Below are 922746 nucleotides of genomic sequence, written 5' to 3' on the forward strand. Positions count from 1 at the left end.
CCCCGAGACGATCACCGCGACGCAGGTCTTCGACGGCGGACGGTGGTTCGCGCACTCGTCGGAGCTCGTCGGCTACGGCATGATCCCGCTGCTGCTGGGCGTCGGAACGGCGGCCTGGGGCGGCTACCGGGTGCGCGAGGCGGGCCGGTGGCGGGCCTGGAGCCGACCGTAGGCGCGCTGAGGCCCACCGTAGGTGCCCTTTGAAGCCCACCTGAGGCGCGCTGAGCCCACGGGAGGTGCGCCTGAGGAGGCGGCGCGGCTGTTCGGCATGGCCGAATGCTTACTTGTAGCGCCCAACGCCGTACGACAACACGGGCGGGCCCGGTTCCGTCGATCCCGGTGGCTCGCGGGTCGTCCATGGTGCGGTCGGGGGCGGGGCCTGTGGACGGCGCGGCCCCGGCTGGTTCTTCCGACGCACCCGGCGCTGCCCGCTCTCCGGGCAGCTCACTGCCCGATGCGGCCCCCGCGTACAGCCATTGGTCCAGTCCACTCGGCCGGCAGGGGGCCGTCGATGTGCGACTGCACATGCCGACCGGTCGGTGCCCCGTGCCGTGGTGGGGCGTCCGGGGCCAGGTCTTCGCCGCTCGCGCTATCCAGCCAACTTCGTGCCGTAAGTCGGAATCATGCGTACCGGTTCGGCAGCGGGACATGATGGCTCTGGTGTTCACGTGGTGAACACCAGTCGCATGAACAACTTCAGTTATGCGGACCCAAGTTGGGCATAACGGTCGTCAATCACGCAGAAGGGAAGGTCTCATGAAGCAGCAGAAGAAGGCTTACGTGAAGCCGTCGATGTTCAAGCAGGGCGACTTCTCGAAGAAGACCGCCGGCTACTTCGTCGGCTCGTACAAGGAGTACTGGACCCGGCGCATCGTCTGATCCGCCGGTCCCCTACCCCCGCACTGTGTGAGAACTTCCGGAAGGTGAAGATGCCCGGCCAGCTGCGTGACTACTTCGTCGTCCTGCCGGACAGCGTGGCGGGAGCGGCGGCGGCCGGGCGGCTTCCCGCACCGGGAGTGACCGGAGCGGCCCCGCCGGTGGGCGACGCCCTGACCGTCGCCCACCCCTCGGGCCGGCCCTGGGTCGTCGCCCGCCCGCTGGTCCGCAAGCTCAGCCACCTCGCCCGGGGCGGGGACGCCCTCGTCCTCATCGGCCCGGACCGCGTCCCCGACGCCGTGCTCGCCGGGCTCCTGGACGGCGCCCGGAGCCGGACAGCCCTGGAGGCCCGCCTCACCCGGCTGCCCGGCCTCTACCACGTGGTCGCCCGGCTCTCCGGGGAGACCTGGGTCCGGGGAACCGCCACCGGACTGCGCCGGATCTACCACGCCCGGCACCCGGACGCCGGAACCATCGCGTCCGACCGCCCCGCCGTCCTGGCCCGCCTGATCGACGCGCCCCTGGACGACGGCGCGCTCGCGCTGCGGCTGCTGGACTTCGTGCCGCACCCCCTGAGCCGGCGCGTCGTGTGGCGGGGCGTCCACGAGACCGGTGCCGGGTACGGCCTGGCCCTGCCCGTCGCAGCACCGGGCACGGCCGCCGTCCCCGGCCCCGCGGAGCACCGCTGGTGGGAGCCGCCGCCGGGCGAACTCTCCCTGGCGGAGGGGGCCCGAAGACTCGGTGACGCGGTCGCCGCCTCCGTACGGGCCCATGTCGGCGGCCTGGACCGGATCAGCTGCGAGCTCTCCGGCGGCATGGACTCCACGGCCCTCACCTTCGTCGCCCGGGAGACCGGCCCGGCGAGCCTGTCCCTGCTGACGGTGGCCGCCCGGGACCGCTACAGCGAGGACGAGACTTGGGCGCGGAGGGCGGTGGAGGCGGCGCGGGGAGCCGAGGCGGCGCAGAAGGGCGTGGCGGGACGGGGAGCCGAGGCGGCGCGGCGAACAGCGGATGCCTCCGCCCTGGACCACCACCTCATCCCCGCCGACGACGCCCCCTACTTCTACGCCGACCTCGCCGCCACCTCCGCCGAGCTCAACGACGAACCGCTCCCCGTCGCCCCCGGCCGGGCCCGCGCGCACCTGCTCCTGAGCCGCGCCCGCGCCACCGGCTCCCGCTACCACCTCACCGGCTACGGCGGCGACGAACTCTTCCTCGGCCTGCCCCACGCCTACCAGGACCTCTTCCACGGCAACCCCCTCACCGCCTGGAACCACCTCAGCGGCCTGCGCCACCAGCTCGGCTGGCCCCTCCTGCCCACGCTGAAGGCCCTGTTGGGCCGCTCCACGTTCCCCCGCTGGATCGCGGGCGCGGTCAGCGACGAAACCCAGCCCGTAGCCAGGACCCCGCTGCTCTCCTGGGGCGTACGGCAGTCCCTGCGCCCGTGGTTCACGGACCACGGATGCGCCCTGATCACGGAGGAGTTCCGGGCCGCCGCCGAGCACGCCGAGCCGATCGACCCGTGGCGCGGGCGGCATGTGGACATCGACGCCGTACGGATGGGGGCCCGGCACTTCCAGGCGATGGAGGACGTCGGCATGACGATCGGGCTGCCGGTCGCCGCGCCCTTCTACGACGACCGGGTCCTGGAGGCGACCCTCGCCGTCCGGCTGCCGGAGCGGATCAGCCCCTGGCGCTACAAGCCGCTCCTCGCCGAGGCGATGCGCGGGGTGGTGCCGGATGCGCTGCTGGCCCGGACGACGAAGGACCACATGTCCTCCGACGAACACCAGGGCCTGAGTGAACACGGGCCGGAACTCGCGGAGTTGTGGGCGGACTCCCGGCTCGCCGCGCATGGCCTGGTCGACTCCCGCCGTCTGCTCCGGCTCGCCGCCGAGCCCTTCTCGCCGGTCCTGGTCGAGCACTCCATCAGCCCGACCGTGGCCGGGGAGACCTGGCTGCGCACGGCGCAGAACGCCTGGCCCGCACTCCGTTCCACCACCCCCTCCAGCGAGGCGACCCTGTGAAGCTCAGAAAAGGCATAGCCGTCACGACGACCGAGTACGGCGGCGTCCTCCTTGACGAGAAGGACGGCAGCTACTGGCAGTTGAACGACACCAGCGTCATCGTCGTCGAGACCCTGGCGGCGGGACACGCCCCCGAGGCCGCCGTCGAACGGATCGTCGCCGAGTTCGATGTCGAGCGCGCCGAGGCGGAGTCGGACGTGGCGGAGCTGACCCGGCAGCTCGTCGACGCGAAGATCCTGCGCCCGTGACCACCGAGATGACCATGCCCCGCCGGGGCGCGGCAGCGGGCGGCCCGCGCCTGCGCGCGGCGATCGCCGCCGCGTTCGTCCTGGCCCGGTTCAAGCCCGGCCGCCTGCGCCGGGTGCTGACCCGGTGCAGCAGGGGCGCGCGCCCGGCCTCGTATGCGGAGACGCTGGAGGTGTACGAGGCGGTCGTCGCCACCAGTCGCCGCTGCGCGGGCCGTTACGGCTGTCTGCCGCGCTCGGTCGCCATCGCCCTGGCGTGCAGGATGTCCGGCTTCTGGCCCGACTGGTGCGCGGGGGTCCGGACGGCACCGCCGTTCTCACCGCATGCTTGGGTGCAGGCGGGGGGCCGTACGGTCGGGGAGCAGGCAGAACCGGCGGATCTGCGTCCCTTGATGGTGGTGACGACGGTACGCGAGGGGGTTCCGGGTGAGCGCGGTGGCGGGGGCGACGGGAGCGACGGGAGCGGGCGGGCTGCCTGAGCGCGCGGCGGAACCTGCGACGAAACGTCCCCCCGAGGAGGCCTCTGGGGCAGAGGAGGCCCCTGGGGTGGAGAGGGACCCTGCGGCCGAGAAGGCCTCCGGCACCGAGAAGGCCTCCGGCACCGAGAAGGCCCCCGGCACCGAGAAGGCCCCCGGCACCGAGAAGGCCCCCGGGGCCGTGCCGGGCCGCTCCCCCCTCCGCCTCCTCCTCGCCCGGGCGCGCCCCCACCGGGGCGTCCTGCTGGGGGCGGGGCTGCTGTCGCTCGCCGGGTCCGGGGCGGGGCTCGCGATGCCGCTGATGGCGAAGCACGCGGTGGACACGTTCGCCGACGGCCGCTCGCCCGCCGGGCCGCTCGTCCTGCTGACCGCACTCGTCCTCGCCGGGGCCTACCTTTCCGCGTACGGGAGCTATCTCATGGCCCGTACGGGGGAGGGCGTCGTGCTCCAGGCGCGCGGCCGACTCGTGGGCCGGATCATGCGGTTGAAGGTCCCGGCGGTGGACCGGCTGACTCCCGGGGACCTCCAGGCGCGGGTCACGAGCGACACGACGCTGCTGAGCACGGTGCTGTCCAGCGGTCTCGTCGAGTCGTTCAACAGCGTTCTGATGCTGCTGGGCACGGTCGCGCTGATGGCGTACATGGACCTGGCGCTGCTCGGCGTGACCCTCGTCGTGATCGTCGCCATCGGGGCCGTAACAGCCTTGCTGATGCCGCGCATCCAGCGGGCGCAGCTCCGCGCGCAGGAGTCCGTGGGCGCGATGGGCGCGGCCCTGGACCGGGTGCTCCAGGCGTTCCGTACGGTCAAGGCGAGCGGGGCGGAGGAGCGGGAGACGGCGGCGGTCGCGGAGGCGGCGCGGCACGCGTACGACCAGGGGGTGTCGGTCGCGAAGTGGTCCTCGGTCTCCGATGTCACGATGACGATGTCGATCCAGCTGGCGTTCCTGGCGGTGCTGGGCGTCGGCGGCGCGCGGGTCGCGTCGGGCTCGCTGGAGATCTCGTCGCTGATCGCGTTCCTGCTCTACCTCTTCTACCTGATGGGCCCGATCGGGGGCCTGGTCGAGGGCTGGACGGGCTTGCAGAGCGGCCTCGCCGCCGTACGGAGGATCGACGAGGTGGAGTCGCTGCCGGGCGAACCGACCACGGGCTCCGGGGGCGTACCGGGGGAGGGCACCCCGCTGGGCGTCACCTTCCAGGACGTGACCTTCGGGTACGGGGACGAGCGCGCCCCGGCCCACAAGGGCGTCACGTTCGACGTGCCGACGGGCGGTCTGGTGGCGCTGGTGGGACCGTCGGGGGCGGGCAAGTCGACGGTGTTCAGCCTGCTGGAGCGGTTCTACGACCACGACGGCGGCACGATCACCGTGGACGGCCGGGACATCCGCGACTGGCCGCTGGCGGAGCTGCGAGCCTCCCTCGCGTACGTGGAACAGGACGCGCCCGTCCTGGCCGGGACGCTGCGGGAGAACCTGCTCTTCGCCGCCCCGGACGCGCGGGAGGAGGCGCTGGCCGAGGCCGTGACCCGTACCCGGCTGGACACCCTGGTCGCCCGGCTGCCCGACGGCCTGGACACGGCCGTGGGCCACCGGGGCGTCACCCTCTCCGGCGGCGAACGCCAGCGCATCGCCATCGCCCGCGCCCTGCTGCGCCGCCCGCGCCTGCTGTTGCTGGACGAGGTCACCTCGCAGCTGGACGCGGTCAACGAGCAGGCGCTGCGCGATGTCATCCTCGAACTGGCCGCACAGAGCACGGTGCTGGTCATCGCCCACCGCCTGTCGACCGTCCGCCACGCGGACCGCATCGTGGTCCTGGAGGAGGGCCGGGTCCGCACGGCGGGCACGCATGAGGAGCTGATCGCCTCGGACGACCTCTACCGCGAGCTGGCGACGACGCAGCTGGCGGCGGAGGTGCGCTGAGGGTCAGCGGGCGTAGTCCTTGAGTTCCTCGGTGTCCAGGGTGATGGAGACGGGGCGGGGGAGGACGGCGGCGTCACCGTAGTCGTAGGAGTGCTGCTGCCGGTAGCGGCCCTTGTCGGGTTCGCTGTGGACGAGGAGGGTCCCGGACTCGCGGTCGATCAGGAGGTAGACCGGGATGCCCGCTGCGGCGTATCCGTGAGGCTTCTCGTTCCGGTCGCGACGGTCGGTGTCGTGGTCGTGGGAGGTCACTTCCACGGTCATCAGGACGCCCTCGGCAGGTGCCCATTCCCCTTGTCCGGCGAAGTGCCGACGAGGGGCGAGGACACCGTCCGGGCGGGCGCGGCCCTGCCGGCACGCCTCCACCATCAGTCCCTGCTCCGGATGCAGGTCGAGGTCGGGGCGATGCTGCATGCACTGACGCAGCAGCCACATGAAGATGGTTCCGTGGTCGCCGTCGGGCACGGGCTTGACCTCTAGCTTTCCGTTGATGAGCTCAAGCGTCACGGTCTCGGGGGCCGTCCGGGCGAGCTGCTCGAACTCCTCGACGGACATCTGGGCGTGCGGTGCGTGATCGGCGGGGCTGGGGGTCATGGCGTCGCCTCCTCCCCTCCATCGTGCCCCGTCGGATCTGCGGTCGAGCTGCACGGTCATCGGTATGTCCTCTCGGACCGGGGGACCAGGCCCGCCCGGACCGCGTTCATCCGCTCCCGCACGCCGGGCGGCTGCACGGCCCCGGGCGGCCCGGCAGGCGGCTTGGGGGACGGCCCCCGGCAGGGCCGGCAGAGGCCGCCGAGCAGTGCTTCGGGCGGTCCGGGGACTTGGCACTCGCCGCATTCCAGGGTGCGCAGGACGGTCCGGGGGCCCGGCAGGATCCGCTCGGGCGGCAGCTTGTCGCGCAGACGGCGTTCGACGAGGCGGGCGGGGTGATGCACGGGTACGGGCAGTCCGTCGGTGAGGGCGTGCAGCAGCTCGGCCTCCGTCGCGCCCCGGGCGAACCACTCGCCGACCTGGGGTTCCAGGTGCAGGCAGTCGGCGGCGGACAGCGTCAGCGTCGGGGCCGTACGCCCCAGGGCGGCCAGCAGGATGAACGCCCGGGAGCGGGTGGGCCGTCGGGGTTCGTCCGGCGGGACGTCGCCCCGGATGAAGGCGCTCCACCACGCGTCCTCGCGGGCGGTACGGGAGAAGAAGGTCCGGGTGACCCAGAAACATCTGCCTGTCGGTGATCACGCACTCGCTGCCGCGCCGCAGATGCCCGGCGGCCTGGAGCCGGTTGAGGGTGGTGCCCAGGGCGCACTGCCCGTACGGGAGGTGCTTGGCCAGCGTCTTCACGGAGATGTCGGAGCCGTCGGGCAGCCGGTCGATGTACGCGGCGACGGCGGCGTCGCGGGGGAGGAGGTGGGCGAAGTCGCCTTCGGTGCGCGGTCGTTCGCCGGGGGCGCAGCGCTTGCCGTAGCCGGGGTTGGCCATGGGGTGCGGGGGTGAGTGCGGCGTGGTAGGGGCAGCACTAAGGTAGTTGTCAGCCACGGAGGTCTTTTCTGTGATGTGGTCTTCGTTGGTCAGACCCCTGTTCGGTGTTCTCAGCACCGGCGGGGGTCGTCTTTTCTTGTGTCTGGTCCTTCCGCACGCTAGAGCCTGGCGACCGTGCGTCGCAAGTCGGTCACAAACGGTCAACTTCGCTGCCAGGGTGGGTGGGTGGGAGAACTGACCCATCCACCCAATCCTTGTTAAGAGCGCTCGGATCTCACGGCTTGAGCTTCGGGCGGTCCGGTCCGCCGACCGGTGGCCTCGCGGCGTACGGCAGCATCTCCGTATGACGAACACCAGCTTGATACCCGCAACCCTGTCGTTCCGCCGGGCGCAGGAGACCGAGAGTGACCTGACCGAGCTCGTACGCCTCCGGGATGCCGCCGCGCGCTGGCAGATCGCGCACGGGATCGAGCAGTGGAAGCCCGGCGATCTGGGTGCCGATCACTTCAGGGCGAGGCTGCGGGCGGGCGAGGTGTGGATCGCCACCCTCGGGCCGGACGGGCCGAGCGCCGGGGCCTGGGAGCTGTGGTGGGACGACGAGCCCGCCTGGGGCGTGCAGCCGCCGGTCGCGGGCTACGTCCACCGTCTGATGACCGACCGCCGGACCGCCCCGCCCGGCGCGGGCCGCGCGCTGTTGGCCGAGGCCGAGCGCCGGATCGCCGCGTACGGGCGGGAGCTGTGCCGGCTCGACTGCCTGACGTCCAACGACCGGCTCCGCCGCTACTACGAGGACGCGGGGTACGTGGTGGTCGGCGAGCAGGCGGGGAAGAACGGCGACGGGGGGCGGACGTACGGGGTGACGTTGTTGGAGAAGAGGTTGGGGGAGTGAGGGGCGCCCGTGCCGGGGCGGCTCTCAACAGACGGCGACCGCACGGGCGCTATCGCAAGCGGCTGACATAGGCGGGTGCGAGGGTGCGAATGCGCTGCTCCGGTACGTCTCCGCTCAAGGCGCGGACAGCCATGTCGACGCCGGGGGTGGCGGCGGCGCCGAAGAGGGCGTGAAGCTTTTCGAGGCCCTCTGTCGCCGTGTTGCCGATCCGGGCGTCTTTCTGGAGTTCGACGAACCGGGAGGCGATGTGACGGGGTGAGGCGGTCATCATGATGCGCAGCACGTCACCGGCGTCTTTGTCGGTCAGCCGGTCGGGGCGTTTGTCCGCCTCGCTCAGACGATCGCTGATCTTGAAGGCTTTGGCGACCAGGAGCGCTGTGGGGCCTGCGACGTTCACGACGATGCTGCGGGGGTCCTCTGTGTCGAGGCTGGCGACTAGCAGGGGAGAGCGGTCCACCGCGGCGACCTCCAGGCCGTCGATCCACCGTGCGGACATGGTGCCGTGCGGAGGGACCTTGGCGCTGCGTTTTCCGTTCTTCGGAGAGAGCTGCCGAGGGACGAGCAGGTCCAGTTCGACGGGGACCACCTTGTCTCCGATGGTTTCGGGGCGCTCCCAGAGTCCGGGCTGATGGTCGTTCTTCAAGCCGAACCCGGCTGCCCGGAGGGATGCGTCCAGGTGCGGGCGGTCGCCCAACAGCATCGGGTCGATGCTGAGGTCCCCGTCCGAGGTGAAGGGGGCGTTGCTGATCGCCGCGTCGGGAGAGCGGAGGTGGACGGCTTGGGCGCCGACGACGGTCAGTGCTGGAAGGTGGTCCCGCAGTGCGCTGAGTCCGTCCAGGAGGACACGCCGGGCCACGACCGTGAGCTGACGGGGGTCGACGTCGTCAGGGAACTTGGCCACCGTGCCTCATGCTCTCCGTGAAAGTGCCAGTGGCGCAATCCTAGAGCTGAGGCGTTGTCAGCAGGTCGTGAATGCCGGAAATCCGCCAGAGGTCCTGGTGGCCCTTCATGTACTCGATGACGGCCTCCCCTTCGGCAGGCATGCGGCCCGGCCCGGCCAGGCAGTCCAGGGCGACCTGGCTCAGTGCCACGTGCGGAATGCCCTCCACGGTCTCGGTGCGTTCGAAGACGGACCGGTCGCGTGCCTGAAGCAGCAGGACGTCCGCGTTCTCGTCGACCGGGAGGAGGCCGAGTTCGTCGCCGAGGTCGTCTTCGTCCAGGAGGGGGGAGACGTACACCATGAGCTGCCCGCCCGCGGAGAGCGGGGCCACGGTGTGAGCGGCATGGGTGCCGGTGACCGCGATCTTGTCGAGCCCCGAAGGCGGGAGGCGCCGGATGCGTTCGACCACGGAGGGGATGCCGTTCGGCGCCAGCAGGCCGACGTACGAGCCCTTACGGAGAAGCGTCTCTCGCTCGGCGCGGCTCCGCAGCAGGTTCGGCCAGTCGACGAACGTGATGACTCGCCCGTCCCGGCGGATGAGGAGCTGATCCTCCAGCGCGTCCAGGAGCCGCGAGACGTAGCCGAGACTCAGCCCCGAGGCTTGGGCGAGCTCGCCCGCGCGGTACGGGGGGTACACGTCCGTGAGGAGTCGTACCAGCCTGCCCGCTTTCGGTCCGGCCAGTGTGGTCCTGCCCGGCTCCTTGGCCAGCGCCTGTGGGGCCCGGGTGGCCCCTTCGGTGTAGATGACGACGGCAGGCCGGGGGATGCGTAGGGACACGTTGCCCATCAGGTCCAGGTAGCTGATGTCGTGTCTGCGCAGAAGCTTCTGGGTCTGGCGCGAGAGCCAGGGAGCCATGACCAGCAAGGTCGTGTAGTGGTTGAGCTGTTGCAGCAGATCCAGCTTGGTCAGGAGGACCTCTTCCACCATGCGAGGTGACACGCCGGTGAGCTTCACATCGACCAGAAGCTGCCCGTAGGAACTCTCGCCCTCACCTTGCACGGTCATGATGATGTCGCTGCCACTGCGGTGCGTCTCTTTGCCGTCCGGGCGGCGGTCGATCCGCCATGAGGGGCCGAGAAGCTCGGCCAGCCGGGCCACACCCTGTTCAAAGAGGGCATCTTGGGTCAGCTCGTCGACCGTCATGCACTTATAGTCGCATGGCCGCATGTGCTGCCCCAGGAAAACTTGCCTTGATGGCTAAGTTTTCTGTTCGAGGAAAGTTAGTCATCAAGGCAAGTTTTCTCGCACTCCCGGCTTCTGTGCCTCAGGAAAGTGGGGTGTACGGGCAACTGATCCCTCTCGATCCCGGCTCGTGGGCGTGCATGCGGGTTCCGTGACGCCGATCACTCTCGAATCTTCGTGGGCGGTGTCGACCGGATGACCTGCGACGGGCGTATACCCGGTGAAGCGAAAGACCCGGGAGCGACATTTGACCGTCGAGGAGTTCGAAGAGTTCTACGCCCAGGCGGTCGCGCGTCTCACGGGCCAGCTGTACGTGATGACCGGCGACCTCCAGGAGGCGCAGGACGTCGTGCAGGAAGCGTTCGTCAAGGCGTGGGTCCGGCGCGGGCGGCTGGAGCGTGACGGGCAGCCCGAGGCGTGGATCCGTACGGTCGCGTGGCGTCTGGCGGTGAGCCGTTGGCGTTTCCGGCGGCGGTCGGCGGACGCCTGGGGCCGGGGGAGCGGTGTGCCGGAGCACGTGGCGCCGCCGGACCCGGAGCATGTGGTGCTGGTCGACGCCCTCCGTGAGCTGCCCGCGCAGCAGCGGCGCACGCTGACCCTGCACTACCTGTGCGACCTCACGGTCGAGCAGATCGCCAGGGAGACCGGGCTTTCCGGCAGCACGATCAAGACGCATCTGGTTCGCGGACGGGCGGCGCTCGCCGTCCGTTTGCAGGACCCCCGCCTGGAGGAGGCTCCTGATGTCTGAACCACGGGACCCCGTGGGGGCCGAGGGGTCCGAAGACCCGTTGCGATCGCTGTTCCGGCAGGCGGGGGACTTCGGGCGGGCTCGCTCCGACGCGGCCCCGGCGTCCGGTATCACCGAGCGCGGCATGCGGGCGCAGCGACGCCGGATGGCCGCGCTGGCGGTCGGGGTGTGCCTGGTCGTCGGCGGGGGCGGCGCGGCCGCCGCGGGCCTGCTGCCGACGCGGCCCGCCCCGGTCGCCCCCGCCACGAGCCCGTCGCCCAGCTACCCGTCACCCGTACCGTCCGACCGTCAACCGACCGAGCCGCCACCACCGGTGCCCAGCAATACGGTGCCGGGGGCGACGACGGGTTCGGAGGGTGGGCCCGCGACGCAGGGGGGCGTGCCGACGACGCGGCCACCTGCGTCGGCTTCGTCGACGTCCACGCCGACGTCGACGGGGGAGGCGGCGACGGGGGAGGCAGCGACGCTTCCTCCGTGACCCCTGTGACCTTCGGGGCCCCGGCGCCCCGTGACCTCTTCCCGTAAGCGCTGACCTTCTTCCTTCCTGTGCCCCGGCGGACTCACCGGGCGATCCTGCACGCCGAGGTGCGTCCGAAAGGTGCTCGATGTCCATCCTCTCGCCGGGCCTGCGACCTTCCCCTTCCCCTCCCTCTTCCCCTCGCCCTCCCCGTGCGTCCGTTGTGCCGAGCCGACCCCCCTGGACCGACCGATTCCGCAGGCTGTCCGCCCGCCTGAGCCCGTCCGACCGCAGGGTGCTGTGGTTCTACCTCCTGACCCGAATATCCCTGGGGATCACGGCCCACTTCGCCCGCTGGCTGTTCCCCGCCCGCCCGGGCGACCGGGAGGCGGCCCCGGTCCTCGCCCCCTTCCAGCAGTGGGACGCGAACCACTACCTCCACATAGCGCGCGACGGCTACTTCCCCTCCGGCGCGGGCCCCTGGGTGAGCGGCTGGGACAACCGGGAGGCGTTCTTCCCCGGGTACCCGCTGCTCCTGCGTGCCGTGCACACCGTGGTCCCCGACTGGACGGCGGCCGGGCTGCTGATCTCGTTCGTCGCGGGGGCGGTGGCCGTGCTGGCCCTGGCCCGTATCGCGCGGGCGTACCTGCCGGAGGGCGGGGCCGACCACCGTACGGTCGTCCTCTTCCTGCTCTCTCCCTGCGCGGTGTTCCTGGCCGCCGGGTACACGGAGGCGCTGTTCCTCGCCTTCGCCCTGCCCGCCTGGCTCGCCGCGCTGCGGCACCGGTGGGCTCTCGCGGCCGTTCTGGTGGCGCTGGCGACGACCGTGCGCGTCAGCGGCCTGTTCCTCGCCGCCGCCGTCGCCTTGCTCTTCGTGCTGTCCGCCCGGACTCGCCGGGACTGGCGGGCGGCGGGCTGGACGCTGCTTCCGGCGCTGCCCCCGGCCGCGTACAGCTGGTACCTGTACGCGCACACGGGCGACTGGATGGCGTGGAAACACGCCCAGGAACGCGGCTGGTACCGGACCTTCCACGCCCCTTGGGAGGCGTGGGCGAACACGTGGCACGCGGCGTTCGACGGCGTACACACGACCGGCTACGCGGCGATGTTCCAGGCGGAGTTGGCGGCGATGCTGGTGGGTCTGGCCCTGGTCGCGTTGCTCGTACGGTATCGCCGCTGGCCGGAGGCGGTGTACGTCGCGCTGAGCCTGTGGGCGCTGGGAACGTCGTACTGGTACACGTCCATCCCCCGCGCGACCCTGCTGTGGTGGCCGTTGTGGATCGGCCTGGCGTCCCTGAGCCTGCGCCGCCCCTGGTTCAGGACGGCGTACCTGTGCGTGGCCGCCCCGCTGACCACACTGGTCGCGCTGACGTTCCTCACGGGGCGGTGGGCGGGGTGAGCCACCGGGTGTTCGTTTCGAGCCCTCATCGCGCAGCGGACCGCATCGTGCAGCGGACCGCATCGTGTAGCGGCCCGCTGAACGCGGACCGTCGGCGCCTATGCCCGGGCCCGGCCCGGCCAGGCGCACGCGGTCGCCGCGCGACCGACTGACCGTCGACGGCAGGCGCGCCTTGTAGCGGTCCTGTGCGACTCCGCGTGGTCCTGCGCGGCCCTACGGTGCCCGGTCCATCGGGTCGTCGGCCGCCTCGCCATCGCGCAACGCCTTGTCGGCTGCCCGCCATCCCGCGCGTACATGGGCCCAGGGCAGGGAGTCGACTTCGTGCAGTCGCGAGTGCCGAAGAACCGCGCGGAGGGCGATCAGCCCGGGGCCGGCATCGGCGCGGACGGGAACTCCGGCGTTGAGCTCCTCCGTAGAAGGGAGGGGCGGTCGGTCGAAGACGACTTCGTTCCGGGCCGCTCCGATCAGCCACAGAAGAATCCCGTCGCTCACCGCCTGCGCGCACTCCGCGTCGATGTCCTCGGGCCCGAGCGGATTGACGAACGCGAATCCGAGGCGCCCGTCCGGCAGGGGCTCGAAGTCGACGGTGAACCAGGCGAACCCGCCCATGCAGCTCGGCCGGGTGTAGCGGACATGGACGTCGCGGCGGGCTTCGGCGGGGAATCTCATGCCACTCAGCCTTCCACCAGCCCCCGCCCGGCAGTTACCCCCGTTCCAGCCCGCCCCGCGCGATCACCTCCGCGTACCATCGCGCGCTGTCCTTCGCCGTGCGGCGCTGGGAGGCGAAGTCGACGTGGACGATGCCGAAGCGCTTGCTGTAGCCATACGCCCACTCGAAGTTGTCCAGCAGCGACCAGAGGAAGTACCCGCGTACGTCCACCCCGTCCGCGATCGCCCGGTGCACCGCCGTCAGATGCGCCTCCAGATACGCCACCCGCTCCGGGTCGTGGACCCGGCCTTCCGGGTCGGCGTAGTCGTCGTACGCGGCGCCGTTCTCCGTCACCAGGAGCGGCAGGTCCGGGAGTTCGTCGCGGAGGCGGGTCAGGAGCTCGTGCAGGCCGTTCGCGTCCACCGGCCAGTCCATCGCGGTGCGGGGGCCGGGGGCCGGGGTGAACGCCACATGTTCCTCCGCGCCCGCCCAGGGAGAGGGAGACTCCGACCGCCCCGCCGAAACCACGCTCGGGGAGTAGTAGTTGATGCCCAGCGAGTCGACCGGGGTCGACGTGACCTCCAGGTCCCCGTCCCGTACGAACGACCAGTCCGTCACCGCCGCCGTGTCCTCCACCAGGTCCTGCGGCAGCCGCCCGTGGAACACCGGCTCCAGGAAGATCCGGTTCGCCACCGCGTCGATCCGGCGCACCGCGTCCCGGTCCGCCTCCGTGTCCGTCAGCGGACGCAGGGCGTGGAGGTTCAGGGTCAACGAGATCTCGGCCGTCGCCGGGAGGCGGTCGCGCAGGACCCTCGCGCCCGCGCCGTGCGCCAGGTTCAGGTGATGGGCGGCGCGCAGGGCCGCGAGGTCGCTGGTCCGGCCGGGGGCGTGGACCCCGTTCCCGTACCCGAGAAACGCCGCGCACCAGGGCTCGTTGAGCGTCGTCCAGGTCGTCACCCGGTCGCCCAGCGCCCCCGCCACCAGACCCGCGTACTCCGCGAACCGGTGCGCCGTGTCCCGCTCCGGCCAGCCGCCCGCGTCCTCCAGCTCCTGCGGCAGGTCCCAGTGGTAGAGCGTGGCCACCGGTCTGATCCCGGCCGCCAGCAGCTCGTCCACCAGGCGGCGGTAGAAGTCCAGGCCGCGTTCCACCGCCGGGCCCCGGCCGGTCGGCTGGACGCGGGGCCAGGAGACGGAGAACCGGTAGTCCGTGACGCCGAGTTCCTTCATCAGCCGTACGTCGTCCGGCATCCGGTGCAGATGGTCGGCGGCCGTGTCGCCGGTGTCGCCGTTGCGCACCTTGCCGGGCGTCCGGCTGAACGTGTCCCAGATGGACGGCGTACGGCCGCCCTCCGTGGCACCGCCCTCGATCTGGTAGGCGGCGGTGGCCGTCCCCCAGCGGAATGCGGTGGGGAAGCGGAGTCCCGCGGCGTCATGCGTGGCGGTCGCCGGGCGGGCATCGACAGCGGTCATGAGACTGACACTCCAGAGGTGAGGGGGGAGGGAGGTGAGGAAGTGGAGATGGGGACAGAGGGGAGGGAGGGGAAGGGGAGGTGGGGGCGGGGACGGGGCGGCGCGTCCTGCCTGCGGACTTGGGCGGGCGCCGCCCCCGTCAGCCCTTCACCGCGCCCTGCATGATCCCGCCCACGATCTGTCGGCCCAGCAGGCCGAACACCAGCAGCACCGGCAGCGTGCCCAGCAGCGTGCCTGCCATGATCACCGACTGGTCGTTGACGTAACCGCCGCCGAGCTGCCGCAGCGCGACCTGCACCGTCGGCTCCTGTGAGGACAGCGCGATGATCGGCCAGAAGAAGTCGTTCCACGCCGTCATGAACGTGAGCATCCCGAGCACCGCCATCCCCGGCCGCGCGATCGGGATCACGATCGACCAGAAGATCCGGGCCGTCGAGGCTCCGTCCACCCGCGCTGCCTCGATCAGCTCGTCCGGCAGCGACTGCACCAGGTACTGGCGCATGAAGAAGACCCCGAACGCCGAGACCAGGCCCGGCAGGATCACCGCCTGGAGCTGGTTCACCCACTCCAGCTTCGCGATCAGCATGAAGAGGGGGATCACGCCCAGCTGCGGCGGGATCATCATCGTCCCGATCGTCAGCGTCAGCAGCGCGCCCCGGCCCTTGAACTTCAGCTTGGCGAAGGCGAATCCGGCCAGTGTGCAGCACAGCACCGTGCCGATGGTGATCGAACTCGACACGATCAGCGAGTTCAGCAGCGCCTTGCCGATGTCCGCCTCTTCGAGGACCTGCTCGAAGTTCCTGATCAGGTTCGGGCCGGGCAGCAGGCTCGGCGGCACCTTCGCCATGTCGGCGTTGGAGCGGCTGGCCGTGACGATCGTCCAGTAGAAGGGGAACGCCGAGATCAGGAGGGCGAAGCCGAGGATGAGGTAGGAGAGCCAGCCGCCCTTCATCGTGCGGCCCGCGCCTCCCTTACGTCCCCGCCTGCGTCCCCGCCCACCGGGCGGCGGGTCCTGCGGCGGGCGGCCCGCTTCCGGGGCGGTCGGCGGTGCGGCGAGCGCGGTCATCGGCCGGCCTCCTTGCGTGCGCGGCGGCGCGCGATCAGGGCGTTGGCCCCGACGAGCACCACGATCAGGACGAACATCACCCAGGCGATGGCCGCGGCCCGGCCCAGGTGGAAGAAGCCCCAGCCCTGTTCGTACATGTACAGGCCGAGCGTCTGGTACTGGTGGGAGATCCCGCCCGAGATCGACCCCTCGAACAGCAGCGGCTCACCGAAGAGCTGAGTGGCCCCGATCGTGGAGATGATCACGGTGAAGATGATCGTGGGGCGGAGGCCGGGAAGCGTTACGTGGATGAACTGGCGCCAGCGCGAGGCCCCGTCCATCTCCGCCGCCTCGTACAGCTCGTGCGGGATCGACTGCATGCCCGCCAGGTAGATCAGCGCGTTGTACCCCGTCCACCGCCAGACCACGATGCTGGACACCGCGATCTGCGAGGCGACCGTGCCCGTCTGCCAGTCCACCGGGTCGAGGCCGACCAGCCCGATCGCGTAGTTGATCAGCCCGAAGTCCCTGCCGAAGAGCTGCGCGAAGACGAGTGTGGCGGCGGCGACGGACGTCGCGTACGGGAGCAGGATCGCGGTCCTGATGAACGTCCGGCCGCGGAGTTTGTAGTTGAGCAGGTGGGCCAGACCCAGCGCCATCGCCAGCTGCGGGACCGTCGACAGCACGCCGATGGTGAATGTGTTGCGCAGCGAGATCCAGAAGTACTCGTCGGTGAACAGCGCCGTGTAGTTGGCGATCCCCCGCCACTCCATCTCGCCGCTCGTCTGGAGCTCGACCCGGTAGAGGGAGACGAACGCGGTGTAGAGGAGGGGGAAGAGCCCGAAAGCGAGGAACAGGGTGAAGAAGGGGGCGATGTAGGCGTACGGGGATGCCTTGCGCCAGGTACGCCGGAGCGTGGCGGCCCGTCCGTCGTCGGGACCGGGCCCGGTTCCGGCGGGGCTGGGGGGCCCGGCCTTCGCGGTGGCGGTGAGGGACACGGTGCGGCCCTTCGGGGTCGGGAGGGGAGGAAGAGGAAGGGTGAGGGGGAGGGGGAGGGGCGACGAGTTACGGGGGTGGGGCCGGGCCACCGTGGTGCGCACCGGGTGGACCGGCCCCAGGGAGGAGGGAAGAGGAGGGGCAGCGCGTCTCGGCGTCAGCCGATCACGTTGTCCACACCCTTCCTCGCCGTCTGCCACGCCTTGTCCGACGAGACTCCCTTGCGCTCGACCTCGCTCAGCGCGTTCGTGATCTGCTGCATCACGTTCTGGTCGTGCACACCCAGCACCTGTACCGGGGACTCCTTCGCCGCGTCACCGAAGATCCGGCCGATCGGAGCGCCCGAGAAGTACTCGTCCTTCGCGTCCGCGATCGTCTCGATGGCGCCCGTCGAGGACGGGAAGTTGCCCTGCTTCTGGAAGACCTTCGCCTGCTGCTCGGGGGCGGTCAGCCACTTGATGAGCGCGTACGCCTCCTTCTTGTGCTTGGCCGCACGCGGGATCGACAGGTACGAGCCGCCCCAGTTGCCCGCGCCGCCGGGCAGCTTGGCGATGTCCCACTTGCCCTTGCCGCCGTCACCGGCCTGGCCCTTGACGTAGCCGAGCATCCAGGCAGGGCAGGGGATCGTGGCGAACGAACCGGCCGAGAACGCCTGGTTCCACTGCGGGGACCACTGGTCGAGCTTGGCGCTCAGGCCCGCCTCGGCCGCCTCCACCGAGGTGTCCCAGGCCTCCTTGACCGCCGGGTTCCTGTCGTAGATCAGCTCGCCGGAAGCGTCGTAGTACCGCTCCTCCTCCTGGCCGATCATGATTCCGTAGAGCGAGCCGACACTGTCCAGCCAGGCGCTCTTGGCGGGGGCCTTCTTCTTGTACTCCTTGCCCAGCTCCAGGTAGCCGTCCCAGGTGGCCCACCTCTTCGCGAGCTCCTCGCGGTCCGTGGGCAGCCCGGCCTGCTCGAAGAGGTCGGTGCGGTAGCACATCGCCTCGGGGCCGACGTCCGTGCCGAGGCCGAGGATCTTGCCGTCCTTCGTGGTCGCCGCCGACCACTTGGCCTCGGCGAACTCGCCCTTGAGCCGGTCGGCCCCGAACTCCTTCAGGTCCTGGAACTTGTCGGACTGCTGCTGGGTGACGGAGGCGATCCGGCCCACCTCGACGCCCTGCACGTCCGCGAGACCGCCGCCGCCCGCGAGGCGGGTCTGGAGCGACTTCCAGTAGTCCGCCTCGTCCTGGGTGTCGCTCTGCTTGATCTTCACGCCCGGGTTGAGCTTCTCGTACTCCTCGTACAGCCCGGCCTCCTTGAAGCCGAACGATCCGAAGAGGTCGACGGTGAGCGTGACCTTTCCGCCCGCGCCGTCGGCGGAGTCCGGCGAGTCGCTGGACCCGCAGGCGGCGAGGAGCGCCCCGGCGAGGACGACCGCGCCGAGGCGGGCAGTGGCTCTCTTGGCGGCTCGGGCGATGGGCATGGGAAGCCTCCCTTGGCTTCGGGATGAACCGAGCGCCTTGAGAGCGCTCTCAAAACCTGATCTGGAGCGTCCCCCACCGCCCTCGCTCCGTCAAGACTCGAACACATAACGGCTTGGCGTCCCGCCCAATCGACGCCCAACTGCCAAGCGTGTGCGTTCTCTTGACACTCACGTTTCAGGAGTTTTACGTTCCTTGGCACTTGAGAGCGCTCTCGAAGGCGCTCTTCGCCCCCCCATGATCGAGGTGCTGCTCGTGCGAACCTCCCTCTCCGGACTCGCCTCCAGAGGCGCTCCCAGAATCACCACCAGACCCGCTGCGGCGGCACTCCTCGCCGTCGCCGTGGCCGCCGTGGGCCTGGGCCCCGCCGCCTCCCCCGCGGCGGCCGCCACCATCCCCGCCGGTTCCGGCAGCTACACCGACTCCCGCCCCGCCGGCACCTCGGGCCCGACGACCAACACCGGGGCGCCCGTCACCCCCAAGGTCACCGCGGCCGCGAAGGACAAGCCGGTCCCGACCAACGACTGGTGGTCCTCGCTCGCCTTCCAGCGCTACGGCGACAACCCGTACTCCACCCCCATGTACGGCCACCCGCTCACCTACCAGGCGACCTCCGGCGGACTGGAGGTCGGCTACCCGACCACCCCCGCGATCGTCGGCGACGGCAGGCAGTACGAGTACGCCCACAAAGCCGACCTCACCGTCGGCCTGAGCGGCCTGAACTCGCCCGACACCAAGGCCGACGACTGGTCCGACTGGACGGTGACGCCCTACTGGGCGGACGGCTCCCGCACCTTCCGGGCCACCATCGGGCACGGCATGCCCTTCGTATACGCCAAGGGCTCCGGCGGCGACGCCCGCGTCACGACCGCCTCCGCGCCCACGGTCTTCTCCGACCAGGGCAACGTCCTCGGCATCACGGTCGCCGGTCACCACTACGCCCTCTTCGCCCCGACCGGCAGCGACTGGAACATCTCCGGCTCCACGATCACCGCGGGTCTCGGCGGGAAGGACTACTTCTCGCTCGCGGTCCTGCCCTCCACCGACGCGCTCGCCACCTACCGGAAGTACGCGTTCAGTTTCGTCACCGGCTCCCGGGTGGCGTGGCAGTCCACCGGCGGCGACGTGCGGGCGACCTACACGCTCACCACCGAGGCCGAGGAGGGCACCGAGCGCGGCACGCTCCAGGCCCTCTACCGCCACCAGTGGCTGCACACCACCGACGCGCTGACCCCGTACACGTACGTGTCGCCGCGCGGCACGATGAAGGTGCGCGAGTCCGCCTCCTTCACCACCAGCCAGCGCAGCAGCGGCGTGGTGCCCGCGCTGCCCGCGACCAGCGGTGTCGACACGGCGCGGCTGACCGGGTACCTCAACGAGGTCGCGAACGCGTCCGACCCGTTCTCGGGGGCCACGGACACCTACTGGACCGGCAAGGCGCTCGGCCGTCTCGCCCAGCTGGTGCCCGTCGCCGACCAGATCGGCGAGACCGCCACCCGCGACAAGCTCCTCGGCCTGATGAAGGGCCGACTCCAGGAGTGGTTCACGGCGGGCGGGGCCAGCGAGTTCAGCTACGACAAGGACTGGAAGACCCTCACCGGCTACCCGGCCTCGTACGGCAGCGACACCGAGCTCAACGACCACCACTTCCACTACAGCTACTACGTCTACGCGGCGGCGATCATCGCCCAGTACGACCAGGCCTGGGTCGCCGACTCGGCCTGGGGCACGATGATCAAGCACCTGATCCGCGACACCGCCAACCCCAGCCGCACCGACGCCGCCTACCCCTTCCTGCGCGGCTTCGACGTGTACGCGGGCCACAGCTGGGCCTCCGGCCACCAGGGCTTCGCGGCGGGCAACAACCAGGAGTCCTCGTCGGAGTCCATCAACCTCAGCGCGGGACTCGTCCTCTGGGGCGCGGCGACCGGCGACACCGCCCTGCGCGACCTCGGCAGCTACCTGCTGACGACGGAGTCGGAGGCGATCACCCAGTACTGGTTCGACGCCTCGCAGGAGGTCTTCCCCGCCTCCTTCGGCCACGACACCGTCGGCATGGTCTGGGGCAGCGGCGGCGCTTACGCCACCTGGTGGACCGCGAACCCGGAGGAGATCCACGGCATCAACGTCCTTCCGGTCACCGGTGGTTCACTGCACCTGGCCCGCGAGAAGGCGGCGATCAAGCGGAACATCGCCGAGATGGAACGGAACAACGGCGGCCCGGCCCAGGAGTGGCGTGACCTGCTCTGGGAGTTCGAGGCACTGTCCGACCCGGCCGCGGCGAAGGCCAAGTGGGACGCCGCGAACGGGAACTACGCACCGGAGGCGGGTGAGTCCAAGGCGCACACCTACCACTGGATCAACACCCTGAACACGGTCGGCGCCCCGGACATGACCGTCAGCGGCGACCTGCCCACCTCCGCCGTCTTCTCGAAGGACGGCACCCGCACCTACACCGCGCACAACCACAGCTCCTCCGCACGTACGGTGACCTTCTCCGACGGCAAGACCCTGTCCGTACCGGCCCGCTCCACGGCCACGAGCACGGGCCCCGGCGGCGGAGACCCGGACCCGGGGGAGCCCGGCCCGTCCACCGGCAACACCTTCCGGCTCAAGACCGGCGGCATCCTCACCACCGCCACCACCGACCCGGCGGGCGCGGACACCCTGGCCTCGGCCGGCGGCGTCAACCGGGACGGCACGCCGTACCGCCCCACGGCCTACGAGATCAAGAACGTCGACGGCGAACTCGCCGGCGGGGCCGCCACGTCCTTCCGCCTCCGGGTCGACGCGGGCACGACGGTCGGGCTCGCCCCGCAGGTCCGGGTCAGCTACGACCTGACCGGCGACGGCACGTTCGACCGGGTGGAGACCTTCCGCTACTTCGCGACCGACCCGGTCGCGGGCTGGGAGGAGTACACCCAGGCGGTCGGCACCCAGGCCGTCACGGGCAGCCTGGGCGACCTCAGGGGCGGCACGGTCCGCCTGGAGATCTGGAACGCGCTCGGCAACGACACGTCGCAGGTTCAGACGGGGACGGAAGCGGCGGTGCTGAGGATTCCGTACGAGTAAGCGGTACGGGCAACCCGTAGGGCCCTTGGCCCGTACGGAACGGAAGCAGGTGCGGCGGGTCTCCGGCTCCTCAGGCGGAGGCCCGTCGCACGAGCGTGGTCGGTGTGATCACCGACTCGGGGACATCGCCGCTGCCCGTACGGTCCCGGTCCAGCGCGCGCAGCAGCAGCCGGGCCATCAGCCGCCCCTGCGCCTCGATCTCCTGGCTGACGGTGGTCAGCGGTGGATCGGTCTGCTCGGCAACCGATTCCATGTCGTCGAACCCCACCAGCGCCACCTGCTCCGGCACCGAGATCCCGCGCTCGCGCAGCACCCGCAACGCGCCGGAGGCCATCAGGTCGTTGGCGACGAACACCGCGTCCAGGTCGGGCCGCCTCTCCAGCAGCTCGGCCATCGCCCGCGCCCCGCTCTCCACGGTGAACGCCCCCTCGGCGACGAGCGTCGGGTCCACGTCCAGCAGCACGTCCCGATAACCGTCCAGCCGGTCCATCGCCGAGGTCTGGTCGGCGGGCCCGCCGATGTGCGCGATGCGCTCCCGCCCGAGGTCCTTCAGATACCGCACGGCCAGCCGCGCCCCGCCCCGGTTGTCCGCGTCGACATACGGGACGGCCTGGTCACCCGGGTCGGCGGTCCAGCCGGGTCGCCCGCCGTACACCGCCGGGATGCCGGCCCGCCGGGTGATCGCGGGCACCGGGTCGTCGGTGTGCAGCGAGAACGCGAGCGCCCCGTCCACGTGCCCGCCGGACAGATACCGGGCGATCCGGTCGAAGTCCCCGGGCCCCTCCACCAGCAGCAGGACGAGCTGGGTGTCGTGGGCGGTGAGCTCCTTGCTGATGCCCCTGATCTGCTGCGAGAAGAAGGGGTCCGAGAAGAACCGCGTCTCCGGCTCCGCGATGACGACCGCCACGGCCCCGGTCCGACGCGTGACGAGGGTCCGCGCGGCGTGGTTCGGGATGTACCCGAGCTCCTCGACCGCCCGGAGCACCTTGTCCACCAGGGGCTTGCGGACGCCGTCGCCCCCGTTGACGACCCGCGAGGCGGTGGCCCGGGAAACCCCCGCACGCGCCGCGACGGCTTCCAGGGTGGGCCGGGACCCGGGAGACTGCTCGGGCAAGGCGGTCGCTCCTCGTCGACGGGGCAGCGGCGACACGCGGTCGCCGTCTCGCCTACAGCCTAGCGCCGGGCACCCACAGGGCTGAGAGCGCTCCCAGGGGAGGCCCCGCGTCCGCTTGGGCCCGCTTCAGCCCTGCTTGAGGTCCGCGATGAAGGAGCTCCAGGCGGCGGTACGGAAGAGGAGGGCGGGGCCGTCGGTGACCTTGGAGTCGCGGACGGGGACGAGGTCGGGGACGCCGTCGAGGACTTCGAGGCAGTCACCGCCGTCGCCGCCGCTGTGGGTGGACTTGCGCCAGGTGCCGACTTCGAGGCAGTTGCCCCCGCTGCCTCCGCTGTAGGACGACTTGTGCCAGGTGGCGACCTCTACACAGTTGCCGCCGTCGCCGCCGCTGTACGACGACTTCTGCCAGGTCGCCGTCGACAGGTCGTAGTCAGAGCTGCTGAGCTTCATCGTCGTATTCCTTTGCCGCCGACTCGATCCAGTCCAGAGATGCGGCCGGTGAGAGTGCGCTGGCCACGAGGAGATCGTAGGTCAGTTCGTACTGGCGAACAGTGGCCGGATCGTCCTTCAACTGCCCGACGCCCAGGCCGTCGACGTAGGCCAGGGGCGGTTCGTCGGCGAAGGCCATGAGCTTGAGCGGGCCGGTCAGGGCAGCATGCGCCCCGGCCGAGAACGGCAGCACCTGCACGATGACCCGCCGCTGCCTGATCAGTGTCGCGAGGTGCCGAAGAGCTTCCGCCATCACGGCGGGGCCGCCCACCGTGCGCCGCAGCGTTGCCTCGTCGAGGACGGCCCACAACAAGGGCTTCGTTGGATGGGCCAGCAGCTGCGTCCGCTCCAGCCGACCGACGACCAAGTCGTGGATGACGCTGTCGACGGCGGTCGGCTGGTAGGCGTGGAACACCGCCCGCGCGTACGCCTCGGTCTGAAGCAGCCCCGGGATCAGCTGAGGGGAGTACTGCTTGATGACCTCCGCCCGGGCCTCCGCCTCCGCCGCCTCCGCGAAGTGGTCCGGGTACTTCGACTTCTTCAGGGCCGCGCAGTTGCGGGTGAAGAAGCCGCCCGTGTCGAGGATCTCGTCCAGCTTCACGGCCTGGTCCATCTGCATGCGGCGGACGCCGGACTCCAGCTGACCGATGAACGAGCCGCTGACGAAGAGCGGGGCCCCCAGCTCGGTCTGGGAGAGACCGGCCGCCTCTCTCCGGTGGCGTAACTCCGCCCCCAGCAGAGCCCTCGGTGACGAAGAAGGGTCGAGTTCTTTCGGACCAGGCAAGGCAACTCCCGATGGCACTCGTGCGGTTGTTGGAACCGCGCCTCTTCCAGGCTAGCGGCGCGTTGGACACGCTGGGTATGCATTCCCATTACTCAGAGTGGAAGGTGTGCACCATGGAAGCGACGGAGCGGCGCAGGGCGGCGGCGGACAGAGTGCGGACGGCGGAGGACGCGGTGGCGCAGCTGAAGGAAGGGCTCGCGGAGTTCGGACTGAAGCTGCCGTCGCTGCGGATCGATCCCGTCTCGTGCGCGGGCAACGAGCCGACGCCGTTGGTGGACCTGGGCCGCTGCAACATCGACACCGCGTTGCGGCTGTGCGAGGTGCTGGCGGAGAAGGAGAGCGGTCATGACGGGTGAGGGACTTGAGTCGTGTACGCCCGAGCCGGGGTCGTTCGCGGTGGACGAGCGGGACGGGCGGGTCGGCAGGGTGATGGGCCGGGTCGGGCCGTACGTACAGCTGAGGCCGCCGGGCGGCGGGCCCGAGTGGGACTGTCCGCCGGAGGTGGTGCGGCCCGCGCCACCGGGGGTGGTGCTGCGGGCCCGGGTGACCGAGATCAACCGGGAGGGGCAGCTGCCACGCTGAGGCGCGGTGGGCCGGTGGGCCGGTGGGCCGGTGGGCCGGTGGGCCGGTCGCGGTCGGGCCCACCGCCGCTCGGAGGCGTGTGCGGGGGCGCAGGCTGCGGAACGCCATGTGGTGCGCGGAAAGTTGCTCGTGGCGCGCCGGGCTCTCGGCCTGTCGATGGCGCTCCGGGGAGTCCTCGACCTGCGGAACGGCCGCGTCTGTTGAGGGCTGCGTGCCCGGGCCACCCGTACGTGGGACGCTGGTGAGAAGCGGCGTACAGCCGCGAAAGCCCCGATCTAGCCTTCTCGGCAAGGCCACGGAAGAAGGGACCCGCGATGACCGCAGCGTTCGTCGAGGACGGCCAGGCATCGGATGGGCACGCGTGGGACTACCTGCTGCAGACATGGCGTGAACTGGACGTGCCCGAAGGGTGGCGCGCCGAGATCGACGAGGGGCAGATCGTCTTGGTACCACCGCCGCACGCGCACCACAATGGCATTGCCGCCAAAGTGCGGCGCAGGCTCTACGCGACGTTGCCCGAGGACCTGGAGATCTACCAGACCCTCGGCATCCATGTAGCCCCGCTCGGCAAGCTGTACGTCCCCGACCTGGTGGTGATGCCAGGGGAGCTGATCGCCGCCGCCGATCCCGAGACCAGTGATCCGATGGACGCCTCGGAGGCGTTGCTCGTCGTCGAGATCACGTCGAAGGGCAACGCGCGGGAGGACCGCACCAAGAAGTACCGCGCGTATGCCCGTGCGGGTGTTCCGATGTACCTGCTGATCGACCGGTTCGACACCCGGGGCCCGATGGCCACGCTGTTCACGGAGCCGAGCGAGGACGGTACGTACAAGCACACGGACGCGGTGCCGTTCGGTAAGCCGCTGGTCGTGCCGCCGCCGTTCGACGTCTCGCTCCGGACGGGCGAGTTCCCGGGGCCCGCCGCACCGTAGGCTCATCGGCCGCCCCACCCGGGGCGTCGCCCCGGGTGGGGCGGCCCGCCTCAGCCGAGCCAGCCGCGCCGTACCGCTTCGGCGCCCGCCTCGAAGCGGGAGTGGGCGCCCAGGCGGGTCATGAGTTCGGCCATCATGCGGCGGGTGGTGCGCACCCCCAGGCCGAGTCGCCGTGCGACGACGGTGTCGGTGTGGCCCTGGGCGAGCAGGCGCAGCAACTGCCTTTCCTGGCCGGTCAGCCCGTTGTCGTCGTGTTCGCGGTCGGTGGCGGTGCCGAAGTCGTCCGCCTGGTCCCAGATGGCTTCGAAGAGCGCGGCGAGGGCGGTGAGGATGCCCGGCCCCTGGAGCTGGAGGGCGCCGCGGGTGGTGTCCTCGGGGTCGATGGGCAGCAGGGCGGCGCGCCCGGTGAACAGGACCATGCGCAGGGGCAGTACCGCGGCGGTCCGTACGTGTGCTCCCTGGGAGGTGAGCCACCGGGCGTAGCCCAGGGTCGTGGGGTCGTTGCGCACGGAGGCTTGGTAGAGGGTGCGCATGGGGATGCCGCGCTCCAGCAGGGCGGCGTCCAGGGGGCGGGAGGCGTCGAGGGTGGCTTGGGTCTGCGCGCCGCCGGGCATGAAGGACATCAGGGGTGCCGTGGCCTCGCGGGCCAGTTGTTCCAGGCGGATGCGGATCTCCTCGACGCCGGTGAGGACTTCGACGTGGGTGCGGCTCGCCTCGGCTTCGGCGTGCTGGCGCAGCAGGGTCAGGGCGGCGACCTGGGCGTCCGCGAACTCCTGCTGGGAGCGCCGCAGTTCTCCCTCGCGCATGGACAGAAGCAGCTGGATGCCGACCGACGGGGGGACCGGGCGGAGCGTGCCTTCCGCGTGCGGCGAAGTGTGCAGCAGGCTCAGTTCGGCGAGCTGGTCGAGCGCGGCGCGTATGCCGCTGTCGGGCAGGGCCAGGGCCGCGGAGAGCTCGGCGACGCCGTACTCCGGCTCTTCCAGCATGAGCCGGTAAACCGCTTCGGCGGTGTGGTCGATTCCGAGCGCGTGCAGCTGCGACATGGAGTTCCCCCAGTTCGTTCCTTATCGCGCCGATGGCGACGATAGCCGCGGCCGGGCAGCTTGCTGCCCGCAAACCTCCTGCCTGGGCGAAACCCTGGGCAATGTCCGTCTCGCATTTCAAGATCAGCGCATGCTTATGGTGACCGTGGCCCTCAGGGGTCCGCAAAGTGCTGCCCTGCCTGCCGATGTGCTGGACATCCTGTGGTTCGTCGCCTCTTTCGAACGCGGCGTCGAGCATCTGCACGCCGATTCCCCCGAGGTCGGAGGCATCGGCCATCTGACGTTCTTCGTCAAAGGGTCGACGCGGGAGAAGGCCGTGGCGCTGGCGCGCGGGATCACCCGCCGGGCGCTGGTGGACTCACCGGCGCTGACCGGCTGGCACGTGGTGCCGATGCCGGGGCAGCCATGAGGCAGGAGGCTGCCAGGCCACCCCCTGCCACATTGATCTTCTTCCTTTCGGGCTGCCGGGCGAGCAGTGTTGATTCCACGCCGAGCGGGACGCCCCGGAGCTTCCGAGGTTCCCAGAGTTTCCGAGGTTTCCGACGCTTCCCGAGTTCCCGAGTTCCCGGAGTTCCCGGAGTTCCCGCCCGAGCCTTCCGTTCAATTCGCCCGTCCCGTCTGAAGGAGCACCATGTCTGCCGCCCGTCGACTGCTCAGCGCCACTGCCGTCGCTCTCGCCCTCGTCGCGTCCCTGGCCGCCGGAATCGCACTGGACGAGCTCGCCGAGCCCGGAGCGGAGATTCGCAGCCAGGGCGCGCAGGACTCCGCCGGATGGGGATAGAGGCCGCTCCCACCCCGACCACCACTACCGCATGACGATGCAGCTGAGGACCTACGTTGACCCCGACCACCTCTTCCACGGCCGCCACGCCGTCCGTGACCACCGCGCCGCCCGCACCCGCCACCTCCCCCGTCTCGCGCCTCGGGCTGTGGCTCGGCCCCCTCCTGGCGCTCGGCGCGACCGCCATCTGGTCCGGGAACTTCGTCGTCGCCCGCCATCTGGGCGATGTCATACCCCCCGTCCAGACCTCCTTCTGGCGGTGGGTGATCGCCCTCGTCGCCGTCGCCCCCTTCGCCACGCGAGGGCTCCTGCGCGACTGGCCCGCGGTGCGCCGGCACGCCGGTCTGATCGTGGTCGCGGCCCTGCTGGGGGTGACCCTGTTCAACACCCTGATCTACATCGCCGGGCAGTCGACGTCCGCCACGAACCTGGCTCTGATCGCGGCCGCCTCCCCCGCGGTGATCGCGGCGTTCGCCTTCCTGGACGGGGAGCGGATGACCGCCGTCCGCGCCACCGGCATGGTCATCGCGTTCGTCGGCGTGGTCACCCTGATCTCCAAGGGGAGCGTCACCGCCCTGCTCTCGATGGACTTCCGGGCCGGAGACCTGTGGATGCTCGCCGCGATGGCGACGTTCGCCGCCTACTCGGCGCTCCTCAAGCGCAAGCCGTCCACCATCTCCGGCCCCAGCTTCCTGCTGGCCACCTTCGCCGCGGGCACCGTGATGCTCGCCCCCGTGTACGCCGTGTCCGTCGCCCTCCAAGGGGCCTTCACACCCAGCGGCGCCACCGTCGGACCGCTGCTCTACATCGGCATCGCCTCGTCCGCGATCGCCTTCTACACCTGGAACAAGGCCGTCGCCCTCATCGGCGCCACCCGCGCCGGGATCGTCTACTACCTCCAGCCCGTGTTCGTCGCCTGTGTCGCCTACCTCGCGATCGGCGAGCACATCACGCTCATCCAGATTCTCTGCATGGGCGCGATCATCACCGGCGTCGCCGTCGGCGCCAAGCGCTGAAACCGCCCGACCCGATACGTGCTGAAACCGCCCGACCCGATACGTAAGGAAGAACTCATGTCGCTTCACGTCAACGCCGACCGTCTGCTCTCCGACCTCACCCACCTGTCCCAGATCGGGGCCGGGCAGGACGGCGCCCTGTGGCGCATCGCCGGTACGAAGGCCGACTGGGCCGGGCGGGACTGGCTGGACAAGACCATGCGCGTGGAGGGCCTGCACACCTACTACGACGAGACGGGCAACGTCTTCTCCCGCCGCAGGAACACCTCCGGGCCCTGGCTGCTCCTCGGATCGCACGCCGACACGGTGCCCGCCGGTGGCCACCTGGACGGCGCCTACGGAGTCATCGCCGCCATGGAGGTGCTGCGCACCCTGCACGAGGAGGGGCACCCGCTGGCCGATCACGTGGAGAGCGTGGCCTGGTTCGACGAGGAAGGCGTACGCCCGGAGTCCGCCGGCGGGCTGGTGGGCTCCACCGCCCTCGCGGGCTCCGCTCACGCCGCGGACCTCGTGGGCTATCTGGAGATCCACATCGAACAGGGCCGCCGTATGGAGAAGGCCGGGCTGAACCTGGCACCCGTCACCGGCATCGTGGGCGTACGCCGCTACCAGGTGTCCGTGTCCGGGCAGGAGAACCACGCGGGCACCACGATGTGGGTGGACCGCCAGGACGCGGGGCGGGTGGCCGCCCGCATGGTCGCCGAACTGAAGGACATCATCCTGGCCGTCGATCCGAAGGGGATCGGCAACGCCGGTGTCATCAGCTTCGGCCCCGGAGCGGCCAACGTCGTGCCGGGCACCGCCAGTGCCGAACTGGAGGTCCGGGCCTCCTCGGAAACGGCCCTGGACCGCATCGAAACCGACCTGGACGAGACCCTTTCCCGTATCGCGGCGGAGGAGAACTGCGCTGCCGAGCTGGTCCGTGTCTCCGCCAAGCCCGCCGCGCACTTCGACAAGCGTGTCCTGAACGCCGTCCATGAGACCTGTCTGGAGAAGGGCCGCACGGATCAGCTGCTCTCCTACGCGGGGCACGACGCGTCAGTGATCTCCACGCGCCTTCCCACCGCGATGATGTTCGTGCCCTCGACCGGCGGGTTCTCCCACTCCAACAAGGAGCACACGCCCGATGAGCAGCTGGTCCTGGGGGCGCAGGCCCTGCTCGACGCGGTCCTGAAGGTGGCGCCGATGCTGCTGGAGCAGGTGAGTTCCCCTGTGGCACTGGCGGCGTGAGAGCCGCCCCCGGCCCCAGCTCCCCCGGCCCGCCCGGCTCCGCCGTCTCGTGGGGCCGGGCGGAGCCGCATCCACCGAAGCGGGGGAGCGACGATCCACAGGTTTGCGATGATCGACCTCACTGAACAGCACGAGTGATCACGACACCACCGGAGGATTCATGGACGCACTCAGCAGCGAGGGAATGTGTGAGCTCGATCCGGTCACCTGGGACGCGCTGATCGACGCGCTGAAGGCCAACGGCGTGTCCGACGAAGTGCTCAGCAAGGTCTGCCGGGAAGCCCTCGAAAAGATCAACACCACGCCGGCTACGGTCCGGGAGGAATGGCTGGCCACCGGCTTCAAGCCCTACTGAACGACTGGTAGCCCGGCCGAGGGCGCGGGCCACATTTCCGGTGCCGAGCGGCCCTATACGCATGAGGACGACGCAAGCCGGTGGGGGCGGGTGGGGTGGATCGGGCCGGAGGCGGGGGCGGGCCGAGGCCGGGGGCACAGTCCCCCGGTCGGACGGACTCCGGAACCGGCCGCGTTCATCTCGGCAATTCCTACCGGCGCCTTGGATAGTTGTTCTACCTTAGAACCTCCGCAGTCCGTCGGGGGGACCGTCGCATGGCCAAGGACCAGATCGAGCACATCCGTACCGAGCGACCGTCCGCGCCTGCCACCGCACTCGCCGCCCAGCACGGCCTGGGCGACTGGGTCGACACCTTCGCGACGAAGCAGGGCTTCGGGTGGAAGAAGTGGCGGGACTGGAGGCTCTACTTCTTCACGGGCGGCATGGCCGTGACGGCGCCGACCGGCTTCACGGCCGCGTACGACTGGGGCACCGTGCGCGTCCTCCAGTACCGCACCACCGTCAACGGCGCTGCTTCGGAGGCCTGTTCCACTCTGATCGACCCGGCGGGGAGGGCCCTGACCATAGGGTTCGGCAGGCCTCCGCTCTTCAAGTCCGACAAGACGGTTCTCGGTGTCACCTCGTGGGAGTGCGGCGCCGGGTTCCTCTACCCGCACCTCTGGGGCGACCACATCCAGGGGCGTGTCACCCAGGCCCAGTTGGGCGGGGCGATCGCACGCGTCCAGCAGGGTGAATCGGTCAACTTCGGCCCCTACACGGTCAACCGGGACGGTGTCTCGGACAAGAAGTACTCGGCGGCCTGGCCGGAGATCATCGAAATCGGCTTCGGCGCCGGCGCCTTCATGTTCAACGGCCACCAGAGGAGGTCGACGGTACCCGAGGGCGCGGAAGTGTTCCGGATTCCCAACCTCGACCTCTTCGTGAAGCTGTGCCGCCATCTCAGCCCCAACCTGAAGGACTGACCCCGCCACCGTGGAACAGCTGACGGGGCAGGACCCCACCCACATCGGCCCCTACCGTCTGATCGCCCGGCTCGGCGAGGGCGGAATGGGCCTGGTCTACCTCGGCCGCTCCGACCTCGGCCGCACGGTCGCGGTGAAGGTCGTGCAGGCCGAGCACGCCCAGCATCCCGAATTCCGCAGGCGTTTCGCCCGCGAGGTCGCCGCCGCCCGACGGGTGGGCGGCGACTGGACGGCAGCCGTGCTCGACGCCGACACCGACGCTGCGACGCCCTGGGTGGCGACGCAGTACATCCCGGGCCCGGACCTGACCACCGTGGTCGGCAAGGACTTCGGTCCGCTCCCCGAGCGCTCCGTCCACACCCTGGCCAACCGCCTCGCCCTCGCCCTCCAGGCCGTGCACGAAGCGGGCCTCGTCCACCGCGACCTCAAGCCGTCGAACGTTCTGGTGACGGTCGACGGACCTCGCGTCATCGACTTCGGCATCGCGCGGGCGCTGGACAGCGTCGGCGGCGACAGCCTTCTGACCCGCACCGGAATGCTGATCGGTTCCCCCGGATTCATGTCGCCGGAACAGGTGCGGGGCCATGAACTCACCCCCGCCAGCGACCTGTTCTGCCTCGGCGCGGTCCTCGTCTACGCCGCCACCGGGCGCCTCCTCTTCGGGGCCACGGACACCGGGCTCAACGCGCACCTGTTCCGGATCGCCGAGGAAGAGCCCGACCTGACCGGCGTACCGGACTCCCTGCTGGATCTCGTACGCGCCTGCCTGCACAAGGACCCGGCCCAGCGGCCCACCACGGCTCAGGTGATCGAGCGTACGGCGACGGACGGGCCCGGGGAGTGGCTGCCCGGCTCGGTGCTGGCCCAGCTCGGGCGCAAGGCGGCGGAACTGCTGGACTTCGCCCCGGAGGTGCGAGGTGCCCGGCCCGACCCCCGCGTGCCCGGTTCGCGGTCCGCCCCGCGCGCGGGGGCCGCTCACCCGGATGCCCGGCCCGAGCCGACCTCGTACCCTCTGCCACCCGCCACGCCACCGCCCCCGCACGCCCCGAACCCGTACGCCGCCCCGAACCCGTACGCGCCGACGGCCGCCCCGGAGGGCGACGGCGTGGCGCTGAACCCCTGGCGCTGGCGAGGCCTGGCGCTGGCCACCTTCGCGCAACTGGTCGTGCTGGTCGACGCGGCGAGCACGCCCGCGCTGCTGTACTGGGCCGTCAAGGACCTGGCCTTCGCCACCTATGACCTGCACCAGATCCAGGCCGGCTATGTCCTGGCCTTCTGTTCGCTGCTGTTCGTCGGTGGGCACATCGCGGATCTCGTCGGCCGCAGGACGACGCTGCTCATCGGCCTGACCGGGTTCGCGTTGGCCGCCGTGGTCGGCGCCACGGCCGCCGGGCCCGAGGCACTCGTGGTGAGCCTCGTCCTGCGGGGTGTCTTCGCCGCCCTGATCACCCCGGCGGCGTTCGGCCTGGTCGCCGCCCAGTTCACCGAGCCGGGGGAACGCAGGAAGGCCTTCGGGGTCTACTCCGTGACCGGCCTCGGCGGTGTCGCACTGGCCCTGTTCATCGCCGTGCCGCTCACCGAGTCGACGACCTGGCGCCTTGCCCTGTACGCCGTCGCCGGGCTCTCCCTCGTCGCACTCATCGGCACCGCCACCCTGGTCCGCGACTGGGTCCGCCGCGCTCCGGCCCGCTTCGACGGTCCCGGTGCGCTGCTGAGCACCCTCGGGATCGCGGCCGTCGTCTTCGGCCTGGCTCAGGTGCTGGGCGGATGGGGTGGCTGGGGTGAGCCGCTGATGGTTCCCGCCCTCGTCCTCGGCGTCGTCCTGCTGGCCGCCTTCGCCTGGCAGCAGTCGAGGGCGGGGACCAGCCCGATCCTGCCGGCGTACGCGACCGGGACCCGCGACCGCCTCGGTGCCTCGCTCGTCCTGTTCCTGATCGGGCTTGCCCTGGCGCCCGTGGCGTCACTCCTGGGAGCGTTTCTGATCTCCCTCGGCCCGTTGGCGTCCCTTCCCGCCTTCCTGGTGATGGCGGGTGCGTTTCTCATCGGTTCCCTGGCCGTCGCCGCCCGGCTGCTGCCGCGCATCGGGCCCCGCGCCCTGCTGGTGCCGGGGCTGCTGCTCGCGGCGGTCGGGGTGATGCTCATCGAGCTGGCCCAGGACTCCGTTTCCAGCACCGTCCCCAGCATGATCTGTGTCAGTGTCGGCCTGGGCATGGTCGGCACGGTGCTCTACTCGACCATCACCGACGGCATCGCCGCGCACGACTCCGGCGGCCGGGGCGGTCTCGTCATGGCGAACCAGCACTTGGGCGGTGAACTCGCCTTCGCGCTGCTCGGCGGGACGCTGTTCCAGCTGTCCAGCGTCGACCCCGTACTCGTCTACGGGGCGGCCGGGGTCCTGGCCGTCGCCGCCCTGCTCGGCGGGCTGCTGATCAAGGGCCCGGCGAGGACCGTCGCCCCCGCCGAGCCCTGGTCCGCCCCGACCCTGCCGGGTTAGGGAACCTTCCTACGAGGCCCGGCGGGAGGTCAGACCCCCGCCGGGGCCTTGGCCGGGTCGGTGCCGGGGTCCGGGCCGCCGGTGCCCCCGGGCCCGCCCGTCGCTCCCGCCTCCGGTGCCGGGTGCGTGCCGCCCGTGGCGGCGACCGTGGACGAGACCGGCTCCTGGGAGACGTTGAACTCGGTCAGCAGGTCCTTGCCGAAGCCGAAGAAATACGTGGCGACGAACCCGGCGACATACCCGACGAGCAGGCCGCCCGCGTAGATCGCGATCGTCGAGCCCAGCCCGTGGTTGCCGTCCAGGAGCGGGAACAGGGCCCAGCCGGACGGGCCGATGGCCGTCGAGCCGACCGTGTCGCCGAGCTGGTTGAACAGGCCGACGAAGCCGCCGCCGAACGCGCCGCCCACGCACGCCGTGATGAACGGGCGGCCCAGCGGCAGCGAGACGCCGTAGATCAGGGGCTCGCCGACGCCCAGCAGGCCCGCCGGAAGCGCGGACTTGATGGTGCGGCGGATCGACTCGTTACGGGGGAGGCGGCAGTAGACCGCCATCGCCGCGCCCACCTGGCCCGCGCCCGCCATGGCCAGGATCGGCAGCAGGACCGTGTAGTTCTGCTGTTCGATCAGCGTGGTGTGGATCGGGATCAGCGCCTGGTGCAGGCCCAGCATGACCAGGGGCAGGAACAGGCCGCCGAGCACGAAGCCCGCGCCCGCGCCGCCGTTGGCCAGCAGCCAGTCCGCGAACGTACCGATCGCGGAGGACACCTCGCCCGCCACGAACATCAGGCCGAAGATGGTCACCAGGCCGGAGATCAGCACCGTCAGGGTCGGGGTGACCAGGACGTCCAGTGCCTCCGGCACCCACCTGCGGCACCACTTCTCCACGTACACCGCGAGCACCGCCGCGCCCAGCGCGCCGAGCACACCGCCCTGGCCGGGGGAGAGGCTCTGGCCGAACGCGTCGACGTCTCCGACGCCCGGGAAGACGATGATCGCCGCGACCGCACCGCCCAGGACCGGCGTACCGCCGAACTCCTTGGCCGTGTTGTAGCCCACGAACACCGCGATCAGCGCCATGAAGCCGGACGCCATCGCCGCCAGCGCGGGCGTGACGGAGGGCAGCCACTCCAGGTTGATCAGCAGGCCGCCCAGGCCCGCGATGATCCCGCAGCCGATGAGGGCCGGGATCAGCGGCACGAAGATGTTGGCGATGCGGCGCAGGAACAGCTTGAACGGGGTCGCGTTCCTCGCCTTCCGCCGTGCCTTGATCGCCGCGCCCTGCGCCGCCAGCTCCTCGGCCGACACGGCAGCGGGGGCCGGGGCCGGTTCCGGTGCTGCCGCGCGGGCCTCCTCCACCAGCCGCTCGAACTCCGGCGTGACCCGGGCGACCGTGCCCGGACCCAGCACGATCTGGTACGAGTCGTCCTCGACGACGCCCATCACGGCGGGCAGGGCCCTCAGCGCCTCGTCGTCGACGAAGGACCGGTCGTGCAGACCGAGTCGGAGCCGGGTCATGCAGTGGGCGATGGAGCTGACGTTCGCGGCGCCACCGACGAGCGGAAGGATCGCGGCGGCGGTGGCGCGGTTCTTGTCTTCTGTGGCCATGGTGCTCGGAGCCTTGCTGTGCGGGGGGTGTGGTGCCTGTGGCGCCCAGGAGGGTGGGTCAGGTGGTGCGTGCAGCCGTGAGGGCGGCGCGGAGGTGGCCGCCGGACTCGGTCAGGAGACGGGTGGCGGTGGGGCCGTCGACCCCGCCGAGGATGGCGAGGATCGCGTGCTTCACCTCGCCGTCGGTGGCGGCGAGCGCGGCCTCGATCTCGGCGTCGGAGGCGCCGGTGGCCAGGGAGACGATGTGCCGGGAGCGGGCCCGCAGTTTCTCGTTGGACGCGCGGACGTCGACCATGAGATTCCCGTACGTCTTGCCGAGCCGGATCATCGTGATCGTCGAGATCATGTTGAGGACGAGCTTCTGTGCCGTGCCCGCCTTCAGCCGGGTCGAGCCGGTGAGCAGCTCGGGGCCGGTGACGACCTCCAGGGGGTGTTCGGCGGCGGCGCCGAGCGCGGAGTCCGCGTTGCAGGACAGCCCGATGGTCAGGGCGCCCTGGGCGCGGGCGTGCTCGACCGCGCCGATCGCGTACGGCGTGCGGCCGGAGGCGGAGATGCCCACCACCGTGTCGTCGGCGCTCAGCTTCAGCGCGTCCAGGTCGGCGGCGGCCAGCTCCTTGCTGTCCTCCGCGCCCTCGACGGCGGTGACCATGGCGGAGGGGCCGCCCGCGATCAGACCGATGACCTCGGACGGGTCGGTGTTGAACGTGGGCGGGCACTCGCTGGCGTCCAGCACTCCGAGGCGGCCCGCGGTGCCCGCGCCCGCGTAGATCAGCCGGCCGCCGCGCGCCATCCGCTCGGCGGTGGCGTCGATCGCCGCGGCGATCCGCGGCAGCCGCTCGGCGACGGCGGCGGGGACGGTGGCGTCCTCGCCGTTCATGATGCGGGCGATCTCCTCGGTGGGCAGCCGGTCGATCTCGGCCAGCTCGGGGCGGAACGCCTCGGTGGTGAGGGTCGCCAGCTGGGCGCGGAGCTCGCCGTAGCCGCCGGAGGTGCTGGAGGTCTCGGCGTTCGTGCCGGTGGTGGAGGTCATGGAGGGCTGCTCTGCTTTCTCGGTCTCGTACGCGTACGGGCGGTGCGCGGCCCGCTCCCGGGGCCAGGGGGTGCCGGGGGCCAGGAGGGTCAGCGGGTCCGGGGGGTGTGGCGGTGGGCGAGGGCCTCGTACGACGCGGAGAGCGCGGGCGCAGCGGTCTCGTACGTCCGCTGCGCGACGCCTATGAACAGGCAGTCCACGACGAGCAGCTGGCTCGTGCGGCTCGACATGGCGGCGGGGCGCAGCTCGCTCTCGCGGGCGGTGGACGTGGTCAGCACATGGTCCGCGTACTGCGACACGGGTCCGTCGGGCCGCCCGGTGATCGCGACCGTCGTGGCCCCGCGTTCGAACGCGACCCGCAGCGGCTCGATGACGTCGCCGGTCGAGCCGGAGTGGGTGATCGCTATGGCCACGTCACCGCTGCGCAGCTGGACGGCGTTGGTCACCGCGAGGTGCGGGTCCGTGTGGGCGTGGGCTATCAGGCCGATCCGGAGCAGCTTCTGCGCCAGGTCCTGACCGACGAGCGAGGAGGCCCCCACGCCGTAGATGTCGATGCGGCGGGCGGTCGAGGCGGCGGCCACCGCGGCCCCCAGCTGCACGGTGTCGAGCCCGGCGGCGGTGTCCGCGAGGGTCTGCTGCTCGTCGTGGGCGAGCTTGGCGACCACGTCGGCGATCGGGTCGTCCACCGCGATGTCGGCGGTCACGGCGGGCGACCGCCCGGACTCCTGGTGTGCGGCGAGCCCGGCCAGCGCGAGGCGCAGGTCCCGGTAGCCCGGGTAGCCCAGGAGGCGCGCGGTGCGGACGACGGTGGCCTCGCTGGTGCCGGTCAGCTCGGCGAGACCGGTGACGGTGAGTGCGGAGCATCCGGCAGGGTCGCCCGCGACGGCTTCGGCGACCAGCTGCATGGAGCGGGTCATGGAGGGCGCGAGCGTCCGGACCTTGGCGGCGAGGGCCGCGGGGGCGGGCGGGGACTCGCCGCTGAAACTTTCCTTCACGTCAATGGTCACATCTGAAAGATATTTTCAACCCGGGCCCCCGTCAACCCCCGTTCCTTCTCCGGTCCCTGCCCCTGGCCGTTGGTCCCTGCCTCCGGCGCGGGCGCACAATGGTGGGCATGGAGCTGAACCCCCTGGAGCAGGCACTGCACACCGCCCGCGCACTCGTCATGGCCGACCTCGCCGCGGGCGACGTCGCCGAGGCGGACATCGTCTCGCTGGTCGAGGACGCCGTGACGCACCGGCGCTGGTGGGTGGAGCAGTGGCCTGAGGGCACGGAGTTCGTGGCCGGGCTGGTCGCCCAGGACGTACAGGACGCCCTGCTGGAGCGGTACGGGCGGTGGCCGCTGTGCCCCGCGTGCGACGGGGACGAACCGCACGCCCTGGACGTGGAGCCGGAGCTCGGCCCCGATCCGCACTGGGTGTGCACCAAGGCGGCCGTGGCCGTCGCACCGGTGGGGGCGCTGGGCGAGGCACTGCGGCGGTGACCCTCTACATCGACCCGCCCACCTGGCCCGGACACGGCCGCCTCTGGTCGCACCTGGTCAGCGACACGTCGTTCGAGGAGCTCCACGCCTTCGCCGCCGCCATCGGCTGCCCGCCCCGGGCCTTCGAGCGCGACCACTACGACGTACCGGAGGCGCACTACGCGGACGCGGTGCGGGCCGGGGCGCGGGAGGTCGGGTCGAAGGAGCTGGTGCGGCGGCTCACGGCCGCGGGGCTCCGGAGGCCGAAGGGGCGGCCGAGACCCTAGGGTCGGCCGAGGCCCCAGGGGCCGCCGCGCTCCTAGCGATCAGCCGCGAGCGCGAGCCGCTGCCGCCCCGGCCGTCACCGCCGGCCTGGAGGCGCAGCGACACCGCCACCGCCGCCAGGGCCAGGACCGTCATCGCCGCGCCCGCCCAGGCCGTGGACGCGAAGCCGAAGTCCAGGTCGATCACCGTGCCGCCGAGCCACGGGCCGCTCGTGTTGCCCAGGTTGAACGCGGCCGTCGTCGTGGCCCCGGCCAGCGTCGGGGCGGCCCCGGCCACGTTGAACATCCGGGCGTTCAGCGCGGGGGCGGTGAAGAAGGCGGAGAGGCCCAGCAGGAACGCCAGCGCGATCACGGCGACCTGGCTGGAGGCGAACAGGGCCAGCGCCGCCAGGAACACCGTGGACGCCGTGATGCCGCTCAGCAGCACCCCGAAGAGGTGCGCGTCCGCGACCCGGCCGCCGATCGTCGTACCGATCAGCGCACCGACCCCGAAGAGACCCAGAATCCACGGCACCCGGCCCGAGTCCAGGCCCGCCACGTCCGTGAGCAGCGGAGCCAGATAGCTGAACGCGCAGAACACGCCGCCCGCGGCGAGCGCGGTGATCACGATCGCCAGCCAGACCTGCCGGTCCCGGTAGATCGCCAGCTCCCGCTTCAGCTCGGGCTTCTTCTCCGGCAGCGGGATGTGCGGGATGCGCGTGATCACGCCGAGCAGGGCCACCGCGGAGGCCGCGCCCACCGCCCAGAACGCCGAGCGCCAGCCCAGGTGCTCGCCGAGGAAGGCCCCCATCGGCACGCCCAGCACGTTGGCGATCGACAGCCCGCCGATCATCACGGCCATCGCCCGCGCCCGCGAGTTGACCGGCACCATGGCGATGGCCACGGCCGCCCCGACCGCCCAGAAGCCCGCACAGGCGAGCGCGCTCACCACGCGGGAGGCGAAGAGGACCTCGTACGTCGGGGCCAGTGCACCGGCGATCTGGCCGAGGCCGAACACCGAGATCAGCGCGATGAGCGTCGTGCGGCGGGGCAGGCGGAGTGTGGCGACGGCGAGCAGCGGGGCGCCGACCACCATGCCGATCGCGAACGCGGATATGAGGAGCCCGGCCTGTGGGATCGACACGTTCATGTCGTCCGCGATCGGCGGCAGCAGGCCCGACAGCATGAACTCGCTGGTGCCGAGGGCGAAGACCGAAAGACCGAGAACGTATACGGCCAGGGGCATGGGAGCGCGGCGCTGGGGTGAGTCGGGCATGACTCGTCCCAACGCCGCGGGACGCCCTCGCATTCCCGGTTTTCTCAGCGGGTGGACCGTGTGCGCGCGTTACGCGGGCAGCGCGTGCAGCTTCTTGCCGTGCAGCGCGAAGACGTGCTTGCCGTCGGTGGCCACCAGCCAGGCGTGGTGGTCGCCGGACCCGTCGTTGAACGTCCAGCGCAGGGCGCCGGTCTTCGCGTCGAAGGCGTGGATGCCGCCCTGCTTGTCGAGGTCGGTGGCCCCGTAGAGGGTGCCGCCCGCCCTGACGAACTGCCGGGGGATGGGGGTACCGGTGCCCGCGAGGTCCTTGGACTGCCAGAGCTTCTTGCCGGTACGCGGCTCGACGGCCCAAAGCGTCCGCCCGCTGTCCGCGATGTGGAGGACGTCGTCCAGCACGGCCGGTTCGCTGAAGGCCGCGAACCGTTCGGCCTGGAGGGACCACTTCTGGGACCCGTCGGACAGGGCGAAGGCCTGGAGCCGTTCCCCCTGCGGGACGATCACCAGGTCCTGATGGACGGTGAAGGGCCCGTAGCTCGTCTTCGTCGTCTTCTGCGTCCACACCTGCTTGCCGGTGGCGGTGTCGCGCACCGTGAGGTTCTTCTTGAAGTCGGTGTAGACGAGGTAGCGGCCCTGTACGGCGGCGTGCACGCCGTTCTGCTGGGTGCCGAGGTCGCGCTGCTCCTTCCAGGCGAGCTTGCCCGTGGCACTGTTCAGCGCGGCGATCACGTTGGTGCGGGACGATCCGTCGGCCTCAAGGATTTCGGCGATGACGTACACCTGCTCGCCGTCCACGGCGACGGGCCTCGGCTGCCGGTACTCCTTGCCCAGGTGGCTGCGCCAGGTCTCCTTGCCGGAGGCCGGGTCGTACCCGACGACGCTGCCGTCGTACGCGCCGCTGGCCAGATACAGCGTGCCGCTGCCGTCACCGCCGAGGAGCAGCGGCGCACCGGGGATCGCGCCGCCCTCCAGCGACCACCGCTCCGCGCCGGTCGCCCCGTCGAGGGCGGCCAGCGGGGCACCGCTCGCGATCACCACGCCGCCCACGGCGACCAGCTCGTCGTTGTCCCCGTAGGTCTTGGCTGACGTCGTCCTCGTCCACAGCGGCTTGGGGGCCTGCCCGTCGTCGGGGGCCTTGCCGTCCTCGGGAGAAGCGCCGCGCGGCGGGGCGCTGCTCTCGCCGTCCGTCGTCGGCTCGTCCTCGCAACCGGTCAGTCCGGCTCCGAGAACCGCCATCGTGAGACCGCCCCCGGCCAGTCGCAGTATTCGCCGCCGGGAGGATCTGCCGAACGTCGTGCCGTATCCCTTGGACATGTCGCTGTACCCCCGTGGAGTTCTTATGGGTGGAAACGTGTGCGTGCTGCTTTGCAGAGTGTGTGCATCTGCGATGCGAGACGTTAGCCGTCGTCCGGTGCCACTGGCCGGTCCCGGGCCCGACCGGGACGACACCGTGAACGAACCGGAACATTCGCGGGCCGCCGGGGGCCGGTCACTCGGGGCCGGAGGACTCCAGCAGCTCCAGCTCCGTCGCCAGGTTGTGCCGCGCCCGCGCCTCCCACTCGGCCGCCCCGTACGGCGTACGGAACAGCCGGGGCAGGTCCAGGAGCTGGCGCAGCACCGCCGCCCGGCCCTCTCGGAACGCCTCGTCCGGGACGAAGCCGTACTCCTCGCGGACCCGGGCCGCGTACGCGCCGTACTCCTGCGGGCCGCCCGCCAGGATCGCGAGGTCGGCGTCGCACAGCACTTCGCCGTTGCGGTCGCCGTCCGCCGGGTCGTGCGTGACGGTGAGGCGGACCAGCCGGGCGACCTCCGCCGTCACCGCGTCCGGCACCCCCGCCTCGGGCAGCGCGCGCTCGGCGAGGGCGGCGCTGCGCTCCTCGTTCTCCGTGCGGTCGGGCCGGTAGACCGCGTCGTGGAACCAGGCGGCGAGGCGTACCGCGTGCACGTCGTCGGAGTGGCCGGCCAGGGTGTCGATCCGGTCCAGGACCGTCATCAGGTGGTCGGTCGTGTGGTAGCGGCGCTGCGGTTCGGCCCAGCGGGCGAGGAGATCGTCGGCGTACGGCAGCGGATCGGGGCCGTCCGCGCCGGACCGCGCGGCGAGGAGCGTGTCGCGCCAGCGGTCGCGGAGGGCGGCGGTGTCGGGCGGGCGTGGGTGGTCCGTCATGGGACGACCTTAGGACCAACGGGTCCGTTGGCTCCGGTGGGCCTTCCACCTTCCGGACCGGCTCTTGTCGCCCCGTCCCACGGTCATTACCGTGCGCCCGTGATGATGATGGATCTCAACGCGGACCTCGGCGAGGGTTTCGGCAACTGGACCCTCACCGACGACGACGCGCTCCTCGCCTGCGTCACGAGCGCCAACGTCGCCTGCGGCTTCCACGCGGGCGACGCCTCCGTCATGCGGCGGGTCTGCGACGCGGCGGCGGCGAACGGTGTACGGATCGGGGCGCAGGTCTCCTACCGGGACCTGGCCGGGTTCGGCCGCCGCTCGATGGACGTGCCGTCGGCCGAGCTGACCGCGGAGATCGCTTACCAGATAGGCGCGTTGCGGGTCTTCGCCGAGGCCGCGGGCTCCACCGTCTCGTACGTCAAACCGCACGGCGCCCTCTACAACCGGGTCGTCCGGGACGAGGACCAGGCCGCCGCCGTCGTCGCGGGCATCCGGCTGGCGGGCGGGACCCCGGCCGTCCTCGGGCTGCCCGGCTCCCGCCTCCTCGCCCACGCGGCGGCCGCCGGACTCCCCGCCGTCGAGGAGGCGTTCGCCGACCGCGCGTACACCCCGCGGGGCACCCTGGTCCCGCGCGGCGAACCGGGCGCGGTGGTGCACGACGCGGACGCCGTCGTACGCCGGAGCGTCGGCATGGCCGTCGACCGGGCGGTGACCGGGGTGGACGGCAGCCGGATACCGGTCGCGGCCCGTTCGATCTGCGTCCACGGGGACACCCCGGGCGCGGCCGTCCTCGCCCGCCGGGTGCGGTCCGCACTGGAGGAAGCGGGCGTCGTGGTGCGGGCGTTCGTGTGAGGGGCCGCGGCGGCGGCGCCGGTGCCGAGGACGTGCCTGTGCCGCTGGACGCGGTGCGTGAGGGGGCGCCGGTGTTGCCGGAAGCCGCACCCGAGGGCGTGCGTGTGCCGCCCGGCGCCGCTTCCGAGGGCGTGCGCGTGTCCGGTTCCGTGCCTGCGAGCGTGCGGGTGCCGCCCGGTGCCGCGCCGGTCCACGTTCTGCCCGCCGGGCCGTACGCGCTGCTCGTCGAACTGGCCGACGGCGAGCACGCCGAGGCCTTCCACGCCGAGCTGCTCCGCCGCCGTGAGCGCGGTGCGCTTCCCGCCGTACGCGAGATCGTCCCGGCCGCCCGTACGGTCCTGCTCGACGGGATCGCGGACCGTGCGCCGGGGGCCCGGGACCGGTTCGCCCGGGAGCTCGCCTCCTGGCGGGTGCCGCCGCTGCTCCGTGAGGCGCGGGACCCGGTGGAGATCCCCGTGGTCTACGACGGCCCCGATCTCGACGAGGTTGCCGCGCTCTGGGGCGTCGGGGCCGACGAGGTGGCCGCCCGCCACTCCCGTACCGCGTTCAGGGTGGCGTTCTGCGGGTTCGCGCCGGGGTTCGGCTACCTCACCGGGCTGCCCGAGCACCTGCACGTACCCCGGCGCATGAGCCCGCGCACCCGGGTCCCGGCCGGAGCGGTGGCCCTCGCCGGGCCCTACACCGGGGTGTACCCGCGTCCGTCGCCCGGCGGCTGGCAGCTCATCGGGCGGATGCCGGACCCGGGCGTCCTGTGGGACCCGGCCCGGGAACCGGCGGCCCTGCTGGAACCGGGGACGCCGGTGCGGTTCGTGGCCGTGGCGGCGGGGGTGGACGGCGGGGCCTTTGCCGCGCTCCCCCCGCCCCGGCCGGGCGCGGCCGGGGAGCACGCGTGAGCCCCGCCCCCCGCCTCCACGTCGTCCGGGCCGGAGCGCTCACCACCGTGCAGGACGCGGGCCGTCCCGGCTACGCCCACCTCGGGGTCGGGCAGGCCGGAGCACTGGACGGGCCCGCCGCCCGGCTGGCCAACCGGCTGGTGGGCAACCCACCGGGCGCCGCCGTCCTGGAGACCACACTCACCGGCTGCGCGGTCCGCCCGGAGGCGCCCGTGGTGGCCGTCGTCGGCGGTGCGGGCTGCCGGGTGACGGTCGACGGGCGGCCGGTGGCGTGGGGCGCTCCGGTGCGCGTACCGGCGGGAGCGGTGCTGGACGCGGGCCCCGCTGCCTGCGGACTCCGCGGCTATCTGGCGTTCGCGGGGGGCCTGGAGCCGGAAGCGGTGCTGGGCAGCCGCTCGGCGGACCTCCTCTCGGGGCTCGGGCCGCCTCCCCTGCGCGAGGGCGACGCGCTGCCGCTGGGCGATCCGGCGGAGTGCGGTCCGCCGCCGGCCGGTCCCGTCCCCTGGCCGGGCGCGCCCGCCGAGCTCGTGCTGCCGGTCCACCCCGGACCCCGCCACGCCTGGTTCACCGAAGCCGCGCTCCGTACCCTCCTCACCGCCGCCTACCGGGTCTCGCCCCACAGCAACCGCATCGGGCTGCGCACGGAGGGGCCCGCGCTGGAGCGGTCCCGTACGGGTGCGGCGGGCGAACTGCCCAGCGAGGGCATGGTCCTGGGCGCCATCCAGGTGCCGCCGGACGGCAGGCCCGTCGTCTTCCTCAACGACCACCCGACGACCGGCGGTTACCCGGTCCTCGGAGTCGTCCCCGAAGCGGCCCTCGCAGCGGCGGCCCAGGCGGTGCCGGGGACCGGGCTGCGTTTCGTACGCGCCTGAGCGGCGGGCCCGGGAGGATTCCCGGGCCCGCCGCGTGGGCAACGGGCCTCACCCCGCCTTGAAGGTGCGCAGCCGCAGGGAGTTGCCGACCACGAAGACGGACGAGAAGGCCATCGCGGCTCCGGCGATCATCGGGTTGAGGAGCCCGGCGGCGGCCAGCGGAAGGGCCGCCACGTTGTAGGCGAAGGCCCAGAACAGGTTGGTGCGGATGGTGGAGAGGGTGCGGCGGGAGAGGCGGATGGCGTCGGCGGCGGCGTTGAGGTCGCCGCGGACGAGGGTGAGGTCCCCCGCCTCGATGGCGGCATCGGTGCCGGTGCCCATGGCGAGGCCGAGGTCGGCCTGGGCGAGGGCGGCCGCGTCGTTGACACCGTCCCCGACCATCGCCACCGAACGGCCCTCGGACTGAAGGCGCTTGACCACGTCGACCTTGTCCTGCGGCATGACCTCCGCGTACACCTCCTCGATGCCGACCTCGGCCGCGACCGTCTCCGCCACGGCCCGGTTGTCACCGGTCAGGAGGATCGGGGTCAGGCCGAGCGCGCGGAGGCGGCGGACGGCCTCGGCGCTGGTGTCCTTCACCGCGTCGGCCACCTCCAGCACCGCTCGTGCCTCGCCGTCCCAGGCGACGGCGATCGCGGTGCGCCCGGCGGCCTCGGCGGTCCTCTTCGCCTCGGCCAGGTGGGCGGGGAGACGGATCTCCCACTCGGTCAGGAGTTGTTCGCGTCCGACGAGGAGGGCGTGGCCTTCGACGATGCCCTGGACGCCGAGGCCGGGGATGTTGGTGAAGTCGTCGGGGGTGGGGAGGGGGCCGGTGGTGTCGGTGGCGGCGGTGGCGACGGCTTGGGCGATGGGGTGTTCGGAGGCGTTCTCCAGTGCTCCGGCGAGTCGGAGGACTTCGTGTTCGGTGGTGGTTTTGGTGGTGTGGGTGGTGTGGAGGGTCATGCGGCCGGTGGTGACGGTGCCGGTTTTGTCGAGGACGATGGTGTCGGCGCGGCGGGTGGTTTCGAGGACTTCGGGGCCTTTGATGAGGATGCCGAGTTGGGCGCCGCGGCCGGTGCCGACCATGAGGGCGGTGGGGGTGGCGAGGCCGAGGGCGCAGGGGCAGGCGATGATGAGGACGGCGACGGCCGCGGTGAAGGCGGCGGTGAGTCCTGCGTCGTTGCCGAGCCAGAAGCCGAGGGTGCCCAGGGCGAGGGCGATGACGATGGGGACGAAGACGGCGGAGATGCGGTCGGCGAGGCGTTGGGCGGCTGCTTTGCCGTTCTGGGCGTCCTCCACCAGTTTGGCCATTCGGGCGAGCTGGGTGTCGGCTCCGACGCGGGTGGCCTCGACGACGAGCCGCCCGCCCGCGTTCAGCGTCGCACCGGTGACGGTGTCACCGACGCCCGCCTCCACGGGCACCGACTCGCCCGTCAGCATCGACGCGTCCACCGCCGAGGAGCCCTCGACGACGGTTCCGTCGGTGGCGATCTTCTCCCCGGGGCGGACCAGGAAGCGGTCCCCTACCTGCAACTCACCTGTCGGTACGGTCACTTCGGCGCCGTCGCGCAGGACGGTGACCTCCTTCGCCCCCAGCTCCAGCAGTGCCCGCAGCGCCGCCCCGGCCTTCCTCTTCGAGCGGGCCTCGAAGTAGCGCCCGGCGAGGATGAACGCGGTCACCCCGGCGGCGGCCTCCAGATAGATGTTCCCGGCGCCGTCGGAGCGGGCGATCGTCAGCTCGAAGGGGTGGGTCATCCCGACCATGCCCGCCGTGCCGAAGAACAGCGCCCACAACGACCACAGGAACGCCGCCGACGTACCGACCGAGACCAGGGTGTCCATGGTCGCCGCGCCGTGCTTGGCGTTGGTCCAGGCGGCCCGGTGGAAGGGCCAGGCGGCGTAGACGATGACGGGGGCGGTCAGGGTGAGGCTCAGCCACTGCCAGTAGTCGAACTGGAGCGCCGGGACCATCGCCATCGCGATCACCGGGACCGCGAGGACGACGGCGGTGGTCAGGCGCTGGCGCAGCGAGGTGAGGCCGTCGTCCGCCTCCGCCTCCTCCCCGCTGCCCTCCGGCCCTCCGGTCGCCGGTGGCGTGGCGGAGGGCGGAGCGGGTTCCCTGGCGGTGTAGCCGGTGGCCTCGACCGTCGAGATCAGGTCCTGCACGGACACATCGGCGCCCTGGTAGGTGACCTTGGCCTTCTCGGTGGCGTAGTTGACGGTGGCCTCGACACCGTCCATCCGGTTCAGCTTCCTCTCGATACGGGCCGCGCACGAGGCGCAGGTCATCCCGCCGATCGCGAGCTCGACCGCGTCGGTCCCGGTGGCGGTCCCGGGAGCGGTGGTGGCGGTGGTGGCGGTGGTGGCGGAGTGCGCGGACACGGGGTCCTCCCTGCTGCCGACTTGATACCCCTAGGGGGTATCTCCTTCTCGCTTCATGTATACCCCCCTCCCCTATGAAGTGCAAGGTGTGATCGTGATCGTGGCCGCGGGGCGGGGTGTCCGGTCTGTGGTGACATGTACACGCGGCGCGTCACTCGCCTGCGGGGGCGAGTTCGCGCCAAAGCGCGATCATGCGTTCAGATGGAGGGCTGCGCCGCGCGGTGGCCGACCCGTAGTCTGGTCATTGGACTAGACCTATAGCTGAGTAGCTCTGTAGCTGTGTATCGGAGGAATGGGGACCCATGAGCAACCGTGCAGTCCTGGAGGTGATCGCTCTCGACGCGGAGGACGCGGTCGCCGCTCAGGCCGGTGGTGCAGACCGCCTCGAACTGGTCACCGACATGGCCGCGGACGGTCTGACGCCGTCCCGGGAGACCTTCGAGGCGATCCGGTCCGCCGTGGACATCCCGCTGCGCGTGATGCTCAGGGTGGCGGACGGCTTCGCCGCCGGTGACATCGACGTGCTGGTCGGCAAGGCCCGCGAGATGCGCGCGGCGGGTGCGGACGAGTTCGTGTTCGGCTTCCTCGACGAGGACGGCCACCCCGACCTCGTGGCCGTCGAGCGGATCGTCGCCGAGCTGGACGGCTGCCGGTGGACGTTCCACCGCGCGATCGACCGGGCCGCCGACCGCGACACCCTCCGCAAGCAGCTCGCGGACCTGCCCGGCCTCGACACGTACCTCACGGCGGGTTCGCCGGCCGGAGTGGAGGCCGGTATCCCGACGCTCGTGGCCGAGGCGGCCCGTACCCGGGAGCCGGGTTACGAGGCGCAGATGCTGGTCGGCGGCGGCCTCCACCTGCACCACGTGCCCCGGCTGCGAGCGGCGGGGATCGGTGCCTTCCACATCGGCGGGGCGGCGAGGCCCGAGGGCTGGTCGGCCCCGGTGGACACGGCGGCCGTACGGGAGTGGCGCGAGGCGCTGGACGCGTGAGGCCGGCGGGGGCGGGGAAGGCCCAGCCCCCCACCGGCGGTTCTACGCCAAGGCCCCCGGCAGCGGCGCCGCGTGGAGCACCGTGAGCCCGGAGACCGCACGGGTCAGGGCCACGTACAGCCGCCGCAGCCCGGTCCGCTCGTCCGGCTCGCCGTCGACCACGGCGGCGGGTTCGTCGAGCACCACGTAGTCGTACTCCAGGCCCTTGGCGAGCGACGCGGGCACCAGCGTCAGCCGGGAGGCGGCGGTGGTCTCCTCGCCCGGGGACAGGTACGTGTGGCCCGCCGCCGTCAGGGCCGCGCCCAGGACCGGAATCCGGGCGTCGGCGGCGATGAGCCCGATGGACCCCTCGTGGCGCAACGACTCCTCGCAGGCGGCGACGACAGCGGCGGCCACCTCATCCGCACCGCCCGCCACCTCCGCACCGCCCGCCACCTCCGCACCGCCCGCCACCTCCCGGACGACCAGCGACCCCGGCGACTCCCGCACCGACTCCACCGCCGCCAGCCCCGGCGAGATCGCGGGCAGCAGCCGGGAGGCGTACGCGATGACCTCGCGCGGCACGCGGAAACCGGCCGTCAGCTCCTCGACCACGGCATCCGCCTTGCCCAGGTGGAACAGCGCCTCGCCCCAGCTCTCCGTGGACCACGGGGTCGTCCCCTGCGCGAGGTCGCCGAGCACGGTGGCCGAACCGGTCGAGCACCGCCGCCCCACCGCCCGGTACTGCATGGGGGACAGGTCCTGCGCCTCGTCGAGCACGACATGGCCGAGCGAGTGCGTCCGGGAGATCAGATCCCCGGCCTCGTCGATCAGCACGGCGTCGGCCGCCGACCACCTGGCGGACCTCACACTCCTCGCGGGCTTCGCCCACAGGATGACCTTCTGCTCGTCCTCGCTGAGCAGCCCCTCGGCGTGCGCGGCCAGGAACTCTGCGTCCGAGAGCAGCCGCAGCACGACCTTCGCCGGGTCGACGGCGGGCCAGACCGCCTTGACGGCCGCCTTGACCGCCGGGTTCCGGGCGACCGCGTTCTGCACCCGGTCGTCGGGGGCCTCACCGGCCTCCTCCATCCGTACGAGGACGGCGTGCGCGATCCGCTGCGGCAGCGCCTCGTGCGCGGCCCCGTACCGCATGTCCCGGGCCAGCAGCTCGTCGACCATCTCCTGGACCTCGTACACGGGCACCCGCCAGCGCCGGGACCCGCGCACCACGACGACGGGCTCGGTGGGGGCGCTCACGTGCGAGCGGATGGCCCGCCGCAGCACCTCGGCCATGCGGGCGTCGCCCTTGACGACGGCGGCGGCCGCTTCGTCCGTGCCGCGCACCTCCACGCCCGCCGTCACCAGGTCGTCGACGGTGGCCTGCCTGACCTCCAGCTCACCGAGGGCGGGCAGGACCTGCTCGATGTAGTGCAGGAAGGAACGGTTCGGCCCGACGACCAGAGTCCCGGTGCGGGCGAGCCGCTCGCGGTGCGCGTAGAGCAGGTACGCCACGCGGTGCAGGCCGACGGCGGTCTTCCCGGTACCGGGCCCGCCCTGCACACAGACGGTCCCGCCGAGCCCGCTCCGTACGATCTCGTCCTGCTCGGGCTGGATGGTGGCGACGATGTCGCGCATCGGCCCGACGCGGGGCCGCTCGATCTCCGCCTGGAGGAGCTTGCTGGTGTGCTCGGCCTCGGCCGGATCGGTGAGGTGCTCGTCCTCGTACGCGGTCAGCTCGCCGCCGGTGTAACCGAAGCGGCGGCGCAGCCCCACGTTCTGGGGGTTCTTCCGGGACGCCTGGTAGTACGGCTGGGAGACCGGTGCACGCCAGTCGATGACCATCGGGTCCCCGGCGGCATCGTGGACATGCCGGCGCCCGATGTAGAACCGCTCGCCCTCCGCGCCCTCGGCCAGCTCGCCGCCGACGGCGTGCAGATAGTCGAGGCGGCCGAAGAACAGCGGGGTGTGGGAGAGGTCGGCGAGCGCCTTGATGCGGTCGTCGATCTGGGACTGGAGCACCTCGGCGTTCACCCAGTTCGCGGTGACATCGGCGATGTCGAGGGCCTGGACGTCCTCGCGCATCCCCCGCAGGGCGGCCCGGGACGCGGCGAGGTGGGCGCGCTCGTGCGCCAGGGGGGCGGGCGTGGAATCGCTGTCTGCTGCTTCTGCTACGTGCGCGGGCACGATGTTGCCTCCGGCTCTTCAAGGGCTCTTCGACGGCGCTTCGACGCAGGACGGCGGACCGCGCGGAGACCGGCCGGGGCCGGAACAGGGCGGTTCGCTCGGAAGGTCCGATCGCGTGGGTGTCGGCCGGTTTCCGTCCGGTCGGCGGCGCTCCCGGGGCCGTTGAACCGGCACGGGAGGCGGGCAGACCGGCGATTGTAGCCACAGGTCCGGTCCCGGGCGAAACGGAATACGGGCTCCGCCCGGGACCGGGACCACGGACCAGAGGTAGGGGTCCCCGTAGGGGATGCGTGCGCACCGAGCGGTACCGGAGGGCTACGAGCCGGGCGTACGGGTTCGGTCTGCGGACCGACGCGTCCGAACGGGTGACGGGAGCACCATGGATGCATGAGCACAGCCACCCTGAACCCACGAAGGACCGGCCCCGCGCACGGCGCGACCGCGGTCACCGGTCACCACCGTCCCCACCGCGTCGGAGACGCGCTGCGCGCCGTGAAGGTGTTCGTGACGACGGCGTTCGGCGTGGTCGTCCTGGGGGAGTACGCGGAGGAGGCGGGGTGCGGCGGGCCCGCTGAGGAGCCCGCCGCACCGCTTCCGCTTCCCCGGTCTTCGGCTTCCTCAGCTCCCGGCGAGCAGCTCGTCCGCGTCCACGATGCGGTACGCGTACCCCTGCTCGGCCAGGAACCGCTGGCGGTGCGCCGCGAAGTCCTGGTCGATGGTGTCGCGGGCGACGACCGAGTAGAAGCGGGCCTCGTGCCCGTCGGCCTTGGGCCGCAGGACGCGCCCCAGCCGCTGCGCCTCCTCCTGGCGCGACCCGAAGGTCCCGGAGACCTGGATGGCGACGGTGGCCTCGGGCAGGTCGATGGAGAAGTTGGCGACCTTGGAGACGACGAGGACGCTGATCTCGCCCTGGCGGAACGCGTCGAAGAGCTTCTCGCGCTGGGCGTTGCTGGTCTCGCCCTTGATGACGGGGGCGTCCAGGTGCTCGCCGAGCTCGTCGAGCTGGTCGATGTACTGGCCGATGACGAGGGTCTGCTCACCCTGGTGCTTGCGTACGAGGGCCTCGGTCACCTTCCGCTTGGTGGCGGTGGTGGCGCAGAACCGGTACTTCTCCTCCGTCTCGGCGGTGGCGTAGGCGAGCCGCTCGGAGTCGGTGAGGTTGACCCGTACCTCGACGCAGTCGGCGGGCGCGATGTAGCCCTGCGCCTCGATCTCCTTCCACGGGGCGTCGAACCTCTTGGGCCCGATGAGCGAGAACACGTCCGACTCCCGCCCGTCCTCGCGCACGAGCGTCGCGGTGAGCCCGAGCCGCCGCCGGGCCTGGAGGTCGGCGGTGAACTTGAAGACGGGGGCGGGCAGCAGGTGGACCTCGTCGTAGACGACGAGACCCCAGTCGCGGGAGTCGAAGAGCTCCAGATGCGGGTAGACGCCCTTACGCCGGGTGGTCAGCACCTGGTAGGTGGCGATGGTGACCGGCCGGATCTCCTTCTTCGTACCGCTGTACTCGCCGATCTCGTCCTCGGTGAGCGAGGTCCGCTTCACCAGCTCGTGCTTCCACTGCCGGGCGGAGACGGTGTTGGTGACGAGGATGAGGGTGGTGGCCTTGGCCTCGGCCATGGCACCGGCCCCGACGAGCGTCTTGCCCGCCCCGCAGGGGAGCACCACCACCCCCGACCCGCCGTGCCAGAACCCTTCGACGGCCTGCTTCTGGTACGGCCGCAGCGCCCAGCCGTCCTCGGCCAGCTCGATCGGATGGGCCTCGCCGTCGACGTACCCCGCGAGGTCTTCGGCGGGCCACCCCAGCTTGAGCAGGGTCTGCTTGATCTGCCCGCGCTCGGAGGGGTGCACGGCCACGGTGTCCGGGTCGATCCGGGCCCCGACCAGCGGCTGGACCTTCTTCGACCGGAGGATCTCCTCCAGCACGGGCCGGTCGGTGCTGGTGAGCACGAGCCCGTGCACGGGGTGCTTGGACAGGGTGAGCCGTCCGTACCGCGCCATCGTCTCGGCGATGTCGACCAGGAGCGCGTGCGGCACGGGGTAGCGGGAGTACTCGACGAGCGCGTCGACGACCTGCTCGGCGTCGTGCCCGGCGGCCCGGGCGTTCCACAGCCCGAGCGGGGTGACGCGGTACGTATGGATGTGCTCGGGCGCACGCTCCAGCTCCGCGAACGGTGCGATGGCACGACGGCAGGCGTCGGCCAGGTCGTGGTCGACCTCAAGGAGCAGAGTCTTGTCGCTCTGGACGATCAGGCAGGACAACACATACCTCCGGAAGTTGGATCGTCCCGTGACGGACAGCACACCCGCCATGGCTCGGGCTCTGCCCCGTGCCCGACGCCTTCAGGGCGCCTCGGCCGGTGCGCCGGGATGCGCGCTGCCGACTACGTCAGACGTTCACGCGAACAGACGATTCTACCTGGGCCCGGGCTGATCCGGCCGATCACGCCGATTTCGGCTCGGACCGGCGATCGGGCCGGTGATCGGACCGCTGATCGGACTCGGGATCGGATTCGGGCCCGGATGCGTCGAAGGCGGCCAGCAGCTTGCGCAGGACCGCGTCAAAGGTGTGCGCCTCGTCCTCGGTGAGCAGCCCGAGCAGGCGGTTCTCGTTCGCGGCGTGCTCGGTGACGGCGGCGTCGACGAGGGCGAACCCCTCGGGCGTGAGGCCGATCCGGAGGCTGCGGCGGTCCTCCGGGTCGGCCCGCCGGGCGACGAGACCGCGCGCCTCCAGGCGGTCGACGCGCTTGGTCATCCCGGCGCGCGTGATGAGGAGGATCTCCGCGAGCCGCGAGGGCGGCATCTCGTGCGGGGCCCCCGTGCGGCGGAGGCTGGCCAGGACGTCGAACTCCCCGCGATCCAGACCGTGGGCGGCGAAGACCGCCTCCACGCGGCGGCTGCCCGCGATGTGCAGACGGGCGAAGCGCGCCAGCGTGCCCATGGCGGTGAAGTCGAGATCCGGCCGTTCGCGCTGCCAGTGGGCGACGGCGATGTCGGCGAAGTCGGGGGGCGTCTCGGAGCTTTCGGCCATACGGCGATGGTATCGCAACCGCTAACCGGTATATGGTCAACTGGTTAATCAAATCGCTCAGGTGCTCGGAAAGGCGTTCTGATGAAGCCCATAGCTGTGCGCTCCTCGGCCGTTGTGCAGGCTCCCGCGGGGTTCGTGTGGGAATTCCTCCACGTCTACGCCAACGACCTGGACTGGCGTTCCGGCCTGGAGAGGATGGCCCAGACCCCGCCGGGCCCGGTGCGGGACGGCGCCCGGGTGGCGGAGACCCTGCGCGTGCTGGGCAGGGTCGTGGAGAGCGTGGTCGAGGTCTCGGACGTCCGCGAGGGCCGCTCCTTCACCTGGCGCGTCGTCGAGGGCGCGACGGCCGACGGCAGCCGCTCGGTGACCGCGACGGGCGAGGCGTCCTGCCGGGTGGACATCGTCAAGCGGGTGACGCTGGGCGGGAGCGATCGCCTGCTGCGTCCGGTGATCGCCGCGGTGATCACGCGTAGCGAGCGTGGTGATCTCCGACGGGTGAAGCGGCTGCTGGAACGTTCGTGGCAGAGCCGCTGAGGGCTGCTGAGAGCGGCGAGGCGGCGCTGTAGGAAGAAGACGGCGCTCATCGCGGCATCCCCGGTGCCGACCGCCCCCCCCCGGGACCTTCAGGGCCGTCCTTCCCTCAGGGCCTTCAGGGCCGCCCCCCCTCAGGGCCGTTCAGGGCCGGGGCGCGCCTGGCGGCCGAAGCGCACGGGAACGCCGGGGGAGTACAGCACGCTCACCGGATTCCCGGCCGGGGCGGGCAGCCCGCCGGCCGCCACCAGGTCCTCGTCGCACTCCACGAGCTCCGCCCGGTGCAGGGGCCACCGGGGATGGACGTTGGGCAGATGGACGGTCCGCCCGAAGAACGAACTGTGCAGGGCCCAACGGGCGGTCAGGAAGTGCTCAAGGGGAGAGGGTTCCCCGATCGGCTCCCCCGTCCGCACCACGATCCTGCTCCGCGCCCCGCGGGGGCCGGGCCAGCGTCGGCTGCTCGTGTACGTGAGGGTGTCGCCGGAGCGTTCGACGTCCATCCGGGACCACACGTACGGCAACCGGAAGGCGGCCCGCGCCACGAGGACCGGGATCAGCCGCGAGGCGTCGAGGGACCGGAAGACCACCGCGCGCCGCCCGCGCCCGTCCACGGAGTACAGCCGGACGTTGGTCTCCGGGAATGTGCCCAGGTACGGAATCCCCGGCAGCCCGAGCCCGCTGACCCGGTGCATGCGGAACGCCACCAGACCCACGTACGTCGTCGTACCGTCGAACGTGTCCGGCACGGTCCCCGACGGCAACAGCGGTGCCACGTCAGCCGGGTCGACCGCCCAGTGGAGAAACGCCAGGTCCAGCCAGGACTGTGTGAGCAGCGGCCGCATCGGCGCGGCGGGCGGGTCGGGCGACACGGGCTCGGGGACGCGGACGGCGAAGGGCATGCCCGCAGCATCGCAGACGGGTGCGGGGCCGGAACCCGGATCGGCCGACGCCGATCCGGGTAACCTGTGCGCCAAGTCGGGAGAAGAGCCCCGGCCAACGGAGGGAAGAACGTGGAGCAGAGCAGGCGGAACGGCGTCTCGCGTCGCGGGCTGATCCGAGGCGGGCTGCTGGCGGTGGCGGCATCCGGCGTGGCGGTGGTCGGTCTCGCAGGGCCGGCGAACGCGGCCGTGGTCAACCTCGGCCTCGACAAGCAGGGTGCCAAGCGGATCCAGCGGTGGATCCTCACCATGTACGGCTACAAGGGCGCGATCGACGGGGTGCTCGGGACCAACAGCTGGAAGGCGATCCAGCGCTGGCTGGCCAAGTGGCCCAGCCAGCCCCGTCCCTACAAGGGCGCCATCGACGGGATCGTGGGACCCAAGACGATCGCGTCGCTCCAGGCCAACCTGAAGAAGTTCGAAGGCTACAAGGGTGCCATCGACGGCATCGCCGGACCGGGGACCAAGGCCGCGTTCTGGCGCAAGGCCTACTCCAACCCCCCGGTCTGACCGGCTGAGCATCGCGAGCGGCCGGCTTTCAGGGGCCGGTCGGCAGGGCGTCCGGGGCGTTGGTCGCACAACGGCCCCGGGCGCCCTTTCCGCGTGCCCGAACACATCGTCAGCACGCGGAGTCGGCACGCGCCCGCCAGGGGCTGCGGGACAGCCCTCAGGGCTGCCCGTCCTCCGCCAGCTCCGCCACCCCCGTGATCCGGTGCAGCGGGTAGGTGCGGACCTCGTCGGCCGTGTGGTCGTAGGCCGTGACGAAGCCGCCCTCCACGCGGACCGGGGCGATCACGCGCTGGCTGGCCGCGCCGTCCGCGTTGACGTAGCCGATCCAGACCGCGGAGCCCGTCATCGCGGCGGCCTGGACCGTGGCCAGGGTCTCGGCGGGGGTGGTGCGGGGGAGGGCACCGGAGGCGGGAGATCCCGCAGAGCCCTCGGCGGGCTCCTTGCGGGCGACCGTGGCGGCCGTGTCGCCCGCGCGGATCGCCCGTACCGCGGCGCCCAGCAGCGTGGCGTCCGGGGGCGGGGGGCCTTCGGGAACCGGGGCCGGAGGGGTGCGGGGCGGAGTGCGGCGGGCGCCCGCGCGGGTGATCAGGACATCGCCCTCGGCGGATTCGGCGGCGGGGGCGTAGCCCATGTCGCGCAGTGCTTCGAGGAGGGAGCCGGGGTCGGCCTGGGAGGCCAGGACCGTGGGGGCGAGGCGGCGGAGGCGCAGGCCCGTGGAGCGGCGGTCGGCCAGGATCTCGTTGAGGACCGCCTCGTCGTCGCAGCGTACGTACGCGGACGCCGCCCCGATCCGCAGGTGGCCGTGGCGGCGGGCCACGTCGTCGATCAGGTAGCTCAGCGGCTGCGGCACCGGCGTACGGCTGTGCGCGGCCAGGAACGCGTGCAGGTCGGCGGCCGCCTGCCCGGCGTCCAACGCGCGGCGCACCGAGCCGGGCGTGAAGCGGTAGACCGTCGCACCGCCCTTCGACTCGACGTCCGCCAGGACCGACAGCGTCTGCGCCAACGGGCGCTCCAGCGGGCCCGGCGCCACCGCCGTCAGGTCCGCCTGGAGCAGGACGTGGTCCAGGGGCTCGGGGAGGAGAGGGGCCAGGAGCGCGGCGGAAGCGTCCGCGCCCTCCGCCAGCAGTGCGCGGGCCTGTGCGGACAGCGCGCCCCGGCCCGTGATGCCCAGCAGCTCCGCCTCGTTGAGCGTCCAGAGCGCCAGGCGGGAGCGGAGGTCGCCCCCCTCCCCGGGGGGTGTCGTGCCGGAGGCTGCGGTCGGTCCGCCGCGCAACGGGCGTTCCCAGCGCAGCCGTTGCAGCAGGGTCTCCGGGTCCGGCGCGGTGCCCGGGGGGAGTTCGGCGAACAGGGCCAGGACCCGGCGGCGTACGTCGGGGGCCGCGGAGCGGTCGAGGTCGGGGCCGAGCGCGGACAGGGCCCGGCCCTTCGCGTCCTGGCCGCCCACCAGGCCGGGGACCCGGGTGGCCGGGAGCCAGGCGGTGGCGAGGTGCGTCCAGCGGTCCTCGGCGGACAGGTCGAGCCACTCGTCGTACGCGGGCGTCGGCGCGTACCGCTCGTCCGTCTCCCCGTCGGAGGCCAACAGGCCCGCAGCATAGGCCAGTTCGACCCAGAAGACGGCGATCTGCTCCGGTACGTCCAGCGCCGTGGCCGCCCGCTTCAGCTCCCGTACGCTCAGGCCGCCCGCGCGCAGGATCGGCGGGCCGCCGCCGTTCCAGAGGCTCAGCAACTCCTCGACCGTGGACAGCGCCGTGAACGCCTGGCCGGCCGCCGCCCTGTCCACAGCCTGTGGATCGCGCTCGGCGGCCGCGGCGACGGTCGGGGGGGTCGGTTCCGGTACGCGGTGGGCACGTCCGGCGCGCAGGTGCAGCGCCGCCTCGCGCGGCAGGACCACCGTGCGCGTCGACACCGGCAGCAGCAGGCCCCGGTCGCGCAGCCACTTCACCGGCGGGGTCGGGTTCGGGGTGACCTCCCCGTACGGCGGGCCCCACACCAGCCGGTCCAGCACCGAAAGCGCCTCCACCGGGGCCGTGTCCAGCAGCTCCGCCATCCTCGTCCGGTCCGTGAACAGAGAGGACAGCGCCGCCACCGCCGAGACCGGGTCGTGCGTGGCCGGGAGGCCGGTCGCCGCCAGGATCTCCTGGAGACGGCCCGGTGACATCCCGGCCGTCGCCTCGGAGACCGTCGGGCCGAGGCCGGTGGGGGAGGGGTGCTGCGGGGACGGGGCCAGCAGCTCCCGGGCCGTACGCACCAGCCGCAGCCGGTCGTCCTCGCCCCAGACCAGGGCCTGTTCGCGCAGGGTCGCCAGCGCGCCCGGCAGCGCGGCGGTGATCGCCGCTCCCGCGTCGTCGTGCTGCTCGCCGTCGTCGAGACCGTCGCCGGTGAGGAGCGAGAGCAGCGTGGCGTACGGAGCCGGGTCCGGGGCCACCGCCAGCGCCTCGGCGGTCTGGAGCGCGAACCGGTCCAGGTGTTCCAGTGCGCGCACCACCGAGGCCCGGGTGCCGGCCCTCGTGGCGAGCTGGGTGATGTCGTTCGGCACCGGATTCAGGAGGTCGGGGCGGGCACGCAGCAGCCCCGCCAGCGATTCGTCGCCCCGGGCGCGCAGGGCTTCGGCGAGCGTGCGCGGTGGTGTGGTCGTCCCCATCCGTCCCACGGTAGCCGCTGTAACGCTACCGTCGGGGCAGGGCCGGTAGAGGGGATGCACCGCGTGGGGATCGAGAGCGACCAGCTCGTCTACGACTACCTGAGCCGGGTCGGGGACCTGGCCCAGCGACGACAGCTGTCGTCGGGCGCCCGGATGCGACTCGTTTCGACGCTCCGGGGAGAGATCGACCGGCAGCGCGGCGCGGGGGGCGCGGACTCCCCGGCGGCCGTCCGGCGCATCATCGGCAGGCTCGGCAGCCCGGACGCGCTGGTCGCCGCTGCGGCGGAGTCGGGCGACGGGACGGTCCCGCCGCCGTCGGCGCGGCCGGGCGGCGGTGCGGGCGCTGCTCGGCGGGAGAAGGGGCGCGGCACGGTCCCCCGGCCCCGGAGCGGTCTGCTCCGCAAGAGCCCGAAGGACCCGGGCCCCGCCCCGGGCGCGACACCCGTCTCAGCCCCTGCCTCAGCCCCCGGTTCGGCCCCTGATCCCGCCCCGAAAGACGGTTCCGGGCGGGGCGCGTCGCGGCGGGGTGGCGGGAGCGGGGCGGACGGTGGCGCGGATGCCGGTTCAGGGGCCCGGCCCCGGCCCCGTACGGACACCGACGAGGCGACGGCCCCCGAGGACGCCCTCACCCGTGACTGGCCCGACCCCTCCGCCCCGCACATGCTCGGCGACGGCCAGCAGGCCACCGGGGAGCCCGACTGGTGGCGCCTGGAACCGGGGCCCTTCGACCAGGGGACCGCCATCCCCGGGTTCTTCGGCGGCATCGAGGCCCCGGAGCTGCTCGGGAGGCCGCCGAAGGCCGACTCCCCGGGGAAGGAGGCGGAGGACGAGGAGGACGACGAGCCCGGCATCGCGGACAGCGCCGCCGAGGACGACACCGCCGAGGACGGCGATGGCGAAGACGGCGGCGGTGAAGAGGCCGTTGGGACCGACCGGCGCCGCCGCGCCCCGCGCCTCCTCAAGCTCCGCCGCCGCAAGGCCCCCGCCCCCGCCGTGGCCGAGCCCGCGGCCGCCGCCCCGGCCCCCCGCCGCGGCTTCGCCCACCCCCTGCTGCTCCTGGCCGCCCTCCTGCTCCTCGCCGGAGTGGTCACCGGCTCCTGGCTGCCGCTGGCGGGCGGCTGGCTCATCGCGTACAGCTCGCGCACCCTCTCCCGTACGGAGGCGAAGTGGGCGGCGCTCGGTCTGCCGGCCGTGGTGGCGGCCGGGGCGCTCGTGTGGGTGTGGGGGCGGCTGGACGGGCGCTGGGGCGAGCCCATCCGCGAAGGCGCGATGCGCGACGTCCTGCTCGACGCCTGGCCGGTCGTCGTCCGCGTCGCCGCCGTCGCCTCCGCGCTCTACCTGGTGTGGCGGGCGCGGGGGCGTACGGGGTGAGGTCCCGGCCAGGCCGCGTCAGGAGGGTCGGGGTGAAGGTCCTCCGGCAGGAGATGGCGGGCGTCCCTCAGGAGCCGTTCGACCCGGGCGGGCTCGTCGACGTCGTCCAGCAGCCAGTAGGCGAACATGGCGGTGCCGATCGCCCGCCCCGAGAACACCTCTTCGTACAAGGTCCCGAGGCCGGTGCGCACGACGTCCTTGCAGGCCTCCGCGATCTCTTCGTCGTCGGCGACGACGAACGACCAGAGCAGGTCGAGGAAGGCGTGCCGGGCCGCGGGTGACAGGGTCCGCCTCGTCAGACCGGCCATCAGGACGCGTGCCACCGGGACCGCGGTCCACGTCGCCCAGGTCTCCTGGAACACGTGGTACTCGATACCGGTCGGCTTCGCCGCGTCGGTTGTCCGGGCCAGGGCCAGCCGTCGCAGCTCGTCGGGGACGTGCGCCGCGTTCCAGCAGCTGCGGCAGGGGAGGGCGGCCCAGTCGTGCAGACCGAGCTCCCATTCCATCGCGTCCAGGGAGCGCGCCGCCTGCCGCTTCGTCCGGCCGGTCACTTCGTGAGGTTCGCCTTCAGCTCTTCGAGGATCTCGTCGGCCGCCGTGTAGCCGATGCCCTGGATCCACAGCTGGTCGTCGACCGCGAAGACCTTGCCGTTCTTCACCGCGTCCATGTTCTTCCACAGGCCGCTGCCGGTGGTCTGCGTCTCCTTGGACTTCTTCGCGTCGCCGTACGTCGAGTGGAAGACCGCGTCCGCGTCCGCGAGGTCGATCCTCTCGGGGCTGACGTCGTAGGAGAAGCCGTCCGCCGCCTTGTCCGTGATGGCGGGTCGGCCGAGGCCCACGTCGGCGAGGATCGTGGCGATGTAGTTCTTCTTGCCGTAGATGCGGATGTCCGCGCCCTCGACGAACCGGACCATGTTGACCTCGGTCGCGGCCGCCTTCTCCTTGCCGCCGAGCGCCTTCGTCACACCGGCCACGTGCTCGGCGTAGTCGTCGGTGACCGCCTTCGCCTCGGCCGTCTTGTCGAGGGCCTCCGCGTGGACCTGGAAGTTCTCCTTCCAGGGGTAGCCGGTGTTCTCCGTCATCACGGTCGGCGCGATCTTGGACAGCTCCGCGTACTTGTCGCCGTGCCGGATCTTGCTGGTGAGGATCAGGTCGGGCTTCAGACCTGCGATGGCCTCCAGGTTCGGGGTCATCATCTGGCCGACGTCCGTGATGCCCGCGACCTGGTCCTTCGGGAGGTAGTTCAGGAAGCCCGACTCCACGTCCGCGTGGGTCGCGCCGACCGGCTTCACGCCGAGGGTGAGGACCGAGTCGAGCTCGGCGGTGTCCAGGACGACGACCCGCTGCGGGGCGGCCGGGACCTTCACGTCGCCCATCGCCGTCTTCACCGTACGGGTGCCTTCGGAGGACCCGTCCGAGCCGGAGCCGGACGCGCTGGAGGACTCGGACGAGAAGCCGCAGGCGGACAGGGCCAGGGCGGCGGCCACGGTGAGGGACGCGGCGGCGAGCAGGCGGGAGCGGTGCTGGAGGGTCATGGTTCAGAGGGCCTTTCCGGGAGTCGGGGCGGGGGCGGGGAAAGAGGCTGTGGCCGGGGTCCAGGGTGCGCCCGGGACGACGAGCGGCGAACCCGTCACCGGGTCGGGCACGATCACCGCCTCCAGGCCGAAGACCTCACGGACGAGCTCGACGGTGACGACGTCCCCGGGCCGCCCCTCCGCGACGATCCGCCCCGCCTTCATGGCGACCAGGTGATCCGCGTACCGGGCGGCCTGGTTGAGGTCGTGCAGCACGGTGACGACGGTACGGCCCCGGGTGCCGTCCGCGTCAGGGGACGCCAACTGGCGTACCAGGTCCAGGACCTCCACCTGGTGCGCGATATCGAGGTACGTCGTCGGCTCGTCGAGCAGCAGCAGGTCCGTCTCCTGCGCGAGTGCCATCGCGATCCACACCCGCTGGCGCTGGCCGCCCGACAACTCGTCCACCGACCGCTCGGCCAGCGCCGTCACATCCGTACGGGCCATGGCGTCGGTCACCGCCCGCTCGTCCTCGTCCGACCACTGCTGCCACCAGCTCTGGTGCGGCTGGCGGCCCCGGGCCACCAGGTCGGAGACGGTGATCGCCTCGGGCGCCACCGGGGTCTGCGGGAGCAGCCCGATCGACTGGGCGATCCTCTTCGTCGGTATCCGCGCCAGCTCCGTCCCGTCCAGCAGGACCGCCCCGCCGCGGGGCTTCAGCAGCCGGCCGAGCGCCCGCAGGGTGGTGGACTTGCCGCAGGCGTTCGGGCCGACGATGACGGTGACCTGCCCGTCGGGCACGGCGAGGTCCAGCTCGTGGACGACGGTGCGGTCCTCGTAGGCGAGGGTCAGGGCGCGGGCGGCCAGCCTGCTGCCCGTCTGCTGCGCTGCGTCGGTCGTCGGACTCATGCGGTGCCTCCACTGCGGCCGCGGTGACCGCGGATGATCAGCCAGATCAGGTACGGGGCGCCGATCGCCGCCGTGAGGACGCCCACCGGCAGTTCGGTGGGCGAGAACAGCCTGCGGGCGAGCAGGTCGCCCAGGACGACGATCACCGCGCCCAGCAGCGCCGAGGACAGCAGCGGGATCTGCGCGGTCCGGGTCATCCGGCGGGCGATCTGCGGGGCGAGCAGCGCCACGAAGTCCACCGGGCCCGCCGTGCCCGTCGCCACGGAGGCCAGGACCACGCCGAGCGCGACGAGTCCGAGCCGTACGCGCCCCAGGCGTACGCCCAGCGCGGTCGCGGTGTCGTCGTCCATCGTGACGGTGCGCTGCACGCGGGCGGCCCACAGCACGGCGGGCAGCAGGATCAGCAGCGTCCAGCCGATCGGGCCCGCCTCCGTCCAGCCGCGCCCGTTCAGCGAACCGGTCATCCAGATCTGCGCCTGCTGGGCGACCAGGTAGTCGCCCTTGGTCAGGAACAGCGTGGTCACCGACCGCAGGGCGATGGCGAAGCCGATGCCGATGAGCACGAAGCGGGTGGCGTGCAGGCCGCCGCGCCACGCGAACACGTACACGAGCGCGGCCGCCGCCGTGCCGCCGATCACGGAGAGGTAGGGCAGGACGGTGTACGAGGTGATGCCGAAGGTCATCGCGCCGACCGTGAGGGCGCTCGCGCCCTGGCTGATGCCGATGATGTCGGGGCTGGCCAGCGGGTTGCGGGCCACCGTCTGGATCAGCGCCCCCGCGATTCCGAAGGCCACGCCCACCAGCAGCCCGACGGTCATCCGGGGCAGCCGAAGCGTACCCACGACCAGTTCGGCCGGGGACGGCTGCCCGAGGAAGATCACCTTCACGACCTCGCCGGGCGCGACGAAGCTCTCGCCGACGCAGAGGTAGGCGATGCAGACGGCGGCCAGGAGGCCGACCAGGGCCGCAGCGACGACGGACGCACGCCGGTGCAGCAGGAACCGGCCGCGCGGCCCGGCCTTCAGGACGGAGTACCCGGCGGGCCGGACCCGTACGGCCGTTGACGACTCGCTCATGCCGGCACCGCCTTCCGGCGTACGAGGGCGACCAGGAACGGCACCCCGATCAGGGCCGTCATCACGCCCGCCGGGACCTCGCTCGGCGGGAACACGATCCGGCCGACGACGTCCGAGACCAGCAGCATCACCGGCCCGATCAGCGCGGCCATCGGCAGCACCCAGCGGTGGTCGTTGCCGACGACCGCGCGGGCCAGGTGGGGGACGGCGAGCCCGATGAACGCGATCGGCCCGGCGGCGGCGACCCCGACCCCGGTCAGCACGGTCGCCCCGATGCCGCCGACGATCCGGACCGCCGCGACGTTCTGCCCGAGCCCCTTCGCCACGTCCTCACCGAGCGCGAGCGCGTCCAGGCCGCGGGCGACCGAGAGCACGAGCACCGCGCCCAGCAGCAGGAACGGCCAGATCTGCTGGACGACGTCCGCCTCCCGCCCCGCGATCGAGCCGACCTGCCAGAAGCGGAACTCGTCCAGCGCGGACGCCTTCGTCGTGAGGATTCCCATCGTCACGGATACCAGCAGCGCGTTGATCGCCGCACCGCCGAGCGCGAGCTTCACCGGGGTCGCGCCGCCGCGCCCGCCGGCAGCGATGGCGTACACGGCGACCGAGGCGACGGCAGCGCCCGCGAAGGCGAACCAGACGTACCCGGTGAGCGTGTGCACCCCCGCGAACGCGATCGCCATCACCACCGCGACCGACGCGCCCTGGCTGATGCCGAGGATGCCGGGGTCGGCGATGGGGTTACGGGTGATCCCCTGGAGCACCGTGCCCGCGAGCGCCAGCGCCGCGCCGACCATCAGCCCGATGAGCGTGCGCGGCACCCGCATCGTACGGATGACCTCGGCGGCGTCGGAGTGCCCGCCGTGCAGCAGGGCGTCGAGGACCTCGCCCGGCGGGATGGAACGCGCGCCGACGGCGAGGCTCAGCAGGACGGCCAGGAGCAGCGCCGCGACGGCTGCGGCCGTCGCGGTCGCGCGTCTGGAGAGGCGGGGTGCGCGGGGCGCGGTGACCGGCGCTGACGCTGACATCTGACCCAATCGAGACGGACACGGTACGTGCGGGACGTACGGGCATGCGGGAGGTGCGGGTGTGAGGGGTACGGGTCCGGGCTCGGCCCCGAACACGCTGCGGGCCGTGCGCTCGGGGCCGCGCCGGGTCGGTAAGGCTTGGCTAAGTGCGAGCTCAGTCTAGGCGGCGCGATTTCGCCGCCGACGGCGGCCGGTCGGCACAATGGGCGCCATGTCCTCTCTGGCTCCGCACCCCTTGACGGTCGGCTTCGACCTCGATATGACGCTCATCGACTCCCGCCCCGGCATCGCCGCCACCTACCGCGCGCTGTCCGCCGAGACGGGCGTGGCCATCGACGTGGACCTGGTCGTCAGCCGGATCGGCCCGCCGCTGGAGACGGAGCTGGCGTACTGGTTCCCGGCCGATGAGGTGCCCGCCGCGGCGGACCGCTACCGCGCTCTGTATCCCGGCCATGCGATAGCCCCGACCGCGGAGCTGGCCGGGGCGCGGGAGGCGGTGGCAGCGGTGAGGGCGCTCGGCGGGCGGGCGCTCGTCGTCACCGCCAAGCACGAGCCGAGCGCGAAGCTGCACCTGTCCCACCTCGGGATCGAGCCGGACACGGTGATCGGATGGCTGTGGGCGGAGGCCAAGGGCGAGGCCCTGCGCGAGCACGGCGCGCAGGTGTACGTCGGCGACCACACCGGGGACGTGCGCGGCGCGCGGGCGGCCGGGGCGCTGTCGGTCGCGGTGACGACGGGCCCGTGCGCCGCGGCGGAGCTGCGGACCGCGGGCGCGGACGTGGTGCTGGCGGACCTGACCGGCTTCCCGGCCTGGCTGACCGCCTTCGAGGCGGACCGGGTCGCGCGGACGAGCTGACCGCTAGAGGCGGTTCGCGGCCCGCCTGGGGGAGTTGCTCCAGGCCGAACGCACGACGCCCGCCCCGGCGATCAGGAACCCGACGCCCATCAGCATGCTGACCGCGTACGCGACCGACGGGAACGGGTCCGTACCGAGAAACAGCGGGGCGACCGTGACCAGTGTGGCCAGTGCGCCGATGAAAAAGACGATCGCGCCGACCTGAACGAGCCGGTCGCCCGGGCCTGAAGGAGTAGTACTCACGCCACCAGGGTAGTTCCCAGCCCGGAGGAACTCTCCGGCGACGTCTTGTCACCGGCCGTAGGGCCATTAGCCTGGGACCGAGCGGGTCACGGTGACCCGCTGTACTGCTATCCGGAGCCGTATCCCGGCTCTCCCGCACACCGACGAGGACGAGGACAGACGTGCCCACCGGCAAGGTCAAGTGGTTCAACAGTGAGAAGGGCTTCGGCTTTCTCTCCCGCGACGACGGCGGCGACGTCTTCGTCCACTCGTCGGTACTCCCTGCCGGAGTCGACGCACTCAAGCCCGGCCAGCGCGTGGAATTCGGAGTGGTGGCAGGCCAGCGCGGTGACCAGGCGCTGTCCGTGGAGGTCCTCGACCCCACCCCGTCCGTGGCGGCGGCGCAGCGCCGCAAGCCGGACGAGCTGGCGTCGATCGTGCAGGACCTGACGACGGTCCTGGAGAACATCACGCCGCAGCTGGAGCGCGGCCGCTACCCCGACAAGGCCGCCGGCGCCAAGATCGCGGGCCTGCTGAGGGCGGTCGCCGACCAGCTGGACGTCTGAGCCGGGAGGTCCGCGGAGGACTCAGGGAAACGCCAGCGCGTCCGGGCCGAGGGGTGGTACGAGCCCCTCGGCCGCCGCGCGGGTCAGCAGGCCGCGGACCGCCGCGTAGCCGTCCTCGCCGAGGTCGGCGGTGAACTCGTTCACGTACAGGCCGATGTGCTGGTCCGCGACGGCCGGGTCCATCTCCTGGGCGTGCTCCAGGACGTACGGCCGGGAGACCTCCGGGCGGTCCCAGGCCAGGCGGACCGAGCTGCGGGCGGCGTCGGCCAGGCGGTGCAGGGTCTCCGTCCCGAGGGACCGCTTGGCGATGATCGCGCCGAGCGGGATCGGGAGGCCGGTGGTGTCCTCCCAGTGGCGGCCCATGTCGGCCAGGTTGTGGAGCCCGAAGGTCCGGTACGTGAAGCGGGCCTCGTGGATGACCAGACCGGCGTCCACCTTGCCGTCCCGTACGGCGGGCATGATCTCGTCGAACGGCATCACGACGACCTCGCCGACGCCGCCCGGCACCATCTCCGCCGCCCACAGCCGGAACAGCAGGTACGCCGTCGAGCGCTCGCTCGGTACGGCGACGGTCCGGCCGGTCAGGTCGAGGCCCAGCTCCTTGGTGAGGACCAGCGGGCCGCAGCCCCGGCCCAGCGCCCCGCCGCACGGCAGCAGCGCGTACTCCTCCAGGACCCACGGCAGGACCGCGTACGACACCTTCAGCACGTCCAGCTCGCCGCGTTCGGCCATGCCGTTGGTGATGTCGATGTCGGCGAAGGTCACATCCAGCGCGGGCGCGCCGGGGACCCTGCCGTGCGCCCAGGCGTCGAAGACGAACGTGTCGTTCGGGCAGGGGGAGAAGGCGATCCTGATCGGTGCCGGGTTCGCGTCGAACGGTGCCGGGTTCGCGTCAGTGGTCATGCAGGTTCCAACCTTCCAGTACGGGGGCGCTCTTCCCGAACGCGTCCGTCAGCGCCGCCAGCGCGTCCCCGATGCGCCAGGCGTCCCGGTCGCGGGGGCCGACGGCGTTCGACACGGCCCGCAGCTCCAGTACGGGCACCCCGGCCCGCTCGGCGGCCTCCGCGACCCCGAAGCCCTCCATCGCCTCGGCCAGCGCCCCCGGGTGCGCGGCGAGCAGGGCGGCGGCGCGTTCGGCGGTTCCGGTCACCGTGGAGACGGTCAGGACGGCGCCCGAGGCCGCGCCGGTGGCGGCCGTGACCTCCCGTACGAGCGCGGGCGGAGGCGCGAAGCGGTCCCGGCCGAAGCCGAGCGCGGTGACGGGCAGGAAGCCCTCGGCGGTCTCCGCACCCAGGTCGGCCGCCACGATGTCGCTCGCCACGATCAGCGACCCGAGCGGGGTCACGGGTGTGAAGGCCCCGCCGATCCCGGCCGAGACGACCAGACCGTACGGCTCGGAGCCCAGCGCGAACGCGGTGGCCGCGGCCGCCGCGGCCGGGCCCGCGCCGCCCGCCAGGACGTCGAACGCCCCGCAGCGGTGCACGGCGGCCCCCGGCAGCTCCACGGTCTGCGCAACGCCCCCGAACGCACGCGTGACCGCGTCCCGTTCCACCGGGACAGCGGTCACGACGAGCACACGCACGGATTCAGCCTCGGGTCGAGGACGAGGGAAGGGCGGGGAGAGGCGGGCGGGTCAGTCCTTCTTGAACTCGAACTGCCAGATGCCCGTGAGCTTCTTGCCCTTGGTCTCCACGATGGAGATGTTCGTCTTCTCGGCGGGCTGGCCCGTCTGGCTGGCGAAGAAGGCGCTGCCGGGGATCGTCCGGTAGGTCTTCTTGAACGGCTCCTGCTCGGCCTGCTGGCCGTTGATGAAGAGCGTCCAGCCGTTCTCGGCGATCTCGGGGTCGACGCCGAAGCGGACCTTGTCGTCCATGGAGACCTTGATGGTCTTCTCGGCCTTCTTGTTCAGGCAGCCCTGGATGAGGGATTCCTTGATCGCTTCGCCGTCGTTGTAGCAGGCGGCCTCGGTGTTCACCGAGTTGCTGCCGACCGTCACGGTGGCGAGCGGCGTCGGCTTGTCGCAGGCGGACAGGACAAGGAGTCCCGCGGACACGGCACCAAGAGCGACGCCGATTCGACGGCCCTTACCGGAGAAGAACGCAACGGTCATGGGCCGAAGGCTATCGGTCGTCTCCGCTCACGCCACGCGGGGGTGCGGCGTGCCGCGTCGCGCGGCCCCCAGGAGGCCCCGTACGGACGCGGCGGCGCCGAGCGCGAGAATCCCCGCGGCGACCGACATACCGAGCACCGCGTTGAGCGGCAGGGCGATGCCGATGCCGCCGCCGACCACCCACGCCATCTGGAGCAACGTCTCGGACCGGGCGAACGCGGAGGTGCGGACCTCCTCGGGGACGTCCCGCTGGATCATCGCGTCCAGCGACAGTTTCGACAGGGCCTGGGTGAAGCCGGCGACCGCGCCGAGCGCGGCGACGAGCAGGGTGGAGAAGAACACGGCGGCGAGGATCGCGGTGCTCAGGGCGAGCCCCAGCACCGTCGCGATGATCACCTCGGGCCCGCGCGCCCGGAGCCAGGCGCCCACCGCCGTACCGCAGGCGTTGCCCGCACCCGCCGCCACGCCGACGATGGCGAGTGAGACCGCCGCGCTCTGCCCGGCCATCGGGTGCTCGCGCAGCAGGAACGCCAGGAAGAAGATCAGGAAGCCGGAGAGGGCCCGGTGCGCCGCGTTGGCCTGGAGGCCGTGGAGCACCGATCCGCCGACGGACCGCAGCCCGGGCGGGCGCTCCTTGGCGGCCCTCTCCCCGCTGCCGGTCCTGCCGCCCTTCCGGTCGCCGCCCCTCCAGAGGCCTGCCCGTGTGCTGCCGCCGGACCCCGCGCCGGTCCTCCCCGGGGCGGGCCGTACCGCCTCGTCCTCGCCGTGCGGGTCGATCAGCCGCGCCCGGCGCTCGCCCTTCGCGGAGTCGACCTTGTGCGGCAGCGTGAAGGCGAGGAAGGTGCCCGCGATGAAGATCGCGCACGCGCCGTAGAGCGGCCAGGCGGAGCCGATGGTCTGGAGTCCGGCCCCGATCGGGGCCGCCACCCCCGTCGCCAGCAGCCCCGCGAGGGTGACCCGGGAATTGGCCTTCACCAGCGAGAACCGTGGTGGCAGCAGGCGTGGCACGACCGCGCTGCGCACCACTCCGTACGCCTTCGACGAGACCAGGACGCCCAGCGCGGCCGGATACAGCTCAAGGCCGCCCGTGGCGACCGCGCCCGACATGGTCAGCGCCAGCAGCGCGCGGGCCAGCATCGCGCCCGCCATCGCGGCCCGGCGGCCGTGCGGCAGGCGGTCCAGCAGCGGACCGATCACCGGGGCCAGCAGGGTGAAGGGGGCCATGGTGATGGCGAGGTAGAGCGCGACGCGCCCGCGCGCCTCGTCCGTCGGTACGGAGAAGAAGACCGTGGAGGCGAGGGCGACCGTGATCATGACGTCGCCCGCGCCGTTCACCGCGTGCAGCTCGATCAGTTTGCCGAGGCCGGATTCCCCCGCGCCGTGGGCGTGCGTCGCCTTGCGGATGCCCCTGGCCGTGCCGGTGAACGGGGCGTGCAGGGCACGGCCCGTCGCCCGTCCCACCCTGCGGAGCGGGCCGGGACGGTCGTGCGACCTGGCGGCAGTCACCCCGTCATAGTGCCCCAACCCCGGCCGGGATGAACGGCGATCGGCCGTGGACGCGCGCGTGAGGCCCTGTCGGACCAGCTGCGGCACGCGGAACGGTTACGGCACGCTGAACGGCTGACGGACACGGCACGGTGAACGGATACGGCACGTTTGGGACGGGCAGGTGGGCGCAGAGCGGCGGAGAGGGTAGCGTGCGTAACGCGCCACCGGCGGTTGTTCTTGGCCGCGCGCCTCTCGGCGATCCCGCAGAATGGGTGGCAGAAGGCGCGCCCGAGGCAGGCACAACGGGTGTGGACGTCGACGCGGCCCTCAGGTCCGCTCCGCCCCCACCTGTCTGGCCGAAACGGCAATCGTGCAGCAGCTGGCGCGCTCGTGAGACTGGCGTATGGAGAGAAGCGAAGACCTGTGAGTGCTGCGACGACGCGAAGCCGTACGGCCCGTACCCCCGTTCCCGACCGTCTGTGCGCGGAGGCGGTGGACCTCGCGCGCGCGGCCGCGGAGGAGGCCGCCGCGCCCGGGGTGGTCGGTGAGCATGTCGGCGTGGTCTCCGAAGGGGACCGGGTCGTCACGCATTACTTCGAGTCCAAGGAGCCCGGCTACCGCGGCTGGCGCTGGGCGGTGACGGTGGCGCGGGCCTCCCGCGCCAAGAACGTCACCCTGGACGAGACGGTGCTGTTGCCGGGGGCCGACGCGCTCCTGGCGCCGGAGTGGGTTCCGTGGAGCGAGCGGCTGCGCCCCGGCGACCTGGGCCCGGGCGACCTGCTGCCCACCGAGGCGGAGGACCTGCGTCTGGAGCCCGGCTGGACCGGCGAGGACGAGCCGCCGCCGAACTCCGTGGTCTCCGAGGAACTGGCCGAGCTGGTCGAATCGGAGGACGCCGAGCTGACCGACCGGCCGGTGGCCGCCACCAGCCGCGGTTCCATCGCCTCCGTGGCCGAGGAGCTGGGTACGCGGCGGGCGAGGGTGCTGTCGCGGTACGGGCTGTACGAGGCGGCCGACCGCTGGGACGAGGCGTTCGGCCCGAAGACGCCGATGGCCCAGGCGGCCCCGGCGACGTGTGTCAGCTGCGCGTTCCTGATCCCGATGGCGGGCTCCCTGAAGCAGGCCTTCGGGGTGTGCGCGAACGAGTTCGGTCCGGCGGACGGTCATGTGGTGTCGCTGGCGTACGGGTGCGGCGGGCACTCGGAGGCCGCGGTGATGCCGAAGCCGCCGCAGCCCGCGCCGCATGCGCTGGACACGATGCGGGTGGACGAGTACGCGCTCCGGCCCGAGCGCGACGGGGGCTCGGTCCCGTCGGAGCCGGACGGGGCGTCGGAGGACCTGGGCCACTCGTAGGGCGGGCTGGAAGTGCGGGCCCCGGCCGGGTTGGGGGACGCGGTACCTTCGGGCGCACACTGGGCGGCAGGCGCAGGCACAGGCACTGCGTCCCACCACACTGCGGACGGAGTCGAGAGCGTGAGCATGAAGTCGACCGAGGGGGCCGATCCGTTCGGTACGGCACGGCTGCGGCGCGGCGTGCTCGACGCCTGGGGCGCGGGCCCCGCCCGCTTCCGGGAGGACGCCAACGCCGAGGAGGACCTCGCGCTCGGCGGCTACCGCGACCGCCTCGTCGTCGAGCTCGCCCAGAACGCCGCGGACGCCGCGGCCCGCGCCCGCGTCCCCGGCCGGCTCCGCCTCACCCTGCACCCCGCCGCCCCCGGCGACCCGGACGGCCGTTGCGTGCTGGCCGCCGCGAACACCGGCGCGCCGCTCGACGCCACCGGCGTCGAGTCCCTGAGCACCCTGCGCGCCTCCGCCAAGCGCGAGGGCCACGAGTCCTCGGTGGGCCGGTTCGGCGTCGGGTTCGCCGCCGTGCTCGCGGTCAGCGACGAGCCCGCGGTGCTGGGGCGCCACGGCGGAGTCCGCTGGTCGCTGGCCGAGGCGCGCGAGATGGCCCGGGACGCGGCCGTCGGCTCCCCCGGCCTCGGGGACGAGCTGCGCCGCCGCGACGGACACGTACCGCTGCTGCGCCTCCCGCTGCCGGCCGAGGGCACCGCGCCCGCCGGGTACGACACCGTCGTCGTGCTGCCCCTGCGCGACGGCACCGCCGAGGACCTGGTGGCCCGGCTGCTGGCCGCCGTGGACGACGCGCTGCTGCTCACGCTGCCCGGCCTGGACGAGGTCGTCATCGAGACCCCGGACGGGACGCGGACCCTGAGCCGTTCGGTCCACGGCCCGTACACGCACATCGACGACTCCGCCCGCGGCCTGGGCCGCTGGCGCACCGTCCTCCACCACGGGCCCATCGAGCCCGCCCTGCTCGCCGACCGTCCGGTCGAGGAGCGGCTGCGCCCGCACTGGTCGGTGACCTGGGCGGTCCCGGTCGACGCGTCCGGGGCGCCCCTCCACCCCCGTACGGCACCCGTCGTGCACGCCCCGACGCCCACCGACGAACCGCTCGGCATCCCCGCCCTGCTCATCGCCTCCCTCCCGCTGGACACCGCCCGCAGGCACCCCGCGCCGGGGCCGCTCACCGACTTCCTCGTGGAGCGGGCCGCCGACGCGTACGCGGAGCTGCTGGGCGCCTGGCGGCCGGTGTCGACCGGGACCATCGACCTGGTGCCGGGCCAGCTCGGCAAGGGCGCGCTCGACGGGGCCCTGCGCGGCGCGATCCTCGCCAGGCTGCCCCGCGTCGCGTTCCTGGAGCCCGCCGCGCCCCCGGACGCGAACGGCGAGGCCGACGTCCGCTGGGACGACGACTGGGACCGTACGGAGGACATCACCGCCACCGTGGACACGGCCGGTGCCCTGCGGCCCGTCGAGGCGGAGGTCGTCGAGGGCGTCGGGGCGGAGACCGTACGGGTCCTCGCCGAGGTGCTGCCCTGTCTGCTGCCCGCCGGTCTTGAACGCCGCCCCGAGCTCCGCGCCCTCGGCGTCGCCCGCGTCCCCCTGACCGAGGCCATCGACCGCCTCGCGGGTCTGGAGCGCGACCCCGCCTGGTGGCACCGGCTCTACGACAGCCTCGCGGGCACCGACCCCGACCGGCTCACCGGCCTCCCCGTCCCGCTCGCCGGAGCCCCCGACGACGAGCAGACGGGCCGCCCGCCGCGCACCACCATCGGACCGCGCCAGATCCTGCTGCCGCTCCCGGACGCGTTCACCGGTACCGTCCTGGCCCGCCTCTCCCGGCTCGGGCTGAAGGTCGCCCACCCGGACGCCGCCCACCCGCTGCTGGAGAAGCTAGGCGCCCTGCCCGCCACCCCGCGCGCCGTGCTGACGACACCTCAGGTGCGGGCGGCCGTCGCCGGATCGCTGGACGCGGGGGAGATCTGGGACGAGGACGCGCTCGACGCCGACGAGCTGGCCGAGACCGTCCTCACCCTCGTGCGCGATGCCGAACTGGCCCCCGGCGACGAGCCCTGGCTCGGTGCCCTCGCCCTTCCCGACGAGGACGGCGAACCGGCCCCCGCCGGTGAGCTGGTCCTCCCCGGAAGCCCGTTCGCGCAGATCATGCGCGAGGGGGAACTCGCCCTCGCCGACCAGGAGTTGTCCGAACGCTGGGGTGAGGCGCCCCTCACCGCCTGCGGGGTGCTCGCCACCTTCGCCCTCGTCCGGGCCACCGACGTCGTCCTGGACCCGGACGAACTGGAGCCCCGCGACAGTGACTTCGCCGAACCCGACGACGCCGGGCTGCTGGACGCCGTCGACGTGTGGTGCGAGGACCTCCTCGACCAGCTGCCCGAGACCCCGGTGCCGCCCGTCGCCACCGAGATCGTCGCCGTACGGGATCTGGACCTGGTCGACGACGAAGCCTGGCCGCAGGCGCTCGCCATGCTGGCCCAGCCGCCGTTGCGCGACGCGCTGACGCAGCCGGTGCGGGTACTGCTCCCGGACGGGACGACGCAGTCCGTGCGCCCGTACACCGCGTGGTGGCTGCGCGACCACCCCGTGCTGGGCGGCCGGCGCCCCGCCGGACTGCGCGCGGCGGGCGGCGACCCGCGTCTGGCCGGGCTGTACGAGGCGGTGGACGCCACCGGCTTCGACGACGCCCAGGTGCTGCGGGCCCTGGGGGTGCGCACCTCGGTCGCCGCGCTCCTGGACGAGCCGGGCGGCGCGGCCGAACTGCTGGGGCGCCTCGCCGACGAGGACCGGCCCGTCACCCCTGTGCAACTCCACTCCCTGTACACGGCCCTCGCCGAACTCGACCCGGACCAGGTGACGTTGCCGGACGAGCTGCGGGCGGTGGTGGACGGGGGCGTGGCGGTGGTCGACGCCGCGGACGCCGTGATCGCGGATGCCCCGGACGTGCTGCCGCTGACGGAGGGCCTGCCCCTGCTCCCCGTGGCCCCTGCGCGCGCGGCGGAGCTGGCCGACCTCCTCCAGGTGCGGCGCCTCGGCGAGACGGTCGAGGCGGGCGTCACCAGCGAGGGGGAGGAGCACCGCGTACCGGAGCCGGTCCGTGTCCTGCTCGGACCCGGGACCCCGGACACGTACATCGAGCACCCCGAGCTCCGTGCGGGCGGCGTCGAACTGGACTGGCGCCGAACCCCGGACGGGGTCGTCCACGCCGCCACCCTGGAGGGCGTCGCGGCCGGTCTGGCCTGGGCGGCGGGCCAGTGGCCGCGGCGCTTCGAGGTCGCGGCCCTGCTGGAGGACCCGTCGCGTACGGAGGAGCTGGCGCGGGACCGCTGGTTCGACTGAGGGCCCGGGGCGTCTCGGCCGCCGGTGACTTCGTCGACGCGAAGGAGTACCGGGCACGCGGAAGCCCCCGGGAGGATCACCGTCCTCCCGGGGGCTTCCCCGTGCCTACCGCACCGGGGGGGGGCTTCCCCGTGCGTACCGCCTACGCGCGGAAGCGCCGTCCCACCCAGCGCCAGACGAACTCCAGCGCGACGGCCGACGCCACCGCGATGCCGACCGCTGCCCACGGCATGGTCGTACCGACCAGCTTCAGCGCGAAGAAGTCCTGGAGCCACGGCACGACGAGCACGATCAGGAAGCCGAGCCCCATCGCCGCCACCAGGCCGATGCGCCACCAGGTGTAGGGGCGGGCGATGATCGCGAGGACCCACATGGCGACCAGGAACAGCGTCAGCGTCGCCGCGCTCGTCTCGGCCTCCAGCGCGCCGGGACCGGAGTAGTGGTGGCGGGCGATCAGGTAGGTGGTGAAGGTGGCCGCCGCCGCGATGACGCCCGAGGGGATCGCGTACCGCATGACACGGCGTACGAAGTTGGGCTGGGCGCGTTCCTTGTTCGGCGCGAGGGCCAGGAAGAACGCGGGGACGCCGATGGTCAGCGTGGCCAGCAGCGTCAGGTGACGCGGCAGGAACGGGTACTCGACCTGTGAGCAGACCACCAGGATCGCCAGCAGCACCGAGTAGACCGTCTTGGTGAGGAAGAGCGTGGCGACGCGGGTGATGTTGCCGATCACCCGGCGGCCCTCGGCGACCACCGACGGCAGCGTCGCGAAGCTGTTGTTCAGCAGCACGATCTGCGCCACCGCGCGCGTCGCCTCGGAGCCGGAGCCCATCGAGACGCCGATGTCGGCGTCCTTGAGGGCCAGCACGTCGTTCACGCCGTCGCCCGTCATCGCGACCGTGTGGCCGCGCGACTGGAGGGCGGCGACCATGTCCCGCTTCTGCTGCGGGGTGACCCGGCCGAAGACCGCGTTCTGCTCCATGGCCGTGGCCATCTCGTCCGGGTCGGTGGGCATCCGGCGCGCGTCGAGGGTGTTCTCGGCACCCGCGAGGCCGAGCTTTCCGGCGACCGCGCCGACCGAGACGGCGTTGTCACCGGAGATGACCTTGGTGGCCACGTTCTGGTCGGCGAAGTACTTGAGGGTCTCCGCCGCGTCCGGCCGCAGCCGCTGCTCCAGGACGACGAGGGCGGTGGGCGCGGCTCCGGCGGCGACGTCGGGCGCGTCCAGCTCGCCCCGTGCGCGGGCCAGCAGCAGCACCCGCAGGCCCTGCTCGTTGAGGTGCTCGATCTCGGTGAGGGTGGGGTCGCCCTCTGGGAGCAGGACGTCGGGGGCGCCGAGGAGCCAGGCGGAGGCCGTCCCGTCGGCCTCCGTGAACGCCGCGCCGCTGTACTTGCGGGCGGAGGAGAACGGCATCGCGTCGGTGACGGCCCAGGCGGCCCCGTCGCCCGCCGGGTAGGTGTCGATGATGGCCTGGAGGCTGGCGTTGGGGCGGGGGTCCGAGGAGCCGAGCGTCCGCAGCACCTGCTGGACGTGAGCCTCGTCGCTCCCGTTCAGCGGCCGGACCTCGGTGACGTCCATGCCGCCCTCGGTGAGGGTGCCGGTCTTGTCCAGGCAGACCACGTCGACCCGGGCGAGCCCCTCGATGGCGGGCAGCTCCTGCACCAGGCACTGCTTGCGCCCAAGGCGTACGACGCCGATGGCGAAGGCCACCGAGGTCAGCAGGACCAGCCCCTCGGGGATCATCGGGACGATGCCGCCGACGGTCCGGGCGACGGAGTCCTTGAAGTTGTTGTCCTTCACGACCAGCTGGCTGATGATCAGCCCGATCGCCGTCGGCACCATCATCCAGGTGACGTACTTCAGGATCGTGCTGATGCCGCTGCGCAGCTCGGAGTGGACGAGCGTGAAGCGCGACGCCTCCTCGGCCAGCTGCGCGGCGTACGCCTCGCGCCCCACCTTCGTGGCGGTGAACGCCCCGCCGCCGGCGACGACGAAGCTGCCGGACATCACCGGGTCGCCGGGCCGCTTGAGCACCGGGTCGGCCTCGCCGGTCAGCAGCGACTCGTCGACCTCCAGGCTGTCGGCCTCGGCGACCGTGCCGTCCACGACGACCTTGTCGCCCGGGCCGAGCTCGACCACGTCCCCGAGGACGATCTCGTGGGTGGAGATCTCGGCGGCGACCCCGTCGCGCCGCACGGTCGGCTTCGCCTCGCCGATCACCGCGAGGCTGTCCAGGGTCTTCTTGGCCCGCCACTCCTGGATGATGCCGATGCCGGTGTTGGCGACGATCACGAAGCCGAAGAGGCTGTCCTGGATCGGCGCCACGAACAGCATGATCACCCAGAGCACGCCGATGATCAGGTTGAACCGGGTGAAGACGTTGGCCCGCACGATCTCGGTGAGGGAGCGCGAGGAGCGTACGGGTACGTCGTTGACCTCGCCGCGCGCGACCCGTTCGGCGACCTCGGCCGTGGTGAGACCGCCGGGGCGGTGGGTGGGAGGTGGTGGCTCCATGGGATGCACGGGATCGAGTTCCGCCCCCGCGTCGATCATGCCCGGCCGGGAGGGTCCGGGGGTCTGCTCCCCGGAGGAGTCGAGTGCCCGCTGCGTCATGGGTGAGACGTTACGGGCGCGCGCGGTGAATCTCCCGCGCGGGGGGCGAAGATCCGACCAGGGGAGGACCAAGTCGGTCCCGTGGTTGTACGGAGCCTGTGGTTGCGCGGAGCCCGTGGCCGTACGAGGCATGTGGCCGTACGGAGGCCGTGGCCGTACGGATTCGGGGTCGGGGCGGTCGCGCGGAGTCAGCGGCCCGTCAGCGGCCCCCCAGTGCCCCCGTCACTGACCCCGTCAGCGGCCCAGCGCGTTGTCCGCCGCCTCGGCGCCCGCGGCCTCCTTGGCCTTCGCCTGGGCCGCGTGCCGCTTGAGGGCGGCGTCGCGCCCGCGGACGTACCAGATGCCGATCAGTCCGAGTCCGGCACCGGCCAGCGGGGTCCACACCCACCAGGTGTGCCCGTGGTCCGCGAACCAGCCGTAGAAGGGGAGCTGTGCGAGGAAGAGGACGAACCAGAGGATCGTGCCGCCGACGACGGTGGAGACGACGGGGCCCTCCAGGGGCTCGGGCGCCTCGTGCTTCGGTGTCCACTTCTCCATACGTTCAGTGTATGGGGCCACCTGATCGGCGGGACGCGGACCGGTCGCCCGGGGAGTACACGGGTCTACGCGCGGAGATAGCGATCTTCGCTTGATGTATTCATACTGAATCTGCTTTGGGCTGGCTCGAATTGTTCGTGCGAACATCCAATTTCGATCACCTTCCGCCCGGATCGCCACCTCCTGCCTTACCCCTACGTACGACTGAGGTCACCCATGCCCCCCTCGGCCACCGTTCCGGTCGACTCCCCGCGGCCCGCGGCTCCCCAGCCCAGGGGCCGTCTGGACCGGTTCTTCAAGATCTCCGAGCGGGGGTCGACCGTCGCGCGCGAGTTCCGCGGCGGGTTCGCCACGTTCTTCGCGATGGCGTACATCATCGTGCTCAACCCGATCATCCTGGGCAGCGCGAAGGACATGTACGGCCACCAGCTCGACAACGGTCAGCTGGTCACCGCCACGGTGCTCTCCGCCGCCTTCTCCACGCTCCTGATGGGCGTCATCGGCAACGTGCCGATCGCGCTCGCCGCCGGGCTCGGCGTCAACACCGTCGTCGCGCTCCAGCTCGCCCCCCGGATGAGCTGGCCGGACGCAATGGGCATGGTCGTCCTCGCGGGTGTCGTGGTGATGCTGCTGGTCGCCACGGGGCTGCGGGAGAGGGTGATGAACGCCGTACCGAAGTCGCTGCGCAAGGGCATCGCGATCGGTATCGGCCTGTTCATCATGCTGATCGGCCTCGTCGACGCGGGCTTCGTCTCGCGCGTGCCGGACGCCGCCCACACCACCGTGCCGCTCCAGCTCGGCGGCGACGGCCACCTGGGCGGCTGGCCGGTTCTCGTCTTCGTACTCGGCGCTCTGCTCACGCTCGCGCTGATCGTGCGCAAGGTGCCCGGCGCGATCCTGATCTCGATCATCGCCATGACGGCCCTGGCCCTGGTCATCGACGCGGTGGCCGGTCTGCCCGACGGGGCCTGGGGGCTGACGACGCCGTCGTGGCCGGGCACCCCGGTCTCCGCGCCGGACTTCGGGCTGCTCGGCGAGGTCAGCCTGTTCGGCGGCTTCGGGAAGGTCGGCTATCTGACCGGTGTGCTGTTCGTCTTCACGGTGCTGCTGTCCTGCTTCTTCGACGCGATGGGCACCATCCTCGGCGTCGGCGACGAGGCGAAGCTGATGGACGAGAAGGGCAAGTTCCCCGGCATCAACAAGGTCCTGTTCGTGGACGGCATCGCGGTCGCCTCGGGCGGGGCGACCTCCGCCTCCGCCACCACGTGCTTCGTGGAGTCCACCGCGGGCGTCGGCGAGGGCGCCCGCACCGGACTGGCGAGCGTGGTGACCGGTCTGCTCTTCTCGGTGGCGCTGTTCCTCACGCCGCTGGCGACCATGGTCCCGTCGCAGGCGGCCACGCCCGCCCTGCTGGCGGTCGGCTTCCTGATCATCGCGGGCTCGGTGCGGGACATCGACTGGAGCGACTACACGCTCGCGGTCCCCGCGTTCCTCGCGATGATGATGATGCCGTTCACGTACTCGATCACCAACGGCATCGGTATCGGCTTCGTCGCCTTCTCCGTGCTCCGACTGGCGGCGGGCCGCGGCCGTGAGGTCCCGATCGCGATGTACGTGGTCTCGGCGGTGTTCGTCTTCTACTACGCGATGCCGGCGCTCGGCCTCACGTGACCGGTGGCGTCACGCCCCTTCGGGAGTCAACCCTTCTGGAGTCGCTCTCCCGGGCGTCGCCGTAGAACTTCTCCGTCTCCTCGACGGCCGCCTTGAAGCGTTCGTCGAAGTCGTCGCGAATGAGCGTCCGGGCCACATAGTCCTGGACGCTCATTCCGCGTTTCGCGGCGTGCTGCCGGAGCCGGTCGAGCAGCTCACCGTCTATCCGCAGGCTGAGCACTGTCGATCCCATGTCCAGCAGGGTCGCCGCCCCGGAGCGCTCCGCGCGTCACTTTCCGCTTCCAACTCACTCGTTCGGGTGATCGGAATCTGCCGGGCCCGCAATCGGGTGGTATTTAGATAGGGTAATGAGTTACGCTAACAAACATGCCTGACCTGATCCACGACGGCGACAGTGCCGCCGCCGTGAGCTCCCTTCGCTCCGCCGTGATGCTGCTGGGCCGGCGCCTGAAGCACCAGCGTGTCGACGAGTCGCTGAGCCCCACCGAGATGTCGGTGCTCGCCACCCTCGCCCGCTGCGGATCGGCCACCCCCGGTGAGCTGGCCCGCAAGGAGCATGTACAGCCTCCGTCGATGACCCGCATCGTCGCGCTGCTGGAGGCGAAGGGGCTGGTCAGGCTGGAACCGCACCCCGATGACCGTCGGCAGAAGATGGTCAGCCAGACCGAGCAGGCCGAGGCCATGCTCGTGGAGAGCCGCACCAAGCGGAACGCCTGGCTGGCCCATCTCGCCGAGGGCCTGGACGAGGACGAGTGGGAGACGCTTCGGGCCGCCGCGCCCGTGTTGGAGAAGCTCGCCCACCTGTGATCCCACGGGCGCGAAGGCGGACCCCCGCCGGACCGGACGTCTCGTCCCGCCCGGCCGGCCGGCTGCCGGAGCGCCCGTTGTCACGTCCTCGTCGGACCGCACGCCGCAGACGCACGAGGAGATGAACCCTTTTGAGTACGGGACCCGGAGCAGACTCCGCCCCCGCACCGACTTCCACCCACGAGAGCACGACCGGCGGGACCTTCTCGTCGCTGAAGATCCGTAACTACCGCCTGTTCGCCACGGGCGCCGTGATCTCCAACACCGGTACCTGGATGTCCCGCATCACGCAGGACTGGCTCGTCCTGAGCCTGACGGGTTCCGCGACCGCCGTAGGTATCACCACGGCCCTCCAGTTCCTGCCCATGCTGCTCTTCGGCCTGTACGGCGGTGTCATCGCCGACCGCCTCCCGAAGCGGCAGATCCTGCTCGTCAGCCAGGCCATGCTCGGCCTGTGCGGCATCGCCCTGGCCGTCCTGACCCTGACCGGGGTCGTCGAGGTCTGGCACGTCTACCTGATCGCGTTCCTGCTCGGCATGGTGACGGTCGTCGACAACCCGGCCCGCCAGTCGTTCGTCTCCGAGATGGTCGGCCCCGCGCAGCTGCGCAACGCGGTCAGCCTGAACTCGGCGAACTTCCAGTCCGCCCGCCTCATCGGCCCCGCCGTCGCGGGCGTCCTGATCACCACGGTCGGCAGCGGCTGGGCGTTCCTGCTCAACGGCCTCTCGTTCCTGGCCCCGCTCGTCGGCCTGCTGATGATGCGTACGAGCGAACTGCACGCGTCGGTGCGGGTGCCCCGCGCCAAGGGGCAGCTGCGGGAAGGCCTGCGGTACGTCCGCGGCCGCCCCGAGCTGGTCTGGCCGATCGTCCTGGTCGGCTTCGTCGGCACCTTCGGCTTCAACTTCCCGATCTGGCTGACCGCCTTCGCCGACGGGGTCTTCGACGGCGGCGCCGGGATGTACTCGTTCTTCAACATCCTGATGGCGGCCGGTTCGCTGGCAGGTGCCCTGCTCTCGGCCCGCCGCCGCTCCTCGCGGCTGCGGATGCTGGTGGCGGCGGGCACGGCGTTCGGCCTGCTGGAGATCGCCGCGTCGCTGTCCCCGTACGTCTGGCTGTTCTCGCTCCTGCTGGTCCCCATCGGCATGCTGGGTCTGACGACGAACATCACCGCGAACACGAGCGTCCAGATGGCCGCCGACCCGGAGATGCGGGGCCGGGTGATGAGCCTGTACATGATGGTCTTCGCCGGGGGTACGCCGGTGGGCGCCCCGATCGTCGGCTGGATCAGCGACACGTACGGCGCCCGCATCGGGTTCGCGGCGGGCGGCGCGATCTCGGTGATCGCCGCCCTGGGCGTCGGCTTCGCCCTCGCCCGCGTGGGCGGCCTCCGCCTGAAGGTCGACCTCCGCCCGGGCCGCCCGCACGTCCGCTTCGTCCCGCGCGAGCAGCTGACGACAGCGGCGTAGCGCGCTGGATACGGCTGCTGGATGCGGCTGCTGGATAAGGATGGCTGTACGGGCAGAACGCCCTCCTCCGGAGCGACCGGGAGGAGGGCGTTCTTCGCGCGGCGGGTCAGTCGCGGGGGAAGGCGTCGGTGGTCAGGGTGAGACCGACGACGGTCGACGTCAGGTCGACCGGGGTCCCGAAGTCCAGGCTCAGGACGCTGCGGTACTCGTCGTCCTTGGGCAGCGTGTGCAGGTGCCATGTGCCGGTGTACGGATCGACGATGAGGTGGACGGGGACACCGGCGAGGGCATAGGCGGCCTTCTTGGAGCCGTAGTCGTTGGCGGCCGTGCTCCTGGAGATCACCTCGGCGACGAACTCGATGTCCTGGCAGCGCCAGCGGCCGTCCTCGCCTTTGGCGGCGTCCGCGGAGAGGGCTGCGACAGCGGAGGCGAAGCCGTTGAGGAGGCCGGGGAAGTCGATGCGTACGTCGGTTTTCAGCTGCCGGCGTTCGTAGGTGGTGCGCAGCTGCTCCAGGATGTCGAAGGTGATTTCCCAGTGCGTGTCCCGCTGCGGCGACATGTAGACGTTCCCCTCGGCGATCTCGACCTTGAATCCCTCGGGGACGGGCTCAAGCCACTCGAACATCATGTCCAGGGTGCGCTCGTCGCTGGTGTCGGCCATGTCGATCCTGTCGGTGTCTACGACGGTCATCGTGCCGCTCCTCCCCGCTGCCGCACGGGCGTGCGGGCAGCCGCGTGGTGCAACGATAGGCCCGGCGCCCCGGACACGCCCGGACCTGCCAGACTCGCGCGCATGAGCAGCCACAGCTCCGGCCGTCCGCCCACCCAGCGGCTCTTCGCCGCCGTCCTCCCGCCCGCCGAAGCGGTCGCCGAACTCCGTACGGCACTCGCCCCGCTCCACGCATTGCCGGGCTCGCAAGGCCTGCGCTGGACGCGACCCGCCGACTGGCACTTCACGCTGGCGTTCTACGGCGAGGTGCCGGAGGACGTCCTGCCGGAACTGTCGGTACGCCTCGAACGGGCCGCACACCGCACCGAGACCCTCCCCCTCCGCATCCACGGCGCCGGTCACTTCGGCGGGCGCGCGCTGTGGGCCGGGGCGGCGGGCGGGCTCGACATGCTGCGGCTGCTGGCCGAGCGCGCCGACGCAGCCGCCCGGCGGGCCGGGCTGCCGATGGAGGAGCACCGCCGCTACTCCCCGCACCTCACGCTGGCCCGGAGCCGCCGGGCTGAGGTGGACCTGCGGCCGTTCACCGAGGCGCTGGCGGGGTTCGAGGGGCAGCGCTGGGAGGTCGAGGAACTCACTCTCGTACGGAGCAGCCTCCCGGACTCGGGGGTTCCGGGGGAGCGGCCGCGCTACGAGGAGGTGCGGGCCTGGCCGCTGGGCCGGTGAGCGGTGCCGTTACGCTCGAAGGGTGGACCCGAAGACCAGAAACCGCATCATGGCGGCCGTGCTCGTGCTGATGTTCCTCGTCGTCGCCGTGGGGGCCGCCCTCGGCGGATGAGGTGGCTGAGCCCGGTGGGCGTGCGGCTTCGGACGGCGTGCCGCGCTGTGCCAGGACCACCGCCCCGACGACCCCGGCCGCGCCGAGCAGCTGGAGCGGCCCGAGCGTCTGCCCCATGAAGAGGTAGCCGAGGACCGTCGCGCACAGGGGCGAGGCGAACGACAGGAACGAGGCGGCGAGCGCGGGCAGCCGCGCCAGCCCGTTGAACCAGACCGCGTACGCGAGCAGCGCCCCGACGATGCTCAGATAGCCGAAGCCGCCGACGTTGCCCCAGGTCAGGCGGTCCGGCAGTGATTCGCCGAGCAGGGTCACGGGCAGCAGGAACAGCCCGCCGGCAGTCAGCTGCCACCCCGTGAACGCGAACAGCGATACCCCCTCGGGCCGCCCCCAGCGCTTGGTCAGTACGATCCCGCCCGCCATGGACACGGCTCCGAGCAGCCCGGCGATCACGCCGACGAGGTCCAGCCCGGCCCCCGGCTGGAGAACCAGCAGCGCCACGCCCCCGGCCGCGATCACGCAGGCGGCGAGGTGCGCGGGCCGTATCCGGGCGTCGAGCAGGAGAGGCCCGAGCAGCAGCACGATCATCGGCTGGACGGTCATCACGAGGGCCGCCACGCCGCCGGGCAGGTGGTAGGCGGCGAGGAAGAGGAAGTAGAAGAAGGCGCCGATGTTCAGGATGCCGAGGACGGCGGCCCGCACCCACCAGATGCCCCGGGGCAGGACCCGGGTGACCGCGAGCAGGACGAGGCCGGCGGGCAGCGCCCGTACGGTCGAGGCCAGCAGGGGCCGGTCGGGTGGCAGGAACTCGGTGGTGATCAGGTAGGTGGAGCCCCATACGGCGGGGGCGAGGGCGGTGACGGCGGCGGTCGTCACGGGACGCTGGTCGGGCATGGGGACTCCGGGGGGTCGGTCGACGGCGGACGCGAAAGCTCCGGCTGGAGCCCCGGTTCGGCTGGAGCCCCGGTTCCGGCCGGAGCTCGGGCCGTCCGCTCGACGTAAAACATTTCGACATCGAACGAACTCGCGCCAAGGGAAACCGTAGGTCGCGGAGTAGACTCACGTCAAACAGTTCGACGTCGAATTAATCAGGCTGACGAGAGGCGAGGTGGGCGCTCATGCGCGACGCGGTCGACGACTTCCTGGACCAGTGGGCCGCCCTGCGTTCCGATCTGGACCTGGAGGCCATGGGTGCGGTGGGACGGCTGCTGCGGCTGACCCGGCTCGTGGACAAGGAGGTCGGCCGCTACTTCGCCGAACACGGCATGGAGCGCTGGGAGTTCGACGTCCTGGCCACGCTCCGCCGCAGCGCACGTCCCCTCACGCCCAAGGAGCTCGCCGCCGGCGTCATGGTCAGCTCCGCCGCGCTGACGAACCGCATCGACCGGCTGGACGCCCGCGGCCTGGTCACCCGGGAGGCCGTCCCCGGCGACCGCCGCAGCCTGCACATCACGCTCACCGAGGCCGGGCGCGACCTCGTCGACGACACGGTGGAGGGGCATGTGCGCAACGAACGCAGGATGCTGGCGGACCTGGACGCGGCGGACTGCGAGGAGCTGAACCGGCTGCTGCGCGCGGTGCTGATCACGCTGGAGGACGCCCGCTGAGCGTGGGCCCGCGGCCGCACGATTCCGGGTGCTTGCCTGGAGTGGACTCGAAGGAGTTGGCTTGGGGCTCATGAAGTACACACAGCTCGGACGTACGGGACTCAAGGTCAGCAGGCTCGTTCTCGGGACGATGAACTTCGGCCCGCAGACCAATGAGTCGGACAGTCACGCGATCATGGACGCCGCGCTCGGCGCGGGCCTGAACTTCTTCGACACGGCCAACGTCTACGGCTGGGGCGAGAACAAGGGGCGCACCGAGGAGATCCTCGGAACCTGGTTCGCCCAGGGCGGCGGCCGCCGCGACCAGGTGGTCCTGGCCACCAAGGTGTACGGGAACATGGCCGCCGGCGGCGAGTCCTGGCCCAACCACGACAAGCTCTCCGCCGTCAACATCCGGCGCGCGGTCGAGGCCTCGCTCAAGCGGCTCCAGACGGACCACATCGACCTCTACCAGTTCCACCACGTCGACCGGAACACGCCGTTCGACGAGATCTGGCAGGCGATCGACGTCCTGGTCCAGCAGGGCAAGATCCTGTACGCCGGGTCCTCCAACTTCCCCGGCTACAAGATCGCCCAGGCCAACGAGCAGGCCGCCAGGCGCGGTTCGCTCGGCCTGGTCAGCGAGCAGTGCATCTACAACCTCGCCGAACGCCGCGCCGAGATGGAGGTCATCCCGGCCGCCCAGGACTACGGCCTCGGCGTCATCCCCTGGTCGCCGCTGCACGGCGGCCTGCTGGGCGGCGTCATCAAGAAGACGACCGAGGGCGGCCGCCGAGCCTCGGGCCGCGCGGCCGACGCCCTGGCCGACACCAAGGTCCGCGCACAGATCCAGTCCTACGAGGACCTGCTCGACAAGCACGGCCTGGAGCCCGGCGAAACGGCCCTGGCCTGGCTCCTGACCCGCCCCGGCATCACGGGCCCGATCGTCGGCCCCCGCACGGCCGACCAACTGGCCGGCGCCCTGCGCGCACTTGACCTGGACCTCCCGGAGGCCGTCCTCACGGGCCTGGACGAGATCTTCCCGGGCCCGGGGCCTTCGCCGGAGGCTTTTGCCTGGTAGCGGGCGGGTGTTGTGCCTGCGCAAGTGAAAGAGGGGCCTCCCGTCGCGGTGACGGGAGGCCCCCCCTGTGTTACTGCGCGATTACCTCAGCTGAGGGCTTGGAAGTCCAGCCACCCGCTGTTTCCGACGGCGACTCCGCGGCTGGAGAGGTTGGAGTGGGCGTAGAGCTTGTCGTCGCTGCCGGTGGCGAAGATATCCGCCCGGCCGTCCGAGCCCGCGTCGGGGAATGCGTTCGCGAGGCCCGCGAGCACGGTGTCATCACCGCTCTCGCAGGGGTCGGCATCGTCTGCTGGGCCGACAAGGGATACCAAGGAGCCGGGGGGTACGGTCAGTGTTCCCTACCGCGGCCGGTGGGAGACGCTTTCCGCAGGCCAGCAGGCCAGCAGGCCAGCAGGCCAGCAGGCCAGCAGGCCAGCAGGCCGTCAACCGGTCCCACGCGAAGATCCGGGGCCTGGTCGCGCAAGCCGTCGCCACCCTCAAATCCTGGCGTCTCCTCCGCAAGCTTCGCTGCTCGACCACTCCCATCACGAGCCTTGTCCAGGCTGTCCTCACCCTGCGTCTGGCCAGCTCTGAGTGAAGATGGAAAAGGGTCACTAGAACTCGCGCGCAGAGCAGGTCTATTCTGTCGAAATGAGTCTCGTTGGAGGTCAAGGGATTGAATTCAGTGGCGGAAAAACTATACGTAGAGCGGTGAGTTCGGCTGCTGAAGGTGAAGATGAGAGGAATTGTGCCGTATGCTGGCAATAGCGGTCGGGGTGTTGATCTTTTCGGCCGGCGTTCGCCTAGTGGGAAATTTCTGGGGCCTGGCGAGTTGGATGCTCGACCACGCGTCATCCTTGGTTAATGTCGGGGGGCGATGGTAAATGCTTTTCGACTGGTAGGAGTTGTCGCGATGGTAGTCGGGCTCTTCTGGGTCGCTACTGCGCTCCCGGAGATTCTCTGAGCCTTACCGCTTGACGTCGCGAAGCCGTCTAGCGCCCTCAGTACCGCCCGCCGGGTCTCCGCGACGCCCAGGCGGCCCGCGTTGTCGATGATCGTCAGTTCGGCGTCCGGCCAGGCGCGGTTGAGTTCCCAGGCGCCAGGCGGGGGGTCAGGGCGCTCGCCAGGTCGAAGCGGCCCTGGACCGGGGAGCCTGGGATGCCGGTCAGGCGGGGCGCAAGCGGCCCAACATGACAGGATTAACACGGGCGTGGGTACAGTCACCTCTGTTGCCTATGGGTACTGGGCATGGAGGGCGAATTGCGGTCCAATGCCTAGCAGGTATTGAGGGGGTCTGTGATGGGTAGAATTGGAGTGTTTGTTCTAGCGTTGGGTGGGGTCGGCCTATTGGTCTCGACTAAAGGTGATCGAGGCTATTACAATTGGGTGCGGAATCAGAAAATATGGGCGGGGGTCAGTGCTGGTTTCATGCTCGTAGGGATGATCCTCATGGATTTTGATTCGTGATTCCTCCAGGAGGGCGCCACTTCGGGTGTGCTCACCTGGAGGTGCGGCTATGGGGCAGTTGAGTCGGTAGGAGCGAATTGGGCTTAGGTGATAGCGGAGTCGCAGTCTAATCGAGTTGATTACAGAGGCGATGTCGACGGAGCCCTTGGGGTTTCAGGGCACTTCTCCGAAGATCGAGAAAGTGGGGAAGGTGGGGTTGCTGTTTTGCTGTGCGATGCGTGATTGATTTCGTAGCGTGAGAGCAAATGGCCAATCGTTCCCATTGGTGATTTCCGCGCACCTCGCCTGGAGGAGAGTATGTACGAAGTATTCCTTGCGGCTCGAACTTCTCATTCCGTAAATTACGGTGAACTTGCCGTTGGGTCCCTGATTGCCGTCATTGGTTCCCTGTTGGCTTTGAATGTGAGGGGTTGTGCTGAGTTTGCTGCTGATTTCCTGGGGGCTAAAGTATTTTCTGCCTTCTACCGCAATGATCTCATCCTGAGGATTCCGGCTGGATTTTTCGCGATGGCCGGACTCGGTTTCTCCTTGATTAATCTCAAGATCCTCTTCTTTGGTTTCTAGCATCGAAGTGAGACGGGCTTTCGGGGTTCTCCGGCGGTATGTTTCGGTTCGCTGGGGTGTTAGCGGAGCCCTTTCCGGCTCATGCTGATGCGTGAGAGTGGGCGCGGCGTGGACGATCGTGGGAATTATCGAAATATAGGAGCGAGGTCGCAATGAAGTCGATCGTGCTGCGGCGGAGTTCCTGGGTGATGATCTCCTGGGCGGTCATCATCGGCCTCGGTATCGGCATGCTTGTCGCAGCGCTCAGGGTAACTTCGGTGAATGGATTCCGAACCGGCTGGCAAGGGATCCCCGCCTTTCTGGCGCTTGTCGTGGTTGTCGGTAGAGTTGCGAATTGCAAGATTGTCCTGCGGAGAGATGTGCTCGTAGTGGTGAACCTGCTGCGTACCTACACTCTCCCGGCGGCAGCGATTCGTGAAGTATCGGTAGGCGGCGACGGAACTCTTGAGGTGCATCTCGACAAACATCGAGTCGTCTCGGCCTTCGCCTTCGGCGGGTCTCTGATCGATCATTTCAAGGGTTCGAGCAGCGAGGCTGCGCGCAAGGTCAACGCATGGCTCGATACTGCCCTCACGCAGAGCGAGCGAGACGACTTCACTCCGCAGGTGCGCTGGACACGATGCCTTCTTGCAGATGCAGCTCTCGGCCTGTGCGTTGCACTCACCGGCGTGGGCATGGTGTGGATGGCCATTACCGGCCGCTGATGGCGCCTGCGGCGCAGTTCGCACTCGATGGCTCCGGCCGCCGGTTCCCCGCGATGAACCGGCGGCCGGACTCGTTCAGCGGCGCCTTTCCGCGAACCCGTCCAGCGCCCCCAGCACCGCCCGCCGCGTCGCCGCCCCGCCCATGTGGCCCGCGTTGTCGATGATCGTCAGTTCGGCGTCCGGCCAGGCGCGGTTGAGTTCCCAGGCGGTGATCAGGGGGCTCGCCAGGTCGAAGCGGCCGTGGATCAGGGCGCCTGGGATGCCGGTCAGGTGGTGCGCCCGGTCGAGCAGTCGGCCTTCCTCCAGCCAGGCGCCGTGGGCGAAGTAGTGGGCGCAGATCCGGACGAGCGCCTGCTGGTCGCGGTCCGGGCGGCTGCTGTACGGGGGCGGGCCCGCGATCGCCTCCATCGAGATGACCGCGTCCTCCCAGGCGCACCAGTCGGCCGTGGCCTTCTCCCGTACGGCGGCGTCCTCGCTCTCCATGCGGCGGGCGTACGCCGCGACCAGGTCCGTGGGGCCCGTCGCCTCCGGGACGCCCGCGCGGAAGGCGTCCCAGGCCTCGGGGAAGAGCTGGCCGACGCCCCGGTAGAGCCAGTCGATCTCGCTGCGGCGGGTCGTCGTCACCGACGGGATGACCGCCTCCGTGACCCGCTCCGGGTGCTCCTCCGCGTACGCCAGAATCAGGGTGGAGCCCCAGGAGCCCCCGTACAGCAGCCAGTTGTCGATGCTCAGGTGTTCCCGAAGGCGCTCCATGTCGGCGATCAGGTGGGCTGTCGTGTTGTACGCCATGTCCGTCGCCGGGTCGCTCGCGTGCGGTGTCGAGCGGCCGCAGCCCCGCTGGTCGAAGAGGACCACCCGGTAGCGGTCCGGGTCGAAGTACTGGCGGGCGCGGGGGGTGCAGCCCGAGCCGGGGCCGCCGTGGACGACGAGGGCCGGCTTGCCGTCCGGGTTGCCGCAGGCCTCCCAGTACACGTGGTTGCCGTCGCCCACGTCCAGCATGCCGCTCTCGTACGGTTCGATCGGCGGATACAGCTCGTCCGGTTCCCGGTCCATGCTTCGTGCCTCCCTCAGTGAGCCGGACAGCCTACGGTGCCTGCCGTGCGACGTAACCTGGGTGGCGTGAACGCTGCTCCCCGGGTCCTCGCGATCATCGATGAACTCCTAACCTCCACCAAACCCAATGCACGGGGTGCGCTGTGGCATCTCGGCGAGGTTGGGCGGGAGTTGGACGCCAATCTCGTGCGGCTTCCGGCCGGAGCCGAGGTCGGCGAGCATCAGGAGGACGTGCTCGATGTCCTTCTCCTCGTGGTGGCTGGTGGCGGGAGCCTGCGGTCCGGAGACGGCCAGGCCCTGGAGTTGGGGACGAGCACCCTCCTCTGGCTGCCCCGCGGCTCACGCCGCTCCCTCGCCGCCGGGCCGGACGGGCTCGCCTACGTCACCGTCCACCGCCGCCGTCCCGGACTCGCGATCAAGGCGACCGGCAGCGGGGCGTACGAGAGTGGGGAGGGGCATGCAGGTGGCGAGGGCCCCTGCATGCTGGACCGGGTCTGCCCGGGCTGCGGGCGGTTGTCCGACGACCCCGCGCCCCTCTTCTGCAGCCGGTGCGGGGAGCCGTTTCCGGAGCGGTGAGCCGCCCCCTGGCAGTGCCTCAGTACCCCTCGCACTCCGTCAGGTCCGGGCGACCCGGCGGGTTCTTGTCGCCCACCAGGCCCGAGAGGTTCTCCGTGTACATGTCTTCCCAGGTCTTGCTGCCCAGGATGGTGCGGAGCGCCGCGCACACCTCGCCCTTCAGGGTCGGCGTTCCCGGCCGCATCGCCACGCCGTAGCCCTCCGCGCCCTGGATGTTCTCCAGCCGCCGCACCTTGCCCGGGTTGGCCTTGAGGTACCCGGCGAGAATGATGTCGTCCGAGGCCACCGCGTACACGTCGGACATCGGGTCCAGCAGTCGGTCCAGGCAGTCCTGGTACGTGTTGGGCTGCGACTCGGCCATCGTGAAACCCTGCTCGGGCAGGGCCTTCTCGTACGTCGACGCCCGTGCCGTGCACACCTCGACGCCGAGGTCCCGCAGGTCGCTGGAGTCGTTGATGGTGTACCTGCTCGACTTCTCACGGACCAGGAAGCCCCGGCTCGCCTCGTAGTACGGGCCCGCGAAGTCGACGCTGTACCCGCCCGGTGAGGCGGTCTTGCGGTCGTCCGTGATGCTGTACGAGGCGATGACCAGGTCCACCTGTTTGGTCTTGAGGGCGGTGCTGCGGTAGTCCGTGGCGACCGTGGTGAAGGCGACCTCGCCCCGGTCGTAGCCCATGCTCTCGGCGATCGCGTAGGCCAGGTCGATGTCGTAACCCTTGTACGTACGGGTCTTCTCGTCGAACATGCTCAGGCCCGGCTGGTCGTCCTTGACGCCGATCTCCAGCGTGGGGTGGGTGTCCTTCCACCGTTCCTCGGTGCCGCCTCCCTTGCCCGAGCCCGAGCCCGAGCCCTGGCTCTGGCCCTGGGCCGAACCGGCTTCGTCCCCGCCGTCGCCCTGTGCGACGAGCCAGCCCGCGCCCGCCAGCAGCGCGACGGACACGACCGCCGCCGCCACCTTCCAGCCGCCGTACCGGCCGCGCCGTACGCTCGCCGAGGGAGCGACGGGAGGGGGAGGGACGGAAGGATTGGCGCGCGAGGCGGAGGGAGGAACGGCGTTGCCCCGCAGGGGTGTTGACGGGTTGGGTGTGGACACGGCCGTCGGCGGGTGCGTGTTGGCGGCACCCGGGGAGGTGGCGGGGCGCGGTGCGGCCGGGTCGTCGAGGACCTCCCGGAGCATCGCCTCCGCCGTCGCCGCGTCCAGGCGCTCGCGCGGATCCGTGATCAGAAGGCCCTGGATCACCGGGGCGAGCGGTCCGGCGTACCGGAGAGGCGGCTCCGGCGACTGGCGGATGTTCTCCTGGACCTCCCACACCTCGCGCCCGCCGAACGGGACCCGGCCCTCGGCCATTTCGTACAGCGTGATCCCCAGCGCCCAGAGGTCCGATGCGGGCGTCGGCCCCGGCGATGCGGGGGCGAACAGCTCGGGGGCCAGGTACGGGGGTGTGCCGATCACGCTGCCGGAGCGGGTCACCCGGTCCGCGCCCTCGAACGTGGCGATGCCGAAGTCGACGAGGATCGCGAGCCCGTCGTCCCGTACGAGGACGTTGCCGGGCTTCACGTCGCGGTGGACGACGGAGGCGCCGTGCACCGCCCGCAGGCCCTGGAGGATCTGGAGGCCGATGTCCGCCGCCCTCGGCACGGCGAGGACCCGCTCGCCGCGCAACAGGTCGGCCAGGGACCGCGCTTCGAGGAGTTTCATCACGATCCAGACCTGGTTGTCGGTCTCGACCTGGTCGTGGACCGTCACCACGTTCTGATGCTCGATCTTGGCGATCGCCTCCGCCTCGCGCCGGGCCCGCTGCATCGCCGCCGTCTGCGTGCCCGCCGTCATGGCGTTGCGGTCGAGCAGGCCCTTCACGGCGACGAACCGGCGCAGCCGCCGGTCGTGGGCCTTCCAGACCTCACCCATGCCGCCGCTGCCGATCGGCTCCAGTAGTTCGTAGCGTCCGTCGATCACGAGGAGGGGCGCACCGCCCGCAGGTTCGCCCTGGGGCGTGCTCCCCGGGGCACCCTGGGGTGTGTTCGCCCTGTCTTCGCTGTGCATACGCCCCCGACCCCCTGTGAACTCCATGGCCCAGGCCAGATTAGACGCTCCGTCATGTTCCGACCGGACTCATGACGGGTCTCATGGCAGGTCTCGCGGCACGTCTCGTGGCACGTCTCGTGGTGGGTCCCCCGGTGGGCCCCCGGGAGGTGTCCCCGGGGAGGTCCCACGAGAGGCCCCCGGGAGGCCCCCGGGAGGCCACGAGAGGCGTCCGGTCAGGCCCTTTCAGGAGGCCGTTCCGCCGTTGCTCTTCAGCAACTGGCCGTTGACCCACTGGCCTTCGGGTGAGCAGAGGAAGGACACCAGGTGTGCGGTGTCGCGCGGGGTGCCGATGCGGCCGAGCGGGGTGCCCCGGATCAGGGATTCCCGCAGCTCGTCGTTCATCCAACCAGTGTCCACGGGGCCGGGGTTGACGACGTTCGCCGTCACCCCGAGGTGGGCCAGCTCGTGCGCGGCGGCCAGTGTGATGCGGTCCAGGGCGCCCTTGCTCGCGCCGTAGGGCAGGTTGCCCACCGTGTGGTCGCTCGTGAGCGCGACGATCCGGCCCGACACCGCTTCGGGCGCGCCGCGGAAGCGCAGGCCGTACTCCCGCACGAGCAGCCAACTGGCCCGGGTGTTCACGGCGAAGTGCCGGTCGAACGCCTCCACCGTGGTGTCCAGCAGTCCCGAGTCCACCGACTCCGCGTGCGACAGGACGAGCGCGGTCACCGGCCCGCCGAGCTGCTGCTCCGCCTCGTCGAAGATCCGGGCCGGGGCGTCGGGGTCGGACAGGTCCGCCTCGATCGTCGCCGTCCGGGCCCCGGCCTCCTCCAGCTCCTTGGCGATGGACGCGCCGGCCCCGTCCTCGGCGCCCCAGGCCATGCGCCGGTCGTAGGGCGTCCAGTAGGTGAAGGCGACGTCCCAGCCGGTGGCGGCGAGCTGACGGGCGATGCCCGCGCCGATTCCGATGCTGCGTCCGACACCGGTGATCAGGGCGATGGGGCGGGCCGTTTCCGGGGCCGCCGACGGCTGTCCGTTGATCGTCACAGGGTGATCCTTCGTGACCCGTACGCGTACGTCAATGGCCTTTCCGGACACCGGGCCGAGGCCTCCGCACCCCCTGTGAGCTGCGACGACTCATCTTCCTGGTGGCTCGACACGATCTTTGTGTTTCCCCTGGGCGGACGTGCGCTCCTAGCGTGGACAGCGGAAAGTGTGATGAACGCCGCATATCGGAATGTGGCCGGAGAAGCGGAGAGAAGGACCCCATCATGAGTGAGCAGAAGTTGCTGAACGGCAGGACCGCCGTGGTCGCCGGAGGCGCGAAGAACCTGGGTGGTCTGATCAGCCGAACGCTCGGCGAGGCCGGTGCGAACGTGGTCGTCCACTACCACAGCGAGAACACCGCCACCGATGCCGAGAAGACCGCGGAGGCCGTACGGGGCACGGGCGCCCAGGCCGTCGTCGTACGTGAGGACCTGACCCGCGTCGAGGGGGTGCGCAGCCTCTTCGACCAGGCGCTGGACGCCTTCGGTGGGGTGGACGTCGCCGTGAACACCACTGGCATGGTGCTCCGCAAGCCGATCGGCGAGACGTCCGAGGAGGAGTACGACCGGATGTTCGCGATCAACTCCAAGGCGGCGTACTTCTTCCTCCAGGAGGCGGGTGCGCGACTGAACGACGGTGGTCGGATCGTCAGCCTGGTGACGTCGCTGCTCGCCGCGTTCACGGACGGGTACGCCACGTACGCGGGCGCGAAGGCCCCGCTGGAGCACTTCACCCGGGCGGCGGCCAAGGAGTTCGCGCCGCGCGGTATCGCGGTGAACAATGTGGCCCCGGGGCCGATGGACACCCCGTTCTTCTACCCGCAGGAGACGCCGGAGCGCGTGGAGTTCCACAAGTCCCAGGCGATGGGCGGGCGGCTGACGGAGATCGAGGACATCGCGCCGCTGGTGAAGTTCCTGGTCACCGAGGGCGGCTGGATCACCGGCCAGACGATCTTCGCCAACGGCGGCTACACGGTCCGCTGACCGCCCTGCACGGATACCGAGGGCCTGGGGAGGACCGCGTGAGTCTGGACCTGCGGAAGCTGGAGCATCTCGTCGCCGTCGCCGAGGAGGGCGGGTTCACCCGGGCGGCCGAACGGCTGCACCTCAGCCAGCAGGCGCTGAGCACCTCCATCCGCACTCTGGAACGGTACGTCGGCGTCCAGCTTCTGGACCGGGGCCACCAGCACGTCTCCCCGACCCCGGCCGGGCAGGCCCTCATCGACGACGCCCGCGCCCTCAGCGCCCAGGCGCTCGCCGCCCTGGACCGCGCCCGCCGCATCGGGCGCGGCGAGGCGGGGCATCTGCGCATCGGTCACACCCCGGCGGTCACCGCCGAGGAGGTGGTGGAGCTGCTGACCCGGGCCGGTACGGAGGAGCAGGGCGTACGGGCCCACGTGCGCCAGCTCTTTCCCGACGAACTGCGCGAGCAGCTCCTGACGGGCGCGTGCGACCTGGGCCTGACCCGTTCCATGCCGGCGGACACCGGCCTGACCCGGGCCCGGATCGCCGAACACCGCCTCAGGGTCGCCGTCCCCGCCGGTCACCCCCTCGCCGCCCGGACCGCGGTGGCCCTGGCCGACCTGGGCGGGGAACCGCTCACGGTGTGGGGCGAGCCGGGCTCGTCCGCGTACACGGATCTCCTGATCGGCCTGTGCCGCCAGGCGGGCGTCGAACCGGACACCCGCCGCAACCCGGTCCAGGGCACCCCGCCCATCACGGCGGTCACCGCGACGGGCCGCCTCGCCTTCGTCACGTCGCCCCCGGGCCCGACGGCGGGCGGCGCGGCCCACGTCATCGACCTGGACCCGCCGGTGCACGTACCGGTCCACGCGCTGTGGCCCGCGCACACGACGTGCCCGGGGAGGGACGTGTTCCTGAGCCGGACCGGGGAGGGTTCAGTGAGCTGGGAGGGTGGGTGACTGGGCGCGTGACTACGTATGTATCCACGTCCGCAACTACGTCCGTGGTTACGTTCATGACCAGGTTCGTTATGTGAGGCGCCCGCAGATCAGCTCGTGGGCCAGCCGGGCCGTGGCGAGCAGGTCCTCGCGCCCCGCGCCGAGATTGGCGCGCGCCGACAGCCCGTGCCAGACGGACTGGATGAGCCCGGTGAGCGCTCCCGCGTCGGTGTCGTCGCTCAACTCACCTCCCTTCACCGCACGCTCGATACGTACGAGGAGGGCCTGCTCGTTGGCGTTCTGGAGTTCGGCGAAGTAGGCGCTGGTGTCGAGGGTGCTGGTGCTGTCGGCCATGGCGGCGCTGCTGAGCAGACAGCCGGGGTGTTCGTCGGCGGGCCGGGTGAATTCGTGTACGGAGTCGATGAGGATGCGCTCGACAACGGTCCCGAAGTCCGGTTCGGCGACGGCGTGTTGGTGGATCTCGCGGTACCGCTCGGCGTAGGTGCGTACCGCTTCTTCGAACAGCTCGGCCTTGGACCCGAAGGTGCCGTAGAGGCTGGAGGTGGAGAGGTCGAGGGCGGTGGTGAGGTCGCGGGTGGACGTCCCCGAGTAACCGCGCCGCCAGAAGAGGCGGGCGGCTTCGAGGAGGGCCCGGTCCCGGTCGAAGGAGCGCGGACGTCCGCGGGCTGGCTGGGGCACCCTTGCATTATAGAGCGGACGCTCCATAATCGAATTATGGAGCGAACGATCCAGAAGAGGTTGTCGGTAGGCGGAGGCGGCGGTGAGGGAGGAGGTGACGGAGCGAGCTGGGTCACGGTCGACGTGTACGGGGACCCGGACGCGCCCGGTCTCGTCATAGTCCCGGGAGCGATGGCCGACGCACGGGCGTGGCGGGATGTCGCGACGGCGATCGAGGCCTGGGACTCGGTGGCGGTGGTCAACCGCCGGGGCCGGGCGCCCTCGGGCCCGCTGACGGATGCGTACTCCCTGCGGACGGAGGTGGCGGACCTGGGCGTGGTGCTCGACGAGTTCAGCGGTACGGAGGCGCTCTTCGGCTGGAGCTACGGCGGTCTGATCGCTCTGCTGGCCGCCGACGAACGGCCACTGCGCCAGGTCGTCGCCTACGAGCCGGTGATACGCCCGTTCGGCCTCGACGTACTCCCGGACCTGAAGGCGGCGGAGGCGGCGGAGGACTGGGACGCGGTGGTCGGGATCGTGCACCGCAGGATCGCGGGCGTCGACGCGGCGGTCGTCGAGAGCCTGCGCGCCGACCGCGAGACGTGGGACGCCCTGTGCCGCCTGGCCAGGCCGGCGTACGCGGAGCTCGCCGCGCTGTACGGGCCGCCGCTCCCCGATGAGCCGGCCCGGCGGGCGGACCGGGTCGACCTGATCGTCGGCGGGAGCAACCAGGGAAGGGCCCCCTACGGAACGTCGTTCGACGACGTCGCGAGGCGTGTCCCCCGAGCCGGGGTCCACGTACTGCCCGGCCAGGGCCACATGGCGCACCTTGAGGGGCCGGGGGAGCTGGGCCGTCTGATCAGCGCCTTGGCGGCGGCCGACCGCTGAGCGACCTCACCGCGCGAGACGCACGCGAGGTCCGGCCCCGTCGCCCGACGTGCGGTGACGGGGCCGCCGACAGAGACTCGGTAGGGATCTCCGGGACGCGCGATCCCGGACGCGCAGAGAAGGAGGAACATCATGACCACATCGATCAGCGACCCGGTGGTGGAGAAGTTCGTCGCCGCCGTGAACGCGGGCGACAAGGAGGCTTTCTTCTCGGGGGTGCTCACCGAGGACGCCACGATGTCCGACGACGGGAGCGAACGGGACCTGGCGGCCTGGACGGAGAAGGAGATCTTCTCGCCGAAGGCGAACGGCCGCATGAAGATCGTGGACGCCTCCGGCGACGGCCGCACCCTCGTCGTCGACTACACGAATGACACCTGGGGCACGATGCGGACGCGCTGGGTCTTCACGGTCACCGGCGACCGCATCAGCCGCTTCGAGACGGGCCAGGCGCCGGCCTGACCGGCCTGCTGTTCAACGCCGCGGCGTCGCGTCCGGTGCCCGCGCCCACGTCCAGAATGCAAGGCCTTCGCGCGCTCCGTCGCGTGCCCTGACAAGAGGGTCACCCTGGAGGTGGGCGGCAAGGGCGCGAACATCGTGTTCGACGACGCCCCCTCCAGCAGGATCGTGCGCCTACTCGGGCCGCCAACTTCCCCCGCCTCACAATGAGATGACGAGGCAGAGAGCGCCGTGTGCAAGCTGTTGAAGATGCTGTACCGTCTGATTTCCGCTTGATCATTTGCGTACGTACCGTCCACCGGGGGGGGAGAGACGGCCGAGCTGCCTCATCGCCCTGTGAACTGAAAGGGCTGAGGATGAGGATGGGCAAGACGGCCATGCTGGTGACAGGCGCACTGATCGGCGCACTGTCGGCGTGCTCGTCCGGCAGTGACGGCGCCGATGCTGCACGAGGAGGCGGAGCCGCCGGCGGGGGAACCGACAGCACGGCCGGTGTCGCCCTCACCAGCAAGATCACGGCTCCTGACGCCTTCGACAGCGGCAAGGGTTGGGAGGTCAAGGCCGACTGGCTGCCTCAGGGGCAGCCCTTCCCCTTCGCGGTTTCGGCGAAGAGCGGCACGGTCGCCTATCTGGACAAGACGAAACAGGGCTACGTACTGAGCGTCCGCGAGGCCGCGTCCGGCAAGCTGCTGTCGACTGGCAAGCCCTGGCAGGCCCCGAAGCTCACCGAGGAGCAGAGTGCGGACGACACCTCGGCACTGGCAGTCCCCCGTATCTCCCTGATCACGGGAGGCGAACGCGAGTTCTTCGCCGTGTGGGCACACGGCGAGAAGCGAAAGGACGAACTCCACGACTTCCAGCAGGCCATTTCCGTGGCCTTCTACCCGGCCGACGCATCCGGTAAGGGCCTCGCGCCCGCCGGCTCCGGGGACGTCCAAGCGCCGGATGGCGAGTTTGACAACCAGGTCAGCGTGTTTCCCGGTGCGGGGGGTCTACTTGTCAGGTCCTACTTCGACAACTTCCTGATCTCACCCGACGGGAAGGTCACCGACAACGGCGACGCCAAGGTCCGGATCGGCGGGCAGTCAGTGGACGGCGACTACGACATGGCGTTCCCCGGCCGGGACGGGCTGGTGACCAACAACAAGCACGAAGGGACCGGAGAAGGCGGATTCGGCGTCGACGGCGGCTGGGACAGCGCGAAGGCGATTCCGCCAGGCGCCGAGGCGGTCGTCGAATTCGACCCGGTCGTGAACTCCGTGGAGCAGGTTCCCAACGGCCATATCGTCGGTGCCGCCGGTGACCTCCTGATCGCAGGGTGGGGCAAGGGGAGGAAGGAGAGCTCAGCTGTCACGGTGAGTGAGGACATCTCCGCCGTACACGACATGGCGACCGGCAAGGTCCGAGCCACTGCCCCGTGCAAAACCGCAAGCACCTCCTACGCCGTCGGCATTCCCAAGGTGACGTACCGGGAAGACGTTCCGCCGGCGGTCTCCCCCAACGGGCGCTATCTGGTCAAGGGCGGCAACCTCTTCGACCTGCGGACGGGCAAGGGCACGTGCGCCGACAAGGGTGAGGACGCCAAGGAGATCATCCTCTCCTCCGTCGGCGACGACGGCACCGCATACGGCACCGCCGGGGAAGACGCCCCGCGGATCCCGGTCTCCGTCTCAGCAGCCACCGGCGCCGCCAAGCCCCTGCCGGAGACGGCCACGACGCCGACCGCCATGGCCAAGGGTGCGGGCGTGTTCATCACGCACACCGGGCAGGACACGATGCGCATGATCGTCCTCGGCCTGCGGCGCTGACCCTCACCGTGCGGCGCCCGCTCCCGCTCGGCGGGGTGGGGCGGGGCGCCGCGGGCGCACCATCCGCGGCATGCGATGCGAAAGACCGCACTCGCCGTGAGGGCCTGAGGGTCACTCAGTGAAGCCGAAAACCGGTGAATCGCTGCCTGGCTCCTCGTGCTCTGTACCGCCTGCGGGGACACGGCGAAGCTCACGGTCCTGGAGCGGGTGAACGTACGCTCCGTACGGCCCGAACTGCTGGACCGGCTGCACGCCAATGACCCGGGACTGACTGCGGAGTTGCTTCAGGACCCGGCTCTGCGGCGCCGTAACCGCATCGCCCTCGACTGGGCGGGCGCCTGGTGCCTGGACACCGGCGGTTCGGACCACCTGGACCGCGAGGTGATCGATGTCTCGGTCCGCTTCGCGGCGCGGATTCCCGTCCGGCCGGTGCGACTGATCGCTGACGGCTGCGGTCTCTCGCGGGCCGAGGTCGAGCGCCTGATCACGGAGGGGAAGCTCGTTTCGGCAGTCCGGCTGACCGGCAAGGTCTCCGACGCTTTCACCTTCACGCTCAAGCGCTGAGTGCTGCCCGGGGACCTGGTATCGGGCCAGATCCCCGGGGGCAGGCCCCCTGGGATCTGGCGGGGCCTGCCGACCGTGTTGCCTGCCGGGCTGGGTCCGCCTCCCCCGTTGCGCACGAATGAATGACCGACGGGATCAGGCCCGGCGGCGTCGGTAGTACGCGTAGGTGAGAGCCAGAAGCAGTGGGCCCCACAGGTTCATCAGCCCGCTCATCGTCATCGCGAGGACGTCCCAGCCCTCGTCGTACGGCCAGGCCGCCCTGCCGACGGTGGCGGCCTCGTACAGCCAGTGGACGCCGAGCGCGGTGATGAGGAGACCGCCCAAGGCGGCGGGGACGATCGCGGCGGCGGGCGGGACGCGTCGGCCGCCCAGCCTCGGCACCCAGTGCGGAACGACCTCACCCCAGCGGCGTACCAACCCGAAGCTGAGCAGCGCGAGGATCTCGGTGAGGACCGTCAGCCCGATGACGTAGGGCGCGTTGAACCAGGCAGGGGACATGGGCTCCCCGCCCATGCCGTACCCGAAGCCGATCGGCAGTCGCCAGATGCCGACCGGCAGCACGACCAGCGGGATGGCGTGCGCGACGCGCTCCGCCCAGGTCGGCACGCTGCGCTGTGTGAGGTCCTTCCCCGCCGAGTGCACTCCGAAGTCCGTAGGGGAGGACTGCCTTGTCGTCGTCATGTCTTCAGCCTGGCGGGATGGGGGACGACGCGGATCCTCTCGAAGGTCCGACCTTGTTAAGCCCTGCGGGGGACCAGGGTCAGCCTTCGGGCTGACCGGCCCGAGTCAGCAGGCGTTCCCGCACCGCCGGGCGGTAGCTGTAGCGGTAGGTGAACATCGCCTTGCCCGTGAACCCGCCCTTGTACATGCCCTGCGGGCCGTACGCGCCAGGGATGGCCGGAGGCTGGGAGAAGACGAAGGCGCCGCCGGGGGCAAGGCGTTGGCGTACGAGGGGGGGAAAGCGCGTCGCTGTGTTCCCGGTTGCGTGCCGGTTTGGATGAGGTGCGAACCGTAGCCGCGAGATCCCACGGCCGACCCCATGAGCCTATGCGGCCTTTTCGCTGAAGGCACCTGACGGGAATCTGACCGGAATCTGACGAGAACTTGGCGGGAAAGTCGGCACGGGCGTGGCTGGATGTGGATCCAAACTCTGCTCAAAATTACTGCAACCCTCACGGTCGTGACAGAACTCACGTCCGTTAAAGGGGGTTCAGGGTGGATCATCCGCATGTTTCGCGTGGTGCAATCTCGATGTCGCTGTTTTCATTCGGTGACCGCAACGCCGGACCAGGGGGTGGCTATCTCTCGGCGGACTCACGTCGACGCGTCGATTCGCATCAGGTGTAGGTGCAGGTACGCAGGGCGATTCCGCCCCCAACTCCGTCATCCTCGACCTACAGCAAGGACGATCGCCACAGTGTCCCGTAGACGCACCCGCCTCGCCATACTCGGAACGGTCCTGGCCGCCACCGCCGGCTCTGCCGCCGTGACCGGCGCGCCCGCGACAGCCGCCACCGGCTCCGCTGCCGATGCCGCCACCCAGGCTTCCGTCGCGCGCCTCCACATCGGTGAAGGCGATTCCACCCGTTCCTGTACCGGAGCCCTGGTCGACCGCCAGTGGGTGCTGACCGCGGCCGCCTGCTTCGCCACAGACCTCAGCAACCCCACCCAGATCGCCGCGGGCAAGCCTGCCCTGAAGACCACGGCGACCATAGGCCGCAGTTCTCTGACCGGGACCGGCGGACACGTCGCCGAAGTCGTCGAGCTCGTCCCGTCCACCGGCCGTGACCTGGTCATGGCTCGGATCGCCACGCCCACCTCCGGCATCACGCCCTTCACCGTAGGTGCCTCTTCCGCTGATGAGGGCGACACCTTGCAGGCGGTCGGCTTCGGCCGTACCAAGACGGAATGGGTGCCGGACGCGGCCCACACGGCATCGATGAAGGTCGGCTCGGTCTCCGGCACCGAGCTCACCGTGAGCGGTGCCACCGCCAACGACGCCCTGTGCAAGGGCGACACCGGGGCCCCGATGCTCCGCGACACCGAGGGAGGCGTCGAGCTCGTCGGCGTCGCCACCCGTTCCTGGCAGGGCGGCTGCCTGGGCGTGACCGAGACCCGTACCGGCGCCGTCGCCACGCGCACCGACGATGTGGCCGACTGGATCGCGACCACCGTGAAGCGGTCGTGGGCGCTGCGGATGACGGTCACCGACTTCAACGGCGACGGCAAGGGCGACCTGCTCGCCGTCGACGCGGCCGACGAGTTCCTCTACCTCCACCCCAGCGACGGCAAGGGCGGGTTCGGCACCCGCGTCAAGGTCAGCCCGGGCCGGTGGAGCGGAATGCGTCTGCTGAGCACCACCGACTTCACCGGTGACGGCAAGCCCGACATCCTCGGCACCCACGACAACGGCAGCCTCTACCTCTACCCGGGCAACGGCCAGGGTGGTGTCACCGGTTCCTCGATCGTCGGCACCGGGTGGGGCAACATGCGCCTGCTCGCCGCCGGTGACTTCAACGGCGACAAGAAGGGCGACCTGATGGCCGTCCACACCAATGGCACCCTCTACTTCTACGCGGGTAAGGGCAAGGGCTTCGCCCCCGGTGTCCAGGCCGGTACCGGATGGGACGGCATGCGCATGGTGGTCGGCGGTGAATTCACCGGCGACGGCAGGATCGACCTCTACGGCGTCCACGAGAACGGCAGCCTGAACCTCTACGCCGGCAAGGGCAACGGCACCTTCCACGGCGGTGTCAAGACCGGCTCCGGCTGGCAGAACATTCGCCTTGTCGACTCCGCCGACTTCAACGCCGACAAGAAGCACGACCTCGTCGCCCTGCACGTGAACGGCAACATCCTCGCCTACCCGGGCAAGGGCAACGGCAGCTTCGGCACCCCCTTCGTCTCCCCGCCCCCGGCCAACTAGACGTAGACGAGCCTGCTCCGTACCGAAATCACCTCCGCCACCAGCCTCGAACGGCTGGTGGCGGAGGCGTCCCGGCTGAGCCCGGAGGTCCCATGAAGAACGCGCGGCGTCGGAAGTCCTTCGTTCCGGTCGTTCCGGTGGCGGTGAACCTGCTGCTCGGGGTTCCGGCCATCGTGCCGACCTTCCTGACTTGGTACTTCCTGTCCAACGGGCCCCTGGCCGAGCTGGGATGGACCCAACGGGACCCGAACGAGGACGACGGGATGCTGTTGTGGCTGGTCATCGTCGTGCCGGTGGTGGCCTGCTTCGGCGGGATCTGGACCCTGATCAACCTGTGGATACGGCGCAGGCTGTTCACCGATGCGCAGCCGTACCCGCGTCCGTGCCCTTACCCGTACTGGCCGGTGTCGGCGGGGCTGACCCTTGCCCCGTTCCTCCTGGGTGCCGGATTCGGCTGAGCGACCGGGGCTTCAGGAGGCGGCGAACTCCACGAACGACGTCCAAGAGGTGGGGGAGACGGCGAGTGCGGGGGCGGTGAGGTCCTTGGAGTCGCGGATGTGGACGGTGTGGGGGCAGGCGGCCACCTCGACGCAGTCGCCGCCCTCGCTGCCGCTGTAGGTGGACTTGGACCAGGCGAGCGCGACCTCGACGCAGTTGCCGCCCTCGCTGCCGCTGTAGCTGGACTTGAACCAGTGGAGACCGGTGCTCATAGTTCCTCTGCCATCTTCTCGATTGTTTCCAGCGTCCTCTCCGGAGTGTATGCCTGGGCCCGCGTGACGCCATACTTCCCGAACAGGTTGCCCAGCTGCGGATGTTCGGTGACGAAGAAGCTGCCGCCTTGCCCCTCGATATAAGCGAGCTGCTGGCGCTTGTCGGTCTCCAGCAGCACGAAGGGTCCGTCCAGCGCCGCGTGATCCTCGCGGTACGGGTCCATCAACTGGATGCGTACGTGCCGGAGCCGCGCCACCTCGGCGAGGTGGTGTAGCTGGGCCTTCATCACCCGGCGGCCGCCGATCGGCCGGGTCAGCACGACCATCTCCAGGACGAAGCTGATGTCGGGCAGCGGCCTGCGGGACAGCAGTTTCTGCCGTTCAAGTCGTGCGGCGACCTTTGCCTCGATCTCGTCGTCGTCATAGTTCGGGTACCGGCTCGTGAAGACCGCCCGTGCGTACGACTCCGTCTGGAGCAGGCCGGGCATGACGTGGTTCTCGTAGGTGTGCAGGGCCCACGCCTTCTCCTCCTCTTCCACGAACGGCGTGAACCAGTCCGGCAGCGGACTGCGCTGCTTCGTCTGCTTCGGCGGCTTCGGTGCGGCGACGATCAGTGCACCTTGTGCACCCAGCACCTCGTCCGCCCGCTGCACGAAGACGCCCTTCGGTGGTCGCGCGCCCCGTTCCACCATCGCCACTTGGGACTTGGAGTATCCGATGCGCTTGCCCAACTGCTCCTGGGACAGTCCGGCCCGCTCGCGGAAGTGTCTGAGCAGCAGGCCGAACATCTCGGCGGCGGTTTCGGCCTGATCACTGGAGTGCACGGGTTCACCTCGGCTGTACACCACTGTTCACAACCTGCTTGTGACCCTGGTCACGGTACGTGTGCGCCGCAACGCTTAGCGCATGGAACTCCGAAATTCACTGGATCCGGTTCCCTCCTGGATTCCCGCCTCCGGCCACGCCCTCCGGCACGTGGGCATCCACTTCGACGCCGTACGGGCCATCGGTATGCTCGGTGAGGAAATCGCTTACGAGGTCATGCAGTTCACCGACTTCCAGGCCGGGCCCATCGTCCGTTCCGGCATTGGCGAGCGCAGCATGTACTTCCTGCTGGCGCCCGGTACCGCCGCCGCGTTCCGGTGGCCTCCCGGGGTGGAGGCGATGAGCAGGAGTGCGCGCGGGGACGCGTTTGTGGGGGTGCCCGCGCTGGACGGGGCTACCTGGCCGCTGGACTGGCGGTCGCGGCCGACGGCCCACGAGCCGTTCGTGGAAGGCGGGTTGCTGCACGAGGTGGCGTGGCTGCGGGCGGGGTGTGCCGTGAAGGAGTGATCCGGCGTGGCCTGGTCCCCGGCTGCGGTGCCGTGGTCGCGACATCACGCTCTGTGCGCGTACGTACGTGTTACGTGTGTGGGGCGGCCCCCGGCGAGGATCACGTGTTCCGGCCCGCCGTCCCGTGGGCCACCACCTGCGGGCCCTGCCATCGGGCGGAGCGGCGCGCCTACTGGGCCGAGGCGCACGCCCACGCCGAGACCGCACCCGAGCCTCATCGTGGCGCGAGCGCTTCGCCGCCGTCGGTGGGGGCGTCGACGGGGGCGGGGCGCAGGACTGCGGTGGGCGGGCCGCCGCCAGGTAGCGGCATGAGTGGGGGGAGGGAACGGCATGGCGGGTTCCCTCCGCTGCACGGTCACGGCCGGCTCCTGGCCGCACTGTCGCCGTAGCCGTGAGCTGGTTCACTCTGCCCCGAATCGCTTTGACCCGAGTGCTGGGCGCTCGCAGGATCGGCGATGATCTGTATTGCCTGTTCTTGACCGGAGCAGGCGCGGGAAGCATGCAAGGGGGAACACGTGGACGAGCAACACACTGCGGGAGCGGGCGAGCCGACTCGTACGGCCGAGCAGGGCCCTACGGCCTGGGCGGCCCCTGCGACCGGGCCAGTCCCTACGGCCTGGGCGGCGCCCGTGAACGAGTCGCCGGCGCCCGTCCCCGCCCCCGCCTGGCAGGGATGGGACCGGCCCCCCGAGTGGGCCCGCATCCCGTCCGGGCCTGCCCCGGCGCCCTCCGGGTCCCGCTATGACGAGCAGGGGCGCAATGGGCGGGGCGGCGGCAGGCTCGCGTGGGTGGGGGAGCTGGTCGTTGTCCTGGGGATGCTCATCGGCGGGCTGTTGACCGTTTTCGGTGTCGCTTCCATCGTCGCGGCGGTGTTCGATCTGGCGCCCGCCTCGGCGGACAGTGAAGTGGTCTTCACCGATCCGGTCGCCGAGCTCGCCATGTCGCTCGTCAGCCTGGCGATCGGTATACCCGTGGTCCTGTTCGGCGCTCGCCAGGTGGGTAAGCGTCCTGCCGGGACGGTGTCCTCCGTCGTCGGGCGGCTTCGCTGGGGGTGGCTCGGGCGCTGTGCTGTCGTGGGCGTCCCGCTGATGGTCCTGCAGTTGGGGCTGATGATCGCGTGGACCTGGGACGACGAGCCGGTCGGGGACGTGGGCGGGGGCTTCCCGGGCTGGTCCGCCTTCGCCGTGAGCCTTGCCGTCGTGCTGGCGCTCGTCCCGTTCCAGGCCGCCGCCGAGGAGTACGTCTTCCGGGGCTGGCTGGTCCAGGTGATCGGGCGGGCCGTCCGGTCGCCCTGGCCCGCCGTCGTACTCGCGTCGCTCCTGTTCGCTCTGGCTCACGGGTTCGGCGAACTCTCCGGGTTCGTCCTGCTGTTCTACTCGGCGCTGTGGTGGGGATGGCTGGTCATCCGTACCGGCGGCCTCGAAGCGGTGATCGTCATGCACGTCGCCAACAACGTGATCGCGTTCGGGCTCGCGGCGGGCTTCGGCGCGCTCGACGACACCAGCACCGCGGCCGACGCCCCTTGGCAGGCCATGGTCGTCGAGCTCGTCTTCGCCCCGCTGTACTGCCTGGTCATCGCGCGGATCGCGGACCGGCGCGGGATCGCGCGGGTGAGTCCCTGAAGCCCCGGCCAAGGCAGTGCGCCAGGCGCGGGTCCGTCAGAACCGTACGGTCAACTGGGCCTGTACGTGGGCCCGCAGGACGCCCGCCATGTCCGTCGCGCAGTCGCTGATCAGCCACTGGATCTGGAGGCCGTCCATCAGGGCGATCAGCTGCTGGGCGGCGGCCGCCGGGTCGACGTCGTCGCGCAGCTCGCCCGCCTCCCGGGCCTGGAGGTAAGCCAGTTCGGTGTTGGCGACCGAGGAGCGGTAGCGGTCCTCGAAGTACGCGCGCGCCGGGTGGTCGGGTGAGGTGGCCTCCGCCGCGACGACCGAGAACAGCTCGACGATGCCGCGCCGCTCGGCGTTCAGCTCGGCCAGGTCCGTCAGTCGGCGCAGATGGTCGACGCCCCGGGTGGCGCCCAGGGCCAGCCACTCGTCGTCCACGTCGTCGCGGCGCTGGAGCACCGCGAGGAGGAGGGCATCCTTCGTCGGGAAGTGGTGCAGGAGGCCCGGGTGGGAGATGCCGCAGCGGGTGGCGATGACGCGCAGGGACGAGCCCCGGTAGCCCGCCTCGCCGAACAGGGCCATCGCCTGGTCGAGGATCTCGATCCGCTTGGCCCGGCCCTTGGCGTAGCCGCCCCGCGTTCCCGAGGTCACGTGCCTTCACCCGCTGTCATCGGACGCCCTTCTCGTTCCGCCCCAGACTCTCACAGGGGTGATTACGCACCACTCCAATACTTACCGAGCGGTCGGGATTCAGCGTACGGTGCTGCGGAGTGCCGTCGCGAAAGGAACTCCTGTGGGTCTCTTGCCGCCGTACCTCGACCCCGCGCTGCCCGTCGCGGAGCGGGTCGCCGACCTCCTGGGGCGGATGACGCCGGCCGAGAAGGTGGGCCAGATGCTCCAGCTCAACGCCAAGGAGGGCGTGCGGCACCTCGTCGAGGACCTGCACGCGGGCTCGATCCTGCACGCCTCGCCGGAGCGGGTGCGGGAGGCCGCCGAGCTCACCGCGCGGACCCGGCTGCGCATTCCGCTGCTCGTCGCGGAGGACTGCATCCACGGGCACTCGTTCTGGGAGGGCGCCACGATCTACCCGACGCAGCTCGGGATGGCCGCCACCTGGGACCCGGAGCTGGTGGAGCGGATCGCGCGGGCGACGGCGGTGGAGGTCGCGGCGACCGGGGTGCACTGGACCTTCTCGCCGGTGCTCTGCATCGCCCGGGATCTGCGCTGGGGCCGGGTGGGCGAGACGTTCGGCGAGGACCCCTATCTGATCGGAGAGTTGGCGTCGGCGATGGTACGCGGCTACCAGGGCGACGGGCTGGACGACCCGACGGCGATCCTGGCCTGCGCCAAGCACTTCGCCGGGTATTCGGAGACCCAGGGCGGCCGGGACGCCAGCGAGGCGGACATCTCCCGGCGCAAGCTGCGCTCGTGGTTCCTGCCGCCGTTCGAGCGGGTCGCCAAGGAGGGCTGCCGGACGTTCATGCTCGGGTACCAGTCGATGGACGGCGTGCCGATCACCGTGAACCACTGGCTGCTCGACGAGGTGCTGCGTGGTGAGTGGGGGTACACCGGGACCCTGGTCACCGACTGGGACAACGTCGGCCGCATGGTGTGGGAGCAGAAGGTCTACGGCGACTACGCGCAGGCTTCGGCGGCGGCGGTGCGCGCGGGCAATGACATGGTGATGACCACGTCGAACTTCTTCGAGGGGGCCCAGGAGGCGCTGGCCCAGGGGCTGCTGGCGGAGTCCGAGGTCGACCGGGCCGTACGCCGCATCCTCGCGCTCAAGTTCGAGCTGGGCCTCTTCGAGAACCCGCGCCACCCCGACGCGGCCCGTCAGGCGGAGGTCATCGGCAGTGCCGCGCATGCCGCGTTGAACCTGGAGGCGGCCCGGCGCTCGCTGGTCCTGCTGGCCAACGACGGCACGCTGCCGCTGGCGGGCGGGCTGGAGGCGGACGAGGGCGGCCGGGGCCGCCCCATGGTCCCCGGCCCCCGTGCGGTTGCTGTCATCGGCCCCAACGCCGATGACCCGCAGACCCAGTTGGGCGACTGGGCGGGCTCCTCGGGGCAGGCTGACTGGCTTCCGGGCGGCCAGCCGCGTGCCATGATCCGTACCGTCCTCGACGGCTTCCGCGACCACGTGCCCGCCGACTGGACGGTCTCGTACGCGCCCGGCGCCCGCATCCTGTCCGTCGGGACCGACCCGGAGGGGGAGTTCTTCCCGGACGGGCAGCCGAGGCCGGAGGTCGTGGTCCCGGCCACCCCCGACCCGGCGCTCATCGCCGAGGCCGTCGCGGCGGCCGAGGCGGCTGACCATGTGGTGGCCGTCGTCGGCGACCGGATCGAGCTGATCGGCGAGGGCCGGTCGACGGCGACCCTCGAACTCGTGGGCGATCAGGTCGCGTTGCTGGACGCGCTGGCGGCGACGGGAAGGCCGCTGGTCGTCGTGGTCATCAGCTCCAAGCCGCTGGTGCTGCCGCCGTCCGCGCTCGACGCGGCGGCGATCGTGTACGCGGCCAACCCGGGCATGCTCGGCGGCCGCGCGGTCGCGGAACTGCTGCTCGGCCTGATCGAGCCGACCGGCCGGCTGCCCCTCTGCTTCGCCCGGCACGCGGGGCAGCAGCCGACGTACTACAACCAGGTGCGCGGCCAGCACGGCTCGCGCTACGCGGACCTGACGCAGCGCCCGGCGTTCGTGTTCGGGGAGGGGCTGAGCTACACGACGGTCGACTACACGGGCCTGGAGGTGCTGACGGCCGTCGTCGACGCGTCGGAGACCGTACGGGCGCGGGTCACGGTCGCCAACACGGGGAAGCGGCCCGTGCTGGAGACGGTGCAGGTGTACGTGAGCGACACGGTGACGTCGGTGACGTGGGCGGAGAAGGAGCTGAAGGCCTACCGGCAGGTGGAGCTGGCCCCGGGGGAGTCGCGGGAGATCCTCCTTGAGCTCCCGGCCGCCGACTGCACGCTGGTGGACGTGAGGGAACGGCGGGTGGTGGAGCCGGGCCGCTTCGAGCTGCTGGTGGGGCCGTCGTCACGGGACGAGGATCTGTTGCGGGGGGAGTTCGCGGTGAAGGCGTGAGCGTGAGCGGGGGGCGTGGGCAGGGGCCGTGGGCGGCCGTGCCGACGATGGGCCCCACCCGCCGTGTAGCTGCTGGGGCCCATCGTCAGACGCTGAGGTGGCTGAAGCCGCTGAGGCCGCTGAGGCGGCTGAGGAGGCGGCTCAGGAGCCGGTGGCTCAACGGACCTCGAAGAAGTTCACGTTGTGCCGGTTGACCTTGATGCCGAGCTTGACGAAGCCGCCGTCGCGGTCGTCGCCCGCGTACTTGCCCCAGTACTGGCAGTGCAGACCGGTCTCGGTCTCCTCGTCGACGGCCTTGGCCACGGGCAGCTCCTCGCAGGAGAGCTTCTCGGCGTCGGACCGGCCCTTGTAGGACTCCCAGAGCCGGTTGTAGGCGGCCTTGGCGACCAGAAGGCTCTTCTTCGGGGTGCTGTTGTAGAAGGTCATGAGGCTGCCCGGCTTGTACTTGTCGCTGATCTTGACCTCGTACGGGATGACCGCGCCCTCGTAGGTGACGTTGCAGACGCTGACCGCGCCGGCCTCCTGGGTGACGCCGTCGGGGCAGTTCGCGCTCGTCTTGCCGGGGACCTTGACCCGGCTGAGCAGGTTCTCCTGGAGCTTGTGCTCCACCTTCTCGGTGAACGAGGCGCCGTTGTCGGGCTTCGGGAGGACCTTGAGCTTCGGGTCGGAGCTGGAGACGAGGACGTCCGGCTGCGGACCGGTGACGGGGACCGCCAGGTCCGCCCCGGGCTCGGGGGCCTTGTCCTCCTTCTCGGGCGCCCGGTCGGCGGACCCGGTCGAGCCGGCCGAAGCGCTGGACTTGCCGGAGTCGTCGTCCGACGAGGGACCGCAGCCGGTGACCAGGATGCCGACGGCGGCGAGTCCGATGAGGTTCTTCCCAATGAGGTTCTTCGAGATACGCATAAGCGGAGCCTAAGTTGCGCCTGTGACGTCCCTGTGTGACGAGTCAGGGCTTCGTGGGCCCTAGGAGGGCTGGGCAAAAGGTATGAGAAGCGCAAAGATTGGGGTATTCCGATTTGCGATCTGTACGTTCCGTGACCCTGATGGTGACTCAGCCGAGAAGGACTCGTGGCGCGAATGTGACGGTGGGTTCTGCTCGCGGCGTCATGTGCCGGGGGCTTTCGTCAGCTCGTGCAGGTCGGGGGCGTCCGGGTCGCCGACGTACTGGTAGAGGGTGAGCCGGTCCGCTGTGCCGCCGACGCTCCAGGGGGCGACCCCGCACGTCCCGACCGTGATCTCCACCCTTTGGGCCGTGGTGTCCGGCCCGGGCTCGAAGCTCCAGGTCCCCGGCCCCGTACAGCTGTTGTCGTCGTCGCGGGAGAGGTGATCGCCGCTCGGGGCGTTCTTGCCGAGGCCGGTGGAGCCGTAGCCGAGGTCGGCGTGGAGACCGGAGCCGGTGACCCGGCTGTCCGGCGTGAGGGTCAGCGTCCCGCCGTTGCCGTCCGACCAGCTTCCGACGAGGTCCGCCGAGGTGACCGCAGGCGGACGGTACTCCTTCAGGAGCCCCGTAGACAGGGCGGCTGCGCCGAGCGCGGCCGTGACGACCACGGTGAGCACGCCCCACAGCAGGACCGGGCCGAAGATCCGCTTCCGGCGCGACCGGCAGAGCACGGCCGGAACGGCGATGGTGACCGTGGTCAGCGACCACCCCAGGGCGATGGCGCCGGGCTTCCCGCCGCCGGCCAGGGCGACGGCCGTACCGACGGGCGCGAGGGCGAGGGCCCCCGCCACCGGCGGAACGCACCACCACGCCTCACGACCGGCGAACCGGCGCCCCAACGCGTCGCTCAGCCAGGCCGTGGGGAGGACGAGGGTCAAGGAGATCGCGGCCGTGAAGGTGGCTCCGATCACGGCGAGCACGGGCAGGAACAGGACGAACAGGGGCGAGCCGCCGGTGCCTTCGGGGGTCGGTGCCGCCTGGGTCTCTTCGTACACGATGGACACGACGAGGGCGAGCGCCGCCTCCAGGAACAGGACCATCATCGAGAGCAGCAGGTTCAGTCCGTAGAGCCGCTTCTTGTTCTCCACCGTTCAGGGCCCCCCTTGCGCACGGCGGTAGGTGCGGTTCGCCCGGTGTGGCGGCCGCTGTGCTGATCGTGCCAGACCTGTTTGAACGCGTTCAACGCGGGTCCCGTGGTGCGTCGCCGCAGGACCGGGTGGGTGGGGGAAGGCGCTGAAGAAGCGTTTCCGCGTGCGGGTATTCGCCCGTACGGGTGTGGCGCTACGGCCCGTACGGCGGTGGGCGAGCACAATGGGGCGGCGGTTCGTGCAGAGGAGCTGAGGCCCCTCTCCCGCACCTTGCGCTCAAGGAGGACCGGTGGCGGAGAGCTGGACGGTTCAGCGGACCGGGCCCGGGGACGTCGCCCGCATGCAGGCGCGCGAACAACTTCTCGAAGCAGCGAGGGAGTTGTACGGGATCAACGGCTACCGCGAGACCGCCGAGCGGGACGTGTGCGAGGCGGCGGGGGTGCCGGTGGAGGTGCTGCGCCAGGAGTACGGCTCCCGGGAGGGCCTGCTCATCGCCCTCCACAACCGGGTCACGACAGCCGGCCTGCGGGCCGCGGAGGCCGCCCTGCTCTCCGAGGGCATCGACGACTGCTCGATCGCGGAGCGGGTCCGCCGGCTCTTCGACGCGTACGTGGAGGCCGTCACCCTGGACCCGCGCGAGGCCCGCGTGACGTTCGTCGAGGTGCTGGGCGTGAGCGCCGTGGTGGACGAGCACTGCAAGCTCTGGCGTGCGCTGTGGACGGAGTTCCTGACCGGCGAGACCGAGCGGGCGGTGGAGCGGGGCGAGGCGGAGGACCGGGACTACCGGGTCGACGTGATGGTCATGGTCGGCACGGTCCACGAACTGATGGCCCACCACGCCCGCCGCTGCCGCCGGGCCCGCCCCGAGGAGGTCTCGGGGGAACTGACCCAGCTGGCGCTGTCGATGCTGGGGTCGCGGTCGGTGGGGTGAGGGCGGGCGCGTGAGCCCTGCCGGTCAGGCCGGCAAGGGCTGCTCCAGCGCCTGACGCTCGGCGTACGGGCCGCCCAGCGCCCACGCCTGGTGCATCGCGTCGGCGAAGGCGGCGGCCAGTTTGTGTTCGCCGCTCGGGCCGGGGTGGGTGCCGTCGTAGGTGTCGGTGTGGATGTCGTACGCCGTGGGGCGCGAGGCCAGGAGGAGGGGGGAGGCGGGGTCGTCCAGGTCGGCCACCGCCTTGGCCAGGAGTTCGTTGAAGCGTGCGCAGGAGGCGGCGAAGGGGGCGTCCGTCTCGGCCCGGACGTTCGGTATCACCGGGAGCAGCACCATGCGCATGCGAGGGTTCGCCGTGCGGGCAGCCGTGATGAACGCGCGGGCGTTGTCCGCCGTCTGCTCGGCGTCCGTGTAGAACCCGAGGTCTATCAGCCCCAGCGAGACCAGCAGGACGTCCGCCTCCGCCTCGCGCGCCGCGTCCGCGATCACCGGGGCCATGTGCAGCCAGCCCTCGCCCCAGCCGGACAGATGGCGGCGGGCGAGCGCCGGGAAGGACGGGTCCGCGTACGTCTCGGAGAGCGGGGCGTTCGCCTCGGCGTCGTACAGCGTCGAGCGCGGGCCGACGATCTCGTACGGGAGGGCGGGGAACGACTCCAGGTGCTGCCACATCCGGTAGCGCCAGGTGAAGTCGCCGGCGCGCCCGATGGTCATGGAATCGCCGACGAAGAGGAAACGCATGGCGTCATCATGGCCGATCATGCCTCCGGCCTGCGACGTGACGATGGACACTTGGGCCATGCGTTCGTATCTGACCGGCCCGGCGGGCACCCGTGCTGCCGCCCTCGCCGCTGCTCTTCTGCTGCTCGCGGGGGGTGGCCCGGCCGTGGCCGACGACGGCCGGGCCGATCGTGACTTCACGATCGAGGACCCCCGCATCACCGAGTCCAGCGGCCTCGCCGCCAGCCGCGCGCACCCCGGCATCTACTGGACGCACAACGACAGCGACGACGGCCCCTACGTCTTCGCCGTCGACTCCCGCACCGGGAAGACGGTCGCGACGATCACCATGCGGGGGGTGGGCGAGCCGCGGGACGTGGAAGGCATCTCGATCGGGCCCGACGGCGACATCTACGTCGGTGACATCGGGGACAACCTGGACGGCTCGTGGAGTCATGTCTGGATCTACCGTTTTCCCGAGCCGAAGGAGCTGCGCGACGCCACCGTCACCGCCGTCCAGTACGACGTGAAGTACGCCGACGGGCCCCGCAACGCCGAGGCGCTGATGGTCCACCCGAAGACCGGCCGCGTCTACATCGCCTCCAAGAACGGGGACGGCGGCGGCCTCTACGAAGGGCCCGCGAAGCTCACCACCGGGGCCGTGAACACGTTCCGGCGGGTCGACGAAGTGCCGTGGGTGACGGACGGTGCCTTCTCACCCGACGGGGGCTCGCTGGTGCTGCGGTCGTACTTCAGCGCCCGCGTGTACGACTTCGAGGACGGCCGGCTCGGGGAGAGCGAGGCGGTCGCCGCGCCGTTCCAGCGGCAGGCGGAGTCGGTGACGTACACGGCGGACGGGTCGGCCCTGATGTTCGGGTCGGAGGGCCTGCGCAGCGGTGTGGTGCGCGTGGAGGTCGCCGGTCGTGAGGGCGGAAGGGACGGTGCGCCGTCCAAGGGCGGTGACGAGGCCGGTGACCAGGGCGGTGACCGGGAGCGGGGGAGTGGCAGCGGGAGCGCCGCCGCGGATGGCTCCGGGGACGGCAACGTGGCTCTGGGGGCGGCCGTCCTCGTCGGGATCGCGGTCCTGTGGCTCGGGCTGAGGCGGCGGCGGGGGTAGGCGGCGGGCTCAGTCGTCGTCCGTGATCGGCCACACCTCGTAGTGCAGCGTCCGGTCCCTCTTCAGCCGGTGCGCGAGCGGCACCAGTACGCCGTGCACGATCGGGTACTTGCGCGACAGCATCCGCGCCGCGTGCGTGTTCTCCTTCGTGCCTGCCGGCAGCAGCCGGGCATGGGCCCTGATCTGCGGTCCGGTGGGCCGGCCCCGGAGCGTGCAGGGGGCGATCTCCACCCGCGGGTGGTTGCGCATGCGCTCGACCTTCCAGGCCGAGGAGAACGTCCGGATGAACGCGTGATCGCCCTCGACGGCGATGTTGACCGGTGTGCCGACGGGCGTCCCGTCCTGGCGGTGGGTGCTCAGCAGGACGGCGTACTGCTTGACGAAAGGAGCGAGCTCCCGGCTGGCGTCCATATATCCATTGGGACACGGGCCGGGCCCGCTGTCACTTCTGCGCCGCCCTCCGTTCCCGGACCAGGGCCTCGAAACCGGCGATCAGCCGCTGGAGGCCGAACTCGAAGTGATCGAACTCGGCGCTGAAGGTGTCCTCCGCCATCGCCGCCATCACCGGGTACTCCCCGCTGAGCATGGCCCGCTCCAGGTAGGGGCGCTGGTTGTCCCAGAACTCCTCGTCGCTCAGCCCGGTCTGCGCCACCGCCTCCGCCGCATCGCCCTGGGTCCGGGCGAGGCCCTCCACGAAGCTGTTGACCGTGATGATCACGCCGATCAGCTCGGGGTCCCGCAGGCCCATGCCGCGCAGACCGGTGAGCGCGAGCTCAAGTCCGCGCAGGGCGCTGGGGCCGAGCACCGTACGGGCCTGGTTGATCTTGAGCAGCCAGGGGTGGCGGCGCAGGTTGTCCAGGTGCCCGCGGGCCATCCGGTCGACGGCCGCCCGCCAGTCGTCGGACAGTCCGCCGGAGTCCTCGGCCAGATGGCCGGATTCCCCGGCCCGGTCGCCGGGACCTTCGGCCAGGTGGCCGGAGTCCTTGGCCCGGTCGCCGGAACCTTCGGCCCCGTCGTCGGAGGGCGCCCCCGCCGACGACCGGGCCGAGGCGGCGGATCGCTCCCCGGTGGGGCCGGTCGGCAGCGGTTCGCCGAGGACGCGGTCGAGCATCAGGTCCAGCAGTTCCGCCTTGCCGGGGACGTACCGGTAGAGCGACATCGTGCCCGTGCCCAGCTCGGTGGAGAGCCGGCGCATGGAGACGGCGGACAGTCCTTCCGCGTCCGCCACGGCAATGGCGGCCGTGACGATCCGGTCCAGGGTGAGGCCCGGCTTGGGGCCGCGGCTGGGGCGTTCGCCGGTACCCCACAGGAGTTCCAGGCTGCGGGCGATGTCGCCGCTCCCGGTCGCCGTGCCGTCCGGCGTCGCCGCTGTCGCTGTCGCTGCCGTTGTCGATCCGTCTTTCGCCATGGCGTCAGCGTAATGCGCCGGAGAAGATTTGGGTACGCCGTACTCGCATTGGAGTACACCGTACCCGTCATCGGGTACGGTGTACTCAATTCGCTTTCTGGTCGACCGGAGAAGCAGGGGGTTGTGCCATGTCCATGCCTGAAGCAGGGGTGAGGTCCACGTCCGGGTACGCGGTGCTCGCCGAGGGGGTCGTCAAGCGGTACCGGGCGCGGGGGAAGGGCGGGGCGGAGAGTCGGGCGCTGGACGGATTCGACCTCGCCGTGCGCCCGGGCACCGTCCATGGCCTCCTCGGCCCGAACGGGGCAGGAAAGACCACCGCCGTACGGGTCCTCGCGACCCTCCTGCGGTTCGACGGGGGCCGGGCGGGGGTCGCCGGGCTCGACGTGCGGCGCGAACCCCGTCGCGTACGGAGCAGGATCGGGCTCGCCGGTCAGTACGCCGCCGTCGACGAGGGCCTCACCGGGCGGCAGAACCTGGAGATGTTCGGGCGCCTCTTCCACCTGGGCAACCGCGGGGCCCGGCAGCGTGCCGGGGAGCTGCTGGACCGGTTCGACCTGGTCGAGGCGGCCGACCGGAGCGCCAAGGAGTACAGCGGCGGCATGCGGCGCCGGCTCGACCTCGCCTCCTCGATGATCCTCTCGCCCGACGTGCTCTTCCTGGACGAGCCGACGACCGGGCTCGACCCGCGTGGCCGGGGCGAGGTCTGGGACGCGGTCCGGGCCCTGGTGGCAGGCGGTACGACGGTCCTGCTCACCACGCAGTACCTGGACGAGGCGGACCGGCTCGCCTCGCACATCACCGTCATCGACGGGGGGCGGGCCATCGCCGACGACACCCCGGACGCGCTGAAGAACCGCGTCGGCGGCGACCGGATCGAGGTCGTCGCCGCGGACGAGCGCGACCTGGCCGCGGTGGCGAAGGCCGTCGACCGGGTGGCCGGCGGCGGGCTCGTCGTCACCGACGGCACCGCCCGTCGGGTGCACGCCCAGGTCGCGGACCGGGTGGCCGCCCTGACCGAGGTGGCCCGGAGCCTTCAGGACGACGGGATCGCGGTGGAGGACATCGGACTGCGCCGGCCGAGCCTGGACGATGTGTTCCTGCGGCTGACGGGGCAGGGCACGGACCACGGCACGGGCGAGGGCCACGACATCGCTATCCCCGACGTGCGAGAGGTGGCGGCGGCATGACCACGCTAGAACAGAACCCCGTTGCGCCGCCCCGCGTCGGCCGGGACCACGGACTCGCCTACTGGGCGGTCTCCGACTGCTGGAACATCACCCGCCGCACCCTCACCCACTACCAGCGCCACCCCTCCGCCGTCCTCTGGCAGCTCGGCTTCCCGATCCTCTCCGTCCTGCTGTACGGGTACATCTTCGGCAGCGCCATGAAGGTGCCCGGGGGCGGCGACTACCGGGAGTTCCTGATGCCCGGCATGTTCGCCATGACCATGGCCATGGGCTTCATGAACACCGCCGTTGCCGTCGTCACCGACACCGGCAGGGGGGTCGTCGACCGCTTCCGGTCCATGCCGATGGCCCCCTCCGCCTTCGCCTCCGGACGCGGGGTGGCCGACCTGGTGGTCGCCGCCGCCGAGCTGACCATCCTGGCCGCCACCGCGCTGCTGATCGGCTGGCGCGCGGGTGGCGGGGCGGTGGCCGCATTCGGGGCGTTCGGGCTGCTTCTGCTGCTGCGGTTCAGCCTGATCTGGGTGGGCGTCTGGCTGGGCCTGCTGGTCCCCACCCCGGAGGCGGCGGGCGGGCTGTACGCGGTCGCCTTCCCCCTCACGATGATCTCCAGCACCTTCGTCGCCCCCTCCCTGATGCCGGGCTGGCTGGGCGCGGTCGCCGCCTGGAACCCGATCTCGTCGACCGCGACCACCACCCGCGAACTGTTCGGCAATCCGGTGGCGGGCGGCGGCACGTGGGTGGAGGAACACGCTCTGCTGATGGCCGTGGTGTGGCCGACCGTGATCACGTTGGTGTTCCTGCCGCTGGCGGTACGGCGGTTCAGGCTGCTGAGCAGGTGAGCTGCCGAGCGAGTGAGCGGCTGAGTAACTGAGGGGCGGGCGCGGGTAGGCCGCGCGTAGGGTCGGGGACCGTGTCGACGACCACCGGACCCCGGCCCTTCACCACACCCCGCCTCGACGCGCTCCCCCTCGATCCGGGGTACGCCGACGAGATGGCCGCCGTCCTCGCCGACCCTGCCCTGTACGTGTTCACCGGGGGCGGCCCGCCGGACCCGGCCGCGCTGCGGGCCCGGTACGAGCGGCAGTGCGCCGGTTCGCCGGACCCCGGGGAGCTGTGGTGGAACTGGGTGCTCCGGGTCCGCGCGGAGGGCTGCCTCGCCGGGTACGTCCAGGCGACCGTACGAGGGCCCCGCGTGGAGATCGCCTGGGTGATCGGGACTCCGTGGCAGGGCCGGGGTTACGCGAGCGAGGCGGCGCAGGGCCTCGCTGCGCACCTGGTCGCGGCCGGAGACGTCCGGGAGCTCGTCGCCCACATCCACCCCGACCACGCCGTGTCGTCGGCGGTGGCTGCGGCGGCGGGTCTCCGGCCGACCGGGGAGTGGGAGGACGGCGAGCAGCGGTGGGCTGCCGACACGCCTGTGCCGGGGGCCCGTGAGGGCCTGCTCCGGGTCGGCCCTTCCGACGCCACGGGCCGACCCAGGACAGGCCCTGACACGGGTTACGCCCTGGCCGGCCGGATGACCTCGCGCGGGTCCCACAGCCACACCTGCTGCCCCCGGTCGGTGACGGTCAGCCCGAACTGCTCCGCGCCGGGCCGCCCCGCCGACTCGTACTCCCACCAGGCCCGCTCGATCTCCTCCCACAGGAACCCGGGCCCGTACTGCCACACCTCCTGCCCGGTGACGGCGGTCGCTCCGCTTCCGTCCTCCCGGGTCACCCACACCTGAACACCCTCATCGGTGTCCTTGTGGACGAGGCGTACGCCGGGCAGGCGCGCCCTCGCGAACAGCGCGAACCCGAGGTCGAGAAGCCGCGCGGGGTCCAGGCCCGACGCTCGGGCCCGCCCCCTGCCCCGTACCTCGTGGAGATCGGGTACGCGATGGGCTCGCATCGGCATGTACGTGGCCCCGCCGCGGAACGGCCCCGCCGCCGTACCGTCATCCTGAACACGGAGCTGGGCCAGAGCACCCGACCAGAACTCCCGGGCGAGCGGAGCCACGACGACCCCGCCGGGCCGGACCTGCCGGAGCAGCCCGTAGGGGACGTACCGCAACGCGCACGTGGAGATCAGCCGGTCCACCGGTCCCAGGCCGGGCCAGGGCTGTTCACCGTCCCCGACCCGCAGATGCGGCCGGTACCCGGTCCGCGCGAGGGCGTCGGCCGCCTGCCGGGCCACGACCGGGTCCAGCTCCACACTGTGGACCAGATCGTCACCGAGCCGCTCGCAGAGCAGCGCGGCAACGTACCCGGTGCCGGTGCCGACCTCCAGCACCCGCATCCCGTCCCCGACATCGAGCAGCCCGAGCATCCGGGCCACCATCGAGGGCATCGAGTTCGACGACGTCGCGACACCGGGTCCGCCCACCGCTCCGTCGTCGAGCTGCGTGACGACCGGCTCGTCGCTGTTGACCAGCGCCAGCCAGGCGTCCGTCCCCACGACCGGCTCACACCGGTCGGGCAACTGCCGCCAGACGTCCGCCGGAACGAACCGGCTGCGCGGCACGGCCTCGAAGACCTGCCGCCAACGGCCGTTGAGCAACCCGCGATCGGCGAGAGCCCGGACCAGATCCGGGTAGGTCGGTACCTGGTGCGGTGTGCTCATGGCTGCGGGACGTACGTGGGGCGGCTGCCGTCCGGAGACGGCTTCGGCTCCGACGGCGGTGTCCACGGCTTGTCCGACGGAGGCCCGCCGTGCTTGCCGCCCTCAGCCCGTACGGGGGTGGTGGTCATCGGCCATCTCCTCTGCTCGGTGGAACGGTTCGATCGGCGGGGCGGCGGCGCAGCCGGTAGCTCCCGTACGGAGGGAAGAGGCCGACGCGGCACGGACGACCACTCTCGGCACACGTCCGGCAGAGAAGGTCCCGGCCGTCGGTGCTGTGCCGTACGGCGGTGACCGGAGCGCGCCAACACGCCTCACAGGTGCGGACATCCGCAACCGACAGGCTGACGCTCATCCGGCATCCCGGAGAGCAGTGGCCGACGCGTGGCACGGACAGACGCAGTCCGGCCGCCGGCACAGGACATGCGCAGCAGGCAGACCCGACACCGAAGCGCTGCGACAGACGACGCCGTACGGACCGTCCGCCCCGGCCGACAGCCCGCCCAGGCGGGCGCCCGTCTCCTCGGCCACATCGGCGGCGGTGATCGGACCACCACGCCACAACAACGTCACCCCATGCTCCGGACAATAGGCACCCGACCCGTCCTCGATCGGAAACTCGTGCACGCCGCCCTCCGCGTAACACCTCATCCGCGCCGGGCCTCCCGCCACGCCCGGCCAAGACGCACAGCCGTTGAGCAAGGGACTCCGGCACGGCAGGCGGCGCAGGTCGTGGTGTGGTCAAGAAGTACCCGGTATGCAGCTTCGGGCCTCGGTGAGGGGATGGTCAGCGTGCTCATGGCTTTTCCTTAGGGCTGGTGTGGGCTGGAGCCACACGCATCCGCGTGGCCATGAGCAGCACGTTAGAGAGCTGAGCACGAGGTGCGCTGGGCGGTTGCGTCAGGTTGCGAATCCCGCTGTACGCATTGGGCACGGTTGCCTAATCGAGCTCCAACGACGCCCGTGCACGACCGATCAAACGTCGTGCCTGCGGCCCCCGGACCGAGGCTTCGGCCATCAGATCCCACGCCCGCTCATACAGAACGACGTTCTCCTCGTCGTCGAGCCACATCTCGGTGTTGATCGTCTCGACGATCACGCGACGCCGGTCATAGATCCAAAAACCGTGGCCCGGCGCACGCCTCAGCTGCGCACCGAGGGGAAGCACGCAGATCTCGACAGTGTCCAGGCCGATCAGCCCGGCAAGCCGGTCCAGCTGTGCGGCCATCACCTCGCGGGGGCACGTCAGTACGTACAGGGCCGCTTCCCACACTACGAACCGAAAGAGTTTGCCGGCCTCGTACAACACCTCTTGGCGGCGCATGCGCGCCCGGACTGCTGCCTCGACGTCCCTGGGGATTCCGCGGAACTCGGCGTTCGCCTCGAACGTGTGCCGGGCGTAGTCCGCGGTCTGGAACAGTCCCGGAATGCGGGACACCTCCACTCCTCGGATGAGCTGCGTAGCCATCGTCTCGGTGACGGCCAGCTCCTGGCGTGCCCGATGCCCACCCGCGAGTTGCCGTCGCCACGACCGGTACTGCGACTCCAGTCCGACGAGCCGCCCCCGTAACTCGGTCGCAACACCAGGCTGCCCCACCGCCTGGGCCCACTCCATCAGGTCGCTCACGGTGGGGGTCTGCTTTCCTGTTTCCAGGCGGGACACCTTCGAGCGTTGCCAGCCGAGCACTTCGGCCACGCCCTTGCCGTTGAGCCCCGCCTCGCTGCGTAGCTCGCGGAGCCGTGCTCCGAGGGCGACCCGCGCGGTTTGGAAGTCGGTGCTCACCCGGTCGAAGTTGCTTCCTTCGCGAAGTCCGCGGTGCGTGTCGCGTGGTGCCAGGCAGCGTCTCGCGCCTGGCAAGCGAGAGCGACTTCGGCTGGGTCTTCGCTGAGGACGACGCCGAGGGTCGTGTCGTCCTGAGCGAAGACGAACCTGGCGATCAGCCGAGAGTCGAACAGCCAGAAGTCGTGGCCGGGCAGGCCGAGTCGGACTGCCTGGGAGCGTGGCAGGTTGCGGATGTCCTCACCGGCCGCCACGTTGCCCTGGCCGCTGGCCAGAAGAAAACGTTGCCCCTCGGTCAGAGGCTCGTCGACGAGCCGGACCCGCTCGAACCGCTTTCCCTGAGCCGTCTGCGCCCGGACATTCTCGCGCCACGCGTTGTCCGGCTCGGCCGAGATGTCCGCGCCGCTCTTCCACCGGCCCCACTTCGGACTGTTGCGGTCGGAGGCGTATCCGTGCCGGGTTTCCAGCCGGAACGCGGTGTGCCTGAACTCGCTGAACAGCGGGGCGATCTCGGAGAAAGGCACCATCTCAGGAACGGTAGTGCGTGGTGCGAAGCGGACCAGGAGATCGCGTGGCACCAGTACGAATGTCTCGCTGTCTTTCACATCGCGGAGCTGCGCCAGGTGCTCGGGGTCGGTAACGCGGTCGCCCTGGACAAGGATGTCGGTGGTGCCCTCGACCTCGTAAAGAGTGGGGCAGTCTCCGTCGTCGCTGGTGGTGCCGAGAAACCTGAGGAGCGTCATAGTGCCCTCCGTCTACGCTGAGTGGGAATCCAGGATGCGGCGGATGGCGCGAGACCGAGGGCAGGTTGCGCGGAATTGCAGATCCTCATCGAGGCAGAGCCGTTGCGCGCAACTGGCGTTAGGCGAGCACTTGATGAGCGTCTTGGGGGGGCTCACGTACATCGCGGTCCAGATCCGACTCGTCGAAGCGCGGGGGCTGCCTGGCGGTGATCGGGCGAGCGCGCCCCTGGGCCCGGGGCTCGGAACCCGAGTCCCGGGCTTCGGTACGGCCTGGCTCACTCTTCCGGGTGTACGCGGGCAGTGCCCCGGCCCGAAGCTCGGGTCCCGGGATTCGGGCGTCGGGATGCGGGACCCGGGGTTCGAGCGCCTTCTTTAACCGGTAGGTAGGTGAAGGGGTTTGGGAAAACCCCCTACCTCCCTGCCCTCGCCACGGCCGGGAAATATGACTAATCGTGACAGCTTGCGGCGCAGAGTCACGACTGCTTACGGTGCGAGAACCAAACGACCCCGACGCGGTGTTGCCACACCAGGCCGGGGTCTCACCGCAAGATCGCTCCCGTGGAAGGCGACCCCGTGGCTACACAGCACCCTAGCTCCGCCCTGCATACCCCCGCACGCTCCGCCGCGTACCCGATGGCCAAGCCCGGCTACGGGAAACGCACAGCACCGGACCAACTTCCCCGTGCGCGTGATGATTTCGCTTTGCTGCCGACGCGTGAGCGGTACGTCGCCGGGTTCGTCGACCACCTCCCCGAGGGCGCGGCGATGAGCGTGAAGCAGCTCGCCAAGCAGCTCCCGCTCTACGGGCAGCAGGCCATCTCCACCGCCCTGACAGCCCTGTCCGTCGCCGGGCACCTGCGACGCGTACGGTGCTCCGTCGGCGGCGCGGGCGACGAGACCCGCTGGGTCTACCGCACCTTCTGGTCCCGCACCGCCCGCGACAACGAGTGGTGGAGCACCTACCTTGCCACCGAGAAGGCCGCCCTGACCGCAGCCCCCGTACCCGTGGCTTCCGCCTTCGACGCGGCACCGCCGCCACTGTGGGCCCCGGCCGAGGCGCCGCCGTCCGACCCGGAGGGCCCCGACACGGAACAGGGCCCCGAACCCGCCGCCGTGCCGCACCAGCGCACCCCTGTCCAGGCACCGGACACCGAGCCCCCCGCGACAGCCCAGGCCTCCGAAGCAGGCCGGTCTCCCGCCTACCTCGCCCTGGCCCGCCTCGGCCGCGACGACCACCGCCTCGCCCTCTCCGCCGACGACTGCGCCGCCCTGGAAGGACTGGCGGCGCAATGGCTCGCCCGGGGCGTCACCATCGACTACCTGACCAGCGCCCTCACCGCAGGGCTGCCAGCCAGGGTCGACAGCCCTCTCGGCTTCGTCCGCCGCCGCCTCACCGACAAGATCCCACCCCGACTTCCCACCGAGGACGCCCGACCCGCCGCCCTCGCCCCGCCTCGCCGCCTCCTCATGGAATGCACCGACTGCGGACGTCCCGGTCGGCCGGAGGTCCTTCCCGACGGTCTCTGCCGCGCCTGCCGCGAGACCCACTCCCGCGGCGAAGGGAACTCGCCCCGCCCCGCCGAGACCGTCGACGTCAAGGCGCACATGAGCAACCTCCGCGACCTGCTCAAACCCGTCTGACCTCGCCTCGACGAGCCGATTCGTCATGCAGGTCCGCGAAGTCGATCGTGCCGGGGCTCGATGCCTGGGCGCAGTACCTCGCGGCGCTGCCCGGAGCCGGTCAGTCGGGCTGCTTCTCCATGTGCGTGAGGACGCGGTTCGCGATGTGGGAGAGGGTGTCCAGCTCCTCCTGGGTGAGGGCGTCGATGAACAGCCGGCGGACATGCTCGACGTGCAGGGGGGCGGCGTCCTCGATCGCCTTCCGGCCGGCCGGAGTGGCGATGATGAACGCTCCGCGTCCGTCGTCGGGGCAGTCCTCCTTGGTCACCAGTCCGCGCTTCGCCATCCGCCCCACCTGGTGGGACATGCGGCTCTTCTCCCACTCCACCAGCTTGGTCAGGTCCATGAAGCGCATCCGTCCGCCGGCCTCGGTGAGTTTGGCCAACACGATGTAGTCGGAGGGGGACATGCGGGAGTCGGCCTGTACCTGGCGTGAGAGTCGCCCGATGAGCTTCTCCTGCATGCGGATGAAGCTGTCCCAGGCGGCCTGCTGCTCCGGGGTCAGCCAGTGTGGCGGTGCGTCCATGCGTGGAGCGTAGCGAGGCGGTCGGCGGCTCGGCCATCGCCTGGGCGGGGCCGGCTCCCGCATCGGGCGATCGGGCCTCCGTGCGCCTCGGCAAATCGACTGTCTCAATGGGTAGTTGACGCATCAATCATTGGTCCCTAGTGTGGATGACACGTCAACTAAACCGTTGCGGCGGGTACACGTGAAGCTCCAGAAGGGGAATCCCATGAGCACCCAGAACAAGTCCGGACTCGACGCGCTGCTGACGCCGGAGGAGAGCGTCCTGGTACTGATCGACCATCAGCCGTTCCAGTTCGCCAATCTGAACAGCCATGAGCCGACGATGATCGTCAACAATGTCGTCGGGCTCGCCAAGGCTGCCAAGGTCTACGACGTGCCGACGATCCTGACGACCGTACTGGAGGAGCGCGGCGGTCTGATCATCCAGGGCATCCAGGACGTGTTCCCGGAACAGAGGCCGATCGACCGGACCTTCATCAACACCTGGCAGGACGAGCGCGTCGTCGACGCCGTCAAGGCGACCGGGCGGAAGAAGCTGATCCTGGCCGGGCTCTGGACGGAGATCTGCCTGGCGATGCCGGCCATCCAGGCGGCGGGCGAGGGATTCGAGGTCTACGCCGTCACCGACGCGTCGGGGGGTGTCTCGGCCGAGGCCCATGACATGGCGGTGCGCCGCATGGTCCAGGCGGGCGTCGTGCCGATCACGTGGCTGGCCGTGATGGGCGAGTGGCAGCGCGACTGGGCCCGCGAGGAGACCATCCCGGGGGCCGCCGAGGTCCAGGCCCAGCACGGGGGCGCCACGGGTGTGGCCTTCGCCTGGGAGACGCAGCTCCTCGCCGGGCGTGCCCGGAGCGGTGTCTGACGTCGAGGCGGAACCGAGGACGAGCACCGTCCTGGCCAGGGCCGTGCGGACGGAAGACGGGTCGGAAGGCCCCGGACCGGGTTCGGCCCCGGACCGGTCCGGGGTTCGGTCCCGGGTCGGCCCCGGCCCCGGTCCGGTTCGGTCCCGGTCCGGTTCGGTCCCGGTCCCGGCGGGGCGCCGCCTAGGGTGGTGGCCATGACCGCTCCCGACCCCTCGCCCGACTTCCTGCACGCCACCCGGGCCTCGTACGACACCATGGCGCCCGCCTATGTCGATTTCACCCGAGGTGAGTTGGTGGCCAAGCCCCTTGAGCGCGGGCTGCTGACCGCCTTCGCCGAGCTGGTGGCGAGGGACGGCGGCGGGCTCCCGCTGGCCGACGTCGGCTGCGGCACGGGCCGGGTGACCGGGTATCTGCACGGACTCGGGCTGGGGCTCGACGTGTTCGGGATCGACCTCGCCCCACAGATGCTGGCCGAGGCGCGGAAGGACCACCCCGGGCTGCGCTTCGAGGAGGGGTCCATGCTGGGCCTCGCGCTGCCGGACGCGTCATTGGGCGGGCTGCTCGCCTGGTACTCGACGATCCACGTCCCGGACGAGGAACTGCCGCGCGCCTTCGCGGAGTTCCACCGGGTGCTGGCCCCCGGCGGCTACGTACAGCTCGGCTTCCAGGTCGGGGACGATCCGCTGCGGCTGACGGAGGCGTGGGGCATGGAGATCTCGCTCGTCTTCCACCGGCGGCGGCCGGAGCGGGTGGCCGAACTGCTGCGGGACGCGGGCCTGGAGGTGGTGTCCCGGGTGTGGCGGGAGCGGGAGACGGACGGGCCGTTCCCGGAGCGGGCACCGCAGGGGTTCGTCCTCGCGCGCAGGCCGATTGTCAGTGGCGGCTGTGAGTATGGGAACACCAGCACAGCGGATTGAGGGGGACCCCATGGGCGCTTGGGACATCGGCCACTTCGACAACGACACCGCCGCCGACTTCGGCGGACGGGTCGACGACGCGGAGCCCGGGAAGAAGGCGGACGTGCTCCGGGACGTCCTGACCGCCGTGGCGGACACCGGGCCGGAGGACTATGTGGACGGCGGGGAGGAGGCGGTGGCCGCCGCCGCGCTGATCGCCGCCCAGTGCCCCGGCGGCGAGCCCGTCACCACGCCGTACGGCCCCAAGGCCTCCCTGCCCCCGCTCCCCGCCGACCTGCGCCCCCTGGCCGTCCGCGCCCTGGACCGCCTCACCGCGAAGAACGCCGAGCCACTGGACCTGTGGGCGGACGCCGGGGCGGACGAGCAGTGGCTGGCGGGGATAGCCGAGCTGCGGGCAGTGCTGGTGGCGGCGTCGGGGGAGTAGCGCCGCGTCCTCAGCGTTTCGGGCTGCCCGCGCGCACGATCTCATCGACGTCCAGGGAGACTTCGGCGCCGATCGACGCGGGCAGAGGGGCCTCCTGGCTTTCCAGCTCATCGTCACAGGGGTGCTCGACTGCTGCTGCAGACATTGCGGGCCTCCTGGAATGGGCTGGTGTCGAGGCCGTCATCGTAGGGCGGGGCAGCCCGACACCGCGCTTCTGGCATATGCCACCCGGTCGAGGGAAGCAGAAACGGCCCGGCACACCACGCGGGTGCCGGGCCGTCTCCGTACAGTCGGGAACCGGGAAGCTACAGCTTCTCGATCACGTAGTCGATGCACGCCGTCAGCGCCTGCACGTCCGCCGGGTCGATCGCCGGGAACATCGCCACGCGCAGCTGGTTGCGGCCCAGCTTGCGGTACGGCTCGGTGTCCACGATGCCGTTGGCGCGCAGCACCTTGGCGACGGCCGCCGCGTCGATCTCGTCCGCGAAGTCGATCGTGCCGATGACCTGCGAGCGCTTCGCCGGGTCCGTGACGAACGGGGTGGCGTACTTCGCCTCGTCGGCCCAGCCGTAGAGGTGGCCGGAGGACGCGGCCGTGCGGCCCGTCGTGAAGTCCAGGCCGCCCTGGGTGTTCATCCACTTCAGCTGCTCGTTCAGCAGGAAGAGGGTGGACAGCGCCGGGGTGTTGTACGTCTGGTTCTTGAGGGAGTTGTCGATCGCCGTGGGCAGCGAGAAGAACTCCGGGATGTGCCGGCCCGAGGCGTGGACGCGGGCCGCACGCTCCAGGGCGGCCGGGGAGAACACGCCGATCCACAGGCCGCCGTCGGAGGCGAAGGACTTCTGCGGGGCGAAGTAGTAGACGTCGCTCTCGGTGATGTCGACCGGCAGCCCGCCCGCCCCCGAGGTGGCGTCCACCAGGACGAGTGCGCCCTCGTCGGCGCCCGCGACGCGCTTGACCGGGGCCGCGACACCCGTCGACGTCTCGTTGTGCGTGAAGGCGTAGACGTCCACGCCCGCCTCGGCCCGCGGGTCCGGGTGGGTGCCCGGGTCGGAGGCGATGACGGTCGGGTCGGACAGCCAGGGCGCGAGCTTCGCGGCCTTGGCGAACTTGGAGGAGAACTCACCGAAGTTCAGGTGCTGGGACTTCGACTCGATCAGACCGTGCGTCGCGATGTCCCAGAAGGCGGTGGAGCCGCCGTTGCCGAGGATGACCTCGTAACCCTCGGGGAGGGAGAAGAGCGCGCGCACGCCGTCGCGTACCTCGCCGACCAGGTTCTTGACCGGGGCCTGGCGGTGGGACGTGCCGAGGAGTGAGGTGCCGGTGGCGGCCAGCGCGTCGAGCGCCTCCGTCCGCACCTTGGAAGGACCGGCGCCGAAGCGTCCGTCGGCGGGCTTGATGTCAGCGGGAATCTGGATGTCGGCCACGAGTCGGAGCGTAGTCCCTCGACGGCACGGCCCAGCAACCGTGTCCGTCCGATGAGACGTGCGCTCCGGCCCGTGGGCATAAGCCGGAGACGTGCGCTCCGGCCCGTGGACGTCAAGGCAGCGCGCGGAACTACGCCTCGTGGCCGAACGGGCAGCCCAACTCCACCGGCAGCTCGTACAGGTCGTTCTGCGTCACGATCGGCTTGTTGCGCAGCTCGGTGGCCGGGACCGCCAGTTCCAGTTCCGGGAACCGCTCGTAGAGGGCGGGGAGCGCGATTCCGGCCTCCAGGCGGGACAGCGCCGCGCCCGGGCAGACGTGCGGGCCGTGGCCGAAGGCGATGTGGCGGTTCGGGGTGCGGGTGGCGTCGAACTCGCCCGCCGTCGGGCCGTACTGCTCCTCGTCGCGGCCCAGCGCGCCGAACGAGATGATCAGGCCCTCGCCCTTCGGGAGGATACGGTCGCCCACCTCGATGTCCTCCGTCGCGAAGCGGATCAGGACGTGCGAGGTCGGGGTGTTCCAGCGCAGCGTCTCCTCGATCACGCCCTCCCACCCGATCTCCCCGTCCAGCACCTTCTTGCGCTGCTCGGGGTGGGTCTGGAGCGCCTCGACCACGTTGACGATCAGACTGATCGTGGTCTCATGTCCGGCGGCGATGATCAGTTGCAGCGTGTTGACGATCTCCTCGTCGGTGAGGTGGTCGCCGTTCTCGGAGGCCGCGATCAGGGCGCTGGTCAGGTCGTCGCCCGGGTTCGCCCGCTTGTCGTCGACGATCTTCGTGAAGAGGGCCCCGAGGTCCGCCATCATCTGCGGGACCTCCTCCGGCGGGGTCTGCGTCGAGAAGAACTTCTCGAACAGCTCCTTGAGGCGCGGGTGGTCCGCCCCGTCCACGCCCATCAGCTCGCTGATCACGTTCATGGGCAGGGGGTAGGCGAACTCGGCCTTCAGGTCCACCGGCTGCCCGGCCGGCAGTGCCGCCAGCTTCTCCAGGCTCGCGTTCGTCAGCGCCTCGATCCCGGACCGCAGCCGCTCCACCCTCTTCACCGTGAGCGCCTGTGCCACCAGCGTACGGAGACGACGGTGGTCCGAGCCGTCGACCGTCAGCATCGAGCGGCCCGGGTTGGCCAGGCCGATCAGCGGCCAGTCCATCGGTATCTCGCCGCGCTGCCAGGCGTTCCAGACGTTGATGTCCTTGACCACCCGGCTGTCGGTGAGCAGCGCGCGGGCCTCCGCGTGGCGGGTGACCGCGTAGACGTGCACCCCGCCCGGCAGCTCCACCTCCGCGAGCGGACCGGCGGCCCGCAGCGCGGCGCTCTCGCCGTCGAGGTCGGTGACGAACGGGTCGAGCGCGATGCGGGTCATGCGGGGCCTCCGAAACTTCCGGGTCTGCCGAGGGCGGGCGTGGGCGTGAAGGTCACCGGCAGGTCCGTCAGACCGCGCAGCCACGGTGACGGGCGGCGCGTGAGCTGCTCGGCGGGGACGGCGAGGTCCACGTCCGGCAGCCGGTCGAGCAGGACCTCGATGCCGGTACGGGCGATGACCTCGGCGGTCTCCTGGGCCGGGAACGGGCAGCGGTGCTCGCCGTGGCCGAAGGAGAGGAAGGCGTTGTTGCCGCCGGTCAGCGTCGAGCCGTCGGTCCGCACCTGGGGGTCCCCGTTGGCGGCGGCGAGGCCGAGGAGCAGCAGGTCACCGGCGCGGATGTGGCGGCCGCCGAGATGGGTGTCGCGGGAGGCCCAGCGGCCCGCCACGTTCTGGGTCGGGGTGTCCTCCCAGAGGACTTCGTTCATCGCCTCGGCGACGCTGTGCCGCCCGCCGGAGAGCGAGGCGGCGAACCGGTCGTCGGTGAGCATCAGGCGCAGCGAGTTCCCCATCCAGTCGGCGGTCGGCTGGTGCCCGGCCGCCATCATCACCATGAGGTCCTGGGCGACCTCCTCGTCGGTGAAGCCGCCGCGGTCGGCGATCATCCGGCTCGCCACGTCGTCGCCGGGCTCGGCGTGCTTGTCGGCCAGCAGCCGGAACATCGAGGTGGCCAGGTGCTGCTGCCCGGCGAGCGCCCGCTCGCGGCCGTCGATCATGTCGTTGATCGCGCCGACCAGGGGGTGCGCCTCCGCGTCGGAGAAGCCGTAGATCCTGGCCAGCACGAGGGCGGGGAGCAGCTTGGCGTACTCCGCGATGATGTCCACCGAGCCCTTGGTGCAGAACCGGTCGATCAGCTCGTCCGCGAACTCCTCCGCGTAGCGCTTCAGGGAGAACGGGTCGACGCCCTCCAGCGCGTTGCTGATCATCATCGCCCGGACGCTGTGGCGCTCGCCGACCGTGTAGAGGATCGAGGGCTGCTTGCGCCCGATCATCGGCAGCAGCGGCCAGTCGTCGGGGATGCGGTCCCACTGGTTCCACAGGTCGGAGTCCCGGCTGAAGAGGACCGGGTCGCCGGTGACCTGGTGCAGTTCGCGGTAGCCGAGGATCAGCCAGGCGGGCACGTCCCCGTCGAGCACGACCGGGGCGACGGCGCCGTGGTCGCGCCGCATGTCCCGGTAGAGCTGGACGGGGTCGCTCTGGAAGCGGGGCCCGGACAGGGGTACGGACCCGTGGGTGACGGGGCAGCCGGAGGTGGCGGTGCCGGTGGTGCCGGAGGTGGTCGTCACGGGGCGGGCTCCGGGGTCGGTCCGGCAGCCGCCAGGGCCGCGTCGGCCAGGGCCCCTGCGGGGACGGCCGCCTCGGGGGCGCGCAGGCGGGCGGCGGACAGCGCGGCCAGGTGCTCGACGAGCGTGATGAGCACGTACTTGCTGGAGGACCGGTCGCGTGCGTCGCACTCCACCAGCGGTACGTCCTCCGAGAGGTCCAGGGCCTCGCGGATCTGCTGCTCGCTGTGGAGCGGGCCGCCGAAGTCGTTGCACGCCACGATGAACGGCGTGCCGTGGTGCTCCAGGCGGTCGATGGCATACCAGGAGTCGGCGAGCCGACGGGTGTCGACGAGGACGACCGCGCCGAGCGTGCCGGAGAACAGCCGGTCCCACAGGAACCAGAACCGCTCCTGTCCGGGCGCGCCGAAGAGGTACAGCACGGACCGTTCGTCGAGCGTGATGCGGCCGAAGTCGAACGCCACGGTGGTGGACGTCTTGGCCTGCACGCCGTCGAGGTGGTCGACGGCCTCGCCCGCGCGGGTCATCGTCTCCTCCGTGTTGAGCGGACGGATCTCGCTCACGGATCGGACCATGGTGGTCTTGCCGACGCCGAAGCCGCCGACGACAACGATCTTGAGTCCGTTGTCGGCCGTCGAGCTCAGGGCGGCGCGGTCAGAGGTTGCGGAGTCCAACGAGCACCTGTTCCAGGATGTCGGGGTCGGGGAGCCGGTCCGCGACACGGGCGGTACGGGGGTGGCGGGCGCTGACCCGGCCGGTGTCGAGCAGGTCGCACAGCATGATGCGAACGATGCTGACGGGCAGGTTCAGGCTCGCGGCGATCTCGACGACGGCGGTCGGGCCCTGGCACATCCGCAGGATCGCGACGTGCTCCGACTGCATGCCGGGGGCCGGGTCGCACTCGGCGACGACGAGCGTCACCAGGTCGAAGGCGGCCGAATCGGAACGGCTGCGGCCCCCGGTGAGGGTGTACAGCCGGTCCGGATCGTCGTCGCGGCCCGGGCGCGGGCGGGGCGCCGTCGTCATACGGCCGTGCCCTCCGCCACGGGTGCGCGCGGCGGGGCGACCAGGTGCTCGCCGAGCTGTTCGACGAGCTCGCTCATGTTGTGGCCGACGAGGCCCACGTCGGAGTCCTCGTCGGCGACGACGGCGAGGTGGGCACCGGCGCCCGCCTCGACGATGAACAGCACGCCGCCGTAGAACTCGGTCATCGCGGACCGTACGCCGCCGGTGCCGTCACCGAACTCGATGGACGCGCCGTGCGAGAGGCTCTGGATTCCGGCGGAGATCGCGGCCAGCTGGTCGGCCTGGTCGACGGAGAGCTCGGGGGTGCGGCACAGCTTGAGGCCGTCGCGGGACAGGACGAGGGCGTGGCGGGTGCCGGGGGTGCGGTCGAGCAGCCCCTCCAGCAGCCAGTTGAGCTTCTCGTCGGTGGTCGCGGTCATCGGGTGTTGCCTTCCGGGTGCGGGGAGTTGGCTCGTACCGCCCTGCTGAAGGTGCTGAAGCGTGCTGCCTGGACCTTCGGGTCGGTGGTGGTACGGGCCCGGGGGGTGTCGGCTTCGCCGGGGGCGGCGTTGCCGGTACGGGCTTCGGCGGCGGCCAGGGTGCGGCCGCGGCGGCGCTTGGGCAGACCGCTCTCGCCGAACGTGGGCACGCTGCCGGTGGATTCGGACGCGGACTCCGGGGAGCGTGCGGGCTCCGCCGCCGGGGGCAGGGGCGTGGAGGCGGTGTCATCGGAGGCGCCGTCCGGGGCGTTGCGGGCCGCGGGGGCGGAGTCGGCGGCGCCCGCGCCCTCGGCCGACGCGTGGGACGGCTCCGGCTCGGCGGGTGCGGTGGTGGCCGGGGCGGCCGGGAGCGTGGCAGCCGGCGTCCGTACGGCCGGTGCGGGGGCGCGGGAGATGAGGTCCTGAGGGAGCATCATCAGCGCGCCGGTGCCGCCGCGCGCGGACGGCCGGAACGAGACCGTCAGCCCGTGCTTACGGGCCAGCCGACCGACGACGGCGAGGCCGAGGCGGGTGCCGGACAGGTTGGTGAGGTCCTGGTTCTCGGCGGAGACGGCCCGCTCGGCGCGGCGCAGCTGCACCTCGCTCATGACGAGCCCGCTGTCCTCGACGGTGATGACGATGCCCGCCGGGACCTCCTCCACGTAGACGTGGACCTCGGCGGTGGGCGGCGAGAAGTTGGCCGCGTTGTCGAGGAGTTCGGCGAGCGCGTGCATGACGCCCTCGGCCGCGTGACCGGCGATCGCGACATCGCTGGTGGAGTGGAGGCGGACGCGCTGGTAGCTGCCGATCCGGCCCATCGCGCCGCGCAGGATCGACTCCATCACGATCGGCTTGGCCCAGCGGCGGCCGGAACGCGCCCCGGTCAGTACGGCGATGGAGTCGGCGAGCCGGCCCGCCTGGGCGGTGCGGTGGTCCAGGTACAGCAGGTCCCCGAGCACGGACTCGTCGGCGTGCCGGTGCTCCATCTCCCGCAGGTCGGCCAGCATGCTGGTGGCCAGGGCCTGCATCCGTCCGGCCGCGTTGGCGCAGGCGGCGACGGCCGCGGAGCGCTCGGTCTCGGCGCGGGTGGCACGGGCGGTCAGCCGCTCGACGGTGGTGGTGAGGCGGTCCCGTTCGGCGGCGGCCTCGGCGCGGATGCGCTCGTTCTCGGCGCGGGCGTCGGCGGCGACCCGGGCGGTCTCGGCGGAGGCGACGGCCTTGATCCGGGCACTCTCGGCGGTGTAGCGCTGGGCTTCGGCCGCGGAGGCCGAGACCAGGCGTGAGGTCTCGGTGGTGAACCGCTGGGCGTCGGCGGCCCGCAGGGATCGCAGCGTCCGCGCGGTCCCCAGGGTGTGGACGGTGACGGCCGCGGCGACGCTCAGCAGTACGGCGGCGGCGCCCGCTCCCCATGCCAGCGGGGTCCGTACCGTGTCGGGGGCCGCGGCGACGGCCCACAGGGTCAGCGTGCCGGTTGCGACGGCCGAGATCAGCAGGGCGAGTGCGGTGGGCCGGTGTGAGGGGCGCAATCGGAGTCCTCGGTGGCGGACGTGCGGGGCGGGGCGGGGCGGTACGGGGTGGGCAAGGCGAAACCGTACCGGTCAAATCCGGACAGTTCGCCACGGGTGTGGGCGATCATGCACAACTGGAGCTGACAATTCCTGCTCAAGTCTTGGTCACTATAGGAGACTTGACGGTCTGTTTGGGAAGATCTTGTGGGCTTTTTTGTGAGGCTTGCCCGCCTTTACCCGACCGCATCCCAAGAGTTCATCTGTACCGACGGCATGCTGAAGCCATGGCCGAACAGCATCGACCGCATACCGGACCCTCCGGACCCTCCGGACCCTCCGGACCCTCCGGACCCTCCGGACCATCCCGTGCCTTTGTCGGGGCGCTCCGCGCCTCCGTGCGCGGCGAGAGCGACTTCGGGCCCGCCGCGCGGGCCCTGACGACGATGGACGCCTCCAACTACCGCCGCGTCCCGCTCGGGGTTCTCGCCCCGCGCGACGCCGACGACATCGCGGCCGCGCTGACGGTCTGCCAGGAGTATCGGGTTCCGGTGGTGGCGCGCGGTGGCGGCACGTCCATCGCCGGGCAGGCCACCGGCACCGGCCTCGTGCTCGACCTCACCCGCCATCTGCGGACGATCCTCGACCTGGACCCGGTCGCCCGCACCGCCGTCGTCCAGCCCGGCGTCGTCCTGGACGACCTGCGGGCCGCCGCCGCCCCGCACGGGCTGACGTTCGGCCCCGACCCGTCCACGCACAGCCGCTGCACCATCGGCGGGATGATCGGCAACAACTCCTGCGGGGCGCACTCGGTGGCCTGGGGCACGACGGCCGACAACGTACGGGGACTGTCGGTCGTCCGGTACGGGGGCCAGGCGCTGCGCCTGGAACAGGGGAGCGGTCAGGGGCCGGAGGGCGTCGGCCCCCACGGTGTGCGTGAACTGATCGCCGCCCACCTCGCCCCCCTCCGCACCCGCTACCCCGACCTCCCGCGCCGCATCTCCGGCTACGCGCTCGACGCCCTGCTCCCCGAGTACCCCGGCGGCCCCGACCCGGTCCGGGCGTTCTGCGGCAGCGAGGGCACCCTCGCCGTGGTCACCGAGGCGACCGTGCGCCTGGTCGAGCCCCCGCGCGCCCGCGCCCTGGCCGTCCTCGGGTACGCCGACGAGTCCGCCGCCGCCGAGGCCGCCCCGGGCCTCCTGCCGTACGGCCCGCTCACCGTCGAGGGCATGGCAGCCGACCTCGTACGCGAGTCCGCCGGGCTGCCGCGCGGGGCCGCCTGGCTGTTCGTCGAGACGGGCGGGGCGACCGGGTCCGATGCCCGCGCGCACGCCGAACGCATCCTGCGGGCGGCCGACGCCGTCGACGGGACGGTCGTCACCGACCCGGCCGGGCAGCGGGCCCTGTGGCGCATCCGGGAGGACGCCGCCGGGACCGCGACCCGGATGCCCGACGGCAGCGAGGCCTGGCCCGGCTGGGAGGACTGCGCGGTGCCGCCCGCCCGGCTCGGTGCGTACCTGCGCGACTTCCGGGCGCTGCTCACCGAACACGGCCTGCGCGGAACCCCGTACGGCCACTTCGGCGACGGCTGCATCCACGTGCGCATCGACTTCGACCTCCTCACCCCGGCCGGAACCGCCCGCTTCCGCCGCTTCTCCGAGGAGACGGCCGACCTGGTCGTCGCGCACGGCGGCTCCCTCAGCGGCGAACACGGCGACGGCCAGGCGCGCGCCGAGCTGCTGCCACGGATGTACGGGGACGAACTCGTCGGCCTCTTCGGCCGGTTCAAGGACCTGTGGGACCCGGACGGCGGCCTGAACCCCGGGATGCTCGTCCGCCCGGACCGCCTCGACGAGAACCTCCGCTTCGAGGTTCTGCCGAAACGCCCGGTCGACGTGGAATTCGGCTACCCGCAGGACGGCGGGGACTTCGCGGGAGCGGTGCGCAGGTGTGTCGGCGTCGCCAAGTGCCGTACGACGGAGGCGCCGGGTGCGGGCGTCATGTGCCCGTCCTTCCGCGCGACCGGCGAGGAGGCCCACTCCACGCGCGGGCGGGCCCGGCTGCTGCACGAGATGCTGGCGGGCGAGGTGATCACCGACGGCTGGCGGAGCACGGAGGTACGGGACGCGCTCGACCTCTGCCTCTCCTGCAAGGGGTGCCGCAGCGACTGCCCGGTGGGCGTCGACATGGCCACGTACAAGGCGGAGTTCCTGCACCACCACTACCGGGGCCGCCTCCGCCCCGCCGCCCACTACGCCCTGGGCCGCCTCCCGCGGTGGCTGCGCCTGGCCGCGCCACTGGCCCGCCCGTTGAACGCCCTGGCCCGGCTGCGCCCGCTCGCCGCACTCGCGAAGCGGCTGGCGGGGATCGCGCCCGAGCGGACGATTCCGGTGCTGGCGACGGAGACGTACAGCCGGTGGCTGCGCCGGAGGCAGGGCGAGGGGACGCGCGTCCTCGCGTCGGACCGGGTGGTGGCCCTGTGGGCGGACACCTTCACCGAGTACCTGTCCCCGCAGGTGGGCCGGGCGGCGGTCCGGGTGCTGGAGGAGGCGACGGGGCGCACGGTGCTCCCGGCCCCGCGCGGAGTGTGCTGCGGTCTCACCTACGTGTCGACGGGCCAGCTGGACGCGGCCCGCCGCGTGATGCGCCGCACCCTGGACCGGGTCGGCCTGCTCCCCGGCCACCCGCTCGTCGTCCTCGAACCGAGTTGCGCCGCCACCCTCCGCACGGACCTGCCCGAACTTCTCCCCGACGACCCGCGCGCCGCCGAACTGGCCGAGAGCGTGAGGACCTTGGCCCAGTACCTGGAGGAGTACGCCCCCGACTGGACCCCGCCCCGCCTGGACCGCCCGGTCACCGGCCAGACCCACTGCCACCAGCACGCGGTCCTCGGCGACGCGGCGGAGCGGCGCCTGCGGGAACGGATGGGGCTGACGGGTGAACTGAGCGGGGGGTGCTGCGGTCTGGCCGGGAACTTCGGTTTCGAGAAGGGGCACTGGGAGGTGTCCGTGGCCTGCGCGGAGGAGCAGCTGCTCCCCTCCGTACGGGAGTCGGGACCGGAGAGCGAACTCCTCGCGGACGGGTTCTCCTGCCGTACGCAACTGGACCAGCTGGCCGGACGCCGGGCCCGGCACCTGGCGGAGGTGATCGCGGACGGGCTGGAGGGCGGCGGGAGGTGACCCCGTAGCATCGACGGGTTTGCGGCGGTCGTCGCGCGGTCGCGTAGGTGCAGGGGGAAGCGTTGTGAAGAGCGGTGGCAGGTGGTGGCGGAAGCGTACGGTCCTCGCCTCCGCGCTGGCGGCAGTGGTGCTCGTATCCGGTGGGGGGCTCTGGGCGAAGGACAGCGGGCTCTTCCGGGACCGCTACTGCTGGGACGCCTGGCAGCAGGACAGCGGGGCCCGGTTCCTCGGCGACGAGGCCCTGGGCAAGTCCGGCTCCGAGCGCGCGGCCGTCGAGTCCGGTACGCCGGGCGGCGACGGGAGGACGGCGACCTGCACCCTCACGGTGACCTCGTCCGTACCCGACGACGACTCCACCGAGCCGATCCGCTTCGAGGACCGGGTGACGCTGAGCTACGGTCCGGTGCCCGAGGCCCCGGACGAGCGGTACGCCTGGATCGAGCGGTACTTCAGCGGCACCGCCTCCGCGCTCCCCGACGGCCTCGACGGCCTCGTCGCCGGGGACCGGGCGATGCTCGTGCTGCCCGAGTCGTGCGATGTGGAGGGCAGGCCGTCCGCGGTGACCCTGTGGGCCGAGAGCTGGGGCGACGGCCACCTGGGCAAGCGGCAGACCCCGCTGACCATCGGCACCCTGCCCGACGTGGGCCGCATGCTGCTGGGCGCCGCCGAGGCGGGGATGCGGAAGGCGGGGTGCGCGCCGGAGGAGCCGCTGCGGATGACGTCGCCTATGACCCGGGTCGCCGAGCGTTCGGGCAGTGCCAGGAATCCGGTCTGCCGGATCCCCGGGGTGACGCTCGACCTGGGGAGCACCTCCCGGTACGAGCAGCAGGTGGGCGTCGTCGACGACCGGCTCCAGACCTGCTCGGTCGTGTGGCCCCAGAGGGGCGGGCCGGCCGAACCGGCGGCCCAGTTCGTGATGGCCGCCACGCCCCGGACGGCGGCGGTGTTCGCCGGTCTCCCCGAGGGCGAGGAGCACGGTCTCCTGCGCGCCTCCTGCGACGACCGGGACGTGGTGTTCTACGGGCGGATCGAGTCGGGGGTGTCCAGCTCGGAGAAGGCCGACCGGAGGGTGGTGGCCCGGTTCGCCGAATCGGCGGGCCGGCGCATCGGCTGCGCACCCACGACGTGGAACCGCAGCGGGAGCCAGAGCCAGGGGGCGGCACGATGACGGAGGGGGCGAGGGGCGCGGGCGCGGACGCACTTCCGGCCACGGCTGACGGTGTCACGGGTGGCGGCGTCACGCCTGGCGGGGTCACGGGTGATGGCGCTCCGGGGGACGGTGTCACGCCGGAGGGTCCTCCGGTCGACGGCGCTCCGGTCGACGGCGCTCAGGCCGACGGTGACACCCCCGACGGTGCCCCGGCCGGGCGGCCCCCGTTGCTGCGGCGGCTCCTCCGTAGCCGGACGGTCCTCGCCGCCACCGCTGCCGGGCTCGTCGGTGCGCTGTTCGGCGCGGGGGCGGTCGCCTGGCGGACGGACACGCTGCCGCTGCTCTCCCACGCCCCCTGCTGGGGCGCGTTCGACGACGACCTGGCCACGCGCGTGTTCGGCGACCTGGAGGTCTCGGCCGAGACCCAGCGACTACAGAGGGACCCGCGCACCCGTGTCGCCTCGTACGGGCAGTGCCGCATCACGAGCCACGGCGAGAAGGTCCCCGTGGTGAGCCAACTGACCGTGCGCGTCCGTGAACTGGACGGAACCCACCAGAGGGAGGCGCGGTCCTGGACGAGTGAGTTCCTCCAGGCCGACATGGCACCGATGGGGAACGGGCTGCCCGGTATGGCGTCCGCGTCCCGGGCCTGGCTGGCGCTGCCGCAGAGCTGCGTCGGGGCTCCGGACCAGCTGGCCACGCCGACCGTCGTCGACCTCGCGATGGGCGAAACGGGCGGCCGCGGCTTGCCGGAGCACGACCTGAAGGAGCGCGGGGCCCTGTCCGCGGCGGCGGTGGCGGTGGCCAACGGCGTCCTGCGTGAACTGGGCTGCTCCGGTACGTACGGTTCCGCGGAGCCCACCGGTTCGTACGTCGCCTGGGAGGACACCACCCCGGACGCGCTCTGCGGCATCAAGGGGCTTCGGCTGCCCGCCGGTTACCGGGAGTCGCTGCCGCGGACCCGCGTGGGGCAGGAGGGCGGCGCGGCCCGCTCCTGCGAAGTGGGCTCCTCCTACCCGCCGGGCGAACTGCATCTGACGACCGTCGTGGACCCGCAGCTGGCCCATGTGTTCGCCCTGGAGGCGCTCCACGGCGGTACCCGCCTGCGCGAGGCGAAGGGCCGGGGCCCCGGTGGGTTCGGTTCGCTGGACGTCACCAGGGGGGTGTACGTGGCCCACTGCCAGACCGGTGATGTGGTCTTCCTGGTGGAGCGGCTGAAGTCCGTCGGTGACGGTGAGGCCAGGCGTACGAACCTCGTCCGCGCCCTGCTGCCCCGCTATGTGGAGGCGGAGGCCGAGCGCATCGGCTGCGGCCCGGTCCGGCTGACGCTGCCGGAGCTGAGGTAGCGGGCCGGGTTTGCCCGGACGGACAGGCCCGGCCCGGCTCCTCAGCGCATCGGGGCCGCCGCCCGGCTTACCGCCTCCGCCAGGCGGGCGTTCTCGGGGGCCGCGCCGCCCTGGGAGGCCCAGGTGCGCCGCGTGTACCCGTACGCCACCCCGTTCACCGGGTCCGCGAAGGCCTGTGAGCCCGCGGCGCCGGAGTGGCCGATCGTGCCCTCGCCCAGGAACGGGTAGGTGCCGCGCAGCGCCTCGAAGCCGAGGGCGAAGCCGTCGACCGTGCCGGTGACCACGTCGGTGCCGTGCCAGTGGACCCGGCCGAACTCGGCGAGGGTGTCCGGCTTGAGCAGGGGGTCCCGGCCGTCGAGCCCCGCCGCGGCGGCCGCGTACATCCCGGCGAGGCCGCGCGCGGAGGCGACACCGCCCACCGACGTGGGGCCCAGGGCCCGGGTCGTACGGGAGTTGACGAGGGCCACCATGTCGATCGCGGTCCGGGAGCCCGCACTGAAGGCGATGCCGGTCGGGCTCACCGGGTCGACCGGGTTCGCCAGCATCTCCGCGGTCTGCTCGGGCGTGGGCACCAGCGGCCGGATCGGCACGTACCGGTCCTCCAGCGCCTCGGGCAGCCCGAGGTGGAAGTCGAGTCCGTACGGGGCGCGGACCCGCTCCTCGAAGTGCTCCTGGACCGAACGGCCCGTCACCCGGCGCACCACCTCACCGGTCAGCGCCCCGATGGTCAGCGCGTGGTAGCCGAGGGCCGTACCGGGCTGCCAATAGGGGGCCTGCCCCGCGAGCCGGGCGGCGATCAGGCGGTCGTCGGCGAGCTCGTCGGGGGTGAAGCCGCCGTCGGCGCCGATCAGCCCGGCGCGGTGCCCGAGCACCTCGCGCAGGGTCAGCCGCTCCTTGCCGCCGCCGGTGAACTCCGGCCAGTACGCGGTGATGTGCCGGTCCAGGTCGAGGATTCCCTCCTGCACGAGCAGGGCGACCACCAAGTGGGCCGCGCCCTTGGTCGAGGAGTAGACGGCGGGCAGCGCGTCGCCGGTGATGCCGTCCCCGGCCCAGAGGTCCACGACCGGCCGGCCGTCCAGGTACGCGGCGAGCTGTGCGCCGGGCTCGGCGGTCTCCTCGGCGAGGACGGCGGCGAACTCCTCCCGTACGCCCTCGAATCCCTCGGCGACCGTTCCCCTGACGGTGATGTCGTACGCCATGATTTCTCCCCCTGGTGCGTCCGGTGGTTGCTGTTCTGCCCCAACAGGCCGCGACGGCGGGAAAATTCCTGGAGCATATCCACCTCACGGGCCGCGCGCGATGATCTCGCGGGCCAGGGCCGCCAGATCGGGCAGGGCCGGGTGGCCGGGTGCGTCGCGGCGGGCGAGGAGGACCGGGACGCCGGGGGCGTCGTCGAGCGGGACGTAGACGACCCCCGCGTGCGGGTGCATGTCGGCGGTCGAGGCGGTGGACACCCCGTTGCCGCGTCCGGCGGCGATGGCGGTGAGCCAGTCGTCGGTGTTGCCGACGGTGAGGGTGGCGGCGGGCCGGGCGTGGGGAGGCCACAGGCCGATCGTGGTGGTGCCGGAGACGGTGTTGAGGACGACGGGGCCGTCCGCGAGATCGGCGAGGGCGAGCGAGGTGCGCCCGGCCAGCGGCCCGTCCGCGGTGACCGCCGCCACCCGCACCTCGGTGAACAGCACCTCGGCGACGAGCCCCGGCGCGTCCACGGGCCCCCGCAGCAGGGCGGCGTCGACCTCGCCCCGGGTGAGCCCGGCGGTGCGGTCGTCGATCCGGAGCAGTTCCAGCGGGGTCCGGGGGTGCCGCTCATGCCAGGCCCGCAGCAGCGGGGTGGTGTACGGCCCGAACGCGGACCAGGCGTGCCCGAGCCGCAGGGGCCACTGGCGCAGCCGCCCGGAGTCGAGCGCCTCGTCGAAGGCGGCGACCGCGGCGGCGGCCTTGTCGCGGAAGGCGACGCCCTCGGGGGTGAGGGCGAGGTGGTGCGTGGAGCGGTCGACGAGCCGGACGCCCAGGTGCATCTCCAGCGCGGCGAGGGTGCGGGAGACGGCGGGCTGGGTCAGGCGGAGGCGGGCGGCGGCACGGGTGACGTTGAGCTCGTCGGCGATGGCGAGGAAGGCGCGCAGATGCCGGAGTTCGACAGGGCGGCCGGTGGAGCGTCCCGGGTTCATGCGTGGGGAGCATAACGGGAGCTTGATCGGCATTTCACGGAACGCGCGGGGGTCCTTACGGTGAGGGAAAGGCCTTGGCGGGCGAGTGCGAGATGCCGTACTGTCCGGTGCATTGCACTGCACTGACCTCGCTTTTCTCCCCCGTGTTCGCCCCCTCCTCCTCCGGAAGGTCCCCGTGAACGACCAGCGCAGCGCCGCCGCCGCAGAACCGGCCGCCGCGGCCGTCGCCGTACCGGAAGCGGTGACGGCACTGGAAGGCACCGGCCCGGGCCCGGGCGGCCGGGGGAGTGACGTCCGGGGGAAGGCGGGTGCCGGGCGGGCCGGTTCCGACCGCAGGGCGGCGCTGGTCCCGGTGGTGCTGGTGATCGCGGGCGGTCTGTCCGTCCAGTTCGGCTCGGCGATCGCGGCGCTGCTGATGCCGAAGGCGGGGGCGCTGGGCGTCGTCACGCTGCGGCTGGCGGCCGCCGCGCTGATCCTGCTGGTGGTCTGCCGCCCGAAGCTGCGGGGCCACTCGCGCGCCGACTGGGGGACGGTGGTCGCCTTCGGCGTCGCCATGGGCGGCATGAACACGCTGTTCTACCAGGCGCTGGACCGTATCCCGCTGGGCATCGCCGTGACCCTGGAGGTGCTCGGCCCGCTGGCGCTCTCCGTCTTCGCCTCGCGCCGCCTGATCAACGTCGTGTGGGCCGGGCTCGCCCTCGTCGGCGTGGTTCTTCTCGGTGGCGGCGGCTTCGACCGCCTGGACCCGGTGGGCGCGGCGTACGCGCTGGGGGCCGGGGCGATGTGGGCGGCGTACATCGTCTTCAGCGCCCGCACCGGCCGCCGCTTCCCCCAGGCGGACGGACTGGCCCTGGCGATGGTCGTCGCCGCACTCCTCTCGCTGCCCCTGGGCATCATGGAGTCGGGGGCGAAGCTGGCGGTCCCCTCCGTCATGGCGCTCGGCGCGGCGGTGGCGATCCTGAGCTCGGTCCTCCCGTACACCCTGGAACTCATGGCCCTGCGCCGCCTGCCCGCCTCCACGTTCGCCGTGATGATGAGCCTGGAACCGGCGATCGCGGCGACCGCGGGCTTCCTCATCCTGAACCAGGCCCTGTCCACCACGGACGCCCTCGCCATCGCCCTGGTCATCGGGGCGAGCATGGGCGCGGTACGCAGTCAGGCGGGGGCGCGGAAGAAGGCGTGAGCCGGGGGTGGTGTCCGCCTCAGCTGTCGGCGGGCAGGATGCGGAAGGCGTCCAGCCCGGGCGTCAGGGGTGCCATGGCCCGGAAGTCGCGCTGGTCCAGGGTGAAGACGCGGTTGGTCCGGTAGCGGTCGGCGAGGGCCACCCCGACCGCGTCGGCCAGGTCCAGTCGCAGGCCTTCGTACTTCTGGCGGACCTCATGGGCGGTACGCAGATCCGCGAGCCTGAGCTCGGCGAGGCGGTACTGCCCGTCTTCCATGCGGGAGTTCAGAGCCTCCATCACCTGCATCGCGGCCGGGAACCCCAGGTCGCGATGGACCAGGCGGTCCAGCTCGGTGACGACCAACGGTGAGATGGCCAGCCGCTCGTGCTCCATGACCCGGGCCGCATCGGAATGCTCAGGCTGCGCGGCGTCGAAAGCGGCGTAGAGGGCCGAAGTGTCGGCGACGATGATCAACGGCGTGCGGCCCGTTCCTTGATGTGCTCGTACACCGACTCGTCCATCTCGTCGGGCGTGCGGGGGCGCCCGCTGTCGAAGACCGGCAGTTCCCGGCTGCGCTTCGGGCGCTCCGCGTGTTCCAGCAGCAGCGCGATGCCGCGCCGGATGAGCTCGGCCTTGCTGACGCCGGTGGCGGCCGATTCGGCGTCCAGCCGCACTTCCAGCGCCTCCGGAAGATACACGGTCGTCTTTATCATGCCGCCCAGATTACCGCCCTGCCCTACGTAGGGCAGGGTGGTAAATGTGCTGCGCGCCGGTCACCAGGTGCAGGGCGCCTGAGGGTCGCTGATGGAGTCGGAGAGCTCGGGCGCACGGTAGCGGGGTGTCCGGGGCCGAAAATCATGCAAGCGTGCTTGATTGTTTCCTGGGGCGCTGCCATGCTCCTGGGCACCACACCCGGTCCCGAGGGGAGCGCACGTGTCCGCTGTCGTAGCCGTGATCGATGATCTGCGCGAGGAGGGCGACGAACTCGACGCGCTGGTAGCGGTGTTGGACGATGTGGCCTGGCGCGGGCCGACGCCCGCCGCGGGGTGGACCGTCGCCCACCAGATCGCCCACCTCGCCTGGACCGACGCCGTCGCGCTGCTGGCGACCACCGAGCCGGAGCGGTTCGGCGACGAGGTGGCCAGGGCGCTCGCCGCCCCCGAGACCTTCGTCGACGAGGCCGCCGAGGCCCTGGTCGCCGACCACGCGCCGCACGCCCTCCTCGCACGGTGGCGGGGCGGGCGGCAGCGGCTCGACAAGGCGTTGCGGGACGCCCCGGCGGGGACCCGCATCCCCTGGTACGGCCCGCCGATGAGCGTCGCGTCCCTGGCGACCGCCCGGCTCATGGAGACCTGGGCCCACGGCCAGGACATCGCCGACGCCCTCGGCGTCACCCGCACCCCCACCGCCCGGCTGCGGCACGTCGCACGGATCGGCGTACGGGCCCGGAACTACGCCTACGCGGTGCGCGGCACCACCCCGCCCGAGGAGGAGTTCCGCGTCGAACTCCGCTCCCCTGGCGGTGAGGTGATCGCGTACGGGCCAGAAGGCGCCGCCCAGCGCGTCACCGGGCCGCTCCTCGACTTCTGCCTCCTGGTCACCCGGCGCGCCCACCGCGCCGACCTCGCCGTCACCGCCGAGGGGCGTGAGGCCGACCAGTGGCTCTCCATCGCCCAGGCGTTCGCCGGACCCCCGGGGCCGGGCCGCCCGCCCCGCGCGGAACAGGACGGCCAACGGTGAGCGCCCCCGCCCCCCTCCGCATCGGCAACGCCTCCGGCTTCTACGGCGACCGCTTCGACGCCCTGCGCGAGATGCTCACCGGCGGCCCCCTGGACGTCCTCACCGGCGACTACCTCGCCGAGCTGACGATGCTCATCCTCGGTCGCAGCCGCCTCAAGGACCCCGAGAAGGGGTACGCCACCACCTTCCTGCGTCAGCTGGAGGAGGGGCTCGGCCTCGCCCACGACCGCGGGGTGAAGATCGTCGCCAACGCGGGCGGCCTCAACCCGGCCGGACTCGCCGACGCTGTACGGAAGTTGGCGGCCAAGGTCGGCGTCCCCGCCCGCGTCGCCCACGTCGAGGGCGACGGCCTGCCCGTCCCGGACGGGTTCCTCACCGCCAACGCCTACCTCGGCGGCGCCGGGATCGCCGCCTGTCTGCGCGCCGGGGCCGATGTCGTCGTCACCGGCCGGGTCACCGACGCGGCCCTGGTCACCGGGCCCGCCGCCGCCCACTTCGGCTGGGGCCCGGACGATCTGGACGCCCTCGCGGGGGCCGTGGTCGCCGGGCACGTCCTGGAGTGCGGCACGCAGGCGACCGGCGGGAACTACGCCTTCTTCGGCGAGCACGACGCGCGCAGCCTGCACCGCCCCGGCTTCCCGCTCGCCGAGATCCACGCCGACGGGTCCTCCGTCATCACCAAGCACGACGGTACGGGCGGGGTCGTCGACCTCGGTACCGTCACCGCCCAACTCCTGTACGAGACCGGGGGAGCCCGGTACGCGGGCCCCGACGTCACCGCCCGCCTCGACACCGTGGTGCTGACCCAGGACGCCCCGGACCGGGTCCGCATCCAGGGCGTACGCGGCGAGGCCCCGCCGCCCACCCTCAAGGCCGGTCTCACCCGGCTCGGCGGCTGGCGCAACGAGGTCGTCCTCGTCGTCACCGGACTCGACATCGAGGCCAAGGCCCGTCTCGCGCGGGCCCAGTTCGCCGACGCCCTGGCGCGGAGCGAGGCCCGCCCGCCCGCCGAGGTCCGCTGGGAGCTGGCCCGTACGGACCACCCCGACGCCGACACCGAGGAGCGGGCCAGTGCCCTCCTCCGGCTCGTCGTCCGCGACCAGGACGCCGACGCGGTCGGCCGGGCCGTCTCGGGGGCCGCCGTCGAGCTCGCCCTCGGTAGCTACCCGGGCTTCCACGTCACCGCCCCGCCCGGAAAGGGCGCCCCCTACGGAGTGTTCGAGGCGATCCACGTACCGGCGGGGGAGGTCGAGCACACGGCAGTGCTGCCCGACGGGGCGCGGGAGGTCGTCGAACCGCCAGCCCGTACAAGGGAGCTGTCCGAGGTCCACGCATCGCCGCTCCCCGCCCCGTACCCCACCGGACCCACCCGACGCGCCCCCCTCGGCCTCGTCGCGGGCGCCCGCAGCGGCGACAAGGGCGGTGACGCCAACGTGGGCGTGTGGGTGCGCGACGACGACGCCTGGCGGTGGCTGGCGCACGAGCTGACCGTCGAGCGGTTCCGGGAGCTGCTGCCGGAGACCGCCGAACTCACCGTCGTACGCCATGTCCTGCCCAACCTGCGCGCCCTGAACTTCGTCGTCCACGGCCTCCTGGGCGAGGGCGTCGCCGCGCAGGCGCGGTTCGACCCGCAGGCCAAGGCGGTCGGGGAGTGGCTGCGGTCGCGGTGGCTGCCCGTCCCCGTGGCACTGCTCGAAGACGCCCACGCCCCGGAGGTGACCGCATGACCGTCCTGCCCACCGGGCTCGACACCAACAGCCCCGAATACGCGGCGAATCGGGCCGCCATGGCAGAGAAGCTCGCCGCACTGGAGGCCGAGCACGCCAAGGCGCTCGCGGGCGGCGGCGAGAAGTACGTGGCCCGGCACCGAGGGCGCGGCAAGCTCCCCGCACGGGAGCGGATCGAGCTGCTGGTCGACCCCGACACCCCGTTCCTGGAGCTGTCGCCGCTGGCCGCCTGGGGCAGCGCCTCCCCCGAGTACACGGTGGGCGCCTCGCTCGTCACCGGGATCGGGGTGGTGGAGGGCGTCGAGTGCCTGATCACCGCCAACGACCCGACCGTACGCGGCGGGGCATCGAACCCCTGGACGCTGAAGAAGGCCCTGCGCGCCAACGAGATCGCCTTCGCCAACCGGCTGCCGTGTATCAGCCTCGTCGAGTCGGGCGGCGCCGACCTGCCGTCCCAGAAGGAGATCTTCATCCCGGGCGGTGCCCTGTTCCGGGACATCACCAGGCTCTCGGCCGCCGGAATCCCCACCGTGGCCGTCGTGTTCGGCAACTCCACCGCCGGAGGCGCGTACGTCCCCGGGATGTCCGACCACACCGTGATGATCAAGGAGCGGTCCAAGGTCTTCCTCGGCGGACCGCCCCTGGTGAAGATGGCGACCGGCGAGGAGAGCGACGACGAGTCCCTCGGCGGGGCCGAGATGCACGCCCGTACGTCGGGTCTCGCCGACCACTTCGCCGTCGACGAGCACGACGCGCTCCGGCAGGCCCGGCGTATCGTCGCCCGGCTCAACTGGCGCAAGGCGCACCCCGATCCGGGGCCCGCCGAGCCGCCGAAGTACGACGAGGACGAGCTGCTCGGCATGGTGCCGGGCGACCTGAAGGCGCCCTTCGACCCGCGCGAGGTCATCGCCCGGCTGGTCGACGGCTCGGACTTCGACGCGTTCAAGCCGCTGTACGGGACGAGCCTGGTCACGGGGTGGGCCCGGCTGCACGGGTATCCCGTCGGGATTCTCGCCAACGCGCAGGGCGTGCTGTTCAGCGAGGAGTCGCAGAAGGCGGCCCAGTTCATCCAGCTCGCCAACCAGCGTGACATTCCGCTGCTCTTCCTCCACAACACCACTGGCTACATGGTCGGCAAGGAGTACGAGCAGGGCGGCATCATCAAGCACGGCGCGATGATGATCAACGCGGTCGCCAACTCCGGAGTCCCGCATCTGTCGGTCCTGATGGGCGCCTCGTACGGGGCCGGGCACTACGGCATGTGCGGCCGCGCCTACGACCCGCGCTTCCTCTTCGCCTGGCCGAGCAGCAAGTCCGCAGTCATGGGCCCGCAGCAGCTCGCGGGTGTGCTCTCCATCGTCGCCCGCGCGTCGGCCGCCGCGAAGGGGCAGCCGTACGACGACGAGGCGGACGCGGGGCTGCGCGCGATGGTGGAGCAGCAGATCGAGGCGGAGTCGCTGCCGATGTTCCTGTCCGGGCGGCTGTACGACGACGGGGTCATCGACCCGCGCGACACCCGGACCGTCCTCGGGATGTGCCTGTCCGCGATCCACACCGCACCGGTCGAGGGCGCCCGCGGCGGCTTCGGCGTCTTCCGGATGTGACCCGCGCATGAGGAGAGACGTGATCGACACGCTGCTCGTCGCCAACCGGGGCGAGATCGCCTGCCGGATCTTCCGCACCTGCCGGGAGGTGGGCATCGCCACCGTCGCCGTGTACTCCGACGCGGACGCCGACGCCCTCCACGTACGGGAGGCGGACCTCGCCGTACGCCTGCCGGGCTCGGCCCCCGCCGACACCTATCTGCGCGGCGACCTCGTCGTGGCCGCCGCGCTGGCCGCGGGGGCGGATGCCGTGCACCCCGGCTACGGCTTCCTCTCCGAGAACGCCGCCTTCGCCGCCGCCGTACAGGACGCGGGCCTGGCGTGGGTCGGCCCGCCGGTGAAGGCCATCGAGCTGATGGCTTCCAAGACCCGCGCCAAGGAGCTGATGGCCGGGGCGGGGGTACCGCTGCTGGCCCCCGTCGACCCGGCGGCGGCGGGCGAGGGCGACCTGCCGCTGCTGCTGAAGGCGGCCTCCGGCGGGGGTGGCCGCGGAATGCGGATCGTGCGCGAACTCCAGGCGCTTCCACATGAGTTGAGAGAGGCTGCCGCCGAGGCCGCGTCCGCCTTCGGGGACGGGGAGGTCTTCGCGGAGCCGTACGTGGAGCGCGGCCGGCACGTCGAGGTCCAGGTCATGGCGGACCGGTACGGCACCGTGTGGGCGCTCGGGACCCGGGACTGCTCGCTCCAGCGCCGCCACCAGAAGGTCATCGAGGAGGCCCCGGCGCCCGGCCTGGACGCGGCCCTGCGCACCCGGCTCCACGAGGCTGCGGTGGCGGCGGCGCGGGCGGTGGGCTACCGGGGCGCGGGGACCGTGGAGTTCCTGGTCTCCGCCGAGGGGCGGCCGTACTTCCTGGAGATGAACACCCGCCTCCAGGTCGAACACCCGGTGACGGAAGCCGTGTTCGGCGTGGACCTGGTCGCGCTCCAACTGCGCGTGGCGGAGGGGGAGCCGCTGCCCGCGCCGGGACCCCCGCAGGCGGTCGGCCACGCGGTCGAGGCCCGGCTCTATGCCGAGGACCCCGCGCGCGACTGGCAGCCGCAGACCGGGGCACTGCTCGCGCTGGAGGTGCCGGAGGCGCCCGGCCTGCGCCTGGACACGGGGTACGTGGGCGGCGACACCATCGGTGTGCACTACGACCCGATGCTCGCGAAGGTCATCGCCCACGCCCCGACCCGCCCCGAAGCGGTCCGGCTGCTGGCCCGTGCCCTGGAGCGCGCCCGCATCCACGGCCCGGTCACCAACCGCGAACTGCTCGTACGTTCGTTGCGCCACCCGGACTTCGCGGCGGGCCGGCTCGACACGGGCTTCTACGACCGGCACCTGGCGGACCTGACCGCCCCGGGAGCCGGCGACCCCGGCGTCGCCGCCCTCGCCGCCGCCCTCGCGGAAGCCGCACGCGCCACGAGATCCCCGGGCCCCGCCCCCGCCCGCTTCGGCGCCTGGCGCAACGTCCCCTCGCAGCCCCAGGTCAAGCGCTACCGCAGCGAGCCGGCCGGCGTCGAGTACGAGATCGCCTACCGCACCCCGCGCACCGGCACCCCGGAGCCGCACGAGGCACCCGGCGTCCGGGTCCTCGCCGCGACCCCCGACCGGGTCACCCTCGAACTGGACGGCGTGACCAGGCACTTCAGCATCACCACCGACCGTGACCGCGACCGCCGCCGACTCCACGTGGACACCGCCCACGCCTCGTACACCTTCACCGCCCTGCCCCGCTTCACCGACCCCGCCACGCACGCCGACCCCGGCTCCCTCCTCGCCCCCATGCCCGGCACCGTCGTCCGCCTCGCGGAGGGCCTCGCCGCCGGGGCGGCCGTGGCAGCCGGGCAGCCGCTGATCTGGCTGGAGGCGATGAAGATGGAGCACCGCATCCTCGCCCCCGCCTCCGGCACCCTCACCGCCCTGCACGCCGCCCCCGGCCACCAGGTCGAGGTGGGCGCGCTGCTCGCCGTGGTCCAGGAGGACCTGGGCCCCGCCCCCGCAACGGAGGAGAACGCATGAGCACCGTCCTCGAAACCGAAGAGCACCAGGCGCTGCGCGCCGCCGTCGCCGCCCTCGGAAAGCGGTACGGGCGCGACTACATGACCACCGTCGTCCGCGAGGGCTCCCACACCCACGAGCTGTGGGCCGAGGCCGCCAAACTCGGCTACCTCGGGGTGAACCTTCCCGAGGAGTACGGCGGCGGAGGCGGCGGCATGGCGGAACTCTCCATCGTCCTGGAGGAGTTGGGGGCGGCAGGCTCGCCGCTCCTGATGATGATCGTGTCGCCCGCGATCTGCGGCACGGTCATCGCCCGCTTCGGCACGGACGAACAGAAGCGGAAGTGGCTGCCGGGCCTGGCGGACGGGAGCCTCACCATGGCCTTCGGTATCACCGAGCCGGACGCCGGGTCCAACTCCCACCGGATCACCACGACCGCCCGCCGCGAGGGCGCGGACTGGGTACTCACCGGCCGCAAGGTCTTCGTCTCCGGTGTCGATATGGCCGATGCCACCCTGATCGTGGGCCGCACGGCAGACGCCCGCTCGGGCAAGCTGAAGCCCTGCCTCTTCATCGTCCCGCGTAACGCCCCCGGCTTCGGACGCAACCGGATCGAGATGGAACTCCACGCCCCCGAGAAGCAGTTCGAACTCGTGCTGGACGACGTACGGCTCCCCGCCGACGCCCTGGTCGGCGACGAGGACGCGGGCCTCCTCCAGCTCTTCGCCGGGCTGAACCCCGAGCGGATCATGACGGCCGCCTTCGCCATCGGGATGGGCCGCTTCGCGCTCGGCAGGGCCGTGGAGTACGCCCGTACGCGCCAGGTCTGGAAGGACCCCATCGGCGCTCACCAGGCCATCGCGCACCCGCTCGCCACCGCGCACATCGACCTCGAACTGTCGCGCCTGATGATGCAGAAGGCCGCCCGGCTGTACGACGACGGCGACGACGCCGGGGCGGGCGAGGCGGCGAACATGGCGAAGTACGCGGCGGGCGAGGCGTGCGTGAAGGCGGTCGACCAGGCGGTCCACACGCTCGGCGGCAACGGCCTGACCCGCGAGTACGGACTCGCGTCCCTGATCACCGCGTCCCGGGTGGCCCGGATCGCCCCGGTCAGCCGGGAGATGATCCTCAACTACGTCTCGCACCAGTCGCTGGGCCTGCCGAAGTCGTACTGACCGAACACGTACCGCCGAAGCCGTACCAGGCGAAGCCGCGCGAGCCGAGTCGCACCAGAGGGCGGCCCGGAGTGAAGAAGCCCGTCCGACCTCTCCCCCTACCGCCCCCGCAGGGGTGATTCTGTCCCTCCACACCCGCACGGCGTCCCTGGCGCTCCGGAGCCCCCGGAGCGCCGGGGCCCGCGACGACAGGGGTCCGCCATGGTGTTCCGCAGTGAGTACGCAGACGTACCGGCCCTCGACCTGCCCATCCACGAAGCGGTCCTCGGCGGGGCCGCTCAGCTCGGTGACACCGTCGCCCTGATCGACGGTACGAACGGCAACTCCCTCACGTACGCGCAGCTCGACGCCTTCCACCGGCGCATCGCCGCCGCGCTCGCCGACGCGGGGCTGAACCAGGGCGACGTGCTCGCCCTCCACAGCCCGAACACCATCGCGTACCCGGCGGTCTTCTACGGCGCCACACGCGCCGGGGCGTCCGTCACGACGGTCCACCCGCTCGCGACGGCCGAGGAGTTCGCCAAACAGATCGGCGACAGCGGGGCGCGCTGGATCGTGACGGTCTCCCCGCTCCTGGAGACGGCCCGGCGGGCGGCCGAACTGGCGGGTGGCGTCAGCGAGATCTACGTCTGCGACCGGGCGGAGGGCCACACCTCCATCCTGGACATGCTGTCCTCCACCGCTCCCGAGCCGCAGATCACCATCGACCCCGGCCAGGACGTGGCGGCACTCCCGTACAGCTCCGGCACGACCGGCACGCCCAAGGGCGTGATGCTCACGCACCGGTCGATCGGCACGAACCTGGAGCAGCTGCGCCCGGTCATGCCCATGACCGAGGGAGAGCGCATCCTCGCGGTCCTGCCGTTCTTCCACATCTACGGCCTGACGGCGCTCATGAACGCCCCGCTGCGCTGCGGCTCGACGGTCGTCGTCCTGCCCCGCTTCGACCTGACGCAGTTCCTGGAGACCATCCAGACCCACCGGATCACGGCCCTGTACGTGGCTCCGCCGATCGTGCTGGCGCTGGCGAAGCACCCGCTGGTAGGTGAGTACGACCTGTCCTCGCTCCAGTACATCGTCAGCGCCGCGGCCCCGCTGGACGCCGAGCTGGCGGCCGCGTGCTCGGCCCGGCTGGGAGTGCCGCCGGTGCGGCAGGCGTACGGGATGACGGAGCTGTCGCCCGGTACGCACGTGGTGCCGCTCTCCGCCGAGCGGCCGCCGCCGGGCACGGTCGGCAAGCTGCTGCCGGGTACGCAGATGCGGATCGTGTCCCTGGAGGACCCGGCGAAGGACGCCGCGCCGGGCACGGACGGCGAGATCCTCATCCGCGGCCCCCAGGTGATGAAGGGCTACCTGGGCCGCCCGGACGCCACCGCCGCGATGATCGACGGGGACGGCTGGGTGCACACCGGGGACGTCGGCCGTATCGACGAGGACGGCTGGCTGTACGTCGTCGACCGCGTGAAGGAGCTGATCAAGTACAAGGGCTACCAGGTCGCCCCCGCCGAGCTGGAGGCCCTGCTGCTGACCCACGGGCAGGTGGCGGACGCGGCGGTGATCGGGGTGTACGACGCCGAGGGCAACGAGGTCCCGAAGGCGTTCCTGGTCAGGAGCGCGGGGGCGGACGACCTGACGGCGGAGGACGTCATGGCGTACGTCGCCGAACGCGTCGCCCCCTACAAGAAGGTGAGGCAGGCCGAGTTCATCGAGGCGGTGCCGCGTGCCGCCTCGGGCAAGATCCTCCGGCGCGAGCTGCGCGACCGGGAGAAGACGGAGGAGAAGTGACCTTGATTGCCAAGTCCTGGAACCGGGGCGTGGCGACGCTGACCCTGGACTCCCCGGTGAACCGGAACGCGCTGTCGGCGGCGCTGGTGGGAGAAGCGCGGGAGGCGCTGGAAGCCTGCGCCGCCGACGACACCGTACGGGCGATCGTCCTGACCCACACCGGGACGACGTTCTGTGCCGGGGCGGACCTGACGGCGCCGCCCGACCCGGAGGCGTTCGTGGGCCTGATGCGGGCGATCGTGGAGCTGCCGAAGCCGGTGGTGTCCCGGGTGGAGGGCCACGTCCGGGCGGGCGGCCTGGGCCTGCTGGCGGCGTGCGACATCGCGGTGGCGGGCCGGGCGTCGTCCTTCGCCCTGACCGAGTCCCGCCTGGGCCTGGCCCCGGCGGTGATCTCCCTGACGCTCCTGCCGCGCCTGGACCGTACGGCGGCGAACCGCTACTACCTCACCGGGGAGCGGTTCGGCGCGGCGGAGGCGGCGAGGATCGGCCTGGTCACGCAGGCCGCCGGGGACCCGGAGGACGTGGACCGGGCGCTGGCCCCGGTCCTGGACGGGCTGCGCAGGGCGTCACCGCAGGGGCTGGCCGCATCGAAGGAGCTGGTCACGGCTACGGTTCTGAAGAGATTCGACCAGTACGCCGAAGACCTCATCGCCCGCTCCGCCGCGTTGTTCGCCTCCGAGGAGGCCAGGGAGGGGATGACGGCCTTCCTTGAACGACGGGACCCGGCATGGGTGCGGTGACCTCTTCGTCCGCTTCTTCCACTCCCAAAGCCGCTCACGCGCCCAAGCAGGACCGCAGCCGGGCGACGCGACAGCGGCTCCTGGAGGCGGCGGTGGCCTGCCTGGCCGAACACGGCTGGGCGGGCTCCACCGTCTCCGCCGTCGCCGAGCGCGCCGGGGTCTCGCGGGGTGCGGCCCAGCACCACTTCCCGACCCGCGAGGACCTGTTCACGGGGGCGGTGGAGTACGTGGCGGAGGAACGCTCGGCCGCCCTGCGCGCACTCCCCGTGCAGGGCCGCGCGGACGTGGTGGCGGCCCTCGTCGACCTCTACACGGGCCCCTTGTTCCGGGCCGCCCTCCACCTGTGGGTCGCCGCCTCCAACGAGGACCAACTGCGCCCGCGCGTCACGGAACTGGAGGCGCGGGTGGGCCGCGAGACCCACCGCATCGCCGTCGAACTCCTGGGCGCGGACGAGTCGCGCCCGGGCGCCCGCGAAACGGTCCAGGGGCTGCTGGACATGGCCCGCGGCCTGGGCCTCGCCAACCTCCTCACCGACGACACCGCCCGGCGGGCGCGGGTGGTGGCGCAGTGGGGGGCGCTGGTGGAGGAGGGGCTGGGCTGAGCCCCGGCCGAGCCCGTACGGCGGTGTGCGGACAGTGGCGTACAGGGGGTCAGCCCTGGGAGGCGCTGCCGTCGTAGACGTTGTCAGGCGTGGCGATCCGGGTGACCGCGCGGGCGAGCAGGGTGGACGGCTCCTGGGTCCCGCTGAGGGAGTCCGTATTGATCGTGATGACCATGGTGGCCTTCTGCGCGGGCAGGTAGACGGTCACGGTCTCGTACCCCGGCAGGGAACCGTTGTGCCCGATCCACCCGTCGGCGTCGAAGATGCCCAGGCCGTAGCTGAGGCCCGGGAACCCGGTCGGCAGGGTTTTGAGCCGCTGCGCCTGGGTTTCGGGGCTGAGCAGTTCCCCGGTGGCGACGACCTTGGCCCAGCGGCGCAGGTCGTGCAGATCGGAGATCATCGCGCCGGCGGCCCACGCCCAGCTGGGGTTCCAGTCCGTGGCGTCCTCGGTCTCACCGCTCAGCGTCTGGTCGGTGTAGCCGTGCGCGTGCGGCTCGGGGAACTCGGCCCCGGTCGGGAAGAGCGTGTTGTGCAGGCGGGCCGGGCGGAGCACCCGCTCGTGGATGACGCGGTCGAGCCTCTGCCCGGTGACCTTCTCGATCACCAGGCCGAGCAGGACGAGGTTGGAGTTGGAGTACTGGAACTGCGCGCCCGGCTTGAAGGTGTTCTTGTGCTTCATGCCGTACGCGAGCACACCGCGCGGGGTGAACGAGCGGTACGGATCGCTCAGCAGGTCGTGCACGAAGTCCGGGTCGGCGGTGTACGGGAACAGTCCGCTGCGCATCCCGGCGAGCTGGCGGAGCGTGATCCGGTCGCCGTTGCGCACGCCGGGGACGTAGGCGGAGATCGGGTCGTCCAGCTTGACGAGCTTGTCGTCGACGAGTTGGAGCAGCGCGGTGACCGTGAAGGTCTTGGTCTCACTGCCGATCCGGATACGGGTGTCGGCCGACATCGGCTCGCGGGTGACCGTGTTGGCGACGCCGTCGGCGTGGACGTAACTCCCCTTCCCCGGCATCCACAGCCCGACGACGGCGCCGGGAATGCCGGCCTGCTCGCGGACGTCCTCGATGGCCCTGTCCAGCCTGGCGGTCAGCTCGGGGCCGAGACCGCCGGGAGGACAGTCGTCCTCGCCGTGCGGGGTGTGCCGGTCGTGCTGATCGTTCCCGTGCTGCCGGTCGTGCCGATCGAGGCCCGCGGCGTGGACCGCCGGGGCGGGAGCCACGGCCATCGGGGCCAGGACGGCGGCCGCGAGCAGCATCGCGGCGAACAGACGTCGAGTGGGGGAGCGTCGCATGTGGGGGTGCCTCTTCCGGACGGGGGAGGGGGACGGAGCGGACGCAACGACACCATCCGGCCCCGGCCTCCGCACCGCACCCCGGCCGCGCCCTGCCAAGTCCACTCGATCGGAGCCGCGCGGTAGGGGCCGTCTGCTGTGGTGGCGTCAGGAGGACTGGGCCCGGGGGCGGTCGCGGGAGTCCTCGCCGGCCGGGACGGGTGTCGCCTGGTGGTAGTACATGCGCCAGGCCGTCCCCGTGCCGTCGGGCTGCCTGCGCCACAGCGAACTGCGGCGGGCCCGCCTGCCGTCGATGAGGCTCTCGTACGTGAGGTGCACGATCCCGGGTGCCAGGACGACCCCGGTCATGCCGGACGGCTCGTGGCGCGGTCCGCCCGCGTCGCCGCCGTCCAGATCGGGGAGGGCATCGAGCATCTCCGCGTACGTCCACCGCCGCCCCGAAGACCCGACTTCGACGAACTCAGGGTCGAGGAGCTGCTGGGCGAGCGATGGGGAGGAGCGGACGGCGGGGTCCATCAGTCGCAGCTCGGCGGCGATGGCGGCGTCGACGTCGGTTGTCTCTTGGCTCATCCCGTCATTCTCCGTCGCGGAGATCGGTCACCGTGCAGCGGAGGCCGGGGGCCGCCGCGAGCTTTCGGTTCGCCGTCACGAGCTCGGCGTTCAGCATCTCTGCCAGGGCGACGTAAGAGGCGTCGTAGGGCCACATGTTGTGCCGGAGCTCCCAGATACGGGGCAGCAGGGGAGCGTGGTCGTATCGGTGCAGCTGCATGCGCCCCAGCAGGTCGAGCGCTCGGACGGCCTCGCTCTCGGGCAGCTTGTTGCCGCGGACCAGGCCGCGCAGGACCGACGCGCACTCCAGATCTACCGCGTGCGGCGCGGCGAGCCGACTGCCTGCTGTACGTGTCCGGACGCGTTCGGCGAGGGCGTCCGACCCCACGAGGAACTCCACGAGTGCGGAGGTGTCGAGAACCTGCACATTCACGAACGAGCCTCGCGCATCTCGGCCAGGGCGTCGGACACGTCGTCGGCGGTGACCTGCCCGCGTGCGGCGATGCCGCGTGCCTGCTCGGCGGCTTCCTCAGGGGTCAGCAAGGCCGCCTCGCCCGTCAGGAGCTGAAGGAGGTAGGCCTGAAGGGACTGCCCGGACCGGGCGGCTCGGACCTTCAAGGTCGTCACTGTCTCGTCCGGGACTTCGCGAAGGTGGATGGTAGCCATGAAAGCATTCTAGATTCATTGAAAGCATTCTGCTAGCAATGTGTGGGCGGGGCGGGGCGGGGCGGAGGGGCACGGGCAGGTCCGCCGGACTTCCGGCCTCATCGGACCCTGAGCAGCTCACGGAGACCGGCGACGTGCGCGCCGACGTCGGGGCCGTCCGGGGCGTCAGGGATCGCTGGGGGCTCGGTGCGGTGATCGGGACGGCAGTGGCGGCAGAGGCCGTCGGGGAGGGCCTCGGGGCGGCCGGGAGTGCCGCAGTCGGTGCACTCCACCAGGAGGTGGCGTGGGGAGTCGGGGGCCGGGCCGTGGGGTGAGGCACCTTCGAGTGAGGCGCCTTCGGCGGGCAGCAGGGGCGGCATCTTGTCGATGAGGCGGGAGCGGAGGAAGCCGAGGGGGTGGTCGACGTGGGGCGGCAGCCCTGCGGTGAGGGCCATGGTCAGGCAGTCGACGGTCACGCCCCGGGCCAGCCACTTCGCCGCCAGCGCTTCCAGGCCGGCGCAATCGCCGGCGGAGAGCGTCAACCGCTCGTCCTTGCGCCCGAGGTGAGCGAGGGCGAGGTAGGCGGGGGAGGGCGGCGCCCCGGTCCGGGCTGGGGCTTCGCCCGCGCCGCCGGTCGCGCTCTTGCTTCCGGTCGCGCCTTCGGTCTCGCTCCCGGTCGCGAGGCGTTGGTGCGGTACGGGGGTGGGGGCCAGGACCGCCGCAGGTTGAGGGGCCCCGTCTGACTGCGGGGCCTCGGCAGCCTGCGGGGCCTCGGGGCCCTCAGCCGCTGCGGATGGCGGTTCCTCGGCCGGGACCCAGGGCGGGGGCGGCGGGGCAGCGGTGTCGGGAGTGCCGGGCGTCGGCGCCGCCGGTGCCGGGGTGGCGGGCCGGTGGGCGTTCTCGGCGGTCAGGTAGGCGTTCCACCACTCGTTGTCGCGGGCGGTGCGCGACCAGTAGGTCCGGAAGACCCAGCGCGTCTCGTCCCCCACGCCGACCTCGCACCGGGCGCGCCGGAGGTGCCCGGCGACGGAGAGCGTCTTCAGCGCGGTGCCGATGGCCTGTTGCCCGTAGAGCGGGAGCTGCTTGGCCAGGGACTTCACGCTCATCAGAGCACCTTCGGGGAGGCGGTCGTTGAACCCGGCGACATAGCGCTCACGGAGGGGGAGGAAGGCGAAGTCGCCGGAGGTGGGCGGGAGTTGCTGCGGCGCTGATTGCTTGCCGTAGCCGGGCTTCGCCATCGGGTGTGCGCGTGAGGATGCAGGGGTGAGCGGGGCAGAGCTAGGGTGCGTGGTAGCCACGGGATCGACTTTCTAGGGTAGCGATCTTGCGGTGAGACCCCGGCCTGGTGCTTGCTACACCGCGTCGGGGTCGTTTGGTTCTCGAACCGTAAGCAGTCGCGACGGCGCGCCGCAAGCCACCGCGAATAGTCATACTTGCAGGCCGTGACGGGTCGGGTAGGTAGGGAGGGTTTCCCCAACCCCCTTCTCCTACCCACCTGTTAAAGAAGGCGCTCGAATCCCGGGTCTCGCATCCCGACGCTCGAACCCCGGGCCCCGAGCTTCGGGCCGGGACCTCGTTCACGTACACCCGGAAGAGTGAAGAGGACCTCTCGAAGCCAGGAACCCGAGCGTCGGGACTCGGGACCCGGGGACCGGAACTCCAGGCCGCGATTCGGGACCCGGGAACGATCACTTCCAGACGGCGACCGTCTCGTTCTTGGCGCCCTCGACCCACGTCACCTCGGACGGTGCCGAAGTGTCACCCTCGGCGCTGAGGTAGATGCTGCATGCCTCGTACGTCTCCCCCTGGGGGGCCTTGTTGAAGTCCGAGGAGGACTGGTCATCGGTGCACTTCTCGAACTTCGGCGCCGGGGAGTAGCTCAGCTCACCGTCGTCGCCGACGGTGGGGGTGGGGAAGCTGGGCAGGATGCTCAGACGGGTGAGCCGGTTCTTGTCGTTGGCGACGTCGAAGGAGGGGCCCTTGACGTCGCCGTCCTTGGTCTTGGTGACGCGGTAGTGCAGGTAGTACGGCGTCCGCCCGTCGTACTTCGCGGCGTCCTTCAACGAGGTAAGATCCCCGGCGCTTCCCGCCTCGACCCGAACCACCGTCACATCGACGCCGTCACCGGTGGCCTCCTCCCCGTACCCGAGCTCCTGCCCGGACCCGGAACAGGCGGTGAGGGCGGCGGCGGACACGGCGAGCAGGACGACGAACGGTGGGCGGATCTTCACGGTGGTCCTCCAGGACGACGGTTGGTCTACGGCCGAGTCTGTGGCAACCAACGGGCCGATAGCGGGGATTGGGTGTAATCGCCACCTGACCATTCCCACGCCGTTCCTGTCTCTTCGGTTCCTGTTCATTCCGCGCCCACGGGCTGTTGGGCGGATCAGCGAGCGTTTTCACCGCTGCCTCTCCAGGGTGGGGGCGGCCTTGGCGATTGACGTCATTCGATTCGGGCTGCACCGCGATCCGCGATAAATGCGCCAGGACTTGAGTTGTGCCTTCCACGTTCGACGGGCGATCGGGGCATGGCCCGTGCCTGGCGATCACCGAGCTTGCCTCGCCCCGGGCGAACCTCAGGGCAAGGACTACCGCGAGGAGCCGGAGGGCGGCGGCACCAGCCTCGGGCGCGCGAAATCCGTGTTGTCGATGAGCGCGTCCATCCCCGGCAGCGGGTCCACCTCGTCGAGATAGATGCGCTCGGCCGCCAGATACCGGTCGCGGTGGATCGCCTCCGCGTCCGAGCCCGCCCAGTCCTGGTCGCGCTCCGCGCCCCGGCGTACGGAGAGTTCGGCGTCCACGTCCATCCAGATGCGGAAGTCCCAGTACGCGTCGATCTCGGGCAGGAACGCGAAGACGCCGTCCACGATCAGCACCGAGTCCGGGGTGAGCGGGGTCCTGTCGGCCGCGTGGCCCTTCTGTGTGAGCGGGTCGATCGAGCAGAGGGCGCAGGAAGCCGCCTCGGGGGAGCGGCAGGGGTCCAGGAGGAGGCGCTTGGCCGTGGCGTAGTCGTACGCGTTGCGGTAGTAGCCCTCGCCGGACTCCCGGTCGTACAGGTGGCGGTCCTTCCACGGGTTCTTGAAGTCGTCGAGCGTGGCCCGCAGCACGGGGCGGCCCGACTTGGCTATCTCCGCGCCCAGTTCGTGGCCGAAGCTCGTCTTTCCCGCTGCCGTGAAGCCGTCGATTCCTACGAGCAGGCGGCCCGTTCCGCCCGTCAGGACCCGGTCCGCGAGCGACGAGACCAGGAGGCTCCGTTCGGGCGAGGCCGGAGGGGGACAGGGCTGTTGCCAGGACGAGGTCGAAGTGTGCACGGTCGAAGCGTGCACGCCTGCGGCTGTAGTTGCTTCTTGCGGTCCCATGCGGGGGAATCTATGCCGCATCGACACGCGAGAGAATCCATGCCGCATCAAGCGGTGTCCGTTCCGTTCGCGACGGCTCGCGGCCTGCGGTTCCGGGCACGGCCCTCTCGCCGGACGGCGCGCGGGGGATCGGCCTGCCCCGTTCCTGAGCACCGCCCGGCGACCGCCCGCAGGCCGGGTTCAGGCCGGGTTCAGGCCGGTTCAGCCCGGGTTCAGGCGGGGTTGAGTTCGGCGGCCCCGAAGGAGACGCTGAAGCGGGCGCACCAGATGCTTACGCTCGTGAACCGGTCGAGGTCGATGTCGGTCGGCAGGGCGTAGTTCTGGTCGCCCTTGTTGCCCTTGAGTTTGCCGAGGTTCTCGTACGCGCCATCGTCGAACACGCGCCAGCCGGCCGTGCCCTCCTTGACCGGGGCGTCGGTGATCCACACCTGAAGGTCGGGGCCGTTGCTGGTGTCCAGGCCCTCCAGGCGCAGCGTCCGTGAGCCGTCGGGCAGGAGCACCACCTTGACCGTGCCGGTCGTGCGGTGCTCGTGGCTGATCAGTTCGCCGGTCGCCAGTGTCGTCGGTCCCGGCGGGGCCGTGGGCGCGGAGGCGCCTGGGGCAGGGGGAGCCGTCTGCGGCGGGGCGGTGGGCACGACCAGCTCCTCGCGTACGGTCTCGTCCTGCCACAGCTTCCAGGGCTGGAACCAGTACAGCCCCGCGGTCGCAACCAGTGCGAAGGCGATCAGCGCGCCGACGATCACCGGCCGACTCCAGGGCCGTCGCTTCGGGGTGTCTCGGGGCGTCGGGTCGGGCATGGTCACGGTTCCTGTTCTTCTTCGACCTGCCGGGCGGGTGCCGCCGCGGACGAGTCACTGCTCCGGAGAGGGCGGGAGGCGTGGGATTCACCCTACGAAAGATGAATGGACATAAAGGGCTTCAAGTTCTTACGAAACCGGGACGTCCGCGGCCGGGCTGGGGCCTGCCCACCCGGTCGGCCCGGGCCGGTGCGAGGCTGAAGGTATGCAGACATCACCGCTGGACGCCGGGCTGCGTGTGCTCGTCGTGGACGACGACCTGACCGTGGCCGAGGTCGTCGCGGGGTACCTGAGCCGCGCCGGGTACGAGGTCATCCGCGCCGATGACGGGCCGGCGGCCCTGGAGTGCGCCGCGCTGCACCGGCCCGACCTGGTGGTCCTGGATCTGATGCTGCCCGGTATGGACGGTCTGGAGGTCTGCCGCCGACTGCGTGCCGAGGGCCCGGTGCCGGTCATCATGCTCACGGCACGCGGCGACGAGGAAGACCGCATCCTCGGCCTGGAAGTGGGTGCCGACGACTACGTCACGAAGCCGTTCAGTCCCCGCGAGCTCGTTCTGCGCGTCGAGTCGGTACTGCGCCGCAGCCGCACCGGTCCGGCCTCCGATCCCGGGGCACCGCTGCTGGCGGACGGCCTCCGGGTGGACCCGGTGGCACGCCACGTGTCGAAGGGGGAGGCCGAGCTGACTCTGACCATCCGGGAGTTCGACCTGCTGGTCTACCTGCTGCGCAACCCCGGGCGGGTGCTCGGCCGCGAGGAGCTGATGCGTGAGGTGTGGGGCTGGGAGTTCGGCGACCTGTCGACCGTCACGGTCCACATCCGCAGGCTGCGCGGGAAGGTCGAGGACGACCCGGCCAGGCCGCGGCTGATCCAGACGGTGTGGGGCATGGGCTACCGCCTCGACGTGGCGGACGAGGCGGCCGATGGCCCCTCCGCGCGGCCCGGCCGACCTGAACGCTCGGGCCGTCCCGTGCCGCCCGATGGACCTGAACGCTCGGGCAGCCCCGTGCCGCCCGATGAACCTGGACGCCCAGACCGCCCCGTGCGGCCCGGCCGACCCGGACGCTTCACGACGACCGAAGGCTGACCCTCATGCTGGACATCCTCATCATCGCCCTCCTGGCCTTCCTGGGGGCCGCGGTGGCCGGCCTCCTCGGTGCCTTGGCCCTGCGGCTGCTGAGGCGCCGATCCCTCGTGGTCGTTCTCGCCGTCGTCGCGGCCGTCGCGGTCCTCGCGATGCTGCTGGGAACGCTGGCCGTGGCCTGGGAGATGTTCCTGTCGCCGCACGACCTGAACGTCATCGTGATCGTCGTGGCGATGGCCGCCGTGGTCTCGCTGGCCACCGCGCTGCTGCTCGGCCGCTGGGTGGTCGCCCGCAGTGTGGCCCTGACCGAGGCGGCCCGCTCGTTCGGTGACGGCGGAAGCTTCTCCGCGCCCGTGCACGCGGCGACCGCGGAGCTGACGGCGCTGAGCGCGGAGCTGGCGTCCAGCAGTGCCAAGCTGGCGGAGTCGAGGGACCGTGAACGCGCCCTGGAGGCCTCACGGCGCGAGCTGGTGGCCTGGATCTCGCACGACCTGCGTACCCCGCTCGCCGGTCTGCGCGCCATGTCCGAGGCCCTTGAGGACGGTGTGGCGGCCGACCCCGATCGCTATCTGCGCCAGATCCGCACCGAGGTCGAACGCCTCGACACACTGGTCGGCGACCTCTTCGAGCTGTCCCGCATTCACGCGGGCGCGCTCGCCCTGAGTCTCGCCCGGATCTCGGTCTACGACCTGGTCGCCGATGCCATGGCCGGGGTCGACCCGCTCGCCGAGGAGCACGGCGTACGACTGGTGGGCGAGGCCGTCGACCGGGTGCCGGTGGAGGTCGACAGCAAGGAGATGAGCCGTGTTCTGGGCAACCTCCTCGTGAACGCGATCCGTCGCACCCCAGCCGACGGCACCGTCGCGGTGGCCGCTCAGCGCACCGAGGACGGTGTCGTCCTGTCGGTCACCGACGGCTGCGGCGGCATTCCCGAGGAGGACCTGCCGCGCGTCTTCGACACCGGCTGGCGCAGTAACCACGCCCGTACGCCGCCGGCCGGAGCGGGGCTCGGCCTGGCCATCGTGGCGGGCATCGTCGAGGCCCACCAGGGGCGGGCCGCCGTACGCAACGTGGCGGGCGGCTGCTGCTTCGAAGTCACCCTTCCCACGGCGGGCGCCCAGGTGGGGTGACGGCCACGGCCGTTGTCGCCGCGCGGGGTCCGGCCGGGGCAACCACCCCGCCGGGCGCCCCGCCACGACACCTGTACCGGCTCGTTCGACGGCCCCGCCCCACCCCGTCAGCGCGCGATGTCGGCGTATCCCTCGATCTCGCGCGGGTCCCGCGTCCCCGGGCCGACGTACGTCGCCGACGGGCGGACCAGGCGGCCCGTGCGCTTCTGCTCCAGGATGTGCGCCGACCAGCCCGCCGTACGGGCACACGTGAACATCGACGTGAACATGTGCGCCGGGACCTCCGCGAAGTCCAGCACGATCGCCGCCCAGAACTCGACGTTCGTCGCCAGGACGCGGTCCGGGCGCCGCGCGTGCAGCTCCTCCAGCGCCGCCTTCTCCAGCGCCTCCGCCACCTCGAAGCGCGGCGCCGCCAGTTCGCGGGCCGTGCGGCGCAGCACGCGGGCGCGCGGGTCCTCGGCGCGGTAGACGCGGTGGCCGAAGCCCATCAGGCGCTCGCCCCGGTCCAGGGCCTGCTTCACGTACGCGGTCGCGTCGCCCGTGCGCTCGATCTCCTCGATCATGCCGAGGACGCGGGACGGGGCGCCGCCGTGCAGCGGGCCCGACATCGCGCCCACCGCGCCGGACAGCGCGGCCGCGACGTCCGCGCCCGTCGACGCGATGACCCGGGCCGTGAACGTGGAGGCGTTCATTCCGTGCTCGGCCGCCGAGGTCCAGTACGCGTCGACCGCCTTGACGTGCTTGGGGTCCGGCTCACCGCGCCAGCGGATCATGAAGCGCTCCACCACGGACTCCGCCTTGTCGATCTCGCTCTGCGGCACCATAGGCAGCCCCTGGCCGCGTGCCGACTGGGCGACGTACGACAGGGCCATCACCGCCGCTCGCGCCAGATCGTCGCGGGCCGTCGTCTCGTCGATGTCCAGCAGCGGCCTCAGACCCCAGACGGGCGCCAGCATCGCCAGCGCGGACTGGACATCGACCCGGATGTCACCCGAGTGCACCGGGATCGGGAACGGCTCGGCGGGCGGCAGGCCGGGGTTGAACGCCCCGTCCACCAGCAGGCCCCACACGTTCCCGAAGGAGACATGGCCGACGAGGTCCTCGATGTCGACCCCGCGATAGCGGAGCGAACCGCCTTCCTTGTCCGGTTCGGCGATCTCCGTTTCGAACGCGACGACTCCCTCAAGACCGGGTACGAAGTCGGACATCAGGCGGCTCCCTCAGTTCGGCGGGCGGTGGGCGACAGGCGATGAGCGGCAGGCTGCGCAGCGCTGCGTCGGGCTGTGCTGTGCGAAGGCCACAGAGGCCTGCCCCAAGATATTGGCGGGTTCCTCCGATGCGGGGAAGCGTGACATCCGGCACAGGGCTCCATTTCGCCGCCGTGTGGTTACGTCCCCTCGGAGCGGGGCAGACTCGGCCGCTGCGGCAGGATGGGGCCGTGCCCACATCAGATCACTCCGTGCCGCATCCGGATCACGCTGTGCCCGCACCGGATGACGCGGCGACTCGCCCGGCCGGCTCCGATGAGGGGTCCCGCAACGACCTCGTCATCGATCCGGCCGTCATGCGCGAGCAGTACCGCTCCGAGGACTTCACCGAGCGCGACCTCAGCCCCGACCCGATGGACCAGTTCGCCCGCTGGTTCCGCCAGGTCGCCGCCGGCGGGGTGCTGTACGAGCCCAACGCGATGATCGTCTCCACCGCCACCCCGGACGGACGGCCGTCCTCGCGCACCGTGCTGCTGAAGCAGTACGACTCCCGGGGCTTCGTCTTCTTCACGAACTACGACTCCCGCAAGGGCCGAGAGCTGGCCGCCAACCCGTACGTCTCGCTGCTCTTCCCCTGGCACCCGATGGCCCGCCAGGTCATCGTCACCGGCACCGCCGACCGGGTCTCCCGCGAGGAGACCGTCGGCTACTTCCGCACCCGCCCGCACGGTTCCCAGCTCGGCGCGTGGGCCAGTGCCCAGTCCACCGTGGCCGGCTCCCGCGAGGAGCTGCTCACCCGGTACGAGGAGCTGGCCGCCCGCTACCCCGAGGGCGAGAAGGTCCCGGCCCCGCCGCACTGGGGCGGCTTCCGGGTCGTCCCGGAGACGATCGAGTTCTGGCAGGGGCACGAGAACCGGCTGCACGACCGGCTGCGGTACGTACGGGAGGGCGGGGCGGCCTCCGGTGCCGCCTGGCGGGTCGAGCGGCTCTGCCCGTAATCCACCCACCATCACCCGCGCAACCGGCTCGACCCGCTTGAACGCAGAAACCCGCAGGCTCTGGTTCCTCCGTGCACAGAGGAGCCGGCCGGACTTACCGGCGAGCCTGCGGGTCGGTGACTGCTTGGGATTGGCCGACGTCCGGCCTGCACTGCAGAAAGAGCGCGACGACGGGCGTCAGCCCGCAGCCACCTCACGAGTCCGAAGAGAAATCACTTCCGGAACACCTCCTTTCCTGTGTGCCGTCAGAGTAGGAGCGGCCCGGATCGGGGTTCAACCGATTTATTCGGCGGCGCGGGGCAGGCCCAGCGCGCCCCGGACCTTCCGCAGATCGACGAACTTGAAGCCGGTGGCCTCCCGTCCGTCCTGCGCCGGGGTGGCCCGGCCGTCCTGGACGACGAGCAGACCGCCCGGGTACCGGCGGCCGAGCGGCTGGTTCACCGCCGCTGCGCCGTCGCACTCCTCGGACCCGTCCAGCGTCGCCGAGGCGGCGGTCACGCGGAAGCCGCCCGCGTACCCCGCACCCTTGCCGCGGCCGGTCCGGAGGCCGTACACGGCGAACGAGTCGTCGCCCTGGCTGGAGGCCAGCAGGTACCGGTCGCCGTTCCGCTCGGTGAACAGGGTCAGTCCCTCCACGTCGGCCGAGATACGCGTGCCGCCGAAGCCAGGGTCCCTCCCGGGTGCGCACTCCTCGCTCTCCTCGTCGTACGTCCCCGGCACGCCGTACTCGCGGACCTTGTCGACCAGCACCGGCTTCCCCCGCAGGTCGGCGGGCATCCGCCAGATACCCACGTCCTCCTGGCCCGCGTAGAGCGTGCCGTCGGCCGGGTCGACCACCATCCCCTCCACCTGGGGCAGCTCGCCCGGCTCCCCGCAGGGCGACCAGCGCGTGCCGTCCGGCAGCCGGAACGCGGAGGGCAGATCGAGGCTGCGGACCTTCCGGTACGTCACGGTGCCCGAGCGGGTCGGCAGCAGCTCCAGCAGGGCGATCGACGTCCGGTCGCTCCTGCTGGCCAGGGCGTACGAACGGCCGCTGCGGCGGTCCGTCCAGGTGGCCAGGCCGTAAGCCGTCGACTGCTCGTTGACCTCGTCCTGGTCCGCGGAGAACACCCGGGGCGCGGCCGGGTCGGTGACGTCGGTCAGCGGGGCGCCGGGCCGGGACGGGTCGATGCGGTGGACCCGCAGCCGGTCGTGGCCCCGGTCGGTGGTGACCGCGAGGTCCGCCGTCCGGCCCCAGGACAGCCGTACCCCGTGCACCAGGTCGACGTTGTTGAAGCGGCCCGGGGCGTCGTCGGGGCCGGGCGCGGCGGGTGCGGGCAGCGACTGCACCAGGCGGGCGTCCAGACCGTAGACCCGCAGCCCGCCCTCCTTGGCGGTGGCGATCACCAGGCTGCGGTCCGGGGCGGCGGGGTTGCGCCAGATCGCGGGGTCGTCCGCGTTGGCGTTGCCGCCCTTCTCGTCGTCGTACAGCGTGGCGGTCTCGGCGCGCGGGGTGATCCCGGGAAGGGGCCGGGGGCCGTGCTGCGGGGTGGCGGCGGGTACGGGTGCCGCGGCGGCGAGCGTCGCGAACGCGGCGACGCAGACGGCGAGAGCGGTCGCCGATGTCGGACGCGCGGGGCGGAAACGTGCGGGGCGGAAGGGCGTCACGGACGGGCTCCTTGCGGTCGAGGTGGGTCGAGGTCGGAGGAGCGGGGGCGGCGCTGCACAACAGTCGGGGCCTGGGCGACTCAGGGCGCCCCAAGGGTGGGTGTGCCCGGTGGACTTCGTGTGTCGTCCCCGCCACGCATCGTGGTGTCGCCGGTGAACTCCGGCCCCGGCGTCCCCGTTGTGTCCCGTACATGTCCCCGCGTGGCGTGAATCCATCGGAAAACGTCGATCCCGGGAAATGATTTCGGTGAAGTTGGTGTGTGCTGGGTCACGTTCGAGTTGAATGGGCTGACGTGCAGCAATACGCGCGGCGACGCGTGGGAGAACAGCCGACACGTTCTGCGGGGGGTACGGAGTGGGTGCTTCCAGGAGCAGTGGGACCACGGACGAGCTCGGTCCGGACGAGGATTCCGGCAGCGGGCCCCCGGGCGGCCCGGTGCGTCCGGATGTTCCGGTCTCCGGTGAGGGGTTCCCGGGCTCCGGGCCCGACGGGTCCGAGCTGCTGGCCGCCCTGCTCGACGGCATGGACGCCGCGCTCTGCGCGTTCGACGCGGGCGGCAGGGTCACCCACTGGAACCGCGAGGCCGAACGCATCCTCGGCTGGTCGGCGCAGGAGGCCGTGGGGCGTAAGGGCTTCGCGGGCTGGGCGGCGCGCCGGGCCGACGCGGACGAGGTGCAGACGCGGCTGATGTCGGCCATGGGGGCGCCCGGGCGGCAGGTGCACGAGTTCGCGCTGCTGCGCAAGGACGGCGGGCGGGTGCTGGTGCGGACCCAGTCCGCCGGGGTGCGCGGCGCCGACGGGCAACCGGCAGGGGTGTACTGCGCGTTCAGCGAGGTGCACGCCCAGATCGACCTGGAGCGGGCCATCGCGCTGAGCGAGGCGCTGCTGGAGGACGTGTCCTGGGGTGTGGTGCTCGTCGATGTCGACCTGCGCCCGACGGTGGTCAACGCGTATGCCTCCCGCGCGCTCGGCGGAGGCCGCACCACCCTGCTCGGACGTCCGCTCGGCGAGCTGGTGGTCCAGGGCGTCGAGGAGCTGGAGGCGGCCCTGCACCATGTGCTCGCCGAGGGTGCGCCGAGCGCCCCGGCCGAGTTGTGGGTGACGCTGCGGACGGCGGAGGGCGAGCGCCGCCGGTGCTGGCGCAGCGGGTTCCTGCGGCTGGCCTCGCCGCTGACGGAGGAGCCGGTCCCGCTGGGGGTGGGGTGGCTCTTCCGGGACGTCACCGCCGCCAAGCTCGCGGAACAGGAGGCCGACCGGCTGCGGTTCCGGACGAGCCAGCTCCACCGGGCCGCCCGTACGGCATCCGAGTGCGAGGACCCGATGGAGGCGGCGACCTCCCTGCTCGACTTCGCGCTGGCCGGGTTCGCCGACCACGTCCTGGTCGACCTCATGGCGGGCGAGCGCCTGGTGCGCACGGCCGCCACGCCCTCGGACGCGCCCGGCCCGTGTCTGCTGGTCGCGGGGGGCTCCATCCCGGCCCGTTACGCCCCCGGCCACCCCGCCCTCCAGTCCGTCGAACGCACCGGCACCGTCCGTACGAGCGCTGCCGCCGGGGGCTCCGGCCCGGCCTGGGCCGCCGAGCGCCGCTGGCCCCGGGACGCGGCGCACGCCCTCTGCGCGGTGCTCCGGAGCCGGGGCCGGACGCTCGGCGTCCTGACGTTCCTGCGCGCGGCGAACCGGGCCGCGTTCGAACGCCAGGACACGGCGTACGCGGAGACGGTGGCGGCCCGGGTCGCGGGGGCGGTCGACCTGGCGTTGGTGACCAAGGGGGCGTGAACCCGACCCGTTGGTCACCGGGGGAGGAGGAACCCCCTGGCGGGCGGGGGCAGGGGGAACCCCTCATGCCGCGTGCAGCGCCAGTGTCGGGGACAGGCGGGACGCCCGGACCGCCGGGTAGAGGCCCGCCACCGTGCCGATCACCAGCGTCGCGCCGAAGCCCCCGCCGACCGCCCACAGCGGGACCACCCAGGGCAGTCCGCCGGACGACGCGTAGACCCCCGTCGCCGCCGCGCCCAGGGCCACGCCCGCCAGGCCGCCCAGGCCGGACAGCATCAGCGACTCCGTGACGAACTGGATGCGGATCTGGCCCCGGGTCGCGCCCAGGGAGCGGCGCAGGCCGATCTCGTACCGGCGCTCCAGGACCGAAATGATCATGGTGTTGGCCACTCCGACGCCCCCGACCAGCAGCGCGATGCCGCCCAGGCCCAGCAGCAGGCTGCTGAACGCCCCCTCGGTCGCCGCCTTCGCGCGGAGCGCCGACGACGGGTCGGTCACCTTCACGTTCTGCGGGTTCCGCGGGTCGACCGTCGCCGCCATCGCCTTGCGCACGTCGTTGACCGCCGCGTCCGTCGAGCGCTCGTACACCGACGTCGGGTGGCCGTCGAAGGACAGCAGGCGTTTCGCGCCCTCCCAGCCGATCAGGGCGGAGCGCTCGATCTCCGGGGCGAGCGGGAGCGGGGCCAGGATGCCGACGACCGTGAAGTACCGGTCGCCCAGCCACACCTGCTGGCCCGGCTTCGTGACGCCGAGGCGTTCGGCGGAGACATGGCCGAGTACGACGGAGGGGTAGCGGCCGGTCGCCGCGTTGAGCCAGCTGCCGCTGCTGACCTCGCCCCGCAGGACGCGGAGCAGATCGGCTGTCGTCGCCTTGACGGAGATCCCGCCCGTGTCGCCCTCGTCGATCTTCTCGTTGCGGCGCACGGTCGTGTCCAGGTCGGCTGTCGCGCCGACCTCCTGCACGCCCTTGATCCGGCCCACCATTCCGACCGATTCCTCGGGCAGTTTGACGTCCTCACCGGCGAACATCGATTCGCCCGGCGAGGCCACGAGGAGGTTCGTGCCCAACTTGTCCAGTTCGCGGAGCAGTTGGGCCTGGCTGGAGGCGGAGATGCCGACCACCGAGATCATCGTGGCGATACCGATGGCGATGCCCAGGGCCGAGAGCACCACCCGCATCGGGCGGCTGCGCAGGCCCGCCGAGCCCACGTGCAGTACGTCCCGGGGGCCCAGTCGGGCTGCCTTCAGCCGGCCCCGGCCTGTGGGGCTCACCGGCCCGCCCCCGTCACCATGGACGGTACGGAGGAAGGATTCCGTACGTCCGCCACCACCTGGCCGTCCCGGATGCGCACCTCGCGAGGCAGCTTCCGCGCGATCTCCGTGTCGTGCGTGATGACCGCGATCGTGGCCCCCTCCCGGTTGAGGTCGCGCAGCAGCTGCATCACCGCTTCCCCGGACGCCGAGTCCAGCGCCCCGGTCGGTTCGTCGGCCAGCAGCAGCGCGGGTTCGCCGACCACCGCCCGGGCGATGGCCACCCGCTGCTTCTGGCCGCCCGAGAGCTGGTGCGGCTTGTGGTCCACGCGGTCCGCGAGGCCCACCCGCTCCAGCGCCTCGGCGGCCTTGCGGCGGCGTACGGAGCGGGAGAGGCCGGAGTAGAGGAGGCCCTCGGCCACGTTGTCGCGGGCGCTGACGCCGGGGACCAGGTGGAACGCCTGGAAGACGAAGCCCACGTGCTGGGCCCGCAGCGCGGAGAGGCGGCGGTCGGAGAGGGCCGCCACGTCGTGGCCGGCGATGTGGACGGACCCGGCGGTGGGGCGGTCCAGGGTGCCGATGATGTGCAGCAGTGTGGACTTGCCGGAGCCGGAGGGGCCGACGATGCCGAGGAGTTCGCCCTCCTCGACGGTGAGGTCGACCCCGCGCAGCGCGGCGACCGGGCCCGGGTACTCCTTGGTGACGCCGTTGAGGGCGACGACCGTGCGGGTGCGGGGGGCCGTGCCCGTGCCTGTACCGGCGTGCGCGTCCGTGCCCGTACCGGCGTACGCGCTTGTGCCGGGAGCCGCGCTTGTACTGGGGGCCGCGCTCGTGTCGGGGGCCGTGCCCGTATCCGCGTGCCTGCCCGTATCCGCGTGCCTGCTCATATCTTCGGCACCCCGACCTTCGTACCCTCACGCAGCCCGCCGCCCGAGACCTCCACCCGGCCCTCGGCGAACATGCCGAGCTCGACCTTCACCTCGCGGACCGTGCCGCCCCGGACGACCTGGAGACCGAAGCCGCCGCCGGGCAGGGCCAGCAGCGCGTTCACCGGGACCGTCAGGACGTCCTTGCGGGTCTCGCCGGTCAGGCTGACCGTCACCGGGGACTGGTCGAACCCGCCGACGTCGTCCGGCTTGTCGAACGAGACGGTCAGCGTGACCTTGGGGCTGTCGTCCTGCGGGTCGTCGCCCGGCTCCGCCGTCCGGCCGACCGCGGAGACCTTCCCGGGCGCGGTGGTGCCGTCCGGCAGATCCACCGTGACCTTCGTGCCCGCCTTGGCCAACTGGCTCTCGGCCACGTCCAGCCGGAAGGTCACGACGCGCTCGGAGCCGGTCGTGACGAGGACCGGGGCGCCCGGCTGGGCCTGCTCGCCGGCCCCTGCCTCGACGCTCTTGATCCGGACCTTCCCCGCCGCGAACGCGATGTCCTGCGGCCCCACCTTCCCGGTCCGCTTCGCGTCGTGGGACTTCTGCCAGCGCTTGACGGCCGCCGCCGTCAGCTCGGTGTACTCGTCGTCCGGAGTGAAGCCCGTGTAGCCGAGCTCCGCGAGATTGCGCTCCAACTGCTCCACGTCCCGGCCCTTGTCGCCCGGCTTCAGCGTCCGGTACATGGGCCCGGAGCCGTACATCAGGCGGACCGGACGGCCGTCGACCTCGTACAGCCGCTCGTTCCGCCGCACGGTCGAGCCGGTGCGCGGCGTCCAGGTCATGGTTCCCGCCGCGCCCGCGTTGACCTTGCGCTCCCTGTCGTAGCCGAGCATGCCGTCCGCCTGCGCGCTGTCGCGCAGATCGCCGCGCTCGACCGGTGCCGTGGCCGGGGGCAGCCCGGTGTTCCTCGCCCCTCCGTCGCCCTCCTCGCCGGAGCCGAGCCGGGTGAGCGCGAGCGAACCCGCCGCCACGGCGAGCACCACCACCGCTGCCGCCGCGGCCCGTCCCCGCCTCATCGGCCGACGCTTTCGCACGCCTTGTTGGCCTTCTCGAACTTCTTCATGTCCTTCGGCTTCATCGCGGGCGCCGCCTGCATCGCCCCGCCGTCGAACTTCGGGTCGGGCATGTCGAAGCCGTTCTTGCGCATGCACCGGGCGAAGGCGACCATCTTGTCCTTCTCCGCCTGGGTCAGCTCCTTGGGACCGCCGCCGACCGCCTTGTCCTGGCAGGCCTTGAACGCCTTCTCCATCTCCTTCTTGCTCAGGGAACCGCCGTCGATGGTGATGCCCATGCCGTCCTGGCCCGGCTTCGGCTCGGGAATGTCCAGGCCCTGGTCACGCAGGCACTTGCGGTGCTCCAGCGCCTGGTCCTCCTTCGTCTTCTTCGAGGAGGAAACCGATCCACCGTCCTTGGTGCCGCCGCCGTCCGAGCAGCCGGCCGCCGTCAGGGCGACGGCCGCGGCGGCCAGAGCGGCGGCGGTCCGGTGGAGAAGGGTGCGGGGAATGGGGCGGGAATGGGGCGTGGTGATCGTCATCGCTGCGGGGCTCCTCGTCCGTTGCTGACAGGCCGGGTACGAACAGCCCGAGCGTGCGCGAGGACGCGGTTTCGTTTCTCTCAGCGCCGATGCTTACACCGGCGAAACATCGCTTTCGGGTACACAGGGCCCATGCGTGTGCTGGTGGTGGAGGACGAGGAGTTCCTGGCGGAGATGATCGCCGAGGGGCTGCGCCGTGACGCCGTCGCCGTGGACGTGGCCCCCGACGGCCGGGCGGCACTGGACCGGCTGCGGTTCGGCGCGTACGACGTGATGATCCTCGACCGCGATCTGCCCGGGCTGCACGGCGACGAGGTGTGCCGGAAGGTCGTCGCGATGCGGCTGCTCACCCGGATTCTGATGCTCACCGCATCGGGGACCGTACGGGACCGGGTGGCCGGGCTCGGGATCGGCGCCGACGACTACCTGACCAAGCCGTTCGCGTACGACGAACTCCTCGCCCGGGTCCTCGCGCTCGGCCGCCGCGCCCGCCCCGCGCTCCCGCCCGTCCTGGAACGGGCGGGGCTGACCCTGGACACCGCCCGCCGCCAGGTCTGCCGCGACGGCCGTTACCTGTCCCTCTCCCGCAAGGAGTTCGCCGTGCTGGAAACCCTGCTGCGGGCCGAGGGCGCGGTCGTCAGCGGCGACGACCTGATCGAGGAGGTGTGGGAGGAGGACACCAGCTACCGCACCAACGCCGTCCGCGTCACCCTCTCCAAGCTCCGCGCCAAGCTCGGCGCGCCCCCGGTGATCGAGACGGTCCCGGGCGCCGGTTACCGCATCGGCGACGGGCCGCGGGCGGGTGGCGCCCGGTGAACAGCGAGCGCACCCGGCTCACCGCCCTGTACGGCGGGCTCCTGATGCTGGCCGGGGTCCTGCTGATGGGGCTCGTCTACCTGCTGGTCAGCGAGGGCCTGTACGCCAGCATCGTCACCGCCGTCGCCCCCGCCGTACCCGCGTCCCAGCTGGACGCGGCCTCCGCCGCCACTCCCACGCTGCCCTCGGGGGACTGGGCGCGGACCACCAGGCTCGAACCCGGCCAGATCGCCGTCGCGCAGAAGCTCAGCACCGCAGCCGGGGACGCCGCGCTCAACCAGCTCCTCACCGTCTCCGCGGTTTCCCTCGCCGGCTACTCGGCGCTCTCCGTCGCGCTCGCCTGGTGGATGGCGGGCCGGGTGCTGCGGCCGGTCGGCGTCATCACCGCCCGCGCCCGCCGGCTGTCCGGCAGCAACCTGCACGAGCGCATCGCGCTGAAGGCCCCGCGCGGTGAGCTGAAGGAGCTGGCCGACACCTTCGACGGGATGCTCGACCGGATCGAGGAGCTGGTCGCCGCCCGGCAGCGGTTCGCCGCCAACGCCGCCCACGAGCTGCGCACCCCGCTCGCCGTGCAGCGGGCCGCCGCCGAGATCGGCCTGGCCGACGACCCGCCGCCCGAGAAGGTCGCCTGGATTCGCGACAAGCTCATCGACACCGCCGACGACAGCGAGCAGCTCATCGAGGGCCTGCTGCTCCTCGCGGTCTCCGACGAGGGCCTGCGGCGGCGCGAACGGGTCGACCTGGGCACGGCCACGTCGACGGTCACCGAGGCGCTGGCGGCCGAGGCGAAGGAACGGTCCGTCACCGTCGAGGTGGAGGCCCGGCCGGTGAGTGTCGAGGGCGATCCGGTGCTGCTGGACCACCTCGTGCACAACCTGGTCGCCAACGCGCTGCGCCACAACCACCCCGGCGGGAGCGTACGGGTCCGGGTCGGGCCGGGCGGCCTGGAGGTCGCCAACACCGGCCCGGCCGTCGACCCGGCGACCGTGCCGCTGCTGTTCGAGCCGTTCCGTCGTGCGCGGGCCCGCCGCCATGCCCCCGGCGAGGGCGCGGGCCTCGGACTCTCCATCGTGGCATCGGTCGCCCGCGCGCACGGCGGCGCGGTGAGCGCCACGGCGAACCCGGGCGGGGGGCTCACGGCCCGGGTCACGTTCCCGACGGCGCACCGGTAGGCGGTGTACGGGACCTGAGGGGGGCGGTGTACCGGGCCTCAGCGGGCCGCGTACCGGACCTGAGCGGGAGGTGTACGGGGCCTCAGCGGGCCGTGTACCGGACCTCAGTGCCGGTAGAAGATCCGGTCCCGGTACTCCGTCATCACCCGGCCGTTCCACTCGTGGCCGCCGTCGACGTTCCCCGAGCGCAGGAGCGGCGGCTCGATGCCCCGGGACACCAGCCGCTCGGCGGCGGACGCCAGCATCGCCTGCATGATCGCGCTGGTCACCACCGTCGAGGCCGGGGCGAAGGGGGCCTCGATGCCGGGGGCCGTCAGCTCCGCGTCGCCGATCGCGATCTTGCTGTCCAGGACGATGTCGCAGTGGTCCCGCAGGAAGCCGCCCGAGGCGTGCCGGGAGCGGGTGCTCTCGGCGTACGCGACCGAGGTGACGCCGATGACCTTCAGCCCGAGGGCGCGGGCGTTCTGCGCCATCTCCACGGGCAGCGCGTTGCGCCCGGACAGCGAGATGATCACGAGGACGTCCCCGGCGGTGGCGGGGCTGGTGTCCAGGACGGCCGAGGCGAGCCCGTCCACCCGCTCCAGGGCCGAGCCCAGGGTGGCGGGCATGACGTCCACGCCGACGACGCCGGGGACGGTGAGCAGGTTCATCAGGGCCAGGCCGCCCGCCCGGTAGACGACGTCCTGGGCGGCGAGCGAGGAGTGCCCCGCGCCGAACGCGAACAGCCGGCCGCCGGCCTCCACGGTGTCGGCGATGGCCGTGCCCGCGGCGTCGATCGAGGCCGCCTCCTCGTCGCGCACCCGCTGGAGCAGGCCGATCGCCGCGTCGAAGAACTGACCGGCCAGCTTGCTGTCGCTCATCGGGGAGAGCCCTTTCGGCGGGGGACGACGGGGTGGATCGACGGGGTGGGAATGCCCGTGCCGCCGATCACGTTGCGGTCTGGACCAGTGGCCTGTCAATAGCGCCCGGCGGCCTCGTCCGCACGCTCTTCCACCGGTCTCGCGCCGGGGCGGCACGGTTGTCGCCGCTATACGTCAGAATTGGTACAGGGCCATCGCACGACGTTTTCTAGTCACAGCATCGAGGGGCACGTATGTCCGGACTGATCGACACCACGGAGATGTATCTCCGCACCATCCTCGAACTGGAAGAGGAAGGCGTCGTGCCCATGCGCGCCCGTATCGCCGAACGGCTGGACCAGAGCGGTCCGACCGTCAGCCAGACGGTGGCCCGTATGGAGCGCGACGGTCTGGTCCAGGTCGCGGGGGACCGCCACCTGGAGCTGACCGAGGAGGGCCGCCGCCTCGCCACCCGTGTGATGCGCAAGCACCGGCTCGCCGAGTGTCTTCTCGTCGACGTGATCGGCCTGGAGTGGGAGCAGGTCCACGCCGAGGCCTGTCGCTGGGAGCACGTGATGAGCGAGGCGGTGGAGCGGCGCGTGCTGGAGCTGCTGCGTCACCCGACCGAGTCGCCGTACGGGAATCCCATCCCGGGCCTGGAGGAGCTGGGCGAGAAGGCCGAGGCCGACCCGTTCCTGGACGCCTCCATGGTGAGCCTGGCCGAGCTCGACCCGGGCACCGAGGGCAAGACCGTGGTGGTGCGGCGGATCGGCGAGCCGATCCAGACCGACGCCCAGCTGATGTACACGCTGCGCCGGGCCGGGGTGCAGCCCGGGTCCGTGGTCAGCGTGACCGAGTCGCCCGGCGGAGTGCTGGTCGGCTCCAGCGGGGAGGCGGCCGAGCTGGACGCCGAGATCGCATCGCACGTCTTCGTCGCCAAGCGCTGACGCGTTCGTTGCCCGGGGCCGAGGCGGCCGGGCGCTGGTTTCCCTCCGGAATCGCAGCGCCGGGGGCGCATCGCGTGCCAGGCTGAGCCCAGGCAGGGGAGGGAGCAGGGAATGCGCCCGTCATACCGGCACGCGCACCGGACGGTGCCCACCGAGCCCTGTGGGGCCCTTGTCGCCTTCGTTGCCATCGTTGTCGTCGCGCGGCGGAGCCGGCCCCGGGTGCGGTCTCGGGACCGGTTTTGGGAGCGGTCTCAGGGCCCCTTCCGGGGGTGCCCCCGGACAGGGGTCGGCCCCGGCGTCCGAAGACGCCGGGGCCTGTCCTCCCCTGTGCTGACCCGGAGCCCCGAGCTCTCAAGGCCAGTCCCCGCGGCCCGTTGTCCCCGAGCGGTCCGCCTCCTGGTGAAGATCTCCCCACGGCGGTCGGCGCCAATCCTGGACGGGTGTCACTCGAACGTGGGGTGTTGGGTGGCACACCTCCGTTTTCGAATACGGGTTCGATAGCCTGGCGGGGCGGAACCACACGGTGATCGAGGACCAGAAGGGGGTGCCAGGACTATGGTGCGGCGCATCGATGTGACCGGAACCGACGGCGTACGCCTCGCGGCATGGGAGTTCGCCGACCCGCCCAAGGGGCGTGCGGAGAGCGACCGCGCCCCCGGCGTCTTATTGCTTCACGGGCTCATGGGCCGGGCCTCCCACTGGGCCCCCACCGCCCGCTGGCTGGCCGAGCGGTATCGCGCGGTCGGCCTCGACCAGCGGGGCCACGGCCGCAGCGAGAAGCCGGCCGAGGGTCCGTACACCCGCGAGGCCTACGTCTCCGACGCCGAGGCCGCGATCGAACAGCTCGGGCTCGGTCCCGTCACCGTCGTCGGCCACGCCATGGGAGCGCTCACCGGCTGGCAGCTCGCCGCCAAGCGCCCCGACCTCGTCCGCGCCGTCGTCATCTGCGACATGCGCGCCTCCGCCCTCGGCGCCGCCTCCCAGCGCGAGTGGAGCGACTGGTTCGACTCCTGGCCGCTGCCTTTCGCCACCCTCGCCGACGTTCGGAAGTGGTTCGGTGAGGACGACCCCTGGGTGGAGCGGCCGAGCCCCGCTCGCGGCGAGTTCTACGCCGAGGTGATGGCCGAGTGCGAGGACGGCTGGCGTCCCGTCTTCTCCCGCCGCCAGATGCTCCGCTCCCGCGCCACCTGGGTCTTCGACGCCCACTGGGAGGAGCTGGCCCAGGTGCGGTGCCCGGCGCTGGTGCTGCGCGGCCTCGACGGGGAGCTGGGCCGCGCCGAGGCCCAGGAGATGGTCCGCGTCCTGCCCCGCGGTCAGTACGCGGAGGTGGCGGACGCGGGCCACCTCATCCACTACGACCAGCCGGAGGGCTGGCGGGCGGCGGTGGAGCCGTTCCTGGAACAGCTCCACGAGGACAGCCGGGGCGACCGGGAGCCGGTCGCCCCGTAGGGCCTGTCAGACAACCCCTGGAGCCCTAGGCAGGGGGTCACCCCTTGCTGACCGCCGTCAGGATCTCCGGCAGCCGGTTCGCCGTGCGCGTCGCGGCGAGCTTCAGCCCGGCCCACCCGATGAACGCCCCGTACGCGACGCCTCCCGGCACCATGAGCCACAGCGCGCCATGGTGGTCCGCGAGGTGCAGCCAGATCGTCATCGCGATCACCGGCGCGGCCAGCAGCGAGGTGGCCACCATGCCACCGAGGATCGATATCCAGGCCAGTCCGCCCTGTCCCGGAGCCACGTTCTTGAACGCGCCCTCCTGCGGGATCGAGTACGCGAACAGCGCCGAGGCCACCGCCCCTGTCGACACCATCGCGCCCAGCAGCGCGAAGGACAGGCCCAGCGCCCCGGGCAGGGTCTCCCAGTCGCCGATCACCGCCGCCGTCACCACGCAGACCACCAGCGTGTACGGGAGCGTGATCAGCAACAGAGCCAGCGCGCGGGCCCGCAGCTCGACGTACGCGTCCCGGGGCGAGGAGATCGTCAGCGCCACCATCCAGAACGCCGAGGTGTCCTGCCCGAACTGGTTGTACATCTGCATACCGAGCATGCCCGCGGCGAAGCACGCGAAGTACACCGAGCCGGTGCCCTGGAACGCGTTGAGCAGCGGCACGATCGCGCCGATCGCCAGCGCCGTCACCCAGCCCGCCTTCGTCTTCGGGTCCCGCGCCACATACCGCAGGCTCCGCTGTACGACGGTCCCCGTGCGGCCCTCCGGCAGCAGCCCCGCCAGACCGCCGCGGCCGGCGGACGACTCCTTGCGGGACGGTTCGGCGGCCGCCAGCGTCGAGCCGTCCGGCGCGGTCATCAGCTTCACCAGGCTCCGCTGCCACGTCCACAGCAGCGCGGCCAGGGCGGCCACCGTGATCAGCAGCTGGAGGACCGCGATGCCCGGCGAACCGTCCGACGCCGAGTCCACCGCCCCTATCGCGGAGGCGCCGGGCAGCCAGCGGACCACGCCCGCAGCCGGTTCGAGCGCGGAGAGCCCGCCGGACTGCCCGAGCCGCTGCGCGCCGAAGTTGACGAACTGGATGCCCACCGCGATCACCAGCCCGCTGAGCACCGCGAGGTCGCGGCCCTTGCGGGAGTTCAGCAGCCGTACGTTGGCGGTGGCCACCGCCCGCGACAGCGCCACGCAGAGCAGCATCGTCAGCGGGACGGCGAGGACCGCGAACACCACCCCGACCGCCCCCCGCGCCAGCGCGAGGACCGAGCCGGTCACCAGGCACAGCGTGAACAGCGGGCCGACGCCGATCATCGACGACACCAGCAGGGCCCGCACCAGCGGCTGCGGCCGCAGCGGCAGCATCGCCAGCCGGGTCGGGTCGAGGGTGTCGTCACCACTGGGGAAGAACAGCGGCAGCACCGCCCAGCCGAGCGCCACGACGCCGGTGAGCAGCACCACGACCGTGCCCGCGTGCTCGTCGCCGCGCAGCAGGACTAGGCCCAGGACCTGCCCCGCGGCGACCAGCAGGGTGAGGACGAGGGAGACGATGAACGCGGCCCTGCGCCCGGCGGACTGCCGCAGACCGTTCCGCAGGAGCGACAGTTTCAGCCGTACGAAGACCGGGGTCAGGCCCGACGTCGGCGCGGCCGGGGCGACGGCGGTGACCGGAGTGTCCAGCACGCTCATCGGGAGCCGCCCAGCCAGTCGAGGGCGTCACCGGTGTCCCGGCCGCTCGCGCCGACCAGTTCGAGGAAGGCCGTCTGCAACGAGGGGGCGTCGCCGCGTACCTCGGCCAGTGTGCCGCGCGCCTTGATCCGGCCCGCCGCCATCACCGCCACCCAGTCGCACAGCGACTCGACCAGCTCCATGACATGGCTGGAGAAGACCACCGTCGCCCCGGACCGCGTGTAGCGCTCCAGCACCCCGCGGATCGTCTGGGCGGAGACCGGGTCGACGCCCTCGAAGGGCTCGTCCAGGAACAGCACTTCGGGGTTGTGGAGGAGTGCGGCCGCGAGGCCGATCTTCTTCCGCATACCGGTCGAGTAGTCGACGACCAGCTTGTGCTGCGCACCCGCCAGGTCCAGCACGTCGAGAAGCTGGGTGGCCCGCTTGTCGACCTCGTCACCGGGGAGCCCGCGCAACCGCCCGTTGTACGCGAGAAGTTCGCGTCCCGACAGCCGCTCGAAGAGCCGCAGCCCCTCCGGCAGCACGCCGATCCGGGACTTCACCTCGACCGGGTCCGTCCACACGTTGTGGCCCGCGACCTCGATCGTCCCCATGTCGGGCCGGAGGAGCCCGGTGATCATCGAGAGCGTGGTCGTCTTACCGGCCCCGTTGGGCCCCACCAGCCCGATGAACTTGCCCGCGGGCAGCTCCAGATCGATCCCCGAGACGGCGACCTGCTCCCCGAACCGCTTCCACAGCCCCTGTACGCGGACAGCGGGGGGCGCCGTCGGCGCACCGCCCGCTGTCGCGTCTGCTTCTGTACCCGCGCCTCTGTCGATGCGCGTGTCTGTTTCCGTACGTGCATCTGCCTGGTCCGGCATGGCACAGCCTTTCGATATCCCCACGTGGTGGGGACCACCCTACGAAAGGCTTCCGAAGCCCTACGAGGTCCGGGTGCGGGCGTCGGCCGCCTCGCGTGCGCAGGCGTACGCCAGGGGGCTGATCAGCTCGTCCACATCGGGCAGCCAGCGGTTGACGTGGGTGGGCTTGCGGGCCCACTGCACCGCCCCGCGCCCGCCGACCCGGGTCGGCGGAGCGGCGATGTAGTGGCCCTCGCCCCGGCCGGTCAGATCGATCGCCTCGGCGTTCCAGCCGAGCGCGCGCACCAGCTCGGGGGCCTTGGCCGCGGCCCCGGGCAGCACGAAGAACATCATCCGGCGGTCGGGCGTGCAGGTGACCGGGCCGAGGGTCAGGTCCATCCGCTCCATCCGCGCCAGCGCCAGGAAGCCCGCGGCCTCCGGGACCTCCAGCGCGTCGAAGGTGCGCCCGGTCGGCAGCAGCACCGAGGCGCGCGGCTGCCGGGACCACATACGCCGGGCGGCGGCCCCGCTGCCGGTCGCCTGGCCCGCCCAGTCGGGCCGGTCCGCGTGGGCCCCGGGCAGGGCGCAGGCCGGCTCGCCGCAGGAGCAGCGCTCCCTGCCCTCCACCGCCTCCAGCCAGGTGCCGGGGAACACGTCCCAGTGACGCTCTTCCGCATACCGCACCGCGGCGTCGAGCAGGTGATCCCCCCGCTGCTGAGGTACTTGTGCGGCTTCCGTGACTCCGATGGGCTCTTCCACGACCAGCACAACTCCCGGCGTCACCGGGGGTTACGGCCTCCCCATGACCGGGTCACGGTGCATCGATCCTGCACGCGGGGCGCATCGGAGCATGGACGGGGGCGCGCGTGAGGCGTCGTACCGAAGGGCGGGTAACCACCTTCAGGACCGCCGACCGTACCGAATGCCGATGGAATATGCGCATTTCTTGTGTATGTGCCGGGCAGTGATCCCTTCCACCGATCGCTGCACATAACCGATGCTTCAGGGGGACATATGGCTGCAAGGCCTCTCGTAGCCCGCCAGCCCAACGAACGGCTCCAGACGCTCATCCAGGAAGCCGCCTGTTCCAACGCGGGCCTCGCGCGCCGCGTGAACATGGTCGGGGCCGAGCGAGGGCTCGACCTGCGCTACGACAAGACCTCCGTGGCGCGCTGGCTGCGCGGACAGCAACCCCGGGGCCGGGCCCCGGGGATCATCGCCGAGGCGCTCGGCCGCAAGCTCGGCCGTACGGTCACCATCGACGAGATCGGCATGGCCAACGGCAAGAACCTGGCCTCCGGCGTCGGCCTCCAGTACGCGCCGACCGTGGCCGGGGCCGTCGAGCAGGTCTGCGAGCTGTGGCGCAGCGACGTGGGCCGCCGCGATCTGCTCACGGGTTCGGCCATCGCCGCCTCCGCACTGGTCGAGCCCAGCCGGGACTGGCTGATCTCCGGCACCGACCCGCAGGTCGAGCGGACGGCCGGGGCCCGGGTCGGGATGTCCGACGTGGAGGCGGTGCGGGCGATGACCACCGCCCTGACCGACCTCGACCACCGCTTCGGCAGCGGCCATGTCCGCCCGGTGCTCGTGCACTACCTCAACAGCGTGGTCTCCGGGCTGCTTTCGGGGGCGTACCGCGAACAGGTGGGGCGTGAGCTGTTCGGCGCGGTGGCCCGGCTCACCGAACTCGGCGGGTACATGGCGGTCGATACCGGTCAGCCCGGCCTCGCCCAGCGGTACTACATCCAGGCCCTGCGGCTCGCACAGGCGGCGGGCGACCGGGCCTACGGCGGCTATGTGCTGGCCGCCTCCATGAGCCACCTCGCCGCCCAGCTCGGCAACCCGCGCGAGATCGCCCAACTGGCCCGCGCCGCACAGGAAGGAGCCCGGGGGCAGGTCACCCCCCGCGCCCAGGCGATGTTCTACGCGGCCGAGGCCCGGGGGCACGCGCTGCTCGGGGACGCCAGGACCTGCCACGCGGTGGCGGGGCGGGCGGTCGCCGCGCTGGAGCAGGCCGACCCGGACACGGGCGACGACCCGGTCTGGATCGCGCACTTCGACGCGGGCTACCTCGCGGACGAACTGGCCCACTGCCACCGGGACCTGGGGCAGGCGCAGGAGGCCGCCCGGCGGGCCAGGGAGGCGCTGGCCGCGCTGCCGGAGACCCGGGCGCGGCGCCGGGGCATCGGGCTGGTGCTCCTCGCCTCGGCCCAGGTCCAGCAGCGCGAGGTGGAGCGGGCCTGCCACACGGGGACGCGGGCGATGGAGCTCCTGGGGACGGTGCGTTCCACCCGGGGCGCCGAATACCTCGACGACCTCCAGCAGCGGCTCACGCCCTACGCCGAGGAGCCCGCGGTACGGGAGTTCGGCGAGCGGCTGGAGCTCCAGGCGGCGTGAGCCCGCGGCTGCGGGCCCGGTCGCGCGGGTCCGCCCGATAACAGCGTCGTGGGGCGGCCGGATGTTACCCCCGCTGTGAAGGGGTCGTGAGGGGCCCTACGCGCTTGGCGGAGGCGGGTGACCACCCGATAGCGTGAGCCGACGATTCCGTAGGTTCACACGTAGGAGTCCCGGTGACGCAGAGCGGACAGGGCGGACAGGGCGGCGAGCAACAGCTCCCCGCCGCACGACCCGCGCACGAGGGTGTCGTCCTGCCCGCCGACGGCGGTGCCCCCTGGACCCCGGGGGGACCCGCGGCCGGAGGGCAGGGCACGCACGGCGGACACGGCGAGCAGGCGGCCCCCGCGGGCGGACAGCCGTGGGGGCAGCCGTGGGGGCCGCAGTCCGACGCGCCGCCGCAGCCGGACCCGCAGGCGTCGGGACACTACGGCTACCCGCAGCCCCAGACGCAGGCACAACCCCTTCCGCCCGCGCAGACGCCGGGCGCCGGGGCGTACCAGCAGCCGGACGCGCATCAGCAACCGGACGCGTATCAGCAGCCCGGGGCGTATCAGCAACCCCAGCAGCAGGGCTCGTACCAGCAGCAGGCCCAGCAGCACGGCTCGTACCAGCAGCCCCGGTCGCAGCAGCAGTCCCAGCCCCTGCCGTACGCGCAGCCGCTGCCGCCGGAGGCCGTGCCGGGCACGCGGGGAGGCCCCGGGGCTCCCGGTGTTCCCGGCGGTGACGCGGACGCCACGCAGTACATCGCGCCCGTCCCGGGAGGCTCCGGACCCGTCGGGATGCCCCAGCACGGCGGCGACGCGGACGCCACGCAGTACATACCTCCGGTGCCCGGCGGCGCCCCGTACGGGGTCAGGCCGGGCGCGCCGGGGGACCGGCAGCCGCCCGCGGAGTTCGACAACCTGTTCCGCGCGGAGGGGCCGGCGGGCGGCACGCAGCAGATGCCGCAGCTCGACACGGGGCAGCAGGCCCCGCCCCCGTACCAGCAGCCTCCGCAGCAGGGCTACCAGCCCCAGCAGCCGCACCGGGGCGAGCAGTTGCCGCCCCACGCTCCCCAGCCCCACCAGGCCTCCCCGGGCTACCAGTCCGGCCTCCAGGGGCTCCAGGGCCGTGCGGAGCAGGACGGGCCGCCCCCGCACCAGGACGGCGAGCCGCCGCGCCGGCGCTCCGCGCACGTCCCGCTGATCGCCGCCGTCGTCGTCGGCTGCGCGGTCCTCGGGCTCGGCGCGGGCGCCCTGATGAGCGGCGGCGGCGACTCCCCCGAGGACGACAAGCAGACGGTGGCGGCGCAGAGTTCACCCCCGGCCGATGAGCCCACCCCCAAGGAGGCGCCCGACCCCGCGAAGCCGCAGGCCGAGGCGCTGGACAAGCTGCTGGCCGACAGCAACAACAGCCGCGCCGCGGTGATCAGCGCGGTCGAGAAGATCAAGTCCTGCAAGGACCTGGACCGGGCGAACACCGATCTCAAGGGCGCCGCCCAGCAGCGCCGCGACCTGCTGACCCGGCTCGACGGCCTGACCCTGGACGAGCTGCCGCGCCACGCCGAGCTGACGTCCTCGCTCACCCGGGCGTGGAAGGCCTCCGCCGCGGCCGACGAGCACTACGCCACCTGGGCCCGGCAGGCCAAGAAGAACAAGAACGTCTGCAAGGGCGGCCAGGCCCGGACGACGAAGGAGACGGCCAGCGGCAACGAGCAGAGCGGGGTGGCCACCCAGGCCAAGCGCGAGGCGTCGCGGCTCTGGAACGTGATCGCCGCGAAGTACGGCCTCACCAAGCACGCGTACACCGAGCTCTGAGCGACCGGCTTACGAGCCCTCCGAGCCCTCCTGGGCCTCCGAGCCCGCTGAGCGGAAGACCGGGGTCCGGCGCCGACCGGGCCCCGGCCGTCAGATGTGCGGGGCGTCCGTCAGGGCCTCCGCGACGTCCACGAAGCCCTCCCTCTCGGCGGTGAGACGGCCCTCGCGGACCACCTGGAACGTCACCTTCGTGTTGACGATGCGCGGGTAGGCCGACGCGCCGACCAGGTCCCGGAAGCGCCAGCGGAGCGTCGGGGTCAGGCCGCCGGTGTCGACCTCGGTGCCCCGGTTGAGGGTGGCGGCGATCCGGCCCGAGGTGACCTTGTCGTCGTCGATCGCCGCGACGGCCGCCCGCAGCGCCGTGTACGCGATCCACGTCGTCTGGACGGCGGTGTCGTCCGGGTCGATGCGGTTGTCCCCGAAGGCGTAACGCTTGACCACCGAGCGCATCTCCTTCCACCGGGCGTCGCCCGATTCCGGGTACCAGCCGGTGACGTGGGCCCCCTCGAACGGGCTGTTCCGGCCGCCCGTGCGGGTGATGAGCGGCTGGCTGACGCTGCCGAGGACGGAGGAGACCGTGACCCGCTCGCCTTCCGCCTCCAGTCGGCGGAAGGAGTCGAAGAACGTCTCCGTGCGGGAACCGAGCACCGCCGTCACACAGCTGCCGCCGGACCGCTCCAGCGCCTTCGCGGCCTGCTTGTCGTAGGAGGTGGCGTCCTCGGGGGCCAGGATGTCGGTGGACTTCGGCCGGTCGGCGGCCAACAGCCCGTTGTTGAGGAGCTGCGGCATGCCGTCGCCGCCGATCGTGTCGGGCCGGACCAGCGAGACCCGCGCGCAGGAACGCGCCAGCTGCTGGCCGTGACCGGCCAGCAGCGCGGACTGGCCGCCGTTGACCGGGTAGGAGAGGTAGCTGCTGAACTCCTCGGTGGAGGCGCCGTAGCCGCCGATGTACGGGACGCCGCCCGCCTCCAGCGCGGGCATGAAGCTCTGCCCGTGCCGGCTGTACGAGCCGACGACGGCGGCCACCTCCTTCTTGACGGCCTCCCGCGCGCACCGCTCGGCGCCGAGCGCGGTGTCGCCCTCGTCGCAGACGATCACCCGCAGCTCGCGCCCCCCGATACCGCCGGTGTCGTTGACCCAGCGGGCGTACGCCCGGGCCATCACGGGCACTCCGGCCTTCTGCACCGCGCTGACGTCGTCCGAGCGGTCGGGCGCCCACGTCATCACGGTGACGGGCTCCCTGGATCCCCCCGAGGTTCCAGGGAGCACACCGCAGCCGGTCAGCAGCAACGCACCTGCGGCCGCCGCGGTGATGACGTGCTGGAAGGGGCGGGGGAACAGGGCGCGTCGCCGTCCGGTCATGGCACCGAACCCTTCCGCGCCCGGGGTAACGGCGCGGTGTGTGATTCTCAACGCTCGGTGATGTCCCGGTGAATTACGGGGGGCCGTGCGGGGGTGCGGCCGAGGAACGTACGATCGACGACCGTGCAGCAAGGTTCGGAGAACTCTTCCCGTCGCGGCCGTCGCTCCTCCACCATGGGCGGCATGCCGCTCACTGACATGCCGTGGTGGCGCTGGCGCACCAACGTGCGCTCGGCGCTGCACATGCTCTCCGACCCCGACTTCCACCACGAGTGCTGGCTCGCCGGCCGGGAGGGATACGGGGACGTCACCGACGCCGTTTACCGACTGGTCGAGGACACCTGGCTCGACAACTGGTCCGCCGAGAAGTACGTCGGCACCATATTCAGGGACGCCGCCGAGGCGGCCGCCGTGGACACGGCCGCCCTGCGCGTCCTGCGGATCATGCACCAGGTCGGCGCGGACGCCCCCGTCTCCGCCTATCTGGACCATCAGGGCTGGCCGGAGGCGGTCCGGGCGGCGCGCGAAGCGCACGTGCTGCTCGCCGTCAACGACTCCGAGGACCCGGACACGCCCCCGCGCTCCCTGGACGTCATCCGCATCATGACCAGGACCGCCTAGCACCCGGCGGCTGTGGCACCCTACGAGGATGACCGCACCGCAGCCCACCGCCCTGCCCCAGCAGTACGTCCTCACGCTCTCCTGCCCCGACAAACAGGGCATCGTGCACGCCGTGTCGAGCTACCTCTTCATGACCGGCTGCAACATCGAGGACAGTCAGCAGTTCGGGGACCACGACACGGGTCTGTTCTTCATGCGCGTCCACTTCTCCTCGGACGCCACCGTGACGGTGGACAAGCTGCGGGCCAGCTTCGCCGCGATCGGGGAGGCCTTCCGGATGGAGTGGCAGATCCACCGGCCCGAGGAGAAGATGCGGGTCGTGCTGATGGTCAGCAAGTTCGGCCACTGCCTCAACGACCTGCTGTTCCGTTCCCGTACGGGCGCGCTGCCCGTCGAGATCGCGGCCGTCGTCTCCAACCACACGGACTTCGCCGAGCTGGTCGCCTCGTACGGCATTCCCTTCCGGCACCTCCCGGTGACGAAGGAGAACAAGCCGGAGGCCGAGGCGCAGCTGTTGGAGCTGGTCCGCGAGGAGGACGTCGAGCTCGTCGTCCTGGCCCGCTACATGCAGGTCCTCTCCGACGACCTGTGCAAGCAGCTGAGCGGCCGGATCATCAACATCCACCACTCGTTCCTGCCGAGCTTCAAGGGGGCCAAGCCCTACCATCAGGCGCACGCGCGCGGGGTGAAGCTGATCGGCGCCACCGCGCACTACGTCACCGCCGACCTCGACGAGGGCCCGATCATCGAGCAGGAGGTCGAGCGGGTGGGGCACGACGTCACCCCGGACCAGCTGGTCGCGATCGGGCGGGACGTGGAGTGCCAGGCGCTGGCGCGCGCGGTGAAGTGGCACGCGGAGCGGCGCATCCTGCTCAACGGCCGCCGTACGGTGATCTTCGCGTAGCCCTCGGGCGTCGCGTCACAACCGGCTGAGCGAGGCCGCCGCGAACAGCACGTCGCGGATGGCCTCGCGGTCGCCCTCCTGGCCCGCCGCCGCTTCCACCGGCGGGATGTGGCCCGCGACGAGCCGGCAGAACTCCACCCCGTCCAGTGCCACGGTCGCCACCGCTCGCTCGGGCGAGCCGACGGCGGCCGGTGAGTCCAGCGCGATGTACCAGTCGCCACCGCCGTGCCCCTCGATCTCCAGATGGAGCGAGCGGCCCGGCGCCCCGGCCGCGACCAGTTCCCTGACCGGTCCGGCCAGTCCGGCGCCGCGGCGGCCCGCGAGGGCGGCCGGGATCAGCCGGGCCGCGAGGTCGATCATCCGGTGCAGATGGGCGGCGGACGGGGCCTCGTACGGGTAGTCCACGGCGTCGGCGATGTCCCCGCCGTGCACCCAGCACTCGAAGGCCCGCTCCAGCAGCGCGTCCTGGAGCGGCAGGGCGAAGGCGCCGTAGGAGACGGAGGTCTCGGCGACGTTCCGCCCGGCGAGGGACGCCGTACGGATCAGCTCGTGGCTCTGGTCCCGCCAGGGCTCGCGGACGGCCCGGGTGGCCGGCGGCCGCGTCGCCGACCAGTACGCCTCGGTGCGCTCGGTGGGGTCGAGCGGTACGTCGCCGCCGCCGAGCGGGTCGTCGAGGCCGAGCGCGGCGGACAGCAGCCCGTCGACCGCCCTCAGATGGCCGATCACCCCGGCGACCGTCGCCCGGCGGCTGACCGGGCGCTCCTCCTCGAACCACTGGAGCCGCACCGGCGCATGCCATTCGGCGTCACCGATGTCGCGGAGCAGAGCATCCAGCCGGGCGGTCTCGGCGTCGTACGGCGCGGCCCACTCGGGAACGGGAATCCGGGCCGGGCGACGGCCCAGGCAGCCGTCCATCACCCGGGTCCGCAACGTCGGATCGAGGTCCAGCGAACCGCCGGTGTGCAGCAGCCCCACGGCGTCCCGCAGCCGCAGCGCCTCGTCCGCGCACGGGGCGCACCCGGTGAGGTGGTCCTCCACGGCGGCGGTCTCCTCCGCCGAACAGGCGGACAGCGCCCAGGCACCGAGGAGCGCTTTGAGGACCCGGTGCGAGAGGACCGGCGCGGGTGTCGGCCGGGGCGGTCCCGGCCACTCGTCCGGCTCGGTTCCGGAGGGCATGGGGGCCTCCCGCAGGCCGTCCTCGTACACGTCGTCGCCGGGCGCGATCCGTTCGGCCACGCGCGCAGCCGGCCCGGCGTCCTCCGGCGCGGCCTGTTCCGGTACGACCTCGTCGGGCGCGGCCGCGTCGCCGGGCGGCGGCAGCACGGGCGGCGGCATCGACTCCAGGTCGAGGTCGTCCGCCGCCCAGCGCGGGCCCGGTATCCGGCGCGCGCCCCGCACCTCCTCGTCACGGCCGTCGCTCTCCCGGCCGTCGCCGCTCACCGGGCTCGTCCGTAACCGGGTGGCGCGGTCCCTTCGAGCGGGCGGGCGTTGGCGGTGGAGAGCAGCTGGAGGCCCAGCCGGAGGCGGCGACGGGCCTCGTCCTCGGTGACCCCGAGGTCCGCAGCGGTCTGGCGGTAGTCGCGGCGCTGGATGTAGGCCAGCTCCAGTGCCTGCCGCAGCGGGGCGGGCATCGAGGAGACGATGTAGTCGGCGCGGGCGGCCGCCGTGGCGCTGCGCACCCGCCGCTCCAGCTCCTCCGGGTCGGGCACGGCGCCCTCGCCGTGCTCCGCCTCGTACGACGTGGCCGCCGCCCGGCGCAGCCGCCGCACCGACTGGAGGTGGGTGAGCCGGGCCACCCAGGAACGCATCGAGCCCTGCTTCGGGTCGTACGCCTCGGGGTTCTCCCAGACCTGGGCGAAGACCTCGCGGGTCACCAGGTCCGCGGCGTCCTCGTCGTCCAGCATCCGGTGGGCCTGGCTGTGAACGAGGGAGGCGAACCGGTCGTACAGCTCCCCGAGCGCCGCCGCCTCGCCGCGGGCCAGCCTCTGCTGCATCCTGCGGTCCCAGCGCGGCGGTGTGTCCTTCGCCATGAAACCCCCAGCCCCGCCCTCTGCCCAGCCCGGTAGATCCACCCTCTGCCCTCGCTGACCGAATGTAGTCCGCCGGGCGGGCGGCGTACGCGCCTTTGCGGCAACTGCGTTGCCGCGCGGTGTGGCCGCCGACGGTAGTGCATTTCGGCCACAGGCGCTTCCTCGCCATCTCTGAACAGCGAAAACGGGCCGAAGTGAGCATTTCCGCCGGAAACCGCCTGGGCTCCGGCGGGCACGTCGGTGTTTCATGGAGGCGCGGTGGGGCAGCCGCGAGGAGGAACGGAAACTTCCGGGTTGCCGGGAGCCCCCGGAACGAGAGGTCCAGTCGCGTGACGCTGAAGGTGGACGAGACCGAGCAGGGTGACTGGACCGTGCTCCGGATACGGGGCGAACTCGATCTGGTGACCTCACCCGTCGTGCGTCAGTCCGTCCACGAGGCGGTCGCCGAGGGGCGGCGCGATGTGGTGCTCGACCTGTCCGACGTCTTCTTCTGCGACTCCAGTGGTGTGGGCGTACTGATCGCGTCGCGGCGGCTGATGAAGTCCTGCGGCGGCAGGCTGCGGCTGATCCTTCCGGCCCGGGGCGCGGAGGACGGTTCGCACGTCAACAAGGTGCTGGGGGCGCTCGGGGTGCGCCGCCTCTTCGACGTCTACCCCGACGCGCGGTCGGCGGCCGACGAGGAGTGCAGTCCGCTGAGCGCCTGAGCCCACTGGTGCTGCCGGCCCCGGCGCACGTCCTGGGCGATTCACTGAGCCCATTCCATCTTGATCGGGTGGCGAGTCCGAGTTCGATGACGGCACGGACGACGGTGGTGATCCGGGGGTGCTGCGGCGGAGCTTCCACAGGAGCCGCCAGCATGTGAGGGCGGCCATGACGAGTCAGCGAACGGAGAAGTCCGGTTTCCGTCGCCATTACGCGACGGTCCGGGACTCGTCCTGGTTAGCGGCGACGGCCCGCAGTGCGTCAGCCAGGGCCGTCGGTCCGAGGATCATCAGAGCCCGGAGCGCGCTGAACGCACGGCCGGAGTCCCACCCGCCTGTCGTCGGAGTGCGGAACGGCGTGATGGTGATGCCGCAGGAGGTGAAGAGGCTGGTCTCCAGGTATGTCATGCCGCCCGTTCCGCACAGATATGACCTTGCTCCGGTGACTGCGGCCAGGTCGGCGAGCCGCTGTGTCCGCCCCGGCCGGGCCGCCAGCTGGCTGCTGCGGAGGACCTGGCCCTTCCAGCCGAGGAGGTCCAGCAGGATGTGCGTGGACGCCTCGGTGACATCGGCGGTCTTGTCGGTGGTGGTGAACAGATCGAGCACCGGGGCCAATGCCTGGTCGAGGGCGGGCCAGTGCGGGCTGGACCCGAAGTACTGCCGCAGCATCTGCATGGTCCGCCGCCGGGACCGCATCGGATCGACGATCTGAGCGTTCCTGATGGCAGTCCAGCGGCCACCGGGAAGGTGAGTGGGGATGGAAAGCCACTGTCGTTGGAGCGGGGCGCCGATGCCTGCCAGGCGGGCCCGGTGCTGGTAGTCGCGGCGGGTGAACTGAACGTCGTCCAGGACGATCCAGTAGTCCGCCGCTAACAGCTTGGCCAGGGTGGTCAGCCGGGGAAGAGGTTGGGCTGGTGGATCGCGCACAGGCCGCCCGGCGGCGGCAGCTCAAGTCGTGAGGAGACGGCTGTCGAAGCCGCCGGCGAGGAGAGATTCGTAGGCGGCATACACGTCCTCCGGGACGTCCTGGGCGATGGCGAAGTCGAGCTTCGGATACTCGATCACCCGCTGGAGGTCGCCGACGAGCATGTCCAGGACGAGTTTCTCGTCGCCGATGCTCTTGAGGTAGTCGTCGAACTCCAGTGGCTCCGAGGCACAGACGATCTCGACCTCGGGCCACAGTTTGCGGGCGGTGGCGAAGGAGCGTCGCTCCATATAGGGCTTGGAGACCAGAAGCACCGTCTTCGGCGTGATCCCGGCGGTGGCGAGCACGGCGCGGGAGAGGGTGATGTTCTGGCCGGTGTTCCCGGCGTTCGGCTCCAGCAGGATCGCCGAGGCGGGGACGCCGAGTTCGATGGCGTGCTCGCGGAAGTGCATGGCCTCCCCTCGCGGGAACACCTTGGCGGTGGTGGGGCTGTTCCCGCCAGTGAAGACCAGGTGTGGGAAGAGCCCGGCGCGATACAGTTTGGCGGAGAACGCGGCCACGCCCAGGTCGTGGCTGCCCAGGCCGATCGCCGCGTCGACGGGCCGGGTCTCGTGGTGCATCTGGTGGTAGTCCCAGATCAACTTGGCCTGCTGCCGCTGGTCCTCGGTGAGGGCCTGCTGGTTGTCGCTCACGCCTGTCTCTCCCTGGTCACCTTCGCCGGGGCCCGGTCGGCCCCTCGCTCATGGCCTTGATGCCCTCGATACTGCGCAGTTGGTGCACGAGTCCGTACTGCGAGGCCACCTTGGAGGCCTGGTCGAGGACGAGAAGTCCATCATTGCGGGTGTCCCGGTCGGAAAGCAGGATGTGACCGTGGGCGGTGTCCAGTCGCACGCGTTGCATCGGTGAGTCCGTCGCCTGACTGCTGCGGGCGATGTCGATGAAGTGCAGGGCGCCAGTGAGATCGCCGGCACCGCGGTGGGCGAGGGCGAGTTTCTGGTGGGCCACCGACCAGTCGTCGGGCTCGGCCAGATCCTCGAACTCGCGGGTCGCCGCCTGCATGACGCGGGCCGCATAGTCGTGGTTGCCGTCCTTGCTCAGCGCGGTCCCCACCCACAGCCGGGCACGGGCCCGGTCCCGGCGCGAGAGCCGGTCGTCGACGGCCAGGGTCTCGTAGTGGCGGGCGGCGATCTCCAGCTTCCCGGACATCTCCGTGACCACCGCCAGCGACAGGTCGAGCTGGGCGACGCGGCGGGGGATGTCGAGCTGCGTGAAGACCGAGCGGGCCCCGGCATAGGAGTGCTGGGCCGACAGCGGCCCGAGCACGGCACCCTGGTCGCGCTGGAGGTCGCCGAGCAGGGCGGTGGAGCGGGCGAACAGATACAGGCCCTTGTCGTCCAGCTCCGGCGGTCTCCACCGGTTGATCCACCGGGTCAGCAGGCTGGCGGCGAAGGTGAAGTTCTGGCGGGAGAGCGCGACCACGGTCCGGTCCAGGTCGTCGGTCCACGATTCGTAGTCCCACATCCGGGTCCGCCGGTGGTGACCCGCTGCCCCGGGCCTGCGGCGGTGGTCCGGCCGCTTTCGGACAGCAGTGTTTCGAACCGCAGGTGGACGGCGGCGTCCGCGCGGGCGAGTGCGGTGTCGAGGATGGCCTGGGTGTCCGGGCGCGGTTCGGTGGCGGCGGTGAGCTTGTCCCACTTGGAAACCGTGCGGACGGCGACGCCGAGGTGTTCGGCGAACGCACGAACGCTCATCCGCAGCGCGAGCCGCAGAGCGTGGGCCTCCAGGCCGCTCCAGTGGTGCACGGTCGCCACGCGTCGCTCCTTTCCGAGAAGTCATCGAAGCACGGAGCACGCACGGCGGGGGACACAAGTGCAACGGAAGTGCAACACCCGGTCATTTCCCGTCCGTTGGATTGCCGCCACGCTCAAGTGAAGGGGGCGAAGCCGCAGGCCACGGCCCCCGCCCGCTCTCTGTCGACTTACCTCTGGACGGTTGGAAGCATGGAACCCCTCACGGAGCGTCGCCGCGTCAGCGGCCCGCTCGTCTATGGCTTCCTGCGGCTGGTGAACGTCTCCGGCGCCCGGGAGGTCGCCCTGACCGCATCGCTTGCCGAGTACTGCCGGCAGCACGAGCTGACGCTGTCGGGGGTGTTCACCGACCGCACGGCCATGGCCGGGCCCGTCTCGGGGGCGTTCACCGGGCTGCTGGACGTGCTCGCGCTGCCAGACACCTACGGCGTCGTGCTGCCCGCTGCCTCCCACCTGGGCCCCAAGACGACAGCGGCCGAGCGGAAGAGGCGGATCGAGACGGCCGGGGCCCGCCTGCTGCTGGTCCGCGGTACCCGCTGGTCCAGCCCTGCCGACCACGGCCACTCCGTCCCTCCCGGCAGCCCCGCCCGCCGCCAGATCCCAGGACACGCCCCGCCCGCGGCGGACGCTGTTGGTTAATTCGGGGCTCGGCGTGACGTCGGCCTTCAAGACCTGGTTGTGGTCTTGGAGGCCGACGTTGTCGTATGGGGTGGGTGCCGATGTCGATACAGCCGACGGAGCCGGGAGACGTTCCCGCTCCCTGCGGGTGGCGCGGGCTGCCTTCCCGAAGAGGAGTCTGGCAACCCGGATCCGGGACGAGCTGGGGATGCTGTTCCGCGATAAGGAGTTCGCAGACCTGTTCCCCGCGCGCGGTAGGCCTGCGTGGTCGCCGGGTCGGCTCGCCATGGCGTTGGTTTTGCAGTTCGTGGAAGGCCTGACTGACCGGCAGGCCGCGGAGGCAGTGCGGGCGAGAATCGACTTCAAATACGCGCTCGGACTGGATCTGACCGATCCTGGCTTCGACTTCTCGGTGCTGTCGGAGTTCAGGGACCGTCTGGTCGGGGTGGATGCGGGACGTCGGCTACTGGACGGCATCCTGACCGCGGCCCGGGAGAAGGGCTTGCTAGCCAGTGGTGGGAAGGCACGGACCGACTCCAGTCATGTTCTGTCCGCGGCCCGGGAGCTGAGTTGGCTGGAGATGGTTGCGGAGACGTTACGCTCCGCGTTGAACGAGCTGGCCCTGGTCGCCCCCGAGTGGCTGACCGGGGTCGCCGACCCGGACTGGTTCCGGCACTACGCAACCAGGGCCGAGGATTCGAGGTTTCCCAAGGCCCGCTCCAAGCAGGACGAAATCGGCCGACGGATCGGCGCCGACGGCATGCGGCTGCTCCAGGTTGTGACCGCACCGGATGCGCCCGGCTTGCTGAGGTCCTTGCCGCAGGTGGAGATCCTGCGGAAGATTTGGATCCAGCAATTTCACCTGGTCGAGGGCGAAGTGCATCGCAGGGACCCAAAAGACCGCCCACCGGGCACGAAAGGCCTGGTCACCCCGTATGACTCCGAGACTCGCACCGGCTCCAAACGAGACCTGGACTGGGACGGTTACAAGGTCCATCTGACCGAGACGTGCGGCCCTGGGGACCTGCATCTGATCACGAACGTGGCCACCACCGCCGCTGCGATCAATGACGACCGCATGGCTGCGGTGGTCCCTGCCAGTCTGTCCCAGCGGGAGCTTCTACCTGAGGAGCACTGGGTCGACACTGGCTACGCCAACAGTCCTGCCATGGTTGCCGCCCGACGCGACTACGGGGTTGAGCTGCACGGCCCTCTCCAGGCGGTCAACAGCGTGCAGTCCTCGCGGTGATGGTGCTTACGGCCAGGATGCCTTCACCATCGACTGGGACAACGAGCGCGTGACCTGCCCGAATGGTCGCACCAGTAGATCGTGGGCCGTTCACAGCTCACAGCGGCGGATGCCTGTGCTCCGGGTCGGCTTCTCGGTCCTGGACTGCCGCCCCTGCCCGCACAGGCGTGACTGCCTGAGCACACCAACGACGCAGCGACGACAGATCACGCTCCGGCCACGCGCAGAGTACGACACCCTCCGGCAGACTCGTGTTCTCCAGCAGACCGACGAGTGGAAAGAGCGCTACAAGATCCGTGCCGGCGTCGAGGGCACCATTGCTCAAGGCGTCCAACGTTGCGATGTGCGCAGGTCCCGCTATCGCGGCCTGACCAAGACCAGCCTCCAGCACCAACTCACGGGCGCCGCCATCAACCTCGCCCGCATCGACGCCTGGCTCTCCGGTACCAGCCATGCCCGCACGCGCGTCTCACACTTTGCGGCTCTTCAGCAGAGTGAGGGCTGAGCAGTGCTCACGGATTGATGGCCCCAGGACCGCTTACAGCTTTGCCGATGTCGGATGGCCAATTGGGCCTGTATCGGGCAACGAAGTCGGCGAAGTCCTCGCACAGGTACCGCGGGTCAGAGGGCTTCAGCCGTATCTGCTGGTGACCGCTGTGCACCCACCAGACCTCGAACTCGGTCACTGTTCCCTCGACAGGCCAGTCTTCGTTTCGCCGACGAGGCAAGAGCACGACGTCGACGAACCCTCCGACACTGAGACCAATGTCCACGAAGACACCAATCGCCCCCGGCCTGGGCACCCGGACGACAGTGCCCGTGAAGACCTGACCGAAGCGCAGCTCACCTTGAACTCGCTCCCACTCTGCTTCCGTCACCACTTACGCATCCTCGCACCTCAGCACTGGCCTGGACAGGAGAGCCCGGTGCGAGCTTCAACTCACACCGGGCTCAACTTCTGAATTCACCAACAGCTTCCCTGGACGCCGGGACATGAGGCTCACCATGCCCGACCCCACGCAGCAGTACTTCACCGCGAAGCCCGAATCGGTGGGCCAGGCCCGCGACTTCGCCCTGACCACCCTGAACTCCTGGGGGCTGTCCGCCCGCGCCGAGGACATCCGCCTCTGTGTCTCGGAGCTGGCCTCCAACGCCGTCGTCCACGGATCAGCTCCCGGTCACGGCTTCCTGGTCAGGCTCGAACCCGGCGACGACTTCGTACGCCTGGAAGTGCACGACAGCCGCAGCCACCGCCCCGCAGTCCGGCAACCCTCCGGCACTGCCCCGTCGGGCCGGGGCCTGCTGATCGTCGAGGAGTTCTCCGACGGCTGGGGGGTCGAGGACCGTCTGCCGCTCGGCAAGATCGTCTGGTCGCACTTCAAGGCCGGGGAGATGCCGTGCTGACCCGCCCCGCAGCGCCGGCCGCCGCCGCTTCCGGCCCCGGTCCCGGGCTGCTGGTCTCGCTGGGGGCCTGGACCTGGCCGGGCACCGATCCGGCCGGGCAGAGCATCGCGCACATCCTGCTCGCTCATCCGCCCGGCCGCACCAGCCACGACAACGCCGAGGCGACCCAAGTCCCGGATGCGCCACATCGCCGAATCGCTCGGCGGTCTGACCACAGTCGCGAGAGCATCCCGAACCTCCATGGGCGCCTGAAGGTCATCGGAGACCGGGTGCTGCTGAGGTTTCACGGCTCCCGCTATGGCCTGCGGCTGCCGCACCCCCGACCTGGACCGATCTCCTCACCTGCACCGGCCGGGCAGTCGTCCTGATCGGCCTGGACCCGCTGCCGCTGCCGCTGCCGCTGCCGCTGCCGCAGTCCGCCGACGCCGCCCGCGTCGACGCCTACCTGGACGCCACCCCTCGCCGGCGACCGACTTCTGTTCGGCCTCACCCACACCACCTGAACCACCAGCCTCCCCATGCACGGCCCACACTCTCACCGAGAGGGAACTGCCATGGAATCCTTCGAACGCGCCCGGGTGGAGGCCTACTTCGCCAAGATCGCCGCCCAGTTCGCCCCGCCGAGCAGGCCGCGTCGTTCCTGGTCACCCACCTGCTGCCCGAGCGGCCCGGCTTCGTCCGCGCGGTCGCCTCCCTCTCCAGGCTGCGGGCGGTGCTGCCCAAGCCGAAGTCCATCAGCCCGGCCGCCCAGCGCGAGGTCGAGCAGACCTTCCCGGTCGACACCCTCACCCGCGAACTGTTCGCCGAGACCGACACCGCCCTGGACTACTTCGAGTCCCGGGCCGCCGGCGAGCCGGTCGCACTGCTGGACGTCGGCGGCTACTTCGCCCCGACCCTCACCGACCTCCACGGACGCTTCTCCGGCCAGATCGCCGGGGTGATCGAGGACACCGAGAACGGCCACCGCCGTTACGAGGGCCTCGACAAGCTGCCCTGCCCGGTCATCTCGGTCGCCCGCTCGCCGCTGAAGGGCCCCGAGGACTTCCTCGTCGGCCAGTCCGTGGTCTTCTCCACCGAGGCCGTCATGCGCGGACGCGGCGACATCCTGCACGGACGGCCCGCCCTGGTCATCGGCTTCGGCAAACTCGGCTCCAGCATCGCCCGGCTACTGCACGCCAAGGGGGTCCAGGTCACCGTCTTCGACATCGACCCCGTCCGCCGCACCCAGGCCCTCTCCCAGGGCTTCGCCGTCGCCCGCGACCGTGAGAGCGCACTGACCGGGGCCGGGCTGGTGCTCTGCGCGACCGGCGCGGTCTCCCTCCAAGGTGAGGACTTCCCGCACCTTCGCAACGGCGCCTACATCGCCACCGTCACCAGCAGTGAGGACGAACTCGACCTTGCCGGACTGCCGAACGTCTACACGCGCACGATGGTCGGCGACCACGTCACCGGCTACCAGACCACCGGCCATTACTTCTATCTGGCGAACGGCGGCAACGCCGTGAACTTCCTGCACGGCGCCAGCGTTGGGCCGTTCATCTTCCTGGTCCAGGCCGAGATCCTCGCCGGGATCAGGATGCTCACCCGCGGAGACCTCGACCCCGGCATGCACGAGGTCTCCGCGGCCGACCGAGCCGCGATCGCGGCGACCTGGCTCTCCTACTTCAATAGGTGATCGACTTGCCCATCCCTGAATCCCACCTCCGCGCCACCCTGACCGACTACCTCGACGAACACCCCGAGGAGAAGCCCGGCCTCGCACCGGTCCTGGACCTCCTGGACTCCGGCGCCGACCTCACCGTCCGCAGCGAGTTCCGCGGCCACGCGACCGCCGGCGCGATCCTCTCCGGACCGAACGGGCGCATCCTTCACATCCACCACCTCGCCCTGGACAAGTGGCTCCTGCCCGGCGGCCACCTGGAAAGCGTGGACGACACACTGCTGGAGGCGGCCCTGCGGGAGCTCACCGAGGAGACGGGCATTCCCGCCGACGCCGTCACCACGGTGACGCACCAGCCCGACTGGGGAAGAGACAGTGTTCCAACCCTGCGCTATTCGGCAGCCAGCACAGCGGTCTGGAAGGAGCGACGTAGAAGTACTCCCAGTCGGCGGCGGGATAGAGTTCGGGGGGAGGTGCGGGGGATGAGTTTTCGGCTGGCGGCATATGCCGTGTGTATCGAGGGCGGGCGAGTCCTGCTCGCCCGCCACGTGCCGCCGGAGGGCGAGAGTAACTGGACGCTTCCGGGGGGCAGGGTCGAGCACGCGGAGGATCCGTTCGACGCGGTGATCCGGGAGGTCGCTGAGGAGACCGGCTGCGACGCGGTGGTCGAACGCCTGCTGGGCGTTGACTCCAGGGTGATCCCTGCAGCCGAACGTGCCATTCCCGGTGGATCAGAGCATCAGAACGTCGGCATCTTTTATCAGGTTCGCATCACGGGCGGCCAACTCCGGCCGGAACCGAACGGCGAAATCGCCGAGTCAGTCTGGACTCCAGTCCCCCACGTCCCCAGACTGCGCCGGTCATCTCTGGTCGACATCGGCCTCGCACTGGCACACACGCTTCCGGCGAGCGGCCACGTCGCTCCTGTTTCGGTCGGCGGCCTGATCCAGCACTGAGCTTCTTCAGCGTTGCCGCTCCAGAGTGAGGACGGCTTTGGCGATTGACGTCATGCGGTTCGGACTGCATCTGGATCTGCGGAAGATCCGCCAGGACTTCAAGCGGGCGACGCCGCGTTCGACTGGTGCCCGTGCCGCGGCCAGGGCCCGGTTGAGGGTCTTCTCGGTCGGGGTGAGTTCCTGCAGGGGCCTGCGTTTGATGCCCATGGTCAGCCAAGGGCCGCCGCCCTGGTAGGCGAGATCGGCCAGGATGGGGACGCCCTGGCGCTCGCAGATGCGGATGATGCGGTGGAGACGGCGGTGAGGTCATGGGTTCGGCCCGGCAGGGCGGGTGAGAGCCACAGCAGCCCGACCGTCCGGATCGGTGACCACCTGCACGTTCACTCCGTGCCGGCGATGCTTGTGGGAGTAGTCGGCCCGGCCGTCGCCGACCCGGTCGCACTCGGCCAGGGTGCCGTCCAGCAGAACGAAGTCGGGGTCGGCCTCGCGAAGGACTTTCAGCAGGCCGGGCGCTCGTTCGGCGAGCAGGTGGATGACCGCGCTGGTGTAGGCGTGGGCGGTGGACTCGCTGATTCCGAACGCGGCAGCGATCTTCGCCAGGGTGGTGTGTTCGCGCAGGTACACCAGTGCCACTATCGCGCGCTGGGACGGGCGGAGCTTGCAGCGCCGGTCGCCCTCACGGGTGACGATGAGCATGGTGACCCACTCCACGAGTGCGTGAGGCAGGTCGAGTGCGGCAGGATAGATGACCAACGAGGCCCCTGAGCAGCGTGGTTGAGACGTCAGACATCTCGATCAACAGCCCGGGGGCCTCGTCCGTTGCGCTTCACGGCCCGTCACCCGATCGGTGGCCAACTCGAAGTAGCTCACTGGTCCGGCTCGGTGTCCGTGCGGCGTGCTGGTCCGTCGGCGAGATCGGAACCCCGACCGGTGCCCCCGGTCGGGTGTCCATCAGATGCCCGGCCGACTACCCTGCGCCGACGGGGCGGCTTTGACGTACGTTCTGCGGATCGGAGTCACCATACCTTCGAGGTAGTCGACGCGTATCCTCGCCACCCCTGGAGTGTCGGTCTCGTCGTACCGGTGGAACAGCTCGGCCAGTTCGTGCCGGACCTGTCTGCCGGTGTCCGCGTCCACGGCGGCCAGCGTCTGGCGGGCGGGGCCGAAGTTCAGGCAGATGTTCTCGGCCCAGTGCTTCGCGCTGACGGCTTCCACATGGATGTGCCTGGGGCGGGTATAGATCGTCGCGTTGGCCCCGAACAGTTCCGAGAGCCCGTCGGCGGTACCCCACCGCGAAGCCACGTCGGTCCCGTCGTCGACATCCGGGCAGTACGCGTTCAGAAGAGCGAACATGCCCGTGATCACCGAATCGGGATCCCAGTGCGCGAGCACGATCCTGCCGTTGGGCCGGCAGACACGCAGCAGCTCGGCCACCGTCGCGCGCGCGTCCTCCGCGAACATTGCCGCGTAGGCGGAGAGGACCGCGTCGAAGCTCTCGTCGGAGAACGGCAGTCTCTGCATGTCGGCCCGGCGGAAGGTGACGGCCAGCATCTCCGTCTCGGCCCGGCGTGCGGCGACGGCGAGCATTCCGGGGTCCAGATCGATCCCCGTCGTCTTGCACTGGCGGCGCGCCGCGGTCAGGGAGGCGTTCCCCGTGGAGCAACCCACGTCCAGGACCAGCTCATTGGCGCGCAGCTTGGCGAGGTCGCACATGGCTGTGCTGATCGGCATCAGCCGGTTGGCGATGTGCTGGTAGCGGTCGGCCGCCCAGTAGGAGGAGTCCGGAGCCGGAGTCCCACCCGCTATTTCGCTCATGACATCCTCCAGGGGAGTTCGGCCTGGATGCCCCGGTGGAAGCGCAGCCAGTTCGTGTCGGGCGGGTCGCACAGCACCTCTGCCATTGACCGGGCGTGTGTGGCGACCGCACCGGCCTCCGTCAGCTCCTTCTCCCACTCGGCGGCTGGCTTCGAGGCGAGGACCTGGGTGAAGGCCAGGCGGTCGGACGACTCGCTCATGTCCAGGAGTGCGCGCAGCTGCGGGCTGTCGTCCACCGCCAGGTAGCCGTCCTTGGTCGGCAGCGGGTGAAAGAGCGGGCCGCCCCTGACGTACGGGAAGCTCATGAGCAACCGTGCCGCGTGCCGCAGCGATGTTTCGACCAGCCCGCCCTGGCCGCTGTCCTCCCGGTGCAGCAGCGCTGCCAGGACCCCTTCGGCACAGAGCATCCCGCCGAGCGGGTCCAGGAGTGTCATCTGGGAGACCGCCGGGTCCTCTTCCTCCGGCCGCAACGCGCGCGCCATACCCGAAGCGGCCTGGATGGACCAGTCGGTGGCAGTGTGGGGCCACCCCTCCGTGTCGGGCATCCCACCGGATGCCTGTCCGTAGACGAGCGAGGGGTTGACGTGGTGCAGGGTTGTGTAGTCGAGGTGCGTACGCCCGAGCAACCCTGGCGACCAGTTCGTCACGAAGACGTCCGCGTCCGCGATCAGCTCGTGGACTAGGTGGCGGTCGTGAGTGTTCGTCAGGTCGACGTTGAGAGTCGCCTTGCCGCGGTGCAGGGCCCGGAAGGAGACCGAGCACCCGTTGACGACTGGTTCGATCCCGCGGGCCGGATCCCCTGCCGGAGGTTCCAGGCGGATGACCTGTGCCCCCAGCAGGGCGAGGACACGGCCGGCGTACGGGCCCTGGAGGAAGTGAGACGCCTCCACCACTGTCATTCCGTAGAGTGGAAGCCACTTCGGGGAGATCCGCGACTCTCTGTGCGGCATTGCCCGGCGGCGCGTCGGGGACGGGGCATTTACCCAGGGCTCGGTCAGCTGGTCCGCGATGCCGCCGTCCAACTGCATGATGCAGACGCCTTCACGCTCCGCCACGGCCTGGATGTAGGCGAGTGGACGGAGGGCCGCCCGGTGGAGGGACTCCGGTGCCCGGAAACACGCTGTCCACTGCCGGGCCTCGTGGGCCCGCCACGCCCGGCCGACGTCCCTTCGGTCCGCACCGAGGCGCCGCCAGAACGCGTCCCAACGCTCGGGCTTCAGCGTCTCGATCTCGATGAGGTGGCCGTCCTGGGTACGGAACGGTGGTGGCTCACCAGTGCCGTAGGCTTCGACGTCCGTTCCCTCCTCTGCGAGTTCGACGTGGTGGGACTGGCCGAGGAGGACCCCGGCGCCGGGGTTCATCGTCAGCGTGGAGCCACGGGTGGAACCCCTTGCCTGGCCGATGAGGGAGGCATAGATGCCCTGCGCGGCCATGACGGCCGTGTTCACCGAGGCGTAGGGCAGGCCCAGTCGGCGTGGCCCGGCGCCTTCACGCAGGCCGTACATGTGCATCAGCCCGGTGGCCGCCTGGACTGCCGACTCCTGGTCCATACGGAGAGGCGAGCTCCCTGCGATGCGCAGGCGCACGGGCTCCTTGCCGCCGGTGGAGACCAGGGCCTGCCCGGCCACCGCCGGGTCCGCCTGGACGGTCAGGCCGATGTCGGCCAGGTGCTGTTCCCAGCAGTTCTCTATCGCCGTGATCTTCACAGAACTCTCCTTCAGTTCGGGCTGGATGGGGGGTTCGAGGGCGACCTGCGGATGTGGTCGCTGGTTGTCGAGGTGGCGGGGAACGCCTCACGCATGTGGTCTTCGTCGCCCGACTGCGGGTGAGTACCCGCATCGTGAGGGCCCATGGGGCCGGCTATATAGGCCAGGGCCAGCGCGGAGACGATGAAAGCGAGATGGATGATCGTCCCCCACATGAGGTCCTTCGAGGGGGTCTCCCGCATGTTGACGAATTCCTGCAGGAGATGAATGGAGGAGATGCCCACGATCGCGATCGCCAACTTGACCTTCAGGATGTTCGAGTTGACGTGGGACATCCATTCCGGACGGTCCCGGTGGTCATGCAGGATGATGCGTGAGACGAACGTCTCGTACCCGCCGACAATCACCATGATCAGCAGGTTTGCGATCATGACGACGTCGATCAGTTTGAGCACAGACAGCATGATGTAGCTGTCCTCCACGTGCCCTGAGGCGACTCTTTCGATGAGTGTGAGCAGTTCTTGGAAGAACTGATACACATATACGCCTTGGGCGATCACGAGCCCAAGGTAGAGTGGCGCCTGAAGCCAGCGTGTGGCGAACAGGGCGTAACCGAGGGAGTCGCCCGTCATGTAGGTGGCCATCCTCGCTTTACGCATGACGGAACGTCCGCTTGACCGGCGGATCATCTGACTTCTTCCTTTACTCAAAGGGCAGCACGTCGAAGGCGGCCGAGGAGGTGCGGAAGGCATCGAAGGGGCACGCTGCTTGCGCGCTGCACCGTCGGTCGTGCGAAATGTCCCCGGCCCTCTTCCCGTTCTGCGGGGTAGGCCATCGGATGGGACTGGCCCCGTGGCGGGAGTGGGCGCACCAGAGACACGGAGTCCCGAACGCCCTAGAGACCTTCGGACTCGATCAATTAAGACCCCCCACGGCCCGCTTAGTCAATGGCGCGAATTTACCTAACCGAGCTGCAAAGTGCGCTCTCGCTCACTACCATTCACTACGACTTGCTTCTGCACGCTGTATCGGAACGCACCACCGGTCTGTATCCAGGGATGGTATGAACTCTCCACTCTGATGCCGGCCCCTTCTCGCTGGGTGCCTGCCTCCCCGCCAGCAGTTCGGGGAAGGGCCGACCCATGGGCACCTACAGCTACCTCACCGCCGCAGAGCTCCGCCGTCTGAATGCTTCCGTGCACGCCATTCCTGGTACACAGCTCAGACTGAAGGCTGCCGCCGTGCTGCTGTTGGCCGGGATGACCGCGATGGACCTCTGCGCTGCCCAGCGATCCTGGTGTCTGAAGGGCTGCGCCGACTATCCCTCCCAGATTGGGCGCCCGGGCAGCGAGAGCGCGGAGGTCGTGATCCTTACGGACGAGGCCGCCCGGGTCGTCGGCATGTATATGGCCACGCATTCATCGCCGTTCGTCCTGCCGGGCATGGCCCCCCGTACGTTGAAGGCGCTCCTGGCCTCCTGTCAGGCTGCCGCCGCGGTCCGCCACCCCGTCGACCTCGCGACGTTACGCAAATCGGTGCGCCGAGCACTTCGACCTGACCTCACGGTGGGTGGGTGAAGTATCTGGTTTGGGGGTCTCTATGGGGACTGTAAAACGTTCGGTGTAACTCCCGATCATGGAAGATGCATCGATGACCAGCAACAACGTGACCAAGGCCGAGCCCGTCGAGCCGTCTGAGACGTTGCCGTCGAAGTCTGTGGACGACCGGCTGATCGACGAGTTGGTGGGCCGGGCTCAGGCGGAGGGCCTGCAGCTGACCGGCGAGGGCGGGCTGCTCCAGCAGCTGACCAAACGGCTCCTGGAGTCGGCCCTGGAGGGCGAGATCACCGATCACGTCGGCTATGACAAGCACGATCCGGTGGGGAAGAACGGCGGCAACTCCCGCAACGGCACCCGCGCCAAGACCGTTCTGACCGACGTGGGCCTGGTGGAGATAGCCGTGCCCCGCGACCGCGAGGGCTCCTTCGAACCGAAGATCGTCAAGAAGCGCCAGAAGCGTTTGTCCGGCGTCGACGAGATGGTCATCTCACTCGCGGCGAAGGGCCTGACCACCGGCGAGGTCCAGGCCCACCTGGCCGAGGTCTATGGCGCCGACGTGTCGCGCCAGACGATCTCCACGATCACCGGCAAGGTCCTCGAAGGCATGGCCGAATGGCAGAACCGGCCCCTGGACGCCGTCTACCCGGTGGTCTTCATCGACGCCATCCACGTAAAGATCCGCGACGGCGCGGTCGCCAACCGGCCCATCTACGTGGCCCTGGCCGTCACCGTCGAGGGCCGGCGGGACATTCTCGGGCTGTGGGCCGGCGACGGCGGCGAGGGCGCCAAGCACGGGACGCACATCCTCACCGAGATCAAGAACCGCGGTGTGAACGACGTCCTCATGCTCGTCCGCGACGGGCTGAAAGGGCTTCCTGACGCGGTCGAGACCGTCCTTAAGTGCGTCTACATGGCAATCATGTCGCTCGACCCGACCGGCAAGGGCCAGGCCCGGTGGACCATGCGCTGGAGAACCGCTCTGAACGCCTTCGACATCACCTTCGACGGCCGACTCTCCGCAGCACGCCAGTAACCCTCAACAACCCGAGATACACCGCTCGTTTGACAGTCCCCCGCCTGGCGCGACGCCGACACCATCGGCGACCGGACCCTCCGACAGCGCGTCGCCCAAGCCCTGCGCTGACACCCGATCCGGCCGCCCCTGCGCTGCACCCCAAGGCGCGCACAGGGGCGGCCTTCATCGGCCGGCATCGCCTCGGACAAGCGCGCGAAGCCTCCTGGCGGACGGGTGATCCTGGTCGTGGGCCTGTCTGCCAGGGGGCTTCTTCATGCCCACTGCCGGGGTCGTCCGTCCAACCACCCGTCAGGTCGGAGACGGCTCAGTGGCCGCTCAACTGATCAAGCAAGCTCAAGTTGTGCACTTCAACTAACAGGAACAGTGGGTAAGTGGGCGATCACCTGTCGTGGACCAGGCACGGTCTCATCAGCGTCTCCGCCGGTGTCCTGCAAGCCCGGCCACTGGCCGATGCGAGGTTGTCACACAGGAACAGCTTCTCGGTGACACGTGAAGGCCCCGGGCGTCGTACGCTCCCCGCATGGACAGCGCAGAGTACGAGCGAAAGATCGCGCACCGCTTCGCCGCCTTCGACCAGGACGGCAACGGCTACATCGATCGCGCCGATTTCAACGCCGCAGCCGCCCGTCTGCTCACCGAGTTCGGTACGACGGCCCGCTGCGACAAGGGCCAGGCGCTCTACACCGGTGCCGAGGCCTTCTGGCAGGGCATGGCGGGGATCGCCGATGTGGACGGGGACCAGCGGGTCACCCGTGAGGAGTTCGTGGGCGGGGCGGTGAAGCGGCTCCGGGACAATCCGGAAAGGTTCGCGGAGATCGCCCGGCCCTTCCTGCGGGCGGCCATCGCCGTCGCGGACAGCGACAACGGCGGCAGAGCGTCGGTGGCGGCGGTGGAGCGGGCGCTCCGGGTGCTCGGGGCGGGCGACGAGATCGCGGGCATCGCGGCCCAGAGCCTGGACACGGACCGGGACGGGCAGATCGCGGAAAGTGACGTGATGGCGGCGTTCGCCGCGTACTTCACGGTGATCGAGCCGGACGCGTAGGCGTTCCGGGCGTGACGGGGGCGGTGCGCCGCCCCGTCACGCCTCTCCTCACCCGCCGAACCGTTCCCGCAGCCGGTATTTGAGCACCTTGCGCAGCGTCTCGTTGCGGGGCAGCGCGTCGAGCACCTCCAGCTGCTCGGGCAGCTTGTGGACGGAGAGCCCCGCGCCCCGCAGATGGGCGGAGAGTTCGGCGAGCGTCAGGGGCGGGGCGCCGGGCGGCTGTTCGACCACCGCGCAGACCCGTTCGCCGCGCTCCGCGTCCGGGAGCCCGATGACCGCCGCGTCGGCCACGCCCGGGTGGATGTGCAGCAGGTCCTCGATCTCCTTGGCGGAGATGTTCTCGCCCTTGCGGATGATGATGTCCTTGAGCCGCCCGGTGAGCGTGAGGTGCCCGCTCTCCTGGAGCCGCCCCAGGTCCCCGGTGATCAGGAACCCCTCGGCGTCGAAGGCCGCGGCGGAGGCGGCGGCGTCGAGATATCCCCGGCAGACCGCCTCCCCACGCAGCCGCACCTCGCCCTCGCTTCCGTACGGGAGCGGCTTGCCGTGCTCGTCGGCGATCCGGATCTCCATCCCCTCCGGCGGCCGCCCCTCGGTCAGGGCCAGGTTCTCCGGGGTGTCGTCCGGCGCTCCCATGGTGATCATCGGGACCTCGGTCATGCCGTACCCGTGGGTGAGCTGGACGCCCATCTCCCGTACCACCGCGTGGTACACCTCCGGCGGCTTCGGCGCCCCGCCGCCCGCGAGCAGCCGCAGCGACGGGATGAGCGGCCGGTCCGGCGCCTTGCGCTGCTCGGCCAGGAACATCGCGTAGAACGCGGTCGACCCGCCCGCCACGGTCACCCCGTGGCGCCGGTACTCCGCCAGCGCGTCCGGCAGCGCGAACTGCTCGAACATCACCGCCGGGAACCCGTACAGCAGCAGCATCACCGTGTAGTCGGGCCCGGCGACATGCGCGTACGGGAACGCCATCGAGCCCACGTCGTCCGCCGACAGCCTCAGGGCGTGGGCGAGGCAGGAGCCGCCCGCGATCAGGGAACGGTCGGTGTGCAGGACGCCCTTGGGGTCGGAGGTGGTGCCCGAGGTCCAGTAGATCCAGCGGATCTCCTCGCCCGTCTCCGGTCCGGGCGGGGGCGGCAGCACGGCCGGATCGCCGTCGGGGAGGGTGTCGTACGCCTCGAAGACGCGCGGCGGGTCGGCCAGTTCCCCGGCGATCCGCTCGGCCATCGCGGTGTGGTCGAAGCCGCGCCGGACGCCCGGCACGGCGAAGAACGCTGCCCCCGACTCCCTGAGGGCGAACCGCACTTCGCGGTCCCGGTAGAACGGGATGACCGGGGTCTGTACGGCCCCGAGCCGGGTCAGGGCGAAGGAGAGCAGGGCCGTCTCCAGCCGGGTCGGCAGCTGCCAGGCGACCACGCTGCCCGCCCGCACGCCCATCCCGTACAGTCCGGCGGCCACGCGCTCGGCGCGGTCCCGCAGCCCGCCGAAGGTCAGGGACCGGTCCTCCTGGAGCAGGACCGGGCGGTCGGGGGTGAGGGCGGCGCGCGCCTCGATCAGCTCCCAGAAGGTGCGGGACGCGCCCAGCGCGTGGGCGGTCGCGGTCACGTCGTTCACGGCGGTCACAGGGATCCCTCCGGGCTGACGGATAGTCAGATAATGCGGAGAGCGTAGGGCTCCGTGCCTTGTCGGTCCAGGGGTGCGGGGCTAGCCTGATGGCCGCAATCGAATCTGACGGACCATCAGAAATGGCGCCCGCTCCCGGGAACCCGACGGGTGCGCCGGGTGCGCGGAGGGGACGGCACACCATGACGGACACGGAACTGCCTCGGATCGTCAGCGTCGACGACCATGTGATCGAGCCCGCGCACCTCTTCGCCGCCTGGCTCCCCGCGAAGTACCGCGAGCGGGGGCCGCAGCCGCTGACGGCGGGCATCGGGGAGCTGGCGTACACGGGCGGGAAGTACGTCATCACGATGGACCCGGACGGGCCGCCGGCCGACTGGTGGATCTACGAGGACCTGAAGTTCCCGTACAAGCGGAACATCGCCGCCGTCGGCTTCGACCGCGACGACATGACCCTGGAGGGAATCACCCGGGCCGAGATGCGCCCCGGCTGCTGGGACCCGGCCGAACGGCTCAAGGACATGGACCTCAACCACGTCGAGGCCTCCCTCTGCTTCCCGACCTTCCCGCGCTTCTGCGGGCAGACCTTCGCCGAGGCGCACGACAAGGAGGTCGCCCTCGCCTGCGTACGCGCCTACAACGACTGGATGGTCGAGGAGTGGTGCGGCGACAGCGGCGGACGCCTCATCCCGCTCTGCATCATCCCGCTCTGGGACATCGGCCTCGCGGTGGCGGAGATCAAGCGGAACGCGGCGCGGGGCGTACGGGCGGTCACCTTCTCCGAGATCCCCACCCACCTGGGGCTCCCGTCCATCCACACCGGCTACTGGGACCCGTTCTTCGCGGTCTGCCAGGAGACCGGCACGGTCGTCAACATGCACATCGGGTCCAGCTCCCAGATGCCCGCGGCCTCCCCGGACGCGCCCCCGGCCGTGCAGGCCTCGCTCTCCTTCAACAACGCGATGGCCTCGATGATGGACTTCCTCTTCAGCGGGGTGCTGGTGAAGTTCCCGACGCTGAAACTGGCTTACAGCGAGGGCCAGATGGGGTGGATACCGTACGCCCTGGAGCGCGCCGACGACGTGTGGGAGGAGCACCGGGCCTGGGGCGGGGTGCGCGATCTGATCCCCGAGCCGCCGTCCACGTACTACTACCGGCAGATGTTCTGCTGCTTCTTCCGCGACAAGCACGGCATCTCCGCGCTCGACGTCGTCGGGCGGGACAACGCCACCTTCGAGACCGATTACCCGCACGTGGACTCGACCTTCCCGCACACCAAGGAGGTCGCGCTCGACCACGTCAAGGGACTGGACGAGGAGACCGTCTACAAACTGATGCGCGGAAACGCCATCCGGATGCTCGGCCTGGACCTGGACAAGTAGGCGGCGGAACCGTGGATCTCGCGTACACGAAGGCCGAGGAGGAGTTCCGGGGGCGGCTGCGGGAGTGGCTGGCGGCCGTGCTCCCCGGCCTGCCCGCCAAGCCCTCGCCCGACGACTGGCCCGCGCGCCGGGCGTACGACACGACCTGGCAGCGGATGCTGTACGACGCCGGGTACGCGGGCCTGCACTGGCCGGTCGACGCGGGCGGGCGGGGTGCGACCCCGACCCAGCACCTGATCTTCCTGGAGGAGACGGAGAAGGCCGGAGCGCCCTATGTCGGGGCGAACTTCGTCGGGCTGCTGCACGCCGGGCCAACCGTCGCCGCCGAGGGCACGGCCGAGCAGCGGGCCCGCTGGCTGCCCCCGGTGCTGCGCGGCGACGAGGTCTGGTGCCAGGGGTTCAGCGAGCCGGACGCGGGGTCCGACCTGGCCGCACTGCGGACGCGGGCGGTGCGCGACGGCGACGACTACGTGATCAGCGGCAGCAAGATCTGGACCTCGCACGCGGAGGTCGCCGACTGGTGCGAACTGCTCGTGCGTACGGACCCGAAGGCGCCGAAGCACCGGGGGATCAGCTGGCTCGCGATGCCGATGGACGCGCCCGGCATCACGGTCCGCCCGCTGCGGACCCTGGCGGGGTCCACGGAGTTCGCGGAGATGTTCCTCGACGAGGTCAGGGTGCCGGTACGCAACCGGGTCGGGGCCGAGAACGACGGCTGGCGGGTCACCATGGTCACCCTCTCCTTCGAACGCGGTACGGCCTTCGTCGGCGAGGTCGTGGCCTGCCGCCGCACCCTGGACGTGCTCGCCGACGAGGCCCGGTCCAACGGGCGCTGGGACGACCCGGTGCTGCGGCGGAGGCTGGGCCGGTTGAACGCCGAGCTGCGGTCCCTGTGGCGGCTCACCGAGTGGAACGTCAGCGAGTCCCAGCGCACGGGCGGGGTCCCGGGTATCGGCGGCTCGGTCTTCAAGCTGCGCTACTCCGGGGTCCGCCAGGAGCTGTACGAGGCGGCGGCGGAGGTGCTGGGCGCTGACGCGTTCGACATGGACCGGGAATGGGTCCTGGACCGGCTCTCCTCCCTCTCGTACACGATCGCGGCGGGCACCTCGCAGATCCAGCGGAACATCGTCGCCGAGCGCATCCTCGGCCTGCCGAAGGGGCGCTGACCACCGTGGACTTCCAGCTCTCGGACGACCAGCGGGCCCTGCGGTCCGGGATGCGCGACCTGCTCGGGGCGGTGTTCGACCGGGACCGGCTGCGGGCGGCGGTGGAGCGGGGCGGGGCGGTGGACCGGGGCCTGTGGCGGGAGCTGGGCGCGGCCGGGTTCTTCGCGCTGCGGCTCCCGGAGGCGGAGGGCGGGGTGGGGCTCGGACTCCCGGAAGCCGTGCTGCTCTTCGAGGAGGCGGGCCGGGCACTGCTGCCGGGCCCGCTGGTCGCCACCCACCTCGCGGCGGGCCTGGTGAAGGGGGCCGCGGAGGGCGAGGCGGTGGTGACGGCGGCGGACGGGCGGCTGCCGGTGGCGCACCTGGGGGAGGCGGACGCGGTGCTGGCGGGCGCGGGGGCGCTCGCCGGGGAGGCGCTGCGCGCCTGTGCGGCCGCCGCCCGGCCCGTACGGTCGATGGACCCGCTCACGCCGCTGCACCGGATGCCGTCGGCGGAGCGCACCACGGCGCACTCGGAGCGGTTCCGGTGCGAGGCCGCGCTGCTGACCGCCGCCGAACAGCTCGGCAGCGCCGCCCGGACCACCGAGGCGGCCGTTCAACACGCCGGGGAGCGCGAGCAGTTCGGATCGCCCATCGGATCGTTCCAGGCGGTCAAACATCTCTGCGCCGACATGCTCGCCCGCACCGAACCGGCCCGCGCCGCCGTGTACGCGGCAGCGGTCACCGGCGATCCGGTGGAGATCGCGGCGGCCAAGCTGCTCGCCGACGAGGCGGCCGTCCGCAACGCCCGCGACTGCCTCCAGATCCATGGCGGAATGGGCTTCACCTGGGAGGCAGATGTTCACCTCCACCTCAAACGGGCCTGGCTGCGGTCCGCGTGCTGGCTCGGCGGGGCGGCGGCCGAGGAGCTGCTCGCCGCCGATCTGGGGGCCGCAGGGCCGCTTCCCGGCAGCTCGGCGGCGTACGGTCGCGCAGGCGTGGAAGCCGGGGGTGGAGGGTGACTCAGTGCAGCCGGTCGGCGTCGATACCGGCTTGTGTCCTTTGCGTGATTCGTCACCGGGTGGAGTCGGGGTCCGGCTCGGGTACGCTCCGTGGGATGCGAGTGGTTCTGGAACCGGGCGATCCGGGGGCGGCCTGTGCGGCGGCTCCGGTCCGGGGCGAGGGCTCTTGCCGGAGATGCGCCGGGCCTGCCCGGGAAGCGATTCTCGCGGTCTCTGCGCGCTCCTGTTCGACTCCCCGCAGCGTGCGTCGCACAGTATGCACCACGCGTACTCCTTCGCGCTGGAATATGCCCGAAGCGCTTGTTGCGGTGACTGTACGTCAACCATGCTGTCGCGTAAGGGAATCACGTTCCGTGACCCTGAGAAGGCGCGAGGCGATGTGTCCGCCGGTTCGGATGGTGTGAGCGGTGCAGGTGCTTCAGGTTCAGCTGGAGGTCGGTCCGGATCCCGCAGAGGTGGGGCGGGCCCGTAAGTGGGCGCGGTCGCGCCTGGTCGGTTCCGGGATAGGCGATGACGAGCCGCTCGCCGAAACGCTCATCCTGCTGATCTCGGAGCTGGTCACCAACGCGGTCGTCCACACGGGCTGCCCGGCTGTGCTGCGGATGCTGTTCGGCGGGACCGAAGCCTCCGGGGCGGGCGGCACGGTCCGGGTGGAGGTCGCGGACGCCAGCGACCGCCCGCCGCTCCAGCGTCACGCGGAGGGCGACGACACCAACGGCCGGGGCCTGGAGCTGGTGGACGGCCTCGCGGACCGCTGGGGCTGGCAGCCGGAGGGCGCCGGGAAGCAGATCTGGTGCGAGGTCGACCGGAGCGCGCCGGTGCGACCCCAGGAGACGCCCACGGTGGTCATCCAGGGCGGCGAGACGTGCGAGCCGCCCACGTGCGTCTTCACCAACCTGGCCTGAGGACCGCGGCTTTCCCGTCGGGACCGCTCACCACCGGCCTGGCCTGAGGCCTGAAGGCTGAGGTCAGCGGCCTGTCCGCCGGGGCCCGTTCCGCGTCGAGGGCCGCTCACAGGACCGCGACCGGGGCGACCGGAGAGCCGGTGGCCCCGGTGAACGGCTCCGGCGTGGCCGTGAGCAGGAACGCGCACCGTCCCTCCTCCGCACAGGCGGTGGACAGCGCCTCCAGGTTCCAGTTCTGGCCCTGGAGCATGCCCATCTCCACCAGGTGCAGGGCGTGCACCGGCATCCACAGGTCCTCGATCTCCGGCGGAAAGATCTCGAAGGTCAGGGTGTCGTTGGCGACGGCGGCCACATCCCGCGCGTGGAACCACTCGGGCGTGTGCACGGAGAGCCCCGGTGACGGATAGCCGTACGCGTGCCGGTCCCCGGCCAGCGCCACCTGCACCTGCCCGGTCCGTACGAGCACGACGTCCCCGGCCCGTACCCGTGCGCCTCCGAACTCCTCCGCCGCCGACAGGTCCTCCGGCGTGACGGCGTGATCGCCCGGCAGCCGGTCCACGCCCCGGGCGCGCGCGACATCAAGAAGTACGCCGCGCGAGACGAGGTGGCCCACGGCGGCGATTGACGAGAACCGCGCTCCGGCGTGCGCCGTGATCGTGTCCGCCGGGCGGCCGTTGTAGATCTTCCCGCTGTGCGAGGCGTGGGTGAGGGCGTCCCAGTGGGTCGCGGCCTGGAGCCCCATCGTGACGGCGTCGTCGCTGGTGGCGACCGTGCCGGGGCCGAAGATCTCCTGGTTGATCTGGACCATCGTGTGCAGCGGATTGACCCGGCCCGGGATCAGCCCGCTCTGCACCCCGTCCTGCTGGAGCGGCAGGGCGAGCGGTATCCGGCGGCCGGTGCGGACGGTGGCTGCGGCCTCCCGTACGACGGCGTCGGTGATCAGGTTGAGCGTCCCGCGCTCGTCCTCCTCCCCCCAGCGGCCCCAGTTGTTCACGCGCTCGGCGATCTCGTGGAACGCGGCGGGCAGGGACATGGGGGCCTCCTGGGGCTTGTGCCGGAGTATCCGACTGCCCATAAAATCTAACGGTCCGTCAGAAACCGCGGGAAGGGGCCGGGCATGGGGAACTTCTTGGCAGGCAGGGTGGTCGCCGTGACGGGGGCCGGCCGGGGCATCGGGCGGGCGGTCGCGCTCGCCGCGGCGGCGGAGGGGGCGCGGGTCGTCGTCAACGACTACGGCGTCTCCGTCGAGGGCTCCGAGCCGACCAGCGAGATAGCCCGGTCCGTCGTCAAGGAGATCGAGGCGGCGGGCGGCGAGGCGGTCGCGGTGGCCGACGACATCTCCACGATGGCGGGCGGACAGCGGATCGTGGACACCGCGCTGGCGGAGTACGGCCGGCTCGACGGGGTGGTCTGCGTGGCCGGGATTCTGCGCGAGCGGATGCTGTTCAACATGTCCGAGGAGGAGTGGGACCCGGTCCTGGCCACCCACCTCAAGGGCACGTTCACGGTCTTCCGGGCGGCCTCGGCGGTGATGCGCAAGCAGGAGGGCGGCGGCACGCTGATCGGCTTCACCAGCGGCAACCACCAGGGCAGCGTCTCCCAGGCCAACTACAGCGCGGCCAAGGGCGGCGTCATCTCGCTGGTCCGCAGTGCGGCGCTCGGCCTGCACAAGTACGGCGTGACGGCGAACGCGGTCGCCCCGGTCGCCCGGACCCGGATGTCCGCCGGGGTCCCGATGGAGCTGAAGGAGATCGGCGAGCCGGAGGACGTGGCGGCGCTGGTGGTCTACCTGCTCAGCGACCGGGCGCGGGAGGAGAGGATCACCGGCCAGGTGTACACGATCGCGGGCCCCAAGATCGCGGTCTGGGCCCAGCCGAGGGAGCTGCGGGCCGGTTACGCGGAGGGCCCCTGGACCCCGGAGCGGATCGCGGACTTCCTCCCGGGGACGGTGGGCACCGACCCGATGCCGATGCTGGCGCGGCTGGAGGAGATGGCGGCGGCGGCGAGGTCGGGGTCCCGGCCGAACCAATGACCGCCCTCGTGGCTCCGCCCGACGGAGGAGCGGGCCGGAACGAGCGGCCTCTCCGGCGATGGAGGAGCGGGGCCGGAACCAGCGGCCTCTCCGGCGACGGAGCAGCGGGGGTCCGGGCACGGAGCTCTCAGGGACGAGCAGGAGGAACGCATGGACTTTCGCTTCACGTCCGAGGACGACGATTTCCGCACCGAAGCCCGCGCCTGGCTGGAATCCCATCTCGCCCACACCCCCGCCCCCGCCCCCCGCGCGTGGGAACGCGAGCTGGGCCGGGCGGGCTGGATCGGGCTCGGCTGGCCCGGCGAGGACGGCGAGGGCTACGGCAACCGCCGCGCCACCCTCACCCAACAGGTCGTCTGGGCCGAGGAGTACGCCCGCTCCACCGCCCCCGCCCGCATGGGCCACATCGGGGAGAACCTCCTCGCCCCGACCCTCATCGCGTACGGCACCGAGGAGCAGAAGCACCGCCATCTGCCCCCCGTCGCCCGGGGCGAGACCCTGTGGTGCCAGGGGTACAGCGAACCGGGCGCCGGGTCCGACCTCGCGGGTGTGCGGACCGTCGCCGCCCCGGACGGGACCGGCGGGTACGCCGTGACCGGGCAGAAGATCTGGACCTCGCTCGCCCAGGACGCCGACTGGTGCTTCGTCCTCGCCCGCACCGAACCCGGTTCCACCCGTCGCCACGGCCTCTCCTTCCTCCTGGTCGACATGGACCAGCCGGGCAGGATCGACGTACGGCCGATCCGGCAGATGACCGGGACCAGCGAGTTCAACGAGGTGTTCTTCGACGGGGCCCGGGCCGCCGAGGCGGTCGGCGGGGAGGGCAACGGCTGGCAGGTCGCCATGGGCCTCCTCGCCCTGGAGCGGGGGGTCTCCACCCTGGCCCAGCAGATCGGGTTCGCCGCCGAGCTGGAGGGCGTCGTGCGCGCCGCCGAGGCGAGCGGGGCCTCCGAGGACCCGGTCATCAGAGCCCGGCTCGTACGCCAGTGGGCCGAGCTGGTCACCATGCGCCGGCACGCCCTGCGCACCCTGGGCGCCACCGGCGACCCGGGCGCGCCCAGTGTGTCGAAGCTGCTGTGGGGCGGCTGGCACCAGCGGCTCGGCGAGCTGGCGGTGGAGGTGAGCGGCGAGGCGGGGGCCGTCGGGCAGCGACCCTGGTTACCGGCGCGCCCCTACGAACTCACCGGCGCACAGCACCTGTTCCTCTTCACCCGGGCCGACACCATCTACGGCGGCTCCGACGAGATCCAGCGGAACATCATCGCCGAGCGGGTGCTCGGCCTACCGAGGGAGCCGAGATGAGAGGCGTCGTCTTCGACGGCACACGGACCGAGGTCGTGGACGACCTGGAGATACGCGAACCGGGCCCGGGGGAGGTCCTGGTGGCGGTGGCCGCCGCCGGTCTCTGCCACAGCGACCTGTCGGTGATCGACGGCACGATCCCCTTTCCGGTCCCCGTCGTGCTCGGCCACGAGGGCGCGGGCGTGGTGGAGGCGGTGGGCCCCGGCGTCAGCCACGTACGGCCCGGTGATCACGTCGCGCTGTCCACCCTCGCCAACTGCGGGGCCTGCGCCCAGTGCGACCGGGGCAGGCCGACGATGTGCAGGAGAGCGATCGGCCGCCCGGGAAGACCGTTCTCGCGCGCCGGCGAGGAACTCTTCCAGTTCGCCTCCAACTCGGCTTTCGCGGAACGTACGTTGGTGCGTGCCGTGCAGGCCGTGAAGATCCCGGCCGACCTGCCCCTCACCTCCGCCGCCCTGATCGGCTGCGGGGTCCTCACCGGTGTCGGGGCCGTACTCAACCGGGCGAAGGTCGACCGGGGTGACAGCGTCGTGGTCATCGGCACCGGCGGTATCGGCCTCAACGTGCTCCAGGGGGCCCGGCTGGCGGGTGCGCTCACCGTCGTCGCCGTCGACAGCAACCCGGCGAAGGAGGCGGTGGCCCGGCAGTTCGGCGCCACACACTTCCTGACGAGCGCCGACGGCGTACGCGACATCCTCCCCGCCGGCGCCGACCACGCCTTCGAGTGCGTCGGCCGCACCGAGCTGATCCGGCAGGCGATCGACCTGCTCGACCGGCACGGACAGGCGGTGCTGTTGGGCGTACCGGCGGCGAGTGCCGAGGCGTCGTTCGTCGTCTCCTCGATGTACCTGGACAAGTCGATCCTCGGCTGCCGTTACGGCTCCTCGCGGCCGCAGCGCGACATCGCCCTGTACGCGGACCTGTACCGGGAGGGCCGGCTGCTGCTGGACGAGCTGGTGACGGAGACGTACCCGGTGGAGGACTTCGCCAAGGCGGCTGACGACGCGCATCACGGGAGGGTGGCGCGGGGGGTCCTGGTCTTCTGATCCGCCGGCTCGGTCCGGGGCGGTGACCGGACACCGCCTGGCCGGAGGCGCCGCGCCGCGAGGAGGTCGTCACCCAGCTGACCTCCGTGGCGGACGGACCGCACGAGGTTGAGCGCACCATCGACCAGCTGGTCCACCGCGGCTGGCTGTGGATCGGTACCGGGCAGTGCCTGCACCTCACCGATGCCGGGGAGGCCGCCAGAGTGGGACTGCGCGAGCCGGCGACCGAGCTGCGTGCCGTGGTCCACGAAGGCATCAGCGATGAGGAGTACGTGGCCGCGCTCAAGGTCCTGCGCAGGATGGTCGCCAACGTCGAGGGCGGCAGGGGCAGCCCTTAGGTGTTCGCCGAGGCCCGGAACGTACGCCGGTAGACCGTCGGCGGCACGCCCAGGGCCGCCTGGAGGTGCTGGCGCAGGGAGGTCGCCGTGCCGAAGCCCGCGTCCCGGGCGACCTGGTCGATCGACAGGTCCGTCGACTCCAGCAGGTGGCGGGCCCGCTCAACGCGCTGCTGCGTGAGCCACTGGCCGGGGCTGATCCCGACCTCCTCGCGGAAGCGGCGGGTGAACGTCCGTACGCTCATCGCCTCCTGCTCCGCCATGTCCCGCAGCAGGATCGGCCGCTCCAGCCGGGCGAGCGCCCAGGCCCGGGCGGCGGTGGTGGTCGCGAACTGCGGTTCGGGGAGGGGCCGGTGGATGTACTGGGCCTGGCCGCCGTCCCGGTGCGGGGGGACCACCGTGCGGCGGGCGACCTCGTTCGCGACGGCCGCGCCGTGGTCGCGGCGCACGAGGTGCAGGCACAGGTCGATACCGGCGGCGACCCCGGCGGAGGTGAGAACGTCCCCGTCGTCGATGAACAGGACGCCCGGGTCGACGCGGACCTGCGGGAACGTCCGCTGGAAATGGTCGGCGGAGGCCCAGTGCGTGGTGGCGGGTCGGCCGTCGAGATACCCGGCTGCGGCCAGGACGTAGCTGCCGGTGCAGATGGACACCATCCGGGTGCCGGGCCGGACCCGGGCGAGCGCGGCCGCCAGGTCCTCGGTGAGCCTGCCCTCCTCGAATACCGGGCCCAGCTCGTAGGAGGCGGGGACGACGACCGTGTCGGCGGTGGCCAGCAGCTCCGGGCCGTGCTCCACGAGGACGGAGAAGTCCGCGTCCGTACGGACCGGCCCCGGCGGGCGGACCGAGCAGGTCACGACGTTGTACAGAGGCTTGCTCGGTCCGCCCGGCTCCATGCTGACGGAGCGGCCGAAGATCCGCTGCGGAATACCCAGTTCGAAGGGGAGCAGTCCGTCGAGGGCCAGGACGACGACGCGGTGCGGCATGAAGGCCTCCTCGGCGACCACGGGGGACCCGGTGGCTGGTATAGACCATGAGCTGATACAGATTACTGACGTGATGGAGAAGCCGACAGGGACCGCGTCCATTCCCGAGGCGGCACACGTCCGTCGCCGCCCGCCCTCCGCGCTCCGGGCCCGCGCGGTGGCGGCGGCCGCGGCCGTCCTCACCGTGGCCGCGGGCCTCGCCGTACGCGCCGGGGCCGACGGCGCCTTCGCCAAGTACGCGGGGAGCGCGCTCTACACGGTGCTGCTCTGCGCGCTGGCCGCCCTGTGCGCGCCCCGCGCGCGGCCGGTCGCGGTGGCGGGCGCCGCACTCGCCCTGAGCTGGGCGGTCGAGTTCCTCCAGCTCACCGGGGTGCCCGCCGACCTCTCGGCGCGGAGCACGGCCGCCCGGCTGGTCCTCGGCTCGACGTTCAACGCCCCGGACCTGTTCTGGTACGCGGCGGGCGCGGCGGCGGCCTGGGCCGTCCACACGGGGGCCCGGAGGCGCTGAGAGCGTAACCGGAGGTCCTGGGCGAGCCGCTTCTCCCGAACTTCTTCCAGCGCCCCGGGCCACGGCATGGCCCGATTCCTGCGAACCGTGTCCTCCCGGCCACTCGTACGGAAAGGTGCAGGCCAGGAAGCTGGTCCGCGTGACCCAGACAACCGTGAGCGCTGCCCGAGACGACGGGCGACGGCCGCCCCGTGAGACGCGCCGCCGCCCCCGCGTCCACCGGGCGTGGATCGTGGCCGCCGTCACCTTCGTGACGATCATCGGCGGCGCGGCCTTCAACTCCCTGCCCGGCCTGCTGATCGACCCGCTCCACACGGAGTTCGGCTGGTCGCGGGGCGAGATCGGGCTCGCGGTCTCCATCGACATGGCGCTGTACGGGCTGACGGCCCCGTTCGCCGCCGCGCTGATGGACCGGTTCGGCATCCGGCGGGTCGTGGCGACCGCGCTGACCATGGTGGCGGCCGGGGCGCTGGCGAGCGTCTGGATGACGGCCTCCTGGCAGTTGATGATCTATTGGGGGCTGCTCGTCGGCCTCGGCACCGGGTCCATGGCGATGGCGTTCGCCGCGACCGTCACCAACCGCTGGTTCGTGGCCCGCCGGGGCCTGGTCACCGGCATCCTCACCGCGGCGGGCGCCTCCGGACAGCTGGTCTTCCTCCCGCTCTGCGCCTGGATCGTCGTCGAGCACGGCTGGCGGCCCGCCTCGGTCACCGTCGCCCTCGCGGCCCTGGTCGTCGTCCCGTTCGTCTGGCTCCTGATGCGCGACCACCCGGCCGACACGGGCCTCGCCCCGTACGGCGGGGAGTACGTGGACAAGCCCGCGCCCGCCCGGGGCGTCGCGCGCCGCACGGTGAAGGTGCTGTTCGACGCGGCGCGCACCGGACCGTTCTGGCTGCTGGCCGGAACGTTCGCGATCTGCGGGGCCACCACCAACGGACTGGTCCGCACCCACTTCGTCCCGTCCGCCCACGACCACGGCATGCCGGTCACGGCGGCCGCCTCGCTGCTCGCGGTGATCGGGGTCTTCGACGTCATCGGCACCATCTTCTCGGGCTGGCTGACCGACCGCTTCGACGCGCGCAGGCTGCTGGCCGTCTACTACGCGCTGCGCGGGATCTCTCTGCTGTTCCTGCCGATGCTGATGGCGCCCGAGGTGCGGCCGTCGATGGTCTTCTTCATCGTGTTCTACGGTCTTGACTGGGTGGCCACCGTCCCGCCGACGCTGGCGCTGTGCCGGGAGCAGTACGGCGACGACAGCGCGATCGTCTTCGGCTGGGTGCTGGCCTCGCACCAGGTGGGCGCGGCAGTGGTGGCGTTCCTCGGCGGGGTGGCCCGGGACGTGTTCGGCAGCTACGACGTGGTCTGGTACGCGTCGGGGGCGCTGTGTGCGACGGCGGCCCTGATGGCGCTGGTGATCCGCCGGGGCCCGCGGTCGGGTGCCGGGGCCGGGGTCAGTCCCTGAGGCGCCCGAACGCCCCCTGGTATGGGGCCGGGCCGGGGTCAGCGGCTGAGGCGGCCGAACGCCCCCTGGTGGAACAGCAGGGGGTCCCCCTCGGCCGTGGCCCCCAGCGCCTCCACCCTGCCCACCACGATGAGGTGGTCGCCGCCGGTGTGGACGGCATGGATGCGGCAGTCGACCCAGGCGGGCACGGAGTCCAGCAGCGGCGCACCGGTCGCCGGGGCGTCCCCGTACGTCACCCCCGCGAACTTGTCCGCCCCGCTCACCGCGAACCCCCGGCACAGCGCGTCCTGCCCGGCCCCCAGGATGTTGACGCAGAACACCCCCGCGCGGGCGATGCGCGGCCAGGTCGTCGACGTACGGGCGACCATGAAGGCGACCAGCGGCGGGTCGAGCGAGAGCGAGGCGAAGGACTGGCAGGCGAAGCCCGTCGGCCCGTCCGCGTCGCGCGCGGTGACCACAGTGACGCCACTGGCGAAGTGGCCCAGTACGCGCCGGAATTCGGCCGGGTCGACGGGGAGTCGTTCGTCGTCCCGGACGGCTCTCAGGTCGGGCCGGGGCAGCGCCTCCAGGGGAGGGCGCGGCGGTCCTGCTGTCGTGGCGGCGCCGACGGACCTGAGGTACCGGACGGCGGTGGCGGCCATGCCTGCGTGTCCCATCACACCGCCCATTAGAACTGACGGATCGTCAGATGTGAACCCGTGTGAACGCGCGTGAAGCCGCGTGAAGCCGTCTCGACCCGGGCGGGCATGGGTGACGGGCTCGTCGGTTCACGCCCTGCCGGGCTTCACGGCGGCCCGCCCTCAGTACCCCCGGTACTCCGGCGCCCGCCGCTCGACGAAGGAGGCCACGCCCTCGTTGGCGTCGCGCGTGGTCATGTTGATCTCCTGGGCCGCGGCCTCGGCCGCGAACGCGGTGGCCCGATCGCTGTCCAGGGAGGCGTTCACCAGCTGCTTGGCCAGGGCCAGGGCCCGGGTGGGCCCCTCGGCCAGCCGCCCCGCCCATTCCTCGGCCAGGGCCTCCAGCTCCCCTGCCGGTACGGTCCGGTTGACCAGCCCCATCCGCTCGGCGTCCGCCGCGCCGAGCGCGTCCCCGAAGAACATCAGCTCCTTCGCCCGCTGCGGCCCCACCAGCCGGGGCAGCAGATACGCGCCGCCGCCGTCCGGGACGAGCCCCCGGCGTACGAAGACCTCGATGAACCTCGCCGTGTCGGCCGCCAGGACCAGATCACAGGCGAACGCCAGATGCGCGCCGATCCCGGCCGCCGTCCCGTTGACCGCGGCGATCACCGGCTTCTCGCAGTCCAGTACGGCGGCGATGAGCCGCTGCGCGCCGAGCCGGATGGTCCGGGCGACGTCGCCCGGGACGCGCTCCCGGCCGGCGGCCGGCGCGCCCCGCAGATCGGCGCCCGCGCAGAAGCCGCGCCCGGTGCCGGTGAGTACGACGGCCCGCACGGCGGGGTCGGCGGAGGCGTCGGCGAGCAGGGCGATGACGCGTTCGCGCTGATCCCAGGTGACGGCGTTCATGGCCTCGGGCCGGTTGAGCGTGATCCAGGAGACGCCGCCGTCGAGGGCGTGGAGGACGGTCGGGTCCGCCTCCGTGCCCCCGCTCACCGGCACACCGCCAGCGCGTCCAGGGCCACCGCGCCCTGCCCGCGGCCCAACACCACCAGCGGGTTGATGTCCAGCTCGGTCAGGTCGTCGCCCAGCTCCAGGGCCATCCGCTGGACCCGCAGCACCACCTCGACGAGCGCGTCCACGTCCACCGGGGCCCCGCCGCGCACCCCCTCCAGGAGCGCCCGGCCGCGCAGCTCGCCCAGCATGTCCCGGGCGTCCCGCTCGCCGAACGGCGGCACCCGGACCGCCGCGTCGTGAAGCACCTCCACCAGGACCCCGCCGAGCCCCACGGTGACCGTCGGGCCGAAGAGGGCGTCGTGCGTGACACCGACCATCATCTCGACGCCCCGGTCGATCATCTGGCAGACCAGGATGCCGTCCAGGTCCACCGACTCGTACCGGGCGATGTCGGTCAACTCCCGGTAGGCGTCCCGGACCTGGCTGGCGGAGGTGAGGCCGACCTTCACCAGGCCCAGCTCCGTCTTGTGGGCGAGCCGGGGCCCGGAGGCCTTCATCACCACCGGGTAGCCGACCGGCCCGGCGGCCCGTACGGCGGCCGCGGCGCTGGTCACCAGCTGCTCGCGCGGCACGCGGATCCCGTACGCGCGCAGCAGCTGCTTCGCCGCGTGCTCGCTGAGCTGCTGCCCCGGGCGCATCAGGCCCTGCGCCTTGCGGAAGGAGGGCGACGGGGTGCGCGGGGCGTCCTCGAAGGGGGAGTCGTAGCGGGCGGCGAAGCGGTGGTGGTCGAGGTAGGCCTTCACGGCGGTCACGCAGTTGCGAGACGTACGGAAGGTGGCGAGCCGGGAGGAGCCCAGCAGCGTGGTGCGGTAGGCGTCCTCGGTGCCGACGGGCGAGCCCCAGATCACGCAGATCAGCTTGTCGGTGGCCTCCGCCGCGTCCGCCAGGTCCTGGGCGAGCCGGTCGCTCATCGGGGGGAAGGGGCCGGTGATCGGACAGATCAGCACCCCGACGGACGGTTCGGCGAGGATCGCGTCGATGATCTTCCGGCCGCGCCAGTCGCCGACCGGGTGGCCGCCGTTGTCGATGGGGTTGGCGACGTTCAGGTAGCCCGGTATCCAGGTGTGCAGCTCGTCCTGCTTGGCCCGGGAGAGGGCGGGCAGCGAGAGCCCCGCCGCCGTCGCCAGGTCCGCGAAGTGAGCGCCGGTGCCGCCGGAGATCGAGTACACCGCGACACCCTCGGCTCGCGGCGGCCGGGCGCGGGCCAGCAGGGCCGCGGTGTCCTGGAGCTCGTCGAGCCCGTCCACCCGGATCACCCCGAACTGCCGCATCGCCGCGTCCACCACCTGGTCCGCCCCGGTCAGCTTCCCGGTGTGCGAGGCGGCGGCCTCGGCCCCGGTCTCCGTACGGCCCACCTTCACCGCGACGACCGGGACCTTGGCGCGGGCGGCCCGGTCGGCGGCGAGCAGGAAGGACCGGCCGTCCTTGAGCCCCTCGACGTAGCAGGCGATGGCCCCCACCTCGGGGAGCTGGGCGAAGTACGCGAGGAAGTCGGCGGTCTCCAGATCGGCCTCGTTGCCCGTCGGGGCCCAGTGCGAGAGCCGGACGCCCAGCTCCTGGAGGGCGTACAGCGGGCGGCCCTGGTGTCCGGACTGGGTGATCAGGGCGATGGCCGGGCCCTCCAGGTCGTCCCGGAACCTCTCGAAGGCGTTGAGGTTGGTGTTCGGCCCGAGCAGCCGCAGCCCGGACCGCTCCACGGCCGCTGCCAGCCGGGCCTGGGCCACCGCGCCCGCCTCCCCGGTCTCCGCGAACCCGGAGGCGAAGGCGACCGCGAAGGGCACCTTGGCCTCGGCCAGCTCGTCGATCACCGGGAGCGGGTCCGCGATCAGCAGGACCGCCAGGTCGACGGGTTCGGGCAGCTCGGCGACGGAGGGGAAGCAGGCGGTGCCGAAGACGGCTTCCCGGGCCGGGTGCACCGGGTGCAGCCGCGCCCCGACCCGTTCCGCCCAGGCGATGAGCTGCCGGGTGATGCCGGTGTTGGGGCGCCCTTCGGCGTCCGAGGCCCCGACGACGGCCACCGAGCGGGGCCGGAAGAAGCGGTCCAGGTCGGGTACGGCCAGGTGCAGCGGCCGCCCGCTGACATCGAGCCCGCCCTGCCGTGTGGCCGTCGGCAGACTGACGACCGAGGCGTGCGGCTCCTCGCCGCAGGCCACCACCCGGGCGCGGAAGTCGGTGGTGAGGGTGCCGTGAGTCGATCCAAGCATCGTTCCGCCCACTCCTGCTCGATGGCCCGCCGGGGAAGGGGCGAGGCCGGCCGGTTGGCTGACACTCAGTCAGATTACTGAACTGACGCTGCGTCAGGAATGGGTGTGCAGGCAAAGGCTCGCATGGTCTGTGCGGACAATGGGTCGCATGGTCTGTGCAGGCGATGGCTCACGTGGTCTGTGCGGGTAGTGGCTCACGTGCCTCCGTGCAGGCAATGGCTCACGTGGTCTGCGTGGGTAAAAAGCTCACGTGGTTCGTGCAGGCGAAGACCCGTGGTCACGGAGGGGTAATCCGTGGCGTAAGGTGGTGTTCACCGACGCGGGGTGGAGCAGCTCGGTAGCTCGCTGGGCTCATAACCCAGAGGTCGCAGGTTCAAATCCTGTCCCCGCTACTGATGAAGACGACCGAGGCCCGGATCCCCAGGATCCGGGCCTCGGTCGTGCCCGCTCCCTTCCCGGTGTCCCCGGCCCTGCCGGACGCTCGGACATCCTTCGCGGACGCTGGCCCATGGGCGCCCGGCCGCGCCCGGCGCACGCTTGATCCATGACATCCCAGACGCCCCAGGCACCTGAAACATCCGAGACGCAGGGCCCCGTGCTCGTGGTCGGCGGTACCGGCAAGACCGGCCGCAGGGTCGTGGCCCGCCTCCGCGAGCGGGGGGTGGAGACCCGGGCGGCCTCGCGGTCCGGCGACACCCCCTTCGACTGGCAGGACCGCGCCACCTGGCAGGCGGCCCTGGCCGGGGCCGCAGCCGTCTACATCGTCCCGCAGGACGCCTCCCCCTCCCCGACACCGGCCTTCGTCGAACAGGCCGTCGCGAGCGGGGTGCGGCGCATCGTCCTGCTCTCGGCACGGGGCACCGGCACGCCCGGCTACTTCGGCCCCGGTCACGACGACGGCGGCCCGCACGGTGAGGGCGAGCGGGCGGTCCGGGCCTCCGGAGTGCCCTGGACGATCCTGCGGCCGGGCTGGTTCGCCCAGAACTTCAACGAGGGCGCCTTCCTCGGCGGCGTACGCGGCGGAACGCTGGCCCTGCCCACCGGGGACGGCCGGGCGGCGTTCGTCGACGCGGACGACATCGCGGACGTGGCCGTGGCCGCGCTCACCGAGGACGGCCACACGGGCGAGGTGTACGAACTGTCCGGCCGACGGGCGCTCAGCATCGCTGAGGCCCTGGACGAGATCGCCAAGGAGACCGGGGTGCGCGCCACCCACGTCACCATCGACGAGTCCACCTTCCGGGACGGGCTGCTGTCCCAGGGCGTCCCGGAGGCCGAGGCCGAGCTCTGGACCGTCGTGCTGAGGCCGATCGCCGCGAGCCGGGAGGCCCCGGTACTGGACGGCGTACGACGGGCGCTGGGCCGGGAGCCGCGCGACTTCACCGACTTCGTCCGTGACGCGGCGGCGAAGGGGTCGTGGGCCTGAGGCCTGGGACGGCCTGACGTCGGGGCGGCCCGGGGGCTTGGGCGGGCCTGACACGAGGCCCGCCCAGGCCCGCCCCGCCCAGGCCCGCCCCGTCTGGGCGTGGGCGCCCGGTCTCACTCCCCCCGTCTGGGCGCGGGGCGTCCGGCCTCACCCCGCCCCACCCGGGCGCGGGACCCCCGGTCTCACCCCACCGCCTCGGACGCCACCGCCTCCCGCCGGTACGCGCTCGGGCTCTCGCCGCGCAGCCGTTTGAACGCCGCGCTGAAGCCGAAGGCGTCCGCGTAGCCGACCCGCCGGGCGACCGCCGCGACGGTCAGCTCGGGCCGGGTCAGCAGGTCGGCGGCGAGGGTCATCCGCCACTCGGTCAGATACGCCACCGGCCCGTCCCCCACGAGTTCCGTGAACCGCTTGGCCAGGGTCGTCCGCGAGACCCCCGCCCGGCTCGCCAGCTCCGCCGTCGTCCAGGGGTACGCCGGGTCCTCGTGCATCGCCCGCAGGGCCGGGCCCGCCACCTCGTCGCCGAGTGCGCCGTACCAGCCCGGCGGGTCGGCCTCGGGCCGGTCGAACCAGTCCCGCAGCGTACACACGAGCATCCAGTCCAGGAGCCGGTCGAGGACGATCTGATCCCCCGGCCGCCTGCCGCCCATCCGCGCCTCCAGGTAGTCGCGCAGGGGTGAGCAGTCCTCGTCGTCGGAGACGACGAGGGCGGGCGGGAGCGCTCGCAGGAGCCGCTGCGGGACTTCCGTCCGTACGTCGTAGGTGGCGACCAGCAGGACGGTGGGGGAGTCGAGTTCGGGGTCACCGCCCGGAGCGTCGGCCATGTCCTGCCCCCGCCTCCAGCGCACCTCCCGCACGCGGTCGCCCGATCCGGAATCGGGCCCGGAACCGCCCCCCGACCCCGTGCCGTTCGCCGGCTCATCGGTGAAGACGAACGGCGCCGGTCCCCGTACGATCGCGGCGTCACCGGCCTCCACCCGCAGCGGCTCGCCGCCCTCGGGCACGATCCACCCCGCACCCCGCAGCGGCATGCACATGGTCAGATAGGCCCCGTCGGTGAACCGCAGCGACCACGGCGGCCACAGCATCGACCGGCCGAACACCGCCCCCTTGCCCCGCACACCCTGCAACAGCTCGTCGAACACGTCCATGGCGCTCACGATAGGCAGAACACCGGCGAAGGCCGGGCGCTTCCCGCTCCCGTACGGGATGTCCCCGCCCAGTACGTGGATTCCCGCCGCGTCGGAGCGATGCGAGTGCCCGCTCCGTCAGCTCCCGCGCCGCACGCTCGGCAACGTGTTCAGCGAGTCAGCGGAGCGGTACGCCGACCTCCACCACCTCGTCCGAATGGACCTCGGCCCGGGAGGTCGGCGACCAAGCCCCGCCGGGTGGGCGTCACGGCTGACCAGCACCGCGCAGTTCGGCGAGTTGATGATCCGGCAACTCGTCGCGCGGGTCGATGGTCACGGTCACTTCTCGGACATCGCTCACGCGGCGCACCCTGCTCGCAGGCTCCGGCAAGTCCACTCGTTCCTCAGCGCGACGCCCGCGCCACCCTTTTGGCGATTCTCTCGGCGTCCAGGGCCAGTTCGCGGAGCATCCCGCTGATCGGGTTGGTGAAGCCGGTGAAGTAGAGGCCCGGCGTCTGCTTCGGGGAGCGGGCGCCGTGGGTGAGCGGGCGGCCCCGGGCGTCCAGGACGTCCAGGTGGCCGAGCAGGGGCTCCAGGGCGCGGTCGTAACCGGTCGCGGTGATGACGGCGTCCGGGGTGAGGCGGGTGCCGTCGGCCAGGATCACCGCGTCCTTGTCGAACGAGGCGACCGTGGCGACGGGCGCCACCGCGCCGGTCCTCACCGCGTCGATCAGGCCCACGTCCTGGACCGGGATCGCGCCTTGCCGGGCCCGGGAGTACAGGCCCGTTTCCGGGCGCGGGAGGCCATGGGCGGTCAGGTCGGGCACGGTGATCCGGGCCAGTGCGGCCCCCGCCCGGTCGACGAGCCACACCGGCAGCCGGCGGACCAGGACGCCGGTGGCCTGGGCGGGCCAGCCCGCGGTGGAGCGGCGCACGATGTGCGGGGGCGTGCGGACCGCGATGCGCACCCGGGACGCGCCGCCCTCCGCCAGGTCCGCCGCTATCTCCGCGCCCGTGTTGCCGATGCCGACGACCAGGACGTCCCGGTCCGCGTACGGGGCGGGGTTCCGGTACCGCGCCGCGTGCAGCAGCTCGCCCGTGAACGTGTCGCGGCCCGGCCAGTCGGGGATGCGCGGGGTGTGGTTGTAGCCGGTGGCCACGACGACCGCGCGGCCCCGCAGGACCCGGCCGCCGGTCGCGGTGAGCTGCCAGTCGCCGGAGCCGTCGGGGGCCCGGTCGACACGGGTCACCTCGACGCCCGTCACCACCTCCAGCTCGTGGTGTTCGGCGTACTTCTCCAGGTACCGCACCAGGTCGTCCCGGCCGACCCATCGCCCGAACCTGCGCGGTATCCGCAGCCCCGGCAGCGCCGACCAGCGGCGGGTGGTGTGCAGGTGCAGCCGGTCGTAGTGGCCCCGCCAGGACGCGCCGACCCGGTCCGATTTCTCCAGGATCACCGCCCGTACGCCCCGTGCGCGGAGCGCCGCGGCGACGGCGAGGCCTCCGGGGCCGCCGCCGATGACATAGACGGGCCGGTCGTCCGTACGGTCGGTGAGGGCGACGGCGTCGTGGCTGCCTGCGGTGGACGGGCTGTTGGGCATGGTTCGGAGCGTAATCGCCCGCTCTGTTGATGGGTCTCGGTCAAGAGGGAAATCGATTGCGAATTGATCACGGGGCGTCGCGGGGCGTTGCGGGGCCGCCCGCGCCGAGGTGCGTGCGCACCTCTTGCGTCGGGCGCCCCGCATCCGCTGAACTGACGTACCGTCAGAAACTAGCGATCGGAGGCCCGATGCGGACGATCTGGCTCAGCGGTGCGGAATGGTTCGCCGTTCTGCGCATAGGCCTCGGCCTGTGGTGGCTGGAGAGCTGGCGGCACAAGGACAAGAAGGGCTGGTTCGAACGCGGTACGGGCATCGCCTGGGCGGCGGACGTCGCGGGCAAGCACCGCTGGGGCGTCGTGCGCACGGGCTTCCGGCGGATCGTCGCGCCGCACCCGAAGCTCATGGCGTACGTCGTCGTCTACGCCGAACTGGCAATCGGGCTGGGCCTGGTGACCGGGTTCCTGACCCCGGTCGCCCTGATCGCCGCGCTCCTCCTCAACCTCCTCTACCTGGTCCTGATGATCCACGACTGGGCCGAGCAGGGGCAGAACGCGATGATGGCGCTGATCTCGCTGGTGGCCCTGTTCGCGATGGCCTGGCAGACGTGGTCGCTGGACGCGGCGTTCGGGCTGTTCCTGTGAGCCCGGGGACGCCTCCGGACCGCGCGGCGGTCCCGCGCTTCGACCTCCCGGAGCCGGACGCCTTCACCCGCCCGTACTGGGACGCGGCGGGGGAGGGGCGGCTGCTGATCCGCCGCTGCGCCGCCTGCGGCCGGGCGCACCACTACCCGCGCGAGTTCTGCCCGTACTGCTGGAGCGAGGACGTGGAGTGGGAGCCCGCGAGCGGAGACGCCACCCTCTACACCTGGTCCGTCGTCCACCGCAACGACCTGCCGCCCTTCGGCTCCCGCGTCCCGTACGTCGCCGCCGTCGTCGACCTCGCGGAGGGGCCCCGGATGATGACGGAGGTCGTGGAGTGCGAGCCCGCCGCGCTCCGCGTCGGGATGGGGCTGACGGTCACGTTCCGGGGCGCGGAGGAGGTGGAGGGCGTGGAGGCCGTACCGGTCTTCAGGCCCCTGCGGCTGACGGGCTCCGAGACGCCGGGTGGGGCCGGGAAGAGCCCGGGGGCCGGATTCCGTCCGGGAAACGGCCTGTCCGCGTTCGCCGCCTGTGGGAGGGTGGCGCCGGGGCCATGATCGGCGGGTGCGAGGGGGCGGCGTGCGGCGCTCGGGGGATGTCACGGGCTGGGCGTTCCTGGCGGAAGTGGACGGAGTCCGGCACGCCGGGCTGGCGGTGGGGCAGGCAGGGCTCAGTCCGTTCACCGGGGCCGGTGCCGGCGGAAGCCTGTTCACCAGGGCGTACGCGCGGGGGCTGGCCGCGCTCACCTCGCTGGACGGACTGCCGTTCGCGGACCCCGTCGACGCGCGGTGGTGCGTCCACCGGGACGCGGCGGGCATCGTCGTCGTCTTCGGACCGGGCGGCCTGGAGCTGGCGTACGACCTCGATCTGGACCTGCCGCCCGGCTGGCTGGAGACGGCTGCCGGTGCCGGATCGCTCGTCCTGGTGGTGTCCCACGTGCTGCCGGCCGCGGGCGACATGGCCGAAGTGCTGACCGACGAGACACAGCGGGGGATGGTCTGCGCAGGCCGGGTGCGGTTCGGCCCGCCCGGCCACGCGGCGGCCGGTCCGCCCACGGTCACCTACGTCCTCGACCCGGTGTCCGTCCTGCTGGAGCTGGTGCTCCATGTGGGGGACCGGGTGCTGTCGCTCGACACGGCCAAGCTGCGGGCCCGTGAGCTGGAGCGGGCGCGGCGCGGACTGGGGCCGGAGCTGGAGGAAGCGCACGGGCTGTCCGCCGAAGAGATGCTGGACGCGCTGACCGGCGAGGCGGCCCGGAGTCAGGGAGCGTCGGCCGAGGTCCTCCACCTCTACTGGCGGTTGGCGGCCGAGGTCGCCGACGAGTGCGGGGCGGAGTCCACCTGGCGGGAGGCGGCGCTGCGTACGGTCGAGAGTGCGGCACCGGTTCTCGCGCAGCGGTGCGACCGCTCGGTGTTCGAGGAAGCCGACGCGGTGGCGGGCCGCCTGATCGCGGAACTGGAGGGTTCCCCGGGCCTGGCCGCGGCCCTCCTGGCCGCAGCCAGGCTGCGGCTGGCGGTACTGGGGCCGGAGGACCGGGGCGGCGACGTGTACGCCGGTGAGGAGCGGACCGTACGGGCCGCTCAGCTCGCCGCGGACCTGTACCGACCTGAGCCGCACCGGCCGCGGTCCAGCGGGCCGTGGCCGTTGCGGTTCGACTCGCGGCTGCGCGTGGAGGCACGTCAACTGCTGCTACGGGCGGCCGAGTCGGACGACCGGGCGAGCGGGCCTGGCAGCACACTGCGCCCGATGATCCTGGCCGCGCTGGCCCAGGTGCTCGCGGAGGACGGAGGCGTGGACCAGGAGACCGCGCGGGCCGCGTTCGCCGCGCTGTACGAGACGTCCGGAGCGTCCGGGGCCGCTCCGCCGGATCTGCTGCTCTTCCTGCTTCGGTGGGTGGCGGGTACGCCCGCCGCGCCCGACGCGCTCGTCGACGCCGTGCGCGAGAACTTGTTCGGCTCGGACACAGACGCCTTCCTCGCCGCGTACGGCGGTGCGGTCGCCGCTCGTACCGTGGACCAGGGCGTCAACCTCGCCCGGGAGCGAGCCGACCGGCGGTTGCTCCGTGCGGCACTTGACTGGGCCGACAGGTCCTCCTTCGTCAGGGGCCCGGCGCACCGCCGGCAGCTGACGGAGGCCCGGCTGCACGCACTGCCCGACGACCCCACCGACTGCCCCGGCCCCGGCCCGCTCCCGGAGTCCTTTCCGGCGGCCTGGTCCCCGGCGCAGCGCTCGGCCGCCCTGCTGCACACCGCCGCCCACGCCCGCGACCGGCAGCAGCCCGCGCTGGGTGTCGCCCTCCTGCGGCAGGCGGGCCCGAGCGGCGGCGCGGGGGTGCGACTGCTTACGGCGGACCTGTACCGGCTGGCCGTGGAGCGGGGCGAGCCGGTGGCAGGCGAGGTTCCGTTCCCGTGGGGTCACTCCACGTACGCCGCTCTCTCCTACGCCTCGCTGAACCAGCAGGACCTTGCCCTGGCGTGCCTGCTGCCCGTCCTCCACGACCTGCCGCGACTCCACGGCGACGACCTCAAGAAGGCCGTGTACGCGATCATCGTGGACGTTCCGAACTTCGACACCAGCGGCGCTCCCGCGCTCGGCGAGGTGCTGCGCGACCTCGTCCACGCCGCCGTATGGCAACTCACCGTCGAGACCGAGTCCATGCCGGTGGCGTTGATGCTCGGCCTCCACCAGGCCGGGAAGGGGCCGGAAGCGGGCGCGTGGCGCCGGATCGAAGGCCCGGTCACCCGGCCCGCGCACATCGAGAACTACGTCGCGAAACTCCGCGCCCTGCAGAGCCCCACGGCCGTCGGCGGTGCGACGGCGAACCTGCTCAACGTGCTGGACGCGGACCACCGCCCCGGCGACGAGGACAACGAGGACAACGAAGGCGGCGAGGGCGGCGAAGGCCGTGACGATCGGGAGGAGTTCGCCCGCCACCTGCGGCGGCGCATCTCCTCGTTCATCGACGACGAACTGCGCAGCCGCTCGGCGGCGTTCGTGGACGACGAGCACCTGTGGGCGCGGACCGGGGAACTGCTCGACGACCGCACCGTGCTGCTCACCTGGTTCCTGCCCACCGCGACGAACGGCGCGGCCGTCCTGCTCGCCGTCACCCGCGAGGGCAGCGCGATGGTCGTGCAGCTCGGCGAGGCGGCCGACAGCGGACCACGGGACGCCGAAGCGTACGCCGACCGGCACCCCGCCGCTGACCGGCATCCCGTCCCCGACCGGCATCCCGTCGCCGACCTGGTGGAGGCGGTCCGGACGGAGGTCGAACGCGACCCGCTCGTCGGCGACGTGACCCCGGAGGGGCGCCGGTTGCTCACCGGGTACGAACTTCCGCTCGCCACCGACGACCAGTGGGCCGCATGGCGCGCCCAGGGCAAGAACCGCCTCCTGCTCTGGCCGCACGGCGCACTGCACTACCTGCCGGTCGCACTCTGCTCCGGCGACGGCCGCGTGATCGCCGACGACTGGACCGTCACCACCATCGCGGGCCTCGAAGCCCTCGTCCCCGCGGACGTCCCCGTACGCCCCCGCCGTACCGCGGTGCTCGCTTCGGCCGCCGGTGGCGTCCCCTACGGTCTGCCCGCCGAACCCGCTCTGGAGGAGCACGCCCGTGCGGTCGCCGCCGCGGTCAGGGCGACCGCGCTGACGGGCCCGGCCGCCACCCGTGCCGGGCTGCTGGCCGAACTCGCCACGGCGGACGTGGTCCATCTCGCCGTCCACGGCACCATGGACCAGGACGCGCCCTGGTTGCACTGCCTCTACTTCACGCCGGACGATGACGACGACGGCCGGGTCCTCGCCCACGACTTCCTCGAACTCGACCTGAGCGGCGTCCGCCTGGTCACGCTCGCCGCGTGCGAGTCGGCGCTGGGCCGCTTCGACCGGGCGGACAACGTCCGAGGCGTCCCGGCGGCGCTGATCACCGCCGGTGTGCAGGCCGTCGTGGGCTGCCTGTGGGCCGTCCGCCCCGAACCGGCCACGTTCTTCTTCCACCACCTGCACCTGCGGGCCGGACTCGTCGACGACCCTGAACAGGCGTTCCGCGCAGCACAGCTGGCCACCCGGGCCCGGTATCCCCAATACCGTGACTGGGGAGCGTTCACGTATCTACTGGGCCGGAGCAAGGGGGCCGACGTATGACCGAGGTACACCTGCACGATGTGGCCCTCGTGCCGGAGCGCACTCTCGGCTCTCCGGGCGACGAAGCACCGCTGCGCGGCCGGCTCACCTTCGGCTGGGACCTGCTGCCCGCCGACCACGCGAGCGCCTCCGCCGACTGGCTCACCCACGTCCGGACCACGCCCGGCCGGGAGTACCGCCACCTGCTGCTGGTGTGCTCCTTCCGCCCCGAGACCCCGCAGGCGCCGGGCGCGTTCCGGCACGCCTCCCTGGCGGTCGCCCTCAGCACCCCCGACCCGGCGGTGCGGCCTGTCGCCCGGTTCATCGACCCGGGCGTACGCAACCGCCCGGCGGTGGCGGCCGGTCCCGGCACCGGACTCAGCTTCACGGTCACCACCGGCATCGTGGACGTGGGCGTCGAGCGGCAGCCGGAGGCGGGTCGCCGCCCCGGCCGGGAGGAGTGGATCGTGCGCGGTCACGGGGCGTCCCAGCCGGACCCGCAGTGGGAGTTCCGCCGTCTGCGCCGCCTGCCGCTGGTCGGGGATCATCCGGTGGCCGCCCTGGTGGAGCTTGTTCCCGGCCTGGTGAACACGGCGGATGTGCTGGTCGCCGCCGAACTGGAGCACCGCAGCTGGGGCATCCGCCGCTACCGCGCGCGCCTGGGCCCCGCGAGCCAGGGCATCACGCTCAGCCCGTGAGCCATCCTGGCCTGTGAGCCAGCTCCGCCCGTGAACCACCCTGGTCTGTGAACCATCTCCGCCCGGCCGCCGTCACCCGCCCGCGCTCACCCGCTCTCCTCCCCCGCCGCCGGGGCCAGTTGCGCCAGCACCAGCCCGTGCAGCAGCTCCGGGTCCACGAACTCGTCCTCCTCCGGCGCCCCGCACCGCCAGCTCAGCGGGTACGTGTTGCCGTCCGGGGCGGGGATGCCCACCCACTCGTCGCGGGTGGCAGGCCCGAAGCACTTCACGCCCGGCGGCCAGTCGTACCCCTCGCTCGCACCCGGCGGAATCAGGAAGTACGTCCACCGCGCCCCCGCCACCTCCCGCACCACCGGACCGGGCTCGCCCTCCGTCAGTGTCGCCAGGTGCTGGAGGACCGCCTCGCCCCGGATGCCCCGGAGCCGGATGGCGTCGAAGTGGATACCGGTGAGGTGGAGTTGGTGCCCGGCGGTGGGTACCCATTCGGGGAGTTTCTTGCTCGTCATGGCTACGAGCATTCCCTCGGCTGCGTAGCGTGACCAGCAGAACGCGGTCCACATCGACGTGATGTGGGGAGGGTGGTGACGGCTGTGGGGACGAGTGGTGAGCTGACGCACGGACGGCGGCTGGTGGGAGAGCTGGTCCGTATCCACCGGGTGCGGGCCGGACATACGCAGAAGACGGCGGCGGATGTGCTGCTGATCTCGGAATCCCTGATGGGAGCGGTCGAGCGGGCGGAACGCATTCCCTCGCGCGACCTGTTGATGGACGCCGAGCGGGTGTTCGGGGCGGACGGGGCGCTGGAGGCGTGCTGCGAGCTGGTGGACGAGGAGAAGTACCCCCCGAAGATCCTGGACTGGGTACGGCTGGAACGTCTGGCGCGCGTCATCAGTGCGTACGAGACGATGGTGATCCCGGGATTGCTCCAGACCGAGGGATATGCGCGGGCACTGTACGAGGCGAGAGTTCCGGCGTACACGGACCAGGAGATCGTGCGGCACGTCGAAGCCCGGATGGAACGCGGCGCGGTGCTGATCCGGAAGACGCCGCCACGCGTGGGGTACGTCATCGAGGAAGCGATCCTGGATCGCCCCCTCGGTGGCGGTGGGGTGCTCAAGGAGCAACTTCGACACCTGCTGGAGTGCATGCGCACGATGAATCACCTGACTCTGCAAGTGATGCCGACCCGCCGCCACACCCATGCCGGTCTGAACGGGCCGATGAAGCTGATGGCCACAGAGGAAGGCCGTCACCTCGTGTATCAGGAAGGGCAAGGTGGCGCTACGTTGATCTCCAAGCCCGAACGGGTCAGCGACCTATTCGACCTTTTCGGCACCCTGCGGGCGCAGGCGCTCAACCCCTGGGAGTCTGCCGAGTTCATCGAGAAGAAGGTGGCAGAACTGTGAAGACAGGGCCCGAACTGTTCTGGTTCAAGTCCAGTTACAGCAACAACGAGGGCGGCGAGTGCATCGAAGTCGCCTACGACTGGCGCAAGTCCAGCTACAGCAACAACGAGGGCGCTGCCTGCGTGGAGGTCGCCGCCTGCCCCCACACCGTCCACATCCGCGACTCCAAGGTCACCGACGGCCCCGCCTTCGCCGTCGCCCCGGCCGCCTGGACCGCGTTCCTGGACCACGCGGTCCTCAACGGCTGAGGCCGGGGCCTCAGCGGGGCCGCAGTCCCAGGGTGAGGCCGGCCGGGAGCAGCGTCGTCCGTACATCCGGGAGGGGGTCCATGCGCTCCACGGTGAAGCGGAACCGGGCCACGAGGGTGGACAGGACGGTCGCCAGCTCCAGGTCCGCCAGCGCCTTGCCGACGCACCAGCGGCTGCCGATCCCGTACGGGAGGTACTCCCCGGCAGTCGGCTGGAGCGACGCCCAGCGGTGCGGGCGGAACGCCGAGGGGTCGGTGAAGACCGGTGCGGTGCGGTGCATGACGTACGGCGAGATCATGACCGCCGCGCCGGCCGGAATGCTCCAGTCGCCGCAGGTCTGCAGGCCGTTGGCCGTGCGCAGGATCAGCCAGTTGGGCGGCCACAGGCGCAGCGACTCGGCGATCGTCCAGCGCAGGATGTCCGGGGTGGTGGCGCCGCCGCCCGGGTCCACGGCGGCCGCGCACTCCTCGGCCACGTCCGGCTCGCGGGCCAGCGCCACCAGGGCCCAGGTGACGGCGGCCGCCGGGACCCGGTAGGAGGCGAGGCCGTTGGAGACGAGCATGCGGACCGTCGCCTCGCCGTCCAGGCCGGCGGCGGCCAGCGACGCGACGAGTCCGCCCTCGCCCGGCCCGTCGAGCGCCCGGCGCAGTTCCTCCTCAAGCTTCTTCTGCGCGCTGACCGACCGGCGGTAGCGGGGCAGGAAGCGGCGTACGGCGGGCGGGAAGTGGAAGGGGCTGCTGATCAGCGGTGTGAGCGAGTTCAGCAGGTCGCCGGTGCGTGCGGCGGCGGCCCCGGCGTCGCGGGTGCCGAAGCAGAACCGGGCGAAGGAGCGGGCGGACAGCTGCTCCAGCTCCGCGACGGGGTCGGTGACCGAGGAGCGGGCCTGCCAACGGTCGCACAGTCGGCCGGTCTCTTCCGCCAGCCAGACCCGGTGGGCCTCCAGCGCCGGGGGAGACATGCCCTTCTGGGTGGCGCGCCGACCCCGCATCCACGCTTCGGTGGCCGGGTCGCCGCGCACACCGCTGACCTCGTCGCGCCGGATGTTGCCGGTGACGAGGAAGTCGGTGTTCGTGCGCCGGAGTACGTCGTGGACGGCGGCCGGGTCGTTGACGAGGACGGTGCCCTCGGTCAGTTCCACCACCGGGCCGTGCCGCTCGACCGAGGCCAGGAGATGGCCGAGGCGGTCCTTCTCGTACTGCTCCATCAGCCCGGCCTGCGTCGTGCCCGTGCGGACCGGGGGGCGGGGCATGGTCTGTTCGGTCAACGGGACACCCTTGGGTCGGTGAACGGCCCGGCCCCGACAGGCGGGGCCGGGCCGTCATCGGGACTGACGTACTACGGGACCCAGGGGTAGGCCCCGGCGGCTCCCTTGGTCGTGAAGCCGAACTTGCTCGCAGCCTTGTAAAGAATGCGCTTAGCCATCAGACACCTCCTCATACATGGGGAACATCGACGGTGTGACCACCGTCGTCAGCGTAGGAAACATGGCCCAATGTGGCGTCGTATAAACAGAGTTACAGGAAAAATTTCGGCAACTCACTGTTACGGCAGGAAGTTCGGCGGGCTAGTGTGGCCGGACGAACCGCTGGGGCTCACGGGCCGCACCACCACCACGCCTCACACGACTCAACGACTCACACGACTCATCAGGGGAGCTGTTGTGACGGACCCGGCCGCAGTCGATCTCCTCGACATCGATCCCGCCTTCGGGTCCGATCCCTACCCCGCCTACGCCGTGCTGCGGGCCCGCGGGCCCGTCCACGAGATCCGCGGGGGCGGCGAGGAGCGGTTCTGGCTCGTCGTCGGCCATGACGCCTGCCGGGAAGCGCTCACCGACCCCCGGCTCAGCCGGGACTGGCGGCGCAACGGCCATCTGGCCACCGGTGTCGACGCACCGCCCGCCACGGACGGCCCCGGCAACGCCCACATGCTGCTGAGCGACCCGCCGGACCACACCCGGCTGCGGCGGCTGGCCGCCCGCGCGTTCACCCCGCGCCGCGTCGCCGCTCTCGCCCCGCGCATCCAGGAAGTCACCGACGGGCTGGTGAGGGACATGCTCGCCGCCGAGGACCGCCGGGCCGATCTGGTGGATGCGCTCGCCTACCCGCTCCGGATCACCGTCATCTGTGAACTGCTCGGCATTCCGGACCTGGACCGGGATGCCTTCCGGCAGTGGTCCGACGAGATCACCGCGCCCACCGGTGCGGAGGCGTCGCGGGCCGCGCAGGCGGCGGCGGTGCCGTATCTCGACGGGCTGATCGCCGCCAAGCGCGAGGCGCCGGGGGACGACCTGCTCAGCGACCTGATCCACACGGTCGACGAGGGCGGGGAGCGGATGAGCGAGGACGAACTGCTCTCGATGGCTCTCCTGCTGCTCCTGGCGGGGCACGAGTCCACGGTGAACTTCATCTGCAAGGGCGTCCGCGCGCTCTTCGCCCACCCCGAGCAGTTCGCCCTGCTCCGCGGCGACCTGGACGGCCTCGTGGCGGGGGCGGTGGAGGAGATGCTGCGCTACGACGCCCCGGTGGAGACCGCACCGCCCCGGGTGGCCGTCGAGCCGGTGGAGATCGGCGGCCGGGTCGTCCCCGCGGGCGCCGTGGTCCTGATCGCCCTGGCCGACGCGGGCCGGGACCCGGCCCGCGTCGCCTCCCCGGACCGCTTCGACATCCGCCGTACGGCAGCCGGGGACCGGGGGCATCTGGCGTTCGGTCACGGCGTCCACCACTGCCTGGGCGCACCGCTGGCCCGCCTCGAAGGGCGCATCGTCTTCCGCACCCTGCTCGACCGCTGCCCGACGCTCGCCCCGGACGGGGCTCCGGGGGACCGGATGTCGGGGCTGCTCGTTCGCGGAGAACGGAAGGTTCCGGTCCGGTGGTGAGGCGCCGGAGTGCCGACGCGGGCCTCATGGACCCGGCGCGGGCTTCACAGCTGCGGCGCGGGCTTCACAGCCCCGGCGCACCCCACACCGGGAACCACCGCGACAGGTCCTTCTCCACCCGGAGGTCGTCGCCGAGGGCTCCCCGCACCTGGAGCTCCAGCTGGTTGTCCCGCTTCTCGGCCCCGCCGGGCAGCGGGGCGAACGGGTAGAACGTGCCGCGCTTGTACAGGTACACGAGCGCCAGCGACCGGCCCCCGGCGCCCTCCCCGTCCCGGAAGCCGATCAGCGAGCACAGCAGGTGCGGGCCGAAGCCGCCGTCCTGGAGCAGGGTGTTCACCGCGTGCAGGTCGTTGACCAGGCCCGCCGTGTCGTCGGCCGGGTGGCTGGCCAGCAGCCAGGTGTAGCCGTACGCGTCCCGGCTGAACTCCACCGGGATGCCCCCGCGCTCCGTATCCGCGTCGAGCAGCTCCCGTACGTCCTCCTGGAGGCGCGCGAAACCGCCGCCCTCCACGCCCGCGAAGCAGACGGAGCCCAGGCCGGTCGGCGTGAAGCCGGTCGCGGCCTGGAGGGTCAGGGCGGCCGAGGGGACGGCGAAGAGCTGGTCGAGGTCGGGGCGGACCGGTTTGCTCCGGCCGAGGATCGCGTCGAGCAGGCCCACGGGCGTAACTCCTCACTACGTTGAAGCGCTCAGCGGGACAGGTCGGTGGAGATGCGGGACAGCTGGTCCAGGCGCTGTTCCAGGGTCGGGTGGGAGGAGAACAGCCGGCCCAGGCTCTCCTTCGCGGAGAACGCCGGGACGAAGTAGAACGCGTTGTACGGCTCCGCCTTCCGCAGGTCCTCGGTCGGGATGCGGGCCATCTGCCCGCTGACCTTCGTCAGGGCGGAGGCGAGGGCGGAGGGGCGGCCGGTGAGGAGGGCGGCGGCGCGGTCGGCGGACAGTTCCCGGTAGCGGGAGAGCAGCCTGGTCAGCAGGAAGCTGATCGCGTACACGACGGCGCTGATCAGTGGGATGAGCAGGAGGAGGATGCCCGCCGGGTCGTTGCCCGGACGACTGCGCGCGAAACCGCCCCACAGGGCGATGCGGGTGATGATGCCCGCCAGTACGCCGAGGAACGAGGCGATCGTCATGACGGCGACGTCCCGGTGCGCGACGTGCGACATCTCGTGGGCGAGGACGCCCTCCAGCTCCTCCGGTTCCAGGCGGCGCAGCAGGCCCGTCGTCGCGCAGACCAGGGCCGTCTTCTCGCTGCGGCCGGTGGCGAACGCGTTCGGTACGTCGCTCTCGGCGATGGCCACCTTGGGCTTCGGCATGTCCGCCAGCGCGCAGATCCGGTCGATGGTGCCGTGCAGCTCGGGGGCCTGCTCGGGGGTGACCTCGCGGGCGCCCATGCCGTACGCGGCGATGCGGTCGCTGAACCAGAACTGGGCGATGAACAGGCCGCCCGTGATGATCAGGATGATCGGCCAGGAGCCGCGCAGGGCCGCGAGGAGCACGCCCACGAAGACCACGTACAGCAGGCCGATCAGGAACATGGTGGTGACCATGCGGCCGGTCAGACCCCGGTCCGGGGCGTAACGGGAACGGGCTCGTGGCATCGGTGCCTCCCAACAGCTCACCTCTCACCTGTCTCCATAGTGCCCCTTTCCTGTTGAAACCGGGTTAAGTCCGCCGTGCGGGCCTCAGGGCCAGAGCAGCTCGCGCGTCCATGCGGCGCCCTCTGAACGGCGGTAGCGGAGCCGGACGTGCCGCCGCCGGGCGTCGCCCTGGAAGAACTCGACCTCGGCCGGCTCGACCACGTACCGCGTCCAGGTGGGGGCCTCGGCGTCCGGTTCCTCCCGCGCCCGCTCCCAGGCCGTGTCCGCTGCCCGGTGGAGGGCGGCCACCGACTCCACGACCTCGCTCTGCGACCCAGTCAGGGCGGCGGCCAGCGCCCCGGTGGACCGGGCGTGCAGGTCGGCGTGGCTCTCGGCCGGGGTGCAGCGGTGGACCGGGCCCCGGACCCGTACCTGCCGTCCCTGTGCGGGCCAGTAGAAGCCGAGCGCGGCGTACGGGCGGGCGGCGAGCTGGTGGCCCTTGGTGCTGGTGGCGTGCGTGGCGAAGTGCCAGCCCCGCTCGTCGGCGTCGTGCAGCATCAGCGTCCGCACGTCGGGCAGCCCCTCGGCGTCGGCGGTCGCGAGGCTCATGGTGTGCGGCTCCGGCTGCCCGGCCGCCACGGCCTCGGCGAACCAGTGGTGGAAGAGGGGGAGCGGGGCGGGCGGGGCGGTCGCCGGGTCGAAGGACGGCAGCTCGGTGTCCCAGACGCGCTGGGCGTGCAGGAGCTCGCGGAAGGCGGGGGAGGGGTGCGGGGTAGCGGTGTTGTTGGTCATGGGGCTATTGGACCGTACGGCTGTGAGGAGGCCCCCGCCCCCGCATTTCCGCCCCCTCACCCCCGTCCCAGCACCACCGTCCCCGACGAGCAGAACCAGCCGCCCGTGCCCGAGGCCACCGCCAGCTCCGGCAGCTCCCCGCCCGGGCGGCGGACCTGGCGCTTCCCGGCCTCGCCGCGCAGTTGCCTCACCGCCTCCACCAGGAGGAACAGTCCGCGCATCCCGGGATGGCAGGCGGAGAGGCCGCCGCCGTCCGTGTTGACCGGGAGCTCTCCGCGCAGGCCCGTGCGGCCCTTCTCGACGAACGCGCCGCCCTCGCCCTTCGCGCAGAAACCCAGGTCCTCCAGCGTCACCAGCGTCATGTACGTGAACGCGTCGTAGATCTCGGCCAGGTCGATGTCCGCGGGCGTCACCCCGGCCCGTTCGAAGGCGAGGCGGCCCGATACGGCGGCGGGGGAGACCGTGAAGTCCTCCCACTCGGACATCGTGGAGTGCGAGACGTGCTCACCGGTCCCCAGTATCCAGACGGGGGCCTTCGCCGTGTCGGCGACGTACTCCTCGGCGGCCAGCAGCACCGCGCAGCCCCCGTCGCTGCGGATGCAGCAGTGCAGCTTGGTGAAGGGGTCCGCGATCATCGGGCCCGACAGGACGTCGTCCACGGTGATCGGGTCCCGGAACATCGCCTCCGGGTTCGCCGCCGCGTTCGCCCGTGCCGTCACCGCCACCTCGGCGAGCTGCTCCAGCGTCGTGCCGTACTCGTGCATATGGCGGCGGGCGGCCATCGCGTACTTGGCGATCAGGCTGTGCCCGTACGGCACCTCGAACTGCAACGGCCCCCGCGCCCCGAACGACAGGTTCGACGTGCGGCGGCCCGCCCTGATGTCCGCGCGGGCCGTCGACCCGTAGACGAGGAGCACGGCCCGGGCCCGGCCCGCCGCGATGGCGTCCGCCGCGTGGGCGGCCATCACCTCCCAGGTCGCGCCGCCCACCGCCGTGGAGTCGACCCAGGTCGGCCGCAGCCCCAGGTACTCGGCGACCTCCACCGGGGCGAGGGTCCCGAGCCCGGCGGAGGCGAAGCCGTCGACGACCGAGCGGTCCAGGCCCGAGTCGGCCAGGGCGCGGCGGGCGGCCTGGGCGTGCAGGGCGTACGGGGTGGCGCCGTCGACGCGCCCGCAGTCCGCGAGCGAAATACCGACGACGGCGACCTTGCGGGGGCGGCGGAGGGGTGAAGTCGGGGCGACAGGCATGAATCTGACGGTACATCAGGCGCGGCCACCTGTAACCGCACCCGCAGCCGCGCCCGTGCGGTCGCGTGCGCGGGGCGGCTTCCCTCGGTCCGGCGCGTGCGGGACTCTGGGATTCCCCGCCCCTCACCCCTAATATGACGCACCGTCAGTTTGCGTATCGCCAGTTGAGGGGCCGCCGGTCCCTGAGGGGAAGGAGCCCGCAGATGGACGCCGCCTTCACCGCGGAGCAGGACGAGATCCGCCGCACCCTGCGCGACCTGCTCGCCCAGCACGCGGGGCCGGACGCGAACCGGGCCGCCGTGCGCACCGCCGAGGGCTACGACCCGGTTCTGTGGCGCAGGCTCTCCCGGGACCTCGGGCTGCCGGGGCTCGCGCTCCCGGAGGAGTACGGCGGGGCGGGCTGCACGGTCACCGAGCTGGCCCTCGCCTGCGAGGAGACGGGCCGCGCGCTGCTGCCCTCCCCGCTGCTCGCCACCGCCGCGCTCGCCGCCCCCCTGATCGCCGCCCTCGGCACCCCCGACCAGCGCGCCGCGCTGCTGCCCCGGATCGCGGACGGGACCCTGACCGCCGCGCTCGCCGTCCCCGGCGGCTCCCTCGCCACCGGCCTCGCTCTCACCGGCGACAACCGCGACGGGTCCTGGGCGGGCGGCGGCCGCGCGGGCGGCGTCCAGGCCCGCGGGGAGCGGGAGGGCGACGGCTGGCGGCTCTACGGCGAGGCCGACCGGGTCCTGGACGGGCACAGTGCCGGACTGCTCCTGGTCGCGGCCCACACGGGCGGCTACCCCCGCAGCCGTACGCTCCTGTTCCTGGTGCGCCCGGAGGAGGCGGCCGGGCTGGCGCGAACCAGGCTCACCGCCGTGGACGAGACCCGCCCCCTCGCCCGCGTCGAGCTGCGCGACACCCGGGCCGAGCTGCTCGGCGCGGCCGAATCCGCCGACGCGGCCGGCGCGCTGGCCGCCGCCGGGCGCACGGTCGCCGCGGTCCTGGCCGCCGAGGCGGTCGGCACGGCGGCGGGCGCACTGGAGCGGACGGTGGACTACGTGAAGGCACGCGAACAGTTCGGCCGGGCCGTCGGCTCGTTCCAGGCGGTCAAACACCGCCTCGCCGACCTGTACGTACGGGTCGAGGCCGCCCGCTCCGCCGCCCTCTACGCGGCCTGGGACCCGGACGCCGGGCCCCTCGCGCTCGCCCAGGCCCTGGAGGCGGCGCGGATCACCGCCGGGGAGGCCGTCCAGCTGCACGGCGGCATCGGCTTCACCTGGGAGCACGAAGCGCATCTGTATCTCAAGCGGGCGGCGGGCGACGAGCTGCTCTTCGGTCCGGTCCACCGGCTGCGCGACCACGCGGCTCAGTGCGCCGGACTCTTCGGGTCCGGCCGGCCGGCCGCCACCGCTCCGCACAGGGCGGGCGTCTGATGGCCCGCGGCGTACGCCTCGTTCAGAAGGTCTCCGCCACCCGCGCCTTCGCGCGGGTCGCCCCGCACGTGGTGCCCGCCCTCGACCGGACCGTGCACCGGCTCACCCGGGGCAAGGTGCTGCTCAGCGCCCGGATGCTGCCGGGGCTCGTCCTCAGGGTGCCGGGAGCGCGCACGGGCCGGCCGAGGACCACCCCGCTGGCCTGCATGCCGGAGGACGAGGCGGAGGGCCGCTGGATTCTGGTCGGCAGCAACTTCGGCCGTACGGGGCATCCGGCCTGGACCGCGAACCTGCTGGCCCGCCCGGACGAGGCCGTCATCAACTGGCGCGGCCGGGACATCCCGGTACGCGCGGCCCTGCTGGAGGGTGAGGAGCGGGCCCGGGTGTGGGAGGCCGCACTCGCCTTCTGGCCGCCCTACGCGGCGTATCAGAAGCGCGTGGAGCGGGAGATCCGGCTGTTCCGGCTGGAGAGGCGGTAGGGCGGTAGGGGGGACAGGGGTGCGCCCTGGGGAAACGTCCGGGAACGCCGACGGCGGACCACAGGCGAAGGTGCGTGGTGGTCCGCCGTCGGTGAGACAGGACGTGCGGCTGGGGGTTTCGGGTCTACTTCGTGGGCTTCTTGCCTGTGATGCCCAGGTGGACCAACAGCGCGAGGTTCGGGCGAAGTTCGGCCTGCTTCACGCCCCAGGTGGTGAACCCCTTCTGGTGCGAGGCGACCGCGGCCAGCATCGCGACCAGGGAGCCCGCCATCGCCGCCGGGCTGACGTCCTTGTCGACCTTGCCCTTGGACTGGAGCTCCTTCACCGAATCGGTGAGGGAGTTGGTGACCGAGTTCAGGATCTTCATGCGGATCTTGTAGAACCGTTTGTCCCCCTCGGCCGCGCCGAGGTCGATCACCCGGAGGATCGCGTCGTTGTGCCGCCAGAAGTCGAGGAATCCCTCGACGAGTTGCTCGGAGGTCTGCCAGCCGGCCTTGCCGACCCAGGGGCGCCCGGCGACCAGTTCGGTCAGCCCGGCACCCTCCTTGGCGACTTCCTCGGCGATTTCGAGGACGGCGCCCTCCACATCGGGGAAGTACTGGTAGAAAGTCGCGGGTGAAGTCCCGGCCTTCCGGGCGACGTCGATGACTTTGACGTCCCGGTACGGCGAGGAGCTGAGCATCTCGCTGAGGCAGTCGAGCAGCTTCTGCCGCGTCGCCTGACCGCGTCGACCGGCCACGCGGCCGTCGACGGTGCGTACTTGTCCTGTCATGCCGTCAGCTTACCGAGGGGCGATGGGAGCGCGATTCGGCCGACTGCAAATGGGGAACGCCGCAGGACTCGCAGGGTGTGCGGCGGCGGGGGGCGATGCTTTTCGGCCGCGGTGCGCAAGGGTGCCGGAAGTCCGGGGCGGCACCGGTGGCGGCGTGCGGCGTAAGTGTTATCAACAGCCTGTGGACAACTTCGGTGGACAACTTTCGTCCACATGGTGAGCCGCCCTTCACTGTTCGGGCAAATGTTCCCCGGATGTTCCCTTTGGGTCTGTCCGGCATGCGTACGGCCAGGCGCAGGCAGGCATACGCGTGCGTCGGGGCGCGCCGGACCGGACCCGACGTTACGTTGACTGTGACGTGCGTCACTGCTACGGAAGGATCCGGGCCCATGGCCGCATTCGCGCATTCCGCGCCGTGCTGGGCGGACGTGCAGCTACCCGACCTCGAAGCGGGCAAGCGCTTCTACGGCGGCCTCTTCGGCTGGACCTTCCGGGCGGGCGACGGCATGCCCTTCGCGGACGCGCTGAGCGACGGCCGCCTGGTCGCCGCGCTGGCCGCCAAGAAGGACGGCCGGATGCCCACCGCGTGGGGCGTCTACTTCGCCACCGACGACATCCGGGCCACCGTCGCCGCGATCCGCGAGCACGGCGGCCAGATCATCACCGACCCCGTACGGGCCGGGCAGGCCGGAATCCTCGCGCAGGCGGCCGACCCGGGGGGAGCGGTCTTCGGCCTCTGGCAGCCCGGGGAGCGCGAGGGCTTCGAGAAGCAGAACGACCCCGGCTCCTTCTGCTGGACCGAGGTCTACACCCGGCAGCCGGAGCGCGTGGACCCGTTCTACGAGCAGGTCTTCGGCTTCCGCGCCACCGATCCGGACGAGGCGGGCCACGACGTCTCCGGCGACACGGAGGCGCTCGTCGACTTCCGGATGTGGTCCCCCGAGGGCGCCGAACCGGGCCCGGGCACCGCCGTCGGCGGCCGCAGCGTCATCACGGACGCGTTCCCGGCCGAGATGCCGAGCTACTTCCTCATCTACTTCGCCGTCGCCGACTGCGACGCGGCCGCCGAACTGGCCGTACGGCTCGGCGGCCGCGTCGCCCAGCCGCCCTTCGACATCCCCTACGGCCGGATGGCGGTCCTGCACGACGACCAGGGCGCCGCCTTCGCCGTACTGCAGCCCGGAGAACTGCTTCCATAACCCGTTGCGGACCCGTTGTGGGCGGATAGCGGCCGAAGTGACATGAGACACCCACATCCGCCCCCGGGTTCGCAACCGACGCCCGAGCCAGCAACAATCGGGGTGCGCGCAGGGCGGGATACGACCGGGCGGTAATTCGCGGACTTCGTCGCCGAGGTCCGTACGGGGAGGTGGCAGGCAAGTGGTGGAGCAGCTGACGCAGCACGACCCGAGACGGATCGGCCCGTTCGAGGTGCTGGGACGGCTCGGGGCCGGCGGCATGGGGCTGGTCTATCTCGCCCGCTCGGCGTCCGGCCGGCGAGTGGCGATCAAGACGGTACGGACCGAGCTCGCCGAGGACCAGCTGTTCCGGGTCCGCTTCACGCGCGAGGTCGAGGCGGCCCGTGCCGTCAGCGGCTTCTACACCGCCGCCGTGGTCGACGCCGATCCGCGTGCCGCCGTGCCCTGGCTGGCCACCGCCTACGTCCCCGCGCCCTCGCTCGAAGAGATAGTGAACGAGTGCGGCCCCATGCCGACCCAGGCCGTGCGCTGGCTGGCCGCGGGCATCGCCGAGGCCCTCCAGTCCATCCACGGCGCGGGCCTCGTCCACCGTGACCTGAAGCCGTCCAACGTCCTCGTCGTCGAGGACGGTCCCCGGGTGATCGACTTCGGTATCGCGTCCGGCGTCTCCAACACCCGGCTGACCATGACGAACGTCGCCGTCGGCACGCCCGCGTACATGTCGCCGGAGCAGGCCCGGGACTCCCGCAGCGTCACCGGGGCCAGCGACGTCTTCTCGCTGGGCTCCACCCTCGTCTTCGCCGCCACCGGCCACGCCCCCTTCCACGGGGCCAACCCGGTCGAGACGGTGTTCATGCTGCTGCGCGAGGGGCCGGACCTGGAGGGGCTGCCGGACGACCTGCGGCCGCTGATCGAGTCGTGCATGCAGATGGACGCCACCCGGCGCCCCAGCCCCGCCGACCTCCAGGCCCAGCTCGCCCCGCACCTCTTCGCCTCCGGCAGCGATGACAGCGGCACGGCCTCCGCCTGGCTGCCGTCCCGGGCCACGGCGATGATCGAGCAGCGCAGGGGCGGCGGCCGTGCGACGCCGCCCGCGCCGGTCGTGCCGCCGCCCCCGCAGCAGCCGCCCCGGCCGCCGCATGACCGGGGCAGGGACCAGGACACCGCCTGGCGCAGCGGGGCCGATCTGCGCTCGCCCTCCCCGCTGGCATCCCCGCTCGCCCCGTCCTCGCCGATGCCGAGCGGTTCCGCTCCGGCCTCGTCGCCCCCGGGTGCTTCCGCCGCTCCCGACAGCGGTCCCGTCCAGCTGGCCGGTGCCAAGGTGCCGATCGGCCCCGGTCTGCGGGCAGGGGAGGTACGCGGCGCGGCCGCCGCGCATCCGGCCGCCGCGACGGGCTGGGTCCGGCCGCCCGCCGGGCTGAGCGCCTCGGGCCCGGCGCCCACGGCCCCCACCGCCCCCGTACCGTCTCCTGGGCCCGCCCCGGACACCTCACCCGCGGCGCCCGACCGCTGGCGGCCCTGGCGCTTCCGCATGTCCAACGACGTGTGGGGTACGCCGGTCGTCTCCGGTGACCTGCTGTACGTGACGTCCTTCGAGGTCCACGCGCTGGACGTGGGCAACGGGCGACGCCAGTTCAAGACCCGGGACGTGGCCTGGGCGATGGCCGTCGAGGGGGGCCGTATCCACGCCTCGGACGGCCCGTCCCTGTACGCGCTGGACGCCACGTCCGGCGCCGAGCAGTGGCGGCTCCGGACGGACGCCTGGGTGTACGCCCTCAAGGCCGACCGGGGCACGGTCCTGACCGCGACCCGGGGCGGCGGTGTCCAGGGCTGGGAGGCGTCCAACGGCGAGAAGCTGTGGGAGATCACCGGCGCCCAGACCGACTTCGAGACGGCGGAGGCCGGTCCGGTCATCCACGACGGCACGGCGTACGTCTGGCAGGACGCCAGGCTCCGCGCGCTGGACGCACGTACGGGCATCGAGCGCTGGTCGTACCCCATCGGCGACGCGGCCTCCTGCGGCGGCGTCCCGGTCCGGGTCACCCCCGCCCCCGACGGCTACGTCTACATCGCGGCGGGCACCCGGGTGCTGGCGGTGGAGACCAACTCCGGCCGGGTGCGCTGGCACTTCGAGGCCCCGGCGGTCTTCCTCTCGCCGCCCGCGTTCGCCCCGGGCCCGGCGGTGACCGGCGGCGGGGTGTACCTCGCGGACTACCTCGGCACGGTGTACGCACTGGACGCGACGACCGGCAAGGACCGCTGGCGGATCGCCACGGAGGCCCGGTCCTCGATCGAGCCGGTGCTGGTCGCGGTGGGCAACGTGCACGTCGGCAGCGGCAGTGCGCTGTACACCCTGGACGCGGTCACCGGCACCCCGAAGTGGCGCTTCGCGGCGGGTGGCGACGTGGTGGGCTCCCCGGTGGTCGCGGACGGCCGGGTCCACTTCGGCTCGGCCGACCACGTCCTCTACACCCTGGACGCGGCAGGCGGCCAGCTGCGCTGGAAGCTGGCGACGGGCGGCGAGATCACGGGCTCACCGGTGGCGCGAGCGGGCGTGGTCTACGCGTGCAGCAAGGACCGGTGCGTGTACGCGCTGGACGCGCTGAAGGGCACGGGCACGGGGAACAGGGCGAGGGCCTGACGTTCGAGGGCGGAACCCTCGGCGGGGGCGGCCGTCACTCCCGCGGGGGCGCGGGCGGCGGGGTCCCGTGCGGCGGGTGTACGGGATCGCGAGGGTCGGCCTCCGCCTGCGGATACGACCGCGTACGGGGGTCGCGGGGATCGGGCCCCGTGTACGGGTCCACCTCCGGCTCCGGCCACGGCGAGGTCTGTACGGACATCCCCGGCTCCTGCGTGGGCGGCCAGGTGTCCACCTGATCCGCCGCCGGCGCGGCGTACGGCTCCACAGGCTCCCGCTCCCGACGCCCCTCCCGCCGACTCCGCCGGCCCCTCATCAGCAACGCCCCGATCAGCATCAGCGCCCCGCCCGCCAGCGCGTTGGCCACGCCCACTTGCAACCCCGCCCCGTCCCCGCCCACCACCAGCGAGCCCGCCGCCTGCCCCTGGCGCACCATCCACAGGATGGTGAAGCCGAGCACCACCAGCCCCGCGAGGGCGACCACGATCCGCGAGCGGAGCACCACGCCCGCGAGCACCAGCAGGGCCGCGAACAGGAACGGCAGCAGGATCGAGACCAGCACGCCCGACTCCGTACCGGTGATCCCCTCGAAGAGGTCCCGCACCCGGTACTCACGCCCCAGCCGCCCGTCGTACCACTCGCGGAACGGGCTCAGCACGGCGGAGGCCGCCCCGGCGAGCGCGACGAGGGAGCCGAGGATGTTGCGGATCATCGTCAGCCTCCGGCGGCGTCGTCCAGCGTGTTGCCCAGCGCGCGTACGCGGACATCCCCACCCGTCCCCGACGCTACGCCCGGCCGACCACCCCTGCCACGCGGACCATGACCGTACCGTGACAGGGTCATGACCTGCGCAGGGAGCTCCGCACGGCATGCTGAGGGCGACAGCGCAACGACACTCAAGGGGGGCTGTATCGATGATGCGGCGACAGATGAAGCTCGCGGCGGTCCTGGTCGTGGTGGTGCTCGCGCTCACCGGATTCTCGACGTCCACCAGCGGAGGCAAGAGCGGCAAGAGCAGGAGCGGCAAGAGCAGCAGCTCCGGTGGCGGCTGCTCCAGCTCGAAGAAGAGCAACAACGGCTACTCGTCGTCCTCGGGCTCGCGTAACCGGCCCCCGGCCCGCACCGCCTCCAAGGTCCCGACCGTCTCGGTGGTCCGCTGCGCCCAGCCGGGTGAGGGCGCCCGCAAGGCGGACACCTCGTCGCTGGTCGAGGTGCGGGCGAAGGAGCAGGGCCTGCGGGAGTACAAGGTCAGCGTGCGGTTCCTCGACGCCCTGGGCAAGATCGTGGACACGGCCGAGACCACCACGTTCGTAGAGGGCGGCAAGTCCCGCAGGCTGACCTTGCCGATGGGCGACGTCGGCAAGGTGTCCCAGGTCGAGCGCTGCGAGGCGACGGTCCGCCGCACCTGACACGGCACCCCGGGCCCCCGGGACCCGAGCCACCCCAGGGCCGGCTCACCGCACCCGAGGCGCCCCGCCCGCGCCTCCGTTCCCGCCCCCGCTCGTCCGCCCCTCGAACAGCTCCGCCTGACGCTCCGGTGACAGGTTGCCCAGCGCGATCAGCGCGGGCGCCTGGGCCATCGCCTGGGTCCGGGCCGCCTCCTTCGCGGACCAGACCGCCCTGACCGTGCCCTGTACCGCCTCCGTCGGGTACGCGGCGACCACCGCCGCCGACCGCAGCGCCGCCGCCACCGCGCCGCCGGGCTCCGTCACCTCGCTGACGAGCCCGACCGCGTACGCCCGCTCCGCGCTCACCCGTTCCGCGGTGCCCATCAGGGACATCCGGGCGACCTCCCCGAACGGCATGCGCTGGGCCATCGCGATGGCCTCGTACGCCGAGACCATCCCGTACGTCGTGTGCGGGTCGAAGAACGTCGCCTCCCGGGACGCGACGACGAACTCCGCCTCGCCCAGCAGATAGAACGCCCCGCCGCAGGCCATTCCCTCCACCGCGGCGATCACCGGCTTCCACAGGTCGTTCGCCTTGGGGCCGATCCGCAGGAGCGGGTCGTCGACGGCGTACGGGGACGGGGGCTGCGGGACGGTCACCCCCCGGTCGATGCCGGTGCAGAAGGCGCGAGTGCCGGCCCCGGTGAGGACGGCGGCCCGCACGTTCTCGTCGAATCGCAACTCCCGCCAGAGTGAGCTGAGTTCTTCAGCCGTCTCCAGGTCGATCGCGTTGAGCTTCTCCGGCCGGTCCAGGGTGACGAGGGCGACCCCGGCGGCCGCCTCCCGTTCGATGCGCAGGGCCATGGCTCACCGCTCCAGCAGCCAACGCACAAGCGTGACGGAGCCACTTGGCCCCATCGGACAGAAGAGCGCCCGCACCGGCGCCCCGATCCGCAGCCGGGCCGGGTCGACGGAGTTCAGCGGGGCGTCGGGGGAGGCGACGACGTTCCCGGCCAGCCGGATGTGCGGGGCGTCCGCCAGCTCCACCACTACCGCGTTGTACGGGGCCTGTTCGGCGTACGCGGGGAGCAGCGGCGGGTGCGGGATCACGTACGACCAGAGGCGGCCGCGCCCGCTCATCTCCCGCCACTCGCTCTCGAACGACCCGCAGTGCGGGCAGCAGGGCCGGGGCGGGAAGCGGAGTTCGCCGCAGGCGGGGGCTGCGCAGGCCTGGACGCGGAGTTCGCCACGGGCGGCGTACTCCCAGTAGGGCGCGCCGTCCTCGTCGGGGACGGGCGGCAGCAGTGCATCGGGCATGGCGGTCTCCTCGACTCCTCAGTTCCGCAACAGGACGGCGGAGGTCGGCACGCCCTCACCGGCCGTGACCAGGCAGGTGGCGGCGTCGGGCACCTGGGCGGTGGAGGTGCCGCGCAGTTGCTTGACGCCCTCGGTGATGAGGTTGAAGCCGTGGACGTACGCCTCGCTCAGCCCGCCGCCCCCGGTGTTGACCGGCAGCCGCCCGCCGCTCTCCAGCGCCCCGCCCTCGGTGAACGCGCCGCCCTCGCCGCGCCCGCAGAAGCCGTACCCCTCCAGGGAGAGCGGGACGAGCGGGGTGAACGCGTCGTAGATCTGGGCCACATCGACATCGTCGGGCCCGAAGTCGGCCTGTTTCCACAGCTGTCGGGCGGCCGTCCAGGCGGGTCCGGTGAGCGGGTCGTCGTTCCAGTAGTTGACCATCCCGTGGTGCTGGGCGGGCAGCCCCTGGGCGACGGAATGGAGGTAGACCGGCTTCCGGCGGCAGTCGCGGGCGCGCTCGGCGGAGACGATGACGCAGGCCAACGCCCCGTCCGTCTCCAGGCAGTTGTCGAAGAGGCAGAGGGGTTCGCTGATCCAGCGGGCGGTCATGTACATCTCGCGGGTCAGCGGGCGGTCGTACATGATCGCGTCCGGGTTCTGGTTGGCCCGGTTGCGGCAGGCGAGGGCGACGTTGAAGAGGTGGTCGCGGGTGGCTCCGTACTCGTGCATGTAGCGCCGGGCCAGCATGCCGATCTCGTCGGCGGGCCGCAGCAGCCCGTAGGGCCGGGTCCACTGGGCGGGCGTGGGGAGTTGGGCGGCGGTGTTCTTCCACGGCCGGGGCCCGGACCCACGTTTGCGCGAGCGCCAGGCGACGCCGACGCTCGCCTGCCCGGTGGCGATGGCGGCGGCGAGATGGGCGAGGGTGGCGCAGGACCCCCCGCCCCCGTACCCCACCTTGCTGAAGAAGGTGACGTCCCCGGCCCCGATCGCCTTGGCGACCTCGACCTCGTCGGTCTCCTCCATGGTGTACGAGGCGAACCCGTCGACCTCCGAGGGGGCGATGCCCGCGTCGTCGAGGGCGGCCAGGACCGCCCGGCAGGCGAGCGTCTTCTCGGACTCCGGGAGCCGTTTCGCGAACGCCGTCTGCCCGATTCCGGCTATCGCTGTCGCGTCCTTGAGCGTCGCCATCCGCTGACCTCCCGCACTGTCGCGCCTGCTGACAGCGGCAGAGGCTACCGCTAATCTGACGGATAGTCAGCTAGTGCGGCGGCGGCAGGAGGGCGGGCGCGTGATGCGGGGCGACCAGGAGTGGGGCAGCATCCCGGGGCTGGTACGGGCGGCGGCGGAGCGGTACGGCCCGGCCGAGGCGGTGGCCGACGGCCGCACCCGCCTCTCGTACGCCGAACTCGGCGACCGCGTGGACCGCGCCGCCGCCGCGTGCATCGCCGCCGGGGTCGAGCCGGGGGACCGGGTCGCGATCTGGGCCCCGAACACGCTGGACTGGATCGTCTCCGCGCTGGGGGCGGTGACGGCGGGCGCGGTGCTGGTCCCGCTGAACACCCGCTTCAAGGGGACGGAGGCGGCGTACATCCTGCGGCGCAGCCGGGCGAGGCTGCTGTTCGTCACGGGGACGTTCCTGGGGACGTCGTACGTGGCGTCACTGCGGCGGGCGGAGGTGAAGCTGCCGGACCTGGAGCGGGTGGTGGTGCTGGCGGACACGGCCCCCGAGGACTACACGAGCTGGCCGGAGTTCCTGGCGGCGGGCGAAGGGGTGCCGTCCTCGTCCGTACGGGACCGGGCGGCGGCCATCGCCCCCTCGGCCCCCTCCGACCTGACCTACACCTCCGGCACGACGGGCGCGCCCAAGGGTGCGGTGATCACCCATGCCCAGACGCTGCGCGCGTACGGGATCTGGAGCGAACTGGCGGGCCTGCGCGAGGGCGACCGCTACCTGATCGTGAACCCCTTCTTCCACACCTTCGGGTACAAGGCGGGGATCATCGCCTGTCTGATGCGGGGGGCCACGATGGTGCCGCAGCCGGTGTTCAACGTGGACACGGTGCTGGCGAACATCGCGGCGGAACGGATCTCGGTCCTGCCCGGCCCGCCCACCCTCCACCAGTCCCTCCTGGACCACCCGGCACGCGCGGCCCACGACCTCTCGGCCCTCCGCCTGGTCGTCACCGGCGCGGCGGTGGTCCCCCTCCACCTGGTGGAGCGCCTGCGCAACGAGCTCCACATCGCCACGGTCCTCACGGCGTACGGCCTCTCCGAGGCGAGCGGCATCGTCACCATGTGCCGCCGCGGCGACGCACCGGAGGCCGTGGCCACGACCTCGGGCCGCGCGATCCCCGGCACAGAGGTACGCGTCCTGGCGGCCCCGGGCACCCCGGGCGAGGTCCAGGTCCGCGGCTTCAACGTGATGAGCGGCTACTTCGAGGACCCGGACACCACGGCCCGGGCGTTCACCCCGGACGGCTGGCTCCGCACCGGCGACGTGGGCGTCCTGGACGAGGCGGGCCGCCTGCGGATCACGGACCGGATCAAGGACATGTTCATCGTGGGCGGCTTCAACGCCTACCCGGCCGAGATCGAACAGCTCCTCGGCCTCCACCCGGACATCGCCGACGTGGCGGTCATCGGCGTCCCGGACCCCCGCCTCGGCGAGGTCGGCAAGGCCTACGCGGTCCGCCGCCGGGGCGCGACGCTCACCGCGGACGACCTGATCGCCTGGTCCCGCCGCGAGATGGCGAACTTCAAGGTCCCGAGGACGGTGGAGTTCGTTCCGGAGCTCCCGCGCAACGCGAGCGGCAAGGTGGTGAAGGGGGAGCTGCGGGGGCGGGGGTAGGGGCTCCTTCGGCCGGGTTCGCCCGATGGCCTCAGCCCGACGGCCAAGGCGTGAGCAGGTCGTGCCTGGACATGCCGCGGCCGCGGTGGCTCCCCCTCGGTGCCACCGCGGCCGCTCCCCCGTATCCCCGTCGGGAAGGTCTAGGCGGGCTCGCCCGTCGCGTGGTTGTCGAGCGGCTTGACCGTGCCGCCGGTGGCGTGGTTGTCCAGCGGCTTCAGCACGCCACCCGTCGCGTGATTGTCCTGCGTCGTGGCTTCCCCGCCGGTGGCGTGGTTGTCGAGCGGCTTCACGACCGGCTTCTTCTGCGCATCGCTCATGGTGTTCTCCAGCTCCCTGAATGGCTGTGCTCGGACTCGACGAGCCTGCCCGGCAACTCCCCCGTCGGGTTGCCGGGCAGGTGTCGTTCGGCCGCTCAACCTACCTCTGCGGCCGAGGCCGGCCCGTCTGCCCCCCGACGCGACGGAACGACTGGAACCACCATGTCGGGGCGCGATAAACGAATGATGAACGCCTCGCGGGTTCACGCGGGCAGCGTCGGCGCCAGCAACTTCCGTACGGCTTCGACCTCCGCCGAGCCGAGCGTCTCGTAGATGTCCAGCGCCTCACGCCAGCACACCTGGGCCCGACCCGGCTGGCCGATGTCGTTCAGTGCCTGGCCCAGGACGGTGAGGACATTGCCGCGCCGCCACTGCCCGCCGATGCCGCGCAGTACCGCGAGTGCCTGCTCGGCCTTCGTGGCAGCCTGTGCCGGGAGCCCGGCGGCCAGATCCACCTCTGCCAGACGGAAGGTCGCCATCCCCTCCCAGAGGCGCTGCCGGCTGTCCCGGAACACGGCCAGCGCCTCGTGGAGCTGCTCCGTCGCTTCGGCGAGCCGCCCGCTCTGGGTGAGGGCGAGGCCCAGGGCGTACCGGCCGTTCGCGCCGCGCAGCGCGTGGCCCAGTTCGTCGTATATGTCTATGCCCTGCTGGGCCAGGGCCACCGCGCTCGTCGTGTTCCCCATCGCGAGGTGGATGCGGGAGAGGTTGCACAGGGCGCTCGCCTCGCCCGGACGGTTGCCGTCGGCCCGGAAGTTGGCGATGGCCTGTTCGAGGTAGGCCTCGCCCTCCGCGTGGCGGTTCTGGTAGAGCGCGATGATGCCGAGGTCGTTGGGGGCCCAGCAGCTCGGCAGGGGATCACCCACCGCGCGGGCGAGCCTCATGGCGCGCTGCGCGTCCCGCTCCGCCTGGTCGAACCGGCCCGCGACCAGACGGGCGTTGGTGAGGGTGATCAGCGCCCGCCCCTCGGCCCGCGCGTCGTCAGCGGACCGGGCCAGATCGCGCATGGTGATGGCCGCCGCCTCGTACTGTTTGGAGTTCGCGCCCGACTCCGCGAGGTCCTTGGTGGCCCAGAGCAGGTCGACCGCTCGGCGCACCCCTCCGGCTTCCGACGCCTGACGCACGCACGCGAGCAGGGAGTTGGCCTCCGTGTAGAGCCAGTCCTGCGCGGTGTGCCGGTCGGCGAATGTCAGCCCGCTGTACTGGGTGGGCTCCCGGTGATCGGCCAGCCGGTCCCCCGGCCGCTCCAGCGCGTAGACCCCCGCAGCCGTGGCCAGATAGAAGTCCAGCAGCCGCGACAGCGCCAGCTTCCGTTCCACCGGCGGCTGTTCGTCCCGCTCCGCGCACGCACGCGCGTAGAGGCGCACCAGGTCGTGGTACCGGTAGCGGCCCGGGGCGGCGGACTCCACCAGGCTCGTGTCGACCAGGGCCTCCAGGAGGTCCTCCGCCGCGTGCGGGTCCAGGTCCAGCAGGGCGGCGGCCGCGGCGAGGGAGATGTCCGGGCCGTCCGCGAGGCCCAGGAGGCGGAAGGCGCGGGCCTGCGCCGGTTCCAGCTGGCCGTAGCCGAGTTCGAACGTGGCCTTCACCGCGAGGTCGCCCGCCTGGAGCTCGTCCAGGCGGCGGCGCTCGTCGGCCAGTTTCGCGGCGAGGACCGACACCGTCCAGGTACGGCGGGCGGCCAGCCGGGACGCGGCGATGCGGATGGCGAGGGGGAGGAAGCCGCACGCGGCCACCACGTCGAGCGCCGCCTCGCGTTCCGCCCCGACCCGCTCCGCGCCGACGATCCGGGTGAAGAGCCGCAACGCCTCCTCGGGCGACATCACGTCCAGGTCCACCAGATGCGCCCCGGCCAGGTCCACCATCCGCACCCGGCTCGTCACCAGCGCCGCGCACCCCGGCGTGCCGGGCAGCAGCGGGCGGATCTGGGCGGCGTCGTGGGCGTTGTCCAGGAGGATCAGGACGCGGCGGCCGTCCAGCGTCGAGCGGTACAGCGCGGCCCGCTCGTCCAGCGTGTCCGGGATCGCCGAGTCCGCCGTGCCGAGCGCGCGCAGGAACGAGCCGAGGACCGTCTCCGGTTCGGCGGCCCTGGCCCCCGCGCCCTGGAGGTCGACGTAGAGCTGGCCGTCCGGGAAGTGCCGGCGGGCCCGGTGGGCGACGTGCACGGCCAGCGTCGTCTTGCCGACGCCACCGATCCCCGCCACCGCGGAGACCGCCATCACCGAACTCTCCGCCGTGGCCAGTCGGCTGCCCAGCTCGGCCACGAACGCGGACCGGCCGGTGAAGTCCGGCACCGACGCCGGAAGTTGCGCGGGCCGCAGCGGCGCGGGCGCGGGCGCCGGTTCGTCCGCCGGGCGGGCCAGCTCCTCGTCGGCCCGCAGGATCCGCTGCTGGAGCTGGGCCAGTTCGGGGCGCGGATCGACGCCCAGCTCCTCCGCGAGGAGCCGCCGTGTGTCCGCGTACACCGCCAGCGCCTCGGCCTGCCGGCCGCTCCGGTACAGCGCCACCATCAGCAGCTCGCGCAGCCGCTCGCGCAGCGGGTGCGCCGCGGTGAGCGCGGTCAGTTCGGAGATCGCCTCCGCGTGGCAGCCGACCTCCAGGTCCAGGTCGAGCCGGGTCTCGGTGAGCTGGAGCCGCCACTCCTCCAGCCGGGTGCGCTGGTTCTCCGCGTAGGGCCCCGGCACCGAGGCCAGCGCCTCGCCGTCCCACAGGCCCAGCACCTTGTTGATCAGGGTGCGCGCCTGGCAGCGGTCACCGGCCGCGCGCGCCTTCTCCGCCTCGGCCGCCAGGTCCTGCGCCAGGGTCAGGTCGAGCGCACTCCGGTCGATCCGTATCGCGTACCCGCCCGACTCGCTCACCAGCGTGTCCTGGCCCAGGATCTTGCGGAGCCGGGAGGCGTACGTCCGGATCGTGGCCAGGGCCTGTGAGGGCGGGTCCTCGCCCCAGAACGCGTCGATCAGCTCGCCCGCCGTGGCCGTCCTGCCCCCGCGCAGCAGCAACGCGGCCAGCAGGGCGCGCTGCTGGGGAGAGCCGGAGGAGAGGAGGTCCGAGCCCCGCCAGGCCCGTACGGGGCCGAGCACGGTGAACCTGAGGGCGTCTGCCGTACCCGGTTTCTCCGGAGCGCGCTGCTCCGGTACGCGCACGCGTGGCCCGCTGTCACGGTCCATTGATGCCCCCTGTCCTGCTCGCCTGCCGGCCCCGCTCGTCTGCGGGACATGCCGGGTGGTGCCGCCTGCGCCCGAATGCTCGCCCCTGTCCGCTCGTGTACGCCCGTGCCTGCCCGTGCGTCGCAAGTGCGGGATGCATCCGGATTGCTCGGTACCGCTGGTATCGCGCTCAACAGTCTGCCTTGTCGCGGGCGAACTCGTCAGCAGTGGGTGACGCTCTGCACAAGCCCTCGACAACGATTCGGGTGCCGCTCCCCGCGCCGCTCCCGTCGCCGATGCGCGCACGCCAGCTGACGGTTCGTCAGATCGGCGCTACCGTGGAACGCATGGAGACCTTCCCGAAGATCATCTCGGTGGACGACCACACGGTGGAGCCCGCTCATGTCTGGCGGGACCGGCTCCCGTCCCGGTACGCGGACTCCGGACCCCGCATCGTCCGCGCGCCGCTGAAGGAAATGACCTTCATGGGCGGAAAGTTCGCGCCCGTGATGGGTGCGAAGGGCGACGAAGGGCCGGTCGGCGACTGGTGGGTGTACGAGGACCTGCACCGCCCCCTCACCCGCCTGGACACCGCCGTCGGCTACGACAGGGACGAGATCAAGCTGGAGATCATCACCTACGAGCAGATGCGGCCGGGCTCCTTCTCGGTCCCGGACCGGCTCGCCGACATGGACGTCAACCACGTCCAGTCCGCGCTCTGCTTCCCCACCTTCCCGCGCTTCTGCGGGCAGACGTTCACCGAAGCGAAGGACCGCGAGCTGGGGCTGCTCGGGGTGCGCGCGTACAACGACTGGATGGTGGAGGAGTGGTGCGGTCCCGAGGCGCGGGGCCGCCTCATCCCGCTCACCCTCGTCCCCCTGTGGGACGCCGAACTGGCCGCCGCCGAGGTCCGGCGCAACGCGGCGCGGGGGGTGCGCGCGGTAGCGTTCTCCGAGATACCTCCCCACCTCGGACTTCCGTCGATCCATACGGACGACTGGGATCCGTTCCTCGCGGCCTGTGACGAGACCGGCACCGTCATCGCCATGCACATCGGCTCTTCGTCCAGGATGCCGTCCACCTCCGCCGACGCCCCGCCCGCCGTCGGCTCCACCATCACCTTCGCCAACTGCTGCTTCTCGATGGTCGACTGGCTGATGAGCGGCAAGTTCGAACGCTTCCCGGGCCTGAGGATCATGTACGCGGAGGGCCAGATCGGCTGGATTCCGTACGTTCTGGAGCGCGCCGACGTGGTGTGGGAGGAGAACCGGGCCTGGGGCGGCGTCGCTGACAAGGTCCACCGCCCGCCGTCCGAGCTGTTCGCGGACCACGTCTACGGCTGCTTCTTCGACGACGCCTTCGGGCTGAGGAACCTCGACGCGATCGGCGTCGGAAACGTCCTGTACGAGACGGACTACCCGCACTCCGACTCCACCTGGCCCCGCTCCCGCGAGGTCGGCGAGGAGCAGATGGGCCACCTGGCCCCGGACGTCGTCGACCGGATCGTCCGCGGAAACGCGATCGACCTGCTGGGGCTCACGGAGGACGGGCTCTGGGCGGGGGCGTAGAAGTACCCGCGTACGGGGAGGGGGCCGCCGCCCCTCGCCGTACGCGGGCCGGGTCAGGCCTTGCTCACCGGCTCCACCGGCTCCTGGAGCTCCGTGACCCACAGGTTCCGGTCCGGCGGGCACTCCAGGCTGACCTCACGGGAGTAGCCGACGGAGCGGTAGCCGTTGGCGTCCAGCCAGCGGGCCAGGGTCTGGACCGTCGGCATCACGTCGTCCATCGCGCCCCGGTGCACGATCGTCGCCGCCTCGAACGGCGGCAGCTCCACCACACGCACCCCGGTGCCGCCGACCGGGCCCACCGGGGCCGACACCGTCACGCCCGCGTGCACCACCATCGCGCCGCCGCCCTCGGGGGCGTCCTCGTAGCGGGCGACCCCGGGGCCGGTGGGCCGGACTCCGGCGCCCTCCAGGAGCGGGAAGAGCTCCTCGTACAGCGGGCCGATCACCGGTCCGATGTCCTGCGGCTGATAGCTCGCGGCCGTGCCGGTCAGCTCGGCCACCCGGACCCCGGGAACGGTCTTGATCACAACGTCGTCGGCAGGCATGCGCCCCTCGCTCTCGATCGACCGGAGCCTCGCCTCGACCCGGGCCAGCCGCTCCGACGCGGCCGTCACGGCCTCCGCCAGCTCGGCCCGGCGCAGCCGCAGCATCCCGCGCAGCTCCTCCGGGCCGAGCTGCTCGTCCAGGACGGCCCGCACCTGCTGGAGCGTGAAGCCCAGGTCCTTGAGCGCGATGATCCGGTTGAGCCGGGCGAGCTGTGCCGCGCCGTAGTGGCGGTAGCCCGTGGCGGGGTCGGTGCGGTCCGGGCGCAGCAGCCCGATGGCGTCGTAGTGGCGCAGCATCCGGGCCGACACCCGCCCGTACCTGGCGAAGTCTCCGATGGTGAACATGATGGCTCCCACTGCACGGCTTCACACGGTGTGAAGGTCAAGCGCCGCCGGGTCCTCGTGATGGCTCGCGCACGGGACCGTACACAGGCAGGAGCCCCGTTCCTCCGCCGAAGCGGGGGAGCGGGGCTCCTTGGGTACTGCTATGTGCGGCCGCGATCGGCCGACCCGGGCAACTAGGCCGGGGTGACGTTCTCAGCCTGCGGACCCTTGGGCCCCTGAGTGACGTCGAAGTTCACGACCTGGTTCTCCTCAAGGGAGCGGAACCCGGACGCGTTGATCGCGGAGTAGTGAACGAAGACATCCGGGCCGCCGCCGTCCTGGGCGATGAAGCCGAAGCCCTTTTCAGCGTTGAACCACTTGACGGTTCCGGTAGCCATAAGCCCTCCTTGGGCCAAAGGGTTGCCCTGCTCCAGAACCTGCAAACAAGTCTGAAAACTACAAAAGCCTGCGGGTTACATGCTCCGCAGGCTCTGTACTGCAAGGGAAACCAAACTGCAACTTGCGGGCGAGCCTAGCACGCAGTCTCAGGAGAGCGGTAGAGGGAAAGATCACCCCACTCGAAAGTTTGATCGCCTCCCTCCGGTGTTCGCCGAACCGTCGACCTGGCGTTCGCGGATTCGTCGCCCGGACGTTCGCCGAGTCGTCACCCGGACGTTCGCCGGGCCCCGGTGATGCCGGGGGCCCGGCGCGGGTCTAGCCTCGCGATGTGGACAATTCAACTGTCTCCCCCCGCCAAGGCGACGACGACCGCCGCACCCGGCCCCGCGTCGGCCACATCCAGTTCCTGAACTGCCTCCCGCTCTACTGGGGCCTTGCGCGGACGGGGACACTGCTCGACCTGGAGCTCTCCAAGGACACCCCGGAGCGGCTCAGCGAGCAGCTGGTCCGGGGGGACCTGGACATCGGCCCGGTCACCCTCGTGGAGTACCTGCGCAACGCCGACGACCTGGTCGCCTTCCCCGACATCGCGGTCGGCTGCGACGGTCCCGTCATGTCCTGCGTGATCGTCTCGCAGCTCCCGCTGGAGCAGCTCGACCGGGCCCGGGTGGCGCTCGGCTCGACCTCCCGCACATCCGTGCGCCTGGCCCAGCTGCTGCTGGCCGAGCGTTACGGGGTCCGGCCCGACTACTACACCTGCCCGCCCGACCTGGGGCTGATGATGCAGGAGGCCGACGCCGCGGTGCTGATCGGCGACGCCGCGCTCCGCGCCAACCTGCACGACGCCCCCCGGCTCGGGCTCCAGGTCCACGACCTGGGCCAGATGTGGAAGGAGTGGACGGGGCTGCCGTTCGTCTTCGCCGTCTGGGCGGCCCGCAAGGACTTCCTGGCCGCGCGGCCCGAGCAGACGGCCCAGGTCCACGAGGCGTTCCTCGCCTCCCGGGACCTCTCCCTGGAAGAGGTCGCCAAGGTCGCGGAGCAGGCCGCCCGCTGGGAGGCCTTCGACGCGAAGGTGCTGGAGCAGTACTTCACGACGCTCGACTTCCGCTTCGGCCCGGACCAGCTGGCCGGCGTCCGCGAGTTCGCCCGCCGCACGGGCCGGGACACCGGCTACCCGGCGGATGTCCAGGTGGAACTGCTCGGCGACTGACGCGCGAATTCCCTTTCCCTCTTACGGAATTCTGCTGAACTCCAGGGCGGAACAACACAGCGGAACAACGCGGCGGAACAACACAATCGCGCCTTTCCCCGTGGCGAAAACATCCCCTCCTGCCCCGAGAAGGGGGAATGGTCCGACCGTTTCCCGGTGACCGCGCCGGTGGCGCCCCCTAGGCTTCGGTCCGAGTCCGGACCGAACACAGGGTTCAGCCGTCCACAGGGTTCACAGGGGAGTCCATATGCAGCCGCTGGAAGCGGGCGAACCGCACACCATCGGTGCCTACCGGCTGCTCGGCAGGCTCGGCGCGGGCGGTATGGGCCGGGTGTATCTCGGACGCAGCGCCGGAGGCCGTACGGTCGCGGTCAAGGTCGTCCACCCCCACTTCGCCCTCGACGAGCAGTTCCGCGCCCGGTTCCGGCGCGAGGTGGAGTCCGCCCGTCGCATCGGTGCCCAGTGGACGGCCCCGGTCCTGGACGCCGACCCGGACGCGCCGGTGCCGTGGGTGGCGACCGGCTACGTGGCCGGGCCGCCCCTCTCCCAGGCGATCACCGAGCACGGCCCGCTGCCCGAGCACGCGGTACGCACCCTGGGGGCGGGTCTCGCCGAGGCGCTCGCGGCCGTCCACGGGCAGGGCATCGTCCACCGCGACGTGAAGCCGTCCAACGTGCTTCTGGCCCTCGACGGCCCCCGCCTCATCGACTTCGGCATCGCCCGGGCGCTCGGCGCGACCGTCTCGCTCACCTCCACCGGGGTCTCCGTCGGCTCGCCCGGCTACATGGCACCCGAGCAGATCCGGGGCCGGGACGTCTCGGGCGCCGCGGACGTCTTCTCGCTGGGCGCGGTCCTCGTGTACGCGGCGACGGGCGAGGCCCCCTTCCCGGGCGACTCCTCCGCCGTACTCCTCTACAAGGTGGTCCACGAGGAACCCGAGCTGGGCGACCTGGAGGGAGAACTGCGCGAGGTGGTCGCGGGCTGTCTGGCCAAGGACCCGGACGCCCGTCCCGCCCCGGCCGACCTCGCCCGGACGCTCGCTCCCGGCGGTGCGGCTGCGATGGTCGCGGGCGGCTGGCTCCCGGGCCGGCTGGTGCGCGAGGTCAGCCGGTCCGCGGTGGCGCTGCTCGACCTGGAACCGCAGGACGCGCCCGTGCAGTCGGGCCCGGTGCCGTTCAGCAGCGCATCGCTGGGAGCGGGAGCCGGAGGGGGAGAAAGAGCGGGCGCAGGGGCGGCGGCAGGGGTGCCCGCCCCGGACCGGGGCGGCCTGGACGGCGCGGACGGCGGGGACAGCAACGGGGGTCGTCCCGGCGGCCTCGGGGCATTCGGGCCGCCCGGCCCGCCCCCGCAGGACGCCCCCTTCGGCACACCGCCCGGCACGGGCGGGCCGGACCGGGCGACCGCACCAGGCCGTGACCCCGGCCGCAACGCCTCCGGTACCCCCGGCCCGGGCGCCCCAGGCACGGGTCCGCTTCCCGGGCAGCGCAACGGAGACCCCCGCTTCTCCATGAGCGTCAGCGCCGAGAACCGGCGGACTCCGGGCGAGCGCCGCAGCCGCCGGGTGAGCTGCACGGTCGCCCTGGCCGTGGCGGGCGCGCTCGCCGTCGTCACCCTCGGCACGGGCCTGCTCGACGGCCTCTTCCCGGGTGGCGGCGCCGACCGGGGCGAGGGCAACGACGCCGCGGCCACCCCGCCGTCCGCCACCGCCTCCGGCTCGCCCTCCGCGCCCGCGTCGGCGGAACCGTCCCCCTCCGGGTCGGGCGACCCCACCGACGCGGGCGACGCCCCGGTGAGCGCGTTGCCGAAGGCGTACATCGGCACCTGGGAGGGTCCGCTCACCGAGAAGACGAGCGGACAGCCCCACGGCACCCTCACCGCGGTCTTCACCGAGGGCAAGAAGGGCGCCCAGGTCGTGCGGATGTCCAACACCGTCTCCCAGCTCGGCATCACGGTCACCTGCAACAGCGTCGGCACCCTCACCTCCGGCACCGCCGATGAGCTGAACGTCCGCGAACGCACCGACCCGGACCGCCCCAGCACCCCGGGACTCTGCACCACCACCGAGGCGGACCTGGTCTTCCGCCTCACCGACGACGACACGCTGGAGTACCGCTCGAAGGAACGCGCCGCGGGTCTTCCGTACGGGAAGCTCACCCGGTCCGGCGGCTGACGGCGCAAGGGGCTGGCGTACGCTGGATCGGTCCGTGGATCCTCAAAAAACCGCCGAAAGGTGACAGCCCGGTGACCGAGAAGGCCGACCTTCAGCCCGTCCTCGACCGAGCCGCCGAGGGCGGTCGGATCACCCCGGAGGAGGCGCTCGACCTCTACCGGTCCGCGCCGCTGCACGCGCTGGGTGCTGCCGCCGACGCCGTACGCCGCCGCCGCTACGCCGGTACGGAACACATCGCGACGTACATCATCGAGCGCAACATCAACTACACCAACGTGTGCGTGACGGCCTGCAAGTTCTGCGCCTTCTACGCCCCGCCCAAGGCCACCGACAAGGGCTGGACCCGCGATCTCGACGACATCCTGCGCCGCTGCGCGGAGACCGTGGAGCTGGGCGGCACCCAGATCATGTTCCAGGGCGGCCACCACCCGGACTACGGCGTCGAGTACTACGAGGAGCACTTCTCCGCGATCAAGAAGGCGTTCCCGCAGCTGGTCATCCACTCCCTCGGCGCCTCCGAGATCGAGCACATGGCACGGATCTCCAAGGTCTCCGCCGAGGAGGCCATCAGCCGTATCCACGCCGCCGGGCTCGACTCCTTCGCCGGTGCGGGCGCGGAGCTGCTGCCCGCCCGGCCGCGTACCGCCATCGCCCCCCTCAAGGAGTCCGGCGAGCGGTGGCTGGAGATCATGGAGATCGCGCACGGCCTGGGTGTGGAGTCCACCTCCACCATGCTGATGGGCACCGGCGAGACCAACGCCGAGCGCATCGAGCACCTGCGGATGATCCGGGACGTGCAGGACCGTACGGGCGGCTTCCGCGCCTTCATCCCGTACACCTACCAGCCGGAGAACAACAAGCTGAAGGGACAGACGCAGGCCACGCTCTTCGAGTACCTGCGGATGATCGCCATCGCCCGGCTCTTCCTCGACAACGTCGCCCACATCCAGGGCTCCTGGCTGACCACCGGCAAGGAGGCCGGCCAGCTGTCGCTGCACTACGGCGCGGACGACCTCGGTTCGATCATGCTGGAGGAGAACGTCGTCTCCTCGGCCGGGGCCAAGCACCGCTCCAACCGGCTGGAGATCATCGACCTGATCCGCAAAGCGGACCGGGTCCCGGCCCAGCGCGCCACGACGTACGAGCACCTCGTCGTGCACGACGACCCGGCGATGGACCCGGTCGACGAGCGCGTGGTCTCGCACATCTCGTCCACCGCGATCGAGGGCGGCACGGCCCACCCGGAGCTGAAGCTCCTCAACGCCAACTGACGCCCCTGTGCTGACGATTCACGCCGCGCAGCTGGTCCTGCCGGTCGGCGCGGTGCCAGTTGGGGACGGTGCCGGTGGCGCCGTGGCGGTGGACGGCGACCGGATCGCCGCCGTCGGTCCGTACGAGGAGGTCTCCGCCGCGTACCCGGCGGCCAGGGTCCGCCGCTGGCCCGGCCTCCTCACGCCCGGCCTCCGCCAGGACCACGCCCGGGAGCTGCTCACCCGCTGCTACCACCCGGACCCGCGCGAGGCCGACGAGCTGGGTGAACTTCCGCTGTGGGGCGAGGAGTTCGAGCGGATCGCGGCGGCGATGGACGCACCCCGGCGGGCGGGCAGCGTCCGGCGCGGGCTCCAGCGGATGCTGCGGCACGGGACCACCCATGTGGTGGGCCCGTTCGGCGCGGACGAGCCCGCGCTGCGGACGGCCGTCTCCCGGGCGGGGCTGATCCAGGTGAGTCCCCCGTACCCGCCGGAGGCCCCGGGCCCCGCGGACCTGGACCCCTTCGCGGCGGGCGGCGACCTCGCCTCCACCGTGCACGGCCCGCTGACCGTCGGCGGCCGCGCGGACCTCGCCGTGTTCGACGTGCCCGACGAGGCGGCGCTGCGCGCGGGCGGGGCCGGGCGCTGCGTGGCGACGGTGCTCGCGGGCCGGCTGGTGCACCGCGCCCGCTGAGGCCGGCTCCGCATCCTCCGTGGAGGAGGTCAGGGCACCTTCGGGCCTCCCAGATAGCGCCCCTTCGCGTCGTACGGCCAGGCGTTGGCGACGCAGCCCTTCAGCCCCTTGATCTGCTGCATCATCGCGGGCGCGGGGCGGCCCTTGCCGGGACAGGTCTCGTGGCCGCGCCCCAGCCAGTGGCCCACTTCGTGGTTGATGATCAGTGCCCGGTACTCGGAGACGGGCCCGTCGAACTGCGGTGAACCGAGCAGCCAGCGCTTCAGGTTGACCATCACCTTCTCGCCGCCCCGGCAGTTGACCTCGCCACGGGTGTCCAGGCCGAACTGGCCGCACAGCCGGTCCGTGGTCGCCGGAGTCGCGATCCGGATCACCAGCCCCGCCGACCCGTCGGCGACCTGGCGGAACGAGCGCTCGCCGCCCTGGTTCCAGCCGCGCGGGTCGGCCAGGACGGCGGCGACGTCCTCGGCTGCCCGGTCGGGGTCGACGCCGATGCCGTCCTCCACCTCAACCCGGTACGCGCTGCCCTTGCCGGACGCCGTGACCCCCGCGCGGGCGACGGTGAACGTGCCGGGCCCCGAGGCGGGGACGTCCCCTGGCGCCGGCCCGTCGGCCGCGGGTTCATCCGCTGCGGGTTCATCGTCCGCGGGCTCCTCCGCGGTGGGCGAGGGCGACGGGGGCGTGGGCTTCGGCCGTACGGGCTCCGCCGTGTCGTCCGGTCCGCCGGGCGCAGCCGTAGGGGTCCCGGCGGGGCCCGCCGCCTCCGCCGGGTCGCCCGCGCCCTGCCAGGGGCGGCCGACGAGGAGCGCCGCGCCCGCCACGACCGCGAGCGCCAGCACGGCGAGACCGGTCACCCGGCGCCGGTTCCGCCGCCTGCGCCGGACCAGCGACCGGGAGCGTGACCGGGACGGAGACCGTTCCTGTGACCGTTTCTGCGACCGCGCCTGCGATCGGGACTGTGATCGGGAACGCGACCGGGACCGCGACCGTGACCGGGACCCTTCCTGTGACCGTTCCTGCGATCGGGCGTGGCCCGTCGGCCGCGTGCGGCCGTGCGCGGGTCCGGGAGCCGGGTCCGGCGGCACGAGGAAGGTGTCCGCTTCGCGGCCCCCGTACGCGGGCGGCAGGGTGCCCGTGGTGCGGCGGCGCGTCACGAGGCGCCCCCGCTCCGCGGCACCGGGTCGGTGTCGGCGTACGCGACCAGCTCCCGGAACCGCGGGCTCTCCGCCACCCGGATCAGGTCCCCGGTGGTGAGGGGCGTGCCACTCGACCCGGACGGCGCGGGGGAGACGGACAGTGCCACCGTGCTGCGGCCGACCTGGTAGCGGAGGGAGACCACCGTTCCCGTCCGCCCCTCGGCGGGCTGCCGGAACACCTGGGCGGGCGTGCCGTCGGCCAGGATGACCTTGCCGCAGGTCAGCCCCTTGTCCGGGAGGTCCCGGCAGGTCGGCGCCGCGCTCCCCGCAACCGGGTGCACCGACAGGCGGACGGAGTGCACGACGCCGCCGCGCCGCCCCTGGTAGTTCTGCGCGCCGTCGCCGACGGGGCGGACGGTCCCGATCGACGAGGGCAGCAGGGCGTCCAGCGCCCCGGCCGCACGCCGCCGGAACTCCTCCAGGCGCTGGGCCTCCTCGGGGGTGAGGGGCGGCGGGGCGGCGCGGGACGGGGTCGCGGCGGACGGAGTCGTCGGCCCGTCCGCGGAGTGCGTCGGCACAGGGGTGGACGTGGGGGGCGTCATGTCGGGGCGGGGCTCCGTCTGTTGGGGTGAGGGGCTGGGCGCGGGCAGGGAGAGGGACGGTCCGGCGGGAGTGGCGGGTACGGTGTCCGGCCGCGACAGCAGCCAGGGGCCCAGCACGGAGAGGCCCAGCGTCAGGGCGGTGACCGCGACGAACGTGCCCGCGACCGCGGCCGCCCGGTTCCTGGCCCGCCGCCGGTGGCCCTCCCGTACGGCCTCGGGGACCAGGTCGGGCAGGGGGGACAGGGTGTCGGCGGTGCGGTGCAGGGCGTCCCGGAGGAGCTGTTCGTCGTGCGCGGAGGACGGCGGGCGCTGCTCGTACGGTTCGGGTTTCACGACCGGCCCTCAGCTTCCTGTGGTGTAGAGCTGGACGTCGCCCATCCGGGCGCGCAGTCGGACGAGCGAACGCGAGCACTGGCTCTTCACCGTGGACTCACTGCACCGCAGCAGCGTGGCGACGGTCTCCACGCTCAGGTCGTCCCAGTACCGCAGGACGACCATCGCCCGTGCGCGGGGCGGGAGTTCGGCGAGCAGGGCGAGCAGCGTCACCCGGAGGTCCGCGCCCGGAGCCGGGTTGGGCTGCGGGCGGGGCGCGTTGCGGTTGTGGGCGAGGAGATCCCGTACGGAGCGGCGTCGTTCGGCCACGAAGGTGCGGACGAGGACGGTCTTGGCGTAGGCGTCGAGGTTGTCCGCCCGGCTCGCCCGGCGCCAGTGCTGGAAGAGCTTGGCGAGCGTGGTCTGCGTCAGGTCCTGGGCGCCCTCGACATCCCCGCACAGCAGGTAGGCCGTCCGGTACAGCCGTCGTTGCCCGTTCCGTGCGTACGCCTCGAACGCGGCACTGTCGCCGTCCGCCACGGCGGGCTCCGACCCTGCCGGCATCCGCCCTCCCCTCTCCTTCTCCTGCGTTTCCGCTCTCCCACCCCTTACAGAGCGGGCATGTGCCGAAAAGGTTGAAGAGTAGTGAAGATCAGTTCGAGAGATGTGCGGACCGGCTCAGCGCACCGGTCACGCGCCGGTCACGCATCGATCACGCACCGGTCATGCACCGGTTCGCCGCAGCACTCGGAGCCCTGCTGGTGGCGACGGCCTGCGGTGGGGGCGTACGGCCTGCGGTGCGGGCGCGCTGAACACCCCGTACGACGTCACCGAGACCGCTCCCACTGATCCGTACGGCGGGGCTGCTTGAATGGAAGGGTGACCCGAGCCTCCCTGGAAAAGCAGCCGCACGAAGTCGCCTCGATGTTCGACGGTGTGGCGGCCAACTACGACCTGACCAACGACGTGATCTCGCTCGGCCAGGCCCGGCTGTGGCGCAAGGCGGTCGCGGCGGCGGTCGACGCCCGCCCCGCGCAGAAGATCCTCGACCTGGCGGCCGGTACGGCGACCTCCTCGCAGCCCTTCGTGAAGGCGGGCGCCTACGTCGTACCGTGCGACTTCTCGCTCGGCATGCTCAAGGTCGGCAAGGAACGCCACCCGTGGATGCCGTTCACCGCGGGCGACGGTATGAAGCTGCCGTTCAAGGACGAGACGTTCGACACCGTCACGATCTCCTTCGGGCTGCGGAACATCCAGGACACCGATGTCGCGCTGCGTGAGCTGTACCGGGTGACGAAGCCCGGCGGGCGGGTCGTGATCTGCGAGTTCTCGCAGCCGACCTGGACGCCGTTCCGCACGGTCTACACGGAGTACCTGATGCGCGCGATCCCGCCGGCCGCACGCGCGGTGTCCTCCAACCCGGACGCGTACGTCTATCTCGCCGAGTCGATCCGCGACTGGCCCGACCAGCCCGCTCTCGCCGCACTTCTTCAGAAGGCGGGCTGGTCCAAGGTCGCCTGGCGCAATCTGACCGGCGGCGTGGTGGCCCTGCACCGGGCCACCCGCGCCTGACGTTCCCGTAACCGCCCGGGCTCAGAGCTCCAGCCGGAAGCAGTGGGCCTCCTGGCCGCGCGGGGTGGCGTACGACTCGGCCCGCCGCATCCCGAGCCGTTCCGCCACCGCCGTCGACCGGGCGTTACGGGAGTGGATCATCGCGACCACCTCGCTCACCCCGGCCGCGCGGACCCGCTCCAGCGTGGCGCGGGCGGCGACGGTGGCGTACCCGCGCCCCCACGCCGCGCGCCCCAGCCGCCAGCCGATCTCGGTCGCGCCGACCGGCCCGTAGTGGGTGTGCGGCCACGGCTGCGCCCCGGTGAAGCCGAGCACGGTGTCGTCCTCGTCGGTGAGGGTCCACAGGCAGTAGCCGAGCTCCGCGTCGTGGCGGCGCTGGCGGGCGGTGAGTTCCTCGTACACGGAGAAGTCCGCTCTGCGCCCCCCGAAGTACTCCATGACCTCGGGGTCGTCGAATATCCGGTACCAGCTCAGGGCGTCTTCGTCGGTGGGAACACGGAGGCGTACGACGGGGGCCGAAGCAGGGGGCGAAGCAGGCGCGATCGACATGGGGGAGCCCTTCGGAGGGTGGATCTGCAGGCCCCCATAGACTGCACGGGACATGTGCCGCGCGGCACGCGAATTCGAGTCTTCGGGAGATCCGACCGTGACCGAGCCCCTCTCCGAGCACAGCGCGGACGTGATCGTCGTCGGAGCGGGCCCAGCCGGCTCCACGACCGCGTACTACCTCGCCAAGGCCGGACTCGACGTCCTGCTCCTGGAAAAGACCGCCTTCCCCCGGGAGAAGGTCTGCGGCGACGGGCTGACGCCCCGCGCCACGAAACAGCTCGTCTCCATGGGGATCGACATCTCCGAGGAGGCGGGCTGGCTGCGCAACAAGGGCCTGCGCATCATCGGCGGCGGCGTCCGGCTCCAGCTGGACTGGCCGGAACTCGCCTCCTACCCGGACTACGGACTGGTCCGCAAGCGCGACGACTTCGACGAACAGCTGGCCCAGCAGGCGCAGAAGGCGGGCGCCCGGCTGTACGAGCGCTGCAACGTGGGCGCGCCCATCCGCGACGAGCGCACCGGCCGCATCACCGGCGTCGAGGCGAAGCTCGGCGAGGAGAAGACCCCGGTCACCTTCCACGCCCCGCTCGTCGTCGCCGCCGACGGCAACTCCACCCGGCTCTCCCTCGCGATGGGCCTGCACCGCCGCGACGACCGCCCCATGGGCGTCGCCGTCCGTACGTACTTCACCTCCCCCCGCCACGACGACGACTACCTGGAGTCCTGGCTGGAGCTGTGGGACCGGCGCGGCGCCGAGGACCGGCTGCTGCCCGGCTACGGCTGGATCTTCGGCATGGGCGACGGCACCTCCAACGTCGGCCTCGGCATCCTCAACTCCTCCTCCGCGTTCAAGGAGCTGGACTGGCGAGAGGTTCTCAAGGCCTGGTGCGCCTCGATGCCGGAGGACTGGGGCTACACCCCGGAGAACATGACGATGCCGATCCGGGGCGCGGCCCTCCCGATGGCCTTCAACCGCCAGCCGCACTACACCAAGGGCCTCCTGCTCGTCGGCGACGCGGGCGGCATGGTCAACCCGTTCAACGGCGAGGGCATCGCCTACGCCATGGAGTCCGGCCAGATCGCGGCCGACGTCATCGTCCAGGCCCACGCCCGCGCCACCCCCGCCCAGCGCGAACTGGCCCTGAACAACTACCCGAAGGTCCTCAAGGAGACCTACGGCGGCTACTACACGATGGGTCGTGCCTTCGTGAAGCTGATCGGCAATCCGAAGGTCATGAAGGTCGCCACCCAACGCGGCCTGACCCACCCGCTCCTGATGAAGTTCACCCTCAAGATGCTCGCCAACCTGACCGACCCCCAGGGCGGCGACGCCATGGACCGCATCATCAACGGCCTCTCGAAGGTGGCCCCGAAGGCGTAAGGCCCGCGGCTGTCCGCCGCCCCGACGGGAGCATCGCCGGGGCGGTCGCCTGCGTACGGAGTGCGAAGACGGAGTGTGGGGCGGAGCACACGAGGGGACGCAGGGCCCTCTCGCCGTGCTCCGTCGGCGCGGTCCCGGCGGGCTCGGTGACACGCGAGCTGGTCCTCCACGCGGCCGACGACCGCCCCTCGGGCGGAGAGCGGGACCGTACGGCGGCCGACCGTCTCTACGAGCCGGCCGGGTTCGTGGAGGCCGACCGGCTGTGGTCCGACGCACTGCGGCCGGGACCGGCCTCCGCCCGGGCTCGCCTTCCACGTCCTGGGCGAGGACCGGCGCCTGACCACCCCGCTTCCGCGTCGTACTCTGACTCCCTCCAGCCACCCCGCCACGCATATTCCGCAGCTTCCCGGGTGATCCTGTGCGATGATTTGCGCGCCTCCCCCGGTCGTCGGGCAGCCCCCGGGCCGGTCGGCGCCCGCCCCGCCCGTAGCGGCGCGCGCGGTGCGTACGACGCTTCATGACGCACGCTCACATCGATCGCAGGCCAGCGGGGTACGGAACAAGCCGATACAGCGCTGCTCGACCCCAAGGACAGACAGCCATGACCACCACATCCCTGCCCCGGAACTCCGCACGCCCGGAACCGGCCGCCACGGACACCGCCGTACCCCAGCACCACGGCCTCTTCCTGGAGCCCCACTTCGCCGTCGACCCGACCGCGACGGACGACGACGAGGACCTGGACTCCCCGTACGACGCCCTGCCCGCCCCCACCACGTCGGCGCGGGAGCCCGAGCGGACGAACCGCCGCCCCCGCCGCCGCTGACCACCCGGCACGCGCCCTCCGGCGAGGACAGCCGCGTGGCGCCTTCCGCCGGGGCAGCCGCTGGTCGAGCCTTCGGCCGGGGCAACTGCTGATTCGTGTGCCTCAGGCCTGGTCAGCTCCGGAAGCCCGGCGGAAGCCCGCCGGAAGCCGCCGGAAATCCGCTGGATGCCCCGCCGCCCCGCGCGTACCCTTGCCCCATGACCAGCCCCGAGTCCGACAGACTCCGGCCACCGGTGCGCCGGTGGCCGTGTTCGTGCTGAGCGTCGCCGACTGACCCCTCGGGGCCCATCGGCCCCTTCTCGTACGGTTCCACGCCCGCCGGATCACCGCGGGCACGGGCCGTTCCCACCCGCGTACGCGCTGAGGTACCGACGCAAAGTACCGCCGTACGCAGGGTTCGTGACCCGGTCGATCCCGGCCGGGCACTCCTCGGCGCCGCACCTCGCCTCCTTCCGGGCGGTGCGTCCGCGCGGTCCGCATCCCCGCACCCGGTCTGTCTGTCGACCGACGGTTCCGTCCAAGGGGCTTTCCACTCATGCCATTCGCTGTCTACGTCCTCGGGCTCGCGGTCTTCGCCCAGGGCACCTCCGAGTTCATGCTGTCCGGGCTCGTCTCGGGCATCGCCGCCGACCTGAACGTCTCCCTGTCCGCCGCCGGGCTCCTCACCTCCTCCTTCGCCGTCGGGATGGTCGTCGGCGCCCCCCTGATGGCCCTGTCCAGCCGCACCTGGCCCCGCCGCCGCGCGTTGCTGTTCTTCCTCGCGGTGTTCGTCGCCGTCCATGTCGCCGGTGCGCTCACCCCGAGCTACGGGGTACTCCTCGCGACCCGCTTTGTCGGGGCCCTGGCCAACGCGGGCTTCTGGGCGGTGGCTCTGACGACCGCGGTCGCGCTGGTCCCCGACGGGCTGAAGGGCCGGGCCACTGCCGTGGTCGTCGGCGGGGTCACGGTCGCCTGCGTGGTGGGCGTACCGGCGGGCGCGGTGCTGGGGGAGTGGTGGGGGTGGCGGTCGGCGTTCTGGGCGGTCGCCCTCGTCTCCCTGCCCGCCGTCCTCGCGATCCTGCGCTCGGTCCCGGGCGGCCGGGGTACGGACACGGGCGGCGAGGGCACGATCCCGGTCGGCCGGGGCACGGACACGGGCGCGGCTTCTGCATCCGTCGCATCCGTACGTACGGACAAGGGCACCGATTCCGTATCCGTACGGGACGAACTGCGCGCGCTCGCCGGGCCCCGGCTGCGGCCGACGCTGGTCACGATGGCCCTGGTGCAGGGGGCGACCTTCTGCACCTTCTCCTATCTGGAGCCGCTCCTCACCCGGGAGGCGGGCCTGGGCGCGGTCTGGGTGCCGGTGTCCCTGGCGTTGTTCGGGGCGGGGGCGTTCGCCGGGGTCACGGTGGCGGGCCGGTTCGCCGACGCGCGCCCGGTCGCCGTCATCGCCACCGGCATGGTCGCCCTCGCCCTCGGCTGGGCCGCGCTCGCCCTGACGGCGGGCAGCCCTGTCCTCGCCCTGGCCCTGATCCCGCTCCTGGGGATGCTCGCCTTCGGTACCGGCACCGCGCTGATCACCCAGGTCCTGAGCCTCGCCCCCGGCGCCCCGACGCTCGCCGGGGCGTTCTCCACGACCGCGTTCAACCTGGGGGCGACGGTGGGGCCATGGGCGGGCGGCCTGGCCCTGGACGCCGGGTCCGGCTACCGGGCGCCCGCCTGGGTGAGTGCCCTGCTGATGGGCGCGGCGCTGCTCGTCGCCGCGACAACGGCCGGGAGCCGCCGCTCCCGAGCGGGGGAGCGGCGGCTCTCAGCCGTGCAACGGAGCGCCCGAGGGCGCTTGTGAATCAGAGAACGCGGACCGCGCCGGTCGGCCGGTCGTAGTCCATGGAACGCTGCACGGTGCCGGTGCTGGAGTTCTGCGCACCGACGAACTGGCCGCCGCCCACGTAGATCGCGACGTGGTAGGCGCTGCCGGCGCTGCCCCAGTACAGGATGTCGCCGGGCTGGAGGTTGTTCAGGGAGACCTGGGTGCCGACGGTCGACTGGGCCTGCGAGACGCGCGGGAGGTCGATGCCCGCCGTGCGGTACGCGGCCTGGACCAGGCCGGAGCAGTCCCAGGCGTTGGGGCCGGTGCCGCCGGACACGTACGCGTCGCCGACCTGGGCCTTGGCGAACGCCACGATGGACGCGGCGGAGCCGCTGACGTTCGACGAGGAGGACGAGGAGGACGAGGGGGCGGAGGCGGACGCGGAGCTGTCCGAGGAGCCCGTGGAGCCGGAGGAGGCGCTGAGCGTCGTGCGCTCGGCGGTGCGGGAGGCGCGCTCGGCCCGCTCCTTGGCCTCCGCCTCGGCCTTGGCGGCCGCTTCGGCCTTCTTCTTGGCCTCGGCCTTGCGGACGGCCTCGGCGTGCGCCTTCTTGGCCTTCTTCGCGGCGCTCTCGGCCGCGGCAGCCTCGTCGGCCTGCGTCTCCAGGTCGAGGGCGACCTGCTGGGTGGCCTGGGCGGAGGCGGCGACCACGGTGGAGAGCCCGGAGGTGATGGTGGGCATCTCGATCGTCTGGGTCACCGGTTCGGCCTGGGCCGGACCCGCGGCACCCGCGACCGCGATGGTGCTGAGGACGCCACCGGCAACTCCGGCCCGCAGTGCCGACTTCGAGGCGCGCTGGCGGGGCTTCCGGTGGCTGGGTATGTGAGCGGTGTGGGACATGGGTACTAGCGCTATCAGGGCTGTAGGGGTCCCATCAAGAAACGTGTGTTGCGACACAGTTACGTTCGGAATCTGTGAATCCGCTTTCTGAGGGCCTTTATTGACGCCGTAACGGGCAAAACGGTCAGGCGGGATCAGGCCCGTGATCACTGGCTTTCGGTAATACGCCCGAATTGCCCGTCGCTTACCATCCGTTCACACCGATGGCCAAGCCCGGTTTTCCCGCGGCGCGGGCCGAGTGACGCAGGTCACGGCATGAGTATCCGGCGGCAGGCAACCCTCGCGCCCGCGACCGCGGTCCGCCCCTGTTCGGTGGCGGGCGCCCCGTCGTCTCTTCCGGAAGTTCGTGAATGCGTGCACATGTCCCCTTCGGTCCTCGCCGCCCCTCGTCCGGGTGAGGGATGGTGAGGACGCGGGTGCTCTTATCACCCCGCCGCAGTCCATCGCCAATTTGCCTGTAGTGGCTGTCCATTGATAGCGCGACACTTCTTTGACCAGCGGTAACGCCGCCGAATGTCACGTCTCGTGATCACTCGGCCGCTTCGCGTACGAAGATCACCGCTCATACGACTTCATGATCCTTCGTCAGGTGGTGGAGATCACAAAGACGTTGTCGCACCCCGTGTCGCAGATCACAGGGGGACGGGCATAGGATGCGGGGCAGTCGGGCTTGTGAACTGCCTCACATGTGCACGATCTTGGTGAGGTGGCGAGCCGGTCGCCCGATGCGGTCCAACGGTCAAGGACGACTGGAAGGAGCGAGGAGCGTGAATGCCTACGCGCCCATCCTCGTGCTCGGCGCCCTCGGGGCAGGGTTTGCGATCTTCTCCGTGGTCATGGCCACGCTTATCGGCCCCAGGCGATACAACCGGGCAAAGCTCGAAGCGTACGAGTGCGGCATCGAACCCACGCCGACGCCGGCCGGAGGCGGCCGCTTTCCCATCAAGTACTACCTGACGGCGATGCTTTTCATCGTCTTCGACATCGAGATCGTCTTCCTCTATCCCTGGGCGGTCTCCTTCGACGCCCTGGGGATCTTCGGGCTCGTGGAGATGCTGCTCTTCGTGCTCACCGTCTTCGTCGCCTATGTGTATGTCTGGCGTCGCGGCGGCCTGGAATGGGACTGAGGGGCTGAGGGGCACACCATGGGACTCGAAGAGAAACTGCCGAGCGGCTTCGTTCTGACCACGGTCGAGCAGGCCGCGGGCTGGGTGCGGAAGGCCTCCGTCTTCCCGGCCACGTTCGGACTCGCCTGCTGCGCCATCGAGATGATGACGACTGGCGCGGGCCGCTACGACCTGGCCCGGTTCGGTATGGAGGTCTTCCGCGGATCGCCGCGCCAGGCCGACCTGATGATCGTCGCGGGACGGGTGAGCCAGAAGATGGCCCCCGTCCTGCGGCAGGTCTATGACCAGATGCCCAACCCCAAGTGGGTCATTTCCATGGGGGTTTGTGCTTCATCGGGTGGAATGTTCAACAATTACGCCATTGTGCAAGGTGTTGATCACATTGTCCCGGTCGATATCTATTTGCCGGGTTGTCCGCCACGTCCCGAGATGCTGCTGGACGCCATCCTCAAGCTCCACCAGAAGATCCAGGGCGGCAAACTCGGGGTCAACGCCGAGGAGGCCGCACGCGAGGCGGAGGAGGCGGCCCTCAACGCGCTGCCCCTGATCGAGATGAAGGGGCTGCTGCGGTGAGCGAGCACACCCACGGCGACGAGCAGAACGGCAACGGCGTACCCGCCCCGCGCGACACCGGTGGCGAGGTCATCCGCGTCCGCAAGGGCATGTTCGGAGCGAACAACGGCGGCGATACCTCCGGCTACGGCGGTCTCGTCCGGACGGTCACCCTGCCGGGAGCCTCCTCCCGGCCCTACGGCGGCTGGTTCGACGAGGTGGCCGACGAGCTCGAAGGGGCCCTGGAGGAACAGGACCTGCTTCCCGAGAACGCCATCGAGAAGACGGTCGTCGACCGCGACGAGCTGACCTTCCACATCGCCCGCGAACACCTGGTCCAGGTCGCCCGCACCCTGCGCGACGACCCCGCCCTGCGCTTCGAGCTCTGCACGGGCGTCAGCGGCGTCCACTTCCTCGGCGACAAGGGCCGCGAGCTGCACGCTGTCTACCACCTGCGGTCCCTCACCCACGGCCGGCTCATCCGGCTGGAGGTCTCCGCCCCGGACAGCGACCCGCACGTCCCCTCGCTCGTCGAGGTCTATCCGACCAACGACTGGCACGAGCGCGAGACGTACGACTTCTTCGGGCTCGTCTTCGACGGGCACCCGGCCCTGACCCGGATCATGATGCCGGACGACTGGCAGGGCTTCCCGCAGCGCAAGGACTACCCGCTCGGCGGCATCGCCGTCGAGTACAAGGGCGCCCAGATCCCGGCTCCGGACCAGCGGAGGTCGTACTCCTGATGACCACACCCCACGCAACACCCCGTGCCACGACCGAGGGGACTGTATATACAGTCACCGGCGGCGACTGGGACGAGGTCGTCGAATCCGCCGCCAAGTCCGACGACGAACGCATCATCGTCAACATGGGCCCCCAGCACCCGTCCACGCACGGCGTGCTGCGGCTGATCCTGGAGATCGACGGCGAGACCGTCACCGAGGCCCGCTGCGGCATCGGCTACCTCCACACCGGCATCGAGAAGAACCTCGAATTCCGCAACTGGACCCAGGGCACCACCTTCGTCACGCGGATGGACTACCTGACGCCGTTCTTCAACGAGACGGCGTATTGCCTGGGCGTCGAGAAGCTCCTCGGCATCGAGGACCAGATCCCCGACCGGGCCACCGTCCTGCGCGTGCTCCTGATGGAGCTCAACCGGCTCGCCTCGCACCTCGTGTGCATCGCCACCGGCGGCATGGAGCTCGGCGCGACCACGATCATGATCTACGGCTTCCGCGATCGTGAACTCGTTCTCGACCTCTTCGAGCTGATCACCGGCCTGCGGATGAACCACGCGTTCGTCCGCCCCGGCGGCCTCGCCCAGGACCTGCCCCCGGGCACGGTCGACCAGCTGCGCGAGTTCATCAAGACCATGAAGAAGAACCTGCCGGAATACGACAAGCTCGCCACCGGCAACCCCATCTTCAAGGCCCGCATGCAGGACATCGGCTACCTCGACCTCACCGGCTGCATGGCGCTCGGCGCCACCGGCCCGGTGCTGCGCTCCGCCGGACTCCCGCACGACCTGCGCAAGAGCGACCCGTACTGCGGCTACGAGACCTACGACTTCGAGGTCCCCACCGCTGACACCTGCGACTCCTACGGCCGCTTCCTCATCCGGCTGGAGGAGATGCGCCAGTCGCTGCGCATCATCGAGCAGTGCATCGACCGCCTGGAGCCGGGTCCGGTCATGGTCGCCGACAAGAAGATCGCCTGGCCCGCCCAGCTCGCCCTGGGCGCCGACGGCCTCGGCAACTCGCTCGACCACATCAGGAACATCATGGGCACCTCCATGGAGGCCCTGATCCACCACTTCAAGCTGGTGACCGAGGGCTTCCGGGTCCCGGTCGGGCAGGTGTACACCGCCGTCGAGTCCCCCAAGGGCGAACTCGGCGTGCACGTCGTCTCCGACGGCGGAACCCGCCCCTACCGGGTCCACTTCCGCGACCCGTCCTTCACCAACCTGCAGGCCATGGCGGCGATGTGCGAAGGCGGCCAGGTCGCCGACGTCATCGTCGCCGTCGCGTCCATCGACCCCGTGATGGGAGGCGTCGACCGGTGACCGCATCACGCCAAGACGTCAGTCTGGGGATGCCGCAGCTCCCCGCCACCCCCTACCCGGCCGAGGTACGCGCCCGGCTCGACGCGGACGCGAAGGAGGTGGTCGCCCGCTACCCCAGCAGCCGCTCCGCCCTCCTGCCGCTGCTGCACCTCGTGCAGTCAGAGGAGGGATACGTCTCCCGTACGGGCATCGCCTTCTGCGCCGAGACGCTCGACCTCACCACCGCCGAGGTCACCGCCGTCGCGACCTTCTACTCCATGTACCGGCGCAGGGCGGGCGGTGACTACCAGGTCGGCGTCTGCACCAACACCCTGTGCGCGGTCATGGGCGGCGACGCCATCTTCGACACGCTCAAGGAGCACCTCGGGGTCGGCAACAACGAGACCACCGACGACGGCAAGGTCACCCTCGAACACATCGAGTGCAACGCCGCCTGCGACTTCGCGCCCGTCGTGATGGTCAACTGGGAGTTCTTCGACAACCAGACGCCCGAGAGCGCCACGCAGCTCGTCGACGACCTGATCGCGGGCCGGACCGTCGAGCCCACCCGGGGCGCCCCGCTCTGCTCGTACAAGGAGACCGCCCGCATCCTGGCCGGGTTCCCCGACGGGCGCCCCGGTGCCGTCGAGGCCACCGGCGGGGCGGGCCCCGCCTCCCTCGTCGGGCTGAAGCTGGCCAAGGGCGAGGCGCTGCCTCAGGCACGCGTCGTCTCCCCGCGCGGTGAGCGCCCGCACGGCGCGCAGCCGCACGACCCTTCGCCGTCCGAGCACCTCAGCTCGCACGACGCACCGCAGCAGACCTCGGCCTCCGACCCGGAGCACCCGGCCGGGCCCGCAGCCGAGGAGGGGGAGTGATGACCTTGGCCGCCGAGATCGACCGCAACGGGACGAGCCCCGAGAAGCTGCTCGCGCCCGTGCTCTCCTCCTTCTGGGACCAGCCCGATTCCTGGACCCTGGACACCTACCGCCGCCACGAGGGCTACGAGGGCCTGCGCAAGGCGCTCGCCATGTCGCCCGACGACCTCATCGCGTACGTCAAGGACTCCGGTCTGCGCGGACGCGGCGGCGCGGGCTTCCCCACCGGGATGAAGTGGCAGTTCATCCCGCAGGGGGACGGCAAACCGCACTATCTAGTTGTCAACGCCGACGAGTCGGAGCCGGGGACCTGCAAGGACATCCCGCTCCTCTTCGCGAACCCGCATAGCCTCATCGAGGGCATCGTGATCGCCTGTTACGCGATCCGTTCGTCGCACGCGTTCATCTATCTGCGCGGTGAGGTCGTCCCCGTGCTGCGACGACTGCACGAGGCCGTACGAGAGGCGTACGAGGCGGGATATCTGGGGACGAACATCCTGGGTTCAGGACTCGATCTGGAACTCACGGTGCACGCGGGTGCGGGTGCGTACATCTGTGGTGAGGAAACCGCGCTGCTCGACTCTCTCGAAGGACGGCGTGGCCAGCCCCGGCTGCGACCCCCCTTCCCTGCGGTCGCCGGTCTGTACGCCTGCCCCACTGTGGTGAACAACGTCGAGTCCATCGCCTCGGTTCCCGCGATCCTGAACAAGGGCAAAGACTGGTTCAAGTCGATGGGCAGCGAGAAGTCCCCTGGCTTCACGCTCTACTCGCTCAGTGGCCATGTCACCAGCCCCGGCCAGTACGAGGCCCCGCTCGGCATCACGCTGCGTCAGCTCCTCGACATGAGCGGCGGCATGCGGGCCGGTCACCGGCTGAAGTTCTGGACCCCGGGCGGCTCCTCCACCCCGATGTTCACCGACGAACACCTCGACGTCCCCCTCGACTACGAGGGCGTCGGCGCCGCCGGGTCCATGCTCGGCACCAAGGCGCTCCAGTGCTTCGACGAGACGACCTGCGTCGTGCGGGCGGTCACCCGCTGGACCGAGTTCTACGCCCACGAGTCCTGCGGCAAGTGCACGCCCTGCCGCGAAGGGACGTACTGGCTGGTCCAGTTGCTCCGCGACATCGAGGCAGGCAAGGGCCAGATGTCCGACCTCGACAAGCTGAACGACATCGCCGACAACATCAACGGCAAGTCGTTCTGCGCGCTGGGCGACGGCGCGGCCTCGCCGATCTTCTCCTCCCTCAAGTACTTCCGCGAGGAGTACGAGCAGCACATCACGGGCAAGGGCTGCCCCTTCGATCCCGCCCGGTCCACGGCATGGGCCGACGACAAGAACGCCGAAGGCAAGAACGCTCACCGGGGGGTGAACGCATGACAGTCACCACGAGTGCGCCCTCCGGGGGCGGCGAGGCGGCCGTACCGCCCGAGGATCTGGTCACGCTGACCATCGACGGCATCGAGATCAGCGTCCCCAAGGGGACCTTGGTCATCCGGGCCGCGGAACTCCTCGGCATCGAGATCCCGCGGTTCTGCGACCACCCGCTCCTCGACCCGGCAGGCGCCTGCCGCCAGTGCATCGTCGAGGTCGAGGGCCAGCGCAAGCCGATGGCCTCCTGCACCATCACCTGCACCGACGGCATGGTCGTCAAATCGCAGATCACCTCTCCTGTCGCCGAGAAGGCGCAGAAGGGCGTGATGGAGCTGCTGCTGATCAACCATCCGCTGGACTGCCCGGTCTGCGACAAGGGCGGCGAGTGCCCGCTGCAGAACCAGGCGATGTCGCACGGCGGAGCCGACTCCCGCTTCGAGGGTAAGAAGCGGACCTTCGAGAAGCCCGTCCCGATCTCCACCCAGGTGCTACTGGACCGCGAGCGGTGCGTGCTCTGCGCGCGTTGCACCCGGTTCTCCAACCAGGTCGCGGGCGACCCGATGATCGAGCTGATCGAGCGCGGCGCCCTCCAGCAGGTCGGCACCGGCGAGGGCGACCCCTTCGAGTCGTACTTCTCCGGCAACACCATCCAGATCTGCCCGGTCGGCGCGCTGACCTCGGCGGCGTACCGATTCCGCTCCCGCCCCTTCGACCTGGTCTCCACCCCCTCGGTGTGCGAGCAGTGCTCCGGCGGCTGCTCCACGCGGACCGACCACCGGCGCGGCAAGGTCATGCGGCGTCTCGCGGCCAACGAGCCCGAGGTCAACGAGGAGTGGATCTGCGACAAGGGGAGGTTCGGGTTCCGTTACGCCCAGCAGCGTGACCGGCTCACCACCCCGCTGGTCCGCAACGCCGAAGGCGTCCTGGAACCGGCGAGCTGGCCCGAGGCGCTGGAGGCCGCGGCCACCGGTCTGCTAGCCGCCCGCGGCCGTACCGGCGTACTGACCGGCGGCAGGCTGACCGTGGAGGACTCCTACGCGTACAGCAAGTTCGCCCGGGTCGCCCTCGACACCAACGACATCGACTTCCGCTCCCGGGTCCACAGCAGCGAGGAGGCCGACTTCCTGGCCGCCCGGGTCGCCGGACGCGGCCGGGACCTGGACGGCGAGGGGGTCACGTACACCGCACTGGAGAAGGCCCCCGCGGTCCTGCTCGCCGGGTTCGAGTCCGAGGAGGAGGCCCCCGGCGTCTTCCTGCGGCTGCGCAAGGCCCACCGCAAGAGCGGCCAGCAGACCTTCGCGCTCGCCTCGCACGCCACGCGAGGCCTGGTGAAGGCGGGCGGCACGCTGCTGCCCGCCGCCCCCGGCACCGAGACCGAGTGGCTGGACGCGCTCGCGGGCGGCGTCGGCCTGGAGGGCGAAGGGGCCGCGGCCGCCGAGGCGTTGCGCGGGGAGAACTCCCTGATCATCGTCGGCGAGCGGCTCGCCGGGGTACCCGGCGCACTGTCCGCCGCCGTACGCATCGCAACGGCCACCGGCGCACGCCTGGTGTGGATTCCGCGCCGGGCGGGCGACCGGGGCGCGGTCGAGGCGGGCGCACTCCCCTCGCTGCTGCCCGGCGGCCGCCCGGCCACCGACCCGCGGGCCCGGGACGAGGTGGCGTCCCTGTGGCGCGTCGCCGAACTGCCCTCCCGCTACGGGCGCGACACCGGCCAGATCGTCGAGGCCGCGGCCACCGGCGAACTGGGCGCGCTCCTCGTCGCCGGGGTCGGCGTCGAGGACCTGCCCGACCCGGCCCGCGCGATCGAGGCACTGGACGGGGTCGGCTTCCTGGTCTCCCTGGAGCTGCGGCCGAGCCCGGTCACCGACCGGGCCGACGTGGTCTTCCCGGTCGCCGCCGTCGCGGAGAAGTCCGGCACCTTCCTCAACTGGGAGGGCCGGGTCCGGATGTTCCAGGCCGCACTGAAGCCCGAGCAGATGTCCCGGACGCTCTCGCCGACCGACTCGCGCGTGCTGCACATGCTGGCCGACGCCATGGACGTGCACTTCGCGCTGCCGGACCTGGCCGCCGCCCGCCGTGAGCTCGACCGGCTCGGCGGCTGGGAGGGCGGCCACGCGGACGACCCGCACGAGTCGACGCAGCCGCTGCCCCGGCCCGGCGACGGCGAGGCGGTCCTCGCGGGCCACCGGATGCTGCTCGACCTCGGCCGGCTCCAGGAGGGCGACACCGCGCTCGCCGGGACCCGGCACGCGGCCGTCGCCCGCCTCTCGGCCACCACCGCGGCCGAGACCGGCGTCAAGGACGGCGACCTGCTCGCCGTCACCGGACCCGCCGGCACCGTCGAACTGCCCCTGGCCGTCACCGACATGCCGGACCGGGTGGTCTGGGTGCCGCTGAACTCGGTGGGAGGCGGCATCCCCGCCGACACCGGTGCGAACCCCGGCGGCCTGGTGCGGATCGGCCCCGCCGCCGCACCGGGTGCTCCCGTCGAACCATCGGAGGTACGAGCGTGACTGGCCTCACCGCACTCACGACGGCGCCCGAGCGTGCCGTCCTCGCCGCCGAGGATCTCTCGATGTTCGGCACCGACCCCTGGTGGCTGGTGCTCCTCAAAGCGGTCTTCTGCTTCGCGTTCCTGATGCTGGTCGTGCTCTTCTCGATCGTGTGGGAGCGCAAGGTCGTGGCCTGGATGCAACTGCGCATCGGCCCGAACCGGCACGGTCCCTGGGGGCTGCTCCAGTCCCTCGCCGACGGCGTCAAGCTGATGCTGAAGGAGGACGTGGTCGTCAAGGGCGCGGACAAGGCGGTCTACGTCCTCGCGCCGATCCTCGCGGCGATCCCCGCCTTCATGGCGATCGCGGTGATCCCCTTCGGCCCGGCGGGCAACGAGGTCTCGATCTTCGGCACGCGCACCACGATGCAGCTGACCGACCTGCCGATCGCCGCCCTGTACATCCTCGCGGTCGGCGCGGTCGGCGTGTACGGATTCGTCCTCGGCGGCTGGTCGTCGGGCTCGACGTACCCGCTGCTCGGCGGGATCCGCAGCTGTGCCCAGATGATCAGCTACGAGATCGCGATGGGCGCCGCCTTCGCCTCGGTCTTCCTCTACTCCGGGTCGATGTCGACCTCGACGATCGTGGAGGCGCAGGCGGACCGCTGGTACATCGTCCTGCTCCCGGTCTCCTTCCTCATCTACATGGTGACCATGGTCGGTGAGGCCAGTCGGGCGCCGTTCGACATGCCGGAGTCCGAGGGCGACCTCGTCGGCGGCTTCAACACCGAGTACAGCTCCATCAAGTTCGCGATGTTCATGCTCGCCGAGTACATCCACATGGTGACCGTGTCGATGATCGCGGTGACGCTGTTCCTCGGCGGCTGGCGGGCCCCGTACCCCGTGTCCGCGTTCTGGGAGGGGGCGAACCAGGGCTGGTGGCCGATGCTCTGGTTCTTCCTCAAGCTCCAGGCGCTGATCTTCTTCTTCATCTGGCTGCGCGGCACCCTGCCACGGGTCCGCTACGACCAGCTGATGAAGCTCGGCTGGAAGGTCCTCATCCCGGTCTCGGTGGTCTGGCTGATGCTCGTGGCCACCGTCCGCGCGCTGCGCAACGAGGGCTATGACTTCTCCCGGATCGTCCTGTACGTCGCCGCGGCCGTGATCGCGATCCTGCTGATCTCCTTCGTCGTCGACATGTTCCGCGACCGCAGGTCCAGGGCCGAGGCGGAAGCGCCCGGTCCGGAGCCCGCATTCGACCCGATGGCGGGCGGGTATCCGGTGCCGCCGCTGCCCGGGCAGACCCTGCCACCGGTGCCCAGGCGCAGGCCACGGCGGGAGCGGGAGCTCGTTGTCAGTGGTGGGCCCGATACTCAGAGTGACGGAAACGCGAGTGATGGAAAGGAGGCCGGCGGTGTCTGAGAAACCAGAGCTCACGGGCTCATCGGGATCCGCTGGGTCCTCGGGCGAACAGGGAGCGGGGAAGAAGTTCCAGAACCCCGTGGCCGGCTTCGGCGTGACCTTCAAGGCCATGTTCAAGAAGCGGCTGACCGAGCAGTATCCGGAGACGCCGAAGGTCACGGCGCCCCGCTTCCACGGCCGCCACCAGCTCAACCGCCACCCGGACGGCCTGGAGAAGTGCGTCGGCTGCGAGCTGTGCGCCTGGGCGTGTCCGGCGGACGCCATCTACGTGGAGGGCGCGGACAACACCGAGGAGGAGCGCTACTCCCCGGGAGAGCGCTACGGCCGCGTCTACCAGATCAACTACGCGCGCTGCATCCTCTGCGGACTCTGCATCGAGGCCTGCCCTACCCGGGCGCTGACGATGACGAACGAGTTCGAGCTCGCCAACACCACCCGCGAAAGCCTCATCTACACCAAGGACGAGCTGCTCGCGGGCCTGGACGAAGGCATGGTCGACAGTCCGCACGCGATCTTCCCCGGCATGGACGAGCAGGACTACTACCGGGGCCTGGTCACCGAGGCCGCGCCCGGCACGGTCCGGCAGACAGCCGTGTCCAAGGGCGAGAACGACAAGCCGGACGAGGACCCGATCGAGTCGACCCGGGCCGCCGACGCCCGGCAGGACAAGGGGGTGGACGCGTGAACGCGCTGGCCGCAGCCGCCACCACCTCCACCGGCGAGGCCGTCCAGTTCTGGATCCTGGGCACCGTCGCCGTGATCGGCGCGCTCGCCACGGTCCTGATGAAGAAGGCCGTGCACAGTGCCCTGTCGCTCGCCGGGACGATGGTCATCCTGGCCGTGTTCTACCTCGCCAACGGGGCGTATTTCCTCGGCATCGTCCAGGTCGTCGTCTACACCGGCGCGATCATGATGCTGTTCCTCTTCGTCGTCATGCTCGTCGGTGTCACCGCGGCGGACTCCCTGAAGGAGACCCTCAAGGGCCAGCGCTGGCTGGCGCTGGGCTGTGCCCTCGGCTTCGCCATCCTGCTGATCGCGGGCATCGGGAACGCGTCGCTGAGCACGTTCAACGGGCTCGGCGACGCGAACGCCCGGTACGGCGGCAACGTCGAGGGGCTCGCCAATCTCATCTTCACCAAGTACGTCTTCGCCTTCGAGATCACCGGCGCCCTGCTGATCACCGCGTCCGTCGGAGCGATGTTGCTCACGCACCGCGAGCGCACCGAACGGGCCAAGACCCAGCGGGAGATGTCCGAGGAGCGCGTACGCGGCAAGCACCTGCCGCCGCTGCCCGCCCCCGGTGTCTACGCCCGGCACAACGCGGTGGACATCGCCGGTCTGCTCCCCGACGGCACGCCGTCCGAGCTCACCGTCATGCAGACCCTGCGCCGACGCGGCCAGATCCGTGACGTCTCGCAGGAGTCCCTCGCCGACCTCAAGGCTCTGGAGCAGCGCTCCGGCGAGCGGCTCGGACGTGACGACGCGGACGCCACGGCGCGCGGGGCCGGTCCCGCTTCCGCGGCGGAGAATTCGGAGGCCGCCAAGTGAACCCGGTCAACTACCTCTACCTCGCGGCCCTGCTGTTCGCGATCGGCGCCTCCGGGGTGCTGATCCGGCGGAACGCGATCGTGGTGTTCATGTGCGTCGAGCTGATGCTCAACGCGTGCAACCTGACGCTCGTCGCGTTCTCCCGGATGCACGGCAACCTCGACGGGCAGATCGTCGCCTTCTTCACGATGGTCGTCGCCGCCGCGGAAGTCGTCGTCGGGCTCGCGATCATCGTGTCGTTGTTCCGCTCCCGCCACTCGGCCTCGGTCGACGACGCCAGCCTGATGAAGCTGTAAGGGGTCCGGAAACGTGGAGAACCTGATCGCGCTGCTCGTCGCGGCGCCCCTGCTCGGAGCGGCGGTCCTGCTCTGCGGCGGACGCCGACTGGACCGCGCCGGCCATTGGCTCGGTACGGTGCTCGCCGCCGCCTCGTTCGTCATCGGCCTCGTGCTGTTCACCGACATGCTGGGGAAGGGCGCCGAGGACCGGGCCCTGCACCAGCACCTGTTCAGCTGGATTCCGGTGGAAGGCTTCCAGGCCGACATCGCCTTCCAGCTCGACCAGCTGTCGATGACGTTCGTCCTGCTCATCACCGGTGTGGGCACGCTGATCCACATCTACTCCATCGGCTACATGGAGCACGACGAGCGCAGGCGCCGCTTCTTCGGCTATCTCAACCTGTTCCTCGCGGCGATGCTGATCCTGGTCATCGCCGACAACTACCTTCTGCTGTATGTCGGGTGGGAGGGCGTCGGTCTGGCGTCGTTCCTGCTCATCGGCTTCTGGCAGCACAAGCCCACCGCGGCCACCGCCGCGAAGAAGGCCTTCCTGGTCAACCGGGTCGGCGACATGGGCCTGTCGATCGCCATCATGCTGATGTTCACCACCTTCGGCACCTTCGCCTTCGGGCCGGTGCTGGAGTCGGCCGGCGAGACGAGTCAGGGCAAGCTGACCGCCATCGGCCTGATGCTGCTGCTGGCCGCCTGCGGCAAGTCGGCCCAGGTGCCGTTGCAGTCCTGGCTGGGTGACGCGATGGAGGGCCCGACCCCGGTCTCGGCCCTCATCCACGCCGCGACCATGGTTACGGCCGGTGTCTATCTGATCGTCCGCTCCGGCGCGATCTTCAACGCCGCCCCGGACGCCCAGCTGGTCGTGGTCATCGTCGGCGCGGTCACGCTGATCTTCGGTGCGATCGTCGGTTGCGCGAAGGACGACATCAAGAAGGCCCTGGCGGGGTCCACGATGTCGCAGATCGGGTACATGATCCTGGCCGCGGGCCTCGGCCCCATCGGCTACATCTTCGCGATCATGCACCTGGTGACGCACGGCTTCTTCAAGGCCGGGCTGTTCCTCGGCGCGGGTTCCGTCATGCACGGCATGAACGACGAGGTCGACATGCGCAAGTACGGCGGCCTGCGGAAGTACATGCCGGTCACCTTCGTCACCTTCGGCCTCGGCTATCTCGCCATCATCGGCTTCCCGGGCCTGTCCGGCTTCTTCTCCAAGGACAAGATCATCGAGGCGGCCTTCGCCAAGGGCGGTACCGAGGGCTGGATCCTCGGCTCGGTGGCTCTCCTGGGCGCCGCGATCACCGCGTTCTACATGACGCGCGTGATGCTGATGACGTTCTTCGGCGAGAAGCGCTGGCAGCCCGACGCGGAGGGCCGCGAGCCGCATCCGCACGAGTCCCCGAAGTCGATGACGATCCCGATGATCGTGCTGGCCTTCGGCTCGGTGTTCGCCGGTGGGTTCTTCGCCGTCGGTGACCGGTTCGTCAACTGGCTGGAGCCGGTGACCGGGTACGACCACGGGCACTCCCCGCTCAGCGCGGCCACGGTCACCGGAGCCACCGTGGTGGCCCTCGTCGTCGGTGTCGCCATCGCCTGGACGATGTACGGGCGCAAGCCGGTCCCGGTGGTCGCTCCGCGCGGCTCGGTCCTCACCCGGGCCGCCCGGCGCGATCTGCTCCAGGACGACTTCAACCACGTGGTCCTGGTCCGCGGCGGCGAGCACCTCACCCGCTCGCTGGTCTACGTGGACCACTCCCTGGTCGACGGCGTCGTCAACGGCACGGCCGCATCGGTCGGCGGGCTCTCCGGACGGCTGCGCAAGCTCCAGAACGGCTACGCCCGCACCTACGCGGTCTCGATGTTCGGCGGTGCGGCGGTCGTCATCGCCGCGACCCTGCTGATGAGGGCGGTCTGATCACATGTCCTTTCCCCTCCTGACCGCGACGGCGGCGCTCCCGGCGATCGGCGCGATCGCCACCGCCGCCGTCCCCGCCGCGCGGCGCACCGTGGCCAAATGGCTCGCGCTGCTCTTCTCGCTCGGCACGCTCGTCCTGGCGGGCATCGTCTTCGCCCGCTTCGAACCGGGCGGCGACCGCTACCAACTGACCGAATCCCGGTCCTGGATCGCCGACTTCGGCGTCCGCTACGAACTGGGCGTCGACGGCATCGGGGTGGCCCTCCTCGGTCTCACCGCACTGCTGATCCCGTTCGTCATCGCCGCGGGCTGGCACGACGCCGACCCCCTGGAGACGAAGTCCTCGCGCTGGCGTCCGACGCAGGGCTTCTTCGCCCTGATCCTCATGGTCGAGGCCATGGTGATCCTGTCGTTCCTCGCCACCGACGTCTTCCTCTTCTACATCCTGTTCGAAGCCATGCTCATCCCGATGTACTTCCTCATCGGCGGCTTCGGCGACCGGGCCCACGCGGGCACCGACGAGAACGCCGCGGCGCAGCGCTCGTACGCGGCGGTGAAGTTCCTCCTCTACAACCTGGCCGGCGGTCTGATCATGCTGGCCGCGGTCATCGGCCTGTATGTGGTCGCGGGCAGCTTCTCGCTCTCCGAGATCGCCGAGGCCCGCGCCAACGGCTCCCTGGAGATGGCGACCAGCACCGAGCGGTGGCTGTTCCTCGGGTTCTTCTTCGCGTTCGCGGTGAAGGCCCCGCTGTGGCCGTTGCACACCTGGCTGCCCAACGCGATGGGCGAGGCCACCGCCCCGGTCGCCGTGCTGATCACCGCGATCGTCGACAAGGTCGGCACCTTCGCGATGCTCCGCTTCTGCCTCGGGCTCTTCCCGGAGGCCAGCAAGTGGGCGACGCCGGTGATCATCGCCCTGGCGCTGGTCTCCATCGTGTACGGAGCGCTGCTCGCGGTCGGTCAGCGCGACATCAAGCGGCTCATCGCCTACGCCTCGATCTCGCACTTCGGCTTCATCATCATGGGCATCTTCGCGATGACCAGCCAGGGCCAGTCGGGCGCCACCCTCTACATGGTCAACCACGGGATCTCGACGGCCGCCCTGCTGCTGGTCGCCGGATTCCTCATCACCCGGCGCGGATCGCGGCTCATCGCGGACTACGGCGGAGTGCAGAAGGTCGCCCCCGTGCTGGCCGGGACGTTCCTCATCGGCGGGCTCGCCACCCTGTCACTGCCCGGACTCGCCCCGTTCGTCAGTGAGTTCCTGGTCCTGGTCGGCACGTTCAGCGTGTATCCGGTGGCCGGCATCATCGCCACCTCCGGCATCGTGCTCGCCGCGCTCTACGTCCTGGTCCTCTACCAGCGCACGATGACCGGGCCGGTGAAGGAATCGGTCCGGGGCATGCCGGACCTCAAGGCCCGGGAGCTGGTGGTGGCGGTTCCGCTGATCGCCGTGCTGATCTTCCTGGGCGTCTTCCCGAAACCGCTCACCGAGGTCGTCAATCCGGCGGTGGAGCACACCATGTCCGACGTACAGAAGAAGGACCCCCAGCCCGAGGTGGAGGCCGCCAAGTGAGCGCAACAGCTGTCCACAGTCTGTGGACGACGGCGAGCGGGGTGACCTCGGTGGCGCCCGGCGACTCGTTCACGGCGCCGAAGATCGAGTACACCCAGCTGATGCCCGTCCTGATCATCGTGGGCGTCGCCGTCGTGGGCATCCTGGTGGAGGCCTTCGTGCCGCGCCGGGCCCGCTACCACACCCAGCTCTTCCTGACGGTGACGGCGATCGCCGCCTCGTTCGCCGCGATCGTCGGCCTCGCGGCCGGGGGCTACGGCACCACGAAGGCCCAGATCTCGGCCATGGGCGCCATCGCGATCGACGGACCCACCCTGTTCCTCCAGGGCACCATTCTCCTGGTCGCCATGGTGGCGGTCTTCACCTTCGCCGAACGGCGGCTCGACCCCACCACCCACGGCAACCGGGTGGACTCCTTCGCTGCCCAGCCCGGAACCGTGCCGGGCAGCGACAGCGAGAAGGCCGCCGTACGGGCCGGGTTCGCCACCACCGAGGTCTTCCCGCTCCTCCTCTTCTCGGTGGCGGGTCTGCTGGTCTTCCCGGCCGCCAACGACCTGCTGACGCTGTTCATCGCGCTCGAAGTCTTCTCGCTCCCGCTCTACCTCCTGTGCGCCGTCGCCCGCCGCAAGCGGCTGATGTCGCAGGAGGCGGCCGTGAAGTACTTCCTGCTCGGCGCGTTCTCCTCGGCGTTCCTGCTGTTCGGGATCGCCCTCCTCTACGGCTACGCGGGCTCCCTCTCGTACGCCACCATCGCCAACGTCGTCGACGGCTCGGTCCTGGAGATCGACCCGGCCCTCGCCGACACCATGGGCAACGACGCGCTGCTGCTCATCGGCGGCGCGATGATCCTGACCGGCCTGCTCTTCAAGGTCGGCGCGGTCCCGTTCCACATGTGGACCCCGGACGTCTACCAGGGCGCCCCGACCCCGGTCACCGGGTTCATGGCCGCCGCCACGAAGGTCGCCGCGTTCGGCGCCCTGCTGCGCCTGCTGTACGTGGCGCTGCCGGGCCTCACCTGGGACCTGCGTCCCGTCCTGTGGGCGGTGGCGATCGTCACGATGCTGGGCGGCGCGATCGTCGCGATCACCCAGACCGACATCAAGCGGCTGCTGGCCTACTCCTCGATCGCGCACGCGGGATTCATCCTCGCGGGTGTCATCGCGGCCAGCCCGGAGGGCATCTCCTCGGTCCTCTTCTATCTCGCGGCCTACTCCTTCGTGACGGTGGGCGCGTTCGCCGTGGTCACGCTGGTCCGGGACGCGGGCGGAGAGGCCACGCACCTGTCGAAGTGGGCCGGGCTCGGCCGCCGCTCGCCGCTGGTCGCGGCGGTCTTCGCGGTGTTCCTCCTGGCCTTCGCCGGGATTCCGCTGACCTCCGGGTTCTCGGGGAAGTTCGCGGTGTTCAAGGCGGCCGCCGAGGGTGGTGCGGGCGGACTGGTCGTCGTCGGTGTGCTCTCGTCGGCGGTCGCGGCGTTCTTCTACATCCGCGTGATCGTCCTGATGTTCTTCAGCGAGCCGAAGGCGGACGGCCCCACGGTCGCCGTCCCGTCGCCGCTGACCATGACGACGATCGCGGTCGGTGTCGCCGTCACCCTGGTGCTGGGCCTGGCCCCGCAGTATTTCCTGGACCTGGCGAGCCAGGCGGGGGTCTTCGTGCGGTAGCCCGCGCACGGCATGCGCAGCAGGTACGACGACAACGCCGGACGGTCCGTTTTCCACAGACCGTCCGGCGTTGTCGTAGGAGCCGCCTATCGTGGACGGGGACGAGAGCAGGACGGGCGGGGCCGGATGTGCGGCTCCCCGGGGGGACAGAGCATTGGGCGTGAGCATGGATGTGACCGGGACGGTGACCGAGACCCCTGCGGGCGACGAGAGCGAGGCACTGCGGACACTGCACCGCGTCTTCGGGTACGAGTCGTTCCGCGGCGAGCAGGGTGCGGTCATCGAGCATGTGGTGGCGGGCGGCGACGCCGTCGTGCTCATGCCGACCGGTGGCGGAAAGTCGCTCTGCTACCAGATCCCGTCCCTGGTCCGCCGCGGCACGGGCGTCGTGGTCTCCCCGCTGATCGCGCTCATGCAGGACCAGGTCGACGCCCTGAGGGCGCTCGGCGTCCGGGCCGGGTTCATGAACTCCACGCAGGACTTCGACGAGCGCCGCTCGATGGAGGCCCAGTTCCTCGCGGGCGAGCTGGACGTGCTCTACCTGGCGCCCGAGCGGCTGCGTCTGGACGCCACCCTCTCCCTGCTGGCCCGGGGCGAGATCTCCGTCTTCGCGATCGACGAGGCGCACTGCGTCGCCCAGTGGGGTCACGACTTCCGCCCCGACTACCTGGCCCTGTCCGTGCTCGGCGAGCGCTGGCCGGACGTTCCGCGCATCGCCCTGACGGCGACCGCGACCAACGCCACGCACGAGGAGATCACCCGCCGCCTCGGCATGCCGGACGCGAAGCACTTCGTCGCCAGCTTCGACCGGCCCAACATCCAGTACCGGATCGTGCCGAAGTCCGACCCGAAGAAGCAGCTGCTCACCTTCCTCAAGGAGGAGCACACCGGGGACGCGGGCATCGTCTACTGTCTCTCGCGCAACTCCACCGAGAAGATCGCGGAGTATCTCTGCCGCAACGGCATCCAGGCCGTGCCGTATCACGCGGGCCTGGACGCCGGGACGCGCGCGACCCACCAGGCGCGGTTCCTCCGGGAGGAGGGCCTCGTCGTCGTCGCGACGATCGCCTTCGGCATGGGGATCGACAAGCCGGACGTCCGCTTCGTCGCCCACCTCGACCTCCCCAAGTCCGTCGAGGGCTATTACCAGGAGACCGGCCGCGCGGGCCGCGACGGGGAGCCGTCGACGGCCTGGATGGCGTACGGACTCCAGGACGTCGTCCAGCAGCGCAAGCTGATCCAGGGCGGTGAGGGCGACGAGGCGTTCCGCCGCCGGGCGTCCTCGCACCTGGACTCGATGCTGGCCCTGTGCGAGACGGTCCAGTGCCGCCGGGCCCAGCTGCTCACCTACTTCGGCCAGGAGCCCACGGCCGCCGCCTGCGGCAACTGCGACACCTGCCTCACCCCGCCGGAGACCTGGGACGGCACGGTCGTCTCCCAGAAGCTGCTCTCCACGGTGGTCCGGCTGAAGCGCGAACGGAACCAGAAGTTCGGCGCGGGCCAGATCATCGACATCCTGCTGGGCCGCAAGACCGCCAAGGTCATCCAGTTCGACCACGACCAGCTCTCCGTCTTCGGCATCGGCGAGGAGCTGGCCGAGGCGGAGTGGCGCGGTGTGGTCCGCCAGCTGCTGGCACAGGGGCTGCTCGCGGTCGAGGGGGAGTACGGCACGCTGGTCCTCACCGAGGACAGCGCGAGCGTCCTGGGCCGGGAGCGGGAAGTGCTGCTCCGCAAGGAGCCGAAGAAGCCGACGTCCCGTTCGTCGTCCTCGGCCGGTGGGGCCAAGGGCTCCAAGGGCAAGGCGGCCGCCGCCGACCTCCCGCCGTCCGCCGTCCCGGTCTTCGAGGCGCTGCGCGCCTGGCGCGGGGCGACGGCGAAGGAGCAGGGCGTCCCGGCGTACGTGATCTTCCACGACGCGACGCTGCGGGAGATCGCGACCGTCCACCCCACGACGATCGGGGAGCTGGGGGGCATCAGCGGCCTGGGAGAGAAGAAGCTCGCGACGTACGGGGAGGGAGTGCTGGAGGTCCTGGCGGAGACGTCTCCGGGGCCGGTCGCGGAGGCTACGGCAGCCGCCGACGCTCCCGCAGCCCGTCTGTCGGCGACCCCTGCTCCCGCACCACGACCGGCGACGCCCCCCGCTCCCGCAGCCCGCCCGGCGGCGACCCCGGCGACCCCGGTCCGCGCGACGGCGCCCGCGGCCCCGCAGTACAGCGACCCCGAGTTCGGCTGGGACGAGGAACCGCCCGAGTACGAGTGAGTCGCGCACCGGGCGGCGGGGGTGGCAGGGTGGTGGGGCCTACTCCGGGTTCGCCGACCGGCGGCGGGCCGTGATGGCGGTCAGGTCAAGGTCCACGGGGAACGGCACCGACACCTTCATCCGGTCGTGGAAGATCCCCGTCGAGGTGTACGCACCGGTGGCGGGCTCCCGCTCGAAGACGTACACCACGGCACGCCCGTCGTGGTTCTCCACCCGCCAGTAGTGGGGGATCGTCGCGCGGGCGTACTTCAGGGGTTTGGTCTCCCGGTCGCGGGACCGGGACTCCGGGGAGACGACCTCGATGGCCAGTCGGACCGCCTCGGCGGGGAACCGGGTCTGGTTCGGGTCCTCGATGACATCGCCGTCGATGACGATCACGTCGGGCTCGGGCCGGTTGTACCGGTCGATGTCGACGGTGAACTCGCGCACCACTTCCAGCTCGGGCGGGGCCACGCGACTCAGCTGCCAGGTGAAGAAGTCGACCGCCCGTGAACGAAACAAGGTCTGCGGACTCACGAAGACGAGGCTCCCGTCGATCAGCTCCGTATGCGGAGGGAGATTCGGGAGTGTGTCCAGGTCATCGGCGGTCCAGCCGCCCTCGGGCGGGACCGCCCACCGCGGCTCGGAGGCCTCGGGCTCGATGCTCATCATTGCTCCCATGGGGAGGAGTCTCGCGGGCCTGACCAGGGTATCCGGCGGGAACTGGATACCGATGCCCCGAACGTGCGAACGGGCCTCGCGCGGGTGACGGGCTGGTCAGGGGCGGGGCCCCGGCGGCCTCAGCCCTGAGCGGGGCCCAGCCGACGGGTGTTGCCGCGGCCGCAGGCCAGGCACACCAGCCAGTCCAGCCGTTCGCCGTCCCGTTCGAACGGTTCGCCCACCACGTTGGCCTCCTCCTCGCCGCAGAACATGCAGTCCGCCCAGCCGTCCCGGAGCCGCCGCATGGTCCGCAGCGGTCCGCCGTCGGCGCTCCGCACCCCCACCCAGGGACAGGCGGCGCACTCCCACCACAGCTCGTACCGGCGGCGACGGTTCGCGGGCCGGGCGTGCGCCGGGCGGTTGCCGCAGGCCGGGCAGGCCAGGCGGGCAGAGTCGGTCGGTGTGGGGTCGGGCATGGTCCCCTCAGTCCCCACCCCCGCCCCCGCCACACCCACCGCCACCCCCGCCGTCGCTCCAGCCCCCGCCGTCACCGCTTCCGCTGTTGGAGCGGTCCTGCTTGACGTTGCGGTAGACCGCCAGGGCGGTCCACTGGGCGCGGAGCAGGAGCTTCATCGCGGGCCGGCTTCCGCGGCCCTGGGCGCTCAGGGTGGTGGCGAGGCCGGTCGCGGCGGCCAGGGCTGCCAGGATGCGGCTGCGCTGGTCGGGGAAGCCGTGGGCCTCGGCGTGCTGGAAGCGCCGGAGGGCCGCCGCGCACAGGTCCGGGTGGACCGGGAAATGGCGCTGGTAGGGGAACAGGCCGAGGAAGCGGCGGGTCTCCCGGCTCAGGAGGCCGCGCTGGACCAGGGCGTCCAGGTGGTTCTCCTCCGCGTACTGCGCGTGCTGCCGTACCCACCTCTTGGCGTTGGTCCCGGAGCGGAAGCGGCTCTTGCTCGGCGGGTCCAGCGTGCGCAGCAGGGAGGCGAGCAGCGGGTCGGCCGGGTCCAGGGGTTGACCACCTGGACCCGGCCGCGCTCCTCGCGTATCCGCCCCTGGAGCTCCAGCTCGGCCAGGACCGCGCCGGCCGTGGCGTAACGGAGGTAGTCGCGGGCACAGTGCGGCTTGCCGCGCTGGGGGTCCAGCGCGAGCAGCAGCATCTCCTCGGGCAGTGTCAGGGCGGGTGAGGATGCGGGTGAGCTCATGGTGCGGTGACGATCCTTCCGGTCACGTCGCCGAGGCCCACGCGGGTGCCGTGCGGGCCGGGGGCCCAGGCGGTCAGGGTGACCGTGTCGCCGTCCTCCAGGAACGTCCGCTTGCCCTCGGGGAGTTCCAGGGCGTCGCGGCCGTTCCAGGTGAGCTCCAGCAGCGAGCCGCGCTGGGTGGGCTCGGGACCGCTGACCGTGCCGGAGCCGTACAGGTCGCCGGTGCGCAGCGACGCGCCGTTGACCGTCATATGGGCGAGCTGCTGGGCGGCCGTCCAGTACATCGAGGCGAACGGCGGCTCGGCGACGACCTGGCCGTTGATCTCCACGGAGATCCGGATGTCGAAGCCGCCCGGCTCCTCGTCCGCGGAGTCGTCGAGGTAGGGGAGGAGGGGGAAGTCCCGGGCCGGGGGCGCGGTGCGGGCCGCGTCCAGGGCCTCCAGCGGGGTGACCCAGGCGGAGACGGAGGTGGCGAAGGACTTGCCGAGGAACGGGCCGAGCGGCACGTACTCCCAGGCCTGGAGGTCGCGCGCGGACCAGTCGTTGAGGAGGAAGAGCCCGAAGACGTGCTCGCGGAAGTCGGCGAGCGGGACGGGAGTGCCGTGGGCGGAGGGGACGCCGACGACGAAGCCGACCTCGGCCTCGATGTCCAGCTTCACCGAGGGCCCGAAGACGGGTGCCGGGTCGGTGGGGGCCTTGCGCTGGCCGCTGGGGCGCGCCACGTCCGTGCCGGAGACCACGACGGTGCCGGAGCGGCCGTGGTAACCGATCGGCAGGTGCTTCCAGTTGGGGGTGAGCGCGTCGCCGTCCGGCCGGAAGATCTTTCCGACGTTGGTGGCGTGGTGCTCGCTGGCGTAGAAGTCGACGTAGTCCGCGACCTCGTACGGCAGGTGCAGGGTCACCGTGTCCACCGGGTGCAGCAGCGGTTCGATGTCCGCGCGGTGGGCGGGGACCGTCAGCCAGGCGGTGAGCGCGCGGCGTACGTCCCGCCAGGCGGTGCGGCCCGCCGCGAGCAGCGGCGTCAGGCTCGGCTGGGCGAGCAGCCCCGCGTACGGGGAGCCCAGCGCGTGGGCGGCGGCCCCGGCGTCCAGGACGTGGTTGCCGATGCGGACGCCGACCCGGCGGTCCTCGGGGTGGCCGGGGGTGGAGAACACACCGTACGGAAGGTTGTGCGGGCCGAAGGGGTCGCCCTCGGCCAGATCGAGCGGGCTGCTCTGCTCGGGCATGTGGTGCTGCCTCGCTTTCCAGGTCGCGTTGAGGACACGTTACGTCGGTGCTCCTACCCAGCGGCAGTGCCCTGACTATCCCCAACTGCGTACATTGCCCGGAAAGTTCGTAAGGTTCCCGGGGTTTCCTGGCCGGGTCCCCCGGAAATCCGGGGGACCCGGGAACGAAACATGGCTCCGCTCAGCCCGCCGTGCGGCGAAACGCGACCCCGCTCGGCCCGCCGCGCGACGAGGCGCGCCCCGCTCAGCCCGCCGTGCGCGGAATCCGCTTCTCCCAGGTGCGGTGGAAGACGATCTCGTCGCCGTCCTTGCAGATCACCTCGTCGGAGGTGATGAAGTCGTGGTCGTCGGCGGTGATCTCCGAGCGCGTCTCGATCTTCACGTCCCAGGCCATCTCCGGCCGGTGCAGCCGGATCGTCCAGTCGGACCGGGTCCGAGGGGAGAGCGGGTCGTCCTGCTGGACTGCGTACACCTCCAGAGCGTCCTCGGTGAATTCGAGGCCGTCGGGGTAGACCCGCGTACCGCCGTAGCGGGGGTCGACCTCCAGCCGCCATTCGCCCTTGGCGACATCGCGGACGACGAGGCGTTCGGGGCGCGGCTCCTCCAGGGTGACGGGGTGGACCACGCCGAGCGGTTCGGACTGTTCCGGTTCGCCGAAGCTGATGGCCGGGTCCTCGGTGTGACGGCGCACCGGCAGTTCGACGAAGCTGCCGTCCGCGTCGAGGGTGAACCCCGCCGAGCCGGCCTGCGGCCAGATCCAGGGCCAGTACGAGGAGGAGATCGCGAGCCGGATGCGGTGGCCGGGCGGGAAGGTGTGCCCGATGCCGTTGAGGTCGAAAACCACGTCCTCGGTCTCGCCCGGCGGCCAGTTGTCGGTGCGGTCGCGGCCGTGCCGGGCGGCGAGGTTGAGGGCGCCCCGGGTGACGAGTGTGGAGGAGCCGTCGGGGGCGACGTCGCAGAGGCGGGCGATGGCCTGGCCGCGCGGCACGTCCATCCGGATGCGGAGCTTCACCCGGGGGCGGCCGAGGATCTCGATCGGCGCGCCGGCGACCGGGAACTCGAACGACACCGACTTCGCGTCCTCGTCGCGCTGGTCCGGCGGCAGGTCCGCGTCGTTGCCGAACGGGAAGAAGCGGCCCGCGTCAAGGCCGGTCTGCTGCGGCGAGGCGACGATCCGCTCGCCGCCCTGGAGGGCGTACGCCACCGGGGTCACGTTCTCCGAGGGCCAGGAGGCGTCCCCGACCCAGCGGCCCGGCAGTGACTCGTACACGGTGGCGGGCGGGTGCGAGCCGCTGATCCAGGAGCGCAGCAGAGGCTCCGCCATCACCCCGGTCTCCTTGCCCTTGAGGTGCTGGTCCCACCAGCGCAGGGTCTCCTGGAGAAAGCCGATCCCCGGTCCCGGCGGCAGCCCCCGGTCGGGGTACTGGTGCGACCACGGGCCGATGATTCCGCGCACCCGCTCCGGGGCGAGGTGCTGGACGAGGCGTAGGACGGTGTCGCGGTACGGGTCGTGCCAGCCGCCGACCGCGAGGACGTTCGCCTTGATCGCCCCGTAGTCCTCGCAGACGCTGCCGTGCTTCCAGTAGTCGTCGCGGCTCTGGTGGGCCAGCCAGGTGTGGATGAAGGGGCCGACGGCCTCCAGCCGCTTCAGCCACATCTCCTTCCAGGCGTCGCCGACCTGTGCCGGGTCCGGCGGGCGGCAGACGAAGGCGAGCATGGTCGCGGCCCAGGCGTGCATGTCCACGGCGAGGACTGAGCCGCCCATGTAGTGGACGTCGTTGTCGTAGCGGTCGTCGGCCGAGCAGACGGTGACGATCGCCTTCAGCGGCTCCGGGGCGAGGGCCGCGATCTGGAGCGAGTTGAAGCCGCCCCAGGAGATCCCGAACATCCCGACCCGGCCGGAGCACCACTCCTGCTGGGCCAGCCAGTGGACGACGGCGACTCCGTCCTCCAGCTCCTGCGCGTCGTACTCGTCGCCCGGCAGCCCCTCGCTGTTGCCGTGACCGCGTACGTCGACCCGTACGGAGGCGTAGCCGTGGCCCGCGTACCAGGGGTGACGCTGCCAGTCGCGCGGGGCGGTCCAGTCGCTGAGCCGGTAGGGCAGGTACTCCAGCAGGGCGGGGACCGGCTCGTCGGTCAGCGGGCGCCAGATCCGGGCGTAGAGCCGGGTGCCGTCGGACAGCGGGATGTACACGTCCTCGTGGGTCGTCTCGTACGGGAACTCGGTCGTGATGTTCATGGGTCACCTCGATGTACGACGACGCGGGGCGGAGGAGTGGCCGAGGGGCGGTCGGTGGGCGGGTCGGTGGGCGGGGCGTTCGGATGGTGTACGGGTTGGTGGGCGGGGTGTTCGGATGGTGTACGGGTTGGAGGGTGGGCGCTCGGACGGTGTACGGGTCGGTGGCCGGGATGCTCGGATGGCGTACGGGTCAGTGGACGGGGTGCATCGTGCGCTTCAGCCAGGGTGCGGCGACGATCATCGCGACCCCGGCCGCCACCGCGATCGCCCCGTTGACGCCGAAGTACGCGGGGTTGGAGACCTGGCCGTACAGCTTCACGATCTGGGCCTGGATGCCGTTGGCCAGGGCGAGGGAGAGGAACCACAGCGCCATCGTCTGGCTGGCGAACGCCTTCGGGGCGAGCTTGGTGGTGGCGGACATGCCGGAGGTCTCCAGCAGGATGTCGCCGAGGCCGAGCAGCAGATACGAGCCGACGATCCACCAGGCCGCCATCCGGTACACGTCGTCCGCGTGGCCGGAGGTGGGCAGGACCATCAGCAGGAAGGAGAGCCCGCCGAGGATCACGCCGAACGCGATCTTGTTGGAGGCGTGCGGCTGGCGGGGGCCCATCCTGACCCAGACGGCGGCTACCACCGGGGCCAGCGCCACCTCGAAGGCGCCGAGCGCGGAGGCGTACCAGCTGGCGGGGAAGTGGAAGCCGAGGATCTCGGTCCGGGCGTTGGCGGACGCGAGCAGCATCATCGTCGAGTACGCCTGGAAGAGGATGAAGTTGAAGACGACGGACCCGAGGAAGAGGACGACGTACGGGCGGAGCCTGCCGCGCTCCTCGGCGGTGACCCGGGGGGAGCGGAACATCACCACGAAGTAGACGACCGGCGCGATCACCGAGACGGCGGTGAGGACGTCGACGAACCGGTCCATCGTGAGCCAGCCGGCCAGGGCCAGCGCGGTGGCCAGGACGGCGGCCACCACGGCCCCGCCGATGATCATCCGCACCGCGCGGCGCATCGCGTCGGGGGCCAGCGCGAATTCGGCGGCGTGCCTACGCCCGGCCAGGTGACGGCGGCCCGCGACGTACTGGATCAGGCCGAAGGTCATCCCGATCGCGGCGGCCGAGAAGCCCCAGTGCCAGCTCCAGTTCTCGCCGAGCCAGCCGGTGATCAGCGGTCCGGCGAAGGCGCCGATGTTGATGCCCATGTAGTAGAGGGCGAAGCCGGCGTCGCGCCGCTCGTCCTCGGTGCGGTAGAGCTTGCCGACCATGGAGGCGACGTTGGGCTTGAGCAGGCCCGTTCCGGCGCTGATCAGGCCGAGGCCCACCCAGGTCATCGCGTCGGTGGGCACGGCCATCGAGTAGTGGCCGCAGGCGATGAGGACGCCGCCGTACAGGACGGCCCGGTACGAGCCGAGGATCCGGTCGGCCAGCCAGCCGCCCGCGACCGAGACCAGATAGACCAGGGTCCCGTACGCGGCCGACACGGAGGCGGCGGTGCCGGGGTTCATGCCCATGCCGCCGTTCGCCACCGAGTCGGCGAAGAACAGCACCAGGATCGCCTGCATGCCGAGGAACGAGAACCGCTCCCAGACCTCCAGACCGGACAGCGTCGTCAGGCCCCGCGGATGCCCGAAGAAGGCATGATCGTCTTCGGGTGGCGGCTCGGCCTGCTCGGTGTCGGCGGCGGTGTGGGACAAGGCGGACACTCCCGATCGTATGAGCTGATCACGAACATACCGGCGGTCGCGGGAAGCCGCCCACGGTGATCCAAAGGGGACCGGATACGCTGAGTTGAATGAAGACAGCGACACATCGACATTGCGTGTGATCGTCAGCAGACAGGAGATGCCCTCGTGACCGTCGTCGGGCCGTTCGGACTGCACGTGCGGGACCAGGCTCTTGAGGCCGATGTCCAGTCGGGCCTGGCCGCTGTCGAGGCGGGGCTGCTCGAAGCCACCAAGAGTGATGTGCCCTTCATTACGGAGGCCGCCCAGCACCTGGTGCGGGCGGGGGGCAAGCGCTTCCGCCCGTTGCTGGTCATGCTCGCGTCACAGTTCGGTGATCCGGACGCCCCGGGCGTCGTGCCCTCGGCCGTCGTCGTCGAGCTGACGCACCTGGCCACGCTGTACCACGACGACGTGATGGACGAGGCGGACGTGCGGCGCGGGGTGACCAGCGCCAACACCCGCTGGGGCAACTCGGTGGCCGTCCTCACCGGCGACTTCCTGTTCGCCCGCGCCTCCCACATCCTGGCCGACCTCGGCCCCGAGGCGGTCCGCATCCAGGCGGAGGCCTTCGAGCGGCTCGTCACCGGCCAGATCCTGGAGACCGCGGGCCCGCGCGACGGCCGCGACCCGGTCGACCACTACCTGGACGTCCTCAGCGGCAAGACCGGCTCGCTGGTCGCCGTCTCCGGCCGGCTCGGCGCGATGATGTCCGGGGCGGACGAGCGGACCGTGGACATCCTCACGCAGTACGGGGAGCGGCTCGGCATCGCCTTCCAGCTCGCCGACGACGTCCTCGACATCGCCTCGGACTCCCACGAGTCCGGCAAGACCCCCGGCACCGATCTGCGCGAGGGCATCCCGACCCTCCCGGTCCTGCGGCTGCGCGCCCAGGCCGCCGAGGACGGCAAGCCCGACGACCTGGAGCTCGTCGAACTGCTCGACGGCGACCTGAGCGACGACGCCGTCCTCGCAGAGGCGCTGCGCCGACTGCGCGCCCACCCGGCGCTGGAGCAGGCCCGCAAGGACACCGTGCGTTACGCCCAGGAGGCGCGCGCCACGCTGGCGCCGCTGCCCGAGGGGTACGCGAAGTCCGCGCTGGAGGAGCTGTGCGACGCGGTGGTCCACCGGGCGGGCTGAGTCCGGCGCTGTCAACCCCGGCGCGGGCTGAGTCCGCGTTGTGCACCCTCGATGCGGGCTGAGTCCGGCGCGCTGTGTGCCACCGACGCAGGTTGACGTGGTGTCACCCGGCGGCCTACCCCTACTGGATGGCCCAGGTGCCCCGTCCGGTTGTCATACCGGAGCAGTAGGCGGAGTTGATCCCGCGGGCTGACGCTTCGGCCCGTCCGTTTTGGTCAGATGGATACCAACGGAAGCCGCCGACCACGGAGGTAGGGCACACATGGCACCGAACGACAGCGCAGAGACCACCGGCGCAGAGACCACCGGCGGGGCCACGGGCACTGTCGTGGGCCGCCGGAAGGCGGCGCGCTACATCGTCCCCGTCGCGGTCGCGGGGGTGGCGGCCGCGACCATCGGACTCGTCCCGGCACTCGCGAACTCCGGCGACCCCGATCTGCCGAAGATCACCGCGCAGGAGCTCATCGAGAAGATCGCCGCTTCCGACGAGGAGCAGCTCTCCGGCACGTTCAAGATCAGCACCGACCTGGGCCTGCCCCTCGACGGCCTCGCGGGCTCGCTCGTACCGGGCGGGGCCGACGGCTCAGGCGAGGGCAAGGACGGCGGGGCCGACGGCTCAGGCGAGGGCAAGGACGGCGGGGCTGCCGCGCCGCAGGACAAGCTCATGGAGCTGACGTCCGGCACGCACACGCTGCGGGTGGCCGCCGACGGCCCGGAGAAGCAGAAGCTGTCCATCCTCGGAAACGCGTCCGAGTACAGCGTCATCCACAACCAGGGTGAGGTCTGGGCGTACGACAGCAAGTCCGACGAGGTCTACCACGCCGAGGCCCCCGAGGGCCGGGGCGGCGACAAGGAGGCCCCTGAGGCTCCCAAGGGCGCACCGGCCACCCCGAAGGACTTCGCCGAGCAGGCGCTCAAGGCGGCCGGGGACACCACCTCGGTCACCGTCGACGGCACGGCGCAGGTCGCCGGGCGGGACGCGTACCAGCTGCTGATCAAGCCCAAGCAGTCCGGTTCGACGATCGGCTCGGTCCGCATCGCCGTGGACGCCGAGAACGGCGTACCGCTGAAGTTCACCCTGTCCGCGGCGAGCGGCGGCAAGGCCGTGGTCGACGCCGGGTTCACCAAGGTCGACTTCTCCAGGCCCGCCGCGTCCACGTTCGACTTCACCCCGCCGAAGGGCGCCAAGGTCACCGAGGCCGACGAACTGGAGACCGGCAAGGACGAGCGGGGCCTGGCGCAGAAGCCGCTCCCCGGACAGCTCGCCGAACTGGACGGCTTCGAGGGCGTCAACGTCATCGGCAAGGGCTGGACCTCGATCGCCGAGATCAAGGCCCCCGGCGGCAAGGGCCTCCCCGCAGCGGGCTCGGGCGACGTCCCGGCCGAGGCGCAGGGCTTCCTCGACGCGCTCGGCGACAAGGTCACCGGAAAGTTCGGTTCGGGCACGGTCTTCAAGACGCGCCTCGTCAACGCCCTGCTGACGGATGACGGCAGGGTATATGTCGGAGCGGTGACGAAGGACGCGCTGGTGCGCGCCGCCGACGCCGCAAAGTAAGGCCGCCGCCGGGAAGTAGGAACGCCGGGAGGACCGGAGGGTCTGAGGATCGGAGGGTCTGAGGACCGGAGGGTCTGAGGACCGGAGGGTCTGAGGTCCTGCTGGCCTGCCGACCTTCCGGGTCCTGACGGCCACGACGGCTCTGACGGCTCTGACGGCCTCGACCGCCCCGCCGCGCACCCGTGCGGCGGGGCGGTCGTGGAGCAGGGCCTCGGAGGCGCCGCGTATGGAGAGCGGGAGACGGGAGAGGTGTGACCGCATGACGTCGACAGGGACAGCCGCCTCGCGAGACGCGGCCCCGAACGGCAGCACCGCCCCCTTCCCCGCTCCCGACCCGGTCATCCGGACCAGGGGCCTGACCAAGCGCTATCACGGCGGTCAGCCGGCCGTGGACGGCCTCGACCTCACCGTGCCCGGCGGCAGCGTCTTCGGCTTCCTCGGCCCCAACGGCTCCGGGAAGACCACGACGATCCGGATGCTGATGGGCCTCATCGACCCGACGTCCGGCACCGCCGAGGTGCTCGGCAGCCCCATGCCGAGGGCCACCCGTACGGTGTTGCCGCAGGTCGGCGCGTTGATCGAGGGGCCCGCGCTGTACGGGTTCCTGAGCGGCCGGGACAACCTCCTGCGGTACGACCGGGCCGACCCCACCGCCGACCCGCGCACCCGCCGGGTCCGCGTCGACCACGCCCTGGAACGGGTCGGGCTCGCCGCCGCCTCCGGCAAGAAGGCCAAGGCGTACTCCCTCGGCATGAAGCAGCGCCTCGGGCTGGCCGCGGCCCTGCTCCGGCCGCGCAGGCTGCTCGTCCTGGACGAACCGACCAACGGCCTAGACCCGCAGGGCATGCGCGAGATTCGTTCCCTTGTGCGGGAGCTGGCGGCCGATGGCACCACGGTCTTCCTCTCCTCCCACCTGCTGGACGAGATCGAGCAGGTCTGCACGCATGCCGCGGTGATGGCCCGGGGCCGGTTGATCGTCCAGGGCCCGGTCGCCGACCTTGCCGCGACAGCCCGGGGCCGGCTCACCGTCGTGACCCCGGACCTGGCCGCCGCCGCCCGCATCCTGAAGGCGCACGGACTCACGGGCCTGAGCGCCGACGGCGACGCCCTGAGCGCCCCAAGCGCCGACCGCGATGGCTCAAGCGCCTCAAGCGCCTCAAGCGCCCCAAGGGCCCCCAGCGCCGACGGCGACCGACTGACCGCCGACGCGCCGTCCGCTGCCGTGGACCTCGCCGACCTCAACGCGGCGCTGGTGGGCGGCGGGGTGCGGGTGCGGTTCTTCGGCGTCGAGCGGGGCTCGCTGGAAGATGCCTTCGTCGCGCTCACGGGAGAGGGATTCGATGTCGCAGGCTGAGCAGGTCACGGCTACGGGGAGCGCGGATGGACCGGAGGCCCCGCCCCGCCCCCGTAGCCTGCTGTGGACCCCGCCCCGGCCCCGTAACCCGCTGTGGACCCTGGGCCTCCTCCGGTCCGAGCTCACCACCCTGCTCCGCCGCCACCGGACGTTCGCCCTGCTGGGTGTTCTCGCCGCCGTCCCCGTCCTCATCGGGATCGCGGTCCGTATCGAGACGGGCGGCGGCGGTGGAGGGGCGGGCGGAACGGACGGAGGGGCGGGCCCGGCGTTCCTCGCCCAGGTCACGAACAACGGCCTCTTCCTGGTCTTCGCCTCCCTCGCCGCGACCCTGCCGGTGTTCCTCCCGATGGCCGTCGGCGTCGTGGCGGGTGACGCGATCGCGGGCGAGGCGAGCAGCGGCACCCTGCGCTATCTGCTGGTAGCCCCGGCGGGCCGGACCCGGCTGCTCCTCGCCAAGTACGCCTCCGTCCTGACGTTCTGCCTGGTGGCGACCCTGGTCGTGGCCGCCTCGGCGCTGGCGGTGGGGGCGCTGTTGTTCCCGGTGGGGGAGGTGACCACGATCTCCGGGACGAGAATCAGCTTCGGCGAGGGACTGGTGCGGGCCGGGCTGACAGCGGCCGTCGTCGCGCTCTCGCTGACCGGGTTCGCAGCGCTCGGGCTGTTCGTCTCGACGCTGACGGGCAGCGGGATCGGGGCGATGGCGGCCACGGTGGGGCTGCTGATCACGGTGCAGATCCTGGACAGCATCCCGCAGCTGAGCGGGGTCCACGCCTATCTGTTCCCGCACTACTGGATGTCCTTCGCCGACGTCCTGCGCGAACCGGTCCACTGGGACGACCTGGTCAAGAACTTCCAGTTGCAGGGGCTGTACGTGGCGGTGTTCGGTTCGGCCGCCTGGGCACGCTTCACGGCCAAGGACATCACGGCCTGAACGGTAGGGCTTGAGCGGGGTTCCCTGGCCGGATCGGATCGGTGGCGAGTCGTCCGTGCCGTCGGCCGGGCGAGCCGTCCCCCGATCGGCTCGTCGCGGCACGAACGGCACGAACGGTGCGAAGAAAGGGAACAACACGACACGGCACGTTCCGTTTCCGCATGGGTTATGTTCGGTCCTTGGCGACGAGCTGTCAACAAGAGATTGGCTGAATCCCCCCTATGCTCACCGAATGATCACATCGCCGAGCAGTGTGCGCCGCAGCGAACGGTCACGTCGCGCGATCCTGCGAGCCGCCCTCGACCTCTGTACCGAGCGGGGGTACGGGCACGTCACGATAGAGGCCATCGCGGCCCGCGCCGGGGTCAGCAAGAAGACGATCTACCGCTGGTGGCCGTCGAAGGGAGCCGTCCTGCTGGAGGCGTTCACCGACGCCCTGGTCGACGCCACGCCGTTCGTGGACACCGGCGACATCGGAGCCGATCTGCGTACGCATGTGGCGGGTGCGGTGAACCTGCTCTCCGTCCCGCCGTTCGGCCCCGCCTACGCGGGCATCCTCTCGGAGCTGCACCACGACGACGTCCTCGCGCAGACCCTGCGGGAGCAGCTGGTCGACCCGCGCGTCGAGGAGGCGGTGGGCCGGCTGCGCAGCGCCCAGCAGGCGGGCCAGATCCCGCCCGGCGCGGACCTGCCGCTGGCCGTGGAGATGCTGTACGGCCCCCTCTACTACCGCCATGTGCTGCGCAAGCCGGTCCAGGACGAGGAGACGATCGCCGCTCTCGTGGCCCACGTGCTGCGGGCGCTGGGGGCGCCGGGGTACTGAGACCGGCCCCGGCCCCGGAGCGGGGCGGGGAGGAGCGGGCCCCTCGGGCCCTACAGAAAGCACTCCAGGATCAGCGGCAGGTCCGCAAGCCACTCCTGGAGCCGGGCCCGTCGGCGGGCCGCGAGCAGGCACGAGTGGGCGGTGCCGTTGCGCAGGTGCACGGTGACCCCGAGGTGCTTGGGGCCCTGGGCCGCGTAGGTGACCGTGCTGATCTCGGCCCAGCCGTACTGCGTCTCCACGCCTGTCGGACCGAGTGTGACGCCCGCGGCGTCGACGAGGAGCGAGCTGTCCCGACCGACGGCGATGAAGGCGAGGTCCGCTTCGGCCGACGCGTCGTCCACGTGGAGGGCGTTTTCGGTCGGCGCCTGGTGGAGTGGTGGCAGGTAGGCGTTGGATGGGGCGCCGAAGGGGGAGTGGGAGGGCGGCGGGGGTACGGCCGCGACGGGTGTAACGGGTGTAACGGGTGCGGCGGGTGTAACGGGTGCGACGGGTGCAGCGGGTATGACGGGTGAGGGCGACGTGGGGGAGTACGGCGCGTTGTCCGGGGCGAACAGGTCCAACAGCCGCTCCGGGGTCGGGCGTTGGTCCGGCTCCTTGGCCAGGCACGACTCCGCGACCGGCCGCAGCCCGTCCGGTACGGCGGTCAGGTCCGGCGGCTCGTGCACCGACCGGTACATCATCCCCATGGGCGTGCCCGCCCCGAACGCGCTGCCGCCCGCCGCCGCGACGAGCACGGCGCCCAGTGCGAACACGTCGGCGGCGGCGCCGACTTCGAGCCCCTGGGCCTGTTCCGGCGCCAGGAAGCCCGGTGTCCCGAAGGCCATGCCGGTGGCCGTCAGCCGGGTCGACTCCAGCGCCCGTGCGATACCGAAGTCCAGGACGCGCGGCCCGTCCGGGGCCATGATGATGTTGCCGGGCTTCAGGTCGCGGTGGACGAGGCCGCAGCCGTGGATCGCCGCCAGCGCCTCGGCGAGCGCCGCGCCCAGTTGCCGCAGCCGCTCCTCGCCCATGGGCCCCTCGGCCTCCAGCAGCGCGGTGAGCGTGGGCCCGGGAACGTAGGCCGTGGCCAGCCAGGGCACGGCTGCCGTCGGATCGGCGTCGACCACCGGGGCGGTGTGGAAGCCGCCCACGCTGCGCGCGGCGTCGACCTCGGCACGGAACCGCTCCCGGAAGTGCGGGTCGCTCGCGAGCTCCTGACGCGCCACCTTCACGGCCACCGCACGCCCACCGCGCGAACGCGCCAGATAGACGGTGCCCATCCCGCCGGATCCCAACTCCCGCTCCACGACGTAGCTGCCGATACGCGGGGGCGGGCTTCCGCCTATGTGGTGGGACAGCAGGCTGCCACCGGCCTGTTCCGCCAGACTCGCGTTGCCCTGTTCCGGCAGGCCTTGGCGGCCGTCCGTCTCGTGCCCCATGTGCCGCACGCCTCCCCCTGTGCTCCGGGGCTCAGTATGACGCAGGCCCAGGGGGCCACCGGGTCGTCTCCGCCGCCCCCGGTGGCCTCGGCGGCCTCGGTGGAAGATTTTGCCGAACGGTCGACCACGCGCCTCCCCACCCCGGATAGCGTCCTCACATCCCTTCGATTCCGATCGATTCCGATCGATTCCGAGGCAAGAGAGGTGGGTGCGTTGAGCGTGGTCAAGGTGTCGTCGGTCAAAGTGGCGGAAGAGGCGGCCGCCCTGCCCCGGGCGTGGAGTTCGGCGGCGCTCGCCCGGGTGGGAACGGCCTCGGTGAAGGTCCTGCGTATGGACGGGCTGCCGGTCGAGGAGGAGCGGCACACCGAACCGGAGGTGCTGCTGGTACTCGACGGCCGCCTCGAACTGACCGTGGACGGGGGCGCGGTGACGGTGGGACCGGGCGAGATGTACGTGGTGGGCGCGGGTGTCGCCCACGCGGTACGGCCCGGCAGCCGGGGCACGCTGGTCATCGTGGAGCGCAGCTGTGGCACGCTCGACGAATGAAGATCGCCGCAGCTCAGCTCACGTGTGTTCCGGCGGACATCCCCGCCAACGTCCGCCGGCTCGCCGCCCTCGCCGGACAGGCCCGTGAGCAGGGGGCCGAGCTGCTGGTGCTCCCGGAGCTGGCTCTCACCGGCTACGAGCTCGGGGCGCTGTCCGAGGACCCCGGCCTCCTGGTGGACGCGAACGACCAGCGGCTGGACGCCCTCCGGTCGAGCGGGATCGCGATCGTCGTCAACGCCGCAGTGGCCAACGGAGTCCCGGGGGCCCGCCCCGCCATCGGCACCTTCGTGTACGGCCCCGACGGCGAGCTGATCACGCGCTACCTCAAGCAGCACCTCTACGAGCAGGAGCGCTCCCTGTTCGCGCCCGGTGACCGGGACGGCCGGTTCGAGCTCGGGGGTGTCCGCTTCGCCCTGGCCATCTGTTACGACAGCCACTTCGCCGACCTGTCCGCGCGGGCGGCGGCGGACGGCTGCCAGGTCTATCTGGCCTCCGCGCTGTACGGGACGGGGGACGGCGTCGAGCAGCGGGCGACCGTCTACCCCCGCATGGCCGAGGACACCGGCCTCTTCGTCGCCCTCGCCAACCACGTGGGCCCTTCCGGCCCGTGGACCGGTTGTGGCCGGGCCGCGATCTGGGCCCCGGGCGGCGAACTCCTAGCCGAGGCGGACGACCGTACGCCGATGCTGGTCACGGCCGAGGTCGGTCGGTCCGGGGTGTCGACACGCTGATACCCGGGCTTCCGCTGCGGCCCGAGGTCAGCCCCGTCGTCGCGTCCGAGTGTGAGCCGGCCGGGATCGACGTCAAAGCCCACCGCGTCGCGCCGGTCGAATCGAGCTGATGCGCACACCTACTTATCGAGCTGATGCGCACACCTGCTCGGGGAGCGGAACACCCTCGCCCCCGGTGGCCGCCTCCCGGTGGCCGCTCCCGGTGCGGCGGGTGATGCTGGTCCCGCGCGTACCGGCTTCGGTGCACCGGTGCGCCGGAGCCTGAGGGTGGGTGAGCCGTGTCGGATGCCGAGAGCCCGGACGGGCCCGGAAGGGCCGGGTCCGGAACCCCTCCCGCCACCCCGGCCGGAGCCGGGTACCGAACCCCTCCCGCCACCCCGGACGGAGGCCCGGCCGGAGCGCCGGACGACGCCCTGCTGGACGCCCTCTTCACGCAGTCCGCCGTCGGCCTCGTCGTCCTGGACCCGCAGCTCAGGCTCGTACGCGCCAACTCCCTCGTCGAAGGCGTCGAGATCCGCGCATACACCGGGCGCAGGTTCCGCGAGGTCTTCCGACTCGACGACCCCGACGCCTCCGAGCAGCTCCTCAAGCGGGTGCTCGCCGGCGAGGGGCCCGTGCGCGACCATCTCGTACGGGGCCGACTGCGCCGCGTCCCCGGCGACCGGGACTTCCTGGTCTCCGCCTACCGGCTGGACGGCCCGGGCGGCGCGCCCCTCGGGCTGCTGGCCGCCGTAGTCGACGTCACCGAGCGGGAACGGGCCCGCGGCAGGGAGGCCACGCTCGCCGCCGTGCGCGACGCGGTGGGCGGCTCGCTGGACGTTGCCACGACGTGCCGCGCGTTCGTCGACGCGCTCGTGCCGGGCTTCGCCGATCTCGCCGTCATCGAGGTGGTGGACGAGGTCCTGCGCGGGGCCGACCCGCCCGTGCGGCCCCTGCCGCCCGACACCCCGCTGCGACGTGCGGCGAGCGGCCGGTGCGACACCGTCCGGGCCGAGGAGCAGGAGCAGGGCGGGGACCGGGGAGGCCCGGTCGGCGGGACCCGCCGTCTCCCTCCCCGTACGCCGTACGCGCTCGCCGTCGGGGACCTGAGGCCCCGGCTCGTCCCGCTCACCCCCGAAACCCCGTGGCTCGACGCCGACCCGGGCGGGGCGCGCGTCATCGCGGAGAGCGGCGCGCACTCCCTGATCGTCGTCCCCCTCACCCTGCGGGGTGCCGTCCTCGGGCTGGTCAGCCTCTACCGCTGCGGGGCGGCCGAGGCCTTCGACGAGGACGACGTCTCCCTGGCCGACTCGGCGGCCACCCGTGCCGCCCTCGCCATCGACAACGCCCGCCGCTTCGAGCGCGAGCATGTGATCGCCTCGACCGTGCAGCGGCGCCTGCTCCCGCAGACCGATCGCGCGCAGGCCGCCGTCGAGACCGCCCACGTCCTGCTGCCCGGCCGGGACAGCGGCTGCTGGTTCGACACGATCGCCCTGTCCGGCGCGCGGACGGCCCTGGTGGTCGGCGGCGTCGCGGGCCAGGGCCTCCAGACGGCCATCGCGATGGGCCAGCTCCGTACGGTCATCCAGGCACTGGCAGCCCTCGACCTGGAGCCGGAGGAGGTTTTCGCCCGGCTCAGGGCCACCGCCGCCCGACTCGCCGAGGAACGCGCCGCCCTCCCCGTCGGCGACGCCCTCCAGAGCGAGCCCCTGACCGCCAGCTGCGTGTACGGGGTCTACGACCCGTTCTCGCGCACCTGCACCGTCGCCCGGGCCGGGCACCCCGCGCCCTTGGTCGTCGGTCCCGACGGAACGGCGCTCCCCCTCGACGTACCGGAAGGGCCGAGCCTCTTCTCCGACGACACCGCCCCCTTCGCCCCCGGCACCGTCACCCTCGACGAAGGCAGCATCCTGGCGTTCTGCACCGCCGAACTGCTGCCCGACGAGCCCGCCGGGCGCCGCATCACGCACCTCCTGGCCGAGCAGCCCGGCCGGGACCTCCAGCACCTGAGCGACGAGATCGTCTACGGGCTCCCGGACCACGTCCGCTCCGCCGGCGCGGCGCTGCTCCTGGCCCGGACGGGTACGGTCTCCGAGCACCTCGTCGCCACCTGGGACCTGGCCCAGGACCCGACCACCCCCGCCACCGCCCGCGTCCTCGCACGCGACCGCCTCCACGGCTGGGGCCTCGACGAGGACACCGTCGACGCGACGGAACTCATCGTCAGCGAGCTGGTCACCAACGCCGTCCGCTACGGCACCCCGCCCCTGCGGCTGCGCCTGCTGCTGGACCGGGACGCCACCCTCACCTGCGAGGTCCACGACGGCTCCACGGCCTCCCCGCACCTGCGCCACGCCCGTACGGTCGACGAGGGCGGCCGGGGCCTGTTCATCGTCTCGATGCTCGCAGCCCACTGGGGGACCCGGCACGGTCCGGGCGGCAAGGTGCTCTGGACCGAACAGGAACTGGCGGATGGCGAGACGCGCGGTTGAGCGGTCGAGCCCACCGCCGAACGCGGGGGCGCGGCGGTGGGCTCAGCCGAACAGCCGCTCCAGGACCACAGCAACGCCGTCCTCCGCGTTGGACAGCGTGACCTCGTCGGCCGCCGCGCGCAGTTGCGGGTGGGCGTTGCCCATCGCCACCCGGAGGCCCGAGCCGCCGAACATCGGGAGGTCGTTGGGCATGTCCCCGAACGCGACCGTGCCCATGGCCCCGACCCCCAGCAGCTCGGCGGCCAGCGCGAGCCCCGTGCCCTTGTCCACACCGCGCGGCGCCAGCTCCACCGTGCCGGGCCCCGCCATGGTGACCGTCGCCAGCTCGCCCACGGCCCCGCGCGCGGCGGCCGCCAGCGCGTCGTCGCCGAGCTCCGGGTGGCGGACGAGCACCTTGATGACCGGCCGCTCCCACAGGGCGTCTCGGGAGTCGACGCGTACGGCGGGAAGCGTCGGGTTCGGCATCCGGTACCCGGCCTCGACCAGGGTCACACCGTCCACCCCGTCCTGGTCCACGGCGGCGAACACCGCCCCGACCTCCGCCTCGATCTTGCCCAGCGCGGTGTCGGCGGACTCGCGGTCCAGGGTGACGGACCGCAGCAGGCGTGCGCTGTCGGCGTCGTACAGCTGGGTGCCCTGCCCGCAGACGACGGGCCCGGTGTACGCCAGGTCCGCGAGCAGCGCCCGTATGCCGGGAACGGGCCGCCCGGTGACGATCAGATGCCGGGCGCCTGCGGCGGCGGCAAGGCCGAGCGCGGCGCGGGAGCGGGCGCTCACGGTGTTGTCCGGACGCAGCAGGGTGCCGTCCAGGTCGGTGGCGACGAGGGCGTAGGCGGGGGGCGTGGGCATGGGCCCCAGCCTAGAAGGACCCGAACGGCCGCTTGCGCGCCAGGGGGCGGGCCGGGTAAGCGGCCCGCTGTCATGAGGGGGCCTGCCGGGTGGGGCAGGGCAGGTCGGGGGCGGCGCGGTTCGGGGAACAGGTCACCAGGGCGAGGGAGTGGAAGACGGTGCCCTTCAGGTAGTGCCCGAACGGCACGTCCCCGCCCTCCGCGAGCCGCTCGACCGCCGCCCTGACGAGCAGCGCCAGCCTCGCCCCGTCCCGATCCTGCGCGGAGGCGAACCGGGCCGCGAACGCCGCGAGTTGCCGATCCAGTCAGACGCCCGCTTCCTTGGGCTCGTCCCATGTCCCCCGGATCGTCGAGGGCGGCTTGATGAGCGAATGGGCTGTCTGGATGGGCGGTACGTCGGAAGCCGGAACGACGTCCTGGCCGTCCTCGCCCCGACCTTGACCGAGGCGAGGAAGACCATCCGGACCAAGGAGCTGGCCCGAAAATTCTCAGTGACAGGTCGGCGGGACGGCCGAGAGACGTCAGCGGAGCGTCAGTGGAACGTTAGCGGCGAACCGGACACTGGGGCCGGTATCGGCGGCACCCCCGCCCGATTCCGTACATGAAACCCCTCACCCTCCTCGGGAGCATTCCTTGTTCAGAGCGAAAAGACTGCAGGCCGCCCTCGTCGCGGTTGCCGCCGTGGCCGGCCTTGCGGTGTCGGCCGCGCCGGCCCAGGCCTCGACGTGTTACGGGAACGGAGGTGCGTACATCTGTGAGTACGGCGTCTCGCGGACGGTACTTTTCGACGGGACGGTGCAGGAGTTCATGGTCGGTACCGACCACGCGGTGTGGACGAACTGGAAACGCCCCAACGGCTCCTGGAACGGCTGGGTGTCCCTGGGCGGATGGGTCCAGAGCCGCATCACCGTCGAGCCCAGGCAGGAGAGCAGCACCGCACCCATCTCCATTGCTGCCATCGGCGCGGACGGCAAGTCCTGGTTTCGTGTGCGGTGGTCCGACGGCACATGGACCCACTGGAATATGAACTGCTTCGACAACCCCAACGGCAAGTTGTGCCCGTGAACGTCGTAGGTGCACAGTCCCGGCCCTGAAATGACGCGGAAACGACGTTGACGAAAGTCACCGTCAGCTTCCTGTCTTCTTCCTCGGCGGGCCAGATCGGCGCGTGCGAGCGGGTGACGGTGGAATTGCGGCACCGGCATGCCGAAGCCCCACCGCGCTGGCACGGTGGGGCGGTTGCCGGGGTGGCTCAGACGGTGCCGAAGTCTCCGGCCCGGACGCCTGTCACGAAGGTGGTGAACGCGGTGGCGGGGACGTTGAGGACCGGGCCGCTCGTGTTCTTGGAGTCGCGGACGGGGACGATGCCGTGCGGGGCGGCGAGGTTGGTGGCGACCTCGACGCACTGGCCGCCGTTGTTGCTATACGAGGACGTGAACCAACGGGGGGTCTCGGTTGTCACGGGGTGCCCTTTCGCAACTGCCTGAACATGTCTACGGACGCGGCCTGGGAGGGCGCTACCGCCTGCATCTGATGGTAGGCCGTCAGATGCGGCACCACCGAGCCACTTTCGCGTTCCAGGTAGCCCTGTTGCGCGGACTCGGCGTACGACATGAGTGAGCGGTCGGGCATGGTCAGGATGGTGACCGGCAGGTCGAACGGGCGGTGCTCACCCATGGTGAACGGCGCCACCTGCAACACCGTGTTGGGCTGCTCGGCGAACTCGATCAGGCGGTCCATCTGCGCCTTCATGACCTCCGGTCCGCCGACCGGCCTGCGGATGCAGCTCTCGTCCAGCAATGCGAAGACCAGCGGCGGCTTCTCCCGGACCAGGGCCGCCTGACGCTCCTCGACCAGTGCGACGCGCTCCTGTGCCTGGTCGGCGGTGATCGCCTGCCGCCTGACCGCGCTGTCCGCCAGGACCGTGGCGTACTCCGGGGTCTGGAGCAGGCCCGGGATGACGCCGACCTCGTACAGCCGGATCTCCGCCGCCCGGCGCTCGTAGCCGAGGAACTCCGGGAAGCCCTCCAGCAGGCTGCCGTGCTTGATCTGGCCCAGCTCGCGCTCGAACGACGACTCGGTCCCGGTCAGCCCCAGCGCCCGGTCCGTACTACGCGAAAAGCGCAAGGTCGCGAGTTTGCGACCAGTTTCCACCGAGGAGATGTGTGTGCTGGAGTAGCCGTTCCGGTCCCCCAGCTCCTCCTGTGTCCAGCTCCGCTGCTCCCGCAGGCCGCGCAGACGTGCGCCGTAGGCCGCCTGCGCGGAGCTCTCAGGGTTTAACTCCTTGACGTTCAAGGGCCTCGAACCCAATCTTCCGTGCCGAATAGGCAAGTTGAATGGCTTTCCACGGTAGGTCACGCTGAATCGCCCCGGTAGTCATACGGCTACAGAGAGGAGCGATAGGTGTACGGCGAGAACGCTTGCCCGAATGCACAGGAACCTCCTGGCCCCCCGGCCCCCGGCGCGCTCGTGGTCGACACCGGTCGGGGCGACCGCGTGGGGGAGTTCCGAGAGGTCGCCGGCCCCTACTGGTCGCTCCGGCCCGTCGGTGGCGGCACTGAGTGGGAGGCGGAGCCGCACCGGGTCCGCCTCGCGCTCCCCATGGAGCAGCTGCGCGCGAGGACCGCGTGGCTCAACGCTCGCAGCCGGGGTGAGGTGCTGTGAACGTGACGCGAGGGCACGCCGATTGGTATGTGGCCGAGAGCCACGGGGGTGACGCGGCGCGGTCCTTCCGGCTCGGCGGCATCGTCGCGCCGACGCGGCGGCTGGCCCTCCGCTGGCTGCGGCGGCAGGCCAGGCGCCTCGCGGACGCGCTCGACCCGGACCCGTACGCCCCCTGGGTTCCGGCCCGCGCACTGTACCCGGTCTCCGGGGCCAGGCCTGATGTACCGGCCGAACTCCGTTCCTGGGCAAGCAGTTTCCGGGAGCATGACTACGCGCTGCTGCGGCTCGCGGACGGACTGCCGTACGAGTTCGTGGCCCGGGACGACACGTCCTGGTACGGGCTCGTCATGCGCCCCATGGCTCCCGCCCGTACCCCGCTTCCCTCCCCCTGCCCATAAGGATGAGCGACATGTTGCAGTGCACCGCTGTCACCGAACTCCCGGAGATGGGCGCGCGGGTCGCGCTCATGGCTCTGGAGGGCGGACCCGGTCAGGAGGCGGGCGCGAAGCCTGTCCCCGTCCTGGACGACTTCCTGCTCTGTGAACTCGGCGAGCACGACGAGGAGACCGAGCACGCGGCCCAGCTCTGGTCGGCCGACAGGCCTGCCGCACGGGACTTATGGATGTTCTGGACGGACACCGGTACGCGCCGGAAGTTCCGGTTCGCCGAACTGCTGCCGTGCCCGGCCGTGATCCGTCGGCTGTCCGTCACGGAGGGGGACGCGTGCGTGCTGTTCGACCGGCATCCCGCCGCGCACTCCTGGGATGTGACGGACCCGCTCGCGGACCTGATGGCGGAGCGGGTCCGGCAGGAGGTGCTGCGCGAGCGGGACGGACGGGACCAGGAATGAAGGGAGGGGCAGGGTGGGGCGGGGGCCGGCGACGGCATCTGCGTCGCACGGCCGCCACCTGCGCGGAACACCCGTAGAGGGCTCCCGTACGGATTCAGGCCCTGGGCTCCCGTGCACGTCCAGCCCTCCCCGTCAGTGCAGGCAGAACTCGTTTCCCTCCGGATCTGCCAGTACGAGCCAGCTCCCGCCCTGCTCGTCGACCGCGCGCAGCACCCGCGCGCCCAGCCCCACCAGCCGCGCGGCCTCCGCATCGCGCTGTCCCGGCTCGGAGTGGACGTCGATGTGGAGGCGGTTCTTCACCGTCTTCGGCTCCGGTACCCGCTGGAAGAGCAGCCGCCGCCCCAGCCCCGTACCGCTGTTCTCCTCGTACGGGTCGTCCGGGTGCCGGGCCGCCGCGAGGTCGAGCCAGGCGCGGCGGCCGTGGGCGTGGGTGGTGATGGCCTCGGGTACCGCTCCGGCCGCGAGCAGCTGCTCGACCAGGGGGCTGTTGTCCTCGACGAGGTAGCCCAGGGCCGCGGCCCAGAAGTCGGCCTGGGCGTGCGGGTCGGCGCTGTCGATCACGAGCTTCCAGGACAGGGTCTTTGTCATGGAAACCGTTTATAGTGGTTACATGAGTGGCAGGGCAAAAGACGCGCCGGAACCGAGGAAGGCGCCGTCGGAGCGAGCCGAGCTGGTGGCGCAACAGGGGCCTGCTGGGCCTGGCGGGTCTCCCGGGCCTGGCGTGCTTGGCGGTACTTCCGGGGCTGGCGTGCCCGCCGGTCCTCCCGGTCCTCCCGGTCCTCCCGGGGCTGTCGGGCTGCTTCTGCGGCACCCGGACGGCAGCTCATTCCGGTTCGATCCGGGCGCGCTGTGTCTGGAGTTGCTGACGACCGGCGGCCCCGGCCCCCTCGCGTACTTCGAGATGCTGCACGCGCCCGCCGACCTGGTGCGCTGGGCAGCGGAATGCCGACTTCCAGACGGGCTGGGCCTCGCCGTCGGTGAGGACGAGGTGGCGGCCGCTCGGGTGCTGCGCGACGCGCTCTGGCGGCTGGCGGAGGGGCATGTGCACGCGCTGCCGCCCGGGCCGGAGGATCTCGCCGTCGTCAACGAGGCGGCGGCGCACCTCCCCCTGACGGCCCGGCTGAACGGGACCGGTGGCCGGGAGTGGGTGACGGGGAGCACCGGCACCGGGCTGCTGTCCACCGTCGCCCGTGACGCGATCGACCTGTTCACCGGGGCGTACGCCCACCGGGTCCGCACCTGCGCCGCGCACGACTGCCGCCTGCTGTTCGTCGACACCTCCCGCCCCGGCAAGCGCCGCTGGTGCTCGATGGAGCGCTGCGGCAACCGGCACAAGGTCCGGGCCCACCGCGCCCGGCTCACCACTACGGACGAGTAACCACTGACCAATGACCACTGACCACCGACCAGTAACCACTGACCACCGACCGCTGGCCAGTGGCCGCCGGCCAGTGACCACCGACGAGTGAAGGGACTTCCATCATGCCGACCGGACTCACTCAGGACGCGGGATGGGAGATCGGCGTCTCCCGGACCATCCGCCGACCGCTGACCGCCGTATGGGAGTTCATCGTCGGACCCGAGGGCATCGCGCTCTGGCTGGGCATCGACGGCCCCTTGCCCACCGAGAAGGGCGCTCCGTACCGTACGGCCGACGGGCTCGGCGGGGAGCTCCGCAGTTACCGCCCCGGCGACCGGGTGCGCCTCACGTACGGCACCTCCACCGTCCAGGTCGCCGTGACGCCCGGCAGCTCCGCCGACCGGACCGTGCTGAGCTTCCACCAGGAGCGTTTGGCGAGTGCCGAGGAGCGCGAGGAGCGGCGTACGTACTGGAAGAACGCGATGGACCGGGCGGAGGCCGAGCTGACCTGACCTGACCGCCCAGGACCCGGGACGCGCCCAAGACCGAGGCCGCGCCCGGTACTCAGGCCTCGCGCGGGGGGCACGCGGGGCAGGTGTGCCCGTCGATCGAGGCCAGCAGCCGTTCGGCGGCGGCCCGTACCGACCGTGTCGGCTGTGTCTCCTCGGGTGCGGCGGCCAGTCGGGCGGCCGTGGCGCGACCCGCCACCACCGCATCGTGGGCGGCGCGGGTCCACGTGGGGTGCTCCGCGTTCCCGGCAGCCAGAATGGTGGCGAGCAGGTCCAGCGCGCCCGCCCGGTTCCTGACCGTGTCCGTCGCCGCCAGCTCCCACAGGAACGGCACCGTCGCCACGGTCGAGTCGAAGACGGTCGGGGCGCCGATCCACCGTTCCAGATCGCCCAGGGCCTCGTCCGAGTCCGGCGCGTCTCCCCAGGCTATCCGCGACAGCACACCGGGAATCTGGGACGCGGAGCCGTACGCATGCTGTAGCTCGTGCCACCGCACGTTCCTCATGGTCCCCAGCACAGTCCCCATCCGGGCACTCAATCAGCCTTTACCGCACGGCGTCCACCATGCTGGTGCGCCGCCCACCCGCTTCGTGCAGCCGACGCAGGTACTCCCGTACGGAACGGGCGTCGTCCGCCGAGGCGAACACGCCCACGTGGTGGTCGGGCCGGATGACGACGACGGTCCCCGCGTCCGTACCGCCGGAGGACTCCATTCCGTACGCCGCTCCGTACCCCGCGTACGCCGTTCCGTAAGCCGTTCCGTACGCAGCCGTCGCGTGGCCCTCCTCGTCGATCACCGCTCCCGGCTCCGCCCCGGCATGGTCCTCGTGCGCCGCGTACACCCGGCAAGTCCGCACCCCGGCGTCCCCGTACGCGGCGGCCGCCTCGCGCAGTACGCCCGCGCTCCCGGGGCCGAAGCCGAGGACCGTGGTGCTGGGGCCCGCGAAGACGCGGTGCAGTCGCGTGCGGGATCCGGTCGCGGCGTCCCGGCAGGGCGCGTCCGGCGCCCGGTCCCCGGGGCGCGGGGCGGCGGACGTGCGGTACCCATCGGGGGCGCCCGCTGCCAGGGAGCTCCACCGGTAGCCGATGCCCAGGCCGGTGGTGTCGGCGGTGATCGCCGTGTCCAGGCCGCCGCCGGGCGTGCGGATCGCCTCAAGGGTGGCGCGCAGTCGCTCGGAGGCGAGGTCCAGGGTGCGAGCGGCCACCGGAAGCCGCTCCTCCTCGTAGGTGTCCAGCAACTCCGCGCCCGCGTGGCCGCTGAGCACCAGCCCGAGCTTCCACCCCAGGTTGAACGCGTCCTGGATACCGGTGTTCATCCCGAGGCCGCCCGCGATGGGGTGCACATGCGCCGCGTCGCCCGCGAGGAAGACCCGCCCCTCGCGGAAGCGGTCCGCCAGCCGCACATTGACCCGGTACGTCGACAGCAGATCGGCCCGTGTGAGGCGGTGGCCGGGGAGCCCGGTGTGGCGGGTGAGCAGTCGCCGGAACCCGTCGGCGGAGGGCGCGAGCGGCTGACCCCGCCCGTCCCGTTCCGGACCGGCCTGGAACCACCAGCCCGTGCGCGTACCGGGGATCGGGCAGAGCATGACCGCGCCGTCCTCGTCGAACCACTGGTGCCAGCGGCCGCGGTCCGGGGCACCCTCAGCCAGGTCCCCCAGGTCCCCCAGGTCCCCCAGGTCCCCCAGGTCCCCCAGGTCCCCCAGGTCCCCCAGGCCGTCCAAGTCGACATCGCCGCAGACCATCACCTGGTCCTCGGCGGTCGTTCCCTCGAAGCCGATCCCGAGCATCTTCCGTACGGAGCTGTGGGCGCCGTCGCAGCCGACGACGTACCGCGCGCGTTCGACCGTTCGCTCGGTCGTTCGCTCGGTTCCGTCCATGAGCGTGACGGTGACGTGGTCCCCGACCGTGTCACCGCCCCCGAGTGACACCGAGCCCCCGTCCCCCTCTGCCGTCGTGCCTCCGCTGTCCTGTGCCAGCCCCACCACCTCGCGGCCCAGCTCGACCTGAACGCCGTACCCGGCCAGCCGTTCGCGCAGGATCTCCTCCAGGCGCCACTGGGCGATCAGCCACCCCCGGTCGTAGGGCGCGTCCGGCGTCGGCGTCGAGTCCGCCCACGGATCGGTCTCCGTGACCGGCAGGCGGTCGCGGTATTTGAGCATCGGCAATGGCGCTGAACCGGCCGCGAGCACCGCGTCGACCACTCCGAGGTCGTCCAGGACCTCCAGTGACCGAGGGTTGGGACCCTTCGCGCGCGAGGTGCGGGGCGGGGTGGGTGACCGGTCCACGATCCGCACGGCCGCGCCGCGCCGGGCCAGATCGCAGGCCAGAACCAGCCCGGTGGGTCCCGCGCCCACGATGAGTACGTCGGTCATGCCCATGCCTCTCCTTCGGTCGCGCTTCTGTCCATCCGGGGGCCAGGAAATCGCAACCGAGTAAGAAAAGCAACTAGGTAATCTTTTGTGGTGTGGGGCCCGGGCTCACGGCTGCCGGAGCGCTGCCCGGGGTCGTGAGCCCGGCCGCGGGTGCGGCGGCCGTCGTGGCCAGCAGCTTCGCCGCCCGCGCCCGATTGCGCCGCGCCGTGCGCAACGCGTCCCAGGTCAGAAGTGACAGCGCCAGCCAGACGAGGGCGAACCCGGCCCACCGCTCGGGAGGCATCGCCTCGTGGAAGTAGAGGACGCCCAGCGTGAACTGGAAGACCGGGGCCAGATACTGGAGCAGCCCCAGCGTGGACAGCGGCACCCGGACCGCCGACGCGCCGAAGCAGATCAGCGGCACCGCGGTGACGATGCCCGTTGCCACGAGCAGCGCCCCGTGCCCCGCGCCCCCGGCCGTGAACGTCGACGCGCCGGTGGCGGTGAGCCAGAGCAGGAAGCCGAGCGCGGGCAGGAACAGCACGGCGGTCTCGGCGGCCAGGGACTCCAGGCCGCCCATGTTCACCTTCTTCTTGATCAGTCCGTACGTGGCGAAGGAGAACGCCAGCACCAGCGAGATCCATGGCGGCCGCCCGTACCCGATCGCCAGCACGAGCACGGCGACCAGGCCGGTGGCCACCGCGATCCACTGGACCGGCCGCAGCCGTTCACCCAGCAGTAGAACGCCCATGGCGATGGTGACCAGCGGATTGATGAAGTAGCCGAGCGAGGCCTCGACGACCTGGCCGTTGTTCACGGCCCAGATGTAGAGGCCCCAGTTGACGGTGATGGTCGCCGCCGCGAGCGATATCAGCCCGAGCTTGCGCCGGTCGCGGGCCAACTCGCCGATCCAGGCCCAGCGGTGCATCGCGAGCAGGGCGATCCCGACGAGACCCAGGGACCAGACCATCCGGTGGGCGAGGATCTCGATCGCCCCGGACGGCTTCAGCAGCGGCCAGAACAGGGGGACCAAGCCCCACATCCCGTACGCACCGAATCCGTACAGCAGACCTGCCCGCTGCTCGTTCTTCCCCTCCACGGGCCCTCCTGGCCAAACCGGTCCACCTGTACGTCGACGGATTGGCCGACTGGACGAAGGTAGCGCCGGAAGGGCCTCGTGTCATAGCCGTCTCGCGGAAACACTCATGACATCCCTGCGCGTGCGGTGGGGCGCGGCGGGGTGCGGTGGAGCGCGGCGGGGTGCGGTGCGCCCGGTCCGGCCGCGCCCCCGGCGTATGGCAGCCCTGGTCACGCCCGGCCTCGGTGATGATCGGGCCTCGGCGGTCATCGGCCCGGGTGGCCGGGCCCCGTGGTGATCGGGCCGGGTGGTGATCAGGCCCGGGTGGTGGTCAGGCCTCGTGGTGATCAGGGCCCGTGATGATCAGGGCCGGGTGCCGATCAGGCCCCGGCCAGGGCCGTACGTACGGTCTCGGCGAGCGGCGTCGTCGGGCGCCCGATGAGCCGGGCGAGGTCGCCGCTCGTCCCGGCGAGCAGTCCGCGCCCGATCGCCTTGTCCACGTCGACGAGGATCGCGGCGAAGCCCTCGGGAAGCCCCGCGCCGACCAGGATCTCGTGGTGCGCGGCCGCCGGGACGTCGTTGTACGCGATGTCCTTGCCGGTCACCTCGGACAGCACCGCGGCGTACTCGGCGAACGACCAGGCGGTGTCGCCGCTCAGCTCGTAGACCGTGTTCAGGTGACCCTCGCCGGTCAGGACGGCGGCCGCGGCGGCGGCGTAGTCGGCCCGGGGCGCGGAGGCGACGCGGCCCGAGCCCGCGTTGGCGACGACCGCGCCGTGCTCCAGGACCGGGGCCAGGTTGGCGGTGTAGTTCTCGGTGTACCAGCCGTTGCGCAGCAGGGTGTACGGCAGCCCGGAGTCCAGGATCAGCTGCTCGGTGGCCTTGTGCTCGTCGGCCAGTGTGAAGTCCGCGTCCGGTCCGCCGAGGATGCCGGTGTACGCGAGCTGCGAGACGCCCGCCGCCTTCGCCGCGTCGATGACCGCGGTGTGCTGCGGCACCCTCCTGCCCACCTCGCTGCCGGAGATCAGCAGCACCCGGTCGCCGGACCGGAACGCTCCGGTCAGAGTCTCGGGCCGGTCGTAGTCCGCGATGCGCAGCTCGACGCCCCGGGCGGCGAGCCCGGCGGCCTTCGCCTTGTCGCGTACGACGGCGGCGATCTCGCCGGCCGGGACCGTGGTCAGCAGGGAGTCGATGACGAGGTGGCCGAGCTCTCCGGTGGCTCCGGTGACAACGATGCTCATGGGGGGCGCTCCGATTTCGGTGGTTCGATCCGCTTCTGTACTTCTGCGCTTCCGCACTTCTGTTGCGCTTCTGCACTTCGGCGCTTCTGGAACGAGCCTACGGATAGCGCTAACTATAAGAAAGTACCAACTTTGAAGTAAGGTACTGGCATGGACGTAAGGGCAACGGGTGTCAGGCCGCCCCATCACGAGCTGCCGAGCCATGAGGCGCGGAACCGCAAGTCGCCGAACCACAGGACGCCCGACGTCAATCAGCCGATGTGCCCCTCCCGGCTGGTGCTGGAGCATGTGACGAGCCGCTGGGGCGTCCTCGTCCTGGCGGCGCTGCTGGAACGTTCGTACCGCTTCAGCGAGCTGCGTCGCACGGTCGGCGGCGTCAGCGAGAAGATGCTCGCCCAGACGCTCCAGACGCTGGAGCGCGACGGCTTCGTCCACCGGGACGCGAAACCGGTGATCCCGCCCCGGGTGGACTACTCACTCACCCCGATCGGCATCGAGGCCGCCGAACAGGTGTGGGCGCTCGCCCGCTGGACCGAACGCCAGGTGGACGCGGTGCAGACGGCGCGCGAGGCATACGACAGGGCCCGGACCTGACCCTCGCCGCCCGTGGTGGTGCGCGGCGAGGGTCAGGTCCGGGCCCCGGGTGCCCGTGGCGACGGCAGCGGTCAGCCGATGACCGTCCAGGTGTCGTTCCCGGCGAGCAGCGCGCCGAGGTCGCCCTTGCCGTCGCGGTCCACCGCGCTGTCGAGCTGGTCGGACATCAGGGTGTCGTAGACGGGCCGCTGGACACTGCGGAGCACCCCGATGGGGGTGTGGTGCAGGGTGTCGGCGTCGGCGAGCCGCGACAGCGCGAACGCCGTGGTGGGGGAGTCGGCGTGGGCGTCGTGGACGAGGACCTGCGAACGGTTCTCGTCGGTGACCGCGACGACCTCCAGGTCACCGGTGGCCTGGTTGCGGACGACGCCCTTGGCACCCTCGGCGCCGAACAGGATCGGCTCCCCGTGCTCAAGCCGGATGACCGCCTCGGTCGCCTGCTCCTTGTCCTTGAGCACCTCGAACGCACCGTCGTTGAAGATGTTGCAGTTCTGGTAGATCTCCACCAGCGCTGTGCCGGGGTGTTCGGCCGCCGCGCGCAGCACGCTCGTGAGGTGCTTGCGGTCGGAGTCGACCGTCCGTGCCACGAAGGTCGCCTCCGCCCCGATGGCGAGGGAGACCGGGTTGAACGGCGCGTCGAGCGAACCCATCGGTGTCGACTTGGTGATCTTGCCGATCTCCGAGGTGGGGCTGTACTGGCCCTTCGTCAGGCCGTAGATCCGGTTGTTGAACAGCAGGATCTTCAGGTTGACGTTGCGGCGCAGGGCGTGGATGAGGTGGTTGCCGCCGATGGAGAGCGCGTCGCCGTCACCGGTGACCACCCATACCGACAGGTCCCGGCGCGAGGTGGCGAGTCCGGTGGCGATGGAGGGGGCGCGGCCGTGGATGGAGTGCATCCCGTAGGTGTTCATGTAGTACGGGAAGCGGGAGGAGCAGCCGATGCCGGAGACGAAGGCGATGTTCTCCTTGGCCAGGCCCAGCTCGGGCATGAACCCCTGCACTGCGGCGAGAACGGCGTAGTCGCCGCAGCCGGGGCACCAGCGCACTTCCTGGTCGGACTTGAAGTCCTTCATGGACTGCTTCGCCTCGGCCTTGGGCACCAGCTGCAGCAGTTCGTTGTGCTGCAGTTCCTCGGTGTCAGGCATCGATGGCCTCCTTGAGAGCTGTGGCGAGCTGCTCGGCCTTGAACGGCATTCCGTTGACCTGGTTGTAGCTGTGGGCGTCCACCAGATACTTCGCCCGCAGCAGCATCGCGAGCTGACCGAGGTTCATCTCCGGCACGACGACCTTGTCGTAACGCTTCAGCACCTCGCCGAGATTCCTCGGGAAGGGGTTGAGGTGGCGCAGATGGGCCTGGGCGATGGGCTGCCCGGCGGCGCGGAGCCGACGTACGGCGGCGGTGATCGGCCCGTACGTCGAGCCCCAGCCGAGCACCAGGGTGCCGGCCCCGGCCGGGTCGTCGACGGTGAGGTCGGGGACCTCGATGCCGTCGATCTTCGCCTGGCGCGTACGGACCATGAGGTCGTGGTTGGCCGGGTCGTAGGAGATGTTGCCGGTGCCGTCCTGCTTCTCGATCCCGCCGATCCGGTGCTCAAGGCCGGGGGTCCCGGGGATCGCCCAGGGGCGAGCCAGGGTGTGCGGGTCGCGCTTGTAGGGCCAGAACACCTCGGTGCCGTCGGCCAGGCTGTGGTTCGGGCCGGTGGCGAAGGAGGTGGTGAGGTCCGGCAGGCTGTCGGTCTCTGGGATGCGCCACGGCTCGGAACCGTTGGCCAGATAGCCGTCGGAGAGCAGGAAGACCGGGGTGCGGTAGGTCAGGGCGATGCGGGCCGCGTCGATCGCGGCGTCGAAGCAGTCGGCCGGGGTCTGCGGGGCCACGATCGGGACCGGGGCCTCGCCGTTTCTGCCGTACATCGCCTGGAGCAGGTCTGCCTGCTCGGTCTTGGTCGGCAGCCCGGTGGAAGGGCCGCCGCGCTGGATGTCGATGATCAGCAGCGGCAGCTCCAGGGAGACCGCGAGCCCGATCGTCTCCGACTTCAGCGCCACACCCGGCCCCGACGTCGTGGTCACGCCCAGCGCCCCACCGAACGCGGCCCCCAGCGCCGCCCCGATCCCGGCGATCTCGTCCTCGGCCTGGAAGGTCCGCACACCGAAGTTCTTGTGCCGCGACAGCTCGTGCAGGATGTCGGAGGCCGGGGTGATCGGATACGAGCCCAGGTAGAGCGGCAGGTCAGCGAGCTGCCCGGCGGCGATCAGGCCGTAGGACAGAGCCAGGTTCCCCGAGATGTTGCGGTAGGTGCCGGTGGGGAACGCCTGGGAGGCCGGGGCGACCTCGTAGGAGACCGCGAAGTCCTCCGTGGTCTCGCCGAAATTCCACCCGGCCCGGAAAGCCGCCACGTTCGCCTCGGCGATCTGCGGCTTCTTCGCGAACTTCTGCCGCAGGAACGCCTCCGTCCCCTCGGTCGGCCGGTGGTACATCCATGACAGCAGCCCGAGCGCGAACATGTTCTTGCTGCGCTCGGCCTCCCTGCGGGGAAGCCCGAACTCCTTCAGCGCCTCGATCGTGAGCGTCGTCAGCGGTACCGGGTGGACGTTGTACGCCTCCAGCGACCCGTCCTCCAGCGGACTGGTCGCATACCCCACCTTCGCCATCGGCCGCTTCGTGAACTCGTCCGTGTTCACGATGATCTCCGCGCCGCGCGGCACGTCGCCGATGTTCGCCTTCAGTGCGGCGGGGTTCATCGCCACCAGGACGTTCGGAGCGTCGCCCGGGGTGAGGATGTCGTGATCGGCGAAGTGGAGCTGGAAGGAGGAGACTCCTGGCAGGGTGCCTGCGGGGGCGCGGATCTCCGCCGGGAAGTTCGGCAGGGTGGACAGATCGTTGCCGAAGGATGCCGTCTCCGAGGTGAACCGGTCGCCCGTGAGCTGCATCCCGTCACCCGAGTCGCCCGCGAAACGGATGATCACCCGGTCCAGGCGGCGGACCTCTTTCCCGTCGCCGCCCGGCGTTCCCGTCGTACCTGACAGGGGGGCGCGCTGGCCCCCGAGGACGGCGTCGTTGGCCTCATCGGCCTTCTCTGCCGCGCTACTGACCTGGCTCGTCACTGAACTGGACCTCCCTTGGGGCGGCGGTTCGGAACCGTCCGGCCAGCCGGCGATCCCAGGGGCCACCCTACGTCCGCGCGGGCCGCCCTCCGGAGACCGATCATATGGTGGACACTGTTTTGAGACACCCTTTTAGCCTGGTTTGACATCTTGTGCAAGCCCCCCGATCGTGGGACGGAATCGTTCCGCTTTGGGTCTTTGGTCCTAGGTCCCTCGATTTCTCGTGTGCGGAACTGCCCGGTTTTCGTGTGCAGAGCCGCCCGGCCCGCGCCCGCCGGACACCCGTGGGCCTCCGGAGTGCTCCCGCAGTGCCCCGCGGCGCTTCCATAGCGCTCCCGCAGTACTTCCGGGGGTTTGTGTGCGCTCTCCACCCCTGGCTATCTGACAGTCTGTCAGATAGCCAGGGGGTGCAGGTGGTTCTAGGAGTTCAGGTAGGTGAGCACGGCGAGGACACGCCGGTGGTCCCCGTCGCTCGGCGAAAGCCCCAGCTTCTGGAAGATGTTGCTGACGTGCTTCTCCACCGCGCCGTCGCTCACCACGAGCTGCTTGGCGATGGCGGAGTTGGTCCGGCCCTCGGCCATCAGACCGAGAACCTCACGCTCGCGCGGTGTGAGCCCCGCCAACACGTCCTGCTTACGGCTGCGGCCCAGCAGCTGCGCCACCACTTCCGGGTCCAGCGCCGTGCCGCCCTGAGCCACCCGAACGACCGCGTCCACGAACTCGCGGACCTCGGCCACCCGGTCCTTCAGCAGATACCCCACCCCCCGGCTGCTGCCCGCCAGCAACTCGGTGGCGTACTGCTCCTCGACATACTGCGAAAGGACCAGGACCCCGATGCCCGGATAGTCCTTCCGCAGCCGCACCGCCGCCCGCACGCCCTCGTCCGTGTGTGTCGGCGGCATCCGTACATCGGCCACCACCACATCGGGCAGCTCCTCGCGGGCATCGAGATCCGCCACGGTCTTGAGCAGTGCCTCGGCGTCCCCGACCCCCGCGACCACGTCGTGCCCGAGATCGGTGAGCAGGCGGGTCAGCCCTTCCCTCAGCAGGACCGAGTCCTCGGCGATGACTACACGCACCCTGTTCTCCACGTTCTCCACGACGTCGTTCCCCCACTGTTCTGGCGATTCTCGCGCCACTGCACGCGCCGCGCCCGCCCACTGCGCCTCGCGTCCCGACCGTCCCAGCATCCCAGGACCCGGACGCCGATGGGGGCCCTGTGGATAACCCTGCCTGACCGGCAGGTACGCACCCGGAAACGCGCTGCTGCCGGGCACGGGGCCCGGCAGCAGGACGCGGGTGGGGGAAGGCGCGCGGCGGCGGACCGGCCAGGGTGGACCGGCCCTGGCGGCGGGGCTGAGTCGCCAGGGCCTGCCCTGTCCGGCTGGGGTGGCCTGGCTTGGGGTGGTCTGGGCCCGGATGGCCCGGCCCGGCTTGGACGGCTCAGCTCTGCCTGGACGGCTCGTGGACCAGTCTTGCCAGCGCAGCTCGTGCGGGTCAGCTTGCGCGGTCAGCCGCGCCAGGGCAGCTCCGCCGTGACCGTCGTCGGACCCCCGGCCGGGGAGTCGACCACGAGGACCCCGTCCACCGCGTCCAGCCGTTCCGTCAGCCCTGCCAGGCCGCTGCCCGAGGACGCCGAGGCCCCGCCCCGGCCGTTGTCCGTGATCTGGAGCATCAGCCGGTCGCCCGCCCGCCACACATCGATCGTGGCCCGGGTCGCCCGCGAGTGCTTGCTGATGTTTTGGAGCAGCTCCGAGACCGTGAAGTACGCGATCCCCTCGATGGCCTGCGCCGGCCGCGACTCCAGGTCCACTTCGACCGTCACGGGAACGGTGCAGCGGGAGGCTATGGCGGAGAGTGCGGCGTCGAGGCCGCGGTCGGTGAGGACGGCGGGGTGGATGCCCCGTGCCAGGTCGCGCAGCTCCTGGAGAGCCACCTTCACCTCGCCGTGCGCCTCGTCGACCATCCGCGCGGCGGCCTCCGGGTCGTCGGCGAGCTTCTCCTTCGCCAGCCCCAGATCCATGGCGAGGGCGACCAGCCGGGCCTGGGCGCCGTCGTGGAGGTCGCGTTCGATGCGGCGCAGGTCGGCGGCGGCGGTGTCCACGACCACCCCCCGGTCCGACTCCAGCTCGGAGACCCGGGTGGCCAGCTGGGACGGGCCCAGCAGACCGGTCACCATCAGCCGGTCCACCGTCAGCAGCCCCCGCACGATCCACGGCGCCACCAGCACCAGCACCAGCCCCAGCGCTCCGGTCAGGGCCAGCTCGGCGGGGGAGTCCAGATACTCCTGGTGTGTGGCGTCCCCGTACAGCTGGAGGCCGTCGATTCCCACGAACACCGGGAAGATCCAGTGCCACAGCGGATAGGTCAGCGCCATCAGGCCGTACGTCCAGAACGCCACCGCGACCGTGAACGTGAACACCGCCCACGGGAAGTGCAGCAGGGTGTACAGCAGGTGCCGCCAGGACACCCCGCTCTTGAGGACCGCGCCCATCCACGACATCGGGCCGCCGGTCTTACCCCGCACCCGCTCCGGATCAGCGACCTCCACCCCCAGCAGCCCGCGCGCCCGGTGCCGCTCCAGCGCGCCGAACCCCCGGCAGACGGCGAGACCGGCCGCGAGGACCGGAATTCCTATGAAGGTGATCAGCAGGCCCGCGCTCAGCGACGTCATGGTGACCGCGAAGACGAACATCACCGTGCTGAGCGGGAAACTCAGCAGCACATAAAGGAGCTCGCGCCAGGCACGGGCCTCCAGCGGTGCGCGCAGCGGCACCGGGAGGAAGTGCTTGGCCGGGGACTTCGCCCCGAAGCCGGGGCCGGAACCGTGGTGGTCCCGGTCCCGCGTGTCCGGTCCGTATGCCGTGGCCATGAGTGCCGTCCGTTCCGTCTCAGTCTCAGTCTCTCAGCGGGCTGTACGTGGGGCTTGGTGCGGTGCCGAAGAGGTCCGTCATTCACCGCGGACCGTTCTCCCTCAAGAGTGCTGGCCGGGTGGATTCCGCACCATGAGGCCCTTCTCCGTATCCAACCGGGGGTTTTCCCCACCCTTTGCGGGTGGGAGGCCGGGGCGTCCCCCGGCAGGTGGCTCAGGTGGCAGGTCGCTCAGGCGGCCCGGTCGCGCCAGGGCAGCTCCGCGGTGACGGTGGTCGGACCGCCCTCGGGCGACTCCAGGACGAACACCCCGTCTACCGCGTCCAGCCGTTCGGCGAGCCCCGCCATGCCCGTACCGCCCTCCATCCGGGCCCCGCCCGTCCCGTCGTCCGTGACCTGGATCAGCAAACGGTCCGCCGTACGCCACACCTCGACGGAGGCCGACCGCGCGCCACTGTGCTTGCTGACGTTCTGGAGGAGCTCCGAGACGGTGAAGTACGCGATGCCCTCGATCGCCTCCGCGGGCCGCCCGGGAAGCTCCACCGACACCTGGACCGGGACCGTACAGCGGGAGGCGATCGCGGAGAGGGCGGCGTCGAGGCCGCGGTCGGTGAGGACGGCGGGGTGGATGCCCCGTGCCAGGTCGCGCAGCTCCTGGAGAGCCACCTTCACCTCGCCGTGCGCCTCGTCGACCATCCTGGCAGCCGCCTCGGGATCGTCCGTCAGCTTCTCCTTCGCCAGCCCGAGGCCCATGGCGAGGGCGACCAGCCGGGCCTGGGCGCCGTCGTGGAGGTCGCGTTCGATGCGGCGCAGGTCGGCGGCGGCGGTGTCCACGACCACGCCCCGGTCCGACTCCAGCTCCGCGATCCGCCGCTCCAGCTCGTCCGAGGGCGACAGCAGCCCGCGCACCATGGCCCGGTCCACCGTCGTCAGCCCTCGTGTGATGAAGGGGAGCACTGGCCACAGCACGAACAGGCTCACCAGCGTCAGCGCGAACGTCAGCACGCCCCACGGCAGCCGGATGAACCCGTACAACAACGACCGCCAGCCCACCGGGTCCTTCAGACCCGACCACAACCGGCTGAAGACGCCCTCTCCCCGGGGGGCGTGTGCCAACGGGCTCGGCTCATCGACCCGTACGCCCAGCATCGACCGGGCCCGCCGACGCTCCAACCGCCCCAGCAGCCGGGCGGCCTGGAGCCCGCCGACGAGCAGCGGCAGGCCGACCACCGTGACGGACAGGCCCGCACCGAAAGCGATCACGAGGACCGTGCAGACGAACCCGACGACGGCCAGCGGCAGATTGGCGAGCAGATAGCCGACCTCCCGCCAGGTCCACCGGTCGAGGGCGAATCGGGCGGGTGGCAGCGGTGAGGGGCCCGGCACGGAAGGGGTCATGGTCATACCGACAGCCTGCCGGGCCGTCTCGGCGCACGCCATGGGGCTCATGGGTGGGGTGAAGTAGGGATAACCCCACCTGATGCCCGACGCGGCTGCTTACGCTCCGTTTAGCAGGCCCTAGACTCCCGTGCGTACAGATATGGGACAGGCGCGGGCGACGAGGGAGCGAGGGGCGGACGTGGCCGACGTGGCGGACATGACCGGCGTGGCGGTCGACGGATCCACCGCTCTCGCATCGGATTACTTCCAGAGCTACTCGGTGATCGGCCTGCTCGCGCTGGTCGGCGTCCTGTTCGTCGCCGTGGCCTTCGGAGCCGGTCGCCTCCTGCGGCCCGTCGTCCCCACGCCGGAGAAGCTCCTCACGTACGAATGCGGCGTCGACCCGGTCGGCGAGGGCTGGGCGCACACTCAGGTCCGCTACTACGTCTACGCGTTCCTGTATGTGATCTTCGCTGTCGACTCCATCTTCCTGTTCCCGTGGGCCACGGTGTTCGCGGCTCCCGGATACGGCGCGACGACGCTGATCGAAATGTTCATCTTCCTCGGCTTCCTGGCCGTGGGACTGCTCTACGCATGGAAGAAGGGCGTCCTCGCATGGGCCTGACGAGTCGGCCGACCTCCGCATCGCAGCAGCCCGCGTCGCCGTCGGACCCGGTGCTCCTCCCCGAGCCGAAGCGCCTCGGGGTGCTCTCCCGGCTCGCGCCCGAACCGATGAAGGTCGTCCTCAACTGGGGCCGCCGCTACAGCCTCTGGGTCTTCAACTTCGGACTCGCCTGCTGCGCCATCGAGTTCATCGCCGCCTCCATGGCGCGCCACGACTTCATCCGGCTCGGCGTGATCCCTTTCGCTCCCGGCCCCCGTCAGGCCGACCTCATGATCGTCTCCGGCACGGTGACGGACAAGATGGCCCCGGCCGTGAAGCGCCTGTACGAGCAGATGCCCGAACCGAAGTACGTCATCTCCTTCGGCGCCTGCTCCAACTGCGGCGGCCCCTACTGGGACTCGTACTCCGTCACCAAGGGCGTCGACCAGATCATCCCCGTCGATGTGTACGTACCCGGCTGCCCGCCCCGGCCCGAGGCACTGCTCCAGGGCATCCTCAAGCTCCAGGAGAAGATCGCCCGCGAGTCCCTGGCGGAGCGGTACGCACCGGAGGCCGCCGGGACCGCCGCTGTCGCCGGTAACTCCGGCGGCGGAACGTCCACCGCGGCCCTGCGCAGCGGCCTGGTCGCCGCGCCGACGCCGCCGGGCGGGACGCCAGGCACGACGCCGGGTCCGTCAGCGGGGGAGGGGCAGCCATGACCGACCACGACCAGCGTCAGCAGCACGCACCGTCCGCCGCCGAGGCCTACGACCGGCTGCCGGACGCCGTGACGGAGCTGTTCGGCGGGGAGGCCACAGCGGAGGCGGCCTACGACCTGCTCACCGTCGACGTCCCCGCCTCCGCCTGGATCACCGCCCTGCGGACCGCCCGCGACGAGCTTGGCTGCAGCTACTTCGACTGGCTCAGCGCCGTGGACGAACCCGGCGTCGGCTTCCGCGTCTGCGCCCATGTCGCGGCCCTGGGCACGGGGACGGTCCGGCGGCTGATGGTACGGACGACCGTGCCGCACGACGCGGCCGTCCTGCCCACCGCCATCGACGTCTACGCGGGCGCGGCGTGGCACGAGCGCGAGACGCACGAGATGTTCGGCGTCTCCTTCGAGGGCCACCCCCATCTCGTCCCGCTGCTGCTGCCGGAGGGCTTCGAGGGCCACCCGCTGCGCAAGGACTTCGTCCTGGCGGCCCGGGTCGCCAAGGCCTGGCCCGGGGCGAAGGAACCGGGGGAGCCGGCGGAGGGCCACAGCGGCCCCAAGCGCCGCGCGATGCTCCCGCCCGGCGTCCCCGACCCGAACGAGTGGGGACCCCTGAAGGGCCAGCTCCCCCCTGCCGCCGCCCGCCCGGCCCGAGGGGCCCGCGCCACAACCGACCGCCCGCCCCGCCGCACCCGCAGCGCGAGTGAGGGCTCCGCCGCCCAACGCCCCATGCCGACCAAGGACCCCAGCTCTCCGGGAGCCCCCGCACCTACGGAGGCCTCGGCCCCGGAGCCCTCGCCCCCACCCCCGGCGACCCGCCCGCGCCGCTCCCGTTCGGCGTCGGAGGGTTCGGCGAGTCAGCGGCCGGAGCCGGGAGCGTCGGCGGATGCCTCGGCCGCTCAGGGGCCGGTGCCGGATGTGCCCGCGACGCCTTCGGCGCCCCCGGCGCGCCCGGCCCGCCGTTCCCGTTCCGCGTCGGAGGGTTCGGCCAGCCAGCGGCCTGCCCCGGACGCTTCCGGCGCCGCACCTGCGCCTCCGCCCCGGGTGCGCAGCACAGACGCCCCTTGGCATGACGCCCAACCGGCGTTCGAGGACCCCGTGCCCCTTGACCCCGACAACACCAGCCCCAGCGCCAGCCCCGACCCAGACCACCCCGCCGGAGGTGATACCGAGTGAACGACGTTCTCGACGTCGCCCTCCGCCTGGCCGTCGTCTTCGGCGTGTTCCTGGTCGCCCCCCTCCTCGTGGGCCAGACCGAGCACAAGGTGATGGCCCATATGCAGGGCCGCCTGGGCCCCATGTACGCGGGCGGCTTCCACGGCTGGGCCCAGCTCGTCGCGGACGGCGTGAAGTTCGCGCAGAAGGAGGACGTGGTCCCGGCCGCCGCCGACCGCCGCGTCTTCCAGCTCGCCCCCGCCGTCGCCCTCCTCCCGTACCTCCTGGTCCTCGCGGTCATCCCCGTCGGCCCCGGCGAGGGCGCGGTCGTCCAGGCCATCGACGCGGGCATCTTCTTCGTGCTCGCCGTCATGGGCATCGGCGTCCTCGGCTCGCTCATGGCGGGCTGGGCGTCGGCCAACAAGTTCTCCCTCCTCGGGGGCCTCCGGACCGCCGCGCAACTGCTCTCCTACGAGCTGCCGATGCTCCTCGCCGCCGCCTCCGTCGCCATGGCGGCCGGTACGGTCTCGCTCACCGGCATCCTCGACGCGTTCGAGTGGTGGTGGCTGCCCTGGCAGATCGCCGGAGCCCTGGTCTTCTTCGTCGCGGGTCTCGCCGAGCTCCAGCGCCCCCCGTTCGACATGCCCGTCGCCGACTCCGAGATCATCTTCGGCGCGTACACCGAGTACACGGGGCTGCGGTTCGCCCTGTTCCTCCTCGCCGAGTACGCGGGCATCGTCATCCTGTGCGCCCTGACCACCGTCCTTTTCCTCGGCGGCTGGCACGGCCCGTTCGGTGCCGACGGACTCGGCTGGCTCTGGACCCTCCTCAAGACCGCCCTTCTCGCGTTCGTCGTCATCTGGCTGCGCGTCAGCTATCCGCGTCTGCGTGAGGACCAGTTGCAGAAGCTCGCCTGGACCACCCTCGTTCCCCTCGCCCTCGCGCAGATCGCGCTCACCGGCATCGTGAAGGTGGCGATCAACCAGTGACCCCGATCCCCGGATCCGGCCTGGCCAAGGGCCTCGCCGTCACCCTGCGCACGATGACGAAGAAGTCCGTCACCGCGCAGTACCCCGAGACACAGCCCGAACTCCCGCCCCGCTCCCGTGGCGTCATCGGGCTGTTCGAGGAGAACTGCACGGTCTGCATGCTCTGCGCCCGTGAGTGCCCCGACTGGTGCATCTACATCGACTCCCACAAGGAGACGGTGCCGCCCGCCGCCCCCGGCGGCCGCGAGCGCAGCCGGAACGTCCTCGACCGCTTCGCCATCGACTTCTCCCTCTGCATGTACTGCGGTATCTGTATCGAGGTCTGCCCCTTCGACGCGTTGTTCTGGTCGCCCGAGTTCGAGTACGCGGAGACGGACATCCACGAACTCACCCACGAGCGCGACAAGCTCCGCGAGTGGATGTGGACCGTGCCGGAACCGCCCGCCCTCGACCCCGGGGCCGAGGAACCGAAGGAGGTCGCCGCCGCCCGCAAGGCCGCGGACAAGATCGCCGCCCAACGCGCGCAGGAACAGTCCGAGGAGAAGTCCGCGGAGAGGCCCGAGGAGAAGGGCGGAACCTCATGACGTTCACAGCGGCGAGCGCGCCCCTGAGCACGGTGTCCACCGCCGTGACGAACACCCTGGCCGCCGGTGACCACCCCGGTTTCCTCTCCCCGTCCGGCGTCGAGATCGCCTTCGTCCTCGTCGGCCTCGCCACCCTCGGCGCCGCCGTCATCACCGTCACGACCAAGCAGCTCGTGCACGCCGCCCTCTGGCTCGTCGTCGCTCTCGGCGGACTGGCCGTCGAGTACCTCCTGCTCACGGCGGAGTTCATCGCCTGGGTGCAGGTCCTGATCTACGTCGGTTCCATCGTCGTCCTCCTGCTGTTCGGGCTGATGCTCACCCGGGCCCCCATCGGCCGTTCCCCGGACGCCGATTCGGGCAACCGATGGGTCGCTCTCGGCGTAGCCCTCGCCGCGGCGGCCGCTCTCGTCTGGGTCGTGGTCGATGCCTTCCGCACCACCTGGATCGACCTCGAAGGACCGGCCCAGGGCTCCACGAAGGTCACCGGCGCCTTTCTGTTCCGGAACTGGGTCCTGCCCTTCGAAGCGCTCTCCGTGCTGCTGCTCGCGGCCCTCGTCGGCGCCATCGTCCTGTCCCGCAAACGCGACGCCGACGCCACCGTCCGGTCCGCCCCTGACAAGCCGGCCCCGGACAAGCCCGCCCCGGACCGGGGGACTCCGCCCGGGCAGGAGGAGCAGAGCTGATGCACCTCGTCTATCCCGCCGTGCTCGCCGCCCTCCTCTTCTGTACCGGCCTCTACGGCGTCCTCGTCCGCCGCAACGCGATCCTCGTCCTGATGTCCGTCGAGCTGATGCTCAACGCCGTCAACCTCAACCTCGTCGCCTTCGACGTGTGGCTCCGCGACACCCTCCACTCCGGTCAGGCCCTCACGCTCTTCACCATCGCCATCGCCGCCGCCGAGATCGGCATCGGCCTGGCAATCGTCCTGGCCGTCTACCGCAACCGGGGCACCTCCGACATCGACCGCCTCCGCGACACGGCCGAGAGCCACGACACCGCCGGGGCCGGTGACGCCGAAACGGCAGGGAACTCCACGAACGCAGAGGCCACCGCGTGACCACCACGACCCTCGCCGCCCTCGTCCCGCTCCTCCCCTTCCTCGGAGCCGTCGCCGGACTCGCCGTAGGCCGCAGCGCCCCCGGCTTCGTCCGGCCCCTGGCGATCCTCCCGACGCTGACCGCAGCCGTCATCGCGGTGATCGTCGCCGTCCGCCAGGGCGGCGGCCGCGCCATCGACGCCGCGACGCAGCTCACCCCCACCGGCTCCGTCCCCATCGACCTGGCCCTCCACCTGGACGGCTTCGCGGTCCTGGTCGCCGTCCTCGTCGGGCTCGTCGCCACCTGCGTACAGCTCTACTCCACGGCCTACCTCCGCGACGACGCCCGCTACCCCTCCTACGCCTCCCTCGTCTCCCTCTTCACTGCCGCGATGCTCCTGGTCGTCTACTCCGGCGACCTGATGGTGCTCCTGGTCGGCTGGGAGATCATGGGCATCTGCTCGTACTTCCTCGTCGGCCACTACTGGGAGACGCCCGAAGCCCGCGCCGCCTCCCTCAAGGCCTTTCTGGTCACCAAACTCGGTGACGTCCCCTTCCTGATCGGTCTGTTCGCCCTCGCCGCCGACACCGGCAGCTTCCGCATCACCAAGATCCTCGCCGCCGTCACCACCGGCGGACTCGACCACCCCACCCTCATCGCGCTGCTGCTCCTCGCGGGCGTCGCGGGCAAGTCCGCGCAGTTCCCCCTGCACACCTGGCTGCCTGACGCGATGGCCGGCCCCACCCCCGTCTCCGCGCTCATCCACGCCGCGACGATGGTCGCCGCCGGCATCTACTTCGTGGCCCGCCTGCTGCCCGTCTTCGCCGCCTCCGGCGCCGCGCTCGTCGCCCTCGCCGTGATGGCGGCCGTCACGATGATCGGGTCCGGGCTCGCCGCCCTCGCCCAGGACGACATCAAGCGGGTCCTCGCCTACTCGACGATCGGGCAGCTCGGCTACATGTCGGGCGCCCTGGCCGTCGGTGACCGCGGGGCCGCCGTCTTCCACCTCATCTCGCACGGTGCTTTCAAAGCCGTCCTCTTCCTCGCCGCCGGTGTCGTCATCCACGCCGCGGGCACCAACTCACTCGCCGCCATGTCCCGCATGAGCGGCCTCGCCCGCCGTATCCCGGACGCCTACTGGACGATGACGGTCGCCCTCCTCGCGCTGGCCGCCATCCCGCCGTTCGCCGGCTTTTTCTCCAAGGAAGCCGTTCTCGTCGCCGCCGAGCACACCGCCCTCGGGGACCGGACCGTCGCCCCGGCCGCCGCGGGCTGGACGATCCTGGTCGGCGGACTCCTCGCCGCCGTCCTCACCGCCGCCTACGCCGTACGCCTCTGGCTCCTCGCCTTCCGCGGCCGGGGGGCCGAAGTGCCCGACCACGGCAGGCAGCCCGCCGCCATGACCTCCGTCCTGTGGATCCTGGCCGTCCCCACCATCGCCTTCGGGCTCACGGTGGGCACGATCGGCGACTGGTTCGACGGACACGCCCTCACACCGACCCTCACCACCGCCGTCCTGTCCACCGGCGTCACCCTCGTCGGCGGCCTCGTCACCTACGGCGCGTGGCGGCACACCACCGCGCTGGCCGCCCGCACCCCGATCGGCGCCGTCGCCGCCCACCCCGGCGCCGAACCCGCCCTCGTCGAAGCCGAGGCCATGACGTCCCACACCGCCGCCTACGGCACCATCGCGGACGCCGCCGACCCGGCCGACCCCGGCAGGCTGCTCCTCGGCCCGCTCCACCGCCACGCCGTCACCGGCTTCCATCTGGACGCCCTGTACACGGCGCTGTTCGTCCGGCCCGTCCAGGCCGCCGCCCGCCTCGTCCGCTTCCTGGACCGCACGGTCGTCGACACCTATGTCAACGGATCGGGCACCGCCACCCGCCTCCTCGGCACCGCCGTCCGGCGGGCCCAGACCGGCAACGTGCAGACCTACGTCGGCGCCCTGCTCGCCGGGTCCCTCGTCCTGGCGATCGCCGCCGTCGTCTTCGCCAACGTCAACGCGGGGTCGTGACCGTGATCGATATCAGCCCGTCCGTGATGCAGTTCCTTCTCGCGTTCATCGTCGTCGCCCCGCTCCTCGGCGCCGTCGCGGCCCTGCTCCCCGCCCCGCCCGGTCTCAAGGGCAAGAACCCCGACCAGGCCGTGCTCCGCCATGGCGTGACCGTCACCGGCGCCGTGCTCATCGCCGCGATCGCCCTGGCCGTCGGCTTCGACCACGACCATCCCGCCACGATGCAGGCGACCACCGACATCAGCTGGATCCCGGCGCTCGACGTCCGCATCCACCTCGGCATCGACGGCATCTCGCTCCCCCTCCTGCTCCTGACCGCGCTGCTGACCTTCCTGTGCGCGCTGTACAGCTACTTCAAGCCGCCCGCGGGCCCCTCGCCGAAGGCCTTCGTCGCCCTCGTCCTCGTCCTGGAATCCGGCACCCTCGCCACCTTCGCCGTCCTCGACCTGCTGCTCTTCTTCCTCGCCTTCGAGATGGTCCTCATCCCGATGTACTTCCTCATCGCCCGTTGGGGCGGTGACCAGCGGCAGGCCGCCGCCTGGAAGTTCATCCTCTACACGCTGCTCGGCTCGGTCGTCATGCTGCTGGGCCTCCTCCTCATCGGGCTGAAGAGCGGCACCTTCGACATGGTGGCACTCGCCACTGACAACGGTCGTGGCCTCACCACATCCGTGCAGGTCATCGCCGTTCTCGCGATCGGCATCGGCCTCGCCGTGAAGACCCCGATGTGGCCCCTGCACAGCTGGCTCCCCGACGCCCACACCGCCGCCCCCACCGTCGGGTCCGTGCTCCTCGCGGGCGTCCTGCTGAAGATGGGAACGTACGGATTCGTCCGGATCCTGCTCCCCATTGCCCCCGACGGCATGCGCACCTTCGCGCCCTACCTCGCTGCGTTCGCTGTTGTTGGCATCGTCTACGGATCCCTCGCCTGCCTGGCCCTGGCCCGTACCGGGGCGAAGGGCGACCTCAAGCGGCTCATCGCGTACTCCTCCGTCGGCCACATGGGCTTCGTGCTGCTCGGCATCGCCACCATGACCCCCACCGGAGTCAACGGCGCGCTCTTCTCCAACATCGCCCACGGCCTCATCACCGGCCTGCTGTTCTTCCTGGTCGGCGCCGTCAAGGACCGCTACGGAACCGCCGACCTCGACACCCTCGCCGGCGCCACCGGGGCCGCCCTCTACGGCCGCGCCCCCCGCCTCGGCGCGCTGCTCGCGTTCGCCGCCGTCGCCTCGCTCGGCCTGCCCGGACTCGCCGGATTCTGGGGCGAGATGCTGACGCTGTTCGGCGCTTACAGCCCCGCCGAAGGCCTCAGCCGTCCCGCGTTCCGCACCTTCATGGCCATCGGGGCGTTCGGCACCCTGCTCACCGCCGCGTACATGCTCATCGTCGTCCGCCGCGTCTGCATGGGCGAGCACACGCCCCACTCCCAGCTCTCGCCCAGTGCCCCGTCCCCGCAGACGGCCGACGCGGCCCGGCCGACCGGAGCCGCCGGGGTCCGGCCGACCGCCACCCCGCAGCTTGCCGACATCCAGAGCTACGAAGCCGCCGCCTGGACCCCGCTCGCCGCCCTCACCGTCCTCGCCGGGCTCTGGCCCGCCGTCCTCCTCGGCCTCACCGACCCGGCCGTGCAGAAGCTCCTCGCAGGAGGCAAGTCGTGACCGCGGACCTCAGCACCGCCCCGGGCGTCCTCGCCGCGGCGGCCGACACCGCCCCCAGCGTCGTCCAGACCATCGACTGGCTCGCCATCGCGCCCCCCACCCTCACCGCGCTGGCCGCCCTGCTCGTCCTCGTCACCGACCTGTTCCTGCCCGCGCACCGCAAACGGCTTCTCGGCTACGGCACCCTCACCGCGCTGGCCGGCGCCCTCGTACTCCTGATCCCCCTGCGCGCCGGTGACCGTTCCACCTTCTGCGTCACCACCGGTACCCAGGCATGCAGCTACACCGCCGACCACTTCACCCTCGTCATCCAGGCCCTCGTCCTCGGCGGCGCGTTCCTCACCGTCCTGCTCTCCCTCGACGACACGCGCGGACTCCCCGTAGGGGAGTACTGGTTCCTGCTCCTGGCCTCCGCGGCGGGCGCCGCACTCCTGCCCGCCTCCCGCGACCTCGCCACCCTCGTCGTCGCCCTCGAAGTCGCCTCACTGCCCGCCTTCGCCCTCGTCGGCATCAAGCGCGGTGACCGCCGCTCCTCCGAAGCGGCGCTGAAGTTCTTCCTCTCGTCCGTCGTCGCCACCGCCGTCATGCTGCTCGGCGTCAGCTTCGTTTACGCGACCACCGGCACCCTGCACCTCACCGAGATCGCCGACCGCCTCGCCGACGTGCCCCCGGTGCTCGACACCCTCGCCAAGGCCGGCGTCGCCCTCACGCTCGTCGGCTTCGCCTTCAAGACCGCCGCCGCGCCCTTCCACTTCTGGGTCCCCGACACCTACATCGGCGCGCCCCTCCCGATCGCCGCCTACCTCTCCGTCGTCGGCAAGGCCGTCGGCTTCTCGGGGATCATCCTGGTCACGGTCATCGCGTTCCCTTCCTACGCCGACGTCTGGGGCCCCGCCCTCGCGGTTCTCGCCGCGCTCACCATGACCGTCGGGAACGTCGCCGCCCTCCGCCAGGACGGCACCCGCGCCCGCAGTGCCGTCCGGCTCCTCGCCTGGTCCTCCGTCGCCCAGGCCGGCTACCTGCTCGTCCCGATCGCGGCCGCCGCGTACTCCAGCGACGAGCAGATCGGCTCCACCGTCGCGTACGCCCTGATGTACGCCGTCGTGAACCTGGGCGCGTTCACCGTCGCCGCCCTCGTGGCCCGCGCGCATCCCGGCAACCGCATCGCCGACTACCGGGGCCTCTGCACGACCCGGCCCCTCGCCGCCCTCGCCCTCGGCTTCTTCCTGCTCTGCCTGGCCGGACTGCCGCCCGGCATCATCGGCCTCTTCGCGAAGGTCGCGGTCTTCTCGGCGGCCGTCGACGCGGGGCTCGGCTGGCTCGCCGTCGTGATGGCCGTCAACGTGGTGATCGCGCTCTATTACTACCTTCGGTGGACCGCGATCCTGTTCCGCACGCCGGAAACCACGGTGGAATCGGCCCGGGCCCGCACTCCGCGGACCACCGGAACTCCGGCCTCCGGGGCCCGCGGATTCCACGCTCCATCCCCGCTCACCACTGCGCTCGTCCTCACCGCGGCCGTCGGAGTCCTCCTCTCCGGAGCACCGCAGCTGGTCCTGCGTTTCGCCGCCGTCAACCTCTTCTGAGGCCCGCACAACGCCCGCAAGATCGGTTTGCCCGTGCCCGCCCGCGCAGGGCAAGGTCTTGGCTGCGTACGTCACGTACACGGCGAAGACGTACCAGGACACGAGGAGAGAGAGCAGTGCTGAACGGGTTCAAGGACTTCATCCTGCGCGGAAACGTCATCTCGATGGCGATCGGGCTCGCGGTCGGCGCGGCGTTCACCGCCGTCGTCACGGGCTTCAGCACCGCCTTCATCACCCCGCTGATCGGCCTCGCCACCGGCTCGGTCGGCGACTTCAGCACGGCGGAGTTCACCGTCGAGGGAGCGATCTTCCCGTACGGAAAGTTCCTCGCCGCCGCCATCGCCTTCCTCATCACCGCCGCGGTCCTCTACTTCTGTGTCGTGGTCCCCATGACCAAGGTGCAGAACCGCTTCGCCAAGGAAGAGGCCGTCGACATCAAGGCTGCCCTGCGCGACTGCCCCCGTTGCTTCAGCGAGATCCCCGCCATCGCCTCCCGCTGCGGCCACTGCACCAGTGAGGTCGAGCCCGAATCCGAGGCGCTCTCCCTCGCCAAGCTCCCCGTCCAGCAGCACTGACCCCACCGCACCACAAGCAGGACGCCCCGCCACCCGTACGGCCCAGTGCCATCCCGTACGGGCCCGGGGGCCGGACCGGCCTGAACACGCCGCCCAGCCCCGCCCTCCGGCCGCACGCACAAGGGAACTAGCTCCTGTCGCCTGGCGTTGACCAGTACGGGAGGCTCCACTGGGGAGTGGAGCACCACCATGCAAAGGGTTCCCCTGCTGCACCACTTGGAGGGCGTACCGTGCACCGCCGGCACAACGGGCTGAAGACCGCCGTACTCCTCGGGGGACTGTCCGCACTCATCATCGTCATCGGCAGCTTCTTCGGACGCGCCGGCCTGTTCGTCGCGCTTCTGGTGGCCCTGGGCACCAACGCGTACGCGTACTGGAACAGCGACAAGCTGGCCCTGCGGGCCATGCGGGCCCGCCCCGTCAGCGAATTCGAGGCCCCGCAGCTCTACCGCATCGTCCGCGAGCTCTCCACGGCGGCCCGACAGCCCATGCCGCGCCTCTACATCTCCCCGACGCAGGCGCCCAACGCGTTCGCCACCGGCCGCAATCCGCGCAACGCCGCCGTCTGCTGCACCGAGGGCATCCTCCAGATCCTCGACGAACGCGAGCTGCGCGGTGTCCTCGGCCATGAGCTGAGCCACGTCTACAACCGGGACATCCTCATCTCGTCCGTGGCCGGAGCCCTCGCCTCCGTCGTGATGTTCCTGGTCAATTTCGCCTGGCTCATCCCGGTGGGCCGCTCCAACGACGACGAGGGCCCCGGCCTGCTCGGCATGCTCCTGATCATGATTCTGGGGCCGCTCGCCGCCTCGGTCATCCAGCTCGCCGTCAGCCGCTCGCGTGAGTACGAGGCCGACGCCTCCGGGGCCCAGCTCACCGGGGACCCGCTCGCCCTCGCCAGCGCCCTGCGTAAGCTGGACGCCGGGACGAAGCAGCTGCCGCTGCCGCCCGAGCCGAAGATCGAGACCGCGAGCCACATGATGATCGCGAACCCCTTCCGGCCCGGTCAGGGGATGGCGAGAATGTTCTCGACACACCCGCCGATGGCGGAGCGCATCGCCCGACTAGAACAGATGGCAGGTCGTCGCCCGTGAAAACCATCCTGAATGTCATCTGGCTCATCCTCTGCGGCTTCTGGATGTTCCTCGGCTATCTGCTCGCAGGCGTCCTGCTCTGCATCACGATCATCGGCATCCCCTTCGGCGTGGCCGCCTTCCGGATCGGCGTCTACGCCCTCTGGCCGTTCGGCTACACCGTCGTCGACCGCCGGGACGCCGGGTCGCCGTCCTGCGCGGGGAACGTCCTCTGGCTGATCCTCGCCGGATGGTGGCTCGCCCTCGGCCACATCACCACCGGCATCGCCCTGTGCATCACGATCATCGGTATCCCGCTGGGCATCGCCAACTTCAAGCTGATCCCGGTCTCCCTCATGCCCTTCGGCAAGGAGATCGTTCCGACGGACCAGCCCTTCGCCACCCGCTAGTCCGGCACGGCCGCCTGCCACAGGCTGAGGCGGAGCCGAAGAATCCGGCTGACGATCCCCGCACGACCGCATAACGTCGACCGCCGTCGACAGAGAACGCACGGCCCGTCAGCTCCGGCTGATCGCCGAGAAGAACGCCGACGACATCCGCGTACTGGAGGCCGTCGTGAGGGATGCCGCCTGCGGAAGACCGCCCTGGGGGATGCCGCCCTGCGGAAGGCAGCCCTGCCGAGCCGCTGTGCAACCGAACACCTGCCCGCCGCGTCTTGGGTTTCAGGACGAAGCAAGGGGTAGGTGCAGCGACATGGGCATCATCAGTTGGATCATTCTCGGGCTGGTCGCCGGAGTCATAGCGAAAATCCTCCTCCCGGGACGCGACCCGGGCGGCATCATCGGCACCACCCTCATCGGCATCGCCGGGGCCTTCGTCGGAGGCTGGCTCTCCAGCCACTTCCTCGACCGCCCCATCAGTAACGACTTCTACGACACGGCGACCTGGCTCGCGGCCATCGCCGGTTCGCTGGTCCTGCTCATCGCCTACCGGCTGCTGTTCGGCAACTCCCGCGAACGCCGCTGACGCACGCCGTCAGCTCAATGCCGTACGCCGGTCAGCGCAGTCCGGTCTCCCGCAACGTGAGGTTCAATCGGCCGACCCGCATTCCCGCCGCAGGGTCGGCCGATCCCGCGTACACCTTCGGCACCCCGTGGAACGCGAAACGCGACGGCCCGCCGAAGACGAAGAGATCGCCGGACACCAACTCCACGTCCGTGTAGGGCCGTCCACGCCCCTCCGTGTTCCCGAAGCGGAACACGCACGTCGCCCCGATGCTCAACGACACCACAGGAGCACCTGACCGCTCCTCCTTGTCCTGGTGCATCCCCATCCGCGCGGCGTCGTCGTAGAAATTGATCAACGCGGTATCCGGAGCGAACGCCTCCGCCGCACGGTCGTCCTGGTACGCCTCGGCCACCGCCGCCCGCCCCAGATCGGCCAGCCAGTCCGGGAACGCTGCCACCCGGGCGCCGTTCACGTCGTCCGCCGTACGCGCGTACCGGTACGGCTGCCAGTGCCACCCCAGGCACACCGTCCGCACCGACATCACCCCGCCGCCCGGCAGCGCCGTGTGCCGCAGCGGAACCGGACCCCGCGCCCACTCCCGGCACGCCGACACCAGCTCGGCCCGCCGCTCCACCGGCAGCCACTCCGGCACATGCACGGCACCCGGCGCGACAGCCCTCCGCGGCCGTCGGAAGAGCCCGTCCGACGCCTGCGGAACCTCACGGGACACGGCTCAGCCCACCGCGCCCTCAAGCCCCAGCAGCAACTTCTTCCGCTCCAGCCCGCCCGCGTACCCCCGCAGGGCCCCGTCCGCCCCGATCACCCGGTGGCACGGGCGGACGACCAGCAACGGATTGCGCCCGATCGCCGTGCCCACCGCACGCACCCCGGCGCCCGACGCCCCGACCTGCGCGGCGACCTCCCCGTACGACACCGTCCTGCCGTACGGGATCGACTCCAGCGCCTCCCAGACCCGGCGCTGGAATTCCGTACCCACGCCCTGGGCGAACGCCACGTCGAAGCGTGTCGAGCGCCCCGTGAAGTACGCCTCCAGCTGCCCGGTGATCTCCGTGAACGCCTCGGGGGCGTGCTGCCATCCGTCCTGGACGACCGCCCCGCCCTTCTGCCCGGGCACCGACAGCGACCGCAATCGGACCCCCGCGCCCCCGGCCGCACCGGAGCCGCCCGGCACCTCGCCGACCAGCAGCAACTCGCCCAGCGGGCTGTCCACCCGCGCGTAGATCGTCGTCATGCCGTCGTCCCGCCTCGCTGTTCGTCCCCGATCCGTACGGCCAGTCTGCGCCTCCCCGCCGTCCGGCCACTGGCGGTATTCGGACATCACGCCCAGGTCCGGAAACGGAGCGGGCACCCCGTCGAGGCCGATCTCGACGGGGTGCCCCCACGGCGCGGTCGACTACCGGTAGTTCACGAACTGGATCGCGAAGTCGAAGTCCTTGCCCTTCAAGAGCGCCTGAACGGCCTGGAGGTCGTCCCGGCTCTTCGAGCTGACGCGCAGCTCGTCTCCCTGGACCTGCGCCTTGACGCCCTTCGGGCCCTCGTCGCGGATCACCTTCGCCACCTTCTTGGCGTTCTCCTGGGAGATGCCTTCCTCGATCGAGGCGAAGATCTTGTACTCCTTGCCGGACAGCTGAGGCTCGCCGGCGTCCAGCGACTTCAGCGAGATGCCGCGCTTGATCAGCTTGGACTGGAAGATGTCGAGGATGGCCTTGACGCGCTCCTCGCCGTTCGCCTCCATCAGGATCTTCTCGCCCGACCACGTGATCGAGGCGCCCGTGCCCTTGAAGTCGTAGCGCTGGGAGATCTCCTTGGCGGCCTGGTTGAGGGCGTTGTCGACCTCCTGCCGCTCGACCTTCGAGACGATGTCGAAACTGGAGTCGGCCATGACGTGTGGCTCCTTGCGTCGAATGCTGGGGGTTACAGCGCAAAGCCTAGGCCCTCGCGTTCGGGCCATACCGGGCTCCGCCGGGGCCGGGATCCGGTCCGACCCGAACGGGAGGGCCCAAGGGCTGTCCCCTCCGGCTGCGGAACAATCGGGTGGCGGAGCACCCCTGGCCATCAGGTATTGTTTACGTCGTCGCCAAGGAGATCAGCACGAGATCCGACGCGTCGTTCGAGGCGGTGTGCCCGAGTGGCCAAAGGGAGCAGACTGTAAATCTGCCGGCTCAGCCTACCCAGGTTCGAACCCTGGCGCCGCCACGCGAACGAAGCCCCCGACCAGTCCTTCTGGTCGGGGGCTTCCTCGTTGCCGGGGGCCTTCCCGGGATCCGGCAGGGGGCCTTGCGGGCCTTTCCGGACCCCGGCCCGGACGCCGGTCAGTTGCCCGCGACGTCCTTCACGGCCACCGCGATCGGCACGTTCCCCGAGATCGCCTCCAGAGTGAGGCCCGCCGTCGCCGGGGTGTCCAGCAGCTCCAGCAGCGTGGCCGCCACGTCGTCGCGGGGGATGGGGCCGCGGCCGGTCGACGCGGCGAGGAGGACCCGTCCGGTGCCCGCGTCGCTGGTGAGCATGCCGGGGCGCAGGATCGTCCAGTCCAGTGCGGTACGGGAGCGTACGTCGGCGTCGGCGGCGCCCTTGGCCCGCAGGTAGACGTCGAAGACCTCGTCGCCGGGGTGATCGGGGTCGGCGCCCATGGAGGAGACGACGACGTAGCGGCGGACGCCCGCCGCCTCGGCCGCGTCGGCGAACAGCACGGCCGCGGCGCGGTCGACGGTGTCCTTGCGGGCGGTGCCGCTGTTGGGGCCCGCGCCCGCCGCGAAGACGGCCGCGTCGGCGCCGCGCAGGACCTCCGCGGCCTGTTCGACGGTGGCCGATTCGAGGTCCAGCACGGCGGGTTGGGCACCGGCTTCGATGAGGTCCTGGCTCTGCTGGGGGTTGCGGATGATCCCTACGGCTTCATCCCCGCGTGCGGCGAGCAGCCGCTCCAGCCGCAGTGCGATCTGTCCGTGTCCACCTGCGATGACAATGCGCATACCTCCGACCGTACGCCCGGAGGCAGCCTCCCGCTCAGTTCCTGGGCCCCGTACCGGAGTCGGGTCGCCCCTGGCGCGGGAGGCCGGGGCCCGTGGCGGCGTCGGAGTCCGGGTCGGAGTCGCAGTACTCGCGTACGGCGCTGGTGCGGGCGACGACGCGGCCGCGGTGGATGACGATGCGGCTGTAGGCGAGGGAGAGCGCGGCGGAGAGCCGTTCGCCCCGTACGGCGAGGAGTTCGGCCGGGAAGCCCGCCTCGACGCGCACGCTGGGCAGGCAGAGGGCGGCGCGGGCGGTGGCGGAGACCATCGCGTACGCCTGTTCGGCGCGCAGTCCGATCTGCGAGGCGAGGAGGTACGCCGCTTCGAGGGGGTCGCCGCGGCCGACCGGGTTCGCGGTGTCGCGCAGCGCCCCGCTGCCCGCCGTGAGGCGTACGCCGGCGGAGCGCAGGAGGCGTACGGGGGCGGTCGTACGGCGTTCCGCGCCGGTGCAGCCGCCCTGGGGCAGGCAGACGACGGTGATCCCCGCGGCGGCGAGCTGGTCGGCGGCGCGGGCGGCGATGTCCCGGGGCAGATGGGCCAGTCCCGAACAGGGGCCGAGCGTGACGCCGGGGCGCAGTCCGGCGGCCATGGCGGCGAGCCGGCCCAGCCGGGCGGGGTCGTCGGCGTCGGTGTGCAGGTCCACCGGGCAGCCGTGTTCGGCGGCGACCTCCAGGACGGCCTCGGTGTAGCCGATGGGGTCCGGGTCGAGGTCGGGGCGGCCGCCGACGACCGCAGCACCCATCTTCACCGCGTCGCGGAGCATCGCGAGGCCGTCCGCCCCGGCGACGCCGGTGAGGAGGCGGGGGACCGCGACGGGTGTGAGGTCGGTGAGGCCGCGCAGGGAGCGCCGGGCCTGTAGGACGGCTTCGAGCGGGGCGAGGCCTTGGACGTCGCCGATGCGGACGTGGGTGCGCAGGGCGGTCGCGCCGTGGCCGAGCTGGAGGAGCGCCGCCTCGGTGGCGCGGCGCTGGATGTCCTCGGTGCGGTGGGAGGCGGGGCCCGGGCTGTCGGGGGCCGCGCTGTCCGCGGTGAGCGCGGTGTCGCTGTGGGCGTGGGGTTCGGCGGGGGCGGGGAGCAGGAGATAGCCCCGGAGGTCGATGCGGGAGCCCCGGGCGGTGAGGCTCCCCGCGGTCCCGACGGCCTCGATGCGGCTGCCGCTGAGGCGTACGTCGACGGTGCGGCCGTCGATGAGCCGGGCGCCGCTGAGGACGAGGGCGGGGGTGTCGGCGGTGGTGGCCGCGTCGGCGCTGTCCGGCGCGTTGTCGTCGGGCCGCCGCGGCTGGCTGTCGGGCATCGCGCTCCTGGAAGGGGTGCAAGGGGGCGGGGGGCAAGATCACGCGGAGTAGTGGGCCGGGCCTTGAGGGGGTGTCTTGTCGCAGGGGGCGTCCTGCCGGTCGTGCCGGCTCGCCGGCGGGACGCCTTCAGGGGTCCCGCCGATCATGGCCGGGTCCGCGACGCCTGGCACGGCGGCTTCCGGGAAGAGCGCAATAGTCGTACCGGTGGGCCTTTTCCGGCCCCGGGCGACGTCCGGTCCGGAAGGCGATGCGGGCTGGATCAAGGCCTGATCAGGGGGTGTGGGCGGGGCCGGAGAGGGCCCCGGGGGACGCTACCGAAACGGATTTGGGCAACCGGCCCAGGACCGTGTAATGTCTTCATCGCTCGCCCCAATAGCTCAGTCGGTAGAGCGTCTCCATGGTAAGGAGAAGGTCTGCGGTTCGATTCCGCATTGGGGCTCTGGTGATCGGGAAACCCCGCTTCGGCGGGGTGACTCATCATCAAAGCGGTGTAGCTCAGTCGGTAGAGCAAGCGGCTCATAATCGCTGTGTCACCGGTTCAAGTCCGGTCACCGCTACTAACGGTAGCCGATTGTTGGGTCGGTCCTTCGATCGGCTACTCTTTCATGCGTTCATCCGTCCATCCGTCCAAGGAGCACTCACGTGGCTGCCACCGACGTCCGCCCGAAGATCACGCTGGCCTGCGTGGAGTGCAAGGAGCGGAACTACATCACCAAGAAGAACCGGCGTAACAACCCGGACCGTCTTGAGATGAAGAAGCACTGCCCGCGCTGCAACTCGCACACCGCGCACCGCGAAACGCGCTGAATCAGGCTCGTACACGAGGCCGTCCCCTCTGGGGGCGGCCTCGTGTCGTTGTACGGGGTCGTTCCCCGCACGGGGCCGCCCCCGCTTCGTCTTTCCACGTCTTTCCATCAGGAGGTAGCGAGCTCATGGCGCTCGACCAGTCCTTCGTGGGGCGGACCTATCCGCCCACCCCGGCGTACGAGGTCGGCCGGGAGAAGATCCGAGAGTTCGCCGAGGCGGTGGGCGATGCCCATCCGGCGTACGTCGATGTGGAGGCCGCCCGCGCACTGGGCCATCCCGACGTGATCGCGCCGCCCACCTTCGTCTTCTCGATCACCCACCGGGCCGCCGGGGAAGTGGTGCAGGACCCGCAGCTGGGCCTGGACTACAGCCGGGTGGTGCACGGTGACCAGAAGTTCTCGTACGTGCGCCCGGTGCGGGCGGGGGACCGGCTGACGGTCACGTCGACGATCGAGAGCATCAAGTCCCTGGCGGGCAACGATGTTCTGGACATCCGCGGGGATGTGCGCGACGAGGCCGGTGAGCTGGTCGTGACGGCGTTGACGAAGCTGGTGGCGCGCGCCGCCGAGGAGGCGTGATGACGGCGAAGGTCTCTTACGAGTCGGTCGAGGTCGGTACGGAACTGCCCGCGCAGTCGTTCCCGGTGACGCGGGCGACGCTCGTGCAGTACGCGGGCGCGTCGGGCGACTTCAATCCGATCCACTGGAACGAGAAGTTCGCGCGCGAGGTCGGGCTGCCGGACGTGATCGCGCACGGCATGTTCACGATGGCCGAGGCGATCCGCGTGGTCACGGACTGGGCCGGCGATCCGGGCGCGGTCGTCGACTACGGGGTGCGGTTCACCAAGCCGGTCGTCGTGCCCAACGACGACAAGGGCGCGCTGATCGAGGTCAGCGCCAAGGTCGGGGCCAAGCTGGAGGACAACCTGGTCCGCGTGGACCTGGTCGCGATGTGCGACGGGAAGAAGGTGCTGGGGCTGTCCCGCGCCGTCGTGCGGCTCGCCTGAGGCGTACGCCGGTTGTGCGCCCGGGAGCGTCCCGGGCCGGTAGGGGGTGCCCTCTGTGGGGGGCGCCCCTTGCTTCCGTCCCGGCCCCTCCGGCCCCTTGACCAAGTTAGTGATTGGGCAATAACTTAGCTTCATGGTCAGGATGAGTGCGGAGGAGCGGCGGGAGAGCGTCGTCCGGGCGGCGATCACTGAGTTCGCCCGCGGCGGCTACAACGGCACGTCCACCGAGGTGATCGCCCGGCGGGTCGGTGTCTCCCAGCCGTATCTCTTCCGGCTCTTCCCCAACAAGCAGGCCATATTCCTCGCCGCCGCCGAACGCTGCCTGGAGGACACCCGCCAGGTGTTCGCGGCGGCATCGAAGGGGCTGGAGGGGGAGGAGGCGCTGCACGCCATGGCCGCGGCGTACCAGCAGCTGATCGTCGACGACGGCGAGAAGCTGATGATGCAGATGCAGATGTACGCGGCCGTCGCCGCGGCGGAGGCCGCCGGGGACCATGCGTTCGGCGAGTCCCTGCGGGCGGCCTGGGTGCGGATGTGGGACGACGTCCACATCACGCTCGGAGCCGACGAGAGTGAGACGACGACGTTCCTGGCGTACGGGATGCTCGTCAACACGCTCGCCTCGCTCGGCTTTCCGGGCGACCACCGCGTCTGGTCGGGGTTCTACGTCTCGGGCAGGCCCACCGAGTGAACAGCGCGCTCCGGGTCCGCCCGGATTTCTGTCCGTAGAAGTTAGTGATCAATAACTAATTACCAGTTCTGATCGGCGGGAACTGATCAGCAGGGGGAGAAATGAACGAGCAGCACGGCAAGGCGGACCGCGGAAGAGCGGTCTGGACCCTCGTCATCACCAGCGTCGCCGGATTCATGGCGGCCCTGGACAACCTCGTCGTCACCACCGCCCTTCCCTCCATCCGCGAGAGCCTCGGCGGCGGGCTGGAGGAGCTGGAGTGGACGGTGAACGCGTACACCCTGACCTTCGCCGTGCTGCTGATGCTCGGTGCGGCGCTCGGGGACCGCTTCGGCAGGCGGCGGCTGTTCCTGGTCGGCCTCGGCGTCTTCACGGCCGCCTCCGCCGCGGCCGCCCTGTCACCGGGCATCGGGGAGCTCATCGCGTTCCGGGCGGTCCAGGGCGTCGGCGCGGCGATCATGATGCCGCTGACGCTCACCCTGATCGGTGCCGCCGTTCCGCCCGAGCGGCGGGGCGCGGCGCTGGGCCTCTTCGGCGCGGTGAACGGTGTGGCCGTGGCCAGCGGGCCGCTGATCGGCGGTGCGCTGACCGAGCACATCTCCTGGCAGTGGATCTTCTGGCTGAACGTGCCGCTCGGCCTGCTGCTGCTGCCGCTGGCCCGGCTGCGGCTCACCGAGTCGTACGCCCCCAGGGCGCCGCTGGACATCCGCGGCACGGTCCTGGTCAGCGCGGGCCTCTTCGGCATCGTCTACGCCCTGGTCAACACCGCGAGCCATGGGTGGACCAGCCCTCTCGTCCTGACCGGGCTGATCGCGGGCACGGCCCTGCTCGGCCTGTTCGTGCACCACGGCAACCGGGCGGAGAACCCGATGCTGCCGATGCGGCTCTTCCGGGGCCGGGCCTTCCTCGGGATCAACGTGGCGAGCCTGCTGATGTTCTTCGGGATGTTCGGGTCGATCTTCCTGCTCAGCCAGTTCCTCCAGAACGGGCTGGGGCACTCGCCCACCGAGGCCGGTCTGCGCATGCTGCCCTGGACCGGGATGCCGATCCTCGTCGCCCCGCTCGCCGGGTATCTCTCCGACCGCTTCGGGGGGCGGCCGGTCGTGGTGGCCGGGCTGGCGCTCCAGGCCCTCGGGCTGACCCTGTTCGCCGTGGTCGTCGAACCGGACGTGAGTTACGCCGCCCAGTTGCCCGCCCTGGTCATCGGCGGGGTCGGCATGGCGATGTACTTCGCGCCGGCCGCGAGCCTCGTGCTGTCCAGCGTCCGCGCCGGGGAACAGGGCATCGCCTCCGGGGCCAACAACGCGCTCCGGGAGGTCGGCGGTGCGCTCGGAGTCGCGGTCCTCGCCTCGGTCTTCGCCGCGCGGGGCGGCTACGGCTCGCCGCGGCTGTTCGCGGACGGGACCGTCCCCGCCCTCTGGATCGGGGCCGGAGCGGTGGCCCTGGGCGCGCTCGTCGCGCTCCTGATCCCGGGCCGCCGCAGTGGGGCCGGGCCCGCCCGGGGCCCGGAGACGCGGGACGCCGCGGAACGGGACGCGGTGGCCGCCTGAGCCGGTGGGGGAGGCTCACGGTCCGTGGCCCGCACGGGGGGCGGAGCCACGGACCGTACTCTTGTCCCCGTGCAGGAACTCCACGACGCCCCCCTCGCCCCCCTGACCACCTTCCGGCTCGGCGGCCCCGCCGCCCGGCTGTTGACGGCCACGACCGACGCCGAGGTGGTCGCCGCCGTGCGCGAGGCCGACGACAGCGGTACCTCGCTGCTGGTGATCGGCGGCGGCTCGAACCTGGTCATCGGGGACAAGGGCTTCGACGGGACCGCGGTGCGCATCGCCACCAAGGGGTTCACGCTCTCCGGAGCGTCGTTGGAGCTGGCCGCCGGTGAGGTGTGGACCGACGCCGTCGCCCGGACCGTCGAGGCGGGCCTCGCGGGCATCGAGTGCCTGGCGGGTATCCCCGGCTCCGCCGGCGCGACGCCGATCCAGAACGTCGGGGCGTACGGGCAGGAGGTGTCCTCCACGATCACGGAAGTCGTCGCCTACGACCGGCGCACCCGGGAGACCGTGACGATTCCGAACGCGGAGTGCGCCTTCTCGTACCGCCACAGTCGCTTCAAGGCGGAACCCGACCGCTTCGTGGTGCTCCGTGTCCGATTCGAGCTGGAAGAGGCCGCCGGGCTTTCCGCGCCCCTGAGGTACCCCGAAACGGCCAGGGCGATGGGCGTCGAACAGGGCGAGCGCGTTCCCGCGTCGGCGGCCCGGGAAACCGTGCTGAAGCTCCGCGCCGGCAAGGGCATGGTGCTCGACCCGGAGGACCACGACACCTGGTCGGCAGGGTCCTTCTTCACCAACCCGATCCTCGAACCGGCCGCGTACGAGGACTTCCTCACCCGGGTCCGCGACCGCCTCGGCCCGGACGTGACGCCTCCGGCGTTCCCCGCCGGGGACGGCCGCACCAAGACGTCGGCGGCCTGGCTGATCGACCGGGCCGGATTCACCAAGGGCTACGGCGACGGCCCCGCCCGGATCTCCACCAAGCACACCCTCGCCCTCACCAACCGGGGCACGGCCACCACCGAAGACCTTCTGGCCCTGGCCCGCGAAGTCGTCGCCGGGGTCCACGACGCCTTCGGCGTCACCCTCGTCAACGAGCCGGTGACGGTCGGCGTCAGCCTGTGAGCCGTACGGGCGCGGCAGCCGCTCAGTAGGCGATGCCCACGCCCTGTTCCACGGTCCCCGGGTCGTCGAGCATCGCGAGCATCGCGTGCGCCACATCGGCCCGGGAGATCGACCGGCCGCTGCGCGGCGTACCGCCCACCACCCGCCGGTAGACCCCGGTGCGCGGACCGTTCGTCAGCTTCGGGGGCCGTACCGACGTCCAGTCCGCCGCACTGTGGGCCAGCACCGCCTCCATCCGGGCGAGATCCGCGTACAGATCCGACAGAATCGCCCCGATCACCCTGCGCGTCAGCCGGTCCATCAGCGGATCTCCCACCGCCTCGGGCCCGACCGGCGCCGCGCTCACCACCACCAGCCGCCGTACGTCCTCGGCCTCCATCGCCGTCAGGATCCGCCCGGTCAGCCGCTCGGCGATCCCGTTCGCCTTCCGGCCGCGCGAACCCAGCCCGGACAGCACCGCGTCCCGCCCGGCCACCGCCCCCCGCACCGCCGCCGCATCGTCCAGCGGGACGGCCGCGTGCAGCGCGGCGCCCGCCAGGGACTCCGGGAGCCCCGCGGGATCGCGGACCACGACCGTCACCTCGTGGCCCGCCGCCAGTGCCTGCCCCACGATCTCCCGGCCGACACCGCCGGTCGCTCCGAACACGGTGAGTCTCATGGTGCGCCCCTCGGTGGGTGAGTGTTCACTAACCTCTAGGGTGGACGAACCCCGTGTGATCGTCAACACTTCCCGGGCCCACGCCCGCTTGGAGCACTCATGGACCAGAAGCCCGCCCGCGCGCGGATCGTCGACGCGGCCCACGACCTGATGCTCTCCATCGGCCTCGCCCGGACCACCACCAAGGAGATCGCCCGGGCGGCCGACTGCTCCGAGGCGGCGCTCTACAAGCACTTCAGCAGCAAGGAGGAGCTGTTCGTCACCGTCCTCGCCGAACGGCTGCCCAAGCTCGGAAACCTGCTGAGCGGCCTGGCCGCCGGAGAGGGCGGCATCGAGGACCACCTCACCGACATCGCCCGGCAGGCCGCCCTGTTCTACGAGCAGACCTTCCCGATGGCCGCCTCCCTGTACGCCGAACCCCAGCTCAAGCACCGCCACGAGCAGGGCATGCGCGACCTGGGGACCGGCCCCCACCGCCCGATCCAGCAGCTCGACGCCTACCTGCGCGCCGAACAGGACGCAGGTCGGATCCGGGCGGACGCCGACACCTACGCCGCCGCCTCCCTGCTCCTCGGCGCCTGCGCCCAGCGGGCCTTCGCCTACTCCACGCTCCCCGGCGGCACGCCCCCGCAGCCCCTGGACGAGTTCGCCACCGCGATCGCCCGCACCCTGCTGGCCGGGATCAGCTAGCCAGCCAGTCGTCGATCCCCGACAGCAGCTTCTCCCGTACGTCGACGGGCGCCGCCGACCCCCGTACCGACTGGCGTGCCAGCTCGGCCAGCTCCTCGTCGGTGAAGCCGTGGTGACGGCGCACCAGCTCGTACTGGGCGGCCAGCCGCGAACCGAACAGCAGCGGGTCGTCCGCCCCCAGCGCCAGCGGCACGCCCGCGTCGAACAGGGTGCGCAGAGGGACGTCGGCGGGCTTCTCGTAGACGCCGAGCGCCACATTGGACGACGGGCAGACCTCGCAGGTCACCCCCCGCTCAGCGAGCTTGCGCAGCAGCCGGGGGTCCTCGGCGGCCCGGACGCCGTGGCCGATGCGCGAGGCGTCCAGGTCGTCGAGGCAGTCGCGCACACTGGACGGCCCGGCCAGCTCGCCGCCGTGCGGAGCCGCCAGCAGGCCGCCGTCCCGCGCGATGGCGAAGGCCCGGTCGAAGTCGCGGGCCATCCCCCGCCGCTCGTCGTTGGAGAGCCCGAAGCCCACGACGCCCCGGTCGGCGTACCGCACGGCCAGCCGCGCCAGGGTCCGGGCGTCCAGCGGGTGCTTCATCCGGTTGGCGGCGATCACCACGCGCATGCCCAGGCCGGTGTCCCGGGAGGCGCTGTCCACGGCGTCGAGGATGATCTCGATGGCCGGGATCAGCCCGCCGAGCAGCGGGGCGTACGAGGTGGGGTCGACCTGGATCTCCAGCCAGCCCGAGCCGTCCGCGACGTCCTCCTGGGCGCTCTCGCGGACCAGACGGTGGATGTCCTCGGGGGACCGCAGGCAGGACCGGGCGATGTCGTAGAGCCGCTGGAAACGGAACCAGCCGCGCTCGTCGGTGGCCCGCAGCTTGGGCGGCTCGCCGCCGGTCAGGGCGTCCGGGAGGTGGACCCCGTACTTGTCGGCCAGTTCGAGCAGGGTGGTGGGCCGCATCGACCCGGTGAAGTGCAGGTGCAGGTGGGCCTTGGGCAACAGACGTACATCACGCTCCATCGGAAGATCCTGCCGCACGGTGGGCCGGAGCGGTAGCCGCTTTCCCGTTTGGGGTGCCGGTCGAACAAAAAGTGCCCCCGCCGCCGGGTGGATTCCGGCGGCGGGGGCACTCCCGGTGGGCAGTGGGGCTTGTCAGGCCTTGGCCTCGCCCAGCAGCTTCTGGATCCGCGAGACGCCCTCGACGAGGTCGTCGTCGCCCAGGGCGTAGGACAGGCGCAGATAGCCCGGGGTGCCGAAGGCCTCGCCCGGCACGACGGCGACCTCGGCCTCGTCCAGGATCAGCGCGGCCAGCTCGACCGAGTCGGCCGGGCGCCTGCCGCGGATCTCCTTGCCGAGCAGCCCCTTCACCGACGGGTAGGCGTAGAACGCGCCCTCGGGCTCCGGGCAGAGCACGCCGTCGATCTCGTTGAGCATCCGCACGATCAGCTTGCGGCGGCGGTCGAAGGCGGCACGCATCTCGGCGACGGCGTCCAGCGGGCCCGAGACGGCGGCGAGCGCGGCGACCTGGGCGACGTTGGAGACGTTCGAGGTGGCGTGCGACTGGAGGTTGGTCGCGGCCTTCACCACGTCCTTCGGGCCGATGATCCAGCCCACCCGCCAGCCGGTCATCGCGTACGTCTTGGCGACACCGTTGACGACGATGCACTTGTCGCGCAGCTCCGGGACGAGCGCCGGGAGCGAGGTGAAGGTCGCGTCGCCGTAGACGAGGTGCTCGTAGATCTCGTCGGTGAGCACCCACAGGCCGTGCTCGGCGGCCCAGCGGCCGATCGCCTCGCTGTCGGCCTCGCTGTAGACGGCACCGGTCGGGTTGGACGGCGAGACGAACAGGACGACCTTCGTCCGCTCCGTGCGCGCGGCCTCCAGCTGCTCGACGGACACCCGGTAGCCGGTGGTCTCGTCGGCGACGACCTCGACCGGGACACCGCCCGCGAGCCGGATCGACTCGGGGTAGGTGGTCCAGTACGGGGCGGGGACGATGACCTCGTCGCCCGGGTCCAGGATCGCGGCGAAGGCCTCGTAGATGGCCTGCTTGCCGCCGTTGGTCACCAGGATCTGGCCGGCCTTGACCTCGTAGCCGGAGTCGCGCAGCGTCTTCGCCGCGATGGCGGCCTTGAGCTCGGGGAGCCCACCGGCCGGGGTGTAGCGGTGGTACTTCGGGGTGCGGCAGGCCTCGACCGCGGCGTCGACGATGTAGTCGGGGGTCGGGAAGTCGGGCTCGCCCGCCCCGAAGCCGATCACCGGCCGCCCGGCGGCCTTGAGGGCCTTGGCCTTGGCGTCGACGGCGAGGGTCGCGGACTCGGAGATCGCACCGATGCGGGCGGAGACCCGGCGCTCGGACGGGGAAGTTGCAGCGCTCATGGGGCCATGCTCGCAGACCGGAAAAGCCCTTGGCGCACGCGTTTCAGGGACCGGACCGCACTCGGACAGGAACCGGACAGGACCGGTCGGTAGTTGTCTGTTCGACGCAGCGGCCCCGAGCACGTACACTCACCTGTCGTTGGCCTTCACCAACCGCACCGTTCCTGCACCCGGTCACCGGGAAAGATGCGGTAGGTTGGTGGAAACCACAAAGGGTCGTAGCTCAATTGGTAGAGCACTGGTCTCCAAAACCAGCGGTTGGGGGTTCAAGTCCCTCCGGCCCTGCTACACACTCCTTCGCCAGGATGTGTGCGCATGTACGTACTTCATTGCACAGCCGTGCGGCTCCACCGGGCGCGGCACGGCCACGACCCGGAATCAGGTGAGTAGCGTGACGGACGCCGTGGGCTCCATCGACATGCCTGATGCCGATGATGAAGCTCCCGAGTCGAAGAAGAAGACTCGGAAGGGCGGCAAGCGCGGCAAGAAGGGCCCTCTGGGCCGTCTCGCGCTGTTCTACCGCCAGATCGTCGCCGAACTCCGTAAGGTTGTCTGGCCGACCCGTAGCCAGCTGACGACGTACACCACCGTGGTGATCGTCTTCGTCGTCGTCATGATCGGTATCGTTACCGTTCTCGACATGGGATTCGCGCGGGTCGTCAAATACATCTTCGGCTGATCCCGCGAAGGGCGTCCGACCGGCGCCCCTTTCGCACGTTCCACCCCTTTGTATCCAGGAAGAAGCAGCCATCGTGTCTGACCCGAACCTGAACGACGCCGTCGAGCCCGAGGCTGGCTCCTCCGAGTCCGCCAAGGACGAGCTCGACGTCGTTGAGGCTGCTGACTCCGCGGACCAGGCCGAGACCGCCAAGGCCGCTGCCGAAGCAGCCGAGGAAGAGGCTGTCGAGGCCGTCGAGGACGAGGCCGCCGAGGCGGTCGAGGTCGAGGACGAGAGCGCCGACGAGGAAGCCGCTGAGCCGGCCGCCCCCGTCGACCCCGTCGCCGCCCTGCGTGACGAGCTCCGCGGTCTCCCCGGCGAGTGGTACGTCATCCACACGTACGCCGGTTACGAGAAGCGCGTGAAGGCCAACCTGGAGCAGCGCGCCGTCTCGCTCAACGTCGAGGACTTCATCTACCAGGCCGAAGTGCCCGAGGAAGAGATCGTCCAGATCAAGAACGGCGAGCGCAAGAACGTCCGGCAGAACAAGCTCCCCGGCTATGTCCTGGTGCGCATGGACCTGACGAACGAGTCCTGGGGCGTCGTGCGCAACACGCCCGGCGTCACCGGCTTCGTGGGCAACGCCTACGACCCGTACCCGCTGACCCTGGACGAGATCGTCAAGATGCTCGCCCCGGAGGCCGAGGAGAAGGCCGCCCGCGAGGCCGCCGAGGCCGAGGGCAAGCCCGCTCCGTCCCGCAAGGTCGAGGTCCAGGTGCTGGACTTCGAGGTGGGCGACTCGGTCACCGTCACCGACGGTCCGTTCGCGACGCTCCAGGCCACGATCAACGAGATCAACGCCGACTCGAAGAAGGTCAAGGGCCTCGTCGAGATCTTCGGCCGCGAGACCCCGGTCGAGCTCAGCTTCGACCAGATCCAGAAGAACTAGCGGCTCCGCCGCTTTCTGGACACACGCCTACCCAGCAGGTCAGAGGGGCTTCGCAGCCCCTCTGACCTGCTGGGTTTTTGGTCGCACAGCTATACCCGTTATCGTTGTGCGGTATGCCTCCATCCGGATGACCGGAATTGGCGGCGAAACACTCTCACTAGGACCCGGAGAGAGCAATGCCTCCCAAGAAGAAGAAGGTCACGGGGCTTATCAAGCTCCAGATCAACGCCGGTGCGGCGAACCCGGCCCCGCCGGTCGGCCCCGCGCTCGGTCAGCACGGCGTCAACATCATGGAGTTCTGCAAGGCCTACAACGCCGCGACCGAGTCGCAGCGTGGCATGGTCGTGCCGGTGGAGATCACGGTCTACGAGGACCGTTCCTTCACCTTCGTCACGAAGACTCCGCCGGCCGCCAAGCTGATCCTCAAGGCCGCGGGTGTGGACAAGGGCTCCGGCGAGCCGCACAAGACCAAGGTTGCCAAGCTGACGGCCGCCCAGGTCCGCGAGATCGCCACGACGAAGCTCCCCGACCTGAACGCCAATGACCTCGACGCCGCGTCGAAGATCATTGCCGGCACCGCCCGTTCCATGGGCATCACGGTCGAAGGCTGATTCAGCCCCGTAGCCCTCAGTGGTAGGACCAAGCGCTGGTCCGCACCACGACTCCACACTCTGAAACCACAGGAGTAGAAGTGAAGCGCAGCAAGAACCTCCGCGCTGCGGACGCCAAGATCGACCGGGAGCGCAACTACGCCCCGCTTGAGGCCGTCCGTATCGCCAAGGACACCGCCTCCACGAAGTTCGACGGCACCGTCGAAGTCGCCTTCTGCCTGGGTGTCGACCCGCGCAAGGCCGACCAGATGGTCCGCGGCACCGTGAACCTCCCGCACGGCACCGGCAAGACCGCCCGGGTCCTGGTCTTCGCGACCGGTGACCGTGCTGCGGCCGCGGAAGCCGCCGGAGCCGACATCGTCGGCGCCGACGAGCTCATCGACGAGGTGGCGAAGGGCCGTCTGGACTTCGACGCCGTCGTCGCCACCCCGGACCTCATGGGCAAGGTCGGCCGCCTGGGCCGCGTGCTCGGTCCGCGTGGTCTGATGCCGAACCCGAAGACCGGCACCGTCACCCCCGACGTCGTGAAGGCTGTCAACGACATCAAGGGCGGCAAGATCGAGTTCCGCGTCGACAAGCACTCGAACCTGCACTTCATCATCGGCAAGGTCTCCTTCGACGAGACCAAGCTGGTGGAGAACTACGCAGCGGCGCTGGAGGAGATCCTCCGTCTGAAGCCGTCCGCCGCCAAGGGCCGCTACATCAAGAAGGCCACGCTGGCCACCACGATGGGCCCCGGCATCCCGCTGGACGCCAACCGCACCCGCAACCTCCTCGTCGAGGAGGACCCGGCCGCCGTCTGAGCCACCGCGCTCACCGGGTAAGCCGCGTCACACGCGTGCACTGTGTGTACGGGCCCCGCAACCTTTCGAGGTGCGGGGCCCGTCCTCGTATCCGTAAGGACCTATGCCTGTCAGTGCCCTGTGCGACTGTTGTGCGGGGGACGAACAGACGATACGAGGGGTGGACCGATTCCATGAGGACGAGCACGGCACGACGCGTGGGTACGGCGCTGGCCGCAGCCGCGGCGCTGACGTCGATAGCGGCCTGCAGTGGCTCCGACGGCTCGGGGGGCTCCAGCGGCTCCGGCAAGGACAAGGCGGGCGCCGTCGCCAAGGCGAGCCCGGTCGCCGCGCTGAAGCAGGTGCAGAAGAAGACGGGCGGCGCCCAGTCGGCCAAGGTCGACGGCACCATGGACATGGGCGACACCATGTCGATGAAGCAGTCCGGGACCATCGGCTGGGCCGACGGCCTCTCCGGCGAGATGACCATCACCTACACCGGCGGCACCATGGGCGACGCCCTGAAGCAGGCCGGCGGCGACGGACCGGTCCGGGCGCGCTATTTCAAGGACGAGTACTACGCCAACATGGGCGACGCCTTCGCGGCCAAGGCCGGGGGCAAGCACTGGGTCCGGTATTCCTACAAGGACCTGGCCGCCCTGGGCGGGGCCGCCGGCGACGTCATGCAGGACCAGATCCAGAACAGCACGCCCGAGCAGGGCGTGAAGGCGCTCCTGGCCTCCGGTGACGTGAAGAAGGTCGGCCAGGAGGACGTCCGCGGGGTCTCCACGACGCACTACTCCGGCACGGTCGACGTCGCCGAGCTGACCGCGAAGAACAGCAACCTGGACGCCGAGCAGCTGGCCGACTTCAAGGAGCAGATGGCGCTGGCCGGGGTCACCACCCAGACCGTCGACATCTGGGTCGACAAGGACGACCTGCTGGTGAAGAAGACCGAGCGTGGCGAGATGAAGACCGGCGCGTTCAATTCGACGCTCTTCTACAGCGACTACGGCACGGACGTACCCCAGGAGAAGCCGTCGGCCTCGGACACGGTGGACTTCACAGAGATGCTGAAGCAGCCGGGCGGTGCCGGCGTCGGCGCCTCCTGAGCCTTCCCGAAGGCCTCCCGTAAGGGACGAGCGGGGACGGATTTGCCCGTCCCGCATCCGGTCGCGTACTCTCATCAGGAAGCCAAAGACCGCTGGTCGTCGCTGTGCTCTCGCAAGGGGGACGGCGACCGAAGGTTCCGATTGGATCGGACGACCCGCGCAGGTGACTGTGGAACGCTCCCGGACTCTGTTCGGTCGAGCCGCGCCCTGGCACTTGTGCTGGGGCGTTTCGTCTTTCCCGGCCCCTTCTGAGCGGTCCTCATCACCCGGAAGGAGGCCGACGCTCATGGCAAGGCCCGACAAGGCTGCCGCGGTAGCCGAGCTGACGGACCAGTTCCGCAGCTCGAACGCCGCTGTGCTGACCGAGTACCGGGGTCTCACCGTGGCACAGCTCAAGGAGCTGCGCCGTTCGCTCGGTGAGAACGCCCAGTACGCCGTGGTGAAGAACACGCTGACCAAGATTGCGGCCAACGAGGCCGGGATCGACACGCTGGACGACCTGTTCTCGGGTCCGACGGCGGTTGCCTTCGTCACCGGTGACCCGGTGGAGTCGGCGAAGGGTCTTCGTGACTTCGCCAAGGACAACCCGAACCTCATCATCAAGGGCGGTGTCCTTGACGGTAAGGCGCTGTCCGCCGATGAGATCAAGAAGCTCGCGGACCTTGAGTCCCGCGAGGTTCTGCTCTCCAAGCTGGCAGGTGCCATGAAGGGCAAGCAGTCTCAGGCTGCCGCGCTCTTCCAGGCTCTCCCGTCGAAGTTCGTCCGCACCGCGGAAGCGCTTCGTGCCAAGAAGGAAGAGCAGGGCGGTGCCGGTACGCCGGCTCCCGCCGAGGCCGCCGAGTAATCACGCTCAGCGGTCCAGCGGGCTCCACGTACGCCCGCCGACATATACATCCGGCACCTGCCGAATAGTGGAAGGACGCCTATCATGGCGAAGCTGTCCCAGGACGACCTGCTCGCGCAGTTCGAAGAGATGACCCTCATCGAGCTCTCCGAGTTCGTGAAGGCCTTCGAGGAGAAGTTCGACGTCACCGCCGCCGCCCCGGCCGCCGCCGTCATCGCGGGCCCGGGTGCCCCGGCCGCCGAGGCCGCTGCCGAGCAGGACGAGTTCGACGTCATCCTCACCGGCGCGGGCGAGAAGAAGATCCAGGTCATCAAGGTCGTGCGTGAGCTGACCTCGCTGGGTCTGAAGGAGGCCAAGGACCTCGTCGACGGCACCCCGAAGCCGGTCCTCGAGAAGGTCGCCAAGGAGGCCGCCGAGAAGGCTGCCGAGTCCCTCAAGGCCGCCGGCGCCTCCGTCGAGGTCAAGTAACACCCCGGGAGTCCACGGACTCCCCGGTCGCGTCACGCGGCCGAAGCCAAGGGCGATCACCCATCCGGGTGGTCGCCCTTCGGCGTACCCGTGGCGGCTGCCTTGCTCTTCCGCCGACGGCGAGTAGGGTGATCTTCGCCGTACGCCTCTCGCGGGCCCCTCAGGGGCGTTCCGGGGGCTTTCCGGCGGTGGCCGGTGAAGGCTCCTGGAGGTCCGTACGGACCGGTGGGCCTTGACGAACCGGACGCGGCGCGCAATTCTCAGGACGCGTCATCACTTCGATCCGTATCCGAGGCATGGATCGAGAGTGAAGAGGGCAGTAAGGAAGTGCGCACCCCGCGCGAGGGCTAGCCATAGGTGTTGAGAACAGCTGTTGAGAGCAACGTGGGTCTCTGAGAACCCCGACTGGACATCAGTGTGCCGCTTGGCTACACTGACCCTTTGCGCTGCCTGTTAGCTGCCTCCTGCCCGTCACCAGGGGCATGCCCACGCTGAAGCACCGATGGCCGACCCCCTCCGACCTGGTCGTTTGCGACCGATTCGGAACGGTCTGTCTATGTGTCCAGAGTGGGACCGGTACGCGCGTAGTGAGTCCGAGCCCTCGGAAGGACCCCCTCTTGGCCGCCTCGCGCAACGCCTCGACCGCGAATACGAACAACGGTGCCAGCACCGCCCCGCTGCGCATCTCTTTTGCAAAGATCAAGGAGCCCCTCGAGGTTCCGAACCTCCTCGCGCTGCAGACCGAGAGCTTTGACTGGCTCCTCGGCAACGCCGCCTGGAAGGCTCGCGTCGAGGCTGCTCTGGACAGTGGACAAGACGTCCCCACCAAGTCCGGCCTGGAGGAGATCTTCGAGGAGATCTCACCGATCGAGGACTTCTCCGGGTCGATGTCGCTTACGTTCCGCGACCACCGCTTCGAGCCCCCGAAGAACTCGATCGACGAGTGCAAGGAGCGCGACTTCACGTTCGCCGCGCCGCTCTTCGTCACGGCCGAGTTCACCAACAACGAGACCGGCGAGATCAAGTCCCAGACGGTCTTCATGGGCGACTTCCCGCTCATGACCAACAAGGGCACCTTCGTCATCAACGGCACCGAGCGTGTCGTCGTGTCGCAGCTGGTCCGCTCGCCGGGTGTCTACTTCGACTCCTCCATCGACAAGACGTCCGACAAGGACATCTTCTCCGCCAAGATCATCCCCTCCCGGGGTGCCTGGCTGGAGATGGAGATCGACAAGCGCGACATGGTCGGTGTCCGCATCGACCGCAAGCGCAAGCAGTCGGTCACCGTCCTCCTCAAGGCGCTCGGCTGGAGCACCGAGCAGATCCTGGAGGAGTTCGGCGAGTACGAGTCGATGCGCGCCACCCTGGAGAAGGACCACACCCAGGGCCAGGACGACGCGCTGCTCGACATCTACCGCAAGCTGCGTCCGGGCGAGCCGCCGACGCGCGAGGCCGCTCAGACGCTGCTTGAGAACCTCTACTTCAACCCGAAGCGCTACGACCTCGCGAAGGTCGGCCGCTACAAGGTGAACAAGAAGCTCGGCGCCGATGAGCCGCTGGACGCCGGGGTGCTCACCACCGACGACGTCATCGCGACCATCAAGTACCTGGTCAAGCTGCACGCCGGTGAGACCGAGACGACCGGTGAGTCCGGCCGGGAGATCGTCGTCGAGACCGACGACATCGACCACTTCGGCAACCGTCGTCTGCGCAACGTCGGCGAGCTCATCCAGAACCAGGTCCGTACGGGCCTGGCGCGGATGGAGCGCGTCGTGCGCGAGCGCATGACCACCCAGGACGTCGAGGCGATCACGCCCCAGACCCTGATCAACATCCGGCCGGTCGTCGCCTCCATCAAGGAGTTCTTCGGCACCAGCCAGCTGTCGCAGTTCATGGACCAGAACAACCCGCTGTCGGGTCTCACCCACAAGCGCCGTCTGTCGGCTCTTGGCCCGGGTGGTCTCTCCCGTGAGCGGGCCGGCTTCGAGGTCCGAGACGTGCACCCGTCCCACTACGGACGCATGTGCCCGATCGAGACTCCCGAAGGCCCGAACATCGGTCTGATCGGTTCGCTCGCCTCGTACGGCCGCGTCAACGCGTTCGGCTTCATCGAGACGCCGTACCGCAAGGTCGTCGACGGCCAGGTCACCGACGACGTCGACTACATCACGGCCGACGAGGAGGACCGCTTCGTCATCGCCCAGGCGAACGCGACCCTCTCCGACGAGCTGCGCTTCACCGAGCCCCGCGTCCTGGTCCGCCGCCGCGGCGGAGAGGTCGACTACGTGCCCGGCACGGACGTCGACTACATGGACGTCTCGCCGCGCCAGATGGTGTCCGTCGCCACCGCGATGATCCCCTTCCTGGAGCACGACGACGCCAACCGTGCCCTCATGGGCGCGAACATGATGCGTCAGGCGGTGCCGCTGATTAAGTCGGAGGCCCCGCTCGTCGGCACCGGCATGGAGTACCGCTGCGCCACCGACGCCGGTGACGTGCTCAAGGCCGAGAAGGACGGTGTGGTCCAGGAGGTCTCCGCGGACTACATCACCGTCACGAACGACGACGGCACGTACACCACGTACCGCATCGCCAAGTTCATGCGCTCCAACCAGGGCACCTCGGTCAACCAGAAGGTCGTCGTCGCCGAGGGCGACCGGATCGTCGCCGACCAGGTGCTCGCCGACGGACCGGCCACCGAGAACGGTGAGATGGCCCTCGGCAAGAACCTGCTCGTGGCGTTCATGCCGTGGGAGGGTCACAACTACGAGGACGCGATCATCCTGTCGCAGCGCCTCGTGCAGGACGACGTCCTCTCCTCGATCCACATCGAGGAGCACGAGGTCGACGCCCGTGACACCAAGCTCGGCCCGGAGGAGATCACCCGGGACATCCCGAACGTCTCCGAAGAGGTCCTCGCGGACCTCGACGAGCGCGGCATCATCCGGATCGGTGCCGAGGTCGTCGCCGGTGACATCCTCGTCGGCAAGGTCACGCCCAAGGGTGAGACCGAGCTGACCCCCGAGGAGCGCCTGCTCCGCGCGATCTTCGGTGAGAAGGCACGCGAGGTGCGCGACACCTCGCTGAAGGTGCCGCACGGTGAGATCGGCAAGGTCATCGGCGTCCGCGTCTTCGACCGCGAAGAGGGCGACGAGCTGCCGCCGGGCGTGAACCAGCTGGTCCGGGTCTACGTCGCGCAGAAGCGCAAGATCACCGACGGTGACAAGCTCGCCGGCCGTCACGGCAACAAGGGCGTCATCTCGAAGATCCTGCCGATCGAGGACATGCCGTTCCTGGAGGACGGCACCCCGGTCGACATCATCCTCAACCCGCTGGGTGTCCCGTCCCGAATGAACCCGGGACAGGTCCTGGAGATCCACCTCGGCTGGCTCGCCAGCCGCGGTTGGGACGTCTCCGGCCTCGGTGACGAGTGGGCCAAGCGCCTGCAGGCCATCGGCGCCGACCAGGTCGCCCCCGGCACCAACGTCGCCACGCCCGTCTTCGACGGTGCGCGCGAGGACGAGATCTCCGGTCTCTTCGAGGCCACGATCCCCAACCGCGACGGCGACCGCCTGGTCCAGCCCTCCGGCAAGGCCAAGCTGTTCGACGGCCGCTCCGGCGAGCCGTTCCCGGACCCGGTCTCGGTCGGGTACATGTACATCCTCAAGCTGCACCACCTGGTCGACGACAAGCTCCACGCCCGTTCGACCGGTCCGTACTCCATGATCACGCAGCAGCCGCTGGGTGGTAAGGCTCAGTTCGGTGGACAGCGCTTCGGTGAGATGGAGGTGTGGGCCCTTGAGGCATACGGTGCCGCATACGCCCTCCAGGAGCTCCTGACGATCAAGTCCGACGACGTGACCGGCCGCGTGAAGGTCTACGAGGCCATCGTCAAGGGCGAGAACATCCCCGAGCCCGGCATTCCCGAGTCCTTCAAGGTGCTCATCAAGGAAATGCAGTCGCTCTGCCTCAACGTGGAAGTGCTGTCCTCGGACGGCATGTCCATCGAGATGCGCGACACGGACGAGGACGTCTTCCGCGCGGCGGAGGAGCTCGGTATCGACCTGTCCCGGCGCGAGCCGAGCAGCGTCGAAGAGGTCTGACGGGCCGGCCGGCCGCCTCTCCCGGAGGCGGCCGGCCCTCCCCGGACCCGTTCAGACCATTGATTGAGACGAGACCCCGAAAGAGGGATTGACGACAAGTGCTCGACGTCAACTTCTTCGACGAGCTGCGGATCGGCCTTGCCACCGCGGACGACATCCGGACCTGGTCGCACGGCGAAGTGAAGAAGCCGGAGACCATCAACTACCGCACGCTCAAGCCCGAAAAGGACGGACTCTTCTGCGAGAAGATCTTCGGTCCGACCCGGGACTGGGAGTGCTACTGCGGCAAGTACAAGCGTGTCCGCTTCAAGGGCATCATCTGTGAGCGCTGCGGCGTCGAGGTCACTCGCGCCAAGGTGCGTCGTGAGCGGATGGGCCACATCGAGCTTGCCGCTCCCGTCACTCACATCTGGTACTTCAAGGGCGTCCCCTCGCGCCTCGGATACCTGCTGGACCTGGCGCCGAAGGACCTGGAAAAGGTCATCTACTTCGCCGCTTACATGATCACGTTCGTGGACGAGGAGCGTCGTACCCGCGACCTGCCGTCCCTGGAGGCACACGTCTCCGTCGAGCGCCAGCAGACCGAGAACCGCCGTGACTCCGACCTGGAGGCCCGCGCCAAGAAGCTTGAGACCGACCTGGCCGAGCTGGAGGCCGAGGGCGCCAAGGCGGACGTGCGCCGCAAGGTGCGCGAAGGCGCCGAGCGTGAGATGAAGCAGCTGCGCGACCGTGCGCAGCGCGAGATCGACCGCCTCGACGAGGTGTGGAGCCGCTTCAAGAACCTCAAGGTCCAGGACCTGGAGGGCGACGAGCTGCTCTACCGCGAGCTGCGTGACCGCTTCGGCACGTACTTCGACGGCTGCATGGGCGCCGCGGCGCTCCAGAAGCGCCTGGAGTCCTTCGACCTCGACGAGGAGGCCGAGCGCCTCCGCGAGATCATCCGCACCGGCAAGGGCCAGAAGAAGACCCGTGCGCTCAAGCGCCTCAAGGTCGTCTCGGCGTTCCTCCAGACCAGCAACAAGCCCAAGGGCATGGTGCTGGACTGCGTCCCGGTCATCCCGCCGGACCTGCGTCCGATGGTGCAGCTGGACGGTGGCCGCTTCGCGACCTCCGACCTGAACGACCTGTACCGCCGTGTGATCAACCGCAACAACCGCCTGAAGCGCCTTCTCGACCTCGGTGCCCCCGAGATCATCGTGAACAACGAGAAGCGCATGCTCCAGGAGGCCGTCGACGCGCTGTTCGACAACGGCCGCCGCGGTCGCCCGGTCACCGGTCCCGGCAACCGCCCGCTGAAGTCCCTGAGCGACATGCTCAAGGGCAAGCAGGGTCGTTTCCGTCAGAACCTCCTCGGTAAGCGTGTGGACTACTCCGCGCGTTCTGTGATCGTCGTCGGTCCGCAGCTCAAGCTGCACCAGTGCGGTCTGCCGAAGGCGATGGCGCTGGAGCTCTTCAAGCCGTTCGTGATGAAGCGCCTGGTGGACCTGAACCACGCGCAGAACATCAAGTCGGCCAAGCGCATGGTCGAGCGTGGCCGCACCGTCGTGTACGACGTCCTCGAAGAGGTCATCGCCGAGCACCCGGTGCTGCTGAACCGTGCGCCCACCCTGCACCGCCTCGGCATCCAGGCCTTCGAGCCGCAGCTGGTCGAGGGCAAGGCCATCCAGATCCACCCGCTCGTCTGCACCGCGTTCAACGCGGACTTCGACGGTGACCAGATGGCCGTGCACCTGCCGCTCTCCGCGGAGGCGCAGGCCGAGGCCCGCATCCTGATGCTGTCCTCGAACAACATCCTGAAGCCGGCCGACGGTCGTCCCGTCACCATGCCGACCCAGGACATGGTGCTGGGCCTCTTCTTCCTCACCACGGACGAGACCGAGCGCGAGGTCAAGGGCCAGGGCCGGTCCTTCGGCTCCACGGCCGAGGCGATCATGGCCTTCGACGCCCGCGAGCTCTCGCTCCAGGCGAAGGTCGACATCCGCTTCCCGGTCGGCACCATGCCGCCGCGTGGCTGGGTGCCGCCGGTCGCCGAGGAGGGCGAGCCCGAGTACCAGCCGGGTGACACCTTCCGGCTGCGGACCAGCCTGGGCCGCGCGCTCTTCAACGAGCTGCTGCCCGAGGACTACCCGTTCGTCGACTACTCGGTGGGCAAGAAGCAGCTCTCCGAGATCGTCAACGACCTGGCCGAGCGCTACCCCAAGGTCATCGTGGCGGCGACGCTCGACAACCTGAAGGCGGCGGGCTTCCACTGGGCGACCCGCTCGGGCGTCACCGTGGCCATCTCCGACGTCGTCGTGCCCGAGGCCAAGAAGGCCATCGTCAAGGGCTACGAGGAGCAGGACGAGAAGGTCCAGAAGCAGTACGAGCGCGGTCTGATCACCAAGGACGAGCGCACGCAGGAGCTCATCGCGATCTGGACCAAGGCGACCAACGAGGTTGCCGAGGCGATGAACGCGAACTTCCCGAAGACGAACCCCATCTTCATGATGGTTGACTCGGGTGCCCGAGGAAACATGATGCAGATGCGTCAGATCGCGGGTATGCGTGGTCTGGTGTCGAACGCGAAGAACGAGACCATCCCGCGTCCGATCAAGGCGTCCTTCCGTGAGGGCCTCACCGTTCTGGAGTACTTCATCTCCACGCACGGTGCCCGTAAGGGTCTGGCGGACACCGCCCTGCGTACCGCCGACTCGGGTTACCTGACCCGTCGTCTGGTGGACGTCTCGCAGGACGTGATCATCCGCGAGGAGGACTGCGGTACCGACCGCGGCCTGAAGCTGAAGATCGCGGTCAAGGGCGCCGACGGCGTGCTCCGCAAGACGGACGACGTCGAGACCTCGGTCTACGCCCGCATGCTCGCCGAGGACGTCGTGGTGGACGGCAAGGTCATCGCGCCTGCCAACGTCGACCTCGGTGACGTCCTGATCGATGCCCTGGTGGGCGCCGGCGTCGAGGAGGTCAAGACCCGTTCGGTCCTGACCTGTGAGTCCGCGGTCGGCACCTGTGCCTTCTGCTACGGACGCTCGCTCGCCACCGGCAAGCTGGTCGACATCGGCGAGGCGGTCGGCATCATCGCCGCCCAGTCCATCGGTGAGCCCGGTACCCAGCTGACGATGCGTACCTTCCACACCGGTGGTGTGGCCGGTGACGACATCACCCAGGGTCTGCCCCGAGTCGTCGAGCTCTTCGAAGCCCGTACGCCGAAGGGTGTCGCCCCGATCTCCGAGGCCAAGGGCCGCGTGCGGATCGAGGAGACCGAGAAGACCAAGAAGCTCGTCGTCACCCCGGACGACGGCAGCGACGAGACGGCGTTCCCGATCTCGAAGCGCGCCCGTCTGCTCGTGGGCGAGGGCGACGCGGTCGAGGTGGGCCAGAAGCTCACCGTGGGTGCCACCAACCCGCACGACGTGCTGCGCATCCTCGGCCAGCGTGCGGTCCAGGTCCACCTGGTCGGCGAAGTCCAGAAGGTCTACAACTCGCAGGGCGTGTCGATCCACGACAAGCACATCGAGATCATCATCCGGCAGATGCTCCGCCGTGTGACGATCATCGAGTCCGGCGACGCGGAGCTGCTTCCGGGCGAGCTGGTCGAGCGGTCGAAGTTCGAGACCGAGAACCGTCGTGTGGTTACCGAGGGCGGTCACCCCGCCTCCGGACGTCCGCAGCTGATGGGTATCACCAAGGCCTCGCTCGCGACGGAGTCCTGGCTGTCGGCCGCCTCCTTCCAGGAGACGACCCGAGTTCTGACGGACGCGGCGATCAACGCCAAGTCCGACAGCCTCATCGGCCTCAAGGAGAACGTCATCATCGGTAAGCTCATCCCGGCCGGTACGGGCCTGTCCCGCTACCGCAACATCCGGGTCGAGCCGACCGAGGAGGCCAAGGCCGCGATGTACTCGGCCGTCGGCTACGACGACATCGACTACTCGCCGTTCGGCACCGGCTCCGGCCAGGCCGTTCCGCTGGAGGACTACGACTACGGTCCGTACAACCAGTAAGCGAGCGACTGTCGCTTGAAGGCCTGAGGGAGGCCACTCCGGAACGTTCCGGAGTGGCCTCCCTCAGGCGTTGTGCCGTCCTGGGGCTCCGGGACGGCCTGGCTCAGCCGAGCAGCGCGTGGTGGACCCGGAGCAGGGCGCGGGTGCCCACGGCCAGCAGAGGGGGCACGTCGGGCAGCGGCACCTTGCGGGCCAGGGCCAGGACGTCGATGACGATCGCGTAGTCGTCGACGACGGACCGCGGCAGTCCGGGGGTGGTCATGGCCGGGGCGTAGGCGGAAGCGGCGTCACCGTATTCGATGACGGCCAGACTGACGTCGGTGTCGAGCGCGCTCGGTGCCTGGAATACGGGCTCACGGTGGTCGGCTGTCATGTGGGACCTCCTTGGGCCGGGCTGGTCCGGGGTCCGGTCGGGCCGGTCCGGGGGCAGTCGGTCTGGTTGGCTGACCGCATTGTCCGGCATGGTGAGATGCTGCGGCAGGCCGTAATGACGCTGTTTCCGTACCCTGTGATTGCCGGGATCCGGCAATGGCGCAAGCCGCCGCCCGGCAGCCGGGGAAGGCCGTCACAGGTGGTCGGCGGCCCGGGAGTGTCGGCGTGGACAGCATTTGTTTTGACCCAAGTGCGTGAGGTAGGTACGCTCAAGCCTTGTGCCTGGGGTGTGCCTGGGCTCGGGTGCGTGTCCTCAACCGCACGGCGAGTCCGTCAGTAGCCACCGCAATCTGCGCCTCTTCCGCCTCATGGGGCGGGGGTCTGCAGTATTCGACACACCCGACCGCGTGGGTCGGCGATGTTCCAGGTTAGTTTCACGAACGGCACACAGAAACCGGAGAAGTAGTGCCTACGATCCAGCAGCTGGTCCGGAAGGGCCGGCAGGACAAGGTCGAGAAGAACAAGACGCCCGCGCTTGAGGGTTCGCCCCAGCGCCGCGGCGTCTGCACGCGTGTGTTCACGACCACCCCGAAGAAGCCGAACTCGGCCCTCCGTAAGGTCGCGCGTGTGCGTCTGACCTCCGGTATCGAGGTCACGGCCTACATCCCGGGTGAGGGACACAACCTGCAGGAGCACTCCATCGTGCTCGTGCGTGGTGGCCGTGTGAAGGACCTGCCGGGTGTTCGTTACAAGATCATCCGCGGCTCCCTTGACACCCAGGGTGTCAAGAACCGCAAGCAGGCCCGCAGCCGCTACGGCGCCAAGAAGGAGAAGTAAGAATGCCTCGTAAGGGCCCCGCCCCGAAGCGCCCGGTCATCATCGACCCGGTCTACAGCTCTCCTCTTGTCACCTCGCTGATCAACAAGATCCTCCTCGACGGCAAGCGTTCCACCGCCGAGCGGATCGTGTACGGCGCCATGGAAGGCCTCCGCGAGAAGACCGGCAACGACCCGGTCATCACGCTGAAGCGCGCGCTTGAGAACGTCAAGCCCTCGCTTGAGGTCAAGTCCCGCCGTGTCGGTGGCGCCACCTACCAGGTGCCGATCGAGGTCAAGCCCGGTCGCGCCTCCACCCTCGCTCTGCGCTGGCTCGTCGGCTACTCCCGCGCCCGCCGCGAGAAGACCATGACCGAGCGCCTCATGAACGAACTGCTCGACGCCTCCAACGGCCTCGGCGCTTCGGTCAAGAAGCGCGAGGACACCCACAAGATGGCCGAGTCCAACAAGGCCTTCGCGCACTACCGCTGGTAGTCGCTACCCCCATCGAGACCGAGAGAAGATTGAGCCTTATGGCCACCACTTCGCTTGACCTGGCCAAGGTCCGCAACATTGGGATCATGGCCCACATCGACGCGGGCAAGACGACCACCACTGAGCGGATCCTCTTCTACACCGGTGTGAGCTACAAGATCGGTGAAGTCCACGACGGCGCTGCCACGATGGACTGGATGGAGCAGGAGCAGGAGCGCGGCATCACGATCACGTCCGCCGCGACGACCTGTCACTGGCCGCTCAACGATGTTGACCACACGATCAACATCATCGACACCCCGGGTCACGTCGACTTCACCGTCGAGGTGGAGCGTTCGCTCCGCGTCCTCGACGGCGCTGTCACCGTGTTCGACGGCGTCGCGGGCGTCGAGCCGCAGTCCGAGACCGTGTGGCGCCAGGCGGACCGTTACGGCGTTCCGCGTATCTGCTTCGTCAACAAGCTCGACCGCACCGGTGCCGAGTTCCACCGCTGTGTCGACATGATCATCGACCGCCTCGGTGCGGTTCCGCTGGTCATGCAGCTCCCCATCGGCGCTGAGGCCGACTTCAAGGGCGTCGTCGACCTCGTGTCGATGAAGGCCTTCGTGTGGTCGGACGAGGCTGCCAAGGGCGAGATGTACGACACCGTCGAGATCCCGGACACGCACAAGGAGGCCGCCGAGGAATGGCGCGGCAAGCTCCTTGAGGCCGTGGCCGAGAACGACGACCAGATGATGGAGCTGTACCTGGAGGGCAACGAGCCCACCGAGGAGCAGCTGCACGACGCGATCCGCCGGATCACCCTGGCCTCGAAGGGCGGCGCGGACTCCGTCACCGTCACCCCGGTGTTCTGTGGCACGGCGTTCAAGAACAAGGGCGTTCAGCCCCTGCTCGACGCGGTCGTCCGCTACCTGCCTTCCCCCCTGGACGTCGAGGCCATCGAGGGCCACGACGTCAAGGACCCCGAGGTCGTCGTCAAGCGCAAGCCCTCGGACGACGAGCCGTTCTCCGGCCTCGCGTTCAAGATCGCGAGCGACCCGCACCTCGGTAAGCTCACCTTCGTCCGGATCTACTCCGGTCGCCTGGAGGCCGGCACCGCGGTGCTGAACTCCGTCAAGGGCAAGAAGGAGCGCATCGGCAAGATCTACCGCATGCACGCGAACAAGCGTGAGGAGATCGCATCGGTGGGCGCCGGCGACATCATCGCCGTCATGGGTCTCAAGCAGACCACCACCGGTGAGACGCTGTGCGACGACAAGAACCCGGTCATCCTGGAGTCCATGGACTTCCCGGCGCCGGTCATTCAGGTCGCCATCGAGCCGAAGTCCAAGGGTGACCAGGAGAAGCTGGGTGTCGCCATCCAGCGCCTCTCGGAGGAGGACCCCTCCTTCCAGGTGCACTCCGACGAGGAGACCGGCCAGACCATCATCGGTGGTATGGGCGAGCTTCACCTTGAGGTGCTCGTCGACCGCATGAAGCGCGAGTTCCGCGTCGAGGCGAACGTCGGCAAGCCCCAGGTCGCGTACCGCGAGACGATCCGCAAGGCCGTCGAGCGCATCGACTACACGCACAAGAAGCAGACTGGTGGTACCGGCCAGTTCGCGAAGGTGCAGATCGCCCTTGAGCCCATCGAGGGTGGCGACGCCTCCTACGAGTTCGTCAACAAGGTCACCGGTGGCCGCATCCCCCGTGAGTACATTCCCTCGGTGGACGCGGGTGCTCAGGAAGCCATGCAGTTCGGCATCCTGGCCGGTTACGAGATGGTCGGCGTTCGCGTCACCCTGATCGACGGTGGTTACCACGAGGTCGACTCCTCGGAGCTCGCCTTCAAGATCGCCGGTTCGCAGGCGTTCAAGGAGGGTGCCCGCAAGGCCTCTCCCGTGCTCCTGGAGCCGATGATGGCCGTCGAGGTCACCACGCCCGAGGACTACATGGGCGATGTCATCGGCGACCTCAACTCCCGCCGTGGCCAGATCCAGGCCATGGAGGAGCGCAGCGGCGCTCGCGTCGTGAAGGGCCTCGTGCCCCTCTCGGAGATGTTCGGCTACGTCGGAGACCTCCGCAGCAAGACCTCGGGTCGCGCAAGCTACTCGATGCAGTTCGACTCCTACGCCGAGGTTCCGCGGAACGTCGCCGAGGAGATCATCGCGAAGGCCAAGGGCGAGTAACTCTCCCGAGCTCACGCTTTAGGCTTGTCACCGGAGCCCGGTAGGGCATTCTTCGCAGAGCGAGAGCAATGCGGCGAATGCCCCCGGCACCGGCATCCCAGCAAAGATCACCTGGCGCCGATGAAGCAAGGCGTACAGAACCACTCCACAGGAGGACCCAGTGGCGAAGGCGAAGTTCGAGCGGACTAAGCCGCACGTCAACATCGGCACCATCGGTCACATCGACCACGGTAAGACGACCCTCACGGCCGCCATTACCAAGGTGCTGCACGACGCGTACCCCGACCTGAACGAGGCCTCGGCCTTCGACCAGATCGACAAGGCTCCCGAGGAGCGCCAGCGCGGTATCACCATCTCCATCGCGCACGTCGAGTACCAGACGGAGTCGCGTCACTACGCGCACGTCGACTGCCCGGGTCACGCGGACTACATCAAGAACATGATCACGGGTGCCGCGCAGATGGACGGCGCCATCCTCGTGGTCGCCGCCACCGACGGCCCGATGCCGCAGACCAAGGAGCACGTGCTCCTGGCCCGCCAGGTCGGCGTTCCGTACATCGTCGTCGCGCTGAACAAGGCCGACATGGTGGACGACGAGGAGATCCTGGAGCTCGTCGAGCTCGAGGTCCGTGAGCTCCTCTCCGAGTACGAGTTCCCGGGCGACGACGTTCCGGTCGTCAAGGTCTCGGCGCTCAAGGCGCTTGAGGGCGACAAGGAGTGGGGTGAGTCCGTCCTCAACCTGATGAAGGCTGTCGACGAGTCCATCCCGCAGCCCGAGCGTGACGTCGAGAAGCCGTTCCTCATGCCGATCGAGGACGTCTTCACGATCACCGGTCGCGGTACGGTCGTCACCGGCCGTATCGAGCGCGGTGTCCTGAAGGTCAACGAGACCGTCGACATCGTCGGTATCAAGACCGAGAAGACCACCACCACGGTCACCGGCATCGAGATGTTCCGCAAGCTGCTCGACGAGGGCCAGGCCGGTGAGAACGTCGGTCTGCTCCTCCGTGGCATCAAGCGCGAGGACGTCGAGCGCGGCCAGGTCATCATCAAGCCCGGTTCGGTCACGCCGCACACCGAGTTCCAGGCCCAGGCCTACATCCTGTCGAAGGACGAGGGTGGCCGTCACACCCCCTTCTTCAACAACTACCGCCCGCAGTTCTACTTCCGTACCACGGACGTGACGGGCGTTGTGACCCTTCCCGAGGGCACCGAGATGGTCATGCCGGGTGACAACACCCTCATGGACGTCGCGCTGATCCAGCCGGTCGCCATGGAAGAGGGCCTGAAGTTCGCCATCCGTGAGGGTGGCCGGACCGTGGGCGCCGGCCAGGTCACCAAGATCATCAAGTAGTTTCTGCTTGGTCCTTGGACCTGGTGGCTCGCTGAGTCGCACGAAGGGCCCCCGTCTCTCGGAAGAGAGGCGGGGGCCCTTCGCCATGTGCGGGCGGCCCTTGAACGGTGGCCTCAACGGGCGGGCAGCACGGCGGTGACGGTGAACGAGGGGCCCTCGGGGGCGGCGTGGAACGTTCCTCCGAGGGCGAGGGTCCGGCTCCGCATCCCGGTCAGGCCCTTGCCGCGCCGGGGCGCCGGGTCGGTGCGGAAGTCCGTTGTCACGGCCACGCCGTCGTTCCGTACGGTCAGGCGCACGTCGGACCCGTCCGCCCGCAGCTCTATCTCGCACCGGGACGCCCGGCTGTGCTGGAGGACGTTGCCCACGGCTTCGCGCAGGACCGCCCGCAGGCACTCGGCGGTGGCCGGGCCGGTCTCGACCCGGGGCGGCAGTGCGGTACGTACGGCTGTCCCGGACGCGGTCAGGACCCGCTGGGCGCGAGCCAGCTCGTCGGCGAGCGAGAAGTCTCCGGGGCCGGGGCTGCTGATCGCCCGTACATCGTCCTGGAGGCGTCGGGCCAGCCCCAGCATGTCGACGAGCGCGGCACGGGTCCCCTCACCCCCGGCCCCCTCGTGACCGGTCCCCTCACGGCCGGGGCCCTTCTCGCGCAGCGCCGTCTCCCCCTGAACGACGATCGCGGCGAGCGAGGAGCCGACCAGGTCGTGCAGGTCCTGGCGCATCCGGGCCCGTTCCCGCTGTTCCGCGAGGTGCGCCGCGTGCTCCCTGCTGCTGTGCAGCCGGGCCGAGAGCAGGGCCAGATGGGCGACGGCGAAGACCGTGCTCGCCGTGACCGCCGTACCGAGCAGGACGTTGACCGGGCTCCGGTTCGTGACGATCAGACCGGTGGCGGCCAGTACCGGCCCGCTCGCCCCCACCGCCAGAGCGATCGGCACCGAGGCGTTCGGCGGCAGGGTGAGCAGCACGGCCCCGGCGAGGAAGCCCAGCAGACCCAGCCACCGGTAGTGGAAGAGCAGCAGCGGCAGATAGGTGAGGACCGCCTGCACCAGCAGTAGCCCCCACCGCCAGCGGTAGGGCAGCCGGTACGGCGGCGGTGCGTACTGGCCCAGCATGACCGCGGGCATCAGCACCAGCACGGTCAGACCGGCGACCACCGTCCGCTTGTTGAGCGGCGAGGCCGCCACGTCCAGGGCGACCAGGGCGAGCGACCCGAGCACCAGCACGACCAGGGCCCCGACGGCCACGCCCGCGCCCTGTGGCGCGCCCGTTCCCCGGCGTGCTTTCCGCCGCATGTGTCCCCCCGACGTCGCGTTCCACGCCTCGTTCGCTGTACGGGCCATTCTTCCTCAGCCGGGGAGGAGCTCGGAGCCGTCCGGGGCGCGGGGACGCGCCGACCGGCCCGGAAACTCCGCGTACTTCGTGAAGCCTTCACTTCTCCGGCCCTGGCCCGCTTGCTTGGATCGCCTCTGTTCTGTGCCCGCTACAACAGAGAGTTGCTGACAGTGTCGGAGCGCATACCTCCCGCCGACGCGTGGGAGGGCTCATCGCTGGCCCTGCACCGGCGAAGACGGCTTCTGCCGCGGATCGCCCTCGGCGCCGCCATGGTCCTCGCGGTCGAGACCGCCCTGATGACCGAGAGCGGCCAGGCCGTGGCCCATACCCGGCAGGCGCCGACGGCCCCGGCCGCCGCGAAGCAGGCGCCCGAGGGGCCGGGCGAGGCCGCGGACATCCTCTCGGCCAAGGTCGCCGCGAAGCTCTACGGCAAGCGGGTCGAGGCGCTGTCCGAGCGCACCGAGACCTCCACGACGTGGGTGAACAAGGACGGCTCGCTCACCACCGAGCTGTCGGCCGGTCCGGTCCGCTTCGAGGAGGGCGGTGCCTGGACCGACATCGACGTCGAACTCCGCGAGACCGCCGACGGTGTCGAGGCCAAGGCCCACCCGAACGGTCTGAGCATGGCGGGCAAGGGCGGTGCGCTGCCGCGCTCGGTGCGCGAGGCGGACCGGGCCCCCGCACGCGACCTGGTGACCCTCGGCGAGGGCGACGAGCGGATCACGCTCCAGTGGAAGGGGGGACTGCCCGCTCCCGAGCTGGACGGGACGCGTGCCACCTACCCCGAGGCGCTGCCGGGCGCGGACGTCGTCGTCGAGGCGACCCGTACGGGCTTCGAGCAGTACGTCGAGATCAAGAAGCGCCCGGCCGCCGGATACACGTACACCCTGCCGCTCAAGGCCAAGGGCCTGAAGGCGAAGGAGCAGCCCGACGGCAGCGTGCTGTTCACCGACCGGAAGAACGGCAAACGGGCCGTGATGCCCGCGCCGGTGATGTGGGACGCCACCGTCGACAAGGTCTCCGGCGAGCACACCCGCCGGGTGCCGGTGGCGATGAAGGTGGTGAAGCGGAAGGGGGCCGTCGATCTGGTCGTCACCCCGGACGCGGAGTTCCTCGCCGACCCGGAGACGAAGTACCCGGTGACGGTCGACCCGTCGACCTCGTCGCTGTCGAACGTCTTCGACACGTACGTCCAGCAGGGCGAGACCCGCGACTGGTCCACCGATGTGGAGCTGGATTTCGGCAACCCCGGTACGACGAATGCGAACGGCACACCCCGTACCGCCCAGTCCTTCATCACCTGGAACACCGCGCCGATCGCCGACGCCCTGGTCTCCAGCGCCAAGCTGAGCCTGTGGAACTTCCACTCGGCGAACACCACCTGCGCCGCCCAGCCGTGGCAGGTCTGGTCCTCGCCCGCCGCGTCCACGGCCAGCCGGTGGACCAACCGGCCGACGATGACCGCGCTGAAGGCCGAATCCACCGAGACGCGGGGCAACACCGCCTGCACGTCCCAGCCGGACGGCTGGATCAACGCGAACGTGACCACGCTGGCCCAGGAGTGGGCCGGTGCCAAGGCCTCCCGCGGCCACCTCGGCATCCGGGCCAAGAGCGAGACCACGGTCGCCCAGTGGAAGCGGGTGAACTCCGCCAACGCCGCGAAGAACCCGCCGAAGCTTTCGGTCACGTACAACTTCCGGCCGCGTACGGGCACCAAGCAGGAGGCGGGGCCGCCGTTCTTTTCCTACTCCGGCGTCTACATGGTCAACACCCTGACGCCGACCCTGCGTGACACCTTCGTCGATGCGGACGGGGACAAGGTCAACGGCACCTTCCAGATCTTCGACAGCGCCACCGACAAGCAGGTCGGCAGCCCGATCGTGTCGAAGTTCGTGCCCTCCGGGCAGCCCGCCTCGGTGACCGTGCCGTCCGGGGTGCTGGCCGAGGGGAAGACGTACAAGTTCCGTACGAGCCCCTATGACGGTACGCACTACAACACCGGCTGGTCGGCCTGGAAGACCTTCACGGTCGACACCAAGGCGCCGTCCGCCCCGACGAAGATCGCCTCCACGGACTATCCGCCCGGCCAGTGGGTCAAGGGCGAGGGGCAGCCGGGCGTCTTCACGGTCACCCCGCCGAGCGGGTCCGACCACAACTGGCTGGAATGGTCTTTGGACGGGGTGACCTGGACCAAGGTCGCCACCGGTGGCGCCGCGGCGAACAAGGCGATCACCGTCACCCCGCCGAAGAATGGGAGCCATACCCTCTCGGTGCGGTCCGTCGACAAGGCGGACAACAAGTCCGAGGTGGTGGACTACCTCTTCCACGCCGGTTCGGGCGGCTTCGTCCAGCCCTCGGAGGGTGAGCGGACCGCGCGCCGGCTGCCGCTGGTCGCCGAGGCGGAGGCCGGGAAGTACACCGCCGTCTCCTTCTCCTGGCGGCGCTCCGAGGCCGACCCCTGGGTGCGGATCCCCGTCGGAGACGTCACCTCCGGCGGCAGCGCGCTCACAGCCTGGCCGGTCCCGCTGACGAACGGTCGGAACGCCCCGCTGGTGTGGAACGCCACCAGCACCGTCGACCCCGACGGCACCGTCCAGCTCAAGGCCGACTTCACCGGCCCGAACTCCGCCACCAGCAGCACCGTGCCGCTGACCGCGGTCGTCGACCGCAACGCGGACGGCGCGGCCACCACCGAGGTGGGCCCGGGCTCGGTCAATCTGCTCACCGGCAACTACACGCTCTCCGAGACCGACGTGTCGCTCTTCGACCTGTCGGTGTCGCGTACGGCCGCCTCGCGCACCCCGAACCGGGGCGCCGACCAGGAGGGCCAGGCCGCGATCTTCGGCAAGGAGTGGGTCTCCGGCACCGCCGCAGAGGCCACCGAGTCCGACTACAGCCACGTCCGGCGCGTCGCCGACACCGCGGTCGACGTGGTGCTGGAGGAGGGCGACTCGATCCACTTCACCGCGAACGCGGCGAGGAACGGGTGGGTCCCGGAGCCCGGCTCCGAGGACCTGACCCTCAAGGGCAGCGTGAGCGGCACGTTCACACTCTCCGACACCGAAGGGACGGTCACGACCTTCACCAAGGCGGACGCGGCGGCGACCACCTGGCAGGTCAGCACCACCCTCTTCGACGGCCTCGCCAACTCCACCACCAAGGTGATCTCCGAGACCGTCACGGTCGGCGGCAAGAAGCTGGCTCGCCCCAAGCGGATCATCGCCCCGACCTCGGCCGCCACTACGGCCGCATGCGAGACGTCACCGGCCACCAAGGGCTGCAAGGTCCTGGAGTTCGTCTACGCGACCACCACCACGGCCACCGGCACGGAGACGAACGCCCAGTTCGGCGACTTCACCGGCCAGGTCCGTGAGATCCGCGCCTGGACCACCAGCCCCGGCGCCTCCGCCGCCACGGCCACCGCGGTCGCCACCTACCGCTACGACTCCAACGGCAGCCTCCGCCAGCAGTGGGACCCCCGTCTCAGCCAGGCCTCCCAGACGCAGTACGCCTACTACGGGGGCCGGGTCACCTGGCTCCAGCAGCAGAGCCAGCTCCCGTACACCTTCACCTACGGCAACGCCGGAGCCGGTACGGCACCCAGCGACGGCATGCTGCTCAAGTCTTCACGCCAGGCCCTCAAGCAGGGCACCGCCGACACGGTCGAGGGCAACGCGGTGACGAGCGTCGTCTACGGGGTCCCGCTCACCGGGGCCAAGGCTCCGTACGCCATGGGCGCGACCTCCGTGGCGGCCTGGGGCCAGCTCGACCACCCCACGGACGCCACCGCGGTCTTCCCCGCCGACGCCGTCCCGGCCTCGCACGACGGCGCCGACCTGGCCTCCGGCGGATACCGCCGGGCCGCGGTGACCTATCTCAACGCCTCCGGCCGTACGGTCAACTCGGCCACGCCCGGCGGCCACATCTCGGCCACCGAGTACGACCGCTTCGGCAACACCGTCCGTGAGCTCACCGCGGGCAACCGGGCACTGGCGCTCGGCACCACGGCGGACGACCGCCACAGCCTCACCGACCTCGGCATCATCGGGCGCGCCTCGGCCGAGCGGGCGCACCTGCTCTCCACGACGTCCGTCTACGACGAGCGCGGGGCGCGGGAGCTGGAGGAGTTCGGCCCGATCAGGCGGGTGGACCTGACCGAGGACCTCAAGGAAGGGAGCACCGTCCTGGTCGAGGCCGGTACCTCGGTTCCGGCCCGGTCGTGGACGGTGAAGGAGTACGACGAGGGCCGCCCGACCGACGGCACGGCCACGGTCCGGGACCAGGTCACCCTGAGCGTCACCGGCGCGCGGGTCCGCGACTACTACTCCGCGATGGGGGAGAAGCGGGTCGAGTCCGTCCAGTACGACTGGGCCAAGGGTCTGCCCACGCTCACCACCAAGGACGCCGGCGGTCTCGACCTGACCACGACTACCGGGTACGACGCCCAGGGCCGGGTCACCTCCCAGGTGCTGCCCGGGGGTACGGGCGGCGACGCCGCCACCCGGATCACCGAGTACTGGTCGGCCACCGGCACCGGCTGGTGCAAGGGCCGCCCGGAGTGGGCGGACCGGGTGTGCTGGACAGGACCGGCGGGTGACATCACCGGCGGTGGCTCCCAGCCGAACAAGCTGGTGAACACGACCGTGGAGTACGACCGCTGGGGCAACCCGGCCACCGTCACCGACGAGGTCGGCGGGGTGCACCGGACGACCACGACGACGTACGACGGTGCCGGCCGGCCGGTCTTCTCGAAGATCGCGGGCGGCCTCGGTCAGGCGGTCCCGGAGACCACCACCGAGTACGACGCGGCCACCGGACAGGTCACCAAGGTCATCTCGCCCACCGGCGGAACGGTCACCAAGGCGTACGACCAGCTCGGCCGGCTGATCTCCTACACCGACGCCGACGGCGGTGTCACGAAGACCGAGTACGACCTGCTCGACCGCCAGGTCAAGGTCGCCGACTCGGTCCCGTCCACCGTGACGTACACCTACGACCACACCGCCGAGCCGCGCGGTCTGCCCACGCGTACCACGGACTCGGTCGCCGGGTCCTTCTCCGCGACGTACGACGCCGACGGGTCGGTCGCCACCGAGAAGCTGCCCGGCGGCTACACGCTGAGCGTCACCGAGGACACCACCGGTTCCACCGCCTCGCGCGTCTACACCCGGGACAGCGACGGCATGACCGTCTTCAGCGACCGGGTCGGCGAGTCCGTCCACGGTCAGGTCACCGGCCACCAGGGCTGGTCCAGCCAGACCTACCGCTACGACCGGACCGGGCGGCTGACCAGTGTCGACGACACGGCGGGTGAAGTCTGCACCCGCCGTGCCTACACCTTCGACAAGCGCACCAACCGCACGTCCCTGACTACGTCGGCCGCCGCCTCCGGCGCCGACTGCACCTCCACAGGAGCCACCACCACGACCTACACCTACGACAGCGCCGACCGTCTTGTCGGCCCCGGCCACACCTACGACGCCTTCGGCCGCACCACCGTGCTGCCGGGCACCACCATCGGCTACTACGCCAATGACCTGGTCCACCGGCAGACGGCCGGCGACCAGCGCCAGACCTGGCAGCTCGACGCCGGACTGCGCTTCCGCTCCTGGACGGTGGAGACGGGTTCCGGCTCCACCTGGACCCGCACCGGGGCGAAGCTCAACCACTACGACAGCGACAGCGACAACCCGCGCTGGATCGTGGAGGACACCGGGACCGGTGCGCTGAGCCGCAATGTCGAGGCCGCGTCGGGCGACCTCGCGGCCACCACGTCCAAGACCGGTGACACGGTGCTCCAGCTCTCCACCGTCCACGGTGACGTGGCCCTCCAGCTCCCGCTGGACGCGGGCCGGGCTCCCGTCGCCCTGGACAGCGACGAGTACGGCAACCCCCGCGAGGGCCAGGAAGCCACCCGCTACACCTGGCTCGGCGCCAAGCAGCGCTCGACGGAGACGCTGACCGGCCTCACGCTCATGGGCGCGCGCCTCTACAACCCGGCCACCGGCCGGTTCCTCTCGGTGGACCCGGTGTACGGGGGCAACCTGAACGCCTACGAGTACGCGCACGCGGATCCGCTCAACCGGTTCGACCTGGATGGCAGGTGGAGCTGGCGCAAGGCCCGCGGGTGGGTGAAGAGGAAAGTGGGATGTACCGCGACCAAGTGTCTCTTCTTCAACAAGAGGAACCGGCATTTCGTCATGCGGGACGGCCGCCCCGGTATCCACCTCAGGAACCACCGGATTCGCGGGGAGTGGGATCGCCATAATGGCTGGCATGTAAACGTCGGGAAGAAGCACTACCGCGCCCGCGATGCCAGGAGAGCCGTCACCCGGTGGGGCGGCAGGGCAGTGCGGGGCCTCGGGAGGGCCAGCCGTCGGTGGGGTCCGCCGATCTGGATCCCCGACGAGTTCCACCGCTATCGGAACCCCTGCTACAAGCGGTCCTGCGTCGCGTAGCCCTTCGTAGTCGAACGTCTGTCGGCCCACTCGGCCCGCCCCGGCCGGGTGGGCCGACAGACCCACGAGAGAAGCGAACAGATGCACTACTTCGAAGCGGCGTCCGCCCGCGACATGGAGCTCTTCCTCCAGCAGCTGGCGCCCGAACTGGACGCGGCCGGGGCGAGGACTCTTCTCGACCTCTACACCGACGAGCCGATGGACGCCCCGCGTGCGCAGGACGCACTCCAGGCGATGAGCGCCATCGCCGAGCAGGCGTCCTCCTCCACACGCCGGCGCGGATCCTCGCGGTCCCGCGACCCCCTGATGGGGGTGGAGGTCGACCTCCACGACCCGGTGCAGGCCGGCCACTTCGCCCTGCTGGCCCACCGCGTCATCAACGCGGAAGCCTGGTGCGGGGAGGGCCGCCAGGTCTTCGGGACCGTCGAGTCACCGACCCGTGTCTGGGTCGAACTGCCCCGGGAGGTCGTCGAGAAGCTGCTCGACGACGGGCGGCGGGCCGGAGCCTCGCTCACCGTCCGGCCCGCGGGGTGAGGCTGGAGGATTCGACGGCAGAGGTCGGCCGCCCGGGAAGTCAGGCCGACTCGATCCGTGCGGGCAGACACGTGAACATCTCACTCCCCCCCGCCCGCCTCTCTGTGGTCCGATCGACATCGACCTGCGCCATCCGCCCACCAGGCACCGGTGGCGCGCCATGCAGCGGGGGAGCACCGGACGTGACAGGGCTGACTAAACGCGAGAGAACCGAGATCGCCGCCGTCCGGGCGGTGGCGGTCCTGGTGTACGCCCTGGCGCTCCTGTGCGCGATGCTCGAAGGCCCGCGTCTGCTCCTCTACTTCCTGCCCGCCCTGCTCGGCTCCCTGATCGCGGTGTGGTGCGTACGGCAGGGAGTGCTGGCCGCCGTGAGAGGCCGAGCCGTCGGCGATAATCGGCCGAGTGATTACGGTGCTGGTGGTCGACGACCATGACGTGGTGCGGTCCGGCCTGACGGCACTCCTGTCGGCGGAGCTCGGCATCCAGGTGGTCGGCCAGGCGGCGGACGGCCCTGCCGCGCTCGCCGAGGCGGAGCGGCTGCGCCCGGATGTGGCGCTGCTCGACATCGACCTGCCCGGGGTGGACGGGATAGCCGTCGCCACCCGGCTGGCGCAGACCCTGCCCGGCTGCCGCACGCTGATGCTGACCGCGCTCGACCGCCCCGGCCATCTGCGGCGGGCGCTGGCCGCCGGGGCCGCCGGATATCTGCTCAAGAGCGCCACCCCGGCGCAGACCGCCGACGCCATCCGGCGGATCGTCGCGGGCGGCCGGGTCATCGACCCCCGGATGCACGGGGAGGCGGACGGGCCCAGTCCGCTCACCGACAAGGAGACGGAAGCCCTGCGGCTGGCCGCCGGGGGAGCGCACGCCCGGGAGATCGCCGCCGACCTGTTCCTCAGCGTGGGGACCGTACGCAACCGGCTCTCGTCGGCGGTCGGGAAGCTCCACGCCCGTACCCTCGTCGACGCGCTGCGCATCGCCGGGCACAACGGGTGGCTGTAGCCACCCGCACGCGCAGGGCCCCCGTACCTCAGGGTGGCGAGGTGCAGGGGCCCTACGGCTCAAGGGGCGCGGTCAGACGCCCGCGATGGACTGGATCCAGGAGCGGTACGCGGTGACGTTCGTGTACGCGGTCGTGGTCTGCCGGTCGCTGGTGGAGGCCACGCCGACCTGGATGCCGTTCAACGTCATCGGGCCGCCCGAGTCGCCGCCGGCGGTGATGCCGTTGCCGCGGCGGGCGCAGATCGCCGAGCCGCCGTACGCGTCACCGCAGCCGTGGGTCACCGTCACATTGGCGACCTTCAGGTAGCGGGACTGGCAGTTGGCCTCGGAGCCGCACCGGGAGGTGGCGCCCCAGCCCCAGACCTGCACGTTCTGTCCGACGCGGACCGTACCCGGCTGGCCGAGGCGGGAGTAGGTGGTCTGCACCGAACGGTCCAGCCGGACGAGGGCCAGGTCCGAGCCGTGGGTGTAGGTCTGGACACCGTTCGCGACCACGCCGCCGCTGTGCTGGTCGAGGCTGCCGATGCGGAACGACAGACCGCCGCCGGTGACGCAGTGCCTGGCGGTGAGAATCCAGGTCGGCGCGATGATCGTCGCCGAACAGGTCTCGCGGCCGTTGGAGAACAGACGCGCGGCCCAGGGAGCGTTCTGGGCGTAGCCGCCGCCGATGATCTGGGCGGTCGGGGGCGGGGTGTCCTGGAGCGGCGGCGCGGGTGCGGCCGCCGCGGTAGGTGCGAAGAGGGCGAGAACACAGGCCGCTGCTGCGGCGAGCGCGGGCACTAACCTGGCTATGCGCATGGTTGCCTCGTTTCGCGCGACACGCTGGGTGGGCGTGTCCGTGGGGGATGGTGGGCAACAGGGTGCCGGAGCACGATGGGCCGGGGTACTAACGTTTGGCCATAACACCGCGCTATGGAACGGATATTGACGGTGCGTCATGCTGTCGGGCCGTGCTCCAGGGGCGCCATACCCAGGGCGCCGCGTCCGGCCCGAAACCGACGGAGGCCGGGCGGCCGTTCGGCGCGCCGAGGTGGAGGGCGGCGCCGTCCAGGGCGACGGGCCCCCGGGACCGTACGGCGGTGCCTTCGGCGGTACGCAGCTGGATGCGGCCCTCCGCGGACCGGCCCAGCAGGACCGGGCCGCCGGGGGAGGGGGCGGCGGCCACCGGCCCGTAGCCGGCGAAGCGGGGTGTGTTCTCGCTGTTCACCGCGGTGAGACCGGCCTTCGCGGCGGCCCGGTAGTACAGCTCCACGGACCCGTCCGGCGCGGGGAGGGCGGCGGGTGCGTGGGAGGGGGCGGGGGAGCCGGTGAGCGGGGCGCGGGCGGTGAGCCCGTCGCCGGGGGAGTCCTGGGTCCAGTGGTGCACCGCCTCGCGTCCGGCCGCGTACACGTGGACGCGGCCGGCCCGGTCCACCGTCGCGGTCAGCCCGTCCTGCACCTCGCCGCCGCCCAGGTCGTGCCAGGGGCTCCAGCCGCCGGTGACCGCGTCGCGCACCCGGGTGCTGATCCCCTTCTCCGCGTCGCGTACGAAGAGGTGGACCCGGCCGTCCGGGGCGGCCACGGCGACCGGTATGCCGATGCGGCGGCCGTGGTCGCGGCCGGGCGACGGGTTGCCGAGCCCCCGCCAGGCGCGGAAGGGGCCCTCCGGTGACGCCTGCTCCAGAAGCACGATCTCGCGCTCGTTGCCCGAGCCGTGGCCGCCGAGCGCCGCGAACCGCAGCCCGAACAGCAGCTGCCGCCCGTCCGCCGTGCTCGCCCCGCCCAGCACCGGGGCGAGCGGCCCGCCGCCGAGGTCCCGAGGCCCCTCCAGGACCCCGCTGCCGGGGGCACTCTCGCTCCACCGCACGGCCCGCAGCCCCAGCACCCCGTACACGGCGAGCCGCCCGTCCGGTTCCGCGGCGACAACGGCCCGGGGGCCCGGATAGCGGTGATGAGTGGAGCGGACCCAGCCCTTCCTGTTGGTCAGGGGGCGGTCGCCGCCGACGTTGTAGTCCCCGCAGCCCGACGGATTGCCGCACTCCCAGTCGTGCGCCCCGCCGTACGGCACCAGGTGCGCGGCCTTCCGCTCCAGCACCGCGGGCGGCAGGTTCTTGGGCCAGTGCCGGTTGTAGTACCCCCGGAACGAGGCCACGACGAACCCGGGCACCGGCTCCCCGCGCCCTGTCACCCTCGCCACCCAGCGGATCAGGGCCGCCCAGGCGAAACACCCGGCGGCGGTGTGGTCCGCGTGGTCGGAGTACCCGCGCTGCTCGCTGTCCCGGCGGCGCTCGTACTCGCTGCTGAACTGGAGGTCGGGATCGGGGTCGAGCGTGTGCACGAGGGTGGGCCGGTACCGCTCCAGCAGCCCGACCAGGACGTCGATCAGACCCTCGTACGTGTACGAACCGGCCCGCTCCAGCGGCGAGTCCTCGGCGACGACGGTCCGCAGCTCCAGCAGGCGGTCCTGCCAGAGGCTGGGCAGCCCGAGGCGGCCGCGCCCGGTGTGCATCGCGGTGTTCAGGAAGACCAGCTCGACCCGGCGCGCCCCGTCGGTCAGGACGTTCACCTCGGCCCGGTGGCCGCCGTGCAGGGACAGCACGGATTTCCGCCAGGGTGTGAACCGGTCGAGCCCGAGCAGCTCGGCGTACGCCTGCCGCAGGCCCTGGTGCCGGGCGGAGGAGTACGCGGCCCGGTCGGGGGCCGGGCGCGGGGCCCCGGGAATCTTGTTGAGGCCGTCGGCCTCGCCCGCCGTGAGGTACACGCAGACCACCGGGGTCCCGGCGTCGAGGGCCTCACGGGTGTCCGGGTTCATGAAGTAGAGGTCGTCGTCGGGGTGGGCGAGGAGCTGCATGACCAGGGCCCGCCGGGCACTCGCTATGGCCAGGCCGGGCGCCGGGTCGGGTGCGGGGTTCCGGCGGCGGGGAGCCGGCAGGGAACACCCGGCGAGCGCGGCGGTCGCGGTCGCGGTGAGGAGGAGCGTGCGCCGGGCGACCGGTATTCGGGGCAGGGCAGGTCGATCCGTCACGCGCGTACTCCGTCCGCTTCCCCCGCAGCGGGCGGGATGACTGCCCTGTCCTGCGTCTGTCGTCTGTGCGAGGGGTCAGACGGAGATCGGCGCGGCGGGGTTGTGCGCGGGCGCGCGGGAGTGACGCGGATCGCCCTGCTGCCGGACGCCGCCCTCCCGCAGCCGCCGTCAGGCGGTGGGCGCGGTCGACCGCGTACCCGTGCTGCCCCGCAGCAGGGCGGCGCCGAGCGGGGTGAGGGTGTGCAGGACGGAGGAGGCGTGGCGGTGGCTGACGATCAGGCCGTTGTCCCGGAGCGTGGTGGCGTGCTGGCTGGCGGACGACGCGGAGACGCCGGCGAAGCGGGCCAGCTCGCCGGTGGTGGCGCCGTTGGCGGCGGCGCGCAGGACGGCGGGCCCGGGTGCGCCCGAGCAACGTCGCCAGGGACGCGCCGGAGCCGAGGTCCCCGGGGAGCGTGGAGTGGTGGGGCTCGTGGCTGAGCGAGTAGAACAGCACCGGTTCGAGCGTCGGCTCGGCGAGGCTCACCGGGTTGCCCCAGGAGAAGTACGACGGGACGAGGAGGAGACCGCGGCCGTCCAGACGCAGGTCGCGGTCCTCGGGGTAGGTGGCGTGCAGGACGGGGCGCTGCCAGCGCAGGCAGGGCCCCAGCCCCCGGAGCGCCCCCTCGGTCCCGTGGTCGAGCACGGCGCGGGCGCGGGCGGACCGCTCCGCCTCGACCCGTGCCAGGGCGTGCTCGCCGTGCGGCGCGATGACGGTGTCGTAGTAGGTCCGCATCGCCCCGGTTCCGGTGCGGCCGGGCTCGTGTTCCCGGGCCGCCTCGGTCCTGAGCATCGCGAAGCCGGGGAGGCACCGGCCAGGGTTTTCGGTACCGTCCGAAAAGCCCAGGACACCAGGGGGGAGGCTTATGTTCCGCATAGTGGCCGGGGCGGGGGACCCGCCGGATGCGCGCCCGCGTTTGAGTACGCGCTCGCTCGGGGTAGGATTCCCGACTCGATTGGCCAGGCCCGCGCCCCGTATGGCACACTGACCAGGTTGCTCGGTTGAGTGTCAATGCTGCGCGCCTCCCGCCGGGAGGACCGGAAGCGAGTCCCACAGTACTCGTCGGCCCTGTATGGGCCGGACGTACGGGAATCTTCCGGGAAGCAAAGCAGGGCGCCGGCCAGGCACCCGGTGGGTGTTCCGCCCCCGGTTCCGCGGTCTCAGGGCCCGCACCCCCTTGGTTGGGATCTCCTTCGGGAGATTTTCGTAGAGGGGATGCGACACGCCCGACCGCGTGGGTCGGAGGAGGAGTCCAGAGAACCCCTGGGTTCCAGAGCGTTACGAGAGACAGGACTACTAGTAGCCATGGCGGGACAGAAGATCCGCATCCGGCTCAAGGCCTACGACCACGAGGTCATCGACTCCTCGGCGAAGAAGATCGTCGAGACGGTGACCCGCACTGGTGCGTCGGTCGCGGGCCCGGTGCCGCTGCCCACTGAGAAGAACGTGTACTGCGTCATCAAGTCGCCGCACAAGTACAAGGACTCGCGCGAGCACTTCGAGATGCGCACGCACAAGCGCCTCATCGACATCCTCGACCCCACGCCGAAGACGGTTGACTCGCTGATGCGTCTCGACCTGCCGGCGGGCGTCGACATCGAGATCAAGCTCTGAGGTGACGCGCGAGATGGCTAAGAACATTAAGGGCGTCCTGGGCGAGAAGCTCGGCATGACCCAGGTCTGGGACGAGAACAACCGGGTTGTCCCGGTGACCGTCGTCAAGGCCGGGCCCTGCGTCGTCACCCAGGTCCGCACCAACGACAACGACGGCTACGAAGCGGTCCAGATCGCCTTCGGCGAGATCGACCCGCGCAAGGTGAACAAGCCCCTCAAGGGTCACTTCGCCAAGGCCGACGTCACCCCGCGCCGCCACCTGGTGGAGCTCCGCACCCCTGACGCCAGCGAGTACACGCTGGGCCAGGAGGTCACTGCCGAGGTGTTCGAGTCCGGCGTCAAGGTTGACGTCACGGGCAAGAGCAAGGGCAAGGGCTTCGCCGGTGTCATGAAGCGTCACAACTTCAAGGGCCTCGGCGCCGGGCACGGCACCCAGCGCAAGCACCGTTCCCCCGGTTCCATCGGTGGCTGCGCCACCCCTGGGCGTGTCTTCAAGGGCATGCGCATGGCGGGCCGCATGGGTAACGAGCGCGTCACCACCCAGAACCTGACCATCCACGCGGTTGACGCGGAGAAGGGTCTGCTCCTCATCAAGGGCGCGGTCCCCGGTCCGAACGGCGGCCTCGTCCTGGTCCGTACCGCGGCCAAGGGGGCTTGAGGTAATGAGCACCATTGACATCCTTTCGCCGGCAGGCGACAAGGCCGGTACCGTCGACCTCCCCGCGGAGATCTTCGACGCGAAGACCAGCGTTCCGCTGATCCACCAGGTCGTTGTCGCTCAGCTGGCGGCTGCCCGTCAGGGCACGCACAAGACCAAGCGCCGCGGCGAAGTCCGCGGTGGTGGCAAGAAGCCTTACCGCCAGAAGGGCACCGGCCGCGCCCGTCAGGGTTCGACCCGCGCCCCGCAGTTCGCCGGTGGTGGCGTCGTCCACGGCCCGCAGCCGCGTGACTACTCGCAGCGGACCCCGAAGAAGATGAAGGCCGCCGCCCTGCGCGGTGCCCTCTCCGACCGGGCCCGTCACTCCCGTATCCACGTCGTCACCGGCGTGGTCGAGGGTGCCGCCTCCACGAAGGCCGCCAAGACGCTGTTCGGCAAGATCTCGGAGCGCCAGAACCTGCTCCTGGTCGTCGACCGCGCCGACGAGGCCGCGTGGCTGTCCGCGCGCAACCTGCCCCAGGTGCACATCCTGGAGCCGGGCCAGCTCAACACGTACGACGTGATCGTCTCTGACGACGTGGTCTTCACCCAGGCCGCCTTCGAGTCCTTCGTGTCTGGCCCCCAGACCGCTGAGACCGAAGGGAGCGACGCCTGATGAGCGAGGCGACCGTTACCAGCAAGACGTACTCGGACCCGCGTGACGTTCTCGTCAAGCCCGTGGTCTCCGAGAAGAGCTACGCGCTGCTCGACGAGAACAAGTACACGTTCATCGTCGCGCCCGGCTCCAACAAGACCCAGATCAAGCAGGCCGTGGAAGCGGTCTTCTCGGTCAAGGTCACCGGGGTCAACACGATCAACCGGCAGGGTAAGCGCAAGCGCACCAAGACCGGCTTCGGCAAGCGCGCCGACACGAAGCGCGCCATCGTGACCCTCGCCGAGGGCGACCGTATCGACATCTTCGGCGGCCCGACCTCCTAGTGAGGTCGAGTCGTCCGGAATCGGACGAGGACTGAGAAATGGGTATCCGCAAGTACAAGCCGACGACCCCGGGCCGTCGTGGCTCCAGCGTCGCCGACTTTGTCGAGATCACGCGGTCCACGCCGGAGAAGTCGCTGGTCCGCCCCCTGCACAGCAAGGGCGGCCGTAACAACGCCGGTCGTGTGACCGTTCGCCACCAGGGTGGTGGCCACAAGCGCGCCTACCGAGTGATCGACTTCCGTCGTCACGACAAGGACGGCGTGCCGGCCAAGGTCGCGCACATCGAGTACGACCCGAACCGCACCGCGCGTATCGCGCTGCTGCACTACGCGGACGGCGAGAAGCGTTACATCGTCGCTCCCCGTGGCCTGTCGCAGGGTGACCGTGTCGAGAACGGTCCGACCGCCGACATCAAGCCCGGCAACAACCTGGCGCTGCGCAACATCCCGGTCGGTACGACCATCCACGCCATCGAGCTGCGGCCCGGCGGCGGCGCGAAGTTCGCCCGTTCCGCGGGTGCCTCCGTGCAGCTGCTGGCGAAGGAGGGCACCATGGCCCACCTTCGTATGCCGTCGGGTGAGATCCGCCTGGTCGACGCGCGCTGCCGCGCGACGATCGGCGAGGTCGGCAACGCCGAGCAGTCGAACATCAACTGGGGCAAGGCCGGCCGCATGCGCTGGAAGGGCGTTCGCCCGACCGTCCGCGGTGTCGCGATGAACCCGGTTGACCACCCGCACGGTGGTGGTGAAGGCAAGACCTCCGGTGGTCGCCACCCGGTCTCGCCGTGGGGTCAGAAGGAGGGTCGTACTCGTTCTCCCAAGAAGGCGAGCAACAAGTACATCGTCCGCCGCCGCAAGACGAACAAGAAGCGCTAGGAGCGGGTTTAGATGCCGCGCAGTCTCAAGAAGGGGCCCTTCGTCGACGGCCACCTCATCAAGAAGGTGGACGTACAGAACGAGGCAGGCACCAAGAACGTCATCAAGACCTGGTCCCGTCGCTCGATGATCGTCCCGGCCATGCTGGGTCACACCATCGCGGTGCACAACGGCAAGATCCACGTCCCGGTGTTCGTCACCGAGTCGATGGTCGGCCACAAGCTCGGCGAGTTCTCGCCGACTCGCACCTTCCGCGGCCACGTCAAGGACGACCGGAAGTCGAAGCGCCGCTAGCGCGGGGTGGAAACGACTATGACTTACACCGAAGGGACAACCATGGAAGCCAGGGCCCAGGCGCGGTACATCCGCGTCACGCCCATGAAGGCCCGCCGCGTGGTGGACCTCATCCGTGGCATGGATGCCACGGAGGCTCAGGCGGTCCTGCGTTTCGCCCCGCAGGCCGCGAGCGTGCCGGTTGGCAAGGTGCTGGACAGCGCCATTGCCAACGCTGCACACAACTACGACCACACCGACGCCTCTTCGCTGGTCATCAGCGAGGCGTACGTGGACGAGGGTCCGACCCTGAAGCGGTTCCGTCCGCGTGCTCAGGGCCGGGCCTACCGGATCCGTAAGCGGACCAGCCACATCACCGTGGTCGTCAGCAGCAAGGAAGGAACCCGGTAATGGGCCAGAAGGTAAACCCGCACGGGTTCCGGCTCGGCATCACCACGGACTTCAAGTCCCGCTGGTACGCCGACAAGCTGTACAAGGACTACGTCAAGGAAGACGTCGCCATTCGTCGCATGATGACGAAGGGCATGGAGCGGGCCGGCATCTCGAAGGTCGAGATCGAGCGCACCCGCGACCGCGTCCGCGTTGACATCCACACCGCCCGCCCGGGCATCGTCATCGGTCGCCGTGGCGCCGAGGCCGATCGCATCCGCGGCGAGCTGGAGAAGCTGACCGGCAAGCAGGTCCAGCTGAACATCCTTGAGGTCAAGAACCCCGAGGTGGACGCTCAGCTGGTGGCCCAGGCCGTCGCCGAGCAGCTCTCCTCCCGCGTCTCCTTCCGTCGTGCCATGCGTAAGAGCATGCAGAGCTCGATGAAGGCCGGCGCCAAGGGCATCAAGATCCAGTGCGGCGGTCGCCTCGGCGGCGCCGAGATGTCCCGCTCGGAGTTCTACCGCGAGGGCCGTGTGCCCCTGCACACGCTCCGCGCGAACGTCGACTACGGCTTCTTCGAGGCCAAGACGACCTTCGGCCGCATCGGCGTGAAGGTCTGGATCTACAAGGGCGACGTCAAGAACATCGCCGAGGTTCGCGCCGAGAACGCCGCGGCCCGCGCCGGCAACCGTCCGGCTCGTGGCGGCGCTGACCGCCCGGCCGGCCGCGGTGGCCGTGGTGGCGAGCGTGGCGGTCGCGGCCGTAAGCCGCAGCAGTCGGCTCCGGCAGCCGAGGCCCCCAAGGCCGACGCTACCGCCGCTGCTCCGGCTGCTGAGAGCACCGGAACGGAGGCCTGACCGAAATGCTGATCCCCCGTAGGGTCAAGCACCGCAAGCAGCACCACCCGAAGCGCAGCGGTATGTCCAAGGGTGGCACGCAGGTTGCGTTCGGCGAGTACGGCATCCAGGCGCTGACCCCGGCGTACGTGACGAACCGTCAGATCGAGTCCGCTCGTATCGCGATGACCCGTCACATCAAGCGTGGCGGCAAGGTCTGGATCAACATCTACCCGGACCGTCCCCTGACGAAGAAGCCTGCCGAGACCCGCATGGGTTCCGGTAAGGGTTCTCCCGAGTGGTGGATCGCGAACGTCAAGCCGGGTCGGGTGATGTTCGAGCTGTCCTACCCGAACGAGAAGATTGCTCGTGAGGCGCTTACCCGCGCTGCTCACAAGCTTCCGATGAAGTGCCGGATCGTTCGGCGCGAGGCAGGTGAGTCGTGATGTCGGCCGGTACCAAGGCGTCCGAGCTGCGCGAGCTGGGCGACGAGGAGCTCCTCAACAAGCTCCGCGAAGCCAAGGAAGAGCTGTTCAACCTCCGCTTCCAGGCGGCGACGGGCCAGCTCGAGAACCACGGCCGGCTCAAGTCCGTCCGTAAGGACATCGCCCGGATCTACACCCTGATGCGCGAGCGCGAGCTGGGCATCGAGACGGTGGAGAGCGCCTGATGAGCGAGAAGACTGTGACTGAGACCAGCAAGATCGACCGCGGTTTCCGCAAGACCCGTGAGGGTCTGGTCGTCAGCGACAAGATGGACAAGACCGTCGTCGTCGCCGTCGAGGACCGTGTGAAGCACGCGCTGTACGGCAAGGTCATCCGCCGTACGAACAAGCTCAAGGCCCACGACGAGCAGAACTCCGCCGGCGTCGGCGACCGTGTCCTCATCATGGAGACGCGTCCGCTGTCCGCCTCGAAGCGCTGGCGCATCGTCGAGATCCTCGAGAAGGCCAAGTAATTCCTGAGGGGTTTCCCTCAGGTCAGTTCCGCCAGGCTCGGTGAGGTGCCTCTCCGGTAACGGAGAGGCACCCGCCGGGAACCGGCAGACGATCAGGAGATAGACGTGATCCAGCAGGAGTCGCGACTGCGCGTCGCCGACAACACGGGTGCGAAGGAAATTCTCACCATTCGTGTTCTCGGTGGCTCGGGTCGCCGCTACGCGGGTATCGGTGACGTCATCGTTGCCACCGTCAAGGACGCGATCCCCGGTGGCAACGTGAAGAAGGGTGACGTCGTCAAGGCCGTCATCGTTCGCACCGTCAAGGAGCGTCGTCGTCAGGATGGCTCGTACATCCGCTTCGACGAGAACGCCGCCGTCATTCTGAAGAACGACGGCGACCCCCGCGGCACCCGCATCTTCGGCCCCGTGGGCCGAGAGCTGCGCGAGAAGAAGTTCATGAAGATCATCTCGCTCGCGCCGGAGGTGCTGTAAGCATGAAGATCAAGAAGGGCGACCTGGTTCAGGTCATCACCGGTAAGGACAAGGGCAAGCAGGGCAAGGTCATCGTGGCCTACCCCGCTCAGGACCGCGTCCTCGTCGAGGGTGTCAACCGGGTCAAGAAGCACACCAAGGCCGGTCAGACGGCTCGCGGCTCGCAGACGGGTGGCATCGTCACCACCGAGGCCCCCATTCACGTCAGCAACGTGCAGCTGGTCGTGGAGAAGGACGGCAACAAGGTTGTCACCCGCGTCGGCTACCGCTTTGACGACGAGGGCAACAAGATCCGCGTTGCCAAGCGGACCGGTGAGGACATCTGATGACTGCCACCACTGCGCCGCGTCTCAAGACGCGCTACCGCGAGGAAATCGCCGGCAAGCTGCGTGAGGAGTTCTCGTACGAGAACGTCATGCAGGTTCCCGGTCTGGTCAAGATCGTGGTCAACATGGGTGTGGGCGACGCCGCCCGCGACTCCAAGCTGATCGACGGGGCCGTCCGCGACCTCACCACGATCACCGGTCAGAAGCCGGCCGTCACCAAGGCCCGCAAGTCCATCGCGCAGTTCAAGCTGCGCGAGGGCCAGCCGATCGGCTGCCACGTCACCCTCCGCGGTGACCGGATGTGGGAGTTCCTGGACCGTACGCTGTCGCTCGCGCTGCCGCGTATCCGTGACTTCCGTGGTCTGTCGCCGAAGCAGTTCGACGGCCGTGGCAACTACACCTTCGGTCTCACGGAGCAGGTCATGTTCCACGAGATCGACCAGGACAAGATCGACCGGGTCCGGGGCATGGACATCACCGTGGTCACCACGGCGACCAACGACGACGAGGGTCGTGCCCTCCTTCGTCACCTCGGCTTCCCGTTCAAGGAGAACTGACCGTGGCGAAGAAGGCTCTGATCGCTAAGGCCGCCCGTAAGCCGAAGTTCGGCGTTCGCGGGTACACCCGCTGCCAGCGCTGCGGCCGGCCCCACTCCGTCTACCGCAAGTTCGGCCTCTGCCGCGTGTGCCTTCGTGAGATGGCTCACCGTGGCGAGCTGCCGGGCGTGACCAAGAGCTCCTGGTAACTCTCCTTCGCCCCCTGGGCGTTGGAAGTACCCGGAGACTCTCGGTAAGCATCTGGTCGGCAGGAGCCCCGCCTTTCATGCCGTAGGCTTGAAGGGTTGGGCGCCTGCCGCCCAAGACCGACTTACTACGCCGTAGGTCCCCGCACCGCACCCGTCCCGCCACTGAGTGGGGAGAGGGATGGTGCATACAGGAAACCCCGGCGAGAGAGGCCGAAGGCCAATTCATGACCATGACTGATCCCATCGCAGACATGCTCACGCGTCTGCGTAACGCGAACTCGGCGTACCACGACTCCGTCGTGATGCCGCACAGCAAGATCAAGTCGCACATCGCGGAGATCCTCCAGCAGGAGGGCTTCATCACCGGCTGGAAGGTCGAGGACGCCGAGGTCGGCAAGAACCTCGTCCTTGAGCTGAAGTTCGGCCCGAACCGCGAGCGCTCGATCGCCGGCATCAAGCGGATCTCGAAGCCGGGTCTGCGTGTTTACGCGAAGTCCACCAACCTGCCGAAGGTCCTCGGCGGCCTGGGCGTGGCGATCATCTCCACGTCCCACGGTCTCCTGACCGGCCAGCAGGCAGGCAAGAAGGGCGTAGGTGGGGAAGTCCTCGCCTACGTCTGGTAGTCGGGAAAGGAAGGAAAGCTCATGTCGCGAATCGGCAAGCTCCCCATCCAGGTTCCCGCCGGTGTGGACGTCACCATCGATGGCCGTACGGTCGCGGTGAAGGGCCCCAAGGGTTCCCTCACGCACACCGTCGCCGCGCCGATCGAGGTCTCCAAGGGCGAGGACGGCGTTCTCAACGTCACCCGCCCGAACGACGAGCGTCAGAACAAGGCCCTCCACGGCCTGTCCCGCACGCTGGTGGCGAACATGATCACCGGCGTGACCGCGGGTTACTCCAAGGCGCTTGAGATCAGCGGTGTCGGTTACCGCGTCCAGGCAAAGGGCTCCAACCTGGAGTTCGCCCTGGGCTACAGCCACCCGATCCTCATCGAGGCTCCGGAAGGCATCACCTTCAAGGTCGAGTCGCCCACGAAGCTCAGCGTCGAGGGCATCGACAAGCAGAAGGTCGGCGAGGTAGCCGCCAACATCCGCAAGCTGCGGAAGCCCGACCCGTACAAGGCCAAGGGCGTCAAGTACGCGGGCGAGGTCATCCGCCGCAAGGTCGGAAAGGCTGGTAAGTAGCCATGGCATACGGTGTGAAGATCGCCAAGGGCGACGCTTACAAGCGTGCCGCTCTCAAGCGGCGGCACATCCGCGTCCGCAAGCACATCTCCGGTTCGCCGGAGCGTCCCCGCTTGGTCGTGACGCGTTCCAACCGCCACATCGTGGCCCAGGTCATCGACGACATCGCGGGCCACACGCTCGCGTCGGCGTCGACCCTGGACACCTCGATCCGTGGTGGCGAGGGCGACAAGAGCGCCCAGGCCAAGCAGGTCGGCGCCCTGGTCGCCGAGCGTGCCAAGGCTGCAGGCGTCGAGGCCGTCGTGTTTGACCGCGGTGGTAACCAGTACGCCGGGCGGATTGCCGCTCTGGCTGACGCCGCCCGTGAAGCCGGGCTGAAGTTCTAAGCCCCGGTTCCTACGCACAGCGGACGTAACAGAGAGAGGTAAATCCAATGGCTGGACCCCAGCGCCGCGGAAGCGGTGCCGGTGGCGGCGAGCGGCGGGACCGGAAGGGCCGTGACGGTGGCGCCAGCGCCGCCGAGAAGACCGCGTACGTCGAGCGCGTCGTCGCGATCAACCGCGTCGCCAAGGTTGTGAAGGGTGGTCGTCGCTTCAGCTTCACCGCGCTGGTCGTGGTGGGCGATGGTGACGGCACCGTCGGTGTCGGATACGGCAAGGCCAAGGAAGTTCCCGCGGCCATCGCCAAGGGTGTCGAAGAGGCCAAGAAGAACTTCTTCAAGGTCCCCCGCATCCAGGGCACCATCCCTCACCCGATCCAGGGCGAGAAGGCTGCGGGCGTCGTCCTGCTGAAGCCTGCTTCCCCCGGTACCGGTGTTATCGCCGGTGGCCCGGTGCGCGCCGTTCTGGAGTGCGCCGGCGTTCACGACATCCTGTCGAAGTCGCTCGGCTCCGACAACGCGATCAACATCGTGCACGCGACCGTGGCGGCCCTCAAGGGCCTGCAGCGTCCCGAGGAGATCGCGGCTCGCCGTGGTCTGCCCCTTGAGGACGTCGCCCCCGCGGCTCTGCTGCGTGCACGTGCGGGAGCGGGTGCGTAATGGCTCGCCTCAAGATCACGCAGACGAAGTCGTACATCGGCAGCAAGCAGAACCACCGCGACACCCTGCGTTCGCTCGGGCTCAAGCGCCTGAACGACTCGGTTGTCAAGGAGGACCGCCCCGAGTTCCGCGGAATGGTGCACACCGTCCGCCACCTCGTGACGGTTGAGGAGGTTGACTGACATGGCGGAGAACAGCCCGCTGAAGGCCCACAACCTCCGGCCTGCCCCGGGCGCCAAGACCGCCAAGACCCGTGTGGGTCGTGGTGAGGCGTCCAAGGGTAAGACCGCAGGCCGTGGTACCAAGGGTACGAAGGCCCGTTACCAGGTTCCGGAGCGCTTCGAGGGTGGCCAGATGCCCCTCCACATGCGTCTCCCGAAGCTCAAGGGCTTCAAGAACCCGTTCCGCACGGAGTACCAGGTCGTGAACCTGGACAAGCTCGCGACGCTCTACCCCGAGGGTGGAGAGGTCACGGTGGCCGACCTGGTCGCCAAGGGCGCTGTGCGCAACAACCACCTCGTCAAGGTCCTCGGACAGGGCGAGATCTCCGTGGCACTGCAGGTTTCGGTTGACGCCGTCTCCGGCTCCGCCAAGGAGAAGATCACCGCCGCCGGCGGTACGGTCACCGAGCTCGTCTGAGCCGCGGGACAGAACTGAGCCTGGTCGGCTGCCTCTTCGGAGGCGGTCGGCCAGGCTTTTCCGCGTGCCCGGGCCTTTCGTGCCGCTGTACGGGAACCGTAAAGCCTCGGGAAAGGTTGAACGGGTGTTGCCTGTACCGGTGATGGGGGAGCCCGATGACGCTGACGTCCCAATTGATATGGCTTCGCCGCTCTTTCCCGGCGTGGCGCGGGTGATGGGCGCTGCACCGGGAGGCAGCGCGTGTTTCCTGCTCAGCGCTGGGCCGGGTAGGGTGGCGCCGTTAATCTTTTGTGGCCTCCTTACGATGTAGGGCTGCCTTGTATCCGATCCCGTCCAGTCCCATCCAGACCCGTCGCCTCTGACGCATAGCGCGGGGGTCGCAGGAGGCACCGTGTTCACCGCGTTCGCCCGAGCGTTCAAGACGCCCGACCTGCGCAAGAAGCTGCTCTTCACGCTCGGCATCATCGTGATCTACCGGCTCGGGGCACACATCCCGTCTCCCGGGGTCGACTACGCGAAGGTGCAGCAATGCATCGACCAGGCCGACTCGGGTGGCCTCCTCGGTCTGATGCAGATGTTCAGCGGTGGCGCCCTGTTGCAGATCACCATCTTCGCGCTCGGCATCATGCCGTACATCACGGCCAGCATCATTCTCCAGCTGCTGACCGTCGTGATCCCGCGCCTGGAAGCCCTCAAGAAGGAGGGGCAGTCCGGCACGGCCAAGATCACGCAGTACACGCGTTATCTGACGGTGGCTCTGGCCATCCTCCAGGGCACTGGCCTCGTCGCCACCGCCCGGAGCGGGGCGCTGTTCCAGAACTGCTCCGTGGCCAACCAGATCGTCGCGGACAAGTCGGTCTTCACCACGATCATCATGGTCCTGACGATGACCGCCGGAACGGCCGCCGTGATGTGGCTCGGCGAGCTCATCACCGACCGCGGCATCGGCAACGGCATGTCGATCCTGATGTTCATCTCGATCGCCGCCACGTTCCCCGGCGCCCTGTGGGCCATCAAGGAGAGCGGCAAGCTGGCCGACGGCTGGATCGAGTTCGGCACCGTCATCCTCATCGGCTTCGTGATGGTCGGCCTCGTCGTCTTCGTCGAGCAGGCCCAGCGCCGCATCCCGGTGCAGTACGCGAAGCGCATGATCGGACGCCGGTCCTACGGCGGTACGTCCACGTACATCCCGCTGAAGGTGAACCAGGCGGGTGTGATTCCCGTCATCTTCGCCTCGTCGCTGCTCTACATCCCGGCGCTGATCGTCCAGTTCTCCAACTCCCAGGCGGGCTGGGCGACCTGGATCCAGGACAACTTCGTGACGGGTGACCACCCGTATTACATCGCGACGTACTTCGTACTCATCGTGTTCTTCGCCTTCTTCTACGTGGCCATCTCGTTCAACCCCGACGAGGTCGCCGACAACATGAAGAAGTATGGTGGCTTCATCCCGGGTATCCGGGCAGGTCGACCTACTGCCGAGTATCTGAGCTACGTGCTCAACAGGATCACTTGGCCGGGCTCGCTGTACCTGGGCCTGATCGCTCTGGTGCCGACGATGGCGTTGGCAGGCTTCGGCGGTGCGAACCAGAACTTCCCGTTCGGCGGGACGAGCATCCTCATCATCGTGGGTGTGGGTCTGGAAACCGTGAAGCAGATCGAGAGTCAGCTCCAGCAGCGCAATTACGAAGGGTTCCTCCGCTGATGCGAATCGTCCTCGTCGGGCCTCCGGGTGCCGGCAAGGGAACGCAGGCTGCGTACCTTGCCGAGAACCTGTCGATTCCGCACATCTCCACGGGCGACCTCTTCCGCGCCAACATCAGCCAGGGCACCGACCTTGGCAAGCAGGCCCGTGCCTACATGGACGCGGGTCAGCTGGTGCCGGACGAGGTCACCATCGGGATGGCCAAGGACCGCATGTCCCAGCCGGACGCCGTGAACGGCTTCCTGCTGGACGGCTTCCCGCGGAACGTGGGTCAGGCCGAAGCCCTTGACGTGATGCTCAAGGACGAGGGCGTGAAGCTCGACGCGGTCCTCGACCTGGAGGTCCCCGAGGATGAGGTCGTGAAGCGGATCGCGGGCCGCCGCATCTGCCGCAACGACAGCGCGCACGTCTTCCACGCGACGTACAACAAGCCGAAGACCGAAGGTGTCTGTGACACCTGCGGCGGCGAGCTGTACCAGCGGGACGACGACAGCGAGGAGACGGTCCGGACCCGGCTGGAGGTCTACCACTCGCAGACCGAGCCGATCATCGACTACTACCGGGCCCAGGGTCTGGTGGTGACCATCTCCGCGCTCGGCAAGGTCACCGAGGTGACCGCCCGCGCGATGGAGGCGCTGAACAAGCCCTCCGAGGGCTGAGCGCCCCCGTACCACCCGCTGTGCAAGCCGGCCGCGGCGCCTCAGGGCGCCGCGGCCGACTGCTTGCGCCCGTATCGTTGAATACGCCGCAGCCCCAGCCGTACCCGTCACCGTCGATGCAGAGAGGCGCCGAGCAATGGTGCAGATCAAGACCCCCGAGCAGATCGCGAAGATGCGCGAGGCGGGCCTGGTGGTCGCTGCCATTCACGCCGCCACCCGTGAGGCGGCCGTTCCCGGGGCCACCACCAAGGACCTGGACCAGGTGGCCCGCAAGGTGATCGCCGACCACGGAGCGAAGTCGAACTTCCTCGGGTACGGCGGGTTCCCCGCGACCATCTGCACCTCGGTCAACGAGGTCGTCGTCCACGGCATCCCGGACGAGAAGACGGTCCTCAAGGACGGCGACATCATCTCGATCGACGCCGGGGCCATCGTGGACGGCTGGCACGGCGATGCCGCGTACACCGCCTTCGTGGGCATCGGTCACGCTCCGGAGCTGGTCGAGCTCTCCCGGGTGACCGAGGAGTCGATGTGGGCCGGGATCGCCGCGATGAAGGCGAACAACCGCCTCGTCGACATCTCCAGGGCGATCGAGACCTACATCCGCCGCCAGCCCCGCCCGGCGACCGGGAAGTACGGGATCATCGAGGACTTCGGCGGCCACGGCATCGGCACCGAGATGCACATGGACCCGCACCTGCTGAACTACGTCTCCCGCAAGCGCGGCAAGGGCATCAAGCTGGTCCCGGGCGTCTGCCTGGCGATCGAGCCCATGGTCTCGCTCGGCACGGCGCAGACGGAGACCCTGGGCGACGACTGGACGGTCATCACGACGGACGGCACCTGGTCCTCGCACTGGGAGCACTCCATCGCGCTGACCGAGCAGGGGCCGCTGGTCCTGACCGCCCCGGACTGCGGCAGGGCGAAGCTCGCGGAGTACGGAATCGAGGCGGCTCCGGACCCCCTGGGCTGATGTGACCCCTGCGGGAGGTCTAAGGATCATTCCAGCTGGGCAAACTTGACGGATTCGTCTTTTGGAGTCCGCTGACGTAGACTGACTCGTCGGCTCTGGTGCATCCGTGTGTCCGCAGGTAGGACAAGGGATCGCGAGAGTCGATCAAGGTAGCCGATTCGAAAGGCGAAGCGTGGCCAAGAAGCAAGGTGCCATCGAGATTGAGGGCACCGTGATCGAGTCCCTCCCGAACGCAATGTTCAAGGTGGAGCTCCAGAACGGTCACAAGGTCCTGGCGCACATCAGCGGCAAGATGCGGATGCACTACATCCGTATTCTCCCGGATGACCGGGTCGTGGTGGAGCTCTCTCCGTACGACCTGACGCGTGGCCGGATCGTCTACCGCTACAAGTAGATCTTGCCGGCACCCCGTTTCGGCGGGTGATGGCACTGACCCGGAGAACCTGACATCCCATGAAGGTCAAGCCGAGCGTCAAGAAGATCTGCGACAAGTGCAAGGTGATCCGCCGTCACGGTCGGGTCATGGTCATCTGCGACAACCTGCGCCACAAGCAGCGCCAGGGCTGACGCACGACCGCCTGCATCTCGCAGTTCTTCGCGCGACGCACGTAATTCGTACATACGCAGAGCCCGTCCAAGCCACGGCTGACGACACCTCCGGCGGGGGCCGGGGACCCGGACGTACCACTGCTCCACGGGAGCGGTCGGCGGTCGGGAGTGGCACTGCGGAAGACCCCCGATCTAACAACTGGAGCCATTGAATGGCACGCGTTTCAGGTGTTGACATCCCGCGCGAAAAGCGCGTGGAGGTTGCCCTCACCTACGTCTTCGGTATCGGGCGCACCCGGTCCAAGGAGATCCTCGCCAGCACAGGCGTGAACCCGGACGCCCGCGTCCGCGACCTTGCCGAGGAAGACCTCGTCAAGATCCGCGAGTACGTGGACGCCAACCTCCGCACCGAGGGTGACCTCCGCCGCGAGGTCCAGGGCGACATCCGCCGCAAGATCGAGATCGGCTGCTACCAGGGCATTCGTCACCGCCGTGGTCTGCCGGTCCACGGTCAGCGCACCAGCACGAACGCGCGTACCCGCAAGGGCCCGCGTCGCGCCATCGCCGGTAAGAAGAAGCCGGGCAAGAAGTAGTCCTCAGCGGACGCACTGCGTAATCCGGTTCGCCGGACCACCGCAGCAACCAGCGGTCTTCGCTGTAGGACCGATCACCTCCCCTCTCCATCTGGAGTCAAGACATGCCCCCCAAGGGTCGTCAGGGCGCAGCCAAGAAGGTGCGTCGCAAGGAAAAGAAGAACGTCGCTCACGGCCACGCGCACATCAAGAGCACGTTCAACAACACCATCGTCTCGATCACGGACCCCTCGGGCAACGTGATCTCCTGGGCCTCCGCCGGCCACGTCGGCTTCAAGGGCTCGCGCAAGTCCACCCCCTTCGCCGCGCAGATGGCCGCCGAGTCGGCCGCCCGCCGCGCGCAGGAGCACGGCATGCGCAAGGTCGACGTCTTCGTCAAGGGTCCCGGCTCCGGCCGTGAGACCGCGATCCGCTCGCTCCAGGCCACCGGCCTGGAGGTCGGTTCGATCCAGGACGTCACCCCGACGCCGCACAACGGCTGCCGTCCGCCGAAGCGTCGCCGCGTCTGATCCGCGACGGCCGGTGACGGCCGTGCGTCAGTAGCGCCGGGTCCGGGCGGTGCGCCTCATATGGGGCGCACCGCCCGTACCCTTGTTACATCTGTCGGGCATCAAATAGTGGGTGCCCACGACTGAAGGATCACCACATGCTTATCGCTCAGCGTCCGTCGCTGACCGAAGAGGTCGTCGACGAGTTCCGCTCCCGGTTCGTGATCGAGCCGCTGGAGCCGGGCTTCGGTTACACCCTCGGCAACTCCCTCCGCCGTACGCTCCTCTCCTCGATCCCCGGTGCCGCTGTCACCAGCATCCGGATCGACGGTGTCCTGCACGAGTTCACCACCGTGCCGGGCGTCAAGGAGGACGTCACCGACCTCATCCTCAACATCAAGCAGCTCGTCGTCTCCTCGGAGCACGACGAGCCGGTCGTGATGTACCTGCGCAAGCAGGGCCCGGGTCTGGTCACCGCCGCCGACATCGCGCCCCCGGCCGGTGTCGAGGTGCACAACCCCGACCTCGTTCTCGCCACGCTCAACGGCAAGGGCAAGCTGGAGATGGAGCTGACCGTCGAGCGCGGTCGCGGCTACGTCTCCGCCGTCCAGAACAAGCAGGTCGGCCAGGAGATCGGCCGGATTCCGGTCGACTCCATCTACTCGCCGGTGCTCAAGGTCACGTACAAGGTCGAGGCGACCCGTGTCGAGCAGCGCACCGACTTCGACAAGCTGATCGTCGACGTCGAGACCAAGCAGGCCATGCGTCCCCGTGACGCCATGGCGTCGGCCGGTAAGACCCTGGTCGAGCTGTTCGGTCTGGCGCGCGAGCTCAACATCGACGCCGAGGGCATCGACATGGGCCCGTCCCCGACGGACGCCGCGCTCGCCGCCGATCTGGCTCTGCCGATCGAGGAGCTGGAGCTCACGGTCCGTTCGTACAACTGCCTCAAGCGCGAGGGCATCCACTCCGTGGGTGAGCTCGTGGCCCGTTCCGAGGCGGACCTGCTCGACATCCGCAACTTCGGTGCGAAGTCGATCGACGAGGTCAAGGCGAAGCTGGCCGGTATGGGCCTCGCGCTGAAGGACTCGCCTCCCGGCTTCGACCCGACCGCCGCCGCCGACGCCTTCGGCGCCGACGACGACGCGGACGCCGGTTTCGTGGAGACCGAGCAGTACTGATCGCCTCCCGGCTGGAGGTGCCCGGTTCTGAGGGTGCCTCCGGGCCGGGGCTGAGGCTTTGTCCTCAATCGCCGGACGGGCTCGGTTTCGGCTGATGTCCGGCGAAAGCCGGGTGGGCTTGAGACATCGAGCCCGGTCGGCGCGTACGACTTCCGGGAGGCGTCCGCCTCACGGGAACTGACACCGGTACCTGATACGGCCGGTGCAGCACACAAGGAGAATCACCATGCCGCGTCCCGCAAAGGGTGCCCGTCTGGGCGGCAGCGCCGCGCACGAGCGTCTGCTCCTCGCCAACCTGGCGAAGTCGCTGTTCGAGCACGGCCGCATCACGACGACCGAGGCCAAGGCCCGCCGCCTGCGTCCGGTCGCCGAGCGCCTCGTCACCAAGGCGAAGAAGGGCGACATCCACAACCGTCGCCTGGTGCTCCAGACGATCACGGACAAGAGCGTCGTCCACACGCTCTTCACCGAGATCGCTCCCCGGTACGAGAACCGCCCCGGTGGTTACACCCGTATCACCAAGATCGGCAACCGTCGTGGCGACAACGCCCCGATGGCGGTCATCGAGCTGGTCGAGGCGCTGACCGTGGCCCAGCAGGCCACCGGTGAGGCCGAGGCCGCCACGAAGCGCGCGGTCAAGGAAGACGCCCTCAAGAAGGACGAGGCCCCCGCGGCCGACGCCGAGGCCGTCGAGAAGGCCGACGACGCGGAGTCGAAGGACGCCTGAGCGTCTTAGCGACCACTGGACGGGCCCGCATCACCCTTCGGGGCGGTGCGGGCCCGTTCTGCTGACCAGGGGAGTTGAGAGGATGACGCGGTGAGTGACGAGGCGGAGCCCGGTTTCGTACGGGTGCGGCTGGACCTGTCCTACGACGGCAAGGACTTCTCCGGCTGGGCGAAGCAGACCGGTCGGCGCACGGTGCAGGGGGAGATCGAGGACGCGCTGCGGACCGTGACCCGGTCGGCCGTGACGTACGACCTGACGGTGGCGGGCCGCACCGACGCCGGGGTGCACGCGCGCGGCCAGGTGGCCCACGTGGACCTGCCGGAGGAGGTGTGGGCCGAGCACGAGGAGAAGCTGCTGCGACGGCTGGCGGGGCGGCTGCCCCGGGATGTACGGATCTGGCGGGCGGCCCCGGCCCCTGCGGGGTTCAACGCCCGCTTCTCCGCGCTCTGGCGGCGTTACGCCTACCGGGTCGGCGACCGGCCCGGCGGGGTCGATCCGCTGGTCCGGGGCCATGTGCTGTGGCACGAGCGGCCGTTGGACGTGGACGCGATGAACGAGGCGGCCACGCCGATGGTCGGGGAGCACGACTTCGCGGCGTACTGCAAGAAGCGCGAGGGTGCGACCACCATCCGTACGCTCCAGAAGTTCAGCTGGGTACGGGAGGAGGCTTCCGGGGTCCTGACCGCGACCGTGCAGGCGGACGCGTTCTGCCACAACATGGTGCGGGCGCTGATCGGGGCGGCGCTGTTCGTGGGCGACGGGCGGCGTCCGGCCGACTGGCCCGCCGAGGTGCTCGCGGCGAAGGTGCGCGACCCCGGGGTGCACGTGGTGCGGCCGCACGGGCTGACGCTGGAGGAAGTGGCTTACCCGGCGGACGATTTGCTGGCGGCCCGGGCCGAAGAGGCGCGGAACGTGCGGACGTTGCCGGGGGCGGGGTGCTGCTGAGCGGTGAACTCCCGGGCCCGCGCCCGGGAGTCGGCGTTCTTCCGCGGGCGGTCAGCCGTTGGGGTCCGCGGCAGCCTGGGAGGCCTGGAGCTGGCCGCGGCGGTGGATCTGGCGGAAGGTGAAGTCCGTGAGGTCGTCGCCGACCGAGAACACGTTCTTGTCCGCGGTGGTGACCCGCTTGCCGTCGAGGAAGCCGCCGACGGTGAAGTAGGCGTACCGGCCGTAGGAGTTGGTGGTGCGCCGGCAGACCGTGCCGCCGCGGCAGAAGGTGTCGACGCCTCCGCCGCTGAGCGAGGCGAGGCCGCCCTCGGCCTGGTCGACGGTCTTCTTCGCGCGGGACTCCGTGTCGAAGACGGCGATGCCGACGGTGACGGCCACCCCGTCCTTGCGGTAGGTGGCGCGGATGAGCTGCCGGCAGCCGTTGTTCGCGAGGATCGCGCCGAGGGCGCCCTGGGTGCCCGACGCGCAGTTCGTGGTGCGGTTCGTCGCGCCCTTGAGGTGGACGCGGTCGCCCATGGTGAGCTTCTTGCCGGGGAAGAAGCCGTCGACGGTGATCGGCGCCTTGTCCTTGGCGGCGCTGGATATGTAGTCCTTGGGGTCCGGCGGGGGCGGCGGCGCGACCGAGGAGAAGGAGGGCGCGGGCGCCGAGGTGTCCTCGGGCAGGTCGGCGGGGGCGGGCAGTCGGCTCGCGCTCTTGTCGGAGTCGCCCTTGCCGCCGCCGTTCGTGGTGACGACGGCCGTCGTCACGATCGCGCCGATCGCCACGGTGGCGACCACGCCGCCGCCGATCATCATCAGTTTCCTGCGGCGGGAGCGCGCCGCGGACTCCTCCGCCAGCGCCGCCCAGTCCGGAGTTCCGCCGCCCCCGGGCCCCCAGGAGGCCCCCCCTTGCCCAAAGCTCATGCGCGCAGTTTAGGGCTTTGATAATCCGGTTGGGCCAGGGCTTCGCCGACCGTGACAATGCTCGGTATGGGACATCTCGAAGCGGGCCACCTGGAGTACTACCTACCGGACGGGCGGGTGCTGCTCGGCGACGCCTCGTTCCGGGTGGCCGACGGAGCCGTCGTCGCCCTCGTCGGGGCGAACGGGGCGGGGAAGACGACGCTGCTGCGGCTGCTGGCGGGGGAGCTCCAGCCGCACGGCGGCTCGGTCTCGGTGAGCGGCGGGCTGGGGGTGATGCCGCAGTTCGTGGGCTCGGTGCGGGACGAGCGGACCGTACGGGACCTCCTGGTCTCCGTCTCCCAGCCGCGCGTCCGGGAGGCGGCGAAGGCGGTCGACGCGGCCGAGGAGAAGATCCTCACCGTCGACGACGAGGCCGCGCAGATGGCGTACGCGCAGGCGCTGAGCGACTGGGCCGAGGCGCGCGGCTACGAGGCCGAGACGGTCTGGGACATGTGCACGACGGCCGCGCTGGGCGTCCCGTACGAGAAGGCGCAGTGGCGCGAGGTGCGCACGCTCAGCGGCGGTGAGCAGAAGCGGCTGGTGCTGGAGGCGCTGCTGCGCGGGCCCGACGAGGTGCTGCTGCTCGACGAGCCGGACAACTATCTGGACGTGCCGGGCAAGCGGTGGCTGGAGGAGAAGCTGAAGGAGACCCGTAAGACGGTCCTCTTCGTCTCCCACGACCGGGAGCTGCTCTCCCGGGCCGCCGAGAAGATCGTCAGCGTCGAGCCGAGCGCGGCGGGCAGCGACGTATGGGTGCACGGTGGCGGCTTCGCCACGTACCACCAGGCGCGCAAGGAGCGGTTCGCGCGGTTCGAGGAGCTGCTGCGGCGCTGGCAGGAGGAGCACGCCCGGCTGAAGGCGCTCGTCCTGCGGATGCGGCAGCAGGCGGCGAACAGCCCCGACATGGCCAACCGCTACCACGCGATGCAGACCCGCTTCAAGAAGTTCGAGGAGGCGGGCCCGCCGCCGGAGCCGCCGCGCGAGCAGGACATCAGGATGCGGCTGCGCGGCGGGCGGACCGGGGTGCGGGCGGTGACCTGCAAGGGCCTGGAGCTGACCGGCCTGATGAAGCCGTTCGACCTGGAGATCTACTACGGGGAGCGGGTCGCGGTCCTCGGCTCCAACGGGTCGGGCAAGTCGCACTTCCTGCGGCTGCTGGCGGGGGAGCCGGTGGCGCACACGGGGGAGTGGAAGCTCGGGGCGCGGGTCGTGCCGGGCCACTTCGCCCAGACGCACGCGCACCCGGAGCTGCTGGGCAGGACGCTGGTGGAGATCCTCTGGTCGGAGCATGCCAAGGACCGGGGCGGGGCGATGGGGGTGCTGCGCCGGTACGAGCTGGAGCGGCAGGGTGACCAGGCCTTCGAGCGGCTGTCCGGCGGGCAGCAGGCACGGTTCCAGATCCTGCTCCTGGAGCTGGCGGGCACCACCGCGCTGCTCCTGGACGAGCCGACGGACAACCTGGACCTGGAGTCGGCGGAGGCGTTGCAGGACGGCCTGGAGGTGTACGACGGCACGGTGATGGCCGTCACGCACGACCGGTGGTTCGCGAAGTCCTTCGACCGGTATCTGGTCTTCGGCTCGGACGGGGTGGTCCGGGAGACGGTGGAGCCGGTGTGGGACGAGCGGAGGGTGCAGCGGGCGCGGTGACCTCGGAGGTCGGCGCGTTTTGACCCATCCGGGGCGGGGCGGGTAGTGTCGACGATTGTTATACGTATTGGCTGCGTCGTTCTCATGCGAAGGCCATTGCGTAGGTTCTCTGGAGCAGTTACCAGTGGCTCGCATACGGGCGGTGTTCCCGGCATTGTGTGCCCCAGCTGCATGATCGCTTCAGAGGTGTCGTGTGTATGGACCCCATCCACTGAAGAAGCGAAGGCTACGAAGTGCGTACGTACAGCCCCAAGCCCGGCGATGTCACTCGCCAGTGGCACATCATTGACGCTCAGGACATCGTCCTGGGCCGTCTGGCCACCACGGCCGCGAACCTCCTCCGAGGCAAGCACAAGGCGATCTACGCCCCCCACATGGACATGGGCGACTTCGTCATCATCATCAACGCCGAGAAGGTTCACCTCTCCGGCAACAAGAAGACCCAGAAGATGGCGTACCGCCACTCGGGCTTCCCGGGCGGTCTCCGTTCGGTGCGCTACGACGAGCTCCTCTCGAAGAACCCCGAGAAGGCCGTCGAGAAGGCCATCAAGGGCATGATCCCCAAGAACAGCCTGGGCCGTCAGATGCTCTCGAAGCTCAAGGTCTACGCGGGCGACCAGCACCCGCACGCTGCTCAGCAGCCGGTCCCGTTCGAGATCACCCAGGTCGCGCAGTAGTTCCGGCCACCCCCAAAGACATACAGAAAGATCTGAGGAGAATCGTGGCCGAGACCACTGTTGAGACGACCACCGGCGACACGGTGGGCACCGAGGGCGAAGAGACCTTCGCCGAGGTGACCACCTTCGAGTCGGAGGTGCCCGTCGAGGGCGAGTACACCAGCGAGTCCCTCGCGGGCCGCTTCGGTGACCCGCAGCCCGCGGCCGGCCTGGGCCGTCGCAAGAACGCCATCGCCCGCGTCCGGATCGTTCCGGGCACCGGCAAGTGGAAGATCAACGGTCGCACCCTTGAGGACTACTTCCCCAACAAGGTGCACCAGCAGGAAGTCAACGAGCCCTTCAAGGTGCTTGAGCTCGACGGCCGCTACGACGTCATCGCCCGCATCTCGGGTGGCGGCGTCTCCGGTCAGGCCGGTGCCCTGCGCCTCGGCGTGGCCCGCGCGCTGAACGAGGCGGACGTGGACAACAACCGCGCCACGCTGAAGAAGGCCGGCTTCCTCTCCCGCGACGACCGTGCGGTCGAGCGCAAGAAGGCCGGTCTCAAGAAGGCCCGTAAGGCCCCGCAGTACAGCAAGCGCTAAATATCGCGCCTGCTCGACTGTCACGTTCGCCCCGGCGGCACACTCCGTGCTGCTGGGGCGTTCGTTTATCGGCCCTCGCGGGCGTATAACGGCATGAGACGTTCATCGGCCCGCACGGGACGGCAGGCCGGTGAGCGCCGCCGCGCACCTCTCTCAGGTCGGTCGTGTCACGCCATCCGACCTGCCTTTTTGCATTCTTCGTGGCACTCATTTGCTTTGCTTTGCTGTGGTTTGTGGTTTCGGAGCACTCTCGGAGGACACCAGTGGGACGACTCTTCGGTACGGACGGAGTACGCGGTGTGGCCAACGCCGATCTGACGGCTGAGCTCGCGCTCGGACTGTCGGTCGCCGCGGCGCACGTACTCGCCGAGGCGGGAACCTTCGCGGGCCATCGCCCGACCGCCGTGGTCGGACGGGATCCGCGGGCATCCGGGGAGTTTCTGGAGGCCGCCGTCGTGGCGGGCCTGGCCAGCGCCGGGGTGGACGTGCTGCGCGTGGGCGTGCTGCCGACGCCCGCCGTGGCGCATCTCACCGGCGCGCTCGGCGCGGACATCGGCGTCATGCTCTCCGCCAGCCACAACGCCATGCCGGACAACGGCATCAAGTTCTTCGCGCGCGGCGGCCACAAGCTGGCCGACGAGCTGGAGGACCGGATCGAGACGGTCTACGAGCAGCACCGCACCGGTGAGCCGTGGAGCCGTCCGACCGGCGCGGGCGTGGGTCGGGTCACCGACTACATGGAAGGCTTCGACCGGTACGTCGCCCACCTCATCGGCGTCCTGCCCAACCGGCTCGACGGGCTGAAGGTCGTCCTGGACGAGGCGCACGGCGCCGCCGCCCGGGTCTCGCCCGAGGCGTTCGCGCGAGCCGGTGCCGAGGTCGTCACCATCGGGGCCGACCCGGACGGCCTGAACATCAACGACGGCTGCGGCTCGACCCACCTGGACCTCCTGCGCGCGGCCGTCGTCGAGCACGGTGCCGACCTCGGCATCGCGCACGACGGCGACGCCGACCGCTGCCTCGCCGTGGACGCCACCGGCGAGGAGGTCGACGGCGACCAGATCCTCGCTGTTCTGGCCCTCGCGATGCGGGAGGCCGGGCAGCTGCGCAAGGACACCGTTGTCGGCACCGTGATGTCGAACCTCGGCTTCAAGATCGCCATGGAGCGCGAGGGCATCCGGCTCGTCCAGACGGCGGTCGGGGACCGGTACGTCCTGGAGTCCATGAAGGCCGAGGGCTTCGCGCTGGGCGGCGAGCAGTCCGGCCACGTCATCGTCCTGGACCACGCCACGACCGGCGACGGCACCCTGACCGGCCTGATGCTGGCGGCCCGGGTCGCCGCCACCGGCCGCAGCCTCGCCGAACTGGCCGGGGTCATGCAGCGCCTCCCGCAGGTGCTCATCAACGTCCCGGACGTCGACAAGTCCCGGGTGACCACCTCGCCCGAGCTGGCCGCGGCGGTCGCCGAGGCGGAGCGCGAGCTGGGCTCCTCCGGGCGCGTACTGCTGCGCCAGTCGGGTACGGAGCCGCTGGTACGGGTCATGGTCGAGGCCGCCGACATCGAGCAGGCGCGCGCGGTGGCGGGCCGGCTGGCCGATGTGGTGAAGTCGGCGCTCGGCTGAGCCCGCGAGCCGGCGCCCACCGGCCGGCGCGGGACGGGTCGGCCGAGAGGGCGGGCACACGTGGCCGACGGTTGCCCCGTGTGGGGCCGCCCGCGTGCGGATGAACGGGGCGCCCGCGTGGGGTCGCCCCGTTCCGTGTAGGGCGCTGGCCCGCACGCGGGCAGCCGCGGGGCGGATCGGTACGGCAGAGCGTTGACGCCACCGGACGGAGCCGCGGGAACCGCGTTCCGCCCTCAACGCGTGCTTCTCAGTGGGACGATGGCGAGGCGGGGAGAGCGTCTGCCTCAGTTGCGCATCGGGAGGAGCGACGGTGGCTCGTCGACGGGGGGCCCGCTGCGCCGGTGCAGCCGTGGCCGTGATCACGCTGGTGGTGGGGTGCTCGTCCGGTGGGGCGGACAGGCCGGGTGACGGGGGAGCGGCGGCACCTTCCGCCGGGGCGGGGGGTGACTCGGGGACGTCTGTGCCGTTACCCGGGAGCAAGAATCCGCAACCGTCGGGGTCGGCGGAGCCGCCCGCCCCTGAAAGCCTGCCGGGCACGTTCGAGGAGGCCCTGGCGCTCGCTCGTGCCGTCGCCGCCGAACCCGACGTGCTCGGTGCCGACTTCGTCCGGCAGAGCCCCTACGAGAGCGCACCGCGGACCGTGCCGGTGCTGGACCGGTCCTGCCGCTGGCAGCGCGAGGCCCTGCCGCACGAGGTACTGGCCGGGCTGTCGCGGTCGAGCGAGGCGCCCGGTGACGGTTCCGGCAGGGGGCCGCTGCGGGTGACCGCTCATGTCACCGTCTACCGGACCACCGCGCACGCCGACGCGGCGATGGCGACGTTCCTGGAGGACGCCCTGCGCTGCCCCGACCAGCGGCCCCGGCGTGGCGAACGCGTCACCTCACTCGCATCACTGGGGGAGAAGCCGGTCTTCCTCGACGCCGAGGACCACATCTTGGAGGTCGGCCGGTACACGGATGACGTGCACGGCGGCCCACACCCCTACCTCTGGGCGGCGAACCGCGTCGGCTCCGTGGTGTTCGCGGTGTCGGTCAAGGGCGCCGACGGCTACGACGCGAAGACCGTCAGCGCCACGGGCTCCGGGGCGCTGGGCAGCATGCTCACCGACGTCCGGAGGGAGCTGCGATGACCGCGCGGGCGACAACGGCCTTACGGGCGGGGGCGGTCCGGCCGGGCGCCATGCCCGCGCAGGTGGACGCGTCGGCAGCCGTAGGGGCAGGCGGGGCCGGGACAGCCGGGACGATGACGACGGGGAGTCTCTGATGGAGCCGTTGGGTGTGGGTGATCCGGCGTGGGTGGGGGGTTATCGGTTGTTGGGGCGGTTGGGTGCGGGTGGGATGGGGGTGGTGTATTTGGGGCGTTCTGTTGGTGGTGGTTTGGTTGCGTTGAAGCTTGTGCAGGCGGAGTTTGCGGGTGATGTGGGGTTTCGTGAGCGTTTTGTGCGGGAGGTGGGGGCGGCTCGTCGGGTGGTGAGTCGGTGGGCTGTGGCGGTGACGGATGCGGATGTGGGGGCGGTGCGGCCGTGGTTGGTGACGCCGTTTGTGGCGGGTCCGTCGTTGCAGGAGGCGGTGGTGGGGTGTGGGGTGTTGCCGGTGGGTGCGGTGTCGGCGTTGGGGGGGATGGTCGCGGAGGCGTTGGTGGCGGTGCATGGTGCGGGGTTGGTGCATCGTGATGTGAAGCCGGCGAACATTTTGTTGGCGTTGGACGGGCCGCGGTTGATCGATTTCGGTATCGCCCGTGCGCTCGACGACACCGCGCTCACCTCGACCGATGTGGTGGTCGGGTCGCCTGGCTTTCTCTCCCCCGAGCAGGCGCGGGCGGACGCCGACGTGATCGGCCCGCCCAGTGACGTCTTCTCGCTGGGCTGCGTCCTGGCCTACGCGGCGACCGGACGACCCCCGTTCGGCAGCGGAGCTCCCGAGGCCATGCTGTACCGCACGGTGCACGACGCGCCGGACCTCGACGGGGTGCCGCAGGAGCTGCGCCCCCTGCTGGAACGGTGCCTGGCCAAGGACCCGAAGGCCCGGCCCGGCCCGGCGGACATCGTCACCGAGTGGGCGCAGGACACGCCACAGGGCGAGGTGGCGGCCTGGCTGCCGGAGCAGGTGACCCAACTGGTCGCGGAGCGGGCCGCCGCCATGCTCGCCCTGCCCGACGTCGAGCGCACCACCGTCGACCCGGCGGCGCCCGTCGACGGTGGCGCGGTGCCCGTCGACGGTGGCGCGGTGTCCGGAGGGAGTGAGCGGGCCACGGCCGAACGGGCGGCGCAGGCGGCCGAGATCACCAGGGGCGTGGACGGCCCGACCCCCGCCGGGCCCAGCCGTCGCCGCTTTCTGACCGTTGTCTCGGGTGGCGTGGTGCTGGCCGCCGGGGGCGGGCTGGGCGCGTGGACGCTGCTGCGGTCGCCCGGCGCCACCACGGGCGCGGACAGCGGTGCCCCACGCACGTACACGATCGGGGTGCAGGCCGCCCTGACCGGCGAGCACCGCCGGGCAGGGCGCGCACAGCAGCGCGGCGTGGAGCTGGCCGTAGCCGAGTTCAACGCCCGTGAGGGTCAGCCGTTCCGGCTGAAGGTCAGGGCTCTCGACGACGCCGACGGCCCGGAGCGAGCGGTGCGCGTGGCGGAGGAGTTCGCCGCCGACCGTTCTGTGCTCGCCGTGATCGGGCCGACCACGGACGAGGCCGTCAGCGCGGTCGTCGGGGTGTACGACGAGGCGCTGCTGCCGTTGCTCTCGGTCTCCGCCCAGGTGAACTTCTCCAGCGTCACCCCGCACGCGACCTATCTGCACACCCGCCCCACCACCGGCGGTCAGGGGTGGGCGATCGGTCTCTACGGCGAGGCGGCGTCCGACATCGGCCGAACCGGTGTGATCACCGACCGGACCGTCGACCTCTACAGCCAGCAGATCACCCAGATCGCGCTCACCGCCCTGCGGAAGAAGCAGGAAGTGGTTCCGCGGGTGGTGCCCGCCGGTACCGAGGACTTCGCTCCCGTGGTCGCTCACATGCTGGCGGAGAAGGTGGACTCGGTGGTGTTCACCGGGTCCTGGGCCGCGGCCGCGAGTGTGGCGAAGGAGCTGCGCAGGCGGCGATTCACCGGCCCGCGCATCGCGACCGAACTCGCCCTCGACCCACGCTTCCTGGAGCGGGCGGGCGACGCGGCCGAGGGGTGGCTGATCACCTCCGCCACCATTGACGCGACAGCGAAGGGCGAGGCGGCGACGTTCGCCGCAGCCCACCGCCGGCGCTTCGGCGCGCCGCCCGCCCCGTACGCGGCGGAGGCCTACGACGTCGTCGGCCTGGTGGCCGACAGCCTGCGCGACATCGCCGGTGGCGGCGGCTCCCCGGCCGCTTCGTCCAGCGGCAGGCCCTCCCCGCGCGCTTCGTCCGGTGACACCGCCATCGACCGGGAACGCCTGCTGGAGCGGCTGCGCAGGGCCGACCGCCCCGGTATCACCAAGCGTTTGGAGATCGACGGGAAGACCGGACGGTTCCACATCACCAGGGAGAACAGCGGGATGTTCCTCCACCGCGTCGAGGGCGGCGGGTTCAGGTTCCTCGGTGACGTGGTCGGCGTGATCGGGCAGCTGTGAAGCCCCTGGGTGTGGGTGATCCCGTGTGGGTGGGGGGTTATCGGTTGTTGGGGCGGTTGGGTGCGGGTGGGATGGGGGTGGTGTATTTGGGGCGTTCTGTTGGTGGTGGTTTGGTTGCGTTGAAGCTTGTGCAGGCGGAGTTTGCGGGTGATGTGGGGTTTCGTGAGCGTTTTGTGCGGGAGGTGGGGGCGGCTCGTCGGGTGGTGAGTCGGTGGGCTGTGGCGGTGACGGATGCGGATGTGGGGGCGGTGCGGCCGTGGTTGGTGACGCCGTTCGTGGCGGGTCCGTCGTTGCAGGAGGCGGTGGTGGGGTGTGGGGTGTTGCCGGTGGGTGCGGTGTCGGCGTTGGGGGGGATGGTCGCGGAGGCGTTGGTGGCGGTGCATGGTGCGGGGTTGGTGCATCGTGATGTGAAGCCGGCGAACATTTTGTTGGCGTTGGACGGGCCGCGGTTGATCGATTTCGGTATCGCCCGTGCGCTCGACGACACCGCGCTCACCTCGACCGATGTGGTGGTCGGGTCGCCTGGCTTTCTCTCCCCCGAGCAGGCGCGGGCGGACGCCGACGTGATCGGCCCGCCCAGTGACGTCTTCTCGCTGGGCTGTGTCCTGGCCTACGCGGCGACCGGACGGCGGCCCTTCGGCTCGGGCCCCCCGGCAGTGCTGCTGTACCGCACGGTGCACGACGCGCCGGACCTCGACGGGGTGCCGCAGGAACTGCGCCCCCTACTGGAGGAGTGCCTGGCCAAGGACCCCGAACAGCGCCCCGACGCCGCCGGGCTGCGGAGCCGTCTCCTCCCGGGCGAGTTGTCGGCTCCGGGCCCCGGATGGCTCCCGGAGCCGGTTCTCCGGCTGGTCACCGCCCGTGCGGCGGCGATGCTCGACCTTCCGGGAATCCCGCCGACGGAGATCTCCCGGCCGAAGAAGGACGACCCCACTGCCACCGGGACGCCGCAGCCGGGAGACCCCCCATCCGGCCCGGCCGCCACCCCCGAACACCCCGCCCCCGAACACTCCGCCCCGCCGGAGCGGCCCGACCCCGCCACCCCGACCCGCCGACGCTTCCTGACCGTCGCCTCGGCGGGCGGCGCGGTGCTGGCGGCCGGGGGATTCGCCCTCTGGCGCGGCCTCGTGGACCAGCGTGACACCGGCCGTGGGCCGTCGCGGGTCCCCCCGCGCCGCACGATCGCCGTGCACGCCGACCTCTCCGGGCCGGACGCCGCCACCGGCAAGGCTCAGGAACGGGGCGCCCGGCTCGCCGTCGAACAGTTCAACGCGGGCCCCGACCGCCCCTTCACTCTGGCGCTGACCGTCCGTGACGATGCCGGAGACCCCGCGCGGGCCGTGGAGGTGGCCGAGGAGCTGACCGCCGCCCGCTCGGTCCTCGCCGTGGTCGGACCGACCACCGGCACCACCTGCAAAGCGGCCGTCGGCACCTACAGCGCCGCCCAGCTCCCCCTGGTATCCGTCTCGGTGGGCACCACAGAGGTGTCGTCCACCGAGCACACTGCGTATCTGCGGACCCGCGCCACGGACGCGGAGGCGGCACTGGTGCTGATCGCCCACCTGGTCGGCGAGGTCGGCGCCCGGCGGACCGCACTGGTTCACGACGAGGCCGCAGGTGACGACTCCTGGGATGTCCTCCAGGGCATCCACCGCGGTATGGAGTCCGGCGGACACGGACTGGTACGGCACACCGCCGAGACGAGCACCGAGGACTTCGGCCCCCTGGTCGGAAAGCTCCTCGACGACGGGGTCGACGCGCTGGTGTTCGGTGGCCGTCGTGCCAGGGGCGCCCGGTTCGCCCGCGCGCTGCGGCAGCGGGGATTCACCGGGGCCAGGCTCGGCACACAGGCGCTGCTCGACCCCGGGTTCCCCGAGCAGGCCGGAGCGGCCGCCGAGGGATGGGTACTGGGCTCGGCCGTCGTCGACGCGACCGGCAAGCCCGAGGCCAGGGACTTCACCGCGGCTCACCAGGAGCGTTACGGTGACCCGCCTGCCCTCTACGCCGCCGAGGCGTTCGACACGGTCCACCTGATCGCTCAGGCCGTGCGCGCGCTCGGCGAGGAGAGCGTCGAGCGCCGCGCCCTGGCCCGCAGGCTGCCCCGGACCTCCCACCGTGGCGTGTCGAAGACGTTCACCTTCCGGGAAGGCTCCGCGGCGCCGGTGCAGGAGGACAACGCGTTCCTCATCCGCGTGGAGGAGGGCCGCTTCCGCTACCTCGGAGGACTCGGGGACAGCTGACCACGTCCGGTGCTCCGCTGCGGCGCGTCCGGCCGTGCCCCGGTCGGCGTACGCGACCCGGTCGGTGTACGAGAGCGGGTCAGAGCTTGCGCAGGGAGAGCCTCTGGACCTTGTGGTCCGGTCCCTTGCGGAGGACCAGGGTGGCACGGCCGCGCGTCGGAGCCACGTTCTCCAGCAGGTTCGGCTTGTTGATGGTCCGCCACATGGTGCGCGCGTACTCCAGCGCCTCCTCCTCGGAGACCTGGGTGTACTTGCGGAAGTACGAGGACGGGTCCTGGAACGCCGTGGCGCGCAGCTTGCGGAAGCGGCTGAGGTACCAGTTCTCGATGTCGTCGGCGCGCGCGTCCACGTACACGCTGAAGTCGAAGTAGTCCGCCAGCCCGACCCTGGTGCGCCCGTCCCGGCCCGGCAGGGCTGGCTGGAGGACGTTGAGCCCCTCCACGATGAGGATGTCCGGGCGGCGGACGGTGAGCCGCTCGCCGGGAACGATGTCGTAGATCAGGTGCGAGTAGACGGGCGCGGTCACCTCGTCCTTGCCCGCCTTGATGTCCGCGACGAACCGGGTCAGCGCCCGCCGGTCGTACGACTCCGGGAACCCCTTGCGCGAGGTCAGCCCGCGCGCCCGCAGCTCCTTCATCGGCAGCAGGAACCCGTCCGTGGTCACCAGCTCCACGCGAGGGTGCTCCGGCCAGCGGGCCAGCAGCGCCTGGAGGATACGGGCGCTGGTGGACTTGCCCACGGCGACACTGCCCGCGACCCCTATGACGAACGGGGTGCCGCGCTGCTCCCCGTGCCCGTTCCCGGCGTCCCCGAGGAAGGTGTTCAGCGCGCCGCGCAGCCCGGAGGTGGCCTGGACGTACAGGTTGAGGAGCCGGGAGAGCGGCAAATAGACGTCCCGCACCTCGTCCAGGTCGATGACGTCACCGAGACCCCGCAGCCGCTCCACCTCGTCGGCGGTCAGCGGCAGCGGGGTCTTGTCCCGCAGGGCGCTCCACTCGTCGCGCGAGAGGTCGACGTAGGGGGTCGGCGCATGCTCGGTGCGACGCTGCGGGCTCCGTGCGGGCGAAGTGATCACACGTTCATTGTTGCGGGAGTTTGAACGGAGCGGGGGGTGGGGTCGGTCACGTGGGTGTCGGGGCGGTGCCCCTGGCAGCGGACGTCCACGGCCAGGGGCCTCGCCGGAGGCCCACGGTCGCGGGCCCGGTGTCCGCTCCCTGTGCCGGACACCGGGCCCGCGACCGGGTGTGTGCGAGCCGTACGGTCAGGGCTTCTGGCCCTTGGCGTCGACGACGGCCGCTCTGGTCCTCGCGACGTTGATCAGGATGTCGCCGCGTTCGTGGACCGTGGGCTCGATGCCGTCGGGTCGGGAGACCTCGTGTGTCCTGGTGACGACGTCGCGTTCTCCCGCGTAGCTGTAGTCCACCGGGTCGATGAGGATCTCGCGCCGGGTGTCCCCCTGGTCGTAGTCGCGGGTCACGGCGATGACCTGGCGGCCGGAGGCGTCCCTGATCAGGTGGTCGGTCACCTCTACGCCGCCGACCGTGGCCATCGCCCGGTAGATCCTGGCCATCGCGTCGGGCGGGAGCGGGTACGACCCCAGCAGGACCGACAGGGCGCGGAAGCTGTGCTCGTCCTTGGCCTCGGGCGGGCCGTCGGGGCCGCTGCCGGTGGGGAACACCTTCCGCAGTTTCGCGAGCAGCGCCTCGGGGTCCTCCGGCAGGTCAGCGGCGATGCGGTAGGACTCGCGGGCGGTCCGGTAGTCGGTGTCGGACTCGTCGTTCTCCGCGGCTTTGTCGTCGTACGGGACCCAGGAGTCCGGGCTGTAGGACCACTGCATGTCCTCCCGGATCTCGGCGGGCAGCTCCGCCCACTGCTCCGCCTGCTCGGGATTCTCCTCCCGGAGGTAGATCCACTGGTCCGACCGGGGCTCCGGAGGCACCTCCTGCCGGTCCAGGAAGTCCGCAGCCCGGCCCAGGGCGGCGGACGGGCTGGACAGGTCGAGGTCGCCCGTCACGGTCGCCGGTCCCGACTGCCGGGGGTCCGAGGTGTCGACGACCTGGGTGACGAAGAGCGCCGCCGCGGTGATCGCCACCACCGCGCCGAGCGAGGCGATCCGCCAGTCGGCCCGCGCCCGGAAGGTGCGGCGGCCCCTGCCCGCGATGGTGCCGGTGAGCCGCTCGCGGCCCGGGGCGAGGGCTGCACGGTCGGGTACGGGGGCATCGGCGCGCAGCTCCCGCAGCTGGGTCATTTCGTCCATGATGGGGTCAGCTCCTGTTCGGCCGAGACGAACGTGGGATCGGTGCTCAGAGCCTCGCGCACCTTGCGGCGGGCCCGGTTCAGTCGGGATCTGACCGTGCCCAGCGGTATCCGCAGTGCGTCGGCCACCTCCTGGTAGCCGAGGTCCGCCCAGGCGACGAGCAGCAGGACGTGCCGGTCGCCGGGCGAGAGCGTGGCCAGCGCGCCCGCGAGGGGGGCCTGGACGGCGATCCGGTCGTCGGAGCGGTCGCTCCAGGACGCGGCCACCGGGTCGTGGCCCGTCCGGGCCAGCGCCTTCAGCGCGCGGACCTCGCTGCGGCGGTGCTTGCCGATCAGGTTGGCCGCGATGCCGTACAGCCAGGGCCTGGCCAGCCGGTGGGACGTGTCGTAGCGGTCCCGGGTGCGGAACGCGATCAGGAACGTCTCCGCCGTGATGTCGTCCGCTGCGCCCTCTCCGAGGCGGCGGGCGGCGTAGCGGTGGATGTCCGGGGCGTGCCGGTCGTACAGCCCGGCGAACAGCTCGGGTTCGTCGAGAGACTGCGTGATGACGACGGCGTCGTCGCGTTCGGTGCCTGGGCGGGCCGGAGGTGGTCCGGTCACTGCGCCTCCAGGGGTGTGTCGGTCGGTGTGGCTGTCATCCCTGTTGTCCGCAGTGGCCGGAAAGGTTCACGGGCGGAACGGTTCACGGGCGGTGGGGCGTCCCGCGAGACGTTCCACCGCCCGTCCGCCCGTTCCGCGCGCGGGCCCGCCCGCCCTACGCGTCCTGCGGATACCAGCGCAGTTCGACCGTGTTGCCGTCCGGGTCGAGCACGTAGACCGAGGTGGCCGAGCCCCGGGCCCCGAAGCGGGGGACCGGGCCCTCCTTCACCGTGAACACCCCGGAGTCGATGACCTCCTGCCAGTCGAGCGGGTCGACGACGAGGCAGATGTGGTCCACGTTCGACTCGCCGCGCGGACGGTCGATCAGGTCGATGATCGTGGTCGGGCTGACCCGGACCGAGGGGAACGGCACCTTGCCCGCCCGCCACTCATCGACCCGTACGGGCTCCAGGCCGAGCGGTCCGCAGTAGAACGCGATGGCCCGCTCCACGTCCCCGACATTGAGGACGAGGTGGTCGAAGTCCTTGACGTGTACGGGCATGGTCAGGACTCCGACGCGTAGGCGATGAAGTCGTTCCAGGCGGCCGGTCCGAAGCCGAGGTGGGGTCCGTCGGTGGGGAGCTGCTTGGAGTCGCGTACGTGGATGGTGGTGGGGGCGGTGGCGACCTCGACGCAGGAGGGGCCGTCGTTGGTGCTGTAGCTGCTCTTGAACCAGTTCAGCTCGGTGGCTCTCATGTCTCTCCCAGCAGTTTCTCGATGAATTCCCGCGACAGCCGGGGCGTGAGGGCCTGCGACCGGATCAGGTTGTAGCGCATCTCCAGGATCTGCACCTGCCTCGGATCGGAGATCAGCCCGCTGATGAGCTGAACCTCGTTGAGCCCGACGGTCTTTCCGTCCTTCAGCTTAAGGATGCGGTGCGAGCCGCCGAGACCCGCGTGCTCCTCCGCCTCCATAGGCATGACTTGGATCTCGACATGCCGCAACTGGCTCAGGTCAAGCAGGCGTTCGAGCTGGCGTCGCAGGACCGTTCTGCCCCCGGTCTGCCTCCGGAGCGTCGACTCCTCCTGGACGAAGGTGAGCAGCGGCGCGGGCCTACGTTCGAAGACCACCTGCCGGGCCATGCGCGCGGCCACCAGGCGCTCGATGTCGTCCTCGCTGTACGCGGGCCGCCGCTGCCTGTACAGCGCACGTGCGTACTCCTCGGTCTGAAGCAGCCCGTCGATCACGCCGTTCGCGTACGAGCCGAGCTCGACCGCCTCCGCCTCCAGCTTCGTCAGGTCGCGGACCTTCCTCGGATACCGGGCCTCCTCCACGTCCTTCTTCATCGCCGCGATCTTGCCGCCCGCGCCCACGACGTCGTCCGTCCGGTCCAGGAACTCCGGCTTCGGGATGCGCCGCCCGCCCTCGACCTTGAAGACGAGGTTCTCGCTGTACCCGATGGCCGTGCCCAGTTCGGCGGCGCGCAGGCCGGCGGCCTCGCGCCAGAGCTTGACCTGCCGGCCGACCGCCGCGATGACCGCGCCCGAGTCGTCCTCCAGGCCGAACTCCTGGTCCTCTTCGTTTCCGTCAGCCATCTGCCGACCCGCTTCCAGCCGTGTGCCCGTGCGCGGACACCGTACGAACGGGACAGGGCTGTACACCCCAGGGACAGTGACAGTCCGTACCCGTGCCAATACTTCTCAGGGTAGATACGCGCCGACACGCTGAGTGACATGAACCAAGAAATCACCCAACCGAGGGCGCGCACCGGACAGTTCGCCGTCCAGCTCTCCGCCACCCGCCGGGGCGCCCGGCTCGCCCGTCTGCTGGCGACCGAGCAACTGCGGTCCTGGGGGCTGCCGCTGGAGGACGCGAGCCTCGTCATCGGGGAGCTGGCGACCAACGCGGCGCTGCACGGGTACGTCCCCGGGCGGGACTTCCGCATCCTGCTGAGCGTGTACGACGACGTGCTGCGGATCGAGGTCGCCGACACCCGGGGTGACCGGGACCCGGTGAAGCGGGAGCCCCCCGGCGATTCCGAGGGCGGGCGCGGGCTGTTGCTCGTGGAGGCGCTGTCGGTGCGGTGGGGCACTGAGCACGGGCCGTTTCCGCGCAAGACGGTCTGGGCGGAGGTGGCGCTCACCGGATCGTGACAGCCGCGACCCGGTGGGGCGGGGTGGGGGGAGCCGGGGCGGGAGTGACCGGGTCGCGGTGGACCGCGTCCCGGTGGCCCGCGACGTAAAAGCTTTTAATTACCCGTCTTTGAATACGGGAGAAATAACCCGACCCAACCCTGTGCGGGCCCGCGTCAGTACGTGCGAGGCGTCTCACTCACACGGGTGAAGTGTGCCAACCGGGCTGGATTTTCGCCCTGTTGGCGGGCATATGCTCACGCTGACCACCACCAGACATGAGACGGCCCCCGGCCGGGACTGGCATCCCGACCGAAGGCCTGACCACCGAGGAAGCAGGATCTTCCCGATGGGTACCCAGCAGATTAGCGCGCCCTCGCGCGCCCCGTACTTCGGCGTCGTCCACTTCAACATCCGCCTGACCGACGGTTACACGATCGTCTCCAACCGGCTCTCCCAGCACCGGGGCCTGTCCCTGCTGGCGATCGGCCTCGGCACGCACATCCAGTCGCTGCCGGACGGGTGGCGGGTCGGCATCAAAGCGCTCGCCGCGGACTTCCCGGAGAGCGAGACCCGCATCGCCGCCGCGCTGCGCGAGCTGGAGCAGCACGGATTCCTCAGCCGCGTCCTGGAACGCGTCAAGGGCGGCAAGCTGGCCACGCGCACGGTGTTCTACAACCACCCGGACGCGGCGGGCCGGGCAGCGGGGACCCCGCCCCCGCCCCCGCCCGCGCCGGCGCGGGAGCCGGAGCCCGAAGCCGTACCGGCGCGTGAGCCGGTGCCCACGCCCGTGCGTGAGCCGGTGCCTACGCCCGTGCGTGAGTCGGTGCCCACGCCCGTGCGTGAGTCGGTGCCCGAAACCGTACGTGCGCTGGAGCCCGCGCCCGTACCGGAGGAACGCGTTCCCGCTCCCGTGCCCCGGCTCGTGCCCCCGCCCACCGCGCCCCGGCAGCAGCGGCCGCCGCTGCCCGGTCCGTGCCGCCCCACCGAGGCCTTGAACGCGGCGGCGGCCGACCTGCTCGCCGGGCTCCGGCGTACCGCGCCGCTGTTCGTCCTCTCCGAGGAGGACGTCCGGCGGCTCGTTCCCGGGGTCGCGGCCTGGCTGGAGCGGGGGATGCGGCCCGACGCGGTACGGGAGGCGCTCACCGACGATCCGCCCGTACCGCTCAGGTACCCGGCGAAGCTGCTGCGCCACCGGCTGACCGCGCTCCTCCCGCCGCCCCTGCCCGTTGCCGCGCCGATCGTGCCCCTGGTGAACTGCGACGGCTGCGACCGGGGTTTCCGGTCACCGGTGCCGGGCCTGTGCCGGGAGTGCGCCGAGGCCCGTGGGGGCGCGGACGAGCCGTGGGGCCTGAGCGCATGAAAGGGGGGCGGAGGGTGATCATGTCCGCACCGGCGAACCGGGTGGGCGCCCAGCAGTAGAAGGACCGCCGGAATTCTTTCCGGCGGCCTGTCGATCGGGGCCCGGTCCGTTCGTCGTCAAGGTGTAAGCAGCCCCGCAGGGGGCTCGGAACACCCATACGACAGGAGTCGGACCATGAAGTACATGCTGCTGATCCACAGCGGGGCCGTCGACGAGCAGGGCGGGGCGCCGCAGTGCACCGTCGAGGACTGGATGGCCTACGACAAGGACGTACGCGACGCGGGGATTCTCGTCTCCGGGGAGTCGCTGGCCGACCTCGTGACCGCGACCACCGTGCGGGTCTCGCCGACCGGGGAGCGGACGGTGACGGACGGGCCGTTCGCGGAGACGCGGGAGCTGCTGGGCGGGTTCCTGGTCATCGATGTGCCGGACCTCGATGCCGCCCTCGACTGGGCCGCCCGCTGCCCCGGTGCGCGGGACGGCGGCTCGGTCGTCGTCCGGCCGGTCGCGGACTTCGGGGGCTGAGAACGGTGGCGGGCGAGGACGCGTTCCCGGGGGAGGGCCGGACGGCTGGGGATGCCCGGGATACCCAAGGTGCTCGGGATACCCAGGATTCCCGGGGTTCCCGGGGTTCCCGGGGTTCCCGGGGTTCCCGGGGTTCCCGGGGTTCCCGGGGTTCCCGGGAGGAGGCTGAGGCCGTTGAGGCCAGGGTTGCCGTCGAGGCGGTCTTCCGGGAGGAGCGTGGGCTGTTGCTCGCCTCCCTCGTGCGCCGGTTCGGGGATCTTGATCTGGCCGAGGAGGTGACGTCCGAGGCGATCGAGGCGGCCCTCCTCCACTGGCCCGCCGAGGGCGTCCCCGCCCGCCCCGGGGCCTGGCTGCTGACGACCGCGCGGCGCAGGGCCGTGGACCGGTTGCGGCGCGACCGGGCGTACGCCGCCCGGCTCGCTGTCCTCCAGGCCGACGCGGACCGGGCGGAGGCCGTCGCAGCCCCGACCGGTCTCGGTGAACTGCCGGACGAACGGCTCCAGTTGTTCTTCACCTGCGCCCACCCCGCCCTCGCCGCCGAGGACCGTACCGCCCTCACCCTGCGCTGCCTGGCCGGGCTCACCACCCCCGAGGTGGCACGGGCCTTCCTCGTGCCGACCGCGACCATGGCCCAGCGGATCGTGCGGGCGAAGAAGAAGATCCGCGAGGCCCGGATTCCGTTCCGGGTGCCGGGCCCCGACGAACTTCCGGACCGGCTGCCCGGGGTGCTCCAGGTCGTCTACTCGGTCTTCACGGAGGGGTACGCGGCCAGCGCCGGCCCCCGGCTCCAGCGGCTGGACCTGGCCGAGGAGGCGATCCGGCTGGCCCGGATACTGCGCCGCCTGCTCCCCGCCGAACGGGAGAGCGCCGGACTCCTGGCGCTGCTGCTCCTCGTCCATGCCCGGCGCGGGGCGCGGACCGGCCCGGAGGGGGAGCCGGTGCTCCTGGAGGACCAGGACCGGGGGCTCTGGGACCGGGCGATGATCGAGGAGGGGCGAGGTCTGGTGGTGCAGGCGCTGACCGGGGGGCCGGCCGGGCCGTACGGGGTGCAGGCCGCGATCGCCGCCCTGCACGACGAGGCGGCGGACGTGGAGTCCACGGACTGGGCGCAGATCGTGGCCCTGTACGACGTCCTGCTCACCCTCACCCCGTCTCCCGTGGTGGCGGTGAACCGCGCCGTCGCGGTGGCGATGCGCGACGGGCCGGGGGCCGGTTTCGCTCTGCTGGACGCGCTGGCGGGGGAGCCCCGGTTGCGGGCGTACCCGCCGTATGTGGTGGCGCGGGGTGATCTGCTGAGCCGCCTGGGGCGGGGTGGAGAGGCGGCTGTGGCGTACCGGGAGGCGCTGGAGCTGGCGGGCACCGAGCCCGAGCGGGCGGCGCTGAGGCGGAAGCTGGGGGAGGGGCGGGGCGGGCCTGCGCCTGCCTGAACGGGTAGGCCCGCGCCCGCCTTGGTCGGCGGGCCCGCGCTCGTCGCCGTAACCCCAACCGCGTACCGCGCGGCTCAGCCCTCGACCGTGAAGTCCGCCGCCTTCGGGGCGAACGCCCTGCCGCCGTCCTTGGCGGAGGCCAGGACCGCCACGTTCCAGGCGCCCTTCGGGGACTCGGCAGCGTCGGCGGCGGTGACCTTCACGGTGTACGTGCAGCGTGCGGTCTCGGCGCCGGCCGGTTCGCAGGCGGCCGGCTCCGCGTGGGCCATCTCCTCGGCGTTCGGGGCGGGCGCCATGCTCGTGGGCCAGGCCAGCACCTTCAGGCCCCGGACGCCGGAGTCGTCGGCCACCTCGGCGGTGAAGGTGAGCGAGCCGTCCTGGCCCGCGCCGGGCGCGACGTACGCGACGGAGGCATGCGTCACCTCGGGGCCGGTGCTCCTCGCCTCGCCGGCGAAGGCGTAGGCGCCCGCCCCCGCGAGCAGGGCGACACCGGCGAGGGCGGAGATGGTGACGGCACGCTTCGGCATGGGGCTCCTTCGATGGTGGTCCGGTCGGCGCCGTGGTCGGTGGCGCTGAACCCATGGTGGTGCGGCAGGGGCCCCGGGGGCGTGAGTGCACGTACTCATTCGTCGTACTCAGCGGCTCGTACGACCGTATGACGGTGTGTCCGGTGAGGTCGGAGAAATCATGGCCGGAATGCGAGACTTGACCCGTCCATGACATGACCTTCATCCTGTGCCCGTCGCACAGCTCCACCCCCCACCCGACGGACTCAGGAGACTGCCGCATGCGACTTGTCACCGCACGGGCATCCCGGCCGAGAACCCGGCCGACGAAAACCCGGCGCAACGCCGCCCTCGCCGTCCTGCTCGCCCTCGCCCTCGCCGCCCCGGCGACCGCTGTCGCCACCGCCGAGACCCCCGCACCGAACGCCGCCGTCGCCGCCGACGAGCGGACGCTCCAGTACGAGATCACCGGGCGCATCACCCCCGCCGCCCGTACCGGGATCGCCCGCGTGGGCGTCTCCATCGACGAGGTGCACGACCACGGCATCGTCATCACCGCGGACACCACCCAGGCCGGGAAGCTCCGGGCGCTCGGTCACGTACTGGAGGCCCTGCCCGCCCCGGGCGCCGAGTCGCACGCGGCGGACGGCGTCGGGGTCCGGGACTTCCCGCCCGCCGACTCCCGCTACCACAACTACGCCGAGATGACCGCGGCGATCGACGCGCGCATCGCCGCCAACCCCTCGATCATGAGCAAGCGCGTCATCGGGAAGACCTACCAGGGCCGGGACATCGTCGCGATCAAGATCAGCGACAACGTCGGCACCGACGAGGCCGAGCCCGAGGTGCTGTTCACCGCCCACCAGCACGCCCGCGAGCACCTGACCGTCGAGATGGCGCTCTACCTGCTCCGCGAGTTCGCCGAGGGCTACGGCTCCGACTCCCGGATCACCCGGGCCGTCGACGGGCGCGAGCTGTGGATCATCCCGGACATGAACCCGGACGGCGGCGAGTACGACATCGCCACCGGCTCGTACCGCAGCTGGCGCAAGAACCGGCAGCCCAACTCCGGCTCCAGCGCGGTCGGCACCGACCTCAACCGCAACTGGGCCTACAAGTGGGGCTGCTGCGGCGGGTCCTCCTCCAGCCCCTCCTCGGCGACGTACCGGGGTACGGGCCCCGAGTCCGCGCCGGAGACGAGGGTCGTGTCGGACTTCGTACGCAGTCGCGTGGTCGGCGGCAAGCAGCAGATCACGGCGGCCATCGACTTCCACACGTACAGCGAGCTGGTGCTCTGGCCGTACGGCTACACCTACGCCGACACGGCGCCCGGCATGACCGCCGACGACCGCAACGCGTTCGCCGCGGTGGGCCGCAAGATGGCGGCGAGCAACGGGTACACCGCCGAGCAGTCCAGCGACCTCTACATCACCGACGGTTCGATCGACGACTGGCTGTGGGGCTCGCAGAGGATCTTCGGCTACACCTTCGAGATGTACCCGCGCTCGTCGTGGAGCGGCGGCTTCTATCCGCCCGACGAGGTCATCGAGCGCGAGACCTCCCGCAACCGGGACGCGGTGCTGCAACTGATCGAGAACGCCGACTGCATGTACCGGTCGATCGGCAAGGAGGCGCAGTACTGCACGTGACGGGCCGAAGCCGACCCTGCTCCGGTGCGGGCCCCGGCACGGGCCCGCACCGGAGTCTCAGGCCACGTCGTGAACGCTGTGCTCGCCGAGGTCCGGGGCGTGCCGGGCGACCGTGCGGTAGTCGAGGTCGTCATGGAGGACCGTCAGGCCGTGATGGGCCGCCGTGGCCGCGATGACGAGGTCCACGGCGGAGGCGCTGCGGTGCTGCCCGGCGCGTGCCATGCGGTGCTGGACCGAGGCGATCCAGCGCCCTGCGCTCTTCGGCACCGCGACGTCCGGGTAGAGGTCGGTGAACATCTCCACGATCTCGTCGTACTCGCGTGCGTTCCGGGCGCCGTACAGGAACTCCGCCCGCTGCGGGTAGCAGGAGGCGACCGTTCCGGCCTCGATCGCATCGGACCACACCGACTGCAGAGCGGTGTCGGAGAGCAGCCGCACGAGGCCCGACGTGTCGAGCAGGTAGATCACTGACCGCCCTTCTCCGCCCGGTGCCGCCGCTCGGCGTCCTCGACCGCGCCCCAGTCGCGTGCGCGCTCGAAGTGGCGGCTGATCCGTGCCGCACGCTCCTGCTGTTCCGCGTAGAAGCGCAGGGCGATGTTGACGGTCTCCTTCTTCGTCCGCGCCTTGGACAGGGTCATCGCCCGCTCCAGCGCTTCATCGTCTATGTCGATCTGCGTCACCGACATGTCCGGCCTCCCGCTGTGTGGCGATGTTGGTGATGTACAAAGAACTATATGGCACCAACATCTCTCCCGCGAGCCGCTTCCGGCCTTATGGTGCCGCTATGTGCGGAATCGTGGGATATGTCGGTGGGCAGTCGGCGCAGGACGTCGTCGTCGCGGGACTCAAGCGCCTCGAATACCGGGGCTACGACTCGGCGGGTGTCGCCGTTCTCGCGGACGGCGGGCTCGCCGCCGCGAAGAAGGCGGGCAAGCTCGTCAATCTGGAGAAGGAGCTGGGGGACCGGCCGCTGCCGGCCGGGCGGACCGGGATCGGGCACACGCGGTGGGCGACGCACGGGGCGCCCAACGACGCCAACGCCCACCCCCACCTGGACAACGCGGGGCGCGTCGCCGTCGTCCACAACGGGATCATCGAGAACTTCGCGGCCCTGCGGCGCGAGCTGACCGGGCGCGGGCACGCCCTGGAGTCGGACACGGACACCGAGGTCGTCGCGCACCTGCTGGCCGAGGCGTACTCGGCGGGCCCGGACCTCGCGGACGCGATGCGGCAGGTGTGCCGGCGGCTGGAAGGGGCGTTCACCCTCGTCGCCGTGCACGCGGACCAGCCGGACGTGGTGGTCGGCGCCCGGCGCAACTCACCGCTCGTCGTGGGCGTCGGGCAGGACGAGTGGTTCCTCGCCTCCGACGTCGCCGCGTTCATCGCCCACACCCGTACCGCCATCGAGCTGGGCCAGGACCAGGTCGTCGAGCTGAGCCGCGAGGGCGTCACCGTCACCGGGTTCGACGGGGACCTCGCCGAGGTGCGCGAGTACCACGTCGACTGGGACGCCTCCGCCGCCGAGAAGGGCGGGTACGCCTCCTTCATGCTCAAGGAGATCGCCGACCAGCCCCAGGCCGTCGCCGACACCCTCCTCGGCCGGATCGACGGCGAGGGCTCGCTCCACCTCGACGAGGTACGCATCCCGGACGCCGAACTCCGCGAGATCGACAAGGTCGTCATCGTCGCCTGCGGGACCGCCTTCCACGCCGGAATGATCGCCAAGTACGCCATCGAGCACTGGACCCGGCTGCCCTGCGAGACCGAGCTGGCCAGCGAGTTCCGCTACCGCGACCCGATCCTCGACCAGCGCACCCTCGTCGTCGCCATCTCCCAGTCCGGCGAGACCATGGACACCCTGATGGCGCTGCGCCACGCCCGCGAACAGGGCGCCAAGGTGCTCGCCATCTGCAATACGAACGGCTCGACCATTCCCCGGGAATCCGACGCCGTCCTCTACACCCACGCCGGGCCCGAGGTCGCCGTCGCCTCCACCAAGGCCTTCCTCACCCAGCTCGTCGCCTGCTACCTCGTCGCCCTCTACCTGGGCCAGCTCCACGGCACCAAGTGGGCCGACGAGATCCGGACCGTCGTACGCCAGCTCGCCGCGATCTCCGCCGAGGTCGGACGCGTCCTGACGACCATGGAGCCCGTCCGCGAGCTGGCCCGCTCCCTCGCCCACCACGACACCGTCCTCTTCCTCGGGCGCCACGTCGGCTACCCGGTCGCCCTCGAAGGCGCGCTCAAGCTCAAGGAACTCGCCTACATGCACGCCGAAGGCTTCGCGGCCGGGGAGCTCAAGCACGGGCCGATCGCGCTCATCGAGGAAGGCCTTCCGGTCGTCGTCATCGTGCCGTCGCCACGCGGGCGTTCGGTGCTCCACGACAAGATCGTCTCCAACATCCAGGAGATCCGGGCCCGGGGCGCGCTCACCGTCGTCGTCGCCGAGGAGGGCGACCGGGCCGTCGTCCCGTACGCCGACCACCTCATCACCGTCCCCGCAACGCCTACGCTGCTTCAGCCGCTGGTCGCCACCGTGCCGCTCCAGGTCTTCGCCTGCGAGCTGGCGACGGCCCGCGGCAACGAAGTGGACCAGCCGCGCAATCTGGCGAAGTCCGTGACCGTGGAGTGAGTGGAGCGACCCGGGGTGTCCCCGGGTCGCGAGAACGACAGGGATGGCGAGGGTGGGGTCGTGATCATTGGGGTCGGCATCGACGTGGCCGAGATCGAGCGCTTCGGCGCGGCGCTGGAGCGTACGCCCCAGCTGGCGGACCGGCTCTTCGTCGAGGGCGAGCTGACACTGCCCAGCGGCGAGCGGCGCGGAATCGCCTCGCTCGCCGCCCGGTTCGCCGCGAAGGAGGCCCTGGCCAAGGCGCTCGGCGCGCCCGGCGGGCTGCTCTGGAGCGACGCGGAGGTCTGGGTCGAGGAGAGCGGGCAGCCCCGGCTGCGGGTGAGCGGCACGGTCGCCGCCCGCGCCGCCGAACTGGGCGTGCGCGGCTGGCACGTCTCGCTCAGCCATGACGCGGGAGTCGCATCAGCGGTGGTGATCGCGGAAGGGTGAGCCGGGGCGGGTATCCGCCGTCGTGACCGCGGAAGGGGGCGCCCATGCCGCGCCGCCGTGATCGCGGCGGGGTGAGCACGCGGCTCCACGCGTGCGGTGCCCGCTGTCCCGGTCGTCCCGGGCCGCCACGCCCCGCGGGGCTGGCGTCCGCCGTCGTGATCGCCCAGGGTTGGACCCATGCGACGTGCCTACAGCGTGGAGACCGTACGGGCCGCCGAGGCCGCCCTCATGCAGCGACTGCCCGAGGGTGCCCTGATGCAGCGCGCCGCCGCCGGACTCGCCGTGGCCTGCGGCGATCTGCTGCGCCGCGGCGGCCGGGTGTACGGGGCCCGGGTCCTGCTCCTCGTCGGCAGCGGGGACAACGGCGGCGACGCCCTGTACGCGGGCGCCCGGCTCGCCCGTCGGGGGGCGGGTGTCCGGGCCCTGCTGCTCGCCCCCGACCGGGCCCACCCGGGTGGCCTCGCCGCGTTCCTCGCCGCCGGGGGGCAGGTCGTCGACGGGCCGGACGGGCTGGGCGTGCTCGACCTCATCGTGGACGGCATCACCGGCATCGGCGGGCGCGGCGGACTGCGCGCGGACGCCACCGAGCTGCTGGACGCGGTGACCCGGGACCGTACCCCGGTCATCGCCGTCGACCTGCCGAGCGGGGTGGAGGCGGACACCGGCGAGGTCCACGGCGATGCCGTGCGGGCGGACGCGACGGTCACCTTCGGCACGTACAAGCCGGGCCTCCTCATCGACCCGGCCGCCGAACACGCGGGCGCCCTGCGGCTGGTGGACATCGGGCTCGGCCCGGACCTGCCCGAGCCGCCGGACCTGGAGGCGCTCCAGTACGCGGACGTCGCGGCCCTGCTGCCGGTGCCGGGCGGCGAGAGCGACAAGTACCGGCGCGGGGTCGTCGGCGTCGTCGCCGGGTCCGAGCGCTACCCGGGCGCCGCCGTCCTCGCGGTCGCGGGCGCGCTGCGCGGCGGGGCCGGGGCCGTGCGGTACGTCGGACCGGGCGCGGACGCGGTGATCGGCCGCTACCCCGAGGCGCTGGTGCACGCGGGGCCGCCGTCGAAGGCCGGGCGGGTGCAGGCCTGGGTGGTCGGGCCGGGGCTCGGGGACGGGCGGGAGGCGGAGGCGGCCGTTGCCGACGTGCTGGCCGCCGACGTCCCGGTGCTGGTCGACGCGGACGGGCTGCGGCTGCTGGACGCCGAGACCGTGCGGACCCGGACCGCCCCGACCGTACTGACCCCGCACGCGGGGGAGGCCGCCGCCCTGCTCTCCACGGCTCGGGAGGACGTCGAGGCCGGGCGGCTCGCCGCCGTCCGCGAACTGGCCGCCCGCTACCGCGCCACCGTGCTCCTCAAGGGCTCCACGACCCTGGTCGCGGAGGCCCGGGACACCCCCGTACGGGTCAACCCGACCGGCACGGCCTGGCTCGCCACGGCGGGCAGCGGCGATGTGCTCTCCGGGCTGACGGGGTCCCTCCTCGCGGCCGGGCTCGCCCCGCGCGACGCCGCGTCCGTGGGCGCGTATCTCCACGGACTCGCCGCCCGGCACGGCTCCGACGGGGCCCCGCTCTCCGCGCAGGACGTCGCCGACGGCATCCCGGCCGCCTGGCGCGACGTGCGGGCGGGCTGAGGCGGGGCGAGGGTGGGAGGCCCGGCAGGAGGGTGGTCCGGACAGTGAGCGGCAGCGCATCGGTACGTGTACGCAGGGTCTACGACCCGCCCGAGGACGGCGACGGCACCCGGGTCCTCGTCGACCGGCTCTGGCCCCGGGGCGTTGCCAAGGAGCGGGCCGCGATCGACGTATGGCTGAAGGACGTCATGCCCTCGGACGAACTGCGCTCCTGGTACCACCAGGACCGCTCCGGCGCGCGTTACGACACCTTCGTCGAGCGCTACCGCACCGAGCTGGACGACCCGGCGCACACGGAGGCCGTCGAGCGGCTCGTCGGGCTGGTGCGCGGGGGCGGGCACGTCACGCTGGTCACCGCCGTCAAGGACGTGGCCGGCAGCCACGTCCCGGTCCTGGTCGACCACCTCCGGCATGTGATGAAACGTACATAGGCCTGGATACCGGCGTGCGCTGCCCGGGTGGCGGCAGGCGCCTCTGAGACACTGGGCGCGATGAACGAGACTGCGTCCCTGAGAGCCCGTGCCGAGATCGACCTCGCCGCGCTGCGCGCCAACGTGCGCGTTCTGCGTGGGCGGGCGGCCGGTGCGCAGCTCATGGCCGTGGTGAAGTCCGACGGGTACGGGCACGGGGCCGTGCCGTGCGCGCGGGCCGCCCGCGAGGCCGGGGCGGCCTGGCTCGGCACCGCGACCCCGCACGAGGCCCTCGCCCTGCGGGCGGCCGGACTCGACGGCCGGATCATGTGCTGGCTGTGGACGCCCGGCGGCCCCTGGCGCGAGGCGATCGAGGCCGACATCGACGTGTCGGTCAGCGGTATGTGGGCCCTGCGCGAGGTCATCGCCGCCGCCGCGGCCGCCGGGCGCCCGGCCAGGATCCAGCTCAAGGCCGACACCGGCCTCGGCCGCAGCGGCTGCCAGCCCGCCGACTGGCCCGAACTCGTCGCCGGGGCCCGTGACGCCGAGCGGACCGGACGCGTCAAGGTCACCGGCCTGTGGTCGCACTTCGCCTGCGCCGACGAGCCTGGCCACCCCTCGATCGCCGCGCAGCTCGGCGTGTTCCGGGACCTGGTCGCGTACGCCGAGAAGGAGGGCGTGGACCCCGAGGTGCGGCACCTGGCCAACTCCCCGGCCACGCTGACGATCCCCGAGGCGCACTTCGACCTCGTACGGACCGGGATCGCGATGTACGGCATCTCGCCGAGCCCCGAGCTGGGCACGCCCGCCGACTTCGGGCTGCGCCCGGTGATGACGCTCGCGGCCTCCCTCGCCCTGGTCAAGGACGCCCCGGCCGGACACGGCGTCAGCTACGGCCACCACTACGTGACCCCCGCCGAGACGACCCTCGGCCTGATCCCCGTCGGCTACGCGGACGGCATCCCGCGCCACGCGTCGGGCCGGGGCCCCGTCCTGGTCGGCGGGCGGACGCGTACGGCGGCGGGCCGCATCGCCATGGACCAGTTCGTCGTCGACCTCGGCGGCGACCGGCCCGAACCGGGCGCTGAGGCGGTGCTGTTCGGCCCGGGCGACCGGGGCGAGCCGAGCGTCGAGGACTGGGCGGTGGCCGCCGACACCATCGGGTACGAGATCGTCACCCGGATCGGGACCCGGGTGCCGAGGGTGTACGTGAACGGGACGGATGACCCGAACGAGGCGACCGGGGGCGTACCGCAGTGAGCGACAGCAGCGCGCGGGACGTGGTGGCGACCGCCGCCACGGCGGCCGGAGGGTGGCGCCGGGCGGGGATCGCCGGGGCCGCGATAGGAGTGCTCGCCGCGGGTGCGGCGGCCGGGGTCGCGGTCGAGCGGCTCACCGTGGGGCGCGGCATGCGCAAGAAGGCCCGCCTCGCGCTGGACGCGACGGGCCCCTACGGCTCGCTGCGCGGCACCCCGGGCCGGGCCGTCGCCGAGGACGGCACGGAGCTGTACTACGAGGTCGACGAGGTGGAGGCGGGTCCGGGGGGTTCGGCGGGCGACGAGGCGCCCGGCACCCGGCGGCGCCGCCTCTTCGGCCGCAAGGCCCCCACCCCCGTCACCGTCGTCTTCAGCCACGGCTACTGCCTCGGCCAGGACTCCTGGCACTTCCAGCGGGCCGCCCTGCGCGGCCTCGTACGCGCCGTCTACTGGGACCAGCGCAGCCACGGCCGCTCCGAGCGCGGCCGGGACCAGGCGAACGGGGTGCCGGGCGGCATCGACCAGCTGGGCCGCGACCTGAAGGCGGTCATCGACACGGCGGCCCCCGAGGGTCCGCTCGTCCTGGTCGGGCACTCGATGGGCGGCATGACGATGATGGCGCTGGCCGACCAGTACCCGGCCCTGATCCGGGACCGGGTCGCCGCCGTCGCGCTGATCGGCACCTCCAGCGGCAGGCTCACCGAGGTGAGCTTCGGGCTGCCGGTGGCGGGCGTGAACGCGGCGCGGCGGGTGCTGCCCGGGGTGCTGAAGGCGCTCGGTTCGCAGGCGGAGCTGGTGGAGAAGGGGCGGCGGGCCACGGCGGACCTGTTCGCCGGGATCGTCAAGCGGTACTCGTTCGGTTCGCGGGACGTGGACCCGGCGGTCGCCCGGTTCGCGGAGCGGCTGATCGAGTCGACCCCGATCGACGTGGTCGCCGAGTTCTACCCGGCCTTCACCGAGCACGACAAGAGCGCGGCGCTGCCCGCGTTCCGGGACGTGCCCGTCCTGATCCTGGCCGGGGAGAAGGAGCTGGTCACCCCCAGCTCGCACAGCGAGGCCATCGCGGACGTGCTGCCCGACGCCGAACTGGTCATCGTGCCGGACGCCGGGCACATGGTGATGCTGGAGCACCCGGAGACGGTCACCGACCGCCTGGCCGACCTGCTCGTACGCAGTGGCACCGTGGCTGCCGCTAACGTTGACGAGCATGGAAGCACCGCACAACAGCCCGGCCGCTGAGACCGTCACGGAAGCGACCGCCGACAGTCCCGTCGGGACCGTGCCCGCGGCCGTCACCGTGACGATCACCGTCACGTCCCCCGAGCAGATGCAGGACCTCGGCCGCCGCCTCGCCCGCGTGCTGGCCCCCGGAGACCTGGTCATGCTCACCGGGGAGCTGGGCGCCGGGAAGACCACTCTGACCCGGGGCCTCGGCGAGGGCCTCGGTGTGCGCGGCGCGGTCACCTCGCCCACCTTCGTGATCGCCCGTGTGCACCCCCCGCTCGGCGCCGGTCCAGCCCTCGTCCACGTCGACGCGTACCGCCTGGGCGGCGGGCTCGACGAGATGGAGGACCTGGACCTCGATGTGTCGCTGCCGGAGTCGGTGGTGGTCGTGGAGTGGGGTGACGGCAAGGTCGAGGAGCTGTCGGACGACCGGCTCCGGGTACTCATCGACCGCGCCACCGGCGACACGGACGACGAGCGGCGCGAGGTGACGCTGGTCGGCATCGGCCCGCGCTGGGCGGGGCTGCGGGAGGACGTCGCGTAACGCGAGGGGGCCCTTGGGCGACGCCGGGGTGGACCTTTCCGACAGGGCGTCGGTAAATTGTTGCGTCAGGGACCGTGGTCGTGGTCACATGGGTACGAGACCTGGTTAGGTATACCTAACCACGACCTCCACCGGAGCCCCCAGGAGGCATCCATGCCGACGCCCGAGCGCGCGGAACGGCAGCCCAGGCAGCAGCCGACGGCGCCCGTCCCCTCCGCCCTGTCGATGAAGGACCTGCTGGCCTCGTGCGCGGCGGCCACGGCGGTCTCCACCCCGCCGAGCGAGCCGGAAGCGGCGGAGGACGACGTGGCCGTGAACGGGGAGCACGCGCCGGACCGCGCCGTACGACGGCACGCCGCGTAGACACGTCCCGCGCGGGCCCTACGGGATTCAGACAGGTCCTACGGGATGACGACGACCTTCGCGCCGACCGTCGCGAACGTCCACATCGCGTTGCCGTCCGCGCGCTTCATCCGCACGCCACCGGTCTTCGACGTCGGGTCCGGGGAGGCCATCGAGCCGTCCTGCGCCGCGCTGAAGCCGACCGTCACCTCGTCGACGCTCGCGAAGCGGACCACGTGCTCGATCGGCACGCCGTCCGAGCCCTGGACCGTGCCCGAGCGCGAGGTGACGTGGTAGACGCCGGGCGGCGGGCTGACCGGGCTCGGCATGACGGTGAAGGCGCGGGTCGCCTTGTTGTCCTCGCCGACGAGCCACACCCGGCGGTCCTCCAGCGCGTAGACGACACGCTCACCGGTGCCGGACGCGGCCGGGACGGCCAGCGGATCGACCGGGGCCTTCGGCTTGGCGGAGGCCTGGGCGGACGCCGATGCGGAGGTCTTCGGGCTCGGCGTCGTGGAGGCCACCGAGTCGGGGGCGTTCGCCGAGGCCTGGTAAGCGAGGAAGGCGACCGCGGCGACCGCCGCCGCAGTGAGCCCGGCCACGATTCCCGAGCTGCTCCTTGCCACCGTGAACTCCCCTTTCGGCGGCCGTCCGCCGCATGTCGTACAAGCGTTTACGTCGTACCCGCGGATACCCGGTGACGGTAGCAGCCGGGAGGGCGCCGTCCGGGACGCCGTACGGACGCCGTAACGCCGTCGGCGGAGCCGTAGGCTGTTTGCGTGCTCTTGCTCGCCATGGATACCGCCACGCCCGCCGTCACCGTCGCCCTCCACGACGGTACGTCCGTCCTCGCCGCCTCCGGGCAGGTCGACGCCCGCCGGCACGGGGAGCTGCTGCTGCCCGCCGTCGACCGGGTCCTGGCCGAGGCCGGGACGAAACTCGACGCCGTGACGGACATCGTCGTCGGCATCGGCCCCGGCCCGTACACCGGGCTGCGGGTCGGCCTGGTCACCGCCGCGACCTTCGGCTCCGCCCTCTCCGTACCGGTCCACGGGCTGTGCACCCTGGACGGCCTCGCGTACGCCGCCGGTCTTGAGGGGCTGGAGGGGCCCTTCGCCGTGGCGACGGACGCGCGCCGCAAGGAGGTCTACTGGGCGCGGTACGAGGACGCCCGCACCCGTACGGGCGAACCTTCCGTCGACCGGCCCGCCGACATCGCCGCCGAGCTGGCGGGGCTGCCCGTGGTCGGGGCGGGTGCGGTGCTGTATCCGGACGCCTTCCCGGACGCCCGCGGCCCCGAGCACGTCGCCGCCGGGGCGCTCGCCGCGCTCGCCGCCGAACGGCTGGCCGCCGGGCAGAAGCTGCCGGAGCCCCAGCCGCTGTACCTGCGCAGGCCCGACGCCCAGGTGCCGAAGAACTACAAGGTGGTCACGCCGAAGTGAGCGCCGCGACCTCCAAGGCCACCGCCGCTGTGCTGCGCGAGATGCGCTGGTGGGACATCGCACCGGTGCTGGAGCTGGAGCACGCCCTGTTCCCGGACGACGCCTGGTCGCCCGGAATGTTCTGGTCCGAGCTGGCCCACGCGCGCGGCCCCGGCGCCACCCGCCGCTATGTCGTCGCCGAGGACCCGGCCACCGGCCGGATCGCCGGCTACGCAGGGCTCGCCGCCCTCGGCGACCTCGCCGACGTCCAGACGATCGCGGTCAGCCGCGAGGCGTGGGGCACCGGCCTCGGCTCGGAACTCCTCACCGACCTGCTGAAGCACGCCACGGCCTTCGAGTGCGCCACGGTGCTCCTGGAGGTCAGGGTCGACAACACCCGGGCGCAGAAGCTGTACGAGCGGTTCGGCTTCGAACCGATCGGCTTCCGCCGCGGCTACTACCAGCCGGGGAACGTGGACGCCCTGGTCATGCGCCTCACCATGCAAGACGTATCGGAAAACGGGACTGAATGATGGCTGCCGACGAACCCCTCGTACTCGGCATCGAGACCTCCTGCGACGAGACCGGTGTCGGCGTCGTCCGCGGGACGACCCTGCTCGCGGACGCCGTCGCCTCCAGCGTCGACACCCACGCCCGCTTCGGCGGCGTCGTCCCGGAGATCGCCTCCCGGGCCCACCTGGAGGCGATGGTCCCGACCATCGAGCGGGCCCTGAAACAAGCCGGGGTCAGCGCCCGAGACCTCGACGGGATCGCCGTCACCTCGGGCCCCGGGCTCGCGGGCGCGCTGCTCGTCGGCGTCTCGGCCGCGAAGGCGTACGCGTACGCGCTCGGCAAGCCGCTCTACGGGGTCAACCACCTCGCCTCGCACATCTGCGTCGACCAGCTGGAGCACGGCCCGCTGCCGGAGCCGACGATGGCGCTGCTGGTCAGCGGCGGCCACTCGTCGCTCCTGCTGGCCCCCGACATCACCAGCGACGTACGGCCCCTCGGCGCGACCATCGACGACGCGGCGGGCGAGGCGTTCGACAAGATCGCCCGTGTCCTGGACCTCGGCTTCCCCGGGGGGCCCGTCATCGACCGCCTGGCGAGGGAGGGCGACCCGAAGTCGATCGCCTTCCCGCGCGGCCTGACCGGCCCGCGCGACGCCCCCTACGACTTCTCCTTCTCCGGTCTGAAGACCTCCGTCGCCCGCTGGATCGAGGCGAAGCGCGCGGCGGGCGAGGAGGTGCCCGTACGGGACGTGGCGGCGTCCTTCCAGGAGGCCGTGGTGGACGTGCTGACCCGCAAGGCGGTCCGGGCCTGCAAGGACGAGGGCGTCGACCACCTGATGATCGGCGGCGGGGTGGCGGCCAACTCCCGCCTCCGAGCCCTGGCCGAGGAGCGCTGCGAGCGCGCGGGCATCCGGCTGCGGGTGCCGCGCCCGGGCCTGTGCACGGACAACGGCGCGATGGTCGCGGCGCTCGGCGCGGAGATGGTCGCCCGCAACCGGTGCCCCTCCGACCTGGAGCTGTCGGCGGACTCGTCGCTGCCGGTGACGGAGACGCACGTACCGGGGTCCGCACACGGCCCCGGGCACTCCCACTCCCATTCCCACGATCACGTGCACGAGATCAGCAAGGACAACCTCTACTCATGAGCGCCGCGACCGTCGTCCTGATGTGGGAGGCCCGCGCCGTGGAGGGCCGCGGCGGGGAACTCCTGGAGTGGGCGCGAGCCCGGGCCGCCGAGCTGTCCCGTGAACCGGCCCGCCGCGAACTGCTCCGCGCCCCGCAGGACCGGGTGCTGGTCATGACGTGGTGGGAGGAAGTGTCGTACGCCGACGACCTCCCCGAACTCCCCGAGCCCGACGTCGCCCTGATCACCCGGCCGGTGCACCGGTGGCGGTTCGAGGCGGTGGGCTGACCCTCCGCATGCGCGGGGTGAGCGTCAGCGGCTCGTTCCTGTCCTGGGGGCGCCGCCCAGGGTCCGTGGCGGACCCGTGGTGTGTCCCCGGCGGGTCCGATGAGTTCCCGCGCCGGTCGCGGTCTACCTTCCACAACGACCGGACCGGCGGAAAGCTAGGAGAACGTCATGCAGAAGATCACCCCCTGCCTCTGGTACGACGGCCAGGCGAAGGAGGCGGCCGAGCACTACGTCGCGATCTTCGGCGGTGACTCCCGCATCCTGGACATCACCTACTACGGCGAGGAGGCCCCGGGCGAGACGGGCTCGGTGCTCACCGTCGAGTTCCGCCTCGCGGGCCAGGACTACATCGGGCTCAACGGCGGACCGCAGTTCCCGTTCACCGAGGCGATCTCGCTCTCCGTCGACTGTGCCGACCAGGCCGAGGTGGACCGGTTCTGGGCGGCGCTCTCCGAGGGCGGCGAGGAGAGCCAGTGCGGCTGGCTCAAGGACAAGTTCGGCCTCTCCTGGCAGATCGTCCCCAACGAGCTGCCGAGGCTGCTGGCCGACCCGGACCCCGCGAAGGCGGAACGGACCATGAAGGCCATGCTCGGTATGGGCAAGCTGGACATCCAGGCGCTGCGGGACGCGTGAGCGGACGGCGTCGGTAGTGTTTTGCGCATGTCACGACGTGCCCCGCTGCCGCCGCCTCCTCCGCCCGTCGAGATCCGGTCCTGGCCGGGCCGCGAGGCGATGCTCGCCGACCGGGCGGTGGTCCTGGGCGAGCTGGTGAAGATGCACGTGGGGCCGGGACGGCTCGGGCTGCTGTGGATGTGGGCCGGGCTCGCCGCGCTCGGCTGGAGCTTTCTGGGCACCGGCATCCTGATGTTCCAGGAGGCCGCCGACGTCGCCGACATCGGCGCCTTCTTCGGCGGACTCGTCGCCCTCGTCCTCGGTCTGGGACTGCTGATCCCGGCGGTCGTCTTCGTCTGCCTCGGCATCTCCCGGGACCGCGAGGTCCGCTCGCTGCTCGTCGCCTGGGGTGCGCTGGACCGCGACCCGGAGCGCGACCGGCACCTGCGCAGGCCCGGCGCGAGCCTCGCCTGGCTGCTGCTGTCGTTCGTACTGGGCGCGGCCGGGCTGGCCCTCTGCGTGATCGCCCCCGCGAGCGCCGAACCGGGGCGGCACACGTACGGGCTGGTCGCCCTGGTGATGGGCGTCGGCATGGTCGCCTGGCTGACCGCGCTGATCGGCGCGGTCACGGCCCTGGCCCACCGCCGCTGGGTGGTGGGCGTTCTGACGGGGACCGGGACGGGGGGCGGTGGCGTGGCCGCGGGTGTACGGCCGCCCGCGGCACGAAAGCCCGAGCCGGAGCGGCCGCCCTTCGCCCGGGCCGGCGGCCCCGGCCACCGCTGAGGCCTGCGGGGGTCCGGCCGACTGGGGGCGCAGGGGTCCGGTCCGGCGGCGCGCCGGTATGTCAGCCCCGTGCGCGGCCCGGTGTCTCAACTCGGCCCAGCGGATGGCCGATCAGCATCGTCGGAGCCCCCGCCACCCGGGTCAGGAACACCGTCGCCGCGTTCGGGCCCCTCAGCTTCATCCGGCGGCGCAGTTCCTCCGGCTCGACCGCCGAGCCGCGCTTCTTGACGGTCAGTACGCCCACCTCGCGCTCCCGCAGCAGCGCCTTCAGCTTCTTCATGTTGAACGGCAGCTGATCGGTGATCTCGTACCCGGAGGTGTACGGGGACGAGTACGGACCATCGCTCGTGACGTACGCGATCGTCTCGTCCACCAGCCGCCCGTCGCACCGCTCCACGATGTCGGCGACCAGATGGGCCCGGATCACCGCCCCGTCCGGCTCGTACAGATAACGCCCGACCGGGCCCACCGGCGGGGCGGGCAGCGGGGCCGGGGCGGTCAGGGTGGCGCCCGACGGCAGCAGCGTGGCCCGGAACGAACCGGGCGCGAAGCCCTCCCCGTACCAGAGCACCGCCTCCTTCACATCGCCGGCGTCCGAGATCCACTCGGCCTCCGCCTCCGGGCCGATCGCCTCGTGCGGGATGCCCGGGGCGATCTTCAGCGCCGCTCTGGGGGCCTTCAGCGCGGCGGCCGTCGCCCAGGAGAGCGGCGGCGAGTACGCCTCCGGATCGAAGATGCGCCCGCCCGTCGCCCGGCCACCGCCCCTGCCCGACGCGCCGCGCGCGGCCCCTCCCCTCGCGCCCCGCCGCGCCGGGTCCACGAAGACCGCGTCGTACGGGGAGGTGTCGATCTCCGTGACGTCGGCGCACCGCACCTCGATCAGTGCGGCGAGACCGAGCGCGTCCGCGTTGGCCCGGGCCACCTCGGCGGTCAGCGGGTCGCGGTCCACGGCCAGGACGCTGATCCCGGCGCGGGCCAGTGCGATGGCGTCGCCGCCGATGCCGCAGCACAGGTCCGCCACGCCGCGCACGCCGAGCGCGGCGAACCGGGCGGCGCGGTACTCGGCGACCGAGGTGCGGGTGGCCTGCTCGACCCCGTTGGGCGTGAAGTACATCCGGTACGCGTCGGCCGCCCCGAACTTCGCGACCGCCCGCTGCCGCAGCCGGGCCTGCCCCAGGGCCGCCGAGACCAGCTCCGCCGGGTGCGTGCGGCGCAGCCGGGTCGCGGTGGCCAGCTCGTCGGCGGGGTCGTGGTCGCGCAGCTCGGCCAGCAGCTGCTCGCCCTCGGGGGTGCGCAGCGCGGCGAAGGCGGCGCCGGCGGGGTCGTCGGACGGGGCGGCGGGGGTCGTTGCGTTCACCCGGTCCATTGTGGGCCAGGCGCGCCGGTCGGGGCCCCTGTGGGCCGCCCGGGGGACGGGGCGGATCGGCTCGCGGTGTCGGGGCGGGGTGCGGGCGGGCGGCTGGCAGGATGCGGCGCCATGCAGCTAGTACGACAAAAAGAAAAATCAGGCATGGAGTGGCACAGATCGGGCGTGATGGTGCTGGCGGCCCTGCTGGCCGCCGCCGTCGCCTCCGGATGCGCGGCGGAGGGGGGCGGCGCAGGGGCCCCAGGCAGTCCGGCGAAGCCCGCCGCCGGGGGGCGGCCCGGCGAGGCCGCACCGCAGGCCGGGCCCGCCCGTGCCCTGGACTCGTACGCCGAGGAACTCAAGCGGAAACAGGCCGCACGCGCCGTCGCCGCGAAGAAGTGGGGGCTGGCCAAGACCCCGCTCGCGGCCCCCGAACCGCCGAAGGTGAAGCCGCGCATCACCACCCGCAAGGGGTTCGAGGTCCGGAACGACGCCGGGCTGCCACCCGTCTTCACCACGGTCCCGACCAAGGAGAAGATCGTCTTCCTGACGATGGACGACGGCGCGGAGAAGGACCCCGCCCTGCTGCGGATGATGACCGAACTGGACATCCCGTACAGCGCGTTCATCAGTGACTACGTCACCAACGACGACTACGGCTACTTCAAGAAGATGCAGAAGCGCGGAGTGGTCATCAGCAACCACACGCTCAACCACCGCTATCTGCCCGGACTGTCGTACGCCGAGCAGAAGAAGGAGATCTGCGGCCAGCAGGAGAAGATCCTCAAGCACTACGGGAAGCGGCCGACCCTCTTCCGCCCGCCCTACGGCAACTACAACCGCGACACCCTCGTCGTCGCCAAGTCCTGCGGCATCACCGCCGTACCCCTGTGGACCGCCGAGGCCTTCCCCGACCACATGGAATGGCGCGAGTGGGACCGGGACCTGCACCCGGGCGACATCGTCCTCACGCACTTCCGGGGCAAGGGCGACTGGAAGGGCTCGATGCCCGACATGGTCCGCCGGGTCATGAAGACCATCACGGACAAGGGGTACGCGGTGGCGAAGCTGGAGGACTACGTCTGACCCGTCCTCCTCGCCGACGTACGGATCGGAAGGTGTGCGGCCCCGAATGCGCGCTCAGCAACCGCTGAGCGCGCATTCGTCGTCGTACGGAACGCAAAGCCCCGCCCCCGCGTTGCCCGGACAGGGGCCGGGGCCGGTGACCCGGATCGGTGACCGGGCAGAGCTCCGGCCGAGACTCGCGAGGGTGGTGAATTGGCACTCCGCTTGACCGAGTGCTAATCGCGGTCATAGTCTCAGGTCTGGCACTCCCCCCGGGAGAGTGCCAGCACCACACTGTGCGACAGGGCAGGTCCGGCACCCGCGACGACGGATCGGTCTGGTCGCCACCCACAGACTGTTAAACCCCGTGAGATCTCCGAAGGGGGAGACCGGATCGTGTCGACCACCAGCTCCAAGGTTGCGATCAAGCCGCTTGAGGACCGCATTGTGGTCCAGCCGCTCGACGCCGAGCAGACCACGGCTTCCGGCCTGGTCATTCCGGACACCGCGAAGGAGAAGCCCCAGGAGGGCGTCGTCCTCGCCGTGGGCCCGGGCCGCTTCGAGAACGGCGAGCGTCTTCCGCTCGACGTCAAGACCGGCGACGTCGTCCTGTACAGCAAGTACGGCGGCACCGAGGTGAAGTACAACGGCGAGGAGTACCTCGTCCTCTCGGCCCGCGACGTTCTCGCGATCGTCGAGAAGTAATTCACCCACGTTTGCTTGTGTTCTGCGCCCCTGGCCCCCTGCGAAATAACTAGCCGGGTGGCGAGGGGCGCAGTTCGTTCGAGAGGGAAGTACAGCCCATGGCGAAGATTCTGAAGTTCGACGAGGACGCCCGTCGCGCCCTTGAGCGCGGCGTCAACAAGCTTGCCGACACGGTCAAGGTGACGATCGGCCCCAAGGGCCGCAACGTCGTCATCGACAAGAAGTTCGGCGCTCCCACCATCACCAACGACGGTGTCACCATCGCGCGCGAGGTCGAGCTCGACGACCCGTACGAGAACCTCGGTGCCCAGCTCGTCAAGGAGGTGGCGACCAAGACCAACGACGTAGCGGGTGACGGCACCACCACCGCGACCGTCCTGGCCCAGGCGCTCGTCCGCGAGGGTCTGCGCAACGTCGCCGCGGGCGCCTCCCCGGCCGCCCTGAAGAAGGGCATCGACGCCGCCGTCAAGGCCGTGTCCGAGGAGCTCCTCGCGACCGCCCGCCCGATCGACGACAAGTCCGACATCGCCGCCGTGGCCGCGCTCTCCGCGCAGGACACCCAGGTCGGCGAGCTCATCGCGGACGCGATGGACAAGGTCGGCAAGGACGGTGTCATCACCGTCGAGGAGTCCAACACCTTCGGTCTGGACCTGGAGTTCACCGAGGGCATGGCCTTCGACAAGGGCTACCTCTCCCCGTACATGGTGACCGACCAGGAGCGTATGGAGGCCGTCCTCGACGACCCGTACATCCTGATCCACCAGGGCAAGATCGGCTCCATCCAGGAGCTGCTGCCGCTCCTGGAGAAGGTCATCCAGGCCGGTGGCTCCAAGCCGCTCCTGATCATCGCCGAGGACGTCGAGGGCGAGGCGCTCTCCACCCTCGTCGTCAACAAGATCCGCGGCACCTTCAACGCCGTCGCGGTGAAGGCCCCGGGCTTCGGCGACCGCCGCAAGGCCATGCTCGGCGACATCGCCACCCTCACCGGTGCGACCGTCATCGCCGAGGAGGTCGGCCTCAAGCTCGACCAGGCCGGTCTGGACGTGCTCGGCACGGCCCGCCGCGTCACGGTCTCCAAGGACGACACGACCATCGTCGACGGCGGCGGCGACGCCGGTGACGTCAAGGGCCGCGTCAACCAGATCAAGGCCGAGATCGAGACCACCGACTCCGACTGGGACCGCGAGAAGCTCCAGGAGCGCCTCGCGAAGCTGGCCGGCGGCGTGTGCGTCATCCGCGTCGGTGCCGCCACCGAGGTGGAGCTCAAGGAGAAGAAGCACCGCCTTGAGGACGCCATCTCCGCCACCCGCGCCGCGGTCGAGGAGGGCATCGTCTCCGGCGGTGGCTCCTCCCTCGTCCACGCAGTGAAGGTCCTGGAGGGCAACCTCGGCAAGACCGGCGACGAGGCCACCGGTGTCGCGGTCGTCCGCCGCGCCGCCGTCGAGCCGCTGCGCTGGATCGCCGAGAACGCCGGCCTGGAGGGTTACGTCATCACCTCCAAGGTCGCCGAGCTCGACAAGGGCCAGGGCTTCAACGCCGCCACCGGCGAGTACGGCGACCTGGTCAAGGCCGGCGTCATCGACCCGGTCAAGGTCACCCGCTCCGCCCTGGAGAACGCCGCGTCCATCGCGTCGCTGCTGCTCACGACCGAGACCCTCGTCGTCGAGAAGCCGGCCGAGGAAGAGGCCGACGCCGGTCACGGCGGCCACGGCCACTCCCACTAGTACCTCTCCGGTACGCGCGGCAGCCCGCTACGCGTCCGAGGCCCGGTACCCCCGTCGCGGGGGCACCGGGCCTCGGTGCGTTCCCGACCGGAACTACCGCGGGCCGTACTTGCGGCCCGTCCGCGACGTCACCCCGCCCAGCAGACCGCGCGGCGCCACCTTCACCAGCCCCATCAGCGCCTTGTAGCGCGGGTCCGGGACCGACACCGACTTGCCCCGCGCCAGATCCGCCAGCGCCGCCGCCACCAGCTTGTCCGCGTCCAGCCACATCCAGCCCGGGATGTTGTCCGTGCCCATCCCGGCCCGCTCGTGGAACTCCGTCCGGACGAACCCGGGGCACAGCGCCATCAGCCGCACCCCCGACCCGCCCAGGTCCCGCGCCGCGCCCTGGGTGAACTGCACGACCCAGGCCTTGGACGCCCCGTACGTACCGCGCGGCACGAACGCCGCGACGGACGCCACGTTGATCACGCCGCCCCGGCCGCGCTCCTTCATGCCCACGACGGCGGCCGAGGTGAGCCGCAGCACCGCCTCGCAGTGGACCTTCAGCATCGTCAGCTCATCGGCCATGGACACCTCCAGGAAGCGCCCCTTGTTGCCGAACCCGGCGTTGTTGACCAGCAGGTCGACCGGGTGCCTGCGGTCCGCGAGCCGCTTCTCGACCGTCTCGATCCCGCCGTCCGTGGACAGGTCGGCGGCCAGCACCTCGGCCTCGATGCCGTGCCGGTCGTGCAGTTCGGTGGCCTGCTCGCGCAGCCGTGCGGTGTCCCGCGCCACCAGCACCAGGTTGTGCCCCTGGGCCGCGAGCCGCCGCGCGAACGCAGCCCCGATACCCGCCGTCGCGCCCGTGATCAGTGCAGTCGTCATACGCGGCACGTTAGTGCCCCGAGCGTTCCGGCGGCTCACCCGCCCGCTGCGGCAGCGTCCCGGGCGATCGCCCGCCCGGCATGGGGCAGATCCCTGAACCGCCCCCGACCTGGCCACTACGGCCCGGCGGGGGCGGCTCTCATGACCCGTCAGGGCCCCTCCGGTCCCGGTCAGGACGGCGCGGGGGCGAACGACAGCATGCGGGCCTCGGGCCGGGCGTCGTTCCCGGTCACGACCACATGGGTGACGACGAGTCGGCCGTCGACGTAGGCCAGTCGCCCGCCGAACATCTCGAACTCGAACGGGGCGGCGGCCGCCGGGTGTTGCAGGACCGTCTTCTCCGTGCCCGCACCGCCCGGGCCCAGCAGGAAGGTCCGGCCCGGGAGGGTCGATGTGGCGGACTCGTAGACGAGGATCTCCTTGTCGCTCTCCGCGCGCAGCGGGTACAGCTTGCGGACCTGCTCGGACTTGACCCCCCAGAGGAACTTCCCGGTGTCCAGGTCGTACGTACCGACCCGGTCGGTACCGCCCAGCATGACGAGGCCCTTGCCGACCGTGCTGCCGCGGCAGGGCTGGATGTCGCCACCGGAACCGTCTCCGGCGCACTGCTCGAAGCCCTTCTCCCGCGGATCGATGGTGGTACGGAGCTTCCCCTTGGATCCCAGGACCAGGACCCGCCAGTCCTTGATGATGTCCTCGGCGTTCTCGGTGGTGAAGACGACCGGGTCGACGGAGATCAGGCTGCCGAACTTCCAGCCGGCCTTGGTCCGGTGGCGCCACAGGACCTTGCCGGAGCGCGGGTCGATCTCGCGGAGCTGGCTGTAGCTCTTGCTCCGCCCGGCGGAGAGCGCGCAGAGGGAACTCACCAGGAGCCGCGTTCCGCCCGCCACGTCGTCGGGGTAGCACTGCCCCGGGTTCTCCCGGGGGATGTCGTAGAGCTTGGTCCCGTCGTCGACCCGGAAGGCGGCTGCCCGTATGCCCCAGGCGATCGCGAGGGTGTCACCGCTGATGGCGCTGTGCACGATCAATGTGGAGCCTTGGTCACCGGCATCGCCGAGCACCTTGTGCCAGCCCTGCTTGCCGGTCTTCAGGTCGAGCGACAGCATCTGATTGCACCGGTTCGACCGCGCGGCCTGGGCGCTCTCGCGGTAGAACAGCACGACCCTGCCGTCGGGCGTGGGGTTGGCCGGGGTCTCGCAGACGGCCGCGGGCAACGGCAGGCTCCAGACCTCGGCACCGTCCGAGAGCCGGTAGGCCGCGACCTTGCGGTGCAGGGCCTGGACGACGGTGTCGCCGACGACCCACAGGTCGTGGAGCCGGTGGATCCCGTTGGGCAGGTCGGTCTTGTCGTCGACGATCCACGCCGTCGCGTCCGCCGGCTTCCGCGAGGCGTTGATCTCCTCCGTCGTCGGGATCCGCCGCGGCTCCGGGGCACGGGCCGCGGGCGTACGGGACGGGGACGCCTCCCCGGAGGGCCGGGGGGACTCCTTCGCCACGGGCTTCGCGGGCGCGTCCCGTCCCCAGTCGGTGACGGCGTACACCCCTCCCGCCACGACCACGAGCACCAGTGCGACGACCGCGGCGACGACCGGCGCCCGGCCGAAGCGCCCCCGGCGCGGCGGCGGCCCCGGCGGCGGCCCGTAACCAGGTCCGGGCGGCGGCCCGTACCCCTGAGGCTCGCCGCCCTCCGCGGCGTACGGGTTGCCTGGAACGGGCTGCTGCGGCTGGCCCGGGGTGTACCAGGGCTGCGGCGGGTTGGGCATGGGTCTCCCCCTGAGACGTGCCACTCGGCTGGAACTGCTTCTCGACGCAGGTCACTGGTGGTGGACGCACGCCGCACCGATCCAGTTCCCCCCTCAACAGCTCAGGACCCTACGGTGAATGACATCCCGTCACCGTCCCGGGGGGTGGCGGCACGCCCCGCCGCTCAGCCCTGGCGCGCGGTGTACTCCCGGGCCTGGCGCAGCGCCTCGGGATGCAGCGCCTCCCCGGCGGCCAGCAGTGCGGGCAGCAGGGTGCGTTCGGTCGTCACGGCCCGGAACTGGAGGGCCGCCGTGACCTCGTGGTCCGGCCGGTGCACGATCTCGATGGCGTCCCCGGACCGGACCGCGCCCGGCTCGATGACCCGCAGATACGCACCGGTGGCGGCCTGCTGGGTGAACCGCCGCACCCACCCCTTCTCCCCGAGGTGATCGGCGAACGTCCGGCACGGGATGCGCCCCGAGGTGACCTCCAGCACCAGGTCCGCGCCCACCCGCCAGCGCTCGCCGATCCGTGCGGCGCTGACGTCGAGGCCCCGCGTGGTGAAGTTCTCGCCGAACGCCCCGTTGGGCAGGGACCGGCCGCCCAGCTCGCGCTCCCAGGCGTCCAGCTCCTCCCGGGCGAAGGCGTAGACCGCCTGGTCGCTGCCGCCGTGGTGGCGCAGGTCGCACACCGTGTCCCCGGCGACCCCGCTGCCGCCCGTGCCCTTGGGGCCGGGGTCGTGGACCTCGACGGGACCCTCCGCCGGCCGTTTGTCGATCCCGGTGAGTCCGCCGGGGCCGTCGGTCTGTGCGGAGGGACGGGGGCGCCCGATGTTCACGGTCAGCAGCTTCATACCGTCACGCTAGCCGCCCATGCCTCAAAGGGGTAGGTCATTAATTCGCCTCGCATCCAAGAATCTCTTATGGTGGTGGGGTGATCGAAGCCCGCCACCTCCGTGTCCTGCGCGCCGTCGCCGCCACCGGCTCGTTCTCCGCCGCCGCCCGCGAACTGGGCTGCACCCAGCCCGCGGTCAGCCAGCAGATGAAGGCCCTGGAGTCCTCCGCGGGCACCACGCTGCTGATCCGCACCGGGCGCGAGATGCGACTGACCCAGGCGGGCGAGGCGCTGGTACGGCACGCCTCCGGCATCCTCGCGGGGCTGACCGCCGCCGAGGAGGAGGTCGCCGCCATCGCCGGGCTGCGGGCCGGGCGGGTCCGCCTCGTCTCCTTCCCGAGCGGCAGCTCCACCCTCGTCCCCGGAGCCCTGGCCGCCCTGCGCGCCGAACACCCCGGCACCCGCGTCTCGCTGGTCGAGGCCGAGCCGCCGCGCTCGGTGGACCTGTTGCGCGAGGGCGACTGCGATATCGCGCTGGCGTTCCGTTACGGGACCACCGGCGGCGAATGGGACGACCTGGTGGTCCGGCCGCTGCTCACCGACCGGCTGGTCGGCCTGGTCCCCGACGGGCACCGGCTGGCGGAGGCGCCGAGCGTGTCCATCGGGGAGCTGGCCGAGGAGTCGTGGATCGCGGGCTGCCCGCGCTGCCGCCGTCAGCTGGTCGAGGTCTGCGAGGAGTCCGGCTTCACCCCGCGCATCGACTTCGCCACCGACGACTACCCGGCCGTGATGGGCCTGGTGGGGGCCGGGCTCGGAGTGGCGGTGCTGCCGGAGCTGGCCGTCGAGTCGGTACGCCCCAAGGGGGCCAGGACCGTGCCGGTGGAGCCCGCGATCGAGCGGGAGATCGTGGCCCTCACCCTGCCCGACCTGGCCCGGGTCCCGGCGGTGGCGGCCACCCTGGACCAGCTGGCCCGGACGGCCGCCCGCTGAGCGCCCGGGCCCCGGGGCGCGGCTGAGGGCACACGTGTCCCCCGGCGGCCGGTCCGCCCGCGGCCGGACGGCTGAAGTCCTCGAAGAAACGTTTCTGCGTTCAGTTGTGCCGTACGGGTGTCAGGTGCGTCCGGGGCCGGTGGCGGTCCCCGACGGTGTCGCGGTGATCAGCCGGGCCCTGGCCCGGCCCATCAGTTCCTCGCGCTCGTCCTCCGTCAGGCCGCCCCACACTCCGTACGGCTCCCTCACGGCCAGGGCGTGCGCCGCGCATTCGGCCCGTACCGGGCACCGCATGCACACCTCCTTCGCCGAGGTCTCGCGGGCGCTCCGGGCCGCGCCGCGCTCTCCCTCGGGGTGGAAGAACAGGGAGCTGTCCACGCCTCGGCAGGCGGCGAGCAGCTGCCAGTCCCACAGGTCTGCGTTGGGTCCGGGAAGGCGGGAGAAATCTGCCATTGCTTGTCCCCTCGGAGCTGTGCTGCGTCGGAAGCGGCATCCTCGACCGTCTGTGATCGACGGCCCTCTTCGATCGACCGTCGTGGTCGGTGTGACCGGAGTCTCGACCGTACATCTACGGTGCTAGTAGATGTAAATATGACTGATTGCGAATCTAGCCACAGACACCCTCAAAAAGGAAGAAATAGTGCCGAATAGGGCACGCCAACGAGTGAAGATCCAGTTGACGGGTGAATCACCCGCGCCGTTCTCCTCCGTGTGCGGTCCTTCACGTAGAGTGCCGAACCCGACGGTCCGACCCGTAACTCTTTCGAGTGACCATCGTTAAGAGAGCGGATGCGGTTGACGGAGAACGAGCTCGGGCACATGTCCGAGGGGGTCAACCGCACAGGTGACGACTTGTATCAGCCTGGAGGCTCAAGGTGACGCGCATCAGCTGCGGAGGACGGTCATGACATCCGTCCTCGTCTGCGACGACTCCCCGCTTGCCCGAGAAGCGCTCCGTCGCGCGGTGGCCACCGTGCCCGGCGTCGAGCGTGTGACGACCGCGGCCAACGGCGAGGAAGTCCTCCGCCGCTGGGGCGCCGATCGCTCGGATCTGATTCTGATGGACGTACGCATGCCCGGTCTCGGGGGTGTGGAGACCGTCCGGCGGCTGCTCTCCGCCGACCCCGGGGCCCGGATCATCATGCTGACCGTCGCCGAGGACCTGGACGGCGTCGCGCTCGCGGTCGCCGCGGGCGCCCGCGGGTATCTGCACAAGGACGCCTCGCGCGCCGAACTGCGGGCCACCGTCACCCAGGCGCTGGCCGACCCGACGTGGCGGCTCGCCCCGCGTCGGCTGCGGTCCGCCGAGATGGGCGCGGCCCCCACGCTCACCGCGCGGGAGATCCAGGTGCTCGAAGGCATGAGTCACGGCCGCTCCAACGCGGAGATCGGCCGGGAGCTGTTCCTCTCCGAGGACACGGTCAAGACCCACGCCCGGCGGCTGTTCAAGAAGCTCGGGGCCTCGGACCGCGCCCATGCGGTGGCCCTCGGATTCCGCTGGGGCCTGGTCCGCTGACGACCGGCCCGACCGGCCCGGGCCCGCCCCCGTCCGCAGTCCGGCGGACGGGGTCACGGAGCCGGGCCACCGGCTCCACAGCCCGTATCCGGGCGCCTGCCCGGCGGCGCCATGTGACGCTTCCCGGCCGATGACGCATCCTTGAGTCGTGGAGTTCCTCGGGAACGATTCGGTCGAGCGGAAGGGGAGGGCGCAGGAGATGACATCCGGCGCACCCGCTCATAACGCTTCGGTGCACAACTCCGGACGCGGTGAAGCGGACCGTATGGCAGCAGGGCACCATGGTTCGATGCGCGACGACGAAACCACGGTGATCGGTGCCCTCGTGCACCGAGCCGTCGACGGCGACGCGCAGGCCACCCACGATCTGCTGGCCCATGTCCACCCCCTCGCCCTGCGCTACTGCCGCTCCCGGCTGAACCGCCTGCCCGGTGATGCTCGCCACTTCGTGGAGGACCTCGCGCAGGAGGTCTGCGTCGCCGTGCTGATGGCGCTGCCGCGCTACAAGGACACCGGTCGGCCCTTCGAAGCCTTCGTCTTCGCCATTGCCGGACACAAGGTCGCCGACCTCCAGCGCGCCGCGATGCGCCATCCGGGGTCGACCGCGGTGCCCTCCGACGAGATGCCGGAGCGGCCCGACGACTCGCTCGGCCCGGAGGAACGCGCCCTGCTCAGCAGCGATGCCGCCTGGGCGAAGAAGCTCCTCGCCAACCTCCCGGAGAGCCAGCGCGAGCTGCTGGTCCTGCGGGTCGCGGTCGGGCTTACCGCGGAGGAGACCGGCCGGATGCTCGGGATGTCCCCGGGTGCGGTGCGGGTCGCCCAGCACCGCGCGCTCAGCAGGCTGCGGGCGCTCGCGGAGCAGTAGCGAAGCCCGCGCCCACGTCCGTACGAGGCGCTGTAGGAAGCTACAGAACGGCCAAGTGATCTTGATCGTGGAATGAGACACCCGTGGAGCCCGTTAGCATGGACATCCGCACCGATCAAGGCCATTTGGGGAAGGTGTCATGACTGCAAACGTCGACGGAGTGCCCGAGAAGTTCGCGACGCTCGGGCTGACCTACGACGACGTGCTGCTGTTGCCCGGCGCGTCCGAGGTCCTGCCCAACGCGGTCGACACCTCGTCGCTCATTTCGCGCAACGTACGGGTGAACATCCCCCTGCTGTCCGCCGCCATGGACAAGGTGACCGAGGCCCGGATGGCCATCGCCATGGCCCGTCAGGGCGGCGTCGGCGTGCTGCACCGCAACCTCTCGGTCGAGGACCAGGTCAACCAGGTCGACCTGGTCAAGCGCTCCGAGTCCGGCATGGTCACCGACCCGATCACCGTGCACCCCGACGCCACACTCGGCGAGGCGGACGCGCTCTGCGCGAAGTTCCGCATCAGCGGCGTGCCGGTCACCGACCCCGCGGGCAAGCTTCTGGGCATCGTCACCAACCGCGACATGGCCTTCGAGTCGGACCGCACGCGCCAGGTGCGCGAGGTCATGACGCCGATGCCGCTCGTCACCGGCCGGGTCGGGATCTCCGGCGTCGAGGCCATGGAGCTGCTGCGCCGCCACAAGATCGAGAAGCTGCCGCTGGTCGACGAGGCGGGCATCCTCAAGGGCCTCATCACGGTCAAGGACTTCAAGAAGGCCGAGCAGTACCCGAACGCCGCCAAGGACGCCGAAGGCCGTCTGCTGGTCGGGGCGGCCGTCGGCGCCAGCCCCGAGGCGCTGGAGCGCGCACAGGCGCTCGCGTCCGCCGGGGTCGACTTCCTGATCGTCGACACCTCGCACGGACACAACCGCAACGCCCTCGACTGGATGGCGAAGATCAAGTCGAGCGTCGGCGTCGACGTCATCGGCGGCAACGTCGCCACCCGCGACGGCGCCCAGGCCCTCATCGACGCCGGTGTCGACGGCGTGAAGGTCGGCGTCGGCCCCGGCTCGATCTGCACCACCCGTGTGGTCGCCGGTATCGGCGTCCCGCAGGTCACCGCGATCTACGAGGCCGCGCTCGCCGCCCGCGCCGCAGGCGTCCCGGTGATCGGCGACGGAGGCCTCCAGTACAGCGGCGACATCGGCAAGGCGCTGGCCGCCGGTGCCGACAGCGTGATGCTGGGCAGCCTCCTCGCGGGCTGCGAGGAGTCCCCGGGCGAGCTGATGTTCATCAACGGCAAGCAGTTCAAGTCGTACCGCGGCATGGGCTCGCTGGGTGCCATGCAGTCCCGCGGCCAGGGCCGTTCGTACTCCAAGGACCGCTACTTCCAGGCCGAGGTGGCCTCGGACGACAAGCTCGTCCCCGAAGGCATCGAGGGCCAGGTGCCCTACCGGGGCCCGCTGGCCAACGTCCTCCACCAGCTGGTCGGCGGGCTGCGCCAGACCATGGGCTACGTCGGTGCCGCGACCGTCGACGAGATGGAGAGCAAGGGCCGCTTCGTCCGGATCACCTCGGCGGGCCTCAAGGAGAGCCACCCGCACGACATCCAGATGACGGTCGAAGCGCCGAACTACAGCAAGAAGTAGTAAGAAGTAACGCATCAGCGCAGGTGAGGGGCGGACCGGAGTTCCCGGTACCGCCCCTTCGCCACGTGTCGGGGATACTGGTCAGCGCAGACGTAGAGGGAAAGGCCACACATCGTGACTGAGATCGAGATCGGGCGCGGCAAGCGCGGCCGCCGGGCTTACGCATTCGACGACATCGCTGTCGTTCCGAGCCGCCGCACCCGGGACCCGAAGGAGGTCTCGATCGCCTGGCAGATCGACGCCTACCGCTTCGAGCTGCCGTTCCTGGCCGCTCCCATGGACTCCGTGGTCTCCCCGCAGCACGCCATCCGCATCGGTGAGCTGGGCGGCCTTGGCGTCCTCAACCTGGAAGGGCTGTGGACCCGGCACGCCGACCCGCAGCCGCTGCTGGACGAGATCGCCGAGATGCCGGCCGAGACCGCGACCCGCCGGCTCCAGGAGATCTACTCCGCCCCCATCCAGGAGGAGCTGATCGGGCAGCGCATCAAGGAGGTGCGCGACTCCGGTGTCGTCACCGCCGCCGCGCTCTCCCCGCAGCGCACCGCCCAGTTCTCCAAGGCCGTCGTCGACGCCGGGGTGGACATCTTCGTCATCCGCGGTACGACGGTCTCCGCCGAGCACGTCTCGGGCGCGGCCGAGCCGCTGAACCTGAAGCAGTTCATCTACGAGCTGGACGTCCCGGTCATCGTCGGCGGCTGCGCCACGTACACCGCCGCCCTGCACCTGATGCGGACCGGCGCGGCCGGTGTCCTCGTCGGCTTCGGCGGCGGCGCCGCGCACACCACGCGCAACGTGTTCGGCATCCAGGTCCCGATGGCCACCGCCGTCGCGGACGTGGCCGGGGCCCGCCGCGACTACATGGACGAGTCCGGCGGCCGGTACGTGCACGTCATCGCGGACGGCGGCGTCGGCTGGTCCGGCGACCTGCCGAAGGCCATCGCCTGCGGTGCGGACGCCGTGATGATGGGCTCCCCGCTGGCCCGCGCGACGGACGCGCCCGGCCGCGGCCGCCACTGGGGCATGGAGGCCGTCCACGAGGACGTGCCGCGCGGCAAGCTGGTCGACCTCGGCACGGTCGGGACGACGGAGGAGGTCCTCACCGGTCCTTCGCACACCCCGGACGGCTCGATGAACATCTTCGGCGCCCTGCGCCGCGCGATGGCCACCACGGGCTACAGCGACCTGAAGGAGTTCCAGCGCGTCGAGGTGACGGTGGCGGACTCCCAGCACCGCCGCTGACCCGTCCCGCAGCACATGCGGAAGGGCCCGGACCGTCACGGTCCGGGCCCTTCCGCATGGTCGTACGGGGCGTCAGCCCGCCTTCTTGGCACCACCGATGGCGGCGATCGGGCCGAGGGCGAGGAAGAGGTACGTCATGAAGTCGGACTCTTCCTTCCAGATCTTCGTCACGGTGTCGAAGTGGTCGACGAAGACCTCGGAGAAGGGGATGTTGGCCACGTCCGCCATCACCATCGACATGCCGACGAGCTGGCCGAGGTAGACCGCGCCGAGCGAGAAGAGCGCCGCGGCCGCGACGATCGCGGGGTTCCGGCCGCCGACCTTGCTCGCCGCGAAGCCGGTCAGGAAGCCGACGCCGATCGCCGCGTAACCGACCTCGCGCTCGATGGAGCCCGCGATCACGCCGTACAGGATGCCTGCGACGATCGCCGCGCCCAGGGCGACCAGCACGCCGAGCGCGATGTTGTTGCGGGCCGGGGCGGGCGGGGGAGCCGGGGCGAAGGGCGCCCCGCCGTACGGGCCGGGCTGGCCGGGCTGCTGGGCCGCGAAGGGGTTGCCGGTCGGGGCCGGGGGCTGCTGGCCGTACGGGTTGCCGGCCGGGGCGGTGGGCTGGCCCGGCTGGCTCGCGTACGGGTTGCCTTCCGCGGGCTGGCCGCCGTACGGCTGCGGCTGGCCGCCGTACGGCTGCTGGGGCTGGTTCGGCGGCGGCACGGGCTGGCTCACGGTGGGACTCCCCCTGGGGCAGATGCGTATGTGTGCGCGAGATGCGCACGTCCGTGCGCTCTGTGACGCCGCACAGTAGCAGTACGTCCCGGAAACGGTCACCGGTGAATTCCGCGGCGGCCCGCCCCGCCTCAGAGCCGGTGCGCGGCCCCCGCCGGGGTGGCTCCGCGGGTGTCCAGGAGCAACTGGGCCTTGACCGCGAGGCCCTGGAGGTCGTAGGTGCGGTGCTGCTGGAGCAGTACGGTCAGGTCGGCCGCGGCGGCCGCCTCGTACAGCGAGTCCGCGCGCGGGACGGGGAGTTCGCGTACCCGCCAGTCCAGGACGTGCGGGTCGTGGTAGCCGATCTGGGCGCCCATGTCCATCAGCCGGGTGGCGATCTCCCGGGCGGGGGCGGCCTCCTGGTCGGCGCTGTCCGGTTTGTAGGTGACGCCGAGCAGCAGGACGCGCGCACCTCGGACGGACTTGCCGTGCTCGTTGAGGAGGGTGGCGCAGCGCTGGATGACGTAACTGGGCATACGGTCGTTGATCTCCTGCGCCAGCGAGACCATGCGCAACGGGTGCCCGGGGGTGCGGGTGCTGTAGGGCAGGCAGCCGGGGTCCACCGGGACGCCGTGGCCGCCGACACCGGGCCCCGGGCGGAAGGGCTGGAAGCCGAAGGGCTTGGTCTCGGCGCACCTGATGACGTCCCAGAGGTCGACGCCGAGGTCGTGGCAGGCCACTGCCATCTCGTTGACCAGCGCGATGTTGACGTGCCGGAAGTTGGTCTCCAGCACCTTCGTCATCTCCGCCTCGCGCGGGCCCCGGGCCCGTACGACCTTGTCGGTGAGGCGTCCGTAGAACGCGGCGGCCGACTCGGTGCAGGCGGGGGTGAGGCCGCCGATGACCTTGGGGGTGTTGGCCAGGGTGTGGGTGCGGTTGCCGGGGTCCAGCCGGCTGGGGGAGCAGGCGAGGTGGAAGTCGCGTCCGGCGAGGAGCCCCGAGCCCTCTTCGAGCAGGGGGCGCAGGAAGTTCTCGGTGGTGCCGGGCGGTACGGCGGACTCCAGCAGCACGGTGGTGTGCGGGCGCAGCCGGGCGGCCAGGGCGCGGGCGGCGTCGCCGAGGGCGGTGAGGTCGACGGTGCGGTCGGCGCCGAGGGGGGCGGGGGAGCAGATCACGGCGGTACGGACCCGGCCCAGTTCGGCGGCGCTCGTGGTGGGCCGGAAGCCGCCGGAGAGCATGCGGCGGACCTCGGAGGCGGTGAGGGTGCCTTCGACGGGGCTGCGGCCCGCTCTGAGCTCCGCGTAGGGGCGTGGGTCGGGGTCGTAGCCGACGGTGTCGATTCCGGCGGTCACGGCGGCCTGGGCGAGGGGCAGTCCGAGGTGGCCGAGTCCGATGACGGCGAGGTCTGCGGGCATGTCGAAACCGTCCTTCCCTAAGACCGGAGGGTGAAGATCGCAACTGCTGTGGACAGCGCAATGTCAGACTAGGCGTAAATATGACCTATATGTCGCATTGTGTGATTCCGGATGCCCGGGTGTTGTCCACAGGCGGTGGCTGAAGTCGGGGAGCACGGACAGAATCGAGGGGTGGACACGGGCGGCCGGCCCCTCGGCCGGGTGGCACTCCCGTGTCCGACCACCCCGATCCACCGGGAGGCAGCAGTGAGGACAGCGACACTGGGACCCGCCGAGCGCACCGCCGCGCTCGCCGCCATGGCCGAGCGCGAACTGGACGTGCTGGTCGTGGGAGCGGGCGTGGTCGGAGCGGGCACGGCGCTGGACGCCGCCACCAGAGGACTCTCGACCGGCCTGGTCGAGGCCCGCGACTGGGCGTCCGGCACGTCGAGCAGGTCGAGCAAGCTGATCCACGGGGGGCTGCGCTATCTGGAGATGCTCGACTTCGCCCTGGTCCGCGAGGCGCTCAAGGAGCGCGGCCTGCTCCTGGAACGGCTCGCCCCGCACCTGGTGAAGCCGGTGCCTTTCCTCTACCCCTTGCAGCACAAGGGCTGGGAGCGGTTCTACGCAGGCTCCGGCGTGGCGCTGTACGACGCCATGTCGGTCTCCTCGGGCCACGGCCGGGGCCTGCCCGTGCACCGCCACCTCTCCCGCCGCCACGCCCTGCGCGTCGCCCCCGCGCTGAAGAAGGACGCCCTGGTCGGCGCGTTGCAGTACTACGACGCCCAGATGGACGACGCCCGCTTCGTCACCGCGCTGGTGCGCACCGCCGCCTCCTACGGGGCCCAGGTGGCCAACCGGGCCCGGGTGATCGGCTTCCTCCGCGAGGGCGAGCGGGTCGTCGGCGCGCGGGTGCAGGACGTCGAGGGCGGCAAGGAGTACGAGGTCAGGGCCAAGCAGGTGGTCAACGCGACCGGCGTCTGGACCGACGACACCCAGGGCCTCATCGGCGAGCGCGGACAGTTCCACGTCCGGGCCTCCAAGGGCATCCATCTCGTCGTCCCCAAGGACCGCATCCACTCCTCCACCGGTCTCATCCTGCGCACCGAGAAGTCCGTCCTCTTCGTCATCCCCTGGGGGAGGCACTGGATCATCGGCACCACGGACACCGACTGGGATCTGGACAAGGCCCACCCGGCCGCCTCCAGCGCCGATATCGACTATCTCCTCCAGCACGTCAACTCCGTCCTCAACACCCCGCTGACCAGGGACGACGTCCAAGGCGTCTATGCCGGCCTGCGGCCGTTGCTGGCCGGTGAGTCGGACGCCACCAGCAAGCTGTCGCGCGAGCACACCGTCGCCCACCCCGCCCCCGGGCTGGTCGTCGTGGCGGGCGGCAAGTACACGACGTACCGGGTCATGGCCAAGGACGCGGTGGACGAGGCGGTGCACGGGCTCGACCAGCGGGTCGCCGCCTGCGTCACCGAGGACATCCCCCTGCTGGGAGCCGAGGGATACAAGGCCCTGTGGAACGCCCGCGCGCGGATCGCGGCCCGCACCGGGCTCCATGTCGCCCGGGTGGAGCATCTGCTCAACCGGTACGGCTCAATGACGGAAGAAATTCTGGAACTGATCCTGGCCGACCCCTCCCTGGGTGAACCGCTGCCCGCCGCCGACGACTATCTGCGCGCCGAGATCGTCTACGCCGCCTCGCACGAGGGCGCCCGGCATCTGGACGACGTGCTGACCCGACGCACCCGGATCTCCATCGAGACCTTCGACCGGGGCACCCGCAGCGCCCGCCTCTGCGCGGAGCTGATGGCGCCGGTGCTCGGCTGGGACGAGGGGCAGATCGACCGGGAGGTCCGGCACTACGAGAAGCGGGTGGAGGCCGAGCGCGAATCGCAGCGTCAGCCCGACGACCTGACGGCGGACGCGGCCCGGCTCGGTGCTCCGGACATCGTTCCGATCTGATCCGGACATCGCGTCCATCCCGGGTGGTACGCAGTGTCGTCGGCCATCGGCCTCGCGGCGCCCGGCAGTTGAGGAGCTGAGGCCCGGGGCCGTGCGCGGGCCCGGGCGGGCGGCCCTGGACGGAGAGGCGGGGTTGGTAGGAGGCTGTGGGGGTGGGGTGTGGTTCGCCGGGCGGACGCACGGCTGCAAGGGGCGGGCTGCGGACACGCCGAGAACTTCGGGGAACGGCAGACGGTCTCCCGGGCGTCGGTAGGGCGAAGGGTTGTCCACCGGCCGGACCGCATCGCGGTGGACCCCGGACCCGGGACCAGGGCCGGTCCCGGGGTGAGGGACAATGAACGCTCTGCCAGGGCGGGTTGATCGCAGAGGGGACGCATGTCGGAGGCGGAGCAGGCACGGGAGCCCCAACGGGACAAGGAAGGTCGTCTCCTGGCGGGGCGCTACCGGCTCGGTGAGGTGCTCGGCCGGGGCGGCATGGGTACGGTCTGGCGCGCCGACGACGAGACGCTCGGCCGCGCGGTGGCGGTCAAGGAACTGCGGTTCCCGTCGTCCATCGACGAGGACGAGAAGCGCCGGCTGATCACGCGCACCCTGCGTGAGGCGAAGGCGATCGCACGGATCCGCAACAACAGCGCGGTCACCGTGTACGACGTGGTCGACGAGGACGACCGCCCGTGGATCGTCATGGAGCTCATCGAGGGCAAGTCACTGGCCGAAGCGATCCGCGAGGACGGCACGCTGACGCCGAAGCGGGCCGCCGAGGTCGGGCTCGCCATCCTCGACGTGCTGCGCTCGGCGCACCGCGAGGGCATCCTCCACCGGGATGTGAAGCCGTCCAACGTACTGATCGCCGAGGACGGGCGCGTCGTCCTCACCGACTTCGGTATCGCCCAGGTGGAGGGCGACCCCTCGGTCACCTCCACCGGCATGCTCGTCGGCGCCCCCTCGTACATCTCGCCGGAGCGGGCCCGTGGCCACAAGCCGGGGCCGCCCGCCGACCTGTGGTCCCTCGGCGGACTGCTGTACGCGAGCGTCGAGGGCTGCCCGCCGTACGACAAGGGCTCGGCCATCGCCACCCTCACGGCCGTGATGACCGAACCGCTCGACCCGCCGAAGAACGCCGGTCCGCTCACCGAGGTCATCTACGGGCTGCTCGCCCGGGACCCCGATCAGCGCCTCGACGACGCCGGTGCGCGGGCGCTGCTCAACGACGTGATCAATGCCCCCGACGTCCCCGTGCCGGCCCCCGCCGACTCCACCCAGGTCATGGCCCTGCCATCGGCGCCCGCTGCCGTCCCCCTCGTCAAGAAGACGGCCGTCAAGAAGGCGGTCAAGCCGGCCAGGGCCCCCAGGCCGCCGAAGCAGGCCACGGGATCGGGCGAGTCCGGCGAGGGCACGCGCGACCGGCTGCGCGGAGCCCTGCGCTCCGTGCGCAACTCGAAGGCCGTGCAGGGCGCGGCCGCGGGTGCGGCGGTGGCCGGAGCGGCGGCCTCCCCGGCCGCAGCGGACACCGGTTCTCCCGCTGTCCCGCCGAAGCCCGCCACGCCGCCCGGGACTTCCGCCCGGGGGTCCCGAAACGCTTCCGGCACTCCCGGTGCTCCCGGCACTCCCGGTGCTCCCGGCGCTTCCGGTGGGAAGGCGGGGGTGGCCGGTGAGGGTGCCAAGGCGTCCGCCGCCGCCTCGAAGGCTCCCGGGGGCGCCCCCCGGACGGCGATGGCTTCGAGCGCCTCCGTACCCGGGCAGCGGCCGCCGTCCTCGCCCGCCTCCACGCGCGCCTCGATCACCGACGTGGTGCCCCGCCGCACCCTCGCGATCATCGCGGCCGTCGTCGTCCTGGCCGTCCTCGGCACGATTCTCGCGATCGCCCTCAGCGGTGACGACGGGGACAAGGGCGGCAAGGGCGACACCGCGGCCTCGGCCGGAGCCGCGAGCGGCGGCGCCGACGACGACAAGGGCGACGACAAGGGCAGCGGTCCGGGCGGCGAGAAGGACGACGGCCAGAAGGAGGGCCAGGGTTCGGACGACGGCCGGGCCTCCGAGGACCCGCCCGGCGAGGACTCCGGCGATCCGTCGAAGGAGTCGAAGGACCCCGGGGCGGACGAGCCGGGCGGCGACGCGCTGCCCGCTGGGTACGAAACGGTCACCGACAGCCGCTTCCGCTTCACCATGGCGATGCCGGGGGACTTCAAGCGCACCGCCATAGCGGGGGCCAACTCCGGCGGCATCTACAACGCCGAGCGGGGCGGCTTCCCCCGGGTCCAGGTCGACTTCAACAGCTCGCCCAAGGACGACGCGGCCGCCGCCTGGCGCGGGGCGGTCGCGAGTGCCAAGGTCCTCAGCGACAACTACAAGCACGGCAGCATAAAGAAGGTCGAGTACAACGGCTATCCGACCGTCGCCGACTGGACTTTCGAGCGCAGCCACGACGGCGTCCGGGTCCGGGTGCTGAACCGCGGCTTCAAGGTCGACGCCAAGCGCGGCTACTCGATCATGATCAGCTGCAAGGTGGACGAGTGGGACGGCGACGAGTGCCGGACGCTGCGCGAGACCGCGTTCGCGACCTTCAAGCCCACGGGCTGAACGGCCAGCAGCCGCGAAACGTTTGCGCGGGCCGGGTTGGTGCGACCCGGCCCGTCGGCGCGCGTTGCCACGTATCGTAAGACGCCGGAGACCGTACGCAGCCGGAACAGTAGGTCAATTGCCCGCCAAATGACCGTAACTGACGGATTCGTGCGGTCCTGGTGGCCGGGGGACAGCGCGCTCTGGGGAGGCGTCGTGGACGACTACGCGGGTCGGGTGCTTGCCGACCGCTACCGCCTTCCGCTGCCTCCGTCCGACGGGTACGAACTGGTCGAAACCCGGGCGTTCGACACTTACAGCGGTCAGGAAGTCCTGGTCCGCCAGGTGCTGTTGCCGGAGATCGTGGACGCGGAGGTGCTCGACGGCGGCGGACTGCCCTCGGCGTCGGGGCGCGCCACCGGACGGGCCGTGCGCCGCAGCACGGACCCCGCGGTCCGGAGGGCGATCGAGGCCGCGCAGGCGGCGGCCCAGGTGCCGGACCACCCTCGGCTCGACCAGGTCTTCGACGTGTTCGCCGAGGCGGGTTCGCTGTGGATAGTCAGCGAGCTGGTCGCGGCCCGTCCGCTGGCTGCTCTCCTCGCCGAACGCCCCCTCAACCCCTACCGGGCCGCTGAGATCGGTTCCGACGTGCTGACCGCACTGCGGGTGCTGCACGCCCACGGCTGGACCCACCGCAACATCACCGTCCGCACGGTCCTGGTCTGCGACGACGGGCGCGTCATGCTGACCGGCCTCGCGGCGGGCGCGGCCGAGGAGGCGCTCTGCGGCTACGCCCCCGCACCGCAGCCCGACGCCGAACCGGTGACCGGCGGCCCCACGACCCAGGGCATCCCGGTGGTCGGGGCGGCCCCTTCGACGGACCCCGGTGGCGCGTATTCGCTCCCGCCGGGCCCGGAGAGCGGCGACGGGCGGGAAGGCCGGGGAGACCGGGAGCTGTTCGTTCCGCCGCTGCCACAGGGGTACGCGCCGCAGCGGGCCGGCGAGTCCCCGGAGCCGTACGAGCCGTACGGCACTGCCGGAGGGGCCGAGGCCCAATCCCAGCACCAGCCTGCGCCCGAGCCCCGGGAACCGCAGCCTTGGGAGCCCCAGCCCCAGCCCCAGCCCCAGCCCCTGGAGCCCCAGTCCCGGGAGCCCCAGTCCCGGGAGCCCCAGCCCCAGCCCCTGGAGCCCCAGGCGCCGCAGGCCGGGCAGACGATTGTTCCGCGTGCTGCCGCCCCCGCCGTCCCGTACGCCCCCGTGCCGTCGCCCGCCGAGCCGGGTGCCGCGAGCGCGGCTCAGCTGCGGGCCGCCCGCGCGGGGGCCATCGCCGCCTACCGGGCGGGGGCGCGCGCCGCCGCCCGGGTTACCGAGGATCAGCAGCAGGCAGGCCCCGCGTCGACCGGCCCCGCGTCGACCGGACAGGTTTCGGCCGACCTCACGAAGGCGCCGCCCGCCTCCCGGGCGGAGGCCGACGGCGACAGCGCGGACGTCGGCGCAGCAGGCGCTGGCGTACCCCCCGGAACCGGCCCCCACCTCACCCGCCCCTGGAGCAGCTCCGCCGAGGAGCCCTACCCCGAAGGCGACCACCCCTACGACGACGAGGACGACGAGGACGACGAGGGGCCGCGCCCGCCCGGGCGCCGCGTCCACCTCACCGGGACCTGGGACGACGGGCCGGGCTCCGGGCGGCCCGTCTCCGCGGGCGGCTCCGGCGAGGACGCGTTGCGCGCCGATTCCCGGCGGCCCGGTCCGCCTGTCCCGGTCTCGAAGCCGCTCGCCCGGGCCGCGGCGCTCCCGGCGGCCCGGACCGCACCCCGGGCCTGGGAGGACGCCGTCGCGGGCGGCGGCGAGCCCGCCGTCTACCGCGGCCCCGCCACCCCGCTCGCCGCCGAACGCGCCCGCCAGGCCCGGATCGCCGTCGTCGGGGCCGTCACCGAACGCTGGGCTCCCGAACAGGCCGGTCCGGTCCATGAGAACTGGCAGCTCGCGCCCCCGATCGGCCCCTCCACCGACCTGTGGGCGCTCGGCGCGCTGCTCTTCCGCGCCGTCCAGGGCCACGCCCCCTACCCCGAGGAGAACGCGGCCGAGCTGGTCCAGATGGTGTGCGGCGAGCCGCCCGCCTTCGCGGAGGAGTGCGGTCCGCTGCGGCCCGTCGTCGAGTCTCTGCTGCGCCAGGACCCCACGGAGCGGCCGGACTTCGAGGAGCTGCGCGGCTGGCTGCGCTCGCTGGTACGGTCCGCGCCGGAGCCGGAGGCGGGTACGGACGTCGTCCCGCTGCCCGCGGCCGACGCCACCCGGCTCCCCGTCGTGCGCCGCCGGGGCGAGCTGGTCCGCAGGCGCCGGGGCCGCTTCGGCGGGGGCGCGGCGCACGGCAGGCACCGCCAGGGCAAGCGGCAGCGGCCGCCGAAGCGGCGCGGGGGCGTGGAGCCGGACCGGCACCTGTCGCCGCTGCCGCCCGAACGGACCGCGCGCAGGCCCGTCGAGTCCTGGGAGGAGGACCGCCCCGCCCGCGTGCCGCGTGCGCCCAAGGGCCCCCGGGTGCTGCGCGAACCGCCGCGCAGGGACGAGGACGCGTCCCCCCGCAGGCTGGGCCGCCTGCTGCTCGTCCTGATCCTGCTGCTGATGGCCGCCGCCGTCGCGTACGCGGTGGTGTTCATGCCGAAGCAGGAGCCCGGAACGGACAGCGGTGCGCCGGGTTCGGCTACCGGTTCCGCCGCCTCCCGGGGGCCTCAGCCGTCCGAGTCGGCGGGCGAGAGCGGCGGCACGGAGGGAACCGGCGGAACCGGTGACACCGGATCCCAGCAGCCGCAGACCAGCCGCTCCGCCGTGGCGCTCGCCCCCGGTTACGTGCTCCGCAAGGACGCGGAGGGCTTCGAGGTCGGCGTACCGGAGGACTGGCAGCGCAGCCCCGCCAACGCGGACCGTCAGATCCGCTACGGCAGTGACGGGTTCACCCTGCTCGTGGTGCCCGGCCGGGACACGGTGAAGGCGGGCGGCGGCGACCCGCTCGCCTACCAGCGGGACAAGGAGCCCGAGCTCCAGCCGTTCCGGGACTCCAGCTGGTCCTCGTCCTCCGGTGTGCGCCGCGTCGACGTCGGCCGACAGGCCATGGCCGAGGGGCAGTTCACCTGGCAGGAGAGCGGCGGGCGCGAGGTGTACGTCCGCAACCTCGCCATGATCGTCGACGGCCGCTACCACGTCATCCAGGCCATCGGCCCCGAGAGCGAACGCGACCGGGTCACCGAGATCTACGAGCAGGCCATCGCCTCGTACCGAGTGAACGCCTGACCACCGGTCATCGGCGGCCCGTCGCAACGGCCGTTGTTGTGCGGTGCCGACAACCATCACAGTGCGGTCTCGTGGCCGATCCCCCGTTACGCCGCCTCGCCTCCGCTCCGTAATCTGGCAAGCCGAGGAAAACGGGGCGGGGACATCACGTGGATCGATCACAGGGCACGGCTGCGGGACTGGTGCTGGCGGGGCGGTACCGGCTGGGCGAGGTCCTCGGCCGCGGCGGCATGGGCAAGGTCTGGCGTGCTCACGATGAGGTGCTGCACCGTACGGTCGCCGTCAAGGAGTTGACCGCCGGGCTGTACGTCGCCGAGGCCGACCGGCTCGTCCTGCACGCCCGGACGCAGAAGGAGGCCCGGGCCGCCGCCCGCATCACGCACCCGGGTGTCGTCACCGTCCACGACGTGATCGAGTACGACAACCGCCCCTGGATCGTCATGCAGTACGTCGACGGGCCCTCGCTCGCCGACGCCGCCAAGGAGAGCGGGGAGATCGCACCGCGCGAGGCGGCACGGGTCGGGCTGCACGTGCTCAGTGCCCTGCGCGCCGCGCACGGGGCCGGGGTGCTGCACCGCGACGTCAAGCCCGGCAACGTCCTGCTGGCGCGCGACGGGCAGGTGCTTCTGACCGACTTCGGGATCGCCGCGATCGAGGGCGACTCCACGATCACCCGGACCGGTGAACTGGTCGGCTCCATCGACTATCTGGCCCCCGAACGGGTACGCGGCGGCGATCCGGGACCCGCCTCCGACCTGTGGTCGCTCGGAGTGACGCTGTACGCGGCGGTCGAGGGGGCCAGCCCGTTCCGCCGTACGTCCCCGATCTCCACCATGCAGGCCGTCGTCACCGAGGAGCCGCCCGCCCCGGTCAACGCCGGTCCGCTCGGGGCCGTCATCACCGCGCTGCTCCGCAAGGACCCGGCCGACCGGCCCTCGGCCGCCGAGACCGAACAGATGCTGCTGGACGCGATGGAGGGCCGGGAGCCCCGGGCCGCGCAGGCGCACGTGCCCACACAGCGCCTGCCCAAGGACGCCCGGTACGCCTTCCCGGACCCGAACGTTCTCGACGCCCCCGTGCCTGACTCCGCCCTCGGTGATCCTCACGGCCCCACCGCCCGGCTCCCCGGAACGGCCCCCTCGCCTTCTCCGGCAGGGCCCGTCTCCACCCCGGTGACCCGGCGAGCCCGCTCCCGGTGGCGCACGGTCCTCGTCGTGGTCGTCGCCGCCGCGGTCCTCGGCGGCGCGGCCGGGCTCCTCGCGATGAGGTACGGGGAGGAGCCCGGCGGTTCGGGGGGCACCGGTGGCCGGGCGGCCGCCGGTGCCACGCCCTCCGCGCCGGGGAGCGCCCCGCCCGCCACCGCCCCCGCCCAGGGGATACCGGAGATACCCGACGGCTGGCACCGGGTCGAGGACCCGGCGGGCTTCAGCCTGGTCGTACCGAAGGACTGGGTGCGCCGGGTGCAGGACGGGCAGATCGACTACACACCGGACGGCGGGGCGCACCGGATCCGGATCAGCGTCGACCCGGACCCGGACTTCGACCATCCGTATCTGCATATGCGGAACATGGAGGAGCAGCTGTCCGAACGGCTGCCCGGCTACCGGCGGACAGCGCTGGAGAAGAACACCTTCCGTGACCGGCCTGGCGCGCTCTGGGAGTTCACCTGGAACGAGACCAAGGATCACGCGGGTCCCCGGCACGGGATCGACCAGATGTACTACGGCGCGGCGGGCGGCCCCGAGTACGCGCTGTACCTGACGGCTCCGCAGGAGGGCTGGAAGACCAGCCGAGAGCTGTTCGACGTCATGCTGCGCAGCTGGCGCGCGCCGAAGACCCAGGACTGAGCTTCGCAGGCCGAGGGCCGAGCGCGGCGGGCCCACCACCGGTGTGCGGTCCGCCGCATAGCCACTGATCAGCGGTTATGTCGCCAGCGATCACTGGCTCGTTCGTGAGGGCGGTCCGGGGATGCGGGCGGGTCCTGTGAAAAACTGTTACCGACGGGTACCCAAAGGGTGCGGCTGGACATACTCTCGGCCTCATGACGGACTCGCAGGCCCCTGACGCCCCTCTCGGTACGAACCCCGTGGCGGTCGCCCCCGCCGGCGTGCGCACCGCCGCCGATGTGGTCACCCCCGAGGTGATCGCCCAGCTGATCCGCGGTGTCGTCGGATCGGGGCGTACGGCCAACCACTCGCCCTTCACCGGGGAGAAGCTGGCCGACCTGCCCGAGTCCACCCCCGAGGACGTCGCAGGCGCCTTCGACCGGGCGCGCGCCGCCCAGCCCGCCTGGGCCGCCGTCCCCGTACGGCAGCGGGCCGCCGTCCTCCTGCGCTTCCACGACCTCGTCCTCAGCCGCCAGTCCGAGGTCCTCGACCTCATCCAGCTGGAGACCGGCAAGGCCCGGCTGCACGCCCACGAGGAGGTGCAGGCGGTCACCGTCGCCGCCCGCCACTACGGGCGCAGGGCGGCCGCGTACCTCAAGCCCCGCCGCCACACGGGTGTCGTCCCGACCCTCACCAAGGTCACCGAGCTGCGCCAGCCGCGCGGGGTCGTCGGCCAGATCGCCCCCTGGAACTACCCCTTCGAGCTGTCCGTGGGCGACGCGCTGCCCGCGTTCGTCTCCGGCAACGCCGTCGTGATGAAGCCCGACACGGAGACCGCGCTCACCGCGCTGTGGGCCCGCGACCTGCTCATCGAGGCCGGACTGCCCGCCGAGGTCTTCCAGGTCGTCCTGGGCGAGGGACCCGTCGTCGGCCCCGAGGTCGTCAGCCGCGCCGACTACGTCTCCTTCACCGGCTCCACCCGCACCGGCCGCGAGGTCGCCGTCGGCGCGGCCTCCCGGCTGGTCGGCGTCTCGCTGGAGCTCGGTGGCAAGAACGCCATGCTCGTCCTCAAGGACGCCGACGTGGAGAAGGCCGCCGCCGGCGCCGTCCGCGCCTGCTTCTCCTCCGCCGGGCAGCTGTGCATCTCCATCGAGCGGCTGTACGTCCACGAGTCGATCGCCGACGACTTCGTCCAGCGCTTCGCCACCCGCACGAAGGCCATGCGGCTCGGCAACGCCCTCGCGTACGGCGCCGACATGGGCTCCCTCGTCGGGCAGCGCCAGCTGGAGACGGTCACCCGGCATGTCGCCGAGGCCGTCGAGAAGGGCGCGAAGCTGGTCGCGGGCGGTGTCGCCCGCCCCGACATCGGCCCGCTGTTCTACGAGCCGACCATCCTCGACGGGGTGGAGGAGCCGATGGCCGTCTGCACCGAGGAGACCTTCGGACCGGTCGTCTCGATCTACCGCTTCAGCGACGAGGACGAGGTGATCGCGCTGGCCAACGCCACCCCGTACGGCCTCAACTCCAGCGTCTGGACCACCGACTCCCGGCGCGGCCACCAGGTCGCCGCCCGGCTGCGGACCGGCACCGTCAACATCAACGAGGGGTACGCCCCCGCCTACGGCAGCGTCCAGTCCCCGATGGGCGGCATGAAGGAGTCCGGTCTCGGCCGACGGCACGGCTCCGAGGGCATCCTCAAGTACACGGAGGCCCAGACCGTCGCCCAGCAGCGGCTGATCCCGCTCGCGCCGTCCTTCGGCATGGACGACGAGAAGTACGCCGCGTTCATGACCCGCAGCCTGAAGGCGATGAAGGCGTTCCGGCTGCGCTGAGCCTCCCGGAGGCCACAGCACCCTCCGCCCCTTTTCGTTCCGATTCCGTACTGAGGAGCGCCATGCCCCAGGACAGCCCTGCCCGCGAACAGTCCGTGAGCCATGTCCCGGCCGAGGACGATGCCGCCTACGACTACGACGTCCTCGTCGTCGGCTCGGGCTTCGGGGGCGCGGTGTCGGCGCTCCGGCTGTCGGAGAAGGGGTACCGCGTCGGCGTCCTGGAGGCGGGCCGCCGCTTCACCCCCGGCACACTCCCCAAGACCTCCTGGGACCTGAAGAACTACCTCTGGGCCCCCGCGCTGGGCCTCTTCGGCATCCAGCGCGTCCACCTCCTCGGCAATGTGATGGTGCTCGCCGGGGCGGGCGTCGGCGGCGGTTCGCTCAACTACGCCAACACGCTGTACGTGCCGCCCGCCCCGTTCTTCGAGGACCGCCAGTGGGCCTCCATCACCGACTGGCAGGACGAGCTCAAGCCGTACTACGACCAGGCCCGCCGGATGCTCGGGGTCCGCCTCAACCCGACCATGACCCCCTCCGACATCCACCTCAAGGCCGCCGCCGAGGCGATGGGTGTCGGCGACACCTTCCATCCGGCCCCGGTCGGCGTCTTCTTCGGAGACGGCGAGGACGCCGACGGCACCGCGAAGGCCAAGCCCGGCGGTACGGTCCCCGACCCGTACTTCGGCGGTGCCGGACCCGCCCGCAAGGCCTGCACCGAGTGCGGCGAGTGCATGACGGGCTGCCGTCACGGGGCGAAGAACACCCTCAACGAGAACTACCTCCACCTCGCCGAGAAGGCCGGAGCGGTCATCCACCCGATGACGTCCGTCGTCGCGGTCACCGACGATCCGGAGGGCGGCTACCGCGTCCTCACCGTCCCCACCGACCGCCGCCGCAAGGCGAAGCCCACGAGACTGCGTGCCCGCCACGTCGTCGTCGCGGCGGGCACGTACGGCACCCAGACCCTGCTGCACACCATGAAGGACCGCGGTCTGCTGCCCCGGCTCTCCGGGAAGCTCGGGGAGCTGACCCGCACCAACTCCGAGGCACTGGTGGGCTCCCAGACCAGCGACCGCCGCTACCGCAAGAAGCACGGCATCGCGAAGGCCGACTTCTCGCAGGGCGTCGCGATCACGTCCTCGATCCACCCGGACGACAACACCCACATCGAGCCCGTCCGTTACGGCAAGGGCTCCAACGCCATGGGTTCGATGTCGATCCTCCAGGTGCCCTACGGAGCCCACCGGGTACGCGGCTGGCTCGCCAACATGATCAAGCACCCCACCCTCGCCGCCCGTTCGCTCTCCAACCGCCGCTGGTCCGAGCGCACCATCATCGGTCTCGTCATGCAGTCCCTGGACAACTCCCTGACGACGTACCGCAAACCGGGCGGCATCGGCAAGGGCCTGCTCACCGCCCGTCAGGGCCATGGCGCGCCCAACCCGACCCAGATCGAGGAGGCGACCCGCAGCGCGTCCCTGCTCGCCGAGGAGATCAACGGCTTCGCCGGTTCCAACATCGGGGAGCTGATGGGCACCCCGCTCACCGCCCACTTCCTCGGCGGCTGCCCGATCGGCGCGAGCGCGGAGGAGGGCGTCATCGACCCGTACCACCGCCTCTACGGCCACCCCGGCATCAGCGTCGTCGACGGCTCCGCGGTCTCCGCCAACCTCGGCGTCAACCCTTCGCTGACCATCACCGCCCAGGCCGAGCGCGCGATGTCCTTCTGGCCCAACAAGGGCGAGGCCGACCCGCGCCCGGAGCAGGGCGGGGCCTACGAGCGGCTCAGCCCCGTCGAACCGCTCGCGCCCGCCGTGCCGAAGGAGGCGTTCGGCGCGCTGAAGCTGCCGTTCCTGGGTATGCCGGTGGTGCCGCCGAGGCGGACGGCGGAGGCCGCAGCGGACGTACCCGAGCGGACGTGAAGGAGGCGGGCGACGCTCCTGTGCCCAATCCGTGATCTTCGTCAGGGCAACTGTTCGGAGGGCTGCGCGGTCGAACCCCGTACCGCGTCAACTGTCACAGCAGTCACACAGCTTCCGCTGAGCAACAGCTCCCTGCCGAGTACCAGAGGTCCCGATGACACGCTTGTCCCCGAGAACCGCGCTGCGCCGCGCGGCGGGTTCGTTCGCCGCCGCCGGTCTGCTCGCCGCGGCCTCGCTCGCCGGGGCCGCCCCGGCCCAGGCCGCCGACACTCCGGTGTTCACCCTGGGCGGCCCCGCCGAGACGGCCCTGCACCCGTACCCCGAGAGCGGCGAGCCGCAGCAGTCCACGCTCGGCATCACCGTCCACAACCCGAGCGAGGACGAGGAGAACGGCGGCTACGAGGGAGAGTTCACCGTCACCCTCGACCTCAGCGGCATCGCGGGCGTCGCCGACGCGGCGGTCGAGGACGGCTCGGACTGCAAGGTGACCGGCACGAAGGCGGTCTGCGAGGAGTACGGCATCTGGCCCGGCCTCCGGGGTGTCGACGACATCCTGCTCACCGCCGCCAAGGGCAGCAAGAACGGCGCCACCGGCACGATCGAGGTGACCGGACAGGCGAAGGGCGCGACCTTCACCCCGTTCACCACCCGGGTCACGGTCGGCGGCCCCGACCTGGTGATGGAGGAGCTGCCGTTCCGGACGGAACTGAACCCGGGCGACAAGCAGCAGGCCCCGATCACCTTCACCAACCGGGGCACCCGGGCCGCCGACGGCGTCCTGCTGGGCCTGCTGTACTCCCGCGGCCTCGACATCCCGCAGCGCTACTCCAACTGCGAGTACACCGAGGACGACCCGGGCCTGCCCGGCGTCGGCTGGACCACCGCGCTCTGCTCCGTCGAGGGTTCCTTCGAGGTGGGCGAGACCTACACCCTGGCGACCCCGCTGACCGTCGAGGCCACCTCCCGCGCCTTCTACGACACCTTCATCTACCGCATCCACGAGGACAGCGCCGCCCAGCGCACCGCCCAGCGCGCGGGCGCCTCCTTCGAGCGGGGCACCGGCGGCGCACTCAAGGCGGTCCCGGTGAAGGGCACGGCGAAGTCCCCGGCGAAGGGCGCGACCGCCCGGGGCGCGGACCTCGACCCGTGGAACAACCAGCACGAGGCCGACTTCCGTACGAAGAACACGGCCGACTTCGTGGCGTACGGCGCAGAGGTGGCCGGAGCCGAGGGCTCCACGGTGAAGGCCGACATCGGCTTCCGCAACGAGGGCCCGGCCTGGATCGGCTACATCCGTTCCGGCGAGCCCGTCGCCACCGTCGACTTCACCGTCCCCCAGGGCACGACCGTCACCTCGAAGCCGGACCGCTGCCTCGCGGTGACCGCCGGCGGCGGCTACCGCGAGGACCAGAAGAGCCCCGCGCCGCGCTACGTCTGCGACACCTCCATGGCCGTGCTGGACGGCGGCGGCCTCGACCTGCCGTTCGAGCTGCGGATCGACGAGGGCCTGGTCGGCGCGTCCGGCAAGGTCACCGTCCGCAGCCCCTGGCTCATGGACCCGAAGCTGCCGTTCGACCCGAAGCCCGGCAACAACACCGCGTGGACGATCGTGAACGGTGAGGGCAGCGGCGGCGACTCCGGCTCCACGACGGACGGGGCCGACGGCGGCTCCGGCGAACCGTCCACCCCGCCGACCACGGCCCCGTCGGCGACCCCGTCCGGCACCTCCGGCACCTCGGCGTCCACCACGTCCGGCGGCAGCTCGGCGGGCACGGCCGGGGGCTCCGGCGGCGGGGGCAGCCTCGCCTCGACGGGGTCGATCGCCCTGATCGCCTCGGGCACGGCGGCCGCGGCGCTGGCGGCGGGCCTGGTGCTCTTCGTGGCGTCCCGGCGACGGGCAGCGCGACAGGCGGCCTGACCAGGGGCTGTCGCAGAGGTGGGCGGAGGAGGGAACAGGCCTCCGCCCGATACGTTCCGATGCGGCCGACCCGGGCGTCCCCGGGGTCGGCCGCACATGGGGTGACCGGGCTGCTGTCCCCTGCGGACCGGTCACATGAGCCGGGATGCGGTCCCACGGCGCACCTCGCGGTACGCCACACGTCCCGGCGGAGCCACGCGTGGTTTTCCTACCGATGCCGCCCCTGGTTGGCACGGACACCGGGACCAACGAAGACACCGCCGCCCCGGTCACGCGCCGTACGGGTGAGACGGGGTCCGAACGCAGATACGGGCCATGTCCGGCGGGCGGAGAACCGTTCCCTCCCCGAGGGCCTGTCGTCAGACTCCCGCCTGCCGGGCGGCGTCTGGCCCCGGGGGTGTCCGGCGGCCCGTACGGGCTCACACCCGGCCGCGGCACAGCTCCAGGAGCGTCATCGCGAGCGCGGTGCCCGGCTTGCCCAGCGCGTCCCTGTAGTGGCCGAGCACGGCGGTCTCGCGGGAGAGGTTGACCCGGCGGCCGCCCGAGGTGATCCGGGCCTCCTGGATCACCGCCGAGACGGCCATCCGTTCCTGGACGAGCCCGATGATCCGGTCGTCGAGGGTGTCGATGCGTTCCCGGGCGCCGCCGATCAGGGTGGCGGCCTCGTCGGTGCGGGCCCCGGTGCGCTCGGCGGCGGTGGCGGCGGTGCTGGTGCTGCTCATGGTGGTGACTCCCGGTGGGTGGCGACCCCCCGGGGCGCGAGGACCCGGACACGCAGAACGCCCCGGGCCTGTCGGCCCGGGGCGCCTGGAACGTTGCTTGTCAGTAGCTCAAGCAGCACGACCATGGCAGCCGGCGGGCCGGATGCCATAGGTAAAGACGAAGGTCGTGTGCTGACGCATGGGGGACAGTATGGCCCCGCCCCCGAGGACCCGCCAAAGCGGGGCCCGCATCGTGAGACGCCCGGCTCGGCGGAGGGTCCGCGCGCGGCCGGTAGAATCGGGAGAACCGACCCCCTCATCACCGCCGGAAGGCCGCCCCGTGCCAGCAGCACCCCCCGCCGCCCCCGACACCACGGCCGACGTGGTCCTGGTTGTCGACTTCGGCGCGCAGTACGCCCAGCTCATCGCCCGCCGTGTCCGTGAGGCCCGGGTCTACAGCGAGATCGTCCCGTCCACCATGCCGGTGGCCGAGATGCTGGCCAAGAACCCCCGCGCGATCATCCTCTCCGGCGGCCCCTCGTCGGTGTACGCGGAGGGCGCGCCGTCCCTGGACCGCTCGCTCTTCGAGGCCGGGGTCCCCGTCTTCGGCATGTGCTACGGCTTCCAGCTGATGGCCACCACGCTCGGCGGCACGGTCGACGACAACGGCGCGCGCGAGTACGGCCGCACCCCGCTGCACGTCACGAAGGCGGGCTCGACGCTCTTCGAGGGCACGCCCACCGAGCAGCCGGTGTGGATGTCGCACGGCGACGCCTGCTCGGCGGCCCCCGAGGGCTTCACCGTCACCGCCTCCACGGACGTGGTCCCGGTCGCGGCCTTCGAGAACGACGAGAAGAAGCTCTACGGCGTCCAGTACCACCCCGAGGTCCTGCACTCCACGCACGGCCAGCAGGTCCTGGAGCACTTCCTCTACCGCGGCGCGGGCATCGAGCCGAACTGGACCACCACCAACGTGGTCGAGGAGCAGGTCGCCCTCATCCGCGAGCAGGTCGGCACCAAGCGCGCCATCTGCGGCCTCTCCGGAGGCGTCGACTCCGCGGTCGCCGCCGCCCTCGTGCAGAAGGCCATCGGCTCCCAGCTCACCTGCGTGTACGTCGACCACGGGCTGATGCGCAAGGGCGAGACCGAGCAGGTCGAGAAGGACTTCGTGGCCGCGACCGGTGCGAAGCTGAAGGTGGTCGACGCGGAGAAGCGCTTCCTCGACGCCCTGGCCGGGGTCTCCGACCCGGAGCAGAAGCGGAAGATCATCGGCCGCGAGTTCATCCGCGTCTTCGAGCAGGCCCAGCTGGAGATCCTCCAGGAGGACGGGCCCGAGGTCGCCTTCCTGGTCCAGGGCACGCTCTACCCGGACGTCGTCGAGTCCGGCGGCGGCACCGGCACCGCCAACATCAAGTCCCACCACAACGTCGGCGGCCTCCCCGACGACATCGAGTTCCAGCTCGTCGAGCCGCTGCGCCAGCTGTTCAAGGACGAGGTCCGGATGGTCGGCCAGGAGCTGGGCCTCCCCGAGGAGATCGTCCAGCGCCAGCCGTTCCCCGGCCCCGGCCTCGGCATCCGCATCGTCGGCGAGGTCACCAAGGACCGCCTGGACCTGCTCCGTGAGGCCGACGCCATCGCCCGCGAGGAGCTGACGGCGGCCGGCCTGGACCGTGACATCTGGCAGTGCCCGGTGGTCCTCCTCGCCGACGTCCGCTCGGTCGGCGTCCAGGGCGACGGCCGCACCTACGGCCACCCGATCGTCCTGCGCCCGGTCTCCTCCGAGGACGCCATGACGGCCGACTGGTCGCGCCTGCCGTACGAGACGCTGGCGAAGATCTCCACCCGCATCACCAACGAGGTCGCCGACGTCAACCGCGTCGTCCTCGACGTGACGAGCAAGCCGCCGGGGACGATCGAATGGGAGTGACCTCCCCGCCCCCGGTGAGCCCGTAGGGCTTTCCCGGGTCAACGTCCATGCCGTCGCTCATTCGTTTGGGCGGCGGCATTGTCGTATCTGCTGGGTACGCTGAGTGAAGAGACGAGACTTCGGCGTATGGGAGTAATCATGAGCGCCGCACCCAAGCCCGGGCTTGAGCAGCAGGAGCCGTACCGGTGGCCCGTTCCGCCGGAGGGCGGCTGGACGGCGGACGACCTCGACCGGATTCCGGGCCTCCCGCCCCACACCGAGCTGATCGACGGGAGTCTCGTCTTCATGAGTCCGCAGACCGCCTTCCACGGGCGTGCCATGCGTTTGTTCGAGAATGCCCTGCTGGACCAGGCGCCGGCACATCTGGATGTCCTGCGCGAGATGACGATCAAACTGGACGAGAAGAACAGGCCGGAGCCGGACGTGCTGGTCTTCCCCGTCGAGGCGAACACAGGCCACCGCCAGACCTGGTTCCGCCCCGAGGACGTCGTGCTCGCCATTGAGGTGGTCTCGGACGATTCTGTGGAGCGTGATCGCGACGTCAAGCCCCGGAAGTACGCAGCCGCCGGAGTGCGGCACTTCTGGCGGGTGGAGGCGGACGACGAAGGACTGCCGATCGTCTATGTCTACGAACGCGACCCCGCGCTGGAGGTCTACGTGCCCACAGGCATCCACCGTGACAAGCTCACCCTGACGGTTCCGTTCCCGCTGGACATCGACCTCACGGCGATCAACCGGCGTCGGCCCTAGAAACCACTGGCACCGCCTCCACTCCCCGTGCCAGGCTCCCCACCGTGTCCGCCGAAGAAGTCCGCGCCATCCTGTCCGCCGCCGGGAACCACCGCCTCACCTGGAACACCCCGCTCTCCGAAGGACACGCGGCCCGGCTCGTAGCCGCCTGCGCCCCCGCTCCCGGGGCACGGATCGTCGATCTCGGCTCCGGCTGGGGCGAGTTGCTGATGCGGCTCGTCGAAGCCGCGCCGGGGGCCGCCGGGGACGGCGTCGAGACCGACCCCGCCGCCGTGGCGCGCGGACGGAAGCTCGCCGAGGAGCGAGGGCTCGGTGACCGGGTGCGGTTCCACGAGGTGCCCGCCGCCGAGTGGGCCGAGGGCGGATACGACCTCGCCGTCTCCATCGGGTCCTCGCACGCCTGGCCCGGTACGACCAGGGAGGCCCTGACCGCCCTGCGCGCCGCCGTACGGCCCGGAGGCCGGGTGCTCCTCGGCGAGGGGGTCTGGCTGAAGGCCCCGACGTCCGCCGCGCTGGAAGGGCTCGGGGCCGAGCCCGGGGACTTCGGGTCGCTGCTGGAGCTGATCCGGCTGGCGGAGTCCGTCGGACTGCACGCGCTCCAGGTCACCGTCGCCGACCAGCACGAATGGGACCTCTTCGAGTCGGAGGGTCCGATCGGGCGCGGGCAGCGCTGGGCGCTGGAGAACCCGGGCCATCCGCTGTACGGCGAGGTGATGGCCGAGGTCGACGCCCGCCGCACCGGCTACTACGCCGGCTACCGCTCGTATCTGGGCCTCGCCTACCTGGTGCTCAGCACCTGACCTGCGCCCCACCCCTTTTCACCACCCCCACCCGGCGGTAACTTCCGGTCCCGTACGCCCTGGGAACCCGAGGAGCCGCCATGTCAGAGCCGGTCGCCGTGCCCGCCGCCCCCGCCCCGATCCCCGTCGAACAGCTTCAGTTCGCGATGCCGCCCGTCCACGCGTCGCCGGGGGAGGAACGCGCGTACCGCAGGGAGCGGCTCGCGGGGGCACTGCGGTTGTTCGGGCAGCTCGGGTACGAGGACGGGGTCTCCGGGCACATCACCGTGCGCGACCCGGAGCTGGAGGACTGCTTCTGGGTCAACCCGTTCGGCGCGCCCTTCGCCGACATCACCCCACAGGACCTGATCCTCGTCAACGGCGACGGGCAGGTCGTCCGGGGCCGCTTCCACGTCAACCAGGCCGCGTTCGCCGTGCACGCGGCGGTGCACCGGGCCCGGCCCGGCGCCGTGGCCGTCGCGCACACCCACTCCGTGCACGGGCGGGCCCTCGCCGCGCTCGGGGAGCCGGTCGAGCCGATCACCCAGGAATCCTGCGCCTTCTACGAGGACCACGCGCTGTACGACGCGTACACGGGCGTTGTCGTGGACGAGGAGGAAGGGCGGCGCATCGCCGACACGCTCGGGCCGCACAAGGCGGTCATCCTGCGCAACCACGGGCTGCTGACCGTCGGCGACTCCGTGGACGCGGCGGCCTGGTGGTTCCTGACCCTGGAGCGCGCCTGCCAGGTGCAGCTGCTGGCGCGGGCCGCCGGGAAGCCCGTGCTCATCGCGCACCAGGACGCCGTCACCACCCGCGAACACCTCGGCAGCGACCTGGTGGCCTGGATCAACTACCAGCCCCTGTGGCAGCGGGTCAGTCGAACATTCTGACGGTCCGGGCCCGCCGGTCGCCCCGATGCGGGAACTCCTCGCCCGGTGCGGCACAATTCGCTGATATCGCAAGTGAGTTGGCTGTACCGGGGCGGGAAAGGGCGTAATCCTCCGTGGCGTTGGACGAGGCAAGGACGAGCGGCACCCACGGCGGCGGCTGCACCTGCGGCGACTGCCCGCACGGCGCGCGCGAAGGGCACCGGCGCGCCGTCGCGGCCTTCCTCGCCAAGCGCGACGAACTGGCCGCGGGCAACGGCCTGCCCGCCGGGGTCGCCCAGTCCGCCTCCGCGTCCCGGCAGTGGGTCTCCGACGAGCTGACCGGCTCCGCCCGGACCGTCGCCGAACGGGCCCGGGAGGCCGGGGACGCCTGGCTCCACCAGGTGTGGCGGGGCACACTGTTCGCCGTGTGGGGTGCGGCCGGGGCCCTCCTCGTCGGCGCCTGCGTCACCGCGATCGGGGCCGGCTGGTCCACCGCCCGCACCGCCGGTCTGCTCGCTGCCCTCGTCACCGCCGGTCTGCTCACCGCCGCCGCCCGCTTCCACCGCGCGCGCGGGGGCCTCCTCGCCCCGTTGATCGGCGAGGACAACCGGCTCTCCACCTCCCGGGCGGTTGCCGCCGCCTGGGTGCTGCTCGCCGTCTTCGCGGTTCTTGTTCTCGCACTCCAGCTGGCCGGGGCCGCCGACCCCTCCGACCGGGACGCGCTGATCGAGGGGCTCGACCTCGTACGGTCCGCCGGGGTGGTGACCGTGCTGGCGCTGGTGTGCGCGGTCGCCGTCCTCGTACGCCGCGTGGTGACCGTACGGGTGCTGGGCCAGCGCCTCCAGAAGCTGCGCGCGGACCGGCCGCGCGCAGCCGATCTGCTCACCGACGACTCGGGGCGCGGCTCCTTCACCGATGTGCAGTACGTGCTGGTCAGCGCCGTCGCCGTGCTGTTCGCCGCGGTCCGCCTGGCCCGCCGCCCCGAGCAGCTGCCCGATCTGCCGTGGGGGCTCGCGCTGCTGGTGGCCGTCTCGGCGGCGACCTACTTCGCCGGGAAGTACACGGAGGGCGGGCGTCCGGTCGTGCTGTCCGTCGTCCGGGCCCGGGAGGCCGGGGACCTGGACGCGCCGATCCGGACCGGCGACGACATCGAGATCCGGGGTGCGGGCTTCGTGCCGCCCGGCGCGGGCAGCCCCGACCGGCTGGCCCGGCTCGTCGTCCGCATCGGCACGGTCCACGTCCATGTCCCCCTCATCCCGGTCGCCGGAGGCTTCGCCAACCCGGCCGACACCGTCCTGACCGTGCCCGTCCCGGTCGAGGTGGAGCCGGGCACTGTGGACGTCCAGGTCGTCACCGCCGCCGGGGTGGAGACCAACCGCTGCCCGATCGACGTCACGGACTGACCACCGCTTTCTCCCACCTCCTTCCGCTGAATGCCCCGCAACCCTGGTGAGCAGCGCGCCGAAGGCGTACGTATGGTCAAGCGACGGAACACCGGGAAGCGGGGCAGTGGTCATGCACAGCTACGACGGCAGCGGTTCGTACGGACTGGGCGAGCGCAGGACGCTGAGGGAGCAGGCGCGTACATACGCCCTGCTGCCGCTGCGGATCTTCCTCGGCGTCACCTTCGTCTACGCGGGCCTCGACAAGCTCACGGACAGCGCCTTCCTGTCCGCCGACGGCGCCGGGTCCATCGGCGAGATGATGCGCGGGGTGCGTGACTCCTCCGCGATCCCCGCCCTCGTCGACCTGGCCCTCAAGAACCCGGAGGGCTTCGGCTACGCCATCGCGACCGGCGAACTCCTCGTCGGCCTCGGCACCCTCGTCGGCCTCTGGGCCAGGCTCGCGGCGCTCGGCGGCGCGCTGATCTCGCTGAGCCTCTGGCTCACCGTGAGCTGGCAGGCCACCCCGTACTACTACGGCAACGATCTGCCCTATCTGATGGCGTGGCTGCCGCTGCTGCTCGCCGGGGCCCCGATGTTCTCCGCCGACGCCTTCCTCGCCTCACGCCGGCGCCGGACCATGTAGGCGACCCAGGTCACCGTAGCGGCCAGCCACAGACCGCCGAAGAGCAGCGGGAAGAAGAACGTCCAGGGGACCTCCCACGCCCCGGCGGCGTCGGCCGCGTACCCGCCCGCCAGAGCCAGCATGGCCAGACCCGCCACCGCGCGTCCCGGCCGGAATTCATGACGCAGCACGGGTGACCTCCACCTGTCCGATGCCGACTTCCAGTTCCAGTTCGATCGTTCCGGCGGGCTTCGTGCCGGCCGGCGGCGGCAGGGTCCGCTGCCTCGCCTCGTCGCTGTTGATCCGGACCTGGACCCGCTGGCCCTCCTCCAGCCGGATCTCTCCGAGATCCACCTCGGCACGCACCTTCACCGTCACGTCCTCCGGGACGACGACGGCCGCCCGCCCCGCTGCCACGTCGAGTTCCGTACGCACGGTCTCGCCCTCCGGCACCTTCAGGCCGGACAGGTCCAGCCGGGCGTCGCCGGTGCCCAGCTCGTAGTGCGGCTGGAGGGCTGCCACCGAGGCGGGCCGCCACTCCTGGCGCACCCAGGTCGTGTCGATGTCCTCCGGCACCGCCGCGGCACCGGCCAGCAGGCCCGCCGTGACCATCGCCATCAGCACCGTGCCGAAACCCGTCCGGCCCAGCACCGAGGCGACCAGCAGCCCGAGGCCGAAGACCGCGAGGGCGGCGACGAGCCCGATCTGGAGGGCCGTACCCAGCGGCTGGTGCTCCCAGCTCAGCCCCGTACCGAGACCACCCGCCACCAGGGCCGCCAGGAAGACCGGGCCCCCGATCGAGCGCGGGCCGCGCGGCTCGGGCAGCGGGTGCGGCGGCCGGAACGGGGCCTCCTTGCTGGGCCCGGCCTGGGCCGCCGCCTGGTCCGTGTCCGCCGGGCCCCACAGATAGCCGGAGGCCACCGGCCCGGTCGTCCCGTCCTTGACGATCGGGTCGCGCCACCACGACGGGCCGCCCGGCGTCGGCGGGGCCTTCACCTCCGGAGGGGGCGTGCCGAGCCCGCCGGTGTGGGTGGGGCCGGGCGGGGCGGCCGGTGTGCCGGGCGGGGCCGCCGGGTCCTCGGGGGCCGCCGTCCTATGGGACTGCGTCCACACGGAGAATCCGACGACGGCCAGCGTCAGCAGGGCGGCGAACGACAGCATGCCCCGGTTGTGCAGCATCGACAGGAACAGCCCGCAGCCGATCAGCGCCAGCAGCAGCGCCACCAGCGACGCCCCGTCGACCCGCCCCGACAGCAGCTTGCGCGCCTCGTTCTCCTCGTCGCCCTCTGCGGGCAGCAGCAGCCAGGCGAAGCCGTAGAAGATCAGGCCGATGCCCCCGGTGACCGACAGGACACCGAGCACGATCCGGAAGATCACCGGGTCCACGTCGCAGTACCGGCCCAGCCCGCCGCACACCCCGGCGACGACCTTCTGCCGCGGGGTGCGCCGCAGCTGCGGCTTCGGCGCGTCGGGGGGCGCGACGCCGGGAGGGGCGTCCGAGGGAGCGGTCATGCCTCCATGGTGACGGTCCGGACCGCCCGCCGGGACCCGCCCCGACCCTGGACGGTCCCTGATATTGCCCGCGTGCGTCCCTGAAGGGCCGGGGCGCGGCAGGCTGGTCCGCCCGTCGCGCCCCGGCGCCCGGGCCGGGCTGCCGATCACCCCGGGGAGGGCTCCCTGGAGGAGAACACGGCCGGCGGCCGCGCCGAGCGCTCGTGTACGACGCGCGCGTCGTGCCACCTGCGGGCGAACGAGGCCAGGTAGCAGCCGACGCTGAACAGGAGGATCAGCAGGCTGACACCGAGGAAGACCAGACCGAGCGGGCCCAGCTCGGAAAGGGTGTGTGTCACGCCCATGTGGCCGCTCCGGAGGTGTAGGAGCGCCACAGGGAGGCGCCCATCCAGTAGGTACGGATGAACTGGAAGACCAGCTCCGGTAGGAGCAGAGCGCACACCAGCATCGCCTTCCAGCCCAGCGGGATGACCCGGACCGCCGAGAAGACCGACCAGGCGAGCAGGAGGAGCAGCCAGAGCGGGTCTCCGGCGGGCTGCCCCTGCGCGATGGACTGGGCGGCCCACACGGCGACCCAGCCGAGGCTGTAGGCGAAGCCGAGGAGGCCGAGTACGTACTGGACGATCGAGAGCCGTGTGTGCCGGGTCCAGCCGCGCTGCCGCATGATGTCCAGTGTTCCGCGTACCCAGCGCTCCCGTTGGCGCACCAGGTCGCCGAGAACCGGCATCAGGTCGGTGTAGGCGACGCAGTACTGGTTGGCGGTCACCCGCCAGCCCGCCTCCTTCAACGACAGCGTTGTCTCGTAGTCCTCGACCAGGTTGCCGCTGTGCTGCCAGAAGACTTCGCCGCGGGCGTCGATGAGGTGCTGAAGGGCGGCCGTGCTGTAGAAGGAACCGGCACCGGCCATGGTGTGCAGGTCGGTCCGTGAGCGTGTGTGGGCGTACCTCCCGTACTCGATGATCTGCATGCCGGCGAGGTAGCGCTGCCATGTGTTCCGCCACAGACCGCTGCGGCCGTAGCAGGTGGCGCTCACCCCGCCCAGAGTCGGATCGGATTCCATGACCATCCGTGCCCGCTGGACGAATCGCGGATGCAGGGAGGTGTCTGCGTCCATGACGAGGACGTAGCGTGCCGCGCCGGTGAGGTCTCCGCACTGTTCGGCGAGACCGGCGAGGGCATGGTTGAGAGCCCCGGCCTTCTTGTGGGGATTGTCGGGCAGGCACAGCACCCGGGTCTGCGGAACGCCGGGCCGGCCGGCGAACTCGCGGGTGATCCGCTCCGTGCCGTCCGTCGAGTTGTTCACCACGACGAGGATCAGGTCGGGGCGGTGGGTCTGGGCGGCCAGGGACTCCAGGGAGCTGAGAACTTCGGCTTCCTCGTTCCGGGCCGGGATCACGACGACGGTGTCGTGTGCTGGTTCGCGATGCGCTTTCGGTAACACCTCGGCCACTGCTGGGGGCGGCGCCGGCCTGACGGCTTCGGCGCCTAGGGGAAGTGCTTCCTCGGAATCGAGCAGGGCTGGCCCTGTCAATGCCATAAGGGTTCTCCAGTCGAGCGCGGATCGATGTGTGCAGCACACAGCACTGTGTACCTGGTTCACCTGGCAGCGGTCATGATCACACACCTCTCGTCATTGGTCTGGACCTGTCTCGGTGTACGGATCGCGAAGAGATGGCGAACTCTGGCCCGGCCTTTCCCTTTGATTGCGTTGGCAACGCGCGAGGTGCATATTCCGGCCACTTCGCCGGCCACGCTTATGGGAGAAACCGCCTGATCTCGACTGAGGCTGCCTTATGCGTATTTGATGAGGCGCCAGAGAGGTGACGGGTGTTCGGTGAGCGAGCTCACATGCGCCCCTCCGGGGCTCCGTCGTACAAGAAGGGGGCGTCCCAGAGGTGCCGGCGCGCGTCGGGCCGCATCGAGAGGGGCGCCACCACCATGCGTGCGCCGGGGACAGCATCAGGGTCACTTCGGGGGGTGACCCTGATGCCGCCCCGCGCCCGCGCGTGTGACGATCGGGGTATGCCAGCCGCCACCGCCCGAGCCGCCAGCTCCCTCACCGCCGACCCGGAGGAGCCGCCGCAGCGCAAGCTGTACCGCAGCGCCGACGGACGGATGCTCGGCGGCGTGGCGCGCGGGCTCGCCGGACACCTCGGGCTGCCGGTCGCCTGGGTGCGGTTCGTGTTCCTCGGGCTGTTCTTCACCGACGGCCTGGGCGCCCTGCTGTACGCGGTGTTCTGGATCGTCGTCCCGCTCGGCGTCGGCGGCGTCGAGGCCCCGCGCTCGGTGTTCGAGACCGCCGCGGACGGCCGCCGCAAGCTCCGTAAACCGGACCGGGGCCAGGTCTTCGCGCTGGTCGCCCTCACCTTCGGGGCCGTCGCGTTCGTCGCCAACGTCGACATGGGCAGCGAGGCCGACCGCTACATCTGGCCCACCCTCCTGATCGGCGCGGGTTCCGTCCTGGTCTGGCGGCAGGCGGACAACGCCCGCCGCGCCCGCTGGATGGAGGTCGGCCGCAACCGCAAGCTGCTCCACCTGGCGCGCGGCTTCGCCGGAGTGGCCCTGGTCGGCCTCGGCCTAGCCGTGTTCCTCGTCGTACGCGGCTCGGCGGCCCAGCTGGGCAACGTGCTCACCGCCGCCATCGCCGTGCTGACCGGCATCTTCCTGCTCGCGGGCCCCTACCTGGTGCGGATGACCCAGGACCTCTCCGAGGAGCGCCTGATGCGCATCCGCGCCCAGGAGCGGGCCGAGGTCGCCGCCCATGTTCACGACTCGGTGCTGCACACCCTCACCCTGATCCAGCGCAACGCGGACGACGGCGGCGAGGTCAGACGCCTCGCCCGCGCCCAGGAGCGCGAGCTGCGCAACTGGCTCTACAACCCCGAGGGCACCGGCAAGGACGAGGACGACGAACCGGAGACCCTGGCCGAGGCGGTCAAGCGGGCCGCCGCCGAGGTCGAGGACAAACACGGCGTGCCCCTGGAAGTCGTCGTGGTCGGCGACTGCCCGCTCGACGAGAAGCTGAGCGCGCAGATGCAGGCCGCGCGCGAGGCGATGGTGAATGCCGCCAAGTACGGTGGCGAGGGCGGCGCCGTGCAGGTCTTCGCGGAGGTCGAGGGCCGTACGGTCTTCGTGTCCGTACGGGACCGGGGTCCGGGCTTCGACCTGGACGAGGTTCCCGGGGACCGCATGGGCGTACGAGAATCAATCATCGGCCGGATGCAGCGCAACGGCGGCAGCGCCCGGCTGCGTTCGGTGCCCGGCGGGGGCACCGAGGTCGAGCTGGAGATGGAGAGGGCGAGCGAATGACCGAGAACACCGAAGCCACCGGGGGCCCGGAGCGGCGGGTACGGGTCGTGCTCGTCGACGACCACCGGATGTTCCGCACCGGGGTGCAGGCCGAGATCGGCCGCACCGAGGAGACCGGCGTCGAGGTGGTCGGTGAGGCCGCCGACGTCGACCAGGCGGTCACCGTCATCACCGCGACCCGCCCCGAGGTCGTCCTCCTCGACGTCCACCTCCCGGGCGGCGGCGGCGTCGAGGTGCTGCGTCGCTGCGCCCCCCTGATGAGCGCCGCCGAGGACCCGGTCCGCTTCCTCGCCCTGTCCGTCTCGGACGCCGCGGAGGACGTCATCGGGGTCATCCGGGGCGGGGCGCGGGGCTACGTCACCAAGACGATCACCGGCACCGACCTGGTCGACTCCGTCTTCCGGGTCCAGGAGGGCGACGCGGTCTTCTCGCCCCGCCTGGCCGGTTTCGTCCTGGACGCCTTCGCCTCCACGGACGCCCCGCCGGTCGACGAGGACCTGGACCGCCTCACCCAGCGCGAGCGCGAGGTGCTGCGGCTGATCGCGCGCGGCTACGCGTACAAGGAGATCGCCAAGCAGCTGTTCATCTCGGTGAAGACGGTCGAGTCGCATGTCTCGGCGGTGCTCCGCAAGCTCCAGCTCTCCAACCGGCACGAGCTGACGAGGTGGGCGACGGCGCGACGCCTGGTCTGAGGCGCCGCTGCCTGTTACGGGCTTACGCCACCCGGGTCGCGCCCGCGAACGGCATCTGGTCGATGGGCGCGATGCGGACCGGGGCGCCGGGGCGCGGGGCGTGGATCATGCGGCCGCCGCCGATGTAGAGGCCGACATGGCTGATCCCGGAGTAGAAGAAGACCAGGTCGCCGGGGGCCAGCTGGGAGCGGGGCACTCGCTGTCCGGCGTTGATCTGGGTGTAGGTGGTCCGCGGCAGGCTGACGCCCGCCGCCTTCCACGCCGCCTGGGTCAGGCCCGAGCAGTCGAAGGCGTTCGGGCCGGTCGCGCCCCAGACGTACGGCTTGCCGATCGCGCCGTGGGCGAAGGCGATGGCCCGGGCGGCACGGGAGTTGGGTGCGGCGACGGAGGTGCGGGCGGTGGAGCGGTCGGCGTGGGCGGGGACGCCGCCGTGCCGGGCGTCGGCGGAACGTTCGTACGCGGCGCGCTCGTCCGCGGTCAGGGTGTCCAGGAGCCTGCGGGCGTCGGCCAGTTTGGTGCGGATCGCGGTGCGGTGTTCGTGCAGTTCGGCGCGGCGGGCGGCGAGCCGCTCGGCCTCCCGGTCGGCGCGGGCCTTCACCTGGGAGATCTGGGAGATCTGCCGCCGGATGCCGTTGAGCACACCCCGCCGGCGGTCGCCCGCCCGGTCGAGGAAGGCCGCACGCTCCAGGTAGGCGTCGGGGTCGGAGGAGAGCGCCAGCTGTACGGCCGGGTCGAGCGTTCCGCTGCGGTACTGGGCGGTCGCCAGCGAACCGAGCGCGTTGCGGGCGGTGTTGAGGCGGCCGGTGCGGCGGGCCGCCTCGTCGGTGAGGGCGTCCAGGCTGCGGGTGGCGGCAGCCGCCTTCTCCTTCGCCCCGTTGTACTTCTCGGTGGCGACCTCGGCGTCGTGGTACAGCCGGTCGACCTTGGCCCGGACCTGGGTGGCGGTGGGGGCCGCCGGTTCGGCGGGGGCGGCCCCGGCCCCGGTGACCGATCCGGCGGTTGCGGCCCCGGCGAGCGCCAGGGTGGCCGCGGTGCGGGCAGCAGGGCCGGTGAGCGGGCGCTGCTTGGGTTTTCGGTGAGCTGACCTGCGGTGCGCTGCCACGGGGGCGGCATCCTTCCTGTCGGCTGCCCGCCGGGGGATGCCGACGGGGTCCGGGATGGACGCTAATCCGGGCGCGGAGAAAAGAGTCGGCATGACAGCTATTGCCCTGATGTGACGTTTCTTCGTTCACGGATGATCAGGGCCATTCAAGATGATCAGGTTCAGTCCATCGGGATCACTCATGGGGAAGTACGCAAGGAAGGTTCGCCTCACTGAAAGGTGAAACCTTCGCCATGGCTAGGCTCCGGAGCCATGGACGTACTCATCAAGGTCTTCGTCGCCCTGCACATCATCGGCATCGCCTCCCTGCTGGGCGGTTTCCTGACGCAGATGAAGGCCATGGGGGCGGGCGCCGCCCGCTTCACCCCCGCCATGCTGCACGGCGCGCTGACCATGCTTGTCACCGGCATGGTTCTGGTCGGCCTCAACCAGGCAGACGACCAGGCCGTGAACAACGTCAAGATCGGCATCAAGCTCGCCCTGCTGGTCGTGATCCTCGCCCTGGTCTACGTCAAGCGGGACGACGAGACGGTCGACAAGGGCGCGTTCGCGGCGGTCGGCGGGCTGACTGCCGCCAACGTCTTCATCGCCACGATCTGGACCTGAGCCTGAGCATCCCCGCTCGAAACGAGCGCGCCCCTGGGCGGGATGCTGTGTCCATGCCCATACACATTCCCTTCAGACGTTCCGCCGCCGCCGCTGTCCTCGTCGCCGCCACACTGACGGCGTGCGGGACCCAACAGGGCGGCGAGGTGCGATCGGCCGCATCGGCCGCCGCGTCCTCCGCGAGCCCCCAGCCCTCCTTCAGCCCCCGGCCGCTGTGCGCGCGGTCGGACCGGACGCCCGAGGAGATTCCCGCCTCCTCCGCTCCCGCCCCGGACGAGGGCGGCGACCGCCAGGAGGCGGGTCAGGGCCACCCGGACATGCCCCCCAACTACGCCGACAACCACGCGTACCGCATGGCGGGGAAGCTGACCGAGGAGGCCCGCGCCCGGGGAGAGGCCTCGGCCGAGCTCATCCGGGGCGAGCTGGAACAGGCCATGCGGGAGGGCGACCTCAGCGACGAGCGGCTCAAAAAGGCGCTGAAGAACCTCGGCTGCGGCGAGGAGCACGGCGTCTACGTCGGCCACGGGTTCTACAGCGTCCACACGGGGAACGCCTGCGTCTCCGGAAACGCGTCGCAGGACGGGATCACGAGCAACGTGCACGGGGCCTACATCGAACCCCAGCCCGGAACGGGGCCCTGCGTCAGGAACCAGGGCGGTCACTGACCGGGCCGTCGGGACCGACAGGGGAGCCCGGGTGGTGGCGGCAGCTCCCGGCGCCCTGGCACCCCGGCTCCCGCACCCCGGCACCCCGGGCACCCGGCACCCCGCTTCCCCCTGCTACGCCGGGCGCACGCTCCCGTAGATCGGCATGTAGTAGATCGACTCCTCGCGCACGTTCGCACCCGGCTTCGGGGCGTGGATCATCATCCCGTCGCCCTTGTAGATGCCGACGTGGCTGATGTCGTCGTAGAAGAAGACCAGGTCACCGGGCTGGAGGTCGGAGGTGGCGACCCGGGTGCCGACCTTCACCTGGTCCCAGGTCGTCCGGGGCAGGTCCACGCCCGCCTCGCGCCACGCCGACTGCGTCAGCCCCGAGCAGTCGTACGAGGACGGGCCCGAGGCCCCCCACACGTACGGCTTCCCGATCTGGGCGCGCGCGAAGGCCAGCACCTTCTCCGCCTTGGCGGCGTAACCGCTGCCCGCGCCGGTGCCGGAGTCCGTACCCGTACCCGTACCGGAGCCCGCCCCCGTACCGCCGCCCGACTCCTTCGCGGCCTCCTCGCGGGCCTTCTCCTCGGCCTCGGCCCGCTGCTTCGCCTCGGCGGCCTGCTTGCGGGCCAGCTTCTCCGCCTTCTCCTTGGCCTCGGCCTCCTTCTTGCGCTCCAGCTCAGCCAGCCGCGCCTTCTCCTCGGCGGTCAGCCGGGAGAGCAGGGACCGGGCCTCGGTGAGCTTGGTCTGCACGTCCTTCTTGCTGGCGGCGAGCGTGGCCTGCGTCTCGGTAAGGGTCTCCAGGCTCTTCACCGCCTCCGCGCGCTTCTTCGCCGCCGAGGCCTGCTGCGTACGGAAGTCGACGACGGCCTTCTGCTGGCGTTCCGTCACCCGGCTCATCAGCTGGTTCTGGTCGAAGTACCCCTGCGGGTCGTCCGCCAGGAAGAACGTGGCCGTGGGCGCGATGCCGCCGCTGCGGTACTGCGCCGCCGCATACGCCCCCAGCGCCCGGCGCGCCTCGTTGATCTTCTCGGCCCGCTTCGCCACGTCGGAGAGCAGAGTGTCGACCTTCGTCTGCTGGGCCGCGGAGGCGGCCTTGGCCCGGTTGTACTCCTGGGTCGCGGAGCCCGCCTGCCGGTAGAGGGCGTCGACCTTCTTCTGGACTTCCTCGACGGCGGGCTTGGGCTCGGCGGGCGCGGCCGTCGCGCTCTGCGTGGAGAGCAGGGTGACGGAGGCCAGCGCGGCCGTCGTCAGCCCGACGGCGGGTGTGGCGGTGCGCACTTTCGCGCGCGGCTTGCGATGCGATGCCAAGACCGGCATCTCCTTCCGTGGACCGCCTACCGGGTTAGCTGTCGGGTTCGGACGGGAACGGAAGGCTGTCCTACGGTCCGGACGGGAGAGGTACGGACCGATTCACCCCGGTTCTGCGTGTGGGTCCCCGGTTCCGAACTGCCGCGAGGGCAGGCCGGATTCGGCGGAGGTGTCCGTCAGGCGCGGTTCGCCTCAGGGAGGTACGGATCACCTGACCGAGCACGCTAGCCAACCGGCCCCGCCGCTGGGAAGGACGATGAGCGATATGCCCGATACATTTTCGTGACCTTCGCGGATCAGGCGCCCCGCACCCCCTCCGACCGGGCACTCCTTCACGGAACGTGGACGTCCGCTGTCCGTGTGTGCCGGTGTGAACGGCCCCTTCCGGACTTCGGCGGAAGGTTGTCAGTACGGCCGCCTAGACTCGGGAGGCGATGAGCAGCCTCTTTGACGACAGCTTCCTGACCGGCCTCCAGCCCGCGGAGGACGGCCCTCCGCCGCCCCCCGAGGACCACGCACCCGAAGCGGTGCCGGAGGGACTCTTCGAGGGCGTCTTCGACGCGCCCCCGCCGCCCCGGGACGGGTATTACCGCGACGGTCACCCGCGCCCGGTGATCGACTCCGCCGCGCTGCTCGACGGGCTCAACACCGAACAGCGCGCCGCCGTCGTGCACGCCGGGTCCCCGCTGCTCATCGTCGCCGGGGCCGGCTCCGGCAAGACCCGGGTGCTCACCCACCGCATCGCCCATCTGCTGGCCGAGCGCGGGGTCCACCCCGGGCAGATCCTCGCGATCACTTTCACCAACAAGGCCGCGGGCGAGATGAAGGAGCGCGTCGAGCAGCTCGTCGGCCCGCGCGCCAACGCCATGTGGGTCATGACCTTCCACAGCGCGTGCGTCCGCATCCTGCGCCGCGAGTCCAAGAAGCTCGGCTTCACCTCGTCGTTCTCGATCTACGACGCCGCCGACTCCAAGCGCCTGATGGCCCTGGTCTGCCGCGACCTCGACCTGGACCCCAAGCGCTATCCGCCGAAGTCCTTCACCGCCAAGGTCTCCAACCTCAAGAACGAGCTCATCGACGAGGAGACCTTCGCCGGGCAGGCTGCCGATGGCTTCGAGAAGACCCTCGCCCAGGCGTACACGCTCTACCAGGCCCGTCTGCGCGAGGCCAACGCCCTGGACTTCGACGACATCATCATGACGACGGTCCACCTCCTCCAGGCCTTCCCGGATGTCGCCGAGCACTACCGCCGCCGCTTCCGTCACGTCCTGGTCGACGAGTACCAGGACACCAACCACGCCCAGTACACGCTGGTACGGGAGCTGGTCGGCCCGGCCGGGGAGCACGACGCCCCCGCAGAGCTGTGCGTGGTGGGCGACGCGGACCAGTCGATCTACGCCTTCCGGGGTGCGACCATCCGCAACATCCTCCAGTTCGAGGAGGACTACCCGGACGCGACGACGATCCTCCTGGAGCAGAACTACCGCTCCACGCAGACGATCCTCTCCGCCGCCAACGCGGTCATCGAGCGCAACGAGAGCCGCCGCCCCAAGAACCTCTGGACCAACGCCGGCAGCGGCGCCCGCATCACCGGCTATGTCGCGGACACCGAGCACGACGAGGCCCAGTTCGTCGCCGAGGAGATCGACCGCCTCACCGACAAGGGCGATGCCAAGGCGGGCGACGTCGCCGTGTTCTACCGGACCAACGCCCAGTCCCGTGTCTTCGAAGAGATCTTCATCCGCGTCGGCCTGCCCTACAAGGTCGTCGGCGGTGTGCGCTTCTACGAGCGCAAGGAGGTCCGGGACGTCCTGGCCTACCTCCGTGTCCTCGCCAACCCCGAGGACACCGTCCCGCTGCGCCGCATCCTCAACGTGCCCAAGCGCGGCATCGGCGACCGCGCCGAAGCGATGATCGACGCCCTCTCGCTGCGCGAGAAGATCTCCTTCCCGCAGGCGCTGCGCCGCGTCGACGAGGCCTACGGCATGGCCGCCCGCTCGGCCAACGCCGTCAAGCGGTTCAACACGCTGATGGAGGAGCTGCGCACGATCGTCGAGTCCGGCGCCGGCCCAGCCGTCGTGCTGGAAGCGGTCCTGGAGCGCACGGGCTATCTCGCCGAACTCCAGGCATCCACCGACCCGCAGGACGAGACCCGCATCGAGAACCTCCAGGAACTCGCCGCCGTCGCCCTCGAATTCGAGCAGGAGCGAGGCGAGACGGAGGGCGCGGGCACCCTCGCGGAGTTCCTGGAGAAGGTCGCGCTCGTCGCCGACTCCGACCAGATCCCCGACGAGGACGGGGACGGCTCCGGCGTCATCACGCTGATGACCCTGCACACGGCGAAGGGCCTGGAGTTCCCGGTCGTCTTCCTCACCGGCATGGAGGACGGCGTCTTCCCGCACATGCGGGCCCTCGGCCAGACCAAGGAGCTGGAGGAGGAGCGCCGCCTCGCCTACGTCGGCATCACCCGCGCCCGCGAACGCCTCTACCTCACCCGCGCCGCCATGCGCAGTGCCTGGGGCCAGCCGTCGTACAACCCGCCCTCGCGGTTCCTGGAGGAGATCCCGGACGAGCACCTGGACTGGAAGCGCAAGGGCCCGATGGCCGCCCCGGCCGGACCCACCTCGGGCATCACGTCCTCGCTCTCCTCCTCCCGCTCCCGCTCCGGCCCCTCGGGTTTCGCGACCCGGCGCGGTACGGAGAAGCCGGTCGTCACCCTGGTGGTGGGGGACCGGGTCACCCACGACCAGTTCGGCCTCGGCACGGTGACGGCCGTCGAAGGCGTGGGCGACCAGGCCAAGGCGACGGTCGACTTCGGGGACGAACGCCCGAAGAAGCTGCTGCTGCGGTACGCGCCGGTCGAGAAGCTGTAGCGGCGGAGAACATGGTGAAGGGGGCCCCACGCCCGGGGCCCCCTTCACCATGTGCGCGTGTCAGGTCGGGTCGACGCCCTTGCTGCGCAGCCACGCCAGCGGGTCGACCGCCGCGCCGCCGCCCGGCCGGACCTCGAAGTGCAGGTGCGGGCCGGTGGAGTTGCCCGAATTCCCGGAGTACGCGATGACGTCACCGGCCTTGACCGGGCCCGAGCGGATCTTGGTGCTGCTGAGGTGGCAGTACCAGGTCTCCGTGCCGTCGGCCGCGGTCACGATCGCCATGACCCCGTACGCGCTGTTCAGCTGTGTGCGCACGGTGCCGTCGGTCGCGGCCATCACCGGAGTGCCGTACGAGACGGGGAAGTCGATGCCCGTGTGCACGGACATCCAGTTGATGCCCGCCTGGCCGTAGTAGGCGCTCAGCCCGTGCTGCTTCACGGGCAGGACGAACTTGGGGCGCAGCGCCTCGCGGCGTGCGGCCTCCTCCTCGCGCTTCTTCTTCTCCGCCGCCTGCCGCTCCCGCAGGTCGATGCGTTCCTGGGTGCGGCTCGCGCGCTCGCGGAAGTCGGCGCTGCCCTCGGAGAGCTGTTCCAGCTGGTTGTCGAGCTTGTTGTTGGCGGCGACCGTCTTGACCGTGCTGGGGTCGGCGATCGCCATGGAGGCGGTCGCCTCCTCCGGCTTCTCCTCGCCGCCGGACATCCCGCTGACCGAGGCGGCGGCGATGCCCGCGACGCTCATCACGCAGGCGGAGGGCACCGCGACGGTCAGGAGCGCGGAGCGCTTGGCGGGGCTGCGGCGCCGGGCCCGGTTGCGGGCGGCGGGTGGGCGGACGACGGCGCGGTTCACGGGGTGCGGGGCGGGCGCGTGGTTCGCGTAGTCCTCGGCGTCCGGCTCCGGAGCGTCGTCGGTGGCGGGGGCTGCCTCGGTGGCGAGCTCGGCGGTGGAGGACGGGGCTGTGTCCGTGCCCGCTTCCACGCCCCCTTCGTGAGTCTGCTGTTCGTACAGCGGATACGACGTCTGTTCGGGTCCGTACGCGGACTCCTCGGGCGTGGCGCCGGAGTTCCAGGCGGTCGCGTCGTAGGCACCCGTGTCGTACGTGCCGGTGCCGTACGCGCTCGTGCCGTACGCACCGGTTTCGTACCCGTCGGCCGTGTAGGTGCCGGTGGCGAAGGCGGTGGTGTCGTGGGCCCCGGTGTCGTACGCGTCGGTCCCGTAGCCGCCGTCGGCCCTGTAGCCGCCGTCGGTCCCGTAGGCGGTGCCGACCGGATACGCCCCGGTGTCGTAGGCGTCCGTGCCGTACGGGGCGGAACTGAACGCGGTGGTGGGGAAGGCGCCGGTCTCGGTGGCCGTCCACTGGCCGGTCGCGTCCTGGTCGACGGTCTGCTGCCAGGCGCCGGTGGCGTCCCACTGCTGCCCGGTCGTGTCCCACTGCTGGTGGACCTGCGAATGATCCGTGTAGCCGTCGTACGTGGCGGCCGCGGCGGCCGTGGCCGTCTGCTGGGCGCCCGTGTCCCAGGCGGTGGAGTCGTACGCGCCGCTGTAGCCGCCGTAGGACTCACCGCCGTAGGTGCCGTCGTACCCGGTGGTGGCGGTCGCGGTGGCCTGATGGGCCGAGTCGTAGCCGGCTGCTTGGCCGGATTCGTGCGCACCCGGAAGGGAGCCGAAGAGCGGGTCGGTGGCGAAGCTGCCGGTCGACTGACTGTCGTACCCGACGGGCCCGGCGTGGGGGTGCTGGTCGTTCACCAACTTCTCTCTCGCCTCGGCAGCAGGACTGTTCTGGGTCCCGGTCAGCGGGTCCCCAGGGGGAAGCAGTGGCCGCGACTGTACCCGGCAGTATGTGAGGACGACAATCTTCGACAGGTTTTACGGCCGCAGGAAACGGGCAATCGGCCGTCTTTCGGTGGACGACTGGCACAGCCTTGGCCCTACGTTCGATAGATGTTCTATTTCAGGCCGCGGAAGCTGTCGTTCCGTCGGAGGCGGATGTGTCCTCCCGCGCCTCGCACGCATCGAGCGCCTCACGGACGGCGGCGGCCACCGCCGGATGTACGGGCAGCGCGAGGTGCCCGATGCCGGTGACGCGTACGTTCACGGCGTCGAGGTCGGAGTGGTCGACGCACGCTGTCTCGACCGGGACCATCACCTGGTCCAGCTCGCTCCAGAAACTGACGAACCGCGTCCGGCAACCGGGTGCGGGGCTGCGCAGCTCCTCGATCACGGAGGACCCGCCGCGCATCTGCCGCACGATGGGGTGAATACCCGCCCCCGGTGCGACGGCGGTGCCGCTGTGCGGCGTGCCGAGCGTGACCAGGGTGCGGACCCGGTGGTCACCGCCGAGCCGCTGCACGTAGTACCGGGCGATCAGTCCGCCGAGGCTGTGCCCGACGATGTCGACCCGGCGGTGCCCGGTACGCGCGCAGATCTCCTCCACATGTCGGCCGAGCAGTTCGGCGGCTGTACGGATGTCGCGTGTCAGCGGGGAGTAGTTGAGGGACTCCAGGTGCCGGCGGCCGTGCCGGGACAGCGTCCGGCGCAGGAGGAGGAAGACGGAGCGGTTGTCGATGAACCCGTGCAGCAGGACGACGGGCGGCGGGGCGGAGGCCGGGGCGAGGTGCGGGGCGGGCGACGGGTCGGGCGAGGGAACCGGCCGGCGGCGCTCCGGGGTGAGGCCGAAGGGGTAGACAGCCAGGTGCCCGGCGAGGACGACCAGCTCCAGTGCGGTGGCGCCGAGCAGCGCGGAGGAGAGGCGGGGGCCCGGGCGCCCGGGGCGGGCGAGCGGTCCGGCGAGGTGCGGCATTCCGGCGCGGTGCAGCAGTCCGGGGAGACGTAGCAGCCCGGGGCGGTTCAGCGGTAGGGGGCGGTTCAGCAGTAGGGAGAGGAAAGGGAGGACCTTCACGGGCCGACCTCCTGCACTGGTGCACGGGGGAGGCGGCTCCCGTCCCCGTGGACCCTCATGGGGTGTCGGCACGAGGTCGCGACCGGGTCGGCCAGCCGGTCGGTCAGCCGGTCGGTCGGGCGAAGATGGCCGTACCACCGTGCCGTGCGGCTGGCGGCGCGGTGGTACGGCGACCTCGTAGCGGCTCCCCTTGCGCCGGGTCCCCGCGCGGCCGGAACACCGCGTGGACGGGGGACGACGCCTGGCGAACATGTCCCACGTGTGATTTCCCCCTCCCCGCCTGCCGCGAAACGGCGGCGTGCGGGATGCTGTGGATAACGTTCGTTCACATCCCCGGCCCTTCAGGCGCGGGAGACCATGTGGAGGCAGTGATGGGTGTGACCGGTCCGATCCGTGTGGTGGTGGCCAAGCCGGGACTCGACGGCCATGACCGCGGGGCCAAGGTGATCGCACGGGCGTTGCGTGATGCCGGTATGGAGGTGATCTATACGGGGCTCCACCAGACCCCCGAGCAGATCGTCGACACGGCGATCCAGGAGGACGCCGACGCCATCGGCCTCTCGATCCTGTCCGGAGCGCACAACACGCTCTTCGCGAAGGTGATCGAGCTGCTGAAGGAGCGGGAGGCGGAGGACATCAAGGTGTTCGGCGGCGGGATCATCCCGGAGGCGGACATCCCTCCGCTGAAGAAGCTGGGCGTGGCCGAGCTCTTCACGCCGGGGGCGACGACGACCGAGATCGTCGACTGGGTCAACGCCAACGTCCGCCAGCCCGCGCAGACCTGAGCCCGGACGTGGGTGCGGGCCTGGGCGTTGGCTCGGGCCTGGGCCTGGGCCTGGGCCTGGACTTGGGTGCCGGTGCCGGTGCCGGTGTGGGTGCGGGCCTGGGTGCTTCAGGTGCGAGGAGGCGGGAGCGGGGCCGTCAGGTTGTCAGCTCCGCCTCCATCGCGGCGCGCAGCCGCAGAGTGGAGACCAGGCGCTGGAAGGCCTCCGACCAGTACCCTCCGGCTCCGGGCGACGCGCCCTCCTGTTCGTCCTGCGCGGCCGTGAGGACTTCCAGTCGATCGGCCTCGGCCGGGTCCAGGCAGCGTTCCGCGAGGCCCATCACCCCGCTGAAGCTCCACGGATAACTCCCGCCGTCCCGAGCGATGTCGAGCGCGTCCACCACCGCGCGCCCGAGCGGCCCGGTCCAAGGGACCGCGCAGACCCCGAGCAGTTGGAACGCCTCCGACAGGCCGTGTGCCGCGACGAACTCGGCTATCCAGGAGGCGCGTTCGGTCTGGGGAAGGGTCGCAAGCAGCTTCGAACGCTCGGCGATCGAGGCGGTCCCCGGGCCGCTCGCCGGAGGCGCCGAAGGGGCCCCGAGCAGGGCTCGTGCCCACTGCGGATTGCGCTGGCGCACCGCCGCCCGGCACCACGCGGTGTGCAGTTCGACGGCCCACTCGTCGGCGACGGGCAGGGCCACGATGTCCTCGGCCGGGCGCCCGCCGAACCGTTCCTCCCAGATGCCGAGCGGCGTGGCCTCCACCAACTGCCCCAGCCACCAGGACCGTTCGCCCCGGCCCGTGGGCGGGACAGCGGCGACACCGTCGCGCTGCATGCCCGCGTCGCACTCGTGCGGCGCCTCCACGGCGATGGACGCACCGCCTCCCGAACGGTCCGGGTTCACACAGGACGTCGCGCGGGCCGCCATCCGCCCGGCGAGTGCAGACCCGGGCAGGGCGGACAGCAGCTCGGCGGCAGTGGCGCGGACATTGCGGCTGCGGTCCGACAGGGCCTGCTCCAGGAAGGGCTCGTCGTCACCGCTGAGCCCGGTCCGCAGCGAGTCCAGGAACATCAGCCGGTCCTCGGCCCGTTCAGTGGACCAGGTCGTGGCGAGGAGGGCCAGTGCGGCCGGCGGATCCTGGGCCCGTACGGCGTCGAGCAGCGCGATCCGCTCCGCGAACAGCCCCTCCTCCCACAGGCTGCGCACCGCCTCCGGGTCGGTGATGTCGGGTTGGACCGATCCGTTCGCGGAACCGCGCAGGGCGAACTTCCACTCGGTGTTCAGCCCGGCCAGCCACAGCCCCCGCGGCCCCGCGAACGCGAGCGCCTGCGGCCGCAGATCGGTGCGGGCACGAGCGGCGTCCAGCAGCGCGGGCACCAAGGCGGCCGGGGCCCGGAAGCCCTTCCGGTTGGCGGTGGCCAGCCACTGGGGAATCAGTTCGGTGAGGTCGGGCGCCGATCCGCGCCGCCCGCCGCCCGAGGGCCCGGCCCGGTCGGCGAGCAGGTGGGCGAGCCGCTGCCGGGCGGCCTCGGGGAGCGGCGGGCGCGGATCGGGGGCGGTGAGCTCCGGACGGGCCTCGGGTGCGGCGGGCAGCAGTCCCGCCCGCTGCCGCACGGTGTGCAGCGCGGCCGCGTCCAGCAGCGCGGCGGGGCCGTCGGCCGGTGCGGGGGCGCCCTGCGGCACCGGCGGTCGGCGGTCGGTGCCGAGCAGCGCCGAGGTGACCAGCTCCTCCCAGGGGAGCGCGTCGACGGCCCAGGTCGAGGCAGGGGCGGGGGCGGCGGGGGTGGGGGTGGTTGCGTCAAGGGCCCTGTTCCGGTGCGGGTCCGTGGTTGCGTTTCCGGCCGGGCGGTCGGCGGTCGTACGAGGCATCGTTCCCCTCCAGTTCCGGTGGCGGTGGCGGTGGCGGTGGCGGTGATTGCGTGGTGGCTGTGCGTGGGTGTCGGACGCGGGCGGCGGGTGGTACGGCTACCAGGTCGTCGTCGCTGTCGCCGGGGCGTGGCGGAGCCCGGCGTCAACGGCACCCGGCCTCAAGGGCACCAAGTGCCAACGACGCCCGGCGTCAACGGCACCGGGCCTGAACGGCTCCCGGGATCAGACCAGTTGCACCAGGGCCCCTCCCGTAGCGGCACCGGACTCCGCCCCGCCCTCCGGGTCCCAGGCCGCGAACGGGTCGAAGCCGCGGTGGCCGATTTCGCCGAACACGGTGACCGGGCCGCCGCCGGACAGTGCGACGAGCTTCCACAAACCGGGCCGGTGCAGCGCGGCCGGATTGATCGGCAGGGCGGAATCCGCCTGGGAGTCCGCCAGCTGCCAGCCGTTCTTGGACGGTACGGGTATGACCTCGCGCAGGGTGACCGGACAGGCGTCCAGCCAGGGGTCGTCCCGCAGCGCCTCCCCGTAGACGGCGGGCGCGGCGGCCGCGGTGATCCCGGGCGGGGGTGTGGCCGGGGCGGTGCCCGGCAGGGGTGCGGCCGGGGCGGTGTTTGACAGGGTCGTGGCCGGGGTGAGGGTTCCGAACTGCTGCCCCAGCTCGGCCCGGAGCCGCCCGCCGCCCGGATATGGGGTCAGCTCGGCGTCGATCGTCGCGCCCACCGGCAGCGCCTGCGCGGGGGAGCGGCCCGCCGCACCGAAGGAGAGCAGCAGCGCCGTACGGCCCGACCCCTGCCCGTACAGCCAGATCCGGCGGGCGACGATCCTGCCATCGGGGGTGTCGTACTGCGCGAGGACCAGCCAGTGGTCGCGGACCGGGGGGCCTTCGGCGGAGGACGGCAGGCCCACCCTCGTCCGTACCGTCGCGGCCAGGGCGTCCGGCAGCCGCTCCCGGCCGAGCCAGGCCGTGGCCAGCAGGTGGAGCAGGCCGCACTCCTCCAGCAACCGCACCGGCCAGCCCGGCCCGGACCCGGCGATCGCACCCAGCTCCCGTACCCGGGCAGCCAGGCCGGGGGCCTGGGCGTCGACCATGCGGGCCGCGGTCTCCTCCCACAGGGCGTAGCCCGAGCGGTCGGCCGCCGCGAGGCCGCCCCGCAGCAGGTCGGCGAGGCGCTGTTCCAGTTCCTGGGCCCCGTCGGTGATCCGGGCGGCCCGGCGCTCCGCCCGCTTCCGGGCGGCGGGCTCGGCGGGTCCCGAGTCGGCGGCCCCCGGTGCGGCTTCGTCGTTCCCGGCGGCCCGGCCCTTCGCGGCCGCGCGTATCCGGCGGCCCTCGATCCACGGGGCGGCCCAGTCGGCGGGCTCGCCCCGCTGGAACACCCCGTCGTCGGCCGCCCGGAGCAGCAGCAGCCCGAGCGCGTGCTTGCACGGGAACTTCCGACTCGGGCAACTGCACTTGTACGCAGGTCCGGTGGTGTCGACAATCGTCCGATACGGCGTGCTCCCGCTTCCCTTGCACAGCCCCCACGCCGCGCCCGCGCCGTCGAACCCCGTGCCGGACCACGGTCCGGCTGTTCCGAGCTTGGCGCCCGCCTTGCGTGAGGCGTCGTCAGGGGCCAGTGCCAGCACCTGTTCCACCGTCGGGCGCGCCACCGGTCCGTCGGTGGGTGAGGGTTCTCCCCCGTGAGATAGCAGCATGGGAACGACGGTAGGCGGCACCACTGACAGTCCCCTCCCGCCTGTTCTCCCGCCCGCACTCCGACCTGCCCTTCGCGCTGCCGCTGCGCGGGACATGACCGCAGGTCAGGGCTGGCTGTCAGTGGCATGGTGCACGGTGGGAACCACATCAGGTCGACCGATCTGGAGGGGGAACCATGACCATGCCCACAACCACTGCGTCCGTCGCGCCGGAGGCCGGCGGCGAGGCCCTGCGTCCGCACGCCGAGGACGCCTTCGCCGGCGAGCTGAAGGCGCTGGCCGCCGCAGACGACCGTCCCAGGCCCGCCCGCTGGAAGCTCTCACCCTGGGCCGTCGCCACCTATCTGCAGGGCGGGACGCTCCCCGACGGGACGGTGATCACGCCGAAGTACGTGGGGCCCCGGCGGCTCGTCGAGGTCGCCGTGACCACGCTCGCCACGGACCGCGCACTGCTGCTGCTCGGAGTTCCGGGGACGGCCAAGACCTGGGTGTCCGAGCATCTGGCCGCCGCCGTCAGCGGTGACTCGACGCTCCTGGTGCAGGGCACCGCGGGGACCCCCGAGGAAGCCGTCCGCTACGGGTGGAACTACGCCCAGTTGCTCGCCCACGGCCCCAGCCGCGACGCGCTGGTGCCGAGCCCGCTTATGCGGGCCATGTCCGAGGGCATGACCGCCCGGGTCGAGGAGCTGACCCGCATCCCCGCCGACGTACAGGACTCGCTGATCACGATCCTGTCGGAGAAGACCCTGCCCGTCCCCGAGCTGGGACAGGAGATCCAGGCCGTCCGCGGATTCAACCTCATCGCCACTGCCAACGACCGGGACCGCGGCGTCAACGAGCTGTCCAGCGCGCTGCGCCGCCGGTTCAACACCGTCGTCCTGCCGCTGCCCGCCACCCCGGATGCCGAGGTCGACATCGTGTCCCGGCGCGTCGACCAGATCGGCCGCTCGCTCGACCTGCCCGCGGCGCCGGAGGGACTGGCCGAGATCCGGCGTGTGGTCACGGTCTTCCGTGAGCTGCGCGACGGGGTGACCACCGACGGGCGTACCAAACTGAAGTCCCCCTCCGGCACGCTTTCCACGGCCGAGGCGATCTCTGTCGTCACGAACGGCCTCGCCCTCGCCGCCCACTTCGGCGACGGCATCCTGCGTCCCGGCGATGTCGCGGCGGGCATCCTCGGCGCCGTCGTCCGGGACCCGGCGGCGGACCGCGTGGTCTGGCAGGAGTATCTGGAGACCGTGGTCCGCGAGCGGGACGGCTGGAAGGACTTCTACCGCGCCTGCCGCGAGGTATCCGCATGACGAGCGCGGTGGGGAGAGGGGCGCTCGCGGGGGCCGGGCCGTGGGTGCTCGGGGTGCGGCATCACGGTCCCGGGTCGGCCCGTGCTGTTCTCGCGGCGCTCGCGGCGGCCCGTCCGTCCGCGGTCCTTATCGAGGGGCCGCCCGAGGGCGACGCGCTGCTGCCGCTCGCCGCCGATCCGCAGATGCGTCCGCCCGTCGCGCTGCTCGCGCACGCGGTGGACGATCCGGGGCGGGCCTCCTTCTGGCCGATGGCCGCGTTCTCACCCGAATGGGTGGCGATCCGCTGGGCCCTCGACCACGACGTCCCGGTGCGCTTCATCGACCTTGCGGCCGCCCACTCCCTGGCGCTGAAGGCGGCCACGCCGGAGGCGGAAGAGGTCACGCCGGTCATCGACCCGATCCGCGTGCTCGCCGAGACTGCCGGATACGACGACCCCGAGCGCTGGTGGGAGGACGTCGTCGAGCACCGCTCACCGGGCCCGAGCACCGACTCCAGCACGAGCACCAGCAGTGGCGCCAGCAAGGGCAGCGACGCGGATGACGCGCTCGCTCCGTTCGTCGCGCTGGCGGAGGCCATGACGGCACTGCGCGAGGCGTACGGGGACGGCGGGCAGCCCCGGGACGCCGTGCGCGAGGCGTACATGCGTATCCAACTGCGAGTTGCACGTAAGGAGTTCGGGGACGCCGTCGCGGTCGTCTGTGGTGCCTGGCATGTTCCCGCGCTCGCTGCGCGGACCACCCTCGCCGCAGACCGCGCCCTGCTCAAAGGGCTTCCGAAGGTCAAGACCGAGCTGACCTGGGTCCCCTGGACTCACCGCAGGCTCGCCCGGCACAGCGGATACGGGGCAGGGATCGACGCACCCGGCTGGTACGGCCACCTCTTCGACGCGGCCGACCGCCCGGTCGAACGGTGGATGACCAAGGCCGCCCGACTGCTGCGCGCGGAGGACCGGCCCGTCTCCACCGCCCATGTCATCGAGGCCGTCCGGCTCGCCGAGACCCTCGCCGCCCTGCGCGGCCGCCCGCTGGCCGGACTGGGCGAGACGACCGACGCGGTACGGGCTGTGATGTGCGAGGGCTCCGACATCCCGCTCGCACTCGTCCAGGACCGGCTGATCGTCGGCGAGACCCTCGGCGAGGTGCCCGACACCGCCCCGGCCGTCCCGCTGCAACGGGACCTGACCCGCAGCCAGCGCACCCTGCGGCTCAAGCCCGAACCGCAGGAGCGCGAACTGGACCTCGACCTGCGCAAGGAGACCGATGCCGCCCGCAGCCGGCTCCTGCACCGGCTGCGCCTTCTCGACGTCGGCTGGGGCGACCCGGTCGTGGGGCGGGGGAGCACCGGCACCTTCCGGGAGAGCTGGCGGCTCCGATGGGAACCGGAGCTCCACATCCGGGTCGCGGAGGCCGGGGTGTGGGGCACCACCGTTCGCACCGCCGCGACCGCGAAGGCCGAGTGGCAGGCCGTCGAGGCGACCGCCCTGGCCGACGTCACCGCCCTTGCCGAGCACTGCCTCCTGGCCGAACTGCCCGACGCGCTGCCCGTCGTGATGAAGGCTCTCGCCGACCGCGCCGCACTCGACGCGGATGTCGGCCACCTCGCGGACGCGCTGCCCGCCCTGGCCCGCTCCCTGCGGTACGGGGACGTGCGCGCCACGGACACGGCGGCGCTCGCCGAGGTCGCCGCCGGTCTCGCCGAGCGCGTCTGCGTCGGGCTGCCGCCCGCCTGCACCGGCCTCGACGCGGACGGGGCGGAGGCGCTGTGCCGCCAGGTGGAGGCCGTGCACGGCGCGATCGGGCTGCTGCTCGCAGGGGCGGCGCCCGCCCCGGGACTGCGGGAGCGCTGGGACGCAGTGCTGCACAAGCTGGCGGGCCGCGACACGGTCGCCGGGGTCATCCGGGGCCGGTCCGCCCGGCTGCTCCTGGACGAGGGGCGGCTCGCGGAGGACGAGGCGGCACGGCTGATGGGCCTGGCGCTCTCGCCCGGCACCCCGCCCGCCGACGCCGCTGCCTGGATCGAGGGGTTCGTCGGCGGCGCGTCGGGCGGCGGCATGCTGCTGGTCCACGACGAGCGGCTGCTCGGCCTCATGGACACCTGGCTGACCCGTGTGCCCGCCGACATGTTCACCGATGTGCTGCCGCTGCTGCGTCGTACGTTCTCCGCCTATGAACCGGGCGTACGCCGCACCCTGGGCGAGCTGGTCCGGCGCGGGCCCGTCCCCGGGAGCGCCCACCGGGACGGCGTCGACCGGGCGCCCGCAGGGTTCGGCCCCGGGATCGACCGGGCCAGGGCCGATGCGGTGGAGCCGGTGCTGAGTCTGCTGCTGGGCCGGCACTCCGAGCCGACGGGAGCGGCCGGATGACGACAACCACCAGGGTAGGGGCGAGCGCGGCGATCGGGACGAGCACGGGGGTCAGGACGAACGCGGAGATCGGGACGAACGCGGAGATCGGGACCAGCACGGGGGTCGGGACGGACGCGGCCATCGGGACGACCACGACCACCAAGGTGAAGGAACGGGCGGAGGAGACGGTGGACAGGACGACTCCGGGCGCACGGCACCCGGACGACGGCGAACGGCTGCGGCGCTGGCGGTTGGTGCTCGGGGCGGACAGTACCGACAGCACCGGCCGCGCCCTCAGCGGCCAGGACGCCGCGATGGACAGTGCGTTGAACGCGCTCTACGGCGAGGGCGCCGGGAAGAAGCAGGGAGGCCGGGGCGGCGGCCGTTCGGCGGGGCTCGGCGCGTCGGCCCCCTCCGTCGCCCGCTGGCTCGGCGACATCCGGACGTACTTCCCCAGCTCCGTGGTCCAGGTCATGCAGCGCGACGCGATCGACCGGCTCGGCCTGGCGGCGCTGCTGCTGGAGCCGGAGATGCTGGAGGCGGTCGAGGCGGACGTCCATCTCGTCGGCACCCTGCTCTCCCTCAACAAGGCCATGCCCGAGACGACGAAGGAGACCGCACGGGCCGTCGTCCGCAAGGTCGTCGAGGACCTGGAGAAGCGCCTGGAACACCGCACCCGGGCCGCCCTGACCGGGGCCTTGGACCGCTCGGCGCGGATCAGCCGGCCGCGCCACCGCGACATCGACTGGGACCGTACGATCCGGGCCAACCTGAAGAACTATCTGACGATCCCGGGACCGGACGGCACGGCGGCGACGGGCACGGTCGTGCCGGAGCGCCTCATCGGCTACGGACGTGCCTCCAGGGCCGTCAAGAAGGACATCGTCCTGTGCATCGACCAGTCGGGCTCGATGGCCGCCTCCGTCGTCTACGCCTCCGTGTTCGGCGCGGTGCTCGCCTCCATGCGCAGCCTCGCCACCCGGCTCGTCGTCTTCGACACGGCGGTCGTCGACCTCACGGACCAGCTCGACGACCCGGTGGACGTCCTCTTCGGTACCCAGCTCGGCGGTGGCACCGACATCAACCGGGCGCTCGCCTACTGCCAGTCGAAGATCACCCGCCCCGCGGACACCGTCGTCGTCCTCATCAGCGACCTCTACGAAGGCGGTATCCGCGACGAGATGCTCAAGCGGGTCGCGGCGATGAAGGCCTCCGGCGTGCAGTTCGTGACGCTGCTCGCGCTCTCCGACGAGGGGGCGCCCGCGTACGACCACGAGCACGCGGCGGCGCTCGGGGTGCTGGGCGCACCCGCGTTCGCCTGTACGCCGGATCTCTTCCCGGACGTCATGGCGGCGGCGATCGAGAAGAGGCCCCTGCCCATACCGGACAAGGAGACCCAAGAGTAACCAGGGGCTTGCGTGCCCCCACGGGCTCCTGCAAGCGTCGATCCGTCGCCACGGAGGGCGGCATTCCGCTGCTCCGGGGCCCGCTGCCCTCGACCACCGTTCTTTGCCCCACTGTCCTTTGTCTCACCGTCCATCGTCGAAGGATCTGGCATGCCCATGCTCAAGAATGCGCCGCACCACCGATCCACTCGACTCGCCTGCCCCTCCTCGCCCCTCCCGCCCCTCGCGGGTCTTCCGGCTCCCGGCGTCACCACCCGGGAGCCGGAAGGCTCAGGCAGATCCCATGCGGGGCATCACGCGAGGTCCCGGGCGAGATCCCGGGCAAGGTCTCCGGCAGGGTTCCGGACAGGGGCCGGATGACAGCCCTGGCCGGAACCCGAGCAGCCCGGCGGTGTCACGCGCCCCGGCACCCTCTGTGACCGTTATCACCGCTCAGGTGTGATCTGCGATTTAGGGTCACGCCGAGCGCGGGGATAACCTGCCGGATGGACATGCCGCGTACTCGGACACCGTGTGCGCCTCCCTAGTGACAGAGCAGTCACGTTGCCCTTCGCGGCACGCCCACGCAGAAGAACGAACCGCGATACCACTAAAAGGGACGGACGCGCGTGGACCTGTTCGAGTACCAGGCGAGGGACCTCTTCGCCAAGCACGGTGTACCGGTGCTGGCCGGTGAAGTCATCGACACGCCTGAGGCAGCCCGCGAGGCGACCGAGAAGCTGGGCGGCAAGTCTGTCGTCAAGGCGCAGGTGAAGGTCGGCGGCCGCGGCAAGGCCGGCGGTGTCAAGCTGGCCGCCGACGCCGACGAGGCGGTCGCCCGGGCGACCGACATTCTCGGCATGGACATCAAGGGCCACACGGTCCACAAGGTGATGATCGCCGAGCTGTCCCCGGAGATCGAGGCGGAGTACTACGTCTCGTACCTCCTCGACCGCACCAACCGCACCTTCCTGGCCATGGCCTCGGTGCAGGGCGGCATGGACATCGAGGAGGTCGCGGAGAAGACCCCCGAGGCCCTCGCGAAGGTCCCGGTCGACTCCAACTCCGGCGTCGACATCGTCAAGGCCCGCGAGATCGTGGCCCAGGCGAAGTTCCCGGCCGACGTGGCCGAGGGTGTCGCCGAGGCCATGGTGACCCTGTGGGAGACCTTCGTCGCCGAGGACGCCCTCCTCGTCGAGGTCAATCCGCTGGTGAAGACCAAGGACGGCCGCATCCTGGCGCTGGACGGCAAGGTCTCGCTCGACGAGAACGCCGACTTCCGCCAGCCGGGCCACGAGGCTCTTGAGGACAAGGACGCAGCCAACCCGCTTGAGGCTGCCGCCAAGGCCAAGAACCTCAACTACGTCAAGCTCGACGGCGAGGTCGGCATCATCGGTAACGGTGCCGGTCTGGTCATGTCGACCCTGGACGTCGTCGCGTACGCCGGCGAGAACCACGGCAACGTGAAGCCCGCCAACTTCCTCGACATCGGTGGCGGCGCCTCCGCCGAGGTCATGGCGAACGGCCTGGAGATCATCCTCGGCGACTCGGACGTCAAGTCCGTCTTCGTCAACGTCTTCGGTGGCATCACCGCCTGCGACGAGGTCGCCAACGGCATCGTGCAGGCGCTCGCGCTGCTTGAGTCCAAGGGCGAGAAGGTCGAGAAGCCGCTGGTCGTGCGTCTCGACGGCAACAACGCGGAGCTGGGTCGCAAGATCCTTTCCGACGCCAACCACCCGCTCGTGCAGCGCGTGGACACCATGGACGGCGCGGCCGACAAGGCCGCCGAGCTCGCCGCGGCTGCGAAGTAAGGAAGAGGGACTCAGACCACCATGGCTATCTTCCTCACCAAGGACAGCAAGGTCATCGTCCAGGGGATGACCGGCGCCACCGGCATGAAGCACACCAAGCTCATGCTGGCCGACGGCACCAACATCGTCGGCGGCGTGAACCCGCGCAAGGCCGGCACCTCCGTCGACTTCGACGGCACCGAGGTCCCGGTCTTCGGTTCCGTCAAGGAAGCGATGGAGAAGACGGGCGCGAACGTGTCCGTCCTCTTCGTGCCGCCGGCGTTCTCCAAGGCCGCCGTCGTCGAGGCGATCGACGCCGAGATCCCGCTCGCGGTCGTCATCACCGAGGGCATCGCCGTTCACGACTCCGCCGCCTTCTGGGCGTACGCGGGCGAGAAGGGCAACAAGACCCGGATCATCGGCCCGAACTGCCCGGGTCTCATCACCCCCGGCCAGTCCAACGCCGGCATCATCCCGGGCGACATCACCAAGCCCGGCCGCATCGGTCTCGTGTCCAAGTCCGGCACGCTGACCTACCAGATGATGTACGAGCTCCGTGACATCGGCTTCTCCTCCGCCGTCGGCATCGGTGGCGACCCGATCATCGGTACGACGCACATCGACGCCCTCGCGGCGTTCGAGGCGGACCCGGAGACCGACCTCATCGTGATGATCGGCGAGATCGGCGGCGACGCCGAGGAGCGTGCCGCCGACTTCATCGCGAAGAACGTCACGAAGCCGGTCGTCGGCTACGTCGCGGGCTTCACCGCCCCGGAGGGCAAGACCATGGGCCACGCGGGCGCCATCGTCTCCGGCTCCTCGGGCACCGCGCAGGCGAAGAAGGAGGCCCTTGAGGCCGCCGGCGTCAAGGTCGGCAAGACGCCGACCGAGACCGCCAAGCTGGCGCGCGAGATCCTCGGCGCCTGACTCAGGCGGCTGAGGCATCACAGCCACGCGTGAACGGCGCGGGCCCGCACCCCCTTTTCTCCACCAGGGGTGCGGGCCCGCGCCGTTCGCGTACACAGCTGTCGCACGGCTCACTTGGGCTGCGGGACCAGCCGTTCCGGACCGTGGGCCAGCTGCTCGCTCAGTGACTTCTGGAGCTTCAGGTCCTGTGCGGTGAGCTTCTGCGGACCACCGCGCGGTGGTACGCCCCCGACGCGTTCGGCGGGGGAGATCGGCTGCTCGTAGTGGGTCGGCGCGGTGTGCAGGGTCAGCCCTGTCACGCTGATGAGGAGGACGGCGCCCGCGATGGCGGCCTTCGTCCACAGCTTGGCCTTGTTCTCGCTGCCGGTGCGCACGGCACGGGCGGGCGGTGGTACGGGGACGTGCTCGGCGCGGGCGAGCCCGCCGAGCCGGTCGTGCAGCAGGGCGGACTGCTCGGCGGGCGATGCGGCCTCCGCCAGCTCGGGCAGCCGTTCCGCGACGGCGGCGCGGGCGGTCATCAGGCGGCCCGCCGCAGCCGGGGTGCTGGCCTCCGTCTCGGCCGCGGTCTCCGGGAGGTCCAGGCCGACCCCGTCGTACAGGAGCAGCGTGCGCCGATAGGCCGGGGGCAGGTCGAGCAGCGCGTCGAACAGCGCCCGCTTGCCCGGCTCGGTGGGCGGGGCGTCGGGGTGCCGGTGGACGCGGCGCAGCCGGTGCCAGGGGGACATCGCGTACTCGTATGCCGCCGCGCGCACCCACCCGACCGGATCGCGGTCGACGGCCACCTCGGGCCAGCGGTGCCAGGCTAGTTGGAAGGCGCGCTCCACGGACTCGCGGGCCAGGCTGCGGCGCCCGGTCAGGAGAAAGGTCTGCCGGACGAGGGCGGGCGCGGCGCCGGCGTACAGCTCGTCGAACGCTTCGGCGGGGGAGAGAGCGGGGGAGCGGGCGGGCGCGGGTTCGGGAACCGCGGGGTCGGGCTGCTCCTCGGGCGTGACCGCTCCAAGGGGCGTTTCCGCTGCTTCTGCCGTTTCCGTTTCCGCTGCTTCTGCTTCTGCTTCTGCTGTCGCTGTCGCTGTCGCTGTCGCTGCCGTTTCCGCTACCGCTGCCGCCTTCACTTCGGCTTCCGGCTCGGTTGGCGGTTTCGGCTGTGCCGTCGCCGGTGCCGCCTCGGGCGGTGACGGAGTTTCCGGGGCGATCAGCTTGGCGTACAGCGCGCGCTTGCGTCCGCGCGGGCTCGTGCGCCCCGTCTCCCAGGAGCGCACGGTGGCGCGCGTGACGCCGACCGCCGCCGCCACCTGATCCTCGCTCAACGACTTCGACTCACGCAGTCTGCGGCGCTCCTTGGGGGAGGGCAGCGGCGGCGCAGCGGCCTCATCGGTGGTGCTCCGGGTCATGGGTGCCCCCCGGCACCACCACACTGGGAGAAAAAGTACATAAACGTATATTGAGCGACACAACGGCTGTTCGCGCGTTACGCGAAATAAGCGCGTGTCGTTGGCAGCATGGGCCGCGTGACCCAAATGACGCAACGCAGTCCGAAGGCCCCGGCCGAGCGGAACCGCACCCTCGCCCTGGCTTCCGCCCTGGTGCGGGGCGCCGTCGCCGCGGGCCTCGGCCTCGGGTCGCTGACCGTGCTCGTCATGGTGATGTGGATCAGTTCCCCGTACCCGGACAGCGGACCCGGCGGGGCGCTGCGCGCCGGGGCCGGGGTCTGGTTGCTCGCGCACGGCGCCGGGCTCGTGCGGCCCGACACCCTGAACGGCGTGCCCGCCCCCGTCGGCGTGGTGCCGCTGCTGCTCGTGGCGGGCCCGGTCTGGCTGGCGCACCGGGCGGCGCGGGACGCGGCGGAGCCGGAGGAGGGGCGGGCGCGGCCCTCGCGGGCGGGGGCGTTCTGCGCGGTGACGGCGGGTTACCTCCTGGTCGTGGCGGGGGCGGCGGCCTATGCGCGGGCCGGTTCGCTGCGCGTCGAACCGGACACGCTGGCGTTCCCGGTGGCGTTCGTGGTGGCCGGTTCGGCGGTGGCCGGGGTGTGGACGGCGGCCGGGCGGCCGCTGGGTCCGCTGCCGTCCTGGTCGCCCCTGGTGCTTCAGGAGGCCGTCGCGCGGACGCTCTTCCGCAACCGGGCCGAGGCGGCGTGCCGGTCGGCCGCTGCGGGGGTGATGGTGCTGCTCGGCGGCGGGGCGCTGCTGGTCGCGGTGGCCCTCGGCCGGAACGCGATGGCGGCACAGGACGCGTTCCTGGCGCTCGCGGGCGACCGGCCGGGGCGGTTCGCCGTGTTCCTGCTGGCCGCCGCGCTCGTGCCGAACGCCGCGCTGTGGGGAGCGGCGTACGGGCTCGGGCCCGGCTTCTCGCTCGGTACGGGAGCCACCGCCACCCCGCTGGGCCTCGACGGCACCCCGGCGGTGCCCGGCTTCCCGCTGCTGGCGGCGGTGCCGGAACAGGGCCCGGGCTCCCTGCTGAGCGGGGCGGCCCTGGCGGTCCCGGTGGCGGCCGCGCTGGCCGTCGCCTGGTTCACCGTACGCGGGGCGGCCCCCGCCGAAGCCCCGCGCGACCGGGCCTGGACCCCGCGCGAGACGGTGCTGGTGACCCTGCTCGGCGCGCTGGGGTGCGGTGCCGGTACGGCGTTGCTCACAGCGGTCGCGGGCGGACCGCTCGGCACGGGGGTGCTCAGCGCGTTCGGGCCCGTGTGGTGGCTGACCGGTCCGGCGGCGCTGGTGTGGACGGCGGCCATCGGAGTACCGGCGGCCCTCCTGCTGCGGGCGTGGCGGCTGCGCACACCCGGGTGGGCCTGGCGCCGGGACGTACCGGAAGGGGACGCGGGGCGGGACCCGGAAGCGGATGCTCCGCCCACTCCCTCCGCTCCACCTGCGGCTGCGCTAGCCGCAGAGCAAGGTGCCGGGAAGAGGGCCGGGAAGAGCGGTCCCGGGGCGGAGGAAGGCGACGACGAGGAGGCCGTCGTCGTCATCGGCCGACCGCGCCGCTGGTGGGCGTCCTGGCGCAGGGGCAAAGGGACGGGGGACGAGGCCGTTCCGGCAGCTTCCTCCGTACAGGCCCCTGTACAGGCCCCTGTGCCGGCCCCCGGCGCGGCTCCCGGCGAGGCCCCCGAAGCGGCCTCCCGGGCGTCGGCGGCGTTCCAGCCCTACGACTTCCTGCCGACCGACCCCTGGCACGGGAACGAAGCCCGGCAGGCCCGGTGGGCCTCCCTCAAGCGGGACTCCGGCGGGCTGATGGCCGACTTCCCCGCGGGGGAGGCGGTGCGGAAGCCGACCACGACGGAGCCCGCCGGTCCGGCCAGTCCGGGCGGTCCGGAAGACCCGGCCGGTCCGGAAGACCCGGACTGGCCGGAAGGCCCGGGCGGCGCGGAAGGCCCGGAAGGAGCTACTCCTTGACGCCGAAGAACGGCTCCAGCGGCTTCGGCAGCTGATCGTTGCAGGACAGTGCGCCGGTCTTGGTCAGGGCGTCGTTCACGCACGTGTAGTAGTCGCGGTAGACGAGCTGCACGGTGAACGTCGTCAGCACGATGAGCAGGGCGAGCAGGGCCGTCACCAGTCCGCTGATCGCCGCCGTGGTCTGCTGCTTGCCGCTGACGCCCTGCGCGACCGTGGGCGCGGTCCCCGTGCCGCCCCCGGGAGCGGCCCCGGTCGTTCCCGTACCGCTGACGACGGCCGCGCGGTCCGCCGCGGAGGCGTCCTTCTTCGGCGGTGTGCGCAGCGCGCTGATCGCCCAGTAGACGGAGAGCGAGCCCAGAAGCAGGGCGATCTCCGGGAGGTCGAAGAGGGCGAAGAAGACGGCCCACATGCCGCCGAGCAGCGCGTAGCGGGCGCGCCGCTGCGCGGGGTCGGTGGGGTCCCAGCGCATTCCGCCGGGACCGCCGTCGGGTCCGCCCCTGCCCCCGGGGCCGCCGGAGCCGTTCCCGCCGGGGCGGCCGCCCCAGCCGCCGCTGCCCCGGCCGGGCTGCTTGCTGCTCCACTGGCTGCCCCACGCCGGCCGGTCGCCGGAGGAGCCGTCGCCGGAGCCGTCCCCTGATCCGTCGCCGGAGCCCTCGCCGCCGTTCCCGTTGCCCGGCCCGGAGGGGTGGCGCGGCTGCCAGGGCTGGTCCGGCCGGTCCGCGGGCGGCGCGGCGAACGGATTGTCGCGCTCCGGCTCGTCGGCCTCCGGCGAGGAGGACTGGCGTTCCCGCATCAGAAGGGCGGCCCGCTCGGGCAGCGGGAGGCGGAAGGCGGTGCGGCGGCGTCGGTCCGGCATGTGGTGAACGTCTTCCCCATCTCGTCATGTCCGCCCGGAGGACGGTTCGTCCGCCCGGAGGACCCGGTGGACGGTGAGCTGTCCCCTGACGCTACCTCCCGGTCACGCCCCCGTCCCGTGGGGGCCGTCGGGTGTGCCGGTATCGTTGCTGACGGTCGGCCCGTTCGTAGGGTTCCCCGTATCGGGCGAAGCGATTCTCTCGTACGACCCTACAAAGAGCATCCCCCGGTGCCGCCGCGCCTGTGTCACCACGTGGTCATCACGCGAGAAAGGGCCCCGACGTGGCCTCCCCGCCCCCCTCCTCCGTTCCCGCCCGGCTGGTCGTGCTGGTCTCCGGATCCGGTACGAATCTCCAGGCCCTGCTCGACGCCATCGGCGACGACCCGGCGGCGTACGGAGCGCAGATCGTCGCCGTCGGCGCGGACCGTGACGGGACCGGGGGGCTTGAGCGTGCCGCGCGGGCCGGCATCCCCACGTTCGTGTGCAAGCTCAAGGACCACGCGACCCGTGCCGAGTGGGACGAGGCGCTCGCCGCGCAGGTCGCCGCTCACCGCCCGGACCTCGTGGTCTCCGCGGGTTTCATGAAGATCGTCGGCCCGGCGTTCCTCGCCGCCTTCGGCGGCCGGACCGTCAACACCCACCCCGCCCTGCTGCCCAGCTTTCCCGGCGCGCACGGAGTGCGTGACGCACTCGCGTACGGCGTGAAGGTCACCGGCTGCACCGTCCACTTCGTCGACGACGGTGTCGACACCGGCCCGATCATCGCCCAGGGCGTGGTCGAGGTGACCGAAGAGGACACCCCGGAGGGCGAAGCCGCCCTCCACGAACGCATCAAGGAAGTCGAGCGCACGCTGCTCGTCGAGGCCGTGGGGCGGATCGCCCGTGACGGTCATCGCATTGAGGGACGAAAGGTTCATCTCGGTCATGTCGGTGAATAAGCCCATCCGCCGCGCCCTGGTCAGTGTCTACGACAAGACGGGGCTCGAAGACCTCGCCCGCGGTCTGCACGAGGCGGGCGTCGAGCTCGTCTCCACCGGCTCCACCGCCGGGAGGATCGCCGCCGCCGGGGTTCCGGTCACCAAGGTCGAGGAGCTCACCGGCTTCCCGGAGTGCCTGGACGGCCGCGTCAAGACGCTCCACCCCCGCGTCCACGCGGGCATCCTCGCGGACCTCCGCCTGGACGCCCACCGCGAGCAGCTCGCCGAGCTGGGAGTCGAGCCCTTCGACCTGGTGGTCGTGAACCTCTACCCGTTCAAGGCGACCGTCGCCTCGGGCGCCTCCGACGACGAGTGCGTCGAGCAGATCGACATCGGCGGCCCCTCCATGGTCCGCGCCGCCGCCAAGAACCACCCCTCGGTGGCCGTCGTCACCAGCCCGGAGCGGTACGCGGACGTCCTCGCGGCCGTCAAGGCGGGCGGCTTCGACCTGACCGCCCGCAAGCGGCTGGCCGCCGAGGCGTTCCAGCACACCGCCTCCTACGACGTGGCCGTCGCCTCCTGGTTCGCGGACGACTACGCGGCCGTCGGCGACTCGGGCCTCCCCGAGTTCCTCGGCGACACCTTCGCCCGCAAGAACGTCCTGCGCTACGGCGAGAACCCGCACCAGCCCGCCGCGCTCTACACCTCCGGCGAGGGCGGTCTCGCCGAGGCCGAGCAGCTGCACGGCAAGGAGATGTCCTACAACAACTACACGGACACCGACGCCGCCCGCCGCGCCGCCTACGACCACGCCGAGCCGTGCGTCGCGATCATCAAGCACGCCAACCCGTGCGGCATCGCCATCGCCGACGACATCGCCGAGGCGCACCGCAAGGCCCACGCCTGCGACCCGCTCTCCGCGTTCGGTGGCGTCATCGCCGTCAACCGGCCGGTGACCGTCGAGCTGGCCGAGCAGGTCGCGGAGATCTTCACCGAGGTCATCGTCGCCCCGGCGTACGAGGACGGCGCCGTCGAGGTGCTGGCCCGCAAGAAGAACATCCGGGTGCTGCGCGCCCCCGAGGCCCCGGCCGCCGCGTTCGAGGTCAAGCCGATCGACGGCGGCGCGCTGCTCCAGGTGACCGACCGCCTCCAGGCCGAGGGCGACGACCCGGCCAACTGGACGCTGGCCACCGGCGAGGCGCTCTCCGAGGCGGAGCTGAAGGAGCTGGCCTTCGCCTGGAAGGCGTGCCGCGCGGTCAAGTCCAACGCCATCCTCCTCGCCAGGGACGGCGCCTCGGTCGGCGTCGGCATGGGCCAGGTCAACCGCGTCGACTCCGCGAAGCTCGCCGTCGAGCGGGCGGGCGAGGAGCGGGCGGCCGGTGCCTACGCCGCCTCCGACGCGTTCTTCCCGTTCCCCGACGGCCTGGAGATCCTCACCGCCGCCGGTATCAAGGCCGTCGTCCAGCCCGGCGGCTCCGTCCGCGACGAGCTGGTGATCGAGGCCGCGCAGAAGGCGGGCGTCACCATGTACTTCACCGGGACGCGCCACTTCTTCCACTGACCGGCAGCTGTACGTTCCTGACCGGCACCTGTACGTTCCGTGGCCGCACCCGTCCGAAAGGGTGCGGCCACGGCCGTGTCCGACGTCCGGAATCCGCTCGCCGCTCTGTTCTAATGAACGGCCGTATCAAAGAACGGCCGTAGAAATCCCTAGCGGGGGCAGTCACCGTGCTTGAGCTGAACAAGAGTGGAACGGACCGGTCGGAGCCGGGCCGCCTGCCCGCGCAGGGCACCGGGCCGGACGCTCGCCCGGCGGACGGTTCCCCGGGCGCGGCCACCGGCGACGAACGCGTCCCGCTGCGCCCGTACCTGATCGCCGCCGCGATCCTGTGCGCGCTCTACTTCCTCTACTCGTACTTCCAGTACGCCCGCTTCGGCTCGCCCTCCTGGGACCTCGGGATCTTCGAGCAGGAGGTCAGGGCGTACGCGGCGTTCGAGGCCCCGGTCGTCGACATCAAGGGCCCCGGCTATCTGATCCTCGGAGACCACTTCTCCCCGATCGTGGCGCTGCTCGCCCCGCTCTACTGGATCTGGCCGTCGGCGACGGCCCTGCTCTTCGCCCAGGCCGCGCTGTTCGCGCTGGGGGCGGTCGTGGTCGGCCGCACCACCCAGCAGCTCCTCGGCGGCCGCTCCGGGCTGTGCGTCACCGTCGCGTACGGGCTGTCCTGGGGCATTCAGGAAGCGGTGAAGTCCGACTTCCACGAGATCACCTTCGCCGTGCCGCTGCTGGCCCTGGTCTGCCGGGCGCTGCTCCTGAAGCGGTGGACGGCCGCCCTGCTCTGGTCGCTGCCGCTCGTCCTGGTCAAGGAGGACCTCGGCGCGACCGTCGCGGTCGTCGGCTTCCTGCTCTTCGTGTACGGCCGCCGCCTCCAGGGTGCGCTGCTCGCCGCCTACGGCGTCGCGGCCTTCGTCGTCACCCTCGTCGTCCTCATCCCGGCGGCCAGCAGCGCGGGCACGTACGACTACTGGCAGAAGATCGACAAGAACGGGGAGCAGGACGTCTCGATGCTGGACTCCGTCCTCGGCGTCCTCAACTCCTCCGTCAAGATCGAGATGCTGGTCTTCCTGATCGGGATCACCGCGTTCATGGCGCTGCGCTCGCCGCTGACGCTGCTGATCATCCCCACGCTCGGCTGGCGGCTGCTCTCGCAGGACAGCAACCACTGGGGCATGGTCTGGCACTACAGCGCGATTCTCATGCCGGTGCTGTTCCTCGCGATGGCCGACGGCGTCCGCCGCAGCCGCGACTCGCACCGCCCCTGGCTCGCCTCGTACGCGAGGGTCGCCGTCCCCGTCGCCACCGCGATCGCCATCGCGATGACCCAGCACCTGCCGCTGCGCGACCTGCTGCGCCCGGAGACCTACCGCACCGACGACGCCCGCGCCCAGGCGGCCCGGGCGGCGCTGGACGCCATCCCGGCCGGCTCACGCGTCGAGACGGACATCACGCTGATGGCCCACCTCACCTCCGACCGCACCGTCTACTGGGTCGGCGGAGCCCCGGGCACCGCGCCCGACATCGTCGCCATCAACCTCGACTTCGGCTGGTCCCGGCCGATCCAGGACCCCGTGGCGTACGCCGAGCAGCTGCACCCCGAGGCGCGCTACCGCCTCAAGCACCGGGGCGGCAGCTTCGTGGTGATGGAGCGTACGACGCCGGAGCCGGCGGAGATCCCGGGCGTGCGCGGGGGCCGCTGAGCCCTCCGCGTACGCGCGAAGGCCGCCCCGATGTGCCGGGGCGGCCTTCGCGCGCACAGGGTGTGCGGGTGGGTCACTTGGACTTGACGACCACCGACGAGCAGACCTTGTCCGCGAACGTCTGCTTCTTCTCGTCCCACAGCGGCCACAGCCAGCCGATGTAGCAGGCGAGGCTGTCGAGGAAGTGGGCCAGGCGGCGCACGAAGGCCATGCCGAAGCCCAGCGGGCGGCCGTCGGCCTCGCGCAGCAGGCGGATGCCCACGGCCTTCTTGCCGACCGTCTGGCCGGTGGTGCCCTCCTGGTACAGCTGCCAGATGGCGACGCCGATGAGGCCGAGGAAGCCCACGATGGCGAGGATCGCGCCGAACGCATCGCCGACCGCACCGCCGATGACGACGAAGATGTACGGGACCATCAGGACGAGCCCGTCGATGATCAGCCCGCCGAACCGCAGACCCCAGTGGGCCAGCTCCGGCATGCCGCCGCCGTACCCGGGCTGCTGGCCGTAGGCCGGCGGCTGCTGCGGGTAGGCCCCGTACGGCTGGCCGGGCTGCTGCGGGTAACCGGGCTGCTGGGGGTAGCCGTAGCCCTGCGGCGGGACACCCTGGGGAGCCTGCTGCGGGTAGCCGTACCCGGGCTGGCCCTGCGGCGGCCCCTGGGGCGGCTGACCGGGCTGCTGCCCGTACGGGTTGTTCGGGTCGCCGAAGCTCATATGGGGTGTTTCCTTCAACAGACGTGTGGGGACGAGATGGCCACACGGAGGAAGGACGACGTTCAGCGGCCCGCCCCCCGTACAACCGCGGCCTTCATCGTTATAAGGGGGGCCCGCGTTTGTCCAGTCCGGAGCCCCAGACGTTGTGCAAGTGCAATCTCGTGTACGGGGGAGGCGCCGGCAATTGGTATGCGGGCGGGGTCATCCGCGAGGATGGGCCCATGACTGCCCAGATTCTCGACGGCAAGGCCACCGCTGCCGCGATCAAATCCGATCTGACCGTCCGTGTGGCGGCCCTCAAGGCGCAGGGCATCACCCCCGGCCTGGGAACCCTGCTCGTCGGGGACGACCCGGGCAGCCGGTGGTACGTCAACGGCAAGCACCGTGACTGCGCACAGGTCGGCATCGGCTCCATCCAGCGCGAACTCCCCGACACCGCCACCCAGGAGGAGATCGAGGACGTCGTACGGGAGCTCAACGCCAACCCCGAGTGCACCGGTTACATCGTCCAGCTGCCGCTGCCCAAGGGCATCGACACCAACCGGGTCCTGGAGCTGATGGACCCGGAGAAGGACGCCGACGGGCTGCACCCGATGAGCCTCGGCCGTCTCGTCCTCAACGAGACCGGCCCGCTGCCCTGCACCCCGCAGGGCGTCGTCCAGCTGCTGCGCGCCCACGGCGTGGAGATCAACGGGGCGCATGTCGTGGTCGTCGGACGCGGTGTCACCATCGGCCGGTCGATCCCACTGCTGCTGACCCGTAAGTCGGAGAACGCCACGGTGACCCAGTGCCACACCGGCACCCGGGACCTCTCCTCCCACCTGCGTCAGGCAGACATCATCGTCGCCGCCGCGGGCGTCCAGCACCTGATCAAGCCCGAGGACGTGAAGCCGGGGGCCGCGGTCCTCGACGTCGGCGTCAGCCGGGACGCGGACGGCAAGATCGTCGGCGATGTGCACCCGGGGGTCCGCGAGGTGGCCGCCTGGGTCGCCCCGAACCCCGGCGGTGTCGGCCCGATGACCCGCGCGCAGCTGCTGGTCAACGTGGTCGAGGCGGCCGAGCGGCTCGCCGCCGAGGCCGCCGACGCCGCCGCCGCGGGCTGACGGCCGGACGGCGGAGGGAACCCCATGGGTGCTGGTACGAGTCCGGCCGAGCCGGACGGGTCGAGCGAGTCGGGCGGTGAGGGCGCGGTGGCCGGGGCCGGGGCCGGTGCTGTGGCCGGGCCCGGGACCGGGAGCGCCCCCCGGCGCCGGTCGCGGCGGTTCCCGAAGTTCACCCGGGACACCGCGCGCCCCGAGGGCGGCGGCCGGGCGGCGTCCGGCGACGCGCCCGCACCGGCCCGGCAGTGGCCGCTGCTCACCGTGCTCTGCGCGGCGGGCGCGGGGCTGCTGATCGTGGCCCTGGACCCGTTCGACCAGGCGTTCCGCATCGGCACCATCCTGATCGGCGGTGCGCTGATCGCCGGTGCCGTGCTGCGCTGGGTGGTGCCGTCGGTCGGCATGCTGGCGGTACGTTCCCGGTTCACCGACCTGGTGACCTACGGGCTGATGGGCACCCTGATCGTGCTGCTCGCGCTGGTCGCGCAGCCGAAACCGTGGCTGGACGTGCCGATCCTGGAGGACGCCGTCCGCTTCACGGTCCGCTGAGGGCTGCCCCGCGATCCCGCCCGTGGTGACCGTCCCTTCCCCCGTAGAAGGGACGGGCACCCCGGATCGGAGTGACCAGGGCAACAAGCCCTGGTATGGGGCGGAATGAGCATCCTTGCCCCGTCCTGCTCCAAGCGTCATGGACACGAAGAGCCGCTTCAAGGGTTCCCTGGGGCCTGTGGCACGGAAGTGACCATTCCGGCACGGTGTGATCGTCGCGCAACGATGGCAGACTGGCCCGGCGCACAGAGCAGCACGGAGCAGACAGAGCAGTGATCGGGGCAGTGATCGGGGCGCGCGAAGATGCGTACCCCGTCCCGAATGCTCCCGTGCGCCCCCTCGTCAGGAACTGACACCCTGGCTTCGCGCATCCTCGTGGGTAGTTCGGCGGGGTTGCGTGGGTCGGGGGGACCGGCCGCAGCGGGGCACAGCAAGCACGTCCGGGGGACATGAGGGGGGAAAGCGATGCCTCGTTGGAAGGCACTGCCCGAAGAGCTCGATCCGCAGATCAGGGAGTTCGCCAGCCAACTGCGCAGGCTCGTCGACCGCAGCGGGCTCAACATCAACGCGGTGGCCGACCGCACGGGCTACAGCAAGACGTCCTGGGAGCGGTACCTCAACGGGCGGCTCCTCGCCCCGCGCGGGGCCGTCGTCGCTCTCGCCGAGGTGACGGGCACCCCGCAGCACCACCTCACGACCATGTGGGAGCTGGCCGAGCGCGCGTGGAGCCGGGCCGAGATGCGCCACGACATGACGATGGAGGCCATCCGGATCACCCAGGCCCGTGCGGCGCTCGGTGAGTTGGGCGCGACCGGCCCCGACGCTCCGGCGGGCGGCCGGTCCGGCCGTTCCGCCTCGGGCGGCCGTCACAGCGCGGCCGGCTCCGGCGGCGCCCGGGTCCCGGCCGCGGCGGGCGCGGACGCCCCGCCGCGCGACGCCTACGACAGCGAAGCCCACAGGGGCGATCCCCACGGCCGCGACGCCTACGGGACCGGCCGCGACAGCACGCGCCCGCCCTCCGTGCCCGCCCAGCGCGGTGCCGCACCGCACGTCCCCCAGCAGCACCAGGGCGGGCAGCGACCGGAGCGGTACGCCGGAGAGGGCGCCGGACGGAGCGTCGGCAAGGGCTCCGGAACGAGCGCCGGCGGGAAGGCGCCCGGCGGCCGCCGCAAGGGGGCCATGCTCGCCGTCGGGGCCGTCGGCGCCCTGATCGTCGCGGTCGGCGCGGTGCTGCTCGCGCCGGGCGGCGACGACCCGGCCAAGGCCACCCCGCCCCCGTCGGCCGCCCCCACCACGGCCGCCCCCGAACTGCCCGTAGGCGTCGAGTGCAGCGGCACCGACTGCGCCGGGCAGGACCCGGAGGAGATGGGCTGCGGCGGCGATTTCGCCCGTACGGTGTCGAGCGCCGTGGTCGGCGGCAGCAAGGTCGAGGTCCGCTACAGCGAGGTCTGCTCCGCCGCCTGGGCCCGGCTCTCCGAGGCGGCGATCGGCGACACCGTACGGATCACCGCGGGCAAGGGCGCGCAGGACGGCGAGGTCATGGGGGACACGAAGGCGTACACCCCGATGGTCGCGGTGAAGAAGGCGAGCGACGCGAACGCCTGCGCGACGCTCACCTCCGGCACGAAGGGCTGCACCGACCCGGACGAGTGACGCCGGGGCCGGGGGCACGGCAGGTGACCGGTTGTGCGCGGTGCAACAGGGGGCCGGGCGGTCCCCCCTGCCCGGGTCCGATAGCCTGACCGCTGGATATCTCTTCACGTCAAGATTGGTCGGCGCGCGGAGACGTCCAGCACCAGGGTCCGGCACCAGGGGCCGGGACCCCCACCGCCAGCTGTCTAACGGAGACCGCCATGACCCGCACTCCCGTGAATGTCACCGTGACCGGCGCAGCCGGCCAGATCGGCTACGCGCTGCTCTTCCGCATCGCCTCCGGCCACCTGCTCGGCCCGGACGTGCCGGTCAACCTGCGCCTCCTGGAGATCCCGCAGGGCCTCAAGGCCGCCGAGGGCACCGCGATGGAGCTCGACGACTGCGCCTTCCCGCTGCTGCGCGGCATCGAGATCACCGACGACCCGAACGTCGGCTTCGCCGGTGCGAACGTCGCCCTGCTCGTCGGCGCCCGCCCGCGCACCAAGGGCATGGAGCGCGGTGACCTGCTCGCCGCCAACGGCGGCATCTTCAAGCCGCAGGGCAAGGCCATCAACGACAACGCCGCGGACGACATCAAGGTCCTCGTCGTCGGCAACCCGGCCAACACCAACGCGCTCATCGCGCAGGCCGCCGCCCCGGACGTACCGGCGGAGCGCTTCACCGCGATGACCCGTCTGGACCACAACCGCGCGATCTCGCAGCTGGCCGCCAGGACCGGTGCCGCCGTCTCCGACATCAAGAAGCTGACGATCTGGGGCAACCACTCGGCCACCCAGTACCCGGACATCTTCCACGCGGAGATCGCGGGCAAGAACGCCGCCGAGGTCGTCAACGACGAGGCGTGGCTGGCCGACACCTTCATCCCGACCGTCGCCAAGCGCGGCGCCGCGATCATCGAGGCCCGTGGCGCGTCCTCCGCCGCCTCCGCCGCCAACGCCGCCATCGACCACGTGCACACCTGGGTCAACGGCACCGCCGAGGGCGACTGGACCTCGATGGGCATCCCGTCGGACGGCTCCTACGGCGTCCCCGAGGGCATCATCTCCTCCTTCCCGGTCACCACGAAGGACGGGAAGTACGAGATCGTCCAGGGCCTGGACATCAACGAGTTCTCCCGTGCGCGCATCGACGCGTCGGTCAAGGAGCTCACCGAGGAGCGCGACGCGGTCCGCGAGCTCGGCCTGATCTGAGGTCCCTGCCCGCACCACGCCGGCGGCCCCCGGCAGCGCACCCGCTGCCGGGGGCCGTCGGCGTCCTCACCGCAGCCGCTGTGCCGCCTCGCGTACCGCTGCCGCCGCGAGCCGCTGGAGGGCGGGGCCGAACGTGACCCGGGACGCGCCGAGTTCGCCCAGCCGGCGCACAGCGGCCGGGGAGTCCGGCGTGCCGATGGCGTTCAGCGGTACGGGGACGGCGGCGGCCAGCCGGGGCAGGTCATCGGGCGGGGCGGCGATCGGGTAGACGCAGTCGGCGCCCGCCGCCGCGTACCGCAGGGCCCGGCCGGTCGCGGCCGACGCCCGGTCCGTACCGGAAGGCGCCGCGTGGAGGTGGACGTCCACGCGGGCGTTCAGGAAGAGCCGGTCGCCCGCCGCCGCGCGGAAGCGGGCCAGCCGGTCGGCCTGGCGGTCCGGGTCCAGCAGGACGCCGTCCACGGAGTCCTCCAGGTTGCAGCCGACGGCCCCCGCCGCCAGCAGCCGGTCCACCAGCTCCTCCGGCTCCAGCCCGTAACCGGCCTCGATGTCCGCCGAGACGGGGACGGAGACCGCGCGGACGATCCGGGTCACGGCGGCGAACATCTCGTCCGCCGGGGTCCGCCCGTCCTCGTGGCCCAGCGAGGCGGCGACGCCCGCGCTCGGGATCGCCAGCGCCGGGAACCCGGCCTCTTCCAGGGCCCGCGCGCTCGCCGCGTCCCACGGTCCCGGCAGGACCAGCGGATCGTCGGGGGCGCGGCCGTGGTGCAGCGCGCGGAACACGGCGGCCGGGTCGGCCATGGGGGTCTCCTCCTGGCTGTGGGCCTGGCTATGGGCGTGGGGCCGTCAGTGCTTGAAGTCGCCCGGCGTGTAGTGGCCCGGTGCGAGCCGTCCGGTGACGCCGAAGCGGTTCCAGGCGTTGATCACCGTGATGGCCGCGACCAGCTGGGCCAGTTCCGTCTCCTCGAAGTGCTCGGCCGCCTCCGCGTACACCTCGTCCGGGACGAAGCCGTCGGTGAGGATGGTGACCGCCTCGGTCAGGGCGAGCGCCGCCAGCTCCTTCCCGGTGTAGAAGTGCCGCGACTCCTGCCAGGCGCTGAGCTGGACGATCCGCTCGACCGACTCGCCCGCGGCGAGCGCGTCCTTCGTGTGCATGTCCAGGCAGAACGCGCACCGGTTGAGCTGCGAGGCCCGGATCTTCACCAGCTCGACCAGGACGGGGTCCAGACCCTTCCGGGCCGCGATGTCGAGCCGGACCATCGCCTTGTAGACATCGGGGAGCAGCTCGGAGACGGAGAGGCGCGCCGGGTGCTCGGCCGCCCGGTCGGCGGGGGCGGCGGCGGGGGCGGGGTGGTGTGCGTGCGGTGTGGTGGTCATGGGGACGACGCTACGGGTCCGATGGCTCGGCGGTATGGTCCATTCCCATGACCGATTCCTGGGCCAGTTTCGGTGCAGACCTGCATCTGGAGCCGGTCGGCACGGGTTTGCGCAGCGGGCTGATGGAGGCGCTGCGGGAAGCGGTGCGCAGCGGGCGGCTGGCCCCCGGAACCCGGCTGCCGTCCTCCCGGGCGCTCGCCGCCGACCTGGGCATCGCCCGTAACACGGTCGCCGACGCCTACGGCGAACTGGTCGCCGAGGGCTGGCTCACCGCCCGCCAGGGCTCCGGCACCCGGGTCGCCCAGCGGTCCGCCCCGCGCCGGACGCGGCCCCCGGCGGCCCCCGCCCGGCCGGTGCGGTCCGGGCCCGCGTACACCCTGAAGCCAGGCTTTCCCGACGTGTCCGCCTTCCCGCGCACCGCCTGGCTCCGGGCCGCCCGCAAGGCGCTCACCGCCGCACCCGACGAGGCCTTCGGCTACGGCGATCCACGCGGGCGAGTCGAACTGCGCACGGCCCTGGCGGAGTACCTGGCGCGGGCGCGCGGGGTGCACGCCGACCCGGAGCGCATCGTGATCTGTTCCGGTTTCGTGCACGGGCTGGCGCTCCTGGGCCGGGTGCTGCGGCAGCGCCGGGTCCGGGAGGTCGCCGTCGAGTCCTACGGCCTCGGCTTCCATACGAACCTCCTCACCGATGCCGGGCTGCGCACCCCGTGCCTGCCGCTGGACGAACGCGGCTCCCGGACCGAGGAGCTGGCCGCGATGCGGGCCACGGGGGCGGTGCTCCTGACCCCGGCGCACCAGTTCCCCACCGGCGTACCCCTGCATCCGGACCGGCGGGCCGCAGCCGTCGACTGGGCCCGGGCCACCGGCGGGCTGATCCTGGAGGACGACTACGACGGGGAGTTCAGGTACGACCGGCAGCCGGTGGGCGCCCTCCAGGGCCTCGATCCGGAGCGGGTCGTCCATCTCGGCACCGCCAGCAAGTCGCTGGCCCCGGGGCTGCGCCTGGGCTGGATGGTGCTGCCCCGGAGCCTGGTGGGGGAGGTGGTGGCGGCGAAGGGTGTGTCCGAGTGGATGTCCGGCTCGCCCGACCAGCTGACGCTCGCGGAGTTCATCGCCTCGGGGGCGTACGACCGGCATGTGCGTTCCATGCGGCTGCGCTACCGCCGCCGTCGCGACCAGCTCGTCGCGGCGCTCGCGGAGCGCGCGCCGGGCATCGAGGTCAGCGGGATCGCGGCCGGACTGCACGCGGTCCTCGAACTCCCGGCGGGCGCCGAGCGTTCGGTGATCCAGGCGGCAGCCTTCCAGGGCCTGGCGCTGGAGGGCCTCGCGCGCTACCGCCACCCGGACGCCCCGGCCACCCGCGACGCCCTGGTGATCGGCTACGGCTCGCCGTCGGAGAGCGCCTGGGCGGGCACCCTGGACGCGCTGTGCCGGGTGCTGCCCTGAGGGCTGTCGTCCCGTCATCCCTGGCGGGTGCACGACGACAGGCACGGCACCTCGCCGCATTGCCGGAACGCCGGAATGCGTCCCGTACGCGGGCGCTCCTCCGCCGTGCGATGCGCCGCATCCGACGCCGCCCGCTGATCCACCAGGGATGACGGGACAGCCCTCAGCGGCCGCTGCCCGGCGGCGGTACGGTCGCGGGCGCGGTGACCGCGAGCGAGGCGGGACGGGCGGCTGCCCGCGCGGCGACCTCCTGGAGGACGGACGCCGTCCCGAAACAGACCGCCGCCCCGAGCGCACAGATCACCCCGAAGGGCGCAAAGGGAATCTACCGGGCGGAGGTTGACGCTCCGGCGCCTCCTTGTTCCGAACCGGCCACCTGTCGAACTAGTCTGACAAGAGATCCGGCGCCCGGAAGGAAGCAGAAGGAAGCAGAGGGAAGAGGAAGGGCCGGATTCGATCACGTACCACGGGGGAGAACAGAACATGTCCAAGCGGAGGTTGAGGTCGAGTACGGTCGTGCTCGGCGGAATGGGGCTGCTCGCCCTGACGATCTCGTCCTGCGGATCGGAGCCGGACCGGCGGTGCGCCGACCGGATGACCCGTGAAACCCTGCCCAGCTACGAGTGCCGTGGCAGCGGCGGCGGTTCGGGAGGCAGCGGCGGTTCCGGTGGCGGCACCGGCCGCGGCTCGTACTACTACGGCGGCGACAGCTCGGACGGCAAAGTACAGGGCGGCAGTTTCGACAAGTCCGCGGTCGACCGCGGCGGCTTCGGCTGCGCCCGGTCCGGCGGAGGCTGACCGCCATGGAACGCCGCACCACGCAGCCGCGCCCCGGCTGGCAGGAGACCGTCGAGTCCCAGGGCGTCGTCTATCCGCTGACCCGCTACCCGGACGACTCGCTGCGCCCCTACTGGGACGAGAGCGCCTACTACGTCTTCTCGCTGCCCGAGGTCGAGGCCCTGGAGGAGACCGTCGAGGAGCTGCACGCGATGTGCCTGGCCGCCGCCGCGCACATCGTCGAGCAAGGCCGCTTCGCCGACCTCGGCATCACCGACCCGCGCCTCGCCTCCCTGGTCGCCGAGTCCTGGCGCCGCCGCGCCGAACTGCCCTCGGTCTACGGGCGGTTCGACCTGCGCTACGACGGGAGCGGCCCGGCGAAGATGCTGGAGTACAACGCCGACACCCCGACCTCGCTGGTGGAGGCGGCGAGCGCGCAGTGGTTCTGGATGGAGGACCGCTTCCCCGGTGCCGACCAGTGGAACTCCCTGCACGAGCGGCTGGTCGACGCCTGGAAGCGGCAGGCGCCCCTGCTGCCGCCGGGTCCGCTGCACTTCGCGCACTCGGACGGCGACGAGGCGGGCGAGGACCTGATGACGGTCGCGTATCTGCGCGAGACCGCCCAGCAGGCCGGGATCGACACCGAGGCGCTGTCCGTCGAGGAGATCGGCTGGGACCGGCTGTCGGGCCGGTTCGTCGACGACCGGCTGCGCTTCATCCGCAGCTGCTTCAAGCTCTACCCGTGGGAGTGGCTGGCCACGGACCGCTTCGGGCCGCAGGTGCTGGACACCCTCGACAACGGCGGCGGCAGCGGTACCACCTGCTGGATCGAGCCCGCCTGGAAGATGCTGCTCTCCAACAAGGCGCTGCTGGCGATCCTGTGGGAGCTCTACCCCGGCCATCCCAACCTGCTGCCCGCCTATCTCGACGGACCCCGCGAGCTGGCCGGGCCCGGCGGGGCCGGATACGTCTCCAAACCGCTGCTCGGCCGGGAGGGCGCAGGCGTCGACCTGCACGGCCCCGGCTCGCCGCCCGTCCCGCGCGACGAGCCGTGCTGCTACCAGGAGCTGGCCCCGCTGCCCGACATCGACGGCAATCGGGTGGTGCTCGGCGCGTGGATCGTCGAGGACGAGGCGGCGGGGCTAGGCATCCGGGAGTCGTCGGGGCCGGTCACGGACGAGTACGCCCGCTTCCTGCCCCACGTCCTACTCTGAGGTCCTGAAGCTCCGCGACGCACGAGGGACCGGCTCAGGCGCTCAGCACCGTACGCAGCTTGTCCAGGCCCCAGTCCAGATCCTCCTTGCTGATCACCAGCGGCGGGGCGATCCGGACCGTGGAGCCGTGGGTGTCCTTCACCAGCACCCCCTGCTCCATCAGCCTCTCGGAGATCTCCCGGCCGGTGCCCAGCGCGGGCGCGATGTCGACGCCCGCCCACAGGCCCCGGCCGCGCACCGCCTCCACCGCGCCGCCGCCGACGAGCAGCCCCAACTCGCGGTGGAGGTGGTCGCCCAGCTCGGCGGCCCGCTGCTGGTACTCACCGGTCCGCAGCATCGCGATCACCTCCAGCGCCACCGCGCACGCCAGCGGGTTCCCGCCGAACGTGGAGCCGTGCTCGCCGGGCCTGAAGACCCCGAGCACATCCGCCGAGGAGACGACCGCGGAGACCGGCACCACTCCGCCTCCCAGCGCCTTTCCCAGCACGTACATGTCCGGCACCACGCCCTCGTGCTCCAGCGCGAACGTCTTCCCGGTCCGGCCCAGGCCCGACTGGATCTCGTCCGCGACGAACAGCACGTTCCGCTCGCGGGTCAGCTCCCGCACTCCGGGCAGATAGCCGGCCGGCGGCACCAGCACCCCCGCCTCGCCCTGGATCGGCTCGATCAGCACCGCCACGGTGTTCTCCGTCATCGCCTCCCGCATCGCGGTGAGATCCCCGTACGGAACGATCTCGAACCCCGGTGTGTACGGGCCGAAGTCGGCCCGGGCCGCCGGGTCCGTGGAGAAGCTGACGATCGTCGTCGTGCGGCCGTGGAAGTTGTCCGAGGCCACGATGACCTTCGCCATCCCGTCCGGCACGCCCTTGACCCGGTAGCCCCACTTGCGGGCGGTCTTGACCGCCGTCTCCACGGCCTCCGCCCCGGTGTTCATCGGCAGCACCATCTCCATCCCGCACAGCTCGGCCAGCCGCGTGCAGAACTCGGCGAACCGGTCGTGGTGGAACGCCCGGGAGGTCAGCGTCACCCGGTCCAGCTGGGCTTTGGCCGCGTCGATGAGCCGACGGTTGCCATGGCCGAAATTGAGCGCCGAATACCCGGCCAGGAGGTCCAGATACCGGCGGCCCTCGACATCGGTCATCCACGCACCGTCCGCCGAGGCGACGACGACCGGCAACGGGTGGTAGTTGTGCGCGCTGTGCGCCTCGGCGGAGGCGATGGCGGTTTCCGTGGTCGACACGGGATCTCCGTTCGTCGTGCGGCGTGGGCGCAGGGTGGTGCCCACTTTGTATCGTCGGTCGGATCCCGCGCCGGGAAACCTTCGCCGCCCGGCGCGCCCGCCGTCGCGCGCCCGGCGGCCGGAATGTGCCGTTCGTCTCAGCTGTGCGCTCCTGTGCCCCGGGATCGTGCGGGGACGCGCCCGGTATGCCCCGCACCGGCTGCCGGAGATGGCCCGGGCACCTGAGACAATGGGGCCATGGCCTCTGATCGCCCCTCGCTCCCCGCCGACCAGCCGCAGACGGGCCGCACCGGTGCGGCCGCCCGTCCGCGCGTGCTCTCCGGGATCCAGCCCACCGCAGGCTCGTTCCACCTCGGCAACTACCTGGGCGCGGTGCGCCAGTGGGTGGCGTTGCAGGAGTCCCACGACGCGTTCTACATGGTCGTGGACCTGCACGCGATCACAGTGCCGCAGGACCCCGCCGAGCTGCGGGCCAACACCCGCCTCGCCGTGGCGCAGCTGCTCGCCGCAGGACTGGACCCGGAGCGCTGCACGCTCTTCGTCCAGAGCCATGTACCCGAGCACGCCCAGCTCGGCTGGGTGATGAACTGCCTCACCGGCTTCGGCGAGGCCTCCCGGATGACGCAGTTCAAGGACAAGTCCGCCAAGCAGGGCGCCGACCGCGCGACCGTCGGCCTGTTCACCTACCCGGTGCTCCAGGTCGCGGACATCCTGCTCTACCAGGCGAACCAGGTCCCGGTGGGCGAGGACCAGCGCCAGCACATCGAGCTGACCCGCGACCTCGCGGAGCGGTTCAACGGCCGGTTCGGGCAGACGTTCACCATCCCGGCGCCGTACATCCTCAAGGAGACGGCGAAGATCTTCGACCTCCAGGACCCGGCGGTCAAGATGAGCAAGTCGGCCTCCACGCCGAAGGGCCTCATCAACCTCCTCGACGACCCGAAGGCCACGGCCAAGAAGGTCAAGAGCGCCGTCACCGACACCGACACGGTGATCCGCTTCGACGCCGAGAAGAAACCGGGTGTCAGCAACCTCCTCACGATCCTCTCCACCCTCTCCGGCAGCCCCGTCGAGGATCTGGAACGGGCGTACGAGGGCAAGGGCTACGGCGCGCTGAAGACCGACCTGGCCGAGGCCATGGTGGAATTCGTCACCCCCTTCCGGGCCCGCACCCAGGAATATCTGGACGACCCGGAGACGCTGGACTCCATCCTGGCCAAGGGAGCGGAGAAGGCCAGGGCCGTCGCCGCCGAGACCCTGGCGCAGACGTACGACCGGATGGGCTTCCTGCCCGCGAAGCACTGAGCCCAAGGGCCCTGGCGAGATCACGGCCGCAGGGGTCACACTTGCGGCGACAGGACGCGCGGGGCGGACACCCGGCCCGCGCGGCATGACCGAGAATCGACCATCGACGGTGGAGGAGAACGACGTGGGGACCGTAACGCTCGGCGTTTCGATCGCGGTCCCGGAGCCCTACGGCAGCCTGCTCCAGGAGCGCCGCGCGAGCTTCGGGGACCCTGCCGCCTTCGGCATTCCCACCCACGTCACCCTGCTCCCGCCGACCGAGGCACAGGCCGCGGACCTCCCGGCGATCGAGGCCCACCTCGACCGGATCGCCACGGCCGGCCGCCCGTTCCCGATGCGGCTCTCCGGCACCGGCACCTTCCGCCCGCTGTCGCCGGTCGTCTTCGTCCAGGTCGTCGAGGGCGCCTCGGCCTGCTCCTGGCTCCAGAAGCGGGTCCGGGACGCCTCCGGGCCACTGGTGCGCGAGCTCCAGTTCCCGTACCACCCGCATGTCACCGTCGCCCACGGCATCGCCGAGGAGGCGATGGACCGGGCCTACGAGGAGCTCGCCGCCTACGAGGCGTCCTGGACCTGCGGCTCCTTCGCGCTGTACGAGCAGGGCCAGGACGCCGTGTGGCGCAAGATCAGGGACTTCCCGTTCGGCGCCGGGGGCGGCACGCCCGCCGTCCCCGCCCAGGGCGGCTATGTGGTCGACACGCCGTCCGCCGCGTCCCTGCGCCCCTGACCGACTCAGCCGTACGGCCCCGGGTCAGACCGGCAGCCGCCGGAACAGCGGCCGCGGGACGTGCCGCAGCGCTGTCATCACCACCCGGAGCGACCCGGGCACCCAGACCGTCTCCGAACGCCTCCGCAGCCCCGTGACGATCGCCCGCGCCACCTCCTCCGGGCCGGTGGCGAGCGGCTGCTCGGGCCGCCCCGCCGTGGCCCGCGTCCGGACGAAGCCGGGGCGGACCACCATCACATGCACCCCGGTGCCCTGGAGCGCGTCGCCCAGCCCCTGCGCGAACGCGTCCAGGCCCGCCTTGCTCGACCCGTAGATGAAGTCCGCGCGCCGGGCACGCTCTCCGGCCACCGACGACAGCACCACCAGCGAACCGTGGCCCTGCGCCTGGAGTGCGCCGGCGCACACCAGTCCGGCGGAGACCGCCCCCGTGTAGTTGGTCTGGGCGACCCGGACCGCCGCCATCGGCCGCTCCTCGTCGCGCGCCTGGTCGCCGAGGACCCCGAACGCCATCAGCACCACGTCGATGTCCCCCTCCGCGAACACCTTGCCGAGGACCACCTCGTGCGAGGCGGGGTCCAGTGCGTCGAAGCCGACGGTACGGACGTCCGCCCCGCGTCCGCGCAGTTCGGCGGCGGCCGCGTCCAGTGCGGGGGAGGGGCGCCCGGCCAGCCACACCCGCCGGGTCCGCAGGGCGATCAGGCGGCGGGCGGTGGCCAGGGCGATCTCGGAGGTGCCGCCGAGGACGAGCAGGGACTGCGGGGCACCGAAGGCATCCTTCACGGAACACTCCTGTTCAAGAGGGGCGGGGGCAGGGTGCAGAGAGCGAGGGGTGGTCGTCCCAAGAGCGGGCAGGGAGCAGAGGACCAGGGGCGGACGTCGAGCGGTCGGCGGTCACAGCCCGAGTCGGCGCGACAGGTCGGAGCGGAACGCCCCCGTCGGGTCCAGCGCCTCCCGCAGCTCCCGGAACTCCGCCAGCCGCGGGTACATCGCGGCCGCGGTCTCCGGCCGCACCCGGGAATCGGCCGCCAGGCAGACCCGGCCCCCGGCGGCCGCCACCTCCTCGTCGAGCCCGTCCAGGAGGCGGGCGAGCGAGGGCAGGGCGGCGGGCAGATCGAGGGCGAGCGTCCAGCCGGGCGCGGGGAACGACAACAGGCCCGGGTCCGCCGGCCCGAACCGCTGGAGCACCGCCCGCAGCGCGGGGGCCCGGTGCGCCGCAATCCGGCGCACCACCCGGTGCAGGGTCTCCTCCTGCCCATACCCGACCACGAACCGGTAGCGCACCAGGCCGCCCCGGGCGTGCAGCCGGTTGACGCCCGGGAGTGCGTCCAGGGCGTGGAAGAAGGCCGGGACCGGCCGCGGCTCCCCGGTCCGCGCGCGGGGCGCACTTCGGTAGCGGACCTCGTTGTAGAGGGCGGCGGAGGCGCGGCCGAGCGGTCCGTCGGGCAGCGACAGCAGACCGGCGGCGGCCGGGAGCCCTCGGCCCCCTGCCGTGCCCGTGCGCGGGGCACGCAGAATGCGCCGGTCGTGCGCCGGGCGCACATGCTGGGGTGCGTGCTCCCCTCGGGTGATGATTCCGCGCCCCGTCGCCCGGCCCCGGGCCAGCAGATCGACCCAGGCGGAGGCGTACGGCAGCCGGTCGCCGCCCGCCGTGAAGCGGGCCAGCAGGTCGTCCAGGTCGTCGGCGCGCTCGGTGGAGACGGACATCAGCGAAGAGGCGACACGCCGGAGGCGGAGCGTGGCCGAGAGGATCACCCCGGTCAGCCCGAGGCCCCCGGCGGTCGCGTCGAAGAGGGCGGTGCCCGGCAGCACCGTACGCACCTCGCCGTCGGCGGTGAGCAGCTCCAGGGCACTGACGTGCCGGGCGAAGGAACCGGCCTCCCGGTGGTTGCGGCCGTGCACGTCGGAGCCGAACGCCCCGCCCACCGTGACCCTGCCGGTCTCCGGCAGCACCGGCGGGAACCAGCCGAGCGGCAGCAGCACCCGCAGCAGCCGGTCCAGGCGCACCCCCGCCTCGCAGCGCACGGTCCCGGCGACCGGGTCGACCGCGCCGATCCGGGCCAGGCCCGTCATGTCGAGCACCGAACCGCCCGCGTTCTGCGCCGCGTCGCCGGGCGCCCGGCCGAGCCCGCGCGCGATGGCGCCCCGGGGGCCCCGGCCGCGGACGACGGTCGCCGCCTCCTCGTAGGTACGCGGGCGGAACCGCACGGCGGTCGTCGGGGCGGTGCGGCCCCAGCCGGTCAAGGACACCGTGTCGACGGACATGGGGGTGACCGTATCGTCCGGTAAACCCCATTCGAGGCATTGGTGAATTCGCTCACCGGAACGGGTGATGCTCACCGGAACGGGTGATGGAGGGAGTGTCACCCCCACGTGCCGGGGAACTCCCCCACCCGTCGGGAAGAGTCCGGGGCGGGCCGCTGGTGTTCCGGGCCCAGGAGGGTACGCGGTAGGTCATGGACTGGCTCAAGAAACTCCCGGTCATCGGGCCCCTGGTCACCCGGCTGATGGAGACGCACGCGTGGCGTTCCTACGAGACGCTGGACCGGGTCCACTGGGCCAGGCTGGCGGCGGCGATCACCTTCATCAGCTTTCTGGCCCTCTTCCCGCTGATCGCGGTCGGCGCGGCGATCGCCGCCGCGCTGCTGAGCGACAAGCAGCTCGCCACCATCAAGGACAAGCTCGCCGAGCAGGTGCCCGGCATCTCCGACCAGCTGGGCATCGACGGTCTGGTCGCCAACGCGGGCACGGTCGGTCTGGTGGCCGGTGCGCTGCTGCTGTTCACCGGTGTCGGCTGGGTCGGCTCGATGCGGGAGTGCCTGCGTGCGGTCTGGGAGCTGGACGACGTCCAGGAGGCCAACCCGGTCGTCGCCAAGCTGAAGGACACGGTGCTGCTGGTCGGCCTCGGCGGCGCGGCGCTCGCCACCCTGGCGGTCTCCACGGTCGGCTCGACGGCCGTCGGCTGGACCGCCGACCAGCTCGGCATCTCCGGGGGAGGGGCGGGCGGCGTGCTGCTCCGGGTGGCGGCCCTGGCGGTCGCGGTCGTCGCCGACTTCCTGCTGATGCTCTACCTGCTGACGCTGCTGCCCGGGGTCCAGCCGCCCCGGCGGCGGCTGGTGGTCGCGGCGCTGCTCGGCGCGGTCGGCTTCGAACTGCTCAAGCTGTTGCTCGGCAGCTATATGAAGGGCGTCGCGGGCAAGAGCATGTACGGCGCGTTCGGCGTCCCGATCGCGCTGCTCCTGTGGATCAGCTTCACCGCCAAGCTGCTGCTGTTCTGTGCCGCCTGGACGGCGACCGGCAGCAAGGGCGGGGGCGAGGGGGAGGGCGAGAGGGAGGGCGAGACCGAGGGCGAGAGAGAGGGCGAGACCGAGGCCGAGGGCCATCGCGAGGAGCCGGAGCCCGGAGGCTCGACCCGGGCGGCCTGAGGGACGGCCCGGCCGGGCCGTCCCACACGGGGCGGCCCGGCCCGGGCGTCAGCGGCGGGGCAGCCGCAGCGGCCAGCGCCGGTTGACCAGGAACACCCCGCCCGCCAGGACCACCAGCACTCCGCCGACGACCGCCAGGGCGATCCCGACGCCGCTGGAGCCGCCGGCCGCCGACGCGTGCGCGGCCTCCGCCTGGCCCCCGGAGCCCTGGTCCGCCCCGGCGGCGGGCTGCGCGCCCTTGCCGCCGGTCGTGGTCCCGCTCCCGGTGTCGATGGACTTCGGGGGCACGAGCTCGCCGACCGGGGTCACCTTGCCGCTCGCGGCGAAGCCCCAGTCGAGCAGCTTCGCGGCCTCCTTGTAGACGGCGTGGCTCTCCTCCTGCGACGGGTTCATGACCGTCACCAGGAGCACCCTGCCATTGCGCTCGGCGATGCCGGTGAAGGTGTTGCCCGCGTGGGTGGTGTAGCCGTTCTTGACGCCCGCGATGCCCTTGTACGGGTCCACGCCGATGCCCCCGGTGATCAGCCGGTTGGTGTTCTGGATCTCGAAGGTCTCGCGCTTCTTCCCCTTCTTCTTCTCGCCGGGGAAGTCGGCCGACGCCGTCGCCGCGTACTCGCGGAAGTCCTTCTTCTGCATCCCGCTGCGGGCGATCAGGGTCAGGTCGTAGGCGCTGGAGACCTGGCCGGGCGCGTCGTACCCGTCCGGTGAGACCACCTTGGTGTCCAGCGCCTGGAGCTCCTCGGCGTGCTTCTGCATGGCGGACACCGCCTGGGGCATGCCGCCGTACATCTGCGCCAGCACGTGCACGGCGTCGTTGCCCGAGCGCAGGAAGACACCCAGCCACAGGTCGTGGACCGTGTAGGTGTGGTCCTCCTTGATCCCGACGAGGCTGCTGCCCTCACCCACCGCCGCCAGGTCACTGTCCGTCACCTTGTGGGTCAGGGTGGTGGGCTGGAGCGCCGGAAGGAGCGTGTCGGCGAACAGCATCTTCATCGTGGAGGCGGGCGGCAGCCGCCAGTGGGCGTTGTGCGCCGCCAGCACATCCCCCTTCTCCGCGTCCGCCACGATCCACGACCGGCCGGTCAGCCCCTTGGGCAGCACCGGCGCACCCGGGCCCAGGGCGACCTGGGTACCGGGCTTGCCGAGCCGCTCGCCGCCGAGGCTCGACATCGTGGCCGGCGGCTTGGGCTGCTTGTCGTCACTCTTGTCCTTGTCGGCCGCCGAGGCGGGACTGAGGACCAAACCGGACAGCAAAATGGCGGAGGTGACCGTCAGGGCGATCTTTTTCAGAGCAGGCACGGTCGGAAACGTACAGGGCGAAGATGTGGATGCGGACCCGGAGCGGCTGACCCGCCGCAGGGACCGCCGGGACGGCCGTGTCCGGACACCACCCCGGGCGAGGGTGCCGGAGGGCGGCGGCGATACTGGACCCATGAAGCTCAGCCGCCCCGTCTCCTGGTTCCTGCTCGTGTTCGGGGTGTGGAGCTGGTTCATCTGGATCACTTTCGTCAAGAACCTGTGGCAGGACGGCAGCGGGCTCGCCTTCGACGACGCGGGCGAACCGACCGGGTACTTCTGGGTGCACCTGCTGCTCGCCATCACGTCCTTTCTTCTGGGGACGGTGGTCGGCGCGATCGGGTTGCGTGGTGTCCGGGCATTGCGCGACGAGCGCGCTGACGAGGACGAGAAGGCGTAGGTAGGCACGGATGGCAGCAGTGGTGTTCGCGCTCGTGGCGCTCGTGGTGCTGGCGCTGCTCGCCGCCGTGCACCGCTATGTGTGGCGCCGCTTCGTCGGCGACACGACCGTCCCCGGCAGCACGATGCGCAAGGCGGGCACGGCCGCCGCGTTCGTGCTGCCGCTGCTGAGTGTCGGAGCCATGACCTCCGGCCGGATCGGCGCGCCCTTCTGGCTCCAGCAGGTGCTGGCCTGGCCGGGCTTCCTGTGGCTGGCCTGCCTGCTGTACCTGACGCTGGCGCTGTTCGTGGGCGAGCTCGTGCGTCCGGTGCTCCTGAGGGTCCTCGCGCGGCGCGACAAGGCGGCGGCGCAGCCGGTCACCGAGCGTCCGGCACCCGAAATCGGAACATCTTCCGGAACCACTGCCGAGGTCCCGGGTGAGACCCGCCCCCGTACGGAAGAGCTCGTTCCGGTCGCCTCCGCCGGCGCCCCCACCTCGTCGGAAGCCTCCGTACGTACGACCCCGGAGGCCGCACCGGAACCGGAGACCACACCGGAACCGGAAGCCAAACCGGAATCGGGACCGGAGCGCCCGGCGGCCCCCGCCCCGGCCCCCGGCCCCTCCCGCCGTCTCTTCGTCTCGCGGGTCGTCGGCGGCGCGGCGGCCGCCGCCGGGCTCGCCACCGTCGGGTACGGGACCCACAACGTGCTGCGCGGGCCGAGCGTCAAGCGGGTCTCCGTGCCGCTGGCCAAACTGCCCCGCGCCGCCCACGGCTTCCGCATCGCCGTGGTCAGCGACATCCACATCGGCCCGATCCTCGGCCGCGCCCACACCCGTCGCATCGTCGACACGATCAACGCGACCTCGCCCGATCTGGTCGCCGTCGTCGGGGACCTCGTCGACGGGTCCGTGGCGGACCTGGGCTCCGCCGCCGAACCGCTGTCCGCCCTGCGGGCCCGGCACGGCAGCTACTTCGTCACCGGCAACCACGAGTACTTCTCCGGCGCCGAGCAGTGGGTCGACCACGTCCGCGAACTGGGGCTGATCCCGCTGGAGAACGCCCGCGTCGAGATCGACGGCTTCGATCTCGCCGGGGTCAACGACGTGGCGGGCGAGACCGAGGGCCAGGGCCCCGACTTCGTCCGTGCGCTGGGCGACCGGGACCGCGCCCGGGCCGCCGTCCTCCTCGCCCACCAGCCGGTCGTCATCCACGACGCCGTCGAGCACGGCGTCGACCTCCAGCTCTCCGGCCACACCCACGGCGGCCAGCTCTGGCCCGGCAGCTACCTCGCCGAGCTGGCCAACCCCACCGTCGCCGGGCTCGAACGCTACGGGGACACCCAGCTCTTCGTCTCGCGCGGCGCGGGCGCCTGGGGGCCGCCGGTCCGGGTCGGCGCCCCGGCCGACATCACCGTCGTGGAGCTCGCTTCCCGCCAGGCGTAGACCGGACGCGCTCAGACACGTTGCGGGTGCGATCTCCCGTTCGACGTCCGGATGTCCGACGTCATGAAATCCGCACCGCAGCGTCACCGTCAGCGACGAAGAACCGCAGGTGGGAGGCGGGAAACGGCCTTTTCGGACAGGGTGCGTCGCAGGTGTCCAACAAAAGGCTGTGAGAGCCCTATTTACTCTTCCAGATGTGAAAATCGTGTGATTGGGTAAGCGCGAGTGTGCGGCGGTGTGCGTGTCTTGGCGCAACTGCCGAGGTGGGGCTGGTAAGGGAGAGCACGGCAATGCGGTCGGTCCGGGTACGGATTCTCGCGATTTTCGCGGTTTTGGTCATCGCAGGCGTCGGCGCCTGGCAACTCCTCCCCTCCGGGGGGGCGAAGTCCGACGCGGTGACGATCGGTACATCGGACGAGGTGACATCACTTGACCCGGCCGGCGCCTACGACGCGGGTTCCTGGGCGATCTACAGCAACCTCTACCAGTCGCTGATGACCTTCAAGGCCGGGGCGGTCACGCCGGAGCCGGACGCCGCCGAGAGCTGCGGCTTCATCGGGCAGAAGCTCCAGACGTACCAGTGCAAGCTCCGCGACGACCTGACGTTCTCCAACGGCAGGAAGGTCACCGCCGAGGACGTCACGTTCTCCTTCGAGCGGCTGCTGCGGATCAACTCCGACGTCGGCCCGGCAGGGCTGTTCCCGACCCTCGACACCGTGGTCGCCGAGGGGCGCACGATCACCTTCAACCTGTCCGGGAGGGACGCGACCTTCCCGCAGAAGCTCGCGACCGGCGCCGGGGCGATCGTCGATTCGACGAAGTACCCCGAGGACAAGCTCCGTACGGGCAACGAGGTCGACGGCTCGGGCCCGTACGCCCTGAAGTCGTACGAGTCGGGCTCGCGCGCCGAGCTGGTGCCCAACCTGAAGTACAAGGGCGCGCTGAAGAAGACCGGCGAGGCCGTCACCATCCGCTACTACAAGAGCTCCGACGAGCTCCTGTCCGCGTGGAACAGCGGCGAGATCGACGTCACCCACCGCCAGCTTCCGCCGGCCCGCCTCTCCGCGCTGAACCCCAACGACCCGGACCTGCGGGTGACCGAGGCGGACAGCGCCGAGATCCGCAACATCATCTTCAACGTCCGCGACGACTCGCCGTTCTCGGACAAGCGGGTCCGCCAGGCCGTCGCCGCGATCATCGACCGCGGGCCGCTGGTCCGGGAGGTCTACCAGAGCACCGTCGAGCCGCTGTACTCGCTGATCCCGCAGGGCTTCATCGGGCACAGCACCCCCTTCTTCGACGCCTACCCGTCGTCCGACCCCCAGCGTGCGAAGGAGCTGCTCCAGCAGGCCGGTGTCGAGACGCCGGTGTCGATCAACTTCGCCTACCGGGCGGACGACGCGTACACGAAGGAGACCGCCGAACTGCGGCGGCAGCTGGAGAAGGACGGGCTGTTCAAGGTCTCGGTCAAGGCCGTCGAGTGGACGAAGTACCAGAAGGGGTACGCGGCCGGTGAGTACGACATGTACACCGTCGGCTGGCTCCCCGACTTCCCGGACCCCGACACCTTCAGCCAGCCGCTCGTCGGCACCGGCAACGTCCTGCACAGCGGCTACTCCAGCAAGCGCATGGACAAACTGATCGCCGCCACGCAGCAGTTCAGCGATCGCAGCCGGACCGCGAACGACTTCAAGGACATGCAGTCCCTGGTCGGCGAGGAGGTCCCGCTGCTGCCGCTGTGGCAGAAGAAGGACTACGTCGTCGCGAAGTCCGACGTCGCGGGCTCGCAGTACCTCTCCGACGGCACCGGCGTCTGGCGGCTGTGGGAGCTGGGCCGGATCTGATCCGACCTGATCTGGCCTGATCCGTCCGATAGGGTCAGTCCTCCGACGGCCGGGGCTTCGCCCCGGCCGTCGCCGCGTCCGGCAGGAACTCCACCAGCAGCCCGTGGACCTGCCGCACGAGCGGGCGCAGCACCCGGAACCGGGAGAGCGCGATCGCCCGTGCGGCGATCGGCGCGGTGCGCTCGACGAGCCGGCGGCTGCGCTCGGCGCCCTCCGAGCGGTCGTACACCCAGAAAAGCACCAGTCCCATCTGCATCAGCCACATCAACTGCGGCAGCAGCGGGGCGAGTTCCGGGTCGCTCTTGACGTCCGCCCCGGCGATGCAGCGCTCGTGGATGGAGATCGCCGCGTCGCGGGCGGCCGCCGAGTCCTCGGAGAACGGGGAGAGCGGGCTGTCCGGGTCGGCCGCGTTCTTGAAGAACTGGGCGGCGAACCGGTGGTACGGCTCCGCCACGTCCAGCCAGCCGAGTAGCACCCCCCGGATGCGTACGGTCAGATCCTTGTCGCCCTCCAGCACGGGCCCGATCGCCGCGGCGTGTTCGGCGGCGATCCGGTCGTAGAAGCCCTGGACCAGGTGCTCCTTGGAGGAGAAGTAGTAGTACGCGTTCCCGACCGAGACGCCCGCCTCCTGGGCGATGGCCCGCATGGTGGTCCGGTCGTAGCCGCGCTCGGCGAAGAGCCGGAGCGCCGTCTCAAGAATCAGCGTGCGGGTCTGCTCGCTCTTCGCGGCCTTGGCCGGCCTGTTCTCCTGCACGTTCTTCTCTTCCTTCACCACGGGCACCAGGTTAACGGTGGGCCCCCTGTCGCCCGGTCGGCACGGTGCACCCCGCACCCTGGGGCGCGCAGCGCGGGGCCGCCATCGAACGGTAGCGGGCGGCGGCCAGCACGGTGCCCCGGGCGAACGGCCGCCCCGCCGGGGTGGTCAGCCAGTGGGCCCTGGAGCGGTACTTGGCGAGCGCCCAGAGGCAGACGATCCAGGCGGAGGTCTCCCGGTAGACCTGGCCCAGATCGCCGACCACGGTGATCTCGGCGAGCGTCGCCGTGTGGTCCAGCTCCGGGAACCGCCGCCGGGCCTCGGCCGATCCGGCCGGTACGAGATCCAGCGGGACGAGCTGCCGCTGCCGCTGGAGCCAGTGGCGCAGGTGGACGCAGAGCGGGCACTGCGCGTCGTAGAGCACGGTGAGCCGGCGGACCGGGGCGGAGGGCCCGGTGGCGGTCACCGGACTCACTGCCCGGGTGCGGGCGTGGGCGCGGTCCAGGGGCCCTGGGGGCCCGGGGGCGTCCAGCCCTGCGGCGGTACGGGCGGGGTCTGCTCGCGCTCCAGGGCGCTGCGGCGGCGGATGCGGCTGAGCGCGTACACATTGCCCAGGTGCATCACGCCGAGCACCAGCAGGACCACGCCGACCTTCACCGAGAGCGCCTCGAACAGCTCGCGGGCGTCCCGGACGCCGTCGGCGTTCTTCAGGTAGAGCGCGACGAACCCCAGGTTGACCAGGTAGAAGCCGACCACCAGCAGGTGGTTGACGGCGTCGGCGAGCTTCTCGTTCCCGTGCAGCACGTCGGCGAGGAAGATCCGGCCGTTGCGACTGAGGGTGCGGGCGACCCAGACGGTGAGCGCCACGCTGATGGCCAGGTAGATGACGTACGCGACAACAGTGAGGTCCATGCCCCACCCTCCTTTGAACACGTTCAAAAGTGCTTGCGGGCATGACTGTAGACCCCTTCTTGAACATGTTCAAGAAGGGGTCGGTGAAGGATCAGAGAGCCTTGGGCTCCGCCGGCTCGCCCGGCTCGGTCAGCGCGTCGGCGATCTCCGCGCGCAACGCCTCACCGTGCAGCGGTGTCAGCTCGGCGAACGTGGTGTTCCACTCCCGCGCCGCACTCTCCACCGCCTCCCGGAACCCCCGCTCCACCGGCTTCCGGGCGAAGAACAGGATGACCGCGCCGACCGGCCGCAGGAGCCACCGCCCCCGCGCGCTCAGCGCGACCGTCACCTGCCAGGAACCGTCCCCGTCCGGGCGCGGGGTCACCGTCAGCCGGGCCTTGCCGAGCAGGTGGACCGCCTTGCCCGAGACCGGGGGCCGGGCCGCCGGGGGCGCCGGGGGGAGCCGGTCCACCGCCGCCCACCAGGCGCCCAGATCGGCCTTGGCGCGGCCCGAGAAGCGGTACAGCGAACCGCCCTTCGGCTGGTGCCCGGCGAGCGACACCTCGACCGCCCGGGGCCGCAGGGGCTCGCGCACCCGTACGCCCAGCCGGACGGACATGTCCTCCTCCGCCATCAGGCTCTCCACCTCGACGGAACGGGAGGGCCGCCACTCCCGCAGGACGGTGGCCGCCCGCGCCGCGGGCGCCTCCGCCGCTTCGGGCTCCGCCACGGCCTCCCCGTACCGGGCCCCCGGTCGCAGGTGACGGCCCTTCAGCAGCCGGAGGCCGTCCACCGGGCGCCCGTCCGGCAGCAGGATCGCCCCGCCCGGGCCCTCCCGGGAGGCGTCGAGCAGGCCCACCAGTGCACCGGCGGCCTCCTCGAACCAGCCCCGGCCCAGGGCGGCGACGGTGACCGTGTGCGAGAAACGCGCCATGACCGGGCCCCGGGGCTCAGACGCTCATGGACCGGGCCGTGTTGAGCTGGCCCATGACCGCCGGGAAGGTGTGCGGTCCCATGGCCGGGATCATCGTGGAGTGGTGACGGCCGCCGCTGGTCACCGTGACCTGGACGAAGCCGGTCGTCCGCTTCTCCTTCATCAGCAGGAACAGCAGACCGATCAGGCAGAACAACGCGAAGATGATCGCCAGCACGATCGCGTGCGGCGGGATCTTCTCCTCCGTACGCGACATGTCCGTCGCCGTCCAGATCGCACCCCTCAGGGGCATCGGCCCGGACGGGGTGACGATCGAGTCGCTCATGACGGTGATGTCGCCGATCGACAGCACCGGGACCGGGGCACCGCCCTGCGGTGCGGGGAGGTACTGCCCGGGCAGGGTCGGCTGGGCGGGGTTCGGGTAGCCGTAACCGGGGCCGGGCTGTACCGCGGACTCGGGCAGCGGCTGCGGATAGCCGTACGCGGGAGCACCGCCCGGGGCCGGGTAGCCGTAGCCCTGGCCGTCCGCGACGGTCGGCGGGTGAGCCGGCTGCTGGGGCGGGCCCCACTTGTACGCGTCGCCCGCGGACGGATTCGGCTCGCTCACGAGGATCCCCGTTCTCTTGCTTCGGTCTTGAGCTCCGCTGACCGTACCGTCCGCACCGGCCCCGCGCAGCAACAGGCCCCGTCCCCGGCAGCGGTTGTGCTGCGGGGCGGGGCCTGTCGACGTAACGGGCGTTACGGGAGGGTCAGAAGCGACGCGTGATGAGCGCGCGCTTCACCTCCTGGATCGCCTTGGTGACCTCGATGCCACGGGGGCAGGCGTCCGTGCAGTTGAACGTGGTGCGGCAACGCCACACGCCGTCACGGTCGTTGAGGATCTCAAGCCGCTGCTCCCCGGCCTCGTCGCGCGAGTCGAAGATGAAGCGGTGCGCGTTGACGATCGCCGCCGGGCCGAAGTACTGGCCGTCGTTCCAGAACACCGGGCACGAGGACGTGCACGCGGCGCACAGGATGCACTTGGTGGTGTCGTCGAAGCGCTCGCGGTCCTCGGGGGACTGCAGGCGCTCGCGGGTCGGCTCGTTCCCCTTGGTGATGAGGAAGGGCATGACATCGTGGTACGCCTGGAAGAACGGGTCCATGTCGACCACGAGGTCCTTGAGGACCGTGAGGCCCTTGATGGCCTCCACCATGATCGGCTTCTCCGGGTTGATGTCCTTGATCAGCGTCTTGCAGGCGAGCCTGTTCTTGCCGTTGATCCGCATCGCGTCGGAACCGCAGATGCCGTGCGCGCAGGACCGGCGGAACGTCAGGGTCCCGTCGAGCTCCCACTTGATCTTGTGAAGGGCGTCGAGGACACGCTCCTTCGGGTCGATCTCGATCTGGAAGTCCTGCCACTGGACCTCGTCCGACACCTCGGGGTTGAAGCGGCGGATGCGGAACGTGGCCGTGATGAACGGGGAGTCGGCGAAGCCGGCCTCGGCGTTGCCGGTCTTGTCCAGGGTCGGGGTAGCCATCAGTACTTACGCTCCATCGGCTGGTAGCGGGTCGTCACGACCGGCTTGTAGTCGAGCCGGATCGACTCGGCGCCGTCGGCGGCCACCTCGCGGTACGCCATGGTGTGGCGCATGAAGTTGACGTCGTCGCGGTTCGGGAAGTCCTCGCGGTAGTGACCACCGCGGGACTCCTTGCGGGCGAGCGCGGAGACCGCCATGACCTCGGCCAGGTCGAGCAGGTTGCCCAGCTCGATGGCCTCCAGCAGGTCGGTGTTGAACCGCTTGCCCTTGTCCTGGATGGACACGTTGAGGTACCGCTCGCGAAGCTCGGCGATCTTGGCGACCGCCGTCTTGATGGTCTGCTCGGTACGGAACACCATCACGTTGGCGTCCATGCACTCCTGCAGCTCCGTGCGCAGTTCGGCGACCCGCTCGGTGCCCGTCGAGTTGCGCAGCCGCTCCACCTGGTCGGCGACGAGCTGGGCCGGGTTCTCGGGCAGCTCGACGAAGTCGCTCTTCGCCGCGTACTCGGCGGCCGCGATGCCCGAGCGCTTACCGAAGACGTTGATGTCCAGCAGCGAGTTGGTGCCCAGACGGTTGGCGCCGTGCACGGAGACACAGGCGACCTCGCCGGCGGCGTACAGGCCCGGGACGACGGTGGTGTTGTCGGCCAGCACCTCGCCCTCGACGTTGGTCGGGATGCCGCCCATGGCGTAGTGCGCGGTCGGCTGGATCGGGATCGGGTCCGTGTAGGGCTCGATGCCGAGGTACGTACGGGCGAACTCGGTGATGTCCGGGAGCTTGGCGTCCAGTTGCTCCGGCGGCAGGTGGGTGAGGTCCAGGTAGACGTGGTCACCGGCCGGACCGCAGCCGCGGCCCTCACGGATCTCCGTGTAGATGGAGCGCGAGACGACGTCACGGGACGCGAGGTCCTTCATGACCGGCGCGTACTTCTCCATGAAGCGCTCGCCGTCCTTGTTGCGGAGGATGCCGCCCTCACCGCGGGCGCCCTCCGTCAGCAGGATGCCCATGCGCCAGATGCCCGTCGGGTGGAACTGGAAGAACTCCATGTCCTCCAGCGGCAGACCGCGCCGGTAGCAGGCGGCCTGGCCGTCACCGGTCAGGGTGTGCGCGTTGGACGTCACCTTGAAGAACTTGCCGGTGCCACCGGAGGCGTAGATGACCGACTTCGCCTGGAAGACGTGGATCTCGCCGGTCGCCAGCTCGAACGCGACGACGCCGGCGGACTTCTTGACCCCGTCGACCTCGGTGATCAGCTGGTCCAGGACGTAGAACTCGTTGAAGAACTCCACGCCCTCCTTGACGCAGTTCTGGTACAGCGTCTGGAGGATCATGTGGCCGGTGCGGTCGCCCGAGTAGCAGGCACGACGGACCGGGGCCTCACCATGGCTGCGGGTGTGACCGCCGAAGCGGCGCTGGTCGATCTTGCCCTCGGGCGTGCGGCCGAACGGCAGGCCCATCTTCTCCAGGTCGAGGACGGCGTCGATGGCCTCCTTCGCGAGGATCTCGGCGGCGTCCTGGTCGACCAGGTAGTCGCCGCCCTTGATCGTGTCGAAGGTGTGCCACTCCCAGTTGTCCTCCTCCACGTTGGCGAGCGCGGCGGCCATACCGCCCTGCGCGGCGCCCGTGTGGGAGCGGGTGGGGTAGAGCTTCGTCAGCACGGCGGTACGGCTGCGCTTGGTCGACTCGATGGCCGCGCGCATGCCGGCGCCGCCGGCGCCGACGATGACGGTGTCGTACTTGTGGATCTGCATGGTTTTCCTCTGGTCCCTCTGTCCCGGCGCCTAGCGGATGTTCGGGTCGAAGGTGAAGATCACCAGCGTGCCCAGCAGGACGGTGAACACCGTGGCGGTGTACAGGAGCATCTTCAGCCAGAAGCGGGTGTTGTCCCGTTCGGCGTAGTCGTTGATGACCGTACGGAGGCCGTTGGCGCCGTGGAGCATGGCGAGCCACAGCATCGTCAGGTCCCAGACCTGCCAGAACGGCGAGGCCCAGCGGCCCGCCACGAAGGCGAAGCCGATCTTGGAGACACCGCCGTCGAGCACCAGCTGGATCAGCAGGTGGCCGATGACGAGGACGACCAGGACGATGCCCGACAGGCGCATGAAGAGCCAGGCGTACATCTCGAAGTTGGTGCGCGAGGCCTTGGGTGTCTTGCCCGTGCGCTTGCGCGGGGGCTCGATCACCGGGGCCGGGTGGTCGACGTCGTACAGGGCAACGCCCTCGACATCGCCGATCGCGGCTGCGGAAGAAGTCTCGCTGGACATGGGCCTCAGCTCCCGAAGATCTCGCGTACGGCGTGCCCGAGGATCGGGTACAGGGCCCCGACCATCAGCACGATCCAGATGCCCACCACGGTCCAGAGCATCTGCTTCTGAAGGCGAGGGCCCTTGGCCCAGAAGTCCACGGCGATGATCCGCAGACCGTTCAGCGCGTGGAAGAGAATCGCGGCCACGAGGCCGTATTCGAGGAACGCCACGGGCCACGTCTTGTACGTGGCCACGACGTCGTCGTAGGCCTCGGGGGAAACGCGGACGAGAGCAGTGTCCAGGACATGTACGAACAGGAAGAAGAAAATGAGGACACCGGTGACTCGATGAGCCACCCAGGACCACATGCCTTCCCGGCCGCGGTACAGCGTTCCAGCCGGCACGGAAGAACCCTCCGGGAGCGGGGATTGGGGTCGGCCGGCTTGACTGTCGGTCTGACCCGGCCGGGTACGGTCCACCGGCCCCGGCCATCGTAGCGACGCATTGTCGGTTCGTTCGCGCCGGGGCCTCTGGTGTGATCAAAGTGGCAATCAAACAGGCACGTACGGGCTAGAGCGGCGCTTCTCGACCCGCCGCGGCCCGCGGGGGCTCAGTCGCCCGAGAGCAGCTCCAGAATCCGGCTCCGGGCGACCCGCCGCAGCTCCTCCGCCGTCACCGCCCGCTCCTCGTCCGGGTCGTGCGCCAGCCGGGCCCGGATGCCCGCCAGCACCTGGTCCACCTGCTGGGCGGGCTGGAAGGCGTCCAGGCAGATCACGAACGCGTGGCCGAACCTGCTCTCGTACGCGGCATGGGCGGCCCGCAGCGCCAGATGGGCGGCGCGGGGCGCGTCGTGGTGCAGGCAGGGGGCGGACTCCGCGGCCAGGGCCTCCGCGATGTCCCGGGGCGCCAGGTCGTAGCCCGCCTCGTCGGAGGCGGCCAGTAGGGCGCCCAGATCCGGGTAGGGGCGGTGGACGGCCATCCGGTGGGCCCAGCGGAGACTGCCGCAGCACTCCAGGAAGGCGGCCTCGGCGGCGGCGAACGGGAGGCTGTTGAGATGGGCCAGCCCGGCCGCGTGGATACCGGTCGGTACGCCGGTGAGCGGGCCTTCCGGACCGGCGGCCGGGGACGGGGCGGGGGCCGGCCGACGCAGCTGTACGGGTATGGCCGACCGCCCGGCCGGGGGCGCGGATCGCTTCGGCAGGCCGGCGGGGGACTCGCTGGACCTGGACAGCGTGGACTCCTCGCATGAATGACGACTGTGACCCTGAAGAGGGGCCGGAGCGCAACGAGGTTGCACGGAAAGGGGTGAAGGGAGGGACGAATGTGCCCCAACGCTAGCGAGACCCGTCGGCGGCCGTCCGACGGACCGCGGAAAAATCACCCGAACGGGAGAGTTTCGGAACGCGTGGTGGACGTCTGACCTGCGCGGGCTGGGGTGCCGCCCTCTCCGTCGTCGCCCTCAATGGCGGAGAACCGCCAAAAATGTCAGCCTTTCACCCTATTCACTCGTTTCACTCGCACTTGGCCCCTGGACGGAGGAATCTGACTGATGTCGCCCACACGTGGTGCCCTCGTCACCGGCGCGGCGGTCACCGCCGCGGCCGCCGTCGCCCTCACCGTCGTCGTCTGGCCGGAGGGTTCCGGCAGCAGGCCCTCCCGCGACGCGGCATCCCCCTCCGGCACCTCCGCCGAGGCCGCCGCCCCCTCGCCCTCCACCAGCTACCCGATGTCCTCCGCCCCGAGCGCGATCCCGGCGGTGCGCGAGCACACCGCCGCCCGGGGGCCGGGCTGGCAGCCGGGCAGCGACAGCACGGTCGTCATCGCCGAGGGCAGCCAGGTGCTCGCCGACGAGGCGAAGCTCCTCGCCAAGGAGCTGAAGATCAGTTACCGGGGCGCCGAAGCGGCCCGTACCGGAGACGTGGAGCTGGCTCTCGGCGCCAAGGAGGCGGGCCCCGCCGAGTCGTACACGCTCACCGTGCGCGACCGCAAGGTCAAGATCACCGGCCCCGACGAGTCGGGCGTGTTCTACGGCACCCGCACCCTCAAGCAGTCCCTCAAGGCCGACGGGACGGTCCCCGAGGGCGTCGTCAACGACCGGCCCGACCGCCCGCAGCGGGGCCTGAACCTCGACATCGCGCGCAAGCACTACACCGCGGAGTGGATACAGGACCGCATACGCGAGATGGGCGACCTCAAGCTCAACCAGCTCGGCCTGCACTTCTCCGACGACCAGGCCTTCCGGATCGAGTCGAAGACCCACCCCGAGGTGGTCTCGGACGAGGCGCTCACTCAGGACGAGGTCCGCCGTATCGTCGGCCTCGCCAACAGCCTGCACATCGAGGTCGTCCCCGAGATCGACTCGCCCGGACACCTCGGCGCGGTGCTGGCCGCCCACCCCGACCTCCAGCTCCGCAACACCCAGGGCGTGGCGTCGCGCGGCTCCATCGACATCTCGAACCCGGGGGCGGCCCAGCTCATCGACGAACTCCTCGACGAGTACACCGAGCTGTTCCCGGGAAGGTTCTGGCACCTCGGCGCGGACGAGTACCAGGCCCTGACCGTACGGGACCCCGCCGCATCCTTCCCCCAGCTCCAGCGGGCCGCCGAGCAGCGGCACGGCTCCGGCGCCACGATCGAGGACCTGGCGACCGGCTGGCTGAACGACCGCGCCGCCGTCGTCGTCCCGAAGGGCCGGACCGCCAAGGCCTGGAACGACGGGCTCTTCAGGGACACGAAGGTCAAGGCCGACGAGAACATCGAGATCGAGTACTGGACCGGCAAGGAGATCGGTGCCCGCCCGCCGCAGGAGTACCTCGCCGCGGGCTACCGGATGCTCAACCTCAACGACGAGTTCCTGTACTACGTGCTCGGCGAGCCGAACGAGTTCGTCTACCCGACCGGCGAGCGGATCTACGAGCAGTGGACCCCGCTGGTCCTGCGCGGCACCGAACCCGTGGCGGAGCGCTACTCCCCCCAGATCCTCGGCGGCCGGTTCGCCGTCTGGGGCGACCTGCCGAACGCGCAGACCACGCAGCAGGTGGCGGAGGGCATCCGGATGCCGCTGGTGGCGACATCGCAGAAGCTGTGGGACCCGAGGAAGCCCGCGCTGAGCTGGGCGCAGTTCCAGGAACTGGCGGAGCGGACGGGCAGCGCGGGCTGACGGCTTCCCCCCTCCCTCACTGGGTGGCTTCCCCCTCCCTCACGGGGGCAGATCTGTCCCTCCCGCACGGGGCGGGTCCCCCCTCACGGGGCAGCTCCCCCCTCCTCACCTGGGAGAATGAGGGCGGACAGCCCGGCGGTCGCCGGCCTGCGCACGTATCGTCGGCCGCGCGTTCCCGGGGAGGGACGCGCGGCCGTGCACCGACACCGCGTCCCGGGGGGACTCTCATGCTCTGCACCCGTTGCCGTATCAGAACGGCCGTCACCGACGACGGCCTGTGCACCTTCTGCTCCGGCACCCGGCCCCCGCTGCCCGAAGGCCTGATGCCCCCGGTCTCCGGCCCCGGCGGGTGGGGGGCCGGGACCTGGCCGCGCTCGCCCGTCGTCCTGTCCCGGGCGGTGGTCGCCCTGCTGGGGGCCGTCATCGCGGCCGACCTGTTCGCCATCGTCGCCGGACTGCGTGTGCGTGACCTCTGGGACCGGCTGGCCACGGGCGGGGCGCCGGCCGTCCACGGCGAGGACGGCGAGCTGGCCGAGCGCCTGTCCGCGGGGGCGGCCGCGGCCCAGACTGCGACGTACCTGGCCACCGCGGTCGTGTTCATCATCTGGTTCCACCGGACCCGGCGGAACGCCGAGATCTTCGACCCGGGTGCGCAGCGGATGGGACCGGGCTGGGCGGTGGGCGGCTGGTTCGTCCCGATCGCCAACTTCTGGTTCCCGTACCGGGTCGCGGCGGGCGTCTGGGAGGCCAGTGCGCGGCCCCGTCCCGCCGGAGGCTGGCGCCCGGTTTCCCGGACGCCGCTGAACCTCTGGTGGGCGGCGTGGGTGGGGACCCTGCTGCTCTCCCGCGCATCCGGCCGGATGTGGGACCAGGCCGAGGCGCCGGAGGAGATCGTGCGGGCCGCGGGCCTGGTCGCGGCCTCCGACGCGCTGGACGTCCTCGCCGCGGTCCTCGCCATCATCTTCGTCCGCACGGTGACCCGGATGCAGGTTGAACGCGCCGCTCTCCGGGAGGCGCCGCCCGCCCCGGAGCCCGCCACTCCGTAGTGACGATTTTCAGCCATTCGGCGCAGTATCCGGTAGACCGAGGGAGACGTCGATGAGTCTGCTGGAACTGATCGAGCGAGCCGATGAGCGTGCTCTGGCCGCCAGTGCGCTGGCCTGCCTGGACCGGTGCCTGCCGCTGCTCGCGGGCCCGGACGGGCCGGAGCCCCTGCGGCCGCTCTGGGCGAGCTGTGAGAACGGACAGGAATGGGCCACCCGGCTCACCACCGTCCGAACGGCGATGGAGCGCGCGTCCGTCCCCGACGGTCCGGCCGCGCTCGTCCGGGCCATGCTCGGCGCCGCCCCCTCCGACTTCGCCGCCGAACCGCTGCGGGAGTGGGCCGACGCCTGCTCGCTGGTGGCGCTCCGGATTCACGGCCGCTTCGACGCCCCGCCCGGGGACACGCCGCGCGACGAGGAGCGGCTGCTGAAGCTGGCCCGCGGCGGCGAACCGGCCACCGTCGGGCCGCTGGTCGCCGGAGACCTGGAGCGGCAGGTCCGCATCCTGGAGATCCTCGCGGAGACCGGCGGCACGGGGGGCAGCGGCGCAGGCCTGCGCAAGGCGCTGGACCTGTCCACGGAGGGCCGCCGGGTGCTGCGCGCGGTGATGTCGCGGAGGGCGCGGGGGCGGGGCTGAGCCCTTGGCCGGTGGGCAGAGGCGAGTCACCGAATGGGGCGAGGTCCTACGTCGTCCCGGGCGCCCGGGACGACGTAGGACCTCGGGGCAGGCCCCTCCCACCCATTACTTGCAGGTTTGCCAAGTGAGTGCGAGTATGGCAACTGAAAGATCCGCACGACCTGGGGGGACTTCCGTAATGGACCCACAGACCGCAGCCGACCAGCTCGCCACCGCCGAGGGGGCCCCCGCCCTCAACCGGCCCGCCGCGGCAGGTGAACGTGCGGGGGGAGTGGTGTCAGCGATCGCCGTGTTCGGCGCCCTGTGGGGTGCCGCCGAACAGAGGGTGCCGCTCGTGCTCGGCATCCCGGTGTGCCTGGCGGCGCTGGCCGTGGTGGTCGGCTGGAACTACTACCACCGCGAACGCGCCCTGCGCCGTCCGCACACCCGGCTGGAGAGCGGCGCCGGGATCGCCGCCGGATTCCTGCTGGGCCTTCCGGCGGGCAATGTTCTGTGGGACACCCCGGACTCCACCATCGGCATCGTGGTCCCGGCCGCGGCTTCCGCACTGGTCCTACTGGCCTACCTGGTGTCGCGGTGGAGGGCTTGATGAGTGAGGACGGGCAGCACCGGCAGGCCCTGACCACCCTGATGCACTCTCCGGTCCGCCTGGCCGTGCTGGGCACCCTGCGGCGCGTGCACAACGCGTCCTTCGCCGATCTGTGCGAGGCCCTCGACCTGGATTCGCCGGAGCTCTCACGACAGCTGCGGGTCCTGGAGGAAGCGGGTGTGGTGGAGCTGGCCAAGCTGCGCGGCGAAGGACGCCGCGTCCGTACCTTCGTGCGCCTGTCCGACGAGGGGCGCGAACGCTTCGAGGAGTACCTCGCGCACTTGAGGGCCCTGGTCGGCGAAAGCTGACGGGCCCACGGGCGGACGTGGTCCCACGCGGTAGAGGGCGGACGCGCGGCAGAAAGCAGGAAGGGGACGCGGCCGGGTGACGGCCGCGTCCCCTTCCGCCGATGCCGGACCGGGCGCTGACTCAGCCGGCTCGGCCGGCCGGGCCGGCCGAGTCAGCCGGCCCGGCGTGCGCCGGTCAGGCCCACGGGGTGGCGCACCACACGGCGTAGGTGCCCAGCGAGGCGGCCAGCCCGGCGACGCCGCCCTTGACGCCCACCTTGATGCCGCGCTTGGCGGCCTCCTTGATGATCAGCTTGGCCGCGTCCGTGAAGTGCTTCTTCTTCAGCTTGGCGGTGATGGCCGCGGTGGCGCCGCCCAGGCCGCCGAGACCGACGCCCTTGAGCAGGCACGAGGTGTAGCTGCCGTAGGCGCCGACGGGGATGTCGCCGTTGAGCTTGGCCTGGATCGCGTCGGCGAACTCGGCACCGAACTCGGCGCGGGTCTTGTCGTAGTCGAACACGCCCTTGGAATCCAGGACATCGCCGTTGTCGAGGGCCTGGAGATAGCGGGCCAGCTCGTCGACCTGCTCGGCGGTGGGCTCGTTGTCGATGGCGGTGTTCTGGGCCTCGGTGCCGGTGTTCTGGGCCCCGAGCGCCTCGGCCGCATTCGCGGTGCCGATGCCGGTGAAGGTGACGGCACCGGCCACCACGGTGGAAATCACAGTCGTGCGAAAGCGCATTGCGCTGCGGTTCACGTACAGTCCTTAGTGCGTTGTATGCGCACGAGGTGAGGCCCGGTGATGCTGTCGTGGCCTGCGAAACCTGATGGCATCGCCGGCCTCCCCCCGTGCAGCGTCAATATTTCCGAATTGGCCTGGACCAGTCCGGATGGGCGTGAAAGACGTTAACGCCCTTCTGGTGACACTTCAATTCTCCGTAAAGTGAGGCCCCTCACGGCTCGGCTGTGGAACGCCTGGGGCTTTGAGCCCGTCGCCCGGACTCCTCGTTTTAACCGGGCTGCTTTCCGGTCAAGCAATTGGCTTCAGCCCGTGGGGTGTTGTTCCCGCGCAACCTAAACGGCTGCCAAAGGCGCCGAGCGGACAGGGCCCAGGGGTTCGTCGGCGGCTCCGGTCCGACGAACGGGGTGAGGGCGATACCGGGCGGCGAGGGCCGCAGGCAGTTCCGCGGCGCGGGCGGGCAGTGCCTCTTGGTGGGCCGGGCCGCACTGGTGGACCACGTTGGCGCGCTCCAGCAGCCACGGCAGTTCGCCGCCGACTGCGTCGTTGATCTGCTGCGAGCCCTGTGCGCCTCCGGTGACGTACACCGTCGACAGGAAGCCGCCGGTCGAAGCCGTGGAGGCCGAGCGCGGTCACGGCCTTGTCCGGGTGTCCGGTCAGGACCTCCGGTCGTACGGGGTTGCCGGTGACCACGGCCGCCGACCGCACGCTCTCGGGCAGGAGCGGCAGGGTGGACTCCGAGGAGACCGCGATACGGGCGGCGGAACCGGCGAGCTTACGGTTGGCGAGGCCGAGGCGGACGGTCTGTTCGTGCAGGACCAGCGGGACTCGGCACATCCGCGCGGCGAGCCCGGCCGGTACGGCTACGTAACCGCCCGTGGCGAGGACGACGTCCGGCCGGAAGGCGGAGACTGCGCTGCGCGCCTGGGCCACCCCGAGCGGCACACGTGCCATGTCCCGGACGTTGGCGGGCGACACCATCTTCAGCGGGTTCGCATGACGCCGGACCTTATCTGCGTCGGCGGCCTCTGGTGCCGAACGGAAGTGCCAGGAGCTTGTCCTGAGGCCATGCGGTGACTGAGCGCAGACAGGTCAGGTGAGCACCGGAAAGCGCTGGTCACTGGGGTATCCAGCGTTCTAGAACGCGTACACCCGGAGGAATTCCCTGACGCGTTGGTCACGCCGTTGGTCATGGACAGGCTGGCTGATCCACAAAGCGCCTGGTCAAGCGACCACGTGCTGGAGCGACGACCGGGGCCGCCACCCCCCACAGGAGAGGCCCCGGCCGTCTTCCACGGGGCCGCAGCACGACCCCGTACTCATCTCTGCGCCAGGACTGCGTTTTCTGTCACACCGCACGGCCGGAAAGCGAATTGTTGCGAGTTGTACAAGTCATGGACGTGGCCCCTGCCGAGCACGTAGCGTGCTGAGTCGCGCAGTGGCGCAGCAGCGGTGACCAGCTGCGATGAGCAGACAGCAGGACGGGTTGGGGAGTGCTGGGGGACGACGCGGAGCTGACCGCCGCGGTGCTCGCGGCACAGGACGGGGACGAGGACGCCTTCCGTGCTGTGTACCGCGCGGTACAGCCACGGCTGTTGGGCTACATACGGACGCTGGTCGGGGAGCCGGACGCCGAGGACGTGGCGTCCGAGGCGTGGCTGCAGATAGCCCGTGACCTCGACCGCTTCAGCGGCGACGCCGACCGCTTCCGGGGCTGGGCGGCCCGGATCGCGCGCAACCGCTCCCTGGACCACCTGCGGATGCGCAGCCGCCGCCCCGCGATCGGCGGCGATGAGACCGAGCTGACCGGCCGGGCCGCCGAGTGCGACACCGCGGGCGACGCCATCGAGGCGCTGGACACCGACCGCACCATGGCCCTCATCGCCCAGCTCCCGCAGGACCAGGCCGAGGCCGTCGTCCTGCGCGTGGTCGTCGGGCTCGACGCGAAGAGCGCGGCGCAGACCCTGGGCAAGCGCCCCGGCGCCGTACGCACCGCCGCCCACCGCGGCCTCAAGCGACTGGCCGAACTCCTCGGCGCGGAGGACTCCCAGGCGGTCGCGGCCGACGGTTCGCCCTTGCCCGGTGGCACTCTCCCCGCGGGCGGTGCGCTGTCGCCGGGCGGCACGTTTCCCGCGGGCGGTGCGCTCTCCGCGGACGGTGCCTCCGGCGGTACCCCGGCGCCCGCTCCGGCAGCGGTCGCGGACCCGGGCCCGAACCCGGGCCCGGCCTCGGACGCCTCCCCGGCCCTGGCCCTGGAAGGCATCCCGGAGGGTATCCCCGCCGCCCTGGCCTCGGGCCCCGGTTCAGCCCCCGCGCAAGGCGCCGGAAGCGACGCGGGTCCGGAGGCTGCCGACAGTGCGGGGCTCGGTGCCGTACCCGCGCAGCGCCCCGGCCGGGGCGGTCCGGCGGCGGCCGCCGGGATCACTCCCGGTGTGACGCATTCGCGGCCGTGGACGCAGAAGGACATGTGATGGCCGACGAGTACTACGAGTGGCTTGACAAGGACGCGGCGGAGAAACTGCTCCGCGGCGAACCTGTCGTCCCCGTCGGCGACCGGGCCCGTGACGACGCCCTCCGGCTCGCCGAGGCACTCGGCGCGGCCCGTGACGGCCGACGCGCCTCCGGTGGTGCGCTCCCCGGCGAGGACGCGGTGCTCGCCGCGTTCCGGCAGGCCGCGCACGGCGACGGTGCCGACCGCCTGGCCGGTCGCAGCGCCGGTTCCGCCGTCCCCGGACGGCCCGGAATGCTGCACTCCGTCCACATCGGCCCGGCCCCCGCACCCCCGGCCCGCCGCCCGCGCTGGAGCCGGCCGGTGCGGTTCGGCCTGGCCGTCTCGCTCGCGGGATTCACGCTCGGCGGGGTGGCGGTCGCCGCCGGTACGGGCGTGCTCGCCGGTTCCTTCGGCGGGCAGGGCTCGCCCGCGCCCGCCACCTCCGTATCGGCTGCCGCGACCCCCGAGCCGCTGACGTCCGACCGGCCCGCCGAGGACCCGTCGTCCCCGGCCGACCCGCCCCCGCCCGACGCCCCGGAGACGTCCTCGTCGCCCGCGACCCGGCAGTCCGCCGGGTCCGAGAAGGAGCCAGGCGGCCCCAGCGGCGGCACCGGACCGGAGCGCGGCGGCGACCGTACGGGCGGCCGGGAACGGCCGGACAACCCCGGCCGCGAGGAGGGCTCCGGGGGTACCCCCGGCGGCGACGGCCGCCCGGACCGCCCGGACGACGCGTCGGGGAACTGGTACCGGAAGTCCGTCAAAGCATGCAAGGCCTTCCACGAAGGCGCCCTGGACGACCGGACCCGTCGTCAGCTGATCGAGCTGGCGAAGGGCGAGCGGAATCTGGAGCGCTTCTGCGACCGTCTGCTCGGCGGGAGCGGCGGGAGCGGCGGAAACGGTGGAGGCGGCGGGTCGGGCGGCTCCGGCGGTGACGGCGACCAGGACGGGCCGGGCCCCGGGAAGGGCGACGGGGACGGCGATTCGCTGCCGCCCGTCTCCTTCCACCCCGTGCCGCGCTCCGTCACCGCCCCCGGGCCCGGGGACCGGATCGGCGCGAACGAATTGGTTCCGCTGGTGCCCCCGACTCCGCCGAGCTCCGCCGCGACGGCCGCACCAACCCGCTGACCTGGCCTTTTCCCTCCGCGTAGAGGTTCGTCGCGACCAGGTGTGACGTTTTTCGGCTGCCGTGCGCAGTACAGAGTGAGCCGACTGGTCATCGGCAGCGCGACGAGCCGGGGTTCCCCCCGTACCTTCGGCTCAGCGCATCGGCGCGGGCGGGACTCGTTCCCCCGGTCCCGCCCGCGCCCTCTCCCTCTCCTCCTCTTGCCGTCACCAGTAGACGACGACCTTGTCGCCGTTCTTCACCTGGTCGAAGAGGGCCGCGACCTTCTGCTTGTCCCGGACGTTCACACAGCCGTGCGAGGCGCCGCCGTAGCCGTTGGCCGCGAAGTCGGCGGAGTAGTGCACGGCCTGACCGCCGCTGAAGAACAGGGCGTACGGCATGGGCGTGTCGTAGAGAGTCGACACATGGTCCCGGGACTTCCAGAACACCGAGAACGTGCCCTCACGGGTGGGCGTGTACTGCGAGCCGAAGCGGACGTCCATCGCGGAGACGACCTTGCCGTCGATCATCCACGCCAGGGTCCGGCTCGTCTTGCTGATGCACAGGACCCGCCCCTTCAGACACCGTTCGTCCGGCGCGGCCACCGGCCGTTCGGTCGGCGGGTTCAGCTCGGCGGCCGTCGGCACCCGGCTCACGGCCAGCAGCCGCTGCCAGGTGACCACGTCGGCGCTGCCGGTGGTCGGCAGCCTCCGCTTCTCCTGGAAGGACCGTACGGCGTCGGCGGTGACGGTGCCGTAGTAGCCGGTGGGGTTACGCCCGAAGTGGCCGATCTCGCGCAGCCGCGCCTGGAGTTCCCGCACCTGTCCGCCCTCGGACCCGATGCGCATCAGGACGCGCGGCGGCGGGGCGGTGCTCGGCTCCGGGGCGGGCCGGGCGGTCACCGGGGCCGGTGCTGTGGAGGACGCCGACGGGCTTCGGGGCGGTGCGGTGCGCGGCTTGGCGTCGTCGGAGGCGGTGGGGGAGGCCGTGGGCGGGTTCGTGGGCGAGTTCGTGGGCGAGGGAGGCGCGGCGGCCTGCGTGGCCCGTACCGGCGGCGGAGCATCCGACGCCCCGGCCGCGGCGCCGGGTCCGCAGCCGGTCGCGACGGTGGCCAGCACGAGGGCGGAGGCGGCGGCGAGGCGCGCCCGGGGTATCGCACCTCGGCGCACGTCACCGCTCGCGCCCATGTATCTGCCCGTCATCCCGGTCATCCCCATCCCCCCTGCCATCCCCGCCACCCCGGCCCTCCGACCCCTGGCTCACGCGATCGTCCGGAGCCTTACTGGACGGATGCCCGCCCGACCCCGTGGTCGAATCCTGCGCATGACGGGGGCGTCGCGTCCAGCCCCTCGGGGGCGTCACCCCGCCGGGGCGATCTCTCGCTGGCTGTCCGACGCCCTGGAGAAACTCGTGGTGAGTTGTCTCCGAAAGGAGGATGCCGGCTCACTGTGACACCACTGCCGGACGTCTCGCACGCGCGTACAAGAACAAGACGCCCCACAAGCGCGGCACCTCATTCACGGTGCCGGACGTGGTCGGCATCGAGATGAAGCTCTCCGTGGACCGTCTGCTGGACGGCGACGAGGACTGACGGACGGCGACGAGGACGGACGGCGACGACGGCCGACGCCGACGAGGACTGACGGCGGCGAGGACAGACGAACCACCGCCCGCCCGCCACCGGGCGGCGGATATCGCTCGGTGAAACTGCTGGACGGAGTCGCGCGGGAACGTGCGAGACTCCGTCCATGCTGGGTGTCACCGATCTTCCGACCTATCTCGCCGGCCTGGCGCTGATCGTCCTCCTGCCGGGGCCGAACTCGCTCTACGTGCTCTCCGTCGCCGCCCGGCGCGGCATACGCACCGGCTACCGAGCCGCCGCGGGCGTCTGGACCGGGGACACCGTCCTGATGACGCTCTCCGCGCTGGGAGCCGCGTCCCTGCTCCAGACCACGCCCCTGCTCTTCGCGATCGTCAAGTACGCGGGCGCGGGCTATCTGACCTGGATGGCGATCGGGATGCTGAGGGCGGCGGTGTCCCTGTGGCGCGAGCGGCACCGGCGCACCGCCGAGCTGATGGAGACGGCCGAGGCGTCCGCTCCGGAGGCCTCGGTGGAGAACCCCTACCGCCGGGCGCTGTTGGTCAGCCTGATCAACCCGAAGGCGATCCTGTTCCTGATCTCGTTCTTCGTACAGTTCGTCGACCCCGGCTACGCCTACCCTGCCCTGTCGTTCCTGGTGCTGGGGACGCTGCTCCAGCTGGCCAGCTTCCTGTACCTCTCGGTGCTGATCTTCGGCGGCACCCGCCTCGCCGCCGTCTTCCGCCGCCGCAAGCGTCTGTCGGCGGGAGCCACATCGGTGGCCGGAGTGCTCTTCCTCGGGTTCGCGGCGAAACTCTCGCTCAGCAGCGTCTGAGCGTCCGGGGGCCGGGCGGGGCTCAGTGGTGCCAGGCCTTCCCGCCCACGTTGTGGATCATCCGCTGGAGCACCTTGAGGGCGGCGACGAACTCCCCCTCGGGGATGCCCTCGTGGATCTCCGTACTGGCCCGCGAGACCCGGGCGAACGCCTTGTCCCGCAACGCCCGCCCCTCGGCGGTCATCCGCAGCCGCGTCCCGGAGTCCTCGGTCACCAGCCCCTGTCGGAGGAGGCCCTCGACGGCCTCCTCCATGCCGTCGGCCCCGGTTTCGAGATAGCCGCTGAGCATGGTGACCAGTTCGCCCCGCTCCCGCCCCTCCTCGCCCGCGTCGTTCAGCTGATTGAGCACCCACCAAGGGGGCTGGGTGAGACCGTGCTCCGCCAGCGCGGCCCGGATGTGCGTCACTGTCGCCATATGCGCGGCCCAGCTCCAGTAACCGATCGGCTGGCGGGCGAGCCCTGCGTCGTCGTGTGAGTAGTCCATGGCTCCGAACGTAGGATCTCAAGTCGACTTGAGGTCAAGAGGCGGAGGTCGGGCGGCGGGTTCTTCCGGTGCCGCCCGCCGTCAGCGCGTCCCTCAGCAGCGGGGTGAACCGCCGCTCCACGAACCGGTGCAGCAGCCACGCCAGCCCCAGCATCGCCGCCAGGGTCAGGACGAACGTCGCCCACGACGGCACGCCGAGACCGCGGTGGAGCGCGCCCACCACCACCCAGCCCAGGTGCTCGTGGACGAGGTAGAACGGGTAGGTGAGCGCCCCCGCGACCGTGAGCCACGGCCAGTCGATCCGGTTCAGGGCGCCCAGCGCCACGGCCGCGACCGCGGCGAAACCGGCCGTGACGATCAGGATGATCACGGCTGACGAACGGTGGGAGAACGCGTCCGGGCTGTCCGGACGCCACAGCTCCGCCACCGCGTAGTGCTGGCCCAGCAGCCAGCTCACCCCGACGATTCCCCAGGCCAGGGCGTCGCGACGGTTCCGGTGTACGAGGTAGATGCCGATGCCGCCGATGAAGTACGGGGCGTACTGAGGCATCAGCAGTACGTCGAGCAACGGCTCGCCCGAAGCCTGCGCGAGCGCCGCGGCCAGCGTCCAGACCGCGCAGAACAGCACCACCCGGCGCCTGTTCACCCCCGGCAGCACCACGCACAGCGCGAACAGCGCGTAGAAGCGGACCTCCGCCCACAGCGTCCAGCACACGCCCAGGACCCGGTCGGCGCCCAACGGTTGTTGCAGGAGCGTCAGGTTGAGCAGCGCGTCGCTGGGGGAGACCGCCTCGTACGCGACCATCGGCAGCGCGAAGACCAGGGTCACCAGCACCACCGCCGCCCAGTAAGCGGGCATCAGGCGCGAGGCGCGCGAGGCGAAGAACGCGAGCGGTGTACGCCCCCAGCCACTGAGGCAGATCACGAACCCGCTGATCACGAAGAAGACCTGGACGCCGAGGCAGCCGTACGCCAACCAGGTGTGGGCCGTGGGGAATTGCGCGGCGGGCGAGCTGCCCCAGGCCTCGGTGATCTCGCCGCCGCGGCCCCCGTAGTGATACCCCGCCACCATCAGTGCGGCGAGCAGCCGCAGTCCGTCGAGGGCGCGCAGCCGTGTTCTCGGCCGGGCCGCGGTGGTACGCGGCTGCGCCGGGACATCCGTGCCGCCCCGTCCGCGAGCGGGCGCGGCGGCGACGGCCGATGTCCCTTTGGCCTGCGATGTGGTGGTCAAGAGCTGCTCCGTTTCAGCCGTGATGCCGCGCCAGCGTAGGGCTGCCGAAGGGGGCAGAACGCCCGGGAGGCCCGCAGTTTCCCGGGCCGTCGAAGGGAGTTCATCCGGCGGCCGTCCAGGTTTCCTACGGTGACGCCGAACCGACCATCACTCTGCGGAAACTTTCCGCCCCCGTTCACCCCGGGCGGAGCCCACACCACCCCGCACGAGTCCGACGCCCTTCCCCCACGGGTATCAGACGCTTGGAGCGCCATGACGAAAGCCCGCACCCGCTGGCCACGGCAACGCGAGGCGGAGGGCCCGACACCTCCTCGGGGGACGGCCCCCACCGCCGGGGTCGACGCCACCGACCTGGAGGCCTGCCTGAGCGCCTGTGCCGCGCACAGTGCCAAGCTTGTCGCGAGCCTGGACCGGCGGCGCACCGCACTCGCCGAGGCGCTCCGTCATCTCCTCGCCACCCACGCGGCGACGGTCCCGGCGGCCTCCGCCGGCAGCCCGCCGTCCCTGCTGCGACGCCCGGCCAAGACGTCGTCCGGCGCCGCGCTCGTTCTCGGCGACGCCCTCATGGACCCGCTGCTCGCGGTCGGCAACAAGGCCCTGGAGTGCGGTTACGAGGACGAGATGAAGCTCGCCCTGATGATCGCGGACACGATCCTCACGCAGCGCAAGCGCTCCCGGGCCGGCTGGCGGTTGCGGGCCCGGGTGCTGGAGGCGATGGGCGCCGAGACCGCCGCGGTCACCGCCTACGAGCGCTACCTCGAACTCACCGAGGACGACGGCTTCGGCGTCGGCGCCAAGGTGGCCGGGCTGCGCGAGGGAGCCCGGCTCCAGGCGGAGCTGGTGCGGCGGCTAGCCGCCAGCTGCCCCCGAGCCCGGGACTTCGCCGACCGGTCCGTCACCGACTCCTGGGCGCAGGGCCTGGAGCTGCACGCCCGGGGCGAGTGGGACGAGGCCCGGCCGCGGCTGATCGGAGCACTGCTCGCCCAGATCGCGACCGACGCCCCGGTCAGCGAGATCCGGCAGACGGTCTCCCACTACCTCGGCCTCCTCCGCGAGGACACGGGCGTCGCGGGCGGCGGCGGGAGCGCGCCCACGGCCCGCCGCACGAACGCGGCCCGCCCCGCCGCCGCAACTCCCGGGGACCCGCCAGGTCTCTCCGGCCTCCCCGAGCTCACCGCCCTCACCGAGCTCTACGCCGAGCAGCGCAGGATCCGGATGCGCGGACCGGTCGACGACCCCACCTTTGGCGGCGTGCGCTGGCTCACCCTGGGTGAATTCCGTAACCGGATCGCCGGGAAGTCCATCTGTCTGATCGCCAACTCCCAGCGTGTAGGCACGAGTTCGCTCGGCCCCGAGATCGACGCCTACGACCTGGTCGTCCGCTTCAACTCGTACCGGATCGACCCGGCGGCCACCGGACGCCGCACCGACATCCACGTCAGCATCCACAAGCACGGTTTCAACTGGGACCAGTACGTGGACACCCGGCTGATCTTCGGTGGAATCTCCGGCGACTGGAAGTACTCGCTGCGCAACCGGCTCGTGCCGGGCGCACAGACGTACCTGGGCGACGAGTCGCTGCGCTGGCCGTTGCGCGACATCGGCCGCATCGGCAGGGACGCCTGGCCGGCGATCCCCACCAGCGGTTTCAACATGCTCTGGCTGCTGGACTTCCTGGACGTGAGTCCTCGACTCGACCTGATCGGCTTCGACTTCTACGAGAGCGGGGCCTACCGGCTGCCCGCGGCGATGCGGATGCCCATCACGTCCGTGCACGAGTACACCAGTGAGAAGGCGTGGGTCATGGAACGGGCCCAGAGCGTCACCGACACAAGGATCCGACTGCGATGACGACGCCGACCGCTCCCACCGGCACCACCGTGCCCCCCGTGCCGACCGCGAACGCGCTCACCGGCAAGCGCCGCATCGCCTTCGCCAGCTTCGTGGACGAGAACTATCTGCCGGGCTTCCTCACCCTGCTGCGCAGCCTCGCCCTGTCCAACCCGAACGTCTGCGAGGACTTCCTCGTCCTGCACGACGGGCTGCGTCCCGACTCCGTCGCGAAGATCCGATCCCTGCACCCGCGCACCGACTTCCGCAGGGTGAACGCCGAGCACTACGACACGTACGCCAAGGGCGACCAGGACAACTACCTGGTGCGCAAGGCCTACTTCATCCTCGACGTGTTCCGGGTCCGCGACTACGACACCGTGATCACTCTGGACACCGACATGGTGGTCCTGGACGATCTGGGGGAGCTGCTGCGGCTGCGCGAGGGCCTGGCCGCCGTCCCGCAGTTCTTCTACGGGCAGCACAAGCTCAACAGCGGGCTGCTGGTCATCCAGCGCGAGTACCTGAGCGACGCGTTCTGTGCCGAGCTGGACGAGGTCGGCCGGGCCGGCACGTACGAACTGGACAAGCACGACCAGGGCATCCTGAACGCCGTGCTGGACGGTGACTTCGTCCACCTGGACGCCCGCTACAACTTCGTCAAGCGGCGCCTCTCGGGAGACCTCCCGGTCCCCGAGGGCACGGCGATCCTGCACTTCACGGGGCGGCACAAGCCCTGGCAGGGCGGCGAGGCCGGGTACGCCGAGGCCGAGGCCCGCTGGCACGAGCACGACCTGTCCGACGCCGAGTTCCACGCCGCCTACCTCGCGGCGGGCGGTGCCAAGCACCACGACCTGCTGGTCCACTACGGCACCCCGCACGTCCTGCGCACCTCCGATGTGGAGAGCGCCCGCAAAGTGGCCGCCGCCCACATCGCGGCCGGGGAGTACCAGGAGGCCGTCGACCTGCTGAGCCCGCTCCGCATCCCGGTCGACGAGGCCTGGCCGCACGAGGTGCTCGGCCACGCCCTGATGAGCGTGTCCCGGTACGAGGAGGCCCGGGCCCAGTTGCTGCTGGCCGCCGCCGCGCCCAACCGGGCCGCGACAGCGTACGGGCGGCTCGCCCAGATCGCCTGGATCCACGGTGACGACGAGGGCGCCGCGCGCCACGCCCTCCAGGGGCTCGGCGTCGACCCCACGCACCGGGCGAACCGGCTGATGCACCTGCGTACCACGGGCCTCACCCCGCCGGCCGAGGGCCCCGCGTCCGGTCAGCTCGCCCATGTCGCCTTCTACATGGAACGTCAGGGCAACGCGGGCGACAAGCTGCTGCCGGAGAGCGTACGGCTGGCCTTCGGCCCGGACACCGGGCCCAGCCGCTGGCACTCGGTCCACGCGCACCGGCTCTTCGACGAAGCGGCCCTGGAACGGGTCAACGCCCGCCGGGGCCTCGTCATCGGCGGCGGCGGACTCTTCATCCCCGACACCGCGCCGAACGGCAACAGCGGCTGGCAGTGGAACGTGCCCGACGACGTGCTGGAACGGATCGACGTTCCCGTCCTCGTGTACGCGGTCGGCTTCAACGCCTTCGACGGGCAGGCCTACGGGCACGGACGCAAGCGGTTCCTGTCCAGCCTGCGCAAACTGGTCGAGCGCTCCGCCTTCTTCGGCCTGCGCAACCACGGCTCGATCGAGAAGGTGCGCGATCTGCTCCCGCCGGAGCTCCAGGACAAGGTCCGCTTCCAGCCCTGTCCGACCACGGTCACCCGCCAGCTGGTCCAGGGCTGGCGCGACCCGGCCGACCGCGAGAACACCATCCTCGTCAACGCCGCCTACGACCGTGCGGGCCTGCGCTTCGGCCACGACTACGGGCACTTTCTCGGCGAGATGGCCACCGCGATCACCGCGCTCGGCGAGCAGGCCGAGGTGAAGTGCGTGGCGCACTCGCTGGACGACGAGCGGATCGCGTTCGACCTGCGGCGCGAGCACGGCATCTCGCTGCCGGTCATCCCGATGTACGACTTCGACAACGACGCGATCCGGGACACCTACGCCCGGACGAAGCTGGTCATCGGCATGCGCGGGCACGCGGGCATGATCCCGTTCGGCTGCGGTACGCCGGTCGTCAGCCTGATCTCGCACCCCAAGATGGCGTACTTCCTGGCTGACATCGAGCGGCCCGAGTGGGGCATCTCCGTCCACGACCGTCACCTCGGAGCCCGTCTCACCGAACGGGTGACCGAGCTGCTGGCCGACCACGCGGCGACCGTCGCGGACGTGCACGGCCGCCAGCAGGAGCTGTGGAAGGTCACGGAGGCCAACGCCGCGGACCTCCGGGTGATCGTGGGCCGGTAGGAGGCGTCCGTACGACGAACAGGTGGGGCGGGTCCGCGATCGGACCCGCCCCACCGCCTTGTCACACGGGCAGGACTACCGCTGGACCATCCGCCGCAGCGACCGCGCCCGCCGGACCGCCCTGCGCACCGCCGCACTGCGCGGCAGGAACGAGAGCTGGTCCGGTACCCCGCCCGGCAGCCCCAGCGAGGTCAGCCGGCGCCGCTTGAAGTACCGCCAGGTCACCGGTGTCAGCCGCTCGGAGAGATACCGCTCCGCCTCCGGCCGCAGCCCCGGGTGGATCCGCGGCTGCATCGCGAACCCCACCGCCGCCACCAGAGCGGCGACCTCCCGCTCGGCGTCGTCCGCGGGCCGCCGCTCCTCGACCGCCGCCTGGTCGCCCAGTTCCGGCAGCAGCGCGTCCACCAGGGTGACCGGCACCCGGTTGCTGTTCTCGTACGGGGAGAGCCGGTCCAGCAGCAGCTCCGTGCCGACCCGGGCGACCGGCAGCGCGTAGAACGCCGACGCGGTGAGCAGCGCCGTCGAGAAGCAGCCCACCACCAGGGCGGGCCGCATCCGTTCGTAGAGCACCTCGGCGAGCACCGGTGACCGCAGTATCCCGGAGTCCAGGACGGTGAGTTCCGCGCCGAGCCGTTCCGCCTCCTCCTCCATCGACCGCGACCACTGGGCCGGAGCCGTCGGGTGCGGCTTGAACACCAGACGGGTGTGGCCGAGGGAGACCGCACCCCGCATCATCCGCAGGTGGAGCTCTTCCTCCTCCTTCGCGGAGATCAGACCCAGCGCCGACAGGTACTGCCCGAGCAGCAGGGCCGGGGCCTCGACGGAGGGCAGCTCGGCGGGGACCTCGGCCAGTTCGCCGAGCACCTTCAGGAAGCTCTCGGTCTCCACGACCAGCGGCTCCACACCGAACTCGGTCAGCAGCAGGGGCTTCAGACCGGGCACCAGATCCAGGTGCAGCAGCCGTCGTACCCGCGTTCCGACCAGCGGATCGATCTTGTTGCGGGTGGGGCCGTAGCTCATCAGCCCGTCGGCGTACACATCGATCGGGGCGCCGGTGAAGATCTGGGTGATCGCCATGGCCGGGTTGACCTGGATCGACTCGACGGTCAGTTCGACATTGTCGTCGCCCAGCTCCCAGGCCAGCCGGAGATGCCGCTCCCACAGAGGAACGTCGTCCGGCCGCGGGGACCAACTGCTCGGGTGGAAGGGGGCGATGGTCTCGTTCCAGGAGACCACGTCGTCGAACCGGCCGCGCAGCCGCTCGAACCCGGGCATCGCGTCCAGGCCCGGGGAGGTCTCCGGGATGGCGGCGTTGTTGCAGACCACGAGGACCCGGCGGTCGGCCGGGCCGAAGCAGCCGGTGTCCAGCGCGGCGGCCAGGGTGGCCGCACCGTAGAGGGTGGATGCGGCGAAGAGCTGCGTGGTGCGGCGGGAGGCGATGGCGCTCATGCCGTCGTCACCTCCTTCGCGGCGGCGGGCCGCCGCCGCAGCCGGCGCAGGAGCGTGGCGCGCTGCACGTCCATCGAGTCGAGCGCGTCGTCCAGCACGGCCTGCGGCATACGGCCGAGCGCCTGGGAACTCTGCGACTTCAGCATGCGGGCCACCGTCGGTTCGAACTTCTCGATCGAGCTCATGTGATGGGAAATGATGGCGCAGTACGTGCGTACCGCTTTGGGCAGCAGTTCATCGGCGTCAGGGTCCTCGGCCGTCTCCCGGACGACCTGGTCGAACGAGCGGATGAAGTCGAGCTGGCGGGCATCACCGATCTGCGTCAGTGAGGAGGCCACGCCGCGCCGGTAGAAGATGCCCAGTGTGCCGAGCACGGCGAAGGACTCCGCACGGCGGTGCAGCCGCCAGATCCACGGCCGGTCCTCCGCTGTGCGCAGCCCGTCGGTGAAGTGCAGCAGCCCGCGGTCCAGCAGGCGGCGGTGGTAGAGCCCGGCCCAGGCGTAGGGGTAGTCGACCGAAGTGGTGCGGTCGGCGGGCAGGATGGCCGTGCGCGGGTCCGTCACCGCGTCGCGCCGGCCGTGCGGGACCCGGTGCACGGTGCGGTTGGTGCGCTCGACCTGGACATGATCGGTGCGGACGAATTCGCAGCCCAGTGCCTCGGTACGGGAGAGCAGCTCGTCGAAGTAGCCGGGGGCGACCCAGTCGTCCCCGTCGAGGAAGGCGAGGTACTCGCCCCGTGCCAGGTCGAGCCCCGTGTTGCGGGCCGTGGCCAGCCCCCCGTTCCGCTCGTGTCTGTGCACGACCGCCCCAGGGATGTCGTCCTGGGCGCGGCGCAGAACATCCGCCGTCCCGTCGGTCGAGCAGTCGTCGACAAGGATGAACTCGAAGTCGTCGCGGGCATTGGCCCGAAGACTTCTGAGGGTGTCTGGCGCGTATGTCTGCACGTTGTAGAACGGCACGATGACGGAGAGCTTAACCACACGCATGACGTTAGGGCGGGCCGCGGCACGGGCCTTGTCCCTGGTGCGGATGTCAGGTGAACGAAGACCGTCGAAGCGGTGAACCGGCGCGCGGCGGGTGCGGCCGACGCCGTGGGGGAGAAGGCCGGGGCCGACGCGCTGACCAGGGCTGTCGCCGCCGCTTCGGATGTCGCTCCGCCCCTGTGGAACAGGATGATTTCTCTCCGCTCCTCATGGAGGGGGCCAATTCTGTCCCCGACCCCCAGTGCGCCGAGGGGCATCGCAGCACGGCCCCACTCGGATGATCAGTTAATCGGCGGTTGATGGTGATCCGGACATCGGTGAATGGAAAAGGCGGGTGAATCCGCGGCGCATTCCCGGTGAACGCGACTCCCGCAGGAGGAAGAGGGAGGCGAGGACCGTCAAGCGGCGCTGAGGTGGGGGAAGTGAGGGGCCGTGGGTGCGGGGAGGTCGAACAGTGCTCCCACCAGCGGTAATCCTGTCTCAGGGTGCTTTCTTGACGCCCGGGCAGGGGAGCGGTGACTGGCGTACGCACGGGGCGTCGCACGGGATGGGCCCGCCACTTCCACCTTGTCGCGCATTCAGGGTTAACTGTGAATGGAGAACAGGTGAACCAAGCCTCGTACGGCGTTATTTGACGCTTCGGCACCGCTGAATCCCCAATAGTCGGCTCGCTGTTAACCATCTGTTGCCATCACGTTGGGCCGCGCATCGGAATGCCTTCCTAACTTCTAGGACGTGCCCCCACGTACCAGCCATGAGGCCGACCCGGCCGAAGCCCCCGCCGCTCCCCGACCGGCGCTGCGGATCGCCGTTCTCGCCGACTCCGACACCCGGTGGAAATGGGGCGCGCTCACCGCGCGCCGCCTGACCGCCGGGACGGGCGGGAGCGGCGCGCGACCCGTCGAGGTCAGCGGGCTGCTGCTGCGCGGCCGGGCCACCCCGACGCCCCGTCAGCTCGCGGAGGTCGGCGAGGTCGGGATCGACGCGGAGCGGGTCCGTGAGGTCACCGCGGTGGAGTTCCTGCACGCGGTGCGCGACGAGGGGTTCGACCTCGTCGTCCTCGCCCTCGTCGGCGGCGGCGTCCAGGCGATGCTGCACGGACTGGCGGCGCTGAACCTCGCACGCCGCCCCGCCATCGTCACCGGATATGTGGGCGTCGTCTACGAGAAGCTCACCGACGGCCTCCTGCTCCGCCACGGCGCCGACGTCGTCCTCGCCAACTCCCGCCACGACGCGGAGCGTTTCCGCGCGGTGTACGAAGGAGTCGGCGCCGACGCCTCGGCCGTCACGGAGGCGGCGCTCCCCTTCCTCGGCGGAGCCCCGTACCGCCCCGAAGAGGGCCGCGACACCGTGGTGTTCGCCGCCCAGCCCTCCGTACCGGCCTCCCGCGCCGACCGTACGTATCTGCTCCGCCGGCTCGTCGAGCACGCCCGGCTGCACCCCCGCCGCGAGGTGCTGCTCAAGCTCCGCTCCAAGCCCGGCGAGCACACCACGCACATCGAGGAGCTGCCCTACCAGCGCCTCGCGCAGCGGCTGCCCGGCGGTCTGCCGCCCAACTTCCGCCTGGTGTACGGGCACATGGGCGAGGTCCTGGACCGTACCGACCTCCTGGTCACCGTGTCCTCCACCGCCGCCCTGGAGTCCCTGCACCGCCGCATCCCGACCGCGATCCTCACCGACCTCGGCGTACGCGAACCCCTCGGCAACCACCACTTCGTCGGCTCCGGGCTCCTCACCTCCTGGGACCGGCTCGACGGCGGGTTCCGCCCGCGCCCCGACGGCCAGTGGCTGGCCGGCCAGGGCGTCGCCGCCGACGGCTCGTACGGCACGGCCTACGACAGCGCCCGCGCCAAGGTCACCGCCCTGCTGGGCGAGGGGCAACTCCCGCCCCTGGCCCCCTATTACACCCCCGCCACCGCCCCCGGCTATCTCCCCGGCATCCTCGCCCGCCACCACCTGGCTCCCGACGGCATGCCCCTGCCCGGCGCGGCCGCACCGCGGGAGAGCGGCCGGGTGCGGGGCGCGGTGCGCGAGACCGTACGCAACGCGGCGCGGGGGGCGTACCGCCACGGCGTGCAGCGCGTCGCGCCGGTGATCCGGCGGATGGGGGACCTGTGACCGCGCCGACCGGAGGCCCCGCCTCCGCACCCGTGAACCGACCCGCCGGGCGAACCGTGACCACCTCATCAGGAGCCGCCATGCCCCCGACCGTCCTCGCCGTGATCCCCGCCCGAGGCGGATCCAAGGGCGTCCCCGCCAAGAACCTCGCCGAGGTCGGCGGCGTCCCCCTGGTCGCCCGCGCCGTACGCGCCGCGCTCGGCGCGCCCGAGGTCACCGACGTCGTCGTCACCACCGACGACGGGGCCATCGCCGAGGCCGCCCGAAGTGCCGCCGCCCACCTCGGCGCGGCCCACCGGCTGCACTGCGTGGAGCGCCCCGCGGCGATCGCGGGCGACACCGCCACCAGCGAGGCGGCCGTGCTGCACGCGCTGGACGTGTACGAGGCCGAGCGGGCCCGCACCGTCGACGTGGTCCTGCTCGTCCAGTGCACCAGCCCCTTCGTCTCCCGCGAGGACATCGACGGGGTGGCCAGGGCCGTCGTCCACGAGGGGGCGGACACAGCGGTCACCGTCGCCACGTTCCACGGGTTCGTCTGGCGCGACGGGCACGCGGTCGAGGAGGGCACCTACGGCGTCAACCACGACAAGTCCGTACGCCCCCGGCGCCAGGACCGCCCCCAGGACTACCTGGAGACCGGCGCGGCCTACGCCATGGACGCGGCGGGCTTCCGCACCCACCGCCACCGCTTCTTCGGCCACACCGCCCTGGTCCCCACCGACCCGGCCCGGGTGCTGGAGATCGACGACCCGCACGACCTGGCCCGCGCCCGCGCGCTCGCCCCGCTCCTGGACCCCGCGCCGCTGCCCACCCGGGCGGACGTGGACGCGGTCGTCCTGGACTTCGACGGCACCCAGACCGACGACCGGGTCATGGTCGACTCCGAGGGCCGCGAGACCGTCGCCGTGCACCGGGGCGACGGACTGGGAATCGCCGCCCTGCGCAAGGCGGGGGTCCCCCTCCTGATCCTCTCCACCGAACAGAACCCGGTCGTCGCCGCCCGCGCCCGCAAGCTCCAGGTCCCCGTCCTGCACGGCATCGACCGCAAGGACGAGGCGCTGAAGCGGTGGTGCGACGAGCACGCCATCGCCCCCGACCGGGTCCTCTACGTCGGCAACGACGTCAACGACCTGGGCTGCTTCTCGCTCGCCGGCTGGCCCGTCGCCGTCGCGAGCGCCCACGACTCGGTACGCGCCGCCGCGCGTGCCGTCACGACCACCCCCGGCGGCTACGGCGCCATCCGCGAGATCGCGGCCTGGCTCCTGGGTCCCACCCTCACCACGACTACACACCCCGACACCCCTGCCGTCCCCACCAAGTAAGGAAGCACCACCATGAGCACCTCCCGCCTGCGCACGTTCGGCACCCGCACCGCCGGCCCCGGCAACCCCGTCTACATCACGGGCGAGATCGGCATCAACCACAACGGCGACCTCGACAACGCCATCGCGCTGATCGACGCGGCCGCCGAGGCGGGCTGCGACGCCGTCAAGTTCCAGAAGCGCACCCCGGAGATCTGCACCCCGCGCGACCAGTGGGACATCGAGCGCGACACCCCCTGGGGCCGGATGACGTACATCGACTACCGCCACCGCGTGGAGTTCGGCGAGGACGAGTACCGCGCCATCTCCGAGCACTGCGCGAAGCGCGGCATCGACTGGTTCGCCTCCCCGTGGGACACCGAGGCCGTCGCGTTCCTGGAGAAGTTCGACGTCCCCGCCCACAAGGTGGCCTCCGCCTCCCTCACCGACGACGAGCTGCTGCGCGCCCTGCGCGCCACCGGCCGTACGGTGATCCTCTCCACCGGCATGTCGACGCCGAAGCAGATCCGGCACGCGGTCGAGGTCCTGGGCAGCGACAACATCCTGCTCTGCCACGCCACTTCGACGTACCCCGCGAAGGCCGAGGAGCTGAACCTCCGCGTCATCAACACCCTCCAGCAGGAGTACCCCAACGTCCCGATCGGCTACAGCGGCCACGAGACGGGCCTCCAGACCACGCTGGCCGCCGTCGCGCTCGGCGCCACGTTCGTCGAGCGCCACATCACCCTGGACCGCGCCATGTGGGGCTCCGACCAGGCCGCCTCCGTCGAGCCGCAGGGCCTGACCCGCCTGGTCCGCGACATCCGCACCATCGAGGCCTCCCTCGGTGACGGCGTCAAGAAGGTGTACGAGTCCGAGCTCGGCCCGATGAAGAAGCTCCGCCGCGTCGCGGGCGTCGTCGCCGAGGCCGAGAACGCGTCGGCCCCCGAGCCGGTCGCGGTCTGAGCGCCGACCGGTGAACCTCGCCTTCGTCGAGAGCCCGGTCCAGCTCCTGAACGTCCTGGAGTGGGTTCACACCCAGGGGGGAGACGACCCGACCGCCACCACGGTCGTCGTCCTCCCCCCGGTCGACCCGATGTCGCGCGGTCAGCTGCGCCGGATGGCGGAGCTGGCCCGCGACGAGGGCATCACGGTCCGCTGGCAGGAGGCGCGCGGCGAGTCCGGCGCCCCCCTGAAGGCCCTGCGCGCCCTGACCGGCCTGGTCAGACGCGCGGACCACATCGTCATCGGCGACCCGTTCTCCCGCTACGTCCAGCTCCTGCTGACCCTGGTCCGGGCCGACCGCCTCACGGTGGTCGACGACGGCACGGCGACCATGGAGTTCGTCGCCCAACTGGCCCGCGGCGAGCGCCTGACCCGCTGGCACCGCCGCGGCCGCACGGGCCCCCGCGAACTGCTCCTGGCCCCGGTCACCGCCACCGCCCGCCGCCGCTTCACCCCGTCGGCGAACCACACGGTCGAGGTGTTCACCGCGATGCCGGTCGAGGCTCCGCCCGGCATCGCGGTCACCGCCAACACCTTCGCCTGGACCCGCGCCCGCTTCGGCCCGCCCAGCATCGGTAAGGGCGCGGACCTGGTCGGCACCTCCCTGGTCGAAACGGGCGTCGTCGACCCCGTCCCGTACCAGGAAGCGGTCACGGCCCTGGCTCGCACCCACGGCGCGACCCGCTACTTCGCCCACCGCCGCGAGTCCGCCGAAAAGCTCCACGCCCTGGAGGCGGCCACCGGCCTGGAGATAGTCCGCCCGGACCTCCCCCTGGAACTCATCGCCCGCCGAGGCCCCATCGGCCGCACGATCGTCAGCTTCCCCTCCACGGTCGTCCACACCCTCCCCCTGGCCCTGACCGGCACCGGCGTCCGGGTGGCGGTCTGCGACATCGCCCCGGAATGGCTCCGCGCCACGGCCTCACCCCGCGCCCAGGGGTTCCTGAGCGGGGTCACGGAGACGGCTCGGGGGGTGCAGCGGCTGCCGTCGGTGGTGATGTGAGGGGGCGTCGGTGAGGTGACTCACGGGCCTCGACCCCGGATCTTGAACATTCGAGGCACTTGGATCTTGAGTCCAGGAGAACCGATGTCCCGTGGCCATGAAGCACTGTCCGCCGGAGTTCAAGGCAGACGCGGTCGCGTTGTACGAGTCGCGGCCCGGAGCGACGATCAGGTCGGTCGCCGCTGATCTGGGGGGCGCCGGGCGGTCGAGCCGCCCACACCGCTGGAGGCGGAGAACGTCGCTCTGCGAAAGCAGGTCAGCGAGCTGGAGGAGGAACGCGAGATCTTGCGGAAGCATGCAGGCCCCCCTCCGTGCTCGCCCGTGAGCTCGGGCAACTCGTCCACGACCGGCGCATCGAGCTCGGGCTGTCCCAGACCGAGCTGGTCGAACGGTGCGGGGTGAAGCAGCCACGGATCTCCCGCTTCGAAGGCGGCGGGACCGTGCCCACGCTTTCCCTCCTGCGCCGCCTGGCTCAGGCTTTCGGCGCCGACCTGACCATCAGCCTCACCCCGCACGACAAAGTCGCTCGACAGTCATTCGGAATTCCTGGAACTCCCCAGGCGGTGTAGGCCACCGACGGCTGAAGGGGCGGGCGCATCGACCCCGAGCCGGGCGGGAGCCTCTGCGGGTTCGGCCGGGTGGGTTCGGGCAGGGCGCGGGGCGCGGGCGAGGCGTATCCACGCCACCCGGGTGGATACGCCCCGCTGCTGCGGTTCAAGCCCGTCGTAGAAACTACCCGGTATACCCGAATCCACCCAGCGTCACACGTCCTCCCCCGAACTTTGTTCGCCTGTGCGGCTGAAGTTTTGTTGATCTGTGGCCAGTTGAAGGGGCAAGGGGCCTACGCTTCATAAGGTGAACCAGTTGAAGTCCCGCGCCTCCCGCCTCCACGACCTGCCCGACGCCGAGCAGCCGGGGGGAGGCGGCCTGCCTGGGCGGCTCCCGGACGAGCTTCGGGCCGAGCTGATCGCCTTCCGCCGGGATCTGCACATGCACCCCGAGCTCGGCAACCAGGAGTTCCGTACCACCGCGGCCATCAAGGACCGGCTGGAGAAGGCCGGGCTGAGGCCGCGGGTGCTCGCCGTGGGTACCGGGCTCATGTGTGACGTGGGGGAGTGGGACGGGGTGACGCCCATGCTGGCGTTGCGGGCCGACATCGACGCGTTGCCGATCCCGGACACCAAGGCGGGCGTCCCCTACCGGTCCACCGTGCCGGACCGGGCGCACGCCTGCGGGCACGACGTCCACACCACCGCCGTGCTCGGGGCGGGGCTCGTGCTCGCCGGGCTCGACCGGCAGGGGCTGCTGCCCAGCGCCGTGCGGCTGATCTTCCAGCCGGCCGAGGAGGTCCTGCCCGGCGGTGCGGTCGACGCGATCGAGTCCGGGGTGCTGGAGGGCGTCGGGCGGATCATCGGGGTGCACTGCGACCCGAAGGTCGACGTCGGGCGGATCGGGCTGCGGATCGGGGCCATCACCTCCGCCTGCGACCGGCTGGAGATCGCGCTCGACGGGCCTGGCGGGCACACCGCCCGGCCGCATCTGACCACCGACCTGGTCACCGCCGCCGCCCGGATCGCCGTCGACGTGCCCGCGCTGCTCGCCCGCCGGGTCGACGCCCGCGCCGGGCTCGCGCTGACCTGGGGGCGGCTGGAGACCGGGCACGCGCCCAATGTCATCCCGCAGCACGCCGAGCTGTCCGGCACCGTCCGCTGCCTGAATCTGGACGCCTGGCGCGAGGCCCCCGACCTGGTGCACGCCGCCATCGACGAGGTGGCCGGAATGCATCGGGCCAAGACCGTGATCAATTACGTGCGCGGGGTGCCGCCCGTGGTGAACGACGCCGAGAGCATCGGCCTGCTCGACGCCGCGATGACCGAGCGCCGCGGATCGTATGCGATCGAGGACACCGAGCAGAGCCTCGGCGGCGAGGACTTCTCCTGGTATCTGGAGCGGGTGCCCGGCGCGATGGCCCGCCTCGGCGTCCGCACCCCGGGCGACACGCGCGGGCTCGACCTGCACCGCGGCAACTTCGACGTGGACGAAGAGGCCATCACCGTGGGCGTCGAGCTGTTCACGGCCGCCGCACTGCTCGACAGCAACCGATAGAAGCCGTTGGCGCAGCGTTGACACAGTCTTCGTGGTCCGTTCGTGGACTCCGGGGACAGCTTGTGGGCGCCTTCTGTTCGCGACGATCCGATAACGGCTTCCGTACGTGCTCTTATCTGACATCTACGCGCGTTACGATCGCGGCGAAACCAGCGCCGGAAGAGGCGCTTCGGTCAGGTTTGAAGGAGCCTTCCCTTGCGCCGGATCACCAGGATTGCCACCGCGGGCGTTGCGTCCGCGGCGCTCGCCCTCAGCGTCACCGCGTGTGGCGGAAGTTCGTCGGACGCCGGTTCCGACTCCGACGGCGACAAGGCCGCCATCGCGTACGACATCGGTGGCCGTGGCGACCAGTCGTTCAACGACGCCGCCTACGCCGGACTCGAAAAGGCGGAGAAGGACCTCGACGTCCAGGGCAGCGAGGCCGAGCCTTCCGACGGCGAGGGAGACGCGGACAAGGTCCAGCGCCTCACCGAGCTGGCCCGCTCCGGCAACAACCCCGTGATCGGCGTCGGCTTCGCCTACGCGCCCGCCATCAAGAAGGTCGCGCCGAAGTTCCCGAAGACCACCTTCGGCATCATCGACGACGCCTCGGTCACCGGCGACAACATCGCCAACATCGTCTTCAACGAGGAGCAGGGCTCCTACCTCGCCGGCGTCGCCGCCGCCAAGGTCACCGAGTCGAAGACGGTCGGCTTCATCGGCGGTGTCGAGACCCCGCTGATCAAGAAGTTCGAGGCGGGCTTCGTCCAGGGCGTCAAGGACACCGACGCCTCGGTCAACGTGCTTCCGCAGTACCTGACGCAGCCGCCGGACTTCGGTGGCTTCTCCAAGCCCGACCTCGGCAAGGCCGCCGCACAGGGCCAGCTCGACAAGAAGGCCGACGTGATCTACTCGGCCGCCGGTCTGGCCGGTTCCGGTGCCATCGAGGCCGTCTCCAAGGCGGGCAAGTGGAACATCGGCGTCGACTCCGACCAGTACCAGCAGAAGGGCCTCGCGGCCTACAAGGAGTCCATCCTGACCTCGGTCACGAAGGACATCGAGGACGCGGTCTTCAACCTGATCAAGTCGGTCCAGGACGGCGAGCCGCAGACGGGTGAGATCCGCTACGGCCTGGACAAGAACGGCGTCGCCCTGTCGATGTCCAACCCGGCCTTCGTCGAGATGAAGGACGTCATCGCCGCCGTGGACAAGGCCAAGCAGGACATCATCGACGGCAAGATCACCGTCAAGTCCGCTCCGTAAGGCGCCAGGGGGTGCCCGGCACCCCCTGAGCCCGACGGCCCAGCCAGGGCCTCGGGTCCCGACGGCCCCCGCGCCGTCACCCCGGCCGGTTTCCCAGGCCCTGCCCGTACGCCGCTCGGCTTCCGCCGCCGCGGCGCACGGGCAGGGCCGCGGACCGGCCCCGCCTCCGCATCCGCCGTCCGGGGGTTTCACCGAAACCTCCGCGGCGACCCGCGCGGAACCCGACACCCGAAGAAGATCCGCCTCTCGCAGTGCTCTCCCACCCGGCCCGAACCCGCGTCCGGGCCGCGATGTGCACCCGTGTTTCACGATTCGGCAGCGCTACGCGTGTAGACAGCTCTCCGGCGCGATAACTTCACCCCCGCCCCCAGGGGGCCTCCGACAGCCCCTCAGCCCCCTCAGCCCCTCCGCCCCCGCTCCTGTCCGGCCAAGGAGAGTGCGTCATCAACGCGTCCAGCAGCCCCCCTGCCGTAGAACTGCACGGCATCACCAAGCGCTTCCCCGGCGTCGTCGCCAACCACGACATCGACATCACCATCGGCAAGGGCACCGTCCACGCCCTCGTCGGTGAGAACGGTGCCGGCAAGTCCACCCTGATGAAGATCCTCTACGGCATGCAGAAGCCGGACGAGGGCACCATCGCGATCGACGGCGAGCAGGTCTCGTTCTCCAATCCGGGCGACGCCATCGAGCGCGGCATCGGCATGGTGCACCAGCACTTCATGCTCGCCGACAACTTCACCGTGCTGGAGAACGTCGTCCTCGGCGGCGAGCAGCTGTACGGCATCGGCGCCGGCGCCCGTAAGAAGATCAAGGAGATCTCCGACGCGTACGGGCTCGGCATCCGGCCCGACGCGCTCGTGGAGGACCTCGGGGTCGCCGACCGGCAGCGCGTGGAGATCCTCAAGGTCCTCTACCGCGGCGCCCGCATCCTGATCCTGGACGAGCCGACCGCGGTCCTCGTGCCGCAGGAGGTCGACGCGCTCTTCGCCAACCTGCGCGAGCTCAAGGCCGAGGGCCTGACCGTCATCTTCATCTCGCACAAGCTGGGCGAGGTGCTCTCGGTCGCCGACGAGATCACGGTGATCCGCCGCGGTACGACGGTGGGCACCGCCGACCCGGCCACCACCACGACCAAGCAGCTCGCCGAGCTGATGGTCGGCAGCGAGCTGCCCTCGCCGGAGACCCGCGAGTCCACCGTCACCGACGTACCGATGCTGCGCGTGCAGGACCTCGCACTCACCGTCACCGACCCCGACGGCACCGTCCGCGACGTGCTCGCGGGCATCGACTTCACCATCCACCAGGGCGAGGTCCTCGGGATCGCCGGAGTCGAGGGCAACGGCCAGACCGAGCTCATCGAGGCCCTGATCGGCATGCGCGACCCGGACGCCGGGGTGATCACCCTCGACACGGACGACATCTCGCACGCCCCCACCCGCAAGCGGCGCGAGTCCGGTATCGGGTACATCCCCGAGGACCGCCACCGCCACGGCGTCCTGCTGAACGCCCCGCTGTGGGAGAACCGCATCCTCGGCCACGTCACCGAGAAGCCCAACAGCCGCGGCTGGCTGCTGGACAACAAGGCCGCCCGCACCGACACCGAGCGCATCGTGCGCGAGTACGACGTGCGCACCCCCGGCATCGACGTCACCGCGGCCTCGCTCTCCGGCGGCAACCAGCAGAAGCTGATCGTCGGCCGCGAGATGAGCCACGCCCCCAAGTTCCTGATCGCCGCCCACCCCACCCGCGGTGTGGACGTCGGCGCGCAGGCCCAGATCTGGGACCAGATCCGCGAGGCGCGCCGCGAAGGACTCGCCGTCCTGCTGATCTCGGCCGACCTGGACGAGCTGATCGGGCTCTCCGACACCCTGCGCGTCATGTACCGCGGCCGACTGGTCGCCGACGCCGACCCGGCCACCATCACCCCGGAGGAACTGGGCACGGCCATGACCGGCGCCGCCACCGGTCACCTCGAAAGCCCGGAGGACGAGGCCCGATGAAGAAATTCGACAAGGACCGGCTGATCCTGGGCTTCGCCGGCCCGGTGCTCGCCCTGGTCGTCGCCCTCGTGCTGACGACCGTGGTGCTGCTCGCGTCCGGGCAGAACCCCTTCGAGCCGTACCGGATCATGTTCGAGTCGGCCAGTTACGCCGACGTACAGGTCCTGATCGTCAACCAGGCCGGTACGTACTACCTCGCCGCACTCGCGGTGGCCGTCGGCTTCCGGATGAACCTGTTCAACATCGGCGTCGACGGGCAGTACCGCCTCGCCGCCATGGTGGCCGCGCTGGTCGGCGCGAGCGTCACCCTGCCGGGGCCGCTGCACATCGCGCTGATCGTGATCGTCGCGATGCTCGTGGGCGCGTTCTGGGCCGGCATCGCGGGCTTCCTCAAGACCACCCGCGGGGTGAGCGAGGTCGTCTCGACGATCATGCTCAACTCGATCGCCACCGCGCTGGTCGCCTGGCTGATCCTGCCGAAGAACTTCGGCGAGCAGCCGCCCGGCTCCAACAACCTCACCACCGGTGAGATCGCGGAGTCCGGCTGGTTCCCGGGGCTGCCGATGGGCGACCTGGCCGGAGAGATCTACGGCTTCACCTTCGTCGCCGCCGGCTGCGGCGTCCTGTACTGGTTCGTGCTGAACCACACCCGGTTCGGCTTCGACCTGCGTGCCACCGGCGCCAGTGAGAGCGCCGCCCAGGCATCCGGTGTGGACGCCAAGAAGATGATCCTCACCTCGATGCTGATCTCCGGCGCGGTCGCGGGCCTGGCGGGGATGCCGACGCTGCTCGGCGACACCCACACCTACAGCCTCGACTTCCCCACGGGCATCGGCTTCACCGGCATCACCATCGCGCTGCTGGGCCGGAACAACCCGCTCGGCATCGCCCTCAGCGCCCTGCTGATCGCGTTCCTGGACAAGTCCTCGGCCTCGCTCGACCAGTACGGGTACGAGAAGGAGATCGCGACGATCATGCAGGGCCTGATCGTGATCTCGGTCGTCGTCTCCTACGAGCTGGTCCGCCGTTACGGCATCCGCCGCCAGCAGCAGAAGGTCGGCGAGGAGCTCGCCGCCGGACACGCCCTCACGACCGAGAAGGAGGCGGCCCTGTGAGCACCAGCAAAACCATCGCCGCACGCCCCGCCCCTCTGAAGGGCGGCCGCCGCAAGCTCTCCCTGCCCGTCGTCCTGCTGATCATCGCGGGCGCGCTCGCCCTGGTCTCGCTGGTCCGCCTCATCAGCGGCGCCAACGACATCACCTCGGTCGGCCAGGTCCGCGGCGCCCTGGCACTCGCCGTCCCGATCGGCCTCGCCGGACTCGGCGGCCTGTGGGCCGAGCGCGCGGGCGTCATCAACATCGGCCTCGAAGGCATGATGATCCTCGGCACCTGGTTCGGGGCCTGGGCCGGGTTCCAGTGGGGCCCGTGGGTGGGTGTCCTCTTCGGCATCCTCGGCGGCTGCCTCGGCGGCCTGCTGCACGCGGTCATCACCGTCACCTTCGGCGTGAACCACATCGTCTCCGGTGTGGCCATCAACATCCTCGCCGTCGGAGTCACCCGCTACCTCTCCAACTTCGCCTTCGACGGCGTCCAGGGCGGCTCCTCCAAGCAGTCCCCGCGCATCGACCCGATCGACAGGATCACCGTTCCGGGGCTGTCGGACTGGATGCAGGACCTGCAACAACAGCACTGGTTCCTGATCTCCGACCTCGCGGGCATCATCGGCGGGCTCGTCACCGGCCTGTCCCTGCTCACCGTCGTCGCCCTGCTGCTGATCCCCGCCACCTGGTGGATTCTGTGGCGCACCCCGTTCGGGCTGCGGCTGCGCTCCTGCGGCGAGAGCCCCACGGCCGCCGAGACCCTCGGCGTCAACGTGTACAAGTACAAGTACATCGCCGTCACCGTCTCCGGCGGTCTGGCGGGCCTCGGCGGCGCGTTCCTCGCGATCGTCGCCACCGGCATCTACCAGGAGGGCCAGACCGGCGGCCGCGGCTACATCGGCCTCGCCGCGATGATCTTCGGTAACTGGATGCCGGGCGGCATGGCGCTGGGAGCCGGGCTCTTCGGCTTCACCGACAGCCTCAAGCTGCGCGGCGGCGCGGAGAACGTCCACGCGATGCTGCTCCTGCTGGCGATCCTGCTGGTCATCGCGGTGCTCTGGCAGCTGTACAAGAAGAAGTACGTCTCCGCGGCGATCGCGGCGGTCGTCTCGGCGCTGCTGTTCACCTGGTACTTCCTGACCGACCAGGTGCCGAGCCAGTTCGTCGACGCCGCTCCGTACGTCACCACGCTGCTGGTCCTCTCGCTATCCGCGCAGCGGCTGCGGATGCCGAAGGCCAACGGCATGCCGTACCGCAAGGGCGAGGGCAAGTGACCTCGTTCGGCGAGTCCGACTGGGAGGCTCTGCGGGAGGCCGCACGGGACGCCATGTCCCGTGCGTACGCCCCCTACTCGGGCTTCCCGGTCGGTGTGGCCGCCCGGGTCGACGACGGCCGCACGGTCACCGGCTGCAACGTGGAGAACGCGTCGTACGGTCTCTCGCTCTGCGCCGAGTGCGGTCTGGTCTCCCAGCTCCAGGCCACCGGCGGCGGCCGACTGACCCACTTCACCTGCGTGGACGGCACCGGGGCGATCCTGGTGCCGTGCGGCCGGTGCAGGCAGCTGCTGTACGAGTTCGGCGGACCGGAGCTGCTGCTGGAGACGCCGGACGGCCGACGCACGCTGGATGCCATGCTGCCGCAGTCGTTCGGCCCGCAGCACCTCGGCTGAACCGCAACCCCCGGCGGTGGCTCTTCCCCTCGTGGAAGGGCCACCGCCTTTCCCCTCTCCCCCTCTCTATGCGCGTAGAGTCGGCAGGACCCTGCGTACGCACCGGCCGGAAGGATTCCCATGGACGCCATCTCCGTCATCCGCACCAAGCGGGACCGAGGCGAGCTGACCCCCGAGCAGATCGACTGGGTCATCGACGCGTACACCCGCGGCGAGGTCGCCGACGAGCAGATGTCCGCCCTCGCCATGGCGATCCTGCTCAACGGCATGAACCGCACCGAGATCGCCCGCTGGACCGCCGCGATGATCGCCTCCGGCGAGCGGATGAACTTCGACGCGCTCTCCCGCCCCACCACCGACAAGCACTCCACCGGCGGCGTCGGCGACAAGATCACCCTGCCGCTGGCCCCGCTCGTCGCCGCCTGCGGCGCGGCCGTGCCGCAGCTCAGCGGCCGGGGCCTCGGCCACACCGGCGGCACCCTGGACAAGCTGGAGTCCATCCCCGGCTGGCGCGCCCACCTCTCGAACGAGGAGATGCTGAACGTCCTGGACACCACCGGCGCGGTCATCTGCGCCGCCGGTGACGGGCTGGCCCCGGCCGACAAGAAGCTGTACGCGCTGCGCGACGTCACCGGCACCGTGGAGGCCATCCCGCTGATCGCCAGCTCGATCATGTCCAAGAAGATCGCCGAGGGCACCGGGGCGCTCGTCCTGGACGTCAAGGTCGGTTCCGGCGCCTTCATGAAGACCATCGAGGACGCCCGCGAACTGGCCTCCACCATGGTCGCGCTCGGCACCGACAGCGGCGTACGGACGGTGGCCCTGCTCACCGACATGTCGACCCCGCTCGGCCTCACCGCGGGCAACGCCCTGGAGGTACGTGAGTCGGTCGAGGTGCTGGCGGGCGGCGGCCCCAGGGACGTCATCGACCTCACCCTCGCGCTCGCCCGCGAGATGCTGGACGCCGCCGGACTCAAGGACGCCGACCCCGAGAAGGCGCTTGCCGACGGCTCCGCGATGGACGTCTGGCGCCGGATGATCTCCGCCCAGGGCGGCGACCCGGACGCCACCCTCCCGGTCGCCCGTGAGCAGCACGTGGTGACCGCGCGCTCCTCCGGCGTCCTCACCCGCCTGGACGCCTACGACGTCGGCGTCGCCGCCTGGCGCCTGGGCGCGGGCCGGGCCCGCAAGGAGGACCCGGTGCAGGCGGGCGCGGGCGTCGAACTCCACGCCAAGCCCGGCGACACCGTCACCGAGGGCCAGCCCCTGATGACGCTGCACACGGACACCCCGGAGAAGTTCGACTACGCCCTGAAGGCCCTCCCGGACGCGTACGACATCGCCCCGGCGGGCACATCGTTCGCGCCGCTCCCGGTGGTGCGGGAGCGTATCGCCTGACCTGCGGATTCCTCGTACGGGTGAACGGGACCGGTGGACTGCCACCGGTCCCGTTCGGCATGCTGGACTCGGGCCTTGCGTCCGGATCAGGGTGGATCAGGGAGCGGGGTCCGGTGCGTGCAGCTGCAAGGCGGAGGATTGAGGCATGGCGGAGCCATGGTGATTGACGACAACGCCGCAGATGCGCGCACCGGGGCCCGCGAGCCCGCCGTGATCCGGACGCAAGGCCCCAGGTGACGTACCGATAGAGGAGACCGCCATGAGCGCACTCACCGTCGACCCCGTGCCGGGCCACGGCCAGGACTGGGACGACCTCGTCCGGATCTGGGAGGAGACGGACGCACCCGAGGGCTGCAAGGTGGAGATCATCGAGGAGATCGTCACCGTGTCGCCACCGCCCTCCAAAGACCACAACACCACCGCTGAGCTGCTCCAGCGCAGGCTCTACACCGTCATCCCGGAGGACTGGGGGATCTACCAGACCCTCGGCCTCGCCCTGCCGGGGCGGGGCGGGATCTACATCCCCGACCTTGTGGTCGTGGACCGCGCCACGGCCTCCGGCCCGGGGCACACCGTCCCCGCCGAGGAAGCCCGCCTCGTCGTGGAGATCACCTCCCGCGCCAACGCCAACCACGACCGGGTCAGCAAGGTGAACGGCTATGCCAAGGCCGGGGTGGAGCTGTTCCTGCTCCTTGACCCCTGGCACTCCGGCCGCCCGACCGCGACGCTCTACGGAGAGCCGGAGGGCGGCACGTACCGGGTCCTGGAAACGGTCGAGTACGGACGGAAGCTGACGCTCCCCGCGCCGTTCGAGCTGGTTGTGGACACCGGCGTCCTCCCGGTCAGCTGACGCACGAACGGCCCGCCGCGCGGAAGGGGTTCCGTGCGGCGGGCCGCAGTCGTGCAGGGCACCCTGAGGGTGAACTACCCGAACTGCACGTGAGTGCCTGTCACTTGCCCAGGTACGCGCTGTAGATCTTCACCGACGAGATGTTGCCCTTCTTGTCGGTGACTGTGGCGGAGAAGGAGATCGCCTTGCCCTTCGCCGGGTTCTTGACGGTGATCCTCCCCTTCTTGACCGTGACCTTCTTCCAGGTCTTGCCGCCGTTGTAACTGACGTACGTCTTCAGCGACTTCAGGTTCTTGCCCGCGGCCGCGCCGTGCACCTTGACCGGGACGGAGACGGTCTTGCCCGCCTTTGCCCGACCGTCGACGCCCACGGCCGGGGTGAACCGGACCGTGGAGACCGGCAGCATGGTGAAGCCGGTCTTCTTGGAGCGGAACGTCCAGGACGCGTCCACCCGGGTGGAGAGCGGGCTGATCTTCGCGCTGTGCCTGACCGAGGTCGACAGCTTGTACTTCGCTGCGCCGGCCGGCACCTTGAAGGGCTCCCAGCCGGTGAGCGGGTCGTTGTTCTGACCGAACTTCTTGCCGTTGCGGTACAGGACGGTCTTGACCGACGAGAGCGCCTGCGAGCCCGGGTTGCCCCGGCCGTCGGCCAGCAGCGGGAGCGATCCGCCGAGCAGGTCGCCCTCACGGGTGATGCCGAACCGCTTGTTCACCAGCGGCCCGAACACCGGGGTGTTCACGGTCCTGGAGTACGTCCTGCCCGCCTTGTACGCGGCCATTTCGCCGATCACGTAGTCGGCCTCGTAGGTCGAGAAGCCGTCCGCGTCGGCGGGGCCCAGCTGGCTGAAGTCGAGCGTCCACCGCACCTTGTCGGCAGTGGTGACGTACAGCGTGCGGGTGCCCGGCAGCTTCTGCTCGACCGCGGTGATCCAGCCGCCGCCCGACGTGGGCAGGACCCCCCAGGCACCGATCGCGCCCTTCTTCTTCGGCGCGCTCGCCCCCATGGCGACCTTCACCTTGGCCAGGCTGCCCGCGGTGAACTTCCGCTGGTAGCCGGTCGCCAGCTGCTTGACCTTGCCGCCGACCGCGACGTCGTACTGCGTGGACGCGTTCGTGGTCCAGGTGCCCGTCCAGTGCTGGGCGAGCGAACCGTCGGTGATCTTCGGGCCCGCGTGCAGCGTGCGGAAGTGCGCCGGGGAGTCCATCAGCCAGCCGAAGGAGACCTGGTCGTTCTTCGACTGGACGGAGTAGTCGGGCGTGAACGTCCACGCCTTCGCCTTCTTGGCCGGGAACCTGAAGGACACCGGCTTCGCCTTGCGGGCGTCGAACGTCAGCGAGGTGTTCTTGGCGACCGTGATCTTCGGCTGGGCGATCCAGTCGACGCCCTTGGTGAAGTCCTCCGGGTGGCCGTAGACCGTGGAGTTGACCACGTACGTGCCCTTGGGCACCCGGATCTTCGCCGTGCCGTCGACGACCCGCGGACTCAGGAACGAGCCGCCGGCCTTGTCGTCGAAGCCGTAGAGCATGCTCTCCGCGTAGGGCGCCGGACGGCCGTCGCGCCCGAGGTGCTTGACGGTGAGGTCGTAGCTCTCGACCTCACGCTCGACGGCGGCCGCCGTGCGCACGGTCTGCCCGCCGCCGGTCGCCACCACGTACGCGGAGTAGATGCCGTCCGCCGTGCCGCCGATGCGGGTGTCGGCGGTCAGCGTCGCCTCGGCGGTGCCGCCCGCGGGCACGGTGACCTTGTCCGTGCCGAGGGTGAAGAAGCCTGCCGGGGCGGGCTTGCCCGTCGGACCCGTGCCCGTCACCTTCAGATCGAGGGTGACGTCGCTCGTACCGAGATTGCGGTACGTCACCTTCTCGGTGACCGGGACGTCGTCGGTGTGCGGCCACTGCTGCACACCGAAGCTCACCGAGACCGGCTCGGCCACGACGCTCTGGGCGATCGCACGGTCCACCGCGATCCGGCCGGAACCCTGCTGGAACGGGTGGTACGCACCGGCCTTGGTGGACGCGGTCAGCGCGCCCTTCAGCTCCGTGTACGACCAGTCCGGGTGCTGCTGCTTGAGCAGGGCGGCCGCGCCCGCGACATGCGGGGTGGCCATCGACGTACCCGAGATGGTGGCGTAACCGGCGGGCTTCTCGCCCACCTCCCGGGCGATCGCCGAACCGGGCGGAACGGCCGCCGTGGTGTCCACGCCGGGGGCCGTCACATCCGGCTTGATCGCACCGTCACCGATCCGCGGACCACGGCTGGAGAACTCCGCCAGCCGGTCCTTGTCGTCGACCGCGCCCACGGTCAGCGCGGCGTCCGCGCTGCCCGGCGAGCCGACCGTGCCCGCGCCGTCGCCCTCGTTGCCCGCGGCGATCGCGAACAGGACGCCCTTCTCGGCCGACAGCTTGTCGACCGCCGCCTCCAGCGGGTCCACCTCCGGGGTGTCGGGGCCGCCGAGGCTCAGGTTGACGATGTCGGCGCCCTGGGCGACCGCCCACTCCATTCCGGCCAGGATGCCGGAGTCCTCGCCGTAGCCCTCGTCGTCCAGCACCTTGCCCGAGAGCAGCTTGGCGTCCGGTGCCACGCCCTTGAACCTGCCGCCCGACTTGGCGCCGGTGCCCGCCGCGATCGAGGCGACGTGCGTGCCGTGGCCGACCCGGTCCTTGAGGTCCTCGGACGCGCTGAAGTTCTTCGACGCCAGGATCTGACCCTTGAGGTCGGGGTGGGTGGTGTCCGTCCCGGTGTCCAGGACCGCGATCTTGACGCCCTTGCCGGTGAACCCGGCCTGCCAGGCCTTCGGGGCGCCGATCTGCCCCACACTCCGGTCCAGGCTCGCCCGGCGCACGCCGTCCAGCCAGACCCGGTCGACGCCTGCGGCGGTGGTCACCCGCTCGCCCCCGGAGCGACGCTCGGTGAGCGCCTTCCAGATGTCCGGCGCGTCGGCGGTCGGCGTGGTCACCGACTCGGCGTTCAGCGACTTCAGGCTCCGGCCGACCTCGGTGCCGCCCGCGTCGCGGACCTGCGCCTTCGCCGCGGAGGTCTGCTTGCCCCGGTAGCCGACGATCAGCTTCAGACCGTCCCGCTGGGCCCGCAGGTTCTCCGGCCGGCTCAGCTCGGTGACGTCGAAGAGCCGCCGGTCGAGCTTGCCGGAGACGATCAGCCGGTGGGCGTCGGCCGGGATGACGAGGGTGTGTCCCTCGTTGCTCATCCGCTGGACCGGGATGTGCTCCCGGCCCTTCGCCGGCCGGAAGGAGACCGGCCGGCCCTTGGCGTCCACGCTGACCCGGTCACCGGTGATGAGGGTCAGATGGTGCAGCTCCCGGTCCTGGGCCTGCGCACGGATGCCGGTCGTCCCCCTCGGGTCCGGCTGGGCGACGGCAGGGCTGACCATGCCGGCCGCCAGTGCCACGGCGGCCGCTGTGGCGACCGCGGGTATGCACGCGTTTCTCACGTGTCTGCGCAACTCTCCCCCTGGAGAACTCGATGGTTCTTCGTGCCGTCGGTCCGCAGGCCCACAGGAGTAGCGACGGGTGCGGCCGCCGGTTCACCGAACTAGAGGGAAAGCCGGGTGCGTTGGTTCGCGGAATCTGCACGGAAGCTCCGAGATGACGCAAAAGTGCCCCTGCCCGGGGGCCGAGCGAAGGGGGCCGTGCGGAAGGGCCGATGAATTTCGCCCGCGCGGGCGGTCTCCCTGGTGTGGACGCCGAAAATCCGATCACCCTGACCGTGACCGGCCGGGTCAGCCGTGCTGTCGTACCCGACCTCTGTGCCGAGCTGGAGCGTGCCCTCGCCGGGCCGCGGGGCGCCGCCCTCGCCCCCGGCGCGGCGGTGGACTGCGATGTGGGCGGCGTGGTCCGGCCGGATCTGACCGCCGTCGAGGCGGTGGCCCGGCTGGCACTCGTCGCCCGCCGGGCCGGACACACCCTGCGGCTGCGCCGGGCGGAACCCGAATTCCGGGCGCTGCTGGACCTGGTGGGGCTGGCCGAGGTGGTGGCCCTGGAGGAGGGCCCGGAGGAACGGGTGCCGGAAGCGCACTGACGTACGGAGAACGGCCGACGGGCAGTCGGCCGTTCTCCGTACGCAGGGACCTCAGGACGTGCTTACTGCCTCAGGACGTGCTCACGGTCTCAGACGCCCGCGGGGGCCTCAGCACACGCGTACGGTGTCAGACGCGCGCACCGCCTCAGGACGCGTCGGCCGGCAGTCGCTCCGGCAGCCCGAACAGCGGGAACCAGCGCGGGACGTCGAGGAAGCAGTGCATCCCGGTGATCGCCCCGTCCCGCACGTCGATGATCTGCACCGCCCACGGCACGAAGCCGTCCCCCTCCGCATCGGGCTTGTAGTGCGCGAAGGCCGGGGAGCCGTTGGCCGAGACGGGCACCAGCCGGGAGCCCGCGCAGGCCGCGCCGATGGAGGTCATGAAGCCCGTGATGTCCCCGGTGCCCCGGAGCCACAGGTCGAACGGCGGCATCGTCATCACCGCGTCCTCGTGGAGCAGCGCGGTCAGGGCGGCCATGTCATACCCCTCGAACGCCTTCACATAGCGCTCCAGGAGCTTCTGCTGCTCCTCGTCGAGCGGGTCCGCCGCGTCCCCGGCCCGCCCCTCCGTCTCCGTCAGCGTGGCGCGGGCCCGCTGGAGGGCGCTGTTGACCGAGGCCACGGAGGTCTCCAGCAGCTCGGCCACCTCCGCGGCCTTCCAGGCGAGGACCTCGCGCAGGATCAGCACGGCCCGCTGCTTGGGCGGCAGGTGCTGGAGCGCGGCGACGAACGCGAGGCGCACCGACTCACGCGCCACCGCCGCCTCCGCCGGGTCCTGGACCGACGGCAGGATGCGGCCGTCGGGCATCGGCTCCAGCCAGACGTTCTCCGGGCGGGGGCTCAGCGCGGCCTGGGCGAGCGGGGTCGGGCCGGTCAGATCCACCGGGCGGGCGCGCTTGTTGCCCGCGTTCAGCATGTCCAGGCAGACGTTGGTGGCGATCCGGTAGAGCCAGGAACGCAGCGAGGAACGGCCCTCGAACTTGTCGAAGTTGCGCCAGGCGCGCACCAGGGTGTCCTGCACCGCGTCCTCGGCCTCGAAGGCCGAGCCCAGCATCCGGTAGCAGTAACCGGTCAGCTCGATCCGGTGCCCTTCCAGACGGCTGTCGATCCCGGCGCCATCGGCCGTGCCGGGCTTCCCGGCGCCCGCCGCTCCCGAGGCAGTCGTCGTGGTCAGATCGCTCATCGCTCCACCCCTGTCGCGCAGCCGCGCTGTGGCATCCGTCACCCGGTACATCGGAAGCTACCGCAGGCCACTGACAGCCGGGGCGGAATCCGGTCGGGAAAGCGGACAGGGGTGCCGGACGCCGTGGCTCCGGCCACGGTGTCCGGCACCCTCGGGTGCGCCCAGCGCCTCGCTCAGGTCCCGGGCTTGCGCCCGTACACGTACACGTCGTCGCCGTTCTTCAGCAGTTTCCAGTATGCCTTCGCGTCGGCGGGGCGCATGTTGACGCAGCCGCCCGAGCCCGGCGGGTTGTACATGGACTTGGTCACCGAGTGGAACGCCTGGCCGCCGTCGAAGAACTGGGAGTGGGGCATCCAGACCTTGTAGATGGTCGACCAGTGCTTGATGTTGCGCCAGTAGATCTTCTTGGACCCGGTCCGGGTCTCGACGCCGTTGCGGCCGGTCCGCACCGGCACCGGCCCGTACTTCAGCTTCTTGCCGTCCTGGATCCAGCTCAGCTGCCGCGTCAGGTCGACGCAGGCGATGCGCCCCTTGTTGGTGGGGCACTTCCTGGCCTTGTTGGGGTTCTTCCCGGCCGCCTTCTGGGCGAGCATCGTGTTCATCGTGCGCCAGGTCAGCGGGCCGGCGTAGCCCATGGTGGGGGTGATCCCGTGCTTCTTCTGGAACTTCTGGATCGCCTTGCAGTCGGCGGTGGACTGCTTGCCGTCCACGGGCCGCTTCAGGAACTTCTCGACCTGCTTCTGGTACGGCCCCGCCGACTTGGTGCAGGACGCCGCGTGGGCGGAGGTGCCGGTGCCCAGGACCAGGGCGGGTGCGGCCACCAGCCCGGCCACGGAGAGCGCCACCCCACGCTTCAGCCGTCTTCCGGATATTCTCGCCGTGACTCCCATGCGCGCCAACTCCCCTTCGCCCCCAGTGCGTTGTTGATTACGCCTGGTAGACGTGCGAAGGGGAGCGGTGGTTGCGCGCAGGTATGTGTCAGTTGCGTCCCGGTTGTGCGCGGGTGGAGCCGCTCACCGGGTGACGGGGACGAGCGCCCGTCGTTCCGCCCGCGCCACCCGGGTCCCGTACAGCGTGATCGAGACGACGCCGAGGACGGCGAGCAGCCCCAGCGCCACCGTCGCCGCCCAGCCCCCGGTGTGGAAGGCGATCGCGCCGAGCGTGCCGCCCGCGCTGGAGCCCAGGTAGTACGCCGACTGGTAGAGCGCCGATGCCTGCGCCCGGCCCGTCGTCGCGGTCCGGCTCACCGAGGACGAGGCGACCGCGTGCCCGGCGAAGAACCCGGCCGTGATCAGCACCAGGCCCAGCAGCACGGCGGCCAGCCGGTCGGCCAGCGAGAGCAGCAGCCCGGCCGCCGTGGTCGAGACCGCCAGATACAGCGCGCCCCGGCGGCCGAGGCGGGCCACCAGCCGTCCGGCCGCGGCGGAGGAGACCGTACCGACCAGGTAGACCAGGAAGATCGAACCGATGACGCCCTGCGGCAGGCTGAACGGCTCCTCGATCAGCCGGTAGCCGATCACCGTGTAGACCGCGCCGAACACCGTCATGAACAGCGCGCCGATCGCGTACAGCCGGACCAGCAGCGGGTTGCCCAGGTGGGTCGCGACGGTCTTCGCCAGCGTCTTCGGGTTCAGTGAACCGGGCCGGAAGTTGCGGGCCTTGGGGATCAGGAAGTGGAAGGCGACGGCGCACGCCAGCGCGAGCAGCCCGACCGCCGCGAGCGCGGCGCGCCAGCCCCAGGCCTGGGCGACCCAGCCGGTGAGGATGCGGCCGCTCATACCGCCGATGCTGTTGCCCGCGACGAACAGCCCGATCGCGGCGATCAGCGCCTTGGGCCGTACCTCCTCCGCGAGATACGCCATCGCGGAGGCCGGAAGCCCGGCGAGCGCCGCGCCCTGGACGGCCCGCAGGGCGATCAGCCAGCCGACCGAGGGGGCGAACGGCACCAGCAGCCCGACCAGCACCGCGACCGCCAGTGACGCCGTCATCATCTGCCGCCGCCCGAACCGCTCCGAGAGCGCGCTCAGCGGCAGCACGCACAGCGCCAGCGCCCCGGTCGCCGCCGAGACCGTCCAGCTCGCCTGCCCGGCACTCGCGCCGTACGCGGCGGAGATCGCGGGCAGCAGCGCCTGGGTGGAGTAGAGGAGGGCGAAGGCCGCGACACCCGCGGCGAAGAGCGCGAAGCTCATCCGGCGATATCCGGGGCGGCCGGGCTCCAGGCGCTCGTCGGCGGCGGGAGCGGCAGTGGTGGTGACGGGGGACGACGGGTCGGAGGCACCCACCACGACGGTGGATGCCCCGGTATCAGCGGGAGGCATACGTCGAAAGTAGACGGACCGGTTTCATGCGTCCAATGCACGAAACCGTCATAATCAATCCCATGGCGCATGAACGCAGCTCAGGACCTCGGCTGTCACCAAGTAGTTACGAAGAAGACATCCGGGCAGTCCTCGCCCCCCGCCTCGCGTACTTCGAGGCGGTCGCCCGCCACGAGCACGTCACCCGCGCCGCGCACGAGCTCGGCGTCCCGCAGTCCACGCTCTCGCGGGCCATGGTCCGGCTCGAAGCGGACCTGGGCGTCGCCCTGTTCGCCCGCAAGGGCCGTACCGTCTCGCTCACTCCGGCGGGCCGCACCTTCCTCGGCTCGGCGGAACGGGCCCTGGCCGAGGTGGAGAAGGCCGCCGACTCGGTCCGCGCGGACGCCGACCCGACGGCGGGCCGGGTCTCCTTCGGCTTTCTGCACACCATGGGCTCCGAGACCGTGCCCGCCCTGATCCGCGCCTTCCGGGTCGACCACCCGAGGGTCCGCTTCCAGCTCGTGCAGAACTACGGCGAGGCGATGATCGAACGGCTGCGCGCGGGCGGTCTCGACCTCTGCCTCACCTCGCCCGTGCCCGACGCCCCCGACCTGGTCACCCGCCGCCTCGACGAACAGCGGCTGCGCCTGGTGGTCCCGGACGACCACCGCCTCGCCTCGCGCCGCCGCATCCGCCTCGCGGAGGCCGCCGACGAGACGTTCGTGACCCTGGAGCCCGGTTACGGGCTGCGCCGCATCACCGACGACCTCTGTGCCCAGGCGGGCTTCACCCCGCGCGTCGCCTTCGAGGGCGAGGAGGCGGAGACCCTGCGCGGACTGGTCGCCGCCGGGCTCGGTGTGGCCCTGCTGCCGCCGCCCGCGGTGGCCCGGCCGGGCGTCGTCGAGCTGACGGTGACGGCCCCGCGCGCGGCCCGCGAGATCGGGGTCGCCTGGCTGGACGGGCACCCCGACACCCCGCCGGTCGCGGCTTTCAAGCGGTTCCTGCTCTCGCGCCGGGGGAACCTGCTGCCGGACTGAGGGGGAGGCCCGGGCGCGGTTCGCCCCTCTATCCGAAATGGAATGAATGTTCCGTTGGCTCATACTTCATCCACCGCCCCGCTCACCCGGCAGGTCGTGCGGGCCACCGTGGTCGGAGAGGTGCCCTGCAGCGTCGTGGGGTACGACTGCCCGGCACCCGCCTCAGTGCCGCAGCGACCGCCCGAACCCCGCCGCCAGCGGCATCCGCAGCCCCAGCGGCGGCGGTGCGGCCAGCGCGTCCGCGACCGGGCGGGCGTAGGACCGGGCGAACAGCGAGCCGCGCACGAAGTCGGCGGCCAGCGCCACCACTTCGGACCGGTGCTGGCGCAGTGCGTGCCCGTCGGAGTGGACCTCGAAGCGGCAGGTGTCCCGGTTGGACTTCTTCGCCCGCTCGGCCAGCCGGTACGACAGCTCCGGGTCGGTGTGCTCGTCGTTGGTGCCGTGCACGATCAACACCCTGCGCCCCGTCAGCTGTTTCACCGGCTCCGGGGCGGCCGCGGAGTGCTCCGGCAGCCACGGGGCCATCGCCAGGACGGAGTTGACCGCCCCGTGCCCGGCGGCCCGCAGCGCGGCCCGGCCGCCCATCCCGTGGCCGACCAGGCACACCGGTACGTCCCCGTAGCGCCGCTGGACCTCGTCGGCGGCCCACACGGCGTCCCGGACCGGGTGCTCGTCGTCCGCGTTCCAGCCCCGGCAGCGGTAGCGCAGCACGTGTACCGCGAGCCCGTCACCCTCCCCGGCCCGGGCCAGGGCGCGGGCGAACGGCAGTTGTGCCGCGTACGACAGGGTGGAGGGGCGGCGCCGTGAGTCGGCCTCCCCGTCCGGGAGCAGCAGAACCACGCCGCTGACCTCGTACGGTGCTCCGGTCGTCTGTACGGCCCGCCCCAGCCTGGGGGGTGTCAGGGGGAGTGCACGCTGTCCCATGACAGAACAGTCTCAGAAGAGCGGGTGTACTCCACCCGACTTCCCGGTCACTGTTACGCATCGACAGAAGGCGTCGACGGGTGCTCTACGCGCGTAGGCGCTAGAGTGCCCAGATGACGAGCCAGACCCCGAATGTCCCTGATTCCGACCAGATCCGGCGCGCCCCCAAGGTGCTGCTCCACGACCATCTCGACGGCGGCCTTCGGCCGGGCACGATCATCGAGCTGGCCCGCGCGCAGGGTTACGACTCCCTCCCCGAGACCGAGACCGACAAGCTCGGCATCTGGTTCCGCGAGGCCGCCGACTCCGGTTCGCTGCCGCGGTATCTGGAGACCTTCGCCCACACCTGTGCCGTCATGCAGACCCGTGACGCGCTGTTCCGGGTGGCTGCCGAGTGCGCCGAGGACCTCGCCGAGGACGGTGTCGTCTACGCCGAGATCCGCTACGCCCCCGAGCAGCACCTGGAGGGCGGCCTGACCCTCGAACAGGTCGTCGAGGCGGTCAACGCGGGCTTCCGCGAGGGCGAGCGCATCGCCCGCGCCAACGGCCACCGCATCCGCGTCGGCGCCCTGCTCACCGCGATGCGGCACGCGGCCCGCGCGCTGGAGATCGCCGAGCTGGCCAACAGCTACCGCGACCAGGGCGTCGTCGGCTTCGACATCGCGGGCGCCGAGGCCGGCTTCCCGCCCACCCGCCACCTCGACGCGTTCGAGTACCTCAAGCGGGAGAACAACCACTTCACCATCCACGCGGGCGAGGCCTTCGGGCTGCCGTCGATCTGGCAGGCCCTCCAGTGGTGCGGCGCCGACCGGCTCGGTCACGGGGTCCGGATCATCGACGACATCGAGGTCGCCGAGGACGGCTCGGTCACCCTCGGCCGCCTCGCCTCCTATGTGCGGGACAAGCGCATCCCGCTGGAGATGTGCCCGACCTCCAACCTCCAGACCGGGGCCGCGACCTCCTACGCCGAGCACCCGATCGGGCTGCTGCGCAAGCTGCACTTCCGCATCACGGTGAACACGGACAACCGGCTGATGAGCGGCACGACCATGAGCCAGGAATTCGAGCGGCTGACCGAGGTCTTCGGATACACGCTCGACGACATGCAGTGGTTCACAGTCAATGCGATGAAATCAGCTTTCATTCCTTTCGACGAACGTCTCGCGATGATCAATGACGTCGTCAAGCCCGGTTACGCGGAGCTGAAGTCCGAGTGGCTTTTCCGCCAGACCGCTGTGACCAGCGGATCTTCGGTGTCCGCCGGTTGATCCTCCCCATGCGGGAAGCGGTCGGGAGGCATATTCCCGGCCGCTTTCCGCGTGTCGGGATGTTTGCGGAGCGGGCGGCGGGATGGCTAGCTTGCAGAGCCGCTCACATCCCCTTCCCCAAGGACGAATTCTCCATGAAGAAGTCTGCTGCCAAGACTCTCGGTGTCGCCGCTCTCGGTGCCGCTTTCGCCGCTGCCGCCGCCGGCAGCGCCTCCGCGGCTCCCTCCCTGCCGCTCGACACCGCGGCCGGCGCCCTCCCCGTCTCGACGATGGCGCTGGACACCGTCGCGCAGTCCGTCCAGCACGCCCCGGTCCAGGACACCGTCGACAAGGTCCTCGGCGGCGACGCCACCGACGCGGCCGCCCCGGTCACCGGTCTCCTCGGCGGACTGCCCACCCAGGGCCTCTCCGCCAACGGAATCCCGCTCGGCGGCTGATCCGCACCCGCGCATGCCGGTGGGGCGCACACCCTGACCCAGGGTGTGCGCCCCACCGCGCGTTTCCGCTCCCCGTCGCGCGGCGCGTCACCAGGCCGAAGCGGACGAGGCGGACTTCTCCGAGGGCAGCAGCGCCCAGAGCGCCAGGTAGATGAGGAACTGAGGGCCGGGCAGCAGGCAGGAGACGACGAAGATGACGCGCATCGTGCCGGCCGACGTGCCGAAGCGCCGGGCGAGTCCCGCGCACACGCCGCCGATCATGCGGCCTTCAGTGGGGCGGACCAGTGCGGCCATGGTGGGCTCCTTCGCGAAGCGTTGCCGAGGGAGCAGCCTGTTGTGCTCCCGATGTATCCATGGTGCCGCGGCGAAGGGGGACAAAGCATCGCTCTACGGGGCGATACCGACCCCGGTAATCGTCGGGGTCGACCCCTGAGGGGCCTCGTCCCTGAGGCGGGTCTCCTGGTGGTACCGGGGGAGGTCCCGTACCCCCGGCAGCCCCCGGCGGCGCAGCCGCGCCCGGCAGACCGGTACGACCAGGAGATGCGCCAGCGCGATCCCGGTGGTGTTCAGCAGCACCGAGTCGACGTCGACGATCTGACCGGGCACCCCGGTCTGGCCCAGCTCGATCGCCAGCGAGATCAGGGCCCCCGCGGTGACCGTGCGCAGCAGCGAGACCCAGGGGGAGACGAAGATCCGCCCGCCGGCCATCGGCAGCAGCACACCGAGCGGGGCCAGCAGGAGCAGCGCACCGCCGATCCGGCGGGCGGCCTCGGCCCGGCCGAGCGCGAGGTCCGCTCTGATCCCGGCGAACGGCTCGAAATTCGCGGCCGCGATCCAGGGCACGTCCAGCGGGCGCATCGTCAGCCACCCGACGAGCAGCAGATGCGCGAGGAGGAGCGTGACCCCCGCCGCGCGGAAGTGGATGACGGTCTGACCGTCCGAACCTTGACGCACGCCCACCAAGACGTTCCGACCGGCAGGATCGGTTCCGTGACTTTCCCGGCCGCCCGGTGCGGCTGCGTGGTGCGGCTGCCCGGACGGACCCGGACCGGACATCCGCCCGTCAGCCCGGGGTGCCGGTTCAGTCCAGTCGGAGCGCGTCCGGAGTGGTCGGGTCCTGCGGCCGGGCCTTCGTCTGCGAGGTGCAGAGGTAGGCGCGCGGCGGGTAGGCCCCGGGGCCGCCCAGGACCACCGAGCCATCCGTCTGAAGCGTCTCGCTCTCCGCGTACGTGCACACCAGCTGGGCCAGCGCCTCCGCCGACAGATCCTCCGGCTGGCTGCTCAGCCGCAGGGTGCCCGCCGGGTCGTTCGCCCGCGCCGGATCGACCCGCAGGCCCGCCGGGACCGCCGTGGAGAACCCGGCCCGCCGCTCGCTCTCGGGCGGCGCCTGCTGGACCTCCTTCAGCAGCGCCCGAGCGGCCTTGAGGCGGTCGGAGCCGACCGTGCCCTGTGCCACCTCACGGTCCACGGTCACCAGCTGCGAGGCACACACCAGATACACCTCGGCCGTCACACTGTCCGGAGACCGGGCCGTGACGTCCGACGCGGTCAGCCGGCACGGCACCCGCGAGGGCGCGGCCCCCGCGTCCACCGGCACCGTCGTCGTACGGATTCCGCAGCCGGAGACCAGCGCCGCGGCGGCCAGCAGAGCGGCCAGCGCGGCCGCCGTACGCCGCGGACCACGCGGGCCGCACCGAAGCGGACCGTGCGGGCAGGTGCCATCGCCGAGCTTCACGTCGCCCCGCCCCCGTCCACGTCATCGTCCCGGCCCTCCGCGTCGCCGTCGTCCGGCCGCGTCAGCTTCCCCGCGTCGCGCGGCAGCCGCAGCTCGAAGACGGCCCCGCCGTCCGGGGAGTTCGCCGCCGTGATGTCACCGCCGTGGATGTGCGCGTTCTCCATGGCGATGGAGAGCCCGAGACCGCTGCCCTCCGACCGCGGCCGGGAGGCACTGGCCTTGTAGAACCGGTCGAACACGTGCGGCAGGACCTCCTCCGGGATGCCCGGACCGTGATCCCGTACCTCGATGACCAGCTCATCGCCGTCGGTGCGCACCCGGACCCCCACCGGCGAACCCCCGTGCTTGAGGGCGTTGCCGATCAGATTGGCCAGGATCACATCGAGCCGGCGCGGGTCGAGCCTGGCCATCGTGCCCCGCTCCGCGTCCAGGTCCACCGCGTCCAGCCAGGCCCGGGCGTCGATGCACGCCGTGACCTGGTCGGCGACGTCGACGTCGTCCAGCACCAGATGGGCCGTGCCCGCGTCGAAGCGGGTCACCTCCATCAGGTTCTCCACCAGGTCGTTCAGCCGCCGGGTCTCGCTGACCACCAGATGCACGGCGGGCGCGATCATCGGGTCGAGGCTGTCCGCCTCGTCCTCCAGCACCTCGGCCACCGCGGTGATCGCGGTCAGCGGGGTGCGCAGCTCGTGCGACATGTCGGCGACGAACCGGCGGCTCGACTCCTCCCGGGCGCTCATGTCCGCGACCTTCTTCTCCAGCGAGCTCGCGGTCTTGTTGAACGTACGGGAGAGATCTGCCAGTTCGTCCGTGCCGGAGACCACGAGCCGGGTGTCGAGCTTGCCCTCACCGAGCTTGCGGGCCGCGTCGCCCAGCCGCTGCACGGGCCGCAGCACCGTCGTCGCGGCGGCCTGCGCCAGCAGCGCCGAGCCGACCAGCGCGAGGGCCGTCGCGATCCCCAGCGACCAGGCCAGCGAGTTGAGGTCCTGCCGCTCCTGGTCGAGGGACTTGAGCATGTACCCGGTCGGGCCGCCGCCGATGATCCGCGTACCCGCGACCAGATACGGCGTGCCGGCGATGCTCGTACGCTGCCAGAACAGGTGGTACTCGTGCTCGTTGCTCGCCGTCAGCGGCTGCTTGCGGGCCACCTGCCCGCGCAGTGAGTCCGGCACGTCGGCCAGGGTGAACGTGTCGAGGTCGGAGTAGCCGACGATCGGCTTGCCGCGCTCGCGCTCGTCCTCCAGCAGCACGCTGTAGCCGGGACTGTCGCTGGCCATCTGCGCCGCCGCCCGCTGGAGGTCGTCCTTGGTGGGCCGCTCCGGCAGCGTCGCCGCAGTGTCCTGCATCTGCCGCCGGAAGTCGTCGAGCGCGGTGCCCTGCGTACGGGTCAGCACGGCCTCACGGTTGAGCCAGTACGCGATGCCCGACGCGGACACCGCGGCGGTCAGCGCCACCAGCGCGAACACCACGACCAGACGCAGCCGCAGACTGGTCCAGCGCAGCCCCGCACGCAGGGACCGCTTGGCGGTTTCGGTCACTGAGGCGAGTCCAGCCGATAGCCCACGCCCCGCACCGTACGGATCAGGGTCGGCGAGGACGGCACGTCCTCCACCTTCGCGCGCAGCCGCTGCACGCAGGCGTCCACCAGCCGGGAGTCGCCCAGGTAGTCGTGCTCCCAGACCAGGCGCAGCAGCTGCTGCCGGGACAGGGCCTGGCCCGGCCGGCGGCTCAGCTCCAGCAGGAGCCGCAGCTCGGTCGGCGTGAGCTGGAGGTCCTCCCCGTCCTTGGTCACGGTCATGGCGGAGCGGTCGATGACCACGTTCCCGAAGGTCGCGGAGTCGGTCGACTCGCGCTCCCCGCGGCGCAGCACGGCCCGGATCCGGGCGTCCAGCACCCGGCCCTGGACGGGTTTGACCACATAGTCGTCCGCGCCGGACTCCAGTCCCACGACGACGTCGATGTCGTCGCTGCGCGCGGTCAGCAGAATGATCGGCAGCTGGTCGGTGCGCCGGATACGCCGGCACACCTCGAAACCGTCGATCCCGGGCAGCATGACGTCCAGCACGACCAGGTCGGGCCGCTGCTCACGCAGCAGCTCAAGGCCGTCCTCTCCCGTCGCCGCGGTGGCCACACGGTGGCCCTGGCGTGACAGCGAGAGTTCGAGGGCCGTGCGGATGGCGTCGTCGTCCTCGATCAGCAACAGGAAAGGCACGGACGTCATTCTGGCCCATGGTGGCGCTTCAGTTCGACCTGTGGCCCGGTCCCCTTCCCGGGGCACGGTCACAACCGCCCCTGTGACAGGCCTGTGACAGTCGGAGGACAGTGCCATGAAACTGCCCCGGCAAGCTCTTTGGCACAGGGAACGAACGGACTCCACCGATAGGGGGCGCGAGATGAACGCACTGCACAGCACCAGCTCAAGCGCAGTTGTCACGCGTCTCCACGACTTCGGCCGGAGCACCGAGAAGTCCGGTGCCACGAACGTGCGGGGGTGCGTTCGGGGCGTCGGGCGTCAGCATCCGTCGACTGCGGAGCAGATGCGCAAGTCGTACATGACGGTGGTTGACGCACCCACGGGGGAGAACACGGGGGGTAACGGGGGAAGCGCGTACGGGGAGGTCACGGGGGATCGCGGAGCCCGGACGGAGGACGCGGACGCCGAAGCGGTGTTCACGGCCTACGTCCAGGAGCGGCGGGCCTCCCTGTACGCAACCGCCTACCACCTGACCGGCGACCGGTTCGAGGCCGAGGACCTGCTCCAGAGCGCCCTCTTCTCGACGTACCGGGCGTGGGACCGGATCAGCGACAAGGCGGCGGTCGGCGGCTATCTGCGCCGCACCATGACCAATCTGCACATCAGCGCCTGGCGCAGGCGCAAGCTGAACGAATACCCGACCGAGGAGCTGCCGGAGACGGTGGGCGACACGGACGCGATGCGTGGCACGGAGCTGCGGGCGGTGCTGTGGCAGGCGCTCGCCCGGCTGCCCGAACTTCAGCGCACGATGCTGGTCCTGCGGTACTACGAGGGCCGCACCGACCCGGAGATCGCGTCGATCCTCGACATCAGTGTCGGCACGGTGAAGTCGAGCATCTGGCGCTCCCTGCGCCGGCTGCGCGAGGACGAGGTCCTCAGCTTCGGACGTGACGAGCAGGAGTCCTTCGGCGAGCTGGTGGCCTGAGGCAGAGGCCCTCCGCTTCGGGGGAGGCGGGGGCCGGGGGAAGCACGGGGGAGCGGAAAGCGGGGACCGAGGGGACCCAAGGGGAACACGGGGGACACGGGAAACGGCCGTCGCTTCGGGGGAGACGGGGGCCACGGGGGAACGGAAAACACAGCGGGGTCGTACGGGCCGGGGGGCCTGTACGACCCCGCTGTCCGTGTGGCCGACGCTGCACCTGGCGCGGGCTGTGTGGCATCTCGGTCGGGCCGCCACCGGAACGCAGGGCTGGTCGCCGTGAGTGTCCGAACCGGCGGACGGTGGGGCTCAGCGCCCCCGACGGCGACGGCGGTAGTAGGCCGCCGTGACTACAGCGAGCAGCGGGCCCCAGGCCAGCAGGGGGAGATAGCAGGCGGTCATCAGCCAGTAGAGGCCGCCCTCCGGGGAACCAGGGGCACGCATGTTCTCCACACTGTTCCAGGAGAACGCACCGGACACCGTGATGAGGGTGACGAGCGCCGCGCCGAGCGAAGCGGGGATCACCGCCGCCATGACGGGGATTCTCCGGCCGCCCAGGGCTGGTACCCAGTGCGGCAGTTCCTCGCCCCATCTGTGGATCAGACCCAGGGTGAGCAGTCCGAACGCCTCGGCCAGCAGGCTGAGGCCGATGAGGTAGAAGGACGCGGCGCCGGGGAAGTTCTCCGGGTGGAGGAACTCGTCCCTGAATCCGGAGTCCCAGCCCAGGGCGATGGCGATGCGCCACAGCCCGGAAGGCACGAGGGTCAGCGCGGCGGCGTGCGCCGCCAGGCGGATGGCACGGGGGACTCGGGGTGCGGCCGTGACGGGCGTCCCGGCGACCAGGGTGTCAGCCACGGCGGGTCGCCGCCTCGGGCCGCGCGGGTGACTTGGTGATCTCGGCGTGGACCACCTTGAACCCGCCCTTGATGACGGTCGTGAACGGTGCGGGGGCCATGCACGTGCCGGTCCGCGGCCGTACAAGCCCGCCGTTCTCGTCCACGTTCCCCGGGTCGACGTTCACCACCCCCCAGGAGAAGCCGAGCCGGTCCGGCTCACCCTTGCCGCCCTGCTGGACGCTGATGCCCAGCCGGGCACCGGCCTTCTCGACGTTCGACTTCGTCACGACCGCGGTCAGGGTCGCCGTTCGGCCGCTGGTGACCAGGCAGTCCACCTGGGCCACCGCCCATCCCCTGGCCCCGCTCGGGGTGGTGTGGGAGAACTTCAGCGTGCCCCGGGCGTCTGTGGCCAGTCCCCGGGGGGCGTCGGGAGGTATCGGCCGGGTGAAGGGCGCCTGCCGGGCATGGATGGTGAAGCGGATGTCGTCGTCGGGAGATTCGATGTAGGAGATGCGAGCCGTCCCATGGACGCTCGCCGTCTTCGCCGGTTTCCATTCGGCGGACGCGGCCGGGGCTGCGGGAGCGGGCCCGGCCGCGACCAGCCCGGCGAGGACGGCGATGGCTGCTGTGGCACCGATTGCGGTCTTGCGCATGAGGAACTCCCGCTTTCTGGAGGGGGTTTGTGGTTCGTGGTCGGTTGAACGGCTCAAGCTTCACCCCCCGGCACCCCTTGATCCCATCCGCCGATCGGCACAAAGGTCGTGCCGTGTCCTGGCCCTCCTCTGCCGTTCGGCAGAGGGCGTCGCCACCTCGCACACCCGTACGCTGATCACCATGTGGGAATCAACCGGCTCCGCCGTCAGGGTGCTTGGCGCTCTGCCGTCGCTCGCGGCCGCGGGCACGCTGGTGTGGGCCGTCGCTCGCCCCCGTGCCACGGTTCGTCAGCGCCTCGGCCGCCTCGCCCGTCCGGTCGCGGTCTGCGCCGCCCTCTCCCTGATCACCAGCTTCGCCCTGCCGAAGGGTGGTCCGGGCTCCGGCTGGAAGCTGGCGGAGGCCGCCTTCCTGCTGGTCCTCCTGGCCGTGGTCACCCGCTGGTCACCCCTGCGCGAACTCAAAGCGGTCCTCCCGCTGACCGCCCTCGCGGTGACCCTCTGGCCGTTGACGCTGGTCGCCGGTGAGTCCTTCCTGGAATCCGTCGGAATCGCCACCTTCTGGCTGCTTCCCGTGGCCGCCGCGGTGGCGGCCGGCGCCTACCCCCGCCGCCAGGAAGCGCGTCGCCGGAGCGCGGTGGCCGAGGCCCGCAGCGCCCAGCGTCTTCAGCTCTCCCGTGACCTGCACGACTTCGTCGCCCATGACATCAGCGGGATCGTCGTCCAGGCCCAGGCGGCCCGCTTCGTCGCCGCCACCGACGTCGCCCAGGCGATGCTCGCCCTGGAGCGCATCGAGAAGGCGGGCCTGAGCGCCCTGGCCGCGATGGACCGGACGGTGCAGATGCTGCACGGTCCGGAGACTCCCACCACCGAGCCGCTCCCCGACGTATCCCAACTGCCTTCGCTGATAGAGAACTTCACCTCGGCAGGGGCCACCGAGGCGCATCTGGACCTGCCTGCGGGGGTTGTGGAGATGCTTTCCCGCGAGGCGGGATCCGCCGCGTATCGCATCGTCGTCGAAGCGCTGACCAACATTCGCCGGCACGCCCCCGGCGCATCTCGCGCCACGGTCGTGTTCATGCCCACGGCCACCACTGTGGAGATCCGGGTCACCAACGACCGCGGTGCCCGCCCCGCCCCGGCTCGCCGCCGCGCCTCCCGGGGAGGCCTGGGCCTCCCCGCTCTCACCGAGCACGCACAGGCCCTCGGCGGCACCCTCTCGGCGGGGCCGCACGGCGACGGCGGCTGGCAGCTCGCCGCCGTCCTTCCCGCCACTCTCCCGAAAGGGGCCCCACGATGACGCCCAACGGCCCGACCCGCATCCTGATCGCCGACGACCAGGAGGACGTACGCAGCGGCTTCCGCCTGATTCTGGGTTCGCAGCCCGACATGACCGTGGTCGGTGAGGCGGCGGACGGCCTCACCGCCGTCGACCTCGCCCGCACCCTGCGGCCCGACCTGATCCTCGCCGACATCCGGATGCCCGGGCTGGACGGCCTCGAACTCACCCGGCACCTCGCAGGCCCCGGCGTACCCGACCCGATGCGCGTCCTCGTCGTCACCACCTTCGACCACGACGACTACGTACGCACGGCACTGGCCGACGGCGCCTGCGGGTTCCTGCTCAAGCGCTCGGGCCCCGGGCTGCTGATCGAGGGGGTCAGGGCGGCGATGGCCGGGGACGTCCTCATCAGTCCTCAGATCACGGTCCGGCTGCTCCGGACCCTCGCCCCCGCTCCCGCGCCTGCCCCCACCTCCGCCCCGGCGGCGCCCACGGCCCCGTCGCCTCTCACCGCCCGGGAGGCCGAGATCGCCCGGCTGGTCGCCGAGGGCCTCACCAACGCCGAGATCGGCGAGAAGCTCTTCATCTCGGCGGGCACCGCCAAGACCCACATCGCCAACGTCCAGGCCAAGCTGAAGGCCCGTAACCGCGTGGGCATCGCCGCCTGGACCTGGGAGAACGGACTGGCCGGTCCAGTCCCGGGGGAGTAGGGCGAAGACACGGGGCGATGCACAGAGGCCGACCGGGCGAACTCCCGTTCCCGGGAGGGATGTGCGGTAGGTGCTGGATACGGGGCGGGACAGCGGCGGTCTCCCCGAGAAGCCCGGAACGCTCCTGCCGCCCCGATCCGGGGCGCCCCCTACTCCGGGGCGGGCGCCTCCACCGGCGTACGGCGGCGCTGCCCCACCCTCGCGGCGGCCAGGCGTCCCAGTGCCTCGTCCTTGCCGCAGGGGTGCGCCCCCAGGGCCGTCTGGCGGGCCACGATGTGCCGCTCGGCCCGCATCAGCCGCCAGCCGCGCCGCAGCAGGAACGGCACCGACTTGCGGCCCTCGCGCAGATCGCGCGCCAGTCGGCGCCGGAACGTCGTGGACGGGCGGCCGCGCAGGCACAGCGCGTCCGCCAGCAGGCCCAGGTCCCGGCAGCGTTCGACGATGTCCGCCGCGAAGATGCCCTCGGCCACGAAGAGCGGCGAGTGCTCGATGCGGAAGGTCTCGTGATCCGTGCGGGAGCTGGAGGCGATGTCGTAGACGGGAACGTCCGTACGTCCGGTCCGGCACAGCTCCGCGATGGCCGCCACCGCCGCGTCCGCGTCCCAGGACCCCGCCGCGTCCCAGTCGATGTCCATGGAGCCGGGGACCCGGGGCAGTGTCGGGTCGTCGTGCTCCTTGTAGAAGTCGTCCAGGCGCAGCACCGGCAGACCGGTGCGGGCGGCGAGGGAGGACTTGCCGGAGCCGGAGGGGCCCGCGAGCAGCACGACGCGGGTCGGGATCGGTTGGGAACTCACAGAACAGAAGTGTGAGGCATTGACCCGCGCAGGGGATCCCTCGGGTCCTTCGTTGGTATCGAGCATCACACCTCAACTACTCTGCGCGTACGGACGACTACCCGACCAGGCTCGATCAGGTGGAAAACATGGCACTTCATGCACGTAAGCCCCAACGTCGCGTCCTGCTGCGCGCCGGTCTCACCGTCTCCGCGCTGGGGGCGGCCTTGGGGGCCGGTGCGGGCTCCGCGCAGGCCGTCCAGCTGCCCGCGGCCGCCGAGGCCCCGGAGCAGGGCGTCTCCGCCCTCCAGGCGGTCTCCGAGACGGCCGCGCCGGCCGTGACGAGCGCGCTCGGGACCTCGCTGGCCAGCGGCATCGCCCCGGTCACCGACCTCCAGCTGGACCCGCTCGCGGGGACCGGGGTCGACCCGCTGGACAACGCCGTGGGGACGCAGATCGCCGACTTCAAGCCGGTGACCACGGCCGTCGTGACCGACCCGATCACCAGCGGCGGGGCGCTGAGCGACCTGCCGGTGGTGGGGTCGGTGACCCGCCTGGTCACGGGCTGAAACACCGGGCGACGAGCAAAACGGGGCCGCTCCCTCCGGATCGCCCGAGGGAGCGGCCCCGCTCGGGGACCAGGTGATGTACGTCAGCGCGTGACCTACGTCAGTACGAGGAGCCCGCCGCGCCCAGCGCGCCCGTCGGGTGCCACACCGTCTTGGTCTCCAGGAACGCCGTCAGGCGCTGCGTGCCGGGGGAGGCAAGCCAGTCCGTGGCGGCCGACGCGTCGTCCGCGTCCACAGGCTGTGGACGCAGTACGCGCTTGAGGTTGTCCGCCGCCGCGATCTCCAGCTCCTTCGCGAGCGCGGCGTCCGCGCCGGTCAGGTCGATCGCGTTGACGTCCTGGTGGGCGGCGAGCGGAGCGGCGAGCTCCGCCGTGGCGCCGGACAGGATGTTGACCACGCCGCCGGGCACGTCCGAGGTGGCCAGCACCTCGCCCAGCGAGAGCGCGGGCAGCGGCGCGTCGGCCGAGGCGATGACGACTGCGGTGTTGCCGGTGGCGATGACCGGGGCGATCACCGAGACCAGGCCGAGGAACGACGACTCCTGCGGTGCGAGGACCGCGACGACGCCCGTCGGCTCGGGGGTGGAGAGGTTGAAGAAGGGGCCCGCGACCGGGTTGGCCCCGCCCGCGACCTGGCCGATCTTGTCGGTCCAGCCCGCGTACCAGACCCAGCGGTCGATCGCCGCGTCGACGACGGCAGCCGCCTTGGACTTCGACAGCCCCTCGGATGCGGCGACCTCGCGGACGAACTGCTCCTTGCGGCCCTCCAGCATCTCCGCGACGCGGTAGAGGACCTGGCCGCGGTTGTACGCGGTCGCCCCCGACCAGCCGCCGAACGCCTTGCGCGCGGCCACGACCGCGTCGCGCGCGTCCTTGCGGGAGGACTTCGGCGCGTTGGCGAGCCACTGGCCCTTGGAGTCGGTCACCTCGTACACCCGGCCGCTCTCGGAGCGGGGGAACTTGCCCCCGACGTACAGCTTGTAGGTCTTGAAGACGCCAAGTCGGTTCTGGTCAGACATCGAGGTACGCCTCCAGGCCGTGGCGGCCGCCCTCGCGGCCGAAGCCCGACTCCTTGTATCCGCCGAACGGCGACGTCGGGTCGAACTTGTTGAACGTGTTGGCCCAGACGACGCCCGCGCGGAGCTTGTTCGCCACCGCGAGGATGCGGGAGCCCTTCTCCGTCCAGATGCCCGCCGAGAGGCCGTACTGACTGTTGTTGGCCTTGGCGACCGCCTCGTCCGGGGTGCGGAACGAGAGCACGGAGAGGACCGGGCCGAAGATCTCGTCACGGGCGACCGTGTGGGCCTGGGTGACGTTGGTGAAGAGGGTCGGCGCGAACCAGTAACCCGACGACGGCAGTTCGCAGGGGGCGCTCCAGCGCTCCGCGCCCTCCGCCTCGCCGGTCTCGACGAGCGCGGTGATCCGGGCCAGCTGCTCGGCGGAGTTGATCGCGCCGATGTCGGTGTTCTTGTCCAGCGGGTCGCCCAGGCGCAGCGTGGCCAGCCTCCGCTTGAGCGCGTCCAGCACCTCGTCCTGAACGGACTCCTGGACCAGCAGCCGGGAGCCCGCGCAGCAGACCTGGCCCTGGTTGAAGAAGATGCCCGTGACGATGCCCTCGACGGCCTGGTCGATCGGGGCGTCGTCGAACACGATGTTCGCGCCCTTGCCGCCCAGCTCCAGGGTGACCTTCTTGTCCGTGCCCGCGACGGAGCGCGCGATGGCCTTGCCGACGGCGGTCGAGCCGGTGAAGGCGACCTTGTTGACGTCGGGGTGGGAGACGAGCACCTCGCCCGCGTCCCCGTACCCCGTGAGGATGTTGACGACGCCCTTCGGCAGACCCGCCTGACGGCAGATGTCCGCGAAGAACAGGGCGCTCAGCGGGGTCGTCTCGGCGGGCTTGAGGACCACCGTGTTGCCCGTGGCCAGCGCCGGGGCGATCTTCCACGCGAGCATCAGCAGCGGGAAGTTCCACGGGATGACCTGACCGGCCACACCCAGCGGCCGGGGGTTCGCCCCGTACCCCGCGTGGTCCAGCTTGTCGGCCCAGCCCGCGTAGTAGAAGAAGTGCGCGGCGACCAGCGGGAGGTCCGCGTCGCGCGTCTCCTTGATCGGCTTGCCGTTGTCGAGCGTCTCCAGGACGGCCAGCTCGCGGCTGCGCTCCTGGATGATCCGCGCGATCCGGAACAGGTACTTGGCGCGCTCGGAGCCGGGCAGCGCCGACCACTTCTCGAACGCCTTCCGTGCCGCCTTCACGGCCCGGTCCACGTCCGCCGCGCCTGCCTGCGCGACCTCGGAGAGGACCTCCTCGCTGCTCGGCGAGACGGTCTTGAAGACCTTGCCGTCGGCTGCCTCGGCGAACTCGCCGTCGATGAACAGCCCGTAGGAGGGGGCGATGTCGACGACGGAGCGGGACTCCGGCGCCGGTGCGTACTCGAATGCGGATGCCATGGCTATCAGTCCACCGTCACGTAATCGGGGCCGGAGTAACGGCCGGTGCTGAGCTTCTGGCGCTGCATCAGCAGGTCGTTGAGCAGGCTGGACGCGCCGAACCGGAACCAGTGCGGGTCCAGCCAGTCCTCGCCCGCCGTCTCGTTCACCAGGACCAGGAACTTGACCGCGTCCTTGGTGGTGCGGATGCCGCCGGCCGGCTTCACGCCGATCTGTACGCCGGTCTGCGCCCGGAAGTCGCGGACGGCCTCCAGCATGAGGAGCGTGTTGGCGGGGGTGGCGTTGGTGGCCACCTTGCCGGTCGAGGTCTTGATGAAGTCCGCGCCCGCCAGCATCCCGATCCAGGAGGCCCGGCGGATGTTGTCGTACGTGGACAGCTCACCGGTCTCGAAGATCACCTTGAGGCGGGCGGTGCCGCACTCCGCCTTCACGGCGAGGATCTCCTCGTACACCTTCAGGAACCGGCCGGAGAGGAAGGCCCCCCGGTCGATCACCATGTCGATCTCGTCGGCCCCGGCCGCCACGGCGTCGCGGACGTCCGCGAGCTTGATGTCCAGTGGCGCGCGGCCCGCGGGGAAGGCGGTCGCCACGGACGCCACTTTCACGCCGGAACCGGCGAGCGCGGCGGCCGCGGTGGCCGCCATGTCGGGGTAGACGCAGACCGCCGCGGTGCGCGGGGTCGTGCGGTCGGTCGGGTCGGGGTTGACGGCCTTGGCGGCGAGAGCCCGGACCTTGCCCGGGGTGTCCGCGCCTTCCAGCGTCGTCAGGTCGATCATCGAGATGGCGAGATCGATGGCGTACGCCTTGGCCGTCGTCTTGATCGAGCGGGTACCGAGAGAGGCGGCGCGCGCTTCGAGGCCGACGGCGTCGACGCCCGGCAGCCCGAACAGGAAGCGGCGCAGCGCACTGTCGGACGCGGTCGCGTCGGAGAATGCGGGAGCAGTGGTGGGCATGGTCACCAGAGGAGCATATCTACGCGCGTAGCGACCTGTACAGGGGGCCGGACGATCCGTGCGTCCCGCACCCCGCCCCTCCGGTCCCGCGCCCCGGGGCGCGGCGGCACGGCGGCCGCTCCGCCGTCTTCCGCGCCGGTCAGGCACAATCGGCCCCATGACGAGCCCCACACCTCCCGCAGAGCCGCCCCACGCCGACCGGACCTACCGTTCCGTGGCCGCGCTGGTCTGCGGGGCGCTGCTGATCCTGCTGATCGCCTGGATGGCCGGGGACGCCATGATCCGGGGCGAGGGCCGGGTCCCGTGGCTGGCGTCGGCCGCGCTGCTCCTCGTGGTCCCGCTGGTCGTGGCGTTCACCCTGCGGCCCGCCGTGTTCGCGAACGACGAGCGCATCCGGATCCGCAACCCGTTCCGGACGATCCAGCTTCCCTGGACCGAGGTCGCCGACGTCAGGGCCTCGTACTCCTCCGAGCTGCTCGCCCAGGACGGCACGAAGTACCAGCTGTGGGCCATCCCCGTCTCCCTGCGCGCCCGCAAGCGCGCCGCCCGCACGGCGGCCCGCGCGGCCCACGACGACCCCTACGGCCGCACGTCGGTCAGCGCCGACGTCCGCGACGCCGCCCAGCGCACCGCCTCCGCCGACCAGACCGTCCGCGATCTGCGGGACCTGGCCGAGGGCGCGGGCGGGACGACGCCGGAGGGCACGGCCGGGGTCTCGGTGCGCTGGGCGTACGAGGTGATCGCCCCGGCCGCAGTCGGGGCGGTGCTGCTCGCGGTGCTGTGGGCGGCGGGCTGAGGCGCGGCGCTCCTGGAGCGCGGAAGGGCCGGTACCCCTGGGGTGGGGTACCGGCCCTTCCGGCGTCGGGCGGGCGGTCAGATTCCGGCAGCCGCCGCCAGGTCCCGCTTGATCCCGGCCAGCAGCTCGGCACCCCGCTCCCGCGCGGCGGGCAGCGACGCGGCGTCCGCGACCGGAACGACGACCTCCAGGTAGCACTTCAGCTTCGGCTCGGTGCCGCTCGGGCGGACGATCACCCGGGCACCCTCCAGCTGGTAGCGCAGCCCGTCGGTGGGCGGCAGCTTGTCCGTCCCCCGCGACAGGTCCTCGGCCGAGGTGACCGAGAGGCCCGCCAGTGCGGTCGGCGGCTGCTCCCGGAGCCGGGCCATGGCGTCGGCGATGACCGTCAGGTCCTCCACCCGCACCGACAGCTGGTCGGTGGCGTGCAGCCCGTGGGTCAGCGCCAGATCGTCCAGCAGGTCCAGCAGCGTACGGCCCTGCTCCTTGAGTACGGAGGCGAGCTCGGCGACGAGCAGGGCGGCGGTGATGCCGTCCTTGTCGCGGACGCCCTCGGGGTCGACGCAGTAGCCGAGCGCCTCCTCGTACCCGTACCGCAGACCGTCCACCCGGGCGATCCACTTGAAGCCGGTCAGCGTCTCCTCGTACCCGAGGTCCGCCTTCTCCGCGATCCGGCCGAGCAGTGACGACGACACGATCGACTCCGCGAACACGCCGGTGACGCCCCGCTCCACCAGGTGCGCGGCGAGCAGCGCGCCCACCTCGTCGCCGCGCAGCATCCGCCAGCCGCCGTCCGTTGCGGTGTCGGGCACGGCGACCGCGCAGCGGTCCGCGTCCGGGTCGTTGGCGATGATCAGGTCCGGCGCGGCCCGGCGGGCGGTGGCGAAGGCGAGATCCATCGCGCCGGGCTCCTCCGGGTTGGGGAAGGCCACGGTGGGGAACGCGGGGTCCGGCTCGGCCTGCTCGGCCACGAGCACCGGCGCGGGGAACCCGGCCCGGGCGAACGCGGCGGTCAGCACCGAGGTGCCGACGCCGTGCATCGCGGTGTAGACCGTGCGTGCCGTACGGGGGCTGCCGGCGGCCAGGACCGCGTCCGTACGGGTGAGGTAGGCGTCCAGGACCTCGTCGCCCAGGGTCTGCCAGCCGTCCTCCGGGCGGGCCACGCCTTCCAGCGGGCCGACCGCGGCGATGGCGGCCGCGATCTCGCCGTCGGCCGGGGGCACGATCTGCGAGCCGTCGCCGAGGTAGACCTTGTAGCCGTTGTCGCGCGGCGGGTTGTGGCTGGCGGTGACCTCGACGCCGGCCACGGCGCCCTGGTGCCTTATGGCATACGCCAGTACGGGGGTGGGGAGCGGGCGGGGCAGCACGGCGGCGCGCAGTCCGGCGCCGGTCATCACGGCCGCGGTGTCGCGCGCGAAGTCGGCGGACTTGTAGCGGGCGTCGTACCCGATGACGACGAGGCCGCCCTCGTGGCCCTGCGCCTTGAGGTAGGCGGCCAGGCCCGCCGCCGCCCGGATCACCACGGACCGGTTCATCCGCATCGGCCCGGCTCCGAGCTCCCCGCGCAGTCCGGCGGTGCCGAACTGGAGCGTGCCCGCGAAACGGGCGGCGAGCTCCTGGGTGTCACCCGCCTCGATGAGCGCGGCCAGCTCGTCGCGGGTCTCGGGGTCGGGGTCCTCGGCCAGCCAGGTTCTGGCCTGCGCGATGAGGTCGTGCACGGGGGCCGCCTTTCGGGGGTGCGGAGGTTCTGGGACGCGGGGTGCGGGTGCGTGGTGCGCGGGGGTGGGCGTGGGGCGGGTGGTGCTGTGGGGGCCGGGGCGGGGCGGGGGCGCCGCGCGGGCCGTTCCCCTGCCCGCCCCTTCCCGAAACCGGGGCTCCGCCCCGGACCCCGGTCCCCGAACGCCCGACGGGCTGGAGAAGGAGCCGACGGGCTGGGGGCAGGGCGGGCGGAGGCGGCCCCGGGTCGGGTCAGATCCGCTCCAGCACCCTCGCCAGCAGCGCGCCCATCCGGGTCGCCGAGTCGCGGCCCGCCTGGAGGACCTCCTCGTGGTTGAGGGGTTCTCCGGAGAGGCCCGCCGCCAGGTTGGTGACCAGGGAGAGGCCCAGCACCTCGGCGCCCGCCTCGCGGGCCGCGATGGCCTCCAGGACCGTAGACATGCCCACCAGGTCGCCGCCGAGCACCCGGACCATGTTGATCTCGGCCGGGGTCTCGTAGTGCGGGCCGGGGAACTGGACGTACACGCCCTCTTCGAGGGTGTCGTCGATCTCCTTGCACAGTGCGCGCAGCCGCGGGGAGTACAGGTCGGTCAGGTCGACGAAGTTGGCGCCGATGATCGGGGAGGCGGCCGTCAGGTTGATGTGGTCGCTGATCAGCACCGGCTGGCCCGGGCGCATGCCCTCGCGCAGACCGCCGCAGCCGTTCGTCAGGACGACGGTCTTGCAGCCCGCCGCCACCGCCGTACGGACGCCGTGGGCGACGGCGGCGACGCCCCGGCCCTCGTAGAAGTGCGTGCGGCCGAGGAAGACCAGCGCGCGCTTCTCGCCGATCCGGTACGAGCGGACCTTGCCGCCGTGGCCCTCGACGGCGGGGGCCGGGAAGCCGGGCAGGTCGGTGACGGGGAACTCGGCCTCCGGGGCGCCGAGTGCTTCGCCCGCGGGAGCCCAGCCGGAGCCCATGACCAGGGCGACGTCATGGGTCTCGGCGCCGGTCAGCTCGCGCAGGCGGGCGGCGGCCCCGGCAGCAGCTGCCTGCGGGTCGCCCTGGATGTTGTCCGGAATAACAGATGCGTTCACGCGGACGAGCGTAACCGCTGAATCCCTACGCGCGTAGATGACCAGGCTCAAAGGCCTCGGGGAAGTGTTCGTGCTTTCGTACGAAGAGAGAGTGAGGAGAGGGCGGACAGAGTCCGGCGGGGGCCGGGTCCGCACTGGTCAGCAGGGGCGCTTGCGCAGTTCCATCACATAGTCGTGGGGTGCGCCGGCGGATTCCGCGGCGTCCGCGATCTCACCCAGATAGCGCGCCGAGGGCAGCCCGCCCTCGTACCCGTTCAGCACGTACATCCAGGCCGGCTCCTCGCCGTCCAGGGTGTGCACACGTACGCGCATGCGCCGGTAGATGTCGAGCCCGACGCCCTCCCAGCGGTCCATGGAGTCCTCGTCCATCGGCGCCAGGTCGTACAGCGCGACGAAGACCTGGGAACGCGGCGCCTCCACCACGGTGGCCAGCGCCCCCTCCCAGCCCATCTGCTCCCCGCCGAAGGTCAGCCGCCAGCCGTTGAGCCAGCCGGTGCTGCGCATCGGGGAATGCGGAGCGCGGCGGGTCATCAGCCGCGCGTCGAGGTTGCCGGCGTACGCGGCGTAGAGCGACATGGGTCCGAGGGTACGGGAGGTGGTCGCGGGAGTGCCGGTTCCTGTGACGAAGCCCCCGGTCGGGGGAGGACGGGAGGAGGAGCCGGGGGAGGGTCCGGGGAGCACCCGTACCGGCCCGGCGGGGGGCCGGGAACGCCCCCGTCCCCGTATGGAGGGCCCCGGGGCGAAGCTCCTTGGCGGGTGCGGGACAATGGAGTACGTACTGCATTCCCCCGGGGCGATCCCCCGGACCCCCGGCCGGGGCGGCAGACGGCCGTGGGGATGACACCCACGCGAGGCGGACTTTTCGTGACCCGGATCGTGATCATCGGCGGCGGCCCCGGCGGCTACGAGGCGGCCCTGGTGGGCGCCCAGCTCGGCGCGGAGGTGACCGTCGTCGACTGCGACGGTCTCGGCGGGGCCTCGGTCCTCACCGACTGCGTGCCATCGAAGACCCTGATCGCGACGGCCGAGGTGATGACCACCTTCGACTCCTCCTACGAGGAGCTGGGCATCATCGTCGCCGACGACACCCCGCACGTGGAGCAGGCCGCCCGGGTCGTCGGTGTGGACCTCGGCAAGGTCAATCGCCGGGTCAAGCGCCTCGCGCTCGCCCAGTCCCACGACATCACCGCCTCCGTCACGCGGGCCGGCGCCCGCGTGATGCGCGGCCGGGGCCGGCTCGACGGGCTCCAGGCGGCCGACGGGTCCCGCCAGGTCGTCGTCACCGCCGCCGACGGCACCGAGGAGCGGCTGACCGCCGACGCCGTGCTGATAGCGACCGGCGGCCACCCCCGGGAGATCCCGGACGCGCAGCCCGACGGTGAGCGCATCCTGAACTGGACCCAGGTCTACGACCTCGACGAGCTGCCCGAGGAGCTCATCGTGGTCGGATCGGGTGTCACCGGCGCCGAGTTCGCCGGGGCCTACCAGGCGCTCGGCTCGCGCGTCACCCTCGTCTCCTCCCGCGACCGCGTGCTGCCGGGCGAGGACCCGGACGCGGCGGCCGTACTGGAGGACGTCTTCCGCCGCCGCGGGATGAACGTCATGGCCCGCTCCCGGGCCCAGTCCGCCAAGCGGGTGGGCGACCGGGTCGAGGTGACCCTCGCCGACGGCCGGGTCATCACCGGCTCGCACTGTCTGATGGCGGTCGGCGCGATCCCCAACACCGCGGGCATGGGCCTGGAGGAGGCCGGTGTCCGGCTCAAGGACTCCGGGCACATCCTCACCGACCGGGTCTCGCGCACCAGCGCACCCGGTGTCTACGCCGCCGGTGACGTCACCGGGATCTTCGCGCTGGCCTCGGTCGCCGCGATGCAGGGCCGGATCGCGATGTACCACTTCCTCGGCGACGCGGTCGCCCCGCTGAACCTCAAGGCCGTCTCGGCCAACGTCTTCACCGACCCGGAGATCGCCACCGTCGGCTACAGCCAGGCCGACGTCGACGCGGGCAAGATCGAGGCCCGGGTCGTGAAGCTGCCGCTGCTGCGCAACCCGCGCGCCAAGATGCAGGGCATCCGCGACGGCTTCGTCAAGATCTTCTGCCGCCCCGGTACGGGCATCGTGGTCGGCGGCTGCGTGGTCGCGCCGCGCGCCAGCGAGCTGATCCACCCGATCTCGATCGCGGTCGACAACAATCTGACGGTGGAACAGATCGCAAACGCTTTCACCGTGTACCCGTCCCTGTCCGGATCGATCGCCGAAGTGGCCCGGCAGTTGCACACCCGCAAGCTCACGGGCGAGAGCTGAGCCTCCGGGAAACCAGACAATCCCCGGCAACCCCCGGCAGTCCGGGCGGGGCTGTGATCGCTTGACGATCACCCCTGAACAACAAAGGGGCCTCCTATACCACTTGGAGGCCCCTTTGAAGTACAACTTCTGTTATTCGGCGCAAACTGCTGAAAACTCACCGGCGGCCAGGTTACTGTCAGTTCCGTGTTCGCTGCAGAACGTCGTCAGTTGATCCTCGAAATGGTGCGTGCCAACGGGGCGGTATCGCTCCGTGAGCTCGCCCGCGTCGTCCAGACCTCCGAAGTGACCGTACGGCGGGACGTGCGGGCACTGGAGGCAGAAGGACTCCTCGACCGCCGGCACGGCGGTGCGGTCTTGCCGGGCGGTTTTACGCGGGAGTCCGGCTTTCCGCAGAAATCCCATCTCTCCACCGCGGAGAAGACGGCCATCGCCGACCTGGCCGCAGGGCTCGTCGGCGAGGGCGAGGCCATCGTGGTCGGCGCCGGTACGACCACCCAGGAGCTGGCCCGCCGGCTCGCACGGGTCCCCGGCCTGACCGTCGTCACCAACTCCCTGCTGGTCGCCCAGGCGTTGGCCCATGCCAACCGGGTCGAAGTCGTCATGACCGGCGGCACCCTGCGCGGCAGCAACTACGCGCTGGTGGGCAGCGGGGCCGAGCAGTCCCTCCAGGGGCTGCGGGTCTCCCGGGCCTTCCTGTCCGGGAGCGGCCTCACGGCGGAGCGTGGCCTGTCCACGTCCAACATGCTCTCGGCCAGCGTCGACCGGGCCCTGGTGCAGGCCGCCGCGGAGGTGGTCGTCCTGGCCGACCATACGAAGCTCGGCTCGGACACCATGTTCCAGACCGTGCCGACGGAACTCATCACGCGTCTGGTGACCGACGAGCCGCCGCTCCACGACGAGCGCGCTGCCGCCGAGCTACAGGCCCTGGCGGACCAGGGCGTGGAGATCACGGTGGCCGGTCCGGAGGCGGACGCGTCCGGCGGGGACGGCGCGCCGCCGGGCCGTCAGCCCCGCCGTGACATGCCGCTGCCCGGCCAGCGCCGTACGCAGAACGGCGGCCTCGGGCCGCAGCTGCGCAGCGCCTCCGCGCTGGCGGACGTGCCGGGCGAGCAGCGGGCCCGGGTGGCGGACCTGCGGAGGCGGTAGGCCGGTCGGGGGCGGACGCCCCCTGCTCCGTACGAGCTTGGAGTTGTACGCGCTCCTGGCCGGACGCCTTCCGCTTGAGTGCCGACAGTTCAACGTCCCTGATACACAATGGGCTTGGACATGTTGCTCGGCCTGTAGGGGGCTGCCATGGCAGGGGTGTCGGGTGCCGGTCGCACGGCGGTGTGGGCCGTCGCGGTCCTGGCGGGCGCGGCGACGGCAGGGCTGATCGCGGTCGCCGTCCTGGTGGACATGGACACCGCGGACCGGGCCGCCAGTCTGGCGGGCGCCGTCGCGGGGCTGATCGCCCTGGTGGTGGCGGTGGTGACGCTGGTACGTCCCGGCGGGCCCGGCGGTCCCGGAGAGCACAGGCGCCGCCTGAGGGCCGGACGCGGCGGCATCGTCGCGGGCGGGGACGTCAGCGACAACGCCATCGGCCGGGGTTCTCGGGTGACGTCCTCCCGCCCCCGACGTGGACCGGCATCTGCGCAGCCGGGCAGCACGGACCTGCGGGTCGGGCGCGACGGCATCGGCGCGGCGGGCGACGTCCGCGGCAACGCGATCGGGGACGAGAGCGAGCGGCGGTGACGCTTCGGTGGCCCCGGAGGCGACGCGGTACGGCCGATGGCACTGGCGTACCCGGCGGTGAGGAGCACTTCCTGTCCGCCGCTTCGGTGCGCGTGCGGGCCGGTGACGGCGGGGTCGGCGCGGGGCGCGACGTCAGCAACAACGCGTTCGGCCCGGGCAGCCAGGTCTTCGACCAGCGGCAGTACCACCTGCACCCGTCCGGCGAGAGCCCGCCGGTGCGGTGGCCGTTGCGGATCGGCCGCATTCCCGCACTGGCCTCCGCGTTCCAGCCACGGGCCGCGCTGCGGGAGCGGATCGACGCCACGGTCTCCTCCGAGTCCGCGGCGGCCCTGGTGCTGTCCGGCGGCGGTGGTGTGGGCAAGTCCCAACTCGCCGCCTTCTACGCGGCTGAGGCCGTGCGCGGGGGTACGGACCTGGTGCTGTGGGCCCCGGCGAGCGACGTGCACCAGGTCATCGCCGCGTACGCCCACGCCGCCGCCCTCGTCGGCGCGCCGGGCCTGCGGGGCGTCCGCCCGGAGGAGGACGCGGAAGCGTTCCTCTCCTGGCTGGTGACGACCTCCCGCACCTGGTTCATCGTCCTCGACGACGTCACCGACCCGGCGGGCATGGAGGAGTGGTGGCCCGAGAGCCGGGCCGGCGGCGTCGGGCGGCCCCTGGCCACCACCCGGCTGAACGACGCCCGTCTCACCGGCGCCGGGCGGAGGCGGGTCGACGTCGACGTCTACACCCGGGAGGAGGCGCGCGACTATCTGAGCGGCCGCCTGCACGGCGACGGCTGCGACCACCTCCTGGACGAGGCTGCCGACGGCCTGGCCCAGGAGCTGGGCTGCCTCCCGCTGGCCCTCGGCCATGCCGCCGCGTACCTGATCAACCAGGGCACACCCTGCGCGGTCTACCTGGACCGCTTCCGGGACAGCGGCCGACGGCTCGACCAGCTCCTGCCGCCGGAGGGCGACACCGAGGGGTACGGCCGCAGGGTGGCCACGGGCCTGCTGCTCTCCCTCGACGCCGCACAGTGCTCGGAGCCCCAGGGCCTGGCTGAGCCCGCCCTCGCCCTCGTCGCTCTTCTCGATCCGGCGGGCCACCCGCACGCACTGTGGGACACCGAGGCGGTGCTCTCGTATCTGACTCACTTCAGAGAAGGCGCGTACGTGAAGAGGCGGTGGTGGCGGCGGGCGACCCCTCCGGTGCCGGTCACGGCCGAGGAGGCGCACGCTGTCCTGCGGACCCTGCACCGGTACGGGCTCATCACCAGCGACCCCCGCGACGAACTGCGCGCGGTGCGCTGCCATGCGCTCACCGGGCGTGCTGTCCGTGAGACGGTGGTCGAGGAGTACGGCATCTCGGTGAGCATCTCGGCGGCCCGGGGGCTTCTCGCCGCCTGGCCCGACTCCGACGACGTGTCTCCGGATCTCGGAGTGGTCCTACGCGCCAATACTGGGGCTCTGGCCCGGCACGCGGGTGCTGACCTGTGGCATCCGCTCAGCCTCCCCGTCCTCAATCGGGCCGGGCGAAGCCTCGCGGGCTACCACCATGCGACGGAATCGATCGCCTACAACGAGTGGCTGATCGAGCAGAACGAACGCCATCTCGACGCGAACCACGACAGTACCCGGTTGGCCCGCGACCGTCTTGCTTTCTCCTACCGGGAGATGAGCCGTCATCAGGACGCGATTCCGCTCATGGAGCGCAATCTTTCCTACGCTGAGCGCGAGCTGGGGTGGCGCCATCCCGAGACTCTCGCGGCAGCGGGCTTTCTGGCCTTCTCTTACCGCATGAGCAGGCTGCACGAGGAAGCCGATCCGCTGGAGGAGCGGGTTCTTGCTGGGATCGAGGGCCTGAGCGGAACGTCGCACCCCAGTATCCGTCTGGCTCGTGTTGTGATGGCCAACTGCCTTAATCTCGCCGGCCGTCCGGAGGAGAGCGTCGCCATGGGGGAAGAGCTGCTGGCGGAATCTGAGCGGACCTTGGGCGAGGACGACAGCGAAACCGTTCTGATGAGGGCGATACTCGCCCGCTACTACGGCAGCGCCGAACGCCCAGACGACGCCGTCGCCATGCAGCAGCAGGTCGTCGCGTTCCACCAACGGACCGACGGCCCAGAACACCCCGCCTCTGTGAAGGCGGTGGCACGGTTGGCCTACTGGTACATGAGAGCGGGGCGCACGGATGAAGCCCTGTCCCTTCAGGAGGAGATTCTCGCTAGCCGGGGAGTCACCTTCGGCCCGGAACATCCCTTCACCTTGGAAGCCCGCTTCGCCTACGCCCAATCCCTGGGGCAGTTGGGCCGGATGGGCGATGCGGCCGCCTTGTTGGCGGACGTCCTCGCTGTACAGGAACGCGTACTGGGCCCCGAGCATTTGCAGACCATGAACACCCGCCTCGTGGCCCATGACTTCCGGCTGAAGGCAGCCGACGCCCTCGGCCAGGACCTCACCAACGAGCTCACGACACCCCCGGACGACTGAGCGGCAGCTACTTCAGCCCCCGCAGCGTCAGCCGCAGCAGCCGGTCCGCCAGCTCCGGATCGTCCGGCGACTCCTCCGCCGCCAGCGCGATCGCGTTCGTCAGCTGGAGCAGGTCGTCGATGGAGACGTCCGCCCGTACGGACCCGCTCTCCTGGGCCCGGCTCAGCAGCCCCGCGCCCGCCTCCCGGAGCGGCAGATGGCACTGGACGAGGGCCGAGGTCCCGTCGCGGGACGCGGACATCAGGGCGTGTGCCAGGCCGCGGTACTCACCCGCATGAGTGACGATCGCGCCCAGCCACTCCACCAGCGCCCGGCACGGTGCCTCCGCCGCCGCCAGCTCCCGGGAGCGGTCAAGGAGGGAGCGGAGAGCGTCCTGGAAGACCGCGTTCATCAGGGCGTCCCGGTTGGGGAAGTGCCGGTAGAGGGTGCCGATGCCGACGCCCGCGCGCCGGGCGATGTCCTCCAGCGAGGCATCGGTGCCGTGCTCGGCGAAGGACCTGCGGGCCTCGCCCACCAGCCGGTCGTGGTTGCGCCGTGCGTCCGCGCGCATCGGCCGGACGGGCGGCCGGTCCGTGCTCGTGTCCGCAGCCGTGTGCCTGTCCGTCGGGATCGCCCCTGCCATGGCTTCCTGCCCCTCCCTCGGTCCTGGTCCTCGGCCCCTCGTCGGTTCCAGGATGCCACTGACGGCGAGGGGCCCGGTCCGCGTCCTACGACGCGGACCGGGCCCCAGGCCGGTGCACTGTGCGGTCAGTCCTTGATCTCGCAGATGAGGGCGCCGGAGGAGACGGAGGCGCCGACTTCGGCGGTGAGGCCCTTGACCGTGCCGGAGCGGTGCGCGTTGAGCGGCTGCTCCATCTTCATGGCCTCCAGGACGACGACGAGGTCGCCCTCCTTGACCTCCTGGCCCTCCTCGACCGCGATCTTCACGATCGTGCCCTGCATGGGCGAGGCGAGGCTGTCGCCCGAGGCGGCGGAACCGGCCTTCTTCGCCGCGCGGCGCTTCGGCTTGGCTCCGGCCGCGAGGCCCGTACGGGCCAGGCTCATGCCCAGCGAGGACGGCAGCGAGACCTCCAGGCGCTTGCCGCCGACCTCGACGACGACGGTCTCCCGCCCGGCCTCGTCCTCCGCGTCCGCCTCGGCGGGCGCGGCGAAGGGCTTGATGTCGTTGACGAACTCGGTCTCGATCCACCGGGTGTGCACGGTGAACGGGTCCGCGGTGAAGGCGGGGTCGGCGACGACGGCCCGGTGGAACGGGATCGCCGTGGCCATGCCCTCGACCTGGAACTCCGCGAGCGCGCGGGCGGCACGCTGGAGGGCCTGCTCGCGGGTCGCGCCGGTCACGATGAGCTTGGCGAGGAGGGAGTCCCACGCCGGGCCGATGACCGAGCCGGACTCGACGCCCGCGTCCAGGCGGACACCGGGGCCGGTCGGCGGGGCGAACGTGGTGACGGTGCCGGGGGCGGGCAGGAAGCCGCGGCCCGGGTCCTCGCCGTTGATCCGGAACTCGAAGGAGTGACCGCGCACCGCCGGGTCGCCGTACCCCAGTTCCTCGCCGTCCGCGATGCGGAACATCTCGCGTACGAGGTCGATGCCGGTGACCTCTTCGGTGACCGGGTGCTCGACCTGGAGGCGGGTGTTGACCTCCAGGAACGAGATCGTGCCGTCCAGGCCGACCAGGAACTCGACCGTGCCCGCGCCGACGTAGCCGGCTTCCTTCAGGATCGCCTTGGAGGCCGCGTACAGCTCCTCGTTCTGCGCCTGCGACAGGAAGGGGGCCGGGGCCTCCTCGACGAGCTTCTGGTGGCGGCGCTGGAGCGAGCAGTCCCGGGTGGAGACGACGACCACGTTGCCGTGGGAGTCGGCCAGGCACTGGGTCTCCACGTGGCGCGGCTTGTCGAGGTAGCGCTCGACGAAACACTCGCCCCGGCCGAACGCGGCGACCGCCTCGCGGACCGCGGAGTCGTACAGCTCCGGGATCTCCTCCAGGGTGCGGGCCACCTTCAGACCGCGGCCGCCACCGCCGAAGGCCGCCTTGATCGCGATCGGCAGCCCGTGCTGCTCGGCGAACGCGACGACCTCCCCGGAGCCGGAGACCGGGTCCGGGGTGCCCGCGACGAGCGGGGCGCCCGCGCGCTGGGCGATGTGCCGGGCCGCGACCTTGTCGCCGAGATCGCGGATGGCCTGCGGCGGCGGGCCGATCCAGGTGAGCCCGGCGTCCAGGACGGCCTGGGCGAACTCCGCGTTCTCCGACAGGAATCCGTAACCCGGGTGGATCGCGTCCGCCCCCGAGTCGGCGGCGGCCTGGAGCACCTTGGCCATGTCCAGATAGCTGGCGGCCGGGGTGTCACCGCCCAGGGCGAACGCCTCGTCAGCGGCCCGGACATGCAGCGCGTCCCGGTCCGGCTCGGCGTAGACCGCGACACTCGCGATCCCCGCGTCCCGGCACGCCCGAGCAACGCGGACAGCGATTTCGCCACGGTTGGCGATGAGCACCTTGCGCACGATGACTCCCTCCTCGAAACAAGCTGAGTTTAGGGACTACCGACACGGCCGTACGACCCGTCCCCAATGGTGAGCTTGCCCACACGGAGTGTGATCCGAGGCTTGCCCCAGTAGTGAAATCCCTTGTGGCACCACGGTACGCCGGGATCCTCAACGGCACAGTAACCATCCGGTGTGGTGCAGGTCTCTGTCCTGAAGGTCAACGCCTCACGGCGTTTCTTTGTGGACTCCCTACGAACGCCCGGTGGATTCTTTGCGCGGCGCACGGGGACGTCCGATCCCTTGTCCGAAGGGATACCGGTGAGTAGGGTCCGCGCTACGCACGTACCAGAGGTAACAGGGGTGGGACGCTGATGCGCAGGCCGGTCGCGATCGTGACGGCGCTCGTGCTGTTCGGGGAGGCGGTGGGCATCGTGCTCATCAACGCCGTCCTGGCCACGGTCACCGAGAACCAGAACATGTCGCTCGCCGGCATGGACCCCAAGGTCATGTCCGCCGGGACCTGGGTGATGGGCGGGGTCTGCGGGCTGCTGCTCGTCCTGTGCGGGCTGGTCGCCCTGCTGGCCGGGGTCCGTGACCGGTCGCCGGGGCGCGCCGGGCGGATCGCCCTGATCGGCTGCGCGGTCGTGCACGGGGTCCTCGGCGCGGTCACCGTCGGCCTGGTGGGCTGGGGCGCCTTCGCGTTCATGATGGCCGTGCTGGCCCTGCTGGTGCTCACCCTGCTGTCGTACGGGCCCGAGCCCGGCGCCGAGGAGCCCGTGAGCGACACAGCGGCCCCGGCGGCCGCCTGAGCGGCAGCGGGGCCACGGTCGCCTCAGGCCCACAAATCCGTTACGGAGAGGTCCAGTTCGCCGAGCAGGCGGCGCAGCAGCGGCAGCGACAGGCCGATCACGTTGCCGTGGTCGCCCTCGATGGAGTCGATGAACGGCGCCGAGCGGCCGTCCAGGGTGAACGCCCCCGCCACGTGCAGCGGTTCGCCCGAGGCGACGTACGCGGCGACCTCGTCGTCGCTCGGCTCGCCGAACCGTACGACGGTGGACGCGGTCGCCGACGCCGTGCGGCCGGCGGCGGTGTCGATCACGCTGTGCCCGGTCCGCAGGATGCCGGACCGGCCGCGCATGGACTTCCATCGGGCGGTGGCCTCCTCGGCGTCGGCGGGCTTGCCCAGCGCCTCGCCGTCCAGCTCCAGCACCGAGTCGCAGCCGATGACCAGCGCGCCCGCCGCCTCGGGACGCTCCGCGACCACCGCCGCCTTCGCCCGCGCCAGGACGAGAGCCAGCTCACCGGGGGTCGGCGCGCTCAGCGCGTCCTCGTCCACCCCGCTGACGATCACCTCGGGGGCGAAACCGGCCTGGCGCAGCAGACCGAGGCGGGCGGGGGAGGCGGAGGCGAGCACGAGACGGCGCTGGGGCTGATCAGTCATACGGGCCATCGTAGAAGGGCCCGGAGATCCGGAGGTCCGGAGATCCGGCAGCCGTCAGTGGATGCCGAGCACGAACATCGCCACCAGCATCGCCAGCGCCAGCAGAACGCCCGCTCTGCGCATCATGGCCTGGACGTCGCGCAGTTCCTTCGGCGGCTTGTTCTCGGGGTCGGACCACAGCATGGTTCCGATCCTGCTGCGCAGCCCGCCGCGGCGCCTGAGTACCCGTACTCAAGCCGCCCCCGGTGGCGGGGGCGGCTCCTGACGGCTCAGGCCGGCCAGTACGTCCGCGCCCAGGCCCGCGGGCCCGGCTGCGGGCGGCCGGTACGCGCGATGCGCCCCGGGTCGGACCACTGTTCGGGCGGCAGCGGCGCGCCGGACGACACGGCGGACGCCGCCGCGGCGCGCGCCCGGACCACCGCCAGTGCGGCGGCCAGCTCCTCCGGGGTGGGGTTGCCCCGTACGACCTTGATCATGGGCAGACCTCTCTGTGAAAGGGCGAGCGGGCGAGCGGCTAGAGCGGGATGTTGCCGTGCTTCTTCGGAGGCAGGGATTCCCGCTTCGTCCGCAGCTGACGCAGCCCCTTGACGATGTGCGCCCGGGTGTCGGACGGCATGATCACCGCGTCGACGTACCCGCGCTCGGCCGCCACGTACGGGTTGAGCAGCGTGTCCTCGTAGTCAGCCATCAGCTCGGCCCGGGTGGCGTCCGGGTCCTCGGCGGCCGCGATGGTGCGCCGGTGCAGGATGTTCACCGCGCCCTGCGCGCCCATGACTGCGACCTGCGCGGTCGGCCAGGCGAGGTTGAGGTCGGCGCCCAGGTGCTTGGAGCCCATGACGTCGTACGCGCCGCCGAAGGCCTTGCGGGTGATGACGGTGATCAGCGGGACCGTGGCCTCCGCGTAGGCGTAGATCAGCTTCGCGCCGCGCCGGATGATGCCGCCGTACTCCTGGTCCACGCCCGGCAGGAAGCCCGGCACGTCCACGAAGGTGATGACGGGGACGTTGAACGCGTCGCAGGTGCGGACGAAGCGGGCCGCCTTCTCGCTCGCGTTGATGTCCAGGCAGCCTGCGAACTGCATCGGCTGGTTGGCGACGATCCCCACCGGGTGGCCCTCGACCCGGCCGAAGCCGGTGACGATGTTCGGCGCGAACAGGGCCTGGGTCTCCAGGAACTCACCGTCGTCCAGCACATGCTCGATCGCCGTGTGCATGTCGTACGGCTGGTTCGCCGAGTCCGGGATGAGCGTGTCCAGCTCGCGGTCCTCGTCGGTGGTGGTGAGGTCCGCCTCCTCCGGGAACGCCGGGGCCTCGGAGAGGTTGTTCGAAGGGAGGTAGGAGAGCAGGGACTTGACGTACTCGATGGCGTCCTTCTCGTCGCCCGCCATGTGGTGCGCCACCCCGGAGGTGGTGTTGTGCGTACGGGCGCCGCCCAGCTCCTCGAAGCCGACGTCCTCGCCGGTGACCGTCTTGATGACGTCGGGTCCGGTGATGAACATGTGCGAGGTCTGGTCGACCATCACCGTGAAGTCCGTGATCGCGGGGGAGTAGACCGCACCGCCCGCGCACGGGCCGACGATCAGCGAGATCTGCGGGATCACCCCGGAGGCGTGCACGTTGCGGCGGAAGATCTCGGCGAACAGGCCGAGCGCCACCACGCCTTCCTGGATGCGCGCGCCGCCGCCGTCGTTGATGCCGATGACCGGGCAGCCGGTCTTCAGTGCGAAGTCCATGACCTTGACGATCTTCTCGCCGTAGACCTCGCCGAGCGAGCCGCCGAAGATCGTGAAGTCCTGCGAGTACACGCAGACCGGGCGGCCGTCGACCGTGCCGTACCCGGTGACGACACCGTCGCCGTACGGGCGGTTCTTCTCGATGCCGAAGTTGGTGGAGCGGTGCCGGGCGAACTCGTCGAGCTCCACGAAGGAGCCCTCGTCCAGCAGCAGCTCGACCCTTTCACGGGCCGTCAGCTTGCCCTTGGCGTGCTGCTTCTCGACCGCGCGTGCCGACCCGGCGTGCGTCGCCTCGTCGATGCGGCGCGTCAGGTCCGCGAGCTTGCCCGCGGTGGTGTGGATGTCGGTCTGCGGCTCGGACATCGGGGGGCGGCTCCCTGCCTGGTCACGGGGACGGGGTCCGGCAACGGTCACGGGGGGACGGGCCGGTCGTCCGTTCGGCTCTGGCTACTGACTCGTAGCGTATCGGCGCGCCTACGGTTCGGCAGTGCGTCCTTTCCCACACCTAGGGTGGCTTGCATGACACCACCGGATGCGCCACACAACCGCTGGTCGGACCTCGACCGGCCGCCCCTGAACGTGACCGCGCTGCGCCGCGGACTGCTGCGACCGGACGCGCTGTGGCGCTCGCTGGAGGTGGTGGAGTCCACCGGGTCCACCAACACCGACCTCGCAGGGCGGGCCCGCGCGGGGGAGGCGGACGAGGGCACGGTGCTGGTCGCCGAGGAGCAGACCGCCGGGCGCGGGCGCCTTGAGCGGACCTGGACCGCCCCGCCCCGCTCCGGGCTGTTCTTCTCCGTGTACCTGGAGCCGGGCGACATCCCGGTGGAGCGGTGGGGGTGGGTGCCGCTGCTGGCCGGGGTCGCCGCCGCGACCGGGCTCGCGAAGTCCGCGGGCGTCGACATGGCGCTGAAGTGGCCCAACGACCTGCTGGTCACGATCCCCAAGGGCTCCGACGGGCGCCGTCCGGGGGAGACCTCCCCGGGGGAGGAACGCAAGGCCGGGGGCATCCTCGGGGAGTTCGCCGGGGACGGCATCGTCGTCGGCCTGGGCATCAACGTGTCGCTGCGCGCGGACGAGCTGCCCGCCCCCACCGCCGGATCGCTGGTGCTCGCCGGAGCGGTCTCCACCGACCGGGAGACCCTGCTGCGGGCCGTCCTGCGCTCGCTGGAGCACTGGTACGGGGAGTGGAAGGCGGCCGGCGGGGACGCGGCCGCGTGCGGGCTCCAGGCCGCGTACGCCGCGGGCTGCGCGACCCTCGACCGGACCGTACGGGCGGAGCTGCCGGGCGGGACGTCCCTGGTCGGCGAGGCCGTCGCCATCGACGGGGACGGGCGGCTGGTGCTCTCCACCGAGGACGGGCTCCGGCAGCCGGTGTCGGCGGGCGACATCGTGCATCTGCGCGGGGCGGCCGGCGGGCTGACCTGAGAAGGCGTACGGAAGCGGGGGCGGAGTGCGCCCGCGCGCCCGATGTCACGCGCGACGCACCCGTATCGGTCAACCAAGGACGTGAGCTAGGGCACACCTGCCGTATCGTTGAGGCGATCGAGCGACAGATCGGCAGAGCAGTGCGCAGGGAACGGGCAGGAGGCGGCTGGTGACCGTCGGCGACACGACGTCCGGTGCGGGTGAGGAGCCCGGGCCGGACTCCTCGGTCCACGCCACACCCCACCACGAGGTCGACCACACGGCCGAACCGACCGACGACCCCCTCGCGATCCGGCTCGAACAGCTGATCCTCGGGGCCGACCGCCGCTACACGCCCTTCCAGGCGGCCCGTACCGCCGGGGTCTCCATGGATCTGGCCTCCCGGTTCTGGCGGGCGATGGGCTTCGCCGACATCGGCCAGGCCCGGGCGCTCACCGAGGCCGACGTCCTCGCCCTGCGCCGGCTCGCCGGTCTCGTCGAGGCGGGGCTGCTCAGCGAGCCGATGGCGATCCAGGTGGCCCGCTCCACCGGGCAGACCACCGCCCGGCTGGCCGAGTGGCAGATCGACTCGTTCCTGGAGGGCCTGACCGAGCCGCCCGAGCCCGGCATGACCCGTACCGAGGTCACGTATCCGCTGGTCGAGCTGTTGCTGCCGGAGCTTCAGGAGTTCCTCGTCTACGTGTGGCGGCGCCAGCTGGCCGCCGCCACCGGGCGGGTCGTGCAGGCCGCGGACGACGAGGAGATGGTCGACCGGCGGCTCGCCGTCGGCTTCGCGGACCTGGTCGGCTTCACCCGGCTGACCCGGCGTCTTGAGGAGGAGGAGCTCGGCGAGCTGGTCGAGTCCTTCGAGACGACCGCCGCCGACCTGGTCGCCGCGCATGGCGGGCGGCTCATCAAGACCCTCGGCGACGAGGTGCTCTTCGCCGCCGACGACTCCGGCACCGCCGCCGAGATAGCGCTCCGGCTGATCGAGGCGATGTCCCAGGACGAGACGATGCCCGCGCTGCGTGTGGGCATCGCCTTCGGCACGGTCACCACCCGGATGGGCGATGTCTTCGGCACCACGGTGAACCTCGCCAGCCGGCTCACCTCGATAGCCCCGAAGGACGCCGTCCTGGTCGACGGGGCGTTCGCCAAGGAGCTGATCCGCCACGGTCAGGCCCCGGAGTCCGAGGCTCAGGCCGCCGAGGATGCCGCGGCCGCCGCCGAGCGGGTCCGGCTCGCCGAGAAGGAGGGCCGCGAGCCGGACGACGAGCCGCCGCTGCCCACGTACCGCTTCGGGCTCCAGCCGATGTGGCAGCGGCCGGTGCGCGGGCTCGGCGTGGTCGAGCCGTGGCTGCTGGCCCGGCGCGGGACGAGCGGTTCCTGAGCCCTCGCACCTCCACCCCGGCCCGCTCTGTCGGTGGGACCGCCGCCCTGTCTAGGATCCCTGTCGATAACGCTCGTTAACAGGCGTCGTCGAGCGGACGTCGTCAACCGGCAGTCGTCAACCGACAGGGGTGCAGCCATGACCGTCACGTCCGAGCAGCGGTTCGGGGAGTTCGTCGTCGTACGGCGGCACGAGGGGCAGCGGCACGTCGCCGAGCTGGTCCTCGACCGGCCGAAGGCCATGAACGCCGTCTCCACCGACATGGCCCGCTCCATCGCCGCCGCCTGCGAGGCGCTCGGCGCCGACCGGGACGTCCGCGCCACCGTCCTCACCTCCAGCCATGAGCGGGCCTTCTGCGTCGGCGCGGACCTCAAGGAGCGCAACTCCTTCACCGACGCCGACCTCGTGCGCCAGCGGCCGACCGCCCGCGCCGCCTACACCGGCGTCCTGGAGCTGCCGATGCCGGTGATCGCCGCCGTGCACGGCTTCGCTCTCGGCGGCGGCTTCGAACTCGCCCTCGCCTGCGATGTGATCGTCGCCGACACCACCACCGTGGTCGGGCTGCCCGAGGTGTCGGTGGGCGTCATCCCGGGCGGCGGCGGTACGCAGCTGCTGCCGCGCCGGGTCGGGGCGGCGCGCGCCGCCGAGCTGGTCTTCAGCGCCCGCCGGGTCGAGGCCGCCGAAGCCCGCGAGCTGGGGCTCGTCGACGAGCTGGTCGAGGCGGGCCGGGACCGCGAGGAGGCCCTCGCGCTGGGCGGCCGGATCGCGGCCAACTCCCCCGTGGGGCTGCGCGCGGCCAAGAAGGCGCTGCGGCTGGGGCACGGGCTCGATCTGCGGGCGGGCCTGGAGGTCGAGGACGCGGCCTGGCGGTCGGTGGCCTTCTCCGGGGACCGGGCGGAGGGGGTGGCCGCGTTCAACGAGAAGCGCCGCCCCGACTGGCCCGGGGAATGAGCGGGCGACGTGTTGCGGAGAGTGAGTGATCTGTTCAGAAAAGGGCGAAATTAGTTAGGCATCAAACTGATCAAAAGTGAACAAATCTACATAAGCTGTACGAATGGGTGGTGACGATGAGCGGCTGCGGGCCGTGGTTTCGCTGGCGCAGACCATGGCCGCGGCGTACACGCCGCGCGACTCGTGGCGGGCGGCGGCGCTGGGTGCCTGCGAGGCGCTGAACGGCAGTTTCGCCGCGCTCTCCGTGTGGGAGCGCGACCGGGGCAGGCTGCGGGTGCTGGTCAACGCGGGGCAGCGGGCCGAGGGGGAGGAGGAGTTCCCCGAGGAGGAGGCCTACCCGGTCCACGAGTTCCCGGAGATCACCGAGTTCCTGCACGAGCGCTGGGCCGGCGGCGGCGAGCCCGACGCCTGGGTGGAGACCGCCGACGGCCAGCCCGGCGCGGGCGGCCCGGCACGCGGCGCCCGCCCGTACTGCCACCAGCGGGTCGCGGCGCTCCGGCGGCGCGGCCGGGGCTGCTGTGTGGTCGCGCCGATCGTGCTGCACGGCCGGGCCTGGGGCGAGCTGTACGTGGCGCGGCCCGCCGGGCAGCCCGTCTTCGGCCGGGCCGACGCGGACTTCGCGACCGTCCTCGCCGCCGTCGTGGCCTCCGGGATCGCCCAGACCGAGCGGCTTGAGGAGGTCCGCAAGCTGGCCTTCACCGACCCGCTGACGGGGCTCGCCAACCGCCGGGCCGTCGACATCCGGCTCGACGAGGCCATCGAGCGGCACCGCGCCGACGACACGGTGGTCAGCCTGGTCGTCTGCGATCTGAACGGCCTCAAAGCGGTGAACGACACCCACGGCCACGCCGTCGGCGACCGCCTGCTGGAACGTTTCGGCTCGGTGCTCTCGCTGTGCGGGGCGATGCTGCCCGAGGCGCTGGCGGCCCGGCTCGGCGGTGACGAGTTCTGCCTGCTCGCGGCGGGTCCCCCGGCCGAGGACGTGGTGGAGGTGGCCACCGAGCTGTGCGACCGGTCGGCGGTGATCGAGCTGGGCGACGGGGTGGCCTGCGGGGTCGCGTCGACGGGCGACCCGATCGGCCCGGTGCGATCGGCCCGTCGGCTCTTCCGGCTCGCGGACGCGGCCCAGTACCGGGCCAAGGCCGCGCGCTCGCTCAGGCCGGTGGTGGCCGGGCGGGACGGCGAGGTCATCCGGCTCGCGGACTCCCCGCCCAAGTCCGCGCACGACCGCCGCAGGCTGCGCGGCAACCGGCCGTGAGCGGTTGCCCGGAGGTAAGGAGCCCAGTGCCGAACCACTAGTGACATAGCGGTGTTCAGTCCGTACGCTGCTGAATATGGATATGCACACTGTTGTGGTGGGGACGTCCGGAACCACCGCCGATGACGTTGTCGCCGTAGCCCGCCACGGCGCCCGGGTCGAGCTCTCCGCCGCCGCCGTGGAAGCCCTGGCCGCCGCCCGCCTCATCGTGGACGCGCTCGCCGCCAAGCCCGAGCCGGTCTACGGCGTCTCCACCGGCTTCGGTGCGCTCGCCAGCCGCCACATCAGCCACGAGCTGCGCGCCCAGCTCCAGCGCAACATCGTCCGCTCGCACGCGGCGGGCATGGGCCCCCGCGTCGAGCGCGAGGTCGTCCGCGCGCTGATGTTCCTCCGGCTGAAGACGGTCGCCTCCGGGCACACCGGCGTACGCCCCGAGGTCGCGCAGACCATGGCCGACCTGCTCAACGCCGGCATCACGCCCGTCGTCCACGAGTACGGCTCGCTCGGCTGCTCCGGCGACCTCGCACCCCTCTCGCACTGCGCGCTCACCCTGATGGGCGAGGGCGACGCGGAAGGCCCCGACGGCACGGTCCGGCCGGCGGGCGAGCTGCTGGCCGCGCACGGCATCGCCCCCGTCGAGCTGCGCGAGAAGGAGGGCCTGGCCCTCCTCAACGGCACCGACGGGATGCTCGGCATGCTGGTCATGGCCCTCGCCGACCTGCGGAGCCTCTACACCTCGGCCGACATCACCGCCGCCCTCTCCCTGGAGGCGCTGCTCGGCACGGACAAGGTCCTCGCCCCCGAGCTGCACGCCATCCGCCCGCACCCCGGCCAGGGGGTCAGCGCGGACAACATGCTGCGGGTGCTGGCCGGTTCCGGGCTGACGGGCCATCACCAGGACGACGCGCCCCGGGTCCAGGACGCCTACTCGGTGCGCTGCGCCCCCCAGGTCAACGGCGCCGGCCGCGACACCCTCGACTACGCGGCCGTGGTCGCGGGCCGCGAACTGGCCTCCTCCGTCGACAACCCGGTGGTCCTTTCCGACGGGCGGGTCGAGTCCAACGGGAACTTCCACGGGGCGCCCGTCGCGTACGTCCTGGACTTCCTCGCGATCGTCGCCGCCGACCTCGGCTCGATCTGCGAGCGCCGAACCGACCGGCTGCTCGACAAGAACCGCTCGCACGGCCTGCCGCCGTTCCTCGCGGACGACGCCGGAGTCGACTCCGGGCTGATGATCGCCCAGTACACCCAGGCCGCCCTGGTCAGCGAGATGAAGCGGCTCGCCGTCCCCGCCTCGGCCGACTCCATCCCGTCCTCCGCCATGCAGGAGGACCACGTCTCCATGGGCTGGTCGGCCGCGCGCAAGCTGCGTACGGCCGTGGACAACCTGACCCGGATCGTCGCCGTCGAGCTGTACGCCGCGACCCGCGCGGTCGAGCTGCGCGCCGCCGAGGGCCTCACCCCCGCCCCCGCCTCGCAGGCCGCCGTGGCCGCGCTGCGGGCCGCTGGGGCGCAGGGACCGGGCCCGGACCGCTACCTCGCCCCGGACCTGGCCGCCGCCGACGCGTTCGTACGGGAAGGACGCCTGGTCGCGGCCGTGGAGCCGGTCACCGGGACGCTGGCCTGAGCCGCGCCCCGTAACGGGCCCTGAAGGGGCTTACGCGGAAGGGCTGCCGCACCGGGGGGAGCGGCAGCCCTTCTCGTACGTACGGATCAGAGCGCCGGGCGCGTCCCGGAACGGCGTACGGAGTAGGTCACGAAGCCCGCGCCGATGCCCAACAGGGCTGTGCCGCCGATGAGATACGGGGTGGTGTCCAGGCCCGGACCGGTGTCGGCGAGGCGCGCCCCGGAGGCGTCGTCGGGGCCACCGGCGGGCTGCTCGGCGGCCCGGCCCGGCGTGGCGGGCGAAGCGCCGCTCGGGGGGTTCTCGACGGTCGCGTTGGCCGACGGGACGAACCAGAGAGCGGCCAGCAGTGTGCCCGCGGCGGTGGCGGTCAGCAGTGTTCGACGAGCGACGGACACAGATTCGATCCCCTTGCGACAACCGTGAGTTAGCCCCGTGGGTCGATGCTAAGCAAAGCAGCGGGTCGGAGGAAAGTCGTGGCCTCGACGAGCCTTACGCTCCGGCCTATGACCACTGAAGAGACATCCAGGTTTGTTCGACTTCGCGTGGAGATGGTGCTGGAGGTCACCGACCTCGACGCCCTGACCGGTACCGCTCTCGAATCCATCGCCGCCGAGTACGGGGAGCCGCTTGCGGAGGTCGCCGTGAGCGATGCCGATGAGCGGGGCGAGGAGGAGCGCATGCATGCCGAGGCCGCTGTCCGGGCGGACGGCGCTGAGGCCCTCGCCTCACTGGTCGACCCCTTCGACCTGGTCGGCGAGGTGCCCGGGGTGGAGCTGGCCCAGGCGTCCTGGAGCAGCGAGAGCATCGACTTCGACCCCGACGCGGAGGGCTGGGACGAGGACGCGGACGACGAGGAGGACGCCCTGTTCCTGCCGCTGGACGAGGGCGACGAGGAGGGGCCCGGTTCCACGGTCACGCACAATGGGAAGAACGACCGCGAGGACGGTGACCCCGCACAACGGGTCTGACGTGTGAGAACACCGGCCCCGGGCCCGCCCGACCGCGGACCGGGGCCGCACTGTGCGGCGGCGCGGACCGGTTCCCGGCCACGGGAACCACCGCTGCCGCGGGCGCGTCGATGAGTGGTGTTCCCCACATCTTCCGTGGATGCGGAACGGAGCACCCGTTCCGGGTGTTCTTGGAACATTGACGGGGAAAGTGGCCTGGCGGTCCCGTCCGGGGATTTTTGGGGAATCGGCAACGATGGAGAAGCGTGTGATGACGGACAGCAAGCGGCGCAGGGGTCTCGTGGCCATGTCCGCACTGCTCGGCGGCGTGCTGGTGCTTTCGGCCTGTACCGACGACGGCGACAAGGGCGGAAAGACGGGCGCCGGGAGTTCGGAGTCCTCACAGGCGCAGGAAGTCGACAAGGCGGCGGCCGAGAAGGCCTCCGAAGCGCAGATATCGATTGCGCCGAAGAACGGCGCGACCAACGCCAGCATCAACAACGCCGCGCAGGTCTCCGTCAAGAAGGGCAAGCTGACCAAGGTCGTCATGACCACGGCGGACGGCACCCCGGTCGAGGGCACCCTGGAGGCCGACGGGTCCAGCTGGAAGCCCTCGGGCCAGCTGGCGCGGTCCACCACGTACAAGATCTCCGCCACGGCGGCCGACTCGAAGGGCCGCGAGGCCCACGAGAACAGCTCCTTCACCACCGTCTCGCCCGACAACAGCTTCATCGGGAACTTCACCCCCGAGGACGGCTCCACGGTCGGCGTCGGGATGCCCGTCTCGATCAACTTCAACAAGCCGATCACGGACAAGAAGGCCGTCCAGAGCGGTATCACCGTGACCTCCAGCAGTGGCCAGGAGGTCGTCGGCCACTGGTTCAACTCCCAGCGCCTGGATCTGCGCCCGGAGGACTACTGGCAGGGCGGTTCCACCGTCACGCTGAAGCTGGAGCTCGACGGCGTCGAGGGCGCCGACGGCGTCTACGGCGTGCAGCAGAAGACCGTGACCTTCAAGGTCGGCCGCAACCAGGTGTCCACCGTCGACGCGAAGACCAAGATGATGACGGTCACGCGCGACGGCAAGACCATCAAGACCATCCCGATCTCCGCCGGCTCGCCCGAGACCCCCACGTACAACGGACAGATGGTGATCTCCGAGAAGTACAAGGAGACCCGGATGAACGGTGCCACCGTCGGCTTCACCGATGACGACGGCAAGGGCGAGTACGACATCAAGGACGTGCCGCACGCGATGCGTCTGTCCACCTCGGGCACCTTCATCCACGGCAACTACTGGGGCAAGGGCATCTTCGGCTCCGCCAACACCAGCCACGGCTGCGTGGGTCTCGCCGACGTGAAGGGCGCGAACGACCCCAACGCGCCCGGCGCCTGGTTCTACGACAACTCGCTCGTCGGCGACGTGGTCATCGTCAAGAACTCCCCGGACAAGACCATCAAGCCGGACAACGGCCTCAACGGCTGGAACATGGACTGGGCCCAGTGGAAGGCCGGCTCCCAGGTCTGATCCGCCGGTCCGATCGCTTCTGCTTCACCCCCGTCCCCGCCCGAAGGCGGCGGCCCCGGAGCCTTCCGGGGCCGCCGCCTTCGGCGTGTCCGGTGCCTCTCCGACACCCACCCATCGGCTAAGGGGTCCGGTCATCCGGGGCAGGCGGGTGGGCGCGGTACTCGACAGGCCAGCGCCAGAGAGTCAGTACGAACGATATGACCGCGGCCATTCCCAGTGCCCAGGCCCAGACAAGGGCGGTCGCGGTCCTGTTGTCCGGGTCCGGTTCGCTGTTCGCCGCGACGATCAGCGCGATGATCGAGCCGGTGAACGTGGCGAGTCCGAGCCACAGCTGGCCGATGACCTCGTCACGGGCCCGGGTCCACGTGCACCGGTAGCGGGTGTAGGCCACGGGGCCGGACTGTTCACCGCGACGAGGGGAGATGAACTCCTCGTTGGTCTTCTCGTGTTCTGGCTTGGTGGTCATGAGGGATCACGGTACCGGGGTCCTCAACTCACCGTTCCTAAGCAGTGTCCAGGAGTGACATCTGATGCCAGCTCCTGGAACTGCGCGCATCCCGAACGGTGTTGGATGCGCTGGTCTCCCGCGTTCGCTGTTCCCCGATCCGGCGACGTGCATCGTGTGCACGTTCCGTGACGGGTGGGCGGGTTTCCTCACGCCCTCGTGCGCCTGGTCCGGTCTGGACGGTCCGATGCCCCGCAGCATCGCTCTGGTGCTGCGGGGGCGGTGCCGTCCGTCGCCGGATCGGGTGTCCGAGGGCGCGTCGCCCGATCGCGACGCCAGCAGCGTCGTGACGGGACATCTTTCGTTTCTTCGAGGTGAGGGGCTTCTTCCAGTGCTGGTCGCCCCACATCGACGTGTACGCCGGGTCAACGGCCACGATGGCGAGGTCCGTCTCGGCGGCCATGGACACGAGGCGGGCTTTGAGCTTGCCGGTCGGGATACCGGAGATAACCCGCCGGAACCGCTTGCGGCGGCCGTGTTTCTCGCGGGTCTTCTCGGCGGCGAAGTCCAGATTCTCGATACCGATCGCGGCCACGCCGCATTGCTTGGCCCAGTGCAGGACTCGGGTGACGGCGTGCCGGATCTGGGCGTCGCGGTGGTCTGCCGAGCCGGTGAGGTCGTAGAAGAACAAAAGACACTCATAGACACTTATTCGGAAGCAGTTGCCACCCCCTGGAGATCAGCCACTTCACCTCTGACGGGTGAGGTGCGATACGCCTGGTCCAGGATGCCCGTTGTCTGCCGACCCACCTGCCGGCGCGACCGAGAGGCCACCTGCACGGCAAGGGCGGGCCCGGCTCTGCCGGCCGGACCCGCCCCCGCCCGGCTACCGCCCGCTGAGCTGCGGCACCCCCCTGCATGCGGTCGTGCAGGGGCTGTTGACGCCGGGAGACGAGTCCTTGGGGCTCAGATCCTGTACCTCGGCGCTCACGCCCTGTGTAGAGGGTACGAGGGCGAACGATACGAACCGGGGCTTGTAGATACTGGGGTCCCTGTAGTGGGCCCCGTCCTCCCCCACGGTGGCATCAAAGCTGTTGACGTTGTAGGAGAGGGTCCACCGGCTACCGGATGACAGGTCTCTGTGCACATGGGCGTTGTAGGCGAATATGTTCCCGTCGCCATAGCTTCCCCACAGACCGACCTCGGGCATCATGTAGACAACGTCCCGGCCGGGGTTGTTCCTGAACCCGGTATAGGGGTTGCAGGATGCCCACAGGCGAACTCTCTGGCTGAAGGCCTCTGTGCTGTCCTGGCTGACGAGCACGAACGAGTTCCCCCACTTGGTGACACTGAACTCATTGGCCACACCCGTCAGGTTGGTCGTGCCCAGCGACTCCTTGCCCAGCCACGCCTTCCTGCCGTCGTTCAGGAACTCCCACTTGTAATCCTTGTTGAGGTCGGTCCCCTTGATGCGCGCTACCCTCATGCGCTTGTTGGTCGGGGCGTCCTCGATCCCGTAGACGTAGGTGTACCCGTCTCCGCTCTCACTTGCGGGAACAATGGCCGCCCCCCACTGCGTGGGACTCAGTCTCGGTACGACAGGGGAGGACGGGATGTCCTTCACCTGGGCCGGCCTGGTGAGGTCGTTGAGATCGAAGGTGGCCACGATCGTCTTCTCCAGCCTGAACCCCCAGAGGTCGTCAGGGTCATACCGGTGCCACTGGTGGAAGATGATCTGTAGGCGCTTTGTCGGGCGCAGCTCCCCCTCAAGCTGTACATCCGAGATCATCCCGTCACCGAGCCAATACCACCTGGTGGGATCGTTGTCCAGGTCGGTCATGAGGGAGCGCGGATTCTCCTTTGTCCCGCCGGTGACGGTCTTCAGGCTGTCTCCGTCCTGAATGACAAAGGAGTTGTTCACGAACGGGGCGTTCACCGGTCTGGTGCCGTCCTTGTTGAGCGGCCCCAGGAACGTGTCGGAGAATATGTACAGCAGTCGCCCGTCCGGAAGGCGTACCGAGTAGGTGGAGTCGCCGCCGGTCCACCCGTCAGGGGTCTTCTTCGCGTATTCGTTGAGCTGCTGCTCCGGTGGGGCCTTCGGCTCGACCTGCTTGGCCTCCGGTATCTCCACGTCGAGGCACGTTCCGGAGGGGGCGACCTTGGCGTACTGCGCGATCTTGCTGGCGAATCCCGGCTTCTCGTCCATGCCGCAGAGCCTGTCGACGTCTTTGGTCATGTTGTAGGTGATCTTGGACGAGGTGGACCATTCCCGTGACACGCCGAGTTCTATGCCGATCTCCAGCTGATTCTTCGCACCAGCCGTGAGCTTGCCTTCCCAGCCGAGGCTTTCGGAGCCGCCGGCCGAGTTGTCCCGGTTCCACGCGTCGACGGTCGACTTCGTGCAGTGGTCTTGCTCATTCATTCCTACCCAGTCCGGCCGCTGAACCCGGTCCTTGTAGTCGTCGTATTCGTCGCCGCCCACGTGGTCGGAGCCGCCGGTATGCCCGCTGGGTTCCCATACCGTCCAGACGGCGGCCTGGTCCTTGCTCTGGTACACGCACTGGTACTTCTTGTACCGGATCTCCACCAGGTACTTCCGTGGCCAGCCGACGGGTTCCCATACCCCTTCGATGCCGCTCTTGATCTCGACCGCCTTGGACGCCGACCAGCCTCCGAAGCTGACCGCACCCTCGTACTTGGCGCTTGCCTCCGAGGTGAACGTCATGCCGCCCTTGCCGTCACCTACCGGGTAGGTCTCACCGATGTTCGACCACACATCGGCGCTCCTTATGAAGGTCTTCGTCGAGCAGTGCGGAGGGGTTTCAGCAGCGGCACTCGCAACTCTGGGCGATGACGTACGGGATTTCAGGTTCTTTGGTGAGGGCGTCTGTAGGGTGACCTCGATGAACTCGGGGCGGGCCTCGTCGCCTGGTTGTATCCTTTCTCCGCCATGTCCTGGTGTCGTCCGTGTATCCGCCCACGGGATCACGCCGGGATTGGAGCCCGTGTACTCCACGGATGCCCCGGTGTAGGCGAATTTATCGGCGCCGTTCTTGCCCGGAATCCTGATGGTCAATGACAGTGTCACGATATTTCTGTCATTGATGTAGTCCGGGTCGGTTATGTCGTCGATGTCGAGTTTTACCGCGAACTCGTTCTTGTGGGTTTCGAACTCGGCATCGGGGAAGGGCAGCTGGCTTACCGTGTCTCCTGGCTTGAGTTGCCCGACCGTTTCGGGGTCGGGGTCGGCGGAGAGCTGGAACTCGGCGCCCTTGAGTGTCTCCTCACCGATGACCCGCCCCGTGAGGGCGACCGGCCCGTCAGGCTTGAAGGAGATCGCGTCCGGTTCGTCCCTGCCGGTCTTCCCCGCCGCATCCGTCTTCCGTGATGCCGGGGACAAGTCCGAGATCTGTACGGCCCCTGCGTTCTGTGTTCCCGTTCCGCAGGCGGTAAGGGAGAGTGCGGCGGCGATGCCCAGAGTTATGGGCATGCGGAGCCGGCGCATGAGTGATTTCACGTTCGCCCCGTCTAGTGCTGTTCGGTACCCGTGTGACCCGTGTGACCCGTGTGACCTGTGTGACCCGGGTGCATTACGGGGGCAATCGAACGCTCGACGGGTGGTGAGCGTAATGATCAAACAAGCCAACGTCTGGCCTGTATCCCGGTGTTGGCGCAGCTGGTAGACCCTGCGAACGCCGGTGGAGCCCAGCGTGATCGACACCGCGAGGTCGACCGTGCGCTACCCCCCGGTCGCGGGGGCTTCGGGCTGAATCCGCCTGCGCGGCGAACTCAACCAGGGCTGGATGAAGGCCAGTTCGGACCCTGGCGCCGTCTTCGGGGGGACCACGCACCGAACCACTGCTCGGCGCCGAACTCCTCGAACCGCTCCACCTCGGTGAAGCCCAGCTTCTCCGCGAGGCGTATCGAGCGGGCGTTGGCGGTCTGGGTGCAGAGCACCACCGGTTCGCCGGGCAGCGCGTCGGCGAACCAGCCGAGCGCCGCCGCGCACGCCTCGGCGGCGTACCCGTGGCCCCAGGCGCGGGGCAGGAGAAGGTAGCCGATCTCGGCCTCTTCGCCATCGGGGCGCAGCCGGCCCGGGCGGTTCGCGTCGCGCCGGTCGAGGGTGACCGTGCCGATCATCGTCCCGTCGAGATCGATCACGAAGAGGCCTGGGCGCTGTCCGGGCACCTCGGGCATCACGCGGTCGAGCTCGGCGCGGGGGCGGGCGCCGCCGAGGTAGGTGTACACCTCCGGCGAGGAGAACAACTCGACGAACGTCGTACGGTCCCGGGACTCGGCGGTGCGGAGCACGAGGCGTCCTGTCGGTATCGGGGCGGGCGGCCAGGCGATGGGTCCGAGGGCGGTCATGGCCGTCAACCTACCGAAGGAGGGCCTCAGTCCGTCCGGCCCGCCACCGCTGCCCGGTAGAGCCGCAGATCGCTGCGGCGGACCTGGCGCACCCCCGCCAGGTCCTCGTGCGGCTCGGCGTGGCAGCACGGGGGCCGCTCCGGTGTGCGGGCGGTCGGTTCGGGGCACCGGAGCCGGTACCAGGGCTGGAGCGGCAGCCAGAGGAGCCCGTACAGCCAGCGCAGCACCAGGCGGCGGAAGCCTGGGCGGCCCGCGTCGGGCAGCCGGATCACCCGGACCCCCATGATCAGCTTTCCGGCGCTCGCCCGGACGACCATGGTCAGCAGCACCTGGTTGGCGAACGACAGCACGATCAGCTGGGCGACCAGCAGGGCGACCGCCCGCCCCGTCCCGCCGGAGTCCAGACAGGACCGCACCAGCAGCCCGACGGCCAGCAGACACAGATAGCAGTCGAGCCCGACCGCGAGATAGCGCCGCATGTCACCCGTGCCCCTGGGTATGCGGGGCTGCCCGTGGAGCCCGGGAGCGGGGCGTGCCGGGGGGTGCGGATACCCGGGATATTCCGGGCGCCACGGCTTCGTCATGGGGGCATCATGACTGATCGTCAGGCGAAGTGTCCCTGTTCCTGACGGGTAACTCCCGTGCCCCCACGTTGTTTTACAGCACTCTTACGTTCTGCTTGCTTTCGGGAGACATGGCGCCCGCGCCGCCCGGGGCGCTGCGTGGACAGCCCTCGAAGATCATCGGTTGATGCGGGACAATCGGGGCCCACGAGCCGCCCACGGAAGGTCTTGATCAGATGCCGGTCATTCCCGACCCCGCCCGTATGCCCGAAGCTTCCCATCGGGTCATCGAGCCGCTCTACGCCGAGATCCTGCGGCGGAACCAGGGCGAGCAGGAGTTCCACCAGGCGGTCCGCGAGGTCCTGGAGACGCTCGGCCCCGTACTGACGCGGCGTCCCGAGTTCGTGGATGCCCGCATCATCGAGCGGATATGCGAACCCGAGCGCCAGCTGATCTTCCGGGTGCCGTGGTCGGACGACTCCGGCGACATCCACGTCAACCGCGGCTTCCGGGTCGAGTTCTCCAGCTCGCTCGGTCCGTACAAGGGCGGGCTGCGCTTCCACCCCTCGGTCAACCTCGGCATCGTGAAGTTCCTCGGCTTCGAGCAGATCTTCAAGAACGCCCTCACCGGCATGCCGATCGGCGGCGGCAAGGGAGGGGCGGACTTCGACCCCAAGGGCCGCTCCGACGCCGAGATCATGCGGTTCTGCCAGTCCTTCATGACCGAACTCCACCGCCACCTGGGTGAGTACACCGACGTCCCCGCCGGTGACATCGGCGTGGGCGGCCGCGAGATCGGCTACCTCTTCGGCCAGTACAAGCGGATCACCAACCGTTACGAGTCCGGCGTCCTCACCGGCAAGGGCCTCGGCTGGGGCGGAGCACAGGCCCGTACGGAGGCCACCGGCTACGGCACGGTCCTGTTCACCGCCGAGATGCTGCGCAGCCGGGGCGAGTCGCTGGAGGGCCAGACCGTCGCGGTCTCCGGCTCCGGCAACGTGGCCGTCTACGCCATCGAGAAGGCCCAGCAGCTCGGCGCGACCGTCATCACCTGCTCGGACTCCGGCGGTTACGTCGTCGACGAGAAGGGCATCGACCTCGCCCTCCTCAAGGAGATCAAGGAGGCCGGTCGCGGCCGGGTCTCGGAGTACGCCGAACGGCGCGGCACACACGCCCGGTTCGTCCCCGGTACGGGGGTGTGGTCGGTTCCCGTGGACGTGGCCCTGCCCTGCGCCACGCAGAACGAACTGCACGAGGCCGACGCGCTCGACCTCGTACGCAACGGGGTCAAGGCGGTCGCGGAGGGCGCCAACATGCCCACCACCCCGGAGGCGGTCCGGGTCTTCCAGGAGGCGGGCGTCGCCTTCGCGCCCGGCAAGGCGGCCAACGCGGGCGGGGTGGCGACCAGCGCGCTGGAGATGCAGCAGAACGCGTCCCGGGACTCGTGGAGCTTCGCCCACACCGAGGAGCGGCTGGCCGAGATCATGCGGCACATCCACGACTCCTGCCACACGACCGCCGAGCGTTACGGGAGCCCCGGCAACTACGTGGTGGGCGCGAACATCGCGGGCTTCGAGCTGGTCGCGGACGCGATGCTGGCGCAGGGGCTGATCTGACCGGACGCGAACGCGGCGGAGTGAACTCGCCGTCGCCGTGACGGCAGCGGCCCCAGGGGCTGTCGCCGAGCTGCCGACCGCCCTCGCCGCGGCGCGGCCACCGCCCTCCCGAACCTCCGTATCGGCCGGGCCGATGCGGAGGTTCGGGAGCTTCCATGGGCGATGTGTTGTGGCGGGGGGCGGGGCGGCCCAGGCTGGGCGGTGCAAGCCGAGCAGAATCCGTGGAGGTGCGTCGTGGTCCAGGACGACCGAGAGGGCCGTTTCGCCGTGGTCATCAACGATGAGGAGCAGTACTCGATCTGGCCGGAGGGGCGCGAAGTACCGGCGGGCTGGCGAGGTACGGGCGTCAGCGGGTCCCGGGAGGAGTGCCTGGCCCACGTGGACGAGGTCTGGGTCGACCAGCGGCCGCTGAGCGTCCGTCGGGCCGGTTAGCCGGTTGGCCGGCCGAGCGGCCGGGGAAGTCGGGGAAATCGGGGCCGGGCGGTCCGTGGCCGGTGCGACCGTGCGCCGGTGGTGGTCAGTGCTCCTGGGGCAGCCAGCCCCGCTGGGTCGCACGGACGCCCGCCTCGAATCTGCTGCGGGCCCCCAACCGGTCCATGAGACCCGTCGCGATGCGCCGGGCGGTGCGGTGCGAGACGCCGAGGCGCTTGGCTATGCCCTCGTCCGTGTGCCCCTCGGCGAGCAGTCGCAGGGCCGCGGCCTCCTGCCGGTCGAGTTCGCTCTCCTGGCGGCGGGGCTCCTCGCCCAGGGGGCGCGAAGCCTCCCAGACGGTTTCGAACAGGGTGCAGAGCGCGGTGAGCATGCCCGTACCCGTTCCCGTACCCGTGACGACCATCGCGCCCTTGCTGCTGTCCCCGCTGTCGAGCGGGATCACAGCTGTCGACCGGTCGAGGATGGTCATACGGAGCGGGAGCTCGCCCACCGTGCGGACCTGACCGCCCATGGCGGTCAGCCAGTTGGCGTGGGCCATGCTGGCCGCGCAGTTGCGGAAGCTCTCCAGATAGATCGTCCGCAGCGTCACACCGCGGCCCAGCAGCTTCTCGTTGAGCGGCCGAGCGGACGCCCTGTTCTCCTTGGTCTGCGCCCCTCCCGGGGCGAAGGCCATCACCTCCCGCCGCACACCCTCCGTCAGGAGGGCCAGCCGGGTCCGGATCTGCGTCACATCGTCCAGGTGCTCCACGCTGACCGGGCCGCCGGCCGGACGGCGGTCGGCGTACTCGGATATCAGCTGGGAGGCCGCGGTCCTGGCGGCGGTGATGCGCTGCCGCTGGACGGCGAACTCGGCCTGCCTGCGGGCCAGCAGGTAATCGAGCCCGAGCTCGGGGCTGACGGCCCGCGGCGGTTGCGCGGAGCCGGTGGAAGGCTGGAGCAGTGACAGTTCGGCCAGTCTGTCCCAGGCCGCGCGGACGGCGTCCTCGGAGAGATCAAGATGACGCGCGAGCGCGGTGACGCCGTCCTGAGGGTGCTCCAGCATGGCCCGGTACACCGCTTCCGTGTGCGTATCCAGCCCCAGCAGTTCCAGCATCGCTCAGTTCCCCGTTCCAGCGGTATCGCTCCGTCGTCCTTCTGCTACGGCACGGGGGCGGCCCGCTGACAGGCCGTTCAGTGACTCGGTGGCCGCTTTGGGTCATGACCCAAAGCGGCCCGCCGATTCCCTTCCCCCCAAGGTTCACCAGCGGCGATGCTACTTCGAGGCGGACGGGTCCGCCAGGAAACACCTCTCAGTCGCAACCGTTCTCCGTGGATTCACCTGCCGAAAGGACGCCGATCATGCTCCATGCCCGTATCGCCAAGGCTGCTGCTCTCACCGTGCTCGCCGCCACGGCGCTGCTCGCACCCGCCGGCGTGATCACCGCCACCGACACCGCCGAAGCGGCCGTCTCCGCGTCCGCCGTCAAGGCGGAGGGGACCGCGTCCGCCGATGTGCCCCGGGCGGACATGGGCTGGCAGTGATACCGGTGGATCTGAGACAGCTCACCACCTTTCACCGTGTCGCGACGCTGCTGAGCTTCACCCGGGCCGCAGCCGAGCTGAAATACGCACAGTCCAGCGTCACCGCCCAGGTCAAGGGGCTGGAAGTGGCCTTGGGCGTCGAGCTCTTCGAAAGGCTGCGGGGCGGCATCCGGCTCACCCCCGCCGGGGAGCGGCTCGTTCCGTACGCGGAGCGGATCCTGTCTCTCGTCGACGAGGCCCGGGACAGCACCACCGGCTGGGCGGAGCCCTCCGGGGTGCTCACCGTCGGGACGACCGAGAGCCTCACCTCGTACCGCATGCCGCCGGTGCTGGAGTTCTTCCACCACCGCTACCCACTGCTCCAGCTCGCGTTGCGGCCCAGCCAGTGCGCTCAGACCTGTGAGGCGCTGCGGCAGGGCGCCTTCGACATGGGGTTCCTCATGGAGGCGGACACGGAGCACCCGGGTGTGCAGACCCAGGTGCTGGGGCGGGAACCGCTGGTCGCGGTCGCCGCGCCCGGCCACCCCCTCGCGTCGGTGCGCCGGGTGAGCACGGGGGAGCTGCGCGGTGCGCGGGTCCTGGCGCCCGAGGCGGGGTGCGCGTACCGGGGAATGCTGGAGGCCGAGCTCAACTCCGGCGCCGCACGGTCCGTACAGCTGCTGGAGTTCGGGAACATCGAGTCGGTCAAGCGCGGACTCGCGGCCGGTCTCGGGGTCAGCGTGCTGCCCGAGATGACGGTGTCCGACGCGGTCGCCGCCGGAACCCTGGCGGTCCTCGACTGGGAGCCGCCGTTCGAGGTGTACACGCAGATCGCGTGGCGCCGGGGCCGTCGGCTCACCCGGGAGATGCGGGTGTTCCTCGACCGTACGGTCCAGTTCATGGCACAGGACCGGCCCCAGCTGCAACTGGTGGGCTGAGCGGGCGCCTTGCAGCGGCTGCCGTGATTCTCAGGACCGGCCACCGGCACGCCTTCGGCGTGCCGGTGGCCTTTCGCGTTCACAGGTGCCCCTTGGCGACCAGTGTCTCCATGATCTGGAGGGCGTTGAGCGCGGCACCCACCCGGAGGTTGTCGGTGACCAGCCAGAGCAGGAAGCTGTTCGGGTTGGTGGGCGAGATCCTGATCCGGCCCAGATGCAGATGGTTCGGGTCGCCGAGGGTGGCAGGGGTGAGGATGTCGCCGTGCATCCCGTCGCCGTGGACGGTCACATCAGGCAGCCCGCCCAGCAACAGGCACAGTTCCGCACGGTCCACCGGCTTCAGGCACTCGACCCACATCGCCGCGGAATGGCCGTTGACCACCGGGACCCGGACACAGGTCGCCGTGATGTCGAGGCCGGGCAGGCCCAGGATCTTGCGGGACTCCTGGAGCAGCTTGCGTTCCTGGAGGGTGAAGCCGTCGTCCAGCACCCGGCCGATCTGCGGCACCACGTTGAAGGCCAGCCCGGGCGAGAACTCCTCGGCGGGCATCGTCGCCTGGGGGTCCTGGAGGGCGAGCCGGGACGCCTCCTGAAGCTCCTCGATGCCGGAGTGACCGCTGCCGGACGCCGCCTGGTACGTACTCACGGAGATCTGCCGCACGCCCCAGCGGCGCTCCACGTCCCGGACGACACGGACCAGCGGGATCGTGACGGAGTTCGGGTTGGCGATCACCCCGGCCGCCGGGCGGCGGTCCAGCTCCGCGGAGTTGACCTGCGGGACGACCAGCGGGACGTCAGCGCTCATCCGGAAGGCGAAGGTGTTGTCGATCACCAGGGTGCCGTGGGCGACCGCGACCGGCACCCAGGCCCTGCTGACGGCGTGCCCGGCGGAGAAGAACACCACGTCCGCGTCGCCGAAGTGGAAGCCGGTCAGCTCGCCCACCAGGTACTCCCGGTCCCCGACCCGGATCTCCCGCCCGGCCGAGCGCGCGGAGGCCAGGAGGTGCAGTGCCCGGTAGCGCAGCCCCCGGTCCTCGATGACGTCGAGCAGGGTGCCGCCCACCGCGCCGGTCGCGCCGACGACGGCGATGCGCGGGGCAAGGGGGTCGTCGACCAGAGGCATGGGCATCGCCGATCGAGTAGGGCGGTGGACGGGGTCCGGGGCAGTGGCCTTCCGGACGGTCGGGCTGAGCCGAGTGGGGGAATCCGGGGGGAGCGAGGGGCTGATCATCCCCCCGCGCGGGTCCGGCCGGCAATCGGCGGCACATGCGGATCGCCGATGGCTTCCATTGGTGCCGCCGATCGGGGGCGCAGCTGATCGGAATCACCGAAGCCGACGATCGGATCTGCCCGTCGGGCCGACGTTGACCCCGCCGTTTCGTGTGGCGAAGGGTGGAGGACGGAACGGTCCCGGGCGACCGGGAGTTCGCCGATCGAATGGGTGGGTTGATGCAGCAGGCCGTCAAGGTCGTCGGAATCGGAGGGTCCTCCCGGCCGGGTTCCACGGCGGAGCGGGGACTCCGTGTCGTGCTGGCCGAAGCGGCCCGGCTGGGTGCGGACGTCAGCCTGATCGCCGGCGCCGACCTGGTGATGCCCCTCTACGATCCGCGCGCCGCGTCCCCGGAACCCCGGGCACGGCGCATGCTGGCCGCGATCGCCGGGGCCGACGGGGTCGTCCTCGCCAGCCCGGCGTACCACGGGACGGTGCCGGGGCTGCTGAAGAACGCCCTGGACCACATCGAACAGCTGCGGGACGACGAGCGGCCGTATCTGACGGGGCGCGCCGTCGGCTGCCTGGCCGTGGGGCAGGGCTGGCAGGGCGCGGTGACCACCCTGGCCACCCTGCGGGACGTGGTGCACGCGCTCCGGGGCTGGCCGACACCGCTGGGTGTGGCGCTGAACAGCGCGACGGCGGGGTTCACCGCGAGCGGCGAGTGCGACGACCCGCACATCCAGCGGCAGTTGAACGAGGTCGCCGCCCAGGTCGTCGAGTTCGGCGAGGCGCACCGGGCGCTGCGGGCCGCGGCACCCACCGCGCGGGCCGCCGTACCCACATCACTCACAGCACTCCAGGCGCGGTGACCATGGACACCGAGGCGAGCTGGATCCGGTGCTTCCACCCGAAGCCACAGGCCGCGCACACCCTGGTCTGCTTTCCGCACGCGGGTGGTTCGGCCAGCTACTACCACGGCCTCTCGGAGGTCCTGGACCCGGACATCGAGATGCTGGTGATCCAGTACCCGGGCCGGGAGAACCGGTTGTTCGAGGAGCCCGTCAGCTCCCTCCACGCACTGGCCGACTCCGTGGCCGAGGTACTGCCCACCCGTCTCGGAGGCGCCCGGCGACCGGTCCTGTTCGGCCACAGCATGGGGGCGATCGTCGCCTTCGAGGCCGCGAGGCGGCTGGAGGGGGCGGGTGCCGTGATTCCCGAAGCGCTTGTCGCGTCGGCGTGTTCGGCCCCCTCGGGGCACCGCCCGGAGCGGGCGCTGCGGGCGGACGAGCAGCCCGACAGCGAGGTACTCGCCCGGATCATGGGACTGGGCGGCACCGCCCGGGGCGTCGCCGAGCACGCCGAGCTGATCGAGCTGGTTCTCCCGGCGATCCGGGCCGACCTGGCCGCCCTCGGTTCCTACCGGGCGGCCGACGGCACGACGGTGGGCTGCCCGGTCACCGTGTTCGTCGCGGACGGCGACCACGAAGTGCGGCCCGCGGACGCCCGGTTGTGGGGAAGGCACACCACCGCCGGCGAACCCGGGGTGCACGTCTTCGAAGGGGATCACTTCTATCTGAGCAAGCGGCCCGAAGGCTTTGTCGATCTGCTCCAGGAAACTGTGCGCACCTCTCGCCCGGAGAACTCACTCGGATGACAGCCACCATGGGATTCGTGGAAGAGGAGCTCGCCCAGATGTGGGCCGAGCTGCTGGAGGTCACCGGCGCCCCGGTGGACCTGGACTCGGAGTTCGCCGGTCTCGGCGGCGGGCCGGAGCAGGCACGGCTCCTCGCCGCCCGTATCGACGAGGACCTCGGCGTGGACGTCCCCGCCGCCGAACTGCTCGGCGCGGGCACGCTGGCGGAGATGGCCCGCCTGGTGCGTGCCGCCATGGGCCGGGGCGCGGCGGGCCCGTCCCAGGGAGGTCCCGGGGCCGCCGGGCCCACCGGCCCCCGCCCCGGGGCCCGGCAGGAACGGCCCCAGCTGTCGTTCGCGCAGCAGCGGCTGTGGTTCATGCAGCAGATCGACCCCGACACCACTCTCTACAACGTGCCGACCGTGCTGCGTCTGCGCGGAGCCCTGGACCGGGCCGCGCTCGGCCGGGCCCTCGACGCCCTGGTCGCCCGCCACGAGGTGCTGCGCACGACGTACGCGGCGCCGTCCGGGCTCCCGTACCAGGTCATCGCGGACCCGGTGCCGCTTGAGCTGCCGTACACCGACCTGACGGGCGCCGCCGACCCGGTGGCCGAGGCGGAGCGCGTCGCGGCCGAGGAGGGCGCGGGCGTCTTCGACCTGGCCGCCGGGCCGCCGCTGCGGGTCCGGTTGGTGCGGGTCGGCGCGGACGAGCACCGGCTGATCGTGACGTTCCACCATGTCGCCGTCGACGGCTGGTCGGTGGAGATCCTCTTCCGCGAACTGGGGCAGCTGTACGGCGACGGCGAACCGCCCGCCGAGGTGCCGCTGCACTACGCCGACTACGCCTCCTGGCAGCGCGACCGGCTCCGGGGCGAGACCCTGGACGCCCTCGTGGACCACTGGCGCGAGGCACTGGGCGACGACCCGAAGGCGCTCGCCGTGCCGACCGACAAGCCGCGGGGCACCGCACGCAGCTTCCGGGGGGCCGTCACTTCACGCGAGCTCCGGTCGGAACTCGTGTCCGCCGTGCGTGAGTTCAGTCGCGGCGAGCGCGTCACTCCGTACATGACCCTGCTCGCCACTCTGCACACCCTGCTCGCCGGGTGGTCGGGCGCGGAGGACATCACGGTCGGCACCCCCGTCGCGGGACGGGACCGGCCCGAGCTCCAGGATCTGGTCGGCTGCCTGATCAACATGGTTCCGGTCCGGGTGCGGCTGGACGGCGGCCCCGGCTTCCGCGAGCTGCTGGCCCGGGTCCGTACGGCGGTGCTGGACGCCTCCGCCCACCAGGAGCTGCCCTTCGACAAGCTGGTCGAGGCGCTGGTCTCCCGGCGCAGCCGCGACTTCATGCCGGTCTTCCGGGTGATGTTCAGCTTCCTCAAGGAGCAGCCCGAGCCGGTGTTCGCCGGGCTCGACGGGTGCTCGCTGGACCTCACGGGCCCGCAGGACACCGCGAAGTACGACCTCAGCCTGTACGCGCAGGAGCGCGGCGACGGCCTGGCGCTGACCCTCGAATACGACACCGATCTGTTCGGCCCCGACACCCCGGCCGCGCTGCTGGCCGCCTACGAACGGACGCTGGCCGAAGCCATTTCCCGGCCCGGGACACCGGTGACGGAGCTGGCGGCGGCGCGGTTCGCCGCCGGTACCGCGTCCGGACCGCAGAGCCCGCAGCCCCGCACCGAGTCCGGCACCGAGAGGAACACCCACCGTGACCGTTGACCAGATGGCCACACCCGCCCAGGCCCCGGGGACCATCGACGCGTGGTTCGCACGGCAGGCGGCCGCCCGCGGTGACGCCGTCGCCGTGACCGGCGCCGACGGCCGGCTGACCTACGCCGAGCTGGAGCGCGACGCCAACCGCCTGGCGCACCGCCTGCGCGTCCTGGGCGTCGGCCCCGAGATACCCGTCGCCGTCTGCGTGGAGCGCACCACGTCCCTGGTGACGGCGCTGCTCGCGGTCCTGAAGGCGGGCGGGGCGTACGTACCGCTCGACCCCTCCGCCCCCGTCGAGCGGCTGCGCTTCACGCTCGCCGACGCCAACGCCGCCGTCCTGCTCACCGACCGCGCGGAGCGTGGCCTGCGCGCCCCGCACACCGTGCTGACCGGGCGCGACGGCGAGGACCTCACCGGCTACCCGGAGACCGCGCCCCCGGCCCCCGGCACCGGGCCGTCGAGTCTCGCGTACGTCATCTACACCAGTGGTTCGACCGGTGTCCCCAAGGGCGTCATGATCGAGCACCGCAATGTGACGGGCCTGCTCACCGGCGTCCGCGACCGCTTCGGGTTCGGGCCCGACGACGTGTGGTCGTTGTGCGCCTCCGCCGCGTTCGACGTCTCCGTGTGGGAGATGTGGGGCGCCCTGTTGCACGGCGGCCGACTCGTCGTCGTACCGGACGAGGTGCGGCGAGCCCCGCAGGAGCTGCACGCGCTGCTGCACCGTGAGGGCGTCACCGTCCTCAACCAGACGCCCGCCGCCTTCCGCCAGCTCGTCCGGTACGAGGAGGAGCACCCCGGCCCCGGCGCCCCGGCGGAACTCGCCCTGCGGCTGGTCGTCTTCGCCGGGGAGGCGCTGCCGCCCGAGATGCTGCGGCCGTGGATCGCCCGCCACGGTGACGCGGCGCCCGCCCTGGTGAACATGTACGGCATCACCGAGACCACCGTGCACTCCACCTACCGCCGCATCACCTCGGCCGACCTCGACGGCGGAGCGGGCAGCATGATCGGCGGCCCCCTCGACGGCTGGACGATGGACGTCCTCGGCGCCGACGGCGAACCGGTGGCCGAAGGGGCGGCCGGAGAGCTGTACGTCGGCGGCGCGGGCGTGGCACGCGGCTACCTGGGCCGCCCCGCCCTCACCGCCGAGCGCTTCCTGCCCGACCCGGACGCCGCCGTGCCCGGAGCCCGCCGGTACCGCTCGGGCGACAGCGCCCGGCGTGCGGCCGACGGGGACCACGAGTACCTGGGCCGACTGGACCACCAGGTCAAGATCCGCGGCTACCGCATCGAGCTGGGCGAGATCGAGAACGCGCTCACCCGCCACCCGGCCGTCCGGGACACGGTGGTGGCCGTCGACCGGGACGCGGCGGGGGACCCCCGCCTGGTCGCGTACTGGGTGGGCTCCGCCGGGACCCCGGCCGGGCCCTCCGAACTGCGCGAACACCTCGGCCTGACGCTGCCCGACTACATGCTGCCGAACGTGTACGTGGCCCTGGACCGGCTGCCGCTGACCCGCAACGGCAAAGTCGACCGGCGCGCGCTGCCCGCCCCGGAGGCCGTACGCCCCGAGCTCGACGCGGAGTTCGCCGCGCCCGCCACCCCCGTCGAGAAGGTGATCGCCGACATCTGGGCCGAGATGCTCTCGGTCGACCGGGTGGGACGCGACGACGACTTCTTCGAACTGGGCGGCCACTCCATGCTCGCCACCCAGGCCGTCGCCCTCACCAGGGATCAGCTCGGCGTCGCCGCGACGCTGCGGCTGTTCTTCGACCGGCCGACGGTACGGGAACTCGCGAGCGCCCTGGACGAGCTGCTCGCCGCACAGCACGACACCGGTGCCGGGCACCGGCCCGCATCCCACCCGCACCACCCGCACGGGGAGAACGCATGACGTACGAGACGGATCTGCCACTGCCCGAGCAGGCCGTGGCCATCATCGGAATGAGCGGCCGCTTCCCGGGTGCCGCGGACGTGGACGAACTGTGGCGGCTGGTGGCGGCGGGCGAGGAGGGGCGCAGTACCTACACCGACGAGGAGCTGGCCGCGGCCGGAGTCCCCGAGCAGCTGCGGGACGACCCGGCGTACGTGAAGTCCGGTTTCCCCCTGGACGGGTTCGACCGCTTCGACGCCGACTTCTTCGGTGTCACCCGGTCCGAGGCCGAACTCATGGACCCCCAGCACCGGTTGCTGCTTGAGACGGCCTGGCAGGCGCTGGAGCGGGCCGGTTACCCGGCGAAGACGTTCGAGGGGCGGACCGGGGTGTTCGCCGGTACGTCGGGCAGCGGCTACCTCCAGGAGCGCATCGCCCCGCGCGGCGCCTTTGACGGCCTGGTCTCCGACGAGATCCAGGTGGCGATCGGCAACGACCCCGGGATGCTCGCGCTGCGCCTCTCGTACAAGCTCGGTCTGACCGGCCCCAGCTTCACCGTGCAGAGCGCCTGTTCGTCGTCGCTGGTGAGCGTCCACCTCGCCGTCCAGTCCCTGCTCAGCCGCGAGGCCGACCTCGCGCTGGCGGGCGGGGTCGCGGTGCGGGAGTTCGAGCCGCGCGGATACCGGTACGAGGAGGGCGCGATCCTCTCCACGGACGGTCACTGCCGCCCGTTCGACGCCGACGCCTCCGGCACCGTCTCCGGTGACGGGGTGGCCCTGGTCGTCCTCAAGCGGCTGGAGGACGCCGTCGCCGACGGCGACCACATCCACGCGGTGATCCGCGGCAGCGCGGTCAACAACGACGGCTCCGCGAAGATCGGCTTCACCGCGCCTTCCCCGCACGGCCAGGCCGAGGTGATCGCCGAGGCGCTGGCGGTCGCCGGGGTCGAGCCCCGTACGGTCCAGTACGTCGAGGCGCACGGCACCGCCACCCCGCTCGGCGACCCGATCGAGGTCCAGGCGCTCACCGAGGCGTTCCAGCCCGACGCCCCCGCCGGATCGGTCCACCTGGGCTCGGTCAAGTCCAACGTCGGCCACCTGGACGCGGCGGCCGGGGTCACCGGCCTCATCAAGGCGGCCCTGGCGCTGGAGCACCGCTTCATCCCGCCGACGGCCCACTTCCGCGTCCCCAACCCCGCACTCGGCCTCGACAAGGGCCCCTTCCGGGTCGACGCCGAAGGCGTGCCGTGGCCCGCGACGGAGCTGCCGCCGCGCGCCGGGGTGAGCGCCTTCGGAATCGGCGGCACCAACGCGCACGTCGTCCTCGAAGCAGCGCCCGCCCGCAGCACGGAGGCCCCCGACGGCGACTGGCAGGTGCTGCCGCTGTCCGCCCGTACGCCCGAAGCCCTCGACACCGCCGCCGCGCGCCTCGCGACGGCGCTCACGGCCGACGACGGGACGCGGCAGGACCCCGCCGGGTTCGCCGACGCCGCCTACACCCTCCAGATCGGGCGCGCCGCCCTCCCGTACCGCCGCACGGTCGTCGCGGACAGCCGCGCCGCCGCGGCCGCCGCCCTGGAGCGGCCCGCGCCCGCCGCGTCCGCCGTGCCGGACGAGGCGCCCGGTGTGGTGTTCGTCTTCCCGGGCCAGGGCGCCCAGTACGCCGGTATGGGCGCGGAGCTGTACCGCACCGAGCCGGTGTTCCGCGAGGCGCTCGACCGGTGCGCCGAGATCCTGCTGCCCCACCTGGGCTGGGACGTACGGGAGGTGGCCTTCGCCACCGGCGGGGACGAGGCCCAGGAGCGGCTGCGCCGTACCCTGTACACCCAGCCGACCGTCTTCAGCCTCGACTACGCCGTCGCCCAGCTGCTGATGTCGTGGGGCGTGCGCCCCGACGCGATGACCGGGCACAGCCTCGGCGAACTCGTATCGGCCTGCCTGGCCGGGGTGTTCAGCCTGGAGGACGCGCTGCGCGTGGTAGCCCGGCGCGCCGCGCTCATGCAGGACCTGCCGCCCGGCCGGATGCTGTCCGTCCTGCTGGACGAGGCGGCCCTGACCGAGGCGCTGGACGGCCGCGCGACGATCGCCGCCGTCAACGCACCCGCCTCCTGCGTCGTCGCGGGCACCCCCGAGGAGGTCGCCGAGGCCCGCCGGCTGCTGGAGGAGCGGGGCGTGTCCGTACGGGAGCTGGAGACCTCGCACGCCTTCCACACCGCCCTCGTCGAACCGGCGCTGCCCGGCCTCGCGGAGGTGCTGCGCTCGGTGCGGCTCAACACCCCGAAGATTCCCTTCCTGTCCAATGTGACGGGCACCTGGATCACCGACGAGCAGGCCACCGACCCCGACTACTGGGTCTCCCACACCCGTGCCCCGGTCCGCTTCTCCGACGGGATCACCGCCCTCGCCGAGCGCGGCGACGCCGTGGTCCTGGTCGAGGCCGGTCCGGGCAGCCAGCTCAGCGGACTGGTCCGGACCCACCCGGAGCCCTCGCCCGTCGTCACCCTGCTGCGCAAGCCGCGCGGCGAGGAGCGCACCGCCGAGGCCCGCACCGTCCGCGAAGGCCTTGCCGAGCTGTGGCGGCACGGAGTGGCCGCCGACTGGGCCGCCCTGCACGACGACCGGGCCCGCGGCCGGGTCCCGCTGCCCGCCTACCCCTTCCAGGGCCGCGGCCACCTGCTTCCGAAGCCGGAGGCGGCGGCCGCCGGGAACGTACGCACCGACCCCGAGCGGTGGACGTACGCACCGGTCTGGCACCCCGCACCGCTCCCCGGGGCGGCCCCGGAGGACGCCCCCCTCAGCTGGCTGGTGCTCCAGGACGACACCGGTCTCACCGACGCTCCGACCGCCGCCCTGCGCTCCCGGGGCCACACCGTCACCACCGTGCGGAAGGCGACCGCCTACGCCCGCACCTCCGAGCACGGCTTCGACGCGGACCCCGCCGACGCCGACCACCTCGGCCGGGTCGTCGAGGAGCTGCGGCGCACGGGAGCGGCCCCCGACCGCGTGCTGCACGCCTGGGCCGTCACGGGCCCCGGGGACAACGCCGGTGACGCGGCGGGCCGTTACGCCACCGGCCTGGACACCGGGTTCCACAGCCTCGTCGCCCTCGCCCAGGCGCTCGGCGGCAGCGGGGAGGACCGCCCGGTGCGGATCGACGTCCTCACCGACAGCCTCCAGGACGCGTACGGGACGGCCGTGATCCGGCCCGAGCGGGCCACCCTGTACGGCGCGGTGACCGTGCTGCCGCAGGAGTACGCGTGGCTGACCTGCCGCAGCGTCGACGTCACCCTCCCCGCCACCGACGCCGACCGCGCACGCGTCGCCGCACAGCTGGACGCCGAACTCGCGGGGGAGGGGCGGGAGAGCCTCGTCGCCTACCGGGGCGCCCAGCGCCTCCTGCGCGCCTTCGCACCGGTCGGGCTGGAGCCCGTACCCACCGGGCGGGCCTGGCGTGCGGGCGCCGGGTACCTCGTCACCGGGGCGTCCGGCGAAACCGGACTGGCCTTCGCCGAGCAGATCGCCGCGAGCGGGGCGCGCGCCGTGCTCATCGGCGACCCGGACTTCCCGGCCGAGAGCGAGTGGGACGCCTGGCGCGGCGGCATGGCGGGCGACGACGACCGGGTACGCGCCCGGGTCGCCCGGCTCGCCGCACTGCGCGCCGCCCACCCCGAGGCCGTCGTCTACCGCACCGCCGACCTGGCCGACCCCGGCCAGGCCCGTACCGCCGTCGAGGCGGCGCGGACCGTGCTGGGCGCGGTCGACGGCGTCCTGCACCTCGCCGACGCCCGGGGCTCCGGCCTGACCGCGCTCAAGACGCGGCCGGACTTCGACGCCGTCCTCGCGGCCCGGGTGAGGTCGACCCTGCTGCTCGACGAACTGCTGGCGGACGATCCGCTCGACTTCTTCCTCACCGCGTCGGCCACCACCGGCATCGTCGGCGGCTTCGGGCAGGCCGAGAACTGCGCCGCCGCCGCCTTCCTCGACACCTTCGCCCAGGCCGCCACCGCCGCCGGCCGGCCCACCCTCGCCCTCGACTGGTCGCAGTGGGACTGGGACGACTGGTTCGAGCAGCAGATGGCGGGTCTGCCCGAGGTGCGGGAGCTGTACGAGCGGCTGCGCCTCGCCCAGGGCATCCCGGCCGCCGACGGCCTGGCGCTCGCCCGCGCCGCGCTCTTCGGCGCCCTGCCCCAGGTCGTCGTCTCCAGGGCCGACTTCCAGGACGTCCTGGCCGACCAGTCCGGGCTGACCGCGACCTCGTTCACCGACTCGCTGGGCGGTGGCCGGGGCCGCGGAGACGACGACTGGGACCCGGCCACGGTCTGGCCGGACGACGAACTCGCCCAGGCCGTGGCCCGGGTGTGGCACGAGATGCTCGGCGTCTCCCCGATCGGGCCCGACGACGACTTCTACGATCTGGGCGGCAACTCGCTGTTCGCCATCCAGATCGTCGGGCGGCTGCGGCAGGCCCACGGCGACTTCCCGATGAGCGCCGTCTTCGAGGCGCCGACCGTACCGGGGCTCGCCGCCGCGATCCGCTCCCACCAGGCCGAATCGATCGGCCTGGACGAGTTCGAGGCACTGCTGCGCGAGGTCGAGAGCCTCTCCGCGGGCGAGGCCGAGGCAAAGCTGAAGGGTGACGACCATGTCTGACGAGTCCGAGGCCGCACGCAGGCTCAAGGAGCGGATGTCCTCGCTCTCGCCCGAGCAGCGCGCCGTCCTGGAGCGGTCCCTGCGCGAGCGCAACGTCAAGGCTCCCTCGGCCGTGGACCCCGGCCCCGGTACGAACACGGCCGCCAGATCCGCCGCGCCGCGCCGCGGGCGGCGGCCCGGCAGCACCATGGACTTCAGCCTGTTCTTCTTCTCGGGAGACGGCACGGCCAAGGGCCCGGGCAAATACCAGCTGCTGCTGGACAGCGCCCGGCACGCCGACGCCAACGGCTTCGACGGCATCTGGGTCCCCGAGCGCCACTTCGTGGACTTCGGCGGCCTCTACCCGAACCCGTCGCTGCTGGCCTCCGCCATCGCCGTACTCACCGAGAACATCCAGATCCGCGCGGGCAGTTGCGTCCTGCCCCTGCACCACCCGGTGCGGGTGGCCGAGGAGTGGGCGGTCGTCGACAACCTGTCCGGCGGCCGGGCCGCGATCTCGGCGGCCTCCGGCTGGCACCCGGACGACTTCCTCCTGGCCCCGGGCGACGGGCAGCAGCGCTACCCGCGCCGCAAGGACGAGATGTTCGAGTCGATCGACACCGTCCAGCGGCTGTGGGCGGGCGAGAGCGTCGAACTCCCGCGCGCCGACGGATCGTCGCAGACCGTACGCACCCTGCCGCGCCCCCTCCAGCCCAGGCTCCCGGTGTGGGTGTCGGCGCAGGGCAGCATCGAGACGTTCGTCCGGGCCGGGGAGATCGGCGCGTACGTCCTGACCGGGCTGGTCGCCCAGCGCCCCGCCGACCTGAAGGACAAGACGGCGGCCTACCGCGAGGCGCTCGCGGGGGCCGGGTACGACCCGGCGGAGGGCCGGGTCACCGCGATGGTCCACACCTACGTGGGCTCCGACGACGACGAGGCCAGGGAGACCGTACGGGGGCCGCTGACGGCGTACCTCAAGACCTTCCTGGAACAGCAGGACAGCTTCGGCAGCGAGTTCTCCAAGCTCAACGACGCCGAGCGCGACGTCATGCTCAACGCCACCTTCGAGCGCTACTTCGACCAGCTGGCCCTGCTCGGAACGCCCGACAAGTGCGAGTCCCTGATCGAGGACCTGGTCGACATCGGCGTCGACGAGGTCGCCTGCCTGGTCGACTTCGGACTCGACCCCGGCCAGGTGCTCAAGGGCCTGGACCACCTCACCGAACTCAAGGACCGCTACCGCCATCGGGGCGAGACCGAAGGAGAGAAGTCGTGACCGGACTCGCGGACCGGCTGGCCGGTCTCACCCCCGCCCAGCGCGCCCTGCTCGACCGGCGGATGCGCGAGCGTACCGCCGGCACCGTCACCAACGCGCCCGTACCCCGCCGCAAGCGGGAGAACCGCGTACCGCTCACCGTGGACCAGGAACGCATCTGGCTCATCCATCAGTTCGACCCCGAAGACCCCGTCTACAACGTGTACTTCGCCTCACGGCTCCACGGCGAGCTGGACACGGACGCCCTCCAGCGTGCCGTGGACGCCTTCGTACAGCGGCACGAGGCGATGCGCACCACCTTCGAGCAGGACGGTCACGCCCCCGTCCAGGTGATCCACCCGTCCATGGCGGTGCCGCTGCGCCACCAGGACCTGCGGTCCGTGCCCGAGGAGCGGCGCGAGGCGGAGATGACGCTGCTGGCGACCGCGGAGCTGCGCACCCCGTTCGACCTGGTGAAGGGGCCGCTCCTGCGGATCGCCCTGCTGCGCCTCGGCGACCGGGAGCACGTCCTCGTCGGCACGGTCGACCACCTGGTGTGGGACCGCGGCTCGATGGGCATCTTCAACGCCGAGATCGCCGAGTTCTACTCGGCGTTCGCCACCGGCCGCGAACCCCGGCTCGCACCGATCGAGGTGCACTACCCGGACTACTCCGAGTGGCAGCCGCAGTGGCTGCGCGAGGAGGTCCGGCACAAGCACCTGCCGTACTGGAAGAAGCAGCTCGAAGGCGCCGACCTGGTCCTGGAGCTGCCGACGGACCGCCCCCGCCCCCCGCTCCAGACGGCGAACGGCGCCCGCTACCAGTTCCCGCTGACCCCCGAGCTGACCCAGGCCGTCCGCGACCTCGCCAAGCGCGAGGACGTCACGGTCAACATCGCGCTGCTCGCCGCCTGGCAGCTGATCCTGCACCGGCTCACCGGACAGCAGGACATCGTGGTCGGAACCACGTCCTCGACCCGCAGCAGGCCCGAGACCGAGCCGATGATCGGCTACTTCCTGACCATGCTGCCGCTGCGCACCACGGTCCGGCCGGAGATGACCGTACGGGAACTGCTCCAGGCGACCCGCACCACGATGATGGGCGCCTTCGACCACCACGACATCCCCTTCGGGACGCTGCTGGACGAGCTCGACCTCGACCGCGACCCCAGCCGCACGCCGATCTACCAGACGTCGTTCATCCTCGTGGACTTCCTCCACGAGGAGGAGACCCCGATGGCCGGGCTGCGGGTCGAGGAGCTCATGCTCGACAACGCCACCGCCAAGGACGACGTGCTGCTCGGCTTCTTCGACGACCCGGCACTGGCGGACGACCACTTCCACGGGATGCTGGAGTACAACACCGACCTGTTCGACGAGAGCACGATGGCCAGGACGGCCCGGCAGATCGTGCGCGTCCTGGAGCAGATGTCGAAGAACGCCGGACGCAGCGTGCGCGATCTGTCGCTGCTCGGCCCCGACGAGGCACAGACGCTGCTGGTGGAGTGGAACCGGACCGGGACGCCCCGCGAGGAAGGCGTCGCGCTGGACACCCTGGTACGCCGTCAGGCCCTGGCCACCCCCGGGGCGGTCGCCGTCTCCTGCGGCGACGAACGGCTCACCTACGCCGAACTGCTGGAGCGGGCAGGTCGGCTGGCATCCCACCTCCAGGAGCGTGGCGTGCGGCCCGAGACCGTCGTCGGGGTGTGCCTGGAGCGCTCCGTCGACCTGGTCGTCGCCCTGCTCGGCGTGGTCATGTCCGGCGGCGCCTACCTGCCGCTGGACGCGGGCTACCCGGCGCAGCGCCTGGCCACCATGACCGGCGACGCCGGGGCGGCCTTCCTGCTGACCCGCTCCGAGCTGCTGGAGAGCCTGGCCGACTGCCCCGGCGAGCGGATCTGCCTGGACACGGACGCGGAGACCGTCGCCGCCGCCCCGGCCGTCCCGGCGGAGCCGGCGGCGGGCGAGGACCGGCTCGCCTACGTCATCTACACCTCCGGGTCCACCGGCCGCCCCAAGGGTGTCGAGGTCACCCACCGCAACCTGGCCAACCTGCTGCTGGCGATGGCCGCCGAGACCGGCCTCGGCCCCGGCGACACGCTCACCGCCGTCACCCCGGTCACCTTCGACATCGCGGGCCTGGAGCTGTACGCCCCGCTCATCAGCGGCGCCCGCGTCCACGTCGTACGCAAGGAGGAGGCCGTCGACGGCCGCCGCCTCGCCGCCCTCCTCGACGAGACCGGCGCCACCGTCATGCAGGCCACCCCCGCGACCTGGCAGCTCCTCGTGGAGGCCGGGTGGCGGAGCGAGGGCTCCCTGCGGGTCCTGGTCGGCGGCGAGGCGCTCCCCCCGGCCCTGGCCGAGCGGCTCGTCGCCGGGCCCGGCCGCACCTGGAACGTCTACGGCCCGACCGAGACGACCATCTGGTCCACCGCACACCGCCTGGACAGCGGCACCGAGCAGGTCTCCATCGGCCGCCCCCTCGACAACACCCGCGTGTACGTCCTCGACGAGCGCCTGGAGCCCGTCCCGGTGGGCATCCCCGGCGATCTGTACCTGGGCGGCACCGGAGTCGCGCGCGGCTACCGCGGTCGCCCCGCGCTCACCGCCGAGCGGTTCATACCCGACCCCTTCGGCACCACGCCCGGCGCCCGGCTGTACGCCACCGGCGACAAGGCCCGGCTCCGCGAGGACGGCACGCTCGTCTTCCTCGGCCGCGACGACGGCCAGGTCAAACTGCGCGGCTTCCGCATCGAACTGGGCGAGATCGAGGCCCGGTTGGCGGAACACCCGGCGGTGCGCCGCGCGGTCGCCCTCGTCCGCGAGGACCGGCCCGGCGACAAGCGGCTGACCGGATACGTCGTGGCGGCGGACGGCGACGGCGGGGCCCCGGGGGCCGAGGAGCTGCGCGAGCACCTGCGCCGCTTCCTGCCCGACTACATGGTCCCGTCCGCGATCGTCACCCTGGACGCCTTCCCGCTGAACACCAGCGGGAAGATCGACCGCAGGGCCCTGCCCGAGCCGGTGATCGAGCGGGACGCGGCGAGCTACGTACCGCCGCGAGACGCGATCGAGCTGGAGGTCGCGCACATCTGGGAGGACGTGCTCGGGGTCCGGCCGATCGGACTGCACGACCGGTTCTTCGACCTGGGCGGCCACTCCCTGCTCGTACTGCGGCTGATGGCCGAGATCGAGAAGAGGTTCGGGCAGCAGCTGCCGATGGCCGCGATCTTCCGGGGCGCCACCGTCGAACGGTTCGCCCGGATGCTGCGCGAGGGCTACCAGGACGAGGCGGACGTCCACCTCGTGGAGATCGGCTCCGGCACCACCGGTACCCCCGTCTTCTTCGCCCACCCGGCGGGCAGCGAGGTGGTCTGCTACATGCCCTTCGCCGGTCTCATGGCGGGCGGCGACCGCCCGCTGTACGCGCTGGCCTCCCCGCCGCCCGCCGACGGCGTGCTGCCGTACGCCGACTTCGGGGCGCGGGCGGCGGCCTACGCGGACCTCATCCGCGAAGTGCAGCCCGAGGGCCCGTACACGGTGGCCGGCTGGTGCTACGGCGGCACCAACGCCTTCGCCGTCGCCGGGGAGCTGGAGCGGACGGGGGCGGAGGTGTCCGTCGTGATGATGGACTCGCACCCGCCCGCCGAGGTCGCCGAGGGCTCCGAGCCCGACCCCGCCGACATCGTCGAGGCCGTCGCGGCCAACCTCCAGTGGGACTACGGCGACGCGCTGAAGTCCGTGGAGGAGCTGCGGGGGATGACCCCCGACGAGCACCTCGACTACCTCCTCGCCATCGCCCGCGCCTCCGACTACCTGCCGCCGGACGCCGGACGCGAGCAGGTCCGCGACATCCTCGACCTCTGGGTCGCCAACCTGCGGCTCGTCTGGAACTTCCGGCCCCTGCACGTCAGGGGCCGGGTGACGCTGATCCGCGCGGCCGAGGAGACGTACGACTCGACCGAGGCGTGGCGCGAGCTGACCACCGGCGGCGACCTCGATGTCCGGGTGGTCGAGGGCAACCACTACACCATGATGCGCCACCCGTACATCGAGGGCGTCGCCACGATTCTGAACGAGGTGGTCGAGAGTGCTTGAGCTGCTCAAGGACCGGACGTACATCCGCTACTGGCTGGCCGTCGTCGCGTCCTTCCTCGGTGACGCCATCACCAAGATCACCCTGATCTACGTGGCGGCCACCGAGACCTCGGACCCGGTGCTGTACGTGTCCCTCGTGGTCATCGCCCAGTTGCTGCCCTCCGGGATTCTGGGGGCGTTCGTCGGCCCGCTGGCCGACCGCTTCCCGGCGCGCCTCCTCATGGTCGGCTCCGACATCGTCCGGGTGGGGCTGGTCCTGGCGATGATCCCGGCCCGCGACTCACCGACGCTGCTGCTCGTCCTGATCCTGCTCACCGGCATCGCCAAGGCGTTCTTCGAGACGGCCCGCATCACCGCGATCCCGCTGATCGTCCGGGGGCACAACATCCCGACGGCGGTCGCGCTGTTCCAGTCCACCAACCACACCCTGAACCTGGTCGGCCCCGCCCTCGGCGGGCTGCTCCTCGCGTTCGCCAGCGTCTCGGTCGTCTTCGTCATCGACGCGGTGACGTTCGTGATCTCCGCGATCCTGCTGGCCAGCATGGCCGTGCTGCGCGAGGTCCCGGTGCCCGGCAAGGACAGCGGCCGCGAGTCCTACTGGAAGTCGCTGGCCACCGGTGTCTCCGGGGTGCTCGCCGTGCCGTCGCTGCGCTTCCTCGCGGTCATCCTGGTGCCGGTGATGCTCGTCCTCGGGCTCTTCACCACCAACCTCAACTCCCAGCTCCTCAACGTCTTCGACCTGTCCGCCTTCAACTTCGGCCTGGCGCAGGCGGCGTTCGGGGCGGGCTGTGTGATCGGGGCGCTGACCGGCCCGCCGCTGGTGCGCCGGTACTCCGACCGGGGGCTGCTCATCGGCTCCATCGTGCTGTTCGGCGTCTCCCTGCTGCTCCTCGCGCCGACCGGCTGGCTGCGGGACTCGCTGGGCCTGGGCGTCGTCCTGGCCTGGTGCGTGGTGGCGGGGATCGGCTCCGGCCTCTTCCAGGTTCCGGTGGCCAACACCCTGATCAGCGACCTGCCCGAGGAGATGCGCGGACGGGGCGTCGGGCTGCTCAACGCCCTGATGATCAACTTCACCATCCTCGGCGTGGTCCTGGGCGGCCTGGCCGCGGACCTGATGGGCATCGCCCTGTCGATCATAGTGGCCGGCGGACTGCTGCTGCCCGCCGCGGCCCTGCTCGCCGTCGCGTCGGCGCGCGGCAGGCGCGGCGGGGGCGACAAGGACAGCCGGACCAGCGGCGACGCCGCCGAGACGGAGGCGGTCTCATGACGGCCGCCGAGCAGCACCTTCCGCTCAGCCCCGCCCAGCGGCGGCTGTGGGCGCTGGCCCAGGTACGGCCGGACGACCCCTTCTTCAGCATCCCGTTCGCCGTCGGCATCGACGGGCCGCTCGACACGAAGGCCCTCGGACGCGCTCTCGACGAGCTGGTGCGCCGTCACCCCGCCCTGCGGACCCGGATCGTGCGCGGCGCCGACGGCGAGCCCGTCGCCCGCGTCGGGGCGCCCGCGCCGGTGGAGCTGCCCGTCGTGGACGCGGCGGACACCTCGGCCGCCCTGTCCGAGGCGTTCGCCCGCGAGCCGTTCACGGTGGACGGCGGCCCCCTGCTGCGGGCCCGGCTGCTGCGGCTGGACGACACCACCCACCGGCTGCTCGTCGGCGTCCACCACATCGTCTTCGACGGGGCGTCGCTGGACGTCTTCACCGGCGAACTGACCGCCCTGTACGACGCGTTCGCCCAGGGCAGGCCGTCGCCGTTGCCGGAGCCCGCCGTGGACTACGGCGCGTTCCTGGCCCGGCGTGCGGAGCAGGACGAACGGGCCGCCGCCGCGAACCTGGCGTACTGGACCCGGCGGCTGGCCGACGCCCCCGAGGTGCTGGAACTGCCCCTCGCCCGGCCCCGCCCGGCACGCGCGGGACACGCGGGGGAGCGTCGTACGGCCGTGGTCCCGCAGGAGGTGGTGGAGCCGCTGCGACGGCTCGCCCGGGCCGAGCGGTGCAGCCTGTTCATGGTCCTCAAAGCCGCGTGCGACGTGGTCCTCAGCCAGTACGGCGGCACCGACGTGCTCACCGGCATGGCCCTCTCGGGCCGGGACACCACCGAGAGCGCCGGGCTCGTCGGCTACCTCACCCGGCCCGTGGTGCTGCGCGGCGACCTGTCCGGCGACCCGGAGTTCCGCGAGCTGCTGCACGGGGTGCGCGGTGACCTGCTGGACGCGCTGGACCACACCGACCTGCCGGTCGACGAGGTCATGGACCGGCTCGGCATCACCCGTGACCCGAGCTACCACCCGCTCTACCAGGTCATGTACACGCACCAGCCCGCGGCGCCCGTACGGCGGGCGGCGGACGCGGTGTTCACGGTGGGGGAGCTGCGGCTTCCGACCATGAAGACGGACCTGGCCATCGACACCGTCGAGACGGACGAGGGTCTGCTCGCCCTGGTCGACTACCGCACCGCCCTCTTCGAGGACGCGACGGCCGAAGCGCTGCTGGTCCGGCTGCGCACGGTGCTGGAACGCGCGGGCGCCGACCCGTCCGCAAGGGTGTCAGCACTGCTGCGGCCCACGGCCGCCGAGCGGCGGCTGCTGACCGAGGAGTGGAACCCGGCGGGCGGGGCGGACGGCTCCGGTGCCGCCGAAGGTGCCGGTGAAGGTGCCGGTGCCGGTGAAGGCGCCGCCGGGAGCGCCGGAGATGTCCTGCACACCCTGGTGGCGGATCAGATCGCCCGTACCCCGGACGCGGTCGCCGTGGCGGACGGCGCGCGCACCTGGACCTACCGCGAACTCGACGACGCGGCGGGCCGGGTGGCGGCCCGGCTGCTGGCCGGTGGCCTCGCGCCGGAGGACCCGGTGGGCGTCTGCGCCCCCAAGTCCTTCGCCCTGGCCGCCGCCCAGCTGGGCGTGCTCAGGGCGGGCGGGGTGTGCGTACCGCTGGACCCCGAGCTGCCCGCCTTCCTGCTGCGGCTGGCCGTGGCGGACGCGGGTCTGCCGACCGTTCTCGCGGACGCGTACTCCTCCTCGCTCTTTGACCACACACAGGTGCGGCTGACCGAACTGGACGAGAGCGCGGGGGAGCCGGGTGCCACCGACCCGACCGCGCCCCTGCCCGCCGTCGCGCCCGCCGACGCGGCCTGGGTGCTGCGCACCTCCGGCGTCACGGGTGAGCCGAAGGCCGTACTCGCCGAACACCGCAACCTCGTCTCCCGGCTGCGCTGGGCCCACCGGGAACTGCCCGCCGGGGCTCTGGAGGCGGTGGCTCAGCTCAGCCCGCCGGACTCGCCGGGCGCGGTCTTCGAGCTCTTCGCCCCGCTCACCCGGGGCGGCCGGGCGGTCGTGCCGCACGGCACGCGCCACACGGACAGCGGGCCTGCGGACACGGTGTACGCCGCACCCTCCGCCCTCGCCGGTCTCCTCGGCGAGGGCCGGGGCACCGCACCGGCCACGGTCCTCGCCGGGGGCGAGCTCCTCGCCCCCGCCACCCTGCGCGCGGCGTATGCCGCCGGGGCCGGCCGGGTCCACCACCTCTACACCACGGCCGAGACCGCGGGCCCCGCCATCGGCGGGCCCGCCGCCCCGGCCCCCGGGGACGGCACACCCGTCCCGCTCGGGCTCCCGGCGGACTGCACGGCGTACGTCCTCGGCCCGCGCGGGGAGCTGGTCGCGCCGGGCGTCGTCGGGGAACTCCACATCGGCGGCGCGGCCGTCACCCGGGGCTACCTGAACGACGCACGCCGTACGGCGGAGCGCTTCCTGCCCGACCCGTACGGGAAGCCGGGCGGGCGCCTCTTCGCCACCGGCGACCTCGTGCGGCACACACCCGACGGGCGGCTGGTGTTCGCCGGGCGGGCCGGGGAGCAGACCCGGGCGCGCGGGGTGCGGGTGGCCGCCGCCGACATCGAGGCGGCGCTGCTGGCCCACCCCGGCGTCGTACGCGCCCACGTCACCACGCGGGCGGCCGAGGGCATTGACGCGGCGGTCACCGTCCGGCCCGGGACGGGCCCGGCCGCCGTCGAACTCCACGGGCATCTGCGCGAACTGCTGCCCGGCTACATGCTGCCCGCCCGCATCGGCGTCCTGGACCGGCTGCCGCTGCTGCCCGGCGGCCGCCCGGACGGCCCCGCCGTCGCCCGGGCGCTGGAGCAGGCGCTCGCCGAGGAGGCGAAGGCGGCACGGCAGGAGGCCCGGCCGCCGGTGAGCGAGACCGAACAGCGCGTCGCCGCCGCATGGCGGGAGGTCCTCGGCCGCACGGTCGGCCACGACGAGAGCTTCTTCGACGCGGGCGGCAACTCGCTGCTGCTGATCCGGCTGCGCGACCGGCTGCGGACCGCGCTGGAGTGCCAGGTCGACGTGGTCGACCTCTTCCGGCACTCCACGGTGCGGGCCATGGCCGCCTACCTGGGCCGCCAGGACCGCGGCAGCGCGAACCCGCCCGAAGCCGCCGGGGCACAGGAGCGCGGCCAGGCCCGGCTGCGGGCCATGCGCGCCCGGAACCGGGAGCGCACGCCGGGACGGCCGCGATGACGACAGCGGCAGGACGAACGGCGGAACCGGTACGGACCACGGAACCGGCACGGACCACGACGGGGGACAGCGCGCACATGACGACGAGCACATCGCCCGGGCCCGCGCCCGGCCTGGGCCGGGGGTACGCCGACGACCGTGCCGCCACCGTCGGCTTCCTCGTCCGGAGCGAGGAAGCGCTGCGCGCCGCAGGCCCGGACCGGGCGACGGCCGCCCCGCTGCACTCGGCCGCCCGCCGCGCCCGGCGGCGGTTCATGGAACGCCACGCGGCCGCCCTCTACGCCGAACTGACCGATGAGCGGCGTGAGTTCCTCAGGCTGGACGACCTCACCGCCCGGGCGGACACCCTGGTGCCCGGACTCGTACCGACGAAGAGCCAGGCCGAGGAGGAGCGGCGCAGGCCGCAGCGCGACAAGGAGGGCCGGGAGACCGACCACGGGATCTTCTTCTGGGGCCTCCTGCGGGACGCCACGGCCGGGCCGCACCTCCTGGAGGCGATGCGCAGGCCGACCCCGAAGGCGCTGGCCGCACTGCCCGGCTTCCGGGCCACCGGCCACGCCGACCTCGGCCTCGTCTCCGTGACGCGCCGGGGCGGCACGGGCGAGGTCACCGTGCACAACACACGGTTCCTCAACGCCGAGGACGACCTGCTGGTCGCCGCACTGGAGGCGGCCGTCGACCTGGTGCTGCTGGACGACTCGATCCGGGTGGGCGTGATGCGCGGCGCGTCGATGACCCACCCGCGCTACGCCGGGCGCCGGGTGTTCAGCGCGGGCATCAACCTCACCCGCCTCTACGAGGGCGAGATCTCGCTCATCGACTTCTTCCTGGGGCGCGAACTCGGCTACATCAACAAGATCTTCCGGGGGCTCAGCGTCCCGGACGACGGCACCGGCTGGCTTCCGGAATCCGTCGAGAAGCCCTGGATCGCCGCCGTGGACACCTTCGCGATCGGCGGCGGGGCACAGATCCTGCTCGTCTTCGACCGGGTGATCGCCGCCGACGACGCCTACTTCACCCTCCCGGCCCTGCGCGAGGGGATCATCCCGGGCGCCGCCAACCTGCGGCTGCCCCGGGTCGCGGGCAGCCGGCTGGCCCGGCAGGCGATCTTCGCCGACCGGCGGATCGACGCCGCATCGCCCGAGGGGCGGCTGCTGTGCGACGAGGCGGTCCCCGCGGACCGGCTGGACGCGGCGGTGGAGGCCGCGGCGGCCGAGCTGGCCAACCCGGCCGTCGTCAACAACCGCCGTGTCCTGCACGCCCACGAGGAGCCCGAGGACGAGTTCCGGCACTACATGGCGACATACGCCGTGGAGCAGTGCAGACGTCTGACCAGCAGCGACCTGGTGGAGAACCTGGAACGCACATGGATATCGAGGAACCGATGACCACCACCGACAGCCTCCCCGGCACCCTGCCCCACCGCACGATGTACCAGTGGTTCGAGGAATCCGCCCTGCGGCTGCCCGGCCACCCCGCGCTGGAGATCGGCGACGAGGTCCTCACCTACGCCGAACTGCGCCGCCTCGCCCTCACCCTGGCCGCCCGCATCGTGCACAAGCACGGCGGGCTGCCCGACCGGGTCGCGCTCGCCGCCACCCGCTCGGTGGGCGCGTACGCCGGATATCTGGCGATCCAGCGGCTCGGCGCGGCCGTGGTGCCGCTGAACCCGGACTACCCGCAGCAGCGCAACCTCGACATCGCCCAGCGCGCCGGGGTCACCGTCGCTCTCGTCGACGACCGGGCCGCGGGCCTCTTCGGGCTGCTTCCCGAGCGGCACCGGCCGACCGTGCTGGAGCTGGCCGAGGACGAGCGCGCCGACCCGGACCTGCTGGAGGGGGCGCTCCAGGAGACGCTGCCGCCGGTCCCCGCCGACCTCGGACGCGAGGCCTACCTCCTGTTCACCTCGGGGTCCACCGGCCAGCCCAAGGGCGTGCCGATCCTGCACCGCCAGTTCTCCCCGTACCTCGAACACAACATCCCGCGCTACGAGATCGGCCCGGGCAGCCGCCTCACCCAGGTCTTCGGCCTGACCTTCGACGCGCACGCCTTCGACCTCTTCGCGACCTGGGGCGGCGGCGGCACCCTGGTCGTCCCGACGGCGGCCGACCTCTACTCGCCGGTCGACTTCATCGTGGAGCGGGAGCTGACCCACTGGTTCTCCGTGCCGTCGGTGGTGCGCGAGGCCCAGCGGCTCGGCAACCTCCCGCTGGGGCGCTGCGTCACCCTCAAGCACAGCCTGTTCGGCGCCGAGCCGGTCACCGTCCAGCACGTCGCGCTGTGGCGGGAGGTGGCCCCGAACTCGGCGATCCACAACATGTACGGCCCGACCGAGGTGACCATCTGCTGCTCCAACCACCTCCTGACCGGGCCCAGTTCGAGCTGGGCCGAGTTCAGCGGCGGCACGGTGCCGATCGGCACGATGTACCCGGGCATGGAAGGCGTCCTGCTGGACGAGGACGGGCGGGAGACGGACGAGGGCGAGCTGTGCGTACGCGGCCCGCAGCGCTTCGACGGCTATCTCGACCCGCGCGAGAACACCGGCCGCTTCCTCCGGTACGAGGAGGGCGGCCGGGCCACCGTGTACGACGGCTCCGGCCCGCTCACCGACCGCCACTGGTACCGCACCGGTGACCGGGTCCGCCGCGAGGGCGGGGTCATGGTGCACTGCGGCCGGCTCGACCAGCAGGTCAAGATCCGCGGCCACCGGGTGGAGATCGGCGAGGTGGAGGCGGTCGTCCGCCGCCACCCGGCGATCGTCGACGTCGCCGTGATCGCGCTCCCGACGGCGGAGGGGGAGACCGAGCTGGTCGCCGCCTACGCGGGCCGGGAGACGGACCCGGCGCGGTTCGACGCCTGGCTGCGCGAGCAGGTCCCGCTGCACATGGTGCCCGCGCGGATCACCCGGCTGGACGGCCTGCCGCTCAACGACAACGGAAAGACGGACCGCAACGCACTGGCGCGGATCCTCGGCACCCCGGAGGGGTCATGACTGATACGGCCGAAGCGACGGACCCGGCCGCCCGCCTGGAGTGGTGGCGCACCGAACTGGCGGGCCTCGACCCCCTGGAGCTGCCCGCCGACCGCCCGCGCCCCTCGGTGCGCGAGCCCGGTACGGCCCGCCGCACGCACACCGTCCCGGCCGCCACGGCGGACGCCCTGCGCAAGGCCGCGGCCGGATACGGCGCGCCGCTGCCGGTGGTGCTGCTCGCGGCGTACCAGCTGCTGCTGGGGCGCTGGAGCCGTCGGCAGGACGTGGCCGTCGGCACGCCCGTGGCGGAGGAACTCGCCGTCATACGCACCGATCTGGCGGCGGCGACCTTCGGGGACCTGGTGGACCGGGTCGGTGCGGCGCTGCGCGGGGCCCAGGACCGGGGCGTCCCGTTCCAGCAGCTCGTCACCGCCCTCGTACCGGAACCGGACAGCGGCCACCACCCGCTGGTCCAGGCTCTGTTCACCGGACCGGAGGGCGGTGGAGCCCCCCTCGCCGGCACCTGCCCGCCCGACCTCCAGCTGACCCACGAGGACGACGGGACCGGGCTTCGGCTCCACCTCGACCACAGCACCGCGCTCTTCGACGCGGCGACCGCCGAGCGGTTCGCCGGGAACCTCCTCACCCTGCTCACCGCCGTTGCCGGGCACCCCGGCAGCGCGCTGGGCGACCTCGACCTGCTCGACGGGGCCGAGCGGCGCCTGCTGCTCACCGAGTGGAGCGCCGGCCCCGCCGCCCGCCCGGCCGACCGCCAGGTCGCCGAGCTGGTGGCCGAGCAGGCCGGGCGGACCCCCGAAGCGGTCGCCGTGGTCTTCGGCGACGAGGAGGTCACGTACGGCGGTCTCAACGCCCGCGCCAACCGGCTGGCCCACCACCTGAGGTCGCTCGGGGTCGCGCCGGACGTTCCCGTCGGCGTCTGCCTGGAGCGCGGCCCCGAGCTGATCGTCGCGCTGCTCGCGGTCCTGAAAGCGGGCGGGGCATACGTACCGCTCGACCCCGAACACCCCGTGGACCGGCTCGGCTTCGTCCTGCGCGACACCGCCGCACCCGTCGTCGTCACCCAGGAGACCCTGCGCGGACGGCTCGCCGCCGAGGGCCGCGCCCTCGTCACCGTCGACACCGACCGCGAGGCGATCGCCACCGCCGACGCGGCGGACCCCGCCTCCACCACCGGGCCGGACGACCTCGCCTACGTCCTCTACACCTCCGGGTCGACCGGCACCCCCAAGGGCGTCGCCATCACGCTCGGTTCACTGACCGGCCTGCTCCTGGGGATGCGGGAGGTCTTCCCGGCGCCCGCGAGCGACCGGGTCCTGTTCACCACCTCGGCCACCTTCGACATCGCGAACGTCGAGGTGTTCCTGCCGTTGGTCACCGGGGGCCGGATCATCGGCGCCGACCGCGAACAGGTCCACACCCCCGGCGCTCTCGCCGCCCTCGTCGACCGGCACGACGTCACCCTCGTCCAGGCCACCCCGTCGGCGTGGCGGCCGCTCCTGGACGCCCTCGGCGACCGGCCAGGACCGCGCGACCTGACCGTCTTCACCGCCGGGGAGGCGCTCCCCGCCGACCTGGCCGCGAAGATGCTGCGCGCGGGCCGCCGGGTCGTCAACGGATACGGCCCGACCGAGACCACGGTCTACGCGACGGTCGCCGAGATCCGCGACGCGGCGGGCCCCGTACCGATCGGCCGCCCCACCCCGGGCACCGAGGCGTACGTCGTGGACGAGGCCGACCGGCCGGTGCCCGTCGGCGTACCCGGTGAACTCCTCATCGGCGGCCGGGGCGTGGCACGCGGCTACCTGGGCCGCCCGGAGCTGACCGGGGAGCGGTTCACCGCGCACCCCTTCCCCGGGCACGCGGCCGACGGGGCGTCCGCCCGGGTGTACCGCACCGGGGACCTGGTGCGGTGGCTGCCCGACGGGAACCTGGAGTTTCTCGGGCGCCTGGACCACCAGGTGAAGGTGCGCGGCTTCCGCATCGAGCTGGGCGAGATCGAGTCCGCGCTCCTGGCCCACGCCGATGTGGACGCCTGCGTGGTGACCGTCCGCGAGGACGTTCCCGGCGGCGTCCCCGGCGAGAAGGCGCTCGTCGCGTACTGCGTACCGGCAAAGGGCCGCACCCCGGGCGTGGGCGCCCTGCGCGACTGGTGCGGGCGCGGGCTGCCCGGCTACATGGTGCCCGGCGCGTTCGTCTTCCTCGACCGGCTGCCGCTGACCACCAGCGGCAAGACCGACCGCACCGCGCTGCCCGCCCCGGACGGCGAACGGACCGGCCTGGAAGCCGAGTTCGTGGCACCCCGCACCCCCGCGGAGCGCGCCGTCGCCCGCGTGTGGGCGGACGCGCTGTGGGCGGACGAGGTCGGCGCCCACGACGACTTCTTCGAACTCGGCGGCGACTCGCTGACCGCGACCCGGACGGCGCTGCGGCTCCAGGAGGAATTCGGCCTGGAGATCCCGGTGCGGGTGCTGTTCACCTGCTCGACGGTCGAGACGCTGGCGAAGGCCCTGACCACGGCGCGCCGCGCGGGCGGATTCCCGGCGGCCTGACCGGAGGGCAGCGCACGCCCCGCGGACTGTCACGACGACAGTCCGCAGACCCGCCACACCCTTCTCCCACCCGACTTACCACCACATTCCCCGACATCACCCGTACTTACCTACGTCCATGCGCCTCGGCGCAGGCCCCTGCCCCGCACGGGGCCCGGAACACAGAGGTTGCCCCATGAGTGACAAGCCGGTGCTTCTCGTCGTCTACGACACGGGGAGCCTCGCACCGACCAGGCTGGCCGAAGCCGCCCGGGACAACGGCTGCTCGCTGGTCTTCGTGACGGCCGGAACCGACCACGCGCGGGAGATGATCCCCACGCTGGAGACGGTCGGTTCCGTCGTGGACGCGGAGGGCCGCACCGAGGCGGAGCTCGTGGCGGAACTGCGCGCGCTCGGCCCGGCGGGCATCATCACCTTCAGCGAGTTCCAGATCGCCCCGACCGTACGGCTCGCCGACGCACTCGGGCTGCGCTACCACCGGCCCGCCGACGTCGACGCGATCACCCACAAGGACCTCCAGCGGCAGCGCTTCGCCGAGGCGGGCGTCGACAGCGTCCGCTTCCGTACGATCACCGGCACCGAACAGGCCGACGAGGCACTCGCGTACGTCGGACTGCCCGCCATCATCAAGCCGGTGATCGGCGCCTCCAGCCGCAACACCCAGGCCGTGGCGACGGCCGAGGAGTGCCACGCGGCCCTGGCCCAGATGTTCTCCGGCGACGACGGCCCCGCCGAGACCGCGGTGATGCTGGAGGAGCTGCTCGTCGGCCGGGAGACCCCGGCCCCCTGGGGCGACTACATCGCGGTGGACTGCGTCGCCGACGGCGACGACGTCCGGCCGGTCTTCGTGACCAGCAAGTTCGCACTGGCCGAGCCCTTCCGCGAGCGCGGCGGCTACGGCGGCTTCTCCGTCGTGCCGCAGGACGAGGAACTGGCCGTACGGGACCTGGCGTGCCGCGCGGTACGCGCCCTGAACATCCACGGCGTCGCCGACGTCGAGATCAAGCTGACCGCCGAAGGCCCCCGGGTCATCGAGGTCAACGGCCGCCTCGGCGCCTGGGTCGACGACCTCGCGATCCGCTCGGGCACCTCCGACCCCGCCCGGGTGGCGGTCGCCGCCGCGCTCGGCCTGCCGTACGAGACACCCGAGGTCAAACAGGACGGCCCGATCGCCTTCCACTACCTGATCGTGCCGCCGGTCGGGGCCCGCAAGGTGGCCTCGATCCGCAACGTCTCCGCCCTGCGCCGACTGCCCGACGTGGACCGCGTCACCGTGCTGGCCGAACCGGGCGCCGCCGCCGACTGGCGCATCGGCGCACGCGGCAACACGGCGGCCGTCATCGGCTCCGCCGCGAACCACCGGCAACTGGCCGCGACCGTCGCCGCCATCGAGAACGTGGACTGGATCACCTATGAGTGAGTTCGTCATCTTCGACCTGGACGGCGTCCTGGTCGACACCCAGGACGCCGAGAACGGCGGGCTCGCGTACATCGGCGAGCTGATGGGTCTTCCCCTCGGCAAGGACCAGCGGGACGAGCTGTTCTCCGGAAAGAAGATGCAGGAGTGCCTCGACCTCATGGAGGAGATCACCGGCACCCCGCCGCCCGCCGGAGCCATGGCGCTCGCCCGCGCCAAGTGCGACGAGCTGATCGGCTCCTGGCTGGAGCCCATCGAGGGGGTCGCCCACGCCCTGGAGCAGCTGAGCGCGACCCCCAACACCGGCATGTGCGTCGCCTCCAACAGCCCGCCGGACATCATGGCGGACCGCCTCGGCAAGGCGGGCATCCTGCACCACTTCGAGGGCCGGCTCTTCTCCGCGTACGACATCAACGCCTGGAAGCCCGACCCGAAGCTGTTCCTGTGGGCGGCCGCCGAGTGCGCCGCCGACGTGGACGACTGCGTCGTCGTCGAGGACAGCCCGGTCGGTGTGGACGCCGCACTCGGCGCCGGGATGCGGGTCCTCCAGTACACCGCCGACCCCGCCGTCGGCCCGCACCGCGACGGCGTCCGCACCTTCCCCTCCCTGCGCGAACTGCCCGGCCTGGTCCGCGAAGCGCACCGGCTCGCGCCCCCCACCTCGCTCGCCACCGCACCCCTCGGAGGTACGTCATGAACCAGCCCCGCAAGATCATGGTCCTGGGCGCCGGAGACCTCGGCCGCCGCGTCTTCCACGAACTCGCCCACAGCACCGGCGAGCGGCACGTCCAACTGGTCGGCCGGGATGAGGAAGTGGCGCTGCGAGCCACGAACCTGACCCGCTTCTGCGCCGTACAGCGCGGCTACGCGCCCACCGTCAGCCACGCCCTGACGGACCTGACCGACGTGGCGCGCACCGCCGAACGCATCGCGGCCTTCGCACCGGACGTCATCTTCCTCGCCGCCAGCTACCAGTCGTGGTGGGTCATCTCCACCCTGGAGGCCTCCGCCTTCCAGCGCGTGTACGCCGCCAACTACGGCCCCTGGCTGCCGATGCACCTGGTCCCGGTGATGAAGGCCATGGAAGCCGTCAAGCTCTCCGGGACCGAGGCCGTCGTCGTCAACGCGGCCTACCCCGACGCCGTGCACCCGGCGCTCACCGCGATCGGCCTCTCGCCCCACATCGGCATCGGCAACGTCGCCAACAACGTGCCCGGCATCACCGCGGCCGCCGCCGACGAGCTCGGCCGCTCCACCGCCGACGTCGAGGTGCGGCTCGTCGCCCACCACTACGTCTCGCACCGCCTGTCGCGCCACGGCAACAGCGGCCCGGCCGCGATGGGCCTCGGCATCCGTGTCGACGGCCGCGACGTGACGGCCGAGCTCGACACCGCCGCCCTCCTCCGCAGGCTGCCCGCCCAGTACCGCCGAACCGGCGGTCTGGCCGGCCAGACCATGACGGCGGCCTCGGCGCTGAGCGTCCTGGAGCCGCTGGCCGACGGGCGGGACGCGGTCGTCCACGCGCCCGGCACGGACGGCGCGCTGGGCGGCTTCCCCGTGGCGATCGAGTCCGGAAAGTTCCGGCCGCTGCTGCCGGACGGCATGACCGACGAGGAGGCCCACGCGATCAACGTGTCGGGCCAGGCGCAGGACGGCATCCGCGAGATACGCGCGGACGGCACCGTCGTCTTCGAGCCCGCGTCGATGGCCGTCATGACCGAAGAACTGGGCTACGACTGCGCCGAGATGAAGCTGTCGGAGGCGGAGGGCCGGGCGCGGGAGATCAGCGAGCGGTTCGCGGCGTACCGGGCCAGGACGACGGGCTGACGGTACGGACATCGCGCACCCACCCCACTGTCACCACCACAGGGAAGGCACAGGCACACAGTGAAACTGCTGCTGCTCGGCGGTACGGGCTTCGGGGGCCGCGCGGTCGCCGAGGCCGCACGCGACCGGGGCTGGGACGTCACCGTCCTCCACCGGGGCGAGCACCCGGCCCCACCCGGCGTACGGGTCCTGACCGGCGACCGTACACAATCCGACGGCCTCACCGCCCTCACCACCGGCGAGTGGGACGCGGTCGTCGACACCTGGTCGTCCGCCCCCACGGTCGTACGGGACGCGGCCCGGCTGCTCGCCGACCGGGCGGCCCGCTACGCGTTCGTCTCCAGCCGCTCGGTGTACGCCTGGCCCGCCCCGGCGGGCCTGGACGAGTTCGGCCCCCTGGCCGAGGGGGACCCCGACGCCGGGGCGACGGACTTCCCGGCCGACAAACGCGGTGCGGAGCTGGCCGTGCTCAGGGAGTTCGGCGAGGAGCGAACCCTGATCGTCAGGCCCGGCCTGATCCTCGGCCCGCACGAGACGCCCGGACGCCTGACCTGGTGGCTGGACCGGGTGGCCCGGGGCGGCCCGGTCCTCGCCCCCGGCCCGAGGGACACCCCGCTCCAGTACGTCGACGCCCGCGACCTCGCGACCTGGCTGCTCGACGCCCTGACCGCCGGACTGCACGGCCCCTACAACCTGGTGGGCCCCCGCGACCACAGCACGATGGGCGACCTGCTGGACGCCTGCGTACGGGCCACGGGATCCACCGCCGAACTGCGCTGGGCCACCCCGGAGGCCATCGAGGCAGCGGGTGTCGGAGGCTGGAGCGACCTCCCCATCTGGGCCCCACCGGGCAGCGACCTCCACGCGGCGATTCACGCGGGAGACGTGACCAGGGCACTGGCCACGGGCCTGCGCTGCCGCCCCCTCCAGGACACGGTCCACGACACCTGGACCTGGCGCCGCGCCCTGCCCGAGGACACGGCACCACCCCTCGCGGACGGCCTGTCCCCGGAACGGGAGAAGGAGGTGCTGGCAGGGCTCGGGTGAGGGCAACCGCCGACGGTCAGGTGCCGGTCGGGGCGACGCCGACCGGGCAGGACACCCCCGTACCGCCGATCCCGCAGTAGCCGCCCGGGTTCTTGTCCAGATACTGCTGGTGATACGCCTCCGCAGGCCAGAACGGGCGGCCCTCGGCAGGCAGGATCTCCGTGGTGATCTCCTTGTGCCCCGAGGCAGTCAGGACCTTCTGGTACGCCTCACGGGAAGCCTCGGCGGCCGCCGCCTGCGCGGGGGAGTGGGTGTAGAGCGCCGAGCGGTACTGGGTGCCCACGTCGTTGCCCTGGCGGAAGCCCTGCGTCGGGTTGTGCGACTCCCAGAACAGCTTCAGCAGCTCCTCGTACGTGACGACCGCCGGGTCGAAGACCACGCGGACCGCCTCCGTGTGCCCGGTCAGCCCCGAGCAGGCCTCCTCGTACGTGGGGTTCTCCGTGTAGCCGCCCTGGTAGCCGACGAGCGTCGTCCAGACGCCCTCCGTCTGCCAGAACTTCCGCTCCGCACCCCAGAAACAGCCCAGCGCGAAGTCCGCGACCTCCAGGCCCTCCGGATACGGCCCCACCAAGGGGTTGCCGAGGACCGTGTGGCGGGAGGGGACGGTGAATTCGGGCACGGGGCGGCCGCGCAGGGCCTGCTCGGGGGTGGGGAGCTCGGGGGTACGGCGGTTCAGGAACATGCGGATGGCTCCTCCGGGGTCGGGTTCGCTACGTACAACGCGGGAACGGCCGCCGGGATTCCGGGGCGGACGGACGCCGCCTCCGCCGCCAGGGTCCGCGCGAAGGCCCGGGTCCGTGCCGTCTCCCGGTCGCGGTGCCGCGCCAGCCCTCAGTGCGGCAGCGTCGCCGGGCTGCCGCCGTTCGCCTCGTAGCCCGCGACCGCCAGCGCCCGGTAGACCGTGTACTGCGCGGCCGGGTCCGGGCCCGCCGTCCACGGCAGGGCGCCCACATGGCCGTCGATGCGGACCAGCTGGTGCATCGCCTCCGACCAGCGCTCCATGTGGACCAGGAACAGCACCAGCAGGTGGCGGACGTGGGCGAGCATCGGGTCGTCCGGGCGGGCCGCGTGGACCGCGAACATCGCGCCCTCCACCGCCTTGGTCACCACCTGGCTGCGGTAGAAGCCCTGTACGAGGTTGACCTCCGGCAGGTGCTCGTACACCGCGAACAACGGCAGCGCGGCCAGCAGCGAGCCCTGCGGGGCGCGGGCGGCGGCGGCCGTGGCGAAGGCGTCGGCGTCCTCGCGGGAGCCGTGCCACTTCTCGCAGTGGAAGTGCAGGGCCGCGAGGTGCGCGCCGAAGTGCGCCGGAGCCCGGTCGATGATCTTCGCCCAGAGCTGGTCGAACTGCTCGGGGGCGTAGCCCAGGCCCCGGGCCACCGCCAGTTCCACGATGTAGGGGACGGGGTCGCCGGGGGCGAGGAGGGCCGCCTCGCCGCAGACCGTACGGGCCTCCTCCAGGATGATCCGGAAGTCGTCGCTCCCGGCCGACGAGGAGCGCCACGCCTGCTGTACCAGGAACTCCGCGTGCACCGCCGCGCCGCCCGCGTCCTTCGGGGACTCCGCACGCCAGGCGCGCAGCCACGCCCCGCCCTTCCCCGGCTGCTGCGCCAGCTCCAGCGAGGCCGCACCCGCGAAGGCCTGGACGCGCTGCCAGCGGACCTCGCCCTCCTTCGGCGTACCGGCGAGCAGCTGGGAGGCGGCCCGCCAGTCCTGGGTGGCCTGGACGACGTCGAGGACGTCCAGGAGGTCCTGATCGGGGCCGGGCATCCGGACGTCCAGCTCCTCCTGGCGGGCGAAGCCGTACGTGTCGGGGTCGGCGGCGTCCGGCGAACCCGGGGCGACCTGGCGGATACCGCCCCGGCGGCGCATGACCCAGGGGCCGATCACGGCGGCCAGCATGCACATCGCGAGCAGGAACAACAGAATCTCCATGGCCCCCATTGTCCCCGGAGCGGCGAGTGGGCGGTAAGGGCCCTCGTGACGAACTACGCTCGGGGCCATGAGCGACCAGCACAGCTTCGAGACCCTCGCCATCCACGCGGGGAACACCGCCGACCCCCTCACCGGCGCCGTGGTTCCGCCCATCTACCAGGTGTCCACGTACAAGCAGGACGGCGTGGGCGGACTGCGCGGCGGCTACGAGTACAGCCGCAGCGCCAACCCGACCCGCACCGCCCTGGAGGAGAACCTGGCGGCCCTGGAAGGCGGCCGCCGCGGTCTCGCCTTCGCCTCCGGTCTCGCCGCCGAGGACTGCCTCCTGCGTACGCTGCTGACCCCCGGCGACCACGTGGTCATCCCCAACGACGCCTACGGCGGCACGTTCCGGCTGTTCGCGAAGGTCGCCGCGCGGTGGGGTGTGGAGTTCTCGGTGGCCGACACCTCGGACGTGGCGGCCGTCCGGGCCGCGCTCACCCCGCGCACCAGGGCCGTCTGGGTCGAGACCCCCTCCAACCCGCTGCTCGGCATCACCGACATCGCCGCCGTCGCCCAGGTCGCCCGGGAGGCCGGGGCCCGCCTCGTCGTCGACAACACCTTCGCCTCCCCCTACCTCCAGCAGCCGCTGTCCCTCGGCGCGGATGTCGTCGTGCACTCCACCACCAAGTACATGGGCGGCCACTCCGACGTCGTCGGCGGCGCGCTCGTCGTCAGCGACCCGGAGCTGGCCGAGGAGCTGGCGTTCCACCAGAACGCCATGGGCGCGGTCGCCGGTCCCTTCGACGCCTGGCTCGTACTGCGCGGCATCAAGACGCTCGCCGTCCGCATGGACCGGCACACCGAGAACGCCACCAAGGTCGCCGACCTGCTGACCCGCCACCCCAAGGTCACCCAGGTCCTCTACCCGGGCCTGTCCGAGCACCCCGGCCACGAGGTCGCCGCCAAGCAGATGAAGGCGTTCGGCGGAATGGTCTCCTTCCGCGTCGCGGGCGGCGAGGAGGCGGCGGTCGAGGTCTGCAACCGGGCCAAGCTGTTCACGCTCGGTGAGTCCCTCGGTGGTGTGGAGTCGCTGGTCGAGCATCCGGGCCGGATGACGCACGCCTCCGTCGCGGGCTCCCTGCTGGAGGTCCCGGCCGACCTGGTCCGGCTCTCCGTCGGCATCGAGAACGGCGACGACCTGCTCGCCGACCTCACGCAGGCGCTGGGCTGATCACGCAGCACTGCGACGCACCGGGCGCCCGCCCGAACCGGCGGGCGCCCGCACGCTCAGACGCTGACCTTCTCGTCCTCCAGCATTTCCCGTATCTGACCGCGCAGTTCAGGGCTGTCCTCGTGTCCGTGGACGGACACGGCGTGTTCGCTCGCGGCCCGTACGACCTCGTCCTCCTCGCCGGAAATGGTGAGTGAGCAGTTCATCTCGCTCGGGTACTTACGGCAGTCGGCGATCTTTCTGGTCATCACGGCCTCCCAGGCTCGTACGACGACCGACTCCTCCAGGGTAGGCCGGTCGCGGTCGGTACCCCAACGGCTCGGCACCCCGACGGCTTCACCAGCCCTCCAGCGGCGGCGTGACCCGCGCCGGCTCCCGCTCCCACGGCTGCTCGATCCCGGCCCACACCAGGAACACCGCGAGCGCCGCGCCCAGCAGCCACCCCGCCGTCCGGTGCACCGCCCGCCGCAGCCGCAGCCGCCGCCCGCCCCGCCGTACCGCCCGCGCCGCCAGGTCCGGCGGCAGCACCGGATACGGGCCGTCCAGCATCCGGCGGACCTGCTCGGCCCGTGAGTCCCCCCGCGGCTCCCGGCCGGCGTTCACGGCGTCCCCCGGGGCACCGGAGCCGGCCGCGCGCTCCCGCCCCGCGAACCCGGTGAGCGCAGCGCCGCCACCGCACGGGCGCAGACCGCGCGGACCCGGTCGGCCGGGAGTCCGAGCAGCGCCGCCGTCCGCTCCTCGTCGACCTCCTCGTACATCCGCAGCACGAGCACGAGCCGTTCGACGGGGGTGAGCCGCCCCAGCACCCCGCCGCGCGGCCGCCGGTGCCGCCGGGCCTCCCGGGCGAAGCGGAGGGCCAGCTCCCGGCGGGCCAGGTCGTAGGGGTCGCCGCCGTGCGAACGGTCCCAGTCGGCGTACGTACGGGCCAGCGCCGCGGACAGCAGCCGCCGGGCCCGTACGTTCGCGCCCGGCGGTTCGGGAGGCTCGGCGGTGAGCAGCGTCGCGGTGTGCAGCAGTCGTCCGCCCGCGCCCGCCACGAAGGCCTCGAACTCCTGGGCGCGGAGCCGGTCCCGGTGTTCGGCCCGCTCGCTCATGACCTCATCCGAGCCCCGGCACACCGCCCCGGTCAAGAGCCAGGATGCCGCGGGTGCCCGGACCGGCGCCGGGCGTCAGTCGGACTGTGTCGACTGGTACGCGGCCTGCCGGGCCGCGAGCGAGGCGTTGAACCGGGTGAGCAGGGCGCAGAACGTGTCCCGCTCCTCGTCCGACCACCCGTCCGTGACCTGCGACATCAGCTCACGCCGGGAGGCGCGTACCTCGTTGAGGCGGGCCTGACCGCGCGGCGAGAGCTGGAGCACGACGGCCCGGCCGTCCTCCGGGTGCGAGGTGCGCTTGACCAGTCCGGTGTCGACGAGCGGCGCGACCTGCCGCGTCACCGTCGAGGAGTCGATGCCCATCCCGGCCGCCAGGGCTTTGACGCCCATCGGGCCTTCCCGGTCCAGCCGGTTCAGTAGCAGGTAGGCCGCCCGGTCCATCGAGTTGCGGACCTGGCCGACACCGCCGAGGCGGGTCTGTTCGGCGCGGCGGGCGAAGACCGCCACCTGGTGCTGGAGCGAGTCCAGCAGGTGTTCGGGGCCCGGGTGTTCGGGGACGGCGCCCCCGGAAGGAGACGCAGCAGTCGTCATGTCCTGAGGGGGCATGGCCGGGGGCTCTCTTCATGCGGTGTCGGATGGAGTGGGGGACAGAGTACGCGGCCCCGGGGCAACGCGTACCAGTGCCGCACAAACCTGCGGACAACACCGCAGGCCGCCATGAGACAAGTCTGCCGCGCACGGTCGGAGCTGCAAGACTTGCGGGCATGAGCTTCCGCGCGACCGCCCCCCACCCGCCCCTGATCCTCGACGATGTCCGTGGCGCGCAGAAAATGCTGTCCGGGGTGGCCCGGGTGACCGCTCTGGAGGGCAGCCGGCATCTGAGCGAGCTGGTCGGCGCCCCCGTCCACCTCAAGTGCGAGAACCTCCAGCGCACCGGCTCCTTCAAACTGCGCGGTGCCTACGTCCGGATCTCCGGGCTCACCCCGGTGGAGCGGGCGGCCGGGGTGGTCGCCGCCAGCGCCGGGAACCACGCCCAGGGCGTCGCGCTCGCCTCCTCCCTGCTCGGCGTGCGTTCCACCGTCTTCATGCCCGTCGGGGCGCCCCTGCCGAAGGTCGCGGCGACCCAGGAGTACGGGGCCGAGGTGCGGCTGCACGGCCAGGTCGTCGACGAGACGCTGGCCGCCGCCCAGGAGTACGCGGAGCGGACCGGCGCGGTCTTCATCCACCCCTTCGACCACCCGGACATCATCGCGGGCCAGGGCACCGTCGGCCTGGAGATCCTGGAGCAGTGCCCGGAGGTCCGCACCATCGTCGTCGGGCTCGGCGGCGGCGGTCTCGCCGCGGGCATCGCCGTCGCGGTGAAGGCGCTGCGCCCCGACGTCCGGATCGTCGGTGTCCAGGCCGAGGGGGCCGCCGCCTACCCGCCCTCGCTGGCCGCCGGGCACCCCGTCTCCCTCGACGACCCGGTCACCATGGCCGACGGCATCAAGGTGGGCCGCCCCGGCGACGTACCGTTCGCGCTGATCCGGGAGCTGGTCGACGAGGTCCGCACCGTCACCGAGGACGAGCTGTCCAGCGCCCTGCTGCTCTGCCTGGAGCGGGCCAAGCTGGTCGTCGAGCCGGCCGGGGCCAGTCCGGTGGCGGCGCTGCTCAGCGACCCGAAGGCCTTCCGGGGCCCGGTGGTGGCCCTGCTGTCGGGCGGCAACGTGGACCCGCTGCTGATGCAGCGCATCCTGCGGCACGGGATGTCCGCGGCGGGCCGCTACCTGAGCCTGCGGCTGCGGCTCACCGACCGCCCGGGGGCGCTGGCCGCCCTGCTGGCCGCGCTGACGGTGGCCGACGCGAACGTGCTCGACATCGGTCACGTGCGCACCGACCCGCGTCTCGGCCTGACCGAGGTGGAGGTCGACCTCCACCTGGAGACCAAGGGGCCCCGCCACTGCGAGGAGGTCGAGGCGGCGCTGCGCGCGGAGGGGTACCGGGTCATCGGCTGACCGTCCGGTTCCCGCCGGTTGGCCCGATCTCGTTGTTCACCGCGCGGTGAAGCCCCGCCGATCCTAGGATCGGCGGGGAAACCACGTACGGGTGCGGTCAGCCGCGAGTGACGGGGGAGCCTTTTTATGCCAGGTGCCATCCATGCCGAAGGTCTGGTGAAGACCTTCGGCGACGTACGAGCCCTGGACGGCGTCGACTTCGACGTTCCCGAGGGCACCGTCCTCGGCCTCCTCGGCCCCAACGGCGCGGGCAAGACGACCGCCGTCCGGGTCCTGACCACCCTCCTGCGCCCCGACAGCGGCAGCGCCTTCGTGGCCGGGATCGACGTGCTGAGGAAGCCCAACGAGGTACGCCGCTCGATCGGGCTCTCCGGGCAGTTCGCCGCGGTCGACGAGTATCTGACCGGCCGGGAGAACCTCCAGATGGTCGGGCAGCTCTACCAGATGAGCGGCCGGGCCGCGAAGGCCCGCGCGGGCGAGCTGCTGGAGCGGTTCAACCTCGCCGACGCCGCCGACCGCACCGCCAAGACGTACTCCGGCGGTATGCGCCGCCGTCTCGACCTCGCGGCCGCGCTCGTCGTCTCGCCGCCCGTGATGTTCATGGACGAGCCGACGACCGGCCTCGACCCGCGCAACCGGCAGCAGCTGTGGGACGTCATCGAGGACCTGGTGGCGGGCGGTACGACCCTGCTGCTGACCACGCAGTATCTGGAGGAGGCCGACCGCCTCGCCCACGACATCTGCGTCATCGACCACGGCAAGGTCATCGCCCGCGGCACCTCCGACCAGCTCAAGGCCCGCACCGGCGGCGAGCGCGTCGAGGTCGTCGTGCACCGCCCCGACGAGATCGAGCCCGCCCGGTCCGTCCTGACCGCGCTCGGCAAGGGCGAGGTCACCGTCGTCCGGCTCTCCCGCAAGCTGACCGTCCCGGTGACCGGCGGGGCGAAGCTGCTGGCCGAGATCATCCGCGACCTGGACGGCCACGGGGTGGAGATCGACGACATCGCCCTGCGCCGCCCGACCCTGGACGACGTGTTCCTCTCCCTCACCGGCCACGCGGCCGAGGTGCAGGAGCAGGAGCAGGAGCAGGAGAACGAGGACCCCGAGGACCCCGAGGACAAGGAGGACGCCCGGTGAGCGTCACCACCAAGGCCGCCCCCGTCCTGGCGCCCCGCCTCTCCGGCGGGGTCGTCCAGTCCGTCAGGGACTCCCTCGTCGTAGCCAAGCGGAACCTGATCCGCATGTCCCGCATTCCGGAGATGCTTCTTTTCGGGGTCATCCAGCCGGTGATGTTCGTCGTGCTGTTCACGTACGTCTTCGGCGGCTCGATGAGCATCGGCGGCACGACCGATCCGAACGTCTACAAGAACTTCCTGATGGCGGGCATCTTCGCGCAGACCGTCACCTTCGCCACGGCGGGTTCGGCGGCGGGCATCGCCGACGACATGCAGAAGGGCCTCATCGACCGCTTCCGGTCCCTGCCGATGGCGCGCGGCGCGGTCCTCACCGGCCGCACGGTCGCCGACCTCGCCCAGACGTGCATCACCCTCCTCGTCCTGGCGGTCGTCGCGCTGATCGTCGGCTGGCGCACCGGCTCGGCCGAGCCGACCAACGCCGGACGGGTCCTGGCGGCCTTCGGTCTGCTGCTCCTCCTGGGGTACGCCTTCACCTGGATCGGCGCCCTGATCGGGCTGTCGGTCCGCACCCCGGAGGCCGCGACCTCGGGCGGGATCATCTGGCTGTTCCCGGTGACGTTCATCTCGAACGCGTTCGTCGACTCCAGCCAGATGACGCCCTGGCTGCGGCATGTCGCCGACTGGAACCCCTTCAGCGCCACCGTCCAGGCCTGCCGCGAGCTGTTCGGCAACCCGGGAGTCGTGGACTCCAGCGCCTGGCCCATGCAGCACCCCGTCTGGGCGTCGCTGCTCTGGTCCGTGCTGATCGTCGTGGTCTTCCGCACTCTCGCGGTCCGCAAGTACCGGCGGTCCAGCCGCTGACGCGAGCCGCGCACACGGCGACGCGGGTGTGCCGACCCCTCGGAAGGGACTGCACACCCGCGTCGCCGTGTCGTGTCGTGGTGGGGGCGTCTCTCAGCCCGTGTACGGCTTCGCCGCCAGGATCTTCACCGTGGCGGTCTTGCCGTTCGGCAGCTCGTACTCCGCGTCCTCACCCGTGCGCTTGCCGTTCACGCCGATACCGAGCGGGGACTGCGGGGAGTACGTCTCGATCTCCGTGCTGGCGTACTCACGGGAGGCGAGCAGGAAGGTCATCGTGTCGTCCTCGTCGCCGTCGAAGGCGATCGTGACGACCATGCCGGGCTCGACCACGCCGTCGTCGGCCGGCGCCTCGCCGACCTTCGCGTGCTCCAGGAGCTGGGTGAGCTGGCGCACCCGCAGCTCCATCTTGCCCTGCTCCTCCTTGGCCGCGTGGTACCCGCCGTTCTCCCGGAGGTCACCCTCCTCACGGGCCGCCGCGATCTTGACGGCGATCTCCGTGCGCGCGGGACCAGACAGGTACTCCAGCTCGGCCTTGAGCTGGTTGTACGCCTCCTGCGTGAGCCAGGTGACGTTTTCGCTGGTCTGAGTCACAGGTGCTCCTCGTCGGTGCTGGGAATACAAAGCATCGCCCTACCCAGAAGCATGTGCCTCCACGGGTGGGCGAAACCACGAGCCTAACAATTCCGTAGGAAAAGGGGGAGAAGGTAAACGTCACACGCCCGACTCGGCCGCAGTTTCGTGTGCGTCGCCGCAGGTCAGCGGGGGTGTGGCCGGATCAGCCGGTCGGGCCGTCGTCGGCGGTGCAGCCCATCGGCTCGACCGCGGTCGCCCGGGAACGCGTCACGACGGTCACCAGCTCGTCGATCCGCTTCTCGGCCCCGTCGAAGCGGACCTCCTTGCGGCCCACCTCGGAACCGTCCTCGCTCAGCGCCCGCACCACGCAGTAGCCGTGGCCGTCGCGGTCCTTGCGGACCTCCAGGTGGACGTCGGCCCGGGTGTCGGAGACGACCTCGAACTTGATCATCTCGCCGCTGATGCCCTGACCGCCCACATAGTGGAAGCCCATCCAGCCGACCATGCCGAGCAGGGCCACGCCCAGGACCGAGCCGACGATCTTCAGCTTGCGGTCCGCGCGCTGGTCCTCGGTGCGGCCGTACCGCCCCTCGGGCGTGGTCCCGCGAACCGCCGTCATGATCGTTCCCTCCGGGTCGGGCATCGAGGAATTTTCCGGCCCCTCGGTCAGTCACTATAGAAGTCGCCCGCGCGTCACCCGACCGCGCCCCACACCGACGTCACGCGGGCCCGCACCTCTTTGGCAGAGACCGGATCGACCAGAGCGACCGAATGACTGAGGATCGAGCTTTGACTGAGCAGCTGCGACTGATGGCCGTTCACGCCCACCCCGACGACGAGTCGAGCAAGGGCGCGGCCACCATGGCCAAGTACGTGTCCGAGGGGGTGGACGTGCTGGTCGTGACCTGCACGGGAGGCGAGCGCGGCTCCATCCTCAACCCGAAGCTCCAGGGTGACGCGTACATCGAGAAGAACATCCACGAGGTCCGCAAGAAGGAGATGGACGAGGCCCGCGAGATCCTGGGCGTCCAGCAGGAGTGGCTCGGTTTCGTCGACTCGGGGCTGCCCGAGGGCGACCCGCTGCCGCCGCTGCCCGAGGGCTGCTTCGCCCTGGAGGACCCCGAGTCGGCGGCGGGACGCCTGGTGGCGAAGATCCGCGCGTTCCGGCCGCAGGTCATCACCACGTACGACGAGAACGGCGGCTACCCGCACCCCGACCACATCATGACGCACAAGATCACGATGATCGCGTTCGACGGTGCGGCCGACAAGGAGAAGTTCCCCGAGGACGAGTTCGGCCCGGTCTACGAGCCGCAGAAGCTCTACTACAACCAGGGCTTCAACCGGCCGCGCACCGTCGCCCTGCACGAGGCGCTCCTCGCCCGCGGCCTGGAGTCCCCCTACGGCGAGTGGCTGGAGCGCTGGAAGGAGTTCGAGCGCGTCGAACGCACCCTGACCACGCACGTTCCCTGCGACGAGTTCTTCGAGATCCGCGACAAGGCGCTGATCGCGCACGCCACGCAGATCGACCCCGAGGGCGGCTGGTTCCGGGTCCCGATGGACATCCAGCGCGAGGTCTGGCCGACCGAGGAGTACGAGCTGGCGAAGTCTCTGGTCGATACCTCCCTCCCCGAGAGCGACCTCTTCGCGGGCATCCGCGACAATGCCTGATATGTACGCGACCCAGGCACTGACGCACCTCGTCCCGCTCGCCGCCGAGCTCGACAAGAACAAGGTCACCCCCGGCGTCCTCGGCTTCCTCGTCTTCGCGGCGCTCGCCGTCGGCGTGTGGGCGCTGATGAAGTCGATGAACCGCCACATGGGCAGGGTGAACTTCGAGGAGGCCCCCGACCCGGAGGCGGCCACGGCCGCGCCCGCGGGGAACGGGGCGGCCTCGCCCGGGAAGTAGCGCGCGGCACAGGCCCCGCGCGTACGGGAAGGGCGTCCGGCCCCGCGGCCGGACGCCCTCACCTCGTACGCTCATGGCCCGGCCCGCGCCCGTACGGTCACGGCCGCGACGGCACCGCGGCCCGTACGGTCAGTGCGTCGACGGCACCCTCGGGACGCCCATGATCTGGCCCGCGCGCCGGGTCGGGGTCAGGCCCAGCCGCCAGGCCTGCCAGCCGTCCTCCAGGTCCACGCCCCGCTCCAGCGCCACCGCGAACGCCGCGGCGGACCGCTCCAGCCTGCCGTCCCGCGCCGGGTGCCGGGCCTCGATCAGCTCGGCCAGCTCCTGCTGGGCGACCACCGTGCCGACCTCGCTGCCCCCGGGCGAGGCGTACGGCAGCAGAGTGCAGCGCAGGAACCGGGCCCAGTCGCCGCCCCGCGCGTCCCCGTACGAGGCGAACAGCTCCGCCGCCTCACCGCACAGCTCCAGCGCCTGCGGCGCCCGCCCGTTGCCCGCGTCGATCAACGCCAGCTCCACGCACGCCCACGCCTGACCGTACGGCACCTTGATCCGCCGGAAATCGGCCCGCGCGTCCATCAGCAGCTGCCGGGCGAACCCCGAATTGCGCAGGTTGCCCGTCTGCGCGGCCCGCTGGTCCCGCGTCACCCGGCCCGAATGGTGCCGGGCGCACGCCAGCCCGTACACGTCCCGCATCCGGGAGAACATCGTCCGGGCCCGCTCCAGCTCCCGCACCGCCTGATCGGTGTCCCCGTCCTCCTCCAACGCCTGACCCAGGTAGTACAGGGTCCACGCCTCACCGCGCGCGTCCTCGTTGTCCCGGTGCCGGGCCAGGGCGTCGCGCAGCTGCTCCAGGGCGGCCGCCGGGTCGTCGTCCAGCAGCCGGGCCCGGGCCAGCTGGGTGATCGCCCAGGCCTCACCGCGCCCGTCGCGGGTGCGCCCGTACAGCTCCAGGGCCGTACTCAGCGCCTCCTCGGCCGCCGCCACCTCGCCCGTGCGCAGCCGCACCTGCCCCAGCTGGAACTGCGTCCAGGCCTCACCGTGCAGCGAATCGCCCTCCCGGTGCAGCAGCAGCGCGTCGTCCAGCAGCGTGAGCGCCTTCGCCAGATCGCCCCGGTCGCGCTCCACGGCGGCCAGCGCGTGCAGGGTCCAGGCCCGGTCCTCGGCCTGCGCCTGCGAGGACTGGAGGGCCAGCGCCTCGCCGAGCCGGGCCGCCGCCTCGGTCAGGTTGCCCTGGTGGTGCAGGGTGATGCCGAGCGAGCAGAGGGCCAGCGCCTCGCCCGCGTCGTTCCGCGCCTCGTGGTAGAGGCCCACGACGGAGGACAGAGTGGTGCGGGCCTTGTCCAGCTCGCCGAGCTGCCGGGCCGCGATGCCGGTACGCCACTGCACCGAGCGCTCCAGCAGGCCCTGGTCCACGGACTGGGTCAGCTCGCTGATCTCGCCCAGGCGGTAGAGGTCGCCGCGCAGCAGGCAGTAGTCGCACAGGGCGCCCAGCAGATGCAGCACCGTGCCCTGGTCGACGCCCTCCGCGTGCCGCAGCGCCGCCGTGATGAAGCTCGACTCGTCGTCCAGCCAGCGCAGCGCCGAGTCCAGCGAACCGAAGCCGTGCGAGCCGAACCGGCCCGCCCGGGTCGACATCTTCCCGTCGACCATCCGGATCACCGCGTCGGCCAGCTCCGCGTAGTTCGTCAGCAGCCGTTCCTGCGCGGCCGTCCGCTCGGCGGGCGGCTCCTCGTCCAGCAGCCGGGCCAGCGCGAAGGCCCGTACGAGATCGTGCAGCCGGTAGCGCGAGCCCCGTACGCGGGTGAGCAGCCCGGCCCGCGCCAGCACCGTCAGCAGCCGCTCCGCCTCCTGCTCGTCCGCCGCGAGCAGGGCCGCTGCCGCTGCCGCCCCCAGGCTCGCCCGGCCCGCCAGCGCGAGCCGCCGCAGCAGCCGCCGGGCCTGATCCCCCTGGTCCGTGTAGCGCAGCCACAAGGCCCGCTCCACGGGGGCCACCGGCCCGGACGCCCCTGGGGGCGACCCTGCCGCCAGGTCCTTTGCCAGGGTGTGGCGGCTACGGGCCCCGAGCGCGGAACCGGCCACCCGCAGGGCCAGCGGCAGCCCGCCGCACAGCTCCACGACGGCGTCCGTCGACGGGTAGTCGTACGGCCCCGTCTCCTCCTCCCCGGCGACCTCGCGCAGCAGCTCCTCCGCCCCTGCCGCGTCCAGCGGGCCGACCGGCAGCTGGTGCACCCGGGCAGGCAGGTCCCCGGGCAGCTCCAGCGGCTCCCTGGCGGTGACGATCACCAGGCTGTCCGAGCGCTCCGGCACCAGGGTGCGCACCTGCCCGGCGTCCGTCGCGTCGTCCAGCACGATCGTGACCGGGGTCCCCGTGAGGTGCTGGTGGTACAGCTCGGCGAGCCGCCGCACCTGCTGCTCGGCCGACGCGCCCTCCCGGAACAGCAGCTGCTCGCGCGGCGCGCCCAGCCGGTTCAGCAGATGCAGCAGGGCGTCCCGGGTCGGCAGCGGGCTCTCCCCGGCCACCTGGCCGCGCAGATCGACCACGCACGCGCCCCGGAACTGGTCCCTGAGCGTGTGCGCCGCCCGCACCGCGAGCGTGGTGCGCCCCGACCCCGGCTCCCCGTGCAGCACCACGACGGTCGGGCGGGTCCGTGTGGAGGCGCGGGCCGCGTGCACCCACCGGGCGATCTGCGCCAGCTCCGCCCGCCGCCCCGCGAACGGCCCCTCGGCCTGCGGGAGATGGCCGAAGGTCTGCTCCAGCACCACCCGGGTGCGGGCCGCCGCACTGCGGTCCACGCCGCGCAACTGCCGTACGGCGGGGGAGGCCGGCTTCTTCGGGGAGCGGGCGGCCGGGGCCAGCATCCGCTGCTGGTCCAGATACGGGCGGATGCCCCGCACATCCAGGGCGCTCAGCCACTGGAGCCGCAACTGCTCGGCCCCGCCCGGCTGTCCGGCCGCCCCGGCCCGGCGGTGCGCGGCGGGCCAGTGCGAGGCGGTCACCTTCGCCACGGTCGTCGCCGCACCGGCCACCGCGACGGCCGCGCCCGCACCGAGCGCCAGCGCGGTCTCCGTGCCGAGCGCGACATCGGCGGTGAACGCGGCGGCGGCGGCGACTCCGGTGACCAGCAGGGGAGTTCCCAGCGACGCCCGGCTGAAGCGCTCCGACAGCGGCCGCGCTCCCGCCGCCGCCGAGTCCAGCGCCCGGGTGTACGCGGCGTACTCCTCGGCCGCGCCCGCGGCGATGGTGTCGAGCGCCGCCCGGGCCCGCGCCATCAGCGCACCGGCGTCCGTCCGGCCACCGGTGCGCCGCGCCTCCTCCTCCACGGCGCGCACCAACAGCCTTTCGGCTTCCGCGCGATGGCTGTCCCGCATAAGGGTCCCCCTCCGAGAGCTGTGTTCCGAAGCGTCGGCTTCCGAAGCGTCAAGTGCCTGCGGTCAGGGTCAAGTGTCATGCGTGGCGCGCTCCGGCGCGAGGGGCCCTGAGCAGGGGGAGGGTCAAGAAAGAGGCGGGGACAGGGAAGAGCCGGGAAAGAAGGGCGGGCTGGTCACCCGGCGAGATCGCCCCCGCCCGGCAGCCGCAGCCCGAGCGCGTCGCGTACGGCGCGCTCCTCGCGGGACCCGTCGTCCTCGCCGATGCTGTTCGTGAGCTTCTCGAACTCCTGCGGCGTACGCGCCTTCGCCGCGGCGCTCATGACGCCCGACAGCTGTTCGAGGCGGTCCGCGAACGCGGTCACCGGGTCCTCGGCCTCGGCCGGGAGGCCGCCCGTGACCCGCAGTATCCGTGCCGACTCGTCCGTCCCGGCCGCCATCCGCCCCGCCCAGGCGGTCGCCCCGGCGAGGTCGTCGTCCGCCGCCGTGGCGGGCCTGCTGACCCGGGCCTCGCTGGCGGGACGCAGCGCCATCAGATAGGCGAACTGGGCCTCGTCCCAGTCCTCCAGATCCTGCCGCAGCGACTCCTCCAGCGGACCGGCGGTGGAGCCCAGCCAGCACAGCACCGTGCGGTTGCCGCTCGCCCAGCCGGCGGAGTCCGGGTGGTAGTAGAACATCTGGGACCGGGGCAGGGCCGTGGTGTCCAGCGCGAAGTCGTGCAACAGGGGAGCACATCCCTTGTTCGCCGCATCGGCGACGGCGGCGGCCCCGGGGAACGCCTTGCCCGTCAGCTCGAACGACCCGTAGACCTGCCCCTGGTGGGGCTCGTCGCACGGGACGATCTCCGCCGACATGGTCTTCAGCCGGTCCCCGCCGGGGGTGGGCAGTCCGGAGGCCGGGGTGAAGCAGTCCTCCTCGGCCAGGTCGTAGAGCGACGTCGCCGTCCGGTCCCCGGGAGTGAAGGGGCTCGGCCCCTCACCCGTCCAGGCGGTGAACCGGACCCCGCCGACCACCAGCAGCAGCGCGGACAGGGCCACCACCGCGCCGCCCACGGCGGTCCCGGCGACCGCGAGCCCCTTGCCGCGCCTGCCGGTGCGCGGGAGCCGCACCAGCGCGACGATCCCGAGGACCAGCCCCACCGGCGCGAGGCAGACCAGCAGCGACAGCACGAGCGAGGCGACCGCGAGCCCGCTGAGCGGCTGCCGGGGCACCGGCTGCCAGGGGCCGTGGGGGCCCGCCGCCGGAGGCGCGGGAGGTACGGGGGAATGCGGGGGCGGCGGCACGGTCATGGTCCTGTGCCCTTTCGTGTCGGTGAGCAGGGCAGGGGTCCGTGTGGGGCCGGGGTGCCCGCACGTTAGCACCGCCCTCCCTCGTACTCCTGTCCGACCCCGCCCCCTTTCACCTGCCCGTTCACGGCAGCGCCGGGCCACCGACGTCGGCGCCTGCCGGTCGTCGTCCCGGCTGTTGTCGACGAGGAACAGCGTGCGTGGTGCACGAGGGTCGTGCCGATCACGTCGCCGCCGCCCGCGGCGGCAGGAAGCCGGGTCATGGAGCTCTCCCGGGTCGCACCCCGGTACGGCCGCCGGAACTGCTTCGGCGGCCGCACCGGGGCGAGCCGTGCAGGCGTGTGGTGCAGGCAAGTAGTGCCGAGGGACCGCGATCAGGACCGGGAGGTCTTCAGGCCCGAAATGCTGAGCGGTTCGCTGCCCATGTGCTTCTGGGCGCGCTTGTTCTCGCTGTGCAGGCCGGCGTAGTACTCGCGGTCCAGGTCGATGACGTTCTTGGAGAAGAGCATCCAGGACAGGGTGTCGCGGTGCTTGAAGCCCAGCCGCGTCAGCTGGATGCGGTTGGTGGGCAGGCGGCGCAGCAGGCCGATGTCCTCGGCCGCCGTGAGCACCGGCTCGAAGAGGTGCGCCATCTCCTGGTAGCCGAAGCGGTTCAGCTCGTTGAGGTCCAGGTCGAAGGAGTCCAGGACCAGCCGCTTCCGGATGATCTCCTCGTCGTTGAGGACGAATCCGGTGAGCGGGGTCAGTTCGTGGTTCCTGGCCTTGGTGATGTAGTCCGCGACCTCGGTGAGGCTCGGCTTCACGTTCCCGACCATGTAGTCGACCGAGCTGGTGTAGCTGCGCGCCCCGGCGCCCAGGCCCAGCAGCGGAACGCCGTGGAAGGTGAGGACCTTCTGCTGGTAGCCGCCGCGCCCCAGCCTCTTGTAGCGGACGTTCGACTCCTGTACGTATCCGGCCCCGCGGAACGTGGCGTTCGCGTACTCGTACCGCTCGTACAGGTCGGGGCTCATCATGTACTGGTACGCGCCGGTCTTGGAGAACCACGCGTCGGGCCGGACGGTCAGGAAGTAGGTGCTGATCGTCTCGGGGGCGAGTGCCGCCAGTTCGTCGACCGAGTGCCGCCAGCTCTCCGGGGTCTGCCCGGCGAAGCCCATGATCAGGTCGGTGCTCAGGTTGGGCAGCCGCTTCTCGCGGGTGATCTCGATGGCCCGGCGGATGACGCCCTCGCCCGCCTGTCCCCGGCCCGCCTCCCGGATCTCCGAGGGGACGAGCGACTGGATGCCGATGTTGGCCCGGGTGAGACCCAGGGCGATCAGGCCCTCCAGGGTGCCGGGCTCCTTGACGATGGAGTCCGGAGTGGCCTCGATGGCGACCTCCTCCACCGTGCTTCGCCAGTTGGGATACACCTCGTCCAGCGTGCCGAAGAGCTGCTCGAAGTGGCGCAGGCTCAGCAGGCTCGGAGTTCCGCCGCCGATGTAGATCGTGCGCAGCCGACGGCTCTGGATGATCTCCGTGTGGTCACGGATCTGGGTACAGAGGGCGTCCATGTACGCGTCGTACACGTCCATGTCCTCGGAGATGACGGTGTAGAGGTTGCAGAACCCGCACTTGTACCGGCAGAACGGCACGTGCAGATACAGGTTCAGTTCGGGAACGGGGTGTCGCTGGAGGTCCTCGGCCCAGATTTCCCGGATGGTCCGGGTCCCGTTCAGGGGGCGGTAGGCGGAGCGGGAAGGGTACGCGTAGTTGAAGGGCGGAATGACGCCCTGCTCGATGTGCCGGGCGAGCTCGTCGCGAATAGCGCTCATCGTTCCTGATCCTTGCCTGTGGAGGTTCGACTTCGAACTGGCCTGCCAACGGGGAGCGGTGCCGCAGCTCCGTACGGCACGGAAAGAGACAGGGAGTGAGAGAGGCGCGGGCCGAAGCCGCGCGTCAGGGCGGGCGGGGCGGTGCCCCCTTCCCACAAGCCTCCCCCGGAGGCTGTGCTTCCGCCCAACTGCTTTACGCCATAGGTCTGTTGATCGATGCGTGGGTCAGTGGCGGAAGTGGTGCCAGTAGACAGGCGGCCGCGATGCGGGCGACAGGAACAGAACCTACGACGATTGCCGGGCGGGGTTCGTCACCTCCTCCCAAATTGTCCACACTGTGGGATCCCGAATTTCGCGGAGGGTCCCCGGAGTGTGGCGCGGCTACGGTCGCCGGGATGAATTACGCACAGAACAAGTGAGTTGAGTTTCGCGATGTGAAACCTAGCTGCATACAAGGCGAGTTGAGTGCATTCGCATCCCCAAGCGTTCCGCGGAGGCCTGGTCGGAGGTGTCTCCACCGGGAGTCACCCGATCGGACTGGAGTCATCCTTGACCGTCGGACATCAAGCGCATTCGCGTATATCCGGTCCATCCCGATCCCCCGGGCCGGCCCCTACATTCCGGAGCTGGCACGGGCCGTGACCGGCGCCGGTCACGAAGCCTGAGCCTGGGCGACTCCGCGCTGGGCGACCGGACGCGCGACGGCGACGCCCCGAAGCAGCCCCTGACCGACGCGGTGGACCACCACTGGGCAGTCAACACCGCTCCAGAAAATCGGACATGACGAACTGGCGGCGATTGCGGGCCTGCGGATCGTCACACGGATCGCAGGTCCCGCGCCGCCCGGGATCTCCTTCGCGGCACGCCTGCCCGCGGCGATCTGCCCCATCGCCACCCTCCTGGTGCTGACGGAACTCAACAGCATCGGCACGGCGGGAATCGCCGCGATCGGGTTCGGCGTGGCGCCGCATCTCATGGCGGTGTTCAGCCTCGCGGAGCACGTCGCGCCGCTGGAGCGGATGGGCGAGGCGATGACGCTCCTGGGTAGCGGTCTCATCGTCGGCCAGGGCATCGCCGCACTCGCGGCGGGCCAACCCGCCCGGAACCCCGGGCACTCCAGCGCCTTCGTGCTGACCTGGGCATCGGGGGCCGCGGCGGTCCTGGCCGCCCTCGTCCTCGTACGGTGGGCCCTGGAAGGCGCCTGAGACGGAAACAGAGCTGGAATAGCGGCACTTGTCGGAACAATCCGTGCAGGTGCGCACCATCGGCGCGATATGTCTCGGATATTGAGATGATGCTCTGCGGCTCTTGCTCCCCGCAAGATGGCTCATTCATGCTGTTCCCGCGGTGAGTTCACCGAGACTCAAAAAGAATCCCCGGGTTCACACAACGGGGCAGCGGGGGGAATCCAAGAACCATGACACTTTCCTGCTGCGCGTGACGTCACGCGGGCCTCATCGGTGTGCCGGAAATGCCTGGTGCACCGCCATGACTCCGATGCCCGCCACTCCATACAGCTGAGAGAGATCCGTAGGTATGAGCAAGCCACGCAAAATTGTCCTGGCGTTCTCGGGGGGACTCGACACCTCGGTCATTCTGAAGTGGCTGCAGATCGAGTACGGGGCCGAAATCGTCACGTTCACCGCTGACCTCGGCCAGGGCGAGGAGCTGGAAATCGCCAGGGAAAGGGCCCTGGCTCTCGGCGTCAAGCCCGAGAACATCTACATCGACGACCTCCGCGACGAGCTGGTCCGCGATTACGCCTTTCCGATGTACCGCGGAAACGCCGCGTACGAGTGGAACTACCTCATGGGCACGCCGATCGCCCGGCCGCTGGTCGCGAAGCGCCAGATAGAGATCGCGCGCGAGGTGGGCGCCGACGCGGTCGCCCACGGCGCGACCGGCAAGGGCAACGACCAGCTGCGCTTCGAGCTCGCCTACTACGCCCTCGCGCCCGACATCCAGGTGATCGCACCCTGGCGTGAATGGGACATGGGCGGCCGTGCCCAACTGATCGCGTTCGCCGACCGGCACGACATCCCCGTGGCCAAGGACAAGCGCGGCGAGGCGCCCTACTCGGCGGACGCCAACCTCCTGCACATCTCCTGCGAGGGCAAGACGCTCGAAGACCCCTGGCTCACGCCCGAGGACGACGCCTGGGTACGCACCAAGTCCCCCGAAGAGGCCCCCGACCGGCCCACCACGATCGAGGTGGACTTCGTGAAGGGCGACCCCGTCGCGATCGACGGCGAGCGACTGGACCCGGTGTCCCTGCTCACCCGGCTGAACGAACTCGGAGCGGAGAACGGGATCGGCCGGATCGACATCGTCGACACCCGGTACGTCGGCATGAAGTGCCGCGGCCTGTTCGAGACCCCCGGCGGAACCGTCTGGCTGCACGCGCACCGCGCGATCGAGTCGATCACGCTCGACCGGGGAGAGGCTCACCTCAAGGACGAGCTGATGCCGCGCTACGCCGAACTCATCTACAACGGCTACTGGTTCTCCCCGGAGCGCGAGATGCTCCAGGCGCTCATCGACAAGAGCCAGGAGCGCGTCACCGGAACCGTGCGCCTCAAGCTCTACAAGGGCAACGTGATCGTCGAAGGCCGCAGGAGCCCCAACTCCCTCTACAGTCAGGACCTGGTCACCTTCGAGGAGGGCGGCCCCTACCGGCAGGACGACGCCACCGGCTTCATCCGCCTCAACGCGCTGCGGCTGCGCCAGCTGGGGACCCTGGTCCAGGGAGGCGTCGCGTGACCCGCAAACAGCTTCTGACGATCGACGACCTCACCGCCTCCGATGTCCTCGACGTGATCGCCGTTGCCGACGCGCTGGAGGAGCACAAGCAGCGTTTCGGCCATCTCCCCGCCCTGCTGCGCGGGAAGTGCCTGGGCATGATCTTCGACGAGACGTCGCTGCGGACGCGGACCGCGTTCGAACGCGCCATCGGTGATCTCGGCGGCCAGGCCATCCACTACAACGGCGCCGAGGCCCGTGTCGGACGCCATGCCGCGAAGACCGAGCACCTGCCCGACTTCGTGAACGTGGCGGGCCGGTTCAACGACGTACTCCTGAGCCGGATCTACGACTTCGCCGCCCAGGAAGCGATCTGCGCGCTGTCGCCCGCCCCCTTCATCAACGGCATGTGCGACGAGCACCATCCGACGCAGGCCCTCTGCGACTTCCTCACCGTCAAGCGGCAGTTCGGCACGGTGGAGGGCATCCGCATCGCCTTCGTCGGGGACGGTACGAACATCGCCCTGTCGCTGGCTCAGACAGCCGCCAAGGTCGGCGCCCGGTTCACCTGCGCGACGCCCGCCGCCATGGCGCTGCCCGCCGACCGGACCGAGCACCTGCTCGGCTTCACGGCCACCACCGACCCGCAGCTCGCCGTCAAGGACGCGCAGGTCGTGGTTGCCGACGCGTGGATTCCGATGAACAAGGCCGACGAGGCCGAGGCGCGCCGCGCGCAGCTGGCGCCCTACCGCGTCACGCCCGAACTCATGGCCCACGCCCGCCCGGACGCGATCTTCCTCCACAACCTGCCCGCGTACCGGGGCGACGAGGTCGTGCCCGAGGTCATCGACGGCCCGCAGTCGATGATCTACCCGGAGGCCGTCGCACGTCTGCACATCGCCAGGGCGCTGCTGCTGTTCTGCCTCCGCCCGGACTGGGCGGACCTCGCGGCGGCCGCCGCACCGGGCACGCCCGGGGCCTTCGCCGGGCGGCTGGCCGAGGCGGCGGAGCGCCCGACCGGAGGAGCCCCCTCGTGACCCTCGACGAACGGTCCGCGGCCGCCGCCCGCATGGCGGCGATCGGCACGACCGCGCACTTCGACCGCAGGCTCGCCCTCTACGACGTCGCGGCTTCCCACGCGCACGTCACGATGCTGCTGAAGCAGCGGATCGTGCCGCCGGACGCCGCGGCCGGGCTGCACCGCGGCCTTGACGAGCTCGCCGGGCTGATCCGGTCGGGAGCCGACCCGCTCGACCCGGACGCCGAGGACGTGCACACGGCCGTCGAGGAGTATCTGGAGCAGCGCATCGGGGCCGACGCCGGATGGCTGGGCACCGCGCGGGCCCGTAACGATCTCGCCGTGACCGCGCTCCGGCTGTGGCTCCGCGACCAGGTGACCGCCCTGCGCGCCCGGGTGCTGGACCTGACCGAGGCGCTGCTCGTCCAGGGCGAGCGGCACGCCGCGACCGTCATGCCGGGGTTCTCGCACCTCCAGGTCGCGCAGCCGATCAGTTTCGGCCATGTCTGTCTCGCCTACGCGGAGACGTTCCTGCGCGACGCGGAGCGGCTGAGCCTGGTGCACGCCCTCCAGGACGAGAGCCCGATGGGGTCCGGTGCCCTGGCCGGCACCGGGTTCCCCGTCGACCGGGACAGCGTGGCGCGGACCCTCGGCTTCGGCAGGCCGACGGCGAACTCCCTGGAGAGCGTGGGGGACCGCGGCTTCGCCCTCGACTTCCTGAGTGCCGGTGCGTCGGTCGCCCTGAACCTCTCGCGCTTCGGTGCGGAGATCGTCTACTGGTCGTCGCAGCCCGTCGGGCTGATCTCGCTCCCCGACGAGCTGGTCAGCTCCTCCTCGGCCCTGCCCCACAAGCGCAACCCGGACGCGGCCGAGCTGATGCGCGCCAAGAGCGGCAGGGTCCTGGGCAATCTGCACGCGCTGCAAACCGTGGTCAAGGGGCTTCCGCTGAGCTACTTCAGGGATCTCCAGGAGGACAAGGAGCCCCTGTTCGACACGGCGGACACCCTGGCGCTGTCCCTGGACGCCGCGGTCTCGCTGGCCACCCTGATGCGTCCGGACGTGGACGCGATGCGCCGTGCGGCCGACATCGGCTTCGTCACCTCCGGCGACCTGGCGGACTGGCTGACGCGCGAGCGGCAGATCCCCTTCCGGGAGGCCCACCACCTGGTGGCGAAGCTGGTCCGCCGCTGCGGGGAGCGGGGCTGCTCGCTGGCCGAACTGCCGCTGGAGGCACGGCGCGGCATCGACCCGCGCCTCGCCTTCGCCGAGTGGCCGGACATCGGCGTCGAGGAGTCGGTCGCCTCCCGCGACAGCCAGGGAGGGACGGCACCGGGCCGGGTGCGCGAGGCCGCGGCCGAACTGCGCGGGCGGCTGGCGGAGTTCAGGGCTCGTCCGGCGTACCGGGGAATCACGGCGAACGAAGCGGGGGAGACGCGATGATTGCCGCTGTCGATCTGGCGGAGAAGACGAAGCAGTACTGGCAGGACGGCTACACCGTGCTGCCCGGCCTGTTCGGGAGCGAGGAGGTCGACGCGTTCCGCGCGGAGTGCGAGCGCCTGTGGAACGTGGAGGGGCTGGACGACGATCTCAATCTGCGTACCGAGTTCCGGCGTGGACCGGACGGTGGGTACGCCTTCGACCGCCTCGACCCGGTCCTCGACATCTCGCCGACGCTGAACGGGGCAGCCACCGGCACCAAGCTGATGGGCGCGCTGGAGGCGGTACTCGGCGGCTCCGCCGAGATCCTCAAGTGCAAGCTGATCCGCAAGGAACCGGGCGTCAAGGGCTACGCCACGCACCAGGACTTCCTCTACTGGAAGTGGCTCGACACCGCCCCGGACCTACTGTGCACGGTGGTCATCAACCTCTACCCGAGCGACGAGCGCTCCGGCGGCATCGCGTTCTACCGGGGCAGCCACCAGGAGCTGGTGCCCGGCCCGCCGGGGAACCCCGAGGGCGACTGCGATCCGGACCGGCTGGACCCCTCCCGTATCCACGTCCCCGCCCTGGCCGCCGGTGACGTCCTGGTGTTCCACTCGCTGACCCCGCACTTCAGCGGACCGAACGACAGCGAACACCCGAGGACCGTGCTGCTGCCCTCGTACTGCGTCACCGACGACACCAAGCTCTACCAGAAGTACTACCAGCAGGAAATCATCCGGCGCTGCAAGGAAATGGTCGGGTTCGAGCGGTACTTCGCCCGCAACGAAAGCCTGTGAGGGACGTACGTGAACAAGTGTGAGGGACGTACGTGAACAAGCATGTTCTGTTGCTGCACCCGGTCGCGCAGTGGTCGCTGGGCCGGATCGCCGCGATCTGTGAGCGCGAGGGCTGGCGGCTGACCATCGTGACGATCGAGAACTCGACCGTCGGCGACCGGGTCACGACGCTGCACGAGTGGATCAGGGTGCCCGCCCTGTCCGACTCGCCCGGGGAACTGCTGTCGCAGATCGGGGCACGGCGGTTCGACGCGGTCGTCGCGGGCAACGAGTTCGCGGTGATCGCGGCCGATGTGCTGGCCCGGGAACTGGGCCTGCACCACAACGACGTCGCCCGGATCCGGGCCTCCCGGAACAAGGCCCTCATGCGGCGGATGTTCCAGGAGTACGGCATCCCCCAGCCCCGGACGATCGCCGAACTGTCCTCCGTCGAGGAGAGCAGGTCGTTCGACTGGACGGGCGTCGCCTTCCCCGTGATCGTCAAGCCGGTCGACATGGCGATGAGCCTCTTCGTGCGCAAGTGCGACTCCAGGGAGGAGGTGGAGGCAGCGCTGACGAGGATGTCGGCCTTCCGGACCTCGCGGCTGACCAACTACGAGTTCAGCACCGACGCCCTGGTCGAGGAGTACGTGGGCGGGCCCGAGTTCAGCCTCGAATGCGTCGTGCAGGACGGCAGGGTCCTCGCCCACTCGGTGACCCGGAAGTTCGTGTCGCCGCTGCCCGCCTGCTACGAGATCGGCCACATCTCCGGCGTGGACCTGCCGGAGGCCCGACTGCGGGAACTGCTCACCGTGACCGAGCGCATCGCGTCCAGCTGGGCCATGGAACAGGGCGTGATGCACGTGGAGTTCAAGATGACTCCCGAGCGGATCAGCGTCATCGAGGCCGCCGCACGGCCGGCGGGCGACCACGTACCGGAGCTCGTCGAGCTCCAGCAGGGGCTGTCCCTGGAGGACGCCTACCTGCACGCGCGGGTCGGCCTCCCCTGGAAGCCCGCCGCGCGGGAACAGGGCGACACCTGGCACGCGATCCGCTTCCACTACGACGAGCGCTCCGAGGTGCCGCGTCCGGCGAGCGTCGACGTGCTGCGGTCCCACGACGAACCGGAAGGCGTCGTGCCGGGTGCGGAGCCCTTCTCGGTGAACAGCCGTACCGGCTACTCGATGCTGCGCAGCCGTTCGCAGGCCGACCTGGACGGCTACATCCGGGCCACGTGAGTTCCGGCGGGACACACGGACAGGGGCACGCGGGCAAGGGCACGCGGGCCGGGCACGCTGCGAGGCGCTGAGAGGGCTTGACCATGGAGAATCCGAAGCAGGTCGTCGTTGTCGGCGGCGGTCCCGGTCTGTGCGACCGGATCCGCCAGCTCGGTGCGGAGATCACGCTGGTCGACACACCGGCGGGGTACGACGCCGACCTGGTGCGGGTCGCGCGGCGCACCGTACTGACCGAGTACGACGACCCCTCGCTGATCCCGCTGCTGCGGGAGATCCACCGCGGGACGCCGTTCACCGCGGTGCTCTCCCTCACGGAGCACGGCCTGCTGCCCGCGGCCCGGATCGCGGAGGAACTCGGTGTCCCCGGCCTCTCCGCGGAGGTGGTCGGGCGCACCCGGGACAAGTTGGCCATGCGCGCCCGGCTGCGGGAGGAGGGCTTCTCCACCGTGCCGTCCTCGGTCGTGCGCGACGCCGACGGCATCCGGGCGTTCGCGGCCGAGCACGGCTACCCGGTGATCGTGAAGCCCCGGCACGGCCTGGGCAGCGAGCACGTGGTGTGCCTGCGCCGGGCCGACGAGGTGGTGATGCCGCCCGCGACCACAGACACGTACATCGCGGAGCCGTTCCTCGACGGTCCGGAGTTCTCGGTCGAGGCGGTCAGCTGCGCCGGTGACCACCATGTGCTGGCGATCACCGGCAAGTTCACCCAGGACTCGGACCCGGAGAACCCCTTCGTCGAGGTCGGCCACGTCGTACCGGCGCCACTCCCCCCGGAGGTCGCGACGGCCATCGGCGGTTACGTCTCCGCGTTCCTCGACGTCATGGGAATCACCGACGGCTGCACCCACACCGAGGTGCGACTGACGCCCGGCGGCCCGGAAGTCATCGAGACGCACACCCGGGTCGGCGGGGACCAGATTCCGACCCTCGTGCGCCAGGCGACCGGACACGACCTGATCGACCTCCTGGTCCAGTGGTCCCTGGACCGGACCACGCCCCCGCCGCCCGCGCCCACGGTCGCGGGCGCCGCCGCGATCCGCTTCTTCGCGCCGCCGCCGGGCACGGTCGTCGGTGTCAGCGGGGCGCAGCGGTGGCCGGGGCTGCCCGGTGTGGTCAAGTTCCACCTTCCGCTGAAGACCGGGGACACGATTTCCCCGATTCGGAACTCCCACACACGGGTCGGCTACGTCCTGGCCACAGCTTCGACCGCCGCACAGGCGATCGATATATGCGGAGAGGTCGTCGCCGGGGTGCGTATTGACGTCAGGTAGTGTGCCGCAGGTTTTTCCGGCACGGTTTTCTCTCTTCTTCGAAAGGCGGCGCAGAAAGTGCACAACGACGCGAGCAAGGGCAGTGGGCTGATCCGGGGGCGCTTCGGTGAGGGCATGTCCGAAGTGATGGAACAGATCAACGCCTCCATCGGATTCGACCGGCGTATGGCCATGCAGGACATCGACGGCTCGGTCGCCCATGTCACGATGCTCTGCGAGCAGGACATCATCTCCCAGGCGGACGCGACGGCGATCAAGGACGGCCTGGAGGTGATCCGGGGCGAGATCACCTCCGGGACCTTCACCTTCTCGGTGGAACTCGAAGACATCCACATGAACATCGAGTCCCGGCTGCGCGATCTGATCGGCCCCGCGGCCGGGCGGCTGCACACCGCCCGCAGCAGGAACGACCAGGTCGCCACCAGCTTCCGCCTCTGGGTGCGGGACGCGAACGACCGCGCGCTCGCCCTGGTCCACCAGCTCATCGAGGTCCTGGTCGAGCAGGCCGCGCAGAACACGGCGACGATCATGCCGGGTTACACGCACCTCCAGAGCGCGCAGCCGGTGTCCTTCGGCCACCACCTGATGGCGTACGTCGAGATGTTCGGGCGCGACCACGGCAGGCTGCTCGACGCCCGCGCGCGCATGAACGAGTCCCCCCTCGGGGCCGCCGCGCTCGCCGGGACGTCGTTCGCGATCGACCGTGACCGTACGGCCGAACTCCTCGGCTACGCACGGCCGATGCGCAACTCCCTGGACGCCGTCTCGGACCGCGACTTCGCCCTTGAGTACCTCTCCGCGGCCTCCCTGTGCATGACGCACCTGTCCCGCCTGGCCGACGAGATCGTGCTGTGGATGTCGCCGCAGTTCAGCTTCATCGAGCTCTCGGACGCCTGGACGACCGGTTCCTCGATCATGCCGCAGAAGCGCAACCCCGACGCCGCCGAACTGGTCCGCGGGAAGGTCGGCCGGGTGCACGGCTCGCTGTTCGGGCTGCTGACGGTCATGAAGGCCCTGCCGCTGACGTTCTCCAAGGACATGCAGGAGGACAAGGAGCGGACCTTCGACGGCGCGGACACCTTCGAGCTCTGCCTGAAGGCCATGATCGGCATGGTCGGCGACATGAAGGCGCGCGCCACCGAGATGCGCGCCGCGGCGGGCGCCGCCCACGCGACGGCGACCGACCTGGCCGACTGGCTGACGCGTGAGCTGGGCATGCCGTTCCGGGAGGCCCACCACATCACCGGCCGGCTCGTGCGCCTGGCGGACGAACACGGGTGCAGCCTCGATGAGTTGTCGCTGGAGGACATGCGGCAGGTCGACGCCCGCATCACCGAGGACGTCTTCGCGGTGCTCGGTGTGGAGGACTCGGTGACCTCGCGCCGCAGCCTCGGCGGAACCTCGCCGGAGCGCGTGGCGGAGCAGGTCGAGGAGTGGCGGGCACGCCTCCAGCAGGCGCCCACCACCGACTGACCCCGACGCGATGGCGCCCGCACAGGGCGCCATCGCGTCTGAAATCGCCAGCAGAATCACTGAATAACGGGGGGTATGTTTCTGATGTCCAAAAACGCGCTTTCTCCGCAATTTCTGTTCCAGCGTGCAGCTGTTCGCGGCAGAGACGAAGCGGTCTTCATCGGCAAACTGTGCGCGCTTGCCGTCATGGTCGGGGCCGGGGTGTTTCTCGCTATTCAGGCCTCCTATGCGGCGGTCGCCGCCGGTATTGTGATCCTTGCCGCCGCCTACACCCACGCGGTGGAATTGCAGCACCAATGTCTGCACCATTCCGCTTTCCGCAGCTCGCGCTGGCACCGAATAATCGGCGTGCCCCTCGGCACGCCGATGCTGGTCTCGTACAGCCACTACCGGGTACGTCACCTCCAGCACCACCGCTACCTGGGCACGCCCCAGGACACGGAGTTCTTCGGCTTCGACACCCGTAGGCCGCTGACGCTCGGAGCCCTGGCCAAGGGGCTGTTCGACGGGTCGCGCGTCCTGGCCGTCGTACGCGACACCGCCCGCTGCGTCCCCGGCACCTGGCAGTACGACATGGGGCAGATCGCGCCCAGGAGCCGGAAGGCGATCATCAGCGAATACCGCTGGTTCGCCGCCTTCTTCGCACTGCTCGCCGCCGCCTGCCTCCTGGGCGAAGGCCCGCTCGTCCTGCGACTGTGGCTGCTGCCCTTCATCGTGGCCATGCCGATGCACTTTCTGGTCGAACTGCCCGAGCACGTCCTGTGCGACACCGCCAGCGCCGATGTGCTGCGCAATACGCGTTCCATAACGGGAAGCCGGCTCACCACCTGGTTCACCAACGGCAACAACCTGCACATCGAGCACCACGCCGCGATGAACGTCCCGATCAACCGACTGCGTGAACGGCACGGCGACGTCCAGGAGTTCGGACTGCACGTGCAGCGCACGTATGCCGAGTTCTTCGCCATCGTGATGCGGGAGGCATGGAAGAACAGGGGCACGGCCCGGGCGCCCCGGCCGGCCCCCGCACAGGGCCCGAACCGATAGGAGAGGTCAGATGACGACCGACACCCGCGCCCCCGCCGAGGGCGTCACGCATGTCCTGGTCGGCTACGGCGCCTTCCTCATGGCCGAACTCGACCGGCTGCTCCCCGAGGCCAGCCTGCTCATCCTGGAGGAGCCGCACATCATCGAGGCGCGGAACATCCGTGAGGCGGCCTCCCGGTACCGCTGCGTCGCCGAGGTGCGCGCCGCCGCCACCCAGGACGAGGGGGGCGCCGGAGACCTCGCGCACACCGTGGCCCGCCCGCCGCGGGTCCGAGCCGTGTTCCCCGGCGTCGAGTACGGGGTCGTCGCCGCCGCCGTACTCGCGGACGCCTGGGGCCTGCCCGGCGGCGGTGTCCGCGCGGCCAGGACCCTGCGTGACAAGGAGGAGCTGCGGCGGGCCGCCGCCGCCCACGCCCTCGCACAGCCCGCGTTCGCCGAGGCCACCGGCCCCGCCGACGTCGAGGAGCTGCGCGCCCGGCACGGCGGGGAGTGCGTCCTGAAACCGGCCAACCGCCAGGCCAGCCTCGGTGTGGTGCTGCTCGGCCCCGACGACGACGCCGAGTCCGCCTGGCGGCACACCGTCGGCGCGGACGAGCCCCGGCTGCGCGTGAACTACCCGGACAGCGCCCGCTACCTGGTCGAGGAACGCCTGCACGGGCCGGAGTTCAGCGTGGAGGCGCTCGTCCACGACGGCACCGTCGGCTTCCTCAACGTCACCGCCAAGGACGTCCTGCCCGGCCGCCACCCGGTCGAACTCGGCCACACCGTGCCCGCGCCCCCGGGCGCGGCCGACGAGGACGCGCTGCGCGCCGCCATGGCCGGTCTGGTCGGCGCCATCGGCTTCGGCACCGGCGTCCTGCACGCCGAGTGGGTGCTGACCGGCGGGCGGCCCCACCTGATCGAGTGCGCGGGCCGTCTTCCCGGGGACCGTATCCACTCCCTCATCGACCTCGCGTACGGCGGCGACGGCATCCTCGCGGACCTCCTCGGACTGCTGGCGGGCGAGGGCCCCGTACCGGCGCGCCCCGCCCGGCGCGCCGCCGCCATCACCTTCCTGCCCGCCCCGGCCGCACAGACACCCGACGCGGTCGTCCTCGCCGTCACCGGCGCGGACAAGGCCGAGGCGCTGGACGGCGTCGAGGAGGTGGCGGTGTCCGCCGCGCCCGGCCAGCAGGTCGTGGTGACCACCAGCTCCTGGCAGCGCGCCGGCTACGTCATAGCCACCGGGGCCGGTCCGAAGGAGGCCGCCGCGACGGCCCGCACGGCCGCCTCGCACATCACCGTCACCGTGGGCGCCCCATGACCGGGCCCCGCACCGGCCCGGCGCCCAAACGCCTCGGCCTCCCGCCCCTGAGCGAGTACCTGCCCGGCAGCCCCGCCGGCCGCCTCTTCGCGCTCGCCACCCTGACCAGCTCCTTCGGCACCGGCCTCTTCCTGGCGGGTGCCACGGTCTTCTTCACCACGGCGGCCGGACTCACCCACGTCCAACTGGGCGCGGGCCTCGGCATAGCGGCGTTCGTCGGGCTGGTCGCCACCATCCCGCTCGGCGGCCTCGCCGACCGGGCCGGTGCCCGCAACGTCCTCATCGGCGCCATGCTGTGGCGCGCCCTGTGCTTCACGGCGCTCGCGTTCGTCCAGGGCCCTGTGGCCTTCACCGTCGCCGCGTCCTGCCAGGCAGTCGCCCAGAATGCGACCGGCCCCCTCACCCAGGCGCTCGTCGGGGGCATCGCCGGGGACGGCGACCGGGTCCGGTTGATGGCCGTCGTCCGCACCGTGCGGAACATCGGCTTCTCCCTCGGCGCGCTCGCCGCCACCCCGATGCTGCTGATCGACGACATCTGGATCAACCGCGGCGTCCTCATCGGCAACGCGGCCGCCTTCGCCGTTTCCGCCCTGCTGATGCTGCGGCTGCGCGCCCCGGGCCCGGTCAAGGCCCCCGCGTTCCGCAACCCGTTCGCCGCCTTCAGAGCCGTCAGGGACGGCCGCTACCTGACGCTGGCCGGACTCAACTCCGTCCTCACCCTGCACATGACCCTGCTGGCCGTGGGCCTGCCCCTGTGGGTGACCAGCCACGACAGCGCCCCCGACGCACTCGTCCCGATCCTGGTCCTCGTCAACACCGTGCTGGCCGTGGTGCTCCAGGTGCCCTTCGCCAAGGGGGTCACCGACCCCCGAACCGGTGTCCGGGCCCTGCGCCGCGCCGGACTGGCCCTGGCAGGCTGCGCCGCCGTACTGGCCGTCCCCGTGGACACGAAGGCTTCCCTGGCGATCGCGGCAGCGCTGGCCGCCTGCGTACTACTGACCGCGGGGGAGCTGTGGCAGGCGGCCGGAGCCTGGGAACTCTCCTACACCTACGCCCCCGAGGACCGCAGGAACGTCTACCTCTCGGTCTTCAGCCTGGGCTTCGCGGTCCAGGACATGGCGGGCCCCCTCCTGATCACCGCCGTGGTCCTCGTCCAGGGCCCCCCGGGATGGCTGGGCCTGGCAGCCCTGTTCGCCGTCGCATCCCTGCTCCCGGGCCTGGTCGTCCGCCGTCTGAAGCCCCCGGCGGCCGAGCCGGTGTCCCCGGCGGCGGTCACGGGGGCCTGACGCACGGCCTCCGGGCGCTCGACGGCTTCGGTGCCGGAACGGACCTCTGCTGGTCAAGCCCGCGTTTCCGCAAGGGGGGCCATGTGCCTCCGCGTGCCTACGGGCCGTACGCCCGCAGCCCGTGGGCACGCCTCCACTCCGGCTAGGCGGCCCGGCCCTCGCTCATGTCCCCATGCCGGGCGGCGACACGGGCGAAGACGAGCGCCGCCAGCGTCAGGGCACCCAGTGCGGCGGCCGTTCCCGGATAGCCGCCGAGTGCCAGTCCCACACCGCCGAGACCGGCTCCGACGAACACGCCGAGGCTCATGCCGGCGGAGTTGATGCTCAGCGCGGTGCCGCGCAGCGAGCCGCAGCGGCGTACGAGGAGCGTGGTGACGCAGGCGGCGACCGTGGCGTGACCGGCGCCGACGAGGGCGGTCAGCGGGAGGGCGAGGAACAGGGAGTGGGTGAAGAACACGCCCACGAGTGCTGCCAGTGCCACCAGCAGGGCCAGGGCCATCAGCCGCTCGGTGGGGACCTTCGGCCGGTCGGCGCTCAGCAGACGCCCGGCGACGAGGTTCCCGAGGAAGAACGCGGTACCGCTCAACGTCCAGACGATGGCGAACGGCCCGGGGGACAGCGCGAAGCGCTCGTCGTAGAAGGCCGCCAGATAGGCGAGGTACCCCATGAACGCCGCCGTCCGCAGCATGGCGACGAACAGGAGCGGCACCACGCCCGGAAGCGCGCCCAGCAGTCTGAACGACGCCAGGTAGCCCGGCCGGTCCGCCTTGTTCGCCCTGGCCGCGCTGTCCTGCCCCGCCGGGTGAGGGCGGCGGCCCCGGAGGAAGAAGTACGCGGCGAGTACGGCCGCGACGGCGGCGATCGCCCACAGGTCGCCCTGCCAGCCCCAGAGCACGGCGGGCAGGGCGACCAGGGGCGCGGCGAGCAGCGCTGTGAGGGACTGGGTGGCGGTGATGAGGGTCGCCGCCCGGCCGGAGGCCGCGTCGCTGTCGAATCGGTCGGCCGCCGCCGCGGTGAGCGCCGGGTTCAGTACCGCCGTACCTGCGCCGACGAGCAGGCAGAACGCCGCCAGCAACAGGAAATCGCCGGTCGCGCCGAGGGCCGCCGAGAGGGCGAGCACGGCCAGCCCGCCCGCGGCCGCCCATTCCTTGCGTACGCGGTCGATCAGGGGGGCGAGGGCGGTTCCCACCGCGAGCGCGGCCAGGCCGCCCAGACCGCGCAGCTGGCCGAGCGCGGCGACACCGCTGTCCGCCGTGTCGGCGATGGGGACGAGGAACGTGCTGTAGATCGTGAAGGGCACCAGCCCGATGGCTGAGGCGAGCATGAGCGGCCACAGCAGGCGGGTCATCTTCCAGTCGCCCGGTACGGCCGCCACGCTCGCGGCCGGCTCCGCCGCGGTCCCGTCGGCCGCCTTGTCCGTGTCCACCGGGCCCGGGTCCTTGGTCTCGCTGCTCATGTGCCCGCCGCCCGGTACCGGTACAGCGCCGTCTCGTCGGCGCTGAACTGTGAGAACGGGAAGGGCTCGGCGGAGAGCGCGGTGACGCCCGCGCCGAGGAAGGCACGCGCGACGGCGCTGCCGGTCTGCGCGTACACCACCAGCGGAATCTCCTGCTTGCGGCAGTGCTCCAGGATGACGTCGAAGCTGCCGTTGCTGAGGGTCATGCCGGTGGCGACCACGGCGTCCGCCTCGGCGAGGACCTGGTTCATGTCGTCGGTGACGGGGTCGCCCCAGTTGGTGGCGCGCAGGTTGAAGTCGCAGGGCAGCGGGGTGCCGCCCTGCTCGCGTATCGCGGCGACGAGCGGGTTGACGACGCCGATGAGCGCGACCTTGGCACCGGTGGCGATGTCCAGCAGTCCCGCGACGGCCGCGTCCCTGGCCTCGGCCCGCGTCTCGGGTGTGCCGGTCGGCAGGACGACGGGTTCGGCGGCGGGCGCGCTGCGATGCGGCTGAACGCGACCGAGGTAGGCGTCGAGGGCGGCGACGCGCACGGGCGCCGAATCATGCCGGATGAGGGTGTCGAGGGTGTGGCCCGAGGCGTCCGCGCAGAACTCGGGGGCGAGGGCTCCGGCCTCGAAGGAAGAGGCCCCGAAGGCGTCCCCGGACCTCAGTAGCAGGTAGTGGTTGCGGTAGGTGACCTGGCTGCCGGCGAGCCGGGTGGTGTGGTGGAGCCAGAAAGCGCTGGTGACGGCGAGCTCCTGGGGCAGCGGCCCGTAGGCGCCTTCGAGAACCGCTTGCCGGAGGTCTGCCACGGAGTGCGGCTGCGAGGGAGACATGTCGAGTCCTTTCGTCCGGGGGGTGATGGATTCGCAGGGAGGGCTGTGACCAAGGGGAGGAGGGCGGCTAGACCGCGCCGGGTACCAGCAGCGGTTCGCCGCGCACCAGCGCGCTGTCGTTCGGCGGCCAGTCCATCGCGGACCAGGGGTGCCGCAGCCCGTCCCGCGTCATGACCTCGTGGGGCCGCATGGAGCCCAGACCGATGGCCTTGGGGTGGTTGGCGTAGGCGCTGTCGACGTAGCGGTGCCCGGTGTCGGCGGCGAGGAAGACGTACGTCCGGGAGTCGTCGCGCTCGCGCTCCCAGAGCGTGGCCAGGTAGGCGGCGCCGGCGGACAGTCCGGCGAAGATACCGCTGGCGCGCAGGAGTTCGACGGCACCGGACATGGCGTAGTCGAAGTTGACCCAGTGGATACGGTCGTACAGGTCGTGCCGGACGTTCCGGAAGGGGATGGAACTGCCGATCCCCGCGATGATCATGTCGGGGTCCAAGACGTGCTCGGCACCGAAGGTGACGCTGCCGAAGGGCTGCACGCCGACGAGGGTGACCTCCCGGCCCGCCTCGCGCAGATACGTGGCGATGGCGCCGGTGGACGCTCCGGTGCCGACCCCTCCGACGATGGACAGAGGTCCGTCCGGGACCTCCTTGCCGATCAGGTCGGCGACGTCGCGGTAGCCGAGGTAGTGGATCGAGTCGTGGTACTGCCGCATCCAGTGGTAGCCGGGGTTCTCGCGCAGCAGTTCGCCGATGCGCTCCACGCGCAGGTTCTGGTCCAGGCGCAGGTTCTTGGACGGCCGGACCTGTTCGAGCGTGGCGCCCAGGATCTCCAGCTGGACGCGGAGTGTACGGTCCACCGTCGTCGACCCGACGACGTGGCAGTTCAGGCCGTAGCGGTGGCAGGCGAGGGCCAGTGCGTGGGCGTAGATGCCGCTGGAGCTGTCGACGAGCGTGTCACCGGGCTCGACCTGCCCGGTCTCCAGCAGGTGGCGTACGGCGCCGAGCGCCGAGTAGAGCTTCATGGTCTCGAAGCGCAGACAGACCGCTCCCGGAGGGACGGCCACCACGTCGGGCTCCTTGACGGCCTCCGCTATGTGCTCATGCATGTCTCTCTCCTCCTGGTCAGGCGGCAGGCCGACGGTTCAGCTTGAAGAAGTACGCCTGGCAGTTGTCGCCCTCCCAGGTCTGGCGGTGCAGGACCTCCGGCTGGAACCCGGCGTCGACGGCGTACGCGACGATGCGCTTGAGCTCCGAGGTGTTGGCCACGACCAGGTAGATCTCGCCGTCGGGCGCGAGCAGGTCCCGGTCGACGATCTGGTCGAAGAAGCGGACGACGATCTCGGCGCCCACGCAGACGTTGCGGACCACCGTCGGGTCGTCGCTGGTCCGCACGCTCACCGCGGGCGGGTTGAAGGTGATGACGTCGAGGCGGGCGGAGGAGGGGAACTCCTCGAAGAGGTTGGAGACCAGCGGACGGAAGGCGGTGCCGGGGCGGTCCCCGACGACGCGCTCGTAGTGGGCGGCGGCGGTGGCGACGCTGTCCGGGTGGACGTCGGCGGCGTAGATCTCGCGGGCGCCGGCCGTGCCGGCGATCACGGCCTCGACGCCGAGGCCGGCACCGATGGCCGCGTAGGCGCGGCCCTTGAGCGGGATGGTGCCGTCCAGCAGCCGGTCGTGGACGATACGGCTGGTGTCGCCTGGCTTGAAGACGCCGGGCGGCAGGTCGAACGTCCAGCCGTTGTACGCGTATGTGCGGTGCGTGTGGATGTCGGACTTGGAGCTGTTGATGGCGAGGATCTCGTCCCGCGGCAGCGTGTCGGGCAGCGCGTCGAGCAGTGCCCGGGCGTCGCCCCGCGCAGCCGGGTCGCCGGCTGCGGTCAGGTCGGTCATGTGTCCTCCGTGGTCGGGGGTGTGGTGGGTCGTGAGTTCTTCAGGCGCCGGAGACGGACGGGGCGGCCTGATCGGTGGCCTTGAGTGCCCTGCCGAGATCCATGGCGTGGACGAGCTGCCGGGTGAGGGCGGCCCGGGGGGCCCGCAGCACCTGCTGCGGCGTGCCGGTCTCGACGACGTGCCCGCTGTCGATGACGACGATGCGGTGGGCGACGGCGGCGAGGAGTTCCAGGTCGTGGCTGACCCAGAGCAGCGCGGTGCCGTGCCGTTCACGCAGGGCGGCGAGCTCGGCGAGGACGGCGTCGGTCGCGTCGGCGTCCAGGGCGGTGGTGATCTCGTCGCAGACGAGCACGTCGGGTTCGGCGAGTACGGCGCGGGCGAGCGCGGCGCGTTGCAGCTCGCCCCCCGACAGGCGACCCGGTCGGCGTGCGACGGTGTCGGCGGCGAGCCCGAGACGGTCCAGCATCCGAAGGGCCGTGTGCCTGGCCTCGTCGGGTGTGAGTCCCCGCAGCCGTACGGCGGTCCGGGCGACCTGCTCGGCGACCGGGCGCCGTTCGTCGAAGGAGGAGCGCACTTCCTGCCAGACGTACTGCACCCGCCGCTTCTGCTCGGCGGTGCGGCGGCGCAGTACCGGCAGCCGGTCGCCGTCCAGCAGCACGTCGCCGCGGTGGCGTTCGTGGAGTCCGGCGACGCAGCGGGCCAGCGTGGTCTTGCCGCTGCCGGACAGCCCGGCCACGCCGACGCAGGCCCCGGCGGGCAGTTGGAGGCCGACCCCGTGCAGCACGGGGCCCCGGCGGCGGCTGTGGAGGTGGGCGGAGAGGTTCCTCACGTCGAGGACCGGGGGGCCGTCGCCGTCGCCGTCGCGGGGGGCGTGTCGCGTGGTGGCCACCCCGCGCCGGGCGGGCAGGGCGTCGGCGGGGCCCCCCGACGCGGTCACCCGCCCCCGGTGCAGGACGACCACGTGGTCGGCCAGGGCCCGGACGAGGTCGTGGTCGTGGCTGAGGAGCAGGATCGCCAGGCCGGTGCGCGCGAGCTCCGCCAGCTCCCCGGCCAGCCTCATCCGGGTCACCGTGTCCAGGCCGGTGCTCGGCTCGTCGAGGACGAGCACCCGGGGGCGGCACACCAGCGTCTGGGCGAGTGCCACACGCTGGCGCTGCCCGCCCGAGAACTGGTGCGGGAAGCGCCGCTCGGTGTCCCGTCCCGGCGGCAACTGGGCCGCGTCCAGCGCTTCGGCGACGGCCGCCGTAACGGTGGAGGCGGAGTGGTGCAGACGGGCGAGCTCGGCGAGGACGGCTCCGGTGCGGCGGGCCGGGTTCAGGGCGCCGCCCGGGTGCTGGGGCATGTAAGCGACCACCCGCCCGCGCAGCCCGGCGGCGGCCTTCGTGATGCCGTCCTCAGCCACGACGGTCACGCCGTCGGCCGTCACCCCGCCGGTCAGGCGTACCCCCGGGCCCGCCTCACCGAGCAGGGCGAGCGCGGCCGTTGTCTTGCCGCTGCCGGACGGGCCGACGAGCGCGGTGACCCGGCCCTCGTACAGGTCGAGGTCGACCGCGTCGAGGAGCACGCTGTCCCCGGCGCGCGCGGTCAGTGACCGCACGGAGACGATCGGGGTCATCGGACGGCCTCCTGCGTACGGCGGGAGCGGGCAAGCCGGCCATCGGCGAGCAGGTTGAGCCCCACGGTGAACATGACGAGCATCAGGGCGGGCGCCAGTACGGCCCACGGCTGGAGGAGCAGGCCCTCGCGGCTGCGAGAGATGCTCACCGCCCAGTCGGGAGCCGTCGGGTCAAGGCCCAGGCCGAGGAAGTTGGCCGAGCCCACGAGAAACACGGCGAGGGTGATGCGGGTGCCGATGTCGGCGGCGACCGGAGCGAGCACCGAGCGTGCCACGTAGTCCAGTTGGATACGGAGCCGGGACTCGCCCTGCACCCGCAGTGCCTCGGCCACGGGACTGCTCGCCGCGTCCAGGGCCGCGGCCCGCACCAGCCGTGCCACCGGCGGGACGTTGACAGCCGCGATCGCGAGAGTGATGGCGGCGGGCGAGCCACGCCAGCCCACCGCGACCACACTGATCACGAGCAGCGTGGGCAGCGGCAGCAGCACATCGAGGGGACGGATCAGCAGCTCGTCGGCCCAGCGGCGGCGGGCCGTCGCGGCCAGCAGACCGATGAGTCCGCCGGCCAGGCAGGCGACGGCGACCGCGCCGAGCGCCATGCCGAGCGCGCTGCGCCCGCCGTGCAGGAGCAGGGCCAGCACGTCACGCCCCAACCCGTCCGTCCCCAGCGGGCTTTCGCCCCCGCCCGGGGCGTACGGGGCATACGCGCCCGGCACGGCGGGATCGGCGACGAGCGGTCCGAAGAGGGCGGCACCCAGCGGCAGCGCCAGCAGCAGCCCGCCGACCGGCACCATGGGCATGGCCGTGGCCTTCACCGAAGGACCTCCGTTCGCGGGACGAGTCGATGGCAGACCAGATCCGCCACCAGGCTGAACAGCAGGGCCGCCACCGCCACCACCAGGGCCAAGCCCTGCACGGTGGGCACATCGCGGGCTTCCACGGCACGGACGAGGGCGGTCGCCACACCGGGGATCGCGAACACCGCCTCGACGACCAGCACCCCGCCCACCAGGTTGTCGCCCACCCGGGCCAGCTCCTGGACCCCGGGCACAGCGGCGTTGGGCAGGACATGGCGCAGCAGCAGCGTCCGGCGCGGCACGCCGAGGCGCCGCGCCTGGACGACGTAGTCCGCCTTGAGGACCGTCACCATGCCCGCCCGCACCTGCCGCGACAGCAGGCAGACCATGCGGGCCGCCACCACCGTGACCGGCATGACCAGCAGAGCGGGCTCGACGAGGAGGTCCGCCGCGCCCACGCCGACCCAGGTGGCGGGCAGCCAGCCCAGCCTCAGCGACAGGCCGGCCACGAGCAGCAGCGCCAGCAGGAAGTCCGGTACGGCGTTGAGCGCGAGCGTCACGGACGTGACCGCCCGGTCGAGGCGCCCGCCCTCGCGCAGCCCGGAGGCGATGCCGAGCAGCACCGCGAGCGGCACGACGACAACGAGGGTCACCGCGGCCAGCACCAGCGTGGGGCCGGCCGAGTCGGCCAGGACGTCCAGCACCGGGCCGCCGCTCACCAGCGAGGTGCCCAGGTCGCCGGTGAGCAGGCCCTGGGCCCAGTCGGTGAAGCGTTCCAGGGCCGGCCGGTCCAGCCCGAGCTGCTCGCGCAGCGCCGCCACCCGCTCGGGCGTGGCGTCCTCGTTGTTGCGGACATCGGCCGCGTCACCGGGCAGCAGCGACGTCAACGCGAACACCAGCACCGCGAGCAGGGCCAGCTGGACGGCTCCGACGGCGAGTCGTTGCAGGGCGTACCCGCGCATCCTCAGGCCAGCCACACCTTGTCGAAGCGGGCGGAGTCCAGGGTGTTGGGAGGGGCGTCCTTGACGCCCCGCACCCGGGAGGAGACGGCGTTCAGCCAGTCCGGGTGACCCCAGACCAGCAGACCGCCCTCGTCGTGGACGGTCCGCTGGAGCTTTCCGTACAGCTCTGTTCGCTCGGCCTCGTCCGTCGTGGACCGGGCCTTGGCGAAGGTCGCGTCGAAGTCCTTGCGGCGCCAGCCGGAGGCGTTGAAGGCGGACTTCGTCAGCAGGCGGTCGTTGATGTAGGTGGGGACGGTCATGGCGCCCGAGCGGTGGCTGCCCATCACGCCCTTGGTGAGCTGGTCCCTGAAGTACGTCTCCGACGAACCGCGCGTGACCTTCACCCGCAGTCCGGCGTCGGCGGCCTGCTCGGCGAAGAGGGTCGCCGCCTCCACGAAACCGCTGGCGACGGAGGAGGTGTAGATGGACAGCGGCTTGTTGAGCACGCCGGCCTTCTTCAGCAGCGCGCGGGCTTCCTCGACATCGCGCTTCCGCTGCGGAACGTCCTGCGGGTAGTACTGGTAGCCCTTGCCGAACATGTCGTTGCCGACCACGCCCTGGCCCGCCAGGACGACTTCGACCAGCTTCTCCCGGTCGGCGAGCAGCTTGAAGGCCAGCGTCACGTCCGGGTCGGTGAACGGTTCCTGGTCGCACTTCATGACGATGGCATGGGCGGTACTGCCCTTGGCGGCGACGATCCGGACCGACTTGTCGGCCTGTGCGGTACGGGCGAAGGTCGGCGTCATCTCGTAGCCGTACTCCGCCTCGCCGGCGCGCAGGGCGTTGCCGCGCGCGTCGGCCTCGGCGGACAGAATCCGCAGCTCGTCCACGTAGGCCCCGCCGTCCCAGTGGTCGTCGAAGCGCTCGGCGACGAAGGAGCGGCCGGCCTCGAAGGACTTCAGGCGGAAGGCGCCGGTGCCGACCGGCTCGGCGGGGTCGGAGTAACGGGTGCTGACGATCGACGTGCCCAACGTGGCCAGCATGGAAGGCAGTTCGGCGTTCGGCCGGACCAGCTGGAGTTCGACGGTGTTCCTGCCGACACCCCGGCTCTTCTTCAGGTCGATGACCGACAGCAGGCCCTGCGCGAAGTGGTTGGTCGCCTTGGGGTCGAGGATGCGGCCGAAGCTGAACAGGACGTCCTCGGGAGTGAGCTTCTTCCCGTCGTGGAACGTGGCGTCCCGCAGGGTGAAGCGCCACACCGTCGCGTCGGCGTCGGCCTCCCACTTCTCGGCCAGCCTCGGCACCGGCGCCATGTTCCCGTCCAGCTCCACGAGCCGGTCGAACAGCGCCTTCGTGCGCGCCATGTCGATGGCCAGGGCCTCGGCGTGCGGGTCGATCGTCTCCTGTTCACCGCCTCCGGTGACCAGTGCCCGGAGCTGCCCGCCGCGCCTGGGCTCCGCCTTGCCGTCCACCGAGCCGCCACCGGAGCCGGAGCCGGCCCCGCAGCCGGTGAGGGCCAGGGCCCCGGCTGTACCGGCCGCGCCGGCCAGGGCGAGGAATTCTCGGCGGTTACGGAATGTCGACATGCTGCTCCCAGGAATCACGTGGCGTGGGCCCCGGGTTCCGGCCGCAGGACGGGGCGGCGGGTGCGGGGCTTCGCCAGCATCCTGTAAATGAAAATGATTGTCAACGTCGTATCGTGGGGCCTCACGTCAGTGATCGGGCGCGGGTGGGGGAGTGCTCTGTCAACATCCGCTGGGTTCAGGGGCTCGGCTCATACGATGGCGGTATCTCGGGATGGGCAGGGGGCGCGATGACCGCGATGTATCCGGAGTATGCGCAGTGGCTGCGCCAGGTGCGCAGCTCGATGAAGTTGCCCAAGGCCGTCAAGCTGCTGTTCGACCAGGGGCGCCTGTACGTGTCGCTGTGATGGAGGCGCACAGCGAGGCGGATGATTCGGTCCGGTTGCAGCTGGCGGAGCAACTGGGAGGGGAGTCCTGTCTGCGCGTCACGCGGGACAAGGGTGTACTCCCGGAGAGGGACGGTTACGCGCCCGAGCCTGATGTACTGGTGGCAGACGAGGGTGCGCTCGGTCCGGGTGATGCCTTCGTCGACCAGGGGCATGTTCACTTCGTAGCCGAGAGCGTGTCCCACTCGACGGTCGGGCAGGGTTACGGGCGCAAGCTCAACCAGTACGCGGCGCGCGGGATCCCGACGTATCTGATCGTCGACGTGCTGACCGGGGAGTGTGTGCTCTACCAGGCACCGAAGGGCGACGAGTACACCTCGGCGGTGCCCTACCGGTTCGGTGAGGAGATCGGGTTTTCCCTCGCGGGGGTCGCGGTGACGGTGCGCACCGATTTCAAGAAGATCCGCTGAGGCCGTCTCTTTCCGGCCTTCACGCGGTGCCGCGGCGCGGTGCCGGTGTCGACGGCCCCGGCCGGCACGCGTGCTGCGTGCAGCGATCTACTCCCGGGCCGCAGCCTCGCAAAGTGGGCTGAACGGCCCACCCATGCGGCGATGCCGGTATGAATCGACTGGCTGGCTCTCAGTCGCCCTGCCTGCTCCAGCGCGCCTCCAGCCCGGTTGACTGGTGGCCGGGGGGGAGGAGGCGTTCGCGGAGGCGAAGCGGCGCGGTGTACCCGTAATGCTGTCGGTCGGTTACTCCTCGTGCCGCTGGTGCCAGTGAACTCACAGACCCAGTAGTCGACGGTGTTTACACGTCTCTGATGATCACGTGCTTCCCGCAGAGCTTCGACCAGTCGTCACGGTCGGAGGTCAAAACGATCACGGGGGTCGGGGCGCGGAGCGCGAGCGCGGCGACGAGGGCATCGATCGCGTACTTGTGCCCGTGTAGCCCGCCTGCGTCCTGAAGCAGCTCCACGGCAGTCAGGGAGTCCTCCTGGCTGACCGGTTCCACTCGCAGTCGGGAGAGCACCCACTTCAAGCGCGCCAGATCGGTCTTCCCGTGTACGGCTTCAACAATGGTCAGCGCGGACACGAGGACGGGAACCCCAGCCTGCCGGGATGCCTCGATGCGAGCCGCCATACCGCGGTCGTTGCGCAGGAGCAGGGAGAGCGCCTCGGAGTCGAGCACCAGCGAGCGGGCTGGCTGCTCCTTCATGCGGCGCCCCGCTCGACACCCTCGGCGTTCACGTCTCCGAACAGCTCGCGACGAGCGGCTTCGATCTCATGCTCCGTGAGCGCGCCGTGCTCCTCCTCGTGGGACGCCACAATCTCGGCGAGTCCGTCCATGGCGAGCTGGTGCCTGACGGCTTCGGTGACGTAGTTGGACAGCCCGCGGCGGCCGGTTCGGGAGCGGAGCTCGCTGACCAGCTCGGCGGGCATGGACACGGAGATGTTCTCAGTGGTCCCGGCTCGAGTCTGCTTCACACCTGAAGTGTAAGACGACATCTATTACAACGGGAAGTCTTGAGGTATCGGCGCTGACGAGGAGGTGAGGGCGGAGGCGCGCGGCGGACCGAGGGCGCCCGCGCGCCTCGCCTCAGGTTCCGTATCGGCGCAGCAGCTCGATCATGTTGCGGAGCTTCGGTATCGCGTCATCGCCGGCCTTGTCCTTGTCGTTGAAGTGCATCAACTCGTTACGGACCTCGCGCAGCTCGTCGAGGCGGGCCACGAAGGACTTGCGGTCCAGCGGCCACCCCAACAGCCGCCTCCGGTTCGGCCGTTTCCTCGTCCATGTTCTCGGTATCCAATGACGGCCCGGTCAAGGTGACCCGGTCGTCGATGCCTACGGCTGCGAAGTCCGGAACGGTGGACAGGCCGTGGTTGGTCAGCTCACTGGCTGTCTGCTCGCTGATCAGGTAGCCGCGTCGGGAAGCCCCCCACCAGCCCAGCAGATCCCGGACGGTGAAGGTGATCGGAGTATCTGCATCCGCTTGCCTCCGGGCGTCTTTCAACCGGGCGTGCCGCGCGGCGGAGACGTCTGCTGCCGAGCCGCCGGACGAGGGCTGCTCCGCCACCGTGTCCAGGAGGCTCTGTCTCAGGACGTCCAGCAGGGTGCCGTCGTCAAGTGCCCAGGCGGTCCATCCGTCGTAAGGGCCCCGACCCGTGGCCGCAGCGGCTGCCGCGGAGGGGGACTTGAACCGCTGGCCGTCGCTCAGCTCGATCCTGCTGTCCCCGGTCACCTTCGCGAGGTGTGCCTCTCCGGACTGCTTACGCCGGAAGGTGAGCTGCGTCCCGGGAACGATGGTCCGGTTGCTACCGGTCAGACGTCGAAACCGGGGAGGCTTCTCCACTCTTACATGACCCCAAGGTCGACCGTGACAGGGAATGGCGCGGTGGCCTTCACCGTGCCGGTGAACACCTCGCCGTCCCGGTAGGCCCTGTTGGCTGGGTCGAGGACGTAGGTGTAGACAATCGGAACGCCGGTGGCGGACTGCTCGATGCGCCAGTAGAAGGGGATGCCGGCCTTGGCGTACTGGTCCACCTTCACGATCCGGTCGGTGGTCTCCGACCCCGGGGACACGACCTCGACGACCAGGAGCACGTGCTCGGGGCGGGTGGGCGTGAGGTCGATGGTCTCCGCCCGGTACACGGTGACGTCCGGACGGCGGTTGGTGAGCGGCACGTCCTGCAGGCGGACGTCGAAATCCGTGTCGGCGTTCCAGTCCGGGCCCGCAGCGGCGTCCAGGGCGTTGGCCAGGATCCGTGCCAGCCGGTTGTACCGCTTCGAGGCGCTCGGGCTCACGACGACCATCCCGTCCACGATCTCGATGCCGGCGCACTGCTCCTCGGACCAGGAGTCGTACTGCTCCGCGCTGATCTGCACATGCATCCACGCGGGCGCCACCATCTGTACCTCCTTCGAGGAGCCGCGGCAGGTCCAGCGCCACTGCGCCCAGCCTACTGTTCCGAGGTGCCGGGCCGCCCGACCCGGAGGGGGGAGAGTCGCCACCACGTGATGGCGCACAAGTGCAATTCGGCCGAGCGAGGCGGGCTCGTCAGCGATTCACCGGTCGCGGCAGGCGCTGTGAGAGGCTGGGTCGTATGAACCGGTTGGCTGGTGTGACCTCGCCTTATCTGCTTCAGCACGCTGATAACCCGGTCGACTGGTGGCCGTGGGGACCCGAGGCGTTCGAGGAAGCGAAACGGCGCGATGTACCCGTGCTGTTGTCGGTCGGTTACTCTGCGTGTCACTGGTGCCACGTCATGGCCCACGAATCGTTCGAGGACGACACCGTGGCCGCCTACCTCAACGCGCACTTCGTCCCGGTCAAGGTCGACCGCGAGGAGCGCCCCGACGTCGACGCCGTCTACATGGAAGCCGTTCAGGCGGCCACCGGGCACGGTGGGTGGCCGATGACCGTTTTCCTCACGCCCGACGCCGAACCCTTCTACTTCGGGACCTACTTCCCGCCCGAGCCCCGGCACGGGTCGCCCTCCTTCCAGCAGGTCCTCGAAGGCGTGGTGGCCGCGTGGAGCGACCGGCGTGAGGAGGTTGCCGAGGTCGCCGGGCGGATCGTCGCCGATCTGGCGGGGCGGTCGCTGGTGCGCGGCGGGGACGGGGTGCCCGGGGAGCAGGAGACCGCGCAGGCGTTGCTCGGGCTGACCCGGGAGTACGACGAGCAGCACGGCGGGTTCGGGGGTGCGCCCAAGTTCCCGCCGTCCATGGCCGTCGAGTTCCTGCTGCGGCACTACGCCCGTACCGGGGCCGAGGGGGCCCTCCAGATGGCCGCCGACACCTGCTCGGCGATGGCCCGGGGCGGGATCTACGACCAGCTCGGCGGGGGCTTCGCACGGTACTCCGTGGACCGGGAATGGGTCATTCCGCACTTCGAGAAGATGCTGTACGACAACGCGCTGCTCTGCCGCGTGTACGCCCATCTCTGGCGCACCACCGGGTCGGACGAGGCCCGGCGGATCGCCCTGGAGACCGCCGACTTCATGGTGCGGGAGCTGCGGACGGCCGAAGGGGGCTTCGCCTCCGCGCTCGACGCCGACAGCGAGGGCGCGGATGGCAGGCACGTCGAGGGCGCGTTCTACGTGTGGACGCCGGACCAGTTGCGCGAGGTGCTCGGCGAGGAGGATGCCGCCTTCGCCGCCGCCTGCTTCGGGGTGACGGAGAAGGGGACCTTCGAGGAGGGGGCCTCCGTCCTGCGGCTGCCGGAGGACTCGGGGCCCGTGGACGCCGTTCGGGTCGCGGACGTACGGGCCCGGCTGCTGGCCGCCCGTGAGCAGCGCCCGCGCCCGGGGCGGGACGACAAGGTGGTCGCCGCCTGGAACGGGCTCGCCATCGCCGCGCTCGCCGAGACCGGGGCGTACTTCGACCGGCCCGACCTCGTCGAGCGGGCCACCGAGGCCGCCGATCTGCTGGTCCGGGTCCACCTCGGCGAGGTGGCCCGGCTGACGCGTACCTCCAAGGACGGGCGCGCGGGCGACAATGCCGGGGTGCTGGAGGACTACGGCGATGTGGCCGAGGGCTTCCTCGCGCTGGCGGCGGTGACGGGCGAGGGCGTCTGGCTGGAGTTCGCCGGGTTCCTGCTGGACATCGTGCTGGAGCAGTTCACCGGCGAGGGCGGGCAGCTCTACGACACCGCCCACGATGCCGAGCGGCTCATCCGCCGGCCCCAGGACCCCACCGACAGCGCCACCCCGGCCGGGTGGACGGCGGCAGCGGGGGCGCTCCTCGGCTACGCCGCGTACACCGGGTCCGATGCCCACCGCACCGCCGCCGAGGGCGCGCTCGGGGTGGTGAAGGCGCTCGGCCCGCGTGCGCCCCGCTTCATCGGCTGGGGCCTCGCGGTCGCCGAAGCGCTGCTCGACGGGCCTCGCGAGGTGGCCGTCGCCGGGCCGGTCGGCGGTGAGCTGCACCGTACGGCGCTGCTGGGCCGGGCCCCGGGTGCGGTCGTGGCGGCGGGGGAGGGGCCGGGAGCGGGGGCCGAGTTCCCCCTGCTCGTGGACCGGCCGCTGGTGGACGGGAAGCCGGCCGCGTACGTCTGCCGGCACTTCGTGTGCGACGCGCCGACGACGGACGCGGGGGAGCTGGCGGCGAAGCTGGGCGGGTGAGGGCCGCCCGCAGACAGCGGTGAGGGGCCGGTCGCCGCGTGCGACCGGCCCCTCGTCCGTAGTCGCCGTGCCTATCCGTGCTGGTACGCCACCAGCGAGATGCCCACGTAGTGCGTGACGAACGCCGCCAGCGTCAGCGAGTGGAACACCTCGTGGAAGCCGAACCAGCGCGGCGACGGGTTCGGCTTCTTGATCCCGTAGATCACGCCGCCCGCGCTGTAGAGCAGCCCGCCGACGATGACGAGGACCAGCACCGCGATGCCGCCCGTCCGCATGAAGTCGGGCAGGAAGAAGACCGCCGCCCAGCCCATCGCGATGTAGCACGGGGTGTAGAGCCAGCGCGGCGCGCCGACCCAGAGGACCCGGAAGGCGATGCCCGCCGCCGCGGCCACCCAGACCGCCCACAGCAGGGGCCGGGCGGTCGACCCGGGGAGCAGGAGCAGGGTCAGCGGGGTGTAGGTGCCCGCGATGATCAGGAAGATGTTCGCGTGGTCCAGACGGCGCAGCACCGCCTCGCCGCGCGGTCCCCAGGTGCCGCGGTGGTAGACCGCGCTGACCCCGAACAGCAGACACGCGCTGAGGACGTAGACCGTGCAGGCGATCCGGCCCGTCGTGCTGTCGGTCAGGGCGATCAGGGTGATTCCGGAGATCAGCACCGCGGGGAACATTCCCGCGTGCAGCCAGCCGCGCATTCTTGGCTTGACGGGGGCGGCGGCGGGGTCGAGTGCGGCGGGGCCCGGGGTCGCGGCGCTAGCGGCGGCGTCAGTCATGTCGGCATGCTACCTACGCAACCGTAGGTAACGGATATGGGGATCTGGTGAGTGGTGATGCTCACGTGTGAGGCCCCCTGGACATATGGGCGGAACGGTCGGATGATCAAATGAGTGCAGTCGGCACCGGATGAGCGCCAGGGGAATTCGAAGGGTACGAAGCATCCGGGTCGCAGCCCCCACGGGGCCTCAACCCAACTGACACCCTCATCTAGGAGCGATCGTGGCGCGCGACATCGCGGCTCCCCTCACTGTCCCCACCCACCACCAGGAGCTGGTCTCCTGGGTCGACGAGATCGCAGCCATCACCCAGCCGGACCGGGTGGTCTGGTGCGACGGCTCCGAGGCCGAGTACGAGCGCCTGTGCGGGGAGCTCGTCGCCAAGGGCACGTTCACCAAGCTGGACGAGGCCAAGCGGCCGAACTCGTACTACGCCGCCTCCGACCCCACCGACGTCGCCCGCGTCGAGGACCGTACGTTCATCTGCTCCAAGGAGGAGAAGGACGCGGGGCCGACCAACCACTGGAAGGACCCCGCCGAGATGCGGGAGATCTTCACCGGCCGGGACGGTGTCTTCCGCGGGTCCATGCGCGGGCGCACCATGTACGTCGTGCCCTTCTGCATGGGGCCCGTCGGCTCTCCGCTCTCCGCGATCGGCGTCGAGATCACCGACTCCGCGTACGTCGCCGTCTCCATGCGCACCATGACCCGCATGGGCCAGGCCGTCCTGGACGAGCTCGGCACCGACGGCTTCTTCGTCAAGGCCGTCCACACGCTCGGCGCCCCCCTGGCCGTGGGCGAGGAGGACGTCCCCTGGCCCTGCAACTCGACCAAGTACATCTCGCACTTCCCCGAGGACCGCGAGATCTGGTCGTACGGCTCCGGCTACGGCGGCAACGCCCTGCTCGGCAAGAAGTGCTACGCGCTGCGCATCGCGTCCGTCATGGCCCGCGACGAGGGCTGGCTCGCCGAGCACATGCTCATCCTGAAGCTCACGCCGCCGAGCGGTGAGGCCGAGGCACCCAAGTACATCGCGGCCGCCTTCCCGTCCGCCTGCGGCAAGACCAACCTCGCCATGCTGGAGCCGACCATCCCCGGCTGGACCGTGGAGACCATCGGCGACGACATCGCCTGGATGCGGTTCGGCGAGGACGGCCGCCTCTACGCGATCAACCCCGAGGCAGGCTTCTTCGGCGTCGCGCCCGGTACCGGCGAGCACACCAACGCCAACGCCATGAAGACCATGTGGGGCAACTCCGTCTTCACCAACGTCGCGCTCACCGACGACGGCGACGTGTGGTGGGAGGGCATGACCGAGGAGGCGCCCGCGCACCTCACGGACTGGAAGGGCAACGACTGGACCCCCCAGTCCGGCACGCCCGCCGCCCACCCCAACGCCCGCTTCACCGTCCCCGCCGGACAGTGCCCGATCATCGCGCCCGAGTGGGAGGACCCCAAGGGCGTGCCGATCTCCGCGATCCTCTTCGGCGGCCGCCGGGCCTCCGCCGTACCGCTGGTCACCGAGTCCTTCGACTGGCAGCACGGCGTCTTCCTCGGCGCCAACGTCGCCTCCGAGAAGACCGCCGCCGCCGAGGGCAAGGTCGGCGAGCTGCGCCGCGACCCGTTCGCCATGCTGCCGTTCTGCGGCTACAACATGGGCGACTACATGAACCACTGGGTGAAGGTCGGCGCCGACAAGCCGGACCAGTCGAAGCTGCCGAAGATCTACTACGTGAACTGGTTCCGCAAGAACGAGGCGGGCAAGTTCGTCTGGCCCGGCTTCGGCGAGAACAGCCGCGTGCTCAAGTGGATCGTGCAGCGCCTGGACGGCAAGGCCGAGGGTGTCGAGACCCCGATCGGCATCCTGCCCGCCAAGGGCGCGCTGGACACCGAGGGCCTGGACCTCTCCGAGGCGGACCTCGACTTCCTGCTCACGGTCGACAAGAAGGTCTGGCGCGAGGAGGCCGCCCTGGTGCCCGAGCACCTCAACACCTTCGGCGACCACACGCCCAAGGAGCTGTGGGACGAGTACCACGCGCTCGTCGAGCGCCTGGGCTGATCCCGGTACTCCTCCAGAACCCCGCGGCCGGGTCCATCGGACATCCGCCCTGACCTGTGGGGCCGACTCGGCCCGCCGCGGTATCGGGGCCTGTCGTCGCCGACAGCCCCCGGAGGCGTTGTCCCCGACCGAGGACACCCTCCCGGCCCCCGGAACCCCCTCACGGTTCCGGGGGCCGCCCGACCGGCGGAACGCCCCCGCCCCGGTCCTCCAGATACTTCGTGTGGGACCGCTGGCGCAGCTCCTCCGTCTCACGCAGCCCGTCCACCAGCGCCTGCGCCTCCGCGTGCAGCAGCGCCACCTGCCGCTCCAGCTCCTCCTCGGGAGCCCGCGCGCCCGGCGTGAGCCGCGTCCACCACCGGGTCCGTACGAACGCGTCCACCGACTCCGGTACGTCCCGGCGCACCGCCCGCGCCAGTACGTGCACGCCCTCCGGGTCCTCCGCCAGCGCGTCGGAGACCCAGCCGGGGGCCAGCAGCCCGTCCAGCAGGCCGGTCAGCCCGGCCAGCCGGTCCCGTGCGGCGGGCGGCAGGTCCACCCGGTCCAGATAGGCCCGCAGGGTCGCGAGGTCGGCCCGCAGCTCGTCCAGCCGGGACGACGGCTCCTCGAACTCCGGGGCGGGCGGCCGGGACGGCGGGGCGAGCAGCGCGCCCGCCCCGTACAGCCCGCCGACCACGACCGGCCAGTAGGGGCCCGCGACCCCGGTGAAGGTGAGGGCCAGCCCGACGAGGGCGGCGGCGCTGCCGGTGAGGTTCCGGGTCGATTCCAGATACGCGAGGGCCCGGCCCGCCGCTGTCGTTCTACTGGTAGCCACGGATCTCCTCGAACGCCCCGTCCAGAGACCCCGGACCCCGCTCCTTCGTCCCGTCGAACAGCCGTCCGCCGGTCAGTGCGGCGATCGCGTCCAGCTCGGAGCGGTCGGAGTCGCCGAACACCACCGGGAAGACGGGGCTGGCCTGCCGGGCCTCGGGCAGGGCCCGGTAGAACGCGGTGAAGTCGGCCGCCGACCGGCCCGCCGTGTTCTCGCCGTCCGTCATCAGCACGATCGAGGTGAACGCGGACTCGGTGTCCGGGCCCAGGTGGTCGTAGGCGGCGGCCAGCGACGAATAGATCGCCGTGTTCCCCTCGGCGGTCAGCGCGGCGGTGTCCGCCCGGATCGCCGCCGGGCCCGCCTTCGGGTCTGCCGGGTCCACGGTGTGCGTGCGGACCCGCTTGACCGTGGAGCCGAACGGCAGCAGCGTGACCTCCTCCCGCTGACGGAAATCCCCGGTCAGCCCGGTCAGCGCGGACTTGAGCCGGGCCAGCCGCTCGCCCTTCATCGACCCGGAGGTGTCCAGGACGTACACGGTCCGGGAGGGGCGCCGCAGCCGGTGCTCGTACGCCGACAGCAGCCCGTCCGCGACCGACCGCGAACCGGGGAAGGGCAGCTCGCGGCGCTGCTCGTGCGAGAGCGGGTCGGCGGGGCGGGCGGCGGCGACGACCGGGCGACGCAGCGTCCGCTCGGTGATCTCCCGCTGTACGGGGGTGGATCTGAGGTGCTCGGTCAGGGTCCGTACGGCGTCCCGCGCGGCGGGCGCGGCCCCGCTGAGCGTGCTGAGCGGATAGTCGGCGGTCACCACGCCGTCCCGGGGGCGGATCACCGTCAGCCCGGCGCCGCTGTCCCGGTTCAGCGAGAGCAGCACCGACTCGTAGTTGATCAGCGCGTCCACGGTGGAGCGCCGGGCGTACGCGGAGGCCAGCCACCCCGAGGAGCCGGAGGTGAGGCGCTGCCCCGCGAAGAACTCCTTCAGCTTCGGCCCCGCGCGCCGGACATCGGCGTCGGTGAGCGCCGCCTGTGCGCCGGAGAGCGCGGACGTCACCGATATCAGTGCGGAGAAACCGGAGTTGGAACGCTTGGGGTCGGTCATCCCGTACGTCAGGTCCCCGGCGGCGGCCGCCCGGTGGACCTGCGCCCAGCTGACCCGCTCCGGGTCCCAGCCGAGCCGTCGCACCGCCGCGGGCCGCACCCCGAGGGCCACCGGGGAGGTCATCAGCGGGGTCTCGGAGGCGACCGCCCGGGCGGCCTCCGGGCGTAGCCGCAGATAGTCGTTGGACGACAGCCACACCGCGTCGAAGTCCCTGTCCGCCGAGCCGGCCGCCAGCCGCTCGACCGCCTCCAGCGTGCCGGTCCAGGTGGGCCGCACGGTGATCCCGGTCGCCTTGCGGGCCTCCTCCAACAGGGGCTTCATATCGCTGAGTTCGCTGGACGCCAGCACCCGGATCGTGCCCGCGGCCGGGCCCGTTCCCCCGGTGCCCGGCCGCCCGTCGCCGTCGGCGCCCCGGCCGCTCCCCGCGCCGCCGTCCGTGCAGGCGGCGAGCGGGACGAGCAGGAGGGCGGCCAGCAGCGGGGCGAGGGAGCGCGGGGCCCGCCCGGGCCGTGGGACGCGCTTCGGGAGGCGCCTCACGAGCGGCCCCCTTCCAGCGTCGCGTCCGTGGTCCGGCTGCGGTCCAACCGTGCCCCCGCCTCCTGGAGTTCGGAGGTGAGCGCCTCCACGGTGGCGGCCATCGCCCCGGTCGCCCGCGCCCTGTACGTGTCGATGGCGTCCAGCGTCGAGTAGATCTGCCCGAACGCCGTACGCAGCGTCTCGACGCCGACCGCCGGATCGGCCGCGAGGCGCTGGATCTCCCCGCTCTGCGTGGCCAGCATCTCCGCGTTGCCCCGGATCAGCTCCTCCGTGGTCGAGCGCAGCACCCGCACCTGCTCGGTCACCCGGCGCTGGTTCTCCAGGGCGGAGGAGAGCATCACGGCGATCCGCAGCGCGGACAGGGTCGTGGTGGCCGCCCGGTCGACGCCCTTGATCAGCTCGTCGTTGTTGCGCCGTACGACGTCCATCGCCAGGTAGCCCTGCGCGCAGACCGCGATCTGGGTCAGCAGGTCCTGGTGCTTCTGCCGTACGGGGAAGAGGACGTCGGCCCGCAGCGCGTCGGCCCGTACCGGCTCGCCCGCCGCCTCGGCCTCCGCGACGCGCCGTTCCACGACGCCGTCCAGGGCCTCGGTGAGGACCGCGTACTCCTGGAGCTTGCCCATGGTGTCCCAGAGCCGGGTGCGCTCGGTGTGCAACGCGGCGTTGTCGCGCCGCAGTTCGTCCTGGCCGCTGCGGAGGGAGCCGACGATCCGGTCGAGGGTCCCGCGGGCGGAGGCGTACTTCGCCACGTGGTCGCGCAGCCGGTTCCCGCCGGGCAGCCGGGACAGCAGCCGGCGGGGCCCGCGCCCGGGTGCGTCGCGCGGATCGAGGTCCTCCACCGTGCGGCGCAGCTCCACCAGCGAGGCGCCGACGCGGGCGGGGGCGTCGCCCTCGCCGGAGGCGAGCGAACGCACGGTACGGTCGAGCATCCGGTTGGACTGCTGGGCGGCGCCCCGGATGTCGCCCTGCCCGAGCGCCGCGATCTCGCCCACCCGGGCGGTGAACTCCGGTGACCGGCTGTCCAGTCCGGTGAGGGAGCCCACGTACTCCTCGGCCCGCCGGACCATCTCCTCGCGCACCGCCTCGTCGACCGGGACGAGCCCGGCGGCCTGCTCGGGCCGGACGGCGGCGACGGGCTCGGGCGGGGTGAGCACGAGCGGGGTGGTCGGCGGATCGTACGGCAGTCGGGGGTCCGGGGGTCCGGCGTCCTGGGGCATGGCAGGGGCCTCCTGGGCTGAGGGTTCCGGTGCGGGGCCGGATCGGTTGACGGGGGCGGGCCCAGGTGCGGGCGGGCGGCTCATCGGCCGCGGGCCCGGTGGGCCATCCGGCGCAGCACCTCCGCGGTGGGCACGGGCGCCTGCCGTACGCCGGTCAGCCGCTGGTCGATGTACGCGGTGTGGTCCGCGGTGGCGGCGATGAACTCGGCCGCCGCGCCCTGAGGCCGGAAGCCGTGCCGTACCGCGAGCTTCCGCAGTGCCGGGTCGGTGGCCAGCAGCTCGCCGAGCTCCCGCCCCTGGGCGGTCAGCGGGACGAGGGTGTGGTCACTGGAGACCGTGGTGTCCGGGTAGAGGACGACGAGGTCGCCGACCTCCTGAGGCTGACTGTGCATCAGGAGTGAGGCCACTTGAGACTCGTAGACCAGGGCGAGCGGGTTGCCGACCCCGCTGATGAAGTCCCGGAAGGGTGCGTCGCTGCCGGTCTGCTGGGCGCCCTGCACCTGGACGAGCTTGCGCATCAGTGGTGCCGTACGGTCGACGGCCCGGGCGTCCGCCGCCACCCGGCCGCCGTCGGCGACGTAGGAGGCGGCGGCGAGGTAGAGGGCGCCGGAGTTGGAGGCCACCGGGTCGGTGCTCGTGATGAACACCGTGCCGCTCAACTCGGCATGTCCGGCAGCCCCCTTGAGCTGCTGCCAGGTCCGGTCGTCCTCGGCCGCCGCCAGATAGGGGCTCATGAGCAGCGTGCCCCGTGTGGTGAACTTCGAGCCGCCGTCGGCCCGCAGCCGTGCCAGGCCGTTGTCCGCGAGGACCTCGGCCGCGTTGCGGTGGGCGACGACGACGAGCGGTGAGTAGAACGGCCGCAGCGGGCCGCCCCGGTTCCCGGATCCGCGGAGCAGCTCATCGGCCGGGGCCTTGGAGCCGGGGAAGGCGAAGTCGTACCCCTTGAGGGGGAGCCGGTCCATGGCCCAGGACCCGGAGGTCTCGGCCCGGACGGTGTATCCCTTGGCCGCGAGGGCCTTCACGGTGTCGGGGTCGGCGAAGAACTCGGCCTTCTCCGACCCGATCACTCCTCGCACGGTCGTCGTCGCCGTGCCGCTGTCCCCGTTGTTTCGGCCCGCTGCGACGGCGGCTGCCACGCCGACCGTCAACAGGACCGCCAGAACGATTCCCACGATGCGTCTCACCCGCGCAGCGTGCTCGCGGAAACCCACATTCCGGGCTGTGCCGGGTGTACGGCAGATGAAGGGGGCATCCCAGTACGCAACGGCCGGGATCGGGGGTCACCGCGGCGGCGCCCGGCACGGGCCCTGCGGTGACCGGTGTGGCACCCGGTCCGCGCGCCTTCGCGGCACGCGGACCGGGGCCGTCAGTGGGCGCCGACCAGCTGCCCCGAGGGGGCGGGCCCGGCGGTGGCGGCGAGAGCCGCGGTGTGGGCGTCCATCCGCTCGGCGGCGAGGATGGCGGCGGTCGTGTCCGCGCGCGACGCGGCCACGACCAGCGCGCGGCCCGCGAGGGCGTGGGCGCGGCGGTGGAGGTCGGCGGGGGCGGCGTCGGTCAGCCCGGCGTGCCGGGCCGGCGGGGCGCCGCGCAGCCGGGCCACCTGCTCGGCGATGCGGTCGCCCGCCTCGGCGAGCCCCAGCTCGTCCGTGACCGCGAGGAGCGCGGCGAGATGTCCGGCGAGCTGGATGTCCAGCTCCTCCTCGCGGCTGCGGTGCGGAAAGTCCGCGCCGTCGGTCGGCGTGTGGACCGAAGGGCTGCGGATCGGCTCGTACATGAGATGGCCTCCCGGTGGTGCGTAGGGACCATCCTACCTTGGAATGAGTCTAAAGTTGTGTGCGGTCCGGGAGAGTGATCGCGCTACGGCTGTCCGTAACCGTCCAGGAAGGTGCCGATCCTGGTCACGGCGTCGGTCAGGTCCTCGGCCGTCGGCAGCGTGACGATCCGGAAGTGATCGGGCTCGGGCCAGTTGAAGCCGGTGCCCTGTACGACCATGATCTTCTCGGCCCGCAGCAGGTCCAGGACCATCTGCCGGTCGTCCTTGATCTTGTAGACCCTGGGGTCGAGCCGGGGGAAGAGGTACAGCGCCCCCTTCGGCTTCACGCAGGTCACGCCGGGGATCGAGGTCAGCAGGTCGTACGCCACGTCCCGCTGCTCCAGGATCCGGCCGCCCGGCAGCACCAGGTCCTCGATGGACTGGCGCCCGCCGAGAGCGGTGGCCACGGCGTGCTGCGAGGGCATGTTGGCGCAGAGCCGCATGTTGGCGAGGATCGTCAGCCCCTCGATGTACGAGGTGGCGTGCGCCTTCGGGCCGCAGACGGCCAGCCACCCGGAGCGGTAGCCCGCCACCCGGTAGTTCTTCGAAAGACCGTTGAAGGTCAGCACCATCAGGTCCGGGGCCAGCGTCGCCGTCGGGGTGTGCGTCGCGCCGTCGTAGAGGATGCGGTCGTAGATCTCGTCGGAGCACACGATGAGGTTGTGCCGCCGGGCGATCTCGGTGAGACCGCGCAGCATCTCGTCGTCGTACACCGCGCCGGTGGGGTTGTTCGGGTTGATGATCACCAGGGCCTTGGTGCGGTCGGTGATCTTCCGCTCGATGTCGGCCAGGTCCGGCATCCAGTCGGCCTGCTCGTCGCACCGGTAGTGCACGGCCGTCCCGCCCGCCAGGGAGACCGAGGCGGTCCACAGGGGATAGTCGGGGGCCGGTACGAGCACCTCGTCGCCGTCGTCGAGCAGCGCCTGCATCGACATCTGAATCAGCTCGGAGACGCCGTTGCCGAGGTAGATGTCCTCGACATCGAGGTCGATGCCCTTGGTCTGGTAGTGCTGCATCACCGCGCGGCGCGCGGACAGCAGGCCCTTCGCGTCGCCGTAGCCGTGCGCGCCCGCGAGGTTGCGCAGGATGTCTTCCAGGATCTCCGGCGGGCACTCGAACCCGAACGCGGCGGGGTTGCCCGTGTTGAGCTTGAGGATGCGGTGACCGGCCGCTTCCAGCCGCATCGCCTCCTCCAGCACGGGGCCCCGGATCTCATAACAGACATTGGCGAGCTTCGTGGACTGGATGACCTGCATGTCCGCGAGCTTACGGCCGCGTTTCGCGCGGTGCGCGGGGATTGCTCCGGCTGTACGTCCTCCGGGGCGCCGCGCGGCCCCGGTCCGTCTTCCATCGCTATGCCCGCCACCGCTCCGGGCCGTGGGATCGCCCGGTCGCGGCGGGGTCGCGGCTTGGAATGGGGCGTGGGCGGCCGGGGCGGGTGAGATGCGCCACGCGGGTCCGGCGGCCCCGGGGCGGGCGGGCCCCGGCCGGGCGGCCGGAGGGGGTCACTCCGGCAGCCGGGTCCCCTCCGGGAGCCGTACGCCGAAGTCGTCCGCCAGGACGCGCAGCGCCTCGGCCCCGTCCTTCAGCTGCCGCTCCCCGACCGTGCCGTCGTCGGCCGTCTCCACCAGGGCGAGCCCCGACAGCGCCAGGTGCGAGCCGGGCCGGGTGCGGTTCGCGTACACCGCCTGGCGGAACGGTGAGCGCGGGTGCGTCGCGATGTGCCAGTTGATCACCTCGTAGTCCGGCGCCTCGAACGGCTCCAGGGTGAACGCGTACTGCGCCTCCCAGAAGCCGTCCTTCTCCGCCTGGAGCTCCCACATGGGCAGCGGGCCGTCGTGCGGGGCGTGGACCAGCCGGTGGTGGCGCGGGGCGACGGACAGCTCGGCGCCCTCCACCAGCTCGATCGGCTCCAGCAGGGCCCCGACCACGCCGAAGCCGACGTCCGCCAGATACGGCCGCGGCGCACCGGGCACGTCCACCCGCATCAGCATGTGGGTGCGGGGCCGGATGTCGCCCGGCGCGGCGCCCAGCAGCACCCGGGCGGTCAGCGGCGTCACGCCGAAGCCGATCCGCTTCAGTACGGCGGAGAAGAGGGTGTTGTGCTCGTAGCAGTACCCGCCGCGCTCGCTGCGGACCAGCTTCGCCTCCAGGTCGTCGAGCGCCAGCGAGGGCGCTGAGCCGAGCACGGGCTCCAGGTTCTCGAACGGGATGCCCAGCAGATGGGCGTGGTGCAGGGACCGCAGTACTTCCGGAGTGGGACGGAGATCCCCGGGCTCACCGGTCCAGCCGATGCGGGCGAGGTAGGCGTCGAGGTCGAGTGTCATGGGTCGACCGTACGCAGCCGGGGCGGTGTGGCACCTCGGCCTGCGGACCGACACACGCCCGGCCGCGGGGACCGGGACCTCGGGCCGAGAGGCTGGGCCAGGACGTTGGGCCGGGATGCTGGGCCGGCCCCGGGCGCCGGGAGCCCCGGCGGTTCCGTCGCCCGGCGGGCGGCGTTCCGGGGCCTGTCGCGCGGCGGGCTCAGATCTTGCTCAACTCCGGTGCGGACCGGACCCGCCCGGGGAACGGTGGTTCCATGAGCCTGTTCCGCAAGCCCCAGCCCCTCGCCGTACACGTCCTCCGCGACGCCCCCGATGTCGTCACCGCGCTCCGCCGTGCGCTGGAGACCGCGACGGAGGCCGAGCGGCCCGGCCTGGAACGCGCCCTCGCCCTGGCCGAGGACGCGGCCGAGCGTCCGGACGAGGAGCTGCGCGGCCGCTGGGTGCGACGGCGGCTGACCGAGGCCGGGCACGAGGGGCCTGCCGACTCCGTCGAGGCCATCAAGATCCTGCGCCGGGCCGAACCGGGGCTGACCCTGCTCCAGGCCGTGACGTACGCGAAGGAGGCCGCGGCGGCGAAGGCCTGACCCGGCGGCCGTCAGACCCCGTTCACCGCGCCGGCCGCCGCGATCAGCAACGCCGTGTCCACGCCCTGCTCCCGGGCCGTACGCAGCAGCGCCGCGTCGCCCGCCGCCACCACGGCCGGGCTGGTCGCGTCCTCGGGCGGCACGTCCTCGCCGAACAGCGCGGTGTGCGGGGCCATCGCCGTGAGCCAGCCCGCCAGCAGCGCGCCGAACTCCTTCCGGTCGATCCCCGCGTTCTCCACCAGCGCGAACGCGTGCCGGGCCCCGGCGAACATCGCGGTCATCGCGCTGAGCAGGGCCACGTCGTGCAGTGCGGCGGCCCCGGGTTCGCCGCCGACGAACCGGGCGTCCGTCGGTACGGTCAGCGTCTCGCGATGGGCGTCGAAGACCTCCTGCGAACCGCTGTAGAAGACATAGGCGCCGGACTCCGGCACGCCGACCATCGGGGGCACGGCCATGATCCCGCCGTCCAGGAAGCGTGCGCCGCGCCCCTCGGCCCAGGTCGCACGGGCGCGCGACTCGCCCGGGGTGGAGGTGGTGAGGTCGACCAGGTCCTTGCCCGTGAGGTCCGCGTCGGCCAGCGCCTCACGGACCGAGGCGTCGTCCATGAGGCAGGCGACGACGAGCGGGCTCGCGGCCACCGCCTCGGCCGCCGTGGCGGCCACCCGCGCGCCCGCGGCGGCGAGTTCGGCGGTCCGGCCGGGGCTGCGGTTCCAGACGGTCAGGGGGTGGCCGGCGGCGAGCCAGGTACGGGCGAACGCGGCGCCCATCGAGCCGAGGCCGAGCAGCGTGAGAGGGGCGGGAGAGGTGGAAGCAGTGGTGTTGTCAGGCATGCCGACTAGGCTGGCCGAAGGCGCCGGGGGCAACAAGTACGCACTTCCGAGTGGGTGGTTACCTCGCGGTGAGCGACCAGGTGGCGGAGGGGTGGAGGATGCGGATCGTACGGAGGCCGGGGGCTTTCGTCTGCGGGATCGACGCGGCGATGGACGTGATCGGCGGCAAGTGGAAGGTGCTCATCCTGTGGGCGCTGAACGAGAAGACGTGCCGCTTCGGCGAGTTGCGCCGGGCCGTGCCCGGGGTGACCGAGAAGGTGCTCAGCTCCCAGCTCAGGGAGCTGGAGGACGACGGCATCGTGCACCGAGAGGTGTTCGCGGAAGTGCCCCCGCGCGTGGAGTATTCGCTCACGCCGCTGGGCTTCTCGCTGAACGCGGCGCTGGAACCGCTGGGTGAGTGGGGGCGCGACCACATCCACCGCGGAGGGGGCGAGGGCACGGACACGGCCGCAGCCGCAGCAACGGTCACGGCCACAGCGGCAGCCACGGTCACGGCCGCTGCCTCGGCCTAGGCTTCGGCCGGAATCGCCCCCTTGTGATGCCCCGACATCTGCGCCAGCATGCGCATGTCAAAAGCCGGAAGATCTCCGGCCCTTGGCATCACTGGAGGGGACCCCCACATGAACAAGCCTCTCGTCGGTGCGTTTCTCGCTGCCCTGCTCCTGGGGGCGGGTGTCGCGCCCGCCGTCGCGGCCGAACCCGCACCGCGGACACAGGTCCGGGAAGACGCGCCCCAGGCAGGCCCCGGCCCGAAGGCCGTGACCTTCGCCGGGACCGTCGCGCTCAGCAACTGTTCCGGCTCCGTGGTCCGTTCGCCGGACTCCGCCCCCACGGACCCCGCCCTCGTGCTCTCCAACGGGCACTGCATGGAGTCCGGCTTCCCGGGCCCCGGCGAGGTCGTCGTCGACCAGCCGTCCTCCCGGACGTTCACCCTGCTCAACGCCTCGGGCAGAGGTGTCGGCACTCTGAAGGCGAGCAAGATCGCGTACGGCACCATGACCGACACCGATCTCTCGCTCTACGAACTCACCAGCACCTACCGGCAGATCGCGGATCGCTACGGCATCCGGGCGCTGGAGCTGGAGACCGCCCACCCGGTGGCGGGCACCGCCATCACGGTCGCCTCCGGCTACTGGAAGCGCACCTACAGCTGCGACATCGACGGCTTCGTCCACCGGCTCAAGGAGGGCCGGTGGACCTGGAAGGACTCGGTCCGCTACACCCCGGAGTGCCGGACGATCGGCGGTACGTCCGGCTCGCCGGTGATAGACGACGCCACCGGCAAGGTGGTCGCCGTCAACAACACCGGTAACGAGAGCGGCCGGGAGTGCACGGTCAACAACCCGTGCGAGGTCGACGAGCACGGCGAGGTGACCGTCCGCGAGGGCATCAACTACGCGCAGCAGACGTACAACATGGTCCCGTGCATCGGCACCGGCAACAAGATCGACCTGGACCGCGCGGGCTGTGCGCTGCCCAAGCCGTAGCCGTAGCCGTAGCCGTAGTCCTGGTCGTACGTGCGTGATCCCGGGCGCGCGCCGGGCGGGCCCGGCCACCCTCAGGGTCGCCGGGCGCGCGCCGCCTCGATCCCGTCCAGCAGCACCCCGAGCCCCGCCCGGAACGTCTCCCGAGCCTCCCGCTCCGGATACGGCACCGCCTCCGCGCCCTCCTCCAGGCCCGGGTCCGGATACGGCTCCACCGCCCCCTCCGCCTCCAGGCGGCTCACGGCGGGAAAGCGCTCCGCGAAGTCGGGGACCAGCTCCGTCAGCGCCGCCGAGCGCGCCGCCCACCACTCCGCGTCGGAGCTCCCGGTCGCCGCCGCGGCCAGCCGGGCATCGGCCACCGTCTGCGCCGAGCCCCGGACGAACGGGAACAGGGTCCCCACCAGCCGCCGTACCGCCCCGGCCGTCAGCCCCGTCGCCCGCAACAGGGTGATCAGCGTGTCCAGGCCCGCGTACTCGTGCGGCCCCAGCACCGGCCGCGCCTGCGAGACCTGGAGCACCCAGGGATGGCGGACGTAGAACTCCAGGAGGTCTCCCGCCCAGACGGTCAGCCCCGCCCGCCAGCCGTCGTCCGACTCCTCCGGCTCCGGGTAGTGGGACGGGAGTTCGGCGTGCACCGAGTCGTACATCAGGTCCACCAGCTCGCTCTTGCCGGGGACGTACGTGTAGAGCGCCATCGCCGTGCGCCCGAGGCGGTCGCCGACCGCGCGCATCGACAGGGCCCCCATCCCCTCCTCGTCCGCGAGCGCGACGGCGGCCGCCACGATCGCGTCCACGCTCAGCCTCGGCTTCGGCCCCGGGCCGCCGCGCGTCGGCCGCGGGGCGTCCGCGCGCCACAGGAGGGAGAGGGAACTGCGGGGGTCGCCCTGCCCCGCGAAGACCACCACGTGCGACTCCTTACGTCGTGAAGCAACACCCGACGGATAACTCATTACGTCGTAAGGTATCAGTGGGGAGGGGCGCGCCGTCCTGGGCCGGGAGCTGCCGCCCGCCGCCGACTCCGGGTGAGGGGGCGCGGTCAGGTCGCTGTCGCCCCCGCGCCCCGGACCGCCCGCCCCGCCAGCACCGACGTCCGCTTGCCGTCCTCGATGACGAACCGGCCGTCGACCAGTACGTGCGGGATGCCCACCGGCAGCGTGCGCGGCTCCTCGAAGGTCGAGCCCGCCGCCACGGTCTCCGGGTCGAAGAGCACCAGGTCCGCGCGGTAGCCCTCGCGCACCAGGCCCCGGTCCGCGAGCCGCAGGCGGGCGGCCGGGCGCGAGGTCAGATGGGCGACGCACTCCTCCAGTGAGAGGATGCCCAACTCCCGCGCGTACCGACCCAGATACTGCGGGAACGTGCCGTACGCGCGCGGGTGCGGCTTGTCGCCCTGGAGGATGCCGTCGCTGCCGCCGGTGTGCACCGGGTGGCCCATGATCTGCCGGACGTTCTCCTCATGGCCCACGTGCTGGAGGATCGTCGTCCCGAGCCGGTCCTCGGTGAGCAGCCGCCGCGCGGTCACCCAGGGCTCCTCGCCCCGCAGCGCCGCCGACTCCGCGACCGTACGGCCCACGTACTCGCCGAGATGCGGGGCGCCGACGCCGGAGATCTCGATGGTGTCCCACTCGATCGGCACACCGTGGCAGCCGTCCGAGCCCAGTACTTCGAGGTGGTGGCGGATCCTCTCCGCGCTCTCCGCGTCCGCGAGCCGCGTCAGGACCGACTCCGGGCCGCCCTCGCTCGCCCAGCTCGGCAGCATCGCCACGAGCGTGGTGCAGCCCGGGGTGTACGGGTAGGTGTCGAGCGAGATGTCGGCCCCGGCGGCGAGCGCGCCGTCGAGCAGGGCGAGGAGGTCGGGAGCCTTGCCCTTGTTGACGCCGAAGTTCATGGTGGCGTGGGCGAGATGGAGCGCGCAGCCCGCGTCGTGCGCCAGCCGCACCATCTCCTCGTACGCCTCCAGCGCGCCCGCCCCATAGCTGCGGTGGTGCGGGCAGTAGTAGCCGCCGTGGCGTGCCACCACCCGGCACAGCTCGGTGAGTTCGGCGTCGTCCGCGTACATCCCCGGCGTGTAGGTCAGACCGGAGGACATGCCGACCGCGCCCTCGCGCATGCCCTGGTCCACCAGCTCCCGCATCCGGGTCAGTTCGGCGCCGGTGGCCGGGCGGTCGTCCCAGCCGACCGCGTACATCCGGACCGTGCCCTGCGGGATGAGGTAGGCGGCGTTCACCGCGATGCCCTGCCCGCCGAAGTTGCGGTCCAGGCGGTCCAGATAGCCGCCGACCGTACGCCAGTCGAAGTCGATGCCGGAGCCGTCGCCGTTCCAGCCGGTGATGGAGCGGCGGACCTCGGCGAGCGTACGGTCGTCGACGGGGGCGTACGACAGGCCGTCCTGGCCCAGCACTTCGAGGGTGACGCCCTGTGCCGCCTTCGCGCTGTGGTCCGGGTCGCGCAGCAGTGCCAGGTCGCTGTGGGCGTGCATGTCGATGAAGCCGGGGGCGAGGGCGAGCCCGTCCGCGTCGAGTACCCGGGTGGCGGTGGGGCGGGGGCCGGGGGAGCCCTCGCGGTGGATCTCGGCTATCCGGCCGCCGTCGAGGGCCACATCGGCACGGTACGAGGGGGCGCCGGTGCCGTCGACGACGAGCGCGTCACGCAGGACCAGGTCCATGGGTCACCTTTCGGGTGCGTTGTCTCTTCGCGTACGGCTCAGAAGCGCTTACGGCTCAGAAGAACGTGCGGATGTAGTCGGCGACCGTGCCGTCCGCCTCCACCAGCGGGATCAGCTGCCACTTGTCGAAGCTGGTGCAGGGGTGCGAGAGGCCCATGCCGACCCAGTCGCCCACCTCCAGCTCGGCCCCCTCCTCCGTGCGCACCCAGGCGTGCTGGTCGGAGAGTCCGGTGACCGTGATCCCGGTGGCGGGCCGGACCGAACCGTCCCGGCCGGAGCGGACCACCTGCGCCTCGGGCAGATCCAGGTCGTACGCCGCGTCCCGCTTGCCCGCGTTCAGGAACGCCTGCTCACCGGTCGGGCGGGAGACGACCTGCGCCCAGAGGCGGAAGGCGGGCTCCAGCGCGCCCTCCTCGGGCACCCGGTTGAACGGGGTGAGGTGCTTGTAGTGCCCGTCGTCGTGTGAGACGTACGCACCGGAGCGGAGCAACTTGAGTACGGGCAGGCTGAGTTCGGGGACGTCTGCGAAGACCTCCGCGACCGCGTCGAACCAGGCGCTGCCGCCCGCGCTGATGACGATCCCGTCGGCTCCGGCGAACCGCTTCTCGCCGTCGAAGGCGGCCGCCAGCGCGACGAGCCGCCGCAGCCACGCCCCCACCCGCTCGGGGTCCGCTTCCGGCACCTCGCCCTCGTACCCGGCGACCCCCACCAGGCGCAGCGATCCGGCCGCCGCCACCGCGTCGGCCACCGCCGTGCAGTCGGCCTCCGTACGGGCCCCGGTGCGCGCGCCCTCGCCCGCGCCCAGTTCCACGACCACGTCGACCGGGCGGGTGGCGCCCGCCGCGCTCAGGGCCGCCTCCATCAGTTCGACGCCGCGCACGGAGTCGACGTAGCAGATGAAGCGGAACTCCGGGTCGGCCGTCATCTCGGCGGCCAGCCAGCGCAGGGCCACGGCGTCGACCAGCTCGTTCGCGAGGAAGATCCGCCCGATACCGTACGCCCGGTAGACCCGCGCCTGGTGCGGCACGGCGGCCGTGATGCCCCACGCGCCACGCTTCAGCTGGTCCGCGAAGAGCTGCGGCGACATGGACGTCTTGCCGTGCGGGGCGAACGCGAGGCCGTGCCGCTCGGCGTACGTCTCCAGGAGCGCGAGGTTGTGCTCGACCGACTCGGCGGACAGGGCGAGTACGGGGGTGGTGAACCCGCCGGTGAAGAGGTTGCGGCGCTCGGCGGCCAGGGCCCCGACGGTGAGGCCGTCCGCGTCCGGCGGCAGGGCCTTGAAGCGGTGGTCGACGCGCTCGTCGGCGAGGCCGGCGGCGAGATCGCCGGGACGGGGTGCGGTGGGGCGTTCGGCTGTCAAGGGAAGCTCCTCGAAGTTCGTTGCAACATATGCAACACCCATTGCGTATATCGCTTAACGCTGTCTAACATCCGAGCCGACGCCGGGTCAATGGTGACCAGATGCCCGGTCGATGGTGTCCACCGGCCCGCACGCCGATCAGCGAGGAGCCTTCCGTGTCCGGACCCGCAGCAGGGACGGCCAGCGCCGCCACGACCACCGATGCCGTCTGTCTCGGTGAGTCCATGGTGACGTTCCTGCCCTCGCGGCCCGGCCGCCTCGCCGACGTGCCCTCCTTCGGACGCGGGATCGGGGGTGCCGAGTCCAACGTGGCCTGCGCGCTCGCCGCCGCCGGGCACCGGGCGGCCTGGGTCGGCCGGGTAGGGGCGGACGGCTTCGGCGACCATCTGGTCGAGACGATCGCGGGGTACGGGGTCGACACCTCGGCCGTCCGCCGGGACCCGGTCCGCCCGACGGGCATCTACTTCCGTACGGCCACGGACCGGGGGACCGACGCGCACGAGGTCGCCTACTACCGGGCGGGATCGGCGGCATCGGCGATGTCGCCGGACAACGTGCCGTACGAGGACCTGTTCGCGGGCCGCATCCTGCACCTGTCCGGGATCACGGCCGCGCTGTCCGCCGACTGCCTGGCGCTGCTGCGGGACCTGACGGCACCCCGGGCGGACCGCCCGCTCGTCTCCTTCGACGTGAACCACCGGCCGCATCTGTGGCGGGGCGGGACCGCTGACGCCTCGGTCCTCCTGGAGCTGGCCCGCCGGGCCGACCTGGTGTTCGTGGGCGAGGACGAGGCGGAGGAGGCGTGGGGGATCGTCGGCGCTGGGGCGATCCGGGCGGCGCTGCCGGAGCCGTCCGTGGTGGTGGTGAAGCGCGGGAGTGCGGGCGCGACGGTGTTCTCGGGGCACCGCCCCGGACCCCGCGCCTCGAACGCCGGAGGGGCTGAGAATTCCGGAGGGGCCGAAAGCGCCGTCGGGGAGGGCGGGGACACCGTCACCGTCGTGCCCGCCCTCCGCGTCGACGTCGTCGCCGCCGTCGGGGCCGGGGACGCGTTCGCCGCCGGGTTCCTCTCCGCCACCCTGCGCGGGCTGCCCGTACGCGACCGGGTCCGGCACGGGCACCTGATGGCCGCCGCCGTTCTCACCGTCCCCGGCGACCTCACCGACCCGCCCGCCCGCGACCACGCCGACCGCCTCGCCGCCCTCGACGACGAGGCCTGGGGGAGACTTCGTCTCGGCCCCGGCTGGACCGCAGCCGACCGGGCACCCGAGGAGGTACGCACCCCATGAGTCAGACCGTCGACCGGGCACTGAGCATCCTGCCCCTGCTCGCCCAGGGACCCGCCGACCTCGGCCAGGTCGCCGAGCGGCTCGGCGTCCACAAGTCCACGGCGCTGCGCCTGCTGCGTACGCTCCACGAGCACGGCCTCGTCTACCGCCAGCAGGACCAGCGCTACCGCCTCGGCGCCCGGCTCTTCGCGCTCGCGCAGGAGGCCGTGGAGAACCTCGACGTACGCGAGATCGCCCACTCCCACCTGGTCGCGCTGAACGACCGGTGCGGGCACACCGTGCACCTCGCCGTGTACGAGGAGCAGGAAGTCCTCTACATCGACAAGGTCGAGAGCCGCTACCCGGTCCGGATGTACTCGCGGATCGGCAAGCCCGTCGCGATCACCGTCGCGGCCGTCGCCAAGCTGCTGCTGGCCGACCTCGCCGAGCCCGAGCGGCGCGTCATCGCCGAGAAGCTCGACTACCCCATGTACACGTCCCGTTCGACGCCCAACGCGGCCGCCTTCCTCAAGGAGCTGGCCGTCGTCCGCGAACAGGGCTGGGCCACCGACCTCGGTGGCCACGAGGAGTCCATCAACTGCGTCGGCGCCCCCATCCGCGGCGCGGACGGACGGGTCGTCGCGGCCATGTCGGTGTCCGCACCCAACGTGGTCGTCACGGCCGAGGAACTCCTCACCCTGCTCCCGCTGGTCCGGCGCACCGCCGAGACGATCAGCCGGGAGTACTCCGGCACCACCCAACCCAAGAAAGCCTGATCAGCCATGACCGAGAAGACCGCGCTCACCCCCTCCACCCACACCACGCCGCCCGCGAAGTTCTCGCACGGCGTGAAGAAGGGGAACATCCTCCAGGTCGCCGGCCAGGTCGGCTTCCTCCCGGCCGTGGAGGGCCAGGCCCCGACCCCGGCCGGTCCGACCCTGCGCGAGCAGACCCTCCAGACCTTCGCCAACGTCAAGGCGATCCTGGAGGAGGGCGGCGCGAGCTGGGACGACGTGATGATGATGCGCGTCTACCTCACGGACGTGGACCACTTCGCGGAGATGAACGAGATCTACAACGCGTACTTCGCCGAGCAGAACCTCAAGGAGGCTCCCTCGGCCCGTACGACGGTCTACGTCGGCCTGCCGAAGGGCCTGCTCATCGAGATCGACGCCCTCGCGGTGCTCAGCTGACCGTTCCGCCCCTACCGAACGCCTGATCCTCTTGCCTCACCCGCACCACCCCTCCAGCACGCCGCACGGCACGGCGCCCCGTCCCCCGGGGGCGCCGTGCCGCGCTCCCCCCTGCCCTCCAGCACCATCGGAGTCCCCATGTCGCTCGCCGCCGCCGGCCCCTCGCCGGCCGAGACGCCACCGCACACCGGTGGTCTGCTCCTCCTGATCGACGGCACCGCGGGTCTGCTGACCGTCGCCGCCCTCGGTATCGCCCTCCTCCTCTTCCTGATCATCAAGGTCAGGCTCCAGCCGTTCGTCGCCCTGCTCGCGGTCTCCATAGCCGTCGGCCTCGGGGCCGGGCTCTCGGTCACCGAACTCTTCGGAACCGTGCAGAAATCCGCCGCCGTCTCGGTCATCGAGTCCGGCATGGGCGGCATCCTGGGCCATGTCGCGATCATCATCGGGCTCGGCACCATGCTCGGCGCGATCCTCGAAGTGTCCGGCGGCGCCGAGGTGTTGAGCGCCCGCCTGCTGAACCTCTTCGGTGAGAAGCGGGCCCCGCTCGCGATGGGCCTGACCGGCACCATCTTCGGTATCCCGGTCTTCTTCGACGTCGGCATCTTCGTCCTCGCGCCGATCGTGTACGCCGCCGCCAAGCGCTCCGGAAAATCGATCCTGCTCTACGCGATGCCGCTGCTGGCGGGCCTGTCGATGACCCACGCGTTCCTGCCGCCGCACCCCGGCCCGGTAGCCGCCGCCGGACTCTTCAACGTCTCGCTCGGCTGGGTCATCCTGATGGGGGTCGTGGTCGGCGTCCCGTCCGTCCTCGCCGCCTGGGCGTACGCCGCCTGGATCGGGAAGCGGATCTTCGTCGAGGTCCCGCAGGACATGGTGGACGCCGCCGCCGAGGCCAAGGCGGCGGTCGCCGCCGAACAGCGGGCCGCCGGCGGCACCCCGCACGAGAAGCCGGTCCCGCTCGCCACGGTCCTCGCGATCATCGGCACCCCGCTGGTCCTGATCCTCGCCGCGACGTTCTCCTCCATCGCGCTGGACCCCTCCACAATCCGCTCGGTCGTCGAGTTCTTCGGCAACCCGTTCGTGGCCCTGACGATCGCGCTGTTCCTGGCGTACTACCTGCTGGGCATCCGCCGCGGCTGGTCCCGCAAGTCCCTGGAATCGGTCTCCACGTCCTCGCTGAAGCCCGTCGGCAACATCCTGCTGGTGGTCGGCGCGGGCGGCATCTTCGGCGCGGTCCTCAAGGGCAGCGGAATCGCGGACGCGCTGGCCGACACCTTCAACGACGTGGGCCTCCCCGTCATCCTCCTCGCCTGGCTGATCTCGGTCGTGCTGCGCGTCGCCCAGGGCTCGGCCACCGTCGCGATCGTCACGACCGCCGGGATCGTGGTCCCGTTGGTCGACGGTCAGGACCTGTCCCAGGCCCACCTCGCGCTGATCATCATGGCGATCTCGGCGGGCTCGATCTTCGCCTCGCACGTCAACGACGGCGGCTTCTGGATGGTGTCGAAGTACTTCGGCATCAGCGAGCGGGACACCCTGAAGTCCTGGACGGTGCTGGAGACGGTGCTGTCGGTGGCGGGCTTCGTGGTCGCGGCGCTGCTTACTCTGGTGATCTAGATCCAGGCCAAACCCAGGCCAGGCCAAACCCACGCCAGGCCCACGACAGATCCGCGGTCGGGGCCGGCCCGCGACCTCACCCCTCCCGGGTCAGGCCTCAACTCCCCTTGCGTGCCACGTAGTAGACGTTGAGGACATCGTCCTCCACCTCGCGTACCTCGACATCGCCGAAGCCCGCCTCCGCCAGCATCTTCAGCGCGGTCTCCCTGCCCCATACGGTCCCCAGGCCGGCGCCGCCCTCGCCCAGCGAGACGGTCATGCAGTAGAAGACCGAGAAGGTGTAGAGGGTGGGGCCCAAGGGGTGGTCGAGGTTCTCCTCCAGCCTGCTGGAGGCGGCGATGTCCCCCATCAGGAACACCCCGTCATCCCGCAGCGCACCGGCGACGGCCGCCAGCGCCTCGGCCGGACGGGCCAGGTCGTGGATCACGTCGAAGGCGGTGATCAGGTCGTACGGGCCGGTCACCGTCGCCGCGTCCGCCAGGTCGAACCGTGAGTTCCGCAGTCCCAGCCGCTCCGCCTCGGCCCGGGCCGCCGCGATACCGCCCTCCGACATGTCCACCCCGCGGAACCTGCTGGCCGGGAACGCCCGCGCCAGGAGATTGACGGCGTGCCCCTGGCCCGTACCGATGTCGAGCACGTCCAGACCGTCGCCCGAGCCCAGCCGCTCCGGCAGCCCGGGCACCAGCGGAATGATCGTGTCGACCAGGGCGGCGTCGTACACCCGTGCCGTCTCCTCGGCCTGGAGCTCCTGGAACCTCGGATACGAGGAGTACGGCACCCCGCCCCCCTTCCGGAACGCCGTGACCACCTCGTCCTCGACGAGCCCGATCAGCGCGAGATCCTGGAGGAAGGACGCCAGATTGTCGGGCCCGGCGGCCCGGCACAGGGAAGCGGCGTGCTCGGGCGGCAGCCGGTACGTACGGTCCGCCGGGTCGTACACGACGATCCCGCCCACGGTCACCCCGCCCAGCCACTCCCGTACATAGCGTTCGTTCAGCCCCGAGGCCTCGGCGATCCGCTCACTGGTCGACGGCGGCAGCTCCGCCATCACGTCGAACAGCCGCGTACGGTGCCCGAGGCTGCACAGATACCCCAGGCAGGCATCGTTGAGCACCTGCCCCATCCGGCCCGCGAACTCCTCCTGCCTGACGGGGTCCATCGTCTGCTGGGTCATGACGCCTCCTCCGGTAGGCCGCAGCGCGCCGCCGGAATCGCGTCCCTGCCCCCCGTATCCGCCGCACACCGCCGACCGATGGGTCCCCCTGCAAACGTTACGCCGTTCAGACGGCCATGACCGCGTGGTCGTACCGCGGGATCCACTTGTCCCGGGTGGCGATGGTCATTCCCTCGATCTGCGCCTGGGCGACCAGTATCCGGTCGAACGGGTTGCGGTTCAGAGAGGGCAGCCGCCCCGCTTCCCGCACGCCCCCTTGTGCGGACCCGCCGATTGCGCTTCCTTGATCGGCATGGCGGAGACAAGCGCAACCACAGAGACAGGGGAGCCGGCCTCCCACCCGCGTAAGTCCAGCTGGAAGTACATCGGCCCGGGGATCGTCGTCGCGGCGACCGGTGTCGGCGCCGGGGACCTGGTCGCGACGCTGATCGCCGGCAGTAAGTTCGGGTACACCCTGATGTGGGCGGCGGTCATCGGCTGTGTCGTCAAGATCTCGCTGGCCGAGGCGGCGGGCCGCTGGCATCTCGCGACCGGCCGCACGCTCTTCGACGGCTGGCGCAGCCTCGGCCCGTGGACCACGGTGTACTTCGCGGTCTACGTCGTCGTCTGGGGCTTCATCTACGGGGCGACGGCCATGTCCTCCAGCGCCCTGCCCATCGTGGCCCTGTTCCCGGACGGGCCGGGGCTGAAGTTCTGGGCGATCGTGACGGGCCTGATCGGGCTGACCTTCGTCTGGTTCAACCGGTACGCCGTCTTCGAGAAGGTCATGACGGTCCTGATCGGCATCATGTTCGTGGTGGTCGTCTATGTGGCCGCCCGTGTCGTGCCGGACGTCGGGGCCTCCTTCGCCGGGCTGGTGCCCGCCCTCCCCGACGGCTCGCTCCTCTACACCCTCGGGCTGATCGGCGGCGTCGGCGGCACGATCACGATGGCGGCGTACGGCTACTGGGTCAACGCCAAGGGATGGAGCGACTCCTCCTGGATGAAGGTGATGCGGCTCGACAACCGGGTCGCCTACATCACCACCGGCGTCTTCGTCGTCGCGATGCTCATCGTGGGCGCGGAGCTGCTGCACGCCTCGCAGATCGCGCTGACCTCGGGCGACCGGGGGCTGGTCGACCTGGGCAAGGTGCTGGAGGACCGGTTCGGCGCGGGCACCGCGAAGCTGTTCCTGATCGGCTTCCTCGCCACCTCGTTCTCCTCGCTGATCGGCGTCTGGCACGGAGTGAGCCTGATGTTCGCCGACTTCGTGGAGCGGTTCCGGGCCCCGGCGGCCCCGGCGGAGGAGGGCGCGGGGCCCGCCGTCGCCGACCGCCGCCAGCGGTCGCTGCCGTTCCGGGCGTACCTGCTCTGGCTGACCTTCCCGCCCATGGCGCTGCTCTGGCTGGACGAGCCGTTCGGCCTGGTCATCGCCTACGGGGTGCTCGGCGCGTTCTTCATGCCGTTCCTCGCCCTGACCCTTCTCTGGCTGCTCAACTCCTCCCGTACGCCGAGGGAATGGCGCAACGGATGGCTCAGTAACGGGATGCTCGCCCTGGCCGGGCTGCTGTTCGTCGTCCTGTGCGTCCAGCAGGTGCGCGACCTGCCCTGGTGACGGACGGACGGTGAACGCCGCAGCGCCGCCGGGGGAGCGGCGGCGCTGCGGGTTCGGGGACCGCTGTTCGACGCGAGGTTACGGCAGGCCGCGCACGTGCGGGCCGACCGCCTTCGACCAGGCGAACCCGGCCGTCGCGTCCCAGTTCGTCGACCAGGTCATCGCGCCGCGCAGCGACGGGTAGGTCCTGGACGGCTTGAAGGAACCGCAGTTGGTGCCCTTGGTCAGGCAGTCCAGCGCCGCGTTCACGACCGACGGGGCGACGTATCCGCTGCCCGCGCCCCGGGTGGAGGCGGGGACACCGATGCCGACCTGGGACGGGTCGAGGCCGCCCTCCAGCTGGATGCAGGCGAGCGCGGTGAGGAAGTCCACCGAGCCCTGGTGGTAGACCTTGCCGTCGCAGCCCAGCATCGAACCGCTGTTGTAGTACTGCATGTTGACGACGGTCAGGATGTCCTTGATGTTCAGGGCCGTCTTGAAGTACTCACCCGACGTCGACTGCATGTCGAGCGTCTGCGGGGCCATCGTGATGACCAGTCCGCTGCCCGCCTTCGCCGACAGCTGGCGCAGCGCCTTCGTCATGTAGGTGGCGTTGAGGCCGTTCTCCAGGTCGATGTCGACCCCGTTGAAGCCGTAGTCCTGCATGAGCGCGTAGACGGAGTCGGCGAACGCGGTGGCGGAGGCGTCGTTCTCGACCCGGACCGTGCCCAGTTCGCCGCCGATCGAGATGATGACGTTCTTGCCCTGCGCCTGCTTGGTCTTGATGTCCGCCCGGAACTGGGCGTCGGTGTAGCCGTTCAGCCCGGCCGTGTCCAGGTTGAAGGTGACCGCGCCCGGCGTCGGCAGGGCGTCCGCGAAGGAGACCGCGATGATGTCGTAGTCGGCCGGGACGTCGGTGAGCTTCTGGACGGCGGCGCCGTTGTTGAAGTTCTGCCAGTAGCCGGTCACCGCGTGCTTGGGCACGGCGGGCCCGGGGCCGGGGCCCGTGCCCTCCTCGGCCGTACGGGCGCTGACGGCCGCGGACTTGGCCGACTCGCCGGCCGCGTTGGTGGCGCTCACCGAGAACTGGTACGCGGTGTCCGCGGACAGCCCCGTGACGGTCGCCGAGGTCCCGGTGGAGGTGGTGGCCTGCACACCGTCCCTGTACACCTTGTAGCCCGTGGCGCCGGGGGCCGCGTTCCAGGACAGGGCCACGGAGGACGTCGTGGTGGCGCCCGCCGTCAGGCCCGCGGGGGTGTCCGGGACGACCGGGGGCTCTTCGCCGCCGCCCCCGCCGTCAGGTCCCGTCACCTCGAAGTCGTCGACGAAGTAGGCGTCCTGCCCGTACCAGCCGTGGGTGTAAACGGTCACCGAGGTGGTGTCGGCGCCGGTCGTGAAACTGGTGGACAGCTTGGTCCAGCTGGTGGAGCCCGGGGTCCACGTGGAGACGTCCGTCGTGCCGGTGCCGCTCACGCCGAGGTAGGCGTAGCTGCCCTGGACCCAGGAGCCCAGCGCGTACGTGGAGTTGGGCTGCACCGCCACGGTCTGCGTGCACTTGGCGTTGTCCTGGCCGGCCGGGGTGGCCTTCAGCGCGGACGTGCCGCTGCGTACGGGGGAGGAGACGACGGTGCCGCTGCCACCCGTACAGGTCCAGTTGGTGAGCCCCGACTCGAAGCCCGGGTTCTTGGCGTTGTTGACGTCGGCGGCCTGTGCGGTGCTGACGAGTCCGGTGACGGTCAGGGCTCCGGCCGCGATGAGGGCCATGGTGCCGCTGAGGACCGGGCGGGAGTGACGCCTTCTGCTTCTGCGTCTGCTGCCTGCGGAGCGTTCCACTGGTGCCTCCGGGTGGGGGAGTTGGGGATGTGCGGCGGCCGGGGATGACGGCTGGGGTGTGGCCATCGCTTGGCGCATAAGCTGGTCCAGACCAATCGAGTTGTCAAGACCTCTGGCGGCGTCCGGGCGCTACACGGTCCGCCGCGGTGGGCCCGGGGCGGGGCCCCGGTGGTGCCCGCGGCGGGCCCGGGGTGGACTCCGCGACGGACTCCGCGACGGGCTTCGGGCAGGGCTTCTTTGCCCGGAGGTGACTCGGAGGCTTCTCGGCAGGTGCGACTTTCCCCCCGCACGGGTGATCTTGCGAAGGCCTTCGGACGGTGACGGAAACGGCAACCGCGAAAGCCCCTCAGCGCCCCTGGGCGCCCTCGATTCACGACTGACGTGCGCGAATGAATACGTGATCGAATTCCGGACACGCGCTTTGGTAACGCTCCGCAAGGTCGGGAGAGTTGAGTGAAATCGATTTCATCCTGTTTAGCACCCGAGCCCCGTACGAACAGTGTTCGCATGATGACGCACTGGTCTCCGATAACTGTTCTCTGCCTGGTGAGACGTGGCTAAAGTGCTGGTGCAGGAGCACGAGCAGGAGCGATTGCGGCCGACGTCCCGACGTCGGCCGGAGCCGAAACGGGGAAGAGCGTGCCGACCGCAATAGCAGTGACGAGTGCCGATCAGGTGCTGCCGCCCACCGATCAGCAGACACCGACCGCGGCGCTGCTCCAGGCCCCCGAAGCCCAGGCCCTGGAGCTGGCGATCGGCGACATGCACCTGTTGCTCGAACAGCACGGGTATGTGATCGCCGTCTACTCCTCGGGTATCCGCCCCGAGCATGAGCGGCGCCTGCACTCCATCCGCTCGGTCCTGGAGAGCGACCGGATCGCCCTCGTCAAGGTGGACCTCCCGCCCCTCGGCGTCGCCGTACTGGTGCGCCAGCTCCGGCAGTTGTCCATCTGCGACTTCAGCCCCGGAGTGGTCGCCTCCGCGGCCCGGCTGCTCTCGCACTACATCTACGCGGGCGCCCTTCTCAACTCGGTCGCCCGGCTCGACCGGGTCCCGGTCAGCCTCAAGAGTCACGCCAAGTCCTGGGTTCCCGGCTCCCAGTTCGCCGTGCTCGCCGGTCCCGAACCGCAGCTCGTGAAAGTCGGCCCGGCCGCAGAACCGCTGGCCGGACCGGAATTCGGCACACATCTTCTGCTGGCCAAAGGGAACTTGCAGTCGGACTGGGTGCAGGAGACCCTCGCGCCCGCCTGGAAGGTCCAGGCCCTGCACGACACGGCGGTTCCCGCCGACTCGCCGCGCTGGTGGGGCACCGGAAAACTGGTGGAGTTCACCGCCTACCTCCCGGACCTCTCCGTGCTCTACCAGCTGGTCTCCTCCGTACGCCGGGAGAAGTGCCACTGGTGCGCCATGGAACTCATCGGCGACCGCTGCGCATTCTGCTCCGCACCGCTCGCGCTCCCGGAGAACCGGACGGCCTTTGGCGGTGTCCTCCACCATGGGGCCGACGCGTCGGCGGGCCCCTAGCTCCACCGCTCAGGCCCTGGGCCACCCGGCCCCGGGCTTCCCGCCTGGCCCCCCCCGCTCAGCTCCCCGCCCCCTTCCCGCTCCTGCCGTCCCCGGGTGCACCGCTCCCGTCGTCCCTTCGCCGCCGACGGCCACCCGCGTACCGCCCAGCGCCACCGACTCCCACCCGTGCCGCCGCTGCACCGCCCGCGAACCCCAAGGCTTCCGTCCGTCCACTGCCTGCCCGTCCGCCGCCGCCCCTCTGTCCCGTGCCCCGTGTCCCGCTTTCTCTGTCCGCTGCCCCACGCACCCGATTCGAACGAGGTTGTCCGGACCATGAACTCCCGCCAGCGCCGCGGCGTGATACTCCTGCTCCTGTCGGTCCTGTGCGCCTTCGCGGCCTTCGCCGGCGTGCTCTCGGTGATCAGCGACGTCAACTCGAAGGTCGGCCCCGAGGTGACCGCGTACCAGCTGAAAACCAGCGTGGCTCCGTACACGGCCCTGAACAGCGGCCAGTTCGAGAAGATCAAGATGCCCAAGCGCTGGCTCTCGGAGAACGCCGTGACCGATCTGCGGGAGGTCGAGTCGAAGATCGCGGTCACCGAGCTCCGCGAAGGCTCCCTCCTCCAGTCGGACATGATGGTGCGCAAGCCCGAACTGAGGGCCGGTGAACAGGAGATCGCCATCATGATCGACGCCTCCACCGGCGTCGCGGGCAAGATCACTCCGGGCGCCACGGTCAACGTCTACGCCACGTTCGCTGGTGAACAGCAGGGCGACCCCGCCCAGTCCAAGGTCATCGTGGCCAACGCCAAGGTGCTGGACGTCGGCAAGCTCACCGCTCTGGAGCCGGGCGCGGACGACCGGCGGACGCGGGCCACCGAGGCCGTGCCGATCACCTTCGCCCTGAACACCCTGGACACCCAGCGCATCGCCTACGCCGAGTCCTTCGCGGAGCACGTGCGCCTCGCGCTCGTCGCCCCCGGTAGCGACGGCACCATCCGTCCCGGCGACCGCACCTACACGCTCGACAAGGACAAGTGAGGTCCGGATGACCACCAGGATCCTCCCCGCCGTAGGTGACCTCGACGCGGCCCGTTCCGTCACCACGCTGCTCAGCCAGCTGCCCGACGCCGAACCGGCCACCCCCGTCGGCGACTCCACCCAGCTGATCGACACCCTGGCCCGCCTCGCGGGCGAGGCGCTCGACGAGCTGCCCGAGGTGGTGCTCGTCCACGAGCGGATCGGCCCGGTCCCGGCCCTGGAGCTGATCCGGGAGGTGTCCCTGCGGTTCCCCTCCGTCGGCGTCGTCATGATCACGGCCGACGCGAGCCCCGGCCTCTTCGCCGCCGCGATGGACTCCGGTGCGCGCGGCCTGGTCACCCTGCCGCTGAGCTACGAGGAGCTGGCCAACCGGGTGCAGGCGGCCGCCCAGTGGTCGACCGGGGTCCGCCGCCACCTCTCCTCCGGCAACGACGTCTTCACCGGCCCCGGCGGCACGGTGGTCACGGTCACCGGTGCCAAGGGCGGCGTCGGCACGACCGTCACGGCCATCCAACTCGCCCTGGCCGCCCAGGCGTCCGGCAACTCGGTGGCTCTTGTCGACATGGACCTCCAGACCGGGGACATCGCCTCGTTCCTCGACGTCCAGTTCCGGCGCTCCCTGGTCGACCTCGCCCTGATCACCGACATCTCGCCCCGGGTGCTGTCCGACGCCGTGTTCTCCCACTCCACCGGACTCGCCCTGCTGCTCGCCCCCGGCGAGGGCGAACGAGGCGAGGAGGTCACCGACCGCTCGGCCCGCCAGATCGTCAGCGCGCTCCGCTCCCGCTACGAGATCGTCGTCATCGACTGCGGCGGCCAGATGAACGGGGCCAACGCGGCGGCCATCGAGATGGCGGACGTGGCCCTGCTGGTCACGACCCCCGACGTGGTCGCGGTGCGCGGCGCGAAACGCATCGTACGGATGTGGGAACGGCTCCAGATCCGCAAGGCGGAGGAGACCGTCACCCTCGTCAACCGCTTCACCCGCAACACCGAGATCCAGCCGCCCCTGATCCAGAAGATCACCGGCACCCGGGTCGCCTCGGCGGCGGTCCCCGCCAACTTCAAGGAGCTCCAGGCCTGCGTCGACGCCGGACGCCTGCACGAACTGGACGCCAAGAGCACCGTGAAGCAGGCACTCTGGGGGCTGGCCGGGGAATTGGGCATCGTCAAGGAGAACGCGACGACGAAGAAGGCCGGCAGCGCCCTGGCCAAGAGGAACAGCGGCACCTTCAAGAACGACCGCGGCTCGATCGGACGCCCGCTCCGGCGCTGGGGCGGGCCCGCAGACTCCGAGGGGACACGTTGAGCGATGACCACCACCACGACGACAGTGGACGCGGACAGCGGCATACGAGGGAGCCGGGGGCGGCGGGGGACCTGGGCGGCCCGGTGGGATGACCGGGGGCAGACCGCCGTCGAGTTCCTGGGCATGACCCCCTTCATCATCCTGATCATGCTCGTGCTCTGGGAGTGCGCCCTGATCGGCTACACGTTCAGCCTCGCGGGCAACGCGGCGGACGTGGGCGCGCGCAAGGGGAGCGGTGCCGAGTTCGCGCAGGGGGCCGCCTGCGATGCGGGCGCGAGGGAGGACCTGCCCGACGCCTGGTCGAGCACGGTCGAGGTGACATGCGGCCCGAACGGCGACCTGTACGAGGCGAAGGTGCGGCTGAAGGTGCCGGTGCTGGTGCCCGGCCTGTTCGATCTCGACACCCACATCACCGGCGAGGCCGGATCGGCGAGGGAGAACTGAGCGATGACGACGACCATCCCGGACGGCACCGACGCCCGTGCTCTTCGCCACCCCACCGTCCCTCGCGCGCGTCGCCACCCCACTGACGCCCGAGCTCTTCGCACTCGCACCGGCCCCCGAGCTCTTCGCGCTCCCACCGGCTCCCGCGCTCTTCGCACTCCCACCGGCCCCCGCTCCCTGCGCACCCGTACGAAAGCCGGACGCCGGGACCGCGGCCAGGTGGCCATGGAGTACCTGGGCTTCCTCCCGCTGCTCCTCCTCGTCGCCCTGCTCGCCATCCAGCTCGGCCTGGCCGCGTACGCCGCCAACCAGGCGGGCACGGCGGCCCGCGCCGGAGCCCGTACGGCGGCCAGCTACGACGCCTACGGCACCGGGGAGGCCGCGGCCCGCAACGCGGTCAGCGACTGGGTGCGGAAGGGCGACGGCTTCCGCTACAGCGAGGGCGGCGGCAGCGACGTGACCGCGACGGTCAGCATCCGCATCCCCTCCATCGTCCCGGGGCTGGACGACTGGCGGGCGGAGCGCAGCTCGACGATGCCCCGCGAGTAGCACCGGCGGGCCGGAGGCCGCACGTACCGACCGGACCAGCACCATCCGCGACACCGAGGAGAGTTACGCAGATGAGCCTGCGGGCACGCATCACCGCTCCGGAGGAGCAGGGCGGGGCGCGGGAGGACGGCCACCTGGTGGCCACCTACCGGGCCAAGCTGCTGGAGGAGATCGACCTCGCGGAGATGTCCTCGCTGGCCGCCGCCGACCGGCGGGCCCGGCTGGAACGCGTCCTCGGCCACATCATCAGCCGCGAGGGCCCGGTGCTCTCCACCGTGGAACGCTCCCAGCTGATCCGCCGCGTCGTGGACGAGGCGCTCGGTCTCGGCATCCTGGAACCGCTCCTGGAGGACGCGTCCATCACCGAGATCATGGTCAACGGCCCCGACCAGATCTTCGTCGAACGCAATGGCAGGGTCGAACAGCTCCCGATGCGCTTCGGCTCCCACGAGCAGCTGATGCAGACCATCGAGCGGATCGTGTCGACCGTCAACCGCCGCGTCGACGAGTCGAATCCGATGGTCGACGCGCGCCTGCCCAGCGGTGAACGTGTCAACGTCATCATCCCGCCGCTGTCGCTGACCGGCGCGACGCTCACCATCCGACGCTTCCCGCGCTCCTTCACGCTCCAGGAGATGATCGGCTTCGGTTCGCTGGACGAACAGATGCTGGTCCTGCTCGCCGGTCTCGTACAGGCCAAGCTCAACGTCATCGTCTCGGGCGCCACCGGCACCGGCAAGACGACCCTCCTCAACGCGCTCTCCGGGCTGATCCCCAACTCCGAGCGCATCGTCACCATCGAGGACTCCGCGGAGCTCCAGCTCCAGCAGAGCCACGTCATCCGGCTGGAGTCCCGCCCGGCGAACGTCGAGGGCAAGGGCCAGATCACCATCCGCGACCTGGTCCGCAACTCCCTGCGTATGCGCCCCGACCGCATCGTCGTCGGTGAGGTCCGCGGCGGAGAGTCCCTCGACATGCTCCAGGCGATGTCCACCGGCCACGACGGTTCGCTGGCCACCGTCCACGCCAACAGCGCCGAGGACGCGTTGATGCGGCTCCAGACCCTCGCCTCCATGTCGGAGGTCGAGATCCCCTTCGAGGCGCTGCACGACCAGATCAACAGCGCCGTCGACGTGATCGTCCAGCTCACCCGGCACGCCGACGGGGCCAGGAAGATCACTGAGATCGCCGTACTGGACTCGCACGGCCGCGACCCGTACCGCATCGTCACGGTCGCACGGTTCAACGCCCGGCCGATGGCCCCGGACGGCCGGGTCCACGGAGATTTCCAGTACCTCCCGCTGCCCCGCAAGATCGCCGACCGCCTCTACATGGCGAGCCAGCCCATCCCGCAGGCGTTCGGCGTCGCCGAGAGCGTCGGACAACTCGCCACCCGAGAGGCCAACTAGGTACCGAGCCATGGACAACGCCAACCTCCCCCTGATCACCGTCGGCGTCACGCTGGTGGCCTGTGTGCTCGGCGTGATGGGCCTGTACGCCTACTCCGGCGGCAAGGCCGACCGCGACGCCCTCGTCGAACGCCTCTCCCACGTCGGGCAGCTCCCCGAGTCCGGCCGGGTCCGCCGCTTCAAGGGCCTGGACCGCAGGCTGCGCGGCACCGTGCTCGGCCGGAAGCTGGAGCTGAAGCTCGCCGCGACCGGCATGGAGCTCACCCCCGGCGAATTCCTCGTCTACGCGCTCGTTGCGATGGCGGGCCTGTGGATGATCGCCTCCGCCATGCTCGCCGCGTTCTTCGGCCCGGTCGCCGCCCTGATCGGCCTCTGGGGCACCAACGCCTTCCTCAACTGGCAGCGGGCCAAGCGCACCGAGCGCTTCATCAACCAGCTCCCTGAGCTCTCCCGGATCCTCGCCAACGCCACCCAGGCCGGCCTGGCTCTGCGCACCGCGCTCTCCATGGCCGCCGAGGAGCTGGAGGACCCGGCGGGCGAGGAACTGGCCAGAGTGGCACGGCGTCTGGCGGTCGGCGAGCCTCTGGAGAACGCCCTGGGCGAACTGACCGACCGCCTTCCCTCCCGCGAACTAGTCGTCCTCGTAACGACGTTGGTGCTCTCCAACCGGGCGGGCGGTACGGTCGTCAGCTCGCTGCGCAACCTCACCGAGACCCTGGAGGAGCGCAAGGAGACCCGCCGCGAGGTCAAGACCCAGCTCTCCCAGGTCACGGTCACCGCCTACGCCGTACCGGCCTTCGGTATCGGCGCGATGCTCCTGATGAACGCGGTCATGCCCGGCGCGCTGGACCGGATGACGGGCGCCTTCATCGGCCAGGCGGCGGTCGTCGTCGCCATCGCCCTGTACGCCATCGGGTTCGTGGTGATCCGCCGCCTGTCGCGTATCGACGTCTGACGTCAGGAAGAGAGAGGGGAAGGACGGACATGGATCTGCTGCTGGCTCTGGTCGTCGGCCTCGCCGTGTACGGGGCCATCCACGGCATCCGGATGTACCGGGCCGACGCCAAGCTCCCCGGCGACCTCGCCGTAGCCCTCGAATCCGGGGCCACCCGCACCAGCGCGGTCGGCTCGGGCATCGACCGCCTGGGCATCCGCTGGGCCCCCATGGTGCTGCGGATGATGGGCCCCAAGGCCGTGAACAAGAAGCGCCGCCAGATCGACCTGGCGGGCAACCCCGGCGGCCTCACCATCGACCGTTACGCGGCCCGCCGGGCGGTCTACGGGGCGCTGGGCCTCCTCGGCGCGTTCTCGATGCTCCTGCGCGGCCAGCTGTTCCTGGCCCTCCTGATGATCGCCTTCGGCCTGTTCTGGGTGGAGGCCGGGATCTGGTCGGCGATCCGGGTGCGCCGCGAGCACATCGAACGCACCCTGCCGGACTTCCTCGACGTGCTGGCCGTCGTCGTCTCCGCCGGGCTCGGCTTCCGGCAGGCGCTGGACCGGGTCGCGGAGAAGTACGAAGGCCCGTGGTCCGACGAACTACGCATCACCCTGCGGCAGATGGACATGGGCGTCAGTCGCCGCCAGGCCTTCGAGGAGCTGCGCAGACGCAACGACTCCGAGCAGGTCGCCATGTTCGTCACCACACTCCAGCAGGGCGAGGAACTGGGCGCGCCGATCGTCGAGACGCTCATCCAGATCGCCAACGACATGCGCCGCACGGACGCCCAGAACGCCCGCCGCAAGGCGGCCAAGGCGGTCCCGAAGGCGACGTTCGCGGTGACGTCGTTCCTGCTCCCCGGCACGCTCGTGCTCCTCACGGTCGGATTCGTGTACGGGGCGGATGTCGACTTCGCATTTATCACGGGCGGCTGACATGAACGACGGGCGGGATGGGGACGCAACCTCTGCGCCCCGGAGCGCTCTTCGAGCGACGGATGTGCGGGATGTCCGAGATCCATGGCACATGCGGGATGTGCGGGATGTAGGGGTCGTGCGGGGCACGGGACGGAGGTGACAGGCACATGGCATACCAGCTGAGCAGCGCCCAGCCCGGACTGAGCGCGGAACTGATCCGCGTACACACCGGCACCCCGGCCCGCCCGGCCTTCGCCATCCAGGTCAACGCGCTCCAGGCGATGTGCCGCCAGGTCTTCGGCTTCCGCCTGGCGATGATCGCGATAGCGACCCCGTACGCCATCGGCCACACCGCGCCCGGTCTGCCCACCTGGTTCATTGGCACGGCGATCCTGGTCACCTTCATGGGCTCGTACCTCCTGTTCCGGGACTGGGAGCGCTTCGGCCCGTTCCTCCTGCGCCGCCCCTGGCTGCTCGCCGTCGACGTGTTCTTCGGCGCCCTGCTGCTGGTCACGGCGACCCCCGAGTCGACCCTCGCGTACGTCACCGTCTGCACCCCGCTGCTGGCGGGCCTGATCCAGGGCTGGCGGGGCGCGGCGGTCTTCGCGGCGCTCCAGGTGGTGATCGTCTTCGGCGTGTACGCGAGCGTCCCGAAGCTGGAGGGCGACGGCGCGACGGCCCTTCTGCTGCCCGGCTTCTGCGTACTGGCCGGGGCGGTCGGGGTCACCCTGCGCAACCTGCTCCTGCGTTTCGGGACGGCCACGCAGGCGCTCACCGAGACCCGGGCGCGGCTGGCGGTGAACGAGGCGGTGGAGGGCGAACGCACCCGCCTGGCAAGGGAGATGCACGACTCGGTCGCCAAGACCCTGCACGGCCTGGCGCTGGCCGCCGACGGCCTGGCGGGCTCGGCGGACCGCATGGACCCGCCCACCGTGAAACTCCAGGCGGAACTGGTGGCCCGAGCCGCGCGAAGGGCCGCGGCCGAATCGAGGGAACTCCTGACGGACCTGCGCCGGGAACAGGGCCTGGAGGGCGGCGTGGACATCGTCGCCGAACTGGCCGCCCAGGCCGAGGACTTCACTGAGCGCCATCCGGTAACGGCCACCTTCCGCCGCCTGTCCGAGGAGATCCCGGTCCCCCCGGTCCCGCAGGCGGTCGCCCGGCAACTCCTCACCGTCGCCTCCGAGGCCCTGGAGAACGCCCACCGCCACGCGGGCCCGACGTACCTGATCGTCCTCGCGGGCGTGAAGGGCGATGTGTTCCGCATCAGCGTGTACGACGACGGCAGGGGCCTCCCCGCCGGTACGACTCTGGAAGGGCTGCGCCGGGCGGGTCACTTCGGCCTGGTCGGCATGGTCGAGAGGGCCGCGTCGATCGGGGCCCGCATCAGGATCGGCCGGGGAAAGGCGGAGAAGGGCACGGAGGTGCGCCTGGAACTGCCGTTGGCGGCTTTGTGGGGGCGCGAAGGAACACCCCACCCAAGCCGACCGCACCGAAGCCGACCTCACCCCAACCCGGTCCGGCTCGACCGAAGCCACCCGCCATCAGCAAACACCCAGTAACACGCCCATAACCCCCACAGCCCCTATAACTTCCAACCCTGAGAGGAGGTCGCAGCATGCCGGACGATGTCTCCCCCGCGACGAGTGGCTACGGAGCGGTGGGCCACCCCCACGGGGCGGTGGCCCACCCCCACGTTTCCCAGCACACCTCGTCGCACATCCCGCTCGCGTCGGACCCCGGCCCCGCGGGCCACCCTGACCGCCGCACCCCCCAGCACTCTGCGATCAACCCCGCGCCCCCCGTCTCCTCCGGCTTTCCCTCCGGACCCACCGCACCGGAGGCCGAGCGGCTCCGGGTGGTGGTCGCGGACGACAATCCGGTGGTCCGGGCGGGGCTGGGCGTCCTGCTGTCGGGCCGGGCGGACATCCAGGTGGTCGCGGAGGCGGCGGACGGCCGAGAGGCGTACGAGAAGACCCTCGAACACCGCCCCGACGTGGTCCTGCTGGACGTCCGCATGCCCGGTGTGGACGGCATCTCGGCCCTGCCGCACCTGGTGGGCATCGCCCCCGTACTGATGCTGACGTACAGCAGGGAGAGCCAGATCGTCCACGAGGCCCTGCGGCTGGGGGCGGGCGGCTATCTGGTGCACGGTGAGTTCACGGCCGACCAGCTGGTCCAGGCGGTACGCGACACGAAGGACGGCCGCGCGAACTTCACGGTCACCGCCGCTGACGCCCTCCTGGCCCACATGCGCCACGGCACGGCCCCGCACCGGGCACCCCTCCCCGAGGGCCTCGGCTCGGCACTGACGGCAACACCGCCCCCACCCCCTTCACGCCCGGCTGAACCTTCGGAAGGCCTTTCGCAACTGCAACCTGTTGTGGGACAGTCTTCGGTAAGCGGGGGGTCGGTGTCCGCCCCCAACAGGCAGCAGTACGGGCTGAGTTCGAGGGAGGTGGAGGTCATGGACCTGATTGCGTCCGGAATGAGCAATCAGCAGATCGCCGCCACCTGCTTCATCAGTGAGAAGACGGTCAAGAACCACATCAACCGCATCTTCACCAAGCTCCACAGCGCCACCCGCAGCGAGGCGATAGCCCACTGGCTCGGCACAGCGCCGAGGACCCCGGGGCGGCAGCCATGAGCGAGCGCACCCCCACGACGGCCCCCACGCGGGCCCAGGTGACCCTTTGGGCCCGTGAATGGGCCCACGGACCCTCTGGCCGAACGGTGTTGGCCCCCTATGTTTCTCATGTCGCCAGCGAAACCGGCCAGGAGGAAGCCGGTACCGCGAACGACACCGCAGAAACGTGCGAGTCGGCCGGCAACCGGTCGGCCGAACCAGGAGGGGCACACCATGTCGAACATCACCCTGAAGACCGCCGTCCGCGTCAACGGCTGGGCGAGCACCGCGGTCAGCAGCATCCAGAAGCGCGCGGCGGCGAAGGACCGGGGTCAGACGGCGTTCGAGTACCTGGGGATCATCCTGGTGGTCGTGGCGATCATCGGGGCGATCGTGGCGACGGGGATCGGCGGGGCGATCTCGGAGCGCATCAGCGGGCTGGTGGATTCCATCACGGCTCAGTGATGATCAGTCGTTCTCGCAACGACGAAGGGCAGGCCTTCCCCATCTACGTAGTGATGGTGGCGGGCCTGCTCTTCCTCGCGTTTGCCTTCTTTGCTGTCGGTAAGGCTTCCGCGTTGCGCAACGGCTCGCAGGGCGCTGCCGACGCCGCCGCACTCGCCGCCGCTCAGAGCGCACGTGACGATCTCGGGACGGGGTTCTATGCCTCGCTTCCCGCCAACACGCTGGACCTCTTCCTGGGTGCGCCCTTCGCTCCGCGCTGCGACGAGGCGGGGCGGCTGGCCGACATCAATGGGACCGACCTGCGTTCCTGCATCCCGGCCTACGGCTACCTGCGTGACCGGATCACGGTCGATGTCGAGGGCCGTAGACCGGTGGACTCGTCGGTGCTGCCCGGCTCGGAGAGCAAGTTCGCCAAGGCCAAGGCCACCGCACTCATCGAGTTCCGTTGCCCTCGCCCGAAAGCCGTGGACCTCAACAGCGACGGAGTCCAGGACCTCTTCATCTTCACGTGCCGGAACGGCGAGGTCCTTGAGATCGCGCCGGGCAGCCCTCCCCCGTGGGAGAGCGTGAGCAGAACCCTCTTTGATGTGCGGTTGGTCGACCAGTGACAGCGATCCATGAGTAGAGGAATCCGAACATGAGCATTCGGCACACCACGACAGGCCGAAGGGCGCTGGCGGCTGCCGCTCTGGCAGCCGTCTTCAGCCTGGCCCTCACCGGCTGCGGTGACGACGGCGGCGGCAGCGACGAGGCCAAGCAGGGTACCGAGAACTCTGCGAAGCCTCCGGCGCCCACCAGTTTGTTTACGGAAGAGAAGGGCGAGCAGCAGCCGGACACCGCCGCAGGCGAGAACGTGGACCCGAATGCGAAGCTGGCGGAGATCCGTGGCGACGGTCTTCTGCTGACCGTCCATCAGGCAAAGCGTGACTCCGGAGGGTTCGTCACCATCCAGGCGTCGATCAAGAACGAAGGCACACAGTCCAAGAACACGACTGCGTGGGCGGGCACGGAGACCGCTCTCCTGGCGAAGAACCCGAACTCGGTCGCTGGAGCGACCCTCGTCGACAAGGTCGGCAAGAAGCGTTACTACATCCTGCGCGACACTGAGAACCGCTGCCTGTGCACGACCGGCATCCCGCCCCTCCTGGCCGGGAAGACCACCTCCGTGTTCATGCAGTTCCCGGCACCGCCGGAGACGACGACGGAGGTCGACTTCACACTTCCGACCTTCGCGACCACCTCGGTAAAGATCTCCGGGTGACGGCCGCCATGACGCACACACGCACTCCAATGCGACCGCGCGGCCGGTCGGCGGCAACGCTCCTGGTCGTTGCGAGCCTCACGCTCTTCGGAACGACACCCGCCTTGGCCGATGACAGCCCCAGCGTTCCGCCGGGTACCGAGGCGCAGTCGGTCCCACCGGTGCAGGTCGATGCCAACGACCCCGACCTGAAGATGCCCGACGGCGGAACCCTCGGACCGGCCAAGGTCCTCGACATCGTCCAGGTAGTCGAAGACCTCGGTGGCGAGGAACGCCGTGAGGACAGCAACGCCGACATCAAGTTCGCCCTCCAGGCGGAAGTCCTCTTCGGCAAGGACAGCGCGAAGCTCGGCTCGGCCGCCAACGCCCGGATCGCCGCCATCGCGGAGGAGATCAAGAAGCAGAACGCGACCAGGGTCCGCGTCTTCGGCTTCACCGACAACCTGGGTTCCTCGGCCCACGGCGACGTCCTCTCCAAGCAGCGTGCCGACGCCGTGCACAAGGTCCTGTCGAAGCAGCTCGGCTCCTCGATCACGTACGAGATCCGTGGCTACGGCGAGCAGTACCCGATTGCCAGCAACAGCAACGAGGAGGGCCGGAAGAAGAACCGCCGCGTGGAGGTCTCCTTCCCGCGCGGGGAGGGATCCTGACCTCTTCCCCCCCACGTACGGCTGTGTGGGGCCGAGAGGCTCACTGTTCGGCGCACCCGTCATCGCTCACTGAGCGGTGGCGGGTACGTGCGTACTCGGCGGGGCGCGGCTCATGGTGGAGGACCGGGATATCCATCCCGTTGTGTGAATCGCTGTTTCGTGCCCTGTCCCGGAGGCCTATACGTTCGGATTCATGGAGTTCACGGAGTTCATGGAGCGGAAGTTTCTGACGGCCGAACAAATCGCGGCCGCCCTGCGTTCCGGTGAGGTGACCTCGGCGGAACTGACCGACGAGGCGATAGCCCGTATCGAACGGGATGACAAGGCGATCAACGCCATCTGCGTGCCGGACTTCGACCGGGCCCGGGCAGCCGCGCGCGATGCCGACCAGGCACGCGCCCGAGGTGAGGACCGGCCGCTGCTCGGCATACCGGTCACGGTCAAGGAGTCCTACAACGTGGCCGGGCTCCCCACGACCTGGGGCATGCCGCCGCACCGGGACTACCTGCCCACCGAGGACGCGGTGCAGGTCTCACGGCTGAAGAGCGCGGGTGCGGTGGTGCTCGGCAAGACGAATGTGCCTTTGGGGCTGCAAGACATACAGAGTTTCAACGAGATCTACGGCACCACCAATAACCCGTGGGATCACGGCCGCACTTCGGGTGGGTCCTCCGGCGGTTCCGCGGCGGCCCTGGCATCCGGATTCGGTGCGCTGTCCATCGGCTCCGACCTGGCCGGTTCCTTGCGGACCCCCGCGCATTTCTGCGGTGTCTACGCACACAAACCGACGCTCGGGCTGGCGTCGAGCCGCGGTATGGTCCCGCCCCGCACACCTGCGTTGCCGGTCGCCCCCGACCTCGCCGTCGTCGGTCCGATGGCGCGCAGCGCCCGCGACCTCACGCTCCTGCTCGACGTCATGGCCGGGCCGGACCCGCTGACGTTCGGTGTGGCGCACCACGTGACGCTGCCGCCCGCGCGCCACGAGCGGCTGTGCGACTTCAGGGTCCTGGTCCTCGACGAGCATCCGTTCATTCCGACCGGAGCCGCCGTACGGGCGGGCGTGGACCGGGTGGCCGACGCGCTGGTCGACGCCGGCGCCCGCGTCGAGTGGCACAGTCAGCTGCTGCCCGATCTGGCCGAGGCCGCGACGATCTACATGCAGTTGCTGGTCGCGGGCTCCGTTGCACGATTTCCTGTCGAGTCCTACGAACAACTGCGCTCCCAGGCAGCCGGACTGAGTACAGATGACCACAGCCTTGACGCGGTGCGGCTGCGCGGCATGGTGCTCAGTCACCGCGACTGGATCGAGGTGGACACCCGTCGCGAGTTCCACCGCCACGGCTGGCGGCAGCTTTTCGCCGAGTTCGACGCCGTGGTCTGTCCCGTCACGCCCACTCCGGCGTTCCCGCACGACCATCACCCCGACCTGAGGCAACGCCGTATCGACATCGACGGCATCGAGTACCCGTACTTCGACCAGCTCGTCTGGGCCGGCCTGGCCACCATGCCCGGTCTGCCTTCCACCGCCGTCCCGGCGGGCCGTTCCCCGGAGGGCCTGCCGGTGGGAGTGCAACTCATAGGCCCGATGTTCGAGGACCGTACTCCTTTGCGCCTGGCCGAACTGCTTGAGCGGAGGATCGGCGGCTTCCAGGCACCTGAGCGGGGAGCGTAATGACGGGGCGTTCGTAGAGGACGAGGTACGGACGTGATGGGAGAGGTGTCGTCTCCTCCTCTTCGGCCCTGAGTTCGCCTCTGGACGAGCAGGACCCGCTGGGCGACCCGCGGAGCGCGGCGGCCGGGCGAGGCTTGCCCGCCGCAGCGCTGCGGACTCGCGGGCTCACCCGCTACGCCTGGCCCGCCGCGCTGGCCCTGGGCGAACTCCTCTCCGTGGCAACGCGGATGGTTCCCGACAGAGAGTTGTACGTAGTCCATCGAGCACCTCCGCCGTGACAGTGAAAGGTCGAGAGGGAGATTGCCCGGCTCTTCGGCTACCGCTGTGCCGGGGTTCGCGAACTTCTTGTAGCGGGTCAGGCTGTGGCTGGTCGGGCTGTAGCGGGTCAGGTTGTACCAGGTCAGGGCCGTGGCCGAGGCCAGGCTTCGGCTCTGTCAGTCGTTGCGGGCCACGTACGGGATCTTGAGGCCACGAGCTGCGCATGGCAGGCTCGTGGCGCGTGATCGATGAATTCGCGAAGGACAACCTGTACGGGAGACTGCGGCGGGACCGCCAGGCGCTGCTCTGGAAACTCGACGGATTGTCCGAATATGACGCCCGCCGACCGCTGACAGCGACCGGGACCAACCTCCTCGGCCTGGTCAAACACGTTGCCACCGTCGAGGCCAGGTACTTCGGCGAGGTCTTCGACCGCCCTTCCCCGGAACCGCTGCCCCGGTGGCAGGACTCCAACGGCAGCGATCTGTGGGCGACCGAGGGCGAGACCCGCGATCAGATCATCGAGTTCTACCGGCGTACGTGGGAACACTCGGACGCGACGATCAACGAACTTCCCCTCGACGCCCCCGGCCACGTGCCGTGGTGGCCGGAGCCTTGGGCCAGTACGAACCTGTTCGCCATCATGGTCCATGTCCTCGGCGAGTCCATCCGGCATACCGGGCACGCCGATATCCTGCGCGAGGGCCTCGACGGCCGGACCGGGTTGCGCGCCGAACACGAGAAGCCGATCGACGAGGAAGCCCGGGCGGCCTACTGCGCGAAGATCGAGCAGGCCGCCAGGTCGGCCGCACCGATCGAGGCTTAGAGGCTGTCTCATGTGACGGGATGTCCGGGCGGCATGATGCCGGCCCTGGGTGCCGATCCATCGAATCCAACGAAGCGTCCGGCGACGAGTGAAGCCCCCGTCGTTCGCCATGTCCCGGGCCGGCGGCCAACTGTCGGCGGACCAGCGTAAGTCGCACGATAGTTTGACAGTCGATACTCTCCGGTACACGCGCATTTTCCTGGTATCGAGTTGATTTCCCCTGCTAGCTGATTGTCCTGTATCCGACGCCGCGCGAACGTCGCCGTCCCGAAGGCAGTAGAGATGTCCCACTCCCATCTGCACAACGAGCCCGGCAAAGCCGCCGAGGGGTCCGGTCGACGCCAGGCGCGGGCTCAGTTCGCGTCCCAGGAGCAGGCGGCGGCAGCAACGTCCGGTCTGGCGGCCTTACAGGCCCGCGCGGGCAACGCTGCCGTCGTCCAGATGTTGCGCGAGGCAGGCCACCCTCAGGCCCAGGGCCAGGGCCAGGACCGTGGTGAGGAGCAGCACCAGCACTCCGCCGGGTGCGGCCACCACGGCGACCGGGCCGCTCCTGTGCAGCGCGCCGCCGTCCACGACGTACTGCGTGCGCCCGGACGGCCGCTGGACGACGCGACCCGTAGCGACATGGAATCCCGGCTGGGCGCCGACTTCTCCGACGTGCGGGTTCACACCGACGCCGCCGCGAAGGCTACCGCCGCGGACATGGGGGCCCGCGCCTACACCTCCGGCAGTCATGTCGTCATCGGGGAAGGCGGCGGTGACCGGCACACTCTGGCCCACGAGCTGACCCATGTGATCCAGCAGCGGCGGGGGCCGGTGTCCGGGACCGATCAGGGCAACGGGGTCTCCGTGAGTGATCCCTCCGACCGGTTCGAACGCGAAGCCGAGGCCAACGCCCGCCGCGCCCTCTCCCGCCCGGGTGGCGCGAGCCGCGCACCGGACCGGCACGAGCCCGCCTCCGTCCAGCAGGCCCCGGCCCTTGCAGGGCACGAGCCCGCCTCCGTCCAGCAGGCCCCCGCACCGGCCCGGCACGAAGCCGCCCCCGCCCGGCACGAGCCCGTCCAGCACGCACCCGCCCCCGCGCACGCCGCAGCCATAGCGGTTCAGCGGTTCCACCGGCCCTTCGCCGGTGACAACGCTCCTGCCGACTGGGCGCAGACCGCCCGGGAGTACATCAGGAGCAACTACGCGGGAATCGTGACGCAGTACACGCGTGTGGTGCTGGGAATGGAAGCGGAGGCGCCGGTCGAGCAGAGGGCCAAGATGCGCGTTCTTCGGCAGATGGGCGAGGCGTCCCAGGACAACCTTCCCGAGATCCTGTCCCGGGCCGTGGCCAACGGTGGCGCCGAGGTCAGTGACCAGGAGATCAATACGGTGGTGAAGTACCTGAACATCATGGAGGAGGAGTGCGCGACGGCGGCCAAGGTCAGGGAAGATCCGGACTATGCCAATCCGCTGCCGGGAAGCGTCATCGGGACCGAGTTCACGTTCACGGACGACACCCTCAACGGGATCGCCGGAGGTAACCCGCTGCGCGTGGACATCGGTGGACTGACCGGGCAGGCGGACGCCAACGCCAGGGCCGCGATCACCTACGCCCGGAACAAGATGAACGCCTGGACCGCGCATGTGCAGGGCACCGCCCCGCCGAACGGGTTCACCATGACGGTGAGTGACGTCACCGTGAAGGACCAGGCCGGGAAGCGATTCACGTATTCCCAGGGCAACAACCGGTGGTGGTGGGAGATCACCATGGACGATGCGTGCCTGGAGACGCGGACCGACCCGACCTCGGTCAGCAGCATGCGCGACCCCCACGTGCGAACCATCATCAAGAATCACATATTCGGCGGTGCCCAGGCCTCCGGCCTGCGCGTGGACCAGAGCATCGCCGGTGGTGGCGGCCACATCTCCATGGACAGTGCCTCGGCGTTCGGCGGGAGCGTCGAGCTGTTCGTCCAGTCCATGCGGGAATGGGAGGACAACTGGGAGAACTGGGTGGCGAAATTCGGCGCCGATCCGCGAGAGACGGATGTGGTGAACGCACCGTGGACCGGAAGCCTGCCCCAGAACCACCTGCCCGCCGTGCGGGACCTCCTCGACCGCATCCTCGCCGACGCGCGGAGCGGAAGGACGCATCTGCCGCAGGCGATCGGGGAGCTACAGGCCCACATGGTGGACCTCCCCCTGCACGCGAACGCCCCCCAGCACCTTCGGGAGAAGGTGGACGCCCACCCCGAGGACCGGCTGCACTACCAGGCCGTGAACCTGGAGCACATGGGTGAGGACACGGAGACCGCGCACCGCCGCATCGAGTTCCGCGACATCCAGGCGCAGGCGAACTACGAGCAACTGCTCGACGACCTCCAGTACATCGGCTTCCTGCTCCAAGGCGTCCGCGACAACGTCCGCGGCGAGCAGGGGGCCCGCCTGGGCGAGCGCCACCGCAGGAAGTAGCCCAGGCCCGGCCCTGCGCGCGCCCCAACGCGGAGCGCGCAGGGCCTACTTCACGGTGATCGACCCCACGAACGCGTCCAGCTCCTCCCCGCTCACCGCGTCCTTCACCGCGTTGAGACGGACCACGAACGGCACGCCCTTCGAGTCCACCCCGGCGACCAGCACGCCCGTCATCGGTGTACCGGCGTTCGGGGTGGACTCGCGGCCGTCCGCCGTGAAGTCGTAGTCGATCCGACGGGCATCGCGGGCCTCGCGGGCGCTCGCCGGGCCCGCGAGGCGTACGTCCTCCGTGGCCTTGCGGGTGGAGCCCAGGCCGATGCCCGCGCCCGCGGCGGCCGCCGCCCCGGCCGCGTCGCGCACGCCGGTGGCGAAGTCCAGCTGGACCGAGACCATGCCGGTACGGATGCCCTTCTCCTCCTTGAGCGCGACAGCGGCGTTGCTCTTCGCGCGCTCGGCCGCCGGCTGCTCGGCGTACCCCTCGTTCTTCGGGTAGCCGACGCTGAGGCTCTTGGTGTCCAGCGTGCCCCAGCCCTCGGGCACCTCCGCCGTGCCCTCTGAGCCGTCGCCGCCGCACCCGGTGAGCAGCAGGGCCGCCCCCAGGACGGCCACCACCGTCCCGCGCGCCCGGGTCGTCCGCGTCCTGGTCCCCATCGCCCTTGTCACCGCCCCTCACGTCCTTCCGGTCAGTTCGCGCAGTAGCTGTACGGGAGATACGTGCGCCGGTCGCCCTGCGGGGCCCCGAGGAACCGTGCGTCCGCCAGTGTCTCCTTCTTCTCCTCGGAGGAGAGGGAGAAGCCGAGGCTCATCCCGAGCGAGATCTCGAAGCCGAACTCCTGGGCGTCGCTCTCGCCGAGATACCGCATCGTGCTCGACAGGCCGTCCTCGAACATCAGCTGCCGGAAAGGATCGTTGCCCTGCGGGCGGGAGTCCATGCCCTGGTCGCCGAAGAGGTACTCGAACGGGGCGGTGTTGTTGCCGGAGCCGTCCAGCCACTGTTCGGCGATCGCGCGCTCGGCCTCGGTCGCCGCGTCCGTCTCCTTGCCGAAGACGATCGAGTTCGTCACCACGTCGATACCGGTCTCGCTTGAGGAGTCGGATGCGCTGCCCTTGCCTCCGCGCTTGTCCTGGCCGCTCTCTCCGTTGTCGCCGCCCACCTCGACCTTGCCGGACGTCGAACCGTTCTCCACGGTCTGCGTCATGTCGATACGGACGATCTTCCCGGTCTTCTGGTCGCGGGTGACGGTGATGGCACCGGTGCGGTTCTGCTTGGCGCCCACGGTCCCCTTGACCGGGCCCACGTTCCCGGTGGCCTTGCCCTCCAGTTCGAGCTTGGCGGTGTACGTGTACGACTCGTTGCCGTTCACGTCGTCCTTGGTGATCGTCACCTCGGGCGAGAACTTCGCCTTGCCGCCCAGCTTGGCGCCCAGCTCGTCTTCGTCTCCGCCCTTGACGGACAGGCCGCCGTCGGCGTAGGCGTCGAGACCGATGGTCGAGTAGGAGATCTTCTTGTTGCCGATCTTCCGCTCGACCTCCTCCTTCTTCTCCCCCCACTTCATCGCGGAGTACCAGCCCCCGCCGTACGCCCCGCTGTGCTTCGTGGAGGTCTCCCACATCTTCATTTCCTCGATGTCGTCCCGCATCTGCTGAGCCTCTTCCTCGCTCGCGAAGATCCAGGTGTCACCGTTGGTGATCTTGATGCCGCCGCCGATGTCGACATCCGCCTTACCGAGGCTCCCGAGCTTGACGCCGGGCGTACTGGCGGTGACCCCGGCGGAGGCCGCGTCCGTGAAGGTCATGGAGACGATCTTGTCGTTGCCGTCGACCTTGCCGTCCCCGTTCACATCGGTGTTCGCCTGGGAGACCTTCTGCTGGAAGCCGTACTCCTGGCCCCACTCGAACCAGCCGATCTTGACCTTGCCCCCCGCGGTGTCGGAGATGGAGGAGATCTGGCACATCTTCGGCTCGTAGTCCGCGTCCGTCCTCGGCCGCGCCTCGGGGTCCTGGCCGCCCCCGCCGCACGAGCCGCCGCCCGCCAGGGAGGTGACCGCGCACCGGATGCGCTCGCCGATCTGCCCGCCGGCCCCGGCCATCGCCATCGCGCCGATCAGCAGCACTACGAGGACGACGACGCCCAGGTACTCCATCGCCGTCGCGCCGCCGTCACGCCAGTTGTACGAGTACGACGGCGGCGGAGGCGGGGGCCGGGTGGCGCGTTCCGCCACCAGCCGGTCGACCGCCACCCCGGACGCCGCCCCCGCCGCCAGCGAGACCGCGGGCATGAGGACCCCCTCGATCCCCACCACGTCCCACGAGACGGCGAAGCCGTACAGCAGCCCGCCCAGCGGTACGGTGAGGGTGGCGAGCAGATACAGCGGGCGGGAGGCCGCGCGGTACTCGTCCGGGAGCACGCGGGCCGCGGCCAGGACCGTCAGCAGCGTCACGGCGAGCGCGGGCAGGTGGATCAGGGCCAGCCGCCAGCCGAAGGTGTCCAACCGGGCCTCGGTGCCCAGTAGTCCGAGCAGGATCCGGCTCACCAGCAGCCCGGCGGTGAGATAGACGAGCGCGCCCGCCACCCAGCTCCGCGTCAACGCGAAGAGCCGGCCGTCCTGTTGGCCGTGCGCAACGGAGCCACCGCCTCCGCCGCGTCCGTCACCGCCGCCACCGCTCACACCGCACCCTCTCCCCGGGTGTGGGACCCGAACCCGGATCCGACCCCGCGCATGTTGTCCGACGGTCGAGAGCGTACGGCCGGGATGCCGCGACGGCCCGGGTCCCCGGTCCCAAAGATGGGCCCAAGTCCAGTGGAACGGAGGCGGGTTGTGTCAATTGTTCGCCGGATGCTCCGCTTTTGGGCCGCCCGTGGGTCCGGGGGCCCATGCCACCCCGGCCGCCGCTCAGTACGCTCGGTGGTGCCGGTGGTCGCCGACCACGACACCGTGATGACGTGTGATGGGGTGGGGCGTCGATGAGCGCCGGATTCTTCTACTCGTACCACCTGGGCTGGTCCCGGCCGGACGCCCGGGCGCTCCTGGGGGACCTGGAGGCGGAGGGGCTCCGTCCGGCGCACCCGGTGACCGGCCGCATCGTCCTCGTCAGCCTCGACTCCGCGTCCTCCGGCGCTCGTTCGCCGGTCACGCGTGAACAGCTGCTGTCCGTCGCCGGGCTCCAGCGGCTTCAGGAGGTCGGCTTCCGGCTGTGGGCGGACGGGGACCTCGACCTCCTGGTGCGCATCCGGCGGGCGCGGGCCGGCGTCGTCGCCGTCGAGTTCTCCGTCGGGGAGCTGCCCGCACCGGAGCGGGAGCACGCGGTGAACGCCATCCGGCGGACGATCGGGCGGGCGTCCGTGCTCTGCATCGGCTTCGTCGTCGACAGGAGCGGCGCGACCGGCGCCACCGACTGGGACGGTGTCGTCATCGACGGCACCGCCCACCTCGACGCCTGGCCCGACGCTGTCGCCGTACGCGGCGAGACGGCGGCCCGCCACCCCCAGCTGGCTGTCATGGACGCGGTGGAGATCTCGCCCTGGAAGGTGTTCGGGAACGCGGTGCTCGGCGTGTGACCCTCAGCACCCCACCTCGCGCGCCCCCCGTGCCCCCACCCCGCGCCCCCAACGTCCCCCGCCTCGCATGCCCAGCCGCGCGCCCAACGTCCGCCGCCTCGCGTGCCCAGCCGCGCGCCCGGCCTTCCGCCGTCCAGGAGTGTCCGACATCGGCGTCATAATCGGCCGTATGTCCGACAACCAGCTCCGTACCCGGACGCCCGACGCCCCGGCCCCGAGGTCCATCGCTCCCGGGCCCCGGGCCACCGCCGCGCTCCGGGCCGCCGCGCCCGCCCTCGCGGTCTACGCCGCCGTGCGGGCCCTGGGGCTCCTGGTCCTCTGGGCAGCCGCCTCGGCCACCGGGAAGGACGCACTCACGCGGCTCAGCGGACGCTGGGACTCCGTCTGGTATCAGCGCATCGCCGAGGACGGATACGGGTACACCGTCACGCTCCCCGACGGCGCCCTCCACTCCGACCTGGCCTTCTTCCCCCTCCTCCCCGCTCTGGAACGCGGCATCTCCGAGGTGACTCCGCTCACCCCCGGCGGCGCCGGACTCCTGGTCGCCTGGTCGGCCGGGCTGCTCGCGGCCTGGGGCGTCTTCGCCGTCGGCGCGCACCTTCACGGGCGGCGCACGGGGGTGGTGCTGGCCGCGCTGTGGGGGGTGTATCCGACGGCGTTCGTCCAGTCGATGGCATACACCGAGACGCTCTTCACCGCGCTGGCCGCCTGGACGCTGTACGCCGTCCTGACCGGCCGCTGGATCGCGGCCGGTGCCCTGTGCGTACTGGCGGGGCTCACCCGGCCGTCGGCGGCCGCCCTCATCGCGGCCCTGGCGATCACCGCCGCCGTCACCCTCGTACGGGAGTGCCGTGCCGGAGGCGGTGCCGGTCCGGTCCTCCGCCGCAACGGCCGGATGATCGCGGGCGTGGCGCTCGCTCCGCTGGGCTGGCTGGCGTACGTCGTGTTCGTGGCCGTACGAGAAGGCAGCCCGTTCGCGTACTTCGACGTCCAGGCGCAGTGGGGCAACAACATCGACGGCGGCCGCGCCCTCGCCTCCTTCATCGCCGGTCTCCCGTGGCCCGCCGCCCTCGGGCTGTGCGCGGCGCTCGGGCTGCTCGGGTGGCTCGTGGTGCTCTGCGTACGGCAGCGGCAGCCGCTCCCCGTCCTCGTCTACACCCTTGCGATCGTCGTCATCTCGCTGATCGGCGCCGGGTACTTCGGCTCCCGGCCGCGCCTGATGATGCCCGCGTTCCCGCTGCTCCTGCCGCCCGCCGTCGCCCTGATGCGGCTGCGGACGACCGGGCGCGCGGCAGCCGTCCTCGCCGTGCTCGCCTGCCTGTCGGCCGGTTACGGAGCCTGGACCCTGCTCGGCGCGGGCCCGCCGTAGGCCGCCCCGGCCCGCCGTACGCCTACGGGGTGCCCGCCGCCCGCAGCTCCACCCGTACGCCCGGGCGCACCCCCCACCGCTCCATCATCCCGGCCTCCGCCTCCACTACGTGCCGGGCCCGCAGCCGGGGCAGGCCCAGGCGGCCCGGCTTCATCGTGCGGACCGCCAGCACCCTGAACTTCCGGTCCAGATAAGCCACATCGATGGGAAACCGCATCCGGAAGGTGTGCACACTCCCGCACGGGGTGAGCATCAGCGCCCCCTCGATCCCGTCCCGCCCGAGCAGCCCCCGGGTGCGTGCCCGGTACGAGGCCGCTATCCGCAGCGGTACCTCCCGGGGCCCCTCGCCGGAGTTCGCGCCGACCGTGAGCGTTCCGTCTCCGTCGCGCCATGTCCTTGTCCACATGGGCACCGACCGTAGCCCCCGGCGGCCCCGCGCGGGGCCCTGACGGCCACGCATGGGCCCCCAAGGCCACGCATGGGTCCCCGGGCCCAAGACCCCTGGCGGCAACCGGGATTAGGGTCGCCCCGTGGACGTCGCGTTGCTCGCCCTCGCCGCTGTCTGGGGTGCCGCCACCGGACTGCTGATCCCGCGTGCCGCCTACCGGTTCGCCGTCGCGCCGGAGGAGCCCTGGCGTACCGCGTGCCCCGCCGGTCATCCGCTCACCGGGCCGGCGGGCGGCTGGCTCGGCCCGGCCCGCTGCACGCCCTGCGCCACGGCCCCGGAAGCGCCCGCCGACGCCGACACGGACGGCATCGAGGCGGTCTGCACCGATGCGGACGGCACCGAGGCGACCGGCACCCGTCCCGGCACCGGTCCGCCTCCCCGTAGGCACTACGCCTCCTGCGCCTCCTACGCCCCCGGCGTCCTCGCCCCCCTGGTCACCGTGCTCGCCTGTGTCGTGCTGGCCGCCGCCACAGGGGCCCGGCCCGAGTTGTTCGGATGGCTGGCGCTGGCCCCCGTCGCCGTGCTCCTCGCCGTCGTCGACCGGCGCGTCCACCGGCTCCCCGACCCGCTGACCCTGCCCCTGGCCGGTGCGGCCGTCCTGCTGCTCGGCGGCGCGGCCCTGTTCCCCGGACACGCGGGTTCCTGGACCTCCGGGCTGCTGGGCGGTCTGGCCCTGGGCGGTTTCTACTTCCTGCTCTTCCTGATCAACCCGAACGGCATGGGCTTCGGTGACGTGAAGCTCGCCCTCGCCCTGGGCGTGGCGCTCGGCTGGTACGGCTGGGCGGTGCTGTTCGTCGGCGGGTTCGCCGGGTTCCTGTTCGGGGCGGCGTACGGACTGGGGCTGGTGATCCTGCGCCGGGCGGGGCGCAGGACGGGCATCCCGTTCGGCCCGTTCATGATCGCCGGGGCACTGTCCGGGCTGCTGCTCGGAGCCCTCGCCGCCTGACGCCCGAGCGGGACGTGCGCCAGGTCCGGCGCGCGCCCGCTCGTCCGGGGGGCGACGGCTGTCCGCGGGTGCCGACCGGTCGTCGCGGGCCCGGCCCCGGAATCCGTTCGCGTACCCCTGCCCCACCTGACACGATTTCCCTATGCCCGAAGAGTCCACCCCCCTCCCGTTTTCCTCCGCCGCCTCCCGCGACCGGTTCGAGGCCCTGGTCGCCGAGGCGGCCGCCGTCCCCGTCGACGGCTGGGACTTCTCCTGGCTCGACGGGCGGGCCACCGAGCAGCGACCCTCCTGGGGCTACGCCCGCGCGATGGCCGACCGGCTCGGCCGGGCCCGTGCCGCGCTCGACCTGCAGACCGGGGGCGGCGAGGTGCTGGCCGCCGCACCGAAGCTTCCGCCGGTGACCGTGGCCACCGAGGCCTGGCCGCCGAACATCGCCCGCGCCACCGCGCTCCTGCATCCTCTGGGCGCGGTTGTCGTCGCGGACGAGGACGAACCGCCGCTGCCCTTCGGTGACGCCGCCTTCGACCTCGTCGTCAGCCGTCATCCGGTGACCACCTGGTGGGCGGAGATCGCCCGCGTCCTGACCCCCGGCGGTACGTACTTCTCACAGCAGGTCGGACCGGCGAGCGTCTTCGAACTCGTCGAGTTCTTCCTCGGCCCGCAGCCGCCCGAGGTGCGCCGGGCCCGTGACCCCGAGGACGCGCGCGCCGCCGCGACGGCGGCCGGTCTTGAGCTGGTGGACCTGCGGGCCGAGAGCCTGCGCACCGAGTTCTTCGACATCGGCGCGGTCGTCTACTTCCTGCGCAAGGTGATCTGGATGGTGCCCGGGTTCACCGTCGAGGGGTACCTGCCCCAACTCGCCGCCCTGCACCGCAGGATCGAGGACGAGGGGCCCTTCCTCGCCCACACGACCCGCTTCCTGATCGAGGCCCGCAAGCCGGGGTGACCGGCCCGGGGGTACGGTCGGTGACCGGACCGGGAGACCGCCTCCCGGTCAACCTGCCTACCCCGGACGCCAGTTCACTCCTGCCTCGGAGGCAACGGGATCGCGGGTGCCGCCGTCCTACTCGACGGGAGCACGCACGGCGAAGCGAAGGAGTGGGAGTGGCCATGCCCTTGGAGCGGGAGGACTGTGCGGCGCGGACCGGGCGCCCGCGGCACGGCAACGCCGACTGGCTCACGGGGTCCCGGATCACCGCCGTCCTCGGGGTCTACTACCGGCCCGAGGGGCGCGCGGGTGAGCCGGAGGCCGTCGAGTTCGTGCTCGCGGAGGGCCAGTCCGTGCTGCTGACCTGTGCCTCCGACGGGACGCTCCGGGTCACCCCCGGAGCCTGGCCCCGGCTGCCCGACTGGTGCGTACCGGCGAGCCAGTGGCAGCACGCCCCGCCCGCCCTGTTACCGCCCGTGCCGTACGGGGGAGCCTGGACGGTCGTCGGCACCCGGGAGCGCAGGCACGCGAACGGGGAGGTGGTGCAGGCCGTGATCCGGTGCCAGGAAGGGGACTTCGTGGTCGAGGCCGGGGAGACGATGGCGGTCCGCTTCGACCAGCACCCCTGATCCGCAGGGAGCCACCCCTGATCCGGAGGGAGGCCCGTACGCACGATCCGTACGCCGCTCCCGCACCCCTCCCGCATTCCTACGCGTGCGGTCCCACCGTCACCGTACCCACCGTCAGCTCCGCCGTTCCCTCCATGATCGCGGCCACCCGCTCCACCTGCTCCTCCAGGTCCCGCAGCCGGGGCGCCGGCAGCGGCTTCAGGGGTTCCACCGTCACCGCGATCCGGCGGCCCGAGCGGCGCTGGTGCCAGACCCCGGCCACCGTGCCGTCCACCAGCAGCACCGGGTAGTTCCCCGCCTGCCCGCCGCCGAGCGCCCGCTCGTACGCGGTGCCGGGAAACAGCCGCTCCCGGGGGTGCGAGGCGATCGTGAACGCGTCGAAGTACGGGAGCAGCCGCACGCCCCGCGCCGGCTCGTCCGGGAAGTCCGTATCGCCCGCCACCACCCAGGCGGACCCCTCGTCCGCGAACTCCACCTCCTCGATCGCCCCCGACGCGGCCGACGAGGCGAACTGCTCGGCCGCCCAGCGCTTCGGCGCGGCGAGCCACCGGGCGAAGTGGGCGGGGGTCGCGGGCCCGTACGCGTACAGGTACCGCTCGACCAGGGCCGCCAGCGCCGCGGGGCCGGGCATCGGGGTGCACCCGGGGTTGGTGTACGTCGCCTTCCGGCCCCGGTTCGGGGCGTAGGCGAGGGCGCCCCGGTGGCCCGCCAGGTGCAGGACCTGCCGCCAGCGCGGCCACATCGTCTGAAAGGCGGGCATCACCAGGTCCCCGGCCCATGGACCGGTCCGCGCGACGACCTCGTCGGAGAGCTCGTCGACCGTGAGCTCCACCCCCTGCAACGCGTCCCCGACCGCCGCGACGACCGCCTCCACCTGGTCCGGGGTCATCCGGGCGTCCTTGGAGAAGAGGTTCGGGCCCGTCGGTACGGCGGACAGCGCGCCGGTCCACAGGGACAGGTCCGCCACGGGCAGGAGATGCACCGTGCCGCGCGGCCCGAACGTCTTCACCAGGGTGGTCCGCCCGGACTCACCGGTCCCCTCCGCCCACAGCGCCGCACGCACGTCCGTACGGGTCAGTCCGTCGCCCCGCAGCCCTACCGACAGCTCGGCCGCCGACAGCACCTGGGCATGCGCGCCGAGCATCGCGCCGACCGCCTCCGCCGGGGAGGCGGAGGCAGACGCGGAGGGGGCGGGAGCGGCCAGGTGCTGGCGGGCCAGCCGTCGGGTGTTCGCCTCGGGCCAGCTCACGGTCACGGTCGCACGGGCTCGTGTCGTCATACCTCGAACGTAGAGCCCCTTCCGGTCAGGGTCTGTCCTCAACCTGCCCCGGGAAGCGCAGGCACCGGGGTGCGTGCGCCGTGCTCGGAAGGGAGTCCGGTGAATCCGGAGAGTAATTGTGGAGTGGCGTGGCGCGCGATATCACTTACGAAGGGTTATGGTGGAAACCCCCCCTCGGGCCGGTCCGTATCCCCCCCCCCCACGGACCGGCCCGTTTTTTCCTGTCCACGGAAGCCCCCTTCTGCGGCGGCCCCGTTGACCACGCGTCAGCCGCGCCCGGCCCAGATGTTCGTACCCGCAGTGTCCACGGCGAAGGTGTCGATCTCCTTCAGCTCCTCTGCGGTCAGCGCCGGGCCCGCCAGCGCCGCGACGTTCTCCTCCAGCTGCTTCACGCTCGACGCGCCGATCAGCGCCGAGGTCATCCGGCTGTCGCGCAGCACCCACGCGATGGCGAGCTGGGCGAGCGACTGGCCCCGGCTCCGCGCGATGTCGTTGAGCCCGTTGAGGCGGCGGACCACCTCGTCGGAGAGCAGGCCCGGATCGAGGGACTTGCCCTGGGTGGCGCGCGAGCCCTCCGGGATGCCCTTCAGGTACTTGTTCGTGAGCAGGCCCTGCGCGAGCGGCACGAAGGAGATGCAGCCCATGCCCGCCGCCTCCAGGGTGTCGAGCAGGCCGTCGTCCTCGATCCAGCGGTTGATCATGGAGTAGGACGGCTGGTGGATCAGGGCCGGGACGCCCATCTCCCTCAGCAGCCCGGCCGCCTCGGCGGTCTGCTCCGCGTTGTACGAGGAGACGCCCACGTACAGCGCCTTGCCCTGCTGCACGGCGGACGCCAGGGCGCCCATCGTCTCCTCCAGCGGGGTCTGCGGGTCGAAGCGGTGCGAGTAGAAGATGTCGACGTAGTCGACGCCCATGCGCTTGAGGGAGGCGTCGAGCGAGGACAGCAGGTACTTCCGGGAGCCCCACTCGCCGTACGGGCCGGGGTGCATCAGATAGCCGGCCTTGGTGGAAATGACCAGTTCATCCCGGTATCGGGCGAAGTCCTGCGCGAAGAGCTTGCCGAAGTTCAGCTCGGCCGAGCCGGGCGGCGGGCCGTAGTTGTTGGCCAGGTCGAAGTGGGTGACCCCGAGATCGAAGGCGCGGCGCAGGATCGCCCGCTGGGAGTCCAGGGTCCGGTCGTCGCCGAAGTTGTGCCACAGGCCCAGCGACAGGGCGGGCAGCTTGAGGCCGCTGTGCCCGGTCCGGCGGTACTCCATGGAGTCGTAGCGCGAACCGTCGGCGCGGTAATACAGGTCGGGGGAGAGGTAATCAGTCACGTTTCCCTCCTTATCACGGACTTGTGACAGGCCGGGTTGGGCCCCCGTGACCCGATCGCAGTAATGTGGCGGCTTCGGGGAATGCCGATGTGCGGCGCGGCTCATGCCCGCGCGCGCGGACCGTGCAGCGCTCCCCCGCGGGGGTGGCCCCCGGACCCCCGGCGACGGGGAGGGCGGGCCCCGGGCCCGCACGGAACCGAGAGGGTGAACGCAGTGAACTTCCGCGACCTGGTGTACAGGCTCTACGCGCGCCGGGTGGAAGGCCGCCTGGACCACGACCAGGTGCCGAAGCACATCGGGGTCATCCTCGACGGCAACCGGCGGTGGGCCAAGGCCTCCGGCGGATCGGCCGTGCAGGGCCACCAGGCTGGTGCGGACAAGATCTCCGAGCTGCTCGGCTGGTGCACCGAGACCGATGTCGAGGTCGTCACCCTCTGGATGCTGTCCACGGACAACTTCGACCGGCCCGAGCACGAGCTGAAGCCGCTGCTGCGCATCATCGAGAACACCGTGCGCAATCTCGCCGCGGACGGGCGCTGGCGCGTCCACCACGTCGGCACGCTCGATCTGCTCCCGCCGGAGACGCAGACGGTGCTCAAGGAGGCCGAGGAGTCGACGTCCGGCATCGACGGGATAATCGTGAACGTCGCCGTCGGCTACGGCGGCCGCCAGGAGATCGCGGACGCGGTGCGCTCCCTGCTTCTGGAGCACTCGGCGAAGGGCACCACCTTCGAGGAGCTGGCCGAGGTCGTCTCCACCGACCTGATCTCCGAGCACCTCTACACCCGCGGCCAGCCCGATCCCGACCTGGTGATCCGGACGAGCGGCGAACAGCGGCTCTCCGGCTTCATGCTCTGGCAGAGCGCCCACTCGGAGTACTACTTCTGCGAGGTCTTCTGGCCCGCCTTCCGCAAGGTCGACTTCCTGCGGGCCCTGCGCGACTACGCCGCCCGCCACCGGCGCTACGGCGCCTGAACGGCCCACAGGGACGACTCCCCTATATAGAGGGGAGTCATCGCGCGTCCACCGGGACTTCTCCACACCGTGTCATATGCAGCGGCATGGCTTCCCGGGATGAAGGGAATACCTCTGACAGGGCGACATCCGGTCATCAACCAGGCGGATGTCGCATCCAAGTGAGCGGCACCCAGCCCGCTCGCCCGGGAGGCCCTTTGCACACGAAGGACCGTACACAGCGTGCGGCCGACGCGGAGGCCGTGGTTCGGCCCGCGCACAGGGGCCAGAACCCGGTCCGTCCTCTCCCTTCGGGAAGCTCCGCGACCGTCTGTCGCACTCCCCGACCTCGTCCGAGGGGGTACGTCCTTCCGTGGTGACCAGCACTAAGCGCCGCATGCCCGACCGGCGCACCTATGTTCTCGACACCAGCGTCCTGCTGGCCGACCCAGGCGCGATGGCCCGCTTCGACGAGCACGAAGTCGTGCTCCCGATCGTGGTGGTCACGGAGCTGGAGGCCAAACGGCACCATCCCGAACTCGGGTATTTCGCCCGGCAGGCCCTGCGTCTGCTGGACGACTTCCGGGTCCGGTACGGCCGACTGGACGCCCCGATCCCGCTCGGGGATCTGGGCGGGACGCTCCGTGTCGAACTCAACCACTCCGATCCCGGCGTCCTGCCCGCCGGCTACCGGTTGGGGGACAACGACTCACGGATTCTCGCGGTCGCACGCAACCTTCAGGCCGAGGGGTTCGACGTCACGGTCGTCTCCAAGGATCTGCCGCTGCGCATCAAGGCGTCCTCCGTCGGCCTCCTCGCCGAGGAGTACCGCGCGGAGCTCGCCATCACCGACTCCGGCTGGACCGGAATGGGTGAACTATCCCTTTCCGGGGAGCAGGTCGACCTGCTGTTCGGTGAGGAGAGGCTGTACGTCCCCGAGGCCGCCGACCTGCCCGTCCACACCGGCCTGGTCCTCCAGTCCGAGCGCGGCAAGGCGCTCGGCCGGGTGACGGCCGACGGCAACGTACGGCTCGTGCGGGGCGACCGGGACGCCTTCGGCATCCACGGCCGCAGCGCCGAACAGCGGATCGCCCTCGACCTGCTGCTCGACGGCGACGTCGGCATCGTCTCGCTGGGCGGCCGGGCCGGCACCGGCAAGTCGGCGCTGGCGCTCTGCGCGGGCCTGGAGGCGGTGCTGGAGCGTCGGCAGCACAAGAAGGTGATGGTCTTCCGGCCGCTGTACGCGGTGGGCGGGCAGGAGCTCGGCTATCTCCCCGGCAGCGAGGCCGAGAAGATGAGCCCCTGGGCGCAGGCCGTCTTCGACACGCTCTCGGCGGTCGCCGGGCGCGAGGTCATCGAGGAGGTGCTCGGGCGCGGGATGCTGGAGGTCCTGCCGCTCACCCATATCCGCGGCCGCTCGCTGCACGACGCGTTCGTGATCGTGGACGAGGCGCAGTCACTCGAACGGAACGTCCTGCTGACCGTGTTGTCCCGGATCGGGACGAATTCGCGTGTCGTGCTCACCCACGACGTCGCCCAGCGGGACAACCTCCGGGTCGGCCGGTACGACGGAGTCGTCGCCGTCGTCGAGAAGCTGAAGGGTCATCCGCTGTTCGCCCACGTCACGCTCACCCGGTCCGAGCGTTCACGGATCGCTGCGCTGGTGACCGAAATGCTGGAGGAAGGCCAGATCTGACCCGCATGCCCCATTGATGCCGCCCGGCAAGCCAAGCAGCTTAGCCGGGCGGCATTGTGCTGCGCCGTCATTTCCACAAAACCGGTGACCCAAACGGGGTGTGACCTTTCCCACCCAGCACAGAATTGCCTCCCGGTGGCCCTGTCCGGCAGAGTCTTGCTTCCGTCAGGCCCCGCATACGGCACTTGGGCACCTCCAGAGGCGCCACGCACCACACAACTCAACACATGACGTCCGTATGCCGCCCGCGAGCACCACGCGGCAGCCCCTTCACGGGGGTTGCCCAACGGGCCCGTGCCTCCCGTGACCCACGCAGTAGGGAGGCCAGTGCCAGGGGCACGATTGCGCCCGCGAGGTCACCTAAGCGGGCGATGCTGGAAGGACATCATGTGAGCCGGATCTCGGTCCGGGGGTTCGCCGTGGCATCTGCCACTGCGGTCACCACCGTAGGCGCCGTCGTAGGCGTTGCTTCGGGCGGCGCTCCCGCCGCTGACGACAACAACTTCGAGGCGGCCGCAGCCGACACCACGCTGCTCGCAGACATCCCCGCGGGCCAGCAGGCCCAGGTGCAGACCGCTTCGCTGACGCAGCAGGCCGACGCCCAGGCATCCGCCGCCGACGCCGCTGCCAAGAAGTCGGCCGAGGAGTCGGCCCGCCTCCAGGCGGCCAAGGACGCCAAGTCCAAGAAGGCGGCGGCCGAGGAGAAGGCCGAGGCCGAGCGCCAGGCCGCGGAGAAGGCGAAGAAGGAGAAGGACGCCGCCGAGCGCGCCAGCCGGTCCTCCGTCCGCGACGCCTCCTCGTTCGCCGCGCAGGGCTCGTACAGCGTGGCCCAGGTGCAGGCGATGGCCCGTCAGATGGTGCCCGCCGATCAGTTCCAGTGCTTCAGCAACATCGTGAACCACGAGTCGACCTGGAACTACCGTGCGGTCAACCCGTCCTCCGGTGCGTACGGACTGATGCAGGCCCTGCCGGGCCACAAGATGTCCTCCGCCGGCGCCGACTGGCAGACCAACCCGGCCACCCAGATCAAGTGGGGCCTCAGCTACATGGACAACCGTTACGGCAGCCCGTGCGGCGCCTGGTCCTTCTGGCAGGCCAACAACTGGTACTAGAGGAGGAGCGCGCGGCCCGGTATCTCCGCGCACTCAACCTTGCGAGGCCCCTCACCGTCAGGACGGTGAGGGGCCTCGCGCGTTGTACGGTCGCATCCTGGTGGCCCCGAGAACGCTGGGGAGCCACGATGGGGGAAGGAACGAGAGCATGTCGAAACTGCCGGGCTGGCTGGGCCGCTTCGGGGCCGAACTGACCGAGCTGGGCGCGCGCCTGGAGCGACAGCGGGCGCAGGCCGCCGCTTCGGATGATCCGGAGGAGCCCGTTCCGCGCCCCGGGGCCGGGGTGGTGGCCGGGACTGTCGTGGTGGCGGGCGACCCGGCCGTCGACGTCGCGGAGAGTGAGGCGGCTTCCGGGCAGGTGCCCGCGCCGCCCTCGTACGCCCCCTCCGTGGCGGCCAAGCCCGATCCGGTCGCGGCGATCCCGTGGGGGATGCGGGTCGCGGCCGAGGCGGGCTGGCGGCTGCTCGTCCTCGCGGGGACCCTCTGGGTGCTGATGCAGGTGATCAGCGCCGTGCAGCTGGTCGTCCTCGCCTTCGCGGCCGCGCTGCTCGTCACCGCGATGCTCCAGCCGACCGTGGTCCGGCTCAAGCGGTTCGGGCTGCCGCACGGACTCGCCACCGCCGTGACCGCCGTGCTCGGCTTCGTCATCATCGGGCTGGTCGGCTGGTTCGTGGTGTGGCAGGTGATGGACAACCTGGACACGCTCTCCGACCGGGTCCGCGACGGTATCGACGAGCTGAAGCGCTGGCTGCTGGACAGCCCGTTCCATGTCACCGAGTCGCAGATCAACGACATCGCCAAGAACCTCAGCGACACCATCGGCACCAACACCGAGGAGATCACCTCCGCCGGGCTCCAGGGCGTCACGGTGATGGTGGAGTTCCTCACCGGGCTGCTGCTGGCGATGTTCTCGACGCTCTTCCTGCTCTACGACGGCAAGCGCATCTGGCAGTGGACGCTCAAGCTGGTGCCCGCCCAGGCCCGGCCCGGGGTCGCCGGGGCCGGTCCGCGCGCCTGGCGCACCCTCACCGCCTATGTGCGGGGCACAGTGCTCGTCGCCCTGATCGACGCCGTGTTCATCGGGCTCGGGCTCTACTTCCTCAATGTGCCGCTCGCGGTGCCGCTGGCCGTGTTCATCTTCCTGTTCGCCTTCATCCCGCTGCTCGGCGCCGTGGTCTCCGGGGCACTGGCGGTGGTCGTCGCGCTGGTCACCGAGGGCGTGTTCACCGCGCTGATGGTGCTGGTGGTGGTCCTCGCGGTGCAGCAGATCGAGGGCCACATCCTCCAGCCGTTCATCCTCGGCCGCGCGGTCCGGGTGCACCCGCTCGCGGTGGTCCTCGCGGTGGCGACGGGCGGCCTGGTCGCGGGCATCGGCGGCGCGGTGGTGGCCGTACCGCTGGTCGCCGTGACCAACACGGTGGTCGGCTATCTGCGCTCGTACGCCCAGCCGGACTCCTTCGGCTCACCGCGTGAGACCGGCGGACGCCACGGTTCCACCGCCCTGTCGATGCGCCCGGCACACGCCACGTCGGGGGCCGCCACCGGGAGTGCGGAGGTCCGGGGCGGTGAGACCCGGAGCGGTGAGGTCCAGGAGGGCCCGGCCGGACGCGCCCCCGACGACCGGCCGCCGCAGGACTAGCGCTTGGACGAAGACGGAAAAGAGCCCCGAGGACGGTCGGTCGTCCTCGGGGCTCTTCCCGTACGCAGGGGTGGTGCGGTGTGACTACTCGGCGAGTACGGCCTCGGCGTCGAGGGTCACACCGACCGCCTGGATCACCGAAGCGATCTTGACGGCTTCCTGGATGGTCTCACGGTCCACGCCTGCCTTGCGCAGCACCTGCTCGTGCGAGTCCAGGCACTGGCCACAGCCGTTGATCGCGGAGACGGCGAGCGACCACAGCTCGAAGTCGACCTTCTCCACGCCCGGGTTGCCGATGACGTTCATCCGCAGACCCGCGCGGAGCGTCCCGTACTCCGGGTCCGACAGCAGGTGCCGGGTGCGGTAGAAGACGTTGTTCATCGCCATGATCGCGGCGGCCGACTTCGCCGCGGCGTAGGCCTCGGCGGAGAGGTTGGCCTTCGCCTCGGGCTCCAGCTCGCGCAGCACCTTCGGCGAACGCGAGGCGATCGCGCAGGCCAGCACGGTGCCCCACAGCTGCTGCTGCGGGAGCTCGCTGTTGCCGATGACCGAACCGAGGTTCAGCTTCAGGTCCTTGGCGAAGTCCGGTATGGCGGACTTGAGTTCGTTGAGAGCCATGTCGCTGTCAGCTCACTCGCCCGAGAGGAGCGCGACCGGGTCGAGGGTGTTCTCGCCCTTGGTCCAGTTGCACGGGCACAGCTCGTCGGTCTGGAGGGCGTCGAGGACCCGCAGGACCTCCTTGGGGTTACGGCCCACGGAACCGGCGGTCACCATCGTGAACTGGATCTCGTTGTTCTGGTCGACGATGAAGACGGCGCGCTGGGCGAAGCCGTCCTCGCCCTCGATGCCGAGGTCACGCATGAGCTCGTGCTTCGAGTCGGCCAGCATCGGGAAGGGCAGGTCGGTCAGGTCCGGGTGGTCCTTGCGCCAGGCGTGGTGCACGAACTCGGAGTCACCGGAGAAGCCGAGGATCTGGGCGTCCCGGTCGGCGAACTCCTCGTTCAGCTTGCCGAAAGCGGCGATCTCGGTGGGGCACACGAAGGTGAAGTCCTTCGGCCACGCGAAGACGATCTTCCACTTGCCCTCGTAGGTCTTGTGGTTGATCTGCTCGAACTCCTTGCCGCTCTCCAGCGAAACACAAGCGGTCAGGTCGAACTCGGGGAACTTGTCACCGACAGTGAGCACGCGCTCTCCTTGGAACGTCTGGAATTCCCGTTTTGAGGGGTCTTCCTGAGGGTTGGACGGGTTCCACCTTGGCACAGGGTGCATTGATCGCGGAAATAGCTACACTCGGTCGTGATGATCGGAGGTGCCTATCAGTGGGCCAGGGTAAACAGGGCATACGCCCCAAGCAGTCCGGTAAGCCGACCGCCAAGCAGCCCAGCCTGTCGCAGCTGCGCGCCTTCGCGGCCGTGGCGGAGCATCTGCACTTCCGGGACGCCGCGGCAGCAATCGGGATGAGTCAGCCCGCACTCTCGGGGGCCGTGTCCACCCTGGAGGAGGCACTGGGTGTCCAGCTCATCGAGCGTACGACGCGCAAGGTGCTGCTCTCGCCCGCGGGGGAGCGGCTCGCGGTGCGGGCCGGGGCGGTGCTGGACGCCGTCGCCGCGCTGATGGAGGAGGCCGAGGCGGTCCGGGCGCCGTTCACCGGGGTCCTCCGGCTCGGCGTGATCCCGACCGTGGCCCCGTATCTCCTGCCGACCGTGCTCCGGCTGGTCCATGAGCGCTACCCGGACCTCGACCTCCAGGTCCACGAGGAGCAGACCTCCTCGCTGCTGGAGGGACTCGCGGCGGGGCGGCTCGACCTGCTCCTCCTGGCCGTGCCGCTCGGGGTGCCCGGCGTCACCGAGATCCCGCTGTTCGACGAGGACTTCGTCCTGGTCATGGAGCAGGACCACTGGCTCGGCGGCCGGGCCGACATCCCGCGCGACGCACTGCGCGAGCTGCCGCTGCTCCTCCTGGACGAGGGGCACTGCCTGCGCGACCAGGCCCTGGACATCTGCCGTGAGGCGGGCCGCACCCAGGGCGCACCGGTCACCACGACCGCCGCCGGGCTCTCCACCCTGGTCCAGCTGGTCGCGGGCGGGCTCGGAGTGACGTTGCTGCCGCGCACCGCGGTGACGGTGGAGACCGGCCGCAACGAGGCGCTGGCCACCGGGTACTTCGCGGACCCGGCGCCCACCCGGCGGGTGGCGCTGGCGATGCGGACCGGGTCGGCGCGGGGCGGTGAGTTCGAGGAGTTCGCGGCCGCGCTGCGGGGAGCGATGAAGCCGCTGCCGGTGCGGGTGGTGGCGGCCTCCGGGGAGTGAACGGAAACCGGTGCGGCCGGGCTCCCCCCCCCGGCCGCACCGGCACCCCCTACTCCGTACGCAGACCGTCCGGCCGCATCAGCCGCCACAGCGAGGGCAGCGACAGCACCGTCACCAGCAGGATCAGCCCCGCACCGGCCCCCGTCAGCGGCAGGAACAGCCACCAGTCGGAGACGCTCTTCTCGATCATCCAGGTGAGCGTCGCGCCGAGACCGAGCCCGCCCGCGACCGCGACCACCAGGCCGAGGACCACGGGAACGGCGGTCTGCCACAGGACCGACCAGCCCAGCGTCGTACGCCGGGTGCCGAAGGCGACCAGCACCGACAGCAGCCGCTTGCGCTCGCGCAGCTGCTCCAGCTGGGAGACCAGCATCGAGGCGGCGATCAGCAGCAGCACCACGGTCGCCCCGACCTGGAGGCCGGTCTGGATGCTGGCGTACTGCCGGTCGCGCTCCACCGAGTCGAGGGTGACGAAGTGCATGCCGGGATCGATCCGGGCGGCCGTGTTGCGTACGTACTCGGCGACGTCCGGCACGCTCCTGTCGACCCGGATCTGGGCGGTGATCTGCGCCCCGGGCAGCTTGCCCGCGTCGACCGCGCCGGTGGTGGCCATGATTCCCCAGTGGGGGGTGCCCATCGGGTCCTGGCGGCCCTGCACGGTCGGGGAGTCGGCGGGCAGCGTCCACCGCAGCGGCTTGCCCGTCCCGGAGCCGATCTCGACCACCTCGCCCTTGCGGGCCGTCTGGTCGACCCAGTCGGCCATGTCCTTGTCGCCCCGCGGGTGCACGACGAACGTGTCGCCGTCCTCGCAGGAGGTGATCCGGGCCAGTTCGCGCAGGGTGTCGCACGTGCCGATGGTCAGCGAGGTGGTGGGCGGGATGTCGTCGTCCGCGTAGTCACCGGGCTTGGACGCGTACGCCTCCACCGAGCCGATCACGACCTCCACGCCCTTGGTGGCGCGGAACTGCTCGATGGCCGAGGTCGCCGCATCGCCCGTGACGTCCTCGGAGTACGCGGCGAACTGGGCCCGCGTGGGGTCCTGGCCGGTCACCCGGTTGAAGTCGGCGTTCATCGCAGCGAACATCATCTGGAGCGCGATCGCACCCGCCACCGCCACCGTGACCCCGCTGACCGCGCGGGAGGCCGCCCCGCTGCTCAGCTGGAGCCTGCGGGTGGCGAGCTGCCAGGGCACCGGGCCGCCGCGCAGCCGGTTCACGCACGCCTCGACCAGCCAGGGCAGCAGCAGGGCGAGCCCGACCAGCACCAGCACCGCACCGGCCGCGACCGCGAACGGCTTCACGGGCGCGTACTCGTACGGGCTGATCCGGCCCGTCGATCCGAGCACCGCCAGACCGGCGAGCGGCATGAGCAGCCGCCACCAGAGCCGACGGCCCCGGTCCTTTCCGCGGCGTACGACACCGAGCGGCTCGATCACCACCGAGCGCATCGCGGCCAGCGTGACCAGCACGGCGGTCAGCGGCACCGCCACCGTGATCAGCAGCGCCAGCAGCGGATCGGGCACCAGGTCGGCCGGGAACGCGCTGACGTCCCAGATCTCCACCGCGCCGACGAACTGCCGCCCCACGAGGAAGAAGGCCAGTCCGATCAGCAGCCCGAGCACCGCGCCGAACAGCGCCTCCCCGGCGGCGATGCGCCGGGTCGTCCGGATGTCCGCGCCGACCAGCCGCAGCGCGGCGAGCCTGCGGTCGCGCCGGTCGCCGCCGAACCGCACGGCGGTGGCGATGAAGATCGCGACGGGCACCAGCAGCACCACGCAGACCATGACGGTCAGCACGATCAGCAGCGGCGGGAGCGGGTCGGTCTCGCCGGGGCTCCCGTATCCGGAGATCCGTTCGCCGCCGGCGGCGGGCGTCAGGGTGTCGCTGCCCGCGTAGTAGCGGAGCTCGTTGGGCGAGCGCAGCCCGGCGTCGCCGATCGTGCCGGTGATCTCGTACGGCAGCCGCTCGCGGAGCAGTTCGCTGCCCGGGGCGGCGAGCAGCTCCTTGAGCGCGGGCGAGACGACCATCTCGTCCGCCCCGGGGAAGCGTCCGACCCCCGGCGGGAGGACGGGCTTCGAGCCGTCCGGGCGCATCAGGTATCCCGCGACGGTCCGGTCGCGGTACTCGGTGGTCGTGTTGATCCGCACCACCGACGTGTCCGACTTCGCGGCCCGCCCGTCCGGCGAACCGGAGAGCGGTGCCTCGCTGCGGGCCTGCTCGCGGGCGTTCCGTTCGTCCAGCAGATGCGGTACGGAGGAGGCGAGCAGCAGCAGCGCGACCCCGAGGCCGACGCCGACGGCGGTCAGCAGCGTACGGATCCAGCCCTCGCGGCCACCGGCGGCGGCGAACCGGATTCCGAGGCCGAGGTCCCGGAGGGTGGCCGCGCCGCGCGAGGGCGGCTCGGGGCGGTCCCGTTCGCCGGTCGGGGTGGTACGGGAAGCGAGCAGCGTCATCCGGCGTGCTCCAGATCGCGGGCCCGGCCGTCGCGCACGGTGACGTCACGGTCGGAGTAGGCGGCGACCCGGGCCTCATGGGTCACCAGGACGACGGCGACGTTGGCCGAACGGGCGGCCTCGGTGAGCAGCTCCATCACGCGCTCGCCGTTGAGGGAGTCCAGCGCGCCGGTCGGCTCGTCGGCGAAGATCACCTTCGGGGACGCGGCCAGCGCACGGGCCACGGCGACCCGCTGCCCCTGCCCGCCGGAGACCTCCCCGGGGCGCTTCGCGCCGAGGTCGTCGACCTCCAGGCGCTCCATCCACTCCAGGGCGGTGCGCTCGGCGGTCCTGCGCTTCACGCCGTCGAGCCGCAGCGGCAGGGCCACGTTCTCCACGCAGGTCAGCTCGGGAACGAGCTGGCCGAACTGGAACACGAAGCCGAAGTCGCTGCGCCGCAGGGCGCTGCGCTCGGCGTCCGACATCGCGGACAGCTCGCGGCCCGCGTAGGTGACGGTGCCGGAGTCGGGCGTGATGATCCCGGCCAGGCAGTGCAGCAGGGTGGACTTGCCGGAGCCGGAAGGGCCCATCACGGCGACGACCTCCCCCGGGTGCACGGAGAACGAGGCGCCGTCCAGGGCGGGCGTCGAACCGTAGGTCTTGCGCAGGTCGTGCGCGGAGAGAAGGGAGCCTTCGGGGATCATGCGGACACCACCTTGGCGAGCTGGCCGAGACGGGCGGCGGTCAGTTCCAGCCAGCGCAGATCGGCTTCCAGATGGAACAGGGCGTGGTCGCAGATCAGCTGGTCGGCGAGGTCGCCCTTGCGCTTGCGGTCGGTGAGGATGCGCATCATCCGCAGGTGCTCCGAGCGCTGGGCGTCCAGCACGTCGGCGGCGCTGCGATCGGTGAGGAGGGCGAGGACGACCTTGGTGTACAGGGTCGACTGGAGGTACGGCTCCGGCTTCTCGGGCTGCGCGAGCCAGCGCTCGACGTCGGTGATCCCGGCGTCGGTGATGGCGTACCGCTTGCGCTCGGGCCCCCCTTCGCTCTCGACCCCGTCGACCTCGACGAGTCCGTTCTTCAGGAGCCGGGACATCGTCGAGTAGACCTGGCCGTAGTGCAGCGGACGGTCCTGGCCGAACTTCTCGTCGAAGGTCCGCTTCAGGTCGTAGCCGTGCCGGGGGCCGGACTCCAGGAGTCCGAGGAGGGTGTGACCGATAGACATGAGCGGAACTGTACACGGGGTGTATACCTGCTGTGTATACGAGTCCGAAAAGCGCCCCTGGCCTGCGGTTGCGGGCCAGGGGCGCTGATTACGCGTCGGGGGCGGGCGGAGTGCCCTGCTCCTCCGGAGGGCGTTTCGGCGGCCGCCCCCGGCGGGCGATCGGCCGGGCCGCCCCCGGCAGCCGCCCCGCCTCCGCCAGCGCCCGCCGCAGCAGGAACTCGATCTGGGCGTTGGCGCTGCGCAGCTCGTCGGAGGCCCAGCGGGCCAGCGCGTCGTGCACCGCGGGGTCCAGCCGCAGCAGCATCTGCTTGCGCTGCTGCGGCCGGGGCGCCGGGGGTCGCCGGGGCGGCTTCTCGTCCGTCACTGGTAGAGGCTGCCCGTGTTGAGGACCGGCTGCGCCGCGCGGTCGCCGCACAGCACCACCATCAGATTGCCGACCATGGCGGCCTTCCGCTCGGAGTCCAGTTCCACGATGTCCTGCTCGGCGATCCGGGTCAGGGCCATCTCGACCATGCCGACCGCGCCCTCGACGATCTGCTGACGGGCCGCGACGACCGCACCGGCCTGCTGGCGCTGGAGCATCGCGGAGGCGATCTCGGGGGCGTACGCGAGGTGGCTGAAGCGCGACTCGATGATCCGGACGCCCGCGGACTTCACCCGGGCGGTCAGCTCGACGGCCAGCTTCTCGGTGATCTCCTCCGCGTTGCCGCGCAGCGAGAGGCCGTCCTCCTCGTGGGCGTCGTAGGGGTACTCGATGGCGATGTGCCGGACGGCCGCCTCGGTCTGGGTGGCGACGAACTCCAGGAAGTCGTCGACCTCGAAGAGCGCCTGGGCGGTGTCCTCGACCTTCCAGACGACGATCGCGGCCAGCTCGATCGGGTTGCCGTAGGCGTCGTTGACCTTGAGGACGGCGGTCTCGTGGTTGCGGACCCGGGTGGAGATCTTCTGGCTGGAGGTCAGCGGGTTGATCCAGCGCAGTCCGTCCGTGCGGATCGTCCCGACGTACCGGCCGAAGAGCTGGATCACCCGGGCCTCGCCCGGAGCGACCATCTTCACACCGCTCATGCAGAAGAACGAGGTGATGGTGAGGAGCGCCCCGAGGATGAAGAGCGGGACGCCGAGGGCGTTGTTGCCGTTCGCCCCCGTCACCCCGCCGACGATGGCGAGGCCGATGCCCGCGAACACCCCGAGCACCGTCAGCAGCAGCCCCAGCCCGCCCGGGATCGCATGCGCGGCGACCTCCCTGACCTGCGGCTCGGGCATGTCGGGGGCGTCGATGGCGGGGCCGGGCGCCGGGGCCTCGGAGCGGTGGTCGTCGTGCTGGACGGTCATGGGGTCCCCCGTTCCGCGCGGCCACTCGCCGCGCTATCAATGTGATTTCACATTATCGGATCTCGCAACCTTGTCCACCTCTGGGGAGTCGGTTCCTAGGAGACGGGTGCTGATTGTCACGTCCGTAAAAGACCGGATCGCTTGCCATTTGTCCCGTCCGACAGTGTTAGCTGGCAGGTCGGAACGGACTGAGGAGACCGAGCGAGCGGGTCGAGCAGAGAAGCGGGAGCAACACAGCAATGGGTCGAGCGGATGCGCGACGAGCTCAGGCGCGAGGGTCGCGCCGGGCTGCGAAGAGCGGCGGCATACGCAGACTCTTCACGTGGAAGAAGCTGCTGGGTACGTTCTTCGGGATCATCCTGCTGGGGATGGGCGCCTTCGGCGCTCTCTACCTGTACGTCGACGTCCCCGCCGCAGCGAACGCCATGGCGGAGCGGCAGAGCAACGTCTACAAGTACAGCGACGGCACGGTCCTCGCCCGTACCGGCAAGGGCGTCAACCGCCAGATCGTCGACCTGAACGAGGTGCCCAAGAAGGTCCAGCACACCTTCGTCGCCGCCGAGAACAAGACCTTCTACAAGGACCAGGGCGTCGACCTCAAGGGAACGACCCGCGGCATCTTCAACACCCTCAGCGGCAAGGGCAAGCAGGGTGGCTCGACCATCACCCAGCAGTACGTGAAGAACTACTACCTGACGCAGGACCCCACCGTGAGCCGCAAGCTCAGGGAACTGGTCATCTCGCTCAAGGTCGACCAGCAGAAGTCCAAGGACGAGATCCTCGCCGGGTACATCAACACCGCCTACTACGGACGCGGCGCGAGCGGCATCCAGGCGGCCGCCCAGGCGTACTACGGCATCGACGCCAAGGACCTGGACGTCTCCCAGGGCGCCTACCTCGCCTCCCTCCTCCAGGCCCCCAGCCAGTACGACTGGCACACCGCCACCGACACGGGCAAGAAGCTCGTCAAGGAGCGCTGGGCCTACACCCTGCGCAACATGGTCGAGATGGGCTGGCTGACCGAGTCCGAGAAGGCCGGCCTGGAGTTCCCCGTCCCGGACAAGCCCAAGCCCGCCGAGGGCATGGAGGGTCAGGCCGGCTACCTCGTCGAGGCGGCCAACAAGGAGCTGGAGAAGCAGGGCGTCTCCGCCGCCGACCGCGAGGCCGGTGGCTGGACGTTCACGCTCACCGTCGACAAGAAGCGCCAGAAGGCGCTGGAGAAGTCGGTGGAGGACCAGCTGGAGTCCAAGCTCGACCGCGAGGGCAACAAGATCGACGCCACCGTCCAGGCCGGCGCCACCTCGGTCGACCCGAAGACCGGCAAGGTCGTCGCCCTGTACGGCGGCGAGGACTACATCAAGCACTACATCAGCAACGCCACCCGCCAGGACTACCAGCCCGCCTCCACCTTCAAGCCGCTGGTGCTCGCCTCCGCCCTGGAGAACGAGTCGAAGACCCAGGACGGCAGCCTGATCGGGCTCAACACGGTGTACGACGGCACCAGCAGGCGGCCCGTCGTCGGCAGCGACACTCCGTTCAGCCCGCAGAACGAGGACGACCGCAGCTACGGCCCGATCTCCGTGCAGAAGGCGATGAACAGCTCGGTCAACTCCGTCTTCGCGCAGATGATCGTCGATGTGACGCCCGCCGCCGTGAAGGAGACGGCGCTCGCCGTCGGCGTACCGGACAAGAACTTCCCCGAGCGGCCCGCCGTCTCGCTCGGCACCATGAACGCCTCGACCTGGGACATGGCGGGCGTATACGCCACGCTCGACAACCACGGGCGCAAGGTCACCCCGCACATCCTCCAGTCCGCCGAGCACCGCGACCGCACGGTGGACGCCGAGAAGCCCAAGCGGGTGCAGGCCATCAGCCGCGCCTCGGCCGACACCGTGACCAAGGCGCTCACCGGGGTCGTCGACGCCGGGTCCGGCGGCGCGGCCAACACCGGCGCCTACGACGCGGCGGGCAAGACCGGCACCTCCGAGGACAACAAGTCCGCCTGGTTCGCCGGGTACACCCCGGAGCTGGCCACGGTCGTGGCCCTCTTCGGAGAGGGCGACGGTGGCCGCAAGCAGGTCTCCCTGACCGGTACGGCCAACTCCGGCCGCGCCAGCGGCAGCGGCTTCCCGGCCAGGATCTGGGCCGACTACACCCTCGGCGCCCTCGGCGGCGGCTCCGGCAAGACGTTCGACCTGGAGGACGTGCAGCGCGGCGAGGTGCCCGCACCGCCGACGCCTTCCGAGACGCCCTCCGAGGAGCCCACCGAGTCCGAGGAGCCCACCCCGCCCGAGACGCCCTCCGAGACGCCGAGCGAGACGCCGAGTGAGACGCCGTCCTCCCCGGCGCCGCCCACGAGCAGCCCGCCCGTCACGCTGCCGACGAAGACCCCCGAGCTGCCGCCGGAGCCCGGGGACGGCGACGGCCAGCCGGGTGAGCGGCCCGGTGGCGGCGGAGCGCCCCCGCAGTAAGGCCCTGACCGCATGAGTGAGGGGCGGACCGGTGCGGTCCGCCCCTCACTCATGTGCGCACCGGGCTCATGTGCGTACCGGCCCGGTCAGCCGCCGTTGACCTTCTTCGCGACCCGGTCGCCCAGGTCCTTGTCCACATTGCGCCAGTACTGGAGGGCCCGCTCCAGCACCGGAGCGCTCACGCCGTCCAGCAGATGGCCGGAGATGTTGGACACGAGGCGGTCCCGCGCCGCGTCGTCCAGGACCTCGCGCACCATCGTGCCCGCCTGGCCCCAGTCGTCGTCCTCGCTGTGCGGCTTGTACGCCTCGTGGACCATCTCGCCCGCCGTGGCCCAGCCGGCCGGGTCACCGAACCGGGCGGTGTCGGCCGCCGGACCGCCGTAGGAGTTCGGGGCGTAGACCGCCCCCGTCCGCGAGGGCTCGTAGCGCATCGGGCCGTCCTTGGCGTACGAGTTCACCCCGTGCCGCGGCCGGTTCGGCGGGAGCTGCGCGTAGTTCGGGCCGATCCGGTAGCGGTGAGTGTCCGGGTACGAGAACAGCCGGCCGAGCAGCATCTTGTCCGGCGACGGGCCGATGCCCGGCACCAGGTTCGACGGCTCGAACGACGCCTGCTCGATGTGGACGAAGAAGTCCTCCGGGTTCTGGTTCAGCGTCATCCGGCCGACCTCGATCTCCGGATAGTCGCCGTGCGGCCACACCTTCGTCAGGTCGAACGGGTTGAAACGGTAGTCCGGCGCGTCCTCGAACGGCATGACCTGGACGTACAGCGTCCAGCTCGGATGATCACCGCGCTCGATCGACTCGAACAGGTCCCGGCGGTGGACGTCGCCGTCGGTCCCGGCCATGGAGTCGGCGTCGGACTGGGTGTAGAAGTCGATGCCCTGGTCCGTCTTGAAGCGGTACTTCACCCAGAACCGCTCGCCGCCCGCGTTCACCCACATATAGGTGTGCGAGCTGTAGCCGTTCATGTGGCGGTACGTCTTCGGGATGCCCCGGTCGCCCATCAGCCACGTCACCATGTGCGCGGACTCGGGGGAGAGGGTCCAGAAGTCCCACTGCATGTCGTGGTCGCGCAGCCCGCTGTCCGGGCGGCGCTTCTGCGAGCGGATGAAGTCCTGGAACTTCATCGGGTCCCGTACGAAGAAGACCGGCGTGTTGTTGCCGACCATGTCGTAGTTGCCCTGCTCGGTGTAGAACTTCAGCGCGAAACCGCGGGGGTCGCGCCAGGTGTCGGGCGAGCCCTGCTCACCGGCGACCGTGGAGAAGCGGGCCAGCATGTCCGTGCGCCTGCCGGGCTGGAACAGGTCCGCCTTGGTGAACTGACTGACGTCGTTGGTCACGGCGAAGGTCCCGTACGCCCCCGATCCCTTGGCGTGCACCACCCGTTCGGGGACCCGTTCCCGGTTGAACTGGGCCATCTTCTCGATCAGGTAGTGGTCCTGGAGCAGGATCGGTCCGTCGGCGCCGACCGTGAGCGAGTGTTCGTCGCTCTCCACCGGGATTCCGGCGTTGTTCGTGGTGTACGGAAGCTGCGGAGTTTTCTCGGTCACGAGCGTCCTCCCGTCGAGGCGTGGGGGGTCGTGGGACATTCAGGTCGCTTCGCTACGAATGCAGTCAACTCCGACGTTTCGGGGTCGGCAACATTTCGCCACGGTCCGTCACCGCGGACCTGGACCTGGACCTGGACCTGGACCTGGACCTGGACCTGGAACGCCCATCCGCCCCTACTGCCCCCGGGTCGCCATCTCGAACCAGACGACCTTCCCCGTGGACAGCCGCGTCGCCCCCCACCGCCGGGCCAGCCGGTTGACCAGGAACAGCCCGCGGCCGCCCTCGTCCGTGTCCCGGGCCCGGCGCTGCCGGGGCAGCTGCGGGGAGTCGTCGCCGACCTCGCAGCGCAGGACGTCGGTCCGCAGCAGCCGCAGCGTCACCGGCCGCTCCGCATACCGCACCGCGTTGGTGACCACCTCGCTGACCAGCAGCTCCACCTCGTCGGCCAGCTCCTCCAGACCCCACCGGTCCAGCGCCCGCCGGGCCAGCCTGCGGGCCCGGCGCGGGGCCGCGTCCTCCGGCTCCAGATACCAGTACGCCACATCGCTCGGCGCGATCCCGTCGAAGCGGGCGGCCAGCAGCGCGATGTCGTCGTCCCGGTCACCCGGGCCGAGCATGTCCAGCACGTCGTCGCAGAGCGCCTCCAGCGGCGGAGCGTGGTCGGGGCCGGTGAGCTGCGCGGTCGCCGCGAGGCGCTCCCGCAGCTGCTCGATGCCCGTCCACACGTCCCGCAGCCGTGACTCCACCAGGCCGTCGGTGTAGAGGAGCAGGGTGGCACCGGCGGGCGCGTCCAGCTCGACGGCCTCGAAGTCGACGCCGCCCACCCCGATGGGCGCGCCCGGCGGCACCACCAGCACCTCGGCCCGGCCGCCCAGGTGCAGCAGCACCGGCGGCGGGTGTCCGGCGTTGGCGATGGTGATCCGGTGCGCGACCGGGTCGTACACCGCGTACAGGCAGGTCGCCATGCGGTCGCTGCCCAGCCGCTGCGCCTGCTCGTCCAGGTGGTGCAGCACCTCCTGCGGCGGCAGGTCGAGCTGCGCCAGGGTCTGCGCCGTCGTCCGCAGCTGGCCCATGATCGCCGCCGAGGTCATGGAGTGGCCCATGACGTCACCGACGACCAGCGCGACCCGGCTGCCCGGCAGCGGGATCGCGTCGTACCACCAGTCGCCGCCGACCCGGGCCGTCTCGGCCGCCGGGAGGTAGCGCGAGGCGAGCCGGACGCCGGTGGGCTGGGGGAGCGAGTCCGGGAGCATCGTGCGCTGAAGCTCGTCCGCGATGTAGGCCTCGCGCCCGTACAGCACGGCCTTGTCGATACCGAGCGCGGTGTGCGTCGCCAGCTGCGCCGCGACCAGCAGGTCACTGGCCTCGAACGGAGCCCGCTCGGTGCCGCGCACGAAGACCGCCGCCCCGATCACCCGCCGTCTGCCGCGCAGCGGGGCGAGGATCGCCCGGTGCCCGGTGGGGACGCTGCGGCCGGGGCCCAGTAGCTCGGGCAGGGCGGCCCGCGCCGCCGCGGAGTCGCCGAAGACCGGCCGCACCCCGCGCAGCACCTCGGCCAGCGCCCCGCCCGCCCGCACCTCGCACAGCTCGGCCGCGGGCATCAGGTCGGCCTGCGGGTCGACGACGATCGGCCGCAGCCGCTCCGTCTCCGGGCCCGCCTCGCTCTCCTCGTCGCTTAAGCGCAGCCGGTCGCTGCGGCGCAGCCGCAGGACGAACGGGCTCACCGGGCGCTCGTCCCCGACCGGCAGCGGATCGCGCAGATAGACCAGGATCGCGTCGGAGAACGTCGGCACACTGGCCCGGCACAGGCCGAGGACGATCTCGTCCAGGTCTATCCCCCGGGCGATCCGCCGGGTGGCCGCGCCGACGAAGCGCAGCCGGTCGCCCTCGCGGCGGGTGGCCGCCTGCGCGTCCGCGACGGCGGCCGCTCCGGGACCGGGGGCGGGCGCGGCGGCCGGGCCCGGGATCGCGGCAGCGGCGGCGGCCGCCGCGGCGTCCTGCTGCCGGGGCCGGGTGCGCTCCTGCTGCCGGGCCGCGAGCGGCTGCCGGCCTTCGTGGGAGGTGGGGTGCTCCGTCACGCGTGGGATTCCGTCCGTCCGGGCCGGTTGTATGAGGCAGTCACCTCGTGGGGCGTTACTGTGCCCCGGCAAGCGCGGTAAGAACAACGGCTGTCACCGGATGCCCCCGTACGCGGGGCCGAAACCGAGCGCCGCGGAGTTGGCCGACCGTCGATCCCTCCGGCGGCGGCCGCGGTGACGGGGCAGCGGACGGCGTGCATGTCTCCACCCCCTCGTAGTGGGCCCGGCGACCGCGCGGAACGTCCGGGCCCGTGGCCCGTTCCCTCCGTACGACCGGTGCGATGACTTGTGGTCAGTTCCGGTGTGGTGTCCGCCGGTTGCGGCGTCCGGCCCTGTGCGGGCCCGGTCCTGCCCACCGGGCCGCCCGAAGGCTGCTTCCAGGGTCTCACGACGGCATATGGGCGGGGGTGCGGTCCCAGTCATCCGGCAGGGGCGGCACCTGCCACCGCGGATCGGGCCGCCAGTGCTCCCAGCCGTCCCGGAACGGCGAGCCCCAGCCCGTGATCACCTCGACCGCCGCCCGGCCCGCCTCCCGGACCCGGGCGGCGGTCTCCCGGTCCATCAGGCCGACGCTCTGCGCCTGGGCGAACTCGTCCTCGTCGAGCCACCTCCAGCTGCGGTCGGGGTTCACCGAGATGTCGAGAAAGTGATCCTCGGAATCCACCCCTCCGGCCCACCGGGTGCGGGGCTCCTCCAGGTTGACGTACCAGTTGCGGAAGATCCATCCCCGGTCCCAGAACAGCCACACCGACCACGGGTCACCGGGCCGGGCGAGCTTCAGCACCCCGGAGCCGAACCAGGTCGAGCGGGCCGTGGTGCGCGGCGCGGTGTAGCGGGTGGCCAGTGGTTCGGCGTGCACCTGCCCGCCGTCGGCCAGCACCGGCCGTACGCATTCGGTGCCGGGCGCCATCCAGACGGCGAGCAGCTCGTCGGTGTCCTGGACGACGGTCACCGGGCGGCAGATGTGCACGGGCGGGGCGTCAGCCGCCCGGTGGGCCCGGCCGTTGTCGCGGTAGCGCCAGAGGATCTGGTCCCCCGGCGCCCAGCGTGCGCACTCTCCCGTACCTGTCATGCAGGGATCTTACGGAGTGCTCCCGCCGGCGCGCTGGGACTCAGGTCACCCGGCCGATCGAGGGCGCGTCATCCGCAGCACGTCCAGCGCCTCGTCGAGCTGTTCCAGGGTCAGATCGCCGCGCTCGACGTAGCCGGAGGAGAGGACCGTCTCGCGGATCGTCGTGCCGTCCTTCAGCGACTTCTTGGCGACCTTGGCCGCCTCCTCGTAGCCGATGTACTTGTTGAGCGGGGTGACCACGGAGGGCGAGGACTCGGCGTAGGCGCGGGCCCGCTCGGCGTCCGCGGTGATGCCGTCGACCGTACGGTCCGCGAGCAGCCGGGAGGCGTTGGCCAGCAGCCGTACGGACTCCAGCAGGTTCTTCGCGATGACCGGGAGCATCACGTTCAGCTCGAAGTTGCCCGCCGCGCCCGCCGTGGCGACCGTCGTGTCGTTGCCGGTGACCTGGGCGGCGACCATCAGGACCGCCTCGGGGATCACCGGGTTGACCTTGCCCGGCATGATCGAGGAGCCGGGCTGGAGGTCGGGCAGCGCGATCTCGGCGAGACCGGTGCGCGGGCCCGAGGCCATCCAGCGCAGATCGTTGGAGATCTTGGTCAGTGAGACGGCGATCGTCCGGAGCTGGCCGGAGGTCTCCACCAGACCGTCCCGTGCGCCCTGCGCCTCGAAGTGGTCGCGGGCCTCGGTGAGCGGGAGCCCGGTGGCGCCCGCGACCTCCGCGATCACGGCGGCCGAGAAGCCCGGCGGGGTGTTGATGCCGGTGCCCACCGCCGTACCGCCGAGCGGCAGTTCGGCGAGCCGGGGCAGCGAGGCGCGCAGCCGCTCCACGCCGTAGCGGATCTGCGCCGCGTAGCCGCCGAACTCCTGGCCGAGGGTGACCGGGGTCGCGTCCATCAGATGCGTACGGCCCGCCTTCACGACCTCCGAGAATTCGGCCGATTTCCGCCCCAGGGATTCCGCCAGGTGGTCCAGGGCGGGGATCAGGTCGGCGGTGACGGCGGCGGTCGCGGCGATGTGGATGGAGGACGGGAAGACGTCGTTGGACGACTGGGAGGCGTTCACATGGTCGTTGGGGTGGACCTCGCGGCCCAGCCGCTCGGAGGCGAGGGTGGCGATCACCTCGTTGGTGTTCATGTTCGAGGAGGTGCCCGATCCCGTCTGGAAGACGTCGACCGGGAAGTGCTCGTCCCAGCGGCCCGAGGCGACCTCGGCGGCCGCCTCCTGGATCGCGGCCGCGATGTCCGGATCCAGCACCTTCAGTTCGGCGTTGACCTTGGCGGCCGCACCCTTGATCCGGGCCAGCGCCTCGATGTGGGCCCGCTCAAGACGCTGCCCGGAGACGGGGAAGTTCTCCACGGCCCGCTGGGTCTGCGCGCGCCACTTGGCGTGCGCGGGGACCTTCACCTCACCCATCGAGTCGTGCTCGACCCGGAACCCGTCGGTACCTGACGTGTCGACCATGGTGTTTAAACCTCCTGAAAAAGATGAGCACTTGTCTTGTTCTATCTATTCCCAAGTCGCCTACCGGCCAGTAAATACCGGGGGTAACCACTCACCGGGAGGCGCAATGAGGCGCACCAGCAACAGACTTCGAAGGCTCGGAAGCCTTCGCCGGCTCCGCTGTACGGTCGCCGCCGCCGTCGCTCTCGCGGCGGCGGTCGGCGGTATGGCGGCCGCCGGGCCCGCGGGCGCGGCGGAGTCGGGTACCAGCTCTATCGCATCCACCCCTCTCCCGCCCGCGCTGGAAGCCGTCCGGGCCGCCGAGGCCACCCAGCTGTACGGCAGCCCCGCCGAGCGACCGCTCGCCGACCGCAAGACCGGCCTGATCTCGCTCGGCGACAGCGAGATCTCCGGCGAGGGCGTCGGCACCTACGACCCCGGCACCAACGGGCCGGACAACTGGTGTCACCGCTCGCCGGAGGCCGCCATCCACCGCACGGGCATCGCGGCGGACGTCACGTACAACGTCTCCTGCTCCGGCGCCTATACCGGGAACATCAGAATCGGCGGAAACAAGCAGTACGCCGACGAGCTGGTCCAGAGCGACAGCCTCGCCATCAAGGCCCGCAACACCCGGATCAAGATGATCGTCCTGGTCGCCGGGGCCAACGACGACCTCCAGTTCGGCCCCGTCATGACCGACTGCGTGGTGCGCTACCTCACCTTCCAGGGCCCCTGCGAGCCCAAGTACGCGGGCGGCTGGCAGGCCCGCGTCGACGCGCTCGTCCCCAAGGTCGAGGCGACCGTCCGCGACCTGCGCACCGTCATGACGGAGGCCGGGTACGCCAACAGCGACTACAAGCTGGTCCTCATGGGCTACCCGAGCCCGATCGGCCCGGACTTCCGCGACAACCCGGACTTCCCCGGCAAGCTCATCTGCGGCGGCATGGGCTACGACTCCGACACCGTCTGGGGCCGCAACACCGCCGTACCCGCCTTTCAGACGGGGATGCGCAAGGCCGCCGCGTCCACCGGCGCCGCCTACCTCGACAACTCCCGGCTCTTCCACGGCCACGAGGTGTGCAGCGAGAGCCCCTGGGCGCGCGGCCTCTACATCGACCTGAGCAAGCCCGGCCTGCCCGACGAGAACTCCGTACGGCAGTCCTTCCACCCCAACGCGGCGGGCCACCGGGCCTTCGCCTCCTGCCTGACCCAGATGTACGACTCCGGGCTGCGCGAGGCGAGCTGCGCCGACCCGGCGAGCACGGGGAACCCGGTGCTCCAGGGCGCGGCCTGGGACGACCTGTTCACCCCGCTGACGAACGAGGCGACCGGCACCTGTGTCGACGTCCCGGCCTCGGTGACCCGCAACGGCACCGCGATCGGCGGCTGGGACTGCCACGGCGGCCGCAACCAGAACTGGTGGTACGACAACGGTACGCAGACCCTGCGCACCGCGCTCAGCCACGACCGGTGCCTGGACGTGCCCGGCGCGGAGTACGACGCGGGTGCCACGCTCATCGTGTGGAACTGCTCCGGCGCGGCCAACCAGAAGTTCGTCCAGCAGGCGGGCACCCTCCGCCCGGCCGCGGCGACCGGCCTGTGTCTGACGCTGGCGGGGGCCAAGGACCCGCTGAAGCTCCAGACGTGCGACGGCAGCGCGAAGCAGCGGTTCGCGTAGTGACGGCGTGCGTCACCGCGTGAGCGGGGGCGGTCGCCGTGCCGCGGCCGCCCCCGTGCCGTCACGTGCCAGGTCACGGCTCCCGCGCCAGCGCGTCCGACAGCGCCCCCAGCGTCGGGGTCAGATACAGCTGCCGCAGCCGCACACCGGGCAGCCCGCGCTCCCGGGCGAGCGTGCCGATCCGGATCGCGTACAGCGAGTTGCCGCCCAGGTCCCAGAAGTTGTCGTCCCGGCCGACCTGCTCGACGCCCAGCACCTCCTGCCAGACGGCGGCGAGGGCGGCCGTGGGGCCGCTGTCGCGGGACGCTTCGTGAGGCGCCGCGGCCGGGACCCGGTGGGTGGCGGGCGCGGGCAGCCGGGCCTGGTCCAGCTTGCCGTTCGCGGTGAGGGGGAGCGCGGCCAGGACGGTCACCGTCGCGGGCACCATGTGCGCGGGCAGCAGCCGCGCCGCCCGCTCCCGCACGGGCCCGGGGTCCTCGCCCGCGCCCGGCGCCGGGACCACGTACGCGTCGATCCGGACCGCCGCCGCGTCCCCCTCCCCGCCGCCGGTCACCGTGACCGCCGCCGCCGACACCGCCGGGTCCTCCAGCAGGACGTGGCGGATCTCCCCGGGCTCGATCCGGAAGCCCCGGACCTTCACCTGGTCATCCATCCGGCCCAGATGCTCCAGGGTCCCGTCGGCCAGCAGCCGCCCCAGGTCGCCGCTGCGGTAGAGCCGCCGCCCCGCCGGGTCCAGGGGGTCGGGCACGAAGCGTTCGGCGGTGAGCGAGGGCCGGTTCAGGTAGCCCAGCGCCACGCCCGCCCCGCCCACGTGGATCTCCCCGGGGGCGCCCGGCGGCACGGGCCGCCCGCACGCGTCCAGGACCCGGACCGACCAGCCGGGCAGCGGCCGCCCCACCGACCGGGAGCCGTCGAGGGCCTGACGGCGGGTCACCGTGGTGGCGGTGGCATGGACGGTGGTCTCGGTGATCCCGTACATGTTGACCAGGCGGCAGCGGTCCTCGGGGTGCAGGTCGAACCAGTCCAGCAGCGGACGGGTGTCCAGCGGTTCGCCGCCGAGCACCACCAGCCGGACGGCCACCGCCGCCCGCGAGGCCCGGTCGGCCGCCGCGAGCTGGGTGAACGCCGACGGGGTCTGGCTCAGCACGCTCACCCGCTCCCGTACCAGCAGGGCGTGGAAGTCCTCCGGCGAGCGGCTGGTCCAGTGGTCCACGACCACCAGCCGTCCGCCGGTCAGCAGCGCGCCCCAGATCTCCCACACCGAGAAGTCGAACGCGGCCGAGTGGAAGCACGTCCAGGTGTCGTCGGGGGAGAGGCCGAAGTCGTCGCGGACGGCGTCGACCAGGGCGGTGACGTTGGCGTGCGGGACGAGAACACCCTTGGGCCGACCGGTCGACCCCGAGGTGTGGATGACGTAGGCGGGACAGGCGGCCGCCCGCCTGTCAGCGGCGGGCCGGGGCGGGTGGCCGGTGAGGGCGGCCGGGTCCCCGACGGTCAGCCGCAGCCCCGCGTCCCGCGCGGTGCGCTCCCGCCGGTCCGCCGGATGCTCCGGATCGAACGGTACGTACACCGCGTCCGCCTTCAGCACGGCGAGCATCGCCGCCACCAGGTCCGTCGAGCGGGGCAGGCAGAGGCCGACGAGATCGCCCGGCCGGACGCCGTGCGCGTGCAGCCCGTCGGCCAACGCCTCCGCACGGGAGTCGAGTTCGGCGTAGGTGAGGGTGGCGGCGCCGCTGGTGAGGGCGGGCGCGTCGGGGCGGGCGGCGACCTGCGCGGCGAAGGCGGCGTCGATGCGGAGGGGAGTGGGGCGCCAGGTGGAATCGGGTGCGCCCAGGGCGAGTCGGGCCGCTCCTTCCGCCGCGCTGAGCGGATCGAGCGCGGAGAGTCGCGTGTCGGGCGGAGAGGTCGCCAACTGCTCCCGCACATACATCACCTGGTGTGCCGGTGCGGGTAGCGCACCCGGTCCGGTAGGCAGGGTGACGGCCCCGCCTCCGGCATCCGCCACCAGACCCAGCGCGGGCGGCTCCTCGCCCTCGGTCAGGGGGGCGGCCGGTCCCGTGGCGAGCAGGTCCCCGACCGTACGGCCGGGGGACAGGTCCGCCGTGAACACCGCGTACCCGTCGAGTGCGCCCAGCGCGTACGGGGGCCGGTCCTTCGCCGGTACGGGAACGGCGACCCGCACCGAGGACGCGCCCGTGTACCGCCCGGCCGTCACCGCGAGGGCCGCCGCCAGCCGCCGGGTCGCGTCGTCCAGGTGCGGGTCCGGGGGGAGCGGCCCGTCGAGCGGGGTGACCGTGTCCGGGTCCAGTTCGCCCCGCAGCACCCGGGCGACCAGCCGCAGCGAGTGGGCGTCGAGCGCGCAGGCGTCGGCGGTCAGGACGAGGTCGGGGGCTGGGCGGTGTCCGTGCTCCCCGTCCGCGTACCGCAGCAGCACCGCGCGCAGCCGGTGGCCCGGCGCGACGGGACGGCTCGCTTCGGCCGCGCGGCGGCGGACGGCCGCGTCCGATCCGGCCGGGGCGGGCACCGCCTCCGGCCACAGCCGGGGGCGGCGGCGATCGCCGGGCCACCACAGCGCGGCGGCGGCGGTGAGGGCGGCGGCGAGCTCGGCGTCCGTGGCGGCCGCAGGCAGGCGGACGGTCAGGGTGTGGTGGGTGGGCGGCACGTGCACGGCTCCTCGGGGTGCGGGGGAGGGGACGGAGAGGTCAGCGGGCGGAGAAGCCGCCGTCCACGGTGACCACGCTGCCGGTCACCTGGCGGGACTCGTCCGAGGCCAGCCAGAGCGCCGCGGCCGCCACATCGCCCGGCTCGACCAGCGCGTTCATCGGCTGGTCCCGGACGAAGGTCTCCTCGTGCTCACCCACCGGCACCTCCAGCGAGCGGGCGATCTCCGCCAGCATCCGGCCCTCCATCGCCGCGTCGTCCCGTACCGAGCCCGGACACACGGCGTTGACCCGGACCTTGCGCGGCGCGTAGTCCAGGGCGACCGCCTTCGTGAGGCCGACCAGACCGTGCTTGGCCGCCACGTAGCCCGCGAAGTGCCGGTAGCCCACCAGCCCCGCCGTCGAAGCGATGTTGACGATCGAACCGGACCCCTGAGCGGCCATCCGGCCGCCCACCGCCCGGATCGCCCGCCAGGCACCGCTCAGGTCCACGTCGATCATCAGCTGCCACTCGGCCTCGCCGATCTCGTGCGCCGGGCGGCCCGAAGGGGCGGCGATCCCCGCGTTGTTGACCAGGACGTCGATCCGTCCGAAGCGCTCCTCGGCCGCGTCCGCCGCCTCCTGGAGCGCCGCCAGGTCCCGGACGTCGGCCTGCCGGGTCAGCACGGCGGACCCGGCCTCGCGGCAGAGGTCCGCGGTGTGTGCGAGCTGGGAGGCGGAGCCGAGCGGATACGGCACCCCGGGCAGCTCGCCCGCCACGTCCAGCAGGAGCAGGTCGGCTCCCTCGCGGGCGAACGTCAGCGCACAGGCCCGGCCGAGACCGCGCGCCGCACCCGTGATCAGCGCCGTCCGCCCGGCGAGCCGCCCCCCGCCGCCCGTCATCGGCCGCGCGCCGCGCGTACCTCGGCGGCGACCAGCTCCAGCAGCGCGCCCGGCCGCTCGGTGAGATACATGTGCCCGCCGTCCAGCTCGGCCACGGTCAGCTTCCCCGTCGTCGCCCGGCCCCACTCGGCCGCCTGCGCCGCCCCGACGAGGGTGTCCTCCCGGCCCCGGACCGAGATGACCGGCACCCCCAGCGGCCGGTCGCCGGACGGGGCGTACGACTCGTGGAGCCGGACGTCCGCCCGGAGCGTCGGCAGTAGCAGCTCCCGCATCTCCGGGACCTCCAGCGCCGGGTGGTCGTACCCGGCGAACTCCCGCACCCGGACCGCGAACTCCTCGTCCGGCAGATCGCCCGCCCGGTCCGTGCGCGGCGTCCAGGGGCCGGGCGAGCCGCTGACGACGAGGGCGTCCAGGCGGGGGGCCGCGGGCGACCGCTCGATGCGGTGCGCCAGTTCGTACGCGAGGACCGCGCCCATGCTGTGCCCGAACAGGACGACCGGGCCGCCCGCCTCGCCCAGCTCCGCCGTCACCTGCGCGAACACGTCGTCCACGGCCGGGGCCGCCGAGGTGTACGCGGGCTCGGGGAACCGCTTCTCGCGGCCCGGCAGGGAGAGGGGGAGGACGCGCAGTCCCTCCGGCGCCGCCGCCTGCCAGGGCGTGAAGACGGAGGGACCCGCCCCGGCGAAGGGCAGGCAGATGAGGACGGTCTCTTCGTCGGCCACGGTCGTTCCTGTTCTCTTCTTCGCTGTCTGTATGTACGGATCCCGCGCCGGTCGCTGCCGCCCGGGAGGTCCGGTCAGTCCCCGACCATGATCGTGGTCAGGATCGCGGCGAGGTAGCCCGGGTCACGCACCCCGCACAGTTCGCGCGCCGAGTGCATGGACAGACCCGGCACCCCGACGTCCACCGTGGTGACGCCGAGGCGCGCCGCGGTGATCGGCCCGATCGACGTACCGCAGGGCATCGCGTTGTTGGAGACGAACGGCTGCCAGGGCGCCCCGGCCCGCTCGCAGGCCGCGGTGAACATCGCGATGCCGGTGGAGTCGGTGGCGTACCGCTGGTTGGCGTTCACCTTGACCGTGGGGCCGCCGTTGGGCAGCGGCCGGTGGTCGGGGTCGTGCCGCTCCGCGTAGTTGGGGTGCACCGCGTGCGCCATGTCGGCGGAGACGCAGAACGCGCCCGCAAGCGCCCGCGACCAGTCCTCCTCGCTGCCGCCGCGCGCCGAGACCGAACGTGACAGGGTCCGCTCCAGCAGCGGGCTCTGCGCGCCCGTCTCGGAACCGCTGCCGACCTCCTCGTGGTCGAACGCGGCCAGCACCGGCACGAAGGACGGCCGGGTGGCTCCCGTCGCCGCGTCGACCAGGGCGCTCACCCCCGCGTGCACCGAGATCTGGTTGTCCAGCCGGGACGCGACGACGAACTCCCTCTCCACGCCCAGGTATCCGGGCGGCTGGATGTCGTGCAGCATCAGGTCCCAGCCCAGCACGTCCGCCGGGTCCTCCCCGGCGCCCGCGGCGACCCGGCGCAGCAGCTCGCCCTCCTGAGGGTCGCCCAGCGCCCAGATCGGCGCGATGTGCCGCTGCCGGTCCAGTGCCACGCCCTCGTTCACCGTACGGTCCAGGTGGATCGCCAACTGGGGGATGCGCAGCAGTGGTTCGTCGATCTGGACCAGCCGGCTGCGCGGGGTGCCGTCGGGGCCGCGCAGCGCGAGCCGCCCGGAGATGCCGAGATCCCGGTCGAGCCAGGTGTTCAGCGGGACCCCGCCGTAGATCTCCACCCCGATCTGCCGCCAGCCCGAAGTCCCGCTGTCCGGGGCCGGTTTGACCCTGAGGTTCGGGGAGTCGGTATGGGTCCCGACGATCCGGAACGGGGTGTGGGCGGGCGCGCCCTCGGGGACGTACCAGGCGATCAGCGCACCGGCGCGGCTGATGAAGCAGCCACCGGTCGCGCCGGTCCAGTCGTCCGTGCCGCGCAGCTCGCGGAACCCGGCCTTCTCCAGACGCTGGGCCGCACTGGCCACCACGTGGTACGGGGAGGGGCTGGCGGCGATGAAGGCGAGCAGGTCGTCGGTGTGGCTGCGGTGGGGGGCCGGAGTCATACGGCGTCCGCCTTTCCGGTGTTCGGCAGTGGCTGCGAGAGGGGCTCCTCAAGGAGCTCCCGCACCGGCCGGTCGGGCCGGGCGCAGAACTCCGCGAGCAGATCGGTGTACGACGAGAGGAGGTCGTGGGCGGTCTCGTGGTCCCACAGGTCGGTGGAGAATTCCAGGAACGTTCGATAACCCTTCGCTGCGTCACGGCGCGGCGCAAGCCCGAAGCACAGCTCGCTGCGGGAAAGCGGCGGTGCCAGATCGGCCACCTCGACCCGGAGGCCGGGGATCTCGATGTCCGTGTCCACCGAGTTCTGGAACGCCAGAACGTGCGGTACCCGGTCGGGGACGCTGACAGCGCCCGCGTCCCGCATCGCCTGCATGATGCGCGCGGTGGGCAGCACATGCGCCATGGCGCCGAGTGCCCCCACGCCCGTACGGACCGCGAAGTCCCCACAGCTCTCGTCAAGATTGGCTGAATCCAGTCGTACGCGGACCATCACCGCCGTGGACGTCATGGCGACCAGCGACTCCGAAGAGGTGCCCTCGCGGTTGGCGTACGGCACGCTGAGCAAGGTGTCCGGCTCCCCGGACAGCCGGGTCAGGAACACCCCGAGCGCCGCCGCCGCGATCGCGAACGGGGTGGTGCGCCGGTCGGCCGCCAGCTTCTCCACGGCCGCCCGCACCGCACCGGACGCGACCCCGCGCACGGTGTCCCCGTGCCCGCTCAGCTTCTGCGGACGCGGCCGGTCCGTCGGTACGGGAACGGTGGACGGCACCCCGTCGAGGTAGCGGGCGCAGAACGCGGCGCGCTCCTCCTCGGCCGCCGGATCGTGGTTCGCCCGCTGCCACCGTGCGTACCCGGGGGCCTGCATCGCCGGATCGGGCAGCCCGTGCGGGACACCCGCGGCGGCCGCCGTGTACAGCGCGGCTATCTCCGCGAGCAGCACGGACAGCGACCAGCCGTCGGCGCAGACGTGGTGCAGGACGAACATCAGCTCCCAGCGGTCCGCCTCGACCCTCAGCAGCCGGAGCCTCGGCAACAGCGGCTGCCCCAGCTCGAAGGGGGCCGCCGCGTCCGCCCGGCACAGGGCGTCCGCCCGGGAGCGCCGTTCGCCGGGCGGCAGCGTCGTCAGGTCCTCCACCGGCAGGGCCACCGGCTCCGCCGCCACCACCTCCTGCCACCACGGCCCGTCCGGCGCGTCCTCCTGCGCGAAGCGGGTCCGCAGCGCGTCGTGCCGGGCGATCACCCCGGACACGGCGGACCGCAGGGCCGTCGGATCCAGCGCCCCGGTGAACGTGATCCGCGTCGGCACGTTCCACACCGCCGGGTCGGGCATGGCGTGGTGTCCGGCGATCATCCGGGCCTGCTGGTCGCTGACGGGGGTGCGGTCGACGAGGGCAGTGTCCCCCGCCGCCGCGGGGCGGCCGCCACCGGTCAGCTGCTCGGTCATGGCCCGCAGGGTGGCTTCGGCGAAGAAGTCCGCGAGCGGGTAGTCGGTGCCGAGGGCGTCCCGGACCCGGTTGACGAGACGGATCGCGGCGATGGAATTGCCGCCCAGATCGAAGAAGTTGCTGTCGGCGGGGAAGCCGCGCACATCGAGGACGGACTCCCAGACCTCGCGGAGGAGGGCAGCGGTGCCGACGGCGGGCTCGCCGTGCGGCGAAGCGGCCGTGTCGGGGGCGGGCTCCCCGTGCGGCGCGGCCGTCACCGCGTCCAACTGCGCTGCCAGCTCCGCGAGATACCCGTCAGCCGTCTCCGCGTCGAACAGATCCGCGTCGTAGCGCAGCCGCAGCCGCAGGCTTCCGTCCGGGGCATGGGCGGCCATCAGCGCCAGCTCCAGGGGCGCCGATTCCGTGCCCGCTGCCACCGCCTCCGAACGCAGCCCCGGCAGATCGATTCCGGCCAGCGGCGCCCGGTCCAGATCGACCGAAACCGTCACCAGCGGGCGCGGGTTCCCCGGGGCCGGACGGACGGCTGCGAGCAGCGCGTCCAGGTCCACCCCGCTGTGCTCGTCCGCCTCGAACAGCGCCCGGCCGGTGGCCCGTACGGCCTCCGGCAGCGGGGTCGCGTCCGTGGCGGAGAGCCGCAGCGGCAGGAGCGCCACATGGAAGCCGACCGCGTCCGCCGTCGAAGGCCGCCGCCGCCCGAACGTCGTGCCGAGCAGGAACGTGTCCTGCCCCGCCCGCCGCCGCAGCACCAGCTGCCAGGCCGTGCACAGGGTGGCGAACAGGGTCACGCCCTGCTGCCCGCTCCACTCCCGCAGCCGGTCCGCCCGCTCCCGGTCCACGGTCCGGGCGGCCGCCCCGCCGCGCCCCGCCACCCGGCGGCCGCGCGGCCGGTCCGTCGGCAGCGCCAGGACCGGCGGCCTCTCGCCCAGGTGCGCGCGCCACCAGACCAGGTCGGCCGGGTCGTGGGGAGGTTCGGGGGCCCCGAGGGTGGTCCCGGCGGGGCGCTCGAAGACCGGCGGGCGTCCGGCGCGGGCCGCCGTGTACAGCTCCTGGAGGTCAGCGGCGATCAGGGACGCCGAGTGCCCGTCGGTGATGATGTGGTGCAGGCCGAGGACCAGGACGTGGTCGTCCTCGGCCAGCCGCAGCAGCCGCGGGGTGAACAGCGGGCCCTCGGCCAGGTCGTAGGCCCGGGCGCTCTCCTCGGAGAGCAGCGCTGCGATCGCCCGCCCGGGGTCCTGCCCCCGGGCATCGGTCACCGTCAACGGGATGCGCAGCCCGTTCCGGACGACCTGCACGACACCGGGACCGGAGGCGCCGGGCCCGTCGCCCCGCGCGTCCTGCCCGCTCCCGGTGTCCTGGGGCCGGAACACCGTCCGCAGCCCCGCGTGCCGCTCGAACAGCCCGTCCACCGCCGTCCGCAGCGCCGCCTCGTCCAGCGGCCCCCGCAGCCGCACGGACTGGGTCTCGTTGTACGCCGCCGGGTTCGCCAGCAACTGCGCGGCCAGCCACAGCCGCCGCTGCGCCGAGGTGGCGGGCGCGACGGTCTCCGCATCCTCGCCGCCCCGCTCCCGCGTCCGGCGGCGCAGGACGTCCAGGTGCTCCAGGCCCGCGCGCAGCCGCTCCCGGTCCATCCCGAAGTCGACGAGAGCGGCGATCTCGTCCACCCCGGCCCGGTGCAGCGCGGCCACGAACGGGGCGACGCTCTCCGGCGTACCGATCAGGGCCCGCTGGTCGCAGTAGCGGTCGTAAGCCCTGCGGAACAGGTAGTCCAGATCCTCCTCGCTCGCCGCCGCCACGTCCCCGCGCCCGTGGTCCAGCGCGGTGGCGGCCGAACGCATCATCAGCGAGGACCGCAGATACCGCACCATCGGCTCCAGCGCATCGGCCCGCGCCGTGGCGTGGTCCTCACCCAGATAGGTGTGCACCAGCACCGTCACCCGCCCGGCCTCCGGGACGAGCCCGCACGCCGCCCGCGTACGCCGGTAGTGCGCGATGTTCGCTGCCAGCTCGTCCACGCTCTGGCTCATCAGATGGGTGACGACCCCCAGCCCCCGCCGGGCCGCGTCCTCGTAGGAGGCGCGCTGCCCGGAGGTGGCGAGGAAGAACGGCGGCTCGTCCTGCACCGGGCGCGGCCGGACGCGTATCTCCGCCTCCGCGCCCTCGCCCGTACGCCGCCGCACCGCCTCGCCGCGCCACAGCCGCCGCACCTGGTCCAGGTGGTCGAAGGCGATGGCGCGCCGGTCGGCGAACCGGTCCGGGTGCAGGACGAAGTCCCGGGCGTGCCAGCCGGTGGCACAGCCGATGCCGACCCGGCCGCCGGAGAGGTTGTCGACCACCGACCACTCCTCCGCGATCCGCACCGGATCGTGCAGCGGCAGGACGACCGAGCCCGCGTTGATCCGGATGTGCTCGGTCTCCCGGGCCAGGGCGGAGGCGAGGACGGAGGGGTTCGGGAAGATCCCGCCGAAGGTGTCGAAGTGCCGCTCGGGCAGCCACACGGAGGAGAAGCCGCGCTCGTCGGCGAAGCGCGCGGTCTCGAAGACGGTGTCGTACGCCTCGGGAGCGCCGCTCCCGCCGCTCTCGTCGCTCTGCGGGTAGTCGCCGAAGAAGTAGACGCCGAAGTCGGGGGCGGGGCGGTCCGCCTGCCGCTGGAGGGCGGGCGACGGCGGCCGGGAAGCCCGGGGGAAGAACCCGCCGTCGCGCAGCTCGCGCAGCGAACCCTCCACCGCCTCGGCGATCCGGTCCACGTCCTCGTCCGTGTGGGCGGTGGAGAGGTAGAAGCTGCGCCACTCCCAGACGTACACACCGCGCAGCTGGAGGTGGTGGTAGAGCAACTCCAGGTCGGCGCGGTGCACGAAGCGGAACATCGACCCGAAGTGGGCCAGCTCCAGCGGGAATTCCTCGTCCCGGAAGAAGGCGTTGAGCCGGTCGGCCAGGCCCTGGGTGCGGGCGTTCAGTCGCTCCTGGAGTCCGGGGCCCCGCTCGGTGAGATGGGTGAGCACCGCGCGGGCGGCCGCCATGGACAGCGGGTGCTGCATGTACGTACCGCCGAAGAACGTCGTCTCGCGCGGGGGCCTGCTGGCATCCCCGTACTGCCAGAAACCGCCGTCGACCCCGTCGAGCAGGTCCGCGCGCCCGGCGATCGCCCCGATCGGGAAGCCGCCGCCGAGAGCCTTGCCGTACGTGGCGAGGTCGGGCACCACGCCGAAGTGGTCCTGTGCGCCGCGCGGGTGGGGGCGCAGCCCGGTCAGCATCTCGTCGAAGAGCAGCACGATGCCCCGGCGTGCGGTGAGCTCGCGCAGGGAGCGCACGAACTCCACCGGCCGCAGCCCCGGGTTGCGGCACTGCACGGGCTCCACCAGCACGGCCGCGATCGAGTCGCCGAGGGCGTCGATCGTCTCCAGGGACTCCTGCTCCCCGTACTCCAGCACGATCAGCTCGGCCACCGCGCTGTCCGGGATGCCCCGGGAGACGGGCACCGCGTGCTGCCCGGGACCGCCCGGCCGGCCCAGCACGGAGTCGATGTGCCCGTGGTACGAGCCCCGGAACATGACGATCTTGTCGCGCCCGGTCGCGGCGCGGGCCAGCCGCACGGCCGCCGAGTTCGCTTCCGTACCGGACGAGGCGAAGGCGACCCGCTCCAGGCCGGTCAGCGAGGCGAGCAGGGCGGCGGCCTCCCCGGTGTCGGGGGAGCGGGGCCCGAAGCGCAGCCCGGCGGCGAGGTGGCGGCCCACGGCGTCGGTGACGGGCTGCGCCTCATGGCCGAGGAGGAGGGCGCCGAACCCCATGGTGATGTCGGTGTACTCGTTGCCGTCCACGTCGATGAGGCGGGAGCCCCGCGCCGAACGGGCCGCGACCGGGTACAGCATCTCCTTGGTGGCGTCCCGGAAGCCCACGACGGCCCGGCTGTCGGCGAGCACCGAACGGTGCCGCCGGGCCAGCTCCTTGGAGGTGCGGGTGCGCTCGGTGAACCGGCGGATCAGGGAAGCGGTGTGGGCCCGCTGGGCCTCGTCCGCGCCCGCCCCGGCCATCCCGCCCGCCGCGTCGACGACGAGCCGGGGGCCGTGCGGGGTCGTTCCGGCGGCGGGTGCCGCCGCTTCCGCCGCCTGGTCGCGGGCCGCCGCCAGCTGGGCGGTGAGGCTGCGGGACAGCTCCGCCGCTCTGGCCACGGCGTCGGCGGACACGTTCGTCGTCGCGCTCATCGCGCGTCCGTCCCCGTGCTCCCGGCGCGGCCGGTCAGCAGGGCGACCGCCTCGGAGAGCTGGGTGAGCATCGCGGCCTGGGTCTCGGCCAGCTGACGTATCTGCTCCGACAGGGCGGCGACCTCGGCGCGCGTCGCGTACACCGGCTCGCCGGACGCCGAAACCGGCTCCTCACGCGGCCCGGCCGCCGGCTCCACCGTCTCCCGTGGATTCCCGGGCGCCTTCCGCCCGGCTATCAGCGCGGCCGTCAGCCGGGGTGTGCCCGCCTCCTCCAGGATCTCCCGCATGCTGATCTCCGTCGCGAACTCGGCCTCCAACTGCCGCACCATCCCGATGAGCTGGAGCGAGTCCGCGCCGAGACCCACGAAGGTGCGGTCGGCACCGACCTCGGCGGGGCGGTGGCCGAGGTGGCGCGCGGTCAGCTCCAGCACCCTGTCCAGTACGGCCTGTTCGGTCATGCGGTCCTCCGTGGTGCGTGGGGATGGGAGAGCTGCCCTGCCGTGCGGGGCAGGCAGCTCCGTGAGCGGTGTGGTCGGTGTGTACGGGACCGGGCCGCTCCAGTGGGAGCGGCGCCGGAAGGGGTACGTGGGCAGCCGGACGCGCCGTCCGCCGCCCCCGTCGAGCAGCGCGGCCCAGTCCACCGGAGCCCCGGCGCAGTGCAGTGCGGCCACCGCCCGCTCCCAGTGCCGGGCCGGTACGCAGACCGCGTCCGGCAGCGACCGGCGGACCATCCCGGTCAGCACGGCCGACGGGCCCAGCTCCAGCAGCACCGGGGCCCCGGCCAGCCGGTCCAGGACGGCGGCGAAGTCGGCCGTACGGCGGGCCTGCGCGACCAGGTACGCGGCGTCAGGGCGCCAGCCTGCGGGGCGCACCGAACCGTCGACGCCGTCGACGAACTCCGTGTGCAGCGGGCGCAGTTCGATCTTGTCGGCGAGCAGCCCGAACTCCTCCAGCACCGGGTCCAGCAGTGCCGTGTGGAACGCCCGGTCCACCGCCAGCACCTCATGTGCCTCACCCCGTGCCGCGAGCAGCCCCCGGGCCGCGTCCACCGCCTCCGGGGGACCGCCCAGCACATGGTGGCGCGCCCCGTTGACCACGGCGAGCTCCAGGCCCGGGACGGCGGCCAGCAGCTCGCGCACCCGGGGCCTGGCGACGAACGCGGCGACCATCGCGCCCCGGGCCGTCCCCTCCTCCATCAGCCGCCCGCGCCCGCACACCAGGCGCATCGCGTCCTCGGTGTCCAGCGCCCCGGCCACGCAGAGCGCCGCGTACGCTCCGACGCTGTGCCCGGCGACCCGGCCCGGGGTGATCCCGAGCCTCTCCCACAGCCGGGCCTGGGCGAGCTGGAGGGCGAACAGGGCGGGCTGCGCGAAGGCGGTGTCCCACCGCTGGGGGCCCCGTCCCGCGACGATCCGGTCCAGGAAGTCGCCCCGGCCGGTCTCCTGCGCGTACACCCCGGCACAGGACTCCAGCACCTCGGCCACGACCGGGAAGCGCGCGGCGAGTTCCGCGCCCATGCCCGGGTGGCCGCCGCCCTGCCCGCTGAACAGGAACACCGGGTCCTTCACGTCGTCGGCGACCCCGGTGGCGTACGCCTCGCCCGCCGGAGCCCCGGCGAGGAACGCGTCGAGCCCGGCCACCGGGTCGGCCGTGGTGACGACCAGGCGGTGCGGCAGGAGCCGCCGCCCGAGCGCGGTGGTGGTCAGCAGATCGGCGGGGGCGGGTGCCGTGCCGCTCGCCAGACGGTCGCGCAGCGAGGCGGCGTACGCCCGCAGCGCGTCCCCGTCCGCCGCCGAGAGCGGCAGCAGCGCGGGTACGGGGGCGGGCTGCTCGCCCTGTCCCGCCGGAGCGGCCTCGGGCGCCTGCTCCAGGATCACGTGTGCGTTCGTCCCGCCCATGCCGATGGAGTGCACCCCGGCCCGCCGGACCCCGGCCAGCGGCCAGGGAGACTCCCGTACCGGCAGCAGGAACGGGCTGTCCGCCACCGCGAGCGCCGGGTTGGGCCGGGAGAAGTTCACCAGCGGCGGGACCACCCCGTGCCGCAGCACCTCGACGGCCTTGACCAGCCCCGCGAGCCCCGCCGCGCTGTCCAGATGTCCGATGGCGGGCTTGGTCGAGCCGAGGGCGCAGAAGCCGGTCCGGTCCGTATGGCGGCGGAACGCCTCGGTCAGGGCGGCGAATTCGATCGGGTCGCCCTTGAGCGTGCCCGTGCCGTGCGCCTCCACGTAGCCGATCGACGCCGCGTCCACGCCCGCCGCGCGCAGCGCCCCGAGCACCGCGTCCCGCTGCCCGGCGACCCCGGGCGCGGCGAACCCCCGTTTGCCGGCACCGTCGTTGGTGACCGCCGAGCCCAGGATCACCGCGTGCACGGTGTCGCCGTCGGCCAGCGCCCGCTCCAGCGGCTTCAGGAGGACGGCGGCGGCCCCGTTGCCCCCGACCGTGCCGTCCGCGTCCGCGTCGAAGGCCCGGACCGTGCCGGTGGGGGAGAGGGTGGAGCCCTTCACCGGCACGTGGCCGCTGACCTGCGGCAGGTGCAGGGCCGCGGAGCCCACCAGCATCAGGTCCGCGTCCCCGGCGCGCAGCGCCTGGCAGGCCAGGTGGACCGAGACCAGTGCGCTGGAGCAGGCCGTCGACACGGTGAGCGCGGGACCGGTCAGACCGAGCCGGAAGGCCGCCCGGGTGGCGGTGAAGTCCGGGTAGTTGCCGACCTGGACCTGCTTCGCCGTCATCCAGTCGTCCGAGCCGGCCTCGGCCGCCAGGTGCGTCGCCAGATAGCTGTGCAGCGAGTACAGGCGGTAGCCGCAGCTGCCGTACACCCCGATCCGTACGGAACCGGCGCTCGCACGGTCGCCGCCCGCGTCAGCACCGCCGTTGCCGCCGCCCGCGTAACCGCCGTCCTCCAGGGCGTGGAAGCAGCACTCCAGGAACAGCCGCTGCTGCGGGTCGGTGAGGTCCGCCTCCCGCCCGCTCATCCCGAAGAACCCGGCGTCGAAGCCGTGCACGTCCGCCAGGAGCGCGCTCGCCCCGCCGTACTCCGGCTGCCCGTACTCCTCCGCCGGCACCCCGGCCGCCGCGAACTCCGCCCGGGTGAACCGGCGTACGCGGGAGACCCCCGCCCGGATGTCGCGCCAGTACGCCTCGGGGCTCTCAGCCCCGGGGAACCTCAGCGCCGTCCCGATCACCGCGATCCGGTCGTCCCTCAACTGCCTCTTCCTTTCGCAGCCCCGCACGCCCCGCACGCCCCGCGCCCTCCGCGTTCCGCGGAAGCCCCTCGCGGTCCGCCCGTCGCAGTCCCGCGACCCTCACCAGGAACACGGCGGCGACGACGATGGCGGCGCCGTGGGACCAGCCCACCACGGCCAGCGGGGAGAACCGGTCGAGGGCCGCCGCCACCAGGATCATGCCGACGCCGAAACCGAGGTTCTCGAAAGTGGCCGAAAGACCGAAGGCGTGACCGCGCAAGGTGGCCGGAAGTGTCTGGAGATGCGAGGTGTACGAGACCTCGGTCAGGCCGTCCGCGGCTCCCGCGATCAATGCGATCACCGCCGTCACCGCCAGCGGGAACCCGGCGAACGCCGCGATGAACGCCGCCGACATCACCACCGTGCCGTAACCGAAACCGAGCGGCCCCACCGACCGGCCGGTGCGCTGGGTGTACCGCTGGATCACCTGCTGCGCCCCGATGTTGCCGAGCGCCCACACACACCAGAACGCGCTGACGAACACCGCGGGGTTCGATGAGTCCAGGCTGGTCGAGTAGATCGGCAGCGCCGCGTTGTGCGACGAGGAACCGAACGCGTCCACCCCGCGCAGCGCCACCATCAGCGCCAGACCGGGGGCGGCGGCGAGCGCCAGGAACGCCACGGGCGTCCACCGCCGCCCGGCCCTCTCCCCGTCCTTCCTCCCGGCGGCCTCCGTGCCCGGCTCCTTCGCCGTTTCGTCCGCCGTCCCGGAAGCCCCGGGCAGGGCCCCCGCCCCCTTGCCACCCGCGATCGGCAGCACGGCCACCGTCACCGCACAGGCCACGAAGGTCGCCATGTCGATCAGGAACGCCGCCGTGTACCCGACGAGGGACACCACCACGCCCGCCGAGGCGAACCCCGCCACCATGGCCAGCGAACGGCCGGTGATCGAGAGGGAGTTCGCCCACGACCTGCGGTCCTCACCGACCATCTCCGGGATGGAACTGCGCAGGGCCACCATGAACAGCGTCCCGCACGCCCCGATCACCACCGAGACGGCCATCAGCGCCCCGGTCAGCAGATCGTCCGGCGCCAGGACCAGCACCAGCATCACGCAGGCCTGGCCGACATTCGCCCACAGCATGATGCTTTTCGCGGTGAAACGGGCGAGAAGGCCGCCGACGATCAATCCCGCCACAAATCCCGAGGCGAGCCGCACCGCCATGAACAGCCCCATGGCCAGCGCCCGGCCGGTCGTCTCGTAGACGAAGAGATTCAGCGCCACCATATTCAGGAACGTGCCGTACGAAGACAGCGCATATCCGGCCACGAGGAATCGAAAACGCCGCTCGGAGACCGCGGTGTCCCGTGCGTTCGGGGAGTCGCCGCCCGTCCCGTTCGCCGCCGGACCGTCCGCGCTGCCGATTCGAGATGTCACCCGCACATCCTCATCGAAGACCGGCGCTCGGCGGCAGACTCCCGATTGCACAAAGGTAATCTGCATCCTTGTGAAGGACGATCATTCCCTCTCACCGGTATGTGATTGCCGTGAATCACCGTCGGACCGGTCGATACCGGAACAACCCTGCGAGGCGGCGCTCGCGACCTATCGGCGTGCGCTGACGGAAGGCAGCCTTCCGGCCGGGACGGCGCCGCCCTGCCTGCGCGCCCTGCACCTCCTCGTGGCCGACCGGAAAGCGCCCGGCCGACTCATTCCCGTACCGCCGGAGACGGCGTCCTTCGCCGCGCTCGCCCCGATCGAGGAAGCGATCGTCGAGCAGCGCCGCACCCTGCGGTCCGCCCGCGCCACCCTCGCCGCCTTCGAGGGCCTGTACGCCGATGTGCACCGCCAGGAACGCCCCGCCCTCACCCGGCTCTCCGGGGAGGCCGTCATCAGCAAGGCGCTGGACGCCGGGGTCAGCGGCTGCCGCACCGAGGTCCGTACGGCCCATCCCGGCGGCGGCCGCCCGGCCCACGTCCTGGCGGAGTCCCTCCCGCGTGACCTGGGCAACCTGCGCCGCGGCATCCGGCAGCGCACCCTTTACCAGCACACCGTCCGCTCGGACCGCACCACGCTCGACTACATCGACCAGGTGACCGCCGAGGGCGCCGAGATCAGGACGCTGGCCGAGGTCGTCGACCGGTTCATAGTCTTCGACCGGGACCTCGCCTTCATCCCGTTCTCCGACGAGCCGCACCACGCGCTGCGCGTCCAGCACCCGTCCCTGGTCCGCTTCCTGGTGCGCCACTTCGACGAGGCCTGGGCCCGGGCGGTCCCGGTCCGCCCCGAACGCGCGCCGCTGCGTACCCCCGTGGTCACCTCCGACCTCCAACGGGCCATCCTCCAGGCCGTGGTGAACGGCGAGACGGACGCCGCCATCGGCCGCCGGATCGGCCTGAGCCGCCGCAGCGTGGCCGAGCACATGCGTAAGGTCTCCGAGCAGCTGGGCAGCACCAGCAGGGCCCAACTGGGCTATCTGGTGGCGACGTCGGGCCTGCTGGACGACTGAGGAACGCCGTGGGGGCCCGTCCGGACGGACGGGCCCCCACGGAGGCTGCGCGACGGGTCAGCCCAGACCCGGCCCCCGCAGCGGAATGCTCGTGAACGTCGGAGCCGGGGCGGGCTCGGTGAAGAAGTCGTTGCCCTTGTCGTCGACGACGATGAACGCGGGGAAGTCCTCGACCTCGATGCGCCAGACCGCCTCCATGCCGAGCTCCTCGTACTCGACGACTTCGACCTTCTTGATGCAGTCCTGCGCGAGGCGGGCCGCCGGGCCGCCGATCGAGCCGAGGTAGAAGCCGCCGTGCGCACCGCAGGCGTCGGTGACCTGCTTGCTGCGGTTGCCCTTGGCGAGCATCACCTTCGAGCCGCCCGCCGCCTGGAACTGCTCGACGTAGGAGTCCATGCGGCCGGCCGTCGTCGGGCCGAAGGAGCCGGAGGCGTAGCCCTCGGGCGTCTTCGCCGGACCGGCGTAGTAGACCGGGTGGTCCTTCAGGTACTGCGGCATCTCCTCGCCCGCGTCGAGGCGTTCCTTGATCTTGGCGTGCGCGATGTCACGGGCCACGACCAGCGGGCCGGTCAGCGAGAGCCGGGTCTTGACCGGGTACTTGGTCAGTTCGGCCAGCACCTCGTCCATCGGCCGGTTGAGGTCGATCTTCACGACATCCCCGGCCTCGTCGAGGTGCTCGTCGGTGGTGTCGGGGAGGAAGCGCGCCGGGTCCTTCTCCAGCTGCTCCAGGAAGACGCCCTCGGCGGTGATCTTCGCGGTGGCCTGGCGGTCGGCCGAGCAGGAGACGGCGATGGCGACGGGCAGCGAGGCGCCGTGCCGGGGCAGTCGCACCACACGCACGTCGTGGCAGAAGTACTTGCCGCCGAACTGCGCGCCGATGCCGATCTTCTGCGTCAGCTCGAAGACCTTCTCCTCCAGCTCCTTGTCCCGGAAGCCGTGCCCGGTGGGGGAGCCCTCGGCGGGCAGCTCGTCCAGGTAGTGCGCGGAGGCGTACTTGGCGGTCTTCAGCGCGAACTCCGCCGAGGTGCCGCCGACCACGATCGCCAGGTGGTACGGCGGGCAGGCCGCGGTCCCCAGCGAACGGATCTTCTCCTCCAGGAACTTCATCATGGAGGCCTCGTTCAGGACGGCCTTCGTCTCCTGGTAGAGGAACGACTTGTTGGCCGAGCCGCCGCCCTTCGCCATGAAGAGGAACTTGTACGCGCCGCCGTCGGTGGCGTACAGCTCGATCTGGGCCGGGAGGTTGGAGCCGGTGTTCTTCTCGTCCCACATGGTCAGCGGGGCCATCTGCGAGTAGCGCAGGTTGAGCTTGGTGTACGCGTCGTAGATCCCGTGCGACAGGGCCTGCTCGTCACCGCCCTCGGTCAGCACGTTCTGCCCGCGCTTGCCCATGACGATCGCCGTACCGGTGTCCTGGCACATCGGCAGGACGCCCGCGGCGGCGATGTTCGCGTTCTTCAGGAGGTCCAGCGCCACGAACTTGTCGTTGGAGGAGGCCTCCGGGTCGTCGACGATCCGCCGCAGCTGCGCCAGGTGGGCCGGGCGCAGGTAGTGCGAGATGTCGTGCATCGCCTCGGCGGCCAGCGTGCGCAGCGCCTCCGGCTCGACCTTGAGGAACGTACGGCCGTCGGCCTCGAAGGTGGAGACACCCTCGGCGGTCACCAGGCGGTACGGCGTGGTGTCCTCTCCCAGGGGGAGCAGATCGGAGTACGCAAACTCTGGCATTACGGCCATTCCTCACTCGGCGACAGCGGCTGACCTCCCTTGGGCAGCGCATCAACCAGGGTAGAACGCCGCCACGGCGCCGATCCTGTGAGGTAAGGCTCACCTGGAATCCGCCGGGGTTCCCGGCCCGTGGGGCACGCCGGTTGAAGGGGTAGTCGCGATCTATCGCGTTTGGGTAGGCTGGGACGGTGGATCTGGAGAAGCAGCCTCAGCAGCCCGCCGCGCCGACAGTGCCGACCGCTCCGCCGACCGCCGCCGCGGACGCCGACGGCATGCGCGCCTCCGACGCGGACCGCGACCGGATCGCGGACATCCTGCGGGAGGCGATGGCCGAGGGCCGTCTGACGGCGGACGAGCACGCGGAGCGGGTCGATCTGGTCTACCGCGCCAAGACCGTCGGCGAACTCCAGCCGCTGGTCCGTGACCTGCCCGCGTCCTCCGCCCCCGCCGCCGAGCGGCCGGGCCCCCGCCCGTACAGCTACGGCCCCGAGGCCCCGGACGGCCCCGCGGACAATCTCGTCGCGGTCTTCAGCAGCTCCGTCCGTAAGGGGCGTTGGCGGGTCGGCGGCCGGACGAACGCCTTCGCGCTCTTCGGCAGCGTGGAGATCGATCTGACCGAAGCGCTTTTCGGCCAACGCTTCACCGTCATCAACGCGACGTCCATCTTCGGCAGCGTCGAGATCAGGGTCCCGGAGAACATCTCGCTGCGCGGCAACGGAACGGGCGTGTTCGGCAGTTTCGAGGTGAAGACGCTCGAATCGGCCGATCCGGAAGCACCGGTCGTCGTCGTGAACGGCTATTCCGTGTTCGGGAGCGTGGAGGCGAAGCCCAAGCGGGGCAAGTTCGTCGCGGACCTCCAGAAGCGGCTGCGCAAACACTTCGGTCACTGAATGCCGTGCGACGGGCACGCCGTTAACCGGCGTTAATCGGCCAGTGTGCTGCGCGGGCGCATTGTGCCGCGTAGCGCGTCGGTGCCACGCAGTGCATAGGCGTACGCACAGCGGGTAGGGAGTGCTGCATCGTCTCTCGCTCGCGAAGCCGTAGCCGTCGTCAGGAGTAGACCGTGCTGCAACCGCCGCATCAGCCTCTGCAGGTCGCCGCCGTTCCGGCCCAGCGGACCCCCGCTCGGGAGGACGATGCGGGCCCCTGGCATTCGGAGGCGGCCTGCCGCCGTGACGAAGCGGGCCTGTTCTTCGCCCCGTCGAAGGAACCGACCGCCGCCCGGCTGGCCCGCGAGGAGGCCGCGAAGCGCGTCTGCGCCCGCTGTCCGGTCATGGTGGAGTGCCGGGAGCACGCGCTGATGCAGCCCGAGCCGTACGGGGTGTGGGGCGGGCTCACCGCCGCCGAACGCCGGGTGGCCCTGGCCCGGCGCCGCCGGCGCGACATCGAGCTGACGGCCGCGACGACTGCCGAGCACATAGCCGCGGCGGGCTGAAGGCACGGAGAACGTACGGGAGGGGGTGCGGCAGCGATTCGTCGCTCCCGCACCCCCTCCCCGCCGCATCTCCGCCCGCGTCCCTCGGCCCCCTCGCTCGCGGAGCTACTTCGCGCGGTCGAAGTCGATGGCGCTGTAGGCGCGCAGCTTCGACAGCCGGTGCGTCGAGCTGATGGTCCGGATCGTGCCGGACTTCGAGCGCATCACGATCGACTCGGTGGTCGCCGTCTCCGCGCGGTACCGCACACCGCGCATCAGCTCACCGTCGGTGATCCCCGTCGCCACGAAGAACACGTTGTCGCCGCTGACCAGGTCGTCGGTCGACAGCACCCGGTCCAGATCGTGGCCCGCGTCCAGCGCGCGCTGCCGCTCGGCCTCGTCCTTGGGCCAGAGCTTGCCCTGGATGACGCCGCCGAGGCACTTTATGGCGCACGCCGAGATGATGCCCTCGGGTGTGCCGCCGATGCCCATGAGCAGGTCGACGCCGGTGCCCTCGCGGGCCGCCATGATCGAGCCCGCGACATCGCCGTCGGAGATGAACTTGATCCGCGCACCCGTCTCGCGGATCTCCTTGACGATGCCCTCGTGGCGGGGGCGGTCCAGGATGACCACGGTGACGTCCTCGGGCGTGGAGTTCTTCGCCCGCGCGACGCGCCGGATGTTCACCGACACGGGTGCGTTGATGTCGACGAAGTCCGCCGCCTCGGGCCCCGTGACCAGCTTGTCCATGTAGAAGACCGCGGACGGGTCGAACATCGCGCCGCGGTCGGCGGCCGCCAGCACGGCGATGGCGTTCGGCATGCCCTTGGCGTTGAGCGTGGTGCCGTCGATCGGGTCGACGGCGATGTCGACCTCGGCGCCGGTGCCGTCGCCGACCCGCTCGCCGTTGAACAGCATGGGGGCCTCGTCCTTCTCGCCCTCGCCGATGACGACGACGCCGTTCATCGAGACGGTCGAGACGAGGGTCCGCATGGCCTTCACGGCGGCGCCGTCGGCGCCGATCTTGTCGCCGCGGCCCACCCAGCGCCCGGCGGCCATGGCGGCGGCCTCGGTGACCCGGACCAACTCCAGGGCCAGGTTGCGGTCGGGGGCCTCCGGGGAGACCTCTAGCTGGGACGGCAGATGATGCTCGGACATCGGAGCGCACCTTTCTGTACGGCGACGACCGGATATGAGGGTGCTGTGACTCTATCGGTAGGTCGATAAAATGAGCAGAGCGGGTCACGCATGAGCACGCTGGGTGACCCGCCCGCCGGACACCGCCCCACCCCTGCCCCACCCCACCCTGCGTCCGGGCGCGCGAGGGTGCGTGCCACCATGGACCCCGTGGCAAGCAAGCGAGGCAAGCAGACGGCCAGGAACATGCTCCTGTCGACCCTGGTGACCGCCGCCTGTGCGGGCGTCATCTACATCTTCATTCCGCACGACGAGAACGCCGACCCGATCAAGGCCGTCGACTTCTCCGTGGAACTGGCGACGGTGCGCACGACCGCGCCCTACCCGGTGGCCGCGCCGGAAGGGCTGCCCGAGAAGTGGAAGGCCACGTCCGTGACGTACGACAGAACCGCGGGCAAGGCCTGGCACCTCGGCTTCCTCGACCCGGACCGCAGGTACGTCGCGGTCGAGCAGTCCATCACTCCCGCGCGCGAGTACGTCCCCGAGGTCACTCACAAAGCCAAGGACACCGGGGCCACCGAAGCGGTCGCGGGCCGCACGTGGCAGGTCTGGGAGGGCCCGAAGTACAACGCCCTCGTTCTCCAGGAGAAGGGCCACACCACCGTGGTCACGGGCTCGGCGCCCAAGGAGAGCCTGATCGAGATGGCCGCCGCGCTGAAGACGGAGGCGGCGGCTCCCTGAGCGGGGTACGCAACTGCGAAGGGGCCCCGCGGGCACCACGGGCTGCGCCGGGGCCGCCCACGAGTCGTACTCACGCACGAAGGGGCCCCGGAACATCGTGTGTTCAGGGGCCCCTCGGCGTACGGACGCGTACGGCGGCTCTCCGGACGGGCGAGCGATCCGCGCTCAGACGGTCGTGACGACCTCGTCGAAGGAGAGGCGCGGGCTGCGCGGGAACCAGGCGTCCTCGCCCGGCTTGCCGATGTTGACGACCATCAGCGGGGTGTGGTCGCCGTCCAGGAACTCCTTCTGGATGCCCGCGGCGTCGTAACCGGTCATCGGGCCGGCGGCCAGACCGGCGGCCCGGACACCGATGATGAAGTAGGCGGCCTGGAGCGCGGCGTTGAGACCGGCGGCGGACTCACGGGCCGGGCGCTCGGAGAAGAAGAGGTCCTTCGCCTGCGGGAAGTGCGGAAGCAGCGCCGGGAGTTCCTCGTGGAACTCGTTGTCGGCGGCGAGGATCGCGACCAGCGGGGCGGTGGCGGTCTTCGGGCGGTTGCCCTCGGCCATGTGCTGCACCAGGCGCTCGCGGCCCTCGGCGGAGCGGACCAGGACGACGCGCAGCGGCGACTGGTTGAAGGCGGTCGGGCCGAACTTGACCAGGTCGTAGATCGCCTGGACCTGCTCGTCGGTCACCGGCTCGTCGGTGAAGGTATTGGCGGTGCGGGCCTCGCGGAAGAGGAGGTCCTGAGCGGCGGGGTCGAGAACGAGCGACATTTGGTGTGTACCTTCCAGGCGGAGCAGGGGTTGGCGATGCACCGACCGTAAGCCAGGAATAGGTTAACTTTCAACTAAATCGGTGTGAGAGTGATCCACTCCACAGGCCGAGAGCCTTGCGGGCAGGTGAACGGCCTGCGCCCGCCCGCCTGCCCGCGTCTCTGAGAGGTAGGGCCGTTGAGGTGCTCAGCCGTCGGCGGCCGTGCCGGAGCCGCCGGAGCCGGATTCCGGGCGGGCGAGCGCGGCGTCCAGCCGCGCCCGGGCACCCTCAAGCCAGTGCCGGCAGACCTTGGCCAGCTCCTCGCCCCGCTCCCACAGGGCCAGCGACTCCTCCAGCGTCGTGCCGCCCGCCTCCAGCCGGCGTACGACCTCGATCAGCTCGTCGCGCGCCTGCTCGTACCCGAGCGTGCCCGTCGCGGCAGCCGCCGCCGTACTGTCGTCCGTCATGTGATCCACCCTAGGTCTGTCGTCCTGTGCCCCACCGTTCCGCGGAGGCTTCGTGTCCGCGGGCCTCACCCGTCCACCCGCACCGTGAACTCGCCCTCCGACACCCGCGCCCGCAGCGGCTCGCCGGGGGCCCCGGCCTCGTCGGGGGAGCGCACCACATGGCCGTCGGGCCGCTGGAGCACCGCGTACCCCCGCTCCAGCGTCGCGGCCGGTGACAGCGATACGACCCGGGCGAGGGTGTGCGAGAGCTCCGACTCGGCCCGGTCCAGCAGATGGCCCAGCACCCGGCGGCTGCGCCCGAGAAGCGCGTCCACCTCGGCCTCGCGCTCGTCCACCAGCCTCTGCGGGCGCTCCATCGCGGGACGGCCCAGCGCGTGCGCGAGCCCGCGCTCCTCGCGGTCCAGGATGCCCCGTACGGTCCGGAGTGCCCGGTCCCGCAGCTGCTGTACCCGCTCCAGCTCCTCGCCCACGTCGGGGACGACCTTCTTGGCCGCGTCCGTGGGCGTGGAGGCGCGCAGGTCGGCCACCAGGTCCAGCAGCGGGGAGTCGGGCTCGTGCCCGATCGCGGAGACCACCGGCGTACGGCAGGCAGCCACGGCCCGGACCAGCTGCTCGTCGGAGAACGGCAGCAGGTCCTCGACGCTGCCGCCGCCCCGGGCCACCACGATCACGTCCACCTCGGGCAGCGCGTCCAGCTGCTCGACCGCCTGCACCACCTGAGCGACCGCGTTCACCCCCTGCACGGCGGTGTTGCGGACCTCGAAGCGCACGGCGGGCCAGCGACGACGGGCGTTCTCCAGGACGTCGCGCTCGGCGGCGGAGGCCCGTCCGCAGACCAGCCCGATGAGCTGGGGGAGGAACGGCAGCGGCTTCTTGCGGTCCAGCGCGAAGAGCCCCTCGGCGGCGAGCGACTTCTTCAGCTGCTCCAGCCGCACGAGCAGCTCGCCGATCCCGACCGGCCGTATGTCCGTGGCCCGCAGCGACAGCTGCCCCCGGGGCGCGTACCACTCGGGCTTGGCGAGGACGACGACGCGTGCGCCCTCCGTCACCACATCGGCGATCCGGTCGAAGACCTGCCGGAAGCAGGTCACGCTCACGGAGATGTCGTGGGACGGATCGCGCAGGGTCAGAAAGACGACCCCGGCCCCCGGCCGCCGCGACAGCTGGGTGATCTGCCCCTCCACCCAGATGGCACCGAGCCGGTCGATCCACCCTCCGATGAGCCGTGACACCTCACCGACGGGCAGCGGTGCTTCGGCGGACGTGTTGAGAGCCATACGGGCGAGCGTATCGGCAGCCACCGACAGGACGAGGGGGCCGCGCGCCCGTACGGCACGGAACCGGAGGCTCGCCTCGGGGCAGGACCCGACGGGTACGCCCCCGGACCGGCCGCACACGTCTCCGTACGACCCCGAACCGACCGTTCACCTCCCCGTACGGCTCCGACCGCCCGCCCCTTGTACGGCCAGCACCACCAGCCCCACGCCGAACCAGCAGAGCCCCACCAACTGGGCGCTCGTCGTCGCCTCCACGATGACCGCGACCAGGATGCCCGCGCCGAACACCGGGACGAGGACGTGCCGCCACCACACCGGCGGCCCTGCCATCCGGCGGATGACGAACCAGCCGACCACCGACGCGTGCAGCATCACGAACGCGGTGAGCGCACCGATGTCCACGACGGAGACCAGATGGTCCAGGCCGTCGTCGCGCCGGGCGGCCCACACGGCGGCCACCATCGTCACGGCCGCCGTGCCCAGGATCGCGAGCCGCGGCACGCCCGACTTCGGGTCGACCTTCGCGAGGACGGCCGGCAGCCGCCGCTCCCGGGCCATCGCGAAGACGAGCCTCCCGGCGGCCGCCTGCCCCGCCAGCGCGGCGAACGCGGCGCCGATCGCCTTGCTGACCGCGACCAGGTCATGCAGCCAGGTCCCGACGGAGGCGTCGACGGCGTCGTAGAAGGCCGACCCCTGGGCCGCCGGATCCGCGGCCAGCTCCGCCGAGCTCGTCGGCTCCAGCAGTGCTGCCAGGTAGGTCTGGACGACGAACAGCACTCCGGCGAGCACCAGACAGAAGAGCACCGCCCGCGCCACCTTCTGCGAGCCGCCCGTCACCTCCTCGGCGAAGGAGGCGATGGCGTCGAAGCCCAGATACGACAGCACGGCGATCGACACGGCCCCCAGCACCGCCGCCATGGAGAACGCGGTGTCCCCGGTCAGCGGTGTCAGCCAGCCGCGCTGCGCCCCGTCCCGTACGAGGACGACCACGGCCGACACCACGAACACCAGCAGCACCACGATCTCCATGGCCAGCACGGCGAAGCCGACCCGGGCGGCCGCCCGCACGCCCCAGAGATTGAGCAGCGTGGTCACGAGCACCGCGAGCGCGGTCCACACCCACCGCGAGACCTCCGGGACCAGGGCGTTCATCGCGATCCCGGAGAAGAGATAGGCGACGGCGGGGATGAGCAGATAGTCGAGCATCGCCATCCACCCGGCGATGAACCCGGGTCCTTCCCCGAGCCCTTTCCGCGCATATGTGAACACCGAACCGGCCAGCGGGGCGACCCGGACCATCTGGGCGTAACTGAAGGCGGTGAACGCCATGACGACGGTCGCCACGAGGTAGACGAGCGCGACCGCGCCGCCGGACTTCGCGTCCAGGGTGCCGAACACCCCGACGGGGGCCATGGGGGCGATGAAGAGCAGCCCGTAGACGACGAGATCCCGGAACCCGAGCGTCCGCCGCAGCCGCCCCGCCTCGACGCTGCTTCCGGAGACCGACGTCATGAACCCTCCACCATCACCGTCCGGCACCAACCGCTCACCCGCGACCACCAGTCTCTCCACCGGGACGTCGTGGCGCCTGTTCGGCACGGCCTTACGATGGGACGCATGACTGCAACGCCCAGCCCGTCACCCGCCGCCGCCCCGAGCGGAGGCGCTACGCGCCGCAGTAACACCCGCCGTGTCCTGCTCGCCGCACCCCGTGGCTACTGCGCGGGCGTGGACCGTGCCGTGATCGCCGTCGAGAAGGCCCTGGAGCAGTACGGGGCCCCGATCTACGTCCGCCACGAGATCGTGCACAACAAGTACGTCGTGCAGACCCTGGAGAGGAAGGGCGCGATCTTCGTGGACGTCACCGCGGAGGTGCCCGAGGGCTCCATCGTGATGTTCTCCGCGCACGGAGTCGCGCCCACCGTCCACGCGGAGGCCGCCGAGCGCAAGCTCGCCACCATCGACGCGACCTGCCCGCTGGTCACCAAGGTCCACAAGGAAGCCGTCCGGTTCGCCAAGGAGGACTACGACATCCTCCTGATCGGCCACGAGGGCCACGAAGAGGTCATCGGCACCTCCGGCGAGGCCCCCGACCACATCCAGCTCGTCGACGGCCCCGAGGACGTCGCGAACGTCGAGGTCCGCGACGAGTCGAAGGTCGTCTGGCTCTCCCAGACGACCCTTTCCGTCGACGAGACGATGGAGACGGTCGACGCGCTGAAGTCGAAGTTCCCCAACCTCCTCTCGCCGCCCAGCGACGACATCTGCTACGCCACGCAGAACCGCCAGATCGCGGTGAAGAAGCTGGCCGAGGACGCCGAACTGGTCATCGTGGTCGGTTCCAAGAACTCCTCGAACTCCATTCGCATGGTCGAGGTCGCCCTCGACGCGGGCGCCCCCGCCGCCCACCTGGTCGACTTCGCGAGCGAGATCGACGAGACATGGCTGGAGGGCGTGACCACGGTCGGCCTGACCTCCGGTGCCTCGGTGCCGGACGTGCTGGTCGACGGGGTCCTGGAGTGGCTCGCGGAGCGCGGTTACGCGGACGTGGAGACGGTGAAGACGGCCGACGAGTCGATCACCTTCTCGCTCCCCAAGGAGCTCCGCCGCGACCTGCGCGCCGAGGCAGCCGCCCTTTCCGCCGAGTAGCCGGGCAAGGGGCCCGGCCTGCCCGTACGGTGGATTCCATGGAGATCTTCGGCGTGGACATCGGCGGATCCGGGATCAAGGGCGCTCCCGTGGACCTGGACCGCGGAGACCTGGCGCAGGAACGCCACAAAGTGCTGACACCGCACCCGGCCACGCCCAAGGGCGTGGCCGACTGCGTGGCCGAGGTGGTCGGTCACTTCGACTGGTCGGGCCCCATCGGCATCACGTTCCCGGGGGTGGTCACGGACGGGGTCACCCGCACCGCGGCCAACGTCGACAAGGGCTGGATCGACACGGACGCCCGCACGCTGCTGGGCGAGCGCATCGGGCAGCCCGTCACGATCCTGAACGACGCGGACGCGGCCGGGGTCGCCGAGATGACCTTCGGCGCGGGCAAGGGCCGTAAGGGCACGGTCATCGTGCTGACGTTCGGCACGGGCATCGGCAGCGCGGTCTTCACCGACGGCGTCCTCGTCCCCAACACCGAGCTGGGCCACCTGGAGCTGAACGGCCACGACGCGGAGAAGCACGCCTCCACGAAGGCCAAGGAGGACGAGGATCTGAGCTGGCAGCACTGGGCGCACCGGGTCCAGAAGTACCTGCGCCATGTGGAGATGCTGTTCTCGCCCGAGCTGTTCATCATCGGCGGCGGCGTGAGCCGCAAGGCGGAGAAGTTCCTGCCGCTGATCGAGAAGGTGCGGGCGGAGATGGTGCCGGCGCAGCTGCAGAACAACGCGGGGATCGTGGGAGCGGCGATGGCGGCGGCGGGCACGGCGCACGGGCGGCCCTGAGGCAGGTGAGGGGCCGCGGCAGGGCCCCTCGGACCGTACGGAGATGGTCGCGTGGGAACTCCGGAGCCGCCGCACGGACAACGCCGCCGCACGGACAACGAGGCAGGGACCTGAGGCAGGGGCCTCGGACAGAGGGACCTGAGGCATGGACCACTTGGGGCCTCAGGGCCGCGCGGACACCGCAGTCAGCCCCGCTGGGAACGGCGTGAGGTCGGCCCCGCCCCGGCGCGTACCGGCTTGGAGGCACCGGCACGAGCACCGACCGCACCAGCGGTGGCGGCCGCGGTGGCGGCCGTACCGGTGCCGGCAGAGGCAGCACGGGGAGCTCTCCCCGGCCCGCCGCCCCACCTCTGGGAGAGCAGATACCGCCGCCGGGCACGCATCTGCCGCACCTTGCGTACGGAGGCGATGAGGCCCGCGACGAGGGTTCCTCCGTACAGCCAGCCGGCGTGGACGGCGAGGGCGGTCACCAGGCCCATGACCTGCCCGCCGAAGCCGTCGGAGCCCCCGGAGATCGGGAAGATCCCGACGGCGAAGGCGATGGGCACGCTGATCGGGGCGGTGACCAGGTCGGCGGGCCTGACCCAGAGCGCGGTCAGCGCGCTCACGGGCAGGAAGAGGAGTCCGTACACAAGCTCGGAGCCGCCGAAGAGCAACCGGTCGATACAGGCGAGCACGAACATGGTGAGGGCGGCGAACAGCCCGGCCCCGATCCCGGTGAGCCGGGGATTGGGAAACCGCCGCAGCGCGAGGACCACGGGCGGCACGGCACGCGCCCGCCCTCCGGGCCTGCCCAGCACCCGGTAGACGGCGGAACTCTCACCGAAGGAACCACCCGGCGGAGGCGGCGCGGACGCACCGGGCGCGGGCGGGGCGGTCGCGGCCCGCGGGGACGGCCGGCGCTGCGGGGGACGTGTCCTGTGCTGCTCCACCTGCCCAACGTAGGTCGCGGGACGGGGGGAATCAGGCGATGGACACGCGCTTTGGCCGACCTTGGGGTTGCGTTCGATGTCACACGGCCGAAAGCCGCACTGTTTCGGGCCGGCGGGAGGGGCCGGAAGGCCGCACTGTTCGGGCCGGCGGGAGGAGCCGGAAAGCCGCACTGTTCGGGCCCGCGGGGCAGGCCCGTAAACTGGGGAATCGGTCCACTCCGGGACCCGGCCCGAACGGCCGAGCCGGACCCGGACGCCCCTGACCCCCTCCTCACTCCAGGAAGTCGCCAAAGTGTCGCTCACGATCGGAATCGTCGGTCTGCCGAATGTCGGCAAGTCGACCCTGTTCAACGCCCTGACCAAGAACGACGTGCTGGCGGCCAACTACCCGTTCGCCACGATCGAGCCGAACGTCGGCGTGGTCGGCGTCCCGGACCCGCGCCTGAACAAGCTCGCGGAGATCTTCGGTTCCCAGCGGCTCCTCCCGGCGACGGTCGACTTCGTCGACATCGCGGGCATCGTCCGGGGCGCCTCGGAGGGCGAGGGCCTGGGCAACAAGTTCCTCGCGAACATCCGCGAGTCCGACGCGATCTGCCAGGTCATCCGGGCCTTCAAGGACGAGAACGTCGTCCACGTCGACGGCAAGGTCTCGCCGAAGGACGACATCGAGACGATCAACACCGAGCTGATCCTCGCTGACCTCCAGTCCGTCGAGAAGGCCGTCCCGCGCCTGACGAAGGAGTCCCGCCTCCAGAAGGAGAAGGTCGCGGTCCTCGCCGCGGTCGAGGAGGCGAAGAAGATCCTGGAGACCGGCCAGACCCTGTTCGCCGCAGGCATCTCGGCGGGCACCGAGAAGGGCAAGCTCCTCCACGAGCTGCACCTGCTCACCACCAAGCCTTTCCTCTACGTCTTCAACGTCGACGAGGACGAGCTGGTCGACGAGGACTTCAAGAACGAACAGCGCGCCCTGGTCGCCCCCGCCGAGGCGATCTTCCTGAACGCCAAGATCGAGTCCGAGCTGATCGAACTGGACGACGACGAGGCCCTCGAACTGCTCCAGTCCATGGGCCAGGAAGAACCCGGCCTCGCCACCCTCGGCCGCGTCGGCTTCGAGACCCTGGGCCTCCAGACCTACCTCACGGCAGGCCCCAAGGAAGCCCGGGCCTGGACCATCAAGAAGGGCGCCACGGCCCCGGAGGCGGCCGGTGTGATCCACACCGACTTCCAGAAGGGCTTCATCAAGGCGGAGATCGTCTCCTTCGATGACCTGGTGGAAACCGGCTCGGTCACCGAGGCCCGCGCCAAGGGCAAGGCCCGCATGGAGGGCAAGGACTACGTGATGCAGGACGGGGACGTGGTGGAGTTCCGCTTCAACGTCTGATTGGACGTGAATAACGGCCTGACCTGCGAGAAGGCAGGTCAGGCCGTTGTGCTGTCCGCAGCAGTCCGCAGAACCTGGAGCGGTTACGTGTCGTAGACCGTGGAGCGGTGTCCGACGTGTACGACCCACACCACTAGTTCCCCATTGTCGATGGTGTAGACGACGCGATAGTCGCCGACTCGTAGGCGGCGGCGCTCAGGCTGGGATACGAGTGCGGTGGTGTTGAAGCCGAAGGGGTCGCTCTCCAGCTCTGTCAGTTTGGCCAGGATGCGAAGCGCCATGTCGCGCGGGATCTTGCGAAGCTCGGCCTGGGCCTCGGGACGGAACGTCGTGCGGTAGTCACTCACTGCGTGCCAGTGTCTCCCTCATCACGTCCTCGATCGGGACGCCGGCGGCCGGGCTCGCCATGCGCTCGTCGATGATGCGGTTGATCTCGCGCTCTTCCCACTCCTGGTACTTGCGCAGCACCTCGATCGAGACCACGGCGGCGACCTGCTTGCCGCGACGGGTGATGACAGTGGGCATGTCGTCGCGGTCGGCCCGTTCGACGACTTCGGCCAAGTGAGCGCGTACGTCGCGGATGGACTCTATGGGCAGCGGCTGAGTCATGCCTCAAGGGTACCGAGTGTGTCATGTGTACACAATCTGGTTGCGTGCACTCGTTGGGATGAGCCGCCGATTGGGTGGCTGATTCCGGGGACAGAGCTCCGGGAGCAGTTCACTCTCTTCCCCTTATCGTTTGTGAGGTCACAAGCGTGATCGTCTTGGCGCCGCTATACGCGTCAATCTTCAGTGTGGCCGCGGTCTGTATCGGCGGGAGGCTGCTAGCCGACGTCCCGCTGCTCGCATTCCCTGTGCATCGTCCGGGGGCGTGGCTGCGGCGGTTCCACGCGCCACATCGACGGGCCCGGCGGCACGTCGAGGAACTGGTACAGAAGTCGCAGGCGTCTCTTCTGCGCCTCGGCGTTCAGCCGCCCGACCGTTGGCTGCGCGCGGTGCTGATGAGGTGGCGATTGGCGGAGCGCGGCGAATGGTGGTCGTCATGGGTGCTGGCGCTCCTGGCGCTGACGGCGTTGACATTGGGGCTCATGCTTGCAGCAGCAGCCGAGTCGCACCTACAGGCTCTTCTGTGGGTGCTCCTGCCCAGCTGGTCGCTTCAGTGGCTCGTGGTGCTGCATGTCCGGTTGTCCGACATCGCGATGCGCCGTGGCTCTGCGGAGGCGAACCTATATCGCGCCGCGGTCGATGTACTGCTCGCCTGCGGCACTCACCATCGGCAGCCGCGAACCACGAGCACAGTTGACCTCGTGCGGTGTGTGAGGAGGCTGCGAAGGGCACTGGTGTGTTACGCGCGGTTCGGGCTACCGCGATGTGCTCAGGGGCGTGCGAGAGATGTCGCCCAGGCGATGATTCTTGATCGCGCGTTCGCTGAAGCGATTGATTCCGTGCTGGCGGACCGGCGTCAGCTGGCGGCCCTGGCGAGCAGGGTCGTCGACCTGATGAATGCCCTGGCTCGCCAAGAGCCGCTGAGCTTGGTCGGTGACGATGGCGCAGTGGTTGATGTCCTGGAGGGAGGGAGGACCTTCAAATCCTGGCAAGCGGCCGGCGTGGTGTTCCTGGCTTTTTCGGTCTGTTCCGGTGTTGCGCTCGGGTTCCAGAGCCTCGGACTAGAGTCCGCCTGCCTCTCCGCCATGCTGTCGGTGTTTGCCGCCTGCGCATGGACCGTAATGGATCGCTACGGGTTTCTTGGAGGGTGCCGGCCTCCGGCTCAGGTGGGCACGACTTCCGCAGTTCCAGGCACTGGTGCGGAAACCCATACGGAGGTGGAGCTCGCTCAACGAGGTCGGTTTTCATGAGGCTTCGGCCGTGCTGGATACGTGCTGGACGCAGCTCTCTGACGCGCCCACGGGGCCCGGTTCTTCGGAGTCGAGCCCCCGTGGGCTTACCTGGCTGCCGGATCAGCTTTCGTCCTCGTCCTCGGTCTGTTCGCGAGCCGCGCCGTCGCCCTGGTCGGGCGTCGGGAGGAGGGTCCGTCTGATCTCGTCGGCGGCCTCGTACAGCTCGGCCATCTCCAAGCTCATTACGACACGGTTCACGAGCACCGTGTACTCGTCCATGTCAGGCTTCACGCCCACCGCCGCCAGCAGCAGTACCAGCCGGTCGGCGGCCCCGACCTCCGCCTCGCGGTCGAAGGGCCCTACTCCCGGGCCGGGGTCGTTCCACAGATGGCCGCCGTCGGTCACTCCGCTCCGCGCGCTCGCGGTTGGGACGAGCAAGTGGCGGAAGAGTTCGGGCACCTCCTCGTCGTTGGCGGCCGCGGCGATCTGGGCGAGCGGGCCGATCATGTCGACCGCCTTCTCGATCTCGTTCTCGTGCCGGGCCAGCCACCAGACCACCGCGCTGCCCGCGCTCTGGAGCACGTCGTCACCGAGGTAGCGCCGCTTGTTGCGCTCGTGCTGGCGCTCGTACTCCCAGATCTCCTCGTCCTTGCGCAGGTCGCTCAGCTTCCGGAGGCGCTCGCGGTCGGCGGGGGCGAGGGCCAGCGTCGCGTCGGCCGCCAGGGCCATCACCCGTCCGCTCCGGTCGGGGAGCGGGACGCTCAACTCTCCCTCCAGGAAGAACCGCGCGAAGCTCGCTCGGCCGGGCTGCTCGCGACGGACGATCTCGAGGGCCCGGCTGACGACCGCGGACACGGCGAGGGCCGGGGAGGCCCCGTCGGACCGGCCGGTGTGGTCGAGGACCGGCCGCCACCACACGGTTGCGGAGAAGAGGAAGTCGTAGCCGTCCACGGCGCTCGGCAGCGCCGCGTCGATCACCCGGGTTTCCTGGTAGGGCTGCTCCGTGGGCGCCGCGGGCGGCTCGGGTTGCCCGGCTTCGCTCTCGTACGAGGCGGCTGGCACGCGGCCTCCACCCTGGAGCGTCATGACGAGCAGCAGCGAGCCCGAGGCGGTGACCACGGACATGAAGCCCCAGAGCCAGACCGACCAGTGCAGCAGGTTGCCGAGCACAACCGGTGTCAGGCCGCAGAGCGCGACGAACGGCAGGCTGAGAAAGCGGTGTCTCATCGTGCCTCTTCCGTGGTCCGTGGTCCAGTGCCCGCACGCTGCGTACGGTCGGCGCGGGCGTACTGCGCCTGGTCGATGTGCTGCCACAAGCGGGCGGCGACGGCAGTCCGGGCCGGGTCGCGGGCCTCGCCCGCCCAGTCGCAGGCGATGGTATAGAGGCGGTGGAGGGCAATCGTGCGCCCGTGAGCCGCCCTGACCATCACGTCCAGCGCCATTTCGCGCGTACGGTCGCACGCCACGGTGTCGAGCCAGCTCTTCACCAGGCGGTTCCAGAGCTTCGTCGGTGGCTGGGAGAACACCGTCTCCCAGCCCAGGAACAGGTCCGGCCACCGTGGCGGGTCCGGTACCCGATCGCTGCTCAACAGCTCGGTGAGGAGCCGAAGAGGGGGCTCGGCCGCGCGGGAGTCCCGGCGCGCCGGAACCCGTAGACGGTCCATCAGTAACCGGTACAGCCGGTGATCGTTGCCGACGAGCCCGAAGAGTGCCTCCCCGGCCGCGCGGGCAGCCTCCCCTTCCCGTACGGCGAGGTGCCGCAGCCGCACCACGGCCTGATCGGGGTGGGTTAAGGCGAGACTCTGGACGCACGCGGCGGTCAGGGCGCGGACGAGGCCGTCCGACAAGGAGTTGGAGTTCACGCAGTCGTACATCCGTCGGCGGAACCAGACCCCGAACCCCTCGTGACTGAGGCCGAGTTCGAGGGCCGCTACGGTTCGCGGGTCGCTGGACGCCCCGGTTCCGCCGTTCGCCCACCGGGCCGCGAGGTCGAAGAGGTGGTCGGGTCGACCGGCGGCCAGCGATCGCTCGCCGAAGCGGACGACGATGTTCATCTGGTCGTCGGTGGTCAGACCGGGAAGCCCGGCGGCCACGCCGATCCATTCCGCGAGCTTGTCGCGCAGCCCTGGGAAGTTCGCCCAGAAGTACGTCCGTACCGCGTCGGCGTAGGCCAGTTGCTTGAAGCGGAGCCGTCCGTCCGGGTCCCGCTCGATTCCGAGGGCCGTCAACCGCTGCCCGAAATCCATCCGCGCGAGCTCGGTGGCCGCCTCGTCCTCGTGCCCCACCGTCTTCAGCAGGCCGCGCCACGCCTCGTGGACGGTGTCGGCGTGCGCTTCCTCGAACACCGCCGCCGCGAGCAATAGGGCCCGCTCGGGCGCGGTACGGGCCGTGGCCACTCGCTGGCCCACCTCGGTGGCGCGGTCGGTCACCGCGCGCAGGGCCTGGTCGAGCCAGCTCGCGAAGTCGGTGCCGAACCGGCCGCTGTCGCGAGCGGTCCTCACCAGGCCCGCTAGCCGCGCCAGTTCCCGCATGGGGGAGCGGTCGTACAGCAGCCGGAGGTCGGGGCGCTCCAGGTCCGCGGGGCTGAAGGGCATCAGGTCCATCCGGAGGTGCCGGGTGATGACGGCGATGCCCCGCGGGCGTTCCAGCGTCACCGTGTGCGGTGCGAGCTCCGGCGGATGGGCGTGCGTCATGCCCGAGGGCAGAACGACGACCAAGTGGGCCCGGGCTTCCTGGACCTGTGTCCGGAGCCCGGCCAAGCGGCGCTGGGCTTCGGTGTACGCCTCCTCGTCGGCGACCCGGGAGAGGTCGAGGAGGAAGCGGTCCCCCGGACCGGGGGCAGCAGGTCGCGCGTCCCCGTCCTTGTCCCCGTCCTTGTCCCTGGGCCTGTCCGGGGTGGGAAGCTCCTCGAACCGGACGTCTCCCGCATCGGTGTCGTCGTCCTCACCGAGCTCGTGCAGCAGCATGATCGCCGCGGCGCGACGGCCGGTGCCGGGCTGGGCGTCGAGCAGCACCACCGAGCCGGGTTTCTCCAGGCGGTCGGCGGCGACGCGGTAGTTCACCGGCGGGGCGAACCGGTCGGCCAGATGCAACCGGTCCTCGCGGACGATCCGCAGTGGTTCCGCACTTCTGCGGATCCTCCGCGCAGCTCGGGCGCCGTAGAAGACGTACTGAGGCCCCGGGCCGTTGTTCACGGGGCCACGGGCATCGTTGACGGTGACGCGGTCCTGCGCGGTCATCGTCGATCGTCCGAGGGCCGGCGCTCGCGCTCGAAGCGCTGGTGCACCGTGCCGCTGTTGTCGCCCGCGGTGAACTGGACCCCAGTGTTGTCGCCGTCGAAGTGGGGGGCGTTGTACTGAGGCCCCGGACCGGTGTTCACCGGCCCCTGCGGCTCGTTGACGAATGTGCCGAGGTCGCCGTTGAGGTTTCCGATGCCGCCGCGCACACGTTGCTCGACGTCGCGCGTCCGCATCCTGGTATGCCCCGCGTCCTTGGCCGACCCCTTGCGGGACTTCGTCTGCGCCCTGTCCCGCGCAGCGGAGGCGTCGCGGTCCACCGCGCCCAGCTCGGGCAGCTGCCGGGCGAGGGCGTCGCCGAGCACCGCTAGGTCCGCGTCGCTGTTGCGGTGGTCGAAGCGCTTGTACTGGCAGTCCGCCAGCTCACGCAGGTCTTCCGGGAGGATGACGCGGTCGATCCGCGTGGCCTTTCCGACGAGCACGGGGATGACCAGGATTCCGCGGTCGAGCGCGGTCCGGATCTCGCGGCGGGTCCAGTCCTGCTCAGCTTCGAGGGCGGGGCGTCCGTCGGGCCCCAGGACTTCTGTCCAGCGCGGGCCGATCACCGCGATGAGCGCGTCGCACTTCTCCGCCGCCCCGTCCAGTTCCGCCGGGAAGCGGTGTCCGAGCTCGATCGAATTGCTGGCGAAGAAGATGTGCTCGCGGCCGAACCGCCGGACGAGTTCCCGGGCGATCAGGGCCGCGGCGGATTCCTCGTCGCCTGTGCGGTAGTTGATGAAAACGTCGGACATGCGGATTCCCTTCGTGAGAGGAACGGAGGACGGAGATGGGGGTGCGACCTCGTGGCGGCATGGCGCAGCCATCGGACGCGTACGCAGGGGGGTGCGCCGACCCGGCGGGTCACGGGTCGCGGGCAGCCCGAAGGAAGCGAGGGCCACTCGGCGTGATGCGTCAGTCGGGGATCAGAAGGTCCGCAGGTCCGGATGGACCGGGACCGGGACCGCAGATCCGGCGAGCCGGGCGGCTCGAGCCGGTGTCGGTCGGGGAGCGGCTGTCAGTCGTGCGCGGGGGCGAGTACGCGTGCCAGCGCGGGCTGCAGATCACGTACGGCGCTGCTGCTCCGGAACCGGGAAAGTTCCCGTGCGAGACGCCGAACGTCGCTGTTTACCGTCGCCGACGGAACGGCTGGCATTACGCCGAGCAGCTCCGCGGCGATCGTGCACGCGTGCTCGACCTCTCCGGAAGCGGCATGGGCCAGGGACCTGCGGAAGCCGTACCGGGCGCGGGTGCGCAGCGCGTGCGGCGGGAGGCGGTGGTACTCCCGGTCGAGTACCTCGGCGGCGGCCTTGGGGTGGCCGAGGTCGTGCAGGCACCAGCCGGTCGACATCTCCGCAGGATCGCTCACATGGGAGGTGCCGATCACGGGCTCGGCGCCCTTGCGGGCGTCGTCGCCGGCGAGGAGTTCCCGCGCCCTGTCTAGGCTGCGGAGGCAGTCGACTTCGTTGCCGACGAGCGCGTGCCCCTGGGCCTCCCGTTGGGCCGCGAGTCCCCGGATACGCGGCGGGAGTTCGTTGCTCTGGGCGCGGCGGGCCAGGGCGATGGTGCCAGCGGCGTCCCCGCCGTACATCGTGACCAGGGCGCGTCGCACCAGTGCGTAGGAACCGAGGTACGGGTCACCCCCGGCGCGCGCCAGTTCGGCGGCCTCGCCGGTCCAGTCGAGTGCCGCTTCACTGTCCCCGGCCTCCTGGGCCATCCAGCCGGTGAACTCCGCGAACCGCGAGGCGAGCACGAGCGCAGGGGCCCGAGAAACGGACCGGGCGTCGGCAGCCAGCCCGGTGATCATGTGGGTCTGCGTCTCCAGCAAAGGCAGCAGGATCTTGGGTGCGGTGGACTGACCGAGCTTCCGCAGGTGGTCGAACTGCATGCGGAAGGTTGGCAGGAGGGGGTCGTCGGTGGAGGGTAGCGCTTGACCGCCGAGTTTCAGGCCGAGGTCGATCAGCGCTCCCGTACCCGCGGAGAGGACCGCCCGGCGCCCGACGAGCCAGCGGCTCGGAGCGGCCGAGGATTCGGCGTTGCCCGAGTCCGAGTCTGTCTCGGGACGGGTGACCAGTCGCTGCAGCTCGCCGTCCGCGCCGAGGAAGGCGTCGCACCGCCGGGCCAGTTCGGAGGACGCGGAACGCTCCCCGCGCTCGACCTTGCTGAGGTGCCCCTTGTCATAGTTGAGCGCCTCGGAGAACTCAGTCAGAGTCAGTCCCGCTTCTATTCGTAAGCGGCGAAGTTCCGGGCCAAAACGTAAAGTCGTGCTCATCATCAACCTCCCCTTGGATCACCGGTCGACACGAAACCCGACGGCGAACACCTGCTGTGACGGCATCGTTTCGCTTCGCATCTGAAAGCGAGTGTGGCACGACGCGCGCCTGGAGAATCGGGGTTCGGCGGTGTTGCCCGTTGCCTCCTTCGTTTCTCCGTTGTTCCCCGTCGGTTCCTTGGAGTGACCGGTTTCGACCCACGATCGGGACGAAGCGTGGGGGTGGACCGCGATCGCGGAACGTGCCGAAGCGTTCGGCGTGTGGCCACCCGGGTCGCATGGCGCGACCGTGTTTCAGCTCGCGGTAGCGCGGGTGGTCCGAGTCCTTCCTCGTCACGTAGCGCTCGATCACGTGGCCGTAGCCGATTTCCTCGGGGCGCTGGAACGGCATGAGGTCACCTTTCCGGGTGTAGGTCGGTGCGGTCGATCCAGGTGGGAGCGACGAAGATGTTGTCGGCGACGGGGGCTTCGGTGGCTTCCAGAAGGGACCAGGTGCGGGCTTCCTCGACCAGGTGCTCCCAGGGCGCGGTCCAGTCGAGCAGCCAGTCGAGGCCGGTGCCGGAGACGCCGTACGTGTGGCCAGCGTCCACTCGCCAGAACTGTGAGTAGAGGATCAGTTGGGAGTGGTCGGCCAGGTCGTCGATGATCTCCGCGAAGTGGGCCGAGGGCCAGCCGGGGCTGTCCGGTCCGGTACCGGCTTGCAGTCGGGTGGTCAGGGAGGGGACGACGGGGCTGCGGGCGCCGAGATCGGTCAGGGCCCAGCGGATGGCGACGGGTTCGGACTCGTCGGGTGGAGTCTGCCGCTCCAGGCAGGCGCGGTAGGCGCAGCACAGGGGCTCGACCGCATCCTCGATCTCCAGGCCCGCCAGGGCCGTGGCCGCCCACTGACGGACGGTGGGGTTGTCGCTGTCGAGCAGGGTGACCAGGGCGGGGCCGCAGCGGGGGTCGGCGACCTCCTCGAAGACCTCGATGGCGGTCAGTTGTCCGAAGCCCTCGCGGGAGGGGAGGGCGTCGAGGATGGCGGGGGTGGCGGCGGATCCGATGTGGATCAGTTCCGCGCGGGCGTCGTAGGACTCGCCGGACTTGCCGTCGAGCTGCTGGACGAGTCTCTCGATGTCGGTGGTCTTGACGCCGGGTGGTCGAGGCGCCAGAAGGTGGGGAGCCACCAGCAGAGCACCGAGCGGTCGGCGGGCCACGGGGCGCGGTCCTCGGCCGCCCAGTCCTCGAAGGAGTCTCGCGTCAGGTCGATGGGGCGCCAGGCGGGGTCGAGGGGCTCGTCCTTGGCCGCGGAGGGCGGACGTACTGCCGGTCATGCTGGTCGCAGGCGCCGAAGTCCTGGTAGTTGAGCTGGGCCTCGATCAGGGAGACCCTGTTCGCCCCGACGGACGTTGTCGGCCAGCGGAACTGGACCCCGTCGTCCTCCCAGAAGTAGACGGGGCAGATCTCGTAGGAGCCGGGCATGGCGTCGAGCACGCGGTGCCCGCAGCAGGGACAGGGGTAGCGGTCGCTCACCTGCGCAGTCTCGTTGGAGGTCCGGCCGGTGCGCCATGGATTTCTCCGCCTCGGCACCCCCGGGCAGTCCGCAGCCAGTCCGCAGGACACCCGTAAACGGTCGTCGGGAGTCAACGCATGACAACGATAAAATCCCAGGTCAGAGCCCTGGAGTGGGCTCCGCCGCAGGTCAGGATCAGACGTCAGACATTCCGCTTCAACGTGTAGTCGCTCCGTTGCTCCACGTTGGCCAGGTTCGTCGAACGAGCAGGCCAGAAGGGGTCGGACTCTGGCGAGTCCGACCCCTTCTGTATGACCGTGCTGGCTTCTCAGCTGCTTCGGGGCGGTGTGAGCTTGTCGAGGTCCAGGCTGACCTCGAAGGGCACGGGGCGCTGGAGGGTGCCTCGGAAGATCCCGGCGGGCGCGTATGCGCCGGTGGGGTCGTCGAGCTCGTAGACGTGGACGACAGGTGCCCCGCCCCCGTCCTCGATGCACCAGTAGTGCGGGATGCCGGCCTCCGCGTACTTGCGGAGCTTTACTGTGCGATCGCGATGGGCGGACTCGGGGGAGACGACCTCGATGACGAGCTGGACGTCTTCTGGCGCGAACCAGGTGCGGTCCCCGTCGAAGGCGGCCGTCGTCACCAGCAGATCCGGTTCGGGACGGTTGCGCGGGTCGAGCTTGATGGTCATCTCGCGGCCGACTCTGGTGTCGGCGGGCACCTGCTCCATGAGCGCGGCCGTGAGCATCGTGACGAGGTGGCCATGCCACCACCTCTGGGGCGCCATCGTGAAGACGAGGGCTCCGTCGATCAGCTCGGTGTGGCGGGGCGCCTCGGGGAGGCGGTCGAGGTCGTCCGCGAATCAGCCTTCCGCACGCGGCGGGCGCATCCAGTCGGGCAGTGCGGTCATGGCTTCACGGTAGCGGCCCGGAGCTCAGGCTGGGGAGCCGGCGATCTCGGCCGGACGACTATCGGTAACTTTCCACGCTGTAGCCAGCTACCTGCCTCGCATCCCGTCGTGAGCGACTCAGCGGTTCAGGTCGCCACGGTGGGCATTTCCTTGGCGGCTCTTGTCTTCTCCACGACGGCCGTGTTTTGGGCCCGCGTGGAGAAGTTCCGGGCCCGCGTGGAGAAGTTCCGGGCCCGCGTGGAGAACCAGCGTCGGGCGAGGGCGGTTGCCCAGGCCAACGCCCTCACGGAGAAGGCCCAACGGGAGCAGGTGGAACCGTACGTCATCGGCGGCATCCGGCCACGCCCCTTGAGGTCGTCGCGGAGTGCCGGACTCGCAGGGGCTGGTGTGGCGGCCAGGCGTCGTACGTCTCCTCACTGCCATGCCGAGGTCTGCTGCCGGGCCGGGAAGAGCCCCGGGCGGCGTAGACTCGAAGGCCGATATCGGTTTCGTCACTGCCGCGACGGCGGCGCGGAGGTGTACGGGGTGCGGGAGTTCCAGCGGGGCGCGGTGCGGCTGCACATCCTGCACCACGCGGCCGAGGAGGAGATCCACGGCGCGTGGATGACCGGGGAACTGGCCCGCCACGGCTACCAGATCAGCCCCGGGACCCTGTACCCCACGCTGCACCGTCTGGAGGCCGACGGACTGCTCATCTCCGAGCAGCAGGTCGTCGACGGCCGGACACGGCGCGTCTACCGGGCCACCGAGGCCGGGAAGGAGGCCCTCGCCGAAGACCGCAGGGCCCTCAAGGAGCTGGCCCGCGAGGTCCTCGGAGACGACGGCGCCCCGGCCTGATCAGTCGAAGACGGCCGGTGAGCTTGCCGGGGTGGCGGCCTGCGCGCGGGCCGGGCGGGCGTCGGGGGAGTAGGCGCCCGCGCCGACGAGGAGCAGGCCCTCGGGCAGGAGGACGGCAGCCACGTAGGCGCGGATAAGGACCGTCGCGGCGGGTGCACTGGTCGTGGTCGGCTTCGCCTGCCGGGTGCTGGGCTGTGCCATAGGGGGATGCGCCTCCCGGGGGCGTATCGGATGCCGATGTCGTCCCGAGAGGCAGAGGGGCGGGGACGCTTGCCCGCCGCCCGGGCGTGGCGCGCCGGACTACGGCCTGCGGGCAGCGACTGCGCGGCGCACACCGTACGCGGCAGCCCCCAGGGCGAGCACGGCGGCACCCGAGACAACCGAGGTCAGAGGCAGCGCGAAGGCCAGGACCAGACACCCGGCCAGCCCCAGGACGGGGACGGTCCGGGGCGGGCGGCCCTCGGCCGGAGTGAGGGTCCAGGCGGATGCGTTGGCGATGGCGTAGTAGGCCAGCACGCCGAAGGAGGAGAAGCCGATCGCGCCGCGTACGTCGGCCGTGGCGGCGAGGACCGCGACGACGGCGCCGACGACGAGTTCGGCCCTGTGCGGGACCTGGAACTTCGTGTGGACGGCGGCCAGGGCATGCGGCAGGTGCCGGTCGCGGGCCATGGCGAGGGTCGTGCGGGAGACGCCGAGGATCAGCGCGAGCAGCGAGCCGAGCGCGGCCACCGCCGCGCCGACACGGACGACCGGAGCCAGCCAGTCGGCGCCCGAGGCCCGGACGGCATCCGACAGCGGCGCGGTCGCGTCCGCCAGCCCCTTCGGGCCCAGCACCATCAGGACGGCGGTCGCCACGAGGGCGTAGACGACGAGGGTGATGCCCAGCGCGATCGAGATGCCCCGAGGAATGGTGCGAGCGGGGTCGCGGGCCTCCTCCCCGAGGGTGGCGATGCGCGCGTATCCGGCGAAAGCGAAGAAGAGCAGGCCCGCCGCTTGCAGCACGCCGCCGAAGGTGGCGTCCGGGCCGACATCCAGCCGGGCCGCGTCCGATGCGGAGGAAGCGAGCGCGGCGACCACCACGGCGGCGAGCACGGCCAGGACCACGGCCACGATCGCGCGAGTCAGCAGCGCGGACTTCTGCACCCCGGCGTAGTTCACCGCGGTCAGCGCCACCACCGCCGCGACCGCGACCGCTTGGGCCTGTCCCGGCCACACGTACGAACCGACCGTGAGCGCCATCGCCGCGCAGGAGGCGGTCTTGCCGACCACGAACGCCCACCCGGCCAGGTAGCCCCAGAAGTCACCGAGGCGTTCGCGGCCGTATACGTAGGTGCCGCCGGAGGCCGGGTAGCGGGCCGCGAGCCGCGCGGAGGAGGTGGCGTTGCAGTACGCCACCACCGCCGCCAGAGCCAGGCCGATCAGCAGTCCGGAACCGGCGGCGCGGGCGGCCGGGGCGAGCGCGGCGAAGATCCCCGCGCCGATCATCGATCCCAGACCGATCAGGACGGCGTCACCCACGCCGAGGTGCCGCCGCAGCCCTCCCGGGGCATCGGCGGCGGGGGTTGACGGACTGCTCATGGACCACTCCCTCGGCGGCGGAGCCACCACCAACGAGCTCCGATATCGGAAGACGATATATGAGTCGGCAGTCGGGCCGCAGGGCCCTGAGCGCCAGCAGTGACCAGCAGCGAGGGGGCGGCCCGGCCCCTCTAGGCTTGTGCTGATCCAAGCGGACGAGGGAGTGCCATGACGCAGCAGCCGGACCGCGAGCTGGCGGAGGTGCAGCGCCGCCACTGGCAGCAGACCTATAGCGCCCACCCGGGGATGTACGGGGAGGGGCCGTCCTCACCGGCGGTCCACGCCGCCGCCGTCTTCCGTGCGTCCGGGGCCCGGGAGGTCATGGAGCTGGGCGCCGGCCACGGTCGCGACGCCCTGTACTTCGCCCGCGAGGGATTCACCGTCCAGGCCACCGACTTCTCCGCGACCGGCCTGGACCAGCTGCGCGCCGCAGCCGGGCAGCAGCAGGTGGCCGAGCGGGTGACGGCCGCTGTGCATGATGTGCGCGAGCCCCTGCCGCTGCCGGACGCGTCCGTCGACGCGGTCTTCGCGCACATGCTGCTGTGCATGGCCCTGTCGACAGCGGAGATCCACGCCGCAGTCCGTGAGATCCGCCGGGTTCTGCGGCTGGGAGGCGTCCTCGTCTACACCGTCCGGCACACCGGCGACGCCCACTACGGCACCGGCATCGCCCGCGGCGACGACGTCTTCGAACACGGTGGCTTCGCCGTGCACTTCTTCGACCGCGCGCTCGTCGACGCCCTGGCCGACGGCTGGATTCTGGACGAAGTCCACGCCTTCGAGGAGGGCGAGCTGCCCCGCCGCCTGTGGCGAGTCACTCAATCACTGCCACGCTGACCGGACACGGGCCATCGCGTACGCGGGCTGCCACCGTGATCAAACGGCGGAAGGGAGCGGGGTGACTCAACCAGAGGGAGGACGCGACGGGTTGGCGGCAACCTGCGCAGGCCCAGGCGATACCACCGCGGCCTGCTGCGGTCGATGTATCTCTCGGCGATGGTGAGCGCTACTACGTGCCCCGCGTCCAAGGCGTGCTCCCTCCGCAAGCGGAGGGTGGGGAAGGGCCGCAAGCAGGCCCTGCTCGCGCTCGGCCGCCGCCGGCTCAACGTCCTGTGGGGCCATGATCCGTGACGGACAGTGCTATCAAGGTTCACCTCCCGTCACGGGAGCGGCTTGACATCACGATTGGGAAGTCCCTGTCTGTCCAGGCAGCTCGCATGACCCGACAGAACACATGACACCTGGAGGGAAGAAGCAACCGCCGAACCAGCCGTCCGAGCGTGCGCGCCACCCGCTCGGGGGCCGGGGGAGAGATTCTTCAGGCCGGCCTGCGGCGGATGTCTCCGGCGGTTCGGGTGCGTTCCCGGCCGACGGCAGCCCCGTGAGGAAGGTCCGTATCTCGTCGGCCTCGGGCACGGCGAGGGCGGTGTAGAGGTCGAGCGCCTGGCGGGCGTGGTCGCGGGCGAGGTCGAAGCGGCCGAGGTCGCGGTGGACGCGCGCCAGGCCGTCATGGGCGCGGGCCTGCTCGGGGCGGTAGCGGGACTCGCGGGCGAGGGTCAGTGCGGAGTCGTGTTCGGTCGCGGCCCGGTCGAGGTCGCCCATGGACCGGGCGGCTTCGGCGAGGGCGTTGAGCGACTCTGCCTCGTCGCCGGGGAAGTCGAATCTGCGACTCAGCTCCAGGGCCTCGTGATGACGGTGCCGGGCCTCGTCGTAGCGGCCCTGCCGCTGGTGGACCAGCCCGATGTTGTTCAGCACGACGGTCTCGCCGATGCGGGATCCCGTCGCGCGGTGGACCTGCAGGGCCTGCCGGTGGTTCTCGTGCGCGTCCTCGTACCGTCCCTGGCGTTCGTGCACGATGCCGAGGTAGGTCAGGCATCTGGCCTCGCCGCTCCGGTCCCCGAGCTCGCGGAAGAGCGCGAGGGCCTGCGCGCCGTGTTCCCGGGCCCGGTCGTACTCCCGTCGCCGCGTGGAGACGGCGCCGAGGGCCTGCAGCGCGTCGGCCGCTGCCCTCCGGTCGCCGATCCCGCGTGCGAGGTCCAGCGCGTGCCGGTAGTGCTCGGCCGCTTTCTCGTAGGCGCCGTGCCACCAGAAGTGCACCTGGCCGAGGTCGATGAGCGTGCGGGCTTCGGCGGCCGTGTCGCCGCCGCGGCGGGCGGCGCGCAGTGCCAGGTCGTCGAGGGCCAGCGCGTCGCCCTGATGGGCGTGGCCGAGCAGGTAGCGGTGCAAGGTGGCGGCCAGCCGGCCTGTGTGGGACAGCCAGTCGTGCTCGGCCGCGTAATGGCCGGACGCCATGAGGTTCGCGCGCTCGCTGTCCAGCCAGCTGATCGCCTCGGACTCGTCGCGCGGGAGAGAGGTGGGGAAGTCCGGGGCGGGCACGCGCGGCCTGCGGTCCTTGCCCTCGGGGTAGAGGTGGTCGACGGCCGTGGCGGCGGTGTGGAGATAGTGGTGGAACAGTCTGCCGAGGGCCTCGCGCCGGGCGTCGGGGGCCTCCTCGGCGGCCGCGGTGGCGAGGGCGTGTTCGCGCAACAGGTCGTGGAAGGTGTACCGGCCGAGCTGGTGCTGGGTCAGGACGTGGGCGTCCAGGAGGTCTTCCAGAAGCGTCTCGGCGTCGTCGAGCGGGAGGTCGGCCAGCGCGGCCGCCGCCTCGGGGGTGATGTCCCGGCCCGGCTGGAGCCCCAGGAGCCGGAACATGCGCTGCTGGTCCGGGGTCAGGTGCTCGTACGACAGAGTGAACGCCGCCGCGACCCCCCGCTCCGACGTGGCCAGCTCGGCGAGTCTGCGGCGCTGGTCGCGGAGCCGGTCGGCCAGGTGGGCGACGGTCCAGCGGGGGCGATGGTGCAGACGGGCGGCGGCGATGCGGACGGCCAGCGGCAGGAATCCGCACAGTTGCAGGACGTCGAGGACGGCGAGGGGTTCGGCGGCCGCCCGCTCGCCGACGATCGCGGTGAACAGCGCCACGGCGTCCGTGGCGGGCAGCACGTCCAGGGACAGCGCGTGCGCGCCGTCCAGGTCGGTCAGGCGTCGGCGGCTGGTGATCAGGACGAGGGTGCTGGAGGTCCCGGGCAGCAACGGGCGGACCTGTTCGACGCCGAGGGAGTTGTCCAGTACGGCCAGCACACGGCGGCTGGAGAGCTCGGACCGCCACAGGGCGGCGCGGTCGGCGACCGACGCGGGGATGTGCTGGGCGGGCAGGCCGAGTTGGCCGAGGAGGATTTCGAGCGCCGCACCGGCGTCGAGCGGCGGCTGACCGGCGGTGTGCGCCTGCAGGTCGACGAAGAGCTGGCCGTCCGGGAACCGGTCCGCGAGGCGGTGTCCCAGGTGGACGGCGAGCGTCGTCTTGCCGACCCCGGCCATCCCGTCGATCGCCGAGATCGTCACGACACCGGTGTTGTTGCCGGACCACAGGCGGATCAGCTCGTCGAGCTCGTCCTCGCGTCCGGTGAAGTCCGGGACGTCGTACGGCAGGAAGCTGGTCACCTGCGGCTTCGCCGGAGCGGTGACCGGCGGCCGCAGGTCGGGGGCGTCGCGCAGGATGTCCTGTTCAAGCTTCCCGAACGCGTGGCTCGGGTCCAGCCCCTGCTCGTCGGCCAGGGTCTCCCGGAAGGTCCTCGCCGCGTGCAGCGCGTCCGTCTGGCGTCCGGCGCGGTGCAGGGCGAGCATCAGCTGGCAGCGGAGCCGCTCCCGCAGGGGGTTGGCCGCCGCGTGGACGGACAGTTCGTCGATGAGGTCGTCGTGCCGTCCCCGGGCCAGTTCCAGATCGGCCAGGCGTTCGACTGCGGTGAGCATCTGCCCGTTCAGACGTGCTCGGGCGCTCTCGACGTAGTGGGCGGTGAGGCCGGCCAGCGGCTCTCCCCGCCACAGCGCCAGCGCGGCACGTATCCGGTCCACGGCGGCACCCGGGTCGTCGGAGACGGCCGGTGCTCCGACGGTCAGGCTGGTGAACTCGTCCAGGTCGAGTTGTCCCGGCTCCGGGGTGATCACGTACCCGGCCGGGCGCGTGGCCAGCATCCGGTCGGCGTCCGCGGCGCGCAGCATCCGCCGGATCGCGGCGATCGTGGTCTGGATCTGCGCGCGGGCGGAATCGGGCGGCAGCGGCCCCCACATGGCGTCGATCAGGCGATCCGTGCTGATCACGGCCCCGGCGTGCAGCAGCAGATAGGCCAGCACGGCACGGTGCCGGGGTGCCAGGCCGGGCACGTCGGAACCGGGAGCCACGGCCTCCACCGGGCCGAGGATCGTGAACCGCATGCCGTCACTCCAGGGGTCGCCATCGCGTGCATCGAAGACGCATCGGGAATGTATCAAGATCGACCGGCAGGGTTACCGGCATGAAAGCACTCCACACCGTCGAACCGGAGGCCGCGACCGGTGAGACCGCAGCCCTGTTCACCGCCACGCACCGGACCCTCGGGCTGGTCCCCAACCTGGCGAGGGTGATGGCCAACAGCCCGGCCGTGCTGAAGGGGTACCTGGGCGCGGTGACCGCCCTGAGTACGCGGGGAACCCTGCCGGCGGAGGTGCGCGAGAGCATCGCGCTGCTGGTGGCGCAGGAGAACGGGTCCGACTACTGCCTGTCGGTGCACGCCTTCTTCGCAACCAGGCTGGCCGGGCTGAGCCCGGCCGAGGCCGCCCGAGCACGCCGGGGCGCGGCCGGCGACCGCCGAATCGCCGCCGTCCTGGAGCTGGCCGCCGTGGTGCTCCGTGACCGCGGGAGCGTCACCGACGAGCAACTGGCCGCGGCCCGGCGGGCCGGCCTGTCCGACGGGCAGGTCGTCGAGGTCGTCGCCCATGTCGCTCTCAACGTGTTCACCAACTACCTCGCCACGGCCGCCCGGGTCGACATCGACTGGCCGCTGGTGCGCCACACCGACTGACAGCAAGTGAAGCCGCCGACTCGCTCCGGGCCGCACGCCTCCGGGATCGCCCCGGCCCCCCGAAACGAAAGCCATCGCCTTGACCACTTCCGTACACATCCGTTCGCTCCAGCGCGTCTCGCCTGCCGAGTCCACCGCATGGCACCGGGTCGTCGCCGCGTCGACGGCCCACGATCCGCCCGGAGCGCCGGTCCCCGACCTCCGACAGATCCAGGCCCAGCTCACGGGGCCCGCTCTTCGCAGCCGCCTGCTGACCTGGCTGGCCACCGGTGCGGACGGCACCCCGGTCGGAGTCGCCGGCCTGCGGCTGTTCACCTCCCCCGGCCAGGAGCACCTGGCCGAGCTGGAACTCCACGTCGCCCCCGCCCACCGCCGCCTGGGCGTCGGCTCGCTCCTGCTGTCGGCGGCCGTGGCGGCCTGCCGCACCGAGGACCGGCGCAGCCTGATCACCGCGGTCCCGGCCGACGGTCCGGGCGAGGCCTTCAGCGAGCGCCACGGCTTTGGCCGGGCCCTCACCCTGGATCACCTCGTCCTGCGCCTCGACGAGCCGGCCGGGACCGGCCTGCCGCGGATCGCCGGGGCCGAGCACCCGGGCTACCGTCTGAACGGCTGGACCGGAACGGTTCCCGACGACCTGGCCGAGGCTTTCGCCGACGCCAAGAACGCGATGAACGACATGCCCGTCGGCGATCTCGACTACGGCCGTGTGGAGTGGGACGCCGACCGGGTGCGCGCCATGGCCGAGGTGGTCGCCGGCCGCGGTGACACCCTGCTGACCATCGCCGCCGTGTACGGCGACGGCACCATGGCCGGCTACACCGAGATCGTGCTTCCCGGGGGGTCCGGGCCGCGTGCCCAGCAGTACGACACCGCGGTCGTGCCCGCACACCGCGGCCACGGGCTGGGCCTGTGGGTCAAGGCCGCCATGGTGTGCCGGCTGCGCGCCGAGCATCCCGACGTCGTCGAGATCGAGACGGACAACGCCGAGGACAACGTCCACATGCTCGCGGTCAACCGCGAGCTGGGCTTCCGTTCCTACCGGCGCACCCGCGAGCTCCAGCTCGACGTGCAGGCCGCCTGATCCGTACGAACCGGATTTCGCCCAACAGGATCGCTGAGGCCGGTTCATCAGGCAGGCCATCGCAGCAAGGCCGTCACGACACAACCATGACGTCGCCGCCCAAGAGTCGAGATCCGCGCCCCGATCCGTCCTCCTTCTCACAGAATCGAGCCAGTCCATGCGCAAGCTCACCTACTACATCGCCGCCACCCTCGACGGCTACATCGCCGGTCCCGACGACCAGTACGACTTCTTCCCCTTCGAAGGCGAGGAAGCCGCCGCGATCCTGGCCGACTTCCCCGAGACGATGCCCGCACCCGCACGCGAGGCGCTGGGCATCGCCGACCGCTCCGCCGAGCGCTTCGACACCGTCGTCATGGGCCGCGCTACCTACGCCCCCGGCCTGAAGGCGGGGTGGACCAGCCCGTACGCCCACCTGAAGCAGTACGTCGTCTCCCGCACGCTCACCAGTCCCGATCCGGCGGTGACCGTCGTCGACGACCCGGTCGCGCTCGTCCGTGAGCTCAAGCAGCAGGACGGCATGGACATCTGGCTGTGCGGCGGCGGCAAGCTGGCGGCGGTCCTGCGCGACGAGATCGACGAGCTGATCATCAAGCGCCACCCCATCGTCCTCGGCTCCGGCATCCCCCTGTTCGACGGCCCCTTCGCCCCGGCGCGCTTCGTCCCCACCAGCACGCGCGCCTTCGACTCCGGCCTGACCATCACCCACTTCACGAAGGACCCCTCATGAACGTCTCCTCCTCCACCCTCTCCCTCACCGTCGCCGATGTGGACGCCTCCCGCGCGTTCCTGTGCACCCATCTCGGCTACGAGGTGGCCACGGCCGACGACGGCTTCGTGTCCCTCACCCGCGGTGACGCCGCCGTCGACGTCGTCCTCCTCCGCCGAGGTACGGACGTCCTGCCGGCCGAGCAGCGCGACCAGCGGGCGGCCGGTCTGATCCTGGCCCTCACGGTCACGGTCACGGACATCGCGGCGGAGGAAGCCCGGCTGCGCGCGGCGGGCGCTCCGATCACCATGCCGCTGCGCGAAGAGCCGTGGGGGGAGCGGCTGTTCCAGATGACCGACCCGAACGGTGTCGTCGTCCAGCTCGTCTCATGGCCGGACGCCACCGGCGCACCCCGTGCCGCCGGCCCGGGCGTCGACCAGGGCGCCGCCGCGATCGTGATCACGCCCGCCCCCGACCACGTCACCGTCTCCCCCAACGCGACCACGGCCGGTCTGGCGGCCCCCAGCCGAGGCAGCACCGAACTCAGCACCTGGACGGTCATGATGGACGCCGGCGCCACCGGCCCCGAGCACTTCATCAGCCGTGAGCAGGTCTGGACGGTCACCACGGGCGCGCTGGAGGTGACCTGCGGCGGCCGTACGGAGAAGGTCACGGCAGGCCAGACCCTGATCCTGCCGGCCGGCCTCCTCCGTCGGATCCACGCCCCGGAACGGGCCGAGGCCCATGTCTCGATGCGTTCCGACGGGGTGTCCTCCGTCCCCGGCACGGAGGGCACCCGTGAACTGCCATGGGCCCGGTGACCTGAACAGGCACCACCGATCACCGGCCGGGCCTCCCGACGGGTCGGCCCGGCCGGAAAACCATCGAAACAGGAGATTCAAGAAGTGCGTGTGCTGTTGTCTACGTATGGGTCGCGAGGCGACGTCGAACCCCTGGTGGGACTCGCGGTGCGGTTGCGGGAACTCGGCGCGGAGGTACGGGTGTGCGCGCCGCCGGACGAGGTCTTCGCGGAGCGCCTGGCCGGCGTCGGCGTGTCGGTGGTGGGTGTCGGGCAGTCGGCCCGCGCGCTGATGACCGGGGCTCCGCCGCCGTCGAAGGGCAATCTGCCCCGGCGCGCCGCGGAACTGATCGCCAGTCAGTGGCAGGTGATGCCCGCGGCGGCAGAGGGATGTGACGTGCTGCTGGCGACGGGCGCGATGCCGGCGATCGCCGGTGCGCGGTCGGTGGCCGAGAAGCTGGGCATCGGCTGCGTGACCGTGATCTTCCAGCAGCTGACCCTGCCCTCGACGCACCGCCCGCCGCTGGCCTATCCCGGGCGGCCCTTCCCGCCGGACGTGACCGACCACCGGGCCCTGTGGGAGCTGGACGCGCAGAGCATCGACGCGCTGTTCGGCGAGGCGGTGAACACCAGCCGGGCGGCGGCCGGCCTGCTCCCGGTGGACAACGTCCGCGACTACGGCTTCGGCGACCGTCCGTGGCTGGCGACGGATCCGGTGCTGGACCCGTGGCTGGAGACGCCCGGCCTCGACGTCGTACAGACCGGAGCCTGGGTGCTCCCCGACGAACGGCCCCTGCCCGCCGACCTGGAGGCGTTCCTGGACGCCGGCCCGCCGCCCGTGTACGTGGGGTTCGGCAGCATGGCCGTGAGCGCGGGCGACGACGCGGCCCGGGTGGCCGTCGAGGCCGTCCGCGCACAGGGCCGCCGGGTCCTCGTGGGGCGGGGCTGGGCGGAACTGGGCCTCGTCGACGACCGGGACGACTGCTGCGCCGTGGGCGAGGCCAACCACCAGGCGCTCTTCCGCCGGGTCGCGGCCGTCGTCCACCACGGCGGCGCGGGCACCACGACCACCGCCGTCCGGGCGGGCGCCCCGCAGGTGGTGGTGCCTCAGCTGGCGGACCAGCCGTACTGGGCCGCCCGCGTGGCCGACCTGGGCATCGGCGTGGCCCACGACGGCCCGGCCCCGACCGTCGCGTCCCTGTCCGCGGCGCTCGGCACGGCCCTGTCCTCCGAGACGGCGGCACGGGCGAAGGCCGTCGCCGGCATCGTCCGCACCGACGGCGCGACGGTGGCGGCGAGACTGCTCCTCGACGCCGCCGTCCGCTGAGGCCCCCCGAGTCGGGGCGAGAAAACCGAGACGGGATGAAGGGCCGGCGGGCCGGCGTGTCGGCCGACGCGGTCGAGGATGCCTACCGCCTCGTGCACGCCTCGACCCAGCCGTGGCTCCGCCCGGCCCGGTCCCGGCACGCCGCGAGCGGCTCGAAGGCCGACCGGGCCCGGTGGGATGCGCGGATCGCGGGCCTCCCCCCCCCGCCGTCCCACGGCATTCGGGGCACCTGGTCCCAGGCGTGCCTCCTCACCGGCCTGGGCCGCGAGACGCCGCGAGCCCTGCGCGAGACGCTCGTGCCCTGCCTCTCCGTCGGGCCGGCCGCCCGGGAGATCCAGCGGCGCATCCAGTACGGGAACCTGGCCCCGCGCATCCGCATCCGCCGACGCGCGCCAGAACTCGATTCATCTCGCGCACCCGAAGGCCCGGCCTGACCCGGCCGTGGGCGGCGCAACCGGTCTCGGCGACGGTCTGCGGGTCGTCATGCGGAGCCGGACCCGGCCGTCACGTGACGTTCTCGCACAGGAAGGTCTCAAGCCGCTCGGCGAAGCCCGGTGCTGCGGCGACGAAGTGACCGGCGCCCGGATGCACGCTGCGCTCCCCGCCGAGCGCATCCGCGAGGGCGTCGCAGATCCGCTCAAGCGCGGCCGCGTGGTCTCCGGACGTGACGAGTACCGGGACGCCGGCGTCCCGGATCACGTCGAGCTGCGGGCGCGCCTCGCTGGGCGGTCGGCCACCATGCGCCCGTCGAACACCGGCGACCACGTCTTCGGGGAGCGGGCCATCGACCACGGGCGCACCCGTGAGCTGGAGGAACTCCCGCAGCTGGGTCGGGGCCGTATCCATACCGCGGGCGAGGACCGTGTCGCCGAGGCGTTCGAGCCGTGCCACCTCGGGGTCATCAGGGACAAGGTAGTTGAGCGGTGGCTCGATCAGGGTGAGCGAGCGCACGCTGCCCGGGGCGGCAGCGGCTGCGGCCAACGCACCGAGGGCGCCGTAGGAGTGGGCCACGACGTGGGGCCGACGGACGAGCAGCGGGGCCAGGTCCAGGGCGTCCACCGCGAAGTCCTGACGTTTCCGCGGTGGTGGGCTCGGCGGATATCCCCGGCGATGAACGTACGCCAGTGTCCACCGGTCGGCCAGTGGAGCGACAGGGCCCCACGTCGCCCGAGGGCTCGCACCGCCATGCACCAGCAGGATCTCCGGCCCGGAGCCATCCCGCACCACCGCGATCTCGCTCATGAGGCGAGCGTAGCGGCGCGCGGTGAGCCCCTGTCCCAGAGCGGTGTTCTGTGTGTGGTGCCTGGTGGGCGGGGTCTGGCTACGGGGTTGGCGGGGGCGGGTGTCGGTGTTCCGCCTGGGTGGGCAGTGGGTGATCGACCGGTTCGGCTGGCCAGTGCCACCCCGTGGTGCGGTGGCGACGCCTGGGCCGGGCAGGCGCGGCGGCGACCTGGTCTCAGACCTTGACGACCTCCACGGAAGGGCCGCACAGGAGCGCCAGGTCCTCGGGGTCGGAGGTGAGGACAGTGACAGGCCGGGGCGCGTTGCGGGTGATGGCGGCGAGAGCGGCATCGATGGCGTACTCGTGGCCGTGAAGGTGATGGGTGCGAAGGAGGACGGCGGCCCGGTCGGCGATCTCCTTGGTGACGTCGTGAACGTCGACGCGGGAGAGGACCCACTTGACGCGGGCCGGGTGGATGCGCTCGTAGTCGGCCTCAAGGATGGTCATGGCGCTGGTGGCAACGCGCACGCCCTCCTCCGACGCCGTCTGGACCAGAGCGACGACGGCGCGACCCTTGGTGCCAATCCTACCGGCGGTCGTACGGCTTCGGGGTGAACAGCTCCCCGTGGGGTCCGATCGGTCCGCGGGGAGCTGCGAACGCCCGTCGGGGCCCGTGCGGGCGGTGGGAGGATGCGGGGAGGGCCGGAGAGGGGCGGGAAGCGTGGGGCGTGGCGAGCGGGACACAGTCGCCAGGGGAGCGCGACTGTATGAGGCGGCGCGGGCGGTGGCCGGTGACCACGGACGGGCGGTGGAGGCGGTACGCGCGGCACTGACGCCGATCCACGACGCGGCGGTGAAGCGGGAGCTCGACGCCATTCCCGTCGCCCGGCTTCAGGACGTCACCGAAGGGCGGCTGCGGCTGGGGAGCGTCGAGAAGAGCGGACTGCGCACCCTGGGCAGCGTCCTGGAAGCAGGCCCCTACCGGCTGCGGCAGATTCCCGGTGTCGGGCAGCGCACTGTCGACCAGATGCTCGCCGCCGCCCGCCGGCTTTCCGAGGCTGTGCACGAGACCGTGGCCGTCCACATCGACGTGGACCGGCCGGAACCGCGTACCACCGCGCTCGTCATGGCCCTGCACGTCCTGGTGGAGGCAGGCCCGGACGCCCGGCGTGCGGTCGACAAGGCCACCGACCTGGCGGAACGGCTCGGTCCGTTGCTGGCCGACGCGAGGCCCGCCGCCAGCAGGGTCCGGATGCTTCTGGCCGGCCGGGAGAAGAAGGCCCGCGCGTGGGCGGCGGTCGCCGAGATCCGGTCGCTGGTGGACGAGGCGGAGCGGGCCGGTCTGCCCGAGCTGCTCGCCCAGGCGTCGGTGGACCTGCTTCGGGGGCACTCGTCCGACGTCGCGGCCTGGGTGGACTTCGAACTCCGCTCCGCCGAGTACTACAGCCTGCTCGCCGAGATCTCCGGGCGGCTGCCGGACGCGGCTGCCGCAGAGGGCTTCCTGTCGGACGAGATCGCGGAGCGGGTGCGGACCCAGCACCTCGACGACACCCACCGGCGGGTCTCCCTGCGCGGTTACCAGGCGTTCGGCGCACGGTTCGCGCTTGCGCAGCGCAAGGTGATACTCGGCGACGAGATGGGCCTCGGGAAGACCATCCAGGCGATCGCCGTCCTCGCCCACCTGGCCGCCGAGGGACAGAGTCACTTCATGGTCGTCTGCCCGGCGAGCGTCCTCGTGAACTGGACGCGGGAGATCGAGGCCCGCAGCGCCCTGCGCGTCATGGTGCTCCACGGACCCGACCGGCACTACGCGTTCGCCGACTGGAAGGGGCGGGGCGGCGTGGGGGTGACCACGTTCGACGCGCTGCGCGGCTTTCCCGCGCCGGGCGGCGGGGAGGTCGGGCTGCTGGTGGTCGACGAGGCGCACGCCGTGAAGAACCCGAAGACCAAGCGGTCCCGAGCGGTCGGCCTGTGGGCGGAGCGTTGCGAGCGCACCCTTTTCATGACCGGAACCCCGATGGAGAACAGGGTCGTGGAGTTCCGCAACTTGGTCCGGATGCTCGACGGCGACGTCGCGGACTCCCTCGGTGAGCGGGACGCGCTGGCCGGATCGGTGGCCTTCCGCAAGGCCGTGGCCCCGGTCTACCTGCGGCGCAACCAGGAGGACGTGCTCACGGAACTCCCGAGCCTCCAGCAGACCGACGAGTGGGAGGAGCTGAGCGCATCGGACGAGGAGGCGTACCGCGAAGCCGTGCGCGCGGGCAACTTCATGGCCATGCGCAGGGCCGCGTACATGCGCCCCGAGAAGTCGGCCAAGCTGGACCGGCTCCGGGAGATCGTTCAGGAGGCAGGCGAGAACGGGCAGAAGACGGTGGTCTTCTCCAATTTCAAGGACGTACTCGGCGTTGTGCGGGAGGCCCTCGCGGCCGGAACCACCGGGGCCACTCCGGTGCTCGGTCCGCTGACCGGAAGCGTCCCGGCCGGGCGTCGCCAGGAGATCGTCGACGACTTCGCCGGTGTTCAGGGCCCCGCGGTGCTCCTGGGGCAGATCCAGGCAGCGGGCGTCGGCCTCAACATGCAGGCCGCATCCGTGGTCGTCATCTGCGAACCCCAGATCAAGCCGACCATCGAGCATCAGGCGGTGGCCCGGGCCCACCGTATGGGCCAGGTCAGGCCCGTTCGCGTGCACCGTCTCCTCGCCACCGGGGGCGTGGACGAACGCATGGTGGAGATGCTGGAGGCCAAGACGCGCCTGTTCGACGCCTACGCCCGCCGCAGCGCCGTGGCCGAAGCCACCCCGGACGCGGTCGACGTGTCGGACACCGAGCTGGCACGCCGGATCGTCGAGGAGGAACAGGCTCGTCTCGGTATGACGGACGAGAGGCTCATGCCGACCGAGTGAATCGGACGCGGTCGGGCAGTGGGGGCGCCCACCCGCCAGAACCGGGAGCGGAGGATCGCTTGGCCGTGGTCGCCCAGGTCGTTGACGGACTCGGCGAAGCGGGCCGGGGCCCGGCCCGGGGCGTCGCCGGTTTCGTACGGACGTACGCATGAGCGGTTCCGTTCGGTGTCCGGAGGGTAGATTGGTGTATAGGTCCCCTTGGGGAGGCTGATTCGATGCCGTGGCTTGCTTGGCTGCTCGCCGCCGCGGCGCTGGGCGCTGCGGAGTTCTTCACCCTGACGCTGGTCTTCGGGTTGCTGGCCGGAGCGGCGCTGGTCGCGGCTGTCGTGGCCGGTGTGGGCATCGGTCTTCTCGGCCAGCTGGTAGCCCTCGGACTGGCAGCGGCAGCAGGTCTCCTCGTCGTCCGTCCCATCGCCCTGCGGGCCATGGCGCAGTCACCCCTTACCCACGAGGGCAGCGACGCGCTGATCGGCAAGCGGGCCGAGGTCGTGCAGGAGGTCACCGCGACCCACGGGCTGATCAAGGTCTCCGGTGAGGAATGGTCCGCCCGTGCTCTCGACGAAACCCATGTGATCCCGGTGGGAGCACTGGTGGACGTCATGGAGATCGAGGGTGCCACCGCTGTCGTGTACCCCCGCGAGCTCCTCCCGTGAACGGCTGGACACGAGCGAAGGAGGAAGCATGGATCCGGTTGTCATCCCGATTCTTGTGGCCGTGATCGTCGTCGTCTTTCTTGTCGCCGCCACGGTACGGATCGTTCCGCAGGCGCGCCGCTACAACATCGAGCGGTTCGGCCGGTACCGCCGGACGCTCCAGCCCGGTCTGAACTTCGTCATGCCGGTCGCGGACCGGGTCAACACCAAGCTCGACGTGCGTGAGCAGGTGTATTCGTCCGACCCCAAGCCGGTGATCACCGAGGACAACCTCGTGGTGAACATCGACACCGTGCTCTACTACCAGATCACTGATCCGCGGGCAGCGGCCTACGAGGTCGCCGACTATCTGCAGGCGATCGACCAGCTCACGGTGACCACCCTGCGCAACGTCATCGGCAGTATGGACCTGGAGGGAACCCTCACCTCCCGTGAGGAGATCAACGCCCGGCTCCGTGCGGTCCTCGACGACGCGACCGGCAAGTGGGGCATCCGGGTCAACCGCGTCGAGATCAAGGCCATCGATCCGCCGAACACCATCAAAGAGGCGATGGAGAAGCAGATGCGTGCCGAGCGTGACAAGCGCGCGGCCATCCTCCACGCCGAAGGGGAGCGGCAGGCCAAGATCCTCACCGCGGAGGGTACGAAGCAGAAGGACATCCTGGAGGCACAGGGCACGCAGCAGGCCATGATCCTGCGCGCGGACGGTGAGGCGAAGGCGGTGGAGCTCGTCTTCAAGTCCGTCCACCGCAACAACGCCGACGCGAAGGTTCTCGCCTACAAGTACCTGGAGACGCTCCCGCACCTCGCGAAGAGCGAGAACAATACGTTCTGGGTGATCCCCGGCGAGCTGACCGAGGCAGTCCGCGCCGTGACCAGCGCCTTCGGCGACCAGTCGAACACGGGGCTTCCTCCGTCCGCCGAGGACGACGAGGCGGCCGCCGCGGGGACGTCCGCCTCGGGAGAGGGCGCCGCGGCGGAGCTGGAGGCCGCCTCGTCCCTGTCGCTGGACGCCGCCGAGGCCGCCAACGAGGTCGCCATGCAGGCCGCCGCCGCCGTGAGCGACGCGAAGGCCGAGGCCGAGGCCGTGGGGGAGGCCCGCCTGCCCGGGACGAATTCCAGGGGGCGGACCTCCGGCGACGGCGACGGTGAGTGAGAGCGGGGCCACTCGGGACCTTTACCGGTACGGGTACGGGTACGGGTACGGGTACGGCTACGGGTACGGGTACGGCTGAGCGTCCCTCCCGCCGGGTGGTGCGCCCAGCCCCGCTGTCAGGTGTGCGCACCGCCCCCCTCCGTCACGGAGGTCACGGAGCGATCAGGTGCCCCAAGTCCTCCGCGTACTTCTTGATGAATGCCGGGGAGAGCTGCGGGACAGCGCCCGTCGGGCCCAGGCCCGCCTCCTTTACCGCTGCCTGGAAGCGGGCGGACGGAATGGCCGATCCGCTGATGACAGGCTCCGGAGTCCGGTGTGCGTCGAGCAGCGGAAGGATCGAGTGCTTCCGCTGCGGCTCCGGAGCCGCGCGCAGCGCCGTTTCGAACCTCGCGAGCCAGTCGTCGTAGTCCTCGACCCGGTCGATGCGGTGACCGGCCTCGTTCAGCCAGTCGACGAAGGTGTCCAGCGAGATGCCGTCGTCGTGCGGGTTCACCAGGCTGTAGGTCCGGTACCCCGCCCGTGCCTCGCCTCCCAGCGTCACCACGGCCTCTGCGGTGAAGTCGACCGGGAGGCCGTCGTAGTGGGCGCGTGGGCGGCGGTCCGTGCCGTCGGTCTCGTAGAAGGAGCGCGGGGCGATGCCCGTGACGATGAGGCTCAGCAGCAGCCGCGTGAACATGTCGGTGACGTTCAGCTGCCCCGCGTAACCGGTGTGCGCCAGGATCATGTTCGAGCGGAACGTCGTGACCGGGAGGCCGTACAGGTCGTGCGCCTCCCGCAGCAGCACCTCACCGGCCCACTTGCTGGTCGCGTAGCCACTGGCGTAACCGTCGTCGACCGGCTGGTCGGGGAGGGCGACGCGGACGTCGGAGTCCTCGTCCAGGGCCCCACCGCCGGGCAGCGACGCCGCGACCGCCACGCTCGATATGTACGTGAACGGCTTCAGCCGGCCCGTGAGCCCCAGGCGGATCAGCTCGGCGGTCCCGACCACATTGGCGTCGAAGAGGTGGTTGTAGGGCAGCACGTGGTTCACCAGGGCGCCGGCGTGGACGATCCGGTCCACCTCGCCGGACAGCCGCTGCCACACCTGCTCGTCCAGGCCGAGCCGGGGCTCCGCCATGTCGCCCGCCAGGACCTCCAGGTGGTCGCGGGCCAGGTCCTGGAACGTCCGGGCGGGCTCGCCGTCCCCGGCCCCGTCCTGGTCGCCGAAGGCCTCCACCAGCCGTGCCAGGGCCGCGGCGTCGTCCGACCCGCGCACCACGCAGATCAGCTTGCCGCCCACCGGGGCGAGCCGCCGCAGCCACTCCAGGCAGAGGAACCGGCCCAGATAGCCGCTGGCCCCCGTGAGCAGCACGGTGCGCGGTTGTCCCACGGTCCGCAGCAGGGCCGGGGCGGCGGCACGCGTCTCCTCGTCGATGAACTTGTCGAGGGTCAGGTCCACGGCCCGGACCCGCGTGCTGCCCTCCGTGTGGACCGACGCGAAACTCACCCGCCCGGGACCTGCCGCGAGCTTCTCCTCCACATAGCCCGCGATCCGCCGCAGGTCCGTGCCGCGACTGATGATCACGTCCACGGGGACGCGGATGCCGAAGATGTCGTAAAGGAGATCGGAGAAGGTCACCGCGGACATGGAGTCCCCGCCGATCTCCCGGAAGCGCGTGCCGGGACCGATCCCGGACGTCGCGGTGGACAGCAGCGCCTGGGCCGCCCGCTGCACCGTCTCCAGCGCCGGCCGGTCCTTGCCGCCGCGGCGTACGTCGCGCAGCTCGTCCTTCTCCCTGGAGGCGATGGCGGAGTAGGTCTCCTCCAGGGCCGGGCGGTACTTCTCCAGGAGCTGGGGGCGCAGGAGCTTGCGGTGGTCGGAGAGCAGGCCGTTGCTTTGGCTGAACGGCTCGGTCTCGATCAGGAAGTCGCGCGGTATCTCGTAGGAGTTGAGCCCGACCTCCTTCGCGATCTCCTGGAACGACTCCCCGAGGAGCTTCTTGAGCGTCGTCTCGTCGTCGCCGGACTGCTCCAGGGCATCCGTGGTCGGGACGACCACCGAGAGCAGATAGGACCGCTCGCTGTTCCCGTACACGAATATCTGCCGCACCAGCGGGCTGACCGCGAAGACCGCCTCCAGGCGGGAGGTGGCGACGAACTCGCCCTGGGACAGCTTGAGTACGTTCTTGCGCCGGTCCACGACGACATGACGTCCCGGCTCGGTCTCCGCGACGATGTCGCCCGTACGGTAATAGCCATCCTCGTCGAATATCTCGGCGTTGAGATCCGGCCGCTTGTAATAGCCGGGCACCATCGCCTCGGTCTTGAGGAGGAGTTCACCCCGGGGGTGCGGTGAATCGGTCCGGTAGTAGCCGAGTTCCGGTACGTCGACGAGTTTGTGGTCGATGACCGGGGGCTTCAGGAGCTTTCCGTCGACCGAGACGGCGGCGGCCTCGGTGGAACCGTAGATGATGTGCACCTCGATCCCCAGCAGGGATTCGGTGAATTCCTTGAGTTCGGCGGAGAGCGGGGCCGATCCGCAACTGGCCCATCCGACACGGCCGCCCAGGACATTCTCGCGAATGTCCTTCCTGACCTCGGTCTCGATCCGCTCCAGGTCTCCGTCGCCGCCCTTGGCCGACCGGCGGTCGAGTTCGCTCTGGTACTTCTGGAAGAGCATTTCGCACACGCGCGGAACCAGCGACATCTCCGTGGGCCTCGCCAGCGCCATGTCCTCCAGGAAGGAGGACAGGTCGCTGTTCGCCGTGAAGTACGTGGTGCCGCCGCGCGCCAGGGTGTTCTTCAGCGAGGAATGTCCGGCGACATGACTCATCGGCATGTAGTGGAGGTTCGCCGCGTGCTCGTCCGAGAACAGCTGCGACCAGGCCCCGCCCCACATGGCCCGGGCCAGCCGCTCGGTGTACATGGCGCCCTTGGGGGTTCCCGTGCTGCCCGAGGTGTAGATGAGCATGGCGAGCGGGTCCTCGTCGCCCTCGATGTCGAACAGCGGTGCCTGGGGGAGCTCGGCCCCTCGTGCGCGTACGTCCTCCAGGAGTTCGATGACCGGCTCGCGCCCGTGCTCCGCCAGGCGTTCCCGGGCCGCGGTGAACCGGTCGGACTGATCGTCCACCTCCGGTACGTAGTCGAACAGCACCAGGCGCCGCACCGACGGGTTCGCCAGGGCCAGTTCGACCGCCGTGTCCAGGCGCTCGATGCTCGTCGCGACGACGACCGGCTCGGTCTCCTCGACGATGGCGTTCAGCTGTGACACCGCGGAGCTGGTCTGGAGAGGAACGCTGACCGCACCGAGATGGGCGCAGGCGAGATCGACCGTCGTGTAATCGATGCTGGCGAAACCGAGAATCGCCACCCGGTCCCCGGCCCGTACCGCGTAGGGGCTGCCGTCGTGGTGCCAGGCGCTCGCCACCGAGCGGACCCGCTGCCAGAGTTCGCCGTAGGTGGTCATCTCGTACCGGGGCAGCAGGCCGATACGGGTACGGCCCGTACCGGCCTCCTCGACGAGTTCCTTCGCGCGTTCCCCGAGGGCGGGGCGTTCGGCGAACTGCTCCATTATGTCGGCCATCACTCGCGCAAGTCGCATGATGAATCTCCGTATCGCATCACTGGATTACGCCGACTCTTGACGTCGGACGCTTGAGGCCGGACGAACAGGGAATCGCCCCGCGGGGCGCGGCCGGCGAAATCCCCTCCCCATCGCCCAGGGCGCGCCGTGATGCTAGGCGTGGCCGAACCGAACATTCGAGCCCATGAGTTGGAGTCCGTCAGGTCCGCCCTGGGCGATCCGCCGAACGGCAGGAGCTGGGCCCGGGGACGCCGTCCACCTGACGGACTATGTTCCGCCGGGTTGTCCGTCGGCCGCCGTGGCTCAAGAGTGATACCCGTCCGAGAGATGGTCCCGGTCGGCCGGCGGTGCGAGAAGCGCCGGATTTCCACGTCTGAGCTGAGCAATGGATACGCGGCTCAACACCCCGGGATCTCCATGGGCTTTCATGCCGGGAAAGGACTCTCCGGCCGAAAGCCGCCGAAGGGCGCGCGACATCACCATCCGCATCTGCATCCGCATGTGCTTCCGCGTCCGATTCTGCGCCTGCTTTTCCGTGCTCCTTGGCGCACCACCAGGTCTGTCGACAGCCGGACCGCCCGTGTCCGGCCCACGCGAGGGAACCCAATGATCGACATAGTCTCTTATCTCCGTTCCATGCCCGCACTCCAGCAGCCCGACTGGGAAGGCCACCCCGAGCTCGAAGCGGTCCGCACGGACCTGAGCCGGATGCCCGCCCTCGTGGACGCCGAGGCGGCGCAGCGGCTGCGCACCCTGCTCATGGAGGCCGCCGCGGGCCGCCTCCAGATCGTCCAGGCAGGTGACTGCGCGGAGGACCCCGCGGAGGCGACTCCGACGGACGTCCGGCGCAAGGGCGCGCTGCTCGACGTCCTCGCCGGGACGATGCGCCTGGCCTCCGGTCTGCCGGTGCTGCGGGTCGGCCGGATCGCCGGGCAGTACGCCAAGCCCCGCTCGGCGGCCGTCGAGAAGGTAGACGGGCAGGAACTCCCCGTCTACCGCGGCCACATGGTCAACCGCCCGGAGCCCGACGCCGAGCTGCGGCGCCCCGACCCCCGGAACCTGCTGTCCGGGTACCGCTCCGCCAGCGACATCATCCACTTCCTGGGCTGGCGCGGCACCGAGAGCAGGACGGACCTCGACGTGCCCGTCTGGACGAGCCACGAGACGCTGCTGCTCGACTACGAACTCCCCCTGCTGCGCCGGGAATCGGACGGCTCGCTGCTCCTCACCTCCACCCACTGGCCCTGGGTGGGGGAGCGCACCCGGCAGCTCGACGGCCCGCACATCGCGCTGCTCGCCGCCGTCTCCAACCCCGTCGCGGTCAAGGTGGGACCCACGATGACGCCGGACGAGCTGCTGGCCCTGTGCGACCGGCTCGACGCCCAGCGCCAGCCCGGCCGCCTCACCCTCATCTCGCGGATGGGCGCGGACCACGCGGCCCGCACCCTTCCCGCGCTGGTCAAGGCGGTTCACGACGCGGGGCACCCCGTCCTGTGGATGTCGGACCCCATGCACGGCAACACGGTCAGCGGCCCGGACGGGACCAAGACCCGCCTCGTGAAGACCGTGGTCCAGGAGGTCGTGAACTTCCAGGAGGCCGTCACGCAGAACGGCGGGGTGGCCGCCGGGCTGCACCTGGAGACCACTCCGGAGGCCGTGGTCGAGTGCGTGCGCGACGAAGCCGAGCTCGGGCGGCTGGGTGAGAAGTACCTGAGCTTCTGCGACCCGCGGCTCAACCCCCAGCAGGCGGTCGAGGTCGTCTCCGCCTGGCGCGGATAGCCCTCCCCGCACCTCCCTCACACATCCCGTCACCACTCACCACTCACCACTCACCACTCACCACGGAAAGGACGCGACTTCCCGTGCCTCACATACCGCCCGTCGAGCCCTACCCCATGCCGGCGGAAGGGGACCTCCCCGACAACACCGTGAGCTGGGCGCCCGACCCGGACCGGGCCGTGCTGCTCCTCCACGACATGCAGGAGTTCTTCCTCAGGCCCTTTCCCCGCACCGGCGAGCCCGGCGGCGCCCTCGTCTCCAACGCCGCCCTCCTCAGGGACCGCTGCGCCGAGCTGGGCATTCCCGTCGCCTACACCGCCCAGCCCGGCGGCATGACCACGCAGCAGCGCGGTCTGCTCCGCGACTTCTGGGGGCCGGGGATGAACCCCACCCCGGAGGACCGCAGGATCGTCCCCGGGCTCGAATCCCGGCCGGGCGACTGGGAGTTCACCAAGTGGCGGTACAGCGCCTTCCACCGGTCCGACCTGCTGGAGCGCATGCGCTTCCACCGGCGCGACCAGCTGATCGTCTGCGGCGTCTACGCGCACATCGGCGTCCTGATGACCGCGGTGGACGCGTACACCCACGACATCCAGCCCTTCCTGGTTGCCGACGCCGTGGCCGACTTCTCGGCCGACGACCACCGCCTCGCCCTGGACTACGTCGCACGGCGCGCCGGCCGGGTGCTCACGACCAAGACCGCACTCGGTGAGCTCGGCGAACCCGGCGACTCCGGAGCCGGCCGGTGAACGCGCAGTCCGTACCACCTCACCCCACGGGGAAGACCATGGCATCAGTACACGAAACCCCCGACCTCCTGGCGCGGATCCTCGACGGCGGCGCCGACGACTTCGCCCTGCTCCACAGGCCGGAGCAGGCCGGGGCCGACACCCTGGAGATCCTCCTCGGCGAGGTGACCGAGGTCGCCGCGCTCAAGGATCTGCCGCTCGCCGAGGACCCGCCGCCCGGTGCGGGACACGACCTGCTGGTCATGATCCCGTACGGGCAGATCACCGAGCGGGGGTACCAGGCCCGCGCCGACGGCGAGTCCCTGCTCTCCATGGCCGTACGGGAGCAGGCGACGGTGCCGCTCGGCGCGATGCTGTCCCGGCTCCCGGGCGGGCCGGTCAAGTTCGTCGACGGACGGTTCGACGTGCCCGACGAGGAGTACGCGGACATCGTGCGCCGCGTGATCGACACCGAGATCGGCACCGGAGAGGGGGCCAACTTCGTCATCAAGCGTTCCTTCGTCGCCCAACTGCCCGGCTTCTCGCGGCAGGTGGCCCTGGCCGTCTTCCGGCGGCTCATGGAGCGCGAGTCCGGTGCGTACTGGACGTTCCTCGTGCACACGGGCGGGCGTACGTTCGTCGGCGCCACGCCCGAGCGGCACATCAGCGTGCACGGCGGCGTGGCGGTCATGAACCCGATCAGCGGCACCTACCGCTATCCCGCCGACGGCCCCTCCCTGGACGGCGTCCTGGAGTTCCTCGACGACCGGAAGGAGACCGACGAGCTCTACATGGTCGTCGACGAGGAGCTGAAGATGATGGGGCGCGTCTGCCCCTCGGGCGCCCGGCTGGTCGGCCCCTACCTCAAGGAGATGGCACGCCTGGCGCACACCGAGTACTTCATCGAGGGCACGACCGACCGGGACGTCCGCGACATCCTCCGCGAGACGCTGTTCGCCCCGACCGTGACCGGCTCCCCGCTGGAGAGCGCGGCCAAGGTGATCCGCCGCTACGAGCCCGTCGGGCGCGGCTACTACAGCGGGGTCGCCGCCCTCATCGGGCGCGACGCCGCGGGGGGCCGCACCCTCGACTCCTCGATCCTCATCCGTACCGCCGACATCGATGCCTCGGGACGGATGAGCATCGGGACGGGCGCGACCCTGGTGCGCCACTCGGACCCCCAGTCCGAGGTGCGCGAGACCCGGGCCAAGGCGGCGGGGCTGCTCGCGGCGCTCGGTGAACCCGAGCCCCTCCGCTTCGGCGCCCACCCCGCCGTCCGCACGGCGCTCGACCGGCGGAACGAGGGGATCGCCGACTTCTGGCTGCGCGATCCGGGCGGCCACTCCGGGCAGGAACAGCCCCTGGCGGGGCTGCGGGTCCTGGTGGTGGACGCGGAGGACACCTTCACCGAGATGATCGCTCACCAGGTGCGCTCCCTCGGGTGCGAGGTCACGGTGCGTCGCTTCGACGAGCCCTACGACGTGGCCGCGCACGACCTGGTGATCCTGGGGCCCGGGCCGGGCGATCCGCGCGAGACGGACCACCCCAAGATCGCCCATCTGCGAGGCGCCGTCACCGGGCTGCTGGCGGAGCGCCGCCCCTTCCTGGCCGTCTGTCTGAGCCACCAGGTGCTCAGCACCGTCCTGGGCCTGTCCCTGCACCGCAGGCCGGTCCCCAACCAGGGCGTCCAGCACGAGATCGACTGGTTCGGCGGACGTGCGCGGGTGGGCTTCTACAACACCTTCGCCGCGCACGCCGAGGAGGACGGGTTCGACCACCCCGAGCACGGGCCGGTGCGGATCAGCCGTGATCCGGAGACCGGTGAGGTCCACGGTCTGCACGCCCGCGGCTTCGCCTCCATGCAGTTCCACGCCGAGTCCGTGCTGACCCAGAACGGCCCCGGGGTCATCGCCGCGCTCCTGGAGAGCCTGGCCGCCGCACGCGTCGGCTGACCGGCCGCTCCCGGGCCCGGCGAAACGGCCGGGCCCGGGAGCCGCCGCACTCCCGCACGGATACACGGACAGACGGATACTTGGAGCCCACGCATGTCCTTTCAAGACCAGACTCTCGCCTCGGCGACCTCCGACGCGGCACCGGCCGCGGTGGTCGCCGAGCTCATATCGCTGCTCGCCGACGTGCTGAAGGTGCGGCCCGAGCAGCTCGATCCCGGGCTGACGTTCCGGTCGATGGGCATCGGGTCCGTAGCGACCCTCCAGTTCGTCTCCGTGGTCAACGCCCATTACGGAACGGGCCTCAAGCCCACAGCCCTGTTCGCCCACCCCACGCTGCTGGCGTTCGCCGGGCAGGTGGCACGCGAGGCCGGTGTCGTGGAGGAACGGGAGACGGCGCCCCCGGAGCCCGCCACGTCTGTCACGCCCGACGCCACGCAGGACATCCTCGGCTTTCTGCGCGAGCGTCTGGCGGGGATACTGGGCTGCGAGCCGGCGGCCCTGGACCCCTCGGCCCCCTTCAACCTGCTGGGCGTCGACTCCATCCGCGGGGCGAAGTTCGTCGCCGCCATCAACGACGCGTATCGCATGAACGAGCCCGCCGTCACCCTGCTCGACCGCCCCGGGCTCGCCGCGATGGCCGCTCATATCGCGCGCGTAGCCAAGGCGGAGGGGCCGCCCGCCGCCGACGGCCCGGCGGCCGACGAAGAACTGGGCGCGCTCCTCGACGCGGTGCGCGCGGACCGGCTTTCGGTGGACGAGGCGCTCACGCGGCTGCCTCACCAGGCGTGAACGGGCGACAACGATGGACGAACGCGAAATACTCACCCGGTTCAAGGCCGGCCTCCTGGAGCGCGAGCAGGCCGTGTGGCTCCTCGCGGAACGGCGGAGGGCACCCGGACGCGGAACGGACGGCGGCTTCCCGCCCCTGGCCCCGGCGCCCGCCTCCCCGGCCCCGGTATCCGCCTCCCCGGCCCCGGCGTCCGGTGCGGCGGCGGCTCCGGTGTCCGGTGCGGCGGCTCCGGTGTTCCTGCCGCTGCCCGGCGGGGCCCATGAGCCCATCAAGCTCTGGTACTGCTCCAACGACGAGCTCGACTCCGCACTCGCCGTCACCCTGGCCCGGCACTGGCTCGACGAGGAGGAGCAGGAGACCGCGAGCCGCTTTCTGTTCGAACACGACCGGCGGCAGTATCTGGTCGCCCACGCCCTCGTTCGGCGCGTACTCGCGCTGGAGAGCGGCCTGCCCGAGGCGGAAGCCGTGATCTGGCGGTCCGCACGGGGGCGGCCGTTCCTGGAGCGGCCCCCCGTCGGACTGCCGCGCGGCGGACAGGAGCTGGACTTCAACCTGTCCCATGCCGAGGGCCACAACCTGCTCGGCGTGGTGCGCAGCCACCGGATCGGGGTGGACGTGGAGCGCGTCGACCGCGGTGAGCAGGGGCTCGACGCGATCATCGAGACCTTCGCGCAGGACGAACGGGACTGGGTGGCGCGGGCCGCGCCGGGCCGTACCCGGGACTGCCGGACCCTGCGGCTGTGGACGCTGAAGGAGGCGTACTCCAAGGCGCGCGGGCTGGGCCTCGGGCTCCCCTTCGACAGCTTCTCCTTCACCCTGCACGAGGAGCGCGGGGTCCTTGCGTTCAGGCCGCCCGAGTCCGAAGCGGCCCTGCCGTGGCGGTTCCTGGAGCTCGAACCCGAGCCCGGTGTGCTGGCGGCCGTGGCACTCCTCGCCGACGCCGACGTACCCTCCGTCCTCCAGTTGCACCGCGGCTTCCCCTGGAGCCGGAAGGCGCCGGAGCTGCTGGGGCTGCCGGAGCCGGTCGCCGGCCGCTGACGCGGCCCGGGCGGTGGCGGGCCGCACGGGGAACTGAACGGCCGGCCGGCTCAGGACTTGTCGCCGCGCCGCGGGCTGAGATCGATACGGGGCAGGGTCCCGGGCGTGGCGATCCCCGGGAGCAGCAGCCGCCACATCTCGACCGTGCGCTCCGGCAGGTCCTTCCGGCCGTTCACCAGCTGCGCGTACAGCTGGACGCCGGTGCACGCGCTGACGACGAACTCGGCCACCCACCTCGGGTCGACCCCCGGCAGCAGCTCCCCGCTGTCCCGGGCGTCGCACAGGCACTGCTCCATGACGTCCCGCCACTGGAGGTAGGGCGAGATGTCGTTGACGCCGAAGCTGCCCTGCTCCACCGAGAGCCGTACACCGGCGCGCAGCAGCGGGTCCTTCAGGAGCTGGTGCGACCACACCCGGGTGATGTCCACGATGCGTTGCAGGCCCTGGGTGTCGACGTGCGGCTCGATGCTCTCGGGCTGCGCCATCATGACCGCCCTCGCGATGCCTTCCTTCGACTCGAAGTGGAAGTACAGCGCCCCCACCGTCAGCCCGGCCCGCTTCGCGATCTTGTTGAGCCCCGTCCCCGCGTACCCGGCCGCGTCGAACTCCTCCGCCGCGGCGCGCAACAGCAATTCACGTGTGCGCAGCGCACGGTCCTGCATCTGACGTTCCATGTTCGGGCTCCGTTCGCCGGTAAAGTCTGGACAAAAAAAAGAATCATCCTTATTTTATCTCTCGGGGCCCCGGTCGTCCAGGCAGGTGCGCCCCGTACCAACCGTGCGCTTTGTGCCCATACCTCTCATGCCTCTCTACCCGGGGGAGTATCCGTATGCCAAGCACCGCCACCGTCACCCTTGCCCCGCCCGTCGCGTTCGTCGCGGGGGAGCTCGTTCACAAGGCCCGCCCCGGATCGGTGCTGCTCACCGGTCTGCGGCCCGACGGAAGTGACGGGTTCGTGGTCTCGGCCCACTGGCCCGAGGTGCACGAGTACTACGCGGCCAGGGGGGCCGCGCTCGACCTGCTCCTCCTCACCGAGACGGTGCGCCAGTCCTTTCCCCTGCTGTGCCACAGCGCCTACGACGTCCCCCTCGGGCATCACCTGCTGTGGGACGACTTCGGTTATGAGCTGACCCCGGCGGCCCTGGCCCCGGGCGACCGGAGCGGACCCGTCGAACTCCACGTCACCTGCCTGGAGTCGACCCGTCGCGGCAGCCGGGCGGCAGCGCTCACCCTGCTCATATCCGTGGTCCGGGGCGGGCGGCCGCTCGCCGAGTGCACCACGCGCCTGACCGTGCAGTCCCCGGCCGTCTACCGGCGACTGCGGGCGGGCCGCGGCACCCCCGAAGCCGTCACCGCCCTGCCCGCCGCCCCCATCGCGCCGATCGCGCCGTCGGTCCTGGGGCGCACCCGGCTGCGCGATGTCGTCCTCAGCCCCGCGGTGGGCCTCGGCCGGTGGCGGCTGAGGGTGGACACCACGCACCCCCTCTTCTTCGACCACCCCCTCGACCACGCCCCGGGCCTGCTCCTCCTGGAGGCCGCCCGCCAGGCCGCCCTGATGCTCCCCTCCGACCACCCCCAGTCCGTGACGGGCATGGAGACCTCCTTCCACCGCTACGTCGAGCTCGACGCTCCGTGCCGGATCGAGGCGCGCCCGCTGGACCCGGCCCCGGAGGGCCACCGGCGTACGGTCGTCTCGCTGTGGCAGGACGGGGTCGAGTGCTTCACCGCCACGGTGCGGCTCGCCCGGAAGGCGGGTCCCGGGCCCGCCGCCCTGGTGCGGGCGGGCGGGGACGTCATTCCGTTCCCCCGGTAGAGCGCTGTTCCCCGGTGGGGGTTCGCGTGTTCGCGTGAACGCCCTGGCGGGGCCGCCCGCATCCCGCCCTTATCGATACGGCAGCGGCGGCCCGCCCCTTCCCGGGGCGGGCCGCCGCTGCCGTGGTGTGAACCCGCCGGGCGTCAGGCGGCGGTCCAGCCGCCGTCCACCGGCATCGCGACGCCCGTGACGAACGAGGCCTGATCGCTGCAGAGCCAGGCGGCGTTGCGCGCGATCTCCTCCGGTTCGGCCATCCGTTTCTGGATGGAGCGCCCGACGAAGTCCTCCTCCAACGAGGGTGTGTCCTTCAGTACCTGGTCCATCATCTCGGTGCGCGTGCTGCCCACCACCAGGGCGTTCACGCGGACCCCCCGCCGGCCGTACTCGGCCGCGGCCGCCCGGGTCAGCCCCAGGACCGCGTGCTTGGCCGCCACATAGGCGGAGGACGCGCCCGTGGCCTGCACGCCCGCCACGCTGGAGGTGTTCACGATCGACGCCGGGCGGCCGGAGCCGAGCATCGCGGGGATCTGGTGGCGCATGCAGTTCCACACGCCCCTGACGTTCACGGCCATGATCTGTTCAAAGACCGAGCCGTCCGTCTCGTGCAGCAAGCTGCCGGACGTCGCGTAGCCGGCGTTGTTGAAGGCGCCGTCCAGCCGGCCGAAGCGCGCCACCGCCTCGGTGACGACCCGTTCGACCTCGCCCTCCCGGGTCACGTCCCCCGCGGCGACCATCGCGCGCCCCCCGCCCGCGGCTATCCGGTCGGCGAGCTCGCGCAGCCGGTCCTCGCGCCGCGCCATGAGCACCACGGTCGCGCCCTCGTCGGCGAACACGCGCCCCGCCGCCGCCCCGATCCCGCTGGATGCCCCCGTGATCATCATGACTCTGTCCCGCAGCAAGCCTGTGTCCCTAGTCATGCCGAGTTCCCCACTCCCCATGGACTGCTTCTGACCCCCCAAGGGCCGCCCTCGCGGGCGGCCCCCTGGACAGGAAAAGAATAATGGTTCTTATGTATTTTTACTAGCGGGGTCCGGCTCGGGTGGGCGGATGGCTGAGATGCCGTACAGGAGCAGGTCGCAGAACTGGGTGAAGCGCACCCTGGCGGCCTCGGCGTCCTCGGGTCCTGCGCCGTCGCCCCGGGCGTGCACCTCCGTCCCGGCGGCCAGTCGCAGGGCCATCTCCGTCACCGCCTCCGGGGTGACGCCCGCCCTCAACTGCCCTTCCTCGCCCGCGCTGCGGAACATCTCCCGTACCGGCCGGAGCCAGGAGTCCGACCAGTCGTCGGCCCCCGGGATCTCGCTGGAGAGCCGTACGGCCGCACGTGCCACGACATCGCGGTGGAGCAGTTCGAGCAGGGCCAGGAGCAGTAGGTGGGCCCTGCGCAGGGGGGTCACCGGGAGCTCGGCCACCTCGCTCACCCGCTCCTCGACGCGGGCGAGGCCGAGCTCCCCGAGCTCGGCGAGGAGCTGCCCTTTCGTGGGGAAGTGGAAGGTCAGCGCACCCGTCGTGACACCGGCCTCGCGGGCGATGCGGTGCATGACCATGCTGCCGTAGCCATGCCGGTCGATCTCCCGCGCGGTGGCGTCCAGCAGAGCGCCGCGCGTCAGCAGGGACCTCTCCTGCTGTTTCGCCGGCCTCCTTCCCGTTCCGTCCGGTGCCACCGTGACCTCCCACTCCTGGTTCGCTGATCAACTCCCTACGCTCCCCGCGTCATCCGCCGTTCACAACGCCGAGTTGACGAACTTGCACCCGGAAGGCATCCTCACTCTTCAAAAGAATAAGAATGATGGTTATGTTTTGGATGTCGCCGGCAGCCACCGCCGGCCAGGAGCCTTCAAGGAGCCAGTCATGTCTGCACAGGCCACGGCGGTCCTCGGCGCACCGGAGAGCGCGCGGCGAGCAGGGCCGGAGGGCCTGACCGCCTACGCGGAGCGGGTCTTCGGGTATCTGCCCCGCAGTGACCAGCGCCGCTGGGCGGACGCCTATCTCAGAGGACTGCTGACCACGCCCGGGCGCAAGACCGTGCGGCGCATGGCCCGGACGCTGGGCCTGCCCGAGAGTGCGCCGCAGGCGCTCCAGCAGTTCATCAGTGCCAGCCCCTGGGAGTGGGCGCCCGCGCGGGTGGAGCTGGCCCGGATCGCGGCCGGACTGCTGCCCGACGCCGTCTGGACGGCCAGGCCTGTGCTGCTGCGCAAGCGGGGGAGCCATTCGGTGGGGCTGCGCGCGGGCATCCTCCCGGGTACCGGCCGACGGGTGAACTGCCAGGTCGGCATCGGTCTGTTCCTCTCCGGTGGCGGCCGCAGCATCCCGGTCGGCTGGCGCCTCCTCCTCGACGACACCTGGTGCGAGGACCCCGAGCGGCGCCGCCGCGCGCGGATTCCGGACGCGGTGACGCCCCGGCCCGCCTGGGCCCTCGTACTGGAGATGGTGGAGCAGTTCGCCGCCGCGGGGGTGGCCGAGTCCGCGCCCGTGGTGCTCGGCCGCGACTTCGCCCCCGGCGTCCATCAGTTGACCTCCCAACTCACCTGGCAGAGCCGGGACTTCGTCCTGGAGGTGCCGCCCGGGCAGCCGCTCACACCGGCGTCCCCCCGAGGGGCGGCCCCGTCCCCGGCCACCGCTTCCCCGGGCGACGCGGCGGCTCTCGTGGCGGCGCGCTGCCGGCGGACCGCCTCGGCACTGCCCGGGCGGGCGCAGCTGTTCTCGACCGCCGTACGTCTCCTCCCGTCGCGCCCCCCGGCAACCGCCGTGCACCAATCGCACCGGCTGGTCGCGGAGGTCGCCACCGCGCCGAAACGGCCCTCCCGGTTCTGGATCACCTCGCTCCGCGACGCACCGCCGACCACCGTGCGCGGGCTCGCGCACCGCACAGTCCTGACCGATGTGGCGGTCCGGGACGTGCAGACCGAGCTCGGGCTCCTGGACTTCGAGGGCCGTTCCTTCCCGGGCTGGCATCACCACATGACGCTGGCCTCCGCCGCCTACCTCTACCGCCAACTGCGTGGCGCGAGCGTGCCGCAGGGATGGCCCGTCGGTCCCTGACCCACCAGGGGCCTGCCGTGGGGCCTGCCGTGGCCGAGGTGTCGCTCAGCCGGACACCGCGCCGTCCTGCCGTCGATCCCTCCGGGGGCTCCGCCCTCGGGCAACAGTGAGGAAGCCCATGATTGACCACTGCCCGCCCGCTGTCCGTACCGGTCACGCCCTGCCGGTTCTGCCGCCTTCCCCTTCCCGCGACCTGGTCCTCGCCGAGCTGGCCTCCAGGGTCTTCGCCTCGCTGCCCCGCAGCGACCAGCGCCGCAAGGGCCTCCAGTATCTGGACGGACTGCTGACCGTCCAGGGGCGCAAGTCGATCCGCAACATCGCCAAGCTGCTCGGAACCCAGGCCTCCGAGCAGAACCTGCACCACTTCATCAGCGACTCCACCTGGGACTGGGTGCCCATCCGCCGGGCGCTGGCCGAAGCCGTGGACGCCGCCCTGCCGACCCGGGCCTGGGTAGTAAGACCCATGACCATCCCCAAGGCCGGACAGAACTCCGTGGGGGTGGGCCGGCACTTCTCCCCGGCGCTCGGGCAGACCCTGAACGCGCAGCGCGCCATCGGCGTCTGGGCGACGTCGGAGTCCGCGGGCGTACCGGTCAACTGGCGGCTACAGCTGCCTTCCTCGTGGCACACCGACGACGCCCGGCGCAGTCAGGCGGCGGTCCCGGAGGGTACGAGCGCGGAGAGCCTGCACGGCTGCGCGGTCGAGGCGTCCCGGGAGACCCAGCTCGGCTGGGGGCTGCCGGTGCGGCCCGTCGTCTTCGATCTGGACGAGGCGTCCGAGCCGCTCCTGAAGACGCTGGCCACCACGCACGTTCCGCTCATGGCGAGGGTGGGCGGGGACACCCTGCTCACCGTGACCGACCGGGTCATGTCGGGGCGGGAGCAGAGCACACTCCCCGCACACCGGATCATGGCCATGGCCGGGAACATGCGGCGACCGGTGCCGGGCAGGCGCCCCCTGTCGGGAGTGGTGAAGGACATGCCCCTCGCCGCCGCCGTACGCGTCGAACTCCCCTCGTATCCCCGGGGTTCCGAACACCGGCAGCTGGTGCTCCTGGGTGTGGGCGACTACGGCAGCCGCTGGCCGGCCGAGCTGTGGCTGTCCAACCTCACCACGGTCCCCATGGAGTACCTGGCCAGGCTGCGGCAGCTCACGGACCGGGCGGCCCATGACGCCACGGTGGTGGCCGACCGCGTGGGCATCCGGGACTTCACCGGGCGCTCCTTCAACGGCTGGCACCGGCACGTCACGCTCGCCTCGGCCGCCCACGCCGTCACCATCCTGGGTGACCGCACCTCGCATCTGCCGTACATCGCGGGCTAGTTATCGAAGTCCGGCTTGGGTCCCCACCCACGGGCCCATAAGTTGGAGCGGCAGCCGAGGAACGGCCCCCCACCGGCGCCCCGCCGCCGGGCCCGTCCGGCGCACACGGTCCGCCGCGGCGTTGTCCGCACCGAGGGCCGGCCCGGGGCAGGGGACCAACCCCCGCACCCGCACCCCCCCACTTCCCCCCTCGCTCACGCACGCACATCTCGACCTCGCTGCCGCGAGCAGCGCTTCATGACCAGCCCCCGCGGTTCTCCCGGACCGCCGAACTCCGTAGGGACGACCCCATGCAGTCACCACCGCAGACCGCACAGGATCAGCCGACGCAGCACCCCGAGGACTGGAGCGCACAGGACTGGAGCGCGCTCGACCAGCGAGCCGTCGACACCGCCCGCGCCCTGGCCATGGACGCCGTGCAGCACGCCGGGCACGGACACCCGGGAACGGCGATGAGCCTCGCCCCGGCCGCGTACGTCCTCTTCCAGAAGGTCATGGCCCACGACCCCGCCGACCCCGGCTGGGAGGGGCGGGACCGGTTCGTCCTCTCCGCCGGTCACGCCAGCCTGCTGCTGTACGTCCAGCTGATGCTGGCGGGCTACCCGCTGACCCTGGACGACCTCAAGGCCTTCCGCCGCCACGGCAGCCTCACCCCCGGACACCCCGAGCACGGGCACACCCCCGGGGTGGAGACCACCACCGGACCGCTGGGGCAGGGCATCGCCAACGCGGTGGGCATGGCCATGGCCGCCCGCTACGAGCGGGGGCTCTACGACCCCGAGGCCGCCACCGGCACCTCCCCCTTCGACCACACGGTCTGGGTCATCGCGGGCGACGGCGACCTCCAGGAAGGCGTGTGCGCCGAGGCCTCGTCGCTCGCCGGACACCAGAAGCTGGGCAACCTCGTCGTGCTCTACGACGACAACCACATCTCGATCGAGGGGGACACCAGCACCGCGTTCTCCGAGGACGTCCTCCAGCGGTACGCCTCCTACGGCTGGCACGTGCAGCGGGTGGAGCCGAAGCCCGACGGCGACCTGGACCCCCGTGCCCTGCGCGAGGCGTTCCTCGCCGCCAAGGAGGTGCGCGACCGGCCCACCCTGATCGCCGCGCGCTCGGTCATCGCCTGGCCCGCCCCCCGTGCCAAGGGCACCGCCGCCGCGCACGGGGCCGCCCTCGGCGCACAGGAGGTCGCTGCCACCAAGGAGGTCCTCGGCCTCGACCCGGCCCGCTCCTTCCACGTACCGGACGAGGTCCTCGCGCACACCCGGACCGCCCTGGTCCGCGGCCGTGCCGCACACACCGCCTGGGCCGGGAAGCTGGCGCAGTGGCGCGACGCCCACCCCCGCCGGGCCGCGGAGTACGACCGGATCACCCAGGGGCAGCCGCCGGCCGGGTGGGAGAACAAGCTCCCCGTCTTCGAGCCCGGCACCTCCGTCGCCACCCGCAAGGCGTCGGGCACCGTACTCGCCGCGCTGGGGCCGCTGCTGCCCGAGCTGTGGGGCGGCTCCGCCGACCTGGCCGGGTCCAACAACACCACGATCGACAGCAGTTCGTCCTTCCTGCCGCTGGGCAACGCCCTGCCGCAGGCCGACCCGTACGGCCGTACCGTGCACTTCGGCATCAGGGAACACGCCATGGCGTCCGTGATGAACGGGGTGGCGCTGCACGGCGCGACCCGCATCTACGGGGGCACTTTCCTGGTCTTCTCCGACTACATGCGCCCCGCCGTGCGGCTCGCCGCGCTGATGCGGCTCCCGGTCACCTACGTGTGGACCCACGACTCGGTCGGGCTCGGCGAGGACGGCCCCACCCACCAGCCGGTCGAGCAGCTCGCCACCCTGCGGGCCATCCCCGGGCTGAACGTCGTACGCCCCGCCGACGCCAACGAGACGGCGGCCGCCTGGGCGGAGATCCTGCGCCGGCACAGCGCCGACCCGGCCCCGCACGGGATCGTGCTGTCGCGGCAGAACCTGCCCGTCTACCCGCCCAACGAGCTTGTCCCGCGCGGCGGTTACGTCTTCCGTGAGGCCGAGGGCGGGGTTCCGCAGGCGCTGCTCGTGGCCACCGGTTCCGAGGTGTCCCTGGCGGTCGCCGCCCAGGAGCTGCTGGCGAAGCGCGGTATCGCGGCCCGGGTGGTGTCGATGCCCTGCCTGGAATGGTTCATGGAGCAGGACCGCTCCTACCGGGACCAGGTGCTGCCACCCGACGTACGCGTACGGGTGACGGTCGAGGCCGGAGTGGGTCTCGGCTGGGACCGCATCGCGGGCGAGGCGGGGCGCGTGATGTCCCTGGAGCGGTTCGGCGCCTCGGCCGACGGCGCGCTGCTCTTCCGCGAGTTCGGCTTCACCCCCGAGGCGGTCGCCGCCGAGGTGGAGACCGCCATGGAGAAGGCGGCCCGCCGATGACACCGCAGATATCCCGGCTGCGCCCGCTGTCCGCGCGTATCCCCGGCTCCAAGAGCATCACCACCAGGGCCCTGCTCCTGGCCGCTGCGGCGAAGGGCACCAGCACGCTGTGGGCCCCTCTGGTCAGCCACGACACCCTCGCCTTCAGGGCGGCCCTCGGCAGCCTCGGCGTGGCGGTCGAGACCAGCCCCAGCGACCAGTTCTGGGACGTGACCGGCAACGGCCGCGGCCCCGTCGGCACGGGCGAGGTGTGGTGCGCCGACGCCGGTACGGCGGCCCGCTTCCTGCCCCCGTTCAGCGCGGCGGGCGAGGGGACCTTCACCTTCGACGGCTCCGAACAGCTCAGGGCCCGGCCGCTGAGCCCGCTGATGAAGGCCATGACCGCGCTCGGCGCCGAGCTGGAGACCCCGGTCCCGGGCCGCTTCCCGCTGACCGTACGGGCCAGTGGCCTGGAGGGCGGCGAGCTGCGGGTGGACTCCTCCATGAGCAGCCAGTTCCTCAGCGGCCTGCTGATGACCGCCCCCCTGATGCGGCATCCGGTCCGGGCCGACCTGAGCGGCTCCGTCAGCCGTCCCTACCTCGACATGACGCTGGCCCTGATGCGGCGCTTCGGCGCGGACGTCCAGGAGTCCGGGGACGGGGTGGTCGAGGTGCGGCCGGGCGGCTACCGGCCCGCCGCCGTCGTCATCGAACCCGACGCCTCCACCGCCTCGTACGTCTTCGCGGCCGCCGCCGCGACCGAGCACCGGGTGACCGTGCCCGGCCTCTGCGGCCGCAGCCTCCAGGGCGACCTGCGGTTCGTGGACACCCTGCGGCAGCTGGGCGCCCGGGTGGAGGTGTCGGACCGGGACGTCACCGTGACCGGCACCGGACGGCTGCGCGGCGGTCTCACCCTCGACATGGGCGACATCTCCGACACCTTCATGACCCTCGCGGCGATCGCTCCGCTCGCCGACGCGCCCCTGACCATCGGCGGGGTGCGGCACGCCCGGTTCAAGGAGTCGGACCGCATAGCGGCGGTGGCGCAGAACCTGCGCGCCTGCGGCATCCGGGTGGACGAGACGGAGGACTCGGTCACCGTCCACCCCGGCCCGCTGCGGCCCGCCCGCATCGCCTGCCACCGCGACCACCGGATCGCCATGGCGTTCTCGGTCCTGGGGCTGGCCGCGCAGGTTCCGCTGACGCTCGACGACCCGTCCTGCGTCACGAAGACCTTCCCCGGCTTCCACCAGGAGATGGCGCGGCTCTTCCCGTACTACGAAGTGCCGGAGTACCGCTGATGACCACGTACGCGCGCCGGAGGAAGGCGCAGTCCAAAGCCCACAGGAAAGCAGGGAAAGGATGAGCAGGTTGCGCTGGCTGACCGCGGGGGAGTCGCACGGCCCCGCACTCGTCGCGACGCTGGAGGGGCTTCCCGCAGGGGTCCCGGTCACCACGGAGCTGGTGGCGCAGGCCCTGGCCCGGCGGCGGCTCGGTTACGGCCGGGGCGCGCGGATGAAGTTCGAGCAGGACGAGGTGACCTTCCTCGGTGGCGTACGCCACGGCCTCACCCTGGGCTCCCCGGTCGCCGTCATGGTCGGCAACACCGAGTGGCCCAAGTGGGAGCAGGTCATGTCGGCCGACCCGGTCGACCCCGCCGAACTCGCGGGCCTCGCCCGCAACGCCCCCCTGACCCGCCCGCGTCCGGGCCACGCCGATCTGGCGGGGATGCAGAAGTACGGCTTCGAGGAGGCGCGCCCCGTGCTGGAGCGCGCCAGCGCCCGGGAGACCGCGGCGCGGGTGGCGCTCGGGGCGGTGGCCCGCTCGTATCTGAAGGAGACGGCCGGGATCGAGATCGTCAGCCATGTCGTGGAGCTGGGCGCCGCGCAGGCCCCGTACGGGGACGTGCCCGGACCCGGCGACGTGGAGCGGCTCGACGCGGACCCGGTGCGCTGCCTGGACGCCGACGCGTCCAAGGCGATGGTCGCCGAGATCGACCAGGCCCACCGGGACGGCGACACCCTGGGCGGCGTCGTCGAGGTCGTCGCCCACGGGGTGCCCGTAGGGCTCGGCTCGCACGTGCACTGGGACCGGCGCCTGGACGCCCGGCTCGCCGCGGCGCTCATGGGCATCCAGGCGATCAAGGGGGTCGAGGTCGGCGACGGCTTCGGTCTGGCGCGCGTGCCCGGCTCGCAGGCCCACGACGAGATCGTGCCCACCGCCGACGGCATCCGGCGCTCCTCCGGCCGCTCCGGCGGCACCGAGGGCGGCCTGACCACCGGTGAACTCCTGCGCGTACGGGCCGCGATGAAGCCCATCGCGACGGTTCCGCACGCCCTGGCCACCGTGGACGTCAGCACCGGCGAAGCGGCCGTCGCGCACCACCAGCGCTCGGACGTCTGCGCGGTGCCCGCCGCCGGGATCGTGGCGGAGGCGATGGTGGCCCTGGTCCTCGCGGACGCGGTGGCGGAGAAGTTCGGCGGCGACAGCGTGGCCGAGACCCGTCGTAACGTCTCCGGTTTCCTCGCCCACCTGGAGATCGCATGACCTCCCCCCTGGCCGTGCTCGTCGGCCCGCCCGGCGTGGGCAAGTCCTCGGTCGCACGCATCCTCGCGGCGCGTACGGGCACGGCGGTACGCGACACCGACCAGGACATCGAGCGGCTGACCGGCCGGACCGTCAGCCAGATCTTCGCCGAACGGGGCGAGCGGCACTTCCGCGCCATCGAGCACGAGGCGGTCCGCGCCGCGTTGCACGAGCACTCCGGGGTGCTCGCCCTGGGCGGCGGGGCCGTGGTGCGGGCCGGGACGCGCGAGGCGCTGCGCGGGCTGCCGGTCGTCTTCCTGGACGCCACCCTCGCCGATGTCCGCGAACGCCTGGGGGACGACGACTCCCGGCCGCTGCTGCGGGACGACTTCGGGAACCGGTGGCTCGGCCTGATGGCCACGCGGCGCCCCCTGTACCTGTCAGTGGCCCGAGCCGTGGTGTCCACGCACGGGCGCACCCCGGGGCAGGTCGCCTCGGCGGTGCAGTCCGAGCTGATCGGCGCGTCCGTGGGGGCCCTGCCATGACCGTCGTCCGCATCCCCGTCGCGGGGAGCGCCGGGAGCGACCCGTACGACGTCCTCGTCGGGCGTCAGCTCATGGGTGCCATCGGTGAGCTGGTCGGGCCGGCCCACCGCGTCGCGGTGATCCATCCGGCGGCGCTGGCCCCGCTGGGCGAGACCGTACGGGCGGACCTCGCCGCCCAGGGCTTCGAGGCGATCGCCGTCGAGGTGCCGGACGCGGAGGAGGCCAAGACCGCCGAGGCCGCCGCCCGCTGCTGGTCGGCCCTCGGGCGGGCCGGTTTCACCCGCAGCGATGTGATCGTCGGTGTCGGCGGCGGCGCGACCACGGACGTGGCCGGTTTCGTCGCGGCCAGCTGGCTGCGCGGGGTGCGGTGGATCGCGGTGCCCACCACCGTCCTCGGCATGGTCGACGCGGCCGTCGGCGGCAAGACCGGCATCAACACCGCCGAGGGCAAGAACCTCGTCGGCGCCTTCCACCCTCCGGCCGGCGTGCTCTGCGACCTCGCCGCGCTCGACTCGCTGCCGGTCCACGACTACGTCTCCGGCCTCGCCGAGATCATCAAGGCCGGTTTCATCGCCGACCCGGTCATCCTCGACCTGATCGAGGCCGACCCGGAGGCCGCCCGCAGCCCCGAGGGGAAGCACACCGCTGAGCTGATCGAGCGGGCGATCCGGGTCAAGGCGGACGTCGTCTCGGAGGACCTCAAGGAGTCCGGCCGGCGGGAGATCCTCAACTACGGGCACACCCTGGCCCACGCCATCGAGCGGAACGAGGGCTACCGCCTCCGGCACGGCGAGGCGGTCTCCGTCGGCCTGGTCTTCGCCGCGGAACTCGGCCGGGCGACGGGCCGTCTGGACCAGGCCACCGCCGACCGGCACCGCACGGTCCTGCGCTCGGTGGGCCTCCCGGTGACCTACCGGGGTGACCAGTGGCCCCGGCTCCTGGCCACCATGCGGCTCGACAAGAAGGCGCGCGGTGATCTGCTGCGCTTCGTCGTCCTGGACGGCCTGGCCAGGCCCGCCGTGCTGGCGGGCCCCGACCCGGCGCTCCTGCATACCGTCTACGCCGGGGGCTGCGCCTCGACGGCGGCCTCCCCGGCCTCCCGCACCGGCTCCTCCCCGGCCGCCTCCACCGGCTCCGCCGCGCGGAAGGCCGAGCGGTGACGGCGCGCCCACGCCCGGAACGTACCGGGCTCCCGGCCGGTCGCCTCCCGGACCCCGTGGTCCACGGCGCTCTTGGCTCCCCGGGCCTGCCGGTCCGCGCTTTCGAGGAGCGCCGCCGCGAGGGCGTCGGGGTAGCGGGAGCGCCACACGGCCAGGGCCTGTGCCTCGGTCAGCTCCTCGTGGCGTACCGGGCGGCCGAGGACCTCGCCGAGCTGCGCGGCCTGCTGCCGGGCCGACAGGGCGGCCGGTCCCGTCAGCGCGTACGCGCGTCCCGCGCACTCCGCGGAGGTCAGGGCGAGGGCGGCGGCCTCCGCCACGTCCCTGGGGTCGACGCAGGAGTTCGCGGAAGCGCCGTGCAGCGTGCGCACGACGCCCTCGGCGCGCACGGACCGTGTCCAGTCCAGGCAGTTGGACATGAAGGCGCGGGGGCGCAGCAGCGTCCAGGACATCCCGGACGCCCGTACGCGCTCCTCGCACGCCCGCTGCCAGCGGGTGATCGCGTCCTGCGCCTGCGGGTCGGTCACCGCGAGGGCCGAGACCTTCACGACGTGGCGGACCCCGGCCCGGCGCGCGGCGGTGAGGAGGTGCTCGTCGTGGGTGTCCCGCAGGGGGTCGAACGTGACCGCGAGGAGCGCGTCCGCCCCGGCGAGCGCCCGCGTCAGCGAGGAGGTGTCGTCCAGGTCCGCCTCGACGGCCGCGCCGGGCACCGGTAGGCGGGCCACCGCCCGCTCCGGGGAGCGGGTCAGGCAGCGCAGGTCGTACTGCGGGGCGAGGAGGCGGGCCACCCGGCTCCCCACCGTCCCCGTCGCGCCCGTCAGTGCAATACGCAAGGCCTCTCCTCTCTCCGGCTCCATGACTATCACCACGGCTGGCCCGGGGGCGATCACTATGCAAAGATAATAATGAGCACTATGTTTTTTGTCGGGCGGCCGTTCCCCCCGCCGCTCCGCGGCCCGGCCGCACTCACCCTGGAGGAAGTACGTTGACCACGAACAGCACAACACCCCGCCGGGCCTGGCTCGGCTTCACCCTGGTCCTCAGCCTGGTCGGGCTGGTGGCGATGGACAACTCCGTGCTCTACCTCGCGATGCCGAGCATCAACGAGGCGATCTCCCCCAGCGCGGGCCAGTCCCTGTGGATCGTCGACATCTACGGCTTCGTGGTGGCCTCGCTGCTCATCGCGTTCGGCAACCTCGGCGACCGGCACGGCCGGCTGAAGTTCCTGCTCGGCGGCGCGATGCTCTTCGGTATCGGCTCGGCGGGCGCCACCTTCGCCACCAGCCCGGAACTCCTCATCGCCTCACGCGGGCTGATGGGACTCGGTGGCGCGACGCTGCTGCCCTCGGGCCTGGCGATCGTCAGCAACCTCTTCCCCGACGCGAAGCAGCGGGCCCGGGCGATCGGGATCTTCGCGGCCACCTTCGCGGCGGGCTTCGCGGTCGGCCCGGTCGCGGGCGGTCTGCTCCTCGACCGCTTCTGGTGGGGCTCGGTGTTCCTGATCAACCTCCCCGTCGTGGTGGTCTTCCTGGCCTTCGCCCCGAAGCTCCTCAAGGAGGTCCGGGAGGCCCGGCCCGGCCGGGTGGACGCGCTGAGCGTGGTGCAGTCCGCGGTCGGCATCCTGCTCGCCGTCTACTCCGTCAAGGCCGCCGCGGCCGAGGGGTTCTCGCTGGAGCAGCTCGCCATCGGCGTGCTGGGTGTGGCCATCCTGGTCTGGTTCGTGCGCCGGCAGTTCACGCTGGAGGAGCCGCTGCTCGACCTCGGCCTCTTCCGCGACCGGGTCTTCACCGTCGCCGTACTGACCGGACTCCTCTCCCTGGTGGCCTGGGCCGCGGCCGGGTACCTCAGCGGTGTCTACCTCCAGTCGGTGCTCGGCTTCACGGTGCTCACCGCGGCGTTCCTCGCCCTGCCCGGCGCGGCCGTGCTCACCGTGGCCTGCATCGGCACGGCGGGTGTCGTCGACCGGATCGGCAAGCGGGCCTCGCTGATCGCCTCGCACTTCTTCATCGGCACCGGGCTCCTGCTGCTGATGTTCACCGGCACCTCCGCCGGTGCGGCGCTGTACATCGCCTCGACCGTCATCGCGGGCGTCGGCTACGGGCTCTCCTTCAGCCTGGTCGCGGAGACCGCCGTCGCGGCGGTGCCCGCCGAGCGGGCCGGTTCGGCCGGGGCGATCGCGGAGATGAGCAACGAGCTGGGCGGCGCGCTCGGCATCTCCCTGCTCGGCTCGCTCGCCGCGTTCTTCTTCCGCTTCCTCGGCCCCGGTACGGCGGGCACCCTCGACACGACGCTGTCCACGCCGGGGCTGTCCGACGAGACGGCCGCCCAGGCCAAGGACGCCTTCGTCACCGGACTGCACGCGGCGATCGGCGTCGCGGCCGCGCTCACGCTCGCGCTCGGCGTTCTCGCGGTGCGCTGGCTGCCGCGCGAGGACCGGGACACGACGGCCGGGGCCCCGGACCGGCAGGAGCAGACCGTGTCCTGAGGACGTGGGACCCGCGACAGGGTGTGGAACCCGCGACAGGACGTGGGGCCCGCGACCCGCCCCTGGCGTACGTGTTCCGAGTACGCCAGGGGCGGGCGCGGGCCTTTCAGCGCCGCTCGGCCCGTACGGTCACCGACTCGGGCTCGTCGCCCCCGCTCTGCTGGTTCAGCACGCGCAACGCGTCCGCGGAGGTCGCGTCGTTGGGGGTGTAGATCTCGACGCGGTGGTCGGGGCTGTCGGGCTGGAGCCACACCTGGTAGTCCACGCTCACCGCGCCGACGGTGGGATGTTGCAGATGCATGGCCCCCGTCGTGCAGTCGGAGACGTCACCCGTCGCCCACATCGCGCCGAAGTCTGGGCTGTTCATGGTGAGTTCGCCGATAAGTCCGGCGAGCCGGGCGTCCGTGGGATAGCGGCCGGCGGTGAGACGCAGATAGGCGACGTGGACCTTGGCCAGATCCGGCCAGTTGCGGTACATGTCGCGGGTGTGCGGGTCGAGGAAGAACATCCGCGGGATCGACGGACGCTCCGCCGGATTCCGCGGCGCCTCGTAGGGGATGTGCTCGGCGACCAGCGCGTGCCCGGTGCGGTTCCACGCGAGGACGTCGCCCCGTCTGCCGAGCACCACCGCGGGGGTGGCCTCGCCCAGGGACTCCAGGAGGGTCAGAACCCGCGCGTGGGGCTCCTCGCGGGGCGGCTCGCCCAGACCGGGCTTCACCGACTGCCGGGCGAGGTTGTGCAGATGGACGGTCTCCACCTGATCGAGCCGGAGCACCCGGGCGAGCGCGTCGAGCACCTGCTCGGAGGCGGTCTCCGCCTGCCCCTGCTCCAGACGCGTGTAGTACCCCGCACTCACCCCCGCGAGCTGGGCCAGCTCCTCCCGTCTGAGACCGGGGACCCGGCGGGAGGTGCCGTAGGTCAGCAGACCGATCTCAGCCGGAGTGACCCGGTCACGGCGGCTCTTCAGGAACGTTCCGAGGCTCTCCATGCATCCGAGCGTAGAGCGCCCGCCAGCCCTGTGGGTGTACCTGTCGGGTGTACCCACACCACGGGGATGGCTGTCGGCCGCGCCGTGGCCGAGCCTCGGCACCATGACTCAACAGCATGCGCACAACGCACCCGGACTGCGGGCCTGGCTCGGGCTCGCGGTGGTCCTCGGCCCGGTCCTCCTCGTCTCCATGGACGGATCGATCCTGTTCCTGGCGATGCCCCGGATCAGCCAGGCCCTCTCGCCCACCGCCGACCAGGCGCTGTGGATCCTGGACATCTACGGCTTCGCCGTCGGCTCACTGCTGGTCGCCTTCGGCAGCATCGGCGACCGCTACGGGCGGCTGAAGCTCCTGATGATCGGCGCGACCGTGTTCGGCCTCGGCTCCGCCGGGGCCGCGTTCGCACCGACCCCCGAACTCCTCATCGCCTGCCGGGCGCTGATGGGCGTGGCCGGCGCGACCCTGCTGCCCTCGGCGCTGGCCGTGCTGAGCGAACTCTTCCCGGACCCCCGGCGCCGGGCGCAGGCCATCGGCATCTTCGCCGCGGCCTTCGCGGCCGGTTTCGCCATCGGCCCGGTCGTCGGCGGCGCCCTCCTCGGGTCGTTCTGGTGGGGCTCGGTCTTCCTCGTCAACCTCCCCGTCATCGTGGTGTTCCTGGTGTTCGCGCCGGTCCTCCTCGGCGAGGTCAGGGCGGGCGGGACGGGCCGCGTCGACCCGCTCAGCGTCGTGACCTCCGCCGGAGGCCTGCTGCTCACGATCTACGGCATCAAGCACCTGGCCGCCGACGGCATCTCGGCCCTGCCGATCACCACGATGATCCTCGGCATCGCCGTACTGACCTTCTTCGGCCTGCGCCAACGGCACCTCGAAACCCCGCTGATCGACTTCTCCCTCTTCCGCGACCGCGTCTTCAGCATCGCCATCATCACGGGCCTGCTGCCCCTGGCCGCCTGGTCGGCGGCGGCCTATCTGTCCGGCATCTACCTCCAGTCCGTACTGGGCCTGAGCGTCCTGAACGCGGCGCTCCTGGCGCTCCCGGGCGCGGTGGCCCTCACCCTCTCGTGCATCGTCACGCCCACCGTCGTCGAACGCATCGGCAAGCGGGCCGCGCTCCTCGTCTGCCACTTCTCGATCGCGGGCGGCCTGCTGCTGCTGCTTCCCACCACGGTCACCGCCGGGATCGGCTGGTACATCGCCTCGACCGTGATCGCCGGACTGGGATACGGCATCTCCTTCGCCGTCGTCGCGGACACCGCGGTCGGCGCGGTCCCCGCGGAGCGGGCGGGCTCGGCCGGCGCGATCGCCGAGACCAGCAACGAGATCGGCAACGCCCTCGGTATCGCGATCCTCGGCTCGCTCGCCGCGCTGCTCTTCCGTCTCCAGGGCCCGGACCTCGCCCCCACGCTCGACGAGACCCTTCAGCTGCCCTCCCTGCTCCCGTCCGCGATCCAGGACGCGAAGAGCGCGTTCGTCACCGGCCTGCACGTCGTCGTGGTGGTGGCGGGCCTGCTGCATGCCGCGCTCGGAACGGCCGCGCTGCGCTGGCTCCCCAAGCAGGCGGCGGACGGTCCGGACTCCGGCAGTCACGAGAAGGCCGCGGAGGAACCGGTGGCGACCAGGTCATAGCGGTGCCGGTCGCGAGCACGTCATTGCGGCGCCGGTCGCGGCCAGGCCGTATCCCACGGCCGCGACCAGGCCGTGTCTCACACGGCCAGCGGCACCGCGTGGATCTCGTCGGCCGTGTGGCCCGCGCGCTCGTGGATGCGCTGGACGGCTTCCGCGGAGGGGGCGGTGGACAGGCAGTAGACCGTGCCCGACTCCGGGTCCGCCCAGGCCCGTTCGAAGTGAACGCCCTCTTCCTTCTCGATCGCGGTGTCCGCCGCGTGGGCCTCCTTCAACTGCTCGGATGTGATGCCCTTCATGCCGCGGTGGACATCCATGTACGTTCCCATGACCTGCGCACCTCCGATGGTGGGGTGGTGGCCCCCCTTCCATGCTGCACCTGATGCCGTTCGGCGGCGCGGGCAGAGGCGGGACCGCGTCTCCGCTGCCCGCCGCTGCCGGGCGGGGGCCGGGAAACGCCGCGTCCCCGGAAGCACGGGCTTCCGGGGACGCGGTGTGACCGTGGGCTACCAGGTGAAGGCGGCCGACTGGTTGCTGGTGGCGGTGCAGTAGGAGGTGAAGGTTCCCGCGGGGTTGGTCACGTCGAACTTCACGGACCAGTTGCTCGCGCTCGGCGTGCCCGTGAGCGCCACCGAATCGGTGGTGTCACCGGCGGCCAGGGAACCGGCGGAGAGGGGGAGCGGGCCGAAGGACAGCGGGTCGCCCGTGGTCGCCGCGTCGTGCACGGTGCCCGAGAACTGCACCTCGCTCGTCGCGCCGCCCGAGGTCTTCTGCAGCTTCAGCGTGGTGGTCACGGTGTCGGCCGCGAGCGGGAACTGCGTGCGGATGTCCGTGGAGTCGATCCGCACCGTCTTGCCGCTGCCCGAGTCGGCCGCGGTGAGCGTGATGGTGCCGCTGCCCGCGGCGTCGCAGTTGTACGAGGCGGTCGCCGACGCCGGGGCGACGGCGACCGCCGAACCGGCCAGGGACAGGGACGCTGCGAGCGCGCCGGTGGCGGCGATCGCGGTGAAGGTGAAGCGTCGCGTCGAGAAGCCGTTCATGGGGGTGTGCTCCTTCTTGGCAGGTGTCGTATTCCTGATTCCTGACAGAACGTGCAGGTGCACGAGTGCCGGGCCCGGCGTCGCTGAAGCAGTAGAGCCCGTGATCCTCTGCCGGTGGTTGGCGATCTCTTGGCTGACGCCGCTGAGCTGCAGGGAGTGGGGTGCCGGGGCTGCACGGGGAGGCCGTATAGGTCAGGTATGGGCCACGACGGCAAGGTGGGCCCGACCCTTCCGATCCGGGGAGGTCCATGGACCGAACAGGAGCAGCCTTGTCCGAACGACAGAGCGTCGCCCCCCCGGAGTGGCGCGTCGTGCTCAATGGCGAGGGCCAGTTCTCGATCTGGTGGGCGGAGCGTGAACTGCCCGCGGGCTGGCGGGCCGAGGGGACCAGAGGGTCGCGGGAGCGGTGTCTGGCCCGGGTCCAGCAAGTGTGGACCGATCTCCGTCCGACGGGGCTGCGCCGTCGGACGACGGCGGGGGTGAGCGCGGGGGGCGTCGGTGTCGCGGGTGTCGTCGGGGACCAGGCGCGCCGGGTGCCGGGGGAGGTGGCCGTGCAGGGCGAGGGGTTCGCGCTGTCCTTCGAAGGGCTCGACGCGGCGTCGAACCGCTGGGCCCGGTATCTGAGCTCTCTGGGCGTGGGGCGCGGCACGCTGGTGGGGGTGCTGCTCGGGCGGGGGGCCGAGCTGCACGCGGTCACCCTCGGCGTCTGGAAGGCGGGCGCCGGGTGTCTGCCGCTGGACCCGGACTTCCCGGTGGCCCGGCTGCGCGCGCTGCTCGCCGGCGCGGGGGCCCGGTTCCTCGTCACCGAAGTCGCCCACGGGCCGACGGAGTTCCGGGGGCCGGTCCGGTATGTGGACGACCCCGAGGTCTGCGCCGCCCTCGCCCGGTGCTCCGACGAGCCATTCGCCGGGACGCCCGACCCGGAGGACGTGGCGTATGTGACGCCGGTGGCCGGGACGGCCGGGCGCCCCCTTGCCGTGGCGGTCACCCATCGCGGTCTGGCGCACCATATCGACTGTGTTGTGCGGGAGTTGACCGGATCGGGCGGAGGAGGGACGGCGGTGTTCACCTCGGTGGCCCGGGAGTCGGCGGCGATGGGCCTGTGGGCCCCGCTGTGCGCCGGTCAGCGGGTGCTGTTCGCGCCGCGGGATCTGGACCTGGCGGAGCTGGGGGAGTGGCTCGCGGAAGCCGGTCCGTTCTCCTTCCTCGCGGTGACGAACAGTCAGTGGCAGCTTCTTGTGTGTCAGTTGGGCGACTCCGCGAGCGGGTCGCTCGCCTCCCGGTTCGTGGTCGTGGGCGGGGAGTCGGCGGGTGCGACAGCGCGGCTAGCCGAGCGGCTCGGCCCCGGCCGACTGCGTTCCGTCCAGGGGGCGGCCGAGACGTCGTACGGCCCCCTCCTGCCGCCCGCCCGGTCCTGGGCCGGCGAAGCGCTGCGGGTGCTCGACCAGGCCTGGCTGCCGGTCCCGGACGGTGGGGTGGGTGAGCTGTACGTCGCCGGTCCGGGCGTCGCCCGCGGCTATGCGGGCCGTGCCGCGCTGACGGCCCAGCGGTTCGTCCCCGACCCCTACGGGCCTGCGGGGACACGGATGCACCGCACCGGGGAGCTGGCCCTCCGGACCGCTGCGGGCGAGGTGCGGCTGCTCGGCCGTGCCGACCGGCAGCTGTGGCTGCGCGGTCACCGGGCCGACCCGGCGGAAACCGAGGAGGTGCTGCACGACCACCCGAGCGTCGGCGAGGCCGTCGTCGTCCCGGTAAGGGGGGCCTCGGGAGAGGACGCCCTCGCCGCCTACGTGGTGCCGCGCCCCGGCGCGCAGGGCCTGGACGCGGCGGCGCTGGCGGCCCATTGCGGGCGGCGGCTGCCCCGGCACCTGGTGCCCGGGAGCCTCACCCTCCTCGACGAGATGCCGCGCGACGCCGCCGGGCACGTGGTGCGCGCGGCTCTGCCCGGTGCTCCGGTGGAGAGCCAGGCCGCCTCCCCCGGGCCCCGCACCCTGCCCGGCGGGCGGCAACCCGGGCTCGGCCTCGCCGGGTTGATCGAGGAGCATCGGGTGCCGGGCGCCTGTGTCGCCGTGCTGGGGGGCGGCGGCCGCCCGGTCGCCGTCGAGGCCGCGGGCACTGACGGGGAGGGGCGGCGGATCACCCCGCGCACCGCGTTTCCGGCGGGGGAGCTGGGCCTTCAGGTCGCCGCCCTGGGGGCGCTGCGGCTGGTGGACGAAGGGGTGCTGCCGCTGCACGCGGAGGCAGGCCGGGCCGGGGGCGCGTCCGTCCCTCTGGGGGATCTGCTGGGCCGCCGCCGGGTGGAGGCGGCCATGGCCCCGCTGGCCGCGCTGCTGGAGGACGCCACGGGCGAGGCGTTCGGGCCGCTGCTGCGGCGCCTGGTACTCGGGCCCCTCGGCATGGACGACAGCTGGTTCGGCGGGCCCTCGCCCCGTACGAACGGCAGGACCGGCGCCCGGGCGGCGCGCGCGGGCCACGACGCCGCCGGGCGGGCGCTCGACGGTGGACACCGGGCCGCGGACCCGGTCGAGCTGTGGACCACGGCGGCCGACCTGGCCGCCGTGGCGATCGAGGTCGGGCGCTGCGCGCTGGGCGCTCCGCTCGCGCTGGTCGGCCGTGACACCGCGGCCCGCCTGCGGGCCCCGGGTCCTCGCCCGCTCCACGGCCTCGCCGCGATGCTCGACGCCCACCGCTCCGGTGTTGAGTTCGGGCAGACGGCTGCTCTGGCCGGTCACTACGCCAGGTCGGTGTTCCGCCCGCGCACGGGCCCCGGCCTGGTCGTGCTGGCCAACAGCCGGTCCGGTGACCGGCTGAGCGAGGCGGTCGAGGCCCGACTGAGGGGCATACGCCAGATGACGGAGAACCCCCTGGACAGGCGGTGACGGAACGTGACAGGAGGGGGCTCGCTCCTGGGGGGAGCGGAGAAGGGGCAGGCACGTAGCGTGAGTTGGTAGAGAATTGTGTTGTCAGGGCCAGGCCTGCTTCACACAATGTCTTCGCAGTGTCTTCGCGGGGGGCGGGGCGTGCGGTCCTGGAAGGAGGCGGTGTGACGCCCCGGTTGTCATTCCAGGTGCTGGGCCCGCTCAAGGTGAGCGTGGACGGTCGTCCGCTGCTGCTGCGCAGCGCCCGGCAGCGTACGGTGCTCGCCGTGCTGCTGCTCACCCCGGGCCGCGCCGTCTCCGTGGACGCCCTCGCGGACGCCGTCTGGCACAGCGACCCGCCCGCCACCGCCCGCAACCAGATCGCCATCTGCGTCTCCGCGCTGCGCAAGACGTTCCGCGACGAAGCGGGCGTCAGCGGCCTCATCGAGACGCTGCTGCCCGGCTATGTGCTGCACCGGGAGGGCCATTACGTCGATGTGGCCGACCTGTACGAGTCGGCCGCCGCTGCCCGCTCCGCCGTCGAGGCGGGGGACGCGAGCGAGGCGGCGGCCCGCTTCGAGGACGCCCTCGCCCTGTGGTCGGGCCCGGTCCTCGACGGCCTCGACGGCAGCGCGCTGAGCGGCACCGTGGGCCGGATCTCCGAGCTGCGCATCGACCTGGCCGAGGAGTACGCCGCCGTCCAGCTCCAGCAGGGCCGCTATCGGTCGGTGGTGGAGAGCCTGGGCCCGGTCGTCGCCGAACACCCGCTGCGCGAGCACGCCCGGGCCGTCCTGATGCAGGCCTACCACCTCTCGGGCCGCCGCTCCGAAGCGCTGGACTGCTATCGCGAAGGACGCCGCGTCCTCGTCGAGGAGCTGGGCGTCGAACCGGGCGCCGAACTGAGGGAACTGCACCGTACGGTGCTGGCGGGCGACGGGCGGGCCCTGATGCGGGCCGCCGTCGTGCCGGACGCCGTGGCTCCCGACACCGCTTCCAGTGCCGTACTGGACCTCGTCCCCCGCCAACTGCCCTTACCTCCAGAGCCGTTCGTCGGACGGGAGGGCGAACTGGAGCTGCTGCGGAGGATCGTGCCGCCGGGACCCGGCTACTCCGGCGGCCCGACGGCCGGCGTCGCCGCCATCTGCGGTCCCGCCGGGGTCGGCAAGAGCGCGCTCGCCCTGCACTGGGCCGACCGGGTCGCCGGACGTTTCCCCGACGGCCAGCTCTACCTGGACCTCCAGGCGCACGGCCGCGGCTGCCCCGGAACACCGCAGGCGGCCCTCGACCGGGCGCTGCGCGCGCTCGGTGTGCCCGGCACCTCGATCCCCGAGAGCCTGGAGGACCGGGCCGCGCTCTACCGCGGAATCCTGGACGGCAGACGGCTGCTCGTCGTCCTCGACAACGCCCGCTCCGTGGAACAGATCCGTCCGCTGCTGCCCGGCCGCGGCTCCGTCCGGGCCGTGGTCACCAGCCGTGACCCGCTGCACGGGCTCGCCGGGACGCTCGCCGTGGCCCGGGTCGAGCTGGGCGCCATGAGCGCGGCCGAGAGCCTGGACCTGCTCGCCGCCACGATCGGCGAGCACCGGGTGACGGCCGAACCGGTCGCGGCCGAGCGCCTGGTGGACCTGTGCGACCGGCTTCCCCTGGCGCTGCGGGTCGTCGCCACCCGCCTGCTCTCCGACCATCGGTGGTCGCTGGGCCAGATGGCGGCGCGGATGGAGGACCGCCGTGAGCGCATCGGTGTGCTCAACCCGGGTGAGAGCGGGCTGCGTTCGGGCGTCTGGCTCGGCTACCGTGCCCTGTCGGTGCAGGCCGCACGCTTCTACCGACAGCTGAGCATGCTGGAGGTGCCCGACGTCCCCGCCTGGATCGGCGCCCCCGTCCTCGGCGTCACCCCGGCCGCCTCCGAGGAGCTGCTGCACCAGCTCGTCAAGGCCCAGCTCCTGGAGGCCCGCCCCGCACACGGCGGCGGGACCCGCTTCCGCTTCCAGGACCCGCTGCGGCTGTTCGCCCGGGAACGCTGCCTGGCCGAGGACAGCCCGCAGGAGCGCGATCAGGTTCTGGAGCGGGTCATGGCCGCCGTGCTGACGCTGGTGTACGCCGCCCAGGAGCAGCTGTACGGCAGGGGCGAGGCCCCGCAGGAGAGCCCGGCGTACATCGAGCCCGTACCGGGGGAGACGGTCAGTGAACTCGTCGCCGACCCCATCGAGTGGTTCGAGGGTGAGCGGGAGACGCTGGGCGCCCTGGTGGCGCAGGCGGTCCGCGACGGGCAGGCGGGCCGCGCCTGGCTCCTGGTTGTCGGGACCGTTCCGTTCTACGAGACCCGCAACTACCTGGAGGACTGGCGGCGCACCGCCGAATGTGCCCTCGAAGGCGCCCGGCGCGCGGGCCACACGCGAGGCGCGGGCACCATGCTCCGCTCCCTGGGGACGCTCGCCATCTACCAGCGCCGCTACGAGGAGGCGCGGGAGCGGCTGCTCACCGCCCTGGTCCACCTGGAGCGGACGGACGACACCCAGGGCCGGGCGATCGCGCGGCGCAACCTCGCGGTGTGCGCCCGCTTCTTCGGGGACATCGCCGAGGCGGCCCGCTACTGCGAGGAATCCCTGGTGCTGTTCCGAAGGGCCGGGGACTACTCGGGCCTCTCCCACGCGCTGGGGCTGCTCGCCCAGATGGAGATCGAGCAGGGAAACCCCGAGCGCGGCGTCGAGCTGAGCAACCAGGCCATCGAGGTCAGTTACGAGGCCGGGTCGCTGCGCAGCCGTACCCAGAACCTCTACCGGCTGGCCGAGGCGCTGCTCGGTACGGGCCGGTCGGCACAGGCGGAGCGGATCTGCCACGACGTGGTGGGTCTCGCCCGCGGCCAGGGCGACCGGCTCGGCGAGGCCCACGGTTTGTGCGCCCTCGGTGAGGCGCAGTGGCGGCAGAACGAGCCGCACCGCGCCCGCGCCAGCCTGCTGCGGGCGCTGCGGCTCGCCGAGGAGGTGGGCGACCGGTTCCTCCAGGCGCGGATCATCATCCATCTCGCCTGCGCCGAGGCGATCCGCGGGACCGCCGGGGCGGGTGAGCCGCTGGACTGGGCCCAGGAGGAGTTCCGCACCTTCAACGCGACGATGTGGGCACGGCGGGCGGGGCGGCTGCGCGAGGTTCTGGAGTCCCACGACACGGTCCGCCCCATCGAGGGCTCGGTCCTGGTCTGCCTGCTCGCCGACGGCTGAGCCGCCTGCGGGTCACGTCCAGGGCAGGTCGTCGTCCGCGGTGGTGACGTGGGCCCTGACCTCGGTCCACGGCAGGTCGCCCGTGTTCTGCTCGGCGCCCATGGCGGCCAGCAGGGGAAGAAGCAGGAGGAGCGCGGTGCCGGCGAGCGCACGTGCGACCGAGGTACGGGGCTTACGCATGAACGATTCTCCTCATGGTGGCCGGTAATGCTGGAAGAAACTCCCTGACGAGGTTTCTGTAAGCATCATAGGAGGCATATGCTTTTGATTCGATGTCCCGGCCATTTCGCGCACTCGAAATCGTGCCGATAACGCGCTGAAAGTGCCCGCGCATAGCTTTCCGGCGATGGATTCGCCGAGGGTCCGCGGGACGGAGATGCGCTGTGGTGAAGTCTGCTGGTGTGGCTTTCCTGCCCGCCGAGGGAGCCGCCGAGGGAGCCGATGCGGGAGCCGTCGAAACCGAGGCCCCGGGGGTGCTTGCCTTCCGGCTGCTGGGCCCGGTCTCCGCGACCCGGGAGGGCGCTCCGGTCCCGCTCTCCGGCACGAAGATCCACACCGTGCTCGCGGTGCTGCTGCTCGCCCGCGGCGCTCTGGTGGCCGACAGCCGGCTGAGCGCCGCCCTGTGGGGCGACGCGCCGCCGCCCACCTCGAACGCGCAGATCTACACCTACGTTTCCCGGCTCAGAAAGACACTCGGAAACCGGGTGGAGATATTCCGGAAAGGGCCGGGCTACGTTCTCGACGTTCGTGCGGCCGAAGTCGATCTCTTCTCCTTCGAACGGCTCGACCGGCTCGGCCGTCGGGCCTTGGAAGAGGGCCGCCACGAAGAAGCGGGCAGACTGCTCGGCGGTGCGCTCGACTGCTGGAGCGGCCACGCCCTGGAAAACGTGACCGAGCATCTTCTCCAGTTCGAGCGGCCGCGGCTGGAATTCCTGCGGGCGCAGGCGCTGGAGCGCCGGATCGAGGCGGACCTGTCGCTCGGCCGCCACCGCTCACTGGTGCCCGAACTCCTCTCCCTGGTAGCCCGCTTCCCCATGGACGAGAACCTCCGCGCCCACCTCATCACCGCCCTGCACCGCTCCGACCGGCAGGCCGAGGCCGTCCAGGTCTACGGCGAGGGGCGGCGCATCCTCGACGAACAGCTGGGTGTCGTGCCCGGGCGACGGCTCAGCACGGCCTATCTGCGGATGCTGCGGGGCGAGGGCCCCGGCCTTCCCCCCCGGCGGCCGCCCGTGCTGCTGCCCGCCCGGGCCGCCGCGTTCACCGGGCGCACCGCCGAGGCGGCCCGGCTCAGATCCCTGCTGCTGAGCCGACCCTCGGACCCCGCCGCCCGGCTCAGGGCGGCGCTGGTCACCGGGATGCCGGGCAGCGGAAAGACGGCCCTGGCCGCCGAAGTGGCCCACGGCTGCGCCGAGGCGTTCCCGGACGGTGTGGTGCACGCCGAACTCCACGACGCCGACGGGGCCGCCCGGCCGCCCGGCGCCGTCCTCGGCGACATCCTCGCCGCGCTGGGCGAGGCCGGAAGCGCCGAACGGACCACGGACCGCAACGGACTGACGACCCGCCACGGCCTGAACGAACTGGTCGGCCGCTACCGGGCCCGGACCGCCGACGCCCGGCTGCTCGTGGTCCTGGACGACGCGTCCAGCGACGTACAGCTGACCGGGCTGCTGCCCGCCGGACCGGACAGCGCGCTGCTCGTCACCAGCCGGGGGCGGCCCGCGTGCGTGCCCGCCGTCCATACCGTCGGCCTCGGACCGCTGGGCGACGAGGACGCCGCCGCGCTGCTCGCCGAAACCGTCGGGGCCGAGCGGACCGGCGCCGAGCCCGGGGCCGTCCGGGACCTGGTCCGTCACTGCGCCGGACTGCCACTCGCGCTGCGGATCGCGGCCGCCCGGCTCGCCGCTCGCCCGCACCGGACCATCGCCCGGTTCGCGGACCGGCTGGCCGACCCCCGCACACGGCTTGCCGCCCTGAGCTACGGAAGGCTCGACCTGGCCCGCACGCTCGGCCGGGCCCTCACCCGGCTGAGCCCGGCCACCGCCGCCCTGGTGCCCTGGCTCGCCGCGGTGGGGCCGGGCCCCTTCACCGCCCGGCTCGCGGGCGAGCTGACCGGCCTGACCGAGGCCCAGGCGGAACACGCCCTGGAAGAACTGGTCGACGGCAGCCTGCTCCTCGCCGAGCCCGACGGCCACCTCGGCGAGGGCCGCTACCGCTTCCACTCGCTGGTCCTGCTGTACGCGGACACCACGCCCCGGCGCGAGCTGCCCCGGTGAGCCCGCGTCAAGCCGACGGCAAGTCCGGCGACAGCCCTGTTCAAGACGCGGCCGAGGGTGGCCGCGATGAAGCCCAAGGATGGTGACTGCCATGAGTGAGGCGGCCCCGATCACTCGCCAGTACGCGGCACAGGCCCTCTCCTCGGCCATCGAGGAGGCGGCCGGACTGCTGGAGGTGCGGTACGAACGCGAGGACGTACTGCGCATCCTGGACCTGTACGGAGGAGATCTTCCCGAGGCCCTGATCGCGTTCCGGGTATCCACCGGCGCAAGCCGCGCGGGCGAGCTGGACTGCCGGTTCACCGTGCCGCAGGACAGCGACCCGTACCGGCTCGCCCTGGAGAACGGTCTGCTGGAGACGACGGACCACCCGGTGTCCAGGCTGCTCTCGGAGGTGCACGACACCTGCCCCGTCGACGGATACGGCATCGACTTCGGCGTTGTGGGCGGGTTCAAGAAGATCTGGGTGGTGCTGCCCCGCACCGCTCTCCAGGACGTCGCGAAGCTCGCCGAGCTCCCGTCGATGCCGCCCGCCCTCGGCCGGAGCCTCGACTTCTTCGACCGGCACGGCCTGGGCGACACCGTGGGCCTGCTCGGCATCGACTACCGCAACCGCACCGTCAACATCTACTTCGGCGAGCCGCCCGCCGGGGGCATCGCCCCCGAGTCCGTGCGGGCCATGCTCCGCGAGGTCGACCAGGCCGAACCCAGCGAGCAGATGCTCCGGCTCGGCCGCGCGGCCTTCGGCGTCTACGTGACCCTCGACTGGGACTCGCCGGCCATCACACGGATCTGCTTCGCCGTGGCGACGACCGACCCGGCCTCCCTGCCCGTCGAACTCGACGAGCGCATCGGGCTGTTCGTACAGCACGTACAACGGGCCGATCCGCACACGCGGTTCGTCTACGCGGTCGCCTCCCAGCCGGACGGCGAGTACTACAAGCTCCAGTCCTACTACCGGTGGGGCGCCGGCGTGCCGGAGATCATGCAGCTCCCCGAAGGGGCCCTCGCGGACCCGGTGTGAGCCCGCCTCCCTCCACTCCCCCCCTCTTTCCTCTTCCTTTCTCTCCCTCTTCCTCCTCGACTTCCTCTGGAAGGACGCACCTTGAGCACCGTAGAAGTCCCGGTACTGATCGTCGGCGGTGGCGGATCCGGCCTGGCCGCCTCCGTCTTCCTGTCCGGCCACGGCGTCGACCACCTGCTGGTCGAGCGCCGCGACGACACCTCGCGCCTGCCGAAGGCGCACTACCTCAACCAGCGGACCATGGAGATCTTCCGCCAGTACGGCCTGGCGGACGACGTCACCGAACCGGCCGCGTCCCCCGAGCAGTTCGGCAAGGTCCGCTGGCAGACCACTCTCACCGGCGACGGCCCGCTGGACGGGCGGGTCATCCACGAGATGGACGGCTTCGGCGGCGGCGGACTGCGCGAGGCGTACGAAGCGGCGGGACCCGTGCTGCCCGCCAAGCTGCCGCAGCTGCGCCTAGAACCGGTGCTGCGCCGCCATGCGGAGGAGCGCAACCCCGGGCGCGTCCGGTTCGGCCACGAGCTGATCTCGCTCACCGAGGACGAGAACGGCGGGAGCGTCACCGCCGAGATCCGCTCCACCGAGAACGGCGAGACCACCACGGTCCACGCGCAGTACGTGATCGCGGCGGACGCCGGCCGCACGGTGGGCCCCGCCCTCGGCATCCGTATGGAGGGCCTGCCCGCCCTGTTCGACGCCACCACCGCCTACTTCTCCGCCGATCTGTCGCCGTGGTGGACCGAGGGCTCGGTCATCACCTGGTTCCTCAACCCCTACCGCGCCGATCTGTCCAGCGCCCTCATCGAGATGGGCCCGACCTGGGGCAAGCACTGCGAGGAGTGGGGCCTGCACCTGCCGCTCGCCGGGATCGACCGCGACGACGACGAAGCGGTGACCGGCCGCATCCGCGAGGTGCTGGGCCTGCCCGAACTGGAGCTGACCCTGCACGAGGTGACCAGCTGGACCGTGGAGGCCGTGCTCGCCGAGCGCTACCGCCACGGCCGGGCGTTCCTCGTCGGCGACGCCGCCCACCGCCAGCCGCCCGCCGTCGGACTCGGCCTCAACAGCGGCATCCAGGACGCGCACAACCTCGCCTGGAAGCTCGCCGCCGTGCTCTCGGGCCGGGCGGGCGAGGGCCTGCTCGACACCTACGAGGCCGAGCGCCGGCCCGTCGGGCAGTACAACCTGGGCTGGGCGATGTCCGCCGCCGCGCACCACCAGGTCGTCATCGACGCCGCCGTCGGCCTCGGCCCGCACGTGCCGCCGGAGCGCCGCACCCCGGTGTTCTTCTCGTACTTCTCGCCGACCCCGGTCGGGGCCGCCCAGCGCGCCCGGGCCGCGGAGATCTTCGCCACCCACCGCGGCGAGTGCCAGGCCCTCGACGTGGAGACCGGCTTCGCCTACGAGCAGGGCGCGGTAGTCCCGGACGGCAGTCACCCGCCGGCCCGCTCACCGCTGGGCGATGTGTACCGGCCGACAACCCGGCCGGGGCATCTGCTGCCGCACGCCTGGGTCGAGCGGGACGGCCGCCGGGTCTCCACCCACGACCTCGTCGGCTCCGCCACCGGCTTCACGCTGATCACCGGCGCGGACGGGGCGGCCTGGGCCGACGCCGCCGCCATGGCTGCCGAGAAGCTGTCCGTCCCCGTGACCGCGGTCCGGATCGGCGCGCGCGGCGAAGGCGCGGAGTACGCCGACGCCGACGGCGTCTGGCAGCGGCTGCGCGGTACGGACGGGGCGGGCGCGGTCCTCGTCCGGCCCGACCAGCACGTGGCCTGGCGCGTCACGGGCGCCGCGACCGATCCGGCCCAGGCCCTGACCGAGGTGCTCTCCCTCGTCCTGGGCCACGGGGCCCCGTGACCGCCCACGGCGTCTGCTCCACCTGCCCGAACTCCCTCACGAACACGGAAGAAGCAGCATGATCAACAGAAGGTCCTTCCTCACCGGCGCCGGTGGTGTCGCGCTCGCCGCGACGGCGCTGTCCGGTGCCGCACAGGCGAAGCCGGCCGGCTTCGGCACCCAGTGGAGCCGACTGGCCGACCGGCTCCGGGGTCGCCTCGTGCTCCCGTCGGACGCCGACTACCAGCGGGCCAAGCAGCTCTACCAGGTCCAGTTCGACGCCACCAGCCCGCGGGCCGTCGCCTACTGCGCCTCCACCTCCGACGTGGCCAACTGCATCCGCTTCGCCGAGGCCTACGGCATACCCGTCGCCGCGCGCAGCGGTGGGCACAGCGCGGGCGGCTACTCCACCACCCCGGGCCTGGTCATCGACGTCTCCGGGCTCAACTCCGTGGTGCTCGGCAACGGTTCCGTGCGGATGGGCCCCGGCGCCCAGCTCGTCGACATCACGGACACGCTCGCACCGGCCGGGCTCGGCATCTCCGGCGGCTACTGCCCCACGGTCGCGGCGGGCGGGTTCTTCCAGGGCGGCGGGATGGGCCTGTTCACCCGCAGCATCGGCATCGCCTCCGACAAGGTGACCTCGGCGCAGGTGGTCCTCGCCGACGGGTGCACCGTCACCGCCTCGGCGAACCGTCACAGCGACCTGTTCTGGGCGTTGCGCGGAGGCGGCGGCGGCAACTTCGGGATCGTCACGTCCTACGACGTCACGCCCTCGCCGCTGACCGATGTGGCCGCCATCAACCTCGTGTGGACCTTCGACCAGGCCCTGGACATGCTGGACGGCTGGACCCGGTGGCTGCCCGACGCCCCGTGGACGGTCGGCAGCGGTGTCAACGTCACGCTCGCCGACGCCGCTCCCGGCGGAGTGCCGACCGCCTCGGTGTTCCTCGGCTCGGTGGACACCGGCCCGGGGTTCCAGGCGGAGATCGCCCGGCTGATCTCGCTGGTCGGCCGCCCCCCGGTGTACCAGCAGAAGTTCAACGCCCCGTACAAGTCGGTACTGATGTCGCTGTACCAGTGCTCCGAGCTGACGGTCCAGCAGTGCCACCGCGCCGACACCTCCCCCGACGGGAAACTCCAGCGCCCGGCGTTCGGCGCCTGGCGCAGCCGTCTGTTCGAGCGGACGATGCCGCGTGAGGGCTGGGCCAGGGCCCTGGAGACGTTCGACTCGAAGCGGTTCTCCGGGCAGATGCGCCAGTTGCAGATCTCGGCACTGGGCGGCCAGGCCAACACCGTGGCCCGCGACGCCACCGCCTATGTCCACCGCGACAGCCTCTTCTCGGTCAGCTACCTCACCTCGAACGCCTCCGGGCCGGTCTCCGACGAGGCCAAGAGCGCCGCGTGGGAGTACGTGGACGACGGCTTCGCGACGATCGACCCGTACTCCAACGGTGAGACGTACCAGAACTTCATCGACCCGCGCCTGCCGAACTGGCAGCGCTCCTACTACGCCGAGAACTACACGCGGCTGGCCCGGGTCAAGCGGAAGTACGACCGGCACGGGTTCTTCCGGTTCGCGCAGAGCATCCGCTGATCCGCCGCCCGGCTCCGCACGGGGTTCCTCCCGGCGGAGCGGGCCCCTCCCGTAATCCCTGGCTATCCCCGCCGGTTCGGACCGGCCGAGACAGGAGCACTCCATGAAGATCGCGGACCGCGCGCGTCCGGCCCCGCCGACGCTGCCCGACGGGATTCGCCCGGACGAGGTGACCCGGGCCACGAACCGGCTGGTGGCGTACGTCAGCGGCAGAACCGACGACGACGGCGCGATACGGGAACAGTGCGAGAGCAGAGTGCTGGAATCCGCGCTCGCCCTCGCGCTGATGACCCGGGCCGGGGACGTCTCCCCGGCCCGGGACCGCCTCCTGGCCTATCTGCGCGGCCACCAGGAGTCCCCCGACGAGCTCGACCGGGTCCTCGCCTCACTCGCCGTCGGCGGTGCCGCGGGCCGGGCGCCCGGCGGCGACAGCGCCCTGGTCGCCACCCTGGCGGCAGGCGTACTCGGTGCCGCCCCGGGCTTCATCTCCACCCGCCGCCGCCTCATGGTCTACGCGGTGCTCGCGGTGCTCGGCTGCCCCCTGCCCGCCGACGCCGAACTGCCGGGCGGCGGCGAGGTGCCCACCGACCCGCTGCACTCCTGGGCAGCCGTCCAGCAGGCGTCCATCACCCTGATCCTGGCCGCCGCCCTCGGCGTACGGAACCGGGCCACCGACGCCGCCCTGGACACCCTGGTCGCCACCGACCCGGCCGCCACGGTGTGGGAGGGCTACGCGCTGATGCACCTGCTGGTGCTGCACGCGCTCGCCGGCACGCCCGGTCACGAGGAGACCGTGCGCCGGGGCATCGCGACGCTGCTGCGCCACCAACGTACCGACGGCGGCTTCCCGTTCGTCCTGGAGATGCACAACTGGTGCACGTCCACCGGAGGCCTCGCCCTGCACGCGGCAGGCGCGGACCCCGCACTGCTGCGCCGGATGGCTGCGACGCTCGCCGCGCAGCGGGGCGGGGCCGAGCTGCGCTCGCTCTCCCGTGGCGCGGCGCTGACCGGCGGCTGGTCGATGTCGCCGATCGTCGCGCAGAACGATGTCGACGACACCTCCTGCGCCCTGGAGTTCCTCCAGGTGGTCGACCCGGTCGCGCACGCCGCGACGGTACGGGACGGGGTGGCCGCACTGCTGGCCGTGCAGGGCGCCGACGGCGGCTTCCCCACCTACGTCCGGGACGCTTCGTCCGAGCCGTGCATGACGGCCGCCGCGGTCTGCGCGCTCGGCCCGCACCCGGCCACCGCACCGCAGCGGGCCAAGGCGCTCGGCTTCCTCGCCGACCACCAGCTCGCCGACGGCGGCTTCGAGCCGGGCTGGAGCCGCAGCCGGCTGCACAGCCTGTTCCGGGTGCGGCTCGCCGCCTGCACGGCGGGCCCGAACGACCCGCGCACCGCCGCGATGGCCGCGCGGATCGACCGGACGGTGCGCGAGACGCAGAACGCCGACGGCGGCTGGGGCATGCAACCCGGCGACCCCAGCGACGACATCAGCACCGCCTACGGACTCATCACGCTGTGCCACGCGGAGGACCCGCGGCCCGTCGGCACCGCCCTGACCTGGCTGCTCGACCGGCAGAAGGCCGACGGCAGTTACGGCGGCCCACCCGACATGGTCGGCCCGCGCCCCTTCGCCTACCACTTCCCGCTCCTCACCGACATCCCGGTGCTGCTCGCCCTCGGGCACGTCCGTGCCCGGGTCCTGCACCTCTGAACGCACCATTCACCCCCACACCGACCACGGATCACCCCCACACCAACCACGGAGAGACAGACATGCTGCGAAAACTGGCCGCCTTGCCCAGCGGAAGGGTGGGCAAGTGGGTCGTCATCGCGCTCTGGGCCGTCGTACTGGTCCCGGCGCTGATGCTCGCCGGGAAGCTCGGCGAGGCGGAGGAGAACGACAACTCGGCCTGGCTGCCCGCCAACGCGGAGGCCACCGCCGTCGTCGAGCGCGCCCAGAAGCTGATGCCCACCGACTCCGTGCCCGCGATCGTGATCTACGAACGGTCCGGCGGCGTCACCGACGCGGACCTGGCCAAGGCGGGGGCGGACGTCCAGGCCTTCCAGGACATCGACAACGTCGTGGGCCCGGCCCAGGGCCCGGTCAGGTCCGAGGACGGCAAGGCCATCCAGACTGTCATCCAGGTCCACAAGGACAAGACCGGCTGGGAAGGGCTCGGCAAGGTCGTCGACGCGATGGCCGAGGTCGGCGAGAAGGACGCCGACGGACTCAACTTCTACGTCACGGGACCGGCGGGCTACGGAGCCGACTCGATCAAGGCGTTCGGCGGCGGCGACAGCGCGCTCACGACCATCACCGCGCTGGTCGTGGTCGCGATCCTGCTGCTCACCTACCGCAGTCCCGTACTGCCCCTGCTGCCGCTGATCACCGTCGGCGTCGCCCTGATGGTGGCGCAGGCGCTGATCTACCTGCTGGCCAAGGACGCCGGCCTGGTCGTCAACAAGCAGACCAGCTTCATCCTGGTCGTCCTGATCTTCGGGGCCGCCACCGACTACGCACTCCTGCTGATCTCCCGCTACCGGGAGGAACTGGCCCGCCACGAGGACCGGCACGAGGCGATGGCGGAGGCCCTGTACCGGGCGGGCCCGGCGATCGTGGCCAGCGCGGCGACCGTCGCGATCAGCCTGATGCTGCTGATGCTCGCCGTGCTCAACTCCACCAAGGGGATGGGTCCGGCCTGCGCCATCGGAGTCCTGGTCGGCCTGCTCGCCATGGTGACGCTGATGCCCGCGCTGCTGGTCGCCTGCGGCCGGTGGATCTTCTGGCCGTCCAAGCCGGTGCACGGCGCGGTCGCGGAGGAGAAGGAGACCATCTGGACCCGGATCGGCAACGCGATCTCCGGCCGTCCCCGGCTGGTGTGGGTGGGAACCGTGGCGGTGCTCGGCCTGATGTCGCTCGGCGCGCTCGGGCTCGACGCCAACGGCCTTTCCAACAAGGACCAGTTCACCAACAAGCCCCAGATGGCGGTCGGCGAGGAGATCCGCACCGAGCACTTCCCGGCCGGATCCGGCGACCCCGTCTACGTCGTGGCCAAGGCCGAGGCTGCCGACGAGGTCCGGACGGCACTGGCCGGGGTGGCCGGGGTCAGCAGCGTCGCGGACCCGGTGGTCAAGGGCGGCGAAGCGGTGCTGCTCGCCCAGCTCGCGGACGAGCCCAGCAGCGAGGGGGCGATGCGCACCGTCGAGCGGGCCCGGGACGCGGTCCACGGCGTCGATGGCGCGAACGCCCAGGTCGGCGGCAGCACCGCGATCATGGTCGACACGCAGAACGCGGCCGCCCGGGACTCCAAGGTGATCATCCCGATCGTGCTGCTCGCGGTGCTCCTGATCCTGGGTGTACTGCTGCGCGCGGTGGTCGCGCCGCTGCTGCTGATGGGGACGGTGCTGCTGTCGTTCGGCGCGGCCCTCGGCGTGAGCAGCCTGGTGTTCGAGCACATCTTCGGCCTGGCCGGGGCCGAGTCCTCGTTCCCGCTGCTGGCGTTCGTGTTCCTGGTCGCCCTCGGCATCGACTACAACATCTTCCTGGTCACCCGGGTCCGCGAGGACGCGCTGAGGCTCGGCACCCGGCGCGCCGCGCTGACCGGACTGTCGTCCACCGGCGGTGTGATCACCTCGGCGGGCGTGGTGCTGGCGGGCACCTTCGCGGCGATGGCCTCGCTGCCGCTGGTGTTCGCGGTGGAGCTGGGCTTCGCGGTGGCGTTCGGCGTGCTGCTCGACACCCTGGTGGTGCGCTCGGTGCTGGTCACCGCGCTGACCCTGGACGTGGGCCGCTGGATGTGGTGGCCCAGCAAGCTGTTCCGGCGCTCCGACGGCCTGGGGCAGCCCGCGACGGAGGATTCCGGCAAGGTGCCCGCGTACAGCGGGAGTTGAACCAGCCCCTGCCACCGGCCCCCCGGCACCGCCGCCTGTCGCGGCGGTGCCGGGCGGGCCCGGTGGCAGCGGCGATCGCATGCACAGTCCGGGGCAGGCCCGGACACACTTTCGCGGGGGCAGACCTATGAGTGCAGCGAGGACGGACGGCGATGGTTCCCGCCGTATAGCCGAACTGGAGTACGAAGTGCGGGAGTTGAAGCGAGCCAACGAGACGCTCAAGCAGTACGTCAGCAGGGCGCTCGACCTCGACACCGCATCCCACCGACGCCCGGACGACCGGGCCCCGGACAGCGTGGCACGAGCCGCCCCGGGTCTCACGGCACGAGCCGCCCCGGAGCCGACGGACCCGCCGCGCCGCCCCGGCCTCGGTACCGGCACCGGTCTCGGCACCGGACCGGGCGCCGTGGTGGAATTCCGCGTGCTCGGCCCGGTCGAGGCGGCCGTCGGCGGTCGGTGGGTGGACCTGGGCGCGCCCAAGCAGCGCGCGGCGCTGGTGCTGCTGGTGAGCCAGGTGGGCCAGCCGGTCTCGGTCGACGTCCTGGTGGAGGCGCTGTGGGACGGGCGGCCACCGCAGTCCGCGATCACCTCGCTGCACGCCTACATCGCCAATCTGCGCCGAGCCCTCGAACCGCACCGCGCACCGCGCACCCCCTCGACGGTGCTGTGCACGCGCGGCCGCGGCTACCTGCTGAACAGCCGGGCCGTCGAGGTCGACGCCCACCGCTTCTGGACGAACGCCACCGCCGGCTGGCAGGCACTGGACCGGGGGGACCCGAGGCGGGCGCTGTACGCGTTCGAAGCGGGCCTGGCCCTGTGGCGTGGGGAAGCCTACGCCGAGGTGGCCGCGGCCCCGCTCGTCGCACCCGAGGCCGTACGCCTGGAGGAGCTGCGCCTGTCGGTGATCGAGGGCCGCTGCGCCACCCTGATCGCGGTGGGCAACCACGAGATGGCGGTGCCCGAACTGGTGGCGTTCACCCAGGCCCATCCGCTGCGCGAGTACGGCTGCGAACTGCTCAGCCTCGCGCTGTACCGGGCGGGCCGGCAGGCCGACGCGCTGTCGGTTCTGCGGGCCCACCAGAAGCGGATGGTGGAGGAGCTGGGCATCTCCTCCAGCCCCGCGCTCCAACACCTGGAGCTGGAGATACTGCGTCAGGCGCCGGAACTCGAACATTCCTGAGGGCTGTCCCGCCAGGGACGACGGGACAGCACCTGGCCCGGCCACTGCCGAGGAAGCCTCTGGCGCGGCGGCCCGTTCGGGGCCGCCGCGCCAGAGGCTTCCTCGTCCGGGTCAGCGGGCGAGCACCAGCGTGGTGGGGGAGGGGGTGTCCACGAACCGGATGTCCTCGAACCCGGCGGCGGTGAGCCACGCGTGGTAGTCGGCGCGCCGCCATGTGGAGCCGTGGCGGCTCTTGAGGAGCATCTCCCCGGCGAAGGTCAGGGCGAACGGCGGACCGCTGCGGTCGTCGTCGGTCATGTAGTCGGAGACGACGAGCGTCCCCCCGGGCCGCAGCGCCCTGCGGATGCGGGCGAAGACCGCCCGGTTGTCCTCGGGCCCCTCCTGGTGGGCGATGTTGGAGTACATCACGACGTCGTGCTCGCCCTCGCCGAAGCCGACGGTGTGGAAGTCGCCGTCGATGTGGTCGACCCGGTCGCCCACCCCTTGTTCGGCCAGCAGCCGGCGGGCGATCGCGTTGATCGGCGCCCAGTCGATCTGGGTGGCCCGGGCATCGGGGTTGAGCCCCAGCCAGACGGCCGAGCAGACCCCCGAACCACCGCCGATGTCGAGGATCGAGACCTTCCCCGCCCCGGCCAGCCCGAGCTTTTCGGCGGCGAGGTGCGCCACGGGCACGGACTGCGCGGCGATGGCCTGGACGAGGTTCTCCCAGTGCGGGTTGTCGGCGACCTCCACCACCGCGTCCGTCACCGGCCCCCCGGCGCGTACGACGTCGGGCAGCGCGGCCAGCGACCCCAGGTGCCCCATCTTCAGCCGGGCGAACCCGGCCAGCGACCTTGGCCGGTCCGCCACGAGGAAGGCGGACGCCTCGGGGGAGTTGCGGTAGCCGCCCCGTTCCACCTCGACCACACCGAGCGCGACCAGCCCGTCCAGGAGCGCCTGCGCGCCGCGCGGCGCGATCCCGGCCCGCTCCGCCAGTGCCGCCGGAGTGGTGACGCCGTCCTCCAGGTGCGTGAACAGGTCGTACGTCGCCGCCGTGCCCAGGACCCCGGTGGCCCAGTAGCCGTTGATCATCCGCAGGATGCGGTCGGAGGTGAGGCCTGTCGGTGTGCCGGTGCTGCTCATGCGATCCTCCCCGCGTACGGACGCGGCGCGGCCTCGGCGGCCAGGCGCGTCCGGTGGTCGTGTGACGTGCCGTCGACCCAGGTGCCGAGGGCCATCTCGGCGGTGATCCCGGGGCCGAAGCCGGCGATGACGCCGGTGGCGTCCGCGGGCAGCGGCCCCTCCTCGAACCGCCGGCGCAGCGCGTCGAGCACCACCGCGCTGGCGATGTTCCCGTACTCGCTCAGCGTTCCCCAGCTGTGCCGGAACACCGTGCGGTCGACCCCGAGGTACTTGGCGAGGTCGTCCAGGATCCGGGGGCCGCCCGCGTGGACGATGTAGAAGTCGAGGTCCGCCGCGTTCCAGCCGTGGCTCGCGGCGAGGTCGCGCAGGACCGGGGCGAGCGGTTCCATGGTGCCGGGTACCCGGCGGTCGAGCTGGAAGTGGAACCCGGTGTCGCGCACCGCGTACGAGATCCACTCCTCGGTGTGGGGAATGAGGTAGGAGGCGTTGCGCCGCAGTTCGACGCCGGTGACTCCGGGGCCGCCCCGGCCGCGCACCACCGCCGCCGCGACCGCGTCGCCGAACAGCCCGTCGGACAGCAGCGAGCCGATGTCGTCGGCGTCGGGCTGGTAGCACAGCGAGCACAGCTCGCACGAGACGATCAGCACATTGCTGTCGGGGTGGGCCGCGCAGAAGTCGTGGGCGCGGTTGATCGCCGCCCCGCCCCCCGCGCAGCCCAGCTGGGCGATGGGCAGCTGGCGGGTGTCGTAGCGGAACCCCATGGTGTTGATCAGCCAGGCGGTGAGCGAGGGCATCATGAATCCGGTGCACGACACATAGATGATCGCGTCGATGTCCTCGGCCCGCAGCAACGCGTTCGCCAGGGCTTCTTCCACGGCCTCGGGGCAGCGCTTCTTGGACTCGGTCTCGTAGACGCGGTTGCGTTCTTCGAACCCCGGGTGGTCCAGGGTCTTTTCGATGGGCTGCACCAGGTGCCGCTTCTGCACCCCGGTGTTCTCTATCAGTCGGAGAGCGAGCGGAAGCTGTGGCTTTCCCGCATGGGCTTTCCTGGCGAAATCCAGGGTCTGCTCCATGGTGATGATGTATTCCGGTACGCGCACCGCGGGCTTGCAGAGGATGGGCATGTCCGGCGTCTGCCTCTCAGAAAGTGAAGACATTTCTCGTGTCTTGTCTTCGGTTATCAGGGTGTCAATTTCGTACGTCGGGCTTGCCCGCTCCTTGGCGTGCGCTTGCGAGCACCGCGCGGGCGATCGCGTCCGCGTCGCCGAGGGCCATGGAGTCGACGCCGGGGCGGATTCCGGCGGCGGTGACCCAGTGCACGCCCTCGGTCGGCACCCCGAGGGCGAACCGGCGCGGATGGACCCGCCCGGCCGCGTCGACGAGCCGGTACGGGCGCTCGGTGACGGCCAGCCCCCGAGTCGTGTACGCGGCCCCGCAGGAGCCGCCGATCCGGAACGGGGCGGCCTGCCCGCTCCCCACCAGCCCCCGCAGCAGCGGGTCCGCGGTGCGGGTGAGATCCGGCTCGGGCAGCCGCGCCTCGATCAGGGCGGTCGCCGACACCGGCGGCCCGGGCACGACATCGGAGACGACGCGGAACGCGGCCCGCCGCCCGCCGGGTTCGGCGGCACCGGGGGCGAGGACCCGCACCCGGGGCCCCATGATCTCCACCACGCCCGCCTCGACGAGCGCGATCAGTTCCTCCACCCGCGAGACGGGCGGGCCGATCGACAGGAACGCGTTCAGCGGGGTGTACCAGCCCTGGAGATCGTCCCGGTACGAGCCGCCCTCCAGCCGCCCGTGGTCCACCGCCGCGCGTATCTCGTTGCGCAGATCCCGCAGGACGTCCAGCGCGGCCTTCAGCGGACCGTCCGCATTGCCCGCCCGGGCCTCGCGCACATCGTCGGCCAGATGGCGCAGGAGCCAGGCCCGGTGGGCCTCCCGGTCGCTCAGATCACGGCCCTGCCAGGGACGGGCCAGCCGCTCCCAGTCCCACCGCTCGCCCGGCGCGATCGCGGCCGCCTCCAGCAGCCGGCCCTCGGCAGCCCCGTCCTCCGCGGCCAGGAAGTCCCGTACGAAAGAGGCACGTTCGGGCTGCCGGCCACGGGCGGACAGCAACGTGCCGTAGTAGACGCTCTCCACCTCCTTGGCGATCAGCGGCCACAGATCGGCGACGAAGGACAGCCGCTCGCCGTCCTCGGCGCGCCGGTGCAGCCGGGCCACCGTGCGGAGCGTCAGCAGCCGCGGCTCGTGGCGGTCGTAGGGACCCTTCCGGTTCTCGCCGCGCGCGTGGTACGGCACACCGCGCCGGGACCCGGCGACGATCCGCGGCTCCCGCCCCGAGGGCCGGTAGTGCAACAGGCCGCCGTCGCGGACGAAGACACCGCCCCGGTCCTCGGTCAGCAGGGCGAGCACGTCGAAGAAGCTGAGCCCGAGGCCCCGTACGAAGACGGTCTCGCCGGGCGCGAGGACCGACAGGTCCAGGTCGGCCGGGTTCGCCGGGGCGACGTAGGTCAGACCGTGCCGGGCGGCGGCCGCCGCCAGGGTCCGCTGCCCGGACATGGGGACCGCCGGGACGTGTCCCTGGGCCAGGACCACGGCGTCCAGGCCGGTCAGCCGGGAGCCGTCCGCCAGGAGCAGTGACTGCGATCCGCCCGGCCCGGTCCCGTCGTTCAGCGCCACCGCACTGGTGCGGTGCTCGACGACGGTGACATGCGCGGGCGCCGTCTCCCGGACGGTGCGGAAGGCGTCGAGCAGATACGCGCCGTAGAAGGCGCGCGTGGGGTAGTCGTCGGGGCCGAGCCGGGCCGCCTCGGCCAGCACCTCCGGTGGGAACCGGGCGCGTACCGGAGGGTCCGCCGACCGCAGGGCGAGGTCAGTGGCCCACGCGTACAGACTCGGCCCCTCCTCCACCGGGCCGTCCATCGTCACGGTGTGGTCGGTGAACACGGTCACCTGCGAGGCGACGGTGTTCATCAGCAGCCGCCGCGACTGCCCGGTGCGCCACACCTTTCCCGCGCCCGGTGCGTACGGGTCCACGACATGCACGGTCACAGCCGAGTGCGCCGGGGACTTGCGCTCGTTGGCGCACAGCCGCTCCAGGACCGACAGACCGCGCGGCCCCGCTCCGACAAGACAGACGACAAGCACGGACTCTCCTTGAAGGGGAGGGGATACGGAAACGGAGGGGCGCCCCGGGCGCCTCGGTCAGCTCGGACGCAGGTTGTTCCGCAACTCGGCCCGCAGGACGTCCACGACGCGTTCGACCTGGCCCGGGCGGAGTTCGGCGTGCATGGGGATGGCCAGGTTCCGCTGGAAGAGATCCGCGGAGACCGGGCAGCTCTGCCGGGCGTCGTACACCGGCTGGAGATGGCTGGCCCAGGTGCCGTGCCCGCAGCCGACGCCCTGGGCGCGCAGCGAGGCGGCGAGCCCCGAGCGGTCCACACGCGGGTCGAGGGTCACCAAGTAGGACTGCCAGGCGTGGGTGCGGTCACCGGGGACGGACGGCACCGTGAGCAGCTCCTCGTCGGCGAGCAGCTCTCCGTACGCCGCCGCGACCGTGCTCCGGCGCTCCAGAAGTTCACCGACCCGCTCCACCTGCACCTGGAGGATGGCGGCGGCGATGTCGGACAGCTTGTAGTTGTAGCCGATGTCGGTGAACGTGGGGATCGGCAGCCCGACCACCTGCGCCTGGTCGTAGATGCTCCCGATGCCGAACGAGGACCGCAGGCGGGCGTCCGCCCCGATCACCGGATCGGCGGCGAGCAGCGCCCCGCCCTCTCCGCTGCTGGCTCCCTTGCGGCCGTGGAAGGAGAGGCACGCCACCGGGGCCAGCGCGCCCGCCGGGCGGCCCTGGTAGGTGGCGCCGACCGCGCAGGCGGCGTCCTCGACGACGAACAGTCCGTGGCGGTCGGCGACGGCCATCAGCTCGGTGTAGTCGGCGGGCAGCCCGACGGTGTCCACCGCGATCACGCCCACCGTGCGCGGGCCGATCAGGTCCGCCACCGCCTGCGGGTCGATGGTTCCGGTGTCGGGGCGGACGTCGGCGAAGACGGGGGTCGCGCCGACGTAGCGCACGGCGTGGGCCGGGGCGGGGAAGGTGTAGTCGGCGACGATCACCTCGTCGCCCGGTTCGACGCCGAGTGCCAGCATGGCCAGGTGAAGCGCCGCGCCGCAGTTGCTCAGCGTGACCGCGTCACCAACGCCGTAGAGCTGCTTCAACCGCGCTTCGAGCGCCTTGCCCCGCGGCCCCTGGCCGGCCGGCCAGCCCGAGGCGAACACCTCGGCGACGGCGGCGAGTTCCTGCTCGCCCAGGCTCGCGTGCACGAGCGAGATGCTGTCCGTGGTCGTCACGGTCATCGGAGGTCACCCCTCGGTTCTTGGTCCCGGGTCGGATCGGAGCCGGTCACGCCGCGGACCGCCCGGCCGTCGTCGGGACGGGCTGCTCGGGGACCCGTGGGTGCGGCACGGGCGGGGTGAAGCGCAGCGGGGTGATCTGCTGGACGTCGTAGCGCTCGCGCATCCGCTCCACGGCGTCGGAGTCCACCGACCGGCCCGCGGCGAAGATCTCGACGATCTCCTCGAAGTAGCGCTCGTGCTCCGGCGACGGGGAGCTCTGGAAGAGCATCCGGGCCGGCTTGCCCGTGGGGTTGCGGAAGGCATGCGGGCAGCCCGGCGGCACGAACATGCAACTGCCCGCGACCGCGCGGGTGGCACGGGCGCCCTCCGGGGACTCCCAGCCGTGCCAGGTGTCCTCGGTCCGCTCGGTGGGCTCGAACGCGAAGAGCTCCAACTCCCCTTCCAGGACGTAGAAGAACTCCTGCGAATGGCTGTGGGTGTGCGCGCCGACGTCGAAACCCGGCGGTACGACCACCTCGAAGATCGAAGCCGCGGAGCCGTCCGCGGCCGTGACCTTGAACGTGACGTCCTGCGCTTTGGTGACGAGTTTCCTGCCCTGACCGGGCGGGACGACGAGACCGCTCATGGAGTGCTGCTCCTTCGGTGGAATACGGGCGCGGGCAAGAGAAGTCCGCGCGGCGGGGGAATTCCGGAACGGGGAATCGAGAAGTGAGGCTGCCAGCGGTCTCTTGACGGCCACTGGGGCCCCGATTGGCGTCTGCTTGACGCCAAGCCGGGACCAACTCGCCGCGTATTCCCCGGCAAGGGGCGGTGCCGAGGATGCGTTTCGCGGTCCGCCGATCACGGTCGGAACGGCTGCACCCGTACGGAATTCCAGAATCCGGCGGGCGAACCGCACTCCGTCGAATCTCGTTCCGACCCATCCCGAGGGGGAAACCATGCCGTCCGCCCTGCAACGAGTCCTGCTCGCCGAGCCCCGCGGGGCCTGTGCCGGAGTGCACCGGGCCATCGAGACGGTGGAACGCGCGCTCCGGATACATGGCGCGCCCGTCTACGTACGCAAGCAGATCGTGCACAACGAGCACGTCGTGCGGGAACTGGAGGGCCGGGGCGCCCGGTTCGTCGATACGGAGGAGGAGGTGCCGGCCGGAGCGGTGTGCGTCTTCTCCGCACACGGGGTGTCCCCGCAGGTCCGTGAGAACGCCCGCCGCCGGGAGCTCACCGTCATCGACGCGACCTGCCCGCTGGTGGCCAAGGTCCACCAGGAGGCCGTCCGGTTCGCCCGGGACATGGACACGCTGATCCTCATCGGGCACGTCGGCCACGAGGAGATCGAGGGCACCTACGGAGAGGCCCCGGAGCGCACCGTAGTCGTCGGCAGTGTGGAGGAGGCAAGACGGCTCGACCTCCCGCCGGACGTCCGGGCCGCCTATCTCACCCAGACCACCCTGTCGGTGGACGACACGGCGGGCATCGTGGCCGTCCTACGGGAGCGGTTCCCGGAGCTGACCGGCCCCGCGAGCGCCGACATCTGCTACGCCAGCCAGAACCGGCAGAACGCGGTGAAGGCGATCGCGGGCCGCAGCGACCTCGTCCTGGTCGTCGGCTCGGCCAACTCCAGCAACTCACTGCGCCTCGTGGAGGTCGCCCGGGCCGCGGGCGCCGAAGCCCGGCTCCTGCCCGACCCCGAACTACTCGACCCCGCCTGGCTGGAGGGCGTGCGCACGGTCGGCCTCACGGCGGGCGCGAGCGTGCCCGAGATACAGGTGGAGCGGGCCCTGAGGCTGCTGGCGGAGCTGGGCTACGGAGACCTGGAGACAGAGGTGACGGCCACCGAGAACGTGGTGTTCAAACTGCCGCCGGAGCTGGAGGAACAGAACATGGCGAAGGACGGGGGAGACACGGTGGCCGGTCCTCCGGCGTCCGTGGAGCGCGGCGTCGTCGAGGAGGCCTGCGGCAAACTCCTGGACCGCGTCGACCTGCGGATCGAGGAGCTGCTGAGCGCCGAGGAGGCCCGGTGGAACGCCGTGGACGCCCGGGTCGCGGTGCCGGTGTCGGTCATCGCGGAGCTGATCGCGGCGGGCGGCAAGCGGCTGCGCCCCCTGTTCTGCCTCACCGGCTATCTGGCCGCCGGGGGCGCGACGGACGAGGACACGGTCGTAGACGCGGCGGCGGCGCTGGAACTGCTGCACGCGTTCGCGCTCATCCACGACGACATCATGGACAACTCACCCACCCGGCGCGGCGTCCCGACCGTCCACGCCGCCTACACGGACCTCCACGCGCGACGCGCCTGGGCGGGGGAGTCCCGGCGGTACGGGGAGGGCGTCGCCATCCTCGCCGGGGACCTCGCGCTCAGCTACGCCAACCGCCTCGCGGGCCGGCTGACCGGCCCGGCGGCGGAGGTCTGGCACGAGCTGGCCGCGGAGATGATCATCGGCCAGCAGCTGGACATCGCCCTGGCCGCCGAGGTCAAGGCGGACCCTGACCTGGCCCGCTGGGTCGCCGTCTGCAAGTCCGGCCGCTACACCATCCACCGCCCGCTCGCCCTCGGCGCGGCCATCGCCGGACGCCCCGGGCTGAACGGGGTCTTCGAGGCGTACGGGGTCGCGGCGGGCGAGGCGTTCCAGCTGCGGGACGACCTGCTCGACGCGTTCGGGGACGCGGCGGTCACCGGCAAGCCGACCGGCCTGGACCTCGACGAGCACAAGATGACCCTGCTGCTCGCGCTGGGCGCCGCCAAGGACCCGCGCGTCGCCGAGCTGGTCGAGGGCAGCCGCCGGGCCGACTGGGACCCGGCCGGACTCCGTGCCGCCCTGCTGGCCTCCGGGGTGCGAGCGGAGGTCGAGGAGCGGATCGACGCCCTGGTCGCCGACGCCCGCACGGCCGTGGCGGACGCGGGCCTGCCGGACCACTGGCGCCTGCGCTTCGGAGAGCTGGCCGACATGGTCGCCTACCGCGACCGCTGACACCGTATTCGCACCCCGTACCACCGCCCCGTACCACCGTCCCCTCGGACGCTCAGGGAGAACTCATGGGAAGCACGTTGCTGGACAAGCTGAGCCACCGGCCGCAGCGCACGTCGGTGCGCACACCGGACCACAAGCGGGGCCTCTACCTCGGACTCGTACCGGCGAGAGCCGCACGCGTCCACGGGGACATGCCGCTCGTCCTGGACCACGACCTCGACGTCCTGCCGGAAGCCGGACGCAGGCTGACGGTGCGCCGACTCGCCTCGTACGTGGAGGACATCGCCAACCGGTTCGCCGCGGCCGGAGTGCGCCCCGGCGGCCACGCGGTGGTCTGCAAGGCCCCCAACTTCGACCTCTGGCTGCTGGCGACGGCCCTGGAGCGCATCGGCGCGGTCCCGGTCATGCTCTCGCAGCACCTGGACTCCGAGGCCCTCGGCGCACTGCTGGACCGGCTGGACCGGCCGCACCTGGTCACCGACGGGCCCAAGCTCCGATCCCTGACGGCGGACGGCGTGGACCTGGCGGGACTGACCCGGGGCGTGATCGGCGTGGGCGACGCGGGGCCGGGCGCGGTCGCGCTGGCCGGCTTCGAGGGCGCCGCGCCGGTACGGCCGGTGCTGCGCGGGCTGGACGATCCGGCCATGATCACGCACACGTCCGGCACCACGGGACTGCCCAAGCTGGTCGTGCACACACCCCGGACGATGCGTTCCCGGCTGCGCCCGCAGCTGTTTCTGCTGGGGCTGATGAGAACGCGGGGAACCGTCGCGATCCATATCCCCTTCGGCCACTCCCGGACCTTCGCGGCGATGTCGCTCTGCCTGCTCCAGGGGATGCCCGCGCTGCTGGTCAACGAGGGCGCTCCCGACGCCGTCGCCGGATTCTTCGCCGAGCGCCGCCCCTGGCTGATCGAGGCGCTGCCCAACTCCTTCCTGGCCTGGGAGGAGTTGGCGGACGACCCGCGCCGCCCGTTCGCGTCGGTGAAGTTCTTCAGCAGCACGTTCGACGCGATCCACCCGCGGACCGTACGCCGTCTGCTGAACGCCTCCGACCGGCGGGCGCAGTTCTTCCAGATCTACGGACAGAGCGAGGTCGGTCCCGCGGCGGGCCGGCCCTACTACCGCCGGTTCGCCCACCGGATGGACGGCCGCTGCGTGGGCTACCCGCTGCCGGGCAGCGCCCGGGTCCGGCTGGTGAGCCGGGACGGCAGACGCCCTTCGCAGCAGAACCCCGGTTTCATCGAAGTCCGTTGGGACGGGATAGCGAAGACGTACCACGGTGAGCAGGACCGCTACGACGCCAATCTGCACGACGGCTGGTGGCGTACCGGCGACGTCGGCTACCGCAGCGCGTTCGGCTGCCTGCACATGCTGGACCGTGAGTTCGACGCGATCCCCGGGGTGGGCAGCAACCTGGAGATCGAGGACGTCCTCCTGGACGAGCTGGCTGAGCTGGCCGAGGTCGTCGTGGTGCCGGGCCCCGGGTCCGACGCGATCCCCGTCGTCTGCACCCACCGGGACGAACCGCTGGACCCGGACCGCTGGCGCGCCGCCACGGCCGGGTACCCGCAGCTGGCGGCACCCGTCCAGATCCCGCTGGCCGAACTGCCCCGCACCGCCACGCTGAAGACCCGCCGGGTCGAACTGTCCCGTCGCCTCAAGGCCGGTCTGTAGAGGTAGAGCCTGTCGGCCCCGGCCCCCGGGGCTACCAGGCGCCCCGGTCGAGGATGCCGAGGACGAGGACGGCCGCCGCGGTGATCAGGAACGAGATGCCGCCCACGATGTCCCGGGAGCCGACCCGCAGGTGGGCGATGATGGCGCCGATGAAGTAGAGGATGAGCCCGACGGCGGCGAGCGTCCCCAGCAGCGGCACGGCGAGCCCGGCCAGCAGCCCCAGGGCGCCCGCCGCCAGCAACAGGCCCAGAACCGGGACGTACTTCCGGGGAATTCCCTTCATGTCCGCCTGGGTCTTTGGGTATTCGTGGCCGATCAGATACGTGACGGCGGCGGCACCGTTGAAGAGCACGCCGAGGATCGTGACCGTGATGAAGGCGATGTGCACGTTCTCTCCAACCTGTGGGGCCCGTGGTGCGATGTGATGGTGCTGTTGGGGCAGGGGGTGCTTTTGGTGCGCTGATGATCGTACATGGCGCCCGCTGCGCGTAACTGGCCTTCTGTGAATGAGAGTTCAGCCGAAAATGAGCGAAGCCCCCTGGCCGGAAACCGACATGCGGATTTCGGACAGAGGGCTCTGATTCCCGCGCTGTTCGCTCTCCCCTACCGCCCCGCCTCCACCCGCAGCTCCGCCACCCCCGCGGGCTTCTCCGGGTCCTCGGACCGCACCGTCACCCGCACCTTGCGGGCCGTGGCACCGGGCAGGTACGGGCGCCAGAAGCGGCCGTCGAGCGAGGTCTCCAGGGTGTGGGAGGCGGGCGGTACGTCGCTCCAGCGCGGGGTCACCGACGCGATCCGGAGCGGGCGGGCGCCCAGGTCCACCGTCAGGCTCCCCGTCGCACCGCCCGGGGACCAGGACGTCGCCGGGCTGCCGTCCACCGCCGCCTCCGCGTACAGGCCCGGGGCCTCCGAGTCCGCCGTCACCGGGCGGCAGCGCGCCACGTCGGCCGTCGGGGCCAGGTCGGGGCGGCGCGTGGGCAGGGTGAGGGCCGAGGAGAGCAGGCGCGGGCCCTCGGCCGTACGCACGGTGAACGGGGTGCCCGAGGTCAGGCGGACCGTGCTCGCGCGGGCGCCGATTTCGACCTCGTACGTCGCGTCCCGGTGACGCAGGCCCTTCAGCGTGACGCCCTCGCCCAGCTGCGGCGGCAGCATCGGGTCCAGGCGCACCCCGTCCTCGCGGAGGCGCAGGCCCGTCAGTCCGTGGGTGAACACCTGGAGGAAGCCGCCCTTCCCGGTCAGGAAGTCGTCGGCCGGGAAACCGGACAGCGGGTCCTCGGCACCGGACTTCTCCCCCCGCGCCTCGGAGAACAGGTCGTACGGGCCCCGCAGGTAGGGCCGTACCGCGCGCTGGAGATATGTGTACGTCGAGCAGCCCGGCTCCCCGGTCCCGGCCGCGGCGATCGCGTGCACCGAGTCCGTCATCGCCGGGCCGTCCGGGTCGGTGCGGGCCGCGTAGTAGTCGAGGGTGGCGGCTGCGGCGCCGGGCTCCATCGGCCACTCCAGCGGGTACATGAGCAGCACGGTGTCCGCCTGCTTGATCGTGGAGCCGTTGTACCCCGCGTACTGGAGGAAGACCTTCCGCTCCGCGTCGTACGGGATGCGCAGCCCGTCCGCGACCTTGTTCCAGGCGGCGGGCGGGCGGTGGCCGAGGAGTTCGGCGGCGCGGGTCGCGTTGCGGAGGGCGGTGGCGGCGACGGCGTTGGTGAAGACGCCGTCGTCGACGCCGTTGCTGTACTCGTCGGGCCCCGCCACGTTCCGGATCGAGTAGCCGCCGTCCGTGTTCGCCGTGGCGCGGGACCGCCAGAAGTCGGCGATGCCCTTCAGCAGCGGCCAGCCCCGTGCCGCCAGCCAGTCGCGGTCGTCGGTGGCCAGGTAGTACTGCCAGACGGCGAGGGAGACATCCCCTTGGAGGTGGTTCTGGGTCAGGCAGTGCGGCGGGTCCCAGCTGTGGCACTCGGAGTCGAGCCGGCCCCGGCTCGCGCTGGTCCAGGGGTAGAACAGGCCCTCGTACCCCAGCTTCTCGGCGTTCGCACGTGCCGCGTCCCGGGTGCGGTAGCGGTACTCGACGACCGAGCGGGCCAGCTCCGGCCGGGTGGCGAGCAGCCCGGGGAACATCCATGTCTCGGCGTCCCAGAACACCAGGCCCGCGTAGTTGTCGCTGGTCAGACCGGCCGGGGCGAGGCCGTCGGAGGAGCCGCGCCGGGTGCTGGCGAGCAGCCCGTACTGGGCGGAGCGCAGCCAGCCCTGGAGCTCGCGGCTGCCGGGCACCAGGACGTCGGCGGACCATGCCTCGCGCCAGGCGGCCTCGTTCGCCGCGAAGACCCGGTCCCAGCCGCGCCGGGCCGCGCGGTGGGCGGCCTCGCGGGCGTCATCGGCCGGGGCGGCCGAGGTGAGGGCGGTGTCGACGCCGACGTACTTCTCGAAGGTGTACGTCCGGCCCGCGCGTACCGGGGTCCGCTTCGGGGGCGTACGGGCGTCGGGCCGCAGCGTCTCGACCACCCCCGAGCCGCGCCGCATCGTCTGGGCGACGGCCCCCTCGACCCCCGTGCCGTGTGTCCTGAACGTGCCGTCCTCGCGGAGCGTGATCCGGCGCGCGCCCCGGTCGTCGAGCCGCCCGACGACGGTCACCTCGCCGCTCCAGTGCGGGGTGATCCGCAGCCGTACGGCCCCGGTGTGCACGTCCGCGCGGTTGGCCAGCACGTCGTAGACGACGTCGGTGGCCCGGCCGTCGGCGGTCGTCCAGCGCAGGGAGGTGCGGACGAGCCCGCAGCCGAGGAAGAGCGTCTGCCGGTACCGCGACACCCGGCCCGCGGTGGTGCCGTCCCCGAGAGTCTCCCGGCCGACGTGGACGTCGATGTTCGTCCAGCTCGGCAGGGCGGCGACCACCTCGCGTCCCTGGGCGACGGCCTTGTCCGCAGCGTACAGCCCGGAGACGAACGCCCCGTCGTAGCGAGGGGTGTAGAGCGGCCAGCCGGTCTTCCCGCCGGGGGCCGCGTATCCGGCCCCGGTGGCGGGGACCCGGTGGCCGAGATAGCCGTTCCCGACGTACGGGTCGTATCCGTCGGCCTCACCGAAGCGGGTGGACGTCCGCACCCAGGCGCCCCCGGAGGCGTCCTGGCCGCAGGCGGGGACGGACGCGGGTGGCGGGGCCGGGGTGGGACCGGGGGAGCGGGACCCGTGGGCGAGGGGCGGCAGCGGGGCGATCAGGGCGGCCGCGAGCAGGGGCGCGAGGACGGAGGTACGCGAGAGGCTCACGGTACGAAGGTAGGGAGACGCTCGCACGCTCGGCGACCACGGCACGCACGGCCCCGGCCCATGGCGTGAACACGCCCACCGGATGGAGCAGATCCGCGCCGCCGTACGCGCCGGGGCACGGCGAGGGCCGGCCGGGGGAAGACGCAGCGAGCCCCCCCGCCCCCTCTCACCCTCCCTCCATCCCCGTCTTCAGCCCCGCACCGCACAGCGGCACGACCACACCACCGCGTACGAGGTCGGCGCGCCCCTGCCGTACCGCCGCCCAGCAGGCCACCCCTGTCGTCTCGACGTAGAACCCGCGTGCCGCCAGGTCGCGTTGGGCCTCGCGGATGTGGTCCTCCGGAACCGTCAGGAACGTGCCGCCCGAGGCCCGCACCGCGGCCAGGATCTGGCGGGCGCGCGGCGGGCGGGGGATCGCGATGCCCTCCGCGAGGGTGGGCGCGGCCTCGGCCGGGGTGCCGGGCGGCAGGTCCTCCGCGCCCGCGTGGAAGGCGGCGGCCAGCGGGGCGACCGCCTCGGCCTGGACGGCGATCAGCCGGGGGCGGGCCGTGATCAGGCCCAGCGCGTGCAGCTCCGCGGTGGCGAGGGCCGCGCCCAGCAGCAGGGTGCCGTTGCCGACGGGTACGGCCAGCGCGTCCGGCAGCCGGCCGCCGAGGTCCTCCCAGATTTCGTATACATACGTCTTCGTGCCGTGCAGGAAATACGGGTTGAACACGTGCGACGCGTAGAACGTGCCCGGCTCGTCCGCCGCCGCGCGGGCCGCCAGGGCCGTCGCCTCCCGCCCGCCGGGGACGGTCACCAGGCGTGCGCCGTGGGCCCGGATCTGCTCGGTCTTCTTGGGCGATGTGCCCTCGGGGACGTACACCGTGCAGGGGAGTCCGGCCCGCGCGCAGTACGCGGCGACGGAGGTGCCAGCGTTGCCGGTGCTGTCCGCCACGACCCGGTCCGGTCCCAGCCGCCGGGCCAGCTCCGCGAGCATCACCGCGCCCCGGTCCTTGAAGGAGAGCGTCGGCATCAGATAGTCGAGCTTCGCCGAGACGGTGTCCGTGAGGGGGACGAGCGGGGTCCGGCCCTCACCGAGGGAGGCCGCGGGGGCGGCGAGCGGCAGCATCTCCTCGTAGCGCCACAATGAATTCACCCGCGTGGAAAGCGCGTTCGAGCCGAAGCCCGGCGCGGGGGTGAAGTCGAGGTCCCAGGGGCCCCGGCAGGCCGGACAGCACCAGGTCAGGGCGGTGGTGCTGGACCGGGTCCCGTCCACGGGGCAGTGGTAGGTCGTCATGTCCGCCAGCATTTCAGGCGTATGGCAGATGAATGGCGGGCGTATGGCAAACCCTCACGCACCCTTGTGGGTTTGCCATGGATCGGTCAATCTTTCGCTGGCAGCAGGGCATGCCGGTCACGGACGGCGCAGAAAACGGGGCGCCGTACGGCTGATTTGTCATGCCCCTGTCGGGAGCTGCGTCCTGGCTCCGGTACCACCCCCCACCAAAGCACCGCCTATGAGGAGGACCCCTCACATGTCAGTGATGCGTCACACCCCCCATGCACGGCGAAGACTCGCCACGGCGACTGTCATAGCCACCGCTGCCGCCGTCGCCCTCGGTGCCGCCGCCGCACTCCCGGCGACCGCGGCCGAGCGGGCACCCGAGGGCGTGATCCAGAACGCGGGCGCTCCCGGCACCATCAGTGACAGCTACATCGTCACCCTGAAGGACTCCGCCGCGAAGTCCGACTCCGCGAAGGGCAAGGCCCTCGCGAAGAAGTACGGCGCGAGCGTCGAGCGGACCTACCGCTCGGCCCTCAATGGGTACGCGGTCGAGGCCACCGCCGAGGAGGCGAAGAGGTTCGCCGCCGACCCGGCCGTGGCGTCCGTCTCGCAGAACCGCACCTTCACGGTCTCCGACACCCAGAACAACCCGCCCTCGTGGGGTCTGGACCGGATCGACCAGAGGAACCTCCCGCTGGACCAGCGCTACACCTACCCGGACAAGGCGGGCGAGGGCGTCACCGCCTACGTCATCGACACCGGGGTGCGGATCAGCCACAACGACTTCGGCGGCCGGGCCTTCAACGGCTACGACGCCGTCGACGACGACAACGTCTCGCAGGACGGCCACGGCCACGGCACCCACGTGGCGGGCACCGTCGCGGGCTCCGCCTACGGTGTCGCCAAGAAGGCGAAGATCGTCGGCGTCCGCGTGCTGAACAACCAGGGTTCGGGCACCACCGCGCAGGTCGTCGCGGGCATCGACTGGGTGACGGCCAACGCCGTCAAGCCCGCCGTCGCCAACATGAGCCTCGGCGGTGGCGCGGACTCGGTGCTCGACGCTGCCGTGCGCCGGTCCATCGACTCCGGCATCACCTACGCCGTCGCGGCGGGCAACGAGTCGACCAACGCCAGCACGAAGTCCCCGGCGCGCGTCGCGGAGGCCATCACGGTCGGCTCGACGACCAGCTCCGACTCCCGTTCCAGCTTCTCCAACTACGGTTCGGTCGTCGACCTGTTCGCGCCCGGCTCCTCGATCACCTCGGCGTGGAACTCCAGCGACAGCGCCACCAACACCATCTCCGGTACGTCGATGGCCAGCCCGCATGTGGCCGGCGCGGCCGCCATCTACCTCGCCGACAACCCGGGCTCGACCCCCGCGCAGGTCTCTGCGGGCCTCGTCGACGCCGCCACCACCGGCGTCGTCGGCAACCCGGGCAGCGGCTCGCCCAACCGGCTGCTGTACGTCGGCACGGGCAGCACCAACCCGCCGGACCCGGACCCCAAGAAGTTCGAGAACACCACCGGGTACCCGATCAACGACAACTCGACCGTCGAGTCCCCGATCGCCGTCACCGGGGTCGACGGCAACGCGCCGGCCACGCTCAAGGTTCCGGTCAACATCTCCCACACGTACATCGGTGACCTGAAGATCGACCTGGTCGCACCGAACGGCACGGTCTTCAACCTGAAGGCCTTCGGCTCCGGCGGCAGCAGCGACGACGTGGTCACCACGTACACGGTCAACGCCTCCTCCGTCGTCGCCAACGGCACCTGGAAGCTCCGCGTCACCGACAACTGGTCGTGGGACACCGGGCGGATCAACAGCTGGGGTCTGCACTTCTGATCCCTCGGTCGCTGCTTGATCGCTGACTGAAGCACGGGAACAGGGTGGGGGCGGTCGCTTCGCGCGACCGCCCCCACACGCGTGCCCTGGGTATGCCGGGGTATGCAGGCGTATGCGTCGCCGACCATGACTTCATTACATTGAGTGAAACCATGGCCTACGCTTGCGGCGTACAACCCACGGTTGTCAGGCTGTCGCAGACTGTCAACCTGTTGGGAGTGGCCTGTGGCTTTCGGTGAGCAGCCCGCCTATCTGCGCGTGGCGAGCGATCTGCGGGAGAAGATCGTCAACGGCGCGCTGCCGCCCCATACGCGCCTGCCGTCGCAGGCTCGCATCCGGGAGGAGTACGGGGTCTCGGACACCGTCGCCCTGGAGGCGCGGAAGGTCCTGATGGCGGAGGGGCTGGTCGAAGGGCGTTCCGGCTCCGGTACGTATGTGCGCGAGCGCCCCGTCCCCCGCATGATCGCCCGCTCCGGCTACCGGCCGGACAAGGGGGCCAGCCCCTTCCGGCAGGAGCAGACGGCCGAGGGGGCGCGCGGGACGTGGGAGTCCCGCAGTGAGCAGGAGGGGGCGAGCCCCGAGATCGCCGAGCGGCTGGGCATCGAGCCGGGCGACCGGGTCATGCGCACGCACTACGTCTTCCGGGAAGCGGGTGAGCCGATCATGCTGTCCACCTCCTGGGAGCCGCTCGCCGTCACCGGCCGGACCCCGGTGATGCTCCCGGAGGAGGGCCCGTTGGGCGGCTGCGGGGTGGTCGACCGGATGGCCGCGATCGACGTCGTCGTGGACAACGTCGCCGAGGAGGTGGGCGCGCGCCCGGGTCTCGCGGAGGAGCTCCTGGCGCTCGGCGGGGTGCCCGGCCATGTGGTCATCGTCATCGGGCGTACGTACTACGCCTCGGGCCGTGCCGTGGAGACGGCCGACGTCGTGGTGCCGGCGGACCGCTATCGGGTCGCGTACCACCTGCCGGTGCGGTGAGTTGACGCTCCGTCGGGCCCGGGGCGGGCCCGACGGGCGGGGCTGCCGGGGCAGGAGGGGCGTGAGAGGGGCACGAGGAGGGGCGCATTCCATGGATGCGCCCCTTCGTGCTGGCCGGATGCGTATCTCTTTGTGCAAAGACGCCTGCGCTGAGTGAAGGTCAGGCGTACGCTCAGGCATATGCGTATTGCGGTTTCCTGGGGATCCTTAGAGACGTGCACGCCGGCGGGGAGAGGGGCGACATGCGGGGGAGCGACACGATGAGCGACAGCGGCGCCGTGCTTGCCTGGCAGGTGATACGGCAGGACGACACCGGTAATCGCTACCGCGTAGGCAGGTATGCCACCCAGGCCGAGGCCCAGGAGGTCGCCGACGGCCTCGACGACCGCCGCCACCACCAGACCTACCGGGTGGAGCGCGTGGGGCAGGGCCCCCGCCCGTAAGGCGGCGCCCCCGGGCGGATGGAGGGTAAGGTCCCGCCCGGCCGGGGGCGCGGAGCCGCCGGGGCGCGAAACGAGGGCGGAGTCATGGCGGTGCTGATCGACACGGTGGCGTGGGTGCGGATCGAAGGGGGCAGAATCCTCTGCGCGCGACCCCGGGGCAAGGATGTCTTCTACATCCCGGGCGGCAAGCGCGAGGGGGCGGAGAGCGACCTCCAGACCCTCCTGCGCGAGATCGAGGAGGAACTGACGGTCGGCCTGATTCGCGAGACCGTCGTCCACGCCGGGACGTACGAGGCCCCCGTCGATGCGGGGTCCGGCGCCGCCGTGGTGCGGATGAGCTGCTATTACGGCGACTACCGCGGCACGCTCGCCGCGAGCAGCGAGATCGAGGAGGTCGCGTGGTTCTCCTTCGCCGACCGGGCCCTCGTGCCGCCCGTGGACCAACTGCTCTTCGACGACCTCAAGGCGGCCGGTGAGCTGATCTGACCCGCGCCCGCGGGCCGCGTACGGCCGTCTGCACCAAACGCCGGATTGCACGGTAGTAAGCAATCAATGGTGGGTATGGGCTGTTTAGTCCCCATTTGCCTGTGGGGTGTGCCCGTGGTCGTCCCTGGGAAGTGATCGGCGTGATCGATACCGAAGGCGACTGCGCCGAGTGGACTTTTCCGGCCGAACCAGGTTCCGTGCGCAGTGCCCGGCACGCCGTCCGGGACGCCTTGGGGTGCTGGGGGCTGGATGCGGCGGTCGGCGACATGACCGTACTGCTCGTCAGTGAGCTGGTGACCAATTCCCTGCGGTACGCCTCCGGCCCCATCGGCGTACGCCTCGTCCGGGTCCAGCCGGACGCCTCGGGCAACGGGTCCGGGGGGCTGACCGGGGACTTCTCCACCGATCTCCGGCTCGACAGCCGCCCGGTCCGCCCGGCCGCCGCCCCGCCGCTCTCCCCGGGGCTGCTGGTCGAAGTCTCCGATCCGCTCCCGGATCCACCCACCGAACGCAGTGCGGGACCCGACGACGAAGGAGGCCGGGGACTGCAGCTCGTGGCCTGTTCCGCACGCCGCTGGGGGACCCGGCGAGGAAAGAGCGGCAAGACGGTGTGGTTCGAGCTGCCTCTCCCTGGTTAGGAGTGGGTAGGGACGCACAGCGATCACCAGAGGTCGGGCAGAACCTGGCTGAAAGGGACTGAGACCTTGCTGTGATCGTGAACGCCGTGCCGGTCGGGGCCGTAGTGCTGAATACTGCGGGCAGGACCGGTCCGGTGTGTGAGCTGGAGGGGACGGTCGCGTGAGCGAAATACCTGGGACGACGGGCGATGCCGTCGGGACGACGGGCGACGTCGTGTGGCAGAACAGCCCGCCCGGCTCGATCTACGACTACATCAGGGTCGCCTCCTTCTCGATCGGCCCCGACGGGCTGATCGAGCAGTGGAGCAGCCGGGCCGCCGGTCTGTTCGGCATGACCTCGAACGAGGCTGTCGGCCGTGACCCGGTGGAGGCCTTCATGCCCGCCGAGCTGCGCTCGGAGGGACACCGGCGGGTCGGCGAGATCCTCGACGGCAAGGAGTGGACGGGGCTCGTCCCGTTCCGGATGCCGGGCGAGGGCGGGGCACACGGCCTCGCCGAGGTCTATGTGATGCCGAGTCTGACGGGCGACGGGGAACGGGCCGCGCTCTGCATCGTCGTGGATGTCAGAGCCCTGCGCCGCATCGAAACCGACCTCGCCGCCTCGCAAGCCATATTCGGCCAATCTCCCTTCGGCTTTGTGCTGTTCGGCACCGACTTCACCGTCGTACGGGCCAACCAGCGCTTCGCGACCGTCTTCGGCGGCGCGGCCGAGGACCACCGCGGCCGCACGGTGGAGGACTATCTGCCCCGGGGCGAGGCCGACCGGCTCTCCGCCACCCTCAAACGCGTCCTGGAGACCGGCGAGTCCGTCACCGACCTCCAGCTCGTCGGCACCGCCCCCGGCACCACCGACCGCCGCCACTGGTCCATGAACCTCTACCGGGTGCACAGCGGGGCCGGCCGCCCCGTCGGCATCGCGGGCCTGGCCACCGACGTCACCCGCCGCCACATCGCCGCCCGCGAGGCGGCCAGCGCCCGCCGCAACCTCGCCCTCCTCAACGAGGCCAGCGCCCGCATCGGCAACTCCCTCGACCTGGAGACCACCGCCCGCGAGCTCCTCGACGTCGCCGTCCCCGGCTTCTGCGACCTGGCCGCCGTCGACCTCTACCAGGGCCTGCTCTCCGGCGAGGAGGCCGCGCCCGGCAGTTGGGCCCCCGCGCACCGCGAGTCCGCCGGAGGCTCCGCCGAGCTGCGCCGGGTCGCCCACGCCAGCGCCGTGGCCGACGCGCTGCCCACCGCCGTGGCGGGCGGCGGCGCCCCCGGCCCGGACGACGTGCCGCCCGCGCTCGGCTCCGTCCACCGCTTCCCGTTCGGCTCGCCCCGCGCCGTCGCCCTGCGCTCGGGCCGGGTCGAGGACGTCCCCGGCGACGAGATGGGCTTCGTGCAGTCGACGCTCGCCGTGCCGATGGTCGCCCACGACACCGTCGTCGGGCTCGTCCAGTTCTCCCGTACGAAGGGCAGCGAGCCGTTCGGGGAGCGGGACCGGGCCCTGGCCACCGAACTGGCCGCCCGCGCCGCCGTCTGCATCGACAACGCCCGCCTCTACCGCCGCGAGCACGAACGCGCCCTGATCCTCCAGCGCAGCCTGCTGCCCCCCGGCGACCCCGAGGCCGCCGGGCTCGACATCGCCTGCCGCTACCTCCCCGGCAACACCGCCACCGAGGTCGGCGGCGACTGGTTCGACGTCATCGAGCTGCCCGGGCACCGCACCGCCCTCGTCGTCGGCGACGTCATGGGCCGCGGCCTGCGCGCCGCCGTCGCCATGGGCGAACTGCGCACCGCCGTCAGGACCCTGGCCCTGCTCGACCTGGAGCCGGCCGAGGTGCTCTCCGCCCTCGACGAGGTGGCCCGCGGCCTCGGCTCCCCGGGCTGCGGCGAGCGCAACGAGGGGCTCGGCGGCAGCGGGGGAGCCCAGTGGCCCTCCCGCGCCGCGCAGAAGTCCCGCGAGGCGGACCTCTCCGAGGTGTATCTCGCCACCTGCGTGTACGCGGTCTACGACCCGGTCACCCGGCGCTGTACGTTCGCCAACGCCGGGCACCTCCCCCCGGCGGTCGTCGAGCCCGGCCGGCCCGCCCGGCTCATCGACGTACCTCCGGGCATGCCGCTCGGCGTCGGCGGCGAGCCGTTCGAGGAGGTCGAGGTCGAGCTCGCCGAGAACGCCCTGCTCACCCTCTACACCGACGGTCTGGTCGAGTCCCGGGACCAGCCGCTGGACGAGGGCCTGGCGGCCCTGCGCACCGTGCTCACCGGCCCGCAGATGCCCCTGGAGGACGCCTGCGACCACGTCCTGACCACCCTCGACACCCGGCACGGCGAGGACGACATCGCCCTGCTGATGGCCCGTATCCAGGGCCTGCCGGGGGAGGCGGTCGGAGACTGGACGCTGCCGCGCGAACCGCGCTCGGTGGGCCGCGCCCGCGAGCTGGCCCGCACCCAGCTGCGCTCCTGGGACCTCGACGACCTGGTCGACACCACCGAACTCCTCGTCAGCGAGCTGGTCACCAACGCCCTGCGCTACGGCGAGGGCGAGATCCGGCTCCGGCTGCTGCGCGACCGCACCCTCGTCTGCGAGGTGTGGGACGCCGGACTCGTCCAGCCGCGCCGCCGCCGCGCCCGCGACACCGACGAGGGCGGGCGCGGACTCCAGCTGGTGGGCCTGCTCAGCGCCGCCTGGGGCTCGCGCCGCACCCCGCGCGGCAAGACCGTCTGGTTCGAACTGGCCTTGCCGGACGGGGCCCCGGCGGCCGAACTCTCGGTGGAGCAGCTGCTGAGCATGTACTGAGCCCGCTACGCCGACCCGGCTTTCAGAGCTGCCAGCCGCGCCTCCACCTCCGCGCCGGCGCCCAGGCTGTCCAGCTGCTCGAACTGGGCGTCCAGCGAGGAGGCGGCCAGCTCCTGCTTGCCCAGCGCCTTCGCCTCCTCGCGCCGCACCTTGTCCTCGAAGCGGCTCAGCTCGCTCGTCGGGTCGAGGATGTCGATGCTCTTCACCGCGTCCATCATCCGGTTCTGCGCCTGAGCGGACTTGGCGCGCGCCACCAGCTCATCGCGCTTGGCCTTCAGCTCGGACAGCTTGGTCTTCATCTGGTCGAGCCCCGTCCTGAGCCTGTCCACCACCTCGGACTGCGAGGCGATCGTCGGCTCCGCCGCCCTCGCCTCCTGTTCCGACCGGAGCTGGCGGCCCAGCGCGACCTTGGCCAGGTTGTCGAACTTGTCGGCCTCCGCCGCCGACCCCGCCCCGCGCAGCTCGTCGGCCTTCCGGCTCGCGGCCAGAGCTTTGCCGCCCCACTCGGCGGCCGCCTCGACGTCCTCCTTGTGGTCCTGCTCCATCAGCCGGAGGTTGCCGATGGTCGACGCGACCGCCTGTTCGGCCTCCGCGATGTTGTTCGTGTAGTCCCGGATCAGCTGGTCCAGCATCTTCTGCGGGTCCTCGGCCTGGTCGAGGAGGGCGTTGACGTTGGCCTTCGCCAGCTGGGTGACGCGGCCGAGGATGGTCTGCTTGGTCATGGAAACGGCTCCTTGCGTGTGTCGAGATCTCTGGTGCGGGTGACGGGATGAGGCCGGGCCGGGCCGGAAGAGGCCGCCGCACAGGCCCCCGGGCGGGTCAGAAGCGACCGCCACCGCCCCGGCGGCCGCGCGTCCCGCCCCCGCCGAAGCTGCCCGGCCCGCCGCTCATACCGCCTCCCCCGCCGAAACCGCCCCCGAAGCCCCCGCCCATACCGCCGCCCCTGCCGCCCCCGCCGAACAGCCCGCCGAGGATGATGCCGCCGAGCACCGCCCCGCCCATACCGCCGCCCCCTCCCTGCACGGCTCCCGGCCCCAGACGCCCGCCGAAGCCGCGGACGTCCTGCTCGGCCAGGCTCAGCGCCTGCCCGGCCAGTGCGTCCGCCTGCCGCGCCTCGGTCAGCGCCGACCTGACGTCCGTGCTCGCCAGCTCCCGGGCCCGCTCCCACCGCCGCTGCGCCTCGGCGAGCCGGGTACGGGCCTGGCTGCCGACCGCGCCCCGGTTGGTGGTGACGTAGTCGGCCGCCGCCCCGATCGCGGACCGGGCGGTGAGCATCGCCTGTTCGAGGAGGGTGCGGGCCTTGGCCTCGCCCCGCTCCTGCTCCCGCGCGCCGGCCAGCGCCTCGTCCAGGGCCGCGTCCGCCTCCTCCACCCGGCGCAGCGCGTCGACCGGGTCGTACGGGCCCGCCGCCATCGCGCCCCGGACGTCGGCGAGCACCGCCTCGGCGCGAGCGATCCGGCCGCGCAGATCGGCGGTCGACGCGCCCTCGGCGGTGCCTTCCAGCAGCCCGCCCGCGTCCGCGAGGTCGGTGTCCGTCTCGGTGAGCGCGGCGGGCAGCTTCCCGGCCGCCTCGCCCAGCTCCGCCGCCCGCCGGTCCACCGAGTCCAGCAGCGTGCCCGCCTGCCCCACCGCGCCCTCGGCGGCCCGGATGTACACCGCGGCCCGGGAGTTCTCGCCCGTGTCGACCGCCGTACGGGCCTGGTCCACGGCCGAGGTGGCGAAGACGAGCCGGTCCTCGGCCTGTTCGATGTCGGCCGCGGCGGGTGCGGCGGCGCCTTCCCCGTACCGCTCGCGCAGTCCGCCGACGCCCGCCTCGGCCGCCGACACCCGCCCGGCGAGCTCGCGGTAGGTGGCGTCCACGGCGGCCAGGGCCTGCGGAGCGGTGCGTTCCAGGGCGCGCAGCCGGTCGAAGTCCGCGGAGACGGTGTCGAGCCTCTCGTTCGCGGCCGCGCACCGGGTGAGGATCTCCTCCAGCATCCGGCGGCGGGTCGCGTCGTCCTCGGGGAAGGCGTCGTCGAGCTGCTGGCGCAACCGGAACGACTGCGTCAGCTCGTCCTTCGCCCGCGCGACGGCCTCGGTGAAGGGCTTCGCCGCCTCCTCGCCGAACTGGGCGGTCGCGAAACCCAGTTCCTCCTCGCTGGTGCGTACCGCGTCGTCGGTGTCCACCAGCACCTCCTTGGCCCTCTCGTCCAGCTCCGGCAGCGGCGTCGGCGGCTCCGGAGCGCCGCCCGCCTCCCCGCCCCGCCCCCAGCCGGTCGCGGCCGGGGTGGTGCGGGTCGTCGTACGCCGTTTGCGCCGGGTGTACGCGTAGAGGGCGACCGCGCCCGCGCCTCCGACGACCGCCACCGGCAGGATGAGGTCGCCCGCGCTCGTGTCGGAGCCGCCCGTTCCGGGGTCGGCGGGGCCCGGGGTGACAGTGGGGGCGGTCACGGGACGTCCGCCCAGCACGGCCGCGTAACCGTCCGCCGCCCCGATCGCGGCGCCCGCCCAGTCGTTCTCCCGCAGCGCGGGTTCGACGGCGGTGCCCGCCACCTCCTGCAGCTGCCCGTCGGTGAGCCGGGAGTCCGCGTCGACGGAGTAGGCGTACTGCCGGTCGTGGGTGGCGACGGACAGCAGTACGTCGTCCTGGCCCAGGCCGTTGCGGTCGGCGGTCTCGTTGCTCCAGGTCTGCGCGGACCGGCCGGAGAAATCGCGTACGTACACCACGAAGAGCTGGATGCGCTGTTCCGCGTAGAGCCGGTCGAGGGCGTCCTCCACCTGTGCCGTACGGTCGCGCAGGGCCCCGGCCCGGTCGGTGATCTGCCCGTCCCGGGACAGCTCGACGGGGTCGTCGGCGCGGGCGTCGCCGGCGGGCAGCGCGAGCCAGCAGACGGCGGCCAGCGTAGCGAGGAGGCCGGTGAGCAGGGCCCTGCCGGGTGCGGCGGGCCGGGGCCGCGACCGTACGGAAGACATCACGTTTGCGAGGCTATGTTCCGTTGTGCACCCTCGCGACCCGGCACGAGGCACCTCCCGCTTCCCCGCCCGCCCACCGACCGCGTCGGCTGTTCGCATGAACGGGCGCGGTAAAGGAGGGGCCCGTGCGCGTGTGAGCGGCGGCGGACACCACTCGTCGTCGTCAGATGGGGCGGACGCGGCGCAGGGACCGGAGTCCGGAGGTGACGAGTGGCAGGCCTTCAGCTGTCGGTCGTCGTGCCATGCTTCAACGAGGCCGAGGTCATCGAGTCCTTCCACGCCGCGCTGCTCACCGTCCTGGACCCGCTCGGCAGCACCTTCGAGGTCTGTTATGTAGACGACGGCAGCCGCGACCGGACCCGTCCGCTGCTGAGCGCCATCGCCGCCCGGGACCCCCGTGTCCACTACACCGCCTTCAGCCGCAACTTCGGCAAGGAGGCCGCCATGCTCGCCGGTCTCCGTATGTCGCAGGGGGCGGCCGTGGTGATCATGGACGCCGACCTCCAGCACCCGCCCGAGCTGATCCCCCGCATGCTGGAGCTGCACCGGCACGGCTACGACCAGGTCATCCCGCGCCGCGACCGCACGGGCGACGGCATGCTCCGCAGCACGCTCAGCCACACCTACTACGCACTCGTCCGGCGCTGCATGGACGTCGAACTCATCGACGGCACGGGGGACTTCCGGCTGCTGTCCCGGCGGGCGGTGGAGAGCGTCCTGTCCCTGCCCGAGAGCAACCGCTTCTCCAAGGGGATCTTCTCCTGGATCGGCTTCGACACGGTCAGCTTCCGCTACCGCAACAGCAGGCGTGCCGCCGGAGAGTCGAAATGGGGCGGCAAACGCCTGCTGAACTACGGCATCGACGGACTCCTCTCCTTCAACAACCGGCCGCTGCGGCTCGCGATCTACGCCGGTTTCTGGGTCTTCGTCTCGGCCCTGGCCTACGCACTGTGGACGGTCGTGCGGGTCGTTGTGTACGGCGTGGACACCCCCGGCTACGCCACCCTCCTCACCGCCGTCGTCGCGCTCAGCGGCATCCAGCTGGTGACGCTCGGCGTCATCGGGGAGTACGTGGGCCGCATCTACCACGAGGCGAAACACCGTCCGCCGTATGTGGTGCGGGAGACGGATGCGATGTGCCGGGCCCTGCCGGCGGGCCCGGGGCCGTACTTGGGGGGTCCGGGGCCGTACATACTGACGGGCGGGCCCGTCGGTATCCCCACGCGGGCCGAACCGGTCGGCCCGCTCGACCCGGGTGGCGGAGCGCCGGGCCGGGCCCGTACGGCTCGTCAGTTCGCCAGCTTCGTCCTCATCGGCTGCGTCAACACCGCCGTCTACCTCGGCGTCTACGTCGCGCTGAACCGCTGGATCCCCTATCTGACCGCCCACGTCGTCGGCTACGCGGTCAGCATCGTGTGCTCGTTCCTGCTCAACTCCTACGTCACCTGCCGGACGCAGCCCACCTGGCAGGCCTTCCTGCGCTTCCCGCTCTCCAGCCTGGTCAACCTGGTGGCGTCCGGGGCACTGCTCTACGGCGCGGTCAGTGGCCTCGGGATGGACAAGAACCTCGCCGCGCTGGCGGCCGGGGTCATCGTGACGCCGATCTCGTTCCTGCTGGCCCGCTGGGCGATCACCTCGGGCCAGGCCGCGGCCGCCGCCTCCGTACCGGAGCACGCGGAGCACGCGGTGCGCCCGGTGCCTACATCGCTGCCCACCCGCCCGACCGAGGACGGGTGACCGCCGATGCCCGAGCACGTTCCCGGAACGACCGCCCCGGAACGGCCTGAGGGCCAGGACGCGCGGCAGCGGAGAGGGAAGGGCAGGACCAGGGGCAACGGGAATGGCAACGGGGGTGCGCAGGGCCGCCCGTGGACCGCTCTCTGGGTGACCGCCCTGGCGCTCCCGCCGCTGTCCCTGCTCGCCGCGGCGTCCTGGTTCGGCCGGTGGGTGAGGCCCAGCGCCGACGACTGGTGCTTCCTGCCCGTCGTACGGGACGACGGCATCGCGGGAATCGTCGGGAAGTTCTACTTCGACGACAACGGCCGCGTCGCCAACGCCCTCATGGTCGGCGCCTACGCGAAGTTCCAGGTGGCGGGCCACCAGTGGTTCCCCCTGGTCAGCGGGGCCCTGGTGCTCGCGGTCCTGTGGGCCGTGGCCGTCGTGGCACTGCGCCGGGCCCGGCTGAGCACCCCGCGCGGCCTGCCGCTCCTGCTCGCTGCCATGGTCACGGCGCTGTTCCTGTTCGTCACCCCGAACACGTACAAGACGTTCTACTGGCCCGCCGCCTCGGTCTCGCACACCCTGCCACCGGTTCTGGCCTGCGCGGCCCTGATCCCGCTGCTGCTGGCCCGTACTCGTCGGGGCAGGGCGGCCGTGGTGGCCGTGGCGCTCCTCATGTCCGCCTTCCTCGCCACGCTGTCCGAGGAGACGGCGATCGTGGTGGTGATGGTGCTGGTGGCCGCCCTGCTCCTGAGCGGCCGCGTCGTTCCCGCCCCCGACCGGGCCTTCGTCCGCCTGTGGTGCGCGGTGGGCATCGCCGGGACCGTGGTCGGGGCCCTCGTCCTCATCACCTCCCCCGGCTCGACCAACCGCCGGAACCGGTTCGGGGCGGAGACGACGTCGCTGCTGGCCCCCGAGTCGCTCGCCGCGTCGCTGCGCGGCTTCGCCGAGATCACCGTCACCGTCGCCACGACCTGGCAGTACGTGGGCGCGGTCGCGGCAGGCGTACTGCTCGGCCTGCTGTGCGCCCGCTCGGACGGCAGAGCACCCCGCCCGCCGGCGCACTGGCCCCTGCTGACCGCCGCCGGATTCCTCACGCTCCTGGCCTCCGGCTACCTCTGCACGGTCATCGCCTACCCGGTCTTCCAGGACCGGGTGAGCGACCCGAGCGCCAACCGGTTGTGGAACGACTACCTCCTGCTGTACGTCATCCTGCTGGTCGGCGTCGGCACCCTCCTGGGCCTCGCGGTCCGCCGCCGCGCATGGCGCACCGCCCCGGTGAAGGCAGGGGCCGCCGCGCTGTGCGTGCTGGTCTGCTTCGGTCCGGCGGTCGCGCTGCTCAACCTGGACACGAACATGCGCGCGCGGGCCGAGAAGTGGGACGCCCAGGACCGCCGCCTGCGGGAGGGAGCGGCGGCGGGCGAACGAGTCCTCCCCTACGAGCGACTGGTCATCAGCGGCACCCTGGAGCCCTTCAGCAAGGGGGGCCGCAGCTACTGGCCGGGCGGATGCGTCGCAGACTTCTACGGGCTGGACCGCGTCACGGACGGGGCCAGGAACCCCTGAGGCCGGCAGCTGTCGGGGTCCGTCGATGCCCGAGGTTCGGGGGATTTCTGGCCGCGGATCTCTGGCTGCTGAGAGCCGATGACCCACAAACGCGCCGGTCTCCTGCGGGCAGGTGTCCGGCAGCGCCATCGCCTACCCCTGAAGTGCACGAGGCTGCCGGCCTGGAGTTCGTCGCGGGAAGCGGATCGCTCAAGGAGACGATGATCCTGCGGAGCCGGGAAGCGCCCACGATACGGGCCTCCCCGTGACGGCCCCCTCTGAACCCTCGATCGGAACCTTGGCGTGCCAGGGGTGTGCCCGGGGTTACCGGCGCAGCTCGCCGTCCCAGTGCTGTGACCGGGATGGTTCACCGTGGTCGGGAGACGGCTCACGGGACGAGCGCGGTCCGCGGGGCGACTGGTATTACTGGTGCATGCAGGAAGAGCAGGAAGAGACCGCGCGGTCCGCGATCGACACGTTCATCTCCGCGTTCAACGCCTCGGACGACAGCTATGTGACTGCGCTGCTCTCCCAGGCCCTCACCTCGGACGTGGTCTTCTGGGGGCCGTTGGGCCGCAGTGAGGGGATCGAGGCGGTCGAGCGGTTCGTGCTGGACATCCGGCGCCACCCCGCGGGGACCGGCACGATGGTGCGCTGTTCGGCGGTGGACATGCCGGACGAGTGGGCCCGGTACCAGTGGGTCTTCACGACGCCGGACGGAGGCCCCCGCCTG

At 71.5% G+C, this 922746-nt stretch carries 816 protein-coding genes, 5 tRNA genes, 21 pseudogenes and 1 riboswitch (2 of these 843 only partly in view); of the genes and pseudogenes, 488 read left to right on the plus strand and 354 right to left on the minus strand.

The window, feature by feature from the left end:
* From RI138_RS18260 to RI138_RS18285, 6 genes are all read left to right on the plus strand, one after another.
* Positions 1-172, plus strand: partial view of a hypothetical protein gene (locus RI138_RS18260; RefSeq protein ID WP_311120792.1) — the 3' portion only. The gene continues 401 nt to the left of window position 1, outside the view; 172 of the gene's 573 nt are visible here — the last part of the coding sequence; its start codon lies off the left edge, out of view; the stop codon is at positions 170-172.
* 584 nt (positions 173-756) lie between these two features.
* Positions 757-879: a keywimysin-related RiPP gene (locus tag RI138_RS18265; protein WP_107470971.1), complete on the plus strand. Its 123-nt coding sequence runs from the start codon at positions 757-759 to the stop codon at positions 877-879.
* A gap of 50 nt (positions 880-929) precedes the next feature.
* Entirely contained in the window at positions 930-2903 is a 1974-nt protein-coding gene (locus tag RI138_RS18270) for an asparagine synthase-related protein (protein ID WP_311120793.1), read from the plus strand.
* Complete coding sequence (locus RI138_RS18275; RefSeq protein ID WP_096628995.1) at positions 2900-3151, plus strand: lasso peptide biosynthesis PqqD family chaperone; 252 nt, start codon at positions 2900-2902, stop codon at positions 3149-3151. The genes RI138_RS18270 and RI138_RS18275 overlap by 4 nt, the downstream gene beginning before the upstream one ends.
* Positions 3148-3627, plus strand: a complete 480-nt coding sequence (locus tag RI138_RS18280) for a lasso peptide biosynthesis B2 protein (protein ID WP_311120794.1) — start codon at positions 3148-3150, stop codon at positions 3625-3627. The genes RI138_RS18275 and RI138_RS18280 overlap by 4 nt, the downstream gene beginning before the upstream one ends.
* A 178-nt stretch (positions 3628-3805) precedes the next feature.
* Positions 3806-5539: an ABC transporter transmembrane domain-containing protein gene (locus RI138_RS18285; protein ID WP_398864309.1), complete on the plus strand. Its 1734-nt coding sequence runs from the start codon at positions 3806-3808 to the stop codon at positions 5537-5539.
* Positions 5540-5542: 3 nt separating this feature from the next.
* Here RI138_RS18285 and RI138_RS18290 read toward each other — a convergent pair whose 3' ends face one another.
* Positions 5543-6130: a Uma2 family endonuclease gene (locus RI138_RS18290; protein ID WP_311120796.1), complete on the minus strand. Its 588-nt coding sequence runs from the start codon at positions 6128-6130 to the stop codon at positions 5543-5545.
* Between the two features lie 56 nt (positions 6131-6186).
* Positions 6187-7006, minus strand: a pseudogene (locus RI138_RS18295) (hypothetical protein).
* A 343-nt stretch (positions 7007-7349) separates the two neighbouring features.
* Between RI138_RS18295 and RI138_RS18300 the strand changes: the two are divergent.
* The gene (locus RI138_RS18300; protein WP_257002294.1) at positions 7350-7895 is read left to right on the plus strand and encodes a GNAT family N-acetyltransferase; all 546 of its coding nucleotides are present in this window, start codon (positions 7350-7352) and stop codon (positions 7893-7895) included.
* A gap of 49 nt (positions 7896-7944) precedes the next feature.
* On the opposite strand, the gene RI138_RS18305 is transcribed toward RI138_RS18300, so the two are convergent.
* Together RI138_RS18305 and RI138_RS18310 are read right to left on the minus strand one after the other, a co-directional pair.
* The gene (locus tag RI138_RS18305) at positions 7945-8796 is read right to left on the minus strand and encodes a hypothetical protein (protein ID WP_311120797.1); all 852 of its coding nucleotides are present in this window, start codon (positions 8794-8796) and stop codon (positions 7945-7947) included.
* Between the two features lie 40 nt (positions 8797-8836).
* Positions 8837-9979 (minus strand): hypothetical protein, encoded by a 1143-nt coding sequence (locus RI138_RS18310; RefSeq protein WP_311120798.1) that lies wholly within the window; start codon positions 9977-9979, stop codon positions 8837-8839.
* A 286-nt stretch (positions 9980-10265) separates the two neighbouring features.
* On the opposite strand from RI138_RS18310, the gene RI138_RS18315 reads away from it, so the two are divergent.
* From RI138_RS18315 to RI138_RS18325, 3 genes are all read left to right on the plus strand, one after another.
* Positions 10266-10766, plus strand: a complete 501-nt coding sequence (locus RI138_RS18315; RefSeq protein WP_311120799.1) for a SigE family RNA polymerase sigma factor — start codon at positions 10266-10268, stop codon at positions 10764-10766.
* Positions 10759-11244 carry a hypothetical protein gene (locus RI138_RS18320; protein ID WP_311120800.1) on the plus strand — a complete coding sequence of 162 codons (486 nt, stop codon included), beginning with the start codon at positions 10759-10761 and terminating at the stop codon, positions 11242-11244. The genes RI138_RS18315 and RI138_RS18320 overlap by 8 nt, the downstream gene beginning before the upstream one ends.
* A gap of 127 nt (positions 11245-11371) precedes the next feature.
* Positions 11372-12622: a mannosyltransferase family protein gene (locus tag RI138_RS18325; protein ID WP_311120801.1), complete on the plus strand. Its 1251-nt coding sequence runs from the start codon at positions 11372-11374 to the stop codon at positions 12620-12622.
* A 213-nt stretch (positions 12623-12835) separates the two neighbouring features.
* Here RI138_RS18325 and RI138_RS18330 read toward each other — a convergent pair whose 3' ends face one another.
* The 5 genes from RI138_RS18330 to RI138_RS18350 all read right to left on the minus strand — a co-directional run bounded on the left by RI138_RS18330 (position 12836) and on the right by RI138_RS18350 (position 18244).
* Positions 12836-13291 carry a hypothetical protein gene (locus RI138_RS18330; RefSeq protein WP_311120802.1) on the minus strand — a complete coding sequence of 152 codons (456 nt, stop codon included), beginning with the start codon at positions 13289-13291 and terminating at the stop codon, positions 12836-12838.
* A gap of 34 nt (positions 13292-13325) precedes the next feature.
* A complete protein-coding gene (locus RI138_RS18335; protein WP_311120803.1) occupies positions 13326-14741 on the minus strand; it encodes a GH1 family beta-glucosidase in 1416 nt (471 codons plus the stop codon).
* Between the two features lie 139 nt (positions 14742-14880).
* Positions 14881-15807 carry a carbohydrate ABC transporter permease gene (locus RI138_RS18340; protein ID WP_311120804.1) on the minus strand — a complete coding sequence of 309 codons (927 nt, stop codon included), beginning with the start codon at positions 15805-15807 and terminating at the stop codon, positions 14881-14883.
* Entirely contained in the window at positions 15804-16784 is a 981-nt protein-coding gene (locus tag RI138_RS18345) for a carbohydrate ABC transporter permease (protein WP_311120805.1), read from the minus strand. The genes RI138_RS18340 and RI138_RS18345 overlap by 4 nt, the downstream gene beginning before the upstream one ends.
* A gap of 155 nt (positions 16785-16939) precedes the next feature.
* Complete coding sequence (locus RI138_RS18350; RefSeq protein ID WP_311120806.1) at positions 16940-18244, minus strand: ABC transporter substrate-binding protein; 1305 nt, start codon at positions 18242-18244, stop codon at positions 16940-16942.
* A gap of 235 nt (positions 18245-18479) precedes the next feature.
* On the opposite strand from RI138_RS18350, the gene RI138_RS18355 reads away from it, so the two are divergent.
* Entirely contained in the window at positions 18480-21314 is a 2835-nt protein-coding gene (locus RI138_RS18355) for a glycosyl hydrolase (RefSeq protein WP_311122928.1), read from the plus strand.
* Positions 21315-21384: 70 nt separating this feature from the next.
* Here the strand turns inward: RI138_RS18355 and RI138_RS18360 are convergent, their stop codons facing one another.
* The 3 genes from RI138_RS18360 to RI138_RS18370 form a co-directional block, all read right to left on the minus strand.
* Entirely contained in the window at positions 21385-22428 is a 1044-nt protein-coding gene (locus tag RI138_RS18360) for a LacI family DNA-binding transcriptional regulator (protein ID WP_096632457.1), read from the minus strand.
* Between the two features lie 126 nt (positions 22429-22554).
* On the minus strand, positions 22555-22878 hold the full coding sequence (locus RI138_RS18365; RefSeq protein WP_311120807.1) for a DUF397 domain-containing protein: 324 nt from the start codon (positions 22876-22878) through the stop codon (positions 22555-22557).
* Positions 22859-23701, minus strand: coding sequence for a helix-turn-helix domain-containing protein (locus RI138_RS18370; protein ID WP_311120808.1), 843 nt, complete (start codon positions 23699-23701; stop codon positions 22859-22861). Before RI138_RS18370 ends, RI138_RS18365 begins: the two co-directional genes overlap by 20 nt.
* 113 nt (positions 23702-23814) lie before the next feature.
* Here RI138_RS18370 and RI138_RS18375 point away from each other — a divergent pair, with 113 nt between their 5' ends.
* The 3 genes from RI138_RS18375 (at position 23815) to RI138_RS18385 (ending at position 25215) form a co-directional block, all read left to right on the plus strand.
* The gene (locus RI138_RS18375; protein WP_311120809.1) at positions 23815-24057 is read left to right on the plus strand and encodes a hypothetical protein; all 243 of its coding nucleotides are present in this window, start codon (positions 23815-23817) and stop codon (positions 24055-24057) included.
* A complete protein-coding gene (locus RI138_RS18380; protein WP_096632451.1) occupies positions 24047-24283 on the plus strand; it encodes a hypothetical protein in 237 nt (78 codons plus the stop codon). Before RI138_RS18375 ends, RI138_RS18380 begins: the two co-directional genes overlap by 11 nt.
* 314 nt (positions 24284-24597) lie before the next feature.
* Positions 24598-25215 (plus strand): Uma2 family endonuclease, encoded by a 618-nt coding sequence (locus RI138_RS18385; RefSeq protein ID WP_311120810.1) that lies wholly within the window; start codon positions 24598-24600, stop codon positions 25213-25215.
* 50 nt (positions 25216-25265) lie between these two features.
* Here RI138_RS18385 and RI138_RS18390 read toward each other — a convergent pair whose 3' ends face one another.
* Positions 25266-26258: a helix-turn-helix transcriptional regulator gene (locus RI138_RS18390; protein ID WP_311120811.1), complete on the minus strand. Its 993-nt coding sequence runs from the start codon at positions 26256-26258 to the stop codon at positions 25266-25268.
* Between RI138_RS18390 and RI138_RS18395 the strand changes: the two genes are divergently transcribed.
* The 7 genes from RI138_RS18395 to RI138_RS32400 all read left to right on the plus strand — a co-directional run bounded on the left by RI138_RS18395 (position 26257) and on the right by RI138_RS32400 (position 33096).
* A complete protein-coding gene (locus RI138_RS18395; protein ID WP_311120812.1) occupies positions 26257-26667 on the plus strand; it encodes a hypothetical protein in 411 nt (136 codons plus the stop codon). The two genes, RI138_RS18390 and RI138_RS18395, sit on opposite strands and share 2 nt — an antisense overlap.
* Before the next feature lie 222 nt (positions 26668-26889).
* A complete protein-coding gene (locus RI138_RS18400; protein ID WP_311120813.1) occupies positions 26890-27039 on the plus strand; it encodes a hypothetical protein in 150 nt (49 codons plus the stop codon).
* A gap of 56 nt (positions 27040-27095) precedes the next feature.
* Complete coding sequence (locus tag RI138_RS18405) at positions 27096-28055, plus strand: DMT family transporter (protein WP_311120814.1); 960 nt, start codon at positions 27096-27098, stop codon at positions 28053-28055.
* A 57-nt stretch (positions 28056-28112) separates the two neighbouring features.
* Complete coding sequence (locus RI138_RS18410) at positions 28113-29285, plus strand: M20/M25/M40 family metallo-hydrolase (RefSeq protein ID WP_096632443.1); 1173 nt, start codon at positions 28113-28115, stop codon at positions 29283-29285.
* A 160-nt stretch (positions 29286-29445) separates the two neighbouring features.
* Positions 29446-29640, plus strand: a complete 195-nt coding sequence (locus tag RI138_RS18415; RefSeq protein ID WP_311120815.1) for a hypothetical protein — start codon at positions 29446-29448, stop codon at positions 29638-29640.
* 254 nt (positions 29641-29894) lie between these two features.
* Positions 29895-30602, plus strand: a complete 708-nt coding sequence (locus RI138_RS18420; protein WP_311120816.1) for a DUF6585 family protein — start codon at positions 29895-29897, stop codon at positions 30600-30602.
* 10 nt (positions 30603-30612) lie between these two features.
* On the plus strand, positions 30613-33096 hold the full coding sequence (locus RI138_RS32400) for a bifunctional serine/threonine protein kinase/MFS transporter (protein ID WP_398863240.1): 2484 nt from the start codon (positions 30613-30615) through the stop codon (positions 33094-33096).
* A gap of 29 nt (positions 33097-33125) precedes the next feature.
* On the opposite strand, the gene RI138_RS18435 is transcribed toward RI138_RS32400, so the two are convergent.
* The 3 genes from RI138_RS18435 to RI138_RS18445 all read right to left on the minus strand — a co-directional run bounded on the left by RI138_RS18435 (position 33126) and on the right by RI138_RS18445 (position 36737).
* Positions 33126-34700, minus strand: coding sequence for a PTS transporter subunit EIIC (locus RI138_RS18435; protein WP_311120817.1), 1575 nt, complete (start codon positions 34698-34700; stop codon positions 33126-33128).
* 58 nt (positions 34701-34758) lie between these two features.
* Positions 34759-35730 carry an N-acetylmuramic acid 6-phosphate etherase gene (gene murQ / locus RI138_RS18440; RefSeq protein ID WP_311120818.1) on the minus strand — a complete coding sequence of 324 codons (972 nt, stop codon included), beginning with the start codon at positions 35728-35730 and terminating at the stop codon, positions 34759-34761.
* A gap of 89 nt (positions 35731-35819) precedes the next feature.
* Positions 35820-36737, minus strand: coding sequence for a MurR/RpiR family transcriptional regulator (locus tag RI138_RS18445; RefSeq protein ID WP_311120819.1), 918 nt, complete (start codon positions 36735-36737; stop codon positions 35820-35822).
* 107 nt (positions 36738-36844) lie between these two features.
* On the opposite strand from RI138_RS18445, the gene RI138_RS18450 reads away from it, so the two are divergent.
* Together RI138_RS18450 and RI138_RS18455 are read left to right on the plus strand one after the other, a co-directional pair.
* Positions 36845-37213 carry a hypothetical protein gene (locus RI138_RS18450; RefSeq protein ID WP_311120820.1) on the plus strand — a complete coding sequence of 123 codons (369 nt, stop codon included), beginning with the start codon at positions 36845-36847 and terminating at the stop codon, positions 37211-37213.
* Positions 37210-37479, plus strand: a complete 270-nt coding sequence (locus RI138_RS18455; RefSeq protein ID WP_096632436.1) for a DUF4031 domain-containing protein — start codon at positions 37210-37212, stop codon at positions 37477-37479. Before RI138_RS18450 ends, RI138_RS18455 begins: the two co-directional genes overlap by 4 nt.
* Here the strand turns inward: RI138_RS18455 and RI138_RS18460 are convergent.
* The 3 genes from RI138_RS18460 to RI138_RS18470 all read right to left on the minus strand — a co-directional run bounded on the left by RI138_RS18460 (position 37433) and on the right by RI138_RS18470 (position 40892).
* Positions 37433-38701, minus strand: a complete 1269-nt coding sequence (locus tag RI138_RS18460; RefSeq protein ID WP_311122930.1) for a Cmx/CmrA family chloramphenicol efflux MFS transporter — start codon at positions 38699-38701, stop codon at positions 37433-37435. The genes RI138_RS18455 and RI138_RS18460 overlap by 47 nt on opposite strands.
* 99 nt (positions 38702-38800) lie before the next feature.
* Positions 38801-40042 carry a PQQ-binding-like beta-propeller repeat protein gene (locus RI138_RS18465; protein ID WP_311120821.1) on the minus strand — a complete coding sequence of 414 codons (1242 nt, stop codon included), beginning with the start codon at positions 40040-40042 and terminating at the stop codon, positions 38801-38803.
* Between the two features lie 175 nt (positions 40043-40217).
* A complete protein-coding gene (locus RI138_RS18470) occupies positions 40218-40892 on the minus strand; it encodes an HD domain-containing protein (protein WP_311120822.1) in 675 nt (224 codons plus the stop codon).
* Positions 40893-41000: 108 nt separating this feature from the next.
* Between RI138_RS18470 and RI138_RS18475 the strand changes: the two genes are divergently transcribed.
* The 3 genes from RI138_RS18475 to RI138_RS18485 all read left to right on the plus strand — a co-directional run bounded on the left by RI138_RS18475 (position 41001) and on the right by RI138_RS18485 (position 43515).
* On the plus strand, positions 41001-41750 hold the full coding sequence (locus tag RI138_RS18475; RefSeq protein WP_311122931.1) for a LamB/YcsF family protein: 750 nt from the start codon (positions 41001-41003) through the stop codon (positions 41748-41750).
* A gap of 149 nt (positions 41751-41899) precedes the next feature.
* Positions 41900-42643: a carboxyltransferase domain-containing protein gene (locus RI138_RS18480; protein ID WP_398864313.1), complete on the plus strand. Its 744-nt coding sequence runs from the start codon at positions 41900-41902 to the stop codon at positions 42641-42643.
* Positions 42640-43515, plus strand: a complete 876-nt coding sequence (locus RI138_RS18485; protein ID WP_311120823.1) for a 5-oxoprolinase subunit C family protein — start codon at positions 42640-42642, stop codon at positions 43513-43515. Before RI138_RS18480 ends, RI138_RS18485 begins: the two co-directional genes overlap by 4 nt.
* A 48-nt stretch (positions 43516-43563) precedes the next feature.
* On the opposite strand, the gene RI138_RS18490 is transcribed toward RI138_RS18485, so the two are convergent.
* The gene (locus RI138_RS18490; protein ID WP_311120824.1) at positions 43564-45876 is read right to left on the minus strand and encodes a heavy metal translocating P-type ATPase; all 2313 of its coding nucleotides are present in this window, start codon (positions 45874-45876) and stop codon (positions 43564-43566) included.
* A gap of 302 nt (positions 45877-46178) precedes the next feature.
* On the opposite strand from RI138_RS18490, the gene RI138_RS18495 reads away from it, so the two are divergent.
* Positions 46179-46868: a copper homeostasis protein CutC gene (locus RI138_RS18495; RefSeq protein ID WP_311120825.1), complete on the plus strand. Its 690-nt coding sequence runs from the start codon at positions 46179-46181 to the stop codon at positions 46866-46868.
* Between the two features lie 42 nt (positions 46869-46910).
* Here the strand turns inward: RI138_RS18495 and RI138_RS18500 are convergent, their stop codons facing one another.
* From RI138_RS18500 to RI138_RS18510, 3 genes are all read right to left on the minus strand, one after another.
* On the minus strand, positions 46911-49031 hold the full coding sequence (locus RI138_RS18500) for a HelD family protein (protein WP_311120826.1): 2121 nt from the start codon (positions 49029-49031) through the stop codon (positions 46911-46913).
* Positions 49032-49649: 618 nt separating this feature from the next.
* Positions 49650-51293: a DNA repair helicase XPB gene (locus tag RI138_RS18505; RefSeq protein ID WP_096631497.1), complete on the minus strand. Its 1644-nt coding sequence runs from the start codon at positions 51291-51293 to the stop codon at positions 49650-49652.
* A 178-nt stretch (positions 51294-51471) separates the two neighbouring features.
* Positions 51472-52059: a MarR family winged helix-turn-helix transcriptional regulator gene (locus tag RI138_RS18510; protein WP_311120827.1), complete on the minus strand. Its 588-nt coding sequence runs from the start codon at positions 52057-52059 to the stop codon at positions 51472-51474.
* An 81-nt stretch (positions 52060-52140) separates the two neighbouring features.
* Between RI138_RS18510 and RI138_RS18515 the strand changes: the two genes are divergently transcribed.
* On the plus strand, positions 52141-52593 hold the full coding sequence (locus tag RI138_RS18515; protein ID WP_311120828.1) for an SRPBCC family protein: 453 nt from the start codon (positions 52141-52143) through the stop codon (positions 52591-52593).
* Between the two features lie 131 nt (positions 52594-52724).
* Here the strand turns inward: RI138_RS18515 and RI138_RS18520 are convergent, their stop codons facing one another.
* Complete coding sequence (locus RI138_RS18520) at positions 52725-53489, minus strand: YqjF family protein (RefSeq protein WP_311120829.1); 765 nt, start codon at positions 53487-53489, stop codon at positions 52725-52727.
* 111 nt (positions 53490-53600) lie between these two features.
* Between RI138_RS18520 and RI138_RS18525 the strand changes: the two genes are divergently transcribed.
* Entirely contained in the window at positions 53601-54038 is a 438-nt protein-coding gene (locus tag RI138_RS18525; RefSeq protein WP_311120830.1) for a peptidoglycan-binding domain-containing protein, read from the plus strand.
* 157 nt (positions 54039-54195) lie between these two features.
* Here RI138_RS18525 and RI138_RS18530 read toward each other — a convergent pair whose 3' ends face one another.
* Entirely contained in the window at positions 54196-56679 is a 2484-nt protein-coding gene (locus tag RI138_RS18530) for a helicase C-terminal domain-containing protein (protein WP_311120831.1), read from the minus strand.
* Positions 56680-56733: 54 nt separating this feature from the next.
* On the opposite strand from RI138_RS18530, the gene RI138_RS18535 reads away from it, so the two are divergent.
* A complete protein-coding gene (locus RI138_RS18535; protein WP_311120832.1) occupies positions 56734-58050 on the plus strand; it encodes a hypothetical protein in 1317 nt (438 codons plus the stop codon).
* On the opposite strand, the gene RI138_RS18540 is transcribed toward RI138_RS18535, so the two are convergent.
* From RI138_RS18540 to RI138_RS18560, 5 genes are read right to left on the minus strand one after another with little or no spacing between them, the layout of a single operon-like run.
* On the minus strand, positions 58014-58601 hold the full coding sequence (locus RI138_RS18540) for a hypothetical protein (RefSeq protein ID WP_311120833.1): 588 nt from the start codon (positions 58599-58601) through the stop codon (positions 58014-58016). The genes RI138_RS18535 and RI138_RS18540 overlap by 37 nt on opposite strands.
* Positions 58598-59584: an ABC transporter substrate-binding protein gene (locus RI138_RS18545; protein WP_311120834.1), complete on the minus strand. Its 987-nt coding sequence runs from the start codon at positions 59582-59584 to the stop codon at positions 58598-58600. Before RI138_RS18545 ends, RI138_RS18540 begins: the two co-directional genes overlap by 4 nt.
* 3 nt (positions 59585-59587) lie before the next feature.
* Complete coding sequence (locus RI138_RS18550) at positions 59588-60472, minus strand: ABC transporter ATP-binding protein (RefSeq protein WP_311120835.1); 885 nt, start codon at positions 60470-60472, stop codon at positions 59588-59590.
* Positions 60469-61548 carry a FecCD family ABC transporter permease gene (locus tag RI138_RS18555; RefSeq protein ID WP_311120836.1) on the minus strand — a complete coding sequence of 360 codons (1080 nt, stop codon included), beginning with the start codon at positions 61546-61548 and terminating at the stop codon, positions 60469-60471. Before RI138_RS18555 ends, RI138_RS18550 begins: the two co-directional genes overlap by 4 nt.
* Positions 61545-62576: a FecCD family ABC transporter permease gene (locus RI138_RS18560; protein ID WP_311120837.1), complete on the minus strand. Its 1032-nt coding sequence runs from the start codon at positions 62574-62576 to the stop codon at positions 61545-61547. The genes RI138_RS18555 and RI138_RS18560 overlap by 4 nt, the downstream gene beginning before the upstream one ends.
* 211 nt (positions 62577-62787) lie before the next feature.
* Between RI138_RS18560 and RI138_RS18565 the strand changes: the two genes are divergently transcribed.
* Positions 62788-63432 carry an HAD family hydrolase gene (locus RI138_RS18565; protein WP_311120838.1) on the plus strand — a complete coding sequence of 215 codons (645 nt, stop codon included), beginning with the start codon at positions 62788-62790 and terminating at the stop codon, positions 63430-63432.
* A gap of 3 nt (positions 63433-63435) precedes the next feature.
* On the opposite strand, the gene RI138_RS18570 is transcribed toward RI138_RS18565, so the two are convergent.
* On the minus strand, positions 63436-63675 hold the full coding sequence (locus tag RI138_RS18570; protein ID WP_311120839.1) for a hypothetical protein: 240 nt from the start codon (positions 63673-63675) through the stop codon (positions 63436-63438).
* A gap of 161 nt (positions 63676-63836) precedes the next feature.
* On the opposite strand from RI138_RS18570, the gene RI138_RS18575 reads away from it, so the two are divergent.
* Positions 63837-64220, plus strand: coding sequence for a cold-shock protein (locus RI138_RS18575; RefSeq protein ID WP_311120840.1), 384 nt, complete (start codon positions 63837-63839; stop codon positions 64218-64220).
* 21 nt (positions 64221-64241) lie between these two features.
* Here RI138_RS18575 and RI138_RS18580 read toward each other — a convergent pair whose 3' ends face one another.
* From RI138_RS18580 to RI138_RS18595, 4 genes are read right to left on the minus strand one after another with little or no spacing between them, the layout of a single operon-like run.
* Complete coding sequence (locus tag RI138_RS18580) at positions 64242-65123, minus strand: 1,4-dihydroxy-6-naphthoate synthase (RefSeq protein WP_311120841.1); 882 nt, start codon at positions 65121-65123, stop codon at positions 64242-64244.
* The gene (locus tag RI138_RS18585; protein ID WP_311120842.1) at positions 65113-65802 is read right to left on the minus strand and encodes a futalosine hydrolase; all 690 of its coding nucleotides are present in this window, start codon (positions 65800-65802) and stop codon (positions 65113-65115) included. Before RI138_RS18585 ends, RI138_RS18580 begins: the two co-directional genes overlap by 11 nt.
* Before the next feature lie 51 nt (positions 65803-65853).
* Positions 65854-66330, minus strand: a complete 477-nt coding sequence (locus RI138_RS18590; RefSeq protein WP_096631470.1) for a DUF2771 domain-containing protein — start codon at positions 66328-66330, stop codon at positions 65854-65856.
* Between the two features lie 27 nt (positions 66331-66357).
* Positions 66358-67836, minus strand: coding sequence for an MFS transporter (locus RI138_RS18595; RefSeq protein WP_311120843.1), 1479 nt, complete (start codon positions 67834-67836; stop codon positions 66358-66360).
* A gap of 405 nt (positions 67837-68241) precedes the next feature.
* Between RI138_RS18595 and RI138_RS18600 the strand changes: the two genes are divergently transcribed.
* Positions 68242-69171, plus strand: a complete 930-nt coding sequence (locus tag RI138_RS18600; RefSeq protein ID WP_179500288.1) for a DUF3027 domain-containing protein — start codon at positions 68242-68244, stop codon at positions 69169-69171.
* A 126-nt stretch (positions 69172-69297) separates the two neighbouring features.
* A complete protein-coding gene (locus RI138_RS18605; RefSeq protein ID WP_311122933.1) occupies positions 69298-72516 on the plus strand; it encodes a sacsin N-terminal ATP-binding-like domain-containing protein in 3219 nt (1072 codons plus the stop codon).
* 142 nt (positions 72517-72658) lie between these two features.
* Here the strand turns inward: RI138_RS18605 and RI138_RS18610 are convergent, their stop codons facing one another.
* Both RI138_RS18610 and RI138_RS18615 read right to left on the minus strand, forming a co-directional pair.
* Complete coding sequence (locus RI138_RS18610) at positions 72659-75127, minus strand: HAD-IC family P-type ATPase (RefSeq protein WP_311120844.1); 2469 nt, start codon at positions 75125-75127, stop codon at positions 72659-72661.
* 234 nt (positions 75128-75361) lie between these two features.
* Entirely contained in the window at positions 75362-75664 is a 303-nt protein-coding gene (locus RI138_RS18615; protein ID WP_096631459.1) for a DUF2530 domain-containing protein, read from the minus strand.
* Between the two features lie 216 nt (positions 75665-75880).
* On the opposite strand from RI138_RS18615, the gene RI138_RS18620 reads away from it, so the two are divergent.
* The gene (locus tag RI138_RS18620) at positions 75881-77335 is read left to right on the plus strand and encodes an NCS2 family permease (RefSeq protein ID WP_311120845.1); all 1455 of its coding nucleotides are present in this window, start codon (positions 75881-75883) and stop codon (positions 77333-77335) included.
* Here the strand turns inward: RI138_RS18620 and RI138_RS18625 are convergent.
* Entirely contained in the window at positions 77328-77567 is a 240-nt protein-coding gene (locus tag RI138_RS18625; protein ID WP_311120846.1) for a hypothetical protein, read from the minus strand. The genes RI138_RS18620 and RI138_RS18625 overlap by 8 nt on opposite strands.
* Before the next feature lie 134 nt (positions 77568-77701).
* Here RI138_RS18625 and RI138_RS18630 point away from each other — a divergent pair, with 134 nt between their 5' ends.
* Together RI138_RS18630 and RI138_RS18635 are read left to right on the plus strand one after the other, a co-directional pair.
* Entirely contained in the window at positions 77702-78142 is a 441-nt protein-coding gene (locus tag RI138_RS18630; RefSeq protein ID WP_311120847.1) for a MarR family winged helix-turn-helix transcriptional regulator, read from the plus strand.
* Between the two features lie 131 nt (positions 78143-78273).
* Positions 78274-79608, plus strand: a complete 1335-nt coding sequence (locus tag RI138_RS18635; RefSeq protein WP_096631453.1) for an MFS transporter — start codon at positions 78274-78276, stop codon at positions 79606-79608.
* A gap of 106 nt (positions 79609-79714) precedes the next feature.
* Here the strand turns inward: RI138_RS18635 and RI138_RS18640 are convergent, their stop codons facing one another.
* Positions 79715-80299 carry a Uma2 family endonuclease gene (locus RI138_RS18640; protein ID WP_311120848.1) on the minus strand — a complete coding sequence of 195 codons (585 nt, stop codon included), beginning with the start codon at positions 80297-80299 and terminating at the stop codon, positions 79715-79717.
* Positions 80300-80401: 102 nt separating this feature from the next.
* On the opposite strand from RI138_RS18640, the gene thpR reads away from it, so the two are divergent.
* Positions 80402-81001, plus strand: a complete 600-nt coding sequence (gene thpR / locus RI138_RS18645; RefSeq protein ID WP_311120849.1) for an RNA 2',3'-cyclic phosphodiesterase — start codon at positions 80402-80404, stop codon at positions 80999-81001.
* Here thpR and RI138_RS18650 read toward each other — a convergent pair.
* Positions 80910-82004: an EamA family transporter gene (locus RI138_RS18650; RefSeq protein ID WP_311120850.1), complete on the minus strand. Its 1095-nt coding sequence runs from the start codon at positions 82002-82004 to the stop codon at positions 80910-80912. The two genes, thpR and RI138_RS18650, sit on opposite strands and share 92 nt — an antisense overlap.
* A gap of 224 nt (positions 82005-82228) precedes the next feature.
* Here RI138_RS18650 and RI138_RS18655 point away from each other — a divergent pair, with 224 nt between their 5' ends.
* From RI138_RS18655 to RI138_RS18670, 3 genes and pseudogenes are all read left to right on the plus strand, one after another.
* The gene (locus RI138_RS18655; RefSeq protein WP_311120851.1) at positions 82229-82717 is read left to right on the plus strand and encodes a MarR family winged helix-turn-helix transcriptional regulator; all 489 of its coding nucleotides are present in this window, start codon (positions 82229-82231) and stop codon (positions 82715-82717) included.
* A gap of 70 nt (positions 82718-82787) precedes the next feature.
* Positions 82788-83777: an aldo/keto reductase gene (locus RI138_RS18660; protein ID WP_311120852.1), complete on the plus strand. Its 990-nt coding sequence runs from the start codon at positions 82788-82790 to the stop codon at positions 83775-83777.
* Positions 83778-83929: 152 nt separating this feature from the next.
* A pseudogene (locus tag RI138_RS18670) lies at positions 83930-84354 on the plus strand (transposase family protein); the annotation flags it as partial.
* Between the two features lie 383 nt (positions 84355-84737).
* On the opposite strand, the pseudogene RI138_RS18675 reads toward RI138_RS18670, so the two are convergent.
* Positions 84738-84934, minus strand: a pseudogene (locus tag RI138_RS18675) (prolyl aminopeptidase); the annotation flags it as partial.
* A gap of 586 nt (positions 84935-85520) precedes the next feature.
* Between RI138_RS18675 and RI138_RS18680 the strand changes: the two are divergent.
* The gene (locus tag RI138_RS18680; protein WP_311120853.1) at positions 85521-85787 is read left to right on the plus strand and encodes a hypothetical protein; all 267 of its coding nucleotides are present in this window, start codon (positions 85521-85523) and stop codon (positions 85785-85787) included.
* A 152-nt stretch (positions 85788-85939) separates the two neighbouring features.
* Positions 85940-86491, plus strand: a complete 552-nt coding sequence (locus RI138_RS18685; protein ID WP_311120854.1) for a hypothetical protein — start codon at positions 85940-85942, stop codon at positions 86489-86491.
* A gap of 75 nt (positions 86492-86566) precedes the next feature.
* On the opposite strand, the gene pip is transcribed toward RI138_RS18685, so the two are convergent.
* Positions 86567-87544 (minus strand): prolyl aminopeptidase, encoded by a 978-nt coding sequence (pip, locus tag RI138_RS18690; protein ID WP_311120855.1) that lies wholly within the window; start codon positions 87542-87544, stop codon positions 86567-86569.
* 66 nt (positions 87545-87610) lie between these two features.
* Between pip and RI138_RS18695 the strand changes: the two genes are divergently transcribed.
* Entirely contained in the window at positions 87611-88120 is a 510-nt protein-coding gene (locus tag RI138_RS18695) for a hypothetical protein (protein WP_311120856.1), read from the plus strand.
* A gap of 19 nt (positions 88121-88139) precedes the next feature.
* Here RI138_RS18695 and RI138_RS18700 read toward each other — a convergent pair whose 3' ends face one another.
* Together RI138_RS18700 and RI138_RS18705 are read right to left on the minus strand one after the other, a co-directional pair.
* Complete coding sequence (locus tag RI138_RS18700) at positions 88140-90164, minus strand: protein kinase domain-containing protein (RefSeq protein WP_398863257.1); 2025 nt, start codon at positions 90162-90164, stop codon at positions 88140-88142.
* Positions 90165-90389: 225 nt separating this feature from the next.
* On the minus strand, positions 90390-91190 hold the full coding sequence (locus RI138_RS18705) for an SDR family oxidoreductase (protein ID WP_311120858.1): 801 nt from the start codon (positions 91188-91190) through the stop codon (positions 90390-90392).
* 224 nt (positions 91191-91414) lie between these two features.
* Between RI138_RS18705 and RI138_RS18710 the strand changes: the two genes are divergently transcribed.
* Together RI138_RS18710 and RI138_RS18715 are read left to right on the plus strand one after the other, a co-directional pair.
* Positions 91415-92173, plus strand: a complete 759-nt coding sequence (locus tag RI138_RS18710; RefSeq protein ID WP_311120859.1) for an SDR family oxidoreductase — start codon at positions 91415-91417, stop codon at positions 92171-92173.
* 38 nt (positions 92174-92211) lie between these two features.
* Positions 92212-93111, plus strand: a complete 900-nt coding sequence (locus RI138_RS18715) for a LysR family transcriptional regulator (RefSeq protein ID WP_311120860.1) — start codon at positions 92212-92214, stop codon at positions 93109-93111.
* Between the two features lie 69 nt (positions 93112-93180).
* On the opposite strand, the gene RI138_RS18720 is transcribed toward RI138_RS18715, so the two are convergent.
* Positions 93181-93789 carry a TetR/AcrR family transcriptional regulator gene (locus RI138_RS18720; protein ID WP_311120861.1) on the minus strand — a complete coding sequence of 203 codons (609 nt, stop codon included), beginning with the start codon at positions 93787-93789 and terminating at the stop codon, positions 93181-93183.
* A 36-nt stretch (positions 93790-93825) separates the two neighbouring features.
* Here RI138_RS18720 and RI138_RS18725 point away from each other — a divergent pair, with 36 nt between their 5' ends.
* From RI138_RS18725 to RI138_RS18740, 4 genes and pseudogenes are all read left to right on the plus strand, one after another.
* A complete protein-coding gene (locus RI138_RS18725) occupies positions 93826-94656 on the plus strand; it encodes an alpha/beta fold hydrolase (RefSeq protein ID WP_311120862.1) in 831 nt (276 codons plus the stop codon).
* Between the two features lie 132 nt (positions 94657-94788).
* On the plus strand, positions 94789-95118 hold the full coding sequence (locus tag RI138_RS18730; RefSeq protein WP_096632271.1) for a nuclear transport factor 2-like protein: 330 nt from the start codon (positions 94789-94791) through the stop codon (positions 95116-95118).
* A 359-nt stretch (positions 95119-95477) separates the two neighbouring features.
* Positions 95478-96923: a hypothetical protein gene (locus tag RI138_RS18735; RefSeq protein ID WP_311120863.1), complete on the plus strand. Its 1446-nt coding sequence runs from the start codon at positions 95478-95480 to the stop codon at positions 96921-96923.
* 138 nt (positions 96924-97061) lie between these two features.
* Positions 97062-97487, plus strand: a pseudogene (locus RI138_RS18740) (DUF1062 domain-containing protein); the annotation flags it as partial.
* A gap of 135 nt (positions 97488-97622) precedes the next feature.
* Here the strand turns inward: RI138_RS18740 and RI138_RS18745 are convergent.
* Positions 97623-98168 (minus strand): hypothetical protein, encoded by a 546-nt coding sequence (locus RI138_RS18745; RefSeq protein ID WP_311120864.1) that lies wholly within the window; start codon positions 98166-98168, stop codon positions 97623-97625.
* Positions 98169-98262: 94 nt separating this feature from the next.
* A pseudogene (locus RI138_RS18750) lies at positions 98263-98451 on the minus strand (SAM-dependent methyltransferase); the annotation flags it as partial.
* Positions 98452-98904: 453 nt separating this feature from the next.
* Here RI138_RS18750 and RI138_RS18755 point away from each other — a divergent pair.
* Together RI138_RS18755 and RI138_RS18760 are read left to right on the plus strand one after the other, a co-directional pair.
* Positions 98905-100413 (plus strand): FG-GAP-like repeat-containing protein, encoded by a 1509-nt coding sequence (locus RI138_RS18755; RefSeq protein WP_311120865.1) that lies wholly within the window; start codon positions 98905-98907, stop codon positions 100411-100413.
* Positions 100414-100505: 92 nt separating this feature from the next.
* A complete protein-coding gene (locus RI138_RS18760) occupies positions 100506-100871 on the plus strand; it encodes a hypothetical protein (RefSeq protein ID WP_311120866.1) in 366 nt (121 codons plus the stop codon).
* A gap of 12 nt (positions 100872-100883) precedes the next feature.
* Here RI138_RS18760 and RI138_RS18765 read toward each other — a convergent pair whose 3' ends face one another.
* A complete protein-coding gene (locus RI138_RS18765) occupies positions 100884-101123 on the minus strand; it encodes a DUF397 domain-containing protein (protein ID WP_311120867.1) in 240 nt (79 codons plus the stop codon).
* Positions 101120-101947: a helix-turn-helix domain-containing protein gene (locus RI138_RS18770; RefSeq protein ID WP_311120868.1), complete on the minus strand. Its 828-nt coding sequence runs from the start codon at positions 101945-101947 to the stop codon at positions 101120-101122. Before RI138_RS18770 ends, RI138_RS18765 begins: the two co-directional genes overlap by 4 nt.
* An 82-nt stretch (positions 101948-102029) precedes the next feature.
* On the opposite strand from RI138_RS18770, the gene RI138_RS18775 reads away from it, so the two are divergent.
* Positions 102030-102455 carry a hypothetical protein gene (locus RI138_RS18775; RefSeq protein WP_311120869.1) on the plus strand — a complete coding sequence of 142 codons (426 nt, stop codon included), beginning with the start codon at positions 102030-102032 and terminating at the stop codon, positions 102453-102455.
* 701 nt (positions 102456-103156) lie between these two features.
* Positions 103157-104077, plus strand: coding sequence for a CPBP family intramembrane glutamic endopeptidase (locus tag RI138_RS18780; protein ID WP_311122934.1), 921 nt, complete (start codon positions 103157-103159; stop codon positions 104075-104077).
* A 36-nt stretch (positions 104078-104113) separates the two neighbouring features.
* Here the strand turns inward: RI138_RS18780 and RI138_RS18785 are convergent, their stop codons facing one another.
* Positions 104114-104713, minus strand: a complete 600-nt coding sequence (locus tag RI138_RS18785) for a TetR/AcrR family transcriptional regulator (RefSeq protein WP_311120870.1) — start codon at positions 104711-104713, stop codon at positions 104114-104116.
* 142 nt (positions 104714-104855) lie between these two features.
* Between RI138_RS18785 and RI138_RS18790 the strand changes: the two genes are divergently transcribed.
* Positions 104856-107144 carry an exo-beta-d-1,3/1,6-glucosidase gene (locus tag RI138_RS18790; RefSeq protein WP_311120871.1) on the plus strand — a complete coding sequence of 763 codons (2289 nt, stop codon included), beginning with the start codon at positions 104856-104858 and terminating at the stop codon, positions 107142-107144.
* A 156-nt stretch (positions 107145-107300) separates the two neighbouring features.
* On the opposite strand, the gene RI138_RS18795 is transcribed toward RI138_RS18790, so the two are convergent.
* The gene (locus tag RI138_RS18795) at positions 107301-108047 is read right to left on the minus strand and encodes a hypothetical protein (protein ID WP_311120872.1); all 747 of its coding nucleotides are present in this window, start codon (positions 108045-108047) and stop codon (positions 107301-107303) included.
* 201 nt (positions 108048-108248) lie between these two features.
* The gene (locus tag RI138_RS18800; protein WP_311120873.1) at positions 108249-109172 is read right to left on the minus strand and encodes a hypothetical protein; all 924 of its coding nucleotides are present in this window, start codon (positions 109170-109172) and stop codon (positions 108249-108251) included.
* A gap of 289 nt (positions 109173-109461) precedes the next feature.
* Between RI138_RS18800 and RI138_RS18805 the strand changes: the two genes are divergently transcribed.
* Complete coding sequence (locus RI138_RS18805; RefSeq protein WP_311120874.1) at positions 109462-110103, plus strand: TetR/AcrR family transcriptional regulator; 642 nt, start codon at positions 109462-109464, stop codon at positions 110101-110103.
* A 24-nt stretch (positions 110104-110127) separates the two neighbouring features.
* Here RI138_RS18805 and RI138_RS18810 read toward each other — a convergent pair whose 3' ends face one another.
* Positions 110128-110898, minus strand: a complete 771-nt coding sequence (locus tag RI138_RS18810; protein ID WP_311120875.1) for a GDSL-type esterase/lipase family protein — start codon at positions 110896-110898, stop codon at positions 110128-110130.
* Here RI138_RS18810 and RI138_RS18815 point away from each other — a divergent pair.
* Positions 110897-111934 carry an SdiA-regulated/phytase-like domain-containing protein gene (locus RI138_RS18815; protein ID WP_311120876.1) on the plus strand — a complete coding sequence of 346 codons (1038 nt, stop codon included), beginning with the start codon at positions 110897-110899 and terminating at the stop codon, positions 111932-111934. The two genes, RI138_RS18810 and RI138_RS18815, sit on opposite strands and share 2 nt — an antisense overlap.
* Positions 111935-111943: 9 nt before the next feature.
* Here RI138_RS18815 and RI138_RS18820 read toward each other — a convergent pair whose 3' ends face one another.
* Entirely contained in the window at positions 111944-112345 is a 402-nt protein-coding gene (locus tag RI138_RS18820; RefSeq protein ID WP_311120877.1) for a PPOX class F420-dependent oxidoreductase, read from the minus strand.
* 31 nt (positions 112346-112376) lie between these two features.
* On the minus strand, positions 112377-113342 hold the full coding sequence (locus RI138_RS18825) for a TetR/AcrR family transcriptional regulator (RefSeq protein WP_311120878.1): 966 nt from the start codon (positions 113340-113342) through the stop codon (positions 112377-112379).
* Between the two features lie 128 nt (positions 113343-113470).
* Here RI138_RS18825 and RI138_RS18830 point away from each other — a divergent pair, with 128 nt between their 5' ends.
* From RI138_RS18830 to RI138_RS18840, 3 genes and pseudogenes are all read left to right on the plus strand, one after another.
* Positions 113471-114529, plus strand: coding sequence for an ATP-binding cassette domain-containing protein (locus RI138_RS18830; RefSeq protein WP_311120879.1), 1059 nt, complete (start codon positions 113471-113473; stop codon positions 114527-114529).
* Positions 114526-115368, plus strand: coding sequence for an ABC transporter permease (locus tag RI138_RS18835; protein ID WP_311120880.1), 843 nt, complete (start codon positions 114526-114528; stop codon positions 115366-115368). Before RI138_RS18830 ends, RI138_RS18835 begins: the two co-directional genes overlap by 4 nt.
* Positions 115369-115439: 71 nt before the next feature.
* Positions 115440-115961 (plus strand): annotated as a pseudogene (locus RI138_RS18840) (GNAT family N-acetyltransferase); the annotation flags it as partial.
* Positions 115962-116026: 65 nt separating this feature from the next.
* On the opposite strand, the gene RI138_RS18845 reads toward RI138_RS18840, so the two are convergent.
* The 4 genes from RI138_RS18845 to RI138_RS18860 all read right to left on the minus strand — a co-directional run bounded on the left by RI138_RS18845 (position 116027) and on the right by RI138_RS18860 (position 119650).
* Entirely contained in the window at positions 116027-117130 is a 1104-nt protein-coding gene (locus RI138_RS18845) for a methyltransferase domain-containing protein (protein WP_311120881.1), read from the minus strand.
* A complete protein-coding gene (locus tag RI138_RS18850; protein WP_257002485.1) occupies positions 117127-117258 on the minus strand; it encodes a hypothetical protein in 132 nt (43 codons plus the stop codon). The genes RI138_RS18845 and RI138_RS18850 overlap by 4 nt, the downstream gene beginning before the upstream one ends.
* An 809-nt stretch (positions 117259-118067) precedes the next feature.
* Positions 118068-118910 carry a helix-turn-helix domain-containing protein gene (locus RI138_RS18855; RefSeq protein ID WP_096632546.1) on the minus strand — a complete coding sequence of 281 codons (843 nt, stop codon included), beginning with the start codon at positions 118908-118910 and terminating at the stop codon, positions 118068-118070.
* Positions 118907-119650 (minus strand): DUF6879 family protein, encoded by a 744-nt coding sequence (locus RI138_RS18860; RefSeq protein ID WP_311120882.1) that lies wholly within the window; start codon positions 119648-119650, stop codon positions 118907-118909. Before RI138_RS18860 ends, RI138_RS18855 begins: the two co-directional genes overlap by 4 nt.
* A 633-nt stretch (positions 119651-120283) precedes the next feature.
* Here RI138_RS18860 and RI138_RS18865 point away from each other — a divergent pair.
* Entirely contained in the window at positions 120284-121291 is a 1008-nt protein-coding gene (locus tag RI138_RS18865; protein ID WP_311120883.1) for a MarR family transcriptional regulator, read from the plus strand.
* Between the two features lie 100 nt (positions 121292-121391).
* On the opposite strand, the gene RI138_RS18870 is transcribed toward RI138_RS18865, so the two are convergent.
* Entirely contained in the window at positions 121392-121856 is a 465-nt protein-coding gene (locus RI138_RS18870; RefSeq protein ID WP_311120884.1) for a MarR family winged helix-turn-helix transcriptional regulator, read from the minus strand.
* A 205-nt stretch (positions 121857-122061) separates the two neighbouring features.
* Here RI138_RS18870 and RI138_RS18875 point away from each other — a divergent pair, with 205 nt between their 5' ends.
* From RI138_RS18875 to RI138_RS18885, 3 genes are all read left to right on the plus strand, one after another.
* Positions 122062-122718: a hydrolase gene (locus tag RI138_RS18875; protein ID WP_096632539.1), complete on the plus strand. Its 657-nt coding sequence runs from the start codon at positions 122062-122064 to the stop codon at positions 122716-122718.
* Positions 122719-122913: 195 nt separating this feature from the next.
* Entirely contained in the window at positions 122914-123636 is a 723-nt protein-coding gene (locus RI138_RS18880; protein ID WP_311120885.1) for a class I SAM-dependent methyltransferase, read from the plus strand.
* 10 nt (positions 123637-123646) lie between these two features.
* Positions 123647-124060 (plus strand): DUF4259 domain-containing protein, encoded by a 414-nt coding sequence (locus tag RI138_RS18885; protein ID WP_311120886.1) that lies wholly within the window; start codon positions 123647-123649, stop codon positions 124058-124060.
* A gap of 10 nt (positions 124061-124070) precedes the next feature.
* On the opposite strand, the pseudogene RI138_RS18890 reads toward RI138_RS18885, so the two are convergent.
* From RI138_RS18890 to RI138_RS18925, 8 genes and pseudogenes are all read right to left on the minus strand, one after another.
* Positions 124071-124157: pseudogene (locus tag RI138_RS18890) on the minus strand (Uma2 family endonuclease); the annotation flags it as partial.
* A 208-nt stretch (positions 124158-124365) separates the two neighbouring features.
* The gene (gene serC / locus RI138_RS18895) at positions 124366-125484 is read right to left on the minus strand and encodes a phosphoserine transaminase (protein WP_311120887.1); all 1119 of its coding nucleotides are present in this window, start codon (positions 125482-125484) and stop codon (positions 124366-124368) included.
* 130 nt (positions 125485-125614) lie between these two features.
* Complete coding sequence (locus RI138_RS18900; protein ID WP_311120888.1) at positions 125615-126844, minus strand: cytochrome P450 family protein; 1230 nt, start codon at positions 126842-126844, stop codon at positions 125615-125617.
* Entirely contained in the window at positions 126841-128127 is a 1287-nt protein-coding gene (locus RI138_RS18905; RefSeq protein WP_311120889.1) for a cytochrome P450, read from the minus strand. The genes RI138_RS18900 and RI138_RS18905 overlap by 4 nt, the downstream gene beginning before the upstream one ends.
* The gene (locus RI138_RS18910; RefSeq protein ID WP_311120890.1) at positions 128124-128798 is read right to left on the minus strand and encodes a GTP-binding protein; all 675 of its coding nucleotides are present in this window, start codon (positions 128796-128798) and stop codon (positions 128124-128126) included. Before RI138_RS18910 ends, RI138_RS18905 begins: the two co-directional genes overlap by 4 nt.
* Positions 128779-129150 carry a DUF742 domain-containing protein gene (locus RI138_RS18915; protein ID WP_096627745.1) on the minus strand — a complete coding sequence of 124 codons (372 nt, stop codon included), beginning with the start codon at positions 129148-129150 and terminating at the stop codon, positions 128779-128781. The genes RI138_RS18910 and RI138_RS18915 overlap by 20 nt, the downstream gene beginning before the upstream one ends.
* Positions 129147-129569 (minus strand): roadblock/LC7 domain-containing protein, encoded by a 423-nt coding sequence (locus tag RI138_RS18920; RefSeq protein WP_096627743.1) that lies wholly within the window; start codon positions 129567-129569, stop codon positions 129147-129149. Before RI138_RS18920 ends, RI138_RS18915 begins: the two co-directional genes overlap by 4 nt.
* The gene (locus RI138_RS18925; RefSeq protein ID WP_311120891.1) at positions 129566-131134 is read right to left on the minus strand and encodes a sensor histidine kinase; all 1569 of its coding nucleotides are present in this window, start codon (positions 131132-131134) and stop codon (positions 129566-129568) included. Before RI138_RS18925 ends, RI138_RS18920 begins: the two co-directional genes overlap by 4 nt.
* A 266-nt stretch (positions 131135-131400) precedes the next feature.
* Between RI138_RS18925 and RI138_RS18930 the strand changes: the two genes are divergently transcribed.
* From RI138_RS18930 to RI138_RS18940, 3 genes are all read left to right on the plus strand, one after another.
* Positions 131401-134292: an FAD-linked oxidase C-terminal domain-containing protein gene (locus RI138_RS18930; RefSeq protein ID WP_398863272.1), complete on the plus strand. Its 2892-nt coding sequence runs from the start codon at positions 131401-131403 to the stop codon at positions 134290-134292.
* Positions 134293-134356: 64 nt separating this feature from the next.
* A complete protein-coding gene (locus tag RI138_RS18935; RefSeq protein WP_311120892.1) occupies positions 134357-135460 on the plus strand; it encodes a hypothetical protein in 1104 nt (367 codons plus the stop codon).
* The gene (locus RI138_RS18940) at positions 135457-136788 is read left to right on the plus strand and encodes a hypothetical protein (RefSeq protein WP_311120893.1); all 1332 of its coding nucleotides are present in this window, start codon (positions 135457-135459) and stop codon (positions 136786-136788) included. The genes RI138_RS18935 and RI138_RS18940 overlap by 4 nt, the downstream gene beginning before the upstream one ends.
* A gap of 41 nt (positions 136789-136829) precedes the next feature.
* On the opposite strand, the gene RI138_RS18945 is transcribed toward RI138_RS18940, so the two are convergent.
* Together RI138_RS18945 and RI138_RS18950 are read right to left on the minus strand one after the other, a co-directional pair.
* Positions 136830-137987: a serine hydrolase domain-containing protein gene (locus tag RI138_RS18945; protein WP_311120894.1), complete on the minus strand. Its 1158-nt coding sequence runs from the start codon at positions 137985-137987 to the stop codon at positions 136830-136832.
* Between the two features lie 84 nt (positions 137988-138071).
* Entirely contained in the window at positions 138072-138956 is an 885-nt protein-coding gene (locus RI138_RS18950; RefSeq protein ID WP_311120895.1) for a LysR family transcriptional regulator, read from the minus strand.
* Positions 138957-139131: 175 nt separating this feature from the next.
* Here RI138_RS18950 and RI138_RS18955 point away from each other — a divergent pair, with 175 nt between their 5' ends.
* Entirely contained in the window at positions 139132-140139 is a 1008-nt protein-coding gene (locus RI138_RS18955; protein ID WP_311120896.1) for an EamA family transporter, read from the plus strand.
* 19 nt (positions 140140-140158) lie between these two features.
* Here the strand turns inward: RI138_RS18955 and RI138_RS18960 are convergent, their stop codons facing one another.
* Positions 140159-140593, minus strand: coding sequence for a type II toxin-antitoxin system VapC family toxin (locus RI138_RS18960; protein ID WP_311120897.1), 435 nt, complete (start codon positions 140591-140593; stop codon positions 140159-140161).
* The gene (locus RI138_RS18965) at positions 140590-140832 is read right to left on the minus strand and encodes a ribbon-helix-helix domain-containing protein (RefSeq protein WP_311120898.1); all 243 of its coding nucleotides are present in this window, start codon (positions 140830-140832) and stop codon (positions 140590-140592) included. Before RI138_RS18965 ends, RI138_RS18960 begins: the two co-directional genes overlap by 4 nt.
* Before the next feature lie 220 nt (positions 140833-141052).
* Here RI138_RS18965 and RI138_RS18970 point away from each other — a divergent pair, with 220 nt between their 5' ends.
* The 8 genes from RI138_RS18970 to RI138_RS19005 all read left to right on the plus strand — a co-directional run bounded on the left by RI138_RS18970 (position 141053) and on the right by RI138_RS19005 (position 151476).
* Positions 141053-141859 carry a TIGR03084 family metal-binding protein gene (locus RI138_RS18970; protein WP_311120899.1) on the plus strand — a complete coding sequence of 269 codons (807 nt, stop codon included), beginning with the start codon at positions 141053-141055 and terminating at the stop codon, positions 141857-141859.
* Positions 141856-143586 carry an acyclic terpene utilization AtuA family protein gene (locus RI138_RS18975; protein ID WP_311120900.1) on the plus strand — a complete coding sequence of 577 codons (1731 nt, stop codon included), beginning with the start codon at positions 141856-141858 and terminating at the stop codon, positions 143584-143586. Before RI138_RS18970 ends, RI138_RS18975 begins: the two co-directional genes overlap by 4 nt.
* On the plus strand, positions 143583-145190 hold the full coding sequence (locus tag RI138_RS18980) for an acyl-CoA carboxylase subunit beta (protein WP_311120901.1): 1608 nt from the start codon (positions 143583-143585) through the stop codon (positions 145188-145190). The genes RI138_RS18975 and RI138_RS18980 overlap by 4 nt, the downstream gene beginning before the upstream one ends.
* Before the next feature lie 7 nt (positions 145191-145197).
* The gene (locus tag RI138_RS18985) at positions 145198-147192 is read left to right on the plus strand and encodes an ATP-binding protein (protein WP_311120902.1); all 1995 of its coding nucleotides are present in this window, start codon (positions 145198-145200) and stop codon (positions 147190-147192) included.
* The gene (locus tag RI138_RS18990; RefSeq protein WP_311120903.1) at positions 147189-148349 is read left to right on the plus strand and encodes an acyl-CoA dehydrogenase family protein; all 1161 of its coding nucleotides are present in this window, start codon (positions 147189-147191) and stop codon (positions 148347-148349) included. The genes RI138_RS18985 and RI138_RS18990 overlap by 4 nt, the downstream gene beginning before the upstream one ends.
* Positions 148350-148550: 201 nt before the next feature.
* Complete coding sequence (locus RI138_RS18995) at positions 148551-150134, plus strand: 4-coumarate--CoA ligase family protein (RefSeq protein ID WP_311120904.1); 1584 nt, start codon at positions 148551-148553, stop codon at positions 150132-150134.
* Positions 150131-150874, plus strand: coding sequence for an enoyl-CoA hydratase family protein (locus RI138_RS19000; protein WP_311120905.1), 744 nt, complete (start codon positions 150131-150133; stop codon positions 150872-150874). Before RI138_RS18995 ends, RI138_RS19000 begins: the two co-directional genes overlap by 4 nt.
* Positions 150862-151476, plus strand: a complete 615-nt coding sequence (locus tag RI138_RS19005; RefSeq protein WP_096627721.1) for a TetR/AcrR family transcriptional regulator — start codon at positions 150862-150864, stop codon at positions 151474-151476. Before RI138_RS19000 ends, RI138_RS19005 begins: the two co-directional genes overlap by 13 nt.
* Positions 151477-151525: 49 nt before the next feature.
* Here the strand turns inward: RI138_RS19005 and RI138_RS19010 are convergent, their stop codons facing one another.
* The 9 genes and pseudogenes from RI138_RS19010 to RI138_RS19050 all read right to left on the minus strand — a co-directional run bounded on the left by RI138_RS19010 (position 151526) and on the right by RI138_RS19050 (position 158120).
* Positions 151526-152770 (minus strand): serine hydrolase domain-containing protein, encoded by a 1245-nt coding sequence (locus tag RI138_RS19010; RefSeq protein WP_311120906.1) that lies wholly within the window; start codon positions 152768-152770, stop codon positions 151526-151528.
* A gap of 147 nt (positions 152771-152917) precedes the next feature.
* A complete protein-coding gene (locus RI138_RS19015; RefSeq protein ID WP_311120907.1) occupies positions 152918-153340 on the minus strand; it encodes a nuclear transport factor 2 family protein in 423 nt (140 codons plus the stop codon).
* Positions 153341-153344: 4 nt separating this feature from the next.
* A complete protein-coding gene (locus RI138_RS19020; RefSeq protein WP_311120908.1) occupies positions 153345-153752 on the minus strand; it encodes a type II toxin-antitoxin system VapC family toxin in 408 nt (135 codons plus the stop codon).
* Complete coding sequence (locus RI138_RS19025) at positions 153749-153985, minus strand: FitA-like ribbon-helix-helix domain-containing protein (RefSeq protein ID WP_311120909.1); 237 nt, start codon at positions 153983-153985, stop codon at positions 153749-153751. The genes RI138_RS19020 and RI138_RS19025 overlap by 4 nt, the downstream gene beginning before the upstream one ends.
* A 98-nt stretch (positions 153986-154083) precedes the next feature.
* Complete coding sequence (locus RI138_RS19030) at positions 154084-155202, minus strand: MarR family transcriptional regulator (protein ID WP_311120910.1); 1119 nt, start codon at positions 155200-155202, stop codon at positions 154084-154086.
* A gap of 450 nt (positions 155203-155652) precedes the next feature.
* Positions 155653-156195 carry a hypothetical protein gene (locus RI138_RS19035; protein ID WP_311120911.1) on the minus strand — a complete coding sequence of 181 codons (543 nt, stop codon included), beginning with the start codon at positions 156193-156195 and terminating at the stop codon, positions 155653-155655.
* A gap of 168 nt (positions 156196-156363) precedes the next feature.
* Positions 156364-156509, minus strand: a pseudogene (locus tag RI138_RS19040) (IS5/IS1182 family transposase); the annotation flags it as partial.
* A gap of 43 nt (positions 156510-156552) precedes the next feature.
* Positions 156553-157275, minus strand: a complete 723-nt coding sequence (locus tag RI138_RS19045) for a nucleoside/nucleotide kinase family protein (protein ID WP_311120912.1) — start codon at positions 157273-157275, stop codon at positions 156553-156555.
* 260 nt (positions 157276-157535) lie between these two features.
* Complete coding sequence (locus RI138_RS19050; protein ID WP_311120913.1) at positions 157536-158120, minus strand: DM13 domain-containing protein; 585 nt, start codon at positions 158118-158120, stop codon at positions 157536-157538.
* Between the two features lie 205 nt (positions 158121-158325).
* Here RI138_RS19050 and RI138_RS19055 point away from each other — a divergent pair, with 205 nt between their 5' ends.
* Both RI138_RS19055 and RI138_RS19060 read left to right on the plus strand, forming a co-directional pair.
* The gene (locus tag RI138_RS19055) at positions 158326-159207 is read left to right on the plus strand and encodes a response regulator (protein ID WP_311120914.1); all 882 of its coding nucleotides are present in this window, start codon (positions 158326-158328) and stop codon (positions 159205-159207) included.
* A 5-nt stretch (positions 159208-159212) separates the two neighbouring features.
* Positions 159213-160334, plus strand: a complete 1122-nt coding sequence (locus RI138_RS19060) for a sensor histidine kinase (protein ID WP_096627754.1) — start codon at positions 159213-159215, stop codon at positions 160332-160334.
* 107 nt (positions 160335-160441) lie between these two features.
* On the opposite strand, the gene RI138_RS19065 is transcribed toward RI138_RS19060, so the two are convergent.
* Entirely contained in the window at positions 160442-161542 is a 1101-nt protein-coding gene (locus RI138_RS19065) for a citrate synthase 2 (RefSeq protein WP_096627707.1), read from the minus strand.
* A 356-nt stretch (positions 161543-161898) separates the two neighbouring features.
* Here RI138_RS19065 and pdxH point away from each other — a divergent pair, with 356 nt between their 5' ends.
* Positions 161899-162540 carry a pyridoxamine 5'-phosphate oxidase gene (pdxH, locus tag RI138_RS19070; protein WP_311122936.1) on the plus strand — a complete coding sequence of 214 codons (642 nt, stop codon included), beginning with the start codon at positions 161899-161901 and terminating at the stop codon, positions 162538-162540.
* 282 nt (positions 162541-162822) lie between these two features.
* Here pdxH and RI138_RS19075 read toward each other — a convergent pair whose 3' ends face one another.
* Positions 162823-164187 carry a phytase gene (locus RI138_RS19075; RefSeq protein ID WP_311120915.1) on the minus strand — a complete coding sequence of 455 codons (1365 nt, stop codon included), beginning with the start codon at positions 164185-164187 and terminating at the stop codon, positions 162823-162825.
* 355 nt (positions 164188-164542) lie between these two features.
* On the opposite strand from RI138_RS19075, the gene RI138_RS19080 reads away from it, so the two are divergent.
* Positions 164543-165964, plus strand: a complete 1422-nt coding sequence (locus RI138_RS19080; RefSeq protein WP_311120916.1) for a PAS domain-containing protein — start codon at positions 164543-164545, stop codon at positions 165962-165964.
* Between the two features lie 63 nt (positions 165965-166027).
* On the opposite strand, the gene RI138_RS19085 is transcribed toward RI138_RS19080, so the two are convergent.
* The 4 genes from RI138_RS19085 to RI138_RS19100 are packed head-to-tail and all read right to left on the minus strand — an operon-like array spanning position 166028 to position 169678.
* Positions 166028-167236: an ABC transporter permease gene (locus RI138_RS19085; RefSeq protein WP_311120917.1), complete on the minus strand. Its 1209-nt coding sequence runs from the start codon at positions 167234-167236 to the stop codon at positions 166028-166030.
* The gene (locus RI138_RS19090; RefSeq protein ID WP_311120918.1) at positions 167233-168102 is read right to left on the minus strand and encodes an ABC transporter ATP-binding protein; all 870 of its coding nucleotides are present in this window, start codon (positions 168100-168102) and stop codon (positions 167233-167235) included. The genes RI138_RS19085 and RI138_RS19090 overlap by 4 nt, the downstream gene beginning before the upstream one ends.
* Positions 168099-169160 carry an efflux RND transporter periplasmic adaptor subunit gene (locus RI138_RS19095; protein WP_311120919.1) on the minus strand — a complete coding sequence of 354 codons (1062 nt, stop codon included), beginning with the start codon at positions 169158-169160 and terminating at the stop codon, positions 168099-168101. Before RI138_RS19095 ends, RI138_RS19090 begins: the two co-directional genes overlap by 4 nt.
* On the minus strand, positions 169157-169678 hold the full coding sequence (locus RI138_RS19100; protein ID WP_311120920.1) for a hypothetical protein: 522 nt from the start codon (positions 169676-169678) through the stop codon (positions 169157-169159). The genes RI138_RS19095 and RI138_RS19100 overlap by 4 nt, the downstream gene beginning before the upstream one ends.
* Before the next feature lie 132 nt (positions 169679-169810).
* Here RI138_RS19100 and RI138_RS19105 point away from each other — a divergent pair, with 132 nt between their 5' ends.
* Positions 169811-170494: a response regulator transcription factor gene (locus tag RI138_RS19105; RefSeq protein ID WP_311120921.1), complete on the plus strand. Its 684-nt coding sequence runs from the start codon at positions 169811-169813 to the stop codon at positions 170492-170494.
* Positions 170491-171666, plus strand: a complete 1176-nt coding sequence (locus tag RI138_RS19110) for a sensor histidine kinase (RefSeq protein WP_311120922.1) — start codon at positions 170491-170493, stop codon at positions 171664-171666. The genes RI138_RS19105 and RI138_RS19110 overlap by 4 nt, the downstream gene beginning before the upstream one ends.
* A 104-nt stretch (positions 171667-171770) precedes the next feature.
* On the opposite strand, the gene RI138_RS19115 is transcribed toward RI138_RS19110, so the two are convergent.
* Complete coding sequence (locus RI138_RS19115; protein ID WP_096627697.1) at positions 171771-172526, minus strand: SIS domain-containing protein; 756 nt, start codon at positions 172524-172526, stop codon at positions 171771-171773.
* 233 nt (positions 172527-172759) lie between these two features.
* Between RI138_RS19115 and RI138_RS19120 the strand changes: the two genes are divergently transcribed.
* Together RI138_RS19120 and RI138_RS19125 are read left to right on the plus strand one after the other, a co-directional pair.
* Positions 172760-173452 carry a metal-dependent transcriptional regulator gene (locus RI138_RS19120; RefSeq protein WP_096627696.1) on the plus strand — a complete coding sequence of 231 codons (693 nt, stop codon included), beginning with the start codon at positions 172760-172762 and terminating at the stop codon, positions 173450-173452.
* A 555-nt stretch (positions 173453-174007) separates the two neighbouring features.
* Complete coding sequence (locus RI138_RS19125) at positions 174008-174901, plus strand: alpha/beta fold hydrolase (RefSeq protein WP_311120923.1); 894 nt, start codon at positions 174008-174010, stop codon at positions 174899-174901.
* A gap of 37 nt (positions 174902-174938) precedes the next feature.
* Here RI138_RS19125 and RI138_RS19130 read toward each other — a convergent pair whose 3' ends face one another.
* The 3 genes from RI138_RS19130 to RI138_RS19140 are packed head-to-tail and all read right to left on the minus strand — an operon-like array spanning position 174939 to position 178189.
* Positions 174939-176582, minus strand: a complete 1644-nt coding sequence (locus tag RI138_RS19130; RefSeq protein WP_311120924.1) for a transporter — start codon at positions 176580-176582, stop codon at positions 174939-174941.
* Positions 176579-177442, minus strand: a complete 864-nt coding sequence (locus RI138_RS19135; protein ID WP_096627693.1) for an ABC transporter ATP-binding protein — start codon at positions 177440-177442, stop codon at positions 176579-176581. Before RI138_RS19135 ends, RI138_RS19130 begins: the two co-directional genes overlap by 4 nt.
* Before the next feature lie 60 nt (positions 177443-177502).
* A complete protein-coding gene (locus tag RI138_RS19140) occupies positions 177503-178189 on the minus strand; it encodes a bifunctional DNA primase/polymerase (RefSeq protein WP_311122937.1) in 687 nt (228 codons plus the stop codon).
* A 246-nt stretch (positions 178190-178435) separates the two neighbouring features.
* Here RI138_RS19140 and RI138_RS19145 point away from each other — a divergent pair, with 246 nt between their 5' ends.
* Together RI138_RS19145 and RI138_RS19150 are read left to right on the plus strand one after the other, a co-directional pair.
* Positions 178436-179818, plus strand: coding sequence for a transcriptional regulator (locus RI138_RS19145; RefSeq protein WP_311120925.1), 1383 nt, complete (start codon positions 178436-178438; stop codon positions 179816-179818).
* A gap of 173 nt (positions 179819-179991) precedes the next feature.
* Positions 179992-181614: a hypothetical protein gene (locus tag RI138_RS19150; protein WP_311120926.1), complete on the plus strand. Its 1623-nt coding sequence runs from the start codon at positions 179992-179994 to the stop codon at positions 181612-181614.
* Between the two features lie 90 nt (positions 181615-181704).
* Here RI138_RS19150 and RI138_RS19155 read toward each other — a convergent pair whose 3' ends face one another.
* Positions 181705-182976 carry an ABC transporter substrate-binding protein gene (locus RI138_RS19155; protein WP_311120927.1) on the minus strand — a complete coding sequence of 424 codons (1272 nt, stop codon included), beginning with the start codon at positions 182974-182976 and terminating at the stop codon, positions 181705-181707.
* 174 nt (positions 182977-183150) lie between these two features.
* On the opposite strand from RI138_RS19155, the gene RI138_RS19160 reads away from it, so the two are divergent.
* Both RI138_RS19160 and purU read left to right on the plus strand, forming a co-directional pair.
* Positions 183151-183597, plus strand: coding sequence for an SCO4402 family protein (locus tag RI138_RS19160; RefSeq protein WP_096627688.1), 447 nt, complete (start codon positions 183151-183153; stop codon positions 183595-183597).
* 28 nt (positions 183598-183625) lie between these two features.
* Positions 183626-184501 (plus strand): formyltetrahydrofolate deformylase, encoded by an 876-nt coding sequence (gene purU, locus RI138_RS19165; protein ID WP_311120928.1) that lies wholly within the window; start codon positions 183626-183628, stop codon positions 184499-184501.
* Positions 184502-184516: 15 nt separating this feature from the next.
* On the opposite strand, the gene RI138_RS19170 is transcribed toward purU, so the two are convergent.
* Both RI138_RS19170 and RI138_RS19175 read right to left on the minus strand, forming a co-directional pair.
* On the minus strand, positions 184517-185941 hold the full coding sequence (locus RI138_RS19170; RefSeq protein ID WP_311120929.1) for a zf-HC2 domain-containing protein: 1425 nt from the start codon (positions 185939-185941) through the stop codon (positions 184517-184519).
* The gene (locus tag RI138_RS19175) at positions 185938-186531 is read right to left on the minus strand and encodes an RNA polymerase sigma factor (protein ID WP_311120930.1); all 594 of its coding nucleotides are present in this window, start codon (positions 186529-186531) and stop codon (positions 185938-185940) included. Before RI138_RS19175 ends, RI138_RS19170 begins: the two co-directional genes overlap by 4 nt.
* A gap of 329 nt (positions 186532-186860) precedes the next feature.
* Between RI138_RS19175 and RI138_RS19180 the strand changes: the two genes are divergently transcribed.
* Positions 186861-187235 (plus strand): STAS domain-containing protein, encoded by a 375-nt coding sequence (locus tag RI138_RS19180; RefSeq protein WP_311120931.1) that lies wholly within the window; start codon positions 186861-186863, stop codon positions 187233-187235.
* A 207-nt stretch (positions 187236-187442) separates the two neighbouring features.
* Here RI138_RS19180 and RI138_RS19185 read toward each other — a convergent pair whose 3' ends face one another.
* From RI138_RS19185 to RI138_RS19195, 3 genes and pseudogenes are all read right to left on the minus strand, one after another.
* Positions 187443-188159: a WbqC family protein gene (locus RI138_RS19185; protein ID WP_311120932.1), complete on the minus strand. Its 717-nt coding sequence runs from the start codon at positions 188157-188159 to the stop codon at positions 187443-187445.
* 21 nt (positions 188160-188180) lie between these two features.
* The gene (locus RI138_RS19190; protein WP_311120933.1) at positions 188181-188849 is read right to left on the minus strand and encodes a YdcF family protein; all 669 of its coding nucleotides are present in this window, start codon (positions 188847-188849) and stop codon (positions 188181-188183) included.
* Positions 188850-188865: 16 nt separating this feature from the next.
* Positions 188866-189968: pseudogene (locus tag RI138_RS19195) on the minus strand (helix-turn-helix domain-containing protein).
* Between the two features lie 189 nt (positions 189969-190157).
* On the opposite strand from RI138_RS19195, the gene RI138_RS19200 reads away from it, so the two are divergent.
* The 6 genes and pseudogenes from RI138_RS19200 to RI138_RS19225 all read left to right on the plus strand — a co-directional run bounded on the left by RI138_RS19200 (position 190158) and on the right by RI138_RS19225 (position 195852).
* Entirely contained in the window at positions 190158-190604 is a 447-nt protein-coding gene (locus tag RI138_RS19200) for a hypothetical protein (RefSeq protein WP_311120934.1), read from the plus strand.
* Between the two features lie 80 nt (positions 190605-190684).
* A pseudogene (locus tag RI138_RS19205) lies at positions 190685-192337 on the plus strand (IS1182 family transposase).
* A 500-nt stretch (positions 192338-192837) separates the two neighbouring features.
* Complete coding sequence (locus tag RI138_RS19210) at positions 192838-193236, plus strand: ATP-binding protein (protein ID WP_311120935.1); 399 nt, start codon at positions 192838-192840, stop codon at positions 193234-193236.
* 554 nt (positions 193237-193790) lie between these two features.
* A pseudogene (locus tag RI138_RS19215) lies at positions 193791-194911 on the plus strand (adenosylhomocysteinase).
* Positions 194908-195255: pseudogene (locus tag RI138_RS19220) on the plus strand (NUDIX domain-containing protein); the annotation flags it as partial. The pseudogenes RI138_RS19215 and RI138_RS19220, both read left to right, overlap by 4 nt.
* A 123-nt stretch (positions 195256-195378) precedes the next feature.
* On the plus strand, positions 195379-195852 hold the full coding sequence (locus RI138_RS19225) for an NUDIX hydrolase (protein WP_311122938.1): 474 nt from the start codon (positions 195379-195381) through the stop codon (positions 195850-195852).
* A 6-nt stretch (positions 195853-195858) separates the two neighbouring features.
* Here the strand turns inward: RI138_RS19225 and RI138_RS19230 are convergent.
* From RI138_RS19230 to RI138_RS19245, 4 genes and pseudogenes are all read right to left on the minus strand, one after another.
* A pseudogene (locus RI138_RS19230) lies at positions 195859-196605 on the minus strand (transposase family protein).
* Positions 196606-196803: 198 nt separating this feature from the next.
* Positions 196804-197667, minus strand: a complete 864-nt coding sequence (locus RI138_RS19235; RefSeq protein ID WP_311120936.1) for a class I SAM-dependent methyltransferase — start codon at positions 197665-197667, stop codon at positions 196804-196806.
* On the minus strand, positions 197664-199373 hold the full coding sequence (locus RI138_RS19240; protein ID WP_311120937.1) for a CoA transferase: 1710 nt from the start codon (positions 199371-199373) through the stop codon (positions 197664-197666). The genes RI138_RS19235 and RI138_RS19240 overlap by 4 nt, the downstream gene beginning before the upstream one ends.
* A gap of 11 nt (positions 199374-199384) precedes the next feature.
* On the minus strand, positions 199385-200005 hold the full coding sequence (locus RI138_RS19245; RefSeq protein ID WP_311120938.1) for a TIGR00645 family protein: 621 nt from the start codon (positions 200003-200005) through the stop codon (positions 199385-199387).
* Positions 200006-200515: 510 nt separating this feature from the next.
* Between RI138_RS19245 and RI138_RS19250 the strand changes: the two genes are divergently transcribed.
* The 3 genes from RI138_RS19250 to RI138_RS19260 all read left to right on the plus strand — a co-directional run bounded on the left by RI138_RS19250 (position 200516) and on the right by RI138_RS19260 (position 203010).
* Positions 200516-200950: a hypothetical protein gene (locus RI138_RS19250; RefSeq protein WP_311120939.1), complete on the plus strand. Its 435-nt coding sequence runs from the start codon at positions 200516-200518 to the stop codon at positions 200948-200950.
* 73 nt (positions 200951-201023) lie between these two features.
* Entirely contained in the window at positions 201024-201965 is a 942-nt protein-coding gene (locus tag RI138_RS19255; RefSeq protein WP_311120940.1) for an IS256 family transposase, read from the plus strand.
* Positions 201966-202488: 523 nt separating this feature from the next.
* Entirely contained in the window at positions 202489-203010 is a 522-nt protein-coding gene (locus RI138_RS19260; protein WP_096627683.1) for an EF-hand domain-containing protein, read from the plus strand.
* 48 nt (positions 203011-203058) lie between these two features.
* On the opposite strand, the gene RI138_RS19265 is transcribed toward RI138_RS19260, so the two are convergent.
* A complete protein-coding gene (locus RI138_RS19265) occupies positions 203059-204630 on the minus strand; it encodes a class I adenylate-forming enzyme family protein (protein WP_311120941.1) in 1572 nt (523 codons plus the stop codon).
* A 182-nt stretch (positions 204631-204812) separates the two neighbouring features.
* On the opposite strand from RI138_RS19265, the gene RI138_RS19270 reads away from it, so the two are divergent.
* The 4 genes from RI138_RS19270 (at position 204813) to RI138_RS19285 (ending at position 209081) form a co-directional block, all read left to right on the plus strand.
* The gene (locus RI138_RS19270) at positions 204813-206012 is read left to right on the plus strand and encodes an amidohydrolase family protein (protein WP_311120942.1); all 1200 of its coding nucleotides are present in this window, start codon (positions 204813-204815) and stop codon (positions 206010-206012) included.
* An 11-nt stretch (positions 206013-206023) separates the two neighbouring features.
* A complete protein-coding gene (locus RI138_RS19275; RefSeq protein WP_311120943.1) occupies positions 206024-207178 on the plus strand; it encodes an acyl-CoA dehydrogenase in 1155 nt (384 codons plus the stop codon).
* Between the two features lie 5 nt (positions 207179-207183).
* Positions 207184-208176: an acyl-CoA dehydrogenase family protein gene (locus RI138_RS19280; RefSeq protein WP_311120944.1), complete on the plus strand. Its 993-nt coding sequence runs from the start codon at positions 207184-207186 to the stop codon at positions 208174-208176.
* A 407-nt stretch (positions 208177-208583) separates the two neighbouring features.
* Positions 208584-209081 carry an ATP-binding protein gene (locus tag RI138_RS19285; RefSeq protein ID WP_311120945.1) on the plus strand — a complete coding sequence of 166 codons (498 nt, stop codon included), beginning with the start codon at positions 208584-208586 and terminating at the stop codon, positions 209079-209081.
* Positions 209082-209187: 106 nt separating this feature from the next.
* Here RI138_RS19285 and RI138_RS19290 read toward each other — a convergent pair whose 3' ends face one another.
* The gene (locus tag RI138_RS19290) at positions 209188-210114 is read right to left on the minus strand and encodes a cyclase family protein (protein WP_311120946.1); all 927 of its coding nucleotides are present in this window, start codon (positions 210112-210114) and stop codon (positions 209188-209190) included.
* An 84-nt stretch (positions 210115-210198) separates the two neighbouring features.
* Between RI138_RS19290 and RI138_RS19295 the strand changes: the two genes are divergently transcribed.
* The 4 genes and pseudogenes from RI138_RS19295 to RI138_RS19310 form a co-directional block, all read left to right on the plus strand.
* Positions 210199-211113 carry an SDR family oxidoreductase gene (locus RI138_RS19295; protein WP_311120947.1) on the plus strand — a complete coding sequence of 305 codons (915 nt, stop codon included), beginning with the start codon at positions 210199-210201 and terminating at the stop codon, positions 211111-211113.
* A 150-nt stretch (positions 211114-211263) separates the two neighbouring features.
* Positions 211264-212415 carry an acyl-CoA dehydrogenase family protein gene (locus RI138_RS19300; RefSeq protein WP_311120948.1) on the plus strand — a complete coding sequence of 384 codons (1152 nt, stop codon included), beginning with the start codon at positions 211264-211266 and terminating at the stop codon, positions 212413-212415.
* Positions 212412-213461 carry a Zn-dependent alcohol dehydrogenase gene (locus tag RI138_RS19305; RefSeq protein ID WP_096627674.1) on the plus strand — a complete coding sequence of 350 codons (1050 nt, stop codon included), beginning with the start codon at positions 212412-212414 and terminating at the stop codon, positions 213459-213461. Before RI138_RS19300 ends, RI138_RS19305 begins: the two co-directional genes overlap by 4 nt.
* Positions 213462-213502: 41 nt before the next feature.
* Positions 213503-213799: pseudogene (locus tag RI138_RS19310) on the plus strand (MarR family transcriptional regulator); the annotation flags it as partial.
* Here RI138_RS19310 and RI138_RS19315 read toward each other — a convergent pair.
* On the minus strand, positions 213796-214782 hold the full coding sequence (locus RI138_RS19315; protein WP_096627750.1) for a GlxA family transcriptional regulator: 987 nt from the start codon (positions 214780-214782) through the stop codon (positions 213796-213798). The pseudogene RI138_RS19310 and the gene RI138_RS19315 sit on opposite strands and share 4 nt — an antisense overlap.
* 73 nt (positions 214783-214855) lie before the next feature.
* Here RI138_RS19315 and RI138_RS19320 point away from each other — a divergent pair, with 73 nt between their 5' ends.
* A complete protein-coding gene (locus RI138_RS19320) occupies positions 214856-215290 on the plus strand; it encodes a ribosomal maturation YjgA family protein (protein ID WP_311120949.1) in 435 nt (144 codons plus the stop codon).
* 139 nt (positions 215291-215429) lie between these two features.
* Positions 215430-216752, plus strand: coding sequence for an MFS transporter (locus tag RI138_RS19325; RefSeq protein ID WP_398863297.1), 1323 nt, complete (start codon positions 215430-215432; stop codon positions 216750-216752).
* A 38-nt stretch (positions 216753-216790) separates the two neighbouring features.
* Here RI138_RS19325 and RI138_RS19330 read toward each other — a convergent pair whose 3' ends face one another.
* The 3 genes from RI138_RS19330 to RI138_RS19340 all read right to left on the minus strand — a co-directional run bounded on the left by RI138_RS19330 (position 216791) and on the right by RI138_RS19340 (position 220587).
* On the minus strand, positions 216791-217393 hold the full coding sequence (locus RI138_RS19330; protein ID WP_311122939.1) for a flavin reductase family protein: 603 nt from the start codon (positions 217391-217393) through the stop codon (positions 216791-216793).
* A 159-nt stretch (positions 217394-217552) separates the two neighbouring features.
* Positions 217553-218362 (minus strand): enoyl-CoA hydratase/isomerase family protein, encoded by an 810-nt coding sequence (locus RI138_RS19335; RefSeq protein ID WP_311120951.1) that lies wholly within the window; start codon positions 218360-218362, stop codon positions 217553-217555.
* Positions 218359-220587 (minus strand): acetate--CoA ligase family protein, encoded by a 2229-nt coding sequence (locus RI138_RS19340; protein WP_311120952.1) that lies wholly within the window; start codon positions 220585-220587, stop codon positions 218359-218361. The genes RI138_RS19335 and RI138_RS19340 overlap by 4 nt, the downstream gene beginning before the upstream one ends.
* Positions 220588-220905: 318 nt before the next feature.
* On the opposite strand from RI138_RS19340, the gene RI138_RS19345 reads away from it, so the two are divergent.
* Together RI138_RS19345 and RI138_RS19350 are read left to right on the plus strand one after the other, a co-directional pair.
* Positions 220906-220979 (plus strand) — tRNA-Met (locus tag RI138_RS19345).
* 152 nt (positions 220980-221131) lie between these two features.
* Positions 221132-222013, plus strand: coding sequence for an NAD(P)H-binding protein (locus RI138_RS19350; protein WP_096627667.1), 882 nt, complete (start codon positions 221132-221134; stop codon positions 222011-222013).
* A gap of 182 nt (positions 222014-222195) precedes the next feature.
* On the opposite strand, the gene RI138_RS19355 is transcribed toward RI138_RS19350, so the two are convergent.
* Together RI138_RS19355 and RI138_RS19360 are read right to left on the minus strand one after the other, a co-directional pair.
* A complete protein-coding gene (locus RI138_RS19355; protein WP_311120953.1) occupies positions 222196-223161 on the minus strand; it encodes an AraC family transcriptional regulator in 966 nt (321 codons plus the stop codon).
* Positions 223162-223544: 383 nt separating this feature from the next.
* Positions 223545-224741 (minus strand): flavin-containing monooxygenase, encoded by a 1197-nt coding sequence (locus tag RI138_RS19360; protein ID WP_311120954.1) that lies wholly within the window; start codon positions 224739-224741, stop codon positions 223545-223547.
* A 188-nt stretch (positions 224742-224929) separates the two neighbouring features.
* Here RI138_RS19360 and RI138_RS19365 point away from each other — a divergent pair, with 188 nt between their 5' ends.
* The 4 genes from RI138_RS19365 to RI138_RS19380 are packed head-to-tail and all read left to right on the plus strand — an operon-like array spanning position 224930 to position 230202.
* Entirely contained in the window at positions 224930-225382 is a 453-nt protein-coding gene (locus RI138_RS19365) for a DoxX family protein (protein ID WP_311120955.1), read from the plus strand.
* Positions 225379-225936, plus strand: coding sequence for a Zn-ribbon domain-containing OB-fold protein (locus RI138_RS19370; protein WP_311120956.1), 558 nt, complete (start codon positions 225379-225381; stop codon positions 225934-225936). Before RI138_RS19365 ends, RI138_RS19370 begins: the two co-directional genes overlap by 4 nt.
* A 22-nt stretch (positions 225937-225958) precedes the next feature.
* Positions 225959-229525: a CHAT domain-containing protein gene (locus tag RI138_RS19375; protein ID WP_311120957.1), complete on the plus strand. Its 3567-nt coding sequence runs from the start codon at positions 225959-225961 to the stop codon at positions 229523-229525.
* On the plus strand, positions 229522-230202 hold the full coding sequence (locus RI138_RS19380; RefSeq protein WP_311120958.1) for a hypothetical protein: 681 nt from the start codon (positions 229522-229524) through the stop codon (positions 230200-230202). Before RI138_RS19375 ends, RI138_RS19380 begins: the two co-directional genes overlap by 4 nt.
* 86 nt (positions 230203-230288) lie before the next feature.
* Here the strand turns inward: RI138_RS19380 and RI138_RS19385 are convergent, their stop codons facing one another.
* Complete coding sequence (locus tag RI138_RS19385) at positions 230289-230708, minus strand: hypothetical protein (protein ID WP_311120959.1); 420 nt, start codon at positions 230706-230708, stop codon at positions 230289-230291.
* A gap of 123 nt (positions 230709-230831) precedes the next feature.
* On the opposite strand from RI138_RS19385, the gene RI138_RS19390 reads away from it, so the two are divergent.
* Both RI138_RS19390 and RI138_RS19395 read left to right on the plus strand, forming a co-directional pair.
* Complete coding sequence (locus RI138_RS19390; protein ID WP_311120960.1) at positions 230832-231608, plus strand: helix-turn-helix domain-containing protein; 777 nt, start codon at positions 230832-230834, stop codon at positions 231606-231608.
* Entirely contained in the window at positions 231605-231856 is a 252-nt protein-coding gene (locus RI138_RS19395) for a DUF397 domain-containing protein (protein ID WP_311120961.1), read from the plus strand. Before RI138_RS19390 ends, RI138_RS19395 begins: the two co-directional genes overlap by 4 nt.
* A 10-nt stretch (positions 231857-231866) precedes the next feature.
* On the opposite strand, the gene RI138_RS19400 is transcribed toward RI138_RS19395, so the two are convergent.
* On the minus strand, positions 231867-233120 hold the full coding sequence (locus RI138_RS19400) for a cytochrome P450 (RefSeq protein WP_311120962.1): 1254 nt from the start codon (positions 233118-233120) through the stop codon (positions 231867-231869).
* A gap of 396 nt (positions 233121-233516) precedes the next feature.
* Here RI138_RS19400 and RI138_RS19405 point away from each other — a divergent pair, with 396 nt between their 5' ends.
* The gene (locus tag RI138_RS19405) at positions 233517-234734 is read left to right on the plus strand and encodes a cytochrome P450 family protein (protein ID WP_311120963.1); all 1218 of its coding nucleotides are present in this window, start codon (positions 233517-233519) and stop codon (positions 234732-234734) included.
* Between the two features lie 64 nt (positions 234735-234798).
* Here RI138_RS19405 and pspAB read toward each other — a convergent pair whose 3' ends face one another.
* The 4 genes from pspAB to RI138_RS19425 all read right to left on the minus strand — a co-directional run bounded on the left by pspAB (position 234799) and on the right by RI138_RS19425 (position 238348).
* Complete coding sequence (gene pspAB / locus RI138_RS19410) at positions 234799-235392, minus strand: PspA-associated protein PspAB (RefSeq protein ID WP_311120964.1); 594 nt, start codon at positions 235390-235392, stop codon at positions 234799-234801.
* A 29-nt stretch (positions 235393-235421) separates the two neighbouring features.
* On the minus strand, positions 235422-236330 hold the full coding sequence (gene htpX, locus RI138_RS19415; protein ID WP_096627657.1) for a zinc metalloprotease HtpX: 909 nt from the start codon (positions 236328-236330) through the stop codon (positions 235422-235424).
* Between the two features lie 84 nt (positions 236331-236414).
* The gene (locus RI138_RS19420; RefSeq protein ID WP_311120965.1) at positions 236415-237101 is read right to left on the minus strand and encodes a pyridoxine/pyridoxamine 5'-phosphate oxidase; all 687 of its coding nucleotides are present in this window, start codon (positions 237099-237101) and stop codon (positions 236415-236417) included.
* A 56-nt stretch (positions 237102-237157) separates the two neighbouring features.
* Positions 237158-238348, minus strand: a complete 1191-nt coding sequence (locus tag RI138_RS19425; protein ID WP_311120966.1) for a thiolase C-terminal domain-containing protein — start codon at positions 238346-238348, stop codon at positions 237158-237160.
* 203 nt (positions 238349-238551) lie between these two features.
* On the opposite strand from RI138_RS19425, the gene RI138_RS19430 reads away from it, so the two are divergent.
* Positions 238552-239763, plus strand: a complete 1212-nt coding sequence (locus tag RI138_RS19430; protein WP_311120967.1) for an acyl-CoA dehydrogenase family protein — start codon at positions 238552-238554, stop codon at positions 239761-239763.
* Positions 239763-240242, plus strand: coding sequence for a nitroreductase/quinone reductase family protein (locus RI138_RS19435; RefSeq protein WP_311120968.1), 480 nt, complete (start codon positions 239763-239765; stop codon positions 240240-240242). The genes RI138_RS19430 and RI138_RS19435 overlap by 1 nt, the downstream gene beginning before the upstream one ends.
* 124 nt (positions 240243-240366) lie before the next feature.
* On the opposite strand, the gene RI138_RS19440 is transcribed toward RI138_RS19435, so the two are convergent.
* Positions 240367-241014, minus strand: a complete 648-nt coding sequence (locus RI138_RS19440) for a TetR family transcriptional regulator (protein WP_311120969.1) — start codon at positions 241012-241014, stop codon at positions 240367-240369.
* Between the two features lie 389 nt (positions 241015-241403).
* On the opposite strand from RI138_RS19440, the gene RI138_RS19445 reads away from it, so the two are divergent.
* Positions 241404-242213 carry a VOC family protein gene (locus RI138_RS19445; RefSeq protein ID WP_311120970.1) on the plus strand — a complete coding sequence of 270 codons (810 nt, stop codon included), beginning with the start codon at positions 241404-241406 and terminating at the stop codon, positions 242211-242213.
* A 181-nt stretch (positions 242214-242394) separates the two neighbouring features.
* Positions 242395-244854 (plus strand): outer membrane protein assembly factor BamB family protein, encoded by a 2460-nt coding sequence (locus RI138_RS19450; RefSeq protein ID WP_311120971.1) that lies wholly within the window; start codon positions 242395-242397, stop codon positions 244852-244854.
* Positions 244855-244888: 34 nt separating this feature from the next.
* Here RI138_RS19450 and RI138_RS19455 read toward each other — a convergent pair whose 3' ends face one another.
* Positions 244889-245563, minus strand: a complete 675-nt coding sequence (locus RI138_RS19455) for a hypothetical protein (RefSeq protein WP_311120972.1) — start codon at positions 245561-245563, stop codon at positions 244889-244891.
* A 202-nt stretch (positions 245564-245765) separates the two neighbouring features.
* On the opposite strand from RI138_RS19455, the gene RI138_RS19460 reads away from it, so the two are divergent.
* Positions 245766-246260: a hypothetical protein gene (locus RI138_RS19460; RefSeq protein ID WP_311120973.1), complete on the plus strand. Its 495-nt coding sequence runs from the start codon at positions 245766-245768 to the stop codon at positions 246258-246260.
* A 45-nt stretch (positions 246261-246305) separates the two neighbouring features.
* On the opposite strand, the gene RI138_RS19465 is transcribed toward RI138_RS19460, so the two are convergent.
* From RI138_RS19465 to RI138_RS19475, 3 genes are read right to left on the minus strand one after another with little or no spacing between them, the layout of a single operon-like run.
* Positions 246306-247103, minus strand: coding sequence for an enoyl-CoA hydratase/isomerase family protein (locus RI138_RS19465; protein ID WP_311120974.1), 798 nt, complete (start codon positions 247101-247103; stop codon positions 246306-246308).
* 3 nt (positions 247104-247106) lie between these two features.
* On the minus strand, positions 247107-247556 hold the full coding sequence (locus RI138_RS19470) for a Zn-ribbon domain-containing OB-fold protein (protein WP_096624853.1): 450 nt from the start codon (positions 247554-247556) through the stop codon (positions 247107-247109).
* Positions 247557-247574: 18 nt separating this feature from the next.
* Positions 247575-248723: a lipid-transfer protein gene (locus tag RI138_RS19475; RefSeq protein ID WP_311120975.1), complete on the minus strand. Its 1149-nt coding sequence runs from the start codon at positions 248721-248723 to the stop codon at positions 247575-247577.
* Positions 248724-248826: 103 nt separating this feature from the next.
* On the opposite strand from RI138_RS19475, the gene RI138_RS19480 reads away from it, so the two are divergent.
* Positions 248827-250383: a FadD3 family acyl-CoA ligase gene (locus RI138_RS19480; RefSeq protein WP_311122940.1), complete on the plus strand. Its 1557-nt coding sequence runs from the start codon at positions 248827-248829 to the stop codon at positions 250381-250383.
* A 140-nt stretch (positions 250384-250523) separates the two neighbouring features.
* Here RI138_RS19480 and RI138_RS19485 read toward each other — a convergent pair whose 3' ends face one another.
* Both RI138_RS19485 and RI138_RS19490 read right to left on the minus strand, forming a co-directional pair.
* On the minus strand, positions 250524-250700 hold the full coding sequence (locus tag RI138_RS19485) for a hypothetical protein (protein WP_007451789.1): 177 nt from the start codon (positions 250698-250700) through the stop codon (positions 250524-250526).
* 203 nt (positions 250701-250903) lie between these two features.
* Positions 250904-253861 carry an AfsR/SARP family transcriptional regulator gene (locus tag RI138_RS19490; protein WP_311120976.1) on the minus strand — a complete coding sequence of 986 codons (2958 nt, stop codon included), beginning with the start codon at positions 253859-253861 and terminating at the stop codon, positions 250904-250906.
* A 326-nt stretch (positions 253862-254187) separates the two neighbouring features.
* Here RI138_RS19490 and RI138_RS19495 point away from each other — a divergent pair, with 326 nt between their 5' ends.
* Positions 254188-255408 carry an amidohydrolase family protein gene (locus RI138_RS19495; RefSeq protein ID WP_311120977.1) on the plus strand — a complete coding sequence of 407 codons (1221 nt, stop codon included), beginning with the start codon at positions 254188-254190 and terminating at the stop codon, positions 255406-255408.
* A gap of 53 nt (positions 255409-255461) precedes the next feature.
* Here the strand turns inward: RI138_RS19495 and RI138_RS19500 are convergent, their stop codons facing one another.
* Both RI138_RS19500 and RI138_RS19505 read right to left on the minus strand, forming a co-directional pair.
* Complete coding sequence (locus RI138_RS19500) at positions 255462-256298, minus strand: MerR family transcriptional regulator (RefSeq protein ID WP_311120978.1); 837 nt, start codon at positions 256296-256298, stop codon at positions 255462-255464.
* A 173-nt stretch (positions 256299-256471) separates the two neighbouring features.
* Positions 256472-256675, minus strand: coding sequence for a cold-shock protein (locus RI138_RS19505; RefSeq protein WP_003967102.1), 204 nt, complete (start codon positions 256673-256675; stop codon positions 256472-256474).
* Between the two features lie 329 nt (positions 256676-257004).
* Here RI138_RS19505 and RI138_RS19510 point away from each other — a divergent pair, with 329 nt between their 5' ends.
* The 4 genes from RI138_RS19510 (at position 257005) to RI138_RS19525 (ending at position 262000) form a co-directional block, all read left to right on the plus strand.
* A complete protein-coding gene (locus RI138_RS19510) occupies positions 257005-257886 on the plus strand; it encodes a menaquinone biosynthetic enzyme MqnA/MqnD family protein (RefSeq protein ID WP_096624862.1) in 882 nt (293 codons plus the stop codon).
* A 247-nt stretch (positions 257887-258133) separates the two neighbouring features.
* Complete coding sequence (locus tag RI138_RS19515) at positions 258134-260056, plus strand: serine/threonine-protein kinase (protein ID WP_311120979.1); 1923 nt, start codon at positions 258134-258136, stop codon at positions 260054-260056.
* A 71-nt stretch (positions 260057-260127) separates the two neighbouring features.
* The gene (gene mqnC / locus RI138_RS19520; protein ID WP_311120980.1) at positions 260128-261327 is read left to right on the plus strand and encodes a cyclic dehypoxanthinyl futalosine synthase; all 1200 of its coding nucleotides are present in this window, start codon (positions 260128-260130) and stop codon (positions 261325-261327) included.
* A 7-nt stretch (positions 261328-261334) separates the two neighbouring features.
* Entirely contained in the window at positions 261335-262000 is a 666-nt protein-coding gene (locus RI138_RS19525; RefSeq protein WP_311120981.1) for an imidazolonepropionase-like domain-containing protein, read from the plus strand.
* Positions 262001-262029: 29 nt separating this feature from the next.
* Here the strand turns inward: RI138_RS19525 and RI138_RS19530 are convergent, their stop codons facing one another.
* From RI138_RS19530 to RI138_RS19540, 3 genes are read right to left on the minus strand one after another with little or no spacing between them, the layout of a single operon-like run.
* A complete protein-coding gene (locus RI138_RS19530; RefSeq protein ID WP_311120982.1) occupies positions 262030-263154 on the minus strand; it encodes a DUF3152 domain-containing protein in 1125 nt (374 codons plus the stop codon).
* Complete coding sequence (locus RI138_RS19535; protein WP_311120983.1) at positions 263151-264071, minus strand: hypothetical protein; 921 nt, start codon at positions 264069-264071, stop codon at positions 263151-263153. The genes RI138_RS19530 and RI138_RS19535 overlap by 4 nt, the downstream gene beginning before the upstream one ends.
* 9 nt (positions 264072-264080) lie before the next feature.
* Positions 264081-264614, minus strand: coding sequence for a SigE family RNA polymerase sigma factor (locus tag RI138_RS19540; protein ID WP_311120984.1), 534 nt, complete (start codon positions 264612-264614; stop codon positions 264081-264083).
* Positions 264615-264929: 315 nt separating this feature from the next.
* On the opposite strand from RI138_RS19540, the gene RI138_RS19545 reads away from it, so the two are divergent.
* Complete coding sequence (locus RI138_RS19545; protein ID WP_096624874.1) at positions 264930-265622, plus strand: demethylmenaquinone methyltransferase; 693 nt, start codon at positions 264930-264932, stop codon at positions 265620-265622.
* A 21-nt stretch (positions 265623-265643) separates the two neighbouring features.
* Here RI138_RS19545 and RI138_RS19550 read toward each other — a convergent pair whose 3' ends face one another.
* The gene (locus RI138_RS19550) at positions 265644-266171 is read right to left on the minus strand and encodes a GNAT family N-acetyltransferase (protein ID WP_311120985.1); all 528 of its coding nucleotides are present in this window, start codon (positions 266169-266171) and stop codon (positions 265644-265646) included.
* A 97-nt stretch (positions 266172-266268) separates the two neighbouring features.
* Here RI138_RS19550 and RI138_RS19555 point away from each other — a divergent pair, with 97 nt between their 5' ends.
* The 3 genes from RI138_RS19555 (at position 266269) to RI138_RS19565 (ending at position 270206) form a co-directional block, all read left to right on the plus strand.
* A complete protein-coding gene (locus RI138_RS19555; RefSeq protein ID WP_311120986.1) occupies positions 266269-267552 on the plus strand; it encodes a geranylgeranyl reductase family protein in 1284 nt (427 codons plus the stop codon).
* A 601-nt stretch (positions 267553-268153) separates the two neighbouring features.
* Positions 268154-268378, plus strand: coding sequence for a hypothetical protein (locus RI138_RS19560; protein WP_311120987.1), 225 nt, complete (start codon positions 268154-268156; stop codon positions 268376-268378).
* Between the two features lie 535 nt (positions 268379-268913).
* Positions 268914-270206, plus strand: coding sequence for an MFS transporter (locus tag RI138_RS19565; RefSeq protein WP_311120988.1), 1293 nt, complete (start codon positions 268914-268916; stop codon positions 270204-270206).
* A 1-nt stretch (position 270207) separates the two neighbouring features.
* Here the strand turns inward: RI138_RS19565 and RI138_RS19570 are convergent, their stop codons facing one another.
* Positions 270208-271068, minus strand: a complete 861-nt coding sequence (locus RI138_RS19570; protein WP_096624886.1) for a C40 family peptidase — start codon at positions 271066-271068, stop codon at positions 270208-270210.
* Between the two features lie 767 nt (positions 271069-271835).
* Here RI138_RS19570 and RI138_RS19575 point away from each other — a divergent pair.
* The 15 genes from RI138_RS19575 to recQ all read left to right on the plus strand — a co-directional run bounded on the left by RI138_RS19575 (position 271836) and on the right by recQ (position 290202).
* Positions 271836-272195 carry an NADH-quinone oxidoreductase subunit A gene (locus RI138_RS19575; RefSeq protein ID WP_311120989.1) on the plus strand — a complete coding sequence of 120 codons (360 nt, stop codon included), beginning with the start codon at positions 271836-271838 and terminating at the stop codon, positions 272193-272195.
* Positions 272196-272213: 18 nt separating this feature from the next.
* On the plus strand, positions 272214-272768 hold the full coding sequence (locus tag RI138_RS19580; protein ID WP_096624888.1) for a NuoB/complex I 20 kDa subunit family protein: 555 nt from the start codon (positions 272214-272216) through the stop codon (positions 272766-272768).
* Positions 272765-273490: an NADH-quinone oxidoreductase subunit C gene (locus RI138_RS19585; protein WP_311120990.1), complete on the plus strand. Its 726-nt coding sequence runs from the start codon at positions 272765-272767 to the stop codon at positions 273488-273490. The genes RI138_RS19580 and RI138_RS19585 overlap by 4 nt, the downstream gene beginning before the upstream one ends.
* Entirely contained in the window at positions 273490-274812 is a 1323-nt protein-coding gene (locus tag RI138_RS19590) for an NADH-quinone oxidoreductase subunit D (RefSeq protein ID WP_096624892.1), read from the plus strand. Before RI138_RS19585 ends, RI138_RS19590 begins: the two co-directional genes overlap by 1 nt.
* A 29-nt stretch (positions 274813-274841) precedes the next feature.
* Positions 274842-275666 (plus strand): NADH-quinone oxidoreductase subunit NuoE, encoded by an 825-nt coding sequence (gene nuoE / locus RI138_RS19595; protein WP_311120991.1) that lies wholly within the window; start codon positions 274842-274844, stop codon positions 275664-275666.
* On the plus strand, positions 275663-277045 hold the full coding sequence (gene nuoF / locus RI138_RS19600) for an NADH-quinone oxidoreductase subunit NuoF (RefSeq protein WP_179500000.1): 1383 nt from the start codon (positions 275663-275665) through the stop codon (positions 277043-277045). The genes nuoE and nuoF overlap by 4 nt, the downstream gene beginning before the upstream one ends.
* Positions 277042-279552 (plus strand): NADH-quinone oxidoreductase subunit G, encoded by a 2511-nt coding sequence (locus RI138_RS19605; protein WP_311120992.1) that lies wholly within the window; start codon positions 277042-277044, stop codon positions 279550-279552. Before nuoF ends, RI138_RS19605 begins: the two co-directional genes overlap by 4 nt.
* Positions 279549-280952, plus strand: a complete 1404-nt coding sequence (nuoH, locus tag RI138_RS19610; RefSeq protein WP_311120993.1) for an NADH-quinone oxidoreductase subunit NuoH — start codon at positions 279549-279551, stop codon at positions 280950-280952. The genes RI138_RS19605 and nuoH overlap by 4 nt, the downstream gene beginning before the upstream one ends.
* Positions 280945-281637 (plus strand): NADH-quinone oxidoreductase subunit NuoI, encoded by a 693-nt coding sequence (nuoI, locus tag RI138_RS19615; protein WP_311120994.1) that lies wholly within the window; start codon positions 280945-280947, stop codon positions 281635-281637. The genes nuoH and nuoI overlap by 8 nt, the downstream gene beginning before the upstream one ends.
* On the plus strand, positions 281634-282500 hold the full coding sequence (locus RI138_RS19620) for an NADH-quinone oxidoreductase subunit J (protein ID WP_311120995.1): 867 nt from the start codon (positions 281634-281636) through the stop codon (positions 282498-282500). The genes nuoI and RI138_RS19620 overlap by 4 nt, the downstream gene beginning before the upstream one ends.
* Positions 282497-282796 (plus strand): NADH-quinone oxidoreductase subunit NuoK, encoded by a 300-nt coding sequence (nuoK, locus tag RI138_RS19625; protein ID WP_096624906.1) that lies wholly within the window; start codon positions 282497-282499, stop codon positions 282794-282796. Before RI138_RS19620 ends, nuoK (RI138_RS19625) begins: the two co-directional genes overlap by 4 nt.
* Before the next feature lie 13 nt (positions 282797-282809).
* Positions 282810-284705, plus strand: a complete 1896-nt coding sequence (gene nuoL / locus RI138_RS19630; protein WP_311120996.1) for an NADH-quinone oxidoreductase subunit L — start codon at positions 282810-282812, stop codon at positions 284703-284705.
* 4 nt (positions 284706-284709) lie between these two features.
* Positions 284710-286281 carry an NADH-quinone oxidoreductase subunit M gene (locus tag RI138_RS19635; protein WP_311120997.1) on the plus strand — a complete coding sequence of 524 codons (1572 nt, stop codon included), beginning with the start codon at positions 284710-284712 and terminating at the stop codon, positions 286279-286281.
* Positions 286278-287942, plus strand: coding sequence for an NADH-quinone oxidoreductase subunit NuoN (gene nuoN, locus RI138_RS19640; protein ID WP_311120998.1), 1665 nt, complete (start codon positions 286278-286280; stop codon positions 287940-287942). Before RI138_RS19635 ends, nuoN begins: the two co-directional genes overlap by 4 nt.
* Before the next feature lie 166 nt (positions 287943-288108).
* The gene (recQ, locus tag RI138_RS19645) at positions 288109-290202 is read left to right on the plus strand and encodes a DNA helicase RecQ (protein ID WP_311122941.1); all 2094 of its coding nucleotides are present in this window, start codon (positions 288109-288111) and stop codon (positions 290200-290202) included.
* Between the two features lie 39 nt (positions 290203-290241).
* Here the strand turns inward: recQ and RI138_RS19650 are convergent, their stop codons facing one another.
* The 7 genes and pseudogenes from RI138_RS19650 to RI138_RS19675 all read right to left on the minus strand — a co-directional run bounded on the left by RI138_RS19650 (position 290242) and on the right by RI138_RS19675 (position 297195).
* Positions 290242-290850 carry a Uma2 family endonuclease gene (locus RI138_RS19650; RefSeq protein WP_311122942.1) on the minus strand — a complete coding sequence of 203 codons (609 nt, stop codon included), beginning with the start codon at positions 290848-290850 and terminating at the stop codon, positions 290242-290244.
* A gap of 131 nt (positions 290851-290981) precedes the next feature.
* Positions 290982-291317: a hypothetical protein gene (locus RI138_RS19655; protein WP_311120999.1), complete on the minus strand. Its 336-nt coding sequence runs from the start codon at positions 291315-291317 to the stop codon at positions 290982-290984.
* 7 nt (positions 291318-291324) lie between these two features.
* Positions 291325-291474, minus strand: coding sequence for a hypothetical protein (locus RI138_RS32405; protein WP_398864417.1), 150 nt, complete (start codon positions 291472-291474; stop codon positions 291325-291327).
* 6 nt (positions 291475-291480) lie between these two features.
* Positions 291481-292040 (minus strand): annotated as a pseudogene (locus RI138_RS19660) (GOLPH3/VPS74 family protein); the annotation flags it as partial.
* Positions 292037-293266, minus strand: a complete 1230-nt coding sequence (gene fahA, locus RI138_RS19665; protein ID WP_096624920.1) for a fumarylacetoacetase — start codon at positions 293264-293266, stop codon at positions 292037-292039. The pseudogene RI138_RS19660 and the gene fahA, both read right to left, overlap by 4 nt.
* A 244-nt stretch (positions 293267-293510) precedes the next feature.
* On the minus strand, positions 293511-295505 hold the full coding sequence (locus RI138_RS19670; protein ID WP_311121000.1) for a CocE/NonD family hydrolase: 1995 nt from the start codon (positions 295503-295505) through the stop codon (positions 293511-293513).
* 190 nt (positions 295506-295695) lie between these two features.
* Entirely contained in the window at positions 295696-297195 is a 1500-nt protein-coding gene (locus RI138_RS19675; RefSeq protein ID WP_311122943.1) for a peptide MFS transporter, read from the minus strand.
* Positions 297196-297351: 156 nt separating this feature from the next.
* Here RI138_RS19675 and RI138_RS19680 point away from each other — a divergent pair, with 156 nt between their 5' ends.
* The 5 genes from RI138_RS19680 (at position 297352) to RI138_RS19700 (ending at position 303025) form a co-directional block, all read left to right on the plus strand.
* The gene (locus RI138_RS19680) at positions 297352-298362 is read left to right on the plus strand and encodes a polyprenyl synthetase family protein (RefSeq protein ID WP_311121001.1); all 1011 of its coding nucleotides are present in this window, start codon (positions 297352-297354) and stop codon (positions 298360-298362) included.
* 262 nt (positions 298363-298624) lie between these two features.
* The gene (locus tag RI138_RS19685; RefSeq protein WP_311121002.1) at positions 298625-299917 is read left to right on the plus strand and encodes a LolA family protein; all 1293 of its coding nucleotides are present in this window, start codon (positions 298625-298627) and stop codon (positions 299915-299917) included.
* Positions 299918-300176: 259 nt separating this feature from the next.
* Positions 300177-301271 carry an ABC transporter ATP-binding protein gene (locus RI138_RS19690; RefSeq protein WP_311121003.1) on the plus strand — a complete coding sequence of 365 codons (1095 nt, stop codon included), beginning with the start codon at positions 300177-300179 and terminating at the stop codon, positions 301269-301271.
* Positions 301258-302202, plus strand: coding sequence for an ABC transporter permease (locus tag RI138_RS19695; RefSeq protein ID WP_311121004.1), 945 nt, complete (start codon positions 301258-301260; stop codon positions 302200-302202). Before RI138_RS19690 ends, RI138_RS19695 begins: the two co-directional genes overlap by 14 nt.
* A 232-nt stretch (positions 302203-302434) precedes the next feature.
* Positions 302435-303025 carry a TetR/AcrR family transcriptional regulator gene (locus tag RI138_RS19700; RefSeq protein ID WP_311121005.1) on the plus strand — a complete coding sequence of 197 codons (591 nt, stop codon included), beginning with the start codon at positions 302435-302437 and terminating at the stop codon, positions 303023-303025.
* A 50-nt stretch (positions 303026-303075) separates the two neighbouring features.
* On the opposite strand, the gene RI138_RS19705 is transcribed toward RI138_RS19700, so the two are convergent.
* The gene (locus RI138_RS19705) at positions 303076-304443 is read right to left on the minus strand and encodes a serine/threonine-protein kinase (RefSeq protein WP_311121006.1); all 1368 of its coding nucleotides are present in this window, start codon (positions 304441-304443) and stop codon (positions 303076-303078) included.
* Between the two features lie 228 nt (positions 304444-304671).
* On the opposite strand from RI138_RS19705, the gene RI138_RS19710 reads away from it, so the two are divergent.
* The 3 genes from RI138_RS19710 to RI138_RS19720 all read left to right on the plus strand — a co-directional run bounded on the left by RI138_RS19710 (position 304672) and on the right by RI138_RS19720 (position 308191).
* Positions 304672-304989, plus strand: a complete 318-nt coding sequence (locus RI138_RS19710) for a cupin domain-containing protein (protein WP_311122944.1) — start codon at positions 304672-304674, stop codon at positions 304987-304989.
* Positions 304986-305720, plus strand: coding sequence for a carbon-nitrogen hydrolase family protein (locus RI138_RS19715; protein WP_311121007.1), 735 nt, complete (start codon positions 304986-304988; stop codon positions 305718-305720). Before RI138_RS19710 ends, RI138_RS19715 begins: the two co-directional genes overlap by 4 nt.
* A gap of 278 nt (positions 305721-305998) precedes the next feature.
* Positions 305999-308191, plus strand: a complete 2193-nt coding sequence (locus RI138_RS19720) for a SpoIIE family protein phosphatase (protein ID WP_398863320.1) — start codon at positions 305999-306001, stop codon at positions 308189-308191.
* A gap of 42 nt (positions 308192-308233) precedes the next feature.
* Here the strand turns inward: RI138_RS19720 and RI138_RS19725 are convergent, their stop codons facing one another.
* A complete protein-coding gene (locus RI138_RS19725) occupies positions 308234-309040 on the minus strand; it encodes an HAD family hydrolase (RefSeq protein ID WP_311121008.1) in 807 nt (268 codons plus the stop codon).
* Between the two features lie 632 nt (positions 309041-309672).
* On the opposite strand from RI138_RS19725, the gene RI138_RS19735 reads away from it, so the two are divergent.
* Positions 309673-310104: a hypothetical protein gene (locus tag RI138_RS19735; protein ID WP_311121009.1), complete on the plus strand. Its 432-nt coding sequence runs from the start codon at positions 309673-309675 to the stop codon at positions 310102-310104.
* A gap of 187 nt (positions 310105-310291) precedes the next feature.
* Here RI138_RS19735 and RI138_RS19740 read toward each other — a convergent pair whose 3' ends face one another.
* Entirely contained in the window at positions 310292-310501 is a 210-nt protein-coding gene (locus RI138_RS19740; RefSeq protein ID WP_311121010.1) for a DUF397 domain-containing protein, read from the minus strand.
* On the minus strand, positions 310498-311334 hold the full coding sequence (locus RI138_RS19745) for a helix-turn-helix domain-containing protein (protein WP_311121011.1): 837 nt from the start codon (positions 311332-311334) through the stop codon (positions 310498-310500). The genes RI138_RS19740 and RI138_RS19745 overlap by 4 nt, the downstream gene beginning before the upstream one ends.
* Before the next feature lie 108 nt (positions 311335-311442).
* Here RI138_RS19745 and RI138_RS19750 point away from each other — a divergent pair, with 108 nt between their 5' ends.
* From RI138_RS19750 to RI138_RS19760, 3 genes are read left to right on the plus strand one after another with little or no spacing between them, the layout of a single operon-like run.
* Complete coding sequence (locus RI138_RS19750; protein ID WP_311121012.1) at positions 311443-311703, plus strand: hypothetical protein; 261 nt, start codon at positions 311443-311445, stop codon at positions 311701-311703.
* Between the two features lie 2 nt (positions 311704-311705).
* Complete coding sequence (locus tag RI138_RS19755) at positions 311706-312101, plus strand: hypothetical protein (RefSeq protein ID WP_398863323.1); 396 nt, start codon at positions 311706-311708, stop codon at positions 312099-312101.
* An 11-nt stretch (positions 312102-312112) separates the two neighbouring features.
* Positions 312113-312553 (plus strand): hypothetical protein, encoded by a 441-nt coding sequence (locus RI138_RS19760; protein WP_311121014.1) that lies wholly within the window; start codon positions 312113-312115, stop codon positions 312551-312553.
* Between the two features lie 132 nt (positions 312554-312685).
* Here the strand turns inward: RI138_RS19760 and RI138_RS19765 are convergent, their stop codons facing one another.
* Positions 312686-313141: a VOC family protein gene (locus tag RI138_RS19765; protein ID WP_311121015.1), complete on the minus strand. Its 456-nt coding sequence runs from the start codon at positions 313139-313141 to the stop codon at positions 312686-312688.
* Positions 313142-313301: 160 nt separating this feature from the next.
* On the opposite strand from RI138_RS19765, the gene RI138_RS19770 reads away from it, so the two are divergent.
* Together RI138_RS19770 and RI138_RS19775 are read left to right on the plus strand one after the other, a co-directional pair.
* Positions 313302-313931: a CGNR zinc finger domain-containing protein gene (locus RI138_RS19770; RefSeq protein ID WP_311121016.1), complete on the plus strand. Its 630-nt coding sequence runs from the start codon at positions 313302-313304 to the stop codon at positions 313929-313931.
* 104 nt (positions 313932-314035) lie between these two features.
* Positions 314036-314425 carry an SRPBCC family protein gene (locus RI138_RS19775; RefSeq protein ID WP_311121017.1) on the plus strand — a complete coding sequence of 130 codons (390 nt, stop codon included), beginning with the start codon at positions 314036-314038 and terminating at the stop codon, positions 314423-314425.
* 52 nt (positions 314426-314477) lie between these two features.
* Here the strand turns inward: RI138_RS19775 and RI138_RS19780 are convergent, their stop codons facing one another.
* From RI138_RS19780 to RI138_RS19795, 4 genes are all read right to left on the minus strand, one after another.
* Positions 314478-314948: a hypothetical protein gene (locus RI138_RS19780; RefSeq protein WP_311121018.1), complete on the minus strand. Its 471-nt coding sequence runs from the start codon at positions 314946-314948 to the stop codon at positions 314478-314480.
* Positions 314949-314967: 19 nt separating this feature from the next.
* The gene (locus RI138_RS19785) at positions 314968-316800 is read right to left on the minus strand and encodes an FAD-dependent monooxygenase (RefSeq protein ID WP_311121019.1); all 1833 of its coding nucleotides are present in this window, start codon (positions 316798-316800) and stop codon (positions 314968-314970) included.
* Positions 316801-316867: 67 nt separating this feature from the next.
* On the minus strand, positions 316868-317872 hold the full coding sequence (rarD, locus tag RI138_RS19790) for an EamA family transporter RarD (RefSeq protein WP_311121020.1): 1005 nt from the start codon (positions 317870-317872) through the stop codon (positions 316868-316870).
* Positions 317873-318231: 359 nt separating this feature from the next.
* Positions 318232-319092, minus strand: coding sequence for an SDR family oxidoreductase (locus RI138_RS19795; RefSeq protein WP_311121021.1), 861 nt, complete (start codon positions 319090-319092; stop codon positions 318232-318234).
* 258 nt (positions 319093-319350) lie between these two features.
* Here RI138_RS19795 and RI138_RS19800 point away from each other — a divergent pair, with 258 nt between their 5' ends.
* A complete protein-coding gene (locus tag RI138_RS19800) occupies positions 319351-319686 on the plus strand; it encodes a winged helix-turn-helix transcriptional regulator (RefSeq protein WP_096624962.1) in 336 nt (111 codons plus the stop codon).
* 71 nt (positions 319687-319757) lie between these two features.
* Here the strand turns inward: RI138_RS19800 and RI138_RS19805 are convergent, their stop codons facing one another.
* From RI138_RS19805 to RI138_RS19825, 5 genes are all read right to left on the minus strand, one after another.
* On the minus strand, positions 319758-320831 hold the full coding sequence (locus RI138_RS19805) for a 2-oxoacid:ferredoxin oxidoreductase subunit beta (protein WP_096624964.1): 1074 nt from the start codon (positions 320829-320831) through the stop codon (positions 319758-319760).
* Positions 320824-322788, minus strand: coding sequence for a 2-oxoacid:acceptor oxidoreductase subunit alpha (locus RI138_RS19810; protein WP_311121022.1), 1965 nt, complete (start codon positions 322786-322788; stop codon positions 320824-320826). Before RI138_RS19810 ends, RI138_RS19805 begins: the two co-directional genes overlap by 8 nt.
* 419 nt (positions 322789-323207) lie before the next feature.
* Entirely contained in the window at positions 323208-323867 is a 660-nt protein-coding gene (locus RI138_RS19815; protein WP_311122946.1) for a response regulator transcription factor, read from the minus strand.
* Positions 323868-324298: 431 nt separating this feature from the next.
* A complete protein-coding gene (locus RI138_RS19820; protein ID WP_311121023.1) occupies positions 324299-325660 on the minus strand; it encodes a sensor histidine kinase in 1362 nt (453 codons plus the stop codon).
* 230 nt (positions 325661-325890) lie between these two features.
* Positions 325891-327063, minus strand: a complete 1173-nt coding sequence (locus RI138_RS19825; protein ID WP_311121024.1) for a sensor histidine kinase — start codon at positions 327061-327063, stop codon at positions 325891-325893.
* Positions 327064-327256: 193 nt separating this feature from the next.
* Here RI138_RS19825 and RI138_RS19830 point away from each other — a divergent pair, with 193 nt between their 5' ends.
* The 14 genes from RI138_RS19830 to RI138_RS19895 all read left to right on the plus strand — a co-directional run bounded on the left by RI138_RS19830 (position 327257) and on the right by RI138_RS19895 (position 340019).
* Positions 327257-327664, plus strand: coding sequence for an NADH-quinone oxidoreductase subunit A (locus RI138_RS19830; protein ID WP_311122947.1), 408 nt, complete (start codon positions 327257-327259; stop codon positions 327662-327664).
* A complete protein-coding gene (locus RI138_RS19835; protein ID WP_311121025.1) occupies positions 327655-328362 on the plus strand; it encodes an NADH-quinone oxidoreductase subunit B in 708 nt (235 codons plus the stop codon). Before RI138_RS19830 ends, RI138_RS19835 begins: the two co-directional genes overlap by 10 nt.
* Positions 328359-329531, plus strand: coding sequence for an NADH-quinone oxidoreductase subunit C (locus tag RI138_RS19840; protein WP_311121026.1), 1173 nt, complete (start codon positions 328359-328361; stop codon positions 329529-329531). Before RI138_RS19835 ends, RI138_RS19840 begins: the two co-directional genes overlap by 4 nt.
* Positions 329528-330499, plus strand: a complete 972-nt coding sequence (locus RI138_RS19845; protein WP_311121027.1) for a complex I subunit 1/NuoH family protein — start codon at positions 329528-329530, stop codon at positions 330497-330499. Before RI138_RS19840 ends, RI138_RS19845 begins: the two co-directional genes overlap by 4 nt.
* Positions 330496-331083: a NuoI/complex I 23 kDa subunit family protein gene (locus RI138_RS19850; RefSeq protein WP_311121028.1), complete on the plus strand. Its 588-nt coding sequence runs from the start codon at positions 330496-330498 to the stop codon at positions 331081-331083. Before RI138_RS19845 ends, RI138_RS19850 begins: the two co-directional genes overlap by 4 nt.
* A complete protein-coding gene (locus RI138_RS19855; RefSeq protein WP_311121029.1) occupies positions 331080-331766 on the plus strand; it encodes an NADH-quinone oxidoreductase subunit J family protein in 687 nt (228 codons plus the stop codon). Before RI138_RS19850 ends, RI138_RS19855 begins: the two co-directional genes overlap by 4 nt.
* Positions 331766-332140 (plus strand): NADH-quinone oxidoreductase subunit NuoK, encoded by a 375-nt coding sequence (gene nuoK / locus RI138_RS19860; RefSeq protein WP_311121030.1) that lies wholly within the window; start codon positions 331766-331768, stop codon positions 332138-332140. Before RI138_RS19855 ends, nuoK (RI138_RS19860) begins: the two co-directional genes overlap by 1 nt.
* A complete protein-coding gene (locus RI138_RS19865; RefSeq protein ID WP_311121031.1) occupies positions 332137-334137 on the plus strand; it encodes an NADH-quinone oxidoreductase subunit 5 family protein in 2001 nt (666 codons plus the stop codon). Before nuoK (RI138_RS19860) ends, RI138_RS19865 begins: the two co-directional genes overlap by 4 nt.
* A complete protein-coding gene (locus RI138_RS19870; protein WP_311121032.1) occupies positions 334134-335798 on the plus strand; it encodes an NADH-quinone oxidoreductase subunit M in 1665 nt (554 codons plus the stop codon). Before RI138_RS19865 ends, RI138_RS19870 begins: the two co-directional genes overlap by 4 nt.
* On the plus strand, positions 335795-337384 hold the full coding sequence (locus tag RI138_RS19875; RefSeq protein ID WP_311121033.1) for an NADH-quinone oxidoreductase subunit N: 1590 nt from the start codon (positions 335795-335797) through the stop codon (positions 337382-337384). Before RI138_RS19870 ends, RI138_RS19875 begins: the two co-directional genes overlap by 4 nt.
* Before the next feature lie 116 nt (positions 337385-337500).
* Positions 337501-337959 carry a large conductance mechanosensitive channel protein MscL gene (mscL, locus tag RI138_RS19880; protein WP_311121034.1) on the plus strand — a complete coding sequence of 153 codons (459 nt, stop codon included), beginning with the start codon at positions 337501-337503 and terminating at the stop codon, positions 337957-337959.
* 230 nt (positions 337960-338189) lie between these two features.
* On the plus strand, positions 338190-339053 hold the full coding sequence (htpX, locus tag RI138_RS19885; RefSeq protein WP_311121035.1) for a zinc metalloprotease HtpX: 864 nt from the start codon (positions 338190-338192) through the stop codon (positions 339051-339053).
* Positions 339050-339442, plus strand: a complete 393-nt coding sequence (locus RI138_RS19890; RefSeq protein ID WP_006126851.1) for a YccF domain-containing protein — start codon at positions 339050-339052, stop codon at positions 339440-339442. Before htpX (RI138_RS19885) ends, RI138_RS19890 begins: the two co-directional genes overlap by 4 nt.
* Positions 339443-339746: 304 nt before the next feature.
* Positions 339747-340019, plus strand: coding sequence for a GlsB/YeaQ/YmgE family stress response membrane protein (locus tag RI138_RS19895; protein ID WP_096624990.1), 273 nt, complete (start codon positions 339747-339749; stop codon positions 340017-340019).
* A gap of 31 nt (positions 340020-340050) precedes the next feature.
* Here the strand turns inward: RI138_RS19895 and RI138_RS19900 are convergent, their stop codons facing one another.
* The 3 genes from RI138_RS19900 to RI138_RS19910 all read right to left on the minus strand — a co-directional run bounded on the left by RI138_RS19900 (position 340051) and on the right by RI138_RS19910 (position 341904).
* On the minus strand, positions 340051-340659 hold the full coding sequence (locus tag RI138_RS19900) for an alpha-ketoglutarate-dependent dioxygenase AlkB family protein (RefSeq protein ID WP_311121036.1): 609 nt from the start codon (positions 340657-340659) through the stop codon (positions 340051-340053).
* 75 nt (positions 340660-340734) lie between these two features.
* Positions 340735-341253 carry a methylated-DNA--[protein]-cysteine S-methyltransferase gene (locus tag RI138_RS19905; protein ID WP_311121037.1) on the minus strand — a complete coding sequence of 173 codons (519 nt, stop codon included), beginning with the start codon at positions 341251-341253 and terminating at the stop codon, positions 340735-340737.
* 162 nt (positions 341254-341415) lie between these two features.
* Positions 341416-341904 (minus strand): YajQ family cyclic di-GMP-binding protein, encoded by a 489-nt coding sequence (locus RI138_RS19910; protein ID WP_096624994.1) that lies wholly within the window; start codon positions 341902-341904, stop codon positions 341416-341418.
* 232 nt (positions 341905-342136) lie between these two features.
* Here RI138_RS19910 and RI138_RS19915 point away from each other — a divergent pair.
* Positions 342137-342218, plus strand: a tRNA-Tyr gene (locus RI138_RS19915).
* 116 nt (positions 342219-342334) lie between these two features.
* On the opposite strand, the gene RI138_RS19920 is transcribed toward RI138_RS19915, so the two are convergent.
* Both RI138_RS19920 and RI138_RS19925 read right to left on the minus strand, forming a co-directional pair.
* Positions 342335-342991, minus strand: coding sequence for an NAD(P)H-binding protein (locus RI138_RS19920; RefSeq protein ID WP_311121038.1), 657 nt, complete (start codon positions 342989-342991; stop codon positions 342335-342337).
* Between the two features lie 34 nt (positions 342992-343025).
* Positions 343026-344324 (minus strand): amidohydrolase family protein, encoded by a 1299-nt coding sequence (locus tag RI138_RS19925; RefSeq protein ID WP_311121039.1) that lies wholly within the window; start codon positions 344322-344324, stop codon positions 343026-343028.
* Between the two features lie 367 nt (positions 344325-344691).
* Between RI138_RS19925 and RI138_RS19930 the strand changes: the two genes are divergently transcribed.
* From RI138_RS19930 to RI138_RS19965, 8 genes are all read left to right on the plus strand, one after another.
* Positions 344692-344764 (plus strand) — tRNA-Thr (locus RI138_RS19930).
* A 45-nt stretch (positions 344765-344809) separates the two neighbouring features.
* A tRNA-Met gene (locus RI138_RS19935) sits at positions 344810-344882 on the plus strand.
* A gap of 85 nt (positions 344883-344967) precedes the next feature.
* A complete protein-coding gene (gene rpmG, locus RI138_RS19940; RefSeq protein WP_003956487.1) occupies positions 344968-345132 on the plus strand; it encodes a 50S ribosomal protein L33 in 165 nt (54 codons plus the stop codon).
* A 125-nt stretch (positions 345133-345257) separates the two neighbouring features.
* Positions 345258-345710, plus strand: coding sequence for a MaoC family dehydratase N-terminal domain-containing protein (locus RI138_RS19945; RefSeq protein WP_096625000.1), 453 nt, complete (start codon positions 345258-345260; stop codon positions 345708-345710).
* Entirely contained in the window at positions 345710-346138 is a 429-nt protein-coding gene (locus RI138_RS19950; protein WP_311121040.1) for a MaoC family dehydratase, read from the plus strand. The genes RI138_RS19945 and RI138_RS19950 overlap by 1 nt, the downstream gene beginning before the upstream one ends.
* A gap of 142 nt (positions 346139-346280) precedes the next feature.
* Complete coding sequence (locus tag RI138_RS19955; protein ID WP_311122948.1) at positions 346281-346829, plus strand: TetR/AcrR family transcriptional regulator; 549 nt, start codon at positions 346281-346283, stop codon at positions 346827-346829.
* 101 nt (positions 346830-346930) lie between these two features.
* Positions 346931-348379, plus strand: a complete 1449-nt coding sequence (locus RI138_RS19960) for an MFS transporter (protein WP_311121041.1) — start codon at positions 346931-346933, stop codon at positions 348377-348379.
* A 69-nt stretch (positions 348380-348448) separates the two neighbouring features.
* Positions 348449-349504, plus strand: coding sequence for a UDP-N-acetylmuramate dehydrogenase (locus RI138_RS19965; protein WP_311121042.1), 1056 nt, complete (start codon positions 348449-348451; stop codon positions 349502-349504).
* Between the two features lie 22 nt (positions 349505-349526).
* On the opposite strand, the gene RI138_RS19970 is transcribed toward RI138_RS19965, so the two are convergent.
* Positions 349527-350162, minus strand: coding sequence for an NAD(P)-dependent oxidoreductase (locus RI138_RS19970; protein ID WP_311121043.1), 636 nt, complete (start codon positions 350160-350162; stop codon positions 349527-349529).
* Between the two features lie 99 nt (positions 350163-350261).
* Here RI138_RS19970 and RI138_RS19975 point away from each other — a divergent pair, with 99 nt between their 5' ends.
* The gene (locus RI138_RS19975; RefSeq protein ID WP_311121044.1) at positions 350262-350852 is read left to right on the plus strand and encodes a TetR/AcrR family transcriptional regulator; all 591 of its coding nucleotides are present in this window, start codon (positions 350262-350264) and stop codon (positions 350850-350852) included.
* On the opposite strand, the gene RI138_RS19980 is transcribed toward RI138_RS19975, so the two are convergent.
* Together RI138_RS19980 and RI138_RS19985 are read right to left on the minus strand one after the other, a co-directional pair.
* Positions 350845-351858, minus strand: a complete 1014-nt coding sequence (locus tag RI138_RS19980) for an adenosine deaminase (RefSeq protein WP_311121045.1) — start codon at positions 351856-351858, stop codon at positions 350845-350847. The genes RI138_RS19975 and RI138_RS19980 overlap by 8 nt on opposite strands.
* Before the next feature lie 132 nt (positions 351859-351990).
* Positions 351991-353217 (minus strand): pyridoxal phosphate-dependent aminotransferase, encoded by a 1227-nt coding sequence (locus RI138_RS19985; protein WP_311121046.1) that lies wholly within the window; start codon positions 353215-353217, stop codon positions 351991-351993.
* A 212-nt stretch (positions 353218-353429) separates the two neighbouring features.
* Between RI138_RS19985 and RI138_RS19990 the strand changes: the two genes are divergently transcribed.
* The 10 genes from RI138_RS19990 to RI138_RS20035 all read left to right on the plus strand — a co-directional run bounded on the left by RI138_RS19990 (position 353430) and on the right by RI138_RS20035 (position 366742).
* A tRNA-Trp gene (locus RI138_RS19990) sits at positions 353430-353502 on the plus strand.
* 106 nt (positions 353503-353608) lie between these two features.
* The gene (gene secE / locus RI138_RS19995) at positions 353609-353896 is read left to right on the plus strand and encodes a preprotein translocase subunit SecE (RefSeq protein ID WP_096625016.1); all 288 of its coding nucleotides are present in this window, start codon (positions 353609-353611) and stop codon (positions 353894-353896) included.
* A 73-nt stretch (positions 353897-353969) separates the two neighbouring features.
* The gene (gene nusG, locus RI138_RS20000) at positions 353970-354824 is read left to right on the plus strand and encodes a transcription termination/antitermination protein NusG (RefSeq protein ID WP_311121047.1); all 855 of its coding nucleotides are present in this window, start codon (positions 353970-353972) and stop codon (positions 354822-354824) included.
* Positions 354825-355000: 176 nt separating this feature from the next.
* Positions 355001-355435, plus strand: coding sequence for a 50S ribosomal protein L11 (gene rplK, locus RI138_RS20005; protein WP_003967000.1), 435 nt, complete (start codon positions 355001-355003; stop codon positions 355433-355435).
* 80 nt (positions 355436-355515) lie between these two features.
* The gene (gene rplA / locus RI138_RS20010) at positions 355516-356238 is read left to right on the plus strand and encodes a 50S ribosomal protein L1 (protein WP_096625020.1); all 723 of its coding nucleotides are present in this window, start codon (positions 355516-355518) and stop codon (positions 356236-356238) included.
* 173 nt (positions 356239-356411) lie between these two features.
* A complete protein-coding gene (locus RI138_RS20015; protein WP_311121048.1) occupies positions 356412-357329 on the plus strand; it encodes a LolA-like protein in 918 nt (305 codons plus the stop codon).
* Between the two features lie 286 nt (positions 357330-357615).
* Positions 357616-358173 carry a 50S ribosomal protein L10 gene (gene rplJ, locus RI138_RS20020; protein ID WP_096625024.1) on the plus strand — a complete coding sequence of 186 codons (558 nt, stop codon included), beginning with the start codon at positions 357616-357618 and terminating at the stop codon, positions 358171-358173.
* A gap of 84 nt (positions 358174-358257) precedes the next feature.
* On the plus strand, positions 358258-358641 hold the full coding sequence (gene rplL, locus RI138_RS20025; RefSeq protein WP_096625026.1) for a 50S ribosomal protein L7/L12: 384 nt from the start codon (positions 358258-358260) through the stop codon (positions 358639-358641).
* 617 nt (positions 358642-359258) lie between these two features.
* Positions 359259-362744, plus strand: coding sequence for a DNA-directed RNA polymerase subunit beta (rpoB, locus tag RI138_RS20030; RefSeq protein WP_311121049.1), 3486 nt, complete (start codon positions 359259-359261; stop codon positions 362742-362744).
* Positions 362745-362842: 98 nt separating this feature from the next.
* Positions 362843-366742 (plus strand): DNA-directed RNA polymerase subunit beta', encoded by a 3900-nt coding sequence (locus tag RI138_RS20035; protein ID WP_096625030.1) that lies wholly within the window; start codon positions 362843-362845, stop codon positions 366740-366742.
* A 103-nt stretch (positions 366743-366845) separates the two neighbouring features.
* On the opposite strand, the gene RI138_RS20040 is transcribed toward RI138_RS20035, so the two are convergent.
* Positions 366846-367115, minus strand: a complete 270-nt coding sequence (locus RI138_RS20040) for a hypothetical protein (protein ID WP_096625032.1) — start codon at positions 367113-367115, stop codon at positions 366846-366848.
* 464 nt (positions 367116-367579) lie between these two features.
* Between RI138_RS20040 and rpsL the strand changes: the two genes are divergently transcribed.
* From rpsL to tuf, 4 genes are all read left to right on the plus strand, one after another.
* Positions 367580-367951 (plus strand): 30S ribosomal protein S12, encoded by a 372-nt coding sequence (gene rpsL, locus RI138_RS20045; RefSeq protein ID WP_003948652.1) that lies wholly within the window; start codon positions 367580-367582, stop codon positions 367949-367951.
* A 2-nt stretch (positions 367952-367953) separates the two neighbouring features.
* Complete coding sequence (rpsG, locus tag RI138_RS20050; RefSeq protein WP_003966970.1) at positions 367954-368424, plus strand: 30S ribosomal protein S7; 471 nt, start codon at positions 367954-367956, stop codon at positions 368422-368424.
* Between the two features lie 38 nt (positions 368425-368462).
* The gene (gene fusA / locus RI138_RS20055; protein ID WP_096625034.1) at positions 368463-370592 is read left to right on the plus strand and encodes an elongation factor G; all 2130 of its coding nucleotides are present in this window, start codon (positions 368463-368465) and stop codon (positions 370590-370592) included.
* A gap of 160 nt (positions 370593-370752) precedes the next feature.
* Positions 370753-371946: an elongation factor Tu gene (gene tuf / locus RI138_RS20060; RefSeq protein WP_311121050.1), complete on the plus strand. Its 1194-nt coding sequence runs from the start codon at positions 370753-370755 to the stop codon at positions 371944-371946.
* A 113-nt stretch (positions 371947-372059) separates the two neighbouring features.
* Here the strand turns inward: tuf and RI138_RS20065 are convergent, their stop codons facing one another.
* Positions 372060-373283, minus strand: coding sequence for a sensor histidine kinase (locus RI138_RS20065; protein WP_311121051.1), 1224 nt, complete (start codon positions 373281-373283; stop codon positions 372060-372062).
* A 261-nt stretch (positions 373284-373544) separates the two neighbouring features.
* Here RI138_RS20065 and RI138_RS20070 point away from each other — a divergent pair, with 261 nt between their 5' ends.
* From RI138_RS20070 to RI138_RS20085, 4 genes are all read left to right on the plus strand, one after another.
* Positions 373545-379733 carry a DNRLRE domain-containing protein gene (locus RI138_RS20070; RefSeq protein ID WP_311122949.1) on the plus strand — a complete coding sequence of 2063 codons (6189 nt, stop codon included), beginning with the start codon at positions 373545-373547 and terminating at the stop codon, positions 379731-379733.
* A gap of 81 nt (positions 379734-379814) precedes the next feature.
* Positions 379815-380267: a hypothetical protein gene (locus tag RI138_RS20075; RefSeq protein WP_311121052.1), complete on the plus strand. Its 453-nt coding sequence runs from the start codon at positions 379815-379817 to the stop codon at positions 380265-380267.
* 182 nt (positions 380268-380449) lie between these two features.
* On the plus strand, positions 380450-380701 hold the full coding sequence (locus RI138_RS20080) for a hypothetical protein (RefSeq protein WP_311121053.1): 252 nt from the start codon (positions 380450-380452) through the stop codon (positions 380699-380701).
* Positions 380670-381269, plus strand: coding sequence for a response regulator transcription factor (locus RI138_RS20085; RefSeq protein WP_311121054.1), 600 nt, complete (start codon positions 380670-380672; stop codon positions 381267-381269). The genes RI138_RS20080 and RI138_RS20085 overlap by 32 nt, the downstream gene beginning before the upstream one ends.
* A gap of 72 nt (positions 381270-381341) precedes the next feature.
* Here the strand turns inward: RI138_RS20085 and RI138_RS20090 are convergent, their stop codons facing one another.
* Together RI138_RS20090 and RI138_RS20095 are read right to left on the minus strand one after the other, a co-directional pair.
* Positions 381342-382067 carry a S1 family peptidase gene (locus RI138_RS20090; protein ID WP_096625044.1) on the minus strand — a complete coding sequence of 242 codons (726 nt, stop codon included), beginning with the start codon at positions 382065-382067 and terminating at the stop codon, positions 381342-381344.
* Between the two features lie 112 nt (positions 382068-382179).
* A complete protein-coding gene (locus tag RI138_RS20095) occupies positions 382180-384099 on the minus strand; it encodes a PIG-L family deacetylase (RefSeq protein WP_311122950.1) in 1920 nt (639 codons plus the stop codon).
* Between the two features lie 1516 nt (positions 384100-385615).
* Here RI138_RS20095 and rpsJ point away from each other — a divergent pair.
* The 31 genes from rpsJ (at position 385616) to truA (ending at position 403118) form a co-directional block, all read left to right on the plus strand.
* A complete protein-coding gene (gene rpsJ / locus RI138_RS20100) occupies positions 385616-385924 on the plus strand; it encodes a 30S ribosomal protein S10 (protein ID WP_003948644.1) in 309 nt (102 codons plus the stop codon).
* Positions 385925-385937: 13 nt separating this feature from the next.
* Entirely contained in the window at positions 385938-386582 is a 645-nt protein-coding gene (gene rplC, locus RI138_RS20105) for a 50S ribosomal protein L3 (RefSeq protein WP_096625050.1), read from the plus strand.
* Between the two features lie 4 nt (positions 386583-386586).
* Positions 386587-387237, plus strand: coding sequence for a 50S ribosomal protein L4 (rplD, locus tag RI138_RS20110; protein WP_096625052.1), 651 nt, complete (start codon positions 386587-386589; stop codon positions 387235-387237).
* On the plus strand, positions 387237-387560 hold the full coding sequence (gene rplW, locus RI138_RS20115) for a 50S ribosomal protein L23 (protein WP_014154589.1): 324 nt from the start codon (positions 387237-387239) through the stop codon (positions 387558-387560). Before rplD ends, rplW begins: the two co-directional genes overlap by 1 nt.
* Before the next feature lie 38 nt (positions 387561-387598).
* Positions 387599-388435 (plus strand): 50S ribosomal protein L2, encoded by an 837-nt coding sequence (gene rplB, locus RI138_RS20120; RefSeq protein WP_003966957.1) that lies wholly within the window; start codon positions 387599-387601, stop codon positions 388433-388435.
* Positions 388436-388447: 12 nt separating this feature from the next.
* On the plus strand, positions 388448-388729 hold the full coding sequence (gene rpsS / locus RI138_RS20125) for a 30S ribosomal protein S19 (RefSeq protein ID WP_003966956.1): 282 nt from the start codon (positions 388448-388450) through the stop codon (positions 388727-388729).
* A 42-nt stretch (positions 388730-388771) separates the two neighbouring features.
* Positions 388772-389119 carry a 50S ribosomal protein L22 gene (gene rplV, locus RI138_RS20130; protein WP_004571827.1) on the plus strand — a complete coding sequence of 116 codons (348 nt, stop codon included), beginning with the start codon at positions 388772-388774 and terminating at the stop codon, positions 389117-389119.
* Complete coding sequence (rpsC, locus tag RI138_RS20135; protein ID WP_096625054.1) at positions 389119-389955, plus strand: 30S ribosomal protein S3; 837 nt, start codon at positions 389119-389121, stop codon at positions 389953-389955. The genes rplV and rpsC overlap by 1 nt, the downstream gene beginning before the upstream one ends.
* Positions 389956-389960: 5 nt before the next feature.
* Positions 389961-390380: a 50S ribosomal protein L16 gene (rplP, locus tag RI138_RS20140; RefSeq protein WP_003966953.1), complete on the plus strand. Its 420-nt coding sequence runs from the start codon at positions 389961-389963 to the stop codon at positions 390378-390380.
* Positions 390380-390604, plus strand: a complete 225-nt coding sequence (rpmC, locus tag RI138_RS20145; protein WP_003966952.1) for a 50S ribosomal protein L29 — start codon at positions 390380-390382, stop codon at positions 390602-390604. The genes rplP and rpmC overlap by 1 nt, the downstream gene beginning before the upstream one ends.
* On the plus strand, positions 390604-390891 hold the full coding sequence (gene rpsQ / locus RI138_RS20150; RefSeq protein ID WP_096625056.1) for a 30S ribosomal protein S17: 288 nt from the start codon (positions 390604-390606) through the stop codon (positions 390889-390891). The genes rpmC and rpsQ overlap by 1 nt, the downstream gene beginning before the upstream one ends.
* A gap of 105 nt (positions 390892-390996) precedes the next feature.
* A complete protein-coding gene (gene rplN, locus RI138_RS20155) occupies positions 390997-391365 on the plus strand; it encodes a 50S ribosomal protein L14 (protein ID WP_003966950.1) in 369 nt (122 codons plus the stop codon).
* 2 nt (positions 391366-391367) lie between these two features.
* Positions 391368-391691 carry a 50S ribosomal protein L24 gene (gene rplX / locus RI138_RS20160; RefSeq protein WP_003966949.1) on the plus strand — a complete coding sequence of 108 codons (324 nt, stop codon included), beginning with the start codon at positions 391368-391370 and terminating at the stop codon, positions 391689-391691.
* Complete coding sequence (gene rplE, locus RI138_RS20165; RefSeq protein WP_006126888.1) at positions 391691-392248, plus strand: 50S ribosomal protein L5; 558 nt, start codon at positions 391691-391693, stop codon at positions 392246-392248. The genes rplX and rplE overlap by 1 nt, the downstream gene beginning before the upstream one ends.
* 2 nt (positions 392249-392250) lie before the next feature.
* Positions 392251-392436 carry a type Z 30S ribosomal protein S14 gene (locus tag RI138_RS20170; RefSeq protein ID WP_003948630.1) on the plus strand — a complete coding sequence of 62 codons (186 nt, stop codon included), beginning with the start codon at positions 392251-392253 and terminating at the stop codon, positions 392434-392436.
* A 224-nt stretch (positions 392437-392660) separates the two neighbouring features.
* Positions 392661-393059: a 30S ribosomal protein S8 gene (gene rpsH, locus RI138_RS20175; protein ID WP_003966947.1), complete on the plus strand. Its 399-nt coding sequence runs from the start codon at positions 392661-392663 to the stop codon at positions 393057-393059.
* A 21-nt stretch (positions 393060-393080) separates the two neighbouring features.
* Positions 393081-393620 carry a 50S ribosomal protein L6 gene (gene rplF / locus RI138_RS20180; protein WP_003966946.1) on the plus strand — a complete coding sequence of 180 codons (540 nt, stop codon included), beginning with the start codon at positions 393081-393083 and terminating at the stop codon, positions 393618-393620.
* 2 nt (positions 393621-393622) lie between these two features.
* On the plus strand, positions 393623-394006 hold the full coding sequence (gene rplR, locus RI138_RS20185; protein WP_014047792.1) for a 50S ribosomal protein L18: 384 nt from the start codon (positions 393623-393625) through the stop codon (positions 394004-394006).
* A gap of 47 nt (positions 394007-394053) precedes the next feature.
* Positions 394054-394659: a 30S ribosomal protein S5 gene (rpsE, locus tag RI138_RS20190; protein WP_096625060.1), complete on the plus strand. Its 606-nt coding sequence runs from the start codon at positions 394054-394056 to the stop codon at positions 394657-394659.
* Positions 394659-394841: a 50S ribosomal protein L30 gene (gene rpmD, locus RI138_RS20195; protein ID WP_003966943.1), complete on the plus strand. Its 183-nt coding sequence runs from the start codon at positions 394659-394661 to the stop codon at positions 394839-394841. Before rpsE ends, rpmD begins: the two co-directional genes overlap by 1 nt.
* Before the next feature lies 1 nt (position 394842).
* Entirely contained in the window at positions 394843-395298 is a 456-nt protein-coding gene (gene rplO, locus RI138_RS20200) for a 50S ribosomal protein L15 (protein WP_003966942.1), read from the plus strand.
* A 391-nt stretch (positions 395299-395689) separates the two neighbouring features.
* The gene (gene secY / locus RI138_RS20205; protein ID WP_096625062.1) at positions 395690-397003 is read left to right on the plus strand and encodes a preprotein translocase subunit SecY; all 1314 of its coding nucleotides are present in this window, start codon (positions 395690-395692) and stop codon (positions 397001-397003) included.
* Complete coding sequence (locus tag RI138_RS20210) at positions 397003-397662, plus strand: adenylate kinase (RefSeq protein WP_311121055.1); 660 nt, start codon at positions 397003-397005, stop codon at positions 397660-397662. The genes secY and RI138_RS20210 overlap by 1 nt, the downstream gene beginning before the upstream one ends.
* A 136-nt stretch (positions 397663-397798) precedes the next feature.
* Positions 397799-398635, plus strand: a complete 837-nt coding sequence (map, locus tag RI138_RS20215) for a type I methionyl aminopeptidase (RefSeq protein WP_311121056.1) — start codon at positions 397799-397801, stop codon at positions 398633-398635.
* Between the two features lie 172 nt (positions 398636-398807).
* Positions 398808-399029 carry a translation initiation factor IF-1 gene (gene infA / locus RI138_RS20220; protein WP_003956442.1) on the plus strand — a complete coding sequence of 74 codons (222 nt, stop codon included), beginning with the start codon at positions 398808-398810 and terminating at the stop codon, positions 399027-399029.
* Positions 399030-399088: 59 nt separating this feature from the next.
* Positions 399089-399202: a 50S ribosomal protein L36 gene (gene rpmJ, locus RI138_RS20225; protein ID WP_003956441.1), complete on the plus strand. Its 114-nt coding sequence runs from the start codon at positions 399089-399091 to the stop codon at positions 399200-399202.
* A gap of 194 nt (positions 399203-399396) precedes the next feature.
* Positions 399397-399777, plus strand: coding sequence for a 30S ribosomal protein S13 (gene rpsM, locus RI138_RS20230; RefSeq protein WP_007446719.1), 381 nt, complete (start codon positions 399397-399399; stop codon positions 399775-399777).
* Between the two features lie 104 nt (positions 399778-399881).
* The gene (gene rpsK, locus RI138_RS20235; RefSeq protein WP_003956432.1) at positions 399882-400286 is read left to right on the plus strand and encodes a 30S ribosomal protein S11; all 405 of its coding nucleotides are present in this window, start codon (positions 399882-399884) and stop codon (positions 400284-400286) included.
* Positions 400287-400423: 137 nt separating this feature from the next.
* Positions 400424-401446: a DNA-directed RNA polymerase subunit alpha gene (locus tag RI138_RS20240; protein ID WP_003966937.1), complete on the plus strand. Its 1023-nt coding sequence runs from the start codon at positions 400424-400426 to the stop codon at positions 401444-401446.
* Positions 401447-401672: 226 nt separating this feature from the next.
* The gene (gene rplQ, locus RI138_RS20245) at positions 401673-402173 is read left to right on the plus strand and encodes a 50S ribosomal protein L17 (RefSeq protein WP_311121057.1); all 501 of its coding nucleotides are present in this window, start codon (positions 401673-401675) and stop codon (positions 402171-402173) included.
* Between the two features lie 90 nt (positions 402174-402263).
* A complete protein-coding gene (gene truA, locus RI138_RS20250; RefSeq protein WP_096625070.1) occupies positions 402264-403118 on the plus strand; it encodes a tRNA pseudouridine(38-40) synthase TruA in 855 nt (284 codons plus the stop codon).
* Between the two features lie 51 nt (positions 403119-403169).
* Here truA and RI138_RS20255 read toward each other — a convergent pair whose 3' ends face one another.
* A complete protein-coding gene (locus tag RI138_RS20255; protein WP_311121058.1) occupies positions 403170-404021 on the minus strand; it encodes a hypothetical protein in 852 nt (283 codons plus the stop codon).
* Between the two features lie 66 nt (positions 404022-404087).
* Between RI138_RS20255 and RI138_RS20260 the strand changes: the two genes are divergently transcribed.
* From RI138_RS20260 to RI138_RS20290, 7 genes are all read left to right on the plus strand, one after another.
* A complete protein-coding gene (locus RI138_RS20260; RefSeq protein WP_311121059.1) occupies positions 404088-405707 on the plus strand; it encodes an ABC-F family ATP-binding cassette domain-containing protein in 1620 nt (539 codons plus the stop codon).
* A 233-nt stretch (positions 405708-405940) separates the two neighbouring features.
* Complete coding sequence (gene rplM, locus RI138_RS20265) at positions 405941-406384, plus strand: 50S ribosomal protein L13 (protein WP_096625076.1); 444 nt, start codon at positions 405941-405943, stop codon at positions 406382-406384.
* Between the two features lie 44 nt (positions 406385-406428).
* Entirely contained in the window at positions 406429-406965 is a 537-nt protein-coding gene (gene rpsI, locus RI138_RS20270; RefSeq protein ID WP_398863346.1) for a 30S ribosomal protein S9, read from the plus strand.
* A gap of 263 nt (positions 406966-407228) precedes the next feature.
* On the plus strand, positions 407229-408587 hold the full coding sequence (gene glmM / locus RI138_RS20275; protein WP_096625080.1) for a phosphoglucosamine mutase: 1359 nt from the start codon (positions 407229-407231) through the stop codon (positions 408585-408587).
* Between the two features lie 460 nt (positions 408588-409047).
* On the plus strand, positions 409048-409716 hold the full coding sequence (locus RI138_RS20280) for a hypothetical protein (RefSeq protein ID WP_311121060.1): 669 nt from the start codon (positions 409048-409050) through the stop codon (positions 409714-409716).
* A gap of 133 nt (positions 409717-409849) precedes the next feature.
* On the plus strand, positions 409850-412180 hold the full coding sequence (locus tag RI138_RS20285; protein ID WP_311121061.1) for a bifunctional serine/threonine-protein kinase/ABC transporter substrate-binding protein: 2331 nt from the start codon (positions 409850-409852) through the stop codon (positions 412178-412180).
* Positions 412177-414420 carry an ABC transporter substrate-binding protein gene (locus RI138_RS20290; protein WP_449343297.1) on the plus strand — a complete coding sequence of 748 codons (2244 nt, stop codon included), beginning with the start codon at positions 412177-412179 and terminating at the stop codon, positions 414418-414420. The genes RI138_RS20285 and RI138_RS20290 overlap by 4 nt, the downstream gene beginning before the upstream one ends.
* Before the next feature lie 79 nt (positions 414421-414499).
* Here the strand turns inward: RI138_RS20290 and coaA are convergent, their stop codons facing one another.
* From coaA to RI138_RS20320, 6 genes are all read right to left on the minus strand, one after another.
* Entirely contained in the window at positions 414500-415495 is a 996-nt protein-coding gene (coaA, locus tag RI138_RS20295) for a type I pantothenate kinase (RefSeq protein ID WP_096630601.1), read from the minus strand.
* 186 nt (positions 415496-415681) lie between these two features.
* Complete coding sequence (locus RI138_RS20300) at positions 415682-416677, minus strand: CU044_5270 family protein (protein ID WP_096630600.1); 996 nt, start codon at positions 416675-416677, stop codon at positions 415682-415684.
* Complete coding sequence (locus RI138_RS20305) at positions 416665-417276, minus strand: RNA polymerase sigma factor (protein ID WP_311121063.1); 612 nt, start codon at positions 417274-417276, stop codon at positions 416665-416667. The genes RI138_RS20300 and RI138_RS20305 overlap by 13 nt, the downstream gene beginning before the upstream one ends.
* A 154-nt stretch (positions 417277-417430) precedes the next feature.
* Positions 417431-417817: a VOC family protein gene (locus RI138_RS20310; RefSeq protein ID WP_096630597.1), complete on the minus strand. Its 387-nt coding sequence runs from the start codon at positions 417815-417817 to the stop codon at positions 417431-417433.
* A 2-nt stretch (positions 417818-417819) separates the two neighbouring features.
* Positions 417820-418011: a DUF397 domain-containing protein gene (locus tag RI138_RS20315; protein ID WP_096630595.1), complete on the minus strand. Its 192-nt coding sequence runs from the start codon at positions 418009-418011 to the stop codon at positions 417820-417822.
* Positions 418008-418850 (minus strand): helix-turn-helix domain-containing protein, encoded by an 843-nt coding sequence (locus RI138_RS20320; protein WP_311121064.1) that lies wholly within the window; start codon positions 418848-418850, stop codon positions 418008-418010. The genes RI138_RS20315 and RI138_RS20320 overlap by 4 nt, the downstream gene beginning before the upstream one ends.
* Positions 418851-418988: 138 nt before the next feature.
* Here RI138_RS20320 and RI138_RS20325 point away from each other — a divergent pair, with 138 nt between their 5' ends.
* From RI138_RS20325 to RI138_RS20340, 4 genes and pseudogenes are all read left to right on the plus strand, one after another.
* The gene (locus RI138_RS20325; protein WP_311121065.1) at positions 418989-419408 is read left to right on the plus strand and encodes an ATP-binding protein; all 420 of its coding nucleotides are present in this window, start codon (positions 418989-418991) and stop codon (positions 419406-419408) included.
* Between the two features lie 328 nt (positions 419409-419736).
* Positions 419737-420750 (plus strand): hypothetical protein, encoded by a 1014-nt coding sequence (locus tag RI138_RS20330; protein WP_311121066.1) that lies wholly within the window; start codon positions 419737-419739, stop codon positions 420748-420750.
* A 174-nt stretch (positions 420751-420924) separates the two neighbouring features.
* Positions 420925-421275, plus strand: a complete 351-nt coding sequence (locus RI138_RS20335; protein ID WP_096630585.1) for a YciI family protein — start codon at positions 420925-420927, stop codon at positions 421273-421275.
* A gap of 179 nt (positions 421276-421454) precedes the next feature.
* A pseudogene (locus RI138_RS20340) lies at positions 421455-422702 on the plus strand (RNA polymerase sigma factor); the annotation flags it as partial.
* A 74-nt stretch (positions 422703-422776) separates the two neighbouring features.
* Here the strand turns inward: RI138_RS20340 and RI138_RS20345 are convergent.
* Complete coding sequence (locus RI138_RS20345; protein WP_311121067.1) at positions 422777-423229, minus strand: DUF5707 domain-containing protein; 453 nt, start codon at positions 423227-423229, stop codon at positions 422777-422779.
* A gap of 260 nt (positions 423230-423489) precedes the next feature.
* Here RI138_RS20345 and RI138_RS20350 point away from each other — a divergent pair, with 260 nt between their 5' ends.
* A complete protein-coding gene (locus RI138_RS20350; RefSeq protein ID WP_311121068.1) occupies positions 423490-424857 on the plus strand; it encodes a M14 family metallopeptidase in 1368 nt (455 codons plus the stop codon).
* A gap of 57 nt (positions 424858-424914) precedes the next feature.
* On the opposite strand, the gene RI138_RS20355 is transcribed toward RI138_RS20350, so the two are convergent.
* Together RI138_RS20355 and RI138_RS20360 are read right to left on the minus strand one after the other, a co-directional pair.
* The gene (locus tag RI138_RS20355; RefSeq protein WP_311121069.1) at positions 424915-425325 is read right to left on the minus strand and encodes a PIN domain-containing protein; all 411 of its coding nucleotides are present in this window, start codon (positions 425323-425325) and stop codon (positions 424915-424917) included.
* A complete protein-coding gene (locus RI138_RS20360) occupies positions 425322-425543 on the minus strand; it encodes a type II toxin-antitoxin system VapB family antitoxin (protein WP_311121070.1) in 222 nt (73 codons plus the stop codon). The genes RI138_RS20355 and RI138_RS20360 overlap by 4 nt, the downstream gene beginning before the upstream one ends.
* A gap of 98 nt (positions 425544-425641) precedes the next feature.
* Between RI138_RS20360 and glmS the strand changes: the two genes are divergently transcribed.
* From glmS to RI138_RS20400, 8 genes are all read left to right on the plus strand, one after another.
* Complete coding sequence (gene glmS, locus RI138_RS20365) at positions 425642-427489, plus strand: glutamine--fructose-6-phosphate transaminase (isomerizing) (protein WP_311121071.1); 1848 nt, start codon at positions 425642-425644, stop codon at positions 427487-427489.
* 60 nt (positions 427490-427549) lie between these two features.
* Entirely contained in the window at positions 427550-427918 is a 369-nt protein-coding gene (locus RI138_RS20370; RefSeq protein ID WP_096630580.1) for a holo-ACP synthase, read from the plus strand.
* A gap of 177 nt (positions 427919-428095) precedes the next feature.
* Positions 428096-429544, plus strand: coding sequence for an NAD(P)H-hydrate dehydratase (locus tag RI138_RS20375; RefSeq protein WP_311121072.1), 1449 nt, complete (start codon positions 428096-428098; stop codon positions 429542-429544).
* Between the two features lie 44 nt (positions 429545-429588).
* A complete protein-coding gene (locus RI138_RS20380; protein WP_311121073.1) occupies positions 429589-429975 on the plus strand; it encodes a DUF488 domain-containing protein in 387 nt (128 codons plus the stop codon).
* 60 nt (positions 429976-430035) lie between these two features.
* Positions 430036-431214, plus strand: coding sequence for an alanine racemase (gene alr / locus RI138_RS20385; protein ID WP_311121074.1), 1179 nt, complete (start codon positions 430036-430038; stop codon positions 431212-431214).
* On the plus strand, positions 431211-432449 hold the full coding sequence (locus tag RI138_RS20390) for an alpha/beta fold hydrolase (RefSeq protein ID WP_311121075.1): 1239 nt from the start codon (positions 431211-431213) through the stop codon (positions 432447-432449). The genes alr and RI138_RS20390 overlap by 4 nt, the downstream gene beginning before the upstream one ends.
* The gene (tsaE, locus tag RI138_RS20395; RefSeq protein ID WP_311121076.1) at positions 432418-432978 is read left to right on the plus strand and encodes a tRNA (adenosine(37)-N6)-threonylcarbamoyltransferase complex ATPase subunit type 1 TsaE; all 561 of its coding nucleotides are present in this window, start codon (positions 432418-432420) and stop codon (positions 432976-432978) included. Before RI138_RS20390 ends, tsaE begins: the two co-directional genes overlap by 32 nt.
* Positions 432979-433131: 153 nt before the next feature.
* Positions 433132-433341: a hypothetical protein gene (locus tag RI138_RS20400; RefSeq protein WP_311121077.1), complete on the plus strand. Its 210-nt coding sequence runs from the start codon at positions 433132-433134 to the stop codon at positions 433339-433341.
* A gap of 38 nt (positions 433342-433379) precedes the next feature.
* Here RI138_RS20400 and RI138_RS20405 read toward each other — a convergent pair whose 3' ends face one another.
* Positions 433380-433922 (minus strand): hypothetical protein, encoded by a 543-nt coding sequence (locus RI138_RS20405; RefSeq protein ID WP_311121078.1) that lies wholly within the window; start codon positions 433920-433922, stop codon positions 433380-433382.
* A gap of 192 nt (positions 433923-434114) precedes the next feature.
* Between RI138_RS20405 and tsaB the strand changes: the two genes are divergently transcribed.
* The 6 genes from tsaB to RI138_RS20435 all read left to right on the plus strand — a co-directional run bounded on the left by tsaB (position 434115) and on the right by RI138_RS20435 (position 438059).
* Positions 434115-434762 (plus strand): tRNA (adenosine(37)-N6)-threonylcarbamoyltransferase complex dimerization subunit type 1 TsaB, encoded by a 648-nt coding sequence (gene tsaB / locus RI138_RS20410; RefSeq protein ID WP_096630607.1) that lies wholly within the window; start codon positions 434115-434117, stop codon positions 434760-434762.
* 41 nt (positions 434763-434803) lie between these two features.
* Positions 434804-435274 carry a ribosomal protein S18-alanine N-acetyltransferase gene (gene rimI / locus RI138_RS20415; protein ID WP_311122951.1) on the plus strand — a complete coding sequence of 157 codons (471 nt, stop codon included), beginning with the start codon at positions 434804-434806 and terminating at the stop codon, positions 435272-435274.
* A complete protein-coding gene (gene tsaD, locus RI138_RS20420; protein WP_311121079.1) occupies positions 435274-436398 on the plus strand; it encodes a tRNA (adenosine(37)-N6)-threonylcarbamoyltransferase complex transferase subunit TsaD in 1125 nt (374 codons plus the stop codon). The genes rimI and tsaD overlap by 1 nt, the downstream gene beginning before the upstream one ends.
* The gene (locus RI138_RS20425; RefSeq protein WP_311121080.1) at positions 436395-436664 is read left to right on the plus strand and encodes a hypothetical protein; all 270 of its coding nucleotides are present in this window, start codon (positions 436395-436397) and stop codon (positions 436662-436664) included. The genes tsaD and RI138_RS20425 overlap by 4 nt, the downstream gene beginning before the upstream one ends.
* 168 nt (positions 436665-436832) lie before the next feature.
* Complete coding sequence (locus RI138_RS20430) at positions 436833-437297, plus strand: VOC family protein (protein WP_311121081.1); 465 nt, start codon at positions 436833-436835, stop codon at positions 437295-437297.
* A gap of 27 nt (positions 437298-437324) precedes the next feature.
* Positions 437325-438059: a hypothetical protein gene (locus tag RI138_RS20435; RefSeq protein ID WP_311121082.1), complete on the plus strand. Its 735-nt coding sequence runs from the start codon at positions 437325-437327 to the stop codon at positions 438057-438059.
* Between the two features lie 61 nt (positions 438060-438120).
* On the opposite strand, the gene RI138_RS20440 is transcribed toward RI138_RS20435, so the two are convergent.
* Complete coding sequence (locus RI138_RS20440) at positions 438121-439425, minus strand: class I SAM-dependent methyltransferase (RefSeq protein WP_311121083.1); 1305 nt, start codon at positions 439423-439425, stop codon at positions 438121-438123.
* Between the two features lie 144 nt (positions 439426-439569).
* Here RI138_RS20440 and RI138_RS20445 point away from each other — a divergent pair, with 144 nt between their 5' ends.
* The 3 genes from RI138_RS20445 (at position 439570) to groL (ending at position 442898) form a co-directional block, all read left to right on the plus strand.
* Positions 439570-440490, plus strand: a complete 921-nt coding sequence (locus RI138_RS20445; protein WP_311121084.1) for a polysaccharide deacetylase family protein — start codon at positions 439570-439572, stop codon at positions 440488-440490.
* Positions 440491-440865: 375 nt separating this feature from the next.
* Positions 440866-441174, plus strand: coding sequence for a co-chaperone GroES (groES, locus tag RI138_RS20450; protein WP_003966899.1), 309 nt, complete (start codon positions 440866-440868; stop codon positions 441172-441174).
* A gap of 98 nt (positions 441175-441272) precedes the next feature.
* Positions 441273-442898 carry a chaperonin GroEL gene (gene groL, locus RI138_RS20455; RefSeq protein ID WP_096630562.1) on the plus strand — a complete coding sequence of 542 codons (1626 nt, stop codon included), beginning with the start codon at positions 441273-441275 and terminating at the stop codon, positions 442896-442898.
* Positions 442899-442991: 93 nt separating this feature from the next.
* On the opposite strand, the gene RI138_RS20460 is transcribed toward groL, so the two are convergent.
* From RI138_RS20460 to RI138_RS20470, 3 genes are all read right to left on the minus strand, one after another.
* A complete protein-coding gene (locus tag RI138_RS20460; protein ID WP_311121085.1) occupies positions 442992-443765 on the minus strand; it encodes an SDR family NAD(P)-dependent oxidoreductase in 774 nt (257 codons plus the stop codon).
* Positions 443766-443935: 170 nt separating this feature from the next.
* Complete coding sequence (locus tag RI138_RS20465; protein ID WP_311121086.1) at positions 443936-445528, minus strand: outer membrane protein assembly factor BamB family protein; 1593 nt, start codon at positions 445526-445528, stop codon at positions 443936-443938.
* A 164-nt stretch (positions 445529-445692) separates the two neighbouring features.
* Complete coding sequence (locus RI138_RS20470) at positions 445693-446361, minus strand: MOSC domain-containing protein (RefSeq protein WP_311121087.1); 669 nt, start codon at positions 446359-446361, stop codon at positions 445693-445695.
* 80 nt (positions 446362-446441) lie between these two features.
* Here RI138_RS20470 and RI138_RS20475 point away from each other — a divergent pair, with 80 nt between their 5' ends.
* Positions 446442-447332 (plus strand): LysR family transcriptional regulator, encoded by an 891-nt coding sequence (locus tag RI138_RS20475; protein WP_311121088.1) that lies wholly within the window; start codon positions 446442-446444, stop codon positions 447330-447332.
* A gap of 120 nt (positions 447333-447452) precedes the next feature.
* Here the strand turns inward: RI138_RS20475 and RI138_RS20480 are convergent, their stop codons facing one another.
* Positions 447453-447785, minus strand: coding sequence for a WhiB family transcriptional regulator (locus RI138_RS20480; protein WP_311121089.1), 333 nt, complete (start codon positions 447783-447785; stop codon positions 447453-447455).
* 451 nt (positions 447786-448236) lie between these two features.
* Here RI138_RS20480 and RI138_RS20485 point away from each other — a divergent pair, with 451 nt between their 5' ends.
* From RI138_RS20485 to RI138_RS20500, 4 genes are all read left to right on the plus strand, one after another.
* Complete coding sequence (locus RI138_RS20485) at positions 448237-448848, plus strand: response regulator transcription factor (protein WP_003948568.1); 612 nt, start codon at positions 448237-448239, stop codon at positions 448846-448848.
* A gap of 289 nt (positions 448849-449137) precedes the next feature.
* Positions 449138-449713, plus strand: coding sequence for a sigma-70 family RNA polymerase sigma factor (locus RI138_RS20490; RefSeq protein WP_006126954.1), 576 nt, complete (start codon positions 449138-449140; stop codon positions 449711-449713).
* A gap of 139 nt (positions 449714-449852) precedes the next feature.
* A complete protein-coding gene (gene guaB, locus RI138_RS20495; protein ID WP_096630552.1) occupies positions 449853-451355 on the plus strand; it encodes an IMP dehydrogenase in 1503 nt (500 codons plus the stop codon).
* Positions 451356-451469: 114 nt separating this feature from the next.
* Positions 451470-452594 carry a GuaB3 family IMP dehydrogenase-related protein gene (locus tag RI138_RS20500; protein WP_096630550.1) on the plus strand — a complete coding sequence of 375 codons (1125 nt, stop codon included), beginning with the start codon at positions 451470-451472 and terminating at the stop codon, positions 452592-452594.
* A 72-nt stretch (positions 452595-452666) separates the two neighbouring features.
* Here the strand turns inward: RI138_RS20500 and RI138_RS20505 are convergent, their stop codons facing one another.
* Entirely contained in the window at positions 452667-453317 is a 651-nt protein-coding gene (locus RI138_RS20505) for a hypothetical protein (protein ID WP_311121090.1), read from the minus strand.
* Between the two features lie 131 nt (positions 453318-453448).
* Positions 453449-454711, minus strand: a complete 1263-nt coding sequence (locus RI138_RS20510; protein ID WP_096630547.1) for a nucleotide sugar dehydrogenase — start codon at positions 454709-454711, stop codon at positions 453449-453451.
* A gap of 246 nt (positions 454712-454957) precedes the next feature.
* Here RI138_RS20510 and RI138_RS20515 point away from each other — a divergent pair, with 246 nt between their 5' ends.
* From RI138_RS20515 to RI138_RS20545, 7 genes are all read left to right on the plus strand, one after another.
* Entirely contained in the window at positions 454958-456664 is a 1707-nt protein-coding gene (locus RI138_RS20515) for a glycerol-3-phosphate dehydrogenase/oxidase (RefSeq protein WP_311121091.1), read from the plus strand.
* Positions 456665-457039: 375 nt separating this feature from the next.
* Positions 457040-459244: a serine/threonine-protein kinase gene (locus tag RI138_RS20520; RefSeq protein WP_311121092.1), complete on the plus strand. Its 2205-nt coding sequence runs from the start codon at positions 457040-457042 to the stop codon at positions 459242-459244.
* A gap of 195 nt (positions 459245-459439) precedes the next feature.
* Positions 459440-462511, plus strand: coding sequence for a protein kinase (locus RI138_RS20525; protein ID WP_311122952.1), 3072 nt, complete (start codon positions 459440-459442; stop codon positions 462509-462511).
* A 149-nt stretch (positions 462512-462660) separates the two neighbouring features.
* Positions 462661-464358, plus strand: coding sequence for a serine/threonine-protein kinase (locus RI138_RS20530; protein ID WP_311121093.1), 1698 nt, complete (start codon positions 462661-462663; stop codon positions 464356-464358).
* A 194-nt stretch (positions 464359-464552) separates the two neighbouring features.
* Positions 464553-466169, plus strand: a complete 1617-nt coding sequence (locus tag RI138_RS20535) for a succinic semialdehyde dehydrogenase (RefSeq protein ID WP_311121094.1) — start codon at positions 464553-464555, stop codon at positions 466167-466169.
* 62 nt (positions 466170-466231) lie between these two features.
* Positions 466232-468091 (plus strand): GMC family oxidoreductase, encoded by a 1860-nt coding sequence (locus RI138_RS20540; RefSeq protein WP_311121095.1) that lies wholly within the window; start codon positions 466232-466234, stop codon positions 468089-468091.
* Between the two features lie 154 nt (positions 468092-468245).
* Positions 468246-470009, plus strand: coding sequence for a peptidase (locus RI138_RS20545; RefSeq protein ID WP_311121096.1), 1764 nt, complete (start codon positions 468246-468248; stop codon positions 470007-470009).
* A gap of 419 nt (positions 470010-470428) precedes the next feature.
* On the opposite strand, the gene RI138_RS20550 is transcribed toward RI138_RS20545, so the two are convergent.
* Positions 470429-470731: a chorismate mutase gene (locus RI138_RS20550; protein ID WP_311121097.1), complete on the minus strand. Its 303-nt coding sequence runs from the start codon at positions 470729-470731 to the stop codon at positions 470429-470431.
* A gap of 319 nt (positions 470732-471050) precedes the next feature.
* Between RI138_RS20550 and guaA the strand changes: the two genes are divergently transcribed.
* The 6 genes from guaA (at position 471051) to RI138_RS20580 (ending at position 477066) form a co-directional block, all read left to right on the plus strand.
* Entirely contained in the window at positions 471051-472637 is a 1587-nt protein-coding gene (guaA, locus tag RI138_RS20555) for a glutamine-hydrolyzing GMP synthase (protein ID WP_096631865.1), read from the plus strand.
* 138 nt (positions 472638-472775) lie between these two features.
* Positions 472776-473387, plus strand: a complete 612-nt coding sequence (locus tag RI138_RS20560) for a Uma2 family endonuclease (protein WP_311121098.1) — start codon at positions 472776-472778, stop codon at positions 473385-473387.
* A 44-nt stretch (positions 473388-473431) separates the two neighbouring features.
* Complete coding sequence (locus RI138_RS20565; protein WP_311121099.1) at positions 473432-474187, plus strand: SAM-dependent methyltransferase; 756 nt, start codon at positions 473432-473434, stop codon at positions 474185-474187.
* An 80-nt stretch (positions 474188-474267) separates the two neighbouring features.
* The gene (locus RI138_RS20570) at positions 474268-475059 is read left to right on the plus strand and encodes a class II aldolase/adducin family protein (RefSeq protein WP_311121100.1); all 792 of its coding nucleotides are present in this window, start codon (positions 474268-474270) and stop codon (positions 475057-475059) included.
* Positions 475060-475172: 113 nt separating this feature from the next.
* The gene (locus RI138_RS20575; protein WP_096631859.1) at positions 475173-476441 is read left to right on the plus strand and encodes a hypothetical protein; all 1269 of its coding nucleotides are present in this window, start codon (positions 475173-475175) and stop codon (positions 476439-476441) included.
* Between the two features lie 112 nt (positions 476442-476553).
* Positions 476554-477066, plus strand: coding sequence for a DoxX family protein (locus tag RI138_RS20580; RefSeq protein WP_096631877.1), 513 nt, complete (start codon positions 476554-476556; stop codon positions 477064-477066).
* Here RI138_RS20580 and RI138_RS20585 read toward each other — a convergent pair.
* The 4 genes from RI138_RS20585 to RI138_RS20600 form a co-directional block, all read right to left on the minus strand.
* Positions 476973-477236 carry a hypothetical protein gene (locus RI138_RS20585; RefSeq protein ID WP_311121101.1) on the minus strand — a complete coding sequence of 88 codons (264 nt, stop codon included), beginning with the start codon at positions 477234-477236 and terminating at the stop codon, positions 476973-476975. The genes RI138_RS20580 and RI138_RS20585 overlap by 94 nt on opposite strands.
* Positions 477223-478557 carry a PspC domain-containing protein gene (locus tag RI138_RS20590; protein WP_311121102.1) on the minus strand — a complete coding sequence of 445 codons (1335 nt, stop codon included), beginning with the start codon at positions 478555-478557 and terminating at the stop codon, positions 477223-477225. Before RI138_RS20590 ends, RI138_RS20585 begins: the two co-directional genes overlap by 14 nt.
* 146 nt (positions 478558-478703) lie before the next feature.
* Positions 478704-478901 carry a hypothetical protein gene (locus RI138_RS20595; RefSeq protein WP_096631853.1) on the minus strand — a complete coding sequence of 66 codons (198 nt, stop codon included), beginning with the start codon at positions 478899-478901 and terminating at the stop codon, positions 478704-478706.
* Positions 478892-479953 carry a glycosyltransferase family 2 protein gene (locus RI138_RS20600; RefSeq protein WP_311121103.1) on the minus strand — a complete coding sequence of 354 codons (1062 nt, stop codon included), beginning with the start codon at positions 479951-479953 and terminating at the stop codon, positions 478892-478894. The genes RI138_RS20595 and RI138_RS20600 overlap by 10 nt, the downstream gene beginning before the upstream one ends.
* Positions 479954-480579: 626 nt before the next feature.
* On the opposite strand from RI138_RS20600, the gene RI138_RS20605 reads away from it, so the two are divergent.
* Together RI138_RS20605 and RI138_RS20610 are read left to right on the plus strand one after the other, a co-directional pair.
* Positions 480580-481866 carry a PspC domain-containing protein gene (locus RI138_RS20605; protein ID WP_311121104.1) on the plus strand — a complete coding sequence of 429 codons (1287 nt, stop codon included), beginning with the start codon at positions 480580-480582 and terminating at the stop codon, positions 481864-481866.
* The gene (locus tag RI138_RS20610) at positions 481863-482558 is read left to right on the plus strand and encodes a LuxR C-terminal-related transcriptional regulator (protein ID WP_096631848.1); all 696 of its coding nucleotides are present in this window, start codon (positions 481863-481865) and stop codon (positions 482556-482558) included. The genes RI138_RS20605 and RI138_RS20610 overlap by 4 nt, the downstream gene beginning before the upstream one ends.
* 22 nt (positions 482559-482580) lie before the next feature.
* Here the strand turns inward: RI138_RS20610 and RI138_RS20615 are convergent, their stop codons facing one another.
* Positions 482581-483660, minus strand: coding sequence for a C40 family peptidase (locus RI138_RS20615; RefSeq protein ID WP_311121105.1), 1080 nt, complete (start codon positions 483658-483660; stop codon positions 482581-482583).
* Positions 483661-483912: 252 nt separating this feature from the next.
* Between RI138_RS20615 and RI138_RS20620 the strand changes: the two genes are divergently transcribed.
* Together RI138_RS20620 and RI138_RS20625 are read left to right on the plus strand one after the other, a co-directional pair.
* The gene (locus RI138_RS20620; protein ID WP_311121106.1) at positions 483913-484266 is read left to right on the plus strand and encodes a hypothetical protein; all 354 of its coding nucleotides are present in this window, start codon (positions 483913-483915) and stop codon (positions 484264-484266) included.
* A 53-nt stretch (positions 484267-484319) separates the two neighbouring features.
* Positions 484320-484931, plus strand: a complete 612-nt coding sequence (locus RI138_RS20625) for a hypothetical protein (protein WP_311121107.1) — start codon at positions 484320-484322, stop codon at positions 484929-484931.
* A gap of 114 nt (positions 484932-485045) precedes the next feature.
* Here RI138_RS20625 and RI138_RS20630 read toward each other — a convergent pair whose 3' ends face one another.
* On the minus strand, positions 485046-486236 hold the full coding sequence (locus RI138_RS20630) for a C40 family peptidase (RefSeq protein ID WP_311121108.1): 1191 nt from the start codon (positions 486234-486236) through the stop codon (positions 485046-485048).
* Positions 486235-486403, minus strand: a riboswitch (cyclic di-AMP (ydaO/yuaA leader). It overlaps the preceding gene by 2 nt.
* A gap of 258 nt (positions 486404-486661) precedes the next feature.
* Between RI138_RS20630 and pcrA the strand changes: the two genes are divergently transcribed.
* Positions 486662-489100, plus strand: a complete 2439-nt coding sequence (pcrA, locus tag RI138_RS20635) for a DNA helicase PcrA (RefSeq protein ID WP_096631843.1) — start codon at positions 486662-486664, stop codon at positions 489098-489100.
* 60 nt (positions 489101-489160) lie between these two features.
* On the opposite strand, the gene RI138_RS20640 is transcribed toward pcrA, so the two are convergent.
* Positions 489161-490843 carry a M23 family metallopeptidase gene (locus tag RI138_RS20640; protein ID WP_311121109.1) on the minus strand — a complete coding sequence of 561 codons (1683 nt, stop codon included), beginning with the start codon at positions 490841-490843 and terminating at the stop codon, positions 489161-489163.
* Between the two features lie 205 nt (positions 490844-491048).
* Positions 491049-491897: a lipase family alpha/beta hydrolase gene (locus RI138_RS20645; RefSeq protein ID WP_311122953.1), complete on the minus strand. Its 849-nt coding sequence runs from the start codon at positions 491895-491897 to the stop codon at positions 491049-491051.
* 470 nt (positions 491898-492367) lie between these two features.
* On the opposite strand from RI138_RS20645, the gene RI138_RS20650 reads away from it, so the two are divergent.
* Positions 492368-492781 carry a cobalamin B12-binding domain-containing protein gene (locus RI138_RS20650; protein WP_096631838.1) on the plus strand — a complete coding sequence of 138 codons (414 nt, stop codon included), beginning with the start codon at positions 492368-492370 and terminating at the stop codon, positions 492779-492781.
* Between the two features lie 136 nt (positions 492782-492917).
* Here the strand turns inward: RI138_RS20650 and RI138_RS20655 are convergent, their stop codons facing one another.
* Both RI138_RS20655 and RI138_RS20660 read right to left on the minus strand, forming a co-directional pair.
* Positions 492918-494630: a DUF5691 domain-containing protein gene (locus tag RI138_RS20655; RefSeq protein ID WP_311121110.1), complete on the minus strand. Its 1713-nt coding sequence runs from the start codon at positions 494628-494630 to the stop codon at positions 492918-492920.
* A 222-nt stretch (positions 494631-494852) separates the two neighbouring features.
* Positions 494853-496325: an SWIM zinc finger family protein gene (locus RI138_RS20660; RefSeq protein ID WP_311121111.1), complete on the minus strand. Its 1473-nt coding sequence runs from the start codon at positions 496323-496325 to the stop codon at positions 494853-494855.
* A gap of 176 nt (positions 496326-496501) precedes the next feature.
* Here RI138_RS20660 and RI138_RS20665 point away from each other — a divergent pair, with 176 nt between their 5' ends.
* From RI138_RS20665 to sucD, 5 genes are all read left to right on the plus strand, one after another.
* On the plus strand, positions 496502-497626 hold the full coding sequence (locus tag RI138_RS20665; RefSeq protein ID WP_096632771.1) for an ATP-binding protein: 1125 nt from the start codon (positions 496502-496504) through the stop codon (positions 497624-497626).
* A complete protein-coding gene (locus RI138_RS20670; protein ID WP_311121112.1) occupies positions 497623-499989 on the plus strand; it encodes a DUF5682 family protein in 2367 nt (788 codons plus the stop codon). The genes RI138_RS20665 and RI138_RS20670 overlap by 4 nt, the downstream gene beginning before the upstream one ends.
* Positions 499990-500075: 86 nt before the next feature.
* A complete protein-coding gene (locus RI138_RS20675) occupies positions 500076-501377 on the plus strand; it encodes a VWA domain-containing protein (protein WP_398864325.1) in 1302 nt (433 codons plus the stop codon).
* A 608-nt stretch (positions 501378-501985) separates the two neighbouring features.
* Positions 501986-503167 (plus strand): ADP-forming succinate--CoA ligase subunit beta, encoded by a 1182-nt coding sequence (gene sucC / locus RI138_RS20680; protein ID WP_096632775.1) that lies wholly within the window; start codon positions 501986-501988, stop codon positions 503165-503167.
* 21 nt (positions 503168-503188) lie between these two features.
* Positions 503189-504073 (plus strand): succinate--CoA ligase subunit alpha, encoded by an 885-nt coding sequence (gene sucD, locus RI138_RS20685; RefSeq protein WP_096632777.1) that lies wholly within the window; start codon positions 503189-503191, stop codon positions 504071-504073.
* Positions 504074-504183: 110 nt separating this feature from the next.
* On the opposite strand, the gene RI138_RS20690 is transcribed toward sucD, so the two are convergent.
* A complete protein-coding gene (locus tag RI138_RS20690; RefSeq protein ID WP_311121113.1) occupies positions 504184-505464 on the minus strand; it encodes a helix-turn-helix domain-containing protein in 1281 nt (426 codons plus the stop codon).
* 126 nt (positions 505465-505590) lie between these two features.
* Here RI138_RS20690 and RI138_RS20695 point away from each other — a divergent pair, with 126 nt between their 5' ends.
* Positions 505591-507459, plus strand: a complete 1869-nt coding sequence (locus RI138_RS20695) for a cell division protein PerM (RefSeq protein ID WP_311122955.1) — start codon at positions 505591-505593, stop codon at positions 507457-507459.
* On the opposite strand, the gene RI138_RS20700 is transcribed toward RI138_RS20695, so the two are convergent.
* Positions 507449-508315 carry a hypothetical protein gene (locus tag RI138_RS20700; RefSeq protein WP_311121114.1) on the minus strand — a complete coding sequence of 289 codons (867 nt, stop codon included), beginning with the start codon at positions 508313-508315 and terminating at the stop codon, positions 507449-507451. The two genes, RI138_RS20695 and RI138_RS20700, sit on opposite strands and share 11 nt — an antisense overlap.
* Positions 508316-508596: 281 nt before the next feature.
* On the opposite strand from RI138_RS20700, the gene purN reads away from it, so the two are divergent.
* From purN to RI138_RS20715, 3 genes are all read left to right on the plus strand, one after another.
* The gene (purN, locus tag RI138_RS20705; protein ID WP_096632784.1) at positions 508597-509253 is read left to right on the plus strand and encodes a phosphoribosylglycinamide formyltransferase; all 657 of its coding nucleotides are present in this window, start codon (positions 508597-508599) and stop codon (positions 509251-509253) included.
* Positions 509240-510793 carry a bifunctional phosphoribosylaminoimidazolecarboxamide formyltransferase/IMP cyclohydrolase gene (gene purH / locus RI138_RS20710; protein ID WP_311121115.1) on the plus strand — a complete coding sequence of 518 codons (1554 nt, stop codon included), beginning with the start codon at positions 509240-509242 and terminating at the stop codon, positions 510791-510793. Before purN ends, purH begins: the two co-directional genes overlap by 14 nt.
* A 167-nt stretch (positions 510794-510960) precedes the next feature.
* On the plus strand, positions 510961-512490 hold the full coding sequence (locus RI138_RS20715; RefSeq protein WP_311121116.1) for a DUF2079 domain-containing protein: 1530 nt from the start codon (positions 510961-510963) through the stop codon (positions 512488-512490).
* 73 nt (positions 512491-512563) lie between these two features.
* On the opposite strand, the gene RI138_RS20720 is transcribed toward RI138_RS20715, so the two are convergent.
* The gene (locus RI138_RS20720) at positions 512564-513202 is read right to left on the minus strand and encodes an RDD family protein (protein WP_311121117.1); all 639 of its coding nucleotides are present in this window, start codon (positions 513200-513202) and stop codon (positions 512564-512566) included.
* Between the two features lie 221 nt (positions 513203-513423).
* Here RI138_RS20720 and RI138_RS20725 point away from each other — a divergent pair, with 221 nt between their 5' ends.
* The 4 genes from RI138_RS20725 to RI138_RS20740 all read left to right on the plus strand — a co-directional run bounded on the left by RI138_RS20725 (position 513424) and on the right by RI138_RS20740 (position 517691).
* Positions 513424-514305, plus strand: a complete 882-nt coding sequence (locus RI138_RS20725; protein ID WP_096633118.1) for a bifunctional methylenetetrahydrofolate dehydrogenase/methenyltetrahydrofolate cyclohydrolase — start codon at positions 513424-513426, stop codon at positions 514303-514305.
* Positions 514306-514329: 24 nt separating this feature from the next.
* Positions 514330-514848 (plus strand): DUF3017 domain-containing protein, encoded by a 519-nt coding sequence (locus RI138_RS20730; RefSeq protein ID WP_311121118.1) that lies wholly within the window; start codon positions 514330-514332, stop codon positions 514846-514848.
* Positions 514849-515313: 465 nt separating this feature from the next.
* The gene (locus tag RI138_RS20735; protein WP_311121119.1) at positions 515314-516501 is read left to right on the plus strand and encodes an XRE family transcriptional regulator; all 1188 of its coding nucleotides are present in this window, start codon (positions 515314-515316) and stop codon (positions 516499-516501) included.
* A gap of 200 nt (positions 516502-516701) precedes the next feature.
* Positions 516702-517691, plus strand: coding sequence for a malate dehydrogenase (locus RI138_RS20740; RefSeq protein ID WP_096623434.1), 990 nt, complete (start codon positions 516702-516704; stop codon positions 517689-517691).
* Between the two features lie 66 nt (positions 517692-517757).
* Here RI138_RS20740 and RI138_RS20745 read toward each other — a convergent pair whose 3' ends face one another.
* Together RI138_RS20745 and RI138_RS20750 are read right to left on the minus strand one after the other, a co-directional pair.
* Positions 517758-518489: an isocitrate lyase/PEP mutase family protein gene (locus tag RI138_RS20745; protein WP_311121120.1), complete on the minus strand. Its 732-nt coding sequence runs from the start codon at positions 518487-518489 to the stop codon at positions 517758-517760.
* A 45-nt stretch (positions 518490-518534) separates the two neighbouring features.
* The gene (locus RI138_RS20750) at positions 518535-519065 is read right to left on the minus strand and encodes a carboxymuconolactone decarboxylase family protein (RefSeq protein WP_311121121.1); all 531 of its coding nucleotides are present in this window, start codon (positions 519063-519065) and stop codon (positions 518535-518537) included.
* A gap of 47 nt (positions 519066-519112) precedes the next feature.
* On the opposite strand from RI138_RS20750, the gene pdxR reads away from it, so the two are divergent.
* Positions 519113-520513, plus strand: a complete 1401-nt coding sequence (gene pdxR, locus RI138_RS20755) for a MocR-like pyridoxine biosynthesis transcription factor PdxR (RefSeq protein WP_311121122.1) — start codon at positions 519113-519115, stop codon at positions 520511-520513.
* A gap of 163 nt (positions 520514-520676) precedes the next feature.
* Here the strand turns inward: pdxR and RI138_RS20760 are convergent, their stop codons facing one another.
* Positions 520677-520817 (minus strand): hypothetical protein, encoded by a 141-nt coding sequence (locus RI138_RS20760; protein ID WP_311121123.1) that lies wholly within the window; start codon positions 520815-520817, stop codon positions 520677-520679.
* Between the two features lie 179 nt (positions 520818-520996).
* Between RI138_RS20760 and RI138_RS20765 the strand changes: the two genes are divergently transcribed.
* Together RI138_RS20765 and RI138_RS20770 are read left to right on the plus strand one after the other, a co-directional pair.
* Entirely contained in the window at positions 520997-521311 is a 315-nt protein-coding gene (locus tag RI138_RS20765) for a hypothetical protein (protein WP_096623442.1), read from the plus strand.
* Positions 521312-521316: 5 nt separating this feature from the next.
* A complete protein-coding gene (locus tag RI138_RS20770; RefSeq protein WP_311121124.1) occupies positions 521317-522504 on the plus strand; it encodes a glutathionylspermidine synthase family protein in 1188 nt (395 codons plus the stop codon).
* A gap of 34 nt (positions 522505-522538) precedes the next feature.
* On the opposite strand, the gene rocD is transcribed toward RI138_RS20770, so the two are convergent.
* Positions 522539-523744 carry an ornithine--oxo-acid transaminase gene (rocD, locus tag RI138_RS20775; protein ID WP_311121125.1) on the minus strand — a complete coding sequence of 402 codons (1206 nt, stop codon included), beginning with the start codon at positions 523742-523744 and terminating at the stop codon, positions 522539-522541.
* 312 nt (positions 523745-524056) lie between these two features.
* Between rocD and trpS the strand changes: the two genes are divergently transcribed.
* Together trpS and RI138_RS20785 are read left to right on the plus strand one after the other, a co-directional pair.
* Complete coding sequence (gene trpS, locus RI138_RS20780; RefSeq protein ID WP_096623694.1) at positions 524057-525049, plus strand: tryptophan--tRNA ligase; 993 nt, start codon at positions 524057-524059, stop codon at positions 525047-525049.
* A 124-nt stretch (positions 525050-525173) separates the two neighbouring features.
* On the plus strand, positions 525174-525773 hold the full coding sequence (locus RI138_RS20785) for a 2'-5' RNA ligase family protein (protein ID WP_311121126.1): 600 nt from the start codon (positions 525174-525176) through the stop codon (positions 525771-525773).
* A gap of 24 nt (positions 525774-525797) precedes the next feature.
* Here the strand turns inward: RI138_RS20785 and RI138_RS20790 are convergent, their stop codons facing one another.
* Positions 525798-526553, minus strand: coding sequence for a decaprenylphospho-beta-D-erythro-pentofuranosid-2-ulose 2-reductase (locus RI138_RS20790; protein WP_311121127.1), 756 nt, complete (start codon positions 526551-526553; stop codon positions 525798-525800).
* 111 nt (positions 526554-526664) lie between these two features.
* Complete coding sequence (locus RI138_RS20795) at positions 526665-528035, minus strand: FAD-binding oxidoreductase (RefSeq protein WP_311121128.1); 1371 nt, start codon at positions 528033-528035, stop codon at positions 526665-526667.
* 191 nt (positions 528036-528226) lie between these two features.
* On the opposite strand from RI138_RS20795, the gene RI138_RS20800 reads away from it, so the two are divergent.
* Positions 528227-529195, plus strand: coding sequence for a YihY/virulence factor BrkB family protein (locus RI138_RS20800; RefSeq protein WP_311121129.1), 969 nt, complete (start codon positions 528227-528229; stop codon positions 529193-529195).
* A gap of 48 nt (positions 529196-529243) precedes the next feature.
* Here RI138_RS20800 and RI138_RS20805 read toward each other — a convergent pair whose 3' ends face one another.
* Positions 529244-530494, minus strand: a complete 1251-nt coding sequence (locus RI138_RS20805; protein ID WP_311121130.1) for a D-alanyl-D-alanine carboxypeptidase family protein — start codon at positions 530492-530494, stop codon at positions 529244-529246.
* A 133-nt stretch (positions 530495-530627) separates the two neighbouring features.
* Between RI138_RS20805 and RI138_RS20810 the strand changes: the two genes are divergently transcribed.
* From RI138_RS20810 to RI138_RS20820, 3 genes are all read left to right on the plus strand, one after another.
* Positions 530628-530891, plus strand: coding sequence for an SCO4848 family membrane protein (locus tag RI138_RS20810; RefSeq protein ID WP_311121131.1), 264 nt, complete (start codon positions 530628-530630; stop codon positions 530889-530891).
* 19 nt (positions 530892-530910) lie between these two features.
* The gene (locus RI138_RS20815; protein WP_311122956.1) at positions 530911-532314 is read left to right on the plus strand and encodes a metallophosphoesterase; all 1404 of its coding nucleotides are present in this window, start codon (positions 530911-530913) and stop codon (positions 532312-532314) included.
* A 290-nt stretch (positions 532315-532604) separates the two neighbouring features.
* The gene (locus tag RI138_RS20820; RefSeq protein ID WP_311121132.1) at positions 532605-534158 is read left to right on the plus strand and encodes an ABC transporter substrate-binding protein; all 1554 of its coding nucleotides are present in this window, start codon (positions 532605-532607) and stop codon (positions 534156-534158) included.
* A gap of 34 nt (positions 534159-534192) precedes the next feature.
* Here the strand turns inward: RI138_RS20820 and RI138_RS20825 are convergent, their stop codons facing one another.
* The 10 genes from RI138_RS20825 to RI138_RS20870 all read right to left on the minus strand — a co-directional run bounded on the left by RI138_RS20825 (position 534193) and on the right by RI138_RS20870 (position 541665).
* Positions 534193-534933, minus strand: coding sequence for a TetR/AcrR family transcriptional regulator (locus tag RI138_RS20825; RefSeq protein WP_311121133.1), 741 nt, complete (start codon positions 534931-534933; stop codon positions 534193-534195).
* A gap of 10 nt (positions 534934-534943) precedes the next feature.
* Entirely contained in the window at positions 534944-535387 is a 444-nt protein-coding gene (locus RI138_RS20830; RefSeq protein WP_311121134.1) for a thiol-disulfide oxidoreductase DCC family protein, read from the minus strand.
* Positions 535384-535824, minus strand: a complete 441-nt coding sequence (locus RI138_RS20835; RefSeq protein WP_311121135.1) for a hypothetical protein — start codon at positions 535822-535824, stop codon at positions 535384-535386. Before RI138_RS20835 ends, RI138_RS20830 begins: the two co-directional genes overlap by 4 nt.
* Before the next feature lie 91 nt (positions 535825-535915).
* A complete protein-coding gene (locus tag RI138_RS20840) occupies positions 535916-536737 on the minus strand; it encodes a hypothetical protein (RefSeq protein WP_311121136.1) in 822 nt (273 codons plus the stop codon).
* A 16-nt stretch (positions 536738-536753) separates the two neighbouring features.
* Positions 536754-537344 carry a hypothetical protein gene (locus tag RI138_RS20845; RefSeq protein ID WP_311121137.1) on the minus strand — a complete coding sequence of 197 codons (591 nt, stop codon included), beginning with the start codon at positions 537342-537344 and terminating at the stop codon, positions 536754-536756.
* Positions 537345-537486: 142 nt separating this feature from the next.
* Positions 537487-538254 (minus strand): succinate dehydrogenase iron-sulfur subunit, encoded by a 768-nt coding sequence (locus RI138_RS20850; RefSeq protein WP_070205313.1) that lies wholly within the window; start codon positions 538252-538254, stop codon positions 537487-537489.
* Positions 538254-540008 (minus strand): succinate dehydrogenase flavoprotein subunit, encoded by a 1755-nt coding sequence (gene sdhA / locus RI138_RS20855; protein ID WP_311121138.1) that lies wholly within the window; start codon positions 540006-540008, stop codon positions 538254-538256. Before sdhA ends, RI138_RS20850 begins: the two co-directional genes overlap by 1 nt.
* A gap of 30 nt (positions 540009-540038) precedes the next feature.
* The gene (locus tag RI138_RS20860) at positions 540039-540521 is read right to left on the minus strand and encodes a succinate dehydrogenase hydrophobic membrane anchor subunit (RefSeq protein ID WP_096623476.1); all 483 of its coding nucleotides are present in this window, start codon (positions 540519-540521) and stop codon (positions 540039-540041) included.
* 5 nt (positions 540522-540526) lie between these two features.
* Entirely contained in the window at positions 540527-540907 is a 381-nt protein-coding gene (gene sdhC / locus RI138_RS20865; RefSeq protein ID WP_096623478.1) for a succinate dehydrogenase, cytochrome b556 subunit, read from the minus strand.
* A gap of 206 nt (positions 540908-541113) precedes the next feature.
* Positions 541114-541665, minus strand: a complete 552-nt coding sequence (locus tag RI138_RS20870) for a 2-oxo-4-hydroxy-4-carboxy-5-ureidoimidazoline decarboxylase (protein ID WP_311122957.1) — start codon at positions 541663-541665, stop codon at positions 541114-541116.
* A gap of 387 nt (positions 541666-542052) precedes the next feature.
* Between RI138_RS20870 and RI138_RS20875 the strand changes: the two genes are divergently transcribed.
* From RI138_RS20875 to RI138_RS20895, 5 genes are all read left to right on the plus strand, one after another.
* Positions 542053-543663 carry a family 20 glycosylhydrolase gene (locus RI138_RS20875; protein ID WP_311121139.1) on the plus strand — a complete coding sequence of 537 codons (1611 nt, stop codon included), beginning with the start codon at positions 542053-542055 and terminating at the stop codon, positions 543661-543663.
* Positions 543664-543890: 227 nt separating this feature from the next.
* Positions 543891-544709, plus strand: a complete 819-nt coding sequence (locus RI138_RS20880; protein WP_311121140.1) for a DUF4328 domain-containing protein — start codon at positions 543891-543893, stop codon at positions 544707-544709.
* Positions 544710-544761: 52 nt separating this feature from the next.
* The gene (locus tag RI138_RS20885) at positions 544762-545343 is read left to right on the plus strand and encodes a hypothetical protein (RefSeq protein ID WP_311121141.1); all 582 of its coding nucleotides are present in this window, start codon (positions 544762-544764) and stop codon (positions 545341-545343) included.
* Positions 545344-545521: 178 nt separating this feature from the next.
* Positions 545522-545932 (plus strand): hypothetical protein, encoded by a 411-nt coding sequence (locus tag RI138_RS20890; RefSeq protein WP_311121142.1) that lies wholly within the window; start codon positions 545522-545524, stop codon positions 545930-545932.
* Complete coding sequence (locus RI138_RS20895; RefSeq protein ID WP_257001973.1) at positions 545932-546240, plus strand: transcriptional regulator; 309 nt, start codon at positions 545932-545934, stop codon at positions 546238-546240. The genes RI138_RS20890 and RI138_RS20895 overlap by 1 nt, the downstream gene beginning before the upstream one ends.
* Positions 546241-546415: 175 nt before the next feature.
* Here the strand turns inward: RI138_RS20895 and RI138_RS20900 are convergent, their stop codons facing one another.
* Both RI138_RS20900 and RI138_RS20905 read right to left on the minus strand, forming a co-directional pair.
* Positions 546416-546973, minus strand: coding sequence for a hypothetical protein (locus tag RI138_RS20900; RefSeq protein ID WP_311121143.1), 558 nt, complete (start codon positions 546971-546973; stop codon positions 546416-546418).
* A 364-nt stretch (positions 546974-547337) separates the two neighbouring features.
* Positions 547338-547966: pseudogene (locus RI138_RS20905) on the minus strand (UDP-N-acetylglucosamine--N-acetylmuramyl-(pentapeptide) pyrophosphoryl-undecaprenol N-acetylglucosamine transferase); the annotation flags it as partial.
* A 482-nt stretch (positions 547967-548448) separates the two neighbouring features.
* Between RI138_RS20905 and RI138_RS32410 the strand changes: the two are divergent.
* Positions 548449-549426 (plus strand): sigma-70 family RNA polymerase sigma factor, encoded by a 978-nt coding sequence (locus RI138_RS32410; RefSeq protein ID WP_398863383.1) that lies wholly within the window; start codon positions 548449-548451, stop codon positions 549424-549426.
* Positions 549426-550571: a hypothetical protein gene (locus RI138_RS20915; RefSeq protein WP_311121144.1), complete on the plus strand. Its 1146-nt coding sequence runs from the start codon at positions 549426-549428 to the stop codon at positions 550569-550571. Before RI138_RS32410 ends, RI138_RS20915 begins: the two co-directional genes overlap by 1 nt.
* 204 nt (positions 550572-550775) lie before the next feature.
* Here the strand turns inward: RI138_RS20915 and RI138_RS20920 are convergent, their stop codons facing one another.
* Positions 550776-551750, minus strand: a complete 975-nt coding sequence (locus RI138_RS20920; protein WP_398863385.1) for a L,D-transpeptidase family protein — start codon at positions 551748-551750, stop codon at positions 550776-550778.
* Between the two features lie 233 nt (positions 551751-551983).
* Between RI138_RS20920 and RI138_RS20925 the strand changes: the two genes are divergently transcribed.
* Together RI138_RS20925 and leuE are read left to right on the plus strand one after the other, a co-directional pair.
* Complete coding sequence (locus RI138_RS20925; protein ID WP_311121145.1) at positions 551984-552139, plus strand: hypothetical protein; 156 nt, start codon at positions 551984-551986, stop codon at positions 552137-552139.
* 157 nt (positions 552140-552296) lie between these two features.
* Entirely contained in the window at positions 552297-552962 is a 666-nt protein-coding gene (gene leuE / locus RI138_RS20930) for a leucine efflux protein LeuE (protein ID WP_311121146.1), read from the plus strand.
* Positions 552963-552984: 22 nt separating this feature from the next.
* Here the strand turns inward: leuE and RI138_RS20935 are convergent, their stop codons facing one another.
* Both RI138_RS20935 and RI138_RS20940 read right to left on the minus strand, forming a co-directional pair.
* Positions 552985-553446: a MarR family winged helix-turn-helix transcriptional regulator gene (locus tag RI138_RS20935; RefSeq protein ID WP_096623496.1), complete on the minus strand. Its 462-nt coding sequence runs from the start codon at positions 553444-553446 to the stop codon at positions 552985-552987.
* A gap of 34 nt (positions 553447-553480) precedes the next feature.
* The gene (locus RI138_RS20940) at positions 553481-554677 is read right to left on the minus strand and encodes an acyltransferase family protein (RefSeq protein ID WP_311121147.1); all 1197 of its coding nucleotides are present in this window, start codon (positions 554675-554677) and stop codon (positions 553481-553483) included.
* Between the two features lie 252 nt (positions 554678-554929).
* Here RI138_RS20940 and RI138_RS20945 point away from each other — a divergent pair, with 252 nt between their 5' ends.
* The gene (locus RI138_RS20945) at positions 554930-556528 is read left to right on the plus strand and encodes a hypothetical protein (protein ID WP_311121148.1); all 1599 of its coding nucleotides are present in this window, start codon (positions 554930-554932) and stop codon (positions 556526-556528) included.
* A complete protein-coding gene (locus RI138_RS20950) occupies positions 556525-558861 on the plus strand; it encodes a glycosyltransferase (RefSeq protein ID WP_311121149.1) in 2337 nt (778 codons plus the stop codon). The genes RI138_RS20945 and RI138_RS20950 overlap by 4 nt, the downstream gene beginning before the upstream one ends.
* Positions 558862-558936: 75 nt before the next feature.
* Here RI138_RS20950 and RI138_RS20955 read toward each other — a convergent pair whose 3' ends face one another.
* Both RI138_RS20955 and RI138_RS20960 read right to left on the minus strand, forming a co-directional pair.
* A complete protein-coding gene (locus RI138_RS20955; RefSeq protein ID WP_311121150.1) occupies positions 558937-560310 on the minus strand; it encodes a polysialyltransferase family glycosyltransferase in 1374 nt (457 codons plus the stop codon).
* Positions 560307-561290 carry a glycosyltransferase family 2 protein gene (locus tag RI138_RS20960; protein ID WP_311121151.1) on the minus strand — a complete coding sequence of 328 codons (984 nt, stop codon included), beginning with the start codon at positions 561288-561290 and terminating at the stop codon, positions 560307-560309. The genes RI138_RS20955 and RI138_RS20960 overlap by 4 nt, the downstream gene beginning before the upstream one ends.
* A 738-nt stretch (positions 561291-562028) precedes the next feature.
* On the opposite strand from RI138_RS20960, the gene RI138_RS20965 reads away from it, so the two are divergent.
* The 13 genes and pseudogenes from RI138_RS20965 to RI138_RS21025 all read left to right on the plus strand — a co-directional run bounded on the left by RI138_RS20965 (position 562029) and on the right by RI138_RS21025 (position 577088).
* Positions 562029-563411 (plus strand): DUF6716 putative glycosyltransferase, encoded by a 1383-nt coding sequence (locus RI138_RS20965; RefSeq protein WP_311121152.1) that lies wholly within the window; start codon positions 562029-562031, stop codon positions 563409-563411.
* An 80-nt stretch (positions 563412-563491) separates the two neighbouring features.
* Positions 563492-564733 carry an acylneuraminate cytidylyltransferase gene (locus RI138_RS20970; protein WP_311121153.1) on the plus strand — a complete coding sequence of 414 codons (1242 nt, stop codon included), beginning with the start codon at positions 563492-563494 and terminating at the stop codon, positions 564731-564733.
* Positions 564734-564745: 12 nt separating this feature from the next.
* A complete protein-coding gene (locus RI138_RS20975; RefSeq protein ID WP_096623508.1) occupies positions 564746-565678 on the plus strand; it encodes an N-acetylneuraminate synthase family protein in 933 nt (310 codons plus the stop codon).
* Between the two features lie 10 nt (positions 565679-565688).
* Positions 565689-566720, plus strand: a complete 1032-nt coding sequence (locus tag RI138_RS20980) for a hypothetical protein (RefSeq protein ID WP_311121154.1) — start codon at positions 565689-565691, stop codon at positions 566718-566720.
* A 314-nt stretch (positions 566721-567034) separates the two neighbouring features.
* A pseudogene (locus tag RI138_RS20985) lies at positions 567035-567289 on the plus strand (helix-turn-helix domain-containing protein); the annotation flags it as partial.
* A 295-nt stretch (positions 567290-567584) separates the two neighbouring features.
* Positions 567585-568826, plus strand: a complete 1242-nt coding sequence (locus RI138_RS20990; RefSeq protein ID WP_311122959.1) for an amidohydrolase — start codon at positions 567585-567587, stop codon at positions 568824-568826.
* Positions 568827-569021: 195 nt separating this feature from the next.
* Complete coding sequence (locus RI138_RS20995) at positions 569022-570068, plus strand: BMP family lipoprotein (protein ID WP_311121155.1); 1047 nt, start codon at positions 569022-569024, stop codon at positions 570066-570068.
* A gap of 419 nt (positions 570069-570487) precedes the next feature.
* Positions 570488-572071, plus strand: a complete 1584-nt coding sequence (locus RI138_RS21000) for an ABC transporter ATP-binding protein (RefSeq protein WP_311122960.1) — start codon at positions 570488-570490, stop codon at positions 572069-572071.
* On the plus strand, positions 572068-573186 hold the full coding sequence (locus RI138_RS21005; protein ID WP_311121156.1) for an ABC transporter permease: 1119 nt from the start codon (positions 572068-572070) through the stop codon (positions 573184-573186). Before RI138_RS21000 ends, RI138_RS21005 begins: the two co-directional genes overlap by 4 nt.
* Positions 573183-574445, plus strand: coding sequence for an ABC transporter permease (locus tag RI138_RS21010; RefSeq protein ID WP_311121157.1), 1263 nt, complete (start codon positions 573183-573185; stop codon positions 574443-574445). Before RI138_RS21005 ends, RI138_RS21010 begins: the two co-directional genes overlap by 4 nt.
* Positions 574442-574840 carry a cytidine deaminase gene (locus tag RI138_RS21015; protein WP_096623528.1) on the plus strand — a complete coding sequence of 133 codons (399 nt, stop codon included), beginning with the start codon at positions 574442-574444 and terminating at the stop codon, positions 574838-574840. Before RI138_RS21010 ends, RI138_RS21015 begins: the two co-directional genes overlap by 4 nt.
* Before the next feature lie 120 nt (positions 574841-574960).
* Positions 574961-576238, plus strand: coding sequence for a thymidine phosphorylase (locus tag RI138_RS21020; protein ID WP_096623530.1), 1278 nt, complete (start codon positions 574961-574963; stop codon positions 576236-576238).
* 259 nt (positions 576239-576497) lie between these two features.
* Positions 576498-577088: a Uma2 family endonuclease gene (locus tag RI138_RS21025; RefSeq protein WP_311121158.1), complete on the plus strand. Its 591-nt coding sequence runs from the start codon at positions 576498-576500 to the stop codon at positions 577086-577088.
* A 100-nt stretch (positions 577089-577188) separates the two neighbouring features.
* On the opposite strand, the gene RI138_RS21030 is transcribed toward RI138_RS21025, so the two are convergent.
* The gene (locus tag RI138_RS21030; RefSeq protein WP_449343298.1) at positions 577189-580491 is read right to left on the minus strand and encodes a S8 family peptidase; all 3303 of its coding nucleotides are present in this window, start codon (positions 580489-580491) and stop codon (positions 577189-577191) included.
* A gap of 254 nt (positions 580492-580745) precedes the next feature.
* Here RI138_RS21030 and RI138_RS21035 point away from each other — a divergent pair, with 254 nt between their 5' ends.
* The gene (locus RI138_RS21035; RefSeq protein ID WP_096623534.1) at positions 580746-581120 is read left to right on the plus strand and encodes an STAS domain-containing protein; all 375 of its coding nucleotides are present in this window, start codon (positions 580746-580748) and stop codon (positions 581118-581120) included.
* A 145-nt stretch (positions 581121-581265) separates the two neighbouring features.
* Here RI138_RS21035 and RI138_RS21040 read toward each other — a convergent pair whose 3' ends face one another.
* The 3 genes from RI138_RS21040 to RI138_RS21050 all read right to left on the minus strand — a co-directional run bounded on the left by RI138_RS21040 (position 581266) and on the right by RI138_RS21050 (position 584621).
* Positions 581266-582303: a sigma-70 family RNA polymerase sigma factor gene (locus RI138_RS21040; RefSeq protein ID WP_311121159.1), complete on the minus strand. Its 1038-nt coding sequence runs from the start codon at positions 582301-582303 to the stop codon at positions 581266-581268.
* A 173-nt stretch (positions 582304-582476) separates the two neighbouring features.
* Entirely contained in the window at positions 582477-583193 is a 717-nt protein-coding gene (locus tag RI138_RS21045; RefSeq protein WP_311121160.1) for a L,D-transpeptidase family protein, read from the minus strand.
* Between the two features lie 123 nt (positions 583194-583316).
* Positions 583317-584621: an MFS transporter gene (locus RI138_RS21050; RefSeq protein ID WP_311121161.1), complete on the minus strand. Its 1305-nt coding sequence runs from the start codon at positions 584619-584621 to the stop codon at positions 583317-583319.
* 62 nt (positions 584622-584683) lie between these two features.
* On the opposite strand from RI138_RS21050, the gene RI138_RS21055 reads away from it, so the two are divergent.
* A complete protein-coding gene (locus RI138_RS21055) occupies positions 584684-585637 on the plus strand; it encodes a LysR family transcriptional regulator (RefSeq protein WP_065487641.1) in 954 nt (317 codons plus the stop codon).
* Positions 585638-585799: 162 nt separating this feature from the next.
* Here the strand turns inward: RI138_RS21055 and RI138_RS21060 are convergent, their stop codons facing one another.
* On the minus strand, positions 585800-586561 hold the full coding sequence (locus RI138_RS21060; RefSeq protein ID WP_311121162.1) for an alpha/beta hydrolase: 762 nt from the start codon (positions 586559-586561) through the stop codon (positions 585800-585802).
* Between the two features lie 113 nt (positions 586562-586674).
* Here RI138_RS21060 and RI138_RS21065 point away from each other — a divergent pair, with 113 nt between their 5' ends.
* Together RI138_RS21065 and RI138_RS21070 are read left to right on the plus strand one after the other, a co-directional pair.
* On the plus strand, positions 586675-587829 hold the full coding sequence (locus RI138_RS21065; protein WP_311121163.1) for an adenosine deaminase: 1155 nt from the start codon (positions 586675-586677) through the stop codon (positions 587827-587829).
* A gap of 134 nt (positions 587830-587963) precedes the next feature.
* Positions 587964-588266 carry a hypothetical protein gene (locus RI138_RS21070; RefSeq protein ID WP_096623544.1) on the plus strand — a complete coding sequence of 101 codons (303 nt, stop codon included), beginning with the start codon at positions 587964-587966 and terminating at the stop codon, positions 588264-588266.
* Positions 588267-588353: 87 nt separating this feature from the next.
* Here the strand turns inward: RI138_RS21070 and RI138_RS21075 are convergent, their stop codons facing one another.
* From RI138_RS21075 to afsQ1, 5 genes are all read right to left on the minus strand, one after another.
* A complete protein-coding gene (locus tag RI138_RS21075; RefSeq protein WP_018490974.1) occupies positions 588354-588560 on the minus strand; it encodes a PspC domain-containing protein in 207 nt (68 codons plus the stop codon).
* Between the two features lie 93 nt (positions 588561-588653).
* The gene (locus RI138_RS21080; protein WP_311121164.1) at positions 588654-589226 is read right to left on the minus strand and encodes a VanZ family protein; all 573 of its coding nucleotides are present in this window, start codon (positions 589224-589226) and stop codon (positions 588654-588656) included.
* A gap of 121 nt (positions 589227-589347) precedes the next feature.
* Complete coding sequence (locus RI138_RS21085; RefSeq protein WP_311121165.1) at positions 589348-590001, minus strand: hypothetical protein; 654 nt, start codon at positions 589999-590001, stop codon at positions 589348-589350.
* On the minus strand, positions 589998-591539 hold the full coding sequence (locus RI138_RS21090; RefSeq protein WP_311121166.1) for a HAMP domain-containing sensor histidine kinase: 1542 nt from the start codon (positions 591537-591539) through the stop codon (positions 589998-590000). The genes RI138_RS21085 and RI138_RS21090 overlap by 4 nt, the downstream gene beginning before the upstream one ends.
* Positions 591536-592213 carry a two-component system response regulator AfsQ1 gene (gene afsQ1 / locus RI138_RS21095; RefSeq protein ID WP_006127084.1) on the minus strand — a complete coding sequence of 226 codons (678 nt, stop codon included), beginning with the start codon at positions 592211-592213 and terminating at the stop codon, positions 591536-591538. Before afsQ1 ends, RI138_RS21090 begins: the two co-directional genes overlap by 4 nt.
* 181 nt (positions 592214-592394) lie before the next feature.
* On the opposite strand from afsQ1, the gene RI138_RS21100 reads away from it, so the two are divergent.
* Positions 592395-593180 carry a SigE family RNA polymerase sigma factor gene (locus RI138_RS21100; protein ID WP_096623552.1) on the plus strand — a complete coding sequence of 262 codons (786 nt, stop codon included), beginning with the start codon at positions 592395-592397 and terminating at the stop codon, positions 593178-593180.
* Positions 593181-593483: 303 nt separating this feature from the next.
* On the opposite strand, the gene RI138_RS21105 is transcribed toward RI138_RS21100, so the two are convergent.
* Positions 593484-594029 carry a hypothetical protein gene (locus tag RI138_RS21105; protein WP_311121167.1) on the minus strand — a complete coding sequence of 182 codons (546 nt, stop codon included), beginning with the start codon at positions 594027-594029 and terminating at the stop codon, positions 593484-593486.
* Positions 594022-594663, minus strand: coding sequence for a hypothetical protein (locus RI138_RS21110; RefSeq protein ID WP_311121168.1), 642 nt, complete (start codon positions 594661-594663; stop codon positions 594022-594024). The genes RI138_RS21105 and RI138_RS21110 overlap by 8 nt, the downstream gene beginning before the upstream one ends.
* 181 nt (positions 594664-594844) lie before the next feature.
* Between RI138_RS21110 and RI138_RS21115 the strand changes: the two genes are divergently transcribed.
* On the plus strand, positions 594845-595960 hold the full coding sequence (locus RI138_RS21115; RefSeq protein WP_311121169.1) for a sensor histidine kinase: 1116 nt from the start codon (positions 594845-594847) through the stop codon (positions 595958-595960).
* Positions 595957-596652 carry a response regulator transcription factor gene (locus RI138_RS21120; RefSeq protein WP_311121170.1) on the plus strand — a complete coding sequence of 232 codons (696 nt, stop codon included), beginning with the start codon at positions 595957-595959 and terminating at the stop codon, positions 596650-596652. Before RI138_RS21115 ends, RI138_RS21120 begins: the two co-directional genes overlap by 4 nt.
* Positions 596653-596801: 149 nt before the next feature.
* Here RI138_RS21120 and RI138_RS21125 read toward each other — a convergent pair whose 3' ends face one another.
* On the minus strand, positions 596802-597512 hold the full coding sequence (locus tag RI138_RS21125; protein WP_311121171.1) for a uridine kinase family protein: 711 nt from the start codon (positions 597510-597512) through the stop codon (positions 596802-596804).
* 62 nt (positions 597513-597574) lie between these two features.
* Here RI138_RS21125 and RI138_RS21130 point away from each other — a divergent pair, with 62 nt between their 5' ends.
* Positions 597575-597994 carry a hypothetical protein gene (locus RI138_RS21130; RefSeq protein WP_096623564.1) on the plus strand — a complete coding sequence of 140 codons (420 nt, stop codon included), beginning with the start codon at positions 597575-597577 and terminating at the stop codon, positions 597992-597994.
* 100 nt (positions 597995-598094) lie between these two features.
* Here the strand turns inward: RI138_RS21130 and RI138_RS21135 are convergent, their stop codons facing one another.
* From RI138_RS21135 to deoC, 3 genes are read right to left on the minus strand one after another with little or no spacing between them, the layout of a single operon-like run.
* Positions 598095-599012 (minus strand): aldehyde dehydrogenase family protein, encoded by a 918-nt coding sequence (locus RI138_RS21135; RefSeq protein WP_311121172.1) that lies wholly within the window; start codon positions 599010-599012, stop codon positions 598095-598097.
* Positions 599005-600441: an aldehyde dehydrogenase family protein gene (locus RI138_RS21140; RefSeq protein WP_311121173.1), complete on the minus strand. Its 1437-nt coding sequence runs from the start codon at positions 600439-600441 to the stop codon at positions 599005-599007. The genes RI138_RS21135 and RI138_RS21140 overlap by 8 nt, the downstream gene beginning before the upstream one ends.
* A 5-nt stretch (positions 600442-600446) precedes the next feature.
* Positions 600447-601394: a deoxyribose-phosphate aldolase gene (gene deoC, locus RI138_RS21145; protein WP_311122962.1), complete on the minus strand. Its 948-nt coding sequence runs from the start codon at positions 601392-601394 to the stop codon at positions 600447-600449.
* 157 nt (positions 601395-601551) lie between these two features.
* Here deoC and RI138_RS21150 point away from each other — a divergent pair, with 157 nt between their 5' ends.
* Positions 601552-602190: a PH domain-containing protein gene (locus tag RI138_RS21150; protein WP_311121174.1), complete on the plus strand. Its 639-nt coding sequence runs from the start codon at positions 601552-601554 to the stop codon at positions 602188-602190.
* A 77-nt stretch (positions 602191-602267) separates the two neighbouring features.
* Here RI138_RS21150 and RI138_RS21155 read toward each other — a convergent pair whose 3' ends face one another.
* The 3 genes from RI138_RS21155 to RI138_RS21165 form a co-directional block, all read right to left on the minus strand.
* The gene (locus RI138_RS21155; RefSeq protein WP_311121175.1) at positions 602268-603905 is read right to left on the minus strand and encodes a phospho-sugar mutase; all 1638 of its coding nucleotides are present in this window, start codon (positions 603903-603905) and stop codon (positions 602268-602270) included.
* Positions 603906-604155: 250 nt separating this feature from the next.
* Positions 604156-604980, minus strand: a complete 825-nt coding sequence (locus tag RI138_RS21160; protein WP_096623576.1) for a purine-nucleoside phosphorylase — start codon at positions 604978-604980, stop codon at positions 604156-604158.
* Positions 604981-605118: 138 nt separating this feature from the next.
* On the minus strand, positions 605119-605556 hold the full coding sequence (locus RI138_RS21165) for a gamma-glutamylcyclotransferase (protein ID WP_007458837.1): 438 nt from the start codon (positions 605554-605556) through the stop codon (positions 605119-605121).
* Positions 605557-605844: 288 nt separating this feature from the next.
* Here RI138_RS21165 and RI138_RS21170 point away from each other — a divergent pair, with 288 nt between their 5' ends.
* The 4 genes from RI138_RS21170 (at position 605845) to RI138_RS21185 (ending at position 611486) form a co-directional block, all read left to right on the plus strand.
* Positions 605845-607284 carry an NAD(P)H-quinone dehydrogenase gene (locus RI138_RS21170; protein WP_096623578.1) on the plus strand — a complete coding sequence of 480 codons (1440 nt, stop codon included), beginning with the start codon at positions 605845-605847 and terminating at the stop codon, positions 607282-607284.
* Between the two features lie 186 nt (positions 607285-607470).
* Positions 607471-608433, plus strand: coding sequence for a DeoR/GlpR family DNA-binding transcription regulator (locus RI138_RS21175; protein ID WP_311121176.1), 963 nt, complete (start codon positions 607471-607473; stop codon positions 608431-608433).
* Positions 608434-608580: 147 nt separating this feature from the next.
* Positions 608581-609018 carry a hypothetical protein gene (locus RI138_RS21180; protein WP_311121177.1) on the plus strand — a complete coding sequence of 146 codons (438 nt, stop codon included), beginning with the start codon at positions 608581-608583 and terminating at the stop codon, positions 609016-609018.
* Positions 609015-611486, plus strand: a complete 2472-nt coding sequence (locus tag RI138_RS21185; protein ID WP_311121178.1) for a tetratricopeptide repeat protein — start codon at positions 609015-609017, stop codon at positions 611484-611486. The genes RI138_RS21180 and RI138_RS21185 overlap by 4 nt, the downstream gene beginning before the upstream one ends.
* Before the next feature lie 7 nt (positions 611487-611493).
* On the opposite strand, the gene RI138_RS21190 is transcribed toward RI138_RS21185, so the two are convergent.
* Both RI138_RS21190 and RI138_RS21195 read right to left on the minus strand, forming a co-directional pair.
* The gene (locus RI138_RS21190) at positions 611494-612036 is read right to left on the minus strand and encodes a TetR/AcrR family transcriptional regulator (RefSeq protein WP_311122963.1); all 543 of its coding nucleotides are present in this window, start codon (positions 612034-612036) and stop codon (positions 611494-611496) included.
* A gap of 197 nt (positions 612037-612233) precedes the next feature.
* Positions 612234-613988: an acetyl/propionyl/methylcrotonyl-CoA carboxylase subunit alpha gene (locus tag RI138_RS21195; protein ID WP_096623586.1), complete on the minus strand. Its 1755-nt coding sequence runs from the start codon at positions 613986-613988 to the stop codon at positions 612234-612236.
* Positions 613989-614341: 353 nt separating this feature from the next.
* Between RI138_RS21195 and RI138_RS21200 the strand changes: the two genes are divergently transcribed.
* Positions 614342-614779 (plus strand): hypothetical protein, encoded by a 438-nt coding sequence (locus RI138_RS21200; protein ID WP_311121179.1) that lies wholly within the window; start codon positions 614342-614344, stop codon positions 614777-614779.
* Between the two features lie 23 nt (positions 614780-614802).
* Here the strand turns inward: RI138_RS21200 and RI138_RS21205 are convergent, their stop codons facing one another.
* The 4 genes from RI138_RS21205 to RI138_RS21220 form a co-directional block, all read right to left on the minus strand.
* Entirely contained in the window at positions 614803-615420 is a 618-nt protein-coding gene (locus RI138_RS21205; RefSeq protein WP_311121180.1) for a Maf family protein, read from the minus strand.
* 45 nt (positions 615421-615465) lie between these two features.
* Positions 615466-615594: a morphogenic membrane protein MmpB gene (gene mmpB, locus RI138_RS21210; RefSeq protein ID WP_096623592.1), complete on the minus strand. Its 129-nt coding sequence runs from the start codon at positions 615592-615594 to the stop codon at positions 615466-615468.
* Between the two features lie 86 nt (positions 615595-615680).
* Entirely contained in the window at positions 615681-615887 is a 207-nt protein-coding gene (locus tag RI138_RS21215; RefSeq protein WP_047178449.1) for an acyl-CoA carboxylase epsilon subunit, read from the minus strand.
* 38 nt (positions 615888-615925) lie between these two features.
* Positions 615926-617506 carry an acyl-CoA carboxylase subunit beta gene (locus tag RI138_RS21220; protein WP_311121181.1) on the minus strand — a complete coding sequence of 527 codons (1581 nt, stop codon included), beginning with the start codon at positions 617504-617506 and terminating at the stop codon, positions 615926-615928.
* A 156-nt stretch (positions 617507-617662) separates the two neighbouring features.
* Here RI138_RS21220 and RI138_RS21225 point away from each other — a divergent pair, with 156 nt between their 5' ends.
* The 5 genes from RI138_RS21225 to hutH all read left to right on the plus strand — a co-directional run bounded on the left by RI138_RS21225 (position 617663) and on the right by hutH (position 623776).
* Positions 617663-618571, plus strand: a complete 909-nt coding sequence (locus RI138_RS21225) for a biotin--[acetyl-CoA-carboxylase] ligase (protein ID WP_311121182.1) — start codon at positions 617663-617665, stop codon at positions 618569-618571.
* A 169-nt stretch (positions 618572-618740) separates the two neighbouring features.
* Positions 618741-619940 carry an adenylate/guanylate cyclase domain-containing protein gene (locus RI138_RS21230; RefSeq protein ID WP_311121183.1) on the plus strand — a complete coding sequence of 400 codons (1200 nt, stop codon included), beginning with the start codon at positions 618741-618743 and terminating at the stop codon, positions 619938-619940.
* Positions 619941-620078: 138 nt separating this feature from the next.
* Entirely contained in the window at positions 620079-620891 is an 813-nt protein-coding gene (locus RI138_RS21235) for an enoyl-CoA hydratase/isomerase family protein (RefSeq protein ID WP_311121184.1), read from the plus strand.
* A gap of 103 nt (positions 620892-620994) precedes the next feature.
* Positions 620995-622149, plus strand: coding sequence for a GGDEF domain-containing protein (locus RI138_RS21240; RefSeq protein WP_096623602.1), 1155 nt, complete (start codon positions 620995-620997; stop codon positions 622147-622149).
* Positions 622150-622225: 76 nt separating this feature from the next.
* On the plus strand, positions 622226-623776 hold the full coding sequence (hutH, locus tag RI138_RS21245) for a histidine ammonia-lyase (RefSeq protein ID WP_096623604.1): 1551 nt from the start codon (positions 622226-622228) through the stop codon (positions 623774-623776).
* Positions 623777-623862: 86 nt separating this feature from the next.
* Here hutH and RI138_RS21250 read toward each other — a convergent pair whose 3' ends face one another.
* Positions 623863-624171, minus strand: coding sequence for a hypothetical protein (locus RI138_RS21250; RefSeq protein ID WP_311121185.1), 309 nt, complete (start codon positions 624169-624171; stop codon positions 623863-623865).
* Between the two features lie 108 nt (positions 624172-624279).
* Here RI138_RS21250 and RI138_RS21255 point away from each other — a divergent pair, with 108 nt between their 5' ends.
* Both RI138_RS21255 and RI138_RS21260 read left to right on the plus strand, forming a co-directional pair.
* Positions 624280-624744: a hypothetical protein gene (locus RI138_RS21255; protein ID WP_257001978.1), complete on the plus strand. Its 465-nt coding sequence runs from the start codon at positions 624280-624282 to the stop codon at positions 624742-624744.
* A gap of 235 nt (positions 624745-624979) precedes the next feature.
* Positions 624980-626251 (plus strand): L,D-transpeptidase, encoded by a 1272-nt coding sequence (locus RI138_RS21260; protein ID WP_311121186.1) that lies wholly within the window; start codon positions 624980-624982, stop codon positions 626249-626251.
* Between the two features lie 118 nt (positions 626252-626369).
* On the opposite strand, the gene RI138_RS21265 is transcribed toward RI138_RS21260, so the two are convergent.
* From RI138_RS21265 to RI138_RS21285, 5 genes are all read right to left on the minus strand, one after another.
* Complete coding sequence (locus RI138_RS21265) at positions 626370-626717, minus strand: hypothetical protein (RefSeq protein ID WP_311121187.1); 348 nt, start codon at positions 626715-626717, stop codon at positions 626370-626372.
* A 37-nt stretch (positions 626718-626754) separates the two neighbouring features.
* A complete protein-coding gene (locus RI138_RS21270; RefSeq protein WP_398863406.1) occupies positions 626755-627387 on the minus strand; it encodes a hypothetical protein in 633 nt (210 codons plus the stop codon).
* Between the two features lie 195 nt (positions 627388-627582).
* Complete coding sequence (locus RI138_RS21275) at positions 627583-630213, minus strand: hypothetical protein (protein WP_311121188.1); 2631 nt, start codon at positions 630211-630213, stop codon at positions 627583-627585.
* A 272-nt stretch (positions 630214-630485) separates the two neighbouring features.
* The gene (locus tag RI138_RS21280; protein WP_311121189.1) at positions 630486-631064 is read right to left on the minus strand and encodes a GNAT family N-acetyltransferase; all 579 of its coding nucleotides are present in this window, start codon (positions 631062-631064) and stop codon (positions 630486-630488) included.
* 26 nt (positions 631065-631090) lie between these two features.
* Positions 631091-631543 carry an RDD family protein gene (locus RI138_RS21285; RefSeq protein WP_311121190.1) on the minus strand — a complete coding sequence of 151 codons (453 nt, stop codon included), beginning with the start codon at positions 631541-631543 and terminating at the stop codon, positions 631091-631093.
* A gap of 320 nt (positions 631544-631863) precedes the next feature.
* Here RI138_RS21285 and gdhA point away from each other — a divergent pair, with 320 nt between their 5' ends.
* Together gdhA and RI138_RS21295 are read left to right on the plus strand one after the other, a co-directional pair.
* Complete coding sequence (gene gdhA, locus RI138_RS21290; protein ID WP_311121191.1) at positions 631864-633243, plus strand: NADP-specific glutamate dehydrogenase; 1380 nt, start codon at positions 631864-631866, stop codon at positions 633241-633243.
* Between the two features lie 234 nt (positions 633244-633477).
* Positions 633478-633675: an MbtH family protein gene (locus RI138_RS21295; protein ID WP_311121192.1), complete on the plus strand. Its 198-nt coding sequence runs from the start codon at positions 633478-633480 to the stop codon at positions 633673-633675.
* An 85-nt stretch (positions 633676-633760) separates the two neighbouring features.
* Here the strand turns inward: RI138_RS21295 and RI138_RS21300 are convergent, their stop codons facing one another.
* The gene (locus tag RI138_RS21300) at positions 633761-634768 is read right to left on the minus strand and encodes a helix-turn-helix transcriptional regulator (RefSeq protein WP_311121193.1); all 1008 of its coding nucleotides are present in this window, start codon (positions 634766-634768) and stop codon (positions 633761-633763) included.
* Positions 634769-635013: 245 nt separating this feature from the next.
* Here RI138_RS21300 and RI138_RS21305 point away from each other — a divergent pair, with 245 nt between their 5' ends.
* A complete protein-coding gene (locus RI138_RS21305; protein ID WP_311121194.1) occupies positions 635014-635196 on the plus strand; it encodes a hypothetical protein in 183 nt (60 codons plus the stop codon).
* 5 nt (positions 635197-635201) lie between these two features.
* Positions 635202-636113: a LysR family transcriptional regulator gene (locus tag RI138_RS21310; RefSeq protein ID WP_311121195.1), complete on the plus strand. Its 912-nt coding sequence runs from the start codon at positions 635202-635204 to the stop codon at positions 636111-636113.
* A 79-nt stretch (positions 636114-636192) separates the two neighbouring features.
* Here RI138_RS21310 and RI138_RS21315 read toward each other — a convergent pair whose 3' ends face one another.
* Positions 636193-637242, minus strand: coding sequence for an aspartate-semialdehyde dehydrogenase (locus RI138_RS21315; RefSeq protein ID WP_311121196.1), 1050 nt, complete (start codon positions 637240-637242; stop codon positions 636193-636195).
* 320 nt (positions 637243-637562) lie between these two features.
* Between RI138_RS21315 and RI138_RS21320 the strand changes: the two genes are divergently transcribed.
* The 16 genes from RI138_RS21320 to RI138_RS21395 all read left to right on the plus strand — a co-directional run bounded on the left by RI138_RS21320 (position 637563) and on the right by RI138_RS21395 (position 666877).
* Entirely contained in the window at positions 637563-638195 is a 633-nt protein-coding gene (locus RI138_RS21320) for an NADPH-dependent FMN reductase (RefSeq protein WP_311122964.1), read from the plus strand.
* Between the two features lie 2 nt (positions 638196-638197).
* On the plus strand, positions 638198-638980 hold the full coding sequence (locus RI138_RS21325) for a thioesterase II family protein (protein ID WP_311121197.1): 783 nt from the start codon (positions 638198-638200) through the stop codon (positions 638978-638980).
* Positions 638977-640680 (plus strand): condensation domain-containing protein, encoded by a 1704-nt coding sequence (locus RI138_RS21330; protein ID WP_311121198.1) that lies wholly within the window; start codon positions 638977-638979, stop codon positions 640678-640680. The genes RI138_RS21325 and RI138_RS21330 overlap by 4 nt, the downstream gene beginning before the upstream one ends.
* Positions 640670-642568, plus strand: coding sequence for an amino acid adenylation domain-containing protein (locus tag RI138_RS21335; protein ID WP_311121199.1), 1899 nt, complete (start codon positions 640670-640672; stop codon positions 642566-642568). Before RI138_RS21330 ends, RI138_RS21335 begins: the two co-directional genes overlap by 11 nt.
* On the plus strand, positions 642565-647196 hold the full coding sequence (locus RI138_RS21340) for a type I polyketide synthase (RefSeq protein WP_311121200.1): 4632 nt from the start codon (positions 642565-642567) through the stop codon (positions 647194-647196). Before RI138_RS21335 ends, RI138_RS21340 begins: the two co-directional genes overlap by 4 nt.
* Positions 647189-648451 (plus strand): MupA/Atu3671 family FMN-dependent luciferase-like monooxygenase, encoded by a 1263-nt coding sequence (locus RI138_RS21345; protein WP_311121201.1) that lies wholly within the window; start codon positions 647189-647191, stop codon positions 648449-648451. The genes RI138_RS21340 and RI138_RS21345 overlap by 8 nt, the downstream gene beginning before the upstream one ends.
* Complete coding sequence (locus tag RI138_RS21350; protein WP_311121202.1) at positions 648448-652527, plus strand: non-ribosomal peptide synthetase; 4080 nt, start codon at positions 648448-648450, stop codon at positions 652525-652527. Before RI138_RS21345 ends, RI138_RS21350 begins: the two co-directional genes overlap by 4 nt.
* Positions 652520-653794 (plus strand): MFS transporter, encoded by a 1275-nt coding sequence (locus tag RI138_RS21355; protein ID WP_311121203.1) that lies wholly within the window; start codon positions 652520-652522, stop codon positions 653792-653794. Before RI138_RS21350 ends, RI138_RS21355 begins: the two co-directional genes overlap by 8 nt.
* Positions 653791-657045: a non-ribosomal peptide synthetase gene (locus tag RI138_RS21360; RefSeq protein ID WP_311121204.1), complete on the plus strand. Its 3255-nt coding sequence runs from the start codon at positions 653791-653793 to the stop codon at positions 657043-657045. Before RI138_RS21355 ends, RI138_RS21360 begins: the two co-directional genes overlap by 4 nt.
* A gap of 77 nt (positions 657046-657122) precedes the next feature.
* Positions 657123-658433: an enoyl-CoA hydratase/isomerase family protein gene (locus RI138_RS21365; RefSeq protein ID WP_311121205.1), complete on the plus strand. Its 1311-nt coding sequence runs from the start codon at positions 657123-657125 to the stop codon at positions 658431-658433.
* A complete protein-coding gene (locus tag RI138_RS21370; protein ID WP_311121206.1) occupies positions 658412-660037 on the plus strand; it encodes an AMP-binding protein in 1626 nt (541 codons plus the stop codon). The genes RI138_RS21365 and RI138_RS21370 overlap by 22 nt, the downstream gene beginning before the upstream one ends.
* On the plus strand, positions 660034-662586 hold the full coding sequence (locus RI138_RS21375) for a non-ribosomal peptide synthetase (RefSeq protein ID WP_311121207.1): 2553 nt from the start codon (positions 660034-660036) through the stop codon (positions 662584-662586). Before RI138_RS21370 ends, RI138_RS21375 begins: the two co-directional genes overlap by 4 nt.
* A 175-nt stretch (positions 662587-662761) precedes the next feature.
* On the plus strand, positions 662762-664006 hold the full coding sequence (locus tag RI138_RS21380; protein WP_311121208.1) for an ATP-grasp domain-containing protein: 1245 nt from the start codon (positions 662762-662764) through the stop codon (positions 664004-664006).
* On the plus strand, positions 663999-664700 hold the full coding sequence (locus RI138_RS21385; protein ID WP_311121209.1) for an HAD-IA family hydrolase: 702 nt from the start codon (positions 663999-664001) through the stop codon (positions 664698-664700). The genes RI138_RS21380 and RI138_RS21385 overlap by 8 nt, the downstream gene beginning before the upstream one ends.
* Positions 664697-665830 (plus strand): hypothetical protein, encoded by a 1134-nt coding sequence (locus RI138_RS21390; RefSeq protein ID WP_311121210.1) that lies wholly within the window; start codon positions 664697-664699, stop codon positions 665828-665830. Before RI138_RS21385 ends, RI138_RS21390 begins: the two co-directional genes overlap by 4 nt.
* 60 nt (positions 665831-665890) lie before the next feature.
* Complete coding sequence (locus RI138_RS21395) at positions 665891-666877, plus strand: NAD-dependent epimerase/dehydratase family protein (RefSeq protein ID WP_311121211.1); 987 nt, start codon at positions 665891-665893, stop codon at positions 666875-666877.
* A gap of 16 nt (positions 666878-666893) precedes the next feature.
* On the opposite strand, the gene msrA is transcribed toward RI138_RS21395, so the two are convergent.
* Positions 666894-667559, minus strand: a complete 666-nt coding sequence (gene msrA / locus RI138_RS21400) for a peptide-methionine (S)-S-oxide reductase MsrA (protein WP_096623650.1) — start codon at positions 667557-667559, stop codon at positions 666894-666896.
* A 149-nt stretch (positions 667560-667708) separates the two neighbouring features.
* Positions 667709-668812 (minus strand): hypothetical protein, encoded by a 1104-nt coding sequence (locus RI138_RS21405; RefSeq protein WP_096623652.1) that lies wholly within the window; start codon positions 668810-668812, stop codon positions 667709-667711.
* A 67-nt stretch (positions 668813-668879) separates the two neighbouring features.
* On the opposite strand from RI138_RS21405, the gene RI138_RS21410 reads away from it, so the two are divergent.
* Positions 668880-670025: a cystathionine gamma-synthase gene (locus RI138_RS21410; RefSeq protein WP_311121212.1), complete on the plus strand. Its 1146-nt coding sequence runs from the start codon at positions 668880-668882 to the stop codon at positions 670023-670025.
* A 56-nt stretch (positions 670026-670081) separates the two neighbouring features.
* Here RI138_RS21410 and RI138_RS21415 read toward each other — a convergent pair whose 3' ends face one another.
* The 4 genes from RI138_RS21415 to RI138_RS21430 form a co-directional block, all read right to left on the minus strand.
* Complete coding sequence (locus tag RI138_RS21415; protein ID WP_096623716.1) at positions 670082-670273, minus strand: DUF1059 domain-containing protein; 192 nt, start codon at positions 670271-670273, stop codon at positions 670082-670084.
* Positions 670274-670361: 88 nt separating this feature from the next.
* Entirely contained in the window at positions 670362-670628 is a 267-nt protein-coding gene (locus tag RI138_RS21420) for a hypothetical protein (RefSeq protein ID WP_311121213.1), read from the minus strand.
* Entirely contained in the window at positions 670625-671119 is a 495-nt protein-coding gene (locus tag RI138_RS21425; RefSeq protein WP_311121214.1) for a sigma factor-like helix-turn-helix DNA-binding protein, read from the minus strand. Before RI138_RS21425 ends, RI138_RS21420 begins: the two co-directional genes overlap by 4 nt.
* Positions 671120-671194: 75 nt before the next feature.
* On the minus strand, positions 671195-671725 hold the full coding sequence (locus RI138_RS21430) for a MarR family winged helix-turn-helix transcriptional regulator (protein ID WP_311121215.1): 531 nt from the start codon (positions 671723-671725) through the stop codon (positions 671195-671197).
* A gap of 158 nt (positions 671726-671883) precedes the next feature.
* Here RI138_RS21430 and ilvA point away from each other — a divergent pair, with 158 nt between their 5' ends.
* The 3 genes from ilvA to RI138_RS21445 all read left to right on the plus strand — a co-directional run bounded on the left by ilvA (position 671884) and on the right by RI138_RS21445 (position 675110).
* On the plus strand, positions 671884-673113 hold the full coding sequence (ilvA, locus tag RI138_RS21435; RefSeq protein ID WP_311121216.1) for a threonine ammonia-lyase: 1230 nt from the start codon (positions 671884-671886) through the stop codon (positions 673111-673113).
* Positions 673114-673239: 126 nt separating this feature from the next.
* Entirely contained in the window at positions 673240-674250 is a 1011-nt protein-coding gene (locus RI138_RS21440) for an ATP-binding cassette domain-containing protein (protein ID WP_311121217.1), read from the plus strand.
* The gene (locus tag RI138_RS21445) at positions 674247-675110 is read left to right on the plus strand and encodes an ABC transporter permease (RefSeq protein ID WP_311121218.1); all 864 of its coding nucleotides are present in this window, start codon (positions 674247-674249) and stop codon (positions 675108-675110) included. The genes RI138_RS21440 and RI138_RS21445 overlap by 4 nt, the downstream gene beginning before the upstream one ends.
* A gap of 93 nt (positions 675111-675203) precedes the next feature.
* Here the strand turns inward: RI138_RS21445 and greA are convergent, their stop codons facing one another.
* Both greA and RI138_RS21455 read right to left on the minus strand, forming a co-directional pair.
* Positions 675204-675701 (minus strand): transcription elongation factor GreA, encoded by a 498-nt coding sequence (greA, locus tag RI138_RS21450; protein WP_096623664.1) that lies wholly within the window; start codon positions 675699-675701, stop codon positions 675204-675206.
* A gap of 184 nt (positions 675702-675885) precedes the next feature.
* Entirely contained in the window at positions 675886-676302 is a 417-nt protein-coding gene (locus RI138_RS21455; protein WP_311122965.1) for a DUF4307 domain-containing protein, read from the minus strand.
* A gap of 170 nt (positions 676303-676472) precedes the next feature.
* On the opposite strand from RI138_RS21455, the gene mca reads away from it, so the two are divergent.
* On the plus strand, positions 676473-677354 hold the full coding sequence (gene mca / locus RI138_RS21460; protein WP_311121219.1) for a mycothiol conjugate amidase Mca: 882 nt from the start codon (positions 676473-676475) through the stop codon (positions 677352-677354).
* A 1-nt stretch (position 677355) separates the two neighbouring features.
* A complete protein-coding gene (locus RI138_RS21465) occupies positions 677356-677592 on the plus strand; it encodes a hypothetical protein (RefSeq protein WP_096623668.1) in 237 nt (78 codons plus the stop codon).
* 129 nt (positions 677593-677721) lie between these two features.
* Here RI138_RS21465 and RI138_RS21470 read toward each other — a convergent pair whose 3' ends face one another.
* The 3 genes from RI138_RS21470 to RI138_RS21480 form a co-directional block, all read right to left on the minus strand.
* Positions 677722-680961 carry a tetratricopeptide repeat protein gene (locus RI138_RS21470; protein ID WP_311121220.1) on the minus strand — a complete coding sequence of 1080 codons (3240 nt, stop codon included), beginning with the start codon at positions 680959-680961 and terminating at the stop codon, positions 677722-677724.
* A gap of 173 nt (positions 680962-681134) precedes the next feature.
* Positions 681135-682247, minus strand: a complete 1113-nt coding sequence (locus tag RI138_RS21475; RefSeq protein ID WP_311121221.1) for a DUF4190 domain-containing protein — start codon at positions 682245-682247, stop codon at positions 681135-681137.
* Between the two features lie 371 nt (positions 682248-682618).
* Positions 682619-684052, minus strand: coding sequence for a coproporphyrinogen-III oxidase family protein (locus RI138_RS21480; protein ID WP_311121222.1), 1434 nt, complete (start codon positions 684050-684052; stop codon positions 682619-682621).
* 902 nt (positions 684053-684954) lie between these two features.
* Here RI138_RS21480 and RI138_RS21485 point away from each other — a divergent pair.
* From RI138_RS21485 to RI138_RS21535, 11 genes are all read left to right on the plus strand, one after another.
* A complete protein-coding gene (locus RI138_RS21485; RefSeq protein WP_311121223.1) occupies positions 684955-685257 on the plus strand; it encodes a hypothetical protein in 303 nt (100 codons plus the stop codon).
* Positions 685258-685588: 331 nt separating this feature from the next.
* Complete coding sequence (locus RI138_RS21490) at positions 685589-686812, plus strand: argininosuccinate synthase (RefSeq protein WP_311121224.1); 1224 nt, start codon at positions 685589-685591, stop codon at positions 686810-686812.
* Positions 686809-687828, plus strand: a complete 1020-nt coding sequence (locus RI138_RS21495; protein WP_311121225.1) for an ornithine carbamoyltransferase — start codon at positions 686809-686811, stop codon at positions 687826-687828. The genes RI138_RS21490 and RI138_RS21495 overlap by 4 nt, the downstream gene beginning before the upstream one ends.
* Positions 687825-689249 (plus strand): argininosuccinate lyase, encoded by a 1425-nt coding sequence (gene argH, locus RI138_RS21500; protein WP_311121226.1) that lies wholly within the window; start codon positions 687825-687827, stop codon positions 689247-689249. Before RI138_RS21495 ends, argH (RI138_RS21500) begins: the two co-directional genes overlap by 4 nt.
* Positions 689246-690028: a phytanoyl-CoA dioxygenase family protein gene (locus tag RI138_RS21505; protein ID WP_311121227.1), complete on the plus strand. Its 783-nt coding sequence runs from the start codon at positions 689246-689248 to the stop codon at positions 690026-690028. The genes argH (RI138_RS21500) and RI138_RS21505 overlap by 4 nt, the downstream gene beginning before the upstream one ends.
* Positions 690029-690060: 32 nt before the next feature.
* Positions 690061-691245, plus strand: coding sequence for an ATP-grasp domain-containing protein (locus tag RI138_RS21510; protein ID WP_311121228.1), 1185 nt, complete (start codon positions 690061-690063; stop codon positions 691243-691245).
* An 83-nt stretch (positions 691246-691328) separates the two neighbouring features.
* Positions 691329-692516: an ATP-grasp domain-containing protein gene (locus tag RI138_RS21515; protein WP_311121229.1), complete on the plus strand. Its 1188-nt coding sequence runs from the start codon at positions 691329-691331 to the stop codon at positions 692514-692516.
* A 57-nt stretch (positions 692517-692573) separates the two neighbouring features.
* Positions 692574-693989 carry an argininosuccinate lyase gene (gene argH / locus RI138_RS21520; protein WP_311121230.1) on the plus strand — a complete coding sequence of 472 codons (1416 nt, stop codon included), beginning with the start codon at positions 692574-692576 and terminating at the stop codon, positions 693987-693989.
* A gap of 84 nt (positions 693990-694073) precedes the next feature.
* A complete protein-coding gene (locus RI138_RS21525) occupies positions 694074-695036 on the plus strand; it encodes a fatty acid desaturase family protein (RefSeq protein ID WP_311121231.1) in 963 nt (320 codons plus the stop codon).
* A 10-nt stretch (positions 695037-695046) separates the two neighbouring features.
* On the plus strand, positions 695047-696339 hold the full coding sequence (locus RI138_RS21530; RefSeq protein WP_311121232.1) for an ATP-grasp domain-containing protein: 1293 nt from the start codon (positions 695047-695049) through the stop codon (positions 696337-696339).
* Complete coding sequence (locus tag RI138_RS21535; RefSeq protein ID WP_311121233.1) at positions 696336-697625, plus strand: MFS transporter; 1290 nt, start codon at positions 696336-696338, stop codon at positions 697623-697625. The genes RI138_RS21530 and RI138_RS21535 overlap by 4 nt, the downstream gene beginning before the upstream one ends.
* 142 nt (positions 697626-697767) lie before the next feature.
* Here RI138_RS21535 and RI138_RS21540 read toward each other — a convergent pair whose 3' ends face one another.
* From RI138_RS21540 to RI138_RS21575, 8 genes are all read right to left on the minus strand, one after another.
* A complete protein-coding gene (locus RI138_RS21540) occupies positions 697768-699081 on the minus strand; it encodes an MFS transporter (protein ID WP_311121234.1) in 1314 nt (437 codons plus the stop codon).
* Positions 699078-699899: a Rossmann-like domain-containing protein gene (locus RI138_RS21545; protein WP_311121235.1), complete on the minus strand. Its 822-nt coding sequence runs from the start codon at positions 699897-699899 to the stop codon at positions 699078-699080. The genes RI138_RS21540 and RI138_RS21545 overlap by 4 nt, the downstream gene beginning before the upstream one ends.
* 67 nt (positions 699900-699966) lie before the next feature.
* On the minus strand, positions 699967-701001 hold the full coding sequence (locus RI138_RS21550; RefSeq protein WP_096623676.1) for a pyridoxal-phosphate dependent enzyme: 1035 nt from the start codon (positions 700999-701001) through the stop codon (positions 699967-699969).
* Positions 701002-701017: 16 nt separating this feature from the next.
* Positions 701018-701785, minus strand: a complete 768-nt coding sequence (locus tag RI138_RS21555) for a class I SAM-dependent methyltransferase (protein ID WP_311121236.1) — start codon at positions 701783-701785, stop codon at positions 701018-701020.
* A 40-nt stretch (positions 701786-701825) separates the two neighbouring features.
* Complete coding sequence (locus RI138_RS21560; RefSeq protein ID WP_311121237.1) at positions 701826-703400, minus strand: ABC transporter ATP-binding protein; 1575 nt, start codon at positions 703398-703400, stop codon at positions 701826-701828.
* A complete protein-coding gene (locus RI138_RS21565; protein ID WP_311121238.1) occupies positions 703397-704215 on the minus strand; it encodes an ABC transporter permease in 819 nt (272 codons plus the stop codon). Before RI138_RS21565 ends, RI138_RS21560 begins: the two co-directional genes overlap by 4 nt.
* The gene (locus RI138_RS21570; protein ID WP_311121239.1) at positions 704212-705159 is read right to left on the minus strand and encodes an ABC transporter permease; all 948 of its coding nucleotides are present in this window, start codon (positions 705157-705159) and stop codon (positions 704212-704214) included. Before RI138_RS21570 ends, RI138_RS21565 begins: the two co-directional genes overlap by 4 nt.
* A 2-nt stretch (positions 705160-705161) precedes the next feature.
* Positions 705162-706724 (minus strand): ABC transporter substrate-binding protein, encoded by a 1563-nt coding sequence (locus tag RI138_RS21575; protein ID WP_311121240.1) that lies wholly within the window; start codon positions 706722-706724, stop codon positions 705162-705164.
* Between the two features lie 343 nt (positions 706725-707067).
* Here RI138_RS21575 and RI138_RS21580 point away from each other — a divergent pair, with 343 nt between their 5' ends.
* Together RI138_RS21580 and RI138_RS21585 are read left to right on the plus strand one after the other, a co-directional pair.
* Positions 707068-707517, plus strand: a complete 450-nt coding sequence (locus RI138_RS21580; protein WP_311122966.1) for a Uma2 family endonuclease — start codon at positions 707068-707070, stop codon at positions 707515-707517.
* A gap of 149 nt (positions 707518-707666) precedes the next feature.
* Positions 707667-707821 (plus strand): annotated as a pseudogene (locus RI138_RS21585) (DUF255 domain-containing protein); the annotation flags it as partial.
* Between the two features lie 33 nt (positions 707822-707854).
* On the opposite strand, the gene RI138_RS21590 reads toward RI138_RS21585, so the two are convergent.
* The 5 genes from RI138_RS21590 to RI138_RS21610 all read right to left on the minus strand — a co-directional run bounded on the left by RI138_RS21590 (position 707855) and on the right by RI138_RS21610 (position 709954).
* On the minus strand, positions 707855-708262 hold the full coding sequence (locus tag RI138_RS21590; RefSeq protein ID WP_311121241.1) for a PIN domain-containing protein: 408 nt from the start codon (positions 708260-708262) through the stop codon (positions 707855-707857).
* Positions 708259-708531 (minus strand): hypothetical protein, encoded by a 273-nt coding sequence (locus RI138_RS21595; protein ID WP_311121242.1) that lies wholly within the window; start codon positions 708529-708531, stop codon positions 708259-708261. The genes RI138_RS21590 and RI138_RS21595 overlap by 4 nt, the downstream gene beginning before the upstream one ends.
* A 112-nt stretch (positions 708532-708643) precedes the next feature.
* A complete protein-coding gene (locus RI138_RS21600) occupies positions 708644-708805 on the minus strand; it encodes a hypothetical protein (RefSeq protein WP_311123079.1) in 162 nt (53 codons plus the stop codon).
* Positions 708741-709397 carry a restriction system modified-DNA reader domain-containing protein gene (locus tag RI138_RS21605; protein WP_311121243.1) on the minus strand — a complete coding sequence of 219 codons (657 nt, stop codon included), beginning with the start codon at positions 709395-709397 and terminating at the stop codon, positions 708741-708743. The genes RI138_RS21600 and RI138_RS21605 overlap by 65 nt, the downstream gene beginning before the upstream one ends.
* Before the next feature lie 2 nt (positions 709398-709399).
* A complete protein-coding gene (locus RI138_RS21610) occupies positions 709400-709954 on the minus strand; it encodes a Uma2 family endonuclease (protein WP_311121244.1) in 555 nt (184 codons plus the stop codon).
* 194 nt (positions 709955-710148) lie between these two features.
* Here RI138_RS21610 and RI138_RS21615 point away from each other — a divergent pair, with 194 nt between their 5' ends.
* Entirely contained in the window at positions 710149-712167 is a 2019-nt protein-coding gene (locus RI138_RS21615) for a thioredoxin domain-containing protein (RefSeq protein WP_311121245.1), read from the plus strand.
* A gap of 71 nt (positions 712168-712238) precedes the next feature.
* Here RI138_RS21615 and trhA read toward each other — a convergent pair whose 3' ends face one another.
* Positions 712239-712937 (minus strand): PAQR family membrane homeostasis protein TrhA, encoded by a 699-nt coding sequence (gene trhA, locus RI138_RS21620; RefSeq protein ID WP_096632977.1) that lies wholly within the window; start codon positions 712935-712937, stop codon positions 712239-712241.
* A 223-nt stretch (positions 712938-713160) separates the two neighbouring features.
* On the opposite strand from trhA, the gene RI138_RS21625 reads away from it, so the two are divergent.
* Positions 713161-714996 (plus strand): phosphoenolpyruvate carboxykinase (GTP), encoded by a 1836-nt coding sequence (locus RI138_RS21625; protein WP_096632976.1) that lies wholly within the window; start codon positions 713161-713163, stop codon positions 714994-714996.
* Positions 714997-715156: 160 nt separating this feature from the next.
* On the opposite strand, the gene RI138_RS21630 is transcribed toward RI138_RS21625, so the two are convergent.
* The 7 genes from RI138_RS21630 to RI138_RS21660 form a co-directional block, all read right to left on the minus strand.
* Complete coding sequence (locus RI138_RS21630) at positions 715157-715810, minus strand: hypothetical protein (RefSeq protein ID WP_311121246.1); 654 nt, start codon at positions 715808-715810, stop codon at positions 715157-715159.
* Positions 715797-717440: a vWA domain-containing protein gene (locus RI138_RS21635; RefSeq protein ID WP_311121247.1), complete on the minus strand. Its 1644-nt coding sequence runs from the start codon at positions 717438-717440 to the stop codon at positions 715797-715799. The genes RI138_RS21630 and RI138_RS21635 overlap by 14 nt, the downstream gene beginning before the upstream one ends.
* Positions 717437-718657, minus strand: a complete 1221-nt coding sequence (locus tag RI138_RS21640) for a toxic anion resistance protein (protein ID WP_311121248.1) — start codon at positions 718655-718657, stop codon at positions 717437-717439. The genes RI138_RS21635 and RI138_RS21640 overlap by 4 nt, the downstream gene beginning before the upstream one ends.
* Before the next feature lie 80 nt (positions 718658-718737).
* Positions 718738-719868 carry a hypothetical protein gene (locus RI138_RS21645; RefSeq protein WP_311121249.1) on the minus strand — a complete coding sequence of 377 codons (1131 nt, stop codon included), beginning with the start codon at positions 719866-719868 and terminating at the stop codon, positions 718738-718740.
* Between the two features lie 155 nt (positions 719869-720023).
* Entirely contained in the window at positions 720024-720431 is a 408-nt protein-coding gene (locus RI138_RS21650) for an SCO4983 family protein (RefSeq protein WP_311121250.1), read from the minus strand.
* Positions 720432-720514: 83 nt separating this feature from the next.
* Positions 720515-721726 carry a pyridoxal phosphate-dependent aminotransferase gene (locus RI138_RS21655; RefSeq protein WP_311121251.1) on the minus strand — a complete coding sequence of 404 codons (1212 nt, stop codon included), beginning with the start codon at positions 721724-721726 and terminating at the stop codon, positions 720515-720517.
* Between the two features lie 249 nt (positions 721727-721975).
* Positions 721976-722797, minus strand: a complete 822-nt coding sequence (locus RI138_RS21660; protein ID WP_311121252.1) for an arylamine N-acetyltransferase family protein — start codon at positions 722795-722797, stop codon at positions 721976-721978.
* 254 nt (positions 722798-723051) lie between these two features.
* Here RI138_RS21660 and RI138_RS21665 point away from each other — a divergent pair, with 254 nt between their 5' ends.
* Positions 723052-723381, plus strand: a complete 330-nt coding sequence (locus RI138_RS21665) for a hypothetical protein (protein WP_311121253.1) — start codon at positions 723052-723054, stop codon at positions 723379-723381.
* An 11-nt stretch (positions 723382-723392) separates the two neighbouring features.
* Here RI138_RS21665 and RI138_RS21670 read toward each other — a convergent pair whose 3' ends face one another.
* The gene (locus RI138_RS21670) at positions 723393-724211 is read right to left on the minus strand and encodes an NAD(P)-dependent oxidoreductase (protein WP_311121254.1); all 819 of its coding nucleotides are present in this window, start codon (positions 724209-724211) and stop codon (positions 723393-723395) included.
* 98 nt (positions 724212-724309) lie between these two features.
* Between RI138_RS21670 and RI138_RS21675 the strand changes: the two genes are divergently transcribed.
* Positions 724310-724723 (plus strand): winged helix-turn-helix transcriptional regulator, encoded by a 414-nt coding sequence (locus RI138_RS21675; protein WP_311122967.1) that lies wholly within the window; start codon positions 724310-724312, stop codon positions 724721-724723.
* Between the two features lie 108 nt (positions 724724-724831).
* The gene (locus RI138_RS21680) at positions 724832-725698 is read left to right on the plus strand and encodes a S1 family peptidase (RefSeq protein ID WP_311121255.1); all 867 of its coding nucleotides are present in this window, start codon (positions 724832-724834) and stop codon (positions 725696-725698) included.
* Positions 725699-725769: 71 nt separating this feature from the next.
* Here the strand turns inward: RI138_RS21680 and RI138_RS21685 are convergent, their stop codons facing one another.
* The 3 genes from RI138_RS21685 to RI138_RS21695 form a co-directional block, all read right to left on the minus strand.
* Positions 725770-726600, minus strand: coding sequence for a TetR/AcrR family transcriptional regulator (locus RI138_RS21685; protein ID WP_311121256.1), 831 nt, complete (start codon positions 726598-726600; stop codon positions 725770-725772).
* Positions 726601-726731: 131 nt separating this feature from the next.
* Positions 726732-728357, minus strand: a complete 1626-nt coding sequence (locus tag RI138_RS21690) for an N-acyl-D-amino-acid deacylase family protein (protein ID WP_311121257.1) — start codon at positions 728355-728357, stop codon at positions 726732-726734.
* Positions 728358-728412: 55 nt separating this feature from the next.
* Positions 728413-729717 carry an alanine racemase gene (locus tag RI138_RS21695; RefSeq protein WP_398863433.1) on the minus strand — a complete coding sequence of 435 codons (1305 nt, stop codon included), beginning with the start codon at positions 729715-729717 and terminating at the stop codon, positions 728413-728415.
* A 155-nt stretch (positions 729718-729872) separates the two neighbouring features.
* Between RI138_RS21695 and RI138_RS21700 the strand changes: the two genes are divergently transcribed.
* The 4 genes from RI138_RS21700 (at position 729873) to RI138_RS21715 (ending at position 733792) form a co-directional block, all read left to right on the plus strand.
* Positions 729873-731003 (plus strand): sugar kinase, encoded by a 1131-nt coding sequence (locus RI138_RS21700; RefSeq protein WP_311121259.1) that lies wholly within the window; start codon positions 729873-729875, stop codon positions 731001-731003.
* Entirely contained in the window at positions 731000-731758 is a 759-nt protein-coding gene (locus RI138_RS21705; RefSeq protein WP_096629551.1) for an IclR family transcriptional regulator, read from the plus strand. The genes RI138_RS21700 and RI138_RS21705 overlap by 4 nt, the downstream gene beginning before the upstream one ends.
* Positions 731759-731764: 6 nt before the next feature.
* On the plus strand, positions 731765-732175 hold the full coding sequence (locus RI138_RS21710; RefSeq protein WP_006127176.1) for a RidA family protein: 411 nt from the start codon (positions 731765-731767) through the stop codon (positions 732173-732175).
* A 138-nt stretch (positions 732176-732313) separates the two neighbouring features.
* Positions 732314-733792: a GntP family permease gene (locus RI138_RS21715; RefSeq protein ID WP_311122968.1), complete on the plus strand. Its 1479-nt coding sequence runs from the start codon at positions 732314-732316 to the stop codon at positions 733790-733792.
* 97 nt (positions 733793-733889) lie between these two features.
* On the opposite strand, the gene RI138_RS21720 is transcribed toward RI138_RS21715, so the two are convergent.
* On the minus strand, positions 733890-734966 hold the full coding sequence (locus RI138_RS21720) for a class I SAM-dependent methyltransferase (protein WP_311121260.1): 1077 nt from the start codon (positions 734964-734966) through the stop codon (positions 733890-733892).
* Between the two features lie 106 nt (positions 734967-735072).
* Positions 735073-735216, minus strand: coding sequence for a PIN domain-containing protein (locus RI138_RS21725; protein WP_311121261.1), 144 nt, complete (start codon positions 735214-735216; stop codon positions 735073-735075).
* A gap of 42 nt (positions 735217-735258) precedes the next feature.
* Between RI138_RS21725 and RI138_RS21730 the strand changes: the two genes are divergently transcribed.
* Positions 735259-736560, plus strand: coding sequence for an Nramp family divalent metal transporter (locus tag RI138_RS21730; RefSeq protein WP_311121262.1), 1302 nt, complete (start codon positions 735259-735261; stop codon positions 736558-736560).
* 78 nt (positions 736561-736638) lie between these two features.
* On the opposite strand, the gene RI138_RS21735 is transcribed toward RI138_RS21730, so the two are convergent.
* A complete protein-coding gene (locus RI138_RS21735) occupies positions 736639-738372 on the minus strand; it encodes a chitinase (protein ID WP_311121263.1) in 1734 nt (577 codons plus the stop codon).
* A gap of 657 nt (positions 738373-739029) precedes the next feature.
* Here RI138_RS21735 and RI138_RS21740 point away from each other — a divergent pair.
* From RI138_RS21740 to RI138_RS21815, 16 genes are all read left to right on the plus strand, one after another.
* Complete coding sequence (locus RI138_RS21740; protein WP_311121264.1) at positions 739030-739896, plus strand: hypothetical protein; 867 nt, start codon at positions 739030-739032, stop codon at positions 739894-739896.
* A gap of 315 nt (positions 739897-740211) precedes the next feature.
* Positions 740212-740919 carry a Flp pilus assembly protein CpaB gene (cpaB, locus tag RI138_RS21745; protein WP_096629561.1) on the plus strand — a complete coding sequence of 236 codons (708 nt, stop codon included), beginning with the start codon at positions 740212-740214 and terminating at the stop codon, positions 740917-740919.
* A gap of 7 nt (positions 740920-740926) precedes the next feature.
* Positions 740927-742228: an AAA family ATPase gene (locus tag RI138_RS21750; protein ID WP_311121265.1), complete on the plus strand. Its 1302-nt coding sequence runs from the start codon at positions 740927-740929 to the stop codon at positions 742226-742228.
* 3 nt (positions 742229-742231) lie between these two features.
* A complete protein-coding gene (locus tag RI138_RS21755) occupies positions 742232-742672 on the plus strand; it encodes a TadE family protein (protein ID WP_311121266.1) in 441 nt (146 codons plus the stop codon).
* A gap of 219 nt (positions 742673-742891) precedes the next feature.
* Complete coding sequence (locus RI138_RS21760; protein WP_398863438.1) at positions 742892-743221, plus strand: TadE/TadG family type IV pilus assembly protein; 330 nt, start codon at positions 742892-742894, stop codon at positions 743219-743221.
* A gap of 71 nt (positions 743222-743292) precedes the next feature.
* Entirely contained in the window at positions 743293-744630 is a 1338-nt protein-coding gene (locus RI138_RS21765) for a CpaF family protein (RefSeq protein WP_311121267.1), read from the plus strand.
* A gap of 10 nt (positions 744631-744640) precedes the next feature.
* The gene (locus RI138_RS21770) at positions 744641-745585 is read left to right on the plus strand and encodes a type II secretion system F family protein (protein WP_311121268.1); all 945 of its coding nucleotides are present in this window, start codon (positions 744641-744643) and stop codon (positions 745583-745585) included.
* A 29-nt stretch (positions 745586-745614) separates the two neighbouring features.
* Positions 745615-746502: a DUF5936 domain-containing protein gene (locus RI138_RS21775; RefSeq protein WP_096629570.1), complete on the plus strand. Its 888-nt coding sequence runs from the start codon at positions 745615-745617 to the stop codon at positions 746500-746502.
* Between the two features lie 149 nt (positions 746503-746651).
* Positions 746652-748046 carry a sensor histidine kinase gene (locus tag RI138_RS21780; RefSeq protein ID WP_311121269.1) on the plus strand — a complete coding sequence of 465 codons (1395 nt, stop codon included), beginning with the start codon at positions 746652-746654 and terminating at the stop codon, positions 748044-748046.
* A gap of 56 nt (positions 748047-748102) precedes the next feature.
* Positions 748103-749131 (plus strand): response regulator transcription factor, encoded by a 1029-nt coding sequence (locus RI138_RS21785; RefSeq protein ID WP_311121270.1) that lies wholly within the window; start codon positions 748103-748105, stop codon positions 749129-749131.
* Positions 749132-749344: 213 nt separating this feature from the next.
* A complete protein-coding gene (locus RI138_RS21790) occupies positions 749345-749575 on the plus strand; it encodes a hypothetical protein (RefSeq protein WP_311121271.1) in 231 nt (76 codons plus the stop codon).
* The gene (locus RI138_RS21795; protein ID WP_311122969.1) at positions 749575-750183 is read left to right on the plus strand and encodes a pilus assembly protein TadG-related protein; all 609 of its coding nucleotides are present in this window, start codon (positions 749575-749577) and stop codon (positions 750181-750183) included. Before RI138_RS21790 ends, RI138_RS21795 begins: the two co-directional genes overlap by 1 nt.
* A gap of 29 nt (positions 750184-750212) precedes the next feature.
* The gene (locus tag RI138_RS21800) at positions 750213-750836 is read left to right on the plus strand and encodes a hypothetical protein (protein ID WP_311121272.1); all 624 of its coding nucleotides are present in this window, start codon (positions 750213-750215) and stop codon (positions 750834-750836) included.
* 29 nt (positions 750837-750865) lie between these two features.
* Positions 750866-751486: an OmpA family protein gene (locus RI138_RS21805; protein WP_311122970.1), complete on the plus strand. Its 621-nt coding sequence runs from the start codon at positions 750866-750868 to the stop codon at positions 751484-751486.
* 211 nt (positions 751487-751697) lie between these two features.
* Entirely contained in the window at positions 751698-753158 is a 1461-nt protein-coding gene (locus tag RI138_RS21810; protein WP_311122971.1) for an amidase, read from the plus strand.
* Positions 753159-753657: 499 nt separating this feature from the next.
* The gene (locus RI138_RS21815; protein WP_311121273.1) at positions 753658-754242 is read left to right on the plus strand and encodes a DinB family protein; all 585 of its coding nucleotides are present in this window, start codon (positions 753658-753660) and stop codon (positions 754240-754242) included.
* A gap of 405 nt (positions 754243-754647) precedes the next feature.
* Here the strand turns inward: RI138_RS21815 and RI138_RS32415 are convergent, their stop codons facing one another.
* Entirely contained in the window at positions 754648-754815 is a 168-nt protein-coding gene (locus tag RI138_RS32415; RefSeq protein WP_398863443.1) for a hypothetical protein, read from the minus strand.
* A gap of 51 nt (positions 754816-754866) precedes the next feature.
* Between RI138_RS32415 and RI138_RS21820 the strand changes: the two genes are divergently transcribed.
* On the plus strand, positions 754867-756699 hold the full coding sequence (locus RI138_RS21820; RefSeq protein ID WP_398863446.1) for an eCIS core domain-containing protein: 1833 nt from the start codon (positions 754867-754869) through the stop codon (positions 756697-756699).
* A gap of 45 nt (positions 756700-756744) precedes the next feature.
* On the opposite strand, the gene RI138_RS21825 is transcribed toward RI138_RS21820, so the two are convergent.
* Positions 756745-757350: a hypothetical protein gene (locus RI138_RS21825; RefSeq protein ID WP_311121274.1), complete on the minus strand. Its 606-nt coding sequence runs from the start codon at positions 757348-757350 to the stop codon at positions 756745-756747.
* A gap of 32 nt (positions 757351-757382) precedes the next feature.
* Positions 757383-759368, minus strand: a complete 1986-nt coding sequence (locus RI138_RS21830) for a hypothetical protein (protein ID WP_398863448.1) — start codon at positions 759366-759368, stop codon at positions 757383-757385.
* 296 nt (positions 759369-759664) lie between these two features.
* Here RI138_RS21830 and RI138_RS21835 point away from each other — a divergent pair, with 296 nt between their 5' ends.
* Both RI138_RS21835 and RI138_RS21840 read left to right on the plus strand, forming a co-directional pair.
* Positions 759665-760258: a hypothetical protein gene (locus RI138_RS21835; protein WP_311121276.1), complete on the plus strand. Its 594-nt coding sequence runs from the start codon at positions 759665-759667 to the stop codon at positions 760256-760258.
* 169 nt (positions 760259-760427) lie between these two features.
* A complete protein-coding gene (locus RI138_RS21840) occupies positions 760428-761627 on the plus strand; it encodes a hypothetical protein (RefSeq protein ID WP_311121277.1) in 1200 nt (399 codons plus the stop codon).
* Between the two features lie 22 nt (positions 761628-761649).
* On the opposite strand, the gene RI138_RS21845 is transcribed toward RI138_RS21840, so the two are convergent.
* Positions 761650-762033: a DUF192 domain-containing protein gene (locus RI138_RS21845; protein ID WP_096629584.1), complete on the minus strand. Its 384-nt coding sequence runs from the start codon at positions 762031-762033 to the stop codon at positions 761650-761652.
* A gap of 124 nt (positions 762034-762157) precedes the next feature.
* Between RI138_RS21845 and RI138_RS21850 the strand changes: the two genes are divergently transcribed.
* From RI138_RS21850 to RI138_RS21860, 3 genes are all read left to right on the plus strand, one after another.
* Entirely contained in the window at positions 762158-763021 is an 864-nt protein-coding gene (locus tag RI138_RS21850) for a prepilin peptidase (RefSeq protein ID WP_311121278.1), read from the plus strand.
* 142 nt (positions 763022-763163) lie between these two features.
* A complete protein-coding gene (locus RI138_RS21855; RefSeq protein WP_311121279.1) occupies positions 763164-763967 on the plus strand; it encodes a class I SAM-dependent methyltransferase in 804 nt (267 codons plus the stop codon).
* 164 nt (positions 763968-764131) lie between these two features.
* On the plus strand, positions 764132-764578 hold the full coding sequence (locus tag RI138_RS21860) for a hypothetical protein (protein ID WP_096629621.1): 447 nt from the start codon (positions 764132-764134) through the stop codon (positions 764576-764578).
* 79 nt (positions 764579-764657) lie between these two features.
* Here RI138_RS21860 and RI138_RS21865 read toward each other — a convergent pair whose 3' ends face one another.
* Positions 764658-765857 carry a winged helix DNA-binding domain-containing protein gene (locus tag RI138_RS21865; protein WP_311121280.1) on the minus strand — a complete coding sequence of 400 codons (1200 nt, stop codon included), beginning with the start codon at positions 765855-765857 and terminating at the stop codon, positions 764658-764660.
* 266 nt (positions 765858-766123) lie between these two features.
* Entirely contained in the window at positions 766124-767173 is a 1050-nt protein-coding gene (gene mgrA, locus RI138_RS21870; protein ID WP_311121281.1) for an L-glyceraldehyde 3-phosphate reductase, read from the minus strand.
* A gap of 213 nt (positions 767174-767386) precedes the next feature.
* Between mgrA and RI138_RS21875 the strand changes: the two genes are divergently transcribed.
* The 4 genes from RI138_RS21875 (at position 767387) to RI138_RS21890 (ending at position 772574) form a co-directional block, all read left to right on the plus strand.
* A complete protein-coding gene (locus RI138_RS21875) occupies positions 767387-768148 on the plus strand; it encodes an isoprenyl transferase (protein WP_096629622.1) in 762 nt (253 codons plus the stop codon).
* Positions 768149-768500: 352 nt separating this feature from the next.
* Positions 768501-769823, plus strand: a complete 1323-nt coding sequence (locus RI138_RS21880) for a PhoH family protein (protein ID WP_096629592.1) — start codon at positions 768501-768503, stop codon at positions 769821-769823.
* A 389-nt stretch (positions 769824-770212) separates the two neighbouring features.
* Complete coding sequence (locus RI138_RS21885) at positions 770213-770935, plus strand: aggregation-promoting factor C-terminal-like domain-containing protein (RefSeq protein ID WP_311121282.1); 723 nt, start codon at positions 770213-770215, stop codon at positions 770933-770935.
* 148 nt (positions 770936-771083) lie between these two features.
* On the plus strand, positions 771084-772574 hold the full coding sequence (locus RI138_RS21890) for an AI-2E family transporter (protein ID WP_311121283.1): 1491 nt from the start codon (positions 771084-771086) through the stop codon (positions 772572-772574).
* A gap of 84 nt (positions 772575-772658) precedes the next feature.
* Here the strand turns inward: RI138_RS21890 and RI138_RS21895 are convergent, their stop codons facing one another.
* The gene (locus RI138_RS21895) at positions 772659-773192 is read right to left on the minus strand and encodes an alkyl hydroperoxide reductase (RefSeq protein WP_096629596.1); all 534 of its coding nucleotides are present in this window, start codon (positions 773190-773192) and stop codon (positions 772659-772661) included.
* 12 nt (positions 773193-773204) lie between these two features.
* Positions 773205-773759, minus strand: coding sequence for a peroxiredoxin (locus tag RI138_RS21900; protein WP_003966619.1), 555 nt, complete (start codon positions 773757-773759; stop codon positions 773205-773207).
* Positions 773760-773893: 134 nt separating this feature from the next.
* On the opposite strand from RI138_RS21900, the gene RI138_RS21905 reads away from it, so the two are divergent.
* Positions 773894-774883, plus strand: a complete 990-nt coding sequence (locus tag RI138_RS21905) for a hydrogen peroxide-inducible genes activator (protein ID WP_311121284.1) — start codon at positions 773894-773896, stop codon at positions 774881-774883.
* A 49-nt stretch (positions 774884-774932) separates the two neighbouring features.
* Here RI138_RS21905 and RI138_RS21910 read toward each other — a convergent pair whose 3' ends face one another.
* The 5 genes from RI138_RS21910 to RI138_RS21930 form a co-directional block, all read right to left on the minus strand.
* Complete coding sequence (locus RI138_RS21910; RefSeq protein WP_311121285.1) at positions 774933-777335, minus strand: FtsX-like permease family protein; 2403 nt, start codon at positions 777333-777335, stop codon at positions 774933-774935.
* Positions 777332-778018, minus strand: coding sequence for an ABC transporter ATP-binding protein (locus RI138_RS21915; RefSeq protein ID WP_311121286.1), 687 nt, complete (start codon positions 778016-778018; stop codon positions 777332-777334). The genes RI138_RS21910 and RI138_RS21915 overlap by 4 nt, the downstream gene beginning before the upstream one ends.
* Positions 778015-778539: a PadR family transcriptional regulator gene (locus RI138_RS21920; protein WP_096629602.1), complete on the minus strand. Its 525-nt coding sequence runs from the start codon at positions 778537-778539 to the stop codon at positions 778015-778017. The genes RI138_RS21915 and RI138_RS21920 overlap by 4 nt, the downstream gene beginning before the upstream one ends.
* An 88-nt stretch (positions 778540-778627) precedes the next feature.
* A complete protein-coding gene (locus tag RI138_RS21925) occupies positions 778628-778903 on the minus strand; it encodes a hypothetical protein (RefSeq protein ID WP_096629604.1) in 276 nt (91 codons plus the stop codon).
* Complete coding sequence (locus RI138_RS21930; protein ID WP_096629605.1) at positions 778900-779871, minus strand: SPFH domain-containing protein; 972 nt, start codon at positions 779869-779871, stop codon at positions 778900-778902. Before RI138_RS21930 ends, RI138_RS21925 begins: the two co-directional genes overlap by 4 nt.
* 239 nt (positions 779872-780110) lie before the next feature.
* On the opposite strand from RI138_RS21930, the gene RI138_RS21935 reads away from it, so the two are divergent.
* Positions 780111-782342 carry a transglycosylase domain-containing protein gene (locus RI138_RS21935; protein WP_311121287.1) on the plus strand — a complete coding sequence of 744 codons (2232 nt, stop codon included), beginning with the start codon at positions 780111-780113 and terminating at the stop codon, positions 782340-782342.
* Between the two features lie 86 nt (positions 782343-782428).
* On the opposite strand, the gene RI138_RS21940 is transcribed toward RI138_RS21935, so the two are convergent.
* From RI138_RS21940 to RI138_RS21955, 4 genes are all read right to left on the minus strand, one after another.
* Complete coding sequence (locus RI138_RS21940) at positions 782429-783892, minus strand: catalase (protein ID WP_096629608.1); 1464 nt, start codon at positions 783890-783892, stop codon at positions 782429-782431.
* Between the two features lie 174 nt (positions 783893-784066).
* Positions 784067-785971 carry a SpoIIE family protein phosphatase gene (locus tag RI138_RS21945; RefSeq protein WP_311121288.1) on the minus strand — a complete coding sequence of 635 codons (1905 nt, stop codon included), beginning with the start codon at positions 785969-785971 and terminating at the stop codon, positions 784067-784069.
* 385 nt (positions 785972-786356) lie between these two features.
* A complete protein-coding gene (gene fomD / locus RI138_RS21950; protein ID WP_311121289.1) occupies positions 786357-787043 on the minus strand; it encodes a cytidylyl-2-hydroxypropylphosphonate hydrolase in 687 nt (228 codons plus the stop codon).
* A 45-nt stretch (positions 787044-787088) separates the two neighbouring features.
* Complete coding sequence (locus tag RI138_RS21955; protein WP_311121290.1) at positions 787089-788504, minus strand: class II fumarate hydratase; 1416 nt, start codon at positions 788502-788504, stop codon at positions 787089-787091.
* 106 nt (positions 788505-788610) lie between these two features.
* Between RI138_RS21955 and RI138_RS21960 the strand changes: the two genes are divergently transcribed.
* Positions 788611-790164: a ricin-type beta-trefoil lectin domain protein gene (locus RI138_RS21960; protein ID WP_311121291.1), complete on the plus strand. Its 1554-nt coding sequence runs from the start codon at positions 788611-788613 to the stop codon at positions 790162-790164.
* A gap of 73 nt (positions 790165-790237) precedes the next feature.
* On the opposite strand, the gene RI138_RS21965 is transcribed toward RI138_RS21960, so the two are convergent.
* The 7 genes from RI138_RS21965 to RI138_RS21995 all read right to left on the minus strand — a co-directional run bounded on the left by RI138_RS21965 (position 790238) and on the right by RI138_RS21995 (position 806054).
* Entirely contained in the window at positions 790238-792826 is a 2589-nt protein-coding gene (locus RI138_RS21965; protein ID WP_311121292.1) for a non-ribosomal peptide synthetase, read from the minus strand.
* A 40-nt stretch (positions 792827-792866) separates the two neighbouring features.
* Entirely contained in the window at positions 792867-793706 is an 840-nt protein-coding gene (locus RI138_RS21970) for an SDR family oxidoreductase (protein ID WP_311121293.1), read from the minus strand.
* On the minus strand, positions 793703-794428 hold the full coding sequence (locus RI138_RS21975; RefSeq protein ID WP_311121294.1) for a thioesterase II family protein: 726 nt from the start codon (positions 794426-794428) through the stop codon (positions 793703-793705). Before RI138_RS21975 ends, RI138_RS21970 begins: the two co-directional genes overlap by 4 nt.
* 74 nt (positions 794429-794502) lie before the next feature.
* On the minus strand, positions 794503-795804 hold the full coding sequence (locus RI138_RS21980; protein ID WP_096627187.1) for a M18 family aminopeptidase: 1302 nt from the start codon (positions 795802-795804) through the stop codon (positions 794503-794505).
* Positions 795801-801446: a MupA/Atu3671 family FMN-dependent luciferase-like monooxygenase gene (locus tag RI138_RS21985; RefSeq protein ID WP_311121295.1), complete on the minus strand. Its 5646-nt coding sequence runs from the start codon at positions 801444-801446 to the stop codon at positions 795801-795803. The genes RI138_RS21980 and RI138_RS21985 overlap by 4 nt, the downstream gene beginning before the upstream one ends.
* Positions 801443-804649, minus strand: coding sequence for a type I polyketide synthase (locus RI138_RS21990; RefSeq protein ID WP_311121296.1), 3207 nt, complete (start codon positions 804647-804649; stop codon positions 801443-801445). The genes RI138_RS21985 and RI138_RS21990 overlap by 4 nt, the downstream gene beginning before the upstream one ends.
* Positions 804594-806054, minus strand: coding sequence for an MFS transporter (locus RI138_RS21995; protein WP_398864333.1), 1461 nt, complete (start codon positions 806052-806054; stop codon positions 804594-804596). The genes RI138_RS21990 and RI138_RS21995 overlap by 56 nt, the downstream gene beginning before the upstream one ends.
* Positions 806055-806136: 82 nt before the next feature.
* Here RI138_RS21995 and RI138_RS22000 point away from each other — a divergent pair, with 82 nt between their 5' ends.
* The gene (locus RI138_RS22000) at positions 806137-807138 is read left to right on the plus strand and encodes a LuxR C-terminal-related transcriptional regulator (RefSeq protein WP_311121297.1); all 1002 of its coding nucleotides are present in this window, start codon (positions 806137-806139) and stop codon (positions 807136-807138) included.
* Between the two features lie 57 nt (positions 807139-807195).
* Here RI138_RS22000 and RI138_RS22005 read toward each other — a convergent pair whose 3' ends face one another.
* Positions 807196-808863 carry a fumarate hydratase gene (locus RI138_RS22005; RefSeq protein WP_311121298.1) on the minus strand — a complete coding sequence of 556 codons (1668 nt, stop codon included), beginning with the start codon at positions 808861-808863 and terminating at the stop codon, positions 807196-807198.
* A 188-nt stretch (positions 808864-809051) separates the two neighbouring features.
* Between RI138_RS22005 and RI138_RS22010 the strand changes: the two genes are divergently transcribed.
* Positions 809052-809753 carry a DUF1707 SHOCT-like domain-containing protein gene (locus RI138_RS22010; protein WP_311121299.1) on the plus strand — a complete coding sequence of 234 codons (702 nt, stop codon included), beginning with the start codon at positions 809052-809054 and terminating at the stop codon, positions 809751-809753.
* A gap of 173 nt (positions 809754-809926) precedes the next feature.
* Positions 809927-810298, plus strand: a complete 372-nt coding sequence (locus tag RI138_RS22015; protein WP_096627193.1) for a WhiB family transcriptional regulator — start codon at positions 809927-809929, stop codon at positions 810296-810298.
* A gap of 105 nt (positions 810299-810403) precedes the next feature.
* Here RI138_RS22015 and glpX read toward each other — a convergent pair whose 3' ends face one another.
* Positions 810404-811435, minus strand: a complete 1032-nt coding sequence (glpX, locus tag RI138_RS22020) for a class II fructose-bisphosphatase (protein WP_030580130.1) — start codon at positions 811433-811435, stop codon at positions 810404-810406.
* Positions 811436-811615: 180 nt separating this feature from the next.
* Here glpX and RI138_RS22025 point away from each other — a divergent pair, with 180 nt between their 5' ends.
* Positions 811616-812155, plus strand: coding sequence for a DUF4245 domain-containing protein (locus tag RI138_RS22025; protein ID WP_096627194.1), 540 nt, complete (start codon positions 811616-811618; stop codon positions 812153-812155).
* A 165-nt stretch (positions 812156-812320) separates the two neighbouring features.
* Here RI138_RS22025 and RI138_RS22030 read toward each other — a convergent pair whose 3' ends face one another.
* The 4 genes from RI138_RS22030 to RI138_RS22045 form a co-directional block, all read right to left on the minus strand.
* Positions 812321-812911: a malonic semialdehyde reductase gene (locus RI138_RS22030; RefSeq protein WP_096627195.1), complete on the minus strand. Its 591-nt coding sequence runs from the start codon at positions 812909-812911 to the stop codon at positions 812321-812323.
* A 186-nt stretch (positions 812912-813097) separates the two neighbouring features.
* Complete coding sequence (locus tag RI138_RS22035) at positions 813098-813358, minus strand: exodeoxyribonuclease VII small subunit (protein WP_311121300.1); 261 nt, start codon at positions 813356-813358, stop codon at positions 813098-813100.
* 65 nt (positions 813359-813423) lie between these two features.
* Positions 813424-814635 (minus strand): exodeoxyribonuclease VII large subunit, encoded by a 1212-nt coding sequence (xseA, locus tag RI138_RS22040; protein ID WP_311121301.1) that lies wholly within the window; start codon positions 814633-814635, stop codon positions 813424-813426.
* A 147-nt stretch (positions 814636-814782) separates the two neighbouring features.
* Positions 814783-816147, minus strand: a complete 1365-nt coding sequence (locus tag RI138_RS22045) for an APC family permease (protein WP_311122974.1) — start codon at positions 816145-816147, stop codon at positions 814783-814785.
* 96 nt (positions 816148-816243) lie between these two features.
* On the opposite strand from RI138_RS22045, the gene RI138_RS22050 reads away from it, so the two are divergent.
* A complete protein-coding gene (locus tag RI138_RS22050; RefSeq protein ID WP_398863464.1) occupies positions 816244-817284 on the plus strand; it encodes a 4-hydroxy-3-methylbut-2-enyl diphosphate reductase in 1041 nt (346 codons plus the stop codon).
* Between the two features lie 38 nt (positions 817285-817322).
* Positions 817323-818075 (plus strand): polyphosphate--glucose phosphotransferase, encoded by a 753-nt coding sequence (ppgK, locus tag RI138_RS22055; protein WP_311121303.1) that lies wholly within the window; start codon positions 817323-817325, stop codon positions 818073-818075.
* Positions 818076-818260: 185 nt separating this feature from the next.
* Here the strand turns inward: ppgK and RI138_RS22060 are convergent, their stop codons facing one another.
* Complete coding sequence (locus tag RI138_RS22060) at positions 818261-818872, minus strand: DUF6542 domain-containing protein (RefSeq protein ID WP_311122975.1); 612 nt, start codon at positions 818870-818872, stop codon at positions 818261-818263.
* A gap of 427 nt (positions 818873-819299) precedes the next feature.
* On the opposite strand from RI138_RS22060, the gene ychF reads away from it, so the two are divergent.
* Positions 819300-820388 carry a redox-regulated ATPase YchF gene (gene ychF / locus RI138_RS22065; protein WP_096627200.1) on the plus strand — a complete coding sequence of 363 codons (1089 nt, stop codon included), beginning with the start codon at positions 819300-819302 and terminating at the stop codon, positions 820386-820388.
* A gap of 83 nt (positions 820389-820471) precedes the next feature.
* Here ychF and RI138_RS22070 read toward each other — a convergent pair whose 3' ends face one another.
* Both RI138_RS22070 and RI138_RS22075 read right to left on the minus strand, forming a co-directional pair.
* Positions 820472-820735, minus strand: a complete 264-nt coding sequence (locus RI138_RS22070; protein WP_311121304.1) for a type II toxin-antitoxin system RelE family toxin — start codon at positions 820733-820735, stop codon at positions 820472-820474.
* A complete protein-coding gene (locus RI138_RS22075) occupies positions 820728-820997 on the minus strand; it encodes a type II toxin-antitoxin system Phd/YefM family antitoxin (RefSeq protein ID WP_072483971.1) in 270 nt (89 codons plus the stop codon). The genes RI138_RS22070 and RI138_RS22075 overlap by 8 nt, the downstream gene beginning before the upstream one ends.
* 146 nt (positions 820998-821143) lie before the next feature.
* Between RI138_RS22075 and RI138_RS22080 the strand changes: the two genes are divergently transcribed.
* Positions 821144-822244, plus strand: a complete 1101-nt coding sequence (locus tag RI138_RS22080) for a hypothetical protein (protein WP_311121305.1) — start codon at positions 821144-821146, stop codon at positions 822242-822244.
* 102 nt (positions 822245-822346) lie between these two features.
* Here the strand turns inward: RI138_RS22080 and RI138_RS22085 are convergent, their stop codons facing one another.
* The 7 genes and pseudogenes from RI138_RS22085 to RI138_RS22115 form a co-directional block, all read right to left on the minus strand.
* Positions 822347-823453: a hypothetical protein gene (locus RI138_RS22085; RefSeq protein ID WP_311121306.1), complete on the minus strand. Its 1107-nt coding sequence runs from the start codon at positions 823451-823453 to the stop codon at positions 822347-822349.
* On the minus strand, positions 823450-825465 hold the full coding sequence (locus RI138_RS22090) for a hypothetical protein (RefSeq protein ID WP_311121307.1): 2016 nt from the start codon (positions 825463-825465) through the stop codon (positions 823450-823452). Before RI138_RS22090 ends, RI138_RS22085 begins: the two co-directional genes overlap by 4 nt.
* Complete coding sequence (locus tag RI138_RS22095; RefSeq protein ID WP_311121308.1) at positions 825462-826253, minus strand: toll/interleukin-1 receptor domain-containing protein; 792 nt, start codon at positions 826251-826253, stop codon at positions 825462-825464. The genes RI138_RS22090 and RI138_RS22095 overlap by 4 nt, the downstream gene beginning before the upstream one ends.
* A 263-nt stretch (positions 826254-826516) precedes the next feature.
* Positions 826517-827773, minus strand: a complete 1257-nt coding sequence (locus tag RI138_RS22100; protein ID WP_398863470.1) for a helix-turn-helix domain-containing protein — start codon at positions 827771-827773, stop codon at positions 826517-826519.
* A gap of 392 nt (positions 827774-828165) precedes the next feature.
* Positions 828166-828966 (minus strand): HEAT repeat domain-containing protein, encoded by an 801-nt coding sequence (locus tag RI138_RS22105; RefSeq protein WP_311121309.1) that lies wholly within the window; start codon positions 828964-828966, stop codon positions 828166-828168.
* A 43-nt stretch (positions 828967-829009) separates the two neighbouring features.
* Positions 829010-829282 carry a CPCC family cysteine-rich protein gene (locus tag RI138_RS22110; protein WP_311121310.1) on the minus strand — a complete coding sequence of 91 codons (273 nt, stop codon included), beginning with the start codon at positions 829280-829282 and terminating at the stop codon, positions 829010-829012.
* Between the two features lie 308 nt (positions 829283-829590).
* Positions 829591-830172: pseudogene (locus tag RI138_RS22115) on the minus strand (Uma2 family endonuclease).
* 525 nt (positions 830173-830697) lie between these two features.
* Here RI138_RS22115 and RI138_RS22120 point away from each other — a divergent pair.
* Entirely contained in the window at positions 830698-831009 is a 312-nt protein-coding gene (locus RI138_RS22120; protein WP_311121311.1) for a PadR family transcriptional regulator, read from the plus strand.
* Here the strand turns inward: RI138_RS22120 and RI138_RS22125 are convergent, their stop codons facing one another.
* Entirely contained in the window at positions 831010-831210 is a 201-nt protein-coding gene (locus tag RI138_RS22125) for a hypothetical protein (RefSeq protein ID WP_311121312.1), read from the minus strand.
* A 99-nt stretch (positions 831211-831309) separates the two neighbouring features.
* Positions 831310-832587, minus strand: a complete 1278-nt coding sequence (locus tag RI138_RS22130; RefSeq protein WP_311121313.1) for an APC family permease — start codon at positions 832585-832587, stop codon at positions 831310-831312.
* Positions 832588-832755: 168 nt separating this feature from the next.
* On the opposite strand from RI138_RS22130, the gene RI138_RS22135 reads away from it, so the two are divergent.
* Together RI138_RS22135 and RI138_RS22140 are read left to right on the plus strand one after the other, a co-directional pair.
* A complete protein-coding gene (locus RI138_RS22135; RefSeq protein WP_311121314.1) occupies positions 832756-833424 on the plus strand; it encodes a class I SAM-dependent methyltransferase in 669 nt (222 codons plus the stop codon).
* 87 nt (positions 833425-833511) lie between these two features.
* Positions 833512-833764 (plus strand): annotated as a pseudogene (locus RI138_RS22140) (IS110 family transposase); the annotation flags it as partial.
* A gap of 2 nt (positions 833765-833766) precedes the next feature.
* On the opposite strand, the gene RI138_RS22145 reads toward RI138_RS22140, so the two are convergent.
* Positions 833767-836835 carry an AfsR/SARP family transcriptional regulator gene (locus RI138_RS22145; RefSeq protein WP_311121315.1) on the minus strand — a complete coding sequence of 1023 codons (3069 nt, stop codon included), beginning with the start codon at positions 836833-836835 and terminating at the stop codon, positions 833767-833769.
* An 80-nt stretch (positions 836836-836915) separates the two neighbouring features.
* Here RI138_RS22145 and RI138_RS22150 point away from each other — a divergent pair, with 80 nt between their 5' ends.
* From RI138_RS22150 to RI138_RS22175, 6 genes are all read left to right on the plus strand, one after another.
* On the plus strand, positions 836916-837461 hold the full coding sequence (locus RI138_RS22150; RefSeq protein WP_311121316.1) for a carboxymuconolactone decarboxylase family protein: 546 nt from the start codon (positions 836916-836918) through the stop codon (positions 837459-837461).
* Positions 837462-837540: 79 nt separating this feature from the next.
* The gene (locus RI138_RS22155) at positions 837541-838542 is read left to right on the plus strand and encodes a GNAT family N-acetyltransferase (protein ID WP_311121317.1); all 1002 of its coding nucleotides are present in this window, start codon (positions 837541-837543) and stop codon (positions 838540-838542) included.
* A 157-nt stretch (positions 838543-838699) separates the two neighbouring features.
* Positions 838700-839272 (plus strand): dihydrofolate reductase family protein, encoded by a 573-nt coding sequence (locus RI138_RS22160; RefSeq protein ID WP_311121318.1) that lies wholly within the window; start codon positions 838700-838702, stop codon positions 839270-839272.
* Positions 839269-840072 (plus strand): VOC family protein, encoded by an 804-nt coding sequence (locus tag RI138_RS22165; RefSeq protein ID WP_311121319.1) that lies wholly within the window; start codon positions 839269-839271, stop codon positions 840070-840072. The genes RI138_RS22160 and RI138_RS22165 overlap by 4 nt, the downstream gene beginning before the upstream one ends.
* A gap of 90 nt (positions 840073-840162) precedes the next feature.
* Positions 840163-841377 (plus strand): glycosyltransferase, encoded by a 1215-nt coding sequence (locus RI138_RS22170; protein ID WP_311121320.1) that lies wholly within the window; start codon positions 840163-840165, stop codon positions 841375-841377.
* A gap of 56 nt (positions 841378-841433) precedes the next feature.
* A complete protein-coding gene (locus RI138_RS22175; protein WP_311121321.1) occupies positions 841434-841811 on the plus strand; it encodes a hypothetical protein in 378 nt (125 codons plus the stop codon).
* A 70-nt stretch (positions 841812-841881) separates the two neighbouring features.
* Here the strand turns inward: RI138_RS22175 and RI138_RS22180 are convergent, their stop codons facing one another.
* Together RI138_RS22180 and RI138_RS22185 are read right to left on the minus strand one after the other, a co-directional pair.
* On the minus strand, positions 841882-842619 hold the full coding sequence (locus tag RI138_RS22180; RefSeq protein WP_311121322.1) for an alpha/beta fold hydrolase: 738 nt from the start codon (positions 842617-842619) through the stop codon (positions 841882-841884).
* A gap of 214 nt (positions 842620-842833) precedes the next feature.
* On the minus strand, positions 842834-843184 hold the full coding sequence (locus RI138_RS22185) for a type II toxin-antitoxin system VapC family toxin (protein ID WP_311122977.1): 351 nt from the start codon (positions 843182-843184) through the stop codon (positions 842834-842836).
* A gap of 136 nt (positions 843185-843320) precedes the next feature.
* Between RI138_RS22185 and RI138_RS22190 the strand changes: the two genes are divergently transcribed.
* The 3 genes from RI138_RS22190 (at position 843321) to RI138_RS22200 (ending at position 847310) form a co-directional block, all read left to right on the plus strand.
* Positions 843321-845501, plus strand: a complete 2181-nt coding sequence (locus RI138_RS22190; RefSeq protein ID WP_311121323.1) for a DEAD/DEAH box helicase — start codon at positions 843321-843323, stop codon at positions 845499-845501.
* A gap of 215 nt (positions 845502-845716) precedes the next feature.
* Entirely contained in the window at positions 845717-846154 is a 438-nt protein-coding gene (locus tag RI138_RS22195) for an NfeD family protein (protein WP_311121324.1), read from the plus strand.
* 28 nt (positions 846155-846182) lie between these two features.
* Positions 846183-847310, plus strand: coding sequence for an SPFH domain-containing protein (locus RI138_RS22200; RefSeq protein ID WP_311121325.1), 1128 nt, complete (start codon positions 846183-846185; stop codon positions 847308-847310).
* A 151-nt stretch (positions 847311-847461) separates the two neighbouring features.
* On the opposite strand, the gene car is transcribed toward RI138_RS22200, so the two are convergent.
* Positions 847462-850905: a carboxylic acid reductase gene (car, locus tag RI138_RS22205; protein WP_311122978.1), complete on the minus strand. Its 3444-nt coding sequence runs from the start codon at positions 850903-850905 to the stop codon at positions 847462-847464.
* Positions 850906-851508: 603 nt separating this feature from the next.
* Here car and RI138_RS22210 point away from each other — a divergent pair.
* The 5 genes from RI138_RS22210 (at position 851509) to RI138_RS22230 (ending at position 857159) form a co-directional block, all read left to right on the plus strand.
* Positions 851509-852651 (plus strand): 3-deoxy-7-phosphoheptulonate synthase, encoded by a 1143-nt coding sequence (locus RI138_RS22210; RefSeq protein WP_373558751.1) that lies wholly within the window; start codon positions 851509-851511, stop codon positions 852649-852651.
* An 83-nt stretch (positions 852652-852734) separates the two neighbouring features.
* The gene (locus RI138_RS22215) at positions 852735-853400 is read left to right on the plus strand and encodes an isochorismatase family protein (protein ID WP_311121326.1); all 666 of its coding nucleotides are present in this window, start codon (positions 852735-852737) and stop codon (positions 853398-853400) included.
* Between the two features lie 38 nt (positions 853401-853438).
* Positions 853439-855331 (plus strand): anthranilate synthase family protein, encoded by a 1893-nt coding sequence (locus RI138_RS22220; protein WP_311121327.1) that lies wholly within the window; start codon positions 853439-853441, stop codon positions 855329-855331.
* Between the two features lie 93 nt (positions 855332-855424).
* Entirely contained in the window at positions 855425-856120 is a 696-nt protein-coding gene (locus RI138_RS22225; protein WP_311121328.1) for a phosphopantetheine-binding protein, read from the plus strand.
* Positions 856121-856133: 13 nt separating this feature from the next.
* Positions 856134-857159 carry a 4'-phosphopantetheinyl transferase family protein gene (locus RI138_RS22230; RefSeq protein WP_311121329.1) on the plus strand — a complete coding sequence of 342 codons (1026 nt, stop codon included), beginning with the start codon at positions 856134-856136 and terminating at the stop codon, positions 857157-857159.
* Positions 857160-857209: 50 nt separating this feature from the next.
* Here RI138_RS22230 and RI138_RS22235 read toward each other — a convergent pair whose 3' ends face one another.
* Positions 857210-857833, minus strand: coding sequence for a ScbR family autoregulator-binding transcription factor (locus RI138_RS22235; RefSeq protein WP_096627239.1), 624 nt, complete (start codon positions 857831-857833; stop codon positions 857210-857212).
* Positions 857834-857988: 155 nt separating this feature from the next.
* Here RI138_RS22235 and RI138_RS22240 point away from each other — a divergent pair, with 155 nt between their 5' ends.
* Positions 857989-858972, plus strand: a complete 984-nt coding sequence (locus RI138_RS22240; protein WP_311121330.1) for a ScbA/BarX family gamma-butyrolactone biosynthesis protein — start codon at positions 857989-857991, stop codon at positions 858970-858972.
* A 143-nt stretch (positions 858973-859115) separates the two neighbouring features.
* Here the strand turns inward: RI138_RS22240 and RI138_RS22245 are convergent, their stop codons facing one another.
* Complete coding sequence (locus RI138_RS22245) at positions 859116-859889, minus strand: SDR family NAD(P)-dependent oxidoreductase (protein WP_107470959.1); 774 nt, start codon at positions 859887-859889, stop codon at positions 859116-859118.
* Positions 859890-859979: 90 nt separating this feature from the next.
* Positions 859980-860633, minus strand: coding sequence for a helix-turn-helix domain-containing protein (locus RI138_RS22250; RefSeq protein ID WP_311121331.1), 654 nt, complete (start codon positions 860631-860633; stop codon positions 859980-859982).
* Between the two features lie 187 nt (positions 860634-860820).
* On the opposite strand from RI138_RS22250, the gene RI138_RS22255 reads away from it, so the two are divergent.
* From RI138_RS22255 to aroB, 7 genes are all read left to right on the plus strand, one after another.
* On the plus strand, positions 860821-862011 hold the full coding sequence (locus RI138_RS22255; protein ID WP_311121332.1) for an IS701 family transposase: 1191 nt from the start codon (positions 860821-860823) through the stop codon (positions 862009-862011).
* A gap of 118 nt (positions 862012-862129) precedes the next feature.
* Entirely contained in the window at positions 862130-863335 is a 1206-nt protein-coding gene (locus RI138_RS22260; protein WP_311121333.1) for an IS701 family transposase, read from the plus strand.
* A 290-nt stretch (positions 863336-863625) separates the two neighbouring features.
* Positions 863626-865743 (plus strand): transketolase, encoded by a 2118-nt coding sequence (gene tkt / locus RI138_RS22265; RefSeq protein ID WP_311121334.1) that lies wholly within the window; start codon positions 863626-863628, stop codon positions 865741-865743.
* A complete protein-coding gene (gene aroA, locus RI138_RS22270) occupies positions 865740-867023 on the plus strand; it encodes a 3-phosphoshikimate 1-carboxyvinyltransferase (protein ID WP_311121335.1) in 1284 nt (427 codons plus the stop codon). Before tkt ends, aroA begins: the two co-directional genes overlap by 4 nt.
* A gap of 61 nt (positions 867024-867084) precedes the next feature.
* Positions 867085-868269, plus strand: coding sequence for a chorismate synthase (aroC, locus tag RI138_RS22275; protein ID WP_311121336.1), 1185 nt, complete (start codon positions 867085-867087; stop codon positions 868267-868269).
* The gene (locus tag RI138_RS22280; RefSeq protein WP_311121337.1) at positions 868266-868793 is read left to right on the plus strand and encodes a shikimate kinase; all 528 of its coding nucleotides are present in this window, start codon (positions 868266-868268) and stop codon (positions 868791-868793) included. The genes aroC and RI138_RS22280 overlap by 4 nt, the downstream gene beginning before the upstream one ends.
* Complete coding sequence (gene aroB / locus RI138_RS22285) at positions 868790-869953, plus strand: 3-dehydroquinate synthase (protein ID WP_311121338.1); 1164 nt, start codon at positions 868790-868792, stop codon at positions 869951-869953. The genes RI138_RS22280 and aroB overlap by 4 nt, the downstream gene beginning before the upstream one ends.
* Here the strand turns inward: aroB and RI138_RS22290 are convergent.
* Entirely contained in the window at positions 869851-870783 is a 933-nt protein-coding gene (locus RI138_RS22290; RefSeq protein ID WP_311121339.1) for an NAD(P)H-binding protein, read from the minus strand. The two genes, aroB and RI138_RS22290, sit on opposite strands and share 103 nt — an antisense overlap.
* A gap of 230 nt (positions 870784-871013) precedes the next feature.
* Between RI138_RS22290 and RI138_RS22295 the strand changes: the two genes are divergently transcribed.
* Positions 871014-872435 (plus strand): MFS transporter, encoded by a 1422-nt coding sequence (locus tag RI138_RS22295; RefSeq protein WP_398864337.1) that lies wholly within the window; start codon positions 871014-871016, stop codon positions 872433-872435.
* 106 nt (positions 872436-872541) lie between these two features.
* On the opposite strand, the gene RI138_RS22300 is transcribed toward RI138_RS22295, so the two are convergent.
* The gene (locus RI138_RS22300) at positions 872542-873423 is read right to left on the minus strand and encodes a helix-turn-helix transcriptional regulator (RefSeq protein WP_311121341.1); all 882 of its coding nucleotides are present in this window, start codon (positions 873421-873423) and stop codon (positions 872542-872544) included.
* Positions 873424-873526: 103 nt separating this feature from the next.
* On the opposite strand from RI138_RS22300, the gene RI138_RS22305 reads away from it, so the two are divergent.
* Positions 873527-875050, plus strand: coding sequence for an MFS transporter (locus tag RI138_RS22305; RefSeq protein ID WP_311121342.1), 1524 nt, complete (start codon positions 873527-873529; stop codon positions 875048-875050).
* Between the two features lie 77 nt (positions 875051-875127).
* Here the strand turns inward: RI138_RS22305 and RI138_RS22310 are convergent, their stop codons facing one another.
* The gene (locus RI138_RS22310) at positions 875128-875376 is read right to left on the minus strand and encodes an SCO4226 family nickel-binding protein (RefSeq protein WP_096633059.1); all 249 of its coding nucleotides are present in this window, start codon (positions 875374-875376) and stop codon (positions 875128-875130) included.
* A 177-nt stretch (positions 875377-875553) separates the two neighbouring features.
* Positions 875554-876087, minus strand: a complete 534-nt coding sequence (locus tag RI138_RS22315) for a hypothetical protein (protein WP_311121343.1) — start codon at positions 876085-876087, stop codon at positions 875554-875556.
* 269 nt (positions 876088-876356) lie between these two features.
* Here RI138_RS22315 and RI138_RS22320 point away from each other — a divergent pair, with 269 nt between their 5' ends.
* Positions 876357-878966: an AMP-binding protein gene (locus RI138_RS22320; RefSeq protein ID WP_311121344.1), complete on the plus strand. Its 2610-nt coding sequence runs from the start codon at positions 876357-876359 to the stop codon at positions 878964-878966.
* Positions 878967-879130: 164 nt separating this feature from the next.
* Positions 879131-882163: an AfsR/SARP family transcriptional regulator gene (locus tag RI138_RS22325; protein WP_311121345.1), complete on the plus strand. Its 3033-nt coding sequence runs from the start codon at positions 879131-879133 to the stop codon at positions 882161-882163.
* Between the two features lie 12 nt (positions 882164-882175).
* Here RI138_RS22325 and RI138_RS22330 read toward each other — a convergent pair whose 3' ends face one another.
* A complete protein-coding gene (locus RI138_RS22330) occupies positions 882176-882343 on the minus strand; it encodes a hypothetical protein (RefSeq protein WP_179500082.1) in 168 nt (55 codons plus the stop codon).
* Positions 882344-882564: 221 nt separating this feature from the next.
* Between RI138_RS22330 and RI138_RS22335 the strand changes: the two genes are divergently transcribed.
* The 7 genes from RI138_RS22335 (at position 882565) to RI138_RS22365 (ending at position 893979) form a co-directional block, all read left to right on the plus strand.
* Positions 882565-884439, plus strand: coding sequence for an AfsR/SARP family transcriptional regulator (locus RI138_RS22335; RefSeq protein WP_311121346.1), 1875 nt, complete (start codon positions 882565-882567; stop codon positions 884437-884439).
* Positions 884440-884530: 91 nt separating this feature from the next.
* Entirely contained in the window at positions 884531-885463 is a 933-nt protein-coding gene (locus RI138_RS22340) for an aromatic prenyltransferase (protein ID WP_311121347.1), read from the plus strand.
* Positions 885464-885544: 81 nt separating this feature from the next.
* Positions 885545-887326, plus strand: a complete 1782-nt coding sequence (locus tag RI138_RS22345) for an FAD-dependent monooxygenase (RefSeq protein ID WP_311121348.1) — start codon at positions 885545-885547, stop codon at positions 887324-887326.
* 58 nt (positions 887327-887384) lie between these two features.
* Entirely contained in the window at positions 887385-888902 is a 1518-nt protein-coding gene (locus tag RI138_RS22350) for an FAD-binding oxidoreductase (protein WP_311121349.1), read from the plus strand.
* A gap of 103 nt (positions 888903-889005) precedes the next feature.
* A complete protein-coding gene (locus RI138_RS22355) occupies positions 889006-890619 on the plus strand; it encodes a prenyltransferase/squalene oxidase repeat-containing protein (protein WP_311121350.1) in 1614 nt (537 codons plus the stop codon).
* A 62-nt stretch (positions 890620-890681) separates the two neighbouring features.
* Positions 890682-892799 (plus strand): MMPL family transporter, encoded by a 2118-nt coding sequence (locus tag RI138_RS22360; RefSeq protein ID WP_398863486.1) that lies wholly within the window; start codon positions 890682-890684, stop codon positions 892797-892799.
* A gap of 127 nt (positions 892800-892926) precedes the next feature.
* Positions 892927-893979: an AfsR/SARP family transcriptional regulator gene (locus RI138_RS22365; RefSeq protein WP_311121352.1), complete on the plus strand. Its 1053-nt coding sequence runs from the start codon at positions 892927-892929 to the stop codon at positions 893977-893979.
* Positions 893980-894090: 111 nt separating this feature from the next.
* Here RI138_RS22365 and RI138_RS22370 read toward each other — a convergent pair whose 3' ends face one another.
* The 5 genes from RI138_RS22370 to RI138_RS22390 form a co-directional block, all read right to left on the minus strand.
* Positions 894091-895101 carry a methyltransferase gene (locus RI138_RS22370; RefSeq protein ID WP_311121353.1) on the minus strand — a complete coding sequence of 337 codons (1011 nt, stop codon included), beginning with the start codon at positions 895099-895101 and terminating at the stop codon, positions 894091-894093.
* Positions 895098-896225, minus strand: a complete 1128-nt coding sequence (locus RI138_RS22375) for a type III polyketide synthase (RefSeq protein WP_311121354.1) — start codon at positions 896223-896225, stop codon at positions 895098-895100. The genes RI138_RS22370 and RI138_RS22375 overlap by 4 nt, the downstream gene beginning before the upstream one ends.
* Positions 896226-896289: 64 nt before the next feature.
* Positions 896290-898248 carry an FAD/NAD(P)-binding protein gene (locus tag RI138_RS22380; RefSeq protein ID WP_311121355.1) on the minus strand — a complete coding sequence of 653 codons (1959 nt, stop codon included), beginning with the start codon at positions 898246-898248 and terminating at the stop codon, positions 896290-896292.
* Positions 898249-898305: 57 nt separating this feature from the next.
* Positions 898306-899457 (minus strand): DegT/DnrJ/EryC1/StrS family aminotransferase, encoded by a 1152-nt coding sequence (locus RI138_RS22385; protein ID WP_311121356.1) that lies wholly within the window; start codon positions 899455-899457, stop codon positions 898306-898308.
* A 46-nt stretch (positions 899458-899503) separates the two neighbouring features.
* Positions 899504-900082 carry a cupin domain-containing protein gene (locus tag RI138_RS22390; RefSeq protein WP_311121357.1) on the minus strand — a complete coding sequence of 193 codons (579 nt, stop codon included), beginning with the start codon at positions 900080-900082 and terminating at the stop codon, positions 899504-899506.
* Between the two features lie 313 nt (positions 900083-900395).
* On the opposite strand from RI138_RS22390, the gene RI138_RS22395 reads away from it, so the two are divergent.
* Complete coding sequence (locus RI138_RS22395) at positions 900396-902426, plus strand: 4-hydroxy-3-methylbut-2-enyl diphosphate reductase (RefSeq protein ID WP_311121358.1); 2031 nt, start codon at positions 900396-900398, stop codon at positions 902424-902426.
* A gap of 65 nt (positions 902427-902491) precedes the next feature.
* Positions 902492-904102: a class I adenylate-forming enzyme family protein gene (locus RI138_RS22400; protein WP_311121359.1), complete on the plus strand. Its 1611-nt coding sequence runs from the start codon at positions 902492-902494 to the stop codon at positions 904100-904102.
* 31 nt (positions 904103-904133) lie between these two features.
* Here RI138_RS22400 and RI138_RS22405 read toward each other — a convergent pair whose 3' ends face one another.
* The 3 genes from RI138_RS22405 to RI138_RS22415 form a co-directional block, all read right to left on the minus strand.
* The gene (locus RI138_RS22405; RefSeq protein ID WP_311121360.1) at positions 904134-904490 is read right to left on the minus strand and encodes a DoxX family protein; all 357 of its coding nucleotides are present in this window, start codon (positions 904488-904490) and stop codon (positions 904134-904136) included.
* Between the two features lie 215 nt (positions 904491-904705).
* Positions 904706-907357, minus strand: a complete 2652-nt coding sequence (locus RI138_RS22410; RefSeq protein ID WP_311121361.1) for a glycosyl hydrolase family 65 protein — start codon at positions 907355-907357, stop codon at positions 904706-904708.
* Positions 907358-907523: 166 nt separating this feature from the next.
* The gene (locus RI138_RS22415) at positions 907524-908636 is read right to left on the minus strand and encodes a threonine synthase (protein WP_311121362.1); all 1113 of its coding nucleotides are present in this window, start codon (positions 908634-908636) and stop codon (positions 907524-907526) included.
* A 238-nt stretch (positions 908637-908874) separates the two neighbouring features.
* Here RI138_RS22415 and RI138_RS22420 point away from each other — a divergent pair, with 238 nt between their 5' ends.
* From RI138_RS22420 to RI138_RS22445, 6 genes are all read left to right on the plus strand, one after another.
* Complete coding sequence (locus tag RI138_RS22420) at positions 908875-910470, plus strand: S8 family peptidase (protein WP_311121363.1); 1596 nt, start codon at positions 908875-908877, stop codon at positions 910468-910470.
* Positions 910471-910695: 225 nt separating this feature from the next.
* Positions 910696-911448 carry a GntR family transcriptional regulator gene (locus tag RI138_RS22425; RefSeq protein WP_311121364.1) on the plus strand — a complete coding sequence of 251 codons (753 nt, stop codon included), beginning with the start codon at positions 910696-910698 and terminating at the stop codon, positions 911446-911448.
* Positions 911449-911690: 242 nt separating this feature from the next.
* Positions 911691-911891, plus strand: coding sequence for an SPOR domain-containing protein (locus tag RI138_RS22430; protein ID WP_311121365.1), 201 nt, complete (start codon positions 911691-911693; stop codon positions 911889-911891).
* 84 nt (positions 911892-911975) lie between these two features.
* The gene (locus RI138_RS22435; RefSeq protein ID WP_096626931.1) at positions 911976-912377 is read left to right on the plus strand and encodes an NUDIX hydrolase; all 402 of its coding nucleotides are present in this window, start codon (positions 911976-911978) and stop codon (positions 912375-912377) included.
* Between the two features lie 131 nt (positions 912378-912508).
* Complete coding sequence (locus RI138_RS22440) at positions 912509-913015, plus strand: ATP-binding protein (protein ID WP_311121366.1); 507 nt, start codon at positions 912509-912511, stop codon at positions 913013-913015.
* 214 nt (positions 913016-913229) lie between these two features.
* Positions 913230-915797: a SpoIIE family protein phosphatase gene (locus tag RI138_RS22445; RefSeq protein WP_311122979.1), complete on the plus strand. Its 2568-nt coding sequence runs from the start codon at positions 913230-913232 to the stop codon at positions 915795-915797.
* A 5-nt stretch (positions 915798-915802) separates the two neighbouring features.
* Here RI138_RS22445 and RI138_RS22450 read toward each other — a convergent pair whose 3' ends face one another.
* A complete protein-coding gene (locus RI138_RS22450; protein WP_311121367.1) occupies positions 915803-916519 on the minus strand; it encodes a PspA/IM30 family protein in 717 nt (238 codons plus the stop codon).
* Between the two features lie 97 nt (positions 916520-916616).
* Complete coding sequence (locus tag RI138_RS22455) at positions 916617-918749, minus strand: TPM domain-containing protein (protein WP_311122980.1); 2133 nt, start codon at positions 918747-918749, stop codon at positions 916617-916619.
* A gap of 210 nt (positions 918750-918959) precedes the next feature.
* Here RI138_RS22455 and RI138_RS22460 point away from each other — a divergent pair, with 210 nt between their 5' ends.
* From RI138_RS22460 to RI138_RS22470, 3 genes are all read left to right on the plus strand, one after another.
* A complete protein-coding gene (locus RI138_RS22460; protein ID WP_311121368.1) occupies positions 918960-920486 on the plus strand; it encodes a glycosyltransferase in 1527 nt (508 codons plus the stop codon).
* A gap of 6 nt (positions 920487-920492) precedes the next feature.
* Entirely contained in the window at positions 920493-922034 is a 1542-nt protein-coding gene (locus tag RI138_RS22465; RefSeq protein ID WP_311121369.1) for a DUF6056 family protein, read from the plus strand.
* Positions 922035-922446: 412 nt separating this feature from the next.
* Positions 922447-922746: the 5' portion of a nuclear transport factor 2 family protein gene (locus RI138_RS22470; RefSeq protein WP_033948004.1), read on the plus strand. Its footprint extends 87 nt past the window's final position; only the first 300 of its 387 coding nucleotides appear in the window; it begins with the start codon at positions 922447-922449; the stop codon falls past the right edge of the window.

The sequence above is a fragment of the Streptomyces durocortorensis genome (genome assembly GCF_031760065.1).
In the GTDB taxonomy this organism is placed as follows: Bacteria; Actinomycetota; Actinomycetes; order Streptomycetales; family Streptomycetaceae; genus Streptomyces.

Bases quoted from the DNA above. Each gene is read 5' to 3' on its own strand.
- RI138_RS18265 (WP_107470971.1), top strand. From the start codon at position 757: ATGAAGCAGCAGAAGAAGGCTTACGTGAAGCCGTCGATGTTCAAGCAG.
- RI138_RS18270 (WP_311120793.1), top strand. From the start codon at position 930: ATGCCCGGCCAGCTGCGTGACTACTTCGTCGTCCTGCCGGACAGCGTG.
- RI138_RS18290 (WP_311120796.1), bottom strand. From the start codon at position 6,130: ATGACCCCCAGCCCCGCCGATCACGCACCGCACGCCCAGATGTCCGTC.
- RI138_RS18300 (WP_257002294.1), top strand. From the start codon at position 7,350: ATGACGAACACCAGCTTGATACCCGCAACCCTGTCGTTCCGCCGGGCG.
- RI138_RS18310 (WP_311120798.1), bottom strand. From the start codon at position 9,979: ATGACGGTCGACGAGCTGACCCAAGATGCCCTCTTTGAACAGGGTGTG.
- RI138_RS18320 (WP_311120800.1), top strand. From the start codon at position 10,759: ATGTCTGAACCACGGGACCCCGTGGGGGCCGAGGGGTCCGAAGACCCG.
- RI138_RS18325 (WP_311120801.1), top strand. From the start codon at position 11,372: ATGTCCATCCTCTCGCCGGGCCTGCGACCTTCCCCTTCCCCTCCCTCT.
- RI138_RS18330 (WP_311120802.1), bottom strand. From the start codon at position 13,291: ATGAGATTCCCCGCCGAAGCCCGCCGCGACGTCCATGTCCGCTACACC.
- RI138_RS18335 (WP_311120803.1), bottom strand. From the start codon at position 14,741: ATGACCGCTGTCGATGCCCGCCCGGCGACCGCCACGCATGACGCCGCG.
- RI138_RS18340 (WP_311120804.1), bottom strand. From the start codon at position 15,807: ATGACCGCGCTCGCCGCACCGCCGACCGCCCCGGAAGCGGGCCGCCCG.
- RI138_RS18350 (WP_311120806.1), bottom strand. From the start codon at position 18,244: ATGCCCATCGCCCGAGCCGCCAAGAGAGCCACTGCCCGCCTCGGCGCG.
- RI138_RS18355 (WP_311122928.1), top strand. From the start codon at position 18,480: ATGATCGAGGTGCTGCTCGTGCGAACCTCCCTCTCCGGACTCGCCTCC.
- RI138_RS18365 (WP_311120807.1), bottom strand. From the start codon at position 22,878: ATGAAGCTCAGCAGCTCTGACTACGACCTGTCGACGGCGACCTGGCAG.
- RI138_RS18375 (WP_311120809.1), top strand. From the start codon at position 23,815: ATGGAAGCGACGGAGCGGCGCAGGGCGGCGGCGGACAGAGTGCGGACG.
- RI138_RS18380 (WP_096632451.1), top strand. From the start codon at position 24,047: ATGACGGGTGAGGGACTTGAGTCGTGTACGCCCGAGCCGGGGTCGTTC.
- RI138_RS18385 (WP_311120810.1), top strand. From the start codon at position 24,598: ATGACCGCAGCGTTCGTCGAGGACGGCCAGGCATCGGATGGGCACGCG.
- RI138_RS18395 (WP_311120812.1), top strand. From the start codon at position 26,257: ATGGAGTTCCCCCAGTTCGTTCCTTATCGCGCCGATGGCGACGATAGC.
- RI138_RS18390 (WP_311120811.1), bottom strand. From the start codon at position 26,258: ATGTCGCAGCTGCACGCGCTCGGAATCGACCACACCGCCGAAGCGGTT.
- RI138_RS18400 (WP_311120813.1), top strand. From the start codon at position 26,890: ATGTCTGCCGCCCGTCGACTGCTCAGCGCCACTGCCGTCGCTCTCGCC.
- RI138_RS18410 (WP_096632443.1), top strand. From the start codon at position 28,113: ATGTCGCTTCACGTCAACGCCGACCGTCTGCTCTCCGACCTCACCCAC.
- RI138_RS18415 (WP_311120815.1), top strand. From the start codon at position 29,446: ATGGACGCACTCAGCAGCGAGGGAATGTGTGAGCTCGATCCGGTCACC.
- RI138_RS18420 (WP_311120816.1), top strand. From the start codon at position 29,895: ATGGCCAAGGACCAGATCGAGCACATCCGTACCGAGCGACCGTCCGCG.
- RI138_RS18435 (WP_311120817.1), bottom strand. From the start codon at position 34,700: ATGGCCACAGAAGACAAGAACCGCGCCACCGCCGCCGCGATCCTTCCG.
- murQ (WP_311120818.1), bottom strand. From the start codon at position 35,730: ATGACCTCCACCACCGGCACGAACGCCGAGACCTCCAGCACCTCCGGC.
- RI138_RS18450 (WP_311120820.1), top strand. From the start codon at position 36,845: ATGGAGCTGAACCCCCTGGAGCAGGCACTGCACACCGCCCGCGCACTC.
- RI138_RS18460 (WP_311122930.1), bottom strand. From the start codon at position 38,701: ATGCCCCTGGCCGTATACGTTCTCGGTCTTTCGGTCTTCGCCCTCGGC.
- RI138_RS18465 (WP_311120821.1), bottom strand. From the start codon at position 40,042: ATGTCCAAGGGATACGGCACGACGTTCGGCAGATCCTCCCGGCGGCGA.
- RI138_RS18470 (WP_311120822.1), bottom strand. From the start codon at position 40,892: ATGACGGACCACCCACGCCCGCCCGACACCGCCGCCCTCCGCGACCGC.
- RI138_RS18475 (WP_311122931.1), top strand. From the start codon at position 41,001: ATGGATCTCAACGCGGACCTCGGCGAGGGTTTCGGCAACTGGACCCTC.
- RI138_RS18495 (WP_311120825.1), top strand. From the start codon at position 46,179: ATGAGCAACCGTGCAGTCCTGGAGGTGATCGCTCTCGACGCGGAGGAC.
- RI138_RS18510 (WP_311120827.1), bottom strand. From the start codon at position 52,059: ATGGCCGAAAGCTCCGAGACGCCCCCCGACTTCGCCGACATCGCCGTC.
- RI138_RS18515 (WP_311120828.1), top strand. From the start codon at position 52,141: ATGAAGCCCATAGCTGTGCGCTCCTCGGCCGTTGTGCAGGCTCCCGCG.
- RI138_RS18520 (WP_311120829.1), bottom strand. From the start codon at position 53,489: ATGCCCTTCGCCGTCCGCGTCCCCGAGCCCGTGTCGCCCGACCCGCCC.
- RI138_RS18530 (WP_311120831.1), bottom strand. From the start codon at position 56,679: ATGGGGACGACCACACCACCGCGCACGCTCGCCGAAGCCCTGCGCGCC.
- RI138_RS18535 (WP_311120832.1), top strand. From the start codon at position 56,734: ATGCACCGCGTGGGGATCGAGAGCGACCAGCTCGTCTACGACTACCTG.
- RI138_RS18545 (WP_311120834.1), bottom strand. From the start codon at position 59,584: ATGACCCTCCAGCACCGCTCCCGCCTGCTCGCCGCCGCGTCCCTCACC.
- RI138_RS18550 (WP_311120835.1), bottom strand. From the start codon at position 60,472: ATGAGTCCGACGACCGACGCAGCGCAGCAGACGGGCAGCAGGCTGGCC.
- RI138_RS18555 (WP_311120836.1), bottom strand. From the start codon at position 61,548: ATGAGCGAGTCGTCAACGGCCGTACGGGTCCGGCCCGCCGGGTACTCC.
- RI138_RS18560 (WP_311120837.1), bottom strand. From the start codon at position 62,576: ATGTCAGCGTCAGCGCCGGTCACCGCGCCCCGCGCACCCCGCCTCTCC.
- RI138_RS18565 (WP_311120838.1), top strand. From the start codon at position 62,788: ATGTCCTCTCTGGCTCCGCACCCCTTGACGGTCGGCTTCGACCTCGAT.
- RI138_RS18580 (WP_311120841.1), bottom strand. From the start codon at position 65,123: ATGACCACTGACGCGAACCCGGCACCGTTCGACGCGAACCCGGCACCG.
- RI138_RS18590 (WP_096631470.1), bottom strand. From the start codon at position 66,330: ATGACCGTTGCGTTCTTCTCCGGTAAGGGCCGTCGAATCGGCGTCGCT.
- RI138_RS18605 (WP_311122933.1), top strand. From the start codon at position 69,298: ATGAAGTCGACCGAGGGGGCCGATCCGTTCGGTACGGCACGGCTGCGG.
- RI138_RS18610 (WP_311120844.1), bottom strand. From the start codon at position 75,127: ATGACGCAGCGGGCACTCGACTCCTCCGGGGAGCAGACCCCCGGACCC.
- RI138_RS18615 (WP_096631459.1), bottom strand. From the start codon at position 75,664: ATGGAGAAGTGGACACCGAAGCACGAGGCGCCCGAGCCCCTGGAGGGC.
- RI138_RS18620 (WP_311120845.1), top strand. From the start codon at position 75,881: ATGCCCCCCTCGGCCACCGTTCCGGTCGACTCCCCGCGGCCCGCGGCT.
- RI138_RS18625 (WP_311120846.1), bottom strand. From the start codon at position 77,567: ATGGGATCGACAGTGCTCAGCCTGCGGATAGACGGTGAGCTGCTCGAC.
- RI138_RS18630 (WP_311120847.1), top strand. From the start codon at position 77,702: ATGCCTGACCTGATCCACGACGGCGACAGTGCCGCCGCCGTGAGCTCC.
- RI138_RS18640 (WP_311120848.1), bottom strand. From the start codon at position 80,299: ATGACCGTCGTAGACACCGACAGGATCGACATGGCCGACACCAGCGAC.
- thpR (WP_311120849.1), top strand. From the start codon at position 80,402: ATGAGCAGCCACAGCTCCGGCCGTCCGCCCACCCAGCGGCTCTTCGCC.
- RI138_RS18650 (WP_311120850.1), bottom strand. From the start codon at position 82,004: ATGCCCGACCAGCGTCCCGTGACGACCGCCGCCGTCACCGCCCTCGCC.
- RI138_RS18655 (WP_311120851.1), top strand. From the start codon at position 82,229: ATGCGCGACGCGGTCGACGACTTCCTGGACCAGTGGGCCGCCCTGCGT.
- RI138_RS18660 (WP_311120852.1), top strand. From the start codon at position 82,788: ATGAAGTACACACAGCTCGGACGTACGGGACTCAAGGTCAGCAGGCTC.
- RI138_RS18680 (WP_311120853.1), top strand. From the start codon at position 85,521: ATGTACGAAGTATTCCTTGCGGCTCGAACTTCTCATTCCGTAAATTAC.
- RI138_RS18685 (WP_311120854.1), top strand. From the start codon at position 85,940: ATGAAGTCGATCGTGCTGCGGCGGAGTTCCTGGGTGATGATCTCCTGG.
- pip (WP_311120855.1), bottom strand. From the start codon at position 87,544: ATGGACCGGGAACCGGACGAGCTGTATCCGCCGATCGAACCGTACGAG.
- RI138_RS18700 (WP_398863257.1), bottom strand. From the start codon at position 90,164: ATGCACAGCGAAGACAGGGCGAACACACCCCAGGGTGCCCCGGGGAGC.
- RI138_RS18710 (WP_311120859.1), top strand. From the start codon at position 91,415: ATGAGTGAGCAGAAGTTGCTGAACGGCAGGACCGCCGTGGTCGCCGGA.
- RI138_RS18725 (WP_311120862.1), top strand. From the start codon at position 93,826: ATGGAGCGAACGATCCAGAAGAGGTTGTCGGTAGGCGGAGGCGGCGGT.
- RI138_RS18730 (WP_096632271.1), top strand. From the start codon at position 94,789: ATGACCACATCGATCAGCGACCCGGTGGTGGAGAAGTTCGTCGCCGCC.
- RI138_RS18735 (WP_311120863.1), top strand. From the start codon at position 95,478: ATGGGCAAGACGGCCATGCTGGTGACAGGCGCACTGATCGGCGCACTG.
- RI138_RS18745 (WP_311120864.1), bottom strand. From the start codon at position 98,168: ATGACGACGACAAGGCAGTCCTCCCCTACGGACTTCGGAGTGCACTCG.
- RI138_RS18760 (WP_311120866.1), top strand. From the start codon at position 100,506: ATGAAGAACGCGCGGCGTCGGAAGTCCTTCGTTCCGGTCGTTCCGGTG.
- RI138_RS18765 (WP_311120867.1), bottom strand. From the start codon at position 101,123: ATGAGCACCGGTCTCCACTGGTTCAAGTCCAGCTACAGCGGCAGCGAG.
- RI138_RS18775 (WP_311120869.1), top strand. From the start codon at position 102,030: ATGGAACTCCGAAATTCACTGGATCCGGTTCCCTCCTGGATTCCCGCC.
- RI138_RS18795 (WP_311120872.1), bottom strand. From the start codon at position 108,047: ATGCGTATCTCGAAGAACCTCATTGGGAAGAACCTCATCGGACTCGCC.
- RI138_RS18815 (WP_311120876.1), top strand. From the start codon at position 110,897: ATGCGTTCGTATCTGACCGGCCCGGCGGGCACCCGTGCTGCCGCCCTC.
- RI138_RS18810 (WP_311120875.1), bottom strand. From the start codon at position 110,898: ATGGCCCAAGTGTCCATCGTCACGTCGCAGGCCGGAGGCATGATCGGC.
- RI138_RS18820 (WP_311120877.1), bottom strand. From the start codon at position 112,345: ATGGACGCCAGCCGGGAGCTCGCTCCTTTCGTCAAGCAGTACGCCGTC.
- RI138_RS18825 (WP_311120878.1), bottom strand. From the start codon at position 113,342: ATGGCGAAAGACGGATCGACAACGGCAGCGACAGCGACAGCGGCGACG.
- RI138_RS18830 (WP_311120879.1), top strand. From the start codon at position 113,471: ATGTCCATGCCTGAAGCAGGGGTGAGGTCCACGTCCGGGTACGCGGTG.
- RI138_RS18835 (WP_311120880.1), top strand. From the start codon at position 114,526: ATGACCACGCTAGAACAGAACCCCGTTGCGCCGCCCCGCGTCGGCCGG.
- RI138_RS18845 (WP_311120881.1), bottom strand. From the start codon at position 117,130: ATGAGCACACCGCACCAGGTACCGACCTACCCGGATCTGGTCCGGGCT.
- RI138_RS18850 (WP_257002485.1), bottom strand. From the start codon at position 117,258: ATGACCACCACCCCCGTACGGGCTGAGGGCGGCAAGCACGGCGGGCCT.
- RI138_RS18860 (WP_311120882.1), bottom strand. From the start codon at position 119,650: ATGACGCTCCTCAGGTTTCTCGGCACCACCAGCGACGACGGAGACTGC.
- RI138_RS18865 (WP_311120883.1), top strand. From the start codon at position 120,284: ATGGCCAAGCCCGGCTACGGGAAACGCACAGCACCGGACCAACTTCCC.
- RI138_RS18870 (WP_311120884.1), bottom strand. From the start codon at position 121,856: ATGGACGCACCGCCACACTGGCTGACCCCGGAGCAGCAGGCCGCCTGG.
- RI138_RS18875 (WP_096632539.1), top strand. From the start codon at position 122,062: ATGAGCACCCAGAACAAGTCCGGACTCGACGCGCTGCTGACGCCGGAG.
- RI138_RS18880 (WP_311120885.1), top strand. From the start codon at position 122,914: ATGACCGCTCCCGACCCCTCGCCCGACTTCCTGCACGCCACCCGGGCC.
- RI138_RS18885 (WP_311120886.1), top strand. From the start codon at position 123,647: ATGGGCGCTTGGGACATCGGCCACTTCGACAACGACACCGCCGCCGAC.
- RI138_RS18900 (WP_311120888.1), bottom strand. From the start codon at position 126,844: ATGACCCGCATCGCGCTCGACCCGTTCGTCACCGACCTCGACGGCGAG.
- RI138_RS18915 (WP_096627745.1), bottom strand. From the start codon at position 129,150: ATGACGACGGCGCCCCGCCCGCGCCCGGGCCGCGACGACGATCCGGAC.
- RI138_RS18920 (WP_096627743.1), bottom strand. From the start codon at position 129,569: ATGACCGCGACCACCGACGAGAAGCTCAACTGGCTGCTGGAGGGGCTG.
- RI138_RS18930 (WP_398863272.1), top strand. From the start codon at position 131,401: ATGGCCGAACAGCATCGACCGCATACCGGACCCTCCGGACCCTCCGGA.
- RI138_RS18940 (WP_311120893.1), top strand. From the start codon at position 135,457: ATGACGGAGGGGGCGAGGGGCGCGGGCGCGGACGCACTTCCGGCCACG.
- RI138_RS18945 (WP_311120894.1), bottom strand. From the start codon at position 137,987: ATGGCGTACGACATCACCGTCAGGGGAACGGTCGCCGAGGGATTCGAG.
- RI138_RS18950 (WP_311120895.1), bottom strand. From the start codon at position 138,956: ATGAACCCGGGACGCTCCACCGGCCGCCCTGTCGAACTCCGGCATCTG.
- RI138_RS18965 (WP_311120898.1), bottom strand. From the start codon at position 140,832: ATGATAAAGACGACCGTGTATCTTCCGGAGGCGCTGGAAGTGCGGCTG.
- RI138_RS18980 (WP_311120901.1), top strand. From the start codon at position 143,583: ATGACCGTCCTGCCCACCGGGCTCGACACCAACAGCCCCGAATACGCG.
- RI138_RS18985 (WP_311120902.1), top strand. From the start codon at position 145,198: ATGAGGAGAGACGTGATCGACACGCTGCTCGTCGCCAACCGGGGCGAG.
- RI138_RS18990 (WP_311120903.1), top strand. From the start codon at position 147,189: ATGAGCACCGTCCTCGAAACCGAAGAGCACCAGGCGCTGCGCGCCGCC.
- RI138_RS18995 (WP_311120904.1), top strand. From the start codon at position 148,551: ATGGTGTTCCGCAGTGAGTACGCAGACGTACCGGCCCTCGACCTGCCC.
- RI138_RS19005 (WP_096627721.1), top strand. From the start codon at position 150,862: ATGGGTGCGGTGACCTCTTCGTCCGCTTCTTCCACTCCCAAAGCCGCT.
- RI138_RS19010 (WP_311120906.1), bottom strand. From the start codon at position 152,770: ATGCGACGCTCCCCCACTCGACGTCTGTTCGCCGCGATGCTGCTCGCG.
- RI138_RS19015 (WP_311120907.1), bottom strand. From the start codon at position 153,340: ATGAGCCAAGAGACAACCGACGTCGACGCCGCCATCGCCGCCGAGCTG.
- RI138_RS19025 (WP_311120909.1), bottom strand. From the start codon at position 153,985: ATGGCTACCATCCACCTTCGCGAAGTCCCGGACGAGACAGTGACGACC.
- RI138_RS19030 (WP_311120910.1), bottom strand. From the start codon at position 155,202: ATGGCGAAGCCCGGCTACGGCAAGCAATCAGCGCCGCAGCAACTCCCG.
- RI138_RS19050 (WP_311120913.1), bottom strand. From the start codon at position 158,120: ATGCCCGACCCGACGCCCCGAGACACCCCGAAGCGACGGCCCTGGAGT.
- RI138_RS19055 (WP_311120914.1), top strand. From the start codon at position 158,326: ATGCAGACATCACCGCTGGACGCCGGGCTGCGTGTGCTCGTCGTGGAC.
- RI138_RS19060 (WP_096627754.1), top strand. From the start codon at position 159,213: ATGCTGGACATCCTCATCATCGCCCTCCTGGCCTTCCTGGGGGCCGCG.
- RI138_RS19065 (WP_096627707.1), bottom strand. From the start codon at position 161,542: ATGTCCGACTTCGTACCCGGTCTTGAGGGAGTCGTCGCGTTCGAAACG.
- pdxH (WP_311122936.1), top strand. From the start codon at position 161,899: ATGCGCGAGCAGTACCGCTCCGAGGACTTCACCGAGCGCGACCTCAGC.
- RI138_RS19090 (WP_311120918.1), bottom strand. From the start codon at position 168,102: ATGAGCAGGCACGCGGATACGGGCAGGCACGCGGATACGGGCACGGCC.
- RI138_RS19095 (WP_311120919.1), bottom strand. From the start codon at position 169,160: ATGAGGCGGGGACGGGCCGCGGCGGCAGCGGTGGTGGTGCTCGCCGTG.
- RI138_RS19100 (WP_311120920.1), bottom strand. From the start codon at position 169,678: ATGACGATCACCACGCCCCATTCCCGCCCCATTCCCCGCACCCTTCTC.
- RI138_RS19105 (WP_311120921.1), top strand. From the start codon at position 169,811: ATGCGTGTGCTGGTGGTGGAGGACGAGGAGTTCCTGGCGGAGATGATC.
- RI138_RS19115 (WP_096627697.1), bottom strand. From the start codon at position 172,526: ATGAGCGACAGCAAGCTGGCCGGTCAGTTCTTCGACGCGGCGATCGGC.
- RI138_RS19120 (WP_096627696.1), top strand. From the start codon at position 172,760: ATGTCCGGACTGATCGACACCACGGAGATGTATCTCCGCACCATCCTC.
- RI138_RS19125 (WP_311120923.1), top strand. From the start codon at position 174,008: ATGGTGCGGCGCATCGATGTGACCGGAACCGACGGCGTACGCCTCGCG.
- RI138_RS19130 (WP_311120924.1), bottom strand. From the start codon at position 176,582: ATGAGCGTGCTGGACACTCCGGTCACCGCCGTCGCCCCGGCCGCGCCG.
- RI138_RS19135 (WP_096627693.1), bottom strand. From the start codon at position 177,442: ATGCCGGACCAGGCAGATGCACGTACGGAAACAGACACGCGCATCGAC.
- RI138_RS19145 (WP_311120925.1), top strand. From the start codon at position 178,436: ATGGCTGCAAGGCCTCTCGTAGCCCGCCAGCCCAACGAACGGCTCCAG.
- RI138_RS19155 (WP_311120927.1), bottom strand. From the start codon at position 182,976: ATGACCGGACGGCGACGCGCCCTGTTCCCCCGCCCCTTCCAGCACGTC.
- RI138_RS19160 (WP_096627688.1), top strand. From the start codon at position 183,151: ATGGGCGGCATGCCGCTCACTGACATGCCGTGGTGGCGCTGGCGCACC.
- purU (WP_311120928.1), top strand. From the start codon at position 183,626: ATGACCGCACCGCAGCCCACCGCCCTGCCCCAGCAGTACGTCCTCACG.
- RI138_RS19175 (WP_311120930.1), bottom strand. From the start codon at position 186,531: ATGGCGAAGGACACACCGCCGCGCTGGGACCGCAGGATGCAGCAGAGG.
- RI138_RS19200 (WP_311120934.1), top strand. From the start codon at position 190,158: ATGGAACCCCTCACGGAGCGTCGCCGCGTCAGCGGCCCGCTCGTCTAT.
- RI138_RS19210 (WP_311120935.1), top strand. From the start codon at position 192,838: ATGCCCGACCCCACGCAGCAGTACTTCACCGCGAAGCCCGAATCGGTG.
- RI138_RS19225 (WP_311122938.1), top strand. From the start codon at position 195,379: ATGAGTTTTCGGCTGGCGGCATATGCCGTGTGTATCGAGGGCGGGCGA.
- RI138_RS19235 (WP_311120936.1), bottom strand. From the start codon at position 197,667: ATGAGCGAAATAGCGGGTGGGACTCCGGCTCCGGACTCCTCCTACTGG.
- RI138_RS19245 (WP_311120938.1), bottom strand. From the start codon at position 200,005: ATGACGGGCGACTCCCTCGGTTACGCCCTGTTCGCCACACGCTGGCTT.
- RI138_RS19250 (WP_311120939.1), top strand. From the start codon at position 200,516: ATGGGCACCTACAGCTACCTCACCGCCGCAGAGCTCCGCCGTCTGAAT.
- RI138_RS19255 (WP_311120940.1), top strand. From the start codon at position 201,024: ATGACCAGCAACAACGTGACCAAGGCCGAGCCCGTCGAGCCGTCTGAG.
- RI138_RS19260 (WP_096627683.1), top strand. From the start codon at position 202,489: ATGGACAGCGCAGAGTACGAGCGAAAGATCGCGCACCGCTTCGCCGCC.
- RI138_RS19270 (WP_311120942.1), top strand. From the start codon at position 204,813: ATGACGGACACGGAACTGCCTCGGATCGTCAGCGTCGACGACCATGTG.
- RI138_RS19290 (WP_311120946.1), bottom strand. From the start codon at position 210,114: ATGTCCCTGCCCGCCGCGTTCCACGAGATCGCCGAGCGCGTGAACAAC.
- RI138_RS19295 (WP_311120947.1), top strand. From the start codon at position 210,199: ATGGGGAACTTCTTGGCAGGCAGGGTGGTCGCCGTGACGGGGGCCGGC.
- RI138_RS19300 (WP_311120948.1), top strand. From the start codon at position 211,264: ATGGACTTTCGCTTCACGTCCGAGGACGACGATTTCCGCACCGAAGCC.
- RI138_RS19305 (WP_096627674.1), top strand. From the start codon at position 212,412: ATGAGAGGCGTCGTCTTCGACGGCACACGGACCGAGGTCGTGGACGAC.
- RI138_RS19315 (WP_096627750.1), bottom strand. From the start codon at position 214,782: ATGCCGCACCGCGTCGTCGTCCTGGCCCTCGACGGACTGCTCCCCTTC.
- RI138_RS19320 (WP_311120949.1), top strand. From the start codon at position 214,856: ATGGAGAAGCCGACAGGGACCGCGTCCATTCCCGAGGCGGCACACGTC.
- RI138_RS19330 (WP_311122939.1), bottom strand. From the start codon at position 217,393: ATGGCCGCCACCGCCGTCCGGTACCTCAGGTCCGTCGGCGCCGCCACG.
- RI138_RS19340 (WP_311120952.1), bottom strand. From the start codon at position 220,587: ATGCTTGGATCGACTCACGGCACCCTCACCACCGACTTCCGCGCCCGG.
- RI138_RS19350 (WP_096627667.1), top strand. From the start codon at position 221,132: ATGACATCCCAGACGCCCCAGGCACCTGAAACATCCGAGACGCAGGGC.
- RI138_RS19355 (WP_311120953.1), bottom strand. From the start codon at position 223,161: ATGGACGTGTTCGACGAGCTGTTGCAGGGTGTGCGGGGCAAGGGGGCG.
- RI138_RS19360 (WP_311120954.1), bottom strand. From the start codon at position 224,741: ATGCCCAACAGCCCGTCCACCGCAGGCAGCCACGACGCCGTCGCCCTC.
- RI138_RS19365 (WP_311120955.1), top strand. From the start codon at position 224,930: ATGCGGACGATCTGGCTCAGCGGTGCGGAATGGTTCGCCGTTCTGCGC.
- RI138_RS19380 (WP_311120958.1), top strand. From the start codon at position 229,522: ATGACCGAGGTACACCTGCACGATGTGGCCCTCGTGCCGGAGCGCACT.
- RI138_RS19385 (WP_311120959.1), bottom strand. From the start codon at position 230,708: ATGACGAGCAAGAAACTCCCCGAATGGGTACCCACCGCCGGGCACCAA.
- htpX (WP_096627657.1), bottom strand. From the start codon at position 236,330: ATGCCACGAGCCCGTTCCCGTTACGCCCCGGACCGGGGTCTGACCGGC.
- RI138_RS19420 (WP_311120965.1), bottom strand. From the start codon at position 237,101: ATGACCAACAACACCGCTACCCCGCACCCCTCCCCCGCCTTCCGCGAG.
- RI138_RS19425 (WP_311120966.1), bottom strand. From the start codon at position 238,348: ATGCCTGTCGCCCCGACTTCACCCCTCCGCCGCCCCCGCAAGGTCGCC.
- RI138_RS19430 (WP_311120967.1), top strand. From the start codon at position 238,552: ATGGACGCCGCCTTCACCGCGGAGCAGGACGAGATCCGCCGCACCCTG.
- RI138_RS19435 (WP_311120968.1), top strand. From the start codon at position 239,763: ATGGCCCGCGGCGTACGCCTCGTTCAGAAGGTCTCCGCCACCCGCGCC.
- RI138_RS19440 (WP_311120969.1), bottom strand. From the start codon at position 241,014: ATGACAGGACAAGTACGCACCGTCGACGGCCGCGTGGCCGGTCGACGC.
- RI138_RS19445 (WP_311120970.1), top strand. From the start codon at position 241,404: ATGGCCGCATTCGCGCATTCCGCGCCGTGCTGGGCGGACGTGCAGCTA.
- RI138_RS19455 (WP_311120972.1), bottom strand. From the start codon at position 245,563: ATGATCCGCAACATCCTCGGCTCCCTCGTCGCGCTCGCCGGGGCGGCC.
- RI138_RS19460 (WP_311120973.1), top strand. From the start codon at position 245,766: ATGATGCGGCGACAGATGAAGCTCGCGGCGGTCCTGGTCGTGGTGGTG.
- RI138_RS19465 (WP_311120974.1), bottom strand. From the start codon at position 247,103: ATGGCCCTGCGCATCGAACGGGAGGCGGCCGCCGGGGTCGCCCTCGTC.
- RI138_RS19470 (WP_096624853.1), bottom strand. From the start codon at position 247,556: ATGCCCGATGCACTGCTGCCGCCCGTCCCCGACGAGGACGGCGCGCCC.
- RI138_RS19475 (WP_311120975.1), bottom strand. From the start codon at position 248,723: ATGGCGACGCTCAAGGACGCGACAGCGATAGCCGGAATCGGGCAGACG.
- RI138_RS19480 (WP_311122940.1), top strand. From the start codon at position 248,827: ATGCGGGGCGACCAGGAGTGGGGCAGCATCCCGGGGCTGGTACGGGCG.
- RI138_RS19485 (WP_007451789.1), bottom strand. From the start codon at position 250,700: ATGAGCGATGCGCAGAAGAAGCCGGTCGTGAAGCCGCTCGACAACCAC.
- RI138_RS19490 (WP_311120976.1), bottom strand. From the start codon at position 253,861: ATGGACCGTGACAGCGGGCCACGCGTGCGCGTACCGGAGCAGCGCGCT.
- RI138_RS19495 (WP_311120977.1), top strand. From the start codon at position 254,188: ATGGAGACCTTCCCGAAGATCATCTCGGTGGACGACCACACGGTGGAG.
- RI138_RS19500 (WP_311120978.1), bottom strand. From the start codon at position 256,298: ATGTTCACCATCGGAGACTTCGCCAGGTACGGGCGGGTGTCGGCCCGG.
- RI138_RS19505 (WP_003967102.1), bottom strand. From the start codon at position 256,675: ATGGCTACCGGAACCGTCAAGTGGTTCAACGCTGAAAAGGGCTTCGGC.
- RI138_RS19515 (WP_311120979.1), top strand. From the start codon at position 258,134: ATGCAGCCGCTGGAAGCGGGCGAACCGCACACCATCGGTGCCTACCGG.
- RI138_RS19540 (WP_311120984.1), bottom strand. From the start codon at position 264,614: ATGCCGGCAGGGTCGGAGCCCGCCGTGGCGGACGGCGACAGTGCCGCG.
- RI138_RS19550 (WP_311120985.1), bottom strand. From the start codon at position 266,171: ATGTCGATCGCGCCTGCTTCGCCCCCTGCTTCGGCCCCCGTCGTACGC.
- RI138_RS19560 (WP_311120987.1), top strand. From the start codon at position 268,154: ATGACCACCACATCCCTGCCCCGGAACTCCGCACGCCCGGAACCGGCC.
- RI138_RS19565 (WP_311120988.1), top strand. From the start codon at position 268,914: ATGCCATTCGCTGTCTACGTCCTCGGGCTCGCGGTCTTCGCCCAGGGC.
- RI138_RS19570 (WP_096624886.1), bottom strand. From the start codon at position 271,068: ATGTCCCACACCGCTCACATACCCAGCCACCGGAAGCCCCGCCAGCGC.
- RI138_RS19580 (WP_096624888.1), top strand. From the start codon at position 272,214: ATGGGACTCGAAGAGAAACTGCCGAGCGGCTTCGTTCTGACCACGGTC.
- RI138_RS19590 (WP_096624892.1), top strand. From the start codon at position 273,490: ATGACCACACCCCACGCAACACCCCGTGCCACGACCGAGGGGACTGTA.
- nuoE (WP_311120991.1), top strand. From the start codon at position 274,842: ATGCCGCAGCTCCCCGCCACCCCCTACCCGGCCGAGGTACGCGCCCGG.
- RI138_RS19605 (WP_311120992.1), top strand. From the start codon at position 277,042: ATGACAGTCACCACGAGTGCGCCCTCCGGGGGCGGCGAGGCGGCCGTA.
- RI138_RS19635 (WP_311120997.1), top strand. From the start codon at position 284,710: ATGTCCTTTCCCCTCCTGACCGCGACGGCGGCGCTCCCGGCGATCGGC.
- recQ (WP_311122941.1), top strand. From the start codon at position 288,109: ATGGATGTGACCGGGACGGTGACCGAGACCCCTGCGGGCGACGAGAGC.
- RI138_RS19650 (WP_311122942.1), bottom strand. From the start codon at position 290,850: ATGAGCATCGAGCCCGAGGCCTCCGAGCCGCGGTGGGCGGTCCCGCCC.
- RI138_RS19655 (WP_311120999.1), bottom strand. From the start codon at position 291,317: ATGCCCGACCCCACACCGACCGACTCTGCCCGCCTGGCCTGCCCGGCC.
- RI138_RS32405 (WP_398864417.1), bottom strand. From the start codon at position 291,474: ATGAAGCTCCTGCTCCGCGCCCAGTGGACCGCCCTGGCGGTCTACCGC.
- fahA (WP_096624920.1), bottom strand. From the start codon at position 293,266: ATGCCCGAGCAGAGCAGCCCGCTCGATCTGGCCGAGGGCGACCCCTTC.
- RI138_RS19670 (WP_311121000.1), bottom strand. From the start codon at position 295,505: ATGAACATCACGACCGAGTTCCCGTACGAGACGACCCACGAGGACGTG.
- RI138_RS19685 (WP_311121002.1), top strand. From the start codon at position 298,625: ATGGCACCGAACGACAGCGCAGAGACCACCGGCGCAGAGACCACCGGC.
- RI138_RS19690 (WP_311121003.1), top strand. From the start codon at position 300,177: ATGACGTCGACAGGGACAGCCGCCTCGCGAGACGCGGCCCCGAACGGC.
- RI138_RS19695 (WP_311121004.1), top strand. From the start codon at position 301,258: ATGTCGCAGGCTGAGCAGGTCACGGCTACGGGGAGCGCGGATGGACCG.
- RI138_RS19700 (WP_311121005.1), top strand. From the start codon at position 302,435: ATGATCACATCGCCGAGCAGTGTGCGCCGCAGCGAACGGTCACGTCGC.
- RI138_RS19705 (WP_311121006.1), bottom strand. From the start codon at position 304,443: ATGGGGCACGAGACGGACGGCCGCCAAGGCCTGCCGGAACAGGGCAAC.
- RI138_RS19715 (WP_311121007.1), top strand. From the start codon at position 304,986: ATGAAGATCGCCGCAGCTCAGCTCACGTGTGTTCCGGCGGACATCCCC.
- RI138_RS19725 (WP_311121008.1), bottom strand. From the start codon at position 309,040: ATGCCCACGCCCCCCGCCTACGCCCTCGTCGCCACCGACCTGGACGGC.
- RI138_RS19760 (WP_311121014.1), top strand. From the start codon at position 312,113: ATGTTGCAGTGCACCGCTGTCACCGAACTCCCGGAGATGGGCGCGCGG.
- RI138_RS19765 (WP_311121015.1), bottom strand. From the start codon at position 313,141: ATGACAAAGACCCTGTCCTGGAAGCTCGTGATCGACAGCGCCGACCCG.
- RI138_RS19775 (WP_311121017.1), top strand. From the start codon at position 314,036: ATGCCGACCGGACTCACTCAGGACGCGGGATGGGAGATCGGCGTCTCC.
- RI138_RS19780 (WP_311121018.1), bottom strand. From the start codon at position 314,948: ATGGGGACTGTGCTGGGGACCATGAGGAACGTGCGGTGGCACGAGCTA.
- RI138_RS19785 (WP_311121019.1), bottom strand. From the start codon at position 316,800: ATGGGCATGACCGACGTACTCATCGTGGGCGCGGGACCCACCGGGCTG.
- RI138_RS19795 (WP_311121021.1), bottom strand. From the start codon at position 319,092: ATGAGCATCGTTGTCACCGGAGCCACCGGAGAGCTCGGCCACCTCGTC.
- RI138_RS19800 (WP_096624962.1), top strand. From the start codon at position 319,351: ATGTGCCCCTCCCGGCTGGTGCTGGAGCATGTGACGAGCCGCTGGGGC.
- RI138_RS19805 (WP_096624964.1), bottom strand. From the start codon at position 320,831: ATGCCTGACACCGAGGAACTGCAGCACAACGAACTGCTGCAGCTGGTG.
- RI138_RS19820 (WP_311121023.1), bottom strand. From the start codon at position 325,660: ATGGCCACGGCATACGGACCGGACACGCGGGACCGGGACCACCACGGT.
- RI138_RS19825 (WP_311121024.1), bottom strand. From the start codon at position 327,063: ATGACCATGACCCCTTCCGTGCCGGGCCCCTCACCGCTGCCACCCGCC.
- RI138_RS19830 (WP_311122947.1), top strand. From the start codon at position 327,257: ATGACCGGCGTGGCGGTCGACGGATCCACCGCTCTCGCATCGGATTAC.
- RI138_RS19835 (WP_311121025.1), top strand. From the start codon at position 327,655: ATGGGCCTGACGAGTCGGCCGACCTCCGCATCGCAGCAGCCCGCGTCG.
- RI138_RS19840 (WP_311121026.1), top strand. From the start codon at position 328,359: ATGACCGACCACGACCAGCGTCAGCAGCACGCACCGTCCGCCGCCGAG.
- RI138_RS19855 (WP_311121029.1), top strand. From the start codon at position 331,080: ATGACGTTCACAGCGGCGAGCGCGCCCCTGAGCACGGTGTCCACCGCC.
- nuoK (WP_311121030.1), top strand. From the start codon at position 331,766: ATGCACCTCGTCTATCCCGCCGTGCTCGCCGCCCTCCTCTTCTGTACC.
- RI138_RS19895 (WP_096624990.1), top strand. From the start codon at position 339,747: ATGGGCATCATCAGTTGGATCATTCTCGGGCTGGTCGCCGGAGTCATA.
- RI138_RS19905 (WP_311121037.1), bottom strand. From the start codon at position 341,253: ATGACGACGATCTACGCGCGGGTGGACAGCCCGCTGGGCGAGTTGCTG.
- RI138_RS19910 (WP_096624994.1), bottom strand. From the start codon at position 341,904: ATGGCCGACTCCAGTTTCGACATCGTCTCGAAGGTCGAGCGGCAGGAG.
- RI138_RS19920 (WP_311121038.1), bottom strand. From the start codon at position 342,991: ATGCGCATTGTCATCGCAGGTGGACACGGACAGATCGCACTGCGGCTG.
- RI138_RS19925 (WP_311121039.1), bottom strand. From the start codon at position 344,324: ATGCCCGACAGCCAGCCGCGGCGGCCCGACGACAACGCGCCGGACAGC.
- RI138_RS19945 (WP_096625000.1), top strand. From the start codon at position 345,258: ATGGCGCTCGACCAGTCCTTCGTGGGGCGGACCTATCCGCCCACCCCG.
- RI138_RS19950 (WP_311121040.1), top strand. From the start codon at position 345,710: ATGACGGCGAAGGTCTCTTACGAGTCGGTCGAGGTCGGTACGGAACTG.
- RI138_RS19955 (WP_311122948.1), top strand. From the start codon at position 346,281: ATGAGTGCGGAGGAGCGGCGGGAGAGCGTCGTCCGGGCGGCGATCACT.
- RI138_RS19960 (WP_311121041.1), top strand. From the start codon at position 346,931: ATGAACGAGCAGCACGGCAAGGCGGACCGCGGAAGAGCGGTCTGGACC.
- RI138_RS19970 (WP_311121043.1), bottom strand. From the start codon at position 350,162: ATGAGACTCACCGTGTTCGGAGCGACCGGCGGTGTCGGCCGGGAGATC.
- RI138_RS19975 (WP_311121044.1), top strand. From the start codon at position 350,262: ATGGACCAGAAGCCCGCCCGCGCGCGGATCGTCGACGCGGCCCACGAC.
- RI138_RS19980 (WP_311121045.1), bottom strand. From the start codon at position 351,858: ATGGAGCGTGATGTACGTCTGTTGCCCAAGGCCCACCTGCACCTGCAC.
- RI138_RS19985 (WP_311121046.1), bottom strand. From the start codon at position 353,217: ATGAGCGCTGCAACTTCCCCGTCCGAGCGCCGGGTCTCCGCCCGCATC.
- rplK (WP_003967000.1), top strand. From the start codon at position 355,001: ATGCCTCCCAAGAAGAAGAAGGTCACGGGGCTTATCAAGCTCCAGATC.
- RI138_RS20015 (WP_311121048.1), top strand. From the start codon at position 356,412: ATGAGGACGAGCACGGCACGACGCGTGGGTACGGCGCTGGCCGCAGCC.
- rplJ (WP_096625024.1), top strand. From the start codon at position 357,616: ATGGCAAGGCCCGACAAGGCTGCCGCGGTAGCCGAGCTGACGGACCAG.
- rplL (WP_096625026.1), top strand. From the start codon at position 358,258: ATGGCGAAGCTGTCCCAGGACGACCTGCTCGCGCAGTTCGAAGAGATG.
- RI138_RS20040 (WP_096625032.1), bottom strand. From the start codon at position 367,115: ATGACAGCCGACCACCGTGAGCCCGTATTCCAGGCACCGAGCGCGCTC.
- rpsG (WP_003966970.1), top strand. From the start codon at position 367,954: ATGCCTCGTAAGGGCCCCGCCCCGAAGCGCCCGGTCATCATCGACCCG.
- fusA (WP_096625034.1), top strand. From the start codon at position 368,463: ATGGCCACCACTTCGCTTGACCTGGCCAAGGTCCGCAACATTGGGATC.
- RI138_RS20065 (WP_311121051.1), bottom strand. From the start codon at position 373,283: ATGGCCCGTACAGCGAACGAGGCGTGGAACGCGACGTCGGGGGGACAC.
- RI138_RS20070 (WP_311122949.1), top strand. From the start codon at position 373,545: ATGGTCCTCGCGGTCGAGACCGCCCTGATGACCGAGAGCGGCCAGGCC.
- RI138_RS20075 (WP_311121052.1), top strand. From the start codon at position 379,815: ATGCACTACTTCGAAGCGGCGTCCGCCCGCGACATGGAGCTCTTCCTC.
- RI138_RS20090 (WP_096625044.1), bottom strand. From the start codon at position 382,067: ATGCGCATAGCCAGGTTAGTGCCCGCGCTCGCCGCAGCAGCGGCCTGT.
- RI138_RS20095 (WP_311122950.1), bottom strand. From the start codon at position 384,099: ATGCAGCTCCTCGCCCACCCCGACGACGACCTCTACTTCATGAACCCG.
- rpsJ (WP_003948644.1), top strand. From the start codon at position 385,616: ATGGCGGGACAGAAGATCCGCATCCGGCTCAAGGCCTACGACCACGAG.
- rplC (WP_096625050.1), top strand. From the start codon at position 385,938: ATGGCTAAGAACATTAAGGGCGTCCTGGGCGAGAAGCTCGGCATGACC.
- rplD (WP_096625052.1), top strand. From the start codon at position 386,587: ATGAGCACCATTGACATCCTTTCGCCGGCAGGCGACAAGGCCGGTACC.
- rplW (WP_014154589.1), top strand. From the start codon at position 387,237: ATGAGCGAGGCGACCGTTACCAGCAAGACGTACTCGGACCCGCGTGAC.
- rplB (WP_003966957.1), top strand. From the start codon at position 387,599: ATGGGTATCCGCAAGTACAAGCCGACGACCCCGGGCCGTCGTGGCTCC.
- rpsS (WP_003966956.1), top strand. From the start codon at position 388,448: ATGCCGCGCAGTCTCAAGAAGGGGCCCTTCGTCGACGGCCACCTCATC.
- rplV (WP_004571827.1), top strand. From the start codon at position 388,772: ATGGAAGCCAGGGCCCAGGCGCGGTACATCCGCGTCACGCCCATGAAG.
- rpsC (WP_096625054.1), top strand. From the start codon at position 389,119: ATGGGCCAGAAGGTAAACCCGCACGGGTTCCGGCTCGGCATCACCACG.
- rplP (WP_003966953.1), top strand. From the start codon at position 389,961: ATGCTGATCCCCCGTAGGGTCAAGCACCGCAAGCAGCACCACCCGAAG.
- rpmC (WP_003966952.1), top strand. From the start codon at position 390,380: ATGTCGGCCGGTACCAAGGCGTCCGAGCTGCGCGAGCTGGGCGACGAG.
- rpsQ (WP_096625056.1), top strand. From the start codon at position 390,604: ATGAGCGAGAAGACTGTGACTGAGACCAGCAAGATCGACCGCGGTTTC.
- rplX (WP_003966949.1), top strand. From the start codon at position 391,368: ATGAAGATCAAGAAGGGCGACCTGGTTCAGGTCATCACCGGTAAGGAC.
- rplE (WP_006126888.1), top strand. From the start codon at position 391,691: ATGACTGCCACCACTGCGCCGCGTCTCAAGACGCGCTACCGCGAGGAA.
- rpsH (WP_003966947.1), top strand. From the start codon at position 392,661: ATGACCATGACTGATCCCATCGCAGACATGCTCACGCGTCTGCGTAAC.
- rplF (WP_003966946.1), top strand. From the start codon at position 393,081: ATGTCGCGAATCGGCAAGCTCCCCATCCAGGTTCCCGCCGGTGTGGAC.
- rplR (WP_014047792.1), top strand. From the start codon at position 393,623: ATGGCATACGGTGTGAAGATCGCCAAGGGCGACGCTTACAAGCGTGCC.
- rpsE (WP_096625060.1), top strand. From the start codon at position 394,054: ATGGCTGGACCCCAGCGCCGCGGAAGCGGTGCCGGTGGCGGCGAGCGG.
- rpmD (WP_003966943.1), top strand. From the start codon at position 394,659: ATGGCTCGCCTCAAGATCACGCAGACGAAGTCGTACATCGGCAGCAAG.
- rplO (WP_003966942.1), top strand. From the start codon at position 394,843: ATGGCGGAGAACAGCCCGCTGAAGGCCCACAACCTCCGGCCTGCCCCG.
- RI138_RS20210 (WP_311121055.1), top strand. From the start codon at position 397,003: ATGCGAATCGTCCTCGTCGGGCCTCCGGGTGCCGGCAAGGGAACGCAG.
- map (WP_311121056.1), top strand. From the start codon at position 397,799: ATGGTGCAGATCAAGACCCCCGAGCAGATCGCGAAGATGCGCGAGGCG.
- rpmJ (WP_003956441.1), top strand. From the start codon at position 399,089: ATGAAGGTCAAGCCGAGCGTCAAGAAGATCTGCGACAAGTGCAAGGTG.
- rpsM (WP_007446719.1), top strand. From the start codon at position 399,397: ATGGCACGCGTTTCAGGTGTTGACATCCCGCGCGAAAAGCGCGTGGAG.
- rpsK (WP_003956432.1), top strand. From the start codon at position 399,882: ATGCCCCCCAAGGGTCGTCAGGGCGCAGCCAAGAAGGTGCGTCGCAAG.
- RI138_RS20240 (WP_003966937.1), top strand. From the start codon at position 400,424: ATGCTTATCGCTCAGCGTCCGTCGCTGACCGAAGAGGTCGTCGACGAG.
- rplQ (WP_311121057.1), top strand. From the start codon at position 401,673: ATGCCGCGTCCCGCAAAGGGTGCCCGTCTGGGCGGCAGCGCCGCGCAC.
- RI138_RS20255 (WP_311121058.1), bottom strand. From the start codon at position 404,021: ATGAGCTTTGGGCAAGGGGGGGCCTCCTGGGGGCCCGGGGGCGGCGGA.
- RI138_RS20260 (WP_311121059.1), top strand. From the start codon at position 404,088: ATGGGACATCTCGAAGCGGGCCACCTGGAGTACTACCTACCGGACGGG.
- RI138_RS20285 (WP_311121061.1), top strand. From the start codon at position 409,850: ATGGAGCCGTTGGGTGTGGGTGATCCGGCGTGGGTGGGGGGTTATCGG.
- RI138_RS20300 (WP_096630600.1), bottom strand. From the start codon at position 416,677: ATGGACGAAATGACCCAGCTGCGGGAGCTGCGCGCCGATGCCCCCGTA.
- RI138_RS20310 (WP_096630597.1), bottom strand. From the start codon at position 417,817: ATGCCCGTACACGTCAAGGACTTCGACCACCTCGTCCTCAATGTCGGG.
- RI138_RS20315 (WP_096630595.1), bottom strand. From the start codon at position 418,011: ATGAGAGCCACCGAGCTGAACTGGTTCAAGAGCAGCTACAGCACCAAC.
- RI138_RS20320 (WP_311121064.1), bottom strand. From the start codon at position 418,850: ATGGCTGACGGAAACGAAGAGGACCAGGAGTTCGGCCTGGAGGACGAC.
- RI138_RS20325 (WP_311121065.1), top strand. From the start codon at position 418,989: ATGAACCAAGAAATCACCCAACCGAGGGCGCGCACCGGACAGTTCGCC.
- RI138_RS20330 (WP_311121066.1), top strand. From the start codon at position 419,737: ATGGGTACCCAGCAGATTAGCGCGCCCTCGCGCGCCCCGTACTTCGGC.
- RI138_RS20335 (WP_096630585.1), top strand. From the start codon at position 420,925: ATGAAGTACATGCTGCTGATCCACAGCGGGGCCGTCGACGAGCAGGGC.
- RI138_RS20345 (WP_311121067.1), bottom strand. From the start codon at position 423,229: ATGCCGAAGCGTGCCGTCACCATCTCCGCCCTCGCCGGTGTCGCCCTG.
- RI138_RS20350 (WP_311121068.1), top strand. From the start codon at position 423,490: ATGCGACTTGTCACCGCACGGGCATCCCGGCCGAGAACCCGGCCGACG.
- RI138_RS20360 (WP_311121070.1), bottom strand. From the start codon at position 425,543: ATGTCGGTGACGCAGATCGACATAGACGATGAAGCGCTGGAGCGGGCG.
- glmS (WP_311121071.1), top strand. From the start codon at position 425,642: ATGTGCGGAATCGTGGGATATGTCGGTGGGCAGTCGGCGCAGGACGTC.
- RI138_RS20375 (WP_311121072.1), top strand. From the start codon at position 428,096: ATGCGACGTGCCTACAGCGTGGAGACCGTACGGGCCGCCGAGGCCGCC.
- alr (WP_311121074.1), top strand. From the start codon at position 430,036: ATGAACGAGACTGCGTCCCTGAGAGCCCGTGCCGAGATCGACCTCGCC.
- tsaE (WP_311121076.1), top strand. From the start codon at position 432,418: ATGGAAGCACCGCACAACAGCCCGGCCGCTGAGACCGTCACGGAAGCG.
- RI138_RS20400 (WP_311121077.1), top strand. From the start codon at position 433,132: ATGCCGACGCCCGAGCGCGCGGAACGGCAGCCCAGGCAGCAGCCGACG.
- tsaB (WP_096630607.1), top strand. From the start codon at position 434,115: ATGGATACCGCCACGCCCGCCGTCACCGTCGCCCTCCACGACGGTACG.
- rimI (WP_311122951.1), top strand. From the start codon at position 434,804: ATGCGCTGGTGGGACATCGCACCGGTGCTGGAGCTGGAGCACGCCCTG.
- tsaD (WP_311121079.1), top strand. From the start codon at position 435,274: ATGGCTGCCGACGAACCCCTCGTACTCGGCATCGAGACCTCCTGCGAC.
- RI138_RS20425 (WP_311121080.1), top strand. From the start codon at position 436,395: ATGAGCGCCGCGACCGTCGTCCTGATGTGGGAGGCCCGCGCCGTGGAG.
- RI138_RS20430 (WP_311121081.1), top strand. From the start codon at position 436,833: ATGCAGAAGATCACCCCCTGCCTCTGGTACGACGGCCAGGCGAAGGAG.
- RI138_RS20435 (WP_311121082.1), top strand. From the start codon at position 437,325: ATGTCACGACGTGCCCCGCTGCCGCCGCCTCCTCCGCCCGTCGAGATC.
- RI138_RS20440 (WP_311121083.1), bottom strand. From the start codon at position 439,425: ATGGACCGGGTGAACGCAACGACCCCCGCCGCCCCGTCCGACGACCCC.
- RI138_RS20445 (WP_311121084.1), top strand. From the start codon at position 439,570: ATGGAGTGGCACAGATCGGGCGTGATGGTGCTGGCGGCCCTGCTGGCC.
- groL (WP_096630562.1), top strand. From the start codon at position 441,273: ATGGCGAAGATTCTGAAGTTCGACGAGGACGCCCGTCGCGCCCTTGAG.
- RI138_RS20460 (WP_311121085.1), bottom strand. From the start codon at position 443,765: ATGACGACTGCACTGATCACGGGCGCGACGGCGGGTATCGGGGCTGCG.
- RI138_RS20465 (WP_311121086.1), bottom strand. From the start codon at position 445,528: ATGCCCAACCCGCCGCAGCCCTGGTACACCCCGGGCCAGCCGCAGCAG.
- RI138_RS20470 (WP_311121087.1), bottom strand. From the start codon at position 446,361: ATGAAGCTGCTGACCGTGAACATCGGGCGCCCCCGTCCCTCCGCACAG.
- RI138_RS20480 (WP_311121089.1), bottom strand. From the start codon at position 447,785: ATGGCAGATTTCTCCCGCCTTCCCGGACCCAACGCAGACCTGTGGGAC.
- RI138_RS20485 (WP_003948568.1), top strand. From the start codon at position 448,237: ATGACATCCGTCCTCGTCTGCGACGACTCCCCGCTTGCCCGAGAAGCG.
- RI138_RS20490 (WP_006126954.1), top strand. From the start codon at position 449,138: ATGCGCGACGACGAAACCACGGTGATCGGTGCCCTCGTGCACCGAGCC.
- guaB (WP_096630552.1), top strand. From the start codon at position 449,853: ATGACTGCAAACGTCGACGGAGTGCCCGAGAAGTTCGCGACGCTCGGG.
- RI138_RS20510 (WP_096630547.1), bottom strand. From the start codon at position 454,711: ATGCCCGCAGACCTCGCCGTCATCGGACTCGGCCACCTCGGACTGCCC.
- RI138_RS20520 (WP_311121092.1), top strand. From the start codon at position 457,040: ATGTCGGAGGCGGAGCAGGCACGGGAGCCCCAACGGGACAAGGAAGGT.
- RI138_RS20535 (WP_311121094.1), top strand. From the start codon at position 464,553: ATGACGGACTCGCAGGCCCCTGACGCCCCTCTCGGTACGAACCCCGTG.
- RI138_RS20540 (WP_311121095.1), top strand. From the start codon at position 466,232: ATGCCCCAGGACAGCCCTGCCCGCGAACAGTCCGTGAGCCATGTCCCG.
- RI138_RS20545 (WP_311121096.1), top strand. From the start codon at position 468,246: ATGACACGCTTGTCCCCGAGAACCGCGCTGCGCCGCGCGGCGGGTTCG.
- RI138_RS20550 (WP_311121097.1), bottom strand. From the start codon at position 470,731: ATGAGCAGCACCAGCACCGCCGCCACCGCCGCCGAGCGCACCGGGGCC.
- RI138_RS20560 (WP_311121098.1), top strand. From the start codon at position 472,776: ATGAGCGCCGCACCCAAGCCCGGGCTTGAGCAGCAGGAGCCGTACCGG.
- RI138_RS20570 (WP_311121100.1), top strand. From the start codon at position 474,268: ATGTCAGAGCCGGTCGCCGTGCCCGCCGCCCCCGCCCCGATCCCCGTC.
- RI138_RS20580 (WP_096631877.1), top strand. From the start codon at position 476,554: ATGCACAGCTACGACGGCAGCGGTTCGTACGGACTGGGCGAGCGCAGG.
- RI138_RS20590 (WP_311121102.1), bottom strand. From the start codon at position 478,557: ATGACCGCTCCCTCGGACGCCCCTCCCGGCGTCGCGCCCCCCGACGCG.
- RI138_RS20595 (WP_096631853.1), bottom strand. From the start codon at position 478,901: ATGGGCGTGACACACACCCTTTCCGAGCTGGGCCCGCTCGGTCTGGTC.
- RI138_RS20605 (WP_311121104.1), top strand. From the start codon at position 480,580: ATGCCAGCCGCCACCGCCCGAGCCGCCAGCTCCCTCACCGCCGACCCG.
- RI138_RS20610 (WP_096631848.1), top strand. From the start codon at position 481,863: ATGACCGAGAACACCGAAGCCACCGGGGGCCCGGAGCGGCGGGTACGG.
- RI138_RS20620 (WP_311121106.1), top strand. From the start codon at position 483,913: ATGGACGTACTCATCAAGGTCTTCGTCGCCCTGCACATCATCGGCATC.
- RI138_RS20625 (WP_311121107.1), top strand. From the start codon at position 484,320: ATGCCCATACACATTCCCTTCAGACGTTCCGCCGCCGCCGCTGTCCTC.
- RI138_RS20630 (WP_311121108.1), bottom strand. From the start codon at position 486,236: ATGCCGGTCTTGGCATCGCATCGCAAGCCGCGCGCGAAAGTGCGCACC.
- pcrA (WP_096631843.1), top strand. From the start codon at position 486,662: ATGAGCAGCCTCTTTGACGACAGCTTCCTGACCGGCCTCCAGCCCGCG.
- RI138_RS20645 (WP_311122953.1), bottom strand. From the start codon at position 491,897: ATGCCGCACCTCGCCGGACCGCTCGCCCGCCCCGGGCGCCCGGGCCCC.
- RI138_RS20650 (WP_096631838.1), top strand. From the start codon at position 492,368: ATGGGTGTGACCGGTCCGATCCGTGTGGTGGTGGCCAAGCCGGGACTC.
- RI138_RS20655 (WP_311121110.1), bottom strand. From the start codon at position 494,630: ATGCCTCGTACGACCGCCGACCGCCCGGCCGGAAACGCAACCACGGAC.
- RI138_RS20660 (WP_311121111.1), bottom strand. From the start codon at position 496,325: ATGCTGCTATCTCACGGGGGAGAACCCTCACCCACCGACGGACCGGTG.
- RI138_RS20665 (WP_096632771.1), top strand. From the start codon at position 496,502: ATGACCATGCCCACAACCACTGCGTCCGTCGCGCCGGAGGCCGGCGGC.
- RI138_RS20670 (WP_311121112.1), top strand. From the start codon at position 497,623: ATGACGAGCGCGGTGGGGAGAGGGGCGCTCGCGGGGGCCGGGCCGTGG.
- sucD (WP_096632777.1), top strand. From the start codon at position 503,189: ATGGCTATCTTCCTCACCAAGGACAGCAAGGTCATCGTCCAGGGGATG.
- RI138_RS20690 (WP_311121113.1), bottom strand. From the start codon at position 505,464: ATGACCCGGAGCACCACCGATGAGGCCGCTGCGCCGCCGCTGCCCTCC.
- RI138_RS20695 (WP_311122955.1), top strand. From the start codon at position 505,591: ATGACGCAACGCAGTCCGAAGGCCCCGGCCGAGCGGAACCGCACCCTC.
- RI138_RS20700 (WP_311121114.1), bottom strand. From the start codon at position 508,315: ATGCCGGACCGACGCCGCCGCACCGCCTTCCGCCTCCCGCTGCCCGAG.
- purH (WP_311121115.1), top strand. From the start codon at position 509,240: ATGTCGGTGAATAAGCCCATCCGCCGCGCCCTGGTCAGTGTCTACGAC.
- RI138_RS20720 (WP_311121117.1), bottom strand. From the start codon at position 513,202: ATGAGCTTCGGCGACCCGAACAACCCGTACGGGCAGCAGCCCGGTCAG.
- RI138_RS20725 (WP_096633118.1), top strand. From the start codon at position 513,424: ATGACTGCCCAGATTCTCGACGGCAAGGCCACCGCTGCCGCGATCAAA.
- RI138_RS20730 (WP_311121118.1), top strand. From the start codon at position 514,330: ATGGGTGCTGGTACGAGTCCGGCCGAGCCGGACGGGTCGAGCGAGTCG.
- RI138_RS20735 (WP_311121119.1), top strand. From the start codon at position 515,314: ATGCCTCGTTGGAAGGCACTGCCCGAAGAGCTCGATCCGCAGATCAGG.
- RI138_RS20740 (WP_096623434.1), top strand. From the start codon at position 516,702: ATGACCCGCACTCCCGTGAATGTCACCGTGACCGGCGCAGCCGGCCAG.
- RI138_RS20745 (WP_311121120.1), bottom strand. From the start codon at position 518,489: ATGGCCGACCCGGCCGCCGTGTTCCGCGCGCTGCACCACGGCCGCGCC.
- RI138_RS20750 (WP_311121121.1), bottom strand. From the start codon at position 519,065: ATGACCACCACACCGCACGCACACCACCCCGCCCCCGCCGCCGCCCCC.
- pdxR (WP_311121122.1), top strand. From the start codon at position 519,113: ATGACCGATTCCTGGGCCAGTTTCGGTGCAGACCTGCATCTGGAGCCG.
- RI138_RS20765 (WP_096623442.1), top strand. From the start codon at position 520,997: ATGTCCAAGCGGAGGTTGAGGTCGAGTACGGTCGTGCTCGGCGGAATG.
- RI138_RS20770 (WP_311121124.1), top strand. From the start codon at position 521,317: ATGGAACGCCGCACCACGCAGCCGCGCCCCGGCTGGCAGGAGACCGTC.
- RI138_RS20795 (WP_311121128.1), bottom strand. From the start codon at position 528,035: ATGTCCGTCGACACGGTGTCCTTGACCGGCTGGGGCCGCACCGCCCCG.
- RI138_RS20800 (WP_311121129.1), top strand. From the start codon at position 528,227: ATGGACTGGCTCAAGAAACTCCCGGTCATCGGGCCCCTGGTCACCCGG.
- RI138_RS20810 (WP_311121131.1), top strand. From the start codon at position 530,628: ATGAAGCTCAGCCGCCCCGTCTCCTGGTTCCTGCTCGTGTTCGGGGTG.
- RI138_RS20820 (WP_311121132.1), top strand. From the start codon at position 532,605: ATGCGGTCGGTCCGGGTACGGATTCTCGCGATTTTCGCGGTTTTGGTC.
- RI138_RS20835 (WP_311121135.1), bottom strand. From the start codon at position 535,824: ATGGACCTCACTGTTGTCGCGTACGTCATCTACCTGGCCATCAGCGTG.
- RI138_RS20840 (WP_311121136.1), bottom strand. From the start codon at position 536,737: ATGGCGCGTTTCTCGCACACGGTCACCGTCGCCGCCCTGGGCCGGGGC.
- RI138_RS20850 (WP_070205313.1), bottom strand. From the start codon at position 538,254: ATGGCTACCCCGACCCTGGACAAGACCGGCAACGCCGAGGCCGGCTTC.
- sdhA (WP_311121138.1), bottom strand. From the start codon at position 540,008: ATGCAGATCCACAAGTACGACACCGTCATCGTCGGCGCCGGCGGCGCC.
- RI138_RS20860 (WP_096623476.1), bottom strand. From the start codon at position 540,521: ATGTCCAGCGAGACTTCTTCCGCAGCCGCGATCGGCGATGTCGAGGGC.
- RI138_RS20875 (WP_311121139.1), top strand. From the start codon at position 542,053: ATGTCGCCCACACGTGGTGCCCTCGTCACCGGCGCGGCGGTCACCGCC.
- RI138_RS20880 (WP_311121140.1), top strand. From the start codon at position 543,891: ATGCTCTGCACCCGTTGCCGTATCAGAACGGCCGTCACCGACGACGGC.
- RI138_RS20885 (WP_311121141.1), top strand. From the start codon at position 544,762: ATGAGTCTGCTGGAACTGATCGAGCGAGCCGATGAGCGTGCTCTGGCC.
- RI138_RS20890 (WP_311121142.1), top strand. From the start codon at position 545,522: ATGGACCCACAGACCGCAGCCGACCAGCTCGCCACCGCCGAGGGGGCC.
- RI138_RS20895 (WP_257001973.1), top strand. From the start codon at position 545,932: ATGAGTGAGGACGGGCAGCACCGGCAGGCCCTGACCACCCTGATGCAC.
- RI138_RS20915 (WP_311121144.1), top strand. From the start codon at position 549,426: ATGGCCGACGAGTACTACGAGTGGCTTGACAAGGACGCGGCGGAGAAA.
- RI138_RS20920 (WP_398863385.1), bottom strand. From the start codon at position 551,750: ATGACGGGCAGATACATGGGCGCGAGCGGTGACGTGCGCCGAGGTGCG.
- RI138_RS20925 (WP_311121145.1), top strand. From the start codon at position 551,984: ATGCCGGCTCACTGTGACACCACTGCCGGACGTCTCGCACGCGCGTAC.
- leuE (WP_311121146.1), top strand. From the start codon at position 552,297: ATGCTGGGTGTCACCGATCTTCCGACCTATCTCGCCGGCCTGGCGCTG.
- RI138_RS20935 (WP_096623496.1), bottom strand. From the start codon at position 553,446: ATGGACTACTCACACGACGACGCAGGGCTCGCCCGCCAGCCGATCGGT.
- RI138_RS20945 (WP_311121148.1), top strand. From the start codon at position 554,930: ATGACGAAAGCCCGCACCCGCTGGCCACGGCAACGCGAGGCGGAGGGC.
- RI138_RS20950 (WP_311121149.1), top strand. From the start codon at position 556,525: ATGACGACGCCGACCGCTCCCACCGGCACCACCGTGCCCCCCGTGCCG.
- RI138_RS20955 (WP_311121150.1), bottom strand. From the start codon at position 560,310: ATGAGCGCCATCGCCTCCCGCCGCACCACGCAGCTCTTCGCCGCATCC.
- RI138_RS20970 (WP_311121153.1), top strand. From the start codon at position 563,492: ATGCCCCCGACCGTCCTCGCCGTGATCCCCGCCCGAGGCGGATCCAAG.
- RI138_RS20975 (WP_096623508.1), top strand. From the start codon at position 564,746: ATGAGCACCTCCCGCCTGCGCACGTTCGGCACCCGCACCGCCGGCCCC.
- RI138_RS21005 (WP_311121156.1), top strand. From the start codon at position 572,068: ATGAAGAAATTCGACAAGGACCGGCTGATCCTGGGCTTCGCCGGCCCG.
- RI138_RS21020 (WP_096623530.1), top strand. From the start codon at position 574,961: ATGGACGCCATCTCCGTCATCCGCACCAAGCGGGACCGAGGCGAGCTG.
- RI138_RS21025 (WP_311121158.1), top strand. From the start codon at position 576,498: ATGAGCGCACTCACCGTCGACCCCGTGCCGGGCCACGGCCAGGACTGG.
- RI138_RS21035 (WP_096623534.1), top strand. From the start codon at position 580,746: ATGAATTTCGCCCGCGCGGGCGGTCTCCCTGGTGTGGACGCCGAAAAT.
- RI138_RS21040 (WP_311121159.1), bottom strand. From the start codon at position 582,303: ATGAGCGATCTGACCACGACGACTGCCTCGGGAGCGGCGGGCGCCGGG.
- RI138_RS21045 (WP_311121160.1), bottom strand. From the start codon at position 583,193: ATGGGAGTCACGGCGAGAATATCCGGAAGACGGCTGAAGCGTGGGGTG.
- RI138_RS21050 (WP_311121161.1), bottom strand. From the start codon at position 584,621: ATGCCTCCCGCTGATACCGGGGCATCCACCGTCGTGGTGGGTGCCTCC.
- RI138_RS21055 (WP_065487641.1), top strand. From the start codon at position 584,684: ATGGCGCATGAACGCAGCTCAGGACCTCGGCTGTCACCAAGTAGTTAC.
- RI138_RS21060 (WP_311121162.1), bottom strand. From the start codon at position 586,561: ATGGGACAGCGTGCACTCCCCCTGACACCCCCCAGGCTGGGGCGGGCC.
- RI138_RS21065 (WP_311121163.1), top strand. From the start codon at position 586,675: ATGACGAGCCAGACCCCGAATGTCCCTGATTCCGACCAGATCCGGCGC.
- RI138_RS21070 (WP_096623544.1), top strand. From the start codon at position 587,964: ATGAAGAAGTCTGCTGCCAAGACTCTCGGTGTCGCCGCTCTCGGTGCC.
- RI138_RS21075 (WP_018490974.1), bottom strand. From the start codon at position 588,560: ATGGCCGCACTGGTCCGCCCCACTGAAGGCCGCATGATCGGCGGCGTG.
- RI138_RS21100 (WP_096623552.1), top strand. From the start codon at position 592,395: ATGAACGCACTGCACAGCACCAGCTCAAGCGCAGTTGTCACGCGTCTC.
- RI138_RS21110 (WP_311121168.1), bottom strand. From the start codon at position 594,663: ATGCGCAAGACCGCAATCGGTGCCACAGCAGCCATCGCCGTCCTCGCC.
- RI138_RS21115 (WP_311121169.1), top strand. From the start codon at position 594,845: ATGTGGGAATCAACCGGCTCCGCCGTCAGGGTGCTTGGCGCTCTGCCG.
- RI138_RS21120 (WP_311121170.1), top strand. From the start codon at position 595,957: ATGACGCCCAACGGCCCGACCCGCATCCTGATCGCCGACGACCAGGAG.
- RI138_RS21125 (WP_311121171.1), bottom strand. From the start codon at position 597,512: ATGCTCGATACCAACGAAGGACCCGAGGGATCCCCTGCGCGGGTCAAT.
- RI138_RS21130 (WP_096623564.1), top strand. From the start codon at position 597,575: ATGGCACTTCATGCACGTAAGCCCCAACGTCGCGTCCTGCTGCGCGCC.
- RI138_RS21135 (WP_311121172.1), bottom strand. From the start codon at position 599,012: ATGTCTGACCAGAACCGACTTGGCGTCTTCAAGACCTACAAGCTGTAC.
- RI138_RS21140 (WP_311121173.1), bottom strand. From the start codon at position 600,441: ATGGCATCCGCATTCGAGTACGCACCGGCGCCGGAGTCCCGCTCCGTC.
- deoC (WP_311122962.1), bottom strand. From the start codon at position 601,394: ATGCCCACCACTGCTCCCGCATTCTCCGACGCGACCGCGTCCGACAGT.
- RI138_RS21150 (WP_311121174.1), top strand. From the start codon at position 601,552: ATGACGAGCCCCACACCTCCCGCAGAGCCGCCCCACGCCGACCGGACC.
- RI138_RS21165 (WP_007458837.1), bottom strand. From the start codon at position 605,556: ATGTCGCTCTACGCCGCGTACGCCGGCAACCTCGACGCGCGGCTGATG.
- RI138_RS21180 (WP_311121177.1), top strand. From the start codon at position 608,581: ATGGCAGGGGTGTCGGGTGCCGGTCGCACGGCGGTGTGGGCCGTCGCG.
- RI138_RS21190 (WP_311122963.1), bottom strand. From the start codon at position 612,036: ATGCGCGCGGACGCACGGCGCAACCACGACCGGCTGGTGGGCGAGGCC.
- RI138_RS21200 (WP_311121179.1), top strand. From the start codon at position 614,342: ATGCGCAGGCCGGTCGCGATCGTGACGGCGCTCGTGCTGTTCGGGGAG.
- RI138_RS21205 (WP_311121180.1), bottom strand. From the start codon at position 615,420: ATGGCCCGTATGACTGATCAGCCCCAGCGCCGTCTCGTGCTCGCCTCC.
- mmpB (WP_096623592.1), bottom strand. From the start codon at position 615,594: ATGCTGTGGTCCGACCCCGAGAACAAGCCGCCGAAGGAACTGCGCGAC.
- RI138_RS21215 (WP_047178449.1), bottom strand. From the start codon at position 615,887: ATGATCAAGGTCGTACGGGGCAACCCCACCCCGGAGGAGCTGGCCGCC.
- RI138_RS21220 (WP_311121181.1), bottom strand. From the start codon at position 617,506: ATGTCCGAGCCGCAGACCGACATCCACACCACCGCGGGCAAGCTCGCG.
- RI138_RS21225 (WP_311121182.1), top strand. From the start codon at position 617,663: ATGACACCACCGGATGCGCCACACAACCGCTGGTCGGACCTCGACCGG.
- RI138_RS21235 (WP_311121184.1), top strand. From the start codon at position 620,079: ATGACCGTCACGTCCGAGCAGCGGTTCGGGGAGTTCGTCGTCGTACGG.
- RI138_RS21240 (WP_096623602.1), top strand. From the start codon at position 620,995: ATGGGTGGTGACGATGAGCGGCTGCGGGCCGTGGTTTCGCTGGCGCAG.
- hutH (WP_096623604.1), top strand. From the start codon at position 622,226: ATGGATATGCACACTGTTGTGGTGGGGACGTCCGGAACCACCGCCGAT.
- RI138_RS21255 (WP_257001978.1), top strand. From the start codon at position 624,280: ATGACCACTGAAGAGACATCCAGGTTTGTTCGACTTCGCGTGGAGATG.
- RI138_RS21260 (WP_311121186.1), top strand. From the start codon at position 624,980: ATGGAGAAGCGTGTGATGACGGACAGCAAGCGGCGCAGGGGTCTCGTG.
- RI138_RS21265 (WP_311121187.1), bottom strand. From the start codon at position 626,717: ATGACCACCAAGCCAGAACACGAGAAGACCAACGAGGAGTTCATCTCC.
- RI138_RS21280 (WP_311121189.1), bottom strand. From the start codon at position 631,064: ATGACCGCCCTCGGACCCATCGCCTGGCCGCCCGCCCCGATACCGACA.
- RI138_RS21285 (WP_311121190.1), bottom strand. From the start codon at position 631,543: ATGCGGCGCTATCTCGCGGTCGGGCTCGACTGCTATCTGTGTCTGCTG.
- gdhA (WP_311121191.1), top strand. From the start codon at position 631,864: ATGCCGGTCATTCCCGACCCCGCCCGTATGCCCGAAGCTTCCCATCGG.
- RI138_RS21300 (WP_311121193.1), bottom strand. From the start codon at position 634,768: ATGCTGGAACTGCTGGGGCTGGATACGCACACGGAAGCGGTGTACCGG.
- RI138_RS21305 (WP_311121194.1), top strand. From the start codon at position 635,014: ATGCTCCATGCCCGTATCGCCAAGGCTGCTGCTCTCACCGTGCTCGCC.
- RI138_RS21315 (WP_311121196.1), bottom strand. From the start codon at position 637,242: ATGCCCATGCCTCTGGTCGACGACCCCCTTGCCCCGCGCATCGCCGTC.
- RI138_RS21320 (WP_311122964.1), top strand. From the start codon at position 637,563: ATGCAGCAGGCCGTCAAGGTCGTCGGAATCGGAGGGTCCTCCCGGCCG.
- RI138_RS21325 (WP_311121197.1), top strand. From the start codon at position 638,198: ATGGACACCGAGGCGAGCTGGATCCGGTGCTTCCACCCGAAGCCACAG.
- RI138_RS21330 (WP_311121198.1), top strand. From the start codon at position 638,977: ATGACAGCCACCATGGGATTCGTGGAAGAGGAGCTCGCCCAGATGTGG.
- RI138_RS21340 (WP_311121200.1), top strand. From the start codon at position 642,565: ATGACGTACGAGACGGATCTGCCACTGCCCGAGCAGGCCGTGGCCATC.
- RI138_RS21345 (WP_311121201.1), top strand. From the start codon at position 647,189: ATGTCTGACGAGTCCGAGGCCGCACGCAGGCTCAAGGAGCGGATGTCC.
- RI138_RS21360 (WP_311121204.1), top strand. From the start codon at position 653,791: ATGACGGCCGCCGAGCAGCACCTTCCGCTCAGCCCCGCCCAGCGGCGG.
- RI138_RS21365 (WP_311121205.1), top strand. From the start codon at position 657,123: ATGACGACGAGCACATCGCCCGGGCCCGCGCCCGGCCTGGGCCGGGGG.
- RI138_RS21370 (WP_311121206.1), top strand. From the start codon at position 658,412: ATGGATATCGAGGAACCGATGACCACCACCGACAGCCTCCCCGGCACC.
- RI138_RS21375 (WP_311121207.1), top strand. From the start codon at position 660,034: ATGACTGATACGGCCGAAGCGACGGACCCGGCCGCCCGCCTGGAGTGG.
- RI138_RS21380 (WP_311121208.1), top strand. From the start codon at position 662,762: ATGAGTGACAAGCCGGTGCTTCTCGTCGTCTACGACACGGGGAGCCTC.
- RI138_RS21385 (WP_311121209.1), top strand. From the start codon at position 663,999: ATGAGTGAGTTCGTCATCTTCGACCTGGACGGCGTCCTGGTCGACACC.
- RI138_RS21390 (WP_311121210.1), top strand. From the start codon at position 664,697: ATGAACCAGCCCCGCAAGATCATGGTCCTGGGCGCCGGAGACCTCGGC.
- msrA (WP_096623650.1), bottom strand. From the start codon at position 667,559: ATGTTCCTGAACCGCCGTACCCCCGAGCTCCCCACCCCCGAGCAGGCC.
- RI138_RS21405 (WP_096623652.1), bottom strand. From the start codon at position 668,812: ATGGAGATTCTGTTGTTCCTGCTCGCGATGTGCATGCTGGCCGCCGTG.
- RI138_RS21410 (WP_311121212.1), top strand. From the start codon at position 668,880: ATGAGCGACCAGCACAGCTTCGAGACCCTCGCCATCCACGCGGGGAAC.
- RI138_RS21415 (WP_096623716.1), bottom strand. From the start codon at position 670,273: ATGACCAGAAAGATCGCCGACTGCCGTAAGTACCCGAGCGAGATGAAC.
- RI138_RS21425 (WP_311121214.1), bottom strand. From the start codon at position 671,119: ATGAGCGAGCGGGCCGAACACCGGGACCGGCTCCGCGCCCAGGAGTTC.
- RI138_RS21430 (WP_311121215.1), bottom strand. From the start codon at position 671,725: ATGCCCCCTCAGGACATGACGACTGCTGCGTCTCCTTCCGGGGGCGCC.
- ilvA (WP_311121216.1), top strand. From the start codon at position 671,884: ATGAGCTTCCGCGCGACCGCCCCCCACCCGCCCCTGATCCTCGACGAT.
- RI138_RS21440 (WP_311121217.1), top strand. From the start codon at position 673,240: ATGCCAGGTGCCATCCATGCCGAAGGTCTGGTGAAGACCTTCGGCGAC.
- RI138_RS21455 (WP_311122965.1), bottom strand. From the start codon at position 676,302: ATGACGGCGGTTCGCGGGACCACGCCCGAGGGGCGGTACGGCCGCACC.
- RI138_RS21465 (WP_096623668.1), top strand. From the start codon at position 677,356: ATGTACGCGACCCAGGCACTGACGCACCTCGTCCCGCTCGCCGCCGAG.
- RI138_RS21470 (WP_311121220.1), bottom strand. From the start codon at position 680,961: ATGCGGGACAGCCATCGCGCGGAAGCCGAAAGGCTGTTGGTGCGCGCC.
- RI138_RS21475 (WP_311121221.1), bottom strand. From the start codon at position 682,247: ATGACCGTGCCGCCGCCCCCGCATTCCCCCGTACCTCCCGCGCCTCCG.
- RI138_RS21480 (WP_311121222.1), bottom strand. From the start codon at position 684,052: ATGAGCGCTATTCGCGACGAGCTCGCCCGGCACATCGAGCAGGGCGTC.
- RI138_RS21490 (WP_311121224.1), top strand. From the start codon at position 685,589: ATGAGCAAGCCACGCAAAATTGTCCTGGCGTTCTCGGGGGGACTCGAC.
- RI138_RS21505 (WP_311121227.1), top strand. From the start codon at position 689,246: ATGATTGCCGCTGTCGATCTGGCGGAGAAGACGAAGCAGTACTGGCAG.
- RI138_RS21515 (WP_311121229.1), top strand. From the start codon at position 691,329: ATGGAGAATCCGAAGCAGGTCGTCGTTGTCGGCGGCGGTCCCGGTCTG.
- RI138_RS21525 (WP_311121231.1), top strand. From the start codon at position 694,074: ATGTCCAAAAACGCGCTTTCTCCGCAATTTCTGTTCCAGCGTGCAGCT.
- RI138_RS21530 (WP_311121232.1), top strand. From the start codon at position 695,047: ATGACGACCGACACCCGCGCCCCCGCCGAGGGCGTCACGCATGTCCTG.
- RI138_RS21535 (WP_311121233.1), top strand. From the start codon at position 696,336: ATGACCGGGCCCCGCACCGGCCCGGCGCCCAAACGCCTCGGCCTCCCG.
- RI138_RS21540 (WP_311121234.1), bottom strand. From the start codon at position 699,081: ATGAGCAGCGAGACCAAGGACCCGGGCCCGGTGGACACGGACAAGGCG.
- RI138_RS21545 (WP_311121235.1), bottom strand. From the start codon at position 699,899: ATGTCTCCCTCGCAGCCGCACTCCGTGGCAGACCTCCGGCAAGCGGTT.
- RI138_RS21550 (WP_096623676.1), bottom strand. From the start codon at position 701,001: ATGCATGAGCACATAGCGGAGGCCGTCAAGGAGCCCGACGTGGTGGCC.
- RI138_RS21555 (WP_311121236.1), bottom strand. From the start codon at position 701,785: ATGACCGACCTGACCGCAGCCGGCGACCCGGCTGCGCGGGGCGACGCC.
- RI138_RS21560 (WP_311121237.1), bottom strand. From the start codon at position 703,400: ATGACCCCGATCGTCTCCGTGCGGTCACTGACCGCGCGCGCCGGGGAC.
- RI138_RS21570 (WP_311121239.1), bottom strand. From the start codon at position 705,159: ATGCGCGGGTACGCCCTGCAACGACTCGCCGTCGGAGCCGTCCAGCTG.
- RI138_RS21575 (WP_311121240.1), bottom strand. From the start codon at position 706,724: ATGTCGACATTCCGTAACCGCCGAGAATTCCTCGCCCTGGCCGGCGCG.
- RI138_RS21580 (WP_311122966.1), top strand. From the start codon at position 707,068: ATGGAGGCGCACAGCGAGGCGGATGATTCGGTCCGGTTGCAGCTGGCG.
- RI138_RS21590 (WP_311121241.1), bottom strand. From the start codon at position 708,262: ATGAAGGAGCAGCCAGCCCGCTCGCTGGTGCTCGACTCCGAGGCGCTC.
- RI138_RS21610 (WP_311121244.1), bottom strand. From the start codon at position 709,954: ATGGTGGCGCCCGCGTGGATGCATGTGCAGATCAGCGCGGAGCAGTAC.
- RI138_RS21615 (WP_311121245.1), top strand. From the start codon at position 710,149: ATGAACCGGTTGGCTGGTGTGACCTCGCCTTATCTGCTTCAGCACGCT.
- trhA (WP_096632977.1), bottom strand. From the start codon at position 712,937: ATGACTGACGCCGCCGCTAGCGCCGCGACCCCGGGCCCCGCCGCACTC.
- RI138_RS21640 (WP_311121248.1), bottom strand. From the start codon at position 718,657: ATGCCCCAGGACGCCGGACCCCCGGACCCCCGACTGCCGTACGATCCG.
- RI138_RS21650 (WP_311121250.1), bottom strand. From the start codon at position 720,431: ATGTACGAGCCGATCCGCAGCCCTTCGGTCCACACGCCGACCGACGGC.
- RI138_RS21655 (WP_311121251.1), bottom strand. From the start codon at position 721,726: ATGCAGGTCATCCAGTCCACGAAGCTCGCCAATGTCTGTTATGAGATC.
- RI138_RS21660 (WP_311121252.1), bottom strand. From the start codon at position 722,797: ATGACACTCGACCTCGACGCCTACCTCGCCCGCATCGGCTGGACCGGT.
- RI138_RS21665 (WP_311121253.1), top strand. From the start codon at position 723,052: ATGAGCCTGTTCCGCAAGCCCCAGCCCCTCGCCGTACACGTCCTCCGC.
- RI138_RS21670 (WP_311121254.1), bottom strand. From the start codon at position 724,211: ATGCCTGACAACACCACTGCTTCCACCTCTCCCGCCCCTCTCACGCTG.
- RI138_RS21675 (WP_311122967.1), top strand. From the start codon at position 724,310: ATGCGGATCGTACGGAGGCCGGGGGCTTTCGTCTGCGGGATCGACGCG.
- RI138_RS21680 (WP_311121255.1), top strand. From the start codon at position 724,832: ATGAACAAGCCTCTCGTCGGTGCGTTTCTCGCTGCCCTGCTCCTGGGG.
- RI138_RS21690 (WP_311121257.1), bottom strand. From the start codon at position 728,357: ATGGACCTGGTCCTGCGTGACGCGCTCGTCGTCGACGGCACCGGCGCC.
- RI138_RS21705 (WP_096629551.1), top strand. From the start codon at position 731,000: ATGAGTCAGACCGTCGACCGGGCACTGAGCATCCTGCCCCTGCTCGCC.
- RI138_RS21710 (WP_006127176.1), top strand. From the start codon at position 731,765: ATGACCGAGAAGACCGCGCTCACCCCCTCCACCCACACCACGCCGCCC.
- RI138_RS21715 (WP_311122968.1), top strand. From the start codon at position 732,314: ATGTCGCTCGCCGCCGCCGGCCCCTCGCCGGCCGAGACGCCACCGCAC.
- RI138_RS21720 (WP_311121260.1), bottom strand. From the start codon at position 734,966: ATGACCCAGCAGACGATGGACCCCGTCAGGCAGGAGGAGTTCGCGGGC.
- RI138_RS21730 (WP_311121262.1), top strand. From the start codon at position 735,259: ATGGCGGAGACAAGCGCAACCACAGAGACAGGGGAGCCGGCCTCCCAC.
- cpaB (WP_096629561.1), top strand. From the start codon at position 740,212: ATGAACTCCCGCCAGCGCCGCGGCGTGATACTCCTGCTCCTGTCGGTC.
- RI138_RS21750 (WP_311121265.1), top strand. From the start codon at position 740,927: ATGACCACCAGGATCCTCCCCGCCGTAGGTGACCTCGACGCGGCCCGT.
- RI138_RS21755 (WP_311121266.1), top strand. From the start codon at position 742,232: ATGACCACCACCACGACGACAGTGGACGCGGACAGCGGCATACGAGGG.
- RI138_RS21765 (WP_311121267.1), top strand. From the start codon at position 743,293: ATGAGCCTGCGGGCACGCATCACCGCTCCGGAGGAGCAGGGCGGGGCG.
- RI138_RS21770 (WP_311121268.1), top strand. From the start codon at position 744,641: ATGGACAACGCCAACCTCCCCCTGATCACCGTCGGCGTCACGCTGGTG.
- RI138_RS21775 (WP_096629570.1), top strand. From the start codon at position 745,615: ATGGATCTGCTGCTGGCTCTGGTCGTCGGCCTCGCCGTGTACGGGGCC.
- RI138_RS21780 (WP_311121269.1), top strand. From the start codon at position 746,652: ATGGCATACCAGCTGAGCAGCGCCCAGCCCGGACTGAGCGCGGAACTG.
- RI138_RS21785 (WP_311121270.1), top strand. From the start codon at position 748,103: ATGCCGGACGATGTCTCCCCCGCGACGAGTGGCTACGGAGCGGTGGGC.
- RI138_RS21790 (WP_311121271.1), top strand. From the start codon at position 749,345: ATGTCGAACATCACCCTGAAGACCGCCGTCCGCGTCAACGGCTGGGCG.
- RI138_RS21795 (WP_311122969.1), top strand. From the start codon at position 749,575: ATGATCAGTCGTTCTCGCAACGACGAAGGGCAGGCCTTCCCCATCTAC.
- RI138_RS21800 (WP_311121272.1), top strand. From the start codon at position 750,213: ATGAGCATTCGGCACACCACGACAGGCCGAAGGGCGCTGGCGGCTGCC.
- RI138_RS21805 (WP_311122970.1), top strand. From the start codon at position 750,866: ATGCGACCGCGCGGCCGGTCGGCGGCAACGCTCCTGGTCGTTGCGAGC.
- RI138_RS21810 (WP_311122971.1), top strand. From the start codon at position 751,698: ATGGAGCGGAAGTTTCTGACGGCCGAACAAATCGCGGCCGCCCTGCGT.
- RI138_RS21820 (WP_398863446.1), top strand. From the start codon at position 754,867: ATGGAATCCCGGCTGGGCGCCGACTTCTCCGACGTGCGGGTTCACACC.
- RI138_RS21825 (WP_311121274.1), bottom strand. From the start codon at position 757,350: ATGGGGACCAGGACGCGGACGACCCGGGCGCGCGGGACGGTGGTGGCC.
- RI138_RS21835 (WP_311121276.1), top strand. From the start codon at position 759,665: ATGAGCGCCGGATTCTTCTACTCGTACCACCTGGGCTGGTCCCGGCCG.
- RI138_RS21840 (WP_311121277.1), top strand. From the start codon at position 760,428: ATGTCCGACAACCAGCTCCGTACCCGGACGCCCGACGCCCCGGCCCCG.
- RI138_RS21845 (WP_096629584.1), bottom strand. From the start codon at position 762,033: ATGTGGACAAGGACATGGCGCGACGGAGACGGAACGCTCACGGTCGGC.
- RI138_RS21855 (WP_311121279.1), top strand. From the start codon at position 763,164: ATGCCCGAAGAGTCCACCCCCCTCCCGTTTTCCTCCGCCGCCTCCCGC.
- RI138_RS21860 (WP_096629621.1), top strand. From the start codon at position 764,132: ATGCCCTTGGAGCGGGAGGACTGTGCGGCGCGGACCGGGCGCCCGCGG.
- RI138_RS21865 (WP_311121280.1), bottom strand. From the start codon at position 765,857: ATGACGACACGAGCCCGTGCGACCGTGACCGTGAGCTGGCCCGAGGCG.
- RI138_RS21890 (WP_311121283.1), top strand. From the start codon at position 771,084: ATGTCGAAACTGCCGGGCTGGCTGGGCCGCTTCGGGGCCGAACTGACC.
- RI138_RS21895 (WP_096629596.1), bottom strand. From the start codon at position 773,192: ATGGCTCTCAACGAACTCAAGTCCGCCATACCGGACTTCGCCAAGGAC.
- RI138_RS21910 (WP_311121285.1), bottom strand. From the start codon at position 777,335: ATGACGCTGCTCGCTTCCCGTACCACCCCGACCGGCGAACGGGACCGC.
- RI138_RS21915 (WP_311121286.1), bottom strand. From the start codon at position 778,018: ATGATCCCCGAAGGCTCCCTTCTCTCCGCGCACGACCTGCGCAAGACC.
- RI138_RS21920 (WP_096629602.1), bottom strand. From the start codon at position 778,539: ATGTCTATCGGTCACACCCTCCTCGGACTCCTGGAGTCCGGCCCCCGG.
- RI138_RS21930 (WP_096629605.1), bottom strand. From the start codon at position 779,871: ATGACCGTCCAGCACGACGACCACCGCTCCGAGGCCCCGGCGCCCGGC.
- RI138_RS21935 (WP_311121287.1), top strand. From the start codon at position 780,111: ATGGGTCGAGCGGATGCGCGACGAGCTCAGGCGCGAGGGTCGCGCCGG.
- fomD (WP_311121289.1), bottom strand. From the start codon at position 787,043: ATGACAGGTACGGGAGAGTGCGCACGCTGGGCGCCGGGGGACCAGATC.
- RI138_RS21955 (WP_311121290.1), bottom strand. From the start codon at position 788,504: ATGGTCGACACGTCAGGTACCGACGGGTTCCGGGTCGAGCACGACTCG.
- RI138_RS21960 (WP_311121291.1), top strand. From the start codon at position 788,611: ATGAGGCGCACCAGCAACAGACTTCGAAGGCTCGGAAGCCTTCGCCGG.
- RI138_RS21970 (WP_311121293.1), bottom strand. From the start codon at position 793,706: ATGACGGGCGGCGGGGGGCGGCTCGCCGGGCGGACGGCGCTGATCACG.
- RI138_RS21980 (WP_096627187.1), bottom strand. From the start codon at position 795,804: ATGACTCCGGCCCCCCACCGCAGCCACACCGACGACCTGCTCGCCTTC.
- RI138_RS21985 (WP_311121295.1), bottom strand. From the start codon at position 801,446: ATGAGCGCGACGACGAACGTGTCCGCCGACGCCGTGGCCAGAGCGGCG.
- RI138_RS22005 (WP_311121298.1), bottom strand. From the start codon at position 808,863: ATGCCAGAGTTTGCGTACTCCGATCTGCTCCCCCTGGGAGAGGACACC.
- glpX (WP_030580130.1), bottom strand. From the start codon at position 811,435: ATGTCCGAGCATCATCTGCCGTCCCAGCTAGAGGTCTCCCCGGAGGCC.
- RI138_RS22025 (WP_096627194.1), top strand. From the start codon at position 811,616: ATGGACCCCGTGGCAAGCAAGCGAGGCAAGCAGACGGCCAGGAACATG.
- RI138_RS22030 (WP_096627195.1), bottom strand. From the start codon at position 812,911: ATGTCGCTCGTTCTCGACCCCGCCGCTCAGGACCTCCTCTTCCGCGAG.
- RI138_RS22035 (WP_311121300.1), bottom strand. From the start codon at position 813,358: ATGACGGACGACAGTACGGCGGCGGCTGCCGCGACGGGCACGCTCGGG.
- xseA (WP_311121301.1), bottom strand. From the start codon at position 814,635: ATGGCTCTCAACACGTCCGCCGAAGCACCGCTGCCCGTCGGTGAGGTG.
- RI138_RS22045 (WP_311122974.1), bottom strand. From the start codon at position 816,147: ATGACGTCGGTCTCCGGAAGCAGCGTCGAGGCGGGGCGGCTGCGGCGG.
- RI138_RS22050 (WP_398863464.1), top strand. From the start codon at position 816,244: ATGGGACGCATGACTGCAACGCCCAGCCCGTCACCCGCCGCCGCCCCG.
- ppgK (WP_311121303.1), top strand. From the start codon at position 817,323: ATGGAGATCTTCGGCGTGGACATCGGCGGATCCGGGATCAAGGGCGCT.
- RI138_RS22075 (WP_072483971.1), bottom strand. From the start codon at position 820,997: ATGACTCAGCCGCTGCCCATAGAGTCCATCCGCGACGTACGCGCTCAC.
- RI138_RS22085 (WP_311121306.1), bottom strand. From the start codon at position 823,453: ATGAGACACCGCTTTCTCAGCCTGCCGTTCGTCGCGCTCTGCGGCCTG.
- RI138_RS22090 (WP_311121307.1), bottom strand. From the start codon at position 825,465: ATGACCGCGCAGGACCGCGTCACCGTCAACGATGCCCGTGGCCCCGTG.
- RI138_RS22095 (WP_311121308.1), bottom strand. From the start codon at position 826,253: ATGTCCGACGTTTTCATCAACTACCGCACAGGCGACGAGGAATCCGCC.
- RI138_RS22100 (WP_398863470.1), bottom strand. From the start codon at position 827,773: ATGATGAGCACGACTTTACGTTTTGGCCCGGAACTTCGCCGCTTACGA.
- RI138_RS22125 (WP_311121312.1), bottom strand. From the start codon at position 831,210: ATGGCACAGCCCAGCACCCGGCAGGCGAAGCCGACCACGACCAGTGCA.
- RI138_RS22130 (WP_311121313.1), bottom strand. From the start codon at position 832,587: ATGAGCAGTCCGTCAACCCCCGCCGCCGATGCCCCGGGAGGGCTGCGG.
- RI138_RS22135 (WP_311121314.1), top strand. From the start codon at position 832,756: ATGACGCAGCAGCCGGACCGCGAGCTGGCGGAGGTGCAGCGCCGCCAC.
- RI138_RS22145 (WP_311121315.1), bottom strand. From the start codon at position 836,835: ATGCGGTTCACGATCCTCGGCCCGGTGGAGGCCGTGGCTCCCGGTTCC.
- RI138_RS22150 (WP_311121316.1), top strand. From the start codon at position 836,916: ATGAAAGCACTCCACACCGTCGAACCGGAGGCCGCGACCGGTGAGACC.
- RI138_RS22160 (WP_311121318.1), top strand. From the start codon at position 838,700: ATGCGCAAGCTCACCTACTACATCGCCGCCACCCTCGACGGCTACATC.
- RI138_RS22165 (WP_311121319.1), top strand. From the start codon at position 839,269: ATGAACGTCTCCTCCTCCACCCTCTCCCTCACCGTCGCCGATGTGGAC.
- RI138_RS22180 (WP_311121322.1), bottom strand. From the start codon at position 842,619: ATGAGCGAGATCGCGGTGGTGCGGGATGGCTCCGGGCCGGAGATCCTG.
- RI138_RS22195 (WP_311121324.1), top strand. From the start codon at position 845,717: ATGCCGTGGCTTGCTTGGCTGCTCGCCGCCGCGGCGCTGGGCGCTGCG.
- RI138_RS22200 (WP_311121325.1), top strand. From the start codon at position 846,183: ATGGATCCGGTTGTCATCCCGATTCTTGTGGCCGTGATCGTCGTCGTC.
- RI138_RS22210 (WP_373558751.1), top strand. From the start codon at position 851,509: ATGCCCGCACTCCAGCAGCCCGACTGGGAAGGCCACCCCGAGCTCGAA.
- RI138_RS22220 (WP_311121327.1), top strand. From the start codon at position 853,439: ATGGCATCAGTACACGAAACCCCCGACCTCCTGGCGCGGATCCTCGAC.
- RI138_RS22225 (WP_311121328.1), top strand. From the start codon at position 855,425: ATGTCCTTTCAAGACCAGACTCTCGCCTCGGCGACCTCCGACGCGGCA.
- RI138_RS22230 (WP_311121329.1), top strand. From the start codon at position 856,134: ATGGACGAACGCGAAATACTCACCCGGTTCAAGGCCGGCCTCCTGGAG.
- RI138_RS22235 (WP_096627239.1), bottom strand. From the start codon at position 857,833: ATGGAACGTCAGATGCAGGACCGTGCGCTGCGCACACGTGAATTGCTG.
- RI138_RS22240 (WP_311121330.1), top strand. From the start codon at position 857,989: ATGCCAAGCACCGCCACCGTCACCCTTGCCCCGCCCGTCGCGTTCGTC.
- RI138_RS22245 (WP_107470959.1), bottom strand. From the start codon at position 859,889: ATGACTAGGGACACAGGCTTGCTGCGGGACAGAGTCATGATGATCACG.
- RI138_RS22255 (WP_311121332.1), top strand. From the start codon at position 860,821: ATGTCTGCACAGGCCACGGCGGTCCTCGGCGCACCGGAGAGCGCGCGG.
- RI138_RS22260 (WP_311121333.1), top strand. From the start codon at position 862,130: ATGATTGACCACTGCCCGCCCGCTGTCCGTACCGGTCACGCCCTGCCG.
- tkt (WP_311121334.1), top strand. From the start codon at position 863,626: ATGCAGTCACCACCGCAGACCGCACAGGATCAGCCGACGCAGCACCCC.
- aroA (WP_311121335.1), top strand. From the start codon at position 865,740: ATGACACCGCAGATATCCCGGCTGCGCCCGCTGTCCGCGCGTATCCCC.
- aroC (WP_311121336.1), top strand. From the start codon at position 867,085: ATGAGCAGGTTGCGCTGGCTGACCGCGGGGGAGTCGCACGGCCCCGCA.
- RI138_RS22280 (WP_311121337.1), top strand. From the start codon at position 868,266: ATGACCTCCCCCCTGGCCGTGCTCGTCGGCCCGCCCGGCGTGGGCAAG.
- aroB (WP_311121338.1), top strand. From the start codon at position 868,790: ATGACCGTCGTCCGCATCCCCGTCGCGGGGAGCGCCGGGAGCGACCCG.
- RI138_RS22295 (WP_398864337.1), top strand. From the start codon at position 871,014: ATGGACAACTCCGTGCTCTACCTCGCGATGCCGAGCATCAACGAGGCG.
- RI138_RS22300 (WP_311121341.1), bottom strand. From the start codon at position 873,423: ATGGAGAGCCTCGGAACGTTCCTGAAGAGCCGCCGTGACCGGGTCACT.
- RI138_RS22305 (WP_311121342.1), top strand. From the start codon at position 873,527: ATGACTCAACAGCATGCGCACAACGCACCCGGACTGCGGGCCTGGCTC.
- RI138_RS22310 (WP_096633059.1), bottom strand. From the start codon at position 875,376: ATGGGAACGTACATGGATGTCCACCGCGGCATGAAGGGCATCACATCC.
- RI138_RS22315 (WP_311121343.1), bottom strand. From the start codon at position 876,087: ATGAACGGCTTCTCGACGCGACGCTTCACCTTCACCGCGATCGCCGCC.
- RI138_RS22330 (WP_179500082.1), bottom strand. From the start codon at position 882,343: ATGCGTAAGCCCCGTACCTCGGTCGCACGTGCGCTCGCCGGCACCGCG.
- RI138_RS22340 (WP_311121347.1), top strand. From the start codon at position 884,531: ATGAGTGAGGCGGCCCCGATCACTCGCCAGTACGCGGCACAGGCCCTC.
- RI138_RS22350 (WP_311121349.1), top strand. From the start codon at position 887,385: ATGATCAACAGAAGGTCCTTCCTCACCGGCGCCGGTGGTGTCGCGCTC.
- RI138_RS22355 (WP_311121350.1), top strand. From the start codon at position 889,006: ATGAAGATCGCGGACCGCGCGCGTCCGGCCCCGCCGACGCTGCCCGAC.
- RI138_RS22360 (WP_398863486.1), top strand. From the start codon at position 890,682: ATGCTGCGAAAACTGGCCGCCTTGCCCAGCGGAAGGGTGGGCAAGTGG.
- RI138_RS22365 (WP_311121352.1), top strand. From the start codon at position 892,927: ATGAGTGCAGCGAGGACGGACGGCGATGGTTCCCGCCGTATAGCCGAA.
- RI138_RS22370 (WP_311121353.1), bottom strand. From the start codon at position 895,101: ATGAGCAGCACCGGCACACCGACAGGCCTCACCTCCGACCGCATCCTG.
- RI138_RS22375 (WP_311121354.1), bottom strand. From the start codon at position 896,225: ATGCCCATCCTCTGCAAGCCCGCGGTGCGCGTACCGGAATACATCATC.
- RI138_RS22385 (WP_311121356.1), bottom strand. From the start codon at position 899,457: ATGACCGTGACGACCACGGACAGCATCTCGCTCGTGCACGCGAGCCTG.
- RI138_RS22390 (WP_311121357.1), bottom strand. From the start codon at position 900,082: ATGAGCGGTCTCGTCGTCCCGCCCGGTCAGGGCAGGAAACTCGTCACC.
- RI138_RS22395 (WP_311121358.1), top strand. From the start codon at position 900,396: ATGCCGTCCGCCCTGCAACGAGTCCTGCTCGCCGAGCCCCGCGGGGCC.
- RI138_RS22400 (WP_311121359.1), top strand. From the start codon at position 902,492: ATGGGAAGCACGTTGCTGGACAAGCTGAGCCACCGGCCGCAGCGCACG.
- RI138_RS22415 (WP_311121362.1), bottom strand. From the start codon at position 908,636: ATGACGACCTACCACTGCCCCGTGGACGGGACCCGGTCCAGCACCACC.
- RI138_RS22420 (WP_311121363.1), top strand. From the start codon at position 908,875: ATGTCAGTGATGCGTCACACCCCCCATGCACGGCGAAGACTCGCCACG.
- RI138_RS22430 (WP_311121365.1), top strand. From the start codon at position 911,691: ATGCGGGGGAGCGACACGATGAGCGACAGCGGCGCCGTGCTTGCCTGG.
- RI138_RS22435 (WP_096626931.1), top strand. From the start codon at position 911,976: ATGGCGGTGCTGATCGACACGGTGGCGTGGGTGCGGATCGAAGGGGGC.
- RI138_RS22450 (WP_311121367.1), bottom strand. From the start codon at position 916,519: ATGACCAAGCAGACCATCCTCGGCCGCGTCACCCAGCTGGCGAAGGCC.
- RI138_RS22455 (WP_311122980.1), bottom strand. From the start codon at position 918,749: ATGTCTTCCGTACGGTCGCGGCCCCGGCCCGCCGCACCCGGCAGGGCC.
- RI138_RS22465 (WP_311121369.1), top strand. From the start codon at position 920,493: ATGCCCGAGCACGTTCCCGGAACGACCGCCCCGGAACGGCCTGAGGGC.